The following is an 894,290-nucleotide window of genomic DNA, read 5'->3' as shown; positions in this document are numbered from 1 at the left end:
GATGAGTGTCCGTCGCGATGTGCTTGCGACCCTGCTGCCCGGATTCGACGGCCCCGACGCGCCCGCGTGGGTGCTCGATCGCCTGCGCGAGGGCCTGGGCGGGGTCTGCCTGTTCGGCTCGAACGTGGTGGATCCGGCGCAGGTGCGCGCACTGACCGAAGCCCTGCGCGCGGCGAACCCCGCCGCGGTGGTCGCGATCGACGAGGAGGGCGGCGACGTCACGAGGCTCTTCTTCGACCGCGGCGCCCCGTGGCCGGGCAACGCGGTGCTCGGCCGGCTCGACGACGTCGAGCTCACCGAGGCGGTCGGTCGCGAGGTCGGCGAGGCGCTGCGCGCCGTCGGCGTCACGATGACCTTCGCCCCCGACGCCGACGTGAACTCGAATCCCGAGAACCCCGTCATCGGCGTGCGCAGCTTCGGCGCCGACCCCGAGCTGGCCGCGCGGCACACCGCCGCGTGGGTGCGCGGTGCGCAGTCGACGGGCGTCGACGCGTGCGCGAAGCACTTCCCGGGGCACGGCGACACGGCGACCGACTCGCACCTCGCGCTGCCGGTCGTCGACGTGCCGGTCGAGACGCTGCGCGACCGCGAGCTCGTGCCGTTCCGTGCGGCGGTCGACGCGGGGGTCCGCTCGATCATGACGAGTCACATCCTGCTGCCGCAGCTCGATGCGGAGCATCCGGCCACCCTCTCCCCGCATGTGTTGCATCGCCTGCTCCGCGGGGAGCTCGGGTACCAGGGGGTCATCGTCAGCGATGCCCTCGACATGCACGGGGCGAGCGGCGTGCACGGCATCCCCGAGGCGGCCGTGCTCGCCCTCGCCGCGGGCTGCGACCTGCTCTGCATCGGCTCGGCGGTCGCCGAGCGCACCGTCGACGAGATCGTCGACGCGGTCGAGCGCGCCGTCGCGGCCGGTCGGCTTCCGGCCGAGCGGGTCGCGGAGGCGGCCGCGCGGGTGCGCGCGCTCGCGGACGCCTCGCGCGACCGGGACGGCTCGGATGCCGCGAACACTTCGGATGCCACGGATGCCACGGATGCCACGGCTGCCGCGGATGCCGCGGCCTCGCCGTCGGCCGTCGCGGTGACGCCCGCTCGGGTGATCGAGGCGTTCGACGTCGCGCCCGGCGCGCTCGATCGGCTCGCCGGCGCGGGCCGGGTCGGCACCGTCGTGCGGGTCGACACCGTCGCGAACATCGCGGTCGGCGTCGTGCCGTGGGGTCCGTTCGCCGCCGAGGCGGCGGCGCCCGGGTCGTGGCTCGGCGGGGCATCCGTCGTCGCGCTCGATGCCGAGCACCCGCTCGGCGACCCCGCCGCCCTGCCCGGCCCCGTCGTGGTGATCGGCAAGGACCTGCACCGCCACGCGTTCGCGGTCGCGGCGATCGCCGCGCTGCGCGCGGTGCGCGACGACGTCGTGACGGTCGACGCGGGCTGGCCCGACGGCGACCGCAGCCAGGCCGACATCGCGACCTTCGGCGGTTCCCGGCTCGTCGGCGAGGCGCTCATCGCGCTCGTCGCCGACGCGCTCGACGCCCCAGGGGTCGCCGAGGCGGTGGCGGAGTGAGACTCGGCATCGACATCGGCGGCACGAAGACCGCTGCCGTCGCGATCGGCGCTGACGGTGAGCTCACCGACCTGGTGCGCATGCCGACCGGCTTCGGCGCCGACGAGGTCGTGGCCACGGCGCTGCGCACCGTCGACCGGATGAGCGAGCTCGCGGGCGTGGCACCGTCGGCGTTCGCGTCGATCGGCATCGGGATCCCCGGCGCGGTCGACAGCGTCACCGGCCGCGTCGCGCACGCGGTGAACCTCGGGCTCGAGGGGCTCGACCTGGGGCCGCGCCTGAGCGACCGGCTCGGCGTCGAGGTCCGCATCGAGAACGACGTGAAGGCCGCCGCCCTCGGCGCCCACCACCTGCTCGGCGTCGCCGACGGACTCGTCACGCGCTCGATGGCCTACCTGAACCTCGGCACCGGCCTGGCCGCGGGCATCGTGCTCGACGGCGAACTGCTGCGCGGCAGTCGGGGGGTGGCCGGCGAGATCGGGCACATCCCCGTCGATCCCGCCGGCGAGGTCTGCGGGTGCGGGCAGCGCGGCTGCCTCGAGATGACCGCCTCGGGGTCGGCGATCGCGCGGATGTGGCCCACCGAGCATCCGCTGCCCGCCCGCGACCTGTTCGACCGCGCCGCTGCCGGAGACGCCCGCGCCATCGCCGTGCGCGAGCGGTTCCTCACCGGAGCCGCTGCCGCGGTGCGCCTGCTCGCCCTCACCGCCGACGTCGACGACATCGTCATCGGCGGCGGCCTGTCGGCCCTCGGCTCCGACCTGCTCGACGGGGTGCGGAGTATCCTCGTCAGGTGGTCGGAGCGCTCGCCGTTCCTCGCCTCGCTCGCACTCGAGCGCCGGATCCATGTCATTCCGACGGGCTTCCCGGCCGCCGCCGTCGGCGCCGCGCTCGTCGGCGAACCGAAGGAGTACGCCGTTGGCTGAGATCGTCATCGTTCCGGGCGAGGCCGAGGCCGGCGACCTGGTCGCCGGCGCGATCGTCGACCTCATCCACCGCAAGCCCGACGCCGTGCTCGGTCTCGCGACCGGGTCGACTCCGCTGCCGATCTACCGGGCGCTCGCGCAGCGCATCCGCGACGAGTCGGTCGACGTGCGCGGCGTGCGCGGGTTCGCGCTCGACGAGTACGTGGGGCTGCCCGCGGGGCATCCCGAGAGCTACCGCGCCGTCATCCGCCGCGAGGTCGTCGACCCGCTCGGCCTCACGCCCGAGCTGGTGCGCGTGCCGAACGGCGACCCGGCCGGCATCGAGCACGCCGGCGCCGACTACGAGGCCGCGATCACCGCGGCCGGCGGCGTCGACCTGCAGATCCTCGGCATCGGGCGCACGGGGCACATCGGGTTCAACGAGCCCGGGTCCTCGCTGGCGTCGCTCACCCGGGTGAAGACCCTGACCGAAGAGACTCGGCTCGACAACGCCCGGTTCTTCGACTCGCCCGACGAGGTGCCCATGCACTGCATCACGCAGGGCATCGGCACCATCCTGCGCGCCCGGCACCTCGTGCTGCTCGCCTTCGGCGAGGCGAAGGCCGGCGCGATCGCCGCGGCCGTCGAGGGCGCCGTGTCGGCGGCGCAGCCCGGGTCGGCGATCCAGCTGCACCCGCATGTCACGGTGCTGGTCGACGAGGCGGCCGCGTCGAAGCTCGAGAACCTGGGCTACTACCGGCACGCGTGGGCGAACAAGCCGGCCTGGCAGGGCATCTAGCGAGTCATCCGGCCGCCGCCGTCGCACCTCGCGCGCCGCACCGCGAGCTCAGCGTTCGCGTTCAGTGGGGGAGCAGCTCCCGCAGCGCGGCGAGGTACCCCTCCTCGTCGAACTGCTCGAGCACGGTGCGCTGCACCATGAAGCCGGGCGCGATGCCGAGCATGACGGGCGCCATGCGCTCGGCCCAGGCGGCGGGGTCGCCCTCGACGCGGTCGGGGTTGGCCTGCGCCCATGCGGCGGCGTGATCGCGCACCGTCGCACGCAGCCGCTCCAGCACGGGCTGCACGACGGCGCGGATCTCGGGGTCGATCGCGGCCTCGCCCCACAACTGCGGGATCATGTGCGTGAACCGCTCCCGGCGCATGCCCTCGATGAGGGTCGCGAGCACTTCCGCCGGCGGCAGCGGCTCGCCGCCCGCTCGGCGCTCGTCGAGTTCGCCGAGCCGTGCCTCGAGCACCTTGCCCGCCGAGGCGATGAAGAGCTCCTTCTTGCCCGCGAAGTGCCCGTAGATCGCGCCGGCCGACAACCCCGATTCGGCGATGACATCGCTCATCGCGGTGCGGCTGTAGCCGTGCTCGGCGAAGCAGCGCAGGGCGGCGTCGATGATCTCGTCACGGCGCGCGGTGCGGTACGCCTCGCTGACCTTGGGCATCAGGTGTCTCCTCGGGCTGGTTTGACAAGCCTACGTCCCGCACGTATAAAGAACGAGCATTCGTTTTTATTTCAGGAGGTTCGGATGCCTCGAGCCGACGCCGTTCGCACGGCACCGCCCGCCGCCGGTCGTGCACCGCACGCACCGCACACGCCGATCGGCCGGCTCGTCGGCGTCGCCCTGGCGCTCGCGGCGGTGGTCGCCGTCGTCGTGCTCGCCTTCGCGTGGCCGAGCGTCACGGCCGAGCCGCGCGACCTGCCGATCGCGATCGTCGGCACCGACCAGGCGATCGACGCGGTCGAGGCGGCGATCGACGAGCACCAGCCCGGCGCCGTCGCCCTGCAGTCAGCCGACGACCGGTCGGCGGCCGTCGATGCGATCGAGCAGCGCGACGTCTACGGCGCGATCGTGCTCGGCGAGCACCCCGAGGTGCTCACCTCGTCGGCCGCGAGCCTGCCGGTCTCGCAGATGCTGACCGGCATCGGCCAGACCCTCGAAGCGCAGATCAACGCCCGAGCCGCCGCCGAGGCCGCCGCCGCGGGGGCTCCGGTCGCGCCGCCGCACATCGACGTTCCGGCCACCGATGTCGTGCCGCTCGCCGACAGCGACCCGCGGGGCAGCGGCCTCGCCTCGGCGATGTTCCCGCTCGTGATGGGCGGCATGATCGGCGGCATCGCGATCTCGATCGCGATCATCGGTGCGTTGCGCCGCGTCGTCGCCGTCGCGATCTACTCGGTCGTCGGAGGAGTGGCGCTGTCGGGCATCCTCGGCGGCTGGTTCGGTTCGCTGCAGGGCGAATTCTGGCCGGATGCCGCGGCGATCGCGCTGGCCCTCGCGGCGATCGCCGCACCCATCACCGGATTCGTGGCGCTCATCGGGCGCGCCGGCATCGCGGTGGGCCCCATCGTCATGATGCTGTTCGCCAACCCGATCTCGTCGTCGACGATGCCCGCGGAGTTCCTGCCCGCACCGTGGGGCGAGGTCGGCCAGTGGTTCCCGCCCGGTGCCGCGGCGACGCTCGTGCGCGAGCTGAGCTACTTCCCGAACGCCGACACGACGTTCCCGTGGCTCGTGCTCGGCGCCTGGACGGTCGGCGGACTGCTGCTGTCCGTCGTGGGGCACTTCCGCACCGCCGGCGGTGCCGAGCCCGACGCGATCGCCGCCCACGAGGACGACCCCGCCGTCCCGGAGCCGCTGCCGGAGTCGGTGCCCGTGCCGGCGTAGCTCGAGGCATCCGACCCCGCCGCCGCCCTGCACGCGAAACCGCCCGGCGCCGTGCAGGCGGGGCGGGCAGCGGCTATGAGAGCTGCTTGCGCCCGTTGATGATGCCGCTCACCGCGGCGACCACGGCCACGACGATCGCGACGACCGGCTGGCCCATGAGCCACCACGCGATCGCGACCGCCGAGAAGATCGCGATCTCGATGAGCGCCTTGCCGAACGCGTCGATCGAGAAGACCGCCTTCGGCGACAGGAACAGCCCCCAGAGCGCGATCGCCGCCAGCGGGGCGACGATCCCGACGAGCACACCCGGCCACGGCAGCTCGAAGTCGACGAACCCCCAGACCGCGAGGCTCACGAACGCGAACAGCTCCAGCAGGAACCGCAGGATGTCGTTCGGGCCGATCTTCAGAGGGGCGGGGGTGGCGTCGTTCACGACGGTCAAGCCTAATCGAGCCGCGCCCGGCGAGGCCTCCGCGCCCGGCGAGGCCTCCGCGCCCGGCAGGGCCTCCGCGCTCAGCGGAAGATGATCGTGCGCGCCCCGTCGAGCAGCACGCGCCGCTCGGCGAACCACTTCACCGCCTGGCTGAGCGTGCGGCTCTCCTCGTCCTGACCGATCGCGACGAGCTCGCCGACCGAGCGCGAGTGGTCGACCCGCACCACGTTCTGCTCGATGATCGGGCCCTCGTCGAGGTCGCTCGTGACGAAGTGCGCGGTCGCGCCGATGAGCTTCACGCCGCGGGCGTGCGCCTGCCGGTACGGGTTCGCGCCCTTGAACCCGGGCAGGAACGAGTGGTGGATGTTGATGCACCGCCCGGCGAGCGCCTCGCACAGCTCGGGGGAGAGGATCTGCATGTAGCGGGCGAGCACCACGAGCTCGATGTCGTGCTCCTCGACGGCCTGCAGCACGCGCCGCTCGAACGCGGCCTTCTCGTCGGCCGAGGTGACGGGCGCCGACTCGAACGGCACGCCGTAGAAGTCGACCAGGTCGCGCAGCGTGCCGTGGTTCGAGAGCACGAGCGGCACCTCGACCTGCAGCTGGCCCGCGCGCTGGCGGAACAGCAGGTCGTTCACGCAGTGCCCGGCGGTCGAGCAGAGCACGAGGGTGCGAAGCGGGCGGCCGACCTCGTCGAGGTGCAGGTCCATGTTCCACCGCTCGACCGCGGGTGCCAGCGCGGCCTCGAACTCGGCGCGTCCGGCGGGCGACTCGACCTGCACGCGCAGGAAGAACCGGCCGGTGTCGCCGCTGGCGAACTGCTGGCTCTCGGTGATGTTGCCCCGCGCGGCGACGATGGCGCCGCTGACCGCGTGCACGATGCCGGGACCGTCGGTGCAGCTCAGGGTGACGACCCAGTGGTGCAGGCGTTCGGGGGAGGCATCCGTGGTCATCCGATGATCGTAGCGCCCGCGTAGACTGGGCGACGGTCGGCGGTCGACGTCGGCCCTGGGCGCGCACACGAGCGCGTAGTCGACCCGCGGCGGTGAACGATCCCGCGCGGGGAACGCCGTCGGAGAGACATCCTGATGTCCGTCACCGAATCCGCGCGCGCCGGGAAGCGCACCACCGTGCCCTGGTCGGCGCTGCTCACCCTCGCGGGCGCCGTCTTCCTCTCGATCACCCTCGAACTGCTGCCCACCGGCCTGCTGCCCGAGATGGCCGCGGGCCTCGACGTCGGCGAGTCCGCGATCGGGCTGACCGTGTCGGTGTTCGCCCTCACCGTCGTGCTGACCAGCGCTCCGCTCGTCGCGCTCACCGCGCGGGTTCCGCGCCGGTTGCTGCTCGTCGTCGTGCTCACCGTGCTCGGCGCCTCGACCATCGCGACGGCGCTGGCGCCGACGTACTGGGTGCTCGTGGCGGTGCGGTTCGCGGGCGGCCTCGCGCACGGCGTGTTCTGGTCGATCGTCGCGGCCGAGGCGTCGCGGCTCGTGCCCGATCGGCTCATCGCGCGCGCCGTTGCGATCGTGATCGGCGGCGGCACGCTCGCGATCGTGCTCGGGGTGCCGGCCGCGACGGTGCTCGGGCAGGCGTTCGGCTGGCGGGTCGCGTTCGCGGTCGTGGGCGGGCTGACGCTCGCGGGGGCGATCGCGGTGCGGCTCGCGCTTCCGAAACGGGCAGGTTCGGGCGCGGCGGTCGCGGATGCCGCGTCGCCGCCTTCGACCGGCACGGATGCCGCGCCCGCCGTCGCGGTGCATCCGACCGCCGCGCGCTTCCGGCGCAGCGACCCGGCGCTCGGCGCGGTCCTCGTGGTGTGCGCGGTGACGGCGCTCACGATGCTCGGCCAGTACGCGGTGTTCACCTACATCGCGCCGCTGCTCACCGACCTCATCGGCGTCGGTCCCGCGGCGGTCGGCCCGCTGCTGTTCGTGTACGGCGCGGCCGGTGCGGTCGGACTCGTGATCGCCGGGTCGCCGCTCGCGCGGCGGGCGACCGCAGCCATCCTCGTGTCGATGACGGTGATCGCGGTCGCGCTCGCGATGATCGCGCTCGTGCCGGGGGAGGCGGCCGGCATCGCCGCGCTCGCCGTCTGGGGGCTCGCGTTCGGCGCGTTGCCCGCACTGCTCCAGGTGCGGCTGCTGCGGGCGGCGCCCCCGTCGCACCGAGATGCGGCGAGCGCGCTCTACACGACCGGGTTCAACACCGGCATCGGCGGCGGTGCGCTCGTCGGCGCACTCGTGTTCGACGGCGTCGGCGTCGGTGCGCTGCCCTGGGTCTACGTCGTGCTGCTCGTGGCCGCTGCGATCGTGCTCGTGATCGGGCAGCGTCTCGCGCGCTGACCCGCGGGGCGGGACGAGTCGCGCCGGTGCGCGACGCAGCCCGCGCTCAGAACAGGTCGAACCAGGTCGCGGCCGCTGCGGGGCCCGAGCGGTCCCCGACGACGTAGCGCACCTCGACGCTCGAGGCGAGCCACCAGCGCAGGAAGCTGTTCGACTCGCGTGCCGTTCCCGCCGCGTCGAGCGTGTGCAGTGAGACGTCGCCGTCGATGTCGAGCGCCACGGTCGCCCCGGGCGCGCCGGTCAGGTCGATGCGGAGGAGCCGGAGCGCCGCGGAGGGCGCGTCGAGCACCACCTGGTGCGGAGCGGACGCCGGCGAGGTGTTGCCCGCGAGGTCGGTCTGCGTCGCCGTGAGGTCGGTCGTCCCGGCCGGGAGGCCGTCGATGAGCAGTGACCAGGCCCCCGCCGGGTCGGCGGTGGCGGTCCAGGTGCGTCCGGCCGCGCTGACGACGACGGATGCCCCGGGCTCGGCGATGCCCGCGACGATCGGGTCGACGAGGCCGCCGGCGGTGTCGATCGAGCCGATCTCGGGGGCGAGCGCTTCGGTATCGACCGGCTCTGGCTCCGGCTCCGGCTCTGGCTCCGGCTCCGGTTCGGGCTCCGGGCTCGGCGAGGGGCTGGGGCCGGGATTCGGGCGGGGTGCGGGGTCGGCCGGAGCCCCCGGCTGCGCGCCCGTCCCCGGCGCCGCGTCGACGTCGGGGCTCGCCTCGGGCTCGGGGCTGAGTTCGGGGTTCGGTTCAGGGGTCGGGCTCGCCGCGGGCGGCGCGCTCGGCGTCGGCGCGACGCTCGGCTTCGGGCCCGTGGCATCCGTCGATTCGGGCGCGGCCGCCTGCGCGGCCGGGCCCGACGAGGTCTCCGTGCTCGACAGCACCGCCGGAAGCACCACCGTCGCGGCGACCGCGGCGGCCGCGACGAGGAGAGCGCCCGTGCCGCCGATCGCGATCAGGCCCCCGATCCCGCCGGCGACGCCGGCGACCCCGGATGCGACGCCCGCACCCGCGGCGGCGCCGCCCGCCGCAGCACCGGCGCCGGCCGTCGAGCCTGCCCCCGCCGCCGCGCCCGATGTCGTCGCGCCGGCGCCGCTCGCGCCACCCGCGCCGCCCGCGCCGCTCAGCCCGGCCGCGCTCGCCGCGACCGCGGCCTCGCCGCCCTGCAGCCAGGCGGTGTACGCGGTCGCCCCCGAGATCCCGGCGACCAGCGGCAGCAGCACGAGCGCGAGGCGCGACCCGACCTCGCGGGCCTCGGCGGCGACGATGGTGCACTTCGCGCAGTCGTCGAGGTGCGCCTCGAGCTTCGCGGTGTCGCGCGCGCCGAGCTTGCCGCGGGTGTAGCTGCCGAGCCGGTCGACCGTCCACCGGCAGTCGGGCGCGTCGGTGCCGCGCAGGTGCGCGGTGATCCACGCCTGGCGCAGTCCTTCGCGGGCGCGGTAGGCGAGCGCGGCGGTCGAGTTCGCGCTCATGCCGATGAGCGGCGCGATCTGCGCGGGCGTCATCGCCTCGACCTCGCTGTACCAGAGCACCTCCTGCCAGCGCGTCGGCAGCGAACGGAACGCACGGGCGGTGAGCCCGGCGTCGAGCGCCTCGAGGGAGGCGGCCTCGGAGCTCGACGGGTCCTCGAACGATTCGAGCGTGTCGAGCGTGGTCTCGTGGCGGGCGCGGCCCCAGCTCGCCGCGGTGTTGCGGATGGTCGTGAACAGGTACGGCCGGAACGCGCCGGTGGGGCCGCCGCCCTTGCCGATCGCGTCGTAGATGCGGGTGAACGACTCGGCGACGAGGTCGTCGGGGTCGAGCGAGCTGAACGAGCGCGCGACGGTGCGCCCGGCGGCGGCATGGCGTCGCCAGAGCTCGGCGTAGGCGTCGGCGTCTCCCGACCGCGTGCGCATCACGAGGTCGGCGTCACCGGTCGCGGCGGCCTGTCGGGCCATGTCGCACCTCCGTTCGGGTCGTCGGCTCCGCTGGAGAGACGCGCGGGAGCGGGTTTCATGACGCGAGACCAGGGGTGCGCCCAATTCCAGCAGATTTTCGGCGCATCCGCGTCATAGCCGGGGACGGACTGCATCTCTTCTGGTGGAGGGGCACGACGGTCGGCCCGGGTGAGCTGGGGGAACAGTCATCCGGGCCAGGCCGCCGCCCTCCGGCGGGGATGCGGCGTCGAACGCGAGCCGCTCGCGCGAGTGCGGAACCCGAACCCGCGCTCAGGCCAGCCGCGTCCCCGCACCCCAGACCGCCTCGACGGCGAGGTCGTCGTCGAGCAGCACCGCGTCGGCGGCGAATCCGCGATCGAGCCGGCCGAGGTCGTGCGCCCGCCCGATGGCCGCGGCCGGCGTCACGGTCAACGCGCCGATCGCCTCCTCCAACGGGATGCCGCCGTCGCGCACCGCGCGTCGCAGGGCCGCGTCGAGCGTGAGCGTCGACCCCGCGATGCTGCCGCCCTCGACGAGCCGGGCGACGCCGTCGACGACCTCGACCTCGAGCGAGCCCAGGTCGTACCGCCCGTCGGCGGCGCCGGCGGCGGCCATCGCGTCGGTGATGAGGGCGACCCGGCCGGGCGCCCCCCGGAACGCGAGCCGCACTACGTCGGGGTGCACGTGCACGCCGTCGTTCACGATCTCGAGCGTCACGTGGTCGGCATGCATCGCGGCGACCACCGGACCGGGAGCCCGATGGTGGATGCCGCGCATGCCGTTGAACGCATGCGTCAGGATCGACGCGCCCGCCTGGAACGCGGCCAGTGCGGTGTCGAAGTCGGCGCCCGTGTGCCCCACCGCGACGCGCACGCCCGCCTCGACGAACCGGTCGATCGCGTCCAGCGCGCCGGGATGCTCGGGTGCGATGGTCACCTGGCGCAGGGCCCCGCCGGATGCTTCGAGCAGCCGCTCGACCGCGGCCGCATCGGCCTGACGCAGCAGCGCCGGGTCGTGCGCACCGCGGAACTCGTGATCCAGGAACGGGCCCTCGAGGTGGGCGCCCAGCACACGCGGGTCGCGCCGCGACGCCTCGGCGACGACCGCGAGCTGCTCGGCGAGCCGATCGACGGGCGCGGTGACGAGGGAGAGCACCGCGCGCGTGGTGCCGTGCGCGGCGTGCATCGACAGGCCTCGCTCGATCGCCTCGGCGCCCTCGTCGTACGCGACCCCCGCTCCGCCGTGCCCGTGCAGGTCGATGAATCCCGGCACGAGCAGCCGCCCCGCGGCATCCGTGACCTGCGCGTCGGGCGCGAGCGCGTCGCGCCATCCGTCGCCCAGGCCGCGCGCCGCGACCCGGTCGCCCTCGAACCGCACCCAGCCGTCGTCGCTGCGCTCGGCGCCCGTGATCACGCGGGCGGAATGGATGACGGTCGTCGTGCTCATCGCGTCCACGGTACGCCCCGCATCGGGTAGTAGGTCACCCCGAGCGCGTCCCAGCGCTCGCCGAGCCGGGCCACCCGTTCGAAGAACGCGTCGTGGTCGCGCTCGCCGCCCGCAGGCATCGGCGACCAGGCGATCTCGGCGATCGCGGTGATGCGCGGGAACACCATGAACTCGACCTCGTCGAAGCGCGACAGCGTCTCGGTCCAGATCGGCGCCTCGACGCCGAGCACCTGCTGCTCGCCGACGCCGGGCACGATCGCGGTGGGTTCCCAGGCGTACGCCTCGTCGAGGGTGGTCGGCCCCTTCGCCCACTGCAGGCCGACCGTGCGGCCGAGCGCGGTCTGCGGGTCGTCGACGTACTTCATGTCGAGGTACGCGGCATCGGCGGGCGACATCACGACCTTCCCGCCCTGCTCGACGAAGGAGCGGGTCTGCGCGACCACCTCGTCGTTCTCGGGCTCGACGTAGTTCCAGTACTGGCCGATCGTGCCCGCGGGCAGCTCGGTGGAGCTGCCCGCCTCATGCCAGGCGATCACCGTCTTGCCGGTCGCCGCGGCCGCCGCGGTGATGCGGCGCACCAGATCGAGGTAGTCGGCCTCGGGCGTCGCGTGCGACTCGTCGCCGCCGACATGGAGGTACGGGCCGGGGGTGAGCGAGGCGACGGTGCCGAGCACGTCCGCGAGGAACCGATCGGTGGCCTCGGCCCGCTCGGGCGACGCGCACAGCGACGAGAAGCCGACCTCGATGCCCTCGTACGGTGCCGGGGCGACGCCGTCGCAGTTGAGTTCGGGATCGGCGCTGAGCGCCGCGTTCGTGTGGCCGGGCAGGTCGATCTCGGGCACTACCGTGATCTGCCGGTCGGCGGCGTACCCGACGATGCGGCGGTAGTCGTCGGCGGTGTAGAAGCCGCCGCCGTCGCCGCCCACCGACGTGGCGGCGCCGATGCCGGTGAGTTCGGGCCGGCCCGGGATCTCGATGCGCCAGCCCTGGTCGTCGGTGAGGTGCAGATGCAGCACGTTGAACTTCAGCAGCGCGAGCTGGTCGAGATAGCCCTCGACGTCCTCGACGGGGAAGAAGTGGCGGGCCACGTCGAGCATCGCGGCCCGGTAGGCGAAGCGCGGGGCGTCGGTGACGGATGCCGCGGCGGCCGTCCAGCCGCCGGCGGGCTCGGTGGCATCCGGTCGCTCGATGGCCGGGGGCAGCAGCTGCCGCAGCGACTGCGTGCCCCAGAACGCACCTGCCGCGGTGTCGGCGCCGATGCGCGCGCCGTCGGCGGAGACCTCGAGCGTGTACCCCTCGGCGGCGGCGTCGGGCGCCTCGCCGGGTGCGACCACGATGAGGATGTCGGATGCCCCGGGCTCGGCGTCGTCGTCGCCGGATGCCGTGGCCGCGACGACCGGGATCTCCCAGCCGGTCGCGGCCCGCAGCCGTTCGGCGAGGAGCTCGGGCGCCGCGCCGGCGTCGCCCTCGACGCGGACGCGCGTCGACTCGGCGAGCCGGAACGGCGCATCCTCCTCGTGCAGCTCGAACGAGACGGGCAGTGGCGTGATGCCGGGCATGGGGGTTCCGTTCTGGTCGGCGGGAGTGCAGCCGGCGAGCAGCGTGGTCGCGAGCAGGCCGCTCGCGAGCAGCGCCGAGGTGCGTCGTCGCATATGGAAGGAGTCCTAACAAACTCGGGAGCTCCATCTTCCCACGGACGGCGGCGCAGCGACAGAGCGAACGAGGCTCCGCGGCATCCATTGGTATGCTTGCCGGGTCGCGACTGGCGTTGAGATGGTTCACCATCGGGGAGCGACCGGCACGCATCGACCGCACGCCTGGGCCGGTACGGATGCTTCGTGGCGCGAGTCGCCCGAGGCGCATTGTTCTCGTACCCCTGAGCCCGTCGAAGGGCCGCACGTCCAGAAGGAGCCGGTCTTGGCCGAATCAGTCTTCAACCAGCCGCTGTCCGTCGTCGATCCCGAGATCGCCGAAGTCCTCGAACTCGAACTCGGTCGCCAGCGCGACTACCTCGAGATGATCGCGAGCGAGAACTTCGTGCCCGTCTCGGTGCTGCAGTCGCAGGGCTCGGTGCTCACCAACAAGTACGCCGAGGGCTACCCCGGCCGCCGGTACTACGGCGGCTGCGAGTTCGTCGACGTCGCCGAGAACCTCGCCATCGCGCGCGCGAAGTCGCTGTTCGGCGCCGAGTTCGCGAACGTGCAGCCGCACTCGGGCGCGTCCGCGAACGCGGCTGTGCTGAGCGCGATCGCCACCCCCGGGGACACCATCCTCGGTCTCGAACTCGCGCACGGCGGCCACCTCACCCACGGCATGAAGCTGAACTTCTCGGGCAAGCTCTACAACGCCGTGTCCTACGGCGTCGACCCCGAGACGTTCCTCGTCGACCTCGACGTGGTGCGCGACAAGGCCCGCGAGCACAAGCCGAAGGTGATCATCGCCGGCTGGAGCGCGTACCCCCGCCAGCTCGACTTCGCCGCATTCCGCGAGATCGCCGACGAGGTCGGCGCGACGCTCTGGGTCGACATGGCGCACTTCGCCGGTCTCGTCGCCGCGGGCCTGCACCCGTCGCCCGTGCCCTACGCGCACGTCGTGTCCTCGACCGTGCACAAGACCATCGGCGGCCCCCGCTCGGGCTTCATCCTCACCAACGAGGCCGACCTCGCGAAGAAGCTCAACTCGAACGTGTTCCCCGGCCAGCAGGGCGGCCCCCTCATGCACGTGATCGCGGCGAAGGCCACGGCGTTCAAGATCGCCGCATCCGACGAGTTCCGCGACCGCCAGGAGCGCACCCTGAGCGGCGCCCGCATCCTCGCGTCGCGCCTCACGGCCGACGACTCCAAGGCCGCCGGCGTCGACGTGCTCACCGGCGGCACCGACGTGCACCTGGTGCTCGCCGACCTGCGCGACTCGCAGCTCGACGGCAAGCAGGCCGAGGACCTGCTGCACGAGGCGCTCATCACGGTGAACCGCAACGCGGTGCCGTTCGACCCGCGCCCGCCGATGGTCACCTCGGGCCTGCGCATCGGCACGCCCGCGCTCGCGACCCGCGGCTTCGGCGACGCCGAGTTCACCGAGGTCGCCGACATCATCGCCGAGGTGCTGAAGGGCGGCGCCGACATCGCCGCCCAGCGCGCCCGGGTGCAGGCGCTCACCGAGCGTTTCCCGCTCTACCCCGGCCTCCAGCAGTAGGCGCGCCGATGACCGCTGTGAAGCTGGACGGGGTCGCCACCGCGGCCGCCGTGAAGTCCGAGCTCGCCGGGCGCATCGCCCACCTGCGGGCGAACGGCGTCGTGCCGGGCCTCGGCACGCTGCTGGTCGGCGACGACCCGGGCTCGCGCTCGTACGTCGCCGGCAAGCACCGCGACTGCGCCGAGGTGGGCATCGAGTCCATCCGCGTCGACCTGCCCGCGTCGGCGACGCAGGCCGATGTGATGGCCGCGATCCGCGACCTGAACGCCGCGCCCGAGGTGACGGGGTACATCGTGCAGCTGCCGCTGCCGGCGGGCCTCGACGAGCACGCGGCGCTCGAGGCGATCGACCCGTCGAAGGACGCCGACGGGCTGCACCCGACGAACCTCGGGCGGCTCGTGCTCGGCATCGAGGGCGAGCTGCGCTCGCCGCTGCCGTGCACGCCGGCCGGCATCGTCGAGATGCTGCGCCGGTACGACGTGCCGATCCGCGGCAAGCACGTGACCGTGATCGGGCGCGGCCTCACGGTCGGCCGCCCGCTCGGGCTGCTCTTCACGCGCAAGGGGCTGGATGCCACGGTCACCCTCACGCACTCGCGCACGCTCGACCTGGCCGCCGAGGTGCGCCGGGCCGACATCGTCGTCGCGGCCGTCGGCGTGCCGCACCTCGTGCGGCCCGACTGGGTGAAGCCGGGCGCGGCCGTGCTCGACGTCGGCATCACGCGCGTCGAAGACGAGGAGACCGGCAAGGGCAAGCTGACCGGCGACGTCGACCCCGCCGTCGCGGACGTCGCGGGCTTCCTGTCGCCGAACCCCGGCGGCGTCGGCCCGATGACCCGTGCGATGCTGCTCGCGAACGTGGTGAAGGCGGCCGAGCTGAAGCTCGGCGGCTGAACCCCGGCGCTGCGGCCGCCGCGGCCGCCGCGGCGCTCGCCGTCACGGATGCCCCGGGCCGACGCGGTCCGGGGCATCCGTGCGTTCGCAGTCCGTTCACCCGACCGCTACCGGCTCGGCACCCGACGGTCGCCCCTCGCTCCTAGCGTCGGGGCATGCCCGCCGATGCACCGCTCCGCCGCGTCACGGCGATCATCCCTGCTCGAGGGGGCTCGCAGGGTCTGCCCGGGAAGAACGTGGCCAGGGTGGGCGGGCTGCCGCTCGTGGCGAGGGCCGTGGGGGCGGCCCTCGCCGCGAAGCACATCGACCTGGTCGTGGTGTCCACCGACGACCCGGTGATCGCCGACGTCGCGCACGCGGCGGGCGCCGAGATCGTCGAGCGTCCGGCCGAGCTCGCCGGACCCGACGCGTCCAGCGAATCCGCCCTGCTGCACGCGCTCGACGCGCTCGGCGGGGAGGACGCGCCCGACATCGTCGTGTTCATCCAGGCGACGTCGCCGTTCATCCGGCCGGCCGATCTCGATCGGGCGATCGAGCGGGTCGCCGCAGGCGAGCACGACTCGGTGTTCTCGGCGGCCCTCACCCACCGGTTCCTCTGGCGAACGGATGCCACGGGCGCCGCGTACGGCGTCAACCACGAGCCGAGACGTCGCCCGCGCCGCCAGGAGCGTGCGGCCGAGTGGCTCGAGACGGGTGCGTTCTACGTGCTCGACGCCGACGGGTTCCGCAGGGCCGGGCATCGCTTCTTCGGTCGTGTCGGACTCGAACCCGTCGACCCGCGCACCGCGATCGAGGTCGACGACCCGCACGACCTGGAACTCGCTCGCGCGCTCGCACCGACCCTCGACGGCGGCCTGCCCGGCTCCGCGCCGCCGATCGTCGACGTGGACGCGGTGGTCACCGACTTCGACGGCGTGCACACCGATGACACCGCGACGGTCGACGAGCACGGCGTCGAGAGCGTCCGGGTGAGCCGGGCCGACGGGCAGGGTGTGGCGCGGCTGCGCCGCGCGGGCATCCCGGTGCTGATCCTCTCGGCCGAGGAGAACCCCGTCGTGGCACGCCGCGCCCGCAAGCTCGGCGTCGAGTGCCGTCAGGCGGTCGGACGGAAGGGCGAGGCGCTCGCCGAATGGGCGCTGGCACGCGGCATCCCGCTCGATCGCATCGCGTACCTCGGCAACGACCTCGGCGACCTGCCGGCGCTCGCGCTCGCGGGGTGGCCCGTCGCGGTCGCCGACGCCGTGCCCGAGGTGCGCGAGGCGGCACGCCTGGTGCTCGAACGGGCGGGCGGGCACGGCGCGGTGCGCGAGCTCGCCGACCTGGTGCTGGGCGCTCGCGCGCGGCGCGAGCCCGATGCATCCGATTCGCCTGAGGCATCCGATTCTCCTGCGACATCCGGCCCGCGCGACGCGACCGCCGTGCCGTTCGATCCCGATTTCCTTCCCGTCGCCCGCTGACCGAACCAGAGGAGCATCATGTCCGTGCGCATCGGCGCCCGCGAGATCGGGCCGTTCGAACCCGTGTACGTCATCGCCGAGATCGGCTTGAACCACAACGGCGATGTCGAGGTGGCCAAGCAGCTCATCGACGTCGCCGCCGACGCGGGCGCGCAGGCGGTGAAGTTCCAGAAGCGCACGCCCGAGATCGCGACGCCGCCGCACATGCGCGACCAGCTCCGCGAGACGCCGTGGGGCACCATGACCTACCTCGAGTACCGGCGTCGGGTCGAGTTCGGCGAGGCCGAGTACCGCGAGATCGCCGCGCACGCCGGCGCGCGGGGGCTCGACTGGTTCGCGTCGCCGTGGGATGTCCCGTCGGTCGAGTTCCTCGAACGCCAGGGCGTCGTCGCGCACAAGGTCGCGTCCGCGTGCCTCACCGACCTCGCGCTGCTCGACGCGGTGCACCGCACCGGCAAGCCGGTGATCCTGTCGACCGGTATGTCCACGCTCGACGAGATCGACCTCGCCGTCGAGGTGCTGGGCACGGATCGGCTGGTGCTGATGCACGCGACGTCCAGCTACCCGATGCCGCCCGAGGAGGCGAACCTCCTCGTCATCGACGCGCTGCGCCGCCGGTACCCCGGCGTTCCGGTCGGCTATTCGGGTCACGAGCGCGGGCTGCAGATCTCGATCGCCGCGGTCGCGCTCGGCGCCGCCGCGGTCGAACGGCACATCACGCTCGACCGCGCGATGTGGGGCAGCGACCAGGCCGCGTCGCTCGAGCCGCAGGGGCTGGCGCACCTGGTGCGCGACATCCGGGTGCTCGAGGCGGCGCTCGGCGACGGCGTGAAGCGCGTCTTCCCGGGCGAGGAGGCGCCGAAGGCGAAGCTCCGGCGGATCCTGCAGTCGTGAGGTCGGTTGCCTCGCGGCGGCTGCTGGTCGTCGCCGACTCCGACTCGTACCTGAAGTGGGGAGCCGCGCTCGCCTCGACGCTGCCGCCGGGGCGATGGCGCACCCGGGTGGTCGTGGTGCAGACGCCGGTCGCGCCGAGCGGCCGCCAGCTCGCCGCCGCGCTCGCCGGCACCAGGTTCGCCCCGGGCGACGTCGCGACGGTCGACTTCGCCGAGCTCGGGGATCTGCTCGACGCGTTCGCGCCCGACGCCGTGCTGCTCGCCCTGCGCGGGCCGTTCGTGCGGGTGGTCGCACCGCGCATCCTGCGGCGGCCGCGGCGGCCCGTGCTGCTGAGCGGGTTCCCGGGGCTGACGATCCCGGTCGCGCGCAAGGCGATCGTCTACCGCGAGCAGACCGACCTGGTCGTGCTGCACAGCCGCCGCGAGGTGCGCGAGTTCACGGGGCTCGCCCGCATCCTCGGGCTCAGGGCGTCGTTCGGGTTGGCGACGCTGCCGTTCCTCCGGGTGCGCGGCGGGCTGGAGGGCGCCGGGCCGACCGCATCGGATGCATCCGCCGGCACCGGCGGCACGGGTCTGGACATCGTCTTCGCCGCGCAGGCCAAGGTGCCGGCCGAGCTCGACGACCGGTTGCGCCTGCTCGGCTGGCTCGCGGAGCACGCCCGTCGCCACCCCGAGCACCGCGTGGTCGTGAAGGTGCGGGCGCGGGCGGGGGAGGCGCAGACCCATGCCGAGCAGTACGACTACGGCGAGCTGGTCGAGCGGTTGCGGCGATCGGATGCTCCGCCGCCGGCGAACCTCGTCGTCGAGGACGGACCCATGGCCGCGCAGCTGCGTCGCGCGGGGGCGCTGGTCACGGTCGGTTCGACCGCGGCGATCGAGGCGGTCGCGGCGGGCGTGCCCGTGTTGCTGATCGACGAGTTCGGGGTCGCGCCCGAACTGATCAACACGGTGTTCATCGGGTCGGGGCTGTTCGGCAGTGCGGACGACCTGGTCGCCGGACGCTGGCGGCGGGTCGACCCGGGATGGCGACGTGACAACTACTTCCACGGCGACGACGCCGACGACTGGGTGCAGCGGCTCGAGGAGCTCGCCGCCGCCCGTGACGGCGCGCCGTTGCCGATGCTTCCGCGCACCCGGGATCGCGCGGGCGGGGCGCTGCGGGCGGCGTACGATCGCCGCCGGATGCTCGGTCGCTTCGATCGTTCGTTCACCGGTCGAGCGGCGATGGCGGTGGGGCGTCCGGCGCGCTGGCTGGTGCGTCGGTTCCGTCGGATCCGAGGCGCGGGTCGACGGTCAGTCGAGGGGAGCGGTGTGCTCGGCGACGTGCCGGAGGTAGGCGTCGGCGTTGCGCAGGAGGCTCGCGCGCTCGTCGTCGGTGAGTTCGCGGCGGACTTTCGCCGGAACCCCCGCGACGAGTGAGCCGGGCGGCACGACGGTGCCTTCGAGCACGACGGCGCCGGCGGCCACGAGCGACCCTGCGCCGACGACCGCGCCGTTCAGCACCGAGGCGCCCATGCCGACGAGCGAGCCGTCCTCGACGGTGCAGCCGTGCAGCACCGCGTTGTGCCCGACCGACACGTCGGCGCCGACGGTGAGCGGGTAGCCGGCGTCGACGTGGCAGACCACGTTGTCCTGCAGGTTCGCGCGCGCGCCGATGGTGATCGGCTCCGCTTCGGCGCGCAGGACCGCGTTGTACCAGACGCTCGAGTCGGGGCCGAGCCGCACGTCGCCGACCACGACCGCGCCGGGAGCGACGAACGCGGTGTCGTGGATGGCCGGCTCGGGCACACCGGCGAGGCGGATGATGCGGGCGGACGGGTCGCTGGTCATGCGCCCAGCCTATGGGCGGATGCGACGTCGCGGCGTCGTAGGATCGGCGCATGACGCAGGCTTCGCACCCTTCTCATCCCGCGGTCGATCGAGTCGCTGCAGCGCTGGCGGCGCGGGGGCTCACGCCCGAGATCACCTGGTTCGACGACGCGGTCACGACCGCTCAGCTGGCCGCGGAGGCGCTCGGCATCGAGGTCGGCCAGATCGCGAACTCGCTGGTGTTCACGCTGGACGGCGAACCGATCCTGGTGCTCACCTCGGGTGCGCACCGGGTCGACACCGAGTGGCTGGGCGAGCAGTTGGGCGGCACGATCGCGCGGGCTTCGAAGGACGTGGTGAAGGATGCCACGGGCCAGGTCATCGGCGGTGTCGCCCCGGTCGGCCACCCCGCGCCGGTGCGCACGGTGGTCGACACGATGCTGGCCGACCACGAGGTGGTGTGGGCTGCCGCCGGTCACGCGAGGACGGTGTTCCCGACGACGTTCGCCGAGCTGGTCCGCATCACGGGCGGCACCCCGCACGCCGTCGAGCCCGCCCAGGTTCGCGCGGCGTGACGACTCCCGTCGTCTCCTGGCCGATCGTCGCGGCACCGCTCGTGCTGCGGCCGCCGACGGCCGACGATCTCGAGCAGGTGCTGCGCTGGCGCAATCGACCCGAGGTCACCAGGTGGCTCCTGCGCACGACCGTCGACCCGGACGCGTTCCGCAGCGCGTGGCTCGCCGGCGTCGACGATCCGCACGATCATGCCGTCGTCGCCGATCTCGACGGCGTGATCGTCGGCACGGGGTCGCTCGAGGTGGTCGACGCGATGGGGCAGACCGACGGGGCGGCGTGGCGTCGGGCGGAGGGGAGTCTCGGCTACCTCATCGATCCCGCGTACGCGGGCCGGGGATATGCGACCACGATCGCGCGGTCGCTGCTGGACGTCGCCTTCACCACGCTCGGTCTGCACCGGGTCACAGCGGGCTGCTTCGCCGACAACACCGCGTCGTGGCGGGTCATGGAGAAGGCCGGCATGCGTCGCGAGCAGCACGGCGTGCGCGACTCGTGGCACGCCGAACTCGGCTGGATCGACGGCTACACCTACGCGGTGCTCGCCGACGAGTGGCCGCCCCCGTCGTCCTGACGCCCACCAGCCCCGCCCCCTGCCCGGCCGACCACTCCGCCCCGGCCGCCTCCGGCACTGATGCGTCTGTGGCATACCGGTTGCCGCTGCTGCTCGTCCCGCCTCCGGCACTGATGCGTGTGTGGCATACCGGTTGCCGCTGCTGCTCGTCCCGCCTCCGGCACTGATGCGTGTGTGGCATACCGGCTGCTGCTGCTGCTGCCCGTCCCGCTTCCGGCACTGATGCGTCTGTGGCATACCGGTTGCCGCTGCTTCTCGTCCCGCCTTCGGCACTGATGCGCTCCTGGCATCACGGCCGGACGTCCGGATCGTGGCCGGTGATGCCACCCACGCATCAGTGCCGGAGGCGGATGGGGGCGGGTTGGGGTGGGGTATGCCACAGACGCATCAGTGCCGGAGGCGGATGGGGGCGGGTTGGGGTGGGGTATGCCACACACGCATCAGTGCCGGAGGTGGATGGGTGCGGGTTGGGGTGAGGTATGCCACACACGCATCAGTGCCGGAGGTGGATGGGTGCGGGTTGGGGTGGGGTATGCCACACACGCATCAGTGCCGGAGCCGCGCAGGATGATGCGCTGCGGCGAGGCGCAGGGCGAAATGCGATCTCGGACGGTCGGACGAATGGTGCGGTCGGGTGTCGGTGGGAGGGTGCAGCATTCGGTCGAGGAGGTGCGGATGGTGCACGAGCGATCGGTGAACGAGACGGATTCCGGGGACGAGAGCGGGGGCTTCGGCGAGGCCCGGCCCGGCGCCGAGGTGGGCGGTGACGCGGTGACCGAAGTCGACGTGCCGGGCATGGTGCTCCGGGTGCGGCGTCTCCGCGACCTGAGTCAGCGCGAGCTGGGTGCGATGGTGGGCGTCGATCAGTCGCAGATCGCGCGGATCGAGGGCGGGCGTCGCCGAGTCGACGTCGCGACGCTCGCCGGCATCCTCGCCATCGCCGGTCTCCGCCTCGCGATCGTGGATGCGCACGGCGAACCGGTCGCGACCGTTCCGCGCGACGTGGTGCGGGACAATGCGGGCCGGCGGCTCCCCGCACACCTCGATGCGAGGCCGCTCTCCGACCACCCGATCTCGGCGATGCTCGACACGCACTACGACCGGCCCCGACCGCGCGCCTGGTATCACCACCGTCCTCGGCGGGATCGCCGACGCCGTCGGTACTCGCTCGGCCCGATGGACGATCACCCGACCGGAACCAGCCTCGCCGCGTCGGATCGTGAGCGCCGCGACGCCCGACGCGCCCGAGCGTTTCGCCGCGCCTCGGAATCGTCCGACCCGGCATGCGGATGCCCCGTCGAGTGCTGGGTTTCACCCCGCTGCATCGACGACTGCACCTGTCGATGCGAGCCGTGAACGACCGGCGAGGCGGTGCGACTACGCGTCGCGGCGGGCACCGGCGCTGGGCTGCTCGGTGAAGATCACCGGTTCGCCGTAGCCGCGCTCGGCGAACGCGTCGCGAACGGCCTTCGAGACGGCCGGCACGAGGTCGACGGCGACGAGCGCGATCGCCGACCCGCCGAAACCGCCGCCGGTCATGCGCGCGCCGACCGCGCCGTGCGCCTGCGCCACCGAGACGGCGAGGTCGATCTCGGGCACGGTGATCTCGAAGTCGTCGCGCATCGACGCGTGCGAGGCATCCAGCAGGCCGCCGATCGCCAGCGGCCCCTGCTCGCGCAACGTGCGCACCGTGTCGAGCACCCGCCGGTTCTCGGTGATGATGTGCCGCACCCGGCGGAACGTCTCGTCGTCGAGCACCCGCTGCGCCCGAGGAAGGTCGCCCGCATCGAGATCGCGAAGGGACGACACACCGAGGGCATGCGCTCCGGCCTCGCAGGACGCGCGCCGCGCCGCATACCCGCCGGTAGCATGCGCATGCTCGACCTTCGTGTCGATCACGAGGATCGTGAGGTGCGACTCGGCGAGGTGCAACGGGATCACCTCGGCGTCGAGGCTGCGGCAGTCGAGGAACACGGCCGCGTCGGACTCGCTGAGCAGCGACGCGGACTGGTCGAGGATGCCCGTCGGCGCGCCGACGACCTCGTTCTCGGCGTGGCGACCGACCTTCGCGAGCGTCAGCCGATCGAGCCCGAGGCCCCAGTGCTCGTCGAGCGCGAGCGCGACCGCGCTCTCCAGGGCCGCCGAAGACGAGAGTCCCGCGCCGACCGGCACATCGCTCGTGATGAACAGGTCGACGCCGCTCGCCTGCGAGAGGTCGCCGCCGAATCGGCCCAGCGCCCACGCGACGCCGAACGGATAGGCGGCCCACCCGCTGACAGCGTCGGGTGCGAGGTCGTCGAGGTGGATCTCGACGGCATCGGGGGCGAACGACGTCGCGACCCGCACGACCCGGTCGGCTCGGCCGCCGAGCGCGACCCAGGTGCGCTCGGCGATCGCGAACGGGAAGACGAATCCCTCGTTGTAGTCGGTGTGCTCGCCGATGAGGTTCACCCGTCCGGGCGCCGACCAGACGCCGGCCGGCGCGTGCCCGTAGTACTCGGCGAACCGCTGCCGGGCGGTGACGGCGTCGATCATTCGCCCGCTCCTTCGATCGCGGCGCGCAGCGCCTCGGCCTGCGCCTCCGGTGGCACATCGCCGATCCAGGCGCCCATCGCGGCCTCGGATCCGGCGAGGAACTTCAGCTTGTCGGCCGCGCGCCGAGGGCTCGTGAGCTGCAGGGTGAGCCGCACGTCGTCGCGACGCTCGTGGACCGGGGCCTGGTGCCACGCGGCGATGTACGGCGTCGGCGTGTCGTAGAGCGCATCGACGCCGCGCAGCAGCCGCAGATAGAGGCGGGCGAGTTCATCGCGTTCGGCCAGCGTCGTCTCGGCCAGGTCGGGCACGTGCCGGTGCGGAACGAGATGCACCTCGATCGGCCAGCGGGCGGCGAACGGCACGTAGGCGCTCCAGTGCTCGCCGCGCAGCAGGACGCGCGGCCCGGCGAGCTCGCGCTCGATCAGGTCGGCCATGAGGGTCGGACCGTACGCGTCGATCGCGTCGAGCAGCCGCTGGGTGCGCGGCGTCACGTACGGGTACGAATAGATCTGGCCGTGCGGATGCCCCAGCGTCACGCCGATCGCCTCGCCGCGATTCTCGAACGGGAACACCTGCTGCACGCCGGGCAGCGCCGACAGTTCCGCGGTGCGCTGCGCCCACGCCTCGATCACCGTGCGCGCGCGAGAGACGGTCTGCGTGCCGAACGACCCCTCGTGGTCGGGCGCGAAGCACACCACCTCGCAGCGGCCGACCGAGGGGAGCGTGCGCTCGAGCCCGACCGCGCGGGTCGCCGCGAGCGCGGCGGCGGGATCGGCAGCAGGGGTTCCCGGCTCGGCGAGCGCAGGACCGAACGACGGGGAACGGTTCTCGAACACGGCGACGTCGTAGGTGCTCGGGATCTCGGACGGGTTTCCCGGCGACTGCGGCGCGAGCGGATCGAGATGCGCCGGCGGCAGGAACACCCGGTTCTGGCGCGCGGACGCGATCGACACCCAGTCGCCCGTGAGGGGATCCTGGCGCATGTGCGCGGTCGCGGGGCGAGGATCGAGCGCGCGGGCGTCGACGGCCCGCTCGGCGCCGAGCGCGGTGTCGGCGTCGTCGAAGTAGATGAGTTCGCGGCCGTCGGCGAGGCGCGCGCGGTGCATGGCGATGCGAGGGTCGGCGATCACCCCGCACACGCTACGGGATTTGCGTTTCGCAAACAAGCTGGTTTCCTATTGCAAAGCAACGCGGAGCCGGTGAGAATGCCGTGGTGACCGTAACCCTCGACTCCGCGCGCCGGCGCGAGCTCGCACTCGCCCTCGTCGGCGAACGGGGCTTCGTGCGCGTGACCGACCTGGCCGCCGCGTTCGGCGTCACCCCGGTGACCGCGCGCGCCGACCTCGATGCGCTCGAGCGCGGTGGAGCGATCCGTCGCGTGCACGGCGGCGCGGTGCCCGCCGCGACCTCCGCCGTCGACCTCAGGCCCGAGCGGGAGCCCAGCTTCGAGGAGGCGCTGGCCACGAGCGTCCGCCCGAAGGAGGCGATCGGACGCGCGGCGGCGGCGATGGTCCGAAGCGGCCAGAGCGTCATCCTCGACGTCGGCTCGACCGCACTGCAGGTCGCCCGGGCGCTGCGCTCCCGTGACGACCTCGTCGATGTCACCGTGTTCACGAACGGGCTGTCGATCGCGCTCGAGCTGGAGCGCGAGATCCCCCGGTTCACGGTCGTCGTCACGGGCGGCTCGCTGCGTCCGCGCCAGCACTCGCTGGTGCATCCGCTCGCCGGATCGATGCTCGACCACATCCACGTCGATCTCGCGTTCCTCGGCTGCAACGGCGTCGACCCGGTGCGGGGGATCACGAATGCGAACCTCCCCGAAGCCGAGGTGAAGGTGCTGATGCTGCGTGCGGCGGCTCGAGCCGTCGTGATCGCGGATGCGTCGAAGCTCGGCGAGGTGCACCTGGGCCGCGTCGGCGGCATCGACGAGGTCGACCTGCTCGTCACCGATGACCAGGCGCCGCCGCTGCTCGTGCGCGACCTGGAGGCCGCAGGGCTTGCCGTGCAGGTCGTCCCGACCGAGGCGTCGGCGGCCGATCTGACGGCCCGCGCAACGCCCTAGAGTATTCTCCATGATCCTGCCGACCGGCGAACAGCACGTCCTCGAGACCTCCACCGCGAGCGGCGACCTCCGCGCCACCGTCACCGGCGTGGCTGCCGCGATCCGCGAGCTCACCATCAACGGCATCGACCTCGTCGCGCCCTACCCCGAGGATGCGACGCCCCCGTTCTGCGCCGGCATCGTGCTCGTGCCCTGGCCGAACCGCATCCGCGACGGCCGCTGGAGCCACGGCGACGACGTGCACCAGCTCGCGATCACCGAGCCGAAGCTCAACAACGCGATCCACGGACTGCTGCAGTACACCGAGTACGACGTCGTCGAGCGCGACCGCTCGCAGGTGACCCTTTCGGCGACGGTGTTCCCCCAGCTCGGGTACCCGTACCTGCTGCGCACCGCGGTGCGGTACGAGCTCGTGGCCGACGGGCTCCGGGTCACGCACTACGTCGAGAACCTCGGCGGCGAGGCCGCACCGATCGCGGTCGGCACGCACCCGTTCCTGAAGATCGGCGGCGTGCCGACCGAAGACCTCGTGCTGCGCCTCGACGCGGCCAGCCACATCGAGGTCGACGAGCGGCTGCTGCCCACCGGCGAGGTGCCCGTGGACGACACCGAGTGGGACTTCCGCGAGGGGCGCCGCGTCGGCGATGTGTCGCTCGACGACGCGTTCGGCGAGGTCGCCAGCGACGAGGACGGCTTCGTCGAGCACACGCTGACGGCGCCCGACGGCCGCAGTGTCTCGGTCTGGGCCGAGGAGGAGTTCGCGTTCGTGCAGGTGTTCACCACCCGCGAGTTCCCGGGCGAATCCGGCGACGTGGCGATCGCGGTCGAGCCGATGACGGCGCCGGCCGAGGCGTTCAACTCGGGGCGCGGCCTGCGCTGGCTCGACCCGGGCGAGGAGTGGCACGCGAGCTGGGGCATCCGCTTCCGCGGGTTCGCAGCCGAGTAGCGCCGCGCCCGCTCAGGCCGCGCACTCGCCCGACGACACGGCCTCGGTGAGCGTCGACGCCTCGGCGGCCAACGGTGCGAGCGTCGCCGGCGAGATCGCGTACCCGACGTTCGCCACCTGCTCGCTCTTCGCGAAGACGACGCCCGCGACACGCCCGTCGAGGTCGAGCACCGGCCCACCCGAGTTGCCGTGCTCGACCCGTGCGGCGAGCGTGACCACGTCGCGGGTGGACGACACTCCGTCGACCTCGACGGTCAGCGGGCCTGCGGCGAGCACCCGCGCCGGCTCGAGCGTGAGCGGACCGCCGAACGGGTGCCCCGCCACGATGGCGTCGGCGCCGGTCGCCGGCGTCGCGGCCAGCTCCAGCGGCGTCGCATCCAGGTCGGGCGCGTAGACGACGGCCAGGTCGTTCGCCGCGTCGAACGCGACCACCCGGCCGGCCACGGGCAGGCGTCCGGGAGCCTCGACGATGGGCTCGGTGACTCCGGCGACCACGTGCGCGTTCGTGACGACGTGATCGGGCGAGACTGCGAAGCCCGAACCGACCAGGTCGCGGCCGCACCGATAGGCCGGCCCGGTGATGCGCACCACCGATTCGGATGCTTCGGCGATCGCCGCGCCGTCGACCGCGACGTCCGGGATCGCGGGCGAGGTCGTCGGTCCGCCCAGCACCTCCGTGATCCACGGCACCGCGCCGTCGAGCGTCGCGGTGCGGACCTCGGCGACGAAGCGGTCGACCGGCTCGGGCGTGAGGCTGTCGATGCCGCGCAGCACGAACGACGACGACAGCGCCGGGGAGAGCACGGGCACGCCCATGCGCGCGACGCCGGTGCCGACGATCGTCGCCGCCAGCGCCGCCACGAGCAGGCCGGCGATCGCGCCGAGGATCCGGTCGAACCAGCCGAGCTTCACCGCCCTGGCGCCGCGCCGCAGCGCACGCCCGATCACGGCGCCGATCGCCGTGCCCGCGGCCAGCGCGAGCAGGCCGACCGTGAGCGCCGCGGCGACGCGCAGATCGGGGACCGGCACCCAGCCGACCACGAGCGGCATGAGGAACCACGCCGCGATCCCGCCCGCGAGCAGTCCGACCAGGCCGCCGGCCGTCCGCAGCAGACCCGCGCGGAACCCGTTCACCACCGCACTCACCAGCAGCACCACGAGCAGGGCGTCGACGATGAGGGTCCAGGTCACGGTCGTCCTCTCGGAGTGGGCGGGCTCCCACACTCTCGCATCCGGCTCCGAGGGTGCTGAGGACGCGCCCCGCGCGAGTGCGAGGTCGCGGTCGGTTAGGGTCGAGGGGGTCCGCTCAGCGCGGGCCGTTGGTTCTCCGCCTGCACACGATGAGGAGTGACGGATGCGCGTCGGGATGTTGCTGAACTACGCCGGAGGCTTCCGTGAGGTCGCCGACGAGGTGGCCGAGCTCGAGGCGGCCGGGGTCGACCTGATCGCGGTGCCCGAGGTCTACACGTTCGACGCGGTGAGCCAGTTGGGGTTCCTCGCCGCGCGCACCTCCCGCATGACGCTGATGAGCGGCATCCTGCAGCTGTACACCCGCACTCCCAGCCTGACCGCGATGACCGCAGCCGGCCTCGACTATGTCAGCGACGGCCGGTTCGAGCTCGGCATCGGGGCATCCGGGCCGCAGGTGATCGAGGGCTTCCACGGCGTGCCGTACGACGCGCCGCTCGGGCGCACCCGCGAGATCATCGAGATCTGCCGACAGGTCTGGCGTCGCGAGCCGCTCGTGCACCAGGGCCGCAACTACCGCATCCCGCTGCCCGAGGGCGAGGGCACCGGCCTCGGCAAGCCGCTGAAGCTGATCAACCACCCGGTTCGCGAGCGCATCCCGATCACGGTCGCCGCCCTCGGCGCGAAGTCGGTCGAGCAGACCGCGGCGATCGCCGACGGCTGGCTGCCGATGTTCTTCCACCCCGAGCGGGCCCGTGACGTGTGGGGTGCCGCGCTCGACGCCGGATTCGCGCGTCGCTCGGCCGACCTGGGCCCGCTGGACGTCTTCGCGAGCCCCGCGCTGGCGATCACCGACCGGCCCGAGCTCATCGAGGCGGCGTACGCCGCGGTGAAGCCGAACCTCGCGCTGTACATCGGCGGCATGGGGGCGCGCGGCAAGAACTTCTACAACGACCTGATCGCCGGGTACGGCTTCGCCGACGACGCCCGCCGCATTCAGGACCTCTACCTCGACGGCCGCCGCGATGAGGCGATCGCCGCGGTGCCCGACGAGCTCGTCCGCGCGATCAACCTGATCGGGCCGGCCGCCGAGGTCGCCGAGCGGGTCGCGGCGTTCGCCGCGGCCGGCGTCACCACGCTCACGGTCACCCCGCTCGCGCGGTCGTCGGCGGAGCGGATCGCCCTCATGTCCGGATTCCGGGCGCTGGTCGGCTGACCCCCGAACGGGCCTAGCGGTGGCGACGCGGCGGGGTTAGCGTGTTCTCACGCACACATCGACGTGTCGCGGCTCGCACACGACGGAGTGGGCGAAGGGGAAACCTGGGGAGGAGCCGCTGTGACGGAACGCTCGGAGCCGCGAGGTCGGCGACGGTGATGCCGTCGCCCGCGTGCTGATCGAGCGTCCCGCCCGGCGGTGCCCCGGGTCTTCGCGCCGGGCCTTCGCAACCGACCTTCGCGACAGACCTCGCGGGAGGCCGGTGATCAGCGTGTACACTCGATTAGTCGATCTGGACTAATCGGAGTGGAGTACTGCGCATGGCATCCGCTGCATTCCGGCTCACCCCGCTCGCCGTGACGGCGCTCGCCCTCCTCGAAGAAGGGCCGATGCATCCGTACGAGATGCTGCAGCTGCTGAACCTGCGCGGCAAGGCGGCCCTGTTGCAGATCAAGCCGCCGTCGCTGTACCACTCGATGAACCGGCTCGTCGAAGTCGGCTTCGTCACCGTCCACGGCACCGAACGCGAGGGCAACCGACCGGAGCGCACCGTGTACGCGCTCACCGCGGCCGGCCGGGCGGCGTACATCGCGTGGGTTCGGGTGCGGCTCGACGACCCGGCCAGCCCGCAGGAGTTCGCCGTCGCGCTCGCCGAGTGCCACAACCTCGGCCCCGACGAGGTCGCCGCGGTGCTCGGGCGTCGCTGCGACCGGATCGTCGCCGATCTCGCCGAGCTCGACGACCAGCTCGCCGCCGCACGGGCGCGGGCGCTCCCCGAAGCCTTCCTCCTCGAATCCGACCGGCGGCGCGCCGTGCTCGCCGCCGACCTCGCCTGGACCTCCGACCTGCTCCGTCGCCTCGACGCCGACGAGGTCGTCTGGTCGCTCGACGACCCGCGCGCGGGCGCACCCCTGCACGCTCGAAAGGAACACTCATGACCGAACCCCTCACCGGGTCGACCGCGGCTCAGGCCGCTCCGCCCGCCCGCAGTCCGTGGCCCGGGCTCTGGGCCCTCGTCATCGGCTTCTTCATGATCCTGGTCGACACCACGATCGTGTCGGTGGCGAACCCCGCGATCAAGGCCGCGCTCGACCCCGACAGCGCGAACCTCGACAACGTGGTGTGGGTGACGAGCGCGTACCTCCTCGCGTACGCGGTGCCGCTGCTCATCACCGGGCGCCTCGGCGACCGCTTCGGTCCGAGGACGATCTACCTGATCGGTCTCGCGGTGTTCACCGCCGCGTCGTTGTGGTGCGGGCTGTCCGAGACGCTCGAGGGCCTGATCGCCGCGCGCGCCGTGCAGGGTCTCGGTGCGGCGATGATGACGCCGCAGACGATGGCGGTCATCACGCGCACCTTCCCGGCGAACCGCCGTGGTGCGGCGATGGGGCTCTGGGGCGCGACCGCCGGTGTGGCGACGCTCGTCGGACCGCTCGCCGGCGGCCTGCTCGTCGACGGGTTCGGCTGGGAGTGGATCTTCTTCATCAACGTGCCCGTCGGGGTGATCGGCTTCGTGCTCGCCTGGATCCTGGTGCCGAAGCTCGAGACCCACCGGCACCGGTTCGACGTCGTCGGGGTGGTGCTCAGCGCCGTCGCGCTGTTCCTCATCGTCTTCGGCCTGCAGGAGGGCGAGAAGTACGACTGGGGCCCGATCTGGGGCCCGATCACGGTCTGGGAGCTCATCGCGGCCGGCGTCGTCGTCCTCGCGCTCTTCGTCTGGCAGCAGGCCCGCACCAAGAGCGAGCCGCTCGTACCGCTCGCGCTGTTCCGCGACCGCAACTTCTCGGTCGCGAACCTGGGCATCGCGACGGTCGGCTTCACCGTCACGAGCATGGCGCTGCCGCAGATGTTCTACCTGCAGCTCGCGCGCGGCCTCACCCCGACCGAGTCGGCGCTGCTGCTCATCCCGATGGCGGTGCTCGCGGGCGTGCTCGCCCCTCCGGCCGGCAAGCTGCTCGACCGCATCGACCCTCGCTTCATGCTGGTGCCCGCGCTCGCGCTGCTGTCGATCTCGCTGTTCTGGTACGCCGCGCTGATGGGGCCGGACACCCCGGTCTGGATGTTCCTGCTGCCGTCGGCCGTGCTCGGCATCGCGAACGCCGGCATGTGGGGGCCACTGGCCACCACCGCGACCCGCAACCTCGAGCCGCGGCAGGCGGGCGCCGGTGCGGGCATCTACAACACCACCCGCACCATCGGCTCGGTGCTCGGGTCGGCCGCGATCGCCGCGTTCATGCAGAACCGCCTCGAGGCGAACCTGCCCGGCGCGGGGGACGCAGCATCCGGCTTCGGCGACGCGGGCGGTGCGATGCCGCAGTTCGTGCTCGAGGGCTTCTCGCAGGCGATGGCGCAGTCGGTGCTGCTGCCGGCGTTCGTCATCCTGGTCGGCGTCATCGCCGTCTGCTTCATGAAGAAGCCGGCCGGCCTCGGCATACCCGCAGCACGCGACTGAGGTGTTGATGCGAGTGCCGACCATCCGTGACGGACGGTCGGCACTCGTCATCGAGGAGTACCCCCGGTGGGGCTCGAACCCACGACCCGCGACTTAAAAGGACGCTGCTCTGCCAACTGAGCTACAGGGGTGCGATGTCGCTTGCTCAGCGTAACTTATCGATGTGAAGACCTGCTCTGCATGCCGTCGATCGCTCCCCACTTCGGAATTCACCTACGACCGCATGGGTTCGAGCTGGAGGCTGGAGAGGTCCGCACCCGACTCCGCCGTCGGCCCCGCGGAGTAGGGTGTCGGGGATGCCAGCCGACTTCCACAAGCCCACCCGCTTCCCGCCGGCTGCGTTCGGTGCGTTCATCGGCGCAGAGGACCCGGCCAACCTGAGCCGGGTCGCCCACGACACCGCCGCGGCGCTGCTCGCGCGCGTGCGCGCCGACCCCGATCCCGAGATCGTGCGGCGGCTGGTGACCTACACCGACTCGCACGGCATCGATGCGGTCGCCGAGCTCTGGTCGCAGGCGTCGGCCCGGAGTCTGCCGGGCGCACTGTGGCGGCTCTACCTGCTGCGCACGCTCATCCGGCAGGATCCGCGCGGCATCGCCCTCGCGTACCAGCGGGGCGCCGAGGTGTCGCGCACGATCGACCAGGTCGTCGCCGGGGCGGTCGCCCCGACCGGTCCCGACGAGGTGCGCGACCTCGCCGACCTCATCCTGCACGGCGCGTTCGCGGGAGACTTCGCGGTCGCGCTCGAGCGCGCGGCCGCATTCTGCCGGGTCACCTCGGCCGGCACCGCCGACCTCGCCGATGATGCGGATGCCTCGGATGCGACGCATCCCGATCGCCCCGCCGAACTCACCCGGCGCGCCCTGCGATTGACCGAGTTGGCTGATGAGCTGGCGGCGTGCGCCCGGCTCTGGCGGCACGACGCGCTCGACTGATCGGATGCCACGGGGCCGCGCGCGGAGCATCCGCCCCGATCGTCGCAGCGCGGAATAGGCACCCGCCCGGCTCGGTTACACTCGTATGGCCGGGCCGCAGTAACCCCGGGCTCCAATTCTCGCCGCTTCGAGCGGCCTCGCGCCGAGAGGCGTTCTGCGGCCCGGTACTTCCGTCTTCAGGCGGGCGCCGCGCGGGTCACGCCCACTCGGTCGTGCGCGTCTCGAGGTCGACGACGCCGACGCGATCGTGCGGGGTGAACGTCCGGATGCGCGAGCCGGCTCGTACCCGGTCGTCGGTGCGCCAGATCTCGGCGAGCTCCCGTTCCGCCTCCGCCGCGCCCGCATCGCCGGCGTCCGCCGCGACCGTGAGCCGGGCGAGCCGGTCGGTGAAGGCAGCGAGCTCGTCGGGCACGCCGCCGGACGGCCCGGCCATCGCCCCCCAGCCGTCCCACAGCAGCAGTTCGCAGCCGTGCCGGTGCGCGATGTCGCCGATGACGTACCCCTGCACGAACCCGGGGCCGCCGAACGGCGCGCCGGGCCCCACGCCGTACGCCGCGAGGTCGGTGCGCCCGGCCCGGTACGCGAGCCAGGCCTCGGCCGCCGTCTCGAAGGGCGCCCCCTCGCCGGTCGGCAGGTCGGCGACGTCGAACGCGAACTCCGAGGCATCCAGTTCGGGGTCGAACCGGCTCCACCGGCCGTCGACGTACCGTTCGATCACGACGTGGTCGTACCGGTAGTCGGGCGTGAAGTAGTCGGCGAAGCCGAGCCGGGTGCGTGCCGGCACCCCGTGTTCGCGCAGGATCGACACGCCGAGCAGCGAGTGGTCGCGGCAGCAGCCGCCGACGCGCGCCGCAGCGGGGCGCGGGGCGTCGAGTGCGATGTCGGCGCGCTCGGTCGCGACCTCCAGGATCGAGGTGACCCACCGCAGGTCGATGTCGGGCTGCTGGTGTTCGCCGGCGGGTACCCGGTCGGCGCGGTAGTGCACGATCGTCGCGGTGACGGCGCGATGGATGGAGCTCGGTTCGGGAGCGATCGAGGCGACGAGGTCGCGGTACGGACCCGGGTCGCTGAAGGGGGAGTGACGGGCTGCGGGAGCGGCTTGCTCGGCGATGGAATCGGTCATGACCTCAGCGTCGAGTCCGCCCCGGGGGCGGAGTCAAGCAGCGACGGCGACGCCGGGATCGGCATCGCGATCTGCGCGGCGATCGCGTCGGGATCGTCGGGCCACGCCTCGGCGTACCACTCGCGCGGGGCGCCGGCGTCGGCGATGCCGCGCGGCGAACCTGCGACCGCGCGCACGGCATCGTAGAACCTGAGCAGCGCGGGGTACTCGAGCTCGCGGGCCGTGATGTCGACGACCGCGAACCGGGCGGCGGGCTCCTCGCGGAGGAGGACCTGCCCGCGCGGGCGCGCCGGCCCGTCGTAGGGCACGCACGTCTCGACCCGTCCGGCCAGCTCGAATCCGACCGGCTCGTGGAACAGCAGCCAGTGCTCCGACAGCGCCGTCGCGCCCTCGGCGTCGAGCGTCTCGCGGATCGCGACCACGTCCGAGAGCGCGCTCGGCACCAGTTCGTGCTGGCGCACCGTCCGAGTGATGGTCGCCACCGTCTGCGCGGGGCGAGCTTCGATCCGCACGGCGCGGTCGAGCTCCGCAGACGGGGCATCCGCCGGGTCCGCCGGGTCCGAGACCACCGCTGTGTCGGCGACCGCCGCCGTGTCCGCGACCGCCGCCGCGTACTCGACCGTCTGCGCGCGCAGCGCGAACCCGGCGCGTTCCTCCGCCCACCACGCGAGCAATCGGGGCCGCAGCTCGGCCGGAGGCCCGTCGAGCAGCGACCCGACGACGGCCAGCGGCACGTCGAGCCGGCGCAGCGCCGCGATGGACCGGCCGCGTGCGACCTGCTCGGGCGCGTATCGTCGGTACCCGGTCGCCGGGTCCACCTCGGCGGGCGTCAGCAGTCCGTTGGCGTCGTAGAGCCGCAGCGCCTTAACCGACAGGCCGGTGGCACGGCTCATCTCGCCGGTTCCGAGCGCACGCATGAGTTTCTCCTATGTCAAGTGTTAGGCCGCGAGTGGGTGGCTCGCGGGGGTTTGTGCGGGGTGCTGGTCGGTGTGGAGGGCATGGAAGACGATGCGGACGAGGCGTCGTTTCAGGCAGCGGAGGGCTTCGACGGTGGAGTCGCCCGTGTCGAGTCGTTTGCGGTAGTAGGCGCGGCCGAGGCTGTCGAGTCGGATCTGGGTGACGGCGATGCGGTGAAGGGCTGCGTTGAGTTGCCGGTTCCCGGTGCGACTCATCCGGACCCGCCCTTTGGTGTTCCCTGACCAGACCGGCAGGGGTGCGACGCCGGCGTTCATCGCGAAGCATGCTTCGGACCGGAAGCGGTCGACGTTCGCGGTCTCTCCGGCGATCTTCGCCGCCGTCAGAGCGCCGCAGCCGGGGATCGCGAGCAGGTGCGGGTAACGGTCCTCGACCAACGCAGTGATCCGCTTCTCGAGGTCGTCGATGCGGGAGCTGCCCGCGTCAATGTCCGCGAGGACATCGCGTGCCAGTTCAGCGACCAGTCCGTCGCGGCCGTCCAACCAGTCCGCGACGCGTCTCCGTTGCTTGCTGATCGCGAACCCTTTCACCGGAACATCGAACTCGGGATCCAGTTCATGCAGATGCCAGCGGAGTCGGTTGATCTGACGGGTTCGTTCGCCGACCAGGTCTTCCCGCCTGTCGACGAGCAGTTTCAGTTCACGGGTCGACTCGTCGTGCGACGCGACGGGGAGGTCGGGTTCGCGCAGCGCCGCGCGGGCCACGGCCATCGCATCGATCGGATCGGACTTGCCCCGTTCCCGGGACGATGCGCGGGACTGGGCCATCAGTTTCGGCGGCACCCGCACCACGTCCTGCCCCGCCGCGAGGAGGTCGCGCTCGAGTCGTGCTGACAGGTGGCGGCAGTCCTCGATACCCCACCGCAACTCGCCAGGGAACTCGCGTCTGGCCCACCGCATCGCCGTCTCGTGGCCACCGGTCGTGGCCTTCACGGTCTTCTCACCGAGCTTGCGGCCCACGTCGTCGACCGCGACGAACGTGTGCGTGGCCTTATGGACATCCGCACCGATGACGATCACCATGGGAATCGTCTCCTTCCAACATCCGAACGGGACAGGTTGGGCCGGTCGGCGGACAAACCTCAGTCGGGGGCGATGCCACGCTCCTATCAAGTCACGCCGGCCGGTCCATCACACCCGGCATCGGCAAAACGCATGCACGCCAACCCGAAAGCGGCAGTCACGCTACGAGCCAGACACCAGGTGATCAGGATCCAACCACCGCGAAGCGGCACTGTCACCCTGACACTGAGGTCACGGTAGCGCAGACTCGGCCGGAGCATCCCCGTAGCATCGAGGCATGCCCGACACCGTGACCCTCCTCATCGAGCCCCTGCCCGCCGACGCACCCGAATCCGCCATCGAGGGCACCTTCCGCGAGGTCGACGCGGCCGAGCCGGCGTTGCGCGTCGGCGAGCTGTCGACGCAGCGCGGCGACGGCATCTTCGAGACCATCGGCGTCGTCGACGGGCACGCGCAGGAGGTCGGGCCGCACCTCGAACGGCTGCGCAACTCGGCCCGCATCTGCGAGCTGCCCGAGCCGAACCTCGCCCAGTGGCGCGCCGCGATCGACCTCGCCGTCGCCGACCTGCCCGGCGAGGGCGAGTTCGCGCTGAAGATCGTGCTGAGCCGCGGCATCGAGCAGGGGCCCACGCCCACCGCCTGGCTGCACGCCGTCGCGGCGAAGGACTCGACCGCGGCGCGCGAGCGGGGCATCCGGGTGGTCACCCTCGACCGCGGCTACGCCCGCGACGCCGCCGAGCGCGCACCCTGGCTGCTGCTCGGCGCGAAGACGCTGTCGTACGCGACGAATATGGCCGCGCTGCGCGAGGCGGCCCGGCGCGGCGCCGACGACGCGATCTTCATCTCGAGCGACGGGTTCGTGATGGAGGGGCCGACCTCGAGCGTCATCCTGCGCATCGGCGGCGCCTACGTCACGCCCGCGACGACCGGCGCGATCCTCGCGGGCACCACCCAGCAGAGCCTGTTCGAGCACCTGCGTGCGATCGGCCGCGAGGTCGTCGAGCGCGACGTCGCACTCGACGAACTGCGCCGGGCGGATGCCGCGTGGCTGGTGTCGAGCGTGCGGCTGGCCGCCGGCGTCGTGGCGCTCGACGGCGAGCCGTTCCCGTTCGACGCCGACGAGACGCGGGCGTTCAACGAGTACCTGCTGAGCCCGCGCGACTGAGCGACCCCGGGGTTACCCGAACCGGCCCGAGACGTAGTCCTCGGTCGCCTGCACGCTCGGCTTCGAGAAGATCGTCGTGGTGTCGTCGTACTCGATGAGCTTGCCGGGCTTGCCGGTGCCCGCGATGTTGAAGAACGCGGTCCTGTCGCTCACGCGCGACGCCTGCTGCATGTTGTGGGTCACGATCACGATCGTGTACTCCTGCTTCAGCTCCTCGATGAGATCCTCGATCGCGAGCGTCGAGATCGGGTCGAGCGCCGAGCAGGGCTCGTCCATCAGGATCACCTCGGGCGACACCGCGATCGTGCGGGCGATGCAGAGGCGCTGCTGCTGGCCGCCGGACAGGCCCGAGCCGGGGCGGTCGAGGCGGTCCTTCACCTCGTTCCAGAGGTTCGCACCGCGCAGCGAGGTCTCGACCAGCTCGTCGGCGTCGGACTTCGAGATGCGCTTGTTGTTCAGCCGCACCCCGGCGAGCACGTTCTCCTTGATCGACATCGTCGGGAACGGGTTGGGCCGCTGGAAGACCATGCCCACCTGCCGGCGCACCATCACCGGGTCCACGCCGGCGCCGTAGAGGTTGTTGCCGTCGATGCGCACCTCGCCCGCGACCCGCGCACCCGGGGTGACCTCGTGCATCCGGTTCAGCGTGCGCAGGAACGTCGTCTTGCCGCAGCCCGACGGGCCGATGAAGGCCGTCACGGTACGCGGCTCGATGTCGAGGGTGATGCCCTCGACGGCGAGGAAATCGCCGTAGTAGACGTTCAGGTCGTTCACTTCGATGCGCTTGGACACTGGCTCTTCGATTCCTTCGGGGTGCGGGTGCGGGTCGGATGCGCCGGTCAGCGGCCGGACTTCGGCGAGAACGCCTTGGCGATCACCCGAGCGACGATGTTGAGCAGGGCGACGATGAGGATGAGGGTCAGCGCGCCCGCCCAGGCGCGGTCGACGTACGCCTGGGTGTCGGCGCCCTGGTTCATGTACTGGGTGTACACGAACACCGGCAGCGTCATCATCCGCTCGCCGAACAGGTTGTAGTTCATGCTCGTCGTGAAGCCCGCGACGATGAGCAGCGGTGCGGTCTCCCCGATCACGCGGGCGATCGAGATCATGATGCCGGTGACGATGCCGGCGACCGACGTGGGCAGCACGACCTTCACGATGGTGAGCCACTTCGGCACGCCGAGCGCGTACGACGCCTCGCGCAGCTCGTTCGGCACGAGCTTCAGCATCTCCTCGCAGCTGCGCACCACGACCGGGATCATGAGCACCGAGAGCGAGACCGACGCGGCGAAGCCGCTGCGGATGCCGGGATCGCCCGTGATGAGCGCGAACAGCGCGAACGCGAACAGACCGGCCACGATCGACGGGATGCCGGTCATCACGTCGACGAAGAAGGTGATGCCGTGCTTCAGCCGGCCCCGACCGTACTCGACGAGGTAGATCGCGGTGAGCAGACCGACCGGCACCGAGATGACGGCGGCCATGCCGGTGATCAGCAGCGTGCCGATGATGGCGTGCAGCGCGCCGCCGCCCTCGCCGACCACGTTGCGCATCGAGTTGGCGAAGAACTGCACGTCGAAGCGGGGCAGACCGTTCACGAGCGTGGTGAACGCGACCGAGATGAGCGGCAGCAGCGCGATCGTGAACGCGATGGAGACGAGCGCGGTGATCAGCCGGTCGGCGGCGCGCCGCGCGCCCTCGACGATGCGCGACAGCACCCAGATCACGACGGCGTAGCACACGACGCCGACGAACACGGCGCCCACGATGTCGAACTGCGACCCGTTCGCGGCGGCCAGGATGCCGAACAGTGCGGCGGCGGCGGCGAGGCATCCGAGGAGGACCCACAGCCACGCGAGGCGCGGGAGCCGCGCCGCGGTCAGCGAGTTCGCGATCCCCGTGGCGGGCGACGGCCCGCCGCGGGCCGGCGTCTTCGGGGGAGTGACGGTCAGGCTCATCAGTTCGCTCCCGAGAATTCCTTGCGGCGCTCGACGATCCAGCGCGCGAGCATGTTGACCGCGAGGGTGATCACGAAGAGGATCAGGCCGGTCGCGATGAGGATGTTGACCCCGACGCCGTGCGCCTCGGGGAAGTTGAGGGCGATGTTGCCGGCGATGGTGTTCGGGTTCTGCGACTGCAGCACCGCGAACTTGATCACCGCGGCGGGCGAGAGCACCATCGCGACGACCATCGTCTCGCCGAGCGCGCGTCCGAGGCCGAGCATCGAGGCCGAGATGATGCCCGGAGCGCCGAACGGGATCACGGCGAGCTTGATCATCTCCCAGCGGGTCGCGCCGAGGGCCAGGGCCGCCTCCTCGTGGAGGACGGGCGTCTGCAGGAACACCTCGCGGCAGAGCGCGGTGATGATCGGCAGCACCATGACGGCGAGCACCACCGCGACGGTGAGGATGGTGCGGCCGGTGCCGGACACGGGCGGCGCGAACAGCGGGAACCAGCCGAACCACTCGCTGAGCGTCGTCCAGAGCGGTTGCACGCCGGGGGCGAGCACCGTGATGCCCCACAGGCCGAACACCACCGACGGCACCGCGGCGAGCAGGTCGACGATGTAGCCGAGGCCCTGGGCGATGCGGCGCGGCGCGTAGTGCGAGATGAACAGCGCGATGCCGAGCGCGACCGGGATGGCCATCAGCAGGGCGAGGAACGCCGCCCAGACGGTGCCGAAGGCGAACGGCACCACGTATTGCCAGAAGTTCTCGGCGTCGCCCTTGAACGAGCCGGGCTCGGCGGTCAGAGCCGGCAGCGACTGGGCGAGCAGGAACGCGGCCACGGCCGCGAGGGTGAGGAGGATCAGGACGCCGGCGATGAGCGCCGCCTTGGAGAAGATGCGGTCGCCGAGTCGCTGTTTCGCTCGGACCGGCGGTGCGGCGGGGGAGGTCGTCATGGCCGGGGCTCTTCCTGATCTCGCGTGGATGCGGGGTGGCCGTGCGACGCGCGCATGCGGCCAGCCTGCCCGACCCGGCCTCCCGCCGCAACGGGGGCCGAGCCGGGCAGGCGCGGGGTCACTTGACGGTCTCGAGCGCCGCGGCGACCTTCGCACTGAGGTCGGCCGACAGCGGGGCCGAGCCGGCGTTCTCAGCGGCGATGGCCTGGCCCTCGTCGCCCGCCAGGAACGAGACGTACTCGCGCACCAGCTCGCCCTGTGCGGCGTCGGCGTACTCCTGGCAGACGATCGCGTAGCTGACCAGCACCAGCGGGTAGTGCGTCGGGTCGGTCGTCGTGCGGTCGAGCGCGATCGCGAGGTCGTTGCCGTCGCGGCCCTCGACGAGCGGCGACTCGGCGACCACGGCCGCCGCGGCCTCGGCCGAGTAGCCGACGAACTCGTCGCCGACCTTGATGTTCACCACGCCCAGGTCGCCGGCCTTCGAGGCATCCGCGTAGCCGATCGTGCCGACGCCGTTGCTGACGGCCTCGATCACGCCCGAGGTGCCCTGCGCGCCCTCACCGGTCTGGTAGGGGAACGGGTCGGCCGGTTTCTGGTCCCACACGTCGGGCGCGTTCTGGAACAGGTAGTCGGCGAAGTTCTTCGTCGTGCCCGAGTCGTCCGAACGGTGCACCGCGGTGATCGGGGTGGCGGGCAGCGTGGCCTGGGAGTTCAGCGCCGCGATGGCGGGGTCGTCCCAGCTGGTGATCTCGCCCTTGAAGATCTTCGCGAGCGTGGTCGCGTCGAGGTTGAGCTCGTCGACGCCCTCGACGTTGTACACGACGGCGATCGGGGAGATGTAGACCGGCAGGTCGATCGCCGAGGTGTCGGGTGCGCACGAGGCGAACTCGCCCGCCAGCTCCTCGTCGTTCAGGAACGAGTCGCTGCCCGCGAAGTCGGAGCCGCCCGCGATGAAGGTCTCGCGCCCCGCCCCCGAACCCGAGGGGTCGTAGTTGATGGTCACGCCGGTGTTCGCGGTCTGGAACGCCGCGATCCACGCCTCCTGGGCCGAGCCCTGGGACGAGGCGCCGGCAGCGTTGATGGTGCCCGAGAGCGACGAGGCCGCATCGGTGGGCTCGGTGGCGCCGCTCTCGTTCGCGGCGCACGAGGTGAGGGCGAGGGCCGCGGCGGCCGCCAGGACGACCGGCGCGCCGAAACGCTTGAGGTTCACGTGATTCCCTTCCGGGGTTCGATTGCAGGTGCGGGTCGGGGATGACCCGCCTGCGACGGTAGGCCGCTCGATTGACGAGCTTCCCCCGCGACGGTGAACGACCGGTGAACGACGGCTTGCGCCTCGGGGGCGCCGCCTCGGAATCGGCTGGGAACCCGGCTGCGAACCCGGCTGCGGTTCAGACCCGCGGCGAGTGCGTCTCGATCGCGATGATGCCCGAGCTCGGGTTCGTCGCGGACAGGTGCACCACGCTGAAGTCGCCCGGCTCGAGCAGCGCCGCGTCGTCGGCGTACCCGGCCAGTGGGGTGCCCGTCGCGAGCGCGATCTCGCGCACCAGCTCGCCCATCAGCGGCCGGTGGCTGCACACCACCGCGGTCTTGCCGACCCGCACCCGCTTGCCGATCACGCGGCGCACCTCCGCCTCGCCGTGGTCCCAGGCGTCCTGGCTGATGCCCGCGTCTCGCTTGATCGGGCGGCCGATCGCCGCCGAGAGCGGGGTGATCGTGGTCACGCACCGCACCGCCGGGCTCGACACGAGGCGCTGCGGCTTCCAGGCGCGCAGCATCGGCACGAGCGCCGCGGCCTGGTCGACGCCGCGGTCGGCGAGCGGCCGCGAGGCATCCTCGCCCTTCCATCTGGAGCGCTCGAGCGCTTTGCCGTGCCGCAGCACGATGAGCGCGAACGTCTCGGTCACGCCCTGGTCGACGAGCGCGGCGAACGCGTCGAGGATCGCGACATCGGGTTCGTAGGTGAGGTGCGTGCGCGCCCGCTTGATGGTGACCCACTCGAGCGCGGCGACCTCGGAGTTCGGCCGGAACGTCGAGCGCTGCACCGCCTCCTCGGTGGCGTGCGCCGCCCAGTAGTGCACGACCTTCGTGCGCCCGCTCGGCATCTTGTAGCGCGACACGCCGACCGGCACGCCGAGCGCGACGTCGAGCCCGGTCTCCTCCGCGATCTCGCGTACCGCGGTCTGCGGCAGCGTCTCGCCGGGGTCGACCTTGCCCTTCGGGATGGTGACGTCGCCGTAGACCGTGCGGTGGATGACGAGCACGTGGATCCGGCCGTCGATGAGGCGCCAGCACACGGCGCCGGCCGCGAAGACCGCCGTCTCGACCGCGCGCGTCACCGGCGGATCCCCGGTCGGGCCCGGTGCACGGTCCGCTGCATCAGCGTGGCCTGCAGGTCGTCGAGCGGATGCCCCGCCGCGTCGCTGGAGTGCCGCACCCAGGTGCCGTCGCCGTCGAGGTGCCACGAGCTCGTGCGGTCGTCCATCGCGAGGTCGAAGAACCCGTCGACCTCGCGCAGGTGGTCGGGGTCGGTCAGCCGCACGAGCGCCTCGACGCGGCGGTCGAGGTTGCGGTGCATCATGTCGGCCGATCCGATGTAGACCTGCGGGTCGCCGCCGCCGTCGAACGAGAAGATCCGGGAGTGCTCGAGGTAGCGCCCGAGGATCGACCGCACCCGGATGTTCTCGCTGATCCCCGGGATGCCGGGGCGGAGGCTGCAGATGCCGCGCACCCACACCTCGACGGGCACGCCGGCGTTCGACGCACGGTACAGCGCGTCGATGATGGCCTCGTCGACCATCGAGTTCACTTTGATGCGGATGCGGGCCGGCTTGCCCTCCTTGGCGTTCCGCGCCTCCTGGGCGATGAGTTTCAGCAGCCCCTTGCGCAGGTGCAGCGGGGCGACGAGCAGACGCTTGAACTTCTTCTCGATCGCGTAGCCGCTCAACTCGTTGAAGAGCCGCGTCAGGTCTTTGCCGACCTGGTCGTCGGCGGTCAGCAGCCCGAGGTCTTCGTAGACGCGGCTCGTCTTGGGGTTGTAGTTGCCGGTGCCGATGTGGCTGTAGTGGCGCAGCTTGCCCTGTTCCTGGCGGATCACGAGGGCGAGCTTGCAGTGCGTCTTCAGCCCCACCAGGCCGTAGACGACGTGCACGCCCGCCTTCTCGAGCTTGCGCGCCCAGGTGATGTTCGCCGCCTCGTCGAACCGGGCCTTGATCTCGACGAGCGCGAGCACCTGCTTGCCCGCCTCGGCGGCGTCGATGAGCGCCTCGACGATGGGGCTGTCGCCCGAGGTGCGGTACAGGGTCTGCTTGATGGCGAGCACGTGCGGGTCGGCGGCGGCCTGCTCGAGGAACGCCTGCACACTGGTCGCGAACGACTCGTACGGGTGGTGCAGCAGCACGTCCTTGCGGGCGACCGCGGCGAAGATGTCGGCCTGCTGGTTCGGCTCGCGCGGCAGCAGTTGCGCGTTGGTCGTCGGCACCTGCGTGGGGTAGTGCAGGTCGGGTCGGTCGATGCGCGACAGGTCGAACAGCCCGCCGAGGTCGAGCGGAGCGGGCAGCCGGAACACCTCTTGATCGGAGATGTCGAGCTCGCGCACCAGGAGCTCGAGGGTCACGTCGTCCATGTCGTCGGAGACCTCGAGGCGGATGGGCGGACCGAACCGGCGGCGCAGCAGCTCCTTCTCGAGCGCCTTGATGAGGTTCTCGGTCTCGTCCTCCTCGATCTCGACGTCCTCGTTGCGGGTGACTCGGAAGACGTGGTGATCGAGCACCTCCATGCCGGGGAAGAGGTCGCCGAGGTGGTTGGAGATGAGCTCTTCGAGCGCGATGTAGCGGGCGTCGTCGACGGTCTCGTCGGGGCTCACCTGCACGAACCGGGGCAGCATCTGCGGCACCTTCACGCGGGCGAACTCGACCCGGCCGGTGCGGCTGTTGCGCACCCGGACCGAGAGGTTGAGCGAGAGGCCCGAGATGTACGGGAACGGGTGCGCGGGGTCGACCGCGAGCGGCATCAGCACCGGGAAGATCTGGGTCGCGAAGAACTCGGCGAGGTGGGCGCGCTCGCCCTCGCCGAGCTCGTCCCACGAGACGACGCGGATGCCGGCGTCGGCGAGCGCGGGCTTGACGAGCTCCTGGTAGACGCGGGCGTGCCGTTCCTGCAGCTCGTGCGCCGCGCGCGAGATGTCGCTCAGCACGTCGCCGGGGGAGCGCCCCACGTTGGTCGGCACGGCGAGCCCGGTGACGATGCGGCGCTTCAGGCCGGCGACGCGCACCATGAAGAACTCGTCGAGGTTGGACGCGAAGATCGCGAGGAAGTTCGCTCGTTCGAGCACGGGCTGGCGCGGATCCTCGGCGAGTTCGAGCACGCGCTGGTTGAATGCGAGCCAGCTCAGCTCGCGATCGAGGTACCGCTCGGCGGGCAGTTCGGGCGCACCCTCGACGTCGAACGGTTCGAAGTCGTCGTCGAAGTCGCTGGAGGTGCGGTCGGCGTCGAGGGTGTCGGTCATCCCCACATCATGCCACCGGGGTGCGACGACGGGATGGCCGATTCCGGCGTGCGGCGGACGGTCGGATGCCGCGTCAGCTCGTCGTGGCCACCGAGGAGGGCTGCTCGTCCTCCTCGTGCACGTTGAACCGGTACCCGACGTTGCGCACGGTGCCGATCAGGCTCTCGAGGTCGCCGAGTTTGGCGCGCAGGCGCCGCACGTGCACGTCGACGGTGCGGGTGCCGCCGAAGTAGTCGTATCCCCACACCTCGCTGAGCAGCTGCTCGCGGGTGAACACGCGGGACGGGTGCGCGGCGAGGAACCGCAGCAGCTCGAACTCCTTGTAGGTGAGGTCGAGGGGCTTGCCGTGCACCTTCGCCGAGTAGCTGGCCTCGTCGATGACCACGCCCGAGGTCTGGATGCGTTCGCTCGGTCGGTTGGACTGGGCGCGCCCGATCGCGAGCCGGATGCGCGCGTCGACCTCGGCCGGACCGGCGGTCTCGAGCACGACGTCGTCGACGCCCCAGTCGGCCGTGACGGCGGTGAGGCCGCCCTCGGTGACGATGAGCAGCAGCGGCGAGGACAGCCCGGTGGTGCCGAGGATCTGCGACAGCGCCTTCGCGCCGGCGAGGTTCGTGCGGGCGTCGAGCAGCACGAGGTCGGCTTCGGGCGCGCGCACGAGCTGATCGGGCGACGCGGGGATGACCCGCACGCGATGGGTCAAGAGAGACAGAGCCGGGAGGACGTCTTCGTCGGCCGCCGGCGACAGGATCAGCAGCTGCGCCACGCACACCCTCCAGTAGTAAGGTGCCGACCATACTACGGGACGCGTGCTCGCATGCGTCGGAAACGGACGGGACATGACGCAGCAGCACTCGCGGGACGGCTGGGCGGGCATCGCTCTGGTGTGGGCGATCGCGGTGGCCGGGTCGGTCGTCGTGCTCGCGCTCGCCGCCTCCGGGGCTCGGCTCGGCGAGGCGGATGCCGCGTGGCCGGCGGTGTACGCGGCCCTCGGCGTGGTGTTCGCCGCCGCGGTGCTCGCGACCCTGCTGGTGCAGCTCGCGACCCGCCGGCCCGAGGGGTTCGTGCGCCGGGCGAGCGCGTCGGTCGGGGGCGCGGCGGCGGTCGTCGGCGTCGCCGCGCTCGCGGCGATCCCGTTCGCCTGAGCATTCCGGCGACGGCGTAGACTCGGAGCATGTCCGATCTCCTCGCCCTCGAACTCCTCTTCATCGGCCTGCTCGGTCTCGCGAGCCTGGCCATCGCGTGGATCAGCGGCGTCGTCGTGTACAAGCTGTTCAAGGGCCAGCGCTAGGCGCGCCGTGATCGAGCTTCCCGTCGACCTCCCGGCCGAGCTCGTCCCGCTCTCCTGGCTCATCGGGGTCTGGGAGGGGTCGGGCGTGATCGACTACAAGATCGGCGACGACTCGGTCACGCGCGAGTTCGGGCAGCGGGTGAGCTTCAGCCATGACGGGCTGCCGCATCTGAACTACACGTCCTACACGTGGCTGTTCCCCGACGACGAGGGCGGGGACCCGACGCCGCTGGCGACCGAGACGGGCTACTGGCGCCTGGCCAGACCGCTCGGCGAGGGCGACGCCGGCCCGGCGCTGCTGCCCGCGGTCGGCGACCATCCGTATCCCGACGCCGAGTCGGTCGAGCGGTTGCGCAACGATGCCGGCGGCTTCGACCTGGAGGTCTCGATCGTGCACCCGGGCGGGGTGAGCGAGCTCTACCTCGGCCAGGTGAAGGGCCCGCGCATCGACCTGGCGACCGACGCGGTGATGCGCACCGCCGGCGCGAAGGAGTACGCGGCGGCCACCCGCCTCTACGGGCTCGTCGAGGGGCACCTGCTGTGGGCGTGGGACATCGCGGCCCTCGGACAGGATCTGCGCACGCACGCGTCCGCCCGGCTGGCGAAGGTCGACTGATGGCCACCTCGCCGTTCCTCGGGCTCGCCGGAGCCGTCGCCGCCGACGGCGTCGACGAGGGCGTGCCCGCACACTACGGCAACCCGCTCGTCGAGCAGCGCCGGCTCGAGGCGGGCGACGCCGTCGTCGACCTGTCGAACCGCGGCGTGGTCACGGTCACCGGGCCCGATCGGCTGAGCTGGCTGCACTCGATGGCGAGCCAGGCGCTCGACCGGCTCGCCCCCGGCGAGAGTGCCGAGACCCTGCTGCTGGACGCGAACGGGCGCATCGAGCACGCCGCGCACGTCGTCGACGACGGCGAGACGACCTGGCTCGTGACCGAGGGCACCGCCGCATCCGGGCTGGCCGCCTTCCTCGACCGGATGCGGTTCATGCTGCGCGTCGAGGTCGCCGACCGCTCGGCCGACGTCGGCGTCCTCGCAGCCGCGACCGCCGACGCGCTCGACCGGGCGACCGGCGCGGATCCGGCCGGGCGCCTCGCTCCCGACTGGGTCGACCCCTGGGGCGCTCCGCGCGGGCACCGGTATGCGACGGAGCATCCCGACTGGCGCTGGGTCGAGCGCCTCGTGCCGCGCGACCGGCTCGGCGACGCGGCGCACGCGGTCGCCGCGGGCCGAGTGCAGGCCGCGGGTTCGCTGGCCGCCGAAGCGCTGCGCATCGCCGCGTGGCGGCCGCGCTTCGCGACCGAGGTCGACGAGCGCTCCATCCCGCACGAGCTCGACTGGCTGCAGAGCGCCGTCGACCTCGGCAAGGGCTGCTACCGCGGGCAGGAGACCGTGGCGAAGGTGCTGAACCTCGGCCGGCCGCCGCGCCGGCTGGTGCTGCTGCACCTCGACGGCAGCGACACCGTGCTGCCCGTCGCGGGCGAGCCGGTCGTCGCCCTGAAGGCGCGGCCCGAACCCGAGCCGGGCGCCGAGCCCGAGCGGCGCGCCGTCGGTGCGATCACCTCGAGCGCGATGCACCACGAGCTCGGCCCGATCGCGCTCGCCGTGATCAAGCGCGCGGTGCCGGCCGGCATCCCGCTCATCGTCGAGAGCCACGGCATCGACGTCGCCGCCGGCCAGCAAGAGGTCGTTCCCGCCGACGCGGGCCCCGAGGTCGACATCCCCCGGCTGCCGCGCCTCGGCGTCCGCCACTAGGCCGCGGGCGCCACGGCCGACCACGGCACGGTGAGCTCGCCGAGCCGCCATCTGCGGGCGCTGCCGGCCACGGGCCATCCGTCGCCCTGCAGTGTGCGCACCGCGGCGATCCAGCGCTGCGCCGGCCCGTAGACCGACAGCGGCGCGTGCACCGCCCAAGCCCGGTCGAGCGCGACGAGCAGGTCGTGGATGCGCTCGCCGGGCACGTTGCGGTGGATCAGCGCCTTCGGCAGGCGCTCGGCGACGATCGAGGGCGCGGCCAGGTCGGTCAGGCGCAGCCCGACGGTGAAGGTCGAGGGGCCGGATGCCTCGAGCCCCACCCAGCTCGCGATGCGACCGAGTTCGTCGCAGGTGCCCTCCACGAGCAGGCCCGCCGGGGCGAGGCGTTCGGTCATGCGGGCCCACGCGGATGCCACGTCGGCCTCGTCGTACTGGCGCAGCACGTTGAACGCGCGGATGATCGCCGGCCTGCGGCCGCCGGGCGTCGGCACCTCGAACCCGCCGACCTCGAACGACACGGCGAGGTCGGCCGCGAACGGCGTGCGGCCCGCGCGCACGTCGGCCAGCTGCGCCCGGGCGGTGCGCACCCGGCCGGGGTCGATCTCGAGGCCGAGCACCTCGACGTCGGGGCGCGCGCGCCGCAACCGGGTCGCGAGCTCGAACGCGGTGACCCCGCTCGCGCCGTAGCCGAGGTCGACCACGAGCGGGTCGTCGGCGCGGCGCAGGGCCGGCGAGTCGGCGATCCAGCGGTCGATGCGGCGCAGGCGATTCGTGTTCGTCGTCCCGCGCGTGATGGATCCGACCGGCATGCCCTCCAGTGTCGCAGGCCGTAGGCTGGGAGCCATGCCTCACACCCTCATCCTGCTGCGCCACGGCGAGAGCGACTGGAACCAGAAGAACCTCTTCACCGGCTGGGTCGATGTCCGGCTGAGCGAGAAGGGCCGAGCCGAGGCATCCCGCGCCGGGGTGCTGCTGGCCGAGCAGGGCGTCCTGCCCGACGTGCTGCACACCTCGGTGCTCACGCGTGCCATCCAGACCGCGAACCTCGCGCTCGACGCCGCCGATCTGGCGTGGATCCCGGTGCGTCGCTCGTGGCGGCTGAACGAGCGCCACTACGGCGCGCTGCAGGGCCTCGACAAGGCCGAGACGCAGCAGAAGTACGGCAACGAGCAGTTCATGCTCTGGCGCCGGTCGTTCGACGTGCCGCCGCCGCCGCTCGACGACGACGCCGAGTGGTCGCAGGTGGGCGACCCGCGCTACGCCGACCTCACCGACGACCAGATGCCGCGCACCGAGTGCCTGAAGGACGTGATCGCCCGCATGCTGCCGTACTGGCAGAGCGACATCGTCCCCGACCTCGCCGCCGGCAAGACGGTGCTCGTCACCGCGCACGGCAACTCGCTGCGCGCGCTCGTGAAGCACCTCGACGGCATCGGCGACGACGACATCGCCGAGCTCAACATCCCGACCGGCATCCCGCTCGTCTACGAACTGGGCGACGACTTCATGCCGCTCGGCCCCGGTCGCTACCTCGACCCCGAGGCCGCCGCGGCCGGTGCCGCCGCGGTCGCCGCGCAGGGCGACAAGAAGTAGCCGCAGACGTCGAACGGGCCGGTCGGAGGATCTCCGACCGGCCCGTCCGCGTGCGCGTGCGCGTGAGCGATCAGTCGTCGTCGGGTGCCCAGTCGCCGGTGGCGAGGTAGAGCACCTTCTTCGCGATCGACACCGCGTGGTCGGCGAACCGCTCGTGGTAGCGGCTGGCGAGGGTGGCGTCGACGGTGTCGCTCGCCTCGCCCTTCCAGGTCTCGCCGAGCACCTTGTCGAACACCTGCACGTGCAGCGCGTCGACCTTGTCGTCCTCGTCGCGGATCTGCTCGGCGAGCTTCACGTCCTCGGTGGTGAGCAGTTCGACGAGTCGCTGGGCGATCTCGACGTCGAGCCGGCCCATCTCGGCGAACGTGCCGCGCAACGACTTCGGCACCACCTTGTCGGGGAACCGGTAGCGCGCGAGCTGCGCGATGTGCCGCGAGATGTCGCCCATCCGCTCGAGCGAGGCGCTGATCCGCAGCGCGCTCACGACGATCCGCAGATCCCGGGCGACCGGCTGCTGCCGCGCGAGGATCGTGATCGCCAGCTCGTCGAGCGTGAGGGTCGCGTGGTCGATCCGGGGATCGTCGGCGATGACCTCCTCGGCGAGCGTCACGTCGGACTCGTTGAAGGCGCGGGTCGCCTTGTCGATCGACTCGGCGACCAGGCCGGCGATCTCGACGAGCCGGTCCTGCACCTCCCGCATCTCCTGCTGGAACACCTCGCGCATGTGGTCATCCTCTGTCTCTGGGGCGTGCGCTGCCGATCGGAGCGGACACGGGTCGTGCGCGGGCAGGCGAGCACGACCGGGTTCCCCGATCCCGCGACATCCTCCCCTCGCCGGGTGAACGGCAGGTGCCGCGCGGCTGAACTCTTCCCAACGTAGCGCCCGAACCGGCCCGCGACGGCGTTCCGACCCCGGTGCGCTGGCTATCGTGGGGACATGGACTCGACCGGTGTGGTCGTGGCCGCGCTGGCCTTCGGCGCGTTCCTCGGTGCCGCCTTCATGATCGTGCTGCACATGGCGGAGCGCCGCGGCAGCCAGGCCGCACGCGTCGTCGCCCCGACCATTCCCGAGGGCGTCGAACAGATGCTCGACGTGCTGGAATCGGCCGGGCTCGTCGTCGATCCGTCGAACAACGTGCTGCGCGCCTCGCCCGGCGCGCTGGCCCTCGGCATCGTGCGCGAACGTGCCGTCGTGCACCCCGAACTGCTCGACATCGTCGCGGCGGTGCGGCGCACGGGCGAGCCCGTCGCCGAGGAGGTGCAGGTCGCTCGCGGGGCGTTCGGCGAACCCACGCTGCGCCTGCGGGTGCGCGCGGCGCGGCTCGGCACCCGGTTCGTGCTGCTGCTGGCCGAGGACCGCACCGAGGCCCACCGCCTCGACGAGGTGCGCCGCGACTTCGTGGCGAACATCAGCCACGAACTGAAGACCCCGATCGCCTCGGTGAGCCTGCTCGCGGAGGCGATCGACACCGCCGCCGACGACCCCGCGCGGGTGCGCCGCTTCGCGAACCGCCTCGAGATCGAGTCCGAACGGCTGGCCCGCATCACGAACGAGGTGATCGAGCTGTCCCGGCTCCAGGCGGGCGACGCCCTGCGGCCCGACGAGCTCGTCGACCTCGATGCGGCGGTGCGGATCGCGGTCGACCAGAACCGGGTCGTGGCACGGGCGCGTGACATCGAGATCGCGGTGCGCGCGCACACCGGCGCGCGGGTCTGGGGCGATCGGCAGCTCATCGTGGTCGCGATCCACAACCTCGTCGCCAACGCGATCGCGTACTCGAACGACGGCGGCCGTGTCGGCGTGGGCGTCCGGGTCGACGGCGACATCGTCTCGATCGCGGTCACCGACCAGGGCATCGGCATCGCCGAAGCCGACCTCGACCGGGTGTTCGAGCGTTTCTACCGCGTCGACCAGGCGCGTTCGCGCGACACCGGCGGCTCGGGGCTCGGGCTCAGCATCGTGAAGCACACGGTGCAGAACCTCGGCGGCGACGTGCGGGTGTGGTCGTCGCCCGGCCGCGGCTCGACGTTCACGATCCGGCTGCCGCTCGGCGAGGCGCCGACGACCGACACGGATGCCGCGCCCCACGCCGGCGCCGAGGCATCCGCGAAGCCCGAGGCATCCGCGAAGCCCGAGGCATCCGGCCCGCCCCCGACCGACCGTTCCCGCCCCGCCGTCCCGGCCGCCACCCACCGAGGAGAACCCGAGTGACCCGCATCCTGCTCGTCGAGGACGAGATCGCCCTCAGCGACCCGCTGGCCTACCTGCTCGAACGCGAAGGGTACGAGGTCGAGGTCGCCGACGACGGCCTCGCCGCCGTCGAGGCGTTCGACCGGGCCGGCGCCGACCTCGTGCTGCTCGACCTGATGCTGCCCGGGTTGCCCGGCACCGAGGTCTGCCGCGAGCTGCGTCAGCGCTCCAGCGTGCCGATCATCATGCTCACCGCGAAGGACAGCGAGATCGACATCGTGGTGGGCCTCGAGCTCGGCGCCGACGACTACGTGACCAAGCCGTACTCCACGCGCGAGCTGCTCGCACGCATCCGGGCGGTGCTGCGCCGGCGCGGCGAGGCCGTCGACCTCGACGACGCCGTGCTCGAGGGCGGCCGCGTGCGCATGGACGTGGACCGGCACACGGTCGAGGTCGACGGAGCGCCCGTGCCGATGCCGCTGAAGGAGTTCGAGCTGCTCGAACTGCTCATGCGCAACCCGGGGCGGGTGCTCACCCGCGGGCAGCTCATCGACCGGGTCTGGGGGTCGGACTACTTCGGCGACACGAAGACCCTCGACGTGCACATCAAGCGGATCCGCTCGAAGATCGAGGTGACTCCGTCGGAGCCGGTGCAGCTCGTGACGGTGCGGGGGCTCGGCTACCGCTTCGAGGGCTGAGCCCTGCGGGCCGGGTCAGGGCACCAGGTGGCGGTACTCGGGCAGACGCCCGTCGAGCACCGGCACCTGGATCTCGACGCCCTCGGCGCCCTCGGTGGAGAGGAAGACGTCGGCCAGGCCGCCGGGGGCGGCACGCACGTCGGTGAGCAGCACCGGCTCCTCGTCGACGCCGAGCACGACCTGCTCGCCCGCCGGCACCTCGACCGTCTCGGGATCGCCGGAGGCGAGCCCGATCTCGAGCTCGGCGTCGCGGTCGCCGTGGTTCGACACGGTGAAGACCGCGTTCGCGTCCTCGCCGTCGTCGGCCTTCACGAGCAGGAGGTTGCGCACCTCGAGGTCGCCGACGTTCGCCGAGACGCCGTCGCTCGCGTCGTACTTCTCGGTGGTGGCCTGGTAGGTGATCAGCGAGCATCCGGAGCCGCCGACGGCGACAGCGAGAGCCAGAACGACGGATGCCGCGAGACGCGCCTTCACAGAACCTCCAAAGCGAGCGGGCGCACGCCATCGACCGTTCGTCGTGCGTGCGGGGATCGTCACGATCCTAGCGCACCGGGGGAGCGCGCAACGCGGCGGAGAACCTTAGCAGGTCGGTGCTGTGGTACCCTATAAGTTGCCGAAAGGACTCCTATTCATGCTGTTTGAGGTTGGCGAGACCGTGGTCTACCCGCACCACGGGGCCGCAACGATCACCGAAGTGAAGAAGCGCATCATCAAGGGTGAAGAGAAGCTCTACCTCAAGCTGAACGTCACGCAAGGCGACCTCGTCATCGAGGTTCCGGCCGAGAACGTCGACCTCGTCGGCGTGCGCGACGTCATCGGCAAAGAGGGTCTCGACAAGGTGTTCGAGGTGCTGCGTGCGCCGTTCACCGAAGAGCCGACCAACTGGTCCCGCCGATACAAGGCGAACCTCGAGAAGCTCGCTTCGGGTGATGTCATCAAGGTGTCCGAGGTCGTGCGCGACCTGTGGCGCCGCGACCAGGATCGCGGGCTGTCCGCGGGCGAGAAGCGCATGCTCGCGAAGGCGCGCCAGATCCTGATCTCCGAGCTCGCGCTCGCCGAGAAGACCGACGAAGAGCAGGCGTCCGGCCTGCTCGACGAAGTGCTCGCATCCTGACGCGAGTACGCGAACCGCGAAGGTAGCCCCGCCTCGGCGGGGCTACGCTCGTTTCGTGGAGCAGTCGACCGTCGCCGTCATCGTCGTCGCCGCGGGCAGCGGCACCCGGCTGGGTCGGGCCGAACCGAAGGCGTTCGTCCCGCTCGCCGAGCGGACGATCCTCGAGGTCGCCCTCGACGGCGTCCTCGGCATGCGCGAGACCCCGCACGTGGTGCTCGTGGTGCCCGCCGACCTGGTCGACGCGGCCCGCGCCGCCGCCGTCGCATCCGCCGAAGCCGCCGGTGCGCCGCTCGACGTGGTCGCGGGCGGCGCGACGCGCCAGGAGTCCGTCGCCCGGGGCCTCGCCGTCCTCCCGCACGTGGTCGACACCGTGCTGGTGCACGACGCGGCACGCCCGCTCACCCCGTCGCCGGTGTTCGACGAGGTCGCCGCGGCGGTCCGCGCGCGCGGGCACGGCGTGATCCCGGCGCTCGAGGTGGTCGACACGATCAAGCGCGTCGACTCGGGGCGGGTGCTCGAAACGGTCGATCGGTCGACCCTCGCCGCGGTGCAGACCCCGCAGGGCTTCCCGCGGGAGACGCTCGATCGCGCCTACGCCGAGGCCGCGGCCGAGTTCACCGACGATGCCGCGCTCGTGCAGGCGGCCGGCCTGGCGGTCGATGTCGTGCACGGCGACGCCCGCGCGTTCAAGATCACCGTCCCCGCCGACCTGCACCGTGCCGAACAGCTCGTGCGCGCAGCATCCGGATCGCGACGCGCACCCGCCGCACCGCGCGTGGGCAGCGGCACCGACGTGCACGCGTTCAGCGACGACCCGGCGACGCCGCTGTGGATCGCCGGGCTCGAGTGGCCGGGGGAGCGCGGGCTCGCCGGGCACAGCGACGGGGATGTCGCGGGGCATGCGATCGTCGACGCGCTGCTGTCCGCGGCCGGGCTCGGCGACATCGGCGGCATGGCCGGCGTCGACGACCCCGTGTTCGCGGGCGCGCACGCCGCGGTGTTCCTCGCCGAGGCGCGCCGCCGCGTCGAGGCCGCGGGGTTCCGGATCGGCAACGTGTCGGTGCAGGTGATCGGCAACCGGCCGAAGCTCGCCCCGCGTCGGGCGGAGGCCGAACGCGCCCTGTCCGACGCGCTCGGCGCCCCGGTGTCGGTGAGCGCCACGACGACCGACGGGCTCGGGCTCACCGGGCGCGGCGAGGGCGTCGCGGCGATCGCGACGGCGCTGCTCGTCCCCGTCGGCTGAGCGCCTCGGCCCGGCTCGCTGACAGCTTCGCGGAGCCGCTCGCCGGTACGCTTGAGCGGTGAGCATCCGCCTGTACGACACCAAGGCCCAGTCGCTGCGCGACTTCGCGCCCCTCCGCGAGGGTCGCGTCGGCATGTACGTCTGCGGGCCCACCGTGCAGTCGAGCCCGCACATCGGGCACCTGCGCAGCGCACTCGTCTACGACCTGCTGCGCCGCTGGTTCGCGCACCGCGGGTACGACGTCACGTTCGTGCGCAACGTCACCGACATCGACGACAAGATCCTCGACGCGGTCACCGGCGAGCCGTGGTGGGCGCTCGCCTACCGCGTGGAACTCGAGTTCACCGCCGGATATGCCGCGCTCGGCATCCTCCCGCCGACCTACGAGCCGCGGGCGACCGCGAGCATCCCGCAGATGCAGCAGCTCATCGCGTCCCTCATCGAGCGCGGCCACGCGTACCCGGCCGCCGACGGTTCGGGCGACGTGTACTTCGACACCGCGAGCTGGCCGGCCTACGGCGAGCTCACCCGGCAGTCGCGCGACCACATGGAGGCCGCCGCCGACGCCGATCCGCGCGGCAAACGGGACCCCCGCGACTTCGCGCTCTGGAAGGGCCGCAAGTCCGACGAGCCCGAGGACGCCTCGTGGGCGTCGCCGTGGGGCGAGGGCCGGCCCGGCTGGCACATCGAGTGCTCGGCGATGTCGCGCCGGTACCTCGGCGACGAGTTCGACCTGCACGGCGGCGGGCTCGACCTGCGGTTCCCGCACCACGAGAACGAGCTCGCCCAGTCGACCGCGGCGGGGCTCGGGTTCGCCCGCTACTGGGTGCACAACGGGCTGGTCAACGTCGGCGGGCAGAAGATGTCGAAATCGCTCGGCAACTCCGTCTACGCCGCCGAACTGCTCTCGATGGCCTCGCCGCTGGCGGTGCGCTACCTCCTCGGCGCGGCGCACTACCGCTCGACGCTCGACTACACCCCGACCTCGCTGGCCGAGGCCGAGGCCGCGGTCGACCGCATCCGCACGTTCCTGTCGCGCGTCGAGCGGCGGCTCGCCGGCACCCGGTTCGCGGGTCAGGGCGCGCCGGTCGTGCCCGACGCGTTCGGTGCGGCCATGGACGACGACCTCGGCGTGCCGCAGGCGCTCGCCGTGCTGCACGAGACGGTGCGCGCCGGCAACCAGGCGCTCGACTCCGAAGATCTCCCCGCCGCCGCCGAGGCGCACGGCCAGGTGGTCGCCATGGTCGGCGTGCTCGGCATCGATCCGCGCGATGACCACTGGCGATCGGATGACGCGGGGCCCGCGTCATCCGCCCTGGCCGCCCTCGTGGCCCGACTCCTCGACGATCGCCGCGCGGCACGCGAGGCGAAGGACTGGAGCGCCGCCGACCGAATCCGCGCCGAGCTCACCGCAGCCGGCATCACGCTCGAGGACACCTCGACCGGAACGCATTGGAGCCTCGAATCATGAAGGGCAGCAGCGGCAAGCCGCGCAGCGGCGCCGTCCGCAAGGGCGGTCACAGCAAGCAGGTCGGCACCGGAGGCCACGGGCGCAAGGCGCTCGAGGGCAAGGGACCGACCCCGAAGGCCGAGGATCGCGCCTGGCACAAGGCGGGCAAGGCGAAGGCCGCGCGCGAGCGCTACGCCGCCGCTGGCGGCAAGGGCGTGCCCGGCCAGCGCGGCAAATCGTCCGCCGGCGCGCCGCGCGGGGCGACCGGCGCGTCGCGCCGCGCGAAGACGGGCGACGAGTCCGAGATCGTGACGGGCCGCAACTCGGTCGTCGAGGCGCTGCGCACCCGCATCCCCGCCACCACGCTCTACCTGGCATCCCGCATCGAGATGGACGACCGGGTGAAGGAGGCGTCGAAGATCGCCACCAACCGGGGCATCCCGATCCTCGAGGTCACCCGGCCCGAGCTCGACCGGCTCGCCGGTGAGGGGTCCGTGCACCAGGGCATCGCGCTGAAGGTGCCGCCGTACGAGTACGCGCACCCGATCGAGCTGCTCGACGAGGTGCTCGCGGGCGACGAGACCCCGCTGTTCATCGCGCTCGACGGCATCACCGACGCCCGCAACCTCGGGGCGATCATCCGCTCGACCGCCGCGTTCGGCGGGCACGGCGTCATCGTGCCGCAGCGCCGCTCGGTCGGTGTGAACGCCGGCGCCTGGAAGACCTCGGCGGGCGCGGCGGCCCGCATCCCGGTCGCGATGGCGCCGAACCTCACCCAGACGCTGAAGGCGATGCAGCAGCGCGGCCTGTTCGTGCTCGGGCTCGACGGCGGCGGCGACGTGTCGCTGCCCGGCCTCGACTTCGCCGACCGGCCGATCGTGATCGTCGTCGGCAGCGAGGGCAAGGGGCTGTCGCGGCTCGTCACCGAGACCTGCGACGCCGTCGTGTCGATCCCGATCTCGTCGGCGACCGAGTCGCTGAACGCCGGCATCGCCGCGTCGGTCACGCTCTACGAGATCGCGAGGCTGCGCGCCGCGCAGGCCTGATCGGGCCCGGCGGGCGGAGCCGGCTAGACCTTCAGCCGCCAGTCGTCCTCGTCGTCGGCATCGACGACGGGGATGGCCGCGGTATCGAGCGGCACGACCGGCACCACGGCGGTGATCGCCTCGGTGGGCGGGCCGATCACGGTGGCCTCGTCGCGCCGATGCCGCAGCACGGTGTTCACGTAGGAGGCCACGGCCTCGGCCAGCGGGATGTCGTGCCCCGCCTGCTGCGCCAGGAACCAGCGGTGCTCGAGCAGCTGGTGGAACACCTCGGCGGGCTCGAGCTTGCGCCGCAGATCCCCCGGGATCGCGCGGACGACCGGTTCGAAGACGCGCATGAGCCACTCGTGCGCGACCATCTCCTCGTCCAGCTCGGTCTTGCCGTAGGCGGCACGGTACGAGTCGAGGTCGTTCAGCAGGCGCCTCGCCTGATTCTCGCCGGCGTCCAGCCCGGTGAGCCGCAGCAGTCGACGCTGGTGGTGCCCGGCGTCGACGACCTTCGGCTGGATGCGCACGGTCGTGCCCGAGTCATCCGTCTTGATCGCGAGCTCTTCGATGTCGAAGCCGAGGTCGTTCAGCCGCTGCACCCGCTCGTTGATGCGCCAGCGCTCGGTGCTCGCGAAGGATTCGGAGCCCGTGAGCTCGGTCCACAGGTTGCGGTACGCGTCGACGATGCCGTTCGAGATGCGCACCGGGTCGAGCTCGTCGGCCACCCGGCCTCCCGCCTCGAGGTCGAGCAGCTCGCCCGCGATGTTCACCCGGGCGATCTCGAGGTCGTTCTCGCGCTGGCCGTTGGACAGGCCTTCGTAGAGCTTGCCCGTCTCGGCGTCGACCAGATACGCGGCGAACGCGCCCGCGTCGCGGCGGAACAGCGTGTTCGACAGCGACACGTCGCCCCAGAAGAACCCGACGATGTGCAGGCGCACGAGCAGCACCGCGAGCGCGTCCACGAGGCGGGTGGCGGTGTCGGGGCGCAGCGTCTGCGAGAACAGCGCCCGGTACGGGAGCGAGAAGCGCAGGTGGCGGGTGACGAGCACCGGCTTCAGCGCCTCGCCCTCGTCGTCGGTGCGGTTCGTGATGACGGCGACGGGTTCGACGCACGGCACCTCGAGCCGCTGCAGGGTGCGCAGCATCTCGTACTCGCCGCGGGCCAGCTCGGCCGTGGTCTCCTTGATCGCCACGACGTGCCCGCCGAGGTGCGCGAACCGCACCAGGTGGCGCGAGATGCCCTTCGGCAAGGCGGCGATCGTCTCGCTCGGCCACGCCTCGAGCGGCAGGTGCCACGGCAGGTCGAGCAGGGCGGGGTCGGCCATCGCCGAGGTGATCGAGAGTGAACCGCTCATACGTGATCAGCGTATCCCGAAACGGCGATGCCGGCCGGGCCGCAGCCCGACCGGCATCGCCGTTCGCTGGAATCGCGTGGGATCAGTGCACGATCGCCTTGTCGCTGAGGCGCTCGCCCGACTCGGCGTCGAACACGTGCACGTGGTTCGGCACCGCGGTGAGGTACACCGTGTCGCCCGCGAACGGGTGGATGCGGCCGTCGACGCGCGCGACGATGTCGGTGCGCTTGCCCTCGATGTCGGAGTGGCCGTAGAGGTAGCCGTCGGCGCCGAGCTCCTCGACGAGGTCGACGACGACCTTGAGGCCCTCGCCCTCGCTGCTCGACACCACGATGTCCTCGGGGCGGACGCCGATGGTGACGTGCGCGGCGTTCGCGTTCGAGAGCGTGTCGCGGTCGACCGGCACGATGGCCGAACCGAACCTCACGCCGCCGTCGGCGAGGTCGGACTGGAACAGGTTCATGGCCGGCGAACCGATGAAGCCGGCGACGAACACGTTGTTCGGCTTCTCGTAGAGGTCGCGGGGGGTGCCGACCTGCTGGAGCACGCCGTCCTTCAGCACGGCGATGCGGTCGCCCATGGTGAGCGCTTCGGTCTGGTCGTGCGTGACGTAGACCGTGGTGACGCCGAGGCGGCGGGTGAGCGAGGCGATCTGGCTGCGGGTCTGCACGCGGAGCTTGGCGTCGAGGTTCGACAGCGGCTCGTCCATGAGGAAGACCTGGGGGCTGCGCACGATCGCGCGGCCCATGGCGACGCGCTGACGCTGACCGCCCGAGAGGGCCTTCGGCTTGCGGCTGAGGTACGGCTCGAGGTCGAGGAGCTTGGCCGCCTCGAGGACGCGCTGGGCGCGCTCCTCCTTGCCGACGCCGGCGATCTTGAGCGCGAAGCCCATGTTCTCGGCCACGGTCATGTGGGGGTAGAGCGCGTAGTTCTGGAAGACCATCGCGATGTCGCGGTCCTTCGGGGGCACGTCGGTGACGTTGCGGTCGCCGATGAAGATGTTGCCCTCGTTGACCTCTTCGAGGCCGGCGAGCATGCGGAGCGAGGTCGACTTGCCGCAGCCCGACGGGCCGACGAGGACGAGGAACTCGCCGTCCGCGATCTCGAGGTCGAGCTTGTCGACGGCCGGACGCGTGCCGCCCGGGTAGAGGCGCGTGGCCTTGTCGAACGTGACTGATGCCATGGTGCTGGTTCTCCTTCACCGGCAGGTACGTGCCGGACGATCCGTTGTGAATGGAATGCGTCGACGATGACGCCTCCTCAGTATGCCACGCACGCGGGCGCAGCCCGGACACGCGGAACCGGCGGCGACCGCCCGGATCGCTTGGCGGATTCACAGGCACCGTTCCTACTATCGTGGGTGCGTTCGCATGCATCAGCGCGCGCCTTCACAGCAGCCACCCGGAGATCATCGATGAGCAACGGCGGTTCCACGCAGCCTCGCCCCACCCGAAACGAACGCAGAGACGCGGCCAGGGAGAAGGCCCGACTCCTGCGCGAGGAGCAGAAGAAGCGTGAGCGGCGCAACAAGATCCTGATCCAGGGCGGCGTCATCGTCGCGGTGCTGGTGATCGCGGCCGTCATCGGTCTCGCGATCTTCAACAGCGTGAAGCCGGCCGGGCCCGGGCCGCGCAACATGGCCAGCGACGGCATCGTCCTCACGGGCGTCGACGGGGCGATCACCGCCGTCGAGACCCCCGCGATCCCGGCCGGGGGCGAGCCGACCCCGACCGTGCAGGACGACAGCGGCAACGTGGCGAACATCGTCATGTACATCGACTACCTGTGCCCCTACTGCGGCCAGTTCGAGACCACGAACTCCGACACGCTGCGCACGCTCGTGGAGGAGGGGGCGGCCACCCTCGAGGTGCATCCCATCGCGATGCTCGTCAACAAGTCGGCCGGCACGCAGTACTCGCTGCGTGCGGCGAACGCCGCGGCATGCGTCGCCGACCTCTCGCCCGACGCGTTCTTCGACTTCAACTCGCTGCTCTTCGAGAACCAGCCCGAAGAAGGGTCGACCGGCCTCACCGACGACCAGCTGAAGCAGCTGGCGAGCGACGCGGGCGCGGCATCCGGCGTCGGCGCCTGCATCGGCGAGACCCGGTTCAAGGCCTGGGTCAACGACGCGACCACGCGTGCGCTCACCCAGCCCGTGCCGAACTCCGAGCTGCCGGCCGTGCAGGGCACGCCCACGGTGCTCGTGAACGGCAAGCTCTACCAGGGTTCGCTGGACGACCCGAGCGAGTTCCAGCTGTTCGTCTCGCAGGCCGCGAGCGAGAGCTACACCGAGTCGACGCCCGCGCCGACCGAGACGCCCGCGCCGACCGAGACCCCCGTGGAGTGACGCCGCACGGGTGAGTCCGCTGCGAGGGGCGGCGCCGTACGGCGCCGCCCCTCGTGCTCGTCCCGGTAGGATGCCGGAGAGGCATCCGCTCGCCGGCTTGGCGCAATTGGTAGCGCACCGCTCTTGTAAAGCGGTGGTTGCGGGTTCGAGTCCCGCAGCCGGCTCTCCAGAAAGGCCCGGTCAGAAGCCATTTTCTGACCGGGCCTTCGTCGTGCCGGAGGGCCGCGTGGGGCGAACGTGGGGCAAGTCGGTTCGTGGGGCATCCGCCTGCCCCATCTCCCGCTGCCACATCGACCACGTGACGACGGCCGCGAGGCGCAGGGTGGGGAAGTAGCCGATGAGGGTGCGGTCGGCGCTCTGCTCGGCGTAGGTGACCGAGCGGATGAGGCGCTCCTTCTGCTCGGCGCCCATGCCGATCTCGACTTCGCGGAGGATCGCGATGCGGCGGCCGCGGTCGAACATGATCCATTCGCCGCGGCGCACGCTGCGCAGGTCGGGTCGCCAGTACCTCACGACTCGAACATACCTTCGAGTGTCAGGCGAGCGGAGCGAGCTCCCCGTCGAGGAGGAGGAACGGTGCGACGGACGTGCCGTCGTAGAGGCGCCACGAGGTCGCGGGCGCAGGCTGCGAGCCGGGTTCGACCGCGTACTCGTCGAGGGAGTTCACCGGCTGGAGGGTGACGCCGCTCATCAGGGTCGCGGGCGCGGCCCCCATGTCGTTGAGCAGGTTGACGGTGAACTGCTGTGCGGCCGCCGAGACGGGGGTGCCTTCGCCGCGGTCATGCGTGGCGTCGAGCGCCCACGACCATTGGCAGGTGCCGAACCCGACGGTGAACCCGCCCCCGGCGTACCGCTGCGCGACGATGCCCCACTCGATGTTGCCGGGCATGGTGTAGTTCTCGCCGTTCGCGTCCGAGAGGCCGCCGGGGGCGGCTCGGGTGTAGGCGGCGAGGATGCGGTAGGAGCCTGCGGGCTGGGTGGGGTGGGCGTGGTCGGCCTCGAATCCCATGATGCGCGTGAGGGTGATGTCGGAGTCGACCAGTGACGACCCGCCCCACACCTTGAGCCCCCCGTAGGGGTTCTTCGGGACGGTGACGTCGTAGTCGTAGACGCCGTTCATGCCGAAGTCGGTGCCGGTGAGGAACCATTCGGGTCGGCGGTCGGGCCAGCGGGTGTCCTTCCACGTCCCAGTCCACATCACCGGGTCGAACGGCGAGCCCGCGGTGCGGGTGTAGCCGGTTGGGCCGGGCATGGTGTCCTTGTAGCACGCCATCGTGACGCGGTCGCCGTCGTAGATGTAGCGGGCGCGCCAGAACACCTCGTTGCCGCTCATGAAGATCGAGCGGCCGCCGTGCTCGTCGCGCCACGTCTCGACGGCGTCGCGCATCGGCGTCGTCCAGTATTCGTCGTGGCCGGACGAGAGGAAGATCTGCCCCTTCTGCAGCAGCGGGACGCCCTGCTGGTCGAGGTCGACGGAGGAGACGTACTTGATGCTGTAGCCCTGCCGCTCGAGGAAGCGGATCAGCGGCATCTCACACGCCATCCAGAACGTCTGCGGCACGGTGCCGCGGGTGATGACGGGGCGGTGGTAGTCGACCACGAGGGAGCGATCCATGATGTTGCCGACGCCGACCCCAGTCCCGTAGACGTTCTTCCCGTCGACGGCGGCCTTGGTGCCGTAGTGGTTGTACGCGGCGCCCCATGTGGAGTCGCTGGTCTTGTAGATGATGTCGGCCTCGGCGTCATCGTCGCGCACGACGAACGAGATGTAGAAGGCGTTCGGCGCGTAGGGTGCGACCGAGCGCACGAGCGCGACGTACAGGCCGCTCGTCGCGTCGGACGGCACGTCCCACTCGGCGGTCACGCTCCACGACGTGCAGGTGGTCGCGCCGTTGGTGTCGGGGATCACCTCGGCCTCGGGTTGCGTGGTCGGCGTGTTGGTGACGGTGGCGACCTTGCGGAATCCGTCGCCGCCGTACCAGCCGACGCGGTAGATGTCGATGGTGGTCGATGCGCCGTCCACGCAGAACTGCACCGTCTCGCCGATGTTCACGCTGATGGAGCGGGCGAAGCCCTGCGCGTGGATGTCGCCGTGGCCCGAGGTGGTGAGGTTCGCGAAGGTGTCGCGCCCCTCGGTGAGCGCGTTCTCCGCGGCGATGTCGATCGGCACTTACTTCTCCCGAACGATGATGTCGATGCCGTAGAAACCGGCGTTCGTGGACGCGAACAGGTCGCCGCTCCCGTACCAGCTCCGAGCCTCTTGGAAGGGGTTCGCGATGCCAGCCGCGAGGTGGAGGTTGGTGCCGTCGGTCGCCCCGACGGAATCTTCATCGATCGTGGGCGAGTACAGGTAGTAGCCGTCCAGGCTGTACGCGACGATCAGGCCATCGAGGGAGTTCGCTGGCAGGGCGGTCGCGAAGTAGAAGTCGTTCCACCCGGCCACGAGCGGCGCGCTCATGGCGGTCGCAGACCCGTTCGCGGCGGGGGTGTTCGGGGTGTCATCACCGAGGAAGACGCTGCCGGACTCGGCGGCACGGCGGGATGCGCCCACGGAGCCCGTGCGCCCGATCAGGGTCGACCCGGCGGGCACGTAGATCCGCATGCCGACCAGATCCCAGGCGCGGGCGGGGGAGTTGGTCAGGTAGAACTGCTGACCCATCCAGCTTCCCGAACCGCCGTCGTCGTGAGAGGTGAGCGCGTAGGTCGGCACGGTGCTGCCGAAGATGGTGTGCTCGGTGGCGTCCGGCTCGTCTGCCGCAGCCACGGTGCCGGAGTATGCCTGCGTGTCGGTGCCCGCGCTGTTGGTGGCGGTCACGGTGAAGGAGTACGCCCCGGAGGCCGAGGGGGTGCCGCTGAGCACGCCGCCGGTGGAGAGCGAGAGTCCGGCGGGCAGGGTGCCCGCGGTAACGGCCCAGGTGATCGGCGTGGTGCCGGTCGCGGCGAGGGTCTGCGAGAACGCGCTCCCCTGCGTCAGGGCCGAGAGGGTGGTGGTGGTCACGGTCGGCGCGGTGTCCGCCGGCGGGGGCTCTCCGTCGGTTGCGGCCGCGAACCAGAGGTCGCCGTTGACCATGTTGGTCGGCTGAGTGTCTCCGCCGAGCCAGATCACGAAGTCGCCCGCGGGGCGGGTCTCGCTGCCGGTGTCGACGATGACGCGCACCACGCCCGCCGGGCCGGTGTCGCCGGTGTCGCCCTTGTCGCCCTTCGCGCCGTCAGCACCATCCGCGCCGTCCGCGCCCGGTGCGCCGTCGTCGCCCTTGTCACCCTTGTCACCCTTGTCACCCTTGTCGCCCTTCGCGCCGTCCGCACCCGGTGCGCCATCGGCGCCGTCGGCGCCCTGCGGGCCGGTGATCGCGGTGAGGGCGACGAGGTTCGTCCACGTCGAGTCGCTCGGGAGCTTCCACTGGACGTAGCCGCCCGACACGCGCAGTTCCGGCGACTCGCCGTCACCTCCGCCGCCTTCGATCGGGTGCTCGGAGAGGTAGTCCTCCACGGCGTCGGCGATCGCGCCGTCCGGGATGGCGCCTGCTTCGAGGTCGGCGACGGTCTCTTCGAGCGCGCTCACGCGGGAGGTGATCTGCGCGACCCACGTCGGCTCCGTGCCGGGGTTCGCGGGTACGGGGATGACGCTGGCGAGGTCGATGGTGCCGCCGGGGGTGCCTGCGATCGAGAAGGAGCGGTCGGGGAAGTTGCCGACCTTCACGGTGACGTTCCACGTCCACCCGGTCGGGATGATCTCGGGAGAGCCGCCGTAGGCGAGCGTCACGCCGGGGTTGGCTGCGTCGTCGGGGAGGATGAGGTGCCCGTCGGCGTCGGTGACCGCGATGATCGTGGGCTGATACACGGTGATCGGCTCGGACGCGGTCGGGACGCGGAAGATCGCCGGGCTGATGCTGGGGGTGAAGGTGACCTGCCCGCCGATCACGCCGGTCAGGTCGGGCTGGGAGCCCGCGTCCGCCCCGTCCGGGTCGGCGCGCACGAGCCGGCCGATGACTCGGAACGTCTGGACTTCGGGCGGGAACGTGGCGGCCACGGGTGACTCCTAGAGGAAGAACGGGGTGTTGCGGTGCGACGCAAGCGGGACGATGTCGAAGTAGCCCTGAGCCTCAGCGAGGTCCGCCTCGGCCGCGCGCGCGAACCACTCCTTCGCGACCTCGAGCAGGTCGCCGCCGCGACCTTTCGTATCCAGGCCGAGGTCGTCGGTCTTGACCGACCGGCCCATCGCTGCGTAGATCGCGGAGAGGCGGAGGTAGGCGTTGCCGGTCGCGCGGGCGATGTTCCCCGACGACTGCGCGAGGAGCGCTTCGAGCTCCACGTCGGAGAAGTTCGCGTACCCGTCCTCGAGGGTGAACCCGGTGTCGCCGACGTTGACGCGAAGCTGTCCGACGGGCGTGTTCGGGTCGAGGGGGTACAGTCCGGCTGCCATGTGTGCGGAGCGTACAGCGGACGCGCGCCAAAGACCCCCGCGGGCAGGACACGCGGGGGCCGTTGGGGGTCGTGGATCAGTCGAGCGCGGCCTCGAGCGCTTCCACGCGCGCGATGAGGTCGGCGAGCACGCCCGCGCCGACAACGACGAACGGCTGCGGGGCGGGGCCGGCGTACTCGTCGGCTTCGACGTAGGTGAGAGCGATCGGCTTGGGTGCTGACATGGGTTCCTCCGGAGGTTGTGACTGGTGCTGCCTAGGCGTGGCGCAGCGTAGCCGGGACAGGTGGGTTAGGCGACGTGCTTCCACGCGCGTCGAGTGGCGATGAGCATGATCACCTGAGAGGACACCCCATACTCGCGTGCGAGGCTGGCGCGGGTCGCCCCTTCGGCCGAGCGCGCGCGGATGTCGACGACAGCGGATTCATTCAACTTGGATGCGTGGTGATCTTGACCCCGCTGAATCCGCGGAGAGATGCCGCGGGCGGCGGGGGTGCATCGCGGCCCGATCGGCCAGGGCGCGTCTGCCCACGTGCGTTCCTTGTCGATGTGGATGATGGCGGGTTGTGTGACGCCGAACTTCGCGGCGAGAGTCGATCGCGGCTCGCCGCTCCAAAGGAGGCGCTTGATCTCAATGACATCTTCTCGCGTGAGAATGGAGTTCCCCACCTTCTGTCCCCGCGCGCGAGCCAGGCTTCGAGCGGCGTTTGCCTTCGTCATACCGCGCCGCTTCGCGGCCTCGCTCATTCGACGCTTGGCGTCTTCGGAATGCCGAAAGCCCAGCGAGCCGCCACCGGCCGACATGTTCAGGCCGTACTCGCCTCGGAACGTGCCGAGTTCGCGAACCCAGAACACCTCCCGCTCGTCGAGTAGGCTCGCGTCGTCGACGGCCTCGAGAACGCGGCACCGGATGGCGTCGACGCCATGCTTCCGAATCCACCGGTAGACCGGCGTGTTGATCCGACGGGCCTGCGTGGCCGAGCTGAGGTGCTGCTTGAAGCGGCTCGCGGCGCCGTTCAGCGTCTGCCCGACATATCGGATGCGTTCGGGGTCGTCCACGTGGTAGAGCCCGTAGATTACCGTCTTGGGTTCGGGTATGTTGATCATGTCGCTCCCTTGTAGCGGCCACGCCCCCGGTCGATGCCAGTCGATGCGGGGGCCTTTACGTGCTCAATCCTAGCCCGGATAGCTAGCTAATGTGAAGCAACCCCGGCCATTGGCCGGGGTTGCTTCGTTGGTGAGCCTAGGCTCAGGCCGGGTTGACCTTGAGGACATAGGCGTCATCCCACAAAACCGCACCAGTGAAGAGGCGGAGTCTGAACGAGGCAGTGTCGGCGGTGAACCCGCCCTCCCAGATGCCGATCTTGCCGCCGCCGGGGCGGTAGCCCTGGTCGTTGCGCACCCGGATCTCGGGCTGCTCGTAGCCGCGGAGGCTGAGCCGCTCGAGGACGGGGCGCTCGGTGGTGTTCGGCGCCGGGAACATGCGCCACTGGTTGCCCGAGAGGCGCGGCGACTCGATGATCTCCACGTTCGGGAACAGCGCCTTGAGCTCCGCGTCGGGGGCGAGCGTGAGCGCGCCGTCCTGCACTGTGATCACGCGGCCGATCTGCGCGATGTCGTACTCGAGGAAGCGCTTCTTGCCGGGCGCCACGAGCACGATGTACTTCGAGATCGCGCCGATCTTGTTCCCGTTGATCTCGCGGTTCTCGATCTCCACCGAGCCCGCGATCAGGGCGAGCGCCGAGACCGGCGAGTTCGCGATGACCTCGGAGCCGTCGATCAGCGTCGCGCCCGAGAGGCCCTGCGACGCCTGCTCGAGGGCCGCGAACACCTCCGCGTAGTGCGTCTTGCCGACGGTCTTGAGGAACTGGTTCGGCAGATCCTCGATCTCGCCGAGGTCGTCGTTGATGACTGATTCGAAGGTTACGTCCGCCCGGAAACCGCGCTTGCGCAGCGAGGAGTAGTAGCTTTCCTCGTCGTTCGTCACGGTGACCATCGGGTAGGGCGTGCCCTCGGGGATGACCGCCGCGGCGCCGTGCTCGTCGACGCCCGCACCCTCGACGCCATCGCTGGCGATGAGGCCGCGCAGGACGACCGGGCGGAAGTCCTTCACGGTGCGGTGGCCGGCGAGGTTCTCCACGGGCTCGAGCTCCTTGGGGAGCTGCGGGATCATGTTGACCGACAGCACGTGCGCGATCGAGTAGCCGATGTCGGTCGAGGTGAGCAGCTCGGCGAGCTGCGCCTCGGCGACGCGGCTGCGGCGGGCCTTCTCCATGAGCGCCATCGCCTCGAGGGCCTTGGCCTCGGTCACGCCCGGCTGGGGCTTGATCGCCCCGTCCAGGGTGAACTGGTCGTCGTAGCTCTCGAGGAGCTGCTTCAGGTCAGCCATTAGGCACCCACCTTCACGGGGAGAGTTCCGGCGACCTTGGCGTAGGTGGCCGGGTAGTTGACGACGCCGACGCGCGTGTTGCTCGCGGCTTCGAGGGTGAGCGCGCCTGCGCCGGTGGCGTAGACGACGGCGCCCTGTGCGGTCGTGGTCGGCGCGGGAGTCGTGCCGGTGGACACGATGCTCTCGAACTCCCACGTGCCATCGGTGGCGACGCCGGTGGCGTAGGTGCCGACGGCGGTGGCCTTGTCGTTGCCGACGCCGGGCTGGGTGACGCCGGTGATCTTGACGTCGCCGTAGAGGGTCTTGTCGAGATCGGGGCGGGCCACGCCGATGGTGTCGGTGAGGGTGACGCCGAACCGGTTCGAGCCGGCCTGCTTGACGAGGGTGTTCTGGCGCGTGGCTGCGCCGATGCCCCAGGTCTCGACGAGCGCGTCGGTGTGGGCGAAGACTTCCTGCGTTGCGATGTGTGCCACGTCAGGCCCCCGTTCCGGTCAGGTAGAAGCTCTTCTTCTTGCTCGAGCCGCTGTCGTTGCGCTCGATGGTGAAGGTACTGCCGGGCTCGTCGCCCTGCTGCGCCTTGGCCTCTTCGACGACCTTCACGGCCTTCGCGAGCGCCTCCGTCACGTCGTTGCCCTTGCGGGCCTCGGCGAGGAGGTCGGCCTCCTGCGAGGGGAACAGCTTGGCTTCGCGGATCGCGCGGGCCTGCTCCTCGTAGGAGTCGAGCGCCTTGGTGACGGCCGACTCGACGACAGAGGCTTCCACCTCGGCCTGAGCCGCCTTCTCCTCGGCGGTCTTCGCGTTGGTCACGAAGTCGACGAACGGCTTGAGGGACTCTGCGAGGGCTGCGGCGAGCTCCGCCGCCAGCGCCTTGCGCTCCTTCTCATCCATGTGTGTCTCCTTCTTCTTCTCCTCCGCCGAGGCGGCGGCAGGTGTGTAGGACTCGCGGGCGCGCTCGATCTTCTGAGCGAGCCGGGAGCCTGGTCGACCTGGGTGGTCGACAAGGTCGATCGAGTTGGACGTCGCGGGGAGGATGGCGACGATCTCATCGGTGTCTTCGTTGATGGCGGCGGCGGCGTAGATCGAGAGTTCCGCCTGCCCCTCTTCGGCGAGGGATTCGACGACGTCGACCCAGTGGCTCAGGATCTTGATAGGCGCGACGAGGCCGACACCTTCCTCATAGCGGGCGTCTTCGAGAAGGAAGCCCCACTGGTCGCGGGGGTCGCGCTGTTCGCCGCGCCACTCCTTGTGCTTGAACCAATCCTTCGTGCCGGCGGGGAACGCTTTCATCTCGGCGGCGGCTTCGAGGATCTCCTCGGTGTACTCGCCGGATGAGCCTTTGCCGGGCGTGATGAGCACCGCTTCCCACACGGCACCGTTGCGGCGCAGCGTGGCGGTCTCGCTGAGGTGCGCGTTGCGGGTCTTCGTCACGTGCGCGGAGCGTACATCGGACATCTAGCTATTGCACAACTCGTGCATCATCGAATGTCCGAGCCGGAGGAGTCCTGCCCGCCGGTGCCGTTCGAGCGCCCCTGGTCGGGGGCGGCGGTGGAGGCGGTGGAGGCGGTGGCGGGCTTGGTGGCGGCGAGGGTCTTCGTGTTGTTCGGCAGGAGCACCCCGTCCGGCACGTCGCCTGCGAGCGGGTTGCCGAGGATGGCTTCGAGTTCCGCCTTCATGTCGTCTTCGCTGTACAGGCCGGTGTTCCACTTGAGGACGGCGGCCTGCACCTTGCGGTAGACGTCCGAGTCGTCGGTGAAGGGGATGAAGTAGGCGACGGCGTCCTTCGCGCCCATCCAGCGCAGCACGCGCTCGTCGAAGTCGATGTGCTCGTCGCGGCGCACCTCCATCAGTAGGCGGGTCGGCAGGTCGAGGGAGGCTGCGGAGCGGAAGCTGGCGTCGGTGGAGTCGGCGGTGAGGGCGGCGTTGGACACGTCGAGCGCGGCCGCGACGATCGCGGTGAGCGCGCGGAGCGAGGTGAAGTCGTAGCCCTTGCCGGCGCTGGCGAGCGGGACGAGGTCTTGGGTCGCGCCGAGGACGGCGGTCGAGCCGGGGGTGGTGGCGTCGGCGTACTTCATGCTGGCGTTCTCGCCGGCGCGCGGCGTGCCGACGGACGCCTTGAACGCGAAGGTCGCCATCGCCTGCGTCATGGTGCGGCCGTCCATGAATGCGTCGCGCGCAATGCCGTTCCAGATGTACGCGGCCAGCGCATCGGGCGAGCCGTACATCATGCCGACCATGCTGTTGGCGTGCTGGTCGAAGATGACGTGCGCCTGGTCGACGATCTCGCTCTTGCCGCCGACGACCTTGATGCTCTTCACGCGGTGCTCGACGTACTGATCGGTGAAGTACCACCGGATCATCTGGTCGGTCTTCCCGGTTTCGAGATTGCGCTTCGTCCATTCGCGTCGGTAGGCCCAGATTTCGCCGAGCCCGTCGGGGTCTTCGATCTGGCCGGTGATCTGCTCGAGCGGGATGGGCTCGAGGATCTTGCGCCGCTCGTTGCCGATCCAGAACGCGACGCCGTCGTGGTAGAGGCTGCCCTCGCGCCTGCGGCGCGCGGTCTTGCCAAAGAAGGCGCGCTGGTTGCGCGGGTCGTCGATGAGTTTCTGGATGTCGCGGACGCCTTGCGAGCCGCCCTTGGGGACGCCCTTGTACTGGATGCCGCCGCGCCAGATGTTCGAGTGGCGAAGGCGAAGGCCGCGCCCGATCCACGGTGCGCCGACGACGGATTCGCGGATCTGGCCCGACCACTTCTTGAGGTCTTCGAGGGAGAGGCCGAGGGGGTCGTCGTGATGTCCCGTGCCGCGGAACTTGAGCCAGCCGATGTCCTCGCGCTTGATGAGATCCATGACCCGGTCGAACGACTCGCGCAGGAACTCCTTGGAGTGGCCGCTGTCCTGCGCTTCGAGGGCGCCCATGAGGGTCTCGGCGAGGTGTTCGAGTTCTGTGCTCACGCGGGCGGAGCGTACATCGGACGCGAAATGGGTGGGAACCGGTGCCGAATGGGCTCGAAATGGGGTGCTAAACGGTGGAGGTCGCGCGCCAATTCACAGCGGGTACGTCGGATCGAGTCGGCTCATCGCCAGCATCTCCCAGGGGGACGCCTGCACGATGTCGCCCTTCTGCAGGTGGCCGAGCGGGTTGCCGGTGAGCGGGGCGGAGTCGAGCACGGCGTAGATGAGGGCGTCGAGGCGGTCGGGGGAGCCGTGCATCTCGGTGCGCATATCCTTCTTGGGCGTGATCTTCACCGCGCCTCGGTCGTCGAGTTCGAAGGTGACCATGAGGAGTTGGTCGCGCAATGCCGTGTCGGCGTAGTCGATGTCGACCGCGCCGGCGCGAAGCTGGGTGCGGAGGTAGTCGTGGTTCTCGGCGCGCGCGTTGAACCAGCGCGAGCGGTCGGCCGAGGCGCGGCCGCCGTCGATGCGAATGACGACGTAGCGCTTGTCGTCGAACTCGGCGAGGCGCATGAGCATGGAGGCGACGCCCGAGCCGAGGCCGCCCGCGTCGACCCGGACTTCTGTCGCGCCGGTGTGCTGGGCGATCGCGTGGACGCGGCGTGCGCTCGTGACCTCGTCTTCCTTCGACCACGTGCCGGTGGTCTCGCGCTGTTCCCCGCCGTCGTCGTAGAAGATGGTGCGGTCGAACACTCGGCAGCGGCCCCCCTGGTTGACCATCACGACCGATTCGTCGTTGCCCTTCGCCGCGAGGTCGACGCCGAGCAGGATCGGGGCGCCCGGGGCGTCGATCTCGGCCTCGCGAGCGTTCTGGACGTCGCTTTCGGCGAAGAACGCGCGGTCGTCGCCGTTGGGGAACTCGCCGAGCACCTTCGCCTTGAAGCGCGCGTCGGGCTTGCCGGTGAGGTTGCGTTCGGCGTCGGCCTGCTCGTCGTAGACGATCTCGCCGCCGGTCTTCCACATGCGCTCGCGCTCGTACACCCAGCGGGCCGAGGTGAGGCCCTTGAGGAGCAGGCGCTCCTTCTCGGGCTCGCCGGGGTAGACGATCTCGCCGGTGAGGGTGGGGATGTCGTAGGCGGTGATGGTGTGGAGTTGGTACTCGCGTCGGTAGCGCTCGTCGGTGAAGCGGTCGTAGAACGGGGTGCCGCGGTTGTCGGGGTTGCCGATGCCGCCCATACGGGCGTCGCCAGAGGTCATGAGCGCGTCGATCGCCGTGTAGATGGGTTCCTTCACACCGCCGGCCTCGTCGAGGACGATGAAGTTGCGGCCACCGGTCTTGCGCAAGCCCTGGAACGTCGAGACCGCGTCGCTCGCGCCGGGGACGCGCGCGACTGCGAGGGTGGCGTTACCACCGGGGGTGGCGTAGCGCCACTCGTCCTGCTCGGTGATCCAGCCCGGCCACGGCATCGGCACGCCGTCGGCCTGCGCCTTGAGCTTGACGTACCCGTAGGTCTCCTTGAGGTAGGCGTAAACGCCGAGGCGCACCTGTGTCAGCGTCGGCGCGGTGATGATCGCGAGCGACTCTTCCTTGGGGAACGCGGTGATCCACCACAGCGCCCAGCGCGCGGCGCTGTGTGTCTTGCCCGTGCCGTTCGCGGACTTGACGAGGGTGCGCGGGTGCTTTCCGAAGAGCACCTCGTCGGAGATCTCGGCCATCTTCTCGTACATCCGCTCGCCGAGCACGTCGGAGAGCCACGCGGCGAAGTCGCGCTGGTAAAGCGCTTTCCGAGATCGCTGCTGGATCTCGGCGATCGCCGCGTCGAAGACCGTGTTGTCGAGCATCACGCCTCGATCTGGTGGCGGAGGATCTCGGCCTGGGCGTGCTGCATCGCTTCGACGATGAGGCTGTCCCACAGTTCGGGGTCGACCTTCTCGCGCAGCGCGCCCTTCATGTAGGCGAGGGAACTGTCCACGACGCGGCCGAGCTGCTGGCCGATGGCCTCGTTGTAGGTGTTCAGGTCGTGCTCGGTGGTGGCGAGCATCTTGTCCTCTTGCGCCATCACCTCTTTGATGAGCGAGAGGATGACCTTCGCGTGGTCGACGTCGAGGTAGCGCGAGCGCAGCTCGCCGAGCATCTCGCGGATGAACAGGATGTCGAGTCGCTTTTGCTGCAGCGCGGTGAGGTAGTCGCCGGAGTTGGCGAGCTCGTGGAGTCGCAGGATGATGCGTGCGGGGGAGACGGTGCCGCGCAGGCGGCGTGACATCTCCTCGGGGGTGACGCCGGAGACCTGCAGTTGCAGGATCTGGCGGTCGATCTCGCTGATCACGCTCTGGCGTTGGAGATCGGTGACGGTCGACATGCCGCCGGAGCGTAGCGCGGACGCGGCGAACGGGCCGCCCGCGTCGTTGCGTGCGGCCCGTTCGCCGGTGGCTTACTTCTCGGGGATCGCTCGTTCGAGTGCGTCGAACGCGGCGAGTTCGGTGTCCGAGAGCCCTTCCGGGTTGGTGTCGATGACCGGAACCGGGGCGGGCTTGGGGTCTTCGTAGACGAACGGGGCGCGGATGACCGCCCAGTCGACGATCGCCTGCATGAGGGCGCGCGAGTCCTGCCGGCGGCCGTTGGGGCTGAGCGCGCCGACCACGAACGTGCCTTCGGGGGCGTGCTCCATCCAGATGGTGTTCTCGTGGATGGGCAGCGCGACGTGCTTGGACAGGGCGGCGAAGTAGTCCTGGATCATCTCGTTCGAGAAGGCGTGCTTGGCGCGGAGTTCGTAGAACACTCCGGCGAGCACGCGCACGAACAGCGGGCTACCGAGCAGGCTGAGCGAGCGGAGACGTTCGGCGGTCAGTTGGCCGACGACGAGGTTGTGGTACTGCGGGAACGCGGCGACGAGGATGTCGAAGAACTCGATCGCGCGGGCGGCCACGTCGGTCTCGTTCATCTCCTTGTCCATGCGCGCGGTCACCCGGCCTTCGAGGCCGACGTTCACGGTGCGCACCGTTTCCATGACGTGCCGGGCGGACAGGACGTGGGGGCTCTGCCGGGAGAGTCGGTCGACCTCCATGTCGACCCGGCCCTCGAGGAGGGGGTGCTTGAAGACGGTGGGCAGGGACCGGTTGACGACCTTGCGCGTGTCGAAGCGGGCCTTCACCGACGCGGTGATGCCCTGCGCGTTCTCGGCGATGTCGTAGAACATCTGGCGCCACACCTGCATATCGTCGGTGACCTGCACCTCGACGGTGACGCGCTCGGTGTAGAAGCGCTCCCGCTTGGCTTCGAGTTCGCGGATGCGGCGCTCGGCTTCCTTGGTGAGGGGGCCGCGGACGTTGCCTTCGGCGCGCTTGGCTTCCACCTTCTGCGAGCGGGCCTTGTCGAGGTCGTCGTCGAGGATCTGGATGGCGATGTGGAAGCCGAGGATGCGGTGCTGGCCGTCGAGGATGTGGATGTCGCCCTGGGCGCGCTTGGGGTAGGAGAGCACGCCGAACTCTGCTCCGGCGACGGAGTTCGTGGGCTCGAATGAGAAGACGCTGGGGGCGCGCAGGATGATGCCGGGCGAGACCCACTCCTCCTGCTTGATGAAGTAGTTGGCGAAGTCCTGCGCGTGTTTAGGTGTGATGCGCCGGTTTCCGGGGTTCTCGGCGGCGGGGTCGGGGCGGGGGACGAGGTTGACGATCTGGTCGGGAGTGAGCGCAATCGCGTACACCGTTCGGCCACCCTGCTTGTAACGGGTGGCGAAGAGTGACTCCTCGGTTCGATAGCCCGTGACGACCCGTTCGGTCGCGTCGGTCATCAGATTCATGTGGTTCCCTTGGATTTGATTACGGTTCGGTTACGGTTGCGGAGCATTTGCTGGCAATTGAAACTCTACACCGAGGCGTCTGCGAAGCGTAAGAGAATCCGCTCGGAAACGATTGCACGGAACCCATGCAACTATGGGCTTAACCCCGAACTGAATTGGAGAGAAATGGCTGTCAACGTGCGTGAAATCGATGGGCAAAGGTCGGTTGAAATCGACCCCCAGGGGGCCTCCGTGTACCTCGTGGGGCGCGGTTTCGCGCTGGAGTTCGACCGTGGCGTGTTCATCAACGCCGTGTGCCGCGCTTTCGGACTGGTGGAGATGCCGCGGTTCGAGAGCGCCGTCTCGGTGGAGGGGGGTGTCGTCGAGAGTGTCACGATAGCCAGATAATCTGCCCCAAAAAGGGGTACACACGAAACGCCCTCCCACGGCTCCAAGGGGAGGGCGAACGTGTGTCCGGGGGAATTCAGACTGTGCTAGGGTCCGCCAACATGCCGGTGACGGTGTGCCGCAGATCCTCGAGGGTGCCGTCGTTCACGAGGATGTGATCGAAGATGTCCGGCCCGACGGAGTTCTCCGAGGCGTGGGTGGCGGCAGAGGTCTCCAGGAGGCCGGGCCGCTCGACCCACACCGTCGTGCCACCCATTTCGTTGACCTTGTCGATCTCGTTCGGGAAGCGCAGCCCGGTGCAGGCGACGCTCTTGCCGTCGGCGAGGATGGCGTTGACCTTCCGCTCCATCGCGTTGACCCAGACGTTCTCGCCGAGCATGTTCCGCCCGACCTCCGTGCCGAGGGCTTGAAGGAGGCGGCGGGCCTCGGGGAACCGTGCCTTGGTCTCGACGTAGCCGAACGCCGTGATCGCCTCGGAGTAGCGGATCTCGATATCTGCGACCTCGACGATCGGGTCGAGCGCGAGCATCGCCTCGTGGAGCGCGTCGGACATGCCGACCTTGACGAAGCCGTGCGCGTCGACGAGGTGATCGGCGACGGCGTCTTTCCCGGCGCGCAGCTTGCCGCCGAGCCCGATCAGCCGGCCGGTCATGCGGCGCCCACGAGCAGCCGGGCGTAGTCCTCGACGAATCGCAGCGCGTGCTCCCAGTCGCGGACGCGCCAACGGCCGATAGCCTCCGGGCCGCCGTTGTAGGGCTGCGCGAAAATGACGTGCGTCCACTCGGGCTCGGCGGCGCCGGTCACGCGGGGCTTGTCGTCGATCAGCACGTCACCGCGCACGAGCGTCTTGTCGTGGGTGAGGATGACGCGCTCACCCCAGCCCTCGCCGAAATGGCTCTCGACCCAGTTGATCTTGTCGCTCGCGCAGGACTCGTTCAGCGGGTCGGGTGTGGAGCAGAACCAGACGTCGTGCCCGGCGTCGGCGAGGCGGTGGATCGCAGCGACCGCGCCGGGGATCGGACGGAGTGCGGCGTAGAAGCCGAAGGTGCCCTGAATGCGCTTGATCCGACGGCGCAGACCAGCGCGGGCGTCGTCCGGTGCGTCGGGGCTCGCGCCGTCCCCCTGTGTCCAGTCGAGCCACTCGCTGTCCTCGACGGGGAGCCAGCCGAGGCCGTCTTCGATGCCGCCGATCCAGTCGGCGGCCACACCGTCGAGATCACAAAGAATCCTCACTGTCCCACCCCCTCGATCTCGCCGCGGCGAAGCTGGAAGTCGGAGACGACGCGCGTCGGCTGCCCGGTGGAGACGATCGAGCGGCCGTCGCCGAGGCTGCGGACGTAGGTCACGTACAGGGTGTCGCCGAGGACGAGGCGCTCACCCTTCTGGAAGCTATCGGCCATCGAAGATCGCCTCCTGCGTTGCGAGGGCGCGGTGGGCGGCGAAGTGGGCGCGCAAATGGCTGAGCGCCCAGCCCGCGGCGTGGCGGCGCCCCTCGACGGTGGCGGTGAACCAGTAGCCGAGCAGGCCGCCCGCGAGCGCGCGGACCCGCACGCGACGCCTCGGTGGGCGCACGTCGGCGAACGTGGTGGTCATGGGGTTCCCTTCTGGAAGAGGTGGAGGTTCGCCGCACTCTCGCGGCGGTGGCGGCCGGTGAGGCCGGAGCGGAGGAGCACCCCGAGCGGGTCGATCCGAGACTCGATCGCAACGACGTCCCATACGACGCGGTCGCGGCGGGTGGCGATCGTGACGTGGTCGCCGGGCTGGATCTCGCTGTCGTCAGGCTGCACGGGGGCCTCCGGGCGGGTTGTCCCTGTCCCAGTCCTCGGCGAAGCGGCCCAGGGAGCCGAATGCGAACGCGGCCAGGGCGAGGATGATCGCGGGCATCACGAGCCCGGTGATGAGCGCGATCATCGCGCACACGGCGCTGAGGTAGGTCAGCAGGTATGCCGTGACCATTGCGGCCTTCATCCGCGCACCTCCTCCAGCACGATCCGCCCGTCGTCGACGGTGACGGTGTAGCGGGCGTCGGGGCGGCCCGACAGCCACCGCCGCAGGGCCACCCGCCCCTTCTCGTCGGGCTTGACGATCGCGACCGGCCCGCTCATTCGACCGGCGCCTTGAATGTGGCCGCCCGCACCGAGTTGTCCTTGCCGAAGACGCGGACGATGCGGCGGTTGGGGCGGATGTCGATGCCGGTCAGGTCGTCGAACCCGAGGCCGCCATTCTCGGCGAGGGCCTTCGCCGTTTCGAGGGCGGCGGTGAAGCCGTCGGCCGCGGCGGCGGCCGCGGCCGCGATCTCGGTGAGCGCGGCGGTCACCTGCTCCGTGGTTTCCTGCGCGGCGGTCGGCTGCGCGGCGGGCTTGCGGGCGGTCTTGCGAGCGGCGGGCTTGGCGTCGGTCATGGTCAGTGCTCCTTGAATCGGATCGTGATGCGGGGGTCGGTGAGCAGGAGGCGCTCGATCTTGTCGCGCCGGCCGAGCGTGCGCTCGGCGATCGGGGTGGGCGTCTTGGCGGGCTTGCGGTGCTGGAACTCCGCGGGGTTCGCGATCTCCCCGAGCGTGAGGGCCTCGCGGAATGCGCGCTTTCTGGCCTTGCGGTTGGCGTTACTCACGCGGCCACCGCCTCGGTCGGGGTGGCCGCTTCGCGGATGATCGCGGGGAGGTCGGCGATGGTATGGAGCGTGCCGCCCCAGCCGAAGACGGGGGTGGCCTGCAGGCCGTTCTGCCGGAGCCGCTCGGCGGCTTCCGTGTCGACGGTCACGTCGACCTCGTCGTAGGCGATGCCCTCACGGTCGAGGCGGGCCTTCGAGGCTCGGCAGGGGGCGCAGTTCGGCTGGCTGTAGACGGTGAGCTTGTTGCTCATTCAGCTGGGTTCCTTTCGGTTTCGCGGTAGGCCGCGGCGCGGGGGTGGAGGAGGAGGGATCGGAGTTCGGCCTGCAGGATCGCGGCGCGGAGTTCGGCGGTGGGGAACCAGCCCATGTCGAGCAGCCCGGTGGGGCCGTAGATCGCGAGGTGAACCTCGGGCTCGTCGGGGAGGTTGCCCCGGCCCGACGTGACCTCGATCTCGAGGGGCGCCGGGCCGGTGGCTGCGATGCGGGTCACTGCTCGCCGGCCTCGTAGTCGAACTCGGGCAGCAGGTTCTCCGGCTTGATGAGGACGCGGTGGTGGTAGACCGACACGTCGACGGTCTCGGTCTGCTGGATGGTGACGATGTCGTTGTCGCCCTTCACCACGAAGTGCTTGGCGTACCGGTCGGGGCCGATCTTGCAGGTGATCTCCAGCGCCCCGGCGAGGAAGGAGTCGGCGGACTCGACCGAGCAGCGCCCCTCGACCTGCAGGGCGACTTCGTTGGCGAAGCCGGTGGTGACGGTGATGCGCCGCTCGATCTCGAACTGCTCGGCGGCCTGGGAGAGGTTGTAGCTGGCGGTGTCGGCGTCCGTGGTGCAGCCGGACAGGCCGAGCGTGGTCGCGACGGCTGCGGTGGCGGCGAGGGTGAGGGCGGTGGTCTTCTTCATGGGGTCTCCTTCTCGATCTGGGCGATGGCGAATGGGATGAGGTCTTGGATGGGGGAACCGAAGTGGATGATCGGCTTGTCCGGGTCGGAGACGACCTGGCCGGAACCGAGCGAGTCGCTCACGCTGCCTCCTCCCGCCGCCGGGCGATCCGGTCGCGGCGGCGCTGACGCCGACGCTCCAGATCATCTAGATAATTCGCAGTCTCGGTGAAGGTGGTCGGCTCGCCGAAGAGCTGGTCGAGGCAGCGCTGCTGTTCGTCCTCGTCGAGCCCGCCGTAGGTGCGGATCAGCTTCTCCACCGCGCGACGCTGCTCGTCGGTGGGCGGGGGGATCACCGCGTAGAAGCCCTGGATCGTGCTGCCCTTGGCTCGGCGGCGGGCCTTGATGTAGTGGGGCCTGTCTTCCGGGACTGCACTGCTCACAGCGACTCCTCGACGAACCGGTTCCAGTGGGCCGCGAGCGTCTCGGAGACCTTGTGGCCGATGTGCTGCGCGTAGGCGAATCCCGGCTCGGCGCGATCGCGGAGCTCGAACGTCGCGGTGAAGCGCGTCCCCTCCTCGGGAAGCTCGAGGATGACCTTCACCGGCGCGCTCGGCGGCGGGGTCCGCTCGGCACGCGGCGGAATGAACTGCGGGGTGCTCACAGGATCTCCCATCCGAGGTCGTTGATCGCGGCCTCGAGGTCGGCGAGGGCTTCGGCGTAGGTGGGTGCGGTGCGGGTGAGGTCGACGTGCTCGCCGGTGCTGAGGCGGCCGAAGAGGGCGGCTTCCCAGGTGGTGCGGGTGTAGACGACGTCGGTCTCGACCTGCTCGGTGAGGGAGATGTCGCGGCGGGAGACGTGGGGCTTGGTCATTCGGCAGTCCTTTCGGTGATCTCGGAGTAGTAGCGGTCGGCAACCTCTCGAAGATCGACGCCAGGATGACGGCTCACATAGGCATGGGCGCGATTGCAGGCGAGGCATCCGCGATGCCCCCGCCGGAGCACGTTCGCCGTGAGGTTCGGCTCCACGAGATCGTGACCGCGCGGGCACTGCGCCTTGGAGATGTTGTGGTCAGTGCCGTGCTCGCGCTTGTCGCGGTGGTTGGCGCTCGGCGTGTCCCACCGCAGGTTCTCGAGGCGGTTGTTCGCGGGGTTGCCGTCGTTGTGGCAGCCTTCGGTGCCCTCGGGGGCAGGGCCGACGAACGCCTCGAGCACGAGACGGTGGACGAGGGCCGGCTTCTGGTTCCCGTCGAGCGCGAGGCGCACCATCTGATGCCCGCCATTCAGCGTCGATGGGCGGAGAGCGACGCCCTTGCGGAAGCGACCAAGTCGGTCGTGGCGGTCGATCGTCCGGACTTGCCCGCCGTCGCTGACGAGGTGGGTAGCCTCGAATCCGACGACTCGCCGCCAGCGCTCAGAGCTTGCGGCCATGCATCCGCTCCCGAGTGCTGTTATATGAAACCTTCTCGTCGATCGCGGCCGCGAGGTCGATGCCGAAGCGGGCGGCGAAGTCGAAGGAGCGGATGACGATGTCGGCGAGTTCGCTCGGAACTCCTTCCGGCTTGCGGGGCGTGCCGTCCGCGTATTCGCGGGTGAGGGTGATCGCGTTCGGGTTGTGCGCGCTGTCCTTGCCGAGGTGGTAGTACGTCTCGTCGACTGGGTGGCCGTTCCTCAGTTCCTCGATCGCCTCGGCGGTTTCGGTGTCGATGAGCGCGAGGGTGGCGATCTGGTGGTCGCGGAGGTTCGCCTGCGCCCAGTCGAGGTCTGACTGATACCGATTCCACCCCTCGGATACCCGGTTCCAGTAGCGGGCTACGTCCTGCATGAGGTCGGTGCTGCGGTCGTGGAAGCCCTTGGCGGCGTTCTGGTCGCCGATCTCGGCCTGCAGGTTGCGGAGGGTGTTGAGAGTGATGGGGTGGAGGTGGGTCACTTGAGCGGGCCTTTCGGGTTGTCGTTCCCGCGGGTGTAGCGGGTGCGGCGGCGCCAGGAGTTCTCGAAGGAGTGGTCGGCGCCGGTGGGGACGGTGCCGTGCGGGACGTCGCAGTTGGGGCAGAAGTGGAGTGTGCTCGAGGGGTTGGGCTCGGCGAGGGTGGTGGCCGCGGGGCGCATGGGGGTGCCGCAGGTGCAGACGGGGCGGGTGGGGGTGGCGCTCATCGGCGGGCCGCCTCGCGGGCGGCGCGGATGTCCCGCTTGCGGGCTTCGTGGGTGCGGCCGAGGCGGTAGAACCAGTAGGCGAGGCCGACGTGGTGGTCGTTGCGGTGTCCGCCGAACTCCTCGTCGATGGTGCCGTCGGTGAAGCCGCTGATCCATGAGATGAGCAGGTAGGCCCAGGCGGCGGCCCCGAGGAGGAGGACGATGATGCCGATGATGTTCTCGACCATCAGTCGACCGATCGCACGACGGTCTTGGCCTTGGTCTTGGCCTTGGGGGTGGCCTTCTTCTTGGTCGGCTTGGTGGGCTGCGGGGCGACGGGCGGGGTGGCGTAGGCGTTCTCGCGGACGGAGACGGTGAAGCCGTCGTTCGTGATCTTGAGGCGGCTGATGGGGCCGTTGTAGTCGGCGGGCTCGCTGACGAACGTCGAGGTCGGGGTCTGCTTGGTGAGCTTGGCGACGCGGTCGGCGGTGGCTTGGCGCCGGGCGGCGGCGGCCTGTTCGCGGCGGTGGTCGCGCGCGGTGGTGAGGTCGGCGAGGAAGCGGGCGGTGTCGTAGGCGGTGGCGGGGTTGCTGGTGGCGGGGACGCCGGTGTAGCCGCCCTGGGGCTTGGCGTAGCCGGTGATCTCGAGGGCTTCGAGGACGAGGGAGAGGGTGTAGTGGCGGATGTGGGCGGCGTCGTGCTCGGCGAGGGCGTTCTTGAGGTCGGCGAGGGACTTGAGTTCGTCGAGCTTGCGCCTGCTGATGAAGGGCATGTTGAAGTGGTGCTCCTCTCTCCTCGGCGGGGGGGGTCCGTCCCACCCGCTGCGATGGGTACAAGTTAAGCAGATTAGCTAGCTAATGTGAAGCTAATTCGTTCGATTCGGGTGAATTCTTTGAAGGCCGACCCCGCGGCCGGGAGAGAGGACGGCGGCGGGGTCGGCGTGCGGCAGTGTAGCCGGGACGCCGGGAGGGCTCCGCCCCACTGGACCGGTGGGGGAGGTGGGAAGTGAGCACGGGGGCTGCCCCGCCACCGGGTACGCCGGCTTCCTGGTCGGCGTTTGTATTCTTTGCTTCGCGGGCTCGCGCCGGTGTTGTTTCGGTGGCGAAGCTGTGGGGGCAGCTGTGGGCGCGGGGCGAATTGGTGACGCGGATTGCCTGTATTTGTAGCGCATTTGCTAGCTAATCTGATATGCTAATAGCATGATGTTGAACGGAAGTCAGCCCCTTGCCCCCGATGCAATCACCGTCGCGCGGTATGACCGCGACGCGCCCGCGGTGCCGCGTGGCGACTATGGCCGCTACCCGACGAACTACCGGCTCACCCTGATCGACGGTCGCACTCGCCGCGTCTATGTCGACGTGTACAGCAACGGGGGCGGTACCCCGTATGTCGTCATCCGCGGCGAGGTCGCCTACCTCACCGATGAGAGCATCCGCCGGATGGAACGCGACGCGTGCACGCGGCCTCGCGACGGGTACCCCGGTCACCAAGGCATGGCGGGGTACGGGTATTGCGTCAATTGCGAGCGCGCCCTGTAAGCCTGTGCCGCGCTTGAGTGCTCATCCCCATCCAATCGGATGAGCATTCAGTGAGTTGCACAGACTCGACACACAACTAGCTAAAGGGAGACACACATGTTCGATCGCAACTACGCGCCCAGCTCCGCCGACATTGACGCATGCACCGAATCGGCACTCACGACGCTCGCGTGGTCAACTCCGACCGGATGTCTGCACCGATCCGGCGTCAACGCGGTTTGCTACGCATGCGCGCCCGACTGTGAGTGCATCGTCTGCGACCGCGACGCTGAACAGCTGCCCGAATTCCTCGACGGTACCGGGGCGGACTGGGAGGATGACGCGCGCGCCACGATGCGCGGCATCGTGGCAGATTTCCTCACCCCTGACCGGGACGATGACGCGGATAACGAGCGTCACGCGGACGCCTTGCACGGCCTCACCTATGAGCAAATCGGGCATGACCTGATCCTGACCGCTAACCGGCATGGCGCGGGATTCTGGGATCGCGGGCGCGGTGAGCGTGGCGCGTACCTCACTGAGCAAGCGCACGCCGTGGGAAGCATCGGCGCGTACCTCACCGACGCGCGAACTCTCGCACTCGACTTCTGACGCTGTGCCGCGCTTGAGTGCTCATCCCATCCGACCGGATGAGCATTCAGTGAGCCGCACAGACTCAACACACAACCGAACGGAAAGGCAAGCCATCATGGCCGAACGCGTCACCCCCAAACTCTCGACTATCGCACACGTCGGCACTCTCGCGAATCAGCGCGCGTACCGAGTGAACGTCACCTACCCCGGCGAACCGACCCGCTCGGTTTCGTTCGTCGGCACCGATGGCGACTACGGAACCGTCGTCATGGTCATGCACGACGGTTCGCAGCACCGAGTGACCGACCCCGGCCGTTTCGGCGCATTCGGCCCGGAATGGGTGCGCCGATTCTACGCCTGAACCGTGCCGCGCTTCACAGCACAGCCGCCCCGTTGTGTCTGTGCTGTGACTGAGCTTGCACGGCTCGCACCGAACACACCGAACGCCGACCAAGGGAAACCACTATGAGCACTCTCGACACCCTCACTGCCGCCGGATGGAAAGCGCGCGCGGGCGACTTTCACGCGTTCCCGTGTGACGCCTGCCACGCGCCGGCGACGTTCGTTCGGATGGATGCGCCCGACTGCCCCGCGTGGTCGCTCGCAGGGGTCGGCGGTTCCCGCTCAGACGCGTTCGGTATCTACTGCCCCGCCCACGCCTGACCCGTGCCGCGCTAGCGCGCTCAGTCTCACCCCCTGAGCGCGCAATGAGCCGCACGGTTCACACCAGACACACCAGACACACCGAACCTAAGGAGGGCAAGCCATGCCCGAATACGCGACGATCAAGTTTCGAGCCAAGCTGCAGGATGGCCTATCACGCTGGCAGGGCGACACCCTGCACACCGACCTCAGCGGCTACACCGTGCCGACGATCAAGCCTGCCCACGTCATCACCCCACGCACCGAGCAGGGGACGCGCCACGCGCTCATGCTCAGCACGCGCCCTCAGGATGCCGACATCATGCGCGCGCGCTTCCAGCGTCTGCTCAGCGCTCACGGGCTCGACCCCTACCGGATCTTCGCCGGCGACGATGCCGCGCACCCTGAGACTGTGACGATCACGCCCATTGGCAACGGTTTCATGGCTGATATCACGCTCAGACTCGACCTTTGCGCCAAGTAGACCCACAGCACAGCACAGCACAGCACAGCCCTAGGCGGGCGCTTCACAGCGCGCCGCCGGCCCTCACAAGCCACTAGGGCACGATGCCGCCCCGGCATCCGCACCAATCCCAAACGGGCGCACAACGCGCCATCAAGAGATAGGACACACCAATGAGCCACCGACAGAGCCCGACCCGCGCCAACCTCAACCGCGACCGACAGGCCGCCCGCCGCGACCGCGACGCCGCCCGCCGCCGCGCCCGCCAGACCAAGGCCGTCATGACCGGCGCAATCTCGGTTGTGAGGTAGCAGGCATGAAAACGTACCGCGTCACCGTCAAGAACGGCGGAAACTTCACCAACCGCACGGTCGAAGCGCGCAACGCACTGTCCGCCTGCAAGAAAGCCGCGCGGCACGGCGGATTCACAGCCCGCGACGTGGCATCCGCCTACGTCGAACAGGACGCCCGCATGACCTTCTTCAGCATCCGCCCCGGCATCAGCTACAGCGTCTTCAACGACGACGCGCCCGCCTGAACCCCCTGCACAGCCCTAGCGCAAAGACGCCTTGCCCCGCTCACAGCGCGGCAGGATGACCGGATGCAAGCCCCGGCTAGGGCACGCGAAACCCTCGCAACACCAACCGAAGGAGAACCAGAATGGAATTCCGACTCACGATCAAGCTCGGAAACGCGGCCATGCTCACCCCTGCCGACATCGCCGAACAGCTCGAGCGCGTCGCCGCCGACCTGCAGAACGGCATCGCGGCAGGCGACGCCTACGCGCCCGCCGACCTCGCAGGCCCGTTCGGAATCTACAACCAGAACGGAAACCGCGTCGGAGCCTGGGAGGTGACCGAGTGACCGACGCACTGGGAGAGCTGGCCGGCCTCGCGATCTACGCCGCCGCCGTGCTCGCCCTCACGATCGCCATTCCGACCAAGAAGCGGGGGAGGGGGTGACACTATGCGATTCAGACTCGAAATTCAGGGACTCCGAACCGCCGATCAGATCGCCGCCGATCTGCGGAAGCTGGCCGATGAGCTCAGCAACCGATACGACGGCACCATTCCGCCGGCAGTCGATCAGACCCCGATCAGCGACCGAGGCTCGTGGTCGATCAGTCACGACGACACGTGACCGCCGAAGTTCACAACCGCCGAAGTTCGTGAAGTTCATGACCGCCGAAGTTCGTGAAGTTCATGACCGCCGAAGTTCGTGAAGTTCATGACCGCCGAAGTTCGTGAAGTTCACGACCACCGAGGTTCACGGCCGCCGAGGTGGCCTGTGGATAAAGTTATCCACAGCCGCCGACTCCCTCAGATCAGCCCCCTATAGCTAGCTATTTCTTAGTATTTTTATATATACATAATTAGTAAGTGTATAGAGTACGTCTCAGAGAGGCCCCGATTTCCGGGGTTCTCGCGGTTCGACATTTTTCGAGTCGTGACACATAGAGCTAATTTCGCTTGATATCCCGAAAACACCCGATTGACATAGCGAGTCATTAGCTAGATAATTGACTACAGATACCAACAAGGCGATACCCCGATGTAGGTCGTTTTTAGCCGGATTTGCAGACGGCTACAGATTCGGCTCATCGGCCCGTGTGGATAACTCGACGTGAAAGAAGGCACCCATGCTCAGCACCAGACCCACCTTCACCATCGGTCAGGCCGTCTTCTTCGACGGCATGCCGGCCCTGATCCTCGACGTTCGGCCCGACCAGAGCGGCATGAACGTGGGGGATGGTCTGACCATCAGCACGTACCCCGGCATGCTGGGGTACATCGGCAGCCATCACAGCCAGCTCGACCCCCTCGAGGAGTCGACCCTCTCGCGCCCCTTCGCGGCCCGCCTGGCTGACATCCGCGCCTATTACAAGATCGGAGCGTAACCCCGTGATCCTGACCACCCCCGAGCAGCACGACCGCCGCGCCGCCCATTACGACCGCGCCGCCGAAATCCACGCCACCGCCGCCCGCGACTACTGGGCCGATGCCGCCGTGATCCCGGACTCGCTCAGCCCGACGCGCGCCGCGCGATGGATGACGCCCGCCGGCCTCGCGCGGTTCACCGAGCACGCCGACAAGCGCCGCGCCGACCTCACCGAGTACGCCCACATGCGGGAGGCCAGCGCCGCCGCCCGCCGCCGGAAGGCACGCGCCCACCGGGGAGAGGCCGGGCTCCTGCGCCTCTTCGCCACCTACGGCATCGGCACCACCCACACCGAGGGGAGCGCCGCGTGACCGCCGACACCCTGACCGTGCCGCACACCTGGGGCGCGCCGTCCGTCTGGCCCGTCACGCGCCGCGTGGGCGAATGGGCACTGGTCAAGAAGGGGAGCGGTGACTACAGCATCTATCACGTCCCCAGCGACCCCGCAGCGCCGCCGAAGAGCCTGCCCGGTGCCGCGTACCGCGCCGATGAGGTCACCGGTTCCCGAGCCAGTACGCCGCACATCACCTATCGCGCCGGCCTCGCACTCGTGAAGGAGCTGCACGCCGCGTTCCCGACCATCCCCAGCCACGAGCGCACCGACCTGCTGCCGTTGCTCGAATGGCTCAACGCCCGGAAGGAGGGCGCACGATGAGCAAGCGCGCGAACCGCCGCATCACGACCGGCCCCGTGACGCACGACTACCGCCCGAACCCGCGTTCGAGCTATTGGGCGACATACACCCTGTATCGCAACGGACGACGGATCTACACCGTCCCCCACGGCATCATCTGGCAGGCCCGATGAAGCGCCGCGCCACCTTCACCCCGCCGACCACCACCCGCCGCGAGCAAGCCCGAACCGCTCGCACCCCCGAACCGACCACCACCAAGCCCACCGCACCGAGCACCACCCCGAAGAAGGGAAGGCACGCGAAATGACCGAGACCACCACCCGCCCGCGCCCCTGGCAGCGATTCAACGAGCACGCGGAAGAGCACGCGCTCTACGGCAGCCAGTCGCCCAAGGGGCACACCCCCGCCGACTCGGGCGAATGGGCCGCGAAGGTGCGCAACCTGCACCCGTCCGCCGAGATTCACGAGCCCGCCCCGTCGAACGGCTACCAGAGCGCGCCCTACGTGCTCTTCGCGACCTACGACATGCGCGACAACGGGCGCGCCCTGCCGGACGCCTCGCACCCCTACGCGCTCGCGTGCTATTGCGAGGGTGACGTCACGTACTACCTGTACAAGACCGCCGCCGACCAGGCGCGGGCGCTCTGGCTGCTGGAGCGTGCGCTGTGAGCCGCCTCACCGCCGCCAACGTGCAGACCGTCGCGGATAACCTCGCCATCCCCGCCCGAGAGCTCGGGCTCATCAGCCCCGCCGAGAGTATCGGCGTCGCCGTGGGCACCTCGACCGCCGGCATCCCGTGGGTCGCATGGCTGCGCACGCCCGACCCCGAGCGCTACACCTTGCGCCCCTCCTTCCTGCCGAACCCGCTCGGATCGACCGCCCGCGAGGCGCACGCCACCCTGACCGCCGCGCTGGCGGCGCTTCGCGAGGCGTCCGCCATCGACCGGGCGCGCCTCATGACGATCAATCAGCCCGCGATCGACCCCGCGGATTGGCAGGCGTTCGAGCGCGGCGAAATCCACGCTCGCGAGTTGCAGCGCCGCCACAACGCCCCGAAGGAGGGCACCCGATGACCGCCCTCCTTCTGACCCTCGCCGGCCTGACCGCGTGGGCGCTCGCGTCCATCGCGCTCGGCCTCATCATCGGCGCGGTCATCCGCACCGCAGACATTCGAGAAGGGACGTTCTGAAATGCGCACCGACCGGGAGGCAATCTCCCAGATCAGCGCCGCAATCGAGGCGAACGGCACCGCCCGCGCTGATGAGTACGACGTGCGGGCGATCCTGGACGCCACGCACGAGTTCACCCCGCGCGCCGGCTTCGTGCAGACCGCGACCGTCGAAGAGTTCTGGGAGGCCGTGGGGCGCAATGAGAAAGCCCCGACCGAGGCCGGGGCTTTCCATCCCCGCTGAGGCGGGGAGCAGACGATGCCGGATCACCCCCGCGAAGGCGGGGAACAGGGTTGCCCCTGAATCCGATAACCGGATCATCCCCGCGAAGGCGGGGAGCAGGGCACTACTGCGAATGACTCTCGGATCATCCCCGCCGGGGCGGGGAGCACTGCACGACACACACTAGCCACCCGACAGATGGGAGCACAAGACCATGACCACCGCAACCAGCTACACCGCCCGCATGGACGCCGCACGCGCCGCGCTCGCGGGATACGACGAGGCGGCCAAGGCGGGCACTCCGCACTTCCGCCACGCGTCCAGGATCGCCGCCGCCCTCCGCGCCCTGATCGAACCGCCCGCCACGGACGAGAACGCCGAGGCGGTCGCGGTGCGGGTCGCGCTCGACTACTCGAAGCGCGAGCCGTTCCGCGCGGCACGCCTGGCGGAGGTGTCGAGTTCGGTCAAGCAGATCGCGACCGCCGCCGTCCACGCTGGCATCCAGGCCGCATGGGAAAGCTGGGAGCCGGACGACTACGCGCCCGCGCCCGAACCCGAGTTCGCGCCCGACGGGGAGGAAGATGAGTTCCGCGACCTGTGGAACGCGAACACGCCGCGCGTTTCGGGGTGCATGTACTTCGCGATTCCCGGCGAGCCGCCGATCCATCTCGACGACGAGCAGGCGCGGCACATCCTCGCGTACCTCTCGGAGCAGAAACGATGACCCCGTTCAGCAGCGGCAGGCACGCCCGCCTGACCGCCGACCCCCACCCGTGGATCGAGCGCACGAGCTCGCGCTACCTCACGGCGGATGCGTACTACTCGGGCGAGCCGCGCGAGTTCCGGCCCCGCCCCGAGTTCGACCGCCCCCTCACGAACCCGGCCAACCCGATCCGGCGCGAGTACCGCGCGAGCCTCGCCGCGGACATCCCGTACACCGACCCCGAGTCTTGGCTCGCGAACCTCGACAGCCTCGAACCCGGCTCGGATGCGTGGAAGTGGCGCGACGAGCCCGACACCCTCGATCACGCCGAGCGCGTGCTCACTCGCCTCGCCGCACTCACCACGACCCCGAAGGAGAACTAGACATGCGCTACCGCATCATCATCGACACGCAGGATGCCGAGCAGGAGCCCGAAGCCCCGTTCACGCTCAACGTGCATCGCGACGACGACGACGGCACGCCGAGCGTGCTGCTCCACGAAATCGGCACCGGGGGCGGGGCGCTGATCGGTTCCGACATCCCGAGCATGCTCCGCGACCTCGCGGATGCCTGGGGTAGCCGCGAGGTCATCCACGAGGGCGACGACGAGTCGGCCATCCGCAGCGCCGCAGAGTGGCGCGAGTCCGAGAAGGAGGGCTAGACCATGAAGACCGCCGATCAGATCGCCGCCGACATCACGGACGGCCTCACCCGCGACGACTTCGAGACCCGCGCCGACGTGCGCGCGCTCATCATCGAGGCGATCGAGGCCGACCGCGCGCAGCGCGCCGAAGAATTCACCTGGCAGGTGATCGCCATCACGAGTCCGCGAGAGCCGGAGGCCATCGTGGGCACCTACCGGAGCAGGTTCGAGGCCGAGGCGGTGGCCGACCGCTGGAACTCGGTAAACAACAAGTACGGCATCACCTACCGAGCGGAGGAAGACGCATGACCACCGCCGACGCCGAGGCGGCACGCGAGCGCATCCGCGCGTTCCTCGAGTTGTGGGATCGGTTCGAGTACGGAGACCACCCCGTCGACACCCTGCCGCCGGAGACCCCCGGTGCTGAGCGACTGAGCCTCACGGTGGCCGACCTGCGGGCGGTGATCGCGTGACGCTCCGCACCTACGACCTCAACAAGATCGCGGCCGCGCTCGACGGGGCGCGGGGCGCGACCGGCCGGCCGCTGTCCGCCGAGGCCCGCGCGCTGGTCTTCGCGGTGATGGACGACACCGCAGGCCCCGACTGGGCGACCGAGCGCATGAAGCGCTGGGAGAAGGCGCGCGGCCTCGTCGTCAGCCCCGCACACGGCGGCATGACGCTCTGGCAGGCGGTCGTCGCCCGCTGGGGTACGTGGTACGCCGAGCCGACCGTATGCCCCGGCGCAACCGCCATCCTCGAAGCCCTCGAAGCCGTGAACGCGGCACGCACCACCACCAACCGCTGACAGAACGGAGACCCACACCATGAAGAAGATCATCGCCTTCGCCGTCGCGACGCTCGTTGCGGCGAGCCTGGCCGCCTGCACCCTGCCGAAGAAGGCCGACGCCGAGCCCACGTTCCCGCCGCTGCCGCCCGCGGCGCAGGCGGAGAAGGACAACCCGACCCCCGAGCCCGCGCCCGAGCCGCCCGCCCCGGCGCTCGGCACGATCAAGAATCCCGCGCCGGTCGGCGTGCCGATCACCTCGACCGGCTTCGACGGCACGACCTACGACACCACGGCGGCGCTCACGGTGAACCCGGCGAACGAGTACATCGCGCAGACGAACCAGTTCAACGACGCCGCCCCGGCGGGCTACCACTACATCGTCGTCACCCTGACCATCACGAACACGAGCGCCGACGCCGCCAAGGGTATCCGTCCCGGCACCGCCGCCTACGACGTGTCGGTTGTCGATGAGGCCACCGGGCAGTCGTTCTCGCACACGTCCACCGTGCTGCCGAACAGCATCAGCGGCCAGAACGAAATCTACTCCGGCCAGACCGCCGTCGGTGAGCAGGCGTACCTTGTCCCCGATACCGCTGGCGCGCTGCTGATCGCCTCGGGCGGCGTGTTCGTCCGCCTCTAGACCCCCACGCCCCCCCACGAGAACCAAGGAGCCAGCAAATGACCAGACTGACCACCAACCAGAAGCACCTGCTCGACGCGGTGACCCGCGCGGATGAGCAGTACCGCAAGGAGAAGGCGGAAGCCTTCGAGCGCCACAACCGCCTCGCCGAGCAGGAGGTGGAGGCCAGCCGCATCCGCCGCGACATCGCCGCTTACCAGGCGTTCGAGGGCGGGGTGCGGGTGACCGGCTCGAACGGGCTGGCGCAGAAGGAGGCGGGCCTGCACACGACCGCGGCGAAGACCGCCTACGACGCCATCGAGTCGGGCCGACGCTTCGCCGCCGCCCCCGCGGTGGTGGCGGACGGGGAGGCGTTCGACTTCGACCCGGAGACCGGCGTCCTCACGGTGGACGGCGTGGAGTTCGTCGTCCGCAAGAACCTCGCGGGCAAGCGGGTGCTGGAGCCCACGGTGGACGCCGAGCCCGACGCACCGGCGGTCTTCGCGAGCGGTCGCGACGCGCTGGCGCTGGCGTGGCTCGACGCGCAGGGGGTGGCGGCGTGACCGAGCACCGCGACCCCGGCACGGTGCCGCTGCGCACCCTCGAAGATCGGATCGTGCGCCTTGCGGCGTGGCCGGTCGATCTGCACGACGCCCTGATGGGCGACCCGCGCTGCGGCTGCGGCGCGCCGGACGGCAACTGCGACTGGGACGACGTGCGCACGCTCGAAGCGGTCTACGTGGAGCGTTCGCGCGATGCGGCGGGGGTGGCGGCGTGACCGACTACCGCAACAACGCCGCCGAGCGGATCGCGCTGGCGATCACGGCCCCGCAGACCGAGCACGAGGTGCCCGCTCTCGTGCTGGCGCAGATCGCGCAGGCCGAGGCGACGCTCGCGCTCGTCGAGCAGCAGAAGGCGACGAACATCGCACTCGCGGGTATCCTCGTGGCACTCAGTCACAAGGGCGACCCGGACATTCGAGACTGGGCCGTGGACGCCGCCGCCGAGGTTCACGGCGCACTCGCTGACCAGCCCTTCCGGGAAGCGCTGGGCCTCGCATGACCCGCGAAGAGTCGATGGCCCGCCACCCCGCCGGCAAGCGCCGCTCGGAAGGGCTCGGCGCGGTGATCGGCAGAGCGTACCTGCCGCCGCGCGGGATGGCGACGGTCTACGCTTCCGACTCGCCCACGCACGTCACCGTGATCCCCGACAGATTCCCCGACCGCCGCCTCTGGATGCCGCGCGAGCGCGTGCAATTCAGAAAGCCCATCGACACCGACCGGAAGGTGCCCGCATGACCTGGCACACCCTCCCCGCCACGCGCGACACCCCGCTGACCCCCTCGGAAATCGACTACCTCGAGCGCCGCCTCGAGCGGTGGTCGCAGTGCAACGAGCTGGGCGCGTGGGCGTTCCTCGAGGCGCGCGGCATCCGCATCGAAGACCCGGCCACGGGCGCGACGCTCGCGATCCTGCCCGCCGACCTCGACACGTTCGACGACTTCGCGCAGGGCGCGGATAGAGCGGTGGCCGCGTGAGTGTCGACAAGTGCGTCGGCGTGAGCGAGGGGCACATCAGCGCAATCAAGCACAGAAGGGTGCGAAGAACAGCATGAAGCTCACTCCGAGACCACAGCAGGAGCACGACATTCAGCGCGTCCTCGCCGAGCCGACGCACTCCGCCCTGATCGGCTCGCAGCCGGGTAACGGGAAAACCCTTCTCGGCACCGAGATTGCGCTGCGCGGCCCGTTCGAGCGAGTGCTGTTCATTGGGCTCGTCGGCACGTTCAAGCAGTGGGCCGAGCGCATCGACGCGCAGTCGGACGGCGAGGTGACGCTGCGCCGGATCGACTCGACCAAGGCGGGCAAGCAGGCGTTCGCTGACTTCCTCGCGGGCGAGCCCGGCTTCTACTTCTCGGGCTCGCAGTACCTCATGCGCCAGGACTGGGAGAGCCGGCCCGCGTTCGAGGATGACGGCACCCCGCAGTGGAAGCGGGCGAAGAAGGACGATCCGGCCTCCGGCGTCGTGGCCGGAGACCTGATCCTGCGGGAGCGCAAGGAGGGCGCTATCGGCCCCGCCGCCGAGCCGATCCGACTCACCGAGTCGGTGCATTTGAACACTTTCCGGCGGAAGATGAAGAAGCCGCTCGACCTCCTCGTATTCGACGAGGTGCAGTTGATCTCGAACCGGAAGTCGAACGGGTTCCAAACCTTCCACTCGATCACGACCGACTGGAAGGTGGCGATGTCGGGCACGTGGTTCGGCAACTCGCCGGCGAACATGTGGGCGGTCGGGGATTGGCTCTGGGACGGCAAGATCAACCCCGCGACCGGGAAGCCATGGGTGGAGACCTCGTTCAATCGCTGGCAGGCGCAGTTCATCGCGCTGGAGCCGGTGCTCGGCAAGAATAAGCAGCCGCTCAAGACCCCGCGCGGCACGCCGATCACGAAGGTCGTGGGGGAGAAGGTGCCGGGTGCGTTCGCGGCGAGCCTGCCGTGCTACATCCGCCGGGAGAACGAAGAGCAGCCGCCGGGGCCGAAGGTCGTGTATTGCGACCCGACGCCGCAGCAGGCCGCTCAGATCGCAGACCTCGAGGAAGACCTGCTGACGTGGGTGAAGGGCTGGGATGGCGAGGACATGCCGCTAGTGGTCGACCTGCCGCCGACGCTGTACATCCGGCTCCGCCAGGTGGCGATCGCTGAGCTCAGCTACGGCGCTGACGGGCGGGTGACGTTCGCCTCGAACGCCGCGAGTGCGAAGCTGAAGCCGCTGCGCGGGCTCGTCGACTACTGGGCGGGCCAGCAGGTCGGGATCTTCACCGACTCGAAGATCGGTGCGCAGTTCGTGGCGAACAGGATGCGGATGGCCGGCTACGCCGCCGAGGCGTACACGGGTGACCTGAGCGAGCGCGAGCGGGAGAGCTTGAAGGCGCGGTTCATCGCGGGCGAGGTGCGCTACCTCGTCGGCACCATTCAGTCGATGGGTACGGGGATCGACGGGCTGCAGACAGCCTGCAGCAAGGTGATCTGGCTGAACGAGGTGCCGGGGAACCCGTCGGCGAACGAGCAGGCTCTTGCGCGGTATTTCCGGCAGGGCCGCACGCGCGAGCATGGCGAGTTCGAGCACGTGAAGCTGCTGATGCGCGGCAGCGTGGACGTTCAGACGATGGAGACGCTCATTGAGAAGGCGTGGCAGATGAGCGCATCACTCAGAATTGCTAGCTAATGGCTCGAAAGTGAGGTTAGGATGGCGGACGTGAAGAAGACCTGCGTCGTCGACGGCTGCTCGAGGCCGATCCACGGGCGCGGCATGTGCAACGCGCATTACAGCCGGTGGCGCCGGAATGCCGGCGAGCTGCTGGAGGCGCGCCGACCGCCGGTCTACATGATCGACGACGATCTGGCCCGTCAGATGTTCGCGTCGGGTTCGACGGCCGCTGATGTGGCGAAGAGGTTCGACGTGTCGCTGCGCACCGCGGATCGTGCGAAGAAGCGCCTCGGCTTCGCGCAGCAGCGGCTTCGTGATCTGAGCCCGCTCGATGAGCGGCTGGCGGTGGCGGCGGAACTGATCGAGCAGCGCTACCCGATGTCGGAGATATGCCGGATCGCGAGGCTGCGGGATGAGACGGTGGTGCGCCACTTCGGCTACCGCTGGACGAAGGAGGAGGTGCGTGAGTTCTCCTCGATGAACCTGAAATTGACCCGCCTGCTGGGCCGGGTTCCGAGACACACCAATCGAAGGGAGAAGGCCGCATGACCGACATCAAGGCGCTGATCAGCGAGGCGGAAGGCTGGATCGACGCGGCCACGATCGCGCACCACGCCGGGAGCGCTCACGACACCATCCGCCGCTTGCGCGACGCTCTCGAAGCGCAGGAGGCCCGCATCCGCGAACTCGAAGCCGAGAACCGTCAACTGTTGATCGTTGGCAGGCCGGATCGTAAGGCGAACCGTCGATACGGAGCGGTGCTGCGGGAGCGTGACGCTCTCGCCGCGCAGATCGAGGCGGCGCGCGACCTTTGGCTCGCTGCCCATCGACCGGGGAAGGCCGAAGAGCTCCTCGCCATCCTTTCCGCCGATTCCGAGGTTCGTGCCCGCATCCTCGCGGAACACGACGACAGGGTGCGGGCGGACGAGCGGGCCCGGATCGCCGGGGACGAGTGGCATCCGCGTGCCGAGAAGCGAGAGGCTTCCGCTCTCGCCGCGCAGATCGAGGCGGCCGACAAGGCTCTCGACAAGTCGCTGTGCGGCTCGATGCCCGACCACGACGTGGTCTACGGCATCCTTTCCGCCGATTCCGAGGTTCGTGCCCGCATCCTCGCGGACGTGAAGGCCGAAGCATGGGACGAGGGCGACGCGGCGCGGCAGGCGTTCTACCGCGCTGCATACGACGTGGAGGTGCCGGAAGGGGAAGCCCTCGCTCTGCTCCCGAAGAACCCACACCGCGCCGACCGTATCGAGCAGGAGGCCGAGTGATGAGCACCGAAGCACAAGCCGTAGCCCAGCAGACGTACATGATGTACGTCGAGCGCAACGCATTCGTGGCCGGTGCCGAGTGGCAGGCGTCCCGCCCGGTCACAGATGCCGAAGTGGACGCACTGAAGGTCGGTGACGCACTGCTGCGTGAGACTGCCGAGAAGCAGCGTGAGCACATCGCGCGGCTCGTGAAGCAGCGTGACGCTCTCGCCGCGCAGATTGAGGCGGCGCTGCGGCTGCTCGCGCCGGGTGTCCGGGCCGACCCGGATCGCGTCGCGGGCATCCTCCCCGCCGGTTCCGAGGTTCGTGCCCGCATCCTCGCTGAGCACGACGCGCGAGTGCTCGAAGAGGCGGCGGATGAGTTCGCAGTCGTCCCGCACCCATACGAGGGCGGCGTGACCGGCTGGCTCCGCGCCCGTGCCGCCGAGAAGCGAGAGGAGGCCGATCGTGGCTGAGACGCCGAATCACATCACGATCACCGTGGACGAGGATGCCCTGCGAGCACAGGTACAGCGTGTCATCGGGGAAGAACTCAGGGAAGCAGCCTTCGCGCTCCGCCGCGCCGCCGACGCTCTTGATCCCGAATGGATCGCTGAGCACAACGCATGGGTGGAGGCTGACGCGCTCAAGCGGTGGGAAGCCGAGCGAGAGGAGGCCGACCGTGGCTGAGTACACGCCGACGACGGACGCACTGCGAGACCTCTGGGTGGATCACCTGCTGAATCCTCTTCCGCGAGCCGTGGTCATCGAACTGGTGCCCGAGGTACAAGCGGCGTTCGATCGCTTGCTGGCGTCCGAGCTTGCTGCTGCTGAGCGGCGGGGAGCGGTGAAAGCGCTCGATAGGGTTCGGGCCGAACTGCGAGTTGAGGCCATGCTGCACGCTGGAGCCTTCACCCCGAACGAGGTGTTCGCGTTCGCAGCGACGTTCACGCCTGAGTGGTTCGACGCCACACAGATCGAGCAGGAGGCCGAGTGATGAGGCTCGAAGACCTATTCAAAGCGCGGGCGGGCACCATCATCCTGCGCCAGTACGAGGGCTATCCGCCCGAGGTGTTCAGGAAGACGCACGGCGGGTTCTGGATCGAGTTGGCTGACGATGACACGGCTGACTTCTACCGGGAAGCGAGCGGAGTCGTCTGGTCTGCTCACGCGACATTCACTGTCGTCTGGGCACCCGAGGAGGCCGAGTGATGAGCACCGAACCGCTGCGCATCTGGTGGAACAAGAACCTGCACGGGAAGATCAGTCCCGGCAAGCTCGCCGCCCATGCCGCCCATGCCGCCCTGCGCGCCTACGGCATCGAGTACGACCATCCGATCGTCGTGCTCGCGGCTGGCAGGGGCCGCATCGAGTCCATGCCGATCACCGTGCGCGACGAGGGGCGGACGGAGTTGGAACCGGGCACCCTGACTGCGGGTGTCGAGCGATCGTGGCAGGCGTCCCGCCCGGTGACCGACGCCGAGGTCGAGGCGGCGGCACGTGCACTCAACGTGGAGGGGTGGACGTGCAACGGCGGTGAGGACGAGCCGGGGAATTACGACTCGTGCCCTGACTGCAAGCGCGTGTGTGACCCGCTCGCCCGCGTCGCTCTCGAAGCCGCTCGTACCACCCGAGGAGCCGACAATGCCGACCGATGACCTGCGCGACCGCATCCGTGACGAGGTGAGCGGCATCCTGATCGGCTCAGGCTTCTACGCCACGACGATCGGCCTCGAAGCGGGGCGTGAGGTGGCCGACGCGATCCTCCCGCTCGTGGAGGAAGCCATCGCAGCAGAGCGGGAGCGCTTGCGCGTCCCCGTCGCCCCGCTCGGCTACGACGTCACCTACGACATGGTGCAGGAGGTCTGGGACACGTTCGTGAAGCCGTCCCAGTCGAATGACGCAGCGCCCCAGTCGGCGGAGATGCGCGTGCTCATAGCGATCCTGCGCGGGTACGCCGCCGCTATCCGTACCCCTGAGGAGCCGACCGAGGCAACACCCGAGGAAGCGGCGGCGTGGGCGCGGCGCGTGATCGACATGAAGCAGGGCACCCCCGAGGAAGGAAAGAACCGATGAGCAAGACGATCTGGAAGCATCGCATCGTGGCCGCCGAGCGCCAGACGATCCCCGGTGTGACCGACCTCAGAGCGCGGATCGTGTACGTCGCCGAGCAAGACGGGCACCCGCACCTGTGGTTCGAGCACGACCCCGAGGTGGCGTTCCTGAACCATGCCGTGCTGAACTTCGCCGTCGTTGGCACCGGGCACCCTGCGCCCGCGAGCGGACGGTACGCGGGGTCGTTCCAGGCGTACCACGGTGCGGTCGTGTTCCACGTCTACGACCTCGGCACCGCCCCCGCTTCCCCGACCGATGGGAACGAACGATGAGCGCGCAGACGCGAGCCGTTGACCGTCTGCGACCTGTGCGACGGCATCATCCCCAAGGCGAAGCCCGACGAGATGGGCTCGATCACGCACGGGTTCATCGCCCACAAGGTCACGGAGCGCACCAAGTGGTCTGGCCCCCGCCGAACCGGAAGCGCCGGATGAGCGGCGTCGAGGCGCACGAGCAGCACCGGCACTACGACTTCCACGCCGAGTGCATCCTGCGGCTCGTGGAAGGCGCGATCGAAGACCGGCCCGCCCCTGTCACCCCGCGTACCCCTGAACCGACCAAGGAGGAAGACCATGCCTGAGCGCAAGTACAACGACACCCAGAGCAACCCGCTCTACCCGCACATCTACCTGGAAATCCCCGGCACCGAGGACTTCCAGCGTGTGGCCGACTTCGACGATGGCGGCGGCTACGACTGGACGACGTGGGTCGCTTGGTACTCGCCGTCGCGTCGCCGCTACTTCATCGCGTCGGGGTCGGGGTGCTCGTGCAACTCGCTCTCACAGGACATCTACACCATCGAGGACTTCACGGCCCTCGCATCGAAGGAGGCGGTGAAGGAAGACCTGCGCACGTTCATCGCGGGTCGATGCGAGGGCTGGCGAGTCGCGGAGCGTCCGTCGATCAACGACGAGCTGGCCGCGATCAACGCTTTCAAGCCGACCAAGGAGGAGCGATGAAGCGCTACCGCATCTGGCTGGGGCACTACACCTACATCGAGGCGCACAGCACCTCGAGGCGGCACCTTCAGGCGGCATGGTACGACAGTTTCGGACTGTGGGTGCCCGAGGACAGAATCGAAGAGATGGAGGACACCACCGCATGACCGACCTGAGATCCGTGGAGCAGTACATCGCCTGGCGCGAGGAGCAGGTGCTGGAGGGGCGCGACTACTCGCTCGAGGCGTTCCGCGAGCACGTCCTGAGCGAGAGAAGGCGCGAGGCGCTTGCCGCCATCTACGAGACCACCGCACCCTACGTCGGCGCGATCGCTCCCGCCGACATCGTTTCAGACGTCCATCGCATCGCCATCGAAGCACTCAAGGAGGAAGCATGAGCACTACCGCAGAACTGATCTACGACGCGATGCCGGTCGAGGTGCCGGACGTCGGGCCGGCGCGTCTCGCGCCCGCCCCGGCCCCCGCGCCGAGAGCAGCCCCCGCGCGCCCGAAGAAACGCGCCGGCCGGAAGACGAATGCCCAGCGCATCGAGGCGAAGATCGCCGAGGAGGCGGCGGCTCGGCGCGCCGAGCAGGAGAAGAAGCGCGCCCGCCGCATTCAGCCGGACACGAAGGGCGTGCTGCGGCTAGTACTGGTGATCGCGGGCGTGGTGCTGGCAACGGCGTTCACGATCTCGTACGCGACGACGGTCGCGGTCGCCGAGTGGATGATGCTGCCGATCCCGGCTCTGGCGTTCATCGTGCCGGGCGCGTTGGAGCTGCTGGCGATCTTCTCCACTGTCGACTACCTCGTGACCCGGTCGCGAGGCGGTTCGGGGAAGGTCGCGATGCTGGCGATGTGGGCGTTCTCGTGCGTCCTCGTGCTGGCGAACGCGGCGCACACGATCGCCGAGTGGGGGGATGACTTCGCCTTCACGAACTGGCAGGCCGTCATCGGCGTGGTGCTATCGGCGTCTGCGCCGCTCATCACCATCTACATCTCGAAGCGGATCAGCGCCCTCGTGTTCGCCGCGCCGGAGCAGGACGCCTGACGCGACCCCCGAAGGGGGAGCCGGATTTCCTCCAGAAAATGCTGGACATTAGCTAGCTAATTCTGTAGCGTTTGAGATGTCGCAGAGAGCGACACACAAACCGAAGAGAGGGGAGAGACGATGTCCGGAGCAGGTGGACTCCCAAGGAGGCTGAAGCGGGGGGCGACCCCCGCGGCGTGCGGATCATCTAGCAAAGTCAGCGCTACACTACGGGGCGCTGCGGGAGACGAGAGGGTGGCGGAACATGGAAACTGAGCGACTTCTGAACGAGCGGGCGGTGCTGCGCGAGCAGGCCGACCGGATCAGCCAGCGACTCACCCTCATCGACGACGCGCTCCGCGCCCTGGGCCACGGCTCGCACGCGGTCGGCCCGTGGAAGGTGCAGGTGCAGACGAACCGCCGGCTCGACACCGCGGCGCTGGCGAGCCAGTTCCCCGCCGAGTCGAACCCGCACCTCTACAAGGCGGCGCTGGACACCGAGGCGATCAAGCAGCACCTCGCACCCGCCGTGCTGGACGCCTACTACCGTGACGGCGCGCCGCGCGTGGTCGTCAAGTAGGCCCGCGATGACCACGCCCACGCAGGCCGCCTACTTCGAGCGCATCCGGCTCGCCATCATCGGCCAGCCGCGCACGCAGCAGAAGATGATCGGGCCGTCCGAACTCGGGACGGACTGCCTTCACTGCCTCGCCGCGAAGCTGGCCGGTTGGGAGCAGATCGAGGACGCCGATGCGTGGCTGCCGTTCATCGGCAGCGCCTTCCACCAGTACGTCGAGCCTGCCTTCGATGACAGCGTCAACCACTGGATCATCGGCGACAAGCTCCGCGAACTGCAGCGGCGCGAGCCCGGCCGCTACCTCGTCGAGCATCGCGTGATGGTCGGCACGGTCGCAGGCGCCGAGGTGTGGGGCACGTCCGACCTGTTCGACACCCACACACACTGCGTCGTCGACCACAAGCTCGTCGGCCAGTCAACCCTCACCAAGGCCAAGCGAGCCCCGTCGACCGTCTACCGGAAGCAGGCACATCTCTACGGGCGCGGCTACGCGATGCAGGGCCACAAGGTCGAGCGGGTCGCGATCAGCTTCCTCCCGCGCAACGCCATCTCCCTGAACCAGGCCGTCTGGTGGGAAATGGACTACGACGAGCAGGAGGCCATCGACACGCTCGCCCACGCTGGCCGGGTCGCCGCCCAGCTCGACGCCATCGCCGCGATCTCACCCGAGGCGCGCGACATCTGGATCTCCGGGCTCGACCGAGCACCGGGTTGCTGGGATTGCCAAAGATTCCAGGATTTCCGGCCCAAGGCGCGGAGCCTCGAGGAGTTGATCGGCTAATGGGCGCATGCGCTTGCGGTTGCGGCGAGGAGACCAAGACCAACTACGTGAAGGGGCACAACGGACGCCGACCGCTGACCGAGCGCTTCTGGGAGAAAGTTCGACCCGCTGGCGTCGATGAGTGCTGGGAGTGGGCTGGCTCTCTGAGCCGCGGCTACGGGCAGATCAATTCAGGGGGGCGGATGCTCAAGGCGCACCGGGTTGCGTGGGAGCTCCTGAGAGGCCCCATCCCGGAGGGCCTGACCATCGACCACCTCTGCTACAACCCGCCTTGCGTCAACCCTTGGCACATGGATCCGGTCACGATCGAGGAGAACTCCCGGAGAGTGCGAGCGAACCAATTCAAGGGTCAGGAAGCGTGCAAGCGTGGACACGCGTACACACCCGAAAACACCCGGCTTCGCGAATGGGGCGGACGATCATGTCGCCAGTGCGATCGAATGCACGCTCGCAAGTCGAAGACCAAGAACATCGCACTGCGCCCCGCAGTGGCGAATCACGACCCCCTCGCCGAACTCCTCGGCTAGGGCAGACAAGGAAACGAGGACAACATCATGAGCATCGACAACCTGGACAGCCTGCTCTCCGGCGGCACCAAGTCCGCCAAGTTCGAGAACCCCGGCGACACCATCACCGGCGTCATCACCGAGGTCACGACCCGTCAGAAGACGGAGTTCGGCACCGGCAAGCCGCAGTTCTGGGACGACGGTTTGCCCCAGCAGCAGATCGTCGTCACCATCCAGACGACGCTCGCTGAGGACGAGGACGACGACGGCCTGCGCGCCATCTACATCAAGGGGTGGGGTGCGCAGCTCAAGGCGTTCCGCGCCGCGGTGCAGGCGGCCGGGGCGAAGCCCGAGAAGGGCGACGACTTCACCGCCACCTTCACCGGCTACGGTCCGAAGGCCCCGACCGGTGGCTTCCCGCCGAAGACGTACCAGTACGCGATCCGCAAGCTCTCGCAGATCGACGCGCTCGTCGGCGGCCCCGCGGCCGCCGCACCCGCCGCGCCGACCACCCCGGCCGCGGCGACCCCGACGGCCGCGAACCCCGCGGCCGAGCAGGCGAAGGGCCTGATCGGGCTCGGCCTCTCGGACGAGCAGATCACCGCCGCGACCGGCCTCGACGCGACCGTCGTCGCGTTGATCCGTTCGCAGACCGGTGGCGCCCTCGCGGCTGCCGCCGGCGCACAGACCGGCTTCTAAGCCGGAACAGCCCTCGTAGCTCAGTACGGTAGAGCGCGCTAGCGCGGCGAGGTCGCGGGTTCAAATCCCGCCGAGGGCTCCACAATAGCTAGCTAATCGACTCACTCGGAAGGACTACATCATCGCAGCGCAGATCCTCACGGGCGTAGAGAAGGCCCTGGCATGGGCCGCTATCGGCGCACATGTCATCCCCTGCCGAGAGCGCGACGGCTACGACGACACCCGCAACAAGATCCTCCCGGCGAAGATGCCCTACACCCGCAACGGCCTGAGCGACGCGAGCACCGACACTGCCGTAATCCGCCGCTGGTGGAGCCGCTGGCCGGATGCGCTGGTAGGCATCGTGGCCGGGCCGAGCGGCCTGGTCGCCGCCGACGTGGACATGGGGGAGGGCAAGGACGGCTGGTACTCCATCGACGAGGCCGGGCTCGAGCTGCCCGCCACGTTCTCGTATAAGACCCGCTCGGGAGGCGACCACTACGTCTATCTCGACCCGAAGACGGTCGCACTCGGCCCGACGCAGGGCCACGTCACCCCGAACGGCGTCGTGCTGCATGACGTCGATAGGCGCGGGGGCAACAGCTACTTCATCACATGGGGCGACGAGGTGCCCGCAGACCGGACGGCGTTCGCCGCCCCGCCCGCGTGGCTGCTCACCCCCGCCGAGGCGACCGGCACCCCGTTCGACGGCACAGTCGTCGAATGGTTCGCCAAGTGCGCGCCCGGCGAGCCCGACTTCATGTTCGAGCAGGCGGTCTCCTCCATCCCGACCGAGGACTTCGGTCACCCGAAGATGATCGCCCTGCAGCGCGCGATGGTGGGTCTGGCGACCGAGGGGTGGTCTGGTGCGGTGTGGGCGCTGAACCGGCTCCGCGAGGAGTGGCTGCGCCACCCCTACGACACGCAGGAGAACCGCGACGACTTCGACCGTGGCCTGCGGGATGCGATCAAGAAGTACGGCCGGTTCCCCCCGGCGCCCGCTGACATCCTCAGCGTCGACACGCTGCCGCTCATGGCGAAGCTCTCGCCCGAAGAGCTCGAGGCCGTCACGACCCTGCCCGCCGACGCCGAGAACCCGGCGGCGCTGCGCCAGCGGGGCGCGCGGGTTGCGACGATCGCGCTCGGTGCGGGCCTGTCCACGCACGAGGCCGCGGTGCTCGTGCTGCGCTGCGCCGCGTCGGCCGCGCTCCGTCAGCACGCCGACGGCGGGGTTGGCGAGGCGTGGGCGATCGTGCGCGACGCGATCCAGTCGCCCGTGCTCGAAGACAGCCCCGTGGTCATGCCCGAGGGCGCTCCTGCCCCCGAGCAGGTCGACGAGTCCGGCCGGAAGCAGCCGGCGTTGCTGACCGTGCTGGAGCGCGCGCGCCTCGAAGACGAGCGCAAGGAGCTCGCCGCCGAGCAGCGCTTCCTCTGGTGGGGTGACGAGTTCATGTGGGTGCAAGCCCAGCTCAACTCCCCGATCACGGAGCAGTACTACCGGCTGAACCGGTGGATCATCCTCAGCGTCATGCTCTCGCCGTATGCGGTGATCGTGACGAAGAACGGCACCATCCTGCCGCTGAACTTCTACGGCATGATCCTCGGCCCCTCCGGCACCGGCAAGTCGGAGGCGATCGCGCCGATCAAGACGCTGGTGAGACTGAACGTGACCGACAGCCCCGACATCGGCGGGAACGCGACGTACAGCGGCTTGGTGGAGAAGCTGATCGAGCGCGACCACAAGGCGTCGTGGTTCCACGCCGACGAGGCCGACCGGGCGCTCAAGGACTGGTCGAACGACAAGGGCGAGTTCCGCGGCATGAAGCAGGGCATCACCGACCTGTACGGCGGCGACGTTCCCGCGATCCAGCGGGCCACGAAGAAGGAGATCTCGGGCATCCACGCCCGCGCGTATCTCTCGGTGCTGCTGACCGGCGTGTTCGACCGGGTGACTGACGCGATCGAGCCGGGCGACTGGGAGGACGGGTACATCAACCGGTTCATCTTCGCCATCGGTGAGCGCAAGCCCCGCACGCGGGAGTCGAAGCGGCCGGGTCTCATGCGCAAGGGTGCAGGCCCGGCGCGCAGCAGTGAGCAGACGCCGGTCGCGAAGTGGGCGCAGGAGTGGTGGAGCCGGTTCGAGCAGGTGCGCAAGGCCATCGAGCCGGAAGACCCGAAAGACCCGATGTGGGTGGGCGCGACCGACGAGGTGCTGGACAGGCACGTCGACACGATCGAGTCCCTGGAGGCGATCGCGAGGGCGAGCGCGCACCCGGAGCGGCTCGACCCGACGTTCACGAGGCTCGAGAAGACGATCCTCAAGTGCGCGGCGCTGGCGGCCCTCATGGACCTGTCGCCGGACATCGAGATGAAGCACTACCTGATCGCCCTGGAGCAGGCCGAGGAGTGGCTGGCGAACGCGCTGCTGCTGGTCGCCGCGACCGACGAGTCGCCGCGGGTGCGAAGGGTGAACCGCCTGGTCGAGATCATCCGACGGGCAGGCGGGTTCATGGCAATGACGGATGTGTACCAACTCGATGGGTTCGACGACTACCGAGACGTCGACAGCCTCATTGAGCAACTCAAGAAGCAGGGCAGGGCGGTTCGCGAGAACGCGGGCACGCCGGCCGAAGTAATCAGGCTGACGAAAGGACGAGCGTGATCGAGGTAGTGAAGGAGGCGGCGCGGGCCTACGCGCACCGCGACGAACTGAACGCGGAGGAGAAGACGGACGCGGCTCGCTCGCTCGGTAAGCGGGGTGTGTGGTCGATCCGGCAGATCGCCGGGATCGTCGGGCTCCCGGCCTGGACGGTGGCGCGCGAGGTGCAGGCGAAGGCTGACCGCACCGGCGGGAAGTTCTCGCCGGAGTCGCTGCAGCACCTCGTCGCGGCGCTGTCGACGCCGCACCGCGAGGCGATGTGGGCGGCCGTGCTGCGCGCCGAGGCGGCCGGAACCGGCGTCGCGATGCTGGCCCGGCTGACCGGGCTTCCACTGGCGACGGTGAAGTGGCGCGTGAAGAGAGGGCCGGTCGCATGAGTGTCACCATCCCGATCCCGGTCCACCCGTGGCCGCTCACCCCGGAGCGTCTCGCACTGCTCAAGCAGGCGAAGGCCGCGATCGACGTGCCCTTCAAGATCGTCCCGGTCGAGAGTGTCCCCGGTTCGCCGGGCAACGTGCTCGCCTTCGGGGAGCTGCCGCCGCACCTCTGCTCGGTCGCGCTGATCCGCCCGGAGAACGTCGACAACCCGGCGTCCGTGCTGGCCGCACTGCGCGCGGTGCTGACGTCGGCCGACGGCCTGTTCGACGAGGCCGACTACCTCGCCGCCCTCCTTCCGGGCACCCGCGAAGTGACCGACCCGCTGGAGCTGCTCGCGCTCGACGACCTGCTCGAAGAGCGGGCGATGCGCCGCGAGGCGGTGGCCGCATGAAGCGCGCGCTGTGGGAGATCGTCGACGGCGTCTTCATCGCGGTGTTCGTGCTGCCGCTCGCGGCCATGCTGCTCGTGTTCGTGTGGCTCAACGAGCGGGGGCGGCGGTGACGGAGGGCTGGCCCGCCTACTTCCGCACCTATCGCGCCAACCTCGACGCGGCCCGGCCGAAGGAGATCGTGCAGGAGCCGGTGCGCGTGCTCGAGGTGGACGACGACCCGTCGCTGGACGGGCTCGGGCGCACGATCACCGGGCTCATCAAGAAGGTCGAGGCGGCCGGGTGGGAGTGGCGGCTGCGGCGCGCGCTGGTCCACCACCCGGACACCCTCTACCTGGCCGACGGCGAGAACCACTCGCGGGGCGACGTGAAGAAGCCGGCGCAGGACGTGACGTACTGGCACCTGCGGGCGTGGTGGCCGCGCGCGCGGGTGGCGTTCCGTGTCTCCTTCGAGGAGCGCGTGACGCCGAAGGGCGGGCGCTCGTTCAAGGCGCTCGACTATTCGGCACTCGACCCCGTGGGCCAGCCGACAGAGCTCTACGCGGACTACAGCCCGGCGGGCTACCTCACCCGACAGGAGAAGGACGAGCCCGAGCGCGCGTGGCGCCAGCGGGTCAGCGACCTCCAAGAGGCCCGGCGGCGAGCCGACCTCACCTACAACGACGGCGCCGACTACATCGACCGGCGCCCGACATTCGCAAGCGCCAAGGACTTCACCACGTGGCTGAACGACTGGCTCGAAATCGCCGCGCGAGCGGCCCAAACGAAAGGAGCAATTGCAGCATGACCCGCACCGACACCCCCGAGTACACGGTCGACGAACTCCGTGCCATGCCGGAGGAGCAATTCGAGAAGGTCGTCACTGACAGCCTGGTGGAAACGAGGAATTGGAACGGTTCGTTCCAGCACCCCGACGTGATCCACCGCACCGGCGCCGCGCTGGTCACGGCGCTCGCGCTCACGAACATCCGCATCGAGAGGCGCCGCACCGACCCGCGGTTCGGCCCGGAGGACATCGACCGCATCGAGTCGTTCCGCGCACATCTGCTAGCTGTTGTGGAGTCGACCGACCGTCGCATTGACCACCTCTCCACTTCCACGTCGCGGACGGTGCGCCGTTGGAAGGACTTCGCCGAGGAACTGATCGAAGTCGTCGAAGACTCGCACCTTGCGTGGGCGCTCGACGAGATCGACAACCCCTTCGGCGACACGGCTCGCGAGTGGATCGAGCGCCGGCGCATCAAGGAACCGAGCCGCAAGCGCGAGGAGGTTGACCAGTGGGCCGCGTGACCGAGGTGTGGCTTCCGGTGCAGGGCTACGAGGGCCACTACGAAGTCAGCGATCGCGGCCGCGTGCGTTCGCTCGATCGATACCTGACCGATGTGCGTGGAGTGGTGCGTATCGCTCGCGGGAAAGTCCTGTCGCCCGCGACCGCGGCGCGGGGGCGAATCGTCGTCAACCTCCACCTCGATGGTGTCGCGAAGACGCACTCCGTTCATCGACTGGTCGCACTTGCCTTCTTGGGTGCTGGATCCCCTGGTGAAGTCGTTCGGCACCTCGACGACAACCCGAAGAACAATGTGCGCGAAAACCTCGAGTGGGGGACGGAGTCGGAGAACATGTTCGACCGCGTCAGGAATGGCATCCACCACTACGCGAGGCGCTCTGCCTGCGTTCGTGGGCACGCATATACCCCGAGCAACACTCGGATGCGAGGGGCGGCCCGCTTGTGCCTCGAGTGCATCCGCATCAACAATCTCGAGCGCTCCCGACGACGACGCGAGGCCCGGAAGGCGGTGGCGGCGTGAGCAAGCCGCAGATGACCGAGCGGCAGGCGGCCGCGTGGCCCGAGGCGATCGCCGCCATCAACGCTGTCGACGGGGTCGACCTCCCCGAGGGCATCGGGTACTGGGACGTGATCTGGGGTGAGGAAACCCGCCCCGGCCGCGGGCACTACCTCGACGCCCGCTACAACGACGGCGAGCACTTCGCCCAGATCACGATGGACGTGTACGGCTACCCGAACACGAGCGTCGCGGAGCTCGACTGGCTCCACGCCTCGGGCTGGGAAGAGTGCCCCTGCGGCTGCAACGACGAGGAGGCCGGCGAATGAGCGGCATCGTCGTCGACCTATACGCCGGAGTCGGCGTCTCGCAGGCCGTCCGCCGCCTCGGCGGGCGCGACCTGGGCGTGGAGATCGAGCCCGCAGCCATCGCGATCCGGGAGGCGAACGAGTTCGAGACGATCTACGAGGACGTCTGGGATGCGGGCAATCTGGCCGTGATCCTCGAAGGGCTCGCGGTGTTCAACGCGGGGCAGGCGTGGACGCTCTGGGCGTCGCCGCCCTGCCAGCTCTGGTCAATGGCGGGCAAGGGCGCCGCGCGCGAGCACCGGGCGGCGCTCGTCGAAGCGATGCACGCGGGCATCTACGAGGACATCGACGAGCTCCGCGCGTTCGGCGCCAGCCTCGGCGACGAGAACTACGCGCACGTGCTCGTGCCGCTGCACTACGTGTTCCGCTACCGGCCCGACTACGTGGCGTTCGAGCAAGTCCCGCCCGTGCTCTCGCTCTGGATGGAGATGCTGTCGGAGTTCGAGAAGATGGGCTACTCCGCGAAGGCGGCGAACCTCCAGGCCGAGCAGTACGGCGTCCCGCAGACCCGCAAGCGCGCGATCCTCGTGGCCCGCAAGAAGGAGTTGGGCGAGGTGCAGCTTCCGACCCCGACGCACTCGAAGTACCACGTCCGCGACAAGACCCGCCTCGACCCCGGCGTGCTGCCGTGGGTGTCGATGGAGGAGGCGCTGCGCGGCGTCGAGGGCTCCGTCTTCGTCTCTGCGCAGTCGGTTGCTGGTGGTGACCGCGCAGAGCGCCCGTCTTCCGAGCCGGGCTTCACGGTGACCCAGACCACGAGCCGCGTGGCGCGCTGGCCCGAATCCCGCCCCGCCCCCACCGTGACCGGGGGGGGCGTCCGAAGTGGCGGCGCTGAACCCTTCGGCCCCGGCGGCCGGCGTGCGATCCGAGCCGCTCGTTTTGAGGAGCAACTACACCGACGGGGCGACGGGTGAGCGGGGCGAGCGCCGAGTCCACGAGCCAGCGCCGACCGTCACATCCAAGGCTGGCCGAAACTCCTGGGTGTGCGATGACTGAGAAATGGCGAGCCATCCCAAGCGCTCCGGATTATGAGGTGTCCAACCTCGGGGCGGTGCGGAGGCTGACCCCAGGCCCGGGTGCCGTAGTAGGGGCGATCCTGAGGCCCTGGAAGAAGAATACGGGGCACTTGATCGTCGGCCTACAGGTGGATGGGCGACCTCGAAGGCTTGGTGTCCACCGTCTCGTCCTCGAAGCATTCGTTGGCCCGTGCCCCGAAGGCATGGAGGGTTGTCACAACGATGGCGACCCGACGAACAACCGCGTCGGGAACCTTCGATGGGATACGTCGAGCGCAAATAGCCGAGACATGGTCAGGCATGGCCGAAACAATGTCAGTAAGTCCGCTTGTCCTCGCGGTCACGCATACGCGGGAACAAACTTGCTCGTCATCCCATCCCGACCAGAGGCTCGCTATTGCCGGGCGTGTAATCGGGAAAGGAGTCGCGCATGGAGCGAGGGTCGCCCGTTCTCGGCGGCGAACTCCGACGCCATCTACGCGAGCTTGGTGGGGTCGGCATGAGGGCCGTCAAGCGCATGGGCCGGGGCATGGTCGACCGCTACGGCGACCGCCCCGGCCGCGGGGCCGACGAGCCCGCATTCACAATCCGCGCGAGCGCGGGAGGCATGGAGCCGGGCGGGTTCGTCTGGCAAGAGGAAGGAGACGAGATGAGCGACATTCGATTCCACGGAGCGGGTATCACCTCTGAGCAGACGGCGGGGCAGATCCCGCGCAAGTCGGCCGAGCCCGCGCACACGATCACTGGCAAGGGAACGTCCGTGTGGTCGTCGCGGCCCGCGACGACCACGGCGGCGGGCTCGAACGTGATCGCAGGCCCCGGCCGCAGCGAGTTCGAGAAGGGCGGCGTCTCGCGCCAGAACAGGCCCGGCTCGGTGAAGGTCACCGTCGAGGAGGCGGCCGCGTTGCAGTCGTTCGACGCCGACCTGACATGGGACGCGGTGAAGCCGAACGGCCGGAAGGTCACCCAGGGCGAGAAGTACCAGATCGTCGGGAACGCCGTGCCGGTGCTGCTGGTCGAGCGCGTGCTCGAGGCGCTCTGGGCGCCTGCGGCCGAGGCGGAACTGGCGGCGGCCGCGTGAGCGTGCTGCTGGCACTCGATCCGGGCGGCCGCACCGGCTGGTCGCTGTGGCGATTCGACGCGATCACCCCGATCACGCACCTCGAGCACGGCACGGTGGAGGGCGGCCTCGACGGGTTCATCGCGTGGTGGAAGGTCGAGGGGTGGCAGCCCGATGTCGTGGTCTCGGAGACCTTCGTGCTCGACGGCCGCACGCCGAAGCCGGACATCACGCCACTCAAGATCGAGGGCGCGCTCTCGGTGCTCTTCCCTGGCTGGGTTGGGCAGCGGAACGTGATGAAGCGGCACGCCCCCGACGCCTTCCTCAAGGAGCATGGGCTCTGGTGGCCCGGCAAGGGGCACGACCGCGACTCGGCGAGGCATGCGATCGCTTGGGCGAAGACGAACCTGCACCGCCCCACGCTGGACGCCTACTGGGGGCGAAGGCGGGGGCTGGAAATCGCTGCGTGAGCGGTGCGGCGTAGACATCGACGTAAGAACGAGGGCGAGCGCGCTGGATGGTTGGGCGCGATCCGTCCAAGTCGCCCTCGTCGCCGCACAGCAAACGGCCCCCGGAAACGGGGGCCGTTTGCTAGATGATGACCACCTCCTACTCGAGGGCGGGCTCCTCGATGGCCGGTTCGACCACGGGGATGGAGAAGAAGATGCCGACGAGCGCTGCGAGGGATGCGAGCACGGTCGAGATCTGCGCGAGGGCGGCGACGCCCAAGTCCTGCGAGATGACACCGAAGAACACGAGCGCGGGCACGACGACACCGGCGGCCGCGTACAGCGCGGCTCGGCCGACGTTCAGGAACCACGAGGCGACGCCGGCGGGCGAGAAGTTCACGAGCTGCAGGATCGCGGCGAGCAGCGCGAGCGCGCCGCCGAGCAGGGCGAGGATCTGGCCGCCGACGCCTTCGGTGATGACGCCGAGGTTCACGAGCAGGGGGACGATCACCGCCACCGCGGCGTAGATGGACTGGCGGCGGTTGATCGTGAAGATCGCGCGCAGCCGTTCGAGGAGCGACATGTGTTCCTTCCTTCCGGGATTAGCTAGCAATTGCGGAGCGTAGCGGGGACGGGGTCATGCACCGAGGATCGTCAGGCTGCCGAGGTCGAAGCCGTCAGGGGTGACGTCGAAGACGAGGGTGCCGGGCAGCGAGTCGCGGCCTGCGATGTTCTTGTACCAGTCGGAGCCGTTGTCGAGCGTGGGCGCGCCGAGCCAGTGCCGCTCGCGGCCGGTGGCCTGGTTGATGCCCGCGACGCCAGCGCCCCACGTGTGGTAGTGGGCTGTGACGAGCACGTCGGCGTGGGTGACGGCCTGCGCACCAAAGGCTTGACTCTGCCACCAGTCGATCGCCTTGCCGGGGCCGAACTGGTTCCCGTGGATGAGGCCGACCGGCGTGCCGTCGACGTCGATGCTGAGGGACTCGTCGTACTCGGCGGGGAAGTGCCAGCGTGCGTCCCAGTCCTTCGCCTCGGCGAGCTTGGCGACCTGCCGGTGGACGAACAGGCCGAAGTCGTCGGCGGGGGTGCCGAGGCTCTGCCTGCCCCGGCGCCACGCGGCGTGGTTCGAGGGCACCGCGCCGATGTCGACCGGGCCAAACGCCTGCGCGAGCCGAACGAACTTGAACATCTCGGTGGCGTAGGCGTCGAGCTGGTCGGGGAGGGAGAGGTCGTTGGTGAACTGCGGGTCGCCGCCGGACTCGAAGCCTTCGATGCCGTCGCCTCCGTCCAGCAGCACGACCCGCTTGGGCGCGCGCTCGGCGAGCACCCCGGCGAGCACCCGGCGGGCGTGCTCGAGGCGGGCGAGGAGTTCGGGGGTGCCGCCGCGGCGGCCGGTCTTCCCGATCTGCCAGTCGGCGAGCACGACGACGGTGGAGCGCTCGTGCCGGGATGGCAGGAGGATCGGGGGCGCGGTGCGGCGCTCGGCTTCGCGGTAGAGCTCCGAGAGCGCCCGCTCGTTCGCGCCCTTGCGGCGGAACCGGGCCTTGTAGGAGTAGAGGTCGATGACGTCACGGTCGCCGTCCTCGGTGCGCTTGGAGGTCTGCCACGTCGAGCAGTAGACCGTGTCGTCGAGGATCTCGAACTGCGCGGGGTCGAGCTTGAACTTGGCGAAGACGTGATCCCAGTCGCCGAGGTCGAGCGGCCTGTCGCTGCGCACATCCTCGAAGGAGCCGCCGTCGGGGCCGAGCTCCATCTTGCCGCCCGCGAGCGGGTCGGCGTCATCGCCGGCCGCATTCCCGGCTTCGGGTTCGCGCCCCGCGTGGTTCACGCGGTGGCGTCGGATGCCCCCCTCGGAGACGCCGATGCGCCGGCCCCAGGCGACGTTCGACAGCGAGTCGTCGATCCTGACGTTGTTCTCTGCTTCCCACGCGCACGCGACGCATTGGCTGATCTGGGGCATGACCCTCCTTGGTGGTGCGGTGGTGCGGGTGGCTCAGGAGCCGATGGGGAACAGGTCGCGGAACAGTGCGACGGCTGCGATGACGAACGCGCCGATCGCCGTCCACGGGATGCGCTGGGGCTTGCGCTCCTCGAGCGTCCGCTCGACCGATTCCTTCCAGGCGCGCAGCGCGCCGATCTGCACGGCGTGTTCGCCGAGCACTTTCACCACGCCCCCCACTTCGGCCTTGACCTCGTCGAGGGCTTTGTTCGTGTACTCCTGGCCTTTTTCGATGCGGCCGAGAGCCACGTAGATCCCTCCGGGGGTCTCGTCTTCGGTGGGGGGCATGGTCGTCACCTCACGCGGCGGGGGTGATGGTGAACTTGGTGGGCTGGTCGTCGATGTTGGCGTTGACCTTGGCGAAGTCGTCGGCGACTGCCGCGTCGACGGCCTTGGCGATTGCTGCGACGTCGACCTGCACGCCGGTCGCCTTGATCGCGTCCGCGATGGCTGCGGCGATGGGGGCCGCGTCGATGGTGATGGCTGCCGGGGCGGGCGAGGTGCCCCACTTCGCGCGCAGGTCGTTCACCTCGTCGGCAGTGAGGTCGGCGTACTTCGCGCCGTTCGCTGCGTAGGCGACCCACGTCGGGAGGCTGATGGGGATGAGTGGGGTGTTCGGCTTGTCTTGCCAGAGGATCGCACCCGCGCTGGGCTGCCCATCCTTGATGCGGTAGAACGCGCCTTGTGACATGTCTGCTCCTTCGTCGGGGATCGGGGTGGTGCCGCCGCCCGCGGGCGCGGATACGCCTGCGAGGGTTTCGGTGCCGTGACGGAGCGTCCAGCCGCGAAGCGGGTGGCCGAACTTCGCCTGGTAGCGGGAGAGGCGGATGAGGCCGATGTTGCGGCCCCAGTGCTCGTCTACGCTGCTGGATGCCATGAGCAGCACGGGGTCGGCGTCCTGCTGGTAGATGTAGGCGACGTGCCCGTCTCCGCCGACGCCGGCCCAGTAGACGATCGCGCCTGCTGGGGCGCTGGCGTAGTCGGTGCGCAGGGGGCCGGAGGCGTTGCCTGCGAGAAGCGCGCTGCTGAACGCCTGGTTGAAGTTGCCGGAGTTGTTGATGTACTCCTCGCACAGGCCCGCCCATGAGACATGCTCGCCTGCGGCGGCCGCGGACGGGTTCTTCGACCAGGCGATGACTTCGCTGAACGTGCGTGGCATGGCTCCCCTAGGTCTTGATGATGAAGTTGAGGGTCATGTAAGGCTGGAGGTTGTTGTGCGCGCCGCCGCCGCCGGTCGAGGCGATGTTCGCCGTGTTGTTGTTGGTGTAGTTCGGCGTCGAGGAGCGCTGGTAGCCCTGGTCGTCGAACGCGCCCGCCGGGTAGTTCGCCGCCTGCGACTTGATGTTGTGGCTGTGCGAGGGCATCTCGGCGACGGTGAGCGTGTGGGTCTTCTCGCCGCCCGTCTTGCCGACAGTGTTGAACTCGGTCTCGCCGGACGAGTAGCCGACAGGTGCGCGCCCGCGCAGGTCGGGCAGGTTGAAGGTCGAGGTGCCGTCGCCCGTGCCGTAGGTGGTGCCGAGCACTGCGAACAAGGCCGCGTAGGTGGTGCGGGAGACCGCCTGCCCCTGGCAGAGCAGGTAGCCGGACGGCGCGGACGCGCCCGCGAAGATCTTGACTTCGCCGGTCGGGTTGCGCGTGGCGAGGCTGTTGAGCGCGGTTTCGAGCGCTTCGGCGATCGGGTTGAAGAATGCGCGCAGCGACTGGATCGTCGTGCCCGGCGTGATGAGCGGGATGCCCCAGACCGGTGTTCCAGCCATCTGCCCTCCTTGTTAACGTCGCGGAGCGTACACGGGACATCTAGCTATTGCGCGTCATCCGGCTCCGGCTCGACGGGCGCGGGCGCGGCGGACGCGAGCAGCGACCCGAGCAGTGCGATGGCCGACGGGATCGCGTCGAGGGGGAGCGTGGTCGTCGAGTACCCTTCGGGGCCTTCGTAGCGGACGGCGACCATCCCGTCGGTGAGGGATGCGGCCAGGGACGACCCGCTCGGGGTGGTCATCGAGTACGAGACGGTGTGGATCTCGACGGTGGTCTCGGTCTGTTCGATCACGTGTAGGGCTCCTAGATCTTGATGATGAAGTTGAGGGCGATGTACGGCTGGAGGTTGTTGTGCGCGCCGCCGCCGCCGACACTCGATGTGGGGTGGTACTGCGTATAGCCCACCTCCGCCGGGCGCTTCGTGGATGCGATGCCGCCGAAGCCAGCGGCGTCCGCCTGGGTGTCGCTCTGGAAGGTGTGCGTGTGGCTCGGCATCTCGGCCGTGGTCAGGGTGTGGGTCTTCGCGCCGCCGGTCTTGCCGACCGCGTTGAACTCCGTCTGGGCGGAGTCGTAGCCCACTGGGGCGCGGCCGTTGAGGTTCGGCAGGTTGAACGTGGTCGACCCGTCACCGGCGCCGTAGGTGGTGCCGATCGCGGCGAACAGAGTCGGGTACTGTTCGCGGCCGACGGCCTGACCGCGGCAGAACAGCCAGCCCGCCGGGGGTGTGGCGGCGGTGACCGCGGACATCTGGACGGTGCCCGCGGGAAGGAAGGCTGCGAACGTCGCGGTGAGCAGGTTGACGTCGACGACCGCTCGGCCGTCGTTCTGGTAGATCTGCCCGGCGACGTCGAGCGAGCCCTGCTCGCGGAACTTGCCGATCCCGACGCCCTCGGTGGAGTCGAGGTGCATGAAGATCGCGGCGGTCGGGACGGTGAGGATGGCCGATGACACGAGGAAGTCGTCGAGCACCTCGACGAGCACGTCGTGGGCTTCCTCGATGGAGTAGGTGCCGACGGTTCGGCTGCCGCTGAACGTGACCCCGCCGGGCGTCCAGGTGTCGATGACCGTCCAGGTGAACGTGCCGCGGTCGCGGGTGGAGATCCGGTAGGCGAGGGCGTTCTTCTCCGTCGAGGCGACCGTGAGGGACTGCACGGCGGCGTCGAGGTTCACCCGGATGTAGGTGCCTTCCTCGGCGGGGGTGCCGTCCGAGCCGGCGCGTTGCACGCTGACTGCGTTGATCGCCGGGGCCGCGTAGGGCAGTACGGTGAGGTCGACCGTCTTGGATGCGGTGCGGCCGCGGGAGTCGGTGATGGTGGCGACCACGGGCACCGTGCCGGACAGGGCGATCGGCGCGGTGGTGCCGGAGACGGCGTTTATGGTCTGCCCGGCGACGGTGATCTTGTAGCCGGTGATCGTGGAGCCGTAGGCGCCCGCCGCGCCGGAGATGGCGAGGGAGAGTTTGGTGAGCCCCTGCACGTAGGCGCCGACGTTGGCCGCGAGCCCGGCGGTCGCTTCGGAGTGTGCGACCGCCGAGAAGGTCGGCACGACGGAGGCGGGCGCGGACAGGGTGAACCCTACGTCCCTGGTGCCGATGTTCGTGCCGCCGTTGTAGGTGATGACCCGGATCGTGCCGACGCCGCTGGTCGCGTTCGGGATCTGGGTGAGCAGCGACAGCGGCGGCGTCCACGACGCGGATGTGGTCGCCCCGGTGGCGATGTTCACCCAGCCCGACGAGCCGAACGCGTACTGCACCGTGTGGGTGAACGCGGTCGATGCACGAGGGAGGTTGATGGTGTAGGCGGTGCCTGCCTCCATCGGGGAGGTGAAGGTCGGGGTGGTGGCGCGGGGGATCGTCGTCAGGCCGAGGTTGCCGCTGACGGAGCGGTCGCCGAGTTCTCCCCAGGAGTTGTTGTCGTCGAAGCCCGCCGAGACGGCGATCGTTTTCGTGCCGTCGGCGTTGTGTCCGACCGTGGTCGTGCCGGCTGCCAGTGTGAGGACGGTGTACGCGCGGAAGTCGTAGCTGGGGATGGAGCCGGAGTAGACGGCCCCGTTGATGTTGACCGACCAGTAGTGCGGGCCGTCGGCGTATCGGCCGGACGTGCCGTTGTTGGGTTTGTGGATTTCGAGGTTCCACGACACCGCCGACGTGTTCCCGCCGACATCCTGCGAAGCCTGCCATGCGTTCAGCCGGAACGTGTAGCTGTAGTTCATTCCGGCGTCGTAGTTCGCCATTAGAGCGCCCTCACCACCGTTCCGGTGCCGTACTTCTCGAACTGGTGGTTGCCCATCTCGACGGTCTCGCCGATGAACGACTTCGCGACGAACTGGCCCGCGGACAGCCACGCGGCCGCGATGCCGTTCTCGCGGAACTCGAGGCGCTCGTTGTCGATGGCGGTGGAGAACGGGGAGTTCGGCGCCGAGATCTCGAGCCCGTCTTCGTCGAACCGGAAGTAGGTGCGGATCTCCGACACCTCACCGGCCGCGGTGCCCGCGGCGGCGAGGGCTTCGTCGGCGCGGCCGGTCGCGTTGATGACGAACTCGTTCGCGGAGAGGTCGAGCAGGCCGCCCACCCCGGCTTCGAGGTGGCTGACGGTGATCGCGCCTGCGGCGATCTCGTTGCCGGTGATGGTACCGGCGGCGATCTCGTTCGCGGTGATGCTGCCAGCCTGGACGGTGCCCGCCTGGATGATGGTCTCGGCGAGTTCCGGGTCGAGGGTGACCAGTGCCACACCGCGCACTTCGATGCTCGCCGCGGGGGACGGTTCGGAGGAGCGGCCGAGGCGGTCGATCGCGCGCAGCCGCACCCACACGGTCGACCCGATGAGCAGGCCGGACAGGGTCGCACTGCCGTTGACCGGGATGGGTGCGCCGAACGGGTAGTAGTCCCCGTCCTCGGCGTCAGACCATTCGGCGCGGTAGTGACGGAACCCTTCGGCGGGGACGGGTTCCTCGGTGCCGGGCCGGACGTTGACGACGCCGAGTTCCGAGAGCAGCGCGGGGGCGAGCGGGGCGTCGAGCTCCGGGAGTTCGAGCAGGGTGACCTCGACGAACGCGAGGTCGCTGAGGTCGCTCCATGCGCCGACCGTGTTGCGGGCGCGGACGCCGACGAGGTGGGTGCCTTCGGTGTTGATGTCCTGCACGGTGGCGATCGGGCTGACCGGCTCACCCGTCTCGGGGTCGTAGACGATGTGGGCGCGAGCGTAGCTGCGGAGTTCGCCGCCGGGCGGCTGGTGCCACACCTCGTACTCGGCAACCCCGTCGACCAGTTCCCAGTCGACGAGCAGGCGCGCCCGCGGTTCACCCGCCGACGTCCAGTACGGTTCGACCGTCGCGGTCGGCATCGCGGGTGCGTCGGGTGCGGCCTTGTCGGTGGCGATCTCCTCGCGGACGGCGACCTGCTCCTGTCGCAGGGTGGTGGCCTGCACGGCGGTCGACGCCGCCTTGGAGGAGGCGATCTTCACCGCGGACTCGACGCGGCGGGTGCGCTTCTCGCCGCCCTGCACCTGCTTCTCCAGCGCCCGCAGGTACCGCGCGAGTGCGGGGTCTGCGACGAGGGGAGGGAGGTTGCTCACGGGCGCGGAGCGTACAGCGGACGCTACGCCGGCGCTCCTTCAAGCGGTGCGGCCTCCCAGTCCTCGACCGGGCGGCCCGCCCACACCGCGTCCCAGTCCTCCACCGTTGCGCCCGCCCACGCCTGCTCGAAGTCGGCGTCGATGGTGTCGGCCACAGCGGTGCCGCCGGTCGTGGCGGCCGTGGTCGTGGCCGACGTGATCCGGTACCACGTCCCGTCGATCTGCATGCGCGCGCCGGCGATGTTGCCGAACGCCTGGTTGGTGAAGTCCTCGCGGGTCTTGGCGGCCCACATCTCGTCCCACTGGTCGACCGTCCAGCCCTCGTACTGTTCATCCCAGTCGTCGGTGCTGAGCCCGGCGTAGTCGGCCTCGAAGTCCGCGTCGGTGGGGTACCGGTAGGAGCCGATGTCGCCGATGCGGTGGATGCCGCGGGACTGGAACCCGATGGACGCATCCGGCATGCAGAACGCGGCCACCGCCCGCTGCGCGGCATGCCAGGCGTCGGCGTAGGAGTCGAGGAAGCGGCCGGGGATCTCCACCCCGACCTCCTTCGACGCCTGATCCCCGTCGACGCCGGGCACCGCGAGCTCCACCCGATGCCGGATGTACCGCACCCCGGAGCCGAGGAGCCGCAGGCTGGAGTAGTCGTCGCTGTCCGCGGGCATCGACAGGCTGTACGGGGCGTACTTCTCCTCGGCGGGCGCGGTGACACGAAGCAGGAGCCGGGTGCCGCCTTCGATCGGCTCGACGGTGACGGAGCCGCCGCCGTCGTACCACTGCTGGGGCGGGATGATGAGGTTGTCGCCGCCGGAGATCGTGTAGCAGGACTCGGTGACGTTATCCAGCCACACCTCGCTCACGCAGGTCGGCTGCTCCACGTCGACCGCGCTGAACCCGGCGCCGGTGCCGTCTTCCCCGGTGGGCTCGAGGTCGAGTTCCACTTCGAGGGTCTCCCCGGCGCCGACCTGGATGACGTCCACGTCCGTGTTCCACCCGCCCGCCGGGTAGATCAGGCCCCGCTCGACCCACTCCTTCTCGTCCCAGTACGCGACGACCGACTGCGCGAGTTCCCCGGTGGCGATCGTCCACGACTGCTGCGACGTGCGGTGCATCTGCGCGACCCGCTCCCGTGGGAACCGGACGACGACGTTGTTCGAGACGAGCGCGACTTCGATCTGCTGGGTGTGGCAGATCTCCTTGAGCACGTCCCAGACGTTGCCCTCCCAGCCGGGCATCACGACGGCGCGTTCGGCGATCTGCTCGTCGACCCACACCCCCTCCTCGATGCCGCACGCGCCGAGCACACCGCGGAGGTAGTCGCCGAGATCCCCCGTGAACGCGGCGATCGCGCGTTCCACGTCCAGCGCGATGAGCCGGGAGTCGGCGGTGATGGTCGCTGCGCCGTTGCTGCTGCCGGTGATCTCCGTGATCCGCCCGGTGGTCTTGCCCCGCTCGGGGTCGGACATCTCGACGGTCTTGTTCCAGAGGCGGCGCGTATTGCCCCGTAGCGGGACGGTCGCGCTGAACGAGCCGACGCCGCCCTGCGTGTCGGCTGCGCTGAGGGGGGAGGCGTCCTCGATGACCGAGTAGTTCGCGCTCGACCATTCCGGGGTGCCGTTCAGGAGCAGGTCGGCGCTCACAGCCAAGCCCCGGTCTCGGCGAGGGTGGCCGAGGTGAAGACCGCCTCACCCATGCGGTGGATCATCATCACCGTCTCGCCGGGCAGCTTCGTCCACTCGCAACCGGAGTGCCCCTGCCCGCTGATGAAGTCGCCGCCGCCAGGGGTCGCAAGCGAGGGGAGCACCTGCACGACGAGCCCGTACAGGTCGAACGAGTCGCCCACGTCGAGCACGTCGAGATCGAAGAAGATCTCGACCCACGCCTGCTCGCCGCCCTCGATGACCGTGTTCACTCGCTCCGGAGTGTTCACGCCGAGCACGGCAGGCTTGACCACAGACCCGGTGGGGACGGTGCGCTGGTGGCGGCGCACGCCGACCACGTCGGCCGCGTTCTCTTCGCCATGCACTCCGATCCACGCCTCACGACCGGGCGGGATCGGGATGAAGATGCTGTCGCTCACGGACGCGGCGCGCTTGGTGTAGCGGGCGCCGAAGGTCGGGTATCCGTGGCCGGGGTCGGGGTTCGTGATCCGCACCGGGCGTGCGTCGAGCAGCAGCGGCGGCACGCCCTTGGTCGTCACCCACGGCGTCGCCCACCGCGCAGGCAGCGCGTTCGTGTCCATCCACGCCGGGTCCGACCAGTAGAGGAGCCCGTCGCCGAAGAGCCCGTCAGCGTAGTCGGTGATCTTCCGCAGGTCGGCGCGCCGCTGGTTCGGCCAGGTGAGGTCGTAGGTGCGGTGCGACCCGAGCGAGCGGCGCACCCCGACGCCGCCGTTGAGGTAGTCGGCCGACTCGATCGAGCCCGCCCGGTCGTACACGGCGCCTGGCGACCACGCCGGGACGTACTGCATGTGCTCGCGCGTGCCGAACCAGATCTGTGCGCTCACCGAACCCTCCTCCTGCTGGTGCTGGCGTTCTGCGCCCCGACGAGGGACTGCACCGCCGCGCCGGGAAGCGTAATGCCGACGGCGTCGCGGACCTGCCCGAGCATGTCGTAGATCGGCAGCAGCATCGCCGGGTCGAACGACGACCCGCCACCGGCCGCGACCGGAGCCCGACCGGACTTCGCCATCTGGTGCGCGTAGGCGAGGTTGCGCACGCCGATCGCCTTGGTCGCGGCCTTCGAGAACACGAACTCGCCGCCGTGGACGATGCCCTTCGGCTCGTACTTCCCGCCGTCGCCGACGTAGCCACCCGAGGAGTACCCAAACACCTGGCCGCCCTGCCCTCCGGGGCCGAGCGCGATGCGGAAGTTCTGGTCGCCCGTCTGATCGCGGATCGTCTGCTGCATCCGCATGAGTTCCGCGTATGAAGGCAGGCGGTACTTGACCTGCACGACGGGCTCGCCCGCCGCTTCCTCGAATGCGCGACTGAACCCGCCGCCCGCGGCCGCACCGGACTGCCTGGCGCGCGCCTCGAACTCGGCGAGAGCCTGTAGGGCGGGGTCGGTGTTCGCGTCGACGGTGATGTCGCGGGGCACCCGCTGGATCGCGAGGGTCATGCCGTCGAACGCGACCGCATACTTGTCGACCTCGTCGCGGTTGTAGCCCATCTGCGTCGCCTGCTGGATGAACTCGGCCTTGAGCTGGCGGGCGGTCGCTTCCACGTCGGCCTGCGACGCACCCGAGGAGGCGAGCGCGGCGAGGTAGTCCTGGTAGTTGCCGACGAGCCCGAGCAACGCCGACCGGTTCTCGATCGCCGCATCCGAGTTGCCCACGAGAGTCTTCGACGACTTCGCCTGCTCGTCGGCGAGCTTGCTGTTCGCGTCGGCCAGTTTTGCGTCGAGCTCACCGAGTTCTGCGCTGAGCTTCCCGGCGCGGAGCGTGTCGCCGTACCCTTCGGCGACGGTGAGCCAGAACTCCTTCATGCTCCGGTCGGCGGTCAGGTCGGCGATGTCGTTGTGCAGGTCGCGGATCGCCTTGGCCGAAGACTCGGTGGCCTTCTGGATCTTCGACCATCCGGACGCGATCGTGTCGAGGCCCTGCTGGCCGCCGAAGCGGATGTCGAAGGCGCGCTTCATCACGCTGGAAAGGTCGTTCGCCCAGTCGACGAGGGTGCGGATGCGCTCGACCGTGCCGCCACCGCCGCCGCCCCCGCCGAGGGCTTCATTGAAGTCGGTCGCGCTATCGGTGCCCTCGTCAAGCCCATCGGCGACTTGCTTGCCCGCCTTCTGGCCGGTGAGGCCGAGGAGGCGGATCTGGTTGGTCGCGCCTGCGCCGGCGAGGATCAGTTTACCGAGCGCCCCATTGTTGCCGCCGGAGGAAGCGACGAGGCCGGGGATCGCGCTGCCGCCGCCGGCGAGGCCGCCGAGCGCGTTGGCAAGGGCGGGCTGTAGCGCTCGGATCTGGTCGATGGTGGCGTTGCCGCCGTCGACCGCTGCCTGCGAGAGGCGGAGGAAGTATCCCCAGACCGCTTCCTCGCCACCGGCGGCCTGCAGTTTCACCACCTGATCGAAGTCGGCACCGATGGCTTCCCAGGCGGCCACGAAGTCCGCATTGCCGACGAGTTCCTGGAACGCTTCCGACTGGATGAGCTGGTTCTTGAGCCAGGCGAGCGTGTTCTCGCCGAGGTACGCCGTGTTGTCCGCGATTGCGCCGTTGACCCCGTCGTAGGCGGTGGGGACGATCCCGAGCACCTTCGCGGTGTTCTCGATCGCGGCGCGGTTGTCGTCGAGGTGGTCGGTGTTGTCGTCGGCGGCGAGGCTGACTTCCACGAACGACCCGAGCATGTCGAGGTTGCCCTGCATGAACGCCTCGGCCCGTGCCGCCGCATCGGAGGTGAGGGCATCCGAAAGTCCAGCCGAGGTACCGACGTAGGTGCTGAACGCCGAGGAGGCCGACGCGCTGGCTTGTGAGAATGCGGTTGCCAGGGTACCGAGCGCGACGACCGCGAGGCCGATACCGGTCGACGCCAGCGCGACCCGGAAGACCCGCAGCGCGGTGGCCGTACTGCCGACTGCGGTGGATGCCCCGACGGCGGCGGATGCGAAGCCCTTGAAGCCGCTGGTCGCTTCGGCCCACCCGAGGGATACGATCGCGCCGCGCAGGGCGGCATACGACCCGACCGCAAGCGCCGTCGCCGCAACAACGGCCAACAGTGCCGCAGCCGCTCCACCGGCGGCCAGGGTGATGCCGACGAACCACTGGCCCGCCTGGGTGGAGATCAGGTCGGTGAACCAGTTGATGAGGTTCGCGAGGTTGGTGATCGCGTCCTTGAGGAACGGCGCCAGCGCATCGCCCGCGGCCGCACCGAACTCGGCGATCGCGTTGAGGAGGATCTGCCAGCGGCTTGCGAGGTCGTCGACGACCTTGGCGTAGGAGTCGGCGAGATAGGTGCCGTCCTGGTACGCCTGCGCGGTGGTGGAGAGCTGCTCGTTGTAGAACTCGGTGTTGTTCGCCAGCGCCGTCAGCAGGCGCACCTCGCGCGTCTCGACGAACCCGAGGCCGTCGAGGGTCTGCGTGAGCGACTGCGCCTTGGAGAGCCCCTCGATGAGCGAGGAGAACGCCTGCTGCGGTTCCTCGCTCCAGGCTGCGGCGAACTCGGCTGCCGTGGTGCCCGCGACCGAGGCGTAGTTGGCGAGGGCTTCGCCATTCTCGTCGACGGCGCGGCGGATGTCCTGGAAGATGCGCTGCGTCGCACCCTGCGACGCCTCCAGGCCGATGCCGAGCGAGGCGAGCGTGGATGAGAGGGCGATGACCTGATCGGCGGTCAGGCCCGCCTCGTTGCCCGCGATGGCGAGTCGCTGCGAGTAGTCGAGCACGTCCTGCTCGGTCGCGACCGACGTGTTGCCCGCGTACAGGATCGCCGAGCCGAGGTTGGCGTACTTGTCGGCCGACACGTCGAGAAGCTGGCCGATGCGGCCGAAGCCCTGCGCGGTCTGCTCGTTTGTGGTGCCCGCGGTTGCGGAGAACTGGATGACCTGCCCGGAGAAGTTCTCCAGGTCGCTCGCGGCGATGTCGAGCTGCGCGCCGAGGGTTGCCACGGTCGACACGTCACCGAACGCGGCCGGGATCTCTCGGGTGAGGTGGGCGAGTTCGTCGCGAATGATCCCCACCGAAGCGCCGGACAGCCGCGCCGTGCGCTCGACGCCGGTGAACGAGGACTCGAACGATGCCGACGCGACCGCAGCCCCGCCGACCACCGCCCCGAGCGCGACCGCAGCGACCGTGGCGGTGGTCGCGACGTCGTAGAGCGCGTACCGCAGGCGAGGCAGCGAGTTCGCCATCTCTTCCTGCTTGATGAGCTGCTGCGCGAGCGCCGACGTCGACGCCTTGTACGAGACCGTATTGCGGTTGAGTTGCGCGTCGTACTCCGCCAGCCCATTTCGGGCGCGGACGGAGGCGGCTTCCTGCGCGACCATCTGCTGCGCGAACGTGGTGTCGGCGGCGCGGGTGGCCGACCCCCCGCCGTAGAGGTCGGATTGCGCCAGGAAGCTTCCGGGGCGGAACGTGTTGGTGGTCTTGGCGCGCTCGGCGTTGAGCCTTTGCTCGGCGAGCCGCTGGGCGTTGATCGCGTCGCGCTGCGCGCGACGGGCGTCGATCCCGTCCCGGACGGCGATGTTGAGTTGGCGCTCCGCCTTCGCCCAGTTCTCCGCCTCGGCGGCGGCGCGTCGCTGTGCGGCCGCCTGCTTTTCGGCGCTCTCGTCCCCGAGAAGGCTGCCCTTGTTGCCCTGGCGGTACGCCTCGAGGTCGGCCGCAGTAAGCCCCCGAGTCCCCTTGCCCGCGGCGAGCCACTGGCTCGGCGACATGTCCTCGGAGATCCCGAGCGCGACTTCGCGGCGGAACTCGCGGTAGGCGTCGGTGGCCTGCTTGACCCTCTTATCGAGGTCTGTCCATTCCTTGCCGACGTCTCGTGTCGCGTCACCCGACTGGCCGGCGGACTTCGCGGTCTTCTGGAGTTCATCGTTGAGGTTGTGAAGGTGCTCGGAAAGTTTCTCGGCGGTCTTGCTCGCCGAACCGGTCTTCTTGTGCAGGTCGTCGACGGTGCGCGCGAACTCCTCAGCGCCCTCGACGAGGTACTTGACGATGAATTTCGCGGTGGAGGACAGGTCGTCCAACGGTCCTCCTCCGGCGTCGCCTACTCGGGTCGGCGCGGAGCGTACACGGGACGCCGCCCTAGCCGATCCGGGGTGCGGGCCGCTATCTTGAGGGCATGGACTTCTTCATCGCGGCACTCTTCCTGGGGCCGATCGCGTTCGTCGTCACGTTCCTCTACCTGCTGCTGCGCGGACGGAAGCCCGAGGAAATCGAGGCCGATGCGCAGCGGCGGGCGATGGCTCGCGCCCGCCGCGAACTCGCGGTCGAGAAAGCCAAGCAACAGCTAGCTAATCCTCCGCAGGAATGACCGGTACCGACTCGTCGCGAGCCTTCTCCCGCTTCGCGCGAAGCTCGTAGAACGAGTCGCGGAACTCGGAGAGTTCCCGCCGCGAGTACGTGTGGGCCTCCACGATGAGCGACACCCCGGCGGGCTCTTTCGCCGCGCCGCCCTTCTTCTTCGCCGCCCGTTCGCGAGCCTTCTCCTCGAACGCATCCTTCTTCTGCGTCGCGAAGCACACCTCTTCGCGCACCGTGAAGTAGATGTCGTTCGACTCGTTGCCGCACACGTACTTCGGGTAGCCGCACTGGTGGCACCGCTCCTTCTCGAGCATGTGGAACGCCTGCGCCAGCAGGATGTCCCACTTGCTCCACCGCTTGCGGGTGTCCGTCCCGAGGATCACCGCAGTCGGCCGGACGCCGAAACGGATCGACGCTTCGATCTGCTGCGCGTACCCAGCGCCGGCCCCGAAGGCTAGGTACGCTGCGAGAAATCCACCTGAGCGGTCGCCTGCTCGGCGATCGCCCCCTGGAACTGCAGCTTCGCGACCGCGGCCAGCAGTCGGCCGCTCTCCGTGTCGGGGAGGTAGGCGAGCAGGTCGCGCGCATCCTCGATCGTGACCGCCTTGTTCGTCTCGCCCGACTCGACGTCGTGGATGGAGACCACCGAGCGGTAGAGGATCTGCGCGTCGAGTTCGTCGACGAACTCATCGGCGCGGTCGTCGGTCACCTTGCCGCGGATGCCGAGGTGCTGCTTCGCAGCGCGGCGGGCGTCCTTCTTGATGACGGCGGGGACGGCCTGGAGGGCGATGTCCAGTGCGGTCTCGTCGAGCTTCGCGGCGAGGGCTTCCATCTCGGCGATCTTCGCGGCGATGGCCTCGTCGTTGGCGCCGTCCTTGTTCAGGAGCTTGAGCTCCGCGAGTTCCCTCGCAGCACCCCAACCGCGGCGGCTCTTCACGAACCCGTTCGCGTCGAGCACATCCTCGAAGCCGCCGAGTGCTTCGCCGGTGACCTCGTCGGTGAACACGCGGATGGTCTCGTGGCGCAGCGGACGCTTCTGCAGTCGGGCTTTCAGGTCGAATGACTTGCGGCCGGTCTCTGCGGCCTCCTCGGCGACCTGCTGGATGTCTTCGCTCATGGGGGTGTCCTCTCTCTCGTGGGCGGGGCGGAGCGTAGCGGGGACGCGAGGCTGATGGCAGCCTCGCGTCCCCGAGGTGGATTACGGCGCGGTGACCGTCACGTCGATCGGCGTGCCCGCAGCCGAGCCCGCGATCGACACGGTGAGGGTGGCGGTGCCCGCGGCGCGGGGGATGAGGATGCCGTGCTTGGTGACGGTGAAGATGTTCTCGTCGCTGGACGCGTAGTCCGCACCGACCGTCACGTTGACGCCCTCGTAGGTCGCCTTGAGGTACAGCGGCGTGCCGACCACCACGTCGAAGCCGTCCTCGCCGTCCGGGGTGAGGGTCACAGCGGTCGGGACCGCCGACGGCACGACGTAGTTCGACAGCAGGTTGTCCTGCAGCACGAGGCCGATGCCGAGGGTGCGGCTCACGTCGTTGCGGTTGTGCTGCCGGTCGTCGGTGATGACGCGGAACAGGTTGACGACCTGGCCCGGCGCGATCGCCGCCGCCTGGTTGGTGATGAAGCGCTGCGCGATGGCGAGCTTGGTGCGCGGCTTGGCGAGGGTGTTCCACACCTGGACGCGCAGGCCGCTGGTCTCGCCGCGGCTCGGGGTGAAGATCTCGATGCTGCCCGACGCCGAGTCGAACGAGCGCGACTGGGCGCCCGCGGCGTCGGCGAACGAGCGGTCGTCGCTCTGCTCGGACGCCTCGAGGCCGAAGTCGGTGCCGTCGATCTTCGTCTCGGCCGAGATGTTCAGGAGGGACTGGAGTTCTGCGAGCGTCGGCCCCGACACCCACCGGTCGTCGGTGATCGCGGTGTCCGGGCCTGCGAACCAGCCCACCGCCTTGTTCGACTGTGCTCTGACATCGGTCATTGTTTCCGCTCCTTACGCCGTAATCACGTGCGCGATGTTGACGATCGACTTGGGGACGAAGTTCAGTCCGAGCGTCTGGTCGTCGCTGTCGGGGAACGCCGGGACGGGGTGGTCGGTCCAGACGTAGTAGAGGTCGATCTCGTCGCCCACGGCGAACTCCTCGGACGAGTCCTTGCCGCCGCGAACCCGGTGGATGATGAAGTACGGCGCGTCCGCGTCGCGGGTCAGGTCGCGCACGAGGTTGTACAGGCCGTCGGCGTCGGGGTCTTCGTCGCGCAGCACGTTCAGTTCCGCGTCGAAGTTGTACTGCGTGAGGGACTCCGAGTTGCCCTTCGAGCAGACGGTCTTGTTGCTCGACGTGTCCGACCCGGTGAGGCCGAGGTTCAGGTCGTCGAGCACGGCGCACGAGATGTTGCCGCCTGCGCCCGCGTATGCCTGACTCGGCTTGGTGATGCCGTGGTAGATGTTCAGCGCGGCGGCGGTCGGGTTCTCGTAGTCGACGAGACCGGTGGGGGTGACGATCCACGGCACCCCGTCGATCTCATGTGCGGCAGCGAGAACGATGGTCTCGTAGCCTGGTACCAGTTTGGCAGCGGACATTCAGCGGCGCCCCTTTCGCGTGGCGGTCGTGCGGGCGGCCGGCTCGTCGCCCGCCTGGGTGGTCTCGGGCTCGACCGCGGTCGCCTCGACGACCTGCTCGATCTGGTCCTCCGTGATGGGGACGTAGGCGAGAGGCTTGGCGTCTTCGGCGACCTCTTCGAGGTTCGGGAAGACGCGCGCGAGGGCTTCCGGGTAGACGCCTATGGCGCCGTTGATCCGGTTGCGGTACGTGCGCACGGCGTTTGACATGGCGCGGAGCGTACAGCGGACATCTAGCTAATGCACGCCAGATCAGAGGTTGATGAACACCCGCCCGAACATGCCCGACTCGAAGCGACTGGGCCGGGCTTCGGTCTCGGTGCGGGCGTAGCTGAACCCGCCCGACGAGGTGATGACGCCGGAGGTCGGGGAGGGGCGCTTGTCGACGAGGCGGCGCTGCACTGCGGCCCGCGTCCGGCGCACGTCGGCTGCCACGCCGCCGTAGACCACGATGGTGAACGAGAGCACGTGGGGCTGCTCGTCCTCGCCTGCGCCCGCGGCTCGCCCGCGCGTCGAGGCGAACGGGGTCGCGAAGCGCGCGACGATGTACGGCCGCAGGCGCGGGTCGGTCGCCGAGTAGCGCTGGAGGTCGGTGCCGTCAGGGACGCCGGTCTCGAACACCTGCCCGCCCGCGAGGGCGCCGATGCCGTCGGGGCCGAGAATCCAGTCGATCTCCTCGTTGCCGTCGTAGCTCATGCGATCTTCTCCCCGGCGACGCGGTCGAGGTGACCGGCCATCTCGTCGATGACCTTCTGCAGGGTCGCGTTCAGCGAGTCCATCGCAGCGATCCGGTCGGTGCCTTCCTCTTGAAGCAGGAAGTACGCCTCGGGGTCGAACCAGCCCCACTCGCCGACCGCTTCATCGTCGTCGGCGGTGACTTTCGACTCGACCTGGCTGAACATCTCGCCCGTCTCGTAGCGACCGTCGAACAGGCCGCGCCCGGTCGCCACGCGCTCCCAGCCGGTCGGGGTGTCCTTGTCGAGGATGATCTCCTTCATCCGCTCCTCGGCCGCGACGATGACCTCCTGCAGGGCGCTCGTCAGTTCCCGCCGCTTCGAGTACGCGAACGCTTCCGCCTGGGCGATCAGGCCGCTCTTGTCGAACCCGCGCCACGCCATCAGACGTCATCCCCTTCGGTCGAGCAGAGGATGGTGCGAAGCGCCGCGTGCGACGAGTTCGTCGCAGCGAGCACGGTGAACGTCAGCTTCGACAGCACCGGGTCTTTGCCGCCCGACCACTTGAGGAGCATCCCCTTCTCGATGAGCGGGTCGTCCGCCTTGATCTCGCACTGGAAGCGATAGCGGCGCTTGGTGATCCACTGGCCCGACGCCGCGCGCTCCAGGGGGAGCTGGAACTGCTGGGCGCGTCCGGGGCGGGCGGCGATGACCGTCGCGAACGTGGTCTCGCCGCCCAGACCGGTCTCCGGGTCGTAGGGGTCGCCGACCGGGACCGCAACCGACGGGTCGAGCAGCGTGAGTTCTCCATTGAACTCCTGGCGCACCTCATCGAGGATCTCCGCCGACCAGTCGCCGCCATCCGCGGACGGCGGCGGGGGCAGCGAGACAGGGAACATGGCGCGCAGCGTAGCCGGGACGCGGGCTACATCGGCATGGCGAGGAGTTCGACAAGTCCGGCCGTGTCGTGAAGATCGAGCGCGGCGATCGCTCGCGTAAGCCGCGCGCCCTCATCGCCCGCCTTGTCTTGCACGACTGCCATGAGCGGCTGGCGGGACGCGATGCGCTTCGCTTTCGCGATCATCTGCTTCTGGGGCCAGCAGAACCACTGCCAGTAGTCGCGCCCATGCAGCATCTCCGAGTCGAGGTGGCACGACGGGCAAAGCAGGTGGAGATTCGACGGCTCGTTCGAGCCGCCTTCGATTCGCGCGAGTATGTGGGCGCGCTCGAGATATCCGACATTGGCACCGCAGGCCCAGCAGTACTCGGCGTCCACGCTCAGCCCCGCCTCTTCGAGCAGGGGCGCCCAGTAGGCCAGTACCTTCGCGGCGGCGGGTGCGTTCTTGCGCGGCAGCACGTCGCGCGTCGGCGTCTCCGCGTCCGATACGAACAGGTCGAGCCATTCGGGATCGAGCATCGTTTCCTCCTTCTATGCGGCAGCCTCGAACGGTTCGCCCCAGCGCCAGATCTCGGCATCCTCGCGCTTGATGATCCAGCGGCCGCCCTTCACGCGCTGCCGACCGGGGAGGTCGCCGCTCCGCAGCGCGTCGGTGATGGTTTCGGGGTGGCGCTTGGTCAGCGCCGCCACTTCGGCGACGGTCATGAACTCGATTGGCCTCATGAATAGATCCTCCTTGTGAGACATTAGCTAGATAATTCGGCCCCACGCTAGCACGCCTAATCCCGTATGATCCAGTCATGCCCTATGTCGAGACTCTTCCGAGCGGACGCTACCGCGCCGCCTATCGCGATCGCGAGGGGAAGAAGCGGTATGTGAGGGGCACGTTCACCCACAAGCGAAAGGCCGAGATCGAGGCGGCCGCGGCCGAGAAGGCCGCCCGCTCCCTCGGCTGGCGCGACCCGCTCGCGGCCGGGCGCACGTGGGGGGAGTGGTGCGCCGACTGGTGGGAGACCCGCGACGTCGAGCCCGGCACCCTGCACCGCGACGAGCCCTCGCGCGACAACCATCTCCTTCCGAAGTGGCAGGACGTGCCGCTCATCGACATCACCCGCGGCGACGTCAAGGCGTGGGCGATGGAACTCCGCAAGACCGGACTCGCGCCGGCGACGGTGCAGAAGCGCATCTCCCTCCTTTCCGCGAGCCTCACCGCCGCGGTGGAGGCCGAGGTGCTCGACTTCAACCCGGCGCGTGGTGTGAAGGTCGCGCAGCCGCAGGTCGACAAGCGCCGCTACCTGACGGAGGAGGAGCGCGACCGGCTCCTGCAGCAGTTCGAGCCGCCGGTGGCGAACTGGCACGACGAGGGCATCGTCGCCACCCTCCTCGGCACCGGCATGCGCTGGGGCGAGGCGATCGGCCTGCAGATCCCGCGCGTCGACTTCGACCGCGAGCGGGTGTGGGTCATCGAAGCATGGGACGACGACCAGCGACGCCTCGTCCCGTACCCCAAAGGCAAGAAGCAGCGCTGGGTGCCGATGACCCCCTGGGTGGCCGAGGTGCTCGAGCGCGAGATCGGCGGCCGCCGCAAGGGGCACGTCTTCCTCAAGGGGGGCGAACACGTCTACGACTACTCGAACTGGCGCCGCGGGGTCTGGCTCCCGGCGGTCAAGCACGCCGGTCTCGAGGGCACGAAGATCCACGACCTCCGGCACACCTTCGCCACCCACGCGCTGCAGAGCGGCGCGTCGCTGGACGAGGTTCGGCGGATGCTCGGGCACAGCTCGTCCAAGACCGCGGAGATCTACGCGAAGTTCGCCGAGGAGTTCGGCGAGCATGTCGTCGCGTCGCTCCCGACTCGGCGGCGTGGGGCAAACGTGGGGCAGCGTGGGGCAGGACGGGGCTGGAAGACGCTGGATGAGCTCGCTGCCCAATTGGGCCGAGATCCGCATGAACTCGCGGATCTACTGGGATTGACTGCCTAAGATTGGAGGACGCGGGACGGCCCTGACCGCTCTTGTAAAGCGGTGGTTGCGGGTTCGAGTCCCGCAGCCGGCTCTTGCACGACCACTCCCGCCACCGCGCCCCGCTCTGGGCGGCGCTCGTCGCGGCCGCCGCCTTCGGTGCGCTGATGTCGGTGCAGTCCCGTATCAACGGCGAGCTCGGTCGCCGACTCGACGACGGCTTCACGGCGGCCGCGATCTCGTTCGGCACCGGGCTGGTGCTGCTGGCCGTCGCGCTGGCGTTCTCGCGTCGCGGCCGGGCCGGGTTCGCCGGCGTCGGCCGTGCGCTGCGTGAGGGCCGGCTGTCGTGGTGGATGCTGCTGGGCGGCCTGGCGGGCGCGTTCCTGGTGCTCAGCCAGGGGCTCACCGCGGCGCTGCTCGGGGTCGCACTGTTCACGGTCGCGATCGTCGCCGGCCAGACGGTGAGCGGGCTGGTCATCGACCTGATCGGGCTCGGCCCGGGCGGCCGGCATCCGATCACCGCGCCGCGCACGATCGGCGCGACGCTCGCGCTCGCGGCGGTCACGGTGGCCGTGTCGGCCCAGCTCGGCACCGGGATCGCGATCTGGTGGGTGCTGCTGCCGTTGCTCGCGGGGCTCGGCACGGGGTGGCAGCAGGCGGTGAACGGGCGGGTGCGGGTCGAGGCGGCGAGCGCCCTGACCGCGACGTTCCTGAACTTCGCGTCCGGCACCGCGGTGCTCGTGGCCGCCGCGCTCGTGCGCATCGCGATCGCCGGTCCGCCCGACGCCTTCCCGACGGAGCCCTGGCTCTACGTCGGCGGTGCGCTGGGGTGCGTCTTCATCGCCGGCTCCGCGGTCATCGTGCGCCGCACCGGCGTGCTGCTGCTCAGCCTCGCCACGATCGCCGGCCAGCTCGCGTCGGCGCTCGCGCTCGACCTGCTGCTGCCGGTCCCCGGTCGCCACGTGGATGCCGCGACCGTCGTCGGCACCCTGCTCGCGTTCATCGCGGTGGGGATCGCGAGCGGGCGCCCGGCGTTCCTGCGGCTCGGGTTCAGGCGAGGCTCGTGAACACGGCGGCGGCGTCGATCGCGCGGTGCCGCACGCGGCTCACGCCCTCGGGGACGCCGCCGACGTAGAGCCAGCCGAGCAGGTGCTCGTCGGGGGCGAGCCCGTGCACGGCTGCGACCGGTTCGGTGCGGACGTGCGGGCCGGTGCGCCACATGACACCCCAGCCGGCCTCGTCGAGCAGCAGGCTGAGGGTGTGCGCGACGCCCGCGGCCACGGCGTCCTGCTCCCATCCGTGCACCTTCGGATGCTCGTGGCGACGCGCCGCCACGGCCAGCAGCAGCGGAGCGCGCAGCGGTTTCGCCGCGAGCGCGGCGCGGTCGTCGCCGACCAGCCCCGCCGCGTCGGCGAGCGCCTCGCCGAGCCGCGCCCGGGCGTCGCCGCGGAGGGCGATCACCCGCCACGGCTGCAGCGCCGCGTGGTCGGCGACGGTGCCCGCCGCCGACAGCAGGTGCAGCAGTTCGGTGTCGTCAGGCGCGGCCGCGGTCACTTTCGCGACGGAACGGCGGCGGCGCACCGCCTCGAATGCACCGGCCGCGGTCGCGACCGGTGCGGCGACCCCGGTCACGACTCGGGCGAGAAGCCGAGTGCGATCGAGTTCATGCAGTAGCGGTCGCCGGTGGGCGTGCCGAACCCGTCGGGGAACACGTGGCCCAGGTGCGACCCGCATCGGGCGCAGCGCACCTCGGTGCGCTCCATGCCGAGCGAGGTGTCCTCGAGCAGTTCGACCGCTTCGGGGCGGACCGACTCGTAGAAGCTCGGCCAGCCGCAGCCCGAATCGAACTTCGTGCCGCTCTGGAACAGCTCGGCCCCGCACGCGGCGCACGTGTAGACCCCGGCGCGGTGCTCGTCGAGCAGTTCGCCCGTCCAGGGACGTTCGGTGGCCGCCTCGCGCAGCACTGCGTACTGCTCGGGTGCGAGCTCGGCGCGCCACTCGTCGTCGCTGCGCTGGACGTCGTAGGTCATCTCGGATCCCTTCTCGCGGCGGACCGTCCGCCGCAGGCGCGGCGGAAGTCCCCCGGTCGAGCCTAATCGCGCCCGGCGCGGACTCCGCCGACAGGTGCAACACTGTTGCGGCGCTTCCTGTTCCGGTGATGCGCGGTGTTCCGGCGCACACGCCGGGCGGCTCGGGCGGCTCCCAGGCGGCCCGTGCCTAGGATGTCCAGCAGGCGGGACGCCCGGTTCCGTCAGCGAGGGAGGCGAGCATGCAGGGTGCGGCGCGCGCCGAGGCGGATGCATCCGCCGACGGCCGACCCGATGCATCCGCGGCACCCGCCCTCGACGAGCGCAGCCGGCGCATCCTGGCCTTCGAGCACCGCGCGTTCCGCGACGAGGGCGCGAAGGCCGAGGCGATCCGCGCCGAGTTCGACCTCTCGGCGCCTCGCTACTATCGGATCCTCGGGGAGCTCATCTCCTCGCCCGACGCACTTCGACACGACCCGATGCTCGTCAAGCGGCTGCTCCGGCTGCGCGACGCGCGTCGTGCGGCCCGCCTGGTCCGCACCCCGACCTTCGGCCGGCCGCTCGACTGAGCCGCCCGCCCCGACCGACAGGACCGACACCAGCACATGGCGCAGAAGTTCCCCCGCGACCGGTTCGACAGCGTGCCGCACGGCATCGACCGCGTCGGCGCGCACCGCGCCCCGAGCCGGCGAGGCTCGGGCTGGATCGCGTTCGGGTGGGCGGCGCTGGCCACCGTGGTGCTCGCGGGCATCGGCATCTGGGGCGTCGTCACCCTGGGCGACCGCATCGGCTCGAGCGGCGAGGCCGCGGTGCCGACCGCGACGCCCGAGCCGACCGTCACCGCCGAGCCGACGATCGCTCCCGACCAGCCCGTGACGGTGCTGAACGGCACCACGGTCAGCGGGCTCGCCGCGCAGGCCGCCGAGATGCTGCAGGCCGCGACCATCCCCGTCGGCACGACGGCGAACGCGAGCGAGAACGACCTCACCGAGACCTACGTGTACTACGCGGCGCCCGAGCTCGAGGGTGCGGCGCGCGGCGTCGCGCAGGCCATCCCCGAGGCCGAGGTGCGGTACGACGCGAAGTTCGCCGAGATCGGCACCCCGCTCGTGCTGGTCGTGGCGTCCGACTTCGCCACGGCGATCGGCGCCGCCGGCTGAGCGGTCGCGCTCGTGCGCGGCGAGGCATCCTGCTCACCCCGCGACCGACGCGAGGCCGAATCGTTGCCATTCTGCGATCATTCGGGCGTCGCATCCTCTTGTGCCCGCCCGCGGGCGGATGCCTGAATGGGATTTGGTCGCTCATCCCGTGTGGAACACCCGTCGCCCCGGCGCACTGTCAGCACGAAAAGGGGGGCCCGGTACAGGCGACAGGCACGTGCTGACACACCGCAATACATTGGGAGCAACGCATGGCGAACGGAACCGTCAAGTGGTTCAACGCTGAAAAGGGTTACGGGTTCATCACCGTCGACGGCGGCGGACAGGACGTCTTCGTCCACTACTCCGCCATCGACATGTCGGGCTACAAGGTCCTCGAAGAGGGCCAGCAGGTCCAGTTCGAGGTCGGCTCGGGTGCGAAGGGCCCGCAGGCCGAGGCCGTCCGCCCGGTCTGAACCACTGCGTTCCGGAGCGCGCCGCCCCGACGGGGCGGCGCGCTCCGTCGTGTTCCCGGGGTGGAGCGGATGCCTCGCGGCGCCCGCCGGCACGCGGCGTGTCGGGCCTCGGGTCCGCCGGCCGGCCGCGATCCCGCCGCTAGCATGACGCCATGGGACGGGACCGGGGGGTGCGCCGCTTCGGTGCCGCGCTGCTCATCTGCGCGGTCGGGCTCGGGCTGCTGTCGTGTTCGGGCACGACCGATCCGCCGCCCACCGAGACGCCGGCCCCGACGCCGTCGCGCGCCCGGCCCGCCTCCGAGCCGGCGCCCGTGCCGATCGCGTTCGCCCCGCTGCGCGGAACCCTCGCGGACGGCGCCGCCCTGGCGCATCCGTCGATCGCGGTGAAGATCGACAACCACGAGGAGGCCCGTCCGCAGATCGCGCTGAACCGAAGCGACATCGTCTTCGAGGAGCTCGTCGAGGGCGGCATCACCCGGTACGCGGTGGTCTGGCACTCGGACGTGCCCGACGAGGTCGGTCCGGTGCGCTCGATCCGGCCGATGGATCCCGACATCATCACCCCGTTCGGCGGGCCGGTGGCGTACTCGGGCGGTCAGGAGGTCTTCGTCGACATGATGATGTCGACCGGGCTGCCGAACCTCGTCTTCGACTACGACGACACCGGCCTGTTCTACCGGGCGGACGATCGCCCCGGTCCGCACGACGTGATCCTGCTCGCGAAGGAGGGCGTCGGTCGGCATCTCGACCTCGCGCCGCCGCCGAACCAGTTCGTGTTCGGCTCCGCCGACCCCCTGGCCGCGCCGGGGTTCGCGGCCCAGCCGACCTCGCACCTCGCCCTCGTGTTCTCGGACGCGCGGTTCCCGTCCTGGGACTGGGACGCGGCTGCGGGGGTGTGGCTCCGCTCGCAGGAGGGCGCACCCGACTCGGAGGCGTCGGGCGAGCGCGTACGGGCGACGAACGTGGTGACCCTGCGCGTCGGCATCGACTGGTCGTGGGGCGAGGTGCCGCGCACCGTGCTGGACGGCGGCGGCGAGGCCTGGGTGTCGGTCGCCGGGCGCACGGCGCACGGCAGCTGGTCGAAGGCGGCGCGCGAGGCCCCGATCGTGCTCACCGCCGACGACGGGTCGCCGCTGCGGCTCGCCCCCGGCAACACCTGGGTCGAACTGGTGCCGAACGACGGGTCGGTCGCCTTCGCGCCCTGAGCGAACGGCGGCACCGGATGCCGCGGGGCGACGTCGCGCGCGCTTGCACTCGTCGAGGGTGAGTGCCAGAATCGTCTTTAGCACTCGGTCGTTTCGAGTGCTAACACCATTCTTCAGACGTCCGGGAAGGGACGAGAGAAACACATGGCAAAGATCATCGCTTTCGACGAGGAGGCCCGCCGCGGGCTCGAGCGTGGACTCAACCAGCTCGCCGACGCGGTCAAGGTGACCCTCGGCCCGCGCGGCCGCAACGTCGTGCTCGAGAAGAAGTGGGGCGCCCCCACCATCACGAACGACGGCGTGTCGATCGCCAAGGAGATCGAGCTCGACGACCCGTACGAGAAGATCGGCGCGGAGCTCGTCAAGGAGGTCGCGAAGAAGACCGACGACGTCGCGGGTGACGGCACCACCACCTCGGTCGTGCTCGCCCAGGCGCTCGTGCGCGAGGGCCTGCGCAACGTCGCGGCCGGCGCCGACCCCATCTCGCTGAAGCGCGGCATCGAGAAGGCCGTCGCGGCCGTCTCGGAGGAGCTCCTCGCCGCCGCCAAGGAGATCGAGACCAAGGAGGAGATCGCCGCGACCGCGTCGATCTCGGCCGCCGACACCCAGATCGGCGAGATCATCGCCGAGGCGATCGACAAGGTCGGCAAGGAGGGCGTCGTCACGGTCGAGGAGTCGAACACGTTCGGCACCGAGCTCGAGCTCACCGAGGGCATGCGCTTCGACAAGGGCTACCTGTCGGCGTACTTCGTGACCGACCCCGAGCGCCAGGAGGCGGTCTTCGAGGACCCGTACATCCTCATCGCCAACTCCAAGATCTCGAACATCAAGGACCTGCTGCCGATCGTCGACAAGGTCATCCAGACCGGCAAGCAGCTGCTCATCATCGCCGAGGACGTCGACGGCGAGGCGCTGGCGACCCTGATCGTCAACAAGGTGCGCGGCATCTTCAAGTCGGTCGCGGTCAAGGCTCCCGGCTTCGGCGACCGCCGCAAGGCGCAGCTCCAGGACATCGCCATCCTCACGGGCGGCCAGGTCATCTCGGAGGAGCTCGGCCTCAAGCTCGAGAACGTCACGCTCGACCTGCTCGGCCAGGCTCGCAAGGTCGTCATCACCAAGGACGAGACCACCATCGTCGAGGGTGCGGGCGACCCCGAGCAGATCGCCGGCCGGGTGGCCCAGATCCGCCAGGAGATCGAGAACACCGACTCCGACTACGACCGCGAGAAGCTGCAGGAGCGCCTCGCCAAGCTCGCCGGCGGCGTGGCCGTCATCAAGGCGGGTGCGGCGACCGAGGTCGAGCTCAAGGAGCGCAAGCACCGCATCGAGGACGCGGTGCGCAACGCGAAGGCCGCCGTCGAGGAGGGCATCGTCGCCGGTGGCGGCGTCGCCCTCATCCAGGCCGGCAAGGCCGCGTTCGCCAAGCTCGAGCTCACCGGCGACGAGGCGACCGGCGCGAACATCGTGAAGGTCGCCATCGAGGCGCCGCTCAAGCAGATCGCCCTCAACGCGGGCCTCGAGCCGGGCGTCGTCGCCAACAAGGTGTCGGAGCTCCCCGCGGGTCACGGCCTGAACGCCGCGACCGGCGAGTACGGCGACCTGCTCGCGCAGGGCATCATCGACCCGGCGAAGGTCACCCGTTCGGCGCTGCAGAACGCCGCGTCGATCGCGGGCCTGTTCCTCACCACCGAGGCGGTCGTGGCCGACAAGCCCGAGAAGACCCCGGCTCCGGTCGGCGACCCGACGGGCGGCATGGACTTCTAGTCCGGCACCCGTTCGAGCAGACGAACACCCGAAGGGCGTCTCCCGCGAGGGAGGCGCCCTTCGGCGTGTTCCGGGCGGTCGGCACGGCTTCGCGCGTGCGCCGTCGGGTGTGACGGAATCGTTGTGCCGTACGATCCGGCGGAGACGACGGGGTTGCTAGCTTCGTGCCATGACCCGTCGACGTGCCGGCTCGCCCGCGATCGCCATCCTGACCGGAATGCTCGCGCTCACGGCCTGCACGGCTCAGCCGGACGCCTCGACGCCGCACCCCTCGGCGCCGTCGACGATCCCGACGCCGACCGCCGAGCCGGCGGAAGCCGGCCCGCACGCGCGCATCCCGGTCGACTGCGACGGACTCGTCGCCACCGACGCCCTCCGAACGCTCGTCGGCGAGGCGGGGCATCCGCTCGCGCCGATCGTGCCGATCGACCGGCTCGACCCCGACGAGGCGGCCGCCCTGCAACTCGGCGCCGTCGACTGCCGGTGGACGAACGGGCTCGGCTTCTCGACGTGGACCGGACCGGAGGCCGGCCGGCAGACGGTCGCTCTCAGCATCCTCCCCGAGGGCCTCGACGCCGCGATCGAGTACGTCGATCTCTACCGGAGCGCGGACCCGACGTACGGCGCACACGTCCAGGGCCCGCGGTGCATGGCCGCGACGGACGCGTCCTGGACCGGCTTCTGCGAGCTGTACGGGGTGATCGGCCGGAACTGGGTCGAGTTCACGGTGCAGGGCATCGTGTTCGACGCCCGCTCCGACTCGGACCTGGTCGCCGCGTTCCGTGCGGTCGCCGACCCGATGGTCGCCGCACTCGCCGCGACCGAGCCCGGGCCGCGATGGACGCCCGCGGAGTCGACGAGCTTCGCTGCGTGCGAAGACCTCGTACCCGCGACCTCGGTCGCCGAGATCACCGGTCTCGCAGCGGTCGGGTTCGGCGAGAGCTGGGACGGGCCCCGGGTCGGGCAGTACTTCTGGGCGTCCCGCGAGACCGGCGCGAAGCGATGCTCGGTCTTCTTCACCGACCGGGAGGGCGGGTTCGGCGAGGTCGGCGTGCTGCCGGGCGGCAGCTGGGGATTCGACCGGGCGGAGGCCGCCTGGCTGGCCGACGGCGGCGTGATCGTGCCGGTCGCCGGCGTCGAGCCCGGCGACGCGGTGCTGCGCTGCGCGGACGCCGCGGCCGAATGCGTCCTCGACGTCCGCACGGGCGGGGACTGGGTGCGGGTCGAGTTCCCCGAGGTTCCGCCGGAGACGGTCGAGTACCTGCCGCCGAACGACTACGCCGCCGCACGCGAGTCGATCATCCGGCTCGCGGAGGCGCCGGTCGCAGGCCTGGGCGCATCCGACGGCGCCTGAGCGGTCGCGTGCGTCGACGCGCGGGTCAGCGCAGGAACAGCCGGGTGTTCGCCAGCTCGGCCTCGGCGTACTGCGCGGCGGCGACCGCCAGGGCGCGGCTGAGTGCGGCGAGGTGCTCCTCGACCTGGGTCTGGGTCGCTCGCCAGTCGGCCACCGCGCTCTGGAACGCGGTCGAGGCCTGCCCCGACCAGCTCTCCGGCAACGAGGTGAGCCGGCCCATCAGCGTCGCGATCTCGGCCTGCACCCGACTGATCGCCGCCTGCGTGGAATCGGTGGCGGCGCGCACCTGCTCGCTGTCGACATGGAAGACGGTCATCGTTCGGTCCCTTCGGTGAGGTCCGCGGATGCGGACGTCGCCACGTTAGGGATCGCGGTGGACGCGCGGGCGCGGCATCCGGTCGTCTGGGGAGGACGAGCCGGGCGCGAGTCGCTGGGGAGGAGTGCTCAGCCGACCGACTGCGGCGCCGACGGCGAACCGGCCAGCGGCAGCGAGACGCGGAATGTCGCGCCGCCGCCCGGCGTCTCGACGACGTCGACCGTGCCGTTGTGGGCGGCCACGATCGACGACACGATCGCGAGGCCCAGGCCCGACCCGCCCGTCTCGCGCGTGCGCGAGGTGTCCGCGCGCCAGAACCGCTGGAAGATCTTCTCGCGGATCTGCGGCGGGATGCCCTCGCCGTGATCGACCACCTCGAACATCGCACGGTCGGTCGAGTCGTCGACGGACACGCGGATCTCGAGGGGGCTGCCCTCCTGCGTGAACCGGATCGCGTTCGCGACGAGATTCGTGAGCACCTGGCGGATCTTGTTCTCCTCCGCCAGCACGATCGCGGGTCGCACGGGTTCCGACGGCGCATCCGAGACGATCTGCGGCCCGGTGGACGCACCCGGGCCGAACAGGGCGTCCCGACCGGTCGCGACGGAGCTCTGCTCGCCGGCCGGGCGCTTGCCGCCGGGTTCGCGCAGTCGACGACCGCGCAGTCGGGCGAGCGTCGCCCCGGCGAACGCGATGGTGCCGGCCCGCGCGCTGCGCGGTGTCTCGGGCTCGAGATCGACCGCGAGGGCCGGGACGGTGCCGATCGTGCCGCCGTCGCCCCGGTCGCCGGGTGCGATCACAGTCACGGTGCGGTCGGGATGCGCCGCCATCGTGTCGAGTGCGGCATCGCGAGCGAGGGGCACGAGGTCGACCTCGACGAGTTCGAGCGGCTTGGCCTCGTCGAGCCGGGCGAGCGCGAGCAGGTCCTCGACGAGCCCGCCCATGCGCACCGCTTCCTTCTCGATGCGATCCATCGCCTGGGCGACCTCTTCTGGCGTCTGGAGGGCGCCCATCCGGTACAGCTCGGCGTAGCCGCGCACCGACACGAGCGGGGTGCGCAGCTCGTGCGAGGCGTCCCCGACGAAGCGGCGCATCTGATCGATGGTGCGAGCCCGGTCGCGGAAGGCGCGGTCGATGCGGTTCAGCATGGTGTTCAGCGACCGGTTCAGCCGCCCGACCTCGGTGTTCGGGGTCGCGCCGCCGAGCCGCTGGCTGAAGTCGCCGTCGGCGATCGCCGCGGCGGTGCGTTCGACCTCGCGCAGCGGCGCGAACGTCGAGGTCACCAGCATGCGGGTGAGCAGGGCGCCGATGAGCACCACGCCGAACCCGAAGCCGAAGAAGATGGTGAGGTACGCGGCCAGCAGCCGCTCGCTCTCGACCGTGGAGATCGCGATCAGCACCGGGACGTCCTGGCCGGGCCGATCGAGCGACTGCAGCGAGACGATCGCACGGAACGTGCGGTGCCCGGCGCCGTCGGGCAGCTCCAGGACCTTGTAGTCGCCGTCGTTGGTCTCGAGCACCTGCACGAGCGTGAGGGTGCTCGGGATCTTGGGGCGTTCGGCCGCGGGGCGCAACGACCAGTTGTCGCCGCGGTAGGTGCCGTCGGTTTGGTACACCGCGACGAACACGTCGTCGGAGTCGCGGAAGTCGAGCTTGCCGAGGCTCATCGCCCAATCGTCGTCGTCGCGTTCGCCCTCGTCGGATTCCGACGACTCGAAGTACTTCTCGAGCGAGCCGCCCGCGATCGAGCGCAGCTTCGACTCCATCTGGCTCTCGACGTATCCGCGCAGCATCGCCGCGGTGCCGATGCCGGACACGAGCAGACCCAGCGTCAGCACGAGCACGGTCACGCCGGTGATCTTCGTGCGAAGCGAGATGCGGTTCCACCGCTCGGAAAGGGTCTGATGCATGGCGCGGCGAGTCTACGGAGGCTCCCTGTACCGGTGCTGTGCCCGCGCCCGGCTACCCCTTCGAACTCTTCAGCATGTACCCGAAGCCGCGCTTGGTCTGGATGAGCGGCTCGGTCGAGTGCTGGTCGAGTTTGCGGCGCAGGTACGAGATGTAGCTCTCGACGATGCCCGCGTCGCCGTTGAAGTCGTACTCCCACACGTGGTCGAGGATCTGCGCCTTCGACAGCACCCGGTTGGGGTTCAGCATGAGGTAGCGCAGCAGCTTGAACTCGGTAGGGCTGAGCTCGACGGGCACGTCGCCGACGAGCACCTCGTGCGTGTCCTGGTCCATCGTGAGCTCGCCGGTGCGGATCACCGCGTCCTCCTCGGCGTGCATGGTGCGCCGCAGGATGGCCTTGATGCGCGCGACGATCTCGTCGAGGCTGAACGGCTTGGTGACGTAGTCGTCGCCGCCGACGGTGAGGCCGGTGATCTTGTCCTCGGTGTCGTCCTTCGCGGTGAGGAAGAGGATCGGCGCGGTGTAACCGGCGCTGCGCAGCCGCTTGGTCACGCTGAACCCGTTCATGTCGGGCAGCATGACGTCCAGGATGATCAGGTCGGGCTCCTCCTCGAGGACGGCCGAGATGGTCTGGGCGCCGTTGCCGACGGCACGGACGGCGAATCCCGCGAACCGCAGGCTCGTGGTGAGCAGGTCGCGGATGTTGGGCTCGTCGTCGACGATGAGAATGCGAGGTCCGTCGCTCATGGGGTCATTCTGCTGCGGATGCGCTGCACTCTTCCTGACAAACGACCGAGTGTCCGCTATCCGCGCAATCCACGCGGCCTGGAGGACTGGCCGCTCGGAGGGCCGGATGGAAGACTCGGGGCATGTCGTCTTCGGAGCGGGTGGTCATCGCCGGCGGCGGGCTCACGGCGGCGCGCGCCGCCGAGTCGCTGCGCGGCGCGGGGTTCGACGGCGAGGTCGTGGTGGTCGCGGAGGAGCGGCGGCTGCCCTACGAGCGGCCCCCGCTGTCGAAGGGCTACCTGCAAGGTGCGGATGCCTCGTCGGCGGTGTACCCGCTGGATGCCGCGTGGTACCGCGCGAACGACGTCGAGGTGCGCCGGGGCGCGCCCGCGACCGCGCTCGACCCGGGCGCGCACACCGTCGAGGTCGCCGGGGAGACGCTGCCGTACGACCGACTGCTCATCGCCACCGGCGCGACGCCCAGGCGGTTCGACGGCCCCGGCGCGGGGCTGCGGGGCATCCATCATCTGCGTCGCCTGCCCGACTCCACGCGGCTGCGCACCGCGCTGCGCTCGGGCGATCGTCGCGTCGCGCTCGTCGGCGGCGGCTGGATCGGGCTCGAGGTCGCGGCCGCGGCCCGCGGGTACGGCAACGAGGTCACCGTCGTGATGCGCGACGAGGTGCCGCTCGCGGCGGCGATCGGGCCCGAACTGGGCGCCCGGTTCCGCGCGCTGCACGAAGCGCGCGGGGTGCGGTTCGCCGCGGGTGCGGCGGTCGCCGCGGTGCGCGGCGAGGCCGGGCGCGCCCGCGCGGTGGTGCTCGGCACCGGGGAGGAGCTCGACGCCGACCTGGTCGTGTTCGGCATCGGCGCAGTGCCCGACACCCGGCTCGCGGCGTCGGGCGGGCTCGAGCTCGACGACGGCGTCGCCGCGGATGCCTCGTTCCGCACCAGTGCGCCCGACGTGTACGCCGCCGGCGACGTCGCGAACGTCTGGAACGCCCGCCTCGGGCACCGGCTGCGGGTCGAGCACTGGGCGAACGCCGACGCGAGCGGCAAGCTCGTCGGGCGCGTCCTTGCCGGCGAGTCCGTCGAGTACGACGAGATCCCCTACTTCTTCACCGACCAATACGACCTCGGCATGGAGTACTCGGGGTACGGCGAGCTCGCCGTGGGCGCGTCGCCGGTCATCCGCGGCGACCTCGACGCCGGCGACGGCGGCGAGTACGTCGCGTTCTGGCAGCAGGGCGACGTCGTCGTGGCGGGCATGAACGTCAACGTGTGGGACGTGAACCAGGACGTGCAGCGGCTCATCCGCTCGCGGCGTGCGGTGTCGGCCGCCGAGCTCGCCGACCCGTCGGTGCCGCTCGGCGCGCTCGCCGGACCGGAGACCCCGTGATCCCGGGTCCCGCCGCCGCCTCGGCCGGCCCCGGAGCGCTCGTGCGCCGCATCGGCCCGCGCACCTTCGACTTCTCGCGGCAGGTCGCCGTGATGGCGATCGTGAACCGCACCCCCGACTCGTTCTACGACCAGGGCCGCACCGACGCCGCCGACCTCGCCATCGCGGCGGGGCTGCGGGCGATCGAGGCCGGCGCCGACTGGGTCGACGTCGGGGGAGCGAAGTTCGCGCCGGGCCCGGCGATCCCGATCGCAGAGGAGATCGAGCGGGTGGTTCCGGTGGTCGAAGCGCTGGCCGCGTCGGGCGCGGTGGTGTCGGTCGACACGTTCCACGCCGAGGTCGCCCGTGCGGCGCTCGCCGCCGGCGCCCACGTGATCAACGACACCACCGGGCTGCACGACCCCGCGATGGCCGACGTGGTGGCCGAAGCCGGAGCATCCGTCGTGGTCACGCACAGCCTGGCCGCACCCCGCCAGCCGTACCCCTCGCCGCGCTACGACGACGTGGTCGCCGAGGTCGTCGCGTTCCTGCGCGAACGGGCGGAGCTCGCCGAGGCGCGGGGCGTGGCATCCGATCGCATCATCGTCGACCCCGGCCACGACCTGAACAAGCACACCCTCGACTCGCTCGCGCTCACCCGGCGCCTCGACGAGGTCGTCGCACTCGGGTACCCGACGCTCGTCGCGCTGTCGAACAAGGACTTCGTCGGCGAGAGCCTCGGCCGCCGCGACCGGTCGCAACGGGTCGAAGGCTCGATCGCGGCCGCCGTGTACTGCGTGCTGCAGGGGGCGCGCATCGTGCGCGTGCACAACGTGCGCGAGACCGTCGACGCCGTGCGCATGATCGAGGCGATCGAGGGCTGGCGCGAGCCCGTGTTCCTGGAGCACAACCGGTGAGCGGGCGGTGCCGATGAACCGGCCGGATGCCTCGCCCGCCGTCGATCGTGCGACCCTGGTCGACGCGTACGCGATCGAGGACCGCACCACGCCCCGCGTGCGCATGAACTTCGTGATGAGCCTCGACGGCGCGGTCACCGTCGACGACCGCAGCGGCGGGCTCGGCGACGCGAGCGACCGGCTCGCGATGGGCGTGCTGCGCTCGCTCGCCGACCTCGTGCTCGTCGGGCTCGGCACGGTGCGCGCCGAGGGGTACGGCGGGGTTCGGGTCGGCCGCGAGGGCGTCGCGTGGCGGCGCGAGCACGGCCTGCCCGACCAGCCGCGCATCGGCGTGGTGTCGCGCGAGCTCGACATCGACCCGGGGCATCCGTTCTTCACCGAGGCCGTGACCCGGCCGATCGTGCTGACCCACGCGGGCGCGCCCGCCGCCCGTCGCGAGGCGCTCGGCGCGGTCGCCGACGTGCTCGTCTGCGGCGAGGCATCCGTCGACCTCGGCGAGGCGCTCGCCGTGCTCGCCCGAGCCGGGCTCGCGCAGGTGCTCTGCGAGGGCGGGCCGCATCTGTTCGGCAGCCTGCTCGAGGCCGACCTCGTCGACGAGCTGTGCCTGAGCCTCAGCCCGACGCTCGTCGGCGGCGTCGCCGGCCGCATCGTGCAGGGCGCGCCGGAAGCGCCGCGCGAGATGCGGCTCGTGCACGCGCTGCCCGCCGGCGACCTGCTGCTGCTGCGGTACGCGCGCGAGCGCTGAGCGGGCACGCCCCGCCGGGCGCCCGCTGCGTGGCCCGCTGCGCCACTTCGGCGCGGTCTGCGCCAGACGGATCGGCGCGGAGGGCGCCGAACTGGCGCAGCAGCGAATGCCGGGAAGCGCTCAGGCCGCCGCGTCGAGCGTGTGCGCGTCGAGGATCGTGTACGAGTAGCCCTGCTCGGCGAGGAACCGCTGCCGGTTCTGCGCGAAGTCCTGGTCGACGGTGTCGCGCGCGACCAGCGTGTAGAAGTTCGCCGACAGGCCCGACTCCTTGGGCCGCAGCAGACGGCCGAGACGCTGCGCCTCCTCCTGCCGCGAGCCGAACGAGCCCGACACCTGGATCGCGACCGTGGCCTCGGGCAGGTCGACCGAGAAGTTCGCGACCTTCGAGACGACGAGCACCTTCGTGCGCCCGTCGCGGAACTCCTGGAACAGCCGCTCGCGCTCGTCGACCGGCGTCGAGCCGGTGAGCTGCGGGGCGCCGAGGGCCTCGGCGAGCTCGTCGATCTGGTCGAGGTACTGGCCGATCACGAGGATGCGCTCGCCCTCGTGGCGCGCGACCAGCTGGCGCACGACGTCGAGCTTCGCGGGCGCGGTCGCGGCGAGCCGGTAGCGCTCGTCGTCGGCGGATGCCGCGTACTGCAGCCGCTCGGACTGCGGCAGGTCGATGCGCACCTCGTAGCACGCGGCGGGGGAGATGAAGCCCTGCGCTTCGATCTCCTTCCACGGCGCGTCGAAGCGCTTGGGGCCGATGAGCGAGAACACGTCGCCTTCGCGGCCGTCCTCGCGCACGAGGGTCGCGGTGAGGCCGAGGCGGCGTCGCGCCTGCAGTTCGGCGGTGAGCTTGAACACGGGCGCGGGCAGCAGGTGCACCTCGTCGTAGACGATGAGGCCCCAGTCGAGGGCATCGAGCAGCGACAGGTGCGCGTACTCGCCCTTCCGCTTCGCGGTGAGGATCTGGTATGTCGCGATGGTGACCGGCTTGATCTCCTTCACCTGGCCCGAGTACTCGCCGATCTCCTCCTCGGTGAGCGACGTGCGGCGCAGCAGCTCGTCGCGCCACTGCCGGGCCGACACCGTGTTCGTCACGAGGATCAGCGTCGTGGTCTTGGCCGTCGCCATCGCGCCGGCGCCGACGAGCGTCTTGCCCGCGCCGCACGGCAGCACGACCACGCCCGAACCGCCCTCGAAGAAGTTGTCGACCGCCTTCTGCTGGTAGTCGCGCAGCTGCCAGTCGCGCTCGTCGAGGTCGATCTCGTGCGGGGTCCCGGGGGTGTACCCGGCGAGGTCTTCGGCGGGCCAGCCGAGTTTCACCAGCTCCTGCTTGAGGGCGCCCCGCGCCCACGCCGCGACCAGGAAGCTCTCGTCGTCGATGCGCTCGCCGAGCAGGGGGGCGATGCGCTTCGCGCCCGACACCTCGGTGAGCACGGCGATGTCGGAGCTCTGCAGCCGCAGCGCACCGTCGTCGGTGCGGTCGATCACGAGCCGGCCGTAGCGGGCGACGGTCTCGCGCATGTCGACGGCGACGGTCTGCGGCACGGGGAACTTCGCGTACCGTTCGAGCGTGCCGAGCATGTCTTCGGCGGTGTGGCCGGCCGCGCGCGCGTTCCACAGGCCGAGGCGGGTGATGCGGTAGGTGTGGATGTGCTCGGGGGCGCGCTCGAGCTCGGCGAAGATCGCGAGGTCGTGGCGTGCATCCTCGGCGAGCGGGTTCGCGACCTCGAGGAGCACGGTGCGATCGCTCTGCACGATGAGGGGGCCGTCTGACATAGCCGACCAGTCTACGCCCGTTCGGTGGGAGGGCGGCCGGGTCGGGCGGGCCGCCGGCGCGGCGGAGCGGGGCGCGGTGCGATGATCGCCCGGATGCCGCGGAGCGCGCTCAGGCGCCCGCAGGCGCCGGCCCGACCGCCGCGATCGCCGAGAGCGGCAGTGTGCGCTCGATGTCGGCCTTGCGGTCGCGGGCGCGGAGCCGCCCGTTGGCGACGCTCGCGGGCGCGAGCAGGTAGTCGGCGGTCTGGCCGCCGGGCATGCGCACGGTCACGGTGAGCGTCTCCTTCGCGCGCGCCGCGGCCTCGAGCTGGCGGGCGAGCCAGGCCTGCTCGGTCGCCGGACCGTCGGCGGAGACCAGGATGCGGTCGAGCAGCTCGCCGATCGGGTCGGTCGGCGCCGAGGGCTGCGGCGGGGCGGCGGCGAGCCGGTGGCGAGTGAGTCGCAGGATCCGCCCGGTCGCGTCCTCGGCGGCCACCGGGTACTTCGCGTCCGAGAGCGCCCAGAAGACCACGTCGGGCGGGAACCGCGACAGCAGCCGGTGGTCGCCGGTGCGGCGCAGCGCCACCGGGGCGAGCGACTGGTCGACCTCGAGCTGGCCGACGAGCGCCGCGTCGTCGGACCGCACCGAGGACTTCGCCGGAGCGTCGGCCGGGTCGGCAGCCGCCACCCGCACCGCGCCGAACCGTCGCGCGGCCTCGGCGACCAGGTAGTCGAGCGGCTGCGGCACGCCCGTGCGGGAGATCGACTGGAGGAAACTGCGGATCGACTCGGCCGATTCGCCCGCAGCGAGACCGCGGTTCACGGATGCCGCGCTCACGCGGTAGCTCGAGGCGAGATCGCGGCCTTCCACGTCGGCGAAACTGCGCAGGCGGGCGTCGAGCGCGGGTTCGAGGGGGCCGGGGGAGACGATCGAGAGGTCGTGCTGCAGGTACACCTTGTCGACCTGCTTCGGGAAGTGCGCGGCGAGTTCCGAGGCCGCACGGTCGAGGTCGCCGGCCAGCACCAGCCGAGCGCTCTCGACGGGCTCGCGCGAGACGGCGAGGCCGAGGGCGTCGGCCTCGTCGGCGAGCCGGCGCAGCCCGTCGTCGAGCCACGGCCCGCCCGCCGGGTAGAACCAGGCGACGTCGTCGCGCAGCGCCGCGGCCGACAGCGATCCGGTGCGGCGGGCGACGAGTTCGCGCAGCGGGGCGGGGATGCGATCGCGCCAGCACTCCGCGAGCAGCCGCCACCGGCTGGCCGGGTCGGCGAGCACCCAGGACGCCCCCTGCTCGGACTCGTACCAGTACGCGCCGTCGCGCGTGATGAGGCCGGCTTCGGTCGCGCGCCGGGCGAGCGCCGGCACCTCGTCGAGCGACAGCCCGGTGGCCTCGGCGATGCGTTTGGAGTCGGGCAGCGACAGCCCGCCCTTGGCCAGCTCGCGTGCGGGCTGCAGCCCGAGCGCGGCGATGAGTTCGGCGGTCGCCGCGAGCGTCGCGTAGGCGGCCTCGGCGGCCCGGCGGGCGAGCAGCGTGCGGTCGACGGCGTCGACAGCCTCGAGCACGGGCGGCGCGGGGGCGACGAGGGCGACGAGCTCGGGCAGGTCGGCTCCGAGCCGGGGCACGAGTCGCTGCGCGACCGCGCCGGGCACCTGCACTCCGCCGTCGTCGTCGAGCACCAGCAGGAGCAGCCCGTCGAGGTCGGCGAGCAGGGCGTCGGCGTGCGCGGTCAGCCGGTCGGATGCCTCGAGCCGCCGCAGTTCGTCGGAGACGGCCGTCGCGGTGACGGGGGCCTCGCCCTGGGCGAGGGTCGACGCGACGGCGAGCAGTGCGAGGTGCGGGCGGTCGAGGCGGGCCACGGCGTGATCGAGCGAATCCGCCGTGGTCAGCGCCTCGGCGAGGTCGAACAGGTCGTCGACGCCCGAGCGGTCGAACTCACGCGCGGCGAGCGCAGCCGCGAGGGAGTCGCGCGACATCGCGCGGAGCCTGGCGGCGAGTTCGAGCATGGCCGCTCGTCAGGCCGATCCCCGTGACTCGCGCGCCCGCCGGACGCCGTTCACGATGAGGAGTGCGATGAGCAGCAGGAACCCGATCGGCAACCCGAACCACGGCAGCATCACGACGAACGGCCAGATGCCCTCCTGCAGCCAGTCGGGCCGATTCGCGTTCACGAGCGTGCCGATCATCACCGCGAAGAAGGCGACGATCGAGAGGCCGACGGTGCCGGCGACCATGTACGCGAGGATCCGCTCGCTGCGGTGTTCGACGACGGGACTCTGGGAGGACACAACACCAAGGATAGGACAGGGCGCGAACCCCGCGCCCGCCGTAGACTGGGGGTCGGGCCGGTGCGATCCGGCGTGCCCCGAAACAAGCGAGCGAGGTTCCATACGATGCCCACCGGCAGGGTCAAGTTCTACGACGAGGAGAAGGGCTTCGGCTTCATCAGCACCGATGACGGCCAGGAGGTCTTCCTTCACGCGTCCGCGCTGCCCACCGGAGCCACGGTGCGCAGCGGCACACGACTCGAGTTCGGCATCGCCGACGGCAAGCGCGGTGCGCAGGCGCTGTCGGTGCGCGTGCTCGAAGCGCCGGTGAGCCTCACCAAGATCAACCGCCGGTCCGCCGACGACATGGCCGTCGTGGTCGAAGACCTCGTGAAGTGGCTCGACGCGGCCGGCACCGACCTGCGCCGGGGCCGCTACCCCGACAAGGCGCGCGGCCGGCAGATCGCGGCGCTGCTGCGCAAGGTGGCGGACGAACTGGATGCCTGAGCCCGAGGAGTCCGTCGCGACCGACGACGCGCAACCCGCCCCGGTGGCCGATGACGTGCTGCTCGCGTCGGCGGCGCTCGCGCAGCGTGCGCTGCTCGAGGTCACCCCGCCCGAGACGGTCGGGTCGGTGATCGGCCACGTGGTCGAGGGCGAGCACGTGCTCACGCTGCTGTTCGCGGCCGATCTCTCGGGGTACCCGGGGTGGCACTGGAGCGTGACGCTCGCGCGGGTCGAGGGCGCCGAGCCGACCGTGCTCGAGACCGAGCTCATGCCGGGCGACCGGGCGCTGCTCGCGCCCGAGTGGGTGCCGTGGTCCGAGCGTCTGGCCGAGTATCGCGCCGCCCAGGCGGCGGCCGCCGTCGGCGCGGCCGGCGATGACTCCGGATCGGCCGAGGGCGATCTCGACGACGGCGACTTCGGCGACGCCGATCTCGACGAGGGTTCCGACCCGGCCGACGCCGATGAGGGCGACGAGTTCGATGATGACGACGCCGACGACGACTTCGGCGACGAGGATGCGCACGAGTTCGACGGCATCGACATCGACGTGCTCGACGAATCCGACGACCCGTTCGAGGTCGGCGCACCGGTCGAGGTCCACGCATCGGTCGAGGGCGGCGAGGATCCCGATCAGTCCGAGGTCGGCGCCGAGCCCGAGGCATCCGTCGACTGACGCCGCCGCCGTCGCGAGACCTGCACGACGACGAGGCCGGCGAGGCCGAGCGCGACCCCGACCCAGCAGGTGACGCCCACCCAGCCCAGGCCGGCCGACGCCAGCGCACCCGCGAAGATCAGCGACGCGACGAGCGCGAGCGCCCAGAGCACCGTGCCGGCCAGCAGCGCCTTGCGCGCGTCGGCTCGCGCGGGGGCCGGGTCGGGCCGGCGCTCGCTCTCGCTGAGCCAGAGGCGCACGCGGCTCAGCCGATCCGCTCGAGCACGTAGTCGATGGAGGCGGTGAGGGCCCGCACGTCGTCGGGCTCGATCGCCGTGAAGGTCGCCACCCGCAGCTGATTGCGGCCGAGCTTGCGGTACGGCTCGGTGTCGACGACGCCGTTCTCGCGCAGCACCTTGGCGATCGCGGCCGCGTCGATCGCCTCGTCGAAGTCGATCGTCACGACGACCTGCGAGCGGTGGTCGGGGTCCGCGACGAACGGCGTCGCGACCGGCGACGCCTCGGCCCAGGCGTACAGCAGCGACGAGCTCTCGCGCGTCCGCGCGTCGGCCCAGGCCAGGCCGCCCTCGGCGTTCATCCACTCGAGCTGGTTCTCCATGAGCAGCAGGGTGGCGAGGGCGGGCGTGTTCAGCGTCTGGTTCAGCCGCGAGTTGTCGACCGCGTTCTTCAGCGACAGGAACTCGGGGATGTAGCGTCCGCTCGCCGCCACGCGTTCGATGCGCTCGACCGCCGCGGGCGACAGCAGCGCGAACCAGAGCCCGCCGTCCGAGGCGAAGTTCTTCTGCGGGGCGAAGTAGTAGGCGTCGAACTCGGTCGCGTCGACGGCGACGCCGCCCGCCGCGCTGGTCGCGTCGATCACGGTGAGCGCACCGTCGTCGCCCGCGACCCGGCGCACCGGAGCCATCACCCCGGTCGAGGTCTCGTTGTGCGGCCAGGCGTAGACGTCGACGCCGGCGACCGCCTGGGGCTCGCTGCGGGTGCCGGCCGCCGCGGTGCGCACGTCGGGCGCCTCGAGCCACGGGGCGTTCGCCGCCGCGGCGAACTTCGAGCCGAACTCGCCGAAGGCGCACAGCTGCGCGCGACGCTCGATCAACCCGAAGGCGGCCATGTCCCAGAAGGCGGTCGAGCCGCCGTTGCCGAGGACGACCTCATAGCCGTCGGGCAGGGCGAACAGGTCGGCGAGGCCCTCGCGCACCCGGCCCACGAGTTGCTTGACGGGAGCCTGGCGGTGCGAGGTGCCGAGCAGCGCGGGGCCGACCGCCGCGAGGTGGGCGAGCTGCGACGGGCGCACCTTCGACGGGCCGCAGCCGAATCGTCCGTCGGCGGGCAGGAGGTCGCTGGGAATGACGAGGCTCGGCATGGGCACGATTCTAGTCAGCGGCCGCGCGGCGGCTCGCCCGATCGCCCTCGGATCACGGGTAGGCTGGTCGACGACGAAACGGAGGGGCGGAGTGACCGATCTCATCGACACGACCGAGATGTATCTGCGGACCATCCTCGACCTCGAGGAGGAGGGCATCGTGCCCCTCCGTGCGCGCATCTCGGAGCGGCTCGGGCACTCCGGGCCGACCGTGTCGCAGACCGTCGCCCGCATGGAGCGCGACGGCCTGGTCGTCGTCTCCGACGACCGTCATCTCGAGCTCACTCCCTCGGGCCGCAGCAAGGCCGTGCACGTCATGCGCAAGCACCGGCTGGCCGAGCGTCTGCTGGCCGACGTGATCGGGCTCGACTGGGAGTACGTGCACGACGAGGCCTGCCGCTGGGAGCACGTGATGAGCGAACAGGTCGAGCGCCGGCTCGTCGAACTGCTCGGCGGGCCGACGGAGTCGCCCTACGGCAACCCGATCCCCGGGCTCGAGGAGCTGGGCCTGCCGCCTGCCGAGCGCTTCCTGCACGGCGTGCGCAACCTGCTCGACACGCTCTCCGACACCGATCAGCCCGTGCGCGGCGTGGTGCGTCGACTCGCCGAGCCGGTGCAGTTCGACCCCGAACTGCTGGCCCAGCTGAAGGAGGCGGGCATCGTGCCGGGGGCGACGGCCGAGTTCAGCCCGGCCGGCAGCTACGTGCGGGTGACGGTCGAGGGCGTCGAGGGCGGTCTCGAACTGCCCACCGAGGTGGCCGGGCACCTGTTCATCGGCGACTGATCTCGGCGGCCGATCCGGCTTCGGGCGGCGCCCGGTCTCGGGCCGATCGTCCCGAATCGTGACCGTTCCGTTACCCGGATGTGACATTCGAGGGGTCGTCACGTATCCTCGTTCGAGTTCGCCGGCAGAAGCCAGTCGGCGGGCCGAGGTCGAGACGCCCCTGGTTCCACCGCTCGACCGGGAAACCCGTGAAGCGCCGCAAGGCGAGCCAGGTGGGCCGGCCTCAGGGCCGCGGGCGACGGAGGTACCCTCTTTTGGCTCGTTCCCCCTGGCGCCGCCTCCGCGGCACCGGCCCCCGGCGATCGCTCCGATCGACCGCCAAGGCCGCGAAGACCCGAACCGCCCCCCAGATCCCCCTCGCCCCGGCCGACACCGGGCCCGAATCGCCCGCCGTCGCCGACCTCGGTGCCGCCGTGCGCGCCGGACGCCGCACCGCCGAGGCGACCCCCGCGCTCGCGTCGACCCGGCGGTTGCGCCGCGGCGGCGTCGCGAACGTCGCCGTGATGGCGATCTCGGCCGGCATCGTCGGCACGCTCGCGATCCCCGCGTACGCGTTCGCGCCCGGCAGCAACGGGCCGCAGTTCGCCGAATCGGCCGAGGCCCGTCTCACCAAGGCCAACCCGCAGTCGGTCGAGGTGGCCGAGGACGTGATCGCCGCACCGGTGACCACCGACGGACTCGCCACCACGACGGGCGACGAGATCCGCGCCGCCGCCGAAGCGGCGGCCGCCGCCGAGGCCGCCCGCCAGGCCGCCGAGGCGCAGATGGCGTCGTACGCGGCCGGATACACCGGGCCGTCCGTGAGCGACCTCCTCGCGAACCCGCCGTACCCGTCGTACGACCTCGCCGCGGTGTACAACGTCGCAACGCAGTACATCGGCACCCCGTACGTCTACGGCGGCGCGACGCCGGCCGGCTTCGACTGCTCGGGCTTCGTCATGTACGTGTTCGCGCAGTTCGGCATCTCGCTGCCGCACTCGTCCGCGGGTCAGGGGGCGGCGGGCAGCACGATCGCGGAGTCGGCAGCGGTGCCGGGCGACCTGGTCATCATGTCCGGTCACGACGGCTTCTACGCTGGCGGCGGGATGATCCTGCACGCGCCGTACGAGGGCGCATCGGTGCGCATCCAGCCGATCTGGACGAGCGACTACCGCATCGTGCGCATCGGCGTGTGAGTGCGCATCCTGCGTGAACATCGCGTGACGCGCACGCCGAACGGCGTGCCGGGGGGTTCCGGCACGCCGTTCGCGGTTTAGCCTGGACCTCGACGATCCGAGCCATCCGAGGAGGCGGGCGATGATCCGAGTGCAAGGCATCCATTCCACGGGTGCGCGCGCGCTCTTCGATCAGCGCCGCAGCAGTCAGCCTCGCGGGCAGCGCGACCATCATGCCGACGGGCACCGTTCTCTGGACGGTGCCCGTTCTTCGTCTCCGCAGGGGTCCGTCCCTTCGGCGCGCGTCGCGATATCCGCACCCCGACCCGCTCGGATCGTGTCCTGTTCACGCGGCTGGAAGCCATCCAGCACCGATCGAAAGGCACTCCGTGCGCACACTCGTGCTGAACGCGGGCTATGAACCGCTCGCCGTCGTCTCGTTCAAGCGGGCGCTCCTGCTCGTCATGCACCAGAAAGCCACCGTCATCGTCCGCGACGACGACCACCCGGTCCTCGGCACCAGCGGCCCGTGGGACCGCCCGAGCGTCATCGTGCTGACCCGGTACGTGAGACCGCCGCGGATGGCGCACATCCCGGTGAGCCGGCGCGGCGTGCTGCGCCGCGACGAGCACCGGTGCGCGTATTGCGGCAAGTCCGCGGCGACGATCGACCACGTGCTGCCGCGCTCGCGTGGCGGCCGCGACACCTGGGAGAACCTGGTCGCGTGCTGCCTGCGCTGCAACAACGCGAAGGGCGACCACACGCCGGCCGAGATGGGGTGGGACCTGCGGTTCACGCCGCAGATGCCGCACGGACACGATTGGGTCGTGCGCGGATTCGAGCGACCGCTGCCGCAGTGGGGCGAGTATCTGCAAGCCGCGTGATCGTGACATCGGGGCGTGCGTGCCCTATGGTTGGACGAGTTCGAGGCACCGAGTCCCGCTTCGAGCCGAGTACCGAGCCCCCGCGTCGTGCTGCACCGCGACGCGTCTGTTCCCCCGGAGGTGCAGCTCTTGAGCGGTGACGACATCGGCGGCGCCCAGCCGTCGAGGCGTGATCTGCGCCGCGCCGAGTCGTCGGGAACCCGTGCTGCGGGCGGTGCGCCCGCTGGGTTCTCCGGTCCGACCTCGGGCGCCCACCCCGCCCGCCGAGACCTGCGTGCCACGCCGCCGCCGATGCCGCTGGCATCGCAGCCGGCCGCGCCGCAGCCGTACGCGAACCGGGCGGGCGTCGCCCAGCCGGCCGTACAGCCGGGCCCCGCGCAGCCGGCCGCTGCGCCGCTGTTCTCGCCGCAGCCGACTCCTCCGCGGCCGACCGTGCCGCCGGCGAACCCCGTGCCGCAGGCGAACACCGTTCCGCCCGCTGCGCCGCGACCCGGTTCGGTGCCGAACTTCGACGTGACGCCGCAGCCCCGCACCGCACCGAGGCCGGGCCTCGCGCCGCGCTCGACGGCCGCGCTGCAGCCGAGCGCCGCCGCGGAGTTCGACCTGCTCGCGAAGCCCGAGGCGCCGCAGCCGTCCCCGCACGTCTCGCGGGCCGAAGCTCGTCGTGCCGAGGCCTCGCGGGCGGGCGGCGTCGCATCGGCGCCGGTCGCCTCGCGCGCCGAGCAACGACGATCGGATACCTCGCGGCCGATGCCGACCGCGACGTCGGCGACGTCGGCGCCGTCGACGCCGTCGACGTCGGCGCCGTCGCCCGCCACCGTGCCGGCCGCAGCGCCTGCCTCCGCGGTGCCGTCTGTCTCCGCAGCGTCTGCGTCCGCGGCGGCGCCTGCAACCTCGGCGGCGTCTGCAACCACGGCGGCGTCTGCGTCCGCGGCACCGGCCGCTTCAGCCCCCGCTGCCTCGACCCCACCCGCCGCACCGGCGGCTCCGTCGCATTCCGTCCGTCCCGCCCGTCCCGTCGCCGAGCGTCGGCGGCGCAACGGCCCGGCGAGGGTCTTCGCGACCGTGCTCGTGGTGCCCGCGATCGTCGGCACGGTGGCGCTGCCGGCCTACGCGTTCGCACCGGGCACGGGTGCCGGCGGCCCGTCGAGCTTCTTCCGCAACACGCTCGCCGGAGCGCAGGCGTTGGACGTCTCGATCCTCGCCAGCGAGGGGGCGGTGTCGACCGATGCCTACGCGGTGACGACGAAGGCCGAGATCGACCGCATCGCCGCCGAGCAGGAGGCCGCCGATCAGGCGGCGTGGGCGGCGAGCGTCGCCAACCACTCGGGCGCGTATTACACCCCGGCTCAGCAGGCCGAGGGCGACGACTATCCCTGGTGGGACCAGACGCCCGACGACTACGGCGGCGGGTTGTCTCCGCTGCGGTACTACTTCCGCGAGTGCGTCGACTTCGTCGCGTGGCGCATGAATCGCGACCAGGGCGTGACCTCGGCGCCGTGGAAATGGGACTGGTCGAACCTCGCGTCGGGCAGCGCCTACGCGTGGGCCGACGAGTGGGTGTCGCGCGGCCGGCAGACCAGCAGTGAGCCGATCGTCGGTGCGGTCGCCTGGTTCCCGTACAACCACGTCGCGTACGTGCAGGCGGTGAACGGCGACGGCACGGTCACGATCGAGGAGTACAACCAGAACAGCGACCACTCGTACCACGTGCGCACCATTCCGGTGGGGTCGGCGCTATACCTCTACCCGCCCGCGTAGTCGTGCTCGGCCGAGCACGGCCCGCTCCGCTCGCGCCCGGCAGGACGTGCGGCCGCGCCTTCAGGCGCGCAGCACGCAGGCGGGCGCTTCGGTCGCGATCGACGCGACGACCGAGACCGGCACGCCCGCGGCGTCGAGAGCGACGATCGCGAGCGAGTCCGAGCCCTGGTCGGCGACGACGAGATGGCGCTCGTCGGCGGTGAGCTCGAGGTCGCGCGGGTGGCGGCCTCCGGTCGCGAGCGAGCCGACGTGGGTGAGCGAGCGGTCGGATGCCTCGTAGCGCAGCGCCTGCACGCCGTCGAGATCGCGGTCGCCGACGAGCACGACGCCGCTCCGGGTCATCCGGATCGTGGATGCGCCGAGCCCGCGCGGCGCGACGTCCGGCCCGAGCGGAGCGGTCGAGACCTCCTCGCCGGAGGCGAGGTCGACGACGCTGACGGTGCGGTCCAGCTCGTTCGCCACGATCGCGACGTCGTCGACGACGACCAGGTGCCGCGGGCCGGCTCCGGCGTGCAGCACGAGGTCGGCGGATGCCTCGTGCACGAGCCCGCCGTCGGCGTCGAGCCGCACCACGCGAACCCGGTCGGCGCCCAGGTCGGGCACGAGCACGCGATCGCGGGCGGGGTCGGGCACGATCTGGTGCGGATGCGGGGCCTCCTGCCGGTCGGCGCGCGGGCCGCTGCCGGTGAAGTCGACGGCGGAGACGAGCGCGGCGTCGGCTCCGGCACGGTGGGCCGTCACCCGGCTGCCGGAGTAGTTCGCCGTGAGCGCGAACCGGCCGGTCTCGTCGAACGCGACGTGGCACGGGTCGGCCGCGCCGGTGGGTGCGGTCGGGGCCAGCGGGGCGAGGGTTCCGCCGTCGAGCCGCCACGTCGAGACGAGTCCGTCGGCGAGCTCGTGCACGATCGCGACCGTGTCGCCGCGCCGGGCGAGGAACATCGGGTTCGGGCCGACCTCGACCGGCTCGCCCAGCACGGCCGTGCCGTCGTCGGCGACCTCGAGCCGCCGCACGCCCCGTGCCGCGGCACCCAGTGCACCGATCGTCGACGCGCCGATCCAGAACCTCGTGCCGCTCATGCGTTCCTCTCCCCGGCGCCGGTCGCCGCGTGCCACCCTACCGGGCGCTCCGCGAGCGGCCGTTCGGGCATCGGAGGAAGGCGACGCGTCTGGCCAAGTAGACTCGTACGGCCCCGCCCTCGTAACTCAGGGGATAGAGTGCCGACCTCCTAAGTCGGAAGCGCAGGTTCGAATCCTGCCGGGGGCACGCACGTACCGCACACCCGGCCCCGCGACATCCGCCCGTAACACGGCGGTGGCAGACTCGCCCGGGTGACCGACCTCGCCATTCCCGATCGCAGCATCACCATCGAGCGGGGCGATCTCGCCGACCCGCGCACCCTGCGTCTGCTCGCCGACCACCTCGCCGACATGCACGCCGAGTCGCCGCCCGAGAGCGTGCACGCGCTCGACGTGTCGGGGCTCGCCGCACCGAACGTGACGTTCTGGGTGATCGCGGCCGGCGACGACCTGCTCGGGTGCGTGGCCCTGAAGGAGCTCGATCCGGGCCACGGCGAGCTGAAGTCGATGCGCACGGATGCCGCGGCGCGCGGCCTCGGGCTCGGTGCGCGTCTGCTCGAGCACGTGCTCGACGAGGCCCGCCGTCGCGGGTACTCGCGGATGAGCCTCGAGACGGGTCCGCAGGACTTCTTCCGTCCGGCGCGGCGGTTGTACGCGAAGTACGGCTTCACCGAGTGCGGGCCGTTCGCCGATTACGGGCCCGACCCGTTGAGCGTGTTCATGACGATGGAGCTGGCGGCGGTGCCGGGCGCTCCTCGCTGACGATCCGCGCGACGCGGCGTGCGGCCCAGCGCCCGCTGATCGGGCCGACGACGATGAGCAGCAGCCAGCACCAGCGACCCCATTCCGCGCCCCACAGGTAGGCGACCGGGATCGAGAGCAGGAACACCGCCGGCGTCGACATCGCGTCGATGAGGTTCACGGTGTCGGCCCGTCGGGGGAGCGGGTGCCGCAGCAGCCGGTCGCGGCGCGCGACCAGATAGACGGCGCTCTGCGCCATGACGGCGACGCTGATGTTCACCGCGTAGACGGCGACCGCGAGCGGCTCGTCGGCGGTGGCGGGGTCGCTGATGCCCTGCGTCGAGAACGGGATGAACACGATCAGCGCGAGCGCGACCAGGTTCGCGGTGATCGTGCCGCTCGAGAATCCGGTGAACTCGCTTCCGAGGCGATGGTTCACCCGCCAGAAGACGGCGATCACGATGAAGCTCACCGCGAACCCGAAGAACTGCCAGCCGAGCCCGCTCGTCACCCAGCGCGCCGGCGTCGCCCAATCCTCGGCCGGCGGCGGGTCGATGTTCACGACCAGCAGGGTGAGGGCGAACGCGTAGGCGGCGTCGAAGAACGCGACGGCGCGCGAGAACTCGACGCTGTCGCGGTCGTAGCGGGCGGTGGCGCGCGCGCCGGCCCCCTCGGCTGTGCTCACGCCCCGAGTCTCCCGCGGCGCGCTGACCCAGGCGGTGCGACGCGCCGCCGCGCCGCCCGTCGCCCGAGCTCAGTCGGGCTCGATGCGCCGCCATCCGGCGAGGTAGGCGAGTTCGTTCTCGCCGAGGCGGATGGACCCGACCGGAACGGGCATGCGTTCGAGGTCGCAGAGGTCGAGGATGCGCCGCACCACCGGGTGCGGCAGCGGAGCCGTGGGCCGTTCGAGGATCTCGCGGCGCAGGGGCGATTCCAGCTGCGGCCACCACTGGCCGATCGGCGGCAGCGACGGCGCCGCGGGCGGGCCGGGGCGCGACTCGAGCGGGGCCGGCGGTTCGAGGACGGTGGTCATTGCGCCCGCTCCTCGTGGATGCCCGAGCCGTCGTCGTCGCGGACCACGACCGCCTCGGCTTCGTCGGCCTCCTCTTCGGCGCGTTGGTGCTGTTCGGCGGCCCGTACGGCCTCGTCGGCGAGGTCGCGATCGGGCGTCGGATCGTGGGCGTCGGGTCCTGACATGGCGGGTGCTCCTCATGCTCGGGTCGGTGCGGCGCTCGCGGCGATCGGGGCGCACGGCGCCGACTCCACCACGCTAGGACGATCCGGATGCCGCGGCCAGCCCTTGACCGGGTCGACCCCGACTGCTACCCGCAGGCGAGCGGAGCGACCATGATGGACGGATGGACCTGCCGGTGATGCCGCCCGTCAAGCCGATGCTGGCCAAGTCGGTGAAGGAGATCCCCGACGTCCGCCACGTCGAGCCGAAGTGGGACGGCTTCCGCACGATCGTGTTCCGCGACGGCGACGAGGTCGAGCTCGGCAGCCGCAACGAGAAGCCGATGACCAGGTACTTCCCCGAGCTCGTCGAGGAGCTGCGCCGCAACCTGCCGGAGCGCTGCGTGGTCGACGGCGAGATCGTGCTGGTGCGCGACGGCCGGCTCGACTTCGAGGCGTTGCAGCAGCGCATCCATCCGGCGACGAGCCGCGTGACGCTGCTGGCCGAGCAGACGCCCGCGTCGTTCGTCGCGTTCGACCTGCTCGCGCTCGGCGACGACGACCTCACCGGTCGGCCGTTCCGCGAGCGGCGCCGGCAGCTCGAGGCGGCGCTCGCCGAGGCATCCGACCCCGTCTTCGTCACCCCCTCGACCGGTGACCTCGACGTCGCCCGCGACTGGTTCACCCGCTTCGAGGGCGCCGGTCTCGACGGTGTCGTGGCGAAGCCGCTCGACGGCGCGTACCAGCCCGACAAGCGCACGATGTTCAAGATCAAGCACGAGCGCACCGCCGACTGCGTGGTCGCCGGGTACCGGTGGCACAAGACCGGGCCGATCGTCGGGTCGCTGCTGCTGGGCCTCTGGGGCGACGACGGCCGGCTGCATCATGTGGGCGTCGCGGCGTCCTTCTCGATGGTGCGGCGCGCCGAGCTCGTCGACGAGCTCGCACCGCTCGTCGAGACCGACTGGTCGCAGCATCCGTGGGGTGCCTGGGCCGACCAGGAGGCGCACGCGACGAACCGCATGCCGGGCGCGGTGAGCCGCTGGAGCACCGGCAAGGACCTCTCGTTCGTGCCGCTGCGGCCCGAACGCGTCGTCGAGGTCGCGTACGACCACATGGAGGGCGATCGGTTCCGGCACACCGCGCAGTTCCGCAGGTGGCGGCCCGACCGCGACCCCGAGTCGTGCACGTACGCGCAGCTCGACGCGCCCGACGGCCTCGACCTGGGGGAGATCCTGACGCTCGACCGGGCCCGCTGAGCTGCGAGGCCCGCTGAGCCTGTCGAAGCCCGCTGAGCTGCGAAGCCCGCTGAGCCTGTCGAAGCGGCTCCCTTCGACGGGCTCAGGGGGCGTGCGGTCGAAGCCCGCTGAGCGTGTCGAAGCGGCTCCCTTCGACGGGCTCAGGGGGCTTGCGGTCGAAGCCCGCTGAGCGTGTCGAAGCGGCTCCCTTCGACGGGCTCAGGGGGCGTGCGGTCGAGGCGGCTCCCTTCGACGGGCTCAGGGAGCTTGCGGTCGAAGCGGCTCCCTTCGACGGGCTCAGGGGGCTTGCGGTCGCGGCGGCTCCCTTCGACGGGCTCAGGGAGCGGAGGGGCTCAGAGCACCGTGCGCAGCCCGGGGGTGAGGGCGGTGTGGTGCTCGAACACGAGGTTCGTCTCGGTGAGGGCGACGGCGGGGTTCGCCGACAGGTTCTTCAGCACGAACTGCCGCACGTGCTCGCTGTCGCGCACGCGCACATGGATCAGGAAGTCCTCGGTGCCGCCCAGGAAGAACAGCTGCGCCACCTCGGGTTCGCGGCGCAGGTCGTCGGAGATCTGCTCCATGAGGTGCCGCGCGCCGGGCCGGATGCGCACGCTCACGAGCGCCTGCAGGGTGTAGCCGAGCGCGGCGGGGTCGATCTCGGCGGTGTAGCGGCGGATGACCCCGCGCTCGCGCAGCGACCGCACCCGCGCCAGGCACGTCGACGGCGAGATGCCGACGGCGCGGGCGAGGTCGACGTTCGGGATCCGGGCGTTCTCGTGCAGCCGGGCGATGATCTCGCGGTCGAGGTCGTCGAGCTGCGCCGGGCCGGTGCTGCGCGGTTCTTGCGGTGCATCCGTCATGGCGAGGCATCCTTCTGAATTTTCACTCAGTCTAGGATGCCTCGACGGAATTCTGTGCGGTCGATCTTTCGGATCGGCGAACGAACGCGCACGATGGTGTGGCCCCTTCAGCGAATCGGAAGCGAGCGGAGCACTCATGCACATCGGCGTGCCGACAGAGATCAAGAACAACGAGTTCCGCGTGGCGATCACGCCCGCGGGTGCGCACGCGCTCGCCGCGCACGGCCATCGCGTCGCGGTCGAGACCGGTGCGGGCGTCGGCGCCGGCTACACCGATGAGGAGTACCGGCTCGCGGGCGCCGAGATCGCCCCGAGCGCCGCCGACGCGTGGTCGGCCGAGCTCGTGCTGAAGGTGAAGGAGCCGATCGAGAGCGAGTACCGCTACCTGCGCAGCGACCTCACGCTCTTCACCTACCTGCACCTGGCCGCCGACCTGCCGCTCACCCGGGCGTTGCTCGCGGCCGGCACCACGGCGATCGCGTACGAGACCGTGCAGCTGCCCGACCGGTCGCTGCCGCTGCTCACTCCGATGAGCGAGGTCGCGGGCAGGCTCGCCCCGCTCGCCGGTGCGGCCGAGCTGCTCGCGTCGCGCGGCGGTCGCGGGGTGCTGCTCGGCGGCGTGCCGGGCACCGCGCCCGCGAAGGTCGTGGTCCTCGGCGGGGGCGTGGCCGGCGAACAGGCCGCGGCGACCGCGCTCGGACTCGGCGCCGACGTCACCGTGCTCGACATCTCGCTGCCGAAGCTGCGCGAGATCGACGCGCGGTACGACCACCGCATCAAGACCCTCGCCTCGTCGCCGTACGAGATCGCCCGCCAGGTGCGCGATGCCGACCTGGTGGTCGGCGCCGTGCTCGTGCCCGGTGCGGCGGCGCCCAAGCTCGTCACCGACGAGATGGTCGCCTCGATGAAGCGCGGTGCGGTGCTCGTGGACATCGCGATCGATCAGGGCGGATGCTTCGAGGGCTCGCGCCCGACCACGCACGCCGAGCCGACGTACCGGGTGCACGAGGCGATCTTCTACTGCGTGGCGAACATGCCGGGTGCGGTGCCGGCGACCTCGACCCCGGCGCTCACGAACGCGACCATGCCGTACGCGCTGAAGATCGCCGACCTCGGTTGGCGCAAGGCGCTCGCGCTGGACTCCGCGCTCGCCAAGGGCCTGAACACCACCGACGGCAAGCTGACGAACGAGGGCGTCGCCCGCGCTCACCGACTCGACGCCACGGACTTCGCGCTGCTCGCGTGAGGCGGGGCGCTCGCCCGCACGGGGGAGCGGGGGGTCGTGTGCGAGGTCCGCGGCGATGCTTCCGGGATTCGGGGCGCGGGCACCGTATGGTATCCGTGTGCAACGGCTCGATCGCGATGACGGTGAGGAGGGGTTCCTCCCGCCCGAGCAGGATGCCGCCGCCGACGAACTCACCCCGGATCCCATGTCGACCAACGCCACCAGCCCCGACGCCCTGAGCCTCGGCGACCCGGCCCTCGTCGCCGGCAACGTCGCCGAGCCTGCGCACCGCCGCTGGCTGACCGAGCTCGCCGCGGTGGGCGGCTCATCGCCGCTCGTGCGGTTCGTCGACACGCCGCGCACCCGCATCGAGCTCTCCACGACGCATCCGGGCGGTCTGCCGCAGTTCATCACCGGCAAGTCGACGCTGCTGTCGAGCCTGATCCGCGACGAGCTCGCGCTGCGGAACGCGAAGCTCGCCGCGGCCGAGATCACCCAGAAGGGCATCGAGCTGCGCTCGGTGCGCGGCATCGAGTCGGTGCATCTGGCGATCGGGCTCGCGTCGTGGCGCAACGAGGGCGATGAGTTCCTCGCGCCGGTGCTGCTGCGCCCGCTCGCGATCCGCCGCTACGGGCGCGACTTCGAGCTGAAGCTGAAGGGCCAGCCGTTCCTCAACCCCGCGCTCGCGCGCGAGCTGCGCGAGCAGTTCCAGATCACGCTCGACGCCGACGCGTTCGTCGCGCTCGCGCTCACGAACGGCGTGTTCAAGCCGCAGCCGGTGATCGATCGGCTCCGCGGGCTCACCTCGCACCTGCCGTGGTTCCGGGTGGCGCCGCGACTCGTGGTGTCGAGCTTCGCCGAGGTGGGGCCCGCGATGGCCGCCGATGCGGTGCGCCTCGACCACCCCGTGATCGACGCGATCGCCGGCAACCGCAGTGCGCGCGCCACGGTTGCGGTGCGCCCCGAGCCGGCGCCCATCGTCCCGCAGGACGAACGACCTCCGCAGGGCGACCGCCTGCTGCTCGACGCCGACCCCGAACAGGAGCGGGTGATCGCCCAGATCGAGGCGGGCGCCTCGCTGGTCGTGAAGACGCTGCCCGGAACCGGCGGCACCCAGACCATCGTGAACGCGGTCGGGGCGCTCGTGCAGAAGGACCGCCGGGTGCTGGTCGTCGGTCCTCGGCGGGCGAGCCTCGAGGGCATCGCGCACCGGCTCGCCCAGGTCGGCCTCGGCGGCGCCGCGGTCACCACGGCGAACCTGCGTCGCGAGCTGGTGCAGTCGATCTCGCGCAACGAGAAGGCGGAGCGGCCCCGGGTCGCCGACGTCGACGACGCGCTCGTGCGGCTGCGCAAGGTGCTGGTCGACTACCGCGGTGCGCTGAGCCGACCCGATCCCGCGCTGGGCGTCTCGGTGCTCGACGCGCTCGGCGAGCTCTCTCGGCTCGCGCTGCTGCGCCACCCCCCGCAGACCACCGCCCGGCTCGACCACGACTGCCTGATCGCCCTCGCGGGCGGCCGCGAGGCGGTGGCGCGCGACCTGGTGCGGGCCGCCGCGCTCGGCGAGTTCAAGTACGGCCCCGGCGACTCGCCCTGGTACGGCGCGGTGTTCGCCACCGCGGCGGCGTCGACGGCGGCGCACGACCTGGCGCGTCGGCTGGCGCACTCCGACGTGCCGCGCCTGCTCGACCGCGGTCGCACGCTCATCGGCCAGACCCGGCTGCGGCCCTTCGAGTCGATCGCCGAGCTCGGCGTGTTCCTGCGACTGCTGCTCGCGATCCGCGAGACCCTCGACCGGTTCCAGCCGTCGGTGTACGACCGCCCGCTGGGCGAGCTCATCGCCGCGACCGGGTCGCGCCGCGACGCGCAGGGCATGTCGGGCGCGAACCGCCGGCGGCTGCGCCGGCTGGCACTGGAGTACGTGCGCCCCGGGGTGCACGTCGGCGACGTCAACGCGGCGCTGCGCGGCATCCAGCAGCAGCGCACCCTCTGGCAGCGCTACTCCGATGCGGGCGCGGTGCCCGCCGTGCCGGTCGGCATCGACGACGTGCACGTGCTGTACCGCACGGTGACCGCCGACCTGGCGAGCCTCGACGTCCCGCTCGGGCTCGAGGGCACCGCGCGCCAGCTCGCGGCCCGACCCATCCGCGAGCTCACCGACCTGCTCGACGGGCTCGCCGAGGATTCCGAGGTGCTGCAGAACCTCCAGGAGCGCACCGCGCTGCTGGCCAGCCTGCGCGAGACCGGACTCGACCCGCTGCTCGTCGACCTGACGAAGCGGCACGTCCCCGAGAGCCGGGTCGCCGACGAGCTCGAACTCGCCTGGTGGCAGTCGATGCTGGAGCAGGCGCTCGCCGCCGATCAGGCGCTGCTCGGTGCGAACACGGTGGTGCTCGATCGGCTCGAAGCCGACTTCCGGCTCGTCGACGAGGCGCACGCCTCGGCGGGCGGTCCGCTCGTCGCGTGGCGGCTCGCCGAGAACTGGCGGGTCGCCCTGGTCGACCACGCCGACGAGGCCGACGAGCTGCGCCGGATGCTCCGCGGCGACCGGGTGCGGCCGACCGAGCTGCACCGGCGCGCGCCGCATCTGTTCCGCCTGCTCGCGCCGGTCTGGCTCGCCTCGCCGTACGAACTGGCCGAGATCGACGACGCCATTCCGTTCGACACGGTGATCCTCGTCGATGCGGGGGCGACGACCTTCGCCGAGAACCTCGGCGCGATCCGCCGCGCGAAGCAGGTGGTCGCCTTCGGCGACCCGGTGACGCAGACGCCGACCCTCTTCGACACCGGCATCGACGACCCCGACGCGTCGCCGGCTCCCGCACCGCGCACGGTGCAGGGCGTCGACGCGCTGCACGCCGACTCGGCGCTCGCACGCCTCGGCGAACTGCTGCCGACCATGACCCTGACCCGCAGCTACCGCGCGGGCGGCGAAGACCTGGCCGAACTCGTGAACCGCCGGTTCTACGGCGGCCGCATCCAGTCGCTGCCGTGGGCGGGTTCGTTCCTCGGGCACGGCAGCCTGCGACTGCACTACGTCGACGGCAACGGGCTGCCCGACGCGGTCACGGGCACGGTCGAGAGCGTCGATGCCGAACTCGCGAAGGTCGTCGAGCTCGTCATGGAGCACGCGGTGAAGCGCCCGCGCGAGTCGCTGATGGTCATCACCGCGAGCGCCCGGCACGCCGCGCGCGTGCACCAGGCCGTGCTGTCGGCGTTCGCGAAGCGCTCCGACCTCACCGACTTCATCCTGAAGGACCGCGCCGAGCCGTTCACGGTGCTCACCCTCGAGCAGGCGGTCGCGCAGAGCCGCGACCGGGTGATCTTCTCCGTCGGGTACGGCCGCACGCCGCACGGCCGGCTGCTGTCGAACTTCGGGCCGCTCGGCGAGCCGGGCGGGGATCGGCTGCTGGCGGTGGGCATGACCCGGGCGCGCCGGTCGATGGATCTGGTCTCGGCGTTCCGTCCCGACCACATCGATGCCGACCGCCAGTCGCACGGCGTGCTGGCGCTCGCGCAGGTGCTGAGCCAGACCGAGGAGCGGCAGGCCCGCGACGAGGATGCGCACGGTGCCGAGCCGATGCTCGCCGACCTCGCGGCGCGTCTCGAGGCGCTCGGCGTGCGGGTGACGCTCGGGTACCGCGGGCGGCTCGCGCTGGCTGCCGCGAACGCGGGCAAGGCGGTGGTGGTCGAGACGGATGCGTCGTTCGGCGACCTCAGCCTGCGCGAGTCGCTGCGGCTGCGCCCCGACGTGCTGCGCCGGCTCGGATGGCACTACCTGCGCGTGCACAGCTTCGAGCTGTTCGGCAACCCCGACGCGGTCGCCGCGCGGGTCGCGACCCTGCTCGGCAAGGCGGACGCCGTCGAGCGGAGCGTCGCCGAGGCGTCGTGAGCACCGAGCCGCGATCGGAGGCCGGAGCCGACGGGGCGCCGCGCCAGCGCGTCGAGCGCGCGCCCGGGCGCGCGCGACGGGCGCGCCTGACGCCTGCGCCCGGCAGCGACCCGTCGCCCGAGCAGGCGGTGCCGGGGGCGCACGAGCCGGATGCTCCGCGCAAGCGCGGGAACGCGAGCGCCGACGACGAACGCATCACCCGGGAGCGGCCCCCGCACTGGTGACCGTGCGGTTCGCGTCCGCCGTGCGCCGACCTACCGGTCGCCGCGCGAGCCGCGCTCGGCCGCGAGCAGGTCGCGGATCTCGGCGAGCAGGGTCACTTCGCTCTCGGGCTCGTCGGGATCGGGCGCGCCGGACTTGCGCTTCTGCTCGGCGCGCTCCTTCAGGGTGTTCATCGGCAGCACGAACACGAAGTAGACCACAGCCGCGACGATGAGGAACGTGAGTATCGCGCCGAGCACCGCACCGAACTTGATCTGCGCGCCCTCGCCGTACAGCGATGGGATCGTCACGACGAGGGCGTCGTCCAGGCTGTCGGCGCGGAAGATCGCGCCGATCAGCGGATTGATGAGATTCGCGACGATCGAGTTCACGACTGCCGTGAACGCGGCGCCGATGACGACCGCCACGGCCAGTTCGATGACGTTGCCGCGCAGGATGAATTCCTTGAAGCCTTTGAACACAGCGCCCCCTCGTTCGTCGGTGTGCAACAGACCTACGCCACGCTAGCCGAGGACGACGACGAGCCCGAGCCCGACGACGAGCCCGAGCCCGACGAGCCCGACCCGGCGGTGCTCGACGTCGACGAGGCATCCGACTTCGACGAACCGCCCGACGAGGCATCCGACGCCTTCGACCCGCCGCCGCCCCCGGAGCCGCCCGACCGCGAATCGGTGCGGTAGAAGCCCGACCCGTTGAAGGTCACGCCGATGGTGTTGAAGAGCTTGCGCAGCCGGCCGCCGCACGCCTCGCACGTGGTGAGCGCGTCGTCGGTGAACGCCTGGTGGATGTCGAAGGCGTTGCCGCACTCGGTGCAGCGGTAGGAATACGTGGGCATGGGGATTCTCCGGGTGGTGCGTCGGATGCTTCGGGGCAGCGCCGCGCGGTCAGAACGCGACGATGCGGGTCGGTGTCACGACGCCGTTGACGGGCTGGTCGTGCAGCTCGCGAGGGACGTGCTCGACGAACTCGGAGTCGAACACGACGGCGTACACCGGAGGACATTTTCCCATCGAACCGAGGGTCTTGTCGAAATAGCCCCGGCCCCAGCCCAGTCGCATGCCCGTCGCGTCGATGGCGGCGGCCGGCACGATGATGAGGTCGACGTCGTTGATCGCCATCGGCCCGAGCAGTTCGCCGTGCGCCTGGGGCACGCCGTGCAGGCCGATCGACTCGGTTTGCTCCTCCCCGACGGTCCAGTCGAGCAGGCCGTCCTCGCGGGTGATCGGGAACAGGACGCGGATGCCGCGGGCCTCCGCCCAGTTGACGAAGGGCCGGGTGTCGGGCTCGGTCGGCATCGAGAGGTAGCACGAGATCGATTCGGCCTCGGTCATGCCGACGAGCTCCTGCAGCCGGGCGGTGAACCCCTCGGCGGCGTGTTCGCGTTCGTGCGCGGGCAGGTTCTGGCGGCGCTCGCGGAGCTCGGCGCGCAGGATCCGCTTCTGGACGTCCGGATCGTCGGGCATGGCGACATCCTAGGATGCTCCGTGCCGCGCCGAACCCGCATCGACCGGTCGGATCGGCCGGATCCGCTCTCCGCTGCGCGGAGCGCGCCCGGTACGCTGTCCGCATGACGAAACGGATCACCAAAGCGGTCATCCCGGCCGCAGGACTCGGCACCCGGTTCCTGCCGGCGACCAAGGCGATGCCGAAGGAGATGCTCCCGGTCGTCGACAAGCCGGCGATCCAGTACGTGGTCGAGGAGGCGGTCTCCGCGGGCCTCGACGACGTGCTCATGATCATCGGGCGCAACAAGAACGCCCTCGCGAACCACTTCGACCGGGCCACCGAGCTCGAGTACACGCTGACGGCGAAGGGCGACGAGTCCAAGCTCGAGCGGGTGCAGGAGTCGAGCGGGCTGGCCGATGTGCACTTCGTGCGCCAGGGCGACCCGAAGGGGCTCGGCCATGCGGTGCTGCGGGCGAAGAAGCACGTGGGCGACCAGTCGTTCGCGGTGCTGCTGGGCGATGACCTCATCGACGCACGCGACCCGCTGCTGACGCGGATGCTCACCGAGCACGTCGAGCGTGACGCGACGGTGATCGCCCTGCTCGAGGTCGACCCCGACAGCATCCACCTCTACGGCGCGGCCGAGGTCGAGGAGACCGGCGATCCCGACGTCGTGCGGGTGACCGGGCTGGTCGAGAAGCCCGCGAAAGAGCACGCGCCGTCGAACTACGCGGTGATCGGCCGCTACGTGCTGAAGCCCGAGGTGTTCGAGGTGCTCGAACGCACCGAGCCGGGCAAGGGCGGCGAGATCCAGCTCACCGACGCGTTGATGGAGATGGCGGGCGACGTCGAGGGCACCGGTGGCGTCTACGGCGTGATCTTCCGTGGCCGTCGGTACGACACCGGCGACAAGCTCGACTACATCAAGGCGGTCGTCCAGCTCGCCGCCGACCGCCCCGACCTCGGCCCCGACCTGCGTTCCTGGCTCGCCGAGTTCGTGGCGCGGGGCGCCGACCCGCGCGACTGAGATGCCGGCCGCGCTGCTGCCGACCCTTCGCGACGACGAGGTCGTGCTCCGTCCCATCCGGGCCCGCGATGCCCGTCCGCTCGAGCAGGTGCTGCTCGACAACCGCAGCTGGCTGCGCCAGTGGGAGGCGACCTACCCCGGTGGCGGCACGATCATCGACACGAAGGCGAGCATCCGCAATCTGCTCGCGCACGCGCGGGCGGGCAGCGCGCTGCCGTTCCTGATCGAGTACGAGGGGCGACTGGTCGGCCAGTTGAACGTCTCGTCGATCACGCACGGATCGCTGTCGAGCGCCTCGATCGGGTACTGGGTCGCGCAGGGCTTCGCGGGGCGCGGCATCACCCCGACCGCGGTGGCGTTGGCCACCGACTACTGCTTCGGGGTGCTGCGGCTGCACCGTATGGAGATCTGCATCCGGCCCGAGAACGCGCCCAGTCTGCGCGTCGTCGAGAAGCTCGGGTTCCGCTACGAGGGGCTGCGGCGACGGTTCATCCACATCGACGGCGACTGGCGCGACCACTTCTCGTTCGCGCTCGTCGCCGAAGAGCTGGGGCGAGGCGGCGTGCTCGGCCGGTGGCGCGACGGTCGGGTGCCGTCCGCCGCCGCGCACATCCCCGACAGCGATCGAGCGGCGGCGGTGACCCCACTTCGCGTGTCGGATCGCTGACACACCCGGCCCGGGCTCGGTCGAGCGCGCGGCGTCCCCTAACGTTGACCCATGGACGTGATCGGCGGGGGTGTGCTGATGGCGGCCGCCGCAGTGCTCTGGGTCGCGTACCTGCTGCCGAGCTGGCTGCGACGCCGGCAGTATCTGGCGACCGAGCGCAATGCGGTGCGGCTCGGGCAGACGATCCGCATCATCGCCGAGACGAGCGAGACGCCCGAGCCGGTGCGGCTCGAGGTGTCGGCGCGCGAGGTCGCCACGCAGCAGCGCATCCTCGCCGAGCACGAGGCGACCGCCCGTGCCGAGGCGGAGGCGGCCGAACAGCTCGCGATCGCCGAGCGCGTCGCGGCCGAGCAGGCGGCTCGCGACGCGCGCGAGCTCGCGCTGCGCGCGCTCGCCACGGCGCCGATCGACGTCGTGCGGGCAGAGTCGCAGTCGGATGTCGCGCAGTCGGATGTCGCGACCGCCGCTGCCCCGGCACCCGATCTCGCGGCGCAGCGCCGCCGACTCCGGAGGCGTCGTGGCCGGCGCAGCCTGCTGCTGCTCGCCTCGCTGCTCGCGCTCGTGGTCGGCCTGGTCGGCCTGCCGTTCGGGCTGCCGTCCGCGGTCGCGATCGTGGCGGCCGTCGGCGTCGTCGTGGCGTTGGCCGAGCTCGCCCGGCTCGCGCGAGCGGGGCGTGCGATCGTGCCGGTCGCCGTCGCGCCGGCGGAGCCGGTCGTCGCCGAGCCGTTCGAGCCCATCGAGCTCCCGGCCGAGGAGGTGCACGAGCCGGGGTGGACTCCGCAGCCCCTCCCGCGCCCGCTCACACTGTCGCGGGGCACGATCGCCGCCGCGGCGATGGCCTCGATCGAGGCGGCCGAGCAGTTGCGCCGTGCCGGCGTGGAGGCCGAGCTCGCCGAACGGGCCGCCGAGATCGCGCCCCAGCCGCCGCGCCTTCCTTCCCGACCGGCCGAGCCGGCGGCGGAGGCGGAGCCGACGTCGGGGTCGGTGTCGGCCGTCGCCGAACCGGCGAGTCCCTACGCGCGCATGGGCATCGTCGGCGAGACGACCCCCGGCATCGACGACCTCGACGCGGTGCTCCGCCGCCGCCGTCGGGCGGTCTGATCGAGTGAGGTCGGCTCGATTCGTTCGGGGCTCGCACGGGTGATATGGTGTTACCCGGTCACGGGCCCATGGCGCAGTTGGTAGCGCGTCTCGTTCGCAATGAGAAGGTCGGGGGTTCGAATCCCCCTGGGTCCACCAGTCCGCAACATCGAAACTGCCCCGCCTGACGGCGGGGCAGTTTCGTTTCCGGGTGCGGCCGTTGGAGCAGTGTTCGGCTCGGCCGCCGACCTCACCGGCTCAACGCGTCAACTCGGGTCTGAGCACGAGTTCGCACCATTCGGCGAAGCCGGTTCCGATGCCGCCCGGTGCGACGCTCGGGTAGACGCCCGCGGCTTGTGCCTCGGCCATCTCGATCATCCCGGTGATGCTCGCCGGGCTGGCCCCGAATGCGGCGTACTGGGCGCCGTACTCGTCGAGCGAGGTCTGCCGGAAGCGGATCGTTCGCCCGAGCGTGTCGGACATGATCTGCGCCATCTCGTTCGGTGTGTGATCGACGGGCTCGCGGACGGGCACGCCGTCCTGGCCGGTCCAGGTCGGATCGGCCAGGAGTCCGGCGGCGGTTCGAGCGATGTCCGCGGTCGCCGCGGCGGCCAGTGGCCGATCCGGCTCGGCGGGAAGCACGAAGACGCCCTGCTCGCGGATGAGCGAGGCCTGATGCAGGAGGTTCTCCATGAAGAAGGCCGGCTGCAGCGACCGGTAGGCGGCACCGCTCGATTCGAGTACCTCGTCCATCGCCCAGGCCGCGCTGAGCATGCCGGCCGGGCCGGCGAATCCACGGCCGAGTGAGGAGACGGCGACGACGCGTGGGACGCCGTGGTCGCGGACCGCCCGCGCGATGGGACGGGCGAAGCCGAGGTAGTGCTCGGCGACGTCCACGGCGGCGAGGTCGGGTGGGACGAGCACGAACACGGCGTCGGCGCCGGACAGCGCGGCATCGAGGACGATGGGATCGGAGTGGCTGCCGGCGATGACGTCTGCGTCGCTGCGAAGCGTCTGCGCGAGGGCGGACGGGTCGCGTGCGATGACGCGCAACGGCAGCTCATCGGCGTACAGAGATTCGGCGACGGAGGCACCGATCGTGCCGGTAGGGGTCGTGATGACGATCATGGTCACCATGCTTGCGTGCGTACATCGGGTGGAGAAGGACCGCTTCGGTCGCGACTCGTACCCTGGAGGCATGAATCAGGTGGAGTCCCGGCCCCTGCGCTACTTCGTCGCGGTGGCCGAGGAACTGAACTTCACGCGTGCGGCCGAGCGGCTCGGGATCGCCTCGCCGGCGCTGTCGCGCGCCGTGTCCGCGCTCGAGGCGGACCTCGGAGTTCGGCTGTTCGAGCGGTCGACTCGGAGGGTGGCGTTGACCGAGGTGGGCGTGGAGTTGCTCGTCGAGGCGCGCACCGCCCTCGGCGCGCTCGACGCGGCCACGGAGCGGGCACGGCGGTCAGCGCGGGTCCGCGGTGGCAAGCTCGTGCTGGCGGTCAAGGCCGACGTCGAGGGCGGCCTGCTCGAGGAGGTGCTGAGCAGGTACGACGCCGAGCAGCCCTCGGTCCCTCTCGAGGTCGTCTTCACAGGCTGGCGCGAACAGCCGGCGCTCGTCCGGTCGGGTGAGGCCGACGTGACGATCGTGGTCGAACCGTTCGACACCGAGGGCCTCGACTCGGAGCCCCTCCTCAGCGAACCCCAACTCCTGGCGCTTCCCGCCGACCACCCCCTCGCCGGTCGGCACGGGATCCATCTGACCGACCTCGAAGCGGAGCACCATCCGGCCGCTCCGGGCAGCCACGTCTACGTGCCGCGCGGCGGAGGCCTTCCGCCGTTCGGTGACCTGACGCAGATGCTCCGACAGATCGAACTCGGACGCATGCTCGCGCTCCTGCCCGCCTCGGTCGCCGAACGGAACACGCGTTCGCAACTCGAGTGGCGCCCGGTGGTCGATGCGCCGCCCGCCACGTTCGCGGTCGCCTGGCCCGAGAGATCGAGTTCGCTCTCGGTCGCCGCGTTCGTTCGTATCGCCCTTGCGGTCGCGGCCGACCGCACGCGCATCACGAACGACCGCAGCCGGACCGCCCATCCCTAGGTGTCATCGCGAGCACGCCTCGAAGCGATCGGTGCGTCCCGGACGCTCGATCACGTCCGACGGGTTCACGATCTTGCGCGCGGCGATCTGTCGGCGAGCCGCTGCCGTTGCCAGGCATCCACGTCGGCGAGCCAGTCCAGCGGCGCGGAGGGGCCGACCCGCGAGTCGTCGGGGGAGCGGCCGTCGCGCACTGCGTGCAGGTAGGCGCGGTCCTGTTCGATTCGGCGGCGCAGTTCGTCCCGCCCGCCGATCGAACCGTGCCCCGGGACGACGGCGTCGACCTCGTCGGTGACCGCTTCGAACCGCGACAGCGCGTCGAGGTAGTCGTCGATCGGGTCTGGGGCCTCGAGATCGAGGAACGGCATCAGGATGTCGGAGAGCATGTCGCCCGCGACGAGCACGCCGCGCGACTCGACGAGGAGCGCGGCGTGGCCGGCGGAATGCCCGCGATGTTCGATGATCCGAATCTCGGGGCCGTCCCACGGCACCCGTTCGGTTCCGTCGGCCAGTCCGGTGAGGAGCCCCAGGAGTTCCATCGGGATCTCGTCGGCGTGCTCGGGCGGCAGGCCCTCGGCGATCTGCGCCGCCCAGTCCGGCTGCGACAGCAGGTCGTCCATCGCGGCCGCGCCGTGGGCGGTGCCGTACCGGGGCGCCTCGCCGAAGCCGGGGTGCCAGAGCACGTGGTCCCAATCCGGATGCGTCGAGAATCCGGCTACGACGGGCAGGCCCCGCTCTCGGAGGTCTTCTGCGATGCCGGCCAGCTCGTCCCGTGTGATGCCGGGGTCGACGAGCAGCACCCCGTCGTCGCCGCGCACTGCGACAGTGTTGCTCTGAAGGAACTCGCTCTCGTGCACGAACACTCCGTCGGCGACCTCGGTCAGCATGCCATGCCTCCGTCTCAGTGCGCCGGCACGGCGAATCGTGCGACGAGCCGATCGAGCATCTCGGCCCAGCCGTCGACCATCTCGTCGAAGTACTCGCGCTCCCAGTCGGCCCCGGTCCCGAATGCGCTCGAGACGACCCGGATGACGCAACTGCCGCCCGAGGTCGACTCGACGAGGAACTCGGTCGCGAGCGGGGTGACCTGCGACCAGTCATGGCCGCCGACCGGCGGCCAGGGTTCCTCATACGCGAATCGACGGGTCGGCGTGTAGTCGGTGACGACGCCCGTCGATTCGAACGCGCCGACGTCGAACGACACCTCGCCTCCGACCCGAGGTTCGAGTCGGGTGGGCACCATCCAGGTCGCGATGCCCTCTGCGGTGGCGATCGCGTCCCACACCTGCTCGGGGGTGGCGGCCACCTCGTACCTGCGTTCGAGTCGGTACTCGACGCGCTCGGTGAGCTCGGAGTCCTCGGAGTGCCCGGGGTCGGGTTGAATTGGATCGGTCATGACGACTCCTTCGGTCGTGGGTACGACGAGACGGTCAGACGGTGTGGTCGTCCGTCGTCGTGGTGGTATCTGGCGACCAGTTCGGCCAGGGCCGACTGGAGGTCGGCGGTGAAGGCGGCGCGGTCGCCAGCGGATCGGAATCCGATGACTGTGTCGACGGTCAGGGTCGGCAATCGTGCCGGGGGTTCCGTGCGGCCGGCGAGCGCACCCACCTCGGAGACGGTTCGCGCTCCGACCGCGATGAGGTACGCCGCCGAGAGCCGGTCGGCGACCGCGTCGGGATTGAGGTCGGTCGGCTGCAGCACGCCGGGGGCGACGACGAATCGCCGCGCGGCGCGACGGACGAATCGCTCGGTGATACCGCCCCACACGCGTTCTTCGGCCGACTCCACCAGCCCGTGGGCTTCGAGCGTCTTGAGGTGGTAGTTCACCTTCTGGCGGGTGAGCCCGATCGAGGCTGCGACCGTTGCCGCAGACCCCGGCTCCGCCAGCGCCTCAAGGATCGAGGCGCGGATCGGATCGAGCGCCGCCTCCACGACGGCGGGATCGGTGAGCACTCGGATGTCGTCCACAGTCATCACCCTACGGATTGACAAGAAATATTGTCAAGCGACAGCGCGGGCGCCACGATCGCACGGCGACGGAGCGCGTCATCCGGTCGAACACACCACCGTCGTCGCGCTAAGGTAAGGCTTACCTCATTTCGCCTACCTGGAGTGTCCCGATGCGCGCACGCCGTCTCATCCCCTTCGCGGCAGTGGCCGCGAGCGCAGCCCTCGCCCTCGCGGGCTGCGCGACCCCCGCCGCCGATGCCGGATCGGGCGACGTGGCCTGGAGCTACACCTCGGGCGACGGTGAGACGTACACCGCCGACCACGTGCCCGAGCGCATCATCGCGCACGCATACGCCGCGAAGGTGCTCATGTCGTTCGGCATCACGCCCGTCGGCATCTACGCGGACGGCGACCTCGACAGCGACGTGGGCCTGCAGGGCGTCGACTTCGACGGCATCGAGGTGCTCGGCGAGGAGTGGGGCAAGATCGATGTCGAGAAGGCCGCCGCGCTGCAGCCCGACCTCATCGTCGGCGACTGGTGGCCGGTCGAGCAGGCGTACTCGGGCCTGGAGGACGGCGTCGAGGAGTCGAGCAAGAAGCTCGGCGAGCTGGCGCCGGTCGTTGGTGCCGCTCAGGGCGACTCGATCGTCGACCTCATCGAGGGCTACGCCGAACTCGCCGAGTCGCTCGGCGCCGACACCGCGGTGATCGACGCGCAGCGTGCGGAGTTCGACGACGCGGTCGCCGCCTTCCAGGAGGCGGTGGCGGCCAAGCCCGGGCTCACTGCGCTCGCGATCAGCCCGTACGACGACAGCTACGCGATCGCCGTGCCCGAGTACGCGCCCGAGCTGCTCGACCTGCGCTCGTGGGGCCTCGACATCATCGTGCCGAGCGAGCCCGACCCCGACTTCCCGTACTGGCAGACGCTGAGCTTCGAGAACGCCGACGCCTACCAGGCGGACGTGCTGCTCTTCGACGACCGCAACCACCCGGCGAACGAGCAGACCCTCGCCGACCAGCCGATCTCGTCGCAGATCGCGGCGTTCGCCGCGGGCCAGACCACCACGTGGCCGGCCTACTGGCTGCACACCTACCCCGACTACACCGCCCAGTTGCAGGCACTCACCGCGTTCGTCGAGGGTGCGAACCCCGATCTCGTCGTCGAGTGAGGCGGGCGATCGAATGACGCAGGCCGCCACGCGCCCGCCCGTCCGCCGTCGCGGTGGGCTCGGGCTCGCGGCGGCACTCGCGGTCTCGGTGCTCGCGCTCGGCGCGGCGTGTGCGGCGAGCATCCTGCTCGGATCCCGGGCGATCACCGCCGGCGGTGCGCTCACCCCGACCGAGCTGACCGTGCTGCTCGACATGCGGGTGCCGCGGACCGTGCTCGGCCTCCTCGTCGGCGCGGCGCTCGCAGTCAGCGGGGCGCTGCTGCAGGGGGTGGCGCGCAACCCGCTCGCCGACCCCGGCGTGCTCGGCATCAACTCGGGGGCGGCACTCGCCGTCGTCCTCGCCGTGACCGTGGCCGGCTCGGGCGCGGTCGGCGCGGCGGTCTGGTTCGCGTTCCTCGGCGCCGGCCTGGCGACCGTGACCGTGTACGGCATCGCGTCGTTCGGACGCGAAGGCGCGACGCCGACCAAGCTCGCGCTCGCCGGCGTGGTCGTCACCGCGGTCGCGTCGTCGCTGACGTCGGCGCTCGTGCTCATGCACGTCGACGCGCTGAACGAGCTGCGGTTCTGGCAGGTCGGTGCACTCGCGGGGCGGTACTGGCCGGTGATCGGCCAGCTCTGGCCGTTCCTGGCGGCAGGCCTCGCGGTCGCGATGTTCGCGGCGCGTCCGCTGAACGCGCTCGCGCTCGGCGACGATCTGGCCCGATCGCTCGGCACGAGGGTGCGGATGACGCGGGGCGTCCTGTTCGCGGTCGTGGCGGTGCTGTGCGGCGCCGCGACGGCGGCGTGCGGCCCGATCGCGTTCGTCGGGCTCATGGTGCCGCACCTGGCGCGCCTCGCCACCGGGCCCGACTACCGCTGGATCCTGCCGTTCAGCCTGGTGCTCGGCCCGACGTTGCTGCTCGCGTGCGATGTGCTCGGCCGCGTGGTGGTCGCGCCCGCCGAGGTGCAGGTCGGCGTGATCGTGGGCATCGTGGGCGCGCCCGTGTTCGTCGCGCTGGTGCGGATGCGGCGGAGCGTCGAGCTGTGAGCGCCACCGGGCGGATCCACGCGAGCGCGAGGACGCGGCCCTCGGGTGCGTCGGTCGCGGCGGGCGGGTCGTTCCATGCCGACCGGATGTCGCGGAGTCGGCGCGCGGCGGTCGTCACCGCGTCGCTCGCGGCGGTGTGCGCGGTGCTGTTCGTCACCTCGATGACCGTCGGCAGCGTGCTGCTGCCCCCGCTGGACGTGCTCGCATCCGCGCTCGGCTTCGGCGACCCGGCGACCGACTTCATCGTGCGGGGCCTGCGCATGCCCCGGGCGATCACGGCGGTGCTGGTCGGGCTCGCGCTCGGAGCATCCGGCTCGATCTTCCAGCGGCTGCTGCGCAACCCGCTCGCCGCACCCGACCTGATCGGCATCTCCGCCGGCGCGAGCACCGCGACGGTCGCCGGCATCACCGTGCTCGGGCTCACCGGCGTCGGGCTCTCGGCCGCCGCGGTGGCCGGCGGGCTCGGCGTGGCCGCGCTGGTGTTCCTGCTCGCGTGGCGCGGCGGGCTCGCGGGCACGCGGTTCATCCTCGTCGGCGTCGGCGTGGCCGCGTGCTGCGAGTCGATCACCTCGTTCCTCATCGCACGTGCCGACATCACCGACGCGCGTGCGGCGATGACCTGGCTGGTCGGTTCGGCCGGCATGGCGAGCGCGACCGACCTCCTCGTGCTCGCGGTCGCGATCGTCGTGCTGCTGCCCGCCGCCGCGGCCTGGACGCGTCGGCTCGGGGTGCTCGAGCTCGGCGGCGATCGGGCCAGCAGCCTGGGCCTGCGGGTCGAGCGCGACACCGTCGTGCTGCTCGGCATCGCCGTCGTGCTGGTCGCGCTCGCGACGGCGGCCGCCGGGCCGATCGCGTTCGTCGCGCTCATGGCGGGGCCGATCTCGGCACGGCTGCTGGGTCGCGCGGGCGACCGCGTGCTCGCGGCCGCCCTGGCCGGCGCGATCATCGTGCAGGTCGCCGACCTCATCGCCCAGCACGCCCTGCCCACGCCGATCTCGACGGGCATCGTCACCGGCCTGGTCGGGGCGCCGTACATCGCCTGGCTCCTGATCCGAGCCGGAAGGGAAGGTGGCGCATGAGCGCCGACCGCGAACTCGACATCCGCGACCTGACGCTCGGGTACGACGGCGACGACATCGTGCGCGGGGTGTCCACGCGCATCCCGCCCGGGCGGATGACCGCGATCATCGGCGCCAACGCCTCGGGCAAGTCGACCCTGCTGCGGGGCGTCGCACGCCTGCTCGCACCGCGCTCGGGCGAGGTCGTGCTCGACGGAGCATCCGTGCACGCCATGCGCCCGGCCGACCTGGCCCGCATCGTCGGCCTGCTGCCGCAGTCGCCGATCGCGCCCGACTCGATCACCGTGGGCGACCTGGTCGGCCGCGGCCGGTACCCGCACCAGGGCTGGTTCCGCCGTTGGACGGCCGCCGACGAAGCCGCGGTCGACCGGGCGCTCGCCGCGACCGGCACCGTCGACCTGATGCAGCGTCGCGTGCTCGAGCTCTCGGGCGGTCAGCGCCAACGGGTCTGGATCGCGATGGCCCTCGCGCAGGAGACCGACATCCTGCTGCTCGACGAGCCCACCACGTTCCTCGACGTGAACTACCAGGTCGAGGTGCTCGACCTGCTCGCCGACCTCAACCGCGAACGCGGCACCACCGTGGTCATGGTGCTGCACGAGTTGGGCCTCGCGTGCCGGTACGCCGACCACGTCATCGCGATGCGCGACGGTCGCATCGTCGCCGAGGGCGCGCCGAACGAGGTGGTGACCGCGCCGCTCGTCGAGCAGGTGTTCGACCTGCGCTGCGAGGTGATCGCCGACCCCCTGAGCGGAACCCCGCTCGTCATCCCGATCGGGCGGCACCGCACGCGTGCGGCCGCCGCGGGCTGAGGGTCAGGCCGTCTCGGCGTGGCCGCCGCAGCGGTCGGCTTCGGGCACACCGGCCAACGCCTGCTCGATGTGTTCGCCGCAACCGGCCCAGGTGACCTTGCCGCAGACGTCGCACGCGACGGGGTAGCACATCCGGAGCATCCTCTCGTTGCGGCCGAACCCGTTCCGGCCGACTCGCAGCCTACCCCGGCCGAACTGGGAATCCGCACCGCCTAGGCTGAACCCGATGTCGTCCAGCGCGATGCCCACCGGATCCATCCCGCTCACGCCGGCCAAGCGCTGGCGGGCGTACTGGGTGTGCGTGGCCGTCGCCGCGCTCACCATCCTCGACCTCACCAAGGTCAACGTGGCACTGCCCTCCATCGAGGAGGCGTTCGGCGCGGGGTCGACCGAGTTGCAGCTCATCGTGTCGGGCTACGTGCTCACCTTCGGGCTGACGCTCGTGCCGGCGGGCCGGCTCGGCGACCAGCGATCGCGCAAGACGCTGTTCGTCGTCGGCCTGGCGATCTTCACCCTGTCGAGCATCGCATGCGCGCTCGCGCCGACGGGCGCGGTGCTGCTGGCCGCCCGGCTCGTGCAGGGCGTGGGCGCGGGCATCCAGATGCCGCAGGTGCTCGGCCTCGTGCAGGAGCTGTTCCAGGGCGCCGAGCGCGGCCGCGCGTTCGGCATCTTCGGCGCCACGATCGGCCTGTCGACCGCGTTCGGTCCCACGCTCGGCGGGTTGCTCATCCTCCTCGGCGGCCCGGCCGACGGCTGGCGGTGGATCTTCTGGATCAACGTGCCGCTCGCCCTCGGCGCGATCGCACTCGCCGTGTGGGTGCTGCCGCAGACCCGGCACCCGCAGCGCAGGCCGCTCGAGCTCGACCCGCTGGGGTTGGCGCTCTTCGCCGTGTCGGTGGTCTCGCTGATGTGGCCGTTCCTGTTCACGACGGGGTCGCCGAGCGATGAGCCGTCGCGGTGGTGGCTGCTGGTCGTGTTCGTGCTCGCGGTCAGCGCCTTCCTCGCGTGGGAGCGACGATACGCGGCGTCGGGGCGGCATCCGCTGGTGCCGTTGTCGTTGTTCCGCATCTCGTCGTACCGCAACGGCACGGCGCTCGCGACGGTGTACTTCGCGGCGCTGCCGTCGATGTTCCTGTTGACGACGCTCTACCTGCAGCACGGGCTCGGTCTCGCGCCGGTGTACGCGGGCATGGTGTCGATCGGGTTCGCCCTGCTGAGCGCGTTCACCTCGTGGCGCGGCGGCCTGCTGGTCGAGCGCTACGGTCGCAAGCTGGTGGTGTGGGGCATCGTGATCGTGCTGGTCGGCGTGGTGCTGCTCGTGGTGGCGGCGCTGTCGACCCCGGCGGCGATCACGCCGTGGGCGATGGCCGGCGCCATGGTGGTCGGCGGGTTCGGCGGCGGCCTCGTGATCTCGCCGAACCAGACGCTCGCGCTCGCCGACATCCCGGTGCGCCAGGGCGGGCTCGCGGGGTCGGTGGGCCAGTTGGGGCAGCGCATCGGCACGGCGGTGGGCACGGCGATCGCCCTGTCGCTGTTCTATTCGACGATCTTCCGCGAGGCGGGCTCCGGCGAACCCGACCTCGGCGTCTACCACGACGCGTACGGCCTCGGCATGCTGTCGGTCGCGGTGCTGGTGTCGGTCGCGCTGGCGATCGGGTTGGCCGACCTCGGGGTGCGTCGGCGGCATCGGCGTGAGTTCGACTGAGCGCACCGGCGACGAGCGCACCCACGACGAGCGCACCGGCGACGAGCGCACCGGCGGCGCGTCTGTGCCTCAGGCAGCGGCGGGCTGCGCCGGGGTGAGCAGGGCGCCGAGTTCGGCGCAGCTCAGTTCGCGACCGAAGATCGGATGCCCCGGCTCGAGCTCCACGCCGTGCGCGAGCGCTCCGCCGTCGACGGGGTCGAAGCCGATCGCGTCGATGATGCGTGCGACCACGGCGCGGGCGTCGGCGTCGTCGCCGACGACCGCGAGCGCTCGTCGCAGCGATGAGCCGGGCGGCATGCTGTCGTCTTCCATCTCGTGGTAGCCGAGGTGGTTGAGGCTCTTCACGAGGCGCGCGCCCGGGTTGCGTGCGGCGTTGATCTCGCTCGTGGAACGCGGGTCGGCGTCGATGTCGGGCAGGTTGCCGTCGATCGGCGGCCAGTAGTTCATGGCGTCGACGACGATCTTGCCGTCGAACCGCGGCCACGGGACGGTCGCGGCCTTGCCGAACGGCACGGCGACGATGACGACGTCGGCCGCGTCGACCAGCGCGTCGGGCGTCGCCACTTCGGCACCCGGCGCGACGACGCCGACGACGAGATCGAGGGCGGTCTGGCGCGGCGAGCCGGCGATGAGCACGCGGTGACCGGATGCCACGAGCAGCCGTGCGAGCGCGGTGCCGACCTTGCCGGCGCCGAAGATCCCGATGACGGGTCGCTCCATGTTCCGCGTGTCCTCTCCGAGTGGTCGGGTGCGAGGGGCATCCGATTCGATGCATCCGTATGCAGAAAACGCGCGCGACGCTGCGCCGCATTCCCATGCGGCTTGCGTCCATCCTCCCACTGGCAGCCGTTGCGCGGCTGGGAATAGTCTCGTGGCACGGCGGGTTCCGGCATGTCGATGCATGAGCATGGAATCCCCGTGGGGGATGCGACGGAGGGGATGCGCGGATGACTCGCCACTACGAGTTCGGGCTCGACACGTTCGGCGATGTGACGCTCGGCCCCGACGGCGAGGTGCTCCCGCACGCCCGGGTGCTGCGCAACGTCGTCGAAGAGGCCGTTGCCGCCGACCGGCTCGGCCTCGATTTCTTCGGCATCGGTGAGCACCACCGCCACGAGTTCGCCGTCTCCGCGCCCGACGTCGTGCTGGCCGCGATCGCGAGCCGGACCGAGCGGATCCATCTCGGCTCCGCCGTGACGGTGTTGAGCAGCGACGACCCCGTGCGCGTGTTCCAGCGGTTCTCGACGCTCGACGCGGTCTCGAACGGGCGGGCCGAGGTCATCCTGGGCCGAGGGTCGTTCATCGAGTCGTTCCCGCTGTTCGGCTACGACCTCAGCCAGTACCAGGAGCTGTTCGAAGAGAAGCTGCAGCTGTTCGCCGCCCTGCTCACCCAGGAGCCGGTGACCTGGACGGGCACCCTGCGCCCGCCGCTGACCGACCAGCTCGTCTACCCGCCGGTCGAGCACGGCCGGCTGAAGACCTGGGTCGGCGTCGGCGGCAGCCCCGAGTCGGTCGTGCGCGCCGCGCACTACGGCCTGCCGCTCGTGCTCGCCATCATCGGCGGCAGCCCGGCCCGCTTCGCGCCGCTCGCCGACCTGTACCGTCGGGCGCTCGAGCAGTTCGGCCACGAACCGCAGCCGATCGCGGTGCACTCGCCCGGCATCGTCGCCGAGACCGACGAGGCGGCGCTCGACACGCTCTGGCCGCACTACGAGGTCATCATCAACCGCATCGGCCGCGAGCGCGGCTGGGGTCCGGCGACCCGCGCGCACTTCGAGGCCGAGGCGAGCGAGCACGGCGCGCTGTACGCCGGTTCACCCGAGACGGTCGCGACGAAGATCGCCGCGGCGATGCGCTCCATCGGGGCGACCCGGTTCGACCTGAAGTACTCGAACGGCACGCTGCCGCACGAGGTCATGATGGAGACGATCGAGCGGTACGCGACCCAGGTGGTGCCCCGCGTGCGCGAGCTCCTCGCCGAGGCCGACGCAGACGACGCAGCTGCCGACGCCGGCTCGGATGCATCCGCTACACCGGCGGACGCACCGCCTGCTTCCTGACCGCCGCGCGGAACCAAGCGGCATCGGGCAGGCGCGTGAGGAACGTGCCGGCGAGGATGGTGATGAGCACGTACGCCGTCGCGAGCGGGGCGAGCTGCGGCGTCACCCCGGCGCCGACCGCCAGCCCCGCGATCACGATCGAGAACTCGCCGCGCGGCGTGAGGGCGAAGCCCGCCCGCCACTGACCCAGCAGGCCGACACCGGCGCGCCGCGCCGCGTACATGCCGGTGAGCACCTTCGTCGCGATCGTGACGACGGCCAGGGCGAGGGCGGGCAACAGCATCGACACCAGGTCGGACCAGTCCGTCGTCAGCCCGAAGAACACGAAGAAGATCGCCGCGAACAGGTCGCGCAGCGGCGTGAGCACCTGGCTCGCGTTCTCGGCCACCCGGCCCGACAGCGCGATGCCCACGAGGAACGCTCCCACCGCGGCCGACACGCTGACCTCGGCGGCGAGCCCGGCGACGAGCATCGTGAGGCCGAGCACGCCGAGCAGCAGCGGTTCGAAGTCGTCGGCCGGGAAGAGCCGCGACACGACGTGCCCGTGGCGCAGCGCGATGTAGAGGATGACGGCGACCACCGCCACGGCGATCGCGACCGAGATCGCACCCTGCACGAGGCTCACGCCCACGACGATCGCCGAGAGCACCGGCAGGTAGAACGCCATCGCGAGGTCTTCGATCACGAGCACGGCGAGCACCCCCGGCGTCTCGCGGTTCGAGAGCCGCCCGAGGTCGCGCAGCAGCTTCGCGATCACCCCCGACGATGACACCCAGGTGACGCCCGCGAGCGCGACGGCCGCCACCGGTCCCCAGCCGAGCACCAGTGCGAACGCGGCACCGGGCAGGGCGTTCAGCAGGCCGTCGACGAGGCCAGCGGCGCGCGAGGACTTGAGGCCGCCGAACAGCTCCTCCGCGGTGTACTCCAGGCCGAGCAGCGCCAGCAGCAGGATGACGCCGATCTCGGAGCCGACCTGGAAGAACTCCTCGCTCGCGTCGAGCGGCAGCACGCCGCCCTCCCCGAACGCGAGGCCGAGCAGCAGGTACACCGGGATCGGCGAGACGCCGAAGCGGATCGCGAGGCGCCCGAGCAGGCTCATGCCGAGAAGCAGCGCGCCGACTTCGATCAGGAGCAGCGTGGTCTCGTGCATGGAGGCGCCGCTCAGCCGGGACCGTTGGCGAGCAGACGCGAGACGCCGTCGAGGCCTTCGCGCGTGCCGACCGCGACGATCACATCGCCGGGCCGCAGCGGCTCGGTCGGCGTGGGCGACGGGATCACTGCACCGTCGCGGACGATCGCCACGATCGAGGCGTGCGTGCGGGTGCGCGCCTTCGTGTCGCCCAGCGTGCGGTTCAGGTAGGGGGAATCGGTCGGAAGCGCGATCTGCTCGGTGTAGAGCCCGGCCGTCTCGTCGGAGAGACTGGTCAACCGGCTCAGCATCACCGAGGCGCCGAGCACGTCGGCCAGTGCCGCCGCCTCGTCGTCGTTCAGCGGGATGCTGTCGCGACAGGCGTCGGGGTCGTCGGCGTCGAACAGGCCGAGGTCGCGTTCACCGTCGCGGTGCGACACGACGCTGATGCGCCGCCCGCCCTCGGTCACCAGGTCGTGGCGCCAGCCGATGCCCGGCAGGTCGACCTTCTCGATGCGAATTCCCACGGCGGCAAGTGTAACCCCGCGCAGGGGTGTCGGCGGCACGGTGCGGGCGCGCCGCCCGCCGTTCAGTCGCGGCGCGTCGCGGAGGTGCGCAGCTCCAGCAGGGCGGTGCCGCCGTCCTCGAGGAGCGCGAGCTCCGCGTCGACGGCCGCGAACTCGGCGAGGGATGCCACGTGCGTGCCGCCGCACGGAATGCGCGCCGTACCGCCCGGCAGCTCGCACACCCACTCGCGCAGGTCGGTGAGGCCGTCACCGCCGCGCTCGACCCGAACGGATGCCCCGGTGGCGACCCATTCGGCGAGCTGCGCCGTCATGGCGGCCCGGACATCATCGAGCTGCGCGGGAAGCCCGGCGATGTCGAAGCCCTTGCGACGCAGCGACGAGTTCAGCCGGAACCGATCGATCGAGCCGTTCGGCACGATGGTGGACGTCTGGATCGCGGCCTGATCGAAGTCGGGGGAGCCGAGCGCGTCGGTGCGGAACTCCTTCGACCAGTTGCCGGCCACCGCCCGGTTCAGGGCGAGCGCGGCCAGGTGACAGGCCGTGTGCCCGGCGGACAACTCGGCGCGAAGCGCAGCATCCGCCTCGATCTCGACCTCGTCGCCTTCGGCGACCGGCGCGTCGGCGGCGACCAGGTGCGCGACGACGAACGCCCAGCCCTCGGTGCCGCGCCGCACGGGCACGTCGGCGCCGAGGTGCAGCACGTCGCCGTCGGTCGCTCCGACCACCGCGTCGAGCACCTCGATCGCGGACGCGGTGCCCGCGCCGCCGTCCAGGACGCGCAGCACCGCGCGGTCGGCGGGCTGGTCGGGCCAGGATGCGTCCACCGGGTGACAGCTCGTGGCGGCGGTGATCACGGCGAGCCGGCCGTCGGCCGTGGCCTCGACGTGCACCACGCGCGAACGGGCGACGAGGTCGCCCGCGGGATAGATGACGATCGTGTCGGCGACCGGCAGGGTCACCGTCCGCCGCCCCGACCGAGCACCGTCGTCGGGATGGCGAGGGCGATCGCCACGCACAGGATGCCCGCGAAGAAGACCGGCGCCTGGAACCCGGGCACCGTCTCGGCGATGCCGAACAGCCACAGGCCGAACACGAAGATCGCCATCGCGATCAGGAACAGGACGCCGTTCATCTGCACTCCCTACGGTCAGCGGCGCGAGCACGGCCGCGCCGTCAGTCTATCGAGGCCGCGAGATCGGATTCCGCGTCGTCCGGTTGCACCGGGGCGACGCACCGCGACAGGCTGGGCGGGTGCGCGAGGACAGCAGCGGGGTTCCCGATTCCACGTCGATCCTGTCCGAGCGGCTGCGCGCGGCCGGCATGACCGGCATCGACTCGATCGAACCGGTGACCGGCGGACTCGCGGCCGCTGCCGGCCTCGCCCGCACCGCGGGAGGAACGACCGTGTTCGTCAAGGCCTTCGCCGAGACCCCGTCCGACGACGCCTTCGACACGGAGGCCGAGGGGCTTCACGCGCTCCGCACGCTCGGCGACATCGCGACCCCCGACGTGGTGCTCGCGACCCGCGACGTGCTCGTGCTGTCCGCGCTGCCGCCGCGGCCGAGCACCGAGGACTTCTGGGTGCGGTTCGCGCACGAGCTCGCCCGGATGCACTCCACGACCGCCCACGATCGGTTCGGCTGGCACCGCGACAACTGGCTGGGCCGACGTCGCCAGGTCAACGCGTGGGAGGACGACGGCTTCGAGTTCTTCGCCCGGCACCGCCTGCTGCGGTGGCTCGAGGAGCCCCGGGTGCACGCGGCGCTCGATGCGGCGGATCGCGCGGCGCTCGAGCATCTCTGCGCGCGACTGCCCGAGTTGCTGCCGAAGCGCGCCGCGTGCCTCACGCACGGCGACCTGTGGGCGCAGAACGTCATGGCCGCACCCGACGGGCGACCCGCGCTGATCGACCCGGCCGTCTCGTACACGTGGGCGGAGGTCGACCTGGCGCACCTGTGGACGACGGCGCCGCCGCCCGAGGCGCGCGCCTTCTTCGACCGCTACGCCGAGTTGACGTCGCTCGATGCCGGATGGCGCGAGCGCATGCCGATCATCCAGCTGCGCCAGCACCTCGCCGTGATCGCGCAGTTCGACGACGACTGGGGCGCCGCCGACACGGTGCGGGCCACGCTCGCCCCGTTCCGCCGTCGCGCCTGACGGCGGGGAAAGCAGCGAGTCGGCCCGGTCTCCCTCAGCCCACCGGCCCCAGCCATGCGTTCGCGATGGTCGAGTGCGCCGATTCGTCGTCGGAGGGGTGGAAGATGCCGGCGAGCACGTCGCGATACAACCGCCCGAGCTCGGACCCCGTGAAATAGGTCGACCCGCCGGCCACCCGCACCGCCTGGTCGACGACGTGTTTCGCGGTCTCGGTGGCCCGCACCTTGGCGCCCGAGAGCTTGGCGTACCAGAGCGCTCCGTGGTCGACGAGGGCGTCGACGTCGCGGGCGAGCGACACGAGCTGCGGCTCGATCGCGTCGTGCGCGAGGGCGGCGTCGGCGACGCGCCAGCGGATGTCGGGGTCCTCCGAGAGCGGGCGCCCGTCGTGCTTCATCGAGGTGCGTCGGCGCGCTGCGGCGACCGCGAGGTCGAGTGCCCGCCCGCCGATGCCGGTGTACACGGCTCCGAGGAGCAGTTCGAAGCACGCGAAGATGCCGAAGATGAACGGGTCGGCGTTCGGCCCCGGGTCGAGCCGCCGAACGATGCGGTCGGGTGCGGCGTAGGCGCCGTCGAGCACCGTCGTTCGGCTCTGGCTCGCGCGCATGCCGAGCGTGTCCCAGTCGTCGAGGATGCGCACGTCGGGGTCGTCGCGGTCGATGAAGCCGTAGACGATCTTCGGCGCGTCAGGCGACGCGGTGTCGAGGCCCATCGTGCCGAGCCGCGTCCACGCGGGCGAGAGCGAGGTGAAGATCTTGCGGCCCGTGTACCGGTAGCCGCCGTCGGCCTGCGGGTCGGCGGCCGTGCGCGAGCCGAACAGCATGAGGTCGTTGCCCGCTTCCGAGATGCCGAAGCCGAACACCTCGCCCGCGCCCGCCTCGCGCTGGAGGAACTCGAGCGTGTCGTCGCCGCGATCGCGCAGCACCTTCGCGACACCGGTCCACACGAGGTGCATGTTCACCGCGAGCGCGGTCGCGGGCGCGGCCCCGCCGAGTCGCATCTGCGCGCGCACCGCGTCGTCGAGACCCCAGCCGAGCCCGCCGAATTCCTCGGGAACCAGCGCCCGCAGGTACCCGGCCTCGCGCAGGTCGCGCAGATCGTCGTCGAAGAAGGCGTTGCGCGCGTCGTAGTCGGCGGCGCGGTCGCGGATCCGGTCCAGCAGGTCGTCGTCGAGCAGCGTCTCGGGCGTCACGCCGCCAGCCTACGCCGGGCGCACCCCTCTGCGCCCGGCGTCGGGCGGGTGCTCAGTGACCGGATGCCTCGTCGGCCGGTTGCGGCTCGGGCGCCGTCGTGGCATCCGATCCCCGGCGACGCGACCGGGTGATCGCGAGCACGATGCCGAGCACGATCGCGCCGAGCAGGGCGAGCGCGGCGAGCCACGGCAGCAGCGCGCCGATCACGACGAGCAGGCCCGAACCGAACGCGACCAGGGCGGTCCAACCGGCCACGAGGCCGTCCCAGAACGTCGCGGGCTCGGGCACCGGGGCGACGTCTTCGGTCACGAGTTCGAGCGACAGCGTCGAGAAGTCGACCTGGTCGACGAGCGCGTCGCGCTGTGCGGTGAGGCCGTCGAGCTCCGACTGGCGGGTGGTGAGCTCCGACTCGATCTCGATGAGGTCGGCGGTGGTCGTCGCCTGCCCGATGAGCGCCTCGAGCCGGTCGACCGATGCGCTGAGCGCCTCGATGCGGGCATCGAGGTCGGCGCGCTGCTGGGTGACGTCGGCCGCGTCGAGCGACACCGAGTTCACCGTGCCGAGCTCCCGCAGATCGTCGACGACGGCGTCGAGCCGCTCGACCGGGATGCGCAGGGTGAGTCGGGCGCGAGGCGACTGGGTGCCGCTGCCGGGCGTCTCGCTGCGGTGGTCGACGCGGCCGCCGGCTGCTGTCGCGAGCTGGGCGGCCTCTTCGGCGGCGGCGATCGGGTCGTCGGCGGTGACCGACATCCGGCCGGTCCTGATGACGCTGCGGTTCTCGTCCGGCGCGGCGAGCTCGACCCCGCCGACGTCACCGGCCTCGCTCTGCTCGACGGCGGGCAGGTCGGGCACCGCGCCGCTGTCCGACGAGGCGGGCGCGCCCATGCTCGAGCACCCCGCGAAGAGCAGAACGGTGAGTGCGGCGATCCCCGCCGCCGGGGCGAGCCGTCGGGCCGCCGATCGTATCGCTGCAGGTCTCATGCGGCCAGGCTATTGGCGGGCCCGGGCCGGGTGAAGACGCCTGAGGCGACGGTCCGATCACGGTTCGATTCCGCTTCGGAAACGATCGCCGCCCCACCCCAACCATTCCCGGCCATCGGGCGTTCCGCGGTCAGTCGGAGTCGGGGTCGCGGCCGGTGCGCTCACCGGTCTCGAGCGCCGCGATCGCGGCGAGGTCGTCGGCGTCGAGCTCGAATCCGAACACGTCGAGGTTCTCGCGGATGCGCTCGGGGCTCGACGCCTTCGGGATCACCACGTTGCCGAGCTGGAGGTGCCAGCGCAGCACGATCTGCGCGGGCGTGCGCCCGTGCTTCGCGGCGAGCCGGTCGAGGGCGGCGTCGCCGAGCACCCGGCCTCGGGCGAGCGGTGACCAGGCCTCGGTCAGGATGCCCCGCTCGGTGTCGAACGTGCGCACCGCGTGCTGCGGCAGCCAGGGGTGCAGCTCGACCTGGTCGATCACGGGCGCCACGCCGGTCTCGTCGACGAGCCGTTCGATGTGGTGCGGGTGGAAGTTCGACACCCCGATCGACCGCACCCGGCCCTCGTCGCGCAGCCGGATGAGCGCCCGCCACGTGTCGACGTACCGATCCTGCGACGGCACCGGCCAGTGGATGAGGTACAGGTCGAGCACGTCGAGGCCGAGCCGGCCCATGGACGCGTCGAACGCGCGCAGCGTCTCGTCGAAGCCGTGGTCGTCGTTCCACACCTTCGTCGTGACGAACAGCTCGTCGCGCGGCACGGGCGCGCGACGCACGGCACGGCCGACGCCTTCCTCGTTGCCGTACAGCGTCGCCGTGTCGAGGTGCCGGTAGCCCGCTGCGACGGCCGCGAGCGCGAGCCGCTCGGCGTCGTCGGCGGGCACCTTGTACAGGCCGTACCCGAGCTGCGGGATGCGATGGCCGTCGTGCATGCGCACGAGCGGCGCGAGGGGCAGGGGATCGCTGGTCTGAGACATCCGTACCGTCCTGTTCAGCTCGTCGGATCAGCTGGGCGTCAGCGGCACCGGCTCGGTGTCGGGAATCGGCGAGGCGTCGCGGCCGCGCAGGTCGGGATGCCACCGGCGCCCGATGACGCCCGCCAGCGTCGCGAGCCCGGCGAGCACCGCCGCCGCCCAGAACGCCCCGACCGCGGTGTAGCCGTCGATGAGGAAGCCCGCGAGCGCAGACCCGAGGGCCGCGCCGATCAGCTGCCCGGTGCCGACCCAGCCGTACGCCTCGGCGGTGTCCGAGAACTTCACGCTCGCCGACACGATCGCGAACAGCACCGCGAGCGCGGGCGCGATGCCGATGCCGGCGACCAGCAGCGTGACCGACAGCCACGGCAGGTTCATGCCGAAGGCGGCGAGCGACATGCCGACGAACACGATGAGCATGCGCCGCGCGGTCGCCCACGGGCCGATCTGCACGTGGCCGAGCAGGAGGCCGCCGGCGAGGCTGCCGATGGAGAAGATCGCGAGCACGATGCCGGCCTCGGCGCCGTCGTGGCCGAACACCGCGACCACGCCGGCTTCGACGGCGGCGCACGCGCCGATCATCAGGAACCCGACGACGGTCGCGAGCAGCACCGCGGGCCGGGCGAGCACCGCGCCCAGCCGGCGCTTCGAGCGGGGGATGCGCACCCGCCCGAGCTCGGGCGACGAGATGAACCAGATGCCGCCGACGACCATCATCACGGCTGCGAGCAGGATGCCCCAGATCGTGCCGATCTGCGTCGACACGAACGTGGTGACCACGGGGCCGACGACCCAGATGATCTCCTGCGCCGACGCGTCGAGCGAGAACAGGGGGGTGAGCTGGCGCGAGTTGACCATCTTCGGGTAGATCGTGCGCACCGCCGACTGCACGGGCGGGGTCGCGAGGCCCCCGATGAGGCCGATCACCATGTATGCGGGAAGGTTCGGCGGGATGACGCCGATCGCGACGACCGAGGTCGCGCAGATCACGAGCGTGGTGATGAGCACCGGCCGCATGCCGAGGCGCCCCATCAGCCGGCTCGTGAGCGGGCCGGCGACGGCCTGCCCGATCGAGGTCGCGGCGAGCACGAGCCCGGCGGCGCCGTACGAGTCGAGTTGCCGTTCGACGTGCAGCAGGAACGCGAGCGAGAGCATCCCCGAGGGGAATCGTGCCGTGAGCTGTGCGGCGATGATCCGCGCGACGCCCGGCACCCTCAGCAGTTCGCCGTACCCTCCCACGATCGTCGAGTCTATCGGGCGGTCAAGATATCAGCCCTGGCGAATATACGTGCAAACAGATACGATCGGGCCGTGCACGCACTCGACGTCCTCGGCGACCCGGTACGCCGGCGCATCCTCGAATTGCTCGCCGACGGCGAGCGTCCCGCCGGCGACGTGGTCGACGCCATCGGCGCCGAGTTCGGCATCACGCAGCCTGCGGTATCTCGGCACCTGCGCATCCTCCGCGAACAGGGGTTCGCGAACGCGAGGCCGGCCGGTGCGCGTCGCCTGTACGCCCTCGATCACGACGGCGTCGATCGCGCGGCCGCCGCCGTCGAGCGGTACCGCGTCCAGTGGGGCCGCACGCTCGACGCGCTGCACACCGAGGTCGCGCGCGGCGCGCGCGACCGCAGACGAGCGGCCACGACGTCGCACCCCGGGAAGGAGCGACCATGACCCCCGACGACTGCCGCATCGAACGCGCCGGCGACGCCTGGCGACTGCAGCTCGAAGAGCGCTACGCCACCGACGTCGACGATCTCTGGCAGGCGATCACCGACCCGGGTCGGCTGGCCCGGTTCATGGCGCCGTACCGCGGCGAGTTCCGCGTGGGCGGCACGTGGGAGGCGATCGGCAGCAGCGGCGACGTCTACTGCGTCGGGGTCGTGCGGGCGTGCGATCCGCCGCGCGGCTTCACCACGACCTGGCAGGTCCGCGGCGAGCCCGAGACCCGACTCGAGGTCCGGCTCGTGCCCGATGGCGACGGCACCCGGCTCGTGCTGCGCCACGACGGGATCAGCGACCCCGAGTACGGTCCCGGGTGGCACGTCTACCTCGAGGCGCTGGGCCGATACCTCGACGACCCGATCGCGCACGCCGAGCGCGACGACGCCTGGTGGGATGCCCGCTTCGCCGAGATCGCGCCCGCCTACGAGCCGCGGTTCACGAGCTGAGCGCCTTGCGGATGCGCTGGATCGACACCGCCTCCGCGGTGCGCAGCTCCTGCGCGAACAGCGAGACGCGCAGCTCTTCGAGCATCCAGCGCACCCGCACGAGCCGCGGGTCGGCGTCGGGGTCGATCGGGATGCGCCCGCCGGCATCGGCGAACGTCTTCGTCGCCTCCTCGACCTCGGTGAGCGAGCGGCGGTCGCGCCCGGGGTCGTCCTGCAGCTTGCGCACGCGCAGGATGATCGCCTCGAGGTACCGCGGCAGGTGCCGCAGCCGGTCGAGGCCGGTCGCCGAGACGAATCCGGCGGGCACCAGCGATTCGAGTTGGCTGCGGGCGTCGGCGAGCGGCGACATGAGGGTGAGGCTCGCGGCCTTCGAGATCGCTTTGTCGGCTTCGCGGGCGAGCTTCAGGATGCGCGCCGCGAGCGCCGCGGTCTCGAACATGCGGTCCATGACGACCGCCGCGACGGCATCGCGCACGGCGTCGAACTCCGCGCGGGTGCGCAGCAGCCCGTCGGGGTGCCGGGCGCGCAGCTCGGCGTCGACGACCGCGAGCAGGGCGTCGTCGAGCAGTGCCCGCGGCCCGGCGTACGCGCTCGCCGCGAGGGCGAGCTTCTCCTCGTTCGAGAGGTGCTCCTGCACGTAGGCGACCGGCGAGGGCGTCGCGAGCACGAGCAGCCGGCGGACGCCGCGTCGCGATGCGCGGTCGCGCTCCTCGGCGGTCGGCAGCAGCCGCAGCGAGACGGATGCCCCGTCGTCGACGATCGCCGGGTACGCGCGCACCACGTTGCCGCCCCGCCGGGTGTCGACGTGCGCCGGCAGCGCGTCCCACTCCCACGCGGTGCGACCGGTCGCCTCGGCGAACCCGCCGGTGTCGTCGGGCAGGTCGGATGCCACGGGCCCGCGCCGCCCGCCGTCGCGGCGCGCGGCCGCGGCATCCGACCGGCCGAAGGTCGCGGCGACCGCCTTGCCTGCGCGATCCGCGAGCCGCGCCTGGAGCGCGGCGAGGTCCTTGTCGCTGCCGGCCGTGCGGCCGCGATCGTCGACCGCGCGGAACGTCACCCGCAGGTGCGGCGGCACCCGGTCGAGGTCGAAGTCGTCGGCCGTGACCGGGGCGAACGTGAGCCGCTTGATGACGGCGGCGACGACCGCGGCGAACGGTTCGCGAGCGGTGCCGCGCTCGGGGCCGTCGGGGAGCTCGGCCGAGATCTTCGCCGCCCACTCGGCGGCCGGAACCACCTGCCGCCGCAGCACCTTCGGCAGGGTGCGCAGCATCGCGGTGACGAGCTCGTCGCGCAGCCCGGGCACCTGCCAGTCGAAGCCCGTCGCGTCCAGGCGCGGCAGCAGCACGAGCGGCACGATCACCGTCACCCCGTCGTCGGCGGCGCCGGGTTCGAACCGGTAGGCGAGCTTCAGGGTCTGGTCGCCCTGGCGCCACCGGTCGGGGAACCCGTCGTCGCGGGTCTCGGGCTCCTCGCCGAGCAGGTCGGCGGCGGTCATGGTGAGCAGGTCGGGCTGCCGGCGCTGCTCGCCGCGCCACCAGCGCTCGAACGAGCGCGTGTCGGTGACGTCGGCCGGGACGCGGGCGTCGTAGAAGGCGACGACCGCTTCGTCGCCGACCAGGATGTCGCGCCGCCGCGTCCGCTCCTCGAGTTCGCCGAGCTCACGGCGCAGGTCGCGGTTGCGCCGCACGAAGGCGAACACCCGCTTGTCGAGCGTGCCCCAGTCCCAGTCCTCCTCGACGAGCGCGTGGCGGACGAACAGGTCGCGCGCGAGCGCGGCGTCGACCCGGGCGAGCTGGATGCGCCGCTTCGGCACGATCGGCACGCCGAACAGCACGACCTTCTCGTCGGCGACGGCGGCGCCCTGCTTGCGCTCCCAGCGCGGCGAGCTGAACGAGCGTTTGGCGAGCGGGCCGGCCAGCGGCTCGGCCCACGCCGGGTCGATCGCCGCGTTCATCCGCGCGAAGAGGCGGCTGGTCTCGACGAGCTCGGCGCTCATGAGCGCCTGCGGCGGCTTCTTCGCGAGCGCCGAACCCGGGAACACGGCGAACCGGGTACCGCGCGCGCCCAGGAACTCGGCGATCTGCCGGCGGCCCTTGCGCTCGGCCTCGCGGGCCTGCCCGGCCCCGCCGCGGCCCGAGGAGGTACGCGCGTCGTCGCGGATGCCGAGCTGCGACAGCAGCCCCGCGAGCAGCGCTCGGTGGATGCCGTCGGGGTTCGACGCGACCCCGCCCGCCGAGCCGGTCGAAGCGGCCACGTGCAGCCCGAGCGGCTTCGCGAGCCGCACGAGCTGGCGGTACAGGTCCTGCCACTCGCGGATCCGCAGGTAGTTCAGATACTCGGCCTTGCAGAGCCGGCGGAACGCGCTGCCCGAGAGTTCGCGCTGGCGCTCCTCGAGGTGGTTCCAGAGGTTCAGCAGGGTGAGGAAGTCGCTGGTCGGGTCGACGAACCGAGCGTGCGCGGCGGTCGCCTGCTCGCGCTGCTCGAGCGGACGCTCGCGCGGATCCTGGATGGTGAGCCCGGCGACGATGGCGAGCACCTCGCGGCTGACGCCCTGCGCCTTCGACTCGAGCACCATGCGTGCGAAGCGCGGCTCGATCGGCAGTCGCGCGAGCTGCCGCCCGATCCGCGTGAGCCGCGGCCCCTCGCTCCCTGAGCCTGTCGAGCTCCCTGAGCCTGCGGAGCTCCCGGAGCCTGTCGAGCTCCCTGAGCCTGTCGAGCTCCCTGAGCCTGCGGAGCTCCCTGAGCCTGTCGAAGGGAGCCCGTCCTCCAGCGCCCCCAGCTCCCGCAGCAGCTCGAGCCCGTCCCGCACGCCGCGCGCGTCGGGCGGCGTGAGGAACGGGAACTCCTCGACCGCGCCGAGTCCGAGCGACGCCATCTGCAGGATGACCGCCGCCAGGTTGGTGCGCAGGATCTCGGGGTCGGTGAACTCGGGCCGCCGATCGAAGTCGTCCTCGGAGTACAGCCGGATCGCGATGCCGTCGCTCGTGCGCCCCGACCGCCCCGATCGCTGGTTCGCCGACGCCTGCGAGATGGGCTCGATCGGCAGGCGCTGCACCTTCGAACGCACCGAGTAGCGGCTGATGCGCGCGGTGCCGGCGTCGATCACGTACCGGATGCCCGGCACGGTCAGGCTCGTCTCCGCCACGTTGGTCGCCAGCACGACCCGCCGTCGCACCCCGGCGACCTTCGACGGCTCGAACACGCGGTGCTGGTCGGCGGCGCTCAGCCGGCCGTAGAGCGGCAGCACCTCGGTGAGCCCGGCCGCACCGCGCCGGGTCGTGTGTGCGCGTACGGCCTGCTCGGCGTCGCGGATCTCGCCCTCGCCGCTCAGGAACACGAGGACGTCGCCCGGCGCCTCGCGGTCGAGTTCGTCGAGCGCGTCGAGGATGCCCCGCTGCACATCGCGATCCTCCTCGGCCGCGCCCTCATCGTCGTCGCCATCGGTCCCTGAGCCCGTCGAAGGGCCGCGCTCGGCGACCAACGGCCGGTACCGCACCTCGACCGGATACGTGCGCCCCGACACCTCGATCACGGGAGCCGGCCGCTCCGAAGCATCCGCGAAATGCCTCGCGAAGCTCTCGGGGTCGATGGTCGCGCTCGTGATGATCACCTTGAGGTCGGGCCGCCGGGGGAGCAGCCGCTTCAGATACCCGAGCAGGAAGTCGATGTTGAGGCTGCGCTCGTGCGCCTCGTCGATGATGATCGTGTCGTACCGCCGCAGCTCGCGATCGCGGTGGATCTCGTTCAGCAGGATCCCGTCGGTCATCACCTTGATGGCGGTCTGCTCGCTCACCCGGTCGGTGAAGCGCACCTGGTAGCCGACGAGGTCGCCGACCTCGCTGCCGAGCTCCTCGGCGACCCGCTCGGCGATGGTGCGCGCCGCGATGCGGCGCGGCTGGGTGTGCGCGATCGAGGTGCGCCCGAGCTCGAGGCAGATCTTCGGCAGCTGCGTCGTCTTGCCCGACCCGGTGGCACCGGCGACGATGACCACCTGGTGCTCGCGGACGGCGCGCGCGATCTCCTCCCGCTGCGCGGAGACGGGCAGCTCGGGAGGGTAGGAGATCACGGGGATCGCGGCGGGCATAGCGTTCCATCGTACGGCGGCCGCGGTCGCGTGATCGCGGACTGCGAACGGGCTGTCGGATGCCGCGACCCGCGTGATGGGATGGGCGGATGACCGATTCCACCGTTCCCCGCGTGCAGCTCAACGACGGCCACTCCATCCCGCAGCTCGGGTTCGGGGTGTTCAAGGTCGACCCCGACGAGACCCGGCGCATCGTGACCGACGCGCTCGAGGTCGGCTACCGCCATCTCGACACCGCCCGCATCTACGGCAACGAGGAGGGGGTGGGCCGGGCGATCGCCGAATCGGGCGTTCCCCGCGAGGACCTGTACGTCACCACGAAACTCTGGAACGACGACCAGGGCGGATTCGACTCGGTGTCCGACGCGTTCGAGCGCAGCCTCGAGCGGCTGGGGCTCGAGTACGTCGACCTCTACCTGATCCACTGGCCGAGTCCGGCGCGCGACCGCTATGTCGAGACGTGGAAGGGCTTCGAGCGTCTGCGCGAGACCGGTCGCGTGCGTTCGATCGGCGTCTCGAACTTCCTGCCGCACCATCTCGAGCGCCTGCTCGCCGAGACCGAGGTCGTGCCGGCGGTCGACCAGATCGAGCTGCACCCGTACCACCAGCAGCCCGGCACGGCCGCGTTCGCTGCGGAGCACGGCATCGCGATCGAGGCGTGGGGTCCGCTGGGCCAGGGCAAGTACCCGCTGCTCGAACTGCCCGAGATCACCGCGGCCGCTGCCGCGCACGGCAAGACGCCGGCGCAGGTCGTGATCCGGTGGCACCTGCAGCGCGGGCACATCCTGTTCCCGAAGTCGAACCGCCGCGCGCGGATGGCCGAGAACTTCGACGTCTTCGACTTCGCGCTCGACGAGGCCGAGATGGCGGCCATCACCGGGCTCGAGCGGGAGGGTCGCGTGAGCGCGCACCCCGACGAGGTCGACTGACAGGCGGCCGACTCGACGAGCGCGGGAGGCGGAGTATCCGATCGGATGCCCCGCCTCCCGCGTGTTTCCGGGGATCTCGGGCTGATCGGAGCGTGCCCGGCGGATGCGACACGCCCGGGATGCACGCCCGATTTGGCCGGATGCCGCACCGCCGCGTAACTTATTCCATGTCGCCGCGGCGAGCGAGAGAGCGAAAAGCTCCTGGCAAGCAAGCGAGCGAAGATCTTAGCCAAATAACCTCGAAGGCGCAGCATTGCGACTCGGTGATTTCAAGCCTAAGATTGAACCTCCACTCCGATCCCGAATCCGGTTCTGAAGCCGGCTGGTTCCGACCAGTCTCGGGAGGCTGTGAAACAGCCGCGAGGAACGGGACTTCGGTTCCAGTTGCTCGGCAGCGGGTGGTATGGTTGACAGGTTGCCCTGGGGGCAGGCCGAGAGGCTGAAACCCCGGTGCGTCCGTTTCTTGAGAACTCAACAGCGTGCACTATGTTCAATGCCAATTTTTTGAACCCTGGCCTGCCTCTTTTTGGGGTGGGTGGGATTCCTTTGATTGATGGACAATTTGGCGAGAGTCAGTTGTTTCTCTGTCAGTGATTGAATTTTTTTTGGAGAGTTTGATCCTGGCTCAGGACGAACGCTGGCGGCGTGCTTAACACATGCAAGTCGAACGATGAAGCCTCACTTGTGGGGTGGATTAGTGGCGAACGGGTGAGTAACACGTGAGTAACCTGCCCTGGACTCTGGGATAACCCCGAGAAATCGGAGCTAATACCGGATATGACCCTGGATCGCATGGTTCGGGGTGGAAAGTTTTTTCGGTCTGGGATGGACTCGCGGCCTATCAGCTTGTTGGTGAGGTAATGGCTCACCAAGGCGTCGACGGGTAGCCGGCCTGAGAGGGTGACCGGCCACACTGGGACTGAGACACGGCCCAGACTCCTACGGGAGGCAGCAGTGGGGAATATTGCACAATGGGCGCAAGCCTGATGCAGCAACGCCGCGTGAGGGATGACGGCCTTCGGGTTGTAAACCTCTTTTAGTAAGGAAGAAGGGGCCTTGTGCCTTGACGGTACTTGCAGAAAAAGGACCGGCTAACTACGTGCCAGCAGCCGCGGTAATACGTAGGGTCCGAGCGTTGTCCGGAATTATTGGGCGTAAAGAGCTCGTAGGCGGTTTGTCGCGTCTGCTGTGAAATCTAGAGGCTCAACCTCTAGCCTGCAGTGGGTACGGGCAGACTTGAGTGGTGTAGGGGAGACTGGAATTCCTGGTGTAGCGGTGGAATGCGCAGATATCAGGAGGAACACCGATGGCGAAGGCAGGTCTCTGGGCACTTACTGACGCTGAGGAGCGAAAGCGTGGGGAGCGAACAGGATTAGATACCCTGGTAGTCCACGCCGTAAACGTTGGGCGCTAGATGTGGGGACCTTTCCACGGTTTCCGTGTCGTAGCTAACGCATTAAGCGCCCCGCCTGGGGAGTACGGCCGCAAGGCTAAAACTCAAAGGAATTGACGGGGGCCCGCACAAGCGGCGGAGCATGCGGATTAATTCGATGCAACGCGAAGAACCTTACCAAGGCTTGACATGACCGAGAACGCGCCAGAAATGGTGAACTCTTTGGACACTCGGTTACAGGTGGTGCATGGTTGTCGTCAGCTCGTGTCGTGAGATGTTGGGTTAAGTCCCGCAACGAGCGCAACCCTCGTCGCATGTTGCCAGCACGTAATGGTGGGGACTCATGTGAGACTGCCGGGGTCAACTCGGAGGAAGGTGGGGATGACGTCAAATCATCATGCCCCTTATGTCTTGGGCTTCACGCATGCTACAATGGCCGGTACAAAGGGCTGCGATGTCGTAAGGCGGAGCGAATCCCAAAAAGCCGGTCTCAGTTCGGATTGAGGTCTGCAACTCGACCTCATGAAGTCGGAGTCGCTAGTAATCGCAGATCAGCAACGCTGCGGTGAATACGTTCCCGGGCCTTGTACACACCGCCCGTCAAGTCATGAAAGTCGGTAACACCCGAAGCCGGTGGCCCAACCCTTGTGGAGGGAGCCGTCGAAGGTGGGATCGGTGATTAGGACTAAGTCGTAACAAGGTAGCCGTACCGGAAGGTGCGGCTGGATCACCTCCTTTCTAAGGAGCACTGGACCAGCTTGCTGGTTCCAGGAGGCCCATTGCAGGGCGAATGTTCCTGCTGGGTGCTCATGGGTGGAACATTGACATAGGCATCGATCGCAAGCGTGTTGATTCAGTACGCCGGCCCTTCGGGGTTGGTTGGAACGGTCGGGGCGGGCGGGGTCGGTGCGTGCACGCTGTTGGGTCCTGAGGGACCGGGCGCGACCTTTCGGGGTTGGCGGGTTTCTTCAGGCCTTCATGAAGCATCACCGGTTGGTGGTGTGGGGTGGGGGTTCTGGCCGTCTGTTGAGAACTACATAGTGGACGCGAGCATCTTAGAAACAACCTTGTTGTTGTTTCGGATTTGTTCTGCAGCATCTTCTCTCTTTGGGGGGAGGGTGTTGTTGACTTATTCATTGGTCGCCGCCGGCCCTTTCGGGGGTTGGTGGTTTCTTTGAACTCATGTGTGGTTTCAAGTTTCTAAGAGCGAACGGTGGATGCCTTGGCATCTGGAGCCGAAGAAGGACGTCGTAATCTGCGATAAGCCTCGGGGAGTTGATAAACGAGCTGTGATCCGAGGATTTCCGAATGGGGAAACCCCGCCAGGCCCTTTGGGTGACCTGGTGACTCCCGCCTGAATGTATAGGGCGGGTAGAGGGAACGTGGGGAAGTGAAACATCTCAGTACCCACAGGAAGAGAAAACAACCGTGATTCCGTGAGTAGTGGCGAGCGAAAGCGGAAGAGGCCAAACCGGTCATGTGTGATACCCGGCAGGGGTTGCATGGTCGGGGTTGTGGGACCTTTCGGGCTGTTCTGCCGGACAGCCGCGGTGATTGTGCATGGTATAGGCGAACCGGATTGAAAGCCGGACCGGAGTGGGTGTGAGTCCCGTAGCCGAAATGTCGTGCCGCCCGGAGAGGTATCCCAAGTAGCACGGGGCCCGAGAAATCCCGTGTGAATCTGCCAGGACCACCTGGTAAGCCTAAATACTCCCAGATGACCGATAGCGGACAAGTACCGTGAGGGAAAGGTGAAAAGTACCCCGGGAGGGGAGTGAAATAGTACCTGAAACCGTTCGCTTACAATCCGTCGGAGCAGCCTTGTAGCTGTGACGGCGTGCCTTTTGAAGAATGAGCCTGCGAGTTAGTGATTTGTGGCGAGGTTAACCCGTGTGGGGTAGCCGTAGCGAAAGCGAGTCTGAATAGGGCGATTCAGTCGCAGGTCCTAGACCCGAAGCGAAGTGATCTATCCATGGCCAGGTTGAAGCGACGGTAAGACGTCGTGGAGGACCGAACCCACTTCAGTTGAAAATGGAGGGGATGAGCTGTGGATAGGGGTGAAAGGCCAATCAAACTTCGTGATAGCTGGTTCTCTCCGAAATGCATTTAGGTGCAGCGTTGCGTGTTTCTTGCCGGAGGTAGAGCTACTGGATGGCCGATGGGCCCCAACAGGTTACTGACGTCAGCCAAACTCCGAATGCCGGTAAGTGAGAGCGCAGCAGTGAGACGGTGGGGGATAAGCTTCATCGTCGAGAGGGAAACAACCCAGACCACCGACTAAGGCCCCTAAGCGTGTGCTAAGTGGGAAAGGATGTGGAGTTGCACAGACAACCAGGAGGTTGGCTTAGAAGCAGCCACCCTTGAAAGAGTGCGTAATAGCTCACTGGTCAAGTGATTCCGCGCCGACAATGTAACGGGGCTCAAGCACACCGCCGAAGTCGTGGGATTCGCATTATCGATAGGCCTTCGTGGTCCAGTCGTGCGGATCGGTAGGAGAGCGTCGTGTGCCGGGTGAAGCGGCGGAGTGATCCAGCCGTGGACGGCACACGAGTGAGAATGCAGGCATGAGTAGCGAAAGACGGGTGAGAAACCCGTCCTCCGGAAGACCAAGGGTTCCAGGGTCAAGCTAATCTTCCCTGGGTAAGTCGGGACCTAAGGCGAGGCCGACAGGCGTAGTCGATGGACAACGGGTTGATATTCCCGTACCGGCGAAGAACCGCCCACACCAATCCAGTAATGCTAACCATCCGAACCATCACACCGTTCCCTTCGGGGGGCATCGTGGTGGGGAGCGTGGGACCCGGTCTGGTGCGGTGAGCGTATTAACAGGTGTGACGCAGGAAGGTAGCCCAACCCGGGCGATGGTTGACCCGGGGCAAGCGTGTAGGCCGAACCGTAGGCAAATCCGCGGTTCATGATGGCTGAGACGCGATGCGGATGAAAAGTGGGTGATCCTATGCTGCCGAGAAAAGCATCGACGCGAGGTTCCAGCCGCCCGTACCCCAAACCGACTCAGGTGGTCAGGTAGAGAATACCGAGGAGATCGAGAGAATCGTGGTTAAGGAACTCGGCAAAATGCCCCCGTAACTTCGGGAGAAGGGGGGCCCGAAACGTGAACCCACTTGCTGGGGGAAGCGTGGAGTGGCCGCAGAGACCAGTGGGAAGCGACTGTTTACTAAAAACACAGGTCCGTGCCAAGTCGCAAGACGATGTATACGGACTGACGCCTGCCCGGTGCTGGAAGGTTAAGAGGACCGGTTAGCCGCAAGGCGAAGCTGAGAATTTAAGCCCCAGTAAACGGCGGTGGTAACTATAACCATCCTAAGGTAGCGAAATTCCTTGTCGGGTAAGTTCCGACCTGCACGAATGGCGTAACGACTTCCCAGCTGTCTCAACCGCGAACTCGGCGAAATTGCACTACGAGTAAAGATGCTCGTTACGCGCAGCAGGACGGAAAGACCCCGTGACCTTTACTACAGCTTGGTATTGGTGTTCGGTGTGGCTTGTGTAGGATAGGTGGGAGACTTTGAAGCGGGCACGCCAGTGTTCGTGGAGTCGTTGTTGAAATACCACTCTGGTCACTCTGGATGTCTAACTTCGAACCGTGATCCGGTTCAGGGACAGTGCCTGGTGGGTAGTTTAACTGGGGCGGTTGCCTCCCAAAAAGTAACGGAGGCGCCCAAAGGTTCCCTCAACCTGGTTGGCAATCAGGTGGCGAGTGTAAGTGCACAAGGGAGCTTGACTGTGAGACTGACAGGTCGAGCAGGGACGAAAGTCGGGACTAGTGATCCGGCAGTGGCTTGTGGAAGCGCTGTCGCTCAACGGATAAAAGGTACCTCGGGGATAACAGGCTGATCTTGCCCAAGAGTCCATATCGACGGCATGGTTTGGCACCTCGATGTCGGCTCGTCGCATCCTGGGGCTGGAGTAGGTCCCAAGGGTTGGGCTGTTCGCCCATTAAAGCGGTACGCGAGCTGGGTTTAGAACGTCGTGAGACAGTTCGGTCCCTATCCGCTGCGCGCGTAGGAAATTTGAGAGGATCTGACCCTAGTACGAGAGGACCGGGTTGGACGAACCTCTGGTGTGCCAGTTGTTCCGCCAGGAGCACCGCTGGTTAGCTACGTTCGGGATGGATAACCGCTGAAAGCATCTAAGCGGGAAGCCGGCCTCGAGATGAGATTTCCATCCCCTTCGGGGGGAGAGGCTCCCAGTAGACGACTGGGTTGATAGGCCGGATGTGGAAGCAAGGACTAACGACTTGTGCAGCTGACCGGTACTAATAAGCCAACAACTTGACAACCACCCAGTTCGAAGAATTTCCTGGTTGCTCGCGTCCACTCTGTGGTTCCCTTCAGACGGAAACCCAACACACAATCGAACAGTGCACACAGTTCGAAACACAGACCACCAACCCCCACCCCCGGAGAAACACCCGGGACAGGACACGTTGGTTCTAGAGTTTCGGCGGCCATAGCGTCAGGGAAACGCCCGGACACATTCCGAACCCGGAAGCTAAGACTGACAGCGCCGATGGTACTGCAGGGGCGACCCTGTGGGAGAGTAGGACACCGCCGGACATACTTTCAAGAAGAGCCGCCCAGAGATGGGCGGCTCTTCTTGGTTAACCTCCCGTGTGCAGCCCGCGCCGGTGCCGGTCGATCGCGGGCATACGCTGGTCGCATGGCTGAGCGACTCGCGGACGCGGTGAGCCCGTACCTGCGGGCGCATGCCGGCAACCCGGTGGACTGGTACCCGTGGGGCGAGGAGGCGTTCTCGGCCGCGGTCGAACGGGATGTGCCGGTCATGATCTCGATCGGCTACGCGACCTGCCACTGGTGCCATGTGATGGCCCGGGAGAGCTTCGGCGATCCGGAGGTCGCCGCGCTGATCGACGAACGGTTCGTGGCGATCAAGGTCGATCGCGAGGAGCACCCCGAGGTCGACGGCGCGTACCTCGCCGCCGCGAGCGCGTTCACGCGCCAGCTCGGCTGGCCGCTGACGGTGTTCGCCGATCCGAAGGGTCGGGCGTTCTACGCCGGCACGTACTTCCCGCCGCGTGCCGTGGGCGGGGTTCCGGCGTTCCGGGATGTGCTGCTCGCGGTCGACGAGGCGTGGCGCGAACGGCGGGACGAACTCGACGCCACCGCGTCGGCCGTCGCCGAGGCGCTGGCGGAGGCATCCGTCTTCGGTCCCGAGACCGCGCTGCCCGAGCGCGCCGTACTCGAGCAGGCCGCTGCGCAACTCGCTGCCGGCGAGGACCCGGTGCACGGCGGTTTCGGCGGGGCGCCGAAGTTCCCGGTCGCCCCGGTGCTGGGGTTCCTGGCGGGCATGGGCGGCGAGCCGCGGGCGCTCGCGCGGCGGACCCTGCTGCGCATGGGCGCCTCGCCGCTGCGGGACCCGGTGGACGGCGGGTTCTTCCGGTACGCGACGCGAGCCGACTGGAGCGAGCCGCACTACGAGCGGATGCTGTCGGACAACGCCTTGCTGCTGGGCCTCGCGGCGGAGCTCGTCGCCGACGCGCGGCGCTCGGGCTCGACCGACGCACCGCGGCTCGAGGCGCTCGCCCGCGACCTGGTGCGGTTCCTGCTCGACACGATGCGGCTTCCGGGTGGCGGCTTCGCGAGCGCGCAGGATTCGGAGAGCACGATCGACGGCCTGCGCAACGAGGGCGGGTACTACGCGCGCGACCGGATCGGTCGCGAGGGGCTGGAGCCGCCGCCGCTGGACGAGAAGGTCCTCACGGGATGGAACGGGCTCGCGGTCGGCGCCCTGGCACGGGCCGGGGCGGTGCTCGGCGACGAGCGGGTGATCACGGCAGGCCGGGAGACGGCCGACTGGCTGCTCGAGCACCACCGCGGAGCGGACGGGAGGCTGCTGCGCGCGTCGCGCGACGGCATCGCGTCGACCGCGACCGCGACGTTGGAGGACTCCGGCATGCTCGCCGGCGGTCTGCTCGAGGTCGCCCTGGCCACCGGCGAGGCGCGCTACGCGGCAGCCGCACGCGACCTGGTCGATGCGGCGATCGAGGCCGGCGCCGGGACATCCGTGTTCGCCGCACCCGACGGCGCCGACCCGGTGCTGGCCGCCCGCGGGCTCGCGCTGCCCGCGGATCCGGCGGAGGGCGCCGCGCCCTCGGGCATCACGACCATCACCGACGCGGCCCGGCTGCTGCACGCGCTCGGGGCCGGCGATCGCTACCGGGAGGCCGCGGAGCGGGCGGCATCCGCGCTCGTCGACCACGCGCTCGCGCGCCCCATCGCATTCGGCGGCACGCTGCGCCTGCTCGTCGATCTCGGCACTCCGCTGGTGCAGGTGGTCACCGTCATCGCGGCGCCCGGCGACGCGGCGGAGCTCGTCGACGAGACGCGTCGGCACGAGGCATCCGTCGCCGTCGTCGTGACCGACGCGCAGGCCGCCGCCTTCGCCGAAGCCGGATTCGAGCTGTTCGAGGCCCGGAGCTCGGGTGGCGACGCGCTCGCCTACCGGTGCGAGGCGTTCGTCTGCGCGCTGCCCGTCGGCGACGCCGACCGCCTGCGGAGCCTCGCCGCATGAACCCGATCGAGTGGCTGTTCGACGCGACCCTCGTGATCGGCGACCAGCAGATCCTCTGGCGCGAGATCGTCGGCAACCTGTTCGGGCTCGCGAGCGCGATCGGCGGGCTGCGGCGCAAGGTGTGGGCGTGGCCGGTCGGCATCGTCGGCAACCTGCTGCTGCTCACGGTGTTCCTCGGTGCGGTGTTCGGCACGCCGAACCCGGTGAACCTGCTCGGTCAGGCGGGCCGGCAGATCATGTTCATCACGGTGTCGGTCTACGGGTGGATCCGGTGGTCGCGGCACCGGCACGTCGCCGAGACGGCGGTCGACCCGCACTGGGCCGGCTGGAAGGTGCGGTTGGCACTGGTCGCCGTCATGCTCGGCGGCACGCTGCTGCTCACCCCCGTGTTCCGTGCGCTGGGCTCGTTCGAGCCGGTGTGGGCGGATGCGTGGATCTTCGTCGGGTCGCTGCTGGCGACCTGGGGCATGGCGAAGGGGTGGACCGAGTTCTGGCTGATCTGGGTCGCGGTCGACGCGGTCGGCGTGCCGCTCCTGATCAGCGCCGGATACTGGGCGTCGGCGACGCTCTACCTGGTGTACGGCGCGTTCACGATCTTCGGGTTCTTCACCTGGATGCGCGTGCAGCGGCGGACTACCAGCTCGACGGCACCCGATCGAGCATCGACCACACCGCGCGACTGAGCTCGGGGTGATCGGCCGCGATGTCGCGCAGCACCTCGAACTCGAACCTGGCCGCGTCGCCCGCCTTCGCGGTCGGGTGGTAGGCGCGAGCACGCGCGGGACTCCAGCGCTCGGAGTGCAGGCGCTCTTCACGGAGCGTGGCGACGACCTGCTCGTCGACGGAGGGCAGCTCGGGCAGGAACGCCCACGGGTCTTCGCCGAGCCGGCAGCGCAGCTCGATGAGCGCGGCCAGTTCGTCGCGCGCCTCTTGGCGGAGCTGTTCCAGTGTCGTCGACTGCGGCATCGCGACCTCCCCTCGCACTCTCGATGCTAGTCACGCTACGGGGTACGTGTGACGCAGGGGTTACGTCGGGCGTCGCCGGATGTCGTCACGGTGACGCGCGGATGACGGCGCGTGAAACCCGGTTGAATGGACGCATGGAGCTGCGTGCACGATTCGAACACGCCCCCGATGCGGCGACCGTGGCGCTCGTCGACCGGCTGCGCGCCGACCTCGAACGGGCGCCGTACACGGTCGACGCGATCGAGGCGCTGTGGGACCGGCGCGCGGCGGTCGCGCGCACGCACCCGGGCGACGCGCTGCGGCGCGGATACCGGGTGCCCGCGGTACGGGCGCTGGCGGGCGTCGACGCGTCGGACGCCGCATCGGCGACGCTGGTGCGGCTGCTGCTGCTCGGCCTGCACGTCGACGCCGACGCGCTCGGCACCGCCCTCCCGACGCTCGGCGTCGAGGGAGCGATCGAACTCGGGCTCGCGGCATCCGACGCGGCCGAACCGGATCGGCTGCACCCGCTCATCGACCTGCGGCCCTACGCGTTCACCGACGCGGCCGGCCCGGGGCAGTGGTGGATCGCGTCCGACCTCGGCGAGCTCGCGCTCGGCGGCGCGCTGCCGGAAGACCACGTGCTCGGCGTCGGCGGCGCGTCCACGACGCTCAGCGGCCTGCTCGTGCAGCGGCCCGCCCACCGCACCCTCGACCTGGGGACGGGAAGCGGCATCCAGGCGCTGCACGCGTCGCGGTTCAGCGACCGGGTGGTCGCGACCGACATCTCGGCGCGGGCACTCGCCCTCGCCCGGTTCGCGGCGACGCTGAACCGCGTCGACACGGTCGAGTTCCGGCTCGGCAGCCTCTACGAACCGGTCGCGGGCGAACGGTTCGACCGGATCGTGTCGAACCCGCCGTTCGTCATCACCCCGCGGGTCGAGGGCGTGCCGAGCTACGAGTACCGCGACGGCGGACTCGTCGGCGACGGCATCGTCGAGGCGGTCGTGCGCGGCGCGGCCGAGCACCTCGCCCCGGGCGGCATCGCGCAGCTGCTCGCGAACTGGGAGTATCGCGGCGGCGCCGCCGGCGACGGACTCGAGCGGGTCGTCGGCTGGCTCGCCGAGACCGATCTCGAGTACTGGATCGTCGAGCGCGAACAGCAGGATCCGAGCGCGTACGCCGAGACCTGGATCCGCGACGGCGGCACCCGGCCCGGCTCGGCGCAGTTCGAGGCGCTGCACACGGCCTGGCTCGACGACTTCGCCCGACGCGGCGTCGACTCGGTCGGGTTCGGGTACGTGCTGCTGCGTCGGCCCGAGGACGGGCGGGCGCCGACGTTGCGGCGGGCGGAACGCCGGCACGGACCGATCGGCGACAACCCCGGCGGGCTCGGCGCGCACCTCGCCGCGGTGCTCGAGGCATCCGACGTGGTGGACGCACTCGACGACGACGCCCTGCGCAGCCTCGCCCTCATCGTCGCGCCCGACGTGACCGAGGAACGCCACCACTGGCCGGGCGCCGAGCAGCCCGCCGCGATCCTGCTGCGCCAGGGCGGCGGGTTCGGTCGGGCGATCGACGCGGGCACCGCGCTCACCGCGCTGGTCGGAGCATCCGACGGGTCGTTGCCGCTCGGGGCGATCTCGGATGCGATCGCGGACCTGCTCGAGGCGGACGCCGCGGCGCTCTGGGCCGAGCTCGCGCCCGACGTGCGCGCGCTCGTGCACGACGGGCTGCTCGTGCCGGCGCAGCGCTAGACCGTGCCGGCCGGCGGCCAGACGCCGATGATCAGCGCCATCACGACGACCGTCACCAGTTCGTGCGAGATGTTCATCAGGGTGAGGGCGGGCGGGCGGCCTTCGAACGCGTCGTGCGTGATGAACCGGGCCGCCGTGAATCCCGCCCAGAGCATGATGCCCACACCCAGGGCGAGCGCGAGATACCCGCCGCCCCAAGCCGCCCAGGCGGTCTGGGTGGCGATCGCGAGCACCCACGCGGTGATGAAGCTCACCACGACCGTCGTGAGGATGGCGCCGAACGCGCTGCCGAGGTTGTCGAGATCGACCTTCGCGAGCTCGGCCCATCGCCGGCCGAACACCTTCGGCGTGTACCAGATCGAGCCGATGACGAGGGTCGACAGCGTCGCGAGCACGACCGCCCAGTAGTTCACCTCGAGCATGATCCGCCTCCGTCCGGGCCCCGCATCGGGGCCGTCACCGCGGATTCTAACGGCGAGGGATCCTCGCGTCGGGCGCGGCTCGGCGGGCGCGGGTATTCTCGTCTCGCATCCCGAAAGCGAGCCCATGGCCGACAGTCCGTTCTCCGCCTCCCCGTACGAGATCATCGGCGCCCCCGCCGATGCCGACGAGGCGTCGCTGCGCGCGGCGTACCGCCGGGCGCTCCGGCAGGCGCACCCCGACACGGGCGGCGACCCGGCCGCGTTCCACGCGGTGCAGCGGGCATGGGCGATGATCGGAACGCCGGAGGCGCGGGCCGCGTACGACCGGGGCCGCGGCGCCGGTGACGGCCCGGACGCCGCGACGCGTGCGGCGTGGGCGCCCGCGCCGCCCCGACCGCGCCGCGACTCCCGCCCGCTCGCCCGGTCGTACGGGCACCCGGGCGGGTTCTCGCGCGAGCGGTACCTGGAACTGATCCGCGAGTGGGTCGGCCGTGGCGTGGCGGTCGACGACCCGTACGACCCGTCGCTCGTGCGCGGCGCGCCCCGCGACATCCGTCACCTGCTCGCGGACGCGCTCGTGGAGGAGCGCACCGCGCGATCGCTCGCGACGCTCGGCATCGCGTACACGGTCTGGCACGATCTCGCGACGGATGCCGCAGGCCCCGGCCTGCCGCCGAAGCTCGACCACCTCGTGCTCGGCCCCACCGGGCTGTTCGCGATCCAGTCGGAGGACTGGGGCGGCGAGGTCTCGCTGCGCCGCAACGAGGTCGTCGGCGAGTCCGTCGGGCGCGAGCGGCCGGTGCACGCGCTCGCCGCACGCGCGAAGGCGATCTCGCGGGCGGCGAGGGTGAAGCCCACCGCCCTCATGGTCGTGGTGCCCGACGAGCACCTCGCCGAGCCGCTGCAGGTCGGCGGCACGGTGCGGGGCGCGGTCGTCGCGCTCGTGCGCTCGTCGCGGCTCGCGAGCGCGGTGCGCGACGGACTACCCGGCTCGGCGCACCTCGGCGGCACCGAGGTCATGGAGGTGCGCTCGCGGCTGCAGGCGGTCGTGCGGTTCGCGTAGCCGGAACCTCCCGGGGTGATGCCGCCGCTGCGTGCGGCCCACCAGTGGTTGGATGGGGGGATGTTCTTCGCCGACTTCGCCGCCTTCGTCACCGCCTCACCGTCGTCGTACCACGCGGCCGCCGAGGTCGCGCGGCGGCTCGAAGCGGCCGGGTTCTCCCGGCTGGCCGAACACGACGCCTGGCCGTCCGGGCCGGGGCGCCGGTTCGTCGTGCGCGACGGCGCGGTCATCGCATGGGTCGAACCCGACGGCGCCGGCGCGGTGACCCCGTTCCGGCTGCTGGGGGCGCACACCGATTCGCCCGGGTTCAAGCTGAAGCCGAATCCGTCGACGAGCGCGGCGGGGCTGCTGCAGGCCGGCGTCGAGGTGTACGGCGGTCCGCTGCTGAACTCGTGGCTCGATCGCGAACTCGAGCTCGCGGGGCGGCTCGTCACCCGCGACGGCGCCGAGCACCTCGCGCGCACCGGGCCGATGCTGCGGATTCCGCAGCTGGCGATCCACCTCGACCGCGAGATCGGCCAGGGGCTCGTGCTTGACAAGCAGACGCACACCCAGCCGATCTGGGGAGCGGGCGATCCCGGCGACGTGCTCGACGTGCTCGCCGCGGATGCGGGCGTGGCGACCGCCGACATCGCGGGCTTCGATGTGCTCACCGCCGCGACCACGCCGCCCGAACGGTTCGGACGCGATGGCGTCTTCGTCGCATCGGGGCGGATGGACAACCTCACCTCGGTCTACGCGGGCCTGGTCGCACTGCTGGATGCTCCGACCGACGCCGCGCACACGAGCGTGCTCGCCGCGTTCGATCACGAGGAGCTCGGGTCGGAGTCGCGGTCGGGTGCGAGCGGACCGTTCCTCGAGGACGTGCTGGCACGGATCGCGGCCGGTCGCGGGGCGGACGATGAGGCGCGCCGGCGCGCGTTCGCCGCGTCCTGGCTGGTGTCGAGCGACGCGGGCCACGCCGTGCACCCCAACTACCCCGAGAAGCACGACCCGGTGAACCGTCCGGTGCTCGGCGGCGGGCCGCTGCTGAAGCTGAACGCGAACCAGCGCTACGCGAGCGATGCGCACGGTGCGGCGCTGTGGCACGCGGTGTGCGAGCGCGCCGGGGTCGCGGTGCAGCCGTTCGTGTCGAACAACCGCATTCCCTGCGGGTCGACGATCGGGCCGCTCGCGGCGACCCGGCTCGGCATCCGGACCGTCGACGTCGGCGCGCCGCTGCTCTCGATGCACTCGGCGCGCGAACTCGCGCACCTCGACGATCTGCGCGGGCTGGCGGCGGCGATCGGGGCGTTCTTCGCCGGGTGAGCCGCGGGGGAGCCGCGGGGGCGTCGCAGGCGAGTCGCGGGGCGGGTCGTGAGCGATCTTGGCGGGATGTCGATGTACCGCGTCGGATTCCGTGCCGTCATCGGGCGGAGCATCCTGGCATGCTGCCCACATGACCGATCTCGCCACGTCCACGCCGTCGCTGTTTGACCACGTCGCATCCGCCGATGCGGCGATCCGCCACTTCGGCGGGCGGCTCGCCTTCGAGACGGACGTCTCGGACGTGCGCGGCGCGCTCGAGGCGGATGCGCCGGGCTTCGTGCTCGTCGACACCCGCAACGACCGGGCGTGGGCGCAGGGGCACGTGCCGGGGGCCGTCCACCTGCCGACCCGTCGCATCCGCGACGAGGCGGCGGACGTGGTGCCCGCCGGGACTCCGGTGGTCGTCTACTGCTGGGGGCCCGGATGCAACGGGGCCACGCGGGCCGCGCTCGAGTTCGCGCTGCTCGGCCACCCGGTGAAGGAGATGATCGGCGGGTTCGAGTACTGGGTGCGTGAGGGCTTCGCGTACGAGACCGCCGACGGCGTGGTGCAGCCCGCCGTCGACGCGACGGTGAACGTCGCGGGCACGGGCACGGGCACGGGCACGGGAGCGAGCGCGGGCGTGAGCGCCGGCGCCGTCTCCTGCGCCTGCTGACGCTCGCGGGGTTCGGCGCGGCTCAGGCGCCCGTGAGCACCGGCGCGGCGGGGTCGTCGCGCCACTCGTTCAGCGACCCGTCGTACACCCGCACGTCGGTGCGCCCCTGCACGGTCAGCGCGAGCGCACCGAGCGCCGCCGCGATGCCGGCCGCGCAGTACAGGATGACCGGCCCCGCGTCGGGCACGGCGGCGTGCGCCTCGGCCAGGCTCGCAGGCTCGGCGAGTCGGTTCGACTCACGGTCGACGAGGAACGCCGAGGGCACGTTCACGCTTCCGGGGATGTGCCCCGACGGGCCGGGGATGCCGGGGTCGCCGCGGAAGACCGCCGGCGGCAGCGAACAGACGAGCGCCGCGGGTGCGGAGCCGTCGAGCACCGCCTCGATGTCGGTGCGATCGGCCCAGAATCCGCTGAGCGCGACCGGCTCGAACGGCGCGTTCACCGGCCGCACCGGCGCGAGGCCGGTCTCGATCGGCAGGCCGGCCGCTCGCCAGGCGGTGAGTCCGCCGTCGAGCACCCCGGCGCGATCGACGCCGAACGATCGCAGCACCCACCACAGGCGCGCGGCGAATCGCCCGTTCGCGGTGTCGTAGACGACGACGGTGGAATCGGCGCCGATGCCGACCTCGGCCGCCGCTGCCCGGACGCGATCGACATCGGGCAGGGTGAACGGGTGACGGCCGCTCGGATCGGAGAACTCCTCGAGCAGGTCGGCGAAGACGGCGCCCGGCAGGTGCCCGTCGACCAGGTACGGGTCGAGGCCGCTCAGCCACGCCTTGCCGCCGCCCGGCGCGTCCACGAGCAGGGCCGTCGCGTCGAGCACGACGAGACGCGGATCGTCGATGCGCTCGGCGAGCCAGTCGACGGAGACGAGGGATCCCGGAAGTTCGAGCGCGGTCATGCCGGGAAGGCTACGCCTCGGCGGGCCGGCCGACCATCCGTTCGCGAAATCCGACGCAACCTTCAGCACTCCACGACGTTGACGGCGAGGCCGCCCTCGCCGGTCTCCTTGTACTTGGTCATCATGTCGATGCCGGTCTGGCGCATCGTCTCGATCACGGTGTCGAGCGAGACGAGGTGGGTGCCGTCGCCGTGGAGGGCGAGCCGGGCGGCCGACACCGCCGTCGACGCGGCGATCGCGTTGCGCTCGATGCACGGTACCTGCACGAGCCCGGCGACCGGATCGCAGGTGAGCCCCAGGTGGTGCTCCATCGCGATCTCGGCCGCGTTCTCGACCTGGCGGGGCGTGCCGCCGAGCACGGCGCAGAGCGCGCCCGCGGCCATCGCGCACGCCGAGCCGACCTCGGCCTGACAGCCGCCCTCGGCACCCGAGATCGATGCGTTCTTCTTCACGAGGCTGGCGATGGCCGCCGCCGTCAGCAGGAAGCGGCGGATGCCGGCGCGATCGGCGCCGGGCACGAAGCGGAGGTAGTAGTGGCCGACGGCGGGCAGGATGCCGGCCGCGCCGTTCGTCGGCGCCGTCACGACCCGGCCGCCCGACGCGTTCTCCTCGTTGACGGCCAGCGCGAACGCGTGCAGCCACTCGGTCGAGGTGTCGCGGCCGCCCCTCGGGTGCGCCGCCTCGTCGTGGTCGTACGCGTCGAGCCGGCGCCGCACCTCGGGGGCGCGGCGTTTCACGCCGAGCCCGCCCGGCAGGACGCCCTCGGTGTCGAGCCCGTGGGCCACGCACTCGGCCATCGCATCCCAGACGGCGTCGAGCCCCGCGTCGATGCCGGCCTCGCCGTGGATGGCGACCTCGTTGTACCGCGCGATGTCGCACAGCGACACCCCGTGCGCGTCGCAGAGGGCGATGAGCTCGGCCGCGTTCGCGTACGGCAGCGGGTACCGCAGCGCTTCGGCCTCTTCGCGCGTCTCGCCCTCGCGGCGGATGAACCCGCCGCCGACGGAGTAGTAGGTCTCTTCGGCGAGGGGGAGTGCATCGTCGTCGCTCCAGGCCTGGAGGGTCAGGGCGTTCGGATGCCCCGGAAGCCGCGTGCGGGGTTCGAGCGAGACATCCGTGCTGCGCATCCGGATCGGATGCCGGCCCGCGAGCCGGACGGTGCCCGCGGTCGACACGGCCCCGTCGGCCTCGGCCTCGGCCTCGGGCTCGTCGAGTCGCGACCACGCGCCGCGCACCCGGTCGGGGTCGCAGTCCTCGGGGCGGAGCCCGGCGAGCCCGGCGATCACGGCGTCGGGCGTGCCGTGGCCGAGCCCGGTGGCGCCGAGCGAGCCGTACAGCGAGCAGGTGACGCGCCGCACCCGGTCGAGTTCGCCGCGCTGGTCGAGTCGATCGACGAAGTCCGCCGCGGCCCGCATCGGCCCGACGGTGTGCGAGCTCGAGGGCCCGATCCCGATCGAGAACAGATCGAGGGCTGAGACGAACGCTGTCACATGCTCCAGGATACGTGGCAGATCGCGCAGCATTTCGCTGTCCTGGCGCAGCATCGTGCACACCTGTCGGGAATGCGCCGCGCTTTCCTGCGTAGTAAGCAACGCGAGTTGACAAATACATCGAAGCAACTAAAGTTGCCTGCATGGCCCCGATCTCTCCGCCGCCGACCGGCGGCATCGCCGACGAACTCGCCGCGGTGCTCGCGCTGCGCGCCTACGCGGACCGGCTCGAGGACGCCGCCGTCGAGCGCGCGCTCCGGGCCGGCTGGAGCTGGGGCGAACTCGCCGAAGCGCTCGGCGTGACCCGCCAGGCCGTGCACAAGAAGCACATCCGCCGGCTGGAGTCGGCCGGCATCGATCTGAGGAGACGTCGTGGCTGACCAGGACTTCGCGCAGGTGGCGCGTCGCCTCATCGTGCGAGCGATCGACGAGGCGACCGGGGCCGGATCGCCGGCGGTGGAGGCCGAGCACCTGCTGCTCGCCATCGTCGCCGACCCCGGCCCGGTCGAGCCGCTGCTCGCCGAGAGCGGCCTGGACCGCGCTGCCGTCGAGCGGATGCTGCGGATCGAGCGCGCGCGCTCGCTCGAGGCGGCCGGCATCGAACGCTTCGACGAGCAACGGCTCGCCACCACCCCGCGGCGCAGCCGGCCCGGGTGGGGCGCCTCCGCGCGCGAGGCGATCGCCCGCGGCGGCAGGCTGGCGCGTCGCGACCGGCAACGCCTCAGCGAGGCCGACCTGCTGACCGGCATCCTGCTCGCCGAACTCGGCACAGTGCCGCGCGCGTTCGCGTACGCCGGCGTCGACCGTGATGCCCTCGTCGCACGACTGAACGACCTGGCGGGCGTGCGCGGCCGGTGAGCGGCGCCCCCGTTCGCCTCCGCAGATCCGGCACCGCCGTCCTGCATCCTCCATCGTCAGTGCCCTGTGAGCGCACTGCAAGCGCCGCGTGAGCGGCAGAGCGGAACATCGAACCCATGACCAAGAACAGCACTTCCAGCGGCGACTGGGCCGTCGAGGCCGACGGCCTCGTCAAGGTCTTCGGCCAGAACCGCGCCGTCGACGGCGTCGACCTGCGGGTCGCGACGGGCACCGTCTACGGCGTCCTCGGCCCGAACGGCGCCGGCAAGACCACCACCATCAACATGCTTGCGACCCTGCTGCGCCCCGACGGCGGCTCAGCCCGCATCTTCGGGCACGACGTCGTCAGAGAGCCGCAGATCGTGCGCCAGCTCATCGGCGTCACCGGCCAGTTCGCGTCGGTCGACGAGACGCTCTCGGCCACCGAGAACCTGATGATCTTCTCGCGGCTGCTCGGTCTCAGCCGAGCCGAGGCCCGCGCCAAGTCGGTCGACCTGCTCGAACGCTTCGGACTCGCCGAGGCCGCGAAGCGTCCGCTGAAGAACTTCTCGGGCGGGATGCGCCGCCGGCTCGACCTCGCGGCATCCCTCATCGCGCAGCCCCCGCTGATCTTCCTCGACGAGCCGACCACCGGCCTCGACCCGCGAACGCGCGGCCAGATGTGGGACACGATCCGCGAACTCGTCGCGACCGGCTCGACCGTCGTGCTCACGACGCAGTACCTCGACGAGGCCGACCAGCTCGCCGATCGCATCGCGGTCATCGACCGGGGCAGGGTCGTCGCCGAGGGCACCGCCGACGAGCTGAAGGCCTCGGTCGGCACCTCGGCGCTCCAGCTCCGGCTCGCCGACCCCGCCGACCACGACGACGCGCTCCGCGCGATCGAGCAGGTGCTCGGCGTCCGCGGCACGCTCTCGCCGGAGGCGGCGCGGATCACCGCGCCGATGGCTGACCCCGACCGGGTCGCCGACCTGCTGATCACGCTCCGCGAGGCCGGCATCCACCTCGCCGAGATGAGCGTGCAGAAGCCCACCCTCGACGAGGTGTTCCTCACCATCACCGGCCACGACGCGGCCGACCAATTCGACCCGGCCGACGCGGCGCCGGAGAAGGAGCAGGTGCACGCATGAGCGCCGTCATCGCACCCGGCAAGATCGTCCCGCCCTCCGAGCGCACGCTCAAGAACTCGACGAGCATCGCCCAGACGGTGCAGCACACCTTCACGATGGCCTACCGCGGCCTCGTGAAGATCCGCCGCACGCCCGAGCAGCTCGTGGACGTCACGGTGCAGCCGATCATCTTCACGCTCATGTTCGCCTACCTGTTCGGCGGCGCGATCGCGGGCGACGTGCAGAGCTATCTGCCGGCGCTGATCCCCGGCATCCTCGTGCAGACCGTCATCACGACGTCGGTCGTGACGGGCACGCAGCTCCGCGAGGACATGGACAAGGGCGTGTTCGACCGATTCCGATCCTTGCCGATCGCCCGCATCGCGCCGCTGTCGGGAGCGCTCCTGGCCGACACGCTCCGGTACGCGATCGCGACGACCCTCACGTTCGTGATGGGCTTCATCATGGGCTACCACCCCGCTGGAGGCCTCGGGAGCGTCGTCGTCGCCGGCCTGCTCGTGATCGCGTGCTCGTGGGCGATCAGCTGGATCTTCGCGTTCTTCGGCGTCATCGCCCGCACCGCGGCGAGTGTGCAGGGCATCTCGATGCTCGTGCTGTTCCCGTTGACGTTCCTGTCGAACGCCTACGTCCCGGTCGACACGATGCCGAGCTGGCTCGCGTGGTTCGCGAACGTCAACCCGATCTCGCACCTCGTGACCGCGGTGCGCGAACTCGCGAACAACGGCGTGTTCGGTGCCGACGCGTGGATCTCGATCCTCGGCGCCGCGGTGATCGTCGCGATCTTCGCGCCGCTCACGGTGCGGGCGTACATGCGCAAGGCGTGATCGCGCCTCACACCGCCGGAACGGGCTCCGCCATCAGGGTGCGGGCCCGTTCCGTCTGCTCGTCGGGCGTCATCGCGGAGACGCGTTCGCGAGCGGCCGCGAGCCGGTCGGCACCGAGCACGGGCGCGATGCTGCGTTCGATGGCGTCGCGGCTGAGCGCGGGGAGGTCCTGGCGGGAGCGCAGCGCCTCGGCGAGGGCGAAGAGCTCGGCCGCGCGGTCGGCGACGGGCGGATGCCCCGCAGCCCACGCGCTCCAGCCCGCGGCCGCGGTGCCGAGCACCGGCCGGTCGGTGAAGCGCGGCCGGGCACGCAGCGTCGCCGCCGTGCGGCGACGCAGGAGCTCGGCCCAGGCGGTGAGGTCGGCCTCGGGCCACCCCGACTGGACGCCGCCGGCGACGAACGCGGCGAGCGTCAGCAGGAACCACGGCGACGAGCGCATGCGCGGGTCGGTGTAGCCGTCGACCACGACGTGGGCGAGGGCGAGCGCCTCGTCGTTCCGGCCCTGGAGCCGGGCGAGCTCCGCGCGACCGAACTCCGCCATCTTCGACAGCTCCACCCCGTCGGGGAAGGCGGGGTCGGTCTCGACCAGCGCATCGAACCGTTCGGCCGCCTCGGCACGCCGGTCGGCGTTCAGGAGGGCGGTCGCGATCCGCCAGTCGACCTCGCGCAGATCCTCGGTCGCGCCGATCGCGATGAGCGAGGCGCGGGACGTCGTCGCCCAGCGGAGCGTGCCCTCGGGGTCGCCGTCCTGCGCGGCGAGCTCGGCGAGCAGCATCGCCGACATCGCCATGGCCCAGACGTCGCCGAGCTCCGTCGCGAGCGTGTGCGCGCGCCGGCCGATGACCAGTGCGGTCTCGGGATCGCCCGCGTTCTCGGCGAACTGGGTGCGCATGATGCTCGCCAGCAGCGCGGTCTCGGGGTCGTCGGACTCGGCCATCTCGTCGATGCGCCGGCTCGCCTCGGAGAGGTCGGGCGCGGCGAGGACGAATCCGCCGATCGCCTCGAGCCAGCGCGGCACGGGCAACCGCAGGCGCGCCACCGTGCGCAGACGCGCGAGCGCCCGCAGCCCCGTCGTGGTGAAGACCGCGAGGTTGGTGCCCGCGATGAGCGTGAACGCGAGCGTCGTCGACGTGGCGTCGGCCGCGGTCGGGCGGAAGCCGCGGGTGGCGTCGAGCACCGCCGAGCTGAACGCGAGGATCTCGGAGTGGGCGCTGCGGATCGTCCAGAAGTGCCCGAGACACGCGAACACCGGCAGGATCACGGGCGCATCGCGGCGCTCGACGGCGCCCCGGAGGATCGCGACGAGGTTGTCCTGCTCGGTCGCGATGCGGGTGAGCGCCTCGACCTGACCCGGTCCGCGCAGGGTGGCCAGCGTCTGCTCGGAGAACGCCCGGGCCCACGCGTCGATCGCGTCGCGCGCGGCCGTGCGTTCGTCGTCGCCCAGCCGGGACTGCCCGAACTCGCGGACCGTCTCGAGCATGCGATAGCGAGGTCGGCCGGTCGCGTCCTCGGCGACCGACAGCAGCGACTGCGCGATCAGGCCGTCGAGCACATCGACGGCGGCCGCATCGTCGAGCACCGCTTCGGCCGCGTCGAGCGCGAAGCCGTCGACGAACCAGGCCAGCCGCGGCAGGGCTCGTCGTTCGGCGGGGCTCAGCAGCGCCCAGCTCCACTCGATGACCGAGAGCAGGGTGCGCTGGCGTTCGGGGGCCGAGCGGTCGCCGCCGGCCAGGAGCGCGAACCGGTCGCCGAGGCGGGCCTCGATCTGCTCGACGCTCATCGAGCGGATGCGGGCCGCGGCGAGTTCGATCGCGAGCGGCAGGCCGTCCAGCCGTTCGCAGAGCCGGGCGATCGGCTCGGGCGGGAGCGCGGCGCCGGGCCGGGCGGCGTGCGCGCGCTCGACGAACAGCTGCACGGCGGGGCCGGCGGCTGTGCCGAGATCGTCGTCGGCGGCGAGCGGGTCGAGGCGGTAGACGCGTTCGGCGCCGATCTCGAGCGGGCTGCGGCTCGTCGCGAGCACGGTGAGCTCGGGCAGCGCGCCGAGCAGGTCGGCCACCCAGCCGGCCGCGCCCTCGATGATCTGCTCGCAGTTGTCGACGACGAGGAGCGTGGGGCGTTCGCCGAGCTGGTCGACGATGCGTTCCCGCAGGTCGGGGCGGGGCGCACGGTCGCTGAGCAGGGTGCCGGCCGCGCTCGCCTCGCGGATCCCGAGCGTCGAGGCGAGCGCGAGCGGCACGTCGTCGTCGGAACGGATGCTCGCCAGCTCGGTGACCACGACGACGGGGGCGTCCGAGCGGGTGGCGACCTCGTGCGCGAGGCGGGTCTTGCCGAGCCCTCCGGTGCCGAGGATCGTCACGAGCCGGTGCTGGGCGAGGAGGGCTTCGACGCGTCGCACGTCGTCGTCGCGGCCGATGAGGGGGTTCGGCGCGGCGCGCAGGCCGATGCGGGCGCGCGAGGCCCGCAGCCCGCCGGCGGGCGGGCGGGCGATCGGAGCGGTCGCCGCGGTCGGTGCCGGGTGCGGGGCGGATGCCTCGTCGTCGTCGGCCCTCAGCAGTTCGGCGTTCAACGCGACGAGCGACGGGCCGGGGGAGATGCCGAGCTCGTCGCGCAGCGCAGCGCGGATGGCAGCGAACGCGGAGATCGCCTCGGTGCGGCGCCCGGCGGCCGCGAGCGCGCGCAGCCGGGTGTGCTGCAGGTGCTCGTCGAGCGGATGACCCGCCGCGAGCGGCTCGAGTTCGGCGAGCGCCCCGTCGGGATCCCCGGCGTCGAGCAGGCAGCGGGCGCGCAGTTCCCGGAGGCCGACCCGGAGCGCGGCCGCCGCGTCGGCGAGTTCCGTGCCCGCGGGTGCGGAGCCGAGATCGAGCCCGGGCTCGCCGCGCCAGAGGGACAGCGCCGTGTCGAGGCATCCGACCGCCGCGTCGTGATCGCCGGCGCGGGCATGTTCGGCCGCCTCGCGGCCGAGCCGGTGAGCCAGCCCGACGTCGGTCGCGTGGGCGGGGATCGCCAGCGCGTACCCGCCGGCACGGGAGTCGATGAGCCCCTCGGCGCACGCCGATCTCAGTCGGGACACGAGGGTCTGCAGCGCCTGCTTCGCGTTGCGCGGCGGATCGTCGCCCCACACGCCGTCGGTGATCGCGTCGACGCCGTGCGTGCGATCCACCCCGCGACCGTCGGGCCCGGTGAGCGCGGCGAGCAGCGCCTTCGCGAGCACGCCCGGCGGTTCGGCGAGCACGCCGTCGCGCCCCTCGACGAGCACGGGGCCGAGGAGCGCGACGCGGAGTCCCCGGTAATCGGTCGGCACCCGTCGAGCCTAGCGCCGCGGCCGAACGCGGTCGCCCTCGACGAGGGGAGCCGGGCGGCGCGTCGCGCTAGCGGATCGTCTTGCGGCTCGTGATCTGGCCGGTGTCGAAGCCGAGCAGGTGGAGCCCGCCGTGGAACCGCGCGTGCTCGACCTTGATGCAGCGGTCCATGACGACCGTGAGGCCCTGCTGCTCGCCGTAGTACGCGGCATCCTGGTTCCAGATGCCCAGCTGCACCCAGATGGTCTTCGCGCCGGCCGCGACGACCTCGTCGACCACCTGCGGGATGTCGCTGCCGCGACGGAACACCACGACGATGTCGGGCACCTCGGGCAGGTCGTTCAGCGACGCGTACGCGGGCTGGCCGAGGATCTCGGTCGCGTTCGGGTTGACGAAGTACAGGCGGAAGTCGCTCGACTGCTGCAGGTAGGTGCCGACGAAGTAGCTCGAGCGGGTCGGGTTCGGCGAGGCGCCGACGATCGCGACCGACTTCGCCGCGTTCAGGATGCGCAGGCGCTGCTTCGCGTCGGGCCCCACCCAGGTGCGCTGCGAGCGCAGGAGCTTCGCCAGCGGCGAGCTCGCCGGCAGCTCGCAGGACAGCCCGTTCGCGAGCCGGACGGTCTCGCGGTCTGCCGGTGCTTCAGTCGCTGAGGCTGTCGAAGCGGTCATCGTGCACCTCCGGTGGCGGCGTTCAGCGCCTGATCGAGATCGTAGATGATGTCGTCGACGTCTTCGAGGCCGACGGAGAGCCGGACGACGCCGGGGAGCACTCCCGCATCGACGAGCTGCTGCTCGCTGAGCTGGGCGTGCGTGGTCGACGCGGGGTGGATGATGAGCGTCTTCGCGTCGCCGATGTTCGCGACGTGGCTCGCCAGGTCGACCGACTCGATGAGCTTCTGGCCGACCTCGCGGCCGCCCTTCACCTCGAAGCTGAACACCGAGCCCGGGCCCAGCGGCAGGTACTTCTGCGCGCGTTCGTGGTGCTGGTGGTTCGGCAGGCCCGCCCAGAACACGCGCTCGATGCGCGGATCCTGCTCGAGCCATTCGGCGACGACGCGGGCGTTGTCGACGTGCGCCTGGATGCGGTACGGCAGCGTCTCGACGCCCTGTGCGAGCAGGAACGCGGAGTGCGCCGGCAGCACCGGGCCGATGTCGCGCAGCTGTTCGGCGCGCAGGCGCGTGAGGAACGCGTACTCGCCGAAGTTGCCGCTCCACTCGAGGCCGCCGTAGCTCGGCACCGGCTCGCCGAACAGCGGGAACTTCTCGGAGTGCCAGTGGAACCGGCCGCTCTCGACGACCACGCCGCCGAGCGTCGTGCCGTGCCCGCCGAGGAACTTGGTGGCCGAGTGGGTGACGATGTCGGCGCCCCACTCGATCGGGCGGTTGAGGTACGGCGTCGCGATGGTCGAGTCGACGATGAACGGGATGCCGTGCGCGTGCGCCACGTCGGCGAGCGCCTCGAGGTCGGCGATCTCGCCCGACGGGTTCGCGATGGTCTCGACGAACAGCGCCTTCGTGTTGTCGCGGATGGCGGCCGCGTAGTCGTCGGCGTCGGTGCCGGCGACGAACGTGGTCTCGACGCCGAAACGGCGGAGCGTGACATCCAGCTGGGTGATCGAACCGCCGTACAGCTGCGACGATGCGACGATGTGGTCGCCGGCGCCGACCAGGCTCGCGAAGGTGATGTACTGCGCGCTCAGCCCGCTCGCCGTCGCGACCGCGCCGAGCCCGCCCTCGAGGCTCGCGACGCGCTCTTCGAAGCTGGCGGCCGTGGGGTTCGCCAGCCGCGAGTAGATGTTGCCGTACTTCTGCAGGGCGAACCGGGCGGCGGCATCGGCGGTGTCGTCGAAGACGAACGCCGTCGACTGGTAGATCGGGAGGGCGCGTGCGCCCGTCACCGCATCGGGGATGTTGCCCGCGTGGATCGCACGCGTCTTGAAGCCGTATTCGCGGTCTGCCATGCCGTTCAGGGTATCCGCGCACGGCGGGCGCGACGCCCGCCGGTCGTCACGCGACGACACGGATGCCTCGACGGCCGTCGGCCCTCAGCCGGCTGCGGCCGGATCCTCCGTCGGCAGCCGCCACGCGGTCACCTCGACCTCGCCGCCGACGATGTCGGTGTCGATCGGCACGAACTGGCGCACCGCACCGGGGTAGGCGGCGATGTGCAGGAATCCGGCGGGGTCCCGGTCGCTGTGGGCGGGGGCGTCCCACGTGACGTCGACCTCGGCCGTGCCGCCCGGGGGCAGCTCGACGGCCACGGCGCCCGCATCGGGTTCGCCGAGCATGCCCGACCCGTGCAGCACCCGCACCTCGAAGCCGTTCGTGACGGGGTCGCTGAACGCGAGGTCGGGGTAGCCGTCGACGGTGCACGGCGCGGTCGACACGTTCGTCGCCGTGACCCGCATGCCGCGATGGCCGGTCGCCGCGTCGGGGCGCGACGCCGCGAACGCGAGCTGGTTCTCGGTGCACCAGGTCGGGTCGATCCGCCAGTCGCCGGGTGCGATCTCGGGGATCGGCACGGCGTCGGCCGGCGGCGTCGCCGGCGGCGGGGCGTTTCCGGTCCCGGTCTCGAGCCCGGCTTCGCGCTCGGCGGCTTCGGCGGCTTCGGCGGCGGCATTGTCGGAGATCCGCGCATGCCACGCGGCATCCGCGATCGGCGACGCGACCGCGACCCCGGCCAGCCCGATCGCGGCCACCCCGGCGCTGACAGCGAGGACGACGGGATACGCGAGCGGCGCGACCGCGCCGGGGGTGCCGAGCGGGCGAGTCACCGGCACCGTCGCGAGCAGCGCAGCCGCGAGCGCCGGCAGCCACCCCCAGACGACGCCCCAGTATGCGCCGGTCGCCGCGAGGTCGAGCGTGGGCAAAGGTGCGGCCGCGGTGTGGAGCAGGGCCTCGGCCAGCGCGAATACGAGCGGCAGGCCGCCGACGATCGTGCCCGCCACGACGGCCGCAGCCCATGCAGCCGCGAAGCCGGCGATGCGCGGTGCGGCCCGGTCTGCTCCGAAGACGAGCGCGAGCAGCGCGAAGAGCCCGCCGATCGCGACGGCGATCGCGACGCCGACGAGGATGCTCCACGGCTCGGGCGCGGTGATGCCGACGGGCAGGGTGTCGGGCGCGACGAGACGCGTGACCCGCAGGAGCGCGGGCGAGCCGGAGGCCATCCCGAGCGTACTGAGCGCCCCGCTCGCGAACCACGCGACGACGGCGACGAGGGCGGGGACGACGACTCGGACGGCTCGCATCGCGCCAGCCTAGGTGCGCCGGTGGGTGGGCGCGTCCGCCTCGAGGATGACCGGGAGCCTCGACGATGCCCGCCCTCGACGATGCGGGTTCCCGGAGCGCGGGCCGACATCCCGGCCGTTCAGGACGCATCGCGCCGGAGAGTGGGGACGTCCAACCTCCATGACCGGAAGGAACCCCATGCCCTCACCATCACGTCTCCGCACCGCAGCCCTCCTCTCGTTCGGTGTCGCGGCCGTGTACGCGGCACTCGTCGTCGTCGCGGCGACCGGCTCGGCGGAACTGGCCGACCACGCCAGCGGTGCCGGCCGGGCGACCGAGGCGCTCGCGGGCGCCGCGTTCGTCGTCGGTGCGATCGCCCTCATGGCCCTCACCCCTCGCCCCGGCATCCTCTGGTGGCTCCCGGGGATCGTCGGGCTCGCGGCCTCCGGGATCACGATGATCGTCACCGCGATCAGCGGAGCCGAGCCTCCCTTCTGGCTGTTCGTCTCCGAGGCGGTGCTCACTGCGGTCGGACTCGTCATCGTCTCGGTGTCGGCGGTTCGCCGGAGAGTCCTCCCGTGGTGGGCGGCGATCGGTATCGCGCTCATCCTGCCGATCATGTTCCTCGTGCCGATGAATGGCATCGTTCTCGTGCTCGTGTGGGCTGCGGTCGGCATCGGGGCGCTGCGGGCATCGGCACGTGAGGCGGCCGACTCACCGACGCCGGCGGTTGCTATGCTCCGTCCATGACGGCTCCGTCAGCGCGGCGCTCGCTGACACCTTGGCGGTCGCGTGCAGCGCACGCGGCCGTCGTGGGGTGGGGTGTGGCCGCGTCGCTGGCGTTCGCCGTCTCGCTGCCGAGCGCGTATCGCGCGGTGAGCACGGTGTGTTCCGCCGCGGTCTGCCCTCCGGCATCGTTCGATGCGGCGGCTGCCGCTCGAGTCCGCGAACTCGGCATCCCCCTCGATGTGTGGGCGCTCGTGGCGATCGGGTCGATCACGGTCTTCGCCCTGACCTGTGCGGCAGTCGGGGCGATGCTGCTCGGCGCAGTGCGGTCGACCTCCGGGCGTGGGCATGACACCGCCTTCGCCACCGCTGCGCTTCTTTTCGCACTCATCGTGGCGTTTCCCCAAACCCTCGAAAGCCTCGCCACCGAGTTGCCCGCGCTGCGACCTGCGGTCGAGGTCTTCACGTCGCTGAGCCTCGTCGCGTTCGTCGCCTGGATCATGACGCTTCCGGAGGGCAGGCTGAGATCGTCGTCGTCCGTCGTGATCCTCATTAGCGCGACGGCGTACGCAGCGATGGTGCCGATCGCGCCGGCACTCGGCATCCCCGGTCTCGCCGTCGCGCTCGGGGGCCTCACCGTGTTCGCGGCCGTCGCCTGGGATGTCGTTCTGCGGTTCCGCGAGCGTCGACGTTCCCGACGGCGCGACGTCCCGCCGCTCGGGATGGAACTCCCGATCGCGGTCGTTGCGCTGGTCACCCTCGCTGCCGCCGGTGTCGTGCAGGGTACGGCGGTTCCACGCGGGTCGCTCGGAGACATCGTGCTGCAGGTGCTCCTGTCGCTCGTCTTCCTCGCGTTGCCGATCGGACTCGGAGCTTCGCTCCTCCGGAGAGGGATCCCCGACGGTCGCGGATCGCTCGCCGCGGTCCTCGTCGGCGGAGTGAGCACCGGTCTCCTCCTGTCGTTGTTCGTCGTCGGGTACCTCGCGGTGGTTGCGGCGGGCGCGGATCCGGCGTTCGCAGCCGTCCTCGCCGCAGCGATCGTCGCGCTGGCCGCGGCGCCCGTCGTCGTGGGAGTGCGCGGGCTCGTCCGCCGGGTGGCACGGTCGCCGCGCGACTCTGCGCGCGCCTTGCACGACATCTCGGCTCGGCTCACCCGGGTCTCCGACCCGGATACGGTGCCGGACGCGGCCGCTGCCGCGATCGTGGAGGTCTTCGGGTTCGCCGATGCCTGGATCGAGTCGGCCGAACGATCGACCCCCGAGGGCGCCGTACCCGTGCCGATCAACCACGGTACGACGACGTACGCGACGCTCGTCGTCATGCCGAGGCCGCTGCAGGATCTCGCGGGCGAGCGCGAGCGCGACGGGTTGGCTGCCCTCGCGGCGTACCTCGGTGCGGTGTTCGCGGCGGCTGCTCGCGAAGCGGATCTCCGGGCAGCGCATGCCGAGTTGATCCTGGCGCGGGACGCCGAGCGCACGAGTCTGCGCGACGAGTTGCACGACGAACTCGGACCGCTCCTCGGGTCGGTCGTGCTCCGGCTCCGGGCGGCCGAGAACCTGGTCGAGCCGTCCTCGCGAGCACTCATCGACGGATCACGTCGAGACGTGACGTCCGCGGTCGCGGCCATACGCCGAATCGCCTATGGACTCCGCCCTCCAGCGCTCGACGAGGACGGGCTCGCGACCGCCATCGAGATCTTCGGGCGGGGGCTCTCCTCGGCGGGGTTCGCCGTCACCGTGCGCGACGAGACGAGCGGTGAGCCGCTCCCATCGACCCATCAGCTCGCGGTCTACCGCATCGCACTGGAAGCGATGGTGAACGCGCTCACCCATTCGGGCGGCACAGGATGCGTCGTGGTGATGCACCGTGAACGGGGTGATTTCGTCGTCGACATCGAAGACGACGGGTCCGGTGGAAGCGACGCGGAACTGGACCCCGGGATCGGCGTCCTTTCGATGCGCGAACGTGCGCGGCAGGTCCGTGGCACCGTCGAGCATGCGGCGACGGCGGGCGGCGGTACCCGCGTGCGGGTTCGCATCCCGGGCCCGCGCACCGATGCGGGGTCGCCATGAGCGTCGTCCGCGTCGGCGTCGTCGATGATCACGCGCTCTTCCGCGAGGGCGTCCGAGCGCTGCTCGCCGGTGAAGTGGGAATGGAGGTCGTCGGGGAAGCGGGCGACGCGAAGTCGGGAATCCGCCTCGCGGTGGTCGAGCGCCCGACGGTGCTGCTGCTCGACGTGCACCTCCCCGACGGGTCGGGGCTCGACGCGATCCATGAACTGCGCCGCGCAGCGCCGAACGTCGCGATCGTCATGCTCACGATGGCGGATGGTGACGCGGCCGTCGCCGAGGCGCTCTCGGCCGGGGCGGTCGGTTATGTGTTGAAAGGGGCCGACCCCGACGAACTCGTCCGGGCGATCAGGGCGGCGGCACGCGGCGACCTCCTGTTCGGTCCGAGCGTCGCAGACGGGGCGCGCCGCCTGCTTCAGGCCGGTTCGGGGCCCTGGCGGCCTCCGTTGCCGGAGCTGTCCGAGCGTGAACGAGCGATCGCCGACCATCTCGCCGCGGGTCGCGATGCTCCCGAGATCGCCGATGCTCTGCACCTGTCGGTCAAGACTGTCCGGAACGTTCTCGCCATGCTTCCGCGCCGACTCGGCGTTTCGTCTCGGGAGGAGGTCGTGACGCGCGCACGTGATGCGGGCTTGGGCCGTTGAACGACCGGTGCGCCCGAGCTCGAACCTACGATGGATGCTCGTGAGCCCAGCCGAGACCCCCGCCGAGGCCACCGCGCCCGCGCGTCGCCGGTTCGTCGACCTCTCGCCGCTGCGGATCTCGCCGGCGTTCGCCCGGTTGTGGATCGGCACGTCGATCTCGGGGATCGGCGCGCACCTGACCGTCGTCGCCGTCGGGCTGCAGATCTACGCGATGACCTCGTCGACGTTCGCCGTGGCGCTGGTCGGCGGCATCGCGCTGGTGCCGATGATCGTCGCGGGGGTGTGGGGCGGCATGCTCGCCGACGCGTTCGACCGCAGGCTCGTGCTCATCGTGTCGTCGCTGGTCGGCTGGGCCTCGACGATCGCGCTCGTCGTGCTGTCGGCCGTCGACGCCGCGCTCGCCGCCGACGGCGGTCGCGGCGAGGTGTGGCCGTTCTACCTCGTCACCACGGTGAACTCGGTCGCCTCGACGATCAGCGGTGCGACCCGGTTCTCGGTGTACCCGCGGCTGCTCCCGGCCGCGTACGTGTCGCGGGCGAGCGCGCTCGGCGGCATCTCGGGCGGCATCCAGCTCACCGCGGGGCCCGCGCTCGCGGGCGTGCTCGTCGCGACGATCGGGCTGCCGCTCACCTTCACGGTCGACGTGGTGCTGTTCGCGGCGGGCTTCCTCGGCATCCTCGGCCTGCCGAAGCTGCGACCGCTCAGCCGCACGGCGCGGCCCGGCTGGGAGTCGCTGCGCGACGGCGTGGCGTTCCTCCGGCACGCGCCGAACATCCGTGCGAGCTTCCTGGTCGACATCGTCGCGATGAGCTTCGGCCGCCCGTTCGTGCTGCTGCCGGCGGTCGGCGCGACGGTCATCGGCGGCGGGCCGGTCACGGTGGGCGTGCTGACCGCCGCGGCGGCGGTCGGCACCTTCCTCACCGGCGTGTTCTCGGGCCCGGTCGCGCGGGTGCACCGCTTCGGCATCGCGATCGGTCGCGCGATCATCGTGTACGGCGCGTTCGTCGCCGCCTTCGGCGCGGTGCTCGCCGCCATGCAGACCGGATGGTTCGGGCCGGTCGGCCCCGAGTGGGGGCAGGCGAACGTCGTGGCGCTCGTGCTCGCCGCGATCGCGCTCGCCGGCACCGGGGCCTCCGACGAGGTGAGCGCGATCTTCCGTTCCACGATGCTGCTCACCGCGGCGCCCGACGAGATGCGCGGCCGGTTGCAGGGGGTCTTCACCGTCGTCGTCGCGGGCGGCCCGCGCATCGGCGACCTCTACGCGGGCGTGCTCGCTTCGCTCGTCGCGCTCTGGTTCCCGCCGGTGCTCGGCGGCCTCGCCATCATGGCGATCCTCGCGGTGCTGCTGCGCGTGCTGCCGAGCTTCCGCGCGTACGACGCGCGCGACCCGAAACCGTAGCCGGAGCCCGCCGCTACCCGACGAGCGCGTCGGTCGTCACGACCTCGGCGAACCCGCCGCCCTGCAGATTGACCGCGGTCGCGCGCGCGAGTTCGGCGGCGGCCAGGCGCACGCCGCCGGGCCCCTCGAGGTCGAAGGTGTGCGTCGCGTCGAGCGGCAGCGCCACCTCGTAGCCGAGGTTGCCGGCCATGCGGGCGGTGGTCTCGACGCACATGTTCGTCTGGATGCCGCAGATCACGAGCGAGCGGATGCCCCGAGCCGAGAGCCAGCCGTGCAGATCGGGCTGCCCGTAGAAGGCGGAGTTCACGTGCTTCGTCACGAAGAGGTCGTGCGGGGCATCCGCCACCACGTCCTTCAGGGCGTTGTCGGGCGTGCCCGCCGTCAGCGGCGAGCCCGCCTCGATCGAGTCGTGCCGCACGAGCACGATCGGGCGCCCGGCGGCCGCCCAGGCGTCGACGAGCCGGCCGATGTTCGCCTCGGCATCGGGGTTGTCGCGCGCGCCCCAGACCGGGTCGTCGAAGCCCTGCTGCACGTCGATCACGATGAGGGCGGTGTCGGTGGAGAGGTCCATGCCTCCATCATGCGCCGCGACGCGCGGCGACCGGATGCCACGACTGCCGTTCCGCGTCGGGATCCTGCCGACCCGCTGCGCGGCATCCGCTGCGCTCGCGATCAGCGCGAGATCGACGAAGCCCGGCACAGCGCCTGACTGCACAGCGCCCGCCTGCACAGCGCCTGATCAGATCCGCTTGGTAGCGTGAGGGCACGTCGCGACCGTGCGACGCCGGACGAGGGCACCCAGTACCCGGAACGCGACAAGACTGGCACGTTGGAGTGATCGGTCATGGCGTGGGTCGTGCTCATCCTGTCGGGTGTCCTCGAGGCGGTCTGGGCGACCGCGCTCGGCAAGTCGGAGGGCTTCACGAAGCTCTGGCCGTCGGCGGTGTTCTTCGGCGCGCTGGCCCTGTCGATGGGCGGTCTGGCGTGGGCGATGCGCGACATCCCGACCGGCACCGCGTACGCGGTCTGGGTTGGCATCGGCGCGGCGCTCACGGTGGTCTGGGCGATGATCACGGGCGATACGGAAGTCTCGTGGGTGAAGCTCGCCCTCATCGCCGGCCTCGTCGGCTGCGTCGTCGGCCTGAAGCTCGTCGACGGCTCGCACTGACCTCGAACCATCATGTCAAAAAATCTTGACACGGTGTCTGGTTTCGTTTACCTTGAGCGTGTCAAACATTCTTGACAGGTCACGAGGGGGTCGCGCATGTCGTACGAGGAGAAGGGCGTCTGGTCGTTCCTGGCCATCGCCGTCGTCGGGTACGGAGTGTACCTCGGCCTGCTCCTGCCGCGGCTGGCCGGAACGCCGATCGCCGACGTCGACTTCGTCTGGCCGATGGTGTGGACGATCGGCGGGGCGATCGTCGCGGGCATCGTCGTCCGCATCCTCATCGAGATGCTCTGGCCGAGCGAGCAGCAGAAGCCCGACGCGCGTGACCGCGAGATCGACCGCACCGGCGATCGCGTCGGCAACTCGTTCATCGTGATCGGTGCGATCGGCGCGATGGTGCTGTGCTGGTTCCGGCTCGACTGGTTCTGGATCGCGAACCTCGTCTCTCTCTCGTTCGTGATCTCCGCGGTGCTCTCGTCGCTGACGAAGCTCGTCGCCTACCGTCGGGGCGGGTTCCAGGAATGGTGAAGCCCACCCACGTCGTGAACTCGATCCGCGCCCTGCGATTCGCCGCCGACGAGATGACCCAGGCCGAGCTCGCGCGCCGCATCGGCGTCACCCGGCAGACCGTCATCGCCATCGAGCAGGGGCGCTACTCGCCGTCGCTCGAGCTCGCGTTCCAGATCGCCCACGTCTTCGGGGTCGGCCTCGACGACGTCTTCCAGTACCCCGAGCCGCACGAACCACAGGAGGATTGACCGTGCTCGCCGCCGTCTTCGAACGCTACGGACCGCCCGAGGTCGTGCACCTCGCCGAGCGATCCATCCCCGAACCCGTGCCCGCCGACGGCGCGGTGCTGCCGACGCCGCCGTCGCTCTCGGCGCTCGTGCTCATGCCGCTCACCCGGCTGCTGCGGCGCCGGCGTGCGGCGATCTCGTTCACCGGTCTGCTGCCGACCGAGCGCAAGCGCGACGACCTCCGACAGCTGGGCGGACTCGTCGCACGGGGCGAGTTCGCGCCCGTGATCGATCGGGTCGTGCCGTTCGAGCGGATCGCCGAGGCCCACGCACGCGTCGACACCCGGCGCAAGGTGGGCGCGGTCGTCGTGGCGATCGCGGGAGCCGGGAGATGAGGGCCGTCGTGCGCCGCCGGTACGGCGGCCCCGAACGGCTCGAGGTGGCCGACGTGCACGAACCGTCGCCCGGCGCGGGCGAACTGGTCGTGCGGGTCGCGACGAGCGCGGTGAACGCGGCCGATGCGTTCATCCTCCGCGGCGAACCGCGCATCGCACGCCTGTCGTTCGGCATCGGCCGGCCGTCGCAGCCGGTGCTCGGCCGCGACGTCGCCGGCACCGTGACCGCGGTCGGCGAGGGCGTCGAGGGCTTCGCGATCGGCGATCGCGTCCACGGCGAGGCGGATGCCGCGTGGGCCGAGTTCGCCGTGCTGCCGGCGCCGGCCGCCGCCCGCATTCCGCGCGGCGTCGACCTCGTGCAGGCGGCGGCGCTGCCGCTGCCCGGCGTCACGGCGCTGCAGGCGCTGCGGATGGGTCTGCCCGCCGGCGAGGCATCCGATCGCGATCTCACCGGCCTCGACGGGATGAAGGCGCTCGTCACCGGAGCGTCGGGCAATGTCGGCCTGCTCGCGGTGGCGATCGCCGCCGCGCACGGCGCGCGCGTCACCGGCACCGCATCGCCCGCCCGGCTCGACCTGGTGCGGCGCGCCGGGGCCGAGCACGTCGCCGACCGCACGCACTCGGGCTCCGATCACGGGGTCGGCTACGACCTCATCGTCGACCTCACCGGCCACCGCACGCTCGCCGACCTCATGACCCGGCTCGCGCCGCGCGGCACCCTCGTGTCGTCGACCGGCGCCGGCGGGCGCACGCTCGGCCCGCTGCCGCGGATCGCCGCCGTCGCCACGCGCGACCTCGTCACCCGTCGACACCTGCGGGTGCTGGCCGCCCACCGCGACGGCGCCGACCTCGCGACGGTGGGCCGGCTCGTGCGCGACGGTCGGCTGACGCCGATCATCGACGGCGTGATGCCGATGTCGGCCGCCGCGGACGCGGTACGCCGGTTCGAAGCGGGGCAGGGGCACGGACGCATCATCCTCGACGCGACCCGGCTCGGGTGAGGCTGCGCCCGTTCAGCGCCGCCCGCTCACCCCCAGCTCGGCAGCCAGAAATGCAGCTGCCGCAGCGTCGGGTCGATCGGGATCGCCGTCCAGAGCGGGAAGAAGAAGGCCGACACCGCGAGCACGCCGACCAGGAACACCCCGACCACGGCGATGCCGCGGGTGCGCCGCCACGTCGGGTCGTCGCGCGACCCGAGGATGAGCCCCAGCACGAACACGAGCGCGAGCGTGGTGTACGGCTGGAACGCGATCGTGTAGAAGGTGAACACCGTGCGCTCGGGGTAGGCGAGCCACGGCAGGTACCCGGCCGCGAGCCCGAGCAGCACCGCGCCGACCTGCCACTCGCGGTACCTCGCCAGCCGGTACACGAGGTACACCACCGCGGCGGCCGCAGCCCACCAGATCAGCGGGTTCCCGATGCCCATGATCGACTCGACGCAGGTGCCGCCGTCACCGCAGCCGACCTCGCGGAAGTACATGTTCGTCGGCCGGCCCATGACGAGCCAGGTCAGCGGATTCGACTGCCACGGGTGGGACCCGTGCACGCCGATATGGAACGAGTACGCCGCCTCGTGGTAGTGCCAGAGGCTCTGCAGCGCGAGCGGCACCCAGGCGAACCCGCCCGTGGCGGCGTTGCCGAGCTGGGTCGCCCAGTCGCGGTAGTAGCCGCCGTCGGTGAGGAGCCAGCCCGTCCACGACGAGACGTAGACGACCACCGCCACCGGGACGAACAGCAGGAACGTGACGGGCGCCTGCTTGAGCAGCGCCCCGCTCAGCCACAGCGGCAGCCCCTCGCGCCGGCGTGCGACCGCGTCCACGGCGACGAGGTAGATGCCGAACGCGGCGATGAACCAGATGCCCGACCACTTCACCGCGCACGCCGCCCCGAACGCGGCGCCGGCCGCCACGACCCACGGCCGGGCCCACAGCGCGGGCCCGTAGTGCGGGTCGACGCCCTCGGCCCGGCGGTGCGCGACCCGGTCGGCGAGCAGCCGCGCGCTGCGGTCGCGGTCGAGCAGCACGAACCAGAACCCGATGAGCAGCAGGAGCATGAGCCAGGTGTCGAGCAGGGCGACCCGGCTCATCACGATGGCGTTGCCGTCGACCGCGAACAGCAGGCCCGCGATCACCGCCAGCAGCGTGGAGGCGAACAGGCGTCGCGCCACGAGCGTGATGACGAGCACGGCGAGCGTGCCGGCCAGTGCCGTCGCCGCTCGCCACCAGAAGGCGTCGCCGGCGCCGAACAGCGCCATGCCCAGGCCGAGCAGCCATTTGCCGAGCGGCGGGTGCACGACGTACGAGCCGCTCGTGTAGAACCCCATCGTGTCGCCGCTCGCGAAGTCGTCGTCGTACTCCGACGGCCAGGCCGCCTCGTAGCCGCGATGCCAGAGGCTCCACGCGTCCTTCACGTAGTAGGTCTCGTCGAAGACGAGCGACTGCGGGTGGCCGAGGTTCCAGAATCGCAGCACGGCGGCGATCAGCGTCACCGCGATCGGGGCGCCCCACGTCCAGAGCGCGCGCCGGCGGGGCGTCGACAGCGTGCGCGCCCACCAGCGGTCGAGGCGAGTGCCGGTGGGCTCGGCCGGCGCCGCGCTGGGGGCGGCGTCGGACGCAGTCATGCGCCTTACCCTAAGCCAGATCACCGGGTGCACCAGACTGGGTGTCATGATCATCCTCGGCGCGACCCCGATCGGCAATCTCGGCGATGCGTCGGCGCGGCTGCGACAGGCTCTCGAGGACGTCGGCACCGTCGCATCCGAGGACACCCGCGTGACGCAGCGCCTGCTCGCGGGGCTCGGCATCGCGAACCGACCGAGGCTCATCGCGCTGCACGAGCACAACGAACGGCAGAAGGCGCCCGAGCTCGTCGAACTCGCCCGCGACGCCGATGTGCTGGTGCTCACCGATGCGGGGATGCCGACCGTGTCCGACCCGGGCTTCCCGCTCGTGCAGGCCGCGGTCGCCGCGGGCGTCGAGGTGACCTGCATTCCCGGGCCGAGCGCTCCGGTGACCGCGCTCGCCCTGTCGGGTCTGCCCACCGATCGGTTCGCGTTCGAGGGGTTCCTGCCGCGCAAGGCGGGGGAGCGGGCGCGCCGGCTCGCCGAGCTCGCCGCCGACCGCCGCACGCTCGTCTTCTTCGAGGCGCCGAGCCGGCTCGCCGCATCCCTCGCCGCGCTCGCCGAGGCGTTCGGCGCCGACCGCCCGGCGGCGGTGTGCCGCGAGTTGACGAAGCTGCACGAGGAGGTGCGGCGGGGCCCGCTCGGCGAGCTCGCGACGTGGGCCGAGGGCGGGGTGCGCGGTGAGATCTGCATCGTCGTGGGCGGTGCGCCGGAGGCGGTGGCCGACCCGGCGTCGGCGCTCGCGCGCGTGCTCGAGCTCGAGGCATCCGGCGTGCGCCTGAAGGAGGCCGCGGCGCAGGTGGCGGCGACCACCGGGCTCGGCCGGCGCGAACTGTACGAAGCCGCGCTGCAGGCCCGCAAGGCGACCTGACGCCGGCGACCGACCCGGCCGGCGTGTGAATCACGGTTCACTTCTTGCCCGGAATGCCCTACGATCGTGCTGCGGTCGGCGATCCGCCCGGCCGGCACGAGGCTTCGAAGGAGCAGCCATGACCGATGCGGTCGCCACCAGGGACGTCCACGCACTCTTCGCACTGATCGACTCGGGGAACATCGCCGAGTTCGGCGCCCGCCTCGCCGAGGACGTCGTCTTCCGATTCGGCAACGAGGCGCCGCTCACCGGCATCGCCGGCGTCGGCGCCGGCATCGGCGGGGTGCTCGGGTCGATCCGCGGCATCCGCCACGCCATCGTCGACGCATGGCAGCCCGAACCCGACGTGTCGGTGGTGCGGATGGAGGTCGACGTCGAACGCGCCGACGGCGAGGTCGTGCGCCTGCCGAACGTCGACGTCATCCGCTGGCGGGGCGACCTCGTCGCCGAGTGGCACATCTTCATGGACGCGGCGCCGCTCGGGGTGCCCATCGACCAGGTGCCGGACGCGGTGCGCGTCGCCGCCTGACCGACCGTGCGCCGCGTCGACGACGCGTGCACGATCCTCGCGCCCGTGTCCACCCCTCTCGCATCCGACACGGCGGAGGGACAATGGAGGTGCGCGTCGAAGCGCCGGCTTCGCCGCGCACCGGAGGTGCGAGATGAACCACGCAGTGCGCTATTCGAGCCTCGGGGGGCCCGAGGTGCTCGAGGTCGTCGAGGTGCCGGCCGCCGAGGCGGGGCCGGGCGAGGTCGTCGTCGAGGTGTTCGCGGCCGGCATCAACCCGGCCGAGAGCGCGGCCCGCCGGGGGGAGGCGCCCGACGGGCGGCACCCCGTGCTGCCGGCGGCGTCCGGGCGCGAGTTCGCGGGGCTCGTCGTCGCGACCGGCGAGGGGGTCACGCGCTTCGCGAACGGCGACGAGGTGATCGGGCTGGTCGACTCCGGCGCGCACGCCACGCACGTCGTCGCCCCCGAAGCCGCGCTCGTGCACCGGCCGGCCGGCGTCGGCTGGGAGATCGCGGCCGCGCTGCCGGTCGCGGGCGCCACCGCCTGGCAGGCGGTGGAATCGCTCGGCCTGAGCGAGCGCGACACGGTCGTCGTGACCGCTGCGGCCGGCGGGGTCGGATGCCTCGCGGCCCAGTTGGCACGGCTGCACGGCGCGACGGTGATCGGCACGACGGCCGACGCGCGCTTCGACTTCCTGCGGCAGTTCGGGGTGATCCCCGTGGGGTACGGGCCCGGCCTCGCCGAGCGGGTGCGGGCGGCCGCACCCGGCCCGGTGACGGCATTCCTCGACTTCCTGGGCGGCGAGGCGGAGGCGGCCGCCGAACTCGGCGTCGCCCCGTCGCGAGTGCTGACCACGCTCGACCACGCCGCCGTCGAGGGCGGCCGCGCGTCGATCGTCGAACCCGGCGACCGGGTCGCGCTCGAACGCATCGCGCAGGCGATCGCCGACCGCAAGGTGCGGTTGCCGATCGCGGACATCGTGCCGCTCGAGCACGTCGCCGACGCGTACCGCACGCTCGACCGCCGTGACGCACCCGGCAAGATCGTGCTCGGCATGCGGGTGGTCGACTACCCGGCCCAGCGCACGCACGAGCCCGCTCTGAAGGAACAGGACGTCACCCTCGGGGTGGCGACCCCCCACGAGCACGTCGAGGTGACCGAGCAGATCCCGCCCGCCATCGCCGACGGCAGCGTGCGGCGGCGCCACCGCGAGGAGCGGGCGGCCCGCGACGAGGAGTAACGCGGCATCCCTCCCCTTTAGAATGCAGGAATGCCAGACGGCCGCTCGTTCTACATCACCACGCCCATCTTCTACGTCAACGACGTGCCCCACATCGGGCACGCGTACACGGAGGTGGCGGCCGACGTGCTCGCGCGCTGGCACCGCCAGGCCGGCGAGGACACCTGGTCGCTGACCGGCACCGACGAGCACGGCCAGAAGATTCTGCGCACCGCGACCGCGAACGGCGTGACCCCGAAGCAGTGGGCCGACCAGCTCGTCGCCGACGCCTGGAAGCCGCTGCTCGAGACGATCGACATCGCGAACGACGACTTCATCCGCACGACCGACGAGCGGCACGAGCGCAACGTGCAGCAGTTCCTGCAGAAGCTCTACGACGACGGCCACATCTACACCGGCGAGTACGAGGGCTACTACTGCGTCGGCTGCGAGGAGTACAAGACCGAGTCGCAGCTCGAGCCCGGCACCGGCGAGTACGAGGGGCAGCTGGTCTGCCAGATCCACTCGAAGCCGGTCGAGCTGCTGCACGAGAAGAACTACTTCTTCCGCATGTCGGCGTTCGCCGACCGGCTGCTCGCGCTCTACGACGAGCGCCCCGACTTCGTGCAGCCCGAGTCGGCGCGCAACGAGGTCGTCTCGTTCGTGAAGCAGGGCCTCGACGACCTGTCGATCTCGCGCTCGACGTTCGACTGGGGCGTGAAGGTGCCGTGGGACGACTCGCACGTGGTCTACGTGTGGTTCGACGCGCTGCTCAACTACATCACCGCGATCGGCTACGGCGAGGATGATGCGGAGTTCGCGCGCCGCTGGCCGGCGCAGCACATCGTCGGCAAGGACATCCTGCGGTTCCACGCCGTGATCTGGCCGGCCATGCTCATGGCTGCGGGCCTCGAGGTGCCGCGCGGCGTGTTCGGCCACGGCTGGCTGCTCGTCGGCGGCGAGAAGATGTCGAAGTCGAAGCTCACCGGCATCGCGCCGTCGCAGATCACCGACACGTTCGGCTCCGACGCGTTCCGCTACTACTTCCTGCGGGCGATCTCGTTCGGCCAGGACGGCTCGTTCTCGTGGGAGGACATGGCGGCGCGCTACCAGGCGGAGCTCGCGAACGGCTTCGGCAACCTCGCTTCGCGCGTGGTCGCGATGATCACCCGGTACTGCGACGGGGTCGTGCCCGCCGCGGTCGACGGCGCGCGGACCGCGGCAGACGAGGCGGTCGCCGAGGTCGAGCGACGGGCGACGGATGCCTCGTGGCAGGCGATCGACCGTCTCGCGATCCACGAGGCGATCGCGGCGGTGTGGGAGCTCGTGGACGCCCTGAACGGGTACATCACGAGCGAGGAGCCGTGGGCGCTCGCGAAGGACCCGGCGAACCGCGAGCGACTCGAGGCCGTGCTCGCGACCGCGTACCACGGGCTCGGCACGCTCGCCGTGCTGCTCTCGCCGGTGCTCCCGAAGGCGACCGCGAAGCTGTGGACCGCGCTCGGCGCTCCCGGCACGGTGCAGGGGCAGCGCATCGACCGGGCGCACGAGGCGACGCTCGGTTCGCAGGTGTCGCCGCTCGAGGCGCTGTTCCCGCGCGTCGAGGCGGCTGAGTGACCGACGCGGGTCGGCTCCCTTCGACGGGCTCGGGGAGCTCCGCCGAGTACCCGCCGGTGCCCGAGCCGCCGCTGCCGGTGCCGGTCTACGACAACCACACGCACCTCGAGTTCGACGACCGGCACGACGGGCGGGTGCTGCCGTTGAGCGTCGCCGAGCACCTCGACCGCGCCGAGCGGGCGGGCGTCGCGGGCGCCGTGCAGGTCGGCACGGATGTCGCCACCAGCCGGTGGTCGGCCGAGGCGGCGGCCCGCGACATCCGGTTGCTCGCCGCGGTCGCACTGCACCCGAACGAGGCGCCCGAGCTCGAGGCATCCGGGGACCTCGACGACGCGCTCGCCGTCATCGACGAACTGGCCGCCCGCCCGCGCGTGCGCGCCGTCGGCGAGACCGGGCTCGACTTCTACCGCACCGACGAGGAGGGGCGGCCGGCGCAGTTCCGCTCGTTCGAGGCGCACATCGACATCGCGAAGCGCCACGGGCTGGCCCTGCAGATCCACGACCGTGACGCGCACGACGAGGTCGTCGCGACCCTGCGGCGCGTCGGTGCGCCCGAGCGCACGGTGTTCCACTGCTTCTCGGGCGGGATCGACCTGGCCCGGCTGGCCGCCGACGCGGGCTGGTACTGCTCGTTCGCGGGCAACGTGACGTTCAAGAACGCCGGGAACCTGCGCGAGGCCCTGGCCGTGGTGCCGCGCGAGCGCATCCTCGTCGAGACCGACGCGCCCTATCTCACGCCGGCACCGCTGCGCGGGCGCCCGAACGCCCCCTATCTGGTGCCGCACACGGTGCGGTTCATGGCCGAGGTGCTCGGGGCCGATCTCGCCGAGCTGTGCACGCAGCTCGCGTCGAACACGGTTCGGGCGTACGGCTCGTGGCAGGATGAGCCCGTGACCACCACCGGGGGCGGGGACTGATCGTGCATCGGCACGAGGGCGAGCACGCGCCGACCATGCCCCGGCTGCTGGGCCCGGCCGAGATCCGCGACCTCGCCCAGATCCTGGGCGTGACGCCCACGAAGAAACTCGGGCAGAACTTCGTGCACGACGGCAACACGGTGCGCCGCATCGTGCAGACCGCCGGGGTCGAGGCCGGCGAGACGGTGCTCGAGATCGGCCCGGGACTCGGGTCGCTCACCCTCGGCCTGCTGGAGGCGGGTGCGAACGTCGTCGCCGTCGAGATCGACGGCCGGCTCGCCGAGCAGCTGCCGCACACCGCGACCCTGATGCAGCCCGGCACCTCGCTCACCGTCGTGCACGACGACGCGCTGCGGGTCACCGAGCTCCCCGGCGAACCGCCCGTGCGGCTCGTCGCGAACCTGCCCTACAACGTGTCGGTGCCCGTGCTGCTGCACCTGCTCGAGCACTTCCCGTCGATCCGGTCGGGCATCGTGATGGTGCAGGCCGAGGTCGGCCACCGGCTCGCCGCCGGGCCGGGCTCGAAGGTGTACGGCGCGCCGAGTGTGAAGGCGGCGTGGTACGGCGACTGGCGCACGGCCGGGCAGGTCTCCCGACTCGTGTTCTGGCCGGTGCCGAACGTCGACTCGGTGCTCGTCGGCTTCGCACGCCGCGATGCCCCCGGCGACCCGCCCGGCACCGAGGCCGAGCGGCGGGCGACCTTCGAGCTCGTCGATGCGGCGTTCCAGCAGCGGCGCAAGATGCTGCGCCAGGCGCTGTCCGGCGTGCTCGGCGGATCGGCCGCCGACGCCTCGGCGGTGCTCGAGCTCGCGGGCATCGACCCGCAGGCGCGCGGCGAGCAGCTCGGCGTCGACGAGTTCCTGCGCATCGCGCGGGCGCTGCCGGCGAGCGATTAGCGTGGTGCCATGACGATCGCGGCGACCGACGAGGCGGTGCACGTTCGGGCGCCCGGCAAGATCAACCTCTTCCTGCGCGTGGGCGAGCTCGACGCCGACGGCTACCACGATGTCGCCACCGCGTACCAGGCGGTGTCGCTCTACGAAGACCTGCGGGCCTGGCCGTCCGACGAGTTCACGCTCGCCTTCAGCGGCAGCGTCGACACGTCGCAGTTGCCCACGGACCGCACGAACCTCGCGATCCGCGCGGCCCGGTTGCTGGCGCGCACCGCGGGAGTTCCGGGCGGGGTGCACTTCGAGATCGCCAAGCACGTTCCGATCGCGGGCGGCATGGGCGGGGGCTCAGCGGATGCCGCGGCCGCCCTCGTGGCGTGCGACGCGCTGTGGGGCACGGCCCTCTCGAAGGACGATCTGCACGCGTTGGCCGCCGAGCTCGGCGCCGACGTGCCGTTCGCCCTGACGGGCGGCACCGCGATCGGCACCGGGCGCGGCGACCGGCTGAGCCCGGCACTGGCGACCGGGTCGTTCCACTGGGTGCTGGTGGTCGCCGACCACGGGCTGTCGACGCCCGCCGTGTACACCGAACTCGACCGCATCCGCGAGCAGCAGCTCGGCACCGGTCGGCGGGGTCCCGCCGCGGCGCCCGCCGGGCCGCCCGTGGTGGACCCCGAGGTGCTGCAGGCGCTCCGCGCCGGCGACCCCGAACACCTGGCACGCGCGGTGCGCAACGACCTCCAGCACGCCGCCGTGCGGCTCGCTCCCGATCTCGCCGAACTCATCGACCTCGGCGTCTCGCTGGGGGCGTTGAGCGGCATCGTGTCGGGGTCGGGCCCGACGGTGGCGTTCCTCACCGAGAGCGCCGAGTCGGCCATCGAGCTGCAGGTGGCGCTGTCCGCCGCTCGGCGAACCGCCTTGCACGTGCACGGGCCGGTCGGCGGCACGCGCATCGTGCACGGCTGACGGGAGCCCGACCCGGGCATCAGCGGCCCAGAACGGCCAGAGCGACTCAGAACGGCGATCGACTCAGAACGGCCAGATCAGCGGCACGACGAGCACGGCGAAGGCGACGTACACCACCACGAGGGGCAGGCCCAGCCGCCAGTAGTCGCCGAACCGGTACCCGCCCGGCTGCATCACCATGAGGTTCACCGGGGTGGCGATGGGCGTGAGGAACGCCGCCGCCCCCGCGACCGTGAGCGCCATCATGAACGGCTGCACGCTCACGTCGAGCGTCGCCGACACCGACACCGCGATCGGCGCGACGACGAGCACCGTCGCCACGTTCGAGATGAACTGGCCGAGCGCGACGGTCACGATGCAGAGCACGAGCAGCACCAGATACGGCGACCCACCGCCCGTGAAGCCGAGCACGAGGTGGGCGAACCAGGCGGCGGCCCCGGTCGAGACGATCGCCGACGACAACGGGATCATGCCGGCGATGAGCACGACCGTCGTCCACGAGATCGAGCGGTACACCTGCGGCACGGTGAGCACCCCCGTGAGCACGAGCGCGCCCGCGGCGCCGAGCCCGGCGACCGCCGGAGGCACGAGCCCGGTCGCCAGCAGCAGCACCATCGCGGCGAGGATCACGACCGCCCGGCGCGCGCCGCGGCTGAACGGCACCCCGCGCTGCAGCGTGTCGGGCGCGCTCACCGCGATCACCTCGGGCGAGTGCACGTAGCGGTCGAGCGCGGGCCACGGCCCCTGCACCAGCACCGCGTCGCCCGCGCGCAGCGTGAGGTAACCGGCCGGGTCGGCGTCCGTGGCGTTCGGCCCGCCGGCGTCGCCGCGCCGCACGGCGAGGATGAGCAGGTCTTCGCGAAGCGTACGCATGCCCGCGCAGACGCGGCGCCCGATGAGCGGTGAGCGCGGGGCGATCATGACCTCGGTCACGCCCTCCTCGGCGGTGAACAGCGAGGTCGTGTCGAGTGAGACCGCGTATTCGTCGCGGAAGGTGCGCGCCGCCTCCTCGGTGTCGCGCGACCCCTCGACGGTCGCGGGCCGGCGCTCGGGCAGCAGCCGGCCCCCGGCGAGCGCCACGACCGCCGTCGTGCACAGCACGATCGGCACGCCGATGAGCGCGAACTCGAAGAACCCGAACGCCCGACCGCCGGCCGCGACCGCGGTGTCGGACACGAGCGGGTTCACGGGGGTGCCGGCGAGCGTGAGCAGCGACCCGGCGCTCGCCGCGAAGGCCACCGGGATGAGCAGGCGCGACGGCACGATCTTCGCGCGTGCCGCGACCACCACGACGACGGGCAGCAGCGCCGCGACGGCGCCGTTGATGCTGATGAACGCGGCGAGCACGGCGACGATGAGCGCGATGACCGCGGTGAGCCGTCTGCGGCGGACGCCGGCACGGCCGATCACCTGGCGGCCGACCCACGCGGTCACGCCGGTCGCGTCGAGCGCCTCGCTCACCACGAAGAGCGAGGCGATGAACAGCACCGTCGGGTCGCCGAACCCGGCGAGCGCCTCGGGCAGGGTCAGCACGCCGGTCGCCCAGAGCGCGATCGCCACGCCGATGGCCACGACGCCGATCGGCACGCGCCCCGAGACGAACGCGACGATCGCGACGGCCAGGATCGCGAGGGTCGCGATGGCGGGATCCATGCCCCAACTCTAGGGGCGGCATCCGCGCGACTAGGCTCGACGGGACATGGCACACCTCCTGGGCGCCGAGCGCCTGCACCTCGAATTCCCCACCCGCATCGTCTTCGACGAGGTGACCGTCGGGCTCGCCGACGGCGACCGGGTCGGCATCGTGGGGCGCAACGGCGACGGCAAGTCGACGCTGCTGAAGCTGCTCGCCGGCCGCCTCGAACCGGATTCGGGGCGGGTCACGCCGCGGCGCGGCATCCGGATCGGCATGCTCGACCAGGCCGACACCGTGGATCCCGACCTGACGGTCGCCGAAGCCGTCGTCGGCGGCATCGACGAGCACGTGTGGGCCGGCGATGCGAAGGTGCGCGACGTGATCGCGGGGCTGCTCGGCGACGTGCCGTGGCAGGGGCGGGTCGGCGACCTGTCGGGCGGCCAGCGTCGCCGGGTCGGGCTCGCGGCGCTGCTCGTGGGGGAGTGGGACGTGGTGTTCCTCGACGAGCCCACGAACCACCTCGATGTCGAGGGCATCGCCTGGCTCGCGCAGCACGTGAAGCAGCGCTGGGCGGGCGGGCAGGGCGCGCTCGTGGTCGTCACGCACGACCGGTGGTTCCTCGACGAGGTGTGCACCGCCACCTGGGAGGTGCACGACGGCGTCGTCGAGCCGTTCGAGGGCGGGTACGCGGCGTACATCCTGCAGCGCGTCGAGCGCGACCGGATGGCGGCGGCCACCGAGGCCCGCCGGCAGAACCTGATGCGCAAGGAGCTGGCCTGGCTGCGCCGGGGAGCGCCGGCCCGCACCTCGAAGCCGAAGTTCCGCATCGAGGCGGCGAACCAGCTCATCGAGGACGTGCCGCCGCCCCGCAACCGGGTCGAGCTGGACCGGCTCGCGGTCGCCCGGCTCGGCAAGGACGTGGTCGATGTGCTCGACGCGGGCGTCGAGTTCCCAGCGCCCGGCGGCGGCACGCGAACCGTCCTGAAGGACGTGGAGTGGCGCATCGCGCCGGGGGAGCGCACCGGCATCCTGGGCGTGAACGGGGCCGGCAAGTCGACGCTGCTCGGGCTCGTCACCGGCGCGGTGACGCCGTCGAGCGGGCGGGTGAAGCGCGGGAAGACCGTGCGCATCGCGACGCTCAGCCAGGAGCTCGCCGAACTCGCCGAGTGGGCCGACGAGCGGGTGAGCGCCGTCGTGGCCGCGCAGCGGTCGAGCTACACGATCGGCGCGGGCTCCAAAGCGGTCGAACTCACCCCGGGGCAACTGCTCGAACGACTGGGGTTCACGAGCCGGCAGCTCGCGACACCCGTGCGCGACCTGTCGGGCGGGCAGAAGCGGCGCCTGCAGCTCCTGCTCATCCTGCTGCAGGAGCCGAACGTGCTCATCCTCGACGAGCCCACGAACGACCTCGACACCGACATGCTCGCCGCCATCGAAGACCTGCTCGACTCGTGGCCCGGCACCCTGCTCGTCGTCTCGCACGACCGGTACCTCGTGGAGCGCGTCACCGACCAGCAGTACGCGATCCTCGACGGGCATCTGCGGCACCTTCCCGGCGGCGTCGAGGAGTACCTGCGGCTGCGGGCGGGGCAGGTCCAGGGCGGTACGGATGCCTCGCCGGCACGTGCGGCCGCTCCGGCCGCGCCGGCCGCCCCGGCTGCCCCGGCCGGTTCAGCCTTGGAGGGCGCGGCCCGCCGCGCCGCCGAGAAGGAGCTGTCGTCGATCGACCGCCGGCTCGAGAAGCTGCAGGCGCAGATCGCGGAGCAGCACGAGCAGCTCGCTCGCCACGACCAGGCCGACTATGTGGGCCTCGGCGTGCTCGGCGACGAGCTCGGCGAGCTCGAGGCATCCGTCGCCGATCTCGAGACCCGCTGGCTGGAGCTGTCGGAGCTGCTCGAGGGCTGAGTCGGCGGCCTGCTCGCTCGTCCGCTGCCCTCGTATCTGGCCATGAGGGTCGCAGCCCGGTCGCGGAGGGCCGCGCGCAGCTCCTCGGGGGCGAGGACCTCGGCGGCGGCGTCGAGCTGCCAGATCGCCCACACGGCGTGCCGCAGGTCCTCGAAGGCCACGTCGAGGCGGACCCAGCCCTGCGCGTCCGGTTCCTCGGCGCGGACGGCGCGCACGTTCTTCAGCAGATCCTCCCGTCGCGTGAGATCGACCCGGACACGGACGGCGAGGCGGTGCTCGGACAGGAAGCGTGCCGTGCGCTCGGCCCAGATCCGGTCGAGATCGACCTGGGCGGGGCGTTCGGCGGACTCGGGGAGTGCTTCGGCGATCGACATGCGCGAGACGCGGTAGGTGCGGTCGTTCCCCGATGCGGTGGCGAGCAGGTAGGTGCGCTCGCGCACGGTGACCAGCCCGATCGGATCGACCGTGTGCCACCGCGGCTCCCGGTCGGGTGCGACGTAGTGGAAGCGGAGCTTGCGGCCGGCGAGCACCGCATGACGGACCTCGCCCATCACGGCGCTCGACACGCCTTCGGTGATCAGCCGGCGGGAGAGCAGGTCGGTCTCGGGTTCGACCAGGAACCGCGTCGCGGCAGCGCCGAGGCCGGCCCGGTGTGCTTCGGGCAGTGCGTCGACCACCTTGCGCATCGCCGACGCCAGCGCGGTGCCGAGCCCGAACACCTGCTCGCCGCGGGCGGCTCCGGCGGTCAGCAGGGCGAGCGCTTCGTCGTGATTCAGCCCGGTCAGCTCGGTGCGGAAGCCGGGGAGCAGGGAGAACCCGCCGTGCCGCCCGCGATCGGCGTAGACGGGCACCCCGGCGGTGGAGAGCGCCTCGATGTCGCGCAGCACCGTGCGTGTCGACACCTCGAGTTCGCCGGCGAGCTCGTTCGCGGTCATCCGACCCCGTTGGCGCAGCAGGAGCACCAGAGACACCAGCCGGTCCGCCCGCATCGATCCATTCTCGTCGAGAATCACGACACAGGGTGTCGTGATTCGTCGGAAGGCTGGATGCGAGCGTCGAGGACGGGGGCCATCCGGCCGCCGGGCGCTCGCACACGCAATGAACGGAGTCGTGATGCAACGAACGGCAGTCAATCCGGTGACCTGGTCGCAGGCGTTGGGATTCAACCAGGGGGAGGCCGTCACCGGTGAGACCCGGACCCTCCACATCTCGGGGCAGACCGCGATGAGCGAGGACGGTCGACCCGAGCACGACGGAGACATCGCCGCGCAGCTCGCGCTGGCCGTGGACAACCTCGAAGCCGTCCTCGCGGAGGCGGGCATGTCCCTGGCGAACCTCGTTCGCCTCAACGTCTACACGACCGACGTGGACGCGCTGTTCCCGCACTACGGGGTGCTCGCCGGAAGGCTCGGAGCAGCGGGAGTCGCGCCGACGACCACGATGCTGGGCGTGACGCGGCTGGCGATCCCCGGTCAGCTGGTCGAGCTCGACGGGACCGCGGTCGCGTAGCACCGATGCGATACCGGCGCGGGGCGGAGACCGCGTCGTCGCCCCGCACCGGTATCGAGGATCCTGCGTCACATGACGAAACAGCGCGCGGAGCGTCGCAGATCCTTCGTCTAAGGTGGACGTCGAGCTCGTGCCATGACGGCACCGATCCGCGCCCGACCGGGCGACGCGACCGGTGCCGTTTCCCGTTCACCGCCACCAGCGACCGGCCGAGCCCCACCAGAGAGGGACCAATGTCACAGCGCACCATCCGTCGCGGCGTCGTCGCCGCGCTCGCCGCCCTGCCCATCGCCGCGCTCCTGGCCGGCTGCGCCGCCTCCTCGGGCGACGCCGCCGACGGCGGCTCGAGCGATGAGCCCATCACCATCGGCGTCGTGGGCGCGAGCGACCCGTACTGGGCCACCTACGCCGAGGCCGCGGCCGACGCGGGCATCCCGGTCGAGATCGTCGACTTCGCCGAGTACACGCAGCCGAACCCGGCGCTCACCGAGGGCGAGATCGACCTCAACCAGTTCCAGCACATCGTGTACCTCGCCACCTACAACGAGGCCGCCGGTGAAGACCTGCAGCCCATCGGCTCCACCGCGATCTACCCGCTCGGCCTCTACTCGACGAAGTACGACTCCGTCGAGGACATCCCCGACGGCGAGACCGTCGCGATCCCGAACGACGAGTCGAACCAGGCCCGCGGCCTGCTCGTGCTGCAGTCGGCAGGGCTCGTGTCGCTGAAGGGCGGCGGCAGCATCTTCTCGACCGTCGACGACATCGACGAGGCGAAGTCGCGCGTCAAGGTGACCACCCTCGAGGCGACGCTCACCCCGACCTCGCTGCCCGACGTGGCCGCCGCGATCATCAACAACGACTTCATCGCCGACGCGGGCCTCGAGGCATCCGACGCGATCGCACAGGACGACCCGAGCGACCCGAACGCGCTGCCGTACGTGAACATCTTCGCTGCCCGCGCCGACGACGTCGACAACCCCGACTACCTGAAGCTCGTGGAGATCTACCAGGACACCAAGGCCGTGCAGGACGGCGTGCTCGAGAACTCCGGCGGCACCGCGGTGCTGCTGAAGACCCCGGTCGCCGACCTGGTCGCCTCGCTGAAGAAGGTGCAGGCCGACATCGCGGCCAAGGGCTGAGGCCCGGGTTCAGTACGCTTCACCTCTGCTCCCGTCGGATGACCCGGTGCGAACCTCGCCCGGGTCATCCGGCATGAACCCCGAACCCTCCCCAGGAACCCCGGTACCACATGGCACTCGTCGAACTCCGGGACGTCGTGAAGACGTACCCACCCACCACGCGCGGCGGCGACCCGGTCGTCGCCGTCGATCACGTCGACCTCGACATCCACGAGGGCGACGTCTTCGGCGTCATCGGCTACTCGGGCGCCGGCAAGTCGACGCTCGTGCGGCTCGTCAACGCGCTCGAGCCCGCGACCTCGGGCCGCATCTCGATCGCCGGCACCGACCTCACGACGCTACCCGAGCGCGATCTGCGCCGCGAGCGGCTCGGCATCGGGATGATCTTCCAGCAGTTCAACCTCTTCTCGTCGCGCACCGTCGCCGGCAACATCGCCTACCCGCTGCATGTGGCCGGGCGACCGCGTGCCGAGATCCGGGCACGCGTCGACGAACTGCTCGGGTTCGTGGGGCTCGCCGACAAGGCGACGCAGTACCCCGAGCAGCTCTCGGGCGGCCAGAAGCAGCGCGTCGGCATCGCCCGTGCGCTCGCGACCGCGCCGCGGCTGCTGCTCGCCGACGAGGCGACGAGCGCCCTCGACCCCGAGACCACGCACGAGGTGCTCGACCTGCTGCGCACGGTGAACCGCGACCTCGGCATCACCATGGTCGTCATCACCCACGAGATGGACGTCATCCAGAACCTCGCGACCAAGGTCGCCGTGATGGAGCAGGGGCGGGTCATCGAGCAGGGCGAGGTGTTCGAGGTGTTCTCGCGGCCCGAGCACCCCGCGTCGCGTCGGTTCGTGTCGACGGTGATCAAGGGGGTGCCCTCGCCCGACGAGCTCGCCGGGCTGCGGGCCCGGCATCACGGCCGCATCGTGACGATCTCGTTCCACGACGGCGGTGCCGCGCAGGCCGAGGTCTTCGTCGAACTGGCGCGCGCGGGCATCGCGTTCGAACTCGTGTACGGCGGCGTGAACGACATCCAGGGCCGTGCGTTCGGTCACCTCACCCTCTCGCTCGAGGCATCCGACCAGGTGATCGACGAGACCCTCGCTCGCCTGCGCGAGCGTGTCGAGATCGTGGAGGCCGCGTGATGGACGTGCTCATCCCTGTCGACCGGCTGCGCTTCGATGCGGTCGCGACCTCGTGCTCGCAGGACGCTGTGGAGGTCGCGTGATGGACGTGCTCATCCCCCTCCTGCCCAAGCTCTTCGAGGCGACCCTCGAGACCCTCAACATCGTCGTCTGGTCGATGCTGTTCGGTGGGCTCGGCGGGCTCGTCATCGGTCTCGGGCTGTACTCGACCCGCGCCGGCAACCTGTTCGCGAACCGGTTCGTGTTCGGCACGCTGAACGTGCTGGTGAACATCTTCCGGCCGATCCCGTTCATCATCTTCCTGGCGGCGGCCCAGCCGCTCGCAAGGCTCGTGGTCGGCAAGGGCATCGGCGACCCGGCGTTCATCTTTATGGTGTCGTTGGCGGCGATGTTCGGCATCAGCCGGATCGTCGAGCAGAACCTGCTGACGGTCTCGCCGGGTGTGATCGAGGCGGCGAAGGCCGCCGGTGCCGGACCGTGGCGCATCACCCTCACCGTCGTCATCCCCGAGGCGCTCGGGCCGCTGATCCTGGGCTACACGTTCGTGTTCGTCGCGATCGTCGACATGTCGGCGCTCGCGGGGCTCATCGGCGGCGGCGGCCTCGGTGCGTTCGCGATCCAGTACGGCTTCCGGCAGTTCGAACCCGTGGTGACGTGGGCGGCGCTGATCCTCGTGATCCTGCTGGTGCAGGCGGTGCAGTTCCTCGGCAACCTGCTCGCGCGCAAGGTGCTGCGGCGCTGACGCGCGCGGCGCGGTGCGTCTGCTCCTCCCCAGGGCGGGGCGGCCGCGCCGGATGCCACAGCTGACGCATCTCGGCGGAATCAGGGCGGCGGCTCGGCCGATCATCGTCGGCATGACGATTCCCGCTGACGAAGCCGCCCTGATCCCGCTCACCACCGATGCGGCCCTGCAGGAGCGGGTCACCGACCTGCTGCAGTGCGCCTTCCGCCGTCAGTGGTGGACGCTGTACCTCGACGCCGACGACCGGCAGCTCCCGGTGATCATGCCGATGGCCGGGTATCCGCACGACCCGACCGAACCCGTCATCGACGGGAGCGGATTCCCGGGCACCGCGGCACAGCTGCTCGCAGATCGACTCGCCATGATGATCGAGGATCTGGGTGCGGCGAGCGTGGTGTTCGTGTGGGAGCGCCCCGGTTCGGCCGAATCGACCCCGGCTGACCGTGCCTGGGCGCGCGAGCTCGCCGACGCGTGCCGCGCTGAGACGGTACGCGTGCGCGCGCAGTTCATCGCGCACTCACGAGGCATCCGCTGGTTCGCGCCCGACGACTTCGCGTGAGGGTCGGCTGCGCGACACGGTGGGGCGAGCGCGCTCAGAACGGCGGTGTGGGCGGATACCCGAGCGCGGCCGTCGGCGGTGCATCGCCCACCGGATTCGGATCTCGATCGGTGCGGTCGGAGCCTGCGTCGGGGAACCGCGCGGCCCTCGTCGCCCCTCGCGGCAGGGCCCGCATCGACGTGGCAGGCGTGGTGACGTAGGTGCGCCCGGTGAGCGACCGCCACTCGAGGACGCCGTCGGCACGGTGACGCACCGACCAGGCGCTCTCGTGTTTCAGATGGTGATGGCCGGGGCAGAGATGGGCGAGGTTGTCGAACGCGGTGCGACCGCCGTCGGCGAAGTCGTCGGTGTGGTCGAGGTCGCAGCGCACCGCCCGGCGATTGCACCCCGGGAACCGGCAGGTCTCGTCGCGCACCCGCAACCATCTCGTCAGGTCGGCGGGCGGGCGGTAGACCGTGCGATCGAGGTCGAGCACGACCCCGTCGACCGGATGGGTGAGCAGGCGGGTGAACGACGGCGCCTGCGCGGCGAGCCGGCGGGCGACCTCGGGCGCGATCGGCCCGTACCCGTCGAGATCGCCGGGTTCGTCGTCGCTGCCGAGCAGGGTGAGCACGGGCACCGTGACGTGCACGGTCGGACGTGCCGTGGCGGCGGCCGCATGGAACGCGTCGCCCACCGGCGGCACCGCCGAACGCAGCAGGTCGCGCGCGACGTCGGCGCGGAGCTGCGCGGGGGTGCGCGGGTCGTCGGCGTCGGCCGCGTCGGCGGCGACCCGATCGACACGGTCGCAGATCAGCATCGCGTCGGACGCATCGAGATGCAGATGCAGCCAGGCCATGCCGTCGGCGGCCGGCTCGAACTCGAGCCGACGTTCGGCGAGCGCCGCCGCGTGACGCTCGGCCAGGGTCTCGGCCCGGATCTCGTCGCGCAGGCGGCGCGCGACGCGGCGCAGGGTCGCCGGCGAGACATCCGCAGCACGAATCGAGAGCTCGCCGTCGAGGCGGGAGCGCTCGTCATCGCCCAGCCCGGTCGTGGCGTCGATGATGACGCGGGCATGCGTGTAGTCGATCTCTCCGGCGCGGAGCGCGGCGAGGGTCGCGGGCAGCTGCGTGCACAGCGACCACGCCTCGTCGATGAGGCGCAGCATCGTGCGCTCGGCGATGCGCAGGGCGGTTGCGAGTTCGCTCGTCACCGCCCGCCGCGCCATCTCGTGGCGCCGCTCGCCCGACAGGTTGGAGGACGTGAACGCGTCGGCGTGCTGCACCGCGTACTCGACGGCGGCATGGATGATGCCCACCCGCACCGACTGCTGCATGGCCTCGATGCGGCGGGCCTGTGCGGCGGCGTCGACGAAGGCGTCGAGCCCGTCCTGGGCGATCACGTACGCCGAGCGCGCGTCGAACGTCACCGGGGACCCGGCCACGGGCCGGACCGGAGGAGCGACGGTGTCGACGAGCATGCCCTCAGCATACCGAGATTCGAAGATATGTTCGAGAGTTCTCCACCGTTCACCCGGCCCGTTCACCCGGCCCGTTCACCCGGCCCGTTCACCCGGCCCGGCTGCACTCGCTCGTGGACCTCATCTCGATCCGTGCCTGCCCGTCACCGCCCCGGGCGGTGACGTCGATCACGATCAGGTCGCGCCCGACGAGGCGGATCCCGAGGTTCTCGCGGGATTCGAGCGCCGTGGCCCGCACCACCCAGCCGTCGGCGACGGGGAAGGCGCGCTCGAGGCCCGCGGCCCAGCCCACCCGATCGAACGCGGGATCGATCCGGATGACCCGCTGCACGTCCGCCTGATCGCCGCGCCCGTCGAGCGGGCACGCGGCTCGGGTGATCTCCTCCGAACGATCGAGCACGATCTCCGTCGGCAGGGTGCCCTCGATCCGATCGAGATGCGCGGTGACCTTCGCGACGGCGGCCGCCACCGTCGGCGGCTGCGGGTCCGGCACGAGCAGCGTCGCAACCCACGCGGCGACGGCGAGGGCGCCGACCGCGACGGCCAGCACGATCGTCGCCGACGGGCGCCGGGCCCGCACGCCCGGTCGGGCTCGCGCGGGCATCAGCGGTCCGCTCGGCCGGGGCGCCCGCGGGTGCGCATCAGTCGAACCCGAGGCTCAGCTTGCGCAGCAGCGCCGCGAGCCGGCGCTGCTCGGTCGTCGGCAGGCCCGACAGCAGTTCGGCCTCGGCGTCCACGAGCCGGGTGATCGCGGCATCCACCCGCGTGAGCCCGGCCGCGCTCATCTCGACCAGGATGCCGCGCCCGTCGTGCGGATCGGTCTGCCGGCTCACGAGCCCCCGCGAGACGAGCCGGTCGATGCGGTTCGTCATCGTGCCGCTCGAGACCAGGGTCTGCTGCAGCAGCGACTTCGGGCTGAGCCGGTACGGTGCGCCGGCGCGGCGCAGCGCCGACAGCACGTCGAACTCCCACGACTCCAGGCCCGACTGGGTGAAGGCGTGCTTGCGGGCGCGGTCGAGGTGCTTCGAGAGCCGGTCGACGCGCGAGAACACCTGCAGCGGCGCGAAGTCGAGGTCGCCGCGTTCGCGCTCCCAGTCGCCGACGATCCGGTCCACTTCGTCGCTGTCCGCCATGAGCACATTCTGGCAGGGAGGCTCCGGACGGCGGGTCCGCGGAGGGCGAAGCAGCCGGATGCCTCATGGCAGACTTGAGGGCGCGCCCGGCGGGTTCCGACCCGCGCCCGCGGTGCGGTCCGCCATGGTGTAACGGCAGCACGACAGCCTTTGGAGCTGTGAGGACCAGGTTCGAATCCTGGTGGCGGAGCATGACCGATCAGAACCTCGCCATCATCGTCCTGGCCGCGGGTCAGGGCACGCGCATGAAGTCGTCGCTGCCGAAGGTGCTGCACCCCCTCGCGGGTGCGCCGATCGTCGCGCACGTGCTGGCCACCGCCCGCGCGCTCGACGCGGCCGAGGTGCTCGCCGTCGTGCGGCACGAACGCGACCTCGTCGCCGAGGCGATCGAGGCCGAGTTCCCCGGCACGTCGATCGTCGACCAGGACGAGGTGCCCGGCACCGGCCGCGCCGTCGAGCTCGCGTTCGCGGCGCTGCCCGAGGGCTTCGACGGCGAGGTGCTGGTGCTGAACGGCGACGTGCCGCTGCTGAACGCCGACACCCTCGCCGCGTTCGTGCAGCAGCATCGCGCGGCGGGCGTCGCGGCATCCGTCCTCTCCGCCCGGTTCGCCGACCCGACCGGCTACGGGCGCATCGTGCGCGATGCATCCGGCGCCTTCGACCGCATCGTCGAGCAGAAGGACGCGTCCGATGCCGAGCGCGCGATCGACGAGATCAACGCGGGCGTGTACGCGTTCGGAGCGGGCGCGCTGCGCGACCAGCTCGCGAACCTCACCACCGAGAACGCGCAGGGCGAGAAGTACCTGACCGATCTGATCGGGCTGCTGCGGTCGGCCGGCAGCGAGGTCGAGGCGGTGCCGGTGAGCGAGCCGTGGCTCGTGGCCGGCATCAACGACCGCGCGCAGCTCGCCGAGACGGCGGCCCGTCTGAACGCGCTCATCGTGCGCGGCTGGCAGCTCGCGGGCGTCACGATCGAAGACCCCGCGACCACCTGGATCGACCTCGCGGTGCGCATCGAGCCCGACGCGACCATCCGGCCGGGCACGCAGCTGAAGGGTGCGACGCTCGTGCAGGCCGGCGCGATCGTCGGCCCAGACACCACGCTCGTCGACTGCGAGATCGGCGCACGCGCCGAGGTGAAGCGCACGGATGCCACGCTCGCCGTCGTCGGCGACGGAGCATCCGTCGGCCCCTTCGCCTACCTGCGGCCCGGCACCGTGCTCGGCGCCGACGGCAAGATCGGCACCTTCGTCGAGACGAAGAACGCGACGATCGGGCACGGCAGCAAGGTGCCCCACCTCAGCTACATCGGCGACACCGAGATCGGCGTCGAATCGAACGTGGGCGCCGGCTCGATCACCGCGAACTACGACGGCGTGAACAAGCACCGAACCGAGATCGGCTCGCACGTGCGCACGGGGTCGCACGGCGTCTTCGTCGCGCCCGTTAGGATTGGTGACGGCGCGTACACGGGGGCGGGCACGGTCGTCCGAAAGGACGTCCCTGCCGGGTCTCTCGCGGTGAACGTCGCGCCGCAGCGCAACATCGAAGGGTGGGTCCTCGCCCACCGGGCCGGCACCGCTGCCGCGGAGGCCGCGGCGCAGGCCGGGCAGGGCGAGAACGGCACCGACTGAGCCCGGCCGGGGCCGGCGGAAGGACAGCACACATGTCGGGAATCGAGACCGCCGGATCCAAACGACTGGTGCTGGTCTCGGGCCGTGCGCATCCCGCGCTCGCCGAGTCGATCGCCGAGGAGCTCGGCAGTGAACTGGTGCCCACCGATGCGCGCACCTTCGCGAACGGCGAGATCTACGCCCGCTACGACGAGAGCGTGCGCGGCGCCGACGCGTTCGTGATCCAGTCGCACACGTCGCCCATCAACGAGTGGCTCATGGAGCAGCTCATCATGGTCGACGCGTTGAAGCGGGCCTCCGCGAAGCGCATCACCGTGGTCGCGCCGTTCTACCCCTACGCGCGTCAAGACAAGAAGGGCCGCGGCCGCGAGCCGATCTCGGCCCGCCTGGTCGCCGACCTGTTCAAGGCCGCCGGGGCCGACCGCATCATGAGCGTCGACCTGCACGCCGCGCAGATCCAGGGCTTCTTCGACGGCCCGGTCGACCACCTGTTCGCGATGCCGGTGCTGCTCAACGAGTTCAAAGAGACGCTCGACCCGTCGACGCTCACCGTCGTCTCGCCCGACATGGGCCGGGTGCGCGTCGCCGACATCTGGAGCGACAAGCTCGGTGCGCCGCTGGCCATCATCCACAAGCGCCGCGACCCGCTGGTGCCGAACCAGGTCTCGGTGCACGAGATCGTCGGCACCGTCGAGGGCCGGGTGTGCCTGCTCGTCGACGACCTCATCGACACCGGCCGCACCATCGTGAAAGCGGCCGAGGCGCTGAAGGCGAACGGCGCCACGGGCGTCGTGGTCGCGGCGACGCACGCGGTGTTCTCGCCGCCCGCGGTCGAGATCCTGCAGTCCGACGTGATCGACCGGGTCGTCGTCACCGACACCCTGCCCGTCCCCGAGGACAAGCGCTGGGACCGTCTGACGGTGCTCCCGATCGCGCCGCTGCTGGCGCGCGCGATCAAGGAGATCTTCGAAGACGGCTCGGTGACGAGCATGTTCGACGGCGCCGCGTAGGATGCATCGGTGAGCACCACCTCGACCCCGCGTCCCTGGCTCGACAGCTACGCCGAGGGGGTGCCCGACGACATCGACGCCGCCGAGGGCTCCCTCTACGACCTCATCCGCGAGTCGGTCGCGCAGTACCCCGACCGGCCCGCACTCGAGTTCTTCGGCCGCGAGACGACCTACGCCGACCTCGGCGCGCAGATCGAGCGCGCCGCCGAGGGCCTGCGGCTGCTCGGCGTGCAGAAGGGCGACCCGGTCGCGATCGTGCTGCCGAACTGCCCGCAGCACATCGTCGCGTTCTACGCGGTGCTGCGGCTCGGCGCGATCGTCGTCGAGCACAACCCGCTGTACACGCCGCGCGAGCTGCGCCACCAGTTCGAGGACCACGGCGCGCGCGTGGCGATCGCGTGGGACAAGACGGTGGAGACCATCCAGGGCTTCCCGGCGGATGTCGCGGTGCCGACGGTCGTCTCGGTCGACGTGACCCGGGCGATGCCGTTCGCGACCCGCGCGGCGCTGCGTCTGCCGATCGCGAAGGCGCGCGAGTCGCGCGACGCCCTCACGACGAAGGTGCGCGGCACGGTGCGCTGGGAGCAGCTGGTCGAAGCCGACCCCATCGACCCGCACATCTTCACGCCCGGCGTCGACGACGTCGCCCTCATCCAGTACACGAGCGGCACGACGGGCAACCCGAAGGGGGCGACCCTCACGCACGGCAACCTGCTCGCGAACGCGGCGCAGGCGCGGGCCTGGGTGCCGCAGGTGCCGCGCGGCACCGCGGTCGTCTACGCGGTGCTGCCGATGTTCCACGCGTACGGGCTCACCCTCTGCCTGACGTTCGCGATGAGCATGGGTGCGCGGCTGGTGCTGTTCCCGAAGCCCGACGCCGACCTCATCCTGAAGGTCGTGAAGAAGCGCCCGGCGACGTTCCTGCCGGCGGTGCCGCCGATCTACAAGCGGCTCACGCAGGCCGCCGATGCGCAGGGCGTGTCGCTCGCGGGCATCCAGATTGCGATCTCGGGTGCGATGGCGCTGTCGACCGACGTGGTCGAGCCCTGGGAGGAGCGCACCGGCGGATACCTCGTCGAGGGCTACGGTCTCAGCGAGTGCTCGCCCGTGCTGATGGCCAACCCGGTGGCCGACAACCGCCGGGCGGGCACGGTCGGCCTGCCGCTGCCGTCGACCGAGTGCCGGGTCGTCGACCCCGACGACCCCATGACCGACGTGCCGCAGGGCGAGCGCGGCGAGCTCGTCGTGCGCGGTCCGCAGGTGTTCCAGGGCTACTGGAAGAAGCCCGAGGAGACCGAGGCGGTGTTCGTCGACGACCCCGACGGCGGTTCGCCGTGGTTCCGCACGGGTGACATCGTCGCGATCGACGACGCCGGCTTCGTGCGGATCGTCGACCGCATCAAGGAGCTCATCATCACCGGCGGCTTCAACGTCGCGCCGACCGAGGTCGAGGAGGCGCTGTGCAAGCACCCCGACATCGACGACTGCGCGGTCGTCGGGCTGCCCGATGAGCACTCCGGCGAGCAGGTGGTCGCCGTCGTGGTGCTCCGCGAGGGCGCGGCCTTCGACGCCGAGGCGATCCGCACCTTCGCGCGCGACGCGCTGACGCCCTACAAGGTGCCCAGGCGCGTGGTGCAGGCCGACGAGCTGCCGAAGTCGCAGATCGGCAAGGTGCTGCGGCGCCAGGTGCGCACCGGGCTGCTGAACGGCTGAGATGGGGTTCCTGTCGGAGGGAACGGCTGCGGCGCTCGCGCGTCTCGTCGCGCTCGACGACGCGGATGCTCCGCCGCTCGAGCGGCTCCGAGGCATCCGTTCGCTCGTGGCCGCCCTCGAAGCCGACCCGGCCGCGCTCGCCGCGGTGCGCGAGGCGGTCGCCTCGGGCGCGACCTGGGAGGACGTCGCGGATGCTGCGGGCCTCAGCCCGTCCGCGGCGAAGTACCGGTGGGCGGGCGACGACGACGCCATCGCCCGGCGGCAGGAGGCGAGCCGGCGCCGCAAGCGCGACCGGCCGTCGTCGAAACCCGTCGACCTGCCGGGGCTCTCGGTCGCGGAGGCGGCGAAGCAGCTCGGCGTGACCCCGCAGGCGATCTACCAGCGGGTGTCGCGCGGGCTGCTCGAGGCGCGCACCGTCGAACTGCCCGACGGGCGCAGCTACAAGCGGGTGTTCCTCGAGCCCGAGGGCTGAACGTCGCGGCCGGGTCAGACGTCGCGGCCCGGCCCGTCGACGAAGCGCGGCGGCCCGGGGATGATGCCGAGATTCGCCACCAGTCGGCTCTCGTGCTCGGACTCGGCGTAGCACAGCCAGCCCGGCCCGCCGGGGGCGAAGAGGTCGAACGCCACGTGCGCGCCGGTCGCGCGCGCGTCGAACGCCTGCGCGAGCGACGCGCACGACCGGGCGGCGGCGTTGTGCGCCACACCGTAGAGCGAGAGCACGAGCGGCAGCACCATGGCCGCGAGCGCCACGAACACGACCGCGCGGAGCATCCGCCGCCGTCGGTCGCCGCGGACCGGCCACTCGGCGTCGCCGTCGCCGGCGAGCTCGGGATGCCAGTCGTCGGCCATCGGATCGGTGCTCATGGGAGCACCATCGTAGCCCGGCGACCTGCTCGTCGCCGGGCTCCGACGCCCGGTTCGGGAGAGCCGGGGCTCAGTGCCAGCTGGGCTCGGTCTCGATCTCGGTGCGGTCGCCCGACCAGAGCGTGTGGAACACGCCGTCCTTGTCGATGCGACGGTAGGTGTGCGCGCCGAAGAAGTCGCGCTGCCCCTGGATGAGCGCGGCCGGCAGGCGCTTCGCGCGCAGGCCGTCGTAGTAGGCGAGCGACGATGAGAACGCCGGGGTCGGGATGCCTGCGCCCGCGGCGATCTGCACGACGCGGCGCCAGCTCTCCTGGGCGCCCGCGATCGCGTCGCGGAAGTACGGCGCCACGACCAGCGCGACGAGGCTGGGGTCGTCGGCGTACGCCTCGGCGATGCGGTTGAGGAACCGCGCGCGGATGATGCATCCGGCTCGCCAGATCTTCGCGATCTCGCCCTTGTCGATGTTCCAGCCGAACTGCTCGGCGCCCGAGATGATCTCGTCGAAGCCCTGCGAGTAGGCGATGATCTTCGACGCGTACAGGGCGCGGCGCACGTCCTCGATGAAGGCGTCGGCGTCCTCGGGCGCGACCGTCCACGCCTCGGCCGGGCCGGGCAGGTCGGCGGATGCCTCGCGCTGTGCGGCCTTCGACGACAGCGAGCGGGCGAACACGGCCTCGGCGATGCCCGAGGTCGGCACGCCCAGGTCGAGGGCGTTCTGCACCGTCCAGGCGCCGGTGCCCTTCGCGCCCGCGGCGTCGAGGATGACGTCGACGAGCGGCTCGCCGGTGGCGGCGTCGACCTGGCGCAGCACCTCGGCGGTGATCTCGATGAGGTAGCTCTCGAGTTCGCCGGTGTTCCACGCGGCGAAGATGTCGGCGATCTCGGCCGGGCTCTTGCCGGTGCCCTGGCGGATGAGGTCGTACGCCTCGGCGATGAGCTGCATGTCGGCGTACTCGATGCCGTTGTGCACCATCTTCACGAAGTGGCCGGCGCCGTCGGTGCCGACGTGGGTCACGCACGGCTCGCCGTCCTCGGGGGCCTTCGCCGCGATCGTGCGCAGGATCGGGCCGAGGGTCTCGTACGACTCGGCGGTGCCGCCGGGCATGAGCGACGGGCCGTTGAGCGCGCCCTCTTCGCCGCCCGAGACGCCCATGCCGACGAAGTGCAGGCCGTGCGAGCGCACCTCGGCCTCGCGGCGGATGGTGTCGTGGAAGTTCGCGTTGCCGCCGTCGACGATGATGTCGCCCGGCTCGAAGCGGGCGGTGAGTTCGGAGATGACCGCGTCGGTGCCCTTGCCGGCCTGCACCATGATGACCGCCGTACGCGGCTTCTGCAGCGAGGCGACGAACTCGTCGTAGCTCTCGGACGCGATGAAGCCGGCCTCGGGGTGCTCGTCGACCAGGGTGCGGGTGCGCTCGGGGGAGCGGTTGAACACGGCCACCGTGTTGCCCTCGCGGCTGGCGAGGTTGCGGGCCAGGTTCGAGCCCATGACGGCGAGGCCGACGACCCCGATGTTGGCGCTTGCGGTTTCAGGCACGGAGAACTCCTCGGGAGAAATGCGGGATGAGTCCAGCGTAGTCGGGCGGTGTGTTGCGTTGCGCGGCGTTGCGCGGAGCGACCGAGAATGTGAGTTTCCGAACCAGTAGACTGGTAAATGTGTCAACGACGACCTCTCCTGCCATCCGTTCCCGCGAGTTTTTCCTGTGGGCCCTCGGCGTTGCGGGCGCCGGCATCGCGCTCGCCCTGATCGTGCGACTCGTGCCGAGCGATGCGGTGCATCGGGCCGGGGTGATGTTCATCCCCTTGCTGGTGCCGATCGTCGCCCTGCTCGCCGTGGTTTCGGTGGTGTACGGCGTCATCGCCCTCGTGCGGGCGGGCAGGCGGGCCGGATCCGATCGACTGCCGGTGATCGTGTCGACCGTCGGGTCGGTGCTGCTCGTCCTGTTGCTTCCGGTCTTGGTGGCTGCCGCCCAGCTGCTCGTGGTCCTCGTGGGCGGGCTCGTCGGGTGACGCCTGCAGCGCGCGCAATCGCACGTAGAATGTTCTATTGACAACATTTTTTGTGAGTGTTTCAATGGTGACCTCGAAGGGGAGCCGGTCCTGCAGCTCCCCGAAGCCACCTCACCCAGGGAGTTCGCTCAATGAAGATCCGAATCCTCACAGCGGGCGCGGCCGTGTTGGCACTCACGGTCGGTCTCGCCGGATGCGCCCAGAGCGGCGAGAGTCCTGCGCCGACCGACGCCAGCAAGCCGTTCGCGGGCACCACCATCAAGTACTGGGCCACGAACCAGGGCCCCAGCCTCGACGCGGACGTCGAGATCCTCCAGCCCGAGCTCGACAAGTTCGAGGAGCAGACGGGCATCACGGTCGACCTCGAGGTCATCCCGTGGAGCGACATGACGAACAACACGCTCGCGGCGGCCGTCTCGGGCCAGGGCCCCGACGTCGTCAACATCGGCAACACGAACGCCACCACGCTGAACACGACCGGCGCATTCCTGCCGTTCGAGGGCGAGGACCTCGAGGCCGTCGGCGGCAAGGACAAGTTCCTCGAATCCGCGTGGCAGACGACCGGGCCCGAGGGCGTTGCGCCGACGTCCCTGCCCCTCTACAGCCAGGTCTACGGCCTCTTCTACAACAAGGCGCTCTTCGAGGCGAAGAACCTCGAGGCGCCCACCACGTGGGAGGAACTCGTCGACGCCGCGAAGGCGATCACCGACCCCGCCACCGACACCTGGGGCATCGTCGCGCCGGCCGGCACCGTGAACGTGGCCATGCACATCCAGTACATCTTCACGGCCCAGGCGGGCGGCTCGCCGTTCGACAAGGCCGGTGAGCCCGACTTCGTCACCGACGAGAACATCGCGGGCGTACGCCAGTACCTCGACCTGATGTCCGAAGCCAAGGTCATGAACCCGTCGAACGCGCAGTTCACCGACGGCACCCAGGCGACCAGCGAGTTCGCGGCGGGCAAAGCGGGCATGTACATGGCGCAGACCGGCAACGTGGCGGCGCTCCAGGCCAACGGCATGGACCCGTCGCAGTACGGCGTCGTGCCCGTGCCGGCTCCGGCGGGCGGCGACGAGGTCGGCAGCTTCATCGCCGGCACGAACATCTCGGTCTTCAAGAACACGAAGCACAAGGAAGCCGCGCTCGAGTTCGTGAAGTTCATGACCAGCCCCGAGGTGTCCGAGACCCTGAACAAGGCGTACGGCACGCTGCCCCCGCTGAAGGACGTCCCCGCCTCGGCCTATGAGGACTTCCCCGAGCTCATGGACATGTGGAGCCTGATCCTCGCCGACCACGCCATTCCGATGTCGCAGGTGCCGACCGTGTCCGCCTACCAGGCGAACGTCGGCGGCGGCGTGGTCGCGCTCTTCGCCGAGGCGGCGACCGGCGCGACGCCCACCGACGCGGATATCGAAGCGATGCTGAACGAGGCGCAGCAGAAGATGGCCACCAGCTGACGGGCCGCGCCGGCGGTCGTCGGCGCGACCTCCGACCTCACCGGCGCCGTCCCGGCCCTCCGGCCGGGACGGCGCCCACGACAGGAGAACGAATGTCAAGCACACTCGTCGAGCACGAGGCCGCAGCGAAGGCGCCGCGTCCCGTCACGACCGGTACGCCGTCCCCGCGACGTTCACGACGGCTCAGTTGGGGCCGGATCACTCCCTACCTGCTCATCCTGCCGGCGATCGTGTTCGAACTGCTCGTGCACGTGGTCCCGATGGTGGTCGGCGTCTGGATGAGCTTCATCCAGCTCACGCAGTTCTACATCACCAACTGGCTGAGCGCGCCGTTCGTCGGATTCGGCAACTTCCAGATCGCACTCGACTTCCAGAACCCGCTCGGCGCCCAGCTCGCGCGGTCGTTCGGCGTGACGCTGGCCTTCACGATCCTGACCGTCGGGTCGTCCTGGCTCTTCGGCATGGCGGCCTCGATCGTGCTGCAGCGCAGCTTCCGAGGACGCGGGTTCCTGCGCACGCTCTTCCTCATCCCCTATGCGATCCCCGCGTACGCCGGCATCATCACGTGGAAGTTCATCTTCCAGCGCGACACTGGCCTGCTCAACGAACTGCTCGTCGACAATCTGCACCTCACCGACACCGCGCCGTTCTGGCTCATCGGCGACAACGCCTTCTGGTCGCTCGTCATCGTCTCGGTCTGGCAGCAGTGGCCGTTCGCGTTCCTCATGACGATGGCCGGCATGCAGGGCATCCCCGAAGAGCTCTACGAGGCGGCCGCGATCGACGGCGCGAGCGTCTGGCAGCAGATGCGCCACATCACGCTCGGACTCATGCGGCCGATCAACTCCGTGCTGCTGCTCCTGCTGTTCCTGTGGACCTTCCGCGAGTTCAACACGCCATTCGTGCTGTTCGGCGCCAGACCGGCCGACAGCGCCAACCTGCTGGTCGTGAACATCTACCAGAGCTCGTTCATCCAGTGGAACTTCGGACTCGGCGCCGCGATGAGCGTGCTGCTGATGCTCTTCCTCATCCTCGTCGCCGCACTCTGGGCGGTCTGGAACAGAAAGGTGCGCCGCGATGCATGAGCCGCGCTCGTTCAAGATCTTCCGCTGGGTGGTGCTCGTTCCGCTCGTGCTGTTCACGGCTGTGCCGCTGTACGTCATGATGTCGTCGTCGCTGAAGCCCCTCGGCGACGTGCAGGGTCCGTGGGAGTGGTGGCCGAGCGAGCTCACCATCCAGCCGTTCATCGACATCTGGTCGACGGTGCCGCTCGCGCACTACTTCTGGAACAGCCTCGTCGTCTCGGTCTGCGCCACGGCCGCGAGCGTGATCATCGCGATCTTCGCCTCCTACGCGATCTCCCGCTACCGCTTCCGCGGTCGCGGTGCGTTCTCGGGCGTGGTGCTGTCGACGCAGATGTTCCCCGGCATCCTGTTCCTGCTGCCGCTGTTCATCATCTTCGTGAACATCGACCGCGCGCTCGGGTTCCAGTTCTTCTACCAGACCCAGGCCGGCCTCATCGTGACGTACCTCACCTTCACGCTGCCGTTCTCGATCTGGATGCTGGCGAGCTACATGGACGGCATTCCCCGCGACCTCGACGAGGCCGCGCGCGTCGACGGCACGACGGCGATGGGCGCGCTCTTCCGCGTCGTGCTGCCGTCGGCCCGGCCCGGCATCATCGCGGTCGCCGTGTACTCGTTCATGACGGCCTGGGGCGAGATCCTGTTCGCCTCGCAGATGACGAACAACGAGACCCGCACGCTCTCGATCGGTCTGCAGGCCTACTCCACCGAGGTCAACGTGTACTGGAACCAGGTGATGGCCGCATCGCTCGTGGTGAGCGTGCCGATCGTCGTCGGCTTCCTGATCCTCCAGCGCTACCTCGTCGCCGGCCTCACGGCGGGGGCCGTCAAGTGACCGCCGTGCCGACCGTGGTCTGCGTGGGCTCGGTGACCGTCGACACCATCGCGCTGGTCGATGCGTTGCCGGGTCGCGACGAGCGAGTCGTCGCCGAACAGTTCGTCGTGGCGGGCGGGGGGCCCGCCGCGACGGCCGCCGTGACGCTCGCGCGGCTCGGCGTGCCGGTCGGGTTCGCAGGCGTGGTGGGCGACGACGAGGCCGGCCGCGAGGCGCGGGCCGCGCTGGAGTCCGAGGGCGTCGACACGACCCTGCTGCGCACCGATCGCGACGCGACGACGGCGCGCAGCGTCGTGCTCGTCGAACGCGGCTCGGGCGCGCGCACGATCGTCACGTCGGCGTCGGCTGAGCCGGTGGCCCGTGACATCCGTGATCTCCCGGCCGACGTCGAGTGGCTGCACGTCGACCAGACGGGGTATGCGGCCGCTCGGGCGGCCATCGTGGAGCGGCCCGGTCTGCGACTCAGCATCGACGACGGCAACCCCGTCGACGCGCTCGACCTGGCCGGCGTGCAGCTCTACGCGCCGACGCTCGCGGTGCTCACCGCGCGGTTCGGCGCCGATCCGGCGACTGCGTTGCGCGCCGCGCGCGACGCGGGGGCCTTCCGAGTCGTCGCGACCTCCGGGTCCGACGGCGCCGAGGTGCTCGACGGCGACGCCGTCGTGCACGTGCCCGCCGTCGAGGTCGAGCCGGTCTCGACGCTCGGCGCCGGCGACGTCTTCCATGGCGCACTCCTCGCAGCCGTGGTGCGAGGCTCGCCGCTGGTCGAGGCCGCGGCCGCGGCGGCCGCGGTGGCAGCCCAATCGACTCACGCCCTCGACGGGCGAAGCGCCGTCCCGTTCGCGGCGGATCCGATCTCGACCTCCCGGCCTTGAACCGGTGAAAGGGGAACCACGACCATGACCTCGCACGACACCGTTCCGGCGTCGCCCGCACCCGGGCTCGCACTCGCCGACGGCGGCTTCGCGATGCTCGCGCTCGACCAGCGCGAGTCGCTGCGCCGGATGTTCCCGCTCGTGCACGGCCGCGAGGTCGACGACGAGACGCTGCGCCGGTTCAAGCGCGACGCGCTCGACGTGCTCTCACCGAAGGCGTCGGCCGTCCTGCTCGACCGCCTCTACGCGCTCGACGACCGGCGCCCGGCCGAGCTCGCCGACGACACCGCGCTGATCCTGGCCGTCGATGTGCTCATCCAGCCTCCCGGGCTGCCCGTCTCGGGCACCGAGCTCGATCGCGAGGTCACGCCGGAGTTCGTGGAGCAGGTCGGCGCCGACGCGCTGAAGCTGCTCGTCATCTGGCGCGAGCGCGACTCGGCCGACGAGCGGGCCGAGCTCGTGGCATCCTTCCTCGAACTCGCCGAGCAGTCCGGCGTCGTGAGCCTCGTCGAGGGCATCGTGCGCCCGTCCGATGGCGACCACTGGACCGACCATGCCGAGCGACACGAGGCGATCCTCGCCGCCGCGGCGGAGCTCGGCGGCTCCGGCACCACGATCTACAAGGCCGAGGTCCCCGGCTACGTGCCGGGTGACGTATCGCTCGTCCGCGAGCACGCCGAACGGCTCACCGCCGCTGTGCCCGTGCCGTGGGTCGTGCTGTCGAACGGGGTCGCGCAGGACGACTTCGCCGACGCCCTCCGCGAATCGGTCGCGGGCGGGGCGAGCGGATTCCTCGCCGGTCGCGCGATCTGGAGCGACACCGTCGCCGAACTCGACCCGTCGGCGGCCCTGCGCACGCGCTCGACCGCGCGGCTCGACGAACTCGGGCGCATCGTGTCCGAGGCGCGCGGCGCCGACGGCACCGGCAACCGCCCGGCTGGTGGTACACCGGACAGCGGAGAGAGGGGAACGCCGTGAACGAAGAGCGGTTCCGCTATACGTCGGCGCCCGAGCGCCGCGAGCGCCTGCTGCAGTACATCGCCGAGCAGGGGTACTGCACGATCGCCGAGCTGTCGAAGGCCTTCTCGGTGTCGGAGATGACGATCCGTCGCGACGCGCAGAAGCTCGTCGAGCAGGAGCTGGTGCGCGGGTTCCGCGGTGGGGTCGGCTCGCTCAGCAAGCAGGACCTCACGGGCAGCGATTACCGGTTCCGCGACATCGCGCACGCCGCCGCGAAGCACGCGATCGCCTCGGCGGCGGTGGGCATGGTCGAGTCGCACTCGGTCGTCGCGATCGACGCGGGCACGACGGCGAACCAGTTCGCGCAACTGCTCCCGGCCGACCGCGACATCAAGGTCATCACCAACTCGTTCCCCGCCCTCGCGAGCCTCGTCGGCAACCCGGGCGTCGAGGTGAGCTGCCTCGGCGGCACGCTGCATCCCGAGTCGTTGTCGTTCGACGGGCCCGCGACGCTCGCCGGCATCGAGAACATCCAGATCCAGACGCTCTTCCTCGCAGCGAGCGGCATGAGCGATCGCGGGGCGTTCTGCGCGAACGGCTTCGACGCCATCACCAAGCGTGCGCTCATCGATGTCTCCGAACGCGTCGTCCTGCTCGCCGACTCGACCAAGTTCGACGCGCACGCGATGGTGCGCATCTGCGACTGGGACGTCGTCGACCGGCTCATCGTCGACGACGGCATCAGCGACGCGCAGCAGCACATGTTGCGCCAGCAGGGCGTGCAGGTCGAGGTCGTGCCCGTGAACGAATCCGTCGAGGCGGTCTCGTGAGCGGGACGCGCATCGCGGTCGTCGCCGGCGACGGCATCGGCCTCGAGGTGATGCCGGCCGGCATCCGGGCCGTCGATGCGGTCGCCGAGGTGCATGGACTGCGTCTCGACTGGCACCACCTCGACTGGGGCTCCGAGTTCTACCGGCGACACGGCCGGATGCTGCCCGTCGACGGCCTCGAGGTGCTCGCCCAGCACGACGCGATCTTCCTCGGCGCCGTCGGCGTGCCCGACATCCCCGATGTCGAGACGCTGTGGGGGCTGCTCATCCCGATCCGCCGCGCGTTCGAGCAGTACATCAACCTGCGGCCCGTGAAGACACTGCCCGGCGTCACCAACCGGGTGCGCACCGACGAGGTGATCGACCTCATGATCGTGCGCGAGAACAACGAGGGCGAGTACTCCGAGATCGGCGGGCGCGCCTACCGCGGACTGCCCGAGGAGGCGGCCTTCCAAGAGAACGTGTTCACGCGCAAGGGCGTCGCGCGGGCCGCACGCTTCGCCGCGGAACTGGCGGTCTCGCGCGGCGGCCGGCTCACCTCGGCGACCAAGAGCAACGGCATCGTGCACACCATGCCGTTCTGGGATGAGGTCGTGCGTGACACGCTGACGGACTACCCGTCGGTCGAGCTGCGCAGCGAGCTCATCGACGCGCTCGCGGCCTCGCTCGTGCTGCATCCCGAGCGCTACGACGTGATCGTCGCGTCGAACCTCTTCGGCGACATCCTCTCCGACCTCGCGGGCGCGGTGACCGGGTCGATCGGCTCGGCCCCGAGCGCGAACCTGAACCCCGAGCGACGGCACCCGTCGATGTTCGAGCCCGTGCACGGGTCGGCGCCCGACATCGCGGGGCAGGGCATCGCGAACCCGATCGGCCAGATCTGGAGCGGCGCGATGATGCTCGACGCGCTCGGCCACCGCCCCGCCGCCGCCCACCTCACCGCCGCGTTCGAGCACGTGCTCGCCGAGGGCGTGCGCACGCGCGACCTGGGCGGCACCGCCTCGACCGAGCAGTTCACCTCCGCGGTCGTCGCCGCGGTCGGCGGGCTCGCCGACCGGTACGTCGGCGCCGACCCGGGCGCCGACGCCGTGGGTGCGGACGTCGCGGAGGTGGCCTCGTGAGCGCCGAGCCGCAGGTGCGATCGGATGCCGCGGAGCGCGTGGACCTCGCGGGGCCGATCGATGGCGCGGGGCATCCGCTTCGCCGTCAGTCCCTCTTCATCGACGGCGACTGGGTCGACGGGCAGGGCAGCCGCGAGGTGCGCGACCGCTGGACGGGCGAGCCGATCGCGATCGTCTCCGAGGGCGATCCCTCGCTCGCGACCGCGGCCGTCGATGCGGCCGCTCGGGCGCTGCTGACGGCGTTCCCGATCCCCGACCGGTCGCGCGTGCTCGCGGCGGCCGCGGCGGAGATCGCCGCGCGCGCCGAGGAGTTCGCCCGGGCCATCACGGCCGAGACGGGCAAGCCGATCACCGCCGCCCGCGGCGAGGTCGGGCGCGGCGTCGAGACGCTGACCTGGGCCGCCGAAGAGGCCAAGCGGCTGCCGGGCGAGACCGTGCGCCTCGACGCGATCGCGTCGGGCGCCGGCACCATGGCGTTCACCGTTCCCGAGCCGCGGGGTGTCGTCGCGGCGATCACGCCGTTCAACTTCCCGCTCAACCTGGTGCTGCACAAGGTGGCGCCGGCGATCGCGGCCGGATGCTCCGTGGTGCTGAAGCCGTCGGACAAAGCGGTCGTCGTCGCCGGCCTGCTGGCCGAGGCGTTCGAGGCCGCAGGGCTTCCAGCGGGACGGCTCAACCTCGTCACGGGCGCGCCGGCGCGGGTCGTCGACCCGTGGCTCGCCGATCCACGGGTCGCGGTCGTCACCTTCACCGGGTCGAGCGCCGTCGGCTGGGACCTCAAGCGCCGCTCGCCCGCGAAGCTGCACGTGCTCGAGCTCGGCTCGAACACCGCGCTCGTGGTGACCGACAGCGCCGACGTCGACCGGGCCGCCGCCGATGCGGCGACCGCGGCGCTCGCGAACTCGGGCCAGGCGTGCGTGTCGCTGCAGCGCATCTACGTGACGCCCGGCATCGCCGAGCGCTTCACCGCGGCGCTCGCCGAGCGCTTCGGCGCGACGCCCGTCGGCGACCCCCGCGAGGAGTCGACCGTGGTCGGGCCGCTCATCACCGACTCCGCCGCCGAGCGGCTCGCCGCGACGATCGCCGCGTCGGTCGCGGCCGGCGGCCGCGTGCTCGCCGGCGGGTCGCTCGAGGGCGGCGTGCTGCAGCCGACACTGCTGGCCGACGTGCCCGCGAGCGATCCGATCGTCTGCGAAGAGGCGTTCGGCCCCGTCGCGAGCGTCATCGTGATCGACGACCTCGACGCGGCGATCGCCGCGGTCAACGACTCCGACTATGCGCTCAACACCGCGATCCATACGTCGAACCTCGGCGAGGCGATGGCGTTCGCCGAGCGGGCCGAGGCGGGCAGCGTGCTCGTCAACCTGCCGCCGTCATACCGCGCCGACCACATGCCGTACGGCGGCGTGAAGGGCTCGGGGCAGGGCACCGAGGGCGTGCGGTATGCGATCCACGAGCTGGTGCGCGAGAAGCTCGTGGTGCTGAAGCCGTAAGGCTCACGGACTCCGCTCGGCCTACTCGTCGCGCTGCGCGAAGACCGAGTCGAAGGCGGCCTGCGGGCGATCCCACAGCAGCGATCGCACGTGCGCGAGCGCGGCGGGCGCGCCCTCGTAGCGGCTCATCCCGGCGTCCTCCCACTCGATCGAGATCGGGCCGTCGTAGCCGATCGCGTCGAGCGCGCGGAACGCGTCTTCGAAGGGCACGTCGCCGTGGCCGGCTGACACGAAGGTCCAGCCGCGCCGGGGGCTGTCCCAGGGCAGGTGCGAGCCGAGTCGCCCGACCCGCCCGTCGCGCGCCCGGATGCGGGTGTCCTTGCAGTCGACGTGGTAGATGCGATCGGCGAAGTCGACGATGAAGTTCGCGGGGTCGATGTCCTGCCAGAGCATGTGGCTCGGGTCCCAGTTGAGGCCGAACGCCTCGCGGTGGTCGATCGCGTCGAGCGCGCGCCGGGTGGTGTAGGAGTCGTACGCGATCTCGGACGGATGCACCTCGAGCGCGAAGCGCACGCCCTCGGCGTCGAACACGTCCATGATCGGGTTCCAGCGGCGGGCGAAGTCCTCATAGCCGTCGTCGATGACGGTCTGCGGCACGGGCGGGTACATCGCGATGTAGCGCCAGATCTTCGAGCCGGTGAAGCCGGTCACCACGTCGACGCCCATGCGCCGGGCGAGCCGTGCGGTCTTCTTCAGCTGCTCGGACGCCCGCGCCCGCACGCCCTCGGGGTCGCCGTCGCCCCAGGTGCGCGGGCCCACGATCGCCTCGTGACGGAAGTCGAGCGGGTCGTCGCACACCACCTGGCCCTGCGCGTGGTTCGACAGCGCCCACACCTTCAGGCCGTGCCGCTCGAGCAGGTCGAGGCGGCCCTGCAGGTACGCGTCGTCGTCGAGCGCGCGGTCGACATCGAGGTGCTGGGTCTTGCAGGCGATCTCGAGGCCGTCGAAGCCCCAGTCGGCGGCCAGCCGCACGACCTCCTCGAAGGGCAGATCCGCCCACTGGGCGGTGAAGAGGGTGACGGGGCGCTTCATCGGTGCGTCTCCAGATTCATCGCAGTGCCTCCAGGAACTCGAGTCGGTTGCCGAACGGATCGCGGGCGTGGAATCGGCGGTGGCCGGGGAACCGGTCGTCGGGCTCGACCGCGATGCCGTGCTCGGCGAACCGCGCCGCGAGCGCGTCGAGGTCGTCGACGAGGATCGCGGGGTGGCTCTCGGCGTTCGGTGCGAACTCGGGATCGGGGATGGCGTGGATCTCGATGCCCGACGACCCGCCGACCGCATCGGGCTCGGAGCGGAACCAGGCGCCGCGGCTGCGGTCCATGGTCTCGGGCTTGGGCACCTCGACGAGACCCAGCACGCCGACGTAGAACGCGCGCGCGGCGTCTTCGGCGCCGACCGGGTGGGCGAACGCCGAGTGGTGGAGGCGGACGAAGCTCACGAGGCCACCGCCGTCATCGTGCCACCGGCGTCTCGTGCACGCGCGCGATCGCGTCGGCGAGGATCTTCGGCATGTCGCCCTCGTTGATCGTGAAGCCGACCTCGTCGCTGATCGCGAGGGGCGCCCCGAAGACGACGACGCCCGCGCCGATCGTCGGGCAGCTGACCGCCTGGTCGATGCTGAGGCCGCCGACCGCCTGCACCGGCACGGTCGTGGCGGCGACGATGGCGGGCAGGTCGGTGAGCGGCGAGAGCCGCAGCTCGGGGTGCATGCCCCGGTGGTCGTGCCCGATGTGGTGCAGCACCATGCCGACGCCGAGCGCCTCGAGCCGGCGCGCCTCGGCGACCCGGTCCGGTGCGGCGATGTCGTCGCCCATGACGAGCACGTCGAAGTCGGCGCCCGCCTCGCACACCCGCTGGATCGTCGCGTCGTGGGCGCGCGACATCACGACGACGGCGTCGGCGCCGGCCTCGGCGTACATGCGCGCCTCGCCGTACCCGCCGTCCATGATCTTCAGGTCGGCGACGAGCGGCGTGTCGGGGTACTCGGCGCGGAGCCTCCGCACCGCGTGGGCGCCCTCGGCCATCGCGAGCGGCGTGCCGATCTCGAGCCAGTCGGCTCCGGCCTCCATCGCGATCGCGGCCATGCGCAGCGCGTCGTCGAGGTGCTTCAGGTCGAGCGAGACCTGCACGATGCCGAACTCGAGGTCGGATCGCTGCAGGCCCCGGATGCGGCGTGCCATGCGGATGGTTCCCTTCGTCTGGGGTGGAGCGTCGGTGATGCGGATGTCCCGGGCCCGGGTCATCCGACCGCTGCCGCCCGAGCCGCCTCGAGCGAGGCGACCCGCACGTCGTGCGAGCCGCCGAACCAGCGGTCGCGCGCCTCGATGAGGAATTCGGCCGAGGCCGCGAGCTCGTCGAAGCCGTTGACGCCGTCCTCGATCGAGATCCAGCCGTCGTAGCCGGCGCCTGTGAGCGTGGTGAAGATGCGGTCGTAGTCGTTGAGGCCCTGCCCGATGACCCCGTGTGCGAGCGCGGGGGAGTAGCCGATGGTGCCGTCGGCCAGGCGCAGATCGTCGAGCGTCGTACCGGCCTCGAGGAATCGGTCGGACGCCTGCATCGTGACGACCCGGTCGACCACGCTCGCGAGGAAGTCGGCGGAGTCGACGCCGGCCGTGATCGCGTTCGACGGGTCGAACTGCACGCCGAAGTGCACCCGGTCGTCGATGGCGTCGACGATGCGGCGGAACACCTCGGGCCGCTGCGCGAACTCGGGGTACTGCCAGGTGCTGGCCTTGTAGTGGTTCTCGATGGCGAGCAGGATGCCGAGCTCGGCGGCGAGCGGCAGGAGCGACGTGATCGCCTCGACCGCCCACGCGACGCCGTCGTCGACCGCGACGCCGGGGTGGGCCTGGCCGCTCAGCACACGGCAGGTGGCACCCGGACCGCCGAGCTCGGCGGTGATGCGCATGAGCTCGGCTTGCCGGTCGTGCTCGCGAGCGCGCTCGTCCGCGTCGGGATGGGTGAAGTCGGGCGAGGCGCACATCATCGGCATCTCGAAGCTCGCGGCGCGGATCGCGTCGTCGAGGCGCGCGATCTCGCCGGGCTCGGTCGACCAGAGGAAGCCCGAGTGCAGTTCGAGGCCGTCGACGCCGAGCGCCCGTGCCTCGTCGATCCACTCGTAGACGGACTTCGTGCGCCGCAGCACCATAGCCTCGAGGTACCCCTTCGGAAATGCTGCGATGCGCACGGTTCCTCCTCGTCGGCGAGCGGCTGACCTCACGCTACAAGAATGAGCGCAAAGTGACAAACTTTGATTAGAATGTAACTTCCTTGGTGCGGGCGCCGCAGGTGCGGCAGTGCATCGTGCAGCACGACTTTCTTCAGAGTGGAAGGATCCCAGGTGAGGGCACTGGTCAAGTACGCGAACGAGGACGGCGCGCTCGAGGTGCGCGACGTCGCCGCTCCCGAGGCGGGGCCGAGCGAGGTGCTCGTGCGCGTGCACACCGTCGGGGTGTGCGGATCCGACATCCACATGTGGCACGACTCCCAGTCGAAGAGCTCGGTCGGCATCCTGCCGGTCACGCTCGGTCACGAGTCGGCCGGCGTCATCGCCGCGGTCGGCCCCGATGTCGAGGGCTGGGTCGTCGGCGACCGCGTCGTGTGCGAGACCGCCGCGAGCATCTGCGGCGTGTGCGCGCTCTGCCGCGCCGGCCGATACAACCTCTGCCCGTTCCGCGAGGGCTACGGGCTCAAGCGCGACGGGGCGATGGCCGAATACGTCGTCGCCGAGCCCCGGGTGCTGCACCGCATCCCCGACGGCGTGAGCTTCGCCGCCGCCGCGATGACCGAGCCCTACGCCGTGGCGTACAACGCGCTCATCGAGCGGGTCGGCGTCAAGCCCGGCGCGCTCGTCGTGATCCAGGGCGCCGGCGCGATCGGCATCAACGCGCTGCAGCTGGCGGTGCTCGCAGGAGCGGGCACGACCGCGGTGCTCGGCACCTCGGTCGACGCGCACCGCCTCGCTCGGGCGAGCGAGCTCGGCGCCGACCACGTCGTCGACATCACGAGCGAGGACCCGGCCGAGCTCATCGGCCGCCTGCACGACGGCCTGGGGGCCGACGTCGTCGTCGACGCGACCGGGGTGAGCGCCGCGCTGCAGCAGAGCATGCAACTCGTGCGCCCCGGCGGCGAGATCGCCAAGGTCGGCTGGGGCCCGCAGCCGCTCGGCTTCACGCTCGACCCGCTCGTCAAGAAGGCCGCGACGCTGTACGGCTGCTACTCGCACACCTGGTCGACGTGGGAGGCCGTGCTGCGTCTCTTCGCCGCGGGGCGACTGCACCCCGAATCGATCATCGGCGGCGCCTACCCCGTCGAGGAGTGGGAGACGGCGTTCGGCGCCATGCAGCGCGGCGAGCACATCAAGTCGGTGCTGCGCATGCCGTTCGGCCTCGAGAGCGAGGCCGACCGATGAGCGGCGACCGCGTGCGAGTGGGCGTGCTCGGCGTCGGCGCGGTCGCGCAGGCCGTGCACCTGCCGCTGCTCGCGCGGCGGCCCGACCTCTTCGAGATCGCGGCGATCTGCGACCTCTCGGCCGAACTCGTCAACGCGATGGGCGACCGGTTCGGCATCGCCCCGGCGCGCCGGTTCACCGCCTACGAGGACATGCTCGCTGCCGGCGGCCTCGACGCGGTCATGATCCTCTCGCGCGGCTCGCACGCCGAGCCCGTGCTGCAGGCCTGGCGGGCCGGGCTGCCGGTGTTCTGCGAGAAGCCGCTCGCCTACACCGTCGCCGAGGTCGACGCGCTGCTCGCGGCCGAGCCGGCCGGCCGGCCGGCGATCCTGCTGGGCTACATGAAGCAGTACGACCCGGCGGTCATCGCGGCATCCGAGCTGGTGGCGCAGCTCGACGACGTGCGCAGCGTCGAGGTGACCGTGCTGCATCCGCCGAGCGCACCCCAGCTCGCGATCGCCCGCATCGTCACCCCGTCCTCGCCGCCGCCCGCCGAGGTCGTGGCCGCGCAGGAGGCCGAGGACGACCGCCTGCGTCGCATCGCGGTCGGCGAGGCCGACCTCGACGTCTGGCGCACCTACCGGGTGCCCCTGGTCGGCAGCCTCGCGCACGACCTCTCGGTGATGCGCAGCCTCGGCACGATCCCCGTGGCCGTCGAGCACGCCGACGTGTGGCGGCAGTCGTCGGCTTCGCAGGTGCGCGACATCTCGCGCGACCGGCGCTCGATGGGCGAGGTGCCGCCGCAGGTCGCGGCGTCGGGCATCCTCGAGAACGGCGGGCGGTTCCGGCTGGCGTGGCACTACCTGCCCGACTTCCCGGCGTACCGCGAGACGGTGCGCGTCATCCACGGCGCGGGCGTGCTCGAGCTGGTCTTCCCCTCGCCCTACCTGCTGCACGCGCCCACCGAGCTGACGGTCTCGACCCTCGACGACGGCGCCGAGCGCCGGGTGATCCGCCGCAGCGTCACCGAGGCGTTCGAGACGCAGCTCGAGGCGTTCGCGGCGATGGTGCGCGACGGCGCCGAGCCGCGCAGCGGCCTCGCGGGCGGGCGGGCCGACATCGTCGACTGCCAGCGCATCATCGCGGCCTGGACCGGGCCGCGCGGCATTCCCGTCGGCGGGGAGATCGGCGCGCGCATCGCGCTCGATCGGTCGCCGGCCGATGCCGTCGAGGCGGTGCACTGATGGCTCGCCGGGTGGGACTCATCGGGTTCGGGCTCGCCGGCCGCGTCTTCCACGGCCCGCTGATCGCGGCCGAGCCGGCGCTCGAGCTCGCGGCGATCGTCACGAGCGATCCCGAGCGGGCGGCGGACGCCTCACGCAGGCATCCGGGCGCCGAGATCGTTCCGGATGCCTCGGAGCTGCTGTCGCGCGACGACCTCGACCTCGTGGTCGTCGCGGCCCCCACGCCCAGGCACCTCGAGCTCGCCACGCGCTTCATCGAGGCCGGGTTCGCGACCGTCGTCGACAAGCCGCTCGCGGTGCGCGCCGACGACGCCGAGCAGCTGGTGTCCACGGCCGAGTCGCGCGGCGTGCCGCTGACCGTGTTCCAGAACCGGCGCTGGGACGGCGACTTCCTCACCGTGCGCCGGCTCGTCGAGACCGGCGAGCTCGGCGACGTGTGGCGCTTCGAATCGCGCTTCGAGTGGATCAGTTCGCGGCCGCGGCCCGAATGGAAGTCGGGCACCCCGGGCGCCGAGGGCGGCGGGGTCGCCTACGACCTCGGCTCGCACCTGATCGACCAGGCGATCCGGCTGTTCGGTCCCATCGCCGACGTCTACGGCGAGCTCGACGTGCGCCGCGACGGCGGCGTGAACGACGACGACGCCTTCATCGCGCTTACCCACGCCTCCGGTGTGCGCAGCCACCTCGCGATGGCGAGCCTCGTCGCGCAGCGCGGGTTCCGGTTCCGGGTGCTCGGCAGCGACTCGGCCTACACGAAGTGGGGGCTCGACCCGCAGGAGGCGCAGCTCGCCGGCGGCATGAGCCCGCTCGACGACGGCTACGGCGTGACGCCGCCCGACGCCGACGGCCGCCTGGGACGCGACGGTGAGACCTCGCCCGTGCCGACCGAGCGCGGCGGGTACCGCGAGTTCTACCGCGGCGTCGCCGCCGCGCTCGAGACCGGCGGGGCGATGCCCGTCGACCCGCGCGATGCCATCGAGCCGATCCGCATCATCGAGGCGCTGCAGGCGCGCGCATGAGCGACGGAGCGATGGTGCCGCGCAACGCCGGCCGGGTCGTGCTCGTCACGGGGGCGGGCGCGGGCATCGGCCGGGCGATCGCGACGGCATTCCTCGAGACCGGGGCGATCGTCGGCGCGCTCGACCGCGCCGTCGCCGACGTGCCCGCCGGCGCCGAGCCGATCGAGGCGGATGTCACGGACGACGCCGGCATCGAGGCATCCGTTGCCGCCTTCGGCGCGCGCCACGGCCGCATCGACGTGCTCGTGAGCAACGCGGGCGTGAGCTACCCGGCGACCGTGACCGACGGCGAGCTCGCCGACTGGACACGGGTGTACGACGTCAACGTGCTGGGAATGGTGCGCGTCACGCGCGCCGCGCTGCCGTGGTTGCGCCGGTCGGAGGCCGCGAGCATCACGCTCATGGGGTCGTGCACCGTGCGCACCGGGCTCAAGCGGCGGGTGCTCTACGCCGGCACGAAGGGCGCCGTCGAGGCGATGTCGCGCGCGATGGCCGCCGACCTCGTCGACGAGGGCATCCGCGTGAACTGCGTGGCACCCGGCACCGTGGACACACCCCTCATCGGCGCGCTCATCGAGGCGGCTCCCGACCCGGGCGCACAGCGTCGCGCCTACGATGAGCGCCAGCCCACCGGTGTCATGGTGCGCCCCGAGGAGGTCGCGCGCGGGGTGCTCTACCTGTCGGACGCGGACGCCACCTCGATCGTGGGCAGCGTGCTCGCGATCGACGGCGGCCTCACGAGCCTGAAGCCGCTGCCGCGGTGAGGGGGCCGCTGTGAGGGGGATGCGGTGAACCCGCCCGTCAACGAGTTCAAGCGACGGCTGCTGGCCGGCGAGCGGCAGGTCGGCATCTTCGCGACCATGGCCGACACTTCGCTCGTCGAGCTGCTCGCCGCACGCGGGTTCGACTGGATCGTGATCGACACCGAGCACGCGCCGACCGATCCGGCCGGCGTGCTCGACCGGCTGCGGGTGCTCGACGCCGCGCACGCCGAGGCCATCGTGCGGCCGACCTGGAACGACCCGGTGCTCGTCAAGCGGCTGCTCGACATCGGCGCGCGCACGCTGCTGTTCCCCTCGATCGGCACGGCGGATGCCGCGGCGCTCGCCGTGGCATCCACGAGGTATCCGCCTGAGGGCATCCGCGGCGTCTCGGGCATCACCCGCGCGGCCGGCTACGGCCGCGACCGCGGCTACCTGCGGGCCGCGGCGGCCGAGCTGTGCGTCATCGTGCAGCTCGAGACCGCCGAGGGGCTGGCGAACCTCGACGCGATCGCCGCGGTGCCGGGCGTCGACGCCGTGTTCATCGGCCCGAGCGACCTCGCGGCCTCGATGGGGCACCCGGGCGACGCCGGCCATCCCGACGTGCAGGCCGCCGTCGACGGCGCGTTCGCCCGGCTCGCCGAGCTCGGCATGCCGGCCGGGTACCTGACCCTGCGGCTCGACGAGGCCCGCGAACGGGTGCGGCAGGGCATCGCGTTCGCCGGCGTCGCGAGCGACACGTCGATCGTGCAGCTCGGCGTCGACGCGTTGTTCGCGGCGCTCGAGCTCACGCCGCTCGAGTCCACGCCGCACTCCGACCGATCGAGGAGCACCCCATGAGCGACGACTGGCGCCCGGCCCGGCGACTTCCCGACCCCGCCGTGCGCGTGGTCGACGAGCGGTTCCGCCCCTACGTGCTCGGGCTCGCGAAGGTCGAGCGCATCGCCACGGGCTGCCGCTGGGCCGAGGGCCCGGTGTGGTTCGGCGACCAGCGGAGCCTCTTCTGGAGCGATGTGCCGGGCGACCGGATCCTGCGCTGGGACGAGGCCACCGGCGAGACGACCGTGTTCCGCACGCCGTCGGACTACTCGAACGGCAACACCCGCGACACCGCCGGGCGGCTCGTGACCTGCGAGCACGGCACCCGCCGGGTCACGCGGACCGAGTACGACGGCACCCGCACCGTGCTCGCCGACAGCTACGACGGGCATCGGCTGAACTCGCCCAACGACGTCGTCGTGTCGAGCGACGGCGCGGTCTGGTTCAGCGACCCGGCGTTCGGGATCCTGGGCGACTACGAGGGGTTCCGGGCCGAATCCGAGCTGCCGACGCACCTCTACCGCGTCGCCCCCGACGGGTCGCTCGACGCCGTCGCCGACCTCGCGTACCCCAACGGGCTCGCGTTCTCGCCCGACGAACGCACCCTCTACGTCGTCGAGTCGAGGTCGCGGCCGCGGCGCCGCATCGTCGCGTTCGACGTCGACCTCGAGGCCGGGCGTCTGTCGGGTCAGCGGGTGTTCGTCGATGCCGGCGACGGCATCCCCGACGGTCTGCGCCTCGACGAGGACGGCAACCTGTGGTGCGGCTGGAGCGGCGGCGAGGGGCTCGACGGCGTGCGGGTCTTCGCACCCGACGGCACCCTCATCGGCGCGATCGACCTGCCCGAGCGGTGCGCGAACCTCGCGTTCGGCGGCCGCAGCCTCAACCGCCTGTTCATGACCGCGACCAGCTCGGTCTACGCCCTGTACGTCAACACCCGCGGCGCGCGCTGAGCGGCGTCGATCCAGCCGACCGAGAGGAACCCCATGACCAAGATCGCGGTGCTGCACACGAGCTTCGTGTTCGTGAAGACCGATCCGCTGTTCGATGAGCTCATGCAGGAGCTCGTGCCCGATGCCGAGGTGGTGCACTTCGTCGACTCCGACGTGCTCGCGACGGTGATCCGCGACGACGGCATCTCCGACGAGAGCACCGAGCGCATGGTGCACCTCGCCGAGGCCGCCGAGGCGGCCGGTGCCGACCTCATCTTCTCGGCCTGCTCGTCGCTCGGGCCCGCGCTCGACGTCGCCGCCCAGCGGGTGAGCGTGCCGGTCGTGAAGGTCGACGACGCGATGGCGCACGAGGCCGCCGCTCGGGCGTCGCGCATCGGCGTGCTCGCGACGGTGCCGACGACGCTCGGCCCGACGTCCGACCTCATCGCGAAGCACGCGGCCGAGCTCGGGCGCGAGGTGACGACGACGCCTCGCCTCGCCGAGGGCGCCTTCGACATCCTCGTGGCCGGCGACCGCGCACGCCACGACGAGCTCGTCGTCGCCGCGGCGCGCGCGCTCGCCGACGAGGTGGAACTGCTCGTGCTCGCCCAGGCGTCGATGTCGCGGCTCGCCGAGCGCATCGAGCAGGAGACCGGGATGCCGGTGCTCGTGAGTCCACGGCTCGGCGTCGGCCAGCTCGCCGAGCGGGCGCACGAACTGGGTTCGTGATCGGCGAGGTCGCCGTGACCGGTGCGGCCGTCATGACCGGCACGGTGCGCGAGCTCCGCGCCGCGCGCGGCCGGGTGCTCGTGGTGCTCGACGACGACCCGACCGGCAGCCAGTCGGTGCACGGCGTGCCGATCGTGACGACCTGGCTCGGCCCCGAGCTGGACTGGGCGCTCGCGCACCCGGCCGGCGCGGTCTTCGTGCTCACGAACACGCGATCGCTGCAACCGGATGCCGCGGCGGCACGCATGCACGAGGTCGCGGCCGCGGTCGAGGCATCCGCCGCTCGCGTCGGCGTGGGAGTCGACCTGCTGCTGCGCGGCGATTCGACGCTGCGCGGGCACCACCCGCTCGAGGCCGACCTGCTGGCCGAACGGGCGCGGGCCGCGGGGCATCCGTACGATGCCGTGCTCATCGCGCCCGCCTACCTGGAAGCCGGCCGCATCACGCGCGACGACGTGCACCTCGTGCGGAGCGGCGAGGTCGAGACGCCCGTCGGCGACACCGACTACGCGCGAGACGCGACGTTCGGGTTCCGCGCGTCGAACCTGCGCGAGTGGGTCGAAGAGCGCACGGATGGTGTGGTGCCGGCGCGCGACGTGGTCTCGATCGGGCTCGGGGATCTGAGGCGAGGCGACGCCGCCGAACGCGTGCGCGACCTGGTGCTGGGCGTGGCCGGAGGGGCGACCATCGTGCTCAACGCGACCGAGCGCGCCGACCTCGACACCGCCGCGGCGGGGCTCCTGCTCGCCGAGGCCGAGGGGCGCCGCGTGCTCGTGCGCAGCGGACCGACGTTCGTCGCGGCGCTGCTCGGCCTGGACCCGCGGGTGCCGCTGTCGACCTCGGAGCTGGGCGCTGCGCCGGGACGGCCGGGGCTCGTGGTGGTCGGCTCGCACGTCGAGCTCACCACCCGTCAGCTCGCCCGGCTGCGCGAGCGGCGTCCGGGGCTCGGATGGGTCGAGCTCGACGTGCTGGAGCTCGCGATCGCGCAGGCGGCGGCCGATGAGGAGGTGCGGCGGGCGACCGACGAGCTCGGCTCCGCCCTCGAGGCCGGCGACGCCGTGATCTCGACGACCCGGGTGCGGCGCGACGCCGGCGATCCCGCGGCGAGCCTCGCGTTCGCGGGTGACGTGTCGGCGGCCCTGGTCCGCGTCGTGCGCGACGCGGTCGCGCGTCGGCGACCCGGCTGGGTGATCGCCAAGGGCGGCATCACGTCGAGCGACATCGCCACCGACGCGCTCGGCCTCACGCGCGCCGAGGTGCTCGGGCAGCTGTTCCCCGGGATGGTCTCGGTGTGGGCCGACCGGGCCCAGGGCTCGGGCCTGCCGTACGTGGTGTTCGCGGGCAACGTCGGCGACGACGACGCGCTCGCCGACGCCGTCGAGCGGCTCGCCGCACCGTCCACGGTGGTCGAGTAGCGCCGCGTCGGCGCTACTCGACCAGCGGGATGCGACGCTCCGCGCTACAGCGTCGCGGCGTACGGGTCCCAGTCCTCGGGGATCGCGGGAGTCGCGGGAACCTCGCTCGCGACATCCACCCAGGCGCGACGCTCGAGGGACTCCGACACCGAGGCCATGACGTCGAGCACGTGATAGGCGAGCAGGCCCGATGCGCGGTGCGGCACACCCGCCGCGATCGAGCGGGCGATGTCGAGCGGCCCGAGGCCGCGGCCGCCCACGGCGCCGGTCGCCGGCACGTCGATCCAGTCGTCGTCGCCCTTGCGCTTGATGCGCAGCGTGCCGTCGAACTCGTTGGGGTCGGGAATGACGAGTGTCGCCTCGGTGCCCACGATCTCGACGTGGCCGACGCGGCGGTGCGGCGAGTCCCAGCTCAGCGTGGTCACCGACTCGGCGCCTCCGGCGAAGTCGGCGAGGACGCTCACGTGGGTCGGAACCTGCACGTCGTGCACCTGCCCCGCCTTCGGGCCCACGAGCAGCGTGCGCTGCGGGCGCGCGGTGCGGGCCGACGCGACGACCGAGGCGAACGACCCGAACACCTGGCTGAGCGCGGTCAGGTAGTAGGGCCCCATGTCCCAGAGCGGACCCGCACCGCGGGAGAGCAGCACCTCCAGGTTGCGGTGGTCGTCGACCGGGCCCGGCACCTCGAACAGGGTGAGTCCGGTGAGCGGGGTGCCGATGTCGCCGCGTTCGATGATGCGACGGGCGGTCTGCAGGCCGGCGCCGAGGAATGTGTCGGGGGCGCCGCCGATGCGCAGCCCCGCGGCGTCCGCCTGCTCGAGCAGCGCCCGGCCCGCCTCGCGGGAGGTCGCGAACGGCTTCTCGCTGAACACGTGCTTGCCCGCCGCGAGCGCGGCCGACGACACCTCGGCGTGCGCCTGCGGGATGGTCAGGTTGACGACGAGGTCGACGTCGGGGTGATTCAGCACCGCATCGGGCGCGCCCGACTCGGGCACGCCGTAGGCGGCGGCCTGTTCGGCGGCCTTGTCTTCGAAGAGGTCGCCGACGATGACGACCTCGAGGTCGGGGAAGGTCGTCATATTGCGCAGGTACTGGTTGCTGATCGTGCCCGCGCCGATCACGCCGACGCCGACGCGGCCGCTCACGCGCGCACCTCGATCGCCTCGACGAGCGAGGTGAGGTGCACCCGGCTCTGCTCGGATGCGGCGAACACGTCGCCGTCGTAGGCGTCGAACTCGACGACGACGCCTTCGAGCGAGGCGGCGGCGGCGATGAGCTCGCGCAGCGGCATCGCGCCGGTGCCGGCGGGTCGCTGGTGCGCGTTCTCGCGGTCGATCGGACCGTCTTTCAGGTGCAGGTAGCGGATGCGGTCGGCGTGGCGGGCGACGAACGCGACCGCGTCCTCGCCGCCGACGGCGACCCAGTACGCGTCGATCTCGAGGATCACGGCGGGGTCGAGCCGGTCGATCAGCAGCTCCATGGCCTGCACGCCGTCGAAGCGCGTCTCGAGCTCCCACCAGTGGTTGTGGTAGCCGACGCGAAGGTCATGGGCGGATGCCTCGGACGCTGACGCGTTGAGCTCGGCCGCGATGGCGTCGACGTCGTCGGCGCTCGTCCAGTGCGCTTCGGGAATGAAGGTCTCGACGACCGTGTGCGCGCCGAGCCGCTTCGCGAGCGCCCAGACGGGCTCGCGGTCGGCGACCCGGAAGAGGGGCGAGGTCATGGTCGGCGTCGCGAGCGCGTTGCGATGGATCGCGTCGACGAGCTCGGGATGCGCCGTGAGCGCCTTGAAGCCCGACTCGACCGCGGTGAATCCGAGCGCGGCGACCCGGTCGATTGTGCCGGCCGGGTCGGCCTCGAGCGCGTCGCGCACGCTGTAGAGCTGCAGGGAGACGGTTGGATGGACCACGGGGAACCTTTCGCCATCGAGGGTTTCGTCGGCGGGCCGCTGCGTCGATGCGCGACCTCGCGCCGGATCCGAGCCTATTGGAATGTGCGTTCCATCACAACAATTGTGCGAAACAACGCACTTCTGGCTGGCCGGCAGCTCATCGGTACGACCGCGGCGGCCGGCGGTACTGGAACGCCTCGTCGGCGACCGCGTGTGCGCGCGCGTAGTCCTCGTTCAGATCATGACCCATGCCGGGGCGGTCGGAGGGATGCAGCGAGCCGTCTCGCCAGTCGATCGGGTCGACGAGCAGGTCGGCGTAGGTGCCGTCGTAGACGCCGTTGCCCTCCATGACGAGCAGGTTCGGCAGCGTGAGGGCGAGCTGCAGCGATGCGGCCGCGACGAGCGGTCCGCCGAACACGTGCGGCGTCACCTGGATGCCGTTCGCCTCGGCGAGCGCGGCGATCTTCTTCGATTCGAGCAGACCCCCGACCTGCGTCACGTCGAGGTTGAAGATGTTCGCCGCGTTCAGGCGCGCGAGCGCCGCGAAACCGGCCTTGCCGGCGAGGCGTTCGCCGGCCGCGATCGGGATGCCCGTGCGTCGGGCGACCTCGGCCATCTCGACGGGCAGCTCGGGCGGCACCGGCTCCTCGAACCAGAGCGGGTCGAAGCGCTCGAGCCGGCGGGCCACGCGCACAGCGCCCGACGCGGTGAACTGCCCGTGCGTGCCGATGATGACCGAGGCGCGCCCGGCCACGCCGGCGTGCACGGCGGCGACGATGCGCTCGGCCTCGGCCAGCTGGTGCTCGGTCGGCTGCACGGGCACGACCTGGCCGGCGAGGTCGTCGTCGCTCGTGAGGAGCGGGAACGGGTCGAGCTTCAGCGCGGTGAACCCGGTGTCGACGAGTTCGGCGCAGCGCGCGGCGATGGCGGCATCGTCGGTCCAGAACGCGTCGGAGTCGTGCCCCGCGGGCGGTGAGAGGTAGCTGTACATGCGCACCGCATCGCGCATCCGACCGCCGAGCAGCTCGTGCACGGGGCATCCGAGCGCCTTGCCCAGGATGTCCCACATCGCGATCTCGACGCCGCTCGCGATCGCGAACTTCGCGAGGTCGCCGCTGCGCGTGTAATGGCTGTTGTAGACGCGGTGCGCGAATCGCTCGGTGCGGCCGGGGTGCTCGCCGATCGCGAACTCCTCGACGAAGTCGGCGATCACCCGCGCGACCGTGAGCGGCGGCGAGTACAGCGACGAGGTGAAGATCTCGCCGTACCCCGAGATGCCGGCGTCGGTGTCGAGCCGCACGAACATCCAGATCGGGCCGCCGATCTCGGGCGTGGGGTTGGCGAACGGGAACACCTCGAAGCCGGTGATGCGCATCGGTCCTCCTCGACCGTCGAGCGTTGAATCTGTGTTGAAGATCACACTAGTGTGAAATTCGACACATTTGGAGGATCGCGATGACCGCGCCCGGCGACGCGCCACCCGGTGCGACCGAGCCCATCCCCGTGGTCGGCGATCCGATCCGGCTGCGCGACACGTTCGCGGCCCTGCGCGTGTTCAACTACCGGCTCTACTTCATCGCCCAGGTCTTCGCGAACACCGGCGGCTGGATGCAACGGGTCGCGATCGACTGGCTCGTGCTCGAGCTCACCGGCGACGTCGCCCTCGTCGGACTCACCGTGAGCCTGCAGTTCGCGCCGAGCCTGCTGTTCGGAGCCTGGGCCGGGGTCGTCTCCGACCGGTTCCCGAGGCGCCGCGTGCTCATCGCGACGCAATCGGTCGGCGTGATCGTGAACGCGATGCTCGCGACGCTCGTGCTGACCGGCACGGTGCAGACCTGGCAGGTGCTCGTCGCCGCGGGCGTGCTCGGCACCTCGATCGCGATCGACGCGCCGAGTCGAGCCGCCTTCATCACCGAGATGGTCGGGCCGGGCCGGCTGCGCAACGCGATCAGCCTGAACGCCGGCGTGTTCCACCTCGGCGGGCTGGTCGGCCCGGCGGTCAGCGGCGCCATGATCGTCGTGATCGGCTCGGGGTGGTCGATCGCGGTCAACGCGTGCACCGCGGCCGTCGCCGTGTCGGCACTGCTCGTGATGCGGCGCGGCGAGCTCCGGCCCGCGCCGCGGGCCGTCCGGGCGCGCGGCCAGATCCGCGAGGCGATCCGGTACGCGGCGTCGAAGCCCACCATCCGCTGGCCGATCGTGCTGCTCGCGTTCGTCTCGGTGTTCGGCATGAACCTGCCGGTGCTGCTCGCCGCGGCCGCCGACGACCGCTACGCGACCGGCGCCGCGGGCTACGGGCTGTACAGCTCGCTCGCCGCGCTCGGCGCCTTCGCGGGGGCGCTCGCCTCGGCCAGGCGCCGAACCGTGCGGCTCCGGGGACTCGTGGCCGCCGCGGCCGTGTACGGGCTCGTCACCGCGTTCGCGGGCGTCGCGCCCTGGTACGGCGCGTTCCTCGCCGCCCTCGTGGGCCTCGGCGTCGCGCGGCTGCTGTTCGCGACCGGCGCCGAGGCGATGACGCAGCTGTCGACCAACCTCGCCATCCGCGGGCGGGTGATGTCGTTCTACCTCATGGTGCTGCTCGGCGGGCAGGCCGTCGGCGGCGTGCTGATCGGCTGGATCTGCGAGCGGTTCGGCCCGCAGACCGGCTTCGTGGTCGCGGGTGCCGTGCCCGCGATCGCGGCGCTGGTGATCGGGTTCGGGCTCGCACGGTCGCGCGACCTGCGGGTCGTGTTCGACCTGCGGCGGTGGCGCAGCCCGTTGCGGATCGAGCCGCGGCGGCGCTGAGCGCCGCGGGCCGCCCCTGCGTCGCGTCGGGGTTCAGCCGAGCCGGAAGGCCGAGCGGGGGATCTCGTCGACGAGCCGACGGGCGATGCCGGCCGCCTCGTCCTCGCTGAGCTGGTGCGTCGTGACGAGCCGGGCCAGCCACGCGGCATCCGCGCGCCTGGACATGTCGTGCCTGGCGGGGATCGAGCAGAACGCCCGCGTGTCGTCGATGAACCCGCTCGTCTTGCCGACGCCCGCGCTGTCGGTCACGGCCGCGCGGTAGCGCGCGATGGCCGCGGGGGAGTCGAGGAACCACCACGGAGCGCCCGCGAACACGCTCGGGTAGAACCCGGCGAGCGGGCCGATCTCGCGGCTGAACAGCGACTCGTCGGTCGTGAACAGCACGATGCGGAAGGTCTCGGAGGTGCCGAACCGCTCGAGGATCGGCCGCAGCGGCCGCGTGTATCCGCCGACGTCGGGCAGGTCGTGGCCCGTGTCGGGTCCGTAGGAGGCGAGCGTCGGCCGGTGGTGGTTGCGGATCACGCCGGCGTGCAGCTGCATCACGAGGCCGTCGTCGGCGCTCATCTCGGCAAGCCGGAACAGCAGGTCGCGCCGGTACGCGACCGCGTCGGCGGCGCTCACGGTCCCGGCGAGTCCCTCGCGGTGGATGCGCTCCGCGTCGGCCGCGTCGAGCGGCTCGCAACCGGCGTCGGGCACGCCCGTATCGGTCGCGGTGCCGCCCGCCGCGGCGAACGCGGCCCGGCGGGCGCGCAGCGCGTCGAGCAGGCCGGCGTACGTGCCGGCGTCGACATCGGCGGATGCCGCGAGCCGATCGAGCCCGTTCGCCCAGCCGGGCGCCGCCGGGTCGAGGTACCGGTCGGGGCGGAACGTCGGCACGACCCGCCCGCGGAACGACGGGTCGGCCGCGAGCGCGCGGTGCGCCGAGAGGTCGTCGGCCGGGTCGTCGGTGGTCGCGAGCACCTCGATGCCGAACCGCTCGAACAGCGCCCTCGGGCGGTACGCGGGCCGCGCCAGTCGATCGGCGAGCTGGTCGAAGATCGCGTCGGCCGTCTCGGTCGACGGCTGCACGTCGACCTCGAACAGGTCGTGCAGCTGCGTCTCGAGCCAGAACCGCACGGGCGTCGCGAGGAACGCGTCCCAGTGCGCGCAGAACGTGCGCCACACCTCGCGCGGGTCGGCCGGGCCGCCGTCGCGGCGCAGCCCGAGCCGGTCGAGCGTCACGCCGTGGGCGTGCAGCAGCCGGGTGACGTAGTGGTCGGGGGTGACGAGCAGATTCGCCGCGTCGTCGAAGGGCTCGTCGTCGAGCAGCATGCGCGCGTCGACGTGCCCGTGCGGCGAGAGGATCGGCGCCGACGCGACCTCGTCGTACAGGCGGCGGGCGACGGCTCGCACGGCCGGGTCGGCCGGCAGCAGGCGGTCGGGGTGGGGATGCAGCGAGGTCATCGCCCGCTCCCCGGTCGCGGCGCGGGGCCGGGGGCGGGCGCGGGGCCGGTCGACGCCCGCACGGTCAGGTGGGTGGGAAGCGTGGTGCTCCCGGGCGCCCGACGCGGGTCCTCGATGCGAGCGAGCAGCATCGCCACGGCGGCGCGGCCGGCCTGCTCGACCGGCGCCGTCAGCGTGGTCAGCGGCGGATTGCAGAAGTCGGCCCCGAAGATGTCGTCGCAGCCGACGATCGAGAGGTCGCCCGGCACGCGCACCCCGCGTTCGTGCAGGTGCGTGAGCATGCCGATGGCGAGCAGGTCGTTGAACGCGACGCACGCCGTCACGCCGGAGTTCAGCACGGCATCGGCGGCCGCCGCGCCGGCGGTCCGGCGCGACGAGAACGGCCCCACCAGGATCGGATCGATGCCGTGCCTGGCGCCCGCGCGGCGCATCGCGCGCCAGCGGCCCGCGTTCGAGAACGAGGTGCGCGGGCCCGAGACGTACGCGATGCGGCGGTGCCCGAGCGACACGAGGTGCTCGAGGGCCTGCTCGACGCCGCTCGGGCTGTCGATGAAGACGCTCGGCACCCCGGCGGTCTGCCGGTTGAGCGCGACGATCGGGATCTCCTGGGCGAGGGAGGCGAGTCGTCGGTCCGAGAGACGCGACGCGGCGAGCACGGCGCCGTCGTAGCTGCGCCGGAGGCGCCGCAGCACCTCGTCTTCGAGCTCGCCGCTCTCCTCGGTGTCGACCAGGATCTGCGTGTAGCCCGCAGCGCGCGACTGCTGCTGGGTGCCGCGCAGCACGCCGAAATAGAAGGGGTTCGCGACGTCCGCGATGAGCACGGCGATGGCGCGCGTGCGGCCCGACGAGAGTGCTCGCGCGTTGCCGTTCGCGACGTAGTCGAGCTCGGCCGCGACCTGCTCGATGCGCTCGCGCGTGACGCGGTTCACGCGACCCGGATGGCTGAGCGCCCGCGAGACGGTGGAGACGGCGACGCCGGCGGCAGCCGCGATGTCGGCGAGCGTGGCCGGCCGGTCCGTTCCGGCGCCCTCCAGCGGGGTCATGCGCAGAGTGAAGCACAGGATGGCAACAAATGGCAAACGGTTGCAGTCGGGTTGCCGACGCCATACAGTCGCAGCACCGCGGCGCCCGCACGGCGCCGCCCGACCACCTCGATGGAGAGCACAGTTGAGCGATCGGCCAGCGACGACATGGCGCCTGACCGGCTTCGGCGACGAGATCGATCCCGATCCCGCCGTGCAGCTGGCCGTGCTGCAGGCGGTGGGCGCCGAGTGCATCGAGGTGCGCAGCGCCTGGGGCGTCAACATCGTCGACCTCGCGCCCGAACGCCTCGACGAGCTCGCGGGCCTCGTGGCCGGGCGCGGCATGGCGGTCTCGGCGATCGCCTCGCCGGTGGGCAAGGCCCCGGTCGAGTTGCCGGTCGAGCACGAGCTCGAGCGGCTCGGCCGGGCGATCGCGGCCGCGCACCGTCTGGATGCCTCGTACATCCGCGTCTTCTCGTTCTACCGGGCCGAGGGGCGCACGCCCGCCGACGTGCGCGACGACGTGCTCGAGCGGATGTCGGCGCTCGCCCGGCTCGCCGAGCGCGAGGGCGTCACGCTCGTGCACGAGAACGAGAAGGAGATCTACGGCGACGTGCCCGAGCGGGTGCGCGACGTCGTCGAGTCGGTCGGATCCGAGCGGCTGCGGGTCGCATGGGACAACGCGAACTTCGTGCAGGTCGGCGTGCGCCCGTACACCGACGGGTACGCGCTGCTGCGTCCGCACCTCGCCTACCTGCAGGTCAAGGACGCCGTCGCGGCGACCGGCGAGGTCGTTCCCGCCGGCGACGGCGACGGCGAGCTGCTCGAGACGGTCACCGCGCTCCGCGACGACGGGTACGAGGGCTTCGCGTCGCTCGAGCCGCACCTGGTCGTCGCCGGGCACTCGAGCGGCTATTCCGGCCCGGCCGGGTTCGGCCGCGCCGCACGCGCGTTCCGCGCACTCACGGAGAGGATCGGGGTCGGCCTGACATGACCAGCACAGCGATGACCACGACACTGCGCGCAGCCATCGTCGGCTGCGGAATCATCGGGCTCAACCACGCGAGGGCGATCGCGAGGGTCGACGGCGTCGACGTCGCCGTGCTCGTCGACCCGGTCGCCGAGGCGGCCGAACGACTCGCCGACGCCGTGGTCGACGAACTCGGCGCGCCGCGCCCCGAGGTCTTCCCCGACCTCGCCGACGCGCTCGAGCAGGCCCGCCCCGACCTCGTGGTGATCTGCACGCCGAGCGGCATGCACGTCGAACAGGCCGCCGCGGCGGTCGAGGCCGGTGCGCACGTCGTCATCGAGAAGCCGCTCGATGTCGACCTCGCGCGGGCCAGGCGCATCGAGCGACTCGCCGCCGATGCCGCGCGCGACGGCCGCCTGGTCTCGGTCATCAGCCAGCACCGGTTCGACCCGGCCTCGGTCGCGGTCGCCCGGGCCCTGCACGCCGGCGGACTCGGACGCATCACGAGCGCGATCGCCTCGGTCGCCTGGTGGCGCAGCCAGGCGTACTACGACTCCGGACACTGGCGCGGCACCTGGGAGCTCGACGGCGGCGGCGCGCTCATGAACCAGGGCGTGCACACCGTCGACCTGCTGCTCTGGTTCCTCGGCCGCCCGGTCGAGGTCTCGGCGCAGACCGCCAGGCTCGCCCACGAGCGCATCGAGGTCGAGGACGTCGCGGTCGCGACCGTGCGCTTCGAATCGGGCGCCCTCGCGGTGCTGCACGCGACGACCGCGGCCTACCCGGGCACCGGCGTACGGCTCCACGTGCTCGGCTCGCTCGGCTCGGCCGTGATCCACGACGACCAGCTCGAGTACCTCCACGCCCGGGAGGACACGGATGTCGCCGACGGCGCCGCCGCGCGCAACCAGGCGGCCGAGTGGGTGCCGGCCGGCGAGCTGGCCGGCGCGGCCAAGCCCGCCGACGCCTTCGTGATCGGCCATGCCCGTCAGTACGCCGACCTCGTGTCGAGCATCCGCGACGGCGAGCGGCCGGGCGTCACCGTCGCAGACGCGGTGCTCGCGCTCGCCGTGGTGCGCGCGGTCTACCTCTCGGCCCGGCTCGGCCGGTCGGTGCTCGTCGAGGACGTGCTCGCGGGCGCCTACGACGACGAACCCATCGCGGCAGCGCCCAGTCCCGACGAACCCGCCGACGAACAGCACAGAGGAGCCGCAGCGTGAGATTCTCGGTCTTCACCGCATCCACCCCCGACTGGACGCCCGAGGAGGCTGTGCGCATCCTCGCCGACCAGGGCTGGGACGGCGTCGAGTGGCGCGTGACCGACCAGGAGCCCGCCGACCCGCCCGGGTTCTGGGCGGGCAACCGCGCGACCGTGCCGATGACCGGGCTCGAGGCATCCGTGCCCGTGATCGCGCAGCTCACCCGCGCCGCCGGCCTGGACTTCAGCGGCGTCGGCGGGTACGCGAAGGCCGCCGACCACGACGGCGTCGAGCGGATGCTCGCCGCGACGGCCGCGCTCGGCGCACGCCAGGTGCGCGTCACGATGCCGGCGACGGGCAGCGGCGAATACCGCGAGCTGTTCGCACGCACCCGCGACGACCTCGAGTGGGCCGCCGAGCGGGCCGCGTTCCACGGCGTGAAGGCGATCGTCGAGCTGCACCACCGCACCATCACGGCGTCGGCATCGGCGGCGTTCCGGCTCGTCGACGGCCTCGACCCGGCGGCCGTGGGCGTCATCCACGACCTCGGCAACCTCGTGATCGAGGGCCAGGAGGACCCGCTCTCGTCGTTCCAGCTGCTCGGCGAGTACCTCGCTCACGTGCACGTGAAGAACGCCGCGTGGCGCCCGACCGGCGACCGCCGCGCCGACGGATCCGTCGTGTGGCGCGAGGAGTGGGCGCCGCTGCGCACCGGCCAGGGCGACGTGCTCGGCTATTTCACGGCGCTCGCCGAGTTCGGATACGACGGATGGGTGGCGATCGAGGACTTCTCGACCGAGCTGCCGCTCGCCGAACGCACGCGCGACAACCTCGCCTACCTGCGCGACGTCGTCGGGCTCGTGCACGACCGCCGTGCCGCCTGAGCGCACGACCCGCCCGTCCACGAGGCTCGCGCACCTCGGGCTCGGCGCCTTCCACCGCGCCCACCAGGCCTGGTACACGCACCGGGCGAACGCGGCGGCCGAGGGCGACGGCTGGGGCATCGCGGCCTTCACCGGACGCCGACCCGACACCGCGACCGCGCTCGCCGCGCAGGGCGGCGTGTACACCCTGCTCGAGCGCGATGCCGACGGCGACCGCGCGACGCTCGTCGAGTCGATCGTCGCCGCGCACGACGGCGGCGACGCGGTGACGTGGCAGGCGGTGCTGGCCGCTCCCGAGGTCGCAGTGCTCACGGTCACCATCACCGAGGGCGGATACCGCGGCGCGGCGCCGGCCCGCATCGCGGCCGGTCTCGCCGCCCGACGGCGGGCCGGGGCGGGGCCGCTCGCGGTGGTCGCGTGCGACAACCTGCGCGGCAACGGGCGCCTGCTGCGAGCGGCCGTGCTCGAGGCCGCGACCGCCGCCGACCCCGAGTCGGCCGACTGGATCCGCGAGCAGGTCTCGTTCGTCGACACCGTCGTCGACCGCATCACCCCGGCGACCACCGACGCCGACCGCCGTGCCGTCCACGCGCTCACCGGATGGCACGACGCGATGCCGGTCGTCGCCGAGCCGTTCAGCGAGTGGGTGCTGGCGGGTCGGTTCCCAGCCGGCCGACCCGGGTGGGAGCTCGCCGGCGCCCGGTTCGTCGACGACCTCGAGCCGTTCGAGCAGCGCAAGCTCTGGCTCCTGAACGCCGCGCACTCGCTGCTCGCGTACGCGGGCCGGCTGCGCGGGCACGAGACGGTGGATGCCGCGTTCGCCGACCCGGCGCTGCGCGACCGCGTCGAGCGGCTGTGGGAGGAGCAGCGCGCGGTCATCGACCTGCCGGCCGCCGACCTCGACTCGGCCGCGTCGGCCCTCAGGCTTCGCTTCGCGAACCCCCGCATCCGGCACTCGCTCGAGCAGATCGGCCGCGACGGCGCCTTCAAGCTCGCTCCCCGCGTCCTCGACCCGCTCGAGCGCCGCCGGGCGGCGGGCCTCGCCGACGGCGCGGAGCAGCTGCGAGTGCTCGCCGACTGGGTCGAGTACGTGCGGCGGTTCGGGCCCACCGATGCCCCGGCCTCCACCCTCGAGGCGGCCCCGCCCGGCGCCGGCGCCGCCATGGCCGTCCTCGCCGCCGCGGCCGGCGCCGACGGTGTCCGTCCGCCTCGGGGAGCGACGCCGTGATCGTCGCGACGGGCGAGGGGGTCGTGTCGAGCCCCTCCCCGCTGCTCGGCGGGCGCACCCGCCATGTAATCGTTTGCACGCTGGGCGCGCGTGCCCTAGGTTCTCTGGTCAGGGTCTCGTCGAGCGGTCGAGGGGTCGTTGAGGAGAGGTACGGATGCCACGGAGGGTTCCACCCATCGTCGTGATGGGCGTGCAGGGGTCGGGCAAGTCGACGATCGGCGCACGCCTCGCCGACCGTCTCGGCGTGCCGTTCCTCGACGGCGACGACCTGCACAGCGACGAGAACCGGCGCCGGATGGCCGCGGGCGTCCCGCTGACCGACGACCTGCGCCGGCCCTGGCTCGACGAGATCGGACGGCGGCTCGCCGAGGCATCCGACGGCATCGTGATCGCCTGCTCGGCGCTGCGACGCGACTACCGTGACCGCCTGCGCGTCGCGGCACCCGAGACCTTCACGGTGCACCCCGCCGGACCGATCGAGCTCGTCGCCGAGCGCATCGGGGCCCGCACCCACGAGTTCATGCCGCCCGAACTGCTGCAGTCGCAGTACGCCACGCTCGAAGCGCTCGGCGACGACGAGCACGGCCTCGTCGTCGATCTGCGACTCGACCCCGACGCCATCGTCGAGACCGTCGTCTCGGCGCTCGAACGACTCGAACGAGAGGACTGATCCGCGCGTGATCATCGAACAGGCCGACGTCATCGTCACCAGCCCCGACCGCAATTTCGTCACCCTCCGACTCGTGACCGACGACGGCATCGTCGGCCTCGGCGACGCGACCCTGAACGGCCGCGAGCTGTCGGTCGTCGCCTACCTGCAGGAGCACGTGGTGCCGCTGCTCATCGGCCGCGACGCGCACCGCATCGAGGACACCTGGCAGTTCCTCTACCGCAGCGCCTACTGGCGCCGCGGCCCGGTGACGATGGCCGCGATCGCGGCCGTCGACGTCGCGCTGTGGGACATCAAGGCGAAGGCCGCCGGGATGCCTCTGTACCAGTTGCTCGGCGGTGCGAGCCGCACCGGGCTGCTCGCCTACGGCCACGCCAGCGGACGCGACCTGCCCGAGCTGTTCGACTCGATCCGCCACCACCAGAGCCTCGGCTTCCGGGCGATCCGCGTGCAGACCGCGATCCCGGGCCTGCGCGCCGTCTACGGCGTCGCAGCGCAGAAGCAGGTCAGTGGCAAGCGCTACGACTACGAGCCCGCGCAGCGGGCCGCGCTGCCGGTGGAGGAGGACTGGGACACGCGCGCCTACCTGCGTCACGTTCCCACGGTGTTCGAGGCGGTGCGCAACGAGTTCGGCCCCGAGTTGCCGCTGCTGCACGACGGCCACCACCGGATGACCCCGATCCAGGCGGCGAAGCTCGGCAAGGCGCTCGAGCCCTACGACCTGTTCTGGCTCGAGGACGCCACGCCCGCCGAGAACCAGGAGGCGCTGCGGCTCGTGCGGCAGCACACCACGACGCCGCTCGCGATCGGCGAGGTGTTCAACACGGTGTGGGACTACCAGCAGATCATCCGCGAGCAGCTCATCGACTACGTGCGCTCGGCGGTCACCCACACGGGCGGCATCACGCACCTGAAGAAGATCCTCGACTTCGCCGCGCAGTACCAGATCAAGTCGGGCATGCACGGTCCGACCGACATCTCGCCGGTCGGCATGGCGGCGGCGATGCACCTCGGCCTGGCGATCCACAACTTCGGCATCCAGGAGTACATGCGACACGGCGAGGCGACGAACCAGGTGTTCCGCCAGTCGTTCACGTTCGAGGACGGACTGCTGCACCCGGGCGACCAGCCCGGCATCGGCGTCGAGCTCGACCTCGAGGCCGCGGCCGCGTACCCGTACCAGACGGCGTACCTGCCGTTCAACCGGCTGCACGACGGGACGGTGCACGACTGGTGAGCGCGGCATCCGCTGACCCCGAGGCGCCCGACGTTCTCGCCATCGGCGAGACGATGCTGCTCGTCGCCCCCGCCGCCGGCGCGCCCTTCGCGCTCGGCTCGGCGATGACGATCAGTCCGGCGGGCGCCGAGGCGAACGTCGCGGTCGGATGCTCCGGGCTGGGCCTGCGGGCCGCCTGGTACAGCCGGCTCGGGGCCGACGCGATCGGCGATCTGCTCGCCGACGGGCTCGCGGCCCGAGGCGTCGACACATCCCTGGTGCGACGCACCGATGCGGCGCCGACCGGGGTCATGTTCAAGCGCCCCCTCGACGGCCGGTCGGAGGTGGCCTACTACCGTGCCGGATCGGCGGCCTCCACGATGGACGCCGCGGATCTCGACGTCCTGCCCGCGCCCCGGCTCGTGCACGTGTCGGGCATCACCGCGGCGCTGTCGGACTCGTGCCGGCGACTCCTCGACGCGGTCGTCGTCGAGCGGCGCCTGGGCTCGTCGATCGTGAGCTTCGACGTGAACCACCGCCCGGTGCTCTGGCCCTCGCCCGAGCGGGCCGCGACCGAACTGCTGCACCTCGCGCGCGCCGCCGACGTGGTCTTCGTCGGCCGCGACGAAGCCGAACGGCTGTGGGGCACCGCTGACGCGGACGCGGTGCGCGAGCTGCTGCCCGACGTGCCGCACGTCGTCGTGAAGGACGCCGAGCACGAGGCGGTCGAGTTCGCGGGCGATACGGTGGTTCGCGTGGCCACACCACCGGTCGAGGTCGTCGAGTCGGTCGGAGCCGGCGACGGGTTCGCCGCCGGATGGATCGCGGCGTCGCTGCGCGGCGAGGACGCCGCGGGGCGGCTCTCGGCGGGCCATGCGCTCGCCGCGGCGGTGCTGCGGAGCCCGACCGATCATGCCGCGCCGGGCGCCGGTGCGGTCGAATCTCACGCAGGGAGCGTCGATGGACTGGAATGACTTCTTCGAGCGGGCGTTCGCGAGCACGCGCGCGATGGGCATCTTCCGCGGTCGCGGTCTCGAGCAGACCCTGCGGCTCTGCGAGTCGGCCTGGGACAACGGCGTGCGGGTCGTCGAGGTGCCGGTGATGTCGGCCGACGACCTGCCGGTGCTCGAGGCGATCGTGGCGGCGGGCCGCGAACGCGGCCTCGGCGTGGGTGCGGGCACCGTCATCTCGGTCGAGCAGGTCGAGGCGGTCCGCCGGGCGGGGGCGACGTTCACCGTCGCCCCGGGCTTGGATCGCGACGTGGTCGCGGCATCGGTGGCGGCCGGGCTTCCGCACATCCCGGGCGTCGCGACCGGTACCGAGGTGCAGGCGGCGGTGCGCGAGGGACTCACCTGGCTGAAGGCGTTCCCCGCGTCCGAGCTCGGACCCGGCTGGATCCGGGCGATGCACGGTCCGTTCCCGAACGTGTCGTTCGTCGCGACCGGCGGGGTGTCGGCCGAGAACGCGACCGGATTCCTCGACGCCGGATGCCGCGTGGTGGCCCTCGGCTCGGCGTTCGAGGACGAGCAGTCGCTGGGCCGCGTCGCCGCGCTGCTCGCGCGCTGAGCGGCGTCGCGGGCGCGGCGACCGGCCGGGCGGGGCATCCGGTAGACTGTCCCATTGAACTTCGGCGAGGGATGCCTCACCGCCGGCGCGGTCCGGCCGGGGCATCCGTGATCGACGCGGTGGAAGCGAGCTTCACGGCTGGTCCTCACGCGCATGCGTTCGAGTTGAAGACAGACACCCAGATCTGGGCCGCGAGCCCGCAAGGAGATCCATCATGGACGAAGACAACAAGATCGACGCCGAGGTCCGCGAGACCTTCGGCAAGGGCGCGGCTCGCAAGCTGCGGGCCGTCGGCAAGATCCCCGCGGTCATCTACGGCCACGGCACCGACCCGCAGCACGTGACGCTGCCGGCGCACGAGACCGGCCTGCTGATCCGCAAGGCGAACGCCGTGCTCGATCTGCAGATCGCCGGCAAGAGCCAGCTCGCGCTCGTCAAGGACGTGCAGAAGGACCCGGTGCACCAGATCATCGAGCACCTCGACCTCATCATCGTCAAGCGTGGCGAGAAGGTCCAGGTCGAGGTTCCGGTGCACGTGCAGGGCGAGACCGCTCCGGGCACCATCGCCGACCTCGACTCGCACACGCTGCTGCTCGAGGTCGAGGCCACGCACATCCCCGAGAACGTCGTGGTGTCGGTCGAGGGCCTCGAGGACGGCGCGCAGCTGCACGCGAAGGACGTCGTGCTGCCCAAGGGCGCCGCGCTCATCAGCGACGAGGACGCCCTCGTGGTGAACGTGCACACGCCGCAGAAGGTCGACCTGGGCGAGGAAGCGGCCGAGGAGGCCGCCGCCGAGGCCGAGGCCGCGGCCGAGGAGGCCGCCGAGGAGTCGGCCGAGTAGGCGGCTTTCGTTCGCGAGCCCCTCGTCGCCCCGCATCGCGGGCGCGGCGGGGGGCTTTCGCGTGGGCTCGGGCTCAGGCGTCGAAGAGCGCGGATGCCGCGGCCGAGTCGATGCCGCGGCAGATGCCCTCGAGGGCGGTGACGAGCAGTTCGACGATGCGCTCGGCGTCGAGGTCGTCGGTGAGCGCCGCATCGACGAGCACCTGCTCGGTGAACGCGATCCAGGCCCGCAGCACGGTGCGCAGCTCGGCCGAGACGGTGACGCCGCGTTCGAGGAAGAGGTCGACGACGCGGCCGGTCTGCAGGAGCCGGGCCTGCTCGACGACCTCGCGGATCTGCACGTCGCCGCTCGCGGTGCCGCGCACGAGGGAGTGGAACGTGCCCCGATGCTCGCGCACGAACCCGACGGTGCGGGTGAGGGTGTCGCGCAACCGGTCGAGCGGATCCAGGTCGAGCCTCGGCTCCGTCGCGTGCAGCATGCTGTCGCGGGCGGTGCGCACGACGGCGTGCTCGAAGCCCTGCTTCGAGCCGAAGTAGTGGAAGAACAGCGGCCGTGACACGCCGGCGCGGGCGGCGAGGTCGGTGATCGAGATCTCTTCCAGCGGCTGTCGGGCGAGCGATTCCACGCCGAGCGCGACGAGCTGGGCGCGCCGTTCCTCGGGGGAGAGCCGGGCGCGGCGTGCGGCGGTCGGCTCGTCGGGTGCGACGCGCATGGAGCGAGCCTAGCGGGGGCCGACGGAAGAATGCCGGAAGTTCCTGTTGACGCGTGTTCAATACCTGTTGACTGACCGTCAACAGAGTGCATACACTCGCTCCTCGGACGGCGACGCGCCGACCCCCTGCGGCTGCGGCCGCATCGCTTCTGTTGCATCAAGGAGGATCCATGAAGCTGAAGTCCCTCACGGGCTCACGTGCGGGCCGAGTGGCGCTCGCGGCAGTGCCGGTCGGCATCGCGGCGAGCCTGCTCATGGGCGGCGTCGCCCAGGGCGCCGTGCCCGTGTCGTTCGCCGTCTCGGGCAAGTCGTTCAAGATCTCCGCCGACTCCCTCGTGGGCACGGGGTTCTCGCAGTACGCCGGCGTCGCGCTCACCACCGCCGGGCAGCAGGGCGACCCGAAGGGGCAGACCCCGGTCGCGATCTCGAACATCACCGACGCCACCCTGAAGAACCTCTGCCAGTCGGTCGACGTGCTCGGTCCGATCGGCCTGCGCATCGAGGCCGGGCAGGGCGACAAGACCGTCACCGCGCACGACCTGCAGATCGCGATGAGCGACCTCAAGGGCGACGCCGAGTTCACGAAGATCCGCATCGGCGTCGATGCGTCGACCGTGAGCGGGCTGCACCAGGGCACCGCGGGCGAGTTCGCCCAGGACGCCGAAGGCGTGACCATCAACGGGCTCAAGCAGACCTCGTACAGCACCACGGCGGGCACGTTCAACCTCGCGGGCCTGCACCTGGCCGTCGTCACCGACGGCAGCGCGTCCTGCTTCGAGTAGGCACCCGGGCGGTCGCGCGGCTCGAACCCGCGCGACCGCCATCCCGGCCCACCGGCCCGCACGACGAAGGAGTCATGACCATGGATGCCCAGCCCGACGCCCTGACGTCGCCGTTCGACGCCCCGGCGCGCACCGCACGACGCGGGCGAGCACGCAGCCGCACCGCGGACGAGTCGGGCCGGTTCCCCACCTGGTTCCGTTCGCGGCCCACGATCGGCGGGCTCATCACCGTCCTGGGCGGCGTCGCGATGTTCTTCTCCTCGCAGCTCCAACTCGGCGGCATGACCGTGCACGTGGGCATCGAGGGCGCCCAGGCCATGATCCTGCCGGCCGTGCTCGTCGTGTGCGGCCTGCTCGCGATCCTCTCGCCCGCGCAGCACGTGTTCTACGGCATCGTCGCCCTGATCATCTCGGTCTACTCGCTCGTGGGCGTGAACCTCGGCGGGTTCTTCATCGGATTCCTGCTCGGTGCCGTCGGCGGCGTGATCGTGGTGTCCTGGCGGCGCAAGGCTGCGGCCGGCGAGGCCGGCGAGGCCGGCGGCGGCAGCGAGGCATCCGCGGCATCCGAGATCGCGGAGGTGCGCGCGTGAGCGCGGCCGGGCGTCGGGCCGCCGGGCGCCGGGCCGCCGGGCGCCGGGCGGCCATCGTGACGCTCACCGTCGCCCTGCTCGCGTTCGGCGGCGGCACCGCGCACGCGACCGGCGTGCGCGCCGAGCTGGGATGTCTGAGCGGCGGGTTCCTCGCCTTCTGGGATGCCGCGCCGTGCCCCGGCGAGACGGGCGGCGAGGAGGGAGGGCCGGCCGAGCCCGAGCCCGGCGAACCGCCCGCTTCCACGGAGCCCGGTGCGGAGCAGCCCGGCGCGGACGAACCCGACGCCGGATCGCCCGACGCCGGATCGCCCGACGCCGGATCGCCCGGCGCCGACGCCCCTGCCGGGCCGGTGCCCGATGCGCCGGCCGATCCGGCGGGCATGGTGTTCACGCCGAACCCGGCGATCCTGACCGCGAGCACCCTGTCGATCGAAGGGCTGCACTCGATCGAGATCGTGACCGTCGACCTCGCCGACGGCACCACCTCGCGGGCGCTGAAGATCACCGCCGACCGGGTCGTGATCGGCGGGTTCGGGCTCGACGTGCCGACCGGCGACGGCGGCCTGAACACCACGGCGTCCACGCTCACCGTCGACGGCAACGCGAGCATCTGGACGCCGTCGATCACCGCCGTGCTGGCCGACGGGGTGGAGCACGTCATCGACACCCTCTCGCAGCCCGACCCCGCCGCGCTCGGGCAGCTGCTGAAGCTCCGCCTGCCGCTGCTCGGCATGACCGCCGACTCGGTGGCCTACACCGACACCGACCAGGCGGTCTACGAGCACTGACCGGGTACGCTCGTCACGGGCCGGCACCCCGGTCCGTGAAAGGCGGAGCACGGATGGCGTGGTTCCAGAGGCGAGGTCGGAGGGACGCCGCGATGGCCGAGAACACCTGGCTCGTCGTCGGTCTCGGCAACCCCGGGCCGCAGTATGCGGGCAACCGGCACAACGTCGGCCAGATGGCGGTCGACGAGCTCGCCGCCCGCATCGGCGCCACGTTCAAGAGCCACAAGACGCCGTCGCGCGTGGCCGAGGGGTTCCTCCGCCCCGGCGGGCCCAAGCTCGTGCTCGCCAAGCCGAACTCGTACATGAACACCTCGGGCGGCCCCGTGTCGGCGCTGCTGAAGTTCTACTCGCTGCCCGTCGACCGGCTCGTCGTCGTGCACGACGAGCTCGACATCCCGTTCGACACCATCAAGCTGAAGCAGGGCGGCGGGCACGGCGGGCACAACGGGCTCCGCGACATCCAGAAGGCGACCGGGTCGCCCGACTTCACCCGCGTGCGCGTCGGCATCGGCCGCCCGCCCGGCCGGCAGGACGCGGCCGACTACGTGCTCAAGGACTTCGCGGGCGCCGAACGGCAGGCGCTGCCGAACCTGCTGTCGGATGCCGCGGACGCCGTCGAGGCGGTCGTCGACGTCGGGCTCGTCGCGGCGCAGCAGCGGTTCCACGCACCGAGCTGACGGGGGGCGACCCGACATGGGCGCCGACGATTTCGACCTCGCCGCGTACACGCGCACCGCGCACGGCAGCCACCGCGCGGCGATCGCCGGGCTCGGCCCGCCCGACGCGCTCGCGGGGCTCGGCCCGAGCGAACTCGCGCTCGTCGCGCTCCTGCGCGACCTCGAGGGCGGCACGATGGCGTACCTGCGCCGGGTGCTCGTCACGCCCACGCACAAGGACGCGCGGGTGACCGCCTTCCTGGTCACCTGGGCGTTCGAGAAGTTCTGGATCGCGGACGCGCTCGGCGTCGTGCTCGAGGCGAACGGGACGCACGCGGCGGATGCCTCGGAGCTGCGCCCGCGCGGCCATCGGCGCGCCCGACGCGGGCCCGTGCCGCGTGCGCTCGGCGCGCTCTTCGCCGGCCCGCCGCTGGTGGCCGCCCACCTCGTCTCGCTCGCCGCGAGCGACGCGGTCACGCGGGCCGCGTACGCGAGCCTGGCCGCAACGACGCCCTCGACCTCGACCGCCGCCCTGTACCGCCGCCTCGCCGCGGTCGACGAGCGCCAGGGCCGGTTCCTGCGCTCCGAGGCGGCCGCCCGGCTCGACCCGCGCGCGCCCGGAGCGGACCACGCGGTCCGCCTCGCCCGGAGGGAGCTCCGCGCCGAGCTGTACCCGCTCGGCATGGCCGACCGCCCGCCCGCCGACCGGGTGCGGTTCACCCGCGCCGTGTTCGGCCGCGGGGCATCCGCCGTCGACGCCGCCCTCGCCGACGTCGCCGCCCTGCCCGGCATCGACCGCCCGACCCTCGCGCGCATGCGGGAGCGGCTGCTCGTCGGCGGCCCGACCGTGCACCCGGCGTAGGCTGACCGCGCGGGGGCGTGGAAGGGGTTCGCGTGGCATTCGACATCGATCGGTACGCGGCGACGAGCGTGCGCCTGGAGTGGGACGACCTCGACCTCGAAGCCCATTTCGCGGAGCATCCGCTGCCGCCGGAGTCGCTGCGCACCCTGCGCTACATGGCCGACGTCGAGTACCACACCGTCTGCTACACGCGAGACCTGCTCACGACGCCCTCGCACCGGGAGCCCGACGTCGGCGCGTTCATGACGATGTGGAACCGCGAGGAGTTCTGGCACGGCGAAGCGCTCGCCGCCGTGCTCGGCGTGCACGGCATCACCGTCGACTACGACGCGCTGAAGGCGAGCCGGGTGAAGCTCGGCTGGCGCGACCGGCTCGACCCGATCAAGCAGTCGATCGCGGGCGCGCTCGTGGGCGCCGACTTCATCGCGGTGCACATGTCGTGGGGTGCCGCGAACGAGTGGAGCGCGATCACCGCGTACCAGCAGATGGCCGAGCTCGAGGCCGACCCGGTGCTCGCCGACCTGCTGCGCCGCATCGCGAAGCAGGAGGCCAGGCACGTCGCGTTCTACACCACGCAGGCGCGCGCCCGCCTCGCCGCGAGCCGCCGTGCGCAGCAGGTGACGCGCTTCGCGCTGAGCCGGTTCTGGGCACCGGTGGGCTCGAGCATCCAGCCGCGCGACGAGGTGCGGCACGTGATGACCCAGCTCATGAGCGGCGACGAGGGCCGGCGCGCGGCGCGCAGGGTCGACGAGTCGATCGCGGCGATGCCCGGGCTCGCGGGGCTCACCATCGTGCAGGACGCGCTCGGCGCGCTCGGCGTCAGATGAGTCCGCGCAGGAACTCGTCGGGCGACTGACCGGCCTCGCGGGCGCGTTCGATGAGGCGGGTGTGCTCCTCGGCGGTGAGCTCGAGCGTCATCGTGAGCCAGTCGGCGGTCGGGTCGTCGAAGTCGAAGAGGGCGGTGTCTTCGAGCGCCCGGTCGGCGGCGGCGATCGCGGCGGGGGAGACGGGGTCGGATGCGACGGGTGCGACGGGTGCGCCGGATGCCTCGCACGCGCCCGTCCAGCCGGGGCCGCTCGGGATCTCGCCGCCGCTGCGGTAGGCCTCGGCGACCGCGCGGGCGCGCTGGTCGGCGGCTTCGTTGGCGGCGTGGCCGGCATGGCCGCGCACCCACTCGAAGCGGTAGCGGCGTCCGACGAGGGCGGCGTCGAGCTCGAGCAGCAGGTCCTGATTGAGCACGGGCTTGCCGTCGGCCTTGCGCCAGCCCTTGCGCTTCCAGCCTGGCATCCACTTCGTGACGCAGTTGATGACGTACTGGCTGTCGCACTGGATGAGCAGCTCGTCGTCGAGGTGGGCGGTCGCCCGCAGCAGCTCCAGCACCGCCTTGAGCTCGCCCTGGTTGTTCGTGGCGCGCTTCCACCCGCCCGCCGCCCAGCAGCCGTCGTCGACGTACCAGGCCCAGCCGGCGGGGCCGGGGTTGCCGAGGGCGGATCCGTCGGCGGCGGCGGTGATCATGCGGTGGTGCTCCTGGGGGCTCGACGGACGGGATGCGCGCGCCCATGCTACCGGCGCGGGGCCCGCTGTCAGTGGGCGCGCGTAGACTTCCCGGGTGAATCTGCAGGGCCTGAACACGGCGCTTTCGCGCGCCTCCACGATCGACGCGGCCCTCGACCAGGCCCAGCGCAACGCCGACTTCTCGGCCCCCTCGGGGCTCGATGCGCCGCTGCTCGCGGGGCTCCTCGGCCGTCGCGCCGACGCGGGGCTTCCGCCGGTGCTCTTCGCCATCACCGCGACCAGCCGCGAGGGCGAGGCGCTGCGCGCGTCGCTCGCGCCCTACCTGCCCGACGACGCCGAACTGCTCGAGTTCCCCGCCTGGGAGACGCTGCCGCACGAGCGACTCAGCCCCTCGGCTGAGACCGTCGGCCGGCGCCTGCACGCGCTGCGCCGTCTGCACGAGCGCGCCGAGCAGGTCGCCGCGGGCGACGCCGCATCGCGGCATCCGCTCGTGGTGGTCGCCTCCGTGCGCGCTGCGCTGCAGCCCATCGCCGAGAACCTCGCGTCGCTCGAGCCGATCGAGCTGGTCGCCGGCGCACGCGGGCACGACTTGGCCGCCATCTCGGCCCGGCTCGTCGACCTCGCGTACGCGCGCGTCGACCTGGTGTCGCGGCGCGGCGAGTTCGCGGTGCGCGGCGGCATCCTCGACGTCTTCCCGCCGACGGCCGACCACCCGGTGCGCGTCGAATTCTTCGGCGACGAGGTCGAAGAGCTGCGGGCGTTCTCGGTCGCCGACCAGCGGTCGCTGCCCGAGCCCATCGAACGCGTCCGGCTCGCCCCGAGCCGCGAGCTGCTGCTCACCCCCGCGGTGCGCCAGCGGGCGCGCGAGATGGTGCACGAGTTCCCGACGCTGTCGGGCATGCTCGAGAAGCTCGCCGAGGGCATCCCGGTCGAGGGCATGGAGTCGCTCGCGCCCGCCCTCATCGACCGGCTGGTGCCGGTCACGCAGTACCTCCCCGAGGGCGCCGCGGTCGCGGTGCTCGCGCCCGAACGCGTCGAGGGGCGCGCGATCAGCCTCGGCGAGACGAACCGCGAGTTCCTCGCCGCCGCCTGGAGCGCGGCGACCATGGGCGCCGGCGCGCCGATCGATCTCGCCGCGGGCGACTTCCTCTCGGTCGCCGACCTGCGCGAGGCGGCGCTGTTCAGCGCCCCGGGCGAGCCCGATCCGCAGCGCGCGTGGTGGACGCTCTCGAGCTTCGACGCGGGCGAGGCCGCCGAGGACGCGGCCGGGCCGGATGCCTCGTACGTGCGCGTCGCGGCGAATGCGATGCCGAGCTTCCAGGGCAACGTCGAGGGTGCGGTCGAGCACGTCGGCGGCCGGCTGCGCGACGGGTGGAGCCTCGTCGTCGCCGCCGCCGGGCACGGCCTGGTCGAGCGCGCCCGCGACGTGCTCGCCGATTCGGGGCTCGCCGCGCGCATCGTCGACGAGGTGCCGGGCGACCTGGAGGCGGGCGTCGCCTACCTCGTGCAGGCCGACGCCGCACGCGGGTTCGAGGTGCCCGAGGCGAAGATCGGGCTCGTCGCCGAGGCCGAGTTCTACGGTCGCGCCGCGGGCTACGACGCGCGCCAGGGCAAGAAGCTCGCGACCCGACGCCGCAACGTCGTCGACCCGCTGCAGCTGAAGCCCGGCGACTACGTCGTGCACTCGACCCACGGCATCGGCCGGTTCGTCGAGCTCGTGCAGCGCGAGGTCGCGACCGGTGCCCGGCCGACCGGGCCGACGCGCACCGGCATCAAGCAGCAGCCGAAGGCGGTGCGCGAGTACCTCGTGCTCGAGTACGCGCCGTCCAAGCGCGGCCAGGCCGGCGACCGGCTCTACGTGCCGATGGACCAGCTCGACCTGCTGTCGCGGTACGTCGGCGGCGAGTCGCCCAGCCTGTCGAAGATGGGCGGCAGCGACTGGTCGCAGGCCAAGAGCCGGGCGCGCAAGGCGGTGCGCGACATCGCGGTCGAGCTCGTGAAGCTGTACTCGGCGCGGATGGCGTCGAAGGGGCACGCGTTCGGGCCCGACACCCCCTGGCAGCACGAGCTCGAAGAGGCGTTCCCCTACGTCGAGACGCTCGACCAGCTGCAGACCATCGACGAGGTGAAGGCCGACATGGAGCGGCCCATCCCGATGGACCGGCTGCTGGCCGGCGACGTCGGCTTCGGCAAGACCGAGGTCGCGGTGCGCGCGGCGTTCAAGGCGATCCAAGACGGCAAACAGGTCGCGATGCTCGTGCCGACGACCCTGCTCGTGAAGCAGCACTTCGAGACGTTCAGCGAGCGGTTCGCCGGGTTCCCCGTGCACGTGCGGGCGCTCAGCCGCTTCCAGACCGACAAGGAGGCGCGCGAGACGATCGCGGGCCTGGCCGACGGCACCGTCGACCTGGTCATCGGCACCCACCGCATCCTCACCGAGAAGCTGCGGTTCAAAGACCTGGGGCTGCTCATCATCGACGAGGAGCAGCGGTTCGGCGTCGAGCACAAAGACCAGCTGAAGAAGCTGAAGACCAACGTCGACATCCTCGCGATGAGCGCCACCCCCATCCCGCGCACGCTCGAGATGGCGGTCACCGGCATCCGCGAGATGTCGACGCTCGCCACCCCGCCCGAGGATCGGCACCCGATCCTCACCTACGTCGGGCCGTACACCGACCAGCAGGTGGCCGCCGCGATCCGCCGCGAGATGCTGCGCGAGGGCCAGGTGTTCTTCGTGCACAACCGGGTGTCGTCGATCAACCGGGTCGCCGCCCAGCTCGCCGAGCTCGTGCCCGAGGCGCGCATCGCGGTCGCGCACGGCCAGCTCAACGAGCACGTGCTGGACCAGATCGTGAACGACTTCTGGGAGCGCAAGTTCGACGTGCTCGTCTCGACGACGATCATCGAGACGGGGCTCGACATTTCGAACGCGAACACGATCATCATCGACCGCGCCGACAAGTACGGTCTCTCGCAGCTGCACCAGTTGCGCGGGCGCGTGGGGCGCGGGCGCGAGCGCGCGTACGCGTACTTCCTGTACGACCCGAACAAGCCGCTCAGCGAGACCGCGCACGACCGGCTCTCGACGATCGCGGCGAACAACGAGCTCGGCGGCGGCATGCAGATCGCCCTGAAAGACCTCGAGATCCGCGGCGCGGGCAACCTGCTCGGCGCCGAGCAGGCGGGGCATATCGCGGGCGTCGGCTTCGACCTCTACCTGCGCATGATCGGCGAGGCGGTATCGGCGTTCCGCGGCGACGTGGCCGAGGGGCAGACCGAGCTGCGGCTCGAGCTGCCGGTCGACGCGCACATCCCCGACGACTACGTCGACAGCGAGCGGCTGCGGCTCGAGGCGTACCAGAAGCTGTCGGCGGCGTCCGGGCCGGCGGCGAAGGACGGCCAGATCGACCAGGTGCTCGAGGAGATCGTCGACCGGTACGGCGAGCCGCCCGAGGCGGTGCAGCACCTCGTCGCGGTGTCGCGCCTGCGCCGGCAGGCGCAGCTCGCGGGCCTCAGCGACGTCATCGCGACCGGCACCAAGCTGCGGCTCGCGCCGGCGAAGCTGCCCGATTCGCGTCGGGTGCGCCTCGAGCGGATGTACCCGGGCGCGAAGGTGTTCGCGCAGAACGACGTGATCCTGGTGCCGTTCCCGACGCCCGGCGGCGAGGCACCCGGCGACGGCGACCTGATCGCGTGGGTGTCGAGGCTCATCGAGGTGATCTTCCCGGCGCCCGAGCCGGCGACGGAGGAGGCCGGCGCGGCCGCGGCTGCGAGCTGACGGCCGCGCGCTCGCGGTGAGCGCGGCGGGGCGCCGTCGGCTCAGTCGCCCAGGTGGCCCCACTCGGTGAGGAACTCCTCGACCGAGAGACGGTCGAGATCGGCCTGGATGGCCCGCAGCAGTGCGTCGGCCTCGTCGAGGGCGCCCGCCTTGGTGCGGATGACGGGCAGGCCCGTGTCCCGTCGGAGCACGACGAGGTCGGCGATCGACGGACCGCCGAGCCCGGTCGCCTCGCCGAGCGTCAGCACCGTGAGGTGCAGTGCCTTGCGGAGCCCTCGGTGCCGCACGGGGCGCAGTTCGGCGGTGAGATGTCGGCTCGCGGGTTCGTTCGTCGGCACGTGTCGATCCTCCCACGGGGGTTCGCCGACGGCCGCGCTCAGCGCGAGAGCGCGCCGCCCTGACCGGCGCGGCCGCCGTGCCGTCGGTACCAGCGCGAGCGGGCGCTGACGACGAACCCGGATGCCACGATCGCGATGCCCGAGCCGAGCAGCACGGCGAGGGTCCCTTCGGCTGCGACATCGCGGTGGGCGGCGAACGCGAGCTCGTTCATGAGCAGCGACACGGTGAACCCGATGCCGCCGAGGGTGCCGATCGTCGCGAGGTCGCCGAGGGCGAGCCGGTGGCCGGTGCGGCGTGCGGCGACCAGGCCGCCCAGCCAGCCGGCGGCCGTGATGCCGATCAGCTTGCCGACCGGCAGCCCCACGAGGATGCCCCAGAACGCCGGGTCCAGCTCGGCCGGCCGCACCTGCGGCACCGCGACCATCGCCGCCGACAGCGCGAACAGCGGCAGCACCACACCGTTGGACCAGGGCTCGAGCGTGTGCGCGGCACGCCCGCCGGGCCGGCGCGACGCGACGAGTCCGAGCGCGACGCCCGCGATCGTCGCGTGCACGCCCGAACGGTACGTGAAGTACCAGGCGAGCACGGCGAGCCCGCACAGCACGACCGCGATCGGCCACTGCGGGCGGCGCGCGAGCACGTAGGGTGAGCGCGGCTTCAGCACCCGCGTCACGGCGGCGAACGCGGTGACGGCGATCGCGGCGAACCCGACCATCGCGAAGTCGACGTCGGTCGTGAAGAAGAACGCGATGATCAGGATCGCGACGAGGTCGTCGAGCACCGCGAGCGCGAGCAGGAAGATGCGCACCCGCGTGGGGATGAAGGTGCCGAACACCGCGAGCACGCCGAGGGCGAAGGCGATGTCGGTCGCGGTCGGGATGGGCCATCCGTTCGCCGTCGGCGTCCCCGCCGTGAACGCGACGAAGACGAGCGCCGGCACGGCGACGCCGCCGGCGGCGGCGATCGCGGGCAGCAGGGCCTTGTCGAGCGAGTTCAGCTCGCCGATAACGAGCTCGCGCTTGAGCTCGACGGCGACGATGAAGAAGAAGATCGCGAGCAGGCCGTCGCTGATCCAGTGCCCGGCCGAGAGGTCGAGCCCGAGCCACGGCACGTCGAGGTGCGCGGACTTCGCCGCGAGGAGGGCGGGGCCGACGGGGGAGTTCGCGAGGGCGAGGCCGAGTGCGGCCGCGGCGAGCAGGAACATGGCGGCGGCTCGTTCGGAGCGGAGCAGGTGCATGGGCCCTCGCAGTCTCGGTCGGGGTCGTCGAAGCGGTGCTGACCAGACTTCCCAGCTCACCTGCCGCACAGTCTAGCCAGGGGATTATTGGATGCAACGAGTTGGAATGTATGCAATAGTGACGGCTATGACCGTGTACGACGACCTCCGCGACCTCGTCGTGTCAGGCGGGCTCGACCCGGCCGACCGCATCAGCGAGACCGCGCTCGCCCAGCGGCTCGAGGTGAGTCGCACCCCCGTGCGCGAGGCCCTGCAACGCCTCGACGCCGAGGGCCTCGTGCACGCGGCGGGGCGGGGCATCCGGGTGCGTCTCACCGTCGGGCGCGACCTGGCCGACCTGTTCGAGGCCCGCGCCGCGCTCGAGGCGCACGCGGCGGCGCGCCTGGCCGAACTCGTCGCCGCCGGCGAGCTCGCACCCGCGCGGCTCGCCGAACTCGACCGGCTCGCCGACGCGACCGACGCGACGACCAGATCCGGCGACCTCGCCGCCGCAGCGGAGGGCAACCGCGCCTTCCACCTGCGGGTGGCCGAACTCGCGGGCAACCGCGTGATCGTCGACACCCTGCGCGCGTACTGGGACCGCATCACGGTCTCCACGCGGGCCTACCTGGCGGCCGGCGACCGGGCCGCCACCGTCGACGACGCGCACCGCGACCTGCTCGCCGCGATCGCGGCGGGCGACCCCCGGGCGGCCGCAACCGCCGCGCGCGAGCACGCCATGACCACCGCCGCCGCGATCGCGGCCACCGACGAGAGGACCAGCCGATGACCCGCGAACACCACTACGAACTCGGCCTCGACTGGGTCGGCGACCTCGGCCGCGGCACCGCCGACTACCGCGCCTACTCGCGCGACCACGTCATCACCGCGCCCGGCCTGCCGCAGCTGCCCGGGTCATCCGACCCGTCGTTCCGCGGCGACCCGACGCGCTGGAATCCCGAGCAGCTGCTCGTCGCCTCGCTCGCCCAGTGCCACCTGCTCTGGTACCTGCACCTCGCGTCCCGGGCGGGGGTGGTGGTCGTCGGCTACCAGGATGCCCCGACCGGCGTCATGGTGGAGGAGACCGACGGCAGCGGCCGGTTCGCCTCCGTCACCCTGCGTCCGCGCGTGACGGTCGCGCCGGGCAGCGACCCGGGGGTCGCGCAGCGGCTGCACGCGCAGGTCGGCGAGTTCTGCTTCATCGCGCGTTCGGTCGCGTTCCAGGTGCGGCACGAGCCGACGATCGTGGTCGCCGATGCCGCAGCGACACCGCGCTCCTAGGCTTGGGGCATGTCCGACCTCGATGAGCTGATCGCCACCGTCGCCCTGCTCCGCGCACCCGGCGGCTGCCCGTGGGACGCCGAGCAGACGCACGAATCGCTCGTGCGCTACCTCGTCGAGGAGTGCTGGGAGCTCGTCGAGGCCATCGAGGCCGGCGACCGCGCCGAGCTGATCGAGGAGCTCGGCGACGTGCTCTACCAGGTGCTGTTCCACGCCGACCTCGCCGCGCACACGGCCGGGGAGGAGTTCGACATCCAGGACGTGGCGCGGCACATGACGGCCAAGATGGTGTCGCGGCATCCGCACGTCTTCGGCGACCGGCGCGCCGAGACCGCTGCCGACGTGGTCGCCTTCTGGGACGACCTGAAGCGCGACGAGAAACCGCACCGCACGAGCGTGCTCGACGGGGTGCCCCAGGGCATGCCCGCGCTCGCGCTCGCCGACAAGGTGATCGGCAAGGCCGAGCAGGCGGGCGTCGCGCCCGAGCAAGAGGCGGATGCCTCGGGCTGGGCCGTCCCCGAGACCGAGGCAGAGCTCGGCGCCGAACTGCTCGCGCTCGTGGCATCCGCCCGGGCCCGCGGCCTCGACGCCGAGCGGGCGCTGCGCGGGGCGATCCGCGACTTCCAGGCGCAGGTGCGCGCCGAGGAGGCGCGGCGCGCGGGGTGAGCCGCGAGCCGAGCGGAGCGCGCCGAGCTCGCCGACGGGGACTCAGCCGAGCCCGAGCCCGTCGCGCCAGTCCGGGTGCGCCGGGGTCCAGCCGAGTGATCGTGCGAGCGCGTTGTCGACGGCGCGACCCGGGGCTGCGGCGCCGAGCTCGGGGTCGCCCGCGAAGCCCGCGCGCCGGGCGAGCACCGGGCCCCACTCGGCCAGCCGCGTCGGCTCGTCGTCGGCGACGTGGACGACCGCGGCCTCCCAGCCGAGCGCGAGCACCGTCGCCGCCGCGGCATCGTCGGCGTGCACCCAGCTCGTGCGGTCGGTCGTCGCGCGGACGGCGCCCCGACCCGCGTCGCGGGTCGACGGGCCGTCGGCCGCGTACCAGGTGCCCGCACCGTAGAGCAGGCCGTACCGCAGCACGGTGCCGCGAGGCATCCGCGCGATCTCCCGCTCGAGCGACTCGACGGCCGCGTACGCGGGCGCGCCGCTCGCCCGGTCGACCGCGAACGGCACATCCTCGGCGGCCGGCTCATCGCCCGGCTCGCCGACCCACGAGATGCTCTCGGCGACCATGCGCTCCACGCCCGCGGCGAGGGCCGCGTCGACGAGGTTCGCCGTGCCCTCGACGCGGAGCCGGGCGCTGTTCGCGAAGTCGCGAGCGGCGAGATCGGTGAGCAGGTGCACGATCGCGTCGGGCCGCGCGACGCCGATCGCGGCGGCGACGGAGTCGGCCTCGAACGCATCCATCGCGATCGGCCGCGCGCCCGTCGCCGCGACGATCGGGAAGCGGGCGCGGCTGCGCGTCGTGCCGAAGACGTCGTGACCGTCGGCGACGAGCCGGGGGAGGACCCGGGAACCGAGGACGCCGGTCGCACCGGCCACGAGGATGCGCATGGCACTCGAGCCTAGGGCGGCGCCCTCGGCCGCACCCGCGCGACGTCGCGTCGAGGCATCCTTGCAGGGCCTGGAAGAATGGAGCGCATGGCCGCACCCGTCACCCCTCCGCGCGGCATGCGCGATTTCCTCCCCGCCGAGAAGGCCCGCCGCGAGCACGCCTTGGGCGTCATCCGCGGCGTGTACGCGGCGCACGGCTTCGACGAGATCGAGACGCCCGTGATGGAGGACTCGCAGCGGCTGCACGCCGGGCTCGGCGGTGACAACGAGAAGCTCGCGTTCGCCGTGATGCGCCGCGGCCTCACCGGCGACGACCTGGCGGCGGCCGCGGCATCCGGCGATGCCCTGTCGCTGGCCGATCTCGGCCTGCGCTACGACCTCACCGTGCCGCTCGCCCGCTTCTACGCGACCCACCGGGCCGCGCTGCCGCCGGTGTTCCGGTCGATCCAGATCGCGCCGGTCTGGCGGGCCGAACGTCCGCAGAAGGGCCGATTCCGCCAGTTCGTGCAGTGCGACATCGACATCATCGGCGAGGCGAGTGCGCTCGCCGAACTCGAACTGCTCACCGCGACCCTCGCCGCGCTCGACGCGCTCGGACTCACCGGATGCACCATCCGCATCAACGACCGCCGCATCCTCGCCGGCATCCTCGCCTCCTGGGGCGTGCCCGAGGAACTGCGCGAGCGCGCCCTCATCACGATCGACAAGCTCGACAAGATCGGGCCCGACGGCGTGGCGGCCGAGCTGCGCGAACTCGGCGTCGAGAAAGACGACGTCGCCCGCGAACTGCGCCAACTCGAAACGGCGCACTGGCACCTGCTCGACGACGGCGAGCCGCCCGCCTGGCTCGACCGCGACGCCTACGGCGACCTGCTCGCGCTGCGCGCCGCGCTGCCCGACGCGGCGATCGAGTTCGACCCGACGCTGGTGCGCGGCATGGGCTACTACACGGGCACGATCTTCGAGATCGCGCACCCCGCGTACGGCTACTCGCTCGGCGGCGGCGGCCGGTACGACGGCATGATCGGGCGGTTCCTCGGCCAGCAGGTGCCGGCGTGCGGGTTCTCGATCGGCTTCGAGCGCATCGTCGACCTGCTCGAGACCGCCGACGAGGCGCGTCCGCGCGCGGTCGTGCTCGTGCACGACGCCGACGTCCCCGCCGAACGCCTGCTCGCGATCAAGGGCGAGCTCGTGGCATCCGGTGCGCGCGTCCGCCTCGAGCGGCGCGTGAAGAACCTGAAGGGCCTGCTCGACCGCGTCGCGGCCGACGGCTTCGACGCGTTCGCGACCGTGAACGCGGCCACGGCGGATGCCTCGCAGCTCGCGTTCCGCGAACTCGACGGGTAGCCGGGTCGCGCGGCGCGCGGCCTCGTCAGCGCACAGCCTCGTCAGCGCAGGTCGTCGTCCGTGGCATCCACCTCGATCACGTCGATCTCCACCTCGTCGACCTCGACCTCGTCGGCGTCCTTCGGCACGGCGTCCTTCGGCACGACCGCATCGACCGGCAGCTCGGAATCGGTGTACTCGCCGTCGACGACGGGCGTGGTCGGCACGGGCTCGCCGGGGATCTCGGACTCGGTGTACTCGCCTTCGCGGTGCAGCGGATCGGTCATCGCTCCTCCTCACGTTCGGCTCGACGGTTCGCCGAATGCAGGATCGCCGGGCGTGTCCCAGGCTAGGCCGACCCGAGCGAAGCGGCCAGGGGTTGACGCAGCGTCTCGAGCACGGCGGCGGCACCGGCATCTCACTAGACTGTCCCGCGGATCACGACGGAGTCATCCGAATCACATCCCAGCACAGAGGAGTTCACTGTGGCATTCATCGAAGCAGTCGGCGCCCGCGAGATCCTGGATTCTCGCGGCAACCCCACCGTCGAGGTGGAGGTGCTCCTCGACGACGGGTCGCTCGCCCGCGCCGCGGTGCCCTCGGGCGCCTCGACCGGCGCCTTCGAGGCGTACGAGCTGCGCGACGGAGACGACGACCGCTACCTCGGCAAGGGCGTGCAGAAGGCCGTCGACGCCGTGCTCGACGCGCTCGGCCCCGCCATCGAGGACCTCGACGCGAGCGACCAGCGCCTCGTCGACGCCGCCCTCATCGAGGCCGACGGCACCGAGAACAAGAGCCGCCTCGGCGCGAACGCCATCCTCGGCGTGAGCCTCGCGGTCGCCAAGGCCGCCGCCGACTCGGCCGACCTGCCGCTGTTCCGCTACCTCGGCGGGCCGAACGCCCACGTGCTGCCCGTGCCGATGATGAACATCATCAACGGCGGCGCGCACGCCGACACCGGCGTCGACATCCAGGAGTTCATGATCCTGCCGATCGGCGCGCCGACCTACAGCGAGGGCCTGCGCTGGGGCGTCGAGACCTACCACGCGCTGAAGAGCCTCCTGAAGAAGAACGGCCTCTCGACCGGCCTCGGCGACGAGGGCGGGTTCGCGCCCGACTTCGCGCACAACCGTGCGGCGCTCGACTTCATCTCCGAGGCGATCGGCAAGGCCGGCTTCACGCTCGGCACCGACATCGCCCTCGGCCTGGATGTCGCGTCCACTGAGTTCTTCGCCGACGGCGTCTACACGTTCGAGGGCAAGGCGCGCACCTCGGCCGACATGATCGCGTACTACGAGGAACTGCTCGCCGCCTACCCGCTGGTCTCCATCGAGGACCCCCTCGCGGAGGACGACTGGGCGGCGTGGACCGACCTCACCGCCGCGGTGGGCGAGAAGGTGCAGCTCGTCGGCGACGACCTGTTCGTGACCAACCCGAAGCGCCTCGCCGACGGCATCGGCAAGCACGCCGGCAACTCGATCCTGGTGAAGGTGAACCAGATCGGCACGCTCACCGAGACGCTCGACGCGGTGAAGCTGGCGCAGCGCGCCGGCTACACGGCCGTGCTGTCGCACCGCTCGGGCGAGACCGAGGACACGACCATCGCCGACCTCGCGGTCGCGACGGACGCAGGCCAGATCAAGACGGGCGCGCCCGCCCGCAGCGAGCGAGTGGCCAAGTACAATCAGCTCCTGAGGATCGAAGAGGAGCTCGGTGAGGCCGCGGTGTACGCGGGCCGCTCCGCGTTCCCTCGCTTCACGGCGTGACGCGTCGACGGTGGCGGGGCGGCGCGGCCGTCCCGCCACCGTCGTCCCCGGGCTCGACATGAGGTGCGACCGGGATGGACAGGAGGCGTGATGGCGACCAGACAGCCTGCGCCTCGCAAGCGACCCGGCACGTCGCGCGCGACCGATGCGACGCGCGCCGGATGGTTGAGCGGGTTCCGGTTCTCGGGCTTCGCCGTCATCATGATGGGCATCCTCGTGCTCGGCGTGGTGGTGCTCGCGCCCACCATCGCCGCCCTGGCCGATCAGCGGCGCGAGATCGCCGAGCTCCGCGCCGAGGTGTCGGGGCAGCAGGCCGAGGTGCAGCGGCTGCGCGCCGAGCGCGAGCGCTGGAACGACCAGACGTTCATCATCACGCAGGCCCGTGAGCGGCTCTACTACGTGATGCCCGGCGAGGTGAGCTACCTCGTCATCGACGACCGCACCGAGGCGGCGAAGCTGCGCGACGACCCCGCGGTGTCGTCGAAGCTCACCGAGGCGAAAGGCGACTGGATGCGCACGCTGCTCGGATCCGTCATGACCGTCGGGCTGGCGCCCGACGCGAGCGTGCCCGACGGGGCGTCCGGAGGTGCCGGATGACGCGCCCGCCGTTCGACGAGGTCTCCGAGCGCGACCTCCGCATCGTGTCGGCCCAGCTCGGGCGGCCCGCCCGCGACGTGGTCGGCATCGCCGCGCGGTGCGTGTGCGGCGCGCCGACCGTCGTGTCGACGAAGCCGCGCCTGTCCGACGGCACGCCGTTCCCCACCTTCTACTACCTGACCCACCCCGTCGCGACCGCGTCGATGAGCTTCCTCGAGGCCGGGCAGATCATGGTCGAGTACACGGCGCTCCTCGCCGACGACCCGCAGGTCGCGGCGGCGTACGCCCGGGCGCACGACGACTACCTCGCCGACCGCGGCCGATACGGCGACGTCGCCGAGATCGCCGGGGTGTCGGCCGGCGGCATGCCGACCCGGGTGAAGTGCCTGCACGCGCTCGTCGCGCATGCGCTCGCCGCCGGCCCCGGCGCGAACCCGATCGGCGACCTCGCGCTCGCCGCGTCGAGCTGGTCGCCCGACGTCTGCCGATGCCCCGACTACGGCGTGGACGCGGCATGAGGCGGCGTAGCGTGATCGCGCGCGCCGGTGCGGCGGCCCTCGTCGCCGCGGCCCTCATCGGGGTCGCGGTCTCGCCGGCCCGCGCGGACACGGTTCGCGACCTCCAGTACTGGCTCACCGAGTACGGCTTCACGACGGCGTGGAACACCTCGCGCGGCGAAGGCGTGAAGGTCGCGATCATCGACACCGGCGTGGTCGGCTCGGTGGCCGAGTTGCGCGGCGTCGTCGTGGGCGGCACGGATGTCTCGGGCATCGGGACGCCCGACGGGCAGACCCCGGTCGGCGCCGACTCGCACCACGGCACCCTCGTCGCCTCGCTGCTCGCCGGTCGCGGCACCGCCCCCGGCAGCGGGGTGATCGGCGTCGCTCCCGACGCGCTGCTGCTGTCGGCGTCGGTCGCGTTCGGCGACGAGACGGGCTCCGCCCTGTCGAACGACGATCAGATCGCGCAGGCCGTGAAGTGGGCGGTGAACAGCGGAGCGAAGGTGATCAACATGTCGCTCACCCGCAACACGCGCGACTGGCCCGAGAGCTGGGACGAGGCGTTCCGCTACGCGTTCTCGCACGACGTGGTCGTCGTCGCCGCGGCCGGCAACCGGGGCAGCGGCACGGCCGAGGTGGGGGCGCCCGCGACGATCCCGGGCGTGCTGACCGTCGCAGGCGTCGACCGCGACGGCACCGCGTCGTTCGATGCGAGCTCGCAGGGCATCACGATCTCGGTCGCCGCCCCCAGCGAGGACCTGGTCGGCGTGATGCCCGACGGCAGCTACGTCACCTGGGACGGCACGAGCGGTGCCGCGCCGCTCGTCTCGGGTCTGGTCGCGATGGTGCGGGCGGAGTATCCCGAGCTCGACGCCGGCAACGTCATCAATCGGATCATCAAGACCGCGAACCCCGACGGGCACGAGGTGCCGAGCCCGCTGTACGGCTACGGGCTCATCGACCCGGTCGCGGCGCTGACCGCCGACGTGCCGCTGGTCGAGTCGAGCCCGCTCGCCGAACTCGAGGAGTGGATCCGCCTGCACCGCCGTGCGGACGCGGAGACGCCCGAGACGCCGGCGACCGTGACGCCGATCGTGCCGATCGCCGATCCGCCGCTGCCGCGGGCCGACAGCGCCCAGACCCTGCTGCCCACACCGTGGACGCTGGCGTACATCACCGTGCCGCTCTCACTCACAGCCGGATTTGGTACGCTTGCAGCGCTGTTGGGCATCGGCGCCACTCGGCATTTCCGGCGTTCCACTCGCGTCCGCGAGCAGTGAGCGCCACCCCCTGAGAACGAGGAGTCAATTTCACCGTGCCCAAGATCCTGATCGTCGGTGGCGGTTACGCGGGCTTCTACACCGCGTGGAAGCTCGAGAAGTGGCTTCGCCCGGGCGAGGCCGAGGTGACGGTCGTCGACCCGCTGCCGTACATGACCTACCAGCCGTTCCTCCCCGAGGTCGCGGCCGGGTCGATCGAGCCGCGGCACGCGGTGGTCGCCCAGCGGCGGCACCTGAAGAAGACCAACGTCGTCACCGCGAAGGTCACCCGCATCGACCACGCGTCGAAGACCGCCACGATCACGCCCGAGATCGGCGAGCCCTGGGAGTTCGAGTACGACGTGGTCGTCGTCACGGGCGGTGCCGTCTCGCGCACCTTCCCGATCCCCGGCATCGCCGAGAACGCGATCGGCCTGAAGTCGATCGAGGAGGCCGTCGCGATCCGCGACCGCGTGCTCCACAACTTCGACAAGGCCGCGGCGCTGCCCGCCGGCCCCGAGCGCGAGCGGCTGCTCACGTTCACCGTCGTCGGCGGCGGGTTCGCGGGCATCGAGGTGTTCGCCGAGCTCCGCTCGTTCGCGAGCGCGCTGCTGGAGTACTACCCGCAGCTCACGTTCGAAGAGACGCACTTCCACCTCATCGAGGCGATGGGCCGCATCATGCCCGAGGTCTCGCTGCCCACCAGCCATTGGGTCATCAAGCACCTCGCCCAGCGCGGTGCCGAGGTGCACCTCGACACGCAGCTGAAGAGCGCCGTCGACGGCGTCGTCGAACTGTCGACGGGCGAGACCTTCGAGTCCGACCTCATCGTGTGGACCGCGGGCGTCATGGCGAACCCGGCGATCGTGCGCACGAGCGACCTGCCCGTCGAGGAGCGCGGCCGCATCAAGACGCGCGCCGACCTGCGCGTGGGCGACGACGACGAGATCGTGGCCGACGCCTGGGCGGCCGGCGACATCTCGGCGGTGCCCGACCTCTCGGGCGGCGGCGTCGGCGGCTACTGCGTGCCGAACGCCCAGCACGCGGTGCGTCAGGGCAAGCTGCTCGCGAAGAACATCGTGGCGGTGCTGCGCGGCGAGGAGCCGAAGCAGTACGTCCACAAGAACCTCGGCGCGGTCGCCGGTCTCGGCGTCGGCCAGGGTGTGTTCCAGTCGGGCAAGATCGCGATCAAGGGGCTGTTCGCGTGGTTCGCGCACCGCGGCTACCACGGTCTCGCGATGCCGAGCTGGGAGCGCAAGTTCCGCGTCTTCACCGGTTGGTGGAACAACTTCTGGCTCGGGCGCGACATCGTCGAGCTCGCCGCCGTGCAGACGCCGCGGGCGTCGTTCGAGGCGTTCGCCGCGCGGCCGAAGCCGCCGGTCGAGGCGGCGCCGGCACCCGCGCCTGCGAAGGCTGCCAAGGCCGAGAAGGCCGAGAAGGAGCCCGTCGCGGCGAAGTAGCCCGCACGGTCCGAAGGGGTCGCATCCGGTTCGCCGGTGCGGCCCCTTCGGCGTTCGGCGACGCATCCGATGCCGCTACCGTTGACGCGGGCCCCCGTAGCCCAATCGGCAGAGGCAGGCGACTTAAACTCGCCGCAGTGTGGGTTCGAATCCCACCGGGGGCACGCGGGCGCCGACCGGTGCGGGCATCGTGCGCGGCCCGCGTCCGGTCAGGGCATCCGGTCGAGCCGACGCAGGATGACGCCCTCGCGCAGCGCCCACGGCGACACGTCGAGCGACTTCACGCCGAACGCGCGCATCGCTTCACTCAGCACGACGGCGCCGGCCACGATCTGGAACGTGCGGTCCTCGGTGATGCCGGGCAGGGCGGGCCGGGCGTCGGCGGGGATGCGGGCCAGGCGGGGGGTCCAGTCGTCGAGGCCCTTCAGGCGCAGCACCGAGCGGTCGGATGCCCCGGGCCCGTCCTCGGTCGAACCGGCGAGCCGCGCGAGCGAGCGGATCGTCTTCGACGAGCCGACGACGTGGTCGGGCCGGCTCTCGAGCGGGAACCCGCCCACGACGTCGGTCAGCACGCTTCGCGCGTGCGCGCGCAGCCGGTCGAGCTCGTCGGGGGTGGGCGGGTCGTGGCGCAGGAACTCGACGGTCGACCGCCCGGCGCCGAGCGGCACCGAGAGCGCGACATCGGGGTCCTCGTCGCTGCCGAGCGCGAGCTCGAGCGACCCGCCGCCGATGTCGAAGAGCAGGATGCGGCCCGCCGACCAGCCGAACCAGCGTCGCACCGCGAGGAACGTCAGCCGCGATTCATCCGCACCGCTCAGCACCTGCAGTTCGACGCCGGTCTCGCGTTCGACCCGCGCGAGCACCTCCTCGCCGTTGCGCGCCTCGCGGATCGCCGAGGTCGCGAAGGGCAGGAGTTCCTCGATGCCGTCGGCGCGTGCGGCGGCGACCGCGTCGCGGATCGAGCCGACGATCGCCTCGACGCCCTCGGCGCTGATCGCGCCGTCGGGCTCCAGGTAGCGCATGAGCCGCAGCACCGACTTGTGGGACGTCTGCGGCAGGGGCTGCCCGCCGGGATGCGCGTCGACCACGAGCAGGTGGACGGTGTTGGAACCGACGTCGAGCACACCCAACCGCATGATGCGAGCGTAACGGGATTCGTGCATACTGATGCGACTGGGACGATCGTCCCACTTCCGCGGCGACGATGTACGGAGGCAGGATGGCGCGTATCCCCGCCGCCGAGCGTCGTGCCGCGCTCGTCGAAGCCGCCATCCGGGTCGTCGCCCGCGACGGCATCGCCCACGCCACGACCCGCGCGATCGTCGCCGAAGCGGGCATGAGCCTCGCGAGCTTCCACTACGCGTTCGAGTCCCGTGACGAGCTCATCGACGAGGTGATCCGCACCGTGGTCGCTCGCGAGCAGCAGGCCGTCGTGCCCGACCGCATCGAGGGCGGCACGCTCCGCGACCTCCTGGAGGCCGGGCTCTTCCGCTATCTCGACCACCTGCGCGCCGACCCCGACCGCGAGCTCGCGATGCTCGAGCTCACCCACTACGCCCTGCGCTCGCCCGATCGCCACCCGCTCGCGGCGATGCAGTACGCGCGGTACGCCGAGCTCGCCGCCGAAGCGCTCGGCGTCGCCGCGGCGATGACCGGCACCCGCTGGCGGGAGCCCGTCGAGCAGATCGCCCGCACCCTCGTCGCGTTCACCGACGGCATCACCACCACCTGGCTCGTCGATCGCGACGACGACGCGGCCCGCCGCGTCGCCCGCGCGGCCGCCGACGCCCTCTCGAGAATGGCGGACCCCGCATGACCGAAGTCGACGCCGACGTCGCCGCCCCCGCGACCGGTGCCTTCGCCGAGCCCACCCAGCGCATCCGGGCCGGCTGGATCGCCGCCTTCGCGACCGCCTGGCTCGGTATCTGGATGGCGCAGCTCGCGCCCGTGCAGCTCCTGCTGCCGGTGCAGATCGATGCGGTGCTGCACCCCGAGCACTGGACCGACAGCGTGCTCGCGTTCGGCGTGGTCTCGGGCATCGCGGCGGTCGCGACGATCATCGCCTACCCGCTCACCGGCGCACTGAGCGACCGCACCGCGTCGCGGTTCGGCCGCCGCCGCCCGTGGATCCTCGCGGGCGCGCTGGTGTTCGCGCTCGCGCTCGTCGCGCTCGGCTTCCAGGCGGACATCGTCGCGATCGGCGCCTGCTGGGTGGCCGCCACGATCGGGTTCTGCATGATGACCGCGGCCCTGACCGCCACCATCTCCGACCAGGTGCCGGTGCCGCAGCGCGGATTCGTCTCGGGGTGGATGTCGGCGCCGCAGGCGGTGGGCATCATCCTCGGCCTCGTGGTCGTCACCATGCTCGTGACTCAGCAGCAGGCCGGGTACGCGGTGCTCGCGGTCGCGCTCGTCGTGCTCGCCCTGCCGTTCCTCGCCCGACCAGACCGGGCGCTCGTCGACCGCGAACGGGCCCGCGTCACCGCGCGCGGCGTCATCGCGAGCCTGTGGATCAGCCCGCGCGAGCACCCCGATTTCGGGTGGACGCTGCTCAGCCGGGTGCTCGTCTCGGTCGGCAACGCGCTCGGGACGAGCCTGCTGCTGTACTTCCTGATGTTCGGACTCGGCGACGCGCACGCCGAGGACGATCTCATCGTGCTCACCCTCGTCTACATGGTGTTCGTCATCATCGCCTCGCTCGTGCTCGGCAAGCTGAGCGACCGCACCGGCCGTCGGCGCGTGTTCGTGCTCGTCGCGTCCGTGCTGCAGGCGATCGCCGCGCTGCTGCTCGCGTTCGTGCCCGACCTCGGCATGGCGATGGTCGCGGCGGGCGTCCTCGGCCTCGGGTACGGCTGCTTCCTCTCGGTCGACCAGGCGCTGGCCACGCAGGTGCTGCCCGACGCGACCGCGCGCGGCAAGGACCTCGGCATCATGAACATCGCCACCGCGGTGCCGCAGGCGCTCGGCCCCCTGATCGGCGCGCTCGCGGTCGTGGCGACCGGCTCGTTCACCCTCGTCTTCGTGCTGTCCGCGGTGTGCGCGCTCTGCGGAGCCGTCGCGGTCGCGCGGGTGCGGGGGGTGCGATGAGCGCGCTCGACCTGCATCGGTCGGATGCCCCGGGCCCCGCGGCATCCGCCCCCTGGAGCCGGCCCGCCGCCTACTGGGGCGCGATGACCGCGGCGACCCGCCACCTCGACGCGCCCGTCGGCGCGCTCAACCTCGCTGCGCTCCGACACAACGCCGCCGACCTCGTGCGCCGCGCGCACGGCACCCCGATCCGCGTCGCGTCGAAGTCGATCCGGGTACGCGAGGTCATCGAGTCGCTGCTGCGGCTGCCCGGCTACCGTGGCGTGCTCGCCTACACGTTGAGCGAAGCGATCTGGCTCGCCGACACCGTCGACGACGTCGTCGTCGGCTACCCGACCGCCGAGCGCGGCGCGATCCGCCGGCTCGCGACCGACCCGGCGCTCGCCTCGAAGATCGCGATCATGGTCGACTCGCCCGAACAGCTCGACCTGGTGGACGCGGTGGTCGCGCCCGGCGAGCGCGAGCAGATCCGGGTCTGCATCGAACTGGATGCCTCGTGGAAGGCGCCCGTGCTCGGTCACTTGGGCGTGCGGCGGTCGCCGGTGCACGCACCCGAGCAGGCGGGCGCGCTCGCCGCGTACGTCGCCGCGCGCCCGGGGTTCCGGGTGGTCGGCGTGATGGCGTACGAGGCGCAGATCGCCGGCGTGGTGAACCGGCCCGCGGGCCGGCCCGTCGAAGGAGCCGTGAACCGCTGGATGCAGTCGCGCTCGATGCCCGAACTCGTCGACCGCCGAGCGCGTGCGGTCGCCGCCGTCCGCGAGCACGCGGACCTCGAGTTCGTGAACGGCGGCGGCACCGGCTCGCTCGAGGCGACCAGCGCCGACCCGTCGGTCACCGAGATCGGTGCGGGCAGCGGCATCCTCGGCGGCCACCTGTTCGACGGATACGCGCACTTCACCCCCGCGCCCGCCGCCGCCTTCGCGCTGGACGCGGTGCGAGCCCCGAGCCCCGAGCATCGCACCGTGCTCGGCGGCGGCTGGATCGCCTCGGGCCCGCCCGCCCCCGACCGGCTGCCGCTCGTGGCGTGGCCGCCGGACCTCGAGTACCAGCCGCGCGAGGCGGCCGGCGAGGTGCAGACCCCGCTCTCGGGGCGCGGCATCCATCGCCTGCGGGTCGGCGACCGGGTCTGGTTGCGGCACACCAAGTCGGGCGAGCTCAGCGAGCACCTGAACACGTTCGCGGTCGTGGACGGCGACCGCGTGGTCGACGAGATCCCCACCTACCGGGGAGAGGGGAAGGCGTTCCTGTGAGCGCGAGCGGAGCCGTGTGGCGCAACTGGGGGCGGAGCGAGCAGGTGCGACCCGTTCGCGTGGAGCGACCGGCGACGGCCGACGCGGTGCAGCGGGCGGTGCAGTCCGCCGCACGTGCCGGGCTCCGGGTGAAGCCCGTCGGCGCCGGCCACAGCTTCACGGGCATCGCGGTCGCCCCCGACGTGCAGCTCGACCTCGGCGCGCTCACCGGTGTCGTCGACGACCGCGAGGCCGCCGAGGGGCGGCTCACGATCGGCGCCGGAACCCGCCTGCACGCCCTGCCGAAGCTGCTCGAGCCGTACGGGCTCGCGCTGGCGAACATGGGCGACATCGACCGGCAGACGATCGCCGGCGCGACCTCGACCGGTACGCACGGCACGGGCCTCGGGTTCGGCGGACTCGCGACCCAGATCGTCGGTGCGCGACTCGTCACCGGCGCGGGGGAGCTGATCCGGGTCGCGCCCGACGAGCGGCCTGAGCTGCTGCCCGCGGTGCGGCTCGGGCTCGGCGCCCTCGGCGTGCTCGTCGACGTCACGCTGCAACTCGTGCCGCAGTACCTGCTGCACGCCGTCGAGCGGCCCGAGCCGCTCGAAGACGTGCTCGACGCCTGGGCGGACCGGGTGCAGGGCGCCGACCACTTCGAGTTCTACTGGCACCCGCACACCGACTCCGCGCTCACGAAGACGAACACCCGGCTCCCGGCCGATGCCGAACGCCGGCCCCTCGGCCGGGTGTCGCGGTGGATCGACGACGAGCTCGTCGCCAACGGCGTGTTCCGCGTCGCCTGCAATCTCGCCCGGCCGATTCCGCAGGTCGCACCGCTCATCGCGCGGCAGGCCGAGCGGCTCAGCAGCAACCGCGAGTTCATCGACTGGTCGCCTGCCGTCTTCGTCACGAACCGCACCGTGCGGTTCCGCGAGATGGAGTACGCGATCCCGCTCGCCGAGGTGCCCGGCGCGCTCCGCGAGGTGCGGCAGCTCATCGAGCGGCGCGGATGGCGCATCAGCTTCCCGGTCGAGGTGCGCGCCGCGGCATCCGATGAGAACTGGCTGTCGACCGCGTACGCGCGCGAGACCGGCTACATCGCGGTGCACCGGTTCTTCCGAGAGGACCCGGCCGAGTACTTCGCCGCCGTCGAGCAGATCATGCTCGCCCGCGGCGGCCGACCGCACTGGGGCAAGATGCACACCCGCGATGCCGAGTATCTGCGCGCGGCCTACCCGCGGTTCGATGACTTCCTCGCGGTGCGCGACGAACTCGACCCGACGGGGGTGTTCGAGAACCCCTATCTGGAGCGCGTGCTCGGCCCGCGGGTGCGCGTCGGGACGAACGGCGGCTGAGCGGCACGCGACCTTCCTCCGAGTCCGATGGGAATGACGATGGCACCCGGCGCACCTCGGTAGGATGAGGTCACCGTCCGAATCGCCCACCGAGGAGTGCATCGCGCCATGGAATGGCTCATCCCCGTCATCATCGTCGTCGTGCTCGCGGCGATCGTCGGCATCTACCTCTGGGCGACGTACAACTCGCTGGTCACGCTCAACGTGCGAGTCGACGAGGCCTGGAGCGACATCACGGTGCAGCTGAAGCGCCGCGCCGACCTCATCCCCAACCTCATCGAAGCCGTCAAGGGCTACGCCGCCCACGAGAAGGCCGTCTTCGAGAACGTCACGAAGGCCCGTGCCGAGACCCTGCAGGCGCACGGCCCGGCCGAGGCATCCGCCGCAGAGAACCACATGCAGCAGGCGCTGAAGTCGATCTTCGCCGTCGCCGAGGCGTACCCGCAGCTGCAGGCCAGCCAGAACTTCCTGCAGCTGCAGGCCGAGCTCGTCGACACCGAAGACAAGATCCAGGCCTCGCGCCGGTTCTACAACGGCGGCGTGCGCGAGCTGAACACGAAGATCAAGGTGTTCCCGAACACCCTGTTCGTGCGCAACCTCGGGTTCCACGAGCGCGACTTCTTCGAGGTCAGCGAGGCTGCGGCGATCGCCGAGCCGCCGCGCGTGCAGTTCTGATCACGGGGCGCTGATCACCGCAGATGTACCGCGCGATCGCCAAGAACAAACGCAACACCGTCTTCACGATCCTGTTCTTCCTGCTGATCATCGGCGCGCTCGGGTGGCTCGCCGCCTGGATCTACCACTCGCTCACGATCTTCATCGTGACGATCGTGGTCGCCTCGGGGTACGCGCTGATCCAGTACTTCACCGCCGACAAGCAGGCGCTGTCCATGTCGGGCGCCGTCGAGATCCGCTCGAAGGCCGACCACCCGCGCCTCTGGCGCACGGTCGAGAACCTGTCGATCGCCACCGGCACGCCCATGCCGCGCGTGTTCGTCGTGTCCGACCCGGCGCCGAACGCGTTCGCGACCGGCCGCGACCCCGAGCACGCCGTGGTGGCCGCCACCACCGGGCTGCTCGAGATCATGGACGACGCCGAGCTCGAGGGCGTCATGGCGCACGAGCTCGGCCACGTGCGCAACTACGACATCCGGCTGTCGATGATCGTGTTCGGCCTCGTCGTCGCCGTCGGGTTCATCAGCGACATGCTCGTGCGGATGGCCTTCTTCGGCGGCAACCGCAACAACAACGGCAACCCGATCGTGCTGATCTTCGGCATCGTCGCGATGCTCATCGCGCCGCTGGTCGCCTCGCTCGTGCAGCTGGCCATCTCGCGCCAGCGCGAGTACCTGGCGGATGCCACGGGCGCGATGACGACGCGGCACCCCGACGCGCTGGCGAGCGCGCTGCTGAAGCTCGAGCAGTACGGTCGGCCGATGAAGCGGCAGAACTCCTCGATGGCGCACCTGTGGATCGCCGACCCGTTGAAGAAGGGTGCGATGGACCGCCTGTTCGCGACCCACCCGCCGATCGCCGAGCGGGTGAAGCGGCTGCACGAGATGGGCGGCAGCTTCTAGGAAGAGCTCGCTGAGCCAGTCGAAGCGAGCCCCGTGGGCCCTGCTCTCCCTTCGACGGGCTCTCCCTTCGACGGGCTCGCCCTTCGACGGGCTCAGGGGGCTTTCACATGAGCTCGGCTGCGAGCGCGGGGGAGAGATCGCCACGGCCGACCACCACGACCTCGCCGAGGCCCTGCCAGGCCGCCGCCCGCTCGAGCACGGGCACCAGCCGCGCCGCCGTGTCGGCGGGTGCCGACGGCTCGGTCCACGCCGACTGCACGCGCAGCACCCCCGCCTTGCGATCGCTCTTCAGGTCGACTCGGCCCACGACCCGATCGTCGACGAGCACGGGCAGCGAGTAGTAGCCGAAGACCCGCTGCGGCTCGGGGGTGTAGATCTCGATGCGGTAGTGGAAATCGAACAGCCGCTCGGCGCGCGGCCGGAACCAGACCACCGGGTCGAACGGCGACAGCAGCGCGGCCGCGTCGATGCGGCGCGGCCGGCGTGCGTCGCGGTGCACCCAGGCGGGGGTCGGCTTCGACCCCGTCGTCCACCCGGGCACCGTGACGGGGAGCAGCACCCCGGCGTCTTCGAGGTCACGGACGGCGGGGGCCGCCTCGGCGCGCTTCAACCGCCAGTAGTCGGCGAGGTCGGCGAGGGTCGCGATGCCGAGAGCGGATGCCGCGAGCTCCACCAGCCCGCGGACGGACTCGTCGTGCGACGGCTCGGCGTCGAGCAGGTCGGCCGGCAGCGCCTGGGCGGGCAACGCGTAGACCCGCTCGAAGCGCCGACGCTCGACGCAGACCACCTCGCCGGTGCGCAGCATCCACTCGAGCGTGCGCTTCACATCGCTCCAGCCCCACCACGGCCCGCGCCGCTCGTTCGCGTCGTGCTCGATCTCGCTCGCACGCATCGGGCCGTTCGCGGCGAGCTCGTGCACGAGGAAGTCGGCGAGGTGCCGGTTCTCGGCCACCCAGCCGCCCCACGCGTGCCCCTTCGCCCGGTACGCCTCGCGCCGGAAGCCGAACAGCGGCCAGAGCCCCCGCGGGATGAACGCCGCCTCGTGCGCCCAGTACTCGACCGTGCGGCCGCGCCGACCCGTGGTGAGCCGGTCGAGCAGCGCCTTGTCGTAGCCGCCGAGCCGGCTGAACGCGGGCAGATAGTGGCTGCGCTCGAACACGTTCACCGAGTCGATCTGCAGCAGCGAGAGCCGGTCGAGCAGGCCGGCCAGGGCGCGGGTGCCCGGCTCGGCGGGGGAGGCGCGCCCGAACCCCTGCGCGGCGAGCGCGATACGGCGGGCGAGGGCCGGGCTGACGGAGTCCAACATGATGCGCCCACGCTAGCGCCGGCCGCCGACATCGGCTCGTGGCATCCGACTGCCGGGCCCGCATGCCGCCCGCATGCCGGGCCCGGAATGCACCGCGCCTAGACTGGAGCGATGGCGGAGCGAGTGGGGCGGTCTCGGCGAGGATTCACGACACGGCGCGACCAGCGCGCCCGAACGCCCGAGCCGGCGCCCGTCATCGCAGAGCCCGTTCGCGACGCCGCAGCGAGCGTGCCGTTCGGCATGCGGCTCGCGGCGGCCTGGTCCTGGCGCCTGCTGCTGGTCGGCGGCGTGCTGGCGGTCGTGGTGTTCCTCGTCATCCAGCTGCGGCTCATCGTCATCCCGATCCTCGTCGCCGTGCTGCTCGGCGCCCTCCTCGTGCCGTTCTCGAGCTTCCTCCAGCGGCACCGCTGGCCGAAATGGCTCGCGGTGACCGCGGCGATGCTCTCGGCGCTGATCGTCGTCGGCGGCCTGCTCACGCTCGGCATCACCTTCATCGCCCGCGGCAGCGAAGGGCTCGTCACACAGTCCCTCGTCGCCTGGGAGGACTTCCGCGGCTGGCTGCTCGAAGGGCCGTTCCACATCACCGAGGCCGAGCTGAACGCCTGGGTCGCCCAGATCATCGAGTCCGCACAACAGGACAGCGGCCTGCTCGTCAGCGGCGCGCTGTCGGTCGGCTCGACGCTCGGGCACTTCCTCGCGGGCCTGCTGCTCGCCCTGTTCGCGACGCTCTTCATCCTCATCGACGGACGCGGCATCTGGAACTGGATCGTCGGCGTCTTCCCGCGCCGAGCGCGCGCCGCGATCGACGGCGCCGGCCAGGCGGGGTGGACGACACTGCAGAACTTCGTCAAGGTGCAGATCCTCGTCGCGACGATCGACGCGGTCGGCATCGGCCTCGGCGCGTTCCTGCTCGGCCTGCCGCTGGCCGTGCCCATCGCGATCCTCGTGTTCCTCGGCTCGTTCATCCCCATCGTCGGCGCCGTCGTGACCGGGGCGCTCGCGGTGTTCGTCGCGCTCATCTACAACGGGCCGGTGATCGCGCTCATCATGCTCGGCGTCGTCCTGCTCGTCCAGCAGGTCGAGGGGCACGTGCTGCAACCGCTCATCATGGGCACCGCGGTGAAGGTGCACCCGCTCGGCGTGGTGGTCGCCGTCGCGACCGGGTCGCTGCTCGCCGGCATCCCCGGGGCTCTGTTCGCCGTGCCCGTCGCGGCGGTCGTCAACGTCATGGTGCTGTACATCTCGCGCGGGGCGTGGAAGGCGGATGCCCCGCCGGAGGCCGTGGCCGCCAGAAGCCCGCTGTGGCGCACCGTGCCCAAACGGCCCGGGTTCGCCCGCGACGAACCCCTCACCACCCCCGCCGACCCACGAGAAGAGGCACGACCGTGACCGAGACCATCGCCGGTCCCTCGATCGAGGACTTCGAACGAGCGCGCGAGATCGTGTCCGCCGTCGCCCGCCGCACCCCGATGGAATCGTCGCGGCACCTCGCGGGGCGGCTCGGCGTGCCGGTGCACCTGAAGTGCGAGAACCTGCAGCGCACCGGCTCGTACAAGCTGCGCGGCGCCTACCACCGCATCTCGGCGCTGACCCCCGAGGAGCGCGAGCGCGGCGTCGTCGCTGCGTCGGCCGGCAACCACGCGCAGGGCGTCGCATACGCCGCCCGCGAGCTCGGCATCCGCGCGACCATCTTCATGCCGGTCGGCGTCGCCCTGCCGAAGCTCGAGGCGACGAAGTCGTACGGCGCCGACGTGGTGCTCGCGGGCGACTCGATCGGGGAGACCCTGCAGGCGGCCGCCGACTTCGCCGAACAGACCGGCGCGGTCATCATCCCGCCGTACGACCACATCGACGTCATCGCCGGGCAGGGCTCGCTCGGCCTCGAGATCCTCGAGCAGGTGCCGGATGCCGCGACCATCGTCGTGGCGATCGGCGGCGGAGGCCTGGCCGCAGGCATCGCGAGCGCGGCGAAGCAGCGTGCCGCACAGCTCGGGCGGAGCATCCGCGTCGTCGGGGTGCAGGCCGAGAACGCGGCACCCTACGTGGCGTCGCTCGCCGCGGGCGAGCGGCGCGAGGTGCCCGTCGTGCCCACCATCGCCGACGGCATCGCCGTGTACCGGCCCGGTGAGCTGAACTTCGAGATCGTCCGCGACGCGGTCGACGAGATCGTGACGGTCAGCGAGGACGACATCGCCCGCGCGCTGCTCGTGCTGCTCGAGCGGGCGAAGCTCGTCGTCGAACCGGCCGGTGCGGTCTCGGTGGCGGCGCTGCTCACCGGCAAGGTACCCGCCGACGGCCCCATCGTCGCCGTGCTCTCGGGCGGCAACATCGATCCGCTGCTCATGCAGCGGGTCATCTCGCACGGACTCGCCGCCTCGGGCCGCTACCTCACCGTGCGGCTCGGGCTGCCCGACCGGCCCGGCCAGCTCGTCCGGGTCGCCGGGCTGCTCGCCGACACCCACGCGAACGTCGTCGAGGTGCTGCACACCCGGCACGGACGCGGCCTGCAGATCTCGGAGGTCGAGATCGACATCTCGGTCGAGACCCGCGGACCCGAGCACCGCGCCGAAGTGGTCGAGGTGCTCCGCCGCGCGGGCTACGACCCGGTCGTGCTCGACGACTGAGCGGGGCTCAGCGCGGGCGCTCCGGGTCGCCTACTGGCCGGCCCAGGTGTCGACGCCGGTGATCTCGACCGCGATCTCGCGGCCGTTCGGGGCCGTGTAGCTGGTCTTCTCGCCGACCTTCAGGCCGAGGATCGCCGCGCCGAGCGGCGACTGCTCGCTGAACACGTCGAGCTCGGAGTCGCCCGCGATCTCGCGGCTGCCGATGAGGAAGGTCTCCTCGTCGCCCGCGATGACGGCGGTGATGACCGTGCCCGCCTCGACGATGCCCTTCGATGCGGGCGCCTCGCCCACCTCGGCGGTCTTCAGCAGTTCGGTGAGCTGACGGATGCGGGCCTCCTGCTTGCCCTGCTCGTCCTTGGCGGCGTGGTAGCCGCCGTTCTCCTTGAGGTCGCCCTCCTCGCGCGCGGCCTCGATGCGCTTGGCGATCTCACTGCGGCCGTGCGTCGAGAGGTGCTCGAGCTCAGCGGCGAGTCGGTCGTAGGCCTCCTGCGTGAGCCAGGTGACGGTGGCTTCCTGCGCCATGTCGCACCCTCCCGTGAATAGACGTGTCGCCCCGACGACTGTCGAGGCGAAGCCTCCATTCTAGATCACCCAGCACTGGGCGACCAAACCCGTATTCGCCTCCATCGCGGTGCGCACGCGTTCGGTGAAGTTGCGGATCGGGGCATCCGATGCGGGGATCTCGACGATCTTCCACCCGACCACGGTGTAGTCCTCGTTCAGCGCCTGGATCGCGCACGCCGTCTCGGTGCCGGGCGGCACCGACAGCTTCCACGTCACCTCGACCGCGCGTTCGTCGGGCAGCAGCTCGTGGGCCAGGTCGGTGGCCTGCACCTGCGGCGTCGAACCGTCCAGGCCGGCCCACACCACCCACGCGACGATCACGATCGCGGCGAACACCGCCGCCCCGACGATGAGCAGCCGGTCGCGCGTGCGATTCGGCCGGGTGCGGCCGTAGCGCGCGTCGAGCGCGGCACTCGACGGGGCGGATGCCTCGGGGCCCGGGGCCTGGGCAGGGTTCACTCCCGGCTCCCTCCGGACTCGATCGACTAGGCTGCCACCAGCCTAATCCGCCCGTGAAGGGAACCCCGCACCGTGCCCCTGCTCGCGAACCTCGCCCTCGTCGCAGCCTCGAACCAGGACGAGTTCGACCCCGATGACGTCACCCCCGGCATCATCGGGTTCATCGCCACGTTCCTCATCATGGCGGCCGTGCTGCTGCTGGTGCTCGACATGGTGCGTCGCATCCGGCGGGTCAACTACCGGGCCGAGGCGAATGCCCGCCTCGACGCCGAAGCGGCCGAGCAGGCCGCGCAGGCCGAGCTCGCGGGCGACGTCGACGGCGAGGACGTCGACGGCGGAGCATCCGAACCGCCGGGCGAACCGCCCGCACGCTGACGCTCGCTGAGCCTTCGCTCGCTGAGCCTTCGCTCGCTGAGCCTGTCGAAGCGAGCCTGTCGAAGCGAGCCGGTCGCCGCGCCCCGGTCGCCGCTCCCTTCGACGGGCTCAGGGAGCGGGGTCGCTCAGGCCACCGCGTGGTAGGCGGGCGAGAGCGAGATGAGCAGCGTCGCCGTCCAGTGACAGAGGAACGCGAGCACCGTGCACACGTGGAAGATCTCGTGGAAGCCGAAATGCCCCGGCCACGGGTTCGGCCGCTTCAGCCCGTAGATCACCGCGCCGATCGTGTAGAGCACACCGCCGACGACCACGAGCACCATCATCGCGATGCTCGCGTCGAGCAGGTCGCCGAGGTACATGACCGCGGCCCAGCCGAGGAGCAGGTAGATCGGCACGTAGAGCCAGCGGGGGGCGTGGATCCAGAACACCCGGAAGCCGATGCCGAGCAGCGCGCCGCCCCAGACGAAGCCGAGCAGCACGAAGCCCTTCGACGGCGGCAGCGCGAGCAGCGCGAGCGGCGTGTAGGTGCCCGCGATCAGCAGGAAGATGTTCGCGTGGTCGATGCGCTTCAGGATGACCCTGGTGCGCGGCTTCCAGTTGAAGCGGTGATAGAGCGCCGAATTGCCGAACAGCAGCATCGAGGTGAGCATGAACACGGCGCTCGCCCACTTCGCCCACGGCCCCTCGGCGAGGGCGATCAGCACGATGCCGGCCGCGATGGCCACCGGGAACGTGCCCGCGTGGATCCAGCCGCGCCAGGTCGGCTTCAGCTCGCCGGGATCGGCGATCGACGCGTCGAGCAGCGGGATGTTCGGCAGGTCGGGGCCGTGCTCCTCGCGTGCGATGGCGCGATCGGTCGGGTCGTCGGGGGCGACCGGACGGGTGAGCTCCGTCGCGAGGTCCGCGGAGTCGCGCTGGCGCTTGGGGGTCATGCGCCCAGCGTAGGCGCTGGCGGTCCCGCGATGCTGTGAGTGCGCCGATCCCGCCGGGCGGTACCGTAGGAGCGTGCAGCACAGCGATCGACCGGGCTCGGGTCGAGGCATCCTCTACCGGGTCTACGAGCGGCGCCTCCGGCGCGACCTCGACCCCGGCGTGCTGCCGCGCCACGTCGCCATGATCATCGACGGCAACCGCCGCTGGGCCAAGCAGCTCGGGTACGACTCGGTGTCGCACGGCCACCGCGCCGGGGCCGCCAAGATGCGCGAGTTCCTCGAGTGGTGCGACGACCTCGGCATCCAGGTGGTCACGCTCTACCTGCTCTCGAGCGACAACCTCTCGAATCGCGATCACGCCGAGCTGAGCGACCTGTTCGAGATCATCGCCGAACTGGCCGAGGAGCTCAGCCACTACCGCGACTGGCGGGTGCAGCACGTCGGCAGCGACGCCGGCCTACCCGAACCGCTCATCGCCGCGCTCGACGCCGCCGAGCACCGCACCGCCGACAAACCGGGCCTGCACGTGAACCTCGCCGTCGGGTACGGCGGGCGCACCGAGATCACCGACGCGATGCGCGCGATCGTCGCCGCGCACCACGCCGAAGGGCGCAGCCTCGACGACCTCGCCGAGCGGCTCACGCCCGATCTCATCGGCGAGCATCTCTACACCGGCGGCCAGCCCGACCCCGACCTGGTCATCCGCACCTCGGGCGAGCAGCGCCTCAGCGACTTCATGCTCTGGCAGTCGGCGCACAGCGAGTTCTACTTCGTCGAGGCGCTCGGGCCCGACTTGCGGCGGGTCGATTTCCTGCGGGCGCTGCGCGATTACACGAACCGGCACCGCCGCTTCGGGGGGTAGCCGCGCGTGACCCGGCGCATCCGTCTTCTGCCATGATGAGCGACGAGGAGGACGAACGCCGTGACGCTCGACGCATTCAACGCCGGATTCACCGAGGAGCCCGGATACCTCGACTACGGTCGGGTCGGTCCGCTGTCGACGGCGGCCGCGGAGGAGACGCTCGCCTTCACCCAGGTGCTGCAGCGCGCGCGCCACGGCAGCCTCGACGCGATCAACGAACAGGACGCCCGGTTGCGCGACGCCGTCGCCGCGCTCACGCGGGTGCCGGCCGACCAGGTCGTCGCCCAGCCGAACACGACGCAGGGGCTGATGCACGCGATGTTCGGCCTCACCGGCACGGTGCTGCTCTCGGCCGACGAGTTCCCGAGCCTGCCCATCGCCGCGGTGCGCGCGCAGGAGGCGCTGCACGCGGTGCAGCCGCTCTGGCTCGAGACCGACCACGGCAAGGTCACTCCGGGCGGCATCCGAGAGCAGTTGGAGCAGAACGTCGCCGCGGTCGCGGTGAGCCTGGTCGATTCGCGCACCGGGTACCTCTGCGATCTCGAGGGCATCCGGCAGGTGATCGGCGACCGGTTGCTCATCGTGGACGCGATCCAGGGCTTCGGCGTGGTGGATGCCCCGTGGGAGGTCGCCGACGTCGTCGTGTCGGGCGGGCAGAAGTGGTGCCGGGCAGGTTGGGGCACCGGGTTCATGACGCTCAGTGCTCGCGCGCTCGAGCGGCTCACCCCGGTGTTCTCGGGGTTCTCGGCGACCGAGGAGGCCGAGCCGTGGGGTCACGTGCCGCCGCCCGCGCCCGACGCGCGCGCGTACCGCGTGACGAACCCCGACCCGATCGCCGAGGCCCGGTTCGCTGCGGCGCTCGAGGAGATCGCGGCCACCGGCGTCGAGACGATCAATGCGGCGGTCGCCGAGAACGTGAGCGCGGCGATCGAACTGGCCGACGAGTTCGCGATCCCGGTCGCCTCCTCGCGCGACGAGCGCGAGCGCGCGGGCATCGTGATCCTCGAGCCGCCCGCCGACCAGGTGACGGTGCTCAGCGCCTCACTGCACAACCACGGCGTGACCGCGTCGACCCGGCTCGGCACGGTGCGGCTCAGCGTGCATTCGGCCACCTCGACCGAGACGCTCGAGATGCTGCGCGCGGCGTTCGTCTCGTACGGGAGCGCGGCGACGTACTGAGCGGCGGTACTGATCGGGCGCCCGGCGACGGGCGGTCGGATGCTCCGCACCGCCGGGCTCGTGTGAACACCGTGTGAACGACTCGCTCGCCGACGCGTGTCGGTGCGGCGGATGTCGGCGGCTCGTCGTAACGTCGGCGGCATCGGACAAGGTGTCCGATCGAGCCGGGTCGAACCGCTCGAACAGAGGTCCGACCGGGCGCGAGAGCCGAGCGGAATCCGCTCGGGGTCAGGAGCGACTGTGACCTCACTCGAGTCGTCGAAGGCCGTCGGTCGGAACGCGGGGCGCGCAGCAGCGCAGCCCCGCGTCGTCGTCTCCGAGGCATCCGATGCCGTCGTCGAACAGACCGAACGCACCTATGTGCTCGACACCTCCGTGCTCCTGTCCGATCCCCGGGCGCTGTTCCGCTTCGCGGAGCATCCGGTCGTGCTGCCCGTGGTGGTGATCACCGAACTCGAGGCCAAGCGCAACGACCCCGAGATCGGCTACTTCGCCCGTGCGGCGCTGCGGATCCTCGACGAGCTGCGGGTGACGCACGAGCGGCTCGACTTCCCGATCCCCGTCGGCGACGACGGCGGGTCGCTGCGGGTCGAGCTCAACCACTCGAATCCGTCGGTGCTGCCGAGCGGGTTGCAGCTCGGCGACAACGACTCGCGCATCCTCGCGTGCGCCGCCAACCTGCAGAACGACGGCGTGCCGGTGACGATCGTGTCGAAAGACCTGCCGCTGCGGGTGAAGGCGGCCGCGATCGGCGTCGACGCCGAGGAGTACCGTGCCGAACTCGCGATCGACAGCGGGTGGACGGGCATGGCCGAGATCGACCTCGGATCCAACGACATGGCCAAGCTGTACGAGCACGAGACGCTCGAGGTCGACCGGCGCGCGCTCGGCGAGCTGCCGGTGAACACCGGGCTGGTGATCCACTCCGACCGCGGGTCGGCGCTCGCGCGCGTCACGGGCGAACGCGAGGTGCGGCTGGTGCGCGGCGACCGCGACGTGTTCGGGCTGCACGGTCGGTCGGCCGAGCAGCGGCTCGCGATCGACCTGCTGCTCGACCCCGAGATCGGCATCCTGTCCCTGGGCGGCCGGGCCGGCACCGGCAAGTCGGCGCTCGCCCTGTGCGCCGGCCTCGAGGCCGTGCTCGAGCGGCGCCAGCACAAGAAGATCATGGTGTTCCGCCCGCTCTACGCCGTCGGCGGTCAGGAGCTCGGGTATCTGCCCGGCGACCAGGGCGAGAAGATGAACCCGTGGGCGCAGGCCGTGTTCGACACCCTCGGCTCGGTGGTCAGCGACAACGTGCTCGACGAGGTCGTCGACCGGGGCATCCTCGAGGTGCTGCCGCTCACGCACATCCGCGGCCGGTCGCTGCACGATGCGTTCGTGATCGTGGACGAAGCCCAGTCGCTCGAGCGCAACGTGCTGCTCACCGTGCTCAGCCGTATCGGGCAGAACTCGCGGGTCGTGCTCACCCACGATGTGGCGCAGCGCGACAACCTGCGGGTGGGGCGGCACGACGGTGTGGCATCCGTCATCGAGACGCTGAAGGGGCATGCGCTGTTCGCGCACATCACGCTCACCCGCAGCGAGCGCAGCGCGATCGCGGCGCTGGTGAGCGAACTGCTCGACGGGGCGGAGTTGGCGTAGGGGCGCGGCCGGGCCGGTGCGCTGCGCCGGTCCGGCCCGGCCGTCATGGCTGCATGACGTGCCGGTCGCGGCGACGCCGGTCGGCGCTCAGCCGTAGAGCTTGGCGTCGTACGACGGGCCGTAGTAGGCGTCGAGTGCGGCGAGGTCGTCGTCGGGGCGTTCGAGGGTCTTCGCGATGACGGCGCGGCGAGGTGCGGCGTCGGGGGTCCAGGTGTCGGGCTCCCACGTCTTCGAGCGCAGGAACGCCTTCGAGCAGTGGAAGAACACCTCGTCGACGGCGACTTCGACGACGAGGTGGGGCACGTGGCCGCGCACCTCGAACCGGTCGGCGTAGGGCGCGTCGCGCAGCACGCGGGCGCGGCCGTTGATGCGCAGCGTGTCGCCGCGACCGGGGATCACGAACACCAGCCCGATGTGGTGGTTCTCGAGCAGGTTGTGGAACCCGTCGGCGCGCCGGTTGCCGGGCCGCTCGGCGAGCGCGATCGTCGTGTCGTCGAGCACGTGGGTCAGTCGCCCGTCGGGGTCGCCCTTGGGCGAGACATCCGCGTTGCCCTCGGCGTCGGCGGTCGCGACGAAGCACAGCGGGGATGCCTCGAGCCACTGCCGGTGGATCTCGTGCAGCCGATGGCGGGTCTTGTTGCGCACCGCGGGCAACGGTTCGCCGATCAGTGCTTCGAGCTCGGTTGCGGACGTGACCGGGATGCCTCCGTGACCCATGCCTCCAACCTACGCCCGGGGGATGGGGGTGCTGTCGCCGGGGCGCGTGAATTCGGTGGTGAGCGTGTCGAGGGCGCCGAGGAGCGCGGCGGTGGTCTCGGGTCCGAGGACGGCGCGCATCCGGCGGTCGAAGGCCATCGCGTCGTCGTGGATGCGGGCGAACGCGGCACGGCCCTCGTCGGTCAGTTCGATGCACTGCACCCGGCGGTCGTCGGGGTCGCGGGTGCGGTGCACGAGCCCGCCGTCCTCGAGGTTGCGCACGTGGTGGGTGAGCGTCGCGTCGCTGATGCCGACCGCGCGGGCGACGTCGCGCTGGGTGGGGTGCACGGCTTCGTCGAGGGTGAGGAGGATGAACCAGGTGGCGCGGTTGAGGCCGTGCGCGGCGAGCATGCGCTCGAACTCGCGGTGCACCACGTGCGTGGTCTCCCACAACGACATGCCGATCGGTCGGGCGCCTCGGGTCTTCATACGGGGAGCCTAGACCATTCGATGCAAAAACATTTGATGTCGAATCATTCGATGTCTAACGTTGTGCGGACGACACGGAAGGAACAGACGGATGACCCGCCTCGACACCACCGCACCATCCCTCGCCGAGCGCCTCGCGCCCGCCCTCGGCGACCGCCTCATCACCCCGGAGAACCCGCAGCTCGGCACGCTCGCTGCGACCGTGTTCGCCGGCGGCGACCGCACCCCAGCCCTGATCGCACGCCCGCGCACCGCCGCCGAGACCGCCGAGGTCGTGCGCGCCGCAGCCGAGAGCGGCATCCCGTTCGCCGTGCGCAGCGGCGGCCACGGCTACCACCTCCGGTCGAGCGTCGCCGGCGGCCTCGTGCTCGACACCAGGCTGCTCGACACGGTAGACCTCGACGCCGCCGCCCGCATCGGGCGCGCGGGCGGCGGCGTGACGGCCGGGGTCTACACCGCGGCAGCCGGAGCGGCCGGGCTCGCCACCGGGTTCGGCGACACCGGCAGCGTCGGAGTGGCGGGCCTCACCCTGGGCGGCGGCATCGGCCACCTCAGCCGTCGCGACGGGCTCACCGTCGACAATCTGCTCGCCGCCGAGCTCGTGCTCGCCGACGGCAGCGTGGTGCGTGCGAGCGCCGACGAGCACGACGACCTGTTCTGGGCGGTGCGCGGCGGCGGCGGCAACTTCGGCGTCGTGACGTCGTTCGAGTTCCGGCTGCGGCCGGTCGGGACCGTCGTCGGCGGATTCATCGCCTTCGAGGCGTCGCCCGCGACGCTCGCGGCGGTCGTGGATGCGGGCCGGAACGCGCCCGACACCCTCTCGATCATGGTGAACGCGATGAAGGCGCCGCCCGCGCCGTTCCTGCCCGCCGACGTGCACGGCCGGCCCATCGTGGCCGCGCTCGTCTGCTTCTCGGGCGACCCCGACGACGCCGACGCGGTGCTCGCGCCGATCCGCGCCGCCGGCACGGCGATCGCCGACCTCGTGCGGGCGCAGTCCTACCCCGAGCTGTTCGCCGGGCCCGAAGTGCAGGGACTGCGCGCGACGACGCGCACCGGGTTCCGCGACGAGCTCGACCTCGAGTGGGCGGCGACCGCGCTCGAGGCGGTCGCCGCGGCGCCGACGCCGGCCGCGGTCGTCAACGTGCGCGTGATGGGCGGCGCGATCGCGCGCATCGGCGCCGACGCCACGGCGTTCGCGCACCGCGACCGAGCGCTCATGGCGACGATCGTCGGCATGCAGCCCGACCCCGCCGGCCCCGACGGGCGGGACTGGGTCGCCGGCACCGCCGACCGGCTCGGCATCGCCGGGGCGTCGTACGTCAACTTCATCGGCGACGACCCCGACGGCGCCGTCGCCGCGTACCCCGCGGCGACGTTGCAGCGGCTCGCCGAGGTGAAGCGACGGTACGACCCCGGCAACCTCTTCCGCTCGAACCACAACATCGTGCCGGCCGGCGACTGAGCCGCACGTGAGACGACGGATGCCTCGTGCCGCACACGTGCGGCACGAGGCATCCGGTGTCGTCGAACGACCTACTTCGCCTGCGGCGGCCGCGTCATCGAGAGCAGGTCGAGCGCACCGTCGAGCTGCTCCTCGGTCAGCTCGCCGCGCTCGACGTAGCCGAGGTCGATGACCGCCTCGCGCACCGTGATGCCCTGCTTGACCGAGTGCTTGGCGATCTTCGCCGCAGCCTCGTAGCCGATGAGCTTGTTGAGCGGCGTCACGATCGACGGCGACATGCCGGCCAGCGCGGTGAGCCGGTCGAGGTTCGCCTCGAGGCCGTCGATCGTCTTGTCGGCCAGGACGCGCGTCGCGTTCGACAGCAGGCGGATCGACTCGAGCAGCGCGGTGCCCATCACGGGGATCTGCACGTTCAGCTCGAACGAGCCGGATGCCCCGCCCCACGCGACGGTTGCATCGTTGCCGATGACGCGCGCGGCCACCATCAGCACCGCCTCGGGCACGACCGGGTTGACCTTGCCGGGCATGATCGACGAGCCGGGCTGCAGGTCGGGGATGAAGATCTCGCCGAGGCCGGTGTTCGGGCCGGAGCCCATCCAGCGCAGGTCGTTGCAGATCTTGGTGAGGCTCACCGCGATGGTGCGCAGGGCCCCGGATGCATCGACGAGTCCGTCGCGGTTGGCCTGCGCCTCGAAGTGGTCGGCGGCCTCGGTGATCGGCAGCTCGGTCTCGCGCTGCAGCAGCTCGATGACCAGCTGCGGGAACCCGGCCGGGGTGTTGATGCCGGTGCCGACGGCGGTGCCGCCGAGCGGCACCTCGGCGACGCGGGGGAGCGCGGTGCGCACGCGCTCGATGCCCAGGCGGATCTGGCGGGCGTAGCCGCCGAACTCCTGGCCGAGGGTGACGGGCGTCGCGTCCATCAGGTGGGTGCGGCCCGACTTCACGACCTCGGACCACGCCTCGGCCTTCGCCTCGAGGGCGACGGCGAGGTGGTCGAGCGCGGGGATGAGGTCGTCGATGAGCGCGGCCGTCACGGCGATGTGCACCGAGGTCGGGAACACGTCGTTGGACGACTGCGACGCGTTGACGTGGTCGTTCGGGTGCACGTCGCGGCCGAGCTTCTGCGTCGCGACGGTGGCGAGCACCTCGTTCATGTTCATGTTCGACGACGTGCCCGAGCCGGTCTGGTAGGTGTCGACCGGGAAGTGCTCGACGAACCCGTGACGGCCGGCGATGACCTCGTCGGCGGCGGCCACGATCGCGTCGGCGATGTCGCCGTCGAGCACGCCCAGCTGCGAGTTGGCTTGCGCGGCGGCCTTCTTGATGCGCGCGAGCGCCGCGATCTGCGCGGGCTCGAGGCCCTTGCCTGAGATCGGGAAGTTCTCGACGGCGCGCTGGGTCTGCGCGCGGTACAGGGCCGATGCGGGCACCCGCACCTCGCCCATCGTGTCGTGTTCGATGCGGTAGTCGGCGGCGTTGTCGGCCACGGTGTTCCCTTCGCTGTGATTCGCTGCGTCGGCGCTCGGCGGGCGAGGGCCGGATGCCTCGACCGAGGTGCGGCGGAGATGAAGACTCAGATGCGGCCGACGACGACGTCGGTCTCGGCACGGCCCTCGACGAGGCGGTAGTTCGCGCCGACCACAGCCAGCGTACCCGCTGCGATCGCGTCGCTGATCATCTCGCTGCGCTCGATGAGCTCCTGCACGGTGTTGCGCAGGTGCTCGCGGCCGACGTACCCCGCATCGACGTCGCCGGGCACGACCGGCTCGTCGTCGTCGACGCCGGCGACCTTGCGCACGGCGGGCACGATGCTCGAGACGAGGTCGCCGATGTGCTTCGGCAGGGGAGCGGCATCGGCCGCCTGCGAGTCGATCGCAGCGCGCACCGCACCGCAGGCGTCGTGCCCGAGCACGAGGATGAGCGGCACGTTGAGGATGCCGACCGCGTACTCGAGCGAGGCGAGCGCCGAATCGGTGGCGACCTGGCCAGCGTTGCGCACCACGAACGCGTCGCCCAGGCCGACGTCGAAGATGATCTCGGCGGACAGGCGCGAGTCGCTGCACCCGAAGATCGCGACCCGCGGGGTCTGCGTGTTCGCCAGCGACGTGCGCCGCTCGACGTCCTGGCGGGGGTGCTCGGGCGTGCCCGCGATGAACCGCTCGTTGCCGCGGCGCAGCGCGCGCCACGCCTCGGCCGGGGTCTCGGACGACGCCGGACGCGGGGACGACGGGGAGGGCTGGTGCGCGTCGACAGCCTCGGTCACGGTGACTCCTCTCGCGGCGCAGGACGTGCGGCTACTGCGCCTGGATGGTGGGGGTGATCGCGGTGGCGAACGTGGCGAACTCCTCGGGCGACGCCGTGCCCAGCAGCACGAACGTCGTGTCGTTCGAGGTCGTCACGAGACCGTACCGCGCATTGCCGACGTCGTCGCCAGACTCGCGGTTGTCGTACACCGTCCACTCGACGCCGTCGATCTCGACGACGCCGGTCGCGAGGGTGCGGGCGAGCAGCGAGGCGACCCAGGTGTCGTTCGCGTCGAAGCCCTGGTACACGCCGAGGTACTCATCGCCCGGGGTGAGCAGGCCGACGTACCAGGCGGTGATGTCGTCGGATCCGGTGCGGATCTCGGCGGCGTTCGGGCGCCAGCCGTCGGGCAGTTCGGGCACGACGAGCGGCGCCGAGGCGCCGACCTGCGCCTGCTCGGCGATCGCGGACACGTCGACGTCGCGCTCGATGGGCGTGTCGCTGCGCGGCACGAGCAGCACGATGACGAGCACCACGACGAGGCTCGCGATGAGCGCGAAGACGAGGTTCAGGGTGGTCTGGTTCTGCCGGTGCTTCTTCGAGTTCGCGGCCTTGCGGGCCGCGGTCTCTTCGGGCGTCTCGGGGCGGCCGAGCTCGGCAACGACGCGCGGCGCGCGCTGCGCGGCCATCAGGATGCCTCGGCCGAGTCGGTGCCGGCGGTGCGGGCCGCACGCGCCCGGTCGAGTCGGGCCTTGGCGCCGAGGAGCCACTCCTCGCAGCGGGCGGCGAGGGCCTCGCCGCGCTCCCACAGGGCGAGCGACTGCTCGAGGGTCGCCGACCCCTGCTCGAGCTCGGCGACGACCTGCACGAGTTCGTCGCGCGCCTGCTCGTAGCTCAGCTCGGAGACGTCGGGGAGGGAGGGCATGGCTGCCATTCTATTCGGCGGGAGTCGCGGGCTCGGCGGGCTGCGCCGGCTCGGCCGGGTGCGGTGCGGCGCCCCGCGACTCGGCGGACAGCGCGCCCTCGGCGAGGGTGACGGTGAGCGCGGTGCCCGCGGGCGCCTGCGCGGCCGCGCGCACGACGTGCCCGTCGGGGCCCTGCACGATGGCGTACCCGCGGTCGAGCGTCGCCTGCGGCGAGAGCGCGCGCAGATGCCCGCGGAGCTCGGCCACCCGCGACGCCTGCCGTTCGACGACCCGGTCGGCGAGCTCGCTGCCGCGGGCGACCCAGCGGGTGAGCTCTTCGGCGCGGCGGTCGATGATCCAGCGACCGTCGGCCAGGACGGGTCGTGCCCGCAGGTGGCCGATGCGGTCGATCTCGCGGGTGAGCAGCGACGTCATGCGCATGCCGAGTCGCGCGCGCACCTGCTCGACGCGGGCGAGTTCTTCGCCGACGTCGGGGACGACGCGCTTCGCGGCATCCGTGGGGGTGGAGGCGCGCAGGTCGGCGACCTCGTCGAGCAGCGGCCGATCCGCCTCGTGGCCGATCGCGCTGACGATGGGCGTGGTCGCCGCCGCGGCCGCGCGCACGACGCGCTCGTCGCTGAAGGCGAGCAGGTTCTGGAAGTCGCCGCCGCCGCGGGCGACGACGATGACCTCGACCTCGGGGTCGGCGTCGAGCCGCTGGATCGCCGCGACCACCTCGGGTACCGCGCGATCGCCCTGCACCGACGCGTAGGCGGCACGGAACTCCACCGCGGGCCAGCGCAGTGTCGCGTTGCGGCGCACGTCGTGCTCGGCGTCGGAGTCGCGCGCGGTGACGAGCCCGACGACCGCGGGCAGGAACGGCAGCCGCCGCTTGCGGTCGGGCGCGAACAGCCCCTCGGCGGCGAGCTGCCGGCGCAGCCGTTCGATGCGTTCGAGCAGGTCGCCGAGGCCCACGTGGCGCAGGTCGTAGACCTGCATCGAGAGGGTGCCGCCCTTCACCCACCAGTTCGGCTTCATGAGCGCGATCACGCGGTCGCCCTGCGCGAACTGCTCGGGCAGCTTCGCGCGCACCGACGACCACATCGTGAACGAGACGGTCACGTCGGCGTCGCAGTCTTTGAGCTTGCCGTAGGTGTTGCCGTTCGAGCCGCCCCACTGGGTGATCTCGCCCTCGACCCAGATCATGCCGAGCCGGTCGATCCACTCTTTGATCTTGGTCGAGACGGTCGCCACCGACCACGGCGTCTCACGCGTGTTGGCGCCGTCGGCCATGCCCGCTCCCAGCCGCCCGTCGGGGTGCGCCGCGTAGGATGGGCATCGTGACGAGCACGACGGATGCCCCGCGGATCGGCCTCGGCATGCCGAGGATCCCGAGCGTGCGCGGCCGGCTCAAGGATAACCCGACCCCCCGACCCAAGCGGGTGCTGCTCGCGGCCCCCCGCGGGTACTGCGCGGGCGTCGACCGCGCCGTGATCGCGGTCGAGAAGGCCCTCGAGCACTACGGCTCGCCGGTGTACGTGCGCAAGGAGATCGTGCACAACAAGCACGTCGTCGCCGAGCTCGAGCAGCAGGGCGCGGTGTTCGTCGACGAGGTCGACGCGGTGCCCGAGGGCGCCCACGTCGTGTTCAGCGCGCACGGCGTCTCGCCCGCGGTCGTGCACGCGGCCGCCGACCGCGGCCTGCACGCGATCGACGCGACCTGCCCGCTCGTCACCAAGGTGCACCGCGAGGCGGTGCGGTTCGCGCGCGACGACTTCGAGATCCTGCTCATCGGTCACGAGGGGCACGAAGAGGTCGAGGGCACGGCCGGCGAGGCGCCCGATCACGTGACGCTCGTGAACAGCCCCGACGATGTGCCGAACATCGAGGTGCGCGACCCCGAGAAGGTGGTCTGGCTCTCGCAGACGACGCTGAGCGTCGACGAGACGATGGAGACGGTGCGGCGGCTGCGCGAGCGGTTCCCGGCCCTGCAGGATCCGCCCAGCGACGACATCTGCTACGCCACGCAGAACCGCCAGGTCGCGATCAAGAAGGTCGCGCAGGAGGCCGAGCTGGTCATCGTGGTGGGGTCGGCGAACTCGTCGAACAGCGTGCGGCTCGTCGAGGTCGCCCTCGAGAACGGGGCGAAGGCGGCCTACCGGGTCGACTACTCGACCGAGATCCGCCAGGAGTGGCTCGACGGGGTGTCGACGATCGGCGTGACGAGCGGGGCATCCGTGCCCGAAGGCCTCGTGCAAGAGGTGCTGATCGAGCTCGCCGATGCGGGCTACGCCGACGTCGCCGAGGTGAAGACGGCCGAGGAAGACCTGATGTTCTCGCTGCCGAAGGAGTTGCGCCGCGACCTCGCGGGCAACCGCGATGCGCGCGCGCTCGGCGGGCGCAGCCGGGCGGCCACCACGGCCTGAGCCCCGGCCCGGCCCGGAGTCTGCGACGTGCTGCCGGGTAGTTCGCCCAGAGCGAACACGTTGGAGTGAGCGCTCACTCAGGCGTAGCATCGCCACTCGTGAACGCCGCCGCCGAACGGATGCCACGGGCACGGCCCCTGCCCGTCGAAGAGCGCCGCGCCGCGATCGCGCAGGCCACCGTGCCCCTGCTCGTCGCGCACGGCAGAGACGTCACGACCCGGCAGATCGCCGAGGCATCCGGGGTCGCCGAGGGCACGCTGTTCCGGGTCTTCCCCGACAAGGAGGCCATCATCGACGCCGCCGTCGAGGCGTTCCTCGATCCCGAGCCGTTCCGCGACGCCATCCGGCGCATCGACCCCGCGCTGCCGCTCGAACTCAAGGTCGAGCTCGTGCTGGCGCGCCTGCAAGACCGGTTCAGCGGCATCTTCGGCGTGTTCTCCTCGCTCGGCATGCGGGCCCGCCCGCCGGTGGCAGCCGACGCAGGCGTGATCATCGGCATCGTCGAGCGGCTGCTCGAACCCGACCTCGAGCGGCTGCGAGTGCCGCCCGCGAAGGTGCTCGGCCTCCTGCGCCTGATCGCGTTCTCGTCGGCCATGCCGCACTTCGGCGGCTGGACCGGGCTCGACACCGCCGAACTCGCCTCGCTCGTCGTGCACGGCATCGCGTCCGGCGATGCCGACTCCGCCGCAGCATCCGAACCCGCATCCGAGAGGTGACGCCATCATGCTTCTGAAACTGCTGCGCCGGTACCTCCGGCCGTACTGGCCGCTGCTCGTCGGCGTGCTCGTCTTCCAAGGCGCCCAAGCGGTCGCCTCGCTGTTCCTGCCGAGCCTGAACGCCGACATCATCGACGACGGCGTCGCCAAGGGCGACACCGGCGTCATCATGTCGATCGGCGCCGTGATGCTCGGCGTCACCCTGCTGCAGGTCGCCGCCTCGATCGCCGCGGTCTGGTTCGGGGCGCGCGTGGCGATGGCGTTCGGGCGCGACGTGCGCCGCGCGGTCTTCCGGCAGGTCGGCGACTTCAGCGAACAGGAGGTCTCGCGGTTCGGCGCGCCGAGCCTCATCACCCGCACCACCAATGACGTGCAGCAGGTGCAGATGCTCGTGCTGATGAGCTGCACCATGCTCGTCTCGGCGCCCATCATCGCGATCTTCGGCGTCGTGATGGCCCTGCGCGAAGACGTGGTGCTCTCGTGGATCATGGTCGTCGCCGTGCCCGTGCTGCTCATCGCGGTCGGCCTCGTGATCAGCCGGCTCGTGCCGCTGTTCCGCAGCATGCAGCGCAAGATCGACAACGTGAACCGGGTGCTGCGCGAGCAGCTCACCGGCATCCGGGTCGTGCGCGCGTTCGTACGCGAGGGCGTCGAGACCGAGCGGTTCGACGAGGCGAACGAGGCGCTCACCGACACCGCGCTGAAGGCCGGGCGGCTGTTCGCCCTCGTGTTCCCGATCGTGATGCTCGTGCTCAACGCGTCGAGCGTCGCCGTGCTCTGGTTCGGCGCGTTCCGCATCGACGCGGGCGAGATGCAGATCGGCGCGCTCACCGCGTTCCTCAGCTACCTCATCCAGATCCTGATGGCCGTGATGATGTCGACGATGCTCGCGTTCCTGCTGCCGCGGGCCGCGGTGTCGGCCGGCCGCATCGGCGAGGTGCTCGCGACGGCCCCCAGCGTCGTCGAGCCGGTCGGCGGCCTGACCGAGCTGCCCGAGCCCGGCACGATCGAGTTCCGCGACGTCACGTTCTCGTACCCCGGAGCCGAGGCGCCGGTGCTGCACGACCTCAGCTTCACCGTGCACCCCGGCCAGACGACCGCGATCATCGGCTCCACCGGCGCCGGCAAGACGACCATCGTGAACCTCGCCGCACGGCTCTTCGACGCCACGTCGGGCAGCGTGCTCGTCGGCGGGGTCGACGTGCGCGAGCTCGACCCCGAGGTGCTGAACTCTCAGCTCGCGCTCGTGCCGCAGAAGCCGTACCTGTTCGCCGGCACGGTCGGCTCGACGCTGCGATACGGCGACCCGGATGCCACGGACGACGAGCTGTGGCGGGCGCTCGAGATCGCCCAGGGCCGCGACTTCGTCGCCGCCATGCCGGGCGACCTCGAAGCACCCATCGCACAGGGCGGCACCAACGTGTCGGGCGGGCAGCGACAGCGGCTCTCGATCGCGAGGGCCCTCGTGAAACGCCCGCCGATCTACCTGTTCGACGACTCGTTCTCGGCGCTCGACACCGCGACCGACGCGAGGCTGCGCGCGGCGCTGTCCCGCGAGGTCGCCGACGCGGCACGGCTCGTCGTCGCCCAGCGGGTCGCGACCATCGTCGACGCCGACCAGATCCTCCTCGTCGAGGACGGTCGCATCACCGCCCGCGGAACCCACGACGAGCTCATCGCCACCTCGGCCGCGTACGCCGAGATCGTCGAGAGCCAGCTGAGCGCAGAGGAGGCGGCCGCGTGAGCGAGCAGCAGAACCCGGGCGGAGCATCCGGGCAGCAGCAGGGCGGAGCATCCGGCCCGTCCACCGGCGCGACCGGGGCGCAGCCGGCCACCGCGACCCGCCCGCCCGCGCGCCGCGGCCCGATGGGCGGCGGCCCGATGGGCGGCATGGGCATGCCGGCCGAGAAATCGAAGAACTTCGGGCCCAGCGCGAAGCGCCTCGTCGGCCGGCTCGTGCCCGAGCGCGCGGCGATCGTATGGGTCATCCTGCTCGGCGTCATCAGCGTCGTGCTCTCGGTGCTGGGGCCGAAGATCCTCGGCCAGGCGACCAACCTCATCTTCGAAGGGTTCATCTCGGCGCAGCTGCCCGAAGGCGCCACCAAGCAGCAGGTCGTCGACGGCCTGCGCGCACAGGGCAACGACCAGCAGGCCGACATGGTCCAGGCGATGAACCTGCACCCCGGCCAGGGCATCGACTTCGCCGCCGTCGGCACCGTGCTCGCATGGGTGCTCGGGCTGTACATCGTCGCAGCCCTGTTCGGCTGGGCGCAGGGGTACGTGCTGAACGGCGTCACCCAGCGCACCGTCTACCGCCTGCGCGAAGACGTCGAGACGAAACTGCACCGACTGCCGCTGTCGTACTTCGACACGATGCAGCGCGGCGAACTGCTCTCCCGGGTCACGAACGACATCGACAACATCTCGCAGACCCTGCAGCAGACGATGAGCCAGCTGCTCACGTCGCTCCTGACCGTCGTCGGCGTGCTCGTCATGATGTTCGTCATCTCGCCGGTGCTCGCGCTCATCGCCCTCGTCACCATCCCGCTCACGATCATCATCACCACGGTCATCGCCAAGCGGTCGCAGAAGCTGTTCGTCGCGCAGTGGGCGCGCACCGGCACGCTGAACGCGCAGGTCGAGGAGTCGTACTCGGGCCACTCGCTGGTGCGGGTGTTCGGGCGGCGCAAGGAGGTCGGCGAGCGGTTCGACGTCGAGAACGGGGAACTCTACAACGCGAGCTTCGGCGCCCAGTTCGTGAGCGGCATCATCATGCCCGCGATGATGTTCGTCGGGAACCTCGTCTACGTGGCGATCGCCGTCGTCGGCGGGCTCATGGTCGCCGGCGGAGCGATCTCCCTCGGCGACGTGCAGGCGTTCATCCAGTACTCCCGGCAGTTCACGCAGCCGCTCAGCCAGCTCGGCTCGATGGCGAACCTGCTGCAGTCGGGCGTCGCGAGCGCCGAGCGCGTGTTCGAGCTGCTCGACGCCGACGAGGAGGTGCCCGACCCCGCAGAGCCCGAGCGGCCCGCCGCGGCGACGGGCCGCCTCGAATTCGAGGACGTCTCGTTCAGCTACGACCCCGAGAAGCCGTTGATCGAGCACCTCTCGCTGGTCGCCGAGCCCGGGCAGTCGATCGCGATCGTCGGGCCGACCGGCGCCGGCAAGACCACGCTCGTGAACCTCATCATGCGGTTCTACGAGCTCGACGGCGGGCGCATCACGCTCGACGGCGTCGACACCACCCACATGACGCGCGACGCGCTGCGCTCGCGGATGGGCATGGTGCTGCAGGACACCTGGCTGTTCGCGGGCTCGATCCGCGACAACATCCGCTACGGGCGGCCGGATGCCACGGACGAGGAGCTGCTCGCCGCGGCCCGCGCCACCTACGTGGACCGGTTCGTGCGCACCCTGCCCGACGGGTACGACACTGTGCTCGACGACGAGGCGTCCAACCTCTCGGCCGGTGAGAAGCAGCTCATCACCATCGCGCGCGCCTTCCTCGCCGACCCGTCGGTGCTCATCCTCGACGAGGCGACGTCGTCGGTCGACACCCGTACCGAGCTGCTGCTGCAGCAGGCGATGACCGCGCTGCGTGCCGACCGCACGTCGTTCGTCATCGCGCACCGGCTCTCGACGATCCGCGACGCCGACCTCATCATCGTGATGGAGCACGGCACCATCGTCGAGCAGGGCACCCACGCCGAACTGCTCGAGGCGCACGGCGCGTACGCGCGGCTGTACGAGGCGCAGTTCGCCGCCCCGATCGAGGACGAGGAGGCGGCGCCGACGGTGCCGAGCGCGGCCGGCTGACCCCGACCGCCGCAACTTCGGAGATCTGCACAGCTTCTCCAAAGTACTGGTTGCGCCGCGGGGCGCGCTACTGCCGCGGCGTCGTCAGTTCGGAGAAGAACACCGGGTCGCTGGCGAAAACGAAGACGCCGATGACCGTAACCACGATGAACGCGACCACGCCGGCGACGAGCGGCACCCACCAGGCGAGCAGGCCCGCGCGCATGCGGGCGCGCGACCAGAGCAGGGCGCCGGCCCAGAGGGCGATCTGCAGAGCGATGCCGACCGCGATGAACACCGGCACGGCGGGACCAGGCGTGAACGAGGTGGGCGCGTCCATGCCGAGCATGGCGGCCGACAACTCGGCCGAACGCACGACGCTGTCGGGCAGGATCGCGAGCGACAGGCTGTTGTAGATCACGCCGAGCACGCCGAACGCGAGCAGGGCGATGGTCCAGGCACGGTCGGTGGGGTGCGCGGAGCGCGCACCGGCGGCAGTAGGCGCCGCGGCCGTGGCCGCACCTGACACCGCGGGCGCCGCGGCAGCAGGAGCCGCTGCCTCGTGCCGGGTCTCCTCGGGCGGAGTCCACGTCCACCCGGGCGGCGCGTACTCGCCGAACTGCGGACGAGGCCGCTCGTCGACCGGCTCGGGCGCGGGCGGCGTCGTACCGCCCGGCGCGGGAGAGTCGGGCGTGCGTGCGGCCTCGTCCTGTGGCATCCGTGCCCCTACGCGGTGATCGACTGGCCGGCCGAACCGAGCTGGCGCGTCGACTCGCCCACGCGGGCCGCCATCGCGGTCTCGGCGACCTTGCCCCAGGCGCGCGGGTCGTACTGCTTCTTGTTGCCGACGCCGCCGTCGACCTTCAGCACGCCGTCGTAGTTGCCGAACATGTAGCCCGCGATCGAGCGCGTGAACGCGTACTGGGTGTCGGTGTCGATGTTCATCTTCACCACGCCGTTCGCAACCGCCTCGGCGATCTCGGCATCGGTCGAGCCCGAGCCGCCGTGGAAGACGAGGTCGAGCGGCTTCGGGCCGGTGCCGTACTTCGCGGCCAGGCCGTCCTGGATCTCCTTCAGCAGCGCCGGGCGCAGCTTGACGTTGCCGGGTGCGTAGACGCCGTGCACGTTGCCGAACGTGAGGGCGGCCATGTAGCGGCCCTGCTCGCCGAGGCCGAGCGCCTCGACCGTCGAGATCGCGTCCTCGAGGGTCGTGTACAGCGCCTCGTTCGAACCCTCGTGCTTCACGCCGTCTTCCTCGCCGCCGACGACGCCGATCTCGACCTCGAGAATCGCGTGGATCGCCTTCATGCGCGGCAGGATCTCCTTCGCGATCTCGAGGTTCTCGGTGAGCGGAACTGCCGAACCGTCCCACATGTGCGACTGGAAGATCGGGTTGCCGCCGGCCTTCACGGCCTCTTCGGATGCCTCGAGCAGCGGGAACACGAAGTCGGCCAGCGCCGGCTTCGGGCAGTGGTCGGTGTGCAGCGCGACCGTGATCGGGTACGACTTCGCCACCTCGTGCGCGAACTTCGCGAACGCGAGCGCACCGGTCGCGCGGGCCTTCACGGTGTGCCCGGCGAAGTAGTCGGCGCCGCCGGTCGTGACCTGGATGATGCCGTCGGAGCCGGCCTCGGTGAGGCCCTGCAGCACCGCGTTCAGCGTCTGCGAGCTCGAGACGTTGAACGCCGGGAACGCGAAGCCCTTCGCCTTCGCGGTGTCGAGCATCTCGGCGTACTGCTCGGGAGTGGCGATGGGCATGGAGGCTCCTTCTGGCATCGGGTGGGATTCGGCACGAGTCTACCGAGGTTGCGAGCGCAGGCCCCTGAGCGTGTCGAAGGGAGTGGGGGTGGGCTCGCTTCGACGGGCTCAGCGAGCGCTCCCTGAGCTTGTCGAAGGGAGTGGGTGGGTTCGCTTCGACGGGCTCAGCGGGCTTGGGCGGGCTCAGCGGGCTTGGGCGGGTTGCACGCGGAGGGCAGGATGGAGCGGTGAGTGCTTCCGGCGGCGTGATGGATGACCCGGCCCTCGTCGAGGCGCTGCTGCGCGCGACCACGGCCGCGGCGGCCGCGGCGCTGCCGCTGGTCGGCTCGGGCGACGGGGACGCGGTCGACGGGGCGGCGGTCGCGGCCATGCGCTCAGCGCTGACGGATGCCCCGTGCGACGGCCGGGTCGTCATCGGCGAGGGCGAGAAGGACGAGGCGCCCATGTTGGCGCTGGGCGAACGGTTCGGCACGGGTGCGGGGCCGGCGATCGACCTTGCGGTCGACCCGGTCGACGGCACCCGGCTCGCCGCCGCGGGCCGGCCCGGCGCGATGGCGGTCGCGTCGATCGCCCCGCGCGGTGCGTTCTGCGACCTCGGGCCGGCGCACTACCTCGAGAAGCTCGTGTCGTGGCATCCGGCCGCCGCTCTCGACCGACCGCTCGGCGAGCTGATCGCGGCGATCGCCCGCGAGCGCGGCGTCCCCGCCGGAAGCGTGCGCGTCGCCGTGCAGGACCGGCCCCGCAACTCGGGGTACGCGGCGGCGGCGCGTGCGGCCGGCGCCGAGGTCGTGCCGTTCGAGCACGGCGACGTCGAACGCAGTCTGCGGGCGGCGCAGCGCGGCACCGACCTGGATGTGCTCGTCGGCATCGGGGGAGCGCCCGAGGGCGTGCTGGTCTCGGCGGCGGTGCGCGCCCTCGGCGGCGCCATGCAGGCCCGACCCGCGCCGCAGTTCGACGCCGAGCGGCGCCGGGTCCTCGACGCAGGTGTCGGCCTCGATCGGGTGCTGACGCTCGACGGGCTGTGCAGCGGGCCCGCGTTGTGCGTGCTGTCGGCGGTCACCGGGGTCGACCTGGGCGGTGCGGTGCGGTTGACCGGGGCCGGGCCGGTGGACGTGGGCGTCGCCGTCGAGTCGTGGGTCGTGGCATCCGGTCATGCGATGCGGATCGACCGGAGGGTCGTGCCCGACGGGTTCGGAGCATCCTGACCGGCCCCTTGCCCAGGCCGAAAGAATCGCGGATCTTTCACCGCCGTTCACCGTCAACCCCGGCGATTCCGAACACCCGCTCGTTAGGCTCGAAGCATCCGACCCATGGAGGAGCCCGCCGATGCGCACCGACCAGGCCGAGGAACCGGCCGCCCTGTTCCACCACCCCGACCGCAACCTCGCTCTCGAACTCGTGCGCGCCACCGAGGCTGCGGCCATCCGGGCCGTGCCGTGGATCGGCAAGGGCGACAAGAACGCCGCCGACAAGGCCGCCGTCGACGCGATGCGCGCATTCCTCGCGACCGTCGACTTCGACGGGGTGATCGTCATCGGCGAGGGCGAGAAGGACGAAGCGCCGATGCTGTTCAACGGCGAACGCGTCGGGTCGGGCCGCGGGCCGTCGTGCGACATCGCCGTCGACCCCATCGACGGCACCTCGCTCACCGCCGCCGGGCGCTCGCACGCGCTGTCGGTGCTCGCCGTGAGCGACCGGGGCACCATGCTCGACGCGTCGAGCGTGTTCTACATGGACAAGATCGTGACCGGCCCCGAGGGCTACGGCGTGATCGACATCGAGCGGCCGATCGGCGACAACATCCGCGCGTACGCTGCGGCGCTCGGCAAGGACGTGGACGAGATGCGGGTCGCGGTGCTCGACCGACCGCGGCACGAGCAGCTCATCGCCGACATCCGCGCCGCCGGCGCCGGCACCCGGCTGATCCTCGACGGCGACGTCGCCGGCGGCATCAACGCCGCCCGCCGCGGCACCCGCATCGACATGTGCGTCGGCGTCGGCGGCAGCCCCGAGGGCATCACAACGGCGTGCGCGGTGAAGGCGCTCGGCGGGTTCATGCAGGGCCGGCTCGCCCCCAAGGACGACGCCGAACGCGAGCGCGGCATCGCCGCCGGCCTCGACATCGACGCGGTGCTCTCCATCGAGGACATGGTGCGCGGCGACAACACCTTCTTCGTCGCGACCGGTGTCACCGACGGCGCGCTCGTGAACGGGGTGAAACGCGAGGGGCCGATCATCCGAACCGAGTCGGTCGTGCTGCGCTCGAAGTCGGGCACCCTGCGGCGCATCGAGGCCGAACACCTCGTCGAGAAGTGGCTCGATCCCGAGGATCGCTGACCCGATCGGGCGGGCGCGGGTCGGCGGGTTCGGGAACAATGAACGGATGACCCGCCGCGACCGCGTGCCGCGCGCCCTCCGGCCGTTCCGGCTCGGGCAGTACCGACTGCTCGTCGGTGCGCTCGCCGCATCGCTGCTGTCCGCCGGCGCCTGGCTCGTCGCCGCGGTCTGGCAGGTCGTCGAGCTCGGCGGCACGCCCGTCGACCTCTCGCTCGTCGCGGTCGGCTCCAGCCTCGGGCTCGTCATCGCCGTGCTGTTCGGCGGGGTCGCCGCCGACCGCATCCCGCAGCGTCGCATCCTCATCGCCGTCGAGGTGCTGCGCGGTGCGGCGTTCACCGCCGCGGCGGTGCTCGCCGCGATCGGCGTCATCGAGGTGTGGCACCTCGCGGCGCTCTCGTTCGTGCTCGGCGTGGCCGACGGGTTCTTCTACCCGGCGTACTCGGCATGGCTGCCGTCGATCCTGCCCGCCGAGCAGCTCCTCGCCGCGAACGGCATCGAAGGGGTGCTGCGGCCCGCCGTCATGCAGGCGGCCGGCCCCGCGCTCGCGAGCGCGCTCATCGCCGTGCAGGGGCCGTGGCTCGCGTTCGCGATCGTCGGCGTGCTGCAGGCGGCGGCCGTCACGGTGCTCGCCGCGATGCGCACGACGCCCGTGCGCCGCGACCTCGACGCGATCGACTCGCACCCCGTGCGACAGGTGTTCATCGACCTGCGCGACGGGTTCGCGTACCTCATCTCCACCCGGTGGCTGCTCGCGACCCTCGTCTTCTCGATCGTGCTGGTGCTCGTCATCATGGGGCCGATCGAGGTGCTGCTGCCGTTCGCCGTGAAAGACCAGACGGGCGGCGGGGCTGGCGCGTTCGCGCTCGCGCTCGCCGCGTTCGGGTGCGGCGGTGCGGTCGGATCGCTCACCGCCGCATCCATGCGCATCCCGCGCCGCTACCTCACGCTGATGATCCTCGCGTGGGGGTTCGGCTGCCTGCCGCTCGCCATCATCGGGTACACCTCGTGGCTCTGGGTGATGGTCGTGGCGCTGTTCGTCGTCGGCTTGCTGTTCGACTGGGCGCAGGTGCTGTGGGGCACGCTGCTGCAGCGGCGGGTCCCGCCCGCGATGCTGGGCCGGGTGTCCAGCCTCGACTTCTTCGTCTCGCTCGCGCTGATGCCGGTGTCGATGGCGATCGCCGGGCCGATCGGCGAAGCGGTCGGGCTCGCCGCGGCGTTCCTGTTCGCCGGACTCGTGTCGCCGCTGCTCGCACTCGCGACGCTCGCCGTGGCACGGCTCGGGCGAGACGAATTGGCGCATCCGCTCGACGGGCATCCCGACGCGTCGATCGTGACCGGCGCCGAGGCCGCTGCCGGGTTCGAGCCGCCCGCCGACGAACGGCAGCGGGGCTGACGCACGCCTGGTCAGGGCGGGCCCTGATCCGGGGTACGCGGCACACGCGTAGACCCGTCGCATGAAGGGGCAATCACTCAACTCGCCGTGGGCGTCGAGCAGCGGCGTCTACACGCACACGTGGACCTTCCAGGTCACCCATCCCGGGCGCACCGTGGTGGAGGTCGCACTCACGTCGGTGAACAGCATCGACGACGACGACGGCACGTTCGCGCGGTTCGGGATCTCGCAGATCGTGAGCAAGAGCGGTGTCGAGAACTTCGGAGACGACGGCCCGCCCGTGGTCGCTCGCGACGGCGTCACCAGCGTCAGCGCGCGCATGTTCGTCATGAACTCGTACGCGCGGGGTCGGGTCTCGCGCAACTTCTGGTGAGGGAGCAGATCATGATCGACGAGACCGCGAGCAGTGATCGCGACGAGACGACGCGGCAGCAGGTGAGCGTGCTCTACGACCCGAAGACGGGTCGGGCCGTGCACGGGCACACGTTCGTCGGCATCGACGACGACCTGTCGGCGCCGGGCGGCGCAGCCGCCCGCGAACGGGTGCTGCGCGAAGCGGCGGGCGGGAGCGGCGGCGTCGATGGCGTCGGCGACGTCGGGCGGCTTCGGTTCGCGGATGCGCCGGCGCGACTCGGTGCGGTCGGCCCGGCCGAACTCCGCGTCGAGGAGGGCGTCGTGGTCGCTCGCCCGCTGCGCGTCATGCGGCGGAAGGTCGACCTCGACGTGCTGCGGCGCCACCTGACCGGCTGACGCCTCGACGGCACCGCCCAGCCGACCGACGCCTCGGCAGCGGTGCGCTCAGCCCTCGGTGGTCGAGCGGATCTCGGGATCGAGGTCGGCGCCGTCGAACGCATCGTCGTCGATGGGAAGGACCTCGGGGTCGGCGACGAGATCGATCTCGCCGGTGTCGGCAGCGCCGGGCCCATCGCCCAGTGCGTCGGTCAGCTCGGGGGAGGCGAGCCGCCGCGGCTGCTCGTGGATCACCTGCGGTTCAGCCACCAGCTCGAGCTTCTGCTCGTTGATGCCCGGGAACTGCCGTGCCGTCACGAGCACCCGCGACTCGAGCGAGCTCGCGAACTTGTTGTAGCTGTCGACGGTGCGTTCGATCGCCTTGCGCAGCCCGTCGGCGTGGCCGGCGAGCACCCCGATGCGCTGGTACAGCGTGTTGCCGAGGTCGAACAGCTTCTTCGCCTCGTCGGAGACCGCCTGCTGCTGCCAGGCGTAGTCGATCGTCTTCAGCACGGCGAACAGGTTCACCGGCGACGCGAGCGCCACCCGCCGCTCGAACGCGTGGTTCAGCAGCAGGGGGTCGGCCTCGAGGGCGGCCGACAGCAGCGACTCGTTCGGGATGAAGGCGATCACGAACTCGGGGCTCTCGAGGCCCGTCCAGTACCCCTTCTTGCCGAGCGCGTCGATGTGGGAGCGCATCGCCTTCACGTGGCGGTCGACGAGCGCCTTGCGTCGCGCGCCCTCATCACCGGTCGCGGTCTCGGGGATGGCCGACGCCTCGAGGTAGTCGCCCAGCGGCACCTTCGAGTCGAGCGGGATGTACTTGCCGCCCGGCAGGTGCACGACCATGTCGGGGCGACCGCGGCCCGCGTCGGTCGAGACCTGCGTCTGCTCGCTGAAGTCGACGTGGTTGAGCAGGCCCGCGGCCTCGACGACGCGGCGCAGCTGGGTCTCGCCCCACACGCCGCGGGTGCTGTTGGACCGCAGGGCGCTCGCGAGGGACTCGGTGGTCTGACGCAGCTGCTCGTCGTTCTGCTGCGCCTGCTTGAGCTGCTCGGCGAGCGACCCGTACTGGGCGCTGCGCTGCTGCTCGAGTTCGGAGACCTTCTGCTGCATCGACTGGAGCGTGTCACGCACCGGCTTCAGCGCTTCGAGCACCGTCGAGCGCTCACGCTCCTGTTCGGCGCGCTCGGCGAGCTCACGTCGCTCGCGCTCGGCGCGGTCGGCCAGTTCGCGCCGGTCGCGCTCGGCTCGCTCCTGCTGTTCGATGCGCTGCTGCTCGGTGAACTCGCGATGGATCGCCTCCTGTCGCGCGAGCTGCTCGCCGAGGGACGCCACCGCCGTCTCGCGTGCGGCGAGTTGTGCGCGCAGGTCGGCCTGCACCTGCTGCTGCTCGGCGGCGAAGCGCGCCATCGCGGCGTCGGCCTCGGCACGCTGCTGCAGCAGCGCCTGCTGGTGTCGCGCCTCGACGAGCGCGGGGTCTTCGACGGCACCGGCGACACCGGCCGCACTGCGCCGCGCCCCGACGAACCAGACGGTCAGCGCGCCGAGCGCGCCGCCGACGACCAGACCGATGATGAGCAGCAGGATCTCCATGCCTCGAGTGTCGCAGTGCCCACCGACATCGGGTGGTGGGCCCGCCGAGCGGCGCCGGTTACCCGAGCGCCATGGGCCCGTGCGACGCCGCGCGCTCGCGCACGGCGACCGAACCGATCGCCCCGGTGCGCACCCCCGTCACGCGCGCGAGCGCCGCCAGGTCGTCGGCTCCGTGCCGCGTCGCTGCGTGCACGACGATCGCAGCGCAGGCCGCGGCGTCGTCGAGGGCGTTGTGGTGCGAGAAATCTTCGAACCCGGCCGCCATCGCAGCGGACGGCAGCCGATAGGAGTCGAGACGGTAGGTGCGCCGCGCCACCTGCAGGCTGCAGAGGTACGGGTGATTCGGCACCTCGGCGCCCCACGCCTCGCACGTCTTCGCGATCACGCCCATGTCGAACCCGGCGTTGTGCGCGACGAGCCAATCGTCGCCGGCGAACGCCCGGAACTCGGGCAGGCGGTCGGCGAACGACGCCGCACCGGCGACCATGCCGGGCGTGATGCCGTGGATGCGCACGTTCCACTCGTTGAACTCGTCGTGCGGGAACGGCGGCTTCAACAGCCAGTACGCGCGGTCGACTTCGCGACCCTCACGCACCTTCACCAGCCCGACCGAGCACGCGGACGCCCCCGACGAGTTGGCGGTCTCGAAATCGATCGCGGTGAAGTCCACAGGCACGGCGGCATCCTCGCATGCACCGCCGACGGTTGACGGATGCCTCGCCGTGGGCGTGGAATGGCGGGGGCTCCCTTCGACGGGCTCAGGGAGCTTCGAGGGGCTCCCTTCGACGGGCTCCCTTCGACGGGCTCAGGGAGCTTCGGACGGGCTCCCTTCGACGGGCTCAGGGAGCTTCGACGGGCTCCCTTCGACGGGCTCAGGGGGCTTCGACGGGCTCCCTTCGACGGGCTCAGGGGGCCTTCGACGAGGTGCAGGAAACGGACGGGAGACGCATGGCCGAGGCATCCGAAGACGGTCTGGTGCACGACCCCGCCGACCCCGAGACCGTCGCGAGCGCGCGCAGCTTCGGCCACGCGGCATCCGTCTACCATGCCGCCCGGCCGGGATATCCGCGCGAAGCCGTGGAATGGCTGGTGGGCGACGCGGCCCGCATCCTCGACCTGGGCGCAGGCACCGGCAAGCTCACGCAGGCGCTCGTCGCGCTCGACCGCGACGTGATCGCGGTCGACCCCGTGGCCGAGATGCTCGAAGAGCTCGAGGTGGCGGTGCCGGGCGTGCCGCGCATCCTCGGCACGGCCGAGGACATCCCCGTCGAGGACGCCTCGGTCGACGCGGTCGTCGCGGGGCAGGCGTGGCACTGGTTCATCCCCGAGCGGGCGATCCCCGAGATCGCGCGGGTGCTGAAGCCCGGCGGCACCCTCGGCCTGGTCTGGAACAGTCGCGACACGAGCGTCGACTGGTTGCGCGAGGCGGGCGAGATCATGCACGAGCGCCACGACGCGAGCGCCACCTTCGAGAGCTACGTGCAGATCGGTGCGCCCTTCGGCCGGGTGGAGGAGCACACGGTCGATTGGTCGGCGCGGATGTCTCGCAGCGCGTTCCTCGACCTGGTCAGGTCGCGCTCGTACTTCATCACGGCGGATGCCGCGGAGCAGGCCGCGACGATCGCCGCCCTCGAGACGCTGCTCGACAGCCACCCGCAGGTGGCTGGCGCTGCCGAGCTCGAGGTGCCGTACCGCACCCGCTGCTTCCGCGCCCGACTGGCGGGCTGAGTCGCAGGCGGGCGGCCGCTCGCGCGGGCGCTCGAACGGCCCGACTGGCGGGCCGCCCTGCGCGAGTGGAAGCAGCGGGTACACGCTGCTGCTCTACTCGGTCCTCGGCATGACGGGCGCGGTCGCCGCATCGGTGATCAGCGCGATCAACCCCGCGATGATCGCGCTCGGCGCGGCACTCGTGCTGCGCGAGCGGTTGAGCGGGCTGCAGGGTGCGGGCATCGCGCTCGCCTTCGTCGGCGTGACCGTCGTGCTCACGGGCGATGATCTCACCGCCGTCGTGGCGAACGGATTCGGTGCGGGCGATCTGCTCGTCGTGGCATCCGTGATCGCCTGGACGGTGTACTCGCTCATCTCGCGCCGCCTGCGCACGCCGCCGGTGACGGCGGCCGCGTCGACGCCGTCGGGGTAGCCGCCCGCCTCGCCCCGCCGCCTTCGCCCCCGCCCCCGCCCACCCGCCCCCGCCCACCAGCCCCCGCCCACCCCCCGGCCCACCCGCCCCGCCGTGCGCGGCGTAGGAGATTCGGGGCGACACGCCGGCTTGCGCGGCACGGCCGCGGCGTGTCGTCGAGATGCTCCGACGTTCGGTGCATCCACTTCATTTGAACGCACGTCAAGTTTTCGCTTGACGCGCATTCAAATGGCGAGGATGCTTCGACTATGGGCCGGAGCGTTCGCGAATACGACATGACGACCCGTGCGGTCGCGGCCGGCCGCACGCGCGAGCGCATCCTGCGCGCCGCGGCCGAGCGCTTCGCCGGCGCGCACTACGACGACGTCACACTCGCGGGGGTCGCCGACGCAGCCGGCGTCACCGTGCAGACCGTCTTCAACCACTTCGGGTCGAAGGAGGGGCTGCTCACCGCCTCGATCGCGCACTTCGCCGGCGAGGTCGCCGACCTGCGCGGCGAGGTGGACCCGGGCGATGTCGACGGAGCCGTCGAGGCGCTCATCCGGCACTACGAGGCGCTCGGCGACGCGAACTGGCGAGCGGTCGCCGACGCCGACCGGCAGCCGGCGCTGCGCCCGCTGCTCGACGGAGCACGATCGGAGCACCGCGCCTGGCTCGAGTCGGTGTTCGGCCCGCTGCTGCCGGGCGCGGACACGCCGCGCTCCGAGGCCATCGACGCCCTCTACGCCGCGACCGACGTCGGCACCTGGAAGCTGCTCCGCCGTGACCTGGGGCGTTCGGAGGGCGAGACGACGGCGGTGCTGCGCCGACTCGTCGCCGCCGTGCTCGAAGGGAGCACACCATGAGATACCTGCTGGCCGTCTGGGACGGCGGCGGCGCCACCCCGCCGAACCTCGGCGTCGCCCGCCTGCTCATCGAACGCGGCCACGAGGTCGTCGTCTCCGGCGATCCGAGCATCGCCGAGGCGATCCTCTCGACGGGAGCCGTGCACCATCCGTGGCCGACCGCACCGCAGCGCGCATCGAGCGCCGTCGAGGACGACCTGCTGAAGGACTGGGAGGCGGCCACGCCCCTCGGCGCGTTCGCGCGCGTGCGGGACCGACTCGTGACCGGCCCGTCGGCACGATTCGCCGCCGATGTCGTCACCGCGCTCGACGACGCGGCGGCCGCCGACGCACCGTTCGACGCCGTGCTCGCCGACGGCGTGCTGCTCGGCGCCCTCGTCGCGGCGGAGGCCCGTGGCATCCCTTCGGCTGCGCTCGTCGGCAGCGTCTACCTGGTGCCCTCCGCGGTCAGGCCGCCGTTCGGCCTCGGGCTCGCGCCTGCGCGCGGGCCGCTCGGGCGGGCGCGCGACCGCGCGGGCCGGGTGATGTCGAACCTCGGCTGGGACGTGGGCCTGCGCGCGCTGAACGCGACCCGCCGCGGGTTCGGACTCGACCCGCTCCGTCACGTGTGGGCGCAGTGGGATCGCGCCGACCGGGTGCTGCTGCTCACCGGCTCGGCGTTCGACGACCCCGCGCCGGTGCCGCCGAACGTCCGCTGGGTCGGGCCCGTGCTCGAAGACCTGCCCACCGAGGGGCGCCTCGACCTGCCGCCCGGCGACGCGCCGCTCGTCGTCGTCGGCCTCTCGAGTTCGTACATGGAGCAGGAAGACCTGCTGCGGCGCATCGCGTTCGCGCTCGCCGGGCTGCCGGTGCGCGGGGTCATCACGACCGGACCCGCGATCGACCCCGCCGACGTGCCCGCCGCGGCGCAGGTGCGGGTCGTCCGCGCCGCCGCCCACAGCGAGCTCTTCCCGCACGCCGCACTCGTCATCACCCACGCCGGGCACGGCACCGTCATCAAGGCGCTCGCCAACGGCGTGCCGCTGCTCTGCCTGCCGATCGGGCGCGACCAGCCCGACAACGCGGCGCGCGCGGCCAGGCACGGCGTCGCGCTCGTACGCTCGCCGAGATCGGATGTCGCGACCATCGCGACGGCGGTCACCGACCTGCTCGCCGACCCGTCGTACCGGGCGGCCGCGCAGGCGCTCGGCGAGCGCATCCGCGCGGAGGCGGACTCGGGAGCGCTCGTCGACGAGCTCGAAGGGCTGCCGGCAGCCCGGCGGGGGGCCCGCCGGTAGACTGGTCGCCCGTGGCACTCACCATCGGAATCGTCGGACTCCCGAACGTCGGCAAGTCGACCCTGTTCAACGCGCTCACCAAGAACCAGGTGCTCGCGGCCAACTACCCGTTCGCGACGATCGAGCCGAACATCGGCGTGGTGAACCTGCCCGACCCGCGGCTCGCGACCCTCGCCGGCATCTTCGGCAGCGAGCGCATCCTGCCCGCGACCGTGTCGTTCGTCGACATCGCCGGCATCGTGCGCGGGGCGAGCGAGGGCGAGGGGCTCGGCAACAAGTTCCTCGCGAACATCCGCGAGGCCGATGCGATCGCGCAGGTCGTGCGCGGGTTCAGCGACTCCGACGTGGTGCACGTCGACGGCGCCGTCGACCCCAAGGCCGACATGGAGACGATCAACACCGAGCTCATCCTCGCCGACCTCGAGACCCTCGAACGCGCGATCACGCGCTACGAGAAAGAGGTCAAGGGTCGCAAGCTCGACCCGTCCGTGCTCGAGGCAGCCGTCGCCGCGCGCGACCTGCTGCAGGCCGGGACGCCGTTGTCCGCGGCATCCGTCGATCTCGACCCCATCAAAGAGCTCGGCCTGCTCACCGCGAAGCCCTTCATCTACGTCTTCAACGTCGACGAGCAGGTGCTGACGGATGCCTCGAAGAAGGCCGAACTCGCCGCGCTCGTCGCGCCCGCCGAGGCCGTCTTCCTCGACGCCAAGATCGAGTCGGAGCTCATCGACCTCGACCCCGAGGACGCGGCGGAGCTGCTCGCCTCGACCGGGCAGGACGAGTCGGGCCTCGACCAGCTCGCGCGCGTCGGCTTCGACACGCTCGGACTGCAGACGTATCTGACGGCCGGGCCGAAGGAATCGCGCGCGTGGACGATCCGCAAGGGCTGGAAGGCGCCGCAGGCCGCCGGCGTCATCCACACCGACTTCGAGCGGGGCTTCATCAAAGCCGAGGTCATCTCGTTCGACGACCTCGTCGCGACCGGCTCCGTCGCGGAGGCCCGCGCCAAGGGCAAGGCCCGCATGGAGGGCAAGGACTACGTCATGCAGGACGGCGACGTGGTGGAGTTCCGGTTCAACGTCTGAGTTGAGCTGACCTGGGTTCACTTGGGCTGAGTGTCGGCGAGCGGATGTCTCGCCGCCGATGCCGCACGAAATGTCGGATGCTTCGGGCGGCGCGCCGCAGGGGCGCACGTCTGTGCGGCGTGTCCGGTGAAGCATCCGACATTTCGCGGCGGTGCAGATCGGTGTCGGTCGTGCACGCTATCTTGACCGCAGGCGACCTGCCGTCCGGGCGGGTCCGCAGAGAGGCAGCACGTGCCCGACGTCGAGAGCGTTGAGCTGTACCGATCGGCGACCGGCGAGTTCGAACTCGCGGTTCGTACCGACGGGGAGTCGGTGTGGCTGACTGCCGAGCAACTCGTACAACTTTTCGGCCGGGATAAGTCGACGATCTCACGGCACCTTCGAAACGTCTTCTCTGAAGGAGAACTCGAACGCGAGGCAGTTGTTGCAGATTTTGCAACAACTGCCACGGACGGCAAGACCTATCGCGTCGCGCACTACGACCTCGATGTCGTCATCTCGGTGGGATATCGAGTGAAGTCTCCCGAGGGAGTGCGGTTCCGCCGTTGGGCCACGCAGGTGCTTCGCCGGTATCTCCTCGAAGGTGTCGCCCTCAATGAACGTCGGCTCGAGCAACTCGGCTCGCTCGTGCGGGTGCTCTCGCGGTCGACCGATGAACTCGTGGCGGGCGTCGCCGAAGTAGTGGCCCGCTACCTGCCGAGCCTGCGCGCGCTCCGCGCGTACGACGAGGGCGAGATCCTCCCGGCGGCCGGCATTGAGCCCTTCTGGACCCTCACGTACGGCGAGGCGCGCGCGGTCATCGACGAAGTCGGGGCCGAGTTCCCAGACGACACGCTGTTCGGCGGCGAGCGTGGTGATGCCCTCCGCGGTGTCGTCGAGACGATCTACCAGGGGTTCGGCGGGGTCGAACTGTACTCGACGGTGCAAGAGAAGGCGGCGAACCTGCTCTATCTCGTCGTGAAAGACCACCCGCTCTCCGACGGCAATAAGCGCAGCGCCGCCGCGCTGTTCGTGCACTTCCTCGCTCGCAATGGTGCGCTCGACGACGCGCACGGCGTTCCCCTCATCTCGAACAACGCGCTTGCCGCGATCACACTCATGGTCGCGATGAGCGATCCGAAAGAGAAGGAACTCATTGTCGGGCTGCTCGTGAGCATGCTCGCCGGGGAGGCGCCCTGACTGCGGCGACGACGTCGCAGATACGACGAGTTCCGCCGAGCGTATCCCAGTGCCGACAATCGTTCGTCATGTCTCTGAGCGCGGGAACGCGGTGGAGTTCAGATTCAACGTCTGAGCTGAGCGTCGGGCTGGGCTTCGGCGGCGGATGTCTCATCGCGACCGGCGAGTTCGAACTCGCGGTTCGCACCGACGGGGAGTCGGTATGGCTGACGAGAAGCCAGATCGCGGTGCTGTTCGGCCGCGATGTGAAGACGATCGGCAAACACATCGCGAACGCTCGTCGCGAAGAGTTGGACGGGATTCCAGTTGTCGCAGAATCTGCAGCAACTGCCGCTGATGGAACGTCGTACCGAACCGAGCATCACCGCCTCGATATGGTGCGCTCCGTCGGCTACCGGGTCGAGTTCGCGTTGCTCACGCACCACGGGGCTCGACGCGGCCGTCGGCCGGCTGCCGCAGCAGCATGAGCGCGCCGCGGGCGACGATCGCGCAGAACGTCGCCCGGCGCATCACCAGACAGAATCGGACCGCGATGATCGGGCGCGCCGTCCCGAGGCGGGGCGAGAGTGGATCGCGAAGGGAATCGCCATGATCGAGATCCTCAACCGTCTGGTCGACGAGATCGAGCGCCGCCTCGGCGACGAGATCGACATCGAGTCGCTCGCCGCTTCGATGGGAACGACGGGGTATCACGCGCGCCGGATGTTCTCGGCGTTGGCGGGAATGCCCGTGTCGGAGTACGTGCGTCGCCGGCGGATGACCGTCGCGGCATCCGAGGTGATCGGCGGCGAGGATCTGCTGACGATCGCCGTCCGCTTCGGATACGGGTCCGTCGAGGCCTTCGGGCGTGCGTTCCGATCCGTGCACGGCGTGAGCCACGGCGAGGTTCGCCGCGATGGCGGCCCTCTTCGAGCCCAGCCCACCATCAGGTTCCGCCTGACCGTCGAAGGGAGCTCCGCCATGGACGCCCGAATCATCGAACGACCCGCTTTCCGCCTCGTCGGCTACGCCGCCCGCGTGCCGCTGATCCACCACGGGGTCAACCCGGCCATTCAGCAGCACATCTCGTCGCTGCCGCCCGAGGAGCATGAGCGGCTCAAAGCGCTCAGCAGTGCAGACCCGCGCGGGCTGCTGCAGGTCAGCGCCGACGTCGACCCCGACTACCGCGAGGGCAGCGAACTGACCTACCTGCACGGGGTCTCGGTCGACGCGGGTGCTGTCGTCCCCGCCGGTCTCGACGTCATCGATGTGCTCGCCGGCGCATGGGTCGTCTTCCGCACGTCGGGTCCGCATCCGGCCGCGCTTCAGGCCGCGTACGCCGCGTCGGCTGCCGAGTGGTTCCCGTCGAACCCGTGGAGGCTGCGGCCCGGCCCGTCGATCGTGGCGGTCCTCGGTCGCGCAGAGGACTTCAGCACGGCGACGTGCGAGTTGTGGTTCCCGATCGAGCGCGTCTGAGAGCCGTTCGGCCCGGGCTCGGGCGGCGTCGTCAGCCGACGAGGTTCTTCTCGTACTTCCGGGCCAGCTGCACGTAGCCGAGCCGTTCGTAGAACCGGTGGGCATCGGTGCGGCGGAACGACGTGGCGACGCTCATCCGCACGCAGCCGCGGGCTTCGGCCCACGCCTCGAACGTCGCCACCAGGGCGCGCCCGATCCCGGCGCGACGCGCGCCGTCGTCGACGACGAGTGCCGTCAACTCGCTCACCGGCCCGTCCAGTTCGAAGGGTGCGAAGCAGTGGGCGGCCGCGAAGCCGACCGCAGCGTGCGTCGCGTCGTCGACCGCGATCCACGACGGGTCGTCGTCGTCGTCCGCGGCCCGCTCCAGCCTCGCGGCCAGGGCGGCGGGAGCGGTGGGGTAGCCGAGTTGGCCGAGGAGCGGGGCGATCAGTGCGGCGTCCTCGGGCACCGTGCGTCGGATCTGCATGATGCGATCGTGCCGCAGCGTCGTCTCGCCGACAAGCGCTCGGCCGACGAGGAGACCGGTGCGATCCGCCAGAGCGCGGTCGCGATCGGGCCGGTCGCGATTGGGCGGGTTGGACCTGCGTGGCCCATGATGGTGCGGTGGATGCCGGACTGATCTTCGCACTCATCTGGAGCGTGCTCGCCGTGGGCTGGGGCGGCTTCCTCATCGTCAAGCGCGGCGAGCTCGCTCAGGGCTCGCGGCAGCAGGAGTCGAAGGGGCTCGGCACGACCAGACGCTGGACGCTGTCGGCGCGCGTCGTCGGCTGGGTCGGGGTCGTCTTCGTGCTCGTCGGCATCGTCACGCTCGTGTTCGGGGTCGTCGGCGCGACCCGGTAGCGGCTTCGTCGACGCGTGCGACGGGTCGGCGCCCGCCGGCCTGGTAACGACCCGGGGTCGTGCCGATCACGTTCGTGAACGCCGCGATGAAGCTGCTCGGATTCGACCAGCCGCACGCGTGGGCGGTCGCGGTGACGTCGTGGCCTTCGGCCAGCAGCACGAGCGCGTGGGCGATGCGCAACTGGGTGCGCCACTCGTAGAAGGTCATACCGAGTTCGGTGCGCACCAGCCGGCTGACGGTGCGAGCGCTCGCACCGGCCATCCGGCCGAGTTCGGCCGCGGATGCATCGTCGTCGGGTCGCTCGGACAGGGCGTTCGCGATGGCCCGCAACCGATCGTCCAGCGGTTCCGGCAGGTGCAGCGGTTGTTCGTGGGCCTCGCTGAGTTCGTCGACCAGCACGCGCAGCAGCCGGATGCGGGCCGCCGGCCCGTAGGCCGGGGTCGCGACGTCGTCGCGCGGCCCGGTGAGGGCGCGGAACACCTCGCGTGCGAGATCGGTGGCGAGGAACACCGCCGGTCGGTCGGGGATCCGTCTCGCCAGGGACGGCGGGAGGAACAGGATGCGCATGTCGGTGTCGCCGTGCGCGCGATGCCGGTGCGGGGTTCCGGCGGGCGTCCACGCGATCCGGTTGGACGGAACGACGGAGGTGCCGCGGTCGACGTGCACGGTGAGGACTCCGCTGGCCGCGTACACCAGGTGGCCGCGATCGTGCGATTGCCGTGAACTGGAACCGCCCGAGGCCCAGAGGTGGCGACCGCCGGTCGCCCACACGTAGGACGTGACGGCGGCCGAATCCGAGGACTGGCGGCGAAGCGGCATCGCGAGGCAGTGTACCGGTGGCACGCCGTCCGCTGCACATGGTGGTCTGAAGCATCCGATCTCGTGAAGGAGTTCCCCATGTCGACGTTCGTCCTCGTGCCAGGCGCCTGGCACGGTGCCTGGGCTTTCGATGCCGTGACCTCGCTGCTGCACGCCGCCGGGCACGCCGTCCACGGCCTGACCCTCACGGGGCTGCGGCCGGGCGACGACGACGCGACCGTGGCGAACGCCAACCTCGACACCCACGCCGAGGACGTGCTGCGCCTGCTCGACCGCGCCGAGATCGCCGACGCGACCCTCGTCGGCCACAGCTACGGCGGCATGGTGGTCTCCGCCGCGGCCGACCGCGCAGGCGATCGCATCTCACGCCTGGTCTATCTCGACGCGTACGTGCCGCAGCACGGCGACTCGTGCTGGTCGTCGACGACGGAGGCCTACCGGCGGTCGTTCGTCGACGGCGCGGCCGACACGGGTTTCGCGGTCCGCCCGCCGGTTCGTGCGGGGCGGGTCGGCGACCCCCGCCGCCGGCCCCACCCGCTGGCGTCCCTCGTGCAGTCGATCCGGCTCACCGGTGCGATCGATCGAGTGCCCCGGCGCGAGTTCGTCTTCTGCACCGGATGGCCGGACGGCACGCCGTTCACCGGACTCCGCGACCGGCTCCGAGCGGATCCGGGCTGGCAGGTCCACGACCTGCCCACCGGCCACGACGCGATGCGGGAGGCGCCGCACCTCGTCGCCGACCTGCTGCTGACCTGAGCCGATCCGCGCCGTGCCGCCCGTCGCCGACGCCCGGCATGCGGCGCGCACTAGCATCGGATCGTTCGGCGGCGACGGGGGAGCGCATGGCGGTGGGGCGACGGATCCGCGCGTGGTTCCGATCCCTGCCGCGCTGGGTGCGCGCCGTCGTGGGGCTCGCGGCGGTCGTGCTGGGCGCCGTCATCGTCGTGCGACCGACGACCGCGCTCGGGGTGCTCGCGATCCTCATCGGCGCCGGACTGATCCTCACCGGCATCCTCGAAGCCGCGGGCGGCGGTGAGCGCGACCGGGCCGAGCAGAGCAGCGAGCGCACGCCGCGGTGGCGCCTCCTCATGGCGGTCGTCTGGATCGCGCTCGGCGTCGGGGTGCTCGCATGGCCGGGTCTCACGGTCCGCGCGCTGGCGTGGGTCGTGGGCATCGGACTCATCGTGAACGGCGTGCTGTCGGTGGTCTCGGCGTTCCGCGCGAGCCGCACGGCCGATGCCCGCGTGGCGGCGGCCCTGCTCGGCACGGCCGGCGTCGTGTTCGGCCTGCTCGCCCTGCTCTGGGCCGACATCACGCTCATCATCGTCGCGGTCGTCTTCGGCGCGCGGCTCATCGTGGTCGGTCTGCTCGAGGTCTGGCACGCGGTGCGCGGGACGGCGCGAGCGAGCACCGCGGATGCTCCGCCGCCGACGGATGCTCCGCCGCCGATGTTCGCCCGATGGGCTCGCACGATCGCCGCCGTGCTCGCGTTGGTCGTCGCGGTCGGAGCCGGGGCGGTGAGCGCGTCGCTGCGCGGCGGGTCGCCCGTCGTCGACGAGTTCTACGCGGCGCCGCGCGACGTCCCCGACGAGCCCGGCCGGCTCATCCGCGCCGAACCGTTCACGCGACAGGTCCCCGACGGCGCGCTCGCCTGGCGCATCCTCTACACGACGACCGATCTCTCGGGCGAGGCCGCCGTGGCCAGCGGGCTCGTGGTCGTTCCCGCCGAGGGTGCGGGCGACTGGCCGGTCGTCGACTGGGCGCACGGCACGACGGGCGTCGCCCAGCAGTGCGCGCCGTCGCTGCTGGCCGAGCCGTTCGAGTCGGGGGCGATGTTCGTGCTGCCGCAGATCGTCGAGCAGGGGTGGGCGTTCGTCGCGACCGACTACCTGGGCCTCGGCACGCCGACGCAGCATCCGTATCTGATCGGCCCGCCGAGCGCCACCGCCGTGCTCGACGCCCGGCGCGCCGCCGCCGAACTCGACGGCGCCCGCCTGGGCGAGCGCACCGTCGTCTGGGGGCACTCGCAGGGCGGGGGTGCCGCGCTCTGGACGGGCGCGCTCGCGGCCGAGTACGCACCCGAGGTCGAGCTCGACGGCGTCGCCGCACTGGCGCCCGCTGCGAACCTGCCTGCGCTCGTCGATCATCTGCCCGACGTGACGGGCGGCAGCATCTTCGGCGCATTCGCGGTGTTCGCGTACGCCGCGATCTACGACGACGTGACGACCCGCGAGTACGTGCGCCCCGGCGCCGAGGTCACGGTGCGGCGCCTCGCGAGCCGATGCCTGTCGGAGCCGGGCACCGCGGCGTCGGTGCTCACCCTGCTCGGGCTCGCGGAGGATCCCGAACTCCTCGCCGAAGACCCGACGACCGGTGCGTTCGGGGCGCGGCTCGCCGAGAACATCCCGCCCGCGACGATCTCGGCGCCCGTCCTGTTCGGCCAGGGCGGTGCCGACGGGCTCATCGTCGCCGACGCGCAGGAGCCGATCCTCGACGCGCTGTGCGCGGCCGGAGCGAGCGTCGACTTCCGCGTCTACGCCGACCGCGGCCACGTGCCGCTGGTCGAGGCGGACTCCCCGCTCGTGCCGCAGCTGTTCGAGTGGACCGCCGCCCGCTTCGCGGGCGAACCGGTCGGCGAGGCGTGCACCCGCGCCGAGTTCTGAGCCCGAGCGTGCGGCTCAGTCGGGCCGCGCCACTGCGGACGCGGGCCCCGACGCAGAGGTCGTTCGGAACAGCAGCGTGAGGGCGACCGCGGGAAACAGCAGCAGCCAGAGGTTCGGGATCCACCAGACCGGGTCGAATTCCGCTCGGATCGCCCAGAAGTTCACGGCCATGAGGCCCGCGGCCGAGGTGAGCGCGAGCGAGACGATCATCAGGTCGCGCGCCGCCGGGCGGGCCGCCCGCGCCAAGGCGATGCTGGCGAGACCGGTGGTGATGGCGATCAGGTCGAGCCCGAGGAACGACCAGTTCCAGTCGCTCATCATGCGCCCGCCGCCGACCGAGAGCAGGCCGGCCGCGGTCGCGACCCAGTAGGCGGCGAAGCCGAGGTCGGTCCAGAGCATGATCGACTTCACCCGTCGGCTCAGGCGGGTGCCGCGGTCGAGATCAGTCACCGGTCGCCTCCGTCACCAGCGCGTTCAGTCGGGTTCGGAGCTCGGTCGCCGCCCGGCCGCGCGGCGGCGCGAGATCGACGAACGCGGCGAGCCACCAGCCGTCCATGGCCAGTCGGACGAGCACCGCGGTCGTGTCGTCGATGCCGTCGTCGTCGAGCATCGCCTGCCAGCGGGCGAAGTGCGCCCGCAGCACGGCGAGCAGTCGCGAGTCGACGGCGACGGTCGCGACGAGCGCTGCGGCGAGTTCACGCGAGCCCGTGTCGCTGAGCGTCGCGTCGATGTACGCGCGCGTCCTGGAGCCGGGTGCGTCGCCCGCCGCGGCGAGCGCGGCGTCGAATCCGGCCACCGCGTGGTCGACGAGGCCGACCAGCAGGTCGTGTTTCGAGGCGAAGTGGTACCGCAGGCCGCCCACGCTGAGCCCCGCCTCTCGGGCGACGCGACTGATGGTGAAGTGCTCGGCTCCCTCTCGCAGGATGACTCGTGCGGCCGCCTCGAGGATGCCGGCGCGCACCGCCGGTGATCGCTGATGCATGGGTTTACTGTACCGCACGTGCGGTACAGTAAATGCCGGGTTCGTGAGGTGTCGCGCCCCAGGGGAGCCCGCACCGCTCAGACGTCGTCGCGACCGGCCGACGCCACGGCTGCGAACAGCGCCGCCAGCGGCGGCGGGACCCGGTCGAGCGGCACCGCCTCGGCGAGCAGCCGGGCGTACCGCAGCTTGTTGCCGCTGCGCCCGCCGAAGAAGCGGGCGAGCTGCACCTCGATCGACCGCTCGCGCAGCGCGGGCTGGCGCTGCAGCGTGCGGAACGAGTCGAGCTCGCCCTGCTCGCGGACCACCGCGAGCGTGCCGTCGACGCCGAGCGCCCGCACGAACTCCGCCTCGAGGTCGGGATCGCACACGAACACCGGGTCGATCACCGATTCGAAATCACGGCGCTCGCCGGCGTCGACGAGTCCGATGAGGCGCGCACCGGGGTGCGCCGCGATCGCACGCCGCGCGTTCTTCGAGCCGCCGATCGCCACGACCGGCGGCAGATCGACGCCGAGCCGGGCCGCCAGCATCTCGACGGCGATGCGGTCGCTGTCACCCTCGACGAGGACGATCGGGCCCGAGGCATCCGTCATGCTCGGATCCTAGGCGTGCGCCATCGTCCGCGCCCGTGCAAGACTCACGGAACTCGCGACACAAGCAGGGTGTGACGACCGCGAGCACCGCAGCAGATGCCGACATGACCGAGGGGGCCCGGATGCCCGAGGAGCCCGCCCGGCCGGGCGCCGCCGCCGGCGACGACCTCTCGTGGTTCACCGCGGTCGTCCGCGAGCACTCGACCGCGCTGGTGCGCTACTTCGCGCGGCGCGGTCCGCGGCAGGACGCCGACGACCTCGCGGCCGACGTGTTCGCGACCGCCTGGCGCCGGCGCGACGACGTGCCGCGCGACGCCGTGCTGCCCTGGCTCTACCGCACCGCCGGGTTCACCCTCGCGAACCACCGCCGCAAGCTCGTCGACCTGCCGGTCGGCGACGTGCCCGAGGCATCCGCGCACCGCGTCGAGGGCGACCCCGAGCTCAGCGCGCTGTTCGACGCCGAACTGCGCGGCGCGCTCGCGAGCGTCGGCGAGCGCGACCGTCGCATCCTGCTGCTGCACGCGTGGGAGGGCCTCGACGGCGAGGAGCTCGCGCAGGTGCTCGGCATCTCGCGCTCCGGGGCGGATGCCGCGCTCTCACGCGCCCGCAAGCGCCTCCGCGAGGCGTGGGGCGAGCGGCTGACGTTCTGACGGCCGCCGGTGCAAGGTTCGCGCCGCCCGGCACATATCCGAGAGTGAACCCGCATCCGGCAGCCCACCACGGAAGGTGATCACCATGCGCGACGACCACGACGACCTCGACCCCGTCGAGCGGCTCCGCGCCGCCGACCCCGCGGCCGGCGTCGAGCCCCGTGACGGCTTCGTCGACGACGTCGTCGCATCGGTCGCCGCTCCGGCCGGTGACCGGGCATCCGGGGCATCCGACTCTTCCGAGGCATCCGACCAGGCCGCGCCCCCGGTCGCAGACCTCGCGACCGAACGCGCGCGACGCCGCCCGCGCTGGGTCGCGATCGCCGGCGTCGCCGCCGCGATCGCGGTGGTCGGCGCGGTCAGCTACGGCGTCGGCGCCGCCACCGGCGGGCAGCCGGCGCCGGTCGCCGCACCGCCGATCACCCTCGGGGGCGGTGCCACCCAGGAGCTGTCGATGGGCGGCGCACCCGTCGACAGCGCGATCGGCGGGGCAAAACTCTCACCGCGCGACGCGATGATGTACCCCGGCTGGTCGGGTCGCAACAGCTTCCACGCGTCGGGGCTGTCGACCGACGCGGGCACCGCGGCCGGTTACGGCTACGACGCCCGGTCGAGGTCGAACGCGGAGACCGTGGGCGCGCTCGCCGCGGCGCTCGGGCTCGGCGGCACCGCCGAGATCTCGTCGGGCGCGTGGGCGGTCGGCCCGAACGACGGCACCGGCCCGACCCTGACCGTCGGGCTCGATGGCACGCTGAACTTCTCCTACTACAACCCGAACGTGGATCCCTGGGTGTGCGACGACACCCCCGACGTGCCGTGCACCCCGACCGGCGAAGTGCCCGCCGAGCAGGCGGCGATCGACGTGCTCCGCTCGCTCATCGCAGCGACCGGAGCCGACCCCGACTCCTACCGGTACGAAGCGCCGACCTTCGAAGGCGCCGTCACCCGCAGCGCACAGGCGTGGCCGCTGCTCGACGGACAGCGGCTCGACCAGGCGTGGTGGCTCGAACTCACCGACGAGGGCGTGTACAGCGCATCGGGCTCGCTGGCCGAGCTGGTGCTGCTCGGCGACTACCCGATCGTGAGCGAGCAGGAGGCGTTCGAGCGGTTGAGCGACCCGCGGTTCGGCGCGCAGGCGGGCATCATGCCGCTGGCCGCCGGCGCTCGAGTCGACGCCGCGGTGGGCGTCCAGGTCAGCCCGGATGCCACGGCGACCTGGGAACCGCCCACCGAACCCCCGGCCGTGCCCGATGCCGGAGTCGCCGTGTCCTGGCCGGTGAACCGGGTCGAGATCGTCGAGGCGCAGCTCGGGTTCGCCACGCAGTGGCAACCCGACGGGAGCGTGCTCGTGGTGCCCGCCTACACGTTCACCGACGCCGACGGCGGCACCTGGTCGGTCATCGCGGTCGCCGACGCGTCGCTCGACTTCGCGACGGAGTAGGCGCCGGGCTCAGGCCCGGGCGCCGGGGCGACGGCCGGGCTCAGGCGTCGCCGAGCTCCGACGCGAGGCGCGGCTCGGTGCGGTACTGCGGGCGGAGACCGGCCTTGTCGGCGTAGAACGCACGGATCGCATCCATGTCGGCCGGCACGTCGCCGGTGAGCTCGAGCGTCGGCCCGAGGCCGGTCGTCATCGTGGTGCGGTCGACGTAGCCGAGGGTGACCGGCATGCCCGTCTCACGGGCGATGCGGTAGAAGCCGCTCTTCCAGTGCGCGTTCGCGCCGCGGGTGCCGTCGGGCGTGACGACGAGGCTGAACACCTCGCCCGCGTGGATCCGCGCGACCACCTCGGCCACGACGCGTCCCGGGTCGGCGCGGTCGACCGGAATGCCGCCGAGCCGGTGCATCAGCGGCCCCCGCCAGCCCGCGAACAGGCTCTTCTTGCCGAGCCAGCGGATGTCGATGCCGAGCCGCCAGGCGATGCCCAGCATGAGCACGAAGTCCCAGTTCGACGTGTGCGGCGCACCGAGCAGCACCGTCGGGCGGGTCGGCCCGGGCTCGGTGACGAGGGTCCACCGGCTGCACGCCCAGTAGACGCGTGACAGGAACCGGGTGACCATCCGGCAACCGTACGCGAGACGGCATGCCGGGGTGGGCATATCGATCACCGGTGGCACGCGTCGGAGGTCCGTGCGAGGCTGGGGGCATGCCCGAGTCGCCCGAGGTGCAGGCACTCGCCGACGCGCTCGGCGAACGGCTCGCGGGTCGTGCGCTCACCGGGGTCGACGTCGTCGAGTTCCGTGTCGTGAAGACGCGCACCCGCCCGCCCGACGGGCTGGTCGGTCAGCACATCGAGCGCGTCTCGCGCTTCGGCAAGCTGGTCGATCTGGGTTTCAGCAGCGGGGCGCACCTGGTCGTCTCGCTCGGCCGGCACGGCTGGGCGCGGTTCGGCGACGGCGCGAGCACCTCGACGGATGCTCCGGCCGCAGCCGAGCCGCCCATGCTCGCCTCGCTCGCCTTCGACGACGGCGGCGCGGTCGAGCTGACCGATGCCGGCGGCTGGGTCTCGCTCGGGTGCTGGGTGGTCGACGCGCCGCGCGACGTACCGGCGATCGCCAAGCTCGGGCCCGACCCCGCCGACCCGTCGTTCTCACGTGCCGACTTCGATCGGGCGTTCGCCGGTCGACGCAAGCAGGTCAAGGCCGTGCTGCAAGAACAGGAGTCGCTGGCCGGCATCGGCAACGCGTACTCCGACGAGATCCTCTTCGTCGCCCGGCTGTCGCCCGTCGCGCACGCGGCGAGCCTCGACGACGCCGAACTCGACCGGCTGTTCGCGGCCACGGTCGACGTGGTGCGCGGCGCGATCGACGCGCGGCGCGGCATCCCGATCGACCGCCTGAAGCAGGCGAAAGTCGACGCGATGCTCGTGCACGGGCGCACCGGCGAACCGTGCCCCGGATGCGGCGGCGTGGTGCAGGACTTCTCCTTCGCGAGCACGACCGCGCAGTACTGCCCGCAGTGCCAGACCGGCGGCGAGCTCCTGCCGCTCAAGGGCTGACCGTCGGCGCCTCCGCACGGTCGGTAGGGTCGACCGGTGACCACTCGCATCCTCCTCGTCCGCCACGCCGAAACGGATTGGAACGTCGCGGGCCGCATCCAGGGCCGCACCGACACGCCGCTGAACGAGACGGGTCGCGCGCAGGCGCTCGCCGTCGCACGCACCATCGCGGCGTCGGCCGAGGCATCGCGCATCGTGCGCGTGGTGTCGAGTCCGTTCGCGCGGGCCGCCGACACGGCCCGACCGATCGCCGACGCCCTCGGGCTGGCCGAGGTGGACGTCGACGACGACCTCGGCGAGCAGGCGTTCGGCATCGCCGAGGGCATGACCTGGGACGATGCGCACGCGCGCTGGCCCGACGGCATTCCCGGCGTCGAGACCCGGCCCCAGGTCGTGGAGCGCACGACGCAAGCGCTGCGCCGCTGCGTCGCACCCGACGCCACGACCGTCGTCGTCACGCACGGCGGCGTCGTCAACGCGATCAACTTCGTGCTGTCGCCGACGCCCGCCGACTCCCCGGGCAGAGCGGGCAACGTGTCCGTGCACGCCGTCGAACTCACCGACCAGGGGCTGCGTCGCGCCGCGCCCGCCGACCTCGCGCCCGAGGCATCCGAGCAGGTCGCCTGAGGCCGGGTCGGGCCGGCCCGGTCAGGCGCGCAGCCGCTCGGCGAGCGCCGCGTCGTCGGGCAGGAACCAGATGTGGTCGCCCCGGTTCGACTCGCGCACCCAGTCGCGCAGGGCTCGGCTCGCGGCCTCGTGCGCGGTGATGTCGCCCACCACGACGAGGCGCAGCCGGTAATTCACGAACTTCTGCGCGACCGTGCCGGCGAGACCCGACGCGAGATCGAAGAACCGCGGATCGAGGCGCGCGACGGGCACCGCCACCGTGTCGCACCGGTTCGCCCAGGCATCGCCGATGAGGTCGTTCGTGTCGTCGGAGCTCGACATCAGCGGCCCGTCGGGGTCGAGGTGGAGCACTCGGTCACGGACGGAGCGTTCGATCGGCATGCGGCAACGCTAGCGGGCCGCCGACGCGGCCGCATCACGCTGCCGCGCCCGGGCTCGGCCGCGCTGACGGAAGGTAGCCTCGACGTCGGGGGTGACGATGGATCTCGGTGCGAAGTTCCTCACGACCCGATGGGCGGTGCGCGCGCCCATTCCGCTGTTCAAGGCGGGCTTCGGGTTCCTCTTCGGCGGCAGGCTGCTGCTGCTCGTCCACCGGGGGCGCGTGTCGGGCGAGCCGAGGTACGCGGTGCTCGAGACCGTCGACCGCGAGGCGCCCGACCGCATCCTGATCGCCTCGGGGTTCGGCCCGCACGCGGCGTGGTACCGCAACCTGCGCTCCGAACCGCGGTGCGCGGTGAGCATCGGGTTCCGCACCAGGGTTCCCGCGCGCGCCGAACTGCTCGACGCCGCCGAGAGCCGGGCGGTGCTCGATCGCTACGCCGCCGAACACCCCGAGGCGTGGCGCATGCTGCGGCGTTCGATCTCGGAGGCGACCGGCGTGCAGGATCCGGTCATCCCGATGGTGCGGTTGCACCTGACCGAGCGGGCCTCGGCCGGTGCGCGCCGTGCGGCGACCTCACCCGCCTGACCGCGCGAGCGGCGCCGGCGCCAGCACGCCGTCGACGAGCCGTTCGAGCAGGTCGAGCCCGTCGGGCGACAGCACCGATTCCAGGTGGCCCTGGACGGATGCGACGGATGTTCCGCGCAGTGCGACGACCGCGCCCGTCGACGGGTCGGCCGCGACCTCGAGGTCGAGTTCGGGCGTGATCGACCGGTCGGGTGCGACCGCGGTGAACGTGTTGTAGAAGCCGACGGCGGCCGGTTCGCCGAACACGTCGATCTGCAACTGGAGCCCCTGGCGCGGTGCGGGCAGCGGCTCGAGCGGCAGGCCGGCGAGGTCGGCGAGCAGCTGATGGCTGAGGCAGACGGCGAGCATCGGGCGCCGCTGCACCAGGCGCGCGGCGACGAGCTCGCGCAGACGCGCGATCCGCGGATCGGCCGCATTGCGCGGGTCGCCGGGACCCGGGCCGAAGACCACGAGATCGTCGGATGCCTCGACGGGCGCCTCGTGCCACGGCACCACGCGGGCGTCGAGGCCGAGGTGCCGCAGCTGGTGCGCGAGCATCGTGGTGAAGTCGTCGCCCGCGTCGATCACGAGTGCCGAGCACCCCCGCGGCGAGCGGGCGTGCTGCGGGGTGCTCCAGAACGGAGCGAGCATGCGATTGCGGTCGGCGAGCAGGGCGGCCGCGCGCGGGTCGTCGGTCGCCCCGGCGGCGAGGGCGCCGATGGGCGCGCCCGAGGCATCCGACCGGGGGATCGCCCCGATCGCACCGAGCACGCCGGCCGCCTTCGCATGGGTCTCGGCGACCTCGCCGTCGGGATCGGAGTGGCGCACGAGCGTCGCGCCGACCGGCACCCGCACCCGCCCGGCGTCGTCGAGGTACGCCGTGCGGATCAGGATCGGCGCGTCGAGGTCGTACCCCGACGGCGAGGCCGGGGCCGGCGTGAAGCGGGCCATTACGCCCGCGTAGTAGCCGCGGCCGGTTGGCTCGTGGCGCGCGATGACGGTGCACGCGTTGCCCATCGGCGAGCCCGTGACGGTCGGCGCGAACATCGTGCGTCGCAGCACCTCGCGCGGATCCAGGCCGGTCGTGCCCTCGAGCAGGTACTCGGTGTGCGTGAGCCGAGACATCCGCTTCAGAAAGGGCCCGCGCATCCGCCCGCCGTCGGGGCAGACCGCGCTCATCATCTTCAGCTCCTCGTCGACGACCATGACGAGTTCCTCGCGCTCCTTCACGTCGCCGAGGAACGCGACCAGATCATCGGCGGATGCTCCGCCCGCCGCGTGCCGGAAGGTGCCGCTGATCGGATTCATCGCGACCACGCCGCCGATCGACGACACGTGCCGCTCGGGCGTCGCGCCGACCGCCGACAGGCCCGGCGTGTGGACGGCGAAGGTCCAGTACGCGCCGCGCTCGTGCTCGAGCAGTTCGCGCATCCACGCGAGCACCGCGTGGGCGGGTCGCGTCGACGTCGACCCGGTGAACTCGCGGCGGATCACGAAGTTCGCGCCCTCGCCGCGCCCGATCTCGTCGTCGATCACGCGACGCACGACCTCGGCGTAGGCGTCGTCGGCGACGTCGACCCCGAGGTCGGCGACCGCGGGCGGCGTCGCCGGCAGCAGCGCGACGGCCAGGTCGATCGGCACCCGCTCACGTTCGCGCACCACGAGGCAGCGCAGCGGCGCGTCGTCGTCGTGGGCGTCGAAGCCGCGCTCGCGCACCTGGCGGAACGGCACGAGCGCGAGCACCTCGTCGCCGTCGAGCGGGATGTCGGCGAGCCGGTCGACGTCGACGACGTCGCCGTGCAGTACGTCGAGGTGCGGGTCGGTTTCGCGGTGCAGCAGCGCGAACGCGGGCGCGGGCCGATCGCCCGCCGCCTCGGTCACGAGTCGGTGGAGCAGTCGAGTCATGGGGTCCTCCGGGGTCGTGCCCTCGGACCTCGCCCCGGAAACGCGAGACGACCGCCCTCGGGCGGTCGTCGATTCGTCGAAACGCGCTGGCCGCCTACGAGGCGGGCCACCAGGAGCGGGTCGACGGAGTGTGCATGCCGGGCAGCCTAGCGCACCGGCGGCCGGCCCCGCATGCCCGCCGCCGGTCGGGCAACGCCGTCGCGGGTTGGCGCGATCGCGACGACCGATGGCAGCCGCGGGCGAGGCGCCGCGTTCCGCGCGGTGGCACGGTGGAACGCACCCGACAGGACGGAGGAGACCGGATGCCCCGTGTCGTCATCGTGCCCGGCATCGGCGGTTCGGGCGCCGACCATTGGCAGACCCGCTGGCAGGCGTTCCACGGCGACTGGGTGCGCATCCGCCCCGGCTCCTGGGACGAGCCGCGACTCGACGACTGGCTGCGCGCGATCGACGCGACGTCGCCGCACACCGGGACCGTCTTCGTCGCGCACTCGATGGGATGCCTCGCGGTCGCCGAGTGGCTGACGAGACATCCGTCCGCCGCGGCGGGTGCGTTCCTGGTCGCCGTGCCCGACCCCGACGGGCCCGCGTACCCGGCCGCCGCGGCCGAGTTCGGGGAGCCCCGCGACCCGCTCGGCGTGCCGGCCCTCGTCGTCGCGAGCAGCGACGACCCGTATGCGTCGTTCTCGTCGGCCGAGCGGGTCGCGCTCCGGTGGGGGGCCGAGCTGTGGGCGGTCGGCCCGCACGGCCACCTCAACGCCGCGAGCGATCTCGGGAACTGGTCGGCCGGCCTCGAACGATTCGACGCGTTCGCCGCGAGCCTCGGAGCGGCGGTGACGTAGCGCTCGGCTCGGGAACGCTGGCCGATGCCGGCGCCGGATGCCACGATGGAATCGTGCCCGAGATGCCCGAGGTCCAGGCGCTCGTCGACTTCCTCGGCGAGCACGCCGTCGGACGCGCCATCGCGTCGGTGCGGTTCGCGTCGATCTCGGCGCTGAAGACCTTCGACCCGCCGGTCTCATCGCTCGAGGGGGCGGCCGTCGAGCGCGTGCAGCGGCACGGCAAGTTCCTCGACCTGGCGACGCCGGCCGGTCATCTCGTCTTCCACCTCGCTCGCGCCGGATGGCTGCGCTGGTACGACCAGGTGCCGACCGCGCCGGTGAAGCCGGGCCGCTCGCCGCTCGCGATGCGGCTGCGGTTCGACGACGGCACCGGGTTCGACCTCACCGAGGCCGGCACGAAGAAGTCGCTCGCGGTGTACGTCGTGCGCGAAGCATCCGAGGTGCCCGGCATCGCCCGGCTCGGACCCGACCCGACCGCGCCCGACTTCACCCTCGACGACTTCGCCGCGATCCTCGCCGGCCGGCGCACCCAGGTGAAGGGGCTGCTGCGCGACCAGTCGGTCTTCGCCGGCATCGGCAACGCGTACTCCGACGAGATCCTGCACGCGGCGCGCATGTCGCCCTACGCGCTCGCCGCGAAGCTCGCGCCCGAACAGGTCGACGTGCTCTACCGCGCGATGCGCGACACGCTCGCCGAAGCGCGGGCCGCGGCCGCCGGTCGCCCGCCCGCCGACCTGAAGGACGCGAAGCGGCGGGGCATGCAGGTGCACGGGCGCACCGGTGAGGCCTGCCCGGTCTGCGGTGACACGGTGCGCCAGGTGATCTTCGCCGACTCGACCTTCCAGTACTGCCCGACGTGTCAGACCGGCGGCAAGCCGCTCGCCGACCGGGTGCTCTCGCGGTTGGTCAAGTAGCGCGTTCGCGCAGCACGGCGACGACCTCGTCGTCCGGCGTCTGCCCGAAGTCGACGTAGTGCATGCCGACCGCCATGAACGAGTCGGGCTGTTCGAGGCACACGACCTCGTCGGCCTCGCGCAGCCCGGCGATCACCTCGGGCGGCCCGACCGGCACCGCCAGCACGACCTCGGACGCGCCGAGCTCACGCGCGATACGGCACGCGACCCGCGCCGTCGCGCCCGTCGCGACCCCGTCGTCGACCACGATCGCGGTGCGGCCCGCGAGATCGACGGCCGGACGGCCCCCGCGGAACCGACCCACGCGGGCCTCGACCTCGGCGCGCTCGCGCACCTCGATACGGCGCCGTTCGCTCGCGCCCACCCCCGACGAGCGCACCACGTCGTCGTTCCAGACGACCGCGTCGCCCTCGCCGACCGCGCCCATCGCCACCTCGGGCTGCCGCGGCAGGCCGAGTTTGCGCACCACCAGCACGTCGAGCGGGGCATCCAGCGCCGCGGCGACCTCGTCGGCGACCGGCACACCGCCGCGGGGCAGGCCGAGCACGACCGGATGCCTCGGGGCGAAGCCCCGCAACGCGTCGGCGAGCTGCCGGCCCGCCTCGCGCCGATCGCGGAATCGGTCGCCCCGCCGGTGCCCGTCGCCGGGCCGCACCTGGGCACGGTTCATCGGCGTCGTCCGTCTCGACGGGCGATGCACGACCACTGCGGAACGCATGACATGGCGGCGGCGGGCGGACGCGAGAGGCACCCGTCTCGGAGTGTATGACGCCGCGGGTGGGAAAGTCGAGGCGGTTTCGCGTACACTGACTGCACCCTCCCCCTGGACGGGGGAACCCGTTCAGGTGCCGGCCCGCCCCTCCCCCCTTGGGCCGCACAGTAGGGAGTGCTCTGTGGGTCGGCATAGCGTCGAAGCGTTGGCGAAGAAGCCGGTACGTCCCCTTGTCGTCTCCGCCGTCGCGGCGGTCGCCGTCATCGGCGTGGTCTCCACCGGTGCCTTCCTGTGGGCCGGCGGCCACCTCAACCCCCTGTTCGCCTCGGCCGAAGACGGGTGCGGCGAGTCCGAAACCCTCGTCGTCGTCGCCGACATCTCCGTCGCGCCCGTGGTGAAAGACCTCGCCGAGGTGTTCGACGCCTCCCGCGACGGCTGCGTGGAGACCGAGGTGCGCGCACAGGAGGCGGCCGACACGGCAGCGCTCGTCGCCGGCGGCGGCCTCGATGCCGACATCTGGATCCCCGACTCCAGTGTCTGGCTCGACCGCGCCGCGGCCACCGCGCAGTCGCTCGGCCGCAACGCCCCGCCGATGAAGTCGAAGGGGTCGATCGCGACCTCGCCGATCGTCTTCGCGGCGGCGGCCTCCCAGACCGAGCAGATCGCGTCCGAGCCGGTCACGTGGGCGCGCGTGCTCGGCGGCAGCCTGCAGGCGCTGCTGCCCGACCCCGAAGCGTCGGCGGCCAGCCTCGCCGGGCTGCTCGCGCTCAAGTCGAAGAGCTCGCCCGACGACCCGCGCCAGTTCGCCGGCGCGATGATCGCGCTGGGCAAGACGATCCCCGCGTCGACCGGCGCCGCGTTCAGCTCGCTGTCGTCGAGCTCCGAGCCCACCGTCGTCATCTCGAGCGAGCGGCTCGTGGCCGAGTACAACCTGAAGAACGCCGGCGAACCGCTGTCGGCCGCCTACCCCGTCGACGGGAGCGTCGCGCTCGACTACCCGTACATCGCGCTCGGCGAGCTGAAGGGCACCCGCGCGAAGCTCATCGGCGCGTTCGAGGGCACGCTGCGGCACAACCCGAAGGCGTTCCGATCGGCCGGGTTCCGCGCCCTGGACGGCACGGGCGAGCTCACGATCGCCGGCCTGTCGGCGACCCCGCCGACGCCGGCGGCCGGTCTCGACGGCGCCGCGCAGGTCGAGATCCTGCGGCAGTGGGGCGTGCTCACGCTGCGCTCGCGCATCCTCACCGTCATCGACGTCTCGGGTTCGATGGAAGAACCGGCCGACAACGGGCTGCGGCGCATCGACGTGTTCCAGCAGGCGGCGGTCGGCGCGATGCAGAAGTTCTCGGGCGAGGTCGAGATGGGCGTCTGGCTGTTCTCCACCCAGCGCAACGGCGACCTCGACTACGAAGACGTCGTGCCCATCGGCCCCCTCGCCGACGCCGACCACACCCAGCAGATCGCGGGCGTGATCGCATCGCTGCCCGAGCGTCTCGGCGGAGCGACCGGCCTGTACGACACCACGCTCGCCGCCGTGCAGCGCGTGCGCGACACGTACGACCCCGACAAGATCAACTCGGTGCTCATCATCACCGACGGCCGCAACGAAGACGAGAACGGCATCGATCTCGACACCCTGCTGGCCGAGCTCGCGAAGATCGCCGACGAGAAGCAGCCGGTGCCGGTCATCATGATCGGGTTCGGTCCCGACACCGACATGGACGCGATGAACCGCATCGCCAAGTCGACGGGCGGGGCCGCCTACTCGGCGTTCCACCCCGAAGACCTCGGCATCGTGCTGGTCGACGCGCTGTCGCAGCGCAGCTGCCGCCCGAACTGCTGATCGTCAGGAGCGGAGAAGAGGCCCGCCGGGCGACCATTCGGTCGACCCGGCGGGCCTCTCATCGTTCGTGAGACGGGTCAGTGCGCCGGCACACCCTCCGGGACATCCGCCGGGCGTCGCACGAACGCCGCACCCGCGATGGCTGCGAGCGAGACGATCGCACCGATCAGGAACGCACCGCGAACACCGGATGCCTCGGCCTCGACGCCGCTCGCACCGCCCGCCGCGGCCGCGACCTGATGCGCGGTCAGCACGGTGATGAACACCGCCGTGCCCGCGGCACCCGCGACCTGCTGCACGGTGCCCACGATCGCCGACGCGTGCGAGTAGAAGCGGGGCTCGACCGAGCCGAGCGCGGTCGTGAACAGCGGCGTGAACATGAACGCCAGCGACACCGAGAGCGCCACGTGGAGGAGGAGCACGATCCACGGCTGCGTCTGCGTGCCCACCAGCGTGAGCGCCCAGAGCACCGCGCTCACCCCGATCGCGCCGGGCAGCAGCAGCGGGCGCGGTCCGACGCGGTCGTACAGTCGCCCGACCGTCGGACCGAGCAGACCCATCGCCAGCCCGCCGGGCAGCAGCATCAGGCCGGTCGCGAGCGGCTCGAGCTGGAGCACGTTGCGAAGGTAGATCGGCAGCACGATGATCGTGCCGAACAGCGCGCCCATCATCACGACCATGAGCGACACCGACACCGCGAAGTTGCCCGAACGGAAGGTGCGCAGATCCAGCAGCGCCCGGTCGCGGCGCTGCAGCACGAGCTGTCGCACGATGAACGCGGCGATGCCCACCGCGCCGACGCCGAACGAGATCCACAGCGGCAGGTTCGACCCGCCGACCGCGGCCTCGCCGCCGACGAGGCTGAGGCCGTAGACGAGTCCGCCGAAGCCGAACGCCGACAGCACGACCGAGAACACGTCGATCGGCGTGCGGCGCGTCTCGCTCACGTTCTCGACGCGACGCGCACCGATCACGAGCATGGCGACGGCGATCGGCAGCACGAGCCAGAACATGAACCGCCACGAGAGGTAGTTCAGGATGAGCCCCGAGATGGTCGGACCGATGGCGGGGGCGACCGACATCACGATCGACACGCGACCCATGAACCGGCCGCGGTCGGCGGGGGCGACGACCGTCATCAGGGTGGTCATGAGCAGCGGCATCATGATCGCGGTGCCGGCGGCCTGCACGATGCGCCCGCCGAGCAGCACCTCGAAGCCCGGCGCGAGCGCGGCCAGCAGGGTGCCCGCCGAGAACAGCCCCATCGCGGTGATGAAGATCGGCCGGGTCGGGAACCGCTGCAGCAGGAACCCCGTGATCGGGATCACGATGGCCATCGTCAGCATGAAGCCCGTGGTCAGCCATTGCCCGGCGGTGAGCGAGATGCCGAGGTCGACGACGAGCGACGGGATGGCGACGCCCATGATGGTCTCGTTCAGGAACACCACGAAGGTCGCGGCGAGCAGCAACCAGATGACGCGCGTGTTCGACGCACCGTGCGCGGGCTGCTGGGCGCGGACGGCCGCGTCCTCCGCGGCCGGGGTCGGGGAAGCGGCGGACGTGTCGATCTCAGGGAAGGCGCGTTCGGTCACGAACAAGGTCAAGCCGGGCGCGGGGGAGCGCTATTCCCGATTCGTCGGATGCATCGGAACGCATCGAGTTGCGCACCGGAAGCGGCGTCAGCCGGCCGCGATGCCCCGCACGGCGGCGACGGCGCGGGCGACCGCGTCCGCGGCATCCTCGATGTCGTCGGCCGTGGTGTCGGCGCCCAGCGTGAACCGCACCGCCGTCTGCGCGACCTCGGGTGCGACGCCCATCGCGGTGAGCACGTGCGACGGCTCGTCGCTGCCCGCGGCGCACGCCGACCCGCTCGAGCAGATCACGCCCTCGCGTTCGAGCTCGAGCAGCACCGCCTCGCCCGCGGTGCCGGGGAAGACGAACGACACGCTGCCCGGCAGGCGCGTCGCGCCGACGCTGTCGGTGGTCGCGCCGCCGGGTTCCGGCGCCGCACCGGTCAGCACGGCCCCGGGCACCTCGTCGGTCACCCGGGCGACGAGCCGCGCCGCGAGCGCCGCGGCGCGGGGCGAGACATCCGACCGCTCGGCCTCGGCGAGCCCGAGCGCGGTGGCGAACCCGACCGCGCCGGCCACGTTCTCCGTACCCGAGCGACGCCCGCGCTCCTGCCCGCCGCCGTGCAGCACGGGCTCGAGCGGCAGCCGCCCCCGCACGATGAGCGCACCCGTGCCCTTCGGCGCGCCGACCTTGTGCCCGGCGAGCGACAGCGCGTCCGCGCCCAGCTCGTCGAGCGACAGCGGCAGCCACCCGGCGGCCTGCACCGCGTCGGTGTGCAGCAGCGTGCCCGACTCGTGGGCGATGCGGGCCAGGTCGGCGACCGGCTGCACCGTGCCCACCTCGTTGTTCGCCAGCTGCACCGACACCAGCGTCGTGTCGGGGCGGACGACCCGCCGCAGCGCCTCGGGCGTCACCCGACCACGCTCGTCGACCTCGACGAACGACACCTCGAAGCCGTGCAGCCGCGCGAGCGCGTCGGCGGCCTCGAGCACCGCCTCATGCTCGATCGGCGAGACGACCACGTGCCGGCCGCGCGGCGACGCGAGCGCGAGCCCCTTCACCGCGAGATTGTCGGCCTCGGTGCCGCCGCTCGTGAACACCACGTCGCCCGGGCGCACGCCCGCGACCGCCGCGACCCGCTCGCGAGCCCACGCGAGCGCCCGAGCCGCTTCGTCGCCGAGGCGGTGCCGGCTCGACGGATTGCCGAACGCCCCGTCGAACGAGCCGGCGAGGTACGGCCACATCGCCTCCAGCGCCTCGCGGCGCACCGGGGTGGTCGCCGCGTGGTCGAGGAAGACGACGCGCTCGCGGCCACCGGGAGCCTGCGCGCTCATGGCGCGGCCGTCTCCACGACGACATCGAGCCCGAGGTCGAGCGAACGCACCGAGTGCGTGAGCGCACCGACCGAGATCACGTCCACCCCGGTCGCAGCGATGTCGGCGACCGTGTCGAGGTTCACCCCGCCCGACGCCTCGACGACCGCGCGCCCGCCGATCAGGGCGACGCCCGTGCGCAGGTCGTCGAGCGAGAAGTTGTCGAGCATCACGGTCTGCGCACCGCCCGCGAGCACCGGCTCGATCTGATCGACCCGGTCGACCTCGACCTCGAGGTGCGCGGTGTGGGGCATCCGGTCGCGCGCCGCGCGCAGCGCGGTCGCCAGGTCGGCGCCGCCCGCCGTCAGGATCGCGAGGTGATTGTCCTTCGCCATCACCGCGTCCGACAGGCTGCGACGGTGGTTGCGCCCGCCGCCGTCGCGCACCGCCTGCCGCTCGAGGCTGCGCAGCCCCGGCGTGGTCTTCCGGGTGTCGACGATGCGCGCGCGCGTGCCCTCTACCGCGGCGACGTACCGGGCCGTGAGCGTCGCGATGCCGCTCATCCGCTGCAGCAGGTTGAGCCCCACGCGCTCGGCGCGCAGAATGCCCCGGGCCGGCCCCGCCACGCGGGCCAGCACCTGCCCCGCCTCGAACCGGTCGCCGTCGGCCGCCAGTGCGGCGACCTCGATGCGCGGGTCGACCAGCCGGAACGCGGCCGCGAACACCTCGATGCCGCTCAGCACCCCCGCCTCACGGGCGACGAGGTCGGCCGTCGCGGTCGCGTCGACCGGGATCAGCGTCTCGCCGGTGAGATCGCCCCAGGGCGCATCCTCATCGAGCGCGGCGGTGACGATGCGGTCGATGTCGCGGGTGTCGGTCATGCTGGGTGCTCCGGTCGATCGGCGGTCGTGCTCGAGGGCGCATCATCGTCGAGCGCGGCGGTGACGATGCGGTCGATGTCGCGGGTGTCGGTCATGCTGGGTGCTCCGGTCGATCGGGTGCTGGGGTATCGGTCATCAGGCGGCCTCCTCGGCGGGCAGGGTGTCGGAACGGAAGTGCGCGCCCACGCTCTCGCGCCGTGCGATCGCGGCGGCCACGGTGAGCCGGGCGAGGTCGAGCAGGTTGCGGTCTTCCGCGGTGCGTCGGTCGACCGGCTCGGGCGCGTGCCAGGCCGCGAGCCGGCCGGATGCCTCGGCGAGACCGTCGGCGTCGCGCACGAGCCCGACCCGCTCCCACATGAGCTGCTGCAGCTCGCCGCGGTGGAACTCGTCGTTCGCGACGTAGGAGATCCGGCGCGACACGCCGTCCGCGGTGGGGGTGTACCCGGCGTGTCGCGATGACGTTCCTACGCCGGCGTCCGCCGCCCACGGGCCCCCACGGGTGATCGCCGCGGCCGCCCGCTCGGCGAAGACCGCCGCCTCGAGCAGCGAGTTCGACGCGAGCCGGTTCGCTCCGTGCACGCCGGTGCGGGCGCACTCGCCCACGGCATACAGCCCGGGCAGGCTCGAGCGGCCGTGCAGGTCGGTCGCGATGCCGCCCATCGCGTAGTGCGCTGCGGGCGTGATCGGCACCGGGGCATCCGACCAGTCGTACCCGGCCGCGCGCACCGACGCGTCGATGCCCGGGAACCGCCGTGCGAGGAACTCGCGCCCGAGCGCGGTCGCATCGAGGAAGACCGGCTGCCCGCCCTGGGCGGCCATCGCCGCCCACACCCCGCGGGCGACCACGTCGCGGGGCGCGAGCTCGGCTCGCGGATCGAGCCCGGTCATGAACCGGATGCCACGGGCGTCGCGCAGCACCGCGCCCTCGCCGCGCACCGCCTCGGAGATGAGCGGCGTGCCGGGGGCGGCCAGCGCGGTGGGGTGGAACTGGGTGAACTCGAGGTCGGCGACCTCCGCGCCGGCGCGCCACGCGGCCGCCACGCCGTCGCCCGTCGCGACCACCGGGTTCGTCGTATGCCGGTAGAGGCATCCACTGCCGCCGGTGGCGAGCACGACGGCGTCGGCACGCCGTTCGACGAGCGAGCCGTCGCGCTCGAGGATCGTGGCCCCGACGACTCGGCCCGCGTCGATGACGAGGTCGACGAGCATCGCGCCCTCGACGATCGCGACCGCACGACGGCGCACCGTGGCGACCAGCGCCGTCTCGATCGCCGCGCCGGTCGCGTCGCCGCCGGCGTGCACGATGCGGGCCCGCGAGTGCGCCGCTTCGAGCCCGCGGGCGAGCCCGTCGTCGCCGCGGTCGAACCCGACGCCGAACCGGATCAGGTCGCGCACCCGGGCCGCGCCCTCGTCGACGAGCACCCGCACGGCGGCGGGGTCGGCCAGGCCGGCGCCGGCCTCGATCGTGTCGGCGAAGTGCCGGTCGGTCGAGTCGTCGGGGAACAGCGCCGCGGCGATGCCGCCCTGGGCATATCTCGTCGAGCCCTCGGCGAGCTCGGCCTTCGTGACGAGCTCGACCTCGCAGCCGGCGTCGGCCGCGCGCACCGCCGTCCACAGACCCGCGATGCCGCCGCCGACGACGAGGACCCGCGTCATGTCAGGCTCCGGTACCGGTTGCGCCGGCGTCGTTCGGACGCGATTCGGCGGTCGCCGGCTCGACCGGACGCCGAATCGCGTCCGATCGACGGGTGGACGGCACGGGTGCGGGCCCGACGGAGGCGGGCGGCTTCGCCGCGAGCATCCGCTCGAGTGCGAGGCGCGCGGGCTCGGCGACCGAGTCGGCCACCTGGATGCGGTTCACGATGCGCCCGGCGACGAGCTCTTCGAGCACCCACGCGAGGTACCCGGGGTGGATGCGGTACATCGTCGAGCAGGGGCAGACCACCGGGTCGAGGCAGAAGATCGTGTGCTCGGGGTGCTCGGCGGCGAGCCGCTGCACCAGGTTGATCTCGGTGCCGATCGCGAAGGTCGTTCCGGCGGGCGCGGCGGCGATCGCCTTCACGATGAAGTCGGTCGAGCCGGCGGCGTCGGCCGCGTCGACGACGGGCATCGGGCACTCGGGGTGCACGATCACCTGCACGCCGGGGTGGTCGCGCCGAGCCGCCTCGATCTGCTCGACGGTGAACCGCTTGTGCACCGAGCAGAACCCGTGCCAGAGGATGACCCGGGCATCGGCGAGCTCGGCGGCCGAGGACCCGCCGAGCGGCTTGCGCGGGTTCCACATCGGCATCAGCTCCAGCGGCACGCCCATCGCCTTCGCGGTGTTGCGCCCGAGATGCTGGTCGGGGAAGAACAGCACCCGCTGCCCCTGCTCGAACGCTCGCTCGAGCACCGTGCGCGCGTTCGACGAGGTGCACACGATGCCGCCGTGCCGGCCGACGAAGCCCTTGAGCGCGGCCGACGAGTTCATGTACGTGACCGGGATGACCGGCACTCGCCCGTCGGCGTCGACGGCGTCGAGGTCGCCGTACACCTCGGCGAGCTGCTCCCAGCACTCTTCGACGCTGGACTCGTCGGCCATGTCGGCCATGGAGCATCCGGCGGCGAGGTTCGGCAGGATGACGGCCTGCTCGGGCCGCGACAGCAGGTCGGCGGTCTCGGCCATGAAGTGCACGCCGCAGAACACGATCGCCTCGGCGTCGGGCCGGGTGAGGGCCGCGTTCGCGAGCTGGAACGAGTCGCCCACGAAGTCGGCGTGCTGGACGACTTCGTCGCGCTGGTAGAAGTGGCCGAGCACGACGACGCGGTCGCCGAGCGTCGCCTTCGCGGCGCGGATGCGCTCGTGCAGTTCGTCGTTCGTCGCGGTGCGGTACTCGGCGGGCAGGGCGCCCTGGCGCGGGGCGCCCGCGGGGATGACGTCGCCCATCGAGGCGCCGGGGCCGTACCCGGACGGGCCGAGATCGAAGGTCCACGGCCCGTCGGCGAGCTCGGGCGCGCAGGTCGAGCCGGTCTGCTTCCCGGTGGAGATGAGCCGGATGCTCCGGTCGACGGATGCTCCGAGGCGCACGTCGGCGGCGGCGCGGCCGTCGGCGTGATCGGCGGCGGGGCCGGCGGTGGCGGGATCGGTGAGCGTCATGACTGCTTCCTCAGGTGCGGTGCGATGGGGACTCGGAACAACCCGTTGGCGCCGGCGTCGGCCGGCTCGGCGGGGCGGTACAGCTTGGGCGGGCGGTGGGGGGTGCCGGTGCGCACTTCGCCGGTCTCGACGAGGGCGCCGGATGCTTCGACGGTGCGACGGAAGTTCGCGGGGTCGAGCGGGCGGCGCAGCACGGTCTCGTACACCTCGCGCAGTTCGGCGAGCGTGAACGTCTCGTCGAGGAACGCGTGCGCGATCTGCGAGTACCCGAGCTTCGTGCGCAGCCGCGCGAGCGCGTACTCGACGATCAGGTTGTGGTCGAAGGCGAGCGGGGGCAGGGAGTCGGGGTCGAACCAGCGCACGTTCGGGTCGTCGATCGCGCCGGTCGTCTCTTCGGGCCGCACGAGCGCCCAGTACACGACCGACACGACGCGTTCGCCGGGGGAGCGGTCGGGGGACCCGAAGGTGTAGAGCTGTTCGAGGTACGCCGGCGTGACGCCGGTCGTCTCTTCGAGGGTTCGGGCGGCGGCGGTCTCGAGGGCTTCGCCGGCGCCGAGCCATCCGCCGGGAAGCGCCCAGCGGTCCTTGCCGGGCCCGCGCAGGCGGCGCACGAGGGGGATCCACAGCGACCGGGGCCCGGATGCCTCGTGCTCGACGCCGTCGGGCGTGACCCCCGGCTCGAGCGCGAAGATCACGGTCGACACGGCGAGCCGTGCGTCGGAACCGGGCGGTCGTGACATCCGTGCGTCCTTCCTCGTCGGTCCTGGCCTTCTGGTCAAATTGACTCGAAGTGCGGGAACCAGCTTACAGTCAGTTTGACCAGAACGCGAATCGCGGGACGCGCGGCGACCCGTCGGCTAGGATCGACCCGAGAACCGAATACCGGGCCATCGACGCGTCGCGGGAGAGCCGGCAGCCAGCACCAGCGGCCCAGCCGGCACCGAAGGAGCAAGCCTCCCCGCCAATCTCTCAGGTCGTATCACCGCGACGACGAGGCCGCTCTGAAAAGCGGGCGACGCATCGCGTCGCCCCGCCCACGGTGAAAGCCCCCGAACGATCGGGTGTGAAACTCTCAGGCCCATGACAGAGGGGGAGTTCCCAGCGCGGCGTCCGCCGCGTGATCCGCGCGATCCGGAGAACTCATGACCGATCTCGGTACCACCCCCGAAGCAAGCCAGGCGCAAGAACGCCTCAGCCCGCTCGACGCCGTGCACCGCGCCGCGGGCGCGAGCTTCACCGACTTCGCCGGCTGGCAGATGCCGGTGCGGTACGCGTCCGACCTCGCCGAGCACCACGCGGTGCGCCGGCACGCCGGGCTCTTCGACCTCTCGCACATGGGCGAGATCCTCGTCGTCGGCCCCGAGGCATCCGTCGCCCTCGACTACGCACTGGCCGGCAAGCTGAGCGCGATCGAGCTCGGACAGGCGAAGTACACGCTGCTGCTCGGCCGCGACGGCGGGGTCATCGACGACCTCGTGGTGTACCGCACCGGCGACGACCGCTACCTCGTCGTCGCGAACGCCGCGAACCGCGAGGTCGTCGCCGACGAGCTGCGCGACCGCACCGCGCCCTTCGACGCCGAGGTGTTCGACGAGAGCGACGACGTGGCGCTCATCGCGCTGCAGGGACCCGACGCGGTCGACGTGCTGCTCGAGACCGAGGGATTCGGCCTGCAGGGCCCCGGCAACGACCACGACGACTTCGTCGCCGCGATCCAGGGGCTGAAGTACTACCGCGCGGTCGCCGCCGAATACCAGGGCGAGCCCGTGCTCGTCGCCCGCACCGGCTACACCGGTGAAGACGGCTTCGAGTTCTACCTCGCGCCCGGACGCGCCCCCGCGCTATGGGAGGCGTTCCGCGAAACCGGGGGTTCGCGGGTCGTCCCGTGCGGGCTCGCGAGCCGCGACACCCTGCGACTCGAGGCGGGCATGCCGCTCTACGGGCAGGAGCTCGGGCGCGACATCCGCCCCGACCAGGCCGGTCTCGGGCGGGTCGTCGCGCTCTCGAAGGAGGGCGACTTCGTCGGACGCGCCGCCACCGAGGACGGCCGGCCCGCGGATGCCCCGGTGCTGGTCGGTCTCGCAGCCTCGGGCCGCCGCGCGGCCCGCCACGGCTACGAGGTGTTCGACGGGGCAGGGGCGGATGCCGCGAAGGTCGGCGTCGTGACCTCGGGTGCTCTGTCGCCGACGCTCGGCCACCCCATCGCGATGGCGTTCGTCGACCCCGCCCACGCCGAACCCGGCACCACGCTGCACCTCGACGTGCGCGGCACGCGCATCGAGGCATCCGTCGTGCCGCTGCCCTTCTACCGCCGCCCGGCCTGACCGGCCCGTCCGGCATCCACCGACCCGCGAATCCGCGAACGAACCCACCGAACGAGGAGACCCACATGACCGACGTGACCAGCCTGCGGTACACCCCCGAGCACGAATGGGTGCTGGTCGGCCCTTCGACAGGCTCAGGGACCGGCGTGGTGACCATCGGCATCACCGACTACGCCGCCGAGAAGCTCGGCGACGTCGTCTACGTCGACCTGCCCGCCGCCGGCACCGCCGTGACCGCCGGCACCGTGGTCGGCGAGATCGAGTCGACCAAGTCGGTCGGCGAACTGTTCTCGCCGGTCGACGGCGAGATCGTCGAGTCGAACCAGGCCGTCGTCGACGCTCCCGAGCTGGTCAACAGCGACCCGTTCGGCGAGGGCTGGCTGATCAAGGTCGCCGCCGCATCCCTGCCGCAGCTGCTCAGCCACGACGAGTACCGCGCCCTGGTCGGCGAGTAGTCGATGGGCACCACCTTCGCGCAGGACGCCTTCGGGCGCCGCCACCTCGGCACCACCCCCGACGACCACGCGCGCATGCTCGAGGTCGTCGGCCACGACACGGTCGACGCGCTCATGGCCGCCGCCGTGCCGACCTCGATCCGCATGGGCGAAGTGCTCTCCAGCGCCATCCCCGCCGCCGCGACCGAGCGCGAGGCGCTCGCCGAACTGCGCGACCTCGCCGCGCAGAACACCGTGCGCACCTCGATGATCGGGCTCGGCTACTACGGCACCGTGACCCCCGCGGTCATCCAGCGGAACGTGCTCGAGAACCCCAGCTGGTACACCGCGTACACGCCGTACCAGCCCGAGATCTCGCAGGGCCGGCTCGAGGCGCTGATCAACTTCCAGACCATGGTCGAAGACCTCACCGGCCTCGACATCGCCAACGCGTCGATGCTCGACGAGGGCACCGCCGTCGTCGAAGGCATGCTGCTGGCCCGCCGTGCCTCGAAGTCGGCGTCGAACCGGTTCATCGTCGACGCCGACGCGCTGCCGCAGACCCTCGCGCTGCTGCGCTCGCGCGCCGAGGCGGTCGGCATCGAGCTCGTCGAGGCGCCGCTCGCGGAGATCGCGGCACGGCGCGCTGAGCCTGTCGAGCCCGCTGAGCTTGTCGAGCCCGCTGAGCTTGTCGAGCCCGCTGAGCTTGTCGAAGCGGGTGGGCTCCCTTCGACGGGCTCAGGGAGCGTCCTCGAGCCCGCTGAGCTTGTCGAAGCGGGTGGGCTCCCGTCGACGGGCTCGGGGAGCGTTCTCGGCGAGCACTTCGGCGTGTTCGTGCAGTACCCCGGGGCGTCCGGTCGCGTGTGGGACCCGTCCGCGCTCATCGCCGCCTCGAAGGCGCAGGGCGCGCTGGCCGTCGTCGCCGCCGACCTGCTCGCGCTCGCGCTCATCACGTCGCCCGGCGAGCTCGGTGCCGACGTCGCGGTCGGGACCTCGCAGCGGTTCGGGGTGCCGATGGGCTTCGGCGGGCCGCACGCCGGGTACATGGCGGTGCGCAAGGGGCTGGAGCGTCAGCTTCCGGGCCGGTTGGTCGGGGTCTCGGTGGATGCCTCGGGCGCCCCCGCGTACCGGCTCAGCCTGCAGGCCCGCGAACAGCACATCCGCCGTGAGAAGGCGACGTCGAACATCTGCACCGCGCAGGTCCTGCTCGCCGTGATGGCGTCGATGTACGCGGTGTACCACGGGCCGCGAGGCATCCGGTTCATCGCGACCGAGGTCGCTGCGAAGGCGACCCTGCTGGCCGGCTGGCTGACCGAGCTCGGCCAGTCCGTCGTGCACGACGCGTACTTCGACACGCTGCGCGTGGTGGTGCCCGGCCTCGCGTCGCACGTCGTGGAGCGGGCGCGCGACCTCGGCGTGCACCTGTGGGCGGCCGACGACGCGACCGTGCAGGTCTCGGTCGACGAGACGACGACGCTCGACGACCTGCACGCCGTCGTGCGCGCGTTCGGCGGGCCCGAGGAGCACCCTTCGACCGGCTCAGGGGCCTGGGCTGCCGTCGCCCTCGACGCGAACGCGCTGCCCGCGGGGCTCCGCCGCACCTCGTCGTATCTGCAGCACCCGGTGTTCAACAGCCACCACTCCGAAACGCAGATGATGCGGTATCTGAAGACCCTCGCCGACCGCGACTACGCGCTCGACCGAGGCATGATCCCGCTCGGCTCGTGCACCATGAAGCTGAACGCGGCGACCGAGATGCAGGCCGTCACCTGGCCCGCGTTCGCCGACCTGCACCCGTTCGCGCCCGAGGCCGACGTGGTCGGCTCGCTCGGCATGATCGAGCAGCTCGAGTCGTGGCTCGCCGAGGTCACCGGGTACGACACGGTGTCGCTGCAGCCGAACGCGGGCTCGCAGGGCGAGCTCGCGGGCCTGCTCGCGATCCGCGGCTACCACCGCGCGAACGGCGAGGCCGAGCGCGACGTGTGCCTCATTCCGTCGAGCGCGCACGGCACGAACGCCGCGTCGGCGGTGCTGGCCGGCATGCGGGTCGTGGTGGTCGCGACCGACGAGCTCGGCAACGTCGACCTCGCCGACCTTCGGGCGAAGGTCGCCGAGCACGCCGACAAGCTCGCCGCGCTCATGATCACCTACCCGTCGACGCACGGCGTGTACGAACACGATGTGGCCGAGGTCACGCAGGCCGTGCACGATGCGGGCGGCCAGGTGTACGTCGACGGTGCGAACCTCAACGCGCTGCTCGGCTTCGCCCGGTTCGGCGACTTCGGCGGGGATGTCTCGCACCTGAACCTGCACAAGACGTTCTGCATCCCGCACGGCGGCGGCGGGCCGGGCGTCGGCCCGGTCGCGGCGAAGGCGCATCTCGCGCCGTACCTGCCCGGCCACCCGCTGGCGCAGCGCGCCGACCATGCGGGCGGCGTCACCCACGACGGCGGGCCGGTCTCGGCGGCGCCCTACGGGTCGCCGTCGATCCTGCCGATCTCGTGGGCGTACGTGCGCATGATGGGCGCCGACGGGCTGCGGGATGCCACGGCCGCGGCGGTGCTCGCGGCGAACTACGTCGCGGCGCGGCTGCGCGCGCACTACCCGGTGCTGTACACGGGCGAGAACGGGCTCGTCGCGCACGAGTGCATCCTCGATCTGCGGCCGCTGACCGCGGCGACCGGGGTGACCGTCGACGACGTGGCCAAGCGTCTCGTCGACTACGGGTTCCACGCGCCGACGATGTCGTTCCCGGTGGCGGGCACGCTCATGGTCGAGCCGACCGAGTCGGAGGACCTGGCCGAACTCGACCGGTTCGTCGAGGCGATGATCGCGATCAAGGCGGAGGCCGACGCGGTGGGCCGCGGCGAGTGGCCGGCCGACGACAACCCGCTGCACAACGCCCCGCACACCGCCGAGTCGGTCGTGGTGGGGGAGTGGACGCACCCTTACACCCGCGAGCAGGCGGTCTACCCGGTGCGCTCGCTGGTGCGGAACAAGTACTGGGCACCCGTGCGCCGCATCGACCAGGCGTTCGGCGACCGCAACCTCGTCTGCGCCTGCCCGCCGGTGGAGGCGTTCGCGTAGTCGCGCTCGCCGCACGTTCGCACGCAACGGGGACGGGCGGGGCGCATCGGCGTACACTGAGGATCACTCGGATCGGGGGTGCTCATGTCCGGTGATCTCATCAGCGTCGTGGCGGGTCTGGCGTTCGCGGGCCTGTTCGTGGGCTCGACGCTGCTCGCCTCCGACGGCCTCGCGCTCGACCGGCGCGCGCGCCAGATCGAGCGTCGGGACCCGGGTACCGCGGCGGCGCTTCGCCGCGCGCAGGCGCTCAGCGACTTCTCCTACGGCGGGGTGTTCGGCGACGAGGCGTTCGGTGCGGTGTGCAGCCCGAGCCGACGCGCGTGGTTCGACGTCGCCCGCGCCCGCGGATCCGACCTCGACCCGCGATTCGAGGCATCCGAGGAGGCCCTGCCGCCGATGCCCGCGACCGTCGTCGCGCTCGCCTCGGGTGACCACCTCGCCAACCAGCGACGGATGCCGCAACCGCCGCGGTCCGTTCCTCAGCCCGTCGGGGCGAACAGCCCCGGCCACCACGACAGCGCGAGCGGGTAGCCGACGAACGACACGATGTCGATGATCCAGTGCGCGATGACGAGCGGCATCGTGCGACCCCACCTGGTGTAGGCCCACCCGAACACGACGCCCATCAGGGCGTTGCCGATGAACGGACCGAACCCCTGGTAGAGGTGGTAGGTGCCGCGCAGCAGCGCGCTGGACACGATCGTCGCCCACGGTCCGAGGCCGAGCTCGCGCAGCCGCGTGAAGAGGTACCCGACCACGATCACCTCTTCGGTGAGCGCGGCCTTCAGCGCCGCGAGCACGAGGATCGGGATGGTCCACCAGTGCGCGTCGAGCGGTGCGGGCACGACCGCCACCGTGAACCCGAGCGCCCGCCCCGCCGCGTAGAGCGCGAGGCCGGGAACGCCGATGACCGCCACCAGCGCGACGCCGGCGCCGAGGTCGCGCCACGGGCGCGTCAGGTCGAAGCCGATGCGCCGGAACGGCGAGACGCCCGGCTGCCACAGCAGATACAGCGCGAGCGCGACCACGAACAGCCCGAAGAACACGTCGAGGAACTGGTACGTGAAGTCGAGCCATTCGCGCGGCGACCGCGACTGGTTGATCGCGGCGGACTGGTCGGCGAGCGGCGTCTCGGCCGTCACGCGCGCGATGATCGCGACGATCGAGTACACGGCGGATGCCCCGAGCGAGAGCCCGAGGACGATGGCCGTCTCGAGGCGCAACCGAGCAGCGTTCGACATGGCTGAATCCTCGCATGGGGCGCCTGAACGCAACGATCGTGCGTCCCGTGCACGCTTCGTGCCCCCCGAATGTGGTGCAGGTTGCGCGTCGATAACGGTTTCCGGATGTATTTGGCGTCTGCCGCGGGGCATACCTAGTCTGATTCCATCCGCGCGCGGAACGGCCACGAGCCGCCATCCGTTGTGCACATCTCACAGGAGGAACATTGAAGATCAAGAGAATCGGCGTCGCAGCCATTGCTCTTGCTGCCGCGGGCGCGCTGACGCTCGCCGGCTGCTCGAGCAGCGCGCCCGAGTCCACCGGCGCGGCCGGTGGCGGGATCATCACCACGAACGGCTCGGAGCCCCAGAACCCGCTGGTGCCGACCAACACCAACGAAACCGGCGGCGGCAAGATCCTCGACGCCATCTTCGCGGGCCTCGTCTACTACGACGCCGAGGGTGCTCCGCACAACGACGTCGCCGAGTCGATCGAGACCGAGGACGCGCAGAACTACACGATCAAGATCCGCGACGGCCTGACGTTCACGAACGGCGAGCCCGTCACCGCGCACTCGTTCGTCGACGCGTGGAACTACGGCGCCGACACCGCGAACGGCCCGCAGCTCTCGCAGTACTTCTTCGAGTCGATCAAGGGCTTCAGCTACGACGAGTCGGTTCCCGAGCTTCCGGGCCTCGTGGTCGTCGACGACACCACGTTCACGGTCGAGCTGAACCAGCCCGAGTCGGACTTCCCGCTGCGACTCGGCTACTCGGCCTTCTACCCGCTGCCCGAGTCGGCGTTCGACGACCTCGAGGCGTTCGGCAACAACCCCGTCGGCAACGGTCCGTACATGCTCGACGGTGAAGGCGCGTGGAAGCACAACGAGCGCATCGACCTCGCCGTGAACCCCGACTACGACGGGCCTCGCGCGCCGAAGAACGACGGTCTCTCGATCATCTTCTACGCCTCGCAGGACGCCGCGTACGCGGACCTGCAGGCCGACAACCTCGACGTGCTCGACGCCATCCCCGACTCGGCGCTGGAGACCTACGAGGACGAGTTCGGCGACCGCGCGGTCAACCAGCCCGCGGCCATCTTCCAGTCCTTCACCATCCCGGGCCGTCTTCCGCACTTCGACGGCGAAGAGGGCAAGCTGCGCCGCCAGGCGCTGTCGCTGGCGATCGACCGTGACGAGGTCACCGAGGTCATCTTCAACGGCACCCGCACCCCGGCCAGCGACTTCACCTCGCCGGTCATCGACGGCTTCTCGGACAGCATCCCCGGCAGCGAGGTGCTCGACTTCGACCCCGAGAAGGCGAAGGAGCTGTGGGCTCAGGCCGACGCCATCTCGCCGTGGGACGGCACGTTCCAGATCGCGTACAACGCCGACGGCGGTCACGCGAGCTGGGTCGACGCGGTCACCAACCAGCTGAAGAACAACCTCGGCATCGACTCGTCGGGCGCTCCGTACCCGACCTTCGCCGAGGCGCGCACCCTCATCACGAACCGCACCATCCAGACCGCGTTCCGCAGCGGTTGGCAGGCCGACTACCCGGCGCTGTTCAACTTCCTCGGCCCGCTGTACGGCACCGGCGCCGGTTCGAACGACGGTGACTACTCGAACCCCGAGGTCGACCAGCTCCTCTCCCAGGGCCTCGCTGAGACCGACCTCGACGCCGCGAACGAGAAGTTCCAGGCCGCGCAGGAGATCCTCTTCCAGGACCTCCCCGCGATCCCGCTCTGGTACTCGAACGTGAACGGCGCGTGGAGCACCCAGGTCGAGAACGTCCAGTTCGGCTGGAACTCGGTCCCGCTCTACTACGAGATCACCAAGGGCGAGTAATTCTCGTTCCATCCGCCCTCGGGGTTAGACTCTGAGGCGCCCGTGGGGCGGCGGCCATCCGGCCGCCGCCCCACACCCACGTTTCCCCCGGTGCACACGTGATCCGGCGTAGCATCGTGGGGAGCACTCCCACTTACGTGAGGTTCCTTCGCATGCCAACTTCCACGGAACGGCGGGTCTGATCCATGACCGGCTACATCGTGCGCCGACTGCTGCAGGCAATCCCTGTCCTCCTCGGCACCACTTTCCTCATCTATTTCATGGTGTTCGCCATGCCGGGCGACCCGATCGTCGCCCTTTTCGGCGACAAGACGCCGCCGCCGCAGGTCATCGAAGCCCTGCGCGAGAAGTACCACCTCGATCAGCCCTTCATCGTCCAGTACTTCCTCTTCCTCGGCGGCATCTTCCGCGGCGACTTCGGCACCTCGTTCTCGGGTGAGCCGGTCTCCGAGATCCTGGCCCGCACCTTCCCGGTGACGCTCCAGCTCGCCGTGATCGCGGTGTTCTTCGAGATGGTCGCGGGCATCACGGTCGGCCTCGTCTCGGGCCTGCGCAAGGGCGGCATCTTCGACGCCAGCGCGCTCGTGGTGAGCCTGATCCTCATCTCGCTGCCGATCTTCGTCATCGCCTTCGTCTGCCAGTGGCTGTTCGGCATCCAACTCGGGTGGTTCAGAGCGACCGTCGGAGCCGGGGCTCCGCTCCAAGACCTGATACTCCCGGCGATCGTGCTCGCGACGATCAGCTTCGCGCAGATCGTGCGCCTCACGCGCGCGTCGGTCATCGACACCGACGGCCAGGACTTCGTGCGCACCGCCGCGTCGAAGGGCCTCTCGCGGAGCCGCATCGTGCCGGTGCACATCCTGCGCAACTCGCTCATTCCCGTCGTCACCTACCTCGCCGTGGACTTCGGCGTGCTGATGGTCGGCGCGACCGTCACCGAGGGCATCTTCAACGTGCCCGGTGTCGGCAACACCCTCTACCAGGCGATCATCCGAGGAGAGGGGCCGACCGTCGTCTCCTTCGTGACCGTCATGGTGCTGATCTACCTGGTTGTGAACCTGCTGGTGGATCTGCTGTACGCCGTGCTCGACCCGAGGATCCGCTATGCGAAGTGACACCACCCGACCCGATCAGCAGCACTTCGTCGCGCCCGTCGACGAGACTCCGGTCGCGGCGATCGACGCGGTCCGGGCCGACGGCAAGCCGTCGAACCTCTGGCGCGACGCCTGGATGGACATCCGCCGCCGGCCGATGTTCTGGATCTCGGCCGTGATCATCGTCGTCGTCGTGATCGTCGCGCTGTTCCCCGGGCTGTTCACCCAGACGCCGCCGAACAACGACTGCCAGCTCGCGAACAGCAACGGCGGGCCCGCGCCCGGTCACCCGCTCGGGTTCACGCGCCAGGGCTGCGACATCTACTCGCGCATCATCCACGGCACGTCGACCTCCCTCTCGGTGGGGCTCATCGTGACGTTCCTGATCGCGGTGCTCGGCATCGTCTTCGGCGCCCTGGCCGGTTTCTACGGCGGCTGGGTCGACTCGGTGCTCTCGCGTCTCGGCGACATCTTCTTCTCGATCCCCTACATCCTCGCGGCCGTGGTCATCATGTCGGTGTTCTCGCAGTACGCGAACGTGTGGGTGATCTCGCTCGCGATCGGCATCTTCGCGTGGCCGGCGACCGCGCGTGTGCTCCGAGCCGAGATCCTGAGGGTGAAGAACGCCGACTTCGTGATGGCGTCCACCGCGCTGGGCGTCTCGCGCCTGCGCATCCTCATCCGGCACGTGCTGCCCAACTCGATCGCACCCGTGATCGTCATCACGACGATCGGCCTCGCCGGCGCGATCGTCGCCGAGGCGACCCTGTCGTTCCTCGGCGTCGGCCTGCCGCCGTCGACGATGTCGTGGGGCAATGACATCTCGGCGGCGCAGACCAGCCTGCGCACCGCGCCGCAGACGCTGATCCTGCCGTCGATCGCCCTGTCGGTGACGGTGCTCGCGTTCATCATGCTCGGCGAGGTCGTCCGCGACGCGCTCGACCCGAAGGCGAGGGCACGTCGATGAGCGACATCCTGAACGGAGCCAACGTGCAGCACGGCGAGGAGCAGCCGCTCCTGCAGATCAAGAACCTCGAGGTCGGCTTCAAGACCCAGGAGGGCATGGTGACCGCCGTCGACGGCGTGAGCTTCAGCCTCTACCGGGGTCAGAGCCTCGCCATCGTGGGCGAGTCGGGGTCGGGGAAGTCCACGACGGCGCACGCCATCATCAACCTGCTGCCCGGCAGCGGTCGCGTCACCGGCGGCCAGATCCTGCTCGACGGGCAGGACTTGACGAAGGTCTCCAAGCGCGAGATGGAGCAGATCCGCGGTCGGAAGATCGGGTTCGTCCCCCAGGACCCGATGTCGAACCTCAACCCGGTGTGGTCGATCGGCTTCCAGGTCGAGGAGGCGATCCGCGCGAACGGCATCGCCACCGGCAAGAAGGCCGTGAAGGCGCGCGCCATCGAGGTGCTGAAGCAGGCCGGGCTGCAGGACGCCGACCGGCGGCTGAAGCAGTTCCCGCACCAGTTCTCGGGCGGCATGCGCCAGCGTGTGCTGATCGGCATGGGCCTGGCGGCGGACCCGCAGCTGCTCATCGCCGACGAGCCGACCTCGGCCCTCGACGTGACGGTGCAGCGGGTCATCCTCGACCACCTCGAATCGCTCACCCGCGAGCTCGGCACCACCCTGCTGTTCATCACGCACGATCTCGGTCTCGCGGCCGAGCGCGCCGAGCAGCTGGTCGTGATGTACAAGGGCAAGATCGTCGAGTCGGGGCCGTCGCTGCAGATCCTGCAGAACCCGCAGCACCCGTACACGCAGCGGCTCGTCGCCGCCGCGCCCAGCCTCGCCTCGCGCCGCATCCAGGCGTCGGGCAGCATCCAGGCGGCCGAACAGGCGATCGAGGCGGATGCTTCGACCGTCGCGGGCGACGAGATCGACCTCATCGCGACCGCCGAGGCACGGGCCGAGGCGCTCGAGGCCGCGGCCGCGCAGCCGCCGGCGATCGTGGTCGAGAACCTGACCAAGGTGTTCAAGATCCGCGGGTCGGGCGACTTCACCGCGGTCGACGACGTGTCCTTCCAGATCGCGAAGGGCACCACGACGGCGCTCGTCGGCGAGTCGGGGTCGGGCAAGTCGACCGTGGCGAAGATGATCCTGAAGCTCGAGGATGCGACGAAGGGTCGCATCCTCGTGGGCGGCAGAGATCTGGCGTCCACGAGCGGCGGCGAGCTGTTCTCGCTGCGCAGCCGCATGCAGCCGGTCTTCCAGGACCCGTACGGTTCGCTGAACCCGCTGCGCAACATCGGCAACACCATCAGCGAACCGCTGTACACGCACAAGGTGGGCGACCGTGCGTCGCGCCGCGAGCGCGTGTACGAGCTGCTCGACCAGGTGTCGCTGCCGCGCACGCTCGTCGGCCGGTACCCGAACGAGCTGTCGGGCGGTCAGCGCCAGCGCATCGCGATCGCGCGGGCCCTCGCGCTGAAGCCCGAGATCATCGTGCTCGACGAGGCGGTCTCGGCGCTCGACGTGCTCGTGCAGGCGCAGATCCTGCGCCTGCTCGCCGATCTGCAGGCCGAGCTGGGGCTGACGTACCTCTTCATCACGCACGACCTCGCGGTCGTGCGCGTCATCGCCGACAACGTGTGCGTGATGCAGCGCGGGCGCATCGTCGAGGCGGCGACGACCGACGAGGTCTTCGACGACCCGAAGGAGCAGTACACGCGCGACCTGCTCGCCGCGATCCCGGGCGCGAACCTGACGCTCGGCGCGTAAGCGCCCAGCATCCCGAACGCCCGGCCGCTTCGTGCGACCGGGCGTTCGGCGTCCACTCGGGTTCCGCGCGGTAGGCTGGACGTCGCGCCCGCCGTTTCCGCGGCCGACGGCGCTCCCACGACTTCCATCAGCGCATCCGCGCTGCCGGCGCGCGACCGTGCGCAGCGGGCGGCGGATGCCCCACGGCGAGGACTCCACACATGGCGAAGGCCACCCGCTCCGACCTGCGCAACGTCGCGATCGTCGCGCACGTCGACCACGGCAAGACGACGCTCGTCGACGCGATGCTCAAGCAGACCCATTCGTTCGCCGAGCACGCGCACGTCGACGAGCGCGCCATGGACTCGAACGAGCTCGAGCGCGAGAAGGGCATCACGATCCTCGCGAAGAACACCGCGGTCGAATACCGCGGTGCGCACGCGAACGGCGGTTCGGTGACGATCAACGTGATCGACACCCCGGGTCACGCCGATTTCGGCGGCGAGGTCGAGCGCGGTCTGTCGATGGTCGACGGCGTGGTGCTCCTGGTCGACGCGAGCGAGGGGCCGCTGCCGCAGACCCGATTCGTGCTGCGCAAGGCGCTCGAGGCGAAGCTGCCGGTCATCCTGCTGGTGAACAAGACCGACCGCCCCGACGCCCGCATCGAAGAGGTCGAGGAGGAGAGCCACGACCTGCTGCTCGGCCTCGCGAGCGACCTCGCCGACGACGTGCCCGACCTCGACGTCGACGCGATCCTCGACGTTCCCGTGGTCTACGCGTCGGGCAAGGCCGGTCGTGCGTCGCTGAACCGGCCCGCGAACGGCGAACTGCCCGACAGCGACGACCTCGAGCCGCTGTTCGGCGCAATCCTCGAGCACGTGCCTGCCCCGACGTACGACGACGAGGCGCCGCTGCAGGCGTGGGTCACGAACCTCGACGCGTCGCCGTTCCTCGGCCGTCTCGCGCTGCTGCGCGTCTTCAACGGCCGGATCCGCAAGGGTCAGACGGTCGCGTGGGTGCGCCACGACGGCTCGCACTCGAACGTGCGCATCACCGAGCTGTTGAAGACGAAGGCACTCGACCGGTTCCCGGCCGAGGAGGCCGGCCCCGGCGACATCATCGCGGTCGCCGGCATCGAGGAGATCACGATCGGCGAGACGCTCGCCGACCCCGATGACGTGCGCCCGCTGCCCGCGATCCACGTCGACGACCCCGCGATCTCGATGACCATCGGCACCAACACGTCGCCGATCGTCGGCAAGGTGAAGGGGCACAAGCTCACCGCGCGCATGGTGAAGGACCGCCTCGACCGCGAGCTCGTCGGCAACGTGTCGCTGAAGGTGGTCGAGATCGGCCGGCCCGACGCGTGGGAGGTGCAGGGCCGCGGCGAGCTGGCGCTCGCCATCCTCGTCGAGCAGATGCGCCGCGAGGGTTTCGAGCTCACCGTCGGCAAGCCGCAGGTGGTCACCAAGCAGGTGAACGGCAAGGTGCACGAGCCGTACGAGCACCTCACGATCGACGCGCCCGAGGAGTACCTCGGTGCGATCACCCAGCTGCTGGCCGCCCGCAAGGGCCGGATGGACAACATGGCGAACCACGGCACCGGCTGGGTTCGGATGGAGTTCATCGTGCCGAGCCGCGGGCTCATCGGGTTCCGCACCGAGTTCCTCACGATCACGCGCGGCACGGGCATCGCGAACGCGATCTCGCACGGCTACGACGAGTGGGCGGGCGTGATCACGACGCGCAGCAACGGCTCGATCGTCGCCGACCGCGCCGGGGTCGTGACGCCGTTCGCGATCATCGCCCTGCAGGAGCGCATGACGTTCTTCGTGAACCCCACCGAGGAGGTCTACGAGGGCATGGTGATCGGTGAGAACTCGCGCACCGACGACATGGACGTGAACATCACGAAGGAGAAGAAGCTGACGAACATGCGGTCGTCGACGGCCGACACGTTCGAGTCGATGACGCCGTCGCGTCAGCTCACGCTCGAGGAGTGCCTGGAGTTCGCCCGCGAGGACGAGTGCGTCGAGGTCACGCCCGAGAAGGTGCGCATCCGCAAGGTGATCCTCGACCAGACCGAGCGCGCGCGGGCCGCGTCGCGCTTGAAGAAGCAGGGCTGAGCCGGCGTCGTCGAACGAACGGATGCCTCGGAGCCGCGTGCTCCGGGGCATCCGTCGTTCGCGGGCGTTGCGCGGATGAGAGCGCGACCAGGGCTTTGACGATTCATGGATGTTCCGGGCAGGGGCCTCTCAGAAACGACTCGTACGGTAGCTGAAGTTTTCTCAGCCGTGTACTCGTGACTGATTCGCCCCCGATACGAAACCCGAACGCCCCCGTATGACTCTGCCCTCGCACGGCCGCCGCGCGGCCGCTTCGCCCCTGCACGCCCGCCTGCGCACCCGCCTGACCCGCCTGACCCGTTCGGCCGGCGGCGCCCGTCGCGCGGGCAACCGCCGCTCGCTGCTCGCCGCCGTCGGCATGACGTTCGCGGCGGGCCTGTTCGCCGCCACGAGCATTCCGGCCCTCGCGCTGACCGCGACCGCCCCCGCAGACCACCCGGTCGCCAGCGTCTACGAACCCGTCGTCGAGGACACGATCCTCGCCGCGGCGCAGACCGTGGACTCGCACGCCGCGATCGAGACGGTGCCCGACGAGTCCTACGTCGTCGAGCTCGCCCCGCCGCCCATCACCTCGCAGGTCGCCGGCCTCGGCGCCGTGTCGCTCGTCAAGAGCACGGCCGTCGTGTGGCCGGTGGTCGACCCGAGCCGGACGAGCTCGGGCTTCGGGCCGCGCGAGGCCCCCTGCGCCGGCTGCTCCACGAACCACGACGGCATCGACTTCACGCCGGGCAACGGCACGCCGGTGATGTCGATCGCCGACGGCGTCGTCGTGCTCGCGACCGAGAACGGCGGCGGCCTCGGCGTCAACGTCGAGGTGCAGCACAACATCGACGGCCAGCTCATCACCAGCTCGTACGCGCACATGCAGTACGGCTCGATCGCGGTCGCGGTGGGCCAGCAGGTCAGCGCCGGCCAGCAGCTCGGCCTCGTCGGCACGACCGGTCAGTCGACCGGCCCGCACCTGCACCTGGAGATGTTCGGCGCCGACGGGGTGCGCTTCGACGGCATGGCCTGGCTGAAGTCGCGACTGGGCTGATCGGCTCGGGGCTGCGGCCCCGGCGCGCCCGCGCTCAGCGCCCCGGGAACTCGGGAGCGCGCTTCTCGAGGAAGGCGGCGATGCCCTCGTCGTGGTCGGCCGTCGAGAACGCGTCGCGGAACCCGGCGATCTCGAGGTCGACCGCGGTCGCGGTCGGCGTGCCGGCCGCTTCGACGAGGACGCGCTTGGCGATGCCGACCGCCGTCCACGCCTGCTTCGCGGCGAGCTCGATCGTCTCGCGGGCGCCGGCGAGCAGGGCCTCGCGGTCGGCGAAGCGGCGCACGACCAGCCCCGCGTCGACCGCCTCGTCGATGCCGATGCGCCGACCCGTGTAGATGAGCTCCTTCGCGCGGGCGGCGCCGACCGCGCGCGGCAGGCGCACGGTGCCGCCGAATCCCGGGATGAGCCCCAAGGCGACCTCGGGCTGGCCGAAGCTCGAGGCATCCGTCGCGTAGATGAGGTCGCAGGCGAGGGCGAGCTCGAGCCCGCCGCCGAGCGCGAACCCGTCGACGCACGCGATCACCGGCACCGGCAGCGCCTCGAGCGCCGCCGCGACCGCGTGGCCCTTGGCGGCGACCGCAGCGCCCTCGTCGGGCGTGAACTCGCGCATCGCGCGGATGTCGGCTCCGGCGACGAACGCCCGGCCGCCCGCGCCGACCAGCAGCACCCCGCGCAGCGACGGGCCGGCTTCGGCGAGTTCGGCGACGGCTGCCGCGAGGGCGTCGAGCACCTCGGGGGAGAGGGCGTTCAGGGATGCGGGCCGGTCGATGACGATCGTGGCGATCGCGCCGTCGCGTTCGATGCGCACCGCGTCGGGCTGGGGCTCGGGCCGGGTCTCGACCGGGGCTCCGGGCTGCTCGGGCATCAGCATCGATCCTCTCCGCGGCGATCGCCGCACCTCCGCTGCGCTCCACGGTACGGCATGGCCGAGCACGGCGTGGCCGCCTGCGATCACGGCGGGTAGACTCCGGCTCATCCCATCGTTCCGCTCGAGGAGGCCGACCATGTCCATCGCGCGCATCCATCGGGCGTTCGCCGCGACCGCGGTCGCCGCGGTGCTCGCCGTCGGGCTCACCGGGTGCGTCAACCCGTTCGAGCGCATGATGCAGCAGGGCGTCGAAGACGCGGTCGAGGGCGCCGTCGAAGGTGCGACCGGCGGTGACGTGGCGCTGGGCGAACTGCCCGAGGGGTTCCCCGAATCCGAGATCCCGCTCATCGACGGCGAGATCGTGTTCGCCGCAGGCGCCCCGAGCGAGGGCGAAGAGGGCTGGCTCGTCACGATCAAGTCCACAGCCGCCGACCCGCTGGCCGAGGCCATCGCAGAGCTCGAGGCAGCCGGGTTCACCGCCGACCCGAATCTCGACGGCGTCGACCTGCAGGGCATGGCACTTCGCACGAACGGCACCTGGACGGTCTGGGTCGGCGGAGACACCGACGGCGTGGCGTACACCGTGGCGCGCGCCGAATGAGCGCGGCGGGCAATCGCGTCGTCACCGTCGTGGTGGGCGCGGTCATCGGCATCGTGTACGGCGCGGTCGCGACGATCGGGCACCGGCACGAACTGCGCATCGGCGACGCGGTCGTCCCGTGGGGGCTCGCGGTGGCGATCGTGGGCGTCGCCGCCCTCCTCGTCGGCATGCGCCTGGTCATCGACCGCTGGTCGTCGGCAGCGGCCGCAGCGGGCGTCATCGCGGTGGTCGCCCTGCTCACCCTGCCGGGCGTCGGGGGCACGATCCTCATCGCCGGCGACATCCGCGGCACCGTCTGGGCGGTGACGCCGGCGGTCGTGGGCGTGCTGGTGGTGGCCTGGCCGAGTCTGCCGCCCCGACGCGACCGCGGCGTCGGCGCAGGTGCGCAGCACGCCGTCACGGGCGGCGCCGACGCGTAGACTGGCCGTCCAGCCACCTGAAGGGAACGCGCCCACTGTGACCTACGTCATCGCTCTCCCCTGCGTCGATGTCAAAGACCGCGCCTGCGTCGACGAGTGTCCGGTCGACTGCATCTACGAGGGCGAACGCTCGCTGTACATCCACCCCGACGAGTGCGTCGACTGCGGCGCGTGCGAGCCGGTGTGCCCCGTCGAGGCGATCTACTACGAAGACGACCTGCCCGAGGAGTGGGCCGACTACTACAAGGCGAACGTCGAGTTCTTCGACGAGATCGGGTCGCCGGGCGGGGCTGCGAAGGTCGGCGTGCTGTCGTACGACCACCCCATCGTCGCGGCGCTGCCTCCGCAGGGGCACTGACGGTGGGGCTCGGGGCGCTCCCCGACTACCCCTGGGACCTGATGGGTCCGTACCGGGCGCGTGCCGAGGCGCACCCCGACGGCGTGGTCGACCTGTCGATCGGCTCGCCGGTCGACCCGACGCCCGAGGTGGTGCGCGCGGCGCTCGCCGAGGCCACGGATGCGCACGCCTACCCCACGACCGTGGGCACGCCCGCGCTGCGCGCGGCGATCGTCGACTGGTTCGAACGCCGGCGCGGCGTCACCGGGCTCGACGCGGCATCCGTGCTGCCGACCATCGGCTCGAAAGAGCTGGTCGCCCTGCTGCCCTTCATGATCGGCGTGGGCGCAGGCGATGTGGTGGTGCATCCGCGCGCCGCGTACCCCACGTACGAGATGGGCGCCGTGCTGTGCGGGGCGACCGCGCTCGCCTCCGACGACCCGGCCGAGTGGCCGGCGGCGACGCGGCTGGTCTGGCTGAACAGCCCGGGCAACCCCGACGGCCGCGTGCTCGGCATCGACGAACTGCGGGCGGCGCGCGCTCGCGCGCGCGAACTCGGCGCCGTGATCGTCGGCGACGAGTGCTACGCCGAGCTCGGCTGGGAGGGGGAGTGGTCGGATGCTCCGGTGCCGAGCCTGCTCGATCCTCGGGTGACGGACGGCGACCCGCGTGACACGCTGGCCATCTACTCGCTCTCGAAGCAGTCGAACATGGCGGGGTACCGTGCTGCGTTCGTCGCAGGCGACGCAGCGCTCATCGCCAGGCTCACGAACGTGCGCAAGCACGCCGGGCTGATGCTGCCGGCGCCGCTGCAGCACGCGATGGTCGCCGCGCTCGGCGACGACGCGCACGTCGCCGACCAGAAGCGGCGCTACCGCGCCCGGCGCGACCTGTTGAAGCCGGCGCTCGAATCGGCGGGGTACCGCATCGACCGCAGCGAGGCGGGCCTGTACCTCTGGGCGACCGAGGGGCGCGACGCCTGGGAGTCGATCGGCCGGCTGGCCGATCTCGGCATCGTCGCGGGCCCGGGCCACTTCTACGGGGTGCACTTCCCCGAGCACGTGCGGCTCTCGCTCACCGCGCCCGACGAGCGGATCGCGGCCGCCGCCGAGCGGCTCAGGTCCGCGCCGCAGGGGTGACCACCGGTTCGACTGGGGTGATCGCCAACCGGAGGCGGGATCCATTGACGGATGCCACAGTAGGCCGCCGACCCGTCTAGGCTGTATTCGGACTGCGGCGCGATCGCGCCTGGCCGGAGAGGTACCGTGCAGTGACGATCACAGGAGGCGCCGTGAGCGACGTCGTGAACCCACGAGACCGATCGCAGGGTGCTGCGACCGCGAGCCTGTCGTACCCCGGCGGGTCGGCCGAGTTCCCGATCCTGCCCGCAGTCGACGGCGCTTCGAGCCTCGACCTGTCGACCCTGACCCGCCAGACCGGCTTCACAGGCCTCGACTACGGCTTCGTCAACACCGCATCGACGCGGTCGGCGATCACGTACATCGACGGCGGTCAGGGCATCCTGCGGTACCGCGGGTACCCCATCGAAGAGCTCGCCGAGCACTCGACGTTCCTCGAGGTCGCGTGGCTGCTCATCTACGGCGAACTGCCCACCGCCGACCAGCTCGGCGAGTTCGACGAGAAGATCCGCCGGCACACGCTGCTGCACGAAGACCTGAAGCGCTTCTTCTCGGCGCTGCCGCACACCGCCCACCCGATGGCGGTGCTCTCCAGCGCGGTCGCGGCGCTCTCGACGTACTACGAGGACTCGTCCGACCCGCAGGACCCGGACGACGTCGAGCTCACGACCATCCGGCTGCTCGCGAAGCTGCCCGTCATCGCCGCCTACGCGCACAAGAAGAGCATCGGGCAGGCGTTCCTGTACCCCGACAACTCGCTCGACTTCGTGTCGAACTTCCTGCGGCTGAACTTCGGCAACATGGCGGAGCCGTACGTCGTCGACCCGACCCTCGCGAAGGCGCTCGACCGGCTGCTCATCCTGCACGAAGACCACGAGCAGAACGCGTCGACGTCGACCGTGCGGCTCGTCGGCTCGACCGGCGCCAACCTGTACTCCTCGATCTCGGCCGGCATCCAGGCGCTCTCGGGCCCGCTGCACGGCGGGGCCAACGAGGCCGTGCTGCAGATGCTCGCGAAGATCCGCGACTCGGGCGAGGGCGTCGGCCGGTTCGTCGAGCGCGTGAAGCGAAAAGAAGACGGCGTGAAGCTGATGGGCTTCGGTCACCGGGTCTACAAGAACTACGACCCGCGCGCGAAGATCGTCAAGCAGTCGGCCGACGCGGTGCTCGAGGCGCTCGGCGTGAACGACCCGCTGCTCGACATCGCGAAGGAGCTCGAGCAGTTCGCCCTCGAAGACGAGTACTTCAAAGAGCGCCGGCTCTACCCGAACGTCGACTTCTACACCGGCGTCATCTACAAGGCGATGGGCTTCCCGACCCGCATGTTCACCGTGCTGTTCGCGATCGGCCGTCTGCCCGGCTGGATCGCGCACTGGCGCGAGATGAACCTCGACCCGCAGACGAAGATCGGCCGCCCGCAGCAGCTGTACACGGGCGAGGCCGAGCGGCACTACCCGCGCTGAGCTCGACGCGACGAGGCCCCGATCCAGGAGGATCGGGGCCTCGTCCGTCCCGCCGACGAGAGTGGACTCGGGTCAGCCGGCCGGCAGCAGCACGAGCGTGTCGGCGCGTGCGGCGGTCACCGCGTCGGCCGTGAAGGCCCACGGTCGCGTCCGGCCGGCCTGCCAGAGCTTGGTCTGGTCGTCGTAGTGGGTCGAGAACGCGTGCCCCGAGGAGCCGGTGAGGTTGATCCACCGTGACGCGTCCCAGTCCGAGACATCCACGATCATGCGCATCGACGGAACCCAGTTGACCTCGTAGCCGACCGATGCGTCCCACGCGATCGCGTTCGGGATCGCCGACCCGCCGCCGAGCTCGTACGGACCGCGGTTGAACAGCCATTCGATCGGGCCGATGCCCGACTCGCCGAAGCTCTGGTTGCGCAAGGTCAGGGTGTGCAGGCGCCCCCAGCGCCAGCGACTCGGGTCGCTGCCGAGCCGGTCGCCCGCCTCCTGCCACGCGGCGGCGAGCGAGGCGGCGATCACGGCGTCGCGGCCGGTGACGCCGGTCTCGGGGTCGGTCCACCACGGCGAGTCGGGTTCCTGCAGCAGGGTGTCGACCACCGTGAACCAGCGGTCGCCGCCGACCGGCCGGGTGCCGTCGGGCAGGTCGTGGAACATGCGCTCGAGCAGGGTCTTCCAGAAGATCGCGAAGTAGGCGGCGCCGGCGCTGTCGGCGTCGGCGTGCGCATCCCAGGAGGCGAGCAGCTTCGCGCCGCTCGCCGCGTCGCCGTCGAGTTCGAGCGTCGGCAGCAGCTCGAGGAACGTCGCGGCGTTCGCATCGCCGGTCTCGAGTTGGATGTCGGCCATCATGTCGGCCGTGATCGGCTCGCCGGCGTCGATGTGGGCGCGCAGGCGCTGTTCGATGCTGCGCGCGCGGTAGCCGAGGTCCCAGTCGGCGGTGAGGAACGGTCCGTCGGCGCTCACCGCGTTGTTCGCCGTCACGATGTAGCCGCGTTCGGGGTTGAACACGCTCGGCAGCTGGGCGAACGGCACCTGGCCGACCCAGCCGTTCTCGCTCGTCCAGCCGGGCAGCGGCAGCGTGCCGTCGCCGGCCGCGCGGATCGGCACGTTGCCGGGCGCCTGGTACCCGATGTTGCCCTCGACGTCGGCGTAGACGAGGTTCTGGCTCGGGACGTCGAAGAGCGCTGCCGCGGCCTGGAACTGACCCCAGTTCTGCGCGCGGTTGAGCGCGAAGATCGCCGACGCAGTGGTGCCGGGGGTGAGCGCGGTCCACTGCAGCGAGAGCCCGTAGTCGCCGTCGGGCAGGCCGGATGCTTCGGGGTAGCCGTCGGCCGTTCGCGTGAAGCTCTCGGTGAGGTCGGTGACGATGGGGCCGCGCCCGGTCGACCGCACGGTGATCGTCACGGAGTCGCCGCCCGCGACGTCGATCGTCTCCTCCCGGAGCTCGAGCGGCACCTGCGCACCGTCGAGTTCGTAGGTGTCGTCGGCGATGCGCTCGACGTAGAGGTCGGCGACGTCGGGGCCGAGGTTGGTGAACCCCCAGGCGACCTGCTCGTTGTGGCCGATGATCACGCCCGGCAGCCCCGAGAACGTGTACCCCGAGACCCGGTACCCGCAGGCGTCGCCGACGGTCGAGCACGACAGGCCCATCTGGGTCCAGATCGACGGCATCGCGGGCCCGAGGTGCGGGTCGTTGGCGAGCAGCGGCTGGCCCGTGTCGGTCAGTGCCCCCGACACGACCCAGGAGTTCGAGCCGATGCCGTGGCCGGCGGGCCCGAGCAGCTCGGGCAGGCCGTGGAGCGTTGCCTGCAGTGCGGCGAGCGCGTCGGCGGCGCCGGCGGCATCCGCATCGTCGGCGGAGCCGGAGGCATCCGAAACATCCGCCCCTTCCGTACCGCCCGTGGCGACCGGCTCGACCTCGCCGACCGTGGCCGGGGCCGCGGCGGGTGCGCCGCCCACGATCGTGGGCATCTCACCCCAGGAGTACCCGGGGTGCAGGCGCTGCACCTCCTCGGCCGGCAGGGCCGTGGCCAGCAGCGCCCGGTCGATCTCGTCCTCGAGGTTCGACCGCAGGTCCCAGGCCATCGCCTTCAGCCAGGCGATCGAGTCGACCGGGCTCCACGGTTCGGGCGCGTAGCCGGGGTTCTGCAGCGCCAGCACCGCGTACTCGAGCGAGAGGTCGGCTCCCGAGTGCTCGGCGAGGTAGGCGTTCACGCCCTCGGCGTACGCGTCGTAGATCGCCCGGGTCGGCTCGTCGAGTTGCTCGTACTCGACCTCGGCGACGCCGCGCCAGTTCAGCGTGCGGATGAACGCGTCGGTGCCCACCTGCGACTCGCCGAACAGTTCGGCGAGCCGGCCGGCCGTGACGTGCCGGCGGAAGTCCATCTCCCAGAACCGGTCCTGTGCGTGCACGTAGCCCTGCGCGAAGAACAGGTCGTGATCGGTATCGGCGGTGAGGTGGGGGATGCCGGCGTCGTCTCGCACCACGGTGACCGGCGCGATGAGGCCGGCGGCGTCGATGCGGCCGCTCGTCGTGGGGAACGATCGCGAGACCGTCCACCAGCCCGCACCGGCGGCGACCACCACCAGCACCAGCACCGCGACGAGGAGGCCGACGAGGAACGGAACGAGACGTCGTCGGTGCGTTCGAGGCGCGTCGGTGCCCACGACACTCCTTCGTGATCACGGGGAGGGCCGCTCGGGTGCGCCCCTCGGGGCTCTCAGGGTACTAGAGCGGTCGCCGTCAGGCGTGCAACGCGGCGTTGAGCGCCACGGAACCGCCCTCGCGGGACAGCACCTCGACCCGGCCCGATTGCGAGTTGCGGCGGAACAGCAGGTTCGGCACGCCCGACAGTTCGACCGCCTTCACCGTGCGTGTCGTGCCGCCGGCGTCGAGCACCGACACCTTCGTGCCGGCCGTGACGTAGAGCCCGGCCTCGACGACCGAGTCGTCGCCGATCGAGATGCCGATGCCCGAGTTCGCGCCGAGCAGCGCACGCTCGCCGATGACCACGCGTTCGGTGCCGCCGCCCGACAGGGTGCCCATGACGGATGCCCCGCCGCCGATGTCGGAACCGTCGCCGACCACCACGCCCTGCGAGATGCGCCCCTCGACCATCGACGCACCGAGGGTGCCGGCGTTGAAGTTGACGAATCCCTCGTGCATGACTGTGGTGCCGGGCGCCAGGTGCGCGCCGAGACGGACGCGCGAGGCATCCGCGATGCGCACCCGCTCGGCGGGCACGACGTAGTCGGTGAGGCGCGGGAACTTGTCGAGGCCCGTGATCTGGATGCCCGCGCGCTGCAGCGCGATGCGCCGGCTCGCGAAGTCGTCGGGCCGCATCGGGCCGGCGTTCGTCCACAGCACGTTCGGCAGGTGGGCGAAGATGCCGTCGAGGTTCACCGTGTTCGGCGCGGCGAGCAGGTGCGAGAGCACGTGCAGCCGCAGGTAGGCATCGGACGTGCCGGCGGGCGGCGCGTCGAGGTCGATCTCGAGCGAGACGATCTCGGTGCGGACGGCGCGGCGCTCGTCGACATGCTCGACCGGCTCGCCGAAGACCGCGTCGTCGCCCGAGAACTCGGCCAAAGTCACCGCGGGCTGCGCAGCGAGCGCACCGAGACCGGGGGAGGGGAACCACGTATCGAGTACCGTGCCGTCGGCCAGTGCGATGGTCGCGACCCCGGCGCCGGAGGCGAGGCGGGCGGGCGGGGTGGCGTCGTTCTCAGGCATGCATCAAGGCTAGCGAGGCGGGCGGGGCGTGTGACGCCCGCGCGACAGCGACTCCGAAAGCGTTGCGGGGCGATGTCCCCTGTTGGGATCCGTCCGGCCTGTACGCGTCGCACTGCGCAACCAAAGCGTGCGTCGACAAGACGGGCGGTACAGGAACCGTCGCGAAGACCGACAAGATCGTGTTCCCGATCATCAGCGCAGAGCAGATCGCAGCGATCACCGAATCGATGGAGGTCAAGCAACGGATCGACCGATGCGGTATGTCGACGCGGGCACTGGCGTCGGGCTGCGCGCTAAGCGAATCCCAACGCGAGGAGGCGATCGAAACATACGTCGATGTCGGCATGGCTATGGCGCCCCTTCCGCCGATCTTCAACCTCGGAAAACTCGGCAAAATCACCGCACTATTCAGCAAAGGCGCCAAGGTCTCCGACGAAGCCGCCCTCGCCGCAAAGACTAGTGCTCGTCTGGAAACCCAGATCGGACCGAAGATCGAGCGGCAGATGAGCGGGCGAGGTTGGACGAGAGATATGGTTGAGGATCTGATCGAAAACCCGAGTCGAACAGTAGCGACACGCGACACCCGGTGGTTGTCGAATGGTGTCGAACGCAACGACGCCCCCGCGACTGCCTACCTCAACTCGCGAGGTGGTTATGTCGTCAGGAACGACGAGACTGGCGATATCGTCCAGGTTTCAAACCTCAATGATCCCAACTGGAAATCGCCATGGTGACCCGCGCATACTTCGGCGCACTTGCAGATGCATGTGGAGTTCACATTCTGCCGGACCTGGACGTCATTGTGACGGACGGCGAATCGCTGCTAGGGCTGATTCACTTAGCAGAGTCAGAGAGTCTCGTTGTGCTAGGGATGGACGGTCTAGATCTCGAAGAGACAAGAGTTGTCCCGTCCGGCAATCACATAGCAGATTTCAGTGACATTTCAGGCGATTGGGAGTCGCGAGTACGTCGGAGCGCGGCTGCTGCACGGAACGTTGCACAGTGTTGGAGTCCCATGCCCGATCTGATCGAGGTCACATTCGACGGCCTTGATAGCTAATCGTGGTGTCCAGGCAGGTTGATGAGCCTGCTGATCGGTGGTGCGACGTGACTGGTGGCTACGACCCCAGATCCGGCAGAGTCGTCAGCGGCTGCAGCAGCACTCCGAATGGTTGCGCTGAAGACCATGTCGTTCGTCAACTTGACATCGATCCAAGCGAGGTGATGTTCACCGAAGCGATTCGGCCGCGAACTGGCGCGGAGGTTCCGATCTGTGTCCGATGCCAGGGAAAATTCAGCCCGGAGCAGTTCCCTGAGGGAACGCTTTGGGATCCGCTTGGCCCTTGGGGAGGTGCTCCGTGATTGAGCAAACGTTGATCGATTCAGTCGCATGGAACGGAGTTCGCTCATTGCTCGGGTCGTCGGATTCTGTGCCAGCTGCGATCTCGTCACTGCTCTCTGCCGAATCACCGGCGGCCGCTGATCTTGCCTACCGGCAACTCGACAACAGGGTCGTCGTTCAAGGGCAACTGTTCGAAGCTTCATTGCCCGTGATCGCGCCGCTCGCGGTCGCTCTGAATCGTCCGTTGCCGGGGTTTTGTGCTGGCAAGGATTGTGACCCCCCCCCCCCGTCGAGATTGCGCACGGGATGGTTGGGTGTGATGTCCAGGACGTTGTGCGTGAATCGAGGTTGATCATGCCGCGCGTAAGACTCTGACCGCCTCGGCCGTTTGACCCCGATCGAGTTCGAGGCCATCATGAACCAGAACCAGGCCCTCGCGGCCTAACCGTGACTGTCACCAATCGCTGCACCAGTCCACTCTTCGGTTCAATGATGCGCCGAAGAAGATCGATCCCGCGTTGCACGACCGGGCACCCCGCTGCAACTCTTCGTAGCGGCGCGGTTTATTTCATCGCGGATATGATCGATCCATGGCGCGATTCGATCCGGCTGAGGCCTCGGTGCTCATCGCGGCCGCGCGCGCCGATGCGGGGCTGACGCAGGCCGCGCTGGCCGAGCGGGTGGGCATCAGTCAGCCGAACCTCGCCGCGATGGAGCGTGGGTCTCGCATTCCGTCGACCGCAATGCTCGAACGTGTGCTCGAGGCCGCTGATTATCGCCCCTCGGTCGCTCTGGTGTTGCACCGCGAAGACGTTCGCGCGGCCGCCACGTCGCGTGGGCTGACCGACGTGCGGGTCTTCGGATCGATGGTGCGGGGTGACGACCACTTCGACAGCGACATCGACCTGTTCGTCAACGGCGGGGCGGGAGCCGGCCTCATGTCAGCGGGTGCGTTCGCCGCCGCGGTCGAACGATTGACCGGGTTCCCCGTCGACGTGATCGCCGAGGAGAGCGCGGCGAAGACTTCGTTGGGTTCGACGCTCCTGGCAACGGCGGTTCCGCTGTGACGCAGGATCCGGCGCCGGGTTTCACGCCGCGACCGCGCGCCGGTGGCGCAGTACGGGGTGCGTTCGATCGGCAGAACCTCGTCGATGAGTTGGCTCGCATCGCCCGACGCCTGACCGAACGGGTGCTCGGCACGGCGCGCGAAGCGTTCTTCGACGGTTCCCCCTCGTACGATGCCGCGTCGATGGTAGTGGTGCGGTTGTACGGGCTGCTCGAGCGTGCCGATTCCGGCGACCTGCGAGCGACGCTGACCGAGGACGAGATCGCCGCCCTTCGAACGATGCGGAACATCGTCGCCCACGGTGGCGACGCGAGGATGAACGACGAGAGCTTCTGGACGACGTCGACCCGTGAACTGCCCGTTGTGGTCACCCGACTGCAACGCGCGATCGCGACGCCGTCTGCGGCCGACGACGATGGAGCGCCCTCCGAATAGACTCGTCGGGTGCCCGCCGAAACCCCCGCCCCTGCGTCCCTCGACCTCACCGCCGATCCGGTCGCGATCACGCGGGCGATTTGCGACATTCCGAGCGAGTCGGGCGAGGAGCGGGTGCTGGCCGACCTGATCGAGCAGGCGCTCGCCGGGGCATCCCATCTCGAGGTCGTCCGCGACGGTGACGCGATCGTGGCGCGCACGAATCTCGGGCGCGCCCGTCGGGTGGTGATCGCCGGGCATATCGACACGGTGCCCATCAACGGCAACGTGCCGACCCGCTTCGAGACCGACCCTGACGGCACCGAATACCTGTGGGGGCGTGGCACCGTCGACATGAAGGCCGGCGTCGCGGTGCAGCTGAAGCTCGCGCTCGAGCTCGCCGAACCCATCGTCGATCTGACCTGGATGTGGTACGACCACGAAGAGGTGTCGGCGGCGCTGAACGGGCTCGGCCGACTCGCCGCGAACCGACCCGACCTGTTCGAGGGCGACTTCGCCATCCTCGGCGAACCCTCGAACGGGCAGGTCGAGGGCGGTTGCAACGGCACCCTGCGCGCCGAGGTGCGCGCCACCGGCCTGCGGGCGCACTCGGCGCGCAGCTGGGTGGGCGAGAACGCCATCCACAAGCTCTCGCCCGCGCTCGCGAAGCTTGCCGCGTACGAGGCCGAAACGGTCGAGGTCGACGGCCTCGCGTACCGTGAGGGCCTGAACGCGGTGATCGTGCGGGGCGGCATCGCCGGCAACGTCATCCCCGACGAAGCGGTGCTCGAGGTCAACTACCGGTTCGCGCCGTCGAAGTCGGCCGCCGAGGCCGCCGAGTTCGTCACCTCGTTCTTCGACGGGTACGAGGTGACCGTCGTCGACAGCGCCGACGGTGCTCGGCCCGGCCTCGACGACCCGCTGGCGCAGGAGTTCGTGCGCGCGGTAGGCGCGGAGCCGCGCCCGAAATACGGCTGGACGGATGTCGCGCGCTTCAGCGCCCTCGGGGTGCCGGCCGTGAACTTCGGCCCCGGCGACCCGCTGAAGGCGCACGCCGACGACGAACGCGTCGCGGTGCACCAGATCGTCGACGGCGAGCGGGCGCTGCGCGCCTGGCTGACCGGCGCAGCCTGACCAGACCGCGATGAGCGCCGCGAGCCCGACGAAGCACGAGCGCGAGCCCGACCCGTTCCGCGTGACCAGATGGTCGCCGCGGGTGCGGTGGCGGCTGCTGCCGTGGTGGGCGCGGGTCATCCTCGTCTTCGTCGCCGCGCGCGCAGTGACGACCGTGTTCCTGCTCGTCCTCGCGAGCGGGCAGGGGCCGAACGCGTGGACGGGTGCGCATCCCGGCCTGTTCGAGTACTCCAACCTCTGGGACTCGCGCTGGTACGAGCTCATCGCCGGCTGGGGCTACCCGAGCGAGCTGCCCCGCACCGACACCGGGCAGGTCGCCGAGAACGCCTGGGCGTTCATGCCGGTCTACCCGCTCATCGTGCGGGTGTTCGCGTCGATCGGGCTCGGCTGGGATGCGGCGGCGGTGCTCGTCGCCCTCGCGGCCGGGCTGGGCGCAGCGCTCGTGTTCCACCGGCTGATGATCCGGTTCCTCGAACCCGACCGGGCGATGTTCGCGGTCGTGATCTTCTGCGTCGCCCCGGTGGCGCCGATCATGCAGCTCGGCTACGCGGAGTCACTCGGGTTTCTGCTGCTGGCCACGGCGCTGCTGCTGCTCGTGAAACGCCAGTACGCCTGGCTGTTCCCGATCGTGCTCGTCTGGTCGTTCACGCGCCCCGGAGCGCTCGCGTTCGCGCTCACCCTCGGGCTGCACTGGATCGTGCGCTGGCTGCGCCGCGCCGACGACCCGTTCCCGGTCGGCGAGCGATGGCTTGCGGCCGCGGCCGCCGTGTTCACGGCGGCGGCCGGGGTCGGATGGCTCGTCGCTGCGTGGGTCGTCACCGGCGACCTGCACGCGTACACCGACACCGAGCTGGCGTGGCGCTCGGCGTACCTCGGGCCCGTCGACCTCGTGCCGTTCACCGCGTGGTTCGCGAGCGGCGACTGGTGGCTGGGGCAGCCGTGGGGCACGATCGTGGTCGTCGGTCTCATCGTGGCGTTCGCGATGGTCATGCTGCTGCCGGCCGTCCGACGGCTGGGCATCGACCTGCGGCTGTGGCTCGTGAGCTATGCGCTCTACCTGCTCGCGGTGTTCTTCCCGCAGTCGAGCACGTTCCGCATCCTCGCGCCGATGTTCCCGCTCGCCGGCGCGCTGGCCGTGCCGCGCGCCCGCTGGTACCGGTGGTCGCTGGTCGTCGTGCTGCTCGCCCTGCAGTACGGCTGGCTGTTCATCGCCTGGTCGATCCAGGGGCGCGATTGGACCCCGCCGTGAGCCTCGCGACACCGTTCGTCGTCCACAGGTCAGACAACGATTTCCCGGCGGTCGGTGATGCGGGGGATAATGGAAGCTCAGCCACGAAAGGGGAAGCTCAATGGCGGCCATGAAGCCACGCACCGGAGACGGGCCGATGGAGGCTGTGAAGGAGGGTCGACTCATCATCGTGCGGGTTCCGCTCGAAGGAGGCGGCCGTCTCGTCGTCTCGGTGAACGATGCTGAGGCCAAGGAGCTCTACGACGTCCTCGGCGGCGTCGTGAATCCCGCCTGATCCCAGCGACTGGGCGTCTGAGCCGGTTCCCCTGCGGGGTGGTCGGCTCAGGCGCCCAGCTTCACGATCTGCAACAGGCCGTCTCCGGCGGGGGAGATGGCCGTGACCACGGCCGGCGAGGCCGCAAGCTCGGTGATGAGCGTGCGGAACGCGACCGTGGTGTCGTCGCGCCTGGCCGGGTCGGCCACGCGCCCCTTCCACAGGGTTCGCGCCACGAGCACCATGCCGCCGGGCTTCGCGAGACGCAGCCCGTGCTCCACGTACTCGATCACCGATGCCGGGTCGGCGTCGAGGAACACGATGTCGTACGAGGACTCGTTCATGCGCGGCAGCACCTCGCTCGCCCGGCCCGTGATGAGACGGATGCGGGCCGGCGGGATGCCCGCGTCGGCGAAGTGGGTGCGGGCATGCTGCTGGTACTCGGTCTCGGAATCGATCGAGGTGAGCAGCGACGCTCGTGCCGCGAGCAGCATGGACAGCCCCGACACCCCGACCCCCGTGCCGACCTCGATGATCGATTCGGCCCGACTCGCCGCGGCGAGTACCGCGAGCTGCGCGGCGGTGGCCGGCGAGACCGCATCGATGCCGAGCTCCAGCGACTGCTGTCTGGCTCGGGCGACGGCGTCGCTTTCGGCGACCGACTCGTCGACGTACTTCCAGTTCAGGTCGTGTTCGGACACGTGGCGGCTCCCGGTGAGTGACTCAACCCTCGAGAATACCGGGGCGCGCGGTGGGCGTGAGCGCGCCTCGCCGCCGACTATCCTTGAGGCATGTTCGGCCTGACGTTCGAGAAGCTCCTGATCATCGGGGTGATCGCCGTCTTCCTGCTCGGGCCCGAACGGCTGCCGCACTACGCCGCGAAGCTCGGCCAGTTCGTCCGGTCGATGCGCGACTTCGCGAACGGGGCCAAAGATCGTGTGCGCGAAGAAATGGGCCCCGACTTCGACGACGTCGACTGGAAGCAGCTCGACCCGCGCCAGTACGACCCCCGACGCATCATCCGCGAGGCGCTGAGCGACGCCGACCCGTTCACCGAGCCCGCCGCGAAGCCGGTCGTGGCCCGCGCGGCGGTCAACGAGAACTCGGCCTACCTGCAGCGCAAGCGCAAGCAGCAGCTCGCCGCGGGTGAACCGGCGCCGTTCGACTCCGAGGCCACCTGAGGGTTTCGTCCGGGGTGGGCTCCCTTCGACGGGCTCAGGGAGCGGGGTGGGCTTCCTTCGACGGGCTCAGGGAGCGGGGCGGGCTCCCTTCGACGGGCTCAGGGAGCGGGGCGGCAGCTCAGCTGATGCGCAGTGCCCGCAGCACGCGCGCGAGCAGCAGGAACGGGCCTGAGAGCACCCGGAACTCCGCACCGGTGCGCGGCAGCTGCAGCAGGCCGGTCGCGCGCGACACGGTGACGGGGTCTACGAACCGGAGCAGTCCCTCGCGGCCGTTGCGGCGGCCGAGCCCCGATGCCTTCACACCGCCCATCGGCGCGGCGACCGAGCCGAACGACCCGCGGTAGCCCTCGTTGATGTTCACGCTGCCGGCGGCCAGCGCGTCGGCGATGCGTTGCGCGCGACGCGGCGAACGGGTGAGCACCGAGGCGTTCAGGCCGTACTCGCTGTGGTTCGCCGCGACGATCGCCTCGGCGTCGCCGTCGACGACGTAGAGCGAGGCGACCGCACCGAAGGTCTCCTCGGCGTAGGCGCGCATGTCGGGGGTCACGTCCGTGAGCACGGTCGGCTCGAAGCACCAGGCGCCGGCGTCGGGGCGCGGCTTGCCGCCCACGAGCACGGTCGCGCCCTTCGACACGGCGTCGTCGAGGTGGCCGGTGACCCGCTCGAGCTGCGCGGCGCTCGCGAGCGACCCGTAGTCGGCGTCGAACTCGAGCCCGGTGCCGATCTTCGCCGACGAGAGGCGGTCGACGAGCGCGCGGGTGAACGGCTCGGCGACGCGCCGGTCGACGTAGATGCGTTCGATCGACACGCAGAGCTGGCCCATCGCCGAGAAGCAGGCATACGCGGCATCCGCGGCCGCCTGCTCGGGGTCGACGTCGTCGAGCACGAGCATCGCGTTCTTGCCGCCGAGCTCGAGCGAGCAGCCGACCAGCCGGCGGCCGGCCTTCTCGGCGATCTTCCGCCCGGTCGCGGTCGAGCCGGTGAAGCAGATGTAGTCGACCTCGTCGGTGAGCGCCTCGCCGGCCTCGTCGGGCGAGCCGGTCACGACCGCCCACAGCGCCTCGGGCACGCCGGCGTCGATGAACGCGCGGCGCAGCGCGAGGATCGTCAGCGCACCGTGGTCGTCGGCTTTCTGCACGACGCCGCAGCCGGCGGCCAGCGCGGGCACGACGTCCATCGCGGCGAGGCTGAGTGCGTAGTTCCAGGGGGTGATGACGCCGACGACGCCCTTGGGGCTGTACCGCACGCGCGTGGCCGTCGCGACCGGGACTCCGGCCCGCACGTGACGACCTTTCAGCACCCGCGGCGCCTCGAGGGCATTGAACCGGGTGACGGACGCGGCCTGGTAGAGCTCTTCGAGCGCCTGCCCGCGGGTCTTGCCGCTCTCGATCTGGGCGAGGTCGAGCAGCAGGTCACCGCGGTCGAGGATGAGGTCGTGGGCGCGCAGCAGCACGCGGCGGCGGTGCGCGAAGCCGGCCCTGGCCCACGCCAGCTGCGCGAGGCGGGCGCGCGACACCGCGTCGCGCACGTCGTCGGCGCTCGAGCGGGGCAGGTCGTGGTGCGGTTCGCCGGTGGCCGGCACCGACACGGCGATGGTCTCGGAGCCCGAGGCGACGACGTCGTCGGCGAGGCTCGCGAACAGGGCGGGGGAGGCCGTCGTGGCGCGCATGTCGCACAGTCTAGGTCAGGTGTCCCACTTCTTCGCCCGGGGTCGGCCGACAGGCGGCTACACTTGCCGCCCATGACCGCAGCGCAGCGCCCCCTGCCGCGCGGCGTCGTCGCCCGCTACGCGATCGGTTCGATCGGCACCGGCGGGTTCGCGACGCTGCCCGGACTCGTCCTCGTGTACTACCTCACCGACACGCTCGGCGTGGCCGCGCTCGCGGCCGGCGCCGTCGTCACCGCGGCGAAGGTGTGGGACGTCGTGATCGATCCCTGGATCGGCGACCGCAGCGACCGCGCACTCGCCCGGCACGGCACGCGACGCACGCGCATGATCGTGGGCGCGGTCACCCTGCCCGTCTTCTTCGCGCTCACGTTCGCGGTGCCGCCGGGCATCGGGCCCGTGGCATCCGGGGTCTGGGTCGCGGTCGCCTTCCTCGCGACCGCGACCTCGTTCAGCCTGTTCCAGGTGCCGTACATCGCCCTGCCCGCCGAGCTCACGCCCGGCTACGACGCGCGCACCCGGCTGCTCACCTGGCGGGTCGTGGTGCTCACCATCGCGATCCTGCTGTTCGGCGCGGGAGGCCCAGAGGTGCGCGCCGCGTTCGACGACGAGCACGTCGGGTATCTGGTCATGGCGATCGTCGCGGGCGTCGCGATCGGGCTGGGCATGCTGGTGGCCGCGACGGTCGCGCCGCGTCGGGCGGGCGGGGCGAGCGGGGCGGATGTCTCGGATGCATCGAGAGCGCCGGATGCCTCGCCGGCGACGCCGACACCCGAGATCGCGGCCGGCCCGGGCGGCGGCATCCGCGGCGCGTACCGCGACGGCATCGCCGTGCTCCGTCGCAGCCGCGCGTTCCGGGTGCTGCTGAGCGTGTTCGTGCTGCAGGGCCTCGCGACGGGGCTCATGCTCGCCGGAGCCCAGTTCGTCGCGACCTGGGTGCTGCACGACGAGAGCGCGGTGACGTTGCTGTTCGTCGCGCTCATCGCGCCGGCGGTGCTGTGCGCGCCGGTCTGGGGCGTCATCGCGCGCCGCATCGGCAAGGAGCGCGGATTCGGGTGGGCGAGCGCGATCTTCGCGGTCGCGGCGCTCGCCCTCGTGGGGCTCGCGTTCGCGCCGGGGCCGTGGGTGTACGCGCCCGTCGCGCTCGCCGGGGCCGCCTACGCGGGCATGCAGTCGCTGCCGATGGCGATGCTGCCCGATGTGATTTCGCACGACGCGCGCATGCACGGTGACGAGCGCGCCGGCAGCTTCAGCGGGGTGTGGACGGCGGGCGAGACCGCCGGGATGGCGCTCGGCGCGACGGTGCTGTCGATCGTGCTGGCGCTCACCGGGTACGTCGAATCGGTCGCCGGTCAGGCGGTCGACCAGGGCCCGGCCGCCGTGCTCGGCATCGTGCTCGCGTTCAGCGTCATCCCGGCGACGCTCGTCGCGTCGAGCCTCGTCGGCATCCGCCGGTATCCGCTGGGCCGGGCCGACATCGAACCCGCGACCGCGGTCGAAGGAGCAGTGCGATGAGCGGGTTCCGCCGCGAGGCATCCGAGATCCTGGCCGAGCTCGAGGCGCTGCGCGGGCGGGACGCGCCCACCCACGGTGGGCGCGTGCTCTCGTACGTGTACGACTCGGGGCTCGCCGAACTCGACGAGCTCGCGGCGGCCGCGGCGAGGCACGTGCAGCCGGTCAACGGGCTCGACCCGACCACGTTCACGTCGGTCGCCGCGATGGAGCGCGGGGTCGTCGGGTTCGCGCGCGAGGTGTTCCACGGCGGCGACGAGGTGGTCGGGTCGGTGACCTCGGGCGGCACCGAGAGCTGCATCCTCGCGGTGAAGACCGCGCGCGACGCGTGGCGCGCGGCCGGCGGGCAGGGCCGCGCGCGCCTCGTCGCGCCGGTCACCGCCCACGCCGCGTTCCGCAAGGCGTGCCACCTGCTGGATGTCGCGTACGACACCGTGCCCGTCGACCCGGCGACCGGGCGACCCGCGCCCGAGGCGATCGCCGACCGGCTCGCGCCCGACGTCGCGCTCGTCGTGGTGAGCGCGCCGTCGTACCCGTTCGCCACGCTCGACCCGATCGCCGAGGTCGCCGCGCTCGCTGCCGCGCGAGGGGTGCCCGTGCACGTGGATGCGTGCATCGGGGGCTTCGCGCTCGGATTCGCCGACGCCTCGATGCCCGGCGGCGACCTGCCCGCGTGGGACTTCGCCGTGCCGGGCGTGACCAGCCTGTCGGCCGACCTGCACAAGTACGGCTACGCGCCCAAGGGCGTGTCGGTGCTGCTCACGCGCGGGCGCGACCGGCAACGGTTCCAGTACTTCGCGACGACCGAGTGGCCGGGGTATCCGGTCGTGAACCCGACGCTCACCGGCTCGAAGCCCGCCGGGCCGCTCGCGGCAGCGTGGGCGATCATCGAGGCGCTCGGCCGCGAGGGGTTCGCGTCGCTCACCGCGCGGGCGCTGCGCGCGACGGCCGCGCTGCGGGCCGCGGTCGACAGCATCGAGGGATTGCAGGTCGTCGGCGACCCGGTCGGTCCGCTCATCGCGGTGCGAACGGATGCCTCGGTGCGCGCCGACCGCCGAGTCGACCCGCACCACTGGGCCGACGCGGCGCGCGCGGCGGGCTGGCACCTGCAGTTGCAGCCCGCGCTCGTGCAGGCCGACGGCACCGTGCTGCCGCGCACCACGCACCTCACCGTGACGCCGGTGACCGAGGGGGTGCTCGGCGAGCTCGTGCAGGCGCTCATCGGCGCGGCGGACGCGGTGCGCGGGGTCGCGCCCGTCGACGGGCGGGACGTGCTTGCCGGGCTCGGCGGGCTCGACCTCTCGGGGCTGCTGGAGAGCGGGCTCGACGCCGATGGGGCTGCCGCACTGCTCGGCTCGTTCGGGTTGCTCGGCGGCGGGGGAGCGCTGCCCGAGCGGATGGCGCCGGTGCTGGCGCTCGTCGAGGCGTTGCCGGCGCCACTCACCGAGCGCTTGCTGATCGAGTTGCTGGCGCGGGTGGTGGAGCCGGCCGCAGGCTGACCCGCACGCGCCGCAGGCTGACCCGCACGCGCCGCAGGCTGACCCGCACGCGCCGCAGGTACCGTGTTCAGTCCGAGGCATCGCGAGTCGTGGCTCGGTCTGAACACGGTGCCTGGAATGCGCGATGTGCGGGGAACCGCGGGACGGATGAGCCGCTCGGGAGGCCGCAGCGTTCGGCGTAGTAGGCGTAGAGGTCGGCGCGCAGGGAATCGCCCGACTTCAGGCCGAGTTGCCCGGCGGGTCCGTCCAAGACCGCGATCTCGAACGGCAGAATGGTGCCGAGCTTGTCCTCCGCGACGGCATGGGCGTCGCAGCGGTTCGGCTTCACCGGCAACTCGATCGTCGAGGGCTGGTCGGTGCCGGCGATCGTGACGTCGAGCGTCCAGTCGGGTGCGTCCTCGGCATTCAGCAGCGTCGTGCCGCTCACGCCGGTGAGACGCAGCGAGCCGTCGCCGCCGATCGGCGTCACCGCCACGTCGATCACCGCCCGTGCATCTGCGCCCGACCCGGTGGTGCGCAGGTGCTCGGGCAGTTCGATCGCCGCGATCGCCGCGACCGCCTCGCCGAGACAGGCCTGGTCGTGCACGCGCTGCAGCGCGCCGTAGGCGTCGTCGGCGGGCAGCACGCCATGCGCTGCCCCGTCGGACGTGACGATGTCGAGCACGACGGAGACGGGTGCGACCGCCTCGGTGCACACCGCCTCGGTCGGCATGAGCCGGATCGCGATCGCCTGGCCGGCCGCGAACTCCGTGGCATCCCGTTTCGCCATACCCGGCGCGAAACCGGGCGAGCGCACCTCGACCGACTCGACCGTCACGTCGTCGTCGCGGCCGTTCGAGACGAGGACGAACACGCGACCGCCCGAGACATCCACGCGGCCCTGCCCGACCGACGCCGAGAGGCCGTCGAGTCCGGCGGGGTCGATCCGCTCGCCGCCAGACTCGGCGCATCCGGCCAGGGACATGATCAGCGCGCCCGCAAGCGCGACCCGCGCCGCGCGGATGCGCAGGGCAGGTAGCCGGCGCATCCGCTCACCGAACCGACACGTCGAGCCGACGACCCTGCAGCGACCGGGGCCGTGCGGCCAACGCCGCGGCGACCCGTTCGATCGCGCGCGCCGCGGGGTCGTCGGGCTCGGCCACGACCACCGGCACGCCCTCGTCGCCGCCGCGACGCAACGCGATGCTGAGCGGCACGCTCGCCAGCAGCGGCACCGGCCCCGGCTGCCCCTCGGACAACCGACGGGCGACTTCGGCCCCGCCACCCGCGCCGAACAGGTCGAGCACGGTGCCGTCGGGCCCGGGCAGGCCGGCCATGTTCTCCACCACGCCGACGACCTGCTGGCCGGTCTGGCGGGCGACGACGCCCGACCGCTCCGCCACGTCGGCGGCCGCGGGCTGCGGGGTCGTCACGACCACCACTTCGGCGTTGGGCAGCAGCTGTCCGAGCGAGATCGCGATGTCGCCGGTGCCGGGCGGCAGGTCGACGAGCAGCACGTCCAGGTCGCCGAAGTACACGTCGGTGAGGAACTGCGACAGCGTGCGGTGCAGCATCGGCCCGCGCCAGGCGACCGCGACGGACGACGCGCGGCCGCCCTCGGGCGCCTCGACGAACATGCCGATCGAGATGACCTTCACCCCGTGCGCGACGGGCGGCAGGATCATGTCGTCGACCTGAGTCGGCTTCACCGCGTCGCCGCGGTCGTCGACCAGGCCGAGCAGGCCCGGGATCGAGTACCCGTGTACGTCGGCGTCGATGACCCCCACGGCGAGCCCGCGCGCGGCGAGCGCGACCGCGAGGTTCGCCGTGAGCGTCGACTTGCCGACCCCGCCCTTGCCGCTCGTGACCGCGATCACCCGGGTGAGCGTGCCCGGCCCGAACGGGTTCGTGCGCGCCGCCCGTCCGCCGCGCAACTTCTCGGTCAGCGCCTGTCGCTGCGCGGGTGTCATCACCGACAGCTCGACGTCGGCGTTGCCCGCGCCGACTACTTGTTCGGCGGCCGCCCGCACGTCGCGTTCGATGCGGTCGCTGGCGGGGCATCCGACGATCGTCAACCGCACGTCGACGCGCACCCGGCCGTCCGCGCCCGCCGCAACGCCCGCGACCATGTCGAGTTCGGTGATGGGTTTGCGGATCTCGGGGTCGATCACCGAGCCGAGCGCGGCGAGGACGCCGCGCTCCAGATCGCCGACGCGAGCCGACTCGGTCGCGTCCTCGGCCGGGTCAGGATCGGGCATGCTCGGCGGCCTCCTGCTGCTCGTCGTCGCGCCGATCGAGCTCGTCGAGCACCTGCCGCAGCTCCTGCCGGATGAACTCCTTCGACGCGAGGTCCTTCACCGCGAGTCGCAGCGCGACCACTTCGCGGGCGAGGTACTCGGTGTCGGCGAGGTTGCGCTCGGCGCGCTGGCGGTCCTGTTCGATCTGCACCCGGTCGCGGTCGTCCTGCCGGTTCTGCGCGAGCAGGATGAGCGGGGCCGCGTACGACGCCTGGAGCGAGAGCACCAGCGTCAGGGCGATGAATCCGTAGTCGGCGCGGTCGAACTGCCACTCGGCGGGTGCGAGCGTGTTCCACAGCATCCACAGCGCGACGAACAGCGAGAGCCCGAGCAGGAACCACGGCGTGCCCATGCCGCGGGCGATCACCTCGGTCGCCCGGCCGAACCGGTCGCTGTCGCTGCTGCCGCGGAAGGGCACGGATCGGCGCGTGCCCTTCGGGGTCTCGAACCGGCGGTCGTCGACGTCAGCGCGTGCCATCTCCTGCCCTCCTTCCGCCTGGGATGGGGATGCTCCCCGTGGTCAGCTGCGCCCGCGCGGTCGCGCGGCGCGCCAGATCGTCCTGGTCGTCGGGATGACTTCGCCAGTCTTCGGGCAACAGGTAGTCGAGCACGTCGTCGATGGTCACCACCCCGACGAGTCGATGCTTCTCGTCGACGACCGGCACCGAGACCAGGTCGTAGCTGGCGAGGATGCGGCTCACCTCGGCGGCCGACGTGTCGGCGCGCACGGGTTCGAGCCCCTGGTCGATGAGGGAGCCCAGCCGCTCGTGCGGCGGGTAGCGGAGCATCCGCTGGAAATGCACCATGCCGAGGAACCGCCCGGTGGGCGGCTCGTACGGAGGCAGGGTGACGCACACCGCCGCGCCGAGCGCGGGCGCCAGGTCATGTCGGCGGATCATCGCGAGCCCCTCGGCCACGGTCGCGTCGGCCGAGAGGATGATCGGCTCGGTCGTCATGAGCCCGCCGGCCGATTCGGGCGCGTAGCTCAGCAGCATGCGGACGTCTTCGGCCTCTTCGGGCTCCATGAGCTCGAGCAGGTGCTCCTGCCGGTCGTCGGGAAGCTGCGCGATGAGGTCGGCCGCGTCGTCGGGCTGCATCTGGTCGAGCACGTCGGCGACGCGGTCGTCGTCGAGCTGCGCGATGATGTCGACCTGGTCGGACTCGGGCATCTCTTCGAGCACGTCGGCGAGCCGGTCGTCGGGCAGCTCCTCGGCGACCTCGTGCCGGCGCTGCGGCGGCAGGTCGAGGAGCGTGTTCGCGAGGTCGGCCGGCTTCAGCTCGGAGTAGGTCGCGATGAGGTGCTCGGCGGACTGCGCCTCGCCGGGCGCGTTGAGCTCGCGCACCTCGCGCCACGTGACGTACGCCGACTGGCCCTTCGAGAACGGCGACGCCCCCTTGGGCCGGCGCACGAAGAGCTGCTCGACCTCCCACTCGCCCTGCTCCTGCTCGCCGATCGCGACGTCCTCGATGGTCGCCTCGCCCGAGCCGTCGTTGAAGACGACTTTGCGGCCGAGCATCTCGGCGATGACGCGCACCTCGCCGCCGCGCTGCTCGAACCGGCGCAGGTTGATGAGACCGGTCGTGATGATCTGACCGCCCGCGATCGAGGTGACCCGCCCGATCGAGAGGAACACCCGGCGTTTGCCCGGGATCTCGACGATGAGTCCGACCACCCGGGGCGGGTGGTTCTTGCGGTACACGACGAGCACATCGCGCACTCGTCCGACCCGATCGCCGGCGGGATCGAAGACCGCGCATCCGGCGAGTCGGGCGACGAAGACTCTCGTGGCGCTCACATACCGACTCTAGTGCGGGCGGGCGTGCGACAATGAGCCGATGAGCAGCCCGTCGCCGTTCCGCGCCCGTGCGGCGCAGCAGTTCCCTTCGCTGCCGAAGGGAGAGACCGTCGCGAGCTACGACACCTACCCCGAGGCGCAGGCGGCGGTCGACCGGCTCGCGAAGGCGGAGTTCCCCGTCGCCGAGCTCTCCATCGTCGGCACCGATCTGACCAGCGTCGAGCGCATCACCGGCAAGCTCACCTGGGGTCGGGTCGCCGGGGGCGGTGCCCTGTCGGGTGCGTGGTTCGGCACGTTCCTCGGCTTGCTGTTCTTCATCTTCTCGCCGACGGGCGCCGGGCTGGGCCTGCTCGGCTCGGCCATCCTCATCGGCGCCGGCTTCGGCATGATCTTCGGGCTCGTCTCGTACTCGATCAACCGCCGCCGCCGCGACTTCACCTCGACCATGCAGGTCATCGCGACGAAGTACGCGATCATCGCGGGTGCCGCGCACGTCGAGCGGGCGCGCACCGTGCTCGGGGTCGGCGCGCCGGTCGCGGCGGCTCCGGCTGCGCCGGCGTCGCCCGCGCCGTCGGCTTCGGCGGTCGGGGGCCAGGGCGCATCGGATGCCTCGCCGGCGCCCCGCACGTACGGTGAGGCCACGGATGCCGCCAAGCGCGCCCGGGCCGAAGCCGACGCCGCGGCGACGCGCCCCGCGAGGCCGCAGTACGGCGAGTACGCCCCCGGTGCGGAGGACGGGGCATCCGGGTCGTCAGAAGCATCGGATGCATCCGGTTCGTCCGAGCAGACCGAGGCGGCACCGCCTGCCGACGACCGCGCCTGAGCCGGCGGCCGAGTCCATCGATCGCGTTCCGAATACCGACACCCCTGCCGGTTTTCGTGATACGTTGCTCGACGCCGCCGCGCGCCCGCGCGTGCACGTCGCTCGAGGATGAGGACCGGCGTTGGAGAGCATCACCAAGAACCGCCAGTCGCTGGACGCGCTGAAGTCGATGATCGAGCGGGCGTACGGCCCCGGCCGGGTGCCGGTCGGCGACGACATCGCCGACGAACTCGGACACGGCTGGTTCAACGTCGCCTACCGCGTGCGTCTGGCCGACGGAGCCGAGGTGGTGCTGAAGATCGCGCCGCCCGCCGACGTCGAGGTGATGAGCTACGAACACGAGATGATGCGCAACGAGCTCACCGCGCTCGCGCTCGTGCAGGAGCACACCGGGGTACCGGTGCCGCGCATCGACTTCGCCGACACGACGCGCACCCTCTGCGACGCCGACTGGTTCACGATGCCGTACATCGACGCCGACAACTTCGGGGTGCTGCTCGAATCGGGTCGGGTCGCACCCGACGAGTCCGACCTGTTGCACGAGCAGCTCGGTGCGGTCACCCGCGAGCTGAACTCCGTGATCGGCCCGCACTTCGGGCCGCTGCGCGGGCCGGGGTTCGCGACGTGGCGCGAGGCCTTCACCGGCATGATCGGCGACGTGCTGCGCGACGGCGAGCGTGCCGACGTCGACCTCGGGCGTTCGTACGCCGAGCTCCGCGAGGTCGTCGCGGCGCATGCCGACGCGCTCGACGAGGTCGTCGAGCCGAGGTTCGTCGAATGGGATCTGTGGCCGGGCAACACGATGGTGCGCGACGGGCGCATCGTCGCGATCATCGACCATGAGCGCGCGCTGTGGGGGGACCCGCTCATCGAGGGCGGTTTCACGGGCATCGACCTCGCCGCCTTCGGCGACCCGTCGGCCTTCCTCCGCGGGTACGGTCGGGATGCCGCCGATCTCACCGAGACCGAACGCCGCCGCCGGCGGCTGTACACCCTCTACCTGGTGCTCGTGATGATCGTCGAGACCCGGTACCGGGGCCACGCCGAACCGTGGCAGTACGACTGGTCGCGCGCCCGGCTCGACGAGCTCATGCCGCTGTTCGGGTGAGGGCGGAGCGCGAGATGACGACCGAGCGGGGCGGCTATGCGAAGGGCGACCGGCGCCGCGCCGACATCGTCGCCGCGGCGTTCGACGCGTTCGCGGGCAACGGGTTCCGCCACGCGAGCATGGTGCAGATCGCCGCAGCGTGCGGGGTGTCGCGCGCGGGCCTCGCGCACCACTTCCCGTCCAAGGAGACGTTGCTCGCCGCTGTCCTCGCCGAACGCGATCGCCAGAACGACGCCCGGTTCTTCGCCGGCGCCGACCCTTCCCGCGACGGTTTCGACTACCTGGCCCGACTCGTTCGCGCGGTCGAGCACAACGCGACGCAGCGGGGGATCGTCAGCCTCTTCGCAGTGCTCTCGACCGAGGCATCCGACCCCGAGCACCCGGCGCACGCGACGTTCGCCGCGCGCTACGACGGGCTGCGCCGCGACCTGCGCGACGCGTTCGGGGAACTCGACCGGCGCGGGCTGCTGCGCGACACGGTCGCGGTGGCCGGTCTCGAATCCGAGGTGATCGCGCTCATCGACGGGTTGCAGGTGCAGTGGCTGCTCGACGAGCGCAGCGTCGACATGGGGGAGCGGCTGCGGCATCGGCTCGGCGAGATCGTGCGCGTCCCGCTGCCGTAGGCGGATCGTTCGGGCGGCGCCCCGCCAGCCCCGAGGCATCAGCCCCGAGGCATCCGCCCCGAGGCATCCGCCCCGTCAGCGCTGCGCGCCGCGCACCCAGGCCTCGACCTCGTCGGCCGTGCGCGGGATGCCGGCCGAGAGGTTCTCGGCGCCGTCGGCGGTGACGAGGATGTCGTCCTCGATGCGCACGCCGATGCCGCGGAACTCCTCGGGCACGGTCAGATCGTCGGGCTGGAAGTACAGGCCCGGCTCGATCGTGAACACCATGCCGGCCTCGATGACGCCGTCCATGTACAGCTCGCGTCGCGCCTGCGCGCAGTCGTGCACGTCCAGGCCGAGGTGGTGGCTCGTGCCGTGCACCATGTAGCGGCGGTGGAACTGGTTCTCGGGCTCCAGCGACACCTCGGCCGTCACCGGCAGGAATCCCCACTCGGCGGTCTTGCGCGCGATGACCTGCATCGCCGCGGCGTGCACCTCGCGGAACACGATGCCCGGGCGCACGATCGCGAACGCCGCATCGGCCGCCTCGCGCACCGCCTCGTAGACCAGCCGCTGCACGTCGGAGAACGTGCCGTTCACCGGGAAGGTCCGCGTGATGTCGGCCGTGTAGAGGCTGTCCATCTCGACGCCCGCGTCGAGCAGCACGAGATCCCCCGGCACGACGGGCCCGTCGTTGCGGGTCCAGTGCAGGATGGTCGCGTGCGGGCCGGCCGCGGCGATCGAGCCGTAGCCGACGTCGTTGCCGTCGAGGCGGGCCCGGGTGGCGAAGACGCCCTCGATGACGCGCTCGCCGCGCACCTCGCTCGTGATGCGCGGCAGCTCACGCAGCACCTCGCCGAACCCGCGCTGGGTCGCGTCGACGGCCGCACGCAGTTGGGCGATCTCGTACTCGTCCTTGACGAGACGCAGTTCGCTGAGCACTCGCAGCAGCTCGCCGTCGGGTGCGTGGTCGTCGCCGACCTCGATCGAGAACGGCGCGTCCTGGGCGTTCGTCGACAGCGCCTGCTCGGCGGCGAACCGGATGCGGGCGTGGTCGATGCGCTCGGTGAGCGCGGCGTCGGCCTCGCGGACGACGAGCGTCGCGGTGTCGACCCGGTCGACGACCGCGTCGAACTCGGCCAGGTCGCGGGTGTCGACGGCCAGATCGGATGCCACGTGCGCCAGCGACGGGCGCGGCCCGATCCAGAACTCGCCGATCGCGGGGTTCGCGTAGAACTCCTCGGTGTCGCGGCCCGCGCGCTCGCGGAAGTAGACGGTGGCGATGTGACCCTCGCCGCCCTCGGGCTCCAGCACGAGCACGGCACCGGGCTCGGAGTCGGAACCCCAGCCGGTGAGGTGCGCGAACGCCGAGTGCGGCCGGAACGGATACTCGGTGTCGTTCGCGCGCTGCTTCAGGTCGCCCGCGGGGATGACCAGACGCTGCCCCGGGAACGCGGCCGACACGGCGGCACGACGGCGCGCGGCGTGCGCGGCGGCCTCGCGCGGAGCCGGGAGCGCCTCGTCGCGCTCGGCCCAGCCGCTGCCGATGTATTCCTTGAACCCCTCGCTCGTCGGCGTCGTCGACCGGTTGGCGTTGCGGCCCGTCTCCTCGGTCGACTCGATGCCGGTCGGCTCGGCGGGCACGGTGCTGGTGTCGGTGGTCTCGGACATGGCGTCCATTGTCGCACCGTCGCCTGAATGCGCCGCCCGAGCGGGCACGCCTCGCGAGCAGGTCAGCCGACGCGCACGAGCTCGGCGACGACCGGCCGGTGATCGCTGCCCGCGTCGTCGAACTCGCCGAGCACCTCGAACCGCTCGACCCTCCAGTCGGGCGTTGCGAGGACGTGGTCGATGGGGCTGCCGAGCACCTGCGGCAGGTCGGTCGGCCAGGTGCCCAGCCCGGCCGCGCCGGCCTGCAGCGCGGCATCGTGGCAGCGCCCGAGGTCGCCGCCGTCGACGCCGCGCCCGGCGAAGTGGTCGAGCGTCGCGTTGAAGTCGCCCGCCATGATCACGTCGTCGCCCGCGCACTGGTCGGCGAGCCAGTCGAGGTCGCTGCGCCAGTTGCGCAGCTCCCAGCGGATCGGCGCGACCGCGTGCGCGGCGACGATGCGCGGCCCCACGCCGTCGACCGGTTCGGCCACGACCGTGGGCACCGTGTTCGTGTTGTCGGGCGGTCCGGGCCAGTCGGGCGTCGTCACCCGGTACTCCCCGAGCTCGGGGCTCATGAGCAACGTCGTCGACTGGGCCTTCAGCTCGACGCTGTAGGCCGAGGTGTGCACCCACATCGGCCGGCCACCGTCGCGCATCGCGATCGCGATCTCCTCGCCGAGCGGGTCGGTGGTCTCGGGCAGCACGATGACATCGGCCTGCTCGCGGAGGGCGAGCTCGGCGATGACGGATGCCTCGGGCACCTCGCCGAGCGTGTTCCAGGCGAGGACGGTCACCCGGTCGACCCGGTCGACCCGGTCGGACGGGTCGGGGTCGGATGCGTCGGGATCGGATGCTTCGCCCGAGGCCGGCTGCGATGCATCCGTGGCGGTTCCGCCCGACCCGTCGAAACCGCGCACCGCGAGGATCCCGGCGTTCGCGAGCGCGTAGAGGGCGGCGACGACCGCGAGCGCCGCGGCCACCCGCCGGATCGGGCGGATCAGTGCGCCGAGCGCGAGCACCGCCGCACCGACGAGCGCGATCACGGCCGCCGAGCCGCGCAGCGCGACGATGTGGGCGGCGACCCACTGGTCGTTCAGGCCGACCGCCTGCGGCCACACGAGCACGGCGGCCGCGAGGGCGGCGAGCGCGACGACGACCAGGCCGACGACGCGCGAGAGCATTCCTCCAACCTAGGCCACGCGGGCGGCACGCCGGCCGGATGAGCGCCGACCGTCGGCTGGGAGTCGGCCGTGCATCGCATGCCTGCCCTAGCATGGGCCCATGGCCCCCGGCTCCGCGCCCGTCCCGCCGATCGGCGAGGCCGACCTGCACGTGCACTCGACGGTGTCCGACGGCACGGTCGCGCCCGGTGCGCTGCTGCGGGAGGCCGCCGCGGCGGGGTTGTCGGCGATCGCGCTCACCGACCACGACTCGACCGCGGGGTGGGCCGAGGCATCCGCAGCGGTCGCGGGCACCGGGGTCGCGCTCATCCCCGGGATGGAGCTGTCGACGCGCGAGGGATTCACCAGCGTGCACCTGCTCGCCTACCTGTTCGACCCGTTCGACGACGCGTTGCTGGCCGAGACGGCGCGCATCCGCGAGTCGCGGCTGACCCGAGCGGAAGAGATCGTGCGGCGCATCTCGGCCGACTACGCCCTGACCTGGGACGATGTGCTCGCCCAGGCCGCCGACGGTGCGACGATCGGCCGACCCCACATCGCCGATGCGCTCGTCGCCCGGGGGCATGTGCCCGACCGGTCGAGCGCGTTCGACGGCATCCTCCACCCCGGTTCGGTGTACGCGCAGCCGCACTACGCACCCGACCCGCTCACCGCCGTGCGGCTCGTGCGGGCCGCGGGCGGCGTGCCGGTGCTCGCGCACCCCGGCACGCGGGGCGCCGAACGGGTGCTGCCCGAGGCGCGGCTCGCGCGGCTCGTCGACGCCGGCCTGTTCGGGATCGAGATCGATCACCCCGAGAACCGCGCCGACGCGAAGCCGCGGCTGCGCCAGCTCGCCGCCCGGTTCGGGCTCGTCGTCACCGGATCGAGCGACTACCACGGCGCGGGCAAGCAGAACCGGCTCGGCGAGCACCGCACGTCGGCCGACGTCGTCGCGCGCATCGTCGCCGAGGCGACCGGATCGCGCCCGGTGCTGCCCGCCTGACCGGGCGCCCGGCGCCGGCGAAACGACCGATGCCCCGGAGGAGCAGGCTCCTCCGGGGCATCCGGTCGTCGTGCGCGGGTCAGGCCTGCGGTGCCGCCGGGGCCTGGCCGCCGCCGGTGCGCGAACCGCCGCGGCGGCGACGGCGGCGACGCGGCGCAGCGTTGCCGTCGTGGTGCTCGTGGCCCTTGCCGTCGTGCGTGCCCGAGCCCGGATCACGTGACGCGTCGACGGCAGCGCTCTCGACGGTCGAGGCGGCCGACGAGACCTCCGCTGTGCCCTGGGCCTGCCCGCCGCGGGTGCGGCGGCGCGTGCGCGGTGCGCGGTCGCCGGACTCGCCGCGCCCGGCGGACCCGGTGGAACCGCTGCGCCCGGCGGACTCGCTGCGCCCGGCGGTGGCCGAGCGGGTCGCGGGGGCGGATGACGTGGGCTTCAGCCGGCCCTTCGTGCCCTCGGGGATGCCGAGGTCGGTGTACAGGTGCGGGCTCGACGAGTAGGTCTCGGTCGGCTCGGGCTGCCCGAACTCGAGGGCGCGGTTGATGAGCGCCCACTTGTGCAGGTCGTCCCAGTCGACGAACGTGACCGCGATGCCGGTCTTGCCGGCGCGGCCGGTGCGGCCGGCACGGTGCAGGTACGTCTTGTCGTCGTCGGGGATGGTGTGGTTGATGACGTGGGTCACATCGTCGACATCGATGCCGCGAGCCGCGACATCCGTGGCGATCAGGACGTCCTTCTTGCCGGCCTTGAACGCGGCCATGGCGCGCTCGCGCTGGTCTTGGTTCAGGTCGCCGTGCACGGCGGCGGCGTTGAAGCCGCGGTCGTTGAGCTCTTCGACGAGCTTCGCGGCTGCGCGCTTGGTGCGCGTGAAGATGACCGTCTTGCCGCGACCCTCGGCCTGCAGGATGCGCGCGATCACCTCGTCCTTGTCGAGCGAGTGCGCCCGGTACACGAGGTGCTTGATGTTCGCCTGCGTGAGCCCCTCGTCGGGGTCGTTCGCGCGGATGTGGATGGGCTTGGACATGAAGCGGCGCGCGAGCGCGACGATCGGGCCGGGCATCGTGGCCGAGAACAGCATGGTGTGGCGGTCGGCCGGCGTCTGCGCGAACAGCTTCTCGATGTCGGAGAGGAACCCGAGGTCGAGCATCTTGTCGGCCTCGTCGAGCACCATCTCGCGCACGTTCTTGAGGCTGAGCAGCCGCTGCCCGGCGAGGTCGAGGAGCCGGCCGGGGGTGCCGACGACGATCTGCGCGCCGGCCTTGATCTGCTCGATCTGGCCCTCGTACGCCTTGCCGCCGTAGATGGACACCACGGTGGTGGGCCGGTTGGAGGTCGCGAGCTCGAGGTCTTCGGCCACCTGCACGCACAGTTCGCGCGTCGGCACGACGACGAGCGCCTGCACGCCGGGCTCGGGCGCGTCGCCGAGCCGCTGGATGAGCGGCAGGCCGAAGCCGAACGTCTTGCCGGTGCCGGTCTTGGCCTGGCCGATGATGTCCTGGCCGCCGAGGGCCAGCGGGATGGTCTGCTCCTGGATGGGGAAGGGCTCGATGATGCCCTTGCCGGCGAGGGCGTCGACGATGTCGGACGCGATGCCGAGGTCTGCGAATGTGCTCAAATCCGTGTTCTGCCTGTCGATGAAGGGGAGGGTGCGCCCTGTCTCGTCCAGGCGCACGGTCGCGGATCCGTCGTCCGCGCACGCCACCAGCCTATCCGAGACCCCTGATAACGCCCCGGGTATGCTGGCGGGGTGGTGTGGTGGTCCAACAGGCGCAGGGCGCGACCCGAGCCCGGCCTGCGGCCCTCGGTCGTGCCGACCGAGCTGGTGCGGGTCGACTTCACCGACCTCGCACCCGAGCCGATCGCGTTCCTCGGCCAGGCCGCCGCGATCCAGCTCGAGTTCTTCGAGGGGCTCTCGCGCGCCGTCGCGACCGCGCCCGACCTGGTGTCGAAGGAAGGGCTGTCGGCCGCGGCCGGCGTCGCGCTGCGCAAGCACCACGCGCTCATCGCCGAACTGCGCCGCGAGGGCGTCGAGCCGGTCACGATGATGCAGCCGTTCGCTGCGGCGACCGAGCGGTTCCGCGAGATCACGAGCGGCGACGACTGGTACGAGCTGCTGCTCGGCATCCACGTCACGAGCGGCATCCTGGACGACTTCTTCTCCCGGCTCGCCGAGGGCCTGCCGAGCGATCTCGGCGCCCGCGTGCGCGTGATCCTCGCCGAGGCCGGTGCGGGCGGCGTGCTCGAGCAGCGGCTGTCCTCGGCGATCGCCGACGTGCCCGGCCTGGCCGACCGGCTCGCGCTGTGGGGGCGCAGCCTCGTCGGCGACACCCTGCTCGTGGCCAGATCGGCGCTGCGCACCGGCGGCGACGATCAGGCGGTCGAGCCGGTCTTCACCGAGCTCATCGCCGAGCACACGCGCCGGATGGACGCGCTCGGCCTGACGGCCTGAGCTGCACCCCGCCCGACGGCCCGAGGCGCGCCGGTCGCAACCGGACGGATGTCGCGCTGCGCGCGCTACGCGCGTCGCGCCGCCGTGCCCGGCCGCGAGAGGCGCTCGAACAGCTCGGCGTCGGCCTGCTCGCGGCGCGGACCGATGAGCAGGGCCGCAAGCGCCGAGACGGCGCCGGCCGCGACGAGGGAGACGACCCAGATCCAGCCGCCGTCCCACGGCCAGCCGAACCAGGTGAGCGCGACCCAGACGACCGCGGCCACGCCGGCCCCGATGGCGGGGACGAGCACGGTGCCGTGGGTCTGCCGACGCGGGAGCCCGTACCGGGCGGCCAGGCCGAGGATCGCACCGCCGAGGGTGACGAACAACAGTTCCATCAGGCGACGAACCCGACCCGCCGCGACTCCTCCGAGCCGATCTCGACGTACGCGAGGGCCGCCGCGGGCACCAGGTAGACGCTGCCCTTGACGTCTTCGAGGCGCAGGTGCGGGGTCTGCCCGCCGAGCGCGGCCGCGACCGCCTGCTCGACCTCCGCGGCGGACTGGGAGGTCTCGAATCCCAGTTCGCGGGGGGAGTCCTGGATGCCGATACGAACGTCCACGGTGCGCCTTTCGTCCTGCTGTCAACGCTGGTGCCAACACTATGGCAGACCGCGCCGACGCCCGGTCGCGTTCACTGTCGGCGGAACCCGGTACGGTGACGCCATGCTCCCCGAACCCGACCGCGGCACCCACCGCACCGCCGTCGCCGCGCGCGACGCCGACATCGATCGAGCGCGCGTCCTCGGCCTGGCCGACGGCGGCTCGGCCTCGGTGTTCGGCGCGCCCGGGTCGGGCAAGACGACGCTCGCCATCGAACTCGTCGCCGACCGGGTGGCCCGGCTCGGGTACTCGACCGACGAGGTGCTCGTGATCGCGCCGAGCCGCGGCACCGCGACCGCGCTGCGCGACGCGCTCGCGGTCCGGCTCGACGTCACGACGCGGGGCCCGCTCGCGCGCACCGCGAACTCGATCGCGTTCCAGCTCGTGCGCGCGTACACCGGCCGCGGGGTGTCGCTGCTCACCGGCGCCGAGCACGACCAGCTCATCGCCGAGCTGCTCGAGGGCGGCATCCGCGACGGCGGGGGGCCGGCGTGGCCCGAGCCGTTCGGCGCCGACGTGCGGCGGCTGCGGGGGTTCCGCGCCGAGCTGCGCGACCTGTTGATGCGGGCGGCCGAGCACGGGCTCGACGGCGCGGCCCTGGCCGAGCTGGGCCGGCACGCCGACCGGCCCGAGTGGGTGGCCGCCGGCGAGTTCCTCGCCGAGTACGCCGAGGTGAAGGACGCGTTGCGGCCGACCTCGTTCGACTCGGCCGAGCTCGGTGCGTTCGCCGCGGCGATCGTGCGGTCCGCCGGGCACGACGCCGACGCCGACGCGGCGCTCGGCCTGCTCGCCCGGCTGCGGCTGATCGTCGTCGACGACGCGCAGGAGTCGACCGAGGCGACGGCGTCGCTGCTGGCCGCGTTCGCGGCGCGCGGTGCCGCGGTGGTCGCGTTCGGCGATCCGGATGTCGCGGGCAACGGGTTCCGCGGCGGTCGGCCCGAGCTGCTCGGCGCCCTCCCGAGCCTGGTCGGCTCCGAGACGGCGCGCATCGTGCTGACCGCGCGGCACCGGGGCCGAGCACCCATCCGCACCCTCGTCGCCCGCACCGTCGAGCACGTCGGGGCCGCGCTCGGCGGCGGGCACCGCTTCGAGCGCGAGACCGACCGGCCCGACGGCGACCCGCTCGCGCCGGTGCTCGGCATCGAGGCGCCCTCGCACGCCGCCGAATGCCAGGCGGCGGCGGCGCTGCTGCGCGAACGGCACCTCATCGACGACATCCCGTGGTCGCGCATGGCGGTCGTGCTGCGCTCGGGCGGCGACGTGCCCGCGTTCGTGCGCGGGCTGGCGCTGGCCGACGTGCCCACCGGCGATTCGCAGGCGCGACAGGCGCTGCGGGACACCCCGGCGGCCGCAGCGCTGCTCACGGCCGCCGCGGTCGTGCTCGGCCGCGACCCGCTCACCGCCGACCACGCGGTCGAGCTGCTGACCGGCCCGATCGGCCGGCTCGACGGGGTGGGCCTGCGCCGGCTGCGACTCGCGCTGCGTCACGAGGAGCTCGCGGCTGGCGGCGACCGCACCGGTGACGAACTCCTCGTCGACGCCCTCGGCGCACCGGGCGGGTTCGAGACCATCGATGCGGCGCCCGCGCGACGTGCGGGGCGGTTGGCGAAGCTGCTCGCGGCGGCGCGGGCGACGGCCGCCTCGGGCGGCACCATCGAAGAGGTCCTCTGGACCCTGTGGGACGGCAGCGGCCTCGCCGCGGAGTGGGCGGCCCAGGCATCCGGCACCGGGGTGATCGCCGCCGAGGCGAACCGCTCGCTGGATGCGGCGGTCGCACTGTTCTCGGCCGCCGAGCGCTTCGTCGAGCGCGAGCCCGACGCCGCCGCCGTGCGGTTCGTCGACGAGCAGCTCGCGAGCGAGCTGCCCGAAGACACCCTGGCCCCGCGCCGATCGTCGGAGGCGGTGTTCGTGGGCACCCCGGCGGCGCTGGTGGGGCGCGAGTTCGACGTGGTGGTGATCGCCGGCCTGCAAGACGGGGTGTGGCCCAACCTGCGGCCGCGCGGCGCGCTGCTGCACGCGGGCCGGCTGCCGGCCGCCGTCGCCGCCGTGCGTTCGGGCGCGCCGCTGCCCGCGGCCGAGTCCGCGCAGGAGGCGCGCCGGGCGGTGCTGGCCGACGAGCTGCGATTGTTCGCACTCGCCGCCTCGCGGGCGCGTCGACAGCTCGTGCTCGCCTGCACGGCGAACGACGACGAGCAGCCCTCCTCGCTGATGGGCTTCGCCGAGACCCGGGTGCGGGCGACCCGGCGCCGGCCGCTGCACCTGCGCGGGCTCGTCGGCGCCCTGCGGCGCGAGGCCGTCGAGTCGGCCGCCGTCGGCCAGGGGGTGTCGACCGAAGCCGCCGCAGCGCTCGCGCGGCTCGCCGAAGAGGGGGTGCCGGGCGCGCACCCCGACGAGTGGTACGGGCTGCGCGAGCCGTCGACCACGGCACCGGTGATCGACCTCGACGGCGACCCCGAGGCGCGCGTGCCGGTCTCGCCGTCGCAGATCGACCGGGCCGAGGAGTCGCCGCTCGGCTGGTTCGTCGACCACGTCGCGGCGCCGCCGTCGGGGGTGGCCGCGTCGATCGGCACGCTGGTGCACGCCGTGGTCGAGGAGGCCGGCTCACGGCCCGACGACGAGGTGACGATCGACGGCATCTGGGCCGCGGTCGAGGAGCGCTGGCGACAGCTGCGGTTCGAGGCGGGCTGGGTCGCCGAGCGCGAGCTGCGCGGGGCCCGACGCATGGCCGAGGGGGCGACCGAGTACCTGCAGTCGTTCACCGACGAGGGCAAGGTGCTGCTCGGCGCCGAGGGCCGATTCTCGCTCGAGATCGGTCGTGTGAAACTGTCGGGCACGATCGACCGGATCGAGGTGTCGCCCGACGGCACCACCGTCATCGTCGACCTGAAGACCGGGCGTCGCACGCCGACCGCGGCCGAGACCGCCGTGCATCCCCAGCTGGCGGCGTACCAGGTCGCCGCGCGGCGCGGTGCGGCGCCGAACGGCGGGCGGCACGGCGGGGCGAAGCTGGTCTACGTCGGCCGCCCGACGAAGGGGCGCGCGTTCACCGAGCTGGCGCAGCAGCCGTTCGACGACGAGGCCGAGCAGGCCTTCGTGGAGCGGCTCGAACGCCTCGCGCGGGTGATGTCGGCGGCCGAGTTCGAGGCGCCCGGCGAGGTGGGCTTCCGTTCGCGGTTCGGCGACTGGATCTACCGGGTACAGCTCGTGCCGGCGGTGTCGGCGTGAGCGGGCAGGCGCCGCCGGTCGCGCGCATCGGCGCGTCCGAGATCGCGACCCGGCTCGGGCTGCACGAGCCGACCCCCGAACAGCGGGCGGTCATCGAGGCCGACCCGCGCGGGCGCGCGCTCGTGGTCGCCGGTGCCGGCAGCGGCAAGACCGAGACCATGGCGAACCGGGTCGTGTGGCTCCTCGCGAACGGATTCGTCGAGGTGCCCGAGGTGCTCGGGCTCACCTTCACCCGCAAGGCCGCGGGCGAACTCGCCGACCGGGTGCGCGAGCGCGTCGGGCAGCTCGTCGCGGCCGGCATCGCCGCGATCGAGCTCGACCCCCTCGAAGCGGCGGCCGTCGGCACCTACCACTCGTTCGCGAGCGCGATCTACCGCGAGCACGCCCTCTTGATCGGGCGCGAGCCCGACGCCTCGGTGCTGGGCGAGGCATCCGCCTGGCAGCTCGCGCGACGCGTGGCCGCGCACTCGGCCGATCCGCGCCTGGTCGAACTCGACGTGTCGCTCGACCGGGTGACCGAGGCGGTGCTCGCCCTCAGCCGGGCGCTCGCCGAGAACGTCGCCGACAGCCGTGACGTGCGCGCGATGGCGGCGCGGTTCCTCGCCCAGGCCGATCTGCCGATCGGCCGGCCGCGCAAGCGCACGCCGTTCGACACCTTCACCGCCGCGCTCGGCGTGGTGGGCGCGCTGCCGCCGCTGCTCGACCTCGCCGACGCGTACGCGGCGGCGAAGCAGCAGCGCGGTTACGTCGAGTTCGCCGACCAGGTGGCGCTGGCCTTGCAGATCTGCACCCGCCACCCCGACGTGGTCGCCGGGTATCGCGACCGCTACCGATCGGTGCTGCTCGACGAATACCAGGACACGAGCGTCGTGCAGACGCGCCTGCTCGCGACGCTGTTCGGCGACACCCCGGTGATGGCGGTCGGCGACCCCGACCAGTCGATCTACGGGTGGCGCGGGGCGAGCGCGGCGAACCTCGCGCGGTTCGGTCGCGACTTCGCTCCTCGGGCGGATGCCGCGACCTTCGACCTGTCGACGAGCTGGCGCAACCCGCGGGTCGTGCTCGACGCCGCGAACGCGATCATCGCCCCGCTCGGCGGCGGCGGCGTGCCGAAGGCGCCGCTCAGCCCGTCGCCGTTCGCACAGCCGGGCCGGCTCGACGTGGCGTGGGCCGAGACCATCGAGGCCGAGGCCGAACGCGTCGCCGACTGGTTCGCCGAGCGCCTGGGTCGCGGCGGCACGGGCGATCCGCGCAGCGGCGCACTGCTGTGTCGCACGCTGAAGAACGCCGACGTGTTCACCGCGGCCCTCTCGGCCCGAGGCATCCCGGTGCACGTGCTCGGCATCGCGGGCCTGCTCGACCAGCCCGTGATCGCCGACCTGGTCTGCGCGCTGCGGGTGCTGCACGACCCGACGGCGGGGGCCGAGCTCGTGCGGCTGCTCGCCGGCGCACGCTGGCGTATCGGCGCGGCCGATCTCGCCGCCCTGCGCGGCCTCGCGCGCTGGCTCGCCGAGCGCGACACCGCGAGCCGGCGTCTCGACGACGACGTGCGCGACGGGCTGCGCAGTTCGCTCGCCGCCGAGGAGGCGCCCTCGATCGTCGACGCCCTCGACTTCCTGCTCTCGTCGCCCGACGAGCATCGCGCGCTCGCCGCGTTCAGCGCCGAGGGGCTCGCCCGGATGCGGCGCGCCGGCGCCCAGCTGCAGGCGCTGCGCCGACGCGCGGGGGTCGGGCTCGTCGACCTCGTCGGGTTGGTGCAGCACGAACTGCTGCTCGACATCGAGGTCGCCGCGAACGGAGACCGGCCGCTCGGCGCGCCGAGCCTCGAAGCCTTCGACGACCTGCTCGCGAGCTTCGTCGACGTGGCCGAGCAGCCGACGCTCGGGGCGTTCCTCGGCTGGTTGCACGAGGCCGAGCAGCGCGATCGGCTCGCGCCCCGGCAGGACGACCCCGAGCCGGGCGCCGTGCAGGTGCTCACGATCCACGGCGCGAAGGGCCTCGAATGGGACGTGGTCGCGGTGCCGCGGCTCGTCGAGGACGAGCTGCCGGCCGCGCCGCGGTCGACGCGCGGGTGGGTGGCGTTCGGCGAACTGCCGAACGCGTTCAAGGGCGATGCCGCCGAACTGCCCGACCTCGCGTGGCAGGGCGTGCAGAGCCAGCACGAGTTCGACGAGGCGTTCACCGCCTACCAGGCCGAGAACCGCGAGCGGTACGAAGAGGAGGAGCGCCGGCTCGCCTACGTCGCGTTCACCCGCACCCGCTCCGACCTGCTGCTCAGCGGTTCGTGGTGGTCGACGCAGAAGTCGCCGCGTGAGCCCAGCCGCTACCTGCGCGAGATCGTCGCGCTCGGCATCACCACGGGCGACGAACTGCCCGTGCGCCCGGCCGACGACGAGAATCCCCGCACCGCCGATGCCGCCGTCGTGCGCTGGCCGCTCGACCCGCTCGGGCCGCGACGCGCGGCCGTCGAGGCCGCGGCCACCGCCGTGCGATCGGCAGCCGAGGGGCCCAGCGGCGCTCGCATCGGCCCGCGGCTGCGCGCCGAACTCGACGCCCTGCTCGAAGAGCGCCGGCGTCGGATGGCCGGACCCGAGGCCGCGCCGATCCCGACCCGGGTGTCGGCATCGCGGTTCAAAGACTGGGTCGACGACCCGGCAGCGGTCACCGCCGAGCTCGCCCGGCCGATGCCGCAGCGGCCGTACCGCGCGACACGGCTGGGCACGCTGTTCCACCGGTGGGTCGAGCATCGATCGACCGGAGCGGGCGAGGCGGCGGCGATCGACGCGTTCGACCTCGCCGACCTCGCGGCCGACACCGACGGCACCGGCGACGCGGTCGACGCGGCGAGCGACCCGGTCGCGGCCGGCCTCGCCGTCGGCGGCGCGCACGGCGAGGCCGACACCGCCCGCATGCGGGCGCTGCAGGCCACGTTCGAGCGGTCGGAGTGGGGTGGCCGGCGCCCCGTCGCGGTCGAGCTCGAACTGCACCTGCCGATCGACGCGCACGTGTTCATCTGCAAGATCGACGCCGTGTACCGGACCGAGCCCGGGTCGGCCGAGGCGGCGCGCGGCATCCGCTACCAGGTCGTCGACTGGAAGACGGGCCGTGCGCCGCGCGATGCCCGCGACCTCGAGCTCAAGCAGACCCAGCTCGCCCTCTACCGGCTCGCGTACGCGACCTGGGCCGGGGTGCCTGCCGACCAGATCGACGCGGTGTTCTACTTCGTCGAGGACGACCGGGTGATCCGCCCCGAGCGGGTCTACGACGAGGCCGAGTTGCGGCGCGCCTGGTCGTCGGCGGTCGGCGCGTCGGCGGCGGGCGCGTCGTCGGCAGTCGGCGCGTCGTCGGCAGTCGGCGCGTCGCCCGCCGGGTGACCATCGACCGACCCACCGCCCGGCGCCGCACCGCCCGGCACCGCACCGCCCGGCGCCGCACCGTCCGGCACCGCGTCGCCCCAGTCGCTGAGGTCGAGCGGAATGGGTGCGGTGACGTCGGCCGCGGCATCCGAACCGGTTCGCCGCTCGCCGGCCGCCTCGCGCTCGAGGTCCGAGAAGTCGTAGCTGTCAGTGAGCATGGTGCCCGCCTCGCGCGGCAGATGCTCGCGCGGCGTGCGGTCGAGCAACTGCTCGACGTCGTCGACGGTGAGGATCGGGCCGGTGTCCGGCGACAGCGGCTCGCTCGAGCGGTCGTGCACGCTCGCGACGAGGCCGTCGAGCAGGCCGACCGCGTCGGCGATGATCTCGTGGTCGCGCTCGTCGACCCCGTGCAGCAGCCAACGTGCGAGTTCGAGCTCGCCGTGCAGCAGGGCGCGCTGCGCGAGGTGCGAGTCCGCGCCGCCTTCGCGGGCGACGAGGTACGACTCGAGCGCGCGTTCGGCGCTCGCACCGCGCGAGGTGAGCAGCCAGTGCAGGTCCACCGCGGGGTCGCCCATCGCGAGCCCGGCCCAGCCGACGACGCCGACCACCCGGTCGCCGTCGACGAGGAGCGAGTCGGCGCTGAGCGCACCGTTCACGACGGTCGGCTGGAACCGCCAGAGCGCGTCGTCGTCGACCGCCTCCTCCCACCGGCGCAGGATCGCGGCCGGCAGGTGACCGGTGTCGGCGGCCCGGCCGATCAGCTCCACGACTCCTTCACGGCAGGCGCCCGACGTGCGCTTGGGCAGCCCGGCCTCGCCGATGAACGCGCTCGGCAGCTGGTGGATCGCCGCGATCGCGAGCCCGACCGACTCGGCGAGCCGGTCGTGCGCCGTCAGTTCGTCGGCGGTCGCCGCGGCGCCGGGCAGCAGGGCGGTGACGACCGCTCGGGTGCCGTCGATCGGCGCCTGGCCCAGCACCTCGGGCACCGCGAACGGCAGGCGGTCGCGGATGCCGGCGGTCAGCGCGCGCAGTGCGACGAGATCGGCCGACTGCTCGGTCTCGGCCGACTGCGAGCGGGGAACCCGGATCAGCAGGTCGCGTCCGTCGACGGTCTGCAGACGTACCGCGTCGTATCCGCCGTGGCTCCGGCGGGTGTGCACCGCGGCGGCGCGGACCTCCAGCCCGGGAACCGCCGCCGTGGCCAACGCGGCTAGAGTGAGAGCTGGTCTGGCCATGGCGCACAGCTTAAGCAGACAGTGGCGCCGCGGCGGCGACCGCCACGCGTTCCCGCCGAGTCCGACCGGGGAGCATCGAAAGGTGGTCATGGCCGCATCCTCCGTTCCGCCGCTCGGTCGCAGTGCGTTCGACCGCGACGGTGTCGCGCGCGGTGCGCCCGACGGCGACGCCGGGTTCGACGCCGACGACGCATCGCGGGTCGTGATCGTGCATGCGGGCGCCGTCCTGCTCGCCGAGCGGGTCGACGGGTCGGCCCCCGCGCTCGAACTGCTCCGCCCGGCCGAGGTGCCCGGCGGCGCGCTGCGGGTGCGGCTCGGGCGGGAGCATCCGTCGGATGCTGCGGAGCCCGGCGCCCCCGAACCCGGTGCCGAGCTCGGGTTCGAGGCCCGCATCGTCGACGAGGCATCCGCCGCGCAGATCGAACCCGAGCCGGCCCGCTGGCTCGACCTCCGCCGCGCCGTGCCGCTGCTCGGCGAGCGCGACGCCGCGCTCGCGACCACCGCGGTCGCGCTCGCGAACTGGCACGAACGGCACCCGCGCTGCCCGCTGTGCGGGGCCGAGACCCGCGTCGAGCAGTCGGGGTGGGCGCGCCGGTGCGTCGCCGACGACAGCATGCACTTCCCGCGCACCGATCCGGCGGTGATCGTGCTCGTCACCGACGACGACGATCGCGTGCTGCTCGGGTCGAACGCGATGTGGGAGCAGCGCCGCTTCTCGCTGCTCGCGGGGTTCGTCGAGCCGGGGGAGTCGCTCGAGCAGGCGGTGGCGCGCGAGATCGGCGAGGAGGCCGGCGTCGAGGTCGACCGCATCGAGTACGTCGCGTCGCAGCCGTGGCCGTTCCCGGCGAGCCTGATGCTCGGGTTCACCGCCCGGGTCGCGTCCCGCACACCGCCCGCGACCGCGCGGCCCGACGGCGAGGAGATCCTCGAGCTGCGCTGGTTCTCGCGCGACGACCTCGATCGTGCGCTGCCCGAGGTGGTGCTGCCCGGCGGCGCGTCGATCGCCCGCTGGCTGCTCGAGCGCTGGTACGGCGGCCCGATCGATTCGGATGCCCCGTGGTCGACGCGATGAGCGAGCCTGGCGACGGCACCGCGGACGCCCCCGCCGCCGACCCGATCCGCTCGGTGCTCGCGGGGCTGGACGCCGAGCAGGTCGTGGTCGCCGAGTCGATCGGCGGCCCGGTGTGCGTGCTGGCGGGCGCCGGCACCGGCAAGACCCGGGCGATCACGCATCGCATCGCCTACGGTGTGGCGTCGGGGGCCTACGACCCGGCGCACGTGATGGCGATCACGTTCACGGCGCGGGCGGCGGCCGAGCTGCGGACCCGGCTGCACGCGCTCGGGGCCGGGCGGGTGCCGGCGCGCACGTTCCATGCGGCGGCGCTCGCGCAGCTCAACCACTTCTGGCCGCTCGTCGCGGGCGGCAGCGCACCGCGCGTGCTCGACTTCAAGGGGCGGCTGCTCGGCGAGACCGCGCAGCGGCTGAAGCTGAGGGTCGACACCCCGACCCTGCGCGATGTGGCCGCCGAGATCGAGTGGCGCAAGGTGACCGGGCTCGGCATGCGCGAGTACGAGGCGCGGCTGCCGTCGCGCGGCACGCCGGGGGATCTCTCGATCGACCAGCACCTCGCGCTGATGGCCGGATACGAGGCGCTGAAGGACGAGCGCCGCATGTTCGACTTCGAGGACGTGCTGCTGGTCACGGCGGGCATGATCGAGACCGAGCCGGCGGTGGCGATGCAGGTGCGCGAGCAGTACCGGCACTTCCTCGTCGACGAGTACCAGGACGTCTCGCCCGCGCAGCAACGGCTGCTCGAGCTCTGGCTCGGCGATCGGCGCGACCTGTGCGTGGTCGGCGACGCGAGCCAGACCGTCTACTCGTTCGCGGGCGCGAGCGCCGACTTCCTGCTCGACTTCGGGCGGGCGTACCCCGGGTCGACGATCGTGCGGCTCGAGCGCAACTACCGTTCGGCGGCGCCCGTGGTCGAGCTCGCGAACCGGCTGATGCGCGGCCGGCCGGGTGCGCTGCGGCTCCAGGCGGCACCGCCGGAGGCCGCGACCCGCGTCACGCGCTCGCCGGCGTCGGCGCCGGATCCCACGTTCACGGGCTTCACCGACGACCTCGCCGAGGCGCGCGCGGTCGCCGCGCGCATCCGCGCCCGCATCGAGGCCGGCGTGCCGGCCGCCGAGATCGCCGTGCTGATCCGCGTGAACTCGCAGTCGGGGCTGTACGAGCAGGCGCTCGCCGAGGCATCCGTGCCGGTGCGGGTGCGCGGAGCGCAACGGTTCTTCGACCGCCCCGAAGTGCGCGAGGCGGTCAATGCGCTGCGCGCCCAGGCGCTGGTGCCGACTGATGAACCGCTGTTCAAGGTCGTGAGCGACGTGCTGCGCGGGGTCGGGCTGTCGGCGCAGCCGCCCGAGGGGCCGGGTGCGGTGCGCGACCGGTGGGAGTCGCTGAACGCGCTGGCGCGTCTCGTCGACGATCAGCCCCGCGGCACCACGCTGCGTGCGTTCGCCGACGAGTTGCGCACCCGCGCCGAGACTCATCATGAGCCGGCGGTCGACGCGGTGACGATCGCGACGCTGCACTCGGCGAAGGGTCTCGAATGGGACGAGGTGCACCTGGTCGGGCTCACCGAGGGGTTGCTGCCGATCGCCTACGCCAAGGGGCTCGCGGCGATCGACGAGGAGCGACGCCTGCTCTACGTCGGCATCACGCGGGCACGGCGACGACTCGATCTGACGTGGGCGGCACGACTCGGCGGCCACCGGGGAGATCGGGAGCCGTCGCGGTTCCTCGAGGAGCTCGGCATCCGCACTCGGGATGCGGTGCGTGCCGGCGGTGTCGCGGGGCGACGCCTCCGATGACGACGGATGCCGCGGCGAACGCCGTGGCGCGCCGCCGCAGCCGGTCGTCGGCGGCGGCGACCACCGCGGCGGCCACGTCGTGCGCGGTGCGGGCGTCGAGCGATGGCGCGGGCCGGTCGGCGAGTTGCGGGGCGACCATCGGCCAGGCCGGGTCGGCGTCGCGCCGGGACAGGTCGATGCAGCGCAGGCACGGCCCGTCGCCGGGTTCGACGAGCGGCCCGACGGCGACGCCGTCGTGTTCGCGCACCACGGCGAGGTGGGGGATGTCGCGGCGCAGCCACGGCAGGTGGGCCTCGGGCCGGATGCCCCAGCCGCCGAAGAGGATCGCGAGATCGACCTCGTCGGGGTCGACCCGATCGGCGGCTTCGACGCGGTGCCCGAACGATCGCAGCGCGTCGGCCACGGATGCCACCACCACGCCGTCGCCGTCGATCGCGATGAGCGGGCCGACGGGAGCGGCGGCCGCCCCGCTCGTGGCGTCGCTCGCGGCTCCGCTCGTGGCCTCGGTCGGCAGGAAGGCCGGCTCGAGTGCCGTGAGCAGTTCGTCGACGCGTGCGCGGGGGAGGCCCAGACCGGTTCCGAACGTGCGCACGGTCGAGACGGACGCGCCGTGCCCGAGCAGGGCGACGACCTGCGGGACGGCGTCGTCGTCGCACCGCACGATGGCGACGGGGGTCGGCGCCCCGAGCTGGAGTTCGCTCGGCGAGCGCCAGACGATCGGCAGATCCGGGTCGAGTCGCGGCGTCATGCGCACGAGCCTGCCCCAATCGGCACGACTGCCGACCGGATCATCCACAGGCGGGCCACCCCCGGGCGGCGCCCGGCGCTACGGCGTCGGCGGCTCCTCGCCGTCTTCTCCCGGCGCGGCCGGGGTTTCGCCGCGCAGCAGCTGCTCGAGCGCCTGATCGAACTCCTCGTCGGCGACGGCACCCTGCGCGTCGTGCCCGGTGAGCCGGGCGATGAGCGCGTCGGGGTCGTCGAGGTCGGCTGCGCTCGGCAGCAGGTCGGGATGCCCCCACAGCGCGTCGCGCCCCTCGATGCCGAGCTCGGAACCGATGCGGCGCCACAGTGCGGCGGCCTCGCGGAGGCGGCGCGGTCGCAGTTCGAGCCCGACGAGGGTGGCGAGCGCCGACTCGGCCGGGCCGCCCGATGCACGCCGGCGTCGGATCGTCTCGGCGACGAGCTCGGCCTTCGGCAGGCGCGACGTCGCCTCGGCGGTGACCACGTCGACCCAGCCCTCGACGAGGGCGAGCATCGTCTCGAGCCGGTCGAGCGCGGCCTGCTGCGATTCGTTGCGGGGTTTGATGAGCGCACCGCTCGTGACGGCGTCGCGCAGCCGGTCGGTGTTCGACGGGTCGAAGTCCTGTGCCAGGTCTTCGAGCCGTTCGGTGTCGATGTCGATGCCGCGTGCGAACGTCGTGATCGCGGTGATGAGGTGCAGCCGCAGCCAGCGCGCCTGCCGGAACAGCCGCGCGTGCGCGAGCTCGCGCACCGCGAGGTACAGCTCGACCTGGTCGACGGGGATCTCCAGGTCGGTGCCGAACTCCGCCACGTTCTGGGGCAGGATCGACGCCCGACCGTCGTCCATGAGCGGGATCCCGATGTCGCCGCCCGACACCACCTCGGTCGCGAGCTCGCCGACGACCTGCCCGAGCTGCATCGCGAACAGGGCCCCGCCGACGCCGCGGATGATGCGGGTCGTGCCCTGGATCATCTGCCGCATCTCCTCGGGAGCCTGCTCGTTCATGATGCGCACCAGGGAGTCGGCGATGCTGGTCGCGACCGGCTCGGCGAGCTGGGTCCACACGGGCATGGTCGCGGCGACCCAGGCTCGCCGGGTCAGCAGCTCGGGGCCCGAGGGGAGCGACGCGACATCCACCGCTTCATCCAGCCAGAGCGAGGCGACCTGGAAGGCCTGATCGAGCCGGGCCCGATCGGCCTCGGCGAGCTGGGTCTGACCCGACGCGGCGCGCTGCTCGCCCTGCCGCAGCGCGATCGACCAGTCGATGTCGTCGCCCTGCCGGTTCATCGCCTGCTGCAGCTGACCGAACAGCGCGGCGAGGGCGGCCGGATCGCTGGGCAGCCCCGCGGCGCCCGCCAGCTGCGCCGGATCGATGCCGCCGCTGCCCGACAGCAGGTTGCGCAGCAGTTCGCGGAACTCGTCCTCGGGGTTCTGCTCGGGCGCGTCGTCGTCCTCGGCCACTGCGGGCACCTCCTGTCGTGTCCTCCCACGCTAATGCCGCTTTCCCGGCTCGGTGCTGGGAAATGGCCTAGGCTGACGTTCCGGGTGTCCGCCTGCCGCGAACAGCTCCGGCACGCGCGAGCACATCTCCGGGAGGACAGGGTTGAGCATCTTCGACGATGAGCCTCCGCTGTCCGAGGATCCGCGGCGGCGCAGCGACCGTTCGGTCGGGCACCGGCCGCGTCGGGCGCTGATCGGCCGGTGGAGCCTCGGCGTGGCGATCGTGATCGCGGTGGTGTTCGCCCTGCTGCCCTCGCCGTACGTCATCGAGCGTCCCGGTCCCGTGTTCGACACGCTCGGCACGGCCGCGCACGGCGACGACCAGGTGCCGCTCATCGAGATCCCCGACGAGGAGACGTTCCCGACCGAGGGCGAGCTGAACCTGCTCACCGTCTCGGTGGTGGGCCGGCCCGGCGCGACGCCGAACTGGTTCGAGGTGCTCGGGGCCTGGTTCGACCGCACGTCGTCGGCGGTGCCCACCGAGGCGATCTTCCCGCCCGGCGTCACCCAGGAGGATCGGGACGCCGAGAACCAGGCCGCGATGGTCGACTCGCAGCAGGACGCGATCGCCGCCGCGCTCGTGGAACTCGGATACGACTTCCCGCGCGAGGTGACGGTGGTGTCGATCTTCGACGGCTCGCCCGCCGACGGCGTGCTCGAGGCAGGCGACGTGATCGCAGCGGTGAACGGCACCGAGGTGCATGCGGTCAACGAACTGCGCGCGGCGATCGCCGACAACGGCACGGATGCTCCGGCGGAGCTGTCGATCGTCCGCGACGGGGTGCCGGTGCAGGTCGAGGCGGTGCCGGCCGAGCAGTCGGGTCAGGTGGTCCTGGGCGTCGGGGTGCGCATGGAGTACGAGTTCCCGATCGACGTCGAGATCCGGCTCGACGACGTCGGCGGGCCCAGCGCGGGCATGATGTTCGCGCTCGGCATCGTCGACAAGCTCACCCCCGGGGCGATGACCGGGGGCGAGATCATCGCCGGCACGGGCACCATCGACGCCGCCGGCGCGGTGGGCGCGATCGGCGGGATCCAGCAGAAGCTGTGGGGCGCCGACGGCGTCGGCGCCGACTGGTTCCTCGCCCCGAAGGCGAACTGCCCCGAGGTGGCGGGGCATGTCCCCGACGGCATGAGGGTGTTCGCGATCGAGCATCTCGACCAGGCGCGCGAGGTCGTCGAGGCGATCGGCGCGGGCGAGGACACCGCCGCATTCCCGACCTGTGCGGTGGGCTGATCCCGACCGCCAGCGGATTCCAAGCCTGGCGCGCCTAGGATTGGTTCCCGATCCCATCCCGACCGAACATGAGGCCGAGAGTGTCAACTGAGACGCAGCAACCCCGATCGTCGCGGCGACGTGCGCCCATCGTGATCACGATCGGAGTGGTGCTGCTGCTCATGATCGCGTTCTTCGTGTTCGCGGGCATCTACGCCGACATCATGTGGTTCGACCAGCTCGGCTTCCTGAACGTGCTGACCACCGAGTGGATCGCACGCATCGTGCTGTTCCTGATCGGGTTCGTCGCGATGGCCCTGCCGGTGTGGGCGTCGATCATGATCGCGTACCGCAGCCGGCCCGTCTACGCGAAGCTGAACAGCCAGCTCGACCGGTATCAAGAGGTCTTCGAGCCGCTTCGCCGGCTCGCGATGTACGGCATCCCCGCCGTGCTCGGCATCTTCGCCGGCGTGTCCGCGGCGGCCCGCTGGGACGTCGCGCTCACCTGGCTGAACCGCACGCCGTTCGGCGAGGTCGACCCGCAGTTCGGCCTCGACGTCGGGTTCTTCGTCTTCGAGCTGCCGTTCTACCGTTCGGTGGTCGGGTTCGCCTCCGCGGTGGTGCTGTTGTCGGCGCTGCTCGTGATCGCGACGAACTACCTCTACGGCGCCATCCGCATCTCGGGGCGCGAGATCGTGATCGCGAAGGCCGCACGTATCCAGATCGCGGTGACCGCCGGCCTCTACCTGCTGCTGCAGGGGGTCAGCATCTGGCTCGACCAGTACGCGGCCGTGACCGAGAGCGGCGGACTCATCACGGGTGCGGCGTACACCGAGGTGCACGCGACCATCCCGGGCCGGCAGATCCTCGCCGCGATCGCGGTCGGCGTGGCGATCCTGTTCTTCATCACGGCCGCGATCGGCCGCTGGCGGCTGCCGCTGGTCGGCACCGCGTTGCTCGTGGTGGCGGCGCTGCTGATCGGCTCGCTGTACCCGTGGGTGGTGCAGCGGTTCCAGGTGGTGCCGAGCCAGCTGCAGCTCGAGTCCGAGTACATCCAGCGCAACATCGACCTCACTCGTCAGGCGTACGGCGTCGACGACATCGAGGAGATCGACTACGAGGCGAAGACCGATGCCGAGCCGGGCGCGTTGCGCGCCGACGCCGAGACGACGGCGTCGATCCGCCTCATGGACCCGGCCGTCATCGCCCGGTCGTTCCGCCAGCTCGAGCAGTACCGCCAGTACTACCAGTTCCCGAGCGACCTCGACGTGGACCGGTACCAGCTCGGCGGCGACTCGCAGGACACGATCGTCGCGGTCCGCGACGTGAACCTCGACGGTCTCGGCGACGCGGGCACGTGGTACAACTCGCACATCGTCTACACCCACGGCTACGGGCTGGTGGCCGCGGCGGGCAACCAGCGGTCGGCCGACGGCCAGCCGGTGTTCCTGCAGTCGGGCATTCCGTCGACCGGCGCGCTCGGCGACTTCGAGCCGCGCGTGTACTTCGGCGAGAACTCGCCCGCGTACTCGATCGTCGGCGCACCCGAGGGGGCGGACCCCGTCGAACTCGACTACCCCGCGGGCAGCAACTCGGCCGAGCAGACCCAGACCACGTTCGAGGGCGACGGCGGGCCGAAGCTGGACAACGCGTTCACCAAACTGGTCTACGCGCTGAAGTTCCAGTCCGAGCAGATCTTCCTCTCCGATGCGGTGACCGACGAGTCGCAGATCCTGTACGACCGCAGCCCGATCGAGCGCGTGTCGAAGGTCGCCCCGTACCTCACCCTCGACAGCGACACGTATCCCTCGGTCGTCGACGGGCGTCTCGTGTGGATCGTCGACGGGTACACGCTCACCGATCAGTTCCCGTATTCGAACAAGGTGAGCATGAGCGAGGCGATCGCCGACAGCGAGGGCGTCGCCCCCGCACTCGCGTTCGACGAGATCAACTACATCCGCAACTCGGTGAAGGCCACGGTCGACGCCTACGACGGCACGGTGAAGCTCTACGCCTGGGATGAGCAGGACCCGATCCTCCAGACCTGGCAGAAGATCTTCCCGACCTCGCTCTCGCCGATGAGCGAGATGTCGGGCGACCTGATGAGCCACGTGCGGTACCCCGAAGACCTCTTCAAGGTGCAGCGCGCCGTGCTCGGCCGCTACCACGTCGACCAGGCGAGTGCGTTCTACTCGCGGGAGGACGCCTGGAAGACCCCCGAGGACCCGACCCAGCCGCAGGCGAGCACGCTGCTGCAGCCGCCGTACTACCTGACGATGCAGATGCCCGGTCAGGATGCTCCGAGCTACTCGCTGTACTCGACGTTCATTCCCGAGTCGCGGGGCGATGAGAGTCGCAACGTGCTGCGCGGATACCTCGCGGTCGATTCCGACGCCGGTTCCGAGGCCGGCAAGAAGGCCGCGGGCTACGGCAAGCTGCGATTGCTCTCGCTGCCCGAGGACGACAACGTGCCGGGGCCCGGTCAGGTGCAGAACACGTTCAACTCCGACCCGAGCGTCGGACGCGAACTGAACATCCTGAAGCAGGGCCAGTCGGATGTCATCAACGGCAACCTGCTGACCCTGCCGGTCGGCGGCGGTCTGCTGTACGTGCAGCCGGTGTACGTGCAGTCGACCGGTGGAACGAGCTATCCGCTGCTGCAGAAGGTGCTCGTCGCGTTCGGCGACCAGATCGCCTTCCAGGACACGCTCGACGAGGCGCTGAACGTGCTGTTCGGCGGCGACTCGGGCGCGGCCGCGGGCGACAACTCGGTCGAGCCCGGTGAGACCCCCACCGAACCGACCGATCCCGGAGCCGAGCCCACCGAGCCGACGCAGAGCACCGAGCTGCAGGAGCTGCTCAACCGTGCGAAGCAGGCGCTCGCCGACAAACAGCAGGCGCTCGCCGACGGCGACTGGACGGCGTACGGCGAGGCCGACGCCGAGCTGGCCGAGATCATCTCGGAGCTCGTCGTGCTCGCGGGCGACGACGGAGCTGCGACGGACGGCTCGACGGGCGGTTCGACGAACGGCACGGGCGGTACGGGCGGCACGGGCGGTGGATCCAGCGGGGGCTCCGGCGGGTGAGCGTCGACCTGCGCTCGGGCGACTGGCTCGACGACAACCGCGCCAACTGGGATGAGCGGGTGCCGGTGCACGTCGCGAGCGAGTTCTACGACCGCGCCGTGCTGCGCTCGGGCGGAAGCCAGCTCGACCCGATCGCTCGCGCCGGCATCGAGCGGCTGTTCCCCGAGGGGCTCGAGGGCAAGCGGGTGCTGCACCTGCAGTGCCACTTCGGCAGCGACTCGCTGTCGCTCGTGAACCTGGGTGCGACGGTCGTCGGCATCGACTTCTCGGAGCCCGCGATCGACGAGGCCCGGCGCACCGCCGCTGAGCTCGGCGTCGCCGACCGTGCCCGGTTCATCCAGGCGAACGTCTACGACGCCAGGCACCTGCTGCCCGAGCCCGAGTCGTTCGACCTGGTGTTCACGACGTGGGGCACGATCGGCTGGTTGCCCGATGTCGCCGAGTGGGCGCGCATCGTGGCGTGGTTCCTGAAGCCGGGCGGGCACCTGTACTTCGCCGACGGGCATCCCACCGCCTGGATCTTCGATGACCAGGGCGCCGCCGGCGGCGAGGCATCCCTGCCCTCGGTGAAATACCCGTACGCGGCGAGCGAGCCCGACGTGCTCGATGACCCGAGCGATTACGCCGACACCGAGACCGTGCTCGAGCACGCCCGCACGTGGGAGTGGACGCATCCGCTCTCCGAGACGATGCGCGCGATCCGCGACGCAGGCCTCGTGATCGAGGAGTTCGAGGAGCACTTCCGGTTGCCGTGGCGCATCTTCCCGGCGGCCGTGCCGTTGGGGGAGGGCATGTTCGGCTGGCCCGACGCGAAGTGGATTCCGCTCGCGGTCGAGCTGGTGGCGGTGCATCCCGAGCACTGAGCCCGGGATGCACCGCCTGACGGGTCAGTCGCAGGGACCGACGACGCTCCACGCGCCCCAGGTGGTGGAGCCGGGGAGTTCGCCCTTCGTCCACCACTGGGCGGCGTAGGTCACGCCGGCGCGCGACACGCGGTCACCCGCGGTGTAGACCGTCGCCGCATCCCACGCGGGTGCGCAGGTCACCGGCTCGGGCGCGGGTGCGGTGCCGCAGCCGCCGATCGCCTCCCACGGGCCCCACTGGTCGCCGGGGACCTGGTTGCGGGTCCACCACTTGGCGCGGTACTCGACGCCGCCGTACGAGATCACGTCGCCCGCGGTGTACACCGAGGCGGCGTACCAGGGCGCGGCGCAGGACGCGTCGATGCCGGGGCCCGGGGTCGCGGCGCGCAGGGTGTCGCCGAGCGCCGAGCCGAGCTCGTTGCGGAAGTCGCCCGAGAGATCCCACCACATGGCGCCGCCGTAGCCCTGGGTCGCGAGCCATTCGGCCTTCGCGGTCACCGAGGTCGGGTCGTCGTAGCTCCACCACTGGTCGCCGTCGTACCGCCACGAGGCGCCGATCGCCGGGTCGAAGAACGCCGTGCCGACGGTGCGCAGCTCGGCGTAGGTCTTCGTGCCGATGTAGCCCGCGGCGGGCTTCCACCCGGCCGAGCCGTCGGCGACCCCGAACCATCCGTGCCCGTAGGCCGCGAGGCCCGCGTTCAGCTGGTCGGGCCGTGCGCCGGCCGCGACGTACATGCCCATGGCGCCGTCGAGCCCGAGCCCCCAGTTCTGGTCGCCGTCGGGGTGCAGGTTGCCCTGGTGACCCGTGGTGTTCGGCACCCAGCCGCCGTGGAAGTCGTACCCCTGCACGTTCAGGAAGTCGACCGCTGCGAACAGGCGCGGGTCGAGCCATCCGCCCTGCCCGGCGTTCCAGCCGCCGGCCGGAGCGAACGCGGTGAGCAGGTACTGTTCACCGGTCTCGGCGCCGAGCGCGTCGAGCTCCGTGCGGAACTCCTCCATCAGCGCCAGGAAGTTCTCCTTGTCTTCGGGTCGCGCGTTCGCGGTCTCGCCGCCCGTGACCGGCCACTCCCAGTCGATGTCGATGCCGTCGAAGATGCCGGCCGCGGCGCCGTCGCCGCCGCGCCCGCCGACCTCGGGCAGGTTGCCGCGCAGGTAGAGGTCGATGCAGCTCTCGACGAGGGCCGTGCGGCCCTCGGCCGTCGAGGCCGCCTCGGAGAAGTGGTCGCTCCAGGTCCAGCCGCCGAGCGAGACGAGCACCTCGATGTCGGGATGCGCGGCCTTCAGCTTGCGGAGCTGGTTGAAGTTGCCCGCCAGCGCCTGATCCGGAGCATCCGCGACGCCGTCGACCGAGTCGGCCGCCGGTACCGCGCGAACGAAGTCGTTCTGCGCGTCGCCCTCGCCCGGCTCGTCGAGGATGTCGCAGACCAGGTCGCTCGTGACGTTGCCGAACGCGTAGTTCAGGTGCGTGAGGTCGTCGATCGCGCCCGTCGTGACGAGGTCGACGATGTTGACGTCCCGGGTCACGGGGGCGTCGGCCATGATGTAGCCGACCGAGCGGTAGCCGTTGAGCGTCTCGGTGCCGTCGGTGCCGGCCGCGCTGTCGGCCGCCTTGCCCGGAGTCGCCGGGCTTGCGGGGGCTGCGGCCGCCGGCGCGACCGCCGCGCCGAGGGCGAGCGCTGCCGTCGCGGCCAGCGCGAGTGCGGTGCGTCTGAGCACAGGTGTGCGGGTCATGGGGTCCTTCCGTGTCGTACGTGTCATCCGTGTCGTTTCCGTTCGTTCCGTCGTCGTCGCCGGAACCCGGTCGGCACCACCCACACACCTGCCGCAGACCTCGTCCCGGGTTGGGCGAGACGCTATCGAAGGGCAGCCCAAGTATGGAAGGACTCTTTACAAACATTGCGGATGTCGCGACGAAAGCCGTGACTCATTGTGGGGTGTCGCCAAGGGGTGCGGGCGGTTCGTGGCACACGTTCGCGCCGATTTGAGGGCGCCCCGATCCCGTGCTAGTGTCATCTCTTGTGCCGCGGGGTGGAGCAGTTCGGTAGCTCGCTGGGCTCATAACCCAGAGGTCGTAGGTTCAAATCCTGCCCCCGCAACCAAGAAGTCCCGGTCAGATTCGGTTTTTCGATCCCTATCAAGGGAATGAAGAATGACTGACTCGGCGCAAATCCGGCGCAGCGCGATGCTGCGCCGGATTTTTCTTTCTCTCCGTGAGGTGCGGCTTATAGGCAAGAACGTGTGGATGGTGTCGGGCGTGTCATGTTCTGCCTGCCCATCCTGAGCGGGTCCAGAGGCCTTCTTCGGCGCTCAGGGCGGTGTCGTAGAGTGCGGGTCCGATGGGGTCTTCTGTCGGTGGTTCGACGTGTTTCGGTGCGGGCTGGTGGGCGTGCTTGTGTGCTTGATCGATGGGGATCTCGTGGAGGAGCAGGAACCATTCGGCGGCCCTTCGGCGGTGTTCGATCGGCATGCCGCGGTGGTGGCGGAGGAGGTTGCGGATCTGGGAGTTCAGGCCTTCCAAGCGTGAGGTTGCTCTTGGGTTGCCGTGCTCGAGGTTGGTGAAGATGTGTCCGGCTTGCGCGGCGCGGTGCAGGATCACCCAGGCTTTGCGGAGCCGGTGATGGGTGTACCCGAACTGGCCGTTGTCGTACATGCTGCGTTCTCGGGTGAGGTGCCCGTATTTCTGCCACCAGGCTTCGAGCGTGAGCCGCCAGGTGATCGCGTCATCGACCGTGTGGACATCGGTCAGGGCGAGCGCGATCTGTCGGAGTGCTTTGCCGGCGTGCAGGCGTGGTTTGCGTGTGAGTTCGCGGGTCACGTTCATCTGCAGGTGGAAGATACAGCGTTGGACCTTGGTGTCTGGCCAGGTTCGCGCGAGTGCGGAACGGATCCCGGAGCCCCCATCGGTGACGACCACGGTCGGTGGTGGGATCTGGGTGAACAGGGCTTCCCACGCGGCAGTGGACTCGCTTGCGGCCCATTGCCAGGCGATCACGGTCCCGGTCGAGGATTGCGCGATCAGGAGGCACCAGGACCCGACCCAGACGCCGTCGACGAGGACCGCGTCATGGACTTCACCGGTGATCGGCATGCGGGGTTGAAGGTCCCAGCACCAGGCGGTGTCGTGACGGAAGGAACGTCCAGTACCGCCGCCGAGCTCGGCCTGAGATGCTTTGCCCGTCAGCCAGGTCAGGAACCGGCGTAACTGCTCACGTCTGGTGACATCCGGACGTCGCCGTACGGAGGAGGCCCCGCAGTCCCGGCACCGCCACCGCTGCGTTCCGGCCGCGGTCGTCCCGTTCTTCACGAGCAACGATCCGCATACCATGCAGCGCGTCTGATTCGAGGGATGGTTCACGACTAAGGGTCGCGGACCATGACAATACTCGTGCTGCCGCGTGATTCCGCCGCGAGATCAAGATCCCATCCACACGTTCTTGCCTATAACCCTGAGGTGCGCCTCGTGGCTCCTCGTGGTCGTTCGGGATGCCTCGTGCACCTTGTTCGTATGAGTGAGACATCGCATCCGTTCCCAGGCCTCGAGCCGGTGCTGACCACGAGCGAGCTCGCGGCTCACCTCGGGGTTCCCGTCCAGACGATCCACGACCTCCGGCATGCGCACCGGGGGCCGCGCGGCTTCCGTGTGGGCCGCGAAATGCGCTACCGCCTCTCGGAAGTGCAGGCATGGGTCGAGGCGATGGAAGCGCACGATCACGCCGCCGATCTCGTCGAAAGCGTGACGCCGTGAGCGGCCGGGGCCGCCTCGAGATCGGAACGTACGGCGACATCAGCACGAGTCGCACGAGCAGCGGCACGGTTCGTGCCGAGGCTCGGTACCGCGATGGCGACGGAGCGGTGCGGAAGGTGACTGCCACAGCCGCGACCGCGAAGCAGGCCAAGCATCGGCTCCGGCAGAAGCTCCACCAGCGCAACGCGGCGCCCGGCTTCGGCGTTGCGCTCTCGCCGGAGAGCACGGTCGCCGAACTCGCGGCGGCGTGGCTCGAGGACGTGCAGGTACGTTCGGATCTCGCGCCGGGCACGAAGGATCTCTATCGTCGCGAGCTGAACAGCCTCGTGCTGCCGACCTTTCGGACGTTCCGACTCCGCGAGGTCACCACTGGCCGTGTCGACCAGTTCCTGAAGCGGCAGTCGCTCGTCTCGTACGCGCACGCTCGGCATAGCCGTGTCGTGCTCAACCTGATGTTCAACTATGCGCTTCGGCACGACGCGTTGCATCGCAACCCGGTCGCCGGCACTGCCCGACTCAAGCAGCCGGTGAACAAGCCCGTCGCGCTGAGCCTGTGGGCCGCCCCCTTCATTCGGTCCGGATGGTCTGTGAGTCGTCGGTTTCGATTTGATGGGTGCACTGCCGAGCGTACTCGGCGGGCGGTAGGTAGCCGAGCGAGGAGTGCCGGCGGTGGTGGTTGTACTCGTCCTTCCAGTCGCCGATCACGACCTGCGCGTGCAGCAGCGAGTAGAAGCTGTTGATGTTCAGGCACTCGTCGCGGAGGCGGCTGTTGAACGACTCGACGTACCCGTTGCGCCATGGCGAGCCGGGCGGGATGTAGGACAGGCCGGTGCGGGTGCCGGCCCAGTCGGCCATCGCGTCGCTGATGAACTCCGGTCCGTTGTCCGACCTGAGCACGGCCGGGGCGCCGCGGACGGCGACGAGGTCCTCGAGGTGGGCGGTGAGCCGTTCGGCGGTGATCGACCGTTCGGTGAGGCCGCCGATGCACTCCCGGGTGTGCTCGTCGACGATGGAGCAGATCTTGATCGGGCGGCCCTGCTCGTCGGCATCGAACTGGAAGTCGACCGCCCACACCACGTTCGGCGCGTCCGCGGCAGGTGCCTCGACGGTCGAGGACCCGACGCGTTTGCGTCGGCGCCGTTGCGGCACCCGCAGGCCCTCGACACGCCAGAGGCGTTGGATCTTCTTGTGGTTCACGACCCAGCCCTCGGCGCGGGCGTCGTGATACGCCCGCCGGTACCCGCAACGCGGGTGCTTCTTCGCCCAGGCGCGCAGCCAGTCCCGTAGCGCCCGGTCCGGGTCCGCGACCGTGTCGCCCTTGAGCGGGCGACGGTATGCGGAGCGTGAGAGCCCGGTCAGGCGGCACGCCATCCGTTCGCTCACCTGCAGTGTCCTGATCAGGTGAGCGACGGCGGCGCGGCGCCTGCCCGGGCTTAGAAGTTTCCCTCAGCCAGCTCCTTGAGCGCGGCCTTCTCCAGCTCTGCTTCCGCGAGCAGCCGCTTGAGCGTCGCGTTCTGCTTCTCGAGTTCCTTGAGGCGTTTCGCGTCGTCGGCCTTGAGCCCGCCGTATTGGTTACGCCACCGGTAGTACGTCTGCTCGGAGATCCCGAGCTCCCGGCACACCGCCGCGACATCCGCGCCGTCGGCGAGCATCCTGTCGGCCTGCCCGAGCTTGCGGACGACCTGCTCCGGAGTGTGACGCTTCCTGCTGTTCGTCATGATCTGACCAGTCTCCCTGCCCGCGACCGCGGGCAACAGGACGACTCTCAGAACCACCGGACCTACGAAAAGGGGTCAGGCCACCTGGACGAGCTGCAACTCGTGCGCCAAGCCGTCGGGTCGTGGCGCAACGGGCCGTCCGTGAGCGGGCCCCGGCCGGATGGGCAAGTGAAGGACGTTATCGAGGTGATGCTCGGCACCAGCGACCGAATCGGCGAAGCGCTGGCGCTTCGGAAGTGCGACGTCGACGATACGGTGTCGCCGATGCAAGTCACCGTGGCGGGCACACTCGTGGCCATCAAAGGGCGCGGCCTGTACCGGCAGGACCACCCGAAGACGTCGTCGTCGCACCGCACGTTGCAGGTGCCTGATTTCACGGCGGAGGTGCTGCGTCGACGCCTCGCATTGCTCGACGACGCCCACGATGATCACCTGATCTTCTACACGCGAGTCGGAACGCCGCTCGCTCCGAACAACGTGCGGCGCACGCTGCGGAAGATGCTCGATGACGCCGGTCTCTCGCATCTGAAGGTGACGCCGCACACCTTCCGCCGCACTGCGGGGACGGTGATCGCTCGCGCAACCGATGCCGAGACGGCGGCGGATGTGCTCGGGAATAGTCCGGAGATTGCGAAGAAGCACTACATCGAGCCGGAGGCGCCGAAGCCGATCGCGTCACCGGCGCTCTACCTGGGCGCGTTGGCGCCGGCGACGGTACTCCAGGAACCAGGCGAGGCTGCGATGAGGGGGTCTGGGTGAGAGCAGGGGCGGTCGTAGAGGGTAGAGCGAGTAGCCAATCGGCCGCCGTGGCCAACACATTCCATCAGCTGGCGAGCCACGCACATTCGGAGACGAGTTCTCCGATGGCAGCTTGAGTCAATGGCTCCAAGTGCGAAAGGCGGTTGCGAGCCTTGCGGAGTGCTCGCGCCGTCGCCCTGAGCCTGGGTTCAGTGTTGCCGAAGCGAGCGGAGATTATGCGTGCGAGAGTCGCGATCTCGACAGTTGAGGAATCGTTATCAATCGCCGGGAACCGTGTCGCGAACTCGTCGATTGCGGCGTCCATGCGGGACGGTCCGAGCTTCTCGCGAACGATCCGCTCAACCCGGACACGACGGACCTCGATCCATGGCATCAATACGCGCGCTTGCGCGCTCCACACCAAGCGATCATGACGGCCCCCGGCGCTGGAAAGAGCCGCGGGCTTGTAGCACGGCTCTCCGTGCCAAGCCTCGACAACACCCCGATCCCATTCGTCGCGGAATGCCTCAGGCGGTTGGCCAGATCGGGAGCGCCTGATCGGGGTATGCGGAAGGATCTCGAGCATCTCTTGGGCCAACAGGGTCTCGGGACCTGACTCATCGTCAGTCCAGGAATCGGCCATGTCGACCGCGAGCATGAAGTCCCACCGCGCGAGTTCGACGATCGTTTCGAGGCGGACTTCGGCGATCACGCCATTTGCGCTCCGAGCGGACAAGGTATGCGCAACCAGTGCAGCGACATCCCATCGCGTGATGCGATCCCAGTACCAGAGCCGCGCAGTGGCGACGCTCTCTGTGTCGTCGGGAGCGTGCTCGCGGCCGACGACGAACACCATTGTCCCTCTGTCTGATCTGGCAACCAATCTCGATTCGATGTCGAGTCGCCTAAGGAAGTTCGGCAGCTCAGCTATGTGCTCCGCGTCGAGGTCGGCCGCATTGCAGATGAATGTGCGCCCGACGACGTCGTTGTGGGTGATGAGTTCGTCAACGGTGGTTGGGAACTCGTCGAAGTCGTACGACACCTCAAATCCGAAAGCCACGGAAAGGTGGCCCTGATCGGCGCTCGGCAGCACCCGCTTGCTGTCGTCAAACTGATTCGCAATCGCGACACTGAGAGCGTTGGAGTACTCCGCGTTGTCTGCGATGTACTTCGGAACGATCGCGAGGACGTGCTGGCCACCGCGCGCAAGGCGTGCCACCTCTCGGACGTAGCTTCCTGGCCCAGGCAACCGCCAAAGCTCAGCAAAGTCGTACTCGATCATTCGCCTTGACTGCGGACGGCGAGAGCAACAACTTTGTCGAGAAGCCAGCCTTCTGGCACTTCCTCGATGACATCGAGCCGCTGGAGTGTTTCGACGACTCGACCAGCGTCAATGCCGTACTCCTCGAACACGGCGCTGAGATAGTCGAGCGATGCCGGCTCGACGATGATGTCGCCGGCGCTGTCGTCAAACACTGTGGCGTCGACCAAAGTTCGCGCAATGTCGATGGGCACTGAAGCGCTCGTAAGAAAATCGCGGGCGGTTCGTGGATCGCCCAGTTCCGACTCGATCGTCTCCAAAGCGGCTTCCGTAGACGACCCTCGCATCACAAGCGAAATCGCCCTCTCAACAAGAATCGGCCAGCCGCCTGTTGCGGACCTGAGGTCTTGACGTCTGAAAGGCGACTCGTGCCAAGACTGTAGACCAGCAAGAGACCACCGATGCAAGGTCGTGACGGGCCAGCTAAAGCGGTCTGGATCAAGCGGAAGATCCCTGACCGGCAGGACGACGGTGGCATAGGTGTCCTTGGACGACGCCAGCACCGCGAGCGCATTCCGGCGAGCCGGATCGTCCACGGACGAAAGATCAATGAGGACATGGGCATCCTCGCTTCCGCCGACCTGATCCAACAACGAGAACTCGTCGACGCGCACGAGGCGAACAGGGCGCTCTGCCGCCGCGCGCTCGAGGGCGTTCGATACCCGATCGATTCCAAGCGCCCTACTTCCGGCGACAACCTTGACGTGCGCCTCGCCCCCGGAATGGTCCAGCAGAGCAGCCAGCTCAGAGTCGGGGAGCGGCGAACGGGTCTCCACCCCGGACGCGTCCTGCGTTAAGATCCGTCGGTTCATCGTCGGGTTGTACTGGTAGTCGACTTCGAGCTGGTCGTGAGCTTCGAGCAACTCGGCCTCGATCGTGTCCTTCGACCCGAGCAAGCCGAGGATGCTGGGGCTGCGGAGGCCAAACTCGTCCCCGTGCCGGTGGAGTACGCCAAGGCCCTGCATCTCGTCGAGATAGCGAAAGAATTCCGCGCCGGAGAGGGTGTTCCGCGAGAATCCCGCATCCCAGAAGTACGCGCATTCGTCATGAAGCTCAGTGGCGGGGAACCGCTCGCCGGGTGCGGATTCCAGACTCCGCCGTGCGGTGACGAGCGCGATCACCTTGTAGCGGTTGTCAAGGTTGATGGTCCACCGGAATCGCTGCGCAATGAGATCGCGAACATCGCGCTTCGCGTAAACATCGTCAACGTCTCTGGCAGTCACGATGACCCGCCCGCCATCGCTCGGCAGGGACGACGACCTCATATGGCGAACGAGTGCTTCGCAGATGATCTGGATAAGGCTCGCTTGGTAGTTCGTGAGACGAAGCAAGCGCCACATAGTGTCAGGGGTTTCGAACTCGTAGCCGAGCGCGAGCAGCGGATCGCGAACAAGTTCGCGAGCATCCACTGCCTTCAACGGGCCGATCAGGATGTCCTGACCACCGTGAACTACCGGCGTGTTGGGGAGGCCGTGGAAGCGCTGAACTTGATGCAGGCCCGCGAAGACCGGTTTGAAGCGTCGCCCACTTCTCTCCATCAGGCCCTTCAGTCGCTGCAGCACCGGGAAACCTCCGATCTGCGACGGCCCCGTGTCTTTCGCATCGACCGTTAGGAAGTTATCTGCCTCGTCGAGCAAGAGGATGAGTCGGCGGGAGGTGTCCGCGTCAAGCCAAGACTCGATGCCGGCGAGAATGATATCCGCCGACCAGTCCGCACCGCTGTGCGATAGAACGCCCAGCTTCCGCAATCGAGGTCCGAGGGCTCCCCACAGCGCCGACGGCGCCGCCGACTCTCCGATGCCCTCCGACTTCAGGTCGATGTACACCGCAAGTTGGCTGTGCTCGAACGTCTCGGCGGAGCCAGTATGCCCCTGCATAATACCGCGCTCGACGCGACGTAGCAGCGCCGACTTCCCGAGCTGGCGCCCGCCGTACACGAACATTGATCCCGTTGGATCGATGATCTCGCGCTGTTCGGACTCTCTGCCGACGAAGACTTCCTCCGGCACCTCCCCGCCAGCAAAGGGTGTGTACGGGTTCAGGGTTGTAAACGGCAACGTGACGCGCTGGGTGATTCGCCAGCCCGGCTCTTCACGAGTGGACAACCACGCTATGACCGGCATGTCAATGACAATCGGCGAGAACTCGAATCCCTGTCGGGAAGTGAGTTTGCGGAGCTCGAGGCGTTGTTCCACCGTCATCGTCTGGAGGTAGAGGATGATGTTCGCTTCATTGCGCCGGTTCACCTCGATGTAGTCCAGGAGCCGTTTGGGTGACGCTGCGTCCCAGACGATCGTGACGTCGTACGAACCGTGTGCCTGCGTGCCGAGGCTGGGGACATAGGAGCGATCGATCGGGTTCGCCTTGACGGCGTATGTGGCGTAGCCAGCGTGCTTCGCTCGTGTGAGCTCCTTCCGCCAGTTCTGATCGCGCGGGATCAGGCCCAGCATTCGAAGTACGTCAGCCAGTCGGGCCTCAGTCAGGTTGTCAGCCCGTCGGGCGATAACAAGATCGATCCACGACTTGAGGCCGCGACTCAGCATCCGATCGCTCGGGGTCGCCGATGCAGCACCGAGGTGCTTTCGCAATTCGCCGATGTTGTCCATCGCGCGCTGGAGGGTGGCTGCCTCTGCCGCTCGAACGACTGCCGGGAAGAACGCTCCGAAATCGTCTCCGGCCGGAGGCTGCAGCACGGGGAGAGCTTGTCCGGATTCCGCGAGGTTCAAATAGTCAAATGCAAGCTGTTCGTCGTGAGACTCAAGGAGCGAGAGGATGCGTTCAGACTCGGTCTGAATGGGGAGTCTCTGGGCGCGGTCACGCAGGCCGGATCGCACTTCTTCAAGGCGTGCCTCTCCACGGTCGCGAACGTCAGCGAGCGGACCGAGCTGCAGGTCGTAGCGTCCGGGCCGGACGTCGCGCAGCGCGTCCAGTTCCTGGCTGAGCTGTAGAACCAGGTCGTCGTCGTAGAGCGAGCGCAAGCGGTCCAAGACTCGATCGACCTCGGCGATGCGCTCCTTGCTCGCTCGGGCGAGGCGCTGACCCGCCTGCGCGAGCTTGTCCTCGATCGCAGAGGATCGTCCGAGACCCAAACGGGTTACCGTCATCTCCGCCGCCTGGATGTTGCCGACGGCGATGTACCCATCGAAGACAGCCGTCGGGTCTCGTCCTTCGATAAGGGACTGCAGCTCGGCCGCTGTTGGCACTACCCGTGTCGCTGCGCCAGACGCATCACGCGGAATCTCAAACAGGGGAAGCAGCTCATCGTCGGTAAGTTGGGCGATCGACGCCGGTGGCGGTACGGCAAGATCGTCGGCCATCAACCACGCGATGAGCCGCGTCAGGGCGCTGTCGCCGACCCTTTGTACTTCGAGGGGGGCTGTCCGCTGAGCCAGGGCGACGAGGTTCGCCATGCCCTGGGGATCGTCGGCAGTGCCGGAGCCCTCGGCGCGGGCGCGCAAGGCGAGGCCTTCCGCCAGCAAGATCGCCACTTCAGCCATCGCCGAGAACAGGCGTTCGCGCGCGCTGGCGATGATCGGCTTACGCAGTTGCTGCGAAGTACTCAGGGCTTTGTCGGTCTCATTGAGGAGGCGCTCGCAGTGATCCTCATCGGAGAGCGTCGCGATGAGCTTCCGGACGTTCGCCCACTCGTGGTCCTCGGTGCGTCCGCCCTCCGCGTGGCGTGTTGCGAGTTCGCTGAGGTTGTGGAGTACACCACCGACCGACTGATTCGCTCTCGCGAGGTAGTGGACGATCCGAGTTGCCCGCTGATAGCTGATGCTGATGTTCTGAAGTGCCGCGAGTTTTGCGTCCGCTGCGTCGGCCAGGCGGCGCCAGTCGTCCGGGAGTGCGGTCAGTTCGAGCGTGCCGAGCGGTCGCTTGAATCCTCGTGCAACCAGGCGCCCGACTTCTGTGGCGAGTTCGCAAGCGGGATGGTTGTCAAATGCGGCGTATTGGCGGAAACGATCCAACGAACCGACGGGTGCGTAGCCGAGTTCGAGTGCAAGCCGGGCATGCGCCGCAAACAGCAGGCGGTTGTCATCGACATTGTGAGCTGATCCATCGGCCTCAGCCAGAAGCACTTCCGAGTCGTGCGCGATGAACGCATCCGCTCGCGTGCCAAACGCGCCAGCAAAGAGTTGAAGCATGCGCACGCGGTCCTCGGATGTCCCGAGAGTTCTGGCGGCGACGACGGCGAGCGCTTCACGTCCATCCGCAATCAGGGATGCAACCGTTGCCTCAACTTCGATGTTGCGATCGTCAGGCGCGAGAAACGCGGCATCTCCCTCAGCGCGGTCAGTGTCATCGAGAATAGCTGTGATGGGGCCTGACAGCGGAAGGGGCTCAACGGTGTCAGTCTCGGTAGCCACCGTGGGTTGTGGGTCGAGGATCTCGGCGCTCGCCTCAGAGAACTCCCCATCGACGTGATCTGAGGAAGCGGTGGCTTCCGTGTCACCGTCCACACCTTCCGGGTTCTCCTCGACGATTGAAGGCGGAATCGACGCGTCGCCCTCCGCCCGTTTGTCAGCGGCATGCGCTGAGCGGCTCGACTCGACCTCGGCTTCCGCCGATTGAACGTTCGGCTGCGGAGGAGTGTCGGTACCCGCGGCGTCGCCAATGGAGCGAATGGGCGTTTCAGCTGCGGTGTCTTCCTCTGGGGCCTCATCGATCACCAGTGGCTGAACGGCTGGTGTAGGCGTATCCCCAATGGTCTCAGGCGACCCGGACTCCAAATCTGCGATAGCCGCACGAAGGTCATTGACCGAATTGAAGTCATGAGCATGGAGGAGCTTCTCGGCGAGACGATCGCGCCCACGAGCCAGCAGGCCCTCGACTTCCTCCAGCAGCTCCTGCAGCTCGTGAACCTTCGCAGCTTGTTCTTCGCGGACCCTCCTCCATTCGGAGCGCTCCTCCATGGCGGTGCGAATTGCTGCAGCCGAGTCGCGCAGGGACGCTCGATCAGGAGCGAATGTGCGAGCGTTCGCGACCCAATCCTCGGCACGGCGCAGTATGTCTGCATGCTCGCGAGGTGGCACGGACCCGCCTTCAAGGGATTCCGCAAGAATGCGCAGGTCTGCCGCGAGGTGCGGCCCATCGTCCAAGAGTTGCTCGATCGATGCAAGCGACGAAGCGTCAGCCTCTTCGTCCGAGGGAACCTCTGTCCCGCTTCCCAATCCGTCGCCGATCGGCCCATGAAGCGCGGCTTCTTGACCATCGTCTGCTTCATCCGGCGGAGTGTCGCGTCCGGTCGGCTGTTGCGCGACGACCGCCAATAGTTGATCGAGCCGCTCTCGCACCACGTCAGAGAGCGGGAGGTCGGATTCTGCCACGATGTTCATGACGAACGGGCCGAGGTCCTCCCCGAGTTGAGCTCCGACGCCCTCCGCGAGCAAGCCCGCCGCATCAGCAGTGTCTGGGCCGTTCGGATTCGCCTCAAAGTCAACGTCGCCCGCGAACGTTGCCATTGCGGCCCAGGCGAGACCATGGTGAAAGCTGTCTGGATCACGGGCAACGTTCACCTGAACTGCGCGCAAGGACTTCGGCTGTGCCTGACCCAACACTTCCTTGGCGACGCGCGCGGGTTTGGCCCAAGGAACAGCGAGAACTGGCATGGCTGCGAGCAGCGCTCCGATGTCGTCCACTTTGAGACGCACAAGCCGACTTCTTCCTGCGTCCAACTCTGGTTACCTCCTCGCGCAGGACTCAACCCTACGACCGGCCGCCGACGCTCATGCGGCCTTCGCTGACCCCCAAAAGGGGCAAGCGAGATGTCGCGCCGACCCCGCTGATCGCGGCAGGATTGCGAGGGAAGGCGAACGTCGACCTTCCGGATCCCTACAGTCGTCCCGAACGCAGGAGTTTCTCGCACCTTGGTCAATCACGTTTCCTTCATCTGGAACATTGCCGAATCCCTTCGCGGCCCGTTCAAACCGGCCGAGTACGGGTCGGTGGTGCTGCCGTTCACGGTGCTGCGCCGGCTCGACGCGGTGTTGGCCGACACGAAGGAGCAGGTGCTCGCGGCCGCAACGAAAGGCGCCGACCTCCCCGAAATGGCGCGCGAGTGGAAGCTCCGCGAGGCCGCGGGCCACGAGTTCTACAACACCAGCCCATTCACCATGGCCAAGCTCGTCGCCGATCCGGCCGACCTGCGGCAGAACCTGTCGGCCTACCTGGCCGGGTTCTCGCCGAACGTGCGTGACATCTTCGATCGGTTCAAGTTCGATGGGCGGTTCAGCGCCGACTTCGCCTCCTGCTCGCTGGACATCGCGTGATACATGTCGACGCCGACGAAGTTGAGGAACTTGTACGTGATGTATGGCGCGAACGCGGCGATCAGCATGAGCACGATTCCCGCGATCGGTCGCTGATCGAAGCGAGGTCGGCGTCGATCGGCGCGGATACCTGGGCGACCGCGACGAGGAAGATCACGACGAGCACGAGCTTGGACAGGATCAGGGCCACGACGAACGCGGCCCATTTCGTGAACCATCCTTTCGCAGCATCCCAAGTGGCGCCCGCGAGCGCGATCGGACCGAAGACGATCGCGACCAGCAGCAGCGCCTTGCGAATGAGCAAGGAGAACCAGACGATCGCCGCCGCGCTGATCGCTAACGCGGAGAGGAAGATCGTGACGATCGCGCCCACGCCCGGCGCGGCGATGTTGATCGATCCGAGGCCGGCGGCGAGCAGGGCGATGCGATCGCCCATGCCCTCCATCGTGTTGCCACTGGCCTGGACGATGCCGATCGCGAGCTGGTCGGTGATCTCGAGCAGCAACCCTGTGATGGTGACGATGATGAAGGAGCCGAGCATCGCCTTGGCGAGCCCGACGGCTGCGCGGGAAAGCGCGCCGGGATCTCGGTGGACGAGCCCTGTGATGAGTTGCAGGCAGAAGAAGATGAGTGCGATGAAGACGGCGACGCCGAACAGCACGTTGTAGACGGCGATGTACCCGGGGTCTGTGAGGTCGACGAGTGTGGTGATGTCGAACGCGGTCCAGACTGCTTCGAAGAGCCATCCGGCCGCGGGGCCCATCGCCTGCGCGAGCCAGTCGAACGGTGCTGCGATCAGCGAGGCGGTGCCCTCGCCGACATTGCTGCACACGTCGAGGATGACCGGGATGTCGCAGATACTCATGTGCGTCCGTCCGCGCTCGAGCGAGCTCTCGATCAGACGGCCTGGCCGACGGTCCAGAAGAAGTTGATCAGCGTCACCGCGGCGCCGCAGATCACCGCAGCCCCGCACGAGACGAGGACGCCGAGCTTGCCGCGCGACGCGAGGTGCGGGTTCGACGAGTTGGCGCCGAATCCCCACACGATCGCGGAGATGATCAGCGCGAGGACGCTCAGGATCAGGCCGACCGTCATCACGGCACCGACGATGATGCGGAGCTGGTCGATGCCGGGCAGGCCGGTTCCGTTCGGGTCGATGTCGATCACTGGATACGCTCACTTGACTCGATGGGGTCTACTCAAAGGAGCGCGGACGGTCACCCGCTTGCCCGTCGGTGCGGCCCGATCGCGCGGTGCCTACCCACAATGGGGGGTCGCGCCATCGCGAAGGCGGCTGCCATTGTCAGGCGAATGGAGGAGTCGGAGATGATTTGGGACGATGTCATCGACCCCGCGACTGGATGGCTAGTACCCGGCCGCCACTTCGCCGAGCTCGATGAGATCCAAGACGAGTTCGGCCGTGCCGAAGACCGGGCGCGAATCTGTCGGGCACTCCGAGAACTGCTGGAGGCTCTCAAACCACTGATCGTCAGCGGGACCGCCCTCATCAGCGGGACGTTCGTGTCACGTCAGCCTGGTCCATGCGAGGCTCCGATGGTCGTCGTTTCCCCGCATGACGAGTCGACGTTGGAGTCGTGGACCGATGCCGAGGAACTCCGCTTCATGCACCACGAGTCTTTGGAGGACGTGCTTGTCGGCAGTCTCGGCGGAAGCTATTTGGCTACGCTCGACCCTCTCGGCGGAGCAGTGCAGGTCTACTATTCTGCGCCATCTGACCTCGATAACTGGGAGCAGTTGATCGGGGCTGTAACGATGTCCTCAGGTACGGATATCCTCGGGGCACGTGGGGTCGTGGAGGTCGAGTGGTGATCATCGACGAGATCAATGCAAAGCTCGCGGCGCTGCCGGACGACGGTTCACGCTCGTCTCGCCTCCGACGCAATTCGTACCTCGCGTTCCGGGCTCGCTTCGAAGCCCGTGTACCTCCGTTGAAGCTTCGTTTCGACAGTTCACGCGCGATCACAGCGACCGATCTGGCCGCAGTAACGAAGGCACTGCAGGATGCAACTGCGCGGTCGGCGATGCTGATCATTCATCCGAATCAAGATCGCCAACGGATCTCCGCTGACGTTCGAGCGAGAGTAAACTTGCTGCCGCGAAGCCAGTCGGGCAACACGATCTTCTTCGACTTTCCGCGGAGTGTGGCTGAGCAAACGGACATCATCCGCGGCGATGAGCTCACACATCTGGCTGAGCATGCAGTCCGGGAACTCATCGAAGCACTGCCGGAGAGCGGTGACGATTACGCCACGCTGGAGGCTTTGCCAGGTAGGCGACAGACGATTCGCGCGGCGATCAAGACCCTCGCGAGCGCGGTGAAGGACACCGATTCGATCTCGCTCACGTTGGAGAATCCGGGAGGGGGCGCGGAGCGCTCTGTTCTCACTGTCGAGCAGGCGAGAGAAGTTCCGGAGCTTCTCTCGGCGACCCGGGAAGAGGTCTCAGAAGTGTTGGTGACGGGTCTCATGGATGGTATAAGGACTCGCAGGCGCCTCTTCTATATCCTCGATGATGAGCATCAGCGCGAATACGTTGGATCTGTCGAGCCCTCTCAGCTTGGTCTGGTCCAGGGAGTAATGGGCTCCATCGTCGAGGCGAGGCTCCGAAAGGTAGTCCAGGTGAAGGCAGACGGATCTCGAAGCCATCCCACCTATGCATTGAGGAGCTTGTCGACGCAGCAGGAAGGCTTCGGAAGCTGACTCGTGGGCGGCTTTGCTAGAAGTTCGCACCGAGATTGAGCAGGAAGTTGATCCACGCCACCCCCACGCCGGCGAGCGCTGCCGCCCCGCACGCGACCCACAGCCCAATCCGCGCCCGTGTCGCGGTTTGAAGGTACCCGTTCGCCGATGCCAGTGCCCACGTGACGGCGCTGATGATCATCATGAGTACAGCCACGACGAGCACAATCATCAGCAGCGCACCGACGATACTCCGCAGTTCTGCCGCACCGCCGACGGCTCCGAAGTCGGGGAAGATGTCCACCTCATGCCGCCTTTCCCGGCCGGCATCCGGCCGTCGCTACGTGAGCCCCGTCGAGACCTGCTGCGCCGTGGTCGCTGAGCCACGGCATCGCGTCGACGGCCGGCTCGTTCGGTCCTCCGGGTGGATCTCGAGGTGTAGGTGCGGTCCGGTCGACTTGCCCGCTGACCCCACGTCGCCGATGTGCTGGCCGGCCGCGACGCTCGTTCCGTCTGCAACGTGGATACCGGTCTCGTACATGTGCGCGTAGTACGACGCCACTCGTTCGCCGCCAACCGTGTGTTCGAGCACAATGAGTCCGCCGTACGTGCCGCGTTGCCCGGCGAACGTGACGATGCCGTCGGCAATCGCGAGGATCGGCGTTCCGGCCGGTGCGGGGAGGTCGCTCCCGGCGTGGAAGCGCCGCTCGCCGGTGTACGGGTCGTTCCGCCAGCCGAAGCTGTCGGAAGTCGTGAAGGTGCCCGCCGGGAGCGGGAACACGACGCGCGAGGTCTCGGGAAGCGCCGGCCGAACAGCATCCCCCGTCGAGGGGCGACCGCGAGTCAGCGCGCTAAGAATCGCCTCGGCGACCGGTTGGTAGTTCTGATACTGGTCTGGGAAGGCGCTGACCTCGATGGCTTGCGCAGCCTGTCCGGGGTCGAGCAGTTGCCAGCCAGCGATGTCGAGCAGCCCGCGCGGCGAACCGCCGTTCGGACCCGTTGGGCCGCCGAAGAACGCGCGCGCTTGGTACTCGGGGTTCATGAGCTCGGCGACGGTGCCCCACCCCGAGGCGGATTGCATCTGGAAGAGACCGAGCGAGTCGTGATCCGATCCGACCCCGTCGTTCGGGAAGTTGACCGATTCGGGGTAGGCGGTCGGGTTGGCGAGCATGCGCAAGTTCGATTCAGTGAGTGCGGCCATGAGCGCGATCAGCACTCCTTCCCGTCCTACGCCGGCGATCCGACCACCGGTGGCGATGATCGTTGCCGCATGGGTGAGCTGCTGTCGGTTGAGGGTGATGGATCGGCCGTCTCGCGTGGTAGCCGTCAACGAATCGGGGATGTCTCCGACGAGCAGGGATCCCGACAGACACGAGATCGCCGCTGGGTTCATCAGTGCTGCCACACTCACGACTCCGGCGACGGGTCCGAGGAAGAGGAGGACCAGGATTGCGGCGACGAGCTTCAGCATCCCGACCTCAGCGAAGCGGCGTGTCGAGGGCGGAGAGTCGCAGCAGTTCGCACGAGCGGCGCGGTGGGCAGGCCACGAATACCGTGAAGGCCACGGGCCGAGAGCTTCGGATGTGGTTCCCGCCTGGCCAGGTTCCCTCCCGATGGCGAGTGCCCTGCACCGTGAAGGCCGCAGCCCAGCAACCACAAGGCCTCCAGGATTTTCCAATCCCCGTCACCAAGTAGTCCCGGTCAGATCAGGTTTTCGGTCCCCTTCTAGGGAATGAAGAATGACTGACTCGGCAGAAATCCGGCGCAGCGCCACGCTGCGCCGGATTTTTCTTTCTCTGCACGAGGTACGCCTCGTGGCTGCTCGGAATGGCTGGCGCACCGAGCTCGCGAGACATCGCACCCGTTCCCGGGCCTCGAGCCGGTGCTGACCACGAGCGAACTCGCGGCCCGTCTCGGGGTTCCTGTCCAGACGATCCGGCGACCTTCGCCACGCCCACCGCGGCCCGCGGGGCTTCCGGATTCTTCTTGGCCAGGAGGAATCACGCGGCCGGTGTCGGATCCGGGTGCAGTCGTTCGTTGTCTGGATGAAGAGCGCCCGATGTGCGGGGGCGGAAGTCATGGAGAACGAAGCGATGAGATTGACGACGATCACGCAGATCACTCTCGACGGGGTGACTCAGGGCAATGGCGGCCCGACTGCTGAAGATCGCAGGGGTGGATTCGAACGCGGTGGATGGGCGAGGGGGGCGGGTGATGACACGACGCGCGAGCACATCGCCGCGACGTTCGAGCGCGCCGACGCGTTCTTGTTCGGCCGCCGAACCTACGACATCCTCCTCGAGTTCTGGGGCACCATCGACGACCTGAAACGGCACCCGATCGGGGTCTCCCTGAACTCGCGGCCGAAGTACGTGGCATCCAGAACGCTGACCGAGCCTGAGTGGGCGAACACGTCGGTCCTCGGGGACGACCTCTTCGCTGCCGTCACGGACCTGAAGGCGAGTCGGGACGGCGAGCTGCAGGTTCATGGAAGCAGTCGTCTCATCCAGTGGCTCCTGGAGATGGACCTCGTCGACGAAATGGAACTCATCACCGTCCCGGTGATCCTCGGGCAGGGTGCCCGGCTGTTCGCAGACTCCGGTCGGGATGTCGCGATGGACCTCGTCGGCTCGCGTACCGACTCGAAGGGAGTGATGATTCGGACCTATCGGCCCGCGGGCCGCCCCGAGTACGCGGTGTTCTGATGACGTGTCGCCGCCGTATGCCGCCGCCCGATTCGCCCACGCACGAGGAGATGTCGAGATGATCGAAACAGCCCGCACCATCCACGAGGTCATGGATCGCTACAACAGCGCGTTCCGTCTCCACGATCCAACCCTCCTGGAGGACCTGATCTCCGAGGATTGCGTCATCGAGGACACGAGTCCGGCTCCAAGGGGAGCCCGTCGCGAGGGCGGTCAAGCCTGTCTCGCTCGCTGGTCTGAGCTCGCGGGCAACGCGGACCTCGAGTTCTCTCCCGAATCCACGGAGATTCTCGGTGATCTGGCTGTGGCACCGTGGATCCTGCGCTGGGGATCGGGTGAGAACGACTGGGTCCGAGGCGTGAACCTCATCCGCATCCGCGACGGCAGGATCGTCGAGGCGCGCGGATACCTGAAGGCCTGAGGAGGAGCATCCAGATGAAGTACCTGGTTTCCGTGATCGACGATAAGAGCAATCCCGGCAGCGTGGACAAACGGCCAGCGATCAGTACGTTCAACGAGCGTCTCATCGCCGAAGGCCACTGGGTCTTCGCGGGCGGACTCGCGGATACGGAGACGGCGACAGTCATCGACAACCGGGGCGAGCGGCCCGTGTTCAGTGACGGACCCTTCGTGGAATCGAAGGAGTACCTCGCCGGCGTCTGGGTGTGGGAGGCGCCCGATCTCGATACGGCGCTCGCCCTGGCCGCCGAGGCCTCGAAGATCTGCGACCGGAAGGTCGAGGTGCGACCGTTCGCGTGACCGATATCGAGGCCGAGATGACCCGGGCGTACCGTGACGAGTGGGCGCGCGTGGTCGCCGGTCTGACCAGACGCTTCGGCAATCTCGATCTTGCAGAGGAGGCCGCGGCCGAGGCGTTCGCGACCGCCGTCGCACGGTGGCCGATCGACGGCATGCCGCCGAATCCAGGCGCCTGGCTCACCACGACCGCCATCCGGAAGGGCATCGATCGAGTGCGGCGCGAGAACCAGCGCGAAGGCAAGCACCGGGATGCTCAGACGATCTTCGACTACGCCTCGCCCGAAACGCTCGGTGTGATCGATGACGGCCGGCTCCGGTTGATCTTCACCTGCTGTCACCCGGCATTGGCGATGGAAGCCCGGGTGGCGCTCACCCTGCGAATGGTGGGGGGCCTGACCATGCCAGAGATCGCCCGGGCGTTCCTCGTCTCCGAGAGCGCGATGGGACGACGGATCACGCGCGCCAAAGCCAAGATCCGGGCGGCACGCATCCCATATCGGGTGCCGTCCGCGGCGGATCTCCCGAGCCGCACCTCCGGAGTCCTCGCGGTGCTCTTCCTGGTCTTCAACGAGGGCTACTTGGCGAGCAGCCCCGGCGCCGGCCCGGTGCGTGCGGATCTGACGGCGGAGGCGATCCGGCTCACTCGCCTGGTCCATGACCTCATGCCCGAGGACGGCGAGGTGGCGGGGTTGCTGGCGTTGATGCTCCTCACCGAGGCTCGTCGTACCGCCCGGGTCGCGTTGAACGGCGAATTGATTCCCCTCGATGAGCAGGACCGCGGGGCCTGGGACACGAGCCTCATCGCCGAGGGGCATCGGCTGGTGCGCGACCGGCTGGCCGCAGCGCGTGCCGGTGAGACCCCCGGGCGGTACCAGGTCCTCGCGGCGATCGGTGCGGTGCACACCTCCGCGGGCGACATCCGGGACACCGACTGGGCGCAGATCCTCGCGCTCTACGATCAGCTCGTCCTCGTCGACTCGTCACCGATCGTCGTCCTCAACAGGGCCATCGCGGTAGCCGAGCTCGAAGGCCCTGCCGAGGCCCTCGCGATCGTCCAAGGGCTCGAACAGAGTCTGAACGACTACCACGCCTTCCACGCCACCCGTGCCGACCTGCTGCGCAGGCTGGGCCGCAACAGGGAAGCCCGCACCGCGTATGACACCGCCATCGACCTGGCGGGCAACACCGCCGAGACCGCCTATCTGACCCGCCGCCGGGATCAGTTGCCGCGGTGACGACAGTGAAACGTCGTGAGGTGAACGCGTGTGTCGACCGGTCGACGATGGATGTCGAGACGACGGGTGCTCGTTCGTCGCACTGTGACGGATGATTCGATGATCGATTGGAGCACGGATGCAGTACATGCTGTTGGTCTACGGAAACGACGAGGCGTGGAACGACATGTCCACCGAGCGGAAGGACGCGCTGGAGGCCGCACATCGCGACGTGCTCGCCGACCTCGCCGCGTCAGGGGAACTCGTGCTCTCGAACGAGCTCAGCACGACGGACGCGAGAGTGGTGCGACGCGATGAGCATCGCCTGCTCGTCAGCGACGGGCCGTTCAGCGAGTCGAAGGAATGGGTCGGCGGCTTCTATGTGATCGAGGTCGGCGAAGTGCAGCGTGCCGTCGAGATTGCCTGCCGACTCGAAGAGACGACCTTCTCGGCGGTGGAGATCCGCGCACTGATGCACTGAGTCTGCCGGAGGAAATCGGAGGGGACGACATGTCCGACGACGACCGACTCGCGTTCCTTCGGGCATCCGGGGTCCGCGATTGGCGGGTGCTGTACTGCGGTCCGATCGCGTACTTCGCCACGGGCTCGGTGCGCGACGGCACGAGGTTCACGGCCGCCCTCGCACGACTTCGAGTGCTCCGGGGCCATCCTCCCCTGATCGAGCTCGCCCCAGATGGCGTGACGGTGCGGCTGGACCGGGACATCCTCGACCTCGACGCAGGCTCTGCCATCGAACGCGCGCAAGCGGTCTCGGAGCTCGCCCGCCGACACGGCTTGACCGCTCGCCCAGACCGCGTGCAGGACTTCCAGATCGCCATCGCAACGCAGCTTCCCACAGCCGAAGTCCTCCCGTTCTGGCGAGCGATACTCGGCTACGTCGATCATGGCGACGACGACCTCATCGACCCGCTCGGACGAGGCCCGACGGTCTGGTTCCAACCAATCGACCCTGCGAAGACGCTGCGCCACGCCATGCACGTCGATCTCGCCGTCCCGCGTGAGCAGATACGCGAACGGCTGGAGGCGGCAGCGAAGGCGGGCAGTCGAGCCGTGCACGACGGCGGCGTCCACTGGACGCGTGCCGACGCTGCCGGGAACAAGGTCGACCTCATGGCGTGGCCCGACCTCGCGGTTCCCGAGAACGCGCGCGGCGGCGGGCCCGAGATCGACGCCCAACTGGACGGCCGCGGTCGGAGTCCGGCCCGGGTCATCCCTTCCGACCATGCCGCGCTCGCGGCCGAACCCACCCTGCCCGAACCATCCCAGCCAGGACCAGCGCAGCCCGAAGCAGCCCAGATCGCAGCACCGAGAGCGGCCGGGGATGCCGCTCGCGAGGTGTCCGGACTCGCCGACTGGACGATGCTCCCGACCGGCCCGTCTGCGTGGTTCAGGACGTCCTCACTCGATCGGAGTGCCCACCTTGCGGACACCTTTGCAAGCCTTCCGGGTGCGAATCGGCTGCACCTCGACGTGCGGGCCGACGGTCTCGGCGTCCGGCTCGCTCGGCGCGCCACCGAGCTCCGCGAGATCGACATCGACCTGATGCGGACCATGTCGACGACGGCGCGCGACGTCGGCGCCGAATCCGACCCCTCGAGCGTGCAGACCGTTCAACTCGAGATCGCGCGCACCGGCCATCGAGACTCTGCCCTTCTGGCGTGACCTCTTCCGATACACCGACCTCGGAAACGGCAACCTCGGCGATCCGACTGGCCGTCAGGCGAACCTCAACATCCGGGGAATCCCGGCAGATTCCATCCTGCAGCACGAGTTCCGTGTCGACGTTTCACTGCCGCGATCGATCGTGCGGCAGCGCGTAGCAGCCGCAGTCGCCGCGGGCGGTCGCATCACCGACGACGCCCGCGCGCCGGACCGGTGGATCCTCACCGACCCCGCCGGCAACCGCGTGAAGGTATCGAGTTCGCTCTCCAGCTAGCGGATCACTGTTCGAAGTCCTCCCTCGCCGCACGCTCCGAGCCCCGCGACGGGAACTCACCAGACGATGCCACCGCCGATCGAGATGCCGCCCCACGTGAGCGCGATGAAGATCGCGGCGAACACGACGGGCGCGATGCCCTTCCCGCTGCGGGCGAGGCCCTTCAGCAGCGCGATCACGGCGAGGATCGCAGCGATGATCGACAGGCCGCCGCCCAGGACCAGCCCGATGAACAGCGGGATGGGCATGAGGACGAGGCCGGCGAGTGCGACCCAGAAAGCGGCCCAGGCTGTCTTGTTCGACTGGCGTGCAGCGGCATCCGACATGCCATCGATCCTCTCATCTGCGGCAGCGCGTTGCCTCGTTCTCGACCTGAACGAGCGTGCTGCCAGCCGTCAGCAGGGATTTGATCACTCGGCGAAAACTCGGCGCAATGCGGTCCCGAGACAGCTCGATGGTGGTCGAGCGAGGTCGAGAAGTGGCGTAGACTGACTGCACCGACGCACACAAGCTGGATCGAGGAAACCCGATCTGACGAGGGATTTTGCGAAGGATGACGACCGTGAGGCCGTCAGCGGCGCGGGGTGGAGCAGTTCGGTAGCTCGCTGGGCTCATAACCCAGAGGTCGTAGGTTCAAATCCTGCCCCCGCAACCAAATGAAGGCCCGGTCTCTCAGAGACCGGGCCTTCTGCATATCCCGGTGGCCATCCACCGGATCAGGCTTATAGGCAAGAACGTGTGGATGGTGTCGGGCGTGTCATGTTCTGCCTGCCCATCCTGAGCGGGTCCAGAGGCCTTCTTCGGCGCTCAGGGCGGTGTCGTAGAGTGCGGGTCCGATGGGGTCTTCTGTCGGTGGTTCGACGTGTTTCGGTGCGGGCTGGTGGGCGTGCTTGTGCGCTTGATCGATGGGGATCTCGTGGAGGAGCAGGAACCATTCGGCGGCCCTTCGGCGGTGTTCGATCGGCATGCCGCGGTGGTGGCGGAGGAGGTTGCGGATCTGGGAGTTCAGGCCTTCCAAGCGTGAGGTTGCTCTTGGGTTGCCGTGCTCGAGGTTGGTGAAGATGTGTCCGGCTTGCGCGGCGCGGTGCAGGATCACCCAGGCTTTGCGGAGCCGGTGATGGGTGTACCCGAACTGGCCGTTGTCGTACATGCTGCGTTCTCGGGTGAGGTGCCCGTATTTCTGCCACCAGGCTTCGAGCGTGAGCCGCCAGGTGATCGCGTCATCGACCGTGTGGACATCGGTCAGGGCGAGCGCGATCTGTCGGAGTGCTTTGCCGGCGTGCAGGCGTGGTTTGCGTGTGAGTTCGCGGGTCACGTTCATCTGCAGGTGGAAGATACAGCGTTGGACCTTGGTGTCTGGCCAGGTTCGCGCGAGTGCGGAACGGATCCCGGAGCCCCCATCGGTGACGACCACGGTCGGTGGTGGGATCTGGGTGAACAGGGCTTCCCACGCGGCAGTGGACTCGCTTGCGGCCCATTGCCAGGCGATCACGGTCCCGGTCGAGGATTGCGCGATCAGGAGGCACCAGGACCCGACCCAGACGCCGTCGACGAGGACCGCGTCATGGACTTCACCGGTGATCGGCATGCGGGGTTGAAGGTCCCAGCACCAGGCGGTGTCGTGACGGAAGGAACGTCCAGTACCGCCGCCGAGCTCGGCCTGAGATGCTTTGCCCGTCAGCCAGGTCAGGAACCGGCGTAACTGCTCACGTCTGGTGACATCCGGACGTCGCCGTACGGAGGAGGCCCCGCAGTCCCGGCACCGCCACCGCTGCGTTCCGGCCGCGGTCGTCCCGTTCTTCACGAGCAACGATCCGCATACCATGCAGCGCGTCTGATTCGAGGGATGGTTCACGACTAAGGGTCGCGGACCATGACAATACTCGTGCTGCCGCGTGATTCCGCCGCGAGATCAAGATCCCATCCACACGTTCTTGCCTATAACCCCCGGATCATCCCCACGCGCCCGAGGGGCGACCGAGCCACGACGGATGTCGAGACGACGGGTGCTCGTTCGTCGCACTGCGACGGATGATTCGGTGATCGATTCGAGCACGGATGCAGTACGTGCTGTTGGTCTACGGAAACGACGAAGCGTGGAACGACCTGTCGACCGAGCGGAAGGACGCGCTGGAGGCCGCGCATCGCGATGTGCTCGCCGACCTCGCCGTGTCAGGGGAGCTCGCGCTCTCCAACGAACTCAGCACGACGGACGCGAAAATCGCCGGTCGACTCGAAGAGACGACCTTCTCGGCGGTGGAGATCCGCGCACTGATGCACTGAGCCTGCGCTCGCGGTCCGAGATCGGCGGGTGCTGTACTGCGGTCCGATCGCGCACTTCGCCACCGGTTCGGTGCGTGACGGCACGAGGTTCACGGCCGCCCTCGCACGACTTCGGGTGCTCCGGGGCAATCCACCACTGGTCGAGATCGCCCCGGATGGCGTGACCCTGCGGCTGGACCGGGACGTCCTCGACCTCGACGCGGGTTCGGCGATCGAGCGCGCGCGGGCCCGCGTCATGTCCGGGCTCTGCGTGTGCTCGGAACGTTCGACGACTCCTTCCGCCCTTGAAGGTCGCCGGGCGTCGCGCCCCGCGGTCGGATGGAGCCGTCAGGGCTCGATCCGCTCCGCGCGACCGCCCGGCGCGGTCGCGCCACCGACGCCGGCCGCCGCCGGCGCTCCCACCCCCACCCCGAGGTACTGCCGCTGCGCGAGCAGCGGGCACTCGAACGGGTCGCGCTCGCCGAGTCCGACGCGGTTGATGTACCGCAGCACGATGGCGTACGAGTGCCACAGGGTCGTCTGCGTGTACGGCACTCCACGGTCGTTCAGGTATCCGGCGATCATCGGCGCCGCCCGGCGCAGGTGCGGGCGGGGCATCGACGGGAAGAGGTGGTGCTCGATCTGGTAGTTGAGGCCGCCCATCATGAAGTCGAGCAGCCGCGTGCCGCTGATGTTTCGGCTCATGAGTGCCTGGCGGCGCAGGAAGTCGAGCTTCAAGCCGGCGGGCACGAGCGGCATCCCCTTGTGGTTCGGGGCGAAGGACATGCCCATGTACACGCCGAAGAGCCCGAGCTGGATGGCGAGGAACACCGCAGCCTTGTCGGGTGAGAGCACGAGCAGCACGAGCGCGAGGTATCCGAGGATGCGCACCGAGAGGAACGCGATCTCGACCGGGCGCCGCTGCACCGGCTCGCGCTGGAGCACCCGGTGCACGCTGGAGGCGTGCAGCGAGAGCCCTTCGAGCAGCAGGAGCGGGAAGAAGAACACGCCCTGGTGCGCGATCACCCACCGCATGAGCGCCGGCCGGGGGCGCGACGCCTGCTCGGCGGTGAACGCGACGACGGGCAGCTCGATGTCGGGGTCGGAGCCGATGCGGTTCGGGTTCGCGTGGTGCCGGGTGTGCTTGTGCTGCCACCAGCCGTAGCTCATGCCGATGAACAGGTCGCCGACGATGAGACTGATCCAGTCGTTCCAGCGCCCCGAACGGAAGATCTGCCGGTGCGCGGCGTCGTGGCCGAGGAACGCGGTCTGGGTGAACAGGAACGCGAAGGCGACCGCGGTGAACATCTGCCACCAGCTGTCGCCGATCAGGATGAACACGACGACGGCGGCCCCGATCAGCACGGGGACCGCGGCGAGCTTCGTCCAGTAGTAGCCGTACCGTCGTCGCATGAGGCCCGCATCGCGGACCATGCCGGCCAGCTCGGTGAATTCACTGCTCGGGGCGCGGGTCGATGCCCCGGTCGTGCGGATCTCGGACATGATCAGCCTCCGTCACGACGCCGTTTCGTGTCGTCGCTGTAGCCGCTCCGATGCCAGTGCTCGCCGGTCGCGGTTCGCCACCGAGCCTTCCGTTCCCGCTTCGAGGTTCGGTCGGCTTCAGCGGAGGGTTCCGGCTCGGATGCCACGGCATCGACGGATGCGGCGGGCTCGGCGCGATCGGATGCCACGACATCGACGGATGCCTCGGGCTCGGCACCGGCGGCGAGGGAACCGCCGTCGGTCTCCCACCGCTGATCCGCTCGCGCCCCTTCGCGTCTCGGATCCTGCGCACCCATCGGAACCACCGCCTACTGGTAGATCGACCGGTGCGCGCGGAAGTCGATGCGCTTGGCGGCATCCAGCACGTCCGCGGCCCGGCGCTCCTCGCCGCGTGCGCGCTCGGCGGACGCGGCGTCGTGTTCGCGCTGCCGTTCCTCGGCCTGGCGTCCGATGTCGCTGAGGATCTCGCCGATGAGCGGCGCGAGTCCGTCCGCGAGCTCGGCGAGGTTGGTTCGTTCGATGACGAGGCGTCGGTCGACGGGCTTCAGCGCCACGTCGGGGTAGCCCGCGTCGTGCAGTCGGGTCGTGACCTCGGGCGATGCCAGCAGGCGGAGTTCCTCGGGGGTCGGCCGACGGGTGAAGACCGCGGCGACGTCGTAGCGGTCGGGCTCGTTCGGGGTGCCGATCGTCGGGGGCAGCTCACCGATGACCACGTGGGTGACCCCGAAGGCGTCGTCGCCCGGGATCTGCGGGTCGTCCATCAGTTGGCGAGGTCGGGGAGCGCGGGGCTCCAGGAGGCCTTCGCGCTGTCGGACCAGCGGGTCGGGCTCGATGAGTGTTCGCCGAAGTGCGCCCAGAACCGCGTGTCGCGGTGGTCGGCCGGAGCCGGTGGGCGGTGGGCGACCGTGGCGCTCGGCGCCCGCGGTTCGTGAATGATCGTCATTTCCGGAGTATGGTCGCCGAACATGTGTGCACTCACAGGTTGGCGCCTCCTCGGACGACCCCGCCGCGGCCCCGTCAGCCGGCCAGCACGACGAGCTGCCCGGTCGCCCGCGTCATCGCGACGTACCGGTCGACGGCCCCCTCGATGCCGGCGCCGAACCGCTCGGGCTCCACGAGCACCACGAGGTCGAACTCCAAGCCCTTCGCGAGCGACGGGGTGAGCGAGCGCACCCGCGGGCGCGGCTCGAACGTCGGGTCGCCGATGACGCACGCGATGCCCTCGCCCTCGGCGTGGGCGGCGAGCCATCCGTCGATCACCTCGTCGAGCGCGGCGACCGGCGCGTACTCGACCGGCCGACCGCTCTCGCGGATCGAAGTCGGCACGTTCGCGTCGGGGATCGCGGCACGGATGACCGGCTCCGCCGCCGCCATCACCTCGGCGGGCGTGCGGTAGTTCACCGTCAGCGACGCGAGCTCGACCCGGTCGAGACCGGCACGCTCGAGACGCTCCGCCCACGACTCGGTGAACCCGTGCCTGGCCTGCGCGCGGTCGCCGACGACGGTGAAGCTGCGCGACGGGTTGCGGGCCAGCAGCATGCGCCACTCGGCGTCGGTGAGCTCCTGCGCCTCGTCGACGATGATGTGCGCGAACGGCCCGGCGAGCTCGTCGGGGTCGGCGGCGGGCAGGCCCGACTCGTCGGCGAGCGAGTGCTGCGCGTCCTGCCGGCGCAGCATCGACATCACCTGCATCTCGGAATCGTCGGCCGCGATCAGGTGGTCCATCACCAGCTCGCGCTGCTCCCGTTCGACGGCCTGGGCGGCCTCGCGGCGACGAGCGCGGCGGGAGGTCTCGGGGTCGCCGATGCGCAACCGTGCCGCATCGAGGTAGGGCAGGTCGGAGACGGTCCAGGCTCGCGGCTCGTCGCGCTGAAGTGCTGCGACCTCGGCGTCCGACAGCGTCGGCGCGCAGGCCCGCAGGTAGGCGGGCACGCTCCAGAGGTCGGCGACGACGCCCGCCGGGTCGAGCACCGGCCACGCGCGGTTGAACGCGGCGCGCAGCTCGGGGTGCTGGGCGAGGGCCCGGTGCAGCAGATGCGGAGCCGCGACCCCTTCGTTGCGGTCGACGACGATCGCGAGCAGTTCCTCCCACACCGCGTCGCGGGCGACATTGTGCGCGGTGCCGGGTTCGGGCGCGGCGAACGCCTCGGCCCAGTCCTCGGGGCCGATCCACACCTCGGTCCACGGCGTCTCGACCTCGAGGCCGCGCTTCGGCGGGCGTTCGTAGTGGCGCACCGCCGCCTCGACGGCGTCGACGAGACCCGACCGCGACTTCAGCGCCGCGACGGCCGGATCGGCTTCGGGGCGGGCGGTCGCGCCCTCGGGGACGAGGTCGCGCAGCGTGCACGTCGCCACTCCCTCCTCGCCCAGCCCCGGCAGCACATCGCCCACGTAGTCGAGATACGGCTGGTGCGGCCCCACGACGAGCACGCCGCCGCGGTGGCCCGACAGGCGGGGGTCGGCGTACAGCAGGTAGGCGGCGCGGTGCAGCGCGACGACCGTCTTGCCGGTGCCCGGCCCGCCGTCGACGACGAGCGCGCCGTGCGAGCCCGCGCGGATGATCGCGTCCTGATCGGCCTGGATGGTGCCGAGCACGTCGCGCATCCGCGGCGACCGTGCGGCTCCGAGGCTCGCGATGAACGCCGACTGATCGTCGAGTGCGGCGCGCTCCGCGGCATCCTCGAGTCCGTCCTCGGTGAAGACCTCGTCCCAGTAGTCGGTGATGCGGCCGCGGGTCCAGCGATACCGTCGGCGGCTCGCGAGCCCCATCGGCGTGCCGTGCGTCGCGGCGAAGAACGGCTCGGCTGCCGGCGACCGCCAATCGACGAGCAGGCGCCCGCCCTCGTCGTCCGACAGGCCGAGGCGGCCGAGGTACACGGGTGCGCCGCCATCGGCGGGCACGATGCGCCCCAGGCACAGGTCGAGTCCGAAGCGGCCGAGCATGCGGATGCGCCCGCTGAGCGCATGGATCTCCAGGTCGCGCTCCACGGCCTCCTGGCCGGGACCGGCGGGGCGGCGGCGCAGCGTCGCGAGCCGATCGGATGCCTCGGCGAGCGCCTGCTCGAGGCGTGCGGCGATGGCGGCGAAGTGGCGTTCGTCGTCGGCGACGAGGGCCGGGGCGGCTTTGGCGGCGAGTCGGTCGGGCAGGGCGAACGGGGTGGTGATCAGGGCATACTCCAGCGCGGGAATCGGTCGGCCGACCAGTATGCGCCAGACGGGGGCCCTTGCCGCAAGGCCCCCCTGCCGCGGTATCCTGGAGGTGGCGGGCACGAGTGCCCGCCACCGTCCTGTTCGGAGCGCGGTCTCAGCTCGTCGTCGCGGCCGCCGCCAGGATCGCGTCGATCGCGGACTGGGGGTGCGACACCATCGACACGTGCGAGCCGGGCAGCTCGGTCACGGTGGATCCGGCGCGTTCGGCCAAGCGGCGCAGCACCGCCACCGGGATGACGCGGTCGTCGACGCCGATCACGGCCCAACTCGGCAGCGACCGCCACGCGGGCGGCCCCGAGGGCGTCACGTTCGCCACGAGGGACGCGGGTCGCTGGCTCGCGACGATCGTCGAGCGGGTGGCCTCGTCGAGATCCTGGGCGAACGACTCGTGCACGACGTCGGCCTTCAGGAAGACCTCGGCGGCGCCCTCGGGTGCACCCGGGTATCCGGCGATGTCGAACACCGTCGTCGGGTCGGCGACGGCGAGCGCCGACCCCGAGCCGTCGAGGATCTGCAAGACCGTCTCACCCTCGTCGGGGATGAACGCGTTGACGTAGACGAGCGCCCGGACATTCGGCACCGAGGCGCCCGCGTTCGTGATCACCGCCCCGCCGTACGAGTGGCCGACGAGCACCACCGGGCCGTTCGTGCGCTGCGCGAGGAACGACGCCAGGTACGCCGCGTCCTCGCTGAGGCCGCGCAACGGGTTCGGCGGAACGAGCACCGGGTACCCCTGCGCCTGCAGGGCCCTCGTCACAGCGTTCCAGCTCGAGCCGTCGGCCCAAGCTCCGTGCACCAGTACGATCGTCGGCTTCGTCGCATCGCTCATCGCGGGCCCCCCAAGGCTTCGGCTGTCGGGGGAACCCTACGCCCGCCCGTGCCGGACCCGCTACGCCACGGCCGCGTTGGTTCGTGGGGACAGGCCCTCGTTCACGCCGATGATGCGCGCGTCGACCGGCTGCCGACCTCCGCATCCGCCGCGGTCACGCGGCGCCATCCGCCGCCGCACTCCGTAGGGTGAGGGGATGAGCACCGCGCCCGCTGCCGACACCGCCGCCGCCGACACCGCCGCCGCCGACACCGCCGACAGCGCCGCCGAGCCGGCCGTCGCGCCCGCCGTCGCGATCGCCGTCGCCCAGTTCGCACCCACGACCGACGTCGACGCGAACCTCCACGAGATCGCGCGCCTCGCCGGTCTCGCCGCGGCCCGCGGCGCTCGGGTCGTCGTCTTCCCCGAGTACGCGATGTGCTTCACGCCCGCGCCCGGCCAGGAGATGGTCGACGCCGCCGAGCCGCTCGACGGCGAGTTCGTGCACGCGCTCGCCGACCTGGCGGGCGAACTCGGCGTGCACGTCGTCGCCGGGGTGCTCGAGCAGACCGAGGACCGCGCGCGGTTCCGCAACACGGTCGTCGCGCTGGCCCCCGACGGTGCGCTCGTCGCGACGTATCGCAAGCTGCACCTCTACGACGCGTTCGGCCAGCGCGAGAGCGAGTGGGTCGAGGCCGGCGAGCTCGCCGACCCCGAGGTGTTTGACGCGCACGGGCTGCGGTTCGGGTTGCAGACCTGCTACGACGTGCGGTTCCCCGAGGTGTCGCGCCGCATCGTCGACGCGGGTGCGGATGTCATCCTGATGCCCGCCGAGTGGGTGCGCGGGCCGCTGAAGGAGGCGCACTGGCGCACACTCACCACCGCGCGGGCGATCGAGAACACGGTGTACGTCGCCGCGGCCGACCATCCGGCACCGGTCAGTGCCGGCAACAGCATGATCGTCGACCCGATGGGCGTGGAGGTCGCCACCGTCGGCGAGGGCACGGACATCGCGCTCGCCTGGGTCTCGCGCGAGCGCATCGACGCGACCCGCCGCCTCAACCCGGCGCTCGAGCTGCGCCGCTTCGGCGTCGCCCCGCGCTGACCCGCCCGGGCGGCGATCCGTTCATGATCCCCGCCCGGTCTGTACGCAATTCAGGACGGCGCGCGGCGTGTCGCGGGTGCAGGCGGGCCGGAGGCGGTCCGACACACCTCCGAACCTGAATTGCGCACCCGCGCACCTTGCGCACCCGCGCACTCTGGCACTTGCGCACCTTGCGCGCCTTGCCGGCGCGGCTCAGGCCGGAGTCAGGCGGGACAGCCGGTCGGATGCCTCGGCCAGCACGTCGTGGCGCTTGCAGAACGCGAACCGAACGAGACTGCGGTACTCGGCGCGTCGCTCGGGGTGCACGAGCGCGGACACGGGCACCCCGACGACCCCGGCGAGGTCGGGGAGCCGGCGGCAGAACTCGTCCGCGTCCGAGAACCCGAGCGGTGCGGCATCCGCGATCGCGAAGTAGCCGGCCTGCGGCAGCGACACGTCGAAGCCGGCCGCGCGCAGCCCGTCGGCGAGCAGGTCGCGCTTGTCCGCGAGCGTCGCGGCGACCCGGGCGAAGAAGGCGTCGGGCAGGTCGAGTCCCGCCGCGATCGCCGGCTGGAACGGCGCACCGTTCACGAAGGTGAGGTACTGCTTCACCGCGAGCACCCCCGTGATGAGCGGCGCGGGGCCGGTCGCCCAGCCGATCTTCCAGCCGGTCGTCGAGAACGTCTTGCCGCCCGACGAGATCGAGATCGTGCGCTCCCACGCGCCGGGCAGCGTCGCGATCGGCACGTGCCGATCGTCGGCGCCGCCGCCGAACACGAGGTGCTCGTACACCTCGTCGGTCACGATGAGCGCGTCGTGCCGGGTCGCGAGCTCCACGATGAGTTCGAGGATGTCGCGACCGAGCACGGCACCGGTCGGATTGTGCGGGGAGTTCACGAGGATCACCCGGGTGCGATCGGTGACCGCGCGCCGCAGCTCATCGGCGTCGGGATGCCACGCGGGGCCGTCGCCCTCGACCGAACGGTGCAGCGGCACGGTGCGCAGCACGCCGCCCGCGCGTGCGACGAGCGCGCCGTACGCGTCGTAGGTCGGCTCGAACGCCACCACCTCGTCGCCCGCATCGACGTACGCGAGCAGGGTCGCCGCGAGCGCCTCCGTGGCGCCGGCGGTGACCAGCACCTCGGTCGCGGCATCCGGTTCGATGCCGTACCAGCGCCGCTGATGGCGCGCGATCGCGTCGCGGAGCACCGCCATGCCGATGCCGGGCGGATACTGGTTCACACCCTCGGCGATCGCGCGGCGGGCGGCGGCGAGCACCTCAGCCGGTCCGTCCTCGTCGGGGAAGCCCTGGCCGAGGTTGATCGCACCGGTGCGGGCAGCGAGAGCGCTCATCTCGGCGAAGATCGTCGCGCGCACGGTGCCGTCGTCGCCGAGCAGGCCGGCCCCGGCCGCGGTGCGCTGCCAGGGCAGGAGAGGTGTCGAGCCGGTCATGCTCACACCGTACGCTCACGCGCGGCTCGGTACGCTGACCAGGGCGCGCGGATGACTCGGGGTGAAGACATAGCGCGCGCATAGACTTCGCCGATCCGCTCCACAGCATCCATGCGGAGACTAGGGATCGCTTGGAAGGAGCACCGATGACCGACAACCAGAACGGCGCGGCCCCGGAGCCGACCGCTCCCGAGCCCCTGACCACCGAGACCGCCGAAACCGCACCGGCTGCGGCCGAGCCGGTCGGCACCGCCGCGGCTGCTGCGCCCGCCGCGGCAGCTGCTGCGGCGCCGGCCGACGGGTTTGTCGCCGACGAGGCATCCGTCGCGCCCGCTGCGGCGCCTGCTGCGCCGGCCGCGCCTGCGGCGCCTGCCGCACCTGCCGCGCCGGTGGCGGCCGCGGCACCGGCTGCCGCGCCCGCGCCGACCGCTGCTCCCGCGCCCGTCGCCCCGCCGGCTGCCCCCGCGGCGCCCGCGGCGCCCACCGGAACCGTGTACACGCCGGGCCAGTCTCCGCAGCCGTACCACGCGGCGCAGTACTCGCACCAGCCCGCCGCGCAGACCCAGCCGACGACGCCGCTGCCGTACGCCGGCGCCGCGGCTCCGGCCCCGGGGCAGACGCAGCCGACCCAGCCGCTGCCCGGATCGGTGCCCCAGGTTCCGCCGGCGTTCGGCGGGCCGACCGCCCGGCCGGCCGAGCCCAAGCCCGAGCGTCGTCGCGTCGGGTTCGGCGTCGCCGCCGCGATCGTCGCGACCGCCCTGGTCGCCGGCGCGGGCGGTGCGGGCATCACCGCGCTCATCATCAACGAGAACCAGCCCGCGGTGTCCACGAGCGCAGCGACCCCGCAGAACATCGTCGTCAACGACCCCGACTCGGTGAACCAGATCACCGCGGTCGCCGCGGCGGCCAGCCCGAGCGTCGTCACCATCTCGGTGTCCAGCCAGCAGGGTGCGGGCACGGGGTCGGGCGTGATCCTCTCGGAGGACGGCTACGTGCTCACGAACACCCACGTCGTCACGCTCGACGGTGCGACCGGCGATCCGTCGATCCAGGTCAAGACCAGCGACGGTCGGCTGTGGGGTGCCGAGCTCATCGGCACCGACCCGCTCAGCGACCTCGCGGTCATCAAACTGGTGGATGCCTCGGGCCTCGAGCCGATCGAGTTCGCCGACTCCGACAAGCTCAACGTGGGCGACGCGGCGATCGCGATCGGTGCGCCGCTCGGCCTGTCGGGCACCGTCACGAACGGCATCGTCAGCGCGCTCAACCGCAGCATCGACGTCGCCTCGTCGGCGGCGCCGGCCACCCCTGACGACGGCGACGAGCAGCAGCAGCCGCAGGGGGAGAGCCCCTTCGACTTCTGGAACTTCGACGTCCCGGGCCAGGAGGGCCAGCAGCAGCAGACCCAGTCGAGCGGCACCATCTCGATTCCGGTGGTGCAGACCGACGCGGCCATCAACCCCGGCAACTCAGGCGGTGCGCTGCTCGACGCGAGCGGCAAGCTGATCGGCATCAACGTCGCGATCCTCTCGGCCGGCGGGTCGTCGGGCGAGGCCGGCAACATCGGCGTCGGGTTCGCGGTGCCCGCGAACCTGGCCAAGCGCGTCTCGAGCGAGCTCATCGAGAACGGCGAGGCCACGCACGGCCTGCTGGGCGCGACGGTCACGTCGGCTCAGGCGGCGGATGACGCGACCGAGGTCGGCGCCCTCATCACCGAGGTGAGCCCGGGCGGCGCGGCGGAGGCCGCGGGCCTGCGCGAGGGCGACGTCGTCACCTCGTTCAACGGCGTGCCGATCTCGGACCAGACCGACCTCACCGCGCAGGTGCGCGCGCGGGCCGGCGGGTCGGACGCGACGCTCACGTACACCCGCGACGGCAAGAGCACGTCGGTCGACGTCACCCTCGGCACCTTCGAGGGCTGAACACCGACGGCTCGGCCCCCTGAGCTTGTCGAAGGGGGCTGGGTCGGCTTCGGCTCATGCTCCCTGAGCTTGTCGAAGGGGGCTGGTCCGCTTCGACGGGCTCAGCGGGCTTCGGCTCATGCTCCCTGAGCTTGTCGAAGGGGGCTGGTCCGCTTCGACGGGCTCAGCGGGCTTCGGCTCATGCTCCCTGAGCTTGTCGAAGGGGGCTGGTCCGCTTCGACGGGCTCAGCGGGCTTCGACGGGCTCGGCTCCCTGAGCTTGTCGAAGGGGTTGGTCCGCTTCGACGGGCTCAGCGGGCTTCGGCTCATGCTCCCTGAGCTTGTCGAAGGGGGCTGCTCCGCTTCGACAGGCTCAGCGGGCTTCGACGGGCTTCGACGGGCTCAGCGGGCTTCGACGGGCTTCCGCCCGGGGCATCCGATCCGGGTCGCGACCGACCCGGCTGGTAGGCTCGATCGACCGAGCCCGAGTGAGGAACATGCCCGACGCGACCCCCGAGGCGACCCCGTCGCCGACTGAGGGCGTCTCCTACGTGATGCCGGTCTTGAACGACGTGTCCCATGTGAGGGCCGCCGTCGAGTCCATCCTCGAGCAGCACTACGACGGCCCGGTCGAAGTGCTCATCGCACTCGGCCCGTCCATCGACGGAACCGCCGAACTCGTCGCCGATCTCGCCGCGCGCGACGCGCGCGTGCGCGTCCTCGACAACGAGGTCGGTTCGACGCCGGCCGGCCTCAACATCGGCATCCGGGCCGCGAGGTATCCCGTCGTCGTCCGGGTCGACTCGCACTCGATGCTGCCGCCCGAGTACACCCGCATCGCGGTCGCCACGCTCGAGCGCACCGGCGCCGACAACGTCGGCGGCATCATGGATGCGCACGGCGAGACGCCGTTCGAGCGTGCGGTGGCGCTGGCGTACACGACGAAGGTCGGGCTCGGCGGCGGGTCGTTCCACGTGGGCGGCGACGAGGGGCCGGCCGACACGGTCTACCTCGGCGTGTTCCGCCGCGGCGCGCTCGAACGCGTCGGGCTGTTCGACGAGGGCATCAAGCGCGGGCAGGACTGGGAGCTCAACCGGCGCCTGCGCGAAACCGGTGGCACGGTGTGGTTCACCCCCGAGCTGGCGGTCATGTACCGTCCGCGGTCGAGCCTCGACCGGCTCGCCCGGCAGATGTTCTCGACCGGGATGTGGCGGGGCGAGCTCGCACGCCGGTTCCCCGCGTCCAACGGCATCCGGTATTTCATTCCGCCGGCGATGGTGCTCGGCGTCACGCTCGGACTGCTCGCCGGCATCGGCGGCCTCGTGCAGCTCGCGATGGGCGCTGCGCCCTGGCTGCTCGTCGGCTTGACGGTGCCGCTCGTCTACCTGCTGTTCGTGGCGGCCGCCACGCTCGTGTACGCGCGCGGACGCGGCGCGGGCACAGCGGCGTGGTTTCTCGTAGTCTTGCCCTGCATCCACGTCAGCTGGGGGGTCGGGTTCGTACTCGGCTTCCTTGCGCTGACGAGCAACATCGCCAGGCACACGGGAAGGTGACGATGTCCGAGACCGATCCGGTCACCCGTCGTCCGTCGAGCATCGCCGAGCTCAGGGCGGTGGCGCAGCCCCCCGAGGTGCGCAGCCGCCGCAATGCCGAGCACTGGACGGCATCGCTGTATCTGCGCAACATCTCGCCGTACCTCACGTGGATGCTGCTGAAGACGCGCATCAGCGCGAACGGCGTGACCGGGCTGATGATCCTGGTCGGCTGGTCCACGGCCGCCGCGCTGCTCATCCCCGGCATCTGGGGGGCGCTGCTGGCCGTCGTGCTCGGCCAGCTGCAGATGCTCGTCGACTGCTGCGACGGCGAGGTCGCCCGATGGCGGCGCACGTCGTCGCCCGCCGGCGTATTCCTCGACAAGGTGGGCCACTACTCGACCGAGGCCCTCATCCCGATCGCGCTCGGCATCCGGGCCGCGGCGTACCCGCTCGAATTCCCCGGCGACTTCCTCTGGACGACGCTCGGCACCCTGCTCGCGCTCGTCATCGTGCTGAACAAGGCGCTCAACGACATGGTGCACGTCGCCCGGGCCAACGCCGGTCTGCCGAAGCTCGCCGACACCCACGGCGAGACCGCGCCGCGCGGCGGGCTCGTCGCGAAGCTGCGTCGGGCGGCGCGGTTCGTGCCCTTCCACCGGCTCTACCACTCGGTGGAGCTCACGCTCATCGCGTTCGCAGCGGCCGTGATCGGGTTGTTCGCCGGGCAGCCGCTCACCGACCGCGGGGTCGTCGTCGTGCTGGTTCCGCTCGCGATCCTCGCGCTGGTCGGGCACTTCGTCGCGATCCTGGCGAGCCGCCGTGTCCGGGCCTGAACACCCCGGCGACGGGCTCCCCGAGCGGGTCGATGGGGGCGGTCCGCTTCGACCGGCTCGGCGACCCTCGGGGGGCGGGGCTGCGCCCCGGGTCGGTGTGGTCGTGCTCACGATGGGCACGCGGCCCGACGACCTCGCCCGGGGCATCCGCAGCGTCCTCGCCCAGCGCGACGTGACCGTCGACGTCGCCGTCGTGGGCAACGGCTGGGACCCGGCGACGTCGTCGCCCGCGTTGCCCGACGGCGTGACGCCCGTGCACCTGCCCGAGAACCTCGGCATCCCGGCGGGCCGCAACCGGGGTGTGCCGCACGTGTCGGGAGAGTACGTCTTCTTCCTCGACGACGACGCGTTCCTACCGGCCGACGACTTCCTCGCCCGCGGCGTCGCGCTGCTGCGCGCGCGCCCCGAGATCGGGCTCATCCAGCCGCGCGTGGTCGACCCGACCGGGCTCACCTCGCCGCGGCGGTGGATCCCGCGGATCCGCAAGGGCGACGCCGCGGCATCCTCGCCCGTGTTCTCCTGCTGGGAGGGCGCGGTGCTCATGCCGCGCGCCGTGTTCGACCGCGTCGGCGGCTGGGGCGACCCGTACTTCTACGCGCACGAGGGCATCGAACTGGCGTGGCGGGTCTGGGATGCGGGCCGCATCGCCTGGTACGCGGGCGATCTCGAGGCGGGGCATCCGGTCATCGATCCCGCACGCCACGCCGAGTACTACCGGCTCAACGCCCGCAACCGGGTCTGGCTCGCCAAGCGCAACCTGCCCGCGATCCTGGCGCCCTGCTACGTCGGCTCGTGGACGGCGATCCAGGTGCTGCGGTGGGCGAGACGCCCCACGGCGCTGCGCGCCTGGTTCGGCGGGTGGGTCGCCGGCTGGCGCGAGGACCCGGGCGGGCGGCGCCGGATGCGCTGGCGCACCGTGTGGCGGATGACCCGTGCCGGTCGCCTCCCGGTGATCTGAGCCCCCGCAGCCCCTCGGCTCCGCTGGTCGAGGAGGGCGCAGCGCCGTTCCTCCGCCGGTCGCCACTCGACCGCGGAGCCGTGGTAACGATCGGCTCTCGGTCGCGCGCGCATGGGCGCGCGCGGAGCATCCGTTCGGAGCCCATCGCTACCCTTGAACGAATGGGACTCCGGACGGACGCGCGTCGCGCGGTGAAGCTCGCGCGGAGCATCCTGCGCAACCGCAGGGCGCAGCGCGACCTCCAGGCGCGGCTCGCGATGCAGGCGCCGCTCGAGCCGCACCGCTTCAAGATCGGCGTGTACTTCGCCGACGGCAAGGTGAACCTCTACCAGTTGCGGCAGTGGTACAAGCCGCTGGCCGAGCTCGCTGAGACGTATCCGGTCGTGATCCTGAGCCGTGCGTCGGGTGCGGCGCTCGCGCTGCTCGACGAGTCGCCGCTGCCGGTCGCGTACGTGCGACGCGTCGCAGACCTCGAGCGGGTCATCCACGAGCAGGACCTGCACATCGTGTTCTACGTGAACCAGAACGCGAAGAACTTCCAGATGATGCGCTACGGGCGTCGCTGGCACGTGTTCATCAACCACGGCGAGTCCGACAAGATGTACATGACCACCAACCAGTTCAAGGCGTACGACTACGCGCTCATCGCGGGCGATGCAGCGCGGGCCCGCCTCGACAAGGTGCTCTGGGACTACGACTTCGACAAGCGCGCCATCCCGATCGGGCGGCCGCAGGCCGACCACTACCTCGACGGCCGCGAGCTTCCGTACCCCGCCGACGGGCGCGAAGTCGTGCTCTACGCCCCCACGTGGGAGGGCGACCGCGCCGCCGCTGCGTACGGGTCGATCGCATCGCACGGCGTCGACCTCGTGAACGCGCTGCTCGCGAGCGGTCGGCATCGCGTGATCTACCGTCCGCACCCCCGGTCGGGCGTCGTCGGCGACGCCTATGCGGCGGCGAACCGGGCGATCATCGCCGCGCTCGAGGCCGCGAACGTCGCCGACCCTGCGGCGCACCACATCTTCGACGACGGACCCGACCTGGGCTGGCAGCTCGCTGCCGCCGACGTCGCGATCGTCGACATCTCGGCGATGGTCTACGACCGGCTCGCGGCCGGCAAGCCGCTGCTCATCACGAAGCCGGTTGCGCGCGAGGCGCAGATCGACACCGGTGGGTACCTCCAGGCGTGCGAGTGGCTCGAGGCCGGGCCGGATGCTTCGCCAGCCGCCGACCGCGGCGCCGCGATGCTCGCCCGCGTCGACGAGGTCGCCCATGATGCCGAGGCGCTGTCGCGGCTGCAGTACTGGGTGACCCGGTACTTCGGCGACACGACGCCCGGGGTCACGACCGCGCGGTTCCACGCCGCGGTCGACCACCTGATGGCTGAGTGGGAGCGGTTCGCCGCGTTGCACGCCGGCGACCCCGACCTGGATGACCACGACACCGAGGGTGAGCGCGCCGAGCAGGCGGGGGAGCCCGAGGAGGATCTGGCGGGGTAGGGCGCGCGCGGTGCCGAGGTCGCTTCAGCGCTGGATCGCTTGGTCGCTGGATCGCTGGATCGCTTGGTCGTTGGATCGCTTGGTCGTTGGATCGCTTTGATCGCTGGATCGCTACATCGACGCGAAAACCGCGGTGTACGCAATGGACGTGATGACGCTGAAGATGAGCGTCAGCACTGACAGCGCCACGCCGGCCGTACCCGCTGCGGAGCCGGCGCGCTTCGCCCGGTTTCCGAGGGTGATGCCGAAGATCGCGCCCGCGACGGCGACGTAGCTGAGGATCGGGATCAGCGCGAACACCCCGCCGAGGACGGCGAGCACGATCGAGGCGATGGCCGCGCCAGTGCCAGGGTTGGCGGTGGTGGCGGTGCCGGTAGGCGCGGGGCCCCTGCCGGGGCGGGTGGCGGCGTACTCGCCGTACCGAGGGACCTCGGGGAGGGTCGGCGGGGTCGGTAGCGGTGCGGCGGTGGCGCGCTGCGCGTTCGCGACGGTGCGCTGCACGTTCGCGACCGCCTGTTCGGCGTACGCGCTTGCCGTGGCGGCGGCGCTCGTCGCTGCGGCGGCGGCGCGATCCTGCACGGCGGCCGGCAGCGCTTCGAACGCGGTCGAGACCGTCTGCTGCAGGTTGGCGGGTACGGATGCCACGGCGCGCGCCGTGGCATCCTCGACGATCTTCGCCGGATCGGCGGCGGCGAAGGTCTGAGCGGAGGCCGAGGCGGAGGCCGAGGCGGCCGGCTCAGCGGAGTCGGCTGCGGGCACGGCCGGCTCGGCGGAGGCGACCGAGGCCACGCTCGGCGTGCTCAACGTCGGTGCCGCGGTGGGCTTCACGTAGTCCCACACCGAGCGGGTCGTCGGTACGGGGGAGTCGGCGGCGTCGGCGTCGGGGTCGCTCATGGGATCAAGACTGGCAGATCTCGACATGAACGCCGACCTGTGTGTTCCGCCTGGGATCCTCCGAGCGCGCGACTGGTGGCGGGCGGCATCGAGTGTTTCGCGGGGTGTCGTGAACGGGCCGGCTGGCGCTCTCAACTCGCGTGGGGGTCGAGCAGCCGCTACGCGGCGGCGAACAGGGCGATCATCGCCGCGCTCGAGGCCGCGAACGTCGCCGACCCTGCGGCGCACCACATCTTCGACGACGGTCCCGACCTGGGCTGGCAGTTCGCCGCCGCCGACGTCGCGATCGTCGACATCTCGGCGATGGTCTACGACCGGCTCGCGGCCGGCAAGCCGCTGCTCATCACGAAGCCGGTTGCGCGCGAGGCGCAGATCGACACCGGTGGGTACCTCCAGGCGTGCGAGTGGCTCGAGGCCGGGCCGGATGCTTCGCCAGCCGCCAGCCGCCGACCGCGGCGCCGCGATGCTCGCCCGCGTCGACGAGGTCGCCCATGATCCCGAGGCGCTGTCGCGGCTGCAGTACTGGGTGACCCGGTACTTCGGCGACACGACGCCCGGGGTCACGACCGCGCGGTTCCACGCCGCGGTTGACCACCTGATGGCTGAGTGGGAGCGGTTCGCCGCGTTGCACGCCGGCGACCCCGACCTGGATGACCACGACACCGAGGGTGAGCGCGCCGAGCAGGCGGGGGAGCCCGAGGAGGATCTGGCGGGGTAGGGCGCGAGCGGTGCGCCCTCCCCGCGGAGCCGGCTCCGCTGAGTGGTCAGTCGGGTTCGGTGGGGAACACGCGGCGTGCGATCGCCTGCATGTCGCGGTCGAGCGAGTCGAACCGGTGCTCGACCTTGTCGAGTCGGGTTTCAACGCCGTCGAGCCGTGTCTCGACGCGTTGGAGGCGGTCGGTGAGGTGCTCTCGGAGGTGATCGATCTTGAGGTCGAGCATCGCGTGCGAGCTCTCGACCTGTCGACCGAGCCCGGTGAGCTGTGCGGTGAACGCGCGCATCATGAGCTGGGTCGTCACCGTGATGGTGCCGACGAAGGCGGCCGCGAGGATGCCGATGATCGTCCAAATCTGCGCGTCGTTCAGTGCCATCACTCCTTCATTGTGCGGGGGCGATTGGAGTCTGGCAATGGTGCGGGAGGCGTGGTCGGGGTTCCCCCGGATTGTGGATACACCGCGCGTACCGGTCTGGTGGGGAGGAGGGGATCGAAGGCGACTTCGCCGACACCGGCGTCGGGTGCGGGCATGAGGGTCGGCATCAGCCTTGCATGCAGAACTATCCGGATGAGTTCGAGCAGTGGGGTCGCGGTGACGATGCCGGTCTTTGGGAACTCGCGACCTGCGATGAACTGGGTGGGGGATGACCGCTGGTCGGTGGGCGTAGCGGCGGATGACTCGCGAGAGCGGAGATCCGTACACTTGCTGCGTGCCACAGATCATCACCAGCGACGACGTGTACGACCTCGAGTTCACTCGGCTCGACAAGCGCAACCGAGACGAGCAGCTGCGTTCGCGGGTGGGCACGCTCATCGAGTGGGCGACCGACCGCGAGAAGTACGAACTCGGCGACCGCGTCACCCGCGCGTATCTGCTCCTCGTCGCTGCGGAACACCTCTTCGACATCGGAGACCACGACGAGGCGTGGAACCTCGCCGAGGCGGCCTCGGGCCAGGCCGACGCAGAGCTGTTCGAAGCGCACCCGCTCATGATCGAGATGAAGCTCGAATCGGGCGAGCGGGATGCGGCCATCGAACTCGCCGACGAGATTCGCACCGCTCGCCTCGGTGATTGGGTGCTCACGGAACGGATCGCCGAAGCCTTCGAGCACCACGACGAGCTCGCGCTCGCTGAACGGTGGTTCACCATCGGTGCGACGCAGGCGCAGCAGGGCGATGCCGACGACCTCCACCGTGCACGGCTGCTCAGCGGTCGCCTGCGGGTGCGGGAGGATGCCGATAAGCCCGAGGACGTGCTCGACGCCGAAACGCGCGTGCTACGCGACGCGCTCGGGTGGGGCGAGCTCGAGTAGACAACACTCGCCCTGTCGCCCCGGCGAGTCTGCTGAAGTCAGATCAGTCAGCGCCGGACCGGTGCGCAGAGCCAGGCCAGGTCATCGTTGGCTCGGTCGCCGGTGTGATCGTGAGTACATGCGTAGCGGTTCGCTCGGATGTCGTCGGCAACCGCCTCGATCTTCTCGCGTACTCCCTCGAGAATCGGATCGACGACCTGCTCGCGCGTGGTGCGGCCGCGTTCGTCGAGGATCAACACCTCGATGAGATCCGCTGACTCACTGGTGAGTTCGCGATAGCCGAGGGCGTACACATGGAGCTGATCCCGTGTGACGTCTTCGGGTTGCGCGCGCGCGGTCGACTTGAAATCGACGATGGCGACTTCATCGGTTTCGAGTCGACGAATGAGGTCGATCCGCCCGTCGACGGTGACGCCGGGAGCGACCTGCACGCGAATCTGCTTCTCGGCATGAACGGTGCGCGTCAGGTCATCGCCGTGCACGGCGAAGTAGCGCTCGATGGCGTCGATCGCCGACCTCCGCAGCTGCGACCGTAGCGCGGGGTAGGCATAGGGGGTGGAGAGGTGCCGATCCACGAGTTCGACGGCTTCCGATACATCGGGTACGTCCCTGTCGATCGCACGCTTGTGCATCTCGGCAAGGGCGTCGTGCAGACCCTTTCCGTACCCGAGCGCCTCATGGATCGGCGGGTTGAATCCGTACATGAAGCGGAGTTTGAACTGGTACGGACACTCGAACAGGTACTTGAGCTCCGAGAACGTGATGCGAACGGCGGGGATCTCGGTCGGCGGCGAAGGGGTCAGTTTCGCTCGGTGTGCAAGCCCGGTGTCCGCGGTCGATACCCACGACGACTGTGTGCAGTGGATGAATGCTCTGCTCCCGCACGTTCAATGTCTCGAGCACCTGGAGGTAGAGCCGCTGGATGTTGTACGTGTCCCACCGTTCACCGCTGTCGAATCGCCGGGATCGGTCGAGAAGCGCGATGGCCTGCGGGAATCGCTCGGGTTCAGGAAGCAGGTTCGCCGCGACCAAACGCTCTTGGAGGGTGACTGCGTCGATCTCATCGACCATGTACGAGAACAATCCGCAAACCGCGGCGATCTCCGGTGCATCGAAGAGCCGAGCCAACCCTTTGATCAGGTACGGGATGCCACGGCGCCGGAGTTCGTCCACGAGCGGCGTCGCATCCTTGACGGTTCGAAACAAGACCGCGCAATCCGACCATGACAATCCGCGCGGTGCGGCGTCGGGGTCGTCGGAGAATGGGATACCGCGCAGTGCTTCGATTCGGTCGGCTATCCACCTCGCCTCCGCGCCGAGATCATCGAATGTCAGGGCGAGCAGGTCGCCTCGTTCCCAGACCTGATGGGATGCGAACTCCATGCCCTTGGCGAGACGTTCGCCGGCGGGGATGCGCTCGGCGATGCTGCGCCCAAGGGCGACGATGCCTCGACTCGAACGGAAGTTATCGGAGAGCTCGATGGTCCGTACCGCATCGTGCCGGCCTGCGAATTCGAGGATGTTGCGCACCTCGCTCCCGCGCCACTGGTAGATCGTCTGATCGTCGTCGCCGACGACGCACAGGTTCGCCCCGAATCGGACGAGGGCGGAGATCAGCCGCTCCTGCAGCGGGTTCACGTCTTGGTATTCGTCGACGACGACGTATTTCACGTCGTCCCTGATGTGACGGAGCACGGCCCGCGTAGCAGGATCCTCCTCGTCGTCGGGATCGGACTCGAGGAACGCCACGGCGGTCGCGATCATAGTCGGGGCATCCTCAGGCGCGGGGCATCCTCAGAAGCTCACCCGCCACAGATACTCGCCGCCGTCGGGTCGGAACCACCGCACGCACGCGATCGAGTTGCGCGCCGGGTCGTCGGCGTGCACGACGAACGGCACGCTGCCACCGGGCGGCACGGTCAGCAGCGGCCGCCAGAGTAGGCGCCCGTCGCCGCTGAGGGTCAGGTGCACGCCGCTCAGCGGCTCGTCGCTCGTGTTGACGAGCGTGAACCACGGGTCGTGGCGGCGATCGACGTGCCAGGGCACGCGGTAGGCGGCGTCGGCGCGGGGGTCGGTGCGGGCAGCCGGCAGGGGAGTGGGGCGCGGGTTCGTCACGGTCGTCCTCTCGGTCACGGGAGCGGTCGTGGCGGCACGCTACGAGGGTCGTCCGACATGCAGGGGGCGCGTCGCAGGTGACCTGTGAAAACTCGGAGGCAACCCCTCGCCTGTGGAGGAGGAGTCGCTGCAATCACCAGGTCAGCCGCTGAATCCGATGTCTGTGGGTGGTGATTCGATCGATCCATGCAGACGACCGCGCACTCGGCACCACGGGCAGAGCTCCGGATGCCCCGTGCTGCCGCCGTGCGCGTCGAGGTCGCGCTCGCCGAGGTCGCCGAGCTCGAAAACGCGATCCGGGCAGCTCAGGCACGGCAGCTCGAACTCATCGCCGAAGCATCCGACGCGTTCGTGATCGATGACGAGCCGGCTATCGGGCTCACGGCAGGCGAGGCCGCCGAGCTCGCACGCCGCTCCTTCGCAGCCGAGCTCGCCGTGACGCTGCGTGTTCACGAGCGCACCGCGAACGGGCTCGTCGACGAGGCCGGGTGGCTCGAGGTATCCGGTCGGGCCACCCGCGCGATGCTCGGTCGCGGTGAGATCTCGATGGCCCACGCGCGCGAGGTGATCGCGCAGGTCCTCTCGGTGCCCGAAGACGCCCGGCCCGCGCTCGAAGCCGCGCTGCTCGAACGTGCGGCGACGCGCACGCCGGCGCAGTTCCGTCGCATCGCGCGCCGGTTGCGCGAGCGGATGCATCCAGAGTCGGGCGAGATCCGCCGCACGGCCGCGCGGGCCGAGCGGCGGCTCTGGGTCGAGCCGGCCGACGACGGCATGGCGTGGTTGCACCTGTTCATCGAAGCCGAGCGCGCGATCGCGATCGAGGGGCGGGTGCGTGATCTGGCCGGCAGAGCGGCGGGCGACCGGAAGGCGATGGGAGCAGATCTGGCGGATGTCGCGACCGCCCTTCTGCTCACCGGCATCGCACCGACGGTTGCCGGCGAACACCTCGACGATGAGGCGTGGCGCCGGGTGCAATCGTCGATTCGCCCGACGGTCCACGTCACCGTTCCGGTGCTCGCGCTGCTCGGCATCGGCGACGCGCCGGCCGAGCTCGAGGGCTACGGCCCCATCGACTCGGCGACGGCGACCGCGCTCGCCGGCAACGCGACGAGCTGGCGGCGCATCCTGACCCACCCCGAGACGGGCGCGTTCCTCTCGTACGGCCGCGACACGTACCGGGTACCCGCCGATCTCGCGGGGTACGTGCGGGTGCGCGACGGTACCTGCCGGTTCCCGAACTGCAGTCGGCCGGCGAGTCGCACCGACCTCGACCACACCGACGACTGGGCTGATGGCGGAGCTACCGACGCGGCGAACTTGGCCTGTCTCTGCCGAGCCCACCACCGGGTGAAACACCACGGCGGCTGGCGCGTGCGCCAACTCGGCGGCGGGCGACTCGAATGGACCAGTCCGACCGGGCGGGTGCACGTCACCGAGCCCGAGTACGCGTTTGCCCAGGGCGCCGGTGTCGGTGCGGGGCCATGAGAATCGGGCGAGGGGCGCGCCGGTTGCGGGGTCTCGAGACGCGTCGCCGCTGCGCCGGCGCTCCTCGACCAGCGTGTGCGGAGATGCGCCGGTTGAGGAGCGCCCGACGGCGTCGGACCCGTCCCTGGAACCAGCGACGCACGCTGGATCAGTCGCGTTCGTCTGTGGGTGCGTCTGTGGGTCCGTCGGTGCGTTCGTCTGTAGGTTCGTCGGTGGATTCGTCTGCGTCCACGCCGGCCACCATGTCTGCGTCCACGCCGGCCACCATGTCTGCGTCCGCGTCGTCGTTACCGCCGCGCCGACGCGTGATCGCCCGCGCCCCGCGCGCGGTCACCGCTCCGGTCGCGGCTCCCGCGCGTCGGATGCCTCGCGCCGACGCGACCGCTGCGCTCGCCACAGCACCACCGAGTGCGGAACCGGCGGTCGCGAGACGGGTTCCGGCGGTCTGGAGGACGCCGTCGCTCTCACCCGGTTCGAGCTCGACCGGCAGCACCGCGGGCGCCTGCCCGAACGCGAGCCGCGACTGCGCGAGCACCCGACGTCCGAGCACGTTGTTGCCGATGCCGCCGACCGCGGCGCCGACGCCGAACGGCAGGGCCTTGCCGATGAATCCGGCTCCGCCGCGCACCGCGAACTGCTTCACGAAGACGCTGCGCAGCCGGTCGACGACGGTTCCCATCACGGCCTTCGGCAGCGTGTTCGTGATCAGTTCGCCCCAGTACGCGCTGCGGGCGACGCCGGTGCCGGTCGCCTGCGCCGCGAACTGCCGGACGAGGTCGCTGCCTTCACGGCCGAGCATGAGGGTCATCACGAGCGCGCGCGCCCGATCGGGGTTGTCGATCGGGATGCCGTGCACCTCGGCGACCGACTGCGCGAACAGGGCGGTCGCTTCGAGGAACCCGGCCGTCTCGACCCCCGACAGCGCGAGCGTGATGCCGGTCGAGATCCCGGGGATCACCGCGGTCGCCCCGACCGCGGCCCCACCGGTCGTGACGGCGGCGAGATAGCGCCGCTCCAGGATGCGCACGAGCTGGTCGGGCGTCGCGCCGGGAACACGACGACGGATGCCACGGAGGTGCGCCACCACGACCGGCCGCTGGATCGCCAGCACCCGGTCGATCGCGCGTTCGACTCCGTGCGCACGGCCCTCGTCGACGAACTCCGCATTCCCGGCGGCCCCAGCCGCCCCATCGCTCGAACTCGGCGACGTCTCGGCAGGGGCTCCCTGCTTCATCGAGGTGATGCGGTACACGCGCTCGGGCATGCAGGGATCATAGGCGGCGAGGCTGGCAAGGCGTCGGCGGTTGCCAGCGGGTTCGCGCCGCCGTCACGGCCTCGCCGCGCCACCGGGAGACCTCCGCGTGACTACTTCAGCAGCCCGTGATCCGCGTTGTACCGGTCGAGCACGTCGCCGATCGGTCCGTCGAGCACGAGCCGTCCGCCGTCGAGGTAGAGCCCGCGCGTGCAGAACCGGCGCAGGTCGCGCTCGTTGTGCGACACGAAGAAGAGGGTGCGCCCGCCCGCGAGCATCTCCTCGATCCGTGCGTAGCACTTCTCGCGGAACGCCTTGTCGCCGACCGCGAGCACTTCGTCGACGAGCATGATCGGCTCCTCGAGCTGCGAGATCACGGCGAACGCGATGCGCACCTTCATGCCGCTGGACAGGTGCTTGTAGGGCGTGTCGACGAAGTCGGGGATCTCGGCGAACCCGACGATCTCGTCGAACTTCGCATCGATCTGCGCTCGCGACATGCCGTGCAGCCCTGCGGTGAGGTAGACGTTGTCGCGCACGGTGAGGTCGTCGACGAATCCGCCCGTGATCTCGATGAGCGGCGCGACCCCGTCGGTGATCTGCACGCTTCCCTCATCGGGGATCATCACACCGGCGACCAGCTTCAACAGGGTGGATTTGCCCTGCCCGTTGCGGCCGACCACGCCGATCGCTTCGCCCGGGCGCACCACCGCGTTCACGTCGCGCAGCGCCCAGAACTCGCCTGGTCGGGTGCGACGCTTGCGGCCCGCCAACAGGTCCTTGAACGATCGGCGCCCGCGCCGGTTGCGCCGGAATCGGATGCCGAGTCCTTCGATGCGGATGGCCGCGTCGGCGGCGCCGGCAGCGGGCGCGGCGGGGACGACGGATGCTTCGCCCATCAGATCTCCTTCAGCACCTGTCGTTCCGACGACCGGAACACCCAGAGCCCCACCGCCAGGATGAGCAGCGACATCGCCGCCGACACGCCGACGTCGAACCAGTTCAGCTCCTGCGGGAAGAACCCGGCACGGTAGAGCGAGAACACCCCGCTCAGCGGGTTGAACGCCGCCCAGAACCCGAATCCGCCCGGCAGGTCGGTCGTGCCGTAGATGATCGGCGACGCGTAGAACAGGAACCGCAGCACGAGCTTCACCGCCCGCTCGAGGTCGCGGAAGAACACCACCAACGGCGCGACGATCAGGCACACCCCGGCGGTGAGCACCGCCTGCAGCACGATCGCGAGCGGGAAGAACACGAGCTCCCACGACACCGGCGCCCCGAACACGATCGCGAACAGCGCGAGCACCGGGATCGACAGCAGGAACTCGATGCCCTTCGACAGCACGATGCGGTTCACCCAGATCGTCCGCGGGATCATCGTCGACCGCACGAGCTTCGCGTCCTTCAGGAACGCGCGCGTCGAATCCGACACGGCACCGTTGAACCACATCCACGGCAGCAATGCGGCGAGCAGGAACACGATGTACGGCGTCTGCCCGACGCCCCGCTGGAACACCTGCGTGAACACGAACCAGTAGATGCCGGCCATCACGAGCGGGTCCAGCACGCTCCAGAGGTACCCCAGCGCCGACGTGGAGTAGCGCACCTTCAGGTCACGCGTGGTGAGCAGCCACAGGGCGTGGCGATAACGCCCCCATCGCGTCCGCTGCAGCGGATGCGTCTCGGCATAGCTCGTCACGACACTCATCGTAGATGGCGCGCGGCGGTAGATTTGCAGGGTGCCCGCGCGACGAACCAGTACCAGCATCCTCCTGAGTTGTGCGGCGATCGGCGTCGGCGGCGGGCTCGTGGCCGGAGCATCCGGCTACCTCGCAGCGGCCTTCGCCGTCTTCGGCCCGATGCTGTACGGCCTGACCGCCGGAACCCACTTCCTGCCGAGCGTCGTCGGGCTCTCGCTGCTGCGCCGCCCGGGTACGGGGCTGCTCACCGGCCTCATCGCGGGCCTCGTCGGCGCCGCGTTCGCGCCCTGGTGGTTCGGCCGCTACCTCGGCACCGGGCTGCTGGTGGGGCTGCTGCTCGAGATCCCGTTCCTCGTCACCCGCTACCGCCGCTGGGATCCGTGGATGTTCTACGTGTCGGGCGCGTTCGCCGGCCTGGTGCTCGCGGTGGGCGTGTTCTTCGCGCTCGGCGCCGAGCACTACGCCTGGTGGGCGTGGGTGATCGCGCTCGCCGCGTGGGTGCTCAGCCCGGTGCTGTTCATCTGGATCGGGCGGGTCATCGCGAACGCACTCGAGCGCGCGGGCGTCGCCCGCTCGGCACGGACGGCGGCGAATCGCGAGTAGCGCTCGGACGCGAGACCCGGCGAAGAAGGACCTGGACGAAGAAGAGCGGATGCCCCGTCGGGGGCATCCGCTCTCCTGCTGTGGTGCAGTGGTTCCGTGCGATCACACGAAGTGGTTGGCTCGCTCCAGGTCTTCGGCGAAGTCGATCTCGACCGCGTACAGGTCGGAGATGTCCATCGGCTCCACGAGGATGCCGTTCTTCTCGATGGCCAGCTCGAGGCCGCGCTCGAAGTAGTCCTGGTCGTTGACGCGCTGCAGGTGGTGCAGGAACACCGCCTTGTCGCGCGACGAGATGTAGTTGATGCCGACGGCCTCGCCGAGCCCGCCCTTGACGGTCTTCGAGAGCTCCTTGACGTAGCCCTCGGCGCTGATCGTGTACTTCACCTCTTCGTCGGAGACCTTCGCGTGGTTCACGGTCACGAACGACTGGTCGCGTGCGATGAGCGGCACGGCGCGGTCGAGGATGCGCGGGTCGAAGACGACGTCGCCGTTCATCCACAGCACGCCGCCCGGCTGCGACGCGGTGAGCGCGCGCATGAGCGACTTCGAGGTGTTCGTCTGGTCGTACTCCTCGTTGTAGACGAAGGAGGCCTGCGGGAACGCCTCCATGATGTGCTCGAGCTTGTAGCCGACGACGATCGTCACGTCGGCGGCGTCGCCGAACGAGTGACGGATGTTGTCGAACTGCTGGCGCATGATGGTGCGGCCGTCGCTGAGCTCGGTGAGGGGCTTGGGAAGGGATCGTCCGAGCCGGCTCCCCATGCCGGCTGCGAGAATCACGATCTGCGTGGTCACTGCATCTCCTTGGTCGATCGGATGCCGCGACCCACGCCCTGCGCTACGCAGGATGTTCGCCGTCGGTTCACCCGGAAGTACACGTTTGGACACGCCGTTATGCCGTCCCACAGCCTACCGGCTCGCCCCCGACGGGCGCATGGGAGGGTGGACGCTCGTGCTCGGATCGTGATCTGACGTCCAGCGGGTGTTCAGGTTGCGTCCTCCTGAAGACTGAGGATGTCGGCGAAACACACGCTCGAAGCGGACTCGTTGGTACGTTGGGCGGGTGACTTCAGTTTCGCGCTCACCCAAGGACGAGCCAGAAGCCACCGGCTCGGGGGAGACAGCCGATCCGGGGACTTCGTCGACTCGTCCCGCCCGCCCGACCTCGGGTGCCGCGCGCACGCCGCGTCCGCGCCGACCGAAGAGCGAGACGGATGCCTCGTCGGCCGCGCCGACCGCATCCAAGCGCACGAACGCATCGAAGGCGGCGTCGGCCAAGTCGACGGCGGCCAGATCCGCAGCTGCGAAGAGCTCCCGCACGACGGCGAACAAGAAGGCCGCCGGTTCGGCGACGACGGCGGGCGGCCGCACCCGCAGCAACGCGACGGCAGCGAAGCAGCGCGAGCGCATTGCCGCGTCGATCACGACCGAGACCACCGAGCTCGAGCCGCCGCGCCGGAGCGAGGCGGAACCCGTCGAGAAGAAGCAACGGCGGACGGCTGCCGAGCTCGCAGCGGCGCAGATCGCCATCGCGGACGCCGAGATCGCGGACGCGAAGCTCGCGGAGCCCGAGACGGAGATCGCGGAGGCGCCGGTCGAGGAAGCGTCGGTCGAGGAGGCGCCGGTCGAGGAGGCGCCGGTCGAGGAAGCGCCGGTCGAGGAAGCGCCGGTCGAGGAAGCGCCGGTCGAGGAAGCGCCGGTCGAGGAAGTACCGCTCGAAGTGGCGCTGGTCGAGGACGGGCCGGTTGAAGCGGCGCCGGTCGTCGAAGCGCCGGTGGTCGAGGAGTCCGTCGTCGAGGAGCCAGAGGTCGAGGCATCCGAGGTCTCCGCACTGTCCGAGGCATCCGATGAATCGCCCCGCGTGACCGAGGTCGTGCCGCTGCCGGTGCGCCCGAAGCCGAACGAGGCGCGCACCCTGCGACCGGCGCGCGTGGCGCCGCCGGCCGACGCCGCGACCGTGCTCGAGATCGACGGGCTCGAGAAGCGTTTCGGGGCGAACACGGCGGTCGACCGGGTGTCGCTCGACGTGCGCGTCGGCTCCTTCTTCGGCATCGTCGGGCCGAACGGCGCCGGCAAGACCACGACCCTGTCGATGGTCACCGGCCTGCTGCGTCCCGACGCGGGAACCGTGCGCATCCACGGCATCGATGCATGGGCCGACCCGAAGCACGCCAAGCGCAACACGGGCGTGCTGCCCGACCGGCTGCGCCTGTTCGACCGCCTCACCGGAGCCCAGCTCCTCTACTACTCGGGCATCCTGCGCGGGCTCGACCCGCGTACCGTCAAGGAGCGCAGCGCCGACCTGGTCGCCGCGTTCGCGCTCGACGACGCGATCGACCGCCTCGTCGCCGACTACTCCGCCGGCATGACGAAGAAGATCGCTCTCGCGTGCGCGATGATCCACTCGCCGCGGCTGCTCGTGCTGGACGAACCGTTCGAGTCGGTCGACCCGGTGTCGGCGGCGAACCTCACCGAGATCCTCGAGCGGTACGTCGCCGGCGGCGGCACCGTGCTGCTGTCGAGTCACAGCATGGACCTCATCGAACGAGTCTGCGACTCGGTCGCCGTCGTGGTGAGCGGCCGCATCCTCGCCTCGGGCACGCTCGACGAGGTGCGCCGGGGCGAGAGCCTCGAAGAACGGTTCGTGGAGCTCGCAGGCGGGCGCAAGGCGGCCGAGGGGATGGAATGGTTGCACAGTTTCTCCGACTGAAGCTGCAGCTGCTCGCGAACATCTTCCGGCGGAGTCCGTGGCAGGTCGTGGGCATCGTGCTGGGGCTGGCGTACGGGCTGGGGCTCGCGGTGCTGCTGTTCGGCGCGCTCGTCGGGCTGCGGTTCGCCGATGACGTGCAGCTCGTGCGCGACGGCATCGTGGTCGCCGGCTCGCTCGCGGTCGTCGGCTTCGTGCTGGTGCCGCTCGTGTTCGGCGTCGACGACACCCTCGGCCCCCGCCGGTTCGCGCTGTTCGGCATCGGCGACCGGCCGCTCGCGTTCGCGCTCGCGGTGACCGCGCTGGTCGGCATCCCGGCACTCGTGCTCGCGATCATCCTGATCGGCACCGTGATCACCTGGAGCCGCGGATTCGGCGAGACCGTTCTCGCGATCCTCGCCGGCGCATTCGCCTTCGGCACCTGCCTGCTGCTGGCGAGAGTCTCGACGTCGCTGGCGTCGCTGCTGCTCGCCACGCGGCGCGCGCGCGAGATCTCGGGCGTCGTGGGCCTCGTGCTCATCGTGATGCTCTCGCCGGTGATCGTGGTGCTCGCCTCGATCGACTGGGCCCGCCAGGGCGTGCGCGTGCTCGAGCAGATCGCGGGCGTGCTCTCGTGGACCCCGCTCGGGGCCGCGTTCGCGGTGCCCGGCGACGCGGCGTCGGGCGCCTGGCTGCCCGCGATCGTGAAGCTCCTCATCGCCGCGGCGACGCTCTGGCTGATCTGGCTCGCGTGGGTGCGCCTCGTCGCCCGCATGCTCGTCACGCCCGGTCGCGAGGCCGCGGCCAAGGCGTACCGTGGGCTCGGATGGTTCGACCGCACGCCGGGCACGGCGTCGGGTGCGATCATGGCGCGCAGCCTCACCTACTGGTTCCGCGATGCCCGGTACTGGGTCTCGTTCATCATGGTGCCGCTGGTGCCGGTGTTCGTGGTCGTGCCGCTCGCGATCGCGGGCGTTCCGGGCGACTACCTGCCGCTCATCCCGGTGCCGCTGATCTGCCTCTTCCTCGGCTGGAGCCTGCACAACGACACGGCCTACGACTCGACCGCGGTGTGGCTGCACGTCGCTTCGGGGGTTCGCGGGGCATCCGATCGGCTCGGCCGTATCGTGCCGGTGCTCATCGGCGGCATCGTCGTGATCGGTCTCGGCAGCGCCGTGACCGCGTTCGTGCTCGACGACTGGCGCGTCCTGCCGAGCCTCATCGGCGTGAGCTCGGCGCTGCTGCTGTCGGGGCTGGGAGTGGGCGCCTTCAGTTCGGCGCGGTTCCCGTACCCCGCGGTGAGGCCGGGCGACAGCCCGTTCCAGCAGCCGCAGTCGACCGGTGCGATCACGGCGCTCGTGCAGTCGATCACGATGATCGGAGCCGGCATCTTCGCGCTGCCCGCACTGTGGTTCGGCTATCTCGGACTGTTCGTCGACCCCTCCTGGCATCTCGCGTCGCTCGCCGCCGGCACGGGGCTCGGGGTGATCGTGCTGATCGCCGGGATCCTGCTCGGCGGCCTGGTGTTCCAGCGCCGCGGGCCCGAGATCCTCGCGGCCGCCGTGCGCGCGTAGCCGCGTAGAATCGTGGCCATGTCCCACACCCCGCGGCCGCTCACCCCGCGCGCGAGCATCGCCGACCCCGACCAGCCCGGCGGCGGCACCAGCGTGCTCGACCGCGAGCTCGAGAAGCTCCTCGAAGAGGAGCACATCGAACCCGGCGACCACGAGCGCTTCTCGCACTACGTCAAGAAGGAGCAGATCCTCGAGTCGGCGCTCACCGGCAAGCCCGTGAAGGCGCTGTGCGGCAAGAAGTGGACCCCGGGCCGCGACCCCGAGAAGTTCCCGGTCTGCCCGACCTGCAAAGAGATCTACGAGCGCATGAAGCGCGAATAGCGCGCCGCCCTCAGCGGTACGTCGTCGGGATCGCCGGCTCGCCGCGCGCCAGACGGAACGCCTCGATCGGCAGCTCCTGCATCACCTCGGCGCGGTGCGCCCGCGCGGCCTCGGTGCCCGCGGCGCCGGTGTACGAGGCAACCGCTTCGCCGCCTGCCATGAGCTGCACCATCAGCGGGCGCAGCCGATCGCCCGGCTCGAACTCCGCCTCGCCGGCGGGTCCGTCGCCGACGTAGACGAGCTCCTCGCGCGCGGTGCGCGTCGAGTCCAGCCGCCGCGCCGCGTTCTTGCGGCCGCCGACCGACGCCTTCGACGCCGACGCCTTCGCGACCGACACCCACTCGCCCGCGTCGTCGCGGCGGGCGACGAGCTTGTAGACCATGCCGGCGGCCGGATGCCCCGACCCGGTCACGACCGAGGTGCCGACGCCGTAGGAGTCCACCGGGGAGCCCGACATCGCGGCGATCGTGTACTCGTCGAGGTCGCTCGTGACCGTGATCTTCGTGTTCACCGCGCCGAGCGCGTCGAGCTGCTCGCGCACCGCGGCGACCACGGTCGGCAGGTCGCCCGAGTCGATGCGCACCGCACCCAGCTCGGGACCGGCGACGCGCACGGCCGTCTCGACGCCGCGCTCGATGTCGTAGGTATCGACGAGCAGCGTCGTCTTCGGGCCGAACGCGGCGACCTGCGCCCGGAACGCCGCCTCCTCGCTGTCGTGCAGCAGGGTGAAGGCGTGCGCGGCGGTGCCCATCGTGGGGATGCCCCAGGTGCGCCCCGCCTCGAGGTTGGAGGTGGCGTCGAACCCCGCGATGTACGCAGCGCGCGCGGCCGCGACCGCCGAGCGCTCGTTCGTGCGACGCGACCCCATCTCGGCGATCGGCCGCCCGAGGGCGACCGACACCATGCGCGCCGCGGCGCTCGCGACCGAGGAGTCGAAGTTCAGCGTCGACAGCACGAGCGTCTCGAGCATCACCGCCTCGGCGAACGAGGCCTGGATCGTGACGAGCGGCGAGCCGGGGAAGTACGCCTCGCCCTCGCGGTACCCCCACACGTCGCCGCGGAACCGGTAGTCGGCGAGCCAGTCCAGCGTGGCGGGCCGCACCACCTCGTTCGCCCGCAGCCACTCGAGCTCGGCGTCCTCGAACCGGAACCGCTCGATCAGTTCGAGCAGCCGGCCCGTGCCCGCCACGACGCCGTACCGGCGCCCCCCGGGCAGCGAGCGCGCGAACGCCTCGAACAGGCTCTCGCGGTGGGCGGTGCCGTCGAGCAGGGCGGCGTCCACCATCGTGAGCTCGTAGCGGTCGGTGAAGAGGGCAGCTGAGCCGGTCACGCACCCGAGCCTATGGCGCGCCGGTCGCGCTTGTCGAAGGCGGCCCCCTTCGACGGGCTCAGGGTGCTGGGGGATGGCGCCCTGAGCTTGAGGCGGCCCCCTTCGACGGGCTCAGGGCGCGGGGGGTGGCGCCCTGAGCTTGTCGAAGGGAGCGGCGCGAGCATCTAGGCTTGGAGACCGTGACGGACGCACCCATCGGGATCTTCGACTCCGGGGTCGGGGGGCTCACGGTGGCCCGTGCCGTGAAAGACCAGCTGCCGAACGAGTCGATCCTCTACGTCGGCGACCTCGAGCACTCGCCCTACGGTCCGAAGAAGATCGCGGATGTCCGGCGCTACGCGCTCGCCGTCATCGACGACCTCGTCGCGCAGGGCGTGAAGATGGTCGTGATCGCCTGCAACACGGCATCGGCCGCGATGCTGCGCGACGCGCGCGAACGGTACGACGTGCCGGTCGTCGAGGTGATCCAGCCCGCCGTGCGGCGCGCGGTCGCGACGACGCGCAACGGCCGGGTCGGGGTGATCGGCACCGCCGGCACCATCCAGTCGCGCGCCTACGACGACGCGTTCGCGGCGGCACCCCACCTCGAGCTGTTCTCGCAGGCGTGCCCGAGGTTCGTCGAGTTCGTCGAAGCGGGCGTGACCACCGGCGACGAGCTGCTGCGAGTCGCCGAGGGCTACCTCGCGCCGCTGCAGCGCGCCGGCATCGACACGCTCGTGCTCGGCTGCACCCACTACCCGTTCCTGAAGGGCGCGATCTCGTACGTGATGGGCGAGGAGGTCGCGCTCGTCTCCAGCGACGTCGAGACCGCGAACGACGTGTACCGGGTGCTCGTCTCGCAGGGGCTCGAGCGCCGAACCCCGAGCCCGCCCAGCTACCGCTACGAGGCGACCGGCGACTCGACCAGCGCATTCCTCGACCTCGCGCACCGGCTCATCGCCCCTGAGATCCCGAGCGTCGAACTCGTCCACACCGGCGCCATCACCCTGCCCAGAACTCCGCAGAGCACCTATCCGAGAGGACCGCAGTGACCGACGCAACCGTGCAGCCCGGGGCATCCGGGGCATCCGTCGTGCGCGCCGATGGCCGCACCCCCGCCGATCTGCGCGAGGTGACCATCGAACGCGGCTGGAGCGCGCACGCCGAGGGCAGCGCGCTCATCTCGTTCGGCCGCACCAAGGTGCTCTGCACCGCGAGCTTCACGAACGGCGTGCCGCGCTGGCTGACCGGCAAGGGCACCGGCTGGGTCACCGCCGAGTACGCGATGCTGCCGCGCTCGACGAACACCCGCAACGACCGCGAGAGCGTGAAGGGGCGCATCGGCGGGCGCACCCACGAGATCAGCCGGCTCATCGGGCGGTCGCTGCGCGCCGTCGTCGACACGAAGGCGCTCGGCGAGAACACCATCCAGATCGACTGCGATGTGCTGCAGGCCGACGGCGGCACCCGCACGGCGGCGATCACCGGCGCCTACGTCGCCCTGGCCGACGCGATCGAGTGGGCCCGCGGCAAGAAGTTCATCGGGCAGCGGGCGACGCCGCTCATCGACACCGTCTCGGCCGTGTCGGTCGGCATCATCGACGGCACGCCCATGCTCGACCTCGCGTACGTCGAGGACGTGCGCGCCGAGACCGACATGAACGTCGTCGCGACCGGCCGCGGGCTGTTCGTCGAGGTGCAGGGCACCGCCGAGGGCGCCCCGTTCGACCGTCGCGAGCTGGACGCGCTGCTCGACCTCGCGCTCGGCGGCACCGCCGACCTCGCGCGCATCCAGACCGAGGCGCTCGCGGCGCAGCCGGGCTCGTCCGCGCCGGCCGCGGGGGAGGGATCGCGATGACGCTCGAGATCGTGCTCGCCACGCACAACCCCGGCAAGGTGGCCGAGTTCCAGAAGATGGTCGCCGAGCATCTGACGGATGTCACGGTGCTCTCGTACGACGGCCCCGTGCCCGTCGAGGACGGCACCACGTTCGACGACAACGCGCTGCTGAAGGCTCGGGCCGCCGCGGCGCACACCGGCCGGATCGCACTGGCGGATGACTCGGGCATCTGCGTCGACATCATGAACGGCGCCCCGGGCATCTTCTCGGCCCGCTGGGCGGGGCACCGGGCCGACGCCGACGCGAACATCCGCCTGCTGCTCGAGCAGCTCGCCGATGTGCGCCGGCCGCACCGCGACGCGCACTTCCACTGCACGCTCGCGCTCGTCGTACCGGCCGATGCGTCCGGTGCGGCCGCTGCGCGCGAGGTGCTCGCGCACGGCGAGTGGCCCGGGCAGATCGCGTACGAACCGCGCGGGTCGTACGGGCACGGCTACGACCCGATCTTCGAGCCAGACGGGCGCGAGATCACCGCGGCCGAGTTGCAGCCCGCCGTGAAGAACGCCGAGAGCCATCGCGCGAGGGCGTTCGCGGCGCTGCTGCCGCACCTGGCCGAACTGGCCGGTGCCGTCGGCGACGGCCGCTGAGAACGCTACTCATTCCCACTTCCATCTGCGCCTGACCGGGGATTTCCGACCTAGGCTGGAGTGGACATGAGCCACTCCCACGACCACGTGCACGCCGCCGCAGGCGGTCGCGCCCGCATCGTGATCGCCATCGCGATCATCGGCGCGTTCCTCGTGGTGCAGGTGGTCGGGGCGCTGGTCAGCGGTTCGCTCGCCCTGCTCGCCGACGCCGGCCACATGGCCGGCGACCTCGTCGGCCTGCTCGTCGCGCTCGGTGCGGCGATGATCGCGGCCCGCCCCGCGAACGATCGGCAGACGTACGGGTTCCAGCGATTCGAGGTGCTCGGGGCGCTCGTGAACGGCGTTCTCCTCGTGGTCGTCGCGGTCACGGTCGCCATCGGCGCGATCGATCGCCTGCTCGCGGGCGCCTCGGGCGAAGCCCACGAGGTGCAGGGCGGGCCGATGCTGGTCGTCGCGATCGCGGGGCTCGCCGCGAACCTCGCCGCCATGCTCGTGCTGCGCGCCGGCGCCAAGGGCTCGATCAACGTGCGCGGCGCCTACCTCGAAGTGCTCGGGGATGCGATCGGCTCCATCCTCGTCATCGCGGCGGCCGGAGTCATCCTGATGACCGGATGGGACGCGGCCGATGTGATCGCCTCGCTGGCGATCGCCGCGCTCATCCTGCCGCGCGCGCTGCTGCTGCTGCGCGATGTGCTGCGGGTGCTCAGCCAGGCGGCGCCCGCCGACGTGCGGGTCGGCGACATCCGCGAGCACCTGCTGCGCACCCCCGGCGTGCTCGATGTGCACGACGTGCACGTCTGGGCGATCACGACCGGTGCGCACGTGTTCAGCGCGCACGTCGTCGCCGAGCCCGATGCCCTCACGGGCGAGCGGCAGCAGTGCCTGCTCGACGATCTCGGGGAGTGCCTGGCCGACCACTTCGACGTCGCGCACTCGACGTTCCAGCTCGAGTCGGCCGAGCACGCGGCGCACGAGCATCCCTCGCACGCGTGAGCGCCGCGGCGCCGTTGCGGCGCCGACCCGGTGCTGTGTGCGCGACGCGCGGCGGTGCTACTTCGGCTCGTCGTCGTCGTGCTGCGGGCCGCGGTCGAACACGTCGGGGTCGAGCACGAGCTCTTTCGCCTCGTCGGCGTCGGTGACCACGTCCTCGCCGGCCGCAGCCGCCTTCTTCGCCTTCGAGCGCTCGCGGAAGTAGTGCCACAGGGTGATGAGGGCGGTGCCGCCGACCGCGGCCAGCAGGATGAGGTCGATGTACTCCTGGACGAACCACGCGATGGGCGGGATGAAGCCGATCAGGTAGCCGAACATCGTCAGCCCGAAGCCCCAGAGCACCGCGCCGATGAGGTTGTAGACCGTGTACTTGCCCTTGTGCATGTGGCCGACGCCGGCCGCGACGGGCGCGAAGGTGCGTACGATCGGCACGAACCGGGCGAGGATGATCGTCAGCCCGCCGAACCGCTCGAAGAAGGCGTTCGTGCGTTCGACGTTCTTCACGCTGAACACGCCCGATTCCTTGCGCTCGAACACGGCGGGGCCGCCCTTGTGCCCGATGAAGTACCCGACCTCGCCGCCGAGGAACGCGGCGAGGCCGATGAGCAGCGCGACCCACCACACCGAGATGCCGAACACGCCGTGCTCGGAGCCGGGCACCGGGTGCGAGAGCAGGCCCGAGATGACGAGCAGCGTGTCGCCCGGAAGCAGGAAGCCGATCAGCAGCCCGGTCTCGGCGAAGACGATGAAGCACACGACGAGCAGCGCCCACGGACCGGCCGCGCCGATGATCACCTCGGGGTCGAGCCACGGAATGAGGGCGGTGTGGATCACAGGGGCTCCTGACGTCGTCGGACACACGGCGGGCACCGGGTCACGGGCGGCGGTGTGCGAGCAGTCTACCGAGGTGCCGGCGCCGCGACCGCGTGCAGACCCTGGGAATCAGCCCTCCGGATGACGTCCGCGGCGAGCGAACGCCGCTGCGGTCAGGCCGCGAGCTCCTCGAAGATCGCGCTGTTGAAACGGAACGACGCGCGCACCTCGTCGACGAGCCGGTCGACCTGCTCGGGCTCGAGGGCGAGCGCGTTCATCGCCTCGCGGTATCGGCGCTTGTAGCGCACGGGCCCGTCCTCGCCGAGGTCGAACCGGTAGAAGGAGAGCTGCTCGGGGGTCGCGCCGTAGTGCCGGGCGACCAGCGCCGCGATCGCCTGCCCGCCCGACAGGTCGCCGAGGTACCGGGTGTAGTGGTGGGCGAGGTAGCGCACGTCGTCGTCGCCGACCTCGCGCAGGTGCGCGGCGTACGCGGCGGTCGCGGCGAGCGGGGGGTGGCTCTCCCGCCAGTCGGATGCCCCGAGCGCCGCCAGGTCGGATTCGATCGCCGCCATCCGCGCGAGCATCGGGTCGAAGACCGAGGGGTCGCCGTCGCGCGCGCCCCGCGCCTCGAGCGCTTCGTACACCCACGCGAACTGCGCCAGGTACCGCGTGTAGTCGGCGAGCGAGAGCTCGCCGCCCATGAGCGCGGTGACGAACCCACGGGTCTCGGCGGCGCGGTGGTCGTCGGCCGAGGCGGCGCGCACCAGCGCGGCGACGTCGAGCGGCTCGGTCGCGGTGTCGGGGTACGGGGTGGGCGGTGCGATCGTCATCAGGGGCCTCTCGAAAGGGGTTCGGTAAGGCTTACCTTACATTGGATCGGGCGTGCTGTGAACGGATGTCGGTCGTCGCGCGTACCGTCGGGGCCATGCGGTACGGATGCATCTTCACCGGCGACGACCCGGTCGTCGCCGTCGAACTCGCCGAACTGGCCGAGCGGAGCGGGTGGGACGCCTTCTTCGTCTGGGAGGGGATCTGGGCGACCGATCCCTGGTCGGTGCTCGCGGCGGCCGCCGTGCGCACCCGGCGCATCCGGCTCGGCACGATGCTGACTCCGGTCCCGCGGCGGCGGCCATGGGAGCTGGCCGGCCAGACCATGACCGTCGACCGGCTGAGCGGCGGGCGGGTCATCCTCTCGGCCGGGCTCGGCGTGCCGCAGTCGGCGGAGGAGCGCTTCTGGCTCTTCGACGACGACCCGGGCCGGCGCGTGCGCGCCGAACAGCTCGACGAATCCCTCGACCTGCTCGGGCGGATGTGGCGCAGCGAGTCGTTCGCGTTCGAGGGCCGGCACTACCGCGCGAAGCCCGCGACCTCGATGCTGCCGCCGGCGGCGGTACAGCAGCCCCGCATCACGACCTGGGTCGTGGGGGTGTGGCCGCGCCCGCAGTCGATGCGGCGGGCGGCGCGCGCCGACGGCTGGATCCCGAACTACGCACCGCCCGGTGCCGACGTGACGCCCGAGGCATCCGGTTACACGCCCGAGGTCGCGGCCGAGGGGATCGCATGGATCCGCGCCGAGCGCGAGCGGCTCGGCCTCGCCGACCAGCCCTTCGACATCACCCAGGAGGGCACCACGGGCGGGGCGGATGCCGCGGCCGACGCCGCGGTCGTGCGCCCCTGGGCGGATGCGGGCGTGACCTGGTGGCTCGAGGCCGACTGGTCGGTGCCGGCCGAGGGTGCCGAGGCGCACGCGCGGGCTCGCATCGCAGCCGGGCCGCCCCGGATCGAGTGACCGTGCCCCGCATCGGGTGATCGTGCCGGGGCGCCGGGGGAGCGTGCGGAAGGTGGGACTCGAACCCACACGCCCGAAGGCACAGGAACCTAAATCCTGCGTGTCTACCGGTTTCACCACTCCCGCGAGTGCCCGAACAGTCTAGGCGCGCGAGCCGGTCTCGGCGCGTGAGCCGGTCGGTCCGCACGGTCATGCGCGGTCGGGTGTCGCCGCGCCGGGGGGCGGGTTCCGCCGCAGGCGGCGGCGGCGTGGCATCCGGTCGTCGCCCGTTCGGCGGGAATTCACGTTCGCGCCACTGCCGCGTTCCCCGCGCCGGATTCGCTGGGCCGGTACCCCACCGATCCAGTGAAGGAGTTCCATGCCAACCCTCACCTCGCCCAGGGCCGGCCGCGCGGCGGCCGTGGCCGCGGCGGCGCTCGTCGCGGCATCCGCCGTGCTCGTGCCGCAGACCGCGTTCGCCTCCGTCGACGAGCCCGGCGGCGCACAGCGCCACCCGGGCGACGCGACCGACGACCTGCGCGCCTCGATCGTCGACGGCCCGGCTCGAAACGTCATCCTGCTCATCGGCGACGGCATGGGCGACAGCGAGATCACCGTCGCCCGCAACTACGCGTACGGTGCGGCCGGGCAGCTGCCCGGCATCGACGCCCTGCCGCTCACCGGGCAGTACACCACGTACTCGCTCTTCAAGGACGGCGCGAACGCCGGCAAGCCCGACTACGTGCCCGACTCGGCCGCCACCGGCACCGCCTGGTCGACCGGCGTGAAGACCTACGACAACGCGGTCGGCGTCGACATCCACGGCACGCCGCACGACACCCTCATCGAGCTCGCCAAGGCGAACGGGCTGCGCACCGGCAACGTGACGACCTCCGAGATCCAGGATGCGACGCCCGCCGTGCAGGTCGCGCACGTGGCCGCACGCAGCTGCTACGGGCCCGACTCCGCATCGTGCGGCACCGACGCGCTCGAGCAGGGCGGGCTCGGCTCGATCTCGGAGCAGCTGCTCGACACCCGGCCGGATGTCACGCTCGGCGGCGGGTCCGCGAGCTTCACGCAGACCGCGAAGGCGGGGCAGTGGCAGGGCGAGACCCTGTTCGACCAGGCGGTCGATCGCGGCTACCAAGTGGTCGGCGACGCCGACGGCCTCGACGCGGTGACCGCCGCCGACCAGAACGCGCCGCTGCTCGGCCTGTTCACGCCGGGCAACTTCCCCACGCGCTACGCCGAGACGGTGGCGACCGCGGGCGGCGCCGACGGCGAGGCCGTGACCTGCGAGCCCAACGCCGACCGGCTCGACACCCGGCTCTCGCTCGCGTCGCTCACCGAGAAGGCGATCGGCCTGCTCGACGACCCGTCGAGCGACCGCGGCTTCTTCCTCCAGGTCGAGGGCGCCTCGATCGACAAGCGCGACCACTCGGCCGACGCGTGCGGCCAGATCGGCGAGACCGTCGACCTCGACGAGGCCGTGCAGGTCGCGCTCGAGTTCGCGCGCACCGACGGCGAGACCCTCGTGATCGTCACCGCCGACCACGCGCACACGAGCCAGATCGTCGACTCGACCCCGCCCGGGCTCAGCATCCGCCTGCGCACCGTCGACGGCACCGACATGCTCGTCTCCTACGGCACCTCGCCCGCCGGCGGCTCGCAGCAGCACACCGGCGCGCAGCTTCGCGTGGCCGGCTACGGCCCGGGCGCGGCGAACCTCGTCGGGCTCACCGACCAGACCGACACGCACTACACGATCGCCGAGGCGCTCGGCCTGTCGCGCGACCGAGCGGCCCTCTCGGCCGGGGCGACCGTGACCCTGCCGAAGTCCTCGTTCGAGCCGGGCGAGGAGTTCGAGGTCACGCTCGGCGGCTTCGCCGGCGACCGGCAGGTGGGTGCCGTGCTGGCCAGCGACCCGGTCGACCTCGGCCGCACCGACGTGCTCTCGGGCACCGCGACGATCACCGCGACCGCGCCGACCGAGGAGGGCGCGCACACGCTCACCGTGACCGGCGCCCAGTCGGGCGTCGAGGTCGTGGTGCCGTTCGACGTCGCCGCCGGCGGTGAGCCCGGCGGGCCCGTGACGGGCGGCCCGGGCGCCGGAGCCGGTGCGGGCGGCGGCCCGGGCGGCGGGTCGTCGGCCGCGGGCTGGGTCGACGGACTCGCCTCGACCGGCGCGGCCGTCGCACCGTGGCTCGCCGCCGCGCTGCTGCTCGCGGGTGCGGGCACCGTGCTCGTGCTGCGCCGGCGTCGGCGCGCAGCATCCGCTCGCATCCCCGCGGGGATGGTCTCGGGGCACTGAGCGCACGCATCTCCACGCACCATCGAGGGGCCGGGTCGATGACCCGGCCCCTCCGCTGTTGTGGATAACTCCCGGCCCGCCGATCGGGCCGCCCGCAAGATGGAACGCATGACCGACCCCGTGCGCACCATCGCCGATCGGGTGCGCAGCCGGGTGCTCCGCGACGGGGTCGACCTCGCCGATGACGACCGCATCGCCGCGCGATACGCACGCGAAGAGGTCCGGCGTTACAGCGAGAAGGCGCTCGCCGGCGCGCACCGCGGGCTCGACGACGAATCCGGCGCCGAACGCGAGGTGGTCGCCGCACTCACCGGGTACGGGCCGCTCCAGCCGTTCTTCGACGACCCGAGCGTCGAAGAGATCTGGATCAACGGCCCGACCCGCGTGTTCGTCGCGCGCGACGGGGTCGCCGAGCTCACCACGGTGGTGCTCGGCGACCGTGAGGTGCGCGAGCTCGTCGAGCGGATGCTGCAGCACTCGGGCCGGCGCGTGGATCTGAGTTCGCCGTTCGTCGACGCCTCGTTGCCCGACGGGTCGCGGCTGCACGTGGTCATCCCCGACGTGACGCGCCGGCACTGGGCCGTGAACATCCGCAAGTTCCAGCGCGGGTTGCGCTCGCTCGGTCAACTCGTCGAACTCGGCTCGCTCACGCCGCAGGCCGCCGAGTTCCTGCGCATGAGCGTGCTCGCGGGGGCCAACGTGCTCGTCTCGGGCGCCACGCACACCGGCAAGACCACGATGCTGAACGCGATGCTCGCCGCGATCCGCCCCGGCGAACGGGTCGTCACCGTCGAGGAGACCTTCGAGCTCGACCTCGACGTGCGCGACGTCGTCGCGATGCAGTGCAGGCAGCCGAGCCTCGAGGGAACGGGCGAGATCACCCTGCGACGGCTCGTGAAGGAGGCGCTGCGGATGCGCCCCGACCGGCTCGTCGTCGGCGAGGTGCGCGAGGCCGAAAGCCTCGACCTGCTCATCGCGCTGAACTCGGGCGTGCCGGGCATGTGCACGATCCACGCGAACTCGGCCGCCGACGCGCTCACGAAACTGTGCACCCTGCCGCTCCTGGCGGGCCGCAACATCGACAGCGCGTTCGTCGTGCCGACCGTCGCCGGGGCGATCGATCTCGTCGTGCACCTCGCGATCGACCGGCACGGCCGACGACGCGTCGAGCAGATCTCCACGCCGACCGGCCGTGTCGTCGACGGGCTCGTCGAAACGGCGCTGCTGTTCGCACTGCGCGACGGGCGGCTCGCCGCGACCGGGGCGCGGCCCACCCGTCTCGCGAAGTACCGCCAGGCGGGGCTCGACCCCGACGCCGTCCTCGGAGCGGTCGCATGAGCCTCGTGCTCGGCGCCGCGCTCGGCCTCGGGCTGCTGCTCATGCTGTCGCCGCTGATCTGGCCCGCATCACCCGATGCACCCGCCGCGCGTCGTCCCGCGGGCAGCCGGATCCGCGACGAACTGCGGCTCGCGGGTCTCGGGGGTGTGCCCATCGCGGTGGTCGCGCTCGTCACCGCGCTGCTCGGGCTGGCGGCGGGGGCGGTCGTGTACGCCGTGTTCTCGTTGCCGATGCTGTCCGCGGTCGCCGCCGTGCTCGGCTCGCTGCTCGTGCCCGTGCTCGTGCACCGGCGGGCGAGCCGACGTCGTGCCGCGAACCGCGCGGTGTGGCCCGAGGTGGTCGACCACCTCGTCGCCTCGGTGCGGGCCGGCGTCTCGCTGCCCGACGGCGTGGCGGCGCTCGCCGACCTCGGCCCGGCGGCGACCCGGCCCGACTTCGCGGCGTTCGCGACCGACTACGCACGAACCGGCAGCTTCTCGGTCGCGCTCGACCGGCTGAAGGCCGCGCTCGCCGACCCCGTGGCAGATCGGCTCGTCGAGACCCTGCGCATGGCTCGAGAGGTCGGCGGCGGCGAACTCACCACCGTCCTTCGCAACCTCGCGAGGTACCTGCGCGAGGACGCGGCGCTCCGCGGCGAACTGCGCGCCCGGCAGTCGTGGATCCGCAACGCCGCCCGGCTCGGCGTCGCCGCGCCGTGGGTGCTGCTCGTGGTGCTCGCGACGAAACCCGAGACGATCGCCGCCTACGACAGCGCTGCGGGCAGCGTGCTGCTGCTCGTCGGCGTCACCGTCAGCTTCGTCGCCTACCGGGCGATGATCGCGCTCGGCCGACTGCCCGAAGAGCGCAGGTGGTTCCGATGACCGTCGCTGCCGCCGCCCTCGCGCTCGGCGCCGCGCTCGGCGCGGGCCTCTGGCTGATGCTGTCGGCGGTGCCCCGGCTCGGCAGGCCCCGTCTGATGGAACGCGTCGCGCCGTACGTCGCCGACCTGTCGAGCGGGGCCCGAGACCTCCTCGACCGCCGGCCCGCCGACCCCGCCCCGGTGCTCGGGCTCGTGGCCGCGCCGGTCGTCGAGGCGACGCGCTCCGCGGTCGCAGCGATCGGCGGCGGCGACGAGGTCATCGTGAAGCGTCTGCGCCAGGCCGGCTCGACCACGACCGTGGCGGGCTTCCGCGGGCAACAGCTCGCGAGCGCCGTCATCGGGTTCGTCGTCGCCGGTGCGCTCGCGGTCGCGAGCCCCGGCTTCGCGACGATGCCGACGATCGCTCGCATCGTCGTGCCCTTCGTCGTCGCGGCCCTCGCCGCGGTCGGGCGCGACTGGCTGCTGCAGCACGCCGCCGCACGCCGTCAGGCCCGCATCTCGGCCGAACTGCCGACCGTGCTCGAGTTCCTCGCCCTCAGCCTCACCGCCGGCGAGGGCATGCTCGACGCGCTCCGCCGCGTCGCACGCGCCGGCTCGGGGGAACTGCCACGCGAGTTCGCGGGGGTCATCGCCGCCGTCGGCACCGGGGTTCCGCTCGCCGATGCGCTCGCCGAGCTCCGCGACGCGCTCGACCATCCGGCGCTCACCCGCGCCGTCGACCAGATCCTCGGCGCGCTCGACCGCGGTGCACCGCTGGCCGCCGTGCTGACCGCCCAGGCGGGCGACGCCCGCGAAGAGGCCAAGCGCCGCATCATCGAACTCGCCGGTCGCAAAGAGATCGCGATGCTGGTGCCGCTGATCTTCCTCATCCTGCCGATCACCGTCGCATTCGCCCTCTTCCCCGGCTACGTCGTGCTGCAGACGGGTTTCTGATGCAGCGCCCCGCCCCTCGCCCTTCGCCGCTCGAACCTCCCACGACCCTCGAACCTCCCACGACCCTCGATGAAAGGACTCCCGATGCGATCATTGCTCGCACGTGCGCACTCCCGGCTGGTGACGCTGGGCGACGAGCGGGGGGATGTGCCCGGCTGGGTGCTCATCACGCTCATGACCGCGGGATTGGTGATCGTGGTCTGGTCGCTCGCCGGCCAGGCGCTCGGCGACGTGTTCGACCAGGCGATCAAGCGCGTGACCGGCTTCGGCGGCTGACCCGGCTGACCCGGCTGACCCGGCTGACCTGGCTGACCTGGCTCACCCGGCCGACCCGGCCGACCCGGCCGACCCGGCTCACTCGGATCCGGCCGGGCGCACGGCGGCTCCTCGCGGAGGAGCGCGGGTCGGCGGTCGCCGAGTTCGTGCTCGTGAGCATCCTGCTCACCACGCTCGCGCTCGCCGTCGTGCAGCTCGCGCTCGCCCTGCACGTGCGGAACACCCTGCTCGACGCGGCCGCCGAGGGCGCCAGGTACGCGGCGATCGCCGGCACCACCGACGGCGAGGGGGCGGAACGCACCCGCGACCTGATCGCGGCCGCGCTCGGCGACGCGTACGGGCGCGACATCAGCGTCGAGCGAACCGACGACGGCGCAGGCCCGACCGTGGCGGTCACGGTGCGCGCGACCCTGCCCGTCGTCGGGCTGCTCGGCCTCGATCGCGGGCTGGAGGTGACCGGCCATGCCGCCGTCGAGCTCTTGGAGTGAGCGTGGCGCCCGCGCGATCTGCGCCCGCCTACGGCCGGCGTGCGCCCGCCTACGGCCGGCGTGCGCGCAGATGCGGGCGTGCGTCCGCGGCGACGACGGGTCGGCGACGCTGGAGTTCCTCACCGTCGGACTCCTCATGCTCGTGCCGCTCGTGTACCTCGTGCTCGCGATGTCGGCCATCCAGGCCGGGAGCCTCGGCGTCGAAGGCGCCGCGCGGCACGCCGCGCGCGTCGCCGTGCTCACCGGCGGAGATCCGCGCGCGACGGTCGAACGCGCGGTCCGCGTCGCCCTCGAGGACTACGGCATCGCGGCGGCCGACGCATCCGTCGGGCTCGACTGCGATCCGCGCTGCGACGAACCCGGCGCTCGCGTGCGGGTGGACGTCGTCGCCCGGGTCGCGCTGCCCCTCGTGCCCGACCTGCCCGGACTCGAACAGGTCGGCAGCGTCACGGTCCAGGGGAGCGCGACCCAGACCGTGTCGCGATTCGCGGGGGCGGGCTCGTGAGGGCGCTCCGCCGGTGGCTCGCCACCGAGGGTCGGCGCGACGGCGGCTCGACACTGCCGCTCGTACTCGTCTACGGCCTCGTCGGGCTGGTGCTCGTGCTCGTCGTCGTGGCGGCCACCTCGCTCTACCTCGACCGCAAACGGCTCTTCACCCTCGCCGACGGCGCCGCGCTCGCTGCAGCCGAGTCGTGGAGCATCGACTCGGTGCGCATCGACGACGGGGCGTTCGGGTTCGACCTCGACCCCGCGCGGGTGCACGCGGCCGCCGCCGACTACCTCGAGATCGCGCCCACCGACCTGCACGACCTCGAACTCGTGCGTGCGACGAGCGTCGACGGGGTCACCGTGTCGGTCACGCTGCGGGCGCGATGGGTGGCGCCCGTGAGCACCGACCTCATCCCGGTCGAGCTGCCGATCGAGGTGACCGCGACGGCGCGCTCGGTGTTCCACTGAACGCGCGCCGGGTGGTCCTCACCGGCGCCCGCCGCGCGGCACGTACCGGGGCACCCACCGGGCGAGCATCGCGGCACCCACGAGGCCGAGTACGCCGATGCCGGCGCTCGCAGCCGCGATCGACAGTGCGGAGGTGACCGCGGCGATCGCGAGCGGCGCCGCCGCCGCACCCGCGTCAGCGATCGTGCGGAACGCGCCGAGGAACGGCGCGGGGTGACGCTTCGGCGCGAGATCGGCGCCGAGGGTCATCAGGATGCCGCTGGTCAACCCGTTCGACACCCCGAGCAGCAGCCCCGCGACCGTGAACCACATCGCCGCGCCCGGAGCGTCGTGCGTGAGCGCGAGCAGGACATGCCCGGCCGCCAGGCCGATCAGGCCGGGCAGCGCACCCCACAGCCGCCCGAACCGATCCATCACCTGCCCGCTCGTGTAGAACAGCGCGAAATCGATGGTGGCCGACAGGCCGATCACGACCGCCGCCTGCTCGGGCGGCATCCCGATCGACACCGCCCACAGCGGCAGGATCACGACCCGGCTCGCCCGCACCGCCGCGATGATGCCCGCCCCCGTGCCGATGCGCGCGAGCACCGCGCGATGCCGGACGATGGTGCGGAACACGCCGGGTGGGGCATCCGGGGCCCGCGCTGCATCCGGGGCATCCGAGGCGCGCGCGCCGGTCGCGCCGGTCGCGACCTGCGCGACCGAACCGGTCGCGGTGAGCCCGGATGCCTCGCGCGCGAGCCGAGCCGCACCGAACACCCGCTCGGGGTCGGGCAGCACCAGGAGTACGACCGCGACGAGCGCGCACGCGCCGACCAGCACCCAGAACACGCCGTCGGCGTGACCGGTCCAGGCCAGCAGCGCGGCGGCGACGAACGGGCCGACCGCCCACCCGCCGCGGAACACGCCCGCGAGCGTCGACAGCGCCCGCGCTCGCACCCGCGCCGGGACGTAGCTGGTGAGGAACGCGTGCCGCGCGAGCCCGAACACCGCGCTCGCGAACCCGATCAGGAAGACGCCGACCCCGAGCGCCCAGACGGCGGGGACGAGCGCGGCGAGCAGAGTCGCGCCGAGCGTCAACGCGGTCGCGGCGAGCATCGCCGTGCGCTCGCCGACCTTCGCGACGAGCCAGCCGGCGGGCAGGTCGCCGCAGAGCTCGCCGACCATGACCATCGCGGCGACGAGTCCGGCGAGCGCCAGCGAGGCGCCGCGGTCGGTGGCCATCACCGGGATGACCGGGATGATGGCGCCCTCGCCGATCGAGTAGACGAACGTCGGCAGGTAGGCCGGGAGGATGATCGATCGCCAGCTGAATGGGGGAACCGCGGACGACATCGCCTTCGACGCTACACCCGCACGAGACATCCGACCGGCGCCGCTCGCGTAGGCTGGGGACGCCATGCTGGATTCTGACTTCACGCAGGAGATCGCCGCCCTGCGGTCCACCTTCAACGACATCCGCGCCGTCGTCGACGTCGACGCCCTCGAGGCCGACATCGCGCGGCTGAACGACGAGGCCGGCGCGCCCGACCTGTGGGACGACCCCGCGAACGCGCAGAAGGTGACGAGCGCCCTCAGCCACCGGCAGTCCGAGCTGAAGCGCATCACCGCCATCGAGCAGCGCATCGACGACCTCGAGGTGCTGGTCGAGCTGGCGAACGAGGCCGACGACGCCGAGAGCGAGTCCGAGGCGCGTGCCGAGCTCGTCGCACTGCAGAAGGCGGTCGGCGACCTCGAGGTGCAGACCCTGCTCGACGGCGAGTACGACGACCGTGGGGCCGTCGTCACGATCCGCTCGGGCGCCGGCGGCGACGACGCGACCGACTTCGCCGAGATGCTCATGCGCATGTACCTGCGCTGGGCCGAGCGGCACGGGTACCCCGTGAAGGTGCTCGACACGTCGTACGCCGAGGGCGCCGGGATCAAATCGGCGACCTTCGAGATCGACGCGCCCTACATCTACGGCACGCTCAGCGTCGAAGCCGGCACCCACCGGCTCGCGCGCATCAGCCCGTTCGGCGGCGCCGACAAACGGCAGACGAGCTTCGCCGCGGTCGAGGTCATCCCCATCATGGAGGAGGCGAAGGAGGTCGAGGTTCCCGAATCCGACATCCGCGTCGACGTGTTCCGCTCGTCGGGCCCCGGCGGCCAGTCGGTCAACACCACCGACTCCGCCGTGCGCATCACCCACCTGCCGACCGGCATCGTCGTGTCGATGCAGAACGAGAAGTCGCAGATCCAGAACCGCGCCGCCGCCATGCGCGTGCTCCAGACCCGCCTGCTGCTGCAGAAGCGCGAAGAGGAGGCGGCGCAGAAGAAGGAGCTGGCCGGCACCATCACCGCGAGCTGGGGCGACCAGATGCGCTCGTACTTCCTGTACGGCCAGCAGCTCGTGAAGGACCTGCGCACCGGGTACGAGGTGGGCAACCCCGCGGTCGTGTTCGACGGCGACCTCGACGGGCTCATCGCGGCGGGCATCCGCTGGCGCAAGCGCAAGGAAGACTGACCCCAGCGCGGCGCGGCGTTCCGATCGAGGTGCGGTCGCTGCGCCGGCTATGCGCGGTTGCGAGGCGCGGAACGACGGACGGATGCCGCGCCCAGTGCCGCCCCGAGGGCGAGCAGCGCCCCGACGAGCAGAACCGTCGCCGAGGGGTCGACACCGGTGGCAGCGAGCCCGCGCACCTCCGCCGTCGCGGTCGCAATCGCCGAGGGTCCGCCGTTGCGCAGCACCTGCTTGCCGGTGTGCACGACCTCGGTCGAGGTGCCCGCCGAGTTCGTCACGGTCACGCGCACGGTGTGCGCGCCGGGGTGTTCGTACCGATGGTGCACGACCGGCTCGGTCGTCGAGACGGTTGTGCCGTCGCCGAAATCCCAATCCCATCGCACGATCGAGCCCGTCGGCGAGAACGAACCGCTCGCGTCGAGCACCGTGTCCGAGCCGAGGCCGGTCACCGACGGTGCGACCAGCACCGCGACCGGCGCCTGATCGGGCGCGATCGCGAGGCCGTTCGTCTGGTGCGGTACCTCGTCGCCCTGCTCGAACGTCGCCCGGTCGATCACGCTCAGGCTGAGCTGGCCGAGCACCTGGCCGACCAACCGGGCTCCGTCGGGGGTAAACGTGAGAAACGGCGTCGGCACGTCCTGCAGCACGCGACGGGTCTCGACTCCCGTGACCGCATCGACATCGCTCGTGAACCCGTCGACGGAATCGTCCTCGTACTGGATAACGCTGGTCACGACGACCGGACCGCCGTTCGGCGAGGCGTAGACTCGCAGACCGGCTTCCACCGCCGATCGCGATCGCTCGAACCCGGTGCGCGGATCGATACCGATCACCTCCTCGGTCAACGCCGACACGACGAACACCGTCGAGCCATCGGGTGTCACCGTGGCCATCGTCGCCGCCGGGATGACGAGCGAGAACTGCAGGGCGGCGGTGGCGGGGTCGAAGATGTCGAGTCCGCCGTCACTGCGGGTGACGTACACCTGGCTGCCGTCGGGCGCGATCGCGACCGACTCGGCGATCGTGTCGACGGGGTCGAGGGCGATGTCGCGGACCACGGTCGCCGTCGCTGGATTCACCACGACGACGCCGCGGCCGAGGACGGTGGCCACCACAAGCGAGCCGTCGGCGGAGACCGCGAGATCGAGGGTCGCGGCCCCGAGCGGAATGGACCCCGTCACCGTGAGCGCCTGCGTGTCGACGACGAGGATACCGCCGTCGTCCTGGAGATCCGCGATGTACGCTGTGCGACCGTCGGGCGCGAATGCGACGGCAGCGGGGAGCGCGCCATCCGGAAGTCCCGCGACGCCCGGTCCGAAGCCCGCGGTCTCGAGCGTCAGCGTGTCGAACGGGTCGATCGAGGGTACACCGTTGTCGCTGGCGAGCCCGAGCCACGAGCCGGCCGGCCTGCCGGATTCCTGGCTGGCCGCCGGGGCTGCGCCGCCCGCGAGCGCGAGTACCGCGAGCGTGCCGAGCACGCCGATCCCACTGATGGCAGCGCGACGCCACCCTCCTCCACGTTCCCCCATGTGGGGAGTGTAGCGGCGCGGTCGCCGTTCTGCCAAGGATCGAGTATGCCGGGCGACACACGGCATCCGCTGCGGCGAAACCGGTCACGCCTGCTTAGGCTCGATCCCGATGATCCGCTTCGACTCCGTCACCAAGACCTATCCCGGGCAGTCCAAGCCGGCACTCGACGAGGTCGGCGTCGAGATCCTGCGCGGCGAGTTCGTGTTCCTCGTCGGTGCGTCGGGGTCGGGCAAGTCGAGCTTCCTGCGGCTGATCCTCAAGGAGGAGAAGCCGACGCGCGGCACGATCCACGTGCTCGGGCAGGACCTCGGTTCGATCTCCACGCGCAAGGTGCCGTACTTCCGGCGCAGCCTCGGCGTGGTCTTCCAGGACTTCCGACTGCTGCCCAACAAGAACGTGTACGAGAACGTCGCGTTCACGCTGCGGGTGATCGGCAAGTCGCGCGGGTTCATCCACCAGGCGGTGCCCGAGACGCTGAAGCTGGTCGGCCTCGACGGCAAGGGCAAACGGATGCCCCACGAACTGTCCGGCGGTGAGCAGCAGCGCGTCGCGATCGCCCGTGCCATCGTGAACAAGCCGCAGATCCTGCTCGCCGACGAACCGACGGGCAACCTCGACCCGGTCACGAGCGCCGGCATCATGACGCTGCTCGAACGCATCAACGCGAGCGGCACCACCGTCGTGATGGCCACGCACGAGGCCGGCATCGTCGACCAGATGCGGCGCCGCGTGATCGAGCTGTCGTCGGGCGAGGTCGTGCGCGACGAACGCACCGCAGGCTACGACGGCGAGACGGTGCGCGAGTTCGAGCCGTCGGATCTCGCGACGGTCACCGCGGCCGCGCCGAAGGTCACGCCCGAGGCCATGCGCGACGCCGAGCCCCTCTACGTCGAGCCCGAGGCGACCGACGAGGTCACCGACGAGGCCGCCGAGATCACGGCGGCCGCGACGGGCGTCATCGCGGTCGATCGTGCGGCGCTCGCGGGCGCGGGCAGCACCGCGGATCGAACGGCGTCCACGGATGCGACGGAGCGCGCCGAGGGCGAGACATCCGAGGCATCCGGGGCATCCGAACCGGCCGGGGCCACCGACGGCGCGACCGCAGCCGACGCACCGCCGCCGCGCACGCTCGCAGAGCGCCTCGGGCTGCGCGCACCCGCCGGACCGAGAGCCGACGACGACGACCAGGAAGTGGGGCCGGTCTCATGAGGGCGGGACTGGTGATCGGCGAGGCGGCCAACGGCCTGCGCCGCAACGCGTCGATGGTGGTGTCGGTCGTGCTCGTCACGTTCGTGTCGCTCACCTTCGTCGGCACCGCGGCGCTGCTGCAGCTGCAGATCGGGCAGATGAAGAGCTACTGGTACGACCGCGCCCAGGTCGCGGTGTACCTGTGCACGTCGCTCAGCGAGGCGGCGGGCTGCGTCGACGGCGAGGCGACCGAGGAGCAGAGGGCCGCCGTCGAAGCCCAGCTCGAATCCGACACGCTCGCGCCGTACGTCGACGAGTACTACTTCGAAGACCACGAGCAGGCGTACCAGAACTTCCAGGAGCAGTTCGAGGGCACGCCCGCGGCCGAGTACGTCACGCCCGAGGTGCTGAACGAGACCTACTGGGTGAACCTCACCGACCCGAGCGAGGCCGACGTGCTCGTCGAATCGCTGGCGGGCATGCCGGGCGTCGAGTCGGTGAGCGACCAGCGGCGCCTGCTCGACCAGATCTTCAACGTGCTGAACGCGGCGAGCTACACCGCGATCGCGGTCGCGGCGATCATGCTCGTCGCGTCGGCGCTGCTCATCGCCACGACCATCCGGTTGTCGGCGTTCTCGCGCCGTCGCGAGCTCGGCATCATGCGGCTCGTCGGGGCATCCAACCGGTTCATCCAGACGCCGTTCGTGCTCGAGGGCGTGTTCGCCGGGCTGATCGGGTCGGTGCTCGCCGGGGCCGCGGTGCTCGCGATCGTGCAGTTCTTCGTGCAGGGGTTCCTCGCCGACTCGCTGTCGTTCACGTTCGTCGACCTCACCGACGCGTGGATCGTGGTGCCGCTGCTCATCGTCGTCGGCGTGCTGCTCGCGGCGATCTCCGCGGGCATCGCGATCCGCCGGTACCTCCGGGTGTAGGTAGACTGGGCGGCTGCCCCGGCGTCGGCCGAGGCATCCGTCACCATCGAAGGAGTCAGCCGTGCCCAAGGAACGCGGTCAGAAGGTCGTCGCGACCAACCGCCGGGCGCGCCACGACTACCTCATCGAGGACACCTACGAAGCAGGCATCGTGCTCACCGGCACCGAAGTGAAGTCGCTGCGCGAGGGGCGGGCGTCGCTCGTCGACGGATACGCCTTCATCGACGGCGGCGAGATGTGGCTCGACGCCGTGCACATCCCCGAGTACACCGAGGGCACCTGGAACAACCACGCGCCGCGACGCAAGCGCAAGCTGCTGCTGCACAAGCAGGAGATCATCAAGATCTCGCACCGCACCGCGCAGGGCGGCTACACGCTCGTCCCGCTGCAGATCTACTTCAGCGACGGGCGTGCGAAGGTCGAGCTCGCGGTCGCGAAGGGCAAGAAGGAGTACGACAAGCGGCAGGCGCTGCGCGAGAAGCAGGACAAGCGCGAGGCCGACCGGGCCATCGCGACCCGGCAGCGGATCGGGGAGTAGCCCGATCGCGCGGCTCGCGGAACGGGTGGGTCTCACGAACGGGGATCGAGCGGGGCGGATGCCTCGACGGCGCGCCGCGCGGCCGCGCGATGCCGGTCGTCGACGACGAGCATGAGCCGGCCGCCGTGGTCGCTGTACAGCGCGATCAGGTCCACCCCGGCGTCGGCGAGGCGTGCGAGCAGGGCGGCCAGTTGCCCGGGGCGGCCCTGGTCGAGCCGGGTCGCGACCGCCTCGGAGACGACGGGGTCGTAGCCCGCGGCGCGCAGCGCCGCCTCGGCGCGGGCGCCGTCGTCGACGAGGAAGTGCGCGGTGCCGGCCCCGCCTCCGTCGTCGACCCACGCGCCGCCGCCCTCGAGGTTGACGCCGGCTTCGCCCACCACCGCGGCGAACCGGGCGAGCGCGCCGGGTCGGTGGGGGAGCGGCACGGCGATGTCGCGTTCGCGGGGGTCCGTCTCGGGGAAGCTCACGCGGCGACCTCCGTCTCGATCACCGGTTCGAGGGCCACGTCGCTCGTGAGCGAGTTCGCGATGTAGCACCCCTCGTGGGCGGTGCGCAGCAACGCGTCGACGCGGGCCGCGACCTGGCCCTCGACACCTGCCGCGCTGCCCGAGCGGACCCGCACCCGCGGCCGCAGCACGATGCGGGCGATCCGGCCGTCGCGCAGCTCGCCCTCGGCGTCGTCGGCGTAGTCGACCACGTCGACGCCGGCTCGCGCCGCCTCGCCGAGGAACATCAGCAGCAGGCACGAGCTCGCCGCGGCGACGAGCAGTTGTTCGGGGTTGAGCAGCGCCGCGTCGCCGCGGAACGCCGCGTCGGCGCTGAGGTGCAGCGTGGCGTCGGCGGGCGGGGCGCTGACGGCGTGCGCCCGCGAGTAGGTGCGGTAGCCCTCGGCGGTGGAGCCGTGCCAGGCGAGCGCGGTGCGATATCGATGCGTGTCCATGCGGCAACGGTACGGCCGGAACGTTTCGGTCGGCACCGAAACGTCGGACGCGTAGGCTGACCGGCATGGCCACCGACTTCTCGGCACTCGGGCGGGCGCTCGCGGTGCCGGCGCGCAGCGAGATCGTGTCGTTGCTGATGGACGGCTCGCGCCGGCCGGCGGGCGAACTCGCCGCGGCCGCGGGCGTCTCGGCATCGACGGCGAGCGATCACCTCGCGGTGCTCGTCGACGCTGGGCTGCTCACCGCCGAGGCGCGCGGGCGGCAGCGGTTCTTCCGCATCGCCGACCCGGGAGTCGCGGCGGCGCTCGAGCAGCTCGGCGCGCTCGCACCGCAGACGCCGGTGCACGACTATCGGCGGCACCGAGCGGCGCGCGACCTCGCGTCGGGACGCTACTGCTACGACCACCTGGCCGGTGCGATCGGCGTCGCGATCGCCGATGCCTTCGTCGCGCAGGGCGTGCTCGACCGGTTCGACGAGGAGTTCGCCCTCACCGCGCACGCGGCCGCGCGCCTCGACGCACTCGGCATCGATCTCGTCGCGGCGCGGGGCCGACGGCGCGCGACCGTGCTCGCGTGCCTCGACTGGACCGAGCGGCGGTTCCACGTCGCCGGAGCACTCGGCGCGGCGATCGCCGAGCGGGTGTCGCGGGCCGAGTGGGTGCGACGCCGCAGCGGGTCGCGCCGGGGCGTCGAGGTGACGGCGGAGGGCCGCCGCGCGCTGCGCGACGAGTGGGGGGTCGCGCTCGACCCGCCCGCGTGAGCGGCGTGCCGACCCGCCCGCGCGAGCGGCGGGGCGCCGAACCTGTACTCGGTGTCGGTCGCGCGGGTTAGGCTACGGGCCGTGGAGACCTCGACCCGGATCCCCGTGCCCGGCACCTACAACTTCCGCGACGTCGGCGGGCTGCCCGCCGTGGCCGGCGTCGTCCGCCCCGGCGTGCTCTACCGCTCCGACGGGCTCTTCCGTCTCGGCGACGAAGGGCGCGATCGTCTGCGCGAACTCGGCCTCTCCCGCGTGATCGACCTGCGCGACGAGCGCGAAGCGCACACCATGCCCGACGATCTCGACGGGCTCGACGTGCAGGTGCGCCGGCTCCCGGTCTTCGAGGGCTCGGGCGCCTCGCAGGGCGCGGCGGGCATCTCGCTCGAGGCCCTCTACGAACGCATCGTCACGCAGCACTCCCGTGTCGTGGTCGACGCGGTGCGGCACATCGCGACCGCCGACGGCGCGGTGCTGGTGCACTGCACCGCCGGCAAGGACCGCACCGGCGTCGTGGTGGCCATGACCCTGCTGGCCGTCGGCGTGGACCGCGACGCGGTCGTCGCGGACTACGAGCGCACCGAGCAGAACCTCGCCGGTGAGTGGCTCGAGGGCATGATCGAGATGATCGGGCGCTACGGCGTCGCCGACACGCCCGAGCTGCGCATCCTGATGGGCGGCAGCCCGCCCGAGGCGATCGAATCGGCCATCGAGCGGGTCGAACGCGAGCACGGGTCGGCGCGCGAGTACCTGCTCGCCTCAGGGCTCGCCCTCGGCGAGCTGGCCGAGCTCGAGGCCCGGCTGGTCGAGCGCGGCTGAATTCGCGGACCCGGCGCTCGGGTCGTCAGCGCTGGGGCGTCAGTGCTCGGGAAGCGCCTCGAATCGCGCATGCACCGATGCCTCGATGGTGAGGTGCCGGGGCGTGAAATCGATGCTCGGGCCGCCGTTGCCGCCGCCTGCCGCAGCCATCGCGCGCACGCCGGCCGGCGCGCCGCCGGCGTACGACTGCATGCCCGCTTCGAGCATGCCCGGGTCGGCGATCGCGACCGGCACGACCGCCCCGAGGCCGAGGCTCGCGGCGTACGCCTCGGCCTTCCGGCGTGCGGAGCGCACGGCGTCGTCGCGTACCCGCTCGCGGAGCCGGTCGCGCGTGCGCTCGGTGAGCGCCCAGTCGATGCCGACCACGGTGACGCCGTCGACGAGCGCGACCCGGCTCGTCCAGTCGGCGAGGGTCGCGAAGTCGGCGAACTTCGCCTCGATCTCGGCGGTGGTGCGGTGGACGGGCGGCAGCACCTTGCCGTCCTTGTTCCATGGGCGGTACGACGCGGTGCGCAGTTGTCCGGCCGACCACCAGGTCAGCGGCGCCGGGTCGAGCGCGGCGAGGGTGCGGAGCTGCTCGCCGAGCTCGCTGTGCAGGCGCGACACGGGCTCGAACGATCTGCCCCGGTCGGCGGCTTCGAACGAGATCGACACCGTGACGGTGGCCCGCTCGGCAGGATGATGGGTCTCGGCGCTGCCGAGCACGGTGATGACGACGGGATCCGGCATGCCGCAAGGGTATCGAGGTGCGCGGCGGAATGGCGTGGCATCCGTCGCTGTTGTATCCTGAAAGGCCGCGCTCGCCCGAGCGAAGCGCGGAATTGGAAACTCCACAGTGTGCGACGACGGCCCGCCAGCGATGGCACCCACGGGGATGATCGGTTTCGACATCGCCTGTGTGCCCACGAGAAGCGGGCCGAGGATGCAGGGTTATCTCGTGAACGCTCCCTGCGAATCAATAACTGCCAATAAGAAGCAGTCCGACTTCGCTCTCGCTGCGTAAGCAGAGCCGATAGTCCGTCAGTCCGGGTTCGTTCCCGCCCCGGTTCCTGGCGTCATCTAGGGAACTCGCTGCGCACCGGCGCCTGAACGGTGCGTGGGACTCTTTCAGGCTGGGCCCGTCGACTCAGGTGCCTGTGACACGAGTCGGGGCCGAGCAGAACGCCTCACAGGCTGCGCCCGGAGAAGACGTGGAATCTCAGCGATGGACGGGGGTTCGATTCCCCCCATCTCCACACTCCGCCGCCGGAGCTCCGACTCCGGCGGATGAGCCGTCGTCGCACACTGCGGAACACCGCCCGGCGCCGCTGCGCCGCCTCAGGCCCCGGCGGGTCGCGCCGTGATGCCCAGACCGGGCTTGCGCGCGTGCACCGACAGATACCGCAACCCGCCGTCGCCCGCGACGAATCGGCGTTGCGAGCGGCGCGGCAGCCAGACGACCGCGCCCGGTTCGAGCGGCACGGCGTCCAGTTCGGTCTCGAGCGTGCCCGACCCGGCGATCACGAACACCAGCACGTCGAGGTTCGGCCCCTCGTGGCGGCGGATCTCGTCGCCCGGCGGGAGCACGATGATGTTCGAGTCGAGGTCGCGCCGGGACGGGCGCAGGCGCCAGACCGAGCCGGCGGCGTCGACGGGCGTGTCGATCGCGTGCGCGCCCGACACGACGATGCGGGGCAGGGCGGTACCGGCCCGCTTGGTGATGCGGATGCGCCAACCGGCGGCGTCCGACGAACCCGGCAGCGCGTGCCATCCGAAGGCGCCCGCGAACTCCTCCTCGAACTCGTCGCGCAGATGCCGGGGCTCGTGATCGTTGACGAGCACGATCGACTGGCCCGGACGAAGGTCGTCGTACGCCGCGAACACGAGCGGGTGCCGATCGCCGCGCGGCACCGGGCGCACGTCGATCTCGCGGACGTCGCCGGATGCCCCGGGGTCGGCGGTGTCGGCGGCACCACTGGGTTCGGCGAGTTCGGCGAGTTCGTCGGGGCCGTCGGCACCGTCGGCGCGGTCGGGTTCGCCGGGTGCCCCGGCAGTGGGTGCGGGCGCGGTCACGAGGCATCCCTTCGCTGTGCTGCAACGGTCTCACGAGACACGATGCCACGGGCGGCCGCCGCGCGCAGGAGCTCGGCCGTGCGCGCGACCGCAGGGTGCGCGCGCATCGTGCGCTTCACCCGCAGCATGACGCGTCGGCGCACGTCGGCGTCGTGCACGGGAACCGCGAGCACGCCCGGCGGCAGCCGATACGCCCCGAGCCGCGGCACGACCGTCACCCCGAGGCCCTCGGCGACGAAGTCGAACGCGCTCGCGTAGTCGGGCGCGGCGACGCGGAAGCGCGGGACGAAGCCGCGCTCGGCGCAGGCGGTGATGACGATCTCGCGACAGGGACCGCGTGCGTGATCGTTGTCGACCCACGGCTCGTCGGCGAGCTCGGTCAGCGCGACCGACGTGTGCGCGGCGAGCGCGTGCGTGTGCGGCACGACCGCGAGGTAGTCCTCGGTGCGCAGCTCTTCGAGGTCGTAGCCGTCGGCGTGACCGTCGGCGGCAGCCGGGTCGCGGTCGGGATGCACGGATTCGGCGACGTAGACCTCGAGGTCGGGGTCGACCGAGCGCCGGCCGCGCAGTTCGAGCAGGTCGACCTCCAGCCGCACGTCGGGGAACTCGTCGCCGACGGCGCGCAGCACGCTCGGCATCCACGCCCGGTTCGCGGACATGAAGCAGCCCACCCGCAGGGTGCCGCGTCGCCCGCTGCGCAGATCGTCGGCCAGGAGGTCGAAGTCGGCGAGCTGGTCGAGCACCCGGGTGGCGCGGTCGGCCACCGCCAGACCGGCCGCGGTCGGGCGGATGCCACGGCCGTGCCGTTCGATCAACGCCAAGCCGGTCTCGCGCTGCAGCGCACTCACATGCTGGCTCACCGCCGACGGTGTGTAGCCGAGCCGTTCGGCCGCGCGGTTGATGGAGCCCGCCTGGACGACGGCGCGGAAGACACGCAGGCGCTGAGGGTCGACCATGCGCCAACCATACAGTGCCGCTGAACGATTGGATAGCAGCATTCGCTTGTGCTGAATCCAGGCGTCGGTGAGGCTGGCCGCATGACGACTTCCGCCGAGCGATCCGTCGAGCCCGTGGCATCCGTGGCATCCGAGTCATCCGAGGAGCCCGTGGCATCCGTCGAGCCCGTGGCATCCGAGGAGCCCGTGCCATCCGTGGAGTCTGCCGCGCCCGTCGCGGCCGGCCGTGCGCTCGACTGGCGCGTCCTCTTCGCGACCGCCGTCGTCCTCGTGCTCTGGGCATCGGCGTTCATCGCGATCCGCGGGATCGGCGACGCGCTCTCCCCGGGCGCCCTCGCCCTCGGCCGCCAACTCGTCGGCGCGCTCGCTCTCATCGCGGTCGCGATCTGGCGTCGGCCCGCGATGCCGCGCGGTCGTGGCCTCGTGCTGGTGATCGCCTACGGCGTCCTGTGGTTCGCGGGCTACACGCTCGCCCTGAACGTCGCCGAGCGCCACCTCGATGCGGGCACGACCGCCATGCTCGTGAACATCGCGCCGCTGCTCGTCGCGCTCGTCGCCGGCATCGTGCTGAACGAGGGATTCCCGCGGCCGCTCATCGTCGGCATCGGCATCGCCTTCGCGGGCGTCGTGGTCATCGCACTCGGCGGCACCGGCGCGCACGGCGACGCGACCGGTATCGCGCTCGGGCTCGTCGCCGCGGCCCTGTACGCGAGCGGCGTGCTCGTGCAGAAGGTCGCGCTGCGCACGACCGACGCGCTCGCAGCGACCTGGCTGGGATGCGCGGTCGGCGCGGTCGCGCTGCTGCCGTTCCTGCCGCAGCTGGTCGGCGAGGTCGGGCAGGCACCGCCAGGGGCGCTCGCGGCGACGGTGTACCTCGGCATCTTCCCGACCGCGATCGCATTCCTGCTCTGGGCGTGGGTGCTCCAGCGCAGCACGGCCGGTGCGACCGCGTCGGCGACGCTCGCGGTGCCCGCCATCGTGGTGCTCCTGTCGTGGCTGCTGCTCGGCGAGCTGCCGACGGCGGCCGGGCTCATCGGCGGTGCGCTCTGCCTCGCCGGTGTGGCGTGGAGCCGGCGGCGCTCACGCGTCCGCCGCGACCAGGGCGCGCCGGACGCGGCGACCGCCGGTTCGGGATCTGCGGCGAGCGATCGACGGTGAGCGATCTGCAGTGAGCGATCTGCAGTGAGCGATCGGCGGTGACGGATGCCTCGGGCTACCCGTCGGCAGCTGAGGCCAGCGCGCGGAGCACCGCATCGTGCAGGGCGCCGTTCGTGGCGAGCGAACTGCCGTGCCACGGGCCGGCATCGCCGGTGATCGAGGTGAACCGGCCGCCCGCCTCCTCGACGATCGGAACCACCGCGGCCAAGTCGTACACCTTCACGTCGAACTCGCCCACGATCTCGAGCAGCCCCTCGGCGAGGAGCATGTACGACCACGCGTCGCCGTAGGCGCGGTCGCGCCACACCAGCTGCGACAGCGACAGCAGCCGATCGAGGTACCCCGCTTCGCGCCACTGCGCGATGCTCTGGAAGCTGAGGGATGCATCGGCCAGCTCGGCCACGGACGACACCGCGATGCGTCGCGGCGCGTTGCCCGAGGCATCCGCGAGCCCGGTCGGCGGGGTCGTGCCCGGAGCATCCACCGTCCACGCGCCGCCGCCCGCCGCAGCCCACCAGCGCCGACCGAGGGCGGGCATCGCGACCACGCCGACGACCGGGCGCCCGTCGACCGCCAGCGCGATGAGGGTGGCCCACACCGGCACGCCGCGCAGGAAATTCGCGGTGCCGTCGATGGGATCGATGATCCACTGCCGGGTCGTGCCGCCCTCGGTGCCGAACTCCTCGCCGAGCACGCCGTCGTCGGGACGGACCGCGGCGAGCCGGTCGCGGATCGCGCGCTCGACCGCGAGATCGGCCTCGGTGACCGGAGTGCGATCGGGCTTCGTGCGCACCTCGAGGTCGACCGCGCGGAAGCGGTCGAGCGAGACCGCGTCGGCCAGGTCGGCGAGTTCGAGGGCGAGCGCGAGGTCGTCGGCGAAGGGCGAGGACGAGGCATCGGTGGTCACCGCATCAGGCTATCGAGTCGTGTGCGAAGGCGGTGCGGGATGCTCCGCGCACGCGCCTGCGCGGCGCCCGCGCAGGCGCGTGCGCGGTCGCCTGCGCTCGATTGGCGCGAGCCCGGGTGAACTGGTACAGTCGTACCTCGGTTCGGCTGTGCCGAAACCACGCACCTCTAGCTCAATCGGCAGAGCAACTGACTCTTAATCAGTGGGTTCAGGGTTCAAGTCCCTGGGGGTGCACCAAAAAGCCCCGGTCACCGCTTCAAAACGGTGACCGGGGCTTCTGGCATTTTCGGGCCAGGTCTCCATCTGGTCTCCACTTTGCCTGTCAGTCGGTCTCCACATCGGGCACGGCGCTACGGAACGCCGACTCCAGCAGCGCCGTCGCATCCGGCCCCTCAGCGGCCCGCTGGATGTAGTGCTTCAGCGCCACCGTCTCGGTGTTGCCGAGCTGGCGCGACGCAGTCTTGGCATCCATCTGCCTCGCAACCAAGGTCGCGACCGCCTTGCGGAAATCCTTCGGCACGATCCCCTCGTACTTGCTGCCCTTCAGCGCCTCATGCCACCAGCGCCGACGGAAGTTCGCGTCCTGGATCCAGCCGCCGCGCCCGTTCGGGAACACCTTCTCGTTGTACGACTCGACCCGGCGGCGCAGCAGCACCTCGACCGCGAACTGGGGGAGCAGCAGCCGTCGCTCGCTGTTCTCCGTCTTCGGGAACTCCTGGCGCAGTACCTTCCCGTGTTCGTCCTGGATCAGGGTCGCGCGGATCGTGACGGTGGGCTGCTTCGCGTCGAGGTCGATGTCGTCCCAGGTCAGCGCGAGCACCTCGTTGGTGCGTGCGCCGGTGGCGAACTCGATCTTCCCGAAGTCCTCGAGCGGGTGGTTCCGGGTCACGCCCCGCCCGTCCTTGCCACGGTCCCATGCACGGAACAGCGTCAGCATCTCGGCTACGGCTGCGGCGTCGGGCGCCTGCGGGGCGCGGCGTTCCGACCGGGCCTTGGCGGGCATCGACGCGACGTTGTGCATGGGGTTGTGCTTCATGGCCCCGTGCCGGACGGCTAGACCGAACGCGGCGCGCAGGATCGTGCGATGCGCCTTGGACTGCTTCACCGACTTCAGGAACCGGTCCACGCGAGGCACCGTGCACTCTCTCAGCTGCACGCCGCCGAGGCCCTTCACGATCTGGCGCTTGCGGGACTCGTACGTGACCACCGTTTGCACGGCCGGCTTGCTCGCCAGCCACTCGAGCCACCACAGATCGATCAGCTCGGCCACAGTAGAGGTCGGGGTCAGGTCGGACTCGGATTCCACGAACAGATCCTTGAGCGCGTCCTTCAATGCGCGCTCTGCGCGGGGCCAGGTGTCCGCCGTGCGCAGGATGCGTTTCCGGTTGCCGGCGGAGTCGCGGTAGTAAGCGTCCGCGGCGGGTTTCCCCTTCCACGTGATGCGGCGGATCTTCCCGTACTCCTCCGTGCGGATACGTTCCCTAGCCACGATCTGACTCCTCCCTCTTGGCCGCCTGAATCGCGCGGGTGTCAGGGATCCCCTGACACCCGACGAGATGCCTCATCGGTCCCTGATCCTCACTTCGAGATACTTGCCCGCCGTCTTGTACGTGCGCAGCAGCTGATCGACCGAGAGGTCGCGTACAGCGTTCAGATCAACGATCTGCCACGGATCGGCTGGCACACTCTCGGGCTCTGCGACCGGGAGCGGCGCTCGTGCGGCGCGCTCGACGCCGGGACGGTGCCAGAGTCGGGACTTCGAAGCTCCGGTCGGAACCCAGCCCATCGCCTTGAGCGCTTCGGTGGTTCGGTAGTCGCTGAGCCCGGTCCATCCGGCTAGCTCGCTCGCCTTGACGCTCGTCGGCGAGGAGTGCGCGCGAAGCGCCGACTCGATCGCCTCGATGGACGCCTGGCGTGATCCTGAGCGCTTGTCGGTCGTCTCGACGTAGCGCTCGTCACGTACCGTCTCGGTCGGCCTGCCGTCGGTGCCGACGGTCCACAGCGGGATATCGGCGCGGTGGACGCGACGGCCCACCCGGACGTTGCCGCGGACGTCGCCCGCGGTGCCGGAGGACTTCGAGCAGTGGAAGTAGCCGCACGACTCGCACGCGTAGACGTGCAGCTGCACGTCGCGCTGCTGCTTGACTCGGTCGACTTCGGCGAATGCGGCTTCGAGCGAGCGATGCTGGATCTTCTCGGGGAACTGATGGCAGCGGTGAATCCGGGCGGTGGTCGGAGTTGGGCTTGCGATCGTCACGGGCTGGGGTCGTCCTCTCTTCGAGATTCACGAAAAGCGTCGCTGTACCGCTCATGCGCAGACTGACGGGTGATCCCGAGCGCCATCCCGATATGCGCCCACGACCTTCCCACCGCGCGCTGCCCCGCAACCGCGACCCGGATCGCATCCTCCAGCTCGGTACGCAGTGCCACGAGCTCGGCGAGTTCGTGCTCGTCGGCATCCGCGACGCGTCGACCCGCGCCGCGGAGTGCCCGACGCGCGAACGCGAGGTAGTCGAGCGTCTCGCGCTCGCGTCGACGCCGGGTGGCCATCAGGCCGTCACCGCCACCGATGCGGGGAGCGCCGTCAGGTTCAACCTGACAGAGGGTTTGTGATCATCCCCGCCCACGCATTGCAGCGGTTGGCTGGCCCGTTCGAGGCTGGCTAGTCTTGCGGCCGATCCTTGGGAGCCAAGCGATTGGTCAGCGGCTCGCCAGGATGCAGCACGAGATCGAGGAACTCGTCCCAGTCCCATTCGAAGAACTCCGCAAGCAATTGCAGCTGCTTGAGGTCGAAGGGACGCCAGGGTGGCGTAGGGGGCCCGCCTCGTCTGCGTTGAACGCCGAGATACTGGCCGATCAGGTTCTTGTGGATGCCGAGCACATCGGCGATCTGTACACGGGTGACACCCCGCTCGGACATCAGAGTTCCGACCACACGGGCGGCGCTGAGAGCGATGCCGTTCAGCGGCTCCCGTTCTTCCGTGTCGATCATGCATCAAGAGTACCCGGCCCGCTCTAGTGGAGAGAACTACTCAAAATACGACTATATCACTGATTTTAGTTGCAAGACACGCGGGGATAGGCGTACTACTCGAAATATGGATTCCGACACCTCTAGGTGGGTAGATGTGGCCGGGACAGTGCGAGCAGAAATGGCACGTGCGAATCTCAAGGTCACCCAGATGATGGACGTGCTCCACGTGACACGTCCCACGGCGTACCGCCTGTATCACGGCGCGCGACCGTACAACCTTCAGCAGATCGATCAGCTCGCGGCGTGGATCGGCGTCGAGGTGGACGACCTCATCAGGGAGAAGACGCCGTGAGGGGCCCGGCGATGCGTGCACGCGAAGCCGCCGCGTATTGCGGCATCGCGTACCAGACGCTGATGAACCTCCGCAGCCTCGGTCAGGGACCGCGAGGCGAGGTGCACGGCCGACTCGTCGTGTTCCACGAGGACGACCTCGACGAGTGGAAGCGGCAGTACTTCACTCGCGAGGCTGCGCGTGACGCGGTGAAGCTCGAGCACGCCGAGCCGTAGCACCCACCTCCCACTGGCTGATTGAAGGGCAATCGTCATGGCGACAACACACCCGCCGGTAGACCTCGAGCAGGCTCCGCTCATGGTGCTGCGGCACGTGCTCTGGCACTTCGGCGACGCGAACCTGGGCCTGCGGCCGTCGCACTTCGTTGAGCGGCTGCTGATGCTGTTCGCCGCGGCCGACGAGGTGAACTTCGTCCGGCTGCGTCGCGAGTTCCCGGAATACGCGCACGCGTTCACCGTCATCCAGCGCGTCGAGGGCGGACTCGACCGGGCGCGCACGATTGTGATGGACGCCCTCTGATGGGCCGGCACGTCGCGCCGAGCCCGCTCGCCCCGCTCGAGCGGGCGTACGAGCCGACGCACGTGTGCGAGCTCCTCGCATGCGGGAAGCGGGCGGCGGGCATCGTGGTGTGCCAGAACTGCCGGTGGACGGTGTTCTGCTGCAACGCGTGCTGGGTGCAGGGGTTCGTCCGTTGGCCGCATGGGCCTGTGCGGCTGAGCTGCGGTGCGGTGGGGCATCCGTTCGGGCTGTTCCGGTTCGAGCCGTTCCGAGACTGGTGATGGACGTGCTCGGCGTGGACCCGTCGCTGACGATGACCGGGATGGCGAAGAGCGAGGCCGGGCTGGTGTCCGCCCGCCGGTTCGCGACGTCGCCGGTCGAGGGGCTTGCCGGGATGCGGCGGCGGATCCGGTGGATCGTGCGGGCCGTGCTGGCGTTCGCGCCGGCGGAATGCGTGACGGTGATCGAGGCGCCGGTGCTCGCGTCGGGGGGCATGTCGGGTGAGTTCGTCGCCCGGTGCGGGCTGTACCACTTCCTCGTCGACCAGTTGTTCGTCCGCGGCCCGGTGGTCGCGGTGGCCCCGCCGACCCGCGCCCTGTATGCGACGGGGAGCGGGCGGGCTGGCAAGCGGGAGGTGCTCGCGTCGATGCGGGCCAGGCACCCCGACGTGCTGATTCCCGACCACAACGCTGCCGACGCGCTCGCGCTGTGCGGCATGGGTGCCCGCTGGTCGGGGCATCCGATCGATCCCGGTCTGACCGGGCGCCCGCTGGAAGCGATGGCGACACCGGCCTGGCCACAACTCAAGGGGGACGCATGACAGTCAACATCTCCGGCCAGGTGCCGGGCGAACAGCAGAACGGGCTCGTCGACGTCGAGGAGGAGCTGCTGCACGAGCGCACCCCCGACCCGATGCTCGCGGTCGTGATCATCGAGCGGGCGGCGCTGCGGTTCAACGACCTGAAGCAGGAATGGTCCGCGGTGATCCGGTTCCGTCACATCGAACCGTTGGACGGCAAGCAGGCGGATGTCGCGCGCGGGCTGCTCGAGGCGGCGTACCAGGAGCGCGGCGGCGACTCGCTGCCCGCCGAGCTCGACCTCGAGGACGACTGATGGCCGCGACGAGGGCACGCAAGCCCGCGACGGCGAAGTCCGTGAAGTCGGCGCAGCCGGAGCTCGTGGCGTCAAGCCGGGTGCGGAAGCGGCAGTACGGCCGCAACCACGCCTACTACCTGATGACCGACCACGGTGAGGTGAAGCTCGACGGGGTCACCACCCTGATCGGTGACGGGATGCGGAAGAAGGCGCTCGAGGAGTGGGCCGGGAACGAGACCGCGAAGTACGCGGTCGACCATTGGGACGAGCTCGGCGAGCTGTCCATGTCGAACCGGCTCGAGACGCTGAAGAAGGCCCGCTACCAGGTGCGTGACGAGGCTGCGGCGCGCGGCACGCTGGTGCACGCCCTCGCCGAGCGGATCGCCGCCGGGCAGGAGGTCGAGGTGCCCGACGACATCGCCGGGCATGTGGAGTCCGCGGTGCGGTTCCTCGACGAGTGGCAGATCCGGCCGGTGCTGTCGGAGGCGACGGTGTGGAGCGAGGCGGGCATGTACGGCGGCACCCTCGACGGCGTCGCCACGTCGGACGTGTGGGACGCGCACCCGGCCGGCGGCCGGGGCGTCGAGCACCGGGTGATCCTGTTCGACTGGAAGACGAACCGGTCGGGCATCTTCGGTGAGACCGCGCTGCAGCTGGCCGGGTACGGGAACGCCGAGTACTTCGTCGGCGTCGACGGCGCGGATCACCCGGTGAGTGAGCTCGGCATCACGGATCACTGGGCGATCTGGGTCCGGGCGGACGGGTACAGCGTGTATCCGATGGAGCGGGGCCCGCAGGTGTTCCGCACGTTCCAGCTCGTGGCATCCGTGGCCCGCCGCACCGGCACCCGGGATGCGATGGACGCGCTCAAGGGGCCGGAGTTGCGGGCGGACGGGGTCGCGGCATGAGCGACGTGGAGGTGTACGAGCCGCGCGCGTCGGTCGTGGACTTGGTCGAGAAGGCGCGGGAGATGGATGCCGCGTATCAGATCGCGCAGAAGCTCGCGCCGACCGCGTTCGTGCCGGCCTCGTATCGGGGGAAGGTCGCCGAGACGGCTGCGGCGATCGTCGCGGGCGCTGAGCTCGGGTTGCCGTTGATGGCGGCGCTCCGGTCGATCGACATCATCGACGGGACGCCGGCGCTGCGGGCGATCACGTTGCGGGCGCTGGTGATCAAGGCGGGGCACGAGATCTGGGTCGAGGAGTCGACGTCGCAGCGGGCGATCGTGAAGGGCCGGCGGGTCGGGTCGGATCACGTCGCCGAGTCGACCTGGACGATGGACCGGGCGAAGAAGGCGGAGCTCGCCGGGAAGAAGAACTGGGCGAGGTATCCGGAGGCGATGCTGATCGCGCGGGCCACAGCGGATGTGGTGCGGCTGATCGCGCCGGAGGTGATCCTCGGCCTGCCGTACACGGCGGAGGAGGTCGGTGACGGCGCGTTCGACGAGCCGGTCGCGGGGCCGGATGCTTCGAAGCCGGCGCCGCGGCGGACGGCTCGGCGTGCGGCGCTGCCGCCGAAGCAGGTCGAGCCCGTGGCATCCGTGCAGCCGAAGGCCGACGTGGTCGACGTGGAGCCGATCGCCGAAGCGTCCGCTCCCGACCCGGTTGATGCCTCTGCGGGGCGTGACGAGCGGGAGGTCGCTGCGAAGGCGCGGGAGGCGTTCGAGGACGAAGCGCCGCCGTTCGACGACGTGGAGCCCGACTGGGGTGGGGAGGCACGCCCGTGACCGATGAGCCTTCGCAGGTCGTCGACGCCGACATCGTCGATGAGGAGACCGGCGAGGTCGCCGACGCCCAGCCCGACCGGGTCGTCGACGAGCAGGTCGAGTCGCCGGAGACGATCCAGCGGTGGACGGAGTACGTCGCCCGCCGGGTCGCCGCGGCTCGCCCGCCGGACGGCGCGCAGGTGAAGACCCCGGACTCGATCGTCGCGGACCTGGAGATGCTCGGGCATCTGGCGGCGCAGAACGTGCGGATCCTGCGTGAGGCGGATCGGGCGCGTCGGGTCGCGATCCGCCAGCACAAGCTCGCCCGTGCGCGCGCGTTGAAGGATGCGCAGGGCACGGTCGCGGAGCGTGAGGCGGCCGCTGATCTTGCGACCGCGGTCGAGTGGGAGCGGGCGGATGATGCGGAGATCGCGTACGACTACGCCCGGTCGATGGCGCGGTTGGTGGAGCAGCGGACGTCGGCTGTGCAGACGCAGTCGAAGCAGGTGGAGTTGACGTATCAGCTCGCTGGGCGGGGTGGGGCGTGATGGAGCCTGATGAGGGTGTCAACCTCTCGCATTACACCGCCGAGCCGTTCGTCTTCGACCGGACGCGGACGTACGACCAGACCGAGTTCGGCAACGGCAAGCCGCGCGGCCTGTGGCTCAGCGTCGACGGCGAGGACGACTGGCCCGCATGGTGCCGCAACGAGCAGTTCCGCCTCGAGACGCTGGAGCACCGGGCCGTGTTCACGATCGCCGCTGACGCGGAGGTCCTCAGGATCGGGAACCTCGGCGAGCTCAAGGCGTTCACCGCCGAGTACCGCGATCATCCGGCGTTCGCCGGCACCGATCTCGGATCGCACTGGATCGACTGGCCGCGCGTCGCCGCCCGATACGACGGCATCCTCATCACGCCCTACCTGTGGGACGCCCGCTACGACCTGAACTCGATGTGGTACTACGGCTGGGACTGCGCCAGCGGGTGCGTCTGGAACCTCGCTGCGCTCGTGCCGGCTGACGTGCTCGAGGTGACGTCATGAGCCAGGTGGAGCGGCTGCGCGCCGCGATCCTCAAACTCGAGACGCTGCGCGCGGAGATTACACCCGGACCGTGGATCGCCGAGTACAGCGGCGAGCAGGGACACTGCGTCATCCCGGCCGACGCAGACTCGACACGCGAGGCGATCGCGCTGACCCGGCTCTACCACGCGGCGTACGACGCCGAGCTGATCGTCACCCTGCACCGCACGATCGACGCGCAGCTCGCGATCCTGCGGAACCGCCTTGAGGTGTACGGCGAGGACGTGACGCCGTATGGGTTCCGGGAGTCCACCGACCGACTCGCTGACGCGATCCTCGGGGGTGCGTCGTGAGCCGGCCGGAGTGGTGGGAAGTCAACGTCGGCAACCTCATCGCGGCCGGCCCCGAAGCGGTACGTGCCGAACTCGAACGCCTCCAGACCGAGCGTGATGCGGCGCTGCGCGACCTCGAGCGCGCCCGTGACCTCGCGGCCGGTCTCGAGCAGGAGCTCGCACACGTGGAGGGCCGATGAGCACGTCAGCGCAGCGGTGGGAATCGAAGGTCCGCCAGGTCGTGGAGGACGCCGGCTTCCTTCTCGCGATCGACATGGATCATGCAGGTGTGTTCCGGATCATCACACGGGATGAGTTCGCGACGGTCGCGCATGTGACGGTGACGCATCGGGGGTTCACCGCGTTCGTGGTGGGGTCGCGGGTGAAGGTGCGTGAGGTGTCGCCGTTGGTCGATGAGCTTGAGGCGTATCGGCGGGAGGCGGCGGGGTGAGTAGTCGTGTCGTTGTGAAGCGGACGACTCGTACGGAGTCGTTCGAGGGTGTGACGGTCGCTGATGTGACGGTGGGCACGCTTCGGATCGTTCAGGGGGAGAAGGTCACGTTGATCAACGGGCGCGACTGGGTGGAGGTGGTGTCCGTACCGGATGGGCGCCCGGAGGCGGAGTGGTCTGATGGGTGAGGCTGACGACGCTGGGCGGATGGAGGCCCGCATCCGCGAACTCGAAGCCGAGAATCAACGGCTGACCGAGTTCGGGGAGGCTGCTGTGATTCACGCAGCGGAGAGCAACGATCAGATCGACGTTATCGAAGCTCTCGCCGCGCAGATCGAGGCGGCCGACGAAGCTCTCGACAAGTCGCTGTGCGGCTCGATGCCCGACCACGACGCGGTCTACGGCATCCTTTCCGCCGATTCCGAGGTTCGTGCCCGCATCCTCGCCGAGCACGACGCGCGAGTGCTCGAAGAGGCGGCGGATGCGTTCGCAGTCGTCCCGCACCCATACGAGGGCGGCGTGACCGGCTGGCTCCGCGCCCGTGCCGCCGAGAAGCGAGAGGAGCAGGGCTGATGGGACAGGCGAAGTACGCGCAGTGCTCAACCTGCGGGCACCGAAGCATCGGATGGTCGTACCGCGAGGCGACCGAGCGGCACCTCGCGCACATGGCCGAGGCGCATTCCGAAATCAAGCTCGGTGTGGTCGTCACCCAGCACACAGGCGAGTTCGAGCAGGAGGTCGAGTGATGAGCACCGAAGCACGAGCCGAAGCAGAACGGCGGCACGCGGCAGGAGAACTGTACGCGCTGGAGAAGAGTCGTCTCACGACGTTCGTGGAGGGTGCCGAGTGGCAGGCGTCCCGCCCGGTGACCGACGCCGAGGTCGAGGCGGCGGCACGTGCGCTCAACGTGGAGGGGTGGACGTGCAACGGCGGTGAGGACGAGCCGGGGAATTACGACTCGTGCCCTGACTGCAAGCGCGTGTGTGACCCGCTCGCCCGCGTCGCTCTCGAAGCCGCTCGTACCACCCGACAGGAGGCCAACGATGCCGAGTGACGACCTGCGCGACCGGATCGCGCGAGTGCTTGCCGACCAGTTGGATGTCACGCACGTTGATATCAACAGACCACCGTGGATCGTGACGATTTGGGGCATGGCCGACGCGATCCTCCCGCTCGTGGAGGAAGCGGTACGCGAGGAACGGGAGCGGTGCGCGACCATCGCGGACTCATTCAAGTCGCCCTATGCCCACCCCGACGACCTGACCGATGTTCAGTACGGGGAGACCGCGACGGCGGCAGCCATCGCGTTCGCTATCCGTACCCCTGAACCGACCAAGGAGGGGTCATGAGCCTGCAGGTCGTGTCGACGCGTTGGAGGGAGGGGCGATGAGCTTCGACGTGCAAGCAGGCCTCGACTGGCACAACTACACGTCCAACATGCACCGGTTCTTCCGCGACTTCGACGCATACCCGCCCGACTGGGACGGCATGGACCGGTACGAGGTGGCCGAGCGGATCGACGCCGCGCTCACGATGATCGAGTCGAACGACCTCGGGGCGCTGAAGGCTGAGTACGACGCTCCGAACGGCTGGGGCAGTGTCGAGACCGCGATCGGGTTCCTGCGCAGTGTGCGGGACTCGTGCCGCCAGGTGGTCCCGAAGAGGGTGCGGGTGTTGTCCTGATGCCTGGCCGACCCCGCACCTGCACCCATGATGGATGCCACAACCGCACCGTCGCCCGACGTCTCTGCCGCACCCACTACCAAGCCGCCTGGCACGCCGGCCTACTCGGCGACCACGCCAAACTCCCCACCCGCCCCCGTCACCGCATCGTCTGCCCGCCCGACCACAAGCATGCGGCGTCCTCCACCTGCTACATCCAGCACCAGTGCCGATGCGACCCGTGCACCGACCACCACACCGCCATGCAGCGCCGTCGCGACAGACTCAAGGCATACGGGCGGTTCGACACCGGTCTCGTCGACGCCGAGCCAGTTCGCGAACACCTCCTCATGCTCGGCGAGCACGGCCTCGGCTACAAGCGCATCGCCGGCCTCGCCGGCCTCGGAGTGACCCCAGTGCGGACCATCCTCTGGGGGCGGCAGGATCCCGGACCACGGAAAGGTGAACTGCCGAAGCGCGTCAAGCGGGAAACCGCCGAGCGGATCCTCGCCGTCCGCCCCAGCCTCGACCTGCTCGGCGACCGTACGCTCGTCTCGGCACGACCGTACATCCGACGCATCCGGGCGCTCATCGCTGCAGGATGGACGCAGCGAGAACTCGGCGTCCGCCTCGGCTGCGGAACCAATCTGTGCACCACGCTCGCCAGCTACGAACGCCAGAGCCGACGCCACCGCACGTACCAGATCACCGCAGCCCGCGCCCGCGCCATCGTCGCGCTCTATGACGAGCTGAATCTCATCCGGCCGACCGGCGTCGCGGCCGACAGGTCGCGCGCCTATGCGGCCGCCCGCGGGTGGCCCGACCCGTGGGCGTGGGAGGTCTACGACAACGACTTCGACCGTCCCTCTCCTCCGTTCGCGAAGGCGAGTACAGCATGACCGGCGTCTCGGGCCACGTCGCCCGCCTCGTCGACGACCGCGACCAGTTCCGGTGCGTACGCTGCGGCGCGTTCTTCATCGTCGGATCCCGGCATCACCGGCAACGACGCGGCAGCGGCGACCACACCCCGCCGAACCTGATCCTGCTCTGCGGGACAGGCACGACGGGATGCCACGGCTGGGTCCACGCACACCCGCAACGGGCACGCGCGAACGGCTGGATCGTGCCGGTGGAGAACCGCGCCGACCCGACCGAGATCCCCGTGCTCGTCTTCCCTGGCGTGTGGCAGATGCTCCTGCCGGACGGCACGACGAAGGGCATTCCATCCTCGGAAGCCCTGGAACTACTGGCCGTGTTCGGGCTGGTGAAAACGGGAGAGGTGACCATCTGATGCGCATCCGAACCATCAAGCCGGAGTTCTGGCGGTCGAAGACGATCGCCTCCTTGGACTGGGAAACACGGCTCGTGCTGAAGGGGCTCGAGTCGTACGTCGACGACAACGGGGTGGGCAAAGACGACCTCGCTCTGATCGCCGCCGATGTCTTTCCTCGCGACCTCTCCGCGAACCCTCGCGACACCCTCGCGAGGTTGTCCGAAGCGATTTCCGCGCTCTGCATCAACGGTTTGGTGGTGCGATACAGCGTTGAAAGTGAGGATTTGCTCTACATCGACCGATGGAAGTCGGTGCAGCGAATCGACAAGCCGGCACGCGGACGTTTTCCCAGACCAGACGGCACTTTCAACTACGAATCCGATGTGATTCGCGAAAGTTACGCGAGCCCTCGCGACACCCTCGCGCCTGTAACAGGGGAACAGGGGAACAGGGGAACAGGGGAACAGAAGAAGAACTCTTCATCGACTGACGTCGATGGTGCATCAACAGATGCATCAATCGATGCACTCGACGTACCGGTCGAGGCACCGAAGGTCACACCATTCGATGCGTTCTACGCGGAGTACCCCCGGCATGTCGGCAAGCAGGCGGCAGCGAAGAAGTTCGCCGCGCTCACCCGCGGTCATCCGGAACTCGTCGGGGCGATCCTCGACGGCGTGCACCGGTACGCGACCGACCCGAACCTGCCCGACAAGAACTACATCCCGCATCCGGCGACCTGGCTGAACCAAGGCCGCTGGGATGACGAGCCGCTGCCGCCACGCGTCGTGCCGATGCGAGACCGCGAGAGCTCGCTGGACGCCCTCATGGCGAAGTACGACGAGGAGGAACCTGATGCTGAAGAAGCACACCGCGACGATGCTCGCGCTCGCCGCGCGGCTCGATAGCCGCATCATCGTCACCGAGCCGATGGTCGACGCCTGGCACGAGGTCGTCGGCGACCTCCACAGGGACGACGCCCGCAGCGCGGTGATCGAGCACTACCGGCACGAGACCCGGCAGGTGATGCCGGCCGACGTCCGGGACCGGGCCGCGCTCGCCGAGGAGGCCCGGATGGCCGACTACGAGCGCGACCGGTTCGAACGGGTGCTCGGCGTGCTCGGCATGACCCGCGACGAGTGGATGTCCAACGCGCACGACCCGGGCTGGGTCGAGGCGCAGCGGGTCCGGTACGAGCAGCTCACGACGGAGGACGGCTCGTGACGATGACGGCGGATGCCCCGGCCGGGCAGCGGACGCCCCCGTTCGACGAGCAGGCCGAGCGGAGCGTGCTCGGGTCGATGCTGCTGTCGCGGCGGGCCCTGGTCGAGGTGCTGGCACTGGTATCGGCCGAGGACTTCTGGGTGCCCCGGCACGAGCTCGTCTTCGCTGCGGCCGCCGCGCTGGCCGACCGTGGCGACCCGGTGGACCTGGTCACCGTCAGCGATGAGCTGACCCGTACCGGGCAGCTCGAGCGGGCCGGCGGGGTGGGCCTGCTGTCCGAGGTAACGAGCGAGGTTCCGACGGCGGCGAACGCCGGCTGGTACGCGGAGATCGTGCGGGCGAAGGCGGTGAAGCGGCGCCTGATCGACGTCGGCGCCCGGATCACGCAGCTCGGCTTCGCGGACGACGAGGACCCTGCGGCCGCGATCGAAGCGGCCCGTGCTGCGGTGGATGCGGCGGGCCGGGAACGGCTCGTCGAGTTCGCGCCGATCGGCGCGAAGTTCGGTGACTTCGTCGAGGACCTGTCGCAGAAGCCGCGGTTCGTGCCGACGCCGTGGCGTGAGGTGAACGAGTACATCGGCGGGCTGCGACCGGGGTGCTTGTACGTGGTCGGCGCGCGTCCGGGCGAGGGGAAGACGATGGTCGGGGTGCAGATCGCGCACGAGCTCGCCGGCACCGGCCCGGTCGCGTTTTCGTCGCTGGAGATGTCGACCGAGCAGCTGCTCACCAGGCTGGTCGCGTTCCGCGGGAAGGTGCACCTGGGGCCGATGTCGCGGCACGAGCTGTCCGACGAGGACTGGGTGAAGGTCGCCGGTGTGCGGCACGAGGTGCAGCATCTGCCGCTGTTCATCGACGACCGGTCGGGGGTGACGATCTCGCAGATCACCGCGTTCGCCCGGGCGGTGCGGCAGCAGCATCAGCGGTGCGCCGGCGTCGTCGTGGACTACCTGCAACTGGTGCCGTCGCAGGAGCGCGGCCGGCCACGGTGGGAGGTCGTCGGCGAGCACTCGCGGCAGATGAAGATCCTCGCCCGCGAACTGGACTGCCCGGTCGTGGTGCTGTCGCAGCTGAACCGGGAACCGGTGGGCCGGGTTCGGCGGGCGCCGACGATCGCGGATCTGCGGGAGTCGGGTGCGATCGAGCAGGACGCGGACGTGGTGCTGCTGCTGCAGCGTCAGCTCGAGGCGGACGACCGGCCTGGTGACCGGTTGAACGTGCACGTGTCGAAGAACCGGCACGGGAACACCGGGATGCGGTCGCTGCTGTGGGAGGGCCAGTTCGCCCGGGTGGTGTCGCAGACGTGGTTCGGCGGGTGGGATCCCGTCGTGCCGGACTGAGGAGGGTGGTCGAGATGGGTGCGAATGACGCTGCTGAGATGCTGGAGGTCGCGAATGCGGAGATCCTGCGCCTCGAGCGGGAGACCGATGAGCTGCGCGGCAGGCTCGCGGCCGGGGGGCGGTGGGCTCACCTGAGCGAGGCGCAGCTGACGAGGGCGGAAGCACTGCTCCTCGCGGTCTGCATGGGGCCGCGGCTGAACGAGGTCGGCCTGCTGACCGCCGCGGACTGGATCGTCGACGGCTTCGCGGACCTCGATGGTGACGCCGACGAGGACCACGCCGATGACGGGTTCGACGAGGAGCCGAGCTCGTGAGCATCCGCGTCGAGGTCGTCGTCGAGCTCGCGACCGTCACCGTCAACGACGACTACCGGGTCGAGCTCGAGCAGCTGCGCCGGGTCACGGACTACTCACCGCTCCAAGCCCTCGAGCTCGCGAGGGAACTCGCCGCGGCCGCATCGCACGCCGCCGACCTCCTCGAGCAGGCCGGCGAACACCTCGCCGAGACCGCGGGGAACGACCAGCCCCGAGACATCCGGGGCGACGAGATCCTGTGATGGACCTGACCGCGGAGACCGAAGACCAGGCCGAACTGCGCCTGCTCCGCCACCGTGCCCGCCGGAACCTCACGGAGGCACCCGACCTGCTCGCCCACGTCCGCGCGATCGCGATCAGCGGCCGCACCGAGAAGGGCGAGACGCTGCCCGAGTGGGCGGCGCCGATGCGGATCACCGCCGCCGACGACTCCGACAGCGTGTACGCCCAGCTGATCAACTGGGTCGGGTACTGGTCCGAGCAGTTGAAGAGCCCGCCGCCGTCGGCCACGATCATCGCCTGGTCGAACGCACGTGAAACGCAGGGCTTCCAGGCATCCACCACCGTGGAAGGCGCGCACCTGCTCACCGCGATGCAGACCCTGTGGCTCGCGGCTCGTGACGACCTGATCGCACAGTACGGCGGCTCCTACCCGGGCGCCGCGCAATCGTACTGGGCCGACGTGGACCGCATGCTCCGCGACCTGCGCAGCACCTACCCGCTCGCACCCCGCCCGCCCCGCCTCGTGCACCCACGCCCGTGCCCGTCGTGCGGGGTCGCCGCGGTCTCGGCCGAGTGGAACAGCGAGGACATTCACGACGTGCAGGTGTGGTGCTCGGCCTGCGGGCACGTGATCCCGGCAGACTCGTACGCAGGGATCCTCGAATGGCTGGAGTGACGATGACCCTCATGGTGCGAACCTGCCGGCCGCCGCTCGTCGACGGCGACCAACCGACGTACACGATCGCGGCCGCAGCCCGCCGGGTCGGCCGCACCCGGCGCACCATCCGTCGCTGGCTCGACGACGGGATGCCGCACCGGATCGTGGCCGGCATGGTCGTCATCGACCACTGGGATCTGCTCGACGCGTACCGCGCCCGCGTCACCGAGAAGCGCCGAAACTTCCGCATGATTTGAGGAATGTCACACCCCTGCGCTAGGATCTCGCTAAGCGAGCCTCTGCCCACACAAGGACAGGGGCTCTTCGCATGCCCGCCCGAGGCCCTTCCTCGGCGTTCGGGAACGACCGCCCCTTGCACCAAGGGACCGCGGTCAGCGCGGCGAGGGGCGCTCGTCACCCCCTCGCCGCGCCCCCCGCCGAGAACTCCCGGTCTCGACTCCATCACCGCACCCTCACCCGCGAAGGATGGCTCATGCTCGCGACGGATCGGGTCCGACTGCCCCACGTGCCCATCCCGACCAGGCAAGGCTCATCCGCCGCGATCCCGATCACGCACACCGCAACCCGACAGCAGGTCGGCCTCCTCGTCGTCACCGCCGCCGCACACGACGCCGCCTACCTCGCCTGGTACGCCGACCCGGCGCACGCCGGCCACGGCTACATCAGCGAAGCCGTCCGCCTCCTGCTCCCCACCCTGCTCGAGCACCGACACCGCATCATCGCCGTCATCACCCCCGGCAACGACCGCTCCCGCCACCTCGCCCAAGCCGTCGGCTTCCAGTACGAAGGCACCGCACGCCAAGCCCGCCGCGACCGCCACACCTGGGCCGACGTCGAAGTCTGGTCCCTCCTCGCCGCCGACACGTGAGCCCCCGCAGATCCATCACCCTCTTCGCCCTCGCCGTCGCCCTCATCCTCCTGATCGCCTGGGCCACCGCCCCACACTGACCGAGGGCCACCGATGAGCAGCCACCACAAGCAGACCCGCCGCTTCAAGCAACTCAAAGCCGACTTCCGCGCCGAATGCGAAGCCACCGACGCACCCTGCTGGATGGACGGCATGCCCATCGACTACACCGTCCCCGACGGCACCACCGACGACAGCTTCGAGAACGACCACTACTACCCGGTCTCCACCCACCCCGAGCTCCGCGAGGACCCGGCGAACTTCCGCCCGTCGCACTCGCTGTGCAACCGGCAACGCGGCAACGGGTCACCGCTCCCGCCGCTCGGGCTGCTGAGCCGGGCCTGGGCCTAACGCGTGCTGTGCGACCGCAACTGGAACAGCCCGCGATTGTCGATCGCCACACGCCCCGCATCGACCAGCTCAGCCAGCGCGCGGAGCACGGCGCCCTCGGTAGGGCGCGGTGTGATCAGCATTCTGATGTCGCGCACGCTCACGGGATCGGGGATCTCCGCCAGTGCACGAACGCACTGCGTCTCCAAGCTGTCGACGTCCATGTACCGAGCATCCCACCTTCGCCCGACAGAACGCTGGACCACCCCGCGTCGACGCCGCACGGTGAATCTCCAAGGGGGGAGGGGCGGTCGCATCTCACAGCGTTCGGGCGCCGGACTGCCTCCCGCCCGCAGGCGTCCTCCCTCCCCGCCGTGGTCTGGCCCCCCCCCATCACACACGGAAGGCAGTCAACCCGCGATGAAATCCGTCACGCTACAGGTGCTCGATCTGCCGCTCGCGGAGCTCCTGCCGTTCCACCGGAACCCGCGTCGGGGTGACGTCGAGGCCCTGAAGGCGTCGCTCGAGCGGCACGGGCAGTACAAGCCGATCGTGGTCAACGCCGGTTCGTTGACGGGGCGCCCGAACGAGATTCTCGCGGGCAATCACACGTTCGCGGCGGCGAAGGCGCTCGGGTGGGAGTCGATGTCGGCGGTGCTCGTCGACGTTGACGAGGAGCGCGCGGCCGCGATCGTTCTGGCGGACAACCGGATCGCGGATCTCGGCGGGTACGACGACGCTGACCTGCTCGCGGTGCTGCAGGAAGCCGGCGACCTCTCCGGCACGGGGTACTCTTCGACAGATCTCGCGGCGCTGCTGCGTGAGCTCGACGAGCCGGTGGCGCTGACCGACGAGGACGACGCGCCGGACCTGGCTGAGGGTGACCCGATCTCGGCTCCCGGCGACGTGTGGCAGCTGGGCGTGCACCGGCTGCTCGTCGGTGACGCAGCGGACCTTGACGGCGTGCGGGCGATGCTCGACGGGGATGTGCCAGATGCAGTGTGGACGGACCCTCCGTACGGGGTGCAGTACGTCGGGAAGACCGACCGGAGACTGTCGATCCAGAATGATGGGTCGTTCTCGGAGGCTGCCGCCCTGGTGGCGTCGGCGATGGGTGTCGTTGTTGACGTGTGCCGCCCCGGCGCGCCGGTGTATGTGGCGCACCCAGAGCAGGGTCGGGAGGAGTTCCTGGCCGCGATGCGGGCGGCTGGAGTGCGGGTACGCCAGACGTTCGTCTGGGTGAAGGACTCGCTCGTGCTGGGCAGGTCCGACTACCACTACCGGCACGAGCCCGTGTTGTACGGATTCACGCCGGGGGGTTCCGGCCGGCTCGGGCGGGGGGGGGTCCGGTGGTTCGGGGACAACAAGCAGTCGACGGTATTCGAGGTGCCGCGGCCCAAGCGCTCGGCGGTGCATCCGACGATGAAGCCCGTCGAGCTGATCGAGCGGATGCTTCGGAACTCGTGCCCGCCTGGCGGGACGGTGCTGGACCTGTTCGCCGGGTCGGGCACGACCATGATCGCCGCGCACCATCTCGGCATGATCGCGGTGCTCGTCGAGTTCGACCCGCGCTACGCGGACGTCATCTGTCGTCGCTGGCAGGAGCACACCGGCGTCGTGCCAATGCGGAACGGTGTCGAGGTCGACTTCACGGAGGCAGCCGATGCCTAAGTTGACCGCCGCAGAGCGCGCCAAACGGGCGCAGAGCGCGCTCGAGCTTCGCCGCGCGGGCATCCCGGTCGGTCGGATCCGCGAGGAGCTGGGGTTCGCCTCGGTAAGAGCGACGGAGAACGCGATCGCCGCCGGCATGTCGGCCGCCGCGTTGCAGGAGGACCCGAATGATATCCGCCGCCTCGAGCTCGACCGGCTCGACCGGCTGCAGGCGGGCCTGTGGGGGAAGGCCGTGAGAGGCGACGTCACCGCGGTTGACCGGGTGCTCCGGTTGTCGGAGCTGCGCATGCGGTTCGCCGGCATCCCTGGCGACCAGCGCGTCATGACGAACGCGTTCGACGAGACGGTGAAGGCGCTCTCGCTCCCGACGATCGATGCCGCCGCCGTAGCGGCCGGGCGACGTGTGGCCGAGCAGATCGACGCCGCGACCGCGACCGGAGACCCGCTGCAGGTGACGAAGGCGCTGTACCTGATTCCGCATCTGATGAACGTGCTCGAGAAGCTCGGCGCGACGCCGGCTGCGCGTGACGCGATCGGCGTCGTCGCCCGAGCGGCGCCAGCAGGCCCACCGATCGAACCTGCCATGACCGACCTGCAAGCCTTCCGGAAGGCGCGCGGCATCTCGTAAACGGAGGAAGGCCGATGCCGAAGGCGATGCAGCGCCGACCATTCGGCCGAACCGAGCCTCGTCTGTGGACGAAGCCGCTGCGGGAGCTCACCCCGGAGACGTCCCTCGGCTTCGAGGTGATCGAGTTCGCTGCCGTGATCCTCGGCGTGGTCTTGTACCCGTGGCAGAAATGGCTGCTTATCCACGCGCTCGAACTCCTCGAGGACGGCAGCTACCGCTTCCGCCGGGTGATCGTGCTCGTCGCCCGACAGCAAGGCAAGACGTTGCTGGCGTCGGTGCTCGCTGCGTGGTGGCTATTCGTTGACTCGGCGCGGCATCCAGACCGGGTGCCGCCGGTGAAGTTCAAGGTCGTCGGTGTCGCGCAGAACCTCGATATTGCCCGGGAGCCGTGGTCGCTCGTGAAGATGTGGTGCGACCCGGACCCTGCCACTGCAGAGGAGGCCGAGCTTGCACTTCCGGCTCTGCAGGCGGCGACCGCGAAGGTGTCCGACACGAACGGGAAGGAAGGCATCTACGCGCTCTCGCGGGCACACTACGAGATCCGGGCGGCGATGAACGCTCGAGGCAAGCCGGCCGCCAGGATGCTGATGGACGAGATGCGCGAGCAGAAGACTTGGGCGGCGTGGAACGCGGTGTCGCAGACCACCAAGTCGTTCTGGTCGGGTCAGCTGTGGGGCATCTCGAACGCGGGCGACGCTCTAGCCGTCGTGCTCCGTACGCAGCGGGATGCCGGACTCGAATCGATCGCCGATTGGGAGCGTTACGTTGAGTCGGGGGTGCAGTCTGCGGAGGAGTTCGCAAACCACCACGACGTTTCTCTCGGCCTGTTCGAGTGGTCCGCGCCGGAAGGATGTGCACTCGACGACGTCGACGGGATCCTGCAGGCGAATCCGTCGATCGGGCACGGCGCGATGACGGTGCAGTCCGCACTCGCGGATATCCGAGGGATGACCGAAGCCGGCTACCGGACGGAAGTGCTGTGCCAGTGGGTGACGGCAAGGCTCGACGTATACCTCGACGGGCTGGGCTGGTCGGAGTGCCGGGACGAGTGGTCGGTGGTCGCGGATGGGTCGCCGATGGTGCTCGGGTTGGACACGTCGGCGGATCGGAAGTTCACGTACCTGTCGGTCGCGGGGTTCCGTGATGACGGGTTGGCGCACGGGGAGTTGATCGCCCGGCGGGCGGGGATGCTGTGGGCTGTGGACCATGCGGTGAAGGTGGCTGCGAAGCAGGGCATCCGTCATGTGGCGTTGCAGACCCGGGGGTGCCCGGCGGCGGAGTTCGCGAAGCCGTTGCAGGATGCGGGCCTGGAGGTGATCGAGATCGCCGGTCCGGCGCTCGGTGCGTCGGCCGGGCGACTGCGTGACAAGGTTCGGGATCGTTCGTTCCGGCATCGCGGGCAACCGGCGTTGGACGTGGCTGCGGCCGGCGCGACGACGCGGCGGCTCGGTGAGGTGCGGGTGTGGGATCGGGTCGCGTCGGTGGTCGATATCGGCGGGCTGGTGTCGCTCGCGAATGCGCTGTACGGGCTCGATGTGCGGCCGGAGCCGCAGGTCGTGGCGTCGGCGTACGAGGAGCACGACCTGATCGTCGTCTGAGGCCGGGAGGGGGCTTGCATGCGCGAGCTGAAGACGCTCACCGGTCGGACGGTGATCGTGGCGACGTCGGAGACCGCGATCCGCGGTGTGGTGGAGTCGGCGACGCGGTCGTTCGTGACGTTGGTCGAGGCGGAGTCGCTGGAGGAGTCGCAGCCGGTGAAGATCGCCGGGTTCGTGCTGGTCCCGGTGCCGAGGGTCGTCTACGTGCAGGTGGTGCCGCGATGAAGCCCGTGTTCGAGACGCTGACCGAGCTTGGCGAGCATCTGGCCGGCACCGGGATCGAACTGGTGGACCCGGGGGTGCCGCTGTCGAACTGGGACGACGCGTGGACGTACGGTCCGGCGTGGCGGAACCAGCCTTCGATCCGGAAGGTCGTGGGGTTCGTGGCCCGGCACCTGGCGTCGACGCCGCTGCACCTGTACGAACGGGCCGCGGATGACGACCGGCTGCGGGTGCGGGAGGGGCCGCTGGCCGACTTGCTCACGCGGCCGTCGCGGGCGCCGGGGCAGACGGCGTACCGGTTCTGGGAGTCGTACCTGATCGACGGCCTGCTGCACGACAAGTCGGTCGCGCAGGTCATCGAGCATGTGGACGGGTTCGAGCTGGTGCGGATTCCGGCGCGGATGGTGAGGTTCAAGGGCGATGCGCTGGGCCGGATCACCGAGGTGCTGATCACGGTGAAGGGCAAGACTCGTTCGCACGACCCGGCGGGCTTCCTGATCGACGTCGGCTACTCCGAGCGTGGGGTGAACGGCACCTCGCCGCTGCGGACCCTGCAGGACATCCTCGACGAGCAGGTCGAGGCGGTCCGGTACCGCCGGTCAGTGTGGAAGAACGGCGCCCGGGTGCCGATGGTCCTGGAGCGGCCGCTCGGCGCCCGCTGGGAGGAGACGGCTCGATCGCGGTTCGTGTCGTCGTGGCAGGAGTTCACGCGGGGTGGCGGGCAGGAGGGCGGCACGCCGATTCTCGAGGACGGGATGACCGTGAAGCCGGTGAATGCGTTCCGGCCCCGGGACACCCTCGACCTCGAGGGGCGGCAGCTGACCGACGTCGAGGTGGCGTCGGCGTTCTACGTGGCGCCTGAGCTGGTGGGTGCAAGGCCGGGCACGTTCGCGAACATCCTCGCGTTCAAACAGATGCTCTACGGGCCCAACCTGGGGCCCTACTTCGACGCGTGGCAGCAGGGGCTGAACGCGACCCTGGTGCCGAAGATCGAACCGTCCCGCGCGGCCTCGCTGTACATCGAGGCGAACATCGAGTCCAAGCTGCGCGGCTCGTTCGAGGAGCAGGCGGACATGCTGTCGACCGCGGTCGGGGCGCCGTGGATGGTCCGGAACGAGGCTCGCGCGAAGCTCAACATGCCCGCCATCGACGGCGGCGACGAGCTCGTGACGCCGTTGAACGTGCTGGTCGGCGGGCAGGCGTCACCGCAGGACGGGAAGTCGCTCGGCGAGGTGCTCGCGAAGTTCAAGGCACGGCAGGCGCAGGTCGTCGCGTCGCAGCGTGCCGCTGGCGCCGAGCCGTGGGATCGGGGCCGATGGGACCGCGAGCTGACCGATGACCTCGTGAAGTTCGGCTTCTCATCTGCTGCCGCCGCCATCACGGCATCCGGCCTGAACGACCAGGCCGAACGCGAACTGCTCGGAGGAGGGCACAGCGATGCTGACGAAGACGATCGAACTTGAGTTGAAGACCATCGGCGAGGCCGGCGACGGCCGGTTCACCGCGTACGCGAGCGTGTTCGACGTCGTCGACAGTTACGGCGACATGGTCGTCAAGGGCGCGTTCACCGACAGTCTCGCCCGGTTCGGGTCCAAGGGCGCCGGGATCCCGCTGTACTGGCGGCACCGGATGGACGACCCGTTCATGCTCATCGGGCAGACGCTCGAGGCGAAGGAGGACGGGCACGGCCTCTGGGTGGACTGCGAGCTGCTCGACACGAACAACGCGAAGCAGGTGCACGCGTTGCTGAAGGCGCGGCTGGTGCGGCAGATGAGCTTCTCGTACGGCATCGTCGAGGCCGCCTGGGTTGACCGGAAGCCGGAGGACGGCGGCTCTTACTACGAGCTCCGCAAGCTCGACCTGCACGAGGTGTCCGTGGCGCCGGTCGGGGCGAACCAGGAGACCGAGATCCTCGCCGTGAAGTCCGCGCACGACGCGGCACGCGCGGCGTTCGAAGACGCCCGCCGGAAGGCGGACGACCAGCAGCCCGCCCCGGATGGGCCGGCCGCTGCGGAAGACCAGGGAACGGCAGACGAGCCGACCGAAGCCAAGGCCGAGGAGCCCAGCGGGGCCAAGACCGAGGAGCCGACGCCGGAGCAGTCCAAGCACCACCTGGGACTCATCACCGTCACAGACGCCCAGTAGGGCAGAAGGGGATTCCGATGAATCTCAAGGAGAAGCTCGCGGCGCTCCAGAAGGAGCTCCGCGACATCCAGTCGAAGGCCGCCGCGGAGAAGCGCGACTTCACCGACGACGAGCTCACCGAGATCGAGACGAAGGCCGCCGAGGTCTCCGAGCTGAAGGCCCGACTCGAGCGGATCGCGAAGTCGGAGCAGGCCCTCGCGGACCTCGTCGAGCTCGGCAAGTCGGACGACTCCGCCGAGGACGTCCCGGAGGACCTCGCGAGCGTGCCGCTCGGCGAGCGGTTCACGAAGTCGGGCTCGTACCAGACCTTCCAGAAGCAGTTCCCGAGCGGGGCGATCGGCGCCGGCACGCCGGTGAAGATCGACTCCGTCCGGATCGGTTCGATGAAGGACTTCTTCGCGAACCGGCGGAACGCGAAGGCCGTGCTCACGACCGACGTCGCCCGGCTCCAGCCGATCCGGGTGCCGACGGTCGACCTCGTCCAGCGGCCGAAGCTGACCCTGCTCGACCTGATCTCGCGAGGCCAGACGGGCGGAAGCTTCGAGTACGTGCAGATCACCGCGGTCACCCGCAACGCGGCGATCGTCCCCGAGGCCACGTCGGCCGACGACGACGCGGCGCTGAAGCCGGTGTCGGATCTGACGACCGCGCTCGCGGACGCGAAGGTGTTCACCTACGCCGACGGGTTCGACGTGACGAACAGCCTCCTCGCCGACGCGCCGGCGTTCGCGTCGTACCTGGAGAACGAGCTCGAGTACTCGCTCGACTCGGTCGTCGAGGACTACCTGCTCAACGGCACGGGCGCGGACGGGCAGCCGAAGGGCGTCCTCCACACCTCGGGGGTGCAGTCGCAGGCGATCGCCTCGGACGCACCGATGGACCTCGTGAAGGCGGCTCGCCGTGGCATCACGAAGGTCACTCGCCTCCAGGGCGGAACCGTCACCGCGGTGCTGCTCTCGCCGGAGGACGACGAGGAGATCGACCTGCTGCAGGACGGCAACGAGCGGTTCTACGGTCAGGGCCCGTTCGGGTCCGGCCCGCAGACCCTCTGGGGGCGGCCGCGTGCGGTGTCCGAGCGGCTCGAGAAGGGCCAGTTCATTCTCGGCGACTTCCGGCAGATCGCGCTGCTGGACCGTGAGGGTCTCGCGGTGCAGGCGTTCAACCAGCACAAGGACTACGCGCAGCGCAACCTGACCTACGTGCGCGCCGAGCTGCGCGCCGCGCAGGTCATCTGGAAGCCGGCGTACCTGGTCGTGGGCGAAGTCGGCGGTGAGGGCTGATGGCCGACATCGTCGTGATCGACGGGGTCCGCTGGCGTCGTGAGGACGCCGAGCGGCGCGGCCTGCTGAAGAAGGCCCCCGCCGCGAAGTCGCAGAAGCCGAGGAACAAGGCGCAGACCCCGGCGAACAAGGCGGCCGAACCCGAGGACAAGTGAGGGGGTGAGGGGCGTGGCACGCATCGTCGAACCCGGCGTCCGCGACGCAGCGTTCTGGATCGACGCCGCGCACGGCGCGGTGCGCCGGTACTGCGGTTGGCATGTCGCGCCCCTCATCACCGAGCTGCTCGAGCTCGACGGCACCGGTGGCCGGCGCATCCTGCTGCCGTCCCTTCGGGTGGTCGCGCTCGTGAAGGTCGTCAACGACGGGCGCGATGTCACCGATACGGTGCGGTTCTCCCGCCGGTCGGGATTCCTCAGCCTGAAGTCGGGCTGCTGGTCGGACGAGCCGGGCACTGTCGAGGTCACCCTCACCCACGGGTACGACCTCGCGGAGGTTCCCGAAGTCGCCGCTCTGATCGACGTGCTGGCGAAGCGGGCGTCGACGAATCAGGGCGCGGTGGTGCAGCAGTCGATCGGCCCCGCCTCGGTTCGGGTCGCCACCGGTGGCGACGGCGGTGCGGTGTCGATCCCGCTGCTGGAGTCCGAGAAGGAGCTTCTCGCCCCGTACCGGCTGACGTGGGGTGCCTGATGCCAGCTCGAGCAGGCGTTCGTCGCCATCACCGCGCAGGGCACCCCATCGGAGCCCGCCGCGGCGGTCACGCCGGCCGGGCCCGTAGGAGAGGGCGAAAATCATGGCACTCACCCTGACCCACGAGAAGAGCGGTCGGCAGGTCACCGTTCCCGACGACGCTGCCGACGCCTACCTCGCGAACGGCTGGTCGATCGCCGGGAAGCCGCCCGCGAAGGCCGCCCCGAAGTCTGCGACGCGTAAGCGCGCCCCTTCGACCAAGAAGGCGGCGGAGACGGAGGTGAGCGATGGAGTTCCCGTTCGGCGAGCCGGTGGTGCGTGAACGTCGGACGCCCGTGACCAACCCCTACGACCCCGGCGCCACGGTGCCGGGGCCGTGGGATGGCCCGCTTGACGAGCTGCCGATCGACGGGGCCTTCATCGGGTCGTCCACATCGACGGCCCCGTCGGACGCGACCCGGCAGCAGGTGCTCACCTCGAAGAGCCTGTTCTGCGTCGACCCGGCCGTTGACGTGCAGGTCGGCGACCGAATCCGTCGAGGCTCCGAGGTCTACTACGTGAATGCGCGCCCGGAGGCGGACACCAATCCGTTCACGGGCTGGCAACCGGTCGTGGAGATCCCACTGGACATGACGGAGGGATGAGCTGTGGAGTTCAACAACGCGTTCTTCGAACAGTTGGGCCGGTCGACTGGTGTGCGTGGCGTCGTGGATGCGGCCGCCGAACGGGTTGCGGCGACGGCGAGGGCGAACGCACCGGTCGATACGGGCCAGTACCGAAACAGCATCCGCACAACCGGGAAGATGCAGCGCCGGTACGTCGGCTTGGTTGTCGCTGGGGATGACAAGGCGATGGTGATCGAGTCGCGCACCGGGAACCTGGCGCGCGCGCTGCGCGCGAACGCACGGAGAAGGTGATGATCGAGCCGGCCGTGATCTTCCCTGACGTCGAACTCTGGCTCACTGGGCATGTCCGCTCGGAGCTCGATGCCCGCCCGGAGGCGGTGTGTGCCGACGTGGTGGTGGACGTGAAGGAGCCGGAGCCGACCGGGGCCTGGCCGTCGAAGCTCGTCGTGATCCGGTTCGACGGGTCAACGCAGACTTCGATCCTCACCGACGAGGCATCGATCGGGGTGACCGTGTTTGCCGGCACGAAGTCGCTGCCTCAAGACGCGAACGACCTGGCCCGGATCGTGCGCGCGATCGTCGCATCCAGCGCCGGCGTCGAGCCGGGGAACCCGATCGCCGCCGTCAACTCGACCACCGGTCCGATCGCGGTACCCGAGGACGCGCCGAGGGCACGGCGCTACTTCACCGCCGAGCTCGTGATCCACGGGCAGGCGTTCTGAGTTCCACCCACAACCCACCCATCCATCCCGCCCCGGTGTTGCCGGGGCGACCGCATTGAAGGAGGACGTCGTGACTGCAGATGCGCAGGGCAACGACATCGCCGCGGTTGCCGTACCGGTCACGGGCAACATCGGCATCGCACCGTTCGGGACGGCGTTCCCGACGCCGTCGGAGGGCGCCGCCCCGGATCTGGTGCTGGACCCGGAGTACAAGAAGCTGGGTCTGGTGAAGGTCGACGGTGGCCCGCAGTGGGCGTGGGAGCCAGACGGCAACCCGCTCGAGTTCTGGCAGGACGCGTATTCGATCCCGTCCGGCCTGTCGAACGTCACTCTTGTGACCACGGCGGCGCAGACGGACAACTTCGTGCGTTCGATCGTGTCGGGTCGCACGCCGGACGCGAACGGCTTCCTCATCGTGGACGGCGGCGGGCATTCGACGCAGTACGTGCTGTTCACGGAGGAGATCTTCAAGAACGGTGCGATCCGCCGGCGTGTGGCTCCGAACGCGCAGGTGCAGTCGGTTGCCGAGGATCAGTCCACGCGGGGCGAGGTGCTGGGCTACCAGCTCACGTTCAAGATCAACCGTTCGCCGGACCTGTCGAACGGGCACTTCGGTGAGTGGCTGCTTCCCGCTGACGGTGGCGGCGGCTCCTGACTCTGGACCGGTGGGCGTCCGTGATCGTGGGTGACGCGGGCGTCCACCTGTCGTCATCGCCCACACCTCTCACCCACTTCACCCACGGAGGAACGAATGACCAAGTACCAGGTCGTCGACGACGTGTTCACGTACACGACGAAGGCTGGGCACACGCTCGCCATCGACCTCGACCTTCCGGCCGATCTGATCAGGACGGCGTTGCAGGGCGACAAGGACGAGGACGAGCAGTTCGAGCTCGTGAGGGTCGTGTTCGGGGCTGACTTCGAGGACGCGTACAACTCGATGGGTGCGTTGGAGCGCACCCGGTTCCAGCGTGCGTTCTTCGCCGCGTTCCAGGAGGCGGCTGAGATCCCGCTGGGGGAATCCCTGAGCTCCTCGACCTGATCGAGGAGCACAAGTCGGCGCTGCGGTTCGATTTCCGCCGGTACTTCAACCTGCCGTTGTCCGCGGTGGGCCGCACGGTGACGTTCGGGGAGACCCGTGACCTGATGCTCGAGCTGAACCGTGAGACGGGGTCGCACCTGCATGCATCGCTGCGCGGATACGACCGGTACGCGATGTCTGAATCGGGTCTGGCGCAGTTGGTGCTGGCCGAGGCGTACTTCAACGTGCACCGGGATCAGAGGAAGCACCGGGAGCCGTACGACTTCGGCCGGCCGTGGTCGGTGCCGGATGCGAATGCGGATGTGACGCCGGAGCGTCGGGCGGAGTTGGTCGCGGCGTTGGAGCGCAGGAGCGCGTTCCGCTGATTGGGGGTGTGCGGCGTTGGCTCAGGTCGGTTCTGGTGAAGTCGCGATCGTCCCCACATTCAAGGGCTTCCGCCGTGCGGTGTCGTCGGAGGTGGACGGATCTGCGAAGCAGGCTTCCAGCGGGTTCACGCAGGTGTTCGCGAAGACGGGCACCGACTCGGGGAAGGCGTCGGGCGCGGGCTTCAAGAAAGCGTTCGAGTCCGCCGCGGACGGTGCGTCGTCGAAGGCTACGAAGCAGCTTGAGCAGGATGTGGCGAAGGCTGCTCGTGCGGTGTCGACGGCCCGGCTGAAGGAGCAGGACGCTGCCGGGAAGGTGCGGGTCGCTGAGAAGCAGCTCGCTGAGGCGCGGGAGAAGTACGCGGCGGATTCGTCGCAGGTGGTGCGGGCACAGGAGCGGCTCGAGTCCGCGACCCGGCAGCTGGGTGCCGCGAACGAGCGCACCCAGGACTCGACGAACGATCTCCGTCAGGCTCAGAAGCGTCTCGCGGATGCCGCGGATGACGTCGGTGACGAGTTCGAGGAAGCCGGCCGTTCGAGCGGGAACCGGTTCACGTCCGGGTTCGGGAAGCTGATCGCGGGTGTCAGCATCGGTTCCTTCATCGGGAACTTCGCGTCGAACGTGATGTCGTCGATCGGCAACGCGATCCAGGACGGGTTGCGTGCCGGGTTCGACTTCCTGCGGGACTCCGTGTCGTTGGCGTCGGACCTGCAGCAGTCCATGGGCGCTGTGGATGCCGTGTTCAAGGACAACGCGGGCACGATCCGCGACTGGGCTGCAGGCGCGGCGCAGGCGGTCGGGTTGTCGACGAGTTCGTACAACGAGTTCGCGACGGTCGTGGGCGCCCAGCTGAAGAACATGGCGATCCCGCTCGACGAGGTCACCGGGCTGACTGGTGGGCTGATCGAGCTGGGCGCTGATCTGGCTGCGCAGTTCGGTGGGTCGACGGCTGACGCGGTGTCGGCGATCTCGTCGCTGCTGCGTGGTGAGCGGGACCCGATCGAGCGGTACGGCGTGTCGATGAAGCAGGTCGACATCAACGCACGCTTGGCGGCGCAGGGTCTCTCCGGTCTTGAGGGTGAGGCGCTCAAGCAGGCTGAGGCGCAGGCTGCGTTGGCCATCCTGATGGAGCAGACCGCGGATGCGCAGGGCACGTTCGGGCGTGAATCTGACACGCTCGCTGGTCAGCAGGCCCGGTTGACGGCGGAGTGGGAGAACGCGCAGGCGAAACTTGGCACTGCGCTGATTCCGGCGTTGACGACGCTCACGGACATGGCGAACACGACCCTGATCCCCGTCCTGAATGAGGTGATCGAGCAGGTCGGCCCGCTGCTGGGTCAGGCGCTTGCTGACTCGGCGCCGATGATCGGCGATCTGATCACGGAGATCGCCCCGCTGCTGCCCGAGCTCGCCCGGATGGGTGCGGAGCTGCTGCCGTTGATCATCCAGGGGCTGATCGACATCAGCCCGTTCCTGATCGACATGGCGAAGAACTTCGCGACCAACTGGGAGATCCTGAACGGGTTCCTGTCATGGCTGGACGGGGATTCGACGTTCGAAGAGTTCATGACGACCGTGATGAACGGCGCCGGGTCCCTGGTCGAGTTCGGCAACCAGGTCGGCTCGGTGATCTCGGGGGTCACGGGCTGGTTCGCTCATCTGGCGGCCAGCATCGGCGCTGCGGTCGCCACTGCGGTGAACTGGGTGACCGGGCTGCGGGACAAGGTCGTGGATGCGGTGCGCGGCGCCGGTGACTGGCTCTACAACTCGGGCAAGGCGATCATCGAGGGCTTCATCAACGGCATCAAGTCGATGCTCGGCTCGGTCGGCGACGCGGTCGGCGGGGTGCTGGACTTCGCGAAGTCGTTCTTCCCGCATTCGCCGGCGAAGCGGGGGCCCTTGTCGGGTGCAGGGTGGCGGAGCATCGCTGAGGGCGGTGCGTCGTTGATCGAGCAGTTCGAGGCAGGGTTCGGGGACGGGCCGGCTGTGCCGTTCGCGCTCTCGTCACCGTCCGCGGCGTCGGCCTCCGCTGTGGGTGCTGGCGGACTGTGGTTGCGGCCGGGAGACCGTCTCACCCTGGTGGTGGAGGGCACCCCGTTGACGGCGGTCGTCCAGGCCGGTATCGGAGCGTACGACCGGGCGCAGCAGCAGGCGTCGGTGCGGCGGTTCCGGGGAGGTGCGTGATGGCGTCGGTCGTGGCCGCGTTCTCCGACATGGACCCGTCGCCGCGTGCGGTGATCGACGTGGACCCGGCTGATCTGCTGGCGGGGACGGTGTCGGTTACGATCTGGCAGCTCTCGACGTGGGGGCAGGTGCCGGTGCGGAACGCGGTGCGCCGGACGGTGGCGGGCGGGCTGCTCGTCACCGATTATGAGATCCCGCCCGGCGGTCGGGTGACGTACCGGGTGGAGCAGTTCGATGCGTCCGGCGTTTCGCTCGGGTTCGCGTTGTCGCTGTCGGCGGAGGTCGTCGTGCCGCCGGGGTGGGTGGTGGTGTCGGATCCGCTCGCGCCTCGGAACGCGGTGCGGTTGCGGGCTGAGGCGCGTTTCGCTGAGGGGTTGACGAGGACGAGGCCGACCGCGATCTACCAGGCGGGTGGGCGGACGTTCGCGATGACGGGTGTCTACTCGGCGTTGCAGAAGGTCGTGCTGCGGTGCGTGACGACGTCGGAGGCGGAGCGGTCGACGCTGGCGGCGATTCTGGCGGAGTCGGTGATCTGCGTCCGGTCGGAGCGGATGCGGCTGCCCGGCGCGTTCTTCGCGACCGTGGACACGGTGCCGATGATCCCGTGGGATGCCCGGGTCGGCGGTGACACGGATGTGTGGGATATCGCCGGGGATGAGGTCACCCGGCCGGTGCTGGATGTGATCGTCGCGGTGTACAGCTATCAGGCGTTCCGCGAGTTCCTGGATCGGAAGTATCCGCCGCGGGCGACGTACCGGCAGGCGGCGACTGAGTGGGCGACGTACATCGATGCGCTGCGGAATCCGCCGCCGCTGGCCTGAGGGGGCGGCCTGGTGTTCGACGAGGTAGACGAGGTGCGGGCTGCGCTGATCGACTCCAACGTGGAGTCGTACGTGGTGGCGCAGGCGCAGTACCAGGGCCGCACGGCCCTGCTGAACGTGGTCCCGGACGGGGACCTGACGTGGGACGCGGATGGGGAGATTCAGGCGTCGGGGTCGTTGCGGGTCGTGGGGTTCGGTGACGAGTTGCTGCCGAGGTCGCGTGACGCGCTGCTGGCGCCGTTCGGGCAGGAGGTCACCGTTTCCCGGGTGGTGCGGTTGCGGAACGCGGAGGCGACGATCCCGCTCGGTGTGTTCCGGATCATCGGGAACGACGGGGGTCGACGGTCGCTGCGGGACGGCCGGGTGCTGGACTGGGAGGTCGGTGTCGACCTCGCGGACCGGTTCCGGATGCTACAGCGGGGCAAGATCGTCGACCCGGCGTCACCTCCGACGGGGGCGTCGATGTGGAGCGAGTTGCAGCGGCTGGCGTTGTTCCCGCTGCTGCGGTCGGTCGAGGATGTGCCGGTGCCTGCGGGGATGGTGTACGACGACCGGATCTCGGCGGTGCACAACCTCGCGGCGCTGGTGAACGGGCGGCCGCGGCTGACCCGGCAGGGTGCGCTGACGGTGCTGCCGGCCGACCGGTGGCTGACGGAGAGCGTGCCGGAGTTCGATATCGACGGCACGATCAGCTGGGACGAGTCCCAGTCGGATGAGTTCTTCAACTTCGTCTGGGCGCACTCCGACGACGGCCAGTTCTCGGCGTTCGCGGTGCTGGATGACGACTCGGATCCGCGGAGCGTGGGCCGGGCGGGGCCGTCGACGTACGAGCATTCCTCGCCGGTGTACACGTCGCAGTCGGCGGCGCAGGAGGGGGCGCAGACGATCCTGACGCGGCTGGTGAACCGCAGGTCGCGGACGGTGACGGTCGAGGTCGGCGCGATCGGGCTGCTCCTGGACCTGTCCGACTTCGGGTGGGTGCGTGACCCGGTGCAGGGCAAGGCGGTGCTGGGTGAGGTGCGCGGCATCCGTGTCCCGAACGACCCGACTGAGCCGATCCGGTTGGAGCTGATCGTCGCGGAGGTGGCCTAGATGGTGAGCGACGAGCAGCGGATCTTCGAGCTGGCGCAGGGCCGATCCGACACGACGGAGGGTCTGTGCATCCGGATGGATTGGGATGCGCGCCTTGCTGAGGTCGACGTGAACGGGGTGACGATGAAGATCCCGGTGTCGGGGCCTCCGCCGTGGCCGGGTGACCGGGTGCGGATCATCACGGCCGGGTTGAAGCCGGTGTGCGCGCTGATCATGGGTGCCCCGATGGGGACGGTCCAGACGACGGGCAGCGGGATCGCGACGGTCGAGGGTGATGACCATGTGGTCTACCGGTACCCGTTCCTCGGGAGCGCGCCGGCGAACGCGGCGCGGGTGCGCTTGGACCACGCGGGCCGGGTGGTGCACGCCGGCGGGTACTCGGTGGAGCCGGAGGGGTCGGAGTATGTGCGCCCGGCGCCGCCGCCGACACCTGCTGGGGGTGCGGCCTGGTTCGGTCCGGCATGGTCGGGGAACTGGCGGTACGGGGGGTTCGCCGGGGACGCGGCTCAGATCTCGGACTCGAGGACCGCGGCCTACGGGTATGGCACGTCGATTGCGGACACGATCCCGGATGGTGCGTCGGTCACGCGTGCGGAGCTGCACCTGGTGCAGAACTGGGACAACGTGCCGGGCGTGGCGTCGTCGATGGGCTTGCACGGGTTCAACGGCCGGCCGGGGTCGATGAGCAACGCGAATCTCGGGGGGGTGTTCAGCGTGCCCGGTGGTTCCCGCGCGGTCGACATCCGCGGCGGAATCGCGGACGCGCTGAAGGTGGGCTCTGCGCTGGGGGTCGGGTTCCGCTCAGGCGCGACCGGGTGGCGGGAGTACGCTGCCGCACCCGCCTCGGGGCGTATCTACATGGAGTGGAGTTGATGCGGGATGGCTGATGTGACTGGCGCGCCGGTCCCTCTGGGAACGGATGAGTTCGACATTCCGGGGGATCTGGGCGCGTTGGCGGATCACTTCGGCGGGCAGGACATGTTCTCGGTCGCGAACGCTGCCGCGCTGCCGTCGTCAGACAGCTGGCCTGGCCGCATCCTCATGACCCGGGACACGAACACCTTGTATGTGCGGAACGGGGCTGACAGTGGCTGGCTGCTGTTGCAGCCGCCGTGGACGGCGTACACACCGACGTTGACGAACTTGAACCTTGGCTCGGGCGGGTCGGTGGCGAATCAGTGTGAGTGGCGTCGTGAGGGTGATCTGATCCGGGTTCGGTTTGCGTTCACGCTCGGATCGTCTGGGGCTTCCGTGTCGGGCATTCCTGCGTTCACGTTGCCGGTGACGGCGGCTGCGCTGTCGACGCCCGCGCAGCTCTACAACGGCGTCGCGACCCTGTACGACCTGTCCACGACGGTCACGTATGTGGCTGATATCGGAGCGGTGATCTCGTCGGTGTCGCAGGCGCGTGTGGTTGCGCGTGGTGGTGGTTCTGGGGCGGTGCAGCCGGTGTCTGGTTCGCAGCCGTTCTCTTGGGCGGCGGGCGATCAGCTTGTCGGCGAATTCACCTACAAGCCCGCCTGATCGGAGGAACTATGAGCTGGTCAAGGCATATTGCCGGGTCGATCACGACCCCGAACCGGTCGTCGCGTGGCGGTCGACCGGTGGTGGAGTTCATCATCCACCACAACGCAGCCCGCGGCGGGGCCGGGGTGCTCGAGATGATGCGTACCGGGTCGAAGCAGGTGTCCGCGAACTATCAGGTGTTCGAGGATGGGCGCGCGTTCGGTGTGGTGCCGCGTGAGGAACGGTCCTGGTCTGTGTCGAACGCGGCGTGGGATGGGTCGGCGATCACGTTCGAGATCGCGAACAACTCGGGTGCGCCGGGGTGGACGATCTCTGACGCGTCGTATGACACGGTGGCGCGGATCATCGCTGAGGATGCGGCGTGGGCTGGCATCCCGATCAACCGGTCGACGGTCCGCGGGCACCGTGAGGGTTGCGCGTTTGGGCATGGCGGGTCGTACTCGACGGCATGCCCGGGCGGGATCGATCTTGACCGTCTTGTGCGGCTTGCACAGCAGTATCAGTCGTCGCCCGCCGGCGGCGGCACAACCCCGATTCAGGAGGACGACATGACCCCCGAACAGGCTAAGCAGCTCAACGCGATCTACGACGCACTCTTCAAGAAGGATGTCGTGCCCGGCAGCACGACGGGCGGGCGCGGCATGCCCGGTGGTCTGCTCCGCATGGCGCAGATCCAGTACGACGCGACCTTCCAGGAGGAAGGCAAGGAGGCCGCGACCCGTGACGGCATCTTCGAGTCGCTGCGCAAGATCCGCGCGAAGCTCGGCATCTGACCGGGATGCCGATCAAGCGCATCTGGGCGGCCACCGTCTGGGCCAAGCACTCCGGCTCCACCCACGACTGGCGGTTCCGGGGCATCCTGACCTGGGTGCTCCCGGCGACGGACGCCCTGTTTCTCGCGTTCGGGCTGATCGGGTGGGCGGTCGGGGTGCAGACGGTGGTCGCGATCACCGGGCATGCCTGGCAGGGCTGGTGGTCCCTCGGCGTCGCCCTGGCCGCCGGTATCGCACTCGTGGGCAGTGTGTTCCCCGCCCTGTGGTGGCTCGAGCTGGCCGGCAAGGTTCCCCTCGTGGGCCTGCTGACCGTGTACGTGGCCGCGCTGGCGGTGCGTGGCGTGCCGACCGCGCTGCTGGTGATCGTGCTGCAGCTGCTGCCGCTGTGGCGTGTGCTGGACCTCTCGGGGGCGGTGCTGTGGCTGAAGAGCCGGGGTCGACTGTGAACGCCGAACTGCTCCTCACCCTGCTGGCCACGCTCGTCACCCTCACGATCGGTGTCGGCACCTGGCTGAACCACCGCCGGGCGAACGAGACCACGGCGGCGAAGGTCGAGGCCGAGATCGGCCATTCCGTGGTCGAGGACTATCTGCTGCTGGACCGCCGCGTCTCCGAGCTCGTCGAGCAGAAGCTCGGCCCGCTTCGCGAGGAGGTCGCGCAGCTGCGGCACCGGGAAGCGCAGTGGTCGCGGATCCTGCGCCGGGTGTGGGCGCAGTGGCCGAAGGAGCATCCGGCACCCGAGCTCGAGCCCGATGAGCTGCAGGCGATCGAGTCGACGCTGCCCCCAGGGTGGCTCGAAGAAAGGAGCTGAGCATGCTCATCCTCGAAGTCGGTGAAGCCGACGCACTGCTCGTGCCCGACACGATGACGGATGCCGCGATGTGGGCCGTGATCGTCGGGTTCTTCATCCCCGTGATCATCAACATCATCGTGTCCGCGACGTGGCCTGCGTGGGCGAAGTCGGTGACCGCGTTCGCCGTGTCAGCGGTCGCGGGCGCCGGGACCGCGTGGTTCACGGGCGCGTATGCGGGTCTCGGGATCCCGTCCGCGATCCTGCTGACGTTCGTGGTCGCGATCGCCGCCTACTCCCAGTTCTGGCGGAAGGTCGCACCGACGATGCAGCGCGGTTCCGCCCAGGCCGCATCCCACGCATCCGACGAAGCATCCGCGTAACCCGCCCCCGGCCCCCCGGCAGCTGCGCCCCGCCCTCAGCCCTCGCTGAGCGGCGGGGCGCTTCTGTCGTGCACCGCCGACGGGTGGATCAGACCGGCCGTGAGGAACCCGTCACGCCGCCCCCGACCGTTGTCATGCACCTGCGCCTGGTGGACCTGCTCGCACGACGCACGCAGGGTGCGGAAGTACCCGACGAGCTCGCGCGGATGCCGCTCCGGCCAGTACTCCGCCCGGTACCCGATCTCGGGGCCGCGACGGACGAGCCGCACCTCCCCGTACTCGCGACCCAACGAGTCGACCATCCGCCACACGCCGACCTCGATCTCGTCTGCTGCTTGCAGCGGATGCCAGCGCAGCTCCTGCCGGGCATGCGGGTCACGGGCCACTTCCACCTACTCTCAGATCCCGAGTAAGCGCGCCGGCCCGCGCGAGGCGTCGAGTCTACGACGACTGGCGATCAAACTGCATTCCGACACGTGGCTGGTGACATGGGCACCGAAGTGGTGGCAGACTGACCTGACTCGCAGGAAAGGGAAGTAGGGTTGGCGCATGAACAGCACGGGGAAGGCGACGCTTCGGGGTCTCTCCCACGGGGCGTTCGTCGGAGTGACGGGCGACACGAGCCGCCTTCGGGCGATGCAGACGGCCCTTCAGCTCTCTCGCCAGCAGAAGGTGCGGTCGATCGACAGAGCGCGGGCGACGCGGACACTGTCAGCGAAGTCCTCGAGGTAGCGCGGGCGTTCAGCGGGCCGCTCCCGCATGAGGGCACTCTCGCCGCATACGACGAGATTGTGCCGGGCAGCGCTCGCCAGATCATCGAAGCGCACGTCTACGGCGAGCGCGTCTCCGCGGATGCGATCAGGCGGCTCACCCGTGCCGAGGCCACGGCAGTTGTCGTGGGCGCCATCGGGGCACAGTTGCTCACCGTTGGAGGGTTGGTGGCAGCCGTTGTGCTGCTTGTTCTCGGTTACCCGGCGGCGGCGATCGCTGGCGTCATCCCTGCCATCCTCGGCGCCTCGGCTCAGATCGTGTCGGCATCGCGCCGCAGATCCCCCGAGTAGGCGCGCCGGCCCCGCGCGGCAGGCAGTCTACGCCGACGGCCTTGTGCGCCCATCCGCTCGGCGGCTAGTGTCTGTGGTGCAACGCTCCCCGCCTCAGCGGGGATGATCCGGGTGTGCTATGACGGCATCGCTTTGCTCCCCGCATTCGCGGGGATGATCCGAGTGTCATTCGCAGTAGTACCCTGCTCCCCGCCCTTGCGGGGATGATCCGGTTATCGAGTTGAGGGGTCACGTGCTCCCCGCCTTCGCGGGGTTACCCCAGCCACTTGTCGAGCGTGGGACGGCTCACCTTCGCAGCGCGGGCCACGTTGATCTTCTCCCCGCCCGCGCGCACGGTGTCGACCGCGACCGCCTGGATACGCGCCGTCAACTCGTCACGCCGACCCACGAGGGTGCGGAGCTCTTCGAGACCATCGGTGACAGCGGCGGACGCGTCGGGTGCGGCACGCTGCAGCAGGGCGTCGATCTGCTCGATGATCATCTCGGGCGCAGGCAGGTACTCGGTACCGGACGACTCGAGTTCGAACTTCGGGAGCTCGAGGATCAGCCACCACCTCTGCCCGTCATCGGGTCGGAACGTGAGCCACCCGTGCGGTGTCGGTGCCGTGTACGAGAGGTGCTGCCAGCGGCGGCCGCGGGGGGTTTCTCGGTCTGCGGTGTAGGCGGCGATGAGTTCGTACACGTCGCCGTGCTTCGTGGCGGGCATCGTTCAGTCCAATCCGGGGGTTCAGAGGTAGCGGCCGGCGTCGTCGGCCTGGACGTATGCGCCGCAGGCGTAGCAGATGCCGTGGTTGTCGGTCTCGAAGTGGTCGCAGCGGCCAACCGCGGGGATCATGATCTCCTGCTCGTCGACGAGCACCTTCGTGATCGCGTGACCTTCGACGGTGGTCGTGCCGATGATCCCGCGGGTGATGACGGGCACCGGCTCGCCGGCCTTGTTGGTCGCGGTGACGAGGTGGCGGAGCGCGGTCTCGCCGGTGATGAGGCGGGTCGCGTACAGCTTCTCGGTGAGGGCTGCGATGGCGAGGTGGCCGTTGTGCTTGGTGAGGACGATCTCGCCGTCGAGGATGCGGCTGGTGATGCTGGTCTCCGTGTTCATGTAAACTAGTTTACACGAAAGAACCAGAATGTCAAACGGTTTACACGAACTCACGACGAGCCCTCGGCGGTTCGATCCCGCCTCGGATGGATGCGCAGGCCCCACCCCGTAGTGCATCATGGCCCACATGGGGGAAGCATCGAACAACGTGACACGCCCAAGCCACCCGGCGCTCGCGAAGGTCTTCGACCAAGCGATCCAGTCCGGCCTCGAGGTCCGCTACGCCGACGAGCAGCAGGTCGTCGTGTTCCGGAAGAACCAGTGGGGATGCGGCGGCATCATCTTCCTGATCATCCTCGGCCTTCTGACGGCGTTCATCGTGCCGCTCGTTCTGTTGATCCTCGGCGCGTTCGCGCCTGGCGGGCAGGTGATCACGTACACGTTGAAGCCGAACGGGAAGCTCAAGAAGAAGACCCGGGCGGCGTCGTAGGTCTCCATTTGGTCTCCACTTTGGATCGTTCCCTAGGCTTCCCAGCGCCTACCGTGTCACGAGAAAGGCCTGATCAGGGAACATTAGGTAGCACGAGGTAACACGGTCTGCTGTCCAGTGGGTTCAGGGTTCAAGTCCCTGGGGGTGCACCATACAGAAGCAGCACGACAGAACCCTCGTCGACAACCCCGAGAGATCTCATCTCTCGGGGTTCGTCGGTTCTTCGGGCCCGGTCGCGGCTTATAGGCAAGAACGTGTGGATGGTGTCGGGCGTGTCATGTTCTGCCTGCCCATCCTGAGCGGGTCCAGAGGCCTTCTTCGGCGCTCAGGGCGGTGTCGTAGAGTGCGGGTCCGATGGGGTCTTCTGTCGGTGGTTCGACGTGTTTCGGTGCGGGCTGGTGGGCGTGCTTGTGTGCTTGATCGATGGGGATCTCGTGGAGGAGCAGGAACCATTCGGCGGCCCTTCGGCGGTGTTCGATCGGCATGCCGCGGTGGTGGCGGAGGAGGTTGCGGATCTGGGAGTTCAGGCCTTCCAAGCGTGAGGTTGCTCTTGGGTTGCCGTGCTCGAGGTTGGTGAAGATGTGTCCGGCTTGCGCGGCGCGGTGCAGGATCACCCAGGCTTTGCGGAGCCGGTGATGGGTGTACCCGAACTGGCCGTTGTCGTACATGCTGCGTTCTCGGGTGAGGTGCCCGTATTTCTGCCACCAGGCTTCGAGCGTGAGCCGCCAGGTGATCGCGTCATCGACCGTGTGGACATCGGTCAGGGCGAGCGCGATCTGTCGGAGTGCTTTGCCGGCGTGCAGGCGTGGTTTGCGTGTGAGTTCGCGGGTCACGTTCATCTGCAGGTGGAAGATACAGCGTTGGACCTTGGTGTCTGGCCAGGTTCGCGCGAGTGCGGAACGGATCCCGGAGCCCCCATCGGTGACGACCACGGTCGGTGGTGGGATCTGGGTGAACAGGGCTTCCCACGCGGCAGTGGACTCGCTTGCGGCCCATTGCCAGGCGATCACGGTCCCGGTCGAGGATTGCGCGATCAGGAGGCACCAGGACCCGACCCAGACGCCGTCGACGAGGACCGCGTCATGGACTTCACCGGTGATCGGCATGCGGGGTTGAAGGTCCCAGCACCAGGCGGTGTCGTGACGGAAGGAACGTCCAGTACCGCCGCCGAGCTCGGCCTGAGATGCTTTGCCCGTCAGCCAGGTCAGGAACCGGCGTAACTGCTCACGTCTGGTGACATCCGGACGTCGCCGTACGGAGGAGGCCCCGCAGTCCCGGCACCGCCACCGCTGCGTTCCGGCCGCGGTCGTCCCGTTCTTCACGAGCAACGATCCGCATACCATGCAGCGCGTCTGATTCGAGGGATGGTTCACGACTAAGGGTCGCGGACCATGACAATACTCGTGCTGCCGCGTGATTCCGCCGCGAGATCAAGATCCCATCCACACGTTCTTGCCTATAACCCCCGGTCGCTCCGACGCGCCCTGCACGCTCACCCCGCCCCGAGCGCAGGCTCGACGCCGAGCAGCACGAGGCATTCCCACCCGGATCCGGCGAAGGCGTAGAGCGCGAGCAGCATGCCGAACAGGGTCTCGCGGGTCGATCCGGTGCGCCCGAGCAGCGGCAGCGCGATGTAGCCGTTCGGCAGCCAGAGCAGCCGGAGCACCGGCACGGGGCGCAGCGATCGCGGAGGTCGGGGCACCCACGGCCAGAGCAGGCCCGGCAGCCCGCCGACGGTGAGCAGGTCGCCGAGCAGGTGGACGGCGAACCCAGCGGTGACCGCGAGGGGGAACCAGGCCGCCTGCTGCGGTGCGAGCAGCGCGATGAACGTGCCGAGCAGCAGGCCGCAGAACCAGGCGAGCGGCCACGACGCCACGAAATCGCGGGCCCGCAGCCCGAACGCGGTGAGCGCCGCGGTGCCGGCGCCCGCGCCGAGCGCGATCTGCTCCGCCCCCAGCGCGGTGCCGACCGAGCCGATGCCGAGCGTCTCGGCGGGCAGCACCACGAGCGACAGCGCCCACGAGGCGACCGCGACCACCATGACCGCCAGTGCCGAGTGCGCCCCGTGCCGGTGCCCTCCGGTCAGTTCGCCGACGACCGATGTGGCCAGGCGGCCGAGCACGGGCACCGACTGCGCGATGGTGGCGCTGCGGTGGTCGGCGTCGGGCAGCAGCGCCGCACCGGCGCACACGGCCGCGCCCGCGAGTACGCCCGTGGGGTCGAGCGGATGCGCGCCCAGGGTGAGCACCGGCATGGTGCTGGTGAGGGCCACCCACGCTGCGGCGCCGCTCGTGGCGTGCGTGATGCCCATCATGACCGTGCCGAACCCATGATCGTGCCGACCCTCCGCGACGTGGAACGGCCCGCCTCGAGGCGGGCCGTCGACCAGTCTGGCGGCACCCGGCGACATCCGCGGGCCGCCTGTGCAGAACCCGGCCGGCGCGCGATGATCGGTGCGCGTCAGTCGTCGGCGCCGCGCGCGATGAGGGCCTCGCCCATGCCGTCGGCGGTGCGCAGCGCCCGCACCACGACGGGCACCGCGATCGCGCGCATCGAGCGTTCCGCACCTCGGGCACGGCGTGCGTCGAGCACCTCGCGCACGATCTCGGCCATCAGCGGCACCGCCCGGATCGTCATCGCGAGCACCAGACCGACCCGGTCGGCGTCGATGCGCCGGCCGAACGGTCGGATCGCGCGCTGCAACGCGTCGAGCATCGCGGTCACGGGGGTCGTGAGCGTCACGAGCGCCGCGAGCGCTACGCACGCGACGATGCGCAGGCCCACCGTGGCGGCCTGTTCCCAGCCGGCGAAGAGGGCGTTCAGGGGCACCGCGAGGAGCAGGATCCATCCGATCGGGGCGAGCTGGCGCACGAGCGTGCGCAGCGGGATGCGGGCGAGCGCGAACAGCGCGAGCACCGCAGCGCACGCGATCGCGGTCGCCCACCACGGGCGCAGCAGCACGACGACGATGACGGATGCTCCGAGCAGCACCAGCTTCCACCCGGCGGGTGTGCGGTGCAGCAGCGAACCGCCCGGCACGTATGCGCCGATCACGGCGACTCCACGGCGGCGATCAGATCGCGGTAGGCCTCGAGCGCGACCTGCGGCACGTCGTCGGCGACGATGCGGCCGGCATCGACGACGAGCACCCGGTCGAAGTCGGCGACCGTCTCGAGCCGGTGGGTGACGATGACGAGCTGCTGGTCGAGGGCGGCGAAGTGCCGGTCGACGAGTGCCGAGTTGCGGGCGTCGAGCAGGGTCGTCGGCTCGTCGGCGACGAGCACCGCGGGCTCGGCGACGAGCACCGCGGCGAGCGCGAGCAACTGCTTCTGCCCGCCCGACAGGCGGTGCGCGGGCCGGTCGGCCAGGTCGGTCAGCCCGAACCGGTCGAGGGCGCGGTCGACGCGCTCCGCGGCATCCGCTTCGCTCAACCGCAACCGGCGCAGCGAGAACGCGACGTCCTCGCGCACCGTGGGCATCACGATCTGCGTATCGGGGTTCGTGAACACGAACCCCACGCGGCGGCGCACCTCGCGCCCGTGCCGCGCGACGTCGAGGCCGTCGACGAGCACTCGCCCCTCCGAGGGGTCGACGAGCCCGTTGATCATGCGCGCGAGCGTCGACTTGCCGGACCCGTTCGCCCCGACGATGCCGATGCGCGGCTCGCTGAGCCGCAGCGACACGTCGACGAGCACGTCCGCACCGTCGAATCGGTGCGTGACGTGCTCGAAGACGATCTCGCTCATTCTCCGGCCGCTGCCTCGGTCGCCGTCGGGGCGGTCACGGAGCCGGCGACGGATGCCTCGCGGCCGCGCCGCGCCCACGGCCAGTCGCGGGCGGCGATGAGCCCGGGCCAGGCCCGGTGCACGGCGGCCGCGACGAGCGCGGTCACCACGGCCTTCGCGATGTCGCCGAGGAGGTAGGGGAGTGCACCGACCAGGAACGCCTGCCAGAGCGGCAGGTGCAGGGCGGCCGCGAGCCACGGCACGCCGATCAGGTACACGACGAGGATGCCGCCGACGAGGTTGGCGACGAGCAGGGTCACGAGCCGCAGGCGCGGGGCGAACCGCGCGGCGATCCACCCGATCACGAACGCCGCCGGGATGAACGCGAGGAGGAATCCGCCGCTCGGTCCGGCGAGCACGCCGAGGCCGCCGCTCGCGCCCGCGAGGATCGGCAGGCCGGCCAGGCCGAGGGCGACGTACACGGTGACCGCGAGCGCGCCCTTGCGCGCCCCGAGGATCGAGCCCGCGAGCATGACGCCGAGGGTCTGCAGGGTGATCGGCACGCCGACGCCGACCGGGATGGCACCCGGCAGGGTGAGCGCGGCGATGAGTGCGGCGAAGACGGCGATCTGGGCGAGGTCTCTCGCGGTGGAACGTGCGGCCCGGCTGGCCGTGGGCTCGGCTGCGGTCATAGTCGTGCTCCCTCGTGTCGGTGCGCCGGTCGGCGCGCGGGCGGTCGCCCTGCGAACACGCTAGGAAAGACGGATGCCTCGGCGAGGCCGTTGCCGTACAAGAATCGGGCCCGGATTTTGGACCGGGCGGGCCCGGGCCGGTGCCGACCGGTCAGGCGGCGTGCGCGACGGGTTCGTCGGCGGTGGCGGCCGGCTCGGCCGTCTCGTGCGCCGCGTCGGCCGCGACCTGAGCCGGCTCCGGCGCGTCGACGGTCGGTTCGGCCCAGACGACGAGCGGCGCCGGCTCCCAGCCGAGCACCATCGACATGTCGTCGGAGTCGACGACCACGGCGACCTGCTCGCGCTCCTCGAGGATCGCGCGCGTCAGTTCGGCGGCGATCTGGTGCGTGAGCATCGCGTGGAAGATGCGATCGGTGTCGCCGTCGGAGCGGCGGACGACCGACCAGCCCCCGCCCGGCCCGAGGAATTCCCCGAGCTTGGCGTTCAACAGCTCGAAGATGTGCTCGCCGCGCAGATCGGCCGCAGTGGTAGGGCGTGCGGCCGTCGGTGCGACGTGGTGGGCGGCTTGCGCGGCCTGTCGCGCGCGGCGCCAGCGGCGGAACATCGTCGGTCCTCTCGTCGCGGGTTTCGGGGTGCTGTCAGTCTGGCCCGTGCTCGGGCCGGACTGCCAATTGACACGCCGTCAGCGTCGAGGCCGACCCGCGACTACTCCAGTTCGCCCTGTTTCGCGTCCTCGGCGACGGTGCCGATCGCGATCGCCAGGCTCGCAGCCCACGAGACCCACATCAGCAGGAGCCGCCAGTCGCGGGGACCCGCGATCGTGGCGCGCACGACGCCGATTCCGCTGAAGATCGCCGCGAGCACGGCCCCGCTGAAGAGGTACTTGCGCATGGGCTCACGCTACCGCCGCGCCGCGGCGCGCTGGGAGTCGTCCGTGAATCTGCACGATCGGTCAGGATCTGACCGATCGGTCAATTAGCGTCGTCGTATGCCCACCGACCTTCAGGCCCCCGCCCGCCTCCGCGCGAGCGACGAGCTCCGCCAGGCCGCGCTCGAACAGTTCGCCTCGGCGGGCTTCGCGGGCACCTCGCTGCAGCAGATCGCCGCGCACGCCGGGTACGCGAAGTCGAGCGTGCTCTACCACTACGCCTCGAAGGAGGCGCTGCTGGAGGCCGCGGTCACCCCCGCGGTCGACGCGCTCGATGAGCTCGTCGCCGAGTTCGTGCGCGACGGGCGTTCCGGTGCCGTGCGCGGCGAGTTCGTCGAACGGTTCGTCGACTTCCTGCTCGGCCACCGGCTCGCGGTGCACATCGTCGTGAACCAGGCGCAGTCGCTGCACGGGCTGCCCGTGATCGACCGCGCGAACGCGGTCATCCGCACGCTCGCCGAGGCGATCTGCGCCGACGACGCGCCGCTGATCGAACAGTTGCGCTTCGGCGTCGCGCTCGCCGGAGCCGTGTACACCCTCGTCGCCGGGGCCACCTTCCTCGACGACGACCCGAGCTTCGAGACCGACCCCGCCGAGGTCCGGGATGCGCTCGTCGCCGTGCTCACCGAACTGCTCGTGCCGGCCTCCGGCCGCTGATCCGAAGGGTCTCCGATGGCACTGCTGCTCCGCTCCGAACCACTCGTGCCGTTCGCCGGCCGCTGATCCGAAGGGTCTCCTCCGATGGCATTGCTGCTCCGCTCCGAACCACTCGTGCCGTTCGCCGGCCGCTGATCCGAAGGGTCTCCTCCGATGGCATTGCTGCTCCACCGCATCGGGCGGTTCGCATTCCGCCGCGTCTGGCTCGTGATCGGCGCGTGGGCGCTCGCGCTCGCCGCGTTCCTCGGCGCCGGGGTCGGGCTCGGCGGTCAGCTCCAGGAGTCGTTCGCGATCCCGGGCACCGAGTCGCAGGAGGCGATCGACCACCTCGCCGCGGTGTTCCCGCAGACGGCGGGCGCGCAGGCGAAGGCGGTCGTCGAGGCTCCCGACGGGGCATCCGTCGAGGACCCGCCCTTCCGCGACGCGATCGCCGCGATGGAGACGGAGCTCGAACAGGTCGACGGCGTCGCGAGCGTGCTCGGCCCGTTCGACGAGTACGCGGGCGATCAGGTCTCCGACGACGGGCGCACCGCGTACCTCCAGGTCCAGTTCGACGGGTCGGTCGCCGAGGTGACGGATGCCTCGATCGAGGCCGTGACCGCGACCGGCGCGATCGCCGACGACGCCGGCATGGCGGTGGCGTTCGGCGGCGAGGTGTTCCAGGAGACGAGCTTCGGGCTGACGCTCACCGAGGTGTTCGGCGTGGTGTTCGCGGGCGTGGTGCTCGTCATCACGTTCGGGTCGCTGCTCGCGGCGGGGATGCCGCTGCTGACCGCGATCCTCGGGGTCGGGCTGGCGTTCGGCGGCATCTCGATCGTCGCCGCCTTCGCACCGGTGTCGAGCACCGCCCCGATGCTCGCGGTCATGATCGGACTCGCGGTCGGCATCGACTACGCCCTGTTCATCCTGTCGCGGCACCGCACGCAGCTCGCCCGCGGGCAGGATCCGGAGGACAGCGCGGCCGAAGCGGTCGCGACCGCGGGCGGCGCGGTCGTGTTCGCCGGCCTCACCGTGATCATCGCGCTGCTCGGCCTGCTCGTGGTCGGCATCCCGTTCCTCAGCGTGATGGGGGTGGGTGCCGCGTTCGCCGTGCTCGTCGCGGTGGCCGGGGCGGTCACGCTGCTGCCCGCGTTGCTCGGCGTCGCCGGTCGCCGCCTGGTGCCGAAGCCGGGGAGCCGGGCGCACCGGCGGGCGGTCGCGCACGACGAGGGCGGCAAGCGCACCATGGGGCGCCGTTGGGTCGACCTGGTGCTGAAGGCGCCCGCGGTGTTCCTCGTGCTCGTCGTCGGGGTGCTCGGCACTGCGGCGATCCCCGCGGCGAGCCTCGACCTCAACCTGCCGAGCGACGCGACCGCAGAGCCGGGCAGCGCACAGCGCGAGGCGTACGACCTCATCGCCGACGGCTTCGGCCCCGGCTACAACGGCCCGCTCATCGTGACGGTCGACATCACGCAGACGACCGACATCTTCGACGACCTCGACGAGATCGGCGACCGCATCGCTGCGCTCGACGGCGTCGCGTACGTCGGGCAGGGCCTGCCGAACGAGACCGTCGACACCGCGATCATCCAGGTCATCCCCGAGAGCGCGCCGAACGACCCCGAGACCAAGCGCATCGTCGAGGAGATCCGCGAGCTCGAACCCTCGATCGCCGCCGACTTCGGCACCCCGATCGCCGTCACCGGCTACACGGCCGTGTCGATCGACATCTCGAACCGGCTCGACGACGCGCTCATCCCGTTCGCGCTCATCGTCGTCGGCCTGTCGATCGTGCTGCTGCTCATCGTGTTCCGCTCGGTGTTCGTGCCGCTGAAAGCCGCGCTCGGGTTCCTGCTGTCGGCGTTCGGCGCGATCGGGCTGACGGTCGCGGTGTTCCAGTGGGGATGGTTCGCCGACCTGCTGCACATCGAGCCGGGGCCGATCCTCAGCTTCCTGCCGATCCTGCTCATGGCGGTGCTGTTCGGCCTCGCGATGGACTACGAGGTGTTCCTCGTGTCGGGGATGCGGGAGGAGTATGTACGGTCCCTTCGACAGGCTCAGGGAGCGGGGGCGGCCGAGGGAGCCGGGGCGGCTCAGGCCCTTCGACAGGCTCAGGGAGCGGAGGCGGCTCAGGCCCTTCGACAGGCTCAGGGAGCGGGGGCCGAAGGTGCCCCGAGCGTGTCGAAGGGCGAGCCCCGCACCGCGATCGTGCACGGGTTCCAGCACGCCGCGCGCGTGGTCACGGCCGCGGCGCTCATCATGTTCTTCGTCTTCTTCGCGTTCGTGCCCGAAGGGTCCGGCGTGATCAAGGGCATTGCGTTCGCGCTCGCGGTCGGCGTCGCGTTCGACGCGTTCCTCGTGCGGATGACGCTCGTTCCCGCCGCGATGGCGCTCGCCGGGCGCGGGGCGTGGTGGCTGCCGAGGTGGCTCGATCGTGCGCTGCCGTCGGTCGACATTGAGGGCGAGGGCCTTCGCGACCACCTCGAGCAGGCCGCATGGGCGGCCGGCTCAACCGCCGTGATCCGCGCTGAGCGCGCCGTGTTCGGGCTCGCCGACCGGCCGGTCGGCCCGGTCGACGTCGAGGTGCCCGCGGGCGGGCTGCTGCTCGTCGAGGGCGAGCCCGTCGACCGCCGCATCGTCGCCGCGACGCTCGCGGGCCGGCTCGAGCCCGTGTCGGGCCGGGTCGCCGTGTTCGGCCGCCCCCTGCCGTCGGAGGCGGGAGCGGTCGCACGCCGGGTCGCGATCGCCGAGGTCGCGGCCGGCGACGGCAACGCGCGCACGGTGGGCGAACAGGTCGGCGCGCGCCTCGACGCGACGCGTGCCTGGTACCGGCTGTGGCCGTCGCGCCGCGCCCGGCGGGTGTGGGTCGAGCGGGCGGCGCAGGCCTCCGGCGCGGCCGCATCGGATGCCTCGCCCGACGCCGTTTCGAACGCGTCGGCGCCGTTCGCCGAGGACACCCCGGTGGCCGCGCTCGGTGCGGTCGACCGCACCCTCGTCGCGCTCGCCGCGGCTCTCGCCGAGAAGCCCGACGCCGTCGTGATCGACCTCGACGACGAGACCGGCGCCGACGACGCCCGTCTGTGGGCGGCCGCCGCGGCGCTCGTGCCGCGGCAGGTCGCGGTCATCGCCGGAGTCGCCCCCGGCCGCCCCGCCGCGGCGTTCGCGGCGCGAGGCATCCGAACCGTCCGTCTCAGCCCCGTGATCCAGGAGGCCATCCGATGAGCACCAGACTCCAGGCCCTGCTCGGCACCGGCGTGCGTCGTCGCCGCACTCGGGCGGCCGCCCTGCTCGCCACCGTCCTCGTCGTGCCGCTGGCGGTCGCCGGCATCATCGCCGGCGCGCTCGGCGGCGCCGACGACCGGCTCGACGCCATCCCCGCGATCGTCGTGAACGACGACGAGATGGTCACCATGACCCTGCCCGACGGCACCGAGCAGCCGGTGCTCGCGGGCCGCCAGCTCGTCACCGAGCTCACCGGCCCCGATTCCGCCGGATTCTCGTGGACGATCTCGAACGGCGACGAGGCGGCCGATCTGCTCGCCTCGGGCGACGCGTACGCGGTGCTCACCATCCCCTCGGCGTTCTCGGCCTCGGTGACCTCGCTCGGCGGCGCCGACCCGACCCAGGCGCAGCTGCAGATCCGCACCGACGACGCGCACGGCTACCTCGCGGGCTCGGTCGCGCAGTCGGTCGGCACCGCGATGACCGCGGCCTTCGGGCAGCAGCTCACCGCCCAGTATCTCGAGGGGTTCTACGCCGAACTGGCCGGATTCGGCGGCTCGCTCGGCGAAGCGGCCGACGGCGCCGGGCAGCTCGCGACGGGCGCCTCCGGCCTGGCCGACGGTGTCGGTCAGCTCTCGGGGGGTGTCGCGCAGGCGGCATCGGGGGCCACGGATGCCGCGACCGGCGCCGCGGCGTACGCCGACGGCGTGCGCCGGTACACCGAGGGCGTCGACGGCATCGCGGCGGGCCTCGGCGACCTCGGTCGCGGTGCGGCCGGACTCGACGAGATCTCGAACCAGTGGGACGCGTATACGGGCGGCATCGCCCAGGGCGTCGACCAGGTCGAGCAGGCTGTCGGGCCGGTGGCCGACCGGTTCGCCGCCCTGCTCGCCGAACACCCCGAACTCGTCGAGCAGTACCCGCAGCTCGCCGAGGCGGCCGGCACGATCGACGGCGTCCGCGGGCAGCTCGGCCGGCTCGCCACCGGCGGGCAGCAGCTCGCCGCGGCATCCCGCGGCGCCATCGACGGCGTACAGGGCGGAATCGACGGACTCGCCGGCGGCGCCGCGCAGCTCGCGACCGGCTCGGCCGGCCTGCGCGACGGCGCGACCGGACTCGCGTCGGGCGTCGGCGAGCTCGCGACCGGCCTCGGGCAGCTCTCCACCGGAGCCGGCGAGGCCGCCTCCGGTGCGGGGCAGCTCGCCGACGGCACCCGCACGTTCGCCGACGGGCTCGCCTCGGGCGCCGAGCAGGCGAAGGCGCTCACCGACCTCGACGCCGAGCGCACCGCGAAGGTCGTCTCCGAGCCGGTCGTGGTCGACGCCGCGCGCGACCACGAGATCGAGGGCACCGGCGGCATCATCGCCATGCTGTTCGCCCCGATCGGGCTGTGGGTGGGGGCGCTCGCGATGTTCCTCGTGTTCCGGCCGTTCGGCCGCGAGGCGCTGCGCAGCACCGCGTCGACCGGCGGCCTCGTGTGGCGCACGCTCGCGCGCGCCGGGCTGGTGGCGCTCGTGCAGGCGGCCGCCGTGGTGGCGCTCGTGCACACCACGCTCGGCGTGAGCTGGAGCGTGCTGCCGCAGACGCTCGCCTTCTCGGCGCTGCTCGCGCTCGCGTTCACCGCGATCCACGCGTTCCTCACGGTCGCACTCGGCCGGGGCGGGGCGATCGTCTCGCTCGTGCTGCTCGCCCTGCAGCTCGCCGCGACCGGGGGACTGCTGCCGGTCGAGGTGCTGAGCGGGCCGTTCCAGGCGATCAGTCCGCTGCTGCCGCTCACCTGGGCGGTCGACGGGATGCAGGCGATCGTCGCGGGCGCGAGCGGTGGCGCCGTCGCCGGGGCGGCGGGCGTGCTCGCGGCGATGGCGGCGGTCGCGATCGCGGGCACGGCGCTCGTGGTCGGCCGGAGGCGGGGCATCCGCTCGATCGGGTTCGCCGCGACCGCGCTCGGCTGAGCGCGGTCGCAGCGCCCGACCGGTCGCAGCGCCCGACCGGTCGCAGCGCCCGACCGGTCGCAGCGCCCGCTCGGTCGCGACCCCTGCGCGGTCGCAACCCCCTGTCCGGCGGGGGCACGGCTGTTAGCCTGAATCCGATGTCAGGGAGGACCGCCGAATGACGAACGCCCCCGAAACCGATCCCGCGCCCGACGCCGCGCCCGTCGCCGTCGGCGACCGCGTCGCCGCGCCGTCCGCGGTGCGCTACGACATGATCGTGGTGTCGAACCGGCTGCCCGTCGACTACGTCGGCGGCACGGGCGCCGAGATCGAGTGGAAGACCTCGCCGGGCGGGCTCGTGACCGCGCTCGAACCCGTCATGCGCGCCGCCGACGGCGCCTGGATCGGTTGGGCCGGCGTCGCCGACCGCGAGTTCGACGCGTTCGAGCACGACGGCATCGAACTCATCCCGGTGCCGCTGTCGGCCGACGAGGTGGCCGACTACTACGAGGGCTTCTCGAACGACACCCTCTGGCCGCTGTACCACGACGTGATCGCTCCGCCGACGTTCCACCGCGAGTGGTGGGACGCGTACGTGCGGGTCAACCGCCGGTTCGCCGAGGCCGCCGCCCGCGCCGCCGCGGAGGACGCGGTCGTGTGGGTGCAGGACTACCAGCTCCAGCTCGTGCCGCGCATGCTGCGCGAGCAGCGGCCCGATCTCGTGATCGGGTTCTTCAACCACATTCCGTTCCCCGCCTACGGCATCTACTCGCAGCTGCCGTGGCGGCGCCAGGTGGTCGACGGCCTGCTCGGCGCCGACGTGATCGGATTCCAGCGCGCGGCCGACGCCGGCAACTTCACGCGCGCCGTGCGCCGGCTGTTCGGCTACACCACGCGCGGGACGGTGATCGAGGTGCCCGACGACACGGTCGGCGGCACCGGCACCCGACGGGTGGTGGCCCGGCATTTCCCGATCTCGATCGACGCGGCGGGCTTCGAGGAGATCGCCCGCCGGCCCGAGGTGCAGGAGCGCGCGCGGCAGATCCGCGAAGAACTGGGCGATCCGAAGACCGTCATGCTCGGTGTCGACCGCCTCGACTACACCAAGGGCATCCGGCATCGCATCAAGGCGTTCGGCGAGCTGCTGCGCGACGGCCGGCTGTCGGTCGAGGACGCGACGCTCGTGCAGGTGGCCAGCCCGTCCCGCGAGCGGGTGGAGACCTACCGGCAGTTGCGCGACGAGATCGAGCTCATGGTGGGCCGGCTGAACGGCGACCAGTCGACGCTCGGCCATCAGGCCGTCGCGTACCTGCATCACGGGTATCCGCGCGAAGAGATGGTGGCGCTCTACCTCGCCGCCGACGTGATGCTCGTCACCGCGCTGCGCGACGGCATGAACCTGGTCGCCAAGGAGTACGTCGCGTGCCGGTTCGACAACGACGGCGCGCTCGTGCTGAGCGAGTTCACGGGCGCGTCCGACGAGCTGCGGCAGGCGATCCTGGTCAACCCGCACGACATCGAGGGGCTGAAGGACGCGATGATGGGCGCCGTCGAGATGCCGCCCAAGGAGCGGGCGCGACGGATGCGATCGCTGCGCAAACGCGTCCGCGAGAACGATGTGGCGCACTGGTCGGCGAGCTTCCTCGAAGCGCTCACGGGTTCGGGCAAGCTCGCCGCGGGACTCTCCGAGCAGCTCATCGCCGATCTCGACGGGCTCGCCCGCACCGACCGGATGCTCGTCGCCCTCGATTTCGACGGCACGCTGGCGCCGATCGTCGACCGGCCGGAGGACGCCAGGGCCACCGACGGCGCACGACGGGCGATCGAACAGCTCCTCACCCTGCCGGACACGCGGGTGGCGATCGTGTCGGGCCGCGCGCTCGACAGCCTCTCCGAAGTCGCAGCGCCGCCCGAGGGTGTGCTGCTGTCGGGATCGCACGGGGTCGAGCTGCAGCTCGACACCGGCGCGGTCACCATCGATCTGCGCGACGCCGAGCGCGAGGATCTCGATCGGCTCACCCAGCTGGTCGAGCGCGTCGCCGCGGCGAGCGAGGCCGCCTGGATCGAGCGCAAGCCCGCGGGCATCGCGCTGCACACGCGTCGGATGTCTCCGGCCGCCGGGGTGGCGCTGCAGCAGGCCGCTCGCGAACGGGTCGCCGAGGAGCTGCCGGGGATCACCGTGCGGTCGGGCAAGAGCGTGCTCGAGTTCTCGGTGCGCTCGAGCGACAAGGGCGAGTCGCTCAGCCGGCTGCGGCAGCACGTGGGGGCCAGCGGGGTGCTGTACCTCGGCGACGACGTCACCGACGAGGATGCGTTCGCGGTGCTCGAAGCCGACGACCTCGGGGTGAAGGTGGGGTCGGGCAAGTCGATCGCCTCGCACCGCGTGCGCAGCACCGCCGACGTCGCAGAGCTCCTCGAGCACCTCGTCCAGGCGAGGACGGCCGCGGCGGGGGCATCTCCGCGCTGGCCATAGACTCGACGCATGTCCCAGATCGACCCCAAGCCCCGTAGTCGCGTCGTCACCGACGGCATCGAAGCCACCACCAGCCGAGGCATGCTCCGCGCCGTCGGCATGGGCGACGCCGACTGGGACAAGCCGCAGATCGGCATCGCGAGCTCGTGGAACGAGATCACCCCCTGCAACCTCTCGCTCGACCGCCTCGCGCGCGCCGCGAAAGAGGGCGTGCACGCGGGCGGCGGCTATCCGCTGCAGTTCGGCACCGTGTCGGTGTCGGACGGCATCTCGATGGGTCACGAGGGCATGCACTTCTCGCTCGTCTCGCGCGAGGTCATCGCCGACTCGGTCGAGGTCGTCATGCAGGCCGAGCGCCTCGACGGCTCGGTGCTGCTCGCCGGCTGCGACAAGTCGATCCCCGGCATGCTGATGGCCGCGGCCCGGCTCGACCTGTCCAGCGTGTTCCTCTACGCCGGCTCGATCGCGCCCGGCTGGGTGCGCCTGAGCGACGGCACCGAGAAGGACATCACGATCATCGACTCGTTCGAGGCGGTCGGCGCGGTCAAGGCCGGCAAGATGAGCGAGGCCGACGCCAAGCGCATCGAGTGCGCGTTCGCCCCGGGCGAGGGCGCGTGCGGCGGCATGTACACCGCGAACACGATGGCCTCGGTCGCCGAGGCGCTGGGGCTCTCGCTGCCGGGGTCGGCGTCGCCCGCGTCGGCCGACCGCCGCCGCGACTACTACGCGCACCGGTCGGGCGAGGCGGTCGTCAACCTGCTGAACCGGGGCATCACCGCGCGCCAGATCCTCACCAAGGAGGCGTTCGAGAACGCCATCGCCGTCGGCATGGCGCTCGGCGGTTCGACCAACATCGTGCTGCACCTGCTCGCCATCGCGCGCGAGGCCGAGGTCGAGCTCACGCTCGACGACTTCAACCGCATCGGCTCGAAGGTGCCGCACATCGGCGATCTGAAGCCGTTCGGCAAGTACGTCATGAACGACGTCGACCGCCGGGGCGGCGTGCCCGTGCTCATGAAGGCGCTGCTCGACGCCGGGCTGCTGCACGGCGACGTGCTCACCGTCACCGGCAAGACCATGCGCGAGAACCTCGAGGAGCTCGACCCGGAGCCGCTCGACGGCGAGGTGCTGCACACCCTCGACGACCCGATCCACGCCACCGGCGGACTCACCATCCTGAAGGGCACGCTCGCGCCCGAGGGAGCGGTCGTGAAGACCGCCGGCTTCGACGCGACGGTGTTCGAGGGCCCCGCCCGCGTGTTCGAGCGAGAGCGCGCCGCGATGGACGCGCTCACGAACGGCGAGATCTCGCACGGCGACGTCGTGGTGATCCGCTACGAGGGGCCGAAGGGCGGCCCCGGCATGCGCGAGATGCTCGCCATCACGGCGGCCATCAAGGGCGCCGGCCTCGGAAAAGATGTACTACTCTTGACGGACGGTCGATTCTCAGGCGGCACAACCGGTCTGTGCGTCGGCCATCTGGCACCCGAGGCAGTGGACGCAGGTCCGATCGCCTTCGTGCGCGATGGTGATCTGATTCGGGTCGATATCGCGGCTCGTTCCATCGACCTACTGGTCGACGAAGCCGAGCTGGCAGCCCGCCGTGAAGGCTGGGCGCCACTTCCCCCGCGCTATACCCGCGGTGTTCTCGCGAAGTATTCGAAGCTCGTGCGCTCCGCTGCCGAAGGCGCGACCACGGGCTGAGTGCTGCGCATTTCCGCTCACCGTCCATCAGAAGGAATCGCATGACCACGGAAGCTTCACCCGTGCCGTCCGCCTCGCCCCTGCCCCCAGGGGTGCCGATCCAGATCACCGGCGCCGAGGCGGTCGTCCGCTCGCTCGAACTGCTCGGAATCACCGACGTCTTCGGACTCCCCGGCGGGGCGATCCTGCCGGTCTACGACCCGCTCATGTCGGCGTCGACCCTGCGGCACATCCTCGTGCGCCACGAGCAGGGCGCCGGTCACGCGGCCGAGGGCTACGCCTCGGCATCCGGCAAGCTCGGCGTCGCGATCGCGACGAGCGGGCCGGGCGCGACCAACCTCGTCACCGCCATCGCCGACGCCCACATGGACTCGGTGCCGCTGCTCGCCATCACCGGCCAGGTGTTCTCGAACCTGATGGGCACCGACGCCTTCCAGGAGGCCGACATCGTGGGCATCACGATGCCCGTCACGAAGCACTCGTTCCTCGTGAAGCGCGCCGAGGAGATCCCCTCGACGATCGCCGCCGCGGTGCACATCGCGACGACGGGTCGTCCCGGGCCCGTCCTCGTCGACATCACGAAGGACGCGCAGCAGGCGACGTTCGGGTTCAGCTGGCCGCCGAAGGTCGACCTCCCCGGCTACCGCCCGATCACCAAGGCGCACGGCAAGCAGGTCGCCGCGGCGGCGAACCTGATCGCCGAGGCGAAGCGCCCCGTCCTCTACGTCGGCGGCGGCGTCGTGCGCGGCCGCGCGTCCGAGGAACTGCTCGCGTTCGCGGAGGCGACGGGTGCACCCGTGGTGACCACGCTGATGGCGCGCGGCGTGTTCCCCGACTCGCACCCGCAGCACCTCGGCATGCCCGGCATGCACGGTACGGTCCCGGCGGTGCTCGCGCTGCAGGAGGCCGACCTGCTGGTCGCCCTCGGCGCCCGGTTCGACGACCGCGTGACCGGCAAGGCGGCGCTCTTCGCCCCCGAGGCGAAGGTCGTGCACGTCGACATCGATCCGGCCGAGATCTCGAAGATCCGCGTGGCCGACGTGCCGATCGTGGGCGACCTGAAGGACGTGCTCGTCGACCTGAAGGCCGCGTTCGCGCAGGCCTCCGCCGGCGGCGCGCCCGACCTCTCGGAGTGGTGGGCGACGCTCGACGGCCTGCGGAGCGAGTACCCGCTCGGCTTCGCGCCGACCAGCGACGGCCTGCTCGCGCCGCAGCACGTGATCCAGCGGATCGGCGAGCTCACCGGCCCCGAGGGCGTCTACGCGGCCGGCGTCGGCCAGCACCAGATGTGGGCGGCGCAGTTCATCAAGTACGAGCGACCGAACGCGTGGCTGAACTCCGGCGGCGCCGGAACGATGGGCTACGCCGTCCCGGCCGCGATGGGGGCGAAGGTCGCCGAGCCCGAGCGCACCGTGTGGGCGATCGACGGCGACGGCTGCTTCCAGATGACGAACCAGGAGCTCGCGACCTGCGCGCTGAACGACATCCCGATCAAGGTCGCGATCATCAACAACTCGTCGCTCGGCATGGTGCGCCAGTGGCAGACGCTGTTCTACGACGGCCGCTACTCGAACACCGACCTGTCGACCGGCCACGGCACGGCGCGCATCCCCGACTTCGTGAAGCTGGCCGAGGCGTACGGGGCGCTCGGCATCCGCGTCACCAGTGAAGACGAGGTCGACGCGGCCATCAAGCTCGCCCTCGAGACCAACGACCGGCCGGTCGTCATCGACTTCGTCGTCTCGGCCGACGCGATGGTGTGGCCGATGGTGCCGCAGGGCGTGTCGAACAGCTACATCCAGTACGCGCGCGACCACGCGCCGGCGTTCAGCGAGGAGGACTGACCATGTCGACCCACGTGCTCTCCCTCCTCGTCGAGGACAAGCCCGGTCTGCTCACCCGCGTCGCGGGGCTCTTCTCGCGTCGCGGGTTCAACATCGAATCGCTCGCGGTCGGGCACTCCGAGATCCCGGGCCTCTCGCGCATCACCGTGGTGGTCGACGTCGAGACGCTGCCGCTCGAACAGGTCACCAAGCAGCTGAACAAGCTGGTGAACGTGATCAAGATCGTCGAGCTCGACCAGACCCAGTCGGTGCAGCGCGAGCACCTGCTCATCAAGGTGCGCGTCGACAACACGACCCGCTCGCAAGTGATCGAGGCGGTGAACCTGTTCCGCGCACGCGTGGTCGACGTGTCGACCGACGCCCTCGTGATCGAGGTCACCGGCGACTCGGGCAAGGCCCAGGCGTTCCTGCGCGTGCTCGAGCCCTACGGCATCAAGGAGATCGCCCAGTCCGGCCTGCTCGCCATCGGGCGCGGCGGCAAGAGCATCACGGAGCGCGTCTTCAAGAGCTGACCGCTCGCTCCCTGAGCCTGTCGAAGGGAGCGCACCCACCGAGACATCCCCTTCGACAAGGTCAGGGGACCACACCCCACGCAAGGAGAAAGAAAACCGCAATGGCTGAGATCTACTACGACAAGGACGCCGACCTCGCGCTCATCCAGGGCAAGAAGGTCGCGGTCATCGGCTACGGCTCGCAGGGTCACGCGCACGCGCAGAACCTGCGCGACTCGGGCGTCGAGGTCGTCATCGGCCTGAAGGACGGCTCGAAGTCGATCCAGAAGGCACAGGAGGCCGGCTTCGAGGTGAAGAACGTCGCCGAGGCCGCCGCCTGGGCCGACGTCGTCGTCATCCTCGCGCCCGACCAGTACCAGCGCCACATCTACGCCGAGTCGATCGCCGACAACATCGGCGAGGGCAAGACGCTGGTGTTCGGGCACGGCTTCAACATCCGCTTCGGCTACATCGAGGCGCCCGAGGGCGTCGACGTCATCATGGTCGCGCCGAAGGGCCCGGGCCACACCGTGCGCCGCGAGTTCGAGGCCGGGCGCGGCGTGCCCGTCATCGTCGCGGTCGAGAAGGACGCGTCGGGCCAGGCGTGGCCGCTCGCGCTGTCGTACGCGAAGGCGATCGGCGGCCTGCGCGCCGGCGGCATCAAGACGACCTTCACCGAGGAGACCGAGACCGACCTGTTCGGCGAGCAGGCCGTGCTCTGCGGCGGTGTCTCGCAGCTCATCCAGTACGGCTTCGAGACCCTGACCGAGGCCGGCTACCAGCCGCAGGTCGCGTACTTCGAGGTGCTGCACGAGCTGAAGCTCATCGTCGACCTGATGTGGGAGGGCGGCATCGCCAAGCAGCGCTGGAGCGTCAGCGACACCGCCGAGTACGGCGACTACGTGTCGGGGCCCCGCGTCATCGACCCGCACGTCAAGGAGAACATGCAGGCCGTGCTCGCCGACATCCAGGACGGCACGTTCGCGGCGCGCTTCATCGCCGACCAGGACAACGGCCAGAAGGAGTTCCTCGAGCTGCGGGCCAAGGGCGAGGCGCACCCCATCGAGGCGACCGGTCGCGAGCTGCGCAAGCTGTTTGCGTGGAACGCCAGCAACGACGACGACTACGTCGACGGTGAAGTCGCTCGCTGACGCACGGATCGACCGCAGGGGGCGGGATCGGCTTCGGCCGGTCCCGCCCTCGCGGTGTGCGTGGGAGTCGGATTCCGCGGAGGAGGTACGGTGACCAGGTGCTGACGAGTCTTCCGGTCGAGATCGCCGTGCAGGATGTCGCGGGCGTTCGCCTCGCGCTCCAGGCGGGTGCTGCGCGCGTCGAGGTGTGCCAGGCGCTCGGGCTGGGCGGGCTGACCCCCGCGGCCGGGCTCATCGAAGCGGCGGTCGATGCGGCCCGGCAGGCAGGTGCTGCGAGCTTCGTGCACGTGCTCGTGCGACCCCGCGGCGGCGGATTCGTGTACGACGCCGACGAGGCGGCGCAGGTGGAGCGCGACATCCGCTGGTGCGTCCGGCTCGGCGCCGACGGAGTGGTCGTCGGCGCGCTCGACGAGGCGGGCGGGCTCGACCACGAGCGTCTGGCACGCTGGGTCGACGCCGCCGGAGGGCTCGACGTCACCGTGCATCGCGCGGTCGACGCGGCCGCCGATCCGGTCGCAGCGGTCGTTTCGCTGCACGGCCGCGGAGTGCGCCGCGTGCTCACCTCGGGCGGTGCGCCCGATTGCCGGGCGGGCCTGGCCGGCCTCGCCGCGATGCGGGCGGCGGTCGGCGACGAGCTCGAGGTGATGGCCGGCGGCGGCGTGCGCGTCGGCGACATCGCCGCGCTCGCCTCGGCCGGCGTCGACGCCGTGCACCTGTCCGCTCGCCGCCCTGCGACGCGGGGCCGCGGCGGCCCGGGCGGCGGAGCCGATGCGTTCGACGCGACCGACGCCGAGGTGGTCGCCGCGGCGGTGGCTGCCGCGCGCGAGGCGGACGCGGTTCGCACCTCGCACGCTCGGTAGGGTGGGCGCATGGCGACCGACTCCGACGAGGAGGCCTTCCGCTGGGAGGGCGACGACGATCCGACGCTCGCGCCCGGGTGGAAGGTCGTCGGCGGGCCCGCGTCCCGCGAGACGCAGGCCGACGCCGAAGGTGCGGCGGGCGGCGCGATCGGCGACGAATCCCCGTCCGCGTGGCCGACCTCCTCGGCCGACCCGACCGGTCGGCCGACGATCGGATCGCTCGAGCTCGTGGTGCTCGGTGTGCTCGGCGGCGTCTACCTGCTGTACACGGTCGGGTGGCTCGTGACGGTGGTGCGAACGGATGCCCCGGGCACCAGCGTGCTCGGCGACCTCATGTACGGCCTCGGCCTCTGGCTCGCGGTGCTCGCGCCCGCGCTCTGGTTCGCGCTCGTGTTCGCGCTCGTGCGACGTGCGCCGCTTCGGCTCCTGTGGCTCGCGGTCGGCGCGCTGCTGCTCGTGCCGTTGCCGTTCGTGCTGGGGGTGACGGCATGAGTGCGACCACCGGCGACGGCGGAGCATCCGAGCTCGTTCCCGAGACGCAGCCGACCGCCCGACGCGAGCTGCCGCTCTGGCTGCGGGCGACGCTCGCCGCGTTCTTCGGGCTCTTCTTCGCCTACGACCTGTGGGAGGTGCTCGAGAGCCTGCTGCAGTTGCTCGCCCTCGGTCTCGGATTCACGCCGGGCGGCTGGGCGATCATGGTCGCGGCGCTCATCGCACCGCCGGCGCTGTTCGCGATCGCGTTCGTGCTGGGGCGGCGGCGGGGCATCCTGATCGTGGTCGCCTGCTATCTCGCCGGGCTGGGCGTGTCGGGCGCGCTCTTCGCCTCGCTCTCGGTGCTGCTCGGCGCCGTCGGCGGCGTCGTCGTGCCCTGACCCGGCGGAGCGCCGGGGCCGTCGCCGGGGCGCGCCGGGGCCAGCACCCGACGCCAGAGATGCGCGAGCATGGCGACGAAGGCGACCGCCCACGCCGCCAGCGCGATCCAACTCTCGACGTAACCGACCGCGTGCACGATCGGCAGCGCATCGACCTCGCCGAGGAACTGCGCCCCGACGCCGTACATGCCGAGCGGGAACACGATGCTCCACAGCGTCGCCTCGTAGCGAAGCGGGTAGCGGTGCCGCACGTGACGCCAGTACCCCGCGACGATCAGCGGCGGGATCAGCCAGGTGCCGAACGCCCAGAAGAACACCGCAGTGCCGGCGATGAGTCCGCTGGTCGCCGCCACCATGGGCGCGTCGGCCATCTCGACGATGCGAGCGCTCGCGACCACCGTGATCGCGGTCGCACCCATGGCCACCCAGTACGGCGGGGTGAGATCGGCCGGCGTGAACGGGTAGGCGAGCATGCGCACGCCGACGAACACGCCGACCGCGCAGTACAGGAACGTGCCGATCGACCAGGAGAACACCGCGAGCAGCGCCATCGCGTTCCGACCCGTGTCGACCTCGGCTTCGAGGGTGGCGGCGAGCACCGCGATCGACTGGCTCGCGACCGACCAGATGAACCAGGTGCCGTTCGCCGTGCGCAGCGCCGTGCGCTTCGCCCCGCCGAGCACCGCCGTCCACGGCACCGTGTAGCCGAGCAGCACCCAGGCCGCGAACGCGGCGACGAGCAGCCAGAGCGCCGCGCCGTGCCACCCCTCGGCGCTCAGCCGGCTGCCGAGCACGCAGGTGGCGGCGACGAAGGTGAAGAACCCGAACGCGCGAGCCGGATCGGCGAAGTCGGCGGCCATCGCGGCGCGGTGGCGTGCCAGGCGGATGCCGTTCAGCACGATGAGCAGCACGTAGGCGACGGCGGCGATGACGAGCAGCACCAGCGACAGCACCGGCCGGCCGTCGGTGCGCATCGCGATCGAGACGATGCCGGTCGCCATCACGAGTGCGAAGTATCCCGGGGTCAGACCCTGCACCGCCCGGTCGAGGCGCTGCACGAGTCGGGGCTCGGCGACCGCGAGTGCGGGAGGCATGGGATCAAGATAGCGTCCGGGTCGCCGGTCGCACGGTGTCACCGAACGAGACGGTTCGTCATACTCCAGTACGATTGGCGAAAGGCGCCCCGACGGCGTGTGGCGCATCCCACCGCAGGTGCGCCGTGCTGCGCGCCATTCGTCCCCGAAGGATCGCTCTGTGTCCAAGCCGGTCGTGCTGATCGCCGAAGAACTCTCGCCCGCCACCGTCGATGCCCTCGGGCCCGACTTCGACATCCGCTCGGTCGACGGCACCGACCGCACCGCGCTGCTCTCGGCGATCGCCGACGCGAACGCGATCCTCGTGCGTTCGGCGACGAAGGTCGATGCCGAGGCGATCGCCGCGGCCCCCAAGCTGCGGGTCATCGCGCGAGCGGGCGTCGGGCTCGACAACGTCGACATCAAGGCGGCGACCACCGCCGGCGTCATGGTCGTGAACGCGCCGACCTCGAACATCATCTCGGCCGCCGAGCTCACCGTCGGGCACATCCTGAGCCTCGCCCGACACATCCCCGCGGCGCACGCCGCGCTCGCGCAGGGGGAGTGGAAGCGCTCGGCCTACACCGGCACCGAGCTGTACGAGAAGACCGTCGGCATCATCGGCCTCGGCCGCATCGGCGCGCTCATCACCGCTCGGCTGCAGGCCTTCGGCGTCGAGGTCATCGCGTACGACCCGTACATCACCTCGGCGCGGGCGCAGCAGCTCGGCGTGCAGACCGTGAGCCTCGACGAGCTGCTCGAGCGCAGCGACTTCATCACCATCCACATGCCGAAGACGCCCGAGACGGTCGGCATGATCGGCGCCGAGCAGTTCGCGAAGATGAAGCCGTCGGCGTACATCGTGAACGTCGCGCGCGGCGGCCTCATCGACGAGGACGCGCTGCACGACGCCCTCGTCGCGGGCACCATCGCGGGCGCCGGGCTCGACGTGTTCGTCTCCGAGCCGCCGCGCGAGTCGCCGCTGCTCGGCCTGCCGAACGTCATCGTCACCCCGCACCTCGGCGCGTCGACCGACGAGGCGCAGGAGAAGGCGGGCGTCTCGGTCGCGAAGTCGGTGCGCCTCGCCCTGTCGGGCGAGCTCGTGCCCGACGCGGTCAACGTCGCCGGCGGCGTCATCGACCCGTACGTGCGCCCCGGCATCCCGCTCGTCGAGAAGCTCGGCCTGCTGTTCAGCGGGCTCGCGACCGGTGCGCTCACCAGCCTCGACGTCGAGGTGCGCGGCGAGCTCGTCGACTACGACGTCAGCGTGCTGAAGCTGGCCGCGCTGAAGGGCGTCTTCACCAACGTCGTCAGCGAGACGGTGTCGTACGTCAACGCGCCGCTGCTGGCCGAGCAGCGCGGCATCGCCGTGCGGCTCATCACCGAGGCCGACAGCCCCGAGTACCGCAACGTCATCACGCTGCGCGGAGCGCTCGCCGACGGCCGGCAGCTGTCGGTGTCGGGCACGCTGACCGGCCCGAAGCAGATCGAGAAGCTGGTCGGCATCAACGGGTACGAGATCGAGGTGCCGATCGCCGAGCACCACATCGTCATGCTCTACACCGACCGGCCCGGCATCGTCGCCGTGTACGGCAGCCGATTCGGCGAGGCCGGCATCAACATCGCCGGCATGGCCATCGCGCGCCGCGAGGCCGGCGGGCAGGCGCTCAGCATCCTCACCGTCGACTCGCCCGTGCCCGCCGAGGTGCTGGACGCGGTGCGCGAGGAGATCGCCGCCGACGTCATGGTCGAGGTCGACATCACCGAATAGGCATCCGCGGCGTCGGCGCAGCCGGCGACGCGCAGACAGGATGAGCGGCGCGGCCCCGCCCCCCGGGTGCCGCGCCGGTCTGCGGCGGACGGTTGCCCACCGAGGCTCAGGCTCGGCACGTCAGCGGATACGCTGGGAGGGCTGGCGCGCGAAGGGAGCTCCATGGTACGGACGGTCAGGCTCGCAGTCATTCCCGGCGACGGGATCGGCCCCGAGGTGGTCGCGGAGGCGACGAAGGTGCTCGAGGCGGTCACCGCCGGGTCGGATGTCTCGTTCGAGCAGACCCCGTTCTCGCTCGGCGCCGCGCGCTACCTCGAGACGGGCGACGTGCTCACCGACGCCGATCTCGACGCGATCAAGCGCCACGACGCGATCCTGCTCGGCGCCGTCGGCGGCGTGCCCGGCGACCCGCGCCTGGCCGGCGCCAACATCGAACGCGGGCTGCTGCTGAAGCTGCGGTTCGAGCTCGACCACTACGTGAACCTGCGCCCGACGGTGCTGTACCCGGGGGTGACCAGCCCGCTCGCGAACCCCGGCGAGGTCGACTTCGTGGTCGTGCGCGAGGGCACCGAGGGCCCGTACGTCGGCAACGGCGGCGCGATCCGCCAGGGCACGCCGCACGAGGTCGCCAACGAGGTGTCGGTGAACACGGCGTACGGTGTCGAGCGGGTCGTGCGGTTCGCGTTCGCGCAGGCCGCGGCCCGCCGCAAGCGGCTCACCCTGGTGCACAAGACCAACGTGCTGGTGTTCGCCGGGTCGCTGTGGAAGCGCACGGTCGACGCCGTGGCATCCGAGTTCCCCGACGTCGCCGTCGACTACCTGCACGTCGATGCCGCGACCATCTTCCTGGTCGCAGATCCTGCTAGATTCGACGTCATCGTCACGGACAACCTCTTCGGCGACATCCTGACCGACCTCGCCGGCGCGATCAGCGGCGGCATCGGCCTCGCGGCCTCGGGCAACATCAACCCCGACGGCCGCTATCCCAGCATGTTCGAGCCGGTGCACGGTTCGGCTCCCGACATCGCCGGGAAGGGTCTGGCCGACCCGACCGCCGCGATCGTCTCGGTCGCGCTCCTGCTCCGCCACCTCGGCGAGACGGATGCCGCGACCCGCGTCGAACGCGCGGTCGCCGCCGACCTCGCCGACCGCGGCGACGCCCGTCGCTCGACCTCCGAGATCGGCGACGCCGTCGTCGCCCGCCTCGCCGAAGATTGAACCGTTCCCACGAAAGCGAACATCATGACCATCAACCTCCCGCTCCAGGCACCCAGCGCAGCCGGCCTCACCTGGAACGTCACCCGCAACTCCGAGGCCCGCTCCGACGCGGAGCGCGAGGCGGTCCTCGCGGACCCCGGGTTCGGCAACCACTTCACCGACCATATGGTCGACCTGTGCTGGAGTGAGAAGGGCGGCTGGCACCGCCCGCGCGTCTCGCCGTACGGCCCGATCGAGCTCGACCCGGCCGCCGCGGTGCTGCACTACGCGCAGGAGATCTTCGAGGGCCTGAAGGCGTACCGGCACGCCGACGGGTCGATCCACACGTTCCGCCCGTACGAGAACGCGGCGCGGCTGCAGCGCTCGGCGCACCGCTTGGCGCTGCCCGAGCTGCCGGTCGAGTACTTCATCGACTCGCTGCGCCAGCTCGTCGCCGTCGACGGCGCGTGGGTGCCGACGGCCGACGAGACGAGCCTGTACCTGCGGCCGTTCATGTTCGCCAAGGAGGCGTTCCTCGGGGTGCGGCCCGCGAAGAAGGTGGCGTACTACCTCATCGCGAGCCCGGCCGGTGCGTACTTCCCGGGCGGGGTCGAACCGGTGAACATCTGGCTGTCGACGCAGTACGCGCGCGCGGGCCACGGCGGCACGGGCGCGGCGAAGGCCGGCGGCAACTACGCGTCGAGCCTGCTGCCGCAGGCCGAGGCGTACGAGAAGGGCTGCCAGCAGGTGCTCTTCCTGAACGAGGGCGACCGGCTCGAAGAGCTCGGCGGCATGAACGTCGTGCTCGTCCGCAAGGACGGCACGCTCGTCACCCCCGAGTCCGACTCGATCCTCGAAGGCATCACGCTCGCGTCGATCCTGCAGCTGGCCGCCGACCGCGGACACCAGGTCGAGCAGCGGCCGGTGACGCTCACCGAGTGGCGCGAAGGTGCGGCGTCGGGCGACATCGTGGGCGCGTTCGCGTGCGGCACCGCCGCGGTCGTCGTGCCGATCGGGCGCCTGCTCGCCGAGGACTTCGAGATCGTGCACTCGGGCCCCCAGTCGCAGGAGCTCGCGCTGAGCCTGCGTGCCGAGCTCACCGGCATCCAGTACGGGCGCGTCGAGGACCGCCACGGGTGGATGCTGCGCCTCGACGCGTGAGCGACGCGGCTTGCCCGAACAGACGGAGGTATTCCCTCACGGGCAGTTGGTGCGCAGCTACCGTGGGACGAGCGATCCTGCATGATGCCCAGCTCTGAGGCGACCCGGAGTACTCCGACATGGTTCACGACCCACGACGCACCACGGCAGGGTCGTCGTGCCGTTCCGATGGGGACGGAGTGGATCGGGTCGATCGGCGAGTCGCCGGCCGCCCCGGTGCAGTGGCGATGGGCCCCGATCCACTGCGGACGATGGTCACGAGCCTCCAGCAGGCCGCCGGGAACGCCGCGGTGAGCAGGATCCTGAGTGGGTCTGACGCTGTGCTCGCGTCGGTGCAGCGCGTCAGGATCAAGGATGTGGACTTCGACCTCACCACGCCGGGCGAAGGGCGACGTGTCCGGGCCATGCTCGACACCTACGACGATGTCGCCGACGTGCTGCGATTGCGCGCGGACGTCGAGCGGACGGCGTCCGGCGACGAACGGAAGAAGATGTTGGAGTGGATCGACCAGCGGATCGACGTCCTCCAGCAAGCCCGTGCACGCGAGGAGCGCACTGCGAAACGCGCCAGAGATCGCGCTGAACGCGAGCGGGAGGCCGAACACGTGCGAGCCGACCGGGAGCGCGAACTCAAGCTGGCGGCCGAACTCGAGGACCGGAAGCAGGCCGAACGCGCGCGCCTGCGGCAATTGGTCCTCGATGGCGAGGAACTGGTCGGCCCGTTCCGGGGCGCGGATGGGACGACGCCGCAGCAGGACGACCGGGTGACGTCCTTGTTCGCTCTGGCGCTCGCCCAGGTGCGAGGACGCGCGGAGCCGTTGATCCGGCGGATCCTCTCGACCGTGCATCGTTCGAGGGATGCGCACGAGGTCGAATCGGGCTTCACCCTCAAGGTGCTGAACGGTACCTCCCTTTCCGCCGCCTCCGGCGAACGCGCAGCGGGGATCGCGAACTACGCCGAAGTGACGATCGCGGTGGAGGTTCCCGCATTCCTCGGTCCGAGCACACCGCTGTTCTCACATGTGCGATCACTCGCGCAGCTCGAGTCGGTCATCGATCAGATGCGGAAAGCGACGCCCGAACTCGCATCGACCCTGCTCCACGAGCTCACGCATCTCGCCCTGCACCGCACCTTCGATAACGGGTCGCTGCCGTACGCGGCATCCGGAGCGGAGGAGGACGAGGACGTGGGGGACGAGGATGCGTGGAAAGCGACCAGGGATGCGGTCGCCGAGCTCGAGAGATTCGGCACCCCTGCGGAAGGCGCCGACTCCGCTTCGGCGTCCGACGCTTCGGACTCCGCGAGGGCGATCGCGTCGCGGATTCTCGGATACACGCAGCGGTGGGGCGAGAGCGCAGCGCAGCGGCGCGCGACGGAGGTGGTGTCGCACTTGATCGAGATCGTCCTCGCGAAGGGCATGCCGTACGTCGAGACGCATCTGCCCGCGGGCGCCCGCCTGCTCGCGCGTGTCGAGGCGAAGCTCCCGGCGCCGGACGCGTGAGGCCCCCGAAGCCCGGTACCGTGGTCGCATGAAGGTCGCGCGGTTCAGCCACGGTGAGTCGATCTCGTTCGGCATCGTCGACGAGGAGGAGCACGAGCTCGTCGTGCTGAAGGGCGACCCGATGTACGCGGGCTACGACCCGACCGGCGAGCGCGTGCCGCTCGGCGAGGCGAAGCTGCTCGCGCCCGTCATCCCGCGGTCGAAGATCATCGCGGTCGGGCGCAACTACCGTGCCCACGCCGAGGAGCTCGGCAACGAGGTGCCCGACGAGCCGATGCTGTTCTTCAAGCCGAACACGTCGGTGATCGGCCCCGGCGACGCGATCGTGCTGCCGACCCAGAGCGAGCATGTCGACTTCGAGGGCGAGCTGGCGGTCGTGATCGGGCGGGTCGCCCGCAACGTGCCCGAGGCCGACGCGCTCGGGGTGGTGTTCGGCTATACGGCGGCGAACGACGTGTCCGCGCGGGATCTGCAGCGCCGCGACGGCCAGTGGGCACGCGCGAAGGGCTTCGACACGTTCTGCCCGCTCGGGCCCGTGATCGAGACCGAGTTCGATCCTGCGGCATCGCGGATCGAGGCCGGCGTGAACGGCGAGACCCGCCAGTCGGCGCCGTTCACCGACCTGGTGCACTCGATCCCGGCGATCATCGCGTTCGCCTCGGCGGCGTTCACGCTCCTGCCGGGCGACGTCATCCTCACCGGGACGCCCGCGGGCGTCGCTCAGCTGCACGACGGCGACACCGTGGAGGTCACGATCGCCGGGCTCGGTACGCTGTCGAACCCGGTGCGCGCCGCGCGCTGAGCCCGCCGCCGCTCGCTGAGCGCGCCGCCGCTCGCTGAGCCTGTCGAAGCGCGCTGAGCCCGTCGCTCGCTGAGCCTGTCGAAGCACGCCGAGCCCGCCGCTCGCTGAGCCTGTCGAAGCGCGCGCGCCCCCATCGCCAGGCTCAGGGCGCCATGACGCCCACGCGCCCGACCGCGCGCAGCGCCAGCGTGACATCCTCGTCGTCGTTCCACAGGTGGAAGGCGACGCGGGCACGCCCGGCGCGACCCGATGCGGTGATGCCCGACGCGTGAGCGCCCGCAGGTCGTCGCAGTCGGCGTCGGGCCAGGTCACGATCGCGCTGTCGGATGCCTCGAGGCCGAGCCCGGCCCGGAATGCGTTCGCGAGCCCGACATCGTGCCGTCGGACCTGTTCGGCGTCGAGGGATGCGGCGAACTCGAGCGCGACCTCGGCACCGGCCCACGCATGCCAGGCGGGGGAGACGTCGAACCGGTGCGCGTCGGCGGCGAGGTGCAGGTCGGGGCCGTAGCAGCTCGCCCACGGGTCGGCGCCCGAGTACCACCCCGCGGCCTGCGGGGTGAATTCGGCGAGGGCGCGCTCGCCGAACGATGCGAAGGCGGCGCCGCGGGGCGCGCTCAGCCATTTGTAGGCGTGGCAGACGACGAGGTCGGCGTCGAGCCCGGTGGTGGGCAGCCATCCCGTGGCCTGCGTCGTGTCGACGACGAGCAGGGCGCCGGAGTCGCGGGCGGCGCGCGAGATCCCGGCGAGGTCGGCGAGCTCGCCGGTGGCCGACTGCACGAGGGAGACGGCGACGAGCGCGGTGCGCGGCCCGATCGCGTCCGCGAGGCCGGTGAGCGGCACATGCCGCACCCGCAGGTCGCCGCGCGCGAGGAACGGTGCGACGACCGAGCTGAAGTCGCCGTCGACGCACAGCACCTCGGCCCCGGTCGGCAGCGACGCCGCGGCGAAGCCGACGAACACCGACACCTGCGATCCGATCGCGACGCGCGACGGGCCGGTGCCGAGCAGTCGCGCGGCGTGCGCTCGGCCGCGTTCGACCGCTGCGGAGTAGTCGCCGGCCACCGAACGGCCGCGGCTCCACCGGTCGAGGTCGCGGGCGACGGCGTCGTGGGTCGCGGTCGTCGGCAGGCCCATCGTGCAGGCGGCGAGGTAGCCGCGGCCGGTGGGGTAGGCGGAGCTGGCGGGGTGCATGCGATCAGTTTCGGGGGGAGAGGTTCCATTCGACAACCGCAGGCATTCGATGGTTCGAATAACGCACCATTATGATTCAGCGATGACGGATGCCACGACCGACGAACTCGTCGCCGATCTGCTCGCCGCGATCGACGTGCAGACCGTGCGCGTGGTCCGGGCGATCGCCGAACACGGCTCGCTCACCGCGGCCGCGACGGCGCTCGGCTACAGCCAGCCCGCGGTGAGCCAGCAGTTGCGGCGGTTCGAGGAACGAACGGGCGTCGTCCTCGTGCAGCGCGCGGGCCGCGGCATCCGCCTGACCGAAGCCGGCCGGGTGCTCGCCCGGCACGCGCACGCGGTCGCGACCGCCCTCGAAGCCGCTGCGGGCGAACTGGCGGCCCTGCGGGGCCTGCGCGCCGGGCGGGTGCGGCTCGTCGCGTTCCCGTCGGCATCGGCGACCCTCGTGCCGCGGCTCATCGCCGAACTCGGCCGCACGCATCCGGGGCTCACCGTCACCTACGTCGAAGCCGAGCCGCCCGAGGCGGTCGCCGCGGTACGCGCCGACCGGGCCGACCTCGCCGTGACGTTCAGCTACCCCGGCGACCGTGACGATCCGCACCGCGAGAGTGCGCGCGGGCTCGACGTGCACGAGTTCGGGCGCGAGCCCGTACGGGTCGTGCTGCCGGCGGAGCATCCGGCCGCGACCGACGAGGTCGTCGACCTCGCGACCCTCGCACACGAACCGTGGATCGCCGGATGCCCCCGCTGCCGCGGGCACCTGCTCGACCTCGCCGACGACGCCGGATTCGTGCCGCGCATCGTCGTGGAGACCGACAACTTCGTCGCCGTCGAAGGCATGGTCGCCGAGGGGCTCGGAGTGGCGTTGCTGCCCGGGCTCGCGCTCGCGGCCTCGCCGCGGCATCCCGGCGTCGTCACCCGGCCCACCGCCCGAGGCGACGAACGGTCGCTGCACCTGGTGACCGCCCGCGGCGGCGCGCGCGTGCCCGCCGTCGCCGCCGCGATGCGCGCGCTGGAGGCCGCGCGCCCGACGGTGGGGGCGGTCGATCCAGCCGGGTCGATCGATGCCGCGGGCGCGATCGGTGCCGCCGGCGTGCTCGATACGATGGGAAGCGATGTCTGACACCGCGCACCCCACGACCACCGCCACCGGCAGCGACGTCCGCGTCCGCTTCTGCCCGTCGCCCACCGGCACCCCGCACGTGGGGCTCGTCCGCACCGCCCTGTTCAACTGGGCGTACGCCCGCCACACCGGCGGCACCTTCGTATTCCGCATCGAAGACACCGACGCCGCGCGCGACAGCGAAGAGAGCTACGAGCAGATCATCGACGCGCTCACCTGGCTCGGCCTCGACTGGGACGAAGGCGTGAACGTCGGCGGCCCCCACGCGCCGTACCGGCAGTCGCAGCGCAGCGAGATCTACGCCGACCTCATCGAGCGGCTGAAGGCCGCCGGCCACCTGTACGAGAGCTACTCCACCGCCGAGGAGATCGACGCCCGCAACGAGGCGGCCGGGCGTGCCAAGCAGCTCGGCTACGACAACTTCGACCGGACGCTGACCGAGGAGCAGCGCGCCGCCTTCCGCGCCGAAGGGCGCCGGCCCGCGCTGCGCCTGCGGGTGCCCGAGGTCGACCTCGGGTTCGACGACCTGGTGCGCGGCCGCATCGACTTCCCGGTCGGCTCGACCATCGACTTCGTCGTCGTGCGACCCAACGGCGCGCCGCTCTACACGTTCGTGAACCCCGTCGACGACGCGCTCATGGGCATCACCCACGTGCTGCGCGGCGAAGACCTGCTCTCGTCGACGCCGCGCCAGATCGCCCTCTACCGGGCGCTCATCGACATCGGCGTGTCCGATTTCGTGCCCCGCTTCGGCCACCTGCCGTACGTCATGGGCGAGGGCAACAAGAAGCTGAGCAAGCGCGACCCCGAATCGAACCTCTTCCACCACCGCGACCGCGGGTTCATCCCCGAAGGGCTGCTCAACTACCTCGCGCTGCTCGGCTGGGGGTTCTCGGCCGACCGCGACGTGTTCAGCCGCGACGAGCTCGTCGCCGCCTTCGACGTGGCGAACGTCAACCCGAACCCCGCCCGCTTCGACCAGAAGAAGGCCGAGGCGATCAACGGCGACCACATCCGCCTGCTCGACCCCGCCGACTTCGCCGCCCGCGTCGTTCCGTACCTCGCTGCTGCCGGCGTGGTCTCGGGGCCGCTTTCGGCGGCTGACGAGGCGATCCTCGCGTCGGCTGCGCCCTTGGTGCAGGAGCGCATCGGCCTGCTCGGCGAGGCGCCCGGCATGCTGGGCTTCCTGTTCACGGATGCCTCGGGGCTGACGTACGACGACGCAGCTGTGGCGTCGCTGCCGGCCGACGCGCCTTCGGTCTTGGCCGCCGCTGCCGATGCGCTCGAGCGGGTGCCTGCTGAGTCGTGGGCGACGGCCGAGATCGAGGAGGCGCTGCGCGCCGCGCTCATCGACGGCCTCGGGCTGAAGCCGCGCGTCGCGTTCACGCCCGTACGGGTCGCCGTGTCGGGCCGACGCGTGTCGCCGCCGCTGTTCGAGTCGATGCAGATCCTCGGCAAGATCGACTCGCTCGAGCGGATCGCGGGTTTGCAGGCGCGGCTGGGCTGACGCGGCTGAGCTGACGCGGGCGGCCGCGCTGGCGGCTCGCTGGGTGCGCTGGTGGCTGGCTGGTCGAGGAGCGCCCGGCGGGGTCGGACGCGTTTCGAGACCTGGTGACCCGCCTTCGACGCCGCCCTCGCCGTCTCCCGAATCGAGCCTCGCTCGATTTGGCCGGTGCCACGCCGTGGGCTAGAGTTACTTGTCGGCCCGGGACGCGGTTCAGGGCCATTGGGGTATGGTGTAATTGGCAACACGGCTGATTCTGGTTCAGTTGTTCTTGGTTCGAGTCCAGGTACCCCAGCTGTAAGAGGCGCAGGATTCCGCGGCGAAGTCACCCTTTGCCCATCCTTCTCGTCCGTCCCGATCGAGGTCGAACGACCAGAAACGGGACCAGAAACCCTCGTCGTGCTCCCATCTGCGAACGGTTGTACTGGTCGCGACGAGCCAGCCACGAGGCATCCCGCTGGTTGCGGACCTGTCGCGCGCACCTCGTGTGCATGAACGAGACGACGACGCAGACGGCTCCCTCCTTCCTCACGCAGCACGACCTCTCGGAGCTCCTGCGGCTCCCGGAACGCACGCTCGAGGACTGGCGGCTCACGCCCGCCGGCCCGCCGTTCCTGAACCTCGGTCGGCATGCGCGCTACGAGCTCGCCGATGTCCTCAGATGGGTGGGGGACCAGCGACATGGCTAGGCCCCGAACCTCACCCGGCGAGCTCGGCGCGGTCAGCGTCACGCGCCTCGCCAGCGGTCGCTATCAGGCCCGCGGAGCGACCAGAGACGACAGCGGCGCCCTGCAGCGGCTGCGCGCGAGCGGCGACACCGAAGAAGAGGCGCGCGCGGACCTCGAGCGGAAGGCCGCCCGCTTCAGTGCCGGCGGCGGCAGCGGACTCACTCCGCGCAACACGATCGCCGAAGGCGTCGAACTCGGGCTCGAACAAGTTCGCAGCAGGGCGCAGGCGGGAAGCCTCAGTTTCTCGACCTTCGAGGCGGACGAGACCGCCGCGCGGAAGATCATCGTTCCCCGGTACGGCGCTGTGCGCTTCGAGCAGCTCACCGTCGGCCGCTGCGACCGAATGATCCAGCACATCCTCGCCAACGAACGCGCCGCCGAAGAACCGCGAGCTCGAGGCTCAGACTGCAAGCGCGAGCACCGCCAGCACGATCGAGGCGACGGACGAGACCGAACGCACCCCGTTCAACACGTTCCAGCGGCGTTCGAACGCGACGCGCGAAGCGGATGGAGACGACGATGACTGCTCCAGCGCGGTGTTCAACGGGACGTTCCCGCCGACGGTCACGATGACCGCTCCGCAGAAGAAGACGACGCCGGCAGCGACGAGCAACCATCCGCGCGGGCCATCCAGGTCGATGAGACCTGCCCACACCAGCGGCAGCGGCGGCAGGAAGATCGGCAACAGGAACAGCGGGTTCACCACGGCACGATTGATCGATCTCATCGACGACACGAACGTCTGATCGTCGGTACGGCCCAGACCGGGCATCACGCCGGTCGAGAACGACCAGAACGTCCCGCCGCCGAGCGCGAGAAGGACGATACCGATGGCTGCGAGGATGTCGGACAGGTCCACGTAGGGCAATGTACGGCACCGCGCCCCCACCGCGGCCGTTCCCCGCCGCGAGCCACCGCCGCCCACGGCCGACTCGTGGCGGATGACGACGCCTCACCAGGCGCGGACGGACTCTCCGCGGGCGAGGTCGCGCCGCCGACTCCTATCGTGACCGGAGCCGTCGAGTCGATGGGGAGTCGTCCCCGTCGCCACCGCCGTCACCACCCGATACGCTCGCGATGCTGTCGCGCGCTGGATGCCGGAGCGGGGCTGCGCGCTGGGTTCCGCATCGACGTCCGACGCACAGGGAGTCCCAGGCCGAGCGGATTCGACCTTCGCGCCCTCGCCGACGACGCCCCGATGCGGCAGCTCCCGAGTGGACAGCCCCACGCCCGACGAATCGACCGCGGTCGTCTCGTCGATGGCGTTCGCCACTGCGTCGCCGACGAAGGTCTCGAAGTCACAGGAGAAACCAAGCATGAAGAAGATCGTCCTGCCCGTCGTGCTCGCTGGAGCGCTCAGCCTCGGCCTCACGGGCTGCATCACGCTGCCGACCCCGCAGCCGACCGAGAAGGTCGTCGATGCGCCCGCCGAGACCGAAGAGACCGAGGAGTCGACCGACATCTCGACCGATGCCACGGCCGGCGGGGTCGCCCAGCCCGGCGACGTCATCGAGAACGGCGAGTGGTTCACCTACACGTTCGTGAACTACGACGACGCGTCCGCCACGATCCAGGCCCGGTTGCTGAGCAGCACCCCGGCGACTCCCGCGCAGGTCGACCTGCTCGTCGCGGAGATCCCGCAGCTGAAGGGGTACAACGTCGTGCTGCTCCAGTTCGAGCAGCGGAAGATCGACGGTGCCGAGATCGCCTTCGATGCCGACTACACCAGCTTCATCCCGGCCACCGTCACCGGCCAGCCGGCCCAGGAAGTCTCGGTCATCGGCTGGGACGACTGCCCCAGCGAGTCCTTCTCCAAGGAGTTCGACGCCGGCACCGAGAGCATCACGAGCTGCGTCGTCGGCGCGTGGGTCGACGGCGGCGACCAGATCGGCGGCATCCTCTACACCGGCCCGTCGGCCCTCGACGACAACCCGTTCAGCCAGTACGGCGGCGAGCCGGTCTTCCTGAAGAGCTGACCGTCACGCCCGGACTCCGAAACGGATCCCCGGGGAGGCGAGGCGACCGCGACGCGGGCGCCTCGCCTCTTCGGCGTTCCACGATCGCGAGCATCGGATGCCTCGCACCCGCGATTGCCCCCTGTTGCGGGGCAGACCGGGGGTGACCCGCCTGGCTATCCTCAGGGAATGCAGCAGCAGATCGACTGGCTGGTCCCGACAGCCCTGCCCGCCCTCGACGGCGATGAGGACTTCGTCGGATTAAACGCGCAGGTCATCGATTTCTGGCGTTACGCCGCCCCCGATCTGCGCACGAACACGGTTCGCGCCCTGCTGGCCGAGTTCCTCGTCGCCCGTGCACTGGGCATGCGCGCCACGCGCGTCGAGTGGGACGATGTCGACCTCCGCTGGGAGGATCTGGCGATCGTGGTGAAATCCGCCGCCTTCCTGCAGGCGTGGGATCAACGTCAGCTCGCGCGCATCGTCTTCACCGGGTTGCGCGGTCAGTCGTGGCATCCGCGCACCGGATACTCGGGCGTGGCCACCCATCGCGGCGACGTCTACGTCTTCGCCGTGCAGACCTCGACGAGCCATGAGGCCTACGACCCGCTCGACCTGCGGCCGTGGCGGTTCTGGGTGCTCCCGAAGCGCACCCTCGAGGATCTCGGCGCGTCGTCGATCAGCCTCACCGCCATACGCGAACTGGTCGATCCGGTCGCGCTCGACGGGCTCCGCGACGCGGTGCGTCGAGCGGGCACGGGAGCGTAGACGACCAGGGCGGTCGGATGCCGCGGGCTCGCGCGCGAGGCATCCGATTCAGTGCACGAGCGTGTCAGTGCACGAGCGTGCCGAGCCAGATGACCGCAACGCCGAAGCCGGCCGTGACGAGCGCGCCCAGCGTGCGCATCCACCAGGGATTGCCGGGGCGGGCCGAGTTCAGCCAGCCCATCACCGCGAGCTCGGCGACGCCGACCCAGAGGGCGAGGTAGTACGCGACGTACTCGTCGACGAGGCCGATCACCGCGAGCAGCAGGAAGAACACCGGCAGCAGCATGGCCAGCAGCAGACCTGCCGTGTGCGCGGCCGCCGAGAGCACCGCCCGCCAGAGCGCGATCCCGCGTCCGGCGGGGGTGCGTCGCCCGGCGACGACCGCGGCGTACACATGCGTGAGCCACAGCACGACGACCGACCCCACGATGAACCCGAGCACCTCGAGGTCGGTGTCGAAGTGCCACCCGATCGCGGTCAGCGCGCTCACCAGCACCACGCCGTGCACGCCGTGGTCGGTGAAGGCGACGTCGACGAACGTGCGCGCCGCACCGGCGCTGCCGCGCCCGACCGCGGGCTCGGTCGCACGCGCCCCCTGCGCGTCCCCCATGCCGTGACGGTACACCTCCGTCGCGGCATCCGTCACGCCGGCCCCGCCCTCCGACGGCTGGACAAGCCGCCCCCGCTGATGTTGCATGGAGGAGGACGCCGCGGACGCTCGCCGGCGTCCCGTGCCGACAGATCCACCGGGGGAGGTGCGCATGGCCCGTCCGACGAAGCCGCGCAACAAGCGCAACCGCGACTTCGCCGAGACGAGGACACCCGGCGGCATCCTCGGGGGCGTCCTCGGACTGCTGCTGGCGAGCGCCGCCGCCGCGGGGCTCGTCGTGACGGCCGCGGCACCGGGACTCGCAATGGTGGGCGTCACCGCATCCAGCACGATCTCGATCTTCGATAACCTGCCCGGCTACCTCGAGATCGGCGAGCTCAGCGAGAAGAGTGACATCTATGCGATGAGCTCCGATGGCACGCCGGTGCACCTCGCCTCGTTCTACGACCAGAACCGCGTCGAGGTCGGGTGGGATCAGGTCAGCCAGTACGTGAAGGATGCCGCGGTCGCCGGCGAGGACCCCCGGTACTACAGCCACGGCGGGATCGACCTGCAGGGCACGGTGCGCGCGGCGCTGACCACGGCCGCCGGCCGGCAGACGCAGGGCGGCTCCTCGATCGCCCAGCAGTACGTGAAGAACGTGCGCGTGCAGGAGTGCGAACGCGACGCGGGCGCACGGCTCAGCGAGGAGGCCGAGGAGGAGGAGCTCTCGGCCGACGAGCAGCGGGCGAAGCTCGACGAGGCCCGCCTCGCCTGCTACGACAAGGTGACCGAGACCACCATCGATCGCAAGCTGAAGGAGATGCGCCTCGCGATCGGGGTCGAGAAGCGGTACAGCAAGGACGAGATCCTGCTCGGCTACCTGAACATCGCCGGGTTCGGCGGCACCGTCTACGGCATCGAGGCGGCGGCGAACTACTACTTCTCGACGTCCGCCGCGAATGTGACGCTCGCGCAGGCCGCCGCGCTCATGGCGATCGTGAACAACCCGCAGAAGTTCCGCCTCGATCTGCCCGAGAGCGAGACGAACGGCGCCGCCAACGGGTACGCCGATACGCTGCTGCGCCGCGACTACATGCTGGAGAAGATGCTCGACGAGGGCAAGGTGACGCAGGCCGAGTACGACGAGGCCGTCGCCACGCCGATCCAGCCGGTGATCACCGAACCGAGCACCGGCTGCCAGACGGCTGGGGGCTCGGCGTACTTCTGCGACTACGTCACCCAGATCCTCGAGAACGACCCGGCGTTCGGCGACGACGCCGAGGAGCGGTTCCTGAACTTCCGCCGCGGCGGCTACCAGATCTACACCACGCTCGATCTCGACCTGCAGGGCGCCGCCGAACGCGCCATCGCCGAGAACGTTCCGCAGGTGTACCCAGGCTGGGATGTCGGCGGGGTCATCTCGAGCGTCGAGGTCGGCACCGGTCGCGTGCTGGCGATGGCGCAGAACAAGCAGTACAGCCAGGACCCCGCCGTCGTCGCCGGTCGCCCCGAGTACACCGGCATCAACTACAACACCGACTACGACTACGGCGGCTCCAGCGGGTTCCAGCCCGGATCCTCGTACAAGGTGTTCACGCTCGCGCAGTGGCTCGCGGAGGGGCACGGCCTGAGCGAGCGCGTCGACTCGCGGCGCAAGAGCAACTGGGGTGCGTTCCGCGACAGCTGCCTCGGCCCCCAGGTCGCCGACGCCGGCTGGAATCCCCGCAACGACGCCAATGAGGCCGGTGCCAACTACAGCGCGCTCGAGTCGACGATCGGATCGATCAACACCGGGTTCCTCGGCATGGCGAAGCTGCTCGACCAGTGCGGCATCGCCCAGAAGGCCGAGGCGTTCGGCGTGCACCGCGCCGACGGCGACCCGCTGCTCCACGTCCCGTCGGCGGTGATCGGCACCAACGAGGTCGCCCCGCTCAGCATGGCGATCGCGTTCGCGGGCATCGCGAACAACGGCGTGTCGTGCTCGCCGATCGCGATCGACCGCATCGTGGGCAAGGACGGCCAGGAGATCGCCCCGCCGAAGTCGACCTGCACCCAAGCGGTCGTGCCCGAGGTGGCGGCCGGTATGCACTACGGCCTGCGGCGCGTCATGTCGAGCGGCACGGGCAGTGCGTCGAACGCGGCGACCTCGCCGCGCGTCCCGCTGATCGGCAAGACCGGCACGACCGACGGTGCGAAGGACACCTGGATGGTGGGCGCGAGCACGCGGGTGGCGACGGCCGCCGCGGTGGTCAGCGTGACCGGCGACGCCAACCAGCGCGGCATCTCGTTCGCCAGCGGGCAGGCGGCGACGGCACGACACCGGATGTGGCCGATCGTGATGTCGGTCGCGGCGGCGAAGTACGGCGGGGGAGAGTTCAGCGAGCTCGGTCCCGGCCCGGTCGTCGGGCGTGCCGACGGGTTCCAGCAGTACACGCCGGCACCAGAGCAGACGACCGCGCCCGCCACGCCGGCCGAGGTCGGCGACCTGCCGCCTGCGGATGACCCCGGGAACGGCGGCGGCCGCGGCGGCGGGGGCGACCGCGGTGACGGCGGCGGCGGTGGCGGCGGTGGCGGTGACCGCGGCGGTGGCGGTGGCGGCGACCGCGGCGGCGGGGGTCGCGGCGGCTGAGCGGCCCCGGGCTCAGAGATCGAGGGTGTCGCCGGGTTCGAGGGCGACGTACTCGCCGCCGACCTGCTCGGTCGCCCAGCGGAGGCGCGCGTTCGACAGGTCCTTTCCGGCGCGCGCGAGCAGCATCTCGTGCGTCGGGAACGCGCGACGCGGCGACACCGCGATCACGTAGTCCATCGCCTCGCTGATCTTCATCCACGGCGCGGCCGCAGGCGCGGCCAGCACCTCGACGGGGACGCCGGGCGCGACGAACGAGTCGCCGGCGTAGTACAGCGTCTCGTTCACGAGCACCCCGACGTTGTCGATCACGGGGATCGACGGATGGATCACCGCGTGGGTTCCGCCGAAGAAGCGCAGACGGAACGGTCCGACCTCGACCTCGTCGCCGGGTTCGACCTGCTGCACCTCGAGGCCCTCCGCGCCGGCGGCGCGCACGACGCCCCGGGGGCCGAACAGGCGTGCGCCGGGGCTCTGCTCGAGGATGCGCCGCAGCTGATCGGGGGTCCAGTGGTCGTCGTGCTCGTGCGTGAGCACGACGGCAACCGTGCCGGCCGCCTCGGTGACCGGGGTGGTGAATTTGCCCGGATCGATGAAGAGGCGGTGCCCGTTCTCGACGATCTCGAGCGCGGCGTGTTCGTGCTTGGTGAGGCGCATACGCCGAGCCAACACCGCTCCGATGCGCGATGCAACCCGTCCGCCTGCGATGATCTCTCCGTGACCCGCCATCCGCGACGGCTGATCGTCGCCGTCAATCCGCTCGCCTCGTTCGGCCGCAACCGTGCGGTCGGCCCTGCGGTCGTCGCCCGCCTCGTCGACGAGGGCCACCGGGTGCAGATGCTGCGCGAGGCGAACTTCGAACTGCTTCGCCGCGAGGCCGAGTCGGCGTTCGCGCAGGGCGCCGACGGAGTGATCGTGGTCGGCGGCGACGGCATGGTCTCGCTCGGGGCGAATCTCGTCGCGGGGACCGGGGTGCCGCTCGGCGTCGTCGCCGCGGGGACCGGCAACGACCTCGCGCGCGGACTCGGCCTGCCCCACGACGATCCCGGCGCGGCCACCGAGGCGCTCGTCGCCGCGCTCGGGCGCGAGCCGCGCTCGGTCGATGCGGCGCGCGTCGAGCACGGGGGCACGACGACCTGGTTCGCGTGCATCCTCTCGGCCGGCTTCGATGCGATCGTCAACGAACGAGCGAATCGGATGACCCGCCCCCGCGGGCCGAGCCGGTACACCCTCGCACTGCTGCGCGAGCTCGCCACGTTCCGCCCGCGTCGGTACGCGATCACCATCGACGGCGAGCGACGCGAACAGCGGGCCATGCTCGTCTCGGTCGCGAACAACGTCTCGCTCGGCGGCGGCATGCGGGTGGTGCCGCATGCCGACCTCTCCGACGGCCTCCTCGACGTCTTCATCGTGCACCCCCTCAGCCGACTTCGGTTGCTGCGGGTGTTCCCGAAGGTCTTCGCGGGTACGCACGTCGATCATCCGGCGGTCGAGTTCCGCACCGCGACGCGGGTCCGGCTCGAATCCGACGACGCCATCGCGTACGCCGACGGCGAGCGGATCGGGTCGCTGCCGGTCGACATCGAGGTGGTGCCGGGGGCCCTTCGGGTGTTCGTCTGAGGGGCCCGTGCTCGATTTGGAACGTGCTCTGAACTGTGCCATACTCTTCGAGTTGCTGAAACGGAACTGAGTTCCGAAGACACGGCCCCATCGTTTAGCGGCCTAGGACGCCGCCCTCTCACGGCGGTAGCGCGGGTTCAAATCCCGCTGGGGTCACCAACAGCGACATCGGCTGAAAGCCCTCGCGCGAGCGAGGGCTTTCGTCGTATCAGGACACGGTGCGGGGGCGGGGCTTATAGGCAAGAACGTGTGGATGGTGTCGGGCGTGTCATGTTCTGCCTGCCCATCCTGAGCGGGTCCAGAGGCCTTCTTCGGCGCTCAGGGCGGTGTCGTAGAGTGCGGGTCCGATGGGGTCTTCTGTCGGTGGTTCGACGTGTTTCGGTGCGGGCTGGTGGGCGTGCTTGTGTGCTTGATCGATGGGGATCTCGTGGAGGAGCAGGAACCATTCGGCGGCCCTTCGGCGGTGTTCGATCGGCATGCCGCGGTGGTGGCGGAGGAGGTTGCGGATCTGGGAGTTCAGGCCTTCCAAGCGTGAGGTTGCTCTTGGGTTGCCGTGCTCGAGGTTGGTGAAGATGTGTCCGGCTTGCGCGGCGCGGTGCAGGATCACCCAGGCTTTGCGGAGCCGGTGATGGGTGTACCCGAACTGGCCGTTGTCGTACATGCTGCGTTCTCGGGTGAGGTGCCCGTATTTCTGCCACCAGGCTTCGAGCGTGAGCCGCCAGGTGATCGCGTCATCGACCGTGTGGACATCGGTCAGGGCGAGCGCGATCTGTCGGAGTGCTTTGCCGGCGTGCAGGCGTGGTTTGCGTGTGAGTTCGCGGGTCACGTTCATCTGCAGGTGGAAGATACAGCGTTGGACCTTGGTGTCTGGCCAGGTTCGCGCGAGTGCGGAACGGATCCCGGAGCCCCCATCGGTGACGACCACGGTCGGTGGTGGGATCTGGGTGAACAGGGCTTCCCACGCGGCAGTGGACTCGCTTGCGGCCCATTGCCAGGCGATCACGGTCCCGGTCGAGGATTGCGCGATCAGGAGGCACCAGGACCCGACCCAGACGCCGTCGACGAGGACCGCGTCATGGACTTCACCGGTGATCGGCATGCGGGGTTGAAGGTCCCAGCACCAGGCGGTGTCGTGACGGAAGGAACGTCCAGTACCGCCGCCGAGCTCGGCCTGAGATGCTTTGCCCGTCAGCCAGGTCAGGAACCGGCGTAACTGCTCACGTCTGGTGACATCCGGACGTCGCCGTACGGAGGAGGCCCCGCAGTCCCGGCACCGCCACCGCTGCGTTCCGGCCGCGGTCGTCCCGTTCTTCACGAGCAACGATCCGCATACCATGCAGCGCGTCTGATTCGAGGGATGGTTCACGACTAAGGGTCGCGGACCATGACAATACTCGTGCTGCCGCGTGATTCCGCCGCGAGATCAAGATCCCATCCACACGTTCTTGCCTATAACCCGGGGGCGGCGCCCCGGAGCATCCGCCCCGAGGCATCCGGCCGCGACATCCGCCCCGAGGCATCCGGCCGCGACATCCGCCCCGAGGCATCCGCCCGCGACATCCGCCCCGAGGCATCGAGGCCGGCCCGCCTGAGGAGAGCCGACCTCGACGACCGCCTCAGCGGCGGTCGGTTCCCGCTCCGGCCGCCTCCAGCCGGGCCGATGCCTCGAACTCGGCGAGCTCGTCGACCGGGTCGGGCGTGTACGGCACGGCGACGCCGTCGTGGATCTCGTGCGGTGCGGCCCGGTGGTAGCTCATGCGGTCGATGAGCGCGAGGGCGAGAGCGCTCAGGATGAACACGCAGTGGATGATCACCTGCCACATGACGCCGGTGGGCGTGTACTTCTCGTCGCCCTCGGTGACGCCCGAGTCGGTCATGCCGCCGACCTCGATGAAGGTCTTCAGCAGGTGGATCGACGAGATGCCGATGATCGCCATCGCGAGCTTGACCTTCAGCACGTTCGCATTGACGTGCGAGAGCCATTCGGGCTGGTCGGGGTGCCCGTCGACGCCGATGCGCGAGACGAACGTCTCGTAGCCGCCGATGATCACCATGATGAGCAGGTTCGCGATCATGACGACGTCGATGAGCCCGAGCACGGCGAGCATGATCTTCGCCTCGTCGATCTCGGCGGCGTGCAGCAGCACGTCCTCGCCGAGGTGCCACAGCTCGACCATGAACACCACGACGTAGATCGCTTGCGCGACGATCAGGCCGAGGTAGAGCGGCGCCTGCAGCCACCGGCTCGTGAAGATGAGGCCGCCGATGGCACGGCCCCAGGGGGCGGTTCGGTGCACGGGGGCGGCCGGGGGAACGGGGGACGGGGGCGTCGTACGGGCGCTCACGGTTCTCCTTCTCTGGGGGCCTCCAGCCTAGGGGCCGCTGTCCGCTAGACTCCTGCGAAGCGAAGGGGAGTATCCCGCGGGGCGAGCGCCTCGGCCACGATCGTCAGTACGAGCGCCAGTGTCGGCGCTCCGGGCGTGGCGGCGCAGACGATGCGCGACAGGGAGAGACGTTCGGGTCCTCGCCGTACCCACTCACCCTGAAAGGCCGCCTGTGCTCGAACTCCCCGTCTGGTTCGAAGTCGGATCCCTCGTCGTCCTCACCCTGATCCTCGCCGGCGACCTGCTGCTCGTCCTGAAGCGGCCGCACGTCCCCTCGTTCAAGGAGTCGACCCTCTGGGTGGTCTTCTACGTCGCGCTCGCGCTCGTCTTCGCCGGGCTGATGTTCCTGCTCGGCGATGCCGAGCACGGCGGTCAGTTCCTCGCGGGCTGGCTCACCGAGTACAGCCTCTCCATCGACAACCTGTTCGTGTTCGTCATCATCATGGCGAGGTTCTCGGTGCCGAGGAAGCTGCAGCAGGAGGTGCTGATGGTGGGCATCATCATCGCCCTCGTCCTGCGCGGGGTCTTCATCCTGCTGGGGGCCTCGTTGATCGAGAACTTCAGCTGGATCTTCTACATCTTCGGCGCGTGGCTGGTCTGGACCGCGATCCAGCAGGTGCGCGGCGACAACGAGGACGACGACAGCGAGACCTTCATCGTGCGGATGCTCCGCAAGCGCGTGAACCTCACCGACGAGTACGACGGGGTGAAGCTGCGCACGACGATCGACGGCAAGCGATTCTTCACGCCGATGCTGATCGTGTTCGTGGCGATCGGCACCACCGACCTGCTGTTCGCGCTCGACTCGATCCCGGCGATCTTCGGCATCACGCACTCGGCGTTCATCGTGTTCACCGCCAACGTGTTCGCGTTGATGGGCCTGCGGCAGCTCTACTTCCTGCTCGGCGGGCTGCTCGAACGACTCGAGTACCTGAAGTACGGCATCGCGTTCATCCTCGCGTTCATCGGCGTGAAGCTGGTGCTGCACGCGTTGCACGTGAACGAGCTGCCGTTCATCAACGGCGGCGAGCACATCGAGTGGGCGCCCGAGATCTCGACGTGGATGTCGCTGGGCGTCATCATCGCGGCGATGGCCGTCGCGACCGTCGCGAGCCTCGTGAAGGCCCGCGTCGAGGCGAAACGGCGCGGAAACCGGCTGCTCGACGAGGTGCCGCACTTCACCGACGACGGCAGTCGGCGCGACCGCTGACGGGTGCCTGTGCACCGTCGTCCGTCGCCGATCGTGCGCCTTGGTACGGTGGAGTGCCCGCGCGAGCGCGGGCAGGATCGACCGGATGCGGAAGGCGGAGGTGGTCGGTGGCGACTGACGACGAGGGCACGATGTCGCTGCCCGATGAGTCGGCCGTGCTCTCGCACAGCGCCCGCAGCGATGTGGGCCGCGTGCGGCAGGTCAACGAAGACGCGGTGCTCGCCGAGGCGCCCGTCTACGTCGTCGCCGACGGTATGGGCGGCCATGCGCGCGGCGACGCCGCCAGCCGCGCCGCGCTCGACACGTTCCGCCGACACCTCGATTTCGGCGCGCCCGTGCGGCCCGAGCAGGTGCTCGACGCGATCCACACCGCGAACACGGCGGTGCGGGCGCTGAGCGCCGAGGGCGAAGAGGGCACCGCGGTCGCCGGCACCACGCTCGCGGGCGTCGCGCTCGTCGACGCGGGCGACGCCGGGGGGCTGCGCTGGATGGCGTTCAACGTCGGCGACTCGCGCATCTACGCGTGGGACGGCCGACGGCTCGAGCAGGTGAGCGTCGATCACTCGGCGGTGCAGGAGCTGGTCGACGCGGGGGTGATCTCGGCCGACGAGGCCGAGCGCCACCCCGATCGCAACGTCATCACGCGGGCGCTCGGCGCCGACGACTGGGTGGATCCCGACGTGTGGCTGCTGCCCGCGACGGGCCGGCAGGTGTTCCTGCTCTGCACCGACGGGCTCACCAAAGAACTCGGCGCCGATCAGATCGCGGGCATCCTCGCCGCCGGAGCGCACGGCAGCGCCGGCGAACTCGTCGACGCCGCGGTGGCGCGCGGCGGCCGCGACAATGTCTCGGTGGTCGTCATCGAATCCCAGATCGGCTCGGTCTCCGCCGGCGACGACGAGACCACCCGCGACCGTCCCGACGAGGCCACCGCCCCGCGGCCGGAGGCCGGCGCATGATGTTCGGGTACCGCCCGGGTGCGGGCGACTGGCTCGCCGTCGTCCGCGGCGACGCGGTGCTGCTCCTGCCGCGCCGCGACGACGCCGCGATCGTCGAGCTGTGGGCCGCGCTCGGCGAGGCCGACCCCTACGGTGCCGTGCTCGGCCGATTCGCGCGCGACGGACTCGAGTCGATGCCGCCGTTCGCGCTGGTGGTCGGCGGCGCGCCCGGCGGCGCGCGTCGCGTCGCGGTGCGCACAGGCTGCGCGGTCGTCGCCGACGGGCGGACGATCCGCGCGACGTCCGAGACCGCCTGGCTCGAGCAGACGATCGAGGCGGATGTCGCGTGGGAGGCGTTCGGCGAAGGCGCCGGCGGGGGTGCGGGCGCGGGCGGCAGCGTGTGGCCGATCCGCGAGGCCGTCGTGTTCGCGGCCGGCGTGCGATCCGCCGAAGAGACGGATGCCGCGACCGGCGCGCAGCCGTCGAGCCCGCCGCAGCACACCCTGAAGCCCGAGCCCGAGCCAGAGCCCGACGACGCGGTCGAGGACTCGACCATCGTGATCGATCGGTCGGCTCTGCGCCGACCCGGCGCGGCCCAGCAGCCGGCGCAGGCCGGCCCGACCGCACCGCAGCAGATCGTGCCGACGTCGTTCGGGGGCGAGCACGACGGCGCCACGGTCGTGGTGTCCTCGCCCGCCGAGCTGCGCCGCGAGGCATCCGCTCATCTCGACCGATCCGCGCAGCCCGCCGCGCCGCCCGCCGCACCGCAGCCCGCGCCCGCCGTGCGCCTGCGCCTCCCCGGCGGCGCGGTCGAGCCGCTCGCCGGCGACGTGGTGCTCGGTCGCTCGCCGAGCGTGAACCGCGCCGCGGGCACCCGGCTCCCCAGACTCATCACCCTCGGCGCCGGCGACCCCGACATCTCGCGCAGCCACGTGCGCGTGGGGCTCGAGGGCGGCACCGTCGTGGTCACCGACCTGCACTCGCGCAACGGCACGAACGTGCTGCAGCCCGGTCGGCCACCGGTGAAGCTGCGGCCCGGAGAACCGACCCCCGTGCTGATCGGCACCGTCGTCGACCTCGGCGGCGGCTGGAGCTTCGCGGTGGAGGCAGGCTGATGCATCGCCCGGTCTCATCGCCTCCCGAGCTGCCCGGATACCGGTTCATCGAACCGCTCGGATCCGGCGGGTTCGCCGATGTGTTCCTGTACGAGCAGCGACTGCCGCGACGTCGCGTGGCGGTCAAGGTGCTGCTGGCCGAGGACCTCGCGGGCGACGCGCGCGCCCAGTTCGTGGCCGAGGCCAACCTCATGGCGCAGCTGTCGGCGCATCCCTATATCGTCACGATCTTCCACGCCGACGTCGCCGCCGACGGGCGGCCGTACTTCGTCATGGAGTACTGCTCGGGTCCGAGCCTGGCCACCCGCCTGAAGCAGACGCCGTTCGCCGTCGACGACGCGCTGCGCACGGGCGTGCGGCTCGCGGGCGCCGTCGCGACCGCGCACGCCGCCGGCATCCTGCACCGCGACATCAAGCCCGCCAACGTGCTCACGAACGACTACGGCTGGCCGGCGCTCACCGACTTCGGCATCTCGTCGACGCTCGACGGCGAGCTGCCGACGCACACCATGACCATCGGCGACCTGCACGGCACCGGCACGGGCCGGTCGGCCGTCGGCATGAGCGTGCCGTGGTCGCCGCCCGAACTGTTCGACGACGACCCGCGCCCCGACACCCGCAGCGACGTGTTCGCGCTCGCCGCGACCGTGCACACGCTGCTCGCCGGGCGGTCGCCGTTCGAGATCCCGGGGCGTTCGAACGGCACCCTCGATCTCATCGGCCGCATCGAACGCGGCGCGATCACGCCGATCGACCGGCTCGACGTGCCGCGCAGTCTCGTCGACGTGCTGCGCACCGGCATGGCCGTGCGGCGCGACGACCGGTACCAGAGCGCGGTCGAGTTCGCCCGCGCGCTGCAGCGGGTCGAGCTCGAGCTGGGCTACGCGGCGACCTCGATCGAGGTGCCGACGCTCGTCGAGCACGATCCACGGTCCGACGCCGAGCCGGGCGGCGGATCCGGCGGCCCCGGCGAGGAGGCGACTCGGGCTCGGGCGGTGCAGACCGTGCAGGCGCAGGCGGTGCCGGTCGCACCGGTCGCGCCGCCGGCCGCCGACGCGGACGCGACTCGGGCTCGGACGCCCCAGCGCGTGGAGGCGCAGCCCGCCGTCGAGGTCGACGAGCGCACCGTGCTGCGTCCGGCGCGGAGCCAGCCGTCGTCGGACGCCGGTCGCGTCGCGAACGAGGAGACGGTGGTGCGCACCAAGACCGCGCCGCCCGAGCGTTCTCGGCGGTCGCGGGCCGGGCTGGTCGTCGGCATCGTCGCGGCGGTCGTCGTCGCGGCCGCCGTCGTCATCGGCATCGTGTTCTCGGTGATGAACCCGACCGGCCGGCAGAACGAGGCGACCGAAGCCCCAGGCGAGGACGCGGTCGTCGAACAGGCCGTGCCGGTACCCGACGTCGCCCCCGGCGTGCTCTCGGCCGACGGCACCGTCGCGACCTTCGCGGTGTCGCACGACGCCGCTGCCGACGGCGACCTCTACCGCTGGACGCGGGCCGACGGCTCGGGCGGCATGCAGGTGGCCGAGGGGCCGCAGATCACGGTGGACGGGCTCGCACCCGGGCAGACCGTCTGCATCGACGTCCGCGTGCAGCGCGGCAGCAAGACGTCCGACGAGGTGCGCGCATGCACGCCATGACCCCGCTCCGGGTGGAGTTCTGCGGCGAGTGGACGACGGTCCAGCCGGACCGGCCGTTCGGCATCGGGCGCGAGGCCGACCTGGTGATCGATGACAATCCGTACCTGCACCGCACCTTCCTCACGCTCGCGGCCGAGCACGGACTGTGGTGGCTGCACAACGTCGGCCAGCTGCTCTCGGCGACGGTGTCGGATGCCACGGGAAGTGTGCAGGCCTGGCTCGGCCCCGGCGCACGCCTGCCGATCGTGTTCCCGACGCTGCATGTGATGTTCAGCGCCGGCGCGACGACCTACGACTTCACCGTGCACGCCGAGTCCGACTTCTACGCGACCACCCTCACGGCCGAGACCGACGTCGACGGCACCACGATCATGCCGATCTCGCTCACGCCGAGCCAGCGCCTGCTCGTGCTCGCGCTGGCCGAACCGGTGCTGCGCCAGCCGTCGGCGGGGCGGGCGACGGTCCCCTCGTCGGCGGAGGCGGCGGCGCGACTCGGCTGGAGCATGACGACCTTCAATCGCAAGCTCGACAATGTGTGCGAGAAGCTCGACCGGTTCGGTGTCGACGGCCTGCGCGGGGGCCGGGGGCGGCTCGCGACGAATCGCCGGGCACGGCTGGTCGAGTACGCGGTCGCGACTCGGCTCGTGAGCGTCGCCGACCTGCACCTGCTCGACCGGGCCGAACCCGAGGCGCGCTGATCGCGGTCTCGTCGCCGAGCAGGCCACCGCCGGTGCCGGCGCGGTCGCGGTCGCGGTCGCTCGACCGTCGCCCGAGGTCATGGGGAGCCCTCCCCGTTTGGGGGGTTCAGGTCACCGTGTTAGGTTGAAGCCCGGTTCGGAGGTCGGCCTCCGCTCCGCCGTCCCTGCACGCACGACCCCTCCTGGAGCCCCCATGCCCACGTTCGGATCGCGCTTGCGGAGCCGCAAGTCGATCGCGTCCGCGGCCGCCATCGCGGTGCTCGCCGGCGTGCCGATCGGCATCGCGGTGCTGCACGAGGGGTTCCCCGTGACCGACCCCGATCTGCGCGTGCGCGACGTGTGGGTGACCAACGCCGAAGAGCTGCTCGCGGGTCGGCTGAACCGCCAGATCGAAGAGCTGGATGCCTCGGTGGCGACGACCTCGAGCGAGGTCGACGTGTTCCAGCACGGCGACGACGTGTTCCTGTACGACCCGGCCGGCGGTTCGATCGAACGGGTCGACCCGTCGTTCACCACGCTCGTCCAGCGCGTGGACGTGCCCCCCGCTTCGACGATCGCGTATGGCGGCGACGTGCTCGCGGTGCTCGCCCCGACCGGTGAGCTGTGGGCGGTGCCGGCCGACGGCGATCTGTCGTTCGACTGGCGCGGCACCGACCCGCTGATCGAGGCCGGCGACGGGGCCGAGGTGGCGGTGAGCTCCGAGGGCACGGTCTTCGTGACCCGCCCCGACGAAGAGGATCTGCTCGCCTTCGAGCGCGGCGCGGACACGCCCTCGAAGACGGTGAAGACCGGCGAACTCGAGCAGCATCAGCTCGCCGCGGTCGGCGAGAAACCCGTCGTGCTCGATCTCGAGTCGCACCGTGTGCTCGTCGACGAACGCACCATCGACCTGCCCGAGGGGGTGCTGCGGCTGCAGCAGTCCGGTCCCGAAGCCGATTCGGTGCTCGTCGCGACCGCCGACGCGCTGCTCGACGTCCCGCTCAGCGGCGGCGAACCGCGCGAATACCCGAGCGAGGCGACTCCGGCCGACACGGCGTCCGGCATCGCCGCCCCGGTGCGCGTGGGCAGCTGCGCCCACGCGGCCTGGGCCGACGCCGGCCGGTACCTGGCGGTCTGCGCGGGCGACGAACCGCACGGGGTCGACCTCGAGCAGTCGACCGCCGGCGGGCGGCTCGAGTTCCGGGTCAATCGCGACGTCGTCGTGCTCAACAATCTGGCGAACGGCGACGCGTGGCTGGTCGATTCCGACCTGCGGCTCGTTGACAACTGGGAGGAAGTGACCCCTCCCGAAGAGACCGACGAGCTCGAGGGCGACGAGAAGAGCTCGGTGCAGACCTTCGAGGACACGCTCGCCGAGCGCACCGAGCAGAACCGTCCACCGACGGCGCGCGACGACGACATCGGGGTCCGCCCCGGTCGGGCGACGGTCGTCGAGGTGCTCGCGAACGACACCGATCCCGACGGCGACGTGCTCACGATCGCCGCCGTGAACGGCGCCTCCGAGTCGGCGGGCGTCCTCGATGTCATCGACGGCGGGCGCGCCCTGCAGTTCACCCCCGCCGACGGCGCGGCGGGCACCACGTCGTTCCGGTACTCGGTGGACGACGGCCGCGGCGGCGTGGCCGAGGCATCCGTCGACCTGCGCATCGTCCCGCTCAGCGAGAACTCGGCCCCCGCGGCGCTGCGCAACGGGGCGGTGAGTCTCGAGCAGGGGCAGCAGATCTCGTACAACCTGCTCGCCGACTGGCGCGACCCCGACGGCGACGACATCTATCTCGTCGACGCGTCGCCGCGCAGCGGCGACAGCGTGCGCACGAGCCCCGACGGCTTCATCACCTTCGAGCACAAGTCGGCCGAGCTCGGCACGAAAGAGGTGGCCTACACGGTCTCCGACGGGGTGACCTCGGCGACCGGCACGTTCACGGTCGAGGTCAAGCCGACCGGTTCGCTGAACCCCGTCGGCACGCCCGACTTCGAACGCACGTTCGCGGGCGAAGCGATCGTCATCGATCCGCTCGCCAACGACCTCACCCCGTCGGGTGCCCCGCTCACCCTGATCGGCGTCCAGGAGACGCCCGCCGGCGCCCAGCTCAGCGTGAACGCCGAACGCGGCACGATCACCTTCTCGAGCGTGAAGGCGGGGGAGTACATCTTCCTCTACGACCTCGGAGCCGGCGCGAACGTCGGGCAGGGGCTCGTGCGCGTGCAGGTCGTCGAACCGCCGGCCGAGGCCTCGCCCCCCATCGCCGTGAAGGACACCGCGTACCTGCGTGCCGACGAGCCGGTCACCGTGCCGGTGCTCGTGAACGACGTGTCGCCCTCGGGTGCCGTGCTCGCGGTGCAGTCGGTCGACGCCAGCGCGACCGACGGCCTCGTCTCGGTCGAGCTCATCACGAACACGGTCGTGCGGGTGAGCGCCTCCGAGGCGATCGACACGCAGTTGCAATTCGAGTACACGATCTCCGACGGGCTGAACACCGCCACCGCGACGGTGACGGTCGTGCCGGTTCCCCCGCTCGTGAAGCACCAGCCGCCGGTGGCCGTCGACGACACCGCGATCGTGCGCGCGGGTGACATCGTGTCGGTGCCCGTCCTGGCCAACGACTACCATCCCGACGCGGCCGAGTTCAGCCTGCTGCCCGACATCGACCAGACGGGTGCGGCCGACGGGCTCGCGTTCGCCGACGGCGACCAGGTGCGGTTCCAGGCGCCCGAGGCGGCCGGTGTGCGCACGGTGGTCTACACCATCGGCGACGACGCCGAGCAGATCTCCCGGGCCACGCTGACCATCACCGTCATCGCGCGCGAGGGCGAGAACCGGCCGCCGGTGCCCACACCGCAGACGTCTCGCACGTTCGCGGGTTCGGCGGTGAAGATCGACGTGCCCCTCGACGGCATCGACCCCGACGGCGACTCGGTGAGCCTGCGTCAGATGGGCGTCGCACCGACGCTCGGCCGCATCCTCGATCGCACGAGCACGTCGTTCACCTACGAGGCGTTCGACGGTGCGAGCGGCACCGACGTGTTCACGTACGAGCTCGAGGACGCACTCGGGGCGACCGCGACCGGCACGATCCGCATCGGCGTCGTGCCGCGGCCGCCGGTGCAGCTGCCGCCGACCGCGGTCGACGACCTCATCGAGATGAAGCCCGGCCGCACCGTCGGCGCCGAGGTGCTGCTGAACGACACGGATCCGAACGGCTATCCGCTGCACGTGGCCGACCTCCCCGAGGTCGACGAGGGCATCGAGGCCGAGATCCGCGACCGCCGTCGCGTCGTGATCACCGCGCCCGACCAGGAGGGCGCGTACACGATCCGGTACGAGATCTCGAACGGGCACGGCGGCGTGGACGCGGCGTTCCTGCAGGTCGTGGTGAGCGAGCAGGCGGTGATCCAGCCGCCGACCGCCGAAGACCAGGTGATCGAACCCGCGCAGGTCGTCTCGGGCGAGTCGGTCACGGTCGATCCGCTGAAGGATGCGACGAACCCGGGCGGGCTCGTCGAAGACCTCGCCGTGACCGTCGAAGGGCCGAACGCCGGTCGTGCCGAGGTCGAGCCGAACGGCACCATCACCGTGAAGCCCGGCAGCCGCCGCTACGCGGTCGCATTCCGGCTGACGAACGAACTCGACGACCTGTCGGCGATGGCGTTCGTGATCGTGCCGCCGGTGCCCGGCGAGGACGACGAGGACGAGGTCGCGCCCGAGACGCAGAAGCCCAAGACGCAGGAAGAGCTCCAGGCGGAGGAACGGGCGAAGTTCCCGGTGCCGCACCTGAAGGACCTCCCCGAGATCATCGTGCCGATGAACGGCAGCGAGTCGTGGACCGTCGACGACCTCGTCGAGGTGCCCTCGGGCCAGCCCGCGACCGTGCTCTCGGCGAATGCGTCGAACGCGCGCACCGATCCGTTCGTGAGCGCGACCGAGCTGCTGTTCGAGCCCGCGAAGGACTACCGCGGCCCCGCGACCCTCACGTTCGAGGTCACCGACGGCAACGGCCCCGATGATCCGGTCGGGCGCAAGGCGATCCTGACGCTGCCCATCACGGTCGGCGACCCCGACTTCAACGACGTCGCCCCGACCTTCACCCCGCGCGCCGAGACGATCGAGGCCGGCGAGACGGCGATCGAGATCGACCTGCGCGCCTCGACCGACCAGCCGAACCCCGACAACATCGAGAAGGTCGCCTACGGCAACCTCAAGGGCACGACCGCCGACATCCAGGCGAAGATCGTCGACGGCGCGACCCTGCAGGTGTCCGCCCCGCTCGGGGTGCAGCCCAACACCTTGACCCGCCTCACCTTCGACCTCACCTTCAACGAGTTCACCGTGCCCGGCTACATCGACGTGAAGGTGGTCTCCTCGAGCCGGCCCGAGGCGAGGGCCAACAAGGATCCGTCCACGGGCGAGATCGAGATCCTGCGCGGCAAGAGTAAGACGATCGACGTGCTCGCCAACGACTTCAACCCGTTCGCCCAGGACGACGTGCCGCTGAAGATCATCGGCGCCGAGATCGACCAGGCCAGCGTGGGCTCCAACGCCCGGGTCTCGTACACCGCGACGAACATCACCGTGACGACGGGGTCGGCGTTCACCGGCACGCTCAGCATCATCTACAAGGTCGAGGACGGCACGAAGGACCCGAACCGGCAGGTGCAGGGCCGCGTCGAGGTCGTCGTGCGCGACGTGCCCGACCGGCCCGGCGCCCCGACCGCGGTGGCGGGCGATGGCAGCGCGACCGTGAAGTGGAGCGCGCCCGCGAACAACAACTCCGCCATCACCGACTACGTGCTCACCTGGACGGGCGGCGGCTCGAAGACCTTCGACGCCAGCGCCGCAGGTAAGAACCAGACGATCCCGCTGACCAACGGCAAGGCCTACACGTTCCAGGTGCAGGCGATCAACGCGAAGGGCGAGAGCCCGGTCTCGGCGGCCTCGGCGTCGGTCACGCCGTGGGGCACGCCCTGGGCTCCCCGGTCGCTGTCGCTCAGCAAGTCCGGCACCTACGCCCCGACGACGGTGAAGGCCGACTGGGCCGCCCCGACCGAGGCTGGCGGCGGCGGTCTCGAGTACCGGGCGTGCATCGACGGCGGATCCTGCAAGTGGGTGAGCACCACGACGGCCTCGTGGCCCAGCGTCGGAACGGGCAAGCACACCGTGACGGTGTACGCCCGCAACGGCGGCGGCAAGTCCGGTCCCGACATCTCCGCGAGCATCACGCTCGAGGCCGAACCGCCGCCGCAGCCCTCCGGCCACATCGGCAAGGGCGCGAGCAAGAACTGCGACAGCGGTGGCAGCGGGTGCGCGAACGTGCGCATCACGTGGAGCGACATGGATCCCGGCACCTACAAGGTGTACGCACTGGCCGGCGGTTCATCGTGCTGCAGCTACCAGCAGCAGGTCACCATCGAGGCGTCCGGCCGGCTCGAGCTGTCGAACCACCTCGGCATCCGGCGCGAGGAGATCGCGGTGAGGTTCGAGAACGTCTCCGGCGGCACCTCGAAGACCCTCGGCGCGATCAGCGGCGACCAGTGGAACGCCCTCCCGTACAACAGCTGGTGAGACATCCGGTCGACGCATCCGACCGAACGAAGTGAGGAACAGATCATGGCAGTGACCCAGGAACAGGCGACGTGGTTCCGCGACGCCTTCGGGCGTCTCGTCGACAACATCGATCAGGCGATCCTCGGCAAGCGCGAGGTGATCGCGCTCGTGCTCACGGCGTTCCTGTCCGACGGGCATGTGCTGCTCGAGGACTTCCCGGGCACCGGCAAGACGGTGCTCGCGAAGGCGCTCGCCAACACGCTCGACGGCACGCACTCGCGGATCCAGTTCACCCCCGACCTGCTCCCGTCCGATGTCACGGGCGTGACGATCTACGACCAGGGCAAGGGCCGGTTCGAGTTCCACCGGGGCCCGATCTTCGCCTCGATCGTGCTCGCCGACGAGATCAACCGAGCCAGCCCGAAGACTCAGTCGGCGCTGCTCGAGGTCATGGAGGAGGGCCGGGTCACCGTCGACGGCGTCGGCTACGAGGTCGAGCCGCCGTTCATGGTCATCGCGACGCAGAACCCCGTCGAGCAGGCGGGCACGTACTCGCTCCCGGAGGCGCAGCTCGACCGCTTCCTGATCAAGACCTCGCTCGGATACCCCGACCACGACACGGCGGTCACGCTGCTGCTCGACTCGGCGAACCGCGCCCGCGCGACCGGGGTCTCGCCGATCATCGCGCCCGGTTCGATCGTGTCGATGGCACGCCTCGCGTCCGATGTCTACGTCGACGCCGCCGTGCTCTCGTACCTGAACGAGCTCGTCACCGCGACGCGCACGCACCCCGACGCGGCGCTCGGCGTGAGCATGCGCGGCGCCCTCGCGCTCGCCCGGGCCGTGAAGACGTGGGCGATCTCGCAGGGGCGCACGTACGTCACCCCCGACGACGTGCGGGCGCTCGCGGTTCCGGTGCTCGCGCACCGCATCATCGTCGATCCCGAGGCCGAGTTCACCGGCACCACCGACCGCGACATCGTCGAGCGAGCCCTCGCCGAGGTCGCGCCGCCGGCCTACCGCGCGGCATGACGACGGCCGCCCGCACCGGAGCGCGTCGCCGGCCCTCGCAGGGCGGCTTCGCGATCCGGACGATCACCCGCTCCGCGGCGCGCACGGCGCGCAACGCCGGTGCGGCGATCGGGCGTGGGCGGGCGTGGGTCGCGGCGGCGGTCGAGCCCGTCACGAGCGTGGTCTCCACGATCGGATGGCTCGTGCTGGCGGCCGCGGTCGGCGCGGGTGCGATCGCGCTCTGGTTCGGCTGGGTCGAGTTCGCGTTCGTGGCGGCGACGCTCGCGGGCGCGGTGCTGCTCGCGGTGCCGTTCGTCTTCGGTCGTGTGCGCTACCGCGTCGAGGTCGAGCTCCAGCCGCGTCGGGTGGTCGCCGGGGAGCGCGCCCTCGGGCGCCTGGTCGTGGTGAACGACGGCACCTCGCCCTCGGTCGGCACCCGCATGGAACTGCCGGTCGGCGCGGGTCTGGCGGAGTTCCGCATCCCGCCGCTCGCACCGTCGGCCCAGCACGACGAGCTGTTCGCGGTGCCCACCCAGCGACGCGCGGTGATCGTGGCGGGCCCCGCGGTCTCGGTGCGCGGCGACGAGCTCGGCCTGCTGCGCCGCACGGTGCGGTGGAACGAGCCGGTCGAGCTGTTCGTGCATCCGCGCACCGCTCGCCTGAAGCCCTCGGCTGCGGGGCTGGTGCGCGACCTCGAGGGCGAGGTCACGGCGAAGATCACCGACCACGACATCTCCTTCCACGCACTGCGCCAGTACGAGCCGGGCGATCCGCTGCGCAACGTGCACTGGCGAAGCTCGGCCCGCACGGGGCAGCTCATGGTGCGCCAGTACGAGGAGACCCGGCGGTCGCAGCTGCTGCTGCTGCTCGCCACCGATCCGGCCCAGTTCGCCGACGAGACCGAGTTCGAGCTCGCGGTGTCGATCTTCGCGTCCCTCGGCGTGCAGATCGTGCGCGACGGCACCGAGATCGCCGCGCAGACCGAGACGCTCGTCGTGCGCACCGCGACCGTCACGAGCGTGCTGGACGATTCCAGCCGGATCGAAGCGGCCGCCTCGACCAAGGCGCTGCGCGAGTTCGCGCGGGATGCCTCGCGGCGCATGCCGTCCGCGAGCGTCGTGATCGCCGTGGTCGGCTCCCGGCTTCCCCTGGCCGAGCTGCGCGCGGTGGAGACCTCGCTCGCGACCGACGTGCAGCTCATCGCGTTCCGTGCGCACGCCGGCGCCGACTCCCGCATCACGAAGGTCGGCTCGAGCCCCGTCGCGACGATCGGCGAGCTCGGCGAGCTGCCCGCGGTCGTTCGGAAGGTGCGGCCATGAGGCGCATCCCGCAGCAGAGCATCGTCGACCTCGCGGTGCTGTCGGTGCTGTGCCTGGTCGCGGTCGCGGGCTTCGAGACGAGCTTCGGCGATCTCAACTTCCTGCTCGCGGCGGTCGGCGGCATCCTCGTCGGCACGGGGGCCGCGGTGGCCGGCAGCCTGCTGCGCCTGCCCGTGCTGCCGACGGTCCTGCTCGGACTGGCCGCCTACTTCGTGCTCGGCACGCCGTTCGCCATGCCCGACCAGGGCATCGGCGTCGTGCTGCCGAGCCTCACCTCGCTCGCGGGGCTCGCGATCGGTGCGGTGTACGGCTGGGCCGACATCGTCACGATCGGAACCCCCGTCGAAGCGCCGTACTACGTCGCCGCCGTGCCGTACGCGGCGACCTGGCTCGTCACGCTCGTCGGCGCACTGCTCGTCCTGCGCTGGCTGCCCCGGCGGCGCACCGTGCTGCGGGCGGCGGTGCTGCTGATCGGGCCGATCGTGCTCTACCTCTCGGGCATCCTGCTCGGCACCGACGAGCCGTTCCTGGCTGCGGTCCGCGGCGTCGCGTTCGCCGCGATCGCCCTCGTCTGGCTCGCGTGGCGCCGCGGCTCCGTGCTCGAGGCCGAGGGCGAGAGCCGCGGTCGCGGCGCCGGCCGACGGCTCGCCGGATCGGCGACCGTCGTCGGCGGTGCCGTGGTGATCGGCGCGGTCGCCGGGCTCGCCTGGGCGCCCGTGTCCACCGACCGTTTCGTCCTGCGCGACGAGATCGTGCCGCCGTTCGACGCCCGCGAGTTCGCGAGCCCGCTGGCCGGGTTCCGGCAGTACACGAAAGACCTCGCCGAGGAGCCGCTGTTCACCGTCTCCGGCCTCGAGCCGGGCGACGTGCTGCGTCTGGCCACGATGGACGCCTACACGGGCCGACTGTGGAACGTCGCCGGCCCCGAGGCATCCGTGGCCGACGGCGGCTACGCGATCGTGGGCGAGACCCTGCCGGCTCCTGCGCTGGCCGACCTCGGCAGCGAGCGCGACGTGACCGTCGACGTGGCGGCGTACCACGACGTCTGGATGCCCACGGTGGGCTACGGCGACCGACTCGAACTGCTCGACGCGGGCACGAGCGAGCGGGCGGGCGACGTGCGCTACAACCCCGAGGCGGGCACCGCCGTGCTCACGAGCGGCATCGCCGAGGGGGCACGGTACGAGGTGCAGTCCCGGGTGCAGCGCGAGCCCGACACCTCGCAGCTCATCGACGTGCCCGTCGCCCGCATCGACGAGGGCTCGGTGCAGAACGTGCCCGACGTGGTCGCGGCCAAGGCCGAGGAGTTCGCGGGCGATGCGACGAGCGCGATCGAGCAGCTCCGCAACCTGGAGTCCGCGCTGAAGACGAACGGGTTCCTGAGCCACGGGCTCGCGTCCGACGCCATCGCCTCCCGCGCCGGGCACGGCGCCGACCGCATGGCCGAGCTCTTCACCCGGTCCGAGATGATCGGCGACGAAGAGCAGTACGCGTCCGCGATGGCGCTGATGGCCCGTCATCTCGGCTACCCCGCGCGCGTCGTCATGGGCTTCGCGCCCGAGGTGGAGCAGGGCCAGGACTCCGTCGAGGTGCTCGGCGCGGACGTCACGGCCTGGGTCGAGGTGCCGTTCGAGGGCGTCGGCTGGATCAGCTTCCACCCCACTCCCGATCAGATGGACGTCCCGCAGGAGCAGACGCCGAAGCCGAAGAGCGAGCCGCAGCCCCAGGTCCGGCAGCCTCCGCGAGCCGAGCGTCCCGAAGACGACCTGCTGACGACGGTCGAGATCGACGAGACGGACGACGAGGACCGGGATCACCCGTTCCAGATCCCGGGCTGGGTGTGGGTCGCCACCGGGTCGGTGATGGTTCCGCTCGCGATCGTGTTCCTGCCGATGCTCGTCGTCGCGCTGCGCAAGCGGGCGCGTCGCGCGCGGCGGCGCGGTGCACCGAACGCGCGCAGCGCCGCGGGCGCCTGGGACGAACTGCTCGACCGCAGCGCCGAGCTGGGACTCGAACCGCCCGAGCGCGCCTCCAGGCTGCAGACGGCCGCGGTGCTGGAGCGTCAGTTCGGCGAGCAGGGCCTCGCGCCCGAGGTCGACGGCCGGCGGGTGAACCTGCTCGAGCTGGCCGCCACGGTCGATCGCGACGTGTTCGACGGTCGCGAGGTGAGCGACACGACGGCCGCGCAGCGGTGGACCGAGGCCGACGCGGTCGCCGCCGCGATCGGCGCGACCGCCGGACGCGCGCGGCGGTTCGTGGCGCGGTACCGGTTCCGGCGACGGCGGCCTCGCTCGTAAGGTGGAGATGTGGCCGAGCCCGAGTTCATCGTTCCGCCGCCCGGGTTGCTGCCCGAGCCAGAGCCCGAGTCGGCGCGCGCCGACGAGCGGGCGCACGAGCCCACGACGCGACTGCAGGCGCTGAACGCGTCGGTGTCGCGTTCGCCGATCGTGGTTCCCGCGTCCGGTCCGGTGCTGCCGCGCGGGGCGGTCCCGGCGGCGCTGCCGCTGCCGCCGATCGCGATGCCCGCCCAGCCGCCCGCGCCGGCCGCGCCGCCGCCGGCACCGGCGCCCGCGCCGGTCGCCGCCCAGCCTGCGGCTCCGGGTGCGCCGTCTGCGCCGCCCGCACCGCCGGCGCAGACGGTCGTCTGGCGGCTGCGCACGTCCGTCGGCGGCGAGATCCAGGTCGGCGGGCGAGTGGTGCTCGGTCGAGCGCCGTCCGCGGCCGATGCCGGGCCCGGCGGGGTCGCGGTGCCGTTGCACGACCCCGAGCGCACCGTCTCCAAGGTGCACGCGGTGGTCGTGCCCGACGGCGACGCCCTCCTCGTGACCGACGCGAACTCCACGAACGGGGTCACCGTGCGCGGTGCCGACGGCACTTCGGTCGAACTCCCGTCGGGCGCCAGCGCGCGGGTCGCGGCGGGCGCGGTGCTGGTGCTCGGCCGGTTCGTGCTGGCCGTCGAGGGCCCGCAGGGCGTCACGCGGTGAGGCACGGCGCCGCGACCGTGTACCCTGAAGGGGTGCGTGCGCAGCGACTTCTCCTTCGGTGCCGCGGCGGGGCCTCGTCCTAGGCCATCCCCGCCGCGGAGTCCGTCGACGGCTTGAATCCAGTCAGAACCGAGGAGACCCCCGCATGAACGACAGCGCGACGACGCATCCGCGCACCCTGGCCGAGAAGGTGTGGCAAGCCCACCTGGTCAAGCAGGGTGAGCATGGCGAACCCGACCTGATCTACATCGACCTGCACCTGGTGCACGAGGTCACCAGCCCGCAGGCCTTCGACGGCCTGCGCATGGCCGGTCGCCCCGTGCGCCGCCCCGATCTCACGATCGCGACCGAAGACCACAACACGCCGACGCTCGACATCGACAAGCCGATCGCCGACCTCACGAGCCGCACGCAGATCGAGACGCTGCGCCGCAACGCCGCCGAGTTCGGCATCCGCATCCACTCGCTCGGCGACAAGGAACAGGGCATCGTCCACGTCGTCGGCCCCCAGCTGGGCCTCACCCAGCCCGGCATCACGGTGGTGTGCGGCGACTCGCACACCTCCACCCACGGCGCCTTCGGGGCGATGGCGTTCGGCATCGGCACGAGCGAGGTCGAGCACGTGCTCGCCACGCAGACGCTGCCGCTGAAGCCGTTCAAGACCATGGCGATCAACGTCGAGGGCACGCTGCGCCCCGGTGTCACCGCGAAGGACATCATCCTGGCGGTGATCGCCAAGATCGGCACCGGCGGCGGTCAGGGCTACGTGCTCGAGTACCGCGGCTCGGCGATCCGCGCGCTGTCGATGGACGGCCGCATGACGATCTGCAACATGTCGATCGAGGCGGGCGCCCGGGCCGGCATGGTCGCACCGGATGACACGACCTTCGCGTACCTGCAGGGCCGTCCGCACGCTCCCGAGGGCGAGGACTGGGACGCGGCCGTCGAGTACTGGCGCACGCTGCGCACCGACGAGGGCGCGACCTTCGACGCCGAGGTGTTCATCGACGCCGACACGCTCGAACCGTTCGTCACGTGGGGCACGAACCCCGGCCAGGGCGTGTCGCTCAGCGACGCGGTGCCCGACCCGGCGGCGATCGCCGACCAGCACGAACGCGCCGCCGCCGAGCGCGCACTCGAGTACATGGCCCTCGAGCCCGGCACCCCGCTGAAGGACATCCGGGTGGATGCGGTGTTCATGGGCTCGTGCACGAACAGCCGCATCGAAGACCTGAGGGCCTTCGCCTCGATCATCAAGGGCCGCCGGAAGGCCGACGGGGTGCGGGTCATGGTCGTGCCCGGTTCGGCGCGGGTGCGCCTGGAGGCCGAGGCCGAGGGCCTCGACAAGGTGTTCACCGAGTTCGGCGCCGAGTGGCGGTTCGCCGGCTGCTCGATGTGTCTGGGGATGAACCCCGACCAGCTCGCCCCGGGCGAGCGGTGCGCCTCGACGTCGAACCGCAACTTCGAGGGGCGGCAGGGCAAGGGCGGCCGCACCCACCTGGTGTCGCCGCTGGTCGCCGCGGCCACCGCGATCCGCGGCACGCTGTCGAGTCCGTGGGATCTCGAGCAGGAGGGCGCGGACGCCGCGACCCCCGTCGCTCGCGAGGTCGAGGGGGTGCGGGCCTGATGGAGAAGATCACCACCGTCACGGGCGTCGCGGTGCCGCTGCGCCGCTCGAACGTCGACACCGACCAGATCATCCCCGCCGTGTTCCTGAAGCGGGTCACGAAGACCGGCTTCGACGACGCGCTGTTCCACGGGTGGCGCCAGGACCCCGAGTTCATCCTCAACGATCCGGCGTACGCCGGTGCGCGGGTGCTCATCGCCGGCCCCGACTTCGGCACCGGGTCGAGCCGCGAGCACGCGGTCTGGGCGTTGCGCGACTACGGCTTCCAGGTCGTCATCAGCTCCCGCTTCGGCGACATCTTCCGCGGCAACTCGGGCAAACAGGGGCTGCTGGCCGCGCAGGTGGCCTACGAGGACATCGAGCGCATCTGGGAGGTCGTCGAGGCCGACCCGGGAATGCCGGTCACCGTCGATCTCGTTGCACGGACGGTGACCGCGGGTGACCTCCAGGTCCCGTTCGACATCGACGACTACACTCGGTGGCGACTGCTGGAGGGCCTCGACGACATCGGACTCACCCTCCGAGACGAAGCCGCCATCACCGAATTCGAAGCACATCGAGAGGCGTGGCGGCCGAAGACCCTCCCCATCCGGGAGTCGTAGGAAGCAGGGAACTGAGTGAACACACTCGTGGACGACGCGAAGCAGCACGGATCAGCAGTGGGACTTCCCGCGGATCGCATCACGATCAACGGCGGCAAGCCGTTGCGGGGGCGCATCGAGCTGAAGGGCGCGAAGAACCTCGTCACCAAGGCGATGGTCGCCGCGATCCTCGGCGACACGCCGAGCGTGCTGAAGGACGTGCCCGACATCAGCGATGTGCGCATCGTCCGGGGCCTGCTCGAGGTGCACGGCGTGACCGTGACCAAGGGTGCGCCCGATGAGCTCGTGCTCGACCCGTCGGGCGTCGCGCAGGCGCACATGGCCGACATCGACGCCCACGCCGGCTCGAGCCGCATCCCGATCCTGTTCTGCGGGCCGCTGCTGCACCGGCTCGGCGAGGCGTTCATCCCCGATCTCGGCGGCTGCCGCATCGGCGACCGGCCCATCGACTACCACCTCGAGGTGCTGCGCAACTTCGGCGCCGTCGTCGAGAAGCTTCCGAGCGGCATCCGCATGACCGCGCCGAACGGCCTGCACGGTGCGAAGGTGTCCCTGCCGTACCCCAGCGTGGGCGCGACCGAGCAGGTGTTGCTCACCGCGGTGCTCGCTGACGGCATCACCGAGCTCAGCGGGGCGGCGATCGAGCCCGAGATCATGGATCTCGTCAACATCCTGCAGAAGATGGGCGCGATCATCACGGTCGAGACCGACCGGGTCATCCGCATCGAGGGCGTCGACCGGCTCCGCGGCTACACGCACCGCGCGCTGTTCGACCGCAACGAGGCCGCGAGCTGGGCGGCGGCGGCGCTCGCGACCGAGGGCGACATCTTCATCGGCGGTGCGCGCCAGGCCGAGATGCTCACGTTCCTCAACATCTTCCGCAAGGTGGGCGGCGCCTTCGAGATCGAAGAGGACGGCATCCGCTTCTACCACCCGGGCGGTGAGCTGAAGCCGGTGATCATCGAGACCGATGTGCACCCGGGCTTCATGACCGACTGGCAGCAGCCGCTGGTCATCGCGCTCACGAAGGCCAAGGGCGTGTCGATCGTGCACGAGACGGTCTACGAGCAGCGATTCGGTTTCGTCGACGCGCTCGTCGAGATGGGGGCGTCCATCGAGGTGCACAAGGAGTGCCTCGGCGGCCGGCCGTGCCGGTTCGGGCAGCGGAACTTCCAGCACTCGGCGGTCATCTCGGGCCCGAGCCCCCTGGTCGGCGCCGACATCGAGGTGCCCGACCTGCGCGGCGGGTTCAGCCACCTGATCGCGGCGCTGACGGCCGAGGGCCGTTCGACGGTGTCGAACGTCGGCATCATCGCCCGCGGGTACGAGAACTTCATCGGCAAGCTCGAACTGCTCGGGGCGGACTTCGAGCTCGTCGCATAATGGGGGAGTGCCACATCCCGACCCGTCGTCCGGGGCGCCCGTGAGCGGGCATCAGCAGACGCGCGAGCCCCGCGAGACCCGTCGCCCCTCGTTCTTCTGGCTGCTCGCCGCCCTGGTCCTGCCGATCTGGAACCTCGGCGTGAAGTACCGCTTCCACGGCAGGCTGCCGTTGCAGGGGGCGTTCGTGCTGTCGCCGAACCACTACAGCGAGATCGACCCGCTCGTCATGGGCGTCGCGAGCTGGAAGCTCGGTCGCCTGCCGCGGTTCCTCGCGAAGGCGTCGCTGTTCACGGTGCCGGTGGTCGGATGGCTGCTGCGCACGTCGGGGCAGATCCCCGTGGAGCGGCACGGGTCGAAGGGCCACCAGGCGATCCGCGCCGCCGAAGAGCTGGTCGAGAAGGGCCGGATGGTCATCGTCTACCCCGAGGGATCGCTCACCCGCGACCCCGACCTGTGGCCGATGCGCGGCAAGACGGGTGCGGTGCGGATCGCACTCGAGCAGGACATCCCGCTCATCCCGGCGGCCCACTGGGGCACCCAGGCGATCATGCCGCGCTACGGCAAGAAGATCAGCCTGTTCCCGCGCAAGACGGTCGACGTCATCATCGGCGAACCGCTCGATCTCTCGGCCTACCGGGGCCGGCCGCTCGATCAGGCGACGCTGACCGCTGCGACTGCCGAGCTGATGGACGCGATCACCGCACTCCTCGCGGAGATCCGCGACGAGCCGGCGCCCGCCGAGCGATGGGATCCGCTCCAGCACGGCCAGAAGGAGACCGGCCGCCTTGAGGAATAGACCCGCCCCGCGCCGCGGCCCGGGCAAGCGCGTCGCCGTCCTCGGCGCCGGCAGCTGGGGCACGACGTTCGCGAAGATCCTGGCCGACGGGGGCGCCGACGTGGTCGTGTGGGCACGCCGCCCCGAGCTCGCCCGCGAGATCCAGGAGGCCAAGCGCAACAGCGACTACCTCCCGGGCGTGAACCTGCCGGTGAACCTGCGCGCGACGAGCCGGCTCGACCTCGCGCTCGCCGGCGCCGAGCAGGTGTACGTGTCCGTGCCGAGCCAGTCGCTGCGCGACAACCTGAAGCTCGCCGCCCCGCACCTGCACGCCGACGCCACCATCGTGTCGCTCATGAAGGGCGTCGAGAAGTCCACGGGGCTGCGCATGAGCGAGGTGATCGCCGAGGTGCTGCCCATCGATACCGCGAAGGTCGCGGTGGTCAGCGGACCGAACCTCGCGCTCGAGATCGCGAAGGAGCAGCCCACGGCGGCGGTCGTGGCATCCGACAGCCTCGAAACCGCGCAGGCCGTGGCCTCCGTCGCGCGCAACCGCTACTTCCGCAGCTTCGTGAACACCGACGTGATCGGCACCGAGTTCGGCGGCGTGCTGAAGAACCTGATCGCCGTCGCCATCGGCATCGTCGACGGCGTCGGCTACGGCGAGAACACGAAGGCGTCGATCATCACGCGCGGTCTCGTCGAGATGACCGACTTCGCCGTCGCGTACGGCGCGCAGCGCGACACCCTCGCGGGCCTCGCGGGCCTCGGCGACCTGATCGCGACCAGCCAGTCGCCGCTCAGCCGCAACAACACCGCCGGGCGGCTGCTCGGTCGCGGGTACCGGCTGGCCGACGTGGTGAAGCAGATGCAGCAGACCACCGAGGGGCTCGCGAGCGTGGGGCCGATCCTCGAGCTCGCGAAGGCGAAGGGCGTCGAGATGCCCATCGTCGAGCAGGTGAGGCAGGTCCTCGCCGGGACGATGGACCCGAAGGACATCGCACCCCATCTCACGACCGATGACGAGCCCCAGGGCGAAAGGACTCTCGATGACCAGGCGCAGGGTGGTTCTGCTGTTCGGCGGGCGCTCAAGCGAGCATTCGATCAGCTGCGCGACGGCGGGCGGAGTGCTCGGGGCGATCGACCGTAGCCGGTACGAGGTCGTCCCCGTCGGCATCACGCGCGACGGGGCGTTCGTGCTCGAGCAGGACGATCCCGGACGGTTCGCGCTGGACCCCGCGCGACTGCCCGAGGTGGTCGACAACGGCACCCGCGTCAGCTGGCCCGTCAGCGCGGCCTCGCGCGAGCTTCGCGTGACGGATGCCTCGGGCGAACGTTCGCTCGGCGACGTCGACGTGGTGTTCCCGATCCTGCACGGCCGGTTCGGCGAGGACGGCACCGTGCAGGGCCTGCTCGAGCTGGTCGGACTGCCGTACATCGGCAACGGCGTGCTCGCGTCGGCGATCGGCATGGACAAGCACGTCACGAAGACCGTGCTCGAGGGCGCCGGGCTCGAGGTGGCGCCGTGGGTCACGCTCACGCGCGCGGCGCTCGCGGCCGATCCCGAGCTGTGGACCCGCCGGGTGCAGTCCCTCGGGCTGCCGGTGTTCGTGAAGCCGTCGCGTGCGGGCAGCTCCGTCGGGGTGACGAAGGTCGCCGACTGGGCCGAGCTGGACGCCGCACTCGACGTGGCGTTCGCGGAGGACCGCGCCGTGCTCGTCGAGCAGGCCGTCGTCGGGCGCGAGCTCGAGGTCGCGGTGCTCGGCGGGCGCGACGGCGAGGCGCCGCGGGTGAGCGTCGCGGGCGAGATCGTGGTCACCGGCCGCGAGTTCTACGACTTCGAGGCGAAGTACCTCGACGCCCCGGGCGTCGAGCTGGTGTGCCCGGCCGACCTCGGCGACCACGAGCTGTTCGAACTGCAGCGGGTCGCCCGTCGAGCGTTCGAGGCGATCGGCGGCGAAGGCCTCGCCCGTGTCGACGTGTTCCTCACGGATGCGGGGTTCGTGGTCAACGAGGTGAACACGATGCCGGGCTTCACGCCCATCTCGATGTTCCCGACCTGCTGGCTGCGGTCGGGGCTCGCCTACCCCGAGCTGATCACCGAGCTGATCGAGGTCGGGCTGGCGCGCGGCGCGCGCTGAGCCGAGCGCGGCTCAGTCGTCGAGGGCGTCGGTGACGTCGTCGGGCGATGTGCACGCGCCGTCGGCGGGCACAGCCGACACCGCCGTCGACAGGTCGGCGATCACGGTGGTGCCCGACACCTGCTCGGAGTCGACGATCACCTCGACCGCGGGCGTGCGCCCGTACGTCGTGAAACGGTAGTTCGGGGCATCCGCGGGGTCGATGATCCAGTCGACGCCGTCGTACGAGACGCATTCGAGCTCGGTGGGGCCGGGTGCCGGCACACCGCAGCGCAGCAGCACCGCGGCGGGGTCGCCCCACGCGCCGGTGCCCTGCGCATCGGTCTCGCGCTCCGCGAGCCCGGCGACGGCGTCGGGCAGGCGCACCGCGACGTCGGCGCACGCCACGTCGGCCGCATCGTCGGCGGGCTCGAGCGACACCGCGCGGGCGCAGCCCGTGAGCAGCGCCGCGCCGGCCGCGAGGGCGAGCGCGAGTGCGCCCGCGCGGGCCGTGCGAGAGGTACGTGCGACGAGCGGGGTGCGGGGCTGGAGCGGGCGGGGCATCCGGATCAGGCTAGCGTGGAACGCATGGAGACGGCTGGGCGCGACGAGCGCGACGATCGCGGCCCCGACTCGGCGACCATCGCCTCCCTCGGCGAGTCGGCGGTGCTCGCGCGCGTGCTGCCGAGGCTCGTCTCGGGCGATGCGGCGCTGCTCGGCCCCGGCGACGACGCCGCGGTCCTCGCCGCCCCCGACCGGCGTTACGTCGTCACGACCGACCTCATGGTGCACGGGCCCGACTTCCGGCTCGCCTGGTCGACCCCGCACGATCTCGGCTGGAAGGCGGCGGCCACGAACCTCACCGACGTCGCGGCGATGGGGGCGAGGCCGACGGCGCTGGTCGTCGCGATCGCCGCGCCGCCGTCGATGCCGGTCGAGGTGCTCGAGGGCATCGCCGACGGTCTGCGCGACGGGCTCGCGCGGCTCGCACCCGGCGCGGGCGTCGTCGGCGGCGACCTGTCGGCGTCGACGGTGCTCACGATCGCGGTCACCGCGTTCGGCGACCTCGAGGGGCGCGCGCCGGTGCTGCGCTCGGGCGCGCGGCCCGGCGAGGTGATCGCGCACGCCGGCGAGCGGGGGCTCGCCGCTCGCGGCCTGCGGCTGCTGTTCGATCACGGGACGGATGCCGCGGGCGAGCCCGATCCCGCCGCGGCCGCACGCGTGCGCGCGGAGCATCCGGTCGAGGTCGCAGCCCAGCTCGCGCCGGCACCGCCGGTGGCGGCCGGAGTCGTCGCCGCGCGCGCCGGTGCGACCGCGATGCTCGACGTGTCCGACGGGCTCGCGCGCGATGCGCTGCGCATCGCGCAGGCCAGCGGCGTCGCGATCGACTTCGACGCGGCATCCCTGGGCGACGATCCGCGCCTCGCGCTCGCCGGCGCCGAAGATCACGGCCTGCTGGCGGCGTTCCCGTCCGGCACCGTGCCGCCCGAGCCGTTCACCGTGATCGGCCGAGCGGTCGCGGGCGAGCCCGCGGTGCTGCTCGACGGCGTCGACGTGGCCGCCGGCGGCTGGGATCCGTACGCCGGGTGGGACGGCCGGGCCGGCTGAGCCGCGCCGACGGGTCAGCCTCGGCCGGTCAGCGTCGGCTGCTCTGCGCCGACGGGTCAGCGCCGACGGGTCTGCGCCGACGGGTCAGGGGCCGGCGGGGGCCGCGTCGGCCCACCACAGCGTGGTCTCGCCGTAGTCGCGTCGCCGGGCCGGCTCGAGCCCGGCCGGCCAGGTCGGCTCGGGGGAGCGCGAGCTGCGCTCGACGACGACGACCGCGTCGGGCGAGAGCCGCGGCACGACGAGGGCCAGGTCGCGCGCCAGTTCGGGCTCGCCGAGGTCGTACGGCGGATCGATGAAGACCAGGTCGGCCGTGGCATCCGAGTGTTCGAGGTGCGCGGCGACGGGGCGCGCGTCGACCCGGATCCTGGGCGTGCCGCTGCGGGGCGCCGCCCGGCGCACCGCGTCCGCGTTGGCGCGGCAGACGTCTGCGGCGGGCTTCGACCGCTCCACGAGCACGACCTCGGCCGCGCCGCGACTGGCCGCCTCGAGCCCGAGCGCGCCCGAACCCGCGTACAGGTCGAGCACGCGGGCGCCGTCGACCAGGTCGCGCGACTCGAGCGCGGAGAAGATCGCCTCGCGCACGCGGTCGCTGGTCGGTCGGGTGCCCGAGCGCGGCACGCGGAGCGCGAGCGAGCCGGCGAAGCCTGAGATGATCCGGGTCATGCTCCCGGCAGCATAGCCCGCGGCGAGCCTGACATGATGGAAGCGTGGATGACACGACCGAGCAGGTGCACACCGACCCGGCCCGTCACCGGGGAGACGTCCAACGCGCCATCGACCGACTCTGGGACTTCGACGATCCGATCGCGAGCGAGGCGCGGTTCCGCGCCGCCGCCGCAGACGAGGATTCCTCGCCGCATCTGCGCGCGGTGATGGCGACGCAGGTCGCGCGGGCGCTCGGCGTCCAGCGGCGCACCGCCGAGGCGCTCGACGCGCTCGACGCGATCGACACCGCCGCCGCCGGGGGCGACGCCGCCGAGACGGCCGAGCTCGACAGCCGCGTCGAACTCGAGCGCGGCCGGCTGCTGGCCGGCGCGGGCCGCGCCGACGAGGCCCTCACCGCGCTCACCCGTGCGGTGCGCGGAGCCGTGCAGGCCGGGTCGTCGTTCCTCGCGCTCGATGCGGTGCACATGCTCGCCCTGCACGATGCCGGGCACGAGCAGGAGTGGGCCGAGCAGGGGCTCGAGCTGCTCGCGGCCGAGCGCGACCCGCGCGTGCTGCGCTGGGGAGTGGCGCTGCACAACAACCTGGGCTGGACCCTGCACGACGGCGGCGACGCCGAGGCGGGCCTCGCCCAGTTCGAGCTCGCGGTGGCCGCAGCCGACCGCTTCGGCAGCCTCGAACAGCAGCAGGTCGCGCGCTGGTCGGTCGGGCGGGCGCTGCGCACGCTCGGGCGCACGGAGGAGGCGCTCGCGGTGCAGCGGGCGCTGGTGCAGGTCCGACCCGACGACCCGTGGGTCCGCGCCGAACTCGACGCGCTCGCGCAGCTCGACGACGCGGCCGTGCCCGCCGGGCCGTCCGGCGTGACGGAGGCCGGGCCTACCATCGAGGCATGACCGCCGAAGCCCCGACACCCGTCGGTGCGCTCACGCTCGACACGCGCCTCACGGGTGTGCTGGGGGGCCGCACCGCGCAGTCGATCGAGCGCGCGTTCGGGTACCGCACCGTCGGCGAGCTGCTCGCCCACTACCCGCGGCGGTACGCGATGCGCGGCGAGCTCACCGCCCTCGAGTCGCTGCCGCTCGACGAGAACGTCACCATCGTCGCCGAGGTGCTCGAGGTGAGCGAGCGGTCGATGCGTCAGCGCAAAGGGTCGATCGTCGAGGCGAAGATCTCCGACGGCACCGGCATCCTCACCCTCACGTTCTTCAACCAGAAGTGGCGCGCGAACGAGCTGCGGCCGGGCCGGCAGGGCGTGTTCGCCGGCAAGGTCGGCGCCTACAAGGGCGTGCGCCAGCTCGCGCACCCCGACTACGAACTCTTCGACGAGGTCGTCGACGCCGCGTCGGCCGAGGCGAAGCGGTGGGCCGAGGCGCCGATCCCCATCTATCCGGCCACCGCGACGATCGCCAGCTGGCAGCTGGCGAAGACCATCGCGCTCGTGTTCGAGGGGCTCGGCCCCGTCGACGACCCGATTCCCGCCGACGTGCGGGCGGCACGGTCGCTGCTCGCGCACGGCGACGCGCTCCGGCGCATCCACCGGCCCGAACGCGAGGCCGACTGGAAGGCGGCCAGACGCACCCTGCGCTTCACCGAGGCGTACGTGCTGCAGACCGCCCTGCTCCAGCGGCGGGCCGAACTGCGCACCCGCGAGACCACCGCGCGCCGGCCGGCCGAGCGCGGGTTCCTGGCGAGGTTCGACGCCGCCCTGCCGTTCCCGCTGACCGGCGATCAGTCCGACGTGGGCGACGAGATCGCGCACGACCTCGCCGAACCCGTGCCGATGAACCGGCTCGTGCAGGGCGAGGTCGGCTCCGGCAAAACGCTCGTCGCGTTGCGTGCGATGCTCGCGGTCGCCGACTCGGGCGGGCAGTCGGCGCTGCTGGCCCCGACCGAGGTGCTCGCCGCCCAGCATCTGCGATCGATCGCGAAGGTCCTCGGCCCCGAGCTCTCGGCCGAACTCGTCCCCACGCTGATCACCGGGCAGCTGCCCGCGGCCGAGCGCCGCCGAGCCCTGCTGCGCGCCGCCGCCGGGCAGTCGCGCATCGTCGTCGGCACCCACGCGCTGATCGGCGACGCGGTGTCGTTCGCCGACCTCGGACTCGTCGTCGTCGACGAGCAGCACCGGTTCGGGGTCGACCAGCGCGAGGCGCTGCGGCTGAAGGGCGGGCATCCGCCGCACGTGCTCGTGCTCACCGCCACCCCGATCCCGCGCACGGTCGCGATGACCGTGTTCGGCGACCTCGACGTGTCGACCATCCGAGAGCTGCCCGCGGGCCGAGCCGGCATCGAGAGCCACGTCGTGCCGCTCGCGCTGAAGCCGGGTTGGCGCTCGCGGGTGTGGGAGCGGCTGGCCGAAGAGGTCGAACTCGGGCGGCAGGGCTTCGTCGTCTGTCCGGCGATCGACGCCTCCGCCGGCGAGCCCGGCGAGACGCTGGAGCCGGGCGGGACGCTGGAGCCCGGCGGGGCGCTGGAGCCCGGCCGCGATGCGGCCGGTGCGGCGCTCGCGGGGACGCGTGCGGGTGCCGCGCCCGGAGAGGCGGATGCCCCGGCCGACGCCGGGCCCGAGGCATCCGTGTCGGCCGTCCTGGCCGAGCTGCGCGCCCACCCGCGCTTCGCCGACCTCCGGGTCGAACCCCTCCACGGCCGCATGGCGGCCGACGAGAAGGACGCGGTGATGCGCGCCTTCGCCGCCGGCGACATCGACGTGCTCGTGGCCACGACCGTCATCGAGGTGGGCGTCGACGTGCCGAACGCGAGCGCCATGGTGGTGCTCGACGCCGACCGGTTCGGCGTCTCGCAGCTGCACCAGCTGCGCGGGCGGGTGGGTCGCGGGTCGGTGCCGGGGCTGTGCCTGCTCGTCACGCGGGCCATGCCGGGGTCGGTCGCGCTGCAGCGCGTCGAGGCGGTCGCGGCGACCCTCGACGGCTTCGAGCTCGCGCGGGTCGATCTCGAACTGCGTCAGGAGGGCGACGTGCTCGGGTCGAGCCAGTCGGGCGGGCGCAGCTCGCTGAAGCTGCTGCGCGTGGTGCGCGACGGCGACCTGATCGCCGACGCCCGCGAGGCGGCCCGCGAGGTCGTCTCGGCCGACCCGACGCTTGCCGGGCACCCCGCGCTCGCGGCCGCCGTGCGGCGCCGGCTCGACGACGAGACCGGCGGATTCCTGAACAAGGGCTGAGAGTTCGAGGCACCCCTTCCGGCGGGGCGCTCGGGCATTACAGTTGACGCATGCAGCGGATCGCCGTCGTCCCGGGCTCGTTCGACCCAGTCACCCTGGGCCACCTCGACGTGATCGAACGTGCGGCCTCGCTCTACGACGAACTGCACGTCGTGGTGGTGCACAACCCCGACAAGAACGCCCTGCTGCCGATCGCCCAGCGGGTCGCGCTCATCGAGCAGGCGGTCTCCGACGCCGGCATCCCGGGGCGCATCGTCGTCGCATCCTGGAGCATGGGGCTGCTCGTCGACTACTGCAGCGACGTCGGCGCCTCGGTGCTGGTCAAAGGCATCCGGTCGCAGGTGGACGTGGCCTACGAGACGCCGATGGCGATCGTCAACCGGCACCTCGCCGGCGTCGAGACGGTGTTCCTCCTGCCCGACCCGGCGCACGCGCTGGTGTCGAGCTCGCTGGTGCGTCAGGTCGCGTCGCTCGGCGGCGACGTGACGCCGTACGTGCCCGGCGCGGTCGCCGAGTACCTGGCCGGGGCGAGACTGCCATGACCGACGCGGCGCCGTCAGCCGGGGGAGTCGTCGAGGCCGACGAACGGCCCGTCATGCCGATCGACGACGTCGGCGCGCACGCCGCGCGAATCGTGCAGAACGTCGAGGCCGTCATCAGCGGCAAGCGCGACGCGATCACGGCGGCGCTGACCGTCATGCTCGCCGAGGGGCACCTGCTCATCGAGGACGTGCCCGGCGTGGGCAAGACCATGCTCGCCAAGGCGCTCGCCCGATCGGTCGACTGCACGGTGAGCCGCATCCAGTTCACGCCCGACCTGCTGCCGAGCGACGTGACGGGCGTGTCGGTGTTCGATCAGGCCACCCGGCGGTTCGAGTTCAAGCCGGGCCCGGTGTTCGCGAACCTCGTCATCGGCGACGAGATCAACCGGGCCAGCCCGAAGACCCAGTCGGCGCTGCTCGAGTGCATGGAGGAGCGCCAGGTCACCGCCGACGGCACCACCTACCGGCTCGCGAATCCGTTCACGGTCGTCGCCACGCAGAACCCCGTCGAGATGGAGGGCACCTACCCGCTGCCCGAGGCGCAGCGCGACCGCTTCATGGCCCGCATCTCGATGGGGTATCCGTCGGCCGGCGACGAGCTGTCGATGCTCGCCACACGCGAGACGTCGAGCCCGCTCGACCACATCGGCGCGGTGGTCGGTCTCGAGGAGTTCGGCGACATGATCGTCGCCGTGCAGCACGTCTACACCTCGCCCGCCGTGAAGGAGTACGCGGTCGGGCTCGCGCGGGCCACCCGCGACGACCGGCAGTTGCGGCTCGGCGCGAGCCCGCGCGCCACGCTGCAGCTCGTGCGCGCCGCGAAGGCGCACGCCGCGATGCACGGCCGCGACTTCGTGCTGCCCGACGACATCGACGCGCTCGCGGTGCCCGTGCTCGGGCACCGGCTGATCCCCACCAGCCGCGCGGTGGGCGGCCACGACCACGACTCCGGTCCGCTCACCGACGCGATCGTCCGGCGTGTCGTCGCGGACACCCCGGTGCCGGTGGGCAGTACCCGGAAGGACTGAACGGATGCCTCGCCCGAGAGCCGGCCGCGCCGCGTCGCTGCCCCGGCTGACGGGGCGCGGTGCCGCGCTGGTCGGCGTGGGAGCGGTGCTGCTCGGCATCGCGCTCTGGTTCGACCTGCGCGATGTGCTGCTGCTCGCGTTCGCCGCGATCGCGGTTCCGGTGGTCGCGCTCGGGTTCGTCGGCGTGCGGATGCCGCAGCTCGCGGTTCGCCGGGCGTTCGCGCCGCACGTGGCATCGGCCGGGTCGACCGTGGAGGTGCGGGTCGAGGTGCGCAATCGGGGATCCCGCACCCTAGACGGCGCCATGTGGACCGACACGGCGCCGCCGGGGATGCGCACTCCCGACGAGGCCGTGCTTCCGGCACTCGGCGCGCACGAGCGGATCGCCCCGCGCGGCGACGATCGGGCGCGACTGTCGTACCGTCTGCCGACGCCGTGGCGCGGCGTGTTCGCGATCGGACCGCTGCGCGTGACGACGACCGACCCGTTCGGCCTCGCCCGGGCGATGCGGCCGATCGGCGGATCGCACGAGCTGGTCGTGACGCCGAGGGTGACCCGGCTCGACCCGGTGATCGGCACCGGCGCATCGCTCGACGGCGTGCTGCACGGGCTGCAGCGGCGCACGCACCCGAACTCCGACGAGTTCATCGCCCGCGAGTATCGCTACGGCGACCCGTTGCGCCGGGTGAACTGGCCCGCGACGGCACGCCGCGGCGAGCTCATGGTGCGCGACGAGGAGCAGCGCGGCGATCCCGAGGCCCGGCTCCTGGTGGATGCCGGGCCGGGCGGCGTGGCCCGGACGGGCATCGGCGATCGGCACGTGGGGTTCGAGCTCGCGGTCGAGATCGTCGCCTCGATCGGGGTGCACCTGCTCGGGCAGGGGTTCCGGTTGCGGCTCGACCGGGTCGCCGACCCGACGCGCGGGGCGGTCGACGCGAGCGCCTCGACCGGGTACCGGATGCCCGGCGGCGACCGGGTGCTGCTCGAAGACCTCGCACGGCTCGCCGCCGAGGACCGGCCGCACGCGCGTGCCGTGGGCGGCGGGGGCGAGGTCGCGCCGGCCGGAACACCCGTCGAGGGGCGGATGCCGGGGTACGCGGTGCTCGTGGATCCCGACGCGTCCGACGTCGCACAGCTGGTCGCACTGCGACCCGGGTTCGCTCCGGCGGTCGCGTTCGCGCTGGAGTCGGTGCGCCCCTCGATGGTGCGGCTCCTCGAAGACGCCGACTGGCAGATCGTCCGCGTGCGCCGATCGGGCGACATCGCCGAGGCATGGGCGGCCGGCGGTGGCGCGCGCAGCCGGATCCGCACGGACGGGGGCGGCGCCGATGCATCCTGACCCCGGCCGTCTGCCGATCGCGCAACGCGCCGCGCTCGCGGGCGGCACCCTCCTGCTCATGGCGGCGGCGATCACCTCGCTCGGCCCGCTCATCTCGGGGAGCGGCTGGTGGTGGCTGTGCGCGTTCATCGCGGCCGGGGTGCTCGCCGCCGGACTCGGGGCCCGCGCGATCGGCGCCCCGGCGGGACTCGTGCCGGTGGCGCAGGCGGCCGTCCTGCTCATGCAGCTCACGCTCGTGTTCGGCGGTTCGTCGGGGTTCCTGCTCCTGGTGCCGACCTTCGAGACCTTCGGCCAGTTCGGCGGGCTGCTCGAGGGTGCAGGCCGCACCATCCAGCAGCAGGCGCCGCCGGCGATCGCCGTGCCCGCGCTGCTGTTCGCCCTCGCGGTCGGCACCGGTGCGCTCAGCATCGTCGCCGACCTCGCGGTGCAGGCGGGCCGGATGCCGGCGCTCGCGGCGGTGCCCGCGCTCGTGCCGGTGATGATCCCGGGCTTCATCGTCGCGGACGGGGCGCAGCCGCAGAACCTGCTCGCGACCGCGGCGGCGTTCCTGGTGCTGTTGCGGATCGACGTCCGCGTCCGACGGCGGTCTCGTCTCGCCGTCGGCATCGAGCAGGACGGCCCCGTGATCGAGGGGCCGCAACGGGTGCCCATCGCATCCAGCCTCGCGGCGACCGTCGGCGTCGCCGTCGTGGGGCTCGTCGCCGCCTCGGTGCTGGCTGCGGCGACGCCGAGCATCTCGCAGAGCGAGCTGTTCGGCAAGTCGGGCGCGGGGTCGCTGTTCTCGCGCGGGGTGAGCCCGTTCATCGATCTCGGACGGGACCTGCGCCGGCCGGCGCCGGTGCCCGCGTTCCACTACACGTCGCCCGACGCCGATCGGCCCTACTTCCGGCTGCTGACCATCGACCGGTTCCGCGGCGAGGTGTGGGGGGCGTCGCTCGAGGGGGTCGACAGCGAGAACACCGTCGACCTGCTGCCGCACCCCGTCGGCCTCGGCGACGAGATAGAGACCGCCGAACGCACGATCGACGTGACCGTCGACGCGCTGAGCACGAACTGGCTGCCCGCCCCGTACCCGACCGCTCGGGTCGAGAACCTGCGCGGCTCGTGGTACTGGGAGCGCTCCTCGCTGGCGATCCGCAGCGTCGACACCGGAACGGAGGGCCAGAACTACCGCGTCACCCGGCTCGACGTCGACCCCACCGCCGACCAGCTGCGCGAGGCCGCCGGCCCCATCCCGGAGCTCATCGAGACGCGCAACCTGGGCCTCGCCGACGACCGGCCGCAGGTGATCCGGGACACGGCGGCCGCGGTGACCGCGGGGGCGGCGACGAAGTACGACGCCGCGGTCGCCATCCAGGACTGGTTGCGCGGCGAGGAGTTCTCGTACTCGACCGAGGCGCCCGTCGAGCAGGGCTACGACGGCGGCGGTTACGACGTGGTGGCGAGCTTCCTCGAGGCGAAGTCGGGCTACTGCGTGCACTTCGCCGCGACGATGGCGGTGCTCGCGCGCGAGATCGGCATCCCCTCGCGGATCTCGGTCGGGTACACCGCCGGATCCTCGACCGACCAGCGCATCGACGGGCGCACCGTCGTCCGGGTCGACAGCCACGACCTGCACGCCTGGCCCGAACTGTACTTCGCGGGCGTGGGCTGGGTCGCCTTCGAACCCACCCCGGGTCGCGGCGTGGTGCCGAGCTACACCCGACCCGACACCGCGAGCACCGGCGCCGTGCCGAACGTCGCGCCGGGGACGACGGGCGCGGTGACGGGCCGGCCCGACCTCGACCCCGACCGCGGGCTCGCAGCACCGGGCACGACCCAGGCATCGGATCCGGCCGATCTCACGGTCAGGATCGCCGGCGGGGCGGTGCTGGTCGTCGCGCTGCTGTTCGTCCCCGCGGCCGCACGGACGCTGCAGCGCGCGGGTCGGCGTCGTCGCATCCGTCGTGGCCGGTCGCCCGCGATCGCCGCCTGGGAGGAGGTGCTCGCGACCAGCCGGGATCTCGGCGCCGGCTTCGCGCCCGCGCTCACCCCCAGGGCGTTCGCCGCCGCGCTCGCCGGACGACCGGCGTTCGCGGAGGACGCGGGCGGGGCGCTCTCGGTGCTGCGCGACGCGGTCGAGCGCGAGCGGTACGGACCCGAGATCACCCCGGCGGCCGTGCCGCATCCGGCCGATCAGCTCCTCGACGCGCTCGGCGAGGTGCGACACGCGCTCGCCGCCGATGCGCGACCGGTCGACCGCGTGCGCGCCGCCCTGCTGCCCGCCTCGCTGCTCGGCGCCTGGTCGGCTCGGATCACGATCGGCCGACCCACCTCGGGCGCCTGAGCCCGCCGGCGCACGGCCGCGGGCGGGCCCGCCCGCACGAGCTGCGGTCGCGCGTAGAATCGACGCTCGTGAGCAGCCAGCAAGGACCCTACGCCCTCAACGTGCGCGATCTGATCGGGCGCCCCGGCGAGATGCGCGAGAGCCGGTTCACGGTGCCGGCAGCCGAACAGCTCGGCGAAGGGCTCGTGTCGGTGCGCGCGGGCGCCGAGGTCGATCTCGACGTCCGGCTCGAATCGGTGCACGAGGGCATTCTCGTGTCGGCCGAGGTCGACGCCGTCGCCGAAGGCGAGTGCGGTCGATGCCTGATCGACATCGCGCTGCCCGTCGAAGTCGAGTTCCAGGAGCTTTTCGCGTACAATTCTGGGGAAGCTTTCGAGTATGAGGTTCAAGACGACCACGTGGATCTTGAATCGCTCATTCGCGATGCGGTAGTGCTGGCACTGCCGTTCCAGCCGGTGTGCCGGCCGGATTGCCCCGGACTCGATCCAGAGACCGGGCTTCGTCTGGCCGATCATCCGGAACTCGTCACCCCTGAGCAGCGCGACCCGAGATGGGCCGCGCTCACGGGGTTCCAGGCTTCCGGAGACGACGGCTCGGATGTCGCATCCGACACCGACCCGCAGAGAGATTGAGAGAGAGTCATGGCTGTTCCCAAGCGGAAGATGTCACGGTCGAACACGCGCGCACGCCGCTCGCAGTGGAAGGCCGAGGTCCCCACGCTGGTGAAGACCGTCGAGAACGGCAAGGTCACGTACAGCCTTCCGCACCGCGCGAAGGTCGTCGAGGACTCGGCGGGCACCCCGCTCTTCCTCGAGTACAAGGGCCGCAAGGTCGCCGACGTCTGATCGACGCGACATCGCACGACCGGTCGTGACCACGACGGAGCGCTCCGAGGCCGAGGGTTCGACGCTGGACGATCTGCAGCAGACGCTGCAGGTCCGGCTCGATCCCGACCTCCTGCTCCTCGCGCTCACGCACCGGTCGTTCGCGTATGAGCACGGCGGCATCCCGACGAACGAGCGCCTCGAGTTCCTGGGCGACTCGATCCTCGGTCAGGCCGTCACCGTGCGGCTGTACCGCGACCACCCCGACCTCGACGAGGGCGAACTGGCCAAGCGTCGCGCGAGCCTGGTGTCGAGCGTCGCGCTCGCCGAGATCGCCAGGTCGATCGGGCTCGGCCGCTACATCCGGCTCGGCCGCGGCGAAACCCTCACGGGCGGGGCCGACAAGCCGTCGATCCTCGCCGACACCGTCGAGGCGATCATCGGGGCGACGTACCTCGATCGCGGCGGCGACGAGGCGACCGCGCTCGTCCTGCGGCTCATCGGCCCGCTGATGCGCGACGCGTCCCGATTCGGCGCGGCCATGGACCCGAAGACCAGCCTGCAGGAGATCGCGGCGCGCAAGGGCGCCCCGGCACCGGTCTACATCGTCACCGAGAGCGGTCCCGACCACAGCAAGCACTTCGTGGCGACGGTGACCGTCGGCGACCTCGTCACCGCCACCGGCGACGGCACGAGCAAGAAGCAGGCCGAGATGGCCGCTGCACTCGAGGCCTGGACCCTGCTCGACGGGAGCCGCTGACCGCGCGGCAGCGCTCCTGCGCCGGTGGAGCCCTGCGCCTGTGGATCCCTCCTGCGCCGGTGGAGCCCTGCGCCTGTGGAGAGGGCCGGTCGCCGGCCTCGGCCTGCCCTAGACTCGGGCGCCGAAGGAGGCGTGCATGCTCACCCTGGAGTTCCCCCGAGACCTGTTGTTCACCGGCGCGATCTTCGGGCTGGCGGCGTTCATCTGGGCCGGCTGGGCGCAGGAGCGTCCACCGAAGCACTGGCTCTGGCGGGTCGTGCTCGCCGCCATCGGGCTCGGCGGCGTCGCCCTCGTGGCGATCACCGTCCCGGCCGTGGTGCGGAACTGGTCGGAACCGTCGGCGCTCGTGGTCGGGGGTCCGGCCTTCATCGCCTACGTCATCGTGTTCTGGGTCGAGGTGGTCGCGATGGTCGTCCTCGCGATCCTGGCGAGCCGTCGTGGGCGCTCCGACCTGCACGCGCCCCTGATCCTCGCGGTGGTCGGCATCCACTTCATCCCGCTCGCGTGGGTGTTCGCACAGCCGATCCTGGCGGTGACCGGCGTCGCCCTCACGATCGTGGCGATCGTCGCGACCCGGCTGTCGACCACGGTCGCCGCCCGCAGCTTCTGGTGCGGCCTCGTCGGTGGAGCGATCCTTCTGCTCGTCGGCACGGTGTGCGTCGTGACCGGCTTCGGTGCGCTCGGCTGATCGTCGGCGGCTCCGCCTACGCTGGAGGCGCAATGGATGAGGAGCCGAGCCCGCATGCCTGAACTGCCCGAGGTCGAGGTCGTGCGCGCGGGCCTCGCACCCGCGGTGACCGGGGCGCAGATCGTTGGCGTGACCGTGCACGACGAGCGCGCGCTGACACGCCACACCGGCGGCGCCGCCGAGTTCGAGGCGGCGTTGACCGGGCGCTCCGTGCGGGCCGCCGTGCGGCGCGGCAAATTCCTCTGGCTGCCGCTGGAGCCGACGGCAGCGGGCGCCGCACCCGCTCGGGAGGCGCTCATCGGACACCTCGGGATGAGCGGGCAGCTGCTGCTGCGCGCGCCGGGCGCCGCGCCCGAACGGCACGAACGCGTGCGGATCGACCTGCACCACCCCGTGCACGGCGAACTGTGCGTCGTCTTCGCGGACCAGCGCACCTTCGGTTCCCTGGCGGTCGACCGGCTCGTCCCGACGTCGGACGATGCGCCCGGCGGGTACGGCTGGGGCGAAGCATCCGTGCCCGCCCAGGTCGCGCACATCGCGCGCGACCCGCTGGATCCCGCCTTCTCCGACCGCGCGTTCCGGGCCGCGCTGGGCCGCAAGGACACCGCGATCAAGCGCGTGCTGCTCGACCAGACCACGGTGAGCGGCGTGGGCAACATCTACGCGGACGAGGCGCTGTGGGCGGCCCGCATCCACCCCGGCACCCCGGCCCGCGCGCTGTCGGCACGCGCCGCCGGCCGGCTGCTCGCCGAGGTGCGCGCGGTGCTCGAGAAGGCGCTCGCCGAGGGCGGCACGAGCTTCGACGAGCAGTACGTCAACGTCAACGGCGAGGCCGGATACTTCGCGCACTCGCTGAACGTCTACGGCCGCCAGGGGCGCGCGTGCCCGCGATGCGGCACCCCGATCGTGCGCGAAGCGTTCATGAACCGGTCGAGCCACCGCTGCCCGCGCTGTCAGCGCGTGCGCGCCGGAGTGCGGCGCTGACGGGAGGCCGGGGGCTCAAGGGCTCAGGGCCGCTGCCACTGCGATTCGAGGGCGAACGGCGTGAAGCCCAGCGCATCGTTGATGGCGAGCATGTGGGCGTTCTCGTCGGCGTTCCAGGTGTAGACGCGATCGCGCGCGGGGTCGGTGCCGGCGAGCAGCACGAGGTTGGCGAGCTTCAGGCGCAGGCCGAGACGGTGCCCGCGGTGCACGGCGAGCACGATCGTGTCCCACTGCTCCACGGCGCGCGACTCGGGGAGGAGGGAGAGCTGGGTGAATCCGGCGACCTCCCCGTCGGGGGCGACGGCCGCCGCGACCAGCGACGTGCGCCCCGACGCGAGCGAGCGCTGCTCGTCGTGGCGGACCCGGGCGGCGTCCCACGGTTCGAACTCGTACGCGATCGCGCCGCTCGGCGCGTCGACCGACATGCGCTCGTGCGCGACGGCGAGCGAATCGACGAGGTCGTCGGGTGCGCGATCGATCCACGTCTCGATGCGGTAGCCGGCTGCGCTCGGCGACGCGGATGCCTCGAGCTCGGCGAGCCGGCGACGGAAGCCGTCGGCGCGCCCGTCGAGATCGAGCGCGCTCACCCGGTCGAGCTGCCCGAGCGCGTACCCGTGCGCGAGCGCGAACCGGACGACCCCGAGCCCGGCCGGCAGGCTCGCCCCTCCCTGCGGCGCGTGCAGCCGCTCGCCGCCGCCGTCGTCGTGCGCCAGCAGATGGTCGGCTGAGAGCACCGTGGTCGGATGCTCCGCGGCCGCCGCCACCCGCTCGGCCTCGGCCAGCAGTCGCGAGCCGATGCCCTCGCGACGCCGCTCGGGTTCGACGCCGAGCATCGACACGAACGCGGTGGTCGCGTCGGTATCGAGCTCCCACACGACCTCGGCCAGACCGACGAGCGCGCCGGCGTCGAACGCGCCCAGCGCGATGTGCGCGCGATCCTCCCGGTCGGTGAGCGAGACGAGCAGCTCGGCCGGGCGGCGTGCGAGGTCGGCCGTGCCGAGCGTCTCGACGTCGAGCCGCCGGACCAGCGCCGCGTACGCCTCGAGCTCGGCCCACGAGGCATCCGGGGCCGCGTCGCGAGCGGGCAGCGCGATCGGGCGGATCTCGACCGTCATGCGTCCCTCCCCAGCTCGCAGCCTCGCAGCTTATCGGCGTCCGATCCGGGCGGCAACGGCGGGGGAGCGCAGCTCCGGGGCATCCGCTCGGGTACGCTCTTCCGAGGCATCCGCACCATCCAGCCGACCCGGGGGGCCATGTACCTGAAGAGCCTGACGCTGAAGGGCTTCAAGTCCTTCGCGCAGCCGACCACCTTCGCGTTCGAGCCGGGGGTGACCTGCATCGTCGGTCCGAACGGGTCGGGCAAGTCGAACGTGGTCGACGCGCTCGCGTGGGTGATGGGCGAGCAGGGGGCGAAGAGCCTGCGCGGCGGCAAGATGGAGGACGTCATCTTCGCCGGCACCTCGACCCGCGGCCCGCTCGGCCGCGCCGAGGTCGCGCTCACCATCGACAACACCGACGGCGCCCTGCCGATCGAGTACAGCGAGGTCACCATCTCGCGCACGCTGTTCCGCAGCGGGCAGAGCGAGTACGCGATCAACGGCGAGCAGTGCCGGCTGCTCGACGTGCAGGAGCTGCTCAGCGACTCAGGCCTCGGGCGCGAGATGCACGTCATCGTCGGGCAGGGCCAGCTCGACCAGGTGCTGCACGCCAGCCCCTTCGAGCGGCGCGGGTTCATCGAAGAGGCCGCCGGCATCCTGAAGCACCGCCGCCGCAAAGAGAAGACGCTGCGCAAGCTCGACGCGATGCAGGCGAACCTCACGCGCCTGTCCGATCTCGCGGGCGAGCTGCGCCGCCAGCTGAAGCCGCTCGGCCGTCAGGCCGAGGTCGCGCGGGAGGCGGCCGGCATCCAGGCCGAGGTACGCGACGCGAAGGCGCGGCTGCTCGCCGACGAGGTCGTCACGCTGAAACGGGCGCTCGACGAGCACGGCCGCAGCGAGCAGGAGCGGCACTCCGAGCGGCTCGTGCTGCAGGAGCAGCTCGAACAGCATCAGCTCATCGTGCAGCGGCTCGAGCAGGCCACGCTCGGCGACGGCGTCGACGAGGCGCGCCAGTCGGCGCACGCGCTCGAGTCGGTGCAGGACCGCCTGCGTTCGCTGGCGGCGCTCGCCGGCCAGCGGATCGCGCTGCTCGAGTCCGCTTCGGAACAACCGGATGCCGCACCCACCGTGACCCGTGCCGCCATCGATGCCGCCGTCACCGAGCTCGACGGCATCCGCACCGCGGTCGACGACGCCGCCGAGGCGCTCGACGCGGCGAACCGGCGCACCGCGACGGCCCGCGAGGAGCTCGACCGGGTCGACGTCGAGATCGCCGCGCAGGCCGAGCGGGTGCGCGCCCACGACCTGAAGCTCACCGAGCTGGCCGGGCGCGCCGACGCGGCCGCATCGAAGCTCGCGGCGGTGCGCGGCGAGGTGCTGCGCCACCGCAACGCGCTCGAGGCCTCGGCGGAGCGGCGCGCCGCGGCCGCCGCGGAGTTCGCCGCCGCCGAGGCCGAGCAGTCCGATGCCGATGCGGCCGACACCGACCTCGACGAAGCGTACGAACTCGCCCAGGCCGCGGTCTTCGAGGCCGAGGCCGAGATCGAGCGGATCCGCGAGACCCTGCACGGCGACGAGCGCGAGCGCGAGGCCCTCGCCGCACGCGTCGCCGCGCTGTCGCTCGCCCTGGACCAGCGCGACGGGTCGGCGGCCCTCGTGGCCGCCGGGGTCGACGGCGTTCGCGGACTGCTCGCCGAGCACCTGGCGGTCGAGCCGGGCTACGAGGCGGCGGTCGCGGCCGCGCTCGGGGCGCTCGCCGACGCCGTGCTCGTCGCCGACGCCGGCGCCGCCCTCGCCGCGCTCGACCGGGCCGAACGCGACGACCTCGGGCGGGTGTCCCTCGCCGTCGCCGACCCGGACGGTGCGGCGCCCGCCGTCCTGCGGGTCGACGGGCTCGTGCCGGCCGCCGAGGTGGTCACCGCGCCCGCCGGCGTGCTCGCGCTGCTCGCCGAGGTGCTCGTCGCCGACGACCTCGCCGCCGTGCGCGCCGCCGCGCCGGCACTGGCCGCACTCGACCGGCCCGCCACCGTGATCACCCGCGACGGCACCGTGATCGGCCGCTACGCCGTGCACGGCGGCACCGGCCGCACCCAGAGCCGCATCGAGCTCATCGCCGAACGCGACCGCTCGCGCACGCGGCTCGACGAGGTGAACGCGTCGATCGAGCAGCAGCGCACGGAACTCGCCGCCCAGCGCGAACGCGTCACCGGCGCGAAGGATGCCTCGAAGCAGGCCCTGACCGCACTGCGCGAGTTCGACGCCCAACTCGCCCAGCGCACCGAACGCATCAACCGTGCCAGGGTCAGGCTCGAAGCCGCCGAGGCCGACGCGGCTCGACTCGCCGAAGCGTCCGCGAACGCCGAAGCGCGCGTCGCCGAGGCCGAACGCGTCGACGGCGACGCGAAGGCCGCGCTCGCCGCCGCCCGAGACGAACCGCGACCGGTGCTCGACACCGCCCCGCGCGACGGTGCGGCCGCGACCCTCGAACGAGCCCGCGAAGACGAGGTCGAAGCGCGCCTGCGCGTCGAAGCCGCCCGCCAGCGGGTCAGCACCGAGCAGGATCGGGTCGCCGCGATGGAACGGCGCTACGCCGCCGAGCAGCAGGCCGCCGCCGAGGCGGCCCGGCGCGCCGTCGTGCGGCGCGCCCAACTCGACGCGGCCCAGCGCGTCGCCGCGCTGCTGCCGCCCGTGCTCGCGTCTGTCGACCGGTCGGTCGCCGAGGCCCGCGTCGCACTCGGTCGCGCCGAGGCCGAGCGAGCGGGCCGCAACGAAGAGCTCGTGCAGCACCGACGCGACGAAGCCGCGGTGCGCGAGCGCCTGCACGCCGTCACCGAGGACGTGCACGGCCTCGAACTGCGCATCTACGAGAAGAAGCTGCACGTCGCCTCGCTCCTCGAGCGCGCCGAAAGCGAGCTCGGACTGACCGAGTCGGTGCTCGTCGCCGAGTACGGCCCCGACGTGCCGGTGCCGGTCGATGCCCCGCGCGAGGCCGGGGCCCGCACGACCGCCGACGCGGGCGGCGATGACCCCGCCGGGGTCGTCGACGCAGCCGGCTCCGACGACGTCGCGCCCGTGGCATCCGAGCCGTTCGACCGCGACCGGCAGCAGCGCCGCCTCGCCCAGGCGGAGCGCAAGCTCGCCCAGCTCGGCCGGGTGAACCCGCTCGCTCTCGAGGAGTTCGCGGCGCTCGAGCAGCGGCACCGGTTCCTCACCGAGCAGCTCACCGACCTGCAGCACACCCGCCGCGACCTCCTCACGATCATCGAGGAGATCGACGGGCGCATGGAGTCGATCTTCCGCTCGGCGTTCGAGGACACCCGCGATGCGTTCGCCGAGGTGTTCCCGGTGCTGTTCCCGGGCGGGGTCGGCAGCATCTCGCTGACCGACCCCGACGACCTGCTCACCACCGGCATCGAGGTGAGCGTGAAGCCCGCCGGCAAGAAGATCGAGCGGCTCTCGCTGCTGTCGGGCGGCGAGCGGTCGCTCGCGGCGGTCGCCCTGCTGCTGGCGATCTTCAAGGCACGGCCGAGCCCGTTCTACATCATGGACGAGGTCGAGGCCGCGCTCGACGACGCCAACCTCGGGCGGCTGCTCACCACCTTCGAAGACCTGCGCGAGGCGAGCCAGCTCATCGTCATCACGCACCAGAAGCGCACCATGGAGATCGCCGACGCGCTTTACGGCGTCTCGATGCGGCAGGACGGCGTGTCCGCGGTCGTCGGGCAGCGGGTGCGCGAGGAGCGGGCTTCGGCGTAGCCGAGGCGGTGCCGAGCGAGCGGGCCGGTGGCCGGGCCGAGCGAGCGGGCCGACGGCGGGCCCGGGTCGGACGCCTGATCCGGTCGGCCGTGTCCGCTCAGGGAATGGAGAAGATCCAGGCGCTCGAGTTCGAGTGCTGCTCGTACAGCGTGTACCGGAGTTCGCGGTACTCGCCGTCGAGGTTGTGGCTCACGAAGGAGACGATCGGCCCGTCGGGGCCCGGCTCGACCTTCGAGACGGTCATGGCATGGTCGAACCCCGGCCCGGTCTCGCCCCAGTCGAACACCCCGACGTCGCCCACCTTCACCAGGTCGAGCTGATCCAGCCCGAGCCGCGGGATGCCGAGCGAGGTGAGGTAGGCGTTCAGCGCGGTGGTCGAGATCCACGCCCGTGACGCGGCGCCCGGGCCGTTCGAGTACCAGGTCGAGTCCATCGACCAGCCCCGGGCGAGCAGCCCCTGGCTGACGAAGTTCACGCAGTCGCCGCCCGACGAGTTGTAGTCGCCCCACTCGGCGGTGTTGTAGTCGAAGACGTGCCGGAACAGGTAGGCCATCTGGGCGCCCACCCCGCTCCCCGCGCCGGTGCGGCCCGCGCGCGCCGCCGCTTCGGCGTCGGCTCGGGCATCCGCCTCGGCGCTCGCCCGGGCCGCCTCCGCTGCCGCCGCTTCCGCCGCGGCGCGGGCCCGCGCCTCCTCGGAGGCGGCGACCACCGCCGCGACCGCGTCGCGGTACGCCGCGACCGCGGTCGCGAGGCGACTCGCCCGATGACCGGCGAGACCGTCGAGGAGCCGGCTGAGGTGCGCCTTCGCCGCGTCGTCGGCGTCGCCGCGTTCGGCCAGGATGGCCGTACCGCGGTCGGCGGCTGCGACGGCGAAGCGCGCGACCGCGGTGCGAAGGCGATCGGCGGATGCCGCGACCGCCCGGCCTCGCTCGACCAGCGTGGTGACCCGCCCCGAGGTCGGGGCGATCGCGTCGGCGAATTCGGCGGCATCGGCGCGCAGCGCCGCGGTGGCGAGCTCGGCGGGGTCCGCCTCGACGGCGTCGAACACCGCGGGCGCGTCGACGTTGTCGCCGACGAGGAGTCGGGCAGCGGCGTCGCGCGCGCCGACGAGTCGGGACTCGGCCTCGCCGGGCACGAGGCCAAGGTCGGCTGCACCCACGACGAGGATCGCGTCGACGTCCGCGACGAGCGCGGCGAGCACGCGCGCCTCGTCGGCGAGGGTCTGCTCGGCGTCGTCGTGGCGGTCGCGCAGGTCGGCGATCCGGGCGGCGGCCGCGTGCCAGTCCGCGCTCGCGGCCGCGTGCTGGGAGGTCGCGATCAGCCCGGTGACCAGGGTTCCGGCGACGAGGGCGAGGGCAGCCGCGAGTGCGCCGCCCCGTCCCCGGCGGTTCCAGCGGTCGACTCGCGCCGCCGCGGTCGCCTTCAGCCCCACGCGGCGAGCCTACCCCGCCGCTCGGGCGAGCTGCGGGTCGCCGGGCACCGCCGGCCGAACCGTCACGACCGCCGCCGGCCGAACCGTCACGACATCCGCCGGCCGAACCGTCACCACCGCCGGGCTGTCGCCGGGCAGACGCGGGTCGGCCGGCCCCGGCCGTCAGGCGGCGTCGGGGACCGCCCGGCCGACGGCGTCGACGAGGCGAGTCGGACCGAACGCGACGTTCTGGTCGACCGTCACCGCCGCCCGCGCGCCGTCGGGGTCGAACGCGATCGTGTGGGTCCACGAGAACGGCGTCGAGACCGAGACGATGCGCACCGCGAGCGTCGTCTCGTCGACCCAGGCTGCGCTGGTCGCGACGAGCGCGGAACCCTCGCCGAGCGGCAACTCGCCCGGATGCCACGCGCCGAACCCGGTCGTGACGTGCACGGGCCCGCCGTCGCGACCCAGCCCCCACACGAGGCGCCCGACGGCGTCGCGGCTCACCGTGAACGACGACAGCCCGAGCGGGTTCGCGTCGACGGCGTAGGGCCGGCCGTCGATGCGGGGTTCGATCGGGGAGCTCGGCGACCCGGCGACGGTCGGGACGGCGAGGGTCGCGAGGTCGAGCGGCGCGAGGTCCTGCGGGACGGCGTGCTCCGACGCATCCGTGCCGATCGCGCCGCTCGCGGCGACCTCGCCGCCCGCGAACTCGGGGAACGCCGCCCAGATCGCGTCGAGCACGGGCTGCATGTCGCCGAGGCCTCCGGTGATCGCGAACACGAGGCGCGGCTCGGGCCAGACGATCGCGAACTGCCCGAAGGCGCCGTCGGCGCGGTACGCGCCGAACCGGCAGCGCCAGAACTGGAAGCCGTAGCCCTGCTCCCAATCGGGGTTGGCGCTCGGGGCGTTCGGCACCTCGGCCGCGGTCGCGGCGACGACCCACTCGGGCGGAAGGAGCTGCCGGTCGCCCCACCGCCCGCGCTGGAGCAGGAGCTGGCCGAAGGCGGCGAGCTGCTCGGTGGTGAGCGAGAGGCCGAAGCCGCCGACGACGATGCCGTCGGGGTCTTCCTCCCACGTCGGTCGGTCGATGCCGAGCGGCTCGAACAGCCGCGGCATCAGGTAGTCGACGAGGTGCTCGCCGGTGACGCGGTGCAGGATCGCCGCGAGCAGGTACGTCGCGCCGGTGTTGTACTCGAACCGGCTGCCCGGTTCGTGCACGACCGGCAGCGCCAGCATCTGCCGCGCCCAGCCGGCGCCCGGCCCGGCGGGCTGCTCGTCGACCGCGCGCATCGCATCGCCGTCGTGCCCGCTCGTCATGGTGAGCAGGTGCCCGACGCGAAGCTCGGCCAGGTGCTCGTCGGGGTCGGCCGGCGCATCGTCGGGCAGCAGGTCGACGACGCGGTCGTCGAGCGAGAGCAGGCCTTCGTCGATCGCGAGGCCCACGGCCGCGGACGTGAAGCTCTTCGAGACGGAGAAGAGCAGGTGGGGTTCGTCGGCGGCGTAGGGATGCCACCAGCCCTCGGCGACGACCGCACCGTCGCGCAGCACCATGGCGCTGTGCACGTCGCGGATGCCGTCGAGGGATCGGAAGAGCCGGTCGAGGGCGGCGGGGTCGAGCCCGGCCTCTGCTGGGGTGACTCTCGGGAACAGCTGCGTCATCGTCGAGCGCATCCTCTCGTCAGGGGTCGGCGGTTCGGTCGCCGGCACGCCCTCGCCATTGTGCCGAAGGCGACCGACACGCAACACCCCGCGAGCGGACTCCGTAGGCTGGAGTCATGGCAGAACGCGCTTCGTGGTCGCTCGGCAACGCCCTCCGCGGCATCTTCGGTGCGAAGACCATCGACGACGACACGTGGGACGACCTCGAGGCCGCGCTGATCACCGCCGACTTCGGCCCGGCGGTCACCGAGGAGATCGTCGAGCGCATCAGGGCCGACGTCGACCGCTACAAGACCACCGACCCCCGCGACGTGCAGCGGATGCTCCGCGAGATCGTCGAGGAGCGGCTGGCGAAGTACGATCCGACGCTGAAACTCACCGAGCGGCCCGCGGTCGTGCTGGTCGTGGGCGTGAACGGCGTCGGCAAGACCACCACGATCGGCAAGTTCGCGCGGTTCCTGCGCACCTACGACCGGTCGGTCGTGGTCGGTGCGGCCGACACCTTCCGCGCGGCGGCGGTCGACCAGCTCGCGACCTGGGCCGAGCGCGCGGGCGCGTCGATCGTGCGCCCCGAGCGCGAGGGGCAGGACCCGGCCTCGGTCGCGTTCCAGACGGTCGAGAAGGCCAAGCAGGACGGCACCGAGATCGTCATCATCGACACCGCCGGGCGCCTGCACACCAAGGGCGGGCTCATGGACGAGCTCGGCAAGATCAAGCGCGTCGTCGAGAAGCAGGCGCCGATCAGCGAGGTGCTGCTCGTCCTGGACGCGACGACCGGCCAGAACGGCCTCGCCCAGGCCGAGGCGTTCATCGAGCACGGCGGCGTCACGGGGCTCGTGCTCACCAAGCTCGACGGCAGCGCGAAGGGCGGGTTCGTGCTCGCGGTGCAGGAGAAGACGGGCCTGCCGATCAAGCTCATCGGCCAGGGCGAGGGCATCAACGACCTCACGGGCTTCACACCGCACGTGTTCGCGCAGAAACTGGTCGGGTAGGGGGCATCATGGCGACCGAGCACGATTACTTCGGCATCGTCGGCGACTACTGGTCGGAGGACGTCGAGTACGCCGACCAGCGGGTCGAGGTGGTGCTCGACGCCGACGACGAGCAGGTCTCGACGGCCGCGCTCGACGCGGCCGCGACCCTGGTCGGCGAGCTCGAGCTCGTCGACGACGAACTGCGCAACGCGTTCGTCACCCAGCTCGACTCGTCGAGTTCGCCGGTGGTGCGGTTCCTCGACACGCTGCTCGATCCCGAGCTGGAGCAGGCCGAGGACGTCGAGGCCGCGATCGGCCGTGATTCGGGCGATCATCAGGTCGACGCGCTGCGCTCGATGAGCCTCGTGCGGGTCGACCTGCGCCCCGAGGCCGACGAACAGGGCGAGCCGTTCGCCGAGTTCGAGTACGGGCTCGCGCCCGAGGACACCGACGAGCGGCTCGTGGTGTCGATCGACGTGGGTCGCGAGATCGTCGACGTGCGCTTCGAGGGCTGAGCGCGCGGCGGCCGCCGAGCGACCGCCACCCGGGATGGGCGCCCCGCGAAGCGGGGGAGCATCCGCCCTCGCCTAGAATCGAGGGATCATGGCTACGTTCGGCACGCTCTCAGACCGCCTCGCAGAGACCTTCAAGCACCTCCGCACCAAGGGCAAGCTCTCGGCGTCCGACGTCGACGGCACCGTGCGCGAGATCCGCCGGGCGCTGCTCGACGCCGACGTGGCGTTGCCCGTCGTGAAGGACTTCACCGCGAAGGTGCGCGAGCGGGCGCTGGGCGACGAGGTGAACCAGGCGCTGAACCCGGCGCAGCAGGTCGTGCAGATCGTCAACGAGGAGCTCGTCGCCATCCTCGGCGGCCAGCAGCGCCGCCTCCAGTTCGCGAAGAACCCGCCGACCGTCATCATGCTCGCCGGTCTCCAGGGCGCCGGCAAGACGACGCTCGCCGGCAAGCTCGCCAAGCACCTCGTCAAGGAGGGGCACACGCCGCTGCTCGTCGCGAGCGACCTGCAGCGCCCGAACGCCGTGAACCAGCTGCAGGTCGTGGGTTCGCAGGCGGGCGTGCCCGTCTATGCGCCCGAGCCCGGCAACGGCGTCGGCGACCCGGTGAGGGTCGCGAAGGACGGCGTCGCGCAGGCCGAGCGCTCCCAGCACGATGTGGTCATCATCGACACCGCCGGCCGGCTCGGCGTCGACGCCGAGCTCATGAAGCAGGCGTCGAACATCCGCAAGGCGACGAACCCCGACGAGGTGCTGTTCGTCATCGACGCGATGATCGGTCAGGACGCGGTGGCCACCGCGAAGGCGTTCCAAGACGGGGTCGACTTCACGGGCGTCGTGCTCTCCAAGCTCGACGGCGACGCACGCGGCGGTGCGGCGCTCAGCGTGGCATCCGTCACCGGCCGCCCGATCATCTTCGCGTCCACCGGCGAAGGGCTCGACGACTTCGAGCCGTTCCACCCCGACCGCATGGCGAGCCGCATCCTCGACCTCGGCGACATCCTCAGCCTCATCGAGCAGGCCCAGCAGGCCTTCGATGAAGAGGAAGCGGCCAAGATGGCCGAGAAGCTCGCGAGCGAGCAGTTCACGCTCGACGACTTCCTGAAGCAGATGCAGCAGCTGCGGGGCGCGGGCAACATCAAGAAGATGCTGGGGATGCTCCCGGGCGCCGGCGGCCTGCGCCAGCAGCTCGACCAGTTCGACGAGCGCGAGATCGTGCGCACCGAGGCGATCATCCAGTCGATGACGCCCGCCGAGCGCAAGAACACGAAGCTGCTGAACGGCTCGCGGCGCCTGCGCATCGCGAAGGGTTCGGGCGTCACCGTCACCGACGTGAACCAGCTCGTGCAGCGGTTCGAGCAGGCGGCGAAGATGATGAAGACCGTCGCCCGCGGCGGCGTGCCGCAGATCCCCGGCATGGGGCCGATTCCGGGCGCCGGCGGGTACGGCGGCGGCAAGCGGCAGGCCGCCAAGGCCAAGAAGAAGTCGGGCGGCTCGCGGTCGGGCAACCCGGCCAAGCGGGCAGCCGAGAACGCGGCGATCGCCTCCGGTGCGCCGGTGCCGGGCCAGGCGACGCCGTCGGGTGCCGGGTTCGGCCTGGGCGGCGGCGGTGCCGCCCCGAAGGGCACGCCGAGCGAGGAGGAGCTCGCCGCGCTGCAGAAGTTCCTCGGGCGGTAGGGGGTTCACGGGGTCAGCCCGCGAACTCGCGCAGCCGGTCGATCTCGAGCGCCTGGGCGGTCGCGATCTGCCGGGCGAGGCGGGCGACCGCCGGGTCGCCGGAGGCGGCGAGACGTTCCTCGGCCATCTCGATCGCGCCCTCGTGGTGCCGGACCATTGCGTCGACGAACAGCCGGTCGAACGCGTCGCCGTCGAGCGTCTCGGCCCGGTCGAGGGTCGCGGCGCTGAGCGCACCCGGCATCGGCTCGGCGTCGTGGCCGCCCGCGGCCGCCTGCGCATCGATGCCGCGGCGCTCGAGCCACGCGCGCAGCGTGGCGGCCTCGGCGCGCTGGGTCACCGCGATCGTGGCGGCCAGCTCGGCCAGCGCCGGGTCGCCTGCGCGCCCCTCGGCCAGCTCGGCGAGCGCCACCGCCTGGTCGTGATGCTCGGCCATCATCGCCACGAACGCGGCGTCGTCGGGCGATGCGGTCGCTTCGGGCGGTGCGGATGCTCCGGGCGAGACGGATGGCGCCGGCGAGACGGATGGCGCCGGCGAGTCGCATCCCGTGAGGCCGGCCACGAGCACGGCGGCGAGGGTGAGGGCGAGGGCCCCGCCCCGCCCGGTCCGCACGAGGCGGCCCCGAGTCATCCGTCGTCCGCCTCGGCCGCCGCCGGCGCATCCCGGTTCGCTCGCCCGCGCCGCACGACCGCCCGGCGACGCAGCACGACCATCGCGCCGACGAGCACGACGACCGCGCCCGCGATCGCCCACGCCCACCACGGCACGCCGCCGCCGGTTGCGGCGACGGGGGCCGGCGACGGGGGCGGCGTCGGCGCCGCCACGACGAGGGTGCCGAGCGCCAGCGTCGGCGCCGACCGGTCGCCCCGGACGACGAGGTCGTAGGCGCCCGCGGCGAGCGGGCCGGGCACGTCGACGATCGTCTCGGGCAGTGATCCGTCGGCGGCGGCCGTCACGGTCGCGAGCGAGCGGGCCTCGGGCATCCACCAGACGTCGGCGGTCTCGCCGGGTTCGAGGCTGCCGGGCGGCAGCGACACCCGGATCGCGGGCGTCGCGCCCGCCGGCACCGTCGCCGGATCGATCGAGAGGGGGGTGAGTGCGGCGCGCTCCGCGGCATCCGTCGGCAGTACCGGGGCGTCGCGCCAGACCCAGGCGTACTCGGGCTGCGTCTGCGGGTTGAGGCCCCGCGGGTCGTAGCGTGCGGCGTCGGCGAACAGCGGATCGGTGAGCCGAAGCACCTCGAGCCCGTCGTACATGTCGCTCGCGTAGAGGTAGCCGTCGTAGAAGTACGCCGCCCAGATGCCCGCCGTGTAGTCCATCGAGTATCCGTAGGTCGGCTTGTCGAACCAGGTCAGCTCGACGGGCGCGGCCGGGTCGGTGAAGTCGATCACCGAGACGCCGCCCTCGAGCCACGCCTGCGCGACGATGAACCGGTCGGGAACGGGGATGAGTCCGCCCGAGTGCGCGACGCATTTCTCGAGGTCGCTCTGCTCGCGGGGGATCTTGAAGTACGACACGTGCGCGAGTCGACCCCCGGCCAACGACCAGGTCGCGTCGGCGCCGCGGTCGCCGCCGAACGCGGGGGAGCAGGTGTTGATGAACCCGTCGCCCAGTTCGTCCTGGAACACCACCGCCGACGCGTCGTTCGCGAAGATGCCCGAGTGCCAGAACGCGACGTTCGCGTCGCGCACCTGCTGCAGCACGGTCGGGTGCAGCGGGTCGGCGATCGACAGCAGCAACCCGTCGCCGCGGCAGGCGGCCAGCGCGAGCGCCTTCGCCGGGTACACGCTGATCTCGTGGCATCCGGTCGTCGAGCGGGTCTCGGCGCCGCCCGGCACCCGGTCGCCGGGGCCGAACGCGGGAATGTCGGCGAACAGGTCGAGCTCGCCGACGACGGCCGCCTGCTCGGGCGCGTCGAGCGGCACGCCGACGATCTGCAGCGGGTTGCGGCCGGTGCAGTTCAGGGATGCTCCGCGGCTGTACGCGTTGACGTAGACGAGCACCCGGCTCGGGTCGGCGGGGTCGGGCACGACGGTGTGGGTGTGCGAGCCGCAGCGGGTGCGCACCGCGGCCGCGTACCTCGGTGCGGCCGGGTCGCTCACGTCGAAGACGCGGATCCCCTCCCAGTTCTCGACGGTCTCGGGCACCCGCACCGCATCGCATGCCTCGCTCGACATGGTCTCGTCGATCGACACGATCACGAGATGCCCGACCGCGCTCACATCGCCCTGACCGCCAGCGCAGTGCGTGACGCTGCGCAGTTGCGGGTCGGCGGGATTCGAGATGTCCCACATCGAGAAGCCGTCGAAATTGCCCTGCACGAGGAAATCGCCCGTGAACGCGAGGTCGGAGTTGATGAAGTCCGCGTCATCCCCCTGCCGGAACGGGTTGTCGCGGTGCGCGACCCACTCCAGCCCCGGGCCGATCGACGGGGTGCGGTCGTCGGCGGATGCCGCGGCCGCGACGGCGTGAGGCCCGGCCGGCAGCGGGGCGACGAGCAGGGCGGCGGCGGCGAGGGCCGCGGCGAACGCGCGGATGCTCCGGGCGCGCCGCCGCACGATCACCCCGCCGGGTCGGAGTCGTGCCGTACCGGTGCGCCGGCGATGAACGCGTCGAGCGCATCGCCCTCGAGCAGGGCGATGGGGCGGGGGCCGTGGTCGCCCGCCGCCCGCGCACGTTCGCCGTCGAGGGACGCCGCCGACGCGGCGAGCATCACGTTGCCGAGGCTCGTGCCCTCGATGACCCCGGGGAACGCGAGCGCGATCACGTTCGGCCGGAACTCGGCGAGCGTGGCCGCGACCTCGCGGCTGAACACGAGGTCGCGCGTCGCGAGGGTGTTCACGATCACGAGCGCGTCGGGGGCCAGCAGCAGGTCGAGCTGCTCGAGGAACTCGAGCGTCGAGAGGTGGCGCGGCGCGACGGCGCCCGAGAACACGTCGACGATGGCGACGTCGTAGCCGCCGCCGGCGCGCGCGGCCCGCTCGACCGCCTCGCGGGCGTCGCCGAACTCGATCGTGAGCTCGACGCCGTCGGGCAGCGGCAGCGCGTCGAGCACAAAGTCGAGCAGATCCTGATGCAGTTCGACGACGTGCTGCGTCGAACCCGGGCGCATCACGCCGATGTAGCGCGGCAGGGTGAGCGCGCCGCCGCCGAGGTGGAGCACGCGCACGGGACGGCGCGGGTCGAGGCATCCGTCGATGATGCCGGCCGCGAGGCGCACGTACTCGAGCTGCAGATCGAGCGGGTCGAGCGGATTCACATGCGACTGGGTCGTGCCGTCGATGACCAGCGAGTACCCGCCGTTGGTGCCCCGCTCGGGAACGAGTGTGGCGCGCACCTCGCGGCCATGGAGTTCGAGGCTCGGCTCCGCCATGTCGTCCACCCTAGGTCGGGCCGGGTTGCGCGGCCAGAGGGCGCGCCCGCGAAACACTGCCCGCCGCGCGGATCCGTGCCTAGAATGACGCCAGGGCGAGCGGCAGAGGGGCACCGCATGTCGGCGACGAGCACCGCGATGGCGATCGGATGGGACGAACGCGTGCTCACCGAGCAGTCCGTTCCGCACTTCATGCAGTCGAGCACGTGGCAGCGGCTGCGATCCGACGGCCCGTGGCATTCGCACCGGCTGGCGTCGATCGACGGACACGACCTGCCGATGCTCGCGTACGAGCGCGACGTGCCCGGCTACGGCACCCTGCGGCACCTGCCGAGGGTGAGCGGCATCGAGCCCGACGACGTGCCGCGGTTCAGCGAGCGGGTGCGCACCCACCGCGGCGAGGCGTTCGCGACGAAGGTCGAGGTGCACCAGCCGTACGACCATGCGCTCGTCGCCGCGTTCGAAGCGAACGGGTGGCAGCGCTCGCGGGCCTCGCAGTACCGGCACGCGGTGATCGTGGAGACCGGCATGAGCGAGGTCGAGATCCTGTCGCGCATGAAGAAGCGGGCGCGCAGCGAGATCAGGGTCGCCGAGCGCAACGGCGTCATCGCCGGGCGGGTGCGGATGAACCGCGAGAACCGGGAGCGGATGCTCGCCCTCGTCGCGGAGACGGCGGATCGGTCGGGCGCGTTCTTCCGGTCGGCCGACTACCTCGAGCGGGTGTGGACGGCGTTCGCCGCCGACGGTCGCGGCTGGCTGCACTTCGCGTGGCACGACGGCCGGGTGGTCGCCGGCGCCTTCGTCGTCGCGTATGGGCCGAACGCCTGGTACAAGGACGGCGGCTCGCTGCGCGATCGCCCGCAGCTGATGGCGTCGCGCTACCTGCAGTGGGATGTGATCCGCGAGCTGTCGGCCGCGGGAATCCGACGGTACGACCTCGGCCACGTGCCGCCGCCCGACGAGCCCGAGGCGCCGGGTCAGGGCGTGCTCACCTTCAAGAGCGCGTTCGCGCGCGAGGTCACGGTGTACATGCCCGCGCTGATGCTGCCCCACGATGCGAGGGCCGAGGAGTTCCGTCGCGGCGAGAGCGCCTTCGTCGAGGCGCACCGCCGCCGCACCGGCGACTACTGGTACTGACCGCCGGCGCCGATTCGGCGCGGCGTCCGATTTGCTTACAGCTCTGTAAGCAAACTGCCCTCTCGACCCGGTAGGGTGAGCAACGGCGACTCCGCCGAGACACGATGACTGGAGCACTCCCATGACGACGGGTTCCCCCGACTACCGCGACTCGGGCCTCGAGTTCGGCCCCGACTTCCTCTTCGGCACAGCGACCGCGTCGTACCAGATCGAGGGCGCCGCGACCGAGGACGGCCGCGGCCCGAGCATCTGGGACACCTTCAGCCACACGCCCGGCAAGGTGTGGAACGGCGACACCGGCGACGTGGCCGACGACCACTACCACCGGTGGGAGGCCGACCTCGACCTCATGGTCGAACTCGGACTCGAGGCGTACCGCTTCTCGATCGCGTGGCCGCGGATCCAGCCGACCGGGCGGGGCCCGGCGAACGAGGCGGGTCTCGCGTTCTACGAACGCCTCGTCGACGGGCTCATCGCCCGAGGCATCCGCCCGATCGCGACCCTCTACCACTGGGATCTGCCCCAGGCCCTCGAGGACGAGGGCGGGTGGACCAACCGCGAGACCGCCTACGCGTTCGCCGAGTACGCCCGGCTCGTCGGCGAGCGGCTCGGCGACCGCATCGAGGTGTGGACGACGCTCAACGAGCCGTGGTGCAGCGCCTACCTCGGCTACGGCTCGGGCGCGCACGCGCCCGGTCAGATGGACGGCGCGAAGGCGCTCGCCGCCGTGCACCACCTGAACCTCGCCCACGGGCTCGCGGTCGCGGCGCTGCGCGAGGTCGTGCCGGGCGACCCGAAGTTCTCGATCACGCTGAACCTGCACGTCATCCGCCCCTCGGGCGAGACCGGCGCCGAGGCCGCGCGACGCATCGACGGCCTGGCCAACCGGGTGTTCCTGGGGCCGCTGCTCGACGGCGAATACCCCGCCGACGTCATCGACGACACCAAGGGCGTCACCGACTGGTCGTTCGTGCAGCCCGGCGACACCGACCTGATCCGTCAGCCCCTCGACCTGCTCGGCGTGAACTACTACTCGACCGTGACGGTGCGCATGTGGGACGGTTCGTCGCCGCGGGTCAACGCCGACGGGCACAAGGACATGGGCGGCACCGCCTGGCCCGGCGCCGACGGCGTCGAGTTCCTCGAGCAGCCCGGCCCGTACACCGCGATGGGCTGGAACATCGACCCGTCGGGTCTCGAAGACCTGCTCGTCGCGCTGCACGAGGCGTACCCGAACCTGCCGCTGATGGTCACCGAGAACGGTGCGGCCTACGACGACGTCGTGACCGAGGGCCCCGACGGGCGCCCCGTCGTGCAGGACGACGACCGCCTCGACTACCTGCGCCGGCACTTCACGGCGGCCCACCGCGCGATCGAGCGCGGGGTCGACCTGCGCGGGTACCAGGTGTGGTCGTTCCTCGACAACTTCGAGTGGGGCTACGGCTACTCCAAGCGCTTCGGCATCGTCCGCGTCGACTACGACACCCTGGAGCGGCTGCCCAAGGCGAGCGCGCACTGGTACGCGGAGCTCATCCGCACCCGGCGCATCCCGGCCTGACCGGCTCGGGCGGCCGGGCCGGCGCCGTCGCGCCCGGCCGCTCAGTCGGGCTCGGGCGCGCCCGAGCGGAACTCCCGGGCGAGGTGGGCGACCACCTCGGCGAGGTCGCCATCGGATGCCTCGGCGACCCGCAGCTGGCGTCGGTAGCTCGCACCCGCGTCGAGGATCCGACGCACCTGCTGCAGCTCGACGGGGCAGCCGAGGCGTTCGGCCACCGGCACGAGCTGCGTGAGCAGGTCGGACAGGTCGTCGGTGACGAGCCGCTCGGTGCCCGCGACATCCGTGATGATCTCGGCGTCCAGTCCGTACCGGGCCGCACGCCACTTGTTCTCGCGCACGAACCAGGGCTGGAGCACCGGCAGCTCCTCGCCGGCGTCGAGCCGTTCGCTCAGCGACTCGACGAGGCACTGCACGAGTGCGGCGATCGCCCCGATCTCGACGGCCGACGACACGCCGTCGCAGACGCGCACCTCGATCGTGCCCCACTGCGGCGACGGTCGGATGTCCCACCGCACCTCGGTGTGATCGACGATCACGCCCGTGTGCACCAGGTCCTCGACGTACCGCTCGAACGCCGGCCAGTCGGCGAGCGGGTACGGCAGCCCCGCGGTGGGCAGCTGCTGGAACATCAGCGCGCGGTTCGAGGCGTACCCGGTCTCGACGCCCGCCCAGAACGGGCTCGACGCGCTGAGCGCCTGCAGGTGCGGGATGTACGCGAGCAAGCCGCCGAGGATCGGCAGCGCCTTGTCGCGATCCTCGATGCCGACGTGCACGTGGATGCCCCAGATCATCATGTTGCGGCCCCACCAGCGGGTGCGCTCGATGAGCTCGTGGTATCTGGGCTGGTCGGTGAGGTGCTGGTCGAACCACTGGCCGAACGGGTGCGAGCCGCTGCACACGAGCTCGTACGCACCGAGCCGGTCGAGCACGGCGCGCACCTCGTCCACCTGCCCGAGCAGGTCGTCGACCGCGTCGGCGACCCGGCGGTGCACGCCCGAGACGAGTTCGACGGTGTTCGTGAGCAGCTCGCCGGTGATCTGCGGGTGCGGGGCGCCGTCGTCGCCGGCGAGCTCGGCCAGCACGACATCGGCGATCGACGCGAGGTCGCCGGTCTCGCGGTCGACGATCGCGAGTTCCCACTCGACGCCGAGCGTCGATCGTTCCGATCGTGCGAACTCGATCATCCGCAGCCCCCTCCCGCGCCCTCGGGCCATCATGACACGCAGCGGCGCGGCGGCTACGCTGTGCCGCAGAGTCGTCCATCGGATCGCCGGCGGAGCCGGCCACGGAAGGAGCAGCGGTTGAGCGCACCGATGCAGGTCGTCGAGAGCGTGAGCCTGCGCGAGCAGGTCGAACGCGCGCTGAGCTCTCGGATCGTGTCGGGGGAGTTCCGCCCGGGCACGGTGCTCACCGTGCCGACGCTCGCGACCGAGTTCGGGGTGAGCGCGACGCCCGTGCGCGAGGCGATGCTGAACCTCGCCCGGCGGGGGTTCCTGAGTCCGCTCCGCAACCGCGGGTTCCGGGTCACCGAGGTGTCCGAGGACGAGCTGCGTCAGCTCGGCGAGGTGCGCATGCTGCTCGAGGTCCCGCCGATGCGCACGCTCGCCGGCCGCGTCCCCGAGGCGCTGGCCGAGCGGCTGCTCGCGCTCGCCGACGACATCGTGGCCGCCGGCCGCGAGCAGCGATTCCAGGACTACCTCGAGGCCGACACCGAGTTCCACCTCGCGCTGCTCGAGCAGACGGGCAACGCGTTCCTCGTCCAGCTCGTGCGCGACCTGCGGCAGCAGACCCGGCTCATCGGCCTGGTGCGGATCTCCGACGGCGACGGGCTCACCGAGTCGGCGCTCGAACACGCCGAGCTGGTGCGGCTGCTCGTCGCGGGCGATGCCGACGGCGCCGAGGCGCTGATGCGGCGGCACATCGGCCACGTGTCGGGCGTGTGGAGCGGGCACGACGAGACCTGAGCGCGGCGGGTCGATGCTGACGCCTCCGCAATCTGTAATATGTCACGCACCGCCGAGGAGGGAGGGACGTGCGCGTCATCGTCATCGGAGCCGGAGCCGTCGGCGCCGCGAGCGCACTCGCGCTCGCCGAGGCCGGAGCCGACGTCGTCGTCGTCGACCGTTCGGGCGTCGCGGCCGAGACCTCCAGCCGGTGCGAGGGCAACATCCTCGTCTCCGACAAGGGGCCGGGCGCCGAAGCCGAACTCGCGATCGTCGCGAACCGTGCGTGGCGCCGCCTCGCGACACGGCTCGACGCCGACCGCGCACCGGGTCAGCCGGCCACCGAGTTCGAGGCGAAGGGCGGGGTGGTCGTCGCCTTCGAGGGCGGCACCGAGGCGCTCGACGCGTTCGCCGCATCGCAGCGCGGCATCGGCATCCGGGCCGAGCCGCTCGAGACCGACGAACTGCGCGCCCTCGAACCGCACCTGAGCCCGGCCGCAGCCCGCGGCATCCACTACCCCGACGACGCGCAGGTGCAGCCGAGCCTGGCCACCCAGGCGATGCTCGCCCGCGCCCGGCGGCTCGGTGCCGAGCTGCGGCTCACCGAGGTGGTCGGACCCGTGCACGCCGGCTCGCGCGACGGCCGCCGGCTCGCCGGCATCCTGACGCCCGAGGGGTCGATCACGGCCGACGCGGTGGTGAACTGCGCCGGGCCCTGGGCCGGCGAGGTGGCGGCGCGGCTCGGCGCGCGGCTCGACATCCGCCCGCGTCGCGGGGTGATCCTCGTCACCACCCCCATGCCCCAGCGGGTGTTCCACAAGGTCTACGACGCCGACTACGTCGGCGCCGTCGGGTCGTCGGATGCCGCGCTGCAGACCTCCACGGTCGTGGAGTCCACGCCCGCCGGCACGGTGCTCATCGGTTCGAGCCGCGAACGCGTCGGCTTCTCCCGAGCGGGCACGCTCGCGCCGATCGTCGAGATCGCCGGGAAGGCGACCCGGCTGTTCCCGTTCCTCGCCGACACGATGCTGCTGCGCAGCTACATCGGGTTCCGCCCCTACGCGCCCGATCACCTGCCCGTGATCGGGGCCGACGGCGACGTGCCCGGGCTCTTCCATGCGGCGGGGCACGAGGGCGCCGGCATCGGACTCGCGCCGACCACGGGCGACCTCGTCGCGCACGCGGTGCTCGGCACGGCGGCGCCGACCGACCCCGCGCCGTTCCTGCCCACCCGGGCGAGCCTGCGGGCGGCGGCATGAGCGTGCGCATCCGCGTCGACGGCGACGACCTCGCCGGCCGCGACGGCCAGACCATCGCCGGCGTGCTCATCGGCGCCGGCCGGCGCACGTGGCGCACCGCGGCGGGCGCCGAACGCGGAGTGTTCTGCGGCATCGGGATCTGCCAGGACTGCATCGTGACGGTGAACGGCATCGAAGGCGTGCGCGCCTGCCAGCGCACCGCCTGCGACGGCGACGTCGTCCGACGGGAGGCGCGATGAGCCGCCGGGTGGCGATCGTGGGCGCCGGTCCGGCCGGCCTGGCGGCCGCGCAGGCCGCCCTCGCGCGCGGGGCCGACGTGACGCTGCTCGACGAGGGCGAGCGGCCCGGCGGCCAGTTCTGGCGTCACCACGACGGCCTCACCGATCCGCGCATGCAGCACCGGTGGTCGCGGTTCGAGCGGCTGCGGGCCGCCATCGACCGGGCCGGCGACCGGGCGACGGTGCACCGGCAGGCGAGCGTGTGGCGCGTCGAGACCGAGGGCGGCATCCGGGTGCACGCCGTCGTCGGCCCCGCCGACGCTTCGGGGCGCGAGGGCCTGACCGTCGAGGCCGACGCGCTCGTCATCGCGACCGGCGCGCACGACCGCGCGCTGCCGGTACCCGGGTGGACGCTGCCGGGCGTCGTCACCGCCGGCGCCGCGCAGGCGCTCGCCAAGCGCGACGCCGTCACGCCGGGGCGGCGCACCGTGGTCGCCGGGGCGGGTCCGTTCCTGCTGCCGGTCGCCGCGAGCATCGCGATCGCGGGCGGCGAAGTCGCCGAGGTCGTCGAGGCCGTCGGCGTGCGCGGACTCGTGCGGGGCTGGGGGCGATCGCCGTGGCAGCTCGCGGGGGCGGCCGGCAAGGCCGCCGAGCTCGCCGGGTACGTCGGCGGCATGGTCCGCACGCGCACGCCGTATCGGCTCGGCAGCGCGGTCACCCGCATCCACGGCGAGCACGCCGTCGAAGCGGTCACCGTGCAGCGCGTCGACGCCGACTGGCGCCCGATCTCAGGCACCGAGCGCACGGTCGCGTGCGACTCGGTCGCGCTCGGGCACGGCTTCACCCCTCGACTCGAGGCGGCCGTCCAGGCCGGCTGCCGCATCTCGTCGGCCCGGTTCGTCGAGGTCGACGAGCGCCAGGCGACGACGGTCGCCGCGGTCTTCGCCGCCGGCGAGATCACCGGCATCGCCGGGGCCGACGCGGCGCTCGCCGAGGGGGCGGTCGCCGGATTCGCTGCGGCCGGCGGCGCCCTCGACGACGCCCGCATCGCGGGTGCGCTGCGCGCACGTCGCCGCCTGCACGCGTTCGCCGCTCGCCTCGCCGCCCACGACGTGCGTCGCGGCTGGACCGACTGGCTCGACGACGACACCGTCGTCTGCCGCTGCGAGTCGGTCACGAGGGCGCGCATCGCCGAGTACGCGGATGCCTCGAGCCGGGGCGTGCGGTTGGCCGCGCGTGCGGGGCTCGGCGCCTGTCAGGGCCGCACATGCGGGCGCACGGTCGAACAGCTGGTGGCGGCCCCCGTCGACTTCGACGCGCGCCCCGTGCTCTCCTCGGTGCGGATCGGCGAACTCGCCCGGGCCGGCGACTCGCCCGGGGCATCCGATAATGTGTGATGCATTACCGCCGTGGCGCACCGCAGCGCACGCGACCAGAATGGAACCGACATGACCGAACCCACCATGAACCTCGGCGGGGTCGTCGTCGCGACGACCCTCGCGTTCAGGGAAGACCCGTCGGCACCCGCGGGCCTCGCGGTCGACTACGACCGGTTCGGCGAGCACGTCGACTTCCTGATGGCGAACGGCTGCCGCGGGGTCGGCCCGAACGGGTCGCTCGGCGAGTACTCGTCGCTGACCGACGACGAGCGGCGCCGGGTCGTCCAGGTCGCGGTGGATGCGGTCGACGGGCGGGGCATCGTCGTGGCCGGCGTGCACGGCGTCGGCAGCCACCAGGCGCGTCACTGGGCCGAGCTCGCCCGCGAGGACGGGGCCGACGGCGTGCTGCTGCTGCCGCCCACCCTCTACCGCGCCAACGAGGGCGAGGTGATCGCGCACTACGCCGAGGTCGCGAAGGCGGGCCTGCCGATCATGGCGTACAACAACCCGTTCGACACCAAGGTCGACCTCACCCCGAAGCTCGTCGCGAAGCTCGCCGAGATCCCCGAGGTGGTCGCGATCAAGGAGTTCTCGGGCGACGTGCGCCGGGTCTACGAGATCAAGGAGTTGTGCGACATCGACGTCATCGCCGGGGCCGACGACGTGCTCTTCGAGCTCATGGTGAACGGCGCGGTCGGATGGTTCGCCGGCTACCCGAACGCGTTCCCGCGCGAGGCGGTCGAACTCTACGACCTGTGCATCCGCGGCGACTGGCACGAGGCGAAGTCGCTGTACGAGCAGCTCGTCGCGGTGTTCCGCTGGGACTCGCGCACCGAGTTCGTGCAGGCCATCAAGCTCTCGATGGACCTCTGCGGCAACTCCTACGGCGGCCCGACCCGCCCGCCGCGCGGCCCGCTCAGCGCCGAGCAGCGCGCCCAGATCACCGCCGACACCGAGCGGGCCCTCGCCGCGCTCGCGGCGCGCCGGGCGGCGGTCGCCTGATGCGGGCGCGCCGGGTGATCTCCGCGGTCGACAGCCACACCGAGGGGATGCCGACCCGGGTCGTCACCGGCGGCGTCGGCCCGATCCCCGGCGCGACCATGAACGACAAACGGCTCTGGGCGATGGAGCACCTCGACGGGCTGCGCGGCCTGCTCATGAACGAGCCCCGCGGGCACGCGTCGATGTCGGGCGCGCTGCTGCAGGCGCCGACCCGGCCCGACGCCGACTGGGGCGTCGTGTTCATCGAGGCCAGCGGGTTCCTGCCGATGTGCGGCCACGGCACCATCGGCGTGGCCACCGTGCTCGTCGAGACCGGCATGGTCGAGACGACCGAGCCGGTCACCGAGATCCGCCTCGACGTGCCCGCGGGCCTCGTCGTCGCCCGCGTCGCCGTCGAGGGCGGCCGCGCGAAGCACGTCACCATCGAGAACGTGCCGAGCTTCGTCGAGCGACTCGACGAGGCGATCGAGGTGCCCGGATACGGCGAAGTGCCGTACTCGGTCGCGTTCGGCGGCAACTTCTACGCGCTCGTCGACCTCGACGACGTGGGGCTGCCGTTCGACCGGACGCGCAAGGACGACATCGTCCGCGCCGGCCTCGCGATCATGGACGCGATCAACACGCAGCGCCCGCCGCGGCACCCCGAGATCTCCGGCGCGGACCACGTGCACCACGTCGAGTTCATCGCGCCCGGCTCCGACGCGGTCAGGTCGCGCCACGCGATGGCCATCCACCCCGGATGGTTCGACCGCTCGCCCTGCGGCACCGGCACGAGCGCCCGCATGGCCGAGCTGCACGCGCGCGGCGAGCTCGCGCTCGAGACCGACTTCGTCAACGAGTCGTTCATCGGCACCGAGTTCACCGGGCGCCTGCTGCGCGAGGCGACCGTGGGCGGAGTGGCCGCCGTCGTGCCGACGATCACCGGGCGGGCCTGGGTCACCGGCTTCGGCCAGTACGTGCTCGACGACGACGACCCGTTCCCCGAGGGGTTCGTCTTCTGACCCGCGGTGCGACATCCGCTCGATTGTCCCTCACCGCCGAAATCTGCAAGAATGGTCAGTCGAGTTCCGCATCGCCCGACCCTCTATCCGGCCTGTGGAACACCATTGAGCTTCCGCCGAGTGTGCACCCCACGCTCACGGCTGTCAGTTCGCCCACCTCACCAGACCCATTCAGGAGAATCGTGGCTGTCAAGATCCGTCTCAAGCGGCTCGGCAAGATCCGTGCCCCGTACTACCGCATCGTCGTCGCCGACTCGCGCACCAAGCGCGACGGTCGCGTGATCGAAGAGATCGGCAAGTACCACCCCACCGAGGAGCCCTCGTTCATCGAGGTGAACTCCGACCGCGCGCAGTACTGGCTCTCCGTCGGCGCGCAGCCGACCGAGCAGGTGCTCGCCATCCTCAAGCTGACCGGCGACTGGGGCACCTTCAAGGGCGAGAAGGGTGCGACCAGCACCGTCAAGACCGCCGAGCCCAAGGCCGCGTTCGAGGCCGACAGCGCCAAGAAGCCCGTCCTCAAGCCCAAGGCCGAGAAGCCGGCCAAGGTCGAAGAGGCCCCGGCCGCCGAGGCCGAGACCACGGACGAGGCGTAAGCCTTGCTCCAGTCCGCGCTCGAACACCTCGTCAAGGGAATCGTCGATCACCCCGACGAGGTGCGGGTCGTCTCCGCGTCGAGCGCACGCGGCGAGGTCCTCGAGGTTCACGTGAACCCCGAGGACCTCGGCCGCGTCATCGGCCGCGCGGGCCGCACCGCCAAGGCGCTGCGCACGCTCGTCACCGCGCTCGCCGACGGCCGTCGGGTGCGGGTCGACGTCGTCGACACCGACGACTGACGTGGCGCGCTCTCCACGTCCCCAGCAGCTCCGCGTCGGGCGGCTGACGAAGGCCCACGGGCTGAAGGGCGCGATCAAGCTCGAGCTCTACACCGACGACCCCGAGCGGCGGTTCGCGCCCGGAGCGACGTTCTCACTGCAGGTGCCCGCCGAATCGCCCTGGCACGGCAAGCACCTCACCTTCCGCGAGCTGCGCTGGTACAACGGGCAGCCGGTCGGATTCTTCGAAGGCGTCGACGACCGCAGCGCGGCCGAGACCCTCGTGAAGGCGATCCTCTGGGTCGACGTCGACGAGGCGGAAGAGCCCGACGAACCCGACGCATGGTACGACCACCAGCTCGTCGGGCTGACCGTGCTGCGCGACGGCGCCGAGGTCGGCAAGGTCGTCCGGGTCGACCACCTGCCCGCGCAGGATCTGCTCATCGTGAAGGCCGCGTCGGGCGAGGTCATGGTCCCGTTCGTCTCGGCGATCGTGCCCGAGGTCGACGTCGCGGCGGGCACGCTCACCGTGACGCCGCCGGCGGGCCTGTTCGAAGAGCTCGCCGACGAGGCATCCGATGCACCCGCCGCCGCAGCGGCGGCCGAGGACGCCGACGCGTCCGAGGCATCCGACCCGCCGACCGAGGCCGCCGACCGACAGGAGTAGCCCGCCGTGCGGATCGACATCGTCACGATCTTCCCGTCGTTCTTCGACGTGCTCGACCTGTCGCTGCTCGGCAAGGCACGCGAGTCGGGCCTGCTGGAGGTCACCGCGCACGATCTGCGCGACTTCACCCACGACCGCCACCGCACCGTCGACGACACGCCGTACGGCGGCGGCGCGGGCATGGTCATGAAGCCCGAGCCGTGGGGCGAGGCGCTCGACTCGATCGTGGGCGACGGGCCATCCGACGCGCTGCTCGTCGTGCCGTCCCCGGCGGGCGAGCCGTTCACCCAGGCGACGGCGCGCGAGCTCGCGGCCGAGCAGCACCTGATCTTCGCCTGCGGCCGCTACGAGGGCATCGACCAGCGCGTCGTCGATCACTACGCGACCCGGATGCGGGTGCGGCTCATCTCGCTCGGCGACTACGTGCTGAACGGCGGCGAGGTCGCGGTGATGGCGATGATCGAAGCCGCCGGCCGCCTCGTGCCCGGCGTCGTGGGCAACCCCGAGTCGCTCGTCGAGGAGTCGCACGAGGACGGCCTGCTCGAGTACCCCAGCTACACCAAGCCCGCCGTCTGGCGCGGACTCGACGTGCCGCCGGTGCTGCTGAGCGGCCACCACGGCAAGGTCGCCGAGTGGCGGCACGAGCAGCAGCTCGAGCGTACCCGCCGGGTGCGGCCCGAGCTGCTCGGCGACGAGCCCGATCCCGCGGGCTGACCCCGCCGCAGCCCGACGTGCGGCCTTCTTCACCTCGCCGAAACATCGGCGAGTGATCCGCGAAACACGCCGTGCATAGCGTCGAAACCGCAGGGACGTTCCCGGGTGAGAGGCGGATGCGGTGGTCGACGACGCGAGGCGGATCGGCACCCCTGAACGCCCGCTGCGACTCGTCGCGGTGACGCACGGCGCACCGACCGCGCAGAACCGCGCGGCGGTGATCGGCCTCGTCGACGGCGTCGCCTCGGCCCGGCCGTCGCTCGACGTCTCGATCGCGTTCGTCGACGCCGCGCACACCGATGTCGCCTCGGCACTGGTCGACGGCATCGACGACCCCGAGTCGATCATCGTGCCCCTCGTGCTGTCGGCGGGGTACCACGTGCGCACCGGCCTCGCCCAGGGGCTCGACCGGCTCGCCCGGCGCGGCGCATCGCTCGCCGACGGCCTCGGACCCGACGAGCGGATCGTCTCCGTGCTCGCCGACCGGCTCGACCGGCTCGGGCTCGCCGAGAGCGACGCGGTCGTGCTCGCCGCGGCCGGTTCGAACGACCCGCGCGGCGTGCGCGAGTGCTTCGAGACCGCGCGGCTCCTCGGCGCCCGGCTGGGCCGAGGCGTCACCGTCGGCTTCATCGCGGCCGCGAACCCGCGGCTGCCCGACGCGATCGAGATGCTGCGCGCCGTGCATCCGGCCAGCCGCATCGTCGTGGCGCCGTACCTGCTCGCACCGGGCACGTTCTACGACCAGGCCGCGCTGGCCGGCGCCGACGCCATGGCCGAGCCGCTGCTCCAGCCCCGCGAGCCCGCCGCGCCCGACCTCGTCGACCTCGTGCTCGACCGGTACGACGAGGTCGTCGAACGGGAACTGCTCGCTGAGGCGTGACGCGGCGGGGGTGAGGCGCCGCCCCCGGCGGTGCGCGCCCGCGTGCGGCGGGGCGCGGCCGCGTGCGGCGGTGCGCGCCCGCCCCCGGCGGTGCGCGCCCGCGCCCGCTCAGGCGGGGCCGCGGGCGCCCCCGATCACGCGGTGAGCGTCGGCGCCCCGCCGGCTTCGGCCGCACGTGCGAGCACGTCGGCGATGCGGCCCTTGCAGCCGCCGCACCCGGTGCCCGCACGGGTGTCGCGGGCGATGCACTCGACGGTGGTGCTGCCGCACGCGGCGGCCTCCTCGATGCGTTCGACGGTCACGCCGTTGCACCAGCACACCGTGGCCGTCGGCGCGAAGGCGTCGGCGTCGGTGCTCGGATCGTAGTCGGGTCCGTCGAATCGCAGCAGCAGCGAGCGGTCGGCGGGCAGTTCGCCGCCGCGCTCGAACAGCAGGGTGAGCTCGGCCGAGGTGCGCGGCATCCCGACGCTGACGAACCCGGTGAGCACGCCGTCCTCGGTGACCATCTTCACGTAGCGCAGGTGCTCGGGGTCCGCCCACTGCGAGACCCGGCGACGAGGATGCCCCGCATCCTCGTCCCAGGGGTCCGCCGAGACGTCCCCGGCGGCGACGACGTCGATGTGCTCGGCCTTCAGCATCACGATCGGCTCGCGCTCGACGGCGGGTGCGACCTCCGCCGCCCGCCCCGCGACCTCTTCGGCGAAGGTCGCCGCGAGCTGCGACGCCTGACGCCAGCCCGGCCCGACGAGTCCCGACGGGGCCCCGGGCAGCACGCGCTGGCCGGCGAGCTCGTCGGTGCGCTCCACGACCTGCGCGCAGTCGCCGATCGCGTAGACGTCGGGATCCGACCAGCTCTGCAGGCTCGGGTGCACGACGATCCCGACTGCGGTGCGCAGGCCCGCGAGCGTCGCGAGCTCGTTGCGCGGGCTCACGCCGCACGAGAGCACCAGCAGGTCGCCGCGCAGCTGCTTGCCGTCGGCCGTGACGAGCTGGTCGAACCGGCGCCGGCCGTCGGCGTCGGTGCGGAACGCGATCGCCTCGGCACGGCTGTGCGCGATGACGGCGATGCCGGTGCGGCGCAGCGCCTGGCGCAGCACCTGGCCGCTGCCGCGATCGAGGTTGCGCGGCATCGGATGCGGGCCGTGGTGCACGACGCAGACCTCGGCGCCCGCGTGCGCGGCGGCGAGCGCGAGTTCGAGGCCGAGCACGCCGGCGCCCAGCACGACGATGCGGCGACGCGCCTGCACGGCTTCGAGCACCCGCTCGGCGTCGGCGAGGTCGCGCAGCGCGGTGACGCCCTGGGGCAGCTCGTCGTCGCAGCCGATGAGCTTCGCGCCGTACTTGCGCAGGGAGTTGAGGTCGCGTCGGTTGCGCTCGACGCCGTCGAGAGTGGGCACGTTCGCCCGCGACCCGGTGGCGAGCACCAGGCGGTCGTAGCCGACCTGTTCGCCGGTGCTCAGCTGCACGAGCCGCGCCGCGCGGTCGACGGCGGTCGCGGCGACGCCGAGCAGCACGCGGGCGCCCGCCTCCTCCGCGGCTCGCCGGTCGCCGACGAGCATCGAGTCGAGGTCGGTGCCGCCGACGGCGTACTCGGCGACGAGCACCCGGTTGTACGCTTCGACGTCCTCGCCGGCCACCACGGTCAGTGCGAGCTCGCCGCTGCGCACGAGCGGCAGCAGCTCCTCGACGAAGCGGGCGCCGACGGGGCCGTATCCGATGAGGACGACCCGGAGTGGGGCAGCGGTCATGCGATCACCTCGCTGAGGACGTCGTGTTCGGGGTGCGGCTCGGTCTCGAGCGGGATGACGCGGACGACGCCGGTCTTGAACTCGGGCATCGCCGAGATCGGGTCGACCGCGTCGCCGGTGAGCAGGTTGGCGGCCTGCTCGTCGCCGTAGTGGAACGGCAGGAACACCGCGTCGGGTCGGACGTCGGTCGTCAGCCGGGCGCGGCAGCGGACGGCGCCGTTGCGGTTGCGGAGCTCCACGAGCGCCCCGTCGGCGATCCCGAGGCGCAGGGCGGTCGCCGGATGCATCGAGGCCAGCGCCTCGGGCCGGGCCTCGAGCAGCTCGGGCACCCGCCGGGTCTGCGCGCCGCTCTGGTAGTGCTCGAGCAGTCGGCCGGTGATGAGCTCGAGCTCGCCAGACCCGGGCCGAGGGCGGGGCCGGGCGAGCTCGCGCACCGCGACGGCGACGAGGCGGGCGCGCCCGTCGTCGTGCGCGAATCGGTCGGCGAACAGGCGCGGCGTGCCCGCACTCCCGCGCGGGTACGGCCAGTAGGCGGCTTCGCCGCGGTCGAGCATCGCGTAGTCGATGCCCGAGTAGTCGGCGATGCCGCCCTCGGAGGCGCGGCGCAGCTCCTCGAAGACCTGCTCGGGGTCGGTGTCGAACGTCGCCGTGCAGCCGAGGCGGCGGGCGAGCTCGGCGAGGATCCAGAGCTCGTCGCGCACGCCTTCGGGCGGGGTGAGGGCCCGGCGACGTCGGATGACCCGCCCCTCGAGCGAGGTCATCGTGCCCTCCTCCTCGGCCCATTGCGTGATCGGCAGCACGACGTCGGCGAGGGAGGCGGTCTCCGAGAGGAAGAAGTCGCACACGACGAGCAGGTCGAGCTCGGCGAGTCCGGCGCGCACGGCGTCGACGTTCGGCGACGACACCACGAGATTCGACCCGTGCACCATCAGCGCCCGCACACCGCCGGGCCGGCCGAGCGACTGCAGCAGTTCGACGGCGGGCACGCCCGGGCCGGGAAGGGTGTCGGGGTCCACCCCCCACACGCCGGCGACGTGCGCGCGGGCGGCGGGGTCGATGATCTTGCGGTAGCCGGGCAGCTGGTCGCACTTCTGCCCGTGCTCGCGCCCGCCCTGCCCGTTGCCCTGGCCGGTGAGGGTGCCGTAGCCGCTGCCCGTCCGGCCGGGCAGACCGAGCAGCAGCGCGAGGTTGATCGCCGCCGTCGCCGTGTCGGTGCCGTCCACGTGCTGCTCGACGCCGCGCCCGGTGAGGATGTAGGTGCCGCCGCCCGCGGCGAGCCGTCGTGCGAGCCGCCGCAGGGTCAGTGCGGCGACGCCGGTGACCGACTGCACGCGCTCGGGCCACCACTGGGCGACGCTGCGCCGCACCGCGTCGAACCCCGTCGTGCGCTGTTCGACGTAGTCGACGTCGACGAGACGTTCCGCGATCACGATGTGGATCAGCCCGAGCAGCAGCGGCAGGTCGGTGCCGGGCACCGGCTGGACGTGCAGGCCGCGGCCCTCCTCGGTGAGCTTCGCCGTCGCCGTGCGCCGCGGATCGACCACGACGAGCCCGCCCGCCGCCTGGGCGCCGGCGAGGTGGCCGATGAACGGCGGCATGGTCTCGGCCACGTTCGTGCCCAGCAGCAGGATGGTGTCCGCGCCGTCGAGGTCCTCGAGCGGGAACGGCAGCCCGCGGTCCACGCCGAAAGCCCGGTTTCCGGCGGCCGCCGCCGACGACATGCAGTAGCGCCCGTTGTAGTCGATCCGGCTCGTGCCGAGCGCGAGCCTGGCGAACTTGCCCAGCAGGTACGCCTTCTCGTTCGTGAGCCCCCCGCCGCCGAACACGCCGACCGCATCGGCGCCGTGCGCCGACCGGATGCCGCGAAGGCCCGCCACCACGCGATCCAGCGCGTCGTCCCAGTTCGCCTCGTGCAGCGCGCCGTCCTCACCGCGCACGAGCGGGGCGAGCAGCCGGGCGGGGGAGCGCAGCAGCTCGGCCGACGTCCAGCCCTTCCGGCAGAGGCCGCCCCGGTTCGTCGGGAACTCGCGTCCGGCGACGGTCACCGGTGCGGTCGGGGCATCCGCGGCGTCCGCCCGATCGGCGGCGACCGGGGTGAGGGTCATCGCGCACTGGAGCGCGCAGTACGGGCAGTGGGTGGCGGCGGGAGGTCGAGGCATCCGGTCTCGCTTTCAGATCCGGTCGGAGCCGAGGCGGCCCGGGCCTACGTAGACGAAGAAGGTCAGCAGGAGCAGCACCGCGTAGCTCGCGACGAACCCGAGGAACGCGACCGCGTAGTCGCCGGTCGACTGGAACGAGAGGTTGAGCGCCTGCGGGATGAGGAACCCGCCGTACGCGCCGATCGCCGAGATGAGTCCGAGGGCCGCGGCGGCCTTGCGCTGCGTGGACACGTCGCCGGTGCCGCCGCCGCGGATGGCGAACACGATCGGCACCATGCGGTACGTCGACCCGTTGCCGATGCCCGCCGCGGCGAACAGGAGCAGGAAGCATCCGAGGAAGAGCCAGAAGCTCCCGAGCGGCAGCGTCGCGAGCACGCCGAGGGTGATCGCCGCCATCGTCGCGAACGCGAGCATGGTGATGCGCGCCCCGCCGAACCGGTCAGCCAGCCGGCCCCCGTACGGCCGGGCCAGCGAGCCGACCAGCGCGCCGAGGAAGGCGAGCGACACGGAGGCGCCGCCGATGCCGATGGCCGAGAACTCGGGGAACTGGTCGGCGATCAGCTTCGGGAACACGCTCGCGAACCCGATGAACGACCCGAACGTGCCGATGTACAGCAGCGACAGCAGCCAGAGGTGCGGTTCCCGAAGGGCCGCCGCCGACCCGGCGAAGTCGGCCTTCGCGCTCGAGAGGTTGTCCATGAAGCGGGCCGCGCCGAACATCGCGAGCAGGATGAACGGCACCCAGATCCAGCCGGCCAGCGGCAGGTTGAGCGTCGCGGCCGCCCCGATCGTGACCACGATCGGCACGACGAACTGCGCGACGGAGGCGCCGAGGTTGCCGCCCGCGGCGTTCAGCCCGAGCGCCCACCCCTTCTCGCGCTGCGGGAAGAAGAACGTGATGTTCGACATCGAGCTGGCGAAGTTGCCCCCGCCGAACCCCGCGAGCGCGGCCACCGCGAGCAGCACCCCGAACGGCGTGTCGGGGTTCGAGACGCAGATCGCGAGGGCCACCGTGGGCAGCAGGAGCAGGCCGGCCGAGATGATGGTCCAGTTGCGACCGCCGAACTTCGGCACCAGGAACGAGTAGGGGATGCGCAGCGTCGCGCCGACCAGGCTCGGCATCGAGATCAGCCAGAACAGCTCGCCGGTGGTGAGGTCGAAGCCCGCGGCCGGCAGCATGACCGCGACGATGCTCCAGAGCTGCCACACGACGAACCCGAGGAACTCGGCGAAGATCGACCAGCGCAGGTTGCGGCGGGCGATCGCCCGGCCCTGGAGCTGCCACTGCGCGTGGTTCTCGGCGTCCCAGCCGTCGATCCAGCGTCCGGGCCGGGTGGTGAGGGCGGGGGCGACGGCGATGGACGAGGACTCGGGTGCGAGGTTCGGGGGAGCGGTGTCGGTCACGATGCCTCCGGTCGAATCGGTCGGGGTCGGTACGACCGACGTTATGCAGGCCGTGTTTCTTCGCGTCGTGTCGGTGGTAAACCCTGGGTCTCGGGAAGCTCACCTGGCTGTCGCGGCACGGTGAGCGGATGCTCAGACGTCGACCCGGTACCCGCGTTTGACCACGGTGGCGATCACGCCGGGGGCGCCGAGCGACTGCCGCAGCCGGCTCATCGCCATCTCCAGCGCGTGCGGGTCGGTGGATCCGGGCAGCGCGGTCGCCAGGCGTTCGCGCGGCACCACCGAGCCGCCCGCCGCGACGAGCGAGCGCAGGATGCCGAGCCCGGCGGGCGCGAGGGCGACCCGTCGGCCGTCGACCTCGACGACGCCGCCGCGGAGTTCGAGCCGGCCGTGCCGGGTGTCCAGCCGCATCACCCGGCTCTGCTCCAGGTGTTCGCACACGAGGCGGATGAGCGCGCCCATCCGGAACCGTTCGGGCTGGATCGGCTCGATGCCGAGCTCTTCGAGCGGCGCCGCCGTCACGGGCCCGACCGCGGCGGCCACCACCGGGCCCTGCAGGGCGTCGAGCAGCTCGTACGTGCGACCGCGGTCGTCGGCCGCCGCGAGCAACGCGTGCACCGACGGGGCGCTGGTGAACGTGACGCAGTCGAGCCGGTGCGTGCAGATCGCCTCGATCATCCGGCCCACCCGCTCGTCGGTGTCGTCGGGCGCGGTCCAGCGGTACGGCTCCACGGTGAGGACGCGGCGGCCGGCGCTGCGCAACCGCTCGAGCTCGGTCGGGCGCAGCTCGCCGTGCAACTGCACCGCGATGACGGATGCCTCGGGCCGCTGCGCGAGGACGAGGTCGACGAGCGACTCGGTCGTCTCGCGCTCGCTCATGCCGGCGTCGTCGAGGCCGGCGGCACGGATGCTGCCGCGGGCCTTCGGCCCGCGCACGAGGATGTCCGCGTGCTCGAGCACCTCGACGAGCTCGTGCCCGAGTCCCGCCGCGTCGGCGACCTCGAACCAACGTCGGATGCCGTACGCCGTCGTCGCGAGCAGCACCTCGGGGCGGGCGTCGATGATCGCGCGGGTGTCGTCGATCACGGGCCCGTCGCTCTGCGCATTCGCGATCCGCAGCGTCGGGGCGTGCAGCACCTGCGCGCCCCGGCGTTCGAACGCGTCGATGAGGTCGTTCGAACGGCGATCGCTGGTCACGCCGATGCGGAACCCTTCGAGCTGATCGGGCCGGAACCCGAGCACCGGTTCGCCGAGGTCGCTCACGGTTCCGCTCCCAACGACGCGGCGCGGTCGATGACGGCGAGGGCGTCGGCTTCGCCGGCGGACGCGAGGCCCACCACCTCGCCGATCACGATCACCGCCGGGGAGGCCGCGTGGGCGACGCCGGCGGCCACGACGATGCGGTCGAGCGGCGCGATCGTGGTGCGCTGGTCGGGCCGGGTGCCGCGTTCGACGATCGCGACGGGCGTGCTGCGGTCGAGTCCGAACCGGAGCAGACCGGATGCGACGGAGGGCAGCGTGTTCACCCCCATCAGGACCACGATGGTGCCGCCCAGCCCGGCGAGCCGGTCGAGCTCGTCGTCGGTGAGGGGCGCGTGCCCCGACACGACGGTGAACAGGTGGCTGACGCCGCGGTGGGTGAGGGGGATCCCGGCGGCTGCGGGCACCGCGATCGCGCTCGAGACGCCGGGCACGACCGTCACCGGGATGCCCGCGGCGCGACAGGCGAGCACTTCCTCGCCGCCGCGACCGAACACGTAGGGATCGCCGCCCTTCAGCCGGACCACGTGCGCGCCGGTCGCGGCGTGCTCGACGAGCAGGGCCTCGATCTCGTGCTGCGGAACCGCGTGGTGGCCGGGGCGCTTGCCCACGTCGATCAGGCGCGCCCGCGGCGCGAGCTCGGCGAGCGTCGCGTGCGGGGCGAGCCGGTCGTAGAGCACGACGTCGGCGTCCGCGAGCGCACGCACCGCGCGCACGGTGAGCAGATCGGGGTCGCCTGGGCCGCCGCCGACGAGGGTCACGCGGCCGACGGTCGCGGCGCTCACGCGTCGCTCCCGCGAACCGGGATGGTGGGACCGGCGACCAGCACGGCTTCGCCGCGGGCCTGCTCTTCGGGTGTGGCCGGCCGAAGCTGCCCGCGTTCGCGCACCCGCGCGACGGTCGGTGCGGTCGGCTCGTTCACGAACGCGCGGAATCGTCGCAACCGCTCGGGATCGGCGAGGGTGGCCGCCCACTCGTCCTCGTAGCCGCCGACGTGGCGCGCGACCGCGGCCTCGAGTTCCTCGGCGAGGCCGAGCGAGTCCTCGACCACGACCTCGCGCACGTGGTCGAGTCCGCCGTCGAGGTCCTCCATCCAGCGCGCGGTGCGCTGCAGCCGGTCGGCGGTGCGGATGTAGTACATCAGGTAGCGGTCGATGTACTTGATCAGGGTCTCGTCGTCGAGGTCGCTCGCGAGCAGCTGCGCGTGCGAGGGCTGGAACCCGCCGTTGCCGCCCACGTAGAGATTCCATCCGGCCTCGGTGGCGATGACGCCGACGTCCTTGCCGCGGGCTTCGGCGCACTCGCGCGCGCACCCCGAGACGCCGAACTTCAGCTTGTGCGGCGAACGCAGCCCGCGGTAGCGCAGCTCGAGCCGGATCGCCATCGCGACCGAGTCCTGCACGCCGTACCGGCACCAGGTGGAGCCGACGCAGCTCTTCACGTTGCGCAGCGCCTTGCCGTACGCCTGACCCGACTCGAAGCCCGCGTCGACGAGCCGCTTCCAGATGTCGGGAAGCTGGTCCAGCCGGGCGCCGAAGAGGTCGATGCGCTGGCCGCCGGTGATCTTCGTGTACAAGCCGAACTCCATCGCGACCTCGGCGATCACCGCGAGCTTGTCGGGCGTGATCTCGCCGGCCGGGATGCGCGGCACCACCGAGTAGGTGCCGTCCTTCTGCATGTTCGCCATCGCGCGGTCGTTGGTGTCCTGCAGGGTGCCGCGACCGGCGTCGAGGATGTAGCTGCCGTGCTCGGCGGCCAGGATCGAGGCGATCGCGGGCTTGCAGACATCGCAGCCGCGCCCGGTGCCGAGCCGAGCCATGATGTCGTCGAAGCTCGTGAGGCCCAGCACCCGAACCGAGTCGAACAGCTCCTGACGCGAGATCGGGATGTGCTCGCAGAGCGCCCGCGAGATGGCGACGCCGGTCTTGCGCAGCTCGCCCTCGAGGAGCTTCTTCACGAGCGGCACGCACGAGCCGCACTGGGTGCCGGCCCGGGTGCAGGTCTTCAGCGCGCCGAGCTCGGTGCACCCGTCGGGTCCGTGCACGGCCCCGCGGATCGTTCCCGCGGTCACGTTGTTGCACGCGCACACCAGCGCCGCGTCGGGCAGCTCGTCGCCCGCGGGAGGTTCGGCGCCCGCGGCCGAGAGGTAGGCGGCCGGTTCCGCCGAGAGCGCGGTGCCGAGCAGCGGTCGCAGCGACGCGTACGGTTCGGCGTCGCCGACGAAGATGCCGCCGAGCAGGGTCTTCGCGTCGTCGGTGACCACGAGCTTCTGATACAGGCCCCTGGCCGGATCGGCGTACACGACCTCGAGCGCGCCGACCGTCGTGGCGAGCGCATCCCCGAAGCTCGCGACATCCACCCCCGACAGTTTCAGCTTGGTGGCGTCGTCGACCTCCGAGAACTCGGCGCCACCGCCGAGCAGCCGGTCGGCGACGACCTCGGCCATCGCGTTCGCCGGGGCGACGAGGCCGGTGCAGCGGCCCTCGAAGCTCGCGACCTCGCCGATCGCCCAGATGTTCGCCGCCGAGGTGCGACAGGCGCGATCGATCGCGATCCCGCCGCGCTCGCCGAGTTCGAGGCCGAGCGCGCGGCCCAGCTCGTCGCGAGCGCGGATGCCGATCGCGAACACGATCACGTCGGCGGCGACGCGGGTGCCGTCGGTCAGCGCCACGCCCGTGACGCGATCGCCCTCGACTTCGACGGCCGCGGGTCGGGTGCCGAGGTGCAGTGCGAGCCCCTGCGCCGTGATGAGACGCCCGAGCGCCCGGCCGGCGCCCTCGTCGAGCTGCGCCGACATCAGCCACCGCCCCGAGTGCACCACCGCGACATCGGCGCCGAGCTTGGCGAGTCCGCCGGCCGCTTCCAGCCCGAGCAGGCCGCCGCCCGCGACCACGACGCGCGCCGGTCGGCCTTCGTCGCGGGCGATCGCGCCCACCTCGGCGACGAGCGCATCGACGTCGTCGATCGTGCGGTAGACGCGGGCGTGCTCGGCGCCGGGGAGGTCGGGCACCGGCGCCGACGAGCCCGTCGCGAGCACGAGCTCGTCCCAGTGCAGCACCCGGCCGGCGTCGGTGGTCGCCGTGCGGGCGGCCGGGTCGACGGCTTCGACGCGTTCGCCGACGACCAGGCGCACCTGGTCTTCCGACCACATCTCCGAGGGCTGCAGGGTGAGGTCGACTTCGCCCGCCAGCCGGGTGCTGAGCGCGACCCGGTCGTACGGATGCCACGACTCCTCGCCGACGACGGTCACCCGAACCGCGCGCTCGTGGTCGCGGGCGTGCAGGCTGTCGGCGAGGCGGTGGGCGGCCGGCCCGGCGCCGACGATGAGGACCTCGCGGACATCGGCCTGGTGCGCGCTGGCGGATTCGGACATGCGACTCCTCTCGACGGCGGGAACGCCGACGGCAGCGCGTCGCGCCGCCCCCGTGCGACCTCGCGGACCGGACGATCGCGCTGGCGCGGCATCCGGTGGATCAGTGACTCGCCGCGAGCGTACGGTGGTGCCGTTTCGGAAGTGTTTCGCGGCGGTAACCGACCCGCTCGCCGTGCGCACGTCCCCCCGACCACGGCGTGAGGCCGGATTCACGGGTATGAAACAGCAGCTGTCGTCGGGCGAAACATGCCCGTCCTACCGTTTCGGACACGAGCCGGCGAATCGCGCCGGCGCCGACCGCGGAGGGTGCACGATGACGATCCTGCTCGACACGACCTGGCGTACGGTCTGCGCGGTGGAGGACCTCGAGCCGAACTGGGCCGAGGCCGCACTGCTCGACGATCGGCAGGTGGCGATCGTCCTCGTCTCGGACGACGAGGTGTACGCCGTCGACCATCACGACCCGCACTCGGGCGCCCCGGTCATGGCCAGGGGCATCGTCGGCTCACGAGGCGATCGTCCGACGATCGCGTCCCCGTTGCACAAAGAGGTCTACGACCTCGGCACCGGCGAGTGCTACACCGACCCGTCGCTCGTGCTGCGCACGTACCGCACGCGCGTGGTGGGCGGGTCGATCGAGGTCGAGCTCGCGTCCTGACCGACCCGGAGGGGCTCAGCCCGCGCGCTGAGTGAGCACGATCGGTCCCTGCTCGGTGATCGCGACCGTGTGCTCGGAGTGCGCGCCGCGCGAGCCGTCGGCGCTGCGCAGCGTCCAGCCGTCGGGATCGGTGAAGATCCGGTCGGTGGTCTCGAGGAACCACGGCTCGATCGCGATCACGAGGCCGGGCTTCAACGGCATGCCGCGGCCGGGCCGGCCGTTGTTCGGCACGTGCGGGTCGCCGTGCATGGTGCGCCCGACGCCGTGGCCGCCGAAGTCGGTGTTGATCGAATAGCCCTGCGCGCGCGCCACGTCGGCGATCGCACGGGAGATGTCTCCGATGCGGTTGCCGACCGTGGCGGCCGCGATGCCGGCGGCGAGCGCCCGCTCGGTGGTGTCGATGAGGCGCAGGTCGGCGTCGCGCGGGGTGCCGACGACGAGCGAGATCGCCGAGTCCGAGACCCAACCGTTCACGCTCGCGGCGAAGTCGAGGCTCAGCAGGTCGCCGTCGCGGAGGGTGTAGTCGTGGGGGAGGCCGTGCAGCACGGCGTCGTTCACCGACGTGCAGATCACCTTGCCGAACGGGCTCGCGCCGAACGACGGGTGGTAGTCGATGTAGCAGCTCTCGGCGCCGGCCTTGCGGATCATCTCGTGCGCGATGGCGTCGAGCTCCAGCAGGTTCACGCCGACTTTCGCGGCGGCGGCGGTGGCCTCGAGCACGCTCGCGACGAATCGGCCGGCGGGGCGCATCTCGTCAAGCTCGGCGGGGGTCCTCAGTTCGATCACGGTTCCTATTCTGTCGGGTCCGCCCTGAGTGAACACCCCGCGCCGCGCTCGGCGGGCGGGGTTAGCCTGAGGACATGCTCTTCCGGCGCGTGTTCCTGCGGTGGCTGTTCATCGCTCCCGTCGTGCTGCCGCTGTGGATGGTGGTCGGCTGGGCGATCTTCGGCGCAGGCGGATGGAGCACGCTCGGGCTGGTCATCACCATCCCGGCGGCGTTCCTCGCGCTCCTCGTGATCGCGGTGCTCGTGAACGCGCGCCCCACCGTGCGTGCCGAACGCGCGGTCTCGTGGACCGACGTCGGGGTGATCGGGGCCTGGCATCTGCTGCTCGTCGCGGCCGGCTGCTACGGCGCCGCCGCACTGCTGTTCGGCGTGCTCGCGCTGTTCGCCGCGGTCGCCGCGTTCTGGGCGTCGATCTGGCAGTTGGTCGCCGACGGCGCGCGGCGCATGCAGGCGAGCATGACGGAGTTCGAGCGGCTCGCGAACCAGAACCGGCCGGATGCTCCGACGCAGCCGCGGTCCGGCGACGACGACGGCGACGTGATCATCGTCCACGAGGTGCGCGACTGACGGAGGCCGCGACCGACCTCCGATCCGCTCGTTTTGGCGGGGGTCGCCCCGATCTGGCAGAATGGTTGTTTGTGCCGCCGCAGGACTCTGCCTCCGGGGAGCACGCACAGCGCGAATCCCGCGCGGGCGGCACCAGACACTTCCATCCATGATCCGCGTTCGACCGGTGGCGGGCGCAGAGAGCGAACCATCATGCACATCCTCGACAGCGTCGATGCCGCCAGCCTGAAGAGCGACATCCCCGACTTCCGCCCCGGCGACACCGTCAAGGTGCACGTCAACATCGTCGAAGGCAGCCGGTCGCGCGTCCAGGTGTTCCAGGGCGTCGTCATCGGCCGTTCGGGCCAGGGCGTCCGCGAGACCTTCACGGTCCGCAAGATCAGCTTCCAGGTCGGCGTCGAGCGCAAGTTCCCGGTGCACTCGCCGATCATCGACAAGATCGAGGTCGTCACCCGCGGTGACGTGCGGCGCGCGAAGCTGTACTACCTGCGCGAACTGCGCGGCAAGAAGGCCAAGATCAAGGAGAAGCGCGAGAACTGATTTCGCGCGGCGAGTCCCTCGCCGCTCCGGCGATTCCACCGAGCTCCCCACCCCTAGACTGGGCGGGGAGCTCGGGCGGTTAAATGACAGAGGAACACACTCGCACCATGCGCGCAGACGGCGATGACGGCGATACGACGACAACGGCGGCGACGCGGCGCAGGCGCGGCGCACTGCTGTTCCTGCGCGATGTGCTGGTCATCTTCGTGGTGGCGGTGCTCGTCTCGTTCCTCATCAAGACCTTCCTGATCCGGTCGTTCTTCATCCCGTCGGGTTCGATGGAGGTCACCCTCGAAGTCGACGACCGCATCATCGTCAACCAGCTCGTGCCCGAGGTCGTGCCGCTCGAGCGCGGCGACGTGGTCGTGTTCCGCGACCCGGGCGGGTGGCTTCCGGCACGGGTCGAGCCCGAGCAGCCGCCGCTCGTCGCCGCGGTCGACTGGTTCCTCGCGCTCGTCGGGCTGAGCGCGCCCGATTCGAACGACCACCTCGTGAAGCGCCTCATCGGTCTGCCCGGCGACCACGTCACCTGCTGCAACGCGCTCGGGCAGATGAGCGTCAACGGCGTGCCGCTCGACGAGCCGTACGTCACCCTGCCGCCCGGCGAAGAGAAGGTCTCGCGTGACGACTTCGACGTCACCGTGCCGGCCGACCGGCTCTGGATGATGGGCGACAACCGGTACGACTCGCAGGACTCGCGCTACAACGGCGACACGCCGTTGAAGGGTTTCGTGCCCATCGAGAACGTCGTCGGTCGCGCGTTCGTCGTGAGCTGGCCCGTGTCGCACTGGGCGTGGCTCGGCAACTATCCCGACGTGTTCGACGGCGTCGAGAAGGGCACGGGCTGAATGGCGCGCCGCAACGCCCCCGATCTGCGCGTCGAACGTGCGATGTTCGACGAGGGGGTGCCGTTCGTGCTCGCCTGCGACGAGGTCGGTCGAGGGGCGCTGGCCGGCCCGGTGACGGTGGGGCTCGTGGTCATCGGCCCCGACGTGCGGCGCATGCCCGCCGGGCTTCGAGACTCGAAGCTGCTGCCCGAGCCCAAGCGCGAGCTGCTCGCGCCGCGGGCGGCGGCGTGGGTGCACGCCTCGGCGGTGGGCGAGGCATCCGCCGATGAGATCGACGAACTCGGCATCATGGCCTGCCTCGGCCTCGCCGGAGCGCGGGCCTGGGCGCAGCTCGCCGAGAGCGTCGCGCTCGAATCCGGGCTGCCGCTCGTGCTCGACGGCAACTACGACTGGTTGAGCCCGTCGATCGAGCACCGGGCGCGGGTCGTCACGCGCATCAAAGCCGACCGCGACTGCGCATCGGTGTCGGCGGCATCCGTCATCGCCAAGGTGCACCGCGACCGCGGAATGCGCCGCGCGCACGACGACCTGCCGCTCTACGGCTGGGACGAGAACAAGGGCTACTCGACGCGCGCGCACTTCGCCGCCCTCGCCGAGCACGGTCCCAGCGCGCTGCACCGGCGCACCTGGCTGCACGACCGCTCGGCGGCGGCCGCCGAGGAGCCGGCGCTGTTCGACCTCGGCGTAGGATGAATCCGATGGACGAGGACGAATTCGACGACTACGACCGCGAGGTCGAGCTGGCCCTGTACCGCGAGTACCGCGACATCGTGGCGCAGTTCAAGTACGTGGTCGAGACCGAGCGTCGGTTCTACCTCGCGAACGAGGTCGAACTGGTGCGCCGCGACACCGAGCACGACTTCTACTTCGAGCTCGCCATGAAAGACGTCTGGGTGTGGGACGTCTACCGCGCCGATCGATTCGTGAAGGCCGTGCGGGTGCTCACCTTCAAGGACGTGAACATCGAAGAGCTCGCCACGCGCGAGTTCGAGCTGCCGAAAGAGCTCGCGCTCGACGAGTAGGCCGCGCGGCGCGTTCGACTCCTCCTCGACAGGCGGGGGCCCGCCCCCGGGTTCCCACAGTCGCGTCACCGCCGCGCCGTGCGGGCCCGCCCGCCCGCGACGCTGGTCGCGGAGGTGGTGCGGATGGCCCACAATACGGAACTCGGTCGACGCGGCGAACAGCTCGCGGTCGACCACCTCGTCGCGCGCGGCATGGTCGTGCTCGACCGCAACTGGCGGTGCCGGCTCGGCGAGATCGACATCGTCGCGCGCGACGGCGACGACACGGTCTTCGTCGAGGTGAAGACGCGCACGGGCGCCGGCTACGGGCATCCGTTCGAGGCGATCACGGCGCTGAAGCTGGCGCGGATGCGCCGGCTCGCGGTCGCGTGGTGCGAGGCGTCGGGCCGTGCCGTCGGGCGGATCCGACTCGACGCCGTCGCCATCCTCGTTCCCGGCGAGGCGCCCGCGCTCATCGAGCACCTCGAAGGGCTCGGCTGATGCCGGTCGGGCGCACCAGGTCGGTGGCGCTGTTGGGGCTGGCCGGGTCGATCGTCGACGTCGAGGCCGACCTGTCCAGTCAGCTGCCCAACCTGATCATCATCGGTCTGCCCGACGCGGCGCTGGCCGAGGCGCGCGATCGAGTGCGCTCCGCGGCGACGAACGCCGGCTGCCCGCTGCCGAACCGCCGCCTCACGGTCAACCTGTCGCCCGCGTCGTTGCCGAAGCACGGCTCGGCCTTCGACCTGGGCATCGCGATAGCCTGCCTCGCGGCGTGCGGCGGGGTCGATCCGGCGTCGGTCGGGCAGGTCGTGCACCTCGGCGAACTCGGGCTGGACGGGCGGGTCCGGCCCATCGACGGCGTGCTTCCGGCCGTGCTCGCCGCGGCGCGGGCCGGGCACCGCACGGTCATGGTGCCGGCGGCGAACGCCGAGGAGGCCGCGCTCGTCCCCGACGTACGCGTGGTCGGGGTGGCGACGCTCTGCGAGGCGGCGATCTGGCACGGCGGCCGGTACGACGTGCCCGAGGAGCTGCTCGGCGCCGACCCGCTCGCAGCCGCCGATGGCGCGGCGCAGGCCGAGACGTCGGCGGAGACGGCGCACCTCGACCTGGCCGACGTGGCCGGCAACGAGTCCGCGATCCGGGCGCTGCTGGTCGCTGCGGCGGGCGGGCACCACCTCTTCCTCGAGGGGCCGCCCGGCGCGGGCAAGACGATGCTCGCCGCCCGGCTGCCCGGCCTGCTGCCCGATCTCGACACCGATGCCGCGCTCGAGGTGGCCTCGCTGAGGTCGCTGGCCGGGCGCGCTCCGAAGGGTCTGAACCGCCGGCCGCCGTTCGAGGCGCCGCACCACACCGCGTCGGCTGCGGCGATGGTGGGCGGCGGCAGCCGCATCATCCGGCCCGGCGCCGCGCCGCGCGCCTCGCACGGCGTGCTGTTCCTCGACGAGGCGCCCGAGTTCCCGGCGTCCGTGCTGGACGTGCTGCGCCAGCCGCTCGAGTCGGGCAGCATCAGCATCCACCGCGCCAATGCGGTCGCCACGTTCCCCGCTCGGTTCCAGCTCGTGCTGGCCGCCAACCCATGCCCGTGCGGGCAGCACGGCGTGAGCGACGCCGAGTGCTCGTGCGCACCCTCGGTGCGGCGCAGGTACCTCGGTCGCATCTCGGGGCCGCTGCTCGACCGGGTCGACCTGCGGCTCTGGGTTCCCCGCATCACCGCAGCCGAGCTGCGCATGGCGGGGGAGCGGCGCACCACCACCACGGCCGAGGCGCGCGCCGCGGTGCTCGCCGCGCGCGGTGCCGCTGCCGAACGGCTCACCGGCACGCCGTGGCGGGTGAACGCCGACATGCCGGGCCCGTGGATCCGCGGAGCCGGCGGCCTGCATCCGGGCGGGCGCGCGACCGCGGCGCTCGACCGGGCGCTCGAACGCGGGTCCGTGACCATGCGCGGCTACGACCGGGTGATCAAAGTCGCCTGGACCCTCAGCGACCTCGAGGGCGCCGCGCGCCCCGACGCCGGCCACGTCGGCGAGGCGCTGTTCCTGCGGAAGGCGATGGCGTGATGCGGGGATCCGACGCGTTCGACGAGCTGCTCGACCGCTCGGCACGCGCGCTCGAAGCGGTGGGGAGATCGCTCGACGATGCCGATGCGTTCGCCCGCATCGTGCTCGGCGCCCTCGCCGAGCCCGGCGACGGCGTCATGGGGCGCGCGGTTGCGCAGGTGGGCGCCGTCGCGACCGCGCACGCGCTGCTCGCGCGACCTGACGTCGCAGCGCTGGCCGCCCTGCTGCCCGCCGAGGCGACCGTGACGCCGAAGACGATCTCGGATGCGCTCGCGCGATGGATGCCGCGGCTCGACGCCGAGGCGATCCTGCGCTCGCTCGCGCAAGCCGCCCGAGTCGGGGCGGCACTGCTCGTGCCGGGCGATCCCGACTGGCCGATCGGCGTCGACGACCTCGGAGTGCACACGCCGCTCGCGCTGTGGGTGCGGGGGCGCACCGCGGCCATCGCGTCGAGCGCGCCGGCGATCGCCCTCGTCGGCGCCCGCGCGGCGACCGGGTACGGCGAGCACGTGGCGATCGAAGCGTCCGCCGGACTCGTCGACCGCGGGTTCACCGTCGTGTCGGGCGGCGCGTACGGCATCGACGGCATGGCGCACCGTTCGGCGCTGCGCAGCGCCGGCAGCACCGTGGCGTTCCTCGCCGGCGGCATCGACCGGTTCTACCCGCTGGGCCACGACGACCTGCTGTCGCGCATCGTGCAGACGGGTGCGGTCGTGTCCGAAGTGCCGTGCGGATCCTCGCCGACGAAATGGAGGTTCCTGCAACGCAACCGCTTGATCGCCGCGGCGTCCGCCGCGACCGTCGTGATCGAGGCCGGGCACCGGTCGGGGTCGCTGAACACCGCGAACCACGCGAGCGCACTCGGCCGGCCGATCGGCGCGGTGCCCGGGCCGGTCACGAGTCCGGTGTCGGCCGGGTGTCATCGGCTGCTGCGCGAACGCGACGCGATCTGCGTCGTGAACGCCGCGCAGATGGCCGAACTCGCGGGCGGCACCGGTGCGCACGGTGCGCTCCGACTGTTCGACGATCCGGCCGGCGCCGCCCGCGGCGGCCCGCCCGGCCCGTCGGCCCACCCCGATGCGGTGCGAGTGCTCGACGCGCTCAGTCCGCGTTCGCCGCGCAGCGTCGACGACGTCGCACGCCTGGCCGGAGTCGAACCCGCGCGGGTCATGGGCGTCCTCGGCATCCTCGAGATCGAAGGCAGGGCGGCGAGACGACCGAACGGCTGGGTCGCGCGGCGAGCCGCGGGATGAGGCGGTCGGCGCGCGGCGGCGGGCTGAGGCGGTCGGCGGTCCGCGTGGGGCGTGCAGCGTGCTGACGCGGTCCGCGTGGGGCGTGCAGCGTGCTGACGCGGTCGGCGCGTGGCGGGCGCCGCGTCGGCGGTCCGCCGTAGGCTGGCGCCGTGCACGCCATCGACGACCAGAGCGACCACAGCGACCGGCCGCGGCTCGGCAGGTACCCCGCTGCGCGGCACGTGCTCGCGCACCTGTCCGACACGCACCTGCTCGCGGGCGGCGCGCTGCTCGGCGGGCGGGTCGACACGGTCGCACTGCTCGATCGTGCCGTCGCCCAGCTGGCGAGACTCGGCACGTCGATCGACGCGATCGTCGTGACCGGCGATGTCGCCGACCTCGGCGAGCCCGACGCGTACCGACGGGCGCGGGCGGCGATCGCACCGCTGGTCGCGGCCACCGGCGCCGAGCTCGTCTGGGTCATGGGCAACCACGACGAGCGGGCGTCGTTCCGTGCCGAACTGCTCGACGAGCCGCCGGGCGACGCACCGGTGCACCGATCCGTGACGGTCGACGGTCTGCGCATCATCGCCCTCGACGTGAGCGTGCCCGGCTACCACCACGGCAGCGTGGACGACGCGGCGCTCCACTGGCTCGCGACCGAACTCGCCGCACCGGCCGAGCGCGGCACCGTGCTGGCCCTCCACCACGCCCCGATCGCGACCCCGCTCGCGGTCATGGACGTGCTCGAGCTGCGCGGGCAGGACACGCTCGCCGACGTGCTCGCGGGCACCGACGTGCGCCTCATCCTCGGGGGCCACCTGCACTACCCGACGAACGGCGAGTTCGCCGGCATTCCGGTGTCGGTCGCCGGCGCGCTCGCCTACACGATGGATCTGTCCGCGCCCCCGCGCGAACTCGTCGGCGTCGACGGCGGGCAGTCCTGCTCGGTGGTGCACCTCTTCGACGACGCCGCCGTGACCTCGGTGGTGCCGGTCGGCGCGCACCCGGTGGTGACGAGCTTCGGTGCCGAGTTCCTCGCCGAGCTCGAGGCACTCGACGAAGCGGGCCGGCTCGAACGATTCGGGCGCAAGGCGGGCGCATGACGCGCGTCCCCGACTCGGCGACCGACGGGTTCGGGGTGCTCGTCGCCGACTACCTCGAGCACCTCGAGTTCGAACGGGCGGTCGCGGCGAACACGCTCACCGCGTACGCCCGCGACCTCGCCGACCTCGTCGGGTTCGCGCGCGAACGCGGCGCCGGCGTCGTGGCCGACCTCGACCTGGCGCTGCTGCGCGACTGGTTGTGGCAGGCGACCGAACGCGGGCTCGCCCGCAGCTCGGTGGCACGCCGCGCCGCGGCAGCCCGCGGCTGGTGCGCGTGGCTGACCCGCGTCGGTGCGCTCGCGGCGGATCCGTCGGCACGCCTGCGGGCGCCTCGGCCGCACCGCACGCTGCCGCGTGTGCTGACCCAGTCCGCGATCGCCGATCTGCTCGCCGCGGTCGACGCGCGTGCCGGCGAGGGCGATGCCGTCGCCGCACGCGACTCCGCGATCCTCGAGCTCCTGTACGCTTCGGGCCTGCGCGTCTCCGAGCTCGTCGGTCTCGACCTCGGCGGGCTCGACCGCCGCGCGCGCACCGTTCGAGTCGTCGGCAAGGGCGACAAGGAGCGCGTCGTCCCGTACGGCGCGCCCGCCGCCCGCGCACTCGACCGCTACCTCGAGACCGGCCGTGCGGTGCTGCTCGCCGCGGCACCGTCGACGGCGCCGGCCACGCCCGCGGTCTTCCTCGGGGTGCGCGGCGGGCGGCTCGGGGTCCGGGCGGTGCACCGACTCGTGGCATCGCTGCTCGCCGACCTGCCCGGAACCGGGCCGTCGGGTCCGCACGCCCTGCGGCACACGGCCGCCACGCACCTGCTCGACGGCGGTGCCGATCTGCGCGCAGTGCAGGAGTTCCTCGGCCACGCGAGTCTCGGCACCACCCAGATCTACACGCACGTGTCGACCGAGCGGCTGAAGGAGAGCTACCGACTCGCGCATCCGCGGGCGTAGCCGGCATCGGCCCGCCGCCGCAGCTCAGTCGTCGCGCCACGGCAGCAGCACCGCACGGGGCACGCCGCCGAGGAAGCGGAACGGCGACACGTACTCGCCGTCGACGCGCACCCCGAAATGCAGGCAGCCGGCCCCGCAGTGACCGCCGGTCGCCACCGAGCCGATCGGGTCGCCCGGGCGGACGGCGTCGCCGACGGCGACGGCGGAGGTGATCGGCTCGTACGAGCTCAGCACGCCCTCGCCGTGGTCGACGGTGATCACACCGCGGCCCGCGACCATGCCGGCGAAGGCGACGACGCCGCCCGCCGGAGCGCTGACCGTCGCACCCGGCGGGACGTCGAGGTCGATGCCGCGGTGGCCGGACGCGTACGGCGTCGCCGGCGCCCGGAACGGTCGGAGGACGACGATCGGACTCGGAACCGGCCACCGCCAACGCGGCTGGGTCGCCGCCGAAGGCTCCGCAGCGCCGGCGGGCTCCGCTGCGGCGGCCGGCTCCGCTGCGGTGGCCGGCTGCGCGGCGGCGGGCATCCCGTCGGCCATCGCCGCCGGCGCCCCGGGCATGCCGGCGACCAGTGCCCCGGCCATGAGGGCCCGGGCCGCGAGCAGCGCGACGACGGGGGTGGACCAGCGACGAGTCATCCGCCCAGCTTCGTGGCCCGGCGGAGCATCCGGCCCTGTTCCCGCCCGACCGGTGGACCGCCCAGCCGCGCAGCCCGGCTGGGGAGGAGGGGACGCGTGGTAGCATGTCCGAAGCGCCTCGCGTGTCGGGGCGACTACGCGTGCCCATTCGGCAGACGACTCCATCGGTCCTCCTCCTCGCTTCGCGGGGAGTCGGCGGAGCGTGCCGGGCACCAGGGCTTCCGGCCGCCGGCCGGCAGCAGTCAACCGAGAACAGAAGGAGAACGGCTCATGGCCGTCGTCACCATTCGCCAGCTGCTCGACAGCGGCGTGCACTTCGGGCACCAGACCCGCCGCTGGAACCCGAAGATGAAGCGCTTCATCTTCACCGAGCGCTCGGGCATCTACATCATCGACCTGCAGCAGTCGCTCGCCTACATCGACAAGGCGTACGACTTCGTCAAGGAGACGGTCGCCCACGGCGGCACCATCCTCTTCGTCGGCACCAAGAAGCAGGCGCAGGAGTCGATCGCCGAGCAGGCGCAGCGCGTCGGCCAGCCCTTCGTGAACCAGCGCTGGCTCGGTGGCCTCCTCACCAACTTCTCGACGGTGTCGAAGCGTCTCGCCCGCATGAAGGAGCTCGAGGAGCTCGACTTCGAGGGCACCACGAGCGGCTTCACCAAGAAGGAGCTCCTCCTCAAGAAGCGAGAGCTCGACAAGCTGCACAAGTCGCTCGGCGGCATCCGCAACCTCACCAAGACGCCGTCGGCGCTGTGGGTCGTGGACACCAAGAAGGAGCACCTCGCAATCGACGAGGCGAAGAAGCTCGGCATCCCCGTCATCGGCATCCTCGACACCAACTGCGACCCCGACGAGGTGCAGTACCCGATCCCGGGCAACGACGACGCGATCCGCTCGGTGAGCCTGCTCACCCGCATCATCGCCGACGCCGCCGCCGAGGGCCTCATCCAGCGCCACCAGAAGCCCGAAGAGGGCGAAGAGGCCGAGCCGCTCGCCGAGTGGGAGGCCGAGCTCCTCCAGGCGTCGACCGAGACCACCCCCGAGCAGGCATCGGCCGAGACCGAGAAGGTGGCCGAGACCGTCGCCGAGGCCCAGGCCGAGGCCGCCGAGGTCGTCGACGAGGCTGCGACCGAGATCGCCGCGACCGAGTCGGCCGCGGACGAGGCCGGCGAAGCGGCGGCCGAGCAGGCCGACGCGGCCGACGCGCCCGCCGCCGAGTAGTCGACACCCACCACACTTCGAACGACAGGGAGTCCATTCCACATGGCCAACGTCAGCATCGCCGACATCAAGGCGCTTCGCGAGCAGCTCGGTACCGGCATGACCGACACCAAGAACGCGCTCGTCGAGGCCGACGGCGACATCGAGAAGGCGACCGAGATCCTTCGCCTGAAGGGTGCCAAGGGCAACGCCAAGCGCGCCGACCGCTCGACCTCCGAGGGCCTCGTCGCCGCCGCCGACAACGGCGACGGCACCGCAACCCTCATCGAGCTGGCCTGCGAGACCGACTTCGTCGCCAAGGGCGACAAGTTCGTCGGTCTCGCCGACCGCGTCCTCGCCGCCGTCGCCGCGTCGCGCGCCGAGACCGTCGAGGCCGCTCTGGCCGCGCCGGCCGAGGGCAAGACCGTCGCCGAGGTCATCGACCAGGACGCCGCGATCCTCGGCGAGAAGGTCGAGCTCCGCCGCGTCCGCCTCGTGAAGGGCGAGCAGTTCTCGATCTACCTGCACAAGACCTCGAAGGACCTGCCCCCGCAGGTCGGCGTGGTCCTCGGCTACGCGGGCGCCGACGCCGAGACGGCTCGCTCGATCGCGCAGCACATCTCGTTCGCGAACCCCGAGTACCTCGCCCGCGAGGACGTCCCCGAGGAGGCGGTGGCCAACGAGCGCCGCATCGTCGAGGAGATCTCGCGCAACGAGGGCAAGCCCGAGGCGGCGCTGCCGAAGATCATCGAGGGTCGCCTCGGTGCGTTCTTCAAGCAGGTCGCACTGCTCGAGCAGGACTACGCGAAGGACAACAAGCTCACCATCAGCAAGGTCCTCCAGGACGCGGGCCTGACGGTCAGCGACTTCGCCCGCTTCAAGGTCGGCGCGTAAGTCATCGACGAGGGGAGTCCGGATCATCGATCCGGACTCCCCTTTTCATGCGCCCGGATGAGCGCAAGCGGTCGGATGCCGCGTCGCGGCGTCGGGGCGCGAACCACTAGTTTTGACACGGGGCTGACCGAAGGGACGGCAGGCGATGACGGATCGCAGACGCAGGGTGATGCTGAAGCTCTCGGGGGAGGCGTTCGGAGGGGGAGCCCTCGGCGTGAATCCCGACGTGGTGGGCGCGCTCGCCCGCGAGATCGCACAGGCCGCGCAGGACGTCGAGGTGGCGATCGTGGTCGGCGGCGGCAACTTCTTCCGCGGCGCCGAGCTCTCGCAGCGCGGGATGGACCGCGGACGAGCCGACTACATGGGCATGCTCGGCACGGTGATGAACTCGCTGGCGCTGCAGGACTTCCTCGAGCAGGCGGGCGCCGCGACCCGCGTGCAGTCGGCGATCTCGATGACCCAGGTCGCCGAGCCGTACATCCCGCGGCGCGCCGAACGGCACCTCGAGAAGGGCCGGGTCGTCATCTTCGGCGCCGGCGCCGGGCTGCCGTACTTCTCGACCGACACGGTCGCCGCCCAGCGGGCGCTCGAGATCGGCGCCGACGTGGTGCTGGTGGCGAAGAACGGCGTCGACGGCGTCTACTCCGACGACCCGCGCACCAATCCCGACGCGCACAAGATCGACGAGATCACGTACCAGGAGGCGCTCCAGCGCGGGCTCAAGGTGGTCGACTCGACCGCGTTCAGCCTCTGCATGGACAACGGCATGCCGATGCAGGTGTTCGGCATGGAGCCGGAGGGCAACGTCACCGCCGCGATCCTCGGGGCCAGCCTCGGCACCATCGTGCGCAACGGCGCTCCGGTGGCGGCTCGCTGAACCGGCCCTCGATAGACTGTCCCGAGTAGCGAACGAAGGAGCTCCCGTGATCGCGGATGTACTGTCCGATACCACCGCACGCATGCAGAAGGCCGTCGAGGTCGCGAAGGAGGACTTCGCATCGGTGCGGACGGGGCGGGCGAACCCCCAGCTCTTCCAGAAGATCATGGTGAGCTACTACGGCACGCCGACTCCGCTCGCGCAGCTGGCCTCGCTCACCAACCCCGAGGCCCGCACGCTGGTCGTGACGCCCTACGACAAGAGCGCGCTGCGCGACATCGAGCAGGCCATCCGCGACACGCCGAACCTGGGCGCGAACCCCACCAACGACGGCAACCTGATCCGCGTGACGCTGCCCGAGCTGACGGAGGAGCGCCGCAAGGAGTACGTGAAGATCGTGCGCTCCAAGGCCGAGGACGCGCGCGTGTCCGTGCGCAACATCCGCCGCAAGGCCAAGGACGACCTCGACGCGCTGAAGGGCGAGGTCGGCGACGACGAGGTCGCGCGCGGTGAGAAGGAGCTCGAGCAGGTCACCAAGACCCACGTCGACCAGATCGACGATGCGCTCAAGCGCAAGGAAGCCGAACTCCTCGAGGTCTGAGTCCGACATGTCAGGCGACCCCGAGGAGGGGGAGCGGACGGCCGCCGAGGGGCACGAGTCCACCTCGCGCGACGACTTCCGCACCCAGGTCAACGCGAAGCGTGCCGAGTTCGAGCGGCAGTTCGAAGCCGGGCGCGCCCAGTTCGACCAGGCGCAGGAGAAGATCAAGGCCCGCACGGGCCGCAACCTCATCCTCGCGATCCTGATCGGGCTCGCGTTCGGCGGCGCGCTGCTGCTCAGCCTGCTCGTGATCAAAGAGCTCTTCATGGTGTTCGCGGTCGTCGTCGCGGGTTTCGCCAGCCTGGAGCTCACGCAGGCGTTCCGGCGTGCGCAGATCCGGGTGCCGGTGGTGCCGAGCGTCGCGGTCGCGGTGCTGGCGGTGCCGGTGGCGTACTACTTCGGTGCGGGCGGGCAGTTCGCGGCGGTCGTCGCGGGCATCGCGCTGGTGACGCTCTGGCGGCTCGTTGAGGCGCTCTTCGGCGGGCGGTCGGATGCTCCGAGCCGCAACGGTCTCGTCGGCGATCTCGCCGCGGGGGCGTTCGTGCAGGGCTACGTCACCTTCCTGGCGACCTTCACGGTCGTGCTCACCGCCGCCGACGGCGGCCAGTACTGGACGCTGGCGTTCATCATCATCGCCGTCGCGGCGGACACGGGCGCGTACGCGTTCGGTCTCTCGTTCGGCAAGCACCCGATGGCACCGGTGATCAGCCCCAAGAAGACCTGGGAGGGCTTCGCCGGCGCCGCGGGCGTGAGCCTGGTCGCCGGCGCCCTGCTGGCGGTGTTCATGCTCGGCGAGCCCTGGTGGTTCGGGCTGCTGTTCGGTGTCGCGATCCTGCTCACGGCGACGCTCGGCGACCTGGCCGAGTCGCTGATCAAGCGCGATCTCGGCATCAAGGACATGAGTTCCTGGCTGCCGGGCCACGGCGGCTTCCTCGACCGGCTCGACTCGATCCTGCCGTCCGCGGCAGTCGCGTTCGTGGCGTTCCGCTTCTTCGGATGAGCGTGCGCGATACTGGTGCGGTGGATTCGACGTTCCCCCGCGCCCGCAAACCTCAACTCGGCTACCGGATCGACCAGGTCGAGGAGTTCCTCGCCGTCGCCCGCCGTGCGTTCGAGGGTCAGCCGAAGCCCGGCGACCCCGAGCTCACCGCCGAGGGCATCCGCCTGACCGCCTTCGCGGTGCAGAAGGGCGGGTACTCGACCTCGCACGTCGATGCCGCCCTCGAACGCCTCGAAGACGCCTTCGCCGCGAAGGAGAAGCGCATCGCCGAGCGGCTGCACGGCGACGAGGCGTGGCTCGTCGAGGCGCGGACGACCGCGCAGGTCGTCTCCAACCGTCTCGCCCGGCCCGAAGGTCAGCGATTCGACCGGGTGAGTCCGCTCGTGCTCGGCTACCACGTGCGCGAGGTGGACCGGTTCGCCGACCGCCTGGCCCGGTACTTCCGCGACGGGTGGCCGATCAGCGTCGACGACGTGCGCGCGGTCTCGTTCCACGCGCAGCGCGGCGGATACCGCGAGGCGCAGGTCGACCTGGTGCTCGACGCGGTGGTCGACGTGATGCTCGCGGTGCGATGACTGCGGCGCTGCATCCGGCCCTTCGCCTTTCGCTACACTCGACCCATCGTGGGTAGGCATTCTGGTTCGCAGTCGGCGGGTTCCGCCTCGACATCACGCGAACCGAACCGTCGTGGCGTCCGTTCCCAGGCCAAGCAGACGGCGGTCGTGCTGTTCGCGTCGTGCGCGGTCTTCGGGCTGGTGTTCGTCAACATGGTCGACCCGTACGGGGGTGCGAGCGCGTCGTCGGGGTTCCGCGCCGGCGGCCCGCTGTTCGGCGCCGACGCGCAGCGCATGGACGCCTCCGGCGAGTACCGGGTGACCGTGTCGAACGAGTCGTACTCCGTCCAGCTGAAGCCCGAAGAACAGGAGTCCGCGGCCGCGTCGAGCGGGTGGGCGCCCCCCGCGGTCACGCCCGACCCGGGTTCGGCGCAGGCGTACGCGGCCGAAGCCGTCGCAGCGCGCGGGTGGCCGGGCACCGAGTTCGACTGTCTCGTCGCCCTGTGGGCGAAGGAGTCGGGCTGGCGGGTGAACGCGTACAACGCGAACAGCGGCGCCTACGGCATTCCGCAGGCGCTGCCCGGGTCGAAGATGGCCTCCGCCGGCGCCGACTGGGAGACGAGCGCGGCGACCCAGATCGAGTGGGGGCTGGGCTACGTGCAGGGCCGCTACGGCACGCCCTGCGGCGCGTGGGCGCACTCGCAGGAGTCCGGCTGGTACTGACCGGTCGGTCCCGCGCTCCGTCTTAGACTGGAGGGCATGCCGCCCACCTCCAGGAACCGCGGACGCGCCGCGCGTGCGAAGGCGGGGCACCCCGAACTCGACATCGAGCGCATGACCGCCGGCTGGAAGCGAACCGAGTGGCGTGCGGGCCGCGAATGGTACGTCCAGCCCGTGTCGGAACGGCGGGCGGCGAAGTCGTACACCTGCCCGGGCTGCGGTCGCGAGGTCGCGCCCGGCACGGCCCACCTCGTCGTGTGGCGTGCCGACGGCGTCCTCGGCGACCAGGCCGATCTCGCCGCGCGGCGGCACTGGCACACGCACTGCTGGAGGATGTCCACCCCGTGACCGAGACGATCGAGATCCGTTCCGCCGTCGAACTGCCCGCCGTCCGCGAGGAGATCGAGCTGCGCACGAGCGACGGGCTCACCCTCGTCGGCGAACTCGCCACACCCGTCGACCGGGCGCCCGTGGCCACCCTGCTGACGCTGCATCCGCTGCCGACCCACGGCGGCTTCATGGACTCCCACGTGCTGCGCAAGGCCGCCGCACGGCTGCCGGCGCTCGTGGGGTTCGCGGTGCTGCGGTTCAACACGCGGGGCACCTCGTCGCCGCGGGGCCGCAGTCAGGGCGAGTTCGGCGAGGGCGTGTCCGAACGCGCCGACGTGGCCGCCGCGGTCGACTTCGTGCGCGAACGAGGGCTCCCGAAGCCGTGGCTCGTGGGGTGGTCGTTCGGCACCGAACTGGCGCTGAAGTACGGCCTCGAGCACGACATCGCGGGCATCATCCTGCTCTCCCCGCCGTTGCGGCGCACGACCCCCGCCGAACTCGCCCGATGGGACGGCGCGAGCGTCCCGGTCGTCGCGGTCGTGCCCGAGCTCGACGACTTCCTCCGCCCCGCCGAAGCGACCGAGCGGTTCGCGGCGGTGCCGCACGCGCGCGTCGTCGCGGTCGAGGGAGGCAAGCATCTCTGGGTCGGCGAGAGCCAGACCCGGCGCGTCCTCGACGAGATCGTCGAGACGGTGCGCCCGGGGTCGGCGCCGCTGCCGACCAGTTGGCCGGCCGGGGGCCGCTGAGCTCAGCGCTCGTTCTGGCGGGGGATGACGACCTGCTTGATGATGAGCAGCGCGGCCGCCGCGACGGGGATGGCGATGAGCGCTCCGAGGATGCCGAGGAGCGTGCCGCCCGCGAGCGCTGCGATCACGACGACGGCAGCGGGCACCTTCACCGCGCGGTTCATGATGCGCGGTGAGAGCACGTATGCCTCGACCTGCATGTACAGCAGGTAGTAGACGGCGGCGACGAATGCGGTCAACGGCGACCCGAGCCCCGGCAGCAGGCAGAGCAGCACGATGAGGACCGAACCAGTGAGCGTGCCCACGAGCGGTACGAGCGAGAACGTGAACGCGACGAAGGCGAGCACTGCCGGGAACGGTGCGCCGATCACCGAGAGGAACACGAAGCTGAGCGCGCCGTTGATGGCGGCCAGCGAGACCTGTCCGATGACGTAGTGCCCCACCGAGTCGGTGATCTGGTCGGTGAGGTCGGCGAACCTGGCGCGCTGGGTGGCGGGCACGAGCTGGTAGAGCCCGCGCTTCATGGGGTTGAGCGACGCGGTGAAGTACAGCGTCAGGATGAACACGACGACGGCGCCGAAGACGCCGCCGCCGATCGCGATGGCGACCTGCCAGATGCCGCCCGCGAGCTCGCTGACCCGGATCGGGTTGCTCACGAAGTCGAGCACCGCGTCGGAGAGGTTCGCGTAGATCTCGCGCACCCGCAGCTGCGGGAACTGCTCCTGCAGCTGATCGAGCCAGTCGGTCGTGCTGAACCGCGCGATGATCACGGGCGCCTGCTCGACGAGCTGACTGATCTGGTCGACCACGATCGGGATGACGGCCAGCAGCAGTGCGGTGGCCAGCGCTGCGACCGCGGCGAGCACGACGAGGATCGCGCTCCAACGGGGAAGCCCCCGGCGCCCGAGCCACGCGATGGCGGGCTCGAGGCCGAGGGCGAGGAAGAGCGCCGCCCCGACGTACGTGAGGATCGTGGAGAGGCTCGCGACCGAGTAGAGGATGAGGAGGCCGACCCCGACACCGAGCGTGCCGATCAAGCCGACCCGGAACGCGTGGTCGATGCGCACGGTCGGCCCCCGTCGACTCAGGCCTGCTGGCCGGCGGCGACCTGCTCGGCCTGCGTGAGCACGCCGCGGAGGCTCTCGAAGTAGCCGGCGACCGCGTCGCGCTCGATGCGGATCTCCGCGAGGCGCTCCTCGGCGTCGGCGACCAGGGCGCGGGTGCGCTCCTCGGCGTCGGCGATGAGCTTGCGCGCCTGGGTGTGCGCGTCGGCGACCCGCTGGCGCGCCTCCTCCTCGGCCTTCTCGCGGAGGCCGTTGATCTCGCTGCGGATCTCGGCCTCGAGGCGCTCGGCCTCGGCACGCGCCTCGGCGGTGCGGGCGGTCGCCTCGGCCAGCTCGGCGTTCGCGTCGTCGAGGAACTTCTGGGTCTCGGCGACGGCCTCGCGGTGACGGACGAGCAGCTCCTGCTCGGCCTCGTCGCGCTTGGCGGCGAGCTCGGCGTCGAGGTCCATGCGCGCCTGCTCGACCTCGCGGCGCATGCGGTTGACCTCGTGCGTGGTCTTCTTGCGCATCGCGGTGAGCTGGTTGTCGAGGTCGATGCGGGCCTGCTCGGCCTCGGCCTCGAAGTCGGCGCGGGCCTGCTCCTGCTCGAGAGCGAGGTCGGCGCGCATCTGGTCGAGTTCGGCCGCGTGCTTGGCGCGGATGCGCTCGAGCTCGTGCGTGAGCTTCAACCGGGCGGTCTCGGTCTCACGGCCGAGGTCGACCTTCACCTGCTCGCGCTCCTCGTCGAGCTTCGCGCGTGCGGCGGCGATCTCACGATCGAGGTCGGTGCGGGCCTGCTCGAGCTCGTGCTCGAGCGTCGCGCGGCGCTCGGCGATCTCGGCCTCGATGCCGGCGCGGGCCTCGGTCGACTCGCGCTCGAGGTCGAGCCGCGCTTGCTCGGTCTCCCGGGCGAGGTCGATGCGCGCCTGCTCGGTCTCCTTCGCGAGCTCGGCTCGCTGCCGGTCGAGCTCGATCGCCACCTCGGCGCGCGTCTGCTCGGTCTCCTGCTGGAGCCCGGCTGCCGTCGCGCGCGCTTCGGTCGCCTCGGCGTTCGCCTCGACGAGGAGCTGCTTGGCGGTGCGCTCGGCCTCGGTGAGGGTCGCGGCGGCCTCGCGCTTGGCGCTCGACCGGGTCTCGGCGGCCTCGGTCGCGGCGGCGCCCCGGATGGCGGCCGCATCGCGGGCGGCGTCCTGGCGCAGCTGCTCGCTCGCCTCCTGCGCGCGGGACACCGTGTCGTCGGCCTCCGAGCGGGCGTTCTCGAGGATGCGGGCCGACTGCGAACGCGCCTCGCTGAGGGTGCGGTCGGCGAGCTCCTGGGCGTCCGACTTCAGGAGGTGCGCGTCGTCCTCGGCGGCGCGACGCAGCTTCTCGGCGTCGATGTCGGCCTGGGCGATGAGTCGGGTCGACTGCTCCTCGGCCACGCGGAGCGTGTTCTCGAGCTTCGTGCCGAGGCCCGAGAAGGTGGGGCTGCCGACCTCTTCGAGCTCGGCGGTGAGCTCCTCGATGCGTGCGTGGAGGCGCTTGTTCTCTTTGGTGAGATCGCCGATCTGGCTGTTCGCGGTGATGATGTCGCGGCGCAGGCCGTTGATGCTGCGATCGACCTCGTCCTTGTCGTATCCGCGGAACACCTGGGTGAACTCGGTCTCTTCGACGGCCATGCTTCCTCCGGGTCATGTCCCGCGATGTGGGGGGGCGCGCGGGAATCCGCATCCGATTGTACGGGCGGAACGGGTGCGCACGGGGCGTGTTCCCCGCGTCCGGGCGCGGCGCGCCGTCCAGCGTTCCGTGAGCAGCCTCCCAGACGCGCCCGATAGTGTGGGGTGTTCATGTCAGCCGGTCGTGTGAGCGACCCGGAGGGAGTTGATCCGTGCGGTTCGTCCTCGCCATCGCGGCGTTCTTCGCTGCGGCAGTGATGATCGGGCTCGGCATCGCCCAGCGCACCGTGTTCCTGGAACCAGATCGTGTCTCGCTGGTGGCCGAACTCGATCCCGACGCGGCCTCGTATGCGGTGATCCAGCCCGACGCGCTGGCGGCGCACCCCGGCGGGCAATCGATCCAGGTCTCCTCGAGCGGCGGCACCGTCTTCGCCGCCTACGGGCGCAGTGCCGACGTGACGGCGTGGATCGGCGACGACCCGTACCTCTCGGTCGGCTTCGACGCCGAGGCCGGTGCACTCGTCACCGAACTGCGCGAACCCGACGACGCCGAGAGCACCGACGCCGACGACGCCGACGGCTCCGGTGACGCGGCCGAGGGCGGCGCTGCGCGCCCCGCCCCGACGGCGACCCCCGTTCCGACCGACCCGCCGGCGGATGCGACCACCCCCGCGACCGACGCCCCGGCCGAACCGGCGGTATCGCCGGCCGGCAGCGACCTCTGGCTCGATCAGTTGAGCGCCGACCGGCGCGCCTCGATGACGGTCGACCTGCCCGAGGGGGTCTCGGTGATCGTGGCATCCGGCAGTGAAGATCCGCTTCCCGACACGGTCGCCATCGCCTGGCCGCTCGACAATTCGACGCCGTGGGCCGGGCCCCTCATCGTCGGCGGCGCGGCGCTCTTCCTGGTCGGCGCGGTCCTGCTGGTGTCGGGCATCGTCGGCCACCGGCGTTCGCGCGGGCCGCGGCGCAACGTGCCGAAGGGCCGGCAGAAACTGCCGAGCGCGCCCAAGCCGAATCGCCTCGCGCTCGGCGGCGGGCGCAAGTCGGGCGGCGGGCGGCGGGCGATGGCCGCGACCCTGCTCGTGGTGCCCGCTCTCGCGCTCACCTCCTGCTCGGCCGACTACTGGCCCAGTTTCGAGAACGCGCCCGAGCCCACCGAGACCGCCGCCGCGACCCCCGGCGTCGAGACGCCCGCGCCCGAGGCGGACCCGGTCGAACCCGTCGTCTCGGTGCCGCAGTGGGAGCGGATCATGGCCCGCATCGCGACGTTCACCGCCGACGTCGACCAGAGCCGCGACGGCGACACCCTCACCCAGCGGTTCACCGGTCCGGCGCTCGAGGCGCGGCGGGCGAACTACTCGATCCGCGCCGCGCTGCCCGAGTACCCGGTGCCGGCGCCGATCCTCGCCGAGCCGCTCACGCTGATCCTGCCGCAGCAGGCCAAGGCCGACCAGTGGCCGCGCACCGTGATGACGGTCGCCACGAACGACGACGACGAGACGGTGCCGCCGAACGTGCTGGTGCTGACCCAGGCCGCGCCGCGCGAGAACTACAAGGTCGTGTACGCGATGTCGCTCGCGCCCGATCCCGGGTTCCCCGAGGTCGCCCCCGCCTCGGTGGGCGCTCCTCTCATCTCGCCCGACTACAAGGGTCTCGTGGTGCCGCCGAGCGGCGTCGCCGGGGCGTTCGCATCCGTCGTCCAGGACGGGCCGGCGAGCCCGCAGGCCGAGCTGTTCGACCTCGAAGACACCGAGCTCGACAACCTGCTCGATGCAGCGACCCGCAAGGCTGAGCGTCAGGCAGAGACGCCGACGGTGACCCTGGACATCTCGACCAGCGCGGCCGTTGACGAACCCGTCGTGCCGCTTGGCACCATCGACGCCGGCGCGCTCGTTTCCGCTACAATCTTGCGCGTCGAGCAGGCTCGCCCGAACGACGGCGGCACGACCGGCTTCCAAGAGGGCGGGCCCGCCCGCGCGCTGTCGGGCTTCACCGCGCAGAGCGCGAAGGGCGTGCAGTCCACGCGCGCCGTACAGATCCTGTTCTCGGTGCCGAGCGTCGGATCGGGCGACCAGATCCGTGTGCTCGGATGGTCCGAGAGTGTCATCGCAGCATCGGAGATCCCGTGACGAACGCCAACGAACCGGCCGCTCTGCGCGGCGCCGTCGACCTGTCCTCGCTCGCCGCGCGTGCGGCCGCTCCCGGCGATGCCGGTACGGTGCCGCAGACCGCATCCGACGCGCTCGTGCGCCAGACGGATGACTCGGACTTCGCGCCGATCCTCGAACTGTCTCGCACGGTGCCCGTCGTGGTCGCCCTGTGGGCGTCGTGGAGCGAGGCATCCGGCGCCCTCGTCGACACCCTCGCGCGGCTGGTGCGCGCCCGCGGCGGCGCGCTCGTGCTGGCCGCCGCCGACGCCGACCGCAGCCCCCAGCTCGTGCAGGCACTGCAGGTGCAGGCGATCCCGACCGTGGTCGCGCTCGTGGCGGGCCAGCCGGTGCCGCTGTTCCAGGGCGCCCAGCCCGACGACGTGATCGACCAGGTGTTCGACCAGCTGCTCCAGCTCGCGGCGCAGCACGGCGTGACCGGCCGGGTGGCCGAGGGCGACGGCGCGAACGGCGAGGCGGGCGCGGCCCCCGAGCCCGAGGAGCCGCCGCTGCCGCCGCTGCACCAGGAGGCGTTCGACGCGATCTCGCGCGGCGACTACGCCGCCGCACAGCAGGCGTACCGCACCGCGATCGCGCAGGACCCGCGCGACAGCCTCGCGGTCGCGGGGCTCGCGCAGGCGAACCTGCTGGCCCGCCTCCAGGGCAAGACCCTCGACCAGATCCGCAACGCCGCCGCGGCGAACCCCGCCGACCTCGACGCGCAGCTCGACGTCGCCGACCTCGACCTGTCGGGCGGACACGTCGAGGACGCGTTCGGGCGCCTGCTCGACCTCTTCCCGACGCTCGACCAGCCCGGTCGCGACCGGGTGCGCGAGCGGCTCGTCGAACTGTTCGAGGTGGTCGGCACCGACGACGAGCGGGTCGTGGTCGCGCGTCGCCGGCTCGCGAACCTGCTGTACTGAGCCCACGGCCGGGCGGGTCGCCGGGGAAGGCGCCCGCTCAGCCCTCGAAGCGGAACCAGACCGCGCCCAGCGGGGGCAGGGTGAACGCCGCCGATGCGGGCCGGCCGGCCCACGGGGCATCCGTCGCTTCGACCGCGCCGAGGTTGCCGACCCCCGAACCGCCGAACTCCGTGGCATCCGAGTTCAGGATCTCGATCCACCGCCCGGCCGCGGGCAGCCCCAACCGGAATCCCTCGTGCGGGTTCCCGGCGAAGTTGACGATGCACAGCAGCGGCGTGCCCGACCGGTCGAGCCGCAGGAACGCGATGACGTTCGCCTGCGCCGCGCCGCCCTCGATCCACTCGAACCCGGCCGAATCGTCGTCGAGCTCCCAGAGCGCGGGCGTGGCGCGGTAGAGCCGGTTCAGCGCGCCGACGAACTCGGCGAGCTGCCGGTGGCTCGGCTGGTCGAGCATCCACCAGTCGAGCCCGCGCTGCTCGCTCCACTCGCTGAGCTGGCCGAACTCCTGGCCCATGAACAGCAGCTGCTTGCCGGGGTGCGCCCACATGTACGCCAGGTAGGCGCGCACGTTCGCGAGCTGCTGCCAGTGGTCGCCGGGCATCTTGCGCACCAGCGAACCCTTCCCGTGCACGACCTCGTCGTGGCTGATCGGCAGCACGAAGTGCTCGCTGAACGCGTAGAGGAACGAGAACGTGAGGTCGTGGTGGTGGTACGAGCGGTACATCGGGTCGTGCGCGAGGTACTGCAGGGTGTCGTGCATCCACCCCATGTTCCACTTGTAGCCGAAGCCGAGTCCGCCCGAGCCGGTCGGCGCGGTGACGCCCGGCCACGAGGTCGACTCCTCGGCGATCATCACGATGCCCGCATTGCGCTTGTACGCGGTCGCGGTGGCCTCCTGCAGGAACGCGATCGCCTCGAGGTGCTCGCGGCCGCCGTACTCGTTGGGCAGCCATTCGCCCGGCTCGCGCGAGTAGTCGAGGTAGAGCATGGATGCCACGGCGTCGACCCGCAGCCCGTCGACGTGGAACTCCTCGAACCAGAACAGCGCGTTCGCCACGAGGAAGTTGCGCACCCGCGGGTTGCCGAAGTCGAAGACGTAGGTGCCCCAGTCGCGCTGTTCGCCGCGGCGCGGATCGGGGTGCTCGTAGAGCGGCTGGCCGTCGAATCGGGCGAGCGCCCAGGCGTCCTTCGGGAAGTGCCCCGGCACCCAGTCCATGATCACGCCGATGCCCGCCTGGTGCAGGCGGTCGATGAGGTACCGCAGGTCGTCGGGGGAGCCGAACCGACTCGTCGCGGCGTAGTACCCGGTGACCTGGTAGCCCCACGAGCCGCCGAACGGGTGCTCGGCCAGCGGCAGGAACTCGACGTGCGTGTAGCCCAGCCAGTGCAGGTACTCGATGAGCTCGTCGGCGACGTCGCGGTACCCCTTGCCCGGCCGCCACGACCCGAGGTGGAGCTCGTAGATGCTCATCGGGCGGGTGTGCGGGTCGGTCTCGGCACGATGACGCATCCACTCGTCGTCATTCCAGTCGTGCGTGCTCTCGTCGACGACGGACGCGGTCGCGGGCGCCACCTCGGCGCGGCGGGCCATCGGGTCGGCCTTCTCGATCCAGTCGCCCGCCGCGGTGCGGAGCTCGAACTTGTACACGGCGCCCGCGCGAAGGCCCGGCACGAACAGCTCCCACACGCCGCTCGCGCCCATGCTGCGCATGGCGTGCCCGGTGCCGTCCCAGTCGTTGAAGTCGCCGACGACGCGGACGGCGGTCGCGCGCGGCGCCCACACCGTGAACGAGGTGCCGGCGACCGGCTCGGACACACCCCACTGGTCGCGGTGGTGCGCGCCGAGCACCTTCCAGAGCTGTTCGTGCCGGCCCTCGCCGATGAGGTGCAGGTCGAGTTCGCCGATGGTCGGCGTGAAGCGGTACGGGTCGTCGCTCACCCACTCGGGCCCGTCGTCGTACCGGGCGCGCACCCGGTAGTCGGTCGGCCCGAACGCGCCGGCGCCGGCCCAGACGCCCCACCCCGCGTGCGCGAGCGGCAGCTCGGTGCCATCGGCGAGCAACGCGTCCACGGAGGCGGCGAGCGGGCGCCGAACGCGGATCACGGTGTGCGTGCGCCCGTCGCCCGGCACGTCGAACCCGTGCTGGCCGAGCACCGAATGCGGATCGGAGTGCCGCCCTTCACCGACCGCGGCGAGCACGTCGCCGGCGATCGCGGGGGCGGCGGGCGCGGTCTGGTCAGTCACTGGCGGTCCTCCGGGACGGGGTGCGGCGGGCGGTCGGCGCGTCGGGATGCGCGGTGCGGGCGGATGCCTCGGTGCGGGCGGATGCCTCGGTGCGGGCGGATGCCTCGGTGCGGGCCGTGCGGCCCGTGCGGCCCCGGGCCGCGCCGGATTCGCGGATGACGCGCAGCACGTGGGCGGGGCGGGTGAACGCGTCGAGGCGCACGTAATTCGAGGCGCCCCAGCTCCACCGTGCGCCGTCGACGAGGTCTTCGACGTCGAACCGGGCGCCCGGTTCGAGGCCGATCGCCTCGAGGTCGAGGTGCACGGTCGTCTCGCGCACCGAGTGCGGGTCGACGTTCACCACGACGATGATCGTGTCATCCGACCCGGTGCCGGTGAACCGGGCGTCGAGGTGCTTCGAGAACGCGAGCACCGCGCCGTCGTCGGTGGGGTGCAGGTGCAGGTTGCGCAGCTGCTGCAGCGCCGGATGCTCCGCGCGCACGCGGTTCAGGATGCCGAGGTACAGCGCCAGCGAGCGACCCTCGCGCTCGGCGGCGGCGAAGTCGCGCGGCTTGTATTCGTACTTCTCGTTGTCGACGGCCTCTTCGGCGCCGGGCCGCGCGACGGACTCGAACAGCTCGAAGCCCGCGTACACGCCCCAGGTCGGGGCCGCGGTCGCGGCGATCGTGGCGCGCACCGAGAATGCCGCCGGGCCGCCGAACTGCAGGTATTCGGTGAGGATGTCGGGCGTGTTCACGAACAGGTTCGGCCGCAGGAAGTCGGCCGTGTCGCGGCTCAGCGACACGAGGTACTCCTCGAGCTCCTCCTTCGTGTTGCGCCAGGTGAAGTACGTGTACGACTGCTGGAAGCCGACCGCGGCGAGCGCCTGCATGGGTGCGGGCCGGGTGAACGCCTCGGCGAGGAACACGACGCCGGGCGTCTCGGCCTCGACCGCCGCGATCAGCCGCTCCCAGAACCAGAGCGGCTTGGTGTGCGGGTTGTCGACGCGGAAGATGCGCACGCCCTGCGCGATCCAGTGCCGCACGATGCGCAGCACCTCGGCGAAGATGCCCTCGGGGTCGTCGTCGAAGTTGATCGGGTAGATGTCCTGGTACTTCTTCGGCGGGTTCTCGGCGTAGGCGATCGAGCCGTCGGGCAGGTGGGTGAACCACTCGGGATGCTCGGTCACCCACGGGTGGTCGGGCGAGGCCTGCAGCGCGAGGTCGAGCGCCACGTCGATGCCGAGCGCGGCCGCCCGGCGAACGAAGGCGCGGAAGTCGGCGAGCGTGCCGAGGTCGGGATGGATCGCGTCGTGGCCGCCCGCGGTGCCGTCGGCGAGCGGGCCGCCGATCGCCCACGGCGAGCCCGGATCGCCGGGCTGCGGGTCGAGCGTGTTGTTGCGGCCTTTGCGGTTCGTCACCCCGATCGGATGGATCGGCGGCAGATACACCACGTCGAAGCCCATCGCGGCGACGCCGTCGAGGCGCTTGGCCGCGGTGCGGAACGTGCCCGACTGCCACGACCCGTCCTTGCGGCGCTTCGCGCCCTCGGACCGGGGGAAGAACTCGTACCAGCTGCCGACTCCGGCACGCCGCCGCTCGACGACGAGCTCGCGTTCGGCGGAGTCGGTCGAAAGGCGCGCGAGCGGGCGGTCGCGGAACTCCTCGAAGGCCGGGTCGTCGATGAGCGCACGGCGTTCGCGGGCTGCTTCGCTCGCCGAGCCGGTCGAGGCGAGATCGCCTCGCAAGCCCGCTGCGACCCGGGTGAGGCGCTTGCGCACCGCGACCGGTCGGGCCTTCTCGGCCGCCGCGCGATCGAGCAGCCGGGCGCCGAGCTCGTACATCACCTCGACATCGACCCCGGCGTCGATCTTGATCGCGGCGTCGTGCCGCCAGGTCGCGATCTCGTCGCCGAAGCCCGTCACGTGCCAGCGCCACACGCCGATCTCGTCGAGCTGCGCCTGCGCCTCCCACCGATCGGTGCCGGGCGCCACCGCGTGCATCCGCTCGCGGACGACCCGCCCGCTCGGCGCGGTGAGCACCAGCATCGCGCCGACCAGGTCGTGCCCCTCGCGGAACACGGTCGCGCCGAACGGCACCGCCTCGCCCTCGTACGCCTTCGGGCGCCAGCGTTCGTCGAGCGGGGCCGGCGTGAGCCGGGTCACCGGGATGCGCCCGGCGAGCGGGGTCGGGGTGGTCACAGTTCCGACCGTAGCGCGGAATGCTGCGACGCACGCGCGGCAGCATTGTTCACACGCTCGTCACGCGCGGCTCCTAGGGTGGACCCGTGAAGCCGATCCGCAAGTTCACGGTCCGAGCCGTCGTTCCCGCTCCGCTCGCCGCGCTCGAGGAGCTCGCGGCGAACCTGCGCTGGTCCTGGCACGAACCCGCCCGGCGTCTGTTCGAGCACATCGATCCCGAGGCGTGGGCGCGGTCGGGCCGCGACCCGGTCGCGTTCCTCGGAGAGGTCGACCCGGCTCGCCTCGACGAGTTGGCGGCCGACGCGGGCTACGTCGCGTGGGCCGAACGCGAGCGCGAGGACCTGCGCGAGTACCTCACCGCGCCGCGCTGGTACCAGGGGCACGGTGCGGATGCCCCGAAGGCGATCGCCTACTTCTCTCCCGAGTTCGGGATCACCGAGGCGCTGCCGCAGTACTCGGGCGGCCTCGGCATCCTCGCGGGCGACCACCTCAAGGCCGCGAGCGACCTGGGCGTGCCGATCGTGGGCGTCGGACTCTTCTACCAGGCCGGGTACTTCGCCCAGTCGATCTCCGCCGACGGCTGGCAGCAGGAGCGCTACCCCGTGCAGGACCCCGACGGCCTGCCGCTGTCGGTCGTTCGCCGCCCCGACGGCACCCCGGTCGACGTGGTGCTCGCCCTGCCCGACGACCGTGCGCTCTGCGCGCGGGTGTGGCGCGCCGAGGTCGGCCGGGTGCCGCTGCTGCTGCTCGACACCGACATCCCCGCCAACGACGACGATCTTCGATCCGTGACCGATCGCCTGTACGGCGGCGGCGGCGAGCACCGGCTGCTGCAGGAGCTGCTGCTCGGCATCGGCGGCGTCCGCGCGGTGCGGGCGTGGACGGAGATCGCGGGCAAGCCGGCGCCCGAGGTCTTCCACATGAACGAGGGCCACGCCGGATTCCTCGGGCTCGAGCGCATCTCGGAGCTCATCGGGCACGGTGCTCCGTTCGACGTCGCCCTGCAGTACGTGCGCGCCGGCACCGTGTTCACCACGCACACGCCTGTGCCGGCCGGCATCGACCGGTTCGACCGTGCACTCGTGGAGCGCTACCTCACCCCCATGCTGCTGCCCGGCGTCGACCCCGCCGACGCGCTCGCCCTCGGCGTCGAACCGGGCGCCGACCCCGCGGCGAGCGCGTTCAACATGGCGGTCATGGGGCTGCGGCTCGCGCAGCACGCGAACGGCGTGTCGAAGCTGCACGGCGAGGTCAGCCGCCGCATGTTCGGTGCGCTCTGGCCCGGTTTCGACGCCGACGAGGTGCCGATCACCTCGGTCACGAACGGCGTGCACGCGCCCACCTGGACGGATCCGGCCCTGCGCGCGCTCGCCGAGCAGACCCTCGGCACCGCCGACACCGAGCACGCCGACTGGCGCAGCGCCTCGCTCGACGACACCGAGCTCTGGGCGGTGAAACGGCGAATGCGCCAGCACCTCGTCGAGGACGCCCGCCGGCGTCTCGTCGCCGCGTGGAGCGACCAGCACTCGGGTGCGCCCGCCCCCGACTGGGTGCACCGCGTGCTCGACCCCGACGTGTTGACCGTCGGATTCGCCCGGCGCGTGCCCACCTACAAACGCCTGACCCTCATGCTGCAGGACCCCGATCGGCTGCGGGCCCTGCTCACCCACCCCGAACGGCCCGTGCAGTTCGTCGTCGCGGGCAAGTCGCACCCGGCCGACGACGAGGGCAAACGGCTCATCCAGCAGCTCGTGCGCTTCGCGCAGGAGCCCGAGCTGCGCGAGCGCATCGTGTTCCTGCCCGACTACGACATGGGCATGGCCGCGACCCTGTACCCGGGCTGCGACGTCTGGCTGAACAACCCGCTGCGCCCGCTCGAGGCCTGCGGCACGTCGGGCATGAAGGCCGCGATGAACGGGGCGTTGAACCTGTCGATCCTCGACGGCTGGTGGGCCGAGTTCGCCGGGGACGACTACGGGTGGGTCATCCCGTCGGCCGATCAGGCCGGCGACGCGGCCGAGCGCGACGCGCTCGAGGCGGCCGCGCTCTACGACCTGCTCGAGCACCGCATCGCGCCGCGCTACTACGAGCGGGACGGCGACGGGGTGCCGGGGGAGTGGGTCCGTATGCTCCGCAGCACCCTGTCGACCCTCGCGCCCGAGCTCGGGGCCGACCGGATGGTGCGCGAGTACGTCGAGCGGCTGTACCGCCACGCCGCCCGGCACGTGGCGGCCATCGTCGCCGACGAGGCGCGCGGAGCGCGCGACCTCGCCGCGTTCGGCGCCAGGGTTCGCGCGGCGTGGCCCGGCGTGCACGTGCTGCACGTCGAGTCGGGCGGCGTGGAGAGCGCGCACGTCGGCGACGAACTGCAGCTGCGCGCCTCCGTCGACCTCGGCGCGCTCGACCCCGACGACGTGGCGGTCGAAGTGGTGTACGGGCGCAGCCGCGCCGACGACACCCTCGACGCGGTGCGCCGGTCGACGCTCGAACTCGTCCCCGACGCGAGCGTGCACGGCGCCGCGGCGCGCGTCTACGCGGGCTCGGTCGTGCTCGACCGTGCGGGGGCCTTCGGCTATACGGTGCGGGTCATCCCGAAGCATCCGCTGCTGCTCAGCGCCGCCGAGCTGGGACTGGTCGCCGTCGCCGACTGATGTGCCGGCGGGTCGCTCAGCGACCGCGGACGATCGCGGCGTACCGGCCGCCCGTGACGGCCAGCAGGTCGTCGGGCGCGAGCTCGAGGTCGAACCCGCGCCGACCGCCCGACACCAGGATCGTCTCGTACAGGATCGCCGACTCGTCGAGCACCGTCGGCAGCGGCGTCTTCTGCCCGATCGGACTGATGCCGCCCACCACGTACCCCGTCTTGCGCTCGGCGACCGCCGGGTCGGCCAGCTCGGCGCGCTTGCCGCCGACCGCGCCGGCGAGCGCCTTCAGGTCGAGCTGCTCGGCGACCGGCACGATCCCGACCGCGAGACCGTCGTCGACCGCGACCAGCAGCGTCTTGAACACCCGCTCGGGCTCGACGCCGAGCTTGTCGGCCGCCTCCAGCCCGTACGCGGTTGCGCGCGGATCGTGCTCGTAGGCGCGGGGTGCGAACGGGATGCCCGCCCGGTGCAGCGCGACCGTCGCCGGGGTGCCGGCGCTCGCCGCGGCATCCGTTCGCCTGGCCATCATGCCGCGCCGTCGGCCCGATACAGCTGCATCGACAGCCCCGACACCTCGACACGGTCGCCGGGCCGCTCCTCCTCGGCCGCCGTCGCGGGCGTTTCGCTCGCCGAATCCCACAGCAGGGTGTAGCGGTCGACCCCCTCGTGCTCGGGCAGGATCACCTCGGTGCCGGCCTCGCGCGCGTGCACGACGAGCAGGATGCGGTTCATCGGCTCGTGCTCGGGCGTCGACGCGGCGAGGTACTGCAGGGTGCGCTCGGCGGGGGAGTTCCAGTCGTCGATGGTCATGGTCTCGCCGTCGGCGTTGTACCAGTCCATCTGGCTCGCGCTCGGCACCGTCTCGCCGAACCGGCCGTACCGCACCGGCCGCAGCGCCGGGTTCTCGGCACGCAGCCGGATGAGCCGGGCGACCGTGTCGCGCAGCGACCGTTCGTCGGCGTCGAGCTGCCACGACAGCCAGGTCAGCCCGGAGTCGTGACAGTAGGCGTTGTTGTTGCCGCGCTGGGTGCGGGCGATCTCGTCGCCGGCGGTGAGCATGGGCACCCCGGCCGAGAGCAGCAGGGTGCCGAGCAGGTTGCGGATGCTGCGCCGCCGCGCCGCACGGACGGCGGGGTCGTCGGTCGGCCCCTCGACGCCGTGGTTGTACGAGCGGTTCTCGTCGGCGCCGTCGCGGTTGCCCTCGCCGTTGCCGAGGTTGTGCTTCACGTCGTAGGCGGTGAGGTCGGCGAGGGTGAACCCGTCGTGCGCGGTGATGAAGTTGAGGCTCGCGAGCGGGCCGCGGTCGTGTGCGAACGTGTTCGACGAACCGGCGAGCCGGGTCGCGAACCGCCCGATGCCGCTGCCGGCCGAGCCGCTCTCGCGCTCACGACGCAGGTCGACGAGCCAGAAGTCGCGCATCCGGTCGCGGTACCGGTCGTTCCACTCGCTGAACCCGGTCGGGAAGCTGCCGGTCTGCCAGCCGCCCGGGCCGACGTCCCACGGCTCGGCGATGAGCTTCGACGCGCCGACCACCGGGTCGGCGAGCATGCCCTGCAGCAGCGGGTGGTCGGGCGTGAAGGTCGCGTTGCGGTCGCGCCCGAGGGTCGCCGCGAGGTCGAGGCGGAACCCGTCGACGCCGAGCTCGCCCGCCCAGTACCGCATCGAGTCGAGCACGAGGCGCACCGGGGCATCCTGCCCGAAGTCGAGGGTGTTGCCGCAGCCGGTGGTGTCGACGTACCGACCGTGGGCGTCGTGCCGGTAGTAGCCCGCGTTGTCGATGCCGCGGAACCCGAACGTCGTGCCCGCGCGGCCCTCCTCGGCGGTGTGGTTGTACACCACGTCGAGCACCACCTCGAGGCCGGCCCCGTGCAGCCGCGAGACCATCTCGGCGAACTCGCGCCGCACCGCGGCCGCGCCGCCCGCCTGCGCGGCGGCCGTCGCGTACCCGGCGTGCGGGGCGAAGAAGGCGAGCGTGTTGTAACCCCAGTAGTTGACCTTGCCCTGGCGCACGAGGCGGTCTTCGGAGACGAACGCGTGCACCGGCAGCAATTCGAGCGTCGTGATGCCCAAGCCGAGGAGATGCTCGATCGACGCGTCGTGCGCGAGACCCGCGTAGGTGCCGCGCAGCTCGGCGGGCACGGCCGGGTTGGCGCGGCTGAACCCGCGCACGTGCAGCTCGTACACGACGGTGCGGTCGAGCGGTACGCGCGGCTTCGCGTCGAGCGAGCCCACGGATGCCTCGGGCCCGGCGCCGCCCGCCGCATCCAGACGGCCGAGCGCCACCCCGCGGAAGGCTCGAGGCCCGGCGGCGACGAGCCCGCGGGTGTACGGATCGAGCAGGGTCTGCGCGGGGTCGAACGCGTGCTCGGCACCCGCGGGGCCGTCCACTCGCAGCCCGTATCCGGCGCCCTCGACGAGCGCGCCGGATCGGCCCGACCACACGCCGTGCTCGTCGCGCTCGAGCGCGACCCGGTCGAGGGCCCACCCGACGTCGCCCGGCGCGTACACCTCGAGCTCGACCGACTCGGCGTTGCCGCTCCACACCCGGATCGACCCGCCGTCGGGCCCGGGTCGCACTCCCAGGTCGCGCAGCGCGTCGGGCGACGTGTCGGCAGCGGGTTCGGGCATGCGATCTACAGTAGTTCGTGCGGGCGACACGCCCGATCGGGCGAGACGGAAGGGCGGGCGATGGTCTACCTCGACCATGCGGCGACCACGCCGATGCGCCCCGAGGCGATCGCCGCGCTCACCGAGGCGCTCACGGTCGTCGGCAACCCCGCGTCGATCCACTCGCCCGGGCAGGCCGCGAAGCGGCTCCTCGAGGAATCGCGCGAACACGTCGCGGCGACGCTCGGCGCCGACCCGATCGAGGTCGTCTTCACCGGCAGCGGCACCGAGGCCGTCAACCTCGCGATCAAGGGGCTCTGGTGGCAACGGCAGACGGATGCCCCGCGCCCCCGCCTCGTCGTGCCCGCGGGCGAGCACCACGCCACGATCGACACCGTCGAATGGCTCGCCGAGCACGACGGCGCCGAGGTCGTCGAACTCCCCGTCGACGAGGTCGGCAGGCTGCGGCTCGACGCGCTCGCCGACGAGCTGCGCCGGCACGCGGCATCCGTCGCCCTCGTCTCGATGCTCTGGGCGAACAACGAGGTCGGCACGATCCAGCCCGTCGCCGAGGTCGCCGCGCGCTGCGCGGCCGCCGGCGTGCCGCTGCACGTCGACGCGATCGCGGCGTACGGGCAGGTGCCCATCCGCTTCCGCGACCTGCGCGCCGCGACGGATGCGCCGCCCGGCGCCGGGCTCGTCGCGCTCAGCGTCTCGGCGCACAAGATCGGCGGCCCGGCCGGCATCGGCGCGCTCGTGCTCGACCGCAGCGCGCGCGTGGAACCCCTGCTGCACGGCGGCGGTCAGCAGCGTCGCATCCGCTCGGGCACCCAGGATGTCGCGGCCGCCGCCGCGTTCGCCGCCGCCGCGACCGCCGTCGAGGCGGTGCGCGAGACCGACGCCGGACGCATGGCGGCCCTGCGCGACCGGCTCATCGCCGGGGTCGCGGCGGTCGCACCCGACGCGACGCTGTCGGGCGACGCCGACCCCGCCGGGCGACTCCCCGGCAACGCGCACTTCGCGTTCGCGGGCTGCGAGGGGGACTCGCTGCTGTTCCTGCTGGACGCGGCGGGCGTCGCCGTGTCGACCGGGTCGGCGTGCCAGGCCGGCGTGCCCGAGCCGTCGCACGTGCTCATGGCGATGGGCCGCACCGAGCAGGACGCGCGCGGGGCGCTGCGCATCACCCTCGGCCACGACTCGACCGACGCGGACGTCGATGCGCTCCTCGCCGCGTTGCCCGCCGCGCTCGAACGCGCCCGCCGCGCCGGCCTGGCCGCCCGCGCGACGTCCTTCGACCGCTGAGCCGCCGCCGCGATGATCCGGCGTCCTGTCAGGGCGGGTTCGTAGACTGGAACCCATGCGAGTGCTTGCAGCCATGTCGGGCGGTGTCGACAGCGCCGTCGCGGCGGCGCGCGCCGTCGAGGCCGGTCACGACGTCGTCGGCGTGCACCTCGCGCTCAGCCGCATGCCCGGCACGTTGCGCACCGGCAGCCGCGGCTGCTGCACCATCGAGGACTCGATGGACGCGCAGCGCGCCGCGAACGTGCTCGGCATCCCGTACTACGTGTGGGACTTCTCCGAGCGGTTCAAGGCCGACGTCGTCGACGACTTCATCAGCGAATACGCGGCCGGCCGCACGCCGAACCCCTGCATGCGCTGCAACGAGCGCATCAAATTCGCGGCGCTCCTCGAGAAGGCGCTCGCCCTCGGCTTCGACGCGGTCGCCACGGGCCACTACGCGAAGATCACGACGGATGCCTCGGGCCGCCGCGAGCTGCACCGCGCGAGCGCGGAGGCGAAAGACCAGTCGTACGTGCTCGGAGTGCTCACGACCGAGCAGCTCGCGCACGCGTACTTCCCGCTCGGCGACACGCCGTCGAAGCAGCTCGTCCGCGAGGAGGCGGCGCGCCGCGGCCTCAGCGTCGCGCAGAAGCCCGACTCGTACGACATCTGCTTCATCAGCGACGGCGACACGAAGGGCTGGCTCGCCGAGAAGGTCGGCACCGCGCCGGGCGACATCGTCGACCGCACCGGCGCCGTCGTCGGCTCGCACGAGGGCGCGCACGCGTACACGGTCGGCCAGCGCCGCGGCCTGCACCTCGGCACGCCCGCGCCCGACGGCAGGCCCCGATTCGTGCTCGAGGTTCGTCCGAAGGAGCGCACCGTCGTCGTCGGCCCGAAGGAGGCGCTCGCCGTCGCCGAGATCGCGGGCTCCCGGTTCAGCTGGGCGGGCGCCGACCCGGTGGAGTCGGGGCTCGTCACCGCGCCCGGCGACGAGTTCGCATGCGAGGTGCAGATCCGCGCGCACGCGGACCCGGTTCCGGCGGTCGCGTTCGTCGCGCAAGCTTCAGACGCGGATGCCTCCGGCACGGCCGAGCTCGTCGTGCGCCCCGACCGGCCGCTCGACGGCGTCGCACCCGGCCAGACCGCGGTCGTCTACGTCGGCACCCGCGTGCTCGGCCAGTGCACGATCGACCGCACGGTGTCGGCGGTGCCGGCTCCGGCCTGAGGCACCCGCTCCGGGCTGATCGGCGCCGATGCGTGTCGGAGGCCGTCCCTAGAATCGGTGCGTGAGCGAGACACGCGATGTGAGCGACATCCCCGCCGATTTCGAAGCTGCGCACGCCGAGTCCGAGGCGCTGCGCGAGCGCATCGAGACCGCACGGCTCGCCTACTACGGCGACGGCGTGTCGCCGCTCTCCGACGCCGAGTACGACACCGCATTCCATCGCCTCGAGGCGCTCGAGCGGGCGTTCCCGGCCCTGGTCGGGCAGGACAGCCCGACCCAGCAGGTCGGCGCGACCGTGGTCTCGGCGGGCTTCCCGCCGCACGAGCACGCCGAGCGCATGCTGAGTCTCGACAACGTGTTCAGCGTCGACGAGTTCCGCGACTGGGCGAACAAGGCGCAGGATGCCGCGGGGCGGCGCGTGCACTGGCTCAGCGAGCTGAAGATCGACGGGCTCGCGATCAGCCTCGCCTACCGCGACGGCGTGCTCGAGACGGCGACCACCCGCGGCGACGGGCGCGTCGGCGAAGACATCACCGAGAACATCGAGTTCATCCCGGCGATCCCGGCGAGGCTGTCGGGCGAGGGGTGGCCGTCGTTCTTCGAGGTGCGCGGCGAGGTGTTCCTGCGCTCGGCCGACTTCGAGGCGCTGAACGAGCGGCAGCACCAGTTGCAGGCCGCGTACGTCGCCGAGCAGGTCGCCCGTGGTCGCCCCGAAGACCAGGTGCCCGTGCGGTTCCCCGAGTTCGCGAACGCGCGCAACACCGCGGCCGGCAGCCTGCGCCAGCGCCGCGAGAACAAGTCGGCGCAGCAGCTCGAACTCATGCGCGAGCGGCTCGGCCGGCTCTCGCTCTACCTGCACGGCATCGGCGCGTGGCAGACCCCGCCGGTCGGCGCGCAGTCCGAGATCTACGACCTGCTCGCGGGCTGGGGGCTGCCGGTCTCGCCGCACACTCGGGTGTTCGACTCGATCGACGGCGTCGCCGGGTTCATCGAGCACTGGGGCGAGCACCGGCACGACGTCGAGCACGAGATCGACGGCATCGTGGTGAAGATCGACGAGCTCGCGCTGCACGACGAGCTCGGCGCCACCAGCCGCGCACCGCGCTGGGCGATCGCCTACAAGTACCCGCCCGAAGAGGTGTACACGAAGCTGCTCGACATCGCGGTGGGGGTCGGGCGCACCGGCCGGGCGACGCCGTACGCGATCATGGAGCCCGTCACGGTCGCCGGGTCGACGGTGCGCCAGGCGACCCTGCACAACCAGGACGTCGTGCGCGCGAAGGGCGTGCTCATCGGCGACACCGTGGTGCTGCGCAAGGCCGGCGATGTGATCCCCGAGATCCTCGGCGCGGTCGAACAGCTCCGCGACGGCACCGAGCGCGAGTGGCAGATGCCCGAGACCTGCCCAGAGTGCGGCACGACGCTGCGCCCCATGAAAGCGGGCGACATCGACCTGCGCTGCCCGAACGCGCGCGCGTGCCCCGCCCAGGTGCGCGGCCGCGTCGAGCACATCGGCTCCCGCGGCGCGCTCGACATCGAGGCGCTCGGCGAGGTGACCGCCGCCGCCCTCACCCAGCCCGTCGTTCCCGAGGTGCCGCCGCTCGTGACCGAGGCGCGGCTGTTCGACCTCACCGTCGACGAGCTCGTGCCGATCGAGGTCGTCGTCCGCGACGCCGAGACCGGCGAGCCCAAGGTCGACGAGGCGACCGGGGCGCCGATTCGGCGGGCGCCGTTCCAGAAGGTGCGCATCACCTACCCGCCGGGCACCGAGCAGCTGACCGCAGCCGAGCGGCGAGCGGCCGGCATCCGCAAAGACCACCGCGAACTGCTGCCGTCCGAGGCGGCGACGAAACTCGTCGCCGAGCTCGAGAAGGCCAAGACCAAGCCGCTGTGGCGGCTCATCGTCTCGCTCAACATCCGGCACGTCGGGCCGGTCGCGGCGCGGGCGCTCGCCGACTGGTTCGGGTCGCTCGACGCGATCCGGGCGGCGGCCCGCGACGAGCTCGCCCAGGTCGAGGGCGTCGGCGGCATCATCGCTGACGCGGTCGTCGAGTGGTTCGACGTCGACTGGCATCGCGAGATCGTCGACCGGTGGAGCGCGGCCGGAGTGCAGTGGTCGACGCCCGGGCACCCGGGGCCGGGCGCCGCCGCCGAAGCGGGCGGCGTGCTCGCCGGCCTCACCGTGGTCGCGACCGGCTCGCTCGACGGCTACACGCGCGAGGGCGCGCAGGAGGCCATCATCGCCGCGGGCGGCAAGGCCGCCTCGAGCGTGTCGAAGAAGACCGACTTCGTCGCGGCCGGCCCCGGCGCGGGGTCGAAGCTCGCCAAAGCCGAAGAGCTCGGCATCCGGGTGCTCGACGCGGCCCAGTTCCGCGTGCTGGTCACCGACGGTCCGGCCGCGCTCGACGCCTGACGCCCGCACGGCGTCCGCCCGGCGCCCGCCGTGCGTCCGCTGGGCGCGTGCAGGTCGTAGGAGATGCTCGCGGACACGCCGTCGAGGCCGGACCCGACGCGGCGTGTCGGCGACGATCTCCTACGCAAGGTGCAGGGCGGCGGACGAGGTCCGCGTGCACGGCCACTAGAGCCGCAGGCGCCCGGCGGCACAGAATGGTGGGATGAGACGCGGGGGCGGCGCATCCGACGAACACGATGCGGATGAGGCATCCGACTCGCCCGAGGCATCCGGTTCGTCTGAAGCACCCGGCCCGCTCGACGCGTCGGCGCAGACGAAGGCGGCCAGCCGACGCGACTTCCTGCGCATCGGCGGCGCGGCCGCAGCCGGTGCCGTGATCGGGGGCGCCGCGGGCGCGGCGGCCGGCGCGACGCTCGGCTACCGGGCCGGATTCGACCGCGGGGCCGACGACTTCGACGCCCTGCAGCCGCGCAGCGAGCCGGGGTTCGACCACGTCGTCGTGCTGATGGGTGAGAACCGCTCGTTCGACAACCTGCTGGGCTGGCTGTACACGCCCGACTCGCTGCCCGAGGGCGAGCGGTTCGAGGGGCTCGCGTTCGGCGAGTACGCGAATCCGGCTCCGGATGGTTCGGTGATCGCCGCGCACGTCTACGACGGCGCCACTGACGAGATCATGGGGCGGCCGAATCCCGACCCGGGCGAGGAGTACCCGCATGTCAACACCCAGCTCTTCGGCACCGTCGACCCCGAGACGAACGCCGAGCTGTACATCGAGGACATGAGCGACCCGTACAACGCGCCGCCGCCGGGTGCGGCCGCGACGATGGACGGGTTCGTGCGCGACTACGCCATCAACTGGGAGCGGCTGAAGCAGGGCGGCTCACCCACGGCCGACGACCTGCGGCAGATCATGGGCTCCTTCTCGCCCGACATGCTGCCCGTGCTCTCCACGCTCGCGAAGAGCTTCGCGGTGTTCGACGCCTGGCACTGCGCGGTGCCGTCGCAGACGTTCTGCAACCGGTCGTTCTTCCACGCGTCGACCTCGCACGGCTTCGTCACGAACAAGCACCACGGCGGGTACGACAAATGGCTCGATGCGGATGCTTCGCCGACGATCTTCAACCGCCTCGAAGACGCCGGCCTCAGCTGGCGGATCTACTTCGACGACCTGCAGCTCGTCTCCTTCACCGGCGTGCTGCACGCGCCGGCGCTCGAGCGCTACTGGCGCACCGACCACTTCGCGACGATGGATCGGTTCGAGCAGGATGCCGCGGAGGGCACCCTGCCCGCGTACGCCTTCATCGAGCCGCGGATGATCTACAACCACAACGACTTCCATCCGCCGGTCGGCAAGCTCCGCGAGAGCGACGTGGGCGGTGAGGAGATCGTCGACAGCGCGCTCAGCGACGTCCGTGCGGGCGAAGCGCTGGTGCACCGGGTGTACGAGGCGATCCGCACCAGCCGCACACCCGACGGCTCGAACGCGGTGAACACGCTGCTGCTCATCACGTTCGACGAGCACGGCGGCACGTACGACCACGTGGTGCCGCCGGCCGGGCGGCCGCCGCACGCCGACGGGGAGCCGGGGGAGATGGGCTTCACCTTCGACCGCCTCGGCTGCCGGGTGCCGACGATCGCGGTGTCGGCGTACACCCAGGCCGGCACGATCATCCACGACGAGATGCACCACGCCGCGGTCATCGCCACGCTCTGCCGGCTGCACGGACTGAAGCCGCTCACGCAGCGCGACGACGGCGCGAACGACCTGTTCAACGTCGTCAACCTGCCGGCCCCGAGGCATCCCGATGCCTGGCCCGTGACCCACCCGCAGTACGTGCCGCCCAATCCTGAGGCGACCGCCCCGCATCCGGCGCACGCGCACAAGGACAAGCCGTTGAGCCCGCCCGCGAAGGGGCTGCTGGGCCTGCTTATCGCGAAGTACGGCAAGGCGGGTGAGCCCGAGCCCGAGACGTACGCCGACGCCTATCGGCTGCTGCATCAGTACGGCGACGGGCTGTTCGGCGTCGATGCGTGAGTCGCCGACCGCGAGGCGGCGCTCGGTAGGATTGATCGATCCCCATCCCGAGACGACGGAGCAGCATGTCCGAAATCAGTGCGGAGCAGGTCGCGCATCTCGCGAACCTCGCCCGCATCGCGCTCACCGAGGACGAGATCGAGCACCTCACGACGGAGCTCGGCCAGATCATGCAGGCGGTCGAGCAGGTGAATCAGGTCGCCACGCCCGACGTGCCGCCGACCAGCCACCCGATCCCGATGCAGAACGTGTTCCGCGACGACGTCGTGGGCGATACGGTGCTCACGGCCGAGCAGGCCGTCTCGGGTGCGCCCGAGGCCGACGGCGGCCGGTTCGTGGTCTCCGCGATCCTGGGGGAGGAGCAGTGAGCGCCGAACTGACCAGGCTGGATGCCTCCGCGCTCGCGGCGAAGCTCGCCGCGGGCGAGGTGTCGAGCGTCGAGGCGACGAAGGCGCATCTCGACCGCATCGCGGCCGTCGACGGCGCGGTGCATGCGTTCCTGCACGTCGCGGGCGAGCGTGCGCTCGCCGACGCCGCCGAGGTCGACCGCCGTCGCGCGGCGGGCGAACCGCTGGGCGAACTCGCGGGCGTGCCGATCGCCGTGAAGGACGTGCTCGTGACCGGGGGCATGCCCTCGACCGCGGGCTCCCGCATCCTCGAGGGCTGGGTGCCGCCGTACGACGCGACGCCGGTGCGCAAGGTGCGCGAGGCGGGGCTCATCCCGCTCGGCAAGACCAACATGGACGAGTTCGCGATGGGCTCGTCGACCGAGCACTCGGCCTATGGTCCGACGTTCAACCCGTGGGACCTCGAGCGCATCCCCGGTGGTTCGGGCGGTGGCTCGGCGGCGGCGGTCGCCGCGTTCGAGGCGCCGCTCGCGCTCGGCAGCGACACGGGCGGGTCGATCCGCCAGCCCGCGCACGTGACCGGCACGGTCGGCGTGAAGCCGACGTACGGCGCGGTGAGCCGCTACGGCTCGATCGCGCTCGCGTCGAGCCTCGACCAGATCGGCCCGGTGACGCGCACGGTGCTCGATGCGGCGCTGCTGCAGGACGTGATCGCGGGGCACGACCCGCACGACTCCACGTCGATCCCCGACGCGTGGCCGTCGATGGCCGAAGCGGTGCGCAATGCCGACGTGCGGGGCCTGCGCATCGGCGTCGTGAAGGAGCTCGATTCCGAGGGCTTCCAGGCCGGCGTGCGCCAGCGATTCCATGAGGCACTCGACCTGCTCGAGCGCAACGGCGCCGAGATCGTCGAGGTCGGCGCGCCGAACTTCGAGCACTCGATCGCGGCGTACTACCTGATCCTCCCGGCCGAGGCGAGCTCGAACCTGGCCAAGTTCGATTCGGTGCGGTTCGGTCTGCGGGTGACGCCCGAGGGCGGCGGCACGGTCGAGCAGGTGATGGCGGCGACCCGCGAGGCGGGCTTCGGCCCCGAGGTGAAGCGCCGCATCATCCTCGGCACCTACGCCCTGTCGGCCGGCTACTACGACGCGTACTACGGCAGCGCGCAGAAGGTGCGCACGCTCGTGCAGCGCGACTTCGACGCCGCGTTCGCCAAGGTCGACGTGCTCGCCACTCCCACCGCCCCGACCACGGCGTTCAAGCTCGGCGAGAAGCTCGACGATCCGCTGGCGATGTACCTGAATGATGTGGCGACGATCCCCGCGAACCTCGCGGGTGTGCCCGGTATCTCGGTGCCCGCGGGGCTCGCGCCCGAGGACGGCCTGCCGGTCGGCATCCAGTTCCTCGCGCCGGCGCGTGAAGACGCCCGCCTGTACAACGTGGGCGGGGCGCTCGAGCAGCTGCTCACCGCGGAGTGGGGCGGTCGCCTGCTCGACCGCGCACCCGACCTGTCCACCCATGAGCTGCTCGCGACCGAGGAAGGTGCCGTCTGATGGCCCGCGCCGAACTGATGGACTACGACAAGGCGCTCGAGCTGTTCGAGCCGGTCATCGGCCTCGAGGTGCACGTCGAGCTCAACACCGAGACGAAGATGTTCTCGCCGGCCCCGAACCCGGCGAACGCGAAGTACCACGGCGCCGAGCCGAACACGCTGGTCTCGCCGGTGTGCCTCGGCCTGCCGGGGTCGCTTCCGGTGGTGAACGGCGAGGCCGTGCGCAAGTCGATCTCGCTCGGGCTCGCGCTCGGCTGCTCGATCGCCGAGTCGAGCCGGTTCGCCCGCAAGAACTACTTCTACCCCGACCTCGCGAAGAACTATCAGATCTCGCAGTACGACGAGCCGATCGCGTACGAGGGCTCGGTCGAGGTCGAGATCGACGGCGGCAAAGTCTTCCAGGTGCCGATCGAGCGCGCCCACATGGAGGAGGACGCGGGCAAGCTCACGCACGTCGGCGGCTCGACGGGTCGCATCCACGGCGCCGAGTACTCGCTCGTCGACTACAACCGCGCGGGTGTGCCGCTGGTCGAGATCGTCACGAAGCCGATCTTCGGTGCCGAGGCGGATGCTCCCGCGCTGGCGCGCGCGTATGTGTCGACGATTCGCGACATCGCCCTCGCGCTCGGCATCTCGGAGGCGCGTATGGAGCGCGGGAATCTGCGCTGCGACGCGAACGTGTCGCTGCGCCCCCGCGGCGAGCAGAAGCTCGGCATTCGCACCGAGACGAAGAATGTGAACTCGTTCCGCTCGATCGAGCGTGCGGTGCGCTACGAGATCCAGCGTCAGGCGGCGATCCTCGCGAAGGGCGGGTCGATCACGCAGGAGACCCGGCACTGGCACGAGGATTCGGGCACCACGAGCCCGGGCCGTCCGAAGTCCGACGCCGACGACTACCGGTACTTCCCCGAGCCCGACCTGCTGCCCGTCGTGCCGTCGGCGGAGCTCATCGCGGAGTTGCGCGCCGCGCTTCCCGAGCCGCCGGCCGCGCGTCGGCGCCGGCTCAAGGCCGAGTGGGGCTTCACCGACGAGGAGTTCCAGCTCGTGGCGAACTCGGGCATGTTGAACGAGCTGGCCGAGACCGTCGCTGCCGGCGCCACGCCCGCCGCCGCGCGCAAGTGGTGGACGGGTGAGATCGCGCGCCTCGCGAACCAGCGCGAGACGGATGCCTCGGGCCTCGTGTCGCCCCAGCACGTCGCCGAGCTCGCCGCGCTGGTCGAGGACGGCACCCTCACCGACCGGCTCGCCCGGCAGGTGCTCGAGGGCGTCATCGACGGCGAAGGCTCGCCGCAGCAGGTCGTCGATGCCCGCGGTCTCGCGGTGGTCTCCGACGACGGCGCGTTGATCGCGGCCATCGATCAGGCGCTCGCGGCCCAGCCCGACGTGCTCGAGAAGATCCGCGACGGCAAGGTGCAGGCCGCCGGCGCGGTCATCGGCGCGGTCATGAAGGCCATGCAGGGCAAGGCCGACGCCGCGCGCGTGCGCGAACTCGTCCTGGAGCGCGCCGCGCAGGCGTAGCCCCTCGCGAGTGATCCGCCAGCCGAGGCGCGAGCACCGGCCGGTGGAAGCGCGCCCCGGCGCAATCGCGCGGAGGAGCGGGGACCGGGGCCGCACCGAGCCCGCCGCGCCCTTGACCTCCGTTGCCTCCGGCACTGATGCGCGTGTGGCATGGGTTGCGGTGCCTGGTTGGGTTGCGCCTCCGGCACTGATGCGCGTGTGGCATCAGTGCCGGAGGCGGTGCGGGTGCTCTGCGCTCGGGTATGCCAGGGGCGCATCAGTGCCGGAGTCTGCGGAGGCGAATGCGTCGGCGGGTGTCAGTGGGTCGGGATAGCGTCGAATCGTGAGCAAGCAGGATGGCTCGGCCCGTCAGGTGACGACCGGCCCCGTCGATGATTCGGCGACGCCGATCCTGCATGTCGACATGGATGCGTTCTTCGTGTCGGTCGAGTTGTTGCGGCGCCCCGAGCTCCGCGGCAAGCCGGTGCTGGTCGGCGGTACCGCGGGGCGCGGAGTCGTCTCGGCGGCGAGTTACGAAGCCCGCAAGTTCGGGGTGAACTCCGCCATGCCGATGTCGGTGGCGCTGCGCAAATGCCCCAACGCGATCGTGCTTCGCGGCGACTACGCGAGCTACGCGAAGTACTCCAAGCGGGTGATGGAGATCTTCGAGTCGATCACGCCACGGGTTGAGAAGCTCTCGATCGACGAGGCGTTCCTCGACGTCTCGGGGGCCAGAAGGCTGCACGGCAGCCCTGCCGAGATCGGGTGGACGATCCGCGAACGCGTTCGCGCCGAGACGGGGCTCACCTGCTCGGTCGGCGTCGCCGCCACGAAGTACGTCGCGAAGGTGGCATCCGGCCGTGCGAAACCCGACGGACTGCTCGTCGTACCCGCCGCCGACACCGTCGCGTTCCTGCACCCGCTTCCGATCTCGGCGCTCTGGGGGGTCGGCCGAGTGACCGAGGAGTCGCTGGCCCGACTCGGCCTGCGCACCATCGGCGATGTCGCCGATATGCCCGCCGACGCGCTCGAACGGGCCGTCGGGCCCGCGCTCACCGCACGTCTGCGCAGCCTGGCCGCCGGTGAAGATCCGCGTCGCGTGCTGACCGGCCGCGAAGAGAAGAGCATCGGCCACGAGTCGACCTTCTCGTACGATCTCGTCGAGCCAGACGATATCCGTCGCGAACTGCTGCGACTCGCCGACGACGTCGCGGTACGGCTGCGTCGGGCCGGCCTGGTCGCGCGCACGGTGTCGCTGAAGCTGCGCTACGGCGACTTCCGCACTCTGACCCGTTCACGCACGCTGCCCGAGCCCACCGATGTCGGCCGTCGCATCTACGACGAGGCGGCCGCCGCGCTCGCCGGGCTGATCGGCGAGGGTGCGCGAGTGCGGCTCATCGGCGTGCGCGCCGAACAACTGCGGCCCGCGGGCGGTGGCGCCCTGCTCTGGGATCCCGACGAAGACTGGCGCGACGCCGAACGGGCGATCGACGAGGTCACCGCCCGGTTCGGGCGCGGCGCGGTGCGGCCCGCCGCGCTCGTGCGCGGCAAGCGCACCACCGCCGGAGCGGGCCGCGCGGACGACGACGCCGAGAACGACGGCCGCCCGGTCGACGTGCGATCCGAGGTGACGCGCCGGCTGCGCGACGGGGACTGACCCAGCGGCGGTGGGTGCGCCATCGCTCGCCCGGATGCTTCGCCTCGCACGTCCGAGGACCGGCGAGCCGCTCGACCGCAAGGGGTGGCCGGGCGACCGGCGGCTCGCTAGCCTTGCGCACATGACTGATCTCGTGCTCGACCTGGCTGACAAGGTCGCCGGTGTCGGCGTCCGCACCTCGTACGGCGACCCGGTCGACGTCGGAGGTTCCACCATCGTGCCGGTCGCGCTCGGTTACTACGGCTTCGGCGGCGGAAGCGGCAGCGGTGAAGGCGATGTCGGCGAAGACCGGCAGGGCCACGGCGAAGGCTCCGGGGGCGGCGGTGGCGGCGTCTCCATTCCGCTCGGTGCATACGTCGGACGTGACGGAGACGTGCGCTTCGAGCCGAACGTCATCGGGCTGCTGCTCGTCGCCACGCCGTTCGTCTGGGCGCTCGGCAAGACACTGCGGTGGGTCATCCGCGCGCTGAAGCACTGAACTGTTGCGCCGGATGCGCGAGTGGCCCGGCGCGGGCCGACTCGCGCGTATACTCGTGCCCTGAACACGGGAGTCCGGTGAGCCGGGCTGAGAGGAAGGTTCTCCAACCTTCGACCGTCGAACCTGATCTGGGTCATGCCAGCGCAGGGAGGGCATCGCATCTCGTTCCCGTGCCGCTTTCCATCGAATGAAAGGGCACGACCAGTGCACGCAACCATCACCGAATCCAGCAGCGTCTCGACCGGGAACCGTCGTCTGCGTTGGCGGGTCGTCGACATCGTCGTCGCCAGCGTCGTCGGCATCGCGACCGGTCTGCTGTTCCTCATCTGGAACAACATCGGCTACGCCTGGTTCTCCGCCGCCGACGCGCTCACACCGGGCCTCGGCGGCATCGCCGTCGGCATCTGGCTCATCGGCGGCGTGCTGGGCGGTCTGATCATCCGCAAGCCCGGCGCCGCGCTCTACGTCGAGGTGCTCGCCGCGATCGTCTCCGCGATCGTCGGCAACCAGTGGGGCATCGAGACCCTCTACTCGGGGCTCGCGCAGGGCCTCGGCGCCGAACTCGTGTTCGCGATCTTCGCCTACCGCAGCTTCGGGCCGATCGTGGCCGTGCTCGCGGGCGCCGTCGCCGGTCTCGGCGCGTGGACGCTCGAGCTGTTCACCTCGGCGAACCTGCAGAAGTCGGGCGAATTCCTCGCGCTCTACCTCGGCACCATCCTCGTCTCGGGGGCCGTGCTCGCCGGCCTGCTCGGCTGGCTGATCGTGCGCGGTCTGGCCGCCACGGGCGCGCTGAACCGATTCGCCGCGGGCCAGTCGGTGACGAAGCGGGTCTGACGTGACCGCACTCCGGGTCGCACCCGCCACGGTCGCCGCACACGACTGGGGATGGCGTCACGCGGGACGGCTGCGCTGGGCGATCGCCGGGCTCGACCTGCGGATCGAGCCCGGCGAACGGGTGCTCGTCGTCGGCCCGTCGGGCAGCGGCAAATCGACGTTCCTGCACGCGCTCGCCGGCGTTCACGGCGGCGACGAGGAGGGCGAGTCGGCCGGGCGACTGCTGATCGACGAGCACGACTCCCGCGACGCACGCGGACGAGTCGGACTGCTGCTGCAGGATCCCGACTCGCAGGTCGTGCTCGCACGCGTCGGTGACGACGTGGCCTTCGCGTGCGAGAACCTCGGCGTCCCGCGCGACGAGATCTGGCCGCGGGTGCGTCGAGCACTCGACGCCGTCGGCCTCGACGTGCCGCTCGACCACCCGACGGGCCGGCTCTCGGGCGGGCAGAAGCAGCGACTGGCCCTCGCCGGAACCCTGGCGATGCAGCCGGGTCTGCTGCTGCTGGACGAACCCACGGCGAACCTCGACCCGGCCGGGGTCGCCGAAGTCCGCGACGCCGTGCGCCGCGTGCTCGACGAGACCGGGTCGACGTTCGTCGTCGTCGAGCACCGCGTCGACGTCTGGGTCGACCTCGTCGGTCGAGTGCTCGTGTTCGGACGCGACGGACGACTCATCGCCGACGGGGAGCCCGCTGCGGTGCTCGAACGGCACCGCGACGAACTGCTCGCGGCAGGGGTGTGGGTCCCCGGCGTGCCGTTGCCCGTCCCCGCGGCGACGCCCGTCGCGCCCGGCACGGCCGTCGAACTCGCCGCTCACGGGCTCGCGATCGGCCGCACCCGCGGCCGCGTCCTGCGTCGCGGCATCGACGCGGGGCTGCCCTCCGGCCGGTCCACCGTGCTCACCGGGCCGAACGGAGCCGGCAAGTCCACCCTGGCACTTACGCTCGGAGGGCTGCTTCCTGCGCTCGACGGCCGTGTCGAGGCATCCGAATCGCTCGCCGCCGGCCTCGGACGCGACCCCATCGCCTGGCGTTCGAAGCAACTGCTGACCCGTATCGGCACCGTGTTCCAGGAACCCGAGCACCAGTTCGTGGCCCGCACCGTGCGCGAAGAGACCGCGGTCGCCGCAGGCGCGCTGGGTCTCGAGCACGCCGAGGCCCGCCGCCGGGTCGACGAGGTGCTCGACCGCCTCCACCTCGACCGCCTCGCCGACGCGAACCCGTTCACGCTGAGCGGCGGCGAGCAGCGTCGGCTGACCGTGGCATCCGTGCTCGTCGCCCGACCGCGGGTCGTCATCCTCGACGAACCCACCTTCGGCCAGGACCGGCTGACCTGGATCGAACTCGTCACGATCCTGCGCGAACTCGTCGCCGAGGGGGTCACCCTGCTCTCGGTCACGCACGACCGTGCGTACGTCGAAGCGCTCGGCGATCACCTCCTCACCCTGGCCGCCGCACCCGCCGGCGCCGGCAGGGACGGCGGGGCCGACGGCTCCGGCACCGCGGGGGTGGCTGCATGAGCCTCGACGAGCGCACCGGTGTCGGCGAGACGACCGACGTGGGCGGCTCACCCGCTGACAGTCGACGCGCCGACGGCCCGGGTCGGCGTCGGCGGCTGCGCCTGTTGGCGCGCGTCAACCCGGTGACGCGGCTCGCGGCGATCATCGTCATGACGACCCCGCTGCTCTTCACCGTCGACTGGGTGAGCGCGGCGATCGCGCTGGTCCTGCAGCTCGTGCTCTTCGCCGGGGCGGGCCTCTCGCTGCCGACCATCGCGAAGCGGGTCTGGCCGATCCTGCTCGCTGCGCCGATCGCCGGGGTCAGCATGCTGCTGTACGGCCGGCCGTCGGGCGCGGTGTACGTCGACATCGGGTTGATCCGCATCACCGACGGGTCGATCGAGCTCGCGATCGCGGTGACGCTGCGGGTGCTCGCCGTGGGGCTGCCGGCCGTGCTCCTGTTCATCGACGTCGACCCGACCGCGCTCGCCGACGGCCTCGCCCAGGTCTGGCATCTGCCGAGCCGATTCGTGCTCGGTGCGCTCGCGGGCGCCCGACTCGTGGGCCTGTTCCTCGAGGACTGGCGGGCGATGGCCCTGTCGCGGCGCGCCCGCGGCATCGGCGATCACGGCGTGCTGCGCCGCTTCGCCACGATGGCGTTCGCATTGCTCGTGCTCGCGATCCGGCGCGGGTCGAAGCTCGCGACCGCGATGGAGGCGCGCGGATTCGGCGCAGATCGTCCGCGCACCTGGGCGCGGGAGTCGCGCGTCGGTGCCGCCGATCTGGTGCTCGTCGCGGTCGCAGTGGCGGTCGCGGTGATCGCACTTGGGGGCGCCGTCGCCGCCGGCACGTTCCATCCGGTGTGGGCGTGAGCGCTCGCCCGGAGCGCGATCGGAGCGGCTCCGCGACCGCGCACGGTGCGCCGGCGGGCATCCAGGTGCGCGCCGCGGTCGAGCGCGCCGCCAGGCGAGCGGATGCCTCGGTCATCGCGATCGACGGACCGAGCGGTGCCGGCAAATCGTCGCTCGCGGATGCGCTGGCGGCCACCCGGCCGGGCCCCGTGCGCGTGCTGCGGCTCGACGACGTGTACCCCGGATGGCACGGGCTCGACCGAGGCGCACAGCTCGCGCGCATCGGACTGATCGGGCCGCTCGCGGCGGGGCGGGCGGGCCGCCGGCCGGTCTTCGACTGGACCGCGTCGCATCGCGCGGGCTCGGTCGCGGAGTTCCCCCGCCGTGGACGCACGATCGTGGAGGGGTGCGGAGCGTTCGCGGCAGTCGCCGGGCGACGGAGCGGCGTGCTGCGCGTCTGGCTGGACGCACCCGACTCCGAGCGCCGGGCCAGGGCGCTGCGACGTGACGCGGGCGGGTTCGACCCGTACTGGACGATGTGGGACGCCCAGTGGCGTCGGTACGCCGCCCGACGCCCGAGGGCGACCGCGGACCTCATCGTGCGGATCGTCGGCGAATGAGGGCGACTCGCGCCGGCCGACCGTGCGCGAGGAGCGCGCACCGGCGTAGCGTAGCGACATGACTGATGCGCAAGCCGGCGGACAGTACGTCGCCGAGTTCATCGACGGGCCGCTCGAGGGCGACTTCGAACGGCGGGCCCTGGTCGGCGGCAAGCCCGAGAAGCGGGTGGGCATGGTCGCGGCCGTCGACGGTCTCGAATCGCTGTTCTGGTACGACGCCGTCGACGAGCGCAGCGTGGGCAGCGAACTGCGGGTGCGGTTCCGCTTCGACGCCGACGACTCCGACCCGGTGGAGTTCGACGAGGACGACAACGACTGAGCCGCCGCCGCGGCGGATCAGTCCTGGTTCGCCGCGAACGCGCCGATGATCGCGAACGGGTTCGCGAGCCGCCAGAGCGGCCCCGGGTCGTCGATGTCGGCCGAGAGTCGAAGCGGCGAGCCGACCTCGCCCGCACCGGTGGGCACGGTGACGCGCCCGATCTCTCGACTCGAGCTCGCGGTCGTGAACGGTTCGACGGTGACGGTCGCGGCGCCGGTCGCGCCCGCCCAGCCGGTGCCGGCACGGGTGGTGGAGGCGATGAGATCGGCCCGGGCTCCCCACGCGGTGCTCACCGAACCGTACGCGGTGCCCGCCGTGATGAGCTCGATCGGCGCCGCAGCAGCCGCGGCCGCCTCGACGACGGCGGTGACGGCGGGGTCGAGCGTCTCGTAATCGGGCACGAGCAGCATCGCGCCGACCAACCGGTTCGATGCGTCGGATGCTCCGCTCGCCACCTCGGCGGTGAACAGGAACGTGATCGCCGCCGGGTCGGTGTAGCTGCGGGTGATCGCCCGCACCCCCACGTCGCCGAGGCGCGCGACGACATCGGGCACCTGCCGGGCGGTGGGGGCCGAGGACGCCGAACCGTCGAGGAGCGCCGCGAGCGACGGATCGGACATCGCGAGCGCGGCGAGTCGGGTCAGCTCGGCCGCCGTGCCGACGTTGTCGCCCGACAGCCCGGTCGCGTCGGCCACCTTCGTGGCGGTGAACCCGTGATCGCCGAGCCAGGCGTTGGCGGCGGTCACGTATTGCTCGACGCTGCCGAACGCCCACCGTGCGAGGGTGTCGGCGTGGTTGTTGCTCGACGCGAACAGCACCGCCCGCACCACGTCGCGCTCGGTCCAGGTCTCGCCGGGCGAGACCTGGAGGGTGCGCGAGTCCTCGTCGCGGTAGCGCAGATAGTCGGTGTAGTCGGCGGGCTTGATCGTGATGCCGGGGCCGTCCTCGTCGGCCGCGAGCGGCAACGAATCGAGCGTCACGAGCAGCGTGACGAGCTTCGCGGCGCCGCCGATCGGCACCGTGTCGTCGCCGCCCGACTGCGCGAGCAGGAACGCCTCGCCGTCGTCGCCCACGACGGCGATGGCGCTCTGGCCGACGGCGGGCATGGGCAGCTCGACCGCGGCGGGAGGCGTCGCATCCGTGGTCGTCGCGGTGGTGACCGCTGCCGCTGGAAGAGGCCCCAGGAGCATCGCCGGGCCGTAGACGCCAATCCCCAGGATCGCGACCGCGCCGACGAGGATGCCGACGATGCGGCCGGGTCTGAGGCTCATGCAGACAGGCTAACCCGGGGCGGCGTCACGCCCAGCCCAACTCGTGCAGCCGGTCGTCGTCGATGCCGTAGAAGTGTGCGATCTCGTGCACGAGCGTGATGTGGATCTCGTCGCGGAGCTCGTCTTCGTCGGCGCAGATCGCGAGCAGCGACTCGCGGTAGAGGATGATGCGATCGGGCATCTCGCCGAAGCCGTACCGGTCGCGCTCGGTGAGCGCGGTGCCGTCGTACAGGCCGAGCAGGTCGAGGGAGCCGTCTTCGGGCCGGTCCTCGACCACGAAGACGACGTTGTCGAGCCCGTCGACCATGTCGTCGGGGAGCCGGTCGAGCTCGTCGACGACGATGGCCTCGAAGGCGTCAGCGTCGAGTTCCACGAACTGCTCCGTTCACGCTGCACCGCTCGGGCGCTCTTGGGGTGAGTGGCGGGGCTTGAACCCGCGACCGGCCTGTGTGGATGCTGCACCGCTCGGGCGCTCTTGGGGTGAGTAACGGGGCTTGAACCCGCGACCGGCCTGTGTGGATGCTGCACCGCTCGGGCGCTCTTGGGGTGAGTAACGGGGCTTGAACCCGCGACCTCCTGGACCACAACCAGGCGCTCTACCAACTGAGCTATACCCACCATGCGTCATGACCGTGGGGCGATCATGGCAACTCAACGAGCTTACACCACCTTGGCTGCGAACTCGTTCACGACGTCGGCGGCGATCGCCTGTACTTCGGGCGTGGTGGGGCCCGGATCTGCGACGAACGCGGCACGCCGGTAGTACTGGAGTTCGCGGATGGATTCGAGGATGTCGGCGAGGGCGCGGTGCCCGCCGTTCTTGGCCGGCGCGTTGATGTAGACGCGCGGGAACCAGCGCTTCGCGAGCTCTTTGATGGAGGAGACGTCGACGTTGCGGTAGTGCAGGTGGCCGTCGAGGCGCGGCATGTACTTCGCGAGGAATGCACGATCGGTGCCGATCGAGTTGCCGGCGAGCGGTGCGCGCTGGCTCTCGGGGACATGCCGCAGCACGTACTCGAGCACCTGGTACTCGGCATCGGCGACGCTCACGCCGTTGGGGATCTCTTCGATGAGCCCCGAGTCGGTGTGCATGCGGCGCACGAAGTCGTTCATCGACTCGAGGGCGCTCGGATCGGGCTTGATGACGATGTTGAGCCCTTCGTCGACGGGCTGGAGGTCGTAGTCGGTGATGATCACCGCGATCTCGACGAGTTCGTCGACCTCGAGGTCGAGGCCCGTCATCTCGCAGTCGATCCAGACGAGTCGATCCGCAGCACCTGCCATGCGGCGAGTCTACCGGCCGCATCCGACACGGCCGTTCGCGGGCCGATTCGGCGCCCCCGGCAGGAATCGAACCTGCGACCGACAGATTAGAAGGCTGCTGCTCTATCCGCTGAGCTACGGGGGCCGACTCCGACAGCTTACCGAACCGCCCCGGGCGCCGCCGCGGAGCCCTCCGGGGGACACGAGCAGAGGGGCCCGCGCCGATCGACGTCGGCGGAGCGCGTAGCGCCCACGAAACATCCGGGCAGTATCGTCGACCCATGCACGCCCTGCAGGAACGCATCATCCGAGAACTCGACGTCCACCCGAGCATCGATCCGGCGAGCGAGGTCCGCCGTCGTGTCGACTTCCTGAAGCACTACGCGATCGCCTCGGGCGCCGCGGGCTTCGTGCTCGGCATCAGTGGCGGGCAGGATTCGACGCTCGCCGGTCGACTGTGCACGCTCGCGGTGACCGAGCTCGCAGCCGAAGGCCGGGCAGCGCGGTTCGTCGCCGTGCGGTTGCCGTATCGGGTGCAGCGCGACGAGGACGACGCGCAGCTGGCGCTGGAGTTCATCCAGGCGCCGGAGGTCGTCACGTTCGACATCCACGGCGGCGTCGACGGGGTCGTGGCCGACTACCTCGAGGCTATCGGCCGACCGTTGAGCGACTTCGGGAAGGGCAACGTGAAGGCCCGGCTGAGGATGGTCGCGCAGTATGCGATCGCGGGGGAGGGCCGGCTGCTCGTCGTCGGCACGGATCACGCGGCCGAGGCGGTCACCGGGTTCTTCACGAAGTTCGGCGACGGCGGTGCCGACGTCATTCCCCTGTCGGGGCTCACGAAGCGGCAGGGGCGTGCCCTGCTCGAGCATCTCGGCGCGCCCGAGCGGCTCTCGCTGAAGACGCCGACGGCGGACCTGCTCGATCACGCCCCCGGACAGGCCGACGAGGTCGATCTCGGCCTGTCCTACCGCGACATCGACGCGTATCTCGAGGGCGAGCAGATCGACCCCGACGTGGCGCGGCGACTCGAGCAGCGGTATCTGCAGACGCGCCACAAGCGCGCGACGCCGGTCGGCCCGGCGGAGACCTGGTGGCAGACCGGCGAGTGATCGCGCCCCGTCAGTCGGCTCGGACGACGGGGACCGGGCTCGTCGACGGTGACCGCTCGTCGGCCGGCGGATCGGCCAGCGCCGCCGTGTCGCCGTAGCGGTCGTGGTGCTGCTCGGCCACCCAGGAGTCCTGTTCGTCGATCAGCGCCTGGTCGGGCTCCTTCCGCTGCGTGCGCCAGTGCGCGAGATCGTCCTGGAATCGACGGCGGGCCCGGTTCGGGCGGCGCTCCCAGTCGATGAGCCGATCGCGGAACTCGGCGACGGCGGGGTCGAGCTGGTAGCCGAACGTCGCCGATGCGCGCTTCAGCTCGTGGAGCTGGTGCGCGGCCCAGTTCGCCGCGACGGCGGCGCCGCGAATCGGCAGTAGACGGACGAGGATGTCGGCCTGACCGACCGCGCGGTCGGCGAGCACCTGCTCTTGCGGGGTGAGCGAGTTCCACACCGAGGCCTCGGTCGCGGCGTCGACGAGCGCCTGCACGGCCGCGGTCTTCTGTTCGCGGTCGCGCTGTGCGACGAGTCGACGGGTCGAAGCGCTCGCGATCCACGCCGCCAGCAGCCCCGAGAGGATCACCGCGATGAACAGCACGCCGGCCGAGAACAGCGCCGGACGGGCGCCCGGCGACGCGAGCCAGCTGACGAAATCGTTCCACCACTCCATGCGCGCAGGCTATCGCCCGACCTTCGCCGTCGGCGTGATCGCCGTCGGCGTGGCCGAACCTGGAGCCGCCGCCGCCGCGTTCAGCGGAACACCTCGGCCGCGTCGCGCGAGCTGCGGAACTCGCCGACCGGCATCGTGCGCGCGGTGCCGGTCACGAGACGTCGGGCGACGAAGCGCTCGTCGGCATCGAGACCGGTGCGCCGCTCGATGTGGCCGAGCACGGCACCGGTCGCCGACGCGACGCGCCACAACCCGGGTGCGGCGGCGGCGAAGCGCAGGCCGGGCACGGCCTCGGGGAAGGGCTCGCGCTGATACGCGACGGCGGTCGTGGTCGGGATGGTCATGATCGCTCCTCTCGTCGTGCAGCCGGCCCTGCGTTCTCCTGGGAACGCTAGGGCCGACCACCGACATCGAGGGGCGTGGGCGGGTGTGCGGTGCGGCGTCAGCCGAGCACGGTACCGTGCGCCGCGTACGGCTCGATCAGTTCGATCTCGGCAGGCGTCAGCGGCGAGGCATCCAGTGCCGCGATGTTCTGCTCGAGCTGGGCGACGCTCGAGGCGCCGACGAGCGCACTCACGACCGTCGGCTCGCGCAGCACCCAGCTGATCGCGAGCTGCGCGATGGTCTGGCCGCGCTGCTTCGCGATCTCGTCGAGGGCGCGCACCCGCACGAGGTACTCGGCGCTGATCTTTTCGGGGGAGAGGAACCGGCTGGTCGCCGCGCGCGAGTCGGCGGGCACGTCGCCCGACAGGTACCGGTCGGTGAGCAGGCCCTGCGCGAGCGGCGAGAACACGATCGCCGCCGATCCGATCTCGCGAAGCACGTCGAACAGGCCGTCCTCGATGTGCCGGTCGAACATCGAGTACCGGGGCTGGTGGATGGTCAGCGGGATCCCGTGCTCGGCGAGCGCCTCGGCCGCGGCCAGCGTCTGCTCGGGCGAGTAGTTCGAGACGCCGACGTACAGCGCTTTGCCCTGCTGCACCGCGCTCGCGAGCGCGCCCATCGTCTCCGCGACGGGCGTCTCGGGGTCGGGCCGGTGCGAGTAGAACACGTCCACGTACTCGAGTCCCAGCCGCGACAGGCTCTGGTCGAGCGAGGCCAGCACGTACTTGCGCGAGCCCCACTCGCCGTAGGGTCCGGGCCACATGTCGTAGCCCGCCTTGGACGAGACGATGAGCTCGTCGCGGTATGCCGACAGGTCGGTCGAGAGGATCCGGCCGAAGTTCTCCTCGGCGCTGCCGGGGGGCGGGCCGTAGTTGTTCGCGAGGTCGAAGTGCGTGATGCCGAGGTCGAAGGCGCGACGCACGATCGCGCGCTGGGTGTCGAAGGGGCGGTCGTGACCGAAGTTGTGCCACAGGCCGAGCGAGATCGCGGGCAGCTTCAGACCGCTGCGGCCCACGCGGCGGTAGGGCATGCGGTCGTAGCGGTCAGGGGAGGCGAGGTGGGTCATGTCGGTCAGCCTACGGCGGTCGGGCCGCCGGGTCGCCTCCGACTCCGCGACTTCTCCTCGACAGCCGGCGGTTCGGGTGCGATCGTGCACAGTCGCGTCGCTCGGGCGGTCGGATGCCTCGGCCATGGGCCAATCTCTGAGCACGCGGCATCCGGGGCGATCACCGGCACGAGCGCTCCGGATGCCGCGAGCCGCCGATCCCGGCGACGCCGACTGCTGAGGAGCATCATGACCGACCAGATCACCATCACCGGCATCGTGGGCAGCGACCCGCGGCCGTACCAGACGAACCAGGGCCTCGCCATCACGAGCTTCCGGCTCGCGTCCACGCGCCGCTACTTCGACCGTGTGCAGGGCGCGTGGGTCGACGCGGACACCAACTGGTACACCGTGTCCTCGTTCCGCAATCTCGCGCTGAACACGGCGCTGTCGATCCGCAAGGGCGAGCACGTCATCGTGCACGGCCGCCTGAAGCAGCGGGCGTGGGAGGCGGGGGAGCGCAGCGGCACCGCGGTCGAGATCGAGGCCGACGCCATCGGCCACGACCTCGCCTGGGGCGTCACCCGGGTGCGCAAGGTGGCGCCCGAGGCCGCGAACGAGACGTCGAGCGCTGCCGAGGGGGAGCTCGGCGCGAGCGGCGGCGAGCCAGCCGCCGACGCGGTGAACGGTGCGGGCAGCGGCGACGAGTACGCGGTCTCCGCGCCCGACCCCGAGGGCGGGTTCGCCGAGCTTGGGGGCTTCGCGGTCGAGAACGGGCACGACATCGTCGATGACGGCGAGCACGACGACCCGGCCGGGTTCGCGGCCGAACTCGCCGGATCGCTGCGCTGAGCGGTGCGCTCGTCCGCCCGGGCCGGGCCGACCGCATAGACTCGGCACGGGCGGACGGCACCGCCGGAAGGGGAGACATGAGACGGCGCCGCACCTCCAGGGCGATCCTCGGGCTCGCCGTCGCCTGCCTCGGGTTCACCCTTGCGGGCTGCACCGCGCCCGACCCCGAGCCCACCGCAGCGCCCACCGGGCGCCCGGTCCCCACCGCCTCCGCGGGTCCCGCCGATGCGCCGACGCCGACGCTCATGCCCGATCTCTCGGCGACCGAGAATCTGCCGGCGTTCGACTACGTCAACCTCGCGGTGGTCGCGGCGAATCCGTCGGCCGGCGGGCGTGCGTTCATCGATGCGCTGGTGCAGGCCGGGTTCGACAAGTCGAAGATGGAGGTCACGAGCGACGTGACCACCCTCGACAAGCCGGCCGACTCCATCCAGTTCGCGGTGCAGTTCCAGGGTGAGTGCCTCGTCGGGCAATTCGGTCCGGCATCGGGCGGCTACCACGGCGCGGTGCGCCCCCTGCTCGGAACCGGCCGCTGTCTGGTCGGCGCGACCGTCCCCATAGACTGGTAGCAAATGGCTGAGTACATCTATTCGATGGTTCGCGCCCGCAAGGCGGTCGGCGACAAGGTGATCCTGGACGACGTCACGATGGCGTTCCTCCCCGGAGCGAAGATCGGCGTGGTCGGTCCGAACGGGGCGGGCAAGTCCACGATCCTGAAGATCATGGCCGGGCTCGACCAGCCCTCCAACGGCGAGGCGCGCCTCACGCCGGGGTTCTCGGTCGGCATCCTCATGCAGGAGCCCGAGCTCGACGAGTCCAAGACCGTGCTCGAGAACGTGCAGGAGGGCGTCGGCCCGATCAAGGCGAAGCTCGACCGGTTCAACGAGATCTCGCTCGCGATGGCCGAGCCCGACGCCGACTTCGACGCGCTGCTCGCCGAGATGGGCAGCCTCCAGGAGGACATCGACCAGGCCGACGCATGGGATCTCGACTCGCAGCTCGAACAGGCGATGGACGCGCTGCGCTGCCCGCCCGGCGACACCCCGGTCTCGGTGCTGTCGGGCGGTGAGAAGCGCCGTGTCGCGCTCTGCAAGCTGCTGCTGCAGAAGCCCGACCTGCTGCTGCTCGACGAGCCGACGAACCACCTCGACGCCGAGAGCGTGCTCTGGCTCGAGCAGCACCTCGCCAAGTACCCCGGCGCCGTGCTCGCCGTCACCCACGACCGGTACTTCCTCGACCACGTCGCCGAGTGGATCTGCGAGGTCGACCGCGGCCGGCTGTATCCGTACGAGGGCAACTACTCGACGTACCTCGAGAAGAAGGCCGAGCGCCTGCAGGTGCAGGGCAAGAAGGATCAGAAGCTCCAGAAGCGGCTGAAGGACGAACTCGAGTGGGTGCGCTCGAACGCCAAGGGCCGTCAGGCCAAATCGAAGGCGCGTCTCGCGCGCTACGAGGAGATGGCAGCCGAGGCCGAGCGGACGCGCAAGCTCGACTTCGAGGAGATCCAGATCCCGCCGGGGCCGCGACTCGGCGACGTCGTGCTCGAGGTGAAGAACCTCGAGAAGGGCTTCGGCGACCGCAAGCTCATCGAGAACCTGTCGTTCTCGCTGCCGCGCAACGGCATCGTCGGCATCATCGGCCCGAACGGCGTCGGGAAGTCGACGCTGTTCAAGACGATCGTCGGCTTCGAGCCGGTCGACGGCGGTTCGGTGAAGATCGGCGAGACGGTGAAGAACTCGTACGTCGACCAGTCGCGCACCGGCATCGACCCGAACAAGAACCTCTGGGAGGTCGTCAGCGACGGGCTCGACTACATCCAGGTCGGCAAGACCGAGGTGCCGAGCCGCGCGTACGTGTCGACGTTCGGCTTCAAGGGCCCCGACCAGCAGAAGAAGGCCGGTGTGCTCTCGGGCGGTGAGCGAAACCGACTGAACCTCGCGCTCACGCTGAAGCAGGGCGGCAACCTGCTGCTGCTCGACGAGCCGACCAACGACCTCGACGTCGAGACCCTGTCGAGCCTCGAGAACGCGCTGCTCGAGTTCCCGGGCTGCGCGGTCGTCATCACCCACGACCGGTGGTTCCTCGACCGCATCGCGACGCATATCCTCGCGTACGAGGGCACCGACGAGAACCCGGCCAAGTGGTACTGGTTCGAGGGCAACTTCGAGTCGTACGAGGCGAACAAGGTCGAGCGGCTCGGCGCCGACGCGGCCAAGCCGCATCGCTCGACGTACCGCAAGCTGACCCGCGACTGACATGCGCCTGCACGTGCCGACGCCGCTCCGCTGGGGCGATCTCGACGCGTACGGCCATGTCAACAACGCCCGGATGCTGAGCCTGCTCGAAGAGGCTCGCATCCAGGCGTTCTGGGTGTCGGACGACACGTCCGAGCACGCGGTCGGCGCGTCGACCGCGGTGATCGACGCGTCCGAGGGCACCAGCACGCTCACGCTCATCGCACGGCAGGAGGTCGAGTACCTCGCCCCGATCCCGTATCGGCGCCTGCCGCTCGACATCGAGCTGTGGATCGGCCGGATGGGCGGGGCGAGCCTCGAGGTCTGCTACGAGGTGTTCTCCCCTGAGGGCGTCGAGCCGCGCACGCTGTACACGCGGGCCGCCACCACCATCGTGCTCGTCGATGCCGCCTCGAACACGCCGCGCCGCCTCACCGAGCACGAGCGGTCGGCGTGGCTGCCGTACGTCGAAGCGCCCGTCGAGTTCCGCCGTCGCTGACCGAGGTCAGTCGTCGAGCGGCACGTCGCTGAACGTGCCCTCCCAGACGGCACGGCTGCCCGACTCGCCGATCTGCACGACCGTCCAGGTCGCGCCGGCACCGACCACGGCCGCCCCGACGGTGAGGACGACACCGGCCGCGACGACCGCCCCGCGCCGCGGCCGGCGATCCGTGTCCGCATCGGATGCCGCGTTCGCCGGTCGGCGGGCTGCGTGCTCCACGAGCGCCCACGCGGCGATCGCCACCGCGACCGCCAGCAGCGCCCACACCCACGGCAGGATCGACTCGCCCATCGACGTGTGCTCCTGGATGAGCGGTGCGGCGGGCACGCGCGCTTCGAGCCACTCACCGGCGGCGACCGTGGTCTGCGCGAGCGGCACGAGGCCGATCGCGACGATCAGCACCGGGATCCAGAGCACCCGGCGTGCCGCGGGCCACGCGGCGAGCACGAGGAGCAGCAGGGCGAGCAGCGGCACGCCGATCACGACGGCGTGCACGAGCAGCACGTGCAGCGGCAGCCCCGCGAACTCGTAGTCCATGCTCACGCACCCGTCACGATGCGGTCGCCCTCGACGTGCACGGGGATCGGCGTGAGCGGCTCGAACGCCGGACCGTTCAGCACCTCACCGGTCGCCGCGTCGAAGCGCGAGCCGTGGCAGGGGCAGTGCAGTTCGGCGCCCGCCGGGGCCACCTTGCACTGCTGGTGCGTGCAGATCGCACTGAAGCAGGCGACGACGCCCGCACTCGGCTGGGCGAGCAGCGCGTCGGCGCCGTCGACCGTGACGCTGATGCTGTCGCCGACCGGAACGTCGGCGAGCGCGGCGACCTCGGTGCCCGACTTCGTCTCGGCGCCCGCGGATGCCTCGCCGCCCGCCCCGCCGTCGCCGGTGTCGGCGCCGGCACCGTCGTCGCCGGAGGTGGTCGCGGGAGCGGTGTCCGACCCGGGCGCGCATCCGGCGAGCGCCAGCGCGCTGCCGGCTGCTCCCAGACCGCCGATGGTCAGCAACCCCCGTCGCGTGAGCTCCGCGCTGTCGGTCATCGTCGTCCCTTCGCGTCAGGGCCGCGCTCCGCGGCATCCGTGTGCCATTCTGGGGCAGCCGTGCGCGCGATGACCGGATGCACAGGATTCATTCAGTCGAATGCACCCGTCAGTCGAACGCACCCGGGTCGGGCACGCGCACCATGCCCTCCTGCGCGACGCTGGCGACGAGCAGTCCGTCGCGGGTGTAGATGCGGCCGAGCGACAGCCCGCGACCGCCGCCGGCGGACGGCGACTCCTGGGTGAACAGCAGCCAGTCGTCGACGCGCGCGTCGCGGTGCCACCACATCGCGTGGTCGAGGCTCGCGATCTTGAGGCCGGGTGTCACCCACGCGATGCCGTGCGCGCGCAGGATCGGCTCGAGGATCGAGTAGTCGCTCGCGTACGCGAGCGCGGCCCGGTGCAGTTTCGGGTCGTCGGGCAGCCTGCCGAACGCGCGCATCCACAGCGCCTGCCGCGGCACCCGCTCGCCGTCGGCGTGCAGGTAGATCGGTGCGGGGATGTGCCGGATGTCGAACGCGCGCTCCCGCGACCAGAATCGCGCCACGTCGTGGTCGATCGCCTCGAGCACCTCGGAGGCCGCCGGGAGCGACTCGGGGTCGGGCAGGTCGGCGGGGATGCCGGCCTGGTGCTCGATGCCGTCGTCCTCGGTCTGGAAGGACGCGATGAGCGAGAGGATCGGCTTGCCGTGCTGGTACGCCTGGGTGCGCCGGGTCGAGAACGAACGCCCGTCGTGGATGCGGTCGACGGCGAAGGTGATCGGGTGCGCGACGTCGCCGGGGCGCAGGAAGTAGCCGTGCATGGAGTGCAGCATGCGGTCGGCTTCGACCGTGTGCGTGGCGGCGATGAGCGACTGCGCCAGCACCTGCCCGCCGAAGACACGGCCCCGCGGCATCCACTGCGAGGGGCCGGTGAAGATGTCCTCGGTGGTGCGCGCGCCCGTGTTCGTCAGGTTGAGCGTGCTCAGCAGACCTTCGATCGGGCTGTTCATCGTGTCTCCGTCTCGGTCGCGTCCGGTGGGCGGTGCGGCGCAGCCGCCGGAGTCGCGGCGGTCCCTTGGTAGTTTATTCAGGAGATGGTCCAGCAACTGACGCTCGCCGACAGCCTCTCGCTCGGCGACCTGCACACGTATCTGCAGAGGGCGGGCCGTGTCGACGACGGATCCGTGCGGCTCATCGCCGGGAGCGGCATCCTCGCGGTCTACACCGCGATCCTGTACCCGCGGGGCATCCTCGACGAGACGCCGACGGTGCTCGGGCTGCGCACCTTCGCCCTCTCCGACACCGAGGACTTCGACAGCGTGGTGCCGATGCGCTCGCTGGTCGAGCGCATCGTGCGCGCCCGCGGTCAGCTTCCCGACGACGACACGTCGCGGCCGGTGAGCATGTCGCGCCCGCCCGAGGTGAACACGGTGACCTGGGCGGGCATCTCGCCGCCGCGAGGCGGCTGGCGAGCGCTCGGCGAGACGGATGCCCCGACCCTCGAGCGGGCGGCGCGAGCGGGGATCGACGAGGTCGCACAGGCGATCCCGGCCGGCACCGGCGAGCAGCTCGTGCAGCGCGTGCGCAGCGAGGTGTGGGGGCGCGGCATCGACGACCTCGAGTACGTGCCGGCCGGTGCGGGCTTCGCCGCCTACAGTCTCGGGTTCCTCGGCGACGACCCGATCGGCATCTTCGAGACCGGGCCGTGGACGCGGCTCAGCTCGCGGCGCGGGCACGTGCTCGTGCGCCGCAAGCCCTGGACCCTGAAGTCCTGAGCGGGGCGAGCGCCGTCGCGCCCGCCTCCGCCCGGGCGGCGTCCGTCAGCCGCGCGCCATGGCGCGCCCGGCCGCGCGGCCGCTGAAGAGGCATCCGCCCAGGAACGTGCCCTCCAGCGCCCGGTAGCCGTGCACGCCGCCGCCGCCGAAGCCGGCCGCTTCGCCGGCCGCGTACAGGCCGGGGATGGGCGCACCGTCGGCGCCCAATGCGCGCGAGTCGAGGTCGGTCTGGATGCCGCCGAGCGTCTTGCGGGTCAGGATGTGCAGCTTCACCGCGATGAGGGGCCCGGCGCCCGGGTCGAGGATGCGATGCGGAGTCGCCACCCGGATCAGCTTGTCGCCGCGCGAGCAACGCGCCGAACGGATCGCCGCGAGTTGGAGGTCCTTCGAGAACTCGTTGTCGAGTTCGCGGTCGCGCGCGCGGATCTGCCGCTCGACCTCCGCGGTGTCGAGCTCCGCGTCGCCCGAGAGCCGGCGCATGCCGTCGAGCAGTTCGGGCAGCGTGTCGGCCACCACGAAGTCGACGCCGTGCTGCTTGAACGCCTCGACCGGCCCCGGCGCGCCGGAGCGCACCCGCTGGGCGAGCAGCTTCAGGTCCTTGCCGGTGAGGTCGGGGTTCTGCTCGCTGCCCGAGAGCGCGAACTCCTTCTCGATGATCTTCTGGGTGAGCACGAACCACGAGTGGCCGTGCCCCGTGCCCATGAGGTGCTCGAGCGTGCCGAGGGTGTCGAAGCCCGGGAACAGCGGCACGGGCAGCCGCCGGCCGGTCGCGTCGAACCACAGCGACGACGGGCCGGGCAGGATGCGGATGCCGTGGGCGGGCCAGATCGGATCCCAGTTGGTGATGCCCTCGGTGTAGTGCCACATCCGGTCGCGGTTGACGAGCCGGGCGCCGGCCTGCTCGGCGATCGGCAGCATGCGGCCGTCGACGTGCGCGGGCACGCCGCTCAGCATCTCGGCGGGCGGGGTGCCGAGCCGCTCGGGCCAGTACTCGCGCACCAGGTCGGGGTTGCCGCCGATGCCGCCCGACGAGACGAGCACCGCGGGCGCGCGCACCTCGAACTCGCCGACGACGTCGCGGTTGCTCGGCGCGCCGCGCACGGCGTCGTCGTCGGCGAGCACTGCACCGCGCGCGCCGACCACGGCGCCGCCCTCGATGATGAGCTCGTCGACGCGGTGCCGGTGCCGCAGCTCCACCAGCCCGGCCGCCTCGCCGGCCTTCACCCGCGCGATGAACGGCGCCAGCACCCCGGGCCCGGTGCCCCACGTGATGTGGAAGCGCGGCACCGAGTTGCCGTGACCGGTCGGCGTCCCGTCGCCGCGCTCGGCCCAGCCGACGACGGGGAAGAAGCGCACGCCCTTCTCGTGCAGCCAGGCGCGCTTCTCACCGCCCGCGAACTCGAGGTACGCCTCGGCCCAGCGCCGGCCCCAGGCATCCTCGTCGTCGCGGTCGAAGCCCGCGGTGCCGAACCAGTCCTGCCGGGCGAGCTCGGGGGAGTCCTTGACGCCCATGCGCCGCTGCTCGGGCGAGTCGATCAGGAACAGGCCGCCGAACGACCAGTGCGCCTGGCCGCCGAGGCTGGCGGCCGGCTCCTGCTCGAGGACGACGACGTGCTTGCCGGCGTCGACGAGCTCGGCTGCGGCGACCAGGCCGGCGAGGCCGGCGCCGATCACGATCGCGTCGGGGGTGCGGGCCGTGCGGGCCGTTCGGGCCGTGCGGGCCGTTCGGGCGCTGCGGGCGGGTGAGGGGGCGGGGGAGGATGCTGCCACGGGTGACTCCTTCGTCTGGGGGTGGGCAGGTCGGGTGGGGACGGGCGTCAGTCGTCGAACGTGTTCACCATCGCGAAGGCGGCGCGCTGCAGGTAGTCCCACAGCGTCTCCTCGTGCAGCGGCGACAGCTCCAGCGAATCGACCGCGTGGCGCATGTGCGCGAGCCAGCGGTCGCGGGCGTCGGGATTCACCCGGAACGGCTGGTGGCGCAGACGCAGACGCGGATGCCCCCGCTCGGCGCTGTACGTGCCGGGACCGCCCCAGTACTGCTCGAGGAACAGCTGCAGGCGGCGCTTGGCCGGCCCCAGATCCTCTTCGGGGTACATCGGCTTCAGCACCGGGTCGTCGGCGACGCCGCGGTAGAACACGTCGACGAGGCGCTCGAACGTCGCATGGCCGCCGACCTGCTCGAAGAACGACGGCCCGAGCGCGGCGCCGTCGTCGCTGCCGCGCAGCGGCACCGGAGCGGGCCGCACCGACGCGGGCGGCACCGACGGCGGAACCGCGGACTGGGATGCTTCGCTCATGAGGCGCCTCCGTTCGTGCTGCCTGGCGGCGGGGTCTTCGGTCGCGGGCTCCGCTTCGGGCGGCGGCCGGATGCCGCGGCTCCCGTCGAGGCATCCGATGCCCCGCCGGCGAGCACCGCGTTCGGTGCGGTCCGCGGCGGGCGCGCGCCCTTCACCCGGGTCGCCCCGTCGAAGCCGGTGAGCACGACCGCGTTCAGGCTCGGCAGCTGCACGTCCATCTCGTCGAGTGCGCGCTTCAGCCGCACGCGCAGTTCGCGCGCGATGTCGTCCTTCGCGGAAGTGCGCACCTTCATCACGATGCGGATCACCATCGCCTCGGCCGAGATCGACTCGAGGCCCCACACCTCGGGCTTCTCGAGCACCCGCGAGCGCCACTTCGACGTGTGCGCGAGCTCGGTCGCCGCCTTCAGCATCTGCGCTTCGACGGCGTCGATGTCGGCGTCGTACGGCACGGCGAGGTCGACGATCACGCGCGCCCAGCCCTGCGACATGTTGCCGACCCGCAGGATCTCGCCGTTGCGCACGAACCAGAGCGTGCCGTTCACGTCGCGCACCGTGGTGATGCGGATCCGCACCTCCTCGACGATGCCGGTCGCGGGGCCGAGGTCGACCACGTCGCCGACGCCGAGCTGGTCCTCCACGACCATGAAGATGCCGTTCAGCACGTCCTTCACGATGTTCTGCGCACCGAAGCCGAGGCCGGCGCCGATCGCCGCCGACAGCAGCGCGAACGAGCCGAGGATCGAGGTGTCGATCACGTTCACCAGCATCAGCACGACCACGATGAACAGCGTCACGTTCACGATGTTCGACAGCACGGTGCCGAGGGTGCGGGTGCGCTGCACGAGGCGCACCGCAGCCAACGGCGACGCCTGCAGCGCCTGGGTGTCGGTGACGTCCTGCTTGGCCTTCACCCCCGTGACGATGCGGTCGACGGTGCGGTCGATCACGAAGTGCAGCAGCCAGCGGATCAGCAGTGCGATCGCGACGATGACGATGATCGCGACCAGCTTGCCGACGATGATGCCCCAGTGCTCGCTCCACCAGGTCGCGAGGTCGCTCCAGAACCCCGCGTCGAGCGGGGTCTCGTCGGGCGCAGGCTCCGCGAAGATGACCATGGCTGGTGAGTCTAGTTCGCGACGGCTGGGAGCTCGGTGGCCGTCGCGCGCTCGGCGGATGCCGCGTCGAGGGCGCGCGCGGCGATGGCGCGCTCGAGCTCGGCGAGATGCTCGGCGACGTACCGGCGCAGCGGTGCGGGCTCGGGATTCGCGTCGAGCCAGGCCCGGGTCAGCGTGGCGAGTTCGGGGTCGATGAGCGGCGCCGGGTACAGCCGCCGCACGATGAGCGAGCCCATCGTGAACCCGCGCTCGGCCCAGACCTTCTGCAGCATCGCGAAGTACCGGCGCACGTTGGTCGTGAGCAGCGTCGCGGGCTCGGCGCGAAGCCAGCCGTCGGCGATCGCGCGCGCGAGGTCGTTCGAGAGCGTCGCGTCGGTCGCGACGCGCTCCCACGCGGCATCCTTCACCGCCTGGTCGGGGCGCGCGGCGCGGGCGGTCTCGGCGAGCTGCCGGCCCTTGGCGGTGTCGTCGTCGGCGAGCTGGGCGGCGATCTCGTCCTCGGTCGCCGCGCCCAGCGCGGCGCGCGCGATGAGCAGCTCCCAGCGCAGATCGAGGTCGACGGCCAGCCCGTCGAGCGCGACCGACCCGTCGGCGAGGGAGGCGAGCACCTGCGCGTGCGACGCGGTGGCGGCGAGCCGGGTGAACGCCTTCACGAACTGCAGCTGCGCGTCGGATCCGGGCTCGGCGAGCTGCGCCTGCGCCCAGATCGCATCGCCCGCGTCCGCCGCGAGCTGCGTGCGCCGGTCGTCGGCGACGTACCGCGACAGCGCGGTCTCGAGCCGGCCGAGCGCCAGGCTGCGCGCCGCCGACTGCGTTTCGCGCCCGATGCCGCGCAGCACGAGCTCGACGAACTCGCTCGCCGGCAGCTCCGCGTCGCGCACCGCGTCCCACGCTGAGCCGAGCACGACGGCGCGTGCGACCGGGTCGACGAGGTCGCCGAGGTGCTCGACCGCGGTCTGGAACGACCGTGCGTCGAGCCGCACCTTCGCGTAGGTGAGGTCGTCGTCGTTCACGAGCAGCAGGTCGGGCGCGGCCAGCCCGACGAGTTCGGGCACCGGGGTGGATGCCCCGTCGACGTCGAGCTCGACGCGGTGCTCGCGCACCAGGCGGTCGCCGTCGAGCCGGTAGCAGCCGACCGCGAGGCGGTGCGGTCGCAGGGTCGGGTGGTCGGCGGCCGCGGACTGCTCGATCGTCGCGGACGTGATCGTGCCCGAGGCATCCGTCTCGATCACCGCGCGCAGCGTGTTCACGCCCGCGGTCTCGAGCCAGACCTCGCTCCACCGGGTGAGTTCTCGCCCGCTCGCGCGCTCGAGCTCGTCGAGCAGGTCGCGCAGCGTCGCGTTGCCGCCGCCGTGGCGGGAGAGATACGCGCCGACGCCGCGCAGGAACGCGTCCAGGCCCACCCACGCGACGAGCTGCTTCAGCACCGACGCGCCCTTGTCGTAGGTGATCGCGTCGAAGTTGACCTCGACGTCGGCGAGGTCGCGGATCTCGGCGACGATCGGGTGCGTCGACGGCAGCTGATCCTGCTCGGCCGCGTGCGTCTTCTCGTCGCTCGCGAACGTCGCCCAGACGCCCGTGAACTCGGTGATCTGCGAGGTCGCGAGCGTCGACGCCCAGGTCGCGAACGACTCGTTCAGCCACAGGTCGTTCCACCACTTCATGGTGACCGCGTTGCCGAACCACATGTGGCTGAGCTCGTGCAGCACGACGATCGCGCGCTGCTCGCGACGCGCGTCGGAGACCCGCGACCGGAACAGGTACCCCTCGTTGAAGGTCACCGCGCCGACGTTCTCCATCGCGCCCCAGTTGTACTCGGGCACGAAGATCTGGTCGTACTTGCCGAACGGGTAGGCGACGCCGAACGCGCGCTCGTAGAACGCGAGGCCGTCGCGCACGAGCTCGAACATCACCTCGGGTTCGGCGTACCGGGCGAGCGAGCGGCGGGTGAACAGGCCGAGCGGCACCTCGCGGCCGTCGACGCTCGCGGCGCTGTCGCGCCAGCTCGCGTACGGGCCTGCGACGATGGCGACGATGTAGCTGGAGATCACCGGCCCCGGTTCGAAGGCCCAGGTGGCGGATGCCTCGCGGCCTGAGCTGGTCGAAGGGTTCCCTGAGCTGGTCGAAGGGTTCCCTGAGCTGGTCGAAGGGCTCCCTGAACTGGTCGAAGGGCTGCCTGAGCTGGTCGAAGGGCTCCCTGAGCTTGTCGAAGGGGGGCTCGCTTCGACAGGCTCAGCGAGCTCGACAGGCTCGGCGGCGACCGGGTCGGGCGAGGGCGCGTTCGACAGCACCGTCCAGTGCGCGGGCGCGGTGATCTCGAACCGCACCGACGCCTTCAGATCGGGCTGGTCGAACACCGCGTACACCCGGTTCGCCTCGGCGACCGCGAACTCGGTGTAGAGGTACGTCTCGCCGTCGACGGGATCGACGAACCGGTGCAGCCCCTCGCCGGTGTTCGAGTATGCGCGGGTCGCGACCACGCGCAGCTCGTTCTCGGCGACCAGATCGTCGAGTCGGATGCGCGACCCGTCGATCGCCTCAGCCGCGTCGAGGGCCCGGCCGTTCAGCACCAGCTCGTGCACCTCGACCGCGGTCGACTCGATGAACGTCGACGCACCGGGCTCGGCGCCGAATCGCACGACCGTCTCGGATCCGAACGTGTCGCCGCCGCCCGTGAGGTCGAGAGCGACCTCGTAGCTCGGCCCGGTGATGAGCCGGGCCCTCGCGTCTGCCTCGGCTCGGGTCAGGTCGGCAGCGGGCATGGGCGTCCTTCCGTGTCGCGTTCGCCCGGCCAGCCTAGTCGCCGGTCGCGGGCGTTCCGGATGCGCTGCCGCCGGCGTCTGCGGGAAGCAGGCCGTGCTCGTACGCGATGATCACGAGCCGAACCCGGTCGCGCGCGTCGAGCTTCTGCAGCAGCCGGCCGACGTGCGTCTTGACCGTCGACTCGGAGAGGAAGAATCGCTCGGCCAGCTCGGTGTTGTTCAGGCCCTCGCCGATCGCGACGAGGATCTCGCGCTCGCGGGGCGTGAGCGCGGCGATCACGGATGCCCCGCCGGCGTCGGCTCCGGCGGCCCCGCGTGCATCGCGGGCCGCCCCGCCGTGCGGTTGCGGCGCGGGCAACCGGTCGGCGAACAGCTCGAGCATCCGCCGCGTGACCCGCGGCGAGAGCGCGGCCTCGCCCGCGTGCACCGTGCGGATCGCCGCGACGAGCTCGTCGGGTCGCACATCCTTCAGCAGGAACCCGCTGGCACCGGCGCGGATCGCGGCGAACGCGTACTCGTCGAGGTCGAACGTCGTGAGCACGAGGATGTGCGGGGCGCCGGGTCGGCGGGCGATCGCGGCGGTCGCCTCGATGCCGTCCATGTCCGGCATGCGCACGTCCATGAGCAGCACGTCGGGGGATACGGTGCGCACGAGCTCGATCGCCTGAGCGCCGTCCGCGGCTTCGCCCACCACCTCGATGCCGGGCTCGGCCGAGAGCACGAGCCGGAACCCGGTGCGCACCAGCGCCTGGTCGTCGACGAGGCCCACCCGGATTCCGCTCATGCGTCTCCACCTGCTTCCTCGCGCACGCCGGCGCGACCGTCGGCCCGCAGCGTCGCGTGCAGGCGCCACCCGGTGCGCGGTCCGGGCCCGGCCTCGACGGTACCGCCGTAGAGCGCGACGCGCTCGCGGACGCCCGCGAGCCCGCGGCCCGCGCCCGTCGTGGCGGGCACGTCGCGGGCGGCGGGCGCGTCATCCTCGACGAGGACGTCGACGATGCCGTCGTGGGCGGCCACCGTCACGTCGACCCGGGAGGCGCCGGACGCGTGGCGCAGCACGTTCGTGAGCCCCTCCTGCACGATGCGGTACACCGTGAGCCCGAACGCCGAGTCGTGGGGTGCGACCCCCGAGGTCGTCAGCCGCACCGGAAGGCCGGCGTCGCGGAACCCGTCGACGAGTTCGGGGAGTCCGCCGGCATCGGGCTGCGGGTGACGCTCGGCCGGAGCATCCGGACCGGTGAGCACCCCCAGCATGCGACGCATGTCGCCGAGCGCGTCGCGACCGGTCTCGGCGACGATGCGCATCCCGGCGGCGGCCTGCTCGGGGTCGCGGACGGCGGTCGCGGCGGACCCGTCGGCGAGCGTGATCATGACGGTGAGCCCGTGCGAGACGATGTCGTGCATCTCGCGGGCGATGCGCGCGCGTTCGGCCGCGGCGGCCAGGCGGGCCTGCTGGTCGCGTTCGCGCGCGAGGTCGTGCGCTCGGGCGATGAGCGCGTCGAGGTAGCGGCGACGGTTGCCGACGGTCACGCCGATGAGGGTCGCGATCAGCGTTCCGACGACCGCCTGCGAGGTCATCGCGGGCGGTCCGTCGCGGTCGATCAGCCCGTCGGGGATCGCCTGGACGAACTCGAGCCACACGGCGAGGCAGGTCGCCGCGACCGAGACCGCGACCGACCCGGCGAACCCGATCCAGGCCGCCCTCGTCGAGCGGTAGACGCCGAGCCCGTACAGGGCGAGCAGCACGGGCAGCGCCTCGACCGAGCCGGTCACCGCGACGGCCAGGCACACCGCCCAGGCGACCACGAGCACGAGCCACGGTCGCGTGCGCCGGAAGAGCAGCAGGCAGACACCCGCGGCGAGGATGCCCGCCGCGTGCACGACGCTCGTCCACGCGGGGGGCGTCACCGGGGTGGCGCCGGCTGCACTGACGGTGGCGACGGTCACGGTGGGCAGCACGTAGACGGCCGCGACCAGGGCGTCCACGAGCCGCGGATGCCTCGCCCAGAACCTGCGGATGAAGCCGGGCGGCTTCGGCAGACGCAGTGCTCCCCCGACCGCCGTCTCGGGCAGGTCGGGGGAGCGTGCGCCGTGCGCCGGATCGGCGTTCGCCATGGAGTGGATGCTACGCGTCGCGCCGCTTCAACAGTGTTGCGCCGCCGGCGAGGGACGCCGCCACCCAGCCGAGCACGATGGCCAGCCCCTGCCACGCGTCGGGATCGGTCGCGGCGGCGGCCGGCTCGTTCAGCGACCCGTTGAAGATCGCGAAGCCCGCGGTCGACAGCAGGTAGGGCAGGAGGTCCTGCGCCCACTGCGCGGGAATGAGCTGCAGCACGGTCGGCAGGAGCATCATGATCCCGAGCACGACCGCGATGCCGCCCGCGCTCGAACGCAGCATCGTGCCGACGCCGAGGGCGAACACCGCGACGAGTGCGAGGTAGAGGGCGCCGCCCAGCACGGTGAGGACGACACCGGGGTCGGCGAGGTCGGCCGACACGCCGCCCGATCCGAGCACGATCGATGCCGCGGCGAACGCCGCGCCGAGCGCGACGACGCCCACGACGAACGTCGCGACGAACAGCACCGCGGCCTTCGCCCAGAGCGCTGCGAACCGGCGGGGCACCGCGGCGAGCGTCGACCGGATCATGCCGGTCGTGTACTCGCCGCTGATCGCGAGCACGCCGAGCACGCCGACGACGAGCTGGCCGAGGTAGATGCCGACCATCGACGCCTGCAGCACGGCCCGGGTCTGGTCGGCGGCGGGCAGCGCGCTGAGATCGCCCGCCACCACGCCGTCGCGCATGCTGAACGCCATGATGACCGCGATGCCGACGGCGACGACGATGACCACGAGGTACGACCAGACGGTCGAGCGGAGGCTGCGGAGCTTGATCCACTCCGAGCGCAGCACGCCGCCGAAGCCGAGCGAGGTGCGCGGTGCGGGTCGCTGCGCGGGGCGGCCGGTCGGTTCGGTGGTGATGGCGGTCATCGGAGTGCCTCCGTACGGTATTCGACGACGTCGGACGTGAGGGCCAGGTAGGCCTCCTCGAGCGACGCGTGCTGCGGGGTGAGTTCGTGCAGTGCGAGCGCGTGCTGCGCGGCGAGGTCGCCGATGACGGATGCCTCGACCCCCGTCACGTCGAGCACGCCGGCCTCGGCGCGGAGCACCGCGACGTCGGGCGCGGCGAGCAGGTCGGCCAGCTGCGAGGCGTGCGGCGACCGCACCCGGACCCGACGGCGGGTGCCCGCCTCGATGATGTCCGCGACCGGTGCGTCGGCGATGATCTCGCCGCGCCCGAGCACGACGATGTGGTCGGCGGTCTGGGCCATCTCGCTCATCAGGTGCGATGAGAGGAACACCGTCCGCCCCTCGGACGCGAGATGGCGGACGAGCTGGCGCACCCAGAGGACGCCCTCGGGGTCGAGCCCGTTGACGGGTTCGTCGAGGATGACGGTGGCCGGGTCGCCGAGCAGGGCGGCCGCGATGCCGAGCCGTTGGCCCATGCCGAGCGAGAATCCGCCGACGCGCTTGCGTGCAACCGATTCGAGTCCCGTGAGCTCGATGACCTCGCGGACTCGGCTGCGGCCGATGCCGTGGGTCGCGGCCATCGCGAGCAGGTGGTTCTCGGCGGTGCGACCGGTGTGCACGGCCTTCGCGTCGAGCAGCGCGCCCACCTCGTGGAGCGGTGCGCGGTGCTCGGCGTACGGCTTGCCGTTGACGGTCACGGCGCCGGCGCTCGGGCGGTCGAGGCCGACGATCATGCGCATCGTGGTCGACTTGCCGGCGCCGTTCGGCCCGAGGAATCCCGTGACGACGCCCGGTCGCACGGTGAAGGTGATGTCGTTGACGGCCGTCTTGGCGCCGTAGCGCTTGGACAGCCCGGTGGCGGTGATCATGTCGTCGACGCTACGCAGCGGCGACGGCCGGCACATCGGCCGTGAGGACGGTTCGGGGCGCCGGCGGGTGGTACCGAGGTACCACTCCGCCGGCGCCCCGAGGCCGACGTCGCAGATGCGGTCAGGCCTGCGCGTCACGCTCCTGCGCGGTGAGCGCGCGCTCGACGCCGGCGAGGTGCTCGACGATCAGGCGGCGCAGCGCGGGTGCGGCCTCGGCGTGCGCGTCGAGCCAGGCGCGGCTCGCGGCGGCCAGGTCGGCGTTCGCGAGGGGCGCGGGGTAGAGCAGGTCGACGATCTTCTCCGCGATCGCGTAGCTGCGCTCCTCCCAGATCCGCTCGATGACGCCGAAGTAGCGGTCGACGAACGGTGCCAGCAGTGCGGTGTCGTCGGCGCGCAGGAACCCGGCCGCGGTCTCGCGCACCACCGAGTTGCTCGCGGTGTCGCTGTCGACGAGCGACGCCCAGGCGCGCTCCTTCGCTGCGGCGGTCGGGATGGCGGCACGGGCGTGCGCGGCCGCTTCGCGACCGGTCGCGGTGTTGTCGTCGGCGAGGCGCGCGTCGATCTCGGCGTCGCCGGCGCGACCGGCCGCGACCAGGGCGCGCAGCAGCTCCCACCCGAGGTCGGTGTCGATCTCGAGCCCGTCGAGCGCGATCGAGCCGTCGGCGAGGCCCGCGAGCGCGTCGACGTTCGTGCCGGCCTCGGCGATCGCGGCGAACGACTTCACGAACTGGAACTGGGCGTCGCTGCCGGCTGCGGCGGCCTGCGCGAGCGCCCAGAAGCCGTCGGCGAGCCGACGGCGCGACGCGGCGCGCTCGGCCGGCGCCACGTACGAGCTCGCGGCCAGGATCGCGTTCGCGAGCACGATGCGCAGCGTCGTCGACTCGGTCTCGCTCGCGATGTTGCCGAGCACCAGGTCGAGCCAGTCGCTCGCCGGGGTCTCGCCGTCGCGGGTCGCGTCCCACACGCTGCTCCAGACCAGCGCGCGCGCCAGCGGGTCCTCGATGGCCGACAGGTTCGCGATGGCGACCTGCTGGGATGCCTCGTCGAGGCGGATCTTCGCGTAGGCGAGGTCGTCGTCGTTCACGAGGATCAGGTCGGGGCGGGCGAGGCCGACGAGCTCGGCGACGTCGGTGCGCTCGCCGTCGACGTCGAGCTCGACGCGGTGCTCGCGCACCAGCTTGCCGTCGCGCAGCTGGTAGAAGCCGATCGCGAGCCGGTGCGGGCGGATCGTCGGGTAGTCGGCGGGCGCCGACTGCAGCACCGCGAACGAGGTGATCGTGCCGGTCTCGTCGGTCTCGAGCTCGGGGCGCAGGGTGTTCACGCCCGCGGTCTCGAGCCAGACATCCGACCAGCCCGACAGGTCGCGGCCGCTGGCGACCTCGAGCTCGGCGAGCAGGTCGGCGAGCGTGGTGTTGCCCCACGCGTGCTTGCGGAAGTACGCGCCCACGCCCGTGAAGAACGCGTCCACGCCGACCCACGCCGCCAGCTGCTTCAGCACCGAGCCGCCCTTGGCGTAGGTGATGCCGTCGAAGTTGACGAGCACGTCCTCGAGGTCGTTGATCGTCGCCGAGATGGGGTGCGTCGACGGCAGCTGGTCTTGACGGTACGCCCAGGTCTTCTCCATCGAGTTGAACGTCGTCCACGCGTTCACCCACTCGGTGGCCTCGGCGGTGGCGATGGTCGACGCCCACTCGGCGAACGACTCGTTCAGCCACAGGTCGTTCCACCACTTCATGGTGACGAGGTCGCCGAACCACATGTGGGCGAGCTCGTGCAGGATCGTGACGACGCGGCGCTCCTTGATCGCGTCGGTCACCTTCGAGCGGAACACGTACACCTCGGTGAAGGTGACGGCGCCCGCGTTCTCCATCGCGCCGGCGTTGTACTCGGGCACGAAGAGCTGGTCGTACTTGTCGAACGGGTAGGCGACGCCGAACTTGCGCTCGAAGTACTCGAAGCCCTGCTTGGTCTTCTCGAAGATGTAGTCGGCGTCGAGGTACTGCGAGAGGCTCTTGCGGCTGAACACGCCGAGCGGGATGACCCGCCCGTCGGAGCTGGTGAGCTCGTCGCGCACGACATCGTAGGGCCCGGCGATGAGCGCGGTGATGTAGCTCGAGATCCGCGGGGTGGGGCCGAACGCCCAGGTCGCGCGCTCCTGTCCGTCGGCCGAGGCGCCCGCGGCGACCGGCTCGGGCGTCGGCTGGTTCGAGACGACCTGCCAGTGCGCGGGCGCGGTCACGGTGAACCGGAACGCGGCCTTCAGATCGGGCTGCTCGAACACCGCGAACATGCGGCGCGAGTCGGGCACCTCGAACTGCGTGTAGAGGTAGACCTCGCCGTCGGACGGGTCCTCGAAGCGGTGCAGGCCTTCGCCCGTGTGCATGTACCGGCCGTCGGCGTCGACGACGAGCACGTTCTCGTCCTGCAGGTTCGGCAGCGCGATGCGCACGCCGTCGCTGACCTCGGCGGGGTCGAGCGCGACGCCGTTCAGGGTCACCGAGTGCACGGCGGCCGTGATGGCGTCGATGAAGGTCGAGGCACCCGCCGTCGCGGCGAAGCGCACGGTCGTCGTCGACCGGAACACGTCGGGGCCCGTCGTCACATCGAGCACGACGTCGTAGTCGTGGACGGTGACGAGGGCGGCGCGCTCCTCGGCTTCTGAGCGGGTGAGATTGTCTCCGGGCACGGGGTCTCCAGTCGATTCGATCGGATGCATCGGGGCTGCGGCTTCTGGCCGCACGCACCGCGAACCAGCCTAAGCCAGGGGTGCATTCGGGGCACCTGTCGCGTCCCTAGACTTGGTGCATGCGCATCCACATCGCGACCGACCACGCCGGCCTCGAGTTCAGCCGCACGCTCGTCGACCATCTGACCAACGGCGGTCACGAGGTCGTCGACCACGGCCCCGCCGAGTACGACCCGCTCGACGACTACCCGGCGTTCTGCATCAACGCGGCGCACGCGGTCGCGCGCGATCAGGCCGCGGGCGTGCGCGCGCTGGGCGTGGTGTTCGGCGGGTCCGGCAACGGCGAGCAGATCGCGGCCAACAAGGTGCGTGGCATCCGGGCCGCCCTGGTGTGGAGCATGGACACCGCGATCCTCGCCCGCCAGCACAACGACGCGAACGTCATCTCGATCGGTGCGCGCCAGCACACCGTCGAAGAGGCGATCCGCTACATCGACGCGTTCATCGCCGAGCCGTTCTCGGGCGACGAGCGGCACGTGCGCCGCATCGCCCAGCTCGCCGAGTACGAGCAGACCGGCGACATCGCGGGCAAGGGCGTCGACGTCGTCGCCCCCGACGCGGAGTAGTCGTGCCCGAGGGCCACTCCGTCCACCGCATCGCCCGGCAGTTCGAGCGCAACTTCGTCGGGCACGTCGTGCACGCGTCGAGCCCGCAGGGCCGGTTCGCGGCCGGTGCGGCCGAGCTCGACGGGCGGCGGATGACCCAGGCCCGCGCCGTGGGCAAGCAGATGTTCCTCGGGTTCGAGGGCGACGTGTGGCTGCGCGTGCACCTCGGCATCTACGGCGCGTGGGACTTCGCGGGCGACATCCTGCTGGACGCCACGATCGCGTCCGCGAACGGGCGCATGGGCCAGACCAACCAGCGCGGCACGTTCGTCGACGGTCCGAACCCCGACGCCGTGGCATCCGAGTCCCGGGTGTTCGACGCGGCCGGGGAGAACTCGGTCACCTCGATCGGCGCACCGCGGCGCACCCGGCTGCGCATGTCGGAGTCCGAGAAGGAGGGCGGCGGCCTCGAGTCGTTCCCGCCCGAGCCCGTCGGCCAGGTGCGGGTGCGCCTGCTGACCGAGACGGTGTGCGCCGACCTGCGCGGGCCGACCGCGTGCGAGGTGCTCGACCCCGCGCAGGTCGAGCAGGTCGTCGCGAAGCTCGGCCCCGACCCGCTGCTCGACGACGGCGACGCCGCCGAAGACCGCTTCACCGCGGCCGTGCGACGGCGCGGCGTGCCCATCGGACTGCTGCTCATGGACCAGAACGTCGTCGCCGGGATCGGCAACGTGTACCGGGCCGAACTGCTGTTCCGCGCGCGCCAGAACCCGCACACGCCGGGCCGCGACGTGCCCGAGGAGCACGTGCGGCACCTCTGGCGCGACTGGGCGAAGCTGCTGCGCATCGGCGTCGAGACGGGCCAGATGATGACGATGGACGACCTCGACCCCGACGCCTGGCGCGCCGCGATGGCGAACCGCGCCGACCGGCACTGGGTGTACAAGCGCGAGGGGCTGCCGTGCCGGGTGTGCGGCACGAACATCGCGCTCGAAGAGATGGGCGCCCGCAAGCTCTACTGGTGCCCCTACTGCCAGGCCTGACCCGAACCGAGGACCCGATGCGACAGAACCCCAGCTTCACCCTCGCGAGCGAGGACGGCGTGAAGCGACTGATCCGCGAGCATCCGTGGATGACCCTGGTCAGCATGACGGATGCCTCGGGCCTGGTCGCGAGCCACTACCCGGTGCTGCTCGACGAGGACGCCGACGGCATCGTGCTGCTCACGCACGTCGGCCGCCCCGACGAGATGCTGCACGAGCTCGGGCGTCACGAGCTGCTCGTCATCGTGCAGGGCCCGCACGGGTACATCTCACCCGGGTGGTACGACGCGAACCCTGCGGTGCCGACCTGGAACTTCGTCGTCGCGCACCTGCACGGCACGCCCGAGATCCTCTCCGACGACGAGAACCTGCGTGTGCTCGAAGACCTCGTCGACCGCTTCGAGGACGCCATGCCCGAGCCGCGCCGGATGCGCGGCACCGCCGAGAACTCGGTCTACGCCGACCGCATCGCCGCGGGCACCGTGGGCCTGCGCATCCCGATCACGCGGTGGACCGCGAAGAACAAGATGAGCCAGAACAAGCCCGACGCCGTCGTCGACCGCATCATGACCGAGCTCGACGGCGACGGCCCGTATGCGAGCCCCGCGCTCGCCGACGAGATGCGGCGCACCCACACGGCGCTCCGAGCCGGTCGCGCGGCTCGGGCCGAAGGCGCGGAGTGAGCGGGGTCGATCGCGCGCTCGTGCTCGCCGGCGGGCGGCTTCCCGGCCGCGATGCGCCGGTCGACGTGCACGTCGTCGACGGTGCGATCGCCGCGATCGCACCGGCCGGCGTCGCGCCCGAGCCCGAGGGCGCCGATCGGGTCGCGCTCGGGGGCCGCTTCGTCATCCCCGGGCTCTGGGACCGCCACGTCCACATGTCGCAGTGGGCGATGGCGGCCCGCAGGCTCGACCTCGCCGCTGCCGAGAGTGCGGCAGCGACCGCGGCACTCGTGGCGGCATCCGTGGAGGGCGGCGCGACCGAGCTGATCGGCTTCGGCTACCGCGACGGGCTCTGGCCGGATGCGCCCGACCTCGGACTGCTGGACCGGGTGTCGGGCGACGTGCCGGTGGTCCTCGTCTCGGCCGACCTCCACTCGTGCTGGCTCAACTCGGCAGCAGCCCGACGGCACGGGGTGGTCGCGGCCGCCGGCACCTCCGGGCTGCTTCGCGAGGACGACTGCTTCGCCCTCGTGCGCGCGCTCGACGACGTGCCCGCCGATGTGCTCGACGCCTGGGTCGCCGATGCCGCAGCCGCCGCGGCTGCCCGCGGCGTCGTCGGCGTCGTCGACTACGAGATGCGCTGGAACCGCGACGACTGGGCGCGCCGCGTCGGCGGCGGGCTCGATCTGCTGCGGGTCGTGTTCGGCATCTACCCCCAGCACCTCGACCGCGCGCTCGACGAGCGGCTCCACACCGGCGACCCGGTGCCCGGCACGCACGGGCTCGTCACCGTCGGCGGCGCGAAGGTCATCACCGACGGGTCGCTGAACACCCGCACCGCGTGGTGCTTCGACCCCTATCCCGGTCTCGGGGCCGACGAGCACCCTCACGGGCTCGCGACCGTCCCCTACGACGAGCTCGTGCCGCACCTGCGCCGCGCCCACGCCGGGGGCATCACGCCCGCGGTGCACGCCATCGGCGACCGTGCCAACGCCCGGGTGCTCGACGCGTTCGAGGCGGTCTCGCCGGGCGGATGGCACGGCCGGGCGACCATCGAGCACGCGCAACTGCTCCGCCACGAGGATGTCGCCCGCTTCGCGGCCCTCGGCGTCGTCGCGAGCGTGCAGCCCGAGCACGCGATGGACGACCGCGACGTGGCCGACCGGTACTGGGCCGGGCGCACCGACCGAGCGTTCATGCTCGCCGAGCTCGCCGCCGCGGGCGTCGAGCTCGCGCTCGGGTCGGATGCCCCCGTCGCCCCGCTCGACCCGTGGGTCGCGATCTCGGCCGCGGTCGGGCGCGCCCGCGACGGACGCGAGCCGTGGCATCCCGAGCAGGCCGTCGAGGCACGCGTCGCGCTCGCCGCATCGACCGACGGCGCCGGCCACGAGGTGCGCCAGGGCGTGCGCGCCGATCTCGCGGTCGTCGAACTCGATCCGCTCGCCGTCCCCGCCGACCGGCTGCGCACCATGCCGGTCGCGGCGACCCTGCTCGGCGGCCGGTTCACGCACTCGACGCTCGGCTGAACACACGCACGACGGACGCGGGCGGGGGATATCCCCCGCCGCGATCCGGTCGCCGGCCGGATGGCTCGCCGAGCCGGCGCCGCCGAGGCTGGAACCATGCTTCGCACCACCACGCTCCGCAGACCGCGCGCCGCGGTCGCGGCCGGCACCCTGCTCACGGCCACCGCAACCGCCGTCGCCGTCGGGCTCTCGGGATGCGGGCTCGCGGTCCCGGCGCCGATCTCGACGATCGGCGACGTCGCGTTCGACCGGCCGCTCGCCATCCCGCCGCTCGCCGAATCGCACATCGACGCCGACGGCACCCGCGTGTTCTCGCTCGACGCGCAGGCGGGCACGACCGAGTTCGAACCCGGCGTGCCGAGCGACACGTGGGGCTTCGACGGCTCGTACCTCGGCCCGACCCTCGTCGCCGAGCGCGGCGAGCACGTGCGCGTCGACGTGACCGACTCGCTCGACGAGCCCACGACGGTGCACTGGCACGGGATGCACCTGCCCGCCGCGATGGACGGCGGACCGCACCAGATGGTCGACCCGGGTGCGACCTGGTCGCCCGAGTGGACGATCGACCAGCGCGCCGCGACCCTCTGGTACCACCCGCACCCCCACGGTGCGACCGAGTCGCACGTGCGCCGGGGCCTCGCCGGCCTGTTCCTCCTGCACGACGCCGACGAACGCGCGCTCGGCCTGCCGTCGGAGTACGGCGTCGACGACGTACCCGTCATCGTGCAGGACACCGAGTTCTCCGCCGACGGCCGGCGCGAGGACCCGCAGCGCGGATACGCGGGCGGCCTCGGCGACGAACTGCTCGTGAACGGCACCCGCGGCCCGTACCTCGAGGTCTCCGACGGCCTCGTCCGGCTGCGGCTGCTCAACGCCTCGACGGCCCGCACCTACGGATTCACCTGGTCGGACGGCCGGCCCGTCGAACTGATCGCGACCGACGGCGGGCTGCTCGAAGCATCCGTCGCCCTCGACCGGGTCGTGCTCTCACCGGGTGAACGCGCCGAGGTGCTGCTGCGCCCGACACCGGGGGAGCGGGTCGTGCTGCGCAGCGAACTCACCGCGGAAGCGGTCGGGTCGAACCGCGTGATCGCCGCGACCAACGGCGACGCCGACTCGTTCGACGTGCTCGAGGTGCGTGCCGCCGACGTGCTCGACCCGGCGCCGTCGCTGCCCGCGCAGCTCGCGTCGAACCCGCCGTTCGACCCCGCCGAGGTGGCCACCACCCGCCGGTTCGTCCTCGACGACAGCTTCGAGATCAACGGACACGCGATGGACCTCGGCCGCGTCGACGAGACCGTCACGGTCGACACCCTCGAACGCTGGGTCGTCGAGAACGACACCGACCTGCCGCACAGCTTCCACGTGCACGACGTGCAGTTCCGCATCGCCACGATCGACGGCGCCGCACCGCCGCCCGAGCTCGCGGGCTGGAAGGACACCGTGCGTCTGCGCCCGCACGCCGAGTACGAACTGCTCCTCCGCTTCGAGGACTACGCCGACCCGGCGCATCCGTACATGTACCACTGCCACCTGCTGTGGCACGAGGACCAGGGCATGATGGGCCAGTTCGCCGTCGTCGAGCCCGGTCAGCGTGCGACGATGACGGAAGGAACACCACACCATGGCCACTGACTCGACGACCGCGGGCGCTGCGCCCGCCGCGCCCGCCATCGCGCCGGCCGAACCCGCTGCGGCGACCCCGCGGCGCGGCTACGGCGCGCTCTGGGCGAGCGTGCCGCGCGAGCTCGGCTTCCTCATCCTCACCATGCCGATCGCGATCACGGGGCTCGTCGTGGTCTCGACGGTGTTCTTCACCGGCGTCGGCATGATCGCCCTCGTGGTGGGCATCTTCCTCATGATCGCCGCGTTCTTCACCGCGCGCGGGTTCGGGACGCTCGAACTCGTCCGACTGCGCTGGGCGGGGCGCTCCGAGATCCGCCGGCCCCAGTGGCCGCGCACCGACGGCACCGGTGGGTTCTGGCGTGCGACGTTCAGCCCGTTCATCGACGGCCACTACTGGCTGTACCTGCTGCACACGCTGGTCGTGAACCCCATCGTCAGCATCTTCTCGTGGACCGTCACGATCGCCTGGGTCTCGGGCGCCCTCGGCGGACTCACCGGCTGGATCTGGCAGCCGTTCATCCCCGCCGACGACCGCGGGTTCTGGCTCAACCAGTGGATCCTCGACCGCATCGCCCCCGGGACGGCGAGCCTGGTCGACCCCGTCGCGGGCGAGCGCGTCCTCGAACTGCTCCTCGGCGTGATGTTCCTGCTCACCCTGCCGCTCGTGTTCCGCGGCTTGACGCTCATGCACGACGGCGTCGCGCGCGGCATGCTCGGCGCGTGGCGCTCGGAGGCCCTCGAGCGCGAGGTCGCCGAACTGTCCGCCTCCCGCGGCGCCGCGGTGCAGGCCGAGGATGCCTCGCTGCGACGCCTGGAGCGCGACATCCACGACGGCCCGCAGCAGCGACTGGTGCGCCTCCAGATGGACCTCGCGTCGATCGAACGCCGACTCGACCAGGACCCCGAAGCGGCACGCGCCCTGCTCGCCGAGGCCCGAGACCAGGCCCGCGAGACGCTCGACGAACTCCGCGCGCTCTCACGCGGCTTCGCCCCGCCGCTGCTGCAGGACCGCGGGCTGGGCAGCGCGTTGGGCGCGCTCGCGGCGCGCAGCCCCGTCACGGTCGCCTTCGACAACGGGCTCGGTGCGGATGCCTCGCTGCCGGCGCCGATCGAGCGCAACGCGTACTTCATCGCCGCCGAACTGCTGACCAACGTGGCCAAGCACTCGGAGGCGACGGCCGCGCGGCTGCGTGTGCAGACCCGCGCGCTCGCCGACGGCACGCACTGGCTCGATCTCTGGGTCACCGACAACGGCCGCGGCGGCGCGAGCGTCGCCGCCGGGCACGGGCTCGCCGGGCTCGACGACCGGGTGCGGGGCCTGCGCGGCGTCCTCGTGGTCGACAGCCCCGAGGGCGGGCCGACCGTCGTCGGCGCGCACATCCCGTTCCAGCCGGTCGGCGCCGACTCCGGAGCATCCGAACCGGTGACGCCGCCGACCGCCTGAGCCGAGGCGGCGCCGGCCGGCGATGCGCCGGCCGCTCCGCCGCTCCGCGCGCCCGGCCGATACGCTGGCCGGGTGACCGCAGCCGCCTCGCTCCGCATCATGCTCGCCGAAGACTCGGTGCTGCTGCGCGAAGGCCTCGTGCGCCTCTTCGACGAGGCCGGGTTCGAGACGGTCGGGGCCTTCGGCGACGCCGACGCCCTGCTCGCCGCGCTCGACGACTCCGCCCCGGGCGCCCCCGCGCCCGACGTCGTGGTGCTCGACGTGCGCATGCCGCCGACGTTCCGCGACGAGGGGGTGCGCGCCGCGATCGAGCTGCGTCGGCGTCGCCCCGGGCTGGGCGTCCTGCTGCTCAGCCAGTACGTCGAGGGCACCTACGCCGACGAACTGCTCTCGTCGGGCGACGGCGGCATGGGCTACCTGCTGAAAGACCGGGTGGCGTCGCTCGACGAACTCCGCGACGCCGTCGAACGGGTGAGCACGGGCGGCACCGTGCTCGATCCGGTGGTGGTGCGCGAGCTCCTCGGCCGGCGCGGCGACCCGCTCGCCCGGCTCACCCCCCGCGAGCGCGAGGTGCTCGAGCTCATGGCCGAGGGCCGCACGAACGCGGCGATCGCGAACCGGCTGTTCATCGGCATCGGTGCGGTCGAGAAGCACGTCACCGCCATCTTCCAGAAGCTCGCCCTCGAGGACTCGGGCACCGATCACCGACGGGTGCTCGCGGTGCTCGCCTGGTTGCAGCGCTGAGGCCCGCCACCCCTGCGGATGACGGGCCTCGACGAGGGTGCCGCTACTGCTTCGCGACGTGCGCCGAGAGGAACCAGCGGTCCTTGTCGATGCCGCGGCGGATCTCGATCGCGACGTCCTGACTGGACGGGTCGAGCTCGGCCAGGCCGTCGATCGCCGCGTTGAGCTTCTCGGTGACGAGGTCGATCTGGGCGACCACCTCGGCGATCGTCTCGTCGTAGTTCTGGAACCCGAGCTTCGGGTTCACCGCGCCGCTCTTGCCGGCGACCGTCGCGAGGCGGCCGTCGATCGGCAGCCCCAGCGCGATGACCCGCTCGGCGACCTCGTCGCCCCACTCCTGCGCATGCGCCACGACGTCGTCGAGCAGCTCGTGCACGGCGATGAAGTTCACGCCGCGGACGTGCCAGTGGGCCTGCTTGCCGTTCACCGCGAGCGCGACGAGTTCGTGCAGCACGGGGGTGAAGAACTGCGCGACCCCCGCCGCGACGTCGGCCGACCCTGTCTTCGGTGCGGTCTGGATGTCGGTCATCGGTCCACCTTCCCTGGTCTGATGTCTGGTGCAACGCTACGCGGATGCCGCGGTATTTCAAGGAAGGGAAGGCTCGGCTGACATGCGGCGACACGCGGGCCGCGTGGCATCCGATGCTGGCCGTCCTGTCCATACAGGCGCATGATGTCCGTGGACGAACGGCGTCGATGAGGATGGCCATGAACCCTGCGAACCCCCACACGAGTCTGCGCGGCGACCCGAGATTCGACGCGCTCATCACGATGGCGGCCGACCTCGCCGGCCGCTTCGACCCGCAACGCCTGCTGGAGCGCATCCTGCGGCACACGATGGCGCTGCTCGACTGCGACAGCGGCTCGATCTGCACCGTGGACGAGGCCGCCGGCACCTACCGCAAAGAGGTCGACCTCGGCGTCGGATGCCTCTCGGGGCGCACCTTCCCGCTCGACGAGGGCGTCACCGGCGAGGTGGTGCGCGCACGCCGCCCGGTCGTGTTCGACGAGTACGCGCACGTGCGCGGCGGGCACATCGCCGCACGCGACCGCAGCGAACTGCACGGCGTGATCGGCGTGCCGATCCTCTCGAACGGCGCGATCATCGGCACCTGCGTCGTGTTCAGCCGCGACCCCGACCGGCGCTTCACCGAGGCCGACGTCGCCCTCGTCGAACTCTTCGCCACGCACGCGGCGATCGCGATCGCGAACGCCCGGCTGCACGCGCTCGCCGCCGACAAGGAACGCCAGGCGGCGGTGCTCGCCGAACGCGAGCGCGTGATGCGCGACGTGCACGACACCGTCGGCCGAGGACTCGCGACCGTGCTGCTGCACCTCGACGACGCCGAACGGGCGATCGGCCGCGCCGACGACCCCGTGGGGGCGCTCGGGCGGGCGCGATCGGCTGCACGCACCGCGCTCACCGAGACCCAGCGCAGCGTGCTCGGCTTCGACCCCGGCCTCACCGACGCCGCCGCGCTCGCCGAAGCGGTGCGCCTCGAACTCAGCTGGATCGAATCCGCCGCGGGCGTGGCGACCCGGCTGATCGTCATCGGCGATCCCGTCGCCCTGCCGCCCGAGACGGGGCGACAGCTGCTCCGCATCGTGCAGGAGGCGCTCACGAACGTGCTCGAACACGCGGGCGCACGGACGGTGCGCGTCGGGCTCGTCTACGGCGGGCACACGGTCTCGGTGCTGATCGAGGACGACGGGCGGGGCTTCGACGTCGCGTCGGTCACGGCCGAACCGCGGCGTGCGCTGGGTCTGCAGGGGCTGCTCGCCCGCGCCCAGCACCTCGGCGGCACGTTGCAGATCGAGTCGTCGCTCGGCTGGGGGACGCGGATCCGAGCGGAGGTGCCGCGATGGCCCGCCGTCGACTCCGAACGCACCCGCTGGCGGGTGCTCGTCGCGCACGAGCACGAACTGGTGCGGGCGGGGCTCGTGCGGGTGCTCAGCGATCAGGAGCCCGACATCCAGGTCGTCGGCGAGGTGTCGGGGTCGCGCAACGTGGTCGAGGCGTATGAACTGCTGCGACCGCATGTCGTCGTCGCCCCGCTCGACCACCCGCACGTCGACGGGGTGCAACTGACGGCCTACCTGCGCGCCGTCGACCCCGACGCGGCGGTGGTGCTGCTCGTGCCGTCGTTCAGCGACGAGCGGCTGCGCGGCGCCGCGCAGATCGGCGCGACCGGGTTCGTGGAGGAGCACACGGATGCCGCGGGGCTCGTGCGCGCGGTCGTCGCCGCCGCACGCGGCGACACGCTGCTCACGCCCGAGGTGTTCAGCCTGCTCACCGCGCCCGACGACCCGCTGCTCACCCCGCGCGAGCGCGAGGTGCGCGATCTCGTGGCCCGGGGTCTTCCCGACAAGCAGATCGCGGTGCTGCTGCGCATCTCGGTGAAGACCGTCGAGAAGCACGTCGGCGCCATCCTGCGCAAGACCGGCGCGGCGAACCGCACGGAGCTCGCCGGCCTGCGCCGCGAAGCCCCCTGAGCTTGTCGAAGGGGTTCGTGTGTGCGCTCCCTGAGCTCGTCGAAGGGGTTCGTGCCCGCGCTCCCTGAGCTTGTCGAAGGGGTTCGTGCCCGCGCTCCCTGAGCTCGTCGAAGGGGCTCGCATCCGCCCCCTGAGCTCGTCGAAGGGCAGTCTCGCTTCGACGGCCTCAGCGAGCGGTGCGCCGGGCGTATGGAGGATTCCCCTACCACCCGGTAGGGGAATCTCGCATGGGGGCGCCGTCGCGCCCGTGTCAGCCTTGCAGCGCGAAGACGAGGAGGTCGGCATGCCGGTGGTGAGCCTGAAGGAGATCGTGGATCGCGCGTTCCGGGAGCGCTACGGGGTGCCCGCGATCAACATCGTGAACGACCTGACCCTCGAAGCGGTGCTCGCGGGCGCCGTCGAGGCCCGGTCGCCCGTCATCGTGCAGACGTCGGTGAAGACGGTGAAGTCGATCGGCCTCGACGTGCTGTGGTCGATGTGGACCTCGATGACCGAGGGCATCGAGGTGCCGGTCACCCTGCACCTCGACCACTGCCCCGAGCGGCAGGTGATCAGCGACTGCCTCGCCCGCGGCTGGAACTCCGTGCTGTTCGACGCATCCACCATGCCCGTCGAGGAGAACCAGCGGCAGACGGTCGAGGTCGTCGCCGAGGCCCGCGGCTACGGCGCCCACGTCGAGGGCGAGATCGAGGCCATCAAGGGCGTCGAAGACGGCATCGGCAGCGACACCGACCCGCGCCGCCACACCCTCGAGACGTCGATCGAGTTCATCGAGACCACCGGCGTCGACGTGTTCGCGCCGTCGATCGGCAACGCGCACGGCGTGTATTCCTCGACGCCCGACCTCGACTTCCAGCGCGTCACCGACCTCGTCGAGGCCACCGGCGTGCCGATCGCCCTGCACGGCGGCAGCGGCATGACCGACGCCCAGTTCAGCGACCTCATCTCGCGCGGCTGCGCCAAGGTGAACATCTCGACCGCGCTGAAGATCGAGTTCATGAAGGCGAACCTCGCGTTCCTCCGCGGCGCGGAGGAACAGGACAAATGGGATCCGCCATCCCTGTTCCGCGACGTGCGCCAGCACATCGTCGACCTGACCACGGGCCTGGCCGCGAAGTTCGGCAGCGCCGGGAAGGCGTGGTGACATGCCCGCCCTCATCTTCGACTGCGACGGCGTGCTCGCCGACACGGAGCGCAACGGGCATCTGCCCGCGTTCAACCGCACCTTCGCCGACGTGGGCCTGCCGGTCGAGTGGAGCGACGCGGACTACGCCGTGAAAGTGCGGATCGGCGGCGGCAAGGAGCGCATGGCGAGTCTGCTCACGCCCGAGTTCGTCGCCGCGAACGGCCTGCCGGCCGACGCCGACGGCCAGCGCGAGCTCCTCGCCGACTGGCATCGGCGCAAGACCGCGATCTACACCGAGCTCGTGGCATCCGGCGCCCTTCCCGCCCGACCCGGCATCGCACGCATCAGCCGCCAGGTCGCCGAGGCCGGATGGCTGCTCGCCGTCGCCTCCACCTCGGCCGAACCGTCGGTGCGGGCCGTGCTCGAGCACGCCGTCGGCGCCGAAGCCGCCGCCGGCTTCCGTGTATTCGCGGGCGACATCGTCGCGCACAAGAAGCCCGCCCCCGACATCTACGAACTTGCGTTGCGCGAACTCGGCATCGGATCCGACGACGCCGTCGTCATCGAGGACAGCGGCAACGGCGTCGAAGCGGCCGTGGCCGCAGGCCTACGCACCGTCGTCACCGTGAGCGCGTACACCGTCGACGAGGACTTCTCCGCGGCATCCCTCGTGCTCTCCTCGCTCGGCGACGATCACGAACCCGCGCGCGTGCTCGCCGACCCCTTCGGCATCGCGCCGGGCGACGAGGTCGGCCTCGCCGACCTCGTCGCCCTACTCGACCACCCGCTTCCGCACCCCACGACCGACGCGACCCAGGAGGACCGATGACGAGCATGCCCGACGTGGAGTTCGTGGTGCGCACGATCGCGCAGACCGCGGTCGACAACGAGACCTACTTCGGCGACCTCGACTCGGTCGTCGGCGACGGCGACTTCGGCTACTCGCTCGCCCGCGGCTTCGAGATCGTGCTGAGCGACTGGGACTCGTACGACCGCGCCGACATCTCGACGTTCCTGCAGAAGGTCGCGATGGCGATCACCGGGCGCATCGGGGGCACCTCCGGCCCGATCTGGGGCACCTCGTTCCTGCGGGCGGCCGGAGCGGTGCGCGGCAAGGACGACCTCGACGGTGCGGACGCGGTCGCGATGCTGCGCGCCGCGATCGAGGGCATCAAGGCGAGGGGCCAGGCGGATGTCGGTGACAAGACCCTGCTCGACGCACTCGTGCCGACGACCGACGCCATCGAGGCCGCACTCGCCGACGGGAAGTCGAGCGATGAGATCGTCGCGCTCGCCGCGACCACCGCGCGGGCATCGGCCGACGCCACCACGCCGATGATCGCCAAACGCGGCCGGGCCGCATACACGGGCGAACGCAGCATCGGGTCTCCCGACGCCGGCGCGGTCGCCGTCGCCGTCATCTTCGAGGCGCTCGCCTCGTCCTGGCAGGAGAGAGAGGAACGCAAATGAAGAAGTTCGTCAACGACCCGAAGCAGTACGTCCCCGAGATGCTGAAGGGGCTCGCGCTGGCGAACCCCGACACCCTGACGTACGTGCCCGAGTACAACCTCATCATGCGCAAGGACGCGCCGAACGAGAACAAGGTCTCGGTCATCCAGGGCTCGGGGTCGGGCCACGAGCCCGCCCACGTGATGGTCGTCGGCAAGGGCATGCTCGACGGGGCGTGCCCCGGCGACGTGTTCGCGGCGCCGCCGATGGACTACGTGTACGAGACCACGAAGCTGCTGAACTCGCCGAAGGGCGTGCTGCTGCTCGTGAACAACTACACCGGAGACCGGATGGCCTTCGACATGGCGCAGGAGATGAGCCTCGCCGACGGCGTGAACGTGCGCACCCTGTTCATCGACGACGACGTCGCCGTGCAGGACTCGACGTACACGGTCGGTCGCCGCGGCGTGGCGGGCAACTTCTTCGTCATCAAGGCCATCGGGGCGGCCGCCGAAGCGGGCGCCGACCTCGACGAGCTCGTGCGCATCGGCGAGAAGGTCAACTCGGTCACCCGCACGATGGGTCTGGCGCTCACCGCCTGCATCCCGCCCGCGAAGGGCGCCCCGCTCTTCGAGCTCGGCGACGACGAGATCGAGATCGGCGTCGGCATCCACGGCGAGCCCGGCCGGCGGCGCGCGAAGATCGCGCCGAGCGACGAACTCGTCGACATCCTGCTCGAGCCCGTCGTGGCCGACCTGCCGTTCGCCAGCGGCGACCGGGTCGCCCTCATGGTCAACGGCCTCGGCGGAACCCCGATCAGCGAGCTGTACATCGCGTACGGCCACGCCCACGAGGCGCTCGCCGCGAAGGGCATCGAGGTGGTGCGCAGCTACGTCGGCGAGTACTGCACCTCGCTCGACATGGCGGGCGCCTCGGTCACGCTGGTGAAGCTCGACGACGAGATCGAGCGGCTGCTGGATGCCCCGGCCGAGATCGGGTACCGCGTGTTCTGAGCGGGGCTCGGGCTCTGGCTCGGGCTCGGTGCGAGGCGACGCGAACGGCCGGCCCGCGGATGCGGAGCCGGCCGTTCGAGCGCACCTGCTCGGTGCTCTGGAGGGGATGACGGGAATCGAACCCGCGTAATCAGTTTGGAAGATTCGCCCAGCGACCTTCGTACCGCGCCGAGTTGACGCCGGTTTCGGTGTCTCATCAGCGATTACACGGTAACTGTATTTGAACCCGATTGCACATTCATGCATGAATATGCACCCATTACGAGTGCGCGAGTGCGCATGAGTGCGCATGTTTCGGGGCATTTCATGGACACGTCATGACGTGTCCGGGGCTCGTGTCATGCTGCGTGTCATGACGACGAGCGAGGTCATGGTCACGGTCGCCGAGTACGCACGACAGCGGGGCATCACCGAGCGGACCGTGCGTCGGTGGCTCGCCGCCGGCGAGCTGTCAGCAGCGCGGCAGCTACGGGGTCGGTGGATGATCCCGGCTGACGCCGAACCGGTCGCGCACGAGTCTGCTTCGCTCGAGCGACCACGAACCAGCACACCGCGCCCCGCCCGGCCGCCGCTCACGCTCTCGGCGGCGCTCGATGAATCGCCGGTGTTCCTGACCATCGAGACGGCCGCCAGGCTACTCGGCGTCAGCGAGCACGCGGTCCGGGCGAACCGCGAAACCTTCGGCGTGGTCAGGCTCGGCGCTCACGGCAGCCTTGTCGTGCCGCAGCGCGTCTTGCGCGAGTTCGCGGGGCTCTAGCGGCTCAGCGGGGTCTCGGCGTCACCCTGCCAGGGCTTGGATGAGGCGGCGTTTGGCGCTGTCGTCGACGAGTACGTATCGCTGTGTGGTGGTGGGTGAGGCGTGGCCGAGGAGCTGTTGCACGGTGAACACGTCGCGGTCGATGTTGTACGCGAGGGTTGCGAATCGGTGGCGGAGCGCGTGCATGGTGACGCCGACGGGCAGCAGTCGGGAGACGATCCTTGACAGGTACGCCGGCGAGATGTGCCCGTGGTCTTGGCCGGGGAACAGGTAGCCTTCGCCGCGGTCGCGGAGCACTGCGGCGAGCCCGTTCGTGACCGGGATGATGCGTTCCTTGCTGCCCTTGCCGTGCACGACGAGCGAGTAGCCGGCCGCGTGGCTGCCGATGAGGTCGGCGGAGTGCACGACGGCGACCTCGGCGCAGCGCATCCCGAGCTCGGCGGCGAGCCGGATCGCGAGCGAGGTGCGTTCGTCGCCGCGCTCGAGCGCGGCCCGGTACTCGTCGGCGGTCGCTGGTCGCGGCCGTGGCGGCGGGGACTGAATGGGCGGGAGTTTGCTTGCGGGGTTGTCGTCGATGCGGCCGGTGTCTTCGGCCCACCGGTAGAACGCGCGGAGCGTGCTGCGGACGCTGCGTCGGGTTTCGTTCGCCCACGTCCGGCCGTGCATCCACACGGCGAGGTCGTCGAGCGTCATCGCGAACGGGTCGATGCTCGCGTGATCGCGGGCCAGGTGAGCGAGCTGGTACCGGCGAAGGGCGATCGTGGTGGAGGGTTTGCCGATCGCTTGCTGGAACACGACGAACGCGTGCAGGTGCGCCGCCCAGGTCTCGGGGATCGGGCGGCGGCGGCGTCGGGCGTCGGGCTCGTCGGTGGGGTCGACGAGGATGCGCCCGGTGTTGTGCGCCCACCGGTAGAACGCGCGGAGGCTGGTGCGCAGCGCGGCTCGCCGGGAACGAGAGGCGGAGGCGGTCTCAAGCCACGCGACGACCTGTTCGTGTACCGGGTCGAACGGGCCGAGCTCCGTGTCTTCAGCGAAGCGCCGTACGTGCTTGACCCGGTTCGCGATCGTTCCATCGGCGATGCCGGCTGCGCGTTGCGCAGTCATGAACAGGGCGATGGTGTCGTTCCATCGGTCGGCTTTCCGATACCGTGACGGGCTCGGCCGTGCGGGCATCGGGTTGGTCTCGAGCAGACCGGCGCTGTGCGCCCAGGTGAAGAATCCGCGTGCGGCGCCGCGGTACGCCTTCGCGGTCGCCGGCGACCCGGGCGCGTGTGCGAGCCAGTCAGCGAGGCGGTCGCGGTCGACTTCCCACGGGGTTCCACCGAGGTCCGCGGCGATCCGCCGCAGTCGCCGGCCGAGCACCGCCCTGGTGCTGTCGGAGAGCCGGTCGAGGCTGCCGAGGTAGGTCGCGAGCGCATCCGCCCACGGGTCGCCAGGTTCAGGGTTCGCATCCGTCACGAGAGCACCATACGAAACCGCGTGAGGCCGGAAACGGCACAAATGTGCCAGAACGGACAGCCTGTGTCGATTTGTCCTCAGGGTCTCGGCGGATTCACAGGTTCCACGGCCCGCAGATGCCGCCGCGAGGCGGCTGGTTCGCCGTCGTCGGCTGCTTCGACCGCGGCGCGGATCGCGGCCCGACGCGCGGCGAGCTGTTCGGGCGTCGCGATCATCTCCCAGTCCGGCACCCACGCGACGAACGAGGCATCCGTCGTCGAGGTGAGCACCCGCAGCCCGGCCGCTCGAGCGAGCCGCCGCAGCTCGCTGCGGAACACCTTGGGCGGTGCAGTGAGCTCGTCGAGGCGGGCGGCGAACCCGCCCATTCGGTTCAGGTCGTCGAGCGACTGCCGCGGGGCGAACCGATCGCCGGTGTCGTGTCTTGCCACAAGTAGCACGTTGCCCCACGTTGGGCGTCTCCCGGTGGATCGACGCGGAAATCCGGCCGATTCAGATAACCGAGCGCCAGCTCACCTTGTCGCCGGGGAAGATGACGAGCGGGCGGTGCCTGCCCTCGGTGACGATGACCGTGTCGGGCTGGCGTGGCCCGAGTACGTTTGCGACCTGCTTCATGATTGCCTCATGCCGGCGAGCGTCGCTGCGGGCTTGTCGCGCTGAGACCGAGTCGAGGCGGTCGGCGAGCTCGTCGGCTGCGGCGGCGTTGGCTCGGAGGCCGCGCTTGGTTGCTTCCTCGAGCTTGGAGACGCGGTCCTCCAGGCGCGGGTTGCTGTAGAGATGTTCGGCCGACATCGGTTCCCAGGGATTCATGGCGCGTCCGTTCCTTCGAGGGTGGCGAGGTAGGCCTCGACGAGTGCGCGCCGGGAGAGCCCGCCGCTGGCATGCTCACGTTCGAATAGGATCGCGGCGACGTGGTGGGCGCACCGGCGGCACACCCTGGTGCGGCGGTCGAGGTCGACGAGCTCCCGGTCGGCAAGCTGGTACAGCTGCGGGGCGAACGCGTTCGACAGCGCCGTGGTGAGCGACGAGACCTCGCCACATGCGGGGCAGGTGTTCGCGGCCCGCTGACGCGCGGCGGCGGCGAGGCGATCGCGGCGCTGGGCGGCGAGGGTGAGGCGCTCCTCGTGCAAGTACACGTCGATGCGGTACGACGGCAGCCGTTCCTCGATCTCGACGTACACGGCCTCGGCTCCATGCGGCGTCAACGACGATTGCGAGTCAGCCGACCCGACTGGCTTGAGCATGTCGGTGCTCTCGATGAGTAGCCATCGGCCGCCGTCCGCGAAGATGTCGCCCCGGGGGGAGCGGCCGGCGGCGCGGGCACGCTCGATCGCTTCATCGAGCGTGAGGGTGCGTGGCCTCACGGCGCCGTCGCGCATGAACGCCTCGAGGTAGATCGCTGGGGGATTCACAGTCGCGTAGTGGGCGCGCAGCTCGGGCGGCACGTAGAACTCGTGGTCTGAGTCCTCGATCCACTCGGACTGCGGGTAGTGCTCGGGTGGGGCGATGGCGACGGTCTCGCTGGTGTCGACGGTCATGGCGCGTTGCTCTCGCTTCCGGTCGGCGTGTACTAGCGCTGGCGGGGTGCGCCGGTGACCGGTTGCGACGAGGGAGGGATGAGCCGCGCGCGGGCCGACGCTGCGGCCGGGTGGCCGGTCTCGCCCGCCCCAGGGTGGCCGCTCGCTCGCGCTTCCTGCGTCGGCGGGGTGGCTGGTGGCGGGCCGCCGGGGTGGCGGCTCTTGATCGCGATGCTACATCCGCCGTGCGACCCTTCGGCAGTCTGAGCTCGGGCGCGCCGGTGGGCGCGGTGGTACGCGATAGTGCGCTCGGGGCCATTCCGGCGCGCGGCGGCGGATCCGGCGCGATCCGGCGCTGTTCGGGGGAAGCCGGCGCCGTCGCCGGCGCCGAATTCGGCGTTCGGCCCAGCGCCCGCGCGCGCCAGTTTTTTCTGGCGCTGCCGGGGGAAAACGGAACAGGCGCGGGGTGTTCCGCGGCGCCGGCCGCGATCAAAAACCGCGACGCCAATCGTCGGTGCGGTCGAAGTCATCCGGGTCGATCAGCGGGGTCGCGCCGTGCGCTGCCGCAGCGTCCGCGCGGATCGCTGCGAGATCGGCGCGCTTGTGGCAGCTCACGCACAGCGGTTCGTAGTCGCCGGGGTCCGGAGACCAGGGCCAGCCCTCCGGCGTCACGCGCTCGTGTTCGTGGTCGCGGCGGTTGAAGCTCCACTGCTGGGCAGGTCGGCCGCAGGCCCGGCACGCGTGATCGCGTGCCGGGCCGCGCAGCGTGTTCACGTGCTCGTGCGCCTGGTGGTAGCTCGTCGGCGTCAGGTGCCGACGACGCTGCCCGCACGAGCGGGTGCCGCCCGACGTGAGCGACCAAGTGCGCACGATCGTCTCGGCACCGCAATCGCACTGGCACCGCCATGCCTGGCGGGCATCGACCCGCTCGAGGGCGACGAGCAGGCCGAACCGCTGGCCGGCGAGTTCGGCTCGTCGGCGCGGCGGTGGCTCGGCCAGCTCGTCGCCGTAGTGGAACCTGCGCATCGCGTGGTGGTTGCAGAGGGTGCGGGCGCGATAGGCCGGCCGCTCGCAGCCCCCGACCCTGCATAGCCGCTCGCTCATCGTCCCTGCGGATCGCGCGCGCATGCGCGCGGTACATCTCGCGTAAGCATCCGGTGTCTCTCTCTTGTTAATACTCACCGGACACGGCGTCCGGTACCTGACCGGACACGGCGTCCGGTACCTGACCGGACACGGCGTCCGGTACCTGACCGGACACGGCGTCCGGTCGGCCGTGCGCGCCGGCGTCGTGGTTATCCACAGGCACCCAACGTGCGCCGCGTGCATCCGGCGGCGCTGGCCTGGCGATCACGACAGTGTCAGCCGGTGGGATCGCGCTGTCGTCGAGGCCGGGGATGTAGTGGCGGAAGGCGAGCGAACCCCCGGTAGTGGATTTCTTCCATCGCCGAGACGCGATCAGGTCGAGCTCGTTCAGCCGAGCGACCGCGCGGCGCACGGTGCGCTCCGACATGCCGAGGTCGGCGGCGAGGTGCTCCATGCTCCGCCACGCGAACGGCCCGTCGATCCCGTACCAACGGCACAGCTCGAAGAACACGAGCCAGACCCGCCCGCCCGAGACGCGGTCGTTGGGCTTCGCGCCGGGGATGCCGGCGGAGACGAGCTCCTCCTCGAGACGCTTCCGCTCCGCACCAGTGGTTCCGCGCAGCTGCGGCGGCGCACTGACCCCGCCCACCTCGCGGAGGTGTCGCTGCCAGGTGCGCGCGAACTCCAGTGCCGACTTCGAGTCCGGCCAGTCAGGCGGGTCGAGTACTGTCTGCGTGAGCTTGAGATGCATGGGCGCGATCTGACGCTCGACGGTCGGCGGTCGCGATCCGCCGGCCGTCTTCGCTCTCCCGGTCACGGTGCGCTCCTGATCCGCTCGAGCAGTGCAGGCCTCCACGCATGGTTGCTGTCGCCGGCGTCAGGTATGGTGCCGGTGTCGATCTGCTTGGCGGTGGGTTTCGACTCGAAGGCCGGCTGTGCTGAGGTGCAGTCGGCCTTTCGCTTGCCGGGCGGTTCGCTTCCGTTGTGGGTGCGCAGCTGCTGCCCGGTCTCTGTTCTGCCTGGCGGCTCGCCGCGGCTCACGCGCGCGGCCGCTGCGCGGCAGACGATGGCCTCCAGTTCCCGGCGGCTGAGTGGCACGCGATCCCCTGGCCAGGCGGTGTAGATCGCGTGTCGTGTCGCCTGCGATCGCGGGTGCTCGAGCAGCGCAGGGTCTAGCTCGTCGAGCAGTCGCTCGACGAGTTTGGCGGTGTTCATCCGAGGCGCGCCTCGACGTAGGCGTCGAGGTCGTCCTGTCGGATCCGATGTAGCCGCCCGATCCGTGCCGAGCGGAGTCGGCCCTTGCGGAGCTCCTCATACACGAATCGGTCGGTGACCCCGAGTTGCACGGCGACTTGCTGCGGGTTCAGGAGCGGCGGGCGGGCGGCCCGTTCGACCGGGGCGAGGTCGTCGGTCGGGGTCGGCGCAGGGGCAGTGGGGGTGGTGGATTTCTTGGGCACGAGGGGTGCTCCGTTCCGAGACACGTCCTTTCGGGGTGTCGGTTGGCCGGAGCGTGCCGGTGGCCGTCGCGCGGGGGGCCTCGGTGTCTCTCGTCGAGGTCGCGTCAGGCGGCGCCTTCTGGTGGCACGCTCGGCGCGTGGAGCGCCGGCGCGCGTGGAGCGGCGACGAGTCGAGCGGGTTCGCCGCTCGGCGGCGGTGCCGCGTCATCGGGCGGGGGGTCGTCGGCGCGGAGGATCGCGGCCGCGACAGCGAGGAGGAGCGCTGCGAAGCGTGCGCCGTCGACATCGGGTTCTGAGTCAGCCTCAGCGGGCGTGGCGGCGCCGATGGCGGTAGTCAGTGCGAGGGCGGCGGCATTCTCGTCAGCGGCTTCGATGACGCGGTTCGCGAGCATGCGACCGGCGGGGTCGGCGGCCGCGGCCGCGGCTGCGGCGCGGTTCCGAGCGTCGATCCGCGCTGCGCCTCGCAAGTTGGTCGCCGCGGTTCGGGTTGCGAGCGGGGTCACGAGCGTGCCGACGAGCACGGCGAGCACGACCATGCCGGCGTGGAGATCGACCAAGGGTGCGGGCTCGCTGAGCCGGTCGAGCGCGCGCAGCTCGAGCTCGACGGAGTGTTCCCGAGCGGCGCCCGCCGCTCGGTGGGCGTCGAGACACCACGCGAACGACTCCCAGTTCAACTCCGGGAACGTGGCTTCGGTGATTTCAAGGGACCGACGAGCATGGTTGCGCGCCTCGAGGGCGTGCAAGCCGGCCTGCCAAGCGTCTGTGGTTTCCAGCGCGGCGCGCGCCTCGCGGCGCGCGGCGAGGCATGCCTCTCGCGCCGAACGGGCGGCGCGATCACTGTCCATGACATCGGATTCAAGCATGCGTCGGTCGGTTCAGGAAGCGCGAATAGGTGTCACGCGGCCGTTGCGGTGGAGCTCGTCGAGGCGATCGGCGAGCAGCCGGTCGGAGCCGTCTGCGGCGTGCTGGTAGATCGCTGCGGCGGCTTGGGTGGTGTGACCGAGCCGGTTCTGCACTTCGCGCACCGAGGCGCCGGCCTGATAGGCCAGCGTCGCGCCGGTGTGCCGGAGGGTGTGCCAGGTGAGTTCGGGCCGGCCGATCGCCTCACGCGCCGGCTTCATGTACTCCGAGATGCGGCTGTTCGGGATCGGCGAGCCGGTGCGTTGGCTCGTGAACAGCAACGACTCGGGGAACGGTCCGACAAAGCGCTCGAGATGCCCGCGGAGCCGTTCCACGACGAACCCGGGCAGGTGCACGACACGGCGCGAGCGCGGCGTCTTCGTCGGCCCGAACGATGCGCCCGCGCCCTTGCGGAATACGAGCGCGCGCTCGACGCGGAGGGTGCCCGCCTCGAGGTCGACGTGCCGGCGCGCGAGCCCGAACAGTTCGCCGTACCGCAGGCCGCTCCACGCGGCGAGCAGCACGGCGGCGTTGAGGTGCTCGGGGAATGCCGCCGCGAGGGCCTCGACCTCGGCGGGGGAGGCGATCGGCCGCTCGGGGTGGAACGAGCTCGACGCGCCGCGGATGTGGCACGGATTGGACGGGATGAGCCCATCGCGGTGCGCGGTCGCGAGCATGGCGTGCAGCACCCGGTAGGCCTGCGCGGTGGCGGTGCGGCCGGCTTCGACGGGGACCTCGATGCGCGGTGCCGGCTCCGCGAGCGCCGGGTCGGGGCAGCCGGCGCGCTCCCACGCCTCGAGCAGCGTGCGGCTCATCGGCCCTTGCGTGCCGGCCGGAAAGCCGTTCAGCGGCCCCCAGCGCCGCGCAGGGTGCCCGCTGGGCCTTCTTGTGAGGCTGCGTGCCTTCTGAGCTCGCACGGCCTCTCTGGCGGCTTGCATGACCTCGGCGTGCCAGGTGCGCACCATCGCCGGCGTGATCTGCTTCAGCGGCAGCCGTCCGAGCTCGGTGCCGTCGCCGGTGGCGGTCGGCACTCTCGGGAGCACCCAACGGTCGAGCGAGTGGCGGTAGAGCGCCCGGGTGCCGGCGGCGAGCTCGGGGCGATCGGCGAGCCAGGTGGCGGCGTAGTCGGCGAGCGTGCCGGCGCCGAGCCTCGGGTCGTGCCAGGTGCCTTCGTGCCGGTCCGCGCGTTCCTTCGCAAGCCAGCCGAGCGCCTCGGCGCGGGTCGCGAACGTGCGCGGCGCGCGGAAAGTGCGGGTGACTGAGCGCTCGATGCCGTCGTCGCCGGCGATGCGCTCGGCGAGCCGGTACGAAGCGCGGAAGCGGCCGCTGCGCTCCTCGCGGACAGTGCCGAGCGGGCCGGGGGTGCGTCGAGCGGGCGCCTTGGTGCGTGCCATCGCGTCGTGCCTCCTTCGTATCTGGGAGTGCGCATGAGTGCGCATTTCTGCGATACGGAAGGGGCTGAGCTCATCATCCGTGGCCCGACTCTCCCGGAAATTCCGGGGGAGTTCGGTGGAGGGGATGACGGGAATCGAACCCGCGTAATCAGTTTGGAAGACTGAGGCTCTACCATTGAGCTACATCCCCGAGGCCCGTTCTGGGCACCCGGATCATCGTAGTACAGACCGCGAGCGCGTCCCGACGACGAAGCGCCGCCTCGCACGCGCTCCCACCGCGAGGGGGAGTCGATGTACGGACGAGAGCTGGTCGACGCGCTCGTCGCGACGATCAACGCCGGGAACGTGCCCGGCATGGACGAACTGTTCCACGAGGACGCGGTGATGGAGTGGCCGCAGTCGGGGGAGCGGATCGTCGGCGGCGACAACCGGCGGGCCGTCTACACGAGGTTCCCGCAGCTGCCGCACATCGAGGTGCGCTCCATCACCGGCGAGGGCGACCACTGGGTGATGCAGGGCTCGCTCGACTACGGCGACGGCGTGCCGGTGCTCGGCGTGTTCGTCTTCGAGGTGCGCGACGGGCGCATCGCGAAGGAGACCGCGTACTGGCCGGGCCCGTTCGAGGCGCCCGAGTGGCGCGCGCCGTGGGTGGAGCGCATGACCTGAGACGGGGCCGCCTCGCCCGCGGTCAGCGCAGTTCGCCGATCGACCGCACCGTGCGGCGGGCGAGCCGCAGCTGCCGTTCGTAGGTCGCGGCGAGCACGATGAGCAGCACGCCCGCGATCCCGAGCCAGAGCCACCACCAGACGGCCTCGTAGAGCCAGGCGATCCACGGCCAGAGCTGCTGGACGGCGTGCACCAGCAGTACCGCGCCGCCGAACACGAACGGCGCCTGGAGCCGAAGCACGAGTCCGATCACGACGGATGCCACGGCGACGACGCCGAGCGCGATGATGCGCCAGAGCTCGGGGTCGACGAAGTCGGCGATGAGCGGCGGTACGAGCAGCAGCGCGAGCCCGGCGCCGAGCGCGGGCCACGAGCGAAGCGCTGGGGTACGGTGCAGCCGCACCGCGCCGGTGATGATCAGCGCCGAACCGAGCGGCGCGACGACGAGGTCGTACGGGTCGACGGCACCCACGGCGAGCGCGGTCACGGCGATGAGCGCCGCGAGCCCGAGTGCGACCCATTCGAGCGCAGCTCCGACGAGCGGGGGCCGCGAGATCACGACGGCGAGCACGTGCACGAGGGCGAGCGCGCCCACGACGACGCCGGCGCGCACCGACTGGTCGCCGCCGCGAGCGATCTCGAGCCAGCTCGGGACGACCGCCAGCGTCGTCGATGCGGCGAGCACCCAGACGCCGAGACGTTCGGGCCGCGCCGGATCGCGTGCCCACGCGGCTGCCGTCCACACGCCGACGGCGAATCCGATGAGCGACCAGACTTCGAAGGGCAGGCCGCCCGATGCCGCCCCGATGGCCACCGTGCTGCCCCGCACCGCCGCGGCGAGCGCGGCCGCGCCCCATCCGGTGAGCGTCGTGATGAGTCGTGCGGGAACCCCCGCGGCGGCATCGGGCAGGAACGGCGCCGCGATCGCGACGACCGCACCCGCGAGCACGACGACGAGGGTGCGCAGGTCGCTCTCGCCGGCTGCGGCGGCGCTCGGCAGTGCGGCGACGGCGGCGGCCGAGGCGATGAGCGCGGTGCGGCCGGAGGCGAGGCGCCGATCGCCGGCGGGCCGCCGCCAGGCGATGAGGCCGGCCGCGACGAGCAGGGCGGCCGCGAGCGAGAGCGTGTACGGCTCGAGGACGTCGACGGATGCCTCGCTCAGCCACGACCACACGGCGGCGATGCCGACCGGCAGGCTCGCCCACGAGACGTGTCGCATGGGCGAGGTGCCGCCGATCGGGTCGCCGCTCGCGGCGGCGATGAGGATCGGCGCGGGCACCAGGATGAGCAGGGCGGGCCACGTCGAGGGTGCGGCGACGGATGCCGCGACGACGAGCACCCCGACGAGCCCGGTCGCGCCGGACCAGATGTTCCGCGTGAGCGGGGTCGCACGTCCGGCGAGCACCAGCCCGGCGGCGGCGGTGAGCAGCACCGCAGCCGCGACGACGATCGCGTGCTCGAGGTCGAGCGCCTCGGCGATCGACCAGGCGGTGAGCGCGATGAGCAGGGGAGTGCCGGCGGCGGCGACCGCTCGCGTCCACTCCGGTCGTCCGGTCGCGACCACGACCGCTCCGGCGACCGTCGCCGCCGAGGCGGGAATCCAGCCGAGTTCGCCGGCCGCCGTCATGAGCGCGCCGACGGCCGAGGCGGCGAGGAAGGCCGGCAGCGCGATGCCGCGGTCGGCACCGGTCAGGCGGGGCGTGTACGCGGCGGCGACCGCGAGCGCCGCGCCGACGAGCGCGAGCCAGATTCCGCCGTGCGCCCACGGCCCGTCGAGCCGGGCGCCGGCCGCGGCGAGCCAGGTCGGCGCGGTCGCGGAGAGCGCGATGGCGAGCATCGCGGCGACGCCCACGTGCAGCGCGCCGATCACCGGCGCCGCGGTCGCCGGCCAGATGCGCGCGGCGAGCACCCGCCCGGCGATCGCGGTCACGATGACGACGAGGACGACCCAGGGCCACACCGCGGCACTGGGCAGCGCGCTCGGCACCGCCAGCGCCGCGGCGAGCAGTCCGCCGGCGGCGACCGTGCCGAGCAGGCCCGAGATCGGCAGTGCGCGCAGCCCGGGGGCGATCGCGAGCCCGATCACCCCGAGCACGCCGAGCGCGGCCGCGACCAGGAGCACGGTGGGCAGTGACACGGCGCCGACGAGGGCGGCTGCGGCGAGCGCGGCGATCGCCGCAGCACCGAGTCCGCGGAAGCGGCGCACGATCGCCAGCACGGTCGCCGTCACGGCGGCGAGTGCGACGAGCGCGAGCGCGGCCGACCACCCCGGGATGTCGAAGGCGGCGAGCACGCCGTCCGAGGCGGCGGCCGAGTTCGGCGCGTCGGTCGCGCTCGCGGTGAAGGCCGGACCGGGGAGGCCGGCGGCCGCGATCAGGGCGATGCCGGTGAGCGCACCCGGCAGGGCCGCCAGGAGCGTGACGCCGGATGCCGCGGCGAGTGCGGCGATCGTGTCGCTGCGCGCCGCGCGGCGAACGGCGGCCGCCCCGATCACCGCCACGACCCCGGCGAGCGCCGGCGCCGCCCACGAGCCGACCCCGCCGGCGGTCTCCATCGCGACCGCGCTGGCGGGGGCGAGGGCCGCCGCAGCGGCACCGACGCCGGCGAAGGCCGCCGACCACGGCGACAGCGCTGGTCCGCGACCGACGACGGCCCACGCCACGGCGCTGGTCGCCGCGACGGCGAGGAACGCCCAGCCTGCTCCGACCACCGCATCGGGCAGCGCCCACGCGGCGACGCAGAACGCCGTCGAGAGCCCGACCGACCCGGCGATGCGCGAGGCGAGCGCCTCTCCCGAACGCCGGCGGGCGGCGATGCCGACGCCGACGACCGCGGCGCCGAGGCCGCCGAGCCACCACCCCGTCGCCCAGCCGTCGACGGCGAGGCCGAGCGACCACGCCGCGGCCGGGGCGAGCAGCGCCGCGGCGAATCCGGCCGCGCGCAGCCCGCTGATGCGCGCGACCGCGCCGAGCACGACGGCGAGCACCGCGAACGCGATGCCGGTGTAGAGCGCCGCGTCCAGGCGGTCGCTGCCGAACAGCGCGTTCGCGCGCACGATCCAGACGTCGAGCAGCAGCAGGACGACGGCGACGGATGCCACGCCCTCCGCGGTGCCGGGCAGGCGCCCGCGCCGCAGCAGGACGGCGACGCCCAGCACGACCGCGCTGCCCGCGGCGATGATGATCGATCGCACCTCGAGGCTCGCCACCAGGTAGGCGACGAGCAGGAACACGATCGCCGTCACCGAGACGAGCACCACGCCGAGGGTGAGCAGCAGGACCTGCACGCCCGATCGCTTCGGCCGTGCGGGTCCGGATGCCACGCCCGCCGTCGGCGCAGCGACGGGCGGCAGCGGCGCCGGCGGAGCATCCGGAACCGGAACCCCCGTGCCGGGCGCCGTCGCGACCGGAACCGGCGCAACGGGAGCGACCGGCGCCGCGACCGGCGCCGCGGGAGCGACCGGCGCCGCGACCGGCGCCGCGACCGGCGCCGCGACCGGCGCACCCGGCGCAACGGGTGCGACCCGAGCGGCCGCCGCCCGCTCGGCCTGCGCCGCCCGCATGCGCGTGATCACCCCCTGGCGCTCGTGCTCGGCGGCGGCGACCGCGCGGCCCCGCGCGGCGAGGTCGGCGGCGTCGGGCACGGCGAGGTCGAGCCCGCACACCGTGCACACGGCCTGCCCGAGCGGTGCGAAGCACGCGGGGCAGCGCGAGGTGTCGAGGAACCACGAGGGGTCGGCGGGCCAACGGCGCAGGTCGCCGGCCGGCGTTGCGGCGGGTCGGTCGGTCATGCGCACACTCTGCCAGTCGACTCGCGCGGCGGGTCCGCGTCATCCACAGCGAGGCGGCGCGTGTCGCACTCAGATGGAGCGCGCCGGGCGGTGCAGTAGACTTTCGGGGGTCCATCCCGTGATCCGGCGCGCTCCGGCGTGCCCGTGCGTGATGGCCTGCGAGTTGAGTCAGCGACTCGGGGCGTAGCTCAGCTTGGCTAGAGCGCCCGCTTTGGGAGCGGGAGGTCGCAGGTTCGAATCCTGTCGCCCCGACGAGTCGACCGGCTCGACACGAACTTTCCATCGAACAGGAGATCCTCCATGCCGACCACCTCGGTCGAGAAGCTCAGCCCCACCCGTGCGAAGCTCACCATCACGGTGACGCCCGAGGAGCTGAAGCCGAGCATCGCGCACGCGTACGAGCACATCGCCGAGCAGATCAACGTGCCCGGCTTCCGCAAGGGCAAGGTGCCCGCGCCCGTCATCGACCAGCGGGTCGGCAAGGCCGCCGTGCTCGAGCACGCGGTCAACGAGGGTCTCGACGGCTTCTACCGCGCCGCCGTCGCCGAGCACGAACTGCGCCCCCTGGGCCGCCCCGAGGCCGACATCGTCGAGTGGCCGAACGAGAAGGACTTCTCGGGCGACCTGCTGCTCGCGATCGAGGTGGACGTGCGTCCCGAGGTCGAGCTGCCCTCGTACGACGGCATCGAGATCACGGTCGACGACGCCGAGGCCGGCGACGACGACGTGAACGCCGAGCTCGAGCGCCTGCGCAGCCGCTTCGGCACGCTCATCACCGTCGACCGTCCCGCCAAGGCCGGCGACTTCGTGACCCTCGACCTGGTCGCCGTGATCGACGGCACCGAGGTCGACACCGCCAAGGGCATCTCGTACGAGCTCGGCTCGGGCGAGCTGCTCGAGGGCATCGACGAGGCCATCGACTCGCTCACCGCGGGCGAGACCACGACCTTCGCGTCGAAGCTGCTCGGCGGCGAGCACGAGGGCGAGACCGCCGAGATCACCGTGACCGTCGAGGCCGTGAAGGAGCGCGAGCTCCCCGAGGCCGACGACGACTTCGCGCAGATCGCGAGCGAGTTCGACACGCTCGCCGAGCTCACCGAGAGCCTGAAGGAGCAGGCCGTGCGCACCAAGACGTTCGGTCAGGGCACCCAGGCCCGCGATCTGCTCGTCGAGAAGCTGCTCGAGCTCGTCGAGGTGCCGGTCGCCGACTCGGTCATCGAGGACGAGGTGCACCGCCACCTCGAGAGCGAGGGTCGCCTCGAGGACGACGAGCACCGCGCCGAGGTCACCGAGGCGAGCACCAAGGCCTTCAAGACGCAGATCGTGCTCGATGCGATCGCCGAGGCCGAGGGCGTGAAGGTCAGCCAGGACGAGCTCACCCAGTACCTCGTTCAGGGTGCCGCCCAGTACGGCATGGACCCGAACGAGTTCGTCCAGGTCCTCAGCCAGAACGGCCAGATCCCCGCCATGGTCGGCGAGGTCGCGCGCAACAAGGCGCTCGCGATCGCGCTCGGCAAGGCGAAGGTGACGGATGCCTCGGGCAACGCCGTCGACCTGTCGGAGTTCACCGCCGTCGCCGGCGATGACGAGCCCGAGGGCGCCGAGTCGGTGGACGAGACCGAGGCCGCCGAGGAGGCACCGGTCGAGGAGCCGAAGAAGCCGGCGCGCAAGCGCGCGGCGAAGAAGGCCGACGCCGAGTAAGCCAGTTCCGCGAGGGCCGGATGCGACGCATCCGGCCCTCGCGCGTCCCTGCCCGCGTGCATCCCATCGAGAGGACCGGACCATGACGACCGATGACTGGGAGCGACGCATCGACGAGGTCTGGAGCCTCGCCGCCGGATCGCTCGTCGACGAGGAGGTGATCGCCCGCATCGACGCGATCGCCGCCGAACGCGGCGACGACGACGCGCGGGCGGTCTTCGAGCGGGCGGGCGCGCGCGACTCCGCCGGCCGGCCCGACGAGGCCGTGCCGCTGTACCGGCGGGCGCTGGAGCTCGGCCTCGACGACGAGCACCGCCCGCAGGCGATCGTGCAGCTGGCCAGCAGCGTCCGCAACCTGGGCGACGTCGACGAGGCGCTGCGGCTCATCGAGGCCGAGCACCGCACCCATCCCGACGCTCCCTACCGCGACGAGGTCGCCGCGTTCCTCGCGCTGACGCTCGTGAGCGCGGGCGACGCCCGCCGTGGGGCATCCGTCGCGCTGACGGCGCTGGCACCCCACCTGGGCCGCTACACGCGGTCGGTGACGGCGTACGCGGCCGACCTCCTCGCTGCCGACGAGTCGGCGTCCGAGCCGGGTCGCGACGCGTCATCCGACGCGTCATCCGCCTAGGGCGAACAGCCCCGTTCCCGCGTGTTGCACCGGATAGATTCGATACAACGCGACAACGAAACGGAGCGACATCCATGGCCGAACCGACACTGCAGCCCAGTGTGTTCGATCGACTGCTGAAGGACCGCATCATCTGGCTCGGTTCCGAGGTGCGCGATGACAATGCGAACGAGATCGCGGCGAAGCTGCTGCTCCTCGCTGCGGAAGACCCGAAGAAGGACATCTACCTCTACATCAACTCGCCGGGCGGCTCGATCACCGCGGGCATGGCGATCTACGACACCATGCAGTTCGTGCCGAACGACATCGTCACGGTCGGCATCGGCATGGCCGCCTCGATGGGTCAGCTGCTGCTCACCGCCGGCACCAAGGGCAAGCGGTACATCACGCCGAATGCGCGCGTCCTGCTGCACCAGCCGCACGGCGGCTTCGGCGGCACCGCGAGCGACATCCAGACCCAGGCGCAGCTCATCCTCGACATGAAGAAGCGGCTCGCCGAGATCACCGCGGCGCAGACCGGCAAATCGGTCGAGCAGATCAACCGCGACGGCGACCGCGACCGCTGGTTCACCGCGCAGGAAGCGCTCGAGTACGGCTTCGTCGACCACATCCGCGAGTCGGCGCTCGATGTGTCCGGCGGCGGCGGAACCGACCAGGCGTAGGAAGAGAGATCGATCGAATGAACACCCCCGAATTCGGCGGGCTCGCGAACCGCGGCCTGCAGATGCCCGGTTCGCGCTACATCCTGCCCAGCTTCGAAGAGCGCACGGCGTACGGCTACAAGCGACAGGACCCGTACGCGAAGCTCTTCGAGGACCGCATCATCTTCCTCGGCGTGCAGGTCGACGACGCGTCGGCCGACGACATCATGGCGCAGCTGCTCGTGCTCGAGTCGATGGACCCTGACCGCGACATCATGATGTACATCAACTCGCCCGGCGGCTCGTTCACCGCGATGACCGCGATCTACGACACGATGCAGTACATCCGCCCGCAGATCATGACGGTCGTGCTCGGTCAGGCGGCGTCCGCGGCCGCGGTCATCGCCGCCGCCGGCACCCCCGGCAAGCGGCTGGCGCTGCCGAACGCGCGCATCCTCATCCACCAGCCCGCGATGGGCGAGGCCGGCCACGGGCAGGCCTCGGACATCGAGATCCAGGCGGCCGAGATCATGCGCATGCGCACCTGGCTCGAAGAGACGCTGGCGCGCCACTCCAAGCGCGACCAGCAGCAGGTGCACGACGACATCGACCGCGACAAGATCCTGTCGGCCGAGGAGGCGCTCGAGTACGGCCTCATCGACCAGGTGCTGACCTCGCGCAAGACGGTTCCGGCCCTCACGAGCTGAGGTTCGAGCGTCGCGAACGGATGCCTCGGAGCACGTCGCTCCGAGGCATCCGTCGTGTTCACCGAGCGCGGACACGAATTCGCGCCGCTCCGCCGAACCGGCCGCCGATCGGGTTAGGCTCGGTGCAGACGCCGCAAGAGGGAGGCAGCGATGGCACGCATCGGAGAGAGCGCCGACCTGCTCAAATGCTCGTTCTGCGGAAAGAGCCAGAAGCAGGTCCAGCAGCTCATCGCCGGCCCGGGCGTCTACATCTGCGACGAGTGCGTCGAGCTCTGCAACGAGATCATCGAAGAGCGGCTCGCCGAGGCCAACGAGAGCGAGTCGAGCGAGTTCGAACTGCCGAAGCCGAAAGAGATCTTCGCGTTCCTCGAAGAGTACGTGATCGGCCAAGACGACGCGAAGCGTGCGCTGGCGGTCGCCGTCTACAACCACTACAAGCGGGTGCGGGCGAAGTCGGCGATCATGTCGGCGGATCACCGCGACGACGTCGAGATCGCGAAGTCGAACATCCTGCTGATCGGCCCGACGGGCTGCGGCAAGACGTATCTCGCGCAGACCCTCGCCAAGCAGCTGAACGTGCCGTTCGCGGTGGCCGACGCGACGGCGCTGACCGAGGCGGGCTACGTCGGCGAAGACGTCGAGAACATCCTGCTGAAGCTGATCCAGGCCGCGGACTACGACGTGAAGCGCGCCGAGACCGGCATCATCTACATCGACGAGGTCGACAAGATCGCCCGCAAGGCCGAGAACCCCTCGATCACGAGGGATGTCTCGGGCGAGGGAGTCCAGCAGGCGCTGCTGAAGATCCTCGAGGGCACCGTCGCATCGGTGCCGCCGCAGGGCGGTCGCAAGCACCCGCACCAGGAGTTCATCCAGATCGACACCACGAACGTGCTGTTCATCGTGGCCGGCGCGTTCGCCGGGCTGGAGGACATCATCTCGTCGCGGGTCGGCAAGCGGGGCATCGGGTTCGGGGCGCCGCTGCACTCGAAGCTCGACCACGCCGACCTCTACTCCGAGGTGCTCCCCGAAGACCTGCACAAGTTCGGACTCATCCCCGAGTTCATCGGGCGCCTCCCCGTGGTCGCGACGGTCTCGCCGCTCGACCGGGACGCGCTGATGGAGATCCTCACCGAACCGAAGAACGCGCTCATCAAGCAGTACCAGCGCATGTTCGAACTCGACGGCGTCCAGCTCGACTTCGAGGAGGAGGCGCTCGGCGCGATCGCCGACCTCGCCGTGCTGCGCCAGACCGGCGCCCGTGGCCTGCGGGCGATCATGGAGGAGGTGCTCGGGCCGATCATGTTCGAGATCCCCTCGTCGACCGGGGTCGCGCGGGTCGTGATCACCAAGGCCGCGGTGCTCGAGAACGCCGCGCCGACCATTGTTCCGCACAAGGCGCGTCGCACCGAGAAGTCGGCCTGAAGCCGGCCGCGCGCCCCGCCGCCGTCAGTCGAAGACGCGTAGCAGCCGCCAGCGACCGTCGTCGTCCGCGACGTCGAACACGTGCGTCTCGCCGTCGTCGGTGCTGGCCTGGAACCGCCACCCCGTGATCGCCAACGGGGCACGGCCGGGGGAGACGTCGTGGTCGCCGAACGGCGCCCACCACTCGGCCGGGCCGACGAGGGTCGTCGGGCGGTCGGTCACGCGGAACCGGCGGGTACGCCAGACGAGCCGACGCGGCGACCCCGCGTCATCCGTCCAGATCTCGACGTACTCCTGGAGCTGCGGCATGGCGACCCTCGCATTCGAACACCTGTTCGAATGGTAGCACCGACCGCGGTGCGGCGGTCAGGCCAGGTCGTCGTCGGGACGCGCGCCGAACACGATCTCGTCCCAGCTCGGCATCGAGGCCCGACCCTTGCGCCCGCGGGCGGAGGATCCGCCGCCCCGACCGCCCCAGAGCGCGCGCGCCGCGGCCCCGGGCTTGTCGTCCGCGGTGGTCGCCGGTTCGGGTTCGGGTGACGCGTCGGCGCCGATCCGGTGCGATGCGGGCGCCTCGGGCGAGACGGGGATCGGCAACGGCGTCTGCTCCTCGGTCACCGCTTCGCGTTCGCCTCGCCGGCGACGCAGCGCCTCGAGCAGGTCGGCGGTCTCGCCCTGCGGAGGCGTGGGCTCGTCGGCGCGCTTGATCGCCGCGCGCGCGACGGCCGGACTCGAGACGGCGGGCGCGAGCGGCGCCGGGCGGCCGTAGGGCAGCAGCTCGGGCTGGGGCGCGGTGTCCTCCTCGCGCTCGGCGGGCGCCTCCTCGAAGTCGAACGCGCCGCTGTCGAACTTCGACTCGGGGTCGTTGCCGACGGCCCGCAGGCGCGGGATCATGCCGCCGTCGAGCTCGCGCTGCTGCGACAGCGTGATCGCCTCGGAGTTCATCGGCTGCAGCGCCTGGCGCTTCAGGTCGAAGCTCCAGCGGGCATCGTGGTCGATGGTGTCGGCCGTGAACTCGAGCTTGACGACCCAGCCGCGCTCCTCGTCCTTCCACGCCGCCCAGCGTTCGCCGTGCGCGTCGAGCTTCTGCAGGCGGTCGCGGATGACGGAGCCGAACGACGCCGGTTCGTCGGCCGCCGGGTCGAGGTCGTCGGGCAGATGCACCGGCACCGCGAGCGCCGACGAGACGACGTGTTCGCGTTCGGCGAGCACCGGGCCCTCGAATCGGCGGATGTAGTCGACCGACGCACCGGTCAATCGTGCGATCTCGTCGGCCGAGAGGCCGGCGCGGATCTGGGCCTGCACCTCGCGCGGCGAGAGCTTCGGCCCCTGGTTGGCCTCTGGCTGGACCTGGCGGATGCGCGACTGCAGCACCTCGTCGATCTCGATCCGGAAGCGTGCGCCTTCCTCGGAGGCGGCCACGAGTGCGCCGCCCTCGACTCCGATCACCTTCAGTTCCTGCATCGCGACATGACCTTCCGTGCGGTTCGCTTCCGCCCAAGGATGCCACGTGGCGACCGCCGGGCCGGGGAATAGCGCGGGCGTGCCGGAAGTTGCACGATCAGCCGGTCGAACCGCCGCGAAGCGGTTTGCCAACGACCGGGATTTGATGCAAACTATGGCGCGCCGATTCAACGGCGCAGTATTACCAGGGAACGGATGGGCATGGCAACGGATTACGACGCACCGCGGAAGACCGACGACGAGTCCGAGTCGATCGAGGCCCTCAAGGAGCGCGTTCCCGACAAGATGTCCGGTGTGGTCGACGTCGAAGACGCCGACAACCCCGGCAGCTTCGATCTCGCCGGTGCCGACCTGTCCGACGTGGAGCTCGACGTGGTCGTGCTTCCGCCTCAGGCCGACGAGTTCACCTGCGTGAGCTGCTTCCTCGTGAAGCACCGTTCGCAGATCGACCACGAGACCAAGCTCGGGCCGATCTGCCTGGAGTGCGCTTCCTAAGCCTCCGACTCCGACCCGCCCGGCCGTCGCGATCCGTTGATCGCGGCGGCCGCTTCGTTGGGATGCCTCGTCGAGACCAGCCAGTAGGGCGTCGGATCGGCGGGATCCACGATCGGGATCCGCACCACGGGCTGCACCCAGCCGCGGATCACGAGGAACGCGCGGGCGTCGAGCCCGGTGCCGCGCTCGACGCGAGCGCGTTCGGGGCCGTACCCGACCGCGTCGCCCGTGAGTTCGAGGTCGATCTCGGCGCGGCCGGCGCGCAGCCGCCCGCCGCTCACCTCGATCAGGGGTGCTGTGAGCGTGAGCGTGCCCACCGTGGCGAGGTACATGACGATGCCGGTCACGATGCCGGCCGGCATGGAAACGGGTGCCAGCACCAGGATGCCGGCGGGCACCAGCAGCAGGCTGACGAGATAGATCCAGGGCGTCGGCCACAGGCGTTCGCGGTAGTCGGGCATGGCTCTATTCGACCAGACTTCTGCACTACCCTCGAACGGTGACCGAATCCGTCGAGGTGCTCATCACAGCTGACCGCGTGCCCGGGTACGCCCACCCGGGCGACGCCGGCGCCGACCTGCACGCCGCCGAGTCGCTGGTGCTGCAGCCGGGCGAGCGCGCGACGGTGGGCACGGGCGTGTCCATCGCGCTGCCCGACGGCTACGTCGCCTTCGTGGTGCCGCGTTCGGGCCTCGCGTTCAAGCACGGCATCACGATCGTGAACGCGCCGGGCACGGTCGACGCCGGCTATCGCGGCGAGATCAAGGTCGCACTGTTGAACACCGACCGCACCGAGCCGTACGCCATCGAGGCGGGCGACCGCATCGCCCAGGTCGTGGTGATGCCGGTGTCGCGGGCGCGGTTCATCGAGGTGGAACGGCTGCCGGGCAGCCACCGTGGCGAGGGGGGATTCGGCTCGACCGGGTTCGGGGAGCAGGCAAAGGAAGTGAGCGCGTGAGCGATATCGAGAGCGCGGCGGGCGCGGAGCCCGTCGCAGAGCAGCCGAAGTCGGCACCGGCCGACCGGGCGACCGCAGGGCCGCTCGACGAATCCGAGGCCAACCCGGTTCGGCCCTACGTCGATCTGGGCGGGGTGAAGGTGCTGCCCCGTGAGGGGTTGCACCTCCGGCTCGAGGTCGAGGAGGGCTCCAAGCGCGTGGTCGCGGTCGGTCTCGACTACGCGAACTCCACGTTGCAGGTGCAGCCGTTCGCGGCGCCCCGGTCGAGCGGCCTGTGGCACGAGATCCGTCTCCAGATCGCCGAGCAGATCGCCCGGCAGGGCGGGACGACGACCGTTCGCGAGGGTGCCTTCGGGCCCGAACTGCTCGCCCAGGTGCCGGTCGCGGCCACGGATTCGGCGCCCGGGCACATGCGTCTGGCCCGGTTCGTCGGCGTGGACGGTCCGCGGTGGTTCCTGCGCGGCGTGATCGCCGGCGAGGCGGCGGTCGAGCCGAACGCGGCGGCGCAGGTGGAGGATCTCTTCCGCTCCATCGTCGTGGTGCGCGGCACCACCCCCATGCCCCCGCGCGACCTCATCCCGCTTCGCATGCCGACCGGCGCAGCCGGCGGGCCGGCGCGGTAGTCGCGCGCATGACCGACGACGAGCTGCGGTCGGGCGCTCCGGATGCCTCGTCCGAGCCGCGATCCGGGGCCGACCCCGACACCCGCGCCGAACTGGCCCGCCAGTTCGAGGCCGCTGCCGAACGATCCGGCCTGGGCGCGCTCGCGCGCGACGAGAAGCTGAGCGCGCGCGACGTGCTCGGCGCGGTCGGCGGCGTGCGCGGCATCCTCGAAGCGCTGCTGCCCGGCCTCGTCTTCCTCGTCGTGTACTCGGTGCTGACGAGCATCGTCGGCCAGGACGCGCAGCAGGCGCTGGTGCCGGCGCTCGCCTCCTCGGTCGGCCTCGCCGTCGTGTTCACGATCGCGCGCGTGGTCGTGAAGGGCCAGCCGACGCAGGCGATCGCCGGGCTCGTCGGCGTCCTGTTGTCGGCGGCGCTCGCCCTCTGGACCGGAGACGCCCGCGACAACTACGTGCTCGGATTCATCACGAACGCGGCGTACGCGATCGGGCTCGCGGTGTCCATGCTGGTGAAGTGGCCGGCGATCGGCATTGTCGTGGGGTTCCTCACCGGCGAGGGCACCGCGTGGCGCCGCGATCGGCGCGAGTACCGCATCGCCCAGTTCCTCACCCTCGTGTGGACCGGCTTCTTCGTGGCCAGGCTCGTGGTGCAGGTGCCCCTCTACCTCGCCGACAACGTGCCGGCGCTCGGCGTCACCCGCCTGCTCATGGGCGTGCCGTTGTACGCCCTGATGCTCGTCTTCACATGGCTCGTCGTCCGCGCGACCCGCCGGCCGGGCGCCCGGTCGGGCGCCGCCGACGCCGAGTGATAGAGTTATCTCGACATCAAGATAAATCATCGACGTCTCGGCCCGGCCGCGAGGCATCCGTTTAGGTTAGCCTTGCTGGAAGCGCGCCTGTCTGACGACGCATGATCGAGGTGTCCGCCGTGTCGCGGCGGCGGCACCCGCGAAGGAGAGGACATCGTGTCTGCAGTGAACAGTTTCGGGGCGAAGGACACGCTCCACGTCGGCGAGAAGGCCTATGAGATCTTCCGCATCGACACCGTCCCCGGCTACGAGAAGCTGCCCTTCAGCTTGAAGGTGCTGCTCGAGAACCTGCTGCGCACCGAGGACGGTGCGAACGTCACCAAGCAGCAGATCGAAGCGCTCGGCTCATGGGTGCCCAGTGCCGAGCCCGACACCGAGATCCAGTTCACGCCGGCGCGCGTGGTCATGCAGGACTTCACCGGTGTTCCCTGCATCGTCGACCTCGCGACCATGCGCGAGGCGGTCACCGCACTCGGCGGCGACCCGAACAAGATCAACCCGCTCTCGCCCGCCGAGATGGTCATCGACCACTCGGTCATCGCCGACCTCTTCGGCACCGAGAACGCCCTCGAGCGCAACGTCGAGATCGAGTACGAGCGCAACGGCGAGCGCTACCAGTTCCTGCGCTGGGGCCAGACCGCGTTCGACGACTTCAAGGTCGTGCCGCCCGGCACCGGCATCGTGCACCAGGTCAACATCGAGCACCTGGCCAAGGTCGTCTACGACCGGGTCTCGACGAGCTCGACCGGCGAAGAGGTGCTCCGCGCCTACCCCGACACCTGCGTCGGCACCGACTCGCACACCACCATGGTCAACGGCCTCGGTGTGCTCGGCTGGGGCGTCGGCGGCATCGAGGCCGAGGCCGCGATGCTCGGCCAGCCCGTTTCGATGCTCATCCCGCGGGTCGTGGGCTTCAAGCTGACCGGCGAGATCCCCGCCGGCGTGACCGCGACCGACGTGGTGCTCACGATCACCGACATGCTGCGCAAGCACGGCGTGGTCGGCAAGTTCGTCGAGTTCTACGGCGCAGGCGTGGCCTCGGTGCCGCTGGCCAACCGCGCCACCATCGGCAACATGAGCCCCGAGTTCGGCTCGACCGCCGCGATCTTCCCGATCGACGACGTCACGCTCGACTACCTGCGGCTCACCGGCCGCGACGAGCAGACCGTCGCGCTCGTCGAGGCGTACGCCAAGGCGCAGTCGCTCTGGCACGACGCCGATCGCGAGCCGAACTTCAGCGAGTACCTGGAGCTCGACCTCGGCACCGTCGTGCCGTCGATCGCCGGCCCGAAGCGCCCTCAGGACCGCATCCTCCTCTCCGAGGCGAAGACGCAGTTCGAGCAGGACATCCTGAACTACGCGACGCCGTCGACCACGCACGACATCGTCGACCTCGAGTCGAAGCACTCGTTCCCGGCATCCGACCCGGGCGCCGTCCCCGGCGACGAGGAGCCCGACACCCGCGAGGTGCACATCGCCAGCGGCGCGCCCGCTGCGGCATCGAAGCCGGTCAAGGTCACGCCGCCCGAGGGCGCGCCGTACCTGCTCGACAACGGTGCGGTCACCCTCGCAGCGATCACGTCGTGCACGAACACCTCGAACCCGTCGGTCATGATCGCGGCGGGTCTGCTCGCCAAGAAGGCGGTCGACAAGGGCCTGAAGCGCAAGCCGTGGGTCAAGACCACGCTCGGCCCGGGCTCGAAGGTCGTCACCGACTACTACGAGAAGTCGGGTCTCGACAAGGCGCTCGAAGGCCTCGACTTCTACACCGTCGGCTACGGCTGCACGATCTGCATCGGCAACTCCGGCCCGCTGATCGAAGAGGTCTCGGCCGCGATCAACGACCACGACCTCGCGGTCACCGCGGTGCTCTCGGGCAACCGCAACTTCGAGGGCCGCATCAGCCCCGACGTGAAGATGAACTACCTCGCCTCGCCGCCCCTCGTGGTGGCGTACGCGCTGGCCGGCTCGATGCACTTCGACTTCGAGACCGACTCGCTCGGCAAGGACACCGACGGCAACGACGTCTACCTGAAGGACATCTGGCCCTCGCCCGACGAGGTGCAGGAGATCATCGACTCGTCGATCTCGCGCGACCAGTTCATCACCCAGTACGCCACCGTGTTCGACGGCGACGACCGCTGGAAGAACCTGCCCACGCCGACCGGCCCGGTCTTCGAGTGGGACACGAACTCGACCTACGTGCGCAAGGCGCCGTACTTCGACGGCATGCAGATGGAGCTCACCCCGGTGACCGACATCTCGGGTGCGCGCGTGATGGCGACCCTCGGCGACTCGGTCACGACCGACCACATCTCGCCCGCGGGCAGCATCAAGGCCGGCACCCCGGCTGCGCAGTACCTCACCGAGCACGGGGTCGCCCAGAAGGACTTCAACTCGTTCGGCTCGCGCCGCGGCAACCACGAGGTGATGATCCGCGGCACCTTCGCGAACATCCGGCTGAAGAACGAGCTGGTCGCGGCGGTCAACGACGGCCAGATCGTCGAGGGCGGCTTCACCCGCGACTTCACCCAGGCCGGCGGCCCACAGTCGTACATCTACGACGCGTGCATGAACTACCAGGCCCAGGGCACCCCGCTCGTCGTGTTCGGCGGCAAGGAGTACGGTTCGGGTTCGTCGCGCGACTGGGCGGCCAAGGGCACCAGCCTGCTGGGCGTCAAGGCGGTCATCACCGAGAGCTTCGAGCGGATCCACCGTTCGAACCTCATCGGCATGGGCGTCGTGCCGCTGCAGTTCCCGGCCGGCGAGAGCTGGAAGTCGCTCGGGCTCGACGGCACCGAGATCGTGTCGATCACGGGCCTCGAGCAGCTGAACGAGGGCGTCACCCCGAAGACGGTGCGCGTCGTCGCCGAGCCGAGCGAGTTCTCGCCCGAGGGCAAGCAGACCGTCGAGTTCGACGCGGTCGTGCGCATCGACACGCCGGGTGAAGCCGACTACTACCGCAACGGCGGCATCCTGCAGTACGTGCTGCGTTCGCTGGTCTGATCCGACCATCACGACGAGGCCGGGCCCGTTGGGTCCGGCCTCGTCGCATGCGGCTCCCGTAGAATCGATGGGTGCTCCCCGCAGGAGCCCCGGAAAGGCGGTGGCGATGACCCTCCTCGAGACGATCGCTGGTCCTCGCGACCTCGATGCACTCACGAGGGAGCAGCTCGACCGGCTCGCCGACGAGATCCGCGAGCACCTCGTTCGCAACGTCGCCAAGACGGGCGGGCATCTCGGGCCGAACCTGGGCGTGGTCGAGATGACGATCGCGATCCACCGGGTGTTCCAGTCGCCCAAGGACGCCATCGTCTTCGACACCGGCCATCAGTCGTACGTGCATAAGCTGCTGACCGGCCGGCAGGACTTGTCCACGTTGCGGCAGGCGGGCGGGCTGTCGGGGTATCCGCAGCGCTCCGAGTCCGAGCACGACATCGTCGAGTCCTCGCACGCCTCCAGCTCGCTGAGCTGGGCCGACGGCATCTCGAAGGCGTTCGAGATGACCGGCCAGGACGACCGCCACGTCGTCGCGGTCGTCGGCGACGGGGCACTGACCGGCGGCATGACGTGGGAGGCGCTGAACAACATCTCCGACGACAACACCCGCAACCTGGTGATCGTCGTGAACGACAACGGTCGGTCGTACGCGCCGACCATCGGCGGCATGGCTCGGTTCCTCAACTCGGTGCGCACGAACCGCTCGTACCGCAACCTGCACCTGTCGAGCAGTCGCGCGTTCGAGCGTCTGGGCTCGCCGGCCAAGGCGCTGTACCGCGGCGTGCGCGGCGGCCTGCACGGCTTCCTGTCCCGGTTCAGCGGCAATGAAGCGCTCTACTCGAACCTCGACATCAAGTACGTCGGCCCCGTCGACGGGCACGACGAGCACGCCATGGAGGCGGCGCTTCGGCAGGCCAAGAACTACGGCGCGCCGGTGATCGTGCACGCGATCACCGAGAAGGGGCGCGGCTACGAACCGGCGCTGCGAGACGTCGCCGACCAGTTCCACGCCGTCGGGCAGATCGACCCCGAGACGGGCGAGTCGCTCGAGACATCCGGCGCCCAGAGCTGGACGAGCGTGTTCAGCGACGCGCTCGTCGCCCTCGCCGAGCGTGACCCGAAGCTGGTCGGCATCACCGCGGCGATGCTGCGGCCCACCGGGTTGCACCGGTTCGCCGAACGATTCCCCGAGCGGGTATTCGACGTCGGCATCGCCGAGCAGCATGCGGTCACGAGCGCGGCGGGCCTCGCCTTCGGCGGGCTCCATCCGATCGTCGCGGTGTACGCGACGTTCATGAACCGCGCCTTCGATCAGGTCCTGATGGATGTCGCGCTGCACCGCGCGGGCGTGACCTTCGTGCTCGACCGGGCCGGCGTCACGGGCCCCGACGGCCCGAGCCATCACGGCGTGTGGGATCTGTCGATCCTGCAGGTCGTGCCGGGCATCCGCATCGCCGCGCCGCGCGACTCGGTGCGACTCGTCGAAGAGCTGGGCGAGGCGGTCGCCGTCGACGACGCTCCGACCGTGCTGCGGTTCCCGAAGGGCGCGGTGGGCGTCGAGTACTCCGCGGTTCGACGCACCGACGACGGCGTCGACGTGCTCGTGGAGTCCGACCGCCGCGATGTGCTGCTCGTCACGGTCGGCCCGATGGCCGGCATCGGTCTCGAGGTCGCCGAACGGCTCGAGGCGCAGGGCATCGGTGCGACGGTCGTCGACCCGCGCTGGGTGGTTCCGGTGCCGCGCAGCATCATCGAGCTCGCGGCCCAGTACCGCATCGTGGTGAGTCTCGAAGACGGCGTCCGCGTCGGCGGCATCGGCACGCGGATCCGCCAGGATCTGCGCGGGGCGAACGTCGACACCGCCGTGACCGAGCTGGGCCTGCCCGACGAGTTCCTCGATCACGGCTCGCGCGGTGAGATCCTCGAGCGGGTGGGGCTCACCCCGCAGCAGATCGCACAGGATGTCACGGCGATGGTGCTCGGCACGAAACTGCCGCACGCCCGCGGCGCATCGGGTGACACCGGCGCGCAGCCGATCATCGAGCACGCGAAGAAGTAGCGGTCACTCCTCGGGGATATCCTCGCCGGGCGGGGTGAACGGCTTGGGTCGCGTGCGCACGATCGCACGGTAGCGACCGAGCGCGGCTGCGGCACCGCTCGCGGCGATGAACGGGGACCGGAACACGACGGTATCGAGTCCGGTTCGACCCGAGAGCATCCAGCCCAGTGACCAGGCGAACATGACGCCGAAGGCGACACCGTACCCGGCGAACGCGATCACGTGGACGCGGATGCGATCGGAGCGGCGCAGGCACCATCCGAGCAGCCACGCGCCCGGGCTGCCAACGGCGAGCGCGACGAGTGAGACTACGAGCACGATCGGGATCCCGTAGACGAGGTAGAGAAGTGCCCATCCCCACCATGGACCCCACCCCCCGGTGCCTGGACCGACGGCGAAGACGGCGGGGACCGCACTCGTGACGACCAGCGCCGGCAGGGCGAACAGCAGGAACCAGCCCCATGTCGCGAACGCCCCCCTCACAAACTCGGCGAACGTGAACGCCATCGGCTCAGCCTCGGTGCGCGGGTTGCGCCACCGGTAGCGGCGGAGGAGCTCGGCGTCCGAATCGCTCACGCCCGCACCTCGCCGACGAGGTCGAGCAGCTCGCGCAGCGGTGCCCGCAGGATCGGCACGCGCACGAGCGGCAGCGCCGACTTCAGCAGCCTCAGTCCGCGGTCGACGAGCCGACGACTGCGTTCCTGCCCGGGGGAGCGGTCGTAGACCCAGAACAGGGCCAGCAGCAGGTGCGCGAGCACGAGCGCGTCGGGGAGTCGCTCGGCGAACTCGTCGGGCAACTGCTGCGAGCTGCCGGCCACCGCGGTCGCGAACAGCTCGCGCACGATGCCGAGCGCGGGCGCCGACTCGGCCGACAGCGGGTTGATGGGGGAGCGCGGCGAGACCGCGGCCGAGAGGAACTCGGGCGCGAACGGGTGGAACGGCCCCAGCCCGTCGAGCCCGGTGAGGAAGACGATCCGAAGCCGCTCGACGAGGTCGTCGGTGTCCGCGAGGAGAGGTGCGGCCGCGGCCCGGTGCGCCTCCTGCACGTCGAGGTAGAGCTCTTGCACGAGGTGGTGCTTCGACGGGAAGTGGTAGTGGGTGGTGCCCACCGATACGCCGGCCTCGTCGGCGATGCGCCGGATCGTCGTCGCGTCGTAGCCGCGCTCGCGGAACGAGCGCAGGGCGATCTCGCGCAGCTGTGCACGGGTGCGTTCGCGCTTGGACAGCGGGCCATCCGTCTCAGAACTGAACATGTTCAGAAGCTAGCACCCGAGTCGGCGCCGACACAACGACGGAGGGCCCGTGACATCGTCACGGGCCCTCCGGAGTCGCTGCGATTACGCGCCGACGCCGCGGATCACCGGGTGGTGGAACGTGTCGCCGAACGCGCGCTCGGAGGCACCGACGCGGTCGAGGTACGGCGTCGCGCCGCCCGCCTGGAACGGCCAGCCGGCGCCGAGCACCAGGCACAGGTCGATGTCCTCGGCCGCAGCCACGACCTGCTCGTCGAGCATGAGCTTGATCTCGCGAGCCAGCTCGTCCTCGACGCGGCGCAGGATCGTCGCCTCGTCGACCGGCGTCTTGCCGACCGTGATCGCCTTCTTCGCGTCCTTCGTGAGGTCGGTGACCTTGCCGTGCTTGTCCTTCTCGACGACCGGGCCGCCGAGCTTCGCGAGCGCGTGCAGGTTCTCAGACGAGTAGAACCGCTCGGGGAACTCGCGCACCATCGTGTCCTGCACGTGCGCGGCGACCGCCCAGCCGACGAGGTCGATGAGCTCGAACGGGCCCATCGGCAGGCCGATCGGTGCGAGCGCCTTCTCGACGACGGGCACCGGGGTGCCCTCGTCGACGGCGCGCGCCGCCTCGCCCATGACCTTCGCGAGCAGCCGGTTCACCACGAAGCCCGGGGCATCCGCCGTGAGCACCGCGCTCTTGCGCAACTTCGCCGCGGTCGCGAACGCGGTCGCGAGGGTCTCGTCGTCGGTCTTCGGCGCCTTCACGATCTCGAGCAGCGGCATGACCGCGACCGGGTTGAAGAAGTGGAAGCCGACCAGACGCTCGGGGTGCGCCAGGTTCGCGCCGATCTGCTCGACCGACAGCGACGACGTGTTCGTCGCGAGGATCGCCGTCTCGGAGAGGTGCGGCTCGACTTCGGCGAACACCTGCTGCTTCACCGCGAGGTCTTCGAAGACCGCCTCGATGACCCAGTCGCAGTCGGCGAAGTCGGCCTTGTCGGTCGTGCCCGAGACCAGCGCACGCAGACGATTCGCCTCGTCGGCGTCGATGCGGCCCTTCTGCTCGAGCTTGCCGATCTCGTCGGTGATGTACGCGAGCCCCTTGTCGACGCGCGCCTGGTCGAGGTCGGTGATGACCACCGGCACCTGCAGGCGGCGCACGAACAGCAGCGCGAACTGGCTCGCCATGAGCCCCGCGCCGATGATGCCGACCTTCGTGACCTTGCGGGCCAGCGACTTGTCGGGTGCGCCGGCGGGTCGCTTCGCGCGCTTCTGCACGAGGTTGAACGCGTAGATGGATGCCACGAACTGGTCGCCCGACACGAGGTCGGCGAGCGCCTCGTCCTCGCGCTCGAAGCCCTCGGCCTTCGTGCCGCTCTTGGCGGCCTTCAGCAGGTCGAGCGCCCGGTACGGCGACTTCGCCGTCGTGCCGAGCTTGCCCTCGATGGCCTTCCGCGCGATGCTGATCGCCACGTCCCACTTGGCGAGCTTCTCGAGCTTGCCGGGCTGGTTCGGGCGCTTCACGTTCACCGAGCCCGACAGCACGCCGTCGGCCCACTTCAGCGAGTCTTCGAGGAAGTTGACGGGCGCGAACATGACGTCGGCGATGCCGAGATCGAACGCCTCCTTCGCCTTCAGCATCCGGTTGTTCTTCAGCGGGTTCTCGACGACGACCTTCAGGGCGTTCTCGATGCCGATCAGGTTCGGCAGCAGGTATGCGCCGCCCCAGCCCGGGATGATGCCGAGGAACACCTCGGGCAGGGCGATCGCCGGCGCCGAGGCATCCAGGGTGCGATAGTCGCTGTTCAGCGCGATCTCGACCCCGCCGCCGAGCGCGAGCCCGTTGATGAAGCAGAACGACGGCACGCCGAGCTCGCCGAGCTTGCCGAGCACGAAGTGGCCGAGCTGCCCCATCTTCAGCGCGATGTCGCGGCTCGGGACCTCGCCGACCTTCGAGAGGTCGGCACCCGCGGCGAGGAAGTACGGCTTGCCCGTGATCGCGACGGCCTGGATCTCGCCGGCCGCGGCGCGCACCTTCAGCTCGTCGAGCTTCTCGTTCAGCTCGAGCAGCGTCACCGGGCCGAGCGTCGACGGACGCGTGTGGTCGCGACCGTTGTCGAGGGTGATCAGGGCGAGCGTCTTGCCCGAGGCGAGGCGGATGTCGCGCACGTAGGAGTGCGTGACGACCTCGTCGCCCTCGAACGCGGCCGCCAGGTCGGAGAAGTCGATCTTCGAGTAGTCGGTCATCGCGCTCAACGGCCCTTTCCGTAGTGCTTGTGGTGCGGGTTCTCCCAGATGACCGAACCGCCCTGCCCGAGGCCCACGCACATCGCGGTGAGGCCGTAGCGCACCTCGGGGTGCTGCTGGAACTGGCGGGCGAGCTGCGTCATGAGGCGAACGCCCGACGCGGCGAGCGGGTGGCCGATCGCGATCGCACCGCCCCACGGGTTCACGCGGGGGTCGTCGTCGGCGATGCCGAAGTGGTCGAGGAAGCTCAGCACCTGCACGGCGAACGCCTCGTTCAGCTCGAACAGGCCGATGTCGTCGATCTTCAGCCCCGCGTTCTTCAGTGCGCGCTCGGTCGAGGGGATCGGGCCGATGCCCATCACCTCGGGCTCGACGCCGGCGAAGCCGAAGCTGACCATGCGCATCTTGGCGGTCAGGCCCAGCTCCTTGACGGCGGTGCCGCTGGCGAGGATCGCGGCGGTCGCGCCGTCGGTCAGCGGGGATGCGTTGCCCGCGGTCACCCGGCCATGCGGGCGGAACGGCGTCTTCAGGGTCGCGAGGCCCTCGAGCGTGGTCTCGGGGCGGCGGCCCTCGTCCTCGGTGGCGAGGCCCCAGCCCTGCTCGGAGCGGATCGCAACCGGGACGAGATCGGGCTGGATGTCGCCGCGGTCGTAGGCGGCCTGCACCTTCTGCTGGCTCAGCATGCCGAAGCGGTCGCTGCGCTCCTTGGTGAGCTCGGGGAACCGGTCGTGCAGCCGCTCGGCGGTGTTGCCCATATTGAGCGCGTCGGGGGCGACGAGCTTCTCGGCGACGAATCGGGGGTTGGGGTCGGCGCCCTCGCCCATCGGGTGATGGCCCATGTGCTCGACGCCGCCGGCGATGACGACGTCGTACTGGCCGAACGCGATGCCGGACCCGGAGGTCGTCACCGCGGTCATCGCGCCCGCGCACATGCGGTCGATCGCGTACCCGGGGGTGGTCATCGGCAGGCCCGCGAGGATCGCCGCCGAGCGGCCGAGGGTCAGACCCTGGTCGCCGGTCTGCGTCGTCGCAGCGACCGCGACCTCGTCGACCCGCTCCTTCGGCAGGTTGGGGTTTCGCTCGAGGAGACCCGAGATCGCCTTGACCACGAGGTCGTCGGCCCGGGTGTTCCAGTACATGCCCTTTTCGCCGGCCCGCCCGAACGGGGTTCGGACCCCGTCGACGAATACGACGTCAGCTCGTTCAGCCACGCTGCAGCTCCCTTTCGGATGAGGATCCCCACGATCCTACGGACGGGGCTTGAAGCGGCCTGAATCGCTTGCCGGATCCTACGAAGCGGCGCCCGTCGCGTCTTCCACCGATTGTGCGGCGGTCACAAACGCGTCGGCGATAATCTGTGCGGTCGCGTCAATCTGCCAGGGTCGCGCGCCGAGGTCGGCGAGGGCGGTTCGGATGGCTCCGACGGATCCGTCGGCCGGCGGCTTCCACGCGACGCGGCGCAGATGATCGGGGGTCAGGAGGTTCTCGACGGGCATGCCGAACCGCTCGGCCGCGTCGGCCACGGCCTGCTTCGCCACCCGCAGGCGGGCATCGGCGTCGGGATGCCTCGCGGCCCACGCGCGGGGCGGGGGCAGTGCATCGCTCGGAACCCGCACCGGCGGGAGATCCGCCGTGTGCAACCCCTCGTCGACCGCCGCCCACCAGCGGTCGAGCTCGGAGCGGCTGGCTCGGCCGGTGAACTCCTTCAGGTCGGCGAGTGCGCGGCGGGTACCCGGGAGGTTGCGGGCGACGGCGACGATCGAGGCATCCGGTACCAGCCGGCCCGGTGCGATGTCGAGTTCGACCGCGCGCGCGTCCCGGGCGAGCCAGAGCGAGCGCGCGACCGCCAGGTTGCGACCCGACCGCAGGGCATGGATGCCCGAGAGCCGTCGCCACGGATCGGCGGCCTGCGGTTTGGGCTCGCGGTGCAGGACGGCGTCGAACTCCTGCGCAGCGAGCTCGTGCTTGCCGGCGTCGGCGAGCCGTTCGCCGAGCTGATCGCGCAGGTCGATCAGGAGCTCGACGTCGAGGGCGGCGTAGGTGAGCCAGGGCTGGGGGAGCGGCCTGGTCGACCAGTCGGCGGCCGAGTGCTCTTTCGCGAGCTTCACGCCCAGCAACTCCTCGACCACCGACGCCAGTCCGACCCGTGGCATCCCGAGCAGCCTGGCCGCGAGCTCCGTGTCGAAGATGCTCGACGGGTCGAGCCCGACCTCGCGCAGGCAGGCCAGATCCTGGCTGGCGGCGTGCAGCACCCATTCCTCGCCGCCGACCGCATCGGCCAGGGGAGCGAAGTCGGCGATCTCGGTGGGGTCGAACAGGAAGGTGCCCGCGCCGCGGCGGAACATCTGGATGAGGTAGGCACGCTGCGAGTAGCGGAAGCCGCTGGCACGCTCGGCGTCGACGCCGACCGGTCCGGCACCGTCGGCCAATTGCGCCACGGCATCGGCGAACGCGTCATCCGACGCGATCACCCGGAATTCAGCCACGTTTCCTCCGTCTGGGTAGGGTGGCCACCCCTTCCGAGCGGGGTGGGAGCCCCGCGAGCATGCACAGGAGCTCGCTCCAGCCTTCCACATGCGGCGCGATCTCGGCGTCCAGCGGCGACCATGACGCCCGAAGCTCGAGCTGCGCGCCGTCGGACTGACGCGCGAGTTCGCCGTATCCCGTCGAGAGGATCTTCGTCGCCGTGCCCGACGCGGCGATGTAGCGGGCGCCCCGCGCATCGAGCGCGTCGACGAGCCACGACCAGGCCACGTCGGCGAGGAACGGGTCGAGCCCGATGTCGGTTTCGAGCGGTGCCTGCGCGAAGCACACGACGCGGAACCGCCCGCCCCACGCCTCCTGCCCCTCGGGATCGTGCAGCAGCACGAACCGCCCGGTGCCGAGGTCCGAATCCGCTCCGTGCCCCGACAACGAGACATCGGCCGCGAGAGCCACCGCATTCGGGGCGAGCGAACCCGGCGCGGGGATCTCCTCGACGCGCAGTTCGGGCCGCGGTGCGGCCGCACGGAGGGACGTGAGTGCGGCCTCGAACTCGCGGGACTGGGGTGTCGCTCGGTCGGGCACGTGTGCAGACTAGAGTCTCGGTCGAGACGAGCAGACGCGGCGCGCCGGGTCGACTCGATGCGATGGCCGACCAGGGGAGAGCGGATCCGGATGACACGCTGGAGCGCCCCGCGCGGGCGCGAGGTCGAGACGCGTTCGGTCGTGGCGACGGCTGCCGCCGCGACCGGCCTCGTGATCGCGGCGGTCGCCGTGGCGACCGCCGCCGCCGCGGCCGTCGTCACCGTCGTCATGGCCAGACGGGTGGTGACGCCGGTCGCGGTGCGCGAGGAAGACGAACGCATCCTGTCGGTCGACCTCGCGGGCGGTGAGATCCGCCTCGAGTCGAATCCCGAGTCCGCGATGTCGGGCCGGTACGGATTCTGGTTCGATCGCGAATCGGGACACGCCCGGCTCGGCGACGTGCTGGCCGATGACGGCCGAACCGTGCGCCGCGCGGTGACCGCGGTCGACTTCGGCCGGCTCGAGCGCGCCCGCCGCGGCCGGATGAACGGCTGGTACTACCTCGGCCCGTGGGAACTCGGACACCCCTACGAGAACGTCGTCGTCGAAACCGCACTCGGGCCGGCGCCGGCCTGGCACATCCCGGCCGATGCGCCGACCCCGAACTCGAACTGGGTCGTGCAGGTGCACGGCCGCGGCGCGAAGCGACACGAAGCGCTCCGCGCGGTCGACACGGCACGCGAGGCGGGGTGGGACTCGCTGCTCGTCTCGTACCGCAACGACGGTGAAGCCCCCGACAGCGTCGACCGCCGGTACGGTCTCGGCGGCACCGAGTGGGCCGACGTCGTCGCCGCCGCCCGGTACGCGGTCGAGCACGGCGCCGACCGCATCGTGCTCATGGGATGGTCGATGGGCGGGGCGATCTCGCTCCAGGCCGTGCTGCGTTCCGACGAGGTGCGCGAGCGCCTCGTCGGCATCGTGCTGGACTCGCCGGCGATCGACTGGAGCGACATCCTGCGGTTCCAGGGGCGCGCGATCGGCCTGCCGCACCCGATCGGCGATCTCACGACCCGACTGCTCGGCACCGATGCCGCGATCGGGCTCACCGGCCTCGCCGCGCCGATCGACCTCGAGGGCCTCGACGTGGTGGCGCGCGCCGACGAGTTCGACGTGCCGATCCTGCTCATGCACAGCGTCGACGACGGGTTCGTGCCGATCGACGGCTCACGCCGGCTCGCGGCCGCCCGGCCCGACCTCGTCGACTTCGAGGAGTTCGAAGGCGCCCGGCACACGAAACTCTGGAACCACGACCCCGAACGCTGGACGTCAGCGCTGCGGCGGTTCCTCGACGGGCGAGCGGACGCGCTGCCGACCGACGACCTCACCGACGAGATCGTCGGCTGAATCGGTCACGCGGCGGCGGCCCGCTCGCCGACCTGACGCCTCACCCGCGCGAGCATGCCGGTCATGCCGCGCACGCGCAGCGGCGAGACGGCCGCGGCCAGCCCGAGCGACTGCGGATAATCGGCGGGCACGGCCAGCACCTCGTCGACGGTGAGCCCGTCGAGCGCCTGGACCAGGATCGAGGCGAACCCGCGCGTCGTGGGAGCCTCGGACGGCGCCGTGGCGAACACGTGCACCCGGTCGTCGACGACCTCGACGAAGATGAACACCGGCGACTGGCACTCGAGCACCCGCTCGAACAGGTCGGGGTGATCACGGTAGCGTTCGGGCAGCTCGGGCAGCTCGTTCGAGAACTCGAGCAGCAGCTGCAAGCGCTCGCGGACCTCGAGCGCGAGGAACTCGTCGCGGACCTCGGTGAGCGAGGCGGGCAGCGTGACATCCGACGTGGCATCCATCAGGTCGATTCTCCCATGCATGCCGCCGCCCGCCCGCGCACCGACCGGGTCAACGCGCCGGAACCTCGCCGCGTTCGGTGCCGGTGACGATCGGCACGCGCACCGCGCTGCCCCACTCCGTCCACGAACCGTCGTAGTTGCGCACCTTGTCGAACCCGAGCAGGTGCGTGAGCACGAACCAGGTGTGGCTCGACCGCTCGCCGATGCGGCAGTACGCGATCACCTCGTCGCCGTCTTCCAGGCCGACCTCGTCGCGGTAGATCGCGTCCAGGTCGGCGCGGGTCTTGAAGGTGCCGTCGCCGGCGGCGGCGCGCGCCCACGGCACGGATGCCGCGGTGGGGATGTGGCCCGCGCGCAGCGTGCCTTCCTCGGGGTAGGCGGGGGCGGTGGTGCGCTCGCCCGAGTACTCCTCGGGGGAGCGGACGTCGATGAGTGGGTTGCCGAGGTGAGCGAGCACGTCCTCCTTGTAGGCGCGGATCGCGGCGTCGTCGCGCTCGACCACGGGGTACTCGACGGGCGCGATCTCGGGCACCTCGGTGGTGATGGGTCGGCCTTCGGCGATCCACAGGTCGCGGCCGCCGTCGAGGAGGCGAACATCCTCATGGCCGAACAGCGTGAACACCCAGAGCGCGTACGCCGCCCACCAGTTGTTCTTGTCGCCGTAGATGACGACCGTCGTGTCGCGGGCGATGCCCTTCGAACCCAGCAGCGCGGCGAACTGCTCGCCCGACAGGTAGTCGCGCACGACGGGGTCGTTGAGGTCGGTGTGCCAGTCGATCTTCACCGCCCCGGGGATGTGGCCGGTCTCGTACAGCAGAACGTCCTCGTCGGACTCGACCACCACGAGGCCCGGGGTGCCGAGTCGCTCGGCGAGCCACTCGGTGCTGACGAGACGTTCGGGGTGGGCGTACTCGGTGAACTTGGCGGCGGTATCGAACTCGACGGACATGGCTCCTCCTGGGAATCGCCCGGATGATCGGGAAGTTCGGAGCGGACTAGGCTGGGTCCGTCCCCCTCAGAATCTACGCGGCGCTCCGGTCGTCGTCACCGGTATCGTCACGCGCTGCAACACGGGAGTCCTCGACCATATGAGCTCATCAGCGGCCGCCGGCCCGATCCGCCTCGTCGACCGCGATCCGGCGATCAGCGCCGCAGAGCTCGCGAGCGAGCTCACCCCGCCGCCGCAGTTCGAGCATGCGTCGTTCGACTCGTATCGGCCCGACCCCGACTTCCCCTCGCAGCAGGCCGCGCTCGACCGGCTGAAGGAGTTCGCGGGCGCCTGGCGAGCCGCCCAGCGACCCGGCGGATTCTTCTCGCGCCGGCGGCCGACCCGCATCGAACTGCCGGGCGTCTACCTCGACGGCGGCTTCGGCGTCGGCAAGACCCACCTGCTCGCCGCGCTCTGGCACGTCGCGAGCGGGCCGAAGTACTTCGGCACGTTCATCGAGTACACCGCCCTCGTCGGCGCGCTCGGGTACGCGGGCGCGCTGCAGCTGCTGCGCGGTGCGCGGCTCATCTGCATCGACGAATTCGAACTGGACGACCCGGGCGACACCATGCTCATGACGCGTCTGCTCGGCGAGCTCATGGCGAGCGGCACGCGCGTGGCCGCGACGAGCAACACCCCGCCGAACGCGCTCGGCGAGGGGCGGTTCGCCGCCGCGGACTTCCTCCGCGAGATCCACGCGCTCAGCTCGAACTTCGAGACCCTGCGCATCGACGGCCTCGACTACCGCCGGCGCGACACCGACGGCCGCGCCGCGGTCGTCGAGGGCGACGGGGGAGTCGAGCGCATGGCGGCCTCGCTCGCCGCGCGCGGGCACCGGGTCTCACTCGACGGGTTCGACGCGCTCGTCGCACACCTCGCCACGGTGCATCCATCGAAGTACGTGAAGCTCATCGACGGGATCGAGATCATCGCGCTCGAGGGCGTGCGCGAACTGCACGACCAGAACGCGGCGCTCCGACTCGTCGCGTTCATCGACCGCGTCTACGACGCGGAAGTGCCCATCATCCAGAACGGCGTGCCGCTCGACGGCGTGTTCGACGACGAGATGATGGCCGGCGGCTACCGCAAGAAGTACCTGCGGGCGATGAGCCGCATGATCGCGCTCACGACCGGCGAGCTGCCGCCGCACGACTGAGCGCCGCGGCATCCGCAATCTCCTCCCACCGGATTCCCGGCCGATCCTGCGCGCTCGGAAACAGACTCGTTACACGACGTCGTTTCTCGTAACCGACCGGAAACGATCGAAGCATCCTCGCCGAAACCTCACCGGCCCATTCTGAACCCGTACCCGAGACCGGCTCCGGCCCTCGAGTACGCCCCCTGCAGAACTCGAGGTGTGAGGAAAACAATGGATACCGGAAGCATCGCATGGGCGATCACTGCAACGGCGCTCGTGCTGTTCATGACGCCCGGTCTCGCCTTCTTCTACGGCGGACTCGTCAAGGCCAAGAGCGTCGTCAGCATGATGATGATGAGCTTCGGCGCCCTCGCGCTGGTCGGCGTGCTCTGGGTGCTCTACGGCTTCAACATGAGCGCCGTCGGCAGCACCTGGGAGTTCGCGGGCAACCCGTTCTCGGACTTCGCACTCGGTTCGCTCGCGACCGGTGAGACCGCGAACACCGACCTCATCGGCGTCGCGTTCGGCGCGACCTTCGCCATCATCACCGTCGCCCTCATCTCGGGCGCGATCGCCGACCGGGCCAAGTTCGGTTCGTGGATGATCTTCGCGGGCGTCTGGGCCACGCTCGTCTACTTCCCCGTCGCGGCCTGGGTCTGGGGCGGCGGCTGGATCCTCAACCTCGGTGAGACGCTCGGTCTTCCGGCCGTCATCGACTACGCGGGCGGCACCGCGGTGCACATCAACGCGGGTGCTGCGGCCCTCGCCCTCGCGATCGTGCTCGGCAAGCGCGTCGGCTTCCAGAAGGGCATGGACAAGCCCCACAACGTGCCCCTGACCCTGCTCGGCGCCTCGGTGCTGTGGTTCGGCTGGTTCGGCTTCAACGCCGGCGCGGAGTTCCTCAACGAGCTGGCCAACACCGGTCTCATCGTGCTCAACACCCTCGGCGCGACCGCTGCGGCCATCATCGGCTGGCTGGTCGTCGAGAAGCTGAAGGACGGCAAGCCCACCGCCGTCGGCGCAGCTTCGGGCGCCGTCGCGGGCCTCGTCGCGATCACCCCGTCGTGTGCGAACCTCGAGCCCGGCTGGGCGCTGCTGCTGGGCGTCATCGCAGGTGCGATCAGCGCGCTCGCGGTGGAGCTCAAGTTCAAGCTCGGCTTCGACGACTCGCTCGACGTCGTCGGCATCCACCTCGTCGCCGGCTTCATCGGCACGCTGTACCTGGGCTTCTTCGCGATCGACACCGGCCTGTTCACCGGCGGTGACCTCGGTCAGCTCGCCGTGCAGTCGATCGCCGCGTTCGCGGTGGCGATCTACTCCTTCGTGATCGCCTTCGTGCTCGGGTTCGCGATCGAGAAGACGATCGGCTTCCGCGTCAAGAACGAGGACGAGATCGCCGGCATCGACACCGTCGTGCACGGCGAGGAGGGCTACCAGCTCGAGACGGTGTAAACGTCCCGACACCGCGAGGGCGGTGAGGATAGGGTGCCGGTGTGCCAGACACCAGCCGCTTCCTCACCGCCCTTCGTCGTGTCATCCGTTCGGTTCCCGGGGTGCGGGCCGGTGGCAGCGCTGCGACGGATGCCTCGGCCCGCGACCGTGCGCGGAGCGCTTCGCCGGCGGTGCTCGACGAGGAGACCCTGCCCGGGCAGACCGGGCCGGACGCGACCGTTGAGGTCGACCCGCACCGGCTGCGCGGTGTGCGCCTGACGTACGCGCCCGCCGACGACGACGAGCCCGACCCCGGCGAGGTCGTCTGGACCTGGGTGCCGTACGCCGAGCGAGACGGGCGCGGCAAGGATCGCCCGGTCGTCGTGGTCGCCGCGAACCGCACCGGCGACTTCCTCGCGGTGGAGCTCACGAGCAAGCCGCACGACGGCGACCCCGACTACGTCGCGCTCGGCGCCGGCGCGTGGGACTCGGCGGGGCGCCCGAGCTGGGCCCGTGTCGACCGGGTGTTCCGGGTGCGTACGGGCGGCATGCGACGCGAGGCATCCGCCCTCGACAGCGCACGCTATGCGCAGCTCGGCCGGGCGCTCCAGGCGCGATACGGCTGGAAGTGAGGGCCCTGCGCAGAGACGGGCACCGGGCGCTCGCGAGCGTGTCCGTTCGCGCCGACGGTTTCCGGTGAACCGGACGCCCTCGGTGCGAACGGAAACATTCGGCGAGGGGCGGCACGCGGCAGCGACGACGAAGGCCCCGGCGTGATGCCGGGGCCTTCGTGATGGTGGGCGATGCCGGGCTCGAACCGACGACCTCTTCCGTGTGAAGGAAGCGCGCTACCAGCTGCGCCAATCGCCCATCAGGATTCGCGGCCGACTCACGTCGACCGCCTGAACGATCGTAGCCGATCGCGAGGGCCGAATGCACATCGAGGAAGCCTCGCGTCCCGCGCCCCCGACGATGTACGCAATTCAGGATGGCGCACGGCGTGTCGGCCGCAGTCAGCCGCCGGTGCCCGCGCGACACGCCTCCGCACCTGAATTGCGTACCGGGCGACACGCCCGGGTGATGGGGGCGAAAGCTCGGATGACCGGGCCGAAGACCCGGTGAGTCGGCCTCGGTTTGTGATTCGTGCGCCTGATCCGTTAGAGTCACTACGTCGCAAGCGAGCGACAACGCGGATGTGGCGCAGTTGGTAGCGCATCACCTTGCCAAGGTGAGGGTCGCGAGTTCGAGTCTCGTCATCCGCTCTGATCAGCAGGGGCGCAAGCCCCTTCTGTTCGTTGGTGGTGAACCCTAACGCGGTGGATTGGCCGAGAGGCGAGGCAGCGGCCTGCAAAGCCGTATACACGGGTTCGAATCCCGTATCCACCTCCAAACCGATCCTCGCAGTCGGTTTTGGGCGATTGGCGCAGCGGTAGCGCGCTTCCCTGACACGGAAGAGGTCACTGGTTCGATCCCAGTATCGCCCACCACGAGAAAATGCAGGTCAGGCCGGGTTTCCCGGCCTGACCCTTTTTCATTTGTGCCCACTAGGTGCACGTCTTGCACGGCTTTCCATCTCCGCGCATCGCTGCCAGACTCGGCCCTGGGGGCAATCATGGTGAGCAAGAAGGACGAGTTCGAGTATCAGACCGTTCGCAGGATGAAAGATCTTCAGCGGTACCTCGAGAAGGGGTGGGAGCTGGTCGAGTCATCCGGTAAAGAGAACTGGGTCTGGGGGTCGGACTACAAGGCTTTGCTCCGGCGTCCGAATCCGAAGTACGTCGGTTCAGCCAGCAGGACCGGCCCGCAGCCCAGGTCTGCGCCGACGCTTCCGCCGGGCGAACCCGTCGCGGCAGTGGCGGCGACTGTGCCGCCTGCCGGGCCGGAGGCGAGTCCTCTCTCATCTCCATCGTCGACGAGCCAGCCTCCTGCAGCCACTACAGGCCCGCAGAAGCCCTGGTACATGAAGTGGTGGGTGTGGGCGATCGGTGTCTTCCTGCTCATCGGCGTCATTGGATACGCGTTCGGCGGAGGCCGTGACGGAACTCCGGCGGCAACTTCTACCCCGACACCCTCGCCAAAGGCGAGCGAAGCGGAGACAGAATCGCCGGCATCGCCGGCTCCTGAGCCATCGCCCGCGGCCGCCGTGGTCGCTACGAACGAAGAGGTCGTAAGTGCGTTCCAGGGCTATCTCAGCGAGCGCGCAAGCGCTGGCGTTGTGATTGCGAAGGCCGTGTCGAGTGTGACGTTCGACGCCGGTGTGGTGCGCGTCGTCTTCGACCCCGCTCTCGCAGGGCTTGACACGGTGACGTTCCAGTCGCTCAGCCCCTTTGACAACCTCGCAGAGTTCGCCGGAACTCCCATCGCGTTCGCGGACGACGAGGTCCAGCATCTCCGAACTGCTGTGACCTCGGTCGAGACCTTACTCGTGGACGGAGCAAGCCTCGGAACACTCACATCGGCCGAGCTGTACAAGATCGGTACGGGAAGCGAGTTGCCCGCGGGCGGGTGAGCCGCAGCCGCGGCTCAACCGTCGAGTGTGTCGGCGACCCCAGCGGCTGATGAGACGACGAACGCCCCCTCCAGATCGTCAGGCGCCCGGCGTCGGCATCTCAGCCGTGTTCACGCGGTGACGCCCGCGGCAGGTGGGTTGAGCCCGTCGTCTGACGTGTAGGGGTAGTGGTGGAAGGGGAGCGGGTAGCCAGCTGCCTGCATCACCTTCGTGAAGGTATCCTCGCCGAGAACGTGAAGGTAGAGATTCGTGAGTTCATCGGGGAAGAGTTTGAGGCCGGTTCCGCCGATAGTGCCGTAGTAGTTGCGGTGGAAGAGGCCGCGCAGGATCGGGATCAGCTCCATGCCGTACCGGTTCCCCGCGACGGCGGCGACGGTCGCGCCCGTCACGAGGTCAGCGAGTTGAAGGTGTTCATGGTGGTGTGACGGTGCAGTGAGCACCGGGAGCACGATCGCGTCGGGCTTTACGTAGCTCGTTCCGTAGTTGGTCATCGAGAGCGTTCTCGCGATCCACGTGTCCTCTTGCTGGTGGCCGCCGCCCGGCTTGTCGAACACGAGGACGCCGAGTTCATTCCGGAGTGCGCCGGTGATCCGCTCGTATAGGTACTCCAGAACCTTTGCCTCGGCTTTCTCATCCTGCAGCGTCGTACGGCCCAAGTCCCACACGACGACCACCGCGCTCGCCTCGTGCTGGATCGCCAACTCGATCATGCGGCGCCGGACCAGGTCTTGGAGCCCCGCCTCGTTTCGCTGCTTGAAGTAGTTGGGCGTGGGCATCGACCATTTGAACTCGACGTTCGCCGGGATGCCGTGCTCCGTGCGGAGCGCCTTCATGGACGAGCTGAATGGCCGCAACTGGCTCTCAGGGAAGATGACCGCCCCCAACCCAAGCAGTTTCCCCATGCCGGTTCGCAGACCGGCCTGTTTGGTGTCATCCCCGAACGCAACTCGCATGTTTCACCTCTCTGTCGAACGGTCTCCGCGGCTCTCCCATCGAGTCTGGCAAGTCGTGCTGACACTCGCGGTCTCGAATCACCCTGCGGCGAGGAGAGCCACCTGATCGAGCGCCAAGTGCACCCACGGGCGCGTGTTGGGTGCTGTCCCCTACGGCAGCGCACCCCAGCCGATCGGGCCGTCGAGCTCGCTCGCGCCGCGTCGGGCGATCCCGAGGTGACGGCGCACGCTTGCACGCGCTTGGTCGCGGCAAGTGGCATCTTCTGCCCATCAGGCAGCTACAGCGTGCCTCGGTGATCACGCGGTGACGGTGCGCGTCTTCCTCCGGCGAGATGAGCCCCCACCCGTGACGCCAGTTCTCGGGGCCGTGCAGCCCGTGCAGCGTGCCTTCGTGGTCGATCATCAGGCGCTCGCTCATCTACGTTCCTCCCATCGGTCCAACCGCGCGAGCAGCAGACGGGTCTGAGTCTCGACCGCGGCGGCGAGCCGGTTGAGGGCGGCGCCGACATGATCGCCTCGAGCGTTCCCAGGCGGCGCGTCGTCGTCCTCGAACGGCGTGTTCGCGAGCATCGCGTCGGCCTCCTCGATGACCGCGCGGGCGAGTTCGTCTCTCGCCTGCGAGGACGACGGCGCGGCGGACGTGGATCACACCCTTCTTCACCTCGATGTCTCCTCGGCGAAGCTCGGCCAGCTTGCCGAACCGGAGCGCGCACCACGTCGCGAGTTCGATCATGAGTTCGGGCGTGTCAGTGCTCGCCGATCCAGCCGGAGAGGTGCCAAGCGTCGCGGACCATACCGAACCCCGTTTCACCCGTCATTCCGCGGTCAGATCAAGATCCCATCCACACTTTCTTGCCTATAGCCCGGTTCCCGCGTGCCCGACCGCTCGGACCTCCGGAACATTCCGGTGTCTGGGAGACTCGAGCCGAACAAGCGAACAGGGGAGTCGAATGCGGGTGGCGGTGATCGGTGCCGGAATCGGTGGGCTGACGGTCGCGGCGGGGCTGAGCGCGGACGGGCATGAGGTCGTCGTCTACGAGCGCCGCGACGAGCCGGGCGCGGTCGGGGCGGGGCTGACCCTGTTCGGCAATGCCTTCGGCGCGCTCGATGCAATCGGGCTGGGCGACACGGTGCGTCAGGCCAGCAGCGATGCGATCGCTCGGATGCGGGCGGGGCAGCGCACGCCCTCAGGCGACTGGCTCGTGTCGATGCCGTCTTCGGCGGTGTCGACGCTGCGCAGCCTGCACCGAACCGAGTTGCATCGCGTCCTCGTGGCTGCCCTGCCCACCGAGAGTCTCCGCCTCGGACAGCGCGCCGTGGTCTCAGGAGACGGCCGGCCGGTGGTGACCGTGGCCGGCGGCGAGGAGGGGTTCGATCTCGTGGTCGCCGCCGACGGGCTGCGCAGCGAGGCCCGTGCTCACCTCGGTCTGGACCGCGGCCTTCGTTACGCCGGGTACACCGCCTGGCGCGGGATCACGGCCGCGGGAGTCGACGTCCAGGGCGAAGCCGGAGAGACCTGGGGGCGCGGGCGCATCTTCGGCATCGTGCCGCTGCCGGACGATCGGGTCTACTGGTTCGCCACCGAATCCTCGCCCGCGGGCCGGCGGGCGGGTGATGAGCAGGCCGCGGTGCGCGAGCGGTTCGGCGACTGGCACGCGCCGATCCGGGCGTGCATCGACGCGACGCCCGCAGGTGCGGTGCTCCGTCACGACATCTTCGAGCTCGCTCGGCCCCCCGTCGCGTTCACGAAGGGCCGGACGGTGCTGCTCGGTGACGCCGCGCACGGCATGACGCCCAATCTGGGGCAGGGCGCGGGGCAAGCCATCGAGGATGCCGCCACCCTGACACTGCTGCTCCGGAGCGGCGATCCGGACGCGGCGCTGTCCAGGTACGACGACCTGCGGACGAAACGGACCCGGGCCATCTGGCGACGGTCGCGTCAGATGGGGAAGGTGGCCCAAGCCTCCCGGCCGCTCGCCGCGGGCGTCCGGGATGCGTTCCTGCGGGCGACACCGCCCGCGATCGTGGGGCGGGCGACACAGCGTCTCCAGCGGTGGACCGCGCCGTAGCGTGCCGCGTCTCGGACGGACTCGGGCGGGCGCGGCGGCCGGAGCCGCACACGCCCGCCCGGGGCATCCGTCACCTGCGCTGCATCCGGTGGCGACGCATCCGGTGGCGACGCATCCGGAACCGACGCATCCGGAACCGACGCATCCGTCCTGCTCGGCTCAGGGCTGCACCCAGGGCGACGGAGCGGGCGGAGCCGTGAGCGGCGGCCGGTCGTTGCAGGTGATGAGGTTGGGCAGGTAGGGCGCGAGCCACGGCGTGCCGAGGTGGTACTCGTTGGCGTCGACGCCGTCGTTGCCGCCCAGGTCCTGCAGTGTGAACTCCGAGCCGTTCACCCAGTCCCAGTTGAATGCGCCGCAGTTGTTCACGCCCCAGTGGCCGACGTTGCGCACGTCGACGTTCTCGAAGGTCGCGGAGCCGGCCGTGCGCGCGCTGACCACGTTCGTGCCGACGCCGTCGACCCGCAGGTCGCGGAAGTGCAGGTTCTCGATGCGGTACGCGTCCTTCACGCCCCACTCCGTGACGAGCATGATCGCGCTGTACGTGCTGTCGAGGAAGTGGTCGCCCGTGATCTGGATGTCGGCGCCGTCGATCGACCGGTCGAGCGCGTAGAACCAGAGCGCGCCGAGGCCGATGTTCCAGTTCAGGTCGAGCGTGCTCGCGCGCACCGTGGTGTTGTCGGCGACCGAGACGGTACCGGCGAACGGTTCGGCTCCGAAGCGCGACCCGAGGTGGATGCCGCTGCCCTCGCGGATCGGATCGGCGACCAGGTTGCCCGACACCGTGAGGTCGGTGCCGCCGTAGATGGCGATGCCGTTCGCGAGCGTGGGGGTCTGCACGGTGTTGCGGCTGAAGGTGTTGCCCGCATTGGTCACGCCTTCGGCCCACATGGCGAGCCCGTCGTCGCCCGTATTGCGCACGAACGTGTGCTCGACGCGCGAGTTCGTCACGCCGGTGTGGAAGTTCAGGCCGTCGGCGATCTGGTCGACCACGCGCAGGTTGCGCACCACGGTGTTGTTCATCGGTCCGTCGAACCAGAGCCCGACCTTGGTGTGCTCGATGTGCAGGTCCTCGATGACCGAGTCGCTCATCGCGCCGCCGATGCCGTTCACCTGGTCGGTGTCGATCCGCTCGCGCACGTCGCCGCGGATCGTGAAGCCCGAGAGGCGCACGTTGCGGCTGCCGCCCTCGGCGGCCGGCTTGCCGTAGAACCCGACGCCGGTGTGCACCGACCCGTCGGGTGCGGGCGTGCCGAGCGCGACCTCGCTGCCCCGGATCACCGTGTACCACGCGCCGGCGCCCTCGATCGTGACGTCGTCGACGATGATGTGCCGGTTCACCTGGTAGACGCCCGGCGGCACGTAGACGGGCAGCTTCAGCTTCTTCGCGGCGGCGATGGCCTTGTCGAACGCGTTCGCCGAGTCCCTCTTGCCGAGCGGGTCGGCGCCGAAGAGCAGCACGTTGGCCGCGATGAGCTTGATATGGGGGAGCCCGACCTGCTCGGTGTCGAGCAGATCGATGGTGGTCAGGTCGGCGGCGGCGCCGCGCGGCACGGTGAGCCGGATGACATCACCCGCCCGGTAGGTCTTGCCGAGCAGCAGTCGCTGCTCGTCGTAGAAGTGCATGGGTCGGAACGGCGCCGTCACCTCGTAGCCCTCGCCGGGCACGCAGCCGCACTCGGCGAGCCACCAGTCGGGGTGCAGCAGGCCCGCGTTCGGGTCGTTCGTGAACGGGTACTGGTTGTACAGCCACGAGTACTGGCTCGTGAGCGTCACCGTGCGCTTGTCCTTGCCGTTCACGGTCACCTCGAGCGGCGAGGTGATGCCGCCGCCGTTCGGCGCGTCGGGGATGCTGTACCGCACGGTGATGGCGTTCGTCTTGGCGGGCAGGGTGAACTCGACCCACTGGGTGGGGGCGAGCTGCACCGCGCTGCGACCGGATGCCTCGGCCGCGAGCGTGTAGGCGTCGCGGCTCGGCGCGAGCACGGTGCCGTTGGTGCGGGCGTGCTCGGCCTCCTGCTCGAGGAACGGCACGTCGGCGCCGCGCCCGGCCACGAGCGCCGGGTCGATCGCGGTTCGGGTGACGACCGGCGCGGGCGCGGCGGGTGCCGCGGCGGCGGGCAGGGCGGGCACCAGCAGCCCGCCCGTCGCGATGAGGGCGACGGCCAGCGCGGTCGGTCGTGGGATGAGGCGGCGGCCGGGCCGCGCCTCGGAGTTCGGGGATGTCATCGTCGACGGGTCCTCTCGATCAGCACCAGTGGATCCCTCGCGCCAGCGCGATTGCACCTGACGGTAGGGGTGGGCTCGAGGCATCCACAAGGCTTCGTGGCGAACTGTCGGAGAATTGCTCAGTTCTTGCGAAAGCGAGCGGAAGCCAGCGCAAGCGGGGCGCAAGTCGGGGTGCAAGCGGATGATTCGGGGCCGGCGCTTGGGCGGCGGTGCAACGATCGGCGGGCTCGTCCCAGCGGACTACAGTTGAGAAGTCTGGATTAGCTAGATATTTTCGACAGTTTCCTCACAACAAGGAGTGGATCAGGTGGCCGACGGGTTCGAGCTCTTCACCGACCGATCCGTTGTCGCGATGCGCGTCAACGGCGAGCTCAAGGACCTGGCCACGACGGTCACGGACTCCGACGTGGTCGAGCCGGTCACGATCGATTCACCCGACGGGCTGAACATCCTGCGGCACTCGACCGCGCACGTGCTCGCCCAGGCGGTGCAGGCGATCAACCCCGAGGCCAAGCTCGGCATCGGCCCGCCCGTCACCGACGGCTTCTACTACGACTTCGACGTCGCCGACGCGTTCAGCACCGACGACCTGAAGGCGCTCGACAAAGAGATGGCGCGCATCGTGCGCGCCGGGCAGCGCTTCGTGCGCCGGGTCGTCACCGATGATGAGGCGCGCGCCGAGCTGGCATCCGAGCCCTACAAGCTCGAGCTCATCGGGCTGAAGGGCTCCGCGGGGCACGGCGAGGGCAGCGGAGACGACCACGAGTCGGTCGAGGTGGGAGCCGGCGAACTCACCATCTACGACAACGTCGACCCGAAGACCGGCGAGACCGTCTGGAAGGACCTCTGCCGCGGCCCGCACCTGCCGAACACCCGCATGATCGGCAACGGCTGGGCGCTGCAGCGCGTGGCCGGTGCGTACTGGCGCGGCAGCGAGAAGAATCCGCAGCTCCAGCGCATCTACGGCACCGCGTGGCCCACCAAGGACGAGCTGCGCGCCTACCAGCACCGGCTCGAGGAGGCCGCCAAGCGCGACCACCGCAAGCTCGGCCGCGAACTCGATCTGTTCTCGTTCCCCGACGAGATCGGCTCGGGCCTGTCGGTCTGGCACCCGAAGGGCGGCATCGTGCGGGGCGAGATGGAGCAGCACGCTCGCCGGCGGCACATCGGCGCCGGGTACACCTACGTGTACACGCCGCACATCTCGAAGGAAGACCTCTTCCGCACCTCGAACCACCTCGTCACGTACAAGGAGGGCATGTTCCCGCCGATCGTGATGGACGAGGAGCGCGACGCCGAGGGCAACATCACCAAGCAGGGCCAGGACTACTACCTGAAACCCATGAACTGCCCGATGCACATCCTCATCTACAAGGAGCGCGCGCGCAGCTACCGCGACCTGCCCATGCGGCTCGCCGAGAACGGCACCGTGTACCGCAACGAGCTCTCGGGCGCCCTGCACGGCCTCACCCGCGTGCGCGGCTTCACCCAGGACGACTCGCACCTGTTCGTGACGTCCGAGCAACTCGAGGAGGAGGCGACCCGGGTGCTCGAGTTCGTCATCTCGATGCTGCGGGACTTCGGCCTCGAGGACTTCGAGCTCGAGCTCTCGATGAAGGATGACGAGAAGTCGAAGTGGATCGGCTCCGACGAGTTCTGGGAGTACTCGACGAACGCGCTGCGCAACGTCGCGGTGGCGAGCGGCCTGAAGCTCACCGAGGTGCCCGGCGAAGCCGCGTTCTACGGACCCAAGATCGACCTCAAGACGCGTGACGCGATCGGCCGCACCTGGCAGCTGTCGACGGTGCAGGTCGACCCGAACCTGCCCGAGCGGTTCGGTCTCGAGTACACCGGCGCCGACGGCGAGAAGCACCGTCCGATCATGATCCACCGGGCGCTGTTCGGTTCGATCGAGCGGTTCTTCGCGATCCTGCTCGAGCACTACGCCGGGGTGTTCCCGGTGTGGCTCGCGCCGGTGCAGGTCGTGGGCATCCCCGTCGCCGACGAGTACGCGCCCTACCTCGGTGCGATCATCGAGCAGCTGAAGGGCGAGGGCGTACGCGCCGAGCTCGACACCAGCGACGACCGCATGCAGAAGAAGATCCGCACGCACACCACGCAGAAGGTGCCGTTCCAGCTCATCGCGGGCGAGAACGACCGCAGCGCGGAGACGGTCAGCTTCCGGTTCCGCGACGGTTCGCAGGAGAACGGCGTGCCGATCGCGGATGCGATCGCCAAGGTCCGCGAGGCGATCGCGGACCACCGTCAGGTGATCACGCGGGACGACCTGTTCGCATGAGCAATTACGGCGCCGACGAGTTCGAAGGCATTCAGACGGATGTCTCGTCGGAGCTCGCGGGCGTGCCCGACGCCTTCCAGCGACTGTGGACCCCGCACCGGCTGGTCTACATCCAGGACGGCCAGCAACCGGACGAGCACTCCTGCCCGTTCTGCCGTGCGCCCGAGCTGAGCGACGAGCAGTCGCTCATCGTCGCGCGCGGCGAGCACGCGTACGTGCTGCTGAACCTGTACCCGTACAACAGCGGCCACCTGCTTGTGTGCCCGTACCGGCACATCGCGACCTACGACCAGGCGACCCCCGAGGAGGTCGCCGAGATCGGCGAGCTCACGCAGACGGCGATGCGGGTCGTGCAGGATGTCTCGCGCTGCGACGGCTTCAACATCGGCATGAACCAGGGGCGGATCGCGGGAGCCGGCATCGCCGAGCACCTGCACCAGCACATCGTGCCGCGGTGGGCGCTCGACGCGAACTTCTTCCCGATCATCGCCAAGACGAAGGCGCTGCCGCGCCTGCTCGGCGAGGTCAGGCAGGAGATCGCCGACGCCTGGCCCGCGTCAGCGTGACCGCGGGCTCAGATCGGGCTGACTCAGATCCAGCCCTGCTGCCACGCCTTCTCGGCGGCCTCATGGCGTGACGACGCGTCGAGCTTCGTCATCGCCGACGAAAGGTAGTTCCGCACCGTCCCCTGGGCCAGATGCAGACGTTCGGCGATCTGCTGCACGCTGAGCGTGGAGCGGCTGAAGCGCAACGCATCGAGTTCGCGATCGGTGAGCGGGCACCGTTCGGCGGTGAGGGCGGCCGCCGCGATCTCGGGGTCGATGTAGCGTCGGCCGTCGGCGACATCGCGGATGACGTCAGCGAGACTCTCGGCCGGCGTCGACTTCGGCACGAACCCCGACACCTTGGCCGCCAGTGCCCTGCGGAGCACGCCCGGTCGGGCGTGGCGGGTGACGACGACCACACGAGTGGGCAGCGTGGCGAGGATGCGCGACGCTGCTTCGACGCCGTCGGCACCGGGCATCTCAAGGTCGAGCAGGCAGACGTCGGGGCGCGACGCGATCGCCTGTTCGACGGCTGCCGGACCGGTATCGGCGGTGGCGACGACCTCGATGTCGGGCTCGAGGTCGAGCAGGGCGACGAGGGCCCCGCGGATGAGATGCTCGTCGTCGGCGATCAGCAAACGGATCGGGGGCGTCGTCGCGCCGCCGTCGGATCGGTCATCGACGGCGGCGCTCACGCGTTCGCCTCCGACGCCACGGGCGCGGCGGCGACGAGGCGGAACACCCCGGTCGATGCATCCAGGCTCGTGTCCAGCGCGCCGCCGATCGCGGCCAATCGCTCCCGCAGCCCAGCGAGCCCCGACCCGTCGGCTCGGCCGGCGGTCGCCGCCGTCCGGTCGGTGACGCCGTCGTTGGTGATGCGCAACTCGTACCCCGCCCCCTTCGCGGCGAACTCGATCGTCACCGTCGTGGCCTCGCTGTGACGCAGGATGTTCGTCGTCGCCTCGCGCATCACCGAGCCGAGCGCCCGCTGCGAGGCAGCGTCGGGCGGCACCGGACCGAGCCGCAGTGTGCAATCGGCGCCGGCGGCCGCGAGCACCTCGCGAGCGTTCTCCAACTCGTCGTCGAACGCGACCTGGCGATAGCCGGCCACGAGCGAGCGGGTCTCCTCGAGCGCCTCCTTCGCGATCTGCCGGGTCTCGTGCACGAGCTCGCGCGCGCGTGCCGGGTCGCGTTCGAGCAGCCGCTCGGCGAGCTCGGACTTCAGCGAGATCACCTGCAGATGGTGACCCTGGATGTCGTGCAGGTCGGATGCGAAGCGAAGCCGCTCCTGGGTCACGGCGAGTTCTGCTGCGGTGCGGCGCGTGCGGTCGAGCCGCACGACGACCTCCCACCACCAGAGGCTCGTGAGCGACATGAACGGCAACAGGAACGCGAAGAACGCGATCATCCAGTCCGACGAACCCTCGGCCGGCCGCGTCGCTGAGGTGCCCTGCAGCCAGCCGGCGAGCGCGACCTGGCCGATCGTCGCGAGGAGGCCGATGAGCAGCAGCGTCCACCGGCGCGGGCGGGGCAGGAGCGGGGCGATGAGGGTCGCAGCGGCCCAGAGCGGTACGGCGGTGGGAAGCGCAGGGCCCGGAGCCGCGAGGCCGACGATCCACACCAGCGCGGCCGGTGCGACGAGCGCCACCGTCCACGCATTGCGCGGCAGTCCACCGCCGCGGCCGACCCGGAGGAACCAGCAGTACCGAAGCTGCGTCGCCGTCGCGACGAGCTGCAGGACGAGCGCTGTGAGCGCCAGCGGCTCGAGCGTATCGAGGTACGACTCGAAGATGGCGAGCGCCACGATGAGGTCGAAGAACCCGTAGAAGAAGACGATCGACGCGAGCGTGTACAACCAGGTCGCGGTGACGCTGCGGGCGGGCTCGGCGGACATGGCTTCGAGCATATGGCAGTGACATTCGTCACGGTTCGGGGTGCGGAATCGCACCCGATGCACTGACATCGCGGCACTGCCGCGGGGCGGCGGCGGTGACGAGGCTGGATGCACCACCTCACCGATCCGACTCGAAAGGCCGACCATGCTCGACGCGCTCCAGGACTTCGCCACCTCGTTCCCCACCTACCTCCAGTGGCTCGGGGTGACGCTCGTGGCCGCCATCCCGTTCGTGGAGTCCTACTTCGGTTCGGTGGTGGGCGTGCTCATCGGGCTGCCGCCGGCGGTCGCGATCGGTGTCGCCGTCATCGGCAACATCGTCTCGATGCTCGTGTTCGTGCTCACCGCGCACCGAGTGCGCACGAAGGTCGCCGCCGGCAAGCAGTCGGCGCCGGTCGAATCGCCGCGACGGGCGAAGCTGCGTCGTGCGTTCGACCGCTACGGCGTGGCGGGCGTCAGCATCGTCGGTCAGACGATCCTGCCGAGCCAGATCACCTCGGCCGCGATGGTGTCGTTCGGCGCGAACCGCAACACCGTCATCCTCTGGCAGATCGTGTCGATCGTGCTCTGGGGGCTGGTGTTCGGGGTTCTCGCCACGCTCGGTGTCTCGCTCACGCGCTGAGCGCAGGCGGCCGCACCGACGTGCGGCGAGCGGGACCGGAGGCTCCGGCTGGTTGCGACCGGCCGGGGCCTCCGCTGTCGCGTCGGCTCAGCGCACCTGGCGCACGGTGAACTGCAGGCGCGGGTCGGCGTAGGCCTCCTGCGACTCGACCAGCTGAAGTTCGCGTTCGCCCGAGGCGTGCGTGCGCTCGAGCAGATCGAACACGCTCGACGTCGTGCGGGCGAGCGCATCGGCGGCATCGCCGGTGCGGCGGTAGTGCGCGGTGAACAGCGCGGCCGTGACATCCCCGGAGCCGTTCGCCTTCATCGGGATGAGCGGCGTCTGCACGATCCACGCGCCCGCATCGTCGACGGCGAGCATCTCGATCGTGCCCTCCTCGCGGTCGGGGCGCTCGACGCTCGTGACGAGCACCGTGCGGGGGCCGGACGCCCGCACCAGGTCGACCGACGCGAGCGTCGACTCGAGCGTGTCGGGGGAGGTGTCCGTCAGGTAGCCCAGCTCGAACTGGTTCGGCGTGATCACGTCGGCCCGAGGCACGACCCGGTCGCGCAGCAGCACGGGGATCGCCGGCGCCACGAAGCATCCGCTCTTCGCGTTGCCCATCACCGGGTCGCAGGAGTAGATGGCCGACGGATTGGCCGCCTTGATACGCGCGACCGCGTCGAGGATGACATCGCCGATGCCCTCTCCGCCCTGGTAGCCGCTCAGCACGACGTCGATCTGCGGGAAGACGCCGCGCTCCTCGATGCCCGTGATCACCGCGGCCACATCGTCGGGGCTGATCAGCGGCCCGCGCCACGCGCCGTAGCCCGTGTGGTTCGAGAAGTTCACGGTGTAGACGGGCAGCACCTCGACGCCGATGCGCTGCAGGGGGAACACGGCCGCGGAGTTGCCGACATGCCCGTAGGCGACCGCCGACTGGATGGAGAGGATCTTCACCGATCGATCATCCCACTCCGGCGGCGACGAGCCGTCCGCCCGCGGCGCGCACCGCGGCCGCGATGTCGGCGGCGAGTCGATCGGCGTCGGCGTCGGCCAGGTCGTGCACGGTGAGCCGCAGCCGGCGGGCCGCGGGTGCGTCGGTGGCTTCGTCGAGGGCGAACGCGTCGCCCGCCCGTGCCAGCCAGCCGCGGCGCATGAGCTGCTCGGACACGTCGCGCGCGGGCACCGGCAGCGCGACCCAGAGGTTCAGCCCATCGCCGGCCTCGGTCGGCACGCCGAGCGCGGTGAGCCGCTCGGCGAACGCGTGATTGCGGTCGGCGTAGTGGGCCCCGGCGGCCTCGATGCCGGTGACGACGTCGGGGTTCGTGACGAGGGCGAGCACGAGCCGCTGCAGCAGATGGCTGACCCACGTGGTGCCGGGGCTCAGCCGCATCGCGAGCCGGTCGGCCGTCTCGGGGTCGGAGGCCGTGACCGCCAGGCACATGTCTGGGCCGAGGAACTTCGACACCGAGCGCACGAGCGCGAACCGGCGGTGCTCGGGGCCGATGAGCGAGTGGAACGGACGGCGCGACAGCATCGAGAAGTGGTCGTCCTCGATGACGAGCACATACGGGTGGGCGCGCAGGACGGCCCGCAGGTCGCGTGCCCTCCGTTCGGTGAGGCTGGCACCGGTCGGGTTCTGCGCACGCGGCGTGCACACGACCGCACGCACGCCCTGCTCGAGCGCCGAGCGCAGCCCGTCGACCGTCATGCCCTCGTCGTCGACCGGCACCGGCACCGCGCGGTACCCGCCGACGCGGACCGTGTGGATGCTGGTCAGGAAGCAGGGGTCTTCGAGGGCGACCGCGTCGTCGCGCACGAGTGCTTGGGCGAGCAACCGCTCGACCGCGTCGGCTGCGCCGCTCGTGATCGTGAGTCGCACCTCGGCGGGTGCGAGGTCGGCGCCCATCCAGGCGCCCGCCCACTCCTCGAGGCCGGGGTCGACGACCGGTTCGCCGTACAGCACGGGGCGGCCCGCCACGCTGGCCAGGGCGAGCGACGGATCGGGGATGAGGTCGGGGTCGGGGTTGCCGGTCGCGACGTCGCGCAGCACGCTGTCGGCAGCGAAGCCCTCCTGCGCGACGGTCGTGTGGTCGGCGACGTGCGTGCCGCCGCGGCCGCGCGTGACGACCAGGCCGGCGAGGGTGAGCTGGCGGTAGGCGGCCACGGCGGTGTTGCGGTTCACGCCCAGCGTCTCGGCGAGGGCGCGCACGGGGGGCAGCGGCTCGCCCGGCGGCAGCTCGCCGCGCTCGATGAGCGCGCGCACGCTGGCGGCGATCTCGGCGGCCGATCGGCCCGAGATCTGGAGGGTGACATCACGTTCCATGGCAGCTCCGAGTGTAGGCCCGGTCCATGCTACATTTTGGCCTAGGCCAAGCATCCCCGTTGTCTCCGCGCCTTCTCGCGTGCCACGACCCCTCCGGAAGGAACCCCACATGAGCACTGCCGAAACCGGATCGAGCCGCGTGAAGCGCGGCCTCGCCGAGATGCTGAAGGGCGGGGTCATCATGGACGTCGTCACGCCCGACCAGGCGCGCATCGCCGAGGACGCCGGCGCCGTCGCCGTCATGGCGCTCGAGCGCGTGCCGGCCGACATCCGCGCGCAGGGCGGCGTCGCCCGCATGAGCGACCCCGATCTGATCGAGGCGATCATCGCCGAGGTCTCCATCCCGGTCATGGCCAAGGCCCGCATCGGGCACTTCGTCGAGGCGCAGGTGCTGCAGGCGCTCGACGTCGACTACATCGACGAGTCCGAGGTGCTCTCGCCCGCCGACTACGTCAACCACATCGACAAGTGGCAGTTCACCACGCCGTTCGTGTGCGGTGCGACGAACCTCGGCGAGGCGCTGCGCCGCATCAACGAGGGCGCCGCGATGATCCGCTCCAAGGGCGAGGCCGGCACGGGCGACGTGTCCGAGGCGACCAAGCACATCCGCAAGATCACGAGCGAGATCAACACGCTCCGCTCGATGACCAAAGACGAGCTGTACGTCGCCGCGAAAGAGCTGCAGGCCCCGTACGAGCTGGTCGCCGAGGTCGCCGAGACCGGCAAGCTCCCGGTCGTGCTCTTCACGGCGGGCGGCGTCGCCACCCCGGCGGATGCCGCGATGATGATGCAGCTCGGCGCCGACGGCGTGTTCGTGGGCTCGGGCATCTTCAAGTCGGGCAACCCCGCGCAGCGCGCGGCGGCGATCGTGAAGGCGACCACCTTCCACGACGACCCGAGCGTCATTGCCGAGGTCTCGCGCGGGCTCGGCGAGGCGATGGTCGGCATCAATGTCGGCGACCTGCCCGCACCGCACCGGCTCGCCGAGCGCGGCTGGTGACCACGACGCTGCGCGAAGACGCGCTCGACGCGGGGGAGTCGGCGGCCGCACGTGCCGCCGGCGCACCCCGGGTCGGGGTGCTCGCGCTGCAGGGCGACTTCCGCGAGCACGCGCACGTGCTGTCGGGCCTCGGCGCGGAGATCTCGCTGGTGCGCCGGCCGCAGGATCTCGACGGCATCGACGGCCTGGTCATCCCCGGTGGCGAATCGACCGTGATGGACAAGCTCGCCCGCGCCTACGGGCTCGCCGATCCGCTGCGGGCCGCGATCGCGTCGGGCCTGCCGGTGTACGGCACCTGCGCAGGCCTGATCATGCTCGCCGACACGGTGCTCGACGCGATCGACGGTCAACAGAGCCTCGGCGGCCTCGACGTCGTGGTGCGCCGCAACGCGTTCGGCTCGCAGAACCAGTCGTTCGAGACCGACCTGGACATCCCCGAGCTCGGCGAGCCGCCGGTGCACGCCGTGTTCATCCGCGGGCCGGTCGTCGAATCGGTGGGGTCGGCGGCCACCGCGCTCGCGACCCTGCCCGACGGCCGGGTCGTCGCGGTCTCGCAGGGCAGCCTGCTCGGCACGAGCTTCCACCCCGAGATCACCGGCGAGCACCGATTCCACGAGTACTTCCTGCGGAAGGTGCGGGCACGCGTCGATCAGGGGTGACCCTGATGCCGTCCGAGGCATACATCGCTTCGATGGCGGGTATGACGACACGACTGCCCAGCACCTCCGGGCCGCTTCCCGCGGGTGAGACGGCCGGCTGCGACACCTCGGACATCCTGATCATCCACCGCATCTTCCGGTGGGGGTTCCGCGAAGCGCCGCGGCTCGTTCGCGAGGTGTTCCCGGGCGACACCGATCGCGCGGCGATCGTCGCCGACACCGTCGACCTCATGACCCTCGGCCTGCATGTGCACCACGAGGGCGAGGACGAGGCGATGTGGGATCGCCTCGAGTCCCGGCGTCCGGCCTGCGGCGCCACCGTCGAGCTGATGCGCGAACAGCACCGGGTCGTCGCGGGCCTCCTCGACCGGGTGCCGCCGCTCGTGGCGGCCTGGCGCGCCGACGCGTCCATCGAGTCGGGCGAAGCGCTGGCCGCCGCCCTCGACGACATCGGCGCGACGCTCGGCGTGCACCTCGGCCAGGAGGAGACCGACATCGTGCCCGTTGCCGCCGAGGAGCTCAGCCAGCGCGAGTGGGATGAGATGGCCGAGCACGGCCGCACGCTCATCCCGAAGGATCGCGTGCCCATCCAGCTCGGCCTCATGATCGACGCGGTGCCCGCCACGGATCGCGACGACTGGTCGCGGCGCAACCTGCCGGCGCCGGTGCGGCTGCTCTGGCTCGTGCTGCTCAAGCGCAAGTACACGGCCTGGCAGCGTGCGACGTTCCCGACCGGGATGCCCGCGCTCGTCTGAGCCCGCATCGCGTCCGGCCGCGTCGGGCAATGCAGCGGGCCGTACGCTGACCGCATGACCTCGTTCATCGCGCTGCTGCGCGGCGTCAACGTCAACGGCATCACGATCCGTTCCGCCGAACTGCGCGAGCTGTTCGACGGGCTCGGATTCGAGGGGGCGCGCACGGTGCTCGCGAGCGGGAACGTCGCGTTCGAGAGCCCGCGCACGGATGCCGCCGCGCTGAAGCGCGAGATCGAGGCCGCGCTCGCCGAGCGGTTCGGGTACGACGCGTGGATCGTGCTCACCACCGCCGAGCACGTGCGCGCCGTGATCGACGCGTTCCCGTTCGATGCCGACGACGCGTCGCGCCAGCCGTGGGTGGTGTTCGCATCCGAGGCATCCGTGCTCGACGAACTCGCCCGAGGCGAGGGCCTCGACCCGGCCGTCGACCCGATCGCGCGCGGCGACCGGGTCGTGTACTGGAACCCCGTGAAGGGCACGACGACCGACACGCCGTTCGCGAAGCTCCTGTCGCGGGCGCGTTTCAAGCGGACCACCACGAACCGCAACCTGCGCACCCTGGTCAAACTGGCCGGCTGAGCCCGCCTGGCGCAGCCTCGCCCGGCCCCGCCCGTCGGCCCGGCCGCACGCGGCACCCTGCCCTAGAATGGTTCGCCGGCGGGTGCACCCGCCTCGACAGGATTCAGGAGCAGCATGTCCGGGCATTCCAAGTGGGCGACGACCAAGCACAAGAAGGCCGTCATCGACGCGCGCCGCGCGAAGTCGTTCGCGAAGCTCATCAAGAACATCGAGGTCGCGGCCAAGCTCGGCGGCGCCGACCTGAACGGCAACCCGACCCTGTACGACGCGGTGCAGAAGGCCAAGAAGACGTCGGTGCCGAACGACAACATCGACCGCGCCATCAAGCGCGGCGCCGGCATCGGCGGCGAGGCGGTCGAGTACCAGTCGATCACGTACGAGGCGTACGGCCCGTCGGGCGTCGCGCTCATGGTCGAGGTGTTGACCGACAACAAGAACCGGGCGGCCGCCGAGGTGCGCACGGGCCTCAGCCGCAACGGCGGCACCCTGGCCGACCCCGGTTCGGTCGCGTACAACTTCACCCGCAAGGGCGTCATCGTGGTCTCGGGCGAGGGCACGACGGAGGACGACGTCATGATGGCCGCGCTCGAGGCCGGCGCGGAGGAGATCGAGCCGCACGCGCAGGGCTTCGAGGTCATCACCGACCCGTCCGACCTGGTGAGCGTGCGCAAGGCGCTGCAGGAGGCGGGTCTCGACTACGAGTCGGCCGACATCGAGTTCGTGCCGAACCTGAAGGTCGAGATCGATGCCGACACCGCACGCAAGGTGTTCCGTCTCATCGACGCGCTGGAGGACAGCGACGACGTGCAGAACGTGTACTCGAACTTCGACCTGACCCCCGAGGTGCAGGCCGAACTCGAGGCGGAGTAGGCCGGTCGCCGTGCGGGTGCTCGGCGTCGACCCGGGGCTCACCCGCTGCGGTGTGGGCGTGGTCGACGTCGCGCCCGATCGCACCGCGACGCTCGTCGACGTCGTCGTGCTGCGCTCGCCGACGGACCTGTCGATCGAGCGGCGGTTGCGCCGCATCGCCGACGGACTCGAGGCGGTGTTCGACGAGCATCGACCGCAGGCGGTCGCGCTCGAACGGGTCTTCGCGAGATCGGATGTCTCGACCATCATGGGCACGGCGCAGATCTCGGGGGTGGCGATGCTCATCGCGGCTCGGCGCGAACTGCCCGTCGCCCTGCACACGCCGAGCGAGGTGAAGGCCGCGATCACGGGGTACGGGCGGGCGGACAAGAAGCAGGTCGGCACGATGGTCGCGCGCATCCTCGGCCTCGACGCGATGCCCAAGCCGGCCGACGCGGCCGATGCGCTCGCCCTCGCGATCTGCCACGCGTGGCGCACCGGCGGCGTCGCGGGCGAGGCGGTTCGGGATGCGGCATCGATCGGGCGCGTCGAGGCGGATGCTCCGGGGCTGACGCCGGCGCAGCGTGCGTGGATCGCCGCGGAGCGCTCCGCGGCCGTGTCGGGGGCCGCCCGTAGGCTGAGGGAGTGATCTCCTCACTTCGCGGGCGGGTGCTCGCCGCGGCCGGCAGTTCCGTCGTCATCGACGTCGGCGGCGTCGGCTTCCACGTCAACACCACGCCCGCGCTCGCGCTCGCGAGCCGCGAGGGCGCCGAGCTCACGGTGCACACGTCGCTCGTCGTGCGCGACGACTCGCTCACGCTGTTCGGGTTCGCGACCCGCGACGAGCTCGACGTGTTCGAACTGCTCATCGGCGTCACCGGCGTCGGGCCGAAGTCGGCGCTCGGCGTGCTGTCGGCGCTCTCGCCCGACCAGATCGCCGAAGCGGTGCACGCCGAGCACGATGCGGCGTTCCGCAAGGTCAGCGGCATCGGGCCGAAGACGGCGAAGCTGATCGTGCTCTCGCTCGCGGGCAAGCTCGCCCCGCCCACCGCGTCCCGACCCTCCGCCGCGCCCGTCGCGACGGGGGGAGTGGCCGACAGCGTGCTCGCCGCGCTCACCGGGCTCGGGTGGAGCGAGAAGCTCGCCGCCGATGCGGTCGAGCAGACCCTCGCCGAGGCATCCGAGGCCGACGCGACCTCCGTGCCCGCACTGCTGCGTCTCGCGCTCGGCCGGCTCGGCCCGGCCCAGTCCGTCGGGAGGGCGCGATGACCGACGGCGCCGACGACCTCGATCTCACCGATCCGGCGCTCGCGTCCGAAGCCGAGCTCGCGTTCGAGGGCGCGTTGCGCCCGCGCAGTCTCGGCGAGTTCGTCGGGCAGTCCCGGGTTCGGGGGCAGTTGCAGCTGCTCCTGTCCGCCGCCGCGCTCCAGCAGCGCACGCCCGATCACATCCTGCTCGCGGGCCCGCCCGGGCTCGGCAAGACGACCCTGGCGATGATCGTCGCCCACGAGGGCGGGCGACCGCTGCGCATGTCGAGCGGGCCCGCCATCCAGCACGCCGGCGACCTCGCCGCGATCCTCTCGTCGCTGGTGCCCGGCGAGGTCCTGTTCATCGATGAGATCCACCGCATGGCGCGCTCCGCCGAAGAGATGCTGTACCTCGCGATGGAGGACTTCCGCATCGACATCATGGTGGGCAAGGGCGCCGGCGCGACGAGCGTGCCGCTCGATCTCGCACCCTTCACGCTCGTCGGCGCGACCACGCGCGCAGGCCTGCTGCCGAATCCGCTGCGCGACCGCTTCGGGTTCACCGCGCACCTCGAGTTCTACGACGAGGCCGAACTCGAGCAGGTGCTCGCCCGCGCGGCGGGCATGCTCGGGCTCGCGATCGACCGCGAGGCGGTCGCCGAGATCGCCGGCCGTTGCCGCGGAACACCGCGGATCGCGAACCGGCTGCTGCGGCGGGTCCGCGACTACACGCTCGTGCACTCGGGCGGGTCCGAGCGCGCTCGCGCCGACCTCGCGGGCGTGCGGGCGGCGCTCGAACTCTACGACGTCGATGCGCTCGGGCTCGACCGGCTCGACCGCGCCGTCATGGAGACGATCCTCACGCGCTTCGACGGCGGCCCCGTGGGGCTGAACACGTTGGCCGTCTCCGTCGGCGAAGAGGCCGAGACCATCGAGGCGGTCGTCGAGCCGTTCCTCGTGCGCATCGGCCTGCTGACGCGCACGCCCCGCGGCCGTGTCGCGACTCCCGCCGCGTGGCGGCATTTCGGGCGTCAGCCCGCGACATCCGCGGTCGAAGCCGCCCTTCCGCTCGATGACCTATAATCCGTAGAGGCTCCGGCCCGTCCCGCTTTCAACTCCGTGCGCCAGCGCGCGCACATCGGAAGGTCTCCCCTCATGCAATTCGGCCCGTTCGAAATCATCATGCTCGCCGTGCTGGCGGTCCTGATCTTCTTCATGTTCCGCAACTCGCGCAAGCGCCAGGCCGAGGCCCGCGAGCTCCAGTCCAAGGTGCAGCCGGGTGCGAAGGTGATGACCAACTTCGGCGTCTTCGGCACCATCCTCTCGATGGACGAGGAAGAGAACCAGGTGCTCGTCGAGACCACGCCCGGCACGGTGCTCACCGTGCACCGGCAGACGGTCGCGCGCGTCGTCGAGCCTGCCGAGTCCGTCGACGACGACGAGCCCGCGGCGGCCCTCGAGGGCGAGCCCGAGTTCGGCGAGCGCCTCGAGTCGCCCGTCGACGAGACGCCCGACGCCAAGAAGTCCGACGACTAGGCACCCCCACTCCATCGAGGCTCCGCCCGCGCGATGACGCGCGGGCTCCTGCAGAGAAAGCAGAACCGTGGCTGCACCCAAGAAGCGGTCGTCCCGACCGACGCCGGTCCGCAAGGCCTGGCGCTCCCTCACGTGGCTCGGCGTCATCATCGCCGGCCTCTTCGCGATCAACGCCGCCGGCGTGATCTGGGGCGGGGGATCGTGGACTCCGAAGCTCGCGCTCGACCTCGAGGGCGGCACCGAGATCATCCTCGCGCCGCAGCTCGAAGAGGGGCAGACCGCGTCGCAGGAGCAGCTCGACCAGGCGGTGTCGATCATCCGACAGCGCATCGACGCGTCGGGCGTGTCCGAGTCCGAGATCAACACCGAGGGCTCGAACGTCGTCGTCCGCATCCCCGGCGAACTCGACGACCAGACCCGCAGCCGCATCCAGCAGTCGTCGAAGCTCGAGCTGCGGCCCGTCCTGCTCGCGAGCGGTGCGACGACGAGCGAGGCGGCCTCGCCGACCGAGACCGCCGCCCCCGAGGAAGAGCTCGAGGCAACGCCCACCGTCGAGCCCACCGACGGCAGCGACCTCAACTGGGTCACCCCGGCGCTGCAGAACCAGTTCGACACGTTCGACTGCTCCAGCCTCGACGACGGCGACACCAGCGCGGCTCCCGCCGGTGAGCCCCTCGTCACGTGCGACCAGAGCCGCGCGGTCAAGTACCTGCTCGGTCCGGTCGAGGTGAGCGGCGCGAACATCGTCGACGCCACGAACGGCACCGTCCAGACCTCGACCGGCGCGAACACGGGGCAGTGGGCGGTCAACATCGTCTTCGACGACGAGGGCACTCAGGACTTCGCGAAGGTGTCGACCCGGTTGTACGGCCTGTCCGGCGAGTCGCCGCGCGACCAGTTCGCGTTCGTGCTCGACGGCGCGGTGCTGTCCGCGCCGTCGATGAACGGGATCATCACCGACGGCCGGCCGCAGATCACCGGCAGCTTCGACCAGGAGACGTCGAAGGCGCTGGCCGATCAGCTGAAGTTCGGCGCGCTGCCGATCAGCTTCACGGTGCAGTCCTCCGACACGATCGCGCCGACCCTCGGCACGGCTCAGCTGCAGGCGGGCCTCATCGCCGGCCTCATCGGCCTCATCCTGGTCGTGATCTACACGGTGTTCCAGTACCGCGCCCTGGCCTCGGTCACGATCGCATCGCTGGTGATCGCGGGCATCATCACGTACCTGATGATCACGATCCTCTCCTGGCGCGAGGGGTACCGTCTCTCGCTCGCGGGGGTCGCGGGCCTGATCGTCGCGATCGGCTTCACCGCCGACTCGTTCATCATCTACTTCGAACGTGTGAGAGACGAGCTGCGCGACGGGAGGCCGCTCGTCGGCGCCGTCGAAGCCGGCTGGAAGCGGGCGTTCCGCACGGTGCTCGCCTCGAAGGGCGTCAACCTGCTCGCGGCCATCGTGCTGTTCATCCTCGCGGTCGGCAGCGTGAAGGGCTTCGCGTACACACTCGGCCTCACGACCGTGATCGACGTGGTGATCGTGATCCTGTTCACGCACCCCATGCTGCAGCTGCTCGCCCAGACCCGGTTCTTCTCGAGCGGCAACCCGTGGTCGGGGCTCGACCCGAACGCGCTGGGCGCCGTGTACCGCGGACGCGCCGAGTTCCGCAAGCCGAGCACCGTGCCGGCCCGCAAGGTCGCCTCGAGCTCGAAGGAGGCGCAGAAGCGCCAGACGATCGCCGAGCGGAAAGCGGCGGCCGCTGTCGGCGCCGGCTCCGACGAGGGCAAGGAGTCCTGATGGCAAGCCGCATCACCCAGTTCGGCAACGACCTCTACACGGGCAAGCGCTCGTTCAACTTCGTCGGCGGCCGCAAGAAGTGGTACGCGATCGCGATCGCGCTCATCGTCGTCACCATCGCCATCCCGCTGGTGCGGGGCGTGAACTTCAGCATCGAGTTCCGCGGCGGTTCGCAGTTCCAGATCGCCGGCGTCGAGAACGCCGAGACGCAGCCCGCGATCGACGCGGTGCACTCGGTCGTCCCCGACACCGAAGTGCGGGTCACGATCGTGGGCGGCGACGGCGTGCGCGTGCAGACCGACCAGCTCGAGCAGGCCGAATCGCTCGAGGTGAGCTCGGCCCTCGCCGAGGCGTACGATGTGCCGATCTCCGAGGTCACCTCGACCTTCATCGGCCCGAGCTGGGGCGCCGACGTCACCCGTCAGGCGATCGTCGGCCTGATCGCCTTCGTGCTGCTGGCGGCGCTCGTGATGGCGTTGTACTTCCGCACCTGGAAGATGTCGCTCGCGGCGATCATCGCGCTGCTCGGCGATCTGGTCGTCACCGTCGGCATCTACGCGAGCGTCGGATTCGAGATCTCGCCGGCGGCGATGATCGGCATCCTGACGATCCTCAGCTACTCGCTGTACGACACCGTCGTGGTGTTCGACAAGATCCGCGAGAACACCGCCGAAGACGGCGAGGAATCGCGTCGCACCTTCGCCGAGTCGGTCAACCTCGCGGTCAACCAGACCCTCGTGCGGTCGATCAACACGAGCGTCGTCGCGGCGCTGCCGGTCGCGGCGATCCTGTTCATCGGCGCCGGTGCGCTCGGAGCCGACACGCTGCGCGACATCTCGCTCGCGCTGCTCATCGGCATCCTCGTCGGCACCTGGTCGACGGTCTTCATCGCGGCGCCGATGTACTCGCAGTTCCGCGAGGGCGAGCCGAAGATCCGCCGTCACGACGAGAAGGTGCTGAAGGAGCGCGGGCGCGCGGGCGCCGAGGCGCGCGAGGCGGTCGCCGCCGGATGACGTCGGCCTGCTGCGCCTCTCGACCCGTGCGATCGGCCCTCCGCCAGGAGCGGCGATAATGGAACGCGGGAGGTGCGGCGGGTGACCGAGACCACGGGGATCAACCAGACGGCGTCACTGCGCCGCCTCGTGCCGAGGATCTTCTCCAAGGCGCAGCCGTCGGGCGCGGTCGACACGTTGCTGCGCACGGTTCGGATGCACCATCCGAAGGCCGACCTCGGGCTGGTGGAGCGGGCGTACCAGGTCGCCGACCGTGCTCATACCGGCCAGCAGCGCAAGAGCGGCGAGCCGTACATCACGCACCCCATCGCGGTCGCCCAGATCCTCGCCGACCTCGGCATCGGCTCCAAGACGGTCGCGGCGGCCCTGCTGCACGACACGGTCGAAGACACCGACTACACGCTCGACCAGCTGCGGGCCGACTTCGGCGACGAGATCGCGATGCTCGTCGACGGTGTCACGAAGCTCGACAAGGTCAAGTACGGCGACTCGACCCAGGCCGAGACCGTCCGCAAGATGATCGTCGCGATGTCGAAGGACATCCGCGTGCTCATCATCAAGCTCGCCGACCGCCTGCACAATGCGCGCACATGGGGCTTCGTGCCCGCCGCGAACGCGGCCCGCAAGGCGACCGAGACCCTCGAGATCTATGCCCCGCTCGCACACCGGCTCGGCATCCAGACCATCAAGTGGGAGCTCGAGGATCTCTCGTTCGCGGTGCTCTACCCCAAGCTCTACGCCGAGATCGAAAGCCTCGTGAAGCAGCGCACGCCGCAGCGCGAAGAGTACGTGCAGTCCGTGATCGACCTGGTCGGCGACGACCTCAAGCAGGCGAAGATCCGCGGCAAGGTCGTCGGCCGGCCGAAGCAGTACTACTCGATCTACCAGAAGATGATCGTGCGCGGCCGCGAGTTCGACGAGATCTACGACCTCGTCGGCATCCGCGTGCTCGTCAACTCGGTGCGCGACTGCTACGCGGTGCTCGGCGCCATCCATGCCCGGTGGACTCCGGTGCCGGGCAGGTTCAAGGACTACATCGCGACCCCGAAGTTCAACCTCTATCAGTCGCTGCACACGACGGTGATCGGCCCGAAGGGCCGCGCGGTCGAGATCCAGATCCGCACCCATGACATGCACCAGCGGGCCGAGTACGGCGTCGCCGCGCACTGGAAGTACAAAGAGCGCATGAACAGCGGCCGCACGGACGATCGGTCGGCGGCGACCGAGACCGACATGGCGTGGCTCGCCCACATCTCGGACTGGCAGGCCGAGACGAGCGATCCGGGGGAGTTCCTCGACTCGCTGCGCTTCGAGATCGGTGCGAAAGAGGTCTACGTCTTCACGCCGAAGGGTCGCGTGATCGGCCTGCCGGCCGGCGCGACCCCGGTCGACTTCGCGTACGCGGTGCACACCGAGGTCGGGCACCGAACGATGGGGGCGAAGGTCAACGGCCGGCTGGTACCGCTCGAGAGCGTCCTCTCCAGTGGCGACGTGGTCGAGGTGTTCACCTCGAAGAACCCCGACTCGGGCCCCAGCCAGGACTGGCTGACGTTCGTCAAGAGCCCCCGCGCGCGCAACAAGATCCGGCAGTGGTTCACCAAGGAGCGCCGGGACGAGGCCATCGAGCACGGCCGGGACGCGATCGCCCGGGCGATGCGCAAGCAGAACCTGCCCTTGCAGAAGCTGATGAGCCAGGAGTCGTTCGCCGAGGTCGCCGCGCAGCTGCGCTACGACGACGTCTCATCGCTCTACGCGGCGGTCGGCGAGGGGCACGTCTCGACGCAGTCGGTGCTCGAGAAGGTCGTGGCGCTCGTGCGCGACGTCGCCGAGGTCGACGAGCCCGAGATCAGCATCCCGACCAGGGCCCGCGCGCTGCCGCGCACGAGCGACTCGGGGGTGCTGGTGCGCGGGGCGCCCGACATCCTCGTGAAGCTCGCTCGCTGCTGCACCCCCGTCCCCGGCGACGAGATCGTCGGGTTCATCACCCGCGGTTCGGGGGTGTCGGTGCACCAGGCCGGATGCCACAACGTGCAGTCGCTGATGCGCGAACCCGAGCGCATGATCGACGTCGAGTGGGCACCGAGCTCGAAGAGCGTGTTCCTGGTGCAGATCCAGATCGAGGCGCTCGATCGGTCGGGGCTGCTGTCGGATGTGACCCGCGTGCTGAGCGAGCACCACGTCAACATCCTCTCGGCGAACGTGTCGACGTCGACCGATCGGCTCGCGCTCAGCCGGTTCGTGTTCGAGATGGGCGATACCACCCACCTCGACCGGGTGCTGAACGCGGTGCGCCGGATCGACGCCGTGTACGACGTCTACCGCGTCTCCGACGGCTGACGCATCGCGGTCACCGCGATGGCGCGCGCTGTCGCGAGCCGTTCGAGGGCGCGGACCTTGCCGGGGAGGCGGAACGCCGACCTGAGCCGGTCCTCGGCCTCGTCGGCGAGCTCGGCGTCGGTCTGCAGCAGCGCGGCGGCGGCGCGGATCGCGGCCCGTTCGTCGACCCCGGTGTCGCGTGCGAGGTCGAGCACGGTACGCACCGGGCGAGTGCAGCGGATGAGCCCGGCGACCGTGATGATCTCGTCGTCGTCGATGGCGACTTCGCGTACCGAGAAGTCGCGTGCCACCCGTTGGGCGATGCGAGCGCGCATCGGCACGCAGAACTGCGGGGGGTCGGGTGGGGCGACGAGCGCGCCCAGCAGCCACGCCGCCGAACGCCGTTCGACGATGAGGTCGCGGTCGGCGCGACGGGCGAGCACCTCGGCGCGCAGCCCGATCAGGTCGGGTTCGTCGATCGGCACCCAGCCGTCGCCGAACGGCATGAGTTCGCCGTCGATGCGCGCGGCGCAGAGCTCGGGGAGGGGGAGATCGGCGGTGCCGAGGACGGAGGGAAGTCGGGCCATCAGCCCATGGTGGAGGATGCGCCGCGCCGAATGCGCCGATGCGGACCGCCTGTGGACGGCGGCCCGCATCGCGACGGTTGGGGAGGAGCGCTCAGCCCCCGACGGCTTTGAGCCAGGCGCGGCGGGCGTCGAGCGCCTCGCGAGCCGCGGCGGCCGCTTTCGCATCGCCACGGGCCTCGGCATCGGCCAGGTCGGACTCGAGCTTGGCGATGGCGTCGGTGAGCTGGCCGAGCATGCCCTCGGAACGGGCCTTCTTCTCGGGGTCCTCGCGCTCCCAGCGGGCATCCTCGAGGCCGCGGACGTGGGACTCGATCTTGCGCAGCCGGTCCTCGACGACCCGGATCTGGTCGCGCGGCACTCGGCCGATCTCGTCCCAGCGGTCCTGGAAGCGGGTGAGTGCGGCGCGTGCCGCCTTCGGGTCGGTCTGCTTCAGCAGCGGCTCGGCCTCGTCGAGGAGCGCGAGCTTCTGCTCGAGGTTGGCGCGGTACGCCTCGTCCTCGATGGCGTCGGCCTCGGCCTTCGCCTGGAAGAGCACATCGCCCGCAGCCTTGAACTTCGCCCACAGTGCGTCGTCGAGCTTCTTGCCCGCCCGGCCGGCCAGCTTCCATTCGTCGAGCAGCGCGCGGTACTCGGGGATCGCGTCGGCACCGCGCGGCGCGAGCGCCTCGGCCCGCTCGATCAGCCGCTGCTTGCGGGCCCGGACATCGCGGTGCGCGGCGTCGAGCTCGGCGAAGAACGCCTTGCGGTGGTGCTCGATCGTGGAGCGTGCGGCACGGAACCGCTTCCAGAGCTCGTTCGCGTCGCCCTTCGGCAGCCGGGGGCCGTCCTGCTGGTGGCGCTGCCAGCGGGTGAACAGCTCGTCGAGCTGCGCCGACGTCTGCTTCCACTGGGTCTTCGCCGGATCCTGGGCGGCGAGCGTCTCGGCCGCCTCCACGATCGCGGTGCGCTCGGCGAGCGCCTCGGCGACGGCGGCCTTGGCCTCGGCCTGCTGCTGCTCGGTGAGTTCGGCGGTGGTGCCCGACAGGGCTTCGAGGCGACGCGAGAGGGAGTCGAGGTCGCCGACCGCGTTGGCGCCTGCGACCGCGGTCTGCAGGTGGGCGACGGCCTTCGCCACGTCGGCGGCGGGAGCGCCGCGTCGTACGCGCTGCTCGAGCAGGTTCACCTGCCCGGCGAGGTCGGCGTACTTGCGCTCGAAGTAGGCGAGCGCCTCCTCGGGGGAGCCGTCGGGGAACTGGCCGACCTCGCGTTCGCCGTCGTTCGTGCGCACGAAGACGGTGCCCGTCTCGTCGACGCGGCCCCACGGTTGCTGGTCTGAATCGGTCACGGCTTCACCCTGTCGTGGTCGGATGCCGCGGTCATCGCGGCGGCGTTGTGCCCGACCAGCCTATTGCACAGCCGGGGGCGCGTCGGCGGGGTTGCCGCCGGACGCGCAGGGCGCTCACTGCACGGTGAAGCCCGTGATGAGCACCTCCGTCGCGGGTGCGCCGTCGGTGCTGCCGTCGGCCGTGCCGCCGGCGACGACGCCGCTGATGAGCTGGTCGAGCCCGCTCGTGACCCGCCCGATCACCGAGTACCCGCCGGTATCGGTGGGCAGGGTCGAATCCTGGTAGACGATGAAGAACTGGCTGCCCTGGCTGTACGCGCTGGCGGAGCGAGCCATGGCGATGGTGCCGGCGGGGTAGAGCCCGTCGGCCGGCGCGTTCTCGATCGGGCCGTACGAGTAGCCGGGGCCGCCCGTGCCGTCGCCGGTGGGGTCGCCGCACTGCAGCACGTAGATGCCGTCGGTGGTGAGGCGATGGCAGCTGACGCCGTCGTAGAACCCCGACTGGGCGAGTGCGATCTCGCTGGAGACCGCCTGCGGCGCGGCGGCGCCGTCGAGCTCGATGCCGAGCGGGATGTCGTTGAGGGTGAGCGTGCCCGTCCAGGTGCGCCCCTCGGCGATGTCGGCGGAGGGGACGTCGCCCTGGTTCTCGCCCTCGGGGGCCGGCGTCTCGGTGGGCTCGGCGGTCGGCGGTGTGCTGGGCTCGGCCTCGGGGGTGCCCGGCCCGCCGTTGAAGTAGAAGAGCTGCGCGGCCGTGGCGATGACGAGCACGACGACGAGGACGCCCCCGGCGATCAGGTTGTCGCGCACGCGACGACGCTGCTTCCTGGCGTGCACCTCCTGACGGGCCTGGTAGGTGCGCAGCCGCGCTCGTTCCTCACGGGCCTGCCGGTCGCTCTGTGCCACGGTGCTCCTTCTTGCGGAATCCTGCCAGCAGACTCTACTTAAGGCCCGCCCGCCGGGCCAATCCTGCGTCGTACCGCGAACACCGCGCCGGGCGGTGTCGGCGGGCGCGGTTACGCTGATGGCATGGTTCAGCACGGTCAGGGGCTGCGCTCGGGCGCCACCCCGCTCGCCGTGCGGATGCGCCCCACCAGCCTCGACGAGGTCGCCGGTCAGCGGCACCTGCTCGGCCCGGGGTCGCCGCTCGTCGCGCTCGCGAGCGACCGCGCCGGCACGAGCGGGTCGGTGTCGGTCATCCTGTGGGGTCCGCCGGGCACCGGCAAGACGACCCTCGCCCAGGCGATCGCCCGGTCGTCGGGCCGCAAGTTCGTCGAGCTCTCGGCGGTGACGGCCGGCGTCCGCGACGTCCGCCAGGTGATGGAGGAGGCGCAGGCGTCGCGCGACCTGTACGGCCTCTCGACGGTGCTCTTCCTGGACGAGATCCACCGGTTCACGAAGGCCCAGCAGGACGCGCTGCTCCCGGGGGTCGAGAACGGCTGGGTGATCCTGGTCGCCGCCACCACCGAGAACCCGTCGTTCTCGGTCATCTCGCCGCTGCTGTCGCGGTCGTTGCTGCTCACCCTCGAGCCGCTCTCCGACGACGACCTCGGTATGCTCGTCGATCGCGCGCTGGTCGATCCGCGCGGGCTGGCCGGCGCCGTCGACCTCGATCCCGAGGCGCGGCGGGCGATCGTGCGGCTCGCGTCGGGCGACGCGCGTCGGGCGCTCACCGCGCTCGAGGCCGCCGCGGTCTCGGCCGCCGGCGAGGCGGCCGCCGCGTCCGGTGCGGCGGATGCGGCGGATGCTCCGGCTGGAACGGATGCGGGCGAGACGCATGCCACGGGCGAGACGGATGCCACGGGCGAGACGGATGCCACGGGCGAGACGGGCGCCTCGGGCGCCTCGGGCGCGACCGAAGATCCGGATGCCGCGGCCGGCGCCGGCGGCGGAGCATCCGATGCCGAAGCATCCGATACCCACGCGATGGCGCCCGCCCGCCCGCTCATCACGCCCGAAACCGTCGCGCGCGCGGTGGACCGCGCGCTGCTGCGCTACGACCGCGACGGCGACGAGCACTACGACGTGATCAGCGCCTTCATCAAGAGCGTGCGGGGCAGCGACGTCGACGCCGCACTGCACTACCTCGCACGCATGATCGAGGCCGGCGAAGACCCGCGGTTCATCGCTCGGCGCATCATCGTGCTCGCCTCCGAGGACATCGGCATGGCCGACCCGACCGCGCTCGGCGTCGCGGTCGCGGCGGCGCAGGCGGTGCAGCTCATCGGCATGCCCGAGGGGCGCATTCCGCTCGCGCAGGCGGTGGTGCATCTCGCCACCGCGCCGAAGTCGAACGCGGCGTACCTCGGCATCGATCGCGCGATCTCCGACGTGCGCGAGGGGCGTCTCGGCCGGGTGCCGAAGCACCTGCGCGACGCGCACTACCCGGGCGCGAAGCGCCTCGGCCACGGCAAGGGGTACCGCTACCCCCACGACGACGCGATCGGTGTCGTGCCGCAGCAGTACCTGCCCGACCCGCTGCGCGACGCGACCTACTACCAGCCGACCGAACACGGCAACGAACGCGAGATCTCGGCGCGGCTCGCGAAGCTGCGGCGCATCGTGCGCGGGCGCGATTGAGCCCGGCACGGGCCGTTCGGGGCCGCGTGGTACGATGGTCGCTGGCCTGAAGCCTGAATCCTGCGTGCGGCTGCGCGGGTTCGACGGCGAATGGGTGCGATCTGTAGCCGATCGGCCCTTGGCGAATCCCTCTGACACAGACTTCCGGTGCGCCACGCACCGGAGTTCCACTTGAGATTCTTCCGAAAGGACATTCGTGTCGAACCGCGCACGTAGCAAGACCCGACTCTCCCGCGCGCTCGGCGTGGCCCTCACCCCGAAGGCCGCCCGCATCATGGAGAAGCGCCCGTACGGCCCCGGCGAGCACGGCCGCACCAAGCGCAAGGCCGACAGCGACTACGCCGTCCGCCTCCGCGAGAAGCAGCGCCTCCGCGCCCAGTACAACATCGGCGAGAAGCAGCTCCGCATCGCCTACAACGAGGCCAAGCGCATCGACGGCCAGACCGGTGAGAACCTGGTCGAGCTGCTCGAGATGCGTCTCGACGCCCTCGTGCTGCGTGCCGGCTTCGCCCGCACCATCTCGCAGGCGCGCCAGTTCGTGGTGCACCGCCACATCCTCGTCGACGGCAAGATCGTCGACCGCCCCTCGTTCCGCGTGAAGCCGGGCCAGCACATCGGCGTCAAGCAGCGCTCCGAGGGCACCGAGCCCTTCCAGGTCGCCGCGGCCGGCGGTCACGTCGACGTGCTGCCCAAGACCCCGGGCTACCTCGAGGTCGAGCTCGACCGCCTGCAGGCGACCCTCGTGCGTCGCCCGAAGCGCGCCGAGGTCCCCGTGACCTGTGACGTGCAGCTCGTCGTCGAGTACTACGCCGCTCGCTGACGCATCCGCGTCGAGCACGCAGGGGTCGCGGTTTCCCACCCGCGGCCCCTGCGTCGTCTTCGGCGCCCGCCGCCGCGGCCGCGCCGGGCGAGACTAGACTGATCCGAGGCCCGTGCCGACGCCGGGCGTGATCGATCAGGGAGCTTCCGTGAAGAGCGTGCTGTGGTTCATCGCCGGTGTCGCCGCCGGCTTCGTCGTCGCCCACCAGGTCAACCGCACCACGAGCGGTCGCGAGTTCTTCTCGTCGATCGACGCGAAGGCCAGGGCGTTCGGCAACGCGATCGCCGAGGGGTACCACGAGCGCGACGCCGAGCTCCGCGCCGACGGGTCCGCCTCGCACTGACGCGCCACGCACCGACCCACCGCGTCGGCTCAGAACCATCCGCGCCCTTCGGGCGCCGAACCCCGGAACGGAACCATGCAGACCGCCGAGATCAGCCGCCGCTACCTCGACTTCTTCGCCCAGCGCGGCCACACCATCGTGCCGTCGGCGTCGCTCGTCTCCGACGACCCGACGCTGCTGTTCACGGTCGCCGGCATGGTGCCGTTCGTGCCGTACCTCACGGGCACCGTGCCGGCGCCGTACCCGCGTGCGGCCGACGTGCAGAAGTGCATCCGCACCAACGACATCGAAGAGGTCGGCAAGACCGCCCGCCACGGCACGTTCTTCCAGATGCTCGGCAACTGGTCGTTCGGCGACTACTTCAAGGAAGGCGCGATCGAGTACGCGTGGGAGCTGCTCACGAGCCCCGAGTCGTCCGGCGGGCTCGGCTTCGCCGAACGCGACCTGTGGGTCACGGTCTACGAGACCGATGACGAGGCCGCGGCGCTGTGGCAGAAGATCGCCGGGCTTCCGGCCGAGCGCATCCAGCGGATGGGCAAGTCCGACAACTACTGGCACACCGGCCAGCCCGGCCCCGGCGGCCCCTGCTCCGAGATCTACTTCGACCGCGGTCCGAAGTACGGCCGCGACGGCGGCCCCGCGGTCGACGACGACCGGTTCACCGAGATCTGGAACCTCGTGTTCATGCAGGAGCTGATCGCGAACGTCACCTCGAAGGTCGACTTCGACGTGGTGGGCTCGCTGCCCAAGAAGAACATCGACACCGGCATGGGCCTCGAGCGCGTCGCCTTCATCAAGCAGGGCGTCGAGAACATGTACGAGATCGACCAGGTGCGCCCGGTGCTCGACCGCGCGTCCGAACTCTCGGGGCGGCGCTACGGCGCCGACCACGAAGACGACGTGCGCATGCGCATCATCGCCGACCACGTCCGCTCGTCGCTGATGCTGATGGGCGACGGTGTGACGCCGTCGAACGAGGGTCGCGGGTACATCCTGCGACGGCTCCTGCGCCGGAGCATCCGTGCCATGCGACTGCTCGGCGTCGACGGGCCCACCTTCCACGACCTGTTCGCCGCGTCCCGCGACGCCATGAAGACGGCGTACCCCGAGGTCGACCGCGGCTACGCGCACATCGAGCAGCTCGCCCTCGGCGAGGAGGAGACGTTCCTGCGCACGCTCGCGGGCGGCACCACCATCCTCGACCTCGCGGTGCAGAAGACGAAGGATGCGGGCCGCGCCGAGCTGGCGGGCGACACCGCCTTCCTCCTGCACGACACCTACGGGTTCCCGATCGAGCTCACGCTCGAGATGGCCGACGAGGCGGGCCTCGCGGTCGACCGTGCGGCGTTCGACGCGCTGATGTCCGATCAGCGCGCCAGGGCGAAGGCCGATGCGAAGTCGAAGAAGAAGGTCCTCGCCGACCTGTCGGTCTACGGCGAGTTCCGCGCCAAGGGCGAGACGATCTTCACCGGCTACACCGACCTCACCACCGAGACCTCGGTGCTCGGCATCCTCGTCGACGGGGCTCCCGCGCAGCGCGCCGTGGCGGGGCAGACGGCCGAGGTGATCCTCGCCGAGACGTCGCTCTACGCCGAGTCCGGCGGTCAGGCGCCCGACCAGGGCACGATCGTCGGCGACGGGTTCGAACTCGAGGTGCTCGACGTGCAGAAGCCCGTCGCGGGCCTCATCTCGCACACCGTGAAGGTCGTGCGCGGCGAGGTCGGCGCGGGCGCCGCGGCGACCACGGTCGTCGACGCCGACTACCGGCGCGGGGCGACCCAGGCGCACTCGGGCACGCACCTCGTGCACGCCGCGCTGCGCCAGGTGCTCGGCCCCAACGCGCACCAGTCGGGGTCGTTCAACAAGGCCGGCTACCTGCGGCTCGACTACGGCTGGAACAAGACGCTCTCGCCCGAGACCCGCAGCGAGATCGAGGAGATCTCGAACAACGCGATCCGCGACAACCTCGAAGTGCTCACGCGCGAGATGCCGCTCGACGAGGCGCGCGAACTCGGCGCGATGGCGCTGTTCGGCGAGAAGTACGGCGACGTCGTGCGCGTGGTCGACATCGGCGGCCCCTGGTCGCGCGAGCTCTGCGCCGGCACGCACGTATCCACGAGTGCCGAGGTCGGCATGATCAACATCATCGGCGAGTCCTCGGTCGGCGCGTCGAACCGCCGCGTGGAGTCCCTCGTCGGGCTCGAGGCGTTCCGGCAGTTCGCCGCCGAGCGCGCGCTCGTGCAGCAGCTCACGCAGAACCTGAAGACGCGGCCCGACCAGCTCGTCGACCGCGTCGGCGACCTCGTGCAGAGCCTGAAGACCGCCGAGAAGAAGATCCAGGCGTTCGAGGCGCGTGCGCTCAGCGACCGCGTGCCGGCGCTGGCGGCGAACGCCGCCCGGGTCGGCGAGGTGCTGCTCGTGGCCGAGCACGTCGGCACTCTCGGCTCCGGCGACGATCTGCGTTCGCTGGCGACCGCGGTGCGGGCGCGGCTCGGCGACGTGGCATCCGTGGTCGCGCTCACGGCCGAGGTCGGCGGCAAGCCGCTCGCGATCGTGGCGACCTCGCCCGCGGCGCGCGACGCCGGCGCGAACGCGGGCGCGCTCGCCAAGCGCATGGCGGGCGTGCTCGGCGGCGGCGGCGGCGGCAAGCCCGATCTCGCGCAGGGCGGCGGCACCGACGTGTCGGCCGCGCCCGCGGCGCTCGAGGCGGTGCGCGGCGAACTCGCGCACTGAGACGTGGTCGGTGCGATGCGCCAGGGAGTGAGACTCGGCATCGACGTGGGGCGTGCGCGCATCGGCGTCGCCCGCAGCGATGCCGGCGCGATCCTCGCGGTGCCCGTCGAGACGGTGGCTCGGGTCGCCGAGGGGGCGGCGGATGCCGATGCCGACGTGCGTCGGATCCTCGAGCTCGCCGACGAGTACGGCGCGTTCGAGTTGGTGGTCGGCAACCCGCTCGCGCTCTCGGGTCGGGCGACCGCGTCGACCGATGACGCGATCGCCTTCGCGGGGCGACTGGCCCGGGGGTCCGATCTGCCGGTGCGGCTCGTCGACGAACGCTTGTCGACCGTGAGCGCGCAACGCGATCTGCGCGCGGCGGGGCGACCCGCCAAACGGCAGCGTTCCGTCGTCGATCAGGCCGCAGCCGTTATCATTTTGCAACATGCCATCGACGCGGAGCGTGCGTCGGGCAACGCACCGGGCCGGCTGGTCCCGGCCGACGAAGGGCCCCCACCCACGTGACCCACCTTCCCCCCGACCCCGATGCGGCCGGCGATGGCATCGCCGCCGACTGGCAGGCGCTGCTCGCGGGAGGTGCGCCGCCGCAACGACCGGCGGCGCGGGGCCGCGCGTCGTCGGGCGGCGGGCAGACCGGCGGCAGGCAGGCCGACGGCATGCTCGGTGCTCCGCGCGCACCGCGTCCCGGCGGTGCGGGACCGAGCATCGGGTCAGCGCCGACGCCGCCCGGTGACGGGTCTGCGCCGCAGCGCCCCGCCGCGTCGACGCCGCCGCCCGCCGGCGCGCCCGGCGCGCCCGGCGCATCCGGTGCCGACCCCGGTGCGCCGAGCGGCCGACCGTTGACACGCCGCGAGGCCCGTGAAGCCGAGCGTCGGCGCGAGGCCGAGCTGCACGGCGCAGCACAGGAGGAACCGGCGGCCGAGCAGTGGCCGGCCGAGCCGGTGCCCGACGAGCAGTGGCCCGCTGAGCCCGTGCCCGACGAGAAGTGGCCCGCTGAGCCGGTGCAGGCCGAGCAGTGGCCCGCCGAGCCGGTGCCCGACGAGCAGTGGCCGGCCGACCCGGCCGAGCACTCGGGTGCGCCCGATGCCTGGGCGACCGAGGAGGCGGACCCGTTCGCCGCGGTCCTCGCCGCCGACACCGTCGTCCGACCGAATGCCGACCCCCGGGCCGAGTCCGGCTTCCCGTTCGCGGTGGAGCCGGCCGCGCCGACGACCGGCCGGCCGAGCCGTGCCGAGCGCCGCGAGATGGCCGCGGTCGACGAACTGCACGCGCTCCACGACGAGCCGAACACGCCGAAGCGACGCCGGCGCGGTGCATGGGGCTGCCTCATCGCGCTGCTGGTGGTGGCGGCGCTGGGTGCCGGTGCGTGGTTCGCCTTGCAGGGTCCGATCACGGCGATCATCGAGCGCTTCCAGCCCGCCGCCGACTACTCGGGGCAGGGCACGGGCGAGGTGCTGTTCTCGATCGAGGACGGAGACACCGGCACGTCGATCGCCGCCCGGCTCGTGGAGGAGGACATCGTGGCCTCGGAGGAGGCGTTCCTCGAGGCCATCGCAGCGCAGGGCGAGGCGCCGACCTTCTATCCGGGCGTCTATCGAATGGCGCAGCAGATGAGTGCGAAGGCGGCGCTGGACGCGCTGCTCGACGAAACCAACCGCATGGAGAACACGGTGCGGTTCCGCGAGGGCGCCTGGGCTCGGGACGTGCTGGCCGAGGCTTCCGCCATGCTCGACATGCCGATCGAGGACCTCGAGGCCGCGGCGGCCGATCCGCAGGCGCTCGGCCTCCCGGCCGAGGCGACCAGCGTCGAGGGGTTCCTCTTCCCGGCGGTCTACACGTTCGACCCCGGCGTCACCGCGCAGGAGGTCGTGCAGACCATGGTCGACCGCGCGCTCCAGGAGTACGACGCGGCCGGCGTCGCGCCCGAGGACCGGCTGCGCGTGGCCACCATCGCGTCGTTGGTCGAACGCGAGGGCCTGCCGCAGGACTTCGGCAAGGTGTCCCGCGTCATCCAGAACCGGCTCGACCAGGGCATGCTGCTGCAGTTCGACTCGACCGTGCACTACGGTCTCGGCGACGACTCGGTCGTCACGACCACCGACGCCGAGCGCGAGGACGCGTCGAACCCGTTCAACACGTATGTGCACGCCGGCCTGCCGCCGGGACCGATCGGCAACCCCGGTGCGGCTGCGATCCAGGCCGCGCTGAACCCCGAGCCGGGGGAGTGGCTCTACTTCGTCACTGTGAACCCCGACACGGGCGAGACGATCTTCACGAACACGATCGAAGAGCACGAGGCCGCGGCCGAGCAGTTCTACCAGTGGCTCGAGGACCACCCCGACGATGGGGACTGAACCGCAGCCCGGGCACGGCGACGTGCGGCTCGCCGTCCTCGGCTCGCCGATCGCGCACTCGAAGAGCCCGCTGCTGCACGCCGCCGCGTACCGCGCGCTCGGCCTCGACTGGGAGTACACCGCGATCGAGGTCGACGAACGCGGCCTGGCCGGGTTCCTCGACTCGTGCGACGCGAGCTGGCGGGGCCTGTCGCTGACGTTCCCGTTGAAGCACGAGGTGCTGGGGCTGGTCGACGAGCTCGACCGGGTGGCCGTCCTGGCGGGCGCCGCGAACACGGTCCGGTTCGCCGACGGGCGTCGACTCGGGTTCAACACCGATGTCGGCGGCATCGTGAACTCGCTGCGCGAGCAGGACGTCGCATCCGTCGACCGCGCTGCGATCGTCGGGGCCGGCGCGACGGCCGCGTCGGCGCTCATCGCGATCGCCGATCTGGGCGGGCGCGCCGTGGACGTCTACCTGCGCACGCCCGGGAAGGCGGCCGGGCTGGTCGCGCTCGGCGAGCGGCTGGAGGTCGCGGTGCGCGCGCATCCGATCACGGCGCTGTCGGATGCCTCGGGCGGAACCCAGCTCGTGATCGCGACGCTGCCCGGCGGCACCGATCCGGGGGTCGAGGCGTCCGTTGCGCTCCGACGGGACGCGTTCCTGCTCGACGTCGTCTACGGGCACTGGCCGACCGCGCTCGCGTCGCAGTGGCTCGAGGCGGGCGGCCGGGTCGCCGACGGCCTCGGGATGCTGCTGCATCAGGCGCTGCTCCAGGTGCGGGTGTTCGCGCACGGGTCGCCCGGGGTTCCGCTCGACGGCGAGGCGCGCGTGCTCGCCGCGATGCGCGCGGCGCTCGTCTGAGGCATCCGCACCGAACCGGTGCGCACCGTGCGCACCGAACCGGAGCCGGCCGCGCCGTGGCCGCCGGGCCGTCTCGGGCCGTCACGCGGCCGGCGGGCTCGCCCGCCTGTGGGAGGATGGACGACATGCTCCGTTGGCTCACCGCCGGAGAGTCCCACGGCCCTGAGCTCGTGGCGATCCTCGAGGGTCTCCCCGCCGGCACCCCCGTCTCACTCGACGCGATCCGCGACGATCTCGCGCGCCGCAAGCTCGGCTACGGCCGGGGTGCGCGCATGAAGTTCGAGCAGGACGAACTGGCGATCTCGGGCGGGGTGCGCCACGGGGTGAGCCTCGGCAGCCCGATCGCGCTGCGCGTCGGCAACACCGAGTGGCCCAAGTGGCAGCAGGTGATGAGCCCCGAGCCCGTCGACCCCGACTCGCTGGGTCGCGGCCGCGGCGCCCCGCTCACCCGGCCCCGACCGGGTCACGCCGACCTCGTGGGCATGCAGAAGTACGGCTTCGACGAGGCGCGGCCGGTGCTCGAGCGCGCGAGCGCCCGCGAGACCGCCGCCCGGGTCGCGCTCGGCGCGGTCGCGAAGGCGTTCCTCGCCGAACTCGGCATCCGCACGGTGGCGCACACGCTGTCGATCGGGCCCGTCCGCGTGCCCGACGGCGCGCCGCTGCCCGTGCCCGACGACGTCGACCGGCTCGACGCCGACCCGCTGCGCTGCTTCGACCCGGCGACGAGCGAGCTGATGGTCGCCGAGGTCGACGCCGCCCACAAGGACGGCGACACCCTCGGCGGTGTCGTCGAGGTGCTCGTGTACGGCGTGCCCCCGGGGCTCGGCTCGTACACGCACTGGGATCGCCGTCTCGACGGCCGGCTCGCCGGCGCGCTCATGGGCATCCAGGCGATCAAGGGCGTCGAGGTGGGCGACGGGTTCGAGACGACCCGGCGCCGCGGCTCGGTCGCGCACGACGAACTGCATCTGGCCGACGGGCGCATCGTGCGCGGCTCCGACCGCGCGGGCGGCACCGAGGGCGGCATGTCGACGGGCACCGTGCTGCGCGTGCGCGCCGGGATGAAGCCGATCGCGACGGTTCCGCACGCGCTGCCGACCGTCGACGTCGCGACCGGCGAGCCGGCCCCGGCGCACCATCAGCGTTCCGACGTCTGCGCGGTTCCGGCCGCCGGCGTGGTCGCCGAGGCGATGGTCGCGCTCGTCGTGGCCGACGCGGTGCTCGAGAAGTTCGGCGGCGACTCGGTCGCCGAGACGCGCCGCAACCTCACCACCTACCTCGCCGCGATCCCCGAGTCGCTCGCGACCGCCGGCACCGCCGACGCGGCGGTCGTCGGCCTGGCCTGACGTGGCGCGGCTGAGCCTGCCGGTCGTGCTCATCGGCCCGATGGGCGCCGGCAAGACCCGGGTCGGCATGCGGCTCGCCGCATCGGCCGGCGCGCCGTTCATCGACACCGATGCGCGCATCGTCGAACGGCACGGCACGATCCCCGACATCTTCGCCGAGCGCGGCGAACCGGGGTTCCGCGAGCTCGAGCGCGAGGTCGTCGCCGAGGCGCTGCACGAAGACGCGGTCGTCTCGCTCGGCGGCGGCGCCGTGCTCGACCCCGGCACCCGTCGTGATCTCGCCGAGCTTCCCGTGGTCTGGCTGCGGGTCACGCCGCAGGCGGTGGCCTCGCGGCTGGCGGGCGGCGGGCGCCCGCTGCTCGTCGACGGCGGCATCGACGCCTGGCGACGCATCAACACCGAGCGCGAACCGGTCTACGCCTCGCTCGCCGACCTCACGATCGACACCTCGCGCCGCTCGGTCGCGCGGATCGTCGCCGACATCACCGGGCGATTCGGAGTGCACGAATGAGCGACGAGCAGACGACCGGCGACGACCTGACGACCATCCGGGTGGGCGCCGACGACGGTTACGACGTCGTGATCGGCCGCGGCGTGCTGGCCGGGCTCGCCGACGCCCTCGGGGCGTCGGTGCGCAAGGTGCTGCTCGTGCACCCGCCGACGCTCGGCGCCCGCGCGGCCGAGCTCCGCGAGTCGATGGTCGACCGGTACGAGGTGCTGCTCGCCGAGATCCCCGACGCCGAGTCGGGCAAGCGCGTCGAGGTGGCGGCGTTCTGCTGGCAGATCCTCGGCCAGGCCGACTTCACCCGCACCGACGCGATCGTCGGCTTCGGCGGGGGCGCGGTGACCGATATCGCCGGGTTCGTCGCGGCGACCTGGTTGCGCGGCGTGCGCATCGTGCAGGTGCCCACCACCGTGCTCGGCATGGTCGACGCGGCCGTCGGCGGCAAGACCGGCATCAACACGAACGAGGGCAAGAACCTGGTCGGCGCGTTCTGGCCGCCCGCGGCGGTGCTGTGCGACCTCGACCTGCTCGACACGCTGCCGAAGAACGAGATCCTGGCCGGGTTCGCCGAGGTCGTGAAGGCCGGATTCATCCGGTACCCCGAGATCCTCGACCTCGTCGAGGCCGACCCCGACCGGGCGACGGACCCCGCGACGCCCGAGTTCCGCCGCTGCATCGAGCTCGCGATCCGCATGAAGGCGGAGGTCGTCTCCGAGGACTTCCGCGAGGCGGGCCTGCGCGAGATCCTGAACTACGGGCACACGCTCGGCCACGCGGTCGAGCACGCCGAGCGGTACCAGTGGCGGCACGGCGCGGCGGTCGCGGTCGGCCTGGCGTTCGCCGCCGAACTGGGGCGGCTGAGCGGGCGGCTGAGCGACGAGGTCGCCGACCGGCACAAGCGCGTGCTCGACCTGCTGAGCCTGCCGACGAGTTACCCGGCCGGCCGGTGGAACACGCTGCTGGCCACCATGCAGCGCGACAAGAAGGCGCGCGCCGGCCAGCTGCGGTTCATCGTGCTCGACGATCTCGCCAAGCCGACGGTCATGCATGCGCCCGACCAGTCGCTGCTCTTCGCCGCGTACCAGGAGATCGCGTCGTGAGCGCGGCGGGCGGCGCAGCATCCGACCTCGACCGGATGCCTCGCGGCTAGGCTGTGGCCGTGACGCAGACGATCCTCGTGCTGAACGGACCGAACCTCGGCCGGCTCGGCACCCGCGAGCCCGAGGTGTACGGGTCCGAGACCCTCGCCGACATCGGAGCGCAGCTCGAGGCATCCGCACCCGACCTGACGATCGACCTGCGCCAGACCGACGACGAGGCCGAGCTCATCTCGTGGATCCACGAGGCCGTCGACCGGAAGCTGCCCGTGGTGCTGAACCCGGCCGCGTTCACGCACTACAGCTACGCGCTGCGCGACGCCGCCGCCCAGCTGAAGCAGGCGGGCGTGCCGCTCGTCGAGGTGCACCTGTCGAACCCGCACACGCGCGAGACGTTCCGGCACACGAGCGTCATCTCGGGCGTCGCGACCGGGGTGATCGCCGGGTTCGGCGCCGAGTCGTACCGTCTGGCGGTCGACTGGATCCAGCGCTCGCTCGGCTGAGTCGACTACACTCGATCAGTCGCACGCCGTTCGGCGTGCCCGCAGACTTCCCCAACCGATCGGAGTGATCCCTCCATGGCATCGACCGCAGACATCAAGAACGGCGTCGTCCTCAGCATCGACGGCCAGCTCTGGAGCGTCATCGAGTTCCAGCACGTCAAGCCCGGCAAGGGCGGCGCGTTCGTGCGCACCAAGCTGAAGAACGTCGTCACCGGCAAGGTGGTCGACCGCACGTACAACGCCGGTGCGAAGGTCGACATCGAGAACGTCGACCGTCGCGACTTCACCTACCTGTACAACGACGGCGAGAACTTCGTCTTCATGGACGCGGTCGACTACGACCAGATCAACGTGCCCGCCGCCACGGTCGGCGACGCCGCGAACTTCATGCTCGAGAACCAGGCCGTCACGATCGCCCTGAACAACGGCAACCCGCTCTACGTCGACCTGCCCGCGTCCGTCGTGCTCGAGATCACCTACACCGAGCCGGGCCTGCAGGGCGACCGCTCGACCGGCGGCACCAAGCCCGCCACGGTCGAGACCGGCTACGAGATCCAGGTGCCGCTGTTCCTCGAGACCGGCACGAAGGTCAAGGTCGACACCCGCACGGGCGACTACCTCGGCCGCGTGAACGACTAGTGAGCGCTCGGACCAAGGCGCGCAAACGCGCACTCGACCTGCTGTACTCGGCCGACATGCGCCGGGTCCCGGTCGAACAGCTGCTCGCGGTCGAGGCCGAGCGTGCGGTGAACGAGCCCGAACGCCAGGCGTCCTGGCTGTACGCGCGCGAGATCATCGACGGCATCGTCGACCACCACGACGAGATCGACGAGCTGATCACCACGCACTCGCGCGGGTGGACGCTCGAGCGCATGCCCGCGGTCGACCGGGCCCTGCTGCGCATCGGCGTCTGGGAGATCGTCTGGAACGACGAGGTCCCCGATCCGGTCGCGATCTCCGAGGCCGTGGAGGCGGCCACGGTGCTCTCGACGGATGACTCGGCCGGCTTCGTGAACGGACTGCTCGCCGCCGTCTCGCACGCGAAGGGCTGAACCGCACCGCACCGCGCCCGAACGCGTCGAGGGCCCGCACGATCCGATCGTGCGGGCCTTCGTGCTGCCCGGGCCCGGCGGGACCCGGGCCGTGTCATCGAGATCCTCCGCCGCCGGCGCCCGTGCGTCCTCCGGCACCCGTGCGTCCGCCGGCGCCCGTGCGTCCTCCGCCGCGGCGCCGCTGGTAGGCTGGTCGGGAACGACAACCTTGAAGACCGTCCGGTGAGGCGGAGAAGGGAGTCTGCATTTGGCACGCGTCGTGCTCGGTCAGGCTGACATCCAGCGGGCGTTGACCCGCATCTCGCACGAGATCCTCGAGTCCAACAAGGGCGGGTCCGATCTCGTCATCCTCGGGATCCCCACCAGGGGCGTGGCACTCGCCCGCCGCATCGCGGAGACCATCGCACGCATCGAGCCCGGGGCATCCGCGCCGGCCGGTTCGCTCGACGTGACGATGTACCGCGACGACCTCGCCCGCACCCGCACGCGCACCCCCGCACCGACCGAGGTGCCCGACGACGGCATCGACGGCAAGACGGTGGTGCTCGTCGACGACGTGCTCTACTCGGGCCGCACCATCCGCGCCGCCTTCGACGCGCTGAACGACCTCGGCCGCGCCCGTGCGGTGCGACTCGCCGTGCTCGTCGACCGCGGGCACCGGGAGTTCCCGATCCGCGCCGACTTCGTCGGCAAGAACCTGCCCAGCTCGAAGACCGAGCGCATCTCGGTGCGGCTCGTCGAGACCGACGGCGAGGACGCCGTGGTCATCGAGGGGGCCGACGACTGATGCGCCACCTGCTGTCGACCCGCGACCTCTCCCGCGACCAGGCGATCGAGCTGCTCGACATCGCCGAGGACATGGCCCGCGTGCACGAGCGCGAGGTCAAGAAGCTGCCGACGCTGCGCGGCAAGACCGTCGTCAACCTGTTCTTCGAGGACTCGACACGCACCCGCATCTCGTTCGAAGCCGCCGCGAAGCGGCTGAGCGCCGACGTCATCAACTTCAGCGCCAAGGGCTCGAGCGTCTCGAAGGGCGAGAGCCTGAAGGACACCGCGCAGACCCTCGCCGCGATCGGCGCCGACGGCGTCGTCATCCGCCACGGCGCGTCGGGCGCGCCCCAGGTGCTCGCGCACAGCGGATGGATCGACGCAGGCGTGATCAACGCCGGCGACGGCACGCACGAGCACCCCACGCAGGCGCTGCTCGACGCCTTCACGCTGCGCCGGCGCATCCACGGGCCGGGCGCGTCGCGCGGACGCGACCTCGACGGGGTGCGCGTCGTCATCGTCGGCGACGTGCTGCACTCCCGGGTCGCCCGATCGAACGTGTGGCTGCTCGACACGCTCGGCGCGACCGTCGACCTCGTCGCCCCGCCCACGCTGCTGCCGGTCGACACGAGCGCCTGGCCGGCGCGCATCGGCTACGACCTCGACGAGGCCGTCGACTCGGCCCCCGACGCGGTCATGATGCTGCGCATCCAGCAGGAGCGCATGCACGGCGGGTTCTTCCCGAACAGCCGCGAGTACGCCCGCGCGTGGGGCCTCGACGACGAGCGATTCCGCCGTCTACCGGCCGATACGATGGTCATGCACCCCGGCCCGATGAATCGCGGCCTCGAGATCTCTGCCGCCGCCGCCGACTCCGCGCAGTCGAGCGTGCTCGAGCAGGTTGCGAATGGAGTCTCCGTGAGAATGGCCGCCCTCTACCTGCTGCTCGCCGGTGAGGAGGACGCCCGATGACCGCGCCCGCCTACCTCATCACGGGCGCCGCGCTCGCCGACGGCTCGCGCACCGACCTCCTCCTCGAGGGCGGCGTCATCGCCGAGATCGGTTCGGGCCTGAGCTCCGCGGATGCCACGCGCATCGACGCCGACGGGCTCATCGCGCTGCCCGGGCTCGTCGACCTGCACACGCACCTGCGCGAGCCCGGCTACGAGCAGAGCGAGACGGTGCTCACCGGCACCCGGGCCGCCGCCGCCGGCGGCTACACCGCGGTGTTCGCGATGGCGAACACGTCGCCGGTCGCCGACACCGCCGGCGTCGTCGAGCAGGAGCTCGCGCTCGGCGAGGCCGCCGGCTACGCCACCGTGCAGCCGATCGGCGCCGTCACCGTCGGTCTCGCGGGCGAACGGCTCGCCGAGCTCGGCGCCATGGCCCGCTCGCGCGCCCAGGTGCGGGTGTTCAGCGACGACGGCTTCTGCGTGCACGACCCGCTGCTCATGCGGCGCGCGCTCGAGTACGTGAAGGCGTTCGACGGCGTCATCGCCCAGCACGCGCAGGAGCCGCGGCTCACCGAGGGCGCCCAGATGAACGAGGGCGCGCTGTCGGGCGAGCTCGGGCTCGCCGGATGGCCCGCGGTCGCCGAGGAGGCGATCATCGCGCGCGACGTGCTGCTCGCCGAGCACGTCGGCAGCCGCCTGCACGTGTGCCATGTCTCGACCGCGGGCAGCGTCGAGGTGATCCGCTGGGCGAAGGCCCGCGGCATCCAGGTCACCGCAGAAGTGACCCCGCACCACCTGCTGCTCACCGAGGACCTGGTGGCGGGCTACGACTCCCGCTTCAAGGTGAACCCGCCGCTGCGCAGCCGCGATGACGTCGAGGCGGTGCGGGAGGCGCTCGCCGACGGCACCATCGACATCGTCGCGACCGACCACGCGCCGCACCCGGTCGAGGCGAAGGAGGTCGAGTGGGCCGCCGCCGCGAACGGCATGGTCGGGCTCGAGTCCGCGCTGTCGGTCGTGCAGCACGCGATGGTCGACACCGGCCTGCTGAGCTGGTCCGACGTCGCCCGCGTGATGAGCGAGACGCCGGCCCGTATCGGCCGCCTCACCGGGCACGGCACGCCGCTCGAGGTCGGTGCGCCGGCCGAGCTGACCCTCGTCGACCCGACCGCGAGCCGCGAGTTCGCCGCCGGCGACCTGGTCGGCCGCAGCGTGAACTCGCCGTACCTCGGACGCACCCTGCCCGGGCGGGTCGTCGCGACGATCCACCGCGGCCGGGCCACCGTGCTCGACGGGGCGGTCAGGTCCGTCGACGAGGTCGCCTCGAGGGGCGGCGAGCGCTGATGGGCTACTGGATCGGCGCCGCGCTGGCGGTCGTCGTGATCGGCGCGGCCGGATGGCTGATGATCAGGTCGTGGCGGCGGCGCAGCGAACGCGACGCGGCGCTGTCGGCCTATCCGGTGCCGACGTCGCTCGGCGCGGCCGCCATCGACTGCGAGGTGCTGTACGTCGCCACCACCCCCGAGGGCCGGCCCCTCGAACGGCTCGCGCTGCCGGGGCTCGCGTTCCGCGGCTCCGGGCGCGTCGAGGTCGCCCCCGAGGGCGTCGTGCTGCGCATCGCGGGCGAGCTGCCCGGGTTCCTGCCCGCCGACCGCATCGCCGGCGCCGCCCGCGCCACGTGGGCCATCGACCGCGGGGTCGAGCCCGAGGGGCTCGTGGCGATCACCTGGATCGCGAACGAGACCGAACCCGCGCCGACCCCGACCAGGGTCGACAGCTACCTCCGCGCCCGGTACCCGGGCGACGCGGCCGGCATCATCGCGGCCGTCACCGACATCGCCGCTGCGCCGGAACCCCGGCCGGCGGACACGCACGAGAGCGAGGCATCCGAATGACCGCACCCACCGGCCCGGCCAGCGAACCGGCCGTGCTCGTCCTCGAGGACGGCACCCGCTACGACGGGCGAGCCTACGGCGCGCTGGGCCGCACCCTCGGCGAGGCCGTCTTCGCGACCGGCATGACCGGCTACCAGGAGACGCTCACCGACCCGTCCTACGCGGGCCAGATCGTGCTCATGACCGCCCCGCACATCGGCAACACGGGCATGAACGACGACGACATGGAATCGGCTCGGATCTGGGTCGCCGGGTTCGTGGTGCGCGACCCGGCGCGGGTGGTGTCGAACTTCCGCGCGCAGCGGTCGCTCGACGACGACCTCGCCGCGGCCGGCATCGTCGGCATCTCGGGCATCGACACCCGCGCCGTGACCCGCCACATCCGCTCGGCGGGCGCGATGCGCGCCGGGATCTTCTCGGGTGCGGACGCCGCGCTCACCCCCGGCGAGCAGCTCGACCTGGTGCTCGGCGGCGCCGAGATGGCCGGGCAGAACCTGTCGGGCACCGTCTCGACGCAGGAGCCGTACACGCTGCCCGCCGTCGGCGACCGGATCGGCTCGGTCGCAGTGCTCGACCTGGGCGTGAAGACCTCGACCCTGAACTACCTCGCCGAGCGCGGCTTCGACGTGCACGTGCTGCCGCAGTCGGTGACCGCCGAGGAGGTCCTCGCCCTGAAGCCCGACGCGCTGTTCTACTCGAACGGGCCCGGCGACCCCGGAGCATCCGACCGGCACGTCGAACTGCTGCGCACCTCGCTGCGAGCCGGCCTGCCCTACTTCGGCATCTGCTTCGGCAACCAGCTGCTCGGCCGCGCGCTCGGCTATCCGACGTACAAGCTGCCGTTCGGGCACCGCGGCATCAACCAGCCGGTGCTCGACGTCGCGACCGGCCGCGTCGAGATCACCGCGCACAACCACGGGTTCGCCGTCGACGCGCCGATCGGCGAGATCAGCGAATCGGCCGAGGGCTTCGGGCGCGTCGAGGTGAGCCACTACGACCTCAACGACAACGTCGTCGAGGGACTCAACTGCCTCGACATCCCGGCGTTCAGCGTGCAGTACCACCCCGAGTCGGCGGCCGGACCGCACGACGCGAACTACCTCTTCGATCGGTTCCGCGATCTCGTGATCGCGAACCGTTCGACAGGCTCACGGACCGAAGGAGTCCAGCAGTAATGCCCAAGCGCGACGACATCACCTCCGTCCTCGTCATCGGATCCGGCCCGATCGTGATCGGCCAGGCGGCCGAGTTCGACTACTCGGGCACCCAGGCCTGCCGTGTGCTGCGCGCCGAGGGCGTGCGGGTCATCCTGGTGAACCCGAACCCGGCCACGATCATGACCGACCCCGACTTCGCCGACGCGACCTATGTCGAGCCGATCACCCCCGAGGTGATCGAGTCGATCATCATCAAGGAGCGGCCCGACGCGGTGCTGCCGACCCTCGGCGGCCAGACCGCGCTGAACGCGGCGATCCAGCTCGAAGAGGCCGGCATCCTCGCCAAGCACGGCGTCGAGCTCATCGGCGCGAAGGTCGACGCGATCCGCAAGGGCGAGGACCGCCAGCTGTTCAAGGAGCTCGTCGTCGAGTGCGGCGCCGAGGCGGCGCGCTCGCACATCGCGCACACCATGGACGAGGTGCTCGCCGCGGCCGAGGACCTCGGGTACCCGCTCGTGGTGCGACCGTCCTTCACGATGGGCGGCCTCGGCTCGGGGTTCGCGTACGACGAGGCCGACCTGCGCCGCATCGCCGGCGCCGGGCTGCACGACTCGCCGACGACCGAGGTGCTGCTCGAGGAGTCGATCCTCGGCTGGAAGGAGTACGAGCTCGAGCTCATGCGCGACACGGCCGACAACACGGTCGTGGTCTGCTCGATCGAGAACGTCGACCCGGTGGGCGTGCACACGGGCGACTCGATCACGGTCGCCCCGGCGCTCACCCTCACCGACCGCGAGTACCAGAAGCTGCGCGACATCGGCATCGACATCATCCGCGCGGTGGGCGTGGACACCGGCGGCTGCAACATCCAGTTCGCGGTGAACCCCGAGAACGGCCGCATCATCGTCATCGAGATGAACCCGCGCGTGTCGCGCTCGTCGGCGCTCGCGTCGAAGGCGACCGGGTTCCCGATCGCGAAGATCGCCGCGAAGCTCGCGATCGGCTACCGCCTCGACGAGATCCCGAACGACATCACCCGCGTCACCCCGGCGTCGTTCGAGCCGACGCTCGACTACGTCGTCGTGAAGGTGCCGCGGTTCGCGTTCGAGAAGTTCCCCGCCGCCGACCCGACGCTGACCACCACCATGAAGTCGGTCGGCGAGGCGATGGCGATCGGCCGCAACTACACGACCGCGCTGCAGAAGGCGCTGCGCTCGCTCGAGAAGCGCGGGTCGAGCTTCCACTGGGGCGACGAGGCGCGCACCGCGGACGAGCTGCTCGAGCTGGCGAAGACCCCGACCGACGGGCGGATCGTGCTGGTGCAGCAGGCGCTGCGCAAGGGCGCGACCATCGAGCAGGCGTTCGAGGCGACGAAGATCGACCCGTGGTTCCTCGACCAGATCGTGCTGATCAACGAGGTCGCGGACCGCGTCGCGGCCGCCGAGACGCTCGACACCGACACCATCCTGCTCGCGAAGGACCACGGCTTCTCGGACGCGCAGATCGCCCAGCTCCGCGGCTTCGGCAGCGAGGCGGATGCCCGCGAGGTGCGCCACATCCTCGGCATCCGGCCGGTCTACAAGACGGTCGACACCTGCGCCGGCGAGTTCCCCGCGCTCACGCCGTACCACTACTCGAGCTACGACCTCGAGACCGAGGTCGCCCCGAGCGACCGCCGCAAGGTCGTCATCCTCGGCTCGGGTCCGAACCGCATCGGCCAGGGCGTCGAGTTCGACTACTCGTGCGTGCACGCGTCGTTCGCCCTGCACGACGCCGGGTTCGAGACGATCATGATCAACTGCAACCCCGAGACGGTCTCGACCGACTACGACACGAGCGACCGGCTCTACTTCGAGCCGCTCACGCTCGAGGACGTGCTCGAGGTCATCCACGCGGAGTCGCAGTCGGGCGAACTCGTCGGGGTCGTGGTGCAGCTCGGCGGCCAGACCGCGCTGGGGCTCGCGAAGGGCCTCGAAGCGGCCGGCGTGCCGATCCTCGGCACCACGCCCGAGGCGATCGACCTCGCCGAGGAGCGCGGGCTGTTCTCGGGGATCCTCGATCGGGCGGGGCTGCTCGCTCCGAAGAACGGCACCGCGACCGACCTGGCCGGCGCGATCCACGTCGCCGAGGGCATCGGCTACCCGGTGCTGGTGCGCCCGAGCTTCGTGCTCGGCGGACGCGGCATGGAGATCGTCTACGACACCGCGTCGCTCGCCGACTACTTCGACCGCATCGCCGATCAGGGCATCGTGGGGCCGACGCATCCGCTGCTCGTCGACCGGTTCCTCGACGACGCGATCGAGATCGACGTCGACGCCCTCTACGACGGCACCGAGCTGTACATCGGCGGCGTCATGGAGCACATCGAGGAGGCCGGCGTGCACTCGGGCGACTCGAGCTGCACGCTGCCGCCCGTGACGCTCGGACGCGACCAGGTCGACCGGGTGCGCGAGGCGACCCGCGCGATCGCGGAGGGCATCGGCGTGCGCGGTCTGCTGAACGTGCAGTTCGCGATCGGTGCGGGCGTGCTCTACGTGCTCGAGGCGAACCCGCGCGCGAGCCGCACGGTGCCGTTCGTGTCGAAGGCGCTCGGCATCCCGCTCGCCAAGGCGGCGAGCCGCATCATGGTCGGCGCGACCGTCCGCGAGCTCGTCGCGGAGGGCCTGCTGCCCGCGACGGACGGCTCGCGCATCCCGTTCGACGCGCCGGTCGCGGTGAAGGAGGCGGTGCTGCCGTTCCACCGGTTCCGCACCGCCGAGGGCACGATGGTCGACTCCGTGCTGGGCCCCGAGATGCGCTCGACGGGCGAGGTCATGGGCATCGACCGCGATTTCCCGACCGCGTTCGCGAAGAGCCAGGTCGCCGCGTACGGCGGGATGCCGCTCGGCGGCACCGTGTTCGTCTCGGTCTCCGACCGCGACAAGCGCGCGATCATCCTCCCGATCCTGCGGCTCTCGCAGGCCGGGTTCGACATCTGCGCGACCGCGGGCACGGCCGGGGTGCTGCGCCGCAACGGCATCGCGGCCGGCGAGGTCGGCAAGTTCAGCGAGAAGCCGACCGAGGACGCCGACTCGGTGGTCGAGCTCATCCACCGGGGCGAGGTCGACATCGTGGTGAACACGCCGAGCGGCCGGTCCGCGCGGGCCGACGGGTACGAGATCCGCGCCGCGGCGGTCGCCGCCGACATCCCGCTGTTCACCACCATCGCCGAGCTGAGCGCCGCGGTCGCCTCGCTGGACGCGGTGCGCGGCGGGTTCGAGGTGACGAGTCTGCAGGAGTACCAGCGTCGTCGGGAGGTGTCGGCGTGACCGATCGCATCGGATTCGGAGGGCGACTCGCGACGGCGTTCGCCGAGCGCGGGCGGCTGTGCGTCGGCATCGATCCGCACGCGGACCTGCTCGACCGGTGGGGGCTGCCCGACACGGCCGAGGGGGCCCGCGAGTTCGGGCTCCGGGTCGTGGGTGCCGTCGCCGGGCGGGCGGGCATCGTGAAGCCGCAGGTCGCGTTCTTCGAGCGGCACGGCGCCGCCGGGTACGCGGCGCTCGAGCGGGTGCTGGCCGAGGCGCGCGACGCGCGGCTCGTGATCATCGCCGACGCCAAGCGCGGCGACATCGGCACGAGCGTGGCGGCCTACGGCGAGGCCTGGCTCACCCCGGGTTCGCCGCTCGAGGCCGATGCGATGACGATCAGCGCGTACCAGGGGCTCGGTTCGATCGAGCCCGTCCGTCGGCAGGCGGAGGCGGCGGGCAAGGGCCTGCTCGTGCTCGCGGCGACGTCGAACCCCGAGGCCCGCCCGATCCAGGGCGCCGTGCTGCAGGAGTCGAGCCGTGCCGGGGCGACGGTGGCCGGGGCGATCGTGTCGGGCGTTTCCGCCTGGAACCGCGAGACGGCGGCGCCGTCGGGAATCGGGTCGATGGGCGTCGTGATCGGCGCGACGGTCGACCTGGTCGCCGCGGGCATCGAGGCGGCGGATGACTCGGGCCCGGCGCTGCCCGTGCTCGCCCCGGGATTCGGGCATCAGGGCGCAGAGCCGGCCGACTTCCGGCGCATCTTCGGTGGACTGGCCGACGGCGTGATCGTGAGCGAGTCCCGCTCGGTGCTGGCCGCCGGCCCCGACGGCATCGCCGACGAGATCCTCCGCCGTCTCGACCTCGTGGGGGCCGCACGTGGCTGAGCCCGACCGCAACCGCCCGCCCGAGGTCGACCGGGTCGCCGCGTCCCGTGCGGCGGTCGCCGCCCGGCGCGCGCGCGCCGAGGTGAAGGCCGACATCGCCGACTCCCGACGCAGCCCCCTCGATGTGCTGCGCGCCGGCCTGGAGGAGCCCGAGGGGGTCGAGGGTCGCCTGCGGGTGACCGAGTTCCTCGGCTCGATCCCGGCGATCGGGCGCACCAAGACCGAGCGCATCATGGCGGAGCTCGACATCTCCCCGTCGAAGCGCATCGGCGGCCTCGGACGCCTCCAGCGGCAGCGGCTGCGCCGCTTCACGGCCGATTGGATCGCCGCGCACGGCGGCATCGGCGACCGCCTCGTGGTGCTGGCGGGGCCTACCGCGGTCGGCAAGGGCACGGTGGCCGCGTACATCCGACACCACCACCCCGAGGTGCGGCTCTCGGTGTCGGCGACGACGCGTGCGCCGCGCCCGGGTGAGATCGAGGGCGAGCACTACTTCTTCGTCGACGACGCCGAGTTCGACCGCATGGTCGAGGCGGGCGAGCTGCTCGAGTGGGCCACCGTGCACAACGCGCACCGGTACGGCACCCCGCGCCGCCCGGTCGAACAGGCGATCGCAGCGGGCGACAGCGTGCTGCTCGAGATCGACATCCAGGGCGCGCGCTCGGTGCGCCGGGCGATGCCCGAGGCGACGCTCGTGTTCCTGCTGCCGCCGACCTGGGACGAACTGGTGCGCCGCCTGGTCGGCCGCGGCACCGAGACGCCCGCCGAACAGCAGCGCCGGCTCGAGACCGCGAAGGTCGAATTGGCGGCCGTCGACGAGTTCGATCACCGGGTCGTGAACCACGACGTCGGCGAGGCGGCCGAGAAGGTCGTAGAATTGATGAGGCCTCGTCGGGGCAGGCCGCGCCGCCCCGCCCTCTGATCTTTCCGGCGCACCGAGGGTGCGCATCGCTCGAACAAGGAGTTCTGCTTTGGCTGAGAAGCTGTCCGGCATCATCGACCCGCCCATCGACGACCTGCTTTCGAAGGTCGACTCGAAGTACCAGCTCGTGATCTTCGCGTCCAAGCGCGCTCGTCAGATCAACGACTACTACGCCGACCTGCACGAGGGCAGCCTGTTCGACAACGTCGGCCCGCTGGTCGACTCGTCGATCGACGACAAGCCGCTCACGGTGGCGATGCACGAGATCAACGAGGACAAGCTCCGGCTCACCCCGATCGGCGAGTAACCGGGCCCGCCCGATGCCGCTCAACATCGTCGTCGGCATCGCCGGCGGCATCGCGGCCTACAAGGCGGTCGGCGTCGTGCGTGCGCTGGTGCTGGCCGGCCACGACGTGCACGTCGTGCCGACCGAGGCTGCGTTGCGGTTCGTGGGCCGCCCGACGCTCGAGGCGATCTCGCGCAACCCGGTGCACGTCGACCTCTACGAGGGCGTCGCCGAGGTGCGTCACGTCGCGATCGGCCAGGCCGCCGATCTCATCGTGATCGCGCCGGCGACGGCGAACACCATCGCGAAGCTCGCCGCGGGCCTCGCCGACGACCTGCTCGGCAACACCGTCCTCGCGAGCGAGGCGCCGCTGGTCGTCGCGCCCGCGATGCACACCGAGATGTGGCGCCATCCGGCGACGCAGGCGAACGTCGCGACGCTTCGCGAGCGCGGCGTCACCGTCGTCGGCCCGGCGGTCGGGCAGCTCACGGGCGCCGACAGCGGCCCGGGCCGCATGTCGGAGCCCGACGACATCGTCGCGGCTGCGCTCGCGGTCGTGGGCGAACCGGATGCCGCGCAGCACGCCGGCCGCGAGGCATCCGATACGCGTGTCGGCGACCTCGCCGGGCGGCGCGTCGTGGTGACCGCCGGCGGCACCCGCGAACCGCTCGACCCGGTGCGGTTCCTCGGCAACCGCTCCAGCGGCAAGCAGGGCGTCGCGATCGCCGAGGCCGCGCGCGAGCGCGGTGCATCCGTCACCCTGATCGCCGCGAACCTCGAGGTGGCCCGGCCCGAGGGGTGCGACATCCGCGCCGTCTCGACGGCGCTCGAACTGCGCGACGCGGTCCGCGAGGCGGCGGTCGGGGCCGACGTCGTCGTGATGGCGGCCGCCGTCGCCGACTACCGGCCGGCCGTCGTCAGCGAGGCGAAGCTCAAGAAGGACCCGGGGTCCGACGACGGGCTCACCCTCGAACTCGTCCGCAACCCCGACATCCTCGCCGAACTCGGCCGCGAGCCGCACGACGGCACGCTCCTGGTCGGGTTCGCCGCCGAGACCGAGCCCGACGCCGAACGGCTGCTCGAACTGGGCCGCGCCAAGCGGCGTGCCAAGGGCGCCGACCTGCTCGCGGTCAACCGGGTGGGCTGGACGGCGGGATTCGCCGCCGACGACAACGTCGTCACGGTGGTCGACGGCGACGACACGGTCGTCGCCGAGCTTCATGGAACGAAATCGTCGGTGGCGCAGGGCATCCTTGACGTGGTTGTCTCGAAGCTCGCACCCAGTTCGTGACGACCACGCCCGCCCCGTTCGCCCGCCGAGAGGAATCCGCGTCCCCATGAGCGATCTGCGTCTGTTCACCTCCGAGTCCGTGACCGAGGGTCACCCCGACAAGATCTGCGACCAGGTCTCCGACTCGATCCTCGACGCGCTGCTCGCCGTCGACCCGCACTCCCGGGTGGCCGTCGAGACGCTCGTCACCACGGGTCTCGTGCATGTGGCCGGCGAGGTGACCACCTCCGGCTACGTGGAGATCCCCGCGATCGTGCGCGAGCGGGTCACCTCGATCGGCTACGACTCGTCCGACGTGTGGTTCGACGGCCGCAGCTGCGGGGTGTCCGTCTCGATCGGCGGCCAGTCGCCCGACATCGCCCAGGGGGTGGACGACGCGTTCGAGACCCGCGAGGGGTCGAGCGTCGACGAGCTCGACCGGCAGGGCGCCGGCGACCAGGGCATCATGTTCGGCTACGCCACCCGCGAGACGCCCGAGCTCATGCCGGTGCCGATCTGGCTCGCGCACCGCCTCAGCGAGCGGCTCGCCGCCGTTCGCAAGGCGGGCGAGCTCGACTACCTGCGGCCCGACGGCAAGACGCAGGTGACCATCGGCTACGACGGGCAGACGCCGCGCACGATCGAGACCGTCGTGCTGTCGACCCAGCACTCGCCGAAGGTGTCGACCGAGCAGCTGCGCGCCGAGGTCGAGGAGGTGGTGATCCGGCCCGTGCTCGACACCGTCGAGCTCACCCGCGACGACCTGAAGGTGCTCATCAACCCGACCGGCCGCTTCGAGATCGGCGGCCCCCAGGGCGACGCCGGCCTGACCGGCCGCAAGATCATCATCGACACCTACGGCGGCGCCAGCCGGCACGGCGGCGGCGCGTTCAGCGGCAAGGACCCGTCGAAGGTCGACCGGTCCGCCGCCTACGCGATGCGCTGGGTGGCGAAGAACGCGGTCGCCGCGGGCTTCGCCGAGCGACTCGAACTGCAGGTGGCGTACGCGATCGGCGCGGCCTCGCCGGTGGGCCTGTACGTCGAGACCTTCGGCACCGGCACGCTGCCCGACGAGCAGATCATCCGCGCCATCCGCGAGGTGTTCGACCTGCGCCCGGCGGCGATCATCCGCGACCTCGACCTGCTCCGCCCGATCTACGCGCAGACGGCCACCTACGGGCACTTCGGCCGTGAGCTGCCCGACTTCACCTGGGAGCGGATCGACCGCGTCGACGACCTGCGTCAGGCCGCCGGCGTCTGAGATGACCGACGGCGCGGTCGCGCGGGTGCTCGTCGATTCGCCGCTGCCCCAGCTCGATCACCTGTTCGACTACCGGGTGCCCGCGCGGCTCGCCGAGGCCGTGCAGACCGGCGCACGGGTCCGGGTGCCGCTGCGCACGGGCGGTCGCATCGCGGACGGCTGGGTCGTCGAACTCGCCGACCGCAGCGCGTACCCGGGGGAGCTGAGCGAGGTCGAAGATGTCGTGAGCACCGTCCCGGTGCTCACGCCCTCGGTGTGGGCGCTCGCGCGCGCGGTCGCCGACCGCGCCGCCGGCAACGCGAGCGACGTGCTGCGGCTCGCGATCCCGCCGCGCTACGTGCGAGTCGAGAAGGCCTGGGCCGCCGGCACGGCCGATGCCGGCGACCTGCCGACCGCGCCGCCGCCGGTCTCGGGGTTCGCCGCCGGACGCGTCGAGGAGGGCCTCGCGCGCGGCGAGCGGATGGCGCTGCGCGTCGAGCCCGGGATGCGCCGCACCCCGTCGGGCGAATGGGTCGGCGCGTGGGCGGCCACGCTCGCGGAGGCGGCGGCGCACGTGCTCGCGGCCGACCGGTCGGTGCTGATCGCGGTGCCCGACCATCGCGACCAGGAGCAGGTCGAGACGGCGCTCGCCGGGCTGGTGGATCCACGCCGGGTGCTGCGCGCCGACGCCCGCCAGACGGGTGCCGAGCGGTACCGCTCGTTCCTCGCCGCGACGGGCGACGCGGCCCGCATCGTGGTCGGGAATCGGTCGACCGTGTACGCGCCGGCCGCGCGCCTCGGGTTGATCGCGATCTGGGACGACGGCGACCCGCTGCACGCCGAACCCCTCGCCCCGGGGGTGCACGCCCGCGACGCGGCGCTGGTGCGCCAGGAGCAGTCGGGTGCCGCGCTGGTCTTCGCCGCGCACACCCGCAGCGTCGACGTGCAACGGCTCGTCGAGCTCGACTGGGTGCACGAGATCGCCCCCGTGCGCGCTGCACGACCGCGGATCGTGCTCACCGCCCGCGCCGACTCGGCCGAGCCGGGCTCGGCCCGCATCCCGTCGATCGCGTGGCGGGAGGCCCAGCGGGCGGTGGCCGAGGGGCCCGTGCTGGTGCAGGTCGCCCGGCCCGGTCGGGTGCCGCTGATGACCTGCGCCCGCTGTCGCGAGACGGCGCACTGCGCCGCGTGCGGGGGCACGATCGCGGTGCCCGCCGACGGGGGTCGGGCCGCGTGCACGCTGTGCGGCACCACGACGACGGGCTGGCGGTGCCCGGTGTGCGACGGCACCGCGCTGCGGGCGGCGACGATCGGCGCCACCCGGACGGCCGACGAGCTCGGGCGGGCGTTCCCGCGCGCGAAGGTGGTGCTCTCGGACGGCGAGCGGCAGGTCGTGCGCGTCGATGCCGGTCCGGCGCTCGTCGTCGCCACGCGGGGTGCCGAGCCCGTCGCCGACGGCGGCTATCGTGCGGTGCTGCTCCTCGACGGCGAACGGATGCTCCTGCGCGAATCCCTGCGGGTCGCCGAGGATTGCCTGCGCTGGTGGTCGAACGCGGCGGCGCTGGCCGCCCCCGGGGCGCCGGTGCATCTGGTGGGGGTGGGCGGCGCCCTCGGCACCGCGTTCGCGACGTGGCGCCAACCCGATTGGGCGTCGACCGAGCTCGACGCGCGTCGGGCGCTGCGGTTCCCGCCGGCCGTGCGCATCGCGTCGGTGACGGCGGCCGCCGACCGGGTCGCCGGCGCAGCGGAGGCCGCACGTCGAGCCGCTGCGGGGGTCGACGTGCTCGGCCCGGTCCACCTGGACGACGGCCTCGACCGCGCGATCGTGCGGTTCGACTACGCCTCGGGCAAGGCGGTCGCGGCGGCGTTGCGGGCCGAGGCGGTGCGCACGGCCACCGAGCGGCGCAAACCGGTCGCCGGCCGTCGGCCCCAGCGGCCGCCGGTGCTCCGGGTCCGGTTCGACGACCCGGCCGTTCCCTGACCCGCGTCGGCGGCGTCCGCCCGCATCCGGACGGTTCGCGGCCGCCGCCCGACCGCCGCGCGCGGTGCGGGCCCCGGCCGGGGGAGAATGGAGTGTGCCAGCCCTCCGACTCGTCTTCGCCGGAACCCCCGCCGCCGCCGTGCCCGCCCTGCGGCGGATCGCCGACGGCCCGCACGAGATCGCGGCGGTCGTCACCCGACCGGCCGCGCCGCTCGGCCGCAAGCGCGTGCTCACGCCGTCGCCGGTCGCGCAGGCCGCCGCCGAGCTGGGGCTGCCGGTCATCGAAGCGGCCCGGCTCGACGCCGACGCGGGGGAGCGCATCGCCTCGCTGCGCCCCGACCTCGGCGTGATCGTCGCGTACGGCGGGCTCGTGCGCGAGCCGCTGCTGTCGGCGCCGGCGCACGGCTGGATCAACCTGCACTTCTCGCTGCTGCCGGCCTGGCGGGGTGCCGCGCCCGTGCAGCGCGCGATCATCGCGGGCGACGCCGAGACCGGGGCATCCGTGTTCCGGCTCGTGCCCGAACTCGATGCCGGCGACGTGTACGGCGAGCTGCGGCATCCGATCGCACCGGGACGCACCGCCGGCGACCTGCTCGACGAACTCGCCGACCTGGGCGCCGGACTGCTCGCCGACGTCGTCGACGGGATCGCCGACGGCACCGCCGTCGCAACCCCGCAGCACGGCGAGCCGACGTTCGCGCCGAAGCTGGCCATCGACGATGCGCGGCTCGACTTCACCCGGCCCACCGCCGAAGTCGACGCCCGCCGGCGCGGTGTCACCCCCGAACCCGGCGCGTTCACCGAGGTCGACGGGGTGCGGCTGAAGGTGCTCGACGCCGAGCCCGTGGCCGATGCGCCGGACCTGCCGGCGGGCCGCGTGGCGCTCCTGGGCAAGCGCGTGCTCGTCGGGACCGCCGACGGTGCGCTGCGACTCGTGCGCGTGCAGCCGGCCGGGCGCACCGCGATGGCCGCCGCCGACTGGTGGCGGGGCCTCGGCGTCGACGAGGCGGTCGCCCGATGAGCGGGGACGGCGGCGCCGACTCCGGCCGGCGTGCATCGCGCCCGAGCGGTGGACGCGCACGCGGCGCCGGCTCGCGTGGCGCAGCGTCGGGCAGCCGCCGGGACCGATCCGTCTCACCCGCCCGGGTGGTCGCCTTCGACGTGCTCGAGGCGGTGCGCACGAGCGACTCGTACGCCAACCTGCTGCTGCCCGCCCGCATCGAGCGGGCCGGGCTCGAGGGCTCCGACGCGGGCCTGGCGACCGAGCTCACCTACGGCACGCTGCGCCGGCTCGGCACGTGGGATGCGGTGATCGCCGACGCCGCCGGGCGGCCGACCGACCGCATCGACCCCCCGGTGCTCGACCTGCTGCGCCTCGGCACGCACCAACTCCTCGCCACGCGCGTGCCCACGCACGCGGCCGTGAACGAGACCGTCGCGCTCGCGCACCGGGTGGCGCCCGCCGCGGCCGGCTTCGTGAACGCGGTGCTGCGGCAGGTCTCCCGCACCGACGCCGAGGAGTGGATGCGACGCCTCGCCGAGTCCGCACGCGACGACACCGAGCGGCTGGCGACGACCACGTCGCATCCGGCCTGGATCGTGCGAGCGCTGCGCAGCGCGCTCGCCCACGAGGGCCGCGCCGACGAGCTCGGCGCCCTGCTGGACGCCGACAACGCGTCGCCCGTCGTCAACCTCGTCGCCCTCCCGGGGCTCGGCGACGCCGCCGTCGACGAGCTCGGCGCGCCCGACGTGTACTCGCCGGTCGGCTTCACCGCGGAGCATCCGCTCGCCCTGGTGGCCGCGCACGAGGGCCGGATCCGCGTGCAGGACGAGGGCTCGCAGCTGGCCGCCCTCGCGCTCAGCCGCGCCCGACCGGTCGAGCCGGGGGAGCGCTGGCTGGACCTGTGCGCCGGACCGGGCGGCAAGACCGCGCTGCTGGCCGCCGAGGCGCTCGCCGGCGGTGCCGCGCTCGCGGCGAACGAGCTCGTGCCCGCGCGCGCCGAGCTGGTGCGCCGCGCGATCGCGGCGGTGCCGCTCGACGTGCACGTGCGCGTGGGCGACGGCACCGACCTCGACCCCGCCGAGCTGGGTGCGCCGGGCGGCTTCGACCGCATCCTGCTGGATGCCCCGTGCACGGGCCTCGGCGCGCTGCGGCGCCGGCCCGAGGCGAGGTGGCGCAAACAGCCGGCCGACGTCGCCGAGCTCACGGCGGTGCAGGCACGGCTCGCCGATGCCGCGTTCGCGGCGCTCGCGCCGGGCGGCATCCTCGCCTACGTGACCTGCTCGCCGCACACCGCCGAGACGCACGGCACGATCGCCGCCGCGCTCAAGCGCTGGGGCGAGGCCGCCGAGCCGCTCGACACCGCAGCGGCGGTGCGGCAGGTCGCGAACCGGCCGCTCGATCTCGGCGGCGACGGCCGCACCGTGCAGCTGTGGCCGCACCGGCACGGCACCGATGCGATGTTCATCGCGCTCGTGCGCAAACGCCCCGAGGCCGAACCCGCGGCCGCCGCTCGATAGGCTGCCGCCCATGACGACGCGCATCAACCCGAGCATCCTCGCCGCCGACTTCGCGAACCTCGAGCACGAACTCTCGCGCATCGCGACCGCCGATCTCGTGCACGTCGACATCATGGACAACCACTTCGTGCCGAACCTGACGTTCGGGCTGCCGATGGTGGAGCGGCTGGTGCAGGTCTCGCCGGTGCCGCTCGACGTGCACCTCATGATCGACGACCCCGACCGCTGGGCGCCGGGGTACGCCGAGGCGGGCGCGGCGAGTGTGACGTTCCATGTCGAAGCCGCCGCCGACCCGGTGCGGCTCGCCCGCCGGCTCCGCGAGATCGGCGCGAGGGCGGGCATCGCCCTGAAGCCCGGCACGGATGCCGCGCCCTACCTCGACCTGCTCGACGAGTTCGACCAGGTGCTCGTGATGACCGTCGAACCGGGGTTCGGCGGGCAGTCGTTCATGCCCGAGACGATGCCGAAGCTGCGACGGGTGGCCGACGCGGTCGCTGCACGCGGCGTCGACGTATGGCTGCAGGTCGACGGCGGCATCACGGTCGACACGATCGGCATCGCCGCGGACGCCGGCGCCGACACGTTCGTCGCGGGCTCCGCGGTGTTCCGCGGCGAGCCCGCCGAGCAGATCGCGGCGCTGCGCGAGGCGGTCGCCGCGCACCGCCACGACGACGCGCCGCGCACCGGTAGGCTTCTAGGGTGAAATCCTTCGACGAGCTCTTCGTCGAGTTGAGCGACAAAGCCCGCACCCGCCCTGAGGGCAGCGGCACCGTGCGCCAGCTCGACGCCGGCGTGCACGCCATCGGCAAGAAGATCGTCGAGGAGGCGGCCGAGGTCTGGATGGCCGCCGAGTACCAGAGCGACGACGAGACGGCCGAAGAGATCTCGCAGCTGCTCTACCACCTGCAGGTGCTCATGCTCGCCAAGGGGCTCTCGCCCGCCGACGTGTACCGACATCTCTGATCGCGCCTCCGCCATGACCGATCAGTTCCGTCGACACGAAAGCCAGGGAATGCTCCGCATCGCCGTGCCCAACAAGGGTTCGCTCGCCGAAATCGCCGCCGAGATGCTGTACGAGGCCGGATACACCGGCCGCCGGGACAGCAAAGAGCTCTACGTCTCCGACCCGCGCAACGGGGTCGAGTTCTTCTACCTCCGCCCGCGCGACATCGCCACCTACGTCGGCTCGGGTGCGCTCGACGTCGGCATCACCGGCCGCGACCTGCTGCTGGACTCGGGCTCCGAGGCGGTCGAGATCGCCGCGCTCGGGTTCGGCGACTCGACATTCCGGTTCGCGGGCCCCCCGGGCGCGTACGCCGACCTCGCCGATCTCGAGGGCGTGCGCGTCGCGACCAGCTACCCGGGCCTGGTCGGCGACTTCCTCGCCCGCCACGGCGTGACGGCCGATCTCGTGAAGCTCGACGGCGCCGTCGAGTCGGCGGTTCGTCTCGGCGTCGCCGACGCGGTCGCCGACGTCGTGTCGACGGGCACGACCCTCCGTCAGGCCGGCCTGGAGATGTTCGGGCCGGTGATCCTCGAGTCCGAGGCGGTGTACATCGGCTCGGGGGTCGTGCAGCCCGGCACGCAGACCCTGCTGCGGCGTCTGCAGGGCGTGCTGGTCGCCCGTCGGTACGTGCTGCTCGACTACGACGTGCCGGTCGCGAAGCTCGACGCCGCGACGGCGGCCGCCCCGGGCTTCGAGTCGCCCACGATCTCGCCGCTGCATGACCCCGAGTGGGCCGCGGTGCGCGTGATGATTCCGCGCGTCGGCATGAACCAGGTGATGGACACGCTCTACGAGCTCGGCGCCCGCGCCATCCTCGTGAGCGCGATCCACGCGGCCCGGCTGTAGGAGGGGGCAGCGATGAGCCTCGCCGTCCGTGTCATCCCGTGCCTCGACGTGGCCGCCGGCCGCGTCGTCAAGGGCGTCAACTTCCTGAACCTGCGGGATGCCGGCGACCCGGTCGAGCTCGCCGCGCGGTACACCGCGCAGGGGGCCGACGAACTGACCTTCCTCGACGTCACCGCCACGGTCGACGACCGTTCGACCACGTACGACATGGTGCAGCGCGTCGCCGAGCAGGTGTTCATCCCGCTCACCGTCGGCGGCGGCGTGCGCTCGCCCGAGGACGTCGCCCGGCTCCTCGGACACGGCGCCGACAAGGCCGGTGTGAACAGCGCCGCGATCGCGCGGCCCGAGCTGATCGCCGAGATCGCCGACCGGTTCGGGGCGCAGGTGCTCGTGCTGTCGCTCGACGTGAAGCGGTCCGACCGCACCGAGTCGGGCTTCGTGGTCACCACGCACGGCGGGCGCACCGAGACCGACCTCGACGCGCTCGCCTGGGCGCGGCGCGGCATCGAGCTCGGCGCCGGCGAACTGCTGGTCAACTCGATCGACGCCGACGGGACCAAGCAGGGCTTCGACCTCGAACTCGTCGCCCTCATGCACGAACTGTCGAGCGTGCCGGTCATCGCCTCCGGCGGCGCCGGTGCCGTCGAGCACTTCGCCCCGGCGGTCGCGGCGGGCGCCGACGCGGTGCTCGCCGCATCCGTCTTCCACAACGGCGAGCTGACCGTGGGCGATGTGAAGCAGGCGCTGCGCGCCGAGGGGAGGACCGTGCGATGAGCGCACCCGACGACGAGGAGCTCGAGCGCGACGACGAGCCGTGGACGCCCGGCGGCGACCCGCTCGATCGTGCCGCGTTCAACGCCGACGGCCTGCTGCCCGCGATCATCCAGCAGCACGACACCGGCGAAGTGCTCATGCTCGGCTGGATGGACCGCGAGGCGCTGCGCCGCACCCTCACCGAGGGGCGCGTCACGTTCTGGTCGCGCTCCCGGCAGGAGTACTGGCGCAAGGGCGACACCTCGGGCCACGCGCAGTACGTCAAATCGGCCGCGCTCGACTGCGACGCCGACACCCTGCTGGTGCAGGTCGACCAGGTCGGCGCGGCCTGCCACACCGGCACCCGCACCTGCTTCGACGCCGACCGGCTCCAGGTCGTCGCCGGGGAACGCGGATGAGCGCCACCACGGCGTTCGACGCATTCGCGCGGCTGCTGCCGGGCCGGCGCGTGGTGCCCGTGGTGCGCGAGCTGTTCGCCGACGGCGAGACGCCGGTGGGCATCTACCGCAAGCTCGCCGCCGGCCGAGCGGGCACCTTCCTGCTCGAGTCGGCCGAGCAGGGCGGCATCTGGTCGCGCTACTCGTTCGTGGGCGCCGGATGCTACGGCGTGCTGACCGACCGCGACGGCGTCGTCGAGTGGCAGGATCACGGCCTCTCGGCCGAACGGGCACTCGGCGAGGCATCCGCGCTGACCCCGCTCGCCGCCCTCGAAGCCCTGCACCGCCGCTGGGCCACCGAGGACGTGCCGGGCGCGCCGCCGCTCACCGGCGGCCTCGTCGGCTTCATCGGCTGGGAGGCGATCCGTCAGATCGAGCATCTGCCGAACCGGCCGCCCGCCGAGATCGACCTTCCCGGTCAGGCGTTCGCGTTCGTGTCCGAACTCGCGGTCATCGACCACCGCACCGGCACGGTGCAGCTCGTCGCGTCGGTGCTGAACGACGGCGACGAGGCGCCCGCCGAGCTCTGGGCGGACGCGCAGACCCGGCTCGATCGTCTGCAGGCGGCCCTCGCCCGGCCGGCCGACGCCCACCTCGCCGAGATCGACCTGTCGGCCGCCCCCGCCCCCGCCCACCGCACCGACCGCGGCGACTTCCTCGCGGCGGTCGAGCGCTCGAAGGAGTACATCCGCGAGGGCGACGTCTTCCAGGTCGTGCTGTCGCAGCGGTTCGAGCAGCCCGCCACGGCCGACCTGATCGACGTGTACCGGGTGCTGCGCACCCTCAACCCGAGCCCCTACATGTACTTGCTGCACCTCGAGACCCCGGCGGGCGACCCGTACTTCATCGTCGGGTCCTCGCCCGAGGCGCTCGTGAAAGTCGAGGACGGCCGGGTCTACACCCACCCGATCGCCGGGTCGAAGCCGCGCGGCGCGACCCCCGAGGACGACGCCGACCTCGAGGCGGCGCTCCTGGCCGACCCGAAGGAGCAGGCCGAGCACCTCATGCTCGTCGACCTCGCCCGCAACGACCTCGCGAAGGTCTGCATCGCCGGCACCGTCGAGGTCACCGAGTTCATGCGCGTCGAACGGTTCAGCCACATCATGCACCTCGTCTCCAGCGTCGAGGGCGACCTGGCGCCGGGCCGCAACGCGGTCGACGTGTTCCGCGCCACCTTCCCGGCGGGCACCCTGTCCGGCGCGCCCAAACCGCGCGCGCTGGAGATCATCGACGAACTCGAACCCGCCCAGCGCGGCGTCTACGGGGGAGTGGTCGGCTACTTCGGCTTCGGCGGCGACGCCGACCTCGCGATCGCCATCCGCACCGCGACCATCGCGGGCGGCGTCGCCCACGTGCAGGCGGGCGCCGGGCTCGTCGCCGACTCCGACCCCGACAGCGAGTTCCTGGAGTCGCAGAACAAGGCCGCCGCACCCCTGCGGGCGGTCGCGATCGCGAACGCCCTGCGACGGGTGGGATCGTGACCCCCGACCGCGCGAAGCTGCCCGCCATCCTCGCGGTGATCGCGGGCTCGGGGCTCGCGCTGCTCTCGTGGAGTCAGGCATGGTTCGAGGTCCGGCTCGCCGCGGGCGCCGGAACCGGCGCGGCGCTCTCGGTGCGCGGTGACGTCGCGAGCCCCGCGCTCGCCGCGCTCGCGCTCGCCGGGCTCGCGCTCGCCGGTGCGCTGGCGATCGCGGGGCCCGGCATCCGGGTGCTGCTGGGCGTCCTCGCGGTCGTGCTGGGCGGATGCCTCGTGCTCGCGGTCTCGACGAGCCTGGGCGACGTGGTCGATGCGGTCGCCCCCGCCGTCACGGACGCCACCGGGGTGACCGGGACGGCACCGGTCGCCGAACTCCTCGCCGAGACCACGGCGACGATCTGGCCGTGGGTCGGACTGGCGGGCGGCATCGTCGTCGCGGCCGCCGGAGCACTGGTGCTCGTCACGGGGCATCGCTGGCCGGCGGGGTCGCGGCGGTACGGCAGCGGTGCCCGACTCGCGTCGACGACCGCTCCCGAGGGCGATGCGCCCGACGCCGGCGGCGCCGACGCGCCGGGTCCCGCCGACGGAACGGGGGAGCCGACCGCGTCCGGTTCCCCGGCCCGCTCCGAGGCATCCGACCGTTCGCCGGGCACCGGAGCAGCCGGTCCCCGTCCCGCACGCGACCGCGCGATCGACGACTGGGACGAGCTGAGCCGGGGCGACGACCCGACCGCCTGACCTCCCGACCGCCCCACCCGGTCGGTCGCCGTGCCGCCGCGAGCACGCCCGCTAGACTGACACCCGACCCCCGCAACGAAGGAGCATCATGAGCACTGAGACCGCAGATCCCGGCCACGGACACTCGCCCGCGGCGTGGACCGCCGTCACGATCATGCTCATCGCGTTCGTCATCGGCACGGCCGCGTTCTTCTTCGAACTGGCCTGGCTGGTCTGGGCTGCGGCCGGGCTGCTCGTCGTCGGACTGATCGTCGGCTGGGCGCTCGCGCGTGCCGGTTACGGCGTCGGCGGCGCCAAGGTCGCGCCCCCGAAGGTCCACTGAGAGTGCTCGCCGACCTGACGGCGAACGCCGTCGCGGACGCGCGCGCTCGCGAGACCGAGCGGTCGCTCGCCGAAGTCGAGCGCGCGGCGCTCGCGCGCCCCGCGGCGATCGACGCGCTCACCGCGCTGGCGCCGGCCGACCGGGTGAAGATCATCGCCGAGATCAAGCGATCCAGCCCGTCGCGCGGCTCGCTGGCCGCGATCACCGACCCGGCCGCGCTCGCCCGCAGCTACGAGCAGGGCGGCGCGAGCGCGATCAGCGTGCTCACCGAGGGGCGCCGCTTCGGCGGTTCGCTCGCCGACCTCGAACTCGTGCGCGACACGGTCTCGCTGCCGGTGCTCCGCAAGGACTTCATCGCGACGCCCTACCAGGTGTTCGAAGCCCGCGCGGCCGGCGCCGACCTGGTGCTGCTGATCGTGGCCGCGCTCGACCAGCCGGTGCTGGCCGACCTGCACGCGCTCATCCTCGAGCTCGGCATGACCCCGCTCGTCGAGACCCACTCGGCCGACGAGGTCGACCGTGCCGCCGATCTCGGCGCGAAGCTCATCGGCGTGAACGCCCGCGACCTCACGACGTTCGAACTCGACGCCGACCTCTTCGGCCGGCTCGCCGAGCGCATCCCGGCCGACGCCGTCCGCGTCGCCGAATCGGCCGTGAAGACCGCCGCCGACGTCGCCCACTACCGTGCCGCCGGCGCCGATGTGGTCCTCGTCGGCGAAGCGCTCGTCACCGACGGCGACCCCGAATCCACCCTCCGACGATTCCTGGAGGACTGATGTCCCTGCGTACCGAAACCGGGCCGTACTTCGGCGACTTCGGCGGCCGGTTCGTACCCGAATCGCTCATCGCCGCGCTCGACGAGCTCGCCGACGCCTACCAGCTCGCTAGGAACGATCCCGAGTTCCAGCGCGAGCTCACCGACCTGCTCGTGAACTACGCCGGCCGCCCGTCGATCATCACCGAGGTGCCGCGGTTCGCCGAGCACGCCGGCGGCGCCCGCATCATCCTGAAGCGCGAAGACCTGAACCACACGGGTTCGCACAAGATCAACAACGTGCTCGGCCAGGCGATCCTCACGAAGCGCATCGGCAAGCGCCGGGTGATCGCCGAGACCGGTGCCGGGCAGCACGGCGTCGCGACCGCGACCGCCGCCGCCCTGTTCGGGCTCGACTGCACCATCTACATGGGCAAGGTCGACACCCAGCGACAGGCGCTGAACGTGGCCCGGATGCGACTACTCGGTGCCGAGGTGATCGCGGTCGAACACGGCACCGCGACCCTGAAGGACGCGATCAACGAGGCGCTGCGCGACTGGGTCACCAACGTCGAACACACGAACTACATCTTCGGCACGGCGGCCGGCCCGCATCCGTTCCCGGCGATGGTGCGCGACTTCCAGAAGATCATCGGCGAAGAGGCGCGCGAGCAGGTGCTCGCGCTCACCGGCCGCCTCCCCGACGCGGTCGCCGCGTGCGTGGGCGGGGGGTCGAACGCGATCGGCATCTTCCACGCGTTCCTCGACGACACGGATGTCTCGCTCTACGGCTTCGAGGCCGGGGGAGAGGGGCACGAGACGCCCCGCACCGCCGCGACCATCACGCTCGGCCGTCCGGGCGTGCTGCACGGCGCCCGCAGCTTCCTGCTGCAGGACGAAGACGGCCAGACCCGCGACTCGCACTCGATCTCGGCCGGGCTCGACTACCCGGGAGTCGGCCCCGAGCACTCCTGGCTCAGCGCGATCGGGCGAGCGCAGTACCTGCCGGTGACCGACGCCGCCGCGATGGACGCATTGCGGCTGCTCAGCCGAACCGAGGGCATCATCCCCGCGATCGAGTCGGCCCACGCGTTGGCCGGCGCGCTCGAACTCGGGCGCGAGCTCGGACCGGACGGGGTCATCCTCGTGAGCCTCTCGGGCCGCGGCGACAAAGACATGGAGACCGCCGGGCGCTGGTTCGGCCTCATCGACGAAGGGGCGACGCAGGCATGAGCGTGCGCGACACCATCCGCACGCGGGTCGACGCCGGCACGGGCGCGCTCATCGGCTATCTGCCGGTGGGGTTCCCGAATCTCGCCGAGTCGATCGACGCCGCCGTCGCGATCGCCTCGAACGGGGTCGACGCGATCGAGCTCGGTCTGCCGTATTCCGATCCCGTGATGGACGGCGCGGTGATCCAGGCTGCCACCCAGGAGGCGCTGCGCAACGGGTTCCGGCTGCGCGACGGCTTCACCGCCGTCCGCGAGATCACCTCGCAGATCGACGTGCCGATCCTGGTCATGACCTACTGGAACCCCGTCGTGCAGTACGGCGTGGACCGGTTCGCCGACGACCTGCTCGCGGCGGGCGGCACGGGGCTCATCACGCCCGACCTCATTCCCGACGAGGCATCCGAATGGATCGCCGCATCCGAGCGCACCGGGCTCGACCGCGTCTTCCTCGCCGCGCCCTCGTCGACCGGTGATCGGCTCGATCGGGTCGTCGCGCAGAGCCGCGGGTTCGTGTACGCGGTGTCGACGATGGGCATCACCGGTGCGCGCCGCGACGTCGACGCGGCCGCGCGCGCGGTCGTCGAGCGCCTGCGCGCCCACGGCTGCGACAGCACCTGCGTCGGCGTCGGGATCTCGACGCCCGACCAGGTGCGCGAAGTCCTCGAGTACGCCGACGGCGCCATCGTCGGTTCGGCGCTGGTGAAGGCGCTCGGCGACGGCGGCGTCGAGGGGGTCGGCCGCCTCGCGGCCGACCTCGCACGCGGCACCCTGGCCGCGTGAAGTAGGCTCTTCGAGGCCCGTTCGCGGGCATCCCACGAGAAAGGCAACGCCGAGCGTGTCAGCCCCCTTCAGCATTCCGAGCCCCGATGAGGCGTGGCAGATCTTCGAGATCAACCTCTTCGGGTGGCAGATCAACCTGCACACCTATGCGCTCTGCATTCTGCTGGGCATCATCCTGGCCGTCGTCATCACGTCGCGCCGGCTGACCAAGCGCGGTGCCGAACCGGGCATCGTGCTGGACATCGCGCTGTGGGCGGTGCCGCTCGGCATCATCGGTGCGCGGCTCTACCACGTGCTCACGCACCCCGGGGACTACTTCTACGAGGGCGCGAACATCTGGAACCCGTTCCAGCCCGGTGCGATCTGGAACATCTGGGAGGGCGGCAACGCGATCTTCGGCTCGCTCCTCGGCGGCGCGGTCGGCGTGCTCATCGGCTGCCGGCTGACCGGTCTGCGGTTCTGGTCGTTCGCCGACGCGCTCGCGCCCGGCCTGCTCGTCGCGCAGGCCGTCGGCCGGATCGGCAACTGGTTCAACCACGAGCTGTTCGGTGCGCCCACCGACCTGCCGTGGGGTCTCGAGATCGAGAGCACCAACCCCGCCTGGCCGCAGGGGCTCGAAGACGGCACACTGTTCCACCCGACGTTCCTGTACGAACTGATCTGGAACCTGCTCGGCGTCGCCGTGATCATCCTGCTCGAGCGTCGCGCCAACCTGCGCTGGGGCAAGGCGTTCGGCGTCTACCTGATCTGGTACGGCCTCGGCCGGTCGTTCTTCGAGTCGATCCGGGTGGACCCGAGCGAGATGTTCCTGGGCATCCGGGTGAACGTCTGGGCGGCGTGGGCCGCGGTCGTGATCGGCATCGTGCTCATCCTCGTGCAACGTCGTCGCCACCCCGGTCTGGAGCCGAGCGTCTACGTTCCGGGGCGCGAGTGGGTGCGTCCCGACCCTGAGGTAGACTCTGACGACACCGAGTCCGACTCAGACTCTCTCGACGACGGCGTCGAGGGCGAGCCCGCAGAGGGCGCGACGGCAGCCACAAGCCCTGATCGTCCCGCCTCCGAGTAACGTTCCCACCGTTTCGCGAGCTCCGACGCGGCACCGCATCATGTGCCGCGAGATTCCCTCCGCAGGGCCGACGACGTCCCCAAGCTGCCACCTAGACGACGAGGACGGTCCACGTGTCGCCCACCCCACCCTTCGCGAGATTCAGCTCGGTTCCCGAGGCTCAGGGTCTGTACGACCCCGCTGCCGAGAAGGACGCGTGCGGGCTCGCCATGGTGGCGACCCTGCGCGGCACGGCCGGGCACGACATCATCCAGCACGCGCTCGACGCGCTGCGGCACCTCGAGCACCGCGGTGCCGTCGGTTCGGATGCGGGCACCGGTGACGGTGCGGGCATCATCACGCAGGTGCCCGACGCGTTCCTCCGCGAGGTCGTGGGGTTCCCCCTGCCTGCCGCAGGGGCATACGCCGTGGGCAACGCGTTCCTGCCGATCGATCCGACGTCGCGCAGCGTCGTCAAGCGGCAGGTGCAGGCGATCGCCGCCGAGGAGGGGCTCACCGTTCTCGGCTGGCGCGAGGTGCCGGTGCGCCCCGATGAGCTCGGCACGCTGGCGCGCGCCGCGATGCCGGCGGTGCACCAGCTCTACGTCCGTGCCGCGTCGGTCGACGACGAGGGGCGTTCGGCGGCGGGCATCGAAATCGACCGGCTGACGTTCCGGCTGCGCAAGCGCGCCGAACGCGAACTCGAGCTCTACTTCGCCTCGCTGTCGAGCCGCACCATGGTCTACAAGGGCATGGTCACGACGCTGCAGCTCGAGCCGTTCTATCCCGACCTGTCCGATGAGCGGTTCGCCTCCAAGCTCGCGCTCGTGCACTCGCGGTACTCGACGAACACGTTCCCGTCCTGGCCGCTCGCGCAGCCGTTCCGCATGATCGCGCACAACGGCGAGATCAACACCATCCAGGGCAACCGCAACTGGATGCGCGCGCGGCAGTCGCAGCTCGAGAGCGAGCTCCTGGGCGACCTCGCGCCGATCCTGCCGATCGTCACGCCCGGTGCGAGCGACTCGGCCTCGTTCGACGAGGTGGTCGAGCTGCTGACCCTCGCCGGGCGCAGCCTGCCGCACGCCATCATGATGATGGTTCCCGAAGCCTGGGAGAACCAGACCGAGATCGACCCCGCCCGCCGTGCGTTCTACGAGTACCACTCGATGCTCATGGAGCCGTGGGACGGCCCCGCGGCCATCGTCTTCACCGACGGATCCCTCGTCGGCGCGACGCTCGACCGCAACGGGCTGCGCCCCGGCCGCTACCTCGTCACCGACGACGGGCTCGTGGTGCTCGCCAGCGAGATCGGCGTGCTCGACATCGACCAGTCGCGCATCGTGCGCAAGGGGCGGCTCCAGCCCGGCCGCATGTTCCTCGTCGACACCGAGGCCGGCCGGCTCATCGAGGACGACGAGATCAAGGCCGACCTCGCGGCGCAGGCACCGTACGCGGACTGGCTCGAGCAGAGCCGCATCCGGCTCGGCGAACTGCCCGAGCGCGAGCACATCGTGCACCCGCCGCTGTCGGTGAACCGCCGCCAGCGCACCTTCGGGTACACCGAGGAGGAAGTGAAGATCCTCCTCACGCCGATGGCGAGGACCGGCCAGGAGCCGATCGGCGCGATGGGGTCCGACACCCCGGTCGCCGTGCTGTCGAAGCGGCCGCGTCTGCTGTTCGACTACTTCACCCAGCAGTTCGCACAGGTGACGAACCCGCCGCTCGACTCGATCCGCGAGCAGGTCGTGACCTCGCTCGGCACCTCCCTCGGCCCCGAGCGCAACCTGCTCTCCGCCGGACCCGAGCACGCACGACAGGTCGCGCTGGACTTCCCGGTGATCGACAACGACGAGCTGGCGAAGATCGTGCACATCGATCCGCGGGCCGGGTCGCGGGCCACGACGACGATCCGCGGCCTGTACCGGTTCGACGAGGGCCGCGACGCGATGCGCAACCGCCTCCGCGCGATCTGCGACGAAGCGGACGCGGCGATCGAGTCCGGCGTGTCGTTCATCGTGCTGAGCGATCGCGACTCCGACAAGGACCTCGCGCCCATTCCCTCGCTGCTCATGCTCTCGACCGTGCACCACCACCTCATCCGCACCGAGAACCGCATGAAGGTCGGGCTGATCGTCGAGGCGGGCGACGTGCGCGAGGTGCATCACGTCGCGCTCCTGGTCGGCTACGGGGCATCCGCCGTGAACCCCTACCTCGCGATGGAGACCTGCGAGGACCTCGTGCGGTCGGGGGTGATCACCGGCATCACGCCCGAGCAGGCGGTGCACAACGTGATCAAGGCGCTCGGCAAGGGCGTGCTGAAGATCATGTCGAAGATGGGCATCTCGACGATCTCCTCCTACGGCGGTGCTCAGGCGTTCGAGGCCGTCGGGCTCGCACAGGACTTCATCGACGAGTACTTCACCGGCACCACCTCGAAGCTCGGTGGCGTCGGACTCGACGTCGTCGCCACCGAGAACCTCGAGCGGCACACGTCGGCGTACCCCGCCGACGTGGCGGTACGTGCGCACGAGCGGCTCACCACCGGAGGCGAGTACCAGTGGCGACGCGACGGGTCGCCGCACCTGTTCAACCCCGAGACGGTGTTCCGGCTGCAGCATTCGACGCGCAACCGCAGGTACGACGTGTTCCGCGAGTACACGAAGCTCGTCGATGACCAGGCCGAACAGCTCATGACGCTGCGCGGGCTGTTCACGCTGCGCACCGGGACCCGTCCGCCCGTGCCGATCGACGAGGTCGAGTCGGTGGCATCCATCGTGAAGCGGTTCTCGACCGGCGCGATGAGCTACGGCTCGATCTCGAAGGAGGCGCACGAGACGCTCGCGATCGCGATGAACCGACTCGGCGCGAAGTCGAACACGGGTGAGGGCGGTGAAGACCTCGATCGCCTCCTCGACCCCGAACGCCGCAGTGCGATCAAGCAGGTCGCCTCGGGACGCTTCGGGGTGACGAGCATGTACCTCACCCATGCGGACGACATCCAGATCAAGCTCGCCCAGGGCGCCAAGCCGGGCGAGGGCGGTCAGCTTCCGCCGGCGAAGGTCTACCCGTGGGTGGCGCGCACGCGGCACGCGACCGCGGGCGTCGGCCTCATCTCGCCCCCGCCGCACCACGACATCTACTCGATCGAAGACCTGAAGCAGCTCATCTTCGACCTGAAGCGCGCCAACCCGGGCGCGCGCGTCCACGTCAAGCTCGTGAGCCAGTCGGGTATCGGCGCGGTCGCGGCCGGTACGGCCAAGGCACTCGCCGACGTCATCCTGGTCTCAGGCCACGACGGCGGCACGGGCGCCAGCCCGCTCAACTCGCTGAAGCACGCCGGCACGCCCTGGGAGCTCGGCCTCGCCGAGACCCAGCAGACCCTCATGCTGAACGGTATGCGCGACCGTGTCGTGGTGCAGGTCGACGGGCAGCTGAAGACGGGTCGCGACGTGATCATCGGCGCGCTGCTCGGCGCCGAGGAGTTCGGCTTCGCCACGGCGCCCCTGGTGGTCGAGGGATGCGTCATGATGCGCGTCTGCCACCTCGACACCTGTCCGGTGGGCGTGGCGACGCAGAACCCCGTGCTGCGCAAGCGGTTCTCCGGCAAGCCCGAGTTCGTGGTCAACTTCTTCGAGTTCATCGCCCAGGAGGTGCGCGAGTACCTCGCCGAACTCGGGTTCCGCTCGCTCGACGAGGTCATCGGCCGCCGCGAGCTGCTCGACGTCGACCGCGCCGTCTCGCACTGGAAGGCCGACGGCCTCGACCTCGCACCCGTGCTCATCGGCCCCGACTTCTCGGACTCCGAGCCGCGTCGCAACGCGCGCCCCCAGGACCACGAGCTGCACGAGCACTTCGACAACGAGCTCATCCGCCGGGCGCGGCAGGTGCTCGACCACGGTGGTCGCATCGAGGTCGAGGTGCCGATCCGCAACACCGAGCGCGCGGTGGGCACGATGCTCGGGCACGAGGTCACGGTGCACCACGGCGAGCAGGGGCTTCCTGCCGGGTCGATCGACGTGAGCCTCACCGGATCGGCCGGGCAGTCGCTCGGTGCGTTCCTGCCCTCGGGCGTCACGCTGCGGCTGAGCGGCGATGCGAACGACTACGTGGGCAAGGGGCTCTCGGGCGGGCAGATCGTGGTGCGCCCGGTCGAATCCGCCGGATTCGTCGCGGAGCAGAACGTGATCGCCGGCAACGTCATCGGGTACGGGGCGACCAGCGGGTCGATGTTCATCCGCGGCATCGTGGGCGAGCGATTCCTCGTGCGCAACTCGGGAGCGACCGCCGTCGTCGAAGGCGTCGGCGATCACGCGCTCGAGTACATGACCGGCGGCCTGGCGGTGATCCTCGGCGAGACCGGCCGCAACCTCGGCGCAGGCATGTCGGGCGGCACGGCCTACGTGCTGGGGCTGCGCGAGTCGCGCGTCAACCGCGAGTCGCTCGCGGGCGGCGAACTCGAACTCCTCGCGCTCGGCGGCGCCGACCGCGAGATCGTGCGCGACCTGCTCGAGCAGCACGTCGCCCAGACGGGGTCGGCCGTCGCAGCGCGCCTCCTCGACGAGGGCGAGGCTGCGTTCGAACGATTCACGAAGGTGCTGCCGCGCGACTACGCGGCCGTGCTCCGAACCCGCCAGAGCGCGGTCGAAGAAGGACTTGACCCCGACGGCGACGTCGTGTGGGGACGCATCATGGAGGTGACGGGTGGCTGACCCGAAGGGCTTTCTGAAGGTCACCGAGCGTGAGCTTCCCAAGCGGCGACCCGTTCCGGTCCGGTTGATGGACTGGAAAGAGGTCTACGAGCAGGGCGACCCGGCGCAGCTGCGCCGGCAGGCCGGCCGCTGCATGGACTGCGGCGTCCCGTTCTGTCATCAGGGATGCCCCCTCGGCAACCTGATCCCAGAGTGGAACGACCTGATGTGGCGCGGCGAGGGCCGCGCGGCCATCGAGCGCCTGCACGCGACGAACAACTTCCCCGAGTTCACGGGTCGGCTCTGCCCGGCGCCGTGCGAGTCGGCGTGCGTGCTCGGCATCAACCAGCCCGCGGTGACGATCAAGCAGGTCGAGGTCTCGATCATCGACCAGGCGTTCGGCAACGGCTGGGTGCAACCGCAGCCGCCGGCGCGCCTCACCGGCAAGACGGTCGCCGTCGTCGGCTCGGGGCCCGCCGGTCTCGCCGCCGCCCAGCAGCTCACGCGCGCCGGCCACACCGTCGCGGTGTTCGAGCGCGACGACCGCATCGGCGGGCTCCTGCGGTACGGCATCCCCGACTTCAAGATGGAGAAGCGCCACCTCGACCAGCGGCTGGCGCAGATGACCGCGGAGGGCACGCGGTTCCGCGCCGGCGTCGACATCGGCACCGACATCACCTGGGACCAGCTGCGCGAACGGTACGACGCCGTCGTGGTGGCGACGGGCGCCATGGTGCCGCGCGACCTGCCGATCCCCGGGCGCGACCTGGCGGGCGTGCACTTCGCGATGGAGTACCTGACGCAGTCGAACCGTCAGCTCGCCGGCGACGAGGTCTTCGACCAGATCACGGCCGAGGGCAAGCACGTCGTCGTGCTCGGCGGCGGCGACACCGGCGCCGACTGCATCGGCACCGCGCACCGCCAGGGCGCGCTCACGGTCACGAACCTGGCCATCGGCAAGCAGCCGAGCGCGGTGCGCACCGACGACCAGCCCTGGCCGATGCATCCGACGCTGTTCGAAGTGCAGTCGGCGCACGAAGAGGGCGGCAAGCGCGAGTACCTCGCGTCCACCGTGGAGTTCATCGCGAACGACAACGGCGAGGTTCGTGGCATCCGGGTCGCCGAGACCGAGTACCTCGACGGCCGCCGTGTGCCCAAGGGGGGCACCGAGCGCGAGATCCCCGCCGACCTGGTGCTGCTCGCCCTCGGATTCACCGGTCCCGAGACCGACACGATCCAGCCCCAACTCGAGGTCGGCGTGAGCGCGCGGGGCATCCTCGAGCGCGATGCCGACTACGCCACCGCCCTGCCGGGCGTCTTCGTGGCCGGCGATGCCGGCCGCGGCCAGTCGCTCATCGTCTGGGCGATCGCCGAGGGCCGGGCTGCGGCCGCGGCCGTCGACCGGTACCTTGAAGGCGAGACACGCCTTCCGAGCCCGATCCCCGCGACCGCTCGCGCGTTCGCGATCTGACGTCCGCAGGCGTCACCTGAACCCCCGACCCGTGAGACTGCGGGCGGAACACCCTGGGAGTACACACCACATGAGACGAGCGAAGATCGTCGCCACCCTCGGGCCGGCGACATCGAGCTATGAACAGATCCGCGCGATCATCGATGCGGGCATCGACGTTGCGCGGATGAACCTCAGCCACGGCAGCTACGACGTCCACGAGGGCGTCTACCAGAACGTGCGCAAGGCGGCCAACGACACCGGCCGCGCGATCGGCGTCCTCGTCGACCTGCAGGGCCCGAAGATCCGGCTCGGCAAGTTCGCCGACGGCCCCCACGAACTCGCCGAGGGCGACATCTTCAAGATCACGACCGAGGACATCCTCGGCACGAAAGAGATCGTCGGCACGACGTTCAAGGGACTCCCGCAGGACGTGAAGCCCGGTGACTTCCTGCTCATCGACGACGGCAAGGTGCGCGTCGAGGTCATCGAGACCGACGGCACCGTCGTCACCACCCGCGTGGTCGTCGCCGGCCCGGTGTCGAACAACAAGGGCATCAACCTGCCGGGCGTCGCGGTCAACGTACCGGCCCTCAGCGAGAAGGACGAGGCCGACCTGCGTTGGGGCCTCGAGCTCGGTGCCGATCTCATCGCGCTGTCGTTCGTGCGCAACGCCACCGACATCGTCCGCGTGCACGAGATCATGGACGAGGTCGGTCGCCGCGTGCCCGTCGTCGCCAAGATCGAGAAGCCGCAGGCGGTCGACCACCTCGAGGAGATCATCGAGGCGTTCGACGCGATCATGGTCGCCCGTGGCGACCTCGGCGTCGAGCTGCCTCTCGAAGCGGTGCCCATCGTGCAGAAGCAGGCGATCGAGATCGCCCGCCGGCTCGCGAAGCCCGTGATCGTCGCCACCCAGATGCTCGAGTCGATGACGCACAGCCCGGTGCCCACGCGCGCCGAGACCTCCGACGTCGCGAACGCGATCCTCGACGGCGCCGACGCGGTCATGCTCTCGGGCGAGACGAGCGTGGGGGAGTACCCCGTCATCACGGTGCAGACCATGGCGCGCATCGTCGAGTCGACGGAGCAGCACGGCCTCGAGCGGGTGCCGAAGCTCGGTACCAAGCCCCGCACCCAATCGGGTGCCATCACCGCGGCCGCGGTCGACATCGGCGACTTCGTCGACGCGAAGTACCTCTGCGTCTTCACCGAGTCGGGCGAGTCGGTGCGTCGGATGTCGCGGCTGCGCAGCCGCATCCCGATCCTGGCGTTCACGCCCGATCAAGCCATCCGTCGCCGGATGTCGCTGTTCTGGGGCGTCGAGTCCTTCGTGGTCGACCGCGTCACCCACACCGACCAGATGGTCGGCCAGGTCGACGACGTCATCGTGAAGTCGGGTCGCGCCGTCGAGGGCGAGACCGTCGTCATCATCTCGGGTTCGCCTCCCGGCATCCCCGGCACGACGAACGACGTGCGCGTGCACAAGGTCGGCGACGTGCTCTGAGCAGGTCGCAGGCGAGACGGCGAAGGGCCGGCGGAGTGATCCGCCGGCCCTTCGCCGTCGTTCCGTGCGAGGATCGGTCCGTGACCGCCGAGTTCGAGTGCTCGACCGCCATCGCGGCGCCGCCGGACGCGGTGTTCGACGCGTCGCTCGACATCGACCTCCACGTGCGTTCGATGGGGGCGAGCCGCGAGCGTGCGATCGCGGGCGTGACCTCCGGGCGGATCGGCGCGGGCGAGACGGTCACCTGGCGAGCGCGGCACTTCGGCGTGCCGTTCACGATGACCAGCGCGATCACCGAGTACGAACGGCCCGAGCGCTTCGTCGACGAGCAGCGTCGCGGTCCGTTCGCCTCGTTCCGTCACGAGCATCGCTTCGAATCGGATGCCTCGGGCACCCTGATGCGCGACCGCATCCGCTTCACGGCTCCGCTCGGCCCGCTCGGCCGCATGGTCGAGCCGCTCCTGCGCGCCTACCTGCGGAGACTCATCGAGGAACGCAATCGCCACGTGCGCGCGGCCGTCGAGGCATCCGACGCCTGATCCGCGCCGGAGACCAGCGCTGTGGTGCCGGTGGTGGGGGTCGAACCCACACGCCCTTTCGGGCAAAGCATTTTGAGTGCTCCGCGTCTGCCATTCCGCCACACCGGCCAGAGGCCTTGGCCAGAATACCGTAGGCTTTCAGCCGTGACTGACAGCGAATCCACTCAGCCGGCGGCACCGCGCCGGGTCGTCGTGGCCGAAGACGAATCGCTCATCCGGCTCGACATCGTCGAGATCCTCCGCGACAACGGCTTCGAGGTCGTCGGCGAGGCCGGCGACGGCGAGACCGCGGTTCAGCTCGCGACCGAGCTGCGCCCCGATCTCGTCATCATGGACGTGAAGATGCCGCAGCTCGACGGCATCTCCGCCGCGGAGCGACTCTCGAAGGGCCACATCGCCCCGGTCGTGCTGCTCACCGCGTTCAGCCAGAAGGAGCTGGTCGAGCGCGCGAGCGAGGCCGGCGCCCTGGCGTACGTCGTGAAGCCGTTCACGCCGAACGACCTGCTGCCCGCGATCGAGATCGCGCTCGCCCGCCACGCGCAGATCATCGCGCTCGAGGCCGAGGTCGGCGATCTGGTCGAGCGGTTCGAGACCCGCAAGCTCGTCGACCGCGCCAAGGGGCTGCTCAACGAGAAGATGGGCCTCACCGAGCCCGAGGCGTTCCGGTGGATCCAGAAGGCGTCGATGGATCGACGCCTCACCATGAAGGACGTCTCGCAGGCGATCATCGAGCAGCTCGCGCCGAAGAAGTCCTGACCCCGTCATCACCGACAGCTTCGCGGATGCCGCGGCGACACGTTCGCCGCGGCATCCGCGTTCTGCGAGGCATCCTCGAGGTCGACGCGACCGGGCGAACCGTGTCGGAGGCCGCTTGTAGGCTGGCGTGGTGACGGACCCAGTCAAGCCCACCCTCCTCGTCGTCGACGGCCACTCGCTCGCCTTCCGGGCGTTCTACGCCCTCCCCGTCGACAGCTTCTCGACCCGCGACGGCCAGCACACGAACGCCATCCACGGCTTCCTGTCGATGCTGCTCCTGCTGCTGCAGAACGAGCGGCCGACGCACCTCGCGGTGGCCTTCGACAAGTCGCGGCAGTCGTTCCGCACGCGCGAGTACGCCGAGTACAAGGGCAACCGGTCCGAGACGCCGCCCGAGTTCAAGGGGCAGGTGCCGCTCCTGCAGGAGGCGCTGCACGCGATGGGCGTGCGCACCCTCGAGAAAGACGACTTCGAGGCCGACGACATCCTCGCCACGCTCGCCACCCGCGGCACCGCCGAGGGCTACCGGGTGCTCCTCGTCTCGGGCGACCGCGACACGATCCAGCTCGTCGACGACGACGTCACGCTGCTGTACCCCAACACGCAGGGGGTCTCGCAGCTGAAGCGGTACGACACCGCCGCCGTGATCGAGCGCTACGGCATCCGCCCCGAGCAGTACCCCGACGTCGCCGCGCTGGTCGGCGAGACGAGCGACAACCTCCCCGGCATCCCGAAGGTGGGCGAGAAGACCGCGGTCAAGTGGCTCGGGCTCTACGGCGACCTCGACGGCATCCTCGCGCACGCCGACGAGATCAAGGGCGTCGTCGGGCAGAACCTGCGCGACGGCCGCGAGAACGCGGTGCGCAACCGCAAGCTGAACCGGCTCGTCCGCGATGTCGAGCTCGACGTCGAGCTCTCCGAGTTCGCAGCGAAGCCGATCGACCTCGACGCGGTTCGGCCGATCTTCGAACGGCTCGAGTTCCGCACGCTGATGGACCGCCTGACCAAGCTCGCCC

Annotated in this window: 917 protein-coding genes, 22 tRNA genes, 3 rRNA genes, 1 other RNA gene, 3 pseudogenes and 4 riboswitches (2 of these 950 cut by a window edge); of the genes and pseudogenes, 609 read left to right on the top strand and 337 right to left on the bottom strand. The window is 71.2% G+C overall.

All coding sequences use genetic code 11. The features are described from left to right. The 4 genes in view from MTO99_RS09960 to nagB are tightly spaced (each overlapping or abutting the next) and all read left to right on the top strand, a layout consistent with a single transcriptional unit that may run on beyond the window. A protein-coding gene (locus MTO99_RS09960) for a carbohydrate ABC transporter permease (protein ID WP_243553469.1) crosses the window boundary here: on the top strand, positions 1-5 show its 3' end. The gene continues 910 nt to the left of window position 1, outside the view; only the last 5 of its 915 coding nucleotides appear in the window; its start codon lies beyond the left edge, outside the window; the stop codon is at positions 3-5. Further along, positions 2-1,561, top strand: coding sequence for a glycoside hydrolase family 3 protein (locus MTO99_RS09955; RefSeq protein ID WP_243553468.1), 1,560 nt, complete (start codon positions 2-4; stop codon positions 1,559-1,561). The genes MTO99_RS09960 and MTO99_RS09955 overlap by 4 nt, the downstream gene beginning before the upstream one ends. After that, positions 1,558-2,487, top strand: a complete 930-nt coding sequence (locus MTO99_RS09950) for an ROK family protein (protein WP_243553467.1) — start codon at positions 1,558-1,560, stop codon at positions 2,485-2,487. Before MTO99_RS09955 ends, MTO99_RS09950 begins: the two co-directional genes overlap by 4 nt. After that, on the top strand, positions 2,480-3,265 hold the full coding sequence (gene nagB / locus MTO99_RS09945) for a glucosamine-6-phosphate deaminase (RefSeq protein WP_243553466.1): 786 nt from the start codon (positions 2,480-2,482) through the stop codon (positions 3,263-3,265). Before MTO99_RS09950 ends, nagB begins: the two co-directional genes overlap by 8 nt. 61 nt (positions 3,266-3,326) lie before the next feature. Here the strand turns inward: nagB and MTO99_RS09940 are convergent, their stop codons facing one another. Then, complete coding sequence (locus tag MTO99_RS09940; RefSeq protein ID WP_243553465.1) at positions 3,327-3,917, bottom strand: TetR/AcrR family transcriptional regulator; 591 nt, start codon at positions 3,915-3,917, stop codon at positions 3,327-3,329. Positions 3,918-4,001: 84 nt separating this feature from the next. Between MTO99_RS09940 and MTO99_RS09935 the strand changes: the two genes are divergently transcribed. After that, entirely contained in the window at positions 4,002-5,141 is a 1,140-nt protein-coding gene (locus tag MTO99_RS09935; RefSeq protein ID WP_243553464.1) for an ABC transporter permease, read from the top strand. 73 nt (positions 5,142-5,214) lie between these two features. On the opposite strand, the gene MTO99_RS09930 is transcribed toward MTO99_RS09935, so the two are convergent. Both MTO99_RS09930 and purU read right to left on the bottom strand, forming a co-directional pair. Further along, positions 5,215-5,574 carry a YrdB family protein gene (locus MTO99_RS09930; RefSeq protein ID WP_243553463.1) on the bottom strand — a complete coding sequence of 120 codons (360 nt, stop codon included), beginning with the start codon at positions 5,572-5,574 and terminating at the stop codon, positions 5,215-5,217. An 80-nt stretch (positions 5,575-5,654) separates the two neighbouring features. Then, complete coding sequence (purU, locus tag MTO99_RS09925; protein WP_243553462.1) at positions 5,655-6,527, bottom strand: formyltetrahydrofolate deformylase; 873 nt, start codon at positions 6,525-6,527, stop codon at positions 5,655-5,657. A 135-nt stretch (positions 6,528-6,662) separates the two neighbouring features. Between purU and MTO99_RS09920 the strand changes: the two genes are divergently transcribed. After that, entirely contained in the window at positions 6,663-7,913 is a 1,251-nt protein-coding gene (locus MTO99_RS09920) for an MFS transporter (RefSeq protein ID WP_243553461.1), read from the top strand. A 46-nt stretch (positions 7,914-7,959) separates the two neighbouring features. Here MTO99_RS09920 and MTO99_RS09915 read toward each other — a convergent pair whose 3' ends face one another. The 3 genes from MTO99_RS09915 to MTO99_RS09905 form a co-directional block, all read right to left on the bottom strand. After that, a complete protein-coding gene (locus MTO99_RS09915; protein WP_243553460.1) occupies positions 7,960-9,834 on the bottom strand; it encodes a sigma-70 family RNA polymerase sigma factor in 1,875 nt (624 codons plus the stop codon). Positions 9,835-10,104: 270 nt separating this feature from the next. After that, positions 10,105-11,259 carry an N-acetylglucosamine-6-phosphate deacetylase gene (nagA, locus tag MTO99_RS09910; RefSeq protein ID WP_243553459.1) on the bottom strand — a complete coding sequence of 385 codons (1,155 nt, stop codon included), beginning with the start codon at positions 11,257-11,259 and terminating at the stop codon, positions 10,105-10,107. Then, complete coding sequence (locus MTO99_RS09905) at positions 11,256-12,911, bottom strand: beta-N-acetylhexosaminidase (RefSeq protein WP_243553458.1); 1,656 nt, start codon at positions 12,909-12,911, stop codon at positions 11,256-11,258. The genes nagA and MTO99_RS09905 overlap by 4 nt, the downstream gene beginning before the upstream one ends. A gap of 96 nt (positions 12,912-13,007) precedes the next feature. Then, positions 13,008-13,089, top strand: a riboswitch (ZMP/ZTP riboswitch). 87 nt (positions 13,090-13,176) lie between these two features. Here MTO99_RS09905 and glyA point away from each other — a divergent pair. The 5 genes and pseudogenes from glyA to MTO99_RS19165 all read left to right on the top strand — a co-directional run. Beyond that, entirely contained in the window at positions 13,177-14,451 is a 1,275-nt protein-coding gene (gene glyA, locus MTO99_RS09900; protein WP_243553457.1) for a serine hydroxymethyltransferase, read from the top strand. A gap of 8 nt (positions 14,452-14,459) precedes the next feature. Beyond that, positions 14,460-15,344 carry a bifunctional methylenetetrahydrofolate dehydrogenase/methenyltetrahydrofolate cyclohydrolase gene (locus MTO99_RS09895; protein WP_243553456.1) on the top strand — a complete coding sequence of 295 codons (885 nt, stop codon included), beginning with the start codon at positions 14,460-14,462 and terminating at the stop codon, positions 15,342-15,344. A gap of 155 nt (positions 15,345-15,499) precedes the next feature. Beyond that, positions 15,500-16,801, top strand: coding sequence for an acylneuraminate cytidylyltransferase (locus tag MTO99_RS09890; RefSeq protein WP_243553455.1), 1,302 nt, complete (start codon positions 15,500-15,502; stop codon positions 16,799-16,801). Positions 16,802-16,819: 18 nt separating this feature from the next. Further along, positions 16,820-17,695, top strand: a complete 876-nt coding sequence (locus tag MTO99_RS09885; protein ID WP_243553454.1) for an N-acetylneuraminate synthase family protein — start codon at positions 16,820-16,822, stop codon at positions 17,693-17,695. After that, positions 17,692-18,771: pseudogene (locus MTO99_RS19165) on the top strand (DUF6716 putative glycosyltransferase); the annotation flags it as partial. The gene MTO99_RS09885 and the pseudogene MTO99_RS19165, both read left to right, overlap by 4 nt. Positions 18,772-18,987: 216 nt before the next feature. On the opposite strand, the gene MTO99_RS09880 reads toward MTO99_RS19165, so the two are convergent. Continuing rightward, positions 18,988-19,524 (bottom strand): gamma carbonic anhydrase family protein, encoded by a 537-nt coding sequence (locus tag MTO99_RS09880; RefSeq protein WP_243553453.1) that lies wholly within the window; start codon positions 19,522-19,524, stop codon positions 18,988-18,990. A gap of 50 nt (positions 19,525-19,574) precedes the next feature. Here MTO99_RS09880 and MTO99_RS09875 point away from each other — a divergent pair, with 50 nt between their 5' ends. The 3 genes from MTO99_RS09875 (at position 19,575) to MTO99_RS09865 (ending at position 22,006) form a co-directional block, all read left to right on the top strand. Next, positions 19,575-20,078, top strand: a complete 504-nt coding sequence (locus MTO99_RS09875; protein ID WP_243553452.1) for a YbaK/EbsC family protein — start codon at positions 19,575-19,577, stop codon at positions 20,076-20,078. Next, complete coding sequence (locus tag MTO99_RS09870; protein ID WP_243553451.1) at positions 20,075-20,650, top strand: GNAT family N-acetyltransferase; 576 nt, start codon at positions 20,075-20,077, stop codon at positions 20,648-20,650. The genes MTO99_RS09875 and MTO99_RS09870 overlap by 4 nt, the downstream gene beginning before the upstream one ends. A gap of 456 nt (positions 20,651-21,106) precedes the next feature. Next, positions 21,107-22,006 (top strand): helix-turn-helix domain-containing protein, encoded by a 900-nt coding sequence (locus MTO99_RS09865; protein WP_243553450.1) that lies wholly within the window; start codon positions 21,107-21,109, stop codon positions 22,004-22,006. Between the two features lie 21 nt (positions 22,007-22,027). On the opposite strand, the gene galK is transcribed toward MTO99_RS09865, so the two are convergent. Beyond that, positions 22,028-23,185 (bottom strand): galactokinase, encoded by a 1,158-nt coding sequence (gene galK / locus MTO99_RS09860; protein ID WP_243553449.1) that lies wholly within the window; start codon positions 23,183-23,185, stop codon positions 22,028-22,030. Continuing rightward, the gene (galT, locus tag MTO99_RS09855; protein WP_243559048.1) at positions 23,182-24,291 is read right to left on the bottom strand and encodes a galactose-1-phosphate uridylyltransferase; all 1,110 of its coding nucleotides are present in this window, start codon (positions 24,289-24,291) and stop codon (positions 23,182-23,184) included. The genes galK and galT overlap by 4 nt, the downstream gene beginning before the upstream one ends. Before the next feature lie 107 nt (positions 24,292-24,398). Here galT and MTO99_RS09850 point away from each other — a divergent pair, with 107 nt between their 5' ends. Together MTO99_RS09850 and MTO99_RS09845 are read left to right on the top strand one after the other, a co-directional pair. Continuing rightward, positions 24,399-25,247, top strand: a complete 849-nt coding sequence (locus MTO99_RS09850; protein WP_243553448.1) for a DeoR/GlpR family DNA-binding transcription regulator — start codon at positions 24,399-24,401, stop codon at positions 25,245-25,247. 10 nt (positions 25,248-25,257) lie between these two features. After that, positions 25,258-26,193 (top strand): aldose 1-epimerase family protein, encoded by a 936-nt coding sequence (locus tag MTO99_RS09845; RefSeq protein WP_243553447.1) that lies wholly within the window; start codon positions 25,258-25,260, stop codon positions 26,191-26,193. Between the two features lie 12 nt (positions 26,194-26,205). Here the strand turns inward: MTO99_RS09845 and MTO99_RS09840 are convergent, their stop codons facing one another. After that, complete coding sequence (locus MTO99_RS09840; protein ID WP_243553446.1) at positions 26,206-27,384, bottom strand: MarP family serine protease; 1,179 nt, start codon at positions 27,382-27,384, stop codon at positions 26,206-26,208. A 163-nt stretch (positions 27,385-27,547) separates the two neighbouring features. On the opposite strand from MTO99_RS09840, the gene MTO99_RS09835 reads away from it, so the two are divergent. The 3 genes from MTO99_RS09835 (at position 27,548) to MTO99_RS09825 (ending at position 31,049) form a co-directional block, all read left to right on the top strand. After that, positions 27,548-28,597: an LLM class F420-dependent oxidoreductase gene (locus MTO99_RS09835; RefSeq protein ID WP_243553445.1), complete on the top strand. Its 1,050-nt coding sequence runs from the start codon at positions 27,548-27,550 to the stop codon at positions 28,595-28,597. A gap of 320 nt (positions 28,598-28,917) precedes the next feature. Then, positions 28,918-29,535, top strand: coding sequence for a PadR family transcriptional regulator (locus tag MTO99_RS09830; RefSeq protein ID WP_243553444.1), 618 nt, complete (start codon positions 28,918-28,920; stop codon positions 29,533-29,535). Continuing rightward, positions 29,532-31,049 (top strand): DHA2 family efflux MFS transporter permease subunit, encoded by a 1,518-nt coding sequence (locus MTO99_RS09825; protein ID WP_243553443.1) that lies wholly within the window; start codon positions 29,532-29,534, stop codon positions 31,047-31,049. The genes MTO99_RS09830 and MTO99_RS09825 overlap by 4 nt, the downstream gene beginning before the upstream one ends. A 58-nt stretch (positions 31,050-31,107) precedes the next feature. Here the strand turns inward: MTO99_RS09825 and MTO99_RS09820 are convergent. Then, positions 31,108-31,180, bottom strand: a tRNA-Lys gene (locus tag MTO99_RS09820). A gap of 165 nt (positions 31,181-31,345) precedes the next feature. On the opposite strand from MTO99_RS09820, the gene MTO99_RS09815 reads away from it, so the two are divergent. Next, positions 31,346-31,984, top strand: a complete 639-nt coding sequence (locus tag MTO99_RS09815) for a DNA-directed RNA polymerase subunit beta (protein ID WP_243553442.1) — start codon at positions 31,346-31,348, stop codon at positions 31,982-31,984. A gap of 196 nt (positions 31,985-32,180) precedes the next feature. Here MTO99_RS09815 and MTO99_RS09810 read toward each other — a convergent pair whose 3' ends face one another. From MTO99_RS09810 to MTO99_RS09800, 3 genes are read right to left on the bottom strand one after another with little or no spacing between them, the layout of a single operon-like run. Next, on the bottom strand, positions 32,181-33,107 hold the full coding sequence (locus tag MTO99_RS09810) for a transglutaminase-like domain-containing protein (RefSeq protein WP_243558858.1): 927 nt from the start codon (positions 33,105-33,107) through the stop codon (positions 32,181-32,183). Beyond that, complete coding sequence (locus tag MTO99_RS09805; RefSeq protein ID WP_243558856.1) at positions 33,104-34,024, bottom strand: MerR family transcriptional regulator; 921 nt, start codon at positions 34,022-34,024, stop codon at positions 33,104-33,106. The genes MTO99_RS09810 and MTO99_RS09805 overlap by 4 nt, the downstream gene beginning before the upstream one ends. 21 nt (positions 34,025-34,045) lie before the next feature. Continuing rightward, positions 34,046-35,104, bottom strand: a complete 1,059-nt coding sequence (locus tag MTO99_RS09800) for an IS110 family RNA-guided transposase (RefSeq protein WP_243554124.1) — start codon at positions 35,102-35,104, stop codon at positions 34,046-34,048. 277 nt (positions 35,105-35,381) lie between these two features. Between MTO99_RS09800 and MTO99_RS09795 the strand changes: the two genes are divergently transcribed. Then, entirely contained in the window at positions 35,382-36,269 is an 888-nt protein-coding gene (locus MTO99_RS09795; RefSeq protein WP_243558854.1) for an aminodeoxychorismate lyase, read from the top strand. Positions 36,270-36,281: 12 nt separating this feature from the next. On the opposite strand, the gene pstB is transcribed toward MTO99_RS09795, so the two are convergent. The 7 genes from pstB to MTO99_RS09760 all read right to left on the bottom strand — a co-directional run bounded on the left by pstB (position 36,282) and on the right by MTO99_RS09760 (position 44,441). Next, a complete protein-coding gene (gene pstB / locus MTO99_RS09790; RefSeq protein ID WP_243558852.1) occupies positions 36,282-37,061 on the bottom strand; it encodes a phosphate ABC transporter ATP-binding protein PstB in 780 nt (259 codons plus the stop codon). 47 nt (positions 37,062-37,108) lie between these two features. Beyond that, complete coding sequence (pstA, locus tag MTO99_RS09785) at positions 37,109-38,227, bottom strand: phosphate ABC transporter permease PstA (protein WP_243558849.1); 1,119 nt, start codon at positions 38,225-38,227, stop codon at positions 37,109-37,111. Next, a complete protein-coding gene (gene pstC, locus MTO99_RS09780) occupies positions 38,227-39,171 on the bottom strand; it encodes a phosphate ABC transporter permease subunit PstC (RefSeq protein WP_243558847.1) in 945 nt (314 codons plus the stop codon). Before pstC ends, pstA begins: the two co-directional genes overlap by 1 nt. Before the next feature lie 118 nt (positions 39,172-39,289). Continuing rightward, positions 39,290-40,381, bottom strand: coding sequence for a phosphate ABC transporter substrate-binding protein PstS (gene pstS, locus MTO99_RS09775; protein ID WP_243558845.1), 1,092 nt, complete (start codon positions 40,379-40,381; stop codon positions 39,290-39,292). A gap of 178 nt (positions 40,382-40,559) precedes the next feature. Then, positions 40,560-41,507: an NUDIX hydrolase gene (locus MTO99_RS09770; RefSeq protein WP_243558843.1), complete on the bottom strand. Its 948-nt coding sequence runs from the start codon at positions 41,505-41,507 to the stop codon at positions 40,560-40,562. Next, a complete protein-coding gene (locus MTO99_RS09765; protein ID WP_243558820.1) occupies positions 41,504-43,675 on the bottom strand; it encodes an RNA degradosome polyphosphate kinase in 2,172 nt (723 codons plus the stop codon). The genes MTO99_RS09770 and MTO99_RS09765 overlap by 4 nt, the downstream gene beginning before the upstream one ends. A 73-nt stretch (positions 43,676-43,748) precedes the next feature. Next, positions 43,749-44,441 (bottom strand): winged helix-turn-helix transcriptional regulator, encoded by a 693-nt coding sequence (locus MTO99_RS09760; RefSeq protein ID WP_243558818.1) that lies wholly within the window; start codon positions 44,439-44,441, stop codon positions 43,749-43,751. Between the two features lie 73 nt (positions 44,442-44,514). Here MTO99_RS09760 and MTO99_RS09755 point away from each other — a divergent pair, with 73 nt between their 5' ends. From MTO99_RS09755 to ygfZ, 3 genes are all read left to right on the top strand, one after another. Beyond that, a complete protein-coding gene (locus MTO99_RS09755) occupies positions 44,515-44,820 on the top strand; it encodes a hypothetical protein (protein WP_243558816.1) in 306 nt (101 codons plus the stop codon). A gap of 153 nt (positions 44,821-44,973) precedes the next feature. Next, positions 44,974-45,582: a nitrobindin family protein gene (locus tag MTO99_RS09750; RefSeq protein ID WP_243558814.1), complete on the top strand. Its 609-nt coding sequence runs from the start codon at positions 44,974-44,976 to the stop codon at positions 45,580-45,582. Next, the gene (gene ygfZ / locus MTO99_RS09745; protein WP_243558812.1) at positions 45,582-46,721 is read left to right on the top strand and encodes a CAF17-like 4Fe-4S cluster assembly/insertion protein YgfZ; all 1,140 of its coding nucleotides are present in this window, start codon (positions 45,582-45,584) and stop codon (positions 46,719-46,721) included. Before MTO99_RS09750 ends, ygfZ begins: the two co-directional genes overlap by 1 nt. On the opposite strand, the gene MTO99_RS09740 is transcribed toward ygfZ, so the two are convergent. Continuing rightward, positions 46,718-47,530, bottom strand: a complete 813-nt coding sequence (locus tag MTO99_RS09740) for a class I SAM-dependent methyltransferase (protein ID WP_243558810.1) — start codon at positions 47,528-47,530, stop codon at positions 46,718-46,720. The genes ygfZ and MTO99_RS09740 overlap by 4 nt on opposite strands. A gap of 34 nt (positions 47,531-47,564) precedes the next feature. Here MTO99_RS09740 and MTO99_RS09735 point away from each other — a divergent pair, with 34 nt between their 5' ends. After that, positions 47,565-48,314 (top strand): phosphoglyceromutase, encoded by a 750-nt coding sequence (locus MTO99_RS09735; protein ID WP_243558808.1) that lies wholly within the window; start codon positions 47,565-47,567, stop codon positions 48,312-48,314. A gap of 70 nt (positions 48,315-48,384) precedes the next feature. On the opposite strand, the gene phoU is transcribed toward MTO99_RS09735, so the two are convergent. Then, positions 48,385-49,038 (bottom strand): phosphate signaling complex protein PhoU, encoded by a 654-nt coding sequence (gene phoU / locus MTO99_RS09730; protein ID WP_243558806.1) that lies wholly within the window; start codon positions 49,036-49,038, stop codon positions 48,385-48,387. A 213-nt stretch (positions 49,039-49,251) separates the two neighbouring features. Between phoU and MTO99_RS09725 the strand changes: the two genes are divergently transcribed. Both MTO99_RS09725 and MTO99_RS09720 read left to right on the top strand, forming a co-directional pair. Beyond that, positions 49,252-50,526 carry a sensor histidine kinase gene (locus tag MTO99_RS09725; RefSeq protein WP_243558804.1) on the top strand — a complete coding sequence of 425 codons (1,275 nt, stop codon included), beginning with the start codon at positions 49,252-49,254 and terminating at the stop codon, positions 50,524-50,526. Then, positions 50,523-51,203 (top strand): response regulator, encoded by a 681-nt coding sequence (locus tag MTO99_RS09720; protein WP_243558802.1) that lies wholly within the window; start codon positions 50,523-50,525, stop codon positions 51,201-51,203. The genes MTO99_RS09725 and MTO99_RS09720 overlap by 4 nt, the downstream gene beginning before the upstream one ends. Before the next feature lie 15 nt (positions 51,204-51,218). Here the strand turns inward: MTO99_RS09720 and MTO99_RS09715 are convergent, their stop codons facing one another. Further along, entirely contained in the window at positions 51,219-51,677 is a 459-nt protein-coding gene (locus MTO99_RS09715; RefSeq protein ID WP_243558800.1) for a DNA modification methylase, read from the bottom strand. Between the two features lie 157 nt (positions 51,678-51,834). On the opposite strand from MTO99_RS09715, the gene MTO99_RS09710 reads away from it, so the two are divergent. The 4 genes from MTO99_RS09710 to rlmB are packed head-to-tail and all read left to right on the top strand — an operon-like array spanning position 51,835 to position 56,056. Then, positions 51,835-52,317: a CarD family transcriptional regulator gene (locus MTO99_RS09710; protein WP_149161318.1), complete on the top strand. Its 483-nt coding sequence runs from the start codon at positions 51,835-51,837 to the stop codon at positions 52,315-52,317. A 55-nt stretch (positions 52,318-52,372) separates the two neighbouring features. Next, positions 52,373-53,560, top strand: coding sequence for a 2-C-methyl-D-erythritol 4-phosphate cytidylyltransferase (gene ispD, locus MTO99_RS09705; protein ID WP_243558798.1), 1,188 nt, complete (start codon positions 52,373-52,375; stop codon positions 53,558-53,560). Positions 53,561-53,618: 58 nt separating this feature from the next. Beyond that, on the top strand, positions 53,619-55,031 hold the full coding sequence (gene cysS / locus MTO99_RS09700; RefSeq protein WP_243558796.1) for a cysteine--tRNA ligase: 1,413 nt from the start codon (positions 53,619-53,621) through the stop codon (positions 55,029-55,031). After that, positions 55,028-56,056 carry a 23S rRNA (guanosine(2251)-2'-O)-methyltransferase RlmB gene (rlmB, locus tag MTO99_RS09695; protein WP_243558794.1) on the top strand — a complete coding sequence of 343 codons (1,029 nt, stop codon included), beginning with the start codon at positions 55,028-55,030 and terminating at the stop codon, positions 56,054-56,056. Before cysS ends, rlmB begins: the two co-directional genes overlap by 4 nt. Before the next feature lie 23 nt (positions 56,057-56,079). Here the strand turns inward: rlmB and MTO99_RS09690 are convergent, their stop codons facing one another. Beyond that, positions 56,080-57,396 carry a DUF4032 domain-containing protein gene (locus MTO99_RS09690; protein ID WP_243558792.1) on the bottom strand — a complete coding sequence of 439 codons (1,317 nt, stop codon included), beginning with the start codon at positions 57,394-57,396 and terminating at the stop codon, positions 56,080-56,082. A gap of 82 nt (positions 57,397-57,478) precedes the next feature. After that, positions 57,479-58,579, bottom strand: coding sequence for an ABC transporter ATP-binding protein (locus MTO99_RS09685; protein WP_243558790.1), 1,101 nt, complete (start codon positions 58,577-58,579; stop codon positions 57,479-57,481). A gap of 231 nt (positions 58,580-58,810) precedes the next feature. On the opposite strand from MTO99_RS09685, the gene MTO99_RS09680 reads away from it, so the two are divergent. Continuing rightward, positions 58,811-59,743: a DsbA family protein gene (locus MTO99_RS09680; RefSeq protein WP_243558788.1), complete on the top strand. Its 933-nt coding sequence runs from the start codon at positions 58,811-58,813 to the stop codon at positions 59,741-59,743. 91 nt (positions 59,744-59,834) lie between these two features. Continuing rightward, a tRNA-Thr gene (locus tag MTO99_RS09675) sits at positions 59,835-59,907 on the top strand. A gap of 16 nt (positions 59,908-59,923) precedes the next feature. On the opposite strand, the gene MTO99_RS09670 is transcribed toward MTO99_RS09675, so the two are convergent. From MTO99_RS09670 to MTO99_RS09610, 13 genes are all read right to left on the bottom strand, one after another. Further along, positions 59,924-60,256, bottom strand: coding sequence for a hypothetical protein (locus tag MTO99_RS09670; RefSeq protein ID WP_243558787.1), 333 nt, complete (start codon positions 60,254-60,256; stop codon positions 59,924-59,926). Positions 60,257-60,278: 22 nt separating this feature from the next. Next, positions 60,279-61,913: a N,N-dimethylformamidase beta subunit family domain-containing protein gene (locus MTO99_RS09665; RefSeq protein ID WP_243558785.1), complete on the bottom strand. Its 1,635-nt coding sequence runs from the start codon at positions 61,911-61,913 to the stop codon at positions 60,279-60,281. After that, positions 61,914-63,773, bottom strand: a complete 1,860-nt coding sequence (locus tag MTO99_RS09660; RefSeq protein ID WP_243558783.1) for an Ig domain-containing protein — start codon at positions 63,771-63,773, stop codon at positions 61,914-61,916. 9 nt (positions 63,774-63,782) lie between these two features. Further along, positions 63,783-64,166, bottom strand: coding sequence for a hypothetical protein (locus MTO99_RS09655; protein ID WP_243558782.1), 384 nt, complete (start codon positions 64,164-64,166; stop codon positions 63,783-63,785). 76 nt (positions 64,167-64,242) lie between these two features. Beyond that, a complete protein-coding gene (locus tag MTO99_RS09650) occupies positions 64,243-64,389 on the bottom strand; it encodes a hypothetical protein (RefSeq protein WP_243558780.1) in 147 nt (48 codons plus the stop codon). Positions 64,390-64,454: 65 nt separating this feature from the next. After that, positions 64,455-65,270: a GIY-YIG nuclease family protein gene (locus MTO99_RS09645; protein WP_243558778.1), complete on the bottom strand. Its 816-nt coding sequence runs from the start codon at positions 65,268-65,270 to the stop codon at positions 64,455-64,457. A 142-nt stretch (positions 65,271-65,412) separates the two neighbouring features. Then, positions 65,413-66,552 (bottom strand): phage major capsid protein, encoded by a 1,140-nt coding sequence (locus MTO99_RS09640; protein ID WP_243558776.1) that lies wholly within the window; start codon positions 66,550-66,552, stop codon positions 65,413-65,415. Next, positions 66,552-67,025 carry a hypothetical protein gene (locus tag MTO99_RS09635; RefSeq protein WP_243558774.1) on the bottom strand — a complete coding sequence of 158 codons (474 nt, stop codon included), beginning with the start codon at positions 67,023-67,025 and terminating at the stop codon, positions 66,552-66,554. Before MTO99_RS09635 ends, MTO99_RS09640 begins: the two co-directional genes overlap by 1 nt. 1 nt (position 67,026) lies before the next feature. Continuing rightward, positions 67,027-67,908: a hypothetical protein gene (locus MTO99_RS09630; RefSeq protein WP_243558773.1), complete on the bottom strand. Its 882-nt coding sequence runs from the start codon at positions 67,906-67,908 to the stop codon at positions 67,027-67,029. Positions 67,909-68,027: 119 nt separating this feature from the next. Further along, positions 68,028-69,503: a hypothetical protein gene (locus MTO99_RS09625; RefSeq protein WP_243558771.1), complete on the bottom strand. Its 1,476-nt coding sequence runs from the start codon at positions 69,501-69,503 to the stop codon at positions 68,028-68,030. Positions 69,504-69,596: 93 nt separating this feature from the next. Then, entirely contained in the window at positions 69,597-71,285 is a 1,689-nt protein-coding gene (locus MTO99_RS09620) for a hypothetical protein (RefSeq protein WP_243558769.1), read from the bottom strand. After that, complete coding sequence (locus MTO99_RS09615; protein ID WP_243558767.1) at positions 71,285-71,803, bottom strand: hypothetical protein; 519 nt, start codon at positions 71,801-71,803, stop codon at positions 71,285-71,287. Before MTO99_RS09615 ends, MTO99_RS09620 begins: the two co-directional genes overlap by 1 nt. A gap of 72 nt (positions 71,804-71,875) precedes the next feature. After that, on the bottom strand, positions 71,876-73,243 hold the full coding sequence (locus MTO99_RS09610; RefSeq protein WP_243558765.1) for a DNA sulfur modification protein DndB: 1,368 nt from the start codon (positions 73,241-73,243) through the stop codon (positions 71,876-71,878). A 57-nt stretch (positions 73,244-73,300) separates the two neighbouring features. Here MTO99_RS09610 and MTO99_RS09605 point away from each other — a divergent pair, with 57 nt between their 5' ends. Continuing rightward, positions 73,301-73,630, top strand: coding sequence for a hypothetical protein (locus tag MTO99_RS09605; protein ID WP_243558763.1), 330 nt, complete (start codon positions 73,301-73,303; stop codon positions 73,628-73,630). Between the two features lie 76 nt (positions 73,631-73,706). Here MTO99_RS09605 and MTO99_RS09600 read toward each other — a convergent pair whose 3' ends face one another. From MTO99_RS09600 to MTO99_RS09505, 21 genes are read right to left on the bottom strand one after another with little or no spacing between them, the layout of a single operon-like run. Continuing rightward, positions 73,707-74,282 (bottom strand): deoxynucleotide monophosphate kinase family protein, encoded by a 576-nt coding sequence (locus tag MTO99_RS09600; protein ID WP_243558761.1) that lies wholly within the window; start codon positions 74,280-74,282, stop codon positions 73,707-73,709. Then, positions 74,279-74,863 carry a 5' nucleotidase, NT5C type gene (locus MTO99_RS09595; RefSeq protein ID WP_243558759.1) on the bottom strand — a complete coding sequence of 195 codons (585 nt, stop codon included), beginning with the start codon at positions 74,861-74,863 and terminating at the stop codon, positions 74,279-74,281. The genes MTO99_RS09600 and MTO99_RS09595 overlap by 4 nt, the downstream gene beginning before the upstream one ends. Next, positions 74,860-75,030, bottom strand: a complete 171-nt coding sequence (locus MTO99_RS09590) for a hypothetical protein (protein WP_243558757.1) — start codon at positions 75,028-75,030, stop codon at positions 74,860-74,862. The genes MTO99_RS09595 and MTO99_RS09590 overlap by 4 nt, the downstream gene beginning before the upstream one ends. Further along, positions 75,020-75,223, bottom strand: a complete 204-nt coding sequence (locus tag MTO99_RS09585; RefSeq protein WP_243558755.1) for a hypothetical protein — start codon at positions 75,221-75,223, stop codon at positions 75,020-75,022. Before MTO99_RS09585 ends, MTO99_RS09590 begins: the two co-directional genes overlap by 11 nt. Beyond that, positions 75,220-75,417, bottom strand: a complete 198-nt coding sequence (locus MTO99_RS09580) for a hypothetical protein (RefSeq protein WP_243558753.1) — start codon at positions 75,415-75,417, stop codon at positions 75,220-75,222. Before MTO99_RS09580 ends, MTO99_RS09585 begins: the two co-directional genes overlap by 4 nt. Next, positions 75,407-75,598: a hypothetical protein gene (locus tag MTO99_RS09575; protein ID WP_243558751.1), complete on the bottom strand. Its 192-nt coding sequence runs from the start codon at positions 75,596-75,598 to the stop codon at positions 75,407-75,409. The genes MTO99_RS09580 and MTO99_RS09575 overlap by 11 nt, the downstream gene beginning before the upstream one ends. Next, positions 75,595-75,735, bottom strand: a complete 141-nt coding sequence (locus MTO99_RS09570) for a hypothetical protein (protein ID WP_243558750.1) — start codon at positions 75,733-75,735, stop codon at positions 75,595-75,597. Before MTO99_RS09570 ends, MTO99_RS09575 begins: the two co-directional genes overlap by 4 nt. Further along, positions 75,732-76,031, bottom strand: coding sequence for a hypothetical protein (locus MTO99_RS09565; protein ID WP_243558748.1), 300 nt, complete (start codon positions 76,029-76,031; stop codon positions 75,732-75,734). The genes MTO99_RS09570 and MTO99_RS09565 overlap by 4 nt, the downstream gene beginning before the upstream one ends. A gap of 2 nt (positions 76,032-76,033) precedes the next feature. Beyond that, positions 76,034-76,240 (bottom strand): hypothetical protein, encoded by a 207-nt coding sequence (locus MTO99_RS09560; protein ID WP_243558746.1) that lies wholly within the window; start codon positions 76,238-76,240, stop codon positions 76,034-76,036. Continuing rightward, entirely contained in the window at positions 76,237-76,491 is a 255-nt protein-coding gene (locus MTO99_RS09555) for a glutaredoxin family protein (RefSeq protein WP_243558744.1), read from the bottom strand. The genes MTO99_RS09560 and MTO99_RS09555 overlap by 4 nt, the downstream gene beginning before the upstream one ends. Beyond that, complete coding sequence (locus MTO99_RS09550) at positions 76,488-76,730, bottom strand: hypothetical protein (protein WP_243558742.1); 243 nt, start codon at positions 76,728-76,730, stop codon at positions 76,488-76,490. The genes MTO99_RS09555 and MTO99_RS09550 overlap by 4 nt, the downstream gene beginning before the upstream one ends. Further along, a complete protein-coding gene (locus MTO99_RS09545; RefSeq protein WP_243558740.1) occupies positions 76,727-77,143 on the bottom strand; it encodes a beta-sandwich lipoprotein in 417 nt (138 codons plus the stop codon). The genes MTO99_RS09550 and MTO99_RS09545 overlap by 4 nt, the downstream gene beginning before the upstream one ends. Continuing rightward, positions 77,140-77,265 carry a hypothetical protein gene (locus tag MTO99_RS19040; RefSeq protein WP_256461043.1) on the bottom strand — a complete coding sequence of 42 codons (126 nt, stop codon included), beginning with the start codon at positions 77,263-77,265 and terminating at the stop codon, positions 77,140-77,142. The genes MTO99_RS09545 and MTO99_RS19040 overlap by 4 nt, the downstream gene beginning before the upstream one ends. Beyond that, positions 77,262-77,564, bottom strand: a complete 303-nt coding sequence (locus MTO99_RS09540; protein ID WP_243558738.1) for a hypothetical protein — start codon at positions 77,562-77,564, stop codon at positions 77,262-77,264. Before MTO99_RS09540 ends, MTO99_RS19040 begins: the two co-directional genes overlap by 4 nt. Beyond that, positions 77,561-77,785, bottom strand: a complete 225-nt coding sequence (locus MTO99_RS09535) for a hypothetical protein (protein ID WP_243558736.1) — start codon at positions 77,783-77,785, stop codon at positions 77,561-77,563. The genes MTO99_RS09540 and MTO99_RS09535 overlap by 4 nt, the downstream gene beginning before the upstream one ends. Further along, complete coding sequence (locus MTO99_RS09530) at positions 77,782-77,994, bottom strand: hypothetical protein (RefSeq protein WP_243558734.1); 213 nt, start codon at positions 77,992-77,994, stop codon at positions 77,782-77,784. The genes MTO99_RS09535 and MTO99_RS09530 overlap by 4 nt, the downstream gene beginning before the upstream one ends. Then, the gene (locus tag MTO99_RS09525) at positions 77,991-78,551 is read right to left on the bottom strand and encodes an NUMOD4 motif-containing HNH endonuclease (RefSeq protein ID WP_243558732.1); all 561 of its coding nucleotides are present in this window, start codon (positions 78,549-78,551) and stop codon (positions 77,991-77,993) included. Before MTO99_RS09525 ends, MTO99_RS09530 begins: the two co-directional genes overlap by 4 nt. Further along, positions 78,535-79,050: a nucleoside triphosphate pyrophosphohydrolase family protein gene (locus MTO99_RS09520; RefSeq protein WP_243558730.1), complete on the bottom strand. Its 516-nt coding sequence runs from the start codon at positions 79,048-79,050 to the stop codon at positions 78,535-78,537. The genes MTO99_RS09525 and MTO99_RS09520 overlap by 17 nt, the downstream gene beginning before the upstream one ends. After that, complete coding sequence (locus MTO99_RS09515; protein ID WP_243558728.1) at positions 79,047-79,274, bottom strand: hypothetical protein; 228 nt, start codon at positions 79,272-79,274, stop codon at positions 79,047-79,049. Before MTO99_RS09515 ends, MTO99_RS09520 begins: the two co-directional genes overlap by 4 nt. Next, positions 79,271-79,501 (bottom strand): hypothetical protein, encoded by a 231-nt coding sequence (locus MTO99_RS09510; RefSeq protein ID WP_243558726.1) that lies wholly within the window; start codon positions 79,499-79,501, stop codon positions 79,271-79,273. Before MTO99_RS09510 ends, MTO99_RS09515 begins: the two co-directional genes overlap by 4 nt. After that, positions 79,501-80,025, bottom strand: a complete 525-nt coding sequence (locus tag MTO99_RS09505; RefSeq protein ID WP_243558724.1) for a hypothetical protein — start codon at positions 80,023-80,025, stop codon at positions 79,501-79,503. The genes MTO99_RS09510 and MTO99_RS09505 overlap by 1 nt, the downstream gene beginning before the upstream one ends. A 427-nt stretch (positions 80,026-80,452) precedes the next feature. Between MTO99_RS09505 and MTO99_RS09500 the strand changes: the two genes are divergently transcribed. The 59 genes from MTO99_RS09500 to MTO99_RS09220 all read left to right on the top strand — a co-directional run bounded on the left by MTO99_RS09500 (position 80,453) and on the right by MTO99_RS09220 (position 108,384). Further along, complete coding sequence (locus tag MTO99_RS09500) at positions 80,453-80,791, top strand: hypothetical protein (RefSeq protein WP_243558722.1); 339 nt, start codon at positions 80,453-80,455, stop codon at positions 80,789-80,791. A gap of 96 nt (positions 80,792-80,887) precedes the next feature. Then, a complete protein-coding gene (locus MTO99_RS09495) occupies positions 80,888-81,382 on the top strand; it encodes a hypothetical protein (protein WP_243558720.1) in 495 nt (164 codons plus the stop codon). A gap of 97 nt (positions 81,383-81,479) precedes the next feature. Continuing rightward, on the top strand, positions 81,480-81,725 hold the full coding sequence (locus MTO99_RS09490; protein WP_243558718.1) for a hypothetical protein: 246 nt from the start codon (positions 81,480-81,482) through the stop codon (positions 81,723-81,725). Positions 81,726-82,130: 405 nt separating this feature from the next. Beyond that, the gene (locus MTO99_RS09485) at positions 82,131-82,490 is read left to right on the top strand and encodes a hypothetical protein (RefSeq protein WP_243558716.1); all 360 of its coding nucleotides are present in this window, start codon (positions 82,131-82,133) and stop codon (positions 82,488-82,490) included. 152 nt (positions 82,491-82,642) lie between these two features. Then, positions 82,643-82,780: a hypothetical protein gene (locus MTO99_RS09480; protein ID WP_243558713.1), complete on the top strand. Its 138-nt coding sequence runs from the start codon at positions 82,643-82,645 to the stop codon at positions 82,778-82,780. Positions 82,781-82,785: 5 nt separating this feature from the next. Next, entirely contained in the window at positions 82,786-83,007 is a 222-nt protein-coding gene (locus MTO99_RS09475; RefSeq protein ID WP_243558711.1) for a hypothetical protein, read from the top strand. A 122-nt stretch (positions 83,008-83,129) separates the two neighbouring features. Further along, the gene (locus tag MTO99_RS09470; protein WP_243558709.1) at positions 83,130-83,333 is read left to right on the top strand and encodes a hypothetical protein; all 204 of its coding nucleotides are present in this window, start codon (positions 83,130-83,132) and stop codon (positions 83,331-83,333) included. 102 nt (positions 83,334-83,435) lie between these two features. Next, complete coding sequence (locus MTO99_RS09465) at positions 83,436-83,609, top strand: hypothetical protein (protein ID WP_243558707.1); 174 nt, start codon at positions 83,436-83,438, stop codon at positions 83,607-83,609. A gap of 499 nt (positions 83,610-84,108) precedes the next feature. Then, complete coding sequence (locus MTO99_RS09460; protein ID WP_243558705.1) at positions 84,109-84,366, top strand: hypothetical protein; 258 nt, start codon at positions 84,109-84,111, stop codon at positions 84,364-84,366. 4 nt (positions 84,367-84,370) lie between these two features. After that, positions 84,371-84,718, top strand: coding sequence for a hypothetical protein (locus tag MTO99_RS09455; protein WP_243558703.1), 348 nt, complete (start codon positions 84,371-84,373; stop codon positions 84,716-84,718). After that, positions 84,715-85,062, top strand: coding sequence for a hypothetical protein (locus tag MTO99_RS09450; protein ID WP_243558701.1), 348 nt, complete (start codon positions 84,715-84,717; stop codon positions 85,060-85,062). Before MTO99_RS09455 ends, MTO99_RS09450 begins: the two co-directional genes overlap by 4 nt. Further along, the gene (locus MTO99_RS09445; RefSeq protein WP_243558699.1) at positions 85,059-85,214 is read left to right on the top strand and encodes a hypothetical protein; all 156 of its coding nucleotides are present in this window, start codon (positions 85,059-85,061) and stop codon (positions 85,212-85,214) included. Before MTO99_RS09450 ends, MTO99_RS09445 begins: the two co-directional genes overlap by 4 nt. 130 nt (positions 85,215-85,344) lie before the next feature. Continuing rightward, positions 85,345-85,710, top strand: coding sequence for a hypothetical protein (locus tag MTO99_RS09440; protein ID WP_243558697.1), 366 nt, complete (start codon positions 85,345-85,347; stop codon positions 85,708-85,710). Next, complete coding sequence (locus tag MTO99_RS09435; protein WP_243558695.1) at positions 85,707-86,114, top strand: hypothetical protein; 408 nt, start codon at positions 85,707-85,709, stop codon at positions 86,112-86,114. The genes MTO99_RS09440 and MTO99_RS09435 overlap by 4 nt, the downstream gene beginning before the upstream one ends. Before the next feature lie 117 nt (positions 86,115-86,231). Continuing rightward, positions 86,232-86,453 (top strand): hypothetical protein, encoded by a 222-nt coding sequence (locus MTO99_RS09430; protein WP_243558693.1) that lies wholly within the window; start codon positions 86,232-86,234, stop codon positions 86,451-86,453. 193 nt (positions 86,454-86,646) lie between these two features. Then, on the top strand, positions 86,647-87,156 hold the full coding sequence (locus MTO99_RS09425; RefSeq protein WP_243558690.1) for a hypothetical protein: 510 nt from the start codon (positions 86,647-86,649) through the stop codon (positions 87,154-87,156). Further along, positions 87,153-87,518, top strand: a complete 366-nt coding sequence (locus MTO99_RS09420) for a hypothetical protein (protein WP_243558688.1) — start codon at positions 87,153-87,155, stop codon at positions 87,516-87,518. Before MTO99_RS09425 ends, MTO99_RS09420 begins: the two co-directional genes overlap by 4 nt. A gap of 2 nt (positions 87,519-87,520) precedes the next feature. Further along, positions 87,521-87,796 carry a hypothetical protein gene (locus MTO99_RS09415; RefSeq protein WP_243558686.1) on the top strand — a complete coding sequence of 92 codons (276 nt, stop codon included), beginning with the start codon at positions 87,521-87,523 and terminating at the stop codon, positions 87,794-87,796. Positions 87,797-87,799: 3 nt separating this feature from the next. Continuing rightward, the gene (locus MTO99_RS09410; RefSeq protein ID WP_243558684.1) at positions 87,800-88,087 is read left to right on the top strand and encodes a hypothetical protein; all 288 of its coding nucleotides are present in this window, start codon (positions 87,800-87,802) and stop codon (positions 88,085-88,087) included. Then, positions 88,084-88,251 carry a hypothetical protein gene (locus MTO99_RS09405; protein ID WP_243558682.1) on the top strand — a complete coding sequence of 56 codons (168 nt, stop codon included), beginning with the start codon at positions 88,084-88,086 and terminating at the stop codon, positions 88,249-88,251. Before MTO99_RS09410 ends, MTO99_RS09405 begins: the two co-directional genes overlap by 4 nt. Continuing rightward, positions 88,248-88,583: a hypothetical protein gene (locus MTO99_RS09400; protein WP_243558680.1), complete on the top strand. Its 336-nt coding sequence runs from the start codon at positions 88,248-88,250 to the stop codon at positions 88,581-88,583. Before MTO99_RS09405 ends, MTO99_RS09400 begins: the two co-directional genes overlap by 4 nt. A 19-nt stretch (positions 88,584-88,602) precedes the next feature. Further along, positions 88,603-89,205, top strand: a complete 603-nt coding sequence (locus tag MTO99_RS09395) for a hypothetical protein (protein WP_243558679.1) — start codon at positions 88,603-88,605, stop codon at positions 89,203-89,205. A 38-nt stretch (positions 89,206-89,243) separates the two neighbouring features. Next, positions 89,244-89,747: a hypothetical protein gene (locus MTO99_RS09390; protein WP_243558677.1), complete on the top strand. Its 504-nt coding sequence runs from the start codon at positions 89,244-89,246 to the stop codon at positions 89,745-89,747. Then, a complete protein-coding gene (locus tag MTO99_RS09385; RefSeq protein ID WP_243558675.1) occupies positions 89,744-89,962 on the top strand; it encodes a hypothetical protein in 219 nt (72 codons plus the stop codon). The genes MTO99_RS09390 and MTO99_RS09385 overlap by 4 nt, the downstream gene beginning before the upstream one ends. Further along, complete coding sequence (locus MTO99_RS09380; protein WP_243558673.1) at positions 89,959-90,246, top strand: hypothetical protein; 288 nt, start codon at positions 89,959-89,961, stop codon at positions 90,244-90,246. Before MTO99_RS09385 ends, MTO99_RS09380 begins: the two co-directional genes overlap by 4 nt. Further along, on the top strand, positions 90,243-90,482 hold the full coding sequence (locus tag MTO99_RS09375) for a hypothetical protein (RefSeq protein ID WP_243558671.1): 240 nt from the start codon (positions 90,243-90,245) through the stop codon (positions 90,480-90,482). The genes MTO99_RS09380 and MTO99_RS09375 overlap by 4 nt, the downstream gene beginning before the upstream one ends. Then, positions 90,479-90,721 carry a hypothetical protein gene (locus MTO99_RS09370; protein ID WP_243558669.1) on the top strand — a complete coding sequence of 81 codons (243 nt, stop codon included), beginning with the start codon at positions 90,479-90,481 and terminating at the stop codon, positions 90,719-90,721. Before MTO99_RS09375 ends, MTO99_RS09370 begins: the two co-directional genes overlap by 4 nt. Positions 90,722-90,731: 10 nt before the next feature. Next, complete coding sequence (locus MTO99_RS09365; RefSeq protein ID WP_243558667.1) at positions 90,732-92,408, top strand: helicase-related protein; 1,677 nt, start codon at positions 90,732-90,734, stop codon at positions 92,406-92,408. 30 nt (positions 92,409-92,438) lie between these two features. Further along, positions 92,439-92,939 carry a hypothetical protein gene (locus MTO99_RS09360; protein ID WP_243558665.1) on the top strand — a complete coding sequence of 167 codons (501 nt, stop codon included), beginning with the start codon at positions 92,439-92,441 and terminating at the stop codon, positions 92,937-92,939. Then, positions 92,936-93,658: a hypothetical protein gene (locus MTO99_RS09355; protein ID WP_243558663.1), complete on the top strand. Its 723-nt coding sequence runs from the start codon at positions 92,936-92,938 to the stop codon at positions 93,656-93,658. Before MTO99_RS09360 ends, MTO99_RS09355 begins: the two co-directional genes overlap by 4 nt. Next, entirely contained in the window at positions 93,658-94,113 is a 456-nt protein-coding gene (locus MTO99_RS09350) for a hypothetical protein (protein WP_243558661.1), read from the top strand. Before MTO99_RS09355 ends, MTO99_RS09350 begins: the two co-directional genes overlap by 1 nt. Next, positions 94,106-94,327 carry a hypothetical protein gene (locus MTO99_RS09345; protein WP_243558660.1) on the top strand — a complete coding sequence of 74 codons (222 nt, stop codon included), beginning with the start codon at positions 94,106-94,108 and terminating at the stop codon, positions 94,325-94,327. Before MTO99_RS09350 ends, MTO99_RS09345 begins: the two co-directional genes overlap by 8 nt. Next, positions 94,320-94,634 carry a hypothetical protein gene (locus MTO99_RS09340; RefSeq protein WP_243558657.1) on the top strand — a complete coding sequence of 105 codons (315 nt, stop codon included), beginning with the start codon at positions 94,320-94,322 and terminating at the stop codon, positions 94,632-94,634. The genes MTO99_RS09345 and MTO99_RS09340 overlap by 8 nt, the downstream gene beginning before the upstream one ends. After that, a complete protein-coding gene (locus tag MTO99_RS09335) occupies positions 94,634-94,849 on the top strand; it encodes a hypothetical protein (RefSeq protein WP_243558656.1) in 216 nt (71 codons plus the stop codon). The genes MTO99_RS09340 and MTO99_RS09335 overlap by 1 nt, the downstream gene beginning before the upstream one ends. After that, entirely contained in the window at positions 94,849-95,295 is a 447-nt protein-coding gene (locus MTO99_RS09330; RefSeq protein ID WP_243558654.1) for a hypothetical protein, read from the top strand. Before MTO99_RS09335 ends, MTO99_RS09330 begins: the two co-directional genes overlap by 1 nt. After that, a complete protein-coding gene (locus MTO99_RS09325; protein ID WP_243558652.1) occupies positions 95,282-95,713 on the top strand; it encodes a hypothetical protein in 432 nt (143 codons plus the stop codon). Before MTO99_RS09330 ends, MTO99_RS09325 begins: the two co-directional genes overlap by 14 nt. Next, on the top strand, positions 95,710-96,024 hold the full coding sequence (locus MTO99_RS09320) for a DUF7352 domain-containing protein (RefSeq protein WP_243558650.1): 315 nt from the start codon (positions 95,710-95,712) through the stop codon (positions 96,022-96,024). Before MTO99_RS09325 ends, MTO99_RS09320 begins: the two co-directional genes overlap by 4 nt. Positions 96,025-96,042: 18 nt before the next feature. Next, complete coding sequence (locus tag MTO99_RS09315; RefSeq protein ID WP_243558648.1) at positions 96,043-96,186, top strand: hypothetical protein; 144 nt, start codon at positions 96,043-96,045, stop codon at positions 96,184-96,186. Next, entirely contained in the window at positions 96,183-96,332 is a 150-nt protein-coding gene (locus tag MTO99_RS09310) for a hypothetical protein (protein ID WP_243558646.1), read from the top strand. Before MTO99_RS09315 ends, MTO99_RS09310 begins: the two co-directional genes overlap by 4 nt. Continuing rightward, positions 96,325-96,711 carry a DUF7574 domain-containing protein gene (locus tag MTO99_RS09305; protein WP_243558644.1) on the top strand — a complete coding sequence of 129 codons (387 nt, stop codon included), beginning with the start codon at positions 96,325-96,327 and terminating at the stop codon, positions 96,709-96,711. Before MTO99_RS09310 ends, MTO99_RS09305 begins: the two co-directional genes overlap by 8 nt. After that, a complete protein-coding gene (locus MTO99_RS09300) occupies positions 96,708-96,857 on the top strand; it encodes a hypothetical protein (protein WP_243558642.1) in 150 nt (49 codons plus the stop codon). Before MTO99_RS09305 ends, MTO99_RS09300 begins: the two co-directional genes overlap by 4 nt. A gap of 14 nt (positions 96,858-96,871) precedes the next feature. Continuing rightward, positions 96,872-97,087: a hypothetical protein gene (locus MTO99_RS09295; protein ID WP_243558640.1), complete on the top strand. Its 216-nt coding sequence runs from the start codon at positions 96,872-96,874 to the stop codon at positions 97,085-97,087. Further along, on the top strand, positions 97,084-97,740 hold the full coding sequence (locus tag MTO99_RS09290) for a hypothetical protein (protein WP_243558638.1): 657 nt from the start codon (positions 97,084-97,086) through the stop codon (positions 97,738-97,740). The genes MTO99_RS09295 and MTO99_RS09290 overlap by 4 nt, the downstream gene beginning before the upstream one ends. 244 nt (positions 97,741-97,984) lie before the next feature. Then, on the top strand, positions 97,985-98,299 hold the full coding sequence (locus MTO99_RS09285) for a hypothetical protein (protein ID WP_243558636.1): 315 nt from the start codon (positions 97,985-97,987) through the stop codon (positions 98,297-98,299). Positions 98,300-98,306: 7 nt separating this feature from the next. Next, positions 98,307-99,077, top strand: a complete 771-nt coding sequence (locus MTO99_RS09280) for a hypothetical protein (protein ID WP_243558634.1) — start codon at positions 98,307-98,309, stop codon at positions 99,075-99,077. Continuing rightward, the gene (locus tag MTO99_RS19160; RefSeq protein ID WP_354002523.1) at positions 99,077-99,604 is read left to right on the top strand and encodes an HNH endonuclease signature motif containing protein; all 528 of its coding nucleotides are present in this window, start codon (positions 99,077-99,079) and stop codon (positions 99,602-99,604) included. Before MTO99_RS09280 ends, MTO99_RS19160 begins: the two co-directional genes overlap by 1 nt. Positions 99,605-99,631: 27 nt before the next feature. Further along, on the top strand, positions 99,632-100,282 hold the full coding sequence (locus MTO99_RS09275; protein ID WP_243558632.1) for a hypothetical protein: 651 nt from the start codon (positions 99,632-99,634) through the stop codon (positions 100,280-100,282). 9 nt (positions 100,283-100,291) lie between these two features. Beyond that, positions 100,292-100,364, top strand: a tRNA-OTHER gene (locus MTO99_RS09270). A gap of 36 nt (positions 100,365-100,400) precedes the next feature. Then, positions 100,401-102,923, top strand: coding sequence for a bifunctional DNA primase/polymerase (locus tag MTO99_RS09265; protein ID WP_354002531.1), 2,523 nt, complete (start codon positions 100,401-100,403; stop codon positions 102,921-102,923). Then, positions 102,920-103,297: a hypothetical protein gene (locus MTO99_RS09260; protein WP_243558630.1), complete on the top strand. Its 378-nt coding sequence runs from the start codon at positions 102,920-102,922 to the stop codon at positions 103,295-103,297. Before MTO99_RS09265 ends, MTO99_RS09260 begins: the two co-directional genes overlap by 4 nt. After that, positions 103,294-103,689, top strand: a complete 396-nt coding sequence (locus MTO99_RS09255; RefSeq protein WP_243558628.1) for a hypothetical protein — start codon at positions 103,294-103,296, stop codon at positions 103,687-103,689. The genes MTO99_RS09260 and MTO99_RS09255 overlap by 4 nt, the downstream gene beginning before the upstream one ends. A gap of 106 nt (positions 103,690-103,795) precedes the next feature. Beyond that, positions 103,796-104,473, top strand: a complete 678-nt coding sequence (locus MTO99_RS09250) for a hypothetical protein (RefSeq protein WP_243558626.1) — start codon at positions 103,796-103,798, stop codon at positions 104,471-104,473. After that, positions 104,470-104,976: a hypothetical protein gene (locus MTO99_RS09245; RefSeq protein WP_243558624.1), complete on the top strand. Its 507-nt coding sequence runs from the start codon at positions 104,470-104,472 to the stop codon at positions 104,974-104,976. Before MTO99_RS09250 ends, MTO99_RS09245 begins: the two co-directional genes overlap by 4 nt. After that, the gene (locus tag MTO99_RS09240; protein WP_243558622.1) at positions 104,964-105,494 is read left to right on the top strand and encodes an NUMOD4 motif-containing HNH endonuclease; all 531 of its coding nucleotides are present in this window, start codon (positions 104,964-104,966) and stop codon (positions 105,492-105,494) included. Before MTO99_RS09245 ends, MTO99_RS09240 begins: the two co-directional genes overlap by 13 nt. Beyond that, the gene (locus tag MTO99_RS09235; RefSeq protein WP_243558620.1) at positions 105,491-105,799 is read left to right on the top strand and encodes a hypothetical protein; all 309 of its coding nucleotides are present in this window, start codon (positions 105,491-105,493) and stop codon (positions 105,797-105,799) included. Before MTO99_RS09240 ends, MTO99_RS09235 begins: the two co-directional genes overlap by 4 nt. After that, positions 105,796-106,752 carry a DNA cytosine methyltransferase gene (locus MTO99_RS09230; protein WP_243558618.1) on the top strand — a complete coding sequence of 319 codons (957 nt, stop codon included), beginning with the start codon at positions 105,796-105,798 and terminating at the stop codon, positions 106,750-106,752. The genes MTO99_RS09235 and MTO99_RS09230 overlap by 4 nt, the downstream gene beginning before the upstream one ends. A 74-nt stretch (positions 106,753-106,826) precedes the next feature. After that, a complete protein-coding gene (locus MTO99_RS19155; RefSeq protein WP_354002522.1) occupies positions 106,827-107,357 on the top strand; it encodes an NUMOD4 motif-containing HNH endonuclease in 531 nt (176 codons plus the stop codon). Further along, positions 107,285-107,935 carry a DNA cytosine methyltransferase gene (locus tag MTO99_RS09225; protein ID WP_243558616.1) on the top strand — a complete coding sequence of 217 codons (651 nt, stop codon included), beginning with the start codon at positions 107,285-107,287 and terminating at the stop codon, positions 107,933-107,935. The genes MTO99_RS19155 and MTO99_RS09225 overlap by 73 nt, the downstream gene beginning before the upstream one ends. Continuing rightward, positions 107,932-108,384: a hypothetical protein gene (locus tag MTO99_RS09220; protein WP_243558614.1), complete on the top strand. Its 453-nt coding sequence runs from the start codon at positions 107,932-107,934 to the stop codon at positions 108,382-108,384. The genes MTO99_RS09225 and MTO99_RS09220 overlap by 4 nt, the downstream gene beginning before the upstream one ends. A 139-nt stretch (positions 108,385-108,523) precedes the next feature. Here the strand turns inward: MTO99_RS09220 and MTO99_RS09215 are convergent, their stop codons facing one another. Genes MTO99_RS09215 through MTO99_RS09165 form a run of 11 tightly spaced genes read right to left on the bottom strand, consistent with a single transcriptional unit; the run spans position 108,524 to position 122,367 of the window. After that, entirely contained in the window at positions 108,524-108,946 is a 423-nt protein-coding gene (locus MTO99_RS09215) for a hypothetical protein (RefSeq protein WP_243558612.1), read from the bottom strand. 54 nt (positions 108,947-109,000) lie between these two features. After that, positions 109,001-110,323, bottom strand: a complete 1,323-nt coding sequence (locus MTO99_RS09210) for a hypothetical protein (protein WP_243558610.1) — start codon at positions 110,321-110,323, stop codon at positions 109,001-109,003. Between the two features lie 33 nt (positions 110,324-110,356). Then, on the bottom strand, positions 110,357-110,650 hold the full coding sequence (locus tag MTO99_RS09205) for a hypothetical protein (protein WP_243558609.1): 294 nt from the start codon (positions 110,648-110,650) through the stop codon (positions 110,357-110,359). 10 nt (positions 110,651-110,660) lie between these two features. Next, a complete protein-coding gene (locus MTO99_RS09200; RefSeq protein ID WP_243558607.1) occupies positions 110,661-111,521 on the bottom strand; it encodes a hypothetical protein in 861 nt (286 codons plus the stop codon). A 7-nt stretch (positions 111,522-111,528) separates the two neighbouring features. Continuing rightward, a complete protein-coding gene (locus tag MTO99_RS09195) occupies positions 111,529-112,119 on the bottom strand; it encodes a phage tail protein (RefSeq protein WP_243558604.1) in 591 nt (196 codons plus the stop codon). A gap of 44 nt (positions 112,120-112,163) precedes the next feature. Next, a complete protein-coding gene (locus MTO99_RS09190) occupies positions 112,164-112,412 on the bottom strand; it encodes a hypothetical protein (protein WP_243558602.1) in 249 nt (82 codons plus the stop codon). Between the two features lie 11 nt (positions 112,413-112,423). Further along, positions 112,424-114,352 carry a DUF859 family phage minor structural protein gene (locus MTO99_RS09185; RefSeq protein WP_243558600.1) on the bottom strand — a complete coding sequence of 643 codons (1,929 nt, stop codon included), beginning with the start codon at positions 114,350-114,352 and terminating at the stop codon, positions 112,424-112,426. Continuing rightward, a complete protein-coding gene (locus MTO99_RS09180) occupies positions 114,352-115,692 on the bottom strand; it encodes a phage tail protein (RefSeq protein ID WP_243558598.1) in 1,341 nt (446 codons plus the stop codon). The genes MTO99_RS09185 and MTO99_RS09180 overlap by 1 nt, the downstream gene beginning before the upstream one ends. Positions 115,693-115,715: 23 nt before the next feature. After that, the gene (locus MTO99_RS09175; RefSeq protein ID WP_243558596.1) at positions 115,716-117,332 is read right to left on the bottom strand and encodes a hypothetical protein; all 1,617 of its coding nucleotides are present in this window, start codon (positions 117,330-117,332) and stop codon (positions 115,716-115,718) included. Continuing rightward, positions 117,329-118,198, bottom strand: coding sequence for a hypothetical protein (locus MTO99_RS09170; RefSeq protein WP_243558594.1), 870 nt, complete (start codon positions 118,196-118,198; stop codon positions 117,329-117,331). The genes MTO99_RS09175 and MTO99_RS09170 overlap by 4 nt, the downstream gene beginning before the upstream one ends. Next, positions 118,195-122,367 carry a phage tail tape measure protein gene (locus MTO99_RS09165; RefSeq protein ID WP_243558592.1) on the bottom strand — a complete coding sequence of 1,391 codons (4,173 nt, stop codon included), beginning with the start codon at positions 122,365-122,367 and terminating at the stop codon, positions 118,195-118,197. The genes MTO99_RS09170 and MTO99_RS09165 overlap by 4 nt, the downstream gene beginning before the upstream one ends. Before the next feature lie 95 nt (positions 122,368-122,462). Between MTO99_RS09165 and MTO99_RS09160 the strand changes: the two genes are divergently transcribed. Further along, the gene (locus tag MTO99_RS09160) at positions 122,463-122,654 is read left to right on the top strand and encodes a hypothetical protein (RefSeq protein ID WP_243558590.1); all 192 of its coding nucleotides are present in this window, start codon (positions 122,463-122,465) and stop codon (positions 122,652-122,654) included. On the opposite strand, the gene MTO99_RS09155 is transcribed toward MTO99_RS09160, so the two are convergent. The 10 genes from MTO99_RS09155 to MTO99_RS09110 form a co-directional block, all read right to left on the bottom strand. Next, entirely contained in the window at positions 122,635-123,027 is a 393-nt protein-coding gene (locus tag MTO99_RS09155) for a hypothetical protein (protein ID WP_243558588.1), read from the bottom strand. The genes MTO99_RS09160 and MTO99_RS09155 overlap by 20 nt on opposite strands. Before the next feature lie 71 nt (positions 123,028-123,098). Then, a complete protein-coding gene (locus MTO99_RS09150; protein ID WP_243558586.1) occupies positions 123,099-123,761 on the bottom strand; it encodes a hypothetical protein in 663 nt (220 codons plus the stop codon). A gap of 81 nt (positions 123,762-123,842) precedes the next feature. Continuing rightward, complete coding sequence (locus tag MTO99_RS09145; protein ID WP_243558584.1) at positions 123,843-124,619, bottom strand: phage tail tube protein; 777 nt, start codon at positions 124,617-124,619, stop codon at positions 123,843-123,845. A gap of 12 nt (positions 124,620-124,631) precedes the next feature. Then, positions 124,632-125,219 carry a phage tail tube protein gene (locus MTO99_RS09140; protein WP_243558582.1) on the bottom strand — a complete coding sequence of 196 codons (588 nt, stop codon included), beginning with the start codon at positions 125,217-125,219 and terminating at the stop codon, positions 124,632-124,634. Continuing rightward, complete coding sequence (locus MTO99_RS09135) at positions 125,220-125,468, bottom strand: hypothetical protein (protein WP_243558580.1); 249 nt, start codon at positions 125,466-125,468, stop codon at positions 125,220-125,222. 42 nt (positions 125,469-125,510) lie between these two features. Further along, positions 125,511-125,954, bottom strand: a complete 444-nt coding sequence (locus MTO99_RS09130) for a hypothetical protein (protein ID WP_243558578.1) — start codon at positions 125,952-125,954, stop codon at positions 125,511-125,513. Then, positions 125,951-126,376: a hypothetical protein gene (locus MTO99_RS09125; RefSeq protein ID WP_243558576.1), complete on the bottom strand. Its 426-nt coding sequence runs from the start codon at positions 126,374-126,376 to the stop codon at positions 125,951-125,953. Before MTO99_RS09125 ends, MTO99_RS09130 begins: the two co-directional genes overlap by 4 nt. Further along, positions 126,376-126,831, bottom strand: coding sequence for a DUF6093 family protein (locus MTO99_RS09120; protein WP_243558574.1), 456 nt, complete (start codon positions 126,829-126,831; stop codon positions 126,376-126,378). The genes MTO99_RS09125 and MTO99_RS09120 overlap by 1 nt, the downstream gene beginning before the upstream one ends. A 26-nt stretch (positions 126,832-126,857) precedes the next feature. Beyond that, positions 126,858-127,349 carry an HNH endonuclease signature motif containing protein gene (locus tag MTO99_RS09115; RefSeq protein ID WP_243558573.1) on the bottom strand — a complete coding sequence of 164 codons (492 nt, stop codon included), beginning with the start codon at positions 127,347-127,349 and terminating at the stop codon, positions 126,858-126,860. Between the two features lie 12 nt (positions 127,350-127,361). Continuing rightward, the gene (locus MTO99_RS09110) at positions 127,362-127,553 is read right to left on the bottom strand and encodes a helix-turn-helix domain-containing protein (protein WP_243558571.1); all 192 of its coding nucleotides are present in this window, start codon (positions 127,551-127,553) and stop codon (positions 127,362-127,364) included. 77 nt (positions 127,554-127,630) lie between these two features. Between MTO99_RS09110 and MTO99_RS09105 the strand changes: the two genes are divergently transcribed. Together MTO99_RS09105 and MTO99_RS09100 are read left to right on the top strand one after the other, a co-directional pair. Then, positions 127,631-128,812, top strand: coding sequence for a tyrosine-type recombinase/integrase (locus tag MTO99_RS09105; protein WP_243558569.1), 1,182 nt, complete (start codon positions 127,631-127,633; stop codon positions 128,810-128,812). 74 nt (positions 128,813-128,886) lie between these two features. Then, a complete protein-coding gene (locus MTO99_RS09100) occupies positions 128,887-129,858 on the top strand; it encodes a DMT family transporter (RefSeq protein WP_243558567.1) in 972 nt (323 codons plus the stop codon). Here the strand turns inward: MTO99_RS09100 and MTO99_RS09095 are convergent. Both MTO99_RS09095 and msrB read right to left on the bottom strand, forming a co-directional pair. Then, entirely contained in the window at positions 129,842-130,423 is a 582-nt protein-coding gene (locus MTO99_RS09095) for a nitroreductase family protein (RefSeq protein WP_243558565.1), read from the bottom strand. The genes MTO99_RS09100 and MTO99_RS09095 overlap by 17 nt on opposite strands. Beyond that, positions 130,420-130,821, bottom strand: coding sequence for a peptide-methionine (R)-S-oxide reductase MsrB (gene msrB / locus MTO99_RS09090; protein ID WP_243558563.1), 402 nt, complete (start codon positions 130,819-130,821; stop codon positions 130,420-130,422). The genes MTO99_RS09095 and msrB overlap by 4 nt, the downstream gene beginning before the upstream one ends. A gap of 239 nt (positions 130,822-131,060) precedes the next feature. Between msrB and MTO99_RS09085 the strand changes: the two genes are divergently transcribed. The 6 genes from MTO99_RS09085 to MTO99_RS09060 all read left to right on the top strand — a co-directional run bounded on the left by MTO99_RS09085 (position 131,061) and on the right by MTO99_RS09060 (position 136,756). Continuing rightward, positions 131,061-131,387, top strand: a complete 327-nt coding sequence (locus MTO99_RS09085) for a DUF3263 domain-containing protein (RefSeq protein WP_243558561.1) — start codon at positions 131,061-131,063, stop codon at positions 131,385-131,387. 36 nt (positions 131,388-131,423) lie between these two features. Beyond that, entirely contained in the window at positions 131,424-131,978 is a 555-nt protein-coding gene (locus MTO99_RS09080; RefSeq protein ID WP_243558559.1) for a LytR C-terminal domain-containing protein, read from the top strand. A gap of 251 nt (positions 131,979-132,229) precedes the next feature. Further along, positions 132,230-132,433, top strand: coding sequence for a cold-shock protein (locus MTO99_RS09075; RefSeq protein WP_243558557.1), 204 nt, complete (start codon positions 132,230-132,232; stop codon positions 132,431-132,433). A 152-nt stretch (positions 132,434-132,585) separates the two neighbouring features. After that, positions 132,586-133,638 carry a DUF3048 domain-containing protein gene (locus tag MTO99_RS09070; protein WP_243558555.1) on the top strand — a complete coding sequence of 351 codons (1,053 nt, stop codon included), beginning with the start codon at positions 132,586-132,588 and terminating at the stop codon, positions 133,636-133,638. Between the two features lie 144 nt (positions 133,639-133,782). Continuing rightward, positions 133,783-135,402 carry a chaperonin GroEL gene (gene groL, locus MTO99_RS09065; protein ID WP_243558553.1) on the top strand — a complete coding sequence of 540 codons (1,620 nt, stop codon included), beginning with the start codon at positions 133,783-133,785 and terminating at the stop codon, positions 135,400-135,402. A gap of 169 nt (positions 135,403-135,571) precedes the next feature. Continuing rightward, positions 135,572-136,756 (top strand): hypothetical protein, encoded by a 1,185-nt coding sequence (locus tag MTO99_RS09060; RefSeq protein ID WP_243558551.1) that lies wholly within the window; start codon positions 135,572-135,574, stop codon positions 136,754-136,756. A 25-nt stretch (positions 136,757-136,781) separates the two neighbouring features. On the opposite strand, the gene MTO99_RS09055 is transcribed toward MTO99_RS09060, so the two are convergent. From MTO99_RS09055 to MTO99_RS09045, 3 genes are all read right to left on the bottom strand, one after another. Continuing rightward, positions 136,782-137,072 carry a WXG100 family type VII secretion target gene (locus MTO99_RS09055; protein ID WP_243558549.1) on the bottom strand — a complete coding sequence of 97 codons (291 nt, stop codon included), beginning with the start codon at positions 137,070-137,072 and terminating at the stop codon, positions 136,782-136,784. A 128-nt stretch (positions 137,073-137,200) separates the two neighbouring features. Further along, on the bottom strand, positions 137,201-138,982 hold the full coding sequence (locus tag MTO99_RS09050) for a sensor histidine kinase (RefSeq protein WP_243558547.1): 1,782 nt from the start codon (positions 138,980-138,982) through the stop codon (positions 137,201-137,203). A gap of 52 nt (positions 138,983-139,034) precedes the next feature. Further along, positions 139,035-139,727, bottom strand: coding sequence for a response regulator transcription factor (locus tag MTO99_RS09045; protein WP_149161334.1), 693 nt, complete (start codon positions 139,725-139,727; stop codon positions 139,035-139,037). Positions 139,728-139,849: 122 nt separating this feature from the next. Here MTO99_RS09045 and MTO99_RS09040 point away from each other — a divergent pair, with 122 nt between their 5' ends. The 3 genes from MTO99_RS09040 (at position 139,850) to MTO99_RS09030 (ending at position 142,744) form a co-directional block, all read left to right on the top strand. Beyond that, the gene (locus MTO99_RS09040) at positions 139,850-141,103 is read left to right on the top strand and encodes an NAD(P)/FAD-dependent oxidoreductase (protein WP_243558545.1); all 1,254 of its coding nucleotides are present in this window, start codon (positions 139,850-139,852) and stop codon (positions 141,101-141,103) included. Positions 141,104-141,195: 92 nt separating this feature from the next. After that, positions 141,196-141,999, top strand: coding sequence for a dihydropteroate synthase (gene folP / locus MTO99_RS09035; protein WP_243559045.1), 804 nt, complete (start codon positions 141,196-141,198; stop codon positions 141,997-141,999). A 13-nt stretch (positions 142,000-142,012) separates the two neighbouring features. Continuing rightward, positions 142,013-142,744 (top strand): pyrimidine reductase family protein, encoded by a 732-nt coding sequence (locus MTO99_RS09030; protein ID WP_243559043.1) that lies wholly within the window; start codon positions 142,013-142,015, stop codon positions 142,742-142,744. Positions 142,745-142,864: 120 nt separating this feature from the next. Here the strand turns inward: MTO99_RS09030 and MTO99_RS09025 are convergent, their stop codons facing one another. The 3 genes from MTO99_RS09025 to MTO99_RS09015 all read right to left on the bottom strand — a co-directional run bounded on the left by MTO99_RS09025 (position 142,865) and on the right by MTO99_RS09015 (position 146,774). Continuing rightward, the gene (locus MTO99_RS09025; protein ID WP_243558543.1) at positions 142,865-144,511 is read right to left on the bottom strand and encodes a DNA repair helicase XPB; all 1,647 of its coding nucleotides are present in this window, start codon (positions 144,509-144,511) and stop codon (positions 142,865-142,867) included. A 109-nt stretch (positions 144,512-144,620) separates the two neighbouring features. After that, positions 144,621-146,462, bottom strand: coding sequence for a helicase-associated domain-containing protein (locus MTO99_RS09020; RefSeq protein WP_243558541.1), 1,842 nt, complete (start codon positions 146,460-146,462; stop codon positions 144,621-144,623). 39 nt (positions 146,463-146,501) lie between these two features. Further along, positions 146,502-146,774: a multidrug ABC transporter ATPase gene (locus MTO99_RS09015; RefSeq protein WP_243558539.1), complete on the bottom strand. Its 273-nt coding sequence runs from the start codon at positions 146,772-146,774 to the stop codon at positions 146,502-146,504. A gap of 105 nt (positions 146,775-146,879) precedes the next feature. Between MTO99_RS09015 and MTO99_RS09010 the strand changes: the two genes are divergently transcribed. Together MTO99_RS09010 and MTO99_RS09005 are read left to right on the top strand one after the other, a co-directional pair. Then, a complete protein-coding gene (locus MTO99_RS09010; protein WP_243558537.1) occupies positions 146,880-147,260 on the top strand; it encodes a cold-shock protein in 381 nt (126 codons plus the stop codon). Further along, positions 147,253-147,933, top strand: a complete 681-nt coding sequence (locus MTO99_RS09005; RefSeq protein ID WP_243558535.1) for a DUF3027 domain-containing protein — start codon at positions 147,253-147,255, stop codon at positions 147,931-147,933. The genes MTO99_RS09010 and MTO99_RS09005 overlap by 8 nt, the downstream gene beginning before the upstream one ends. On the opposite strand, the gene MTO99_RS09000 is transcribed toward MTO99_RS09005, so the two are convergent. After that, complete coding sequence (locus MTO99_RS09000; protein WP_243558534.1) at positions 147,891-148,172, bottom strand: DUF2530 domain-containing protein; 282 nt, start codon at positions 148,170-148,172, stop codon at positions 147,891-147,893. The genes MTO99_RS09005 and MTO99_RS09000 overlap by 43 nt on opposite strands. Before the next feature lie 5 nt (positions 148,173-148,177). Beyond that, a complete protein-coding gene (gene serC / locus MTO99_RS08995; RefSeq protein ID WP_243558532.1) occupies positions 148,178-149,293 on the bottom strand; it encodes a phosphoserine transaminase in 1,116 nt (371 codons plus the stop codon). Between the two features lie 91 nt (positions 149,294-149,384). Here serC and MTO99_RS08990 point away from each other — a divergent pair, with 91 nt between their 5' ends. The 4 genes from MTO99_RS08990 to MTO99_RS08975 all read left to right on the top strand — a co-directional run bounded on the left by MTO99_RS08990 (position 149,385) and on the right by MTO99_RS08975 (position 153,876). Further along, positions 149,385-150,077: an iron-dependent transcriptional repressor DtxR gene (locus MTO99_RS08990; protein ID WP_243558530.1), complete on the top strand. Its 693-nt coding sequence runs from the start codon at positions 149,385-149,387 to the stop codon at positions 150,075-150,077. Positions 150,078-150,331: 254 nt separating this feature from the next. After that, the gene (locus MTO99_RS08985) at positions 150,332-151,252 is read left to right on the top strand and encodes a C40 family peptidase (RefSeq protein ID WP_243558528.1); all 921 of its coding nucleotides are present in this window, start codon (positions 150,332-150,334) and stop codon (positions 151,250-151,252) included. Positions 151,253-151,620: 368 nt separating this feature from the next. Beyond that, positions 151,621-152,115 (top strand): HNH endonuclease, encoded by a 495-nt coding sequence (locus MTO99_RS08980; RefSeq protein WP_243558527.1) that lies wholly within the window; start codon positions 151,621-151,623, stop codon positions 152,113-152,115. Positions 152,116-152,244: 129 nt separating this feature from the next. Continuing rightward, entirely contained in the window at positions 152,245-153,876 is a 1,632-nt protein-coding gene (locus MTO99_RS08975; RefSeq protein WP_243558525.1) for a CHAP domain-containing protein, read from the top strand. A gap of 60 nt (positions 153,877-153,936) precedes the next feature. Here the strand turns inward: MTO99_RS08975 and MTO99_RS08970 are convergent, their stop codons facing one another. Beyond that, entirely contained in the window at positions 153,937-154,953 is a 1,017-nt protein-coding gene (locus MTO99_RS08970) for a lactonase family protein (protein WP_243558523.1), read from the bottom strand. A gap of 115 nt (positions 154,954-155,068) precedes the next feature. On the opposite strand from MTO99_RS08970, the gene MTO99_RS08965 reads away from it, so the two are divergent. Beyond that, positions 155,069-155,140 (top strand) — tRNA-Arg (locus tag MTO99_RS08965). 65 nt (positions 155,141-155,205) lie between these two features. Continuing rightward, entirely contained in the window at positions 155,206-155,715 is a 510-nt protein-coding gene (locus MTO99_RS08960) for a GNAT family N-acetyltransferase (RefSeq protein ID WP_435520818.1), read from the top strand. Here the strand turns inward: MTO99_RS08960 and MTO99_RS08955 are convergent. The 3 genes from MTO99_RS08955 to MTO99_RS08945 form a co-directional block, all read right to left on the bottom strand. Continuing rightward, positions 155,672-156,379: a TMEM175 family protein gene (locus MTO99_RS08955; RefSeq protein WP_243558521.1), complete on the bottom strand. Its 708-nt coding sequence runs from the start codon at positions 156,377-156,379 to the stop codon at positions 155,672-155,674. The two genes, MTO99_RS08960 and MTO99_RS08955, sit on opposite strands and share 44 nt — an antisense overlap. 69 nt (positions 156,380-156,448) lie before the next feature. Further along, positions 156,449-156,727 (bottom strand): hypothetical protein, encoded by a 279-nt coding sequence (locus tag MTO99_RS08950; RefSeq protein WP_243558519.1) that lies wholly within the window; start codon positions 156,725-156,727, stop codon positions 156,449-156,451. Further along, on the bottom strand, positions 156,724-156,891 hold the full coding sequence (locus MTO99_RS08945; protein ID WP_243558517.1) for a hypothetical protein: 168 nt from the start codon (positions 156,889-156,891) through the stop codon (positions 156,724-156,726). Before MTO99_RS08945 ends, MTO99_RS08950 begins: the two co-directional genes overlap by 4 nt. Positions 156,892-157,052: 161 nt before the next feature. On the opposite strand from MTO99_RS08945, the gene MTO99_RS08940 reads away from it, so the two are divergent. Then, positions 157,053-158,126: an ATP-dependent DNA ligase gene (locus MTO99_RS08940; RefSeq protein WP_243558515.1), complete on the top strand. Its 1,074-nt coding sequence runs from the start codon at positions 157,053-157,055 to the stop codon at positions 158,124-158,126. Positions 158,127-158,458: 332 nt separating this feature from the next. On the opposite strand, the gene MTO99_RS08935 is transcribed toward MTO99_RS08940, so the two are convergent. Further along, the gene (locus MTO99_RS08935) at positions 158,459-158,965 is read right to left on the bottom strand and encodes an Lrp/AsnC family transcriptional regulator (protein WP_243558513.1); all 507 of its coding nucleotides are present in this window, start codon (positions 158,963-158,965) and stop codon (positions 158,459-158,461) included. A 136-nt stretch (positions 158,966-159,101) separates the two neighbouring features. Here MTO99_RS08935 and ald point away from each other — a divergent pair, with 136 nt between their 5' ends. The 3 genes from ald (at position 159,102) to MTO99_RS08920 (ending at position 164,303) form a co-directional block, all read left to right on the top strand. After that, positions 159,102-160,211 (top strand): alanine dehydrogenase, encoded by a 1,110-nt coding sequence (gene ald / locus MTO99_RS08930; protein WP_243558511.1) that lies wholly within the window; start codon positions 159,102-159,104, stop codon positions 160,209-160,211. Between the two features lie 97 nt (positions 160,212-160,308). Further along, on the top strand, positions 160,309-164,079 hold the full coding sequence (locus tag MTO99_RS08925; RefSeq protein WP_435520817.1) for an AAA family ATPase: 3,771 nt from the start codon (positions 160,309-160,311) through the stop codon (positions 164,077-164,079). After that, positions 164,076-164,303, top strand: a complete 228-nt coding sequence (locus MTO99_RS08920; RefSeq protein WP_243558509.1) for a hypothetical protein — start codon at positions 164,076-164,078, stop codon at positions 164,301-164,303. The genes MTO99_RS08925 and MTO99_RS08920 overlap by 4 nt, the downstream gene beginning before the upstream one ends. Before the next feature lie 30 nt (positions 164,304-164,333). Here the strand turns inward: MTO99_RS08920 and mscL are convergent, their stop codons facing one another. Genes mscL through MTO99_RS08905 form a run of 3 tightly spaced genes read right to left on the bottom strand, consistent with a single transcriptional unit; the run spans position 164,334 to position 165,764 of the window. Then, positions 164,334-164,762, bottom strand: a complete 429-nt coding sequence (gene mscL / locus MTO99_RS08915) for a large conductance mechanosensitive channel protein MscL (RefSeq protein WP_243558507.1) — start codon at positions 164,760-164,762, stop codon at positions 164,334-164,336. Positions 164,763-164,794: 32 nt separating this feature from the next. Next, complete coding sequence (locus MTO99_RS08910; RefSeq protein WP_243558505.1) at positions 164,795-165,136, bottom strand: FmdB family zinc ribbon protein; 342 nt, start codon at positions 165,134-165,136, stop codon at positions 164,795-164,797. Positions 165,137-165,185: 49 nt separating this feature from the next. Next, positions 165,186-165,764, bottom strand: a complete 579-nt coding sequence (locus MTO99_RS08905; RefSeq protein WP_243558503.1) for a 5-formyltetrahydrofolate cyclo-ligase — start codon at positions 165,762-165,764, stop codon at positions 165,186-165,188. Between the two features lie 104 nt (positions 165,765-165,868). Between MTO99_RS08905 and galU the strand changes: the two genes are divergently transcribed. The 4 genes from galU (at position 165,869) to MTO99_RS08885 (ending at position 168,680) form a co-directional block, all read left to right on the top strand. Next, positions 165,869-166,774: a UTP--glucose-1-phosphate uridylyltransferase GalU gene (galU, locus tag MTO99_RS08900; RefSeq protein WP_243558501.1), complete on the top strand. Its 906-nt coding sequence runs from the start codon at positions 165,869-165,871 to the stop codon at positions 166,772-166,774. A 1-nt stretch (position 166,775) separates the two neighbouring features. Next, positions 166,776-167,441: a GNAT family N-acetyltransferase gene (locus MTO99_RS08895; RefSeq protein ID WP_243558499.1), complete on the top strand. Its 666-nt coding sequence runs from the start codon at positions 166,776-166,778 to the stop codon at positions 167,439-167,441. A gap of 51 nt (positions 167,442-167,492) precedes the next feature. Then, a complete protein-coding gene (locus MTO99_RS08890; protein WP_243558497.1) occupies positions 167,493-168,542 on the top strand; it encodes a hypothetical protein in 1,050 nt (349 codons plus the stop codon). Between the two features lie 62 nt (positions 168,543-168,604). After that, positions 168,605-168,680, top strand: a tRNA-Ala gene (locus MTO99_RS08885). 99 nt (positions 168,681-168,779) lie between these two features. On the opposite strand, the gene MTO99_RS08880 is transcribed toward MTO99_RS08885, so the two are convergent. Further along, the gene (locus tag MTO99_RS08880; RefSeq protein ID WP_243558495.1) at positions 168,780-169,658 is read right to left on the bottom strand and encodes an NmrA family NAD(P)-binding protein; all 879 of its coding nucleotides are present in this window, start codon (positions 169,656-169,658) and stop codon (positions 168,780-168,782) included. On the opposite strand from MTO99_RS08880, the gene MTO99_RS08875 reads away from it, so the two are divergent. Beyond that, positions 169,639-170,616: a LysR family transcriptional regulator gene (locus MTO99_RS08875; RefSeq protein WP_243558493.1), complete on the top strand. Its 978-nt coding sequence runs from the start codon at positions 169,639-169,641 to the stop codon at positions 170,614-170,616. The genes MTO99_RS08880 and MTO99_RS08875 overlap by 20 nt on opposite strands. Before the next feature lie 65 nt (positions 170,617-170,681). Here the strand turns inward: MTO99_RS08875 and MTO99_RS08870 are convergent, their stop codons facing one another. Genes MTO99_RS08870 through MTO99_RS08860 form a run of 3 tightly spaced genes read right to left on the bottom strand, consistent with a single transcriptional unit; the run spans position 170,682 to position 172,587 of the window. Next, the gene (locus MTO99_RS08870) at positions 170,682-171,500 is read right to left on the bottom strand and encodes an MBL fold metallo-hydrolase (RefSeq protein ID WP_243558491.1); all 819 of its coding nucleotides are present in this window, start codon (positions 171,498-171,500) and stop codon (positions 170,682-170,684) included. A gap of 14 nt (positions 171,501-171,514) precedes the next feature. Beyond that, positions 171,515-172,009: an SRPBCC family protein gene (locus tag MTO99_RS08865; protein WP_243558489.1), complete on the bottom strand. Its 495-nt coding sequence runs from the start codon at positions 172,007-172,009 to the stop codon at positions 171,515-171,517. Beyond that, entirely contained in the window at positions 172,006-172,587 is a 582-nt protein-coding gene (locus tag MTO99_RS08860) for an ArsR/SmtB family transcription factor (RefSeq protein WP_243558487.1), read from the bottom strand. Before MTO99_RS08860 ends, MTO99_RS08865 begins: the two co-directional genes overlap by 4 nt. 146 nt (positions 172,588-172,733) lie before the next feature. Between MTO99_RS08860 and MTO99_RS08855 the strand changes: the two genes are divergently transcribed. From MTO99_RS08855 to MTO99_RS08840, 4 genes are read left to right on the top strand one after another with little or no spacing between them, the layout of a single operon-like run. Then, positions 172,734-173,732, top strand: coding sequence for an ABC transporter substrate-binding protein (locus tag MTO99_RS08855; protein ID WP_243558485.1), 999 nt, complete (start codon positions 172,734-172,736; stop codon positions 173,730-173,732). A 13-nt stretch (positions 173,733-173,745) separates the two neighbouring features. After that, on the top strand, positions 173,746-174,759 hold the full coding sequence (locus tag MTO99_RS08850) for a FecCD family ABC transporter permease (RefSeq protein ID WP_243558483.1): 1,014 nt from the start codon (positions 173,746-173,748) through the stop codon (positions 174,757-174,759). Further along, positions 174,756-175,838: a FecCD family ABC transporter permease gene (locus tag MTO99_RS08845; RefSeq protein WP_243558481.1), complete on the top strand. Its 1,083-nt coding sequence runs from the start codon at positions 174,756-174,758 to the stop codon at positions 175,836-175,838. Before MTO99_RS08850 ends, MTO99_RS08845 begins: the two co-directional genes overlap by 4 nt. Continuing rightward, a complete protein-coding gene (locus tag MTO99_RS08840; protein WP_243558479.1) occupies positions 175,835-176,650 on the top strand; it encodes an ABC transporter ATP-binding protein in 816 nt (271 codons plus the stop codon). The genes MTO99_RS08845 and MTO99_RS08840 overlap by 4 nt, the downstream gene beginning before the upstream one ends. A 3-nt stretch (positions 176,651-176,653) precedes the next feature. On the opposite strand, the gene MTO99_RS19035 is transcribed toward MTO99_RS08840, so the two are convergent. Continuing rightward, on the bottom strand, positions 176,654-176,782 hold the full coding sequence (locus tag MTO99_RS19035) for a DUF8730 family Cys-rich protein (protein ID WP_256461042.1): 129 nt from the start codon (positions 176,780-176,782) through the stop codon (positions 176,654-176,656). Positions 176,783-176,876: 94 nt separating this feature from the next. On the opposite strand from MTO99_RS19035, the gene MTO99_RS08835 reads away from it, so the two are divergent. Next, positions 176,877-178,355 carry an MFS transporter gene (locus tag MTO99_RS08835; protein WP_243558477.1) on the top strand — a complete coding sequence of 493 codons (1,479 nt, stop codon included), beginning with the start codon at positions 176,877-176,879 and terminating at the stop codon, positions 178,353-178,355. 69 nt (positions 178,356-178,424) lie between these two features. Here the strand turns inward: MTO99_RS08835 and MTO99_RS08830 are convergent, their stop codons facing one another. Next, positions 178,425-179,075: an NADPH-dependent F420 reductase gene (locus MTO99_RS08830; protein WP_243558475.1), complete on the bottom strand. Its 651-nt coding sequence runs from the start codon at positions 179,073-179,075 to the stop codon at positions 178,425-178,427. A 227-nt stretch (positions 179,076-179,302) separates the two neighbouring features. Between MTO99_RS08830 and MTO99_RS08825 the strand changes: the two genes are divergently transcribed. After that, entirely contained in the window at positions 179,303-180,415 is a 1,113-nt protein-coding gene (locus tag MTO99_RS08825; protein WP_243558473.1) for an LLM class flavin-dependent oxidoreductase, read from the top strand. Here MTO99_RS08825 and MTO99_RS08820 read toward each other — a convergent pair. The 4 genes from MTO99_RS08820 to MTO99_RS08805 form a co-directional block, all read right to left on the bottom strand. Beyond that, positions 180,384-181,565, bottom strand: a complete 1,182-nt coding sequence (locus tag MTO99_RS08820) for a cation:proton antiporter (RefSeq protein WP_243558471.1) — start codon at positions 181,563-181,565, stop codon at positions 180,384-180,386. The two genes, MTO99_RS08825 and MTO99_RS08820, sit on opposite strands and share 32 nt — an antisense overlap. 11 nt (positions 181,566-181,576) lie before the next feature. Beyond that, positions 181,577-182,071 (bottom strand): cation:proton antiporter regulatory subunit, encoded by a 495-nt coding sequence (locus MTO99_RS08815; RefSeq protein ID WP_243558469.1) that lies wholly within the window; start codon positions 182,069-182,071, stop codon positions 181,577-181,579. A gap of 62 nt (positions 182,072-182,133) precedes the next feature. Next, entirely contained in the window at positions 182,134-183,030 is an 897-nt protein-coding gene (locus tag MTO99_RS08810; RefSeq protein ID WP_243558467.1) for an alanyl-tRNA editing protein, read from the bottom strand. Continuing rightward, on the bottom strand, positions 183,027-183,203 hold the full coding sequence (locus MTO99_RS08805) for a hypothetical protein (protein ID WP_243558465.1): 177 nt from the start codon (positions 183,201-183,203) through the stop codon (positions 183,027-183,029). The genes MTO99_RS08810 and MTO99_RS08805 overlap by 4 nt, the downstream gene beginning before the upstream one ends. Before the next feature lie 119 nt (positions 183,204-183,322). Between MTO99_RS08805 and MTO99_RS08800 the strand changes: the two genes are divergently transcribed. Beyond that, entirely contained in the window at positions 183,323-184,228 is a 906-nt protein-coding gene (locus tag MTO99_RS08800) for a fructosamine kinase family protein (RefSeq protein ID WP_243558463.1), read from the top strand. Positions 184,229-184,262: 34 nt separating this feature from the next. On the opposite strand, the gene MTO99_RS08795 is transcribed toward MTO99_RS08800, so the two are convergent. The 4 genes from MTO99_RS08795 to MTO99_RS08780 form a co-directional block, all read right to left on the bottom strand. Continuing rightward, a complete protein-coding gene (locus MTO99_RS08795) occupies positions 184,263-185,417 on the bottom strand; it encodes an acyl-CoA dehydrogenase family protein (RefSeq protein ID WP_243558461.1) in 1,155 nt (384 codons plus the stop codon). Between the two features lie 52 nt (positions 185,418-185,469). Continuing rightward, entirely contained in the window at positions 185,470-186,399 is a 930-nt protein-coding gene (locus tag MTO99_RS08790) for a DUF4349 domain-containing protein (RefSeq protein WP_243558459.1), read from the bottom strand. Positions 186,400-186,529: 130 nt separating this feature from the next. Continuing rightward, positions 186,530-187,372, bottom strand: coding sequence for an aldo/keto reductase (locus tag MTO99_RS08785; RefSeq protein ID WP_243558456.1), 843 nt, complete (start codon positions 187,370-187,372; stop codon positions 186,530-186,532). 27 nt (positions 187,373-187,399) lie between these two features. Beyond that, positions 187,400-188,608: an MFS transporter gene (locus MTO99_RS08780; RefSeq protein WP_243558455.1), complete on the bottom strand. Its 1,209-nt coding sequence runs from the start codon at positions 188,606-188,608 to the stop codon at positions 187,400-187,402. Between the two features lie 72 nt (positions 188,609-188,680). Between MTO99_RS08780 and MTO99_RS08775 the strand changes: the two genes are divergently transcribed. Together MTO99_RS08775 and MTO99_RS08770 are read left to right on the top strand one after the other, a co-directional pair. Then, the gene (locus MTO99_RS08775; RefSeq protein WP_243558453.1) at positions 188,681-189,046 is read left to right on the top strand and encodes an ArsR/SmtB family transcription factor; all 366 of its coding nucleotides are present in this window, start codon (positions 188,681-188,683) and stop codon (positions 189,044-189,046) included. Then, complete coding sequence (locus MTO99_RS08770) at positions 189,043-189,543, top strand: SRPBCC family protein (protein ID WP_243558451.1); 501 nt, start codon at positions 189,043-189,045, stop codon at positions 189,541-189,543. Before MTO99_RS08775 ends, MTO99_RS08770 begins: the two co-directional genes overlap by 4 nt. Here the strand turns inward: MTO99_RS08770 and hrpA are convergent. Continuing rightward, positions 189,533-193,705 (bottom strand): ATP-dependent RNA helicase HrpA, encoded by a 4,173-nt coding sequence (gene hrpA / locus MTO99_RS08765; protein ID WP_256461052.1) that lies wholly within the window; start codon positions 193,703-193,705, stop codon positions 189,533-189,535. The two genes, MTO99_RS08770 and hrpA, sit on opposite strands and share 11 nt — an antisense overlap. An 11-nt stretch (positions 193,706-193,716) precedes the next feature. On the opposite strand from hrpA, the gene MTO99_RS08760 reads away from it, so the two are divergent. The 6 genes from MTO99_RS08760 (at position 193,717) to pnuC (ending at position 203,184) form a co-directional block, all read left to right on the top strand. Continuing rightward, positions 193,717-194,556 (top strand): aldo/keto reductase, encoded by an 840-nt coding sequence (locus MTO99_RS08760; RefSeq protein WP_243558448.1) that lies wholly within the window; start codon positions 193,717-193,719, stop codon positions 194,554-194,556. 602 nt (positions 194,557-195,158) lie between these two features. Next, positions 195,159-196,687 (top strand): 16S ribosomal RNA (locus tag MTO99_RS08755). 452 nt (positions 196,688-197,139) lie between these two features. After that, positions 197,140-200,249, top strand: a 23S ribosomal RNA gene (locus tag MTO99_RS08750). Between the two features lie 160 nt (positions 200,250-200,409). Next, a 5S ribosomal RNA gene (gene rrf / locus MTO99_RS08745) occupies positions 200,410-200,526 on the top strand. The 16S, 23S and 5S rRNA genes sit together here, the layout of an rRNA operon. A gap of 103 nt (positions 200,527-200,629) precedes the next feature. Continuing rightward, the gene (locus MTO99_RS08740) at positions 200,630-202,501 is read left to right on the top strand and encodes a thioredoxin domain-containing protein (RefSeq protein WP_243558447.1); all 1,872 of its coding nucleotides are present in this window, start codon (positions 200,630-200,632) and stop codon (positions 202,499-202,501) included. Continuing rightward, the gene (pnuC, locus tag MTO99_RS08735) at positions 202,498-203,184 is read left to right on the top strand and encodes a nicotinamide riboside transporter PnuC (protein ID WP_243558446.1); all 687 of its coding nucleotides are present in this window, start codon (positions 202,498-202,500) and stop codon (positions 203,182-203,184) included. Before MTO99_RS08740 ends, pnuC begins: the two co-directional genes overlap by 4 nt. Here the strand turns inward: pnuC and MTO99_RS08730 are convergent. Then, positions 203,135-203,467, bottom strand: a complete 333-nt coding sequence (locus MTO99_RS08730; RefSeq protein WP_243558445.1) for a hypothetical protein — start codon at positions 203,465-203,467, stop codon at positions 203,135-203,137. The two genes, pnuC and MTO99_RS08730, sit on opposite strands and share 50 nt — an antisense overlap. Before the next feature lie 134 nt (positions 203,468-203,601). Here MTO99_RS08730 and MTO99_RS08725 point away from each other — a divergent pair, with 134 nt between their 5' ends. Further along, on the top strand, positions 203,602-205,203 hold the full coding sequence (locus MTO99_RS08725; RefSeq protein WP_243558444.1) for a methyltransferase: 1,602 nt from the start codon (positions 203,602-203,604) through the stop codon (positions 205,201-205,203). On the opposite strand, the gene MTO99_RS08720 is transcribed toward MTO99_RS08725, so the two are convergent. Further along, complete coding sequence (locus MTO99_RS08720) at positions 205,200-205,628, bottom strand: DUF1761 domain-containing protein (protein WP_243559037.1); 429 nt, start codon at positions 205,626-205,628, stop codon at positions 205,200-205,202. The genes MTO99_RS08725 and MTO99_RS08720 overlap by 4 nt on opposite strands. Before the next feature lie 121 nt (positions 205,629-205,749). Here MTO99_RS08720 and MTO99_RS08715 point away from each other — a divergent pair, with 121 nt between their 5' ends. The 3 genes from MTO99_RS08715 to MTO99_RS08705 all read left to right on the top strand — a co-directional run bounded on the left by MTO99_RS08715 (position 205,750) and on the right by MTO99_RS08705 (position 208,651). After that, positions 205,750-206,688, top strand: a complete 939-nt coding sequence (locus tag MTO99_RS08715) for a J domain-containing protein (RefSeq protein ID WP_243558443.1) — start codon at positions 205,750-205,752, stop codon at positions 206,686-206,688. An 18-nt stretch (positions 206,689-206,706) separates the two neighbouring features. Next, a complete protein-coding gene (locus MTO99_RS08710; protein WP_435520825.1) occupies positions 206,707-207,996 on the top strand; it encodes a M18 family aminopeptidase in 1,290 nt (429 codons plus the stop codon). Positions 207,997-208,126: 130 nt separating this feature from the next. Continuing rightward, positions 208,127-208,651 carry a rhodanese-like domain-containing protein gene (locus MTO99_RS08705; protein ID WP_243558441.1) on the top strand — a complete coding sequence of 175 codons (525 nt, stop codon included), beginning with the start codon at positions 208,127-208,129 and terminating at the stop codon, positions 208,649-208,651. A gap of 22 nt (positions 208,652-208,673) precedes the next feature. Here MTO99_RS08705 and MTO99_RS08700 read toward each other — a convergent pair whose 3' ends face one another. Both MTO99_RS08700 and MTO99_RS08695 read right to left on the bottom strand, forming a co-directional pair. Next, entirely contained in the window at positions 208,674-209,552 is an 879-nt protein-coding gene (locus tag MTO99_RS08700; protein WP_243558440.1) for a sulfurtransferase, read from the bottom strand. A gap of 62 nt (positions 209,553-209,614) precedes the next feature. After that, positions 209,615-211,042 carry an L-serine ammonia-lyase gene (locus MTO99_RS08695; RefSeq protein ID WP_290428405.1) on the bottom strand — a complete coding sequence of 476 codons (1,428 nt, stop codon included), beginning with the start codon at positions 211,040-211,042 and terminating at the stop codon, positions 209,615-209,617. 143 nt (positions 211,043-211,185) lie between these two features. Between MTO99_RS08695 and MTO99_RS08690 the strand changes: the two genes are divergently transcribed. The 4 genes from MTO99_RS08690 to MTO99_RS08675 all read left to right on the top strand — a co-directional run bounded on the left by MTO99_RS08690 (position 211,186) and on the right by MTO99_RS08675 (position 213,854). Beyond that, the gene (locus MTO99_RS08690; protein ID WP_243558438.1) at positions 211,186-211,422 is read left to right on the top strand and encodes a helix-turn-helix domain-containing protein; all 237 of its coding nucleotides are present in this window, start codon (positions 211,186-211,188) and stop codon (positions 211,420-211,422) included. Beyond that, positions 211,415-211,900: a Clp protease N-terminal domain-containing protein gene (locus MTO99_RS08685; RefSeq protein ID WP_243558437.1), complete on the top strand. Its 486-nt coding sequence runs from the start codon at positions 211,415-211,417 to the stop codon at positions 211,898-211,900. The genes MTO99_RS08690 and MTO99_RS08685 overlap by 8 nt, the downstream gene beginning before the upstream one ends. 116 nt (positions 211,901-212,016) lie before the next feature. Further along, positions 212,017-213,030 (top strand): ATP-binding cassette domain-containing protein, encoded by a 1,014-nt coding sequence (locus MTO99_RS08680; RefSeq protein ID WP_243558436.1) that lies wholly within the window; start codon positions 212,017-212,019, stop codon positions 213,028-213,030. Next, positions 213,027-213,854: an ABC transporter permease gene (locus MTO99_RS08675; protein WP_243558435.1), complete on the top strand. Its 828-nt coding sequence runs from the start codon at positions 213,027-213,029 to the stop codon at positions 213,852-213,854. Before MTO99_RS08680 ends, MTO99_RS08675 begins: the two co-directional genes overlap by 4 nt. A gap of 7 nt (positions 213,855-213,861) precedes the next feature. Here MTO99_RS08675 and MTO99_RS08670 read toward each other — a convergent pair whose 3' ends face one another. The 4 genes from MTO99_RS08670 to MTO99_RS08655 form a co-directional block, all read right to left on the bottom strand. Further along, a complete protein-coding gene (locus MTO99_RS08670) occupies positions 213,862-217,155 on the bottom strand; it encodes an ATP-binding protein (RefSeq protein ID WP_243558434.1) in 3,294 nt (1,097 codons plus the stop codon). A gap of 67 nt (positions 217,156-217,222) precedes the next feature. Next, positions 217,223-217,822 carry a CoA-binding protein gene (locus MTO99_RS08665; RefSeq protein ID WP_243558433.1) on the bottom strand — a complete coding sequence of 200 codons (600 nt, stop codon included), beginning with the start codon at positions 217,820-217,822 and terminating at the stop codon, positions 217,223-217,225. Then, a complete protein-coding gene (locus MTO99_RS08660; protein WP_243558432.1) occupies positions 217,819-219,114 on the bottom strand; it encodes an O-acetylhomoserine aminocarboxypropyltransferase/cysteine synthase family protein in 1,296 nt (431 codons plus the stop codon). Before MTO99_RS08660 ends, MTO99_RS08665 begins: the two co-directional genes overlap by 4 nt. A gap of 84 nt (positions 219,115-219,198) precedes the next feature. Beyond that, positions 219,199-220,401: a DUF4232 domain-containing protein gene (locus MTO99_RS08655; protein ID WP_243558431.1), complete on the bottom strand. Its 1,203-nt coding sequence runs from the start codon at positions 220,399-220,401 to the stop codon at positions 219,199-219,201. A 178-nt stretch (positions 220,402-220,579) separates the two neighbouring features. On the opposite strand from MTO99_RS08655, the gene MTO99_RS08650 reads away from it, so the two are divergent. From MTO99_RS08650 to MTO99_RS08635, 4 genes are read left to right on the top strand one after another with little or no spacing between them, the layout of a single operon-like run. Beyond that, positions 220,580-221,131, top strand: a complete 552-nt coding sequence (locus MTO99_RS08650; RefSeq protein ID WP_243558430.1) for a hypothetical protein — start codon at positions 220,580-220,582, stop codon at positions 221,129-221,131. After that, positions 221,128-223,179 carry a sensor histidine kinase gene (locus tag MTO99_RS08645; protein WP_243558429.1) on the top strand — a complete coding sequence of 684 codons (2,052 nt, stop codon included), beginning with the start codon at positions 221,128-221,130 and terminating at the stop codon, positions 223,177-223,179. The genes MTO99_RS08650 and MTO99_RS08645 overlap by 4 nt, the downstream gene beginning before the upstream one ends. Continuing rightward, complete coding sequence (locus MTO99_RS08640; RefSeq protein ID WP_243558426.1) at positions 223,176-223,820, top strand: response regulator transcription factor; 645 nt, start codon at positions 223,176-223,178, stop codon at positions 223,818-223,820. Before MTO99_RS08645 ends, MTO99_RS08640 begins: the two co-directional genes overlap by 4 nt. A 40-nt stretch (positions 223,821-223,860) precedes the next feature. After that, positions 223,861-225,219 carry an MFS transporter gene (locus MTO99_RS08635; protein WP_243558425.1) on the top strand — a complete coding sequence of 453 codons (1,359 nt, stop codon included), beginning with the start codon at positions 223,861-223,863 and terminating at the stop codon, positions 225,217-225,219. Positions 225,220-225,232: 13 nt separating this feature from the next. Here MTO99_RS08635 and MTO99_RS08630 read toward each other — a convergent pair whose 3' ends face one another. Beyond that, a complete protein-coding gene (locus MTO99_RS08630; RefSeq protein ID WP_243558424.1) occupies positions 225,233-225,790 on the bottom strand; it encodes a cysteine hydrolase family protein in 558 nt (185 codons plus the stop codon). A 191-nt stretch (positions 225,791-225,981) separates the two neighbouring features. Next, positions 225,982-226,048: riboswitch (guanidine-III (ykkC-III) riboswitch) on the top strand. Positions 226,049-226,063: 15 nt separating this feature from the next. On the opposite strand from MTO99_RS08630, the gene MTO99_RS08625 reads away from it, so the two are divergent. The 5 genes from MTO99_RS08625 to MTO99_RS08605 all read left to right on the top strand — a co-directional run bounded on the left by MTO99_RS08625 (position 226,064) and on the right by MTO99_RS08605 (position 228,520). Next, positions 226,064-226,387 carry a DMT family transporter gene (locus tag MTO99_RS08625; protein WP_243558423.1) on the top strand — a complete coding sequence of 108 codons (324 nt, stop codon included), beginning with the start codon at positions 226,064-226,066 and terminating at the stop codon, positions 226,385-226,387. 96 nt (positions 226,388-226,483) lie between these two features. Then, a complete protein-coding gene (locus tag MTO99_RS08620) occupies positions 226,484-226,915 on the top strand; it encodes a hypothetical protein (RefSeq protein WP_243558421.1) in 432 nt (143 codons plus the stop codon). Further along, on the top strand, positions 226,909-227,145 hold the full coding sequence (locus MTO99_RS08615; protein ID WP_243558419.1) for a helix-turn-helix transcriptional regulator: 237 nt from the start codon (positions 226,909-226,911) through the stop codon (positions 227,143-227,145). The genes MTO99_RS08620 and MTO99_RS08615 overlap by 7 nt, the downstream gene beginning before the upstream one ends. A 2-nt stretch (positions 227,146-227,147) precedes the next feature. After that, positions 227,148-227,519, top strand: coding sequence for a zinc-binding dehydrogenase (locus tag MTO99_RS08610; RefSeq protein ID WP_243558417.1), 372 nt, complete (start codon positions 227,148-227,150; stop codon positions 227,517-227,519). Beyond that, positions 227,516-228,520: a quinone oxidoreductase family protein gene (locus tag MTO99_RS08605; RefSeq protein WP_243558415.1), complete on the top strand. Its 1,005-nt coding sequence runs from the start codon at positions 227,516-227,518 to the stop codon at positions 228,518-228,520. Before MTO99_RS08610 ends, MTO99_RS08605 begins: the two co-directional genes overlap by 4 nt. 26 nt (positions 228,521-228,546) lie before the next feature. Here MTO99_RS08605 and MTO99_RS08600 read toward each other — a convergent pair whose 3' ends face one another. Next, the gene (locus tag MTO99_RS08600) at positions 228,547-230,139 is read right to left on the bottom strand and encodes a dolichyl-phosphate-mannose--protein mannosyltransferase (protein ID WP_243558414.1); all 1,593 of its coding nucleotides are present in this window, start codon (positions 230,137-230,139) and stop codon (positions 228,547-228,549) included. A gap of 46 nt (positions 230,140-230,185) precedes the next feature. On the opposite strand from MTO99_RS08600, the gene rsmI reads away from it, so the two are divergent. From rsmI to MTO99_RS08565, 7 genes are all read left to right on the top strand, one after another. Continuing rightward, complete coding sequence (rsmI, locus tag MTO99_RS08595; protein WP_243558413.1) at positions 230,186-231,010, top strand: 16S rRNA (cytidine(1402)-2'-O)-methyltransferase; 825 nt, start codon at positions 230,186-230,188, stop codon at positions 231,008-231,010. A 118-nt stretch (positions 231,011-231,128) separates the two neighbouring features. Beyond that, a complete protein-coding gene (locus MTO99_RS08590; RefSeq protein ID WP_243558411.1) occupies positions 231,129-231,539 on the top strand; it encodes a nuclear transport factor 2 family protein in 411 nt (136 codons plus the stop codon). 133 nt (positions 231,540-231,672) lie between these two features. Continuing rightward, entirely contained in the window at positions 231,673-232,758 is a 1,086-nt protein-coding gene (locus tag MTO99_RS08585) for an NADP-dependent oxidoreductase (protein WP_243558409.1), read from the top strand. A 30-nt stretch (positions 232,759-232,788) separates the two neighbouring features. Next, positions 232,789-234,354, top strand: coding sequence for a methionine--tRNA ligase (gene metG, locus MTO99_RS08580; protein WP_243558407.1), 1,566 nt, complete (start codon positions 232,789-232,791; stop codon positions 234,352-234,354). Then, positions 234,351-235,271, top strand: a complete 921-nt coding sequence (locus tag MTO99_RS08575; protein WP_243558406.1) for a TatD family hydrolase — start codon at positions 234,351-234,353, stop codon at positions 235,269-235,271. The genes metG and MTO99_RS08575 overlap by 4 nt, the downstream gene beginning before the upstream one ends. 35 nt (positions 235,272-235,306) lie before the next feature. Beyond that, positions 235,307-236,167: a 16S rRNA (adenine(1518)-N(6)/adenine(1519)-N(6))-dimethyltransferase RsmA gene (gene rsmA, locus MTO99_RS08570; protein WP_243559035.1), complete on the top strand. Its 861-nt coding sequence runs from the start codon at positions 235,307-235,309 to the stop codon at positions 236,165-236,167. 9 nt (positions 236,168-236,176) lie between these two features. Beyond that, entirely contained in the window at positions 236,177-237,127 is a 951-nt protein-coding gene (locus tag MTO99_RS08565) for a 4-(cytidine 5'-diphospho)-2-C-methyl-D-erythritol kinase (protein ID WP_243558405.1), read from the top strand. 63 nt (positions 237,128-237,190) lie between these two features. Here MTO99_RS08565 and MTO99_RS08560 read toward each other — a convergent pair whose 3' ends face one another. Beyond that, positions 237,191-238,780 carry an SLC13 family permease gene (locus MTO99_RS08560; RefSeq protein WP_243558403.1) on the bottom strand — a complete coding sequence of 530 codons (1,590 nt, stop codon included), beginning with the start codon at positions 238,778-238,780 and terminating at the stop codon, positions 237,191-237,193. 46 nt (positions 238,781-238,826) lie between these two features. On the opposite strand from MTO99_RS08560, the gene MTO99_RS08555 reads away from it, so the two are divergent. Continuing rightward, on the top strand, positions 238,827-240,668 hold the full coding sequence (locus tag MTO99_RS08555; RefSeq protein WP_243558402.1) for an ABC-F family ATP-binding cassette domain-containing protein: 1,842 nt from the start codon (positions 238,827-238,829) through the stop codon (positions 240,666-240,668). On the opposite strand, the gene MTO99_RS08550 is transcribed toward MTO99_RS08555, so the two are convergent. Further along, positions 240,563-241,657, bottom strand: a complete 1,095-nt coding sequence (locus tag MTO99_RS08550) for a helix-turn-helix transcriptional regulator (RefSeq protein ID WP_256461041.1) — start codon at positions 241,655-241,657, stop codon at positions 240,563-240,565. The two genes, MTO99_RS08555 and MTO99_RS08550, sit on opposite strands and share 106 nt — an antisense overlap. A 124-nt stretch (positions 241,658-241,781) precedes the next feature. On the opposite strand from MTO99_RS08550, the gene MTO99_RS08545 reads away from it, so the two are divergent. From MTO99_RS08545 to MTO99_RS08525, 5 genes are all read left to right on the top strand, one after another. Continuing rightward, entirely contained in the window at positions 241,782-242,177 is a 396-nt protein-coding gene (locus MTO99_RS08545) for a RidA family protein (RefSeq protein WP_243558398.1), read from the top strand. 233 nt (positions 242,178-242,410) lie between these two features. Next, complete coding sequence (locus MTO99_RS08540) at positions 242,411-243,319, top strand: MetQ/NlpA family ABC transporter substrate-binding protein (protein WP_243558397.1); 909 nt, start codon at positions 242,411-242,413, stop codon at positions 243,317-243,319. Between the two features lie 110 nt (positions 243,320-243,429). Then, the gene (locus MTO99_RS08535; protein WP_243558396.1) at positions 243,430-244,458 is read left to right on the top strand and encodes a methionine ABC transporter ATP-binding protein; all 1,029 of its coding nucleotides are present in this window, start codon (positions 243,430-243,432) and stop codon (positions 244,456-244,458) included. An 82-nt stretch (positions 244,459-244,540) separates the two neighbouring features. Beyond that, positions 244,541-245,200, top strand: a complete 660-nt coding sequence (locus MTO99_RS08530) for a methionine ABC transporter permease (protein WP_243558394.1) — start codon at positions 244,541-244,543, stop codon at positions 245,198-245,200. 112 nt (positions 245,201-245,312) lie between these two features. Next, positions 245,313-245,759, top strand: a complete 447-nt coding sequence (locus MTO99_RS08525; protein WP_243558392.1) for a hypothetical protein — start codon at positions 245,313-245,315, stop codon at positions 245,757-245,759. A 34-nt stretch (positions 245,760-245,793) separates the two neighbouring features. Here the strand turns inward: MTO99_RS08525 and MTO99_RS08520 are convergent, their stop codons facing one another. From MTO99_RS08520 to MTO99_RS08510, 3 genes are all read right to left on the bottom strand, one after another. Then, the gene (locus MTO99_RS08520) at positions 245,794-247,218 is read right to left on the bottom strand and encodes an HNH endonuclease signature motif containing protein (protein WP_243558391.1); all 1,425 of its coding nucleotides are present in this window, start codon (positions 247,216-247,218) and stop codon (positions 245,794-245,796) included. An 88-nt stretch (positions 247,219-247,306) separates the two neighbouring features. Then, positions 247,307-247,822 carry a hypothetical protein gene (locus tag MTO99_RS08515; RefSeq protein ID WP_243558390.1) on the bottom strand — a complete coding sequence of 172 codons (516 nt, stop codon included), beginning with the start codon at positions 247,820-247,822 and terminating at the stop codon, positions 247,307-247,309. A 37-nt stretch (positions 247,823-247,859) separates the two neighbouring features. Continuing rightward, positions 247,860-248,351 carry a MarR family winged helix-turn-helix transcriptional regulator gene (locus MTO99_RS08510; protein ID WP_243558388.1) on the bottom strand — a complete coding sequence of 164 codons (492 nt, stop codon included), beginning with the start codon at positions 248,349-248,351 and terminating at the stop codon, positions 247,860-247,862. A 118-nt stretch (positions 248,352-248,469) separates the two neighbouring features. Between MTO99_RS08510 and MTO99_RS08505 the strand changes: the two genes are divergently transcribed. From MTO99_RS08505 to MTO99_RS08485, 5 genes are all read left to right on the top strand, one after another. Next, a tRNA-Gln gene (locus MTO99_RS08505) sits at positions 248,470-248,541 on the top strand. Position 248,542: 1 nt separating this feature from the next. After that, complete coding sequence (gene glmU / locus MTO99_RS08500) at positions 248,543-249,985, top strand: bifunctional UDP-N-acetylglucosamine diphosphorylase/glucosamine-1-phosphate N-acetyltransferase GlmU (protein WP_243558386.1); 1,443 nt, start codon at positions 248,543-248,545, stop codon at positions 249,983-249,985. A gap of 32 nt (positions 249,986-250,017) precedes the next feature. Next, a complete protein-coding gene (locus tag MTO99_RS08495) occupies positions 250,018-250,995 on the top strand; it encodes a ribose-phosphate diphosphokinase (RefSeq protein WP_149161418.1) in 978 nt (325 codons plus the stop codon). A gap of 9 nt (positions 250,996-251,004) precedes the next feature. After that, positions 251,005-252,708 carry a long-chain-fatty-acid--CoA ligase gene (locus MTO99_RS08490; protein WP_243558384.1) on the top strand — a complete coding sequence of 568 codons (1,704 nt, stop codon included), beginning with the start codon at positions 251,005-251,007 and terminating at the stop codon, positions 252,706-252,708. A gap of 1 nt (position 252,709) precedes the next feature. Next, a complete protein-coding gene (locus tag MTO99_RS08485) occupies positions 252,710-253,180 on the top strand; it encodes a hypothetical protein (protein WP_243558383.1) in 471 nt (156 codons plus the stop codon). 14 nt (positions 253,181-253,194) lie between these two features. On the opposite strand, the gene MTO99_RS08480 is transcribed toward MTO99_RS08485, so the two are convergent. Continuing rightward, positions 253,195-253,572, bottom strand: a complete 378-nt coding sequence (locus tag MTO99_RS08480) for a hypothetical protein (RefSeq protein ID WP_243558381.1) — start codon at positions 253,570-253,572, stop codon at positions 253,195-253,197. A gap of 70 nt (positions 253,573-253,642) precedes the next feature. After that, positions 253,643-255,109 (bottom strand): NADP-dependent phosphogluconate dehydrogenase, encoded by a 1,467-nt coding sequence (gene gnd / locus MTO99_RS08475; RefSeq protein WP_149161422.1) that lies wholly within the window; start codon positions 255,107-255,109, stop codon positions 253,643-253,645. A gap of 119 nt (positions 255,110-255,228) precedes the next feature. Here gnd and MTO99_RS08470 point away from each other — a divergent pair, with 119 nt between their 5' ends. The 9 genes from MTO99_RS08470 (at position 255,229) to MTO99_RS08430 (ending at position 264,238) form a co-directional block, all read left to right on the top strand. Beyond that, positions 255,229-255,582: a hypothetical protein gene (locus tag MTO99_RS08470; RefSeq protein ID WP_243558380.1), complete on the top strand. Its 354-nt coding sequence runs from the start codon at positions 255,229-255,231 to the stop codon at positions 255,580-255,582. 131 nt (positions 255,583-255,713) lie between these two features. After that, the gene (locus tag MTO99_RS08465; protein WP_243558379.1) at positions 255,714-257,039 is read left to right on the top strand and encodes an ABC transporter substrate-binding protein; all 1,326 of its coding nucleotides are present in this window, start codon (positions 255,714-255,716) and stop codon (positions 257,037-257,039) included. Positions 257,040-257,131: 92 nt separating this feature from the next. After that, positions 257,132-258,124 carry a carbohydrate ABC transporter permease gene (locus MTO99_RS08460; RefSeq protein WP_149161425.1) on the top strand — a complete coding sequence of 331 codons (993 nt, stop codon included), beginning with the start codon at positions 257,132-257,134 and terminating at the stop codon, positions 258,122-258,124. Next, on the top strand, positions 258,117-258,959 hold the full coding sequence (locus MTO99_RS08455; protein ID WP_243558377.1) for a carbohydrate ABC transporter permease: 843 nt from the start codon (positions 258,117-258,119) through the stop codon (positions 258,957-258,959). The genes MTO99_RS08460 and MTO99_RS08455 overlap by 8 nt, the downstream gene beginning before the upstream one ends. Beyond that, positions 258,956-259,834: a carbohydrate kinase family protein gene (locus tag MTO99_RS08450; protein ID WP_243558375.1), complete on the top strand. Its 879-nt coding sequence runs from the start codon at positions 258,956-258,958 to the stop codon at positions 259,832-259,834. Before MTO99_RS08455 ends, MTO99_RS08450 begins: the two co-directional genes overlap by 4 nt. Positions 259,835-259,858: 24 nt before the next feature. Further along, the gene (locus tag MTO99_RS08445) at positions 259,859-260,812 is read left to right on the top strand and encodes a hypothetical protein (RefSeq protein WP_243558373.1); all 954 of its coding nucleotides are present in this window, start codon (positions 259,859-259,861) and stop codon (positions 260,810-260,812) included. After that, positions 260,809-261,624, top strand: coding sequence for a DeoR/GlpR family DNA-binding transcription regulator (locus MTO99_RS08440; protein ID WP_243558372.1), 816 nt, complete (start codon positions 260,809-260,811; stop codon positions 261,622-261,624). The genes MTO99_RS08445 and MTO99_RS08440 overlap by 4 nt, the downstream gene beginning before the upstream one ends. Further along, complete coding sequence (locus tag MTO99_RS08435; protein WP_256461040.1) at positions 261,621-262,745, top strand: tartrate dehydrogenase; 1,125 nt, start codon at positions 261,621-261,623, stop codon at positions 262,743-262,745. The genes MTO99_RS08440 and MTO99_RS08435 overlap by 4 nt, the downstream gene beginning before the upstream one ends. Continuing rightward, positions 262,742-264,238: an aldehyde dehydrogenase family protein gene (locus tag MTO99_RS08430; protein ID WP_243558371.1), complete on the top strand. Its 1,497-nt coding sequence runs from the start codon at positions 262,742-262,744 to the stop codon at positions 264,236-264,238. The genes MTO99_RS08435 and MTO99_RS08430 overlap by 4 nt, the downstream gene beginning before the upstream one ends. A gap of 21 nt (positions 264,239-264,259) precedes the next feature. Here the strand turns inward: MTO99_RS08430 and MTO99_RS08425 are convergent, their stop codons facing one another. Genes MTO99_RS08425 through MTO99_RS08410 form a run of 4 tightly spaced genes read right to left on the bottom strand, consistent with a single transcriptional unit; the run spans position 264,260 to position 267,425 of the window. Then, positions 264,260-265,270: a sugar phosphate isomerase/epimerase family protein gene (locus MTO99_RS08425; protein ID WP_243558370.1), complete on the bottom strand. Its 1,011-nt coding sequence runs from the start codon at positions 265,268-265,270 to the stop codon at positions 264,260-264,262. 16 nt (positions 265,271-265,286) lie between these two features. Beyond that, positions 265,287-265,676 carry a VOC family protein gene (locus MTO99_RS08420; RefSeq protein WP_149161432.1) on the bottom strand — a complete coding sequence of 130 codons (390 nt, stop codon included), beginning with the start codon at positions 265,674-265,676 and terminating at the stop codon, positions 265,287-265,289. 13 nt (positions 265,677-265,689) lie between these two features. After that, positions 265,690-266,418: an orotidine 5'-phosphate decarboxylase / HUMPS family protein gene (locus tag MTO99_RS08415; protein ID WP_243558368.1), complete on the bottom strand. Its 729-nt coding sequence runs from the start codon at positions 266,416-266,418 to the stop codon at positions 265,690-265,692. A gap of 59 nt (positions 266,419-266,477) precedes the next feature. Next, on the bottom strand, positions 266,478-267,425 hold the full coding sequence (locus MTO99_RS08410; RefSeq protein ID WP_243558367.1) for a sugar phosphate isomerase/epimerase family protein: 948 nt from the start codon (positions 267,423-267,425) through the stop codon (positions 266,478-266,480). 153 nt (positions 267,426-267,578) lie between these two features. On the opposite strand from MTO99_RS08410, the gene MTO99_RS08405 reads away from it, so the two are divergent. From MTO99_RS08405 to MTO99_RS08370, 8 genes are read left to right on the top strand one after another with little or no spacing between them, the layout of a single operon-like run. Further along, positions 267,579-268,649: a zinc-dependent alcohol dehydrogenase gene (locus MTO99_RS08405; protein ID WP_243558366.1), complete on the top strand. Its 1,071-nt coding sequence runs from the start codon at positions 267,579-267,581 to the stop codon at positions 268,647-268,649. Next, positions 268,646-269,872, top strand: coding sequence for a Gfo/Idh/MocA family protein (locus MTO99_RS08400; protein ID WP_243558364.1), 1,227 nt, complete (start codon positions 268,646-268,648; stop codon positions 269,870-269,872). The genes MTO99_RS08405 and MTO99_RS08400 overlap by 4 nt, the downstream gene beginning before the upstream one ends. Beyond that, entirely contained in the window at positions 269,872-270,891 is a 1,020-nt protein-coding gene (locus MTO99_RS08395; RefSeq protein ID WP_243558362.1) for a Gfo/Idh/MocA family oxidoreductase, read from the top strand. The genes MTO99_RS08400 and MTO99_RS08395 overlap by 1 nt, the downstream gene beginning before the upstream one ends. Next, positions 270,888-271,655: an SDR family NAD(P)-dependent oxidoreductase gene (locus tag MTO99_RS08390; protein WP_243558360.1), complete on the top strand. Its 768-nt coding sequence runs from the start codon at positions 270,888-270,890 to the stop codon at positions 271,653-271,655. Before MTO99_RS08395 ends, MTO99_RS08390 begins: the two co-directional genes overlap by 4 nt. Positions 271,656-271,679: 24 nt before the next feature. Further along, positions 271,680-272,492, top strand: coding sequence for an HpcH/HpaI aldolase family protein (locus MTO99_RS08385; RefSeq protein WP_243558359.1), 813 nt, complete (start codon positions 271,680-271,682; stop codon positions 272,490-272,492). Beyond that, positions 272,489-273,424: an SMP-30/gluconolactonase/LRE family protein gene (locus MTO99_RS08380; protein ID WP_243558358.1), complete on the top strand. Its 936-nt coding sequence runs from the start codon at positions 272,489-272,491 to the stop codon at positions 273,422-273,424. The genes MTO99_RS08385 and MTO99_RS08380 overlap by 4 nt, the downstream gene beginning before the upstream one ends. 33 nt (positions 273,425-273,457) lie before the next feature. Further along, positions 273,458-274,132: an aspartate/glutamate racemase family protein gene (locus MTO99_RS08375; protein ID WP_243558357.1), complete on the top strand. Its 675-nt coding sequence runs from the start codon at positions 273,458-273,460 to the stop codon at positions 274,130-274,132. Continuing rightward, a complete protein-coding gene (locus MTO99_RS08370) occupies positions 274,129-275,547 on the top strand; it encodes a four-carbon acid sugar kinase family protein (RefSeq protein ID WP_243558356.1) in 1,419 nt (472 codons plus the stop codon). The genes MTO99_RS08375 and MTO99_RS08370 overlap by 4 nt, the downstream gene beginning before the upstream one ends. Positions 275,548-275,591: 44 nt before the next feature. Here the strand turns inward: MTO99_RS08370 and MTO99_RS08365 are convergent, their stop codons facing one another. The 3 genes from MTO99_RS08365 to MTO99_RS08355 form a co-directional block, all read right to left on the bottom strand. Then, positions 275,592-276,692 (bottom strand): Gfo/Idh/MocA family protein, encoded by a 1,101-nt coding sequence (locus MTO99_RS08365; RefSeq protein ID WP_243558354.1) that lies wholly within the window; start codon positions 276,690-276,692, stop codon positions 275,592-275,594. Further along, positions 276,689-277,456, bottom strand: coding sequence for a sugar phosphate isomerase/epimerase family protein (locus MTO99_RS08360; protein WP_243558352.1), 768 nt, complete (start codon positions 277,454-277,456; stop codon positions 276,689-276,691). The genes MTO99_RS08365 and MTO99_RS08360 overlap by 4 nt, the downstream gene beginning before the upstream one ends. Positions 277,457-277,595: 139 nt before the next feature. Next, a complete protein-coding gene (locus MTO99_RS08355; RefSeq protein ID WP_243558351.1) occupies positions 277,596-278,813 on the bottom strand; it encodes a mandelate racemase/muconate lactonizing enzyme family protein in 1,218 nt (405 codons plus the stop codon). 80 nt (positions 278,814-278,893) lie between these two features. On the opposite strand from MTO99_RS08355, the gene MTO99_RS08350 reads away from it, so the two are divergent. Beyond that, complete coding sequence (locus MTO99_RS08350; RefSeq protein WP_243558350.1) at positions 278,894-280,222, top strand: MFS transporter; 1,329 nt, start codon at positions 278,894-278,896, stop codon at positions 280,220-280,222. Positions 280,223-280,255: 33 nt separating this feature from the next. Here MTO99_RS08350 and uxaC read toward each other — a convergent pair whose 3' ends face one another. After that, complete coding sequence (uxaC, locus tag MTO99_RS08345) at positions 280,256-281,665, bottom strand: glucuronate isomerase (protein ID WP_243558349.1); 1,410 nt, start codon at positions 281,663-281,665, stop codon at positions 280,256-280,258. Beyond that, positions 281,662-282,708: a LacI family DNA-binding transcriptional regulator gene (locus MTO99_RS08340; protein WP_243558347.1), complete on the bottom strand. Its 1,047-nt coding sequence runs from the start codon at positions 282,706-282,708 to the stop codon at positions 281,662-281,664. The genes uxaC and MTO99_RS08340 overlap by 4 nt, the downstream gene beginning before the upstream one ends. Positions 282,709-282,832: 124 nt before the next feature. Here MTO99_RS08340 and MTO99_RS08335 point away from each other — a divergent pair, with 124 nt between their 5' ends. From MTO99_RS08335 to MTO99_RS08295, 9 genes are all read left to right on the top strand, one after another. Beyond that, the gene (locus MTO99_RS08335; protein ID WP_243558345.1) at positions 282,833-283,681 is read left to right on the top strand and encodes a sugar phosphate isomerase/epimerase family protein; all 849 of its coding nucleotides are present in this window, start codon (positions 282,833-282,835) and stop codon (positions 283,679-283,681) included. An 11-nt stretch (positions 283,682-283,692) separates the two neighbouring features. Further along, positions 283,693-284,877, top strand: a complete 1,185-nt coding sequence (locus MTO99_RS08330; protein ID WP_243558344.1) for a Gfo/Idh/MocA family protein — start codon at positions 283,693-283,695, stop codon at positions 284,875-284,877. Then, a complete protein-coding gene (locus tag MTO99_RS08325) occupies positions 284,874-285,740 on the top strand; it encodes a sugar phosphate isomerase/epimerase family protein (protein ID WP_243558342.1) in 867 nt (288 codons plus the stop codon). The genes MTO99_RS08330 and MTO99_RS08325 overlap by 4 nt, the downstream gene beginning before the upstream one ends. Beyond that, entirely contained in the window at positions 285,730-286,968 is a 1,239-nt protein-coding gene (locus MTO99_RS08320; RefSeq protein WP_243558341.1) for a mannitol dehydrogenase family protein, read from the top strand. The genes MTO99_RS08325 and MTO99_RS08320 overlap by 11 nt, the downstream gene beginning before the upstream one ends. A 154-nt stretch (positions 286,969-287,122) precedes the next feature. Beyond that, on the top strand, positions 287,123-287,638 hold the full coding sequence (locus MTO99_RS08315; RefSeq protein WP_243558339.1) for a gluconokinase: 516 nt from the start codon (positions 287,123-287,125) through the stop codon (positions 287,636-287,638). Positions 287,639-287,645: 7 nt separating this feature from the next. Further along, positions 287,646-288,875: a D-mannonate dehydratase ManD gene (gene manD, locus MTO99_RS08310; RefSeq protein ID WP_243558337.1), complete on the top strand. Its 1,230-nt coding sequence runs from the start codon at positions 287,646-287,648 to the stop codon at positions 288,873-288,875. Further along, complete coding sequence (locus MTO99_RS08305; protein ID WP_243558335.1) at positions 288,872-289,828, top strand: sugar kinase; 957 nt, start codon at positions 288,872-288,874, stop codon at positions 289,826-289,828. The genes manD and MTO99_RS08305 overlap by 4 nt, the downstream gene beginning before the upstream one ends. After that, complete coding sequence (locus MTO99_RS08300) at positions 289,815-290,420, top strand: bifunctional 4-hydroxy-2-oxoglutarate aldolase/2-dehydro-3-deoxy-phosphogluconate aldolase (protein WP_243558334.1); 606 nt, start codon at positions 289,815-289,817, stop codon at positions 290,418-290,420. The genes MTO99_RS08305 and MTO99_RS08300 overlap by 14 nt, the downstream gene beginning before the upstream one ends. Before the next feature lie 214 nt (positions 290,421-290,634). Beyond that, a complete protein-coding gene (locus tag MTO99_RS08295) occupies positions 290,635-291,261 on the top strand; it encodes a 50S ribosomal protein L25/general stress protein Ctc (protein WP_243558333.1) in 627 nt (208 codons plus the stop codon). A 73-nt stretch (positions 291,262-291,334) separates the two neighbouring features. Here MTO99_RS08295 and MTO99_RS08290 read toward each other — a convergent pair whose 3' ends face one another. Continuing rightward, positions 291,335-291,973, bottom strand: a complete 639-nt coding sequence (locus MTO99_RS08290) for a TetR/AcrR family transcriptional regulator (RefSeq protein ID WP_243558331.1) — start codon at positions 291,971-291,973, stop codon at positions 291,335-291,337. Between the two features lie 170 nt (positions 291,974-292,143). Between MTO99_RS08290 and MTO99_RS08285 the strand changes: the two genes are divergently transcribed. The 6 genes from MTO99_RS08285 to MTO99_RS08260 all read left to right on the top strand — a co-directional run bounded on the left by MTO99_RS08285 (position 292,144) and on the right by MTO99_RS08260 (position 296,478). Beyond that, complete coding sequence (locus MTO99_RS08285; protein WP_243558330.1) at positions 292,144-292,755, top strand: DUF6230 family protein; 612 nt, start codon at positions 292,144-292,146, stop codon at positions 292,753-292,755. Between the two features lie 74 nt (positions 292,756-292,829). Beyond that, positions 292,830-293,345, top strand: coding sequence for a DUF6114 domain-containing protein (locus MTO99_RS08280; RefSeq protein ID WP_243558328.1), 516 nt, complete (start codon positions 292,830-292,832; stop codon positions 293,343-293,345). Continuing rightward, complete coding sequence (locus MTO99_RS19075) at positions 293,342-294,133, top strand: hypothetical protein (RefSeq protein ID WP_290428404.1); 792 nt, start codon at positions 293,342-293,344, stop codon at positions 294,131-294,133. Before MTO99_RS08280 ends, MTO99_RS19075 begins: the two co-directional genes overlap by 4 nt. Before the next feature lie 92 nt (positions 294,134-294,225). After that, positions 294,226-294,810 (top strand): aminoacyl-tRNA hydrolase, encoded by a 585-nt coding sequence (gene pth, locus MTO99_RS08270; RefSeq protein ID WP_243558327.1) that lies wholly within the window; start codon positions 294,226-294,228, stop codon positions 294,808-294,810. Between the two features lie 16 nt (positions 294,811-294,826). Continuing rightward, positions 294,827-295,651, top strand: a complete 825-nt coding sequence (locus tag MTO99_RS08265) for a hypothetical protein (RefSeq protein WP_243558326.1) — start codon at positions 294,827-294,829, stop codon at positions 295,649-295,651. A gap of 32 nt (positions 295,652-295,683) precedes the next feature. Beyond that, entirely contained in the window at positions 295,684-296,478 is a 795-nt protein-coding gene (locus MTO99_RS08260) for a ferritin-like domain-containing protein (RefSeq protein ID WP_243558324.1), read from the top strand. On the opposite strand, the gene MTO99_RS08255 is transcribed toward MTO99_RS08260, so the two are convergent. Continuing rightward, positions 296,471-297,166 carry an RNase H family protein gene (locus MTO99_RS08255; RefSeq protein WP_243558323.1) on the bottom strand — a complete coding sequence of 232 codons (696 nt, stop codon included), beginning with the start codon at positions 297,164-297,166 and terminating at the stop codon, positions 296,471-296,473. The two genes, MTO99_RS08260 and MTO99_RS08255, sit on opposite strands and share 8 nt — an antisense overlap. A 94-nt stretch (positions 297,167-297,260) precedes the next feature. Here MTO99_RS08255 and mfd point away from each other — a divergent pair, with 94 nt between their 5' ends. Beyond that, on the top strand, positions 297,261-300,944 hold the full coding sequence (gene mfd, locus MTO99_RS08250) for a transcription-repair coupling factor (RefSeq protein ID WP_243558321.1): 3,684 nt from the start codon (positions 297,261-297,263) through the stop codon (positions 300,942-300,944). A gap of 41 nt (positions 300,945-300,985) precedes the next feature. Here mfd and MTO99_RS08245 read toward each other — a convergent pair whose 3' ends face one another. Continuing rightward, positions 300,986-301,282 (bottom strand): hypothetical protein, encoded by a 297-nt coding sequence (locus MTO99_RS08245; RefSeq protein ID WP_243558319.1) that lies wholly within the window; start codon positions 301,280-301,282, stop codon positions 300,986-300,988. A 38-nt stretch (positions 301,283-301,320) separates the two neighbouring features. Further along, a complete protein-coding gene (locus MTO99_RS08240; protein WP_243558318.1) occupies positions 301,321-302,520 on the bottom strand; it encodes a Na+/H+ antiporter NhaA in 1,200 nt (399 codons plus the stop codon). Positions 302,521-302,647: 127 nt separating this feature from the next. On the opposite strand from MTO99_RS08240, the gene MTO99_RS08235 reads away from it, so the two are divergent. The 3 genes from MTO99_RS08235 to MTO99_RS08225 are packed head-to-tail and all read left to right on the top strand — an operon-like array spanning position 302,648 to position 304,446. After that, positions 302,648-303,289, top strand: a complete 642-nt coding sequence (locus MTO99_RS08235; RefSeq protein WP_243558317.1) for a GntR family transcriptional regulator — start codon at positions 302,648-302,650, stop codon at positions 303,287-303,289. After that, on the top strand, positions 303,286-303,780 hold the full coding sequence (locus MTO99_RS08230) for an OsmC family protein (protein ID WP_243558316.1): 495 nt from the start codon (positions 303,286-303,288) through the stop codon (positions 303,778-303,780). The genes MTO99_RS08235 and MTO99_RS08230 overlap by 4 nt, the downstream gene beginning before the upstream one ends. A 9-nt stretch (positions 303,781-303,789) precedes the next feature. Then, on the top strand, positions 303,790-304,446 hold the full coding sequence (locus MTO99_RS08225; protein ID WP_243558315.1) for a nucleoside triphosphate pyrophosphohydrolase: 657 nt from the start codon (positions 303,790-303,792) through the stop codon (positions 304,444-304,446). Between the two features lie 42 nt (positions 304,447-304,488). Here the strand turns inward: MTO99_RS08225 and MTO99_RS08220 are convergent, their stop codons facing one another. Beyond that, on the bottom strand, positions 304,489-305,328 hold the full coding sequence (locus MTO99_RS08220; RefSeq protein WP_243558314.1) for an NAD-dependent epimerase/dehydratase family protein: 840 nt from the start codon (positions 305,326-305,328) through the stop codon (positions 304,489-304,491). Positions 305,329-305,415: 87 nt separating this feature from the next. Here MTO99_RS08220 and hisS point away from each other — a divergent pair, with 87 nt between their 5' ends. Further along, entirely contained in the window at positions 305,416-306,675 is a 1,260-nt protein-coding gene (gene hisS / locus MTO99_RS08215; RefSeq protein ID WP_243558313.1) for a histidine--tRNA ligase, read from the top strand. Between the two features lie 41 nt (positions 306,676-306,716). On the opposite strand, the gene MTO99_RS08210 is transcribed toward hisS, so the two are convergent. Further along, positions 306,717-306,941 (bottom strand): hypothetical protein, encoded by a 225-nt coding sequence (locus tag MTO99_RS08210; RefSeq protein ID WP_243558312.1) that lies wholly within the window; start codon positions 306,939-306,941, stop codon positions 306,717-306,719. A gap of 198 nt (positions 306,942-307,139) precedes the next feature. On the opposite strand from MTO99_RS08210, the gene eno reads away from it, so the two are divergent. From eno to MTO99_RS08180, 6 genes are all read left to right on the top strand, one after another. Continuing rightward, positions 307,140-308,420, top strand: a complete 1,281-nt coding sequence (eno, locus tag MTO99_RS08205; RefSeq protein WP_243558311.1) for a phosphopyruvate hydratase — start codon at positions 307,140-307,142, stop codon at positions 308,418-308,420. A 90-nt stretch (positions 308,421-308,510) separates the two neighbouring features. After that, the gene (locus MTO99_RS08200; RefSeq protein ID WP_243558310.1) at positions 308,511-309,017 is read left to right on the top strand and encodes an FtsB family cell division protein; all 507 of its coding nucleotides are present in this window, start codon (positions 308,511-308,513) and stop codon (positions 309,015-309,017) included. Then, positions 309,014-309,535, top strand: a complete 522-nt coding sequence (locus tag MTO99_RS08195; RefSeq protein WP_243558309.1) for a DUF501 domain-containing protein — start codon at positions 309,014-309,016, stop codon at positions 309,533-309,535. Before MTO99_RS08200 ends, MTO99_RS08195 begins: the two co-directional genes overlap by 4 nt. Before the next feature lie 11 nt (positions 309,536-309,546). Continuing rightward, positions 309,547-310,797 carry a S8 family serine peptidase gene (locus MTO99_RS08190; protein ID WP_243558308.1) on the top strand — a complete coding sequence of 417 codons (1,251 nt, stop codon included), beginning with the start codon at positions 309,547-309,549 and terminating at the stop codon, positions 310,795-310,797. 35 nt (positions 310,798-310,832) lie between these two features. Beyond that, complete coding sequence (locus MTO99_RS08185) at positions 310,833-312,236, top strand: NAD(P)/FAD-dependent oxidoreductase (RefSeq protein WP_243558307.1); 1,404 nt, start codon at positions 310,833-310,835, stop codon at positions 312,234-312,236. A 90-nt stretch (positions 312,237-312,326) separates the two neighbouring features. Continuing rightward, positions 312,327-312,400: transfer RNA gene (locus tag MTO99_RS08180), tRNA-Leu, on the top strand. Between the two features lie 45 nt (positions 312,401-312,445). Here the strand turns inward: MTO99_RS08180 and MTO99_RS08175 are convergent. Next, entirely contained in the window at positions 312,446-313,372 is a 927-nt protein-coding gene (locus MTO99_RS08175) for a Ppx/GppA phosphatase family protein (RefSeq protein ID WP_243558306.1), read from the bottom strand. Between the two features lie 83 nt (positions 313,373-313,455). Here MTO99_RS08175 and MTO99_RS08170 point away from each other — a divergent pair, with 83 nt between their 5' ends. From MTO99_RS08170 to MTO99_RS08145, 6 genes are all read left to right on the top strand, one after another. Continuing rightward, positions 313,456-314,052 carry a TetR/AcrR family transcriptional regulator gene (locus MTO99_RS08170; RefSeq protein ID WP_243558305.1) on the top strand — a complete coding sequence of 199 codons (597 nt, stop codon included), beginning with the start codon at positions 313,456-313,458 and terminating at the stop codon, positions 314,050-314,052. After that, positions 314,049-315,323, top strand: a complete 1,275-nt coding sequence (locus tag MTO99_RS08165; RefSeq protein WP_243558304.1) for an MFS transporter — start codon at positions 314,049-314,051, stop codon at positions 315,321-315,323. The genes MTO99_RS08170 and MTO99_RS08165 overlap by 4 nt, the downstream gene beginning before the upstream one ends. Continuing rightward, positions 315,320-316,573 (top strand): alanine racemase, encoded by a 1,254-nt coding sequence (locus MTO99_RS08160; RefSeq protein ID WP_243558303.1) that lies wholly within the window; start codon positions 315,320-315,322, stop codon positions 316,571-316,573. Before MTO99_RS08165 ends, MTO99_RS08160 begins: the two co-directional genes overlap by 4 nt. Next, positions 316,570-317,913, top strand: coding sequence for a D-arabinono-1,4-lactone oxidase (locus MTO99_RS08155; protein ID WP_243558302.1), 1,344 nt, complete (start codon positions 316,570-316,572; stop codon positions 317,911-317,913). The genes MTO99_RS08160 and MTO99_RS08155 overlap by 4 nt, the downstream gene beginning before the upstream one ends. 108 nt (positions 317,914-318,021) lie before the next feature. Then, complete coding sequence (locus MTO99_RS08150) at positions 318,022-318,588, top strand: LemA family protein (RefSeq protein WP_243558301.1); 567 nt, start codon at positions 318,022-318,024, stop codon at positions 318,586-318,588. A gap of 23 nt (positions 318,589-318,611) precedes the next feature. Further along, entirely contained in the window at positions 318,612-319,490 is an 879-nt protein-coding gene (locus MTO99_RS08145) for a M48 family metalloprotease (RefSeq protein ID WP_243558300.1), read from the top strand. A 103-nt stretch (positions 319,491-319,593) separates the two neighbouring features. Here MTO99_RS08145 and MTO99_RS08140 read toward each other — a convergent pair whose 3' ends face one another. After that, positions 319,594-320,796 carry a winged helix-turn-helix domain-containing protein gene (locus tag MTO99_RS08140; RefSeq protein WP_243558299.1) on the bottom strand — a complete coding sequence of 401 codons (1,203 nt, stop codon included), beginning with the start codon at positions 320,794-320,796 and terminating at the stop codon, positions 319,594-319,596. 111 nt (positions 320,797-320,907) lie between these two features. Here MTO99_RS08140 and MTO99_RS08135 point away from each other — a divergent pair, with 111 nt between their 5' ends. Continuing rightward, positions 320,908-322,185 carry an AI-2E family transporter gene (locus tag MTO99_RS08135; RefSeq protein WP_243558298.1) on the top strand — a complete coding sequence of 426 codons (1,278 nt, stop codon included), beginning with the start codon at positions 320,908-320,910 and terminating at the stop codon, positions 322,183-322,185. Next, a complete protein-coding gene (gene ilvA / locus MTO99_RS08130) occupies positions 322,182-323,420 on the top strand; it encodes a threonine ammonia-lyase (protein WP_243558297.1) in 1,239 nt (412 codons plus the stop codon). Before MTO99_RS08135 ends, ilvA begins: the two co-directional genes overlap by 4 nt. A 30-nt stretch (positions 323,421-323,450) precedes the next feature. Here ilvA and greA read toward each other — a convergent pair whose 3' ends face one another. Together greA and MTO99_RS08120 are read right to left on the bottom strand one after the other, a co-directional pair. After that, entirely contained in the window at positions 323,451-323,942 is a 492-nt protein-coding gene (greA, locus tag MTO99_RS08125) for a transcription elongation factor GreA (RefSeq protein ID WP_243558296.1), read from the bottom strand. 60 nt (positions 323,943-324,002) lie between these two features. Further along, positions 324,003-324,443, bottom strand: a complete 441-nt coding sequence (locus tag MTO99_RS08120) for a DUF4307 domain-containing protein (RefSeq protein WP_243558295.1) — start codon at positions 324,441-324,443, stop codon at positions 324,003-324,005. Positions 324,444-324,515: 72 nt separating this feature from the next. Between MTO99_RS08120 and MTO99_RS08115 the strand changes: the two genes are divergently transcribed. Continuing rightward, entirely contained in the window at positions 324,516-324,818 is a 303-nt protein-coding gene (locus MTO99_RS08115) for a hypothetical protein (protein ID WP_243558294.1), read from the top strand. Between the two features lie 125 nt (positions 324,819-324,943). Here the strand turns inward: MTO99_RS08115 and trhA are convergent, their stop codons facing one another. Then, positions 324,944-325,750, bottom strand: a complete 807-nt coding sequence (gene trhA, locus MTO99_RS08110; protein ID WP_435520814.1) for a PAQR family membrane homeostasis protein TrhA — start codon at positions 325,748-325,750, stop codon at positions 324,944-324,946. Between the two features lie 73 nt (positions 325,751-325,823). Here trhA and MTO99_RS08105 point away from each other — a divergent pair, with 73 nt between their 5' ends. The 3 genes from MTO99_RS08105 (at position 325,824) to phoH2 (ending at position 329,435) form a co-directional block, all read left to right on the top strand. Beyond that, the gene (locus MTO99_RS08105) at positions 325,824-326,612 is read left to right on the top strand and encodes an isoprenyl transferase (RefSeq protein ID WP_243558293.1); all 789 of its coding nucleotides are present in this window, start codon (positions 325,824-325,826) and stop codon (positions 326,610-326,612) included. A gap of 60 nt (positions 326,613-326,672) precedes the next feature. Next, the gene (locus MTO99_RS08100; RefSeq protein WP_243558292.1) at positions 326,673-327,791 is read left to right on the top strand and encodes an aminotransferase class V-fold PLP-dependent enzyme; all 1,119 of its coding nucleotides are present in this window, start codon (positions 326,673-326,675) and stop codon (positions 327,789-327,791) included. 360 nt (positions 327,792-328,151) lie between these two features. Continuing rightward, entirely contained in the window at positions 328,152-329,435 is a 1,284-nt protein-coding gene (phoH2, locus tag MTO99_RS08095) for an RNA 5'-3' helicase PhoH2 (protein WP_243559028.1), read from the top strand. A gap of 87 nt (positions 329,436-329,522) precedes the next feature. Here phoH2 and MTO99_RS08090 read toward each other — a convergent pair whose 3' ends face one another. Beyond that, the gene (locus MTO99_RS08090) at positions 329,523-330,152 is read right to left on the bottom strand and encodes an MSMEG_1061 family FMN-dependent PPOX-type flavoprotein (RefSeq protein WP_243558291.1); all 630 of its coding nucleotides are present in this window, start codon (positions 330,150-330,152) and stop codon (positions 329,523-329,525) included. A 9-nt stretch (positions 330,153-330,161) separates the two neighbouring features. Further along, positions 330,162-330,620 carry a MarR family winged helix-turn-helix transcriptional regulator gene (locus tag MTO99_RS08085; protein WP_243558290.1) on the bottom strand — a complete coding sequence of 153 codons (459 nt, stop codon included), beginning with the start codon at positions 330,618-330,620 and terminating at the stop codon, positions 330,162-330,164. A gap of 91 nt (positions 330,621-330,711) precedes the next feature. On the opposite strand from MTO99_RS08085, the gene MTO99_RS08080 reads away from it, so the two are divergent. Continuing rightward, positions 330,712-332,085 (top strand): FAD-binding oxidoreductase, encoded by a 1,374-nt coding sequence (locus tag MTO99_RS08080; RefSeq protein ID WP_243558289.1) that lies wholly within the window; start codon positions 330,712-330,714, stop codon positions 332,083-332,085. Between the two features lie 71 nt (positions 332,086-332,156). Here the strand turns inward: MTO99_RS08080 and MTO99_RS08075 are convergent, their stop codons facing one another. The 5 genes from MTO99_RS08075 to xseA all read right to left on the bottom strand — a co-directional run bounded on the left by MTO99_RS08075 (position 332,157) and on the right by xseA (position 336,527). Continuing rightward, positions 332,157-333,572: a class II fumarate hydratase gene (locus tag MTO99_RS08075; RefSeq protein WP_256461039.1), complete on the bottom strand. Its 1,416-nt coding sequence runs from the start codon at positions 333,570-333,572 to the stop codon at positions 332,157-332,159. Between the two features lie 86 nt (positions 333,573-333,658). Then, positions 333,659-334,261, bottom strand: coding sequence for a carbonic anhydrase (locus MTO99_RS08070; protein ID WP_243559024.1), 603 nt, complete (start codon positions 334,259-334,261; stop codon positions 333,659-333,661). A gap of 118 nt (positions 334,262-334,379) precedes the next feature. Then, complete coding sequence (locus MTO99_RS08065; protein ID WP_243558288.1) at positions 334,380-335,018, bottom strand: DUF4245 domain-containing protein; 639 nt, start codon at positions 335,016-335,018, stop codon at positions 334,380-334,382. Next, a complete protein-coding gene (locus MTO99_RS08060) occupies positions 335,018-335,263 on the bottom strand; it encodes an exodeoxyribonuclease VII small subunit (protein ID WP_243558287.1) in 246 nt (81 codons plus the stop codon). The genes MTO99_RS08065 and MTO99_RS08060 overlap by 1 nt, the downstream gene beginning before the upstream one ends. A 1-nt stretch (position 335,264) precedes the next feature. Continuing rightward, the gene (xseA, locus tag MTO99_RS08055) at positions 335,265-336,527 is read right to left on the bottom strand and encodes an exodeoxyribonuclease VII large subunit (protein ID WP_243558286.1); all 1,263 of its coding nucleotides are present in this window, start codon (positions 336,525-336,527) and stop codon (positions 335,265-335,267) included. Between the two features lie 86 nt (positions 336,528-336,613). Here xseA and MTO99_RS08050 point away from each other — a divergent pair, with 86 nt between their 5' ends. From MTO99_RS08050 to MTO99_RS08035, 4 genes are all read left to right on the top strand, one after another. Beyond that, positions 336,614-337,660: a 4-hydroxy-3-methylbut-2-enyl diphosphate reductase gene (locus tag MTO99_RS08050; protein WP_243559022.1), complete on the top strand. Its 1,047-nt coding sequence runs from the start codon at positions 336,614-336,616 to the stop codon at positions 337,658-337,660. 98 nt (positions 337,661-337,758) lie between these two features. Continuing rightward, entirely contained in the window at positions 337,759-338,376 is a 618-nt protein-coding gene (locus MTO99_RS08045) for a TetR/AcrR family transcriptional regulator (protein ID WP_243558285.1), read from the top strand. A 7-nt stretch (positions 338,377-338,383) separates the two neighbouring features. Then, entirely contained in the window at positions 338,384-340,120 is a 1,737-nt protein-coding gene (locus MTO99_RS08040) for an ABC transporter ATP-binding protein (protein WP_243558284.1), read from the top strand. A gap of 122 nt (positions 340,121-340,242) precedes the next feature. Continuing rightward, the gene (locus tag MTO99_RS08035) at positions 340,243-342,192 is read left to right on the top strand and encodes an ABC transporter ATP-binding protein (RefSeq protein ID WP_243559020.1); all 1,950 of its coding nucleotides are present in this window, start codon (positions 340,243-340,245) and stop codon (positions 342,190-342,192) included. Between the two features lie 67 nt (positions 342,193-342,259). Here the strand turns inward: MTO99_RS08035 and MTO99_RS08030 are convergent, their stop codons facing one another. Both MTO99_RS08030 and fbaA read right to left on the bottom strand, forming a co-directional pair. Next, entirely contained in the window at positions 342,260-342,889 is a 630-nt protein-coding gene (locus MTO99_RS08030) for a DUF6264 family protein (RefSeq protein WP_243558283.1), read from the bottom strand. An 8-nt stretch (positions 342,890-342,897) separates the two neighbouring features. Beyond that, positions 342,898-343,929 carry a class II fructose-bisphosphate aldolase gene (fbaA, locus tag MTO99_RS08025; RefSeq protein ID WP_243558282.1) on the bottom strand — a complete coding sequence of 344 codons (1,032 nt, stop codon included), beginning with the start codon at positions 343,927-343,929 and terminating at the stop codon, positions 342,898-342,900. A 227-nt stretch (positions 343,930-344,156) separates the two neighbouring features. Between fbaA and MTO99_RS08020 the strand changes: the two genes are divergently transcribed. From MTO99_RS08020 to MTO99_RS08000, 5 genes are all read left to right on the top strand, one after another. Then, the gene (locus MTO99_RS08020) at positions 344,157-345,134 is read left to right on the top strand and encodes a fructose-bisphosphatase class II (RefSeq protein ID WP_243558281.1); all 978 of its coding nucleotides are present in this window, start codon (positions 344,157-344,159) and stop codon (positions 345,132-345,134) included. Positions 345,135-345,255: 121 nt separating this feature from the next. Then, positions 345,256-346,266 (top strand): class II fructose-bisphosphatase, encoded by a 1,011-nt coding sequence (gene glpX / locus MTO99_RS08015; protein ID WP_243558280.1) that lies wholly within the window; start codon positions 345,256-345,258, stop codon positions 346,264-346,266. 46 nt (positions 346,267-346,312) lie between these two features. Next, on the top strand, positions 346,313-347,659 hold the full coding sequence (locus tag MTO99_RS08010) for an MFS transporter (protein ID WP_243558279.1): 1,347 nt from the start codon (positions 346,313-346,315) through the stop codon (positions 347,657-347,659). A gap of 61 nt (positions 347,660-347,720) precedes the next feature. After that, positions 347,721-348,032 carry a hypothetical protein gene (locus MTO99_RS08005; protein WP_243558278.1) on the top strand — a complete coding sequence of 104 codons (312 nt, stop codon included), beginning with the start codon at positions 347,721-347,723 and terminating at the stop codon, positions 348,030-348,032. Between the two features lie 11 nt (positions 348,033-348,043). Next, on the top strand, positions 348,044-348,409 hold the full coding sequence (locus tag MTO99_RS08000; protein ID WP_243558277.1) for a hypothetical protein: 366 nt from the start codon (positions 348,044-348,046) through the stop codon (positions 348,407-348,409). A 48-nt stretch (positions 348,410-348,457) separates the two neighbouring features. Here the strand turns inward: MTO99_RS08000 and MTO99_RS07995 are convergent, their stop codons facing one another. Beyond that, on the bottom strand, positions 348,458-349,984 hold the full coding sequence (locus MTO99_RS07995) for a DNA recombination protein RmuC (RefSeq protein WP_243558276.1): 1,527 nt from the start codon (positions 349,982-349,984) through the stop codon (positions 348,458-348,460). A gap of 58 nt (positions 349,985-350,042) precedes the next feature. Continuing rightward, positions 350,043-350,660: a 3'-5' exonuclease gene (locus MTO99_RS07990; protein ID WP_243558275.1), complete on the bottom strand. Its 618-nt coding sequence runs from the start codon at positions 350,658-350,660 to the stop codon at positions 350,043-350,045. Between the two features lie 272 nt (positions 350,661-350,932). Between MTO99_RS07990 and MTO99_RS07985 the strand changes: the two genes are divergently transcribed. The 8 genes from MTO99_RS07985 to MTO99_RS07950 all read left to right on the top strand — a co-directional run bounded on the left by MTO99_RS07985 (position 350,933) and on the right by MTO99_RS07950 (position 357,965). Further along, the gene (locus MTO99_RS07985) at positions 350,933-351,712 is read left to right on the top strand and encodes a class I SAM-dependent methyltransferase (protein WP_243558274.1); all 780 of its coding nucleotides are present in this window, start codon (positions 350,933-350,935) and stop codon (positions 351,710-351,712) included. After that, on the top strand, positions 351,648-352,124 hold the full coding sequence (locus tag MTO99_RS19030) for a DMT family transporter (protein ID WP_256461051.1): 477 nt from the start codon (positions 351,648-351,650) through the stop codon (positions 352,122-352,124). The genes MTO99_RS07985 and MTO99_RS19030 overlap by 65 nt, the downstream gene beginning before the upstream one ends. A gap of 275 nt (positions 352,125-352,399) precedes the next feature. Further along, positions 352,400-352,969 carry a TetR/AcrR family transcriptional regulator gene (locus tag MTO99_RS07975; protein ID WP_243558272.1) on the top strand — a complete coding sequence of 190 codons (570 nt, stop codon included), beginning with the start codon at positions 352,400-352,402 and terminating at the stop codon, positions 352,967-352,969. Beyond that, a complete protein-coding gene (locus tag MTO99_RS07970) occupies positions 352,966-354,246 on the top strand; it encodes a glycosyltransferase (RefSeq protein ID WP_243558271.1) in 1,281 nt (426 codons plus the stop codon). The genes MTO99_RS07975 and MTO99_RS07970 overlap by 4 nt, the downstream gene beginning before the upstream one ends. An 11-nt stretch (positions 354,247-354,257) precedes the next feature. Continuing rightward, positions 354,258-355,331 (top strand): redox-regulated ATPase YchF, encoded by a 1,074-nt coding sequence (gene ychF, locus MTO99_RS07965; protein WP_243558270.1) that lies wholly within the window; start codon positions 354,258-354,260, stop codon positions 355,329-355,331. 231 nt (positions 355,332-355,562) lie between these two features. Then, positions 355,563-356,510, top strand: a complete 948-nt coding sequence (locus tag MTO99_RS07960) for a virulence RhuM family protein/type II toxin-antitoxin system death-on-curing family toxin (protein ID WP_243558269.1) — start codon at positions 355,563-355,565, stop codon at positions 356,508-356,510. Positions 356,511-356,578: 68 nt separating this feature from the next. Beyond that, entirely contained in the window at positions 356,579-356,977 is a 399-nt protein-coding gene (locus MTO99_RS07955; protein ID WP_243558268.1) for a virulence RhuM family protein, read from the top strand. Between the two features lie 121 nt (positions 356,978-357,098). Further along, on the top strand, positions 357,099-357,965 hold the full coding sequence (locus MTO99_RS07950; RefSeq protein ID WP_243558267.1) for an AraC family transcriptional regulator: 867 nt from the start codon (positions 357,099-357,101) through the stop codon (positions 357,963-357,965). A 31-nt stretch (positions 357,966-357,996) separates the two neighbouring features. Here the strand turns inward: MTO99_RS07950 and MTO99_RS07945 are convergent, their stop codons facing one another. Next, positions 357,997-358,431, bottom strand: a complete 435-nt coding sequence (locus MTO99_RS07945) for a GNAT family N-acetyltransferase (RefSeq protein WP_243558266.1) — start codon at positions 358,429-358,431, stop codon at positions 357,997-357,999. A gap of 137 nt (positions 358,432-358,568) precedes the next feature. On the opposite strand from MTO99_RS07945, the gene MTO99_RS07940 reads away from it, so the two are divergent. Further along, positions 358,569-358,805 (top strand): hypothetical protein, encoded by a 237-nt coding sequence (locus MTO99_RS07940; protein ID WP_243558265.1) that lies wholly within the window; start codon positions 358,569-358,571, stop codon positions 358,803-358,805. Here MTO99_RS07940 and MTO99_RS07935 read toward each other — a convergent pair. Continuing rightward, complete coding sequence (locus MTO99_RS07935; RefSeq protein WP_243558264.1) at positions 358,768-359,625, bottom strand: AraC family transcriptional regulator; 858 nt, start codon at positions 359,623-359,625, stop codon at positions 358,768-358,770. The genes MTO99_RS07940 and MTO99_RS07935 overlap by 38 nt on opposite strands. Before the next feature lie 78 nt (positions 359,626-359,703). Here MTO99_RS07935 and MTO99_RS07930 point away from each other — a divergent pair, with 78 nt between their 5' ends. Both MTO99_RS07930 and MTO99_RS07925 read left to right on the top strand, forming a co-directional pair. Continuing rightward, positions 359,704-360,381: an alpha/beta fold hydrolase gene (locus tag MTO99_RS07930; protein WP_243558263.1), complete on the top strand. Its 678-nt coding sequence runs from the start codon at positions 359,704-359,706 to the stop codon at positions 360,379-360,381. An 86-nt stretch (positions 360,382-360,467) separates the two neighbouring features. Further along, entirely contained in the window at positions 360,468-362,288 is a 1,821-nt protein-coding gene (locus MTO99_RS07925; protein WP_243558262.1) for a lipase family protein, read from the top strand. 15 nt (positions 362,289-362,303) lie between these two features. Here the strand turns inward: MTO99_RS07925 and MTO99_RS07920 are convergent, their stop codons facing one another. From MTO99_RS07920 to MTO99_RS07910, 3 genes are all read right to left on the bottom strand, one after another. Then, entirely contained in the window at positions 362,304-362,738 is a 435-nt protein-coding gene (locus MTO99_RS07920; protein WP_243558261.1) for a DUF5360 family protein, read from the bottom strand. After that, the gene (locus tag MTO99_RS07915) at positions 362,731-363,270 is read right to left on the bottom strand and encodes a TetR/AcrR family transcriptional regulator (protein ID WP_243558260.1); all 540 of its coding nucleotides are present in this window, start codon (positions 363,268-363,270) and stop codon (positions 362,731-362,733) included. The genes MTO99_RS07920 and MTO99_RS07915 overlap by 8 nt, the downstream gene beginning before the upstream one ends. 77 nt (positions 363,271-363,347) lie before the next feature. Then, complete coding sequence (locus tag MTO99_RS07910; RefSeq protein WP_243558259.1) at positions 363,348-363,863, bottom strand: ATP-dependent endonuclease; 516 nt, start codon at positions 363,861-363,863, stop codon at positions 363,348-363,350. 122 nt (positions 363,864-363,985) lie between these two features. On the opposite strand from MTO99_RS07910, the gene MTO99_RS07905 reads away from it, so the two are divergent. Together MTO99_RS07905 and MTO99_RS07900 are read left to right on the top strand one after the other, a co-directional pair. Further along, entirely contained in the window at positions 363,986-364,513 is a 528-nt protein-coding gene (locus MTO99_RS07905) for an RNA polymerase sigma factor (RefSeq protein WP_243558258.1), read from the top strand. An 85-nt stretch (positions 364,514-364,598) separates the two neighbouring features. Further along, positions 364,599-365,954, top strand: a complete 1,356-nt coding sequence (locus tag MTO99_RS07900; RefSeq protein ID WP_243558257.1) for a hypothetical protein — start codon at positions 364,599-364,601, stop codon at positions 365,952-365,954. Positions 365,955-365,994: 40 nt separating this feature from the next. Here the strand turns inward: MTO99_RS07900 and MTO99_RS07895 are convergent, their stop codons facing one another. Continuing rightward, entirely contained in the window at positions 365,995-366,570 is a 576-nt protein-coding gene (locus MTO99_RS07895; protein ID WP_243558256.1) for a 1-acyl-sn-glycerol-3-phosphate acyltransferase, read from the bottom strand. 86 nt (positions 366,571-366,656) lie between these two features. On the opposite strand from MTO99_RS07895, the gene MTO99_RS07890 reads away from it, so the two are divergent. Beyond that, the gene (locus MTO99_RS07890; RefSeq protein WP_243558255.1) at positions 366,657-367,508 is read left to right on the top strand and encodes a DNA-formamidopyrimidine glycosylase family protein; all 852 of its coding nucleotides are present in this window, start codon (positions 366,657-366,659) and stop codon (positions 367,506-367,508) included. A 36-nt stretch (positions 367,509-367,544) separates the two neighbouring features. Further along, positions 367,545-368,135, top strand: a complete 591-nt coding sequence (locus MTO99_RS07885) for a histidine phosphatase family protein (protein ID WP_243558254.1) — start codon at positions 367,545-367,547, stop codon at positions 368,133-368,135. Between the two features lie 21 nt (positions 368,136-368,156). On the opposite strand, the gene MTO99_RS07880 is transcribed toward MTO99_RS07885, so the two are convergent. Beyond that, positions 368,157-368,516, bottom strand: a complete 360-nt coding sequence (locus MTO99_RS07880; RefSeq protein WP_243558253.1) for a DUF4180 domain-containing protein — start codon at positions 368,514-368,516, stop codon at positions 368,157-368,159. A 97-nt stretch (positions 368,517-368,613) separates the two neighbouring features. On the opposite strand from MTO99_RS07880, the gene MTO99_RS07875 reads away from it, so the two are divergent. Continuing rightward, positions 368,614-369,102, top strand: a complete 489-nt coding sequence (locus MTO99_RS07875; protein ID WP_243558252.1) for a nitroreductase family deazaflavin-dependent oxidoreductase — start codon at positions 368,614-368,616, stop codon at positions 369,100-369,102. Here the strand turns inward: MTO99_RS07875 and MTO99_RS07870 are convergent. Further along, positions 369,091-370,986, bottom strand: coding sequence for an anthranilate synthase family protein (locus MTO99_RS07870; RefSeq protein ID WP_243558251.1), 1,896 nt, complete (start codon positions 370,984-370,986; stop codon positions 369,091-369,093). The two genes, MTO99_RS07875 and MTO99_RS07870, sit on opposite strands and share 12 nt — an antisense overlap. A 302-nt stretch (positions 370,987-371,288) precedes the next feature. Between MTO99_RS07870 and MTO99_RS07865 the strand changes: the two genes are divergently transcribed. Together MTO99_RS07865 and MTO99_RS07860 are read left to right on the top strand one after the other, a co-directional pair. Continuing rightward, positions 371,289-371,828 carry an RBBP9/YdeN family alpha/beta hydrolase gene (locus MTO99_RS07865; RefSeq protein ID WP_243558250.1) on the top strand — a complete coding sequence of 180 codons (540 nt, stop codon included), beginning with the start codon at positions 371,289-371,291 and terminating at the stop codon, positions 371,826-371,828. A gap of 53 nt (positions 371,829-371,881) precedes the next feature. After that, positions 371,882-372,742 (top strand): Fpg/Nei family DNA glycosylase, encoded by an 861-nt coding sequence (locus MTO99_RS07860; protein ID WP_243558249.1) that lies wholly within the window; start codon positions 371,882-371,884, stop codon positions 372,740-372,742. Here the strand turns inward: MTO99_RS07860 and MTO99_RS07855 are convergent. Continuing rightward, positions 372,735-373,412 carry a phosphoribosyltransferase gene (locus MTO99_RS07855; protein ID WP_243558248.1) on the bottom strand — a complete coding sequence of 226 codons (678 nt, stop codon included), beginning with the start codon at positions 373,410-373,412 and terminating at the stop codon, positions 372,735-372,737. The two genes, MTO99_RS07860 and MTO99_RS07855, sit on opposite strands and share 8 nt — an antisense overlap. A 247-nt stretch (positions 373,413-373,659) precedes the next feature. On the opposite strand from MTO99_RS07855, the gene MTO99_RS07850 reads away from it, so the two are divergent. Continuing rightward, positions 373,660-375,297 carry a substrate-binding domain-containing protein gene (locus MTO99_RS07850; RefSeq protein ID WP_243558247.1) on the top strand — a complete coding sequence of 546 codons (1,638 nt, stop codon included), beginning with the start codon at positions 373,660-373,662 and terminating at the stop codon, positions 375,295-375,297. A 77-nt stretch (positions 375,298-375,374) separates the two neighbouring features. On the opposite strand, the gene MTO99_RS07845 is transcribed toward MTO99_RS07850, so the two are convergent. The 6 genes from MTO99_RS07845 to MTO99_RS07820 form a co-directional block, all read right to left on the bottom strand. Continuing rightward, positions 375,375-376,889 carry an MDR family MFS transporter gene (locus MTO99_RS07845; RefSeq protein ID WP_243558246.1) on the bottom strand — a complete coding sequence of 505 codons (1,515 nt, stop codon included), beginning with the start codon at positions 376,887-376,889 and terminating at the stop codon, positions 375,375-375,377. A gap of 87 nt (positions 376,890-376,976) precedes the next feature. Further along, positions 376,977-378,203, bottom strand: coding sequence for a cysteine desulfurase family protein (locus MTO99_RS07840; RefSeq protein WP_243558245.1), 1,227 nt, complete (start codon positions 378,201-378,203; stop codon positions 376,977-376,979). After that, complete coding sequence (nadC, locus tag MTO99_RS07835; protein WP_243558244.1) at positions 378,200-379,063, bottom strand: carboxylating nicotinate-nucleotide diphosphorylase; 864 nt, start codon at positions 379,061-379,063, stop codon at positions 378,200-378,202. Before nadC ends, MTO99_RS07840 begins: the two co-directional genes overlap by 4 nt. A 135-nt stretch (positions 379,064-379,198) precedes the next feature. Continuing rightward, on the bottom strand, positions 379,199-380,719 hold the full coding sequence (gene nadB / locus MTO99_RS07830; RefSeq protein ID WP_243558243.1) for an L-aspartate oxidase: 1,521 nt from the start codon (positions 380,717-380,719) through the stop codon (positions 379,199-379,201). Between the two features lies 1 nt (position 380,720). After that, complete coding sequence (gene nadA, locus MTO99_RS07825) at positions 380,721-382,199, bottom strand: quinolinate synthase NadA (protein ID WP_243558242.1); 1,479 nt, start codon at positions 382,197-382,199, stop codon at positions 380,721-380,723. Continuing rightward, positions 382,196-382,939, bottom strand: coding sequence for an NUDIX hydrolase (locus MTO99_RS07820; protein WP_243558241.1), 744 nt, complete (start codon positions 382,937-382,939; stop codon positions 382,196-382,198). The genes nadA and MTO99_RS07820 overlap by 4 nt, the downstream gene beginning before the upstream one ends. A 151-nt stretch (positions 382,940-383,090) precedes the next feature. After that, a riboswitch (glycine riboswitch) is annotated at positions 383,091-383,194 on the top strand. Positions 383,195-383,341: 147 nt separating this feature from the next. Here MTO99_RS07820 and gcvT point away from each other — a divergent pair. From gcvT to MTO99_RS07800, 4 genes are all read left to right on the top strand, one after another. Beyond that, positions 383,342-384,523 carry a glycine cleavage system aminomethyltransferase GcvT gene (gene gcvT / locus MTO99_RS07815; protein WP_243558240.1) on the top strand — a complete coding sequence of 394 codons (1,182 nt, stop codon included), beginning with the start codon at positions 383,342-383,344 and terminating at the stop codon, positions 384,521-384,523. A gap of 65 nt (positions 384,524-384,588) precedes the next feature. Further along, entirely contained in the window at positions 384,589-384,978 is a 390-nt protein-coding gene (gene gcvH, locus MTO99_RS07810; protein ID WP_243558239.1) for a glycine cleavage system protein GcvH, read from the top strand. A 3-nt stretch (positions 384,979-384,981) separates the two neighbouring features. Next, entirely contained in the window at positions 384,982-388,044 is a 3,063-nt protein-coding gene (gene gcvP / locus MTO99_RS07805) for an aminomethyl-transferring glycine dehydrogenase (protein WP_256461038.1), read from the top strand. 84 nt (positions 388,045-388,128) lie between these two features. Beyond that, positions 388,129-388,575 carry a hypothetical protein gene (locus tag MTO99_RS07800; protein ID WP_243558238.1) on the top strand — a complete coding sequence of 149 codons (447 nt, stop codon included), beginning with the start codon at positions 388,129-388,131 and terminating at the stop codon, positions 388,573-388,575. Here the strand turns inward: MTO99_RS07800 and MTO99_RS07795 are convergent. Further along, positions 388,524-389,285 (bottom strand): CPBP family intramembrane glutamic endopeptidase, encoded by a 762-nt coding sequence (locus MTO99_RS07795; RefSeq protein ID WP_243558237.1) that lies wholly within the window; start codon positions 389,283-389,285, stop codon positions 388,524-388,526. The two genes, MTO99_RS07800 and MTO99_RS07795, sit on opposite strands and share 52 nt — an antisense overlap. Positions 389,286-389,491: 206 nt before the next feature. Here MTO99_RS07795 and MTO99_RS07790 point away from each other — a divergent pair, with 206 nt between their 5' ends. From MTO99_RS07790 to MTO99_RS07765, 6 genes are all read left to right on the top strand, one after another. Next, complete coding sequence (locus MTO99_RS07790; RefSeq protein ID WP_243558236.1) at positions 389,492-391,111, top strand: peptide ABC transporter substrate-binding protein; 1,620 nt, start codon at positions 389,492-389,494, stop codon at positions 391,109-391,111. Positions 391,112-391,296: 185 nt separating this feature from the next. Beyond that, positions 391,297-392,226 (top strand): ABC transporter permease, encoded by a 930-nt coding sequence (locus MTO99_RS07785; protein ID WP_243558235.1) that lies wholly within the window; start codon positions 391,297-391,299, stop codon positions 392,224-392,226. Further along, complete coding sequence (locus tag MTO99_RS07780) at positions 392,216-393,172, top strand: ABC transporter permease (protein WP_243558234.1); 957 nt, start codon at positions 392,216-392,218, stop codon at positions 393,170-393,172. The genes MTO99_RS07785 and MTO99_RS07780 overlap by 11 nt, the downstream gene beginning before the upstream one ends. Further along, complete coding sequence (locus tag MTO99_RS07775) at positions 393,169-394,926, top strand: dipeptide ABC transporter ATP-binding protein (RefSeq protein WP_243558233.1); 1,758 nt, start codon at positions 393,169-393,171, stop codon at positions 394,924-394,926. The genes MTO99_RS07780 and MTO99_RS07775 overlap by 4 nt, the downstream gene beginning before the upstream one ends. A gap of 200 nt (positions 394,927-395,126) precedes the next feature. Further along, positions 395,127-397,031: a translational GTPase TypA gene (typA, locus tag MTO99_RS07770; RefSeq protein WP_243558232.1), complete on the top strand. Its 1,905-nt coding sequence runs from the start codon at positions 395,127-395,129 to the stop codon at positions 397,029-397,031. 217 nt (positions 397,032-397,248) lie between these two features. Beyond that, entirely contained in the window at positions 397,249-398,067 is an 819-nt protein-coding gene (locus MTO99_RS07765; protein WP_243558231.1) for a M23 family metallopeptidase, read from the top strand. Between the two features lie 34 nt (positions 398,068-398,101). Here MTO99_RS07765 and MTO99_RS07760 read toward each other — a convergent pair whose 3' ends face one another. Next, positions 398,102-398,932 carry an enoyl-CoA hydratase/isomerase family protein gene (locus MTO99_RS07760; protein WP_243558230.1) on the bottom strand — a complete coding sequence of 277 codons (831 nt, stop codon included), beginning with the start codon at positions 398,930-398,932 and terminating at the stop codon, positions 398,102-398,104. A 139-nt stretch (positions 398,933-399,071) separates the two neighbouring features. On the opposite strand from MTO99_RS07760, the gene MTO99_RS07755 reads away from it, so the two are divergent. The 5 genes from MTO99_RS07755 to MTO99_RS07735 all read left to right on the top strand — a co-directional run bounded on the left by MTO99_RS07755 (position 399,072) and on the right by MTO99_RS07735 (position 402,894). Next, entirely contained in the window at positions 399,072-399,536 is a 465-nt protein-coding gene (locus MTO99_RS07755; protein WP_243558229.1) for a hypothetical protein, read from the top strand. Continuing rightward, positions 399,533-399,955 carry a hypothetical protein gene (locus tag MTO99_RS07750; RefSeq protein ID WP_243558228.1) on the top strand — a complete coding sequence of 141 codons (423 nt, stop codon included), beginning with the start codon at positions 399,533-399,535 and terminating at the stop codon, positions 399,953-399,955. The genes MTO99_RS07755 and MTO99_RS07750 overlap by 4 nt, the downstream gene beginning before the upstream one ends. Before the next feature lie 37 nt (positions 399,956-399,992). Continuing rightward, entirely contained in the window at positions 399,993-400,313 is a 321-nt protein-coding gene (gene fdxA / locus MTO99_RS07745; protein WP_243558227.1) for a ferredoxin, read from the top strand. A gap of 2 nt (positions 400,314-400,315) precedes the next feature. Next, the gene (gene dapC / locus MTO99_RS07740; protein ID WP_290428403.1) at positions 400,316-401,431 is read left to right on the top strand and encodes a succinyldiaminopimelate transaminase; all 1,116 of its coding nucleotides are present in this window, start codon (positions 400,316-400,318) and stop codon (positions 401,429-401,431) included. Positions 401,432-401,637: 206 nt separating this feature from the next. Continuing rightward, complete coding sequence (locus tag MTO99_RS07735; RefSeq protein WP_435520824.1) at positions 401,638-402,894, top strand: citrate synthase; 1,257 nt, start codon at positions 401,638-401,640, stop codon at positions 402,892-402,894. Between the two features lie 72 nt (positions 402,895-402,966). On the opposite strand, the gene MTO99_RS07730 is transcribed toward MTO99_RS07735, so the two are convergent. After that, positions 402,967-405,561 carry a penicillin acylase family protein gene (locus MTO99_RS07730; protein WP_243558225.1) on the bottom strand — a complete coding sequence of 865 codons (2,595 nt, stop codon included), beginning with the start codon at positions 405,559-405,561 and terminating at the stop codon, positions 402,967-402,969. Between the two features lie 76 nt (positions 405,562-405,637). Beyond that, the gene (gene dapD / locus MTO99_RS07725) at positions 405,638-406,624 is read right to left on the bottom strand and encodes a 2,3,4,5-tetrahydropyridine-2,6-dicarboxylate N-succinyltransferase (RefSeq protein WP_243558224.1); all 987 of its coding nucleotides are present in this window, start codon (positions 406,622-406,624) and stop codon (positions 405,638-405,640) included. A gap of 179 nt (positions 406,625-406,803) precedes the next feature. On the opposite strand from dapD, the gene MTO99_RS07720 reads away from it, so the two are divergent. The 6 genes from MTO99_RS07720 (at position 406,804) to MTO99_RS07695 (ending at position 412,103) form a co-directional block, all read left to right on the top strand. After that, a complete protein-coding gene (locus tag MTO99_RS07720; protein ID WP_243558223.1) occupies positions 406,804-407,358 on the top strand; it encodes a colicin E5-related ribonuclease in 555 nt (184 codons plus the stop codon). A gap of 1,198 nt (positions 407,359-408,556) precedes the next feature. Next, positions 408,557-409,033, top strand: coding sequence for a helix-turn-helix domain-containing protein (locus tag MTO99_RS07715; RefSeq protein WP_243558222.1), 477 nt, complete (start codon positions 408,557-408,559; stop codon positions 409,031-409,033). 122 nt (positions 409,034-409,155) lie between these two features. Continuing rightward, positions 409,156-409,467 (top strand): ribonuclease HepT family protein, encoded by a 312-nt coding sequence (locus MTO99_RS07710; protein ID WP_243558221.1) that lies wholly within the window; start codon positions 409,156-409,158, stop codon positions 409,465-409,467. A gap of 9 nt (positions 409,468-409,476) precedes the next feature. Then, positions 409,477-410,580 carry a succinyl-diaminopimelate desuccinylase gene (gene dapE / locus MTO99_RS07705; protein ID WP_243558220.1) on the top strand — a complete coding sequence of 368 codons (1,104 nt, stop codon included), beginning with the start codon at positions 409,477-409,479 and terminating at the stop codon, positions 410,578-410,580. Between the two features lie 10 nt (positions 410,581-410,590). Further along, positions 410,591-411,829: a hypothetical protein gene (locus MTO99_RS07700; protein ID WP_243558219.1), complete on the top strand. Its 1,239-nt coding sequence runs from the start codon at positions 410,591-410,593 to the stop codon at positions 411,827-411,829. A gap of 100 nt (positions 411,830-411,929) precedes the next feature. Continuing rightward, entirely contained in the window at positions 411,930-412,103 is a 174-nt protein-coding gene (locus MTO99_RS07695; protein WP_067875042.1) for a DUF3117 domain-containing protein, read from the top strand. A 47-nt stretch (positions 412,104-412,150) separates the two neighbouring features. Here MTO99_RS07695 and MTO99_RS07690 read toward each other — a convergent pair whose 3' ends face one another. Continuing rightward, on the bottom strand, positions 412,151-412,783 hold the full coding sequence (locus MTO99_RS07690) for an O-methyltransferase (RefSeq protein WP_243558218.1): 633 nt from the start codon (positions 412,781-412,783) through the stop codon (positions 412,151-412,153). Between the two features lie 90 nt (positions 412,784-412,873). Between MTO99_RS07690 and MTO99_RS07685 the strand changes: the two genes are divergently transcribed. After that, positions 412,874-413,263: a twin-arginine translocase TatA/TatE family subunit gene (locus MTO99_RS07685; protein WP_243558217.1), complete on the top strand. Its 390-nt coding sequence runs from the start codon at positions 412,874-412,876 to the stop codon at positions 413,261-413,263. A 118-nt stretch (positions 413,264-413,381) separates the two neighbouring features. Here the strand turns inward: MTO99_RS07685 and MTO99_RS07680 are convergent, their stop codons facing one another. After that, positions 413,382-414,932 carry a succinic semialdehyde dehydrogenase gene (locus MTO99_RS07680; RefSeq protein WP_243558216.1) on the bottom strand — a complete coding sequence of 517 codons (1,551 nt, stop codon included), beginning with the start codon at positions 414,930-414,932 and terminating at the stop codon, positions 413,382-413,384. A gap of 72 nt (positions 414,933-415,004) precedes the next feature. Between MTO99_RS07680 and MTO99_RS07675 the strand changes: the two genes are divergently transcribed. Together MTO99_RS07675 and MTO99_RS07670 are read left to right on the top strand one after the other, a co-directional pair. Further along, the gene (locus MTO99_RS07675; protein WP_243558215.1) at positions 415,005-416,444 is read left to right on the top strand and encodes an MFS transporter; all 1,440 of its coding nucleotides are present in this window, start codon (positions 415,005-415,007) and stop codon (positions 416,442-416,444) included. Next, positions 416,441-417,940 carry a pyridoxal phosphate-dependent decarboxylase family protein gene (locus MTO99_RS07670; RefSeq protein ID WP_243558214.1) on the top strand — a complete coding sequence of 500 codons (1,500 nt, stop codon included), beginning with the start codon at positions 416,441-416,443 and terminating at the stop codon, positions 417,938-417,940. The genes MTO99_RS07675 and MTO99_RS07670 overlap by 4 nt, the downstream gene beginning before the upstream one ends. 67 nt (positions 417,941-418,007) lie before the next feature. Here the strand turns inward: MTO99_RS07670 and MTO99_RS07665 are convergent, their stop codons facing one another. The 4 genes from MTO99_RS07665 to MTO99_RS07650 are packed head-to-tail and all read right to left on the bottom strand — an operon-like array spanning position 418,008 to position 422,012. Beyond that, on the bottom strand, positions 418,008-418,967 hold the full coding sequence (locus MTO99_RS07665; protein ID WP_243558213.1) for a hypothetical protein: 960 nt from the start codon (positions 418,965-418,967) through the stop codon (positions 418,008-418,010). Between the two features lie 4 nt (positions 418,968-418,971). Next, complete coding sequence (locus MTO99_RS07660; RefSeq protein ID WP_243558212.1) at positions 418,972-420,177, bottom strand: Mrp/NBP35 family ATP-binding protein; 1,206 nt, start codon at positions 420,175-420,177, stop codon at positions 418,972-418,974. After that, positions 420,164-420,694, bottom strand: coding sequence for a DUF1003 domain-containing protein (locus MTO99_RS07655; protein ID WP_243558211.1), 531 nt, complete (start codon positions 420,692-420,694; stop codon positions 420,164-420,166). Before MTO99_RS07655 ends, MTO99_RS07660 begins: the two co-directional genes overlap by 14 nt. After that, positions 420,681-422,012, bottom strand: coding sequence for a magnesium transporter MgtE N-terminal domain-containing protein (locus MTO99_RS07650; protein WP_243558210.1), 1,332 nt, complete (start codon positions 422,010-422,012; stop codon positions 420,681-420,683). Before MTO99_RS07650 ends, MTO99_RS07655 begins: the two co-directional genes overlap by 14 nt. Positions 422,013-422,052: 40 nt before the next feature. On the opposite strand from MTO99_RS07650, the gene MTO99_RS07645 reads away from it, so the two are divergent. The 3 genes from MTO99_RS07645 (at position 422,053) to MTO99_RS07635 (ending at position 424,566) form a co-directional block, all read left to right on the top strand. Further along, positions 422,053-422,835, top strand: a complete 783-nt coding sequence (locus tag MTO99_RS07645) for a YflT domain-containing protein (RefSeq protein ID WP_243558209.1) — start codon at positions 422,053-422,055, stop codon at positions 422,833-422,835. A 121-nt stretch (positions 422,836-422,956) separates the two neighbouring features. After that, positions 422,957-423,943, top strand: a complete 987-nt coding sequence (locus tag MTO99_RS07640; RefSeq protein ID WP_243558208.1) for a phosphotransferase family protein — start codon at positions 422,957-422,959, stop codon at positions 423,941-423,943. Positions 423,944-423,957: 14 nt separating this feature from the next. Then, on the top strand, positions 423,958-424,566 hold the full coding sequence (locus MTO99_RS07635; protein WP_243558207.1) for a TetR/AcrR family transcriptional regulator: 609 nt from the start codon (positions 423,958-423,960) through the stop codon (positions 424,564-424,566). A gap of 75 nt (positions 424,567-424,641) precedes the next feature. Here the strand turns inward: MTO99_RS07635 and MTO99_RS07630 are convergent, their stop codons facing one another. Both MTO99_RS07630 and MTO99_RS07625 read right to left on the bottom strand, forming a co-directional pair. Then, entirely contained in the window at positions 424,642-426,225 is a 1,584-nt protein-coding gene (locus MTO99_RS07630) for an aminopeptidase P family protein (RefSeq protein WP_435520810.1), read from the bottom strand. A 53-nt stretch (positions 426,226-426,278) separates the two neighbouring features. After that, positions 426,279-427,376 (bottom strand): endonuclease/exonuclease/phosphatase family protein, encoded by a 1,098-nt coding sequence (locus MTO99_RS07625; RefSeq protein WP_243558205.1) that lies wholly within the window; start codon positions 427,374-427,376, stop codon positions 426,279-426,281. Positions 427,377-427,476: 100 nt separating this feature from the next. Here MTO99_RS07625 and MTO99_RS07620 point away from each other — a divergent pair, with 100 nt between their 5' ends. Continuing rightward, positions 427,477-428,358: a PHP domain-containing protein gene (locus MTO99_RS07620; RefSeq protein ID WP_243558204.1), complete on the top strand. Its 882-nt coding sequence runs from the start codon at positions 427,477-427,479 to the stop codon at positions 428,356-428,358. A gap of 79 nt (positions 428,359-428,437) precedes the next feature. Here the strand turns inward: MTO99_RS07620 and MTO99_RS07615 are convergent, their stop codons facing one another. Continuing rightward, entirely contained in the window at positions 428,438-429,967 is a 1,530-nt protein-coding gene (locus tag MTO99_RS07615) for a DEAD/DEAH box helicase (RefSeq protein ID WP_243558203.1), read from the bottom strand. 132 nt (positions 429,968-430,099) lie between these two features. On the opposite strand from MTO99_RS07615, the gene MTO99_RS07610 reads away from it, so the two are divergent. Further along, a complete protein-coding gene (locus tag MTO99_RS07610) occupies positions 430,100-430,801 on the top strand; it encodes a ferritin-like fold-containing protein (protein ID WP_243558202.1) in 702 nt (233 codons plus the stop codon). A 65-nt stretch (positions 430,802-430,866) separates the two neighbouring features. Here the strand turns inward: MTO99_RS07610 and MTO99_RS07605 are convergent, their stop codons facing one another. Further along, positions 430,867-431,178 (bottom strand): hypothetical protein, encoded by a 312-nt coding sequence (locus MTO99_RS07605; RefSeq protein ID WP_243558201.1) that lies wholly within the window; start codon positions 431,176-431,178, stop codon positions 430,867-430,869. Continuing rightward, on the bottom strand, positions 431,178-431,402 hold the full coding sequence (locus MTO99_RS07600) for a DUF3107 domain-containing protein (RefSeq protein WP_243558200.1): 225 nt from the start codon (positions 431,400-431,402) through the stop codon (positions 431,178-431,180). The genes MTO99_RS07605 and MTO99_RS07600 overlap by 1 nt, the downstream gene beginning before the upstream one ends. 103 nt (positions 431,403-431,505) lie before the next feature. Between MTO99_RS07600 and MTO99_RS07595 the strand changes: the two genes are divergently transcribed. Further along, positions 431,506-434,667, top strand: coding sequence for a UrvD/REP family ATP-dependent DNA helicase (locus MTO99_RS07595; protein ID WP_243558199.1), 3,162 nt, complete (start codon positions 431,506-431,508; stop codon positions 434,665-434,667). Continuing rightward, a complete protein-coding gene (locus MTO99_RS07590; protein ID WP_243558198.1) occupies positions 434,664-438,041 on the top strand; it encodes an ATP-dependent helicase in 3,378 nt (1,125 codons plus the stop codon). The genes MTO99_RS07595 and MTO99_RS07590 overlap by 4 nt, the downstream gene beginning before the upstream one ends. Here the strand turns inward: MTO99_RS07590 and MTO99_RS07585 are convergent. Further along, a complete protein-coding gene (locus tag MTO99_RS07585) occupies positions 437,927-439,228 on the bottom strand; it encodes a phosphotransferase (protein WP_243558197.1) in 1,302 nt (433 codons plus the stop codon). The two genes, MTO99_RS07590 and MTO99_RS07585, sit on opposite strands and share 115 nt — an antisense overlap. A gap of 118 nt (positions 439,229-439,346) precedes the next feature. Between MTO99_RS07585 and nudC the strand changes: the two genes are divergently transcribed. Both nudC and MTO99_RS07575 read left to right on the top strand, forming a co-directional pair. Then, entirely contained in the window at positions 439,347-440,330 is a 984-nt protein-coding gene (gene nudC, locus MTO99_RS07580; protein WP_243558196.1) for an NAD(+) diphosphatase, read from the top strand. After that, positions 440,327-442,126, top strand: coding sequence for an ATP-dependent helicase (locus tag MTO99_RS07575; RefSeq protein WP_243559014.1), 1,800 nt, complete (start codon positions 440,327-440,329; stop codon positions 442,124-442,126). The genes nudC and MTO99_RS07575 overlap by 4 nt, the downstream gene beginning before the upstream one ends. An 826-nt stretch (positions 442,127-442,952) precedes the next feature. Here the strand turns inward: MTO99_RS07575 and MTO99_RS07570 are convergent. Next, positions 442,953-444,329: a zinc-dependent metalloprotease gene (locus MTO99_RS07570; RefSeq protein ID WP_243558195.1), complete on the bottom strand. Its 1,377-nt coding sequence runs from the start codon at positions 444,327-444,329 to the stop codon at positions 442,953-442,955. A 142-nt stretch (positions 444,330-444,471) separates the two neighbouring features. On the opposite strand from MTO99_RS07570, the gene MTO99_RS07565 reads away from it, so the two are divergent. The 3 genes from MTO99_RS07565 (at position 444,472) to MTO99_RS07555 (ending at position 449,533) form a co-directional block, all read left to right on the top strand. Further along, positions 444,472-445,605, top strand: coding sequence for a YlbL family protein (locus MTO99_RS07565; protein WP_243558194.1), 1,134 nt, complete (start codon positions 444,472-444,474; stop codon positions 445,603-445,605). A gap of 68 nt (positions 445,606-445,673) precedes the next feature. Further along, the gene (locus tag MTO99_RS07560) at positions 445,674-448,670 is read left to right on the top strand and encodes a UPF0182 family membrane protein (RefSeq protein WP_256461037.1); all 2,997 of its coding nucleotides are present in this window, start codon (positions 445,674-445,676) and stop codon (positions 448,668-448,670) included. Continuing rightward, positions 448,667-449,533, top strand: coding sequence for a class I SAM-dependent methyltransferase (locus MTO99_RS07555; RefSeq protein WP_290428402.1), 867 nt, complete (start codon positions 448,667-448,669; stop codon positions 449,531-449,533). The genes MTO99_RS07560 and MTO99_RS07555 overlap by 4 nt, the downstream gene beginning before the upstream one ends. A 24-nt stretch (positions 449,534-449,557) precedes the next feature. Here the strand turns inward: MTO99_RS07555 and MTO99_RS07550 are convergent, their stop codons facing one another. After that, positions 449,558-451,264, bottom strand: a complete 1,707-nt coding sequence (locus tag MTO99_RS07550; RefSeq protein WP_243558193.1) for a glycosyl hydrolase family 18 protein — start codon at positions 451,262-451,264, stop codon at positions 449,558-449,560. Positions 451,265-451,555: 291 nt separating this feature from the next. On the opposite strand from MTO99_RS07550, the gene MTO99_RS07545 reads away from it, so the two are divergent. Continuing rightward, a tRNA-Met gene (locus MTO99_RS07545) sits at positions 451,556-451,632 on the top strand. Between the two features lie 158 nt (positions 451,633-451,790). Here the strand turns inward: MTO99_RS07545 and MTO99_RS07540 are convergent. Then, the gene (locus tag MTO99_RS07540; protein ID WP_243558879.1) at positions 451,791-452,858 is read right to left on the bottom strand and encodes an IS1249 family transposase; all 1,068 of its coding nucleotides are present in this window, start codon (positions 452,856-452,858) and stop codon (positions 451,791-451,793) included. 219 nt (positions 452,859-453,077) lie between these two features. On the opposite strand from MTO99_RS07540, the gene MTO99_RS07535 reads away from it, so the two are divergent. Then, positions 453,078-453,278 carry a helix-turn-helix transcriptional regulator gene (locus MTO99_RS07535; protein ID WP_243558192.1) on the top strand — a complete coding sequence of 67 codons (201 nt, stop codon included), beginning with the start codon at positions 453,078-453,080 and terminating at the stop codon, positions 453,276-453,278. Here the strand turns inward: MTO99_RS07535 and MTO99_RS19275 are convergent. After that, positions 453,242-453,766 carry a hypothetical protein gene (locus tag MTO99_RS19275; protein WP_243558191.1) on the bottom strand — a complete coding sequence of 175 codons (525 nt, stop codon included), beginning with the start codon at positions 453,764-453,766 and terminating at the stop codon, positions 453,242-453,244. The two genes, MTO99_RS07535 and MTO99_RS19275, sit on opposite strands and share 37 nt — an antisense overlap. Before the next feature lie 79 nt (positions 453,767-453,845). Beyond that, a protein-coding gene (locus tag MTO99_RS07525) for an IS3 family transposase (protein ID WP_243558190.1) occupies positions 453,846-454,996 on the bottom strand; the annotation gives its coding sequence in 2 pieces (ribosomal slippage) (positions 453,846-454,726 and positions 454,726-454,996; 1,152 coding nt in all). Between the two features lie 168 nt (positions 454,997-455,164). Between MTO99_RS07525 and MTO99_RS07520 the strand changes: the two genes are divergently transcribed. Continuing rightward, a complete protein-coding gene (locus tag MTO99_RS07520) occupies positions 455,165-455,755 on the top strand; it encodes a tyrosine-type recombinase/integrase (protein WP_243558189.1) in 591 nt (196 codons plus the stop codon). A 64-nt stretch (positions 455,756-455,819) separates the two neighbouring features. Here the strand turns inward: MTO99_RS07520 and MTO99_RS07515 are convergent, their stop codons facing one another. Beyond that, positions 455,820-457,016, bottom strand: a complete 1,197-nt coding sequence (locus MTO99_RS07515) for a hypothetical protein (RefSeq protein WP_243558188.1) — start codon at positions 457,014-457,016, stop codon at positions 455,820-455,822. Continuing rightward, on the bottom strand, positions 457,013-462,694 hold the full coding sequence (locus MTO99_RS07510; protein ID WP_243558187.1) for an ATP-binding protein: 5,682 nt from the start codon (positions 462,692-462,694) through the stop codon (positions 457,013-457,015). The genes MTO99_RS07515 and MTO99_RS07510 overlap by 4 nt, the downstream gene beginning before the upstream one ends. A gap of 228 nt (positions 462,695-462,922) precedes the next feature. Between MTO99_RS07510 and MTO99_RS07505 the strand changes: the two genes are divergently transcribed. Then, positions 462,923-463,324 (top strand): type I restriction-modification system subunit M N-terminal domain-containing protein, encoded by a 402-nt coding sequence (locus MTO99_RS07505; protein WP_243558186.1) that lies wholly within the window; start codon positions 462,923-462,925, stop codon positions 463,322-463,324. Here MTO99_RS07505 and MTO99_RS07500 read toward each other — a convergent pair. Both MTO99_RS07500 and MTO99_RS07495 read right to left on the bottom strand, forming a co-directional pair. Continuing rightward, positions 463,276-464,189, bottom strand: a pseudogene (locus MTO99_RS07500) (conjugal transfer protein TrbL); the annotation flags it as partial. The gene MTO99_RS07505 and the pseudogene MTO99_RS07500 sit on opposite strands and share 49 nt — an antisense overlap. Before the next feature lie 32 nt (positions 464,190-464,221). Next, positions 464,222-464,491, bottom strand: a complete 270-nt coding sequence (locus MTO99_RS07495; RefSeq protein WP_243558185.1) for a DUF6112 family protein — start codon at positions 464,489-464,491, stop codon at positions 464,222-464,224. 144 nt (positions 464,492-464,635) lie between these two features. On the opposite strand from MTO99_RS07495, the gene MTO99_RS07490 reads away from it, so the two are divergent. Both MTO99_RS07490 and MTO99_RS07485 read left to right on the top strand, forming a co-directional pair. Continuing rightward, complete coding sequence (locus MTO99_RS07490) at positions 464,636-465,154, top strand: DUF6932 family protein (RefSeq protein WP_243558184.1); 519 nt, start codon at positions 464,636-464,638, stop codon at positions 465,152-465,154. Beyond that, positions 465,148-466,044, top strand: coding sequence for a hypothetical protein (locus tag MTO99_RS07485; protein WP_243558183.1), 897 nt, complete (start codon positions 465,148-465,150; stop codon positions 466,042-466,044). Before MTO99_RS07490 ends, MTO99_RS07485 begins: the two co-directional genes overlap by 7 nt. 16 nt (positions 466,045-466,060) lie before the next feature. Here MTO99_RS07485 and MTO99_RS07480 read toward each other — a convergent pair whose 3' ends face one another. Beyond that, the gene (locus tag MTO99_RS07480; RefSeq protein ID WP_243558182.1) at positions 466,061-466,327 is read right to left on the bottom strand and encodes a DUF6112 family protein; all 267 of its coding nucleotides are present in this window, start codon (positions 466,325-466,327) and stop codon (positions 466,061-466,063) included. Positions 466,328-466,363: 36 nt separating this feature from the next. Further along, the gene (locus MTO99_RS07475; RefSeq protein WP_243558181.1) at positions 466,364-467,494 is read right to left on the bottom strand and encodes a M23 family metallopeptidase; all 1,131 of its coding nucleotides are present in this window, start codon (positions 467,492-467,494) and stop codon (positions 466,364-466,366) included. Between the two features lie 607 nt (positions 467,495-468,101). Between MTO99_RS07475 and MTO99_RS07470 the strand changes: the two genes are divergently transcribed. The 7 genes from MTO99_RS07470 (at position 468,102) to MTO99_RS19150 (ending at position 472,658) form a co-directional block, all read left to right on the top strand. Continuing rightward, positions 468,102-468,728, top strand: a complete 627-nt coding sequence (locus MTO99_RS07470; protein ID WP_243558180.1) for a dihydrofolate reductase family protein — start codon at positions 468,102-468,104, stop codon at positions 468,726-468,728. Positions 468,729-468,786: 58 nt separating this feature from the next. Next, on the top strand, positions 468,787-469,149 hold the full coding sequence (locus tag MTO99_RS07465) for a nuclear transport factor 2 family protein (protein WP_243558179.1): 363 nt from the start codon (positions 468,787-468,789) through the stop codon (positions 469,147-469,149). Between the two features lie 14 nt (positions 469,150-469,163). Continuing rightward, positions 469,164-469,487 carry a YciI family protein gene (locus MTO99_RS07460; protein ID WP_243558178.1) on the top strand — a complete coding sequence of 108 codons (324 nt, stop codon included), beginning with the start codon at positions 469,164-469,166 and terminating at the stop codon, positions 469,485-469,487. A 17-nt stretch (positions 469,488-469,504) separates the two neighbouring features. Then, positions 469,505-470,722, top strand: coding sequence for an RNA polymerase sigma factor (locus tag MTO99_RS07455; RefSeq protein WP_243559008.1), 1,218 nt, complete (start codon positions 469,505-469,507; stop codon positions 470,720-470,722). Between the two features lie 118 nt (positions 470,723-470,840). Further along, entirely contained in the window at positions 470,841-471,182 is a 342-nt protein-coding gene (locus tag MTO99_RS07450) for a YciI family protein (protein WP_243558177.1), read from the top strand. Positions 471,183-471,211: 29 nt separating this feature from the next. After that, positions 471,212-472,384, top strand: a complete 1,173-nt coding sequence (locus MTO99_RS07445; protein ID WP_243558176.1) for a VOC family protein — start codon at positions 471,212-471,214, stop codon at positions 472,382-472,384. Beyond that, positions 472,359-472,658 (top strand): VOC family protein, encoded by a 300-nt coding sequence (locus tag MTO99_RS19150; RefSeq protein ID WP_354002529.1) that lies wholly within the window; start codon positions 472,359-472,361, stop codon positions 472,656-472,658. The genes MTO99_RS07445 and MTO99_RS19150 overlap by 26 nt, the downstream gene beginning before the upstream one ends. A 56-nt stretch (positions 472,659-472,714) precedes the next feature. Here the strand turns inward: MTO99_RS19150 and MTO99_RS07440 are convergent, their stop codons facing one another. Continuing rightward, positions 472,715-472,984, bottom strand: coding sequence for a hypothetical protein (locus tag MTO99_RS07440; protein ID WP_243558175.1), 270 nt, complete (start codon positions 472,982-472,984; stop codon positions 472,715-472,717). A 252-nt stretch (positions 472,985-473,236) separates the two neighbouring features. Between MTO99_RS07440 and MTO99_RS07435 the strand changes: the two genes are divergently transcribed. Further along, positions 473,237-473,313 (top strand) — tRNA-Met (locus MTO99_RS07435). Positions 473,314-473,415: 102 nt separating this feature from the next. Here MTO99_RS07435 and MTO99_RS07430 read toward each other — a convergent pair. Further along, a complete protein-coding gene (locus MTO99_RS07430; RefSeq protein ID WP_243558879.1) occupies positions 473,416-474,483 on the bottom strand; it encodes an IS1249 family transposase in 1,068 nt (355 codons plus the stop codon). A 233-nt stretch (positions 474,484-474,716) separates the two neighbouring features. On the opposite strand from MTO99_RS07430, the gene MTO99_RS07425 reads away from it, so the two are divergent. Continuing rightward, positions 474,717-474,941 carry a YciI family protein gene (locus MTO99_RS07425; protein WP_243558174.1) on the top strand — a complete coding sequence of 75 codons (225 nt, stop codon included), beginning with the start codon at positions 474,717-474,719 and terminating at the stop codon, positions 474,939-474,941. A 327-nt stretch (positions 474,942-475,268) separates the two neighbouring features. Here MTO99_RS07425 and MTO99_RS07420 read toward each other — a convergent pair whose 3' ends face one another. The 6 genes from MTO99_RS07420 to MTO99_RS07395 all read right to left on the bottom strand — a co-directional run bounded on the left by MTO99_RS07420 (position 475,269) and on the right by MTO99_RS07395 (position 480,462). Next, entirely contained in the window at positions 475,269-476,423 is a 1,155-nt protein-coding gene (locus MTO99_RS07420) for a fatty acid desaturase family protein (protein WP_243558173.1), read from the bottom strand. Positions 476,424-476,425: 2 nt separating this feature from the next. Next, on the bottom strand, positions 476,426-476,719 hold the full coding sequence (locus tag MTO99_RS07415; RefSeq protein ID WP_243558172.1) for a hypothetical protein: 294 nt from the start codon (positions 476,717-476,719) through the stop codon (positions 476,426-476,428). Between the two features lie 12 nt (positions 476,720-476,731). Further along, positions 476,732-477,184, bottom strand: coding sequence for a hypothetical protein (locus tag MTO99_RS07410; protein WP_243558171.1), 453 nt, complete (start codon positions 477,182-477,184; stop codon positions 476,732-476,734). Next, positions 477,184-477,366 (bottom strand): hypothetical protein, encoded by a 183-nt coding sequence (locus tag MTO99_RS07405; RefSeq protein WP_243558170.1) that lies wholly within the window; start codon positions 477,364-477,366, stop codon positions 477,184-477,186. Before MTO99_RS07405 ends, MTO99_RS07410 begins: the two co-directional genes overlap by 1 nt. Positions 477,367-477,440: 74 nt before the next feature. After that, entirely contained in the window at positions 477,441-479,591 is a 2,151-nt protein-coding gene (gene helR, locus MTO99_RS07400) for an RNA polymerase recycling motor ATPase HelR (protein WP_435520823.1), read from the bottom strand. A gap of 136 nt (positions 479,592-479,727) precedes the next feature. Next, complete coding sequence (locus tag MTO99_RS07395) at positions 479,728-480,462, bottom strand: alpha/beta fold hydrolase (protein WP_243558169.1); 735 nt, start codon at positions 480,460-480,462, stop codon at positions 479,728-479,730. Between the two features lie 196 nt (positions 480,463-480,658). Between MTO99_RS07395 and MTO99_RS07390 the strand changes: the two genes are divergently transcribed. Continuing rightward, positions 480,659-481,546: a carbon-nitrogen hydrolase family protein gene (locus tag MTO99_RS07390; RefSeq protein ID WP_243558168.1), complete on the top strand. Its 888-nt coding sequence runs from the start codon at positions 480,659-480,661 to the stop codon at positions 481,544-481,546. Between the two features lie 192 nt (positions 481,547-481,738). On the opposite strand, the gene MTO99_RS07385 is transcribed toward MTO99_RS07390, so the two are convergent. Next, positions 481,739-482,977 (bottom strand): aminotransferase class I/II-fold pyridoxal phosphate-dependent enzyme, encoded by a 1,239-nt coding sequence (locus MTO99_RS07385; RefSeq protein ID WP_243558167.1) that lies wholly within the window; start codon positions 482,975-482,977, stop codon positions 481,739-481,741. 146 nt (positions 482,978-483,123) lie between these two features. Here MTO99_RS07385 and MTO99_RS07380 point away from each other — a divergent pair, with 146 nt between their 5' ends. From MTO99_RS07380 to MTO99_RS07360, 5 genes are all read left to right on the top strand, one after another. Then, positions 483,124-484,899, top strand: a complete 1,776-nt coding sequence (locus MTO99_RS07380) for a S1C family serine protease (RefSeq protein WP_243558166.1) — start codon at positions 483,124-483,126, stop codon at positions 484,897-484,899. A gap of 475 nt (positions 484,900-485,374) precedes the next feature. Further along, positions 485,375-486,430: a glycosyltransferase family 2 protein gene (locus MTO99_RS07375; RefSeq protein ID WP_243558165.1), complete on the top strand. Its 1,056-nt coding sequence runs from the start codon at positions 485,375-485,377 to the stop codon at positions 486,428-486,430. Positions 486,431-486,432: 2 nt separating this feature from the next. Then, positions 486,433-487,245 carry a CDP-alcohol phosphatidyltransferase family protein gene (locus tag MTO99_RS07370; protein ID WP_243558164.1) on the top strand — a complete coding sequence of 271 codons (813 nt, stop codon included), beginning with the start codon at positions 486,433-486,435 and terminating at the stop codon, positions 487,243-487,245. A gap of 112 nt (positions 487,246-487,357) precedes the next feature. Beyond that, positions 487,358-488,203, top strand: coding sequence for a glycosyltransferase family 2 protein (locus tag MTO99_RS07365; protein WP_243559004.1), 846 nt, complete (start codon positions 487,358-487,360; stop codon positions 488,201-488,203). 161 nt (positions 488,204-488,364) lie between these two features. Continuing rightward, positions 488,365-489,702 (top strand): CDP-glycerol glycerophosphotransferase family protein, encoded by a 1,338-nt coding sequence (locus MTO99_RS07360; RefSeq protein WP_243558163.1) that lies wholly within the window; start codon positions 488,365-488,367, stop codon positions 489,700-489,702. 111 nt (positions 489,703-489,813) lie between these two features. On the opposite strand, the gene MTO99_RS07355 is transcribed toward MTO99_RS07360, so the two are convergent. Further along, complete coding sequence (locus MTO99_RS07355) at positions 489,814-490,596, bottom strand: hypothetical protein (RefSeq protein ID WP_243558162.1); 783 nt, start codon at positions 490,594-490,596, stop codon at positions 489,814-489,816. Between the two features lie 75 nt (positions 490,597-490,671). Between MTO99_RS07355 and MTO99_RS19145 the strand changes: the two genes are divergently transcribed. After that, positions 490,672-491,091 carry a hypothetical protein gene (locus MTO99_RS19145; RefSeq protein ID WP_354002519.1) on the top strand — a complete coding sequence of 140 codons (420 nt, stop codon included), beginning with the start codon at positions 490,672-490,674 and terminating at the stop codon, positions 491,089-491,091. After that, complete coding sequence (locus MTO99_RS19140; protein WP_354002518.1) at positions 491,060-491,314, top strand: hypothetical protein; 255 nt, start codon at positions 491,060-491,062, stop codon at positions 491,312-491,314. The genes MTO99_RS19145 and MTO99_RS19140 overlap by 32 nt, the downstream gene beginning before the upstream one ends. 46 nt (positions 491,315-491,360) lie before the next feature. On the opposite strand, the gene MTO99_RS07345 is transcribed toward MTO99_RS19140, so the two are convergent. After that, positions 491,361-491,687 carry a hypothetical protein gene (locus tag MTO99_RS07345; RefSeq protein WP_243558161.1) on the bottom strand — a complete coding sequence of 109 codons (327 nt, stop codon included), beginning with the start codon at positions 491,685-491,687 and terminating at the stop codon, positions 491,361-491,363. Between the two features lie 334 nt (positions 491,688-492,021). Here MTO99_RS07345 and MTO99_RS07340 point away from each other — a divergent pair, with 334 nt between their 5' ends. Continuing rightward, positions 492,022-492,624, top strand: a complete 603-nt coding sequence (locus tag MTO99_RS07340) for a hypothetical protein (protein ID WP_243558160.1) — start codon at positions 492,022-492,024, stop codon at positions 492,622-492,624. 47 nt (positions 492,625-492,671) lie between these two features. On the opposite strand, the gene MTO99_RS07335 is transcribed toward MTO99_RS07340, so the two are convergent. Genes MTO99_RS07335 through MTO99_RS07325 form a run of 3 tightly spaced genes read right to left on the bottom strand, consistent with a single transcriptional unit; the run spans position 492,672 to position 494,757 of the window. Continuing rightward, positions 492,672-493,328, bottom strand: coding sequence for a RecB family exonuclease (locus MTO99_RS07335; RefSeq protein WP_243558159.1), 657 nt, complete (start codon positions 493,326-493,328; stop codon positions 492,672-492,674). Further along, positions 493,300-494,388 carry a UvrD-helicase domain-containing protein gene (locus MTO99_RS07330; RefSeq protein WP_243558158.1) on the bottom strand — a complete coding sequence of 363 codons (1,089 nt, stop codon included), beginning with the start codon at positions 494,386-494,388 and terminating at the stop codon, positions 493,300-493,302. Before MTO99_RS07330 ends, MTO99_RS07335 begins: the two co-directional genes overlap by 29 nt. 30 nt (positions 494,389-494,418) lie before the next feature. Next, positions 494,419-494,757, bottom strand: coding sequence for a hypothetical protein (locus MTO99_RS07325; protein ID WP_243558157.1), 339 nt, complete (start codon positions 494,755-494,757; stop codon positions 494,419-494,421). A gap of 210 nt (positions 494,758-494,967) precedes the next feature. Here MTO99_RS07325 and MTO99_RS07320 point away from each other — a divergent pair, with 210 nt between their 5' ends. Further along, positions 494,968-496,224 (top strand): HNH endonuclease signature motif containing protein, encoded by a 1,257-nt coding sequence (locus MTO99_RS07320; RefSeq protein WP_243558156.1) that lies wholly within the window; start codon positions 494,968-494,970, stop codon positions 496,222-496,224. 148 nt (positions 496,225-496,372) lie between these two features. On the opposite strand, the gene MTO99_RS07315 is transcribed toward MTO99_RS07320, so the two are convergent. The 3 genes from MTO99_RS07315 to MTO99_RS07305 all read right to left on the bottom strand — a co-directional run bounded on the left by MTO99_RS07315 (position 496,373) and on the right by MTO99_RS07305 (position 499,184). Further along, positions 496,373-497,488, bottom strand: a complete 1,116-nt coding sequence (locus MTO99_RS07315; RefSeq protein ID WP_243558155.1) for a hypothetical protein — start codon at positions 497,486-497,488, stop codon at positions 496,373-496,375. A 101-nt stretch (positions 497,489-497,589) separates the two neighbouring features. Next, entirely contained in the window at positions 497,590-498,375 is a 786-nt protein-coding gene (locus MTO99_RS07310) for an ABC transporter ATP-binding protein (protein WP_243558154.1), read from the bottom strand. After that, on the bottom strand, positions 498,375-499,184 hold the full coding sequence (locus tag MTO99_RS07305) for an ABC transporter permease (protein ID WP_435520809.1): 810 nt from the start codon (positions 499,182-499,184) through the stop codon (positions 498,375-498,377). The genes MTO99_RS07310 and MTO99_RS07305 overlap by 1 nt, the downstream gene beginning before the upstream one ends. A gap of 31 nt (positions 499,185-499,215) precedes the next feature. On the opposite strand from MTO99_RS07305, the gene MTO99_RS07300 reads away from it, so the two are divergent. Beyond that, a complete protein-coding gene (locus MTO99_RS07300; protein ID WP_243558152.1) occupies positions 499,216-499,779 on the top strand; it encodes an ECF transporter S component in 564 nt (187 codons plus the stop codon). Between the two features lie 102 nt (positions 499,780-499,881). Here the strand turns inward: MTO99_RS07300 and MTO99_RS07295 are convergent, their stop codons facing one another. Next, complete coding sequence (locus MTO99_RS07295) at positions 499,882-500,574, bottom strand: phosphocholine cytidylyltransferase family protein (RefSeq protein ID WP_243558151.1); 693 nt, start codon at positions 500,572-500,574, stop codon at positions 499,882-499,884. 268 nt (positions 500,575-500,842) lie between these two features. On the opposite strand from MTO99_RS07295, the gene MTO99_RS19250 reads away from it, so the two are divergent. The 3 genes from MTO99_RS19250 to MTO99_RS07280 are packed head-to-tail and all read left to right on the top strand — an operon-like array spanning position 500,843 to position 504,360. Then, complete coding sequence (locus tag MTO99_RS19250; RefSeq protein ID WP_435520808.1) at positions 500,843-502,489, top strand: ABC transporter ATP-binding protein; 1,647 nt, start codon at positions 500,843-500,845, stop codon at positions 502,487-502,489. Next, entirely contained in the window at positions 502,465-504,039 is a 1,575-nt protein-coding gene (locus tag MTO99_RS07285) for a hypothetical protein (protein WP_243558150.1), read from the top strand. The genes MTO99_RS19250 and MTO99_RS07285 overlap by 25 nt, the downstream gene beginning before the upstream one ends. Before the next feature lie 18 nt (positions 504,040-504,057). Continuing rightward, the gene (locus MTO99_RS07280; RefSeq protein ID WP_243558149.1) at positions 504,058-504,360 is read left to right on the top strand and encodes a DUF3039 domain-containing protein; all 303 of its coding nucleotides are present in this window, start codon (positions 504,058-504,060) and stop codon (positions 504,358-504,360) included. Positions 504,361-504,370: 10 nt separating this feature from the next. Here MTO99_RS07280 and MTO99_RS07275 read toward each other — a convergent pair whose 3' ends face one another. Beyond that, positions 504,371-505,690: a nicotinate phosphoribosyltransferase gene (locus MTO99_RS07275; RefSeq protein WP_243558148.1), complete on the bottom strand. Its 1,320-nt coding sequence runs from the start codon at positions 505,688-505,690 to the stop codon at positions 504,371-504,373. Between the two features lie 179 nt (positions 505,691-505,869). Here MTO99_RS07275 and murI point away from each other — a divergent pair, with 179 nt between their 5' ends. The 4 genes from murI (at position 505,870) to MTO99_RS07255 (ending at position 509,149) form a co-directional block, all read left to right on the top strand. Further along, positions 505,870-506,721, top strand: coding sequence for a glutamate racemase (gene murI / locus MTO99_RS07270; RefSeq protein ID WP_243558147.1), 852 nt, complete (start codon positions 505,870-505,872; stop codon positions 506,719-506,721). Continuing rightward, complete coding sequence (gene rph / locus MTO99_RS07265; RefSeq protein WP_243558146.1) at positions 506,718-507,527, top strand: ribonuclease PH; 810 nt, start codon at positions 506,718-506,720, stop codon at positions 507,525-507,527. The genes murI and rph overlap by 4 nt, the downstream gene beginning before the upstream one ends. After that, entirely contained in the window at positions 507,524-508,156 is a 633-nt protein-coding gene (gene rdgB / locus MTO99_RS07260; protein WP_243558145.1) for an RdgB/HAM1 family non-canonical purine NTP pyrophosphatase, read from the top strand. Before rph ends, rdgB begins: the two co-directional genes overlap by 4 nt. Positions 508,157-508,222: 66 nt before the next feature. Continuing rightward, positions 508,223-509,149: a cation diffusion facilitator family transporter gene (locus MTO99_RS07255; RefSeq protein ID WP_243558144.1), complete on the top strand. Its 927-nt coding sequence runs from the start codon at positions 508,223-508,225 to the stop codon at positions 509,147-509,149. Between the two features lie 57 nt (positions 509,150-509,206). On the opposite strand, the gene MTO99_RS07250 is transcribed toward MTO99_RS07255, so the two are convergent. Together MTO99_RS07250 and MTO99_RS07245 are read right to left on the bottom strand one after the other, a co-directional pair. Then, positions 509,207-509,980, bottom strand: coding sequence for a DedA family protein (locus tag MTO99_RS07250; RefSeq protein WP_435520807.1), 774 nt, complete (start codon positions 509,978-509,980; stop codon positions 509,207-509,209). Positions 509,981-510,132: 152 nt separating this feature from the next. Then, positions 510,133-510,789 carry a biliverdin-producing heme oxygenase gene (locus tag MTO99_RS07245; RefSeq protein ID WP_243558143.1) on the bottom strand — a complete coding sequence of 219 codons (657 nt, stop codon included), beginning with the start codon at positions 510,787-510,789 and terminating at the stop codon, positions 510,133-510,135. A gap of 95 nt (positions 510,790-510,884) precedes the next feature. Here MTO99_RS07245 and MTO99_RS07240 point away from each other — a divergent pair, with 95 nt between their 5' ends. Continuing rightward, complete coding sequence (locus MTO99_RS07240; protein WP_243558142.1) at positions 510,885-511,748, top strand: LLM class flavin-dependent oxidoreductase; 864 nt, start codon at positions 510,885-510,887, stop codon at positions 511,746-511,748. Between the two features lie 44 nt (positions 511,749-511,792). On the opposite strand, the gene MTO99_RS07235 is transcribed toward MTO99_RS07240, so the two are convergent. Further along, positions 511,793-511,874: transfer RNA gene (locus tag MTO99_RS07235), tRNA-Leu, on the bottom strand. A gap of 232 nt (positions 511,875-512,106) precedes the next feature. On the opposite strand from MTO99_RS07235, the gene phoA reads away from it, so the two are divergent. The 8 genes from phoA (at position 512,107) to MTO99_RS07195 (ending at position 518,889) form a co-directional block, all read left to right on the top strand. Further along, positions 512,107-514,038, top strand: coding sequence for an alkaline phosphatase (gene phoA, locus MTO99_RS07230; RefSeq protein ID WP_243558141.1), 1,932 nt, complete (start codon positions 512,107-512,109; stop codon positions 514,036-514,038). A 108-nt stretch (positions 514,039-514,146) separates the two neighbouring features. After that, a complete protein-coding gene (locus MTO99_RS07225) occupies positions 514,147-515,376 on the top strand; it encodes a TadA family conjugal transfer-associated ATPase (protein ID WP_243558140.1) in 1,230 nt (409 codons plus the stop codon). Then, on the top strand, positions 515,373-516,236 hold the full coding sequence (locus MTO99_RS07220) for a type II secretion system F family protein (RefSeq protein WP_243558139.1): 864 nt from the start codon (positions 515,373-515,375) through the stop codon (positions 516,234-516,236). Before MTO99_RS07225 ends, MTO99_RS07220 begins: the two co-directional genes overlap by 4 nt. Next, positions 516,233-517,168 (top strand): type II secretion system F family protein, encoded by a 936-nt coding sequence (locus MTO99_RS07215; protein ID WP_243558138.1) that lies wholly within the window; start codon positions 516,233-516,235, stop codon positions 517,166-517,168. Before MTO99_RS07220 ends, MTO99_RS07215 begins: the two co-directional genes overlap by 4 nt. Before the next feature lie 84 nt (positions 517,169-517,252). Beyond that, entirely contained in the window at positions 517,253-517,444 is a 192-nt protein-coding gene (locus MTO99_RS07210; protein ID WP_243558137.1) for a hypothetical protein, read from the top strand. Positions 517,445-517,476: 32 nt separating this feature from the next. After that, entirely contained in the window at positions 517,477-517,932 is a 456-nt protein-coding gene (locus MTO99_RS07205; protein WP_354002528.1) for a TadE/TadG family type IV pilus assembly protein, read from the top strand. 70 nt (positions 517,933-518,002) lie between these two features. Next, positions 518,003-518,437, top strand: coding sequence for a hypothetical protein (locus MTO99_RS07200; RefSeq protein ID WP_243558135.1), 435 nt, complete (start codon positions 518,003-518,005; stop codon positions 518,435-518,437). Further along, positions 518,434-518,889, top strand: coding sequence for a pilus assembly protein TadG-related protein (locus MTO99_RS07195; protein ID WP_243558134.1), 456 nt, complete (start codon positions 518,434-518,436; stop codon positions 518,887-518,889). Before MTO99_RS07200 ends, MTO99_RS07195 begins: the two co-directional genes overlap by 4 nt. An 18-nt stretch (positions 518,890-518,907) precedes the next feature. Here the strand turns inward: MTO99_RS07195 and MTO99_RS07190 are convergent, their stop codons facing one another. Then, positions 518,908-520,224 (bottom strand): MFS transporter, encoded by a 1,317-nt coding sequence (locus MTO99_RS07190; protein WP_243558133.1) that lies wholly within the window; start codon positions 520,222-520,224, stop codon positions 518,908-518,910. Positions 520,225-520,288: 64 nt separating this feature from the next. Here MTO99_RS07190 and prfB point away from each other — a divergent pair, with 64 nt between their 5' ends. Beyond that, positions 520,289-521,395 carry a peptide chain release factor 2 gene (gene prfB, locus MTO99_RS07185; RefSeq protein ID WP_243558132.1) on the top strand — a complete coding sequence of 369 codons (1,107 nt, stop codon included), beginning with the start codon at positions 520,289-520,291 and terminating at the stop codon, positions 521,393-521,395. Between the two features lie 47 nt (positions 521,396-521,442). Here prfB and MTO99_RS07180 read toward each other — a convergent pair whose 3' ends face one another. After that, positions 521,443-522,921, bottom strand: a complete 1,479-nt coding sequence (locus MTO99_RS07180; protein WP_243558131.1) for a PKD domain-containing protein — start codon at positions 522,919-522,921, stop codon at positions 521,443-521,445. A gap of 109 nt (positions 522,922-523,030) precedes the next feature. Here MTO99_RS07180 and ftsE point away from each other — a divergent pair, with 109 nt between their 5' ends. The 3 genes from ftsE to smpB all read left to right on the top strand — a co-directional run bounded on the left by ftsE (position 523,031) and on the right by smpB (position 525,577). Further along, entirely contained in the window at positions 523,031-524,131 is a 1,101-nt protein-coding gene (gene ftsE / locus MTO99_RS07175; RefSeq protein WP_243558130.1) for a cell division ATP-binding protein FtsE, read from the top strand. Next, the gene (ftsX, locus tag MTO99_RS07170; RefSeq protein WP_243558129.1) at positions 524,128-525,039 is read left to right on the top strand and encodes a permease-like cell division protein FtsX; all 912 of its coding nucleotides are present in this window, start codon (positions 524,128-524,130) and stop codon (positions 525,037-525,039) included. The genes ftsE and ftsX overlap by 4 nt, the downstream gene beginning before the upstream one ends. A 61-nt stretch (positions 525,040-525,100) precedes the next feature. Continuing rightward, a complete protein-coding gene (gene smpB, locus MTO99_RS07165; protein WP_243558128.1) occupies positions 525,101-525,577 on the top strand; it encodes an SsrA-binding protein SmpB in 477 nt (158 codons plus the stop codon). A 32-nt stretch (positions 525,578-525,609) separates the two neighbouring features. Here the strand turns inward: smpB and MTO99_RS07160 are convergent, their stop codons facing one another. Continuing rightward, entirely contained in the window at positions 525,610-526,044 is a 435-nt protein-coding gene (locus MTO99_RS07160; protein WP_243558127.1) for an ACT domain-containing protein, read from the bottom strand. Further along, positions 526,041-526,517 (bottom strand): OsmC family protein, encoded by a 477-nt coding sequence (locus MTO99_RS07155; RefSeq protein WP_243558126.1) that lies wholly within the window; start codon positions 526,515-526,517, stop codon positions 526,041-526,043. The genes MTO99_RS07160 and MTO99_RS07155 overlap by 4 nt, the downstream gene beginning before the upstream one ends. A gap of 65 nt (positions 526,518-526,582) precedes the next feature. Between MTO99_RS07155 and MTO99_RS07150 the strand changes: the two genes are divergently transcribed. Both MTO99_RS07150 and MTO99_RS07145 read left to right on the top strand, forming a co-directional pair. Next, complete coding sequence (locus MTO99_RS07150) at positions 526,583-527,278, top strand: ArsR/SmtB family transcription factor (protein ID WP_243558125.1); 696 nt, start codon at positions 526,583-526,585, stop codon at positions 527,276-527,278. 81 nt (positions 527,279-527,359) lie between these two features. Then, the gene (locus tag MTO99_RS07145) at positions 527,360-528,094 is read left to right on the top strand and encodes a tyrosine-protein phosphatase (protein ID WP_243558124.1); all 735 of its coding nucleotides are present in this window, start codon (positions 527,360-527,362) and stop codon (positions 528,092-528,094) included. Positions 528,095-528,133: 39 nt separating this feature from the next. Here the strand turns inward: MTO99_RS07145 and MTO99_RS07140 are convergent, their stop codons facing one another. Then, complete coding sequence (locus MTO99_RS07140) at positions 528,134-528,823, bottom strand: SIMPL domain-containing protein (protein ID WP_243558123.1); 690 nt, start codon at positions 528,821-528,823, stop codon at positions 528,134-528,136. 141 nt (positions 528,824-528,964) lie between these two features. Between MTO99_RS07140 and ssrA the strand changes: the two genes are divergently transcribed. Continuing rightward, positions 528,965-529,332: a transfer-messenger RNA gene (gene ssrA, locus MTO99_RS07135) on the top strand. Positions 529,333-529,411: 79 nt separating this feature from the next. Here ssrA and MTO99_RS07130 read toward each other — a convergent pair. Both MTO99_RS07130 and MTO99_RS07125 read right to left on the bottom strand, forming a co-directional pair. Beyond that, positions 529,412-530,146 (bottom strand): DUF2249 domain-containing protein, encoded by a 735-nt coding sequence (locus MTO99_RS07130; protein WP_243558122.1) that lies wholly within the window; start codon positions 530,144-530,146, stop codon positions 529,412-529,414. Then, on the bottom strand, positions 530,143-531,102 hold the full coding sequence (locus tag MTO99_RS07125) for a LysR family transcriptional regulator (protein WP_243558121.1): 960 nt from the start codon (positions 531,100-531,102) through the stop codon (positions 530,143-530,145). The genes MTO99_RS07130 and MTO99_RS07125 overlap by 4 nt, the downstream gene beginning before the upstream one ends. 81 nt (positions 531,103-531,183) lie before the next feature. Between MTO99_RS07125 and MTO99_RS07120 the strand changes: the two genes are divergently transcribed. Further along, on the top strand, positions 531,184-532,260 hold the full coding sequence (locus MTO99_RS07120) for a DMT family transporter (protein WP_243558120.1): 1,077 nt from the start codon (positions 531,184-531,186) through the stop codon (positions 532,258-532,260). A gap of 55 nt (positions 532,261-532,315) precedes the next feature. Here MTO99_RS07120 and MTO99_RS07115 read toward each other — a convergent pair whose 3' ends face one another. After that, positions 532,316-533,167, bottom strand: a complete 852-nt coding sequence (locus tag MTO99_RS07115) for an inositol monophosphatase family protein (RefSeq protein ID WP_243558119.1) — start codon at positions 533,165-533,167, stop codon at positions 532,316-532,318. Positions 533,168-533,328: 161 nt separating this feature from the next. Here MTO99_RS07115 and MTO99_RS07110 point away from each other — a divergent pair. Then, a tRNA-Lys gene (locus MTO99_RS07110) sits at positions 533,329-533,404 on the top strand. 85 nt (positions 533,405-533,489) lie between these two features. On the opposite strand, the gene MTO99_RS07105 is transcribed toward MTO99_RS07110, so the two are convergent. After that, positions 533,490-534,656: a site-specific integrase gene (locus MTO99_RS07105; protein ID WP_243558118.1), complete on the bottom strand. Its 1,167-nt coding sequence runs from the start codon at positions 534,654-534,656 to the stop codon at positions 533,490-533,492. Positions 534,657-534,728: 72 nt separating this feature from the next. Next, positions 534,729-535,424 (bottom strand): hypothetical protein, encoded by a 696-nt coding sequence (locus tag MTO99_RS07100; RefSeq protein WP_243558117.1) that lies wholly within the window; start codon positions 535,422-535,424, stop codon positions 534,729-534,731. A gap of 53 nt (positions 535,425-535,477) precedes the next feature. Here MTO99_RS07100 and MTO99_RS07095 point away from each other — a divergent pair, with 53 nt between their 5' ends. Next, the gene (locus MTO99_RS07095) at positions 535,478-535,780 is read left to right on the top strand and encodes a hypothetical protein (protein ID WP_243558116.1); all 303 of its coding nucleotides are present in this window, start codon (positions 535,478-535,480) and stop codon (positions 535,778-535,780) included. A 49-nt stretch (positions 535,781-535,829) separates the two neighbouring features. On the opposite strand, the gene MTO99_RS07090 is transcribed toward MTO99_RS07095, so the two are convergent. After that, complete coding sequence (locus MTO99_RS07090; RefSeq protein WP_243558115.1) at positions 535,830-536,159, bottom strand: hypothetical protein; 330 nt, start codon at positions 536,157-536,159, stop codon at positions 535,830-535,832. A 160-nt stretch (positions 536,160-536,319) separates the two neighbouring features. Between MTO99_RS07090 and MTO99_RS07085 the strand changes: the two genes are divergently transcribed. The 18 genes from MTO99_RS07085 to MTO99_RS07000 all read left to right on the top strand — a co-directional run bounded on the left by MTO99_RS07085 (position 536,320) and on the right by MTO99_RS07000 (position 543,278). Next, on the top strand, positions 536,320-536,493 hold the full coding sequence (locus MTO99_RS07085) for a helix-turn-helix domain-containing protein (protein ID WP_243558114.1): 174 nt from the start codon (positions 536,320-536,322) through the stop codon (positions 536,491-536,493). 11 nt (positions 536,494-536,504) lie between these two features. Then, entirely contained in the window at positions 536,505-536,708 is a 204-nt protein-coding gene (locus MTO99_RS07080; RefSeq protein ID WP_243558113.1) for a helix-turn-helix domain-containing protein, read from the top strand. 37 nt (positions 536,709-536,745) lie between these two features. After that, positions 536,746-537,012, top strand: a complete 267-nt coding sequence (locus tag MTO99_RS07075) for a hypothetical protein (RefSeq protein WP_243558112.1) — start codon at positions 536,746-536,748, stop codon at positions 537,010-537,012. Further along, a complete protein-coding gene (locus tag MTO99_RS07070) occupies positions 537,012-537,272 on the top strand; it encodes a hypothetical protein (RefSeq protein ID WP_243558111.1) in 261 nt (86 codons plus the stop codon). Before MTO99_RS07075 ends, MTO99_RS07070 begins: the two co-directional genes overlap by 1 nt. Then, positions 537,272-537,811, top strand: coding sequence for a RuvC family protein (locus tag MTO99_RS07065; protein WP_243558110.1), 540 nt, complete (start codon positions 537,272-537,274; stop codon positions 537,809-537,811). The genes MTO99_RS07070 and MTO99_RS07065 overlap by 1 nt, the downstream gene beginning before the upstream one ends. Beyond that, the gene (locus MTO99_RS07060) at positions 537,808-538,104 is read left to right on the top strand and encodes a hypothetical protein (RefSeq protein WP_243558109.1); all 297 of its coding nucleotides are present in this window, start codon (positions 537,808-537,810) and stop codon (positions 538,102-538,104) included. Before MTO99_RS07065 ends, MTO99_RS07060 begins: the two co-directional genes overlap by 4 nt. Further along, on the top strand, positions 538,104-538,994 hold the full coding sequence (locus MTO99_RS07055; RefSeq protein WP_243558108.1) for a hypothetical protein: 891 nt from the start codon (positions 538,104-538,106) through the stop codon (positions 538,992-538,994). Before MTO99_RS07060 ends, MTO99_RS07055 begins: the two co-directional genes overlap by 1 nt. Beyond that, positions 538,991-539,812, top strand: a complete 822-nt coding sequence (locus MTO99_RS07050) for a recombinase RecT (RefSeq protein WP_243558107.1) — start codon at positions 538,991-538,993, stop codon at positions 539,810-539,812. The genes MTO99_RS07055 and MTO99_RS07050 overlap by 4 nt, the downstream gene beginning before the upstream one ends. After that, positions 539,809-540,339 carry a hypothetical protein gene (locus MTO99_RS07045; protein ID WP_243558106.1) on the top strand — a complete coding sequence of 177 codons (531 nt, stop codon included), beginning with the start codon at positions 539,809-539,811 and terminating at the stop codon, positions 540,337-540,339. Before MTO99_RS07050 ends, MTO99_RS07045 begins: the two co-directional genes overlap by 4 nt. Continuing rightward, positions 540,339-540,833 carry a hypothetical protein gene (locus tag MTO99_RS07040; protein ID WP_243558105.1) on the top strand — a complete coding sequence of 165 codons (495 nt, stop codon included), beginning with the start codon at positions 540,339-540,341 and terminating at the stop codon, positions 540,831-540,833. Before MTO99_RS07045 ends, MTO99_RS07040 begins: the two co-directional genes overlap by 1 nt. Then, positions 540,830-541,165, top strand: coding sequence for a hypothetical protein (locus tag MTO99_RS07035; protein WP_243558104.1), 336 nt, complete (start codon positions 540,830-540,832; stop codon positions 541,163-541,165). The genes MTO99_RS07040 and MTO99_RS07035 overlap by 4 nt, the downstream gene beginning before the upstream one ends. Further along, positions 541,162-541,344 (top strand): hypothetical protein, encoded by a 183-nt coding sequence (locus MTO99_RS07030; RefSeq protein ID WP_243558103.1) that lies wholly within the window; start codon positions 541,162-541,164, stop codon positions 541,342-541,344. The genes MTO99_RS07035 and MTO99_RS07030 overlap by 4 nt, the downstream gene beginning before the upstream one ends. After that, a complete protein-coding gene (locus MTO99_RS07025; RefSeq protein WP_243558102.1) occupies positions 541,341-541,595 on the top strand; it encodes a hypothetical protein in 255 nt (84 codons plus the stop codon). Before MTO99_RS07030 ends, MTO99_RS07025 begins: the two co-directional genes overlap by 4 nt. Positions 541,596-541,802: 207 nt before the next feature. Beyond that, on the top strand, positions 541,803-542,168 hold the full coding sequence (locus MTO99_RS07020) for a hypothetical protein (RefSeq protein ID WP_243558101.1): 366 nt from the start codon (positions 541,803-541,805) through the stop codon (positions 542,166-542,168). Beyond that, entirely contained in the window at positions 542,168-542,341 is a 174-nt protein-coding gene (locus MTO99_RS07015; RefSeq protein WP_243558100.1) for a hypothetical protein, read from the top strand. The genes MTO99_RS07020 and MTO99_RS07015 overlap by 1 nt, the downstream gene beginning before the upstream one ends. Then, positions 542,341-542,649 (top strand): hypothetical protein, encoded by a 309-nt coding sequence (locus tag MTO99_RS07010; protein WP_243558099.1) that lies wholly within the window; start codon positions 542,341-542,343, stop codon positions 542,647-542,649. The genes MTO99_RS07015 and MTO99_RS07010 overlap by 1 nt, the downstream gene beginning before the upstream one ends. Then, entirely contained in the window at positions 542,639-542,944 is a 306-nt protein-coding gene (locus MTO99_RS07005; RefSeq protein WP_243558098.1) for a hypothetical protein, read from the top strand. Before MTO99_RS07010 ends, MTO99_RS07005 begins: the two co-directional genes overlap by 11 nt. Before the next feature lie 37 nt (positions 542,945-542,981). Then, positions 542,982-543,278 (top strand): hypothetical protein, encoded by a 297-nt coding sequence (locus tag MTO99_RS07000; protein WP_243558097.1) that lies wholly within the window; start codon positions 542,982-542,984, stop codon positions 543,276-543,278. A 101-nt stretch (positions 543,279-543,379) separates the two neighbouring features. Here the strand turns inward: MTO99_RS07000 and MTO99_RS06995 are convergent, their stop codons facing one another. Beyond that, the gene (locus MTO99_RS06995) at positions 543,380-543,622 is read right to left on the bottom strand and encodes a hypothetical protein (protein WP_243558096.1); all 243 of its coding nucleotides are present in this window, start codon (positions 543,620-543,622) and stop codon (positions 543,380-543,382) included. Between MTO99_RS06995 and MTO99_RS06990 the strand changes: the two genes are divergently transcribed. The 11 genes from MTO99_RS06990 to MTO99_RS06940 all read left to right on the top strand — a co-directional run bounded on the left by MTO99_RS06990 (position 543,608) and on the right by MTO99_RS06940 (position 549,564). Then, the gene (locus MTO99_RS06990) at positions 543,608-544,156 is read left to right on the top strand and encodes a Maf family protein (RefSeq protein WP_243558095.1); all 549 of its coding nucleotides are present in this window, start codon (positions 543,608-543,610) and stop codon (positions 544,154-544,156) included. The genes MTO99_RS06995 and MTO99_RS06990 overlap by 15 nt on opposite strands. After that, a complete protein-coding gene (locus tag MTO99_RS06985) occupies positions 544,153-544,548 on the top strand; it encodes an HNH endonuclease (protein ID WP_243558094.1) in 396 nt (131 codons plus the stop codon). The genes MTO99_RS06990 and MTO99_RS06985 overlap by 4 nt, the downstream gene beginning before the upstream one ends. Then, the gene (locus tag MTO99_RS06980) at positions 544,548-545,438 is read left to right on the top strand and encodes an LvrA C-terminal domain-related protein (RefSeq protein WP_243558093.1); all 891 of its coding nucleotides are present in this window, start codon (positions 544,548-544,550) and stop codon (positions 545,436-545,438) included. Before MTO99_RS06985 ends, MTO99_RS06980 begins: the two co-directional genes overlap by 1 nt. Next, on the top strand, positions 545,386-545,754 hold the full coding sequence (locus MTO99_RS06975; RefSeq protein ID WP_243558092.1) for a hypothetical protein: 369 nt from the start codon (positions 545,386-545,388) through the stop codon (positions 545,752-545,754). Before MTO99_RS06980 ends, MTO99_RS06975 begins: the two co-directional genes overlap by 53 nt. A 2-nt stretch (positions 545,755-545,756) precedes the next feature. Then, on the top strand, positions 545,757-547,091 hold the full coding sequence (locus MTO99_RS06970; RefSeq protein WP_243558998.1) for a replicative DNA helicase: 1,335 nt from the start codon (positions 545,757-545,759) through the stop codon (positions 547,089-547,091). 38 nt (positions 547,092-547,129) lie between these two features. Beyond that, positions 547,130-547,405 carry an ATP-grasp domain-containing protein gene (locus tag MTO99_RS06965; protein ID WP_243558091.1) on the top strand — a complete coding sequence of 92 codons (276 nt, stop codon included), beginning with the start codon at positions 547,130-547,132 and terminating at the stop codon, positions 547,403-547,405. Next, positions 547,402-547,647 (top strand): hypothetical protein, encoded by a 246-nt coding sequence (locus MTO99_RS06960; RefSeq protein ID WP_243558090.1) that lies wholly within the window; start codon positions 547,402-547,404, stop codon positions 547,645-547,647. Before MTO99_RS06965 ends, MTO99_RS06960 begins: the two co-directional genes overlap by 4 nt. Next, the gene (locus tag MTO99_RS06955; protein ID WP_243558089.1) at positions 547,647-548,303 is read left to right on the top strand and encodes a hypothetical protein; all 657 of its coding nucleotides are present in this window, start codon (positions 547,647-547,649) and stop codon (positions 548,301-548,303) included. The genes MTO99_RS06960 and MTO99_RS06955 overlap by 1 nt, the downstream gene beginning before the upstream one ends. Further along, positions 548,300-548,542: a helix-turn-helix domain-containing protein gene (locus tag MTO99_RS06950; protein WP_243558088.1), complete on the top strand. Its 243-nt coding sequence runs from the start codon at positions 548,300-548,302 to the stop codon at positions 548,540-548,542. The genes MTO99_RS06955 and MTO99_RS06950 overlap by 4 nt, the downstream gene beginning before the upstream one ends. A gap of 236 nt (positions 548,543-548,778) precedes the next feature. After that, positions 548,779-549,174 (top strand): GNAT family N-acetyltransferase, encoded by a 396-nt coding sequence (locus MTO99_RS06945; RefSeq protein ID WP_243558087.1) that lies wholly within the window; start codon positions 548,779-548,781, stop codon positions 549,172-549,174. A gap of 93 nt (positions 549,175-549,267) precedes the next feature. Continuing rightward, on the top strand, positions 549,268-549,564 hold the full coding sequence (locus tag MTO99_RS06940; protein ID WP_243558086.1) for a hypothetical protein: 297 nt from the start codon (positions 549,268-549,270) through the stop codon (positions 549,562-549,564). Here the strand turns inward: MTO99_RS06940 and MTO99_RS06935 are convergent. Next, positions 549,561-549,767 carry a hypothetical protein gene (locus tag MTO99_RS06935; protein WP_243558085.1) on the bottom strand — a complete coding sequence of 69 codons (207 nt, stop codon included), beginning with the start codon at positions 549,765-549,767 and terminating at the stop codon, positions 549,561-549,563. The genes MTO99_RS06940 and MTO99_RS06935 overlap by 4 nt on opposite strands. Before the next feature lie 196 nt (positions 549,768-549,963). On the opposite strand from MTO99_RS06935, the gene MTO99_RS06930 reads away from it, so the two are divergent. The 25 genes from MTO99_RS06930 to MTO99_RS06810 all read left to right on the top strand — a co-directional run bounded on the left by MTO99_RS06930 (position 549,964) and on the right by MTO99_RS06810 (position 568,097). Beyond that, a complete protein-coding gene (locus tag MTO99_RS06930) occupies positions 549,964-551,214 on the top strand; it encodes a DNA modification methylase (RefSeq protein WP_243558084.1) in 1,251 nt (416 codons plus the stop codon). Next, positions 551,207-551,842 (top strand): terminase small subunit, encoded by a 636-nt coding sequence (locus tag MTO99_RS06925; protein ID WP_243558083.1) that lies wholly within the window; start codon positions 551,207-551,209, stop codon positions 551,840-551,842. Before MTO99_RS06930 ends, MTO99_RS06925 begins: the two co-directional genes overlap by 8 nt. A 14-nt stretch (positions 551,843-551,856) precedes the next feature. Beyond that, positions 551,857-553,440, top strand: coding sequence for a terminase large subunit domain-containing protein (locus MTO99_RS06920; protein ID WP_243558082.1), 1,584 nt, complete (start codon positions 551,857-551,859; stop codon positions 553,438-553,440). Between the two features lie 18 nt (positions 553,441-553,458). Continuing rightward, positions 553,459-553,665, top strand: a complete 207-nt coding sequence (locus MTO99_RS06915) for a hypothetical protein (RefSeq protein WP_243558081.1) — start codon at positions 553,459-553,461, stop codon at positions 553,663-553,665. After that, the gene (locus MTO99_RS06910; RefSeq protein WP_243558080.1) at positions 553,662-555,125 is read left to right on the top strand and encodes a phage portal protein; all 1,464 of its coding nucleotides are present in this window, start codon (positions 553,662-553,664) and stop codon (positions 555,123-555,125) included. Before MTO99_RS06915 ends, MTO99_RS06910 begins: the two co-directional genes overlap by 4 nt. Next, complete coding sequence (locus MTO99_RS06905; protein WP_243558079.1) at positions 555,100-555,807, top strand: HK97 family phage prohead protease; 708 nt, start codon at positions 555,100-555,102, stop codon at positions 555,805-555,807. The genes MTO99_RS06910 and MTO99_RS06905 overlap by 26 nt, the downstream gene beginning before the upstream one ends. A 17-nt stretch (positions 555,808-555,824) precedes the next feature. Further along, complete coding sequence (locus tag MTO99_RS06900; RefSeq protein ID WP_243558078.1) at positions 555,825-557,087, top strand: phage major capsid protein; 1,263 nt, start codon at positions 555,825-555,827, stop codon at positions 557,085-557,087. Further along, positions 557,087-557,242: a hypothetical protein gene (locus tag MTO99_RS06895; protein ID WP_243558077.1), complete on the top strand. Its 156-nt coding sequence runs from the start codon at positions 557,087-557,089 to the stop codon at positions 557,240-557,242. Before MTO99_RS06900 ends, MTO99_RS06895 begins: the two co-directional genes overlap by 1 nt. Before the next feature lie 13 nt (positions 557,243-557,255). Further along, the gene (locus MTO99_RS06890) at positions 557,256-557,774 is read left to right on the top strand and encodes a hypothetical protein (protein ID WP_243558076.1); all 519 of its coding nucleotides are present in this window, start codon (positions 557,256-557,258) and stop codon (positions 557,772-557,774) included. 103 nt (positions 557,775-557,877) lie between these two features. Then, positions 557,878-558,096, top strand: a complete 219-nt coding sequence (locus MTO99_RS06885) for a DUF7302 family protein (protein WP_243558075.1) — start codon at positions 557,878-557,880, stop codon at positions 558,094-558,096. Next, a complete protein-coding gene (locus MTO99_RS06880) occupies positions 558,062-558,418 on the top strand; it encodes a hypothetical protein (RefSeq protein WP_243558074.1) in 357 nt (118 codons plus the stop codon). Before MTO99_RS06885 ends, MTO99_RS06880 begins: the two co-directional genes overlap by 35 nt. A 3-nt stretch (positions 558,419-558,421) precedes the next feature. Next, complete coding sequence (locus tag MTO99_RS06875) at positions 558,422-558,691, top strand: HK97 gp10 family phage protein (protein WP_243558073.1); 270 nt, start codon at positions 558,422-558,424, stop codon at positions 558,689-558,691. Further along, a complete protein-coding gene (locus tag MTO99_RS06870; RefSeq protein WP_243558072.1) occupies positions 558,691-559,122 on the top strand; it encodes a hypothetical protein in 432 nt (143 codons plus the stop codon). Before MTO99_RS06875 ends, MTO99_RS06870 begins: the two co-directional genes overlap by 1 nt. A gap of 70 nt (positions 559,123-559,192) precedes the next feature. Beyond that, a complete protein-coding gene (locus tag MTO99_RS06865) occupies positions 559,193-559,777 on the top strand; it encodes a phage tail tube protein (RefSeq protein ID WP_243558071.1) in 585 nt (194 codons plus the stop codon). A gap of 96 nt (positions 559,778-559,873) precedes the next feature. After that, positions 559,874-560,164, top strand: a complete 291-nt coding sequence (locus tag MTO99_RS06860) for a hypothetical protein (RefSeq protein WP_243558070.1) — start codon at positions 559,874-559,876, stop codon at positions 560,162-560,164. A gap of 56 nt (positions 560,165-560,220) precedes the next feature. Continuing rightward, the gene (locus MTO99_RS06855; RefSeq protein WP_243558069.1) at positions 560,221-560,529 is read left to right on the top strand and encodes a hypothetical protein; all 309 of its coding nucleotides are present in this window, start codon (positions 560,221-560,223) and stop codon (positions 560,527-560,529) included. 16 nt (positions 560,530-560,545) lie between these two features. Continuing rightward, complete coding sequence (locus tag MTO99_RS06850) at positions 560,546-562,711, top strand: phage tail protein (protein WP_243558068.1); 2,166 nt, start codon at positions 560,546-560,548, stop codon at positions 562,709-562,711. Continuing rightward, positions 562,711-563,532: a hypothetical protein gene (locus MTO99_RS06845; protein ID WP_243558067.1), complete on the top strand. Its 822-nt coding sequence runs from the start codon at positions 562,711-562,713 to the stop codon at positions 563,530-563,532. The genes MTO99_RS06850 and MTO99_RS06845 overlap by 1 nt, the downstream gene beginning before the upstream one ends. 12 nt (positions 563,533-563,544) lie before the next feature. Beyond that, entirely contained in the window at positions 563,545-564,624 is a 1,080-nt protein-coding gene (locus MTO99_RS06840) for a hypothetical protein (protein WP_243558065.1), read from the top strand. Next, positions 564,625-565,497 carry a hypothetical protein gene (locus tag MTO99_RS06835; protein ID WP_243558063.1) on the top strand — a complete coding sequence of 291 codons (873 nt, stop codon included), beginning with the start codon at positions 564,625-564,627 and terminating at the stop codon, positions 565,495-565,497. 6 nt (positions 565,498-565,503) lie between these two features. Further along, positions 565,504-566,148: a hypothetical protein gene (locus tag MTO99_RS06830; RefSeq protein WP_243558062.1), complete on the top strand. Its 645-nt coding sequence runs from the start codon at positions 565,504-565,506 to the stop codon at positions 566,146-566,148. A gap of 80 nt (positions 566,149-566,228) precedes the next feature. Continuing rightward, positions 566,229-566,924, top strand: coding sequence for a peptidoglycan recognition protein family protein (locus MTO99_RS06825; RefSeq protein WP_243558060.1), 696 nt, complete (start codon positions 566,229-566,231; stop codon positions 566,922-566,924). Between the two features lie 5 nt (positions 566,925-566,929). After that, entirely contained in the window at positions 566,930-567,370 is a 441-nt protein-coding gene (locus MTO99_RS06820) for a hypothetical protein (protein WP_243558059.1), read from the top strand. Beyond that, complete coding sequence (locus tag MTO99_RS06815) at positions 567,367-567,735, top strand: hypothetical protein (protein ID WP_243558058.1); 369 nt, start codon at positions 567,367-567,369, stop codon at positions 567,733-567,735. Before MTO99_RS06820 ends, MTO99_RS06815 begins: the two co-directional genes overlap by 4 nt. Positions 567,736-567,737: 2 nt before the next feature. Beyond that, positions 567,738-568,097: a hypothetical protein gene (locus MTO99_RS06810; RefSeq protein ID WP_243558057.1), complete on the top strand. Its 360-nt coding sequence runs from the start codon at positions 567,738-567,740 to the stop codon at positions 568,095-568,097. Between the two features lie 35 nt (positions 568,098-568,132). Here the strand turns inward: MTO99_RS06810 and MTO99_RS06805 are convergent, their stop codons facing one another. After that, positions 568,133-568,483: a hypothetical protein gene (locus MTO99_RS06805; RefSeq protein ID WP_243558056.1), complete on the bottom strand. Its 351-nt coding sequence runs from the start codon at positions 568,481-568,483 to the stop codon at positions 568,133-568,135. Between the two features lie 405 nt (positions 568,484-568,888). Here MTO99_RS06805 and MTO99_RS06800 point away from each other — a divergent pair, with 405 nt between their 5' ends. Beyond that, positions 568,889-569,158: a hypothetical protein gene (locus tag MTO99_RS06800; protein WP_243558055.1), complete on the top strand. Its 270-nt coding sequence runs from the start codon at positions 568,889-568,891 to the stop codon at positions 569,156-569,158. 253 nt (positions 569,159-569,411) lie between these two features. On the opposite strand, the gene MTO99_RS06795 is transcribed toward MTO99_RS06800, so the two are convergent. Beyond that, complete coding sequence (locus tag MTO99_RS06795) at positions 569,412-569,864, bottom strand: hypothetical protein (RefSeq protein WP_243558054.1); 453 nt, start codon at positions 569,862-569,864, stop codon at positions 569,412-569,414. Between the two features lie 21 nt (positions 569,865-569,885). Continuing rightward, on the bottom strand, positions 569,886-570,257 hold the full coding sequence (locus MTO99_RS06790; protein ID WP_243558053.1) for a hypothetical protein: 372 nt from the start codon (positions 570,255-570,257) through the stop codon (positions 569,886-569,888). 127 nt (positions 570,258-570,384) lie between these two features. On the opposite strand from MTO99_RS06790, the gene MTO99_RS06785 reads away from it, so the two are divergent. Beyond that, positions 570,385-570,687: a hypothetical protein gene (locus tag MTO99_RS06785; RefSeq protein ID WP_243558052.1), complete on the top strand. Its 303-nt coding sequence runs from the start codon at positions 570,385-570,387 to the stop codon at positions 570,685-570,687. Positions 570,688-570,962: 275 nt separating this feature from the next. On the opposite strand, the gene MTO99_RS06780 is transcribed toward MTO99_RS06785, so the two are convergent. The 7 genes from MTO99_RS06780 to MTO99_RS06750 all read right to left on the bottom strand — a co-directional run bounded on the left by MTO99_RS06780 (position 570,963) and on the right by MTO99_RS06750 (position 575,995). Next, the gene (locus MTO99_RS06780; protein WP_243558879.1) at positions 570,963-572,030 is read right to left on the bottom strand and encodes an IS1249 family transposase; all 1,068 of its coding nucleotides are present in this window, start codon (positions 572,028-572,030) and stop codon (positions 570,963-570,965) included. A 149-nt stretch (positions 572,031-572,179) separates the two neighbouring features. Then, positions 572,180-573,097, bottom strand: a complete 918-nt coding sequence (locus MTO99_RS06775; protein ID WP_243558051.1) for a metal-dependent hydrolase — start codon at positions 573,095-573,097, stop codon at positions 572,180-572,182. Positions 573,098-573,147: 50 nt separating this feature from the next. Then, positions 573,148-573,741: an energy-coupling factor transporter transmembrane component T family protein gene (locus tag MTO99_RS06770; protein ID WP_243558050.1), complete on the bottom strand. Its 594-nt coding sequence runs from the start codon at positions 573,739-573,741 to the stop codon at positions 573,148-573,150. After that, entirely contained in the window at positions 573,738-574,433 is a 696-nt protein-coding gene (locus MTO99_RS06765; protein WP_243558049.1) for an energy-coupling factor ABC transporter ATP-binding protein, read from the bottom strand. Before MTO99_RS06765 ends, MTO99_RS06770 begins: the two co-directional genes overlap by 4 nt. After that, positions 574,430-575,104 (bottom strand): biotin transporter BioY, encoded by a 675-nt coding sequence (locus tag MTO99_RS06760; protein WP_243558045.1) that lies wholly within the window; start codon positions 575,102-575,104, stop codon positions 574,430-574,432. Before MTO99_RS06760 ends, MTO99_RS06765 begins: the two co-directional genes overlap by 4 nt. A 151-nt stretch (positions 575,105-575,255) precedes the next feature. After that, the gene (locus tag MTO99_RS06755; RefSeq protein WP_243558043.1) at positions 575,256-575,708 is read right to left on the bottom strand and encodes a hypothetical protein; all 453 of its coding nucleotides are present in this window, start codon (positions 575,706-575,708) and stop codon (positions 575,256-575,258) included. 101 nt (positions 575,709-575,809) lie between these two features. Further along, on the bottom strand, positions 575,810-575,995 hold the full coding sequence (locus MTO99_RS06750) for a hypothetical protein (RefSeq protein ID WP_243558041.1): 186 nt from the start codon (positions 575,993-575,995) through the stop codon (positions 575,810-575,812). A 97-nt stretch (positions 575,996-576,092) separates the two neighbouring features. On the opposite strand from MTO99_RS06750, the gene MTO99_RS06745 reads away from it, so the two are divergent. The 11 genes from MTO99_RS06745 to MTO99_RS06695 all read left to right on the top strand — a co-directional run bounded on the left by MTO99_RS06745 (position 576,093) and on the right by MTO99_RS06695 (position 591,216). After that, on the top strand, positions 576,093-576,689 hold the full coding sequence (locus tag MTO99_RS06745) for a TetR/AcrR family transcriptional regulator (protein ID WP_243558039.1): 597 nt from the start codon (positions 576,093-576,095) through the stop codon (positions 576,687-576,689). Positions 576,690-576,842: 153 nt separating this feature from the next. Then, entirely contained in the window at positions 576,843-579,890 is a 3,048-nt protein-coding gene (locus tag MTO99_RS06740) for an MMPL family transporter (protein ID WP_290428401.1), read from the top strand. After that, positions 579,887-581,842 (top strand): YhgE/Pip family protein, encoded by a 1,956-nt coding sequence (locus MTO99_RS06735; RefSeq protein ID WP_243558037.1) that lies wholly within the window; start codon positions 579,887-579,889, stop codon positions 581,840-581,842. Before MTO99_RS06740 ends, MTO99_RS06735 begins: the two co-directional genes overlap by 4 nt. A 157-nt stretch (positions 581,843-581,999) precedes the next feature. Beyond that, positions 582,000-584,294 carry a bifunctional alpha,alpha-trehalose-phosphate synthase (UDP-forming)/trehalose-phosphatase gene (locus MTO99_RS06730; protein ID WP_243558035.1) on the top strand — a complete coding sequence of 765 codons (2,295 nt, stop codon included), beginning with the start codon at positions 582,000-582,002 and terminating at the stop codon, positions 584,292-584,294. 9 nt (positions 584,295-584,303) lie between these two features. After that, complete coding sequence (ilvD, locus tag MTO99_RS06725) at positions 584,304-585,998, top strand: dihydroxy-acid dehydratase (protein WP_243558033.1); 1,695 nt, start codon at positions 584,304-584,306, stop codon at positions 585,996-585,998. A 41-nt stretch (positions 585,999-586,039) separates the two neighbouring features. Then, positions 586,040-587,842 (top strand): acetolactate synthase large subunit, encoded by a 1,803-nt coding sequence (locus tag MTO99_RS06720; RefSeq protein ID WP_243558031.1) that lies wholly within the window; start codon positions 586,040-586,042, stop codon positions 587,840-587,842. Between the two features lie 2 nt (positions 587,843-587,844). Further along, positions 587,845-588,354, top strand: a complete 510-nt coding sequence (gene ilvN, locus MTO99_RS06715) for an acetolactate synthase small subunit (RefSeq protein ID WP_243558029.1) — start codon at positions 587,845-587,847, stop codon at positions 588,352-588,354. 101 nt (positions 588,355-588,455) lie between these two features. Then, positions 588,456-589,484, top strand: coding sequence for a ketol-acid reductoisomerase (gene ilvC / locus MTO99_RS06710; RefSeq protein WP_243558027.1), 1,029 nt, complete (start codon positions 588,456-588,458; stop codon positions 589,482-589,484). Between the two features lie 98 nt (positions 589,485-589,582). Next, a complete protein-coding gene (locus tag MTO99_RS06705; protein ID WP_243558025.1) occupies positions 589,583-590,344 on the top strand; it encodes a copper homeostasis protein CutC in 762 nt (253 codons plus the stop codon). 9 nt (positions 590,345-590,353) lie between these two features. Then, positions 590,354-590,836, top strand: coding sequence for a hypothetical protein (locus tag MTO99_RS06700; RefSeq protein WP_243558023.1), 483 nt, complete (start codon positions 590,354-590,356; stop codon positions 590,834-590,836). After that, the gene (locus tag MTO99_RS06695; RefSeq protein WP_243558021.1) at positions 590,833-591,216 is read left to right on the top strand and encodes a hypothetical protein; all 384 of its coding nucleotides are present in this window, start codon (positions 590,833-590,835) and stop codon (positions 591,214-591,216) included. The genes MTO99_RS06700 and MTO99_RS06695 overlap by 4 nt, the downstream gene beginning before the upstream one ends. On the opposite strand, the gene MTO99_RS06690 is transcribed toward MTO99_RS06695, so the two are convergent. Then, entirely contained in the window at positions 591,129-592,310 is a 1,182-nt protein-coding gene (locus tag MTO99_RS06690; RefSeq protein ID WP_243558019.1) for a tellurite resistance/C4-dicarboxylate transporter family protein, read from the bottom strand. The two genes, MTO99_RS06695 and MTO99_RS06690, sit on opposite strands and share 88 nt — an antisense overlap. 160 nt (positions 592,311-592,470) lie before the next feature. Here MTO99_RS06690 and serA point away from each other — a divergent pair, with 160 nt between their 5' ends. From serA to MTO99_RS06665, 5 genes are all read left to right on the top strand, one after another. Next, positions 592,471-594,060 carry a phosphoglycerate dehydrogenase gene (gene serA, locus MTO99_RS06685; RefSeq protein ID WP_243558018.1) on the top strand — a complete coding sequence of 530 codons (1,590 nt, stop codon included), beginning with the start codon at positions 592,471-592,473 and terminating at the stop codon, positions 594,058-594,060. 162 nt (positions 594,061-594,222) lie between these two features. Continuing rightward, the gene (locus tag MTO99_RS06680) at positions 594,223-595,278 is read left to right on the top strand and encodes a 3-isopropylmalate dehydrogenase (RefSeq protein ID WP_243558017.1); all 1,056 of its coding nucleotides are present in this window, start codon (positions 594,223-594,225) and stop codon (positions 595,276-595,278) included. 24 nt (positions 595,279-595,302) lie between these two features. Continuing rightward, positions 595,303-596,418 carry a branched-chain amino acid aminotransferase gene (locus MTO99_RS06675; protein ID WP_243558016.1) on the top strand — a complete coding sequence of 372 codons (1,116 nt, stop codon included), beginning with the start codon at positions 595,303-595,305 and terminating at the stop codon, positions 596,416-596,418. A 251-nt stretch (positions 596,419-596,669) separates the two neighbouring features. Then, complete coding sequence (locus MTO99_RS06670; protein ID WP_243558015.1) at positions 596,670-597,920, top strand: hypothetical protein; 1,251 nt, start codon at positions 596,670-596,672, stop codon at positions 597,918-597,920. A 28-nt stretch (positions 597,921-597,948) separates the two neighbouring features. After that, positions 597,949-598,722 carry a fumarylacetoacetate hydrolase family protein gene (locus MTO99_RS06665; RefSeq protein ID WP_243558014.1) on the top strand — a complete coding sequence of 258 codons (774 nt, stop codon included), beginning with the start codon at positions 597,949-597,951 and terminating at the stop codon, positions 598,720-598,722. 399 nt (positions 598,723-599,121) lie between these two features. Here MTO99_RS06665 and MTO99_RS06660 read toward each other — a convergent pair. Further along, positions 599,122-599,856, bottom strand: a pseudogene (locus MTO99_RS06660) (aminotransferase class V-fold PLP-dependent enzyme); the annotation flags it as partial. A 139-nt stretch (positions 599,857-599,995) separates the two neighbouring features. Here MTO99_RS06660 and MTO99_RS06655 point away from each other — a divergent pair. The 4 genes from MTO99_RS06655 (at position 599,996) to MTO99_RS06640 (ending at position 603,229) form a co-directional block, all read left to right on the top strand. Next, a complete protein-coding gene (locus tag MTO99_RS06655; RefSeq protein ID WP_243558013.1) occupies positions 599,996-601,036 on the top strand; it encodes a LysR family transcriptional regulator in 1,041 nt (346 codons plus the stop codon). Beyond that, entirely contained in the window at positions 601,029-602,543 is a 1,515-nt protein-coding gene (gene gltX, locus MTO99_RS06650) for a glutamate--tRNA ligase (RefSeq protein ID WP_243558011.1), read from the top strand. The genes MTO99_RS06655 and gltX overlap by 8 nt, the downstream gene beginning before the upstream one ends. Positions 602,544-602,763: 220 nt before the next feature. After that, a tRNA-Gln gene (locus tag MTO99_RS06645) sits at positions 602,764-602,835 on the top strand. A 196-nt stretch (positions 602,836-603,031) separates the two neighbouring features. Then, positions 603,032-603,229, top strand: a complete 198-nt coding sequence (locus MTO99_RS06640) for a helix-turn-helix transcriptional regulator (protein ID WP_243558009.1) — start codon at positions 603,032-603,034, stop codon at positions 603,227-603,229. Positions 603,230-603,239: 10 nt separating this feature from the next. Here MTO99_RS06640 and MTO99_RS06635 read toward each other — a convergent pair whose 3' ends face one another. From MTO99_RS06635 to MTO99_RS06625, 3 genes are all read right to left on the bottom strand, one after another. Continuing rightward, on the bottom strand, positions 603,240-603,623 hold the full coding sequence (locus MTO99_RS06635; RefSeq protein WP_243558008.1) for a hypothetical protein: 384 nt from the start codon (positions 603,621-603,623) through the stop codon (positions 603,240-603,242). A gap of 45 nt (positions 603,624-603,668) precedes the next feature. Beyond that, a complete protein-coding gene (locus MTO99_RS06630; RefSeq protein ID WP_243558007.1) occupies positions 603,669-604,127 on the bottom strand; it encodes an anthrone oxygenase family protein in 459 nt (152 codons plus the stop codon). Positions 604,128-604,220: 93 nt separating this feature from the next. Next, positions 604,221-604,586: a hypothetical protein gene (locus MTO99_RS06625; protein WP_243558006.1), complete on the bottom strand. Its 366-nt coding sequence runs from the start codon at positions 604,584-604,586 to the stop codon at positions 604,221-604,223. On the opposite strand from MTO99_RS06625, the gene MTO99_RS06620 reads away from it, so the two are divergent. Next, on the top strand, positions 604,585-605,244 hold the full coding sequence (locus tag MTO99_RS06620; protein WP_243558005.1) for a hypothetical protein: 660 nt from the start codon (positions 604,585-604,587) through the stop codon (positions 605,242-605,244). The genes MTO99_RS06625 and MTO99_RS06620 overlap by 2 nt on opposite strands. Positions 605,245-605,412: 168 nt before the next feature. Next, positions 605,413-605,991, top strand: a complete 579-nt coding sequence (locus MTO99_RS06615) for a hypothetical protein (protein WP_243558004.1) — start codon at positions 605,413-605,415, stop codon at positions 605,989-605,991. A 64-nt stretch (positions 605,992-606,055) separates the two neighbouring features. Here MTO99_RS06615 and MTO99_RS06610 read toward each other — a convergent pair whose 3' ends face one another. Next, positions 606,056-606,601 (bottom strand): hypothetical protein, encoded by a 546-nt coding sequence (locus MTO99_RS06610; protein WP_243558003.1) that lies wholly within the window; start codon positions 606,599-606,601, stop codon positions 606,056-606,058. Positions 606,602-606,752: 151 nt separating this feature from the next. On the opposite strand from MTO99_RS06610, the gene MTO99_RS06605 reads away from it, so the two are divergent. After that, a complete protein-coding gene (locus MTO99_RS06605; protein ID WP_243558002.1) occupies positions 606,753-609,212 on the top strand; it encodes a transglycosylase domain-containing protein in 2,460 nt (819 codons plus the stop codon). A 12-nt stretch (positions 609,213-609,224) separates the two neighbouring features. Here the strand turns inward: MTO99_RS06605 and MTO99_RS06600 are convergent, their stop codons facing one another. Then, positions 609,225-609,866 carry an MBL fold metallo-hydrolase gene (locus MTO99_RS06600; RefSeq protein ID WP_243558000.1) on the bottom strand — a complete coding sequence of 214 codons (642 nt, stop codon included), beginning with the start codon at positions 609,864-609,866 and terminating at the stop codon, positions 609,225-609,227. Here MTO99_RS06600 and MTO99_RS06595 point away from each other — a divergent pair. Beyond that, positions 609,813-610,829 carry a diacylglycerol/lipid kinase family protein gene (locus tag MTO99_RS06595; RefSeq protein WP_354002517.1) on the top strand — a complete coding sequence of 339 codons (1,017 nt, stop codon included), beginning with the start codon at positions 609,813-609,815 and terminating at the stop codon, positions 610,827-610,829. The genes MTO99_RS06600 and MTO99_RS06595 overlap by 54 nt on opposite strands. An 83-nt stretch (positions 610,830-610,912) precedes the next feature. Continuing rightward, positions 610,913-610,988 (top strand) — tRNA-Glu (locus MTO99_RS06590). 109 nt (positions 610,989-611,097) lie between these two features. On the opposite strand, the gene MTO99_RS06585 is transcribed toward MTO99_RS06590, so the two are convergent. Together MTO99_RS06585 and MTO99_RS06580 are read right to left on the bottom strand one after the other, a co-directional pair. Continuing rightward, positions 611,098-612,165 (bottom strand): IS1249 family transposase, encoded by a 1,068-nt coding sequence (locus tag MTO99_RS06585; protein WP_243558879.1) that lies wholly within the window; start codon positions 612,163-612,165, stop codon positions 611,098-611,100. Positions 612,166-612,445: 280 nt separating this feature from the next. Continuing rightward, positions 612,446-613,174: a TIGR00645 family protein gene (locus MTO99_RS06580; RefSeq protein WP_243557998.1), complete on the bottom strand. Its 729-nt coding sequence runs from the start codon at positions 613,172-613,174 to the stop codon at positions 612,446-612,448. A gap of 211 nt (positions 613,175-613,385) precedes the next feature. Here MTO99_RS06580 and MTO99_RS06575 point away from each other — a divergent pair, with 211 nt between their 5' ends. From MTO99_RS06575 to MTO99_RS06500, 16 genes are all read left to right on the top strand, one after another. Next, positions 613,386-614,423: a TerC family protein gene (locus MTO99_RS06575; RefSeq protein ID WP_243557997.1), complete on the top strand. Its 1,038-nt coding sequence runs from the start codon at positions 613,386-613,388 to the stop codon at positions 614,421-614,423. 107 nt (positions 614,424-614,530) lie between these two features. Next, entirely contained in the window at positions 614,531-615,382 is an 852-nt protein-coding gene (locus tag MTO99_RS06570; protein WP_243557996.1) for a PP2C family protein-serine/threonine phosphatase, read from the top strand. Next, on the top strand, positions 615,379-616,476 hold the full coding sequence (locus tag MTO99_RS06565) for an FHA domain-containing protein (protein WP_243557995.1): 1,098 nt from the start codon (positions 615,379-615,381) through the stop codon (positions 616,474-616,476). The genes MTO99_RS06570 and MTO99_RS06565 overlap by 4 nt, the downstream gene beginning before the upstream one ends. Beyond that, positions 616,476-618,113: a serine/threonine-protein kinase gene (locus tag MTO99_RS06560; protein ID WP_243557994.1), complete on the top strand. Its 1,638-nt coding sequence runs from the start codon at positions 616,476-616,478 to the stop codon at positions 618,111-618,113. The genes MTO99_RS06565 and MTO99_RS06560 overlap by 1 nt, the downstream gene beginning before the upstream one ends. Further along, positions 618,101-618,811, top strand: coding sequence for a hypothetical protein (locus MTO99_RS06555; RefSeq protein ID WP_243557993.1), 711 nt, complete (start codon positions 618,101-618,103; stop codon positions 618,809-618,811). The genes MTO99_RS06560 and MTO99_RS06555 overlap by 13 nt, the downstream gene beginning before the upstream one ends. 193 nt (positions 618,812-619,004) lie before the next feature. Then, complete coding sequence (locus tag MTO99_RS06550) at positions 619,005-624,371, top strand: Ig-like domain-containing protein (RefSeq protein ID WP_243557992.1); 5,367 nt, start codon at positions 619,005-619,007, stop codon at positions 624,369-624,371. A gap of 45 nt (positions 624,372-624,416) precedes the next feature. Then, positions 624,417-625,385 (top strand): AAA family ATPase, encoded by a 969-nt coding sequence (locus MTO99_RS06545; RefSeq protein ID WP_243557991.1) that lies wholly within the window; start codon positions 624,417-624,419, stop codon positions 625,383-625,385. Continuing rightward, a complete protein-coding gene (locus tag MTO99_RS06540; RefSeq protein ID WP_243557989.1) occupies positions 625,382-626,683 on the top strand; it encodes a DUF58 domain-containing protein in 1,302 nt (433 codons plus the stop codon). Before MTO99_RS06545 ends, MTO99_RS06540 begins: the two co-directional genes overlap by 4 nt. Further along, complete coding sequence (locus tag MTO99_RS06535) at positions 626,680-628,980, top strand: transglutaminase TgpA family protein (protein ID WP_243557986.1); 2,301 nt, start codon at positions 626,680-626,682, stop codon at positions 628,978-628,980. Before MTO99_RS06540 ends, MTO99_RS06535 begins: the two co-directional genes overlap by 4 nt. A 9-nt stretch (positions 628,981-628,989) precedes the next feature. Continuing rightward, positions 628,990-629,667 carry an FHA domain-containing protein gene (locus MTO99_RS06530; protein WP_243557984.1) on the top strand — a complete coding sequence of 226 codons (678 nt, stop codon included), beginning with the start codon at positions 628,990-628,992 and terminating at the stop codon, positions 629,665-629,667. A gap of 145 nt (positions 629,668-629,812) precedes the next feature. Beyond that, positions 629,813-631,294 carry a 3-isopropylmalate dehydratase large subunit gene (leuC, locus tag MTO99_RS06525; protein ID WP_243557982.1) on the top strand — a complete coding sequence of 494 codons (1,482 nt, stop codon included), beginning with the start codon at positions 629,813-629,815 and terminating at the stop codon, positions 631,292-631,294. Further along, positions 631,294-631,896: a 3-isopropylmalate dehydratase small subunit gene (gene leuD, locus MTO99_RS06520; RefSeq protein ID WP_243557980.1), complete on the top strand. Its 603-nt coding sequence runs from the start codon at positions 631,294-631,296 to the stop codon at positions 631,894-631,896. The genes leuC and leuD overlap by 1 nt, the downstream gene beginning before the upstream one ends. A gap of 15 nt (positions 631,897-631,911) precedes the next feature. After that, positions 631,912-633,279, top strand: a complete 1,368-nt coding sequence (gene murA, locus MTO99_RS06515) for a UDP-N-acetylglucosamine 1-carboxyvinyltransferase (RefSeq protein WP_435520806.1) — start codon at positions 631,912-631,914, stop codon at positions 633,277-633,279. A gap of 7 nt (positions 633,280-633,286) precedes the next feature. After that, positions 633,287-634,075, top strand: a complete 789-nt coding sequence (locus MTO99_RS06510; protein ID WP_435520805.1) for a lysophospholipid acyltransferase family protein — start codon at positions 633,287-633,289, stop codon at positions 634,073-634,075. After that, positions 634,065-635,204, top strand: a complete 1,140-nt coding sequence (locus tag MTO99_RS06505; protein WP_243557976.1) for an NAD(P)H-dependent glycerol-3-phosphate dehydrogenase — start codon at positions 634,065-634,067, stop codon at positions 635,202-635,204. Before MTO99_RS06510 ends, MTO99_RS06505 begins: the two co-directional genes overlap by 11 nt. Continuing rightward, positions 635,104-636,195: a D-alanine--D-alanine ligase family protein gene (locus MTO99_RS06500; RefSeq protein WP_243557974.1), complete on the top strand. Its 1,092-nt coding sequence runs from the start codon at positions 635,104-635,106 to the stop codon at positions 636,193-636,195. Before MTO99_RS06505 ends, MTO99_RS06500 begins: the two co-directional genes overlap by 101 nt. 12 nt (positions 636,196-636,207) lie before the next feature. Here the strand turns inward: MTO99_RS06500 and MTO99_RS06495 are convergent, their stop codons facing one another. Then, a complete protein-coding gene (locus tag MTO99_RS06495) occupies positions 636,208-636,738 on the bottom strand; it encodes a DUF3515 family protein (protein ID WP_243557972.1) in 531 nt (176 codons plus the stop codon). Positions 636,739-636,762: 24 nt separating this feature from the next. On the opposite strand from MTO99_RS06495, the gene thiL reads away from it, so the two are divergent. Continuing rightward, positions 636,763-637,782, top strand: a complete 1,020-nt coding sequence (thiL, locus tag MTO99_RS06490; protein ID WP_243557970.1) for a thiamine-phosphate kinase — start codon at positions 636,763-636,765, stop codon at positions 637,780-637,782. Positions 637,783-637,866: 84 nt separating this feature from the next. Here thiL and rsmD read toward each other — a convergent pair whose 3' ends face one another. After that, the gene (rsmD, locus tag MTO99_RS06485) at positions 637,867-638,445 is read right to left on the bottom strand and encodes a 16S rRNA (guanine(966)-N(2))-methyltransferase RsmD (RefSeq protein ID WP_243557968.1); all 579 of its coding nucleotides are present in this window, start codon (positions 638,443-638,445) and stop codon (positions 637,867-637,869) included. A gap of 44 nt (positions 638,446-638,489) precedes the next feature. On the opposite strand from rsmD, the gene MTO99_RS06480 reads away from it, so the two are divergent. The 11 genes from MTO99_RS06480 to mutM all read left to right on the top strand — a co-directional run bounded on the left by MTO99_RS06480 (position 638,490) and on the right by mutM (position 650,111). After that, the gene (locus MTO99_RS06480; RefSeq protein WP_243557966.1) at positions 638,490-639,338 is read left to right on the top strand and encodes a tetratricopeptide repeat protein; all 849 of its coding nucleotides are present in this window, start codon (positions 638,490-638,492) and stop codon (positions 639,336-639,338) included. Next, on the top strand, positions 639,335-641,620 hold the full coding sequence (locus MTO99_RS06475; protein ID WP_243557964.1) for an ATP-dependent DNA helicase RecG: 2,286 nt from the start codon (positions 639,335-639,337) through the stop codon (positions 641,618-641,620). The genes MTO99_RS06480 and MTO99_RS06475 overlap by 4 nt, the downstream gene beginning before the upstream one ends. A 50-nt stretch (positions 641,621-641,670) precedes the next feature. Then, positions 641,671-642,162, top strand: a complete 492-nt coding sequence (coaD, locus tag MTO99_RS06470) for a pantetheine-phosphate adenylyltransferase (RefSeq protein WP_243557961.1) — start codon at positions 641,671-641,673, stop codon at positions 642,160-642,162. A gap of 53 nt (positions 642,163-642,215) precedes the next feature. Beyond that, on the top strand, positions 642,216-643,190 hold the full coding sequence (locus tag MTO99_RS06465; RefSeq protein WP_243558994.1) for an AAA family ATPase: 975 nt from the start codon (positions 642,216-642,218) through the stop codon (positions 643,188-643,190). A 4-nt stretch (positions 643,191-643,194) separates the two neighbouring features. Then, on the top strand, positions 643,195-644,529 hold the full coding sequence (locus MTO99_RS06460) for a DUF58 domain-containing protein (protein ID WP_243557959.1): 1,335 nt from the start codon (positions 643,195-643,197) through the stop codon (positions 644,527-644,529). Further along, entirely contained in the window at positions 644,519-646,855 is a 2,337-nt protein-coding gene (locus tag MTO99_RS06455) for a transglutaminase TgpA family protein (RefSeq protein ID WP_243557957.1), read from the top strand. The genes MTO99_RS06460 and MTO99_RS06455 overlap by 11 nt, the downstream gene beginning before the upstream one ends. A gap of 131 nt (positions 646,856-646,986) precedes the next feature. Next, positions 646,987-647,487, top strand: coding sequence for a YceD family protein (locus tag MTO99_RS06450; RefSeq protein WP_243558993.1), 501 nt, complete (start codon positions 646,987-646,989; stop codon positions 647,485-647,487). A gap of 9 nt (positions 647,488-647,496) precedes the next feature. Continuing rightward, positions 647,497-647,700 (top strand): 50S ribosomal protein L32, encoded by a 204-nt coding sequence (gene rpmF, locus MTO99_RS06445; protein ID WP_149161723.1) that lies wholly within the window; start codon positions 647,497-647,499, stop codon positions 647,698-647,700. 25 nt (positions 647,701-647,725) lie between these two features. Next, positions 647,726-648,439 carry a ribonuclease III gene (gene rnc / locus MTO99_RS06440; RefSeq protein WP_435520804.1) on the top strand — a complete coding sequence of 238 codons (714 nt, stop codon included), beginning with the start codon at positions 647,726-647,728 and terminating at the stop codon, positions 648,437-648,439. Positions 648,440-648,575: 136 nt separating this feature from the next. Next, on the top strand, positions 648,576-649,127 hold the full coding sequence (locus MTO99_RS06435) for a hypothetical protein (protein WP_243557954.1): 552 nt from the start codon (positions 648,576-648,578) through the stop codon (positions 649,125-649,127). A 54-nt stretch (positions 649,128-649,181) separates the two neighbouring features. After that, on the top strand, positions 649,182-650,111 hold the full coding sequence (gene mutM, locus MTO99_RS06430; RefSeq protein ID WP_243557952.1) for a bifunctional DNA-formamidopyrimidine glycosylase/DNA-(apurinic or apyrimidinic site) lyase: 930 nt from the start codon (positions 649,182-649,184) through the stop codon (positions 650,109-650,111). A gap of 23 nt (positions 650,112-650,134) precedes the next feature. Here the strand turns inward: mutM and MTO99_RS06425 are convergent, their stop codons facing one another. Beyond that, on the bottom strand, positions 650,135-651,226 hold the full coding sequence (locus tag MTO99_RS06425; RefSeq protein WP_243557950.1) for a GNAT family N-acetyltransferase: 1,092 nt from the start codon (positions 651,224-651,226) through the stop codon (positions 650,135-650,137). A gap of 138 nt (positions 651,227-651,364) precedes the next feature. On the opposite strand from MTO99_RS06425, the gene smc reads away from it, so the two are divergent. Beyond that, positions 651,365-654,964, top strand: coding sequence for a chromosome segregation protein SMC (gene smc, locus MTO99_RS06420; protein WP_243557948.1), 3,600 nt, complete (start codon positions 651,365-651,367; stop codon positions 654,962-654,964). 97 nt (positions 654,965-655,061) lie between these two features. Here the strand turns inward: smc and MTO99_RS06415 are convergent, their stop codons facing one another. Both MTO99_RS06415 and MTO99_RS06410 read right to left on the bottom strand, forming a co-directional pair. Further along, positions 655,062-656,396 (bottom strand): amidase domain-containing protein, encoded by a 1,335-nt coding sequence (locus MTO99_RS06415; RefSeq protein WP_243557946.1) that lies wholly within the window; start codon positions 656,394-656,396, stop codon positions 655,062-655,064. A gap of 162 nt (positions 656,397-656,558) precedes the next feature. Continuing rightward, entirely contained in the window at positions 656,559-658,040 is a 1,482-nt protein-coding gene (locus MTO99_RS06410) for a serine hydrolase domain-containing protein (RefSeq protein WP_243557945.1), read from the bottom strand. A gap of 116 nt (positions 658,041-658,156) precedes the next feature. Between MTO99_RS06410 and ftsY the strand changes: the two genes are divergently transcribed. The 3 genes from ftsY (at position 658,157) to ffh (ending at position 661,204) form a co-directional block, all read left to right on the top strand. Continuing rightward, the gene (ftsY, locus tag MTO99_RS06405) at positions 658,157-659,032 is read left to right on the top strand and encodes a signal recognition particle-docking protein FtsY (RefSeq protein WP_243557943.1); all 876 of its coding nucleotides are present in this window, start codon (positions 658,157-658,159) and stop codon (positions 659,030-659,032) included. Between the two features lie 8 nt (positions 659,033-659,040). After that, on the top strand, positions 659,041-659,529 hold the full coding sequence (locus MTO99_RS06400) for a DUF2004 domain-containing protein (RefSeq protein WP_243557941.1): 489 nt from the start codon (positions 659,041-659,043) through the stop codon (positions 659,527-659,529). 88 nt (positions 659,530-659,617) lie between these two features. Beyond that, positions 659,618-661,204, top strand: coding sequence for a signal recognition particle protein (ffh, locus tag MTO99_RS06395; RefSeq protein WP_243557939.1), 1,587 nt, complete (start codon positions 659,618-659,620; stop codon positions 661,202-661,204). A 13-nt stretch (positions 661,205-661,217) separates the two neighbouring features. On the opposite strand, the gene MTO99_RS06390 is transcribed toward ffh, so the two are convergent. Genes MTO99_RS06390 through MTO99_RS06380 form a run of 3 tightly spaced genes read right to left on the bottom strand, consistent with a single transcriptional unit; the run spans position 661,218 to position 664,575 of the window. Beyond that, the gene (locus MTO99_RS06390) at positions 661,218-661,832 is read right to left on the bottom strand and encodes a DUF305 domain-containing protein (RefSeq protein WP_243557937.1); all 615 of its coding nucleotides are present in this window, start codon (positions 661,830-661,832) and stop codon (positions 661,218-661,220) included. Then, positions 661,829-663,760 (bottom strand): LVIVD repeat-containing protein, encoded by a 1,932-nt coding sequence (locus tag MTO99_RS06385; RefSeq protein ID WP_243557936.1) that lies wholly within the window; start codon positions 663,758-663,760, stop codon positions 661,829-661,831. Before MTO99_RS06385 ends, MTO99_RS06390 begins: the two co-directional genes overlap by 4 nt. Before the next feature lie 2 nt (positions 663,761-663,762). Then, the gene (locus MTO99_RS06380) at positions 663,763-664,575 is read right to left on the bottom strand and encodes a spermidine synthase (protein ID WP_243557934.1); all 813 of its coding nucleotides are present in this window, start codon (positions 664,573-664,575) and stop codon (positions 663,763-663,765) included. A 117-nt stretch (positions 664,576-664,692) separates the two neighbouring features. Here MTO99_RS06380 and MTO99_RS06375 point away from each other — a divergent pair, with 117 nt between their 5' ends. Both MTO99_RS06375 and MTO99_RS06370 read left to right on the top strand, forming a co-directional pair. Further along, the gene (locus MTO99_RS06375) at positions 664,693-665,712 is read left to right on the top strand and encodes a lipid II:glycine glycyltransferase FemX (RefSeq protein WP_243557932.1); all 1,020 of its coding nucleotides are present in this window, start codon (positions 664,693-664,695) and stop codon (positions 665,710-665,712) included. Positions 665,713-665,833: 121 nt separating this feature from the next. Further along, positions 665,834-667,270, top strand: coding sequence for a GH1 family beta-glucosidase (locus MTO99_RS06370; protein ID WP_243557930.1), 1,437 nt, complete (start codon positions 665,834-665,836; stop codon positions 667,268-667,270). 41 nt (positions 667,271-667,311) lie between these two features. Here MTO99_RS06370 and MTO99_RS06365 read toward each other — a convergent pair whose 3' ends face one another. Next, complete coding sequence (locus MTO99_RS06365) at positions 667,312-668,454, bottom strand: glutamate--cysteine ligase (RefSeq protein WP_243557928.1); 1,143 nt, start codon at positions 668,452-668,454, stop codon at positions 667,312-667,314. 117 nt (positions 668,455-668,571) lie between these two features. On the opposite strand from MTO99_RS06365, the gene MTO99_RS06360 reads away from it, so the two are divergent. The 11 genes from MTO99_RS06360 (at position 668,572) to MTO99_RS06310 (ending at position 677,145) form a co-directional block, all read left to right on the top strand. After that, positions 668,572-669,234, top strand: coding sequence for a GntR family transcriptional regulator (locus MTO99_RS06360; protein WP_243557926.1), 663 nt, complete (start codon positions 668,572-668,574; stop codon positions 669,232-669,234). A 68-nt stretch (positions 669,235-669,302) separates the two neighbouring features. Further along, positions 669,303-670,472, top strand: coding sequence for an NAD(P)/FAD-dependent oxidoreductase (locus MTO99_RS06355; RefSeq protein ID WP_243557924.1), 1,170 nt, complete (start codon positions 669,303-669,305; stop codon positions 670,470-670,472). After that, on the top strand, positions 670,469-670,711 hold the full coding sequence (locus tag MTO99_RS06350) for a (2Fe-2S)-binding protein (RefSeq protein WP_243557922.1): 243 nt from the start codon (positions 670,469-670,471) through the stop codon (positions 670,709-670,711). The genes MTO99_RS06355 and MTO99_RS06350 overlap by 4 nt, the downstream gene beginning before the upstream one ends. After that, positions 670,708-672,087, top strand: coding sequence for an FAD-dependent oxidoreductase (locus tag MTO99_RS06345; RefSeq protein ID WP_243557920.1), 1,380 nt, complete (start codon positions 670,708-670,710; stop codon positions 672,085-672,087). Before MTO99_RS06350 ends, MTO99_RS06345 begins: the two co-directional genes overlap by 4 nt. Positions 672,088-672,138: 51 nt before the next feature. Then, positions 672,139-673,071 (top strand): dihydrodipicolinate synthase family protein, encoded by a 933-nt coding sequence (locus MTO99_RS06340; RefSeq protein WP_243557918.1) that lies wholly within the window; start codon positions 672,139-672,141, stop codon positions 673,069-673,071. Next, positions 673,071-674,072, top strand: a complete 1,002-nt coding sequence (locus MTO99_RS06335; protein WP_243557916.1) for a proline racemase family protein — start codon at positions 673,071-673,073, stop codon at positions 674,070-674,072. Before MTO99_RS06340 ends, MTO99_RS06335 begins: the two co-directional genes overlap by 1 nt. A gap of 182 nt (positions 674,073-674,254) precedes the next feature. After that, complete coding sequence (gene rpsP / locus MTO99_RS06330) at positions 674,255-674,665, top strand: 30S ribosomal protein S16 (RefSeq protein WP_243557914.1); 411 nt, start codon at positions 674,255-674,257, stop codon at positions 674,663-674,665. A gap of 3 nt (positions 674,666-674,668) precedes the next feature. After that, on the top strand, positions 674,669-674,905 hold the full coding sequence (locus MTO99_RS06325; protein ID WP_149161747.1) for an RNA-binding protein: 237 nt from the start codon (positions 674,669-674,671) through the stop codon (positions 674,903-674,905). A 1-nt stretch (position 674,906) separates the two neighbouring features. Then, on the top strand, positions 674,907-675,551 hold the full coding sequence (gene rimM, locus MTO99_RS06320; protein ID WP_243557912.1) for a ribosome maturation factor RimM: 645 nt from the start codon (positions 674,907-674,909) through the stop codon (positions 675,549-675,551). A 6-nt stretch (positions 675,552-675,557) separates the two neighbouring features. After that, complete coding sequence (trmD, locus tag MTO99_RS06315; protein ID WP_243557911.1) at positions 675,558-676,265, top strand: tRNA (guanosine(37)-N1)-methyltransferase TrmD; 708 nt, start codon at positions 675,558-675,560, stop codon at positions 676,263-676,265. Positions 676,266-676,386: 121 nt separating this feature from the next. Next, on the top strand, positions 676,387-677,145 hold the full coding sequence (locus MTO99_RS06310; protein ID WP_243557909.1) for a sirohydrochlorin chelatase: 759 nt from the start codon (positions 676,387-676,389) through the stop codon (positions 677,143-677,145). Positions 677,146-677,279: 134 nt separating this feature from the next. Here the strand turns inward: MTO99_RS06310 and MTO99_RS06305 are convergent, their stop codons facing one another. The 6 genes from MTO99_RS06305 to nirB all read right to left on the bottom strand — a co-directional run bounded on the left by MTO99_RS06305 (position 677,280) and on the right by nirB (position 687,089). Next, positions 677,280-678,893, bottom strand: coding sequence for an FAD-dependent oxidoreductase (locus MTO99_RS06305; protein ID WP_243557907.1), 1,614 nt, complete (start codon positions 678,891-678,893; stop codon positions 677,280-677,282). After that, complete coding sequence (locus MTO99_RS06300) at positions 678,890-681,052, bottom strand: molybdopterin oxidoreductase family protein (RefSeq protein WP_243557905.1); 2,163 nt, start codon at positions 681,050-681,052, stop codon at positions 678,890-678,892. The genes MTO99_RS06305 and MTO99_RS06300 overlap by 4 nt, the downstream gene beginning before the upstream one ends. Before the next feature lie 12 nt (positions 681,053-681,064). After that, a complete protein-coding gene (locus MTO99_RS06295) occupies positions 681,065-682,459 on the bottom strand; it encodes an MFS transporter (RefSeq protein ID WP_435520822.1) in 1,395 nt (464 codons plus the stop codon). Between the two features lie 129 nt (positions 682,460-682,588). Continuing rightward, the gene (locus tag MTO99_RS06290) at positions 682,589-683,719 is read right to left on the bottom strand and encodes a uroporphyrinogen-III synthase (protein WP_243557901.1); all 1,131 of its coding nucleotides are present in this window, start codon (positions 683,717-683,719) and stop codon (positions 682,589-682,591) included. After that, a complete protein-coding gene (gene cobA, locus MTO99_RS06285; RefSeq protein WP_243557899.1) occupies positions 683,716-684,501 on the bottom strand; it encodes a uroporphyrinogen-III C-methyltransferase in 786 nt (261 codons plus the stop codon). The genes MTO99_RS06290 and cobA overlap by 4 nt, the downstream gene beginning before the upstream one ends. Then, entirely contained in the window at positions 684,498-687,089 is a 2,592-nt protein-coding gene (gene nirB, locus MTO99_RS06280; RefSeq protein WP_243557898.1) for a nitrite reductase large subunit NirB, read from the bottom strand. The genes cobA and nirB overlap by 4 nt, the downstream gene beginning before the upstream one ends. A gap of 313 nt (positions 687,090-687,402) precedes the next feature. Between nirB and nirD the strand changes: the two genes are divergently transcribed. Further along, a complete protein-coding gene (gene nirD / locus MTO99_RS06275; protein WP_243557897.1) occupies positions 687,403-687,747 on the top strand; it encodes a nitrite reductase small subunit NirD in 345 nt (114 codons plus the stop codon). A 15-nt stretch (positions 687,748-687,762) separates the two neighbouring features. Here nirD and map read toward each other — a convergent pair whose 3' ends face one another. After that, complete coding sequence (gene map / locus MTO99_RS06270; protein ID WP_243557896.1) at positions 687,763-688,533, bottom strand: type I methionyl aminopeptidase; 771 nt, start codon at positions 688,531-688,533, stop codon at positions 687,763-687,765. A gap of 74 nt (positions 688,534-688,607) precedes the next feature. Here map and MTO99_RS06265 point away from each other — a divergent pair, with 74 nt between their 5' ends. The 10 genes from MTO99_RS06265 to MTO99_RS06220 all read left to right on the top strand — a co-directional run bounded on the left by MTO99_RS06265 (position 688,608) and on the right by MTO99_RS06220 (position 696,830). Then, positions 688,608-689,099, top strand: coding sequence for a hypothetical protein (locus MTO99_RS06265; RefSeq protein ID WP_243557894.1), 492 nt, complete (start codon positions 688,608-688,610; stop codon positions 689,097-689,099). Positions 689,100-689,291: 192 nt separating this feature from the next. After that, on the top strand, positions 689,292-689,639 hold the full coding sequence (gene rplS / locus MTO99_RS06260; protein WP_243557892.1) for a 50S ribosomal protein L19: 348 nt from the start codon (positions 689,292-689,294) through the stop codon (positions 689,637-689,639). A gap of 107 nt (positions 689,640-689,746) precedes the next feature. Next, on the top strand, positions 689,747-690,487 hold the full coding sequence (gene lepB / locus MTO99_RS06255; RefSeq protein WP_243557890.1) for a signal peptidase I: 741 nt from the start codon (positions 689,747-689,749) through the stop codon (positions 690,485-690,487). Beyond that, the gene (rnhB, locus tag MTO99_RS06250; protein WP_243557888.1) at positions 690,488-691,180 is read left to right on the top strand and encodes a ribonuclease HII; all 693 of its coding nucleotides are present in this window, start codon (positions 690,488-690,490) and stop codon (positions 691,178-691,180) included. A 5-nt stretch (positions 691,181-691,185) separates the two neighbouring features. Beyond that, on the top strand, positions 691,186-691,509 hold the full coding sequence (locus tag MTO99_RS06245) for a DUF2469 family protein (protein ID WP_243557886.1): 324 nt from the start codon (positions 691,186-691,188) through the stop codon (positions 691,507-691,509). A gap of 123 nt (positions 691,510-691,632) precedes the next feature. Further along, positions 691,633-691,989, top strand: a complete 357-nt coding sequence (locus tag MTO99_RS06240) for a YraN family protein (RefSeq protein WP_243557884.1) — start codon at positions 691,633-691,635, stop codon at positions 691,987-691,989. Beyond that, positions 691,989-693,548 (top strand): YifB family Mg chelatase-like AAA ATPase, encoded by a 1,560-nt coding sequence (locus tag MTO99_RS06235; RefSeq protein WP_243557882.1) that lies wholly within the window; start codon positions 691,989-691,991, stop codon positions 693,546-693,548. Before MTO99_RS06240 ends, MTO99_RS06235 begins: the two co-directional genes overlap by 1 nt. Beyond that, complete coding sequence (gene dprA / locus MTO99_RS06230; protein WP_243557880.1) at positions 693,548-694,801, top strand: DNA-processing protein DprA; 1,254 nt, start codon at positions 693,548-693,550, stop codon at positions 694,799-694,801. Before MTO99_RS06235 ends, dprA begins: the two co-directional genes overlap by 1 nt. Before the next feature lie 149 nt (positions 694,802-694,950). Then, the gene (locus MTO99_RS06225) at positions 694,951-695,886 is read left to right on the top strand and encodes a metallophosphoesterase (RefSeq protein ID WP_243557878.1); all 936 of its coding nucleotides are present in this window, start codon (positions 694,951-694,953) and stop codon (positions 695,884-695,886) included. Next, positions 695,883-696,830, top strand: a complete 948-nt coding sequence (locus MTO99_RS06220; RefSeq protein WP_243557876.1) for a tyrosine recombinase XerC — start codon at positions 695,883-695,885, stop codon at positions 696,828-696,830. The genes MTO99_RS06225 and MTO99_RS06220 overlap by 4 nt, the downstream gene beginning before the upstream one ends. A gap of 24 nt (positions 696,831-696,854) precedes the next feature. On the opposite strand, the gene MTO99_RS06215 is transcribed toward MTO99_RS06220, so the two are convergent. Further along, on the bottom strand, positions 696,855-697,469 hold the full coding sequence (locus MTO99_RS06215; RefSeq protein ID WP_243557874.1) for a murein hydrolase activator EnvC family protein: 615 nt from the start codon (positions 697,467-697,469) through the stop codon (positions 696,855-696,857). Between the two features lie 270 nt (positions 697,470-697,739). Here MTO99_RS06215 and rpsB point away from each other — a divergent pair, with 270 nt between their 5' ends. The 9 genes from rpsB (at position 697,740) to MTO99_RS06170 (ending at position 704,391) form a co-directional block, all read left to right on the top strand. Beyond that, a complete protein-coding gene (gene rpsB, locus MTO99_RS06210) occupies positions 697,740-698,690 on the top strand; it encodes a 30S ribosomal protein S2 (RefSeq protein ID WP_243557872.1) in 951 nt (316 codons plus the stop codon). A 42-nt stretch (positions 698,691-698,732) separates the two neighbouring features. Beyond that, a complete protein-coding gene (gene tsf, locus MTO99_RS06205; protein ID WP_243557870.1) occupies positions 698,733-699,563 on the top strand; it encodes a translation elongation factor Ts in 831 nt (276 codons plus the stop codon). 145 nt (positions 699,564-699,708) lie between these two features. Then, positions 699,709-700,440, top strand: coding sequence for a UMP kinase (gene pyrH, locus MTO99_RS06200; RefSeq protein ID WP_243557868.1), 732 nt, complete (start codon positions 699,709-699,711; stop codon positions 700,438-700,440). A 46-nt stretch (positions 700,441-700,486) separates the two neighbouring features. Beyond that, positions 700,487-701,041, top strand: coding sequence for a ribosome recycling factor (gene frr, locus MTO99_RS06195; protein WP_243557866.1), 555 nt, complete (start codon positions 700,487-700,489; stop codon positions 701,039-701,041). A 7-nt stretch (positions 701,042-701,048) separates the two neighbouring features. Further along, a complete protein-coding gene (locus MTO99_RS06190; RefSeq protein WP_243557865.1) occupies positions 701,049-702,041 on the top strand; it encodes a phosphatidate cytidylyltransferase in 993 nt (330 codons plus the stop codon). After that, entirely contained in the window at positions 702,038-702,616 is a 579-nt protein-coding gene (locus MTO99_RS06185; RefSeq protein WP_243557864.1) for a DivIVA domain-containing protein, read from the top strand. Before MTO99_RS06190 ends, MTO99_RS06185 begins: the two co-directional genes overlap by 4 nt. A gap of 48 nt (positions 702,617-702,664) precedes the next feature. Further along, on the top strand, positions 702,665-703,318 hold the full coding sequence (locus MTO99_RS06180; protein WP_243557862.1) for an aggregation-promoting factor C-terminal-like domain-containing protein: 654 nt from the start codon (positions 702,665-702,667) through the stop codon (positions 703,316-703,318). 36 nt (positions 703,319-703,354) lie between these two features. After that, positions 703,355-703,663, top strand: coding sequence for an Rv1322 family protein (locus MTO99_RS06175; RefSeq protein ID WP_243557860.1), 309 nt, complete (start codon positions 703,355-703,357; stop codon positions 703,661-703,663). 8 nt (positions 703,664-703,671) lie between these two features. After that, positions 703,672-704,391 (top strand): alpha/beta hydrolase, encoded by a 720-nt coding sequence (locus MTO99_RS06170; protein WP_243558989.1) that lies wholly within the window; start codon positions 703,672-703,674, stop codon positions 704,389-704,391. Positions 704,392-704,393: 2 nt separating this feature from the next. Here MTO99_RS06170 and MTO99_RS06165 read toward each other — a convergent pair whose 3' ends face one another. Beyond that, complete coding sequence (locus MTO99_RS06165; RefSeq protein WP_243557858.1) at positions 704,394-705,458, bottom strand: AI-2E family transporter; 1,065 nt, start codon at positions 705,456-705,458, stop codon at positions 704,394-704,396. 17 nt (positions 705,459-705,475) lie between these two features. Then, positions 705,476-707,092, bottom strand: coding sequence for a DivIVA domain-containing protein (locus MTO99_RS06160; RefSeq protein WP_243557856.1), 1,617 nt, complete (start codon positions 707,090-707,092; stop codon positions 705,476-705,478). A 209-nt stretch (positions 707,093-707,301) separates the two neighbouring features. Between MTO99_RS06160 and MTO99_RS06155 the strand changes: the two genes are divergently transcribed. Further along, positions 707,302-709,221, top strand: a complete 1,920-nt coding sequence (locus MTO99_RS06155; RefSeq protein ID WP_243557854.1) for a DUF8094 domain-containing protein — start codon at positions 707,302-707,304, stop codon at positions 709,219-709,221. Further along, on the top strand, positions 709,218-710,162 hold the full coding sequence (locus MTO99_RS06150) for a tetratricopeptide repeat protein (RefSeq protein ID WP_243557852.1): 945 nt from the start codon (positions 709,218-709,220) through the stop codon (positions 710,160-710,162). Before MTO99_RS06155 ends, MTO99_RS06150 begins: the two co-directional genes overlap by 4 nt. A gap of 37 nt (positions 710,163-710,199) precedes the next feature. Here the strand turns inward: MTO99_RS06150 and glgB are convergent, their stop codons facing one another. Both glgB and MTO99_RS06140 read right to left on the bottom strand, forming a co-directional pair. Next, positions 710,200-712,407 (bottom strand): 1,4-alpha-glucan branching protein GlgB, encoded by a 2,208-nt coding sequence (gene glgB / locus MTO99_RS06145; RefSeq protein WP_243557850.1) that lies wholly within the window; start codon positions 712,405-712,407, stop codon positions 710,200-710,202. Further along, a complete protein-coding gene (locus MTO99_RS06140; RefSeq protein ID WP_435520803.1) occupies positions 712,400-714,586 on the bottom strand; it encodes a maltotransferase domain-containing protein in 2,187 nt (728 codons plus the stop codon). Before MTO99_RS06140 ends, glgB begins: the two co-directional genes overlap by 8 nt. Positions 714,587-714,672: 86 nt before the next feature. Between MTO99_RS06140 and glgP the strand changes: the two genes are divergently transcribed. After that, entirely contained in the window at positions 714,673-717,237 is a 2,565-nt protein-coding gene (gene glgP, locus MTO99_RS06135; RefSeq protein ID WP_243557848.1) for an alpha-glucan family phosphorylase, read from the top strand. A gap of 16 nt (positions 717,238-717,253) precedes the next feature. Here the strand turns inward: glgP and ybaK are convergent, their stop codons facing one another. Together ybaK and glgX are read right to left on the bottom strand one after the other, a co-directional pair. Beyond that, complete coding sequence (gene ybaK / locus MTO99_RS06130) at positions 717,254-717,757, bottom strand: Cys-tRNA(Pro) deacylase (protein WP_243558985.1); 504 nt, start codon at positions 717,755-717,757, stop codon at positions 717,254-717,256. After that, the gene (gene glgX, locus MTO99_RS06125) at positions 717,757-719,859 is read right to left on the bottom strand and encodes a glycogen debranching protein GlgX (protein WP_243557846.1); all 2,103 of its coding nucleotides are present in this window, start codon (positions 719,857-719,859) and stop codon (positions 717,757-717,759) included. The genes ybaK and glgX overlap by 1 nt, the downstream gene beginning before the upstream one ends. Before the next feature lie 60 nt (positions 719,860-719,919). Here glgX and MTO99_RS06120 point away from each other — a divergent pair, with 60 nt between their 5' ends. The 14 genes from MTO99_RS06120 (at position 719,920) to MTO99_RS06055 (ending at position 736,451) form a co-directional block, all read left to right on the top strand. After that, positions 719,920-721,140: a cysteine desulfurase family protein gene (locus MTO99_RS06120; protein WP_243557844.1), complete on the top strand. Its 1,221-nt coding sequence runs from the start codon at positions 719,920-719,922 to the stop codon at positions 721,138-721,140. 55 nt (positions 721,141-721,195) lie between these two features. Next, positions 721,196-722,347 (top strand): tRNA 2-thiouridine(34) synthase MnmA, encoded by a 1,152-nt coding sequence (gene mnmA / locus MTO99_RS06115; RefSeq protein WP_243557842.1) that lies wholly within the window; start codon positions 721,196-721,198, stop codon positions 722,345-722,347. A 61-nt stretch (positions 722,348-722,408) separates the two neighbouring features. Continuing rightward, on the top strand, positions 722,409-724,760 hold the full coding sequence (gene ligA / locus MTO99_RS06110; protein ID WP_243557840.1) for an NAD-dependent DNA ligase LigA: 2,352 nt from the start codon (positions 722,409-722,411) through the stop codon (positions 724,758-724,760). Between the two features lie 202 nt (positions 724,761-724,962). Next, on the top strand, positions 724,963-726,795 hold the full coding sequence (locus MTO99_RS06105; RefSeq protein WP_243557838.1) for an alkaline phosphatase family protein: 1,833 nt from the start codon (positions 724,963-724,965) through the stop codon (positions 726,793-726,795). 65 nt (positions 726,796-726,860) lie between these two features. Then, entirely contained in the window at positions 726,861-727,163 is a 303-nt protein-coding gene (gatC, locus tag MTO99_RS06100) for an Asp-tRNA(Asn)/Glu-tRNA(Gln) amidotransferase subunit GatC (protein WP_149161785.1), read from the top strand. Further along, on the top strand, positions 727,160-728,695 hold the full coding sequence (gene gatA, locus MTO99_RS06095; RefSeq protein WP_243557836.1) for an Asp-tRNA(Asn)/Glu-tRNA(Gln) amidotransferase subunit GatA: 1,536 nt from the start codon (positions 727,160-727,162) through the stop codon (positions 728,693-728,695). Before gatC ends, gatA begins: the two co-directional genes overlap by 4 nt. Further along, on the top strand, positions 728,695-730,212 hold the full coding sequence (gatB, locus tag MTO99_RS06090) for an Asp-tRNA(Asn)/Glu-tRNA(Gln) amidotransferase subunit GatB (protein ID WP_243557834.1): 1,518 nt from the start codon (positions 728,695-728,697) through the stop codon (positions 730,210-730,212). The genes gatA and gatB overlap by 1 nt, the downstream gene beginning before the upstream one ends. A gap of 322 nt (positions 730,213-730,534) precedes the next feature. Further along, positions 730,535-731,848 (top strand): DNA polymerase IV, encoded by a 1,314-nt coding sequence (locus tag MTO99_RS06085; RefSeq protein WP_243557831.1) that lies wholly within the window; start codon positions 730,535-730,537, stop codon positions 731,846-731,848. A gap of 121 nt (positions 731,849-731,969) precedes the next feature. Continuing rightward, positions 731,970-732,326 (top strand): hypothetical protein, encoded by a 357-nt coding sequence (locus MTO99_RS06080; RefSeq protein ID WP_243557829.1) that lies wholly within the window; start codon positions 731,970-731,972, stop codon positions 732,324-732,326. A 56-nt stretch (positions 732,327-732,382) separates the two neighbouring features. Next, positions 732,383-732,493: riboswitch (TPP riboswitch) on the top strand. Between the two features lie 37 nt (positions 732,494-732,530). Beyond that, complete coding sequence (locus MTO99_RS06075; RefSeq protein WP_243557827.1) at positions 732,531-733,160, top strand: ECF transporter S component; 630 nt, start codon at positions 732,531-732,533, stop codon at positions 733,158-733,160. A gap of 1 nt (position 733,161) precedes the next feature. Further along, entirely contained in the window at positions 733,162-734,682 is a 1,521-nt protein-coding gene (locus MTO99_RS06070) for an ABC transporter ATP-binding protein (protein ID WP_243557825.1), read from the top strand. Next, positions 734,679-735,533 carry an energy-coupling factor transporter transmembrane component T family protein gene (locus MTO99_RS06065; RefSeq protein ID WP_354002516.1) on the top strand — a complete coding sequence of 285 codons (855 nt, stop codon included), beginning with the start codon at positions 734,679-734,681 and terminating at the stop codon, positions 735,531-735,533. Before MTO99_RS06070 ends, MTO99_RS06065 begins: the two co-directional genes overlap by 4 nt. After that, positions 735,530-736,132 (top strand): nucleoside/nucleotide kinase family protein, encoded by a 603-nt coding sequence (locus MTO99_RS06060; RefSeq protein WP_243557823.1) that lies wholly within the window; start codon positions 735,530-735,532, stop codon positions 736,130-736,132. The genes MTO99_RS06065 and MTO99_RS06060 overlap by 4 nt, the downstream gene beginning before the upstream one ends. Positions 736,133-736,190: 58 nt before the next feature. Further along, positions 736,191-736,451, top strand: a complete 261-nt coding sequence (locus tag MTO99_RS06055; RefSeq protein WP_243557821.1) for a hypothetical protein — start codon at positions 736,191-736,193, stop codon at positions 736,449-736,451. A gap of 17 nt (positions 736,452-736,468) precedes the next feature. Here the strand turns inward: MTO99_RS06055 and MTO99_RS06050 are convergent, their stop codons facing one another. The 5 genes from MTO99_RS06050 to MTO99_RS06030 all read right to left on the bottom strand — a co-directional run bounded on the left by MTO99_RS06050 (position 736,469) and on the right by MTO99_RS06030 (position 739,130). Next, positions 736,469-737,722, bottom strand: a complete 1,254-nt coding sequence (locus MTO99_RS06050; protein ID WP_243557819.1) for a D-alanyl-D-alanine carboxypeptidase family protein — start codon at positions 737,720-737,722, stop codon at positions 736,469-736,471. A gap of 25 nt (positions 737,723-737,747) precedes the next feature. After that, positions 737,748-738,095: a metallopeptidase family protein gene (locus tag MTO99_RS06045; protein WP_243557817.1), complete on the bottom strand. Its 348-nt coding sequence runs from the start codon at positions 738,093-738,095 to the stop codon at positions 737,748-737,750. A 169-nt stretch (positions 738,096-738,264) separates the two neighbouring features. Continuing rightward, positions 738,265-738,340, bottom strand: a tRNA-His gene (locus tag MTO99_RS06040). 42 nt (positions 738,341-738,382) lie between these two features. After that, a complete protein-coding gene (gene orn / locus MTO99_RS06035; protein WP_243557815.1) occupies positions 738,383-739,006 on the bottom strand; it encodes an oligoribonuclease in 624 nt (207 codons plus the stop codon). A gap of 51 nt (positions 739,007-739,057) precedes the next feature. After that, positions 739,058-739,130 (bottom strand) — tRNA-Arg (locus tag MTO99_RS06030). A gap of 136 nt (positions 739,131-739,266) precedes the next feature. Here MTO99_RS06030 and nadE point away from each other — a divergent pair. After that, positions 739,267-740,097 (top strand): NAD(+) synthase, encoded by an 831-nt coding sequence (gene nadE / locus MTO99_RS06025; RefSeq protein WP_243557813.1) that lies wholly within the window; start codon positions 739,267-739,269, stop codon positions 740,095-740,097. 10 nt (positions 740,098-740,107) lie between these two features. Here the strand turns inward: nadE and MTO99_RS06020 are convergent, their stop codons facing one another. The 3 genes from MTO99_RS06020 to MTO99_RS06010 form a co-directional block, all read right to left on the bottom strand. Further along, complete coding sequence (locus MTO99_RS06020; protein ID WP_243557811.1) at positions 740,108-740,755, bottom strand: hypothetical protein; 648 nt, start codon at positions 740,753-740,755, stop codon at positions 740,108-740,110. An 80-nt stretch (positions 740,756-740,835) separates the two neighbouring features. Next, positions 740,836-741,099 carry a hypothetical protein gene (locus MTO99_RS06015; RefSeq protein WP_243557809.1) on the bottom strand — a complete coding sequence of 88 codons (264 nt, stop codon included), beginning with the start codon at positions 741,097-741,099 and terminating at the stop codon, positions 740,836-740,838. Between the two features lie 98 nt (positions 741,100-741,197). Continuing rightward, entirely contained in the window at positions 741,198-742,205 is a 1,008-nt protein-coding gene (locus MTO99_RS06010; protein ID WP_243557807.1) for an aldo/keto reductase, read from the bottom strand. A gap of 228 nt (positions 742,206-742,433) precedes the next feature. On the opposite strand from MTO99_RS06010, the gene MTO99_RS06005 reads away from it, so the two are divergent. The 4 genes from MTO99_RS06005 to MTO99_RS05990 all read left to right on the top strand — a co-directional run bounded on the left by MTO99_RS06005 (position 742,434) and on the right by MTO99_RS05990 (position 745,769). Next, positions 742,434-743,036, top strand: a complete 603-nt coding sequence (locus MTO99_RS06005; RefSeq protein WP_243557805.1) for a single-stranded DNA-binding protein — start codon at positions 742,434-742,436, stop codon at positions 743,034-743,036. A gap of 77 nt (positions 743,037-743,113) precedes the next feature. After that, positions 743,114-743,605, top strand: a complete 492-nt coding sequence (locus tag MTO99_RS06000; protein WP_243557802.1) for a DUF6993 domain-containing protein — start codon at positions 743,114-743,116, stop codon at positions 743,603-743,605. 3 nt (positions 743,606-743,608) lie between these two features. Next, entirely contained in the window at positions 743,609-745,291 is a 1,683-nt protein-coding gene (gene ettA / locus MTO99_RS05995) for an energy-dependent translational throttle protein EttA (protein ID WP_243557800.1), read from the top strand. Between the two features lies 1 nt (position 745,292). Continuing rightward, positions 745,293-745,769: an acyl-CoA thioesterase gene (locus tag MTO99_RS05990; protein ID WP_243557798.1), complete on the top strand. Its 477-nt coding sequence runs from the start codon at positions 745,293-745,295 to the stop codon at positions 745,767-745,769. 6 nt (positions 745,770-745,775) lie between these two features. Here the strand turns inward: MTO99_RS05990 and MTO99_RS05985 are convergent, their stop codons facing one another. The 3 genes from MTO99_RS05985 to MTO99_RS05975 all read right to left on the bottom strand — a co-directional run bounded on the left by MTO99_RS05985 (position 745,776) and on the right by MTO99_RS05975 (position 747,800). Further along, positions 745,776-746,309, bottom strand: a complete 534-nt coding sequence (locus tag MTO99_RS05985; RefSeq protein WP_243557796.1) for a hypothetical protein — start codon at positions 746,307-746,309, stop codon at positions 745,776-745,778. Positions 746,310-746,311: 2 nt separating this feature from the next. Beyond that, a complete protein-coding gene (locus tag MTO99_RS05980) occupies positions 746,312-746,809 on the bottom strand; it encodes a Rieske (2Fe-2S) protein (protein WP_243557794.1) in 498 nt (165 codons plus the stop codon). 109 nt (positions 746,810-746,918) lie between these two features. Beyond that, the gene (locus MTO99_RS05975) at positions 746,919-747,800 is read right to left on the bottom strand and encodes an acyl-CoA thioesterase (RefSeq protein ID WP_243557792.1); all 882 of its coding nucleotides are present in this window, start codon (positions 747,798-747,800) and stop codon (positions 746,919-746,921) included. Positions 747,801-747,884: 84 nt separating this feature from the next. On the opposite strand from MTO99_RS05975, the gene MTO99_RS05970 reads away from it, so the two are divergent. Further along, positions 747,885-748,565 (top strand): DUF8185 domain-containing protein, encoded by a 681-nt coding sequence (locus MTO99_RS05970; RefSeq protein WP_243557790.1) that lies wholly within the window; start codon positions 747,885-747,887, stop codon positions 748,563-748,565. A 45-nt stretch (positions 748,566-748,610) separates the two neighbouring features. On the opposite strand, the gene MTO99_RS05965 is transcribed toward MTO99_RS05970, so the two are convergent. From MTO99_RS05965 to pepN (MTO99_RS05925), 9 genes are all read right to left on the bottom strand, one after another. After that, entirely contained in the window at positions 748,611-750,242 is a 1,632-nt protein-coding gene (locus MTO99_RS05965; protein ID WP_256461048.1) for an FAD-binding dehydrogenase, read from the bottom strand. 140 nt (positions 750,243-750,382) lie between these two features. Then, a complete protein-coding gene (locus MTO99_RS05960; protein ID WP_243557788.1) occupies positions 750,383-750,862 on the bottom strand; it encodes a globin in 480 nt (159 codons plus the stop codon). Then, a complete protein-coding gene (locus tag MTO99_RS05955) occupies positions 750,859-751,980 on the bottom strand; it encodes a mechanosensitive ion channel family protein (RefSeq protein ID WP_243557786.1) in 1,122 nt (373 codons plus the stop codon). Before MTO99_RS05955 ends, MTO99_RS05960 begins: the two co-directional genes overlap by 4 nt. A gap of 11 nt (positions 751,981-751,991) precedes the next feature. After that, positions 751,992-754,742, bottom strand: a complete 2,751-nt coding sequence (gene pepN / locus MTO99_RS05950) for an aminopeptidase N (protein ID WP_243557784.1) — start codon at positions 754,740-754,742, stop codon at positions 751,992-751,994. Positions 754,743-754,776: 34 nt separating this feature from the next. After that, positions 754,777-755,526: a response regulator transcription factor gene (locus tag MTO99_RS05945; protein ID WP_243557782.1), complete on the bottom strand. Its 750-nt coding sequence runs from the start codon at positions 755,524-755,526 to the stop codon at positions 754,777-754,779. Next, positions 755,523-756,857 (bottom strand): sensor histidine kinase, encoded by a 1,335-nt coding sequence (locus MTO99_RS05940; protein WP_243557780.1) that lies wholly within the window; start codon positions 756,855-756,857, stop codon positions 755,523-755,525. The genes MTO99_RS05945 and MTO99_RS05940 overlap by 4 nt, the downstream gene beginning before the upstream one ends. A gap of 10 nt (positions 756,858-756,867) precedes the next feature. Beyond that, the gene (locus MTO99_RS05935) at positions 756,868-757,731 is read right to left on the bottom strand and encodes an ABC transporter permease (protein WP_243557777.1); all 864 of its coding nucleotides are present in this window, start codon (positions 757,729-757,731) and stop codon (positions 756,868-756,870) included. Next, positions 757,728-758,639 carry an ABC transporter ATP-binding protein gene (locus MTO99_RS05930; protein ID WP_243557776.1) on the bottom strand — a complete coding sequence of 304 codons (912 nt, stop codon included), beginning with the start codon at positions 758,637-758,639 and terminating at the stop codon, positions 757,728-757,730. The genes MTO99_RS05935 and MTO99_RS05930 overlap by 4 nt, the downstream gene beginning before the upstream one ends. Positions 758,640-758,760: 121 nt before the next feature. Further along, the gene (gene pepN, locus MTO99_RS05925; RefSeq protein ID WP_243557775.1) at positions 758,761-761,325 is read right to left on the bottom strand and encodes an aminopeptidase N; all 2,565 of its coding nucleotides are present in this window, start codon (positions 761,323-761,325) and stop codon (positions 758,761-758,763) included. A 119-nt stretch (positions 761,326-761,444) separates the two neighbouring features. On the opposite strand from pepN (MTO99_RS05925), the gene MTO99_RS05920 reads away from it, so the two are divergent. The 7 genes from MTO99_RS05920 to MTO99_RS05890 all read left to right on the top strand — a co-directional run bounded on the left by MTO99_RS05920 (position 761,445) and on the right by MTO99_RS05890 (position 768,975). Further along, positions 761,445-761,951, top strand: a complete 507-nt coding sequence (locus MTO99_RS05920) for a ribose-5-phosphate isomerase (RefSeq protein ID WP_243557774.1) — start codon at positions 761,445-761,447, stop codon at positions 761,949-761,951. 2 nt (positions 761,952-761,953) lie between these two features. Continuing rightward, on the top strand, positions 761,954-762,973 hold the full coding sequence (locus MTO99_RS05915; RefSeq protein ID WP_243557773.1) for an Fpg/Nei family DNA glycosylase: 1,020 nt from the start codon (positions 761,954-761,956) through the stop codon (positions 762,971-762,973). A gap of 17 nt (positions 762,974-762,990) precedes the next feature. Then, entirely contained in the window at positions 762,991-763,656 is a 666-nt protein-coding gene (locus MTO99_RS05910) for an FMN-binding negative transcriptional regulator (RefSeq protein ID WP_243557772.1), read from the top strand. Beyond that, the gene (locus tag MTO99_RS05905; RefSeq protein WP_243557771.1) at positions 763,653-765,161 is read left to right on the top strand and encodes an amidohydrolase; all 1,509 of its coding nucleotides are present in this window, start codon (positions 763,653-763,655) and stop codon (positions 765,159-765,161) included. The genes MTO99_RS05910 and MTO99_RS05905 overlap by 4 nt, the downstream gene beginning before the upstream one ends. Positions 765,162-765,257: 96 nt before the next feature. Further along, complete coding sequence (locus MTO99_RS05900) at positions 765,258-766,796, top strand: multicopper oxidase family protein (RefSeq protein WP_243557769.1); 1,539 nt, start codon at positions 765,258-765,260, stop codon at positions 766,794-766,796. After that, positions 766,786-768,231: a sensor histidine kinase gene (locus tag MTO99_RS05895; protein WP_243557766.1), complete on the top strand. Its 1,446-nt coding sequence runs from the start codon at positions 766,786-766,788 to the stop codon at positions 768,229-768,231. Before MTO99_RS05900 ends, MTO99_RS05895 begins: the two co-directional genes overlap by 11 nt. Before the next feature lie 99 nt (positions 768,232-768,330). Further along, the gene (locus MTO99_RS05890; RefSeq protein WP_243558979.1) at positions 768,331-768,975 is read left to right on the top strand and encodes a LuxR C-terminal-related transcriptional regulator; all 645 of its coding nucleotides are present in this window, start codon (positions 768,331-768,333) and stop codon (positions 768,973-768,975) included. Positions 768,976-769,018: 43 nt separating this feature from the next. Here the strand turns inward: MTO99_RS05890 and MTO99_RS05885 are convergent, their stop codons facing one another. After that, on the bottom strand, positions 769,019-769,504 hold the full coding sequence (locus MTO99_RS05885) for a Dps family protein (RefSeq protein WP_243557764.1): 486 nt from the start codon (positions 769,502-769,504) through the stop codon (positions 769,019-769,021). A 179-nt stretch (positions 769,505-769,683) separates the two neighbouring features. On the opposite strand from MTO99_RS05885, the gene MTO99_RS05880 reads away from it, so the two are divergent. The 6 genes from MTO99_RS05880 to MTO99_RS05855 all read left to right on the top strand — a co-directional run bounded on the left by MTO99_RS05880 (position 769,684) and on the right by MTO99_RS05855 (position 775,813). Beyond that, entirely contained in the window at positions 769,684-771,468 is a 1,785-nt protein-coding gene (locus MTO99_RS05880; RefSeq protein ID WP_243557762.1) for a hybrid sensor histidine kinase/response regulator transcription factor, read from the top strand. A gap of 283 nt (positions 771,469-771,751) precedes the next feature. Continuing rightward, positions 771,752-772,612 carry a class II fructose-bisphosphate aldolase gene (locus tag MTO99_RS05875; RefSeq protein WP_243557761.1) on the top strand — a complete coding sequence of 287 codons (861 nt, stop codon included), beginning with the start codon at positions 771,752-771,754 and terminating at the stop codon, positions 772,610-772,612. A gap of 1 nt (position 772,613) precedes the next feature. Continuing rightward, positions 772,614-773,423 (top strand): HAD-IA family hydrolase, encoded by an 810-nt coding sequence (locus MTO99_RS05870; RefSeq protein ID WP_243557759.1) that lies wholly within the window; start codon positions 772,614-772,616, stop codon positions 773,421-773,423. After that, positions 773,420-774,064 (top strand): dihydroxyacetone kinase subunit DhaL, encoded by a 645-nt coding sequence (gene dhaL / locus MTO99_RS05865; protein ID WP_243557757.1) that lies wholly within the window; start codon positions 773,420-773,422, stop codon positions 774,062-774,064. Before MTO99_RS05870 ends, dhaL begins: the two co-directional genes overlap by 4 nt. Next, positions 774,061-775,056, top strand: a complete 996-nt coding sequence (dhaK, locus tag MTO99_RS05860) for a dihydroxyacetone kinase subunit DhaK (protein ID WP_243557755.1) — start codon at positions 774,061-774,063, stop codon at positions 775,054-775,056. Before dhaL ends, dhaK begins: the two co-directional genes overlap by 4 nt. A 370-nt stretch (positions 775,057-775,426) precedes the next feature. After that, positions 775,427-775,813 (top strand): helix-turn-helix domain-containing protein, encoded by a 387-nt coding sequence (locus MTO99_RS05855; protein WP_243557753.1) that lies wholly within the window; start codon positions 775,427-775,429, stop codon positions 775,811-775,813. A gap of 21 nt (positions 775,814-775,834) precedes the next feature. Here the strand turns inward: MTO99_RS05855 and MTO99_RS05850 are convergent, their stop codons facing one another. The 11 genes from MTO99_RS05850 to MTO99_RS05800 all read right to left on the bottom strand — a co-directional run bounded on the left by MTO99_RS05850 (position 775,835) and on the right by MTO99_RS05800 (position 783,812). Next, positions 775,835-777,271 (bottom strand): tyrosine-type recombinase/integrase, encoded by a 1,437-nt coding sequence (locus tag MTO99_RS05850; protein WP_243557751.1) that lies wholly within the window; start codon positions 777,269-777,271, stop codon positions 775,835-775,837. A gap of 77 nt (positions 777,272-777,348) precedes the next feature. Beyond that, the gene (locus MTO99_RS05845; RefSeq protein ID WP_243557749.1) at positions 777,349-777,699 is read right to left on the bottom strand and encodes a hypothetical protein; all 351 of its coding nucleotides are present in this window, start codon (positions 777,697-777,699) and stop codon (positions 777,349-777,351) included. 61 nt (positions 777,700-777,760) lie between these two features. Then, positions 777,761-778,078, bottom strand: coding sequence for a hypothetical protein (locus MTO99_RS05840; RefSeq protein WP_243557747.1), 318 nt, complete (start codon positions 778,076-778,078; stop codon positions 777,761-777,763). Further along, positions 778,075-778,806 (bottom strand): hypothetical protein, encoded by a 732-nt coding sequence (locus tag MTO99_RS05835; protein WP_243557745.1) that lies wholly within the window; start codon positions 778,804-778,806, stop codon positions 778,075-778,077. Before MTO99_RS05835 ends, MTO99_RS05840 begins: the two co-directional genes overlap by 4 nt. A gap of 468 nt (positions 778,807-779,274) precedes the next feature. Next, entirely contained in the window at positions 779,275-779,967 is a 693-nt protein-coding gene (locus tag MTO99_RS05830; protein WP_243557743.1) for a hypothetical protein, read from the bottom strand. Next, on the bottom strand, positions 779,957-780,622 hold the full coding sequence (locus tag MTO99_RS05825) for a helix-turn-helix domain-containing protein (RefSeq protein WP_243557741.1): 666 nt from the start codon (positions 780,620-780,622) through the stop codon (positions 779,957-779,959). Before MTO99_RS05825 ends, MTO99_RS05830 begins: the two co-directional genes overlap by 11 nt. 62 nt (positions 780,623-780,684) lie before the next feature. Next, positions 780,685-781,086, bottom strand: a complete 402-nt coding sequence (locus tag MTO99_RS05820; protein WP_243557739.1) for a hypothetical protein — start codon at positions 781,084-781,086, stop codon at positions 780,685-780,687. Next, complete coding sequence (locus MTO99_RS05815; protein WP_243557737.1) at positions 781,083-781,328, bottom strand: excisionase family DNA-binding protein; 246 nt, start codon at positions 781,326-781,328, stop codon at positions 781,083-781,085. Before MTO99_RS05815 ends, MTO99_RS05820 begins: the two co-directional genes overlap by 4 nt. 104 nt (positions 781,329-781,432) lie before the next feature. Next, positions 781,433-782,002 carry a hypothetical protein gene (locus tag MTO99_RS05810; protein ID WP_243557735.1) on the bottom strand — a complete coding sequence of 190 codons (570 nt, stop codon included), beginning with the start codon at positions 782,000-782,002 and terminating at the stop codon, positions 781,433-781,435. A gap of 201 nt (positions 782,003-782,203) precedes the next feature. Continuing rightward, the gene (locus MTO99_RS05805) at positions 782,204-783,622 is read right to left on the bottom strand and encodes a site-specific integrase (protein ID WP_243557733.1); all 1,419 of its coding nucleotides are present in this window, start codon (positions 783,620-783,622) and stop codon (positions 782,204-782,206) included. Between the two features lie 116 nt (positions 783,623-783,738). Then, positions 783,739-783,812 (bottom strand) — tRNA-Gly (locus tag MTO99_RS05800). Between the two features lie 101 nt (positions 783,813-783,913). Between MTO99_RS05800 and MTO99_RS05795 the strand changes: the two genes are divergently transcribed. After that, a complete protein-coding gene (locus MTO99_RS05795; protein ID WP_243557731.1) occupies positions 783,914-784,288 on the top strand; it encodes a nuclear transport factor 2 family protein in 375 nt (124 codons plus the stop codon). Between the two features lie 22 nt (positions 784,289-784,310). Here MTO99_RS05795 and MTO99_RS05790 read toward each other — a convergent pair whose 3' ends face one another. Further along, positions 784,311-788,078 (bottom strand): SCO7613 C-terminal domain-containing membrane protein, encoded by a 3,768-nt coding sequence (locus MTO99_RS05790; RefSeq protein WP_243557729.1) that lies wholly within the window; start codon positions 788,076-788,078, stop codon positions 784,311-784,313. A gap of 177 nt (positions 788,079-788,255) precedes the next feature. Between MTO99_RS05790 and MTO99_RS05785 the strand changes: the two genes are divergently transcribed. From MTO99_RS05785 to clpX, 6 genes are all read left to right on the top strand, one after another. Further along, positions 788,256-788,330, top strand: a tRNA-Pro gene (locus tag MTO99_RS05785). A gap of 48 nt (positions 788,331-788,378) precedes the next feature. Beyond that, positions 788,379-789,779: a trigger factor gene (tig, locus tag MTO99_RS05780; RefSeq protein ID WP_243557726.1), complete on the top strand. Its 1,401-nt coding sequence runs from the start codon at positions 788,379-788,381 to the stop codon at positions 789,777-789,779. Positions 789,780-789,861: 82 nt separating this feature from the next. Then, positions 789,862-790,410, top strand: a complete 549-nt coding sequence (locus MTO99_RS05775) for a tetratricopeptide repeat protein (RefSeq protein ID WP_243557724.1) — start codon at positions 789,862-789,864, stop codon at positions 790,408-790,410. A 74-nt stretch (positions 790,411-790,484) separates the two neighbouring features. Beyond that, positions 790,485-791,072 carry an ATP-dependent Clp protease proteolytic subunit gene (locus tag MTO99_RS05770; protein WP_149161834.1) on the top strand — a complete coding sequence of 196 codons (588 nt, stop codon included), beginning with the start codon at positions 790,485-790,487 and terminating at the stop codon, positions 791,070-791,072. A 17-nt stretch (positions 791,073-791,089) separates the two neighbouring features. Continuing rightward, positions 791,090-791,758: an ATP-dependent Clp protease proteolytic subunit gene (locus MTO99_RS05765; RefSeq protein ID WP_243557722.1), complete on the top strand. Its 669-nt coding sequence runs from the start codon at positions 791,090-791,092 to the stop codon at positions 791,756-791,758. Between the two features lie 150 nt (positions 791,759-791,908). Continuing rightward, on the top strand, positions 791,909-793,183 hold the full coding sequence (clpX, locus tag MTO99_RS05760; protein WP_243557720.1) for an ATP-dependent Clp protease ATP-binding subunit ClpX: 1,275 nt from the start codon (positions 791,909-791,911) through the stop codon (positions 793,181-793,183). A 24-nt stretch (positions 793,184-793,207) separates the two neighbouring features. Here the strand turns inward: clpX and MTO99_RS05755 are convergent, their stop codons facing one another. Together MTO99_RS05755 and sepH are read right to left on the bottom strand one after the other, a co-directional pair. Next, positions 793,208-793,492, bottom strand: a complete 285-nt coding sequence (locus MTO99_RS05755; protein WP_243557718.1) for a hypothetical protein — start codon at positions 793,490-793,492, stop codon at positions 793,208-793,210. 57 nt (positions 793,493-793,549) lie between these two features. Then, positions 793,550-794,647 (bottom strand): septation protein SepH, encoded by a 1,098-nt coding sequence (gene sepH, locus MTO99_RS05750; protein ID WP_243557716.1) that lies wholly within the window; start codon positions 794,645-794,647, stop codon positions 793,550-793,552. A 201-nt stretch (positions 794,648-794,848) separates the two neighbouring features. Here sepH and MTO99_RS05745 point away from each other — a divergent pair, with 201 nt between their 5' ends. Continuing rightward, positions 794,849-795,142, top strand: a complete 294-nt coding sequence (locus tag MTO99_RS05745) for a DUF4193 domain-containing protein (protein ID WP_243557714.1) — start codon at positions 794,849-794,851, stop codon at positions 795,140-795,142. On the opposite strand, the gene MTO99_RS05740 is transcribed toward MTO99_RS05745, so the two are convergent. After that, complete coding sequence (locus tag MTO99_RS05740; RefSeq protein ID WP_243557712.1) at positions 795,139-795,603, bottom strand: DUF3093 domain-containing protein; 465 nt, start codon at positions 795,601-795,603, stop codon at positions 795,139-795,141. The genes MTO99_RS05745 and MTO99_RS05740 overlap by 4 nt on opposite strands. Positions 795,604-795,641: 38 nt before the next feature. On the opposite strand from MTO99_RS05740, the gene dut reads away from it, so the two are divergent. The 5 genes from dut to dxs all read left to right on the top strand — a co-directional run bounded on the left by dut (position 795,642) and on the right by dxs (position 802,588). Next, entirely contained in the window at positions 795,642-796,100 is a 459-nt protein-coding gene (dut, locus tag MTO99_RS05735; protein ID WP_243557710.1) for a dUTP diphosphatase, read from the top strand. Further along, complete coding sequence (locus MTO99_RS05730) at positions 796,097-796,723, top strand: DUF3710 domain-containing protein (RefSeq protein ID WP_243557699.1); 627 nt, start codon at positions 796,097-796,099, stop codon at positions 796,721-796,723. The genes dut and MTO99_RS05730 overlap by 4 nt, the downstream gene beginning before the upstream one ends. An 8-nt stretch (positions 796,724-796,731) precedes the next feature. Beyond that, the gene (locus MTO99_RS05725; RefSeq protein ID WP_243557697.1) at positions 796,732-797,529 is read left to right on the top strand and encodes a DUF3159 domain-containing protein; all 798 of its coding nucleotides are present in this window, start codon (positions 796,732-796,734) and stop codon (positions 797,527-797,529) included. 156 nt (positions 797,530-797,685) lie between these two features. Beyond that, on the top strand, positions 797,686-800,535 hold the full coding sequence (acnA, locus tag MTO99_RS05720) for an aconitate hydratase AcnA (RefSeq protein ID WP_435520802.1): 2,850 nt from the start codon (positions 797,686-797,688) through the stop codon (positions 800,533-800,535). 106 nt (positions 800,536-800,641) lie between these two features. Continuing rightward, positions 800,642-802,588 carry a 1-deoxy-D-xylulose-5-phosphate synthase gene (gene dxs, locus MTO99_RS05715; RefSeq protein WP_243557695.1) on the top strand — a complete coding sequence of 649 codons (1,947 nt, stop codon included), beginning with the start codon at positions 800,642-800,644 and terminating at the stop codon, positions 802,586-802,588. 3 nt (positions 802,589-802,591) lie between these two features. On the opposite strand, the gene MTO99_RS05710 is transcribed toward dxs, so the two are convergent. The 6 genes from MTO99_RS05710 to MTO99_RS05685 form a co-directional block, all read right to left on the bottom strand. Continuing rightward, positions 802,592-803,164, bottom strand: coding sequence for a hypothetical protein (locus MTO99_RS05710; RefSeq protein ID WP_243557693.1), 573 nt, complete (start codon positions 803,162-803,164; stop codon positions 802,592-802,594). Beyond that, the gene (locus MTO99_RS05705; RefSeq protein ID WP_243557691.1) at positions 803,161-803,841 is read right to left on the bottom strand and encodes a TetR/AcrR family transcriptional regulator; all 681 of its coding nucleotides are present in this window, start codon (positions 803,839-803,841) and stop codon (positions 803,161-803,163) included. Before MTO99_RS05705 ends, MTO99_RS05710 begins: the two co-directional genes overlap by 4 nt. A gap of 84 nt (positions 803,842-803,925) precedes the next feature. After that, a complete protein-coding gene (locus MTO99_RS05700; protein ID WP_243558975.1) occupies positions 803,926-806,070 on the bottom strand; it encodes a 3-hydroxyacyl-CoA dehydrogenase NAD-binding domain-containing protein in 2,145 nt (714 codons plus the stop codon). Between the two features lie 5 nt (positions 806,071-806,075). Then, the gene (locus MTO99_RS05695; protein ID WP_243557689.1) at positions 806,076-807,281 is read right to left on the bottom strand and encodes a thiolase family protein; all 1,206 of its coding nucleotides are present in this window, start codon (positions 807,279-807,281) and stop codon (positions 806,076-806,078) included. Positions 807,282-807,359: 78 nt separating this feature from the next. Continuing rightward, positions 807,360-808,556: a ribonuclease D gene (locus MTO99_RS05690; RefSeq protein ID WP_243557687.1), complete on the bottom strand. Its 1,197-nt coding sequence runs from the start codon at positions 808,554-808,556 to the stop codon at positions 807,360-807,362. Continuing rightward, positions 808,549-809,136: a DUF3000 domain-containing protein gene (locus MTO99_RS05685; RefSeq protein ID WP_243557686.1), complete on the bottom strand. Its 588-nt coding sequence runs from the start codon at positions 809,134-809,136 to the stop codon at positions 808,549-808,551. Before MTO99_RS05685 ends, MTO99_RS05690 begins: the two co-directional genes overlap by 8 nt. 90 nt (positions 809,137-809,226) lie before the next feature. On the opposite strand from MTO99_RS05685, the gene MTO99_RS05680 reads away from it, so the two are divergent. Continuing rightward, a complete protein-coding gene (locus MTO99_RS05680) occupies positions 809,227-810,480 on the top strand; it encodes an alpha/beta hydrolase family protein (RefSeq protein ID WP_243557684.1) in 1,254 nt (417 codons plus the stop codon). 5 nt (positions 810,481-810,485) lie between these two features. Here MTO99_RS05680 and MTO99_RS05675 read toward each other — a convergent pair whose 3' ends face one another. Further along, positions 810,486-810,935, bottom strand: a complete 450-nt coding sequence (locus MTO99_RS05675; RefSeq protein ID WP_243557682.1) for a SufE family protein — start codon at positions 810,933-810,935, stop codon at positions 810,486-810,488. A gap of 49 nt (positions 810,936-810,984) precedes the next feature. Then, a complete protein-coding gene (locus MTO99_RS05670; protein ID WP_243557680.1) occupies positions 810,985-811,884 on the bottom strand; it encodes a sulfurtransferase in 900 nt (299 codons plus the stop codon). A gap of 139 nt (positions 811,885-812,023) precedes the next feature. Between MTO99_RS05670 and zapE the strand changes: the two genes are divergently transcribed. The 3 genes from zapE (at position 812,024) to MTO99_RS05655 (ending at position 815,124) form a co-directional block, all read left to right on the top strand. Continuing rightward, entirely contained in the window at positions 812,024-813,079 is a 1,056-nt protein-coding gene (zapE, locus tag MTO99_RS05665; RefSeq protein WP_243557678.1) for a cell division protein ZapE, read from the top strand. Positions 813,080-813,292: 213 nt separating this feature from the next. Beyond that, the gene (locus tag MTO99_RS05660; protein ID WP_243557676.1) at positions 813,293-814,513 is read left to right on the top strand and encodes an ammonium transporter; all 1,221 of its coding nucleotides are present in this window, start codon (positions 813,293-813,295) and stop codon (positions 814,511-814,513) included. 41 nt (positions 814,514-814,554) lie between these two features. Beyond that, positions 814,555-815,124 carry a type II toxin-antitoxin system PemK/MazF family toxin gene (locus MTO99_RS05655; RefSeq protein ID WP_243557674.1) on the top strand — a complete coding sequence of 190 codons (570 nt, stop codon included), beginning with the start codon at positions 814,555-814,557 and terminating at the stop codon, positions 815,122-815,124. A gap of 162 nt (positions 815,125-815,286) precedes the next feature. Here the strand turns inward: MTO99_RS05655 and MTO99_RS05650 are convergent. After that, a tRNA-Val gene (locus MTO99_RS05650) sits at positions 815,287-815,362 on the bottom strand. A gap of 319 nt (positions 815,363-815,681) precedes the next feature. Between MTO99_RS05650 and MTO99_RS05645 the strand changes: the two genes are divergently transcribed. The 4 genes from MTO99_RS05645 (at position 815,682) to MTO99_RS05630 (ending at position 817,001) form a co-directional block, all read left to right on the top strand. Next, positions 815,682-815,754: transfer RNA gene (locus MTO99_RS05645), tRNA-Gly, on the top strand. 53 nt (positions 815,755-815,807) lie between these two features. Next, positions 815,808-815,881: transfer RNA gene (locus MTO99_RS05640), tRNA-Cys, on the top strand. A 23-nt stretch (positions 815,882-815,904) separates the two neighbouring features. Further along, positions 815,905-815,979 (top strand) — tRNA-Val (locus MTO99_RS05635). Between the two features lie 125 nt (positions 815,980-816,104). Next, a complete protein-coding gene (locus MTO99_RS05630; protein WP_243557672.1) occupies positions 816,105-817,001 on the top strand; it encodes a hypothetical protein in 897 nt (298 codons plus the stop codon). Positions 817,002-817,111: 110 nt separating this feature from the next. Here MTO99_RS05630 and MTO99_RS05625 read toward each other — a convergent pair whose 3' ends face one another. Both MTO99_RS05625 and MTO99_RS05620 read right to left on the bottom strand, forming a co-directional pair. Further along, entirely contained in the window at positions 817,112-817,903 is a 792-nt protein-coding gene (locus tag MTO99_RS05625) for a DUF3800 domain-containing protein (protein WP_354002527.1), read from the bottom strand. A 465-nt stretch (positions 817,904-818,368) separates the two neighbouring features. Next, positions 818,369-818,524, bottom strand: a complete 156-nt coding sequence (locus MTO99_RS05620) for a hypothetical protein (protein WP_243557668.1) — start codon at positions 818,522-818,524, stop codon at positions 818,369-818,371. Positions 818,525-818,904: 380 nt separating this feature from the next. Here MTO99_RS05620 and MTO99_RS05615 point away from each other — a divergent pair, with 380 nt between their 5' ends. After that, on the top strand, positions 818,905-820,023 hold the full coding sequence (locus tag MTO99_RS05615; protein WP_243557666.1) for an FAD-dependent monooxygenase: 1,119 nt from the start codon (positions 818,905-818,907) through the stop codon (positions 820,021-820,023). Between the two features lie 159 nt (positions 820,024-820,182). Here the strand turns inward: MTO99_RS05615 and MTO99_RS05610 are convergent, their stop codons facing one another. After that, the gene (locus tag MTO99_RS05610; protein ID WP_243557664.1) at positions 820,183-822,249 is read right to left on the bottom strand and encodes a glycosyl hydrolase family 28-related protein; all 2,067 of its coding nucleotides are present in this window, start codon (positions 822,247-822,249) and stop codon (positions 820,183-820,185) included. A 352-nt stretch (positions 822,250-822,601) separates the two neighbouring features. On the opposite strand from MTO99_RS05610, the gene thrS reads away from it, so the two are divergent. Beyond that, complete coding sequence (gene thrS / locus MTO99_RS05605) at positions 822,602-824,548, top strand: threonine--tRNA ligase (protein ID WP_243558973.1); 1,947 nt, start codon at positions 822,602-822,604, stop codon at positions 824,546-824,548. Then, positions 824,545-825,114, top strand: a complete 570-nt coding sequence (locus MTO99_RS05600) for an HIT family protein (protein WP_243557662.1) — start codon at positions 824,545-824,547, stop codon at positions 825,112-825,114. The genes thrS and MTO99_RS05600 overlap by 4 nt, the downstream gene beginning before the upstream one ends. A gap of 23 nt (positions 825,115-825,137) precedes the next feature. On the opposite strand, the gene MTO99_RS05595 is transcribed toward MTO99_RS05600, so the two are convergent. Together MTO99_RS05595 and MTO99_RS05590 are read right to left on the bottom strand one after the other, a co-directional pair. Beyond that, a complete protein-coding gene (locus MTO99_RS05595) occupies positions 825,138-825,788 on the bottom strand; it encodes a response regulator transcription factor (protein ID WP_243557660.1) in 651 nt (216 codons plus the stop codon). After that, entirely contained in the window at positions 825,785-826,987 is a 1,203-nt protein-coding gene (locus tag MTO99_RS05590) for a sensor histidine kinase (RefSeq protein WP_243557658.1), read from the bottom strand. The genes MTO99_RS05595 and MTO99_RS05590 overlap by 4 nt, the downstream gene beginning before the upstream one ends. A gap of 145 nt (positions 826,988-827,132) precedes the next feature. Between MTO99_RS05590 and MTO99_RS05585 the strand changes: the two genes are divergently transcribed. After that, complete coding sequence (locus tag MTO99_RS05585; RefSeq protein ID WP_243557656.1) at positions 827,133-827,609, top strand: hypothetical protein; 477 nt, start codon at positions 827,133-827,135, stop codon at positions 827,607-827,609. 87 nt (positions 827,610-827,696) lie between these two features. Here MTO99_RS05585 and pdxY read toward each other — a convergent pair whose 3' ends face one another. Both pdxY and MTO99_RS05575 read right to left on the bottom strand, forming a co-directional pair. After that, a complete protein-coding gene (pdxY, locus tag MTO99_RS05580; RefSeq protein ID WP_243557654.1) occupies positions 827,697-828,548 on the bottom strand; it encodes a pyridoxal kinase PdxY in 852 nt (283 codons plus the stop codon). A 7-nt stretch (positions 828,549-828,555) separates the two neighbouring features. Beyond that, positions 828,556-829,917, bottom strand: coding sequence for an aminotransferase class I/II-fold pyridoxal phosphate-dependent enzyme (locus MTO99_RS05575; protein ID WP_243557652.1), 1,362 nt, complete (start codon positions 829,915-829,917; stop codon positions 828,556-828,558). A 109-nt stretch (positions 829,918-830,026) separates the two neighbouring features. On the opposite strand from MTO99_RS05575, the gene pdxS reads away from it, so the two are divergent. The 12 genes from pdxS to MTO99_RS05515 all read left to right on the top strand — a co-directional run bounded on the left by pdxS (position 830,027) and on the right by MTO99_RS05515 (position 841,687). Continuing rightward, positions 830,027-830,917 carry a pyridoxal 5'-phosphate synthase lyase subunit PdxS gene (gene pdxS / locus MTO99_RS05570; protein ID WP_243557650.1) on the top strand — a complete coding sequence of 297 codons (891 nt, stop codon included), beginning with the start codon at positions 830,027-830,029 and terminating at the stop codon, positions 830,915-830,917. Positions 830,918-830,925: 8 nt separating this feature from the next. Next, a complete protein-coding gene (gene pdxT / locus MTO99_RS05565) occupies positions 830,926-831,576 on the top strand; it encodes a pyridoxal 5'-phosphate synthase glutaminase subunit PdxT (protein WP_243558971.1) in 651 nt (216 codons plus the stop codon). Between the two features lie 41 nt (positions 831,577-831,617). Continuing rightward, a complete protein-coding gene (locus tag MTO99_RS05560) occupies positions 831,618-832,331 on the top strand; it encodes a hemerythrin domain-containing protein (protein WP_243557648.1) in 714 nt (237 codons plus the stop codon). Positions 832,332-832,385: 54 nt separating this feature from the next. After that, on the top strand, positions 832,386-832,910 hold the full coding sequence (locus MTO99_RS05555; protein WP_243557647.1) for a DUF1697 domain-containing protein: 525 nt from the start codon (positions 832,386-832,388) through the stop codon (positions 832,908-832,910). A gap of 114 nt (positions 832,911-833,024) precedes the next feature. After that, positions 833,025-833,780, top strand: a complete 756-nt coding sequence (locus tag MTO99_RS05550; protein WP_243557646.1) for a YebC/PmpR family DNA-binding transcriptional regulator — start codon at positions 833,025-833,027, stop codon at positions 833,778-833,780. Between the two features lie 10 nt (positions 833,781-833,790). Continuing rightward, positions 833,791-834,408 (top strand): crossover junction endodeoxyribonuclease RuvC, encoded by a 618-nt coding sequence (gene ruvC, locus MTO99_RS05545; RefSeq protein ID WP_243557645.1) that lies wholly within the window; start codon positions 833,791-833,793, stop codon positions 834,406-834,408. Beyond that, the gene (gene ruvA, locus MTO99_RS05540) at positions 834,405-835,028 is read left to right on the top strand and encodes a Holliday junction branch migration protein RuvA (RefSeq protein WP_243557644.1); all 624 of its coding nucleotides are present in this window, start codon (positions 834,405-834,407) and stop codon (positions 835,026-835,028) included. The genes ruvC and ruvA overlap by 4 nt, the downstream gene beginning before the upstream one ends. Next, complete coding sequence (ruvB, locus tag MTO99_RS05535; protein WP_243557643.1) at positions 835,025-836,089, top strand: Holliday junction branch migration DNA helicase RuvB; 1,065 nt, start codon at positions 835,025-835,027, stop codon at positions 836,087-836,089. Before ruvA ends, ruvB begins: the two co-directional genes overlap by 4 nt. A 72-nt stretch (positions 836,090-836,161) precedes the next feature. Continuing rightward, a complete protein-coding gene (gene yajC / locus MTO99_RS05530; protein ID WP_243557642.1) occupies positions 836,162-836,542 on the top strand; it encodes a preprotein translocase subunit YajC in 381 nt (126 codons plus the stop codon). A 67-nt stretch (positions 836,543-836,609) separates the two neighbouring features. After that, positions 836,610-838,337: a protein translocase subunit SecD gene (gene secD / locus MTO99_RS05525; protein ID WP_243557641.1), complete on the top strand. Its 1,728-nt coding sequence runs from the start codon at positions 836,610-836,612 to the stop codon at positions 838,335-838,337. Then, positions 838,337-839,350 carry a protein translocase subunit SecF gene (gene secF / locus MTO99_RS05520; protein WP_243557640.1) on the top strand — a complete coding sequence of 338 codons (1,014 nt, stop codon included), beginning with the start codon at positions 838,337-838,339 and terminating at the stop codon, positions 839,348-839,350. The genes secD and secF overlap by 1 nt, the downstream gene beginning before the upstream one ends. Positions 839,351-839,431: 81 nt before the next feature. Next, positions 839,432-841,687: a RelA/SpoT family protein gene (locus MTO99_RS05515; protein WP_290428400.1), complete on the top strand. Its 2,256-nt coding sequence runs from the start codon at positions 839,432-839,434 to the stop codon at positions 841,685-841,687. Here MTO99_RS05515 and MTO99_RS05510 read toward each other — a convergent pair. From MTO99_RS05510 to MTO99_RS05500, 3 genes are all read right to left on the bottom strand, one after another. After that, positions 841,666-842,253 carry a type IV toxin-antitoxin system AbiEi family antitoxin gene (locus tag MTO99_RS05510; RefSeq protein ID WP_243557639.1) on the bottom strand — a complete coding sequence of 196 codons (588 nt, stop codon included), beginning with the start codon at positions 842,251-842,253 and terminating at the stop codon, positions 841,666-841,668. The genes MTO99_RS05515 and MTO99_RS05510 overlap by 22 nt on opposite strands. 91 nt (positions 842,254-842,344) lie before the next feature. Next, the gene (locus MTO99_RS05505) at positions 842,345-843,577 is read right to left on the bottom strand and encodes a DUF349 domain-containing protein (protein WP_243557638.1); all 1,233 of its coding nucleotides are present in this window, start codon (positions 843,575-843,577) and stop codon (positions 842,345-842,347) included. Positions 843,578-843,691: 114 nt separating this feature from the next. Further along, a complete protein-coding gene (locus MTO99_RS05500) occupies positions 843,692-844,480 on the bottom strand; it encodes a peptidylprolyl isomerase (RefSeq protein WP_243557637.1) in 789 nt (262 codons plus the stop codon). Between the two features lie 123 nt (positions 844,481-844,603). Here MTO99_RS05500 and MTO99_RS05495 point away from each other — a divergent pair, with 123 nt between their 5' ends. The 43 genes from MTO99_RS05495 to MTO99_RS05285 all read left to right on the top strand — a co-directional run bounded on the left by MTO99_RS05495 (position 844,604) and on the right by MTO99_RS05285 (position 892,518). Next, positions 844,604-846,154 (top strand): replication-associated recombination protein A, encoded by a 1,551-nt coding sequence (locus MTO99_RS05495; RefSeq protein ID WP_243557636.1) that lies wholly within the window; start codon positions 844,604-844,606, stop codon positions 846,152-846,154. A 196-nt stretch (positions 846,155-846,350) separates the two neighbouring features. Further along, positions 846,351-846,974: a 30S ribosomal protein S4 gene (gene rpsD / locus MTO99_RS05490; RefSeq protein ID WP_243557635.1), complete on the top strand. Its 624-nt coding sequence runs from the start codon at positions 846,351-846,353 to the stop codon at positions 846,972-846,974. Positions 846,975-847,122: 148 nt separating this feature from the next. Continuing rightward, positions 847,123-847,317 (top strand): hypothetical protein, encoded by a 195-nt coding sequence (locus MTO99_RS05485; protein WP_243557634.1) that lies wholly within the window; start codon positions 847,123-847,125, stop codon positions 847,315-847,317. Positions 847,318-847,392: 75 nt separating this feature from the next. Further along, the gene (gene alaS / locus MTO99_RS05480; protein WP_243557633.1) at positions 847,393-850,050 is read left to right on the top strand and encodes an alanine--tRNA ligase; all 2,658 of its coding nucleotides are present in this window, start codon (positions 847,393-847,395) and stop codon (positions 850,048-850,050) included. A 15-nt stretch (positions 850,051-850,065) separates the two neighbouring features. Further along, on the top strand, positions 850,066-850,557 hold the full coding sequence (gene ruvX, locus MTO99_RS05475) for a Holliday junction resolvase RuvX (protein ID WP_243557632.1): 492 nt from the start codon (positions 850,066-850,068) through the stop codon (positions 850,555-850,557). Next, positions 850,554-852,407 carry an endolytic transglycosylase MltG gene (gene mltG / locus MTO99_RS05470; protein WP_243557631.1) on the top strand — a complete coding sequence of 618 codons (1,854 nt, stop codon included), beginning with the start codon at positions 850,554-850,556 and terminating at the stop codon, positions 852,405-852,407. The genes ruvX and mltG overlap by 4 nt, the downstream gene beginning before the upstream one ends. Then, a complete protein-coding gene (locus MTO99_RS05465; protein ID WP_243557630.1) occupies positions 852,397-853,251 on the top strand; it encodes a shikimate dehydrogenase in 855 nt (284 codons plus the stop codon). The genes mltG and MTO99_RS05465 overlap by 11 nt, the downstream gene beginning before the upstream one ends. A 125-nt stretch (positions 853,252-853,376) precedes the next feature. Further along, on the top strand, positions 853,377-854,597 hold the full coding sequence (gene aroC / locus MTO99_RS05460) for a chorismate synthase (protein ID WP_243557629.1): 1,221 nt from the start codon (positions 853,377-853,379) through the stop codon (positions 854,595-854,597). Between the two features lies 1 nt (position 854,598). Beyond that, positions 854,599-855,108, top strand: a complete 510-nt coding sequence (locus MTO99_RS05455) for a shikimate kinase (protein ID WP_243557628.1) — start codon at positions 854,599-854,601, stop codon at positions 855,106-855,108. Further along, positions 855,105-856,202: a 3-dehydroquinate synthase gene (gene aroB, locus MTO99_RS05450; RefSeq protein WP_243557627.1), complete on the top strand. Its 1,098-nt coding sequence runs from the start codon at positions 855,105-855,107 to the stop codon at positions 856,200-856,202. The genes MTO99_RS05455 and aroB overlap by 4 nt, the downstream gene beginning before the upstream one ends. A 59-nt stretch (positions 856,203-856,261) precedes the next feature. Further along, the gene (locus MTO99_RS05445) at positions 856,262-856,702 is read left to right on the top strand and encodes a type II 3-dehydroquinate dehydratase (RefSeq protein WP_243557626.1); all 441 of its coding nucleotides are present in this window, start codon (positions 856,262-856,264) and stop codon (positions 856,700-856,702) included. Between the two features lie 75 nt (positions 856,703-856,777). After that, on the top strand, positions 856,778-857,341 hold the full coding sequence (efp, locus tag MTO99_RS05440) for an elongation factor P (RefSeq protein WP_243557625.1): 564 nt from the start codon (positions 856,778-856,780) through the stop codon (positions 857,339-857,341). Continuing rightward, positions 857,341-857,754: a transcription antitermination factor NusB gene (gene nusB, locus MTO99_RS05435; RefSeq protein ID WP_243557624.1), complete on the top strand. Its 414-nt coding sequence runs from the start codon at positions 857,341-857,343 to the stop codon at positions 857,752-857,754. The genes efp and nusB overlap by 1 nt, the downstream gene beginning before the upstream one ends. A gap of 247 nt (positions 857,755-858,001) precedes the next feature. Further along, complete coding sequence (gene pyrR / locus MTO99_RS05430; protein WP_290428399.1) at positions 858,002-858,541, top strand: bifunctional pyr operon transcriptional regulator/uracil phosphoribosyltransferase PyrR; 540 nt, start codon at positions 858,002-858,004, stop codon at positions 858,539-858,541. Then, positions 858,541-859,494, top strand: a complete 954-nt coding sequence (locus MTO99_RS05425) for an aspartate carbamoyltransferase catalytic subunit (RefSeq protein WP_243557623.1) — start codon at positions 858,541-858,543, stop codon at positions 859,492-859,494. Before pyrR ends, MTO99_RS05425 begins: the two co-directional genes overlap by 1 nt. Beyond that, positions 859,491-860,819, top strand: a complete 1,329-nt coding sequence (locus MTO99_RS05420) for a dihydroorotase (protein WP_243557622.1) — start codon at positions 859,491-859,493, stop codon at positions 860,817-860,819. Before MTO99_RS05425 ends, MTO99_RS05420 begins: the two co-directional genes overlap by 4 nt. Then, positions 860,819-861,370, top strand: a complete 552-nt coding sequence (locus MTO99_RS05415) for a PH-like domain-containing protein (protein ID WP_243557621.1) — start codon at positions 860,819-860,821, stop codon at positions 861,368-861,370. The genes MTO99_RS05420 and MTO99_RS05415 overlap by 1 nt, the downstream gene beginning before the upstream one ends. Next, positions 861,367-862,545, top strand: coding sequence for a glutamine-hydrolyzing carbamoyl-phosphate synthase small subunit (carA, locus tag MTO99_RS05410; protein WP_243557620.1), 1,179 nt, complete (start codon positions 861,367-861,369; stop codon positions 862,543-862,545). Before MTO99_RS05415 ends, carA begins: the two co-directional genes overlap by 4 nt. Then, positions 862,545-865,835, top strand: a complete 3,291-nt coding sequence (gene carB / locus MTO99_RS05405; protein ID WP_243557619.1) for a carbamoyl-phosphate synthase large subunit — start codon at positions 862,545-862,547, stop codon at positions 865,833-865,835. Before carA ends, carB begins: the two co-directional genes overlap by 1 nt. Then, positions 865,832-866,701, top strand: coding sequence for an orotidine-5'-phosphate decarboxylase (pyrF, locus tag MTO99_RS05400; RefSeq protein ID WP_243557618.1), 870 nt, complete (start codon positions 865,832-865,834; stop codon positions 866,699-866,701). Before carB ends, pyrF begins: the two co-directional genes overlap by 4 nt. After that, positions 866,694-867,623, top strand: a complete 930-nt coding sequence (gene gmk / locus MTO99_RS05395; protein ID WP_243557617.1) for a guanylate kinase — start codon at positions 866,694-866,696, stop codon at positions 867,621-867,623. The genes pyrF and gmk overlap by 8 nt, the downstream gene beginning before the upstream one ends. A gap of 49 nt (positions 867,624-867,672) precedes the next feature. After that, positions 867,673-867,930 carry a DNA-directed RNA polymerase subunit omega gene (gene rpoZ, locus MTO99_RS05390; RefSeq protein ID WP_149161896.1) on the top strand — a complete coding sequence of 86 codons (258 nt, stop codon included), beginning with the start codon at positions 867,673-867,675 and terminating at the stop codon, positions 867,928-867,930. A 13-nt stretch (positions 867,931-867,943) separates the two neighbouring features. Further along, positions 867,944-869,200: a bifunctional phosphopantothenoylcysteine decarboxylase/phosphopantothenate--cysteine ligase CoaBC gene (gene coaBC / locus MTO99_RS05385; RefSeq protein WP_243557616.1), complete on the top strand. Its 1,257-nt coding sequence runs from the start codon at positions 867,944-867,946 to the stop codon at positions 869,198-869,200. A gap of 46 nt (positions 869,201-869,246) precedes the next feature. Continuing rightward, a complete protein-coding gene (gene metK / locus MTO99_RS05380; protein WP_243557615.1) occupies positions 869,247-870,440 on the top strand; it encodes a methionine adenosyltransferase in 1,194 nt (397 codons plus the stop codon). A gap of 1 nt (position 870,441) precedes the next feature. Continuing rightward, positions 870,442-872,400 (top strand): primosomal protein N' family DNA-binding protein, encoded by a 1,959-nt coding sequence (locus MTO99_RS05375; protein WP_243557614.1) that lies wholly within the window; start codon positions 870,442-870,444, stop codon positions 872,398-872,400. Positions 872,401-872,494: 94 nt separating this feature from the next. Further along, entirely contained in the window at positions 872,495-873,421 is a 927-nt protein-coding gene (gene fmt, locus MTO99_RS05370; protein ID WP_243557613.1) for a methionyl-tRNA formyltransferase, read from the top strand. After that, the gene (locus tag MTO99_RS05365) at positions 873,418-874,920 is read left to right on the top strand and encodes an RsmB/NOP family class I SAM-dependent RNA methyltransferase (protein ID WP_243557612.1); all 1,503 of its coding nucleotides are present in this window, start codon (positions 873,418-873,420) and stop codon (positions 874,918-874,920) included. Before fmt ends, MTO99_RS05365 begins: the two co-directional genes overlap by 4 nt. Positions 874,921-874,930: 10 nt before the next feature. Further along, positions 874,931-875,623 carry a ribulose-phosphate 3-epimerase gene (rpe, locus tag MTO99_RS05360; protein WP_243557611.1) on the top strand — a complete coding sequence of 231 codons (693 nt, stop codon included), beginning with the start codon at positions 874,931-874,933 and terminating at the stop codon, positions 875,621-875,623. Next, positions 875,620-875,883 (top strand): phosphoribosyl-ATP diphosphatase, encoded by a 264-nt coding sequence (locus tag MTO99_RS05355; RefSeq protein WP_243557610.1) that lies wholly within the window; start codon positions 875,620-875,622, stop codon positions 875,881-875,883. The genes rpe and MTO99_RS05355 overlap by 4 nt, the downstream gene beginning before the upstream one ends. 49 nt (positions 875,884-875,932) lie before the next feature. Further along, positions 875,933-876,772: an ATP phosphoribosyltransferase gene (hisG, locus tag MTO99_RS05350; protein WP_243557609.1), complete on the top strand. Its 840-nt coding sequence runs from the start codon at positions 875,933-875,935 to the stop codon at positions 876,770-876,772. 12 nt (positions 876,773-876,784) lie between these two features. Then, positions 876,785-877,546 (top strand): imidazole glycerol phosphate synthase subunit HisF, encoded by a 762-nt coding sequence (hisF, locus tag MTO99_RS05345; protein ID WP_243557608.1) that lies wholly within the window; start codon positions 876,785-876,787, stop codon positions 877,544-877,546. Then, positions 877,543-877,944 carry a phosphoribosyl-AMP cyclohydrolase gene (hisI, locus tag MTO99_RS05340; protein ID WP_243557607.1) on the top strand — a complete coding sequence of 134 codons (402 nt, stop codon included), beginning with the start codon at positions 877,543-877,545 and terminating at the stop codon, positions 877,942-877,944. The genes hisF and hisI overlap by 4 nt, the downstream gene beginning before the upstream one ends. Then, positions 877,941-879,464: an anthranilate synthase component I gene (locus MTO99_RS05335; protein WP_243557606.1), complete on the top strand. Its 1,524-nt coding sequence runs from the start codon at positions 877,941-877,943 to the stop codon at positions 879,462-879,464. Before hisI ends, MTO99_RS05335 begins: the two co-directional genes overlap by 4 nt. Continuing rightward, positions 879,461-880,198, top strand: a complete 738-nt coding sequence (locus tag MTO99_RS05330; protein ID WP_243557605.1) for a Trp biosynthesis-associated membrane protein — start codon at positions 879,461-879,463, stop codon at positions 880,196-880,198. The genes MTO99_RS05335 and MTO99_RS05330 overlap by 4 nt, the downstream gene beginning before the upstream one ends. Before the next feature lie 88 nt (positions 880,199-880,286). Continuing rightward, positions 880,287-880,520: a DUF6704 family protein gene (locus MTO99_RS05325; protein ID WP_243557604.1), complete on the top strand. Its 234-nt coding sequence runs from the start codon at positions 880,287-880,289 to the stop codon at positions 880,518-880,520. Between the two features lie 2 nt (positions 880,521-880,522). Then, complete coding sequence (trpC, locus tag MTO99_RS05320; protein ID WP_243557603.1) at positions 880,523-881,296, top strand: indole-3-glycerol phosphate synthase TrpC; 774 nt, start codon at positions 880,523-880,525, stop codon at positions 881,294-881,296. Further along, a complete protein-coding gene (gene trpB / locus MTO99_RS05315; protein ID WP_243557602.1) occupies positions 881,296-882,507 on the top strand; it encodes a tryptophan synthase subunit beta in 1,212 nt (403 codons plus the stop codon). The genes trpC and trpB overlap by 1 nt, the downstream gene beginning before the upstream one ends. After that, positions 882,504-883,286 (top strand): tryptophan synthase subunit alpha, encoded by a 783-nt coding sequence (gene trpA / locus MTO99_RS05310; protein ID WP_243557601.1) that lies wholly within the window; start codon positions 882,504-882,506, stop codon positions 883,284-883,286. The genes trpB and trpA overlap by 4 nt, the downstream gene beginning before the upstream one ends. 55 nt (positions 883,287-883,341) lie before the next feature. Next, on the top strand, positions 883,342-884,352 hold the full coding sequence (gene lgt / locus MTO99_RS05305) for a prolipoprotein diacylglyceryl transferase (protein WP_435520801.1): 1,011 nt from the start codon (positions 883,342-883,344) through the stop codon (positions 884,350-884,352). Positions 884,353-884,465: 113 nt separating this feature from the next. Next, positions 884,466-889,043: a glutamate synthase large subunit gene (gene gltB / locus MTO99_RS05300; protein ID WP_256461035.1), complete on the top strand. Its 4,578-nt coding sequence runs from the start codon at positions 884,466-884,468 to the stop codon at positions 889,041-889,043. After that, positions 889,036-890,493 carry a glutamate synthase subunit beta gene (locus MTO99_RS05295; RefSeq protein ID WP_243557600.1) on the top strand — a complete coding sequence of 486 codons (1,458 nt, stop codon included), beginning with the start codon at positions 889,036-889,038 and terminating at the stop codon, positions 890,491-890,493. Before gltB ends, MTO99_RS05295 begins: the two co-directional genes overlap by 8 nt. 70 nt (positions 890,494-890,563) lie before the next feature. Then, positions 890,564-891,979 (top strand): pyruvate kinase, encoded by a 1,416-nt coding sequence (gene pyk / locus MTO99_RS05290; RefSeq protein ID WP_243557599.1) that lies wholly within the window; start codon positions 890,564-890,566, stop codon positions 891,977-891,979. Positions 891,980-892,059: 80 nt separating this feature from the next. Continuing rightward, entirely contained in the window at positions 892,060-892,518 is a 459-nt protein-coding gene (locus MTO99_RS05285) for an SRPBCC family protein (RefSeq protein ID WP_243557598.1), read from the top strand. Between the two features lie 22 nt (positions 892,519-892,540). On the opposite strand, the gene MTO99_RS05280 is transcribed toward MTO99_RS05285, so the two are convergent. Further along, positions 892,541-892,626, bottom strand: a tRNA-Leu gene (locus MTO99_RS05280). A gap of 36 nt (positions 892,627-892,662) precedes the next feature. On the opposite strand from MTO99_RS05280, the gene MTO99_RS05275 reads away from it, so the two are divergent. Both MTO99_RS05275 and polA read left to right on the top strand, forming a co-directional pair. Continuing rightward, a complete protein-coding gene (locus tag MTO99_RS05275) occupies positions 892,663-893,274 on the top strand; it encodes an ANTAR domain-containing response regulator (RefSeq protein ID WP_243557597.1) in 612 nt (203 codons plus the stop codon). 130 nt (positions 893,275-893,404) lie between these two features. After that, positions 893,405-894,290, top strand: the start of a protein-coding gene (gene polA, locus MTO99_RS05270; RefSeq protein ID WP_243557596.1) for a DNA polymerase I. It continues 1,802 nt past the right edge of the window; 886 of the gene's 2,688 nt are visible here — the first part of the coding sequence; its start codon is at positions 893,405-893,407; the stop codon falls past the right edge of the window.

It is taken from the genome of Agromyces larvae, assembly GCF_022811705.1.
Taxonomy (GTDB): Bacteria; Actinomycetota; Actinomycetes; order Actinomycetales; family Microbacteriaceae; genus Agromyces; species Agromyces larvae.
Note: the sequence above shows the minus strand (reverse complement) of the source record. Positions and strands in the feature narration are given on the sequence as shown.

What these genes read in the sequence shown, in the direction of transcription:
- MTO99_RS07425 (WP_243558174.1), top strand. Translation starts at nt 474,717, where the DNA reads ATGCAGTACGTGCTGTTGGTCTACGGAAACGACGAAGCGTGGAACGAC.
- MTO99_RS07385 (WP_243558167.1), bottom strand. Translation starts at nt 482,977, where the DNA reads ATGACCGGCTCGACACCTCTCCTGCCCTGGCAGCGCACCGCGGCCGGG.
- MTO99_RS07875 (WP_243558252.1), top strand. Translation starts at nt 368,614, where the DNA reads ATGGATCTCGGTGCGAAGTTCCTCACGACCCGATGGGCGGTGCGCGCG.
- MTO99_RS08600 (WP_243558414.1), bottom strand. Translation starts at nt 230,139, where the DNA reads ATGACTGCGTCCGACGCCGCCCCCAGCGCGGCGCCGGCCGAGCCCACC.
- MTO99_RS08515 (WP_243558390.1), bottom strand. Translation starts at nt 247,822, where the DNA reads ATGCCCGCGCGAGCCCGACCGGGCGTGCGGGCCCGGCGCCCGTCGGCG.
- MTO99_RS05740 (WP_243557712.1), bottom strand. Translation starts at nt 795,603, where the DNA reads ATGCCCGACTACCGCGAACGCCTGTGGCCGACGCCCTGGATCTATCTC.
- MTO99_RS08855 (WP_243558485.1), top strand. Translation starts at nt 172,734, where the DNA reads ATGCGCGCACGCCGTCTCATCCCCTTCGCGGCAGTGGCCGCGAGCGCA.
- dxs (WP_243557695.1), top strand. Translation starts at nt 800,642, where the DNA reads ATGACCCTCCTCGAGACGATCGCTGGTCCTCGCGACCTCGATGCACTC.
- MTO99_RS07575 (WP_243559014.1), top strand. Translation starts at nt 440,327, where the DNA reads ATGAGCGAGCCTGGCGACGGCACCGCGGACGCCCCCGCCGCCGACCCG.
- MTO99_RS07450 (WP_243558177.1), top strand. Translation starts at nt 470,841, where the DNA reads ATGCAGTACATGCTGTTGGTCTACGGAAACGACGAGGCGTGGAACGAC.
- MTO99_RS06185 (WP_243557864.1), top strand. Translation starts at nt 702,038, where the DNA reads ATGAGCGTGCGCGATACTGGTGCGGTGGATTCGACGTTCCCCCGCGCC.
- MTO99_RS07945 (WP_243558266.1), bottom strand. Translation starts at nt 358,431, where the DNA reads ATGCAGATCCGACGCACGGTGCCCGAGGACGCCGCACTGATCGCCCCG.
- MTO99_RS07060 (WP_243558109.1), top strand. Translation starts at nt 537,808, where the DNA reads ATGACAGTCAACATCTCCGGCCAGGTGCCGGGCGAACAGCAGAACGGG.
- MTO99_RS08140 (WP_243558299.1), bottom strand. Translation starts at nt 320,796, where the DNA reads ATGTTGGACTCCGTCAGCCCGGCCCTCGCCCGCCGTATCGCGCTCGCC.
- MTO99_RS05920 (WP_243557774.1), top strand. Translation starts at nt 761,445, where the DNA reads ATGCGCATCCACATCGCGACCGACCACGCCGGCCTCGAGTTCAGCCGC.
- MTO99_RS08895 (WP_243558499.1), top strand. Translation starts at nt 166,776, where the DNA reads ATGCCGGCCGCGCTGCTGCCGACCCTTCGCGACGACGAGGTCGTGCTC.
- MTO99_RS19140 (WP_354002518.1), top strand. Translation starts at nt 491,060, where the DNA reads ATGCTCGCCCGCGTCGACGAGGTCGCCCATGATCCCGAGGCGCTGTCG.
- MTO99_RS06305 (WP_243557907.1), bottom strand. Translation starts at nt 678,893, where the DNA reads ATGACCGCTGCCCCACTCCGGGTCGTCCTCATCGGATACGGCCCCGTC.
- MTO99_RS05630 (WP_243557672.1), top strand. Translation starts at nt 816,105, where the DNA reads ATGGTGAGCAAGAAGGACGAGTTCGAGTATCAGACCGTTCGCAGGATG.
- MTO99_RS05745 (WP_243557714.1), top strand. Translation starts at nt 794,849, where the DNA reads ATGGCAACGGATTACGACGCACCGCGGAAGACCGACGACGAGTCCGAG.
- MTO99_RS09200 (WP_243558607.1), bottom strand. Translation starts at nt 111,521, where the DNA reads ATGCCACGCACGTTCAGCGAAGTCATCGCCTGGTCGAAGAACCCGTCC.
- MTO99_RS06235 (WP_243557882.1), top strand. Translation starts at nt 691,989, where the DNA reads ATGCCGGTCGGGCGCACCAGGTCGGTGGCGCTGTTGGGGCTGGCCGGG.
- MTO99_RS05425 (WP_243557623.1), top strand. Translation starts at nt 858,541, where the DNA reads ATGCGCCACCTGCTGTCGACCCGCGACCTCTCCCGCGACCAGGCGATC.
- MTO99_RS06605 (WP_243558002.1), top strand. Translation starts at nt 606,753, where the DNA reads ATGGCCCGTCCGACGAAGCCGCGCAACAAGCGCAACCGCGACTTCGCC.
- MTO99_RS07865 (WP_243558250.1), top strand. Translation starts at nt 371,289, where the DNA reads ATGCCCCGTGTCGTCATCGTGCCCGGCATCGGCGGTTCGGGCGCCGAC.
- MTO99_RS09885 (WP_243553454.1), top strand. Translation starts at nt 16,820, where the DNA reads ATGTCCGTGCGCATCGGCGCCCGCGAGATCGGGCCGTTCGAACCCGTG.
- MTO99_RS07995 (WP_243558276.1), bottom strand. Translation starts at nt 349,984, where the DNA reads ATGGAGATCCTGCTGCTCATCATCGGTCTGGTCGTCGGCGGCGCGCTC.
- MTO99_RS08645 (WP_243558429.1), top strand. Translation starts at nt 221,128, where the DNA reads ATGACGGCTCCGTCAGCGCGGCGCTCGCTGACACCTTGGCGGTCGCGT.
- ilvN (WP_243558029.1), top strand. Translation starts at nt 587,845, where the DNA reads ATGTCGACCCACGTGCTCTCCCTCCTCGTCGAGGACAAGCCCGGTCTG.
- MTO99_RS09185 (WP_243558600.1), bottom strand. Translation starts at nt 114,352, where the DNA reads ATGGCGAACTACGACGCCGGAATGAACTACAGCTACACGTTCCGGCTG.
- MTO99_RS09325 (WP_243558652.1), top strand. Translation starts at nt 95,282, where the DNA reads ATGCCGACCGATGACCTGCGCGACCGCATCCGTGACGAGGTGAGCGGC.
- MTO99_RS09645 (WP_243558778.1), bottom strand. Translation starts at nt 65,270, where the DNA reads ATGATCAACATACCCGAACCCAAGACGGTAATCTACGGGCTCTACCAC.
- MTO99_RS08485 (WP_243558383.1), top strand. Translation starts at nt 252,710, where the DNA reads ATGGGGTTCCTGTCGGAGGGAACGGCTGCGGCGCTCGCGCGTCTCGTC.
- MTO99_RS08830 (WP_243558475.1), bottom strand. Translation starts at nt 179,075, where the DNA reads ATGGAGCGACCCGTCATCGGGATCTTCGGCGCCGGCAAGGTCGGCACC.
- MTO99_RS05415 (WP_243557621.1), top strand. Translation starts at nt 860,819, where the DNA reads ATGGGCTACTGGATCGGCGCCGCGCTGGCGGTCGTCGTGATCGGCGCG.
- MTO99_RS09880 (WP_243553453.1), bottom strand. Translation starts at nt 19,524, where the DNA reads ATGACCAGCGACCCGTCCGCCCGCATCATCCGCCTCGCCGGTGTGCCC.
- MTO99_RS08545 (WP_243558398.1), top strand. Translation starts at nt 241,782, where the DNA reads ATGCAACGAACGGCAGTCAATCCGGTGACCTGGTCGCAGGCGTTGGGA.
- MTO99_RS08875 (WP_243558493.1), top strand. Translation starts at nt 169,639, where the DNA reads ATGACGATCATGGTCACCATGCTTGCGTGCGTACATCGGGTGGAGAAG.
- MTO99_RS06500 (WP_243557974.1), top strand. Translation starts at nt 635,104, where the DNA reads ATGACCAGGCGCAGGGTGGTTCTGCTGTTCGGCGGGCGCTCAAGCGAG.
- MTO99_RS08350 (WP_243558350.1), top strand. Translation starts at nt 278,894, where the DNA reads ATGACCGCGCCCGGCGACGCGCCACCCGGTGCGACCGAGCCCATCCCC.
- glpX (WP_243558280.1), top strand. Translation starts at nt 345,256, where the DNA reads ATGCGCACCGACCAGGCCGAGGAACCGGCCGCCCTGTTCCACCACCCC.
- rpmF (WP_149161723.1), top strand. Translation starts at nt 647,497, where the DNA reads ATGGCTGTTCCCAAGCGGAAGATGTCACGGTCGAACACGCGCGCACGC.
- MTO99_RS08210 (WP_243558312.1), bottom strand. Translation starts at nt 306,941, where the DNA reads ATGACCGATCCGCTGCACCGCGAAGGCGAGTACACCGAGTCCGAGATC.
- MTO99_RS06555 (WP_243557993.1), top strand. Translation starts at nt 618,101, where the DNA reads ATGCACGCCATGACCCCGCTCCGGGTGGAGTTCTGCGGCGAGTGGACG.
- MTO99_RS05890 (WP_243558979.1), top strand. Translation starts at nt 768,331, where the DNA reads ATGCTCGCCGAAGACTCGGTGCTGCTGCGCGAAGGCCTCGTGCGCCTC.
- MTO99_RS05825 (WP_243557741.1), bottom strand. Translation starts at nt 780,622, where the DNA reads ATGCATCTCAAGCTCACGCAGACAGTACTCGACCCGCCTGACTGGCCG.
- MTO99_RS05875 (WP_243557761.1), top strand. Translation starts at nt 771,752, where the DNA reads ATGCCGGTGGTGAGCCTGAAGGAGATCGTGGATCGCGCGTTCCGGGAG.
- MTO99_RS08480 (WP_243558381.1), bottom strand. Translation starts at nt 253,572, where the DNA reads ATGAGCACCGATCCGATGGCCGACGACTGGCATCCCGAGCTCGCCGGC.
- MTO99_RS08290 (WP_243558331.1), bottom strand. Translation starts at nt 291,973, where the DNA reads ATGCGCGTCGCACCCGACGAGCCGACCGCCGCACGCCGCGCCCGGCTC.
- MTO99_RS07120 (WP_243558120.1), top strand. Translation starts at nt 531,184, where the DNA reads ATGACGACTTCCGCCGAGCGATCCGTCGAGCCCGTGGCATCCGTGGCA.
- MTO99_RS07345 (WP_243558161.1), bottom strand. Translation starts at nt 491,687, where the DNA reads ATGGCACTGAACGACGCGCAGATTTGGACGATCATCGGCATCCTCGCG.
- leuD (WP_243557980.1), top strand. Translation starts at nt 631,294, where the DNA reads ATGGAGAAGATCACCACCGTCACGGGCGTCGCGGTGCCGCTGCGCCGC.
- MTO99_RS06975 (WP_243558092.1), top strand. Translation starts at nt 545,386, where the DNA reads ATGCTGAAGAAGCACACCGCGACGATGCTCGCGCTCGCCGCGCGGCTC.
- pstA (WP_243558849.1), bottom strand. Translation starts at nt 38,227, where the DNA reads ATGAGCCTGACCGTCACTCCCCCGAAGACGCCGGCCCGCGGCGGGCCG.
- MTO99_RS07070 (WP_243558111.1), top strand. Translation starts at nt 537,012, where the DNA reads ATGGGCCGGCACGTCGCGCCGAGCCCGCTCGCCCCGCTCGAGCGGGCG.
- MTO99_RS07930 (WP_243558263.1), top strand. Translation starts at nt 359,704, where the DNA reads ATGTCGACGTTCGTCCTCGTGCCAGGCGCCTGGCACGGTGCCTGGGCT.
- mnmA (WP_243557842.1), top strand. Translation starts at nt 721,196, where the DNA reads ATGCGAGTGCTTGCAGCCATGTCGGGCGGTGTCGACAGCGCCGTCGCG.
- MTO99_RS08705 (WP_243558441.1), top strand. Translation starts at nt 208,127, where the DNA reads ATGACCGATCTCGCCACGTCCACGCCGTCGCTGTTTGACCACGTCGCA.
- trhA (WP_435520814.1), bottom strand. Translation starts at nt 325,750, where the DNA reads ATGACCCCCAAGCGCCAGCGCGACTCCGCGGACCTCGCGACGGAGCTC.
- MTO99_RS07695 (WP_067875042.1), top strand. Translation starts at nt 411,930, where the DNA reads ATGGCGGCCATGAAGCCACGCACCGGAGACGGGCCGATGGAGGCTGTG.
- MTO99_RS08605 (WP_243558415.1), top strand. Translation starts at nt 227,516, where the DNA reads ATGAGGGCCGTCGTGCGCCGCCGGTACGGCGGCCCCGAACGGCTCGAG.
- xseA (WP_243558286.1), bottom strand. Translation starts at nt 336,527, where the DNA reads ATGGCCGACGGCGCCAACACGCGTGAGACGCCGTGGTCGGTGGCGACC.
- MTO99_RS07460 (WP_243558178.1), top strand. Translation starts at nt 469,164, where the DNA reads ATGAAGTACCTGGTTTCCGTGATCGACGATAAGAGCAATCCCGGCAGC.
- MTO99_RS07245 (WP_243558143.1), bottom strand. Translation starts at nt 510,789, where the DNA reads ATGACGATCGCACCGCCCACCCCGTACCCCGACACCGCGACCGAGCCG.
- MTO99_RS07355 (WP_243558162.1), bottom strand. Translation starts at nt 490,596, where the DNA reads ATGAGCGACCCCGACGCCGACGCCGCCGACTCCCCCGTACCGACGACC.
- rsmD (WP_243557968.1), bottom strand. Translation starts at nt 638,445, where the DNA reads ATGACCCGGATCATCTCAGGCTTCGCCGGCTCGCTCGCGCTCCGCGTG.
- MTO99_RS07880 (WP_243558253.1), bottom strand. Translation starts at nt 368,516, where the DNA reads ATGCCGATCGAACGCTCCGTCCGTGACCGAGTGCTCCACCTCGACCCC.
- nadA (WP_243558242.1), bottom strand. Translation starts at nt 382,199, where the DNA reads ATGACGCTCACCGATCCCGCCACCGCCGGCCCCGCCGCCGATCACGCC.
- MTO99_RS05550 (WP_243557646.1), top strand. Translation starts at nt 833,025, where the DNA reads ATGTCCGGGCATTCCAAGTGGGCGACGACCAAGCACAAGAAGGCCGTC.
- MTO99_RS05325 (WP_243557604.1), top strand. Translation starts at nt 880,287, where the DNA reads ATGAGCACTGAGACCGCAGATCCCGGCCACGGACACTCGCCCGCGGCG.
- MTO99_RS05820 (WP_243557739.1), bottom strand. Translation starts at nt 781,086, where the DNA reads ATGAACACCGCCAAACTCGTCGAGCGACTGCTCGACGAGCTAGACCCT.
- MTO99_RS05805 (WP_243557733.1), bottom strand. Translation starts at nt 783,622, where the DNA reads ATGGCACGCACCAAGGCGCCCGCTCGACGCACCCCCGGCCCGCTCGGC.
- MTO99_RS09025 (WP_243558543.1), bottom strand. Translation starts at nt 144,511, where the DNA reads ATGTCAGACGGCCCCCTCATCGTGCAGAGCGATCGCACCGTGCTCCTC.
- MTO99_RS08400 (WP_243558364.1), top strand. Translation starts at nt 268,646, where the DNA reads ATGAGCGGCGACCGCGTGCGAGTGGGCGTGCTCGGCGTCGGCGCGGTC.
- MTO99_RS06695 (WP_243558021.1), top strand. Translation starts at nt 590,833, where the DNA reads ATGAGTGCGACCACCGGCGACGGCGGAGCATCCGAGCTCGTTCCCGAG.
- MTO99_RS06435 (WP_243557954.1), top strand. Translation starts at nt 648,576, where the DNA reads ATGCTCACCCTGGAGTTCCCCCGAGACCTGTTGTTCACCGGCGCGATC.
- MTO99_RS05795 (WP_243557731.1), top strand. Translation starts at nt 783,914, where the DNA reads ATGTACGGACGAGAGCTGGTCGACGCGCTCGTCGCGACGATCAACGCC.
- ald (WP_243558511.1), top strand. Translation starts at nt 159,102, where the DNA reads ATGCACATCGGCGTGCCGACAGAGATCAAGAACAACGAGTTCCGCGTG.
- MTO99_RS09600 (WP_243558761.1), bottom strand. Translation starts at nt 74,282, where the DNA reads ATGACCGGCCGGCTGATCGGGCTCGGCGGCAAGCTGCGCGCCGGGAAA.
- MTO99_RS08315 (WP_243558339.1), top strand. Translation starts at nt 287,123, where the DNA reads ATGCCACGGAGGGTTCCACCCATCGTCGTGATGGGCGTGCAGGGGTCG.
- MTO99_RS09375 (WP_243558671.1), top strand. Translation starts at nt 90,243, where the DNA reads ATGACCCGCGAAGAGTCGATGGCCCGCCACCCCGCCGGCAAGCGCCGC.
- MTO99_RS08465 (WP_243558379.1), top strand. Translation starts at nt 255,714, where the DNA reads ATGAAGATCCGAATCCTCACAGCGGGCGCGGCCGTGTTGGCACTCACG.
- MTO99_RS09420 (WP_243558688.1), top strand. Translation starts at nt 87,153, where the DNA reads ATGACCCCGTTCAGCAGCGGCAGGCACGCCCGCCTGACCGCCGACCCC.
- MTO99_RS08065 (WP_243558288.1), bottom strand. Translation starts at nt 335,018, where the DNA reads ATGGCCGCGCAGCGCGCGCCGCGCGTCGTTGCCGAGCTCGGCCGCCCC.
- yajC (WP_243557642.1), top strand. Translation starts at nt 836,162, where the DNA reads ATGCAATTCGGCCCGTTCGAAATCATCATGCTCGCCGTGCTGGCGGTC.
- MTO99_RS09120 (WP_243558574.1), bottom strand. Translation starts at nt 126,831, where the DNA reads ATGTTCCCTGTCTCGCTGCCCCCGCCGCCGTCCGCGGATGGCGGCGAC.
- MTO99_RS07095 (WP_243558116.1), top strand. Translation starts at nt 535,478, where the DNA reads ATGCGCAGACTGACGGGTGATCCCGAGCGCCATCCCGATATGCGCCCA.
- glmU (WP_243558386.1), top strand. Translation starts at nt 248,543, where the DNA reads ATGACCGATCAGAACCTCGCCATCATCGTCCTGGCCGCGGGTCAGGGC.
- MTO99_RS08390 (WP_243558360.1), top strand. Translation starts at nt 270,888, where the DNA reads ATGAGCGACGGAGCGATGGTGCCGCGCAACGCCGGCCGGGTCGTGCTC.
- MTO99_RS08425 (WP_243558370.1), bottom strand. Translation starts at nt 265,270, where the DNA reads ATGAAGCGCCCCGTCACCCTCTTCACCGCCCAGTGGGCGGATCTGCCC.
- aroC (WP_243557629.1), top strand. Translation starts at nt 853,377, where the DNA reads ATGCTCCGTTGGCTCACCGCCGGAGAGTCCCACGGCCCTGAGCTCGTG.
- MTO99_RS07890 (WP_243558255.1), top strand. Translation starts at nt 366,657, where the DNA reads ATGCCCGAGTCGCCCGAGGTGCAGGCACTCGCCGACGCGCTCGGCGAA.
- MTO99_RS09585 (WP_243558755.1), bottom strand. Translation starts at nt 75,223, where the DNA reads ATGACCACCACGTTCGCCGACGTGCGCCCACCGAGGCGTCGCGTGCGG.
- galT (WP_243559048.1), bottom strand. Translation starts at nt 24,291, where the DNA reads ATGCACCGCGCGCGCCTCGCCGACGGCCGCGAACTCATCTACTTCGAC.
- MTO99_RS08200 (WP_243558310.1), top strand. Translation starts at nt 308,511, where the DNA reads ATGGCGACCAGACAGCCTGCGCCTCGCAAGCGACCCGGCACGTCGCGC.
- MTO99_RS09050 (WP_243558547.1), bottom strand. Translation starts at nt 138,982, where the DNA reads ATGCATCAGACCCTTTCCGAGCGGTGGAACCGCATCTCGCTTCGCACG.
- pstC (WP_243558847.1), bottom strand. Translation starts at nt 39,171, where the DNA reads ATGACGACCTCCCCCGCCGCACCGCCGGTCCGAGCGAAACAGCGACTC.
- MTO99_RS08495 (WP_149161418.1), top strand. Translation starts at nt 250,018, where the DNA reads ATGTCGGGAATCGAGACCGCCGGATCCAAACGACTGGTGCTGGTCTCG.
- MTO99_RS09515 (WP_243558728.1), bottom strand. Translation starts at nt 79,274, where the DNA reads ATGAGCGCCACCCCCACCCGCCCCGTCTGCACCTGCGGCACCCCCATG.
- MTO99_RS08460 (WP_149161425.1), top strand. Translation starts at nt 257,132, where the DNA reads ATGTCAAGCACACTCGTCGAGCACGAGGCCGCAGCGAAGGCGCCGCGT.
- MTO99_RS09045 (WP_149161334.1), bottom strand. Translation starts at nt 139,727, where the DNA reads ATGAGCGACGGACCTCGCATTCTCATCGTCGACGACGAGCCCAACATC.
- MTO99_RS19035 (WP_256461042.1), bottom strand. Translation starts at nt 176,782, where the DNA reads ATGTGCTACCCCGTCGCGTGCGACGTCTGCGGCAAGGTCACCTGGGCC.
- MTO99_RS06175 (WP_243557860.1), top strand. Translation starts at nt 703,355, where the DNA reads ATGCCGCCCACCTCCAGGAACCGCGGACGCGCCGCGCGTGCGAAGGCG.
- MTO99_RS05575 (WP_243557652.1), bottom strand. Translation starts at nt 829,917, where the DNA reads ATGGAACGTGATGTCACCCTCCAGATCTCGGGCCGATCGGCCGCCGAG.
- MTO99_RS06475 (WP_243557964.1), top strand. Translation starts at nt 639,335, where the DNA reads ATGACCGCCGAAGCCCCGACACCCGTCGGTGCGCTCACGCTCGACACG.
- MTO99_RS09195 (WP_243558604.1), bottom strand. Translation starts at nt 112,119, where the DNA reads ATGGCTGGAACACCGGTCTGGGGCATCCCGCTCATCACGCCGGGCACG.
- MTO99_RS08785 (WP_243558456.1), bottom strand. Translation starts at nt 187,372, where the DNA reads ATGTCTCAGACCAGCGATCCCCTGCCCCTCGCGCCGCTCGTGCGCATG.
- MTO99_RS09275 (WP_243558632.1), top strand. Translation starts at nt 99,632, where the DNA reads ATGAGCATCGACAACCTGGACAGCCTGCTCTCCGGCGGCACCAAGTCC.
- MTO99_RS09565 (WP_243558748.1), bottom strand. Translation starts at nt 76,031, where the DNA reads ATGACCGACGCCAAGCCCGCCGCTCGCAAGACCGCCCGCAAGCCCGCC.
- MTO99_RS07330 (WP_243558158.1), bottom strand. Translation starts at nt 494,388, where the DNA reads ATGATCGCGACCGCCGTGGCGTTCCTCGAGTCCGATCCCGACGACGAG.
- MTO99_RS05885 (WP_243557764.1), bottom strand. Translation starts at nt 769,504, where the DNA reads ATGACCGACATCCAGACCGCACCGAAGACAGGGTCGGCCGACGTCGCG.
- MTO99_RS05465 (WP_243557630.1), top strand. Translation starts at nt 852,397, where the DNA reads ATGGGGACTGAACCGCAGCCCGGGCACGGCGACGTGCGGCTCGCCGTC.
- MTO99_RS09470 (WP_243558709.1), top strand. Translation starts at nt 83,130, where the DNA reads ATGGAATTCCGACTCACGATCAAGCTCGGAAACGCGGCCATGCTCACC.
- MTO99_RS07255 (WP_243558144.1), top strand. Translation starts at nt 508,223, where the DNA reads ATGAGCCACTCCCACGACCACGTGCACGCCGCCGCAGGCGGTCGCGCC.
- MTO99_RS09795 (WP_243558854.1), top strand. Translation starts at nt 35,382, where the DNA reads ATGCCCGACACCGTGACCCTCCTCATCGAGCCCCTGCCCGCCGACGCA.
- MTO99_RS09740 (WP_243558810.1), bottom strand. Translation starts at nt 47,530, where the DNA reads ATGCCGGTCGGATCCATCACGCGCGGGACGACGAACACGAATCGCCTG.
- MTO99_RS19275 (WP_243558191.1), bottom strand. Translation starts at nt 453,766, where the DNA reads ATGCAACGCGTCGTGCCGAAGCGCATAGTTGAACATCAGGTTGAGCAC.
- MTO99_RS07215 (WP_243558138.1), top strand. Translation starts at nt 516,233, where the DNA reads ATGACCGTCGCTGCCGCCGCCCTCGCGCTCGGCGCCGCGCTCGGCGCG.
- trpA (WP_243557601.1), top strand. Translation starts at nt 882,504, where the DNA reads ATGAGCGTGCGCGACACCATCCGCACGCGGGTCGACGCCGGCACGGGC.
- MTO99_RS06350 (WP_243557922.1), top strand. Translation starts at nt 670,469, where the DNA reads ATGAGCGTGCGCATCCGCGTCGACGGCGACGACCTCGCCGGCCGCGAC.
- purU (WP_243553462.1), bottom strand. Translation starts at nt 6,527, where the DNA reads ATGACCACGGATGCCTCCCCCGAACGCCTGCACCACTGGGTCGTCACC.
- MTO99_RS07470 (WP_243558180.1), top strand. Translation starts at nt 468,102, where the DNA reads ATGGAGAACGAAGCGATGAGATTGACGACGATCACGCAGATCACTCTC.
- MTO99_RS09830 (WP_243553444.1), top strand. Translation starts at nt 28,918, where the DNA reads ATGGCATCCGCTGCATTCCGGCTCACCCCGCTCGCCGTGACGGCGCTC.
- MTO99_RS08220 (WP_243558314.1), bottom strand. Translation starts at nt 305,328, where the DNA reads ATGCGCATCCTCGTGGCCGGTGCGACCGGCGTCCTCGGTTCCCGGGTC.
- MTO99_RS06380 (WP_243557934.1), bottom strand. Translation starts at nt 664,575, where the DNA reads ATGGCGGAGCCGAGCCTCGAACTCCATGGCCGCGAGGTGCGCGCCACA.
- MTO99_RS08455 (WP_243558377.1), top strand. Translation starts at nt 258,117, where the DNA reads ATGCATGAGCCGCGCTCGTTCAAGATCTTCCGCTGGGTGGTGCTCGTT.
- MTO99_RS07840 (WP_243558245.1), bottom strand. Translation starts at nt 378,203, where the DNA reads ATGAGCGCGCAGGCTCCCGGTGGCCGCGAGCGCGTCGTCTTCCTCGAC.
- MTO99_RS08625 (WP_243558423.1), top strand. Translation starts at nt 226,064, where the DNA reads ATGGCGTGGGTCGTGCTCATCCTGTCGGGTGTCCTCGAGGCGGTCTGG.
- MTO99_RS07665 (WP_243558213.1), bottom strand. Translation starts at nt 418,967, where the DNA reads ATGCGCCGGCTACCTGCCCTGCGCATCCGCGCGGCGCGGGTCGCGCTT.
- pdxS (WP_243557650.1), top strand. Translation starts at nt 830,027, where the DNA reads ATGAGCACTGCCGAAACCGGATCGAGCCGCGTGAAGCGCGGCCTCGCC.
- hisS (WP_243558313.1), top strand. Translation starts at nt 305,416, where the DNA reads ATGGCCGCACCCGTCACCCCTCCGCGCGGCATGCGCGATTTCCTCCCC.
- MTO99_RS07015 (WP_243558100.1), top strand. Translation starts at nt 542,168, where the DNA reads ATGGGACAGGCGAAGTACGCGCAGTGCTCAACCTGCGGGCACCGAAGC.
- MTO99_RS07190 (WP_243558133.1), bottom strand. Translation starts at nt 520,224, where the DNA reads ATGTCGTCCGCGGTTCCCCCATTCAGCTGGCGATCGATCATCCTCCCG.
- MTO99_RS09390 (WP_243558677.1), top strand. Translation starts at nt 89,244, where the DNA reads ATGACCAGACTGACCACCAACCAGAAGCACCTGCTCGACGCGGTGACC.
- trpB (WP_243557602.1), top strand. Translation starts at nt 881,296, where the DNA reads ATGTCCCTGCGTACCGAAACCGGGCCGTACTTCGGCGACTTCGGCGGC.
- MTO99_RS05725 (WP_243557697.1), top strand. Translation starts at nt 796,732, where the DNA reads ATGACCGACGACGAGCTGCGGTCGGGCGCTCCGGATGCCTCGTCCGAG.
- MTO99_RS09115 (WP_243558573.1), bottom strand. Translation starts at nt 127,349, where the DNA reads ATGCTCGATCCCGAATGGCTCGACCTGTTCGTATCGGACGCGGAGACG.
- MTO99_RS07055 (WP_243558108.1), top strand. Translation starts at nt 538,104, where the DNA reads ATGGCCGCGACGAGGGCACGCAAGCCCGCGACGGCGAAGTCCGTGAAG.
- MTO99_RS07090 (WP_243558115.1), bottom strand. Translation starts at nt 536,159, where the DNA reads ATGATCGACACGGAAGAACGGGAGCCGCTGAACGGCATCGCTCTCAGC.
- MTO99_RS09320 (WP_243558650.1), top strand. Translation starts at nt 95,710, where the DNA reads ATGAGCAAGACGATCTGGAAGCATCGCATCGTGGCCGCCGAGCGCCAG.
- pyrH (WP_243557868.1), top strand. Translation starts at nt 699,709, where the DNA reads ATGACGGATCGCAGACGCAGGGTGATGCTGAAGCTCTCGGGGGAGGCG.
- MTO99_RS08945 (WP_243558517.1), bottom strand. Translation starts at nt 156,891, where the DNA reads ATGTCAGGACCCGACGCCCACGATCCGACGCCCGATCGCGACCTCGCC.
- MTO99_RS07440 (WP_243558175.1), bottom strand. Translation starts at nt 472,984, where the DNA reads ATGTCGGATGCCGCTGCACGCCAGTCGAACAAGACAGCCTGGGCCGCT.
- MTO99_RS08560 (WP_243558403.1), bottom strand. Translation starts at nt 238,780, where the DNA reads ATGGATCCCGCCATCGCGACCCTCGCGATCCTGGCCGTCGCGATCGTC.
- MTO99_RS09710 (WP_149161318.1), top strand. Translation starts at nt 51,835, where the DNA reads ATGCTGTTTGAGGTTGGCGAGACCGTGGTCTACCCGCACCACGGGGCC.
- thiL (WP_243557970.1), top strand. Translation starts at nt 636,763, where the DNA reads ATGGAGACGGCTGGGCGCGACGAGCGCGACGATCGCGGCCCCGACTCG.
- MTO99_RS06665 (WP_243558014.1), top strand. Translation starts at nt 597,949, where the DNA reads ATGAAGGTCGCGCGGTTCAGCCACGGTGAGTCGATCTCGTTCGGCATC.
- MTO99_RS08940 (WP_243558515.1), top strand. Translation starts at nt 157,053, where the DNA reads ATGGACCTGCCGGTGATGCCGCCCGTCAAGCCGATGCTGGCCAAGTCG.
- MTO99_RS07475 (WP_243558181.1), bottom strand. Translation starts at nt 467,494, where the DNA reads ATGCTGAAGCTCGTCGCCGCAATCCTGGTCCTCCTCTTCCTCGGACCC.
- MTO99_RS07150 (WP_243558125.1), top strand. Translation starts at nt 526,583, where the DNA reads ATGGCCACCGACTTCTCGGCACTCGGGCGGGCGCTCGCGGTGCCGGCG.
- MTO99_RS08890 (WP_243558497.1), top strand. Translation starts at nt 167,493, where the DNA reads ATGGACGTGATCGGCGGGGGTGTGCTGATGGCGGCCGCCGCAGTGCTC.
- MTO99_RS09575 (WP_243558751.1), bottom strand. Translation starts at nt 75,598, where the DNA reads ATGAAGGCCGCAATGGTCACGGCATACCTGCTGACCTACCTCAGCGCC.
- MTO99_RS09555 (WP_243558744.1), bottom strand. Translation starts at nt 76,491, where the DNA reads ATGAGCAACAAGCTCACCGTCTACAGCCAGCCGAACTGCGCCCCCTGC.
- MTO99_RS08145 (WP_243558300.1), top strand. Translation starts at nt 318,612, where the DNA reads ATGTACCGCGCGATCGCCAAGAACAAACGCAACACCGTCTTCACGATC.
- MTO99_RS07020 (WP_243558101.1), top strand. Translation starts at nt 541,803, where the DNA reads ATGGAGGCCCGCATCCGCGAACTCGAAGCCGAGAATCAACGGCTGACC.
- MTO99_RS08715 (WP_243558443.1), top strand. Translation starts at nt 205,750, where the DNA reads ATGGCCGACAGTCCGTTCTCCGCCTCCCCGTACGAGATCATCGGCGCC.
- MTO99_RS09440 (WP_243558697.1), top strand. Translation starts at nt 85,345, where the DNA reads ATGACCGAGACCACCACCCGCCCGCGCCCCTGGCAGCGATTCAACGAG.
- MTO99_RS08510 (WP_243558388.1), bottom strand. Translation starts at nt 248,351, where the DNA reads ATGGCGGACAGCGACGAAGTGGACCGGATCGTCGGCGACTGGGAGCGC.
- MTO99_RS06750 (WP_243558041.1), bottom strand. Translation starts at nt 575,995, where the DNA reads ATGCGCAAGTACCTCTTCAGCGGGGCCGTGCTCGCGGCGATCTTCAGC.
- MTO99_RS07620 (WP_243558204.1), top strand. Translation starts at nt 427,477, where the DNA reads ATGGCCCCCGGCTCCGCGCCCGTCCCGCCGATCGGCGAGGCCGACCTG.
- MTO99_RS06215 (WP_243557874.1), bottom strand. Translation starts at nt 697,469, where the DNA reads ATGACTCGTCGCTGGTCCACCCCCGTCGTCGCGCTGCTCGCGGCCCGG.
- MTO99_RS05775 (WP_243557724.1), top strand. Translation starts at nt 789,862, where the DNA reads ATGACGACCGATGACTGGGAGCGACGCATCGACGAGGTCTGGAGCCTC.
- MTO99_RS07075 (WP_243558112.1), top strand. Translation starts at nt 536,746, where the DNA reads ATGGCGACAACACACCCGCCGGTAGACCTCGAGCAGGCTCCGCTCATG.
- MTO99_RS07675 (WP_243558215.1), top strand. Translation starts at nt 415,005, where the DNA reads ATGACCGCAGCGCAGCGCCCCCTGCCGCGCGGCGTCGTCGCCCGCTAC.
- rplS (WP_243557892.1), top strand. Translation starts at nt 689,292, where the DNA reads ATGCACATCCTCGACAGCGTCGATGCCGCCAGCCTGAAGAGCGACATC.
- MTO99_RS09525 (WP_243558732.1), bottom strand. Translation starts at nt 78,551, where the DNA reads ATGGCCGCAAGCTCTGAGCGCTGGCGGCGAGTCGTCGGATTCGAGGCT.
- MTO99_RS19155 (WP_354002522.1), top strand. Translation starts at nt 106,827, where the DNA reads ATGACTGAGAAATGGCGAGCCATCCCAAGCGCTCCGGATTATGAGGTG.
- ftsE (WP_243558130.1), top strand. Translation starts at nt 523,031, where the DNA reads ATGATCCGCTTCGACTCCGTCACCAAGACCTATCCCGGGCAGTCCAAG.
- MTO99_RS06010 (WP_243557807.1), bottom strand. Translation starts at nt 742,205, where the DNA reads ATGACCCACCTCGCCTCCCCTGACCGCTACGACCGCATGCCCTACCGC.
- MTO99_RS07700 (WP_243558219.1), top strand. Translation starts at nt 410,591, where the DNA reads ATGAGCGCCGCGAGCCCGACGAAGCACGAGCGCGAGCCCGACCCGTTC.
- MTO99_RS06945 (WP_243558087.1), top strand. Translation starts at nt 548,779, where the DNA reads ATGCTCGCGACGGATCGGGTCCGACTGCCCCACGTGCCCATCCCGACC.
- MTO99_RS08255 (WP_243558323.1), bottom strand. Translation starts at nt 297,166, where the DNA reads ATGATCACCGCCGCCGCCGACGGATCCGCCCTCGGCAACCCCGGCCCC.
- MTO99_RS08160 (WP_243558303.1), top strand. Translation starts at nt 315,320, where the DNA reads ATGAGCGCGCTCGACCTGCATCGGTCGGATGCCCCGGGCCCCGCGGCA.
- ygfZ (WP_243558812.1), top strand. Translation starts at nt 45,582, where the DNA reads ATGGCCACCTCGCCGTTCCTCGGGCTCGCCGGAGCCGTCGCCGCCGAC.
- MTO99_RS05870 (WP_243557759.1), top strand. Translation starts at nt 772,614, where the DNA reads ATGCCCGCCCTCATCTTCGACTGCGACGGCGTGCTCGCCGACACGGAG.
- MTO99_RS06565 (WP_243557995.1), top strand. Translation starts at nt 615,379, where the DNA reads ATGATGTTCGGGTACCGCCCGGGTGCGGGCGACTGGCTCGCCGTCGTC.
- MTO99_RS06370 (WP_243557930.1), top strand. Translation starts at nt 665,834, where the DNA reads ATGACGACGGGTTCCCCCGACTACCGCGACTCGGGCCTCGAGTTCGGC.
- MTO99_RS07410 (WP_243558171.1), bottom strand. Translation starts at nt 477,184, where the DNA reads ATGGACGACCCGCAGATCCCGGGCGACGACGCCTTCGGGGTCACCCAC.
- MTO99_RS05910 (WP_243557772.1), top strand. Translation starts at nt 762,991, where the DNA reads ATGCGACAGAACCCCAGCTTCACCCTCGCGAGCGAGGACGGCGTGAAG.
- MTO99_RS07750 (WP_243558228.1), top strand. Translation starts at nt 399,533, where the DNA reads ATGAGCGCGGCGGGCAATCGCGTCGTCACCGTCGTGGTGGGCGCGGTC.
- MTO99_RS06675 (WP_243558016.1), top strand. Translation starts at nt 595,303, where the DNA reads ATGACCATCAACCTCCCGCTCCAGGCACCCAGCGCAGCCGGCCTCACC.
- MTO99_RS08805 (WP_243558465.1), bottom strand. Translation starts at nt 183,203, where the DNA reads ATGAACGGCGTCCTGTTCCTGATCGCGATGGCGATCTTCGTGTTCGGC.
- MTO99_RS09755 (WP_243558816.1), top strand. Translation starts at nt 44,515, where the DNA reads ATGACGCAGCAGCACTCGCGGGACGGCTGGGCGGGCATCGCTCTGGTG.
- MTO99_RS07360 (WP_243558163.1), top strand. Translation starts at nt 488,365, where the DNA reads ATGGGACTCCGGACGGACGCGCGTCGCGCGGTGAAGCTCGCGCGGAGC.
- MTO99_RS09500 (WP_243558722.1), top strand. Translation starts at nt 80,453, where the DNA reads ATGATGTTGAACGGAAGTCAGCCCCTTGCCCCCGATGCAATCACCGTC.
- MTO99_RS08565 (WP_243558405.1), top strand. Translation starts at nt 236,177, where the DNA reads ATGACGATCGCGGCGACCGACGAGGCGGTGCACGTTCGGGCGCCCGGC.
- MTO99_RS08085 (WP_243558290.1), bottom strand. Translation starts at nt 330,620, where the DNA reads ATGAAGACCCGAGGCGCCCGACCGATCGGCATGTCGTTGTGGGAGACC.
- MTO99_RS08675 (WP_243558435.1), top strand. Translation starts at nt 213,027, where the DNA reads ATGAGCGCCGTCATCGCACCCGGCAAGATCGTCCCGCCCTCCGAGCGC.
- MTO99_RS05620 (WP_243557668.1), bottom strand. Translation starts at nt 818,524, where the DNA reads ATGCTCGCGAACACGCCGTTCGAGGACGACGACGCGCCGCCTGGGAAC.
- MTO99_RS09615 (WP_243558767.1), bottom strand. Translation starts at nt 71,803, where the DNA reads ATGTCGACCGTCACCGATCTCCAACGCCAGAGCGTGATCAGCGAGATC.
- MTO99_RS06845 (WP_243558067.1), top strand. Translation starts at nt 562,711, where the DNA reads ATGGCGTCGGTCGTGGCCGCGTTCTCCGACATGGACCCGTCGCCGCGT.
- MTO99_RS07085 (WP_243558114.1), top strand. Translation starts at nt 536,320, where the DNA reads ATGGCACGTGCGAATCTCAAGGTCACCCAGATGATGGACGTGCTCCAC.
- MTO99_RS09815 (WP_243553442.1), top strand. Translation starts at nt 31,346, where the DNA reads ATGCCAGCCGACTTCCACAAGCCCACCCGCTTCCCGCCGGCTGCGTTC.
- MTO99_RS08380 (WP_243558358.1), top strand. Translation starts at nt 272,489, where the DNA reads ATGAGCGACGACTGGCGCCCGGCCCGGCGACTTCCCGACCCCGCCGTG.
- MTO99_RS09255 (WP_243558628.1), top strand. Translation starts at nt 103,294, where the DNA reads ATGAGTGTCACCATCCCGATCCCGGTCCACCCGTGGCCGCTCACCCCG.
- MTO99_RS06560 (WP_243557994.1), top strand. Translation starts at nt 616,476, where the DNA reads ATGCATCGCCCGGTCTCATCGCCTCCCGAGCTGCCCGGATACCGGTTC.
- MTO99_RS06905 (WP_243558079.1), top strand. Translation starts at nt 555,100, where the DNA reads ATGCTGACGAAGACGATCGAACTTGAGTTGAAGACCATCGGCGAGGCC.
- MTO99_RS06390 (WP_243557937.1), bottom strand. Translation starts at nt 661,832, where the DNA reads ATGACTCGGGGCCGCCTCGTGCGGACCGGGCGGGGCGGGGCCCTCGCC.
- MTO99_RS08585 (WP_243558409.1), top strand. Translation starts at nt 231,673, where the DNA reads ATGAACCACGCAGTGCGCTATTCGAGCCTCGGGGGGCCCGAGGTGCTC.
- MTO99_RS05970 (WP_243557790.1), top strand. Translation starts at nt 747,885, where the DNA reads ATGGTCCAGCAACTGACGCTCGCCGACAGCCTCTCGCTCGGCGACCTG.
- MTO99_RS08030 (WP_243558283.1), bottom strand. Translation starts at nt 342,889, where the DNA reads ATGCCACAGGACGAGGCCGCACGCACGCCCGACTCTCCCGCGCCGGGC.
- MTO99_RS05700 (WP_243558975.1), bottom strand. Translation starts at nt 806,070, where the DNA reads ATGACCGACTACTCGAAGATCGACTTCTCCGACCTGGCGGCCGCGTTC.
- MTO99_RS07420 (WP_243558173.1), bottom strand. Translation starts at nt 476,423, where the DNA reads ATGTCCGAGATCCGCACGACCGGGGCATCGACCCGCGCCCCGAGCAGT.
- MTO99_RS06240 (WP_243557884.1), top strand. Translation starts at nt 691,633, where the DNA reads ATGGCCCACAATACGGAACTCGGTCGACGCGGCGAACAGCTCGCGGTC.
- tsf (WP_243557870.1), top strand. Translation starts at nt 698,733, where the DNA reads ATGGCCAACGTCAGCATCGCCGACATCAAGGCGCTTCGCGAGCAGCTC.
- MTO99_RS07935 (WP_243558264.1), bottom strand. Translation starts at nt 359,625, where the DNA reads ATGCCGCTTCGCCGCCAGTCCTCGGATTCGGCCGCCGTCACGTCCTAC.
- MTO99_RS09530 (WP_243558734.1), bottom strand. Translation starts at nt 77,994, where the DNA reads ATGACCAAGCCCCACGTCTCCCGCCGCGACATCTCCCTCACCGAGCAG.
- MTO99_RS07540 (WP_243558879.1), bottom strand. Translation starts at nt 452,858, where the DNA reads ATGGTATGCGGATCGTTGCTCGTGAAGAACGGGACGACCGCGGCCGGA.
- MTO99_RS07210 (WP_243558137.1), top strand. Translation starts at nt 517,253, where the DNA reads ATGCGATCATTGCTCGCACGTGCGCACTCCCGGCTGGTGACGCTGGGC.
- MTO99_RS08865 (WP_243558489.1), bottom strand. Translation starts at nt 172,009, where the DNA reads ATGACCGATCCAATTCAACCCGACCCCGGGCACTCCGAGGACTCCGAG.
- MTO99_RS09685 (WP_243558790.1), bottom strand. Translation starts at nt 58,579, where the DNA reads ATGGCATCAGTCACGTTCGACAAGGCCACGCGCCTCTACCCGGGCGGC.
- MTO99_RS06835 (WP_243558063.1), top strand. Translation starts at nt 564,625, where the DNA reads ATGGTGAGCGACGAGCAGCGGATCTTCGAGCTGGCGCAGGGCCGATCC.
- MTO99_RS05975 (WP_243557792.1), bottom strand. Translation starts at nt 747,800, where the DNA reads ATGAACAGCCCGATCGAAGGTCTGCTGAGCACGCTCAACCTGACGAAC.
- efp (WP_243557625.1), top strand. Translation starts at nt 856,778, where the DNA reads ATGGCATCGACCGCAGACATCAAGAACGGCGTCGTCCTCAGCATCGAC.
- MTO99_RS06820 (WP_243558059.1), top strand. Translation starts at nt 566,930, where the DNA reads ATGCCGATCAAGCGCATCTGGGCGGCCACCGTCTGGGCCAAGCACTCC.
- greA (WP_243558296.1), bottom strand. Translation starts at nt 323,942, where the DNA reads ATGGCGCAGGAAGCCACCGTCACCTGGCTCACGCAGGAGGCCTACGAC.
- MTO99_RS09130 (WP_243558578.1), bottom strand. Translation starts at nt 125,954, where the DNA reads ATGAGCTACGACGGCAACGAGGAGATCGACTGGATTCTCGGCCCCGAC.
- MTO99_RS06990 (WP_243558095.1), top strand. Translation starts at nt 543,608, where the DNA reads ATGCTCGGCGAGCACGGCCTCGGCTACAAGCGCATCGCCGGCCTCGCC.
- MTO99_RS08550 (WP_256461041.1), bottom strand. Translation starts at nt 241,657, where the DNA reads ATGCGGGCGGACCGGCTGGTGTCTCTGGTGCTCCTGCTGCGCCAACGG.
- MTO99_RS09215 (WP_243558612.1), bottom strand. Translation starts at nt 108,946, where the DNA reads ATGTCGCTCCTCGAACGGCTGCGCGCGATCTTCACGATCAACCGCCGC.
- MTO99_RS09765 (WP_243558820.1), bottom strand. Translation starts at nt 43,675, where the DNA reads ATGACCGACACCCTCGACGCCGACCGCACCTCCAGCGACTTCGACGAC.
- MTO99_RS07895 (WP_243558256.1), bottom strand. Translation starts at nt 366,570, where the DNA reads ATGGTCACCCGGTTCCTGTCACGCGTCTACTGGGCGTGCAGCCGGTGG.
- MTO99_RS08835 (WP_243558477.1), top strand. Translation starts at nt 176,877, where the DNA reads ATGTCGTCCAGCGCGATGCCCACCGGATCCATCCCGCTCACGCCGGCC.
- MTO99_RS08860 (WP_243558487.1), bottom strand. Translation starts at nt 172,587, where the DNA reads ATGACTGTGGACGACATCCGAGTGCTCACCGATCCCGCCGTCGTGGAG.
- MTO99_RS06020 (WP_243557811.1), bottom strand. Translation starts at nt 740,755, where the DNA reads ATGGAGTGGTGGAACGATTTCGTCAGCTGGCTCGCGTCGCCGGGCGCC.
- MTO99_RS05495 (WP_243557636.1), top strand. Translation starts at nt 844,604, where the DNA reads ATGGTTCAGCACGGTCAGGGGCTGCGCTCGGGCGCCACCCCGCTCGCC.
- MTO99_RS05945 (WP_243557782.1), bottom strand. Translation starts at nt 755,526, where the DNA reads ATGAGCGGAATCCGGGTGGGCCTCGTCGACGACCAGGCGCTGGTGCGC.
- MTO99_RS08825 (WP_243558473.1), top strand. Translation starts at nt 179,303, where the DNA reads ATGACTCGCCACTACGAGTTCGGGCTCGACACGTTCGGCGATGTGACG.
- MTO99_RS06720 (WP_243558031.1), top strand. Translation starts at nt 586,040, where the DNA reads ATGACCACGGAAGCTTCACCCGTGCCGTCCGCCTCGCCCCTGCCCCCA.
- MTO99_RS06550 (WP_243557992.1), top strand. Translation starts at nt 619,005, where the DNA reads ATGCCCACGTTCGGATCGCGCTTGCGGAGCCGCAAGTCGATCGCGTCC.
- MTO99_RS08700 (WP_243558440.1), bottom strand. Translation starts at nt 209,552, where the DNA reads ATGACCGCGCTCGAACTTCCGGGATCCCTCGTCTCCGTCGACTGGCTC.
- MTO99_RS06585 (WP_243558879.1), bottom strand. Translation starts at nt 612,165, where the DNA reads ATGGTATGCGGATCGTTGCTCGTGAAGAACGGGACGACCGCGGCCGGA.
- MTO99_RS08590 (WP_243558411.1), top strand. Translation starts at nt 231,129, where the DNA reads ATGACCGATGCGGTCGCCACCAGGGACGTCCACGCACTCTTCGCACTG.
- MTO99_RS08880 (WP_243558495.1), bottom strand. Translation starts at nt 169,658, where the DNA reads ATGGTGACCATGATCGTCATCACGACCCCTACCGGCACGATCGGTGCC.
- MTO99_RS08730 (WP_243558445.1), bottom strand. Translation starts at nt 203,467, where the DNA reads ATGCCGCAGTCGACGACACTGGAACAGCTCCGCCAAGAGGCGCGCGAC.
- MTO99_RS09160 (WP_243558590.1), top strand. Translation starts at nt 122,463, where the DNA reads ATGGACTTCTTCATCGCGGCACTCTTCCTGGGGCCGATCGCGTTCGTC.
- MTO99_RS06610 (WP_243558003.1), bottom strand. Translation starts at nt 606,601, where the DNA reads ATGGGGGACGCGCAGGGGGCGCGTGCGACCGAGCCCGCGGTCGGGCGC.
- MTO99_RS06190 (WP_243557865.1), top strand. Translation starts at nt 701,049, where the DNA reads ATGTCAGGCGACCCCGAGGAGGGGGAGCGGACGGCCGCCGAGGGGCAC.
- MTO99_RS07000 (WP_243558097.1), top strand. Translation starts at nt 542,982, where the DNA reads ATGAGCTTCGACGTGCAAGCAGGCCTCGACTGGCACAACTACACGTCC.
- MTO99_RS06895 (WP_243558077.1), top strand. Translation starts at nt 557,087, where the DNA reads ATGGCCGACATCGTCGTGATCGACGGGGTCCGCTGGCGTCGTGAGGAC.
- MTO99_RS08725 (WP_243558444.1), top strand. Translation starts at nt 203,602, where the DNA reads ATGGAGCTGCGTGCACGATTCGAACACGCCCCCGATGCGGCGACCGTG.
- galK (WP_243553449.1), bottom strand. Translation starts at nt 23,185, where the DNA reads ATGATCGACGCCGTCACCGCCCGGCAGCGGTTCGCCGAGTACTACGGG.
- MTO99_RS08525 (WP_243558392.1), top strand. Translation starts at nt 245,313, where the DNA reads ATGACGATTCCCGCTGACGAAGCCGCCCTGATCCCGCTCACCACCGAT.
- MTO99_RS05660 (WP_243557676.1), top strand. Translation starts at nt 813,293, where the DNA reads ATGGATACCGGAAGCATCGCATGGGCGATCACTGCAACGGCGCTCGTG.
- MTO99_RS09655 (WP_243558782.1), bottom strand. Translation starts at nt 64,166, where the DNA reads ATGGCAGCCGGACTGTACCCCCTCGACCCGAACACGCCCGTCGGACAG.
- MTO99_RS09640 (WP_243558776.1), bottom strand. Translation starts at nt 66,552, where the DNA reads ATGGCTGACCTGAAGCAGCTCCTCGAGAGCTACGACGACCAGTTCACC.
- pepN (WP_243557784.1), bottom strand. Translation starts at nt 754,742, where the DNA reads ATGCCCGCTGCCGACCTGACCCGAGCCGAGGCAGACGCGAGGGCCCGG.
- folP (WP_243559045.1), top strand. Translation starts at nt 141,196, where the DNA reads ATGGCGATCGTGAACCGCACCCCCGACTCGTTCTACGACCAGGGCCGC.
- leuC (WP_243557982.1), top strand. Translation starts at nt 629,813, where the DNA reads ATGAACGACAGCGCGACGACGCATCCGCGCACCCTGGCCGAGAAGGTG.
- MTO99_RS08005 (WP_243558278.1), top strand. Translation starts at nt 347,721, where the DNA reads ATGAAGGGGCAATCACTCAACTCGCCGTGGGCGTCGAGCAGCGGCGTC.
- MTO99_RS06620 (WP_243558005.1), top strand. Translation starts at nt 604,585, where the DNA reads ATGAAGAAGATCGTCCTGCCCGTCGTGCTCGCTGGAGCGCTCAGCCTC.
- MTO99_RS08905 (WP_243558503.1), bottom strand. Translation starts at nt 165,764, where the DNA reads ATGCCCGACGATCCGGACGTCCAGAAGCGGATCCTGCGCGCCGAGCTC.
- MTO99_RS06600 (WP_243558000.1), bottom strand. Translation starts at nt 609,866, where the DNA reads ATGCGCCTCACCAAGCACGAACACGCCGCGCTCGAGATCGTCGAGAAC.
- MTO99_RS06245 (WP_243557886.1), top strand. Translation starts at nt 691,186, where the DNA reads ATGGACGAGGACGAATTCGACGACTACGACCGCGAGGTCGAGCTGGCC.
- ffh (WP_243557939.1), top strand. Translation starts at nt 659,618, where the DNA reads ATGGCTACGTTCGGCACGCTCTCAGACCGCCTCGCAGAGACCTTCAAG.
- MTO99_RS07560 (WP_256461037.1), top strand. Translation starts at nt 445,674, where the DNA reads ATGAGGCCGAGAGTGTCAACTGAGACGCAGCAACCCCGATCGTCGCGG.
- MTO99_RS05990 (WP_243557798.1), top strand. Translation starts at nt 745,293, where the DNA reads ATGCGCCTGCACGTGCCGACGCCGCTCCGCTGGGGCGATCTCGACGCG.
- typA (WP_243558232.1), top strand. Translation starts at nt 395,127, where the DNA reads ATGGCGAAGGCCACCCGCTCCGACCTGCGCAACGTCGCGATCGTCGCG.
- MTO99_RS09030 (WP_243559043.1), top strand. Translation starts at nt 142,013, where the DNA reads ATGAACCGGCCGGATGCCTCGCCCGCCGTCGATCGTGCGACCCTGGTC.
- MTO99_RS09290 (WP_243558638.1), top strand. Translation starts at nt 97,084, where the DNA reads ATGAGCACTACCGCAGAACTGATCTACGACGCGATGCCGGTCGAGGTG.
- MTO99_RS05585 (WP_243557656.1), top strand. Translation starts at nt 827,133, where the DNA reads ATGCTCGACGCGCTCCAGGACTTCGCCACCTCGTTCCCCACCTACCTC.
- MTO99_RS09415 (WP_243558686.1), top strand. Translation starts at nt 87,521, where the DNA reads ATGCGCTACCGCATCATCATCGACACGCAGGATGCCGAGCAGGAGCCC.
- MTO99_RS09005 (WP_243558535.1), top strand. Translation starts at nt 147,253, where the DNA reads ATGCCTGAGCCCGAGGAGTCCGTCGCGACCGACGACGCGCAACCCGCC.
- MTO99_RS07310 (WP_243558154.1), bottom strand. Translation starts at nt 498,375, where the DNA reads ATGGGCGAAGCATCCGTCGTCCCCGCCGCGCCCGCTGCCGGCGCCGCC.
- MTO99_RS09445 (WP_243558699.1), top strand. Translation starts at nt 85,059, where the DNA reads ATGAGCAAGCGCGCGAACCGCCGCATCACGACCGGCCCCGTGACGCAC.
- MTO99_RS06545 (WP_243557991.1), top strand. Translation starts at nt 624,417, where the DNA reads ATGGCAGTGACCCAGGAACAGGCGACGTGGTTCCGCGACGCCTTCGGG.
- MTO99_RS06810 (WP_243558057.1), top strand. Translation starts at nt 567,738, where the DNA reads ATGCTCATCCTCGAAGTCGGTGAAGCCGACGCACTGCTCGTGCCCGAC.
- MTO99_RS07285 (WP_243558150.1), top strand. Translation starts at nt 502,465, where the DNA reads ATGGTTGCACAGTTTCTCCGACTGAAGCTGCAGCTGCTCGCGAACATC.
- MTO99_RS08540 (WP_243558397.1), top strand. Translation starts at nt 242,411, where the DNA reads ATGTCACAGCGCACCATCCGTCGCGGCGTCGTCGCCGCGCTCGCCGCC.
- nadC (WP_243558244.1), bottom strand. Translation starts at nt 379,063, where the DNA reads ATGACCGACACCCGCGACATCGACCGCATCGTCACCGCCGCGCTCGAT.
- MTO99_RS05955 (WP_243557786.1), bottom strand. Translation starts at nt 751,980, where the DNA reads ATGGTCATCTTCGCGGAGCCTGCGCCCGACGAGACCCCGCTCGACGCG.
- MTO99_RS09610 (WP_243558765.1), bottom strand. Translation starts at nt 73,243, where the DNA reads ATGAATCTGATGACCGACGCGACCGAACGGGTCGTCACGGGCTATCGA.
- MTO99_RS05335 (WP_243557606.1), top strand. Translation starts at nt 877,941, where the DNA reads ATGAGCGCCACCACGGCGTTCGACGCATTCGCGCGGCTGCTGCCGGGC.
- MTO99_RS09300 (WP_243558642.1), top strand. Translation starts at nt 96,708, where the DNA reads ATGAAGCGCTACCGCATCTGGCTGGGGCACTACACCTACATCGAGGCG.
- MTO99_RS08235 (WP_243558317.1), top strand. Translation starts at nt 302,648, where the DNA reads ATGACCGTGTACGACGACCTCCGCGACCTCGTCGTGTCAGGCGGGCTC.
- rpe (WP_243557611.1), top strand. Translation starts at nt 874,931, where the DNA reads ATGACGACGCGCATCAACCCGAGCATCCTCGCCGCCGACTTCGCGAAC.
- MTO99_RS09055 (WP_243558549.1), bottom strand. Translation starts at nt 137,072, where the DNA reads ATGACCGTCTTCCATGTCGACAGCGAGCAGGTGCGCGCCGCCACCGAT.
- MTO99_RS06740 (WP_290428401.1), top strand. Translation starts at nt 576,843, where the DNA reads ATGGCATTGCTGCTCCACCGCATCGGGCGGTTCGCATTCCGCCGCGTC.
- pnuC (WP_243558446.1), top strand. Translation starts at nt 202,498, where the DNA reads ATGAACCCGATCGAGTGGCTGTTCGACGCGACCCTCGTGATCGGCGAC.
- MTO99_RS08300 (WP_243558334.1), top strand. Translation starts at nt 289,815, where the DNA reads ATGGACTGGAATGACTTCTTCGAGCGGGCGTTCGCGAGCACGCGCGCG.
- MTO99_RS08375 (WP_243558357.1), top strand. Translation starts at nt 273,458, where the DNA reads ATGACCAAGATCGCGGTGCTGCACACGAGCTTCGTGTTCGTGAAGACC.
- MTO99_RS08630 (WP_243558424.1), bottom strand. Translation starts at nt 225,790, where the DNA reads ATGGACCTCTCCACCGACACCGCCCTCATCGTGATCGACGTGCAGCAG.
- nagA (WP_243553459.1), bottom strand. Translation starts at nt 11,259, where the DNA reads ATGAGCACGACGACCGTCATCCATTCCGCCCGCGTGATCACGGGCGCC.
- MTO99_RS09330 (WP_243558654.1), top strand. Translation starts at nt 94,849, where the DNA reads ATGAGCACCGAACCGCTGCGCATCTGGTGGAACAAGAACCTGCACGGG.
- MTO99_RS05680 (WP_243557684.1), top strand. Translation starts at nt 809,227, where the DNA reads ATGACACGCTGGAGCGCCCCGCGCGGGCGCGAGGTCGAGACGCGTTCG.
- MTO99_RS07870 (WP_243558251.1), bottom strand. Translation starts at nt 370,986, where the DNA reads ATGACTCGACTGCTCCACCGACTCGTGACCGAGGCGGCGGGCGATCGG.
- dhaK (WP_243557755.1), top strand. Translation starts at nt 774,061, where the DNA reads ATGAAGAAGTTCGTCAACGACCCGAAGCAGTACGTCCCCGAGATGCTG.
- MTO99_RS09590 (WP_243558757.1), bottom strand. Translation starts at nt 75,030, where the DNA reads ATGGCCGATAGCTTCCAGAAGGGTGAGCGCCTCGTCCTCGGCGACACC.
- clpX (WP_243557720.1), top strand. Translation starts at nt 791,909, where the DNA reads ATGGCACGCATCGGAGAGAGCGCCGACCTGCTCAAATGCTCGTTCTGC.
- MTO99_RS07405 (WP_243558170.1), bottom strand. Translation starts at nt 477,366, where the DNA reads ATGACGATCATTCACGAACCGCGGGCGCCGAGCGCCACGGTCGCCCAC.
- MTO99_RS07685 (WP_243558217.1), top strand. Translation starts at nt 412,874, where the DNA reads ATGTTCGGCCTGACGTTCGAGAAGCTCCTGATCATCGGGGTGATCGCC.
- galU (WP_243558501.1), top strand. Translation starts at nt 165,869, where the DNA reads ATGACGAAACGGATCACCAAAGCGGTCATCCCGGCCGCAGGACTCGGC.
- MTO99_RS05365 (WP_243557612.1), top strand. Translation starts at nt 873,418, where the DNA reads ATGAGCGGGGACGGCGGCGCCGACTCCGGCCGGCGTGCATCGCGCCCG.
- MTO99_RS07180 (WP_243558131.1), bottom strand. Translation starts at nt 522,921, where the DNA reads ATGGGGGAACGTGGAGGAGGGTGGCGTCGCGCTGCCATCAGTGGGATC.
- MTO99_RS06940 (WP_243558086.1), top strand. Translation starts at nt 549,268, where the DNA reads ATGAGCAGCCACCACAAGCAGACCCGCCGCTTCAAGCAACTCAAAGCC.
- MTO99_RS05935 (WP_243557777.1), bottom strand. Translation starts at nt 757,731, where the DNA reads ATGACCGCCATCACCACCGAACCGACCGGCCGCCCCGCGCAGCGACCC.
- MTO99_RS08555 (WP_243558402.1), top strand. Translation starts at nt 238,827, where the DNA reads ATGGCACACCTCCTGGGCGCCGAGCGCCTGCACCTCGAATTCCCCACC.
- MTO99_RS09490 (WP_243558718.1), top strand. Translation starts at nt 81,480, where the DNA reads ATGGCCGAACGCGTCACCCCCAAACTCTCGACTATCGCACACGTCGGC.
- MTO99_RS08285 (WP_243558330.1), top strand. Translation starts at nt 292,144, where the DNA reads ATGAAGCTGAAGTCCCTCACGGGCTCACGTGCGGGCCGAGTGGCGCTC.
- MTO99_RS07155 (WP_243558126.1), bottom strand. Translation starts at nt 526,517, where the DNA reads ATGGACACGCATCGATATCGCACCGCGCTCGCCTGGCACGGCTCCACC.
- rsmI (WP_243558413.1), top strand. Translation starts at nt 230,186, where the DNA reads ATGATCATCCTCGGCGCGACCCCGATCGGCAATCTCGGCGATGCGTCG.
- MTO99_RS07465 (WP_243558179.1), top strand. Translation starts at nt 468,787, where the DNA reads ATGATCGAAACAGCCCGCACCATCCACGAGGTCATGGATCGCTACAAC.
- MTO99_RS06450 (WP_243558993.1), top strand. Translation starts at nt 646,987, where the DNA reads ATGCGCGAGAGCCGGTTCACGGTGCCGGCAGCCGAACAGCTCGGCGAA.
- MTO99_RS07320 (WP_243558156.1), top strand. Translation starts at nt 494,968, where the DNA reads ATGCCCCGTGCTGCCGCCGTGCGCGTCGAGGTCGCGCTCGCCGAGGTC.
- gcvT (WP_243558240.1), top strand. Translation starts at nt 383,342, where the DNA reads ATGACCGATCTCGGTACCACCCCCGAAGCAAGCCAGGCGCAAGAACGC.
- MTO99_RS06375 (WP_243557932.1), top strand. Translation starts at nt 664,693, where the DNA reads ATGTCGGCGACGAGCACCGCGATGGCGATCGGATGGGACGAACGCGTG.
- MTO99_RS07900 (WP_243558257.1), top strand. Translation starts at nt 364,599, where the DNA reads ATGCGCGACGACCACGACGACCTCGACCCCGTCGAGCGGCTCCGCGCC.
- MTO99_RS05615 (WP_243557666.1), top strand. Translation starts at nt 818,905, where the DNA reads ATGCGGGTGGCGGTGATCGGTGCCGGAATCGGTGGGCTGACGGTCGCG.
- ftsY (WP_243557943.1), top strand. Translation starts at nt 658,157, where the DNA reads ATGGCAGAACGCGCTTCGTGGTCGCTCGGCAACGCCCTCCGCGGCATC.
- MTO99_RS06910 (WP_243558080.1), top strand. Translation starts at nt 553,662, where the DNA reads ATGAAGCCCGTGTTCGAGACGCTGACCGAGCTTGGCGAGCATCTGGCC.
- MTO99_RS09865 (WP_243553450.1), top strand. Translation starts at nt 21,107, where the DNA reads ATGGGTGCGGGTTGGGGTGAGGTATGCCACACACGCATCAGTGCCGGA.
- MTO99_RS09955 (WP_243553468.1), top strand. Translation starts at nt 2, where the DNA reads ATGAGTGTCCGTCGCGATGTGCTTGCGACCCTGCTGCCCGGATTCGAC.
- MTO99_RS06365 (WP_243557928.1), bottom strand. Translation starts at nt 668,454, where the DNA reads ATGATCGAGTTCGCACGATCGGAACGATCGACGCTCGGCGTCGAGTGG.
- MTO99_RS06120 (WP_243557844.1), top strand. Translation starts at nt 719,920, where the DNA reads ATGGTCTACCTCGACCATGCGGCGACCACGCCGATGCGCCCCGAGGCG.
- MTO99_RS06985 (WP_243558094.1), top strand. Translation starts at nt 544,153, where the DNA reads ATGACCGGCGTCTCGGGCCACGTCGCCCGCCTCGTCGACGACCGCGAC.
- MTO99_RS08050 (WP_243559022.1), top strand. Translation starts at nt 336,614, where the DNA reads ATGCCGAGGATCCCGAGCGTGCGCGGCCGGCTCAAGGATAACCCGACC.
- MTO99_RS09040 (WP_243558545.1), top strand. Translation starts at nt 139,850, where the DNA reads ATGTCGTCTTCGGAGCGGGTGGTCATCGCCGGCGGCGGGCTCACGGCG.
- ruvX (WP_243557632.1), top strand. Translation starts at nt 850,066, where the DNA reads ATGCGCCAGGGAGTGAGACTCGGCATCGACGTGGGGCGTGCGCGCATC.
- MTO99_RS05510 (WP_243557639.1), bottom strand. Translation starts at nt 842,253, where the DNA reads ATGGCCCGACTTCCCTCCGTCCTCGGCACCGCCGATCTCCCCCTCCCC.
- rsmA (WP_243559035.1), top strand. Translation starts at nt 235,307, where the DNA reads ATGCCCCGGCTGCTGGGCCCGGCCGAGATCCGCGACCTCGCCCAGATC.
- MTO99_RS05855 (WP_243557753.1), top strand. Translation starts at nt 775,427, where the DNA reads ATGGTCACGGTCGCCGAGTACGCACGACAGCGGGGCATCACCGAGCGG.
- MTO99_RS07035 (WP_243558104.1), top strand. Translation starts at nt 540,830, where the DNA reads ATGAGCCAGGTGGAGCGGCTGCGCGCCGCGATCCTCAAACTCGAGACG.
- MTO99_RS07065 (WP_243558110.1), top strand. Translation starts at nt 537,272, where the DNA reads ATGGACGTGCTCGGCGTGGACCCGTCGCTGACGATGACCGGGATGGCG.
- MTO99_RS09890 (WP_243553455.1), top strand. Translation starts at nt 15,500, where the DNA reads ATGCCCGCCGATGCACCGCTCCGCCGCGTCACGGCGATCATCCCTGCT.
- MTO99_RS08615 (WP_243558419.1), top strand. Translation starts at nt 226,909, where the DNA reads ATGGTGAAGCCCACCCACGTCGTGAACTCGATCCGCGCCCTGCGATTC.
- MTO99_RS09825 (WP_243553443.1), top strand. Translation starts at nt 29,532, where the DNA reads ATGACCGAACCCCTCACCGGGTCGACCGCGGCTCAGGCCGCTCCGCCC.
- MTO99_RS09475 (WP_243558711.1), top strand. Translation starts at nt 82,786, where the DNA reads ATGAAAACGTACCGCGTCACCGTCAAGAACGGCGGAAACTTCACCAAC.
- MTO99_RS07605 (WP_243558201.1), bottom strand. Translation starts at nt 431,178, where the DNA reads ATGGAACTGTTGTTCGTCACCCTCGGCGGTGCGATCCTCGGCCTGGCC.
- MTO99_RS06880 (WP_243558074.1), top strand. Translation starts at nt 558,062, where the DNA reads ATGGAGTTCCCGTTCGGCGAGCCGGTGGTGCGTGAACGTCGGACGCCC.
- MTO99_RS09205 (WP_243558609.1), bottom strand. Translation starts at nt 110,650, where the DNA reads ATGCCCCCCACCGAAGACGAGACCCCCGGAGGGATCTACGTGGCTCTC.
- MTO99_RS07550 (WP_243558193.1), bottom strand. Translation starts at nt 451,264, where the DNA reads ATGACCCGCACACCTGTGCTCAGACGCACCGCACTCGCGCTGGCCGCG.
- MTO99_RS07670 (WP_243558214.1), top strand. Translation starts at nt 416,441, where the DNA reads ATGAGCGGGTTCCGCCGCGAGGCATCCGAGATCCTGGCCGAGCTCGAG.
- MTO99_RS07200 (WP_243558135.1), top strand. Translation starts at nt 518,003, where the DNA reads ATGCGGGCGTGCGTCCGCGGCGACGACGGGTCGGCGACGCTGGAGTTC.
- MTO99_RS07395 (WP_243558169.1), bottom strand. Translation starts at nt 480,462, where the DNA reads ATGAGCGATGCGACGAAGCCGACGATCGTACTGGTGCACGGAGCTTGG.
- MTO99_RS08415 (WP_243558368.1), bottom strand. Translation starts at nt 266,418, where the DNA reads ATGGCACGCCGCATCCGGGGCCTGCAGCGATCCGACCTCGAGTTCGGC.
- hisI (WP_243557607.1), top strand. Translation starts at nt 877,543, where the DNA reads ATGAGCGCACCCGACGACGAGGAGCTCGAGCGCGACGACGAGCCGTGG.
- MTO99_RS06015 (WP_243557809.1), bottom strand. Translation starts at nt 741,099, where the DNA reads ATGACCATCCCGACCACGACCGCCGTCGCGTATCAGCGCGAGCCCTTC.
- MTO99_RS07225 (WP_243558140.1), top strand. Translation starts at nt 514,147, where the DNA reads ATGACCGACCCCGTGCGCACCATCGCCGATCGGGTGCGCAGCCGGGTG.
- MTO99_RS09105 (WP_243558569.1), top strand. Translation starts at nt 127,631, where the DNA reads ATGCCCTATGTCGAGACTCTTCCGAGCGGACGCTACCGCGCCGCCTAT.
- MTO99_RS07855 (WP_243558248.1), bottom strand. Translation starts at nt 373,412, where the DNA reads ATGAACCGTGCCCAGGTGCGGCCCGGCGACGGGCACCGGCGGGGCGAC.
- MTO99_RS09650 (WP_243558780.1), bottom strand. Translation starts at nt 64,389, where the DNA reads ATGTCAGCACCCAAGCCGATCGCTCTCACCTACGTCGAAGCCGACGAG.
- MTO99_RS06735 (WP_243558037.1), top strand. Translation starts at nt 579,887, where the DNA reads ATGAGCACCAGACTCCAGGCCCTGCTCGGCACCGGCGTGCGTCGTCGC.
- MTO99_RS05625 (WP_354002527.1), bottom strand. Translation starts at nt 817,903, where the DNA reads ATGGGGAAACTGCTTGGGTTGGGGGCGGTCATCTTCCCTGAGAGCCAG.
- MTO99_RS07490 (WP_243558184.1), top strand. Translation starts at nt 464,636, where the DNA reads ATGGAGGAGTCGGAGATGATTTGGGACGATGTCATCGACCCCGCGACT.
- MTO99_RS09935 (WP_243553464.1), top strand. Translation starts at nt 4,002, where the DNA reads ATGCCTCGAGCCGACGCCGTTCGCACGGCACCGCCCGCCGCCGGTCGT.
- MTO99_RS08760 (WP_243558448.1), top strand. Translation starts at nt 193,717, where the DNA reads ATGACCGATTCCACCGTTCCCCGCGTGCAGCTCAACGACGGCCACTCC.
- MTO99_RS09135 (WP_243558580.1), bottom strand. Translation starts at nt 125,468, where the DNA reads ATGTCAAACGCCGTGCGCACGTACCGCAACCGGATCAACGGCGCCATA.
- MTO99_RS07380 (WP_243558166.1), top strand. Translation starts at nt 483,124, where the DNA reads ATGACCGACAACCAGAACGGCGCGGCCCCGGAGCCGACCGCTCCCGAG.
- MTO99_RS08935 (WP_243558513.1), bottom strand. Translation starts at nt 158,965, where the DNA reads ATGACGGATGCACCGCAAGAACCGCGCAGCACCGGCCCGGCGCAGCTC.
- MTO99_RS08040 (WP_243558284.1), top strand. Translation starts at nt 338,384, where the DNA reads ATGCTTCTGAAACTGCTGCGCCGGTACCTCCGGCCGTACTGGCCGCTG.
- MTO99_RS09545 (WP_243558740.1), bottom strand. Translation starts at nt 77,143, where the DNA reads ATGAAGAAGACCACCGCCCTCACCCTCGCCGCCACCGCAGCCGTCGCG.
- MTO99_RS06790 (WP_243558053.1), bottom strand. Translation starts at nt 570,257, where the DNA reads ATGAACACGGAGACCAGCATCACCAGCCGCATCCTCGACGGCGAGATC.
- pyk (WP_243557599.1), top strand. Translation starts at nt 890,564, where the DNA reads ATGAGACGAGCGAAGATCGTCGCCACCCTCGGGCCGGCGACATCGAGC.
- ybaK (WP_243558985.1), bottom strand. Translation starts at nt 717,757, where the DNA reads ATGGCCAGGCGAACGGATGCCGCGGCGAGCGCCGGCACCCCGGCGACG.
- MTO99_RS06625 (WP_243558006.1), bottom strand. Translation starts at nt 604,586, where the DNA reads ATGCTTGGTTTCTCCTGTGACTTCGAGACCTTCGTCGGCGACGCAGTG.
- MTO99_RS07660 (WP_243558212.1), bottom strand. Translation starts at nt 420,177, where the DNA reads ATGCCCGATCCTGACCCGGCCGAGGACGCGACCGAGTCGGCTCGCGTC.
- MTO99_RS05705 (WP_243557691.1), bottom strand. Translation starts at nt 803,841, where the DNA reads ATGTTCAGTTCTGAGACGGATGGCCCGCTGTCCAAGCGCGAACGCACC.
- MTO99_RS07305 (WP_435520809.1), bottom strand. Translation starts at nt 499,184, where the DNA reads ATGAGTGTCGTGACGAGCTATGCCGAGACGCATCCGCTGCAGCGGACG.
- MTO99_RS08445 (WP_243558373.1), top strand. Translation starts at nt 259,859, where the DNA reads ATGACCTCGCACGACACCGTTCCGGCGTCGCCCGCACCCGGGCTCGCA.
- MTO99_RS09410 (WP_243558684.1), top strand. Translation starts at nt 87,800, where the DNA reads ATGAAGACCGCCGATCAGATCGCCGCCGACATCACGGACGGCCTCACC.
- coaD (WP_243557961.1), top strand. Translation starts at nt 641,671, where the DNA reads ATGCAGCGGATCGCCGTCGTCCCGGGCTCGTTCGACCCAGTCACCCTG.
- MTO99_RS09505 (WP_243558724.1), bottom strand. Translation starts at nt 80,025, where the DNA reads ATGCCCTTCATCAGCAGGCGCAAGCTCGACGAACTCAAGTCCCTCGCC.
- MTO99_RS06080 (WP_243557829.1), top strand. Translation starts at nt 731,970, where the DNA reads ATGACTGATCTCGTGCTCGACCTGGCTGACAAGGTCGCCGGTGTCGGC.
- MTO99_RS07455 (WP_243559008.1), top strand. Translation starts at nt 469,505, where the DNA reads ATGACCCGGGCGTACCGTGACGAGTGGGCGCGCGTGGTCGCCGGTCTG.
- MTO99_RS06540 (WP_243557989.1), top strand. Translation starts at nt 625,382, where the DNA reads ATGACGACGGCCGCCCGCACCGGAGCGCGTCGCCGGCCCTCGCAGGGC.
- MTO99_RS09140 (WP_243558582.1), bottom strand. Translation starts at nt 125,219, where the DNA reads ATGTCCGCTGCCAAACTGGTACCAGGCTACGAGACCATCGTTCTCGCT.
- MTO99_RS09430 (WP_243558693.1), top strand. Translation starts at nt 86,232, where the DNA reads ATGCGCACCGACCGGGAGGCAATCTCCCAGATCAGCGCCGCAATCGAG.
- MTO99_RS09735 (WP_243558808.1), top strand. Translation starts at nt 47,565, where the DNA reads ATGCCTCACACCCTCATCCTGCTGCGCCACGGCGAGAGCGACTGGAAC.
- MTO99_RS08520 (WP_243558391.1), bottom strand. Translation starts at nt 247,218, where the DNA reads ATGCTCGTCGACACCGTCGCTCCTCCGGTCCGGCCCGTGGCCGGGTCC.
- MTO99_RS05590 (WP_243557658.1), bottom strand. Translation starts at nt 826,987, where the DNA reads ATGTCCGCCGAGCCCGCCCGCAGCGTCACCGCGACCTGGTTGTACACG.
- pth (WP_243558327.1), top strand. Translation starts at nt 294,226, where the DNA reads ATGGCCGAGAACACCTGGCTCGTCGTCGGTCTCGGCAACCCCGGGCCG.
- MTO99_RS07955 (WP_243558268.1), top strand. Translation starts at nt 356,579, where the DNA reads ATGTCTCTGAGCGCGGGAACGCGGTGGAGTTCAGATTCAACGTCTGAG.
- MTO99_RS06535 (WP_243557986.1), top strand. Translation starts at nt 626,680, where the DNA reads ATGAGGCGCATCCCGCAGCAGAGCATCGTCGACCTCGCGGTGCTGTCG.
- MTO99_RS06830 (WP_243558062.1), top strand. Translation starts at nt 565,504, where the DNA reads ATGGCTGATGTGACTGGCGCGCCGGTCCCTCTGGGAACGGATGAGTTC.
- MTO99_RS09075 (WP_243558557.1), top strand. Translation starts at nt 132,230, where the DNA reads ATGGCGAACGGAACCGTCAAGTGGTTCAACGCTGAAAAGGGTTACGGG.
- MTO99_RS08170 (WP_243558305.1), top strand. Translation starts at nt 313,456, where the DNA reads ATGGCGCGTATCCCCGCCGCCGAGCGTCGTGCCGCGCTCGTCGAAGCC.
- MTO99_RS09020 (WP_243558541.1), bottom strand. Translation starts at nt 146,462, where the DNA reads ATGTCGCGCGACTCCCTCGCGGCTGCGCTCGCCGCGCGTGAGTTCGAC.
- MTO99_RS07515 (WP_243558188.1), bottom strand. Translation starts at nt 457,016, where the DNA reads ATGATCGAGTACGACTTTGCTGAGCTTTGGCGGTTGCCTGGGCCAGGA.
- MTO99_RS06460 (WP_243557959.1), top strand. Translation starts at nt 643,195, where the DNA reads ATGCCTCGCCCGAGAGCCGGCCGCGCCGCGTCGCTGCCCCGGCTGACG.
- MTO99_RS07975 (WP_243558272.1), top strand. Translation starts at nt 352,400, where the DNA reads ATGACGACCCGTGCGGTCGCGGCCGGCCGCACGCGCGAGCGCATCCTG.
- MTO99_RS09905 (WP_243553458.1), bottom strand. Translation starts at nt 12,911, where the DNA reads ATGCGACGACGCACCTCGGCGCTGCTCGCGAGCGGCCTGCTCGCGACC.
- MTO99_RS06655 (WP_243558013.1), top strand. Translation starts at nt 599,996, where the DNA reads ATGACGGATGCCACGACCGACGAACTCGTCGCCGATCTGCTCGCCGCG.
- MTO99_RS06965 (WP_243558091.1), top strand. Translation starts at nt 547,130, where the DNA reads ATGCTGGAGGTCGCGAATGCGGAGATCCTGCGCCTCGAGCGGGAGACC.
- nadB (WP_243558243.1), bottom strand. Translation starts at nt 380,719, where the DNA reads ATGACGCGGGTCCTCGTCGTCGGCGGCGGCATCGCGGGTCTGTGGACG.
- MTO99_RS05980 (WP_243557794.1), bottom strand. Translation starts at nt 746,809, where the DNA reads ATGACCGACAGCGCGGAGCTCACGCGACGGGGGTTGCTGACCATCGGC.
- MTO99_RS07140 (WP_243558123.1), bottom strand. Translation starts at nt 528,823, where the DNA reads ATGCCGGATCCCGTCGTCATCACCGTGCTCGGCAGCGCCGAGACCCAT.
- MTO99_RS08710 (WP_435520825.1), top strand. Translation starts at nt 206,707, where the DNA reads ATGCCGCCGCTGCGTGCGGCCCACCAGTGGTTGGATGGGGGGATGTTC.
- MTO99_RS08355 (WP_243558351.1), bottom strand. Translation starts at nt 278,813, where the DNA reads ATGCGCATCACCGGCTTCGAGGTGTTCCCGTTCGCCAACCCCACGCCC.
- MTO99_RS07315 (WP_243558155.1), bottom strand. Translation starts at nt 497,488, where the DNA reads ATGCCCGAGCGCGTGTACCGCATCACCTCGATGAAGCAGGGAGCCCCT.
- MTO99_RS06410 (WP_243557945.1), bottom strand. Translation starts at nt 658,040, where the DNA reads ATGACGCAGCTGTTCCCGAGAGTCACCCCAGCAGAGGCCGGGCTCGAC.
- mutM (WP_243557952.1), top strand. Translation starts at nt 649,182, where the DNA reads ATGCCTGAACTGCCCGAGGTCGAGGTCGTGCGCGCGGGCCTCGCACCC.
- MTO99_RS08395 (WP_243558362.1), top strand. Translation starts at nt 269,872, where the DNA reads ATGGCTCGCCGGGTGGGACTCATCGGGTTCGGGCTCGCCGGCCGCGTC.
- MTO99_RS08165 (WP_243558304.1), top strand. Translation starts at nt 314,049, where the DNA reads ATGACCGAAGTCGACGCCGACGTCGCCGCCCCCGCGACCGGTGCCTTC.
- MTO99_RS09110 (WP_243558571.1), bottom strand. Translation starts at nt 127,553, where the DNA reads ATGAGGCCAATCGAGTTCATGACCGTCGCCGAAGTGGCGGCGCTGACC.
- MTO99_RS07795 (WP_243558237.1), bottom strand. Translation starts at nt 389,285, where the DNA reads ATGTCGAACGCTGCTCGGTTGCGCCTCGAGACGGCCATCGTCCTCGGG.
- MTO99_RS08010 (WP_243558279.1), top strand. Translation starts at nt 346,313, where the DNA reads ATGACCCGCCGCGACCGCGTGCCGCGCGCCCTCCGGCCGTTCCGGCTC.
- MTO99_RS05930 (WP_243557776.1), bottom strand. Translation starts at nt 758,639, where the DNA reads ATGATCACCGCCACCGGGCTGTCCAAGCGCTACGGCGCCAAGACGGCC.
- MTO99_RS06795 (WP_243558054.1), bottom strand. Translation starts at nt 569,864, where the DNA reads ATGCCCGCCACGAAGCACGGCGACGTGTACGAACTCATCGCCGCCTAC.
- MTO99_RS07635 (WP_243558207.1), top strand. Translation starts at nt 423,958, where the DNA reads ATGACGACCGAGCGGGGCGGCTATGCGAAGGGCGACCGGCGCCGCGCC.
- MTO99_RS06220 (WP_243557876.1), top strand. Translation starts at nt 695,883, where the DNA reads ATGACGCGCGTCCCCGACTCGGCGACCGACGGGTTCGGGGTGCTCGTC.
- MTO99_RS08330 (WP_243558344.1), top strand. Translation starts at nt 283,693, where the DNA reads ATGACCACGACACTGCGCGCAGCCATCGTCGGCTGCGGAATCATCGGG.
- MTO99_RS08650 (WP_243558430.1), top strand. Translation starts at nt 220,580, where the DNA reads ATGCCCTCACCATCACGTCTCCGCACCGCAGCCCTCCTCTCGTTCGGT.
- MTO99_RS05770 (WP_149161834.1), top strand. Translation starts at nt 790,485, where the DNA reads ATGGCCGAACCGACACTGCAGCCCAGTGTGTTCGATCGACTGCTGAAG.
- MTO99_RS09510 (WP_243558726.1), bottom strand. Translation starts at nt 79,501, where the DNA reads ATGGTCGAGAACATCATCGGCATCATCGTCCTCCTCCTCGGGGCCGCC.
- hisF (WP_243557608.1), top strand. Translation starts at nt 876,785, where the DNA reads ATGAGCCTCGCCGTCCGTGTCATCCCGTGCCTCGACGTGGCCGCCGGC.
- MTO99_RS09805 (WP_243558856.1), bottom strand. Translation starts at nt 34,024, where the DNA reads ATGCGTGCGCTCGGAACCGGCGAGATGAGCCGTGCCACCGGCCTGTCG.
- MTO99_RS06915 (WP_243558081.1), top strand. Translation starts at nt 553,459, where the DNA reads ATGCGCGAGCTGAAGACGCTCACCGGTCGGACGGTGATCGTGGCGACG.
- MTO99_RS05670 (WP_243557680.1), bottom strand. Translation starts at nt 811,884, where the DNA reads ATGTCCGTCGAGTTCGATACCGCCGCCAAGTTCACCGAGTACGCCCAC.
- secF (WP_243557640.1), top strand. Translation starts at nt 838,337, where the DNA reads ATGGCAAGCCGCATCACCCAGTTCGGCAACGACCTCTACACGGGCAAG.
- MTO99_RS08640 (WP_243558426.1), top strand. Translation starts at nt 223,176, where the DNA reads ATGAGCGTCGTCCGCGTCGGCGTCGTCGATGATCACGCGCTCTTCCGC.
- MTO99_RS06345 (WP_243557920.1), top strand. Translation starts at nt 670,708, where the DNA reads ATGAGCCGCCGGGTGGCGATCGTGGGCGCCGGTCCGGCCGGCCTGGCG.
- MTO99_RS08740 (WP_243558447.1), top strand. Translation starts at nt 200,630, where the DNA reads ATGGCTGAGCGACTCGCGGACGCGGTGAGCCCGTACCTGCGGGCGCAT.
- MTO99_RS08820 (WP_243558471.1), bottom strand. Translation starts at nt 181,565, where the DNA reads ATGCACGAGACCACGCTGCTCCTGATCGAAGTCGGCGCGCTGCTTCTC.
- MTO99_RS07335 (WP_243558159.1), bottom strand. Translation starts at nt 493,328, where the DNA reads ATGTACGGATTCAACCCGCCGATCCATGAGGCGCTCGGGTACGGAAAG.
- MTO99_RS09690 (WP_243558792.1), bottom strand. Translation starts at nt 57,396, where the DNA reads ATGAGCGGTTCACTCTCGATCACCTCGGCGATGGCCGACCCCGCCCTG.
- MTO99_RS08295 (WP_243558333.1), top strand. Translation starts at nt 290,635, where the DNA reads ATGGACGAAGACAACAAGATCGACGCCGAGGTCCGCGAGACCTTCGGC.
- MTO99_RS07010 (WP_243558099.1), top strand. Translation starts at nt 542,341, where the DNA reads ATGAGCACCGAAGCACGAGCCGAAGCAGAACGGCGGCACGCGGCAGGA.
- MTO99_RS09125 (WP_243558576.1), bottom strand. Translation starts at nt 126,376, where the DNA reads ATGGCGTGGCGCGGGTTCGACAAGAGCGGCCTGATCGCCCAGGCGGAA.
- MTO99_RS06970 (WP_243558998.1), top strand. Translation starts at nt 545,757, where the DNA reads ATGACGGCGGATGCCCCGGCCGGGCAGCGGACGCCCCCGTTCGACGAG.
- MTO99_RS08135 (WP_243558298.1), top strand. Translation starts at nt 320,908, where the DNA reads ATGGCGGAGCGAGTGGGGCGGTCTCGGCGAGGATTCACGACACGGCGC.
- MTO99_RS09010 (WP_243558537.1), top strand. Translation starts at nt 146,880, where the DNA reads ATGCCCACCGGCAGGGTCAAGTTCTACGACGAGGAGAAGGGCTTCGGC.
- MTO99_RS07755 (WP_243558229.1), top strand. Translation starts at nt 399,072, where the DNA reads ATGTCCATCGCGCGCATCCATCGGGCGTTCGCCGCGACCGCGGTCGCC.
- MTO99_RS06680 (WP_243558017.1), top strand. Translation starts at nt 594,223, where the DNA reads ATGGTACGGACGGTCAGGCTCGCAGTCATTCCCGGCGACGGGATCGGC.
- MTO99_RS06300 (WP_243557905.1), bottom strand. Translation starts at nt 681,052, where the DNA reads ATGCCTCGACCTCCCGCCGCCACCCACTGCCCGTACTGCGCGCTCCAG.
- MTO99_RS07765 (WP_243558231.1), top strand. Translation starts at nt 397,249, where the DNA reads ATGACTCTGCCCTCGCACGGCCGCCGCGCGGCCGCTTCGCCCCTGCAC.
- nirD (WP_243557897.1), top strand. Translation starts at nt 687,403, where the DNA reads ATGACGATCCTGCTCGACACGACCTGGCGTACGGTCTGCGCGGTGGAG.
- gcvH (WP_243558239.1), top strand. Translation starts at nt 384,589, where the DNA reads ATGACCGACGTGACCAGCCTGCGGTACACCCCCGAGCACGAATGGGTG.
- gltX (WP_243558011.1), top strand. Translation starts at nt 601,029, where the DNA reads ATGTCTGACACCGCGCACCCCACGACCACCGCCACCGGCAGCGACGTC.
- gcvP (WP_256461038.1), top strand. Translation starts at nt 384,982, where the DNA reads ATGGGCACCACCTTCGCGCAGGACGCCTTCGGGCGCCGCCACCTCGGC.
- MTO99_RS07925 (WP_243558262.1), top strand. Translation starts at nt 360,468, where the DNA reads ATGGCGGTGGGGCGACGGATCCGCGCGTGGTTCCGATCCCTGCCGCGC.
- serC (WP_243558532.1), bottom strand. Translation starts at nt 149,293, where the DNA reads ATGCCGAGCCTCGTCATTCCCAGCGACCTCCTGCCCGCCGACGGACGA.
- MTO99_RS08175 (WP_243558306.1), bottom strand. Translation starts at nt 313,372, where the DNA reads ATGCGGTTGGGTGTGCTCGACGTCGGTTCCAACACCGTCCACCTGCTC.
- MTO99_RS07125 (WP_243558121.1), bottom strand. Translation starts at nt 531,102, where the DNA reads ATGGTCGACCCTCAGCGCCTGCGTGTCTTCCGCGCCGTCGTCCAGGCG.
- MTO99_RS08910 (WP_243558505.1), bottom strand. Translation starts at nt 165,136, where the DNA reads ATGCCCACGTATTCCTACCGCTGCACCGAGTGCGGCAACGCCTTCGAC.
- rnhB (WP_243557888.1), top strand. Translation starts at nt 690,488, where the DNA reads ATGGCGCGCCGCAACGCCCCCGATCTGCGCGTCGAACGTGCGATGTTC.
- MTO99_RS07375 (WP_243558165.1), top strand. Translation starts at nt 485,375, where the DNA reads ATGCCCGACGCGACCCCCGAGGCGACCCCGTCGCCGACTGAGGGCGTC.
- MTO99_RS09080 (WP_243558559.1), top strand. Translation starts at nt 131,424, where the DNA reads ATGGCGCAGAAGTTCCCCCGCGACCGGTTCGACAGCGTGCCGCACGGC.
- MTO99_RS06780 (WP_243558879.1), bottom strand. Translation starts at nt 572,030, where the DNA reads ATGGTATGCGGATCGTTGCTCGTGAAGAACGGGACGACCGCGGCCGGA.
- MTO99_RS06690 (WP_243558019.1), bottom strand. Translation starts at nt 592,310, where the DNA reads ATGCCTCCCGCACTCGCGGTCGCCGAGCCCCGACTCGTGCAGCGCCTC.
- gatB (WP_243557834.1), top strand. Translation starts at nt 728,695, where the DNA reads ATGGCCCGCGCCGAACTGATGGACTACGACAAGGCGCTCGAGCTGTTC.
- MTO99_RS07050 (WP_243558107.1), top strand. Translation starts at nt 538,991, where the DNA reads ATGAGCGACGTGGAGGTGTACGAGCCGCGCGCGTCGGTCGTGGACTTG.
- prfB (WP_243558132.1), top strand. Translation starts at nt 520,289, where the DNA reads ATGCTGGATTCTGACTTCACGCAGGAGATCGCCGCCCTGCGGTCCACC.
- rlmB (WP_243558794.1), top strand. Translation starts at nt 55,028, where the DNA reads ATGAAGGGCAGCAGCGGCAAGCCGCGCAGCGGCGCCGTCCGCAAGGGC.
- MTO99_RS06340 (WP_243557918.1), top strand. Translation starts at nt 672,139, where the DNA reads ATGACCGAACCCACCATGAACCTCGGCGGGGTCGTCGTCGCGACGACC.
- MTO99_RS05840 (WP_243557747.1), bottom strand. Translation starts at nt 778,078, where the DNA reads ATGAATCCCTGGGAACCGATGTCGGCCGAACATCTCTACAGCAACCCG.
- MTO99_RS06160 (WP_243557856.1), bottom strand. Translation starts at nt 707,092, where the DNA reads ATGGCCGTCGAAGAGACCGAGTTCACCCAGGTGTTCCGCGGATACGAC.
- MTO99_RS06730 (WP_243558035.1), top strand. Translation starts at nt 582,000, where the DNA reads ATGACGAACGCCCCCGAAACCGATCCCGCGCCCGACGCCGCGCCCGTC.
- dapD (WP_243558224.1), bottom strand. Translation starts at nt 406,624, where the DNA reads ATGCCTGAGAACGACGCCACCCCGCCCGCCCGCCTCGCCTCCGGCGCC.
- MTO99_RS05375 (WP_243557614.1), top strand. Translation starts at nt 870,442, where the DNA reads ATGACCGACGGCGCGGTCGCGCGGGTGCTCGTCGATTCGCCGCTGCCC.
- MTO99_RS08280 (WP_243558328.1), top strand. Translation starts at nt 292,830, where the DNA reads ATGACCATGGATGCCCAGCCCGACGCCCTGACGTCGCCGTTCGACGCC.
- MTO99_RS07800 (WP_243558238.1), top strand. Translation starts at nt 388,129, where the DNA reads ATGTCCGGTGATCTCATCAGCGTCGTGGCGGGTCTGGCGTTCGCGGGC.
- MTO99_RS06055 (WP_243557821.1), top strand. Translation starts at nt 736,191, where the DNA reads ATGACTGATGCGCAAGCCGGCGGACAGTACGTCGCCGAGTTCATCGAC.
- MTO99_RS07905 (WP_243558258.1), top strand. Translation starts at nt 363,986, where the DNA reads ATGCCCGAGGAGCCCGCCCGGCCGGGCGCCGCCGCCGGCGACGACCTC.
- MTO99_RS06265 (WP_243557894.1), top strand. Translation starts at nt 688,608, where the DNA reads ATGCTCTTCCGGCGCGTGTTCCTGCGGTGGCTGTTCATCGCTCCCGTC.
- MTO99_RS07370 (WP_243558164.1), top strand. Translation starts at nt 486,433, where the DNA reads ATGTCCGAGACCGATCCGGTCACCCGTCGTCCGTCGAGCATCGCCGAG.
- MTO99_RS07630 (WP_435520810.1), bottom strand. Translation starts at nt 426,225, where the DNA reads ATGGACGCCATGTCCGAGACCACCGACACCAGCACCGTGCCCGCCGAG.
- zapE (WP_243557678.1), top strand. Translation starts at nt 812,024, where the DNA reads ATGAGCTCATCAGCGGCCGCCGGCCCGATCCGCCTCGTCGACCGCGAT.
- MTO99_RS09425 (WP_243558690.1), top strand. Translation starts at nt 86,647, where the DNA reads ATGACCACCGCAACCAGCTACACCGCCCGCATGGACGCCGCACGCGCC.
- orn (WP_243557815.1), bottom strand. Translation starts at nt 739,006, where the DNA reads ATGGCAGGTGCTGCGGATCGACTCGTCTGGATCGACTGCGAGATGACG.
- MTO99_RS05960 (WP_243557788.1), bottom strand. Translation starts at nt 750,862, where the DNA reads ATGAGCGAAGCATCCCAGTCCGCGGTTCCGCCGTCGGTGCCGCCCGCG.
- MTO99_RS08870 (WP_243558491.1), bottom strand. Translation starts at nt 171,500, where the DNA reads ATGCTGACCGAGGTCGCCGACGGAGTGTTCGTGCACGAGAGCGAGTTC.
- MTO99_RS09355 (WP_243558663.1), top strand. Translation starts at nt 92,936, where the DNA reads ATGACCGACATCAAGGCGCTGATCAGCGAGGCGGAAGGCTGGATCGAC.
- MTO99_RS07915 (WP_243558260.1), bottom strand. Translation starts at nt 363,270, where the DNA reads ATGCATCAGCGATCACCGGCGGTGCGCGCCGGCATCCTCGAGGCGGCC.
- MTO99_RS06980 (WP_243558093.1), top strand. Translation starts at nt 544,548, where the DNA reads ATGCGCATCCGAACCATCAAGCCGGAGTTCTGGCGGTCGAAGACGATC.
- MTO99_RS07390 (WP_243558168.1), top strand. Translation starts at nt 480,659, where the DNA reads ATGAGCACCGCGCCCGCTGCCGACACCGCCGCCGCCGACACCGCCGCC.
- MTO99_RS08770 (WP_243558451.1), top strand. Translation starts at nt 189,043, where the DNA reads ATGACCCCCGACGACTGCCGCATCGAACGCGCCGGCGACGCCTGGCGA.
- MTO99_RS09725 (WP_243558804.1), top strand. Translation starts at nt 49,252, where the DNA reads ATGGACTCGACCGGTGTGGTCGTGGCCGCGCTGGCCTTCGGCGCGTTC.
- glgX (WP_243557846.1), bottom strand. Translation starts at nt 719,859, where the DNA reads ATGCCCGAACCCGCTGCCGACACGTCGCCCGACGCGCTGCGCGACCTG.
- MTO99_RS08665 (WP_243558433.1), bottom strand. Translation starts at nt 217,822, where the DNA reads ATGACCGCTTCGACAGCCTCAGCGACTGAAGCACCGGCAGACCGCGAG.
- MTO99_RS09145 (WP_243558584.1), bottom strand. Translation starts at nt 124,619, where the DNA reads ATGACCGATGTCAGAGCACAGTCGAACAAGGCGGTGGGCTGGTTCGCA.
- MTO99_RS09305 (WP_243558644.1), top strand. Translation starts at nt 96,325, where the DNA reads ATGCCTGAGCGCAAGTACAACGACACCCAGAGCAACCCGCTCTACCCG.
- MTO99_RS06955 (WP_243558089.1), top strand. Translation starts at nt 547,647, where the DNA reads ATGGACCTGACCGCGGAGACCGAAGACCAGGCCGAACTGCGCCTGCTC.
- MTO99_RS08225 (WP_243558315.1), top strand. Translation starts at nt 303,790, where the DNA reads ATGTCCGACCTCGATGAGCTGATCGCCACCGTCGCCCTGCTCCGCGCA.
- MTO99_RS06765 (WP_243558049.1), bottom strand. Translation starts at nt 574,433, where the DNA reads ATGAGCGAGATCGTCTTCGAGCACGTCACGCACCGATTCGACGGTGCG.
- MTO99_RS06455 (WP_243557957.1), top strand. Translation starts at nt 644,519, where the DNA reads ATGCATCCTGACCCCGGCCGTCTGCCGATCGCGCAACGCGCCGCGCTC.
- MTO99_RS07280 (WP_243558149.1), top strand. Translation starts at nt 504,058, where the DNA reads ATGTCCCACACCCCGCGGCCGCTCACCCCGCGCGCGAGCATCGCCGAC.
- MTO99_RS06000 (WP_243557802.1), top strand. Translation starts at nt 743,114, where the DNA reads ATGAGACGGCGCCGCACCTCCAGGGCGATCCTCGGGCTCGCCGTCGCC.
- MTO99_RS07910 (WP_243558259.1), bottom strand. Translation starts at nt 363,863, where the DNA reads ATGACGGATGCCTCGGGCCCGATCGTCCTCGTCGAGGGTGACAGCGAC.
- MTO99_RS08660 (WP_243558432.1), bottom strand. Translation starts at nt 219,114, where the DNA reads ATGGCAGACCGCGAATACGGCTTCAAGACGCGTGCGATCCACGCGGGC.
- metK (WP_243557615.1), top strand. Translation starts at nt 869,247, where the DNA reads ATGAGCGATCTGCGTCTGTTCACCTCCGAGTCCGTGACCGAGGGTCAC.
- MTO99_RS06745 (WP_243558039.1), top strand. Translation starts at nt 576,093, where the DNA reads ATGCCCACCGACCTTCAGGCCCCCGCCCGCCTCCGCGCGAGCGACGAG.
- dhaL (WP_243557757.1), top strand. Translation starts at nt 773,420, where the DNA reads ATGACGAGCATGCCCGACGTGGAGTTCGTGGTGCGCACGATCGCGCAG.
- MTO99_RS07680 (WP_243558216.1), bottom strand. Translation starts at nt 414,932, where the DNA reads ATGCGCGCCACGACGGCCTCCCCCGCCCTGTTCGCGAGCCTCGCCGAC.
- MTO99_RS09895 (WP_243553456.1), top strand. Translation starts at nt 14,460, where the DNA reads ATGACCGCTGTGAAGCTGGACGGGGTCGCCACCGCGGCCGCCGTGAAG.
- MTO99_RS05790 (WP_243557729.1), bottom strand. Translation starts at nt 788,078, where the DNA reads ATGACCGACCGACCCGCCGCAACGCCGGCCGGCGACCTGCGCCGTTGG.
- MTO99_RS08240 (WP_243558318.1), bottom strand. Translation starts at nt 302,520, where the DNA reads ATGCACCTGCTCCGCTCCGAACGAGCCGCCGCCATGTTCCTGCTCGCC.
- MTO99_RS09245 (WP_243558624.1), top strand. Translation starts at nt 104,470, where the DNA reads ATGACCCGCACCGACACCCCCGAGTACACGGTCGACGAACTCCGTGCC.
- MTO99_RS07780 (WP_243558234.1), top strand. Translation starts at nt 392,216, where the DNA reads ATGCGAAGTGACACCACCCGACCCGATCAGCAGCACTTCGTCGCGCCC.
- MTO99_RS05560 (WP_243557648.1), top strand. Translation starts at nt 831,618, where the DNA reads ATGACGACACGACTGCCCAGCACCTCCGGGCCGCTTCCCGCGGGTGAG.
- MTO99_RS09835 (WP_243553445.1), top strand. Translation starts at nt 27,548, where the DNA reads ATGCGCGTCGGGATGTTGCTGAACTACGCCGGAGGCTTCCGTGAGGTC.
- MTO99_RS06760 (WP_243558045.1), bottom strand. Translation starts at nt 575,104, where the DNA reads ATGACCGCAGCCGAGCCCACGGCCAGCCGGGCCGCACGTTCCACCGCG.
- ilvC (WP_243558027.1), top strand. Translation starts at nt 588,456, where the DNA reads ATGGCTGAGATCTACTACGACAAGGACGCCGACCTCGCGCTCATCCAG.
- MTO99_RS06425 (WP_243557950.1), bottom strand. Translation starts at nt 651,226, where the DNA reads ATGACGGTCGAGATCCGCCCGATCGCGCTGCCCGCTCGCGACGCGGCC.
- MTO99_RS06465 (WP_243558994.1), top strand. Translation starts at nt 642,216, where the DNA reads ATGCCGATCGACGACGTCGGCGCGCACGCCGCGCGAATCGTGCAGAAC.
- MTO99_RS06885 (WP_243558075.1), top strand. Translation starts at nt 557,878, where the DNA reads ATGGCACTCACCCTGACCCACGAGAAGAGCGGTCGGCAGGTCACCGTT.
- lepB (WP_243557890.1), top strand. Translation starts at nt 689,747, where the DNA reads ATGCGCGCAGACGGCGATGACGGCGATACGACGACAACGGCGGCGACG.
- MTO99_RS07970 (WP_243558271.1), top strand. Translation starts at nt 352,966, where the DNA reads ATGAGATACCTGCTGGCCGTCTGGGACGGCGGCGGCGCCACCCCGCCG.
- nudC (WP_243558196.1), top strand. Translation starts at nt 439,347, where the DNA reads ATGGCCGCATCCTCCGTTCCGCCGCTCGGTCGCAGTGCGTTCGACCGC.
- MTO99_RS09350 (WP_243558661.1), top strand. Translation starts at nt 93,658, where the DNA reads ATGAGCACCGAAGCACAAGCCGTAGCCCAGCAGACGTACATGATGTAC.
- MTO99_RS06860 (WP_243558070.1), top strand. Translation starts at nt 559,874, where the DNA reads ATGACCAAGTACCAGGTCGTCGACGACGTGTTCACGTACACGACGAAG.
- MTO99_RS09335 (WP_243558656.1), top strand. Translation starts at nt 94,634, where the DNA reads ATGAGGCTCGAAGACCTATTCAAAGCGCGGGCGGGCACCATCATCCTG.
- MTO99_RS08790 (WP_243558459.1), bottom strand. Translation starts at nt 186,399, where the DNA reads ATGAGACCTGCAGCGATACGATCGGCGGCCCGACGGCTCGCCCCGGCG.
- aroB (WP_243557627.1), top strand. Translation starts at nt 855,105, where the DNA reads ATGAGCGACGAGCAGACGACCGGCGACGACCTGACGACCATCCGGGTG.
- MTO99_RS08230 (WP_243558316.1), top strand. Translation starts at nt 303,286, where the DNA reads ATGACCCGCGAACACCACTACGAACTCGGCCTCGACTGGGTCGGCGAC.
- MTO99_RS09570 (WP_243558750.1), bottom strand. Translation starts at nt 75,735, where the DNA reads ATGAGCGGGCCGGTCGCGATCGTCAAGCCCGACGAGAAGGGGCGGGTG.
- MTO99_RS09150 (WP_243558586.1), bottom strand. Translation starts at nt 123,761, where the DNA reads ATGAGCGAAGACATCCAGCAGGTCGCCGAGGAGGCCGCAGAGACCGGC.
- MTO99_RS07595 (WP_243558199.1), top strand. Translation starts at nt 431,506, where the DNA reads ATGCTCCCCGAACCCGACCGCGGCACCCACCGCACCGCCGTCGCCGCG.
- MTO99_RS06065 (WP_354002516.1), top strand. Translation starts at nt 734,679, where the DNA reads ATGAGCCTCGACGAGCGCACCGGTGTCGGCGAGACGACCGACGTGGGC.
- MTO99_RS06400 (WP_243557941.1), top strand. Translation starts at nt 659,041, where the DNA reads ATGGCGACCGAGCACGATTACTTCGGCATCGTCGGCGACTACTGGTCG.
- MTO99_RS09070 (WP_243558555.1), top strand. Translation starts at nt 132,586, where the DNA reads ATGGGACGGGACCGGGGGGTGCGCCGCTTCGGTGCCGCGCTGCTCATC.
- MTO99_RS08265 (WP_243558326.1), top strand. Translation starts at nt 294,827, where the DNA reads ATGGGCGCCGACGATTTCGACCTCGCCGCGTACACGCGCACCGCGCAC.
- MTO99_RS07005 (WP_243558098.1), top strand. Translation starts at nt 542,639, where the DNA reads ATGCCGAGTGACGACCTGCGCGACCGGATCGCGCGAGTGCTTGCCGAC.
- MTO99_RS07365 (WP_243559004.1), top strand. Translation starts at nt 487,358, where the DNA reads ATGGGCACGCGGCCCGACGACCTCGCCCGGGGCATCCGCAGCGTCCTC.
- phoU (WP_243558806.1), bottom strand. Translation starts at nt 49,038, where the DNA reads ATGCGCGAGGTGTTCCAGCAGGAGATGCGGGAGGTGCAGGACCGGCTC.
- MTO99_RS05880 (WP_243557762.1), top strand. Translation starts at nt 769,684, where the DNA reads ATGAACCCTGCGAACCCCCACACGAGTCTGCGCGGCGACCCGAGATTC.
- coaBC (WP_243557616.1), top strand. Translation starts at nt 867,944, where the DNA reads ATGCCGCTCAACATCGTCGTCGGCATCGCCGGCGGCATCGCGGCCTAC.
- MTO99_RS09310 (WP_243558646.1), top strand. Translation starts at nt 96,183, where the DNA reads ATGAGCGGCGTCGAGGCGCACGAGCAGCACCGGCACTACGACTTCCAC.
- MTO99_RS07645 (WP_243558209.1), top strand. Translation starts at nt 422,053, where the DNA reads ATGAGCAGCCCGTCGCCGTTCCGCGCCCGTGCGGCGCAGCAGTTCCCT.
- MTO99_RS08035 (WP_243559020.1), top strand. Translation starts at nt 340,243, where the DNA reads ATGGGCGGCGGCCCGATGGGCGGCATGGGCATGCCGGCCGAGAAATCG.
- MTO99_RS09280 (WP_243558634.1), top strand. Translation starts at nt 98,307, where the DNA reads ATGACCACGCCCACGCAGGCCGCCTACTTCGAGCGCATCCGGCTCGCC.
- MTO99_RS09810 (WP_243558858.1), bottom strand. Translation starts at nt 33,107, where the DNA reads ATGACCGATTCCATCGCCGAGCAAGCCGCTCCCGCAGCCCGTCACTCC.
- MTO99_RS06925 (WP_243558083.1), top strand. Translation starts at nt 551,207, where the DNA reads ATGCCTAAGTTGACCGCCGCAGAGCGCGCCAAACGGGCGCAGAGCGCG.
- MTO99_RS06670 (WP_243558015.1), top strand. Translation starts at nt 596,670, where the DNA reads ATGGTCACGAGCCTCCAGCAGGCCGCCGGGAACGCCGCGGTGAGCAGG.
- MTO99_RS06050 (WP_243557819.1), bottom strand. Translation starts at nt 737,722, where the DNA reads ATGAGCCTCAGACCCGGCCGCATCGTCGGCATCCTCGTCGGCGCGGTC.
- ettA (WP_243557800.1), top strand. Translation starts at nt 743,609, where the DNA reads ATGGCTGAGTACATCTATTCGATGGTTCGCGCCCGCAAGGCGGTCGGC.
- MTO99_RS06495 (WP_243557972.1), bottom strand. Translation starts at nt 636,738, where the DNA reads ATGCCCCGCCCGCTCCAGCCCCGCACCCCGCTCGTCGCACGTACCTCT.
- MTO99_RS08530 (WP_243558394.1), top strand. Translation starts at nt 244,541, where the DNA reads ATGGACGTGCTCATCCCCCTCCTGCCCAAGCTCTTCGAGGCGACCCTC.
- uxaC (WP_243558349.1), bottom strand. Translation starts at nt 281,665, where the DNA reads ATGACCTCGCTGCATCCCCACCCCGACCGCCTGCTGCCGGCCGACCCG.
- MTO99_RS09465 (WP_243558707.1), top strand. Translation starts at nt 83,436, where the DNA reads ATGCGATTCAGACTCGAAATTCAGGGACTCCGAACCGCCGATCAGATC.
- smc (WP_243557948.1), top strand. Translation starts at nt 651,365, where the DNA reads ATGTACCTGAAGAGCCTGACGCTGAAGGGCTTCAAGTCCTTCGCGCAG.
- MTO99_RS07040 (WP_243558105.1), top strand. Translation starts at nt 540,339, where the DNA reads ATGGAGCCTGATGAGGGTGTCAACCTCTCGCATTACACCGCCGAGCCG.
- MTO99_RS08090 (WP_243558291.1), bottom strand. Translation starts at nt 330,152, where the DNA reads ATGGGTCACGGAGGCATCCCGGTCACGTCCGCAACCGAGCTCGAAGCA.
- MTO99_RS09875 (WP_243553452.1), top strand. Translation starts at nt 19,575, where the DNA reads ATGACGCAGGCTTCGCACCCTTCTCATCCCGCGGTCGATCGAGTCGCT.
- MTO99_RS08080 (WP_243558289.1), top strand. Translation starts at nt 330,712, where the DNA reads ATGACCCGCCTCGACACCACCGCACCATCCCTCGCCGAGCGCCTCGCG.
- MTO99_RS08535 (WP_243558396.1), top strand. Translation starts at nt 243,430, where the DNA reads ATGGCACTCGTCGAACTCCGGGACGTCGTGAAGACGTACCCACCCACC.
- MTO99_RS09085 (WP_243558561.1), top strand. Translation starts at nt 131,061, where the DNA reads ATGCAGGGTGCGGCGCGCGCCGAGGCGGATGCATCCGCCGACGGCCGA.
- MTO99_RS06755 (WP_243558043.1), bottom strand. Translation starts at nt 575,708, where the DNA reads ATGTTCCGCCGCTGGCGCCGCGCGCGACAGGCCGCGCAAGCCGCCCAC.
- MTO99_RS07025 (WP_243558102.1), top strand. Translation starts at nt 541,341, where the DNA reads ATGAGCACGTCAGCGCAGCGGTGGGAATCGAAGGTCCGCCAGGTCGTG.
- nadE (WP_243557813.1), top strand. Translation starts at nt 739,267, where the DNA reads ATGCACGCCCTGCAGGAACGCATCATCCGAGAACTCGACGTCCACCCG.
- MTO99_RS07655 (WP_243558211.1), bottom strand. Translation starts at nt 420,694, where the DNA reads ATGGCACGCGCTGACGTCGACGACCGCCGGTTCGAGACCCCGAAGGGC.
- MTO99_RS05675 (WP_243557682.1), bottom strand. Translation starts at nt 810,935, where the DNA reads ATGGATGCCACGTCGGATGTCACGCTGCCCGCCTCGCTCACCGAGGTC.
- MTO99_RS09485 (WP_243558716.1), top strand. Translation starts at nt 82,131, where the DNA reads ATGCCCGAATACGCGACGATCAAGTTTCGAGCCAAGCTGCAGGATGGC.
- MTO99_RS09405 (WP_243558682.1), top strand. Translation starts at nt 88,084, where the DNA reads ATGACCACCGCCGACGCCGAGGCGGCACGCGAGCGCATCCGCGCGTTC.
- MTO99_RS06900 (WP_243558078.1), top strand. Translation starts at nt 555,825, where the DNA reads ATGAATCTCAAGGAGAAGCTCGCGGCGCTCCAGAAGGAGCTCCGCGAC.
- MTO99_RS08970 (WP_243558523.1), bottom strand. Translation starts at nt 154,953, where the DNA reads ATGAGCGGCACGAGGTTCTGGATCGGCGCGTCGACGATCGGTGCACTG.
- MTO99_RS05610 (WP_243557664.1), bottom strand. Translation starts at nt 822,249, where the DNA reads ATGACATCCCCGAACTCCGAGGCGCGGCCCGGCCGCCGCCTCATCCCA.
- MTO99_RS06640 (WP_243558009.1), top strand. Translation starts at nt 603,032, where the DNA reads ATGAACGAGACGACGACGCAGACGGCTCCCTCCTTCCTCACGCAGCAC.
- MTO99_RS08340 (WP_243558347.1), bottom strand. Translation starts at nt 282,708, where the DNA reads ATGACCCCGCTGGAGGGCGCCGGAACGGACCGGCCGGCCACGCTCGCC.
- MTO99_RS07985 (WP_243558274.1), top strand. Translation starts at nt 350,933, where the DNA reads ATGGCCGAGGCATCCGAAGACGGTCTGGTGCACGACCCCGCCGACCCC.
- groL (WP_243558553.1), top strand. Translation starts at nt 133,783, where the DNA reads ATGGCAAAGATCATCGCTTTCGACGAGGAGGCCCGCCGCGGGCTCGAG.
- MTO99_RS09060 (WP_243558551.1), top strand. Translation starts at nt 135,572, where the DNA reads ATGACCCGTCGACGTGCCGGCTCGCCCGCGATCGCCATCCTGACCGGA.
- carB (WP_243557619.1), top strand. Translation starts at nt 862,545, where the DNA reads ATGCCCAAGCGCGACGACATCACCTCCGTCCTCGTCATCGGATCCGGC.
- phoA (WP_243558141.1), top strand. Translation starts at nt 512,107, where the DNA reads ATGCCAACCCTCACCTCGCCCAGGGCCGGCCGCGCGGCGGCCGTGGCC.
- hisG (WP_243557609.1), top strand. Translation starts at nt 875,933, where the DNA reads ATGCTCCGCATCGCCGTGCCCAACAAGGGTTCGCTCGCCGAAATCGCC.
- MTO99_RS07950 (WP_243558267.1), top strand. Translation starts at nt 357,099, where the DNA reads ATGATCGAGATCCTCAACCGTCTGGTCGACGAGATCGAGCGCCGCCTC.
- MTO99_RS08150 (WP_243558301.1), top strand. Translation starts at nt 318,022, where the DNA reads ATGGAATGGCTCATCCCCGTCATCATCGTCGTCGTGCTCGCGGCGATC.
- MTO99_RS09845 (WP_243553447.1), top strand. Translation starts at nt 25,258, where the DNA reads ATGATCCTGCCGACCGGCGAACAGCACGTCCTCGAGACCTCCACCGCG.
- ilvD (WP_243558033.1), top strand. Translation starts at nt 584,304, where the DNA reads ATGTCCCAGATCGACCCCAAGCCCCGTAGTCGCGTCGTCACCGACGGC.
- MTO99_RS08850 (WP_243558483.1), top strand. Translation starts at nt 173,746, where the DNA reads ATGACGCAGGCCGCCACGCGCCCGCCCGTCCGCCGTCGCGGTGGGCTC.
- MTO99_RS08690 (WP_243558438.1), top strand. Translation starts at nt 211,186, where the DNA reads ATGGCCCCGATCTCTCCGCCGCCGACCGGCGGCATCGCCGACGAACTC.
- MTO99_RS05940 (WP_243557780.1), bottom strand. Translation starts at nt 756,857, where the DNA reads ATGGCGAACGCCGATCCGGCGCACGGCGCACGCTCCCCCGACCTGCCC.
- MTO99_RS08680 (WP_243558436.1), top strand. Translation starts at nt 212,017, where the DNA reads ATGACCAAGAACAGCACTTCCAGCGGCGACTGGGCCGTCGAGGCCGAC.
- MTO99_RS09915 (WP_243553460.1), bottom strand. Translation starts at nt 9,834, where the DNA reads ATGGCCCGACAGGCCGCCGCGACCGGTGACGCCGACCTCGTGATGCGC.
- carA (WP_243557620.1), top strand. Translation starts at nt 861,367, where the DNA reads ATGACCGCACCCACCGGCCCGGCCAGCGAACCGGCCGTGCTCGTCCTC.
- MTO99_RS09800 (WP_243554124.1), bottom strand. Translation starts at nt 35,104, where the DNA reads ATGGTGATCGTCATCGGTGCGGATGTCCATAAGGCCACGCACACGTTC.
- MTO99_RS07240 (WP_243558142.1), top strand. Translation starts at nt 510,885, where the DNA reads ATGCGGTACGGATGCATCTTCACCGGCGACGACCCGGTCGTCGCCGTC.
- sepH (WP_243557716.1), bottom strand. Translation starts at nt 794,647, where the DNA reads ATGCAGGAACTGAAGGTGATCGGAGTCGAGGGCGGCGCACTCGTGGCC.
- MTO99_RS05895 (WP_243557766.1), top strand. Translation starts at nt 766,786, where the DNA reads ATGGCCACTGACTCGACGACCGCGGGCGCTGCGCCCGCCGCGCCCGCC.
- MTO99_RS07415 (WP_243558172.1), bottom strand. Translation starts at nt 476,719, where the DNA reads ATGGGTGCGCAGGATCCGAGACGCGAAGGGGCGCGAGCGGATCAGCGG.
- MTO99_RS06785 (WP_243558052.1), top strand. Translation starts at nt 570,385, where the DNA reads ATGGGGGAAGCATCGAACAACGTGACACGCCCAAGCCACCCGGCGCTC.
- MTO99_RS07775 (WP_243558233.1), top strand. Translation starts at nt 393,169, where the DNA reads ATGAGCGACATCCTGAACGGAGCCAACGTGCAGCACGGCGAGGAGCAG.
- msrB (WP_243558563.1), bottom strand. Translation starts at nt 130,821, where the DNA reads ATGACCTACGACGTCCAGCGCAGCGACGACGAGTGGCGCGCCGAGCTC.
- MTO99_RS09395 (WP_243558679.1), top strand. Translation starts at nt 88,603, where the DNA reads ATGAAGAAGATCATCGCCTTCGCCGTCGCGACGCTCGTTGCGGCGAGC.
- MTO99_RS06935 (WP_243558085.1), bottom strand. Translation starts at nt 549,767, where the DNA reads ATGGACGTCGACAGCTTGGAGACGCAGTGCGTTCGTGCACTGGCGGAG.
- MTO99_RS05600 (WP_243557662.1), top strand. Translation starts at nt 824,545, where the DNA reads ATGAGCAATTACGGCGCCGACGAGTTCGAAGGCATTCAGACGGATGTC.
- MTO99_RS09480 (WP_243558713.1), top strand. Translation starts at nt 82,643, where the DNA reads ATGAGCCACCGACAGAGCCCGACCCGCGCCAACCTCAACCGCGACCGA.
- MTO99_RS07760 (WP_243558230.1), bottom strand. Translation starts at nt 398,932, where the DNA reads ATGCCCGAGCAGCCCGGAGCCCCGGTCGAGACCCGGCCCGAGCCCCAG.
- rdgB (WP_243558145.1), top strand. Translation starts at nt 507,524, where the DNA reads ATGACGCTCGAGATCGTGCTCGCCACGCACAACCCCGGCAAGGTGGCC.
- MTO99_RS19160 (WP_354002523.1), top strand. Translation starts at nt 99,077, where the DNA reads ATGGGCGCATGCGCTTGCGGTTGCGGCGAGGAGACCAAGACCAACTAC.
- MTO99_RS08195 (WP_243558309.1), top strand. Translation starts at nt 309,014, where the DNA reads ATGACGCGCCCGCCGTTCGACGAGGTCTCCGAGCGCGACCTCCGCATC.
- MTO99_RS08000 (WP_243558277.1), top strand. Translation starts at nt 348,044, where the DNA reads ATGATCGACGAGACCGCGAGCAGTGATCGCGACGAGACGACGCGGCAG.
- MTO99_RS09230 (WP_243558618.1), top strand. Translation starts at nt 105,796, where the DNA reads ATGAGCGGCATCGTCGTCGACCTATACGCCGGAGTCGGCGTCTCGCAG.
- ftsX (WP_243558129.1), top strand. Translation starts at nt 524,128, where the DNA reads ATGAGGGCGGGACTGGTGATCGGCGAGGCGGCCAACGGCCTGCGCCGC.
- MTO99_RS06920 (WP_243558082.1), top strand. Translation starts at nt 551,857, where the DNA reads ATGCCGAAGGCGATGCAGCGCCGACCATTCGGCCGAACCGAGCCTCGT.
- alaS (WP_243557633.1), top strand. Translation starts at nt 847,393, where the DNA reads ATGCAGACCGCCGAGATCAGCCGCCGCTACCTCGACTTCTTCGCCCAG.
- MTO99_RS08655 (WP_243558431.1), bottom strand. Translation starts at nt 220,401, where the DNA reads ATGCGAGCCGTCCGAGTCGTCGTCCCCGCCCTCGTCGCCGTCGTCGCG.
- metG (WP_243558407.1), top strand. Translation starts at nt 232,789, where the DNA reads ATGCCAGACGGCCGCTCGTTCTACATCACCACGCCCATCTTCTACGTC.
- MTO99_RS06615 (WP_243558004.1), top strand. Translation starts at nt 605,413, where the DNA reads ATGCAGCAGCAGATCGACTGGCTGGTCCCGACAGCCCTGCCCGCCCTC.
- MTO99_RS09285 (WP_243558636.1), top strand. Translation starts at nt 97,985, where the DNA reads ATGGAAACTGAGCGACTTCTGAACGAGCGGGCGGTGCTGCGCGAGCAG.
- nirB (WP_243557898.1), bottom strand. Translation starts at nt 687,089, where the DNA reads ATGTCCGAATCCGCCAGCGCGCACCAGGCCGATGTCCGCGAGGTCCTC.
- MTO99_RS06700 (WP_243558023.1), top strand. Translation starts at nt 590,354, where the DNA reads ATGGCGACCGACTCCGACGAGGAGGCCTTCCGCTGGGAGGGCGACGAC.
- MTO99_RS06105 (WP_243557838.1), top strand. Translation starts at nt 724,963, where the DNA reads ATGAGACGCGGGGGCGGCGCATCCGACGAACACGATGCGGATGAGGCA.
- rpsB (WP_243557872.1), top strand. Translation starts at nt 697,740, where the DNA reads ATGGCCGTCGTCACCATTCGCCAGCTGCTCGACAGCGGCGTGCACTTC.
- MTO99_RS07820 (WP_243558241.1), bottom strand. Translation starts at nt 382,939, where the DNA reads ATGTCACGACCGCCCGGTTCCGACGCACGGCTCGCCGTGTCGACCGTG.
- MTO99_RS07445 (WP_243558176.1), top strand. Translation starts at nt 471,212, where the DNA reads ATGTCCGACGACGACCGACTCGCGTTCCTTCGGGCATCCGGGGTCCGC.
- MTO99_RS09495 (WP_243558720.1), top strand. Translation starts at nt 80,888, where the DNA reads ATGTTCGATCGCAACTACGCGCCCAGCTCCGCCGACATTGACGCATGC.
- MTO99_RS05555 (WP_243557647.1), top strand. Translation starts at nt 832,386, where the DNA reads ATGACCTCGTTCATCGCGCTGCTGCGCGGCGTCAACGTCAACGGCATC.
- ruvB (WP_243557643.1), top strand. Translation starts at nt 835,025, where the DNA reads ATGACCGACGGCGCCGACGACCTCGATCTCACCGATCCGGCGCTCGCG.
- MTO99_RS08950 (WP_243558519.1), bottom strand. Translation starts at nt 156,727, where the DNA reads ATGACCACCGTCCTCGAACCGCCGGCCCCGCTCGAGTCGCGCCCCGGC.
- gatC (WP_149161785.1), top strand. Translation starts at nt 726,861, where the DNA reads ATGTCCGAAATCAGTGCGGAGCAGGTCGCGCATCTCGCGAACCTCGCC.
- MTO99_RS09920 (WP_243553461.1), top strand. Translation starts at nt 6,663, where the DNA reads ATGTCCGTCACCGAATCCGCGCGCGCCGGGAAGCGCACCACCGTGCCC.
- MTO99_RS08620 (WP_243558421.1), top strand. Translation starts at nt 226,484, where the DNA reads ATGTCGTACGAGGAGAAGGGCGTCTGGTCGTTCCTGGCCATCGCCGTC.
- thrS (WP_243558973.1), top strand. Translation starts at nt 822,602, where the DNA reads ATGCGCGTCAACGGCGAGCTCAAGGACCTGGCCACGACGGTCACGGAC.
- MTO99_RS05900 (WP_243557769.1), top strand. Translation starts at nt 765,258, where the DNA reads ATGCTTCGCACCACCACGCTCCGCAGACCGCGCGCCGCGGTCGCGGCC.
- MTO99_RS09460 (WP_243558705.1), top strand. Translation starts at nt 84,109, where the DNA reads ATGCTCAGCACCAGACCCACCTTCACCATCGGTCAGGCCGTCTTCTTC.
- MTO99_RS07080 (WP_243558113.1), top strand. Translation starts at nt 536,505, where the DNA reads ATGCGTGCACGCGAAGCCGCCGCGTATTGCGGCATCGCGTACCAGACG.
- tig (WP_243557726.1), top strand. Translation starts at nt 788,379, where the DNA reads ATGCCGACCACCTCGGTCGAGAAGCTCAGCCCCACCCGTGCGAAGCTC.
- MTO99_RS09940 (WP_243553465.1), bottom strand. Translation starts at nt 3,917, where the DNA reads ATGCCCAAGGTCAGCGAGGCGTACCGCACCGCGCGCCGTGACGAGATC.
- MTO99_RS05420 (WP_243557622.1), top strand. Translation starts at nt 859,491, where the DNA reads ATGACCGCGCCCGCCTACCTCATCACGGGCGCCGCGCTCGCCGACGGC.
- MTO99_RS07625 (WP_243558205.1), bottom strand. Translation starts at nt 427,376, where the DNA reads ATGCTCTCGCGCGTCGTCGGCCTGGTCGTCGTCGCGCTCGCCGCCCTC.
- MTO99_RS06930 (WP_243558084.1), top strand. Translation starts at nt 549,964, where the DNA reads ATGAAATCCGTCACGCTACAGGTGCTCGATCTGCCGCTCGCGGAGCTC.
- MTO99_RS09680 (WP_243558788.1), top strand. Translation starts at nt 58,811, where the DNA reads ATGAGCAACGGCGGTTCCACGCAGCCTCGCCCCACCCGAAACGAACGC.
- MTO99_RS07220 (WP_243558139.1), top strand. Translation starts at nt 515,373, where the DNA reads ATGAGCCTCGTGCTCGGCGCCGCGCTCGGCCTCGGGCTGCTGCTCATG.
- MTO99_RS06335 (WP_243557916.1), top strand. Translation starts at nt 673,071, where the DNA reads ATGCGGGCGCGCCGGGTGATCTCCGCGGTCGACAGCCACACCGAGGGG.
- MTO99_RS09620 (WP_243558769.1), bottom strand. Translation starts at nt 71,285, where the DNA reads ATGCTCGACAACACGGTCTTCGACGCGGCGATCGCCGAGATCCAGCAG.
- MTO99_RS05835 (WP_243557745.1), bottom strand. Translation starts at nt 778,806, where the DNA reads ATGACCGTCGACACCAGCGAGACCGTCGCCATCGCCCCACCCGAGCAC.
- MTO99_RS06005 (WP_243557805.1), top strand. Translation starts at nt 742,434, where the DNA reads ATGACCGACCAGATCACCATCACCGGCATCGTGGGCAGCGACCCGCGG.
- MTO99_RS07715 (WP_243558222.1), top strand. Translation starts at nt 408,557, where the DNA reads ATGGCGCGATTCGATCCGGCTGAGGCCTCGGTGCTCATCGCGGCCGCG.
- MTO99_RS06870 (WP_243558072.1), top strand. Translation starts at nt 558,691, where the DNA reads ATGATCGAGCCGGCCGTGATCTTCCCTGACGTCGAACTCTGGCTCACT.
- MTO99_RS07785 (WP_243558235.1), top strand. Translation starts at nt 391,297, where the DNA reads ATGACCGGCTACATCGTGCGCCGACTGCTGCAGGCAATCCCTGTCCTC.
- MTO99_RS09210 (WP_243558610.1), bottom strand. Translation starts at nt 110,323, where the DNA reads ATGCCCCAGATCAGCCAATGCGTCGCGTGCGCGTGGGAAGCAGAGAAC.
- fbaA (WP_243558282.1), bottom strand. Translation starts at nt 343,929, where the DNA reads ATGCCCATCGCCACTCCCGAGCAGTACGCCGAGATGCTCGACACCGCG.
- MTO99_RS06775 (WP_243558051.1), bottom strand. Translation starts at nt 573,097, where the DNA reads ATGTCGCCGGGTGCCGCCAGACTGGTCGACGGCCCGCCTCGAGGCGGG.
- MTO99_RS07430 (WP_243558879.1), bottom strand. Translation starts at nt 474,483, where the DNA reads ATGGTATGCGGATCGTTGCTCGTGAAGAACGGGACGACCGCGGCCGGA.
- MTO99_RS05755 (WP_243557718.1), bottom strand. Translation starts at nt 793,492, where the DNA reads ATGCCGCAGCTCCAGGAGTACGTCGAGATCTGGACGGATGACGCGGGG.
- MTO99_RS09370 (WP_243558669.1), top strand. Translation starts at nt 90,479, where the DNA reads ATGACCTGGCACACCCTCCCCGCCACGCGCGACACCCCGCTGACCCCC.
- dprA (WP_243557880.1), top strand. Translation starts at nt 693,548, where the DNA reads ATGCGGGGATCCGACGCGTTCGACGAGCTGCTCGACCGCTCGGCACGC.
- MTO99_RS08840 (WP_243558479.1), top strand. Translation starts at nt 175,835, where the DNA reads ATGAGCGCCGACCGCGAACTCGACATCCGCGACCTGACGCTCGGGTAC.
- MTO99_RS05765 (WP_243557722.1), top strand. Translation starts at nt 791,090, where the DNA reads ATGAACACCCCCGAATTCGGCGGGCTCGCGAACCGCGGCCTGCAGATG.
- MTO99_RS08060 (WP_243558287.1), bottom strand. Translation starts at nt 335,263, where the DNA reads ATGGCAGCCATGCCCTCCCTCCCCGACGTCTCCGAGCTGAGCTACGAG.
- MTO99_RS09225 (WP_243558616.1), top strand. Translation starts at nt 107,285, where the DNA reads ATGGAGCGAGGGTCGCCCGTTCTCGGCGGCGAACTCCGACGCCATCTA.
- MTO99_RS05985 (WP_243557796.1), bottom strand. Translation starts at nt 746,309, where the DNA reads ATGGACTACGAGTTCGCGGGGCTGCCGCTGCACGTGCTGCTCGTGCAC.